The organism is Kineothrix alysoides (assembly GCF_000732725.1).
Classification (GTDB): Bacteria; Bacillota; Clostridia; order Lachnospirales; family Lachnospiraceae; genus Kineothrix; species Kineothrix alysoides.
Map to the genome: position 1 here is coordinate 1326446 of NZ_JPNB01000001.1, position 922746 is coordinate 2249191.

A 922746-nucleotide genomic window follows, 5' to 3' on the forward strand; every position below is an offset into this window, starting at 1 on the left:
TGGGAAAAAACAAAACCATACAATTCGGCGATATGGAAATACGCACGCTTCGTTCTACGGATGCGGGTGTAGCTTTTATTGTGAATGTGGAGGGAAAGTGTATTTATCATGCAGGGGATTTGAATTGGTGGCATTGGGAGGGAGAGCCGTCCCCCTTCAACGAGGATATGGAGAAAAATTACAAAAGGGAAATAGACAGCATAAAGGGCATAAGCCTTGACGCTGCTTTTGTGCCCTTGGATCCAAGGCTTGGAGCTGCTTATGGCTGGGGAATGGATTATTTCCTTGAAAACACAAAGGCGAAGATGGTTTTTCCCATACATATGTGGGAAGAATACGGTTATATCGGTAAGTATAAAAAAACTCAAATCGGTGCAGCATACAGCAATCACATTGCGGATATAAGCGCACCGGGACAGGAATTCGATTTATGGAATATTTAATTTTTGCCTTGACCATATTGGCTTTTATCGTGCTGATTATGTTCAAGGGTTTTTTGGATGATAGGAAGAAAAGGGCTGATTTCATCGTATGGCTTCGGAATAATTACGGTACTCTGCCGAGGAGGGAAGAAATTAAGCCGGAGGAGTTTGAAAGGATTTCCTGCTATTTCAGAAGACATGAGGCGAAGGGCTATTATGTCGATGATATTACGTGGAATGATTTAAATATGGACAGCATCTTTAAGAAGATGAATTATGCGTATTCTGCGGCAGGAGAGGAATATTTATATCATCTGCTGAGAACTCCGGCTCAGGATACGGGTAAGATAGAGCGATTGGAGAAACATATTCGTTTTTTTATGGAGCACGAAGAGGAGAGAATAAAATTTCAAGTTTTTTTTGCAAAGCTTGGACGGACGGGAAAACATTCTATTTATGATTATCTGAACTATTTGGATTTATTGGGAGAAAGAAGCAATAAGAAGCATTATTGGGGAGATTTGGGAATTTTGTTTTCCCTTCTTGCCATGTTTTTTTCCGTGTCGGCAGGTGTAGTGCTTCTTTTATTTTTTATTTGCAGAAATATTATCGTATATTTTAAAATCAAGAATGAAATCGAGCCGTATATTACCAGCTTTGGCTACATACTGAGGCTGCTTCGGAGCGTAGATGATATCGTAAGGCTTTCTTCAGAGGGGTTTGAAGAGGAAATGGAAGAGCTGAAAGCTTGCCGGAAGAAAATGAGCAGGTTCAAATCGGGATCTTATATTATTATGTCTTCTGCCAGAATGAGCGCGTCCGGCAATCCAATAGAGGTCTTATTGGATTATGTCCGCATGACCTTTCATCTGGACCTGATCAAATTTAACAATATGTTGGCAGAGGTGAGGAAGAATATCGACACCATCGACAGGATGCTCACCATCAGCGGCTATATGGAGGCAGCCATCGCAGTGGGGGCGTATCGTACCTCCTTAGGAGGGGCCTACTGTCTTCCTGAGCTAAACGACTATGAGGGACTGCATATAGAGAATATGTATCATCCTTTAATTGATAATCCGGTAAAAAACAGCATATCTACGAAACGGGGAATCCTGCTTACCGGTTCCAACGCGTCGGGTAAATCCACCTTTTTAAAAACGGTCTCTCTGAACGCCATTCTGGCCCAGACGATACATACCTGTCTGGCGGACAGCTATAGCGGCAGTCCCTATCGCATAATGTCTTCTATGGCTCTTCGGGACGATTTGTCAGGAGGAGACAGCTATTATATTGTGGAGATAAAGTCCTTGAAGCGAATACTCAATCAGGCGGAGTCTGCGGACCGCGGCCAGGATCGGGAGAACTTGGATTCGGCGCGCTGCTTTTGCGGGAATAAAGTGCTTTGTTTTGTGGACGAGGTGCTGCGGGGAACGAATACAGTGGAACGTATCGCGGCGTCTACACAGATACTAAAGAGCCTTGCCAAGGGAAATGTTATCTGCTTTGCGGCCACACACGATATAGAACTGACGCATCTGCTTGAGAATGATTATGATAATTATCATTTCGAGGAGGAAATACAGGGGGACGACGTAGTATTTAATTACAGGCTTATGGATGGACGGGCCACGACCCGTAACGCCATTAAGCTTTTGCGCGTCATGGGATATGATGAGGATATTACTCGCAGCGCGGAGAATCTGGCGGAGGAATTCATTGCAAAGGGTGTTTGGAAGGCCCACGAGTAGACTGCCTGAAAGGAATGGACAATAAAAATGAATGTAAAGATATATACGGATGGATCCGCAAGGGGGAACCCTGAGGGGCCGGGAGGCTATGGAACCGTCCTGCAGTATGTGGATGGGAAAGGAACCCTGCATGAGCGGGAATATTCGGCAGGTTATAAGAAGACTACCAATAACCGGATGGAGCTGATGGCAGTAATCGTAGGACTGGAAGCGCTGAACAAGCCTTGTGAGGTGGAAGTAATATCGGACTCCAAATATGTTACCGATGCCTTCAATCAGCATTGGATGGAGGGCTGGCTTAAGAAGAACTGGAAGACCAGCGGGAATAAGCCGGTAAAAAATGTGGATTTGTGGAAACGCTTGCTGGAAGCGAAAAAGCAGCATCAGGTGAAATTTACATGGGTAAAAGGACACGATGGACATCCGGAAAACGAACGCTGCGACAGGTTAGCAACATCGGCAGCGGATGGGGATGAATTGCTTGAAGATTTTGTGCAGGAGCAGTAATGAAGTTACTGTTCACACAGCAGCTTAACACTTGCTGTTAAGCTGCGTAAGAACGTGATGCAAGAGATGATTTCTGCTTCGCGGAGCGAATTTTAAATGCAGAAATCATGCGTTACTGAGAACGGAGTGAACAGTAACATAATAAATGCTTTCGCCCATGAGAATATGAGTGAGAAAGAGGCGGATATGGGAAAATTTGAAATCATATTGTGGGATGTGGACCAGACCTTATTGGATTTTAAACGTTCCGAAAACTATGCGGTCCGGTATTGTTTCGGACTGTTCGGACTGAAGGTAACGGACGAAATCGTAGCAATGTATTCAGGAATCAATGAAGGCTTCTGGAAACGCATCGAAAAAGGGGAAATTACGAAAAAGGAAGCGTTGGTAGAGCGGTTCCGTGCGTTTTTTTCACAAATTGGAGTAACCGGGGTGGAACCGGAGGAGTTTCAAATGCATTATGCGGATGCGTTAGGCAGCGTATATTATTATCAGGATGATTCCTATGAGCTGGTGAAGCAGCTAAAGGGGCAGTACAGACAATATCTCGTAACCAACGGAGTTACTCATACTCAAAGGAAGAAGTTGAAGCTGTCAGGACTTGATCAATTGGTAGAGGATATTTTTGTTTCGGAGGAAATAGGCGTTCCTAAGCCTCAGAAGGAATATTTCGACAGATGTTTTTCCCGCATTCAGGATTTTGACAAAGAGAAAGTTATTATCGTAGGAGATTCCTTAAGCAGCGATATGCTTGGAGGAAACAATGCCGGACTTGTTACTTGCTGGTATAATCCCGGAGGGCTTAAGAATGAGTCTGAGGTTAGAATCGATTATGAAATTAAGAACTTGCAAGACATTATATCTGTTTTGAAAGAGGAGCGGTAAGATGCCCAAATCATCGGAACAGAAATTAAAGCTCTTATATATTACAAGGATATTGAATGAGCAAACAGATGAAGAACATCCAATGCCGACAAAGATGCTGATCGACGAGCTGGCAAAATACGGTGTCACAGCAGAGCGGAAATCTATTTACAGCGATATTTCCCTTCTTGTGAAGTTCGGATATAATATTGTCTATACCAAAGTAAAGCGAGGGGGAGGGTATTTCCTCGCTGAGAGGGAATTCGAACTGCCGGAGTTAAAACTTTTGGTAGATGCCGTACAGTCATCCAGGTTTATCACCGCCAAAAAGTCCCGGGAACTGATTGAGAAGCTGGAATACCTTGCGGGGCAGCATGATGCCGGACAGCTCCGGCGCCAGGTATATGTGGCGGGACGCATCAAGGCGGAGAACGAAAGTATCTATTATAATATCGATCACATACATAGAGCCATTCAAGAGAATATTCAGATTTCTTTTCAATATTTGGACTGGACGCTGGAGAAAAAGTTAAAGCCCCGGAAAGAAGGAGTTAAATATTGCATCAGTCCATGGGCCCTGACATGGCAGGATGAGAATTACTATCTGATAGCCTATGATAAACATGCGGATAAGATCAAGCATTACCGGGTGGATAAGATGGGTGGGATCGAGTTGCTTCCCGGTGAACCGAGAGAAGGGATAGGCTCGTTCGGGCGTTTCGACATAGGGGCATATACGAATAAGACCTTCGGAATGTTCAGCGGTGAGGAGGTAACTGTCGCTTTGCAGATGCCCGACAGGCTGTTGGGAGTGGTCGTTGACAGATTTGGAAAAGACGTGGATTTAAAAAAGACAAAAAGGAGCACTTTTTCGGTAAGGGTAAAGGTGGCTGTCAGCGAGCAGTTTTTCGGGTGGGTCACGGGACTCGGAGCGGAGGTCCGGCTTCTTTCCCCCCCATCGGTGGTAATGCAGTATGAGGAATATCTGAAAAAAATTATAGAACAATATGAAAGGTAAAAGACCGGATAAAGCTATTTCGGCCTTTCAATGAGTGATGAAACATGGAGCTTAAAGCCGCGTCGAGGATGAAGGACTTCGAAGAAGGAATTTTTCAAGTATTAAATGAGAAAAAGAATGAATTTTTAGCGCAGGGGCGTAAGGTATACAACCTATCGGTGGGCACTCCTGATTTTAAACCGGCGAAGCATATTATGGACGCAGTGGCACAGGCTGCGATGGAGCCGGACAACTACAAATATGCCCTTGTGGATTTGCCGCAGTTGACCGAATCAGTCATAGGCCGTTTTAAAAGGCGCTACGGTGTAGTGCTCAAGGCGGAGGAAATTATGTCTGTTTACGGATCGCAGGAAGGAATTACTCATATTGGACTGACTTTATGCGATGAGGGGGACGTGGTGTTAGTTCCTAATCCGGGTTATCCCATATTCTCAATCGGTCCTGCCCTTGCAGGCGCCAAGCTGGTTCCGTATGACTTGTATGAAGAAAACGGTTATCTTCCTGATTTAGAGGGAATGGATAAGGAGCTTCTTAGAAAAACGAAATTCATGATAGTTTCCTATCCGATGAATCCGATTTGCAGGACGGCTCCGAAAAGCTTTTATGAACGCCTCATTCCCTGGGCGAAGGAGCATAATATCATCATTATTCACGATAACGCTTATTCCGACATCATATACGACGGGAGGGAGGGTATTTCGATTCTGTCCATACCAGGAGCGAAGGAGGTCTGTGCGGAGTTTTATTCGCTGTCCAAATCCTATAACTACACCGGTGCCAGAATGGGATTTTTGGTAGGAAATGAAGAAATAGTAACCAATTTTAAAAGACTCCGTTCTCAGATCGATTACGGAACCTTTCTTCCGGTGCAGTACGGCGCTATTGCAGCATTGAACGGACCGGACAATATGATAAAGGAACAGTGCAGGGAATATCAAAGACGCAGGGATGCGCTCTGCGGCGGGCTCCGTTCCATCGGCTGGAATATCCCCGACAGCGAGGGAGCTATGTTCGCGTGGGGAGCCATACCGGAAGGCTATGAGGACGATGTGGAGTTCGTTATGGAGCTTTTGGAAAAGTCAGGTGTACTCTGCACTCCCGGAAGCAGTTTTGGCACTCTTGGCAGGGGACATGTTCGATTTGCGCTCACCATACCGGTGGAAGAAATCGAAGAAGCGGTAAATGCGGTTGAACGTTCAGGCATGATTGTAAAATAAAAAACAATTAATTTTTTGGATAGCAAGCAAAAAAAAGAATGGTTATTTGGTACAAAATACCCCTTCTTTTTTTGTTAAATTTTCTCCGGTACAAACATTGACACTTATAGTTTAGTATTTTATACTATGTATACCACAAAATATTGGATGGATTTACATATTTGTTACCATATATAGTGAGAATGGATATGTATACGCATTACGGGCATTTTAGAGAGGGTTGTGCACGTCATGCGTATTTTACACCAAGAGGGGGAAAAGATAGGAGGTCAAAGGAATGAGTAAGGATAACTCAACAGGAAATACAATCGATTACGAAAAGGAATTCAAGCTGGAGAGGAACGTAAAGGTCATTAAAAAGGATGGGAGCCTCGAAGCGTTTAATGTACAGAAGGTAGTCGATGCGGTAGGAAAGAGCGCGTACCGCGCCTTAACGAAATTTACAAAGGAAGAGAAGCAGCATATTTGTCAGTATGTGATAGATAAAGTCATGGACTTGGGGCAGGATGAAATTCCTATTCCGATTATGCATAATATCGTGGAAAGTGCCTTGGAAGAGGTAAAGCCCATCGTTGCTAAGAGCTATCGCGATTACCGTAACTATAAGCAGGACTTCGTGCGAATGATGGACGATGTATATAAGAAAAGCCAGTCCATCATGTATGTGGGTGACAAGGAGAACGCTAATACGGACAGCGCCTTGGTATCCACGAAGAGAAGTCTTATTTTTAATCAGTTCAACAAAGAACTATATCAGAAATTCTTCATGACAACAGAGGAGATTCAGGCATGCCGGGACGGCTATATTTACGTACACGACATGTCCGCCCGCAGGGACACGATGAACTGCTGTTTGTTCGATGTGGGCAACGTTCTCACCGGCGGCTTCGAAATGGGAAACATATGGTACAACGAGCCCAAGTCTCTGGATGTGGCCTTCGATGTGATCGGAGACATCGTGCTCAGCGCGGCAAGCCAGCAGTACGGCGGGTTCACTGTTCCCGAGGTGGATAAGATACTGGAGCCCTATGCGGAAAAGACCTACCAGAAGAGCATCGAGAAATATAAAAAACTGGGTATTGATACTGAAACAGCAGAAGCAGAGGCTTACGCCGACGTTCTGAGGGAATTCGAACAGGGCTTTCAAGGTTGGGAATATAAGTTCAATACGGTTGCCAGCAGCCGCGGGGACTATCCCTTTATTACGGTGACGGCGGGAATCGGTACGGGACGCTTTGCAAAAATGGCTACGATTTGTTTGTTGAACGTGAGAAGAAGAGGGCAGGGTAAGAAGGAATGCAAGAAACCGGTGCTCTTCCCGAAAATCGTATTTTTATATGATGAGAATCTGCACGGAAAGGGAAAGCCCCTTGAGGACGTTTTCGAAGCAGGAGTGAAATGCTCCGCGAAAACGATGTATCCCGATTGGCTGAGCCTTACCGGAAAGGGCTATATCGCCAGTATGTATAAGCAGTATGGCAGGGTAATTTCACCTATGGGCTGCCGTGCCTTTTTATCTCCATGGTATGAAAAAGGAGGTATGCACCCTGCGGATGACAAGGACGTTCCCGTTTTTGTGGGCCGGTTCAATATCGGTGCAGTTTCTCTGCACCTTCCTATGATTCTCGCTAAGGCGAGACAGGAGAGCAAGGATTTTTATGAGGTGCTGGATTATTATCTGAATCTGATTCGCCAGCTCCACATACGTACCTACGCATATCTTGGGGAAATGCGGGCGTCTACCAATCCCTTGGCATACTGTGAGGGAGGTTTCCTCGGCGGAAAATTAAAGCTGATGGACAAAATCAAGCCTATTTTGAAATCCGCTACAGCCAGCTTCGGTATTACGGCATTTAACGAACTGCAGGAGCTGTATAACGGAAAGTCCTTAGTAGAGGACGGTCAGTTCGCACTGGAAGTTTTAGAACACATCAATCAAAAAATTAATGAGTTCAAGCAGGCGGATGGAAACCTGTATGCTATTTACGGTACTCCGGCGGAAAATTTATGCGGACTTCAGGTAAAACAGTTTCGGGCAAAATACGGAATCATCGAGGGCGTATCGGACAAGGAATACGTATCCAACAGCTTCCATTGCCACGTATCCGAGGACATTACGCCTATCGAAAAGCAGGATTTGGAATACCGCTTCTGGGAGCTGGCAAATGGCGGTAAGATTCAATATGTGAAATATCCTATCGACTACAATATGGAAGCGATTAAGACCCTGATTCGGCGGGCGATGGATATGGGATTTTATGAGGGGGTTAATTTATCTCTTGCTTACTGCGATGACTGCGGCCATCAGGAGCTGGAAATGGATGTCTGCCCGGTATGCGGAGGCAAGAATCTGACGAAAATCGAGCGCATGAACGGTTATCTGTCGTATTCCCGTGTACATGGCGATACGAGACTGAATGAGGCAAAAATGGCAGAAATTGCAGAAAGGAAGAGCATGTAAATAATGAGGTATCACAATATTACCAAGGACGATATGTTAAATGGGGACGGTCTGCGGGTTGTTTTGTGGGTTTCCGGCTGCTCTCATTGCTGTAAGGAATGCCATAATCCTATTACGTGGGATCCGGACGGAGGGCTTTTGTTCGATGAAGCTGCGAAACAGGAAATTTTTTCGCAGCTTGATAAGTCATATATTTCCGGTATTACCTTTTCAGGAGGGGATCCGCTGCATGCGGCCAATCGATTGGATGTCCGTAACCTGATGGAGGAAATCAAGGAGAGATATCCCGATAAGACCATATGGCTGTATACGGGAGATCTGTGGGAGGATATTTTTCATTACCCGCTGCTCCAATTTGTGGATGCGCTGGTAGACGGAGAATTTAAGGTGGATTTGAAAGATCCGAAGCTCTTATGGAAGGGAAGCAGCAATCAGAGAGTAATCGACGTACAGAAATCTTTGATGCAAACGGATTCTAAAGTACCGATTCTTCATTGCAGCAATTATTCGCAGTAAGGCCATTTGTATATCACAGGACGACGGGAGAGAACAACACGTGAAGACAATAAAAATTAAATATTTTACCGACAAAATCGAAAAACTTACATATATAGAGGGGAAATCCGACTGGATTGATCTTCGTGCCGCGGAAGATGCGGATATAAAGGCGGGAGAGTTTAAGCTGATACCGCTTGGCGTGGCGATGGAGCTTCCGAAAGGTTATGAGGCGCACATCGTTCCGAGAAGCAGCACCTTCAAAAACTTCGGCATCATCCAGACCAATCACCAGGGCGTGGTGGATTGCTCATACTGTGGGGACAACGACCAATGGTTTATGCCGGCCTATGCCTTAAGAGATACGCATATTTCCATTAACGACAGAATATGTCAGTTCCGCATCATGGAGAATCAGCCCCGTCTTTGCTTCGAGGAAAAGGAATCTTTGGAAAACGAAGATAGAGGTGGAATCGGAAGCACCGGGAAACAGTAACGAAAGATTGTTTTGAATAAGAAGCTCTTTCCAAGACATAATAAAATGAGAATGCGAACACCGCACATTTTATGGTGAAATGGAAGGAGTTTTTTATGGAGACGGAATCAAAGGGAACGCGAAGCGGCGGGGAACAGATAAAACAGGAAAAAATGTGGCCCTCCTTAAAAGAAAATATGAAGTATTTAAATGACGAGCTGGGAGTCGGAGAAAATTATGATATCGTATACCGGGTCGTACAAGTGGGGGGGAGAGAAGCCTGCATTTATTTTATCGACGGTTTTTGCAAGGATGAAATCATGCAGAAGCTATTACAGCTGTTTATGGCGATGAAGCCGGAGGAAATGCCGGATAATGCCCATGAAATGTCCAAGAAAAACATCCCCTATGTGGAAGTGGATCTGCAAACGGATTGGGAAAAAATTATTTATTTCATTATGTCGGGAATATTTGCCCTTTTTATCGACGGCTATGAGCAGTGCCTTTTAATCGATTCGAGGACTTATCCGGCCAGAAGCGTATCAGAACCTGAAAAAGACAAATCGCTCAGGGGCTCGAAGGATGGCTTCGTCGAAACCCTCGTGTCCAATACGGCCTTAATCCGCAGACGTATCAGGAGCACAGACCTTCGCATGGAGATATTTTCTGCAGGGGAAGCATCCAAGACCGACATCGTTCTCTGTTACATGGCAGCAAGGGTTGACCACGATTTTTTGGAGGAGCTGAAAGCGAAGATTCAGCGCATACAGGTGGATGCTCTTACGATGAATCAGGAAAGCCTTGCGGAATGTCTTTTCGACAAAAAGTGGTTCAATCCTTTCCCGAAATTCAAATTCACGGAGCGTCCGGATACTGCTTCGGCGCAGATATTGGAGGGGGATATCGTTATCCTTGTGGACAATTCTCCTTCTGCCATGATTACTCCGACTTCGATATTCGATATCGTGGAAGAGGCGGATGATTATTATTTTCCGCCGATAACGGGCTCATACCTTCGCTTGACCAGGCTGCTGATCGCGATATTGACCTATTTCGTGACACCAACCTTTTTGCTGCTTATGGCGCATTCCGATTGGATTCCCATTAACTTTCAGTTCATTTCAGTAAAGGAAACCATGAACCTTCCTTTGATATGGCAGTTCCTCATATTGGAGCTAGCCATAGACGGACTCCGTCTTGCGGCGGTCAATACTCCGAGTATGCTGAGTACACCGCTGAGCATTATGGCGGCCCTCGTTTTGGGGGAGTTTTCTGTAAAAAGCGGGTGGTTTAACAGCGAGGTCATGTTATATATGGCATTCGTGGCAATTGCCGGCTATACTCAGCCAAACTATGAGCTGAGCTATGCGCTGAAATTCATGCGCATACTGAATCTGATACTGACTCAGCTATTCGGTATCTATGGATATATTGCGGCGATTATTGTATTTGTGATTGCTATCGTATCGAATAAAACGGTTTCGGGGAAGAGTTATGTGTATCCGCTGATTCCCTTTAATCCGAAACAACTGTGTAAAAGGCTGCTGCGTTACAGGCTGCCTCATTCCGAAAAACAATAAATTGAATTTTCATACGAGGAATGATAGAATAGAACAATATAAGAAGAATATAGATAGGATAAGGAGGAATGGGGATTGTCTGATTTCAAAATCATAACGAATACTACGGCAGACTTGCCGCTAAGCTATATCGAGGAAAACGATTTAGGTCTGATGATTTTTAACTACACGATAATGGGAGAGACCTACAGCAGAGGACATGAGTTGGACTGGAAGGAATTCTATGAGCTCATGAGGGCAGGAAATATGACGACCACCTCTCAAGTCAATCCGGAGGAATGCAGGGAATACTTCGAAGAATATTTAAAAGAAACGAAGCAACTGCTTTATTTATGCTTTTCTTCGGGACTCAGCGGAACCTATAGCAGTGCATGTCTTGCGGCTCAGATGGTAATGGAAGAGCATCCTGACTGTAAGATTGCCGTGGTGGATACGAAGTGCGCTTCTATGGGAGAAGGACTTCTTGCACATAAGGCGGTTCAGCTTAAAAAAGCAGGAAAAACGATGGAGGAAACTATCGCTTGGGTTGAGGAAAATGTTCCTCACCTGATACATATGTTTACGGTGGACGATTTAAACCATTTATATCGTGGCGGCCGGGTGAGCAAGACGGCGGCAATCGTTGGAACGATGGTAGGAGTCAAGCCGGTGCTTCATGTGGACGACGAGGGACATTTGATTCCGATTGCCAAGGTGCGGGGGCGCAAGAAATCTTTGAATGCGCTGGTCGATTTCATGGAGGAAAGAATGGGAAAATATCGGGATGAAAATGATATTGTTTTCATCAGCCACGGAGATGCATTAGAGGACGCTGAATTTGTCAGAGATGAGGTAAAGGCCAGATTTGGAATCGACAGCTTTCTGATTAATCATATCGGTCCTACTGTAGGAGCACATTCGGGCCCCGGAACAATTGCGCTTTTCTTTATGGGTGAAGTCAGATAGCAGTGGGCAAGGAACGCCAATAGAGAAAGTACACCCATAGGGTAAAAAGTGCATGGGGTAAAGAGCACTCATACACTCATAGAGTAAAGAATATTCACGGAATATTTAAATAAGACAGCGGCTTTTTCTTTTATGAAAAAGCCGCTGTCTTCAGACTGTAGACAAAGTCCCACGCACTTGCGTGGGCTTTTTCTGTAAAAAGAGTCAAAAGTTCAGTGTACATGCAGACTTTTGGGCTCTTTTTTGGTACAATGGGAGTAACAAAATAAGGCGGTGCGCATACTTATGATGACTCAGAATGCAGATAAAAAAAGAGAACAGATTCAATTCCTATGTATGGATGACATGGTCCCAAAGGATCACCTTTTGCGGATCATTGACCAAGCCATTGACTGGAACTTTATCTATGGACTGGTGGAGGAATCCTACTCTCCGGACAACGGCCGTCCCAGTATGGATCCGGTCATGTTGATCAAGCTTCCGTTTATCCAGTATCTCTATGGAATTAAAAGCATGCGCCAGACCTGTAAGGAGATTCAGGTAAATGTAGCTTACCGCTGGTTCCTTGGACTGGATATGATCGATCCCGTTCCCCACTTTTCTACTTTTGGAAAGAATTATACCAGACGGTTCAAGGATACGGATCTTTTTGAACAGATCTTTGCAAGGATTCTGGCCGAGTGTTACCGTTACCGGCTGGTGGACCCTACAGAAGTCTTCGTGGATGCCACCCATGTGAAAGCAAGGGTAAACAATAAAAGGGTACAAAAGCGGATCGCTCATGAGGAAGCTTTGTTTTACGAAGAGCTGCTAAAGAAAGAAATCAATCAGGACCGGGAGGCCCATGGAAAGAATCCGCTGAAGGAGAACAGCGAAAAGGACAAGGATGACGATCCCAGTCCCCCTTCCGGTGGAAGCTCTTCCGAGGAAGGTCAAAAGACTTCTTTCGTGGATACCAAGACCATAAAGTGCAGCACCTCAGACCCGGAAAGCGGATGGTTCCGCAAAGGGGAACATAAGCATGTATTTGCCTATGCCGTGGAAACCGCCTGTGATAAAAACGGATGGATCCTTGGATATACCATTCATCCGGGCAATGAACATGACAGCAGGACCTTTCCGCAGTTGTACGATAAGATAAAAAACATAGGAATAAAAACACTAGTGGCGGATGCCGGATACAAAACGCCAGCAATTGCAAAACTTCTGATGGATGACGGGATCCGTCCGCTTCTGCCTTACAAGGCTCCCATGACCAAAGAAGGATTCTTTAAGAAGTACGAGTATGTTTACGATGAGTATTATGACTGCTATCTGTGTCCCGGTGATAAAATCCTGACCTATAAGACCACAAACCGGAATGGGTATCGGGAATATAAGAGCTGCGGGGAGACCTGTGGTAGCTGTCCTTCCCTTTCCCGGTGTACCGGTAGCAAAGATCATGTAAAAACGGTAACACGGCATATTTGGGAACCGTACTTGGAGCGATGCGAAGAAATCCGTCACACTTATGGAATGAAAGAACTCTATGCAAAGAGAAAAGAAACCATAGAAAGATTATTTGGAACTGCGAAGGAGAATCATGGTTTTCGCTATACACAGATGTTTGGAAAAGCCCGGATGGAAATGAAGGTCGGGCTTACCTTTGCCTGTATGAATTTAAAGAAGTTGGCAAAAATGAAGGAAAGAAAAGGACTCGTAAACGATACTGATTCAGGTTTCTGGTCACAAATATATAAAATCCCTCAATGGATAAGAAAAATAGAGTTAGGATTTGCATCCTAACTCCGCTTTGTCTACAGTCTGAAGACAGCGGCTTTTTCTTTTATGAAAAAGCCGCTGTCTTTGAAATCAGGAAATATATAGGAGCAATATTTCTGATTTGTGATAGTTGAATTTGTCAGGATTGCTGTTTTTCTTAGTAGGTAAACAGCTGTGACCAGTAAGGGGTGCTGCCGTTCAAATAATAGCCTACGCCGATGGAGGTGTAGTTCTTATTTAAAATATTCGCTCTGTGTCCTTCGGAGTTCATCCATGCGTTTACTACGTCTTCAGGAGTAGCCTGACCCCATGCGATGTTTTCTCCAGCGCCGCGGTAGCTGATTCCGCTTTCCTTAAGAACGGATGAGAAAGAGCTTCCGTCAGGTCTTGTGTGAGAGAAGGACTGTGTAGTTTCTTGCGCGCGAATCTGTGCTGCAGCGTTCAATTCGCTGGTCATCGTAAGAGCGGAAAGACCTGCTTTTGCTCTTTCGGCATTTACTAAATCTACGACTTGCTCTACATAGCTTTTATTTGTATTGGTTTCCGTGCCGGAGTTTCCGTTACCGGAATTGTTTGTGCCGGGAGTAGTTGTGCCAGTTCCGGGTGTATTCGTATCGGGAGTGGTTGTACCATTACCGGAATTGTTTGTATCGGGAGTAGTTGTGCCAGTTCCAGGCGTGCTTGTGTCGGGTTTTGTTGTGCCGGTTCCAGGTGTGCTTGTGTCGGGTTTTGTTGTGCCGGTTCCAGGTGTGCTTGTACTGGGTTTAGTTGGGCAGGTGCTGGGAGTGGTCGTACCGGTACCCGGGTTGCTTGTACTTGGATTAGTAGGACAATTGGTGCCGTTATTGGCGGACTGTAAGTAATCCTTAATGGAATCGGTATTGACGCCCATTCCGTTCAATACGGATTCCAGATTGGAGGAATTTCCTACGATTACTTGCTGGGTGGGGCAGTTACTATTCAGTTGGCTCTGGAGCTGGCTTACGTTTACGGGACATTGTCCTGCAAAATTGCCTCCTCCGATAAGTGTTGTTGCTACGAGTATGCTTGGTAATAAGTTCATATTATTTCCTCACTTTCTTTGAAATGAAATATTTCGGGTGTATTACGTAATTGTTACAAATGTGTTACAAGAAGATACTAACATAAAAAAAATTTGATTACAATGGAAGTTGATGGAAGAGATGGAAATACGTTGGGATGAGATTGGGAAAGTGTCCTTCAGGGTCGTGAAATGATATCTTATGTGATTTGACTTATGTGATTTGACGCACAGAGATAGGGGTAGGGGGTGAACATTAATATTTTAGTGTGGAATATAAAGTGTATGCGGACTTGAAGTTATGGAATTTGAATTAAGTGATGTATGCATATTGGATATTTAGTGTTGATAGTCGGGAACAAAGGCTGTATCCTATAGTTAGAAATTTAAAATTTGAGGTGACAAACTATAAATAGTCAAGGGGTTTTTAAAAAAAATCTTTAGTGATAAAAAAGGATATAGCAAACAAGTCATCTGAAAACACCGTATTTCAGATGGGATAATGATGTTCTTATGATACAGCTGCTATTGGAGCTTCTGAGCGTTAAAGTCTACCCCTTGCCTCTCCAATGCATGGATGACTCTAACAAGTTTCTTTGCCACATGAGTGATAGCAACCCTGTGGGGCTTGCCTTCTCCCCGTTTTTTCGCATAGTAGGCGGCGAATGTCATATCAAAGCGGATTAAAGGAAGGCAGCAATTGATGAGGACATACCGGAGCCCCGGCGAGCCATGTTTTACCATCCCTCCTCCGTGTGATTCTGTTCCGGAATCGTTTACACCTGGTTCGATCCCTGCAAATGCGAGCATCTGGGCTGGTGTTGAAAAGTTCGATATATCTCCATATTCCGAATAGATAACGGCGGCAGATATAGTCCCGATGCCAGGAACAGACATATAGTGAGGATGTACTTCCTCGATCAGCTTGTTGATTTCTGTTTCAAGCGTGTCAATCTCTTTTACGAGAGACTGGTACAGGGTGAGCAGGCTGTTCCGTTCCACATCAAAAATAGAGTTGTTTACACCGACCGTATTGGCGGCAAGCTCCTTTAACCGAAGGAACTGTTGGGGAGAAAAATTACCCCTTGATAAAGAGCGGAGCTTCTCATAGGATGCGGAATTCATTCTTGCCATCTTTTCGGCGGAACCGTAGTTTTCAAGCAGATACAGAGCGGTCTTAGAGAAACGCTCATGAAAGAAGGGCTTGAATTCGGGGAAGGTGTGATCCAGCACATTGGTAATCTTTACAAGATAAAAAGAACGCTGTCGAACTAGTCTGTCACGCAAACGAGTTAATGACTTTAAGGAATAAGCGTGGTAAAATCCTTTTGAGTGGGGTTTGTACTCGACAGTCATTAACCACCGGGCTATTGATTCGCAGTCAACAGAGTCGGTCTTGGTTCGCCTTAGAGATGTGGATTTCTTGTATTCCTTGATGAGAACTGGATTAATTTCCATGAAGCTGTGGTTGGCATTTTCAAGGAAGAGTTCAAGATTGAGGGCATAGTGGGCTGTTGATTCAAACCCTATCTTTATGTCCTGAGGATTGGAGAGAGAATGAAAAATAGTGAGTAGCTGTTCAAAGCCTGCCTTATCATTTTTAATAGAAAACTTTGAAACAACCTTTTGATCCGTTGCTGAAATAATACAGCAATCATGTTTGTACTTGGAAATATCAATTCCAATAAAGTACATCGACATAGAGTTATACCTCCTGATATGTATTTTGGCACTGTTGTCTTCCACAGAGAATCCGGCTGTGTAATCACGTAAATAGAAACGTCAGGCGTTAACAAACTGATCAACAGTAATAGACGAAAAGCTGTGGTCTGAGTCACCTCGGAACAGTCAAAGCTGTAAATATATAGGTACAGATCCACAGTGCCTTATCAAATATATCAGAGATGGATTAAAATGCCCAGAGAATCTGGGAGAAAGGAAAAATCCAATTACCATCTGAGATAATTGGATTATACGTGATATATAATTATGGTAGAGGTTAACTTTTATGATCAGGTAGATGATGAGCTGCTTACGTTTGCTGTAATCATTGCGAAGACAAATGGAAGATGGATATTTTGTAAGCATAGGGAACGGAGTACTCTTGAGGTTCCGGGTGGGCACAGGGATGAGGGGGAAGATATCTTAGCGGCTGCCAAGAGGGAGCTTTATGAAGAAACGGGGGCCATTGATTTTGAAATCAGGCCGATATGTGTATATTCAGTAAAGGGGCAGACCCGGATAGATGAGAAATTAAAAGAAAAGTCTTTTGGTATGTTGTATTTTGCAAATATTCTGTCGTTTGAAAAGGAATTACACAGTGAGATAGAAGAAATATATATTATGGACGAACTGACAGAGAACTGGACATATCCGCTTATTCAACCTAAACTTATAGAAGAAGCAATTCGAAGAAATGTTATATGATTTGTGCTTTTATAACAAGAAACCGCCGATATAATACCGGCGATTTCTTAGACAAGTATTAGCAATCACATCTGTTTCTGCCGCCGCCACAGCCGCCACAGCAAAAGAGTAAAAGGATTAATATCAGACAACTGCTATCGATGCCGAAGTCGTTACAGCGATCACAGCGCCTATTACAGTCGCATCCTCTGTTAGGCCCGCATGTTGCACTTAAGTCACTCATTATTGTAGTTCCTAAAATTCACCTTTTTATATTATTATTCGATAAATTTTATTTTGTTACAAGAATGCAATTTTCCGACAATTGGACTTATTACCGAAATTTGCTAGATATTATTGAATATTTGAGTTTTAAGTGTTAATATTTATATATTAGTTTTTGAAAGTCAGAAAGAGAAAATAGGAGGTAAGGTATATGCTTAACAAAGAAATTGCAGCAAAGATAACGGAACAGATAAATTATGAATTGTATTCGGCTTATTTGTATCTGGATATTTCCAACTATTATGCGGATAACAATTTGAACGGCTTCGCAAACTGGTTTAAGATTCAGGCACAGGAAGAACGCGATCACGCACTTCTTTTTATGGACTATTTATTAAATAACAGTGCGAAGGTGGTACTTAAGGATATAAAGGCACCGGATTCTTCCTACAGTGATTTCAGACAGCCTACGATTGCGGCTTTTGAACATGAACTGAAGGTAACGGAGAGGATTCACGATATTTACGGTGCAGCATATGAACTGAAGGATTTTAGAACCATGCAGTTTTTGGATTGGTTCGTTAAGGAACAGAATGAAGAAGAGAAGAATGCCGAGGAGAATATAAAGAAGTACGATTTATTTGGCGGCGACCCAAAGGGACTTTATTTATTGGATTCTGAATTGGCAGCGCGGATATATAGCGCGCCTTCACTGGTGCTTTAATAAGAATGACTGAAACGATGACACTGCATCCCATTCAGGGGTGTAGTGTTATGTTATGTAATAGGAAAGTGTTTCTATCACATGACATATGGATGAACATTTTTGCTTTTATTACCATATATACATACAAAATACCATCGGATTATTATCGTATTGTACAAAAAGGATTTGACAAACAAGTAGGTATATTGTACACTTTTAACAGAGCAAAGGTAGCGGCCAGTATTTATTAATTCGAATTCTAATTTCGATTTTGAATGGATAAATATAGGGCTTTTGTTTTGCGGTTTTGTAAAAGATATAAGAAAAATGGAAGAAATTATTAAAAATAAAATTTTTGAAAAAGTTTTATGATATCTATAGCATTTTTCCATCATTTTCATTATAATAGCTAATGAAGTGTATACATGTATTCCCTGCAGGAATCAATAGTCATTTAAGACATCGAAAGTAAGCTCCTATTTATGGCAATACATTTATTAACAAGGAGCAAAATATAAAAAGGAGATTAATATGACAGAGAACAAGAAGTTATTAGCATGGGTCAAAGAAATGGCCGACATGTGTCAGCCGGATCAGATTTACTGGTGTGACGGATCAGAAGAAGAGAATGAACGTCTTCTGCAGATGATGGTTGATAGCGGTATGGCAATCAAATTGAACGAAGAGAAACGTCCTGGATGTTATTTGTTCAGAAGTGATGCTTCCGACGTAGCGCGTGTTGAGGACAGAACATTCATCGCTTCCAAGACAAAAGACGAAGCAGGTGTTACAAACAACTGGGTAGAACCCGATGAATTGAAGGCTTCAATGAAAGGCTTATACACAGGCTGCATGAAGGGAAGAACGATGTATGTTATTCCTTACTCCATGGGACCGGTAGGCTCACCCATATCCAAGATCGGTATCGAACTTACGGATAGTGCATACGTAGTTGTCAATATGCGTATTATGACCCGTATCGGAACAAAAGTTTTAGAAGCTCTCGGTGACGGAGAATTCGTTCCTTGTTTACATTCTGTTGGTTCACCTCTTGCGGAAGGACAAGCAGATTCCTCTTGGCCGTGCGCACCCATTGAAAACAAGTATATCAGCCATTTCCCGGAAGAAAGACTTATTTGGTCTTATGGCTCAGGCTACGGCGGAAATGCTCTTTTAGGCAAGAAATGCTTTGCGCTTAGAATCGCTTCCGTACTCGCTCGCGATGAAGGATGGCTGGCAGAGCATATGTTAATTCTCAAACTGACAAGCCCCGAAGGCAAGACGAAATATGTCTGCGGCGCGTTCCCCAGCGCATGCGGCAAGACGAACCTCGCTATGTTAGTTCCTACGATTCCGGGCTGGAAGGTTGAAACTGTCGGAGACGATATCGCATGGATGAAATTCGGCGAAGACGGACGTTTGTATGCGATCAATCCTGAAGCTGGTTTCTTCGGAGTTGCTCCCGGAACCTCTTTTGATTCTAACCCGAACGCAATGCACAGCATCGAGAAGAATACGATCTTCACGAACGTAGCGCTTACCGATGACGGCGATGTATGGTGGGAAGGCATCGGAACACCGGCTCCTGCTCATCTGATCGACTGGAAGGGCAATGACTGGACTCCCGATTCCGAGACTCCGGCAGCTCATCCCAACGCTCGTTTTACGGCTCCTGCTTATCAGTGTCCGTCCATCGCTTCCGATTGGGAAGACCCGGCAGGCGTTCCGATTTCCGCTATCTTGATCGGTGGCCGTCGTCCTAAGACGATTCCGCTTATCCATGAAAGCTTCGATTGGAAACACGGTGTATTCCTTGGCTCTATCATGGGTTCTGAAATCACTGCAGCAGCGATTTCCAACAATATCGGACAGGTTCGCCGCGATCCTTTCGCGATGCTTCCTTTCTTCGGCTACAATGTATGTAAATATTTACAGCATTGGTTGAATATCGGCGAGAGATCCAGCGAAGACAAGCTTCCTAAGATCTTCTATGTTAACTGGTTCCGTAAGGATCAGGATGGCAAATGGTTATGGCCGGGCTTCGGCGAAAACAGCCGCGTTCTGAAATGGATCTTCGAAAGAACGGAAGGAACAGGAAAAGCTGTTAAGACTCCTATCGGCTTTATGCCTGAGGCAGGTGCGCTTGATGTTTCCGGACTTGAAAGCGTAAGCGAGGCTGATATGGTTGAACTTCTGAAGGTAGACAAAGATGAGTGGTTGAACGAAGTTGTATCTATTAAAGAACACTATGCAAAGTTCAACGATGAAATGCCGAAGGAACTGTATGCTCAGCTCGAGGCTCTTGAGAACAGATTGAAAGAAGCGTAGGCTCTACTGGTAATAGAATAAGACGTAATATAAAAATAGAATCGGATTTCAGTCTTTTGGGGCTGAAATCCGATTTTTTTTGGTCTTATACTAATTTTTACACCTATCGAACGCAGGATTAAATGCATAGAAGTTCTTGGAATCCAAATTATCCTGAACAATTCTGAGACCTTCACCGAAACGTTGAAAATGTACAATTTCTCTTGCACGCAGGAAGCGAATCGGTTCACAAACTTCCTGATCGTGAATAAGACGTAAAATATTGTCGTATGTGGAGCGTGCTTTCTGCTCGGCAGCCATATCTTCTACTAAATCAGTAATGGGGTCGCCCTTTGACTGGAATTGGTTGGCGTTAAAGGGGACTCCGCCGGCAGCCTGCGGCCAAATTCCTATTGTATGGTCTACGTAATAATTAGCAAAGCCGGAGTTTTCTATTTCCTCCATAGAGAGGTTTTTGGTTAATTGGTGTACGATTGTGGCTACCATCTCCAAATGGGCTAATTCCTCCGTCCCGATATCGGTGAGCAGTCCGGCCACTTCATTATAGGGCATTGCATATCTTTGCGAAAGATAACGCATAGAAGCGCCCATCTCTCCGTCAGGCCCACCATACTGGCTTATGATAACTTGGGCAAGTTTTGCATTGGGCTGGGTGATTTTTACCGGAAATTGTAATCTTCTTTCATAATTCCACATATACTAGCATCCTCCTTCCCAAGGCATCGGTTGTAGTGCCCATTTCCACTCTTTACTGCTGTTATCCGCAACGGAAAGCGTAAGAGGTCCAAATTTGTTCGCATATTCTTGTGTCATCTGATTTTTCAAACGCATATAATGATTGAAATATTCCATAGCTTCCCTGTCCGTAGGATGGGTGTCCAAATATAACGCCATTTCTAGCGCAACAAAACCCACCACACCGATATTATGCAGCATATTTTCCTGCTCTGTGCTCATTTTTGGATTCATTTTACGCATCTCCTTCCCGTAAAAGGCTTTGCTAACTCCGGAAAAATAGTGCCAATGCAGTAGGCCTTATCCAGATCTTCATAAATCTGCGTAAGATTCTGCCACGGTACATATGCCATAGCCACCGGGAAACGGTCCAAATATTCATTAAAATTATAATCCTGCATAATACTCCTTTCATAAATTTATAAGATTTTTAATACATTATATGATAAGGACATTTTTGAGTGTTTGTATCTTCACATTTTTTTCACATAATTTAAAGAAAATAGACACAATTTGAGATTACATTAATAGAAGGAAAATGTCTGGTAATTCAGATGGACAAGGAGGATATTATTTTGATTGAGGTTGAAAATTTAGTAAAAAAGTATGGAGGGCATACCGCCGTAGACCACTTGAATTTTCATGTGGAAAAGGGACAAATCTACGGCTTCCTGGGACCTAACGGTGCAGGGAAATCTACGACAATGAATATTATGACCGGCTATCTGGCAGCTACCGAAGGGAACGTTAAGATCAACGGCTATGATATTCTCACGAATCCGGAGGAGGCAAAAAAGTGTATTGGTTATCTGCCCGAATTTCCTCCGCTTTATCCTGAAATGACCGTGTATGAATATTTGAAATTCGTAGCGGAGCTTAAGAAAATTCCCAAAGAGGAGCGAAAGAAACAAATAGAGGAAGTCATGAATATGACGATGGTAACGGATGTTTCAAAAAGGCTTATTAAAAATCTCTCCAAGGGCTATAAGCAGCGTGTCGGCCTGGCTCAGGCAATTCTGGGATATCCGGAGGTGATCATACTGGATGAGCCGACGGTAGGTCTGGATCCGAAGCAAATCATTGAGATCAGAGATTTGATCCGCAAGCTTGGAGAAAACCATACGGTAATCCTAAGCTCCCATATTTTATCCGAGGTAAGTGCGGTCTGCGATCATATCATGATCATTTCCAAAGGGAAGCTGGTGGCAAGTGATTCGCCTGAGGGCTTACAGAAGCTAAAGACCGGAACGGCCGACTTGAATATAACAGTACTTGGCAAAAAAGAAGACATTCAAAGGGCGCTTAACAATATCGCCGGCGTGAAAGAGATTTCATACATAGAAAAAGAGGATGCAGTGGAGATTTCCATCACTACCTTCTCAGATACGGATATCAGCCGTGAGGCTGGAATTGCGTTAGCTGAAAACAAACTTCCGGTAATCGCCATGAGCAGACAAGCTGAAACCTTAGAGGATATTTTCCTGCAGCTTACTTCGGCAGGGGAGGGTAAAGCGGTGGGAAGCGCAAGGGACGATGAAGGCAATACTGACGACAAAAAAGGTACCGAAATCGATGAAAACGATAATACTGACGACGAAAACAATAACGATGAAGAAAAGGAAGCAGTTAAAATAACCGCAAAAGTGGAGGAGAACGAAGATGACAGCAATATTTAAAAGAGAGTTTAAATCTTATTTCCAATCCTTTGTCGGATGCTTGTTCATCGGTATTATTTTATGTATTACCGGCATTTATGTAACGGTATATAACCTGCTTAGCGGTTACCCTAAGATTTCATATGCGCTTTCGGGCATTCTTTTTATTTTTATTATCAGTGTACCGATTCTGACGATGAGAGTACTTGCGGAGGAGCGGAAGCAGAAAACGGATCAGCTCATTTTGACTGCGCCCATATCGGTAGGTAAAATCGTGGCGGGCAAGTTCATTGCTCTTGGGGCGGTATTTACTATTCCGGTAATCATCATCGGCATATATCCTCTGGTTTTAAGCGCATTTGGGACAGTGTCTTTTTTGGAGACTTATGTATCCATTTTCGCGTTTTATCTGTACGGGCTTACCTGTATCGCGATAGGTATTTTTCTTTCCTCCCTTACGGAAAGCCAGGTAATCGCGGCAGTTATTTCCTTTGCTGTACTATTTGGCGGCTATGTGATGGCGGGCATATGCAATATAATTTCCACTACGGGAAATTTCCTTACGAAGATATTAAGAGCTTTCGACATAGTATCGCGTTTTGATAATATGGTAGAAGGAACCCTCGATTTGAAGAGTGCTGTTTATTATATCTCGGTTATTTTACTGACGCTTTTTCTGGCCACTCAGTCCATCCAAAAGAGACGCTACAGCGTATCGGTAAAAAACTTGAAAATAGGGGCGTACAGTTCCGCTATGGTAGTAATATCTATTGCTGCTGCGGTAATACTGAATCTGCTTGTTTCGGAAATACCGACCAAATATACAGCATTTGACGTAACGGCGAATAAGATGTTTTCGCTGTCGGAAGAAACGAAGGACTTGCTTGGGAAGGTGGAAGACGATATAACGATTTATGTCCTGTCCAATGAGAATTCGCAGGACACGACTTTGAAGAAGACACTGGAGCAATATGAGCAGTTTTCCGGCCATGTAAAGGTTTCTTATGTGGATCCTCTTGTTAATCCGAAGTTCTATACACAGTATACGGATGCCTCTGTATCGAGAAACAGCTTGATCGTAGTCAGCGATAAGAGAAATAAGGTAGTGGATTACAGCTCCGTTTTTGAAACGAGTACGGACTATACAACTTATGAAACGACAACGACCGGCTATGACGGAGAGGGGCAGATTACAAGTGCCATTTCCTACGTGACCAGCGACAATATGCCGAAGATGTATATATTGGAAGGGCATGGAGAGCTGGCCTTTGAGACAGATTTTAACGATACGATAGCGAAGGCGAACATCGATTACGAATCCATTAATCTGCTGCAATATGACAATATTCCGGAGGATGCAGAGGGAATTATTATCAATGCGCCTACGTCTGATTTCTCCGAGGACGATACGAACAAGGTGCTGGATTATTTGCAGAACGGCGGAAATGCACTAATTATCAGTACATGGACGGATGCTGACATGACGAATTTTTATAAAATCCTGGATTATTACGGAATATCCATGGCGGATGGTCTGGTGTTAGAAGGGGCTGAGGGCGCTTATTATCAAAGCCCGTTCTACATATTGCCCACGGTGGAATCGGATACAGTTACCAGTTCTATCAGTGATTCTTATATATTCGCCCCTTACGCACAGGGATTTCTTTTACCGGAAGAGGCAGGAGATGGTTTATCTCTTACCCCCCTTCTTTCAACAAGCGATAAGGCTTATGCCAGAGCGGATGTGAACGGAACGACGGATTATACGAAGCAGGAGGGCGATGTGGACGGTCCCTTTACCTTGGGCGTAAAAGCGGTAAAGACTAACGGCGAGGCAGAGTCTACTGCGGTCATTTATTCCAGTGAAAATCTGTTTACGGATGCAGCGGATTCCATGGTATCCGGTACGAACATGAAACTGTTCGCAGGTTCACTCGGAGAAATGACGGAGGAAACGGAAGGAATTGCGATTCCGGTTAAAAGCTATGAAGAGAACTATTTGACCATTCCGCAGTCCTATATTATTTTACTCAGCCTTTTGATTACGGTAATTATTCCATTGGCGTTTTTGGCAGGGGGATTCGTCGTATGGTTTAAGAGAAGAAAGGCATAAATACAGGAGACCAGGTTGAAGAGACCACCTTTTCACCTTTTGAAATCAGCGTCCGCTGAGGCGGACAGAGGGATGTATCATGAAAAGACAGAAAATACAACTGTTAACAATTCTCATTCTTCTCATCGCGATGGCCGCAGCGTATGTCGGGGTGAAATACTATAATAATAACCACGAGGAAGAGGACGAAAAGGTATCGTATACTGTAACGCATGACGATGCAGCTTCCGTAAAGTCGCTTTCCCTGGCAAACGATAACGGAGAACTTTCCTTTACGAAGGAGGGCGATATTTGGTATGAAAACAGTGACAAAACAGTGAGCATCGACGCAGGTGCTCTGGAGGATATGATTGAGGCTGCAGTTTCTATTACCAGCGAGGATGTAATTGAAAATGCAGCGGATATGTCACAGTACGGTCTGGACGAACCGGAGATTACGGTAACCTATACTACGGAGAACGCAAGTACTACGTTGGAAATAGGGGATTATAATTCTTCTGTATCTAAATATTACGTTTGCGTGAAAGGAGAAAACATGGTTTATACTATGACTAGCTCTGCGAGAGCCTCTTTTACGAAGAGTCTGGATGATTTGAAGAAGATTGAGACGCAGGGTGATGAAAGTGTTGAGACGGACGGGGATTAGGAGAATATTCGGAGCTTTCATCCTGTTGAGAAAAGACAATTGAATATCGTATAAATCATACCTGAAAGAATTAGAAATTACCCGGTATGAAGCAGGATATCCCATGTATAGATAGTCAGTACATGGGATATCTTTTTTACCATATATCGATTTAAGAAGAGATAGCAGCACTTTCTCAGAAGGTAACGGTTCTCGATACCATAAGGAATTATTGTTATGGATTTGGAGTGACTCCAATTTACGTTGCAGAAGATGGGGAGGTCGTACAATACATGTGTTACAACTGAATAGTTAAAAAGCGAGGACAGACAAGTAATAGGTATTAAGACAGGAGAGAGGCTGCAGTCTTGGCGGTATAGGGCCGGTCTGGTATATGAGGAGGGAATTATTGGAGTTTAATATATGTTGACACTAATGGAATGGGGGACTATAATTTGGAGGGAAATTAATGAGAATCAATCTCAAATGTGGATAAAGAGGTGGGAAGCATGACGCTTTTTGAAGGACAAAAGAATTTTTTTTATGAAATAAACGGAGTATTCACAGAGGAAGCTGTTGCTAGAAGGCTGAGGGCACTTGGGCTGAATGATGGGACAACGGTCAAGATACTTAACCGAAAGAGGAACGGAGCCTTGATCGTTGGCGTGAGAGGAACGCGGCTGGCACTTGGGAAGCATATTTCTTCAGGAATCGAAGTAAAGGAGGAGAAGAAGGATGCCTGATAAAGATAAGCATATTCATGTAGCCTTTGTTGGGAATCCTAATTGCGGCAAGACGACTCTGTTTAATGCAATAACCGGCTCTAAGCTTAAGGTGGCGAACTGGTCGGGGGTCACTGTAGAGAAGATAGAAGGAGAAGCGAAGTACGAGGGTTTTCAGCTGACGTTAATGGATACTCCGGGGATTTATTCCCTGACCTGCTATAGTATAGAAGAAAAAGTGACGAGAAAGTGCGTTATGGATGAAGATGTCGAGGTGATTGTCAATGTTGTGGACGCCTCGTCTTTAGAGAGGAATCTGTATCTGACGTTACAGCTTTTGGAGCTTGGGAAGCCGGTGGTGCTGGCCCTTAATATGATGGATGTTGTGGAGGAGCGGGGAATGGAAATCGATTTGCACCGCCTTCCGGAAATGCTCTGGGACGTACCTGTAGTTCCTGTATCGGCGGCGAAGAGGACCGGACTGGATATTCTGCTCCATGCGGTGGTTCATCACTACGAAGAGGAACCAAAACAGAACACGTTATTTTACGGAGAAGGGATCGAGGAGAAAATCGCTAAGCTGGAGGTGATGATGCAGGCTCATTATCCGCTGCATTCTTCCGTGAGATGGCATGCCATAAAGCTGTTGGAGGAGGACGAGGAGGTAAAGAACGAGCATCCGATTTCAGTCACCAATGTAGTGGATAAGAACTATGAAAAGGAAATCATACAGACCAAGTATTCATATATTGAAGGCATAGTAAATGAGGTGCTCTTTTATAGAGATAAGAAGAAAGCGAATACGGATAAGATGGATGCGCTTCTTACCCATCCCATATGGGGAATCCCATTTTTCCTGATGATAATTGGTTTCGTATTCTTTCTCACCTTTACGGTAGGGGATTTGCTCAAAGGCGTATTTGAAATCGGCCTGGACTGGCTTTCGGGAAGCACCGATAGCTTGCTTGTGTCCATCGGAACTACGGCGTGGTTGAGGTCGTTGATCGTAGACGGTATTATAGCCGGAGTGGGAGGAATACTTACCTTTATTCCCAATATATTCATACTATTCCTTGCCTTAGCTATTTTAGAGGACAGCGGTTATATGGCGCGGGTCGCTTATGTTATGGATGGTATTATGGGAAAGGTGGGGTTGTCGGGAAAGGCGTTCCTTCCGATGATACTGGGCTTCGGTTGTACTGTTCCGGCTATCATGGCGACAAGGACATTAGAGACGGAGTACGACAGACGTAAGACAATGGTAGTGACGCCATTCATGTCCTGCTCGGCAAGGCTTCCGATTTACGTTCTTTTTTCAGGAATGTTTTTTTCTGATTATGCAGGGCTTGCAGCCTTTTCCATGTACGGGATTGGAATGATAATCGCCATTTTGGTTGCGAAGGTCATCAACACCATACAAAAAGGAAAGGCCAATGACTCACTCTTAATTGAGCTTCCGGAATATAAACGCCCCAATGCAAGAACCATCCGCATTTATGTCTGGAACAAGCTGAAGGAGTACATACATAGGGCGGGTACCATTATTTTTATAGCGTCCATCGTTATGTGGTTCATTTTGAATTTTGGCATGCAGGGAATGGTGGAAAATCCCGGGGACAGCTTCGGCGCTGCCATTGGAAAGTTCCTGGTTCCGGTCCTTGTTCCGGCAGGACTTGGAATGTGGCAGATCGTAGTAGCATTAATTGCCGGCATTTCGGCAAAAGAGGTAGTGGTATCCAGCTTCGCAGTATTGTTTGGCGTAACCAGTGCCAATTCGGAAACCGGTATGCATTCTCTGGTGGCGAATATTCAGAGCATCGATCCGCAGTTCGGACCGTTGAACGCCTATTCGCTGATGCTGTTTTGCCTTTTGTATGTTCCTTGCATCGCTGCGGTAGCGACTATGAAAAAAGAAAGCGGCTCCTGGAAATTTACACTGAAAACGGTAATTTTCCAGCTCACCTTCGCATGGCTCGTCTCCGTAATCGTTTTCCAGACAGGAAGCTTGTTTTTTTAAAGATACATTCCCTGAAATAGCGAAAAAGTTGTAGGAAATGCCTTGATTTCCTCTTGGGTTTATGTGAAAATAATACTTGCTGATAATGACAAAATCCCAATAATATCGGCAGGCTTATGAAAGATAAAGACAAGGAGGGCGCTATGAGAGGTATCGATACACAAGTGCGAAAAATTCGCAGGCGTATATTTAAAGAGGTTGCGAACTTGGCATATCATTCGGAGGATTTAATCAATGATGTGGAAGCGCTTCCATATAAAATTGTAGATTACGATGAGTCGCCCTACGGAAGCGTTTATAGGGAACGGGCTGTCGTGAGAGAGAGAATCAGGCTTGCCATGGGGCTTTCCCTGAGGCCTGAGAACGTGCCCGTACATGCCACCCAAGGGTTGGCGGAAAGCGACATCGATGAAAAATATTACGAACCGCCGCTGATGCAGGTCATTCCTTCCGCATGCAATGCATGTCCGGAGAATCGTTATGAGGTGACGGATAAGTGTATGGGTTGTCTTGCCCATCCCTGCAGGGAAGTATGTCCCAAAGGTGCAGTATCTATGAAGGACGGAAAGTCCATTATCGATCAGGAAAAATGTATTAAATGCGGCAAGTGCAAAACAGTTTGTCCTTATGATGCCATTTCCCATCAAACAAGGCCCTGTCTGGCCGCCTGCGGAGTAAATGCGATAAAAAACGACGCGAGAGGAAGGGCATTGATCGACAGTGATCTGTGCGTATCCTGTGGACAGTGCATGGTAAATTGTCCTTTCGGTGCGATTGCCGATAAATCGCAGATTTTCCAGCTAATCAGGGCATTGCAGTCCGGGCGGAAGATCATCGCTCAAGTAGCGCCGGCCTTTGTCGGACAGTTCGGAGCACATGTATCGCCCGACAGAATCAAGACGGCATTGAAGGAGCTTGGATTTTATGATGTATATGAGACAGCCATAGGTGCCGATATGGGAGCAATGGCAGAAGCCGAGCATTATGTCCATGCGGTGACTACAGGGGAGCTGCCTTTTCTTCTGACCTCCTGCTGTCCTTCCTGGTCGGTGTTAGCTAAGAAATTTTTCCCGGAGACCATCGATAATATATCCAACGAACTGACGCCCATGGTAGCTACAGCCCGTAAGATAAAAGAGGACCACCCCGATGCAGGCGTAGTTTTCATCGGACCTTGTGCTTCTAAAAAGCTGGAGGCTTCCAGAAGGACCGTCCGTTCGGATGTCGATTTTGTTATTACCTTCGAAGAGCTTTCCGGAATGTTCGAAGCGAAGGAAATTGTGTTAGACAATGTACCGGTGTCGGACAAGATGGAAGATGCTACGGGCGCCGGACGCGGTTATGGCGTTGCAGGTGGTGTGGCCAGCGCTATTGAGGAATGTATCCGGGAATATTATCCCGATGTGGAGGTGCACATCGAGCATGCCGAAAGCCTTGCGGAGTGTAAAAAGATGCTTATGTTGGCTAAGGCGGGCAAGAAGAACGGCTGTCTGATTGAGGGTATGGCGTGTCCCGGAGGCTGTGTTGCCGGAGCAGGAACCAACATCGCGATTCCTCAGGCAGCGAAAGAAGTGGCGGGCTTCAAGGCTGCGGCGGCGAAGAAGATACCCGACATGTAAAAGAACAAAAGTGTGATTCGTACAGTAAAACATTCATTGAATAGCTACAGGAAAGTCGAGGAGTAAATAAATGTCCAAAATAAGAACACGTTATGCGCCCAGCCCTACGGGACGCATGCACGTAGGTAATTTAAGAACGGCTCTATATGCTTATCTTATTGCAAAGCACGAGGGCGGAGATTTCATTTTGAGGATTGAAGATACGGATCAGGAGCGCTATGTGGAAGGCGCAGTGGAAATCATTTACCGTACTTTGGAAAAAACGGGGCTTTTGCACGATGAAGGACCGGATAAGGACGGCGGAGTAGGTCCTTATGTGCAGAGCGAGAGACAGTCGAAGGGAATCTATCTGGAATATGCGAAGAAGCTGGTCGAAAAGGGAGAAGCTTATTATTGCTTCTGCGACAAGGAAAGGCTTGCATCCCTTACCCAGACCGTTGCCGGAAAAGAAATCAACATTTACGATAAGCATTGTCTGCATCTGTCCAGGGAAGAAGCGGAAGAGAAACTGGCTTCGGGCATCCCTTACGTGATCAGACAGAAGAACCCTACGGAAGGGACAACCACCTTTCATGATGAAATCTATGGAGACATTTCGGTCGACAATGCCGAACTGGACGATATGATTCTGATCAAATCCGACGGCTATCCCACCTATAATTTTGCAAACGTGGTAGACGACCATTTAATGGGAATTACGCATGTGGTAAGAGGAAATGAATATCTTTCTTCCTCTCCGAAATATAACCGCCTTTACGATGCTTTCGGCTGGGAGGTTCCGATATACGTTCACTGCCCGCTGATTACGGACGAGGAGCATCACAAGCTGTCCAAACGCTGCGGACATTCCTCTTATGAGGATTTGATCGAGCAGGGATTTTTGTCGGAGGTTATCGTGAATTTCGTAGCGCTGCTCGGTTGGAGCCCGGAGGATAACGAGGAGATTTTCTCTCTTGAAGATCTCATAAAGATATTCGATTACAGACATTTATCCAAATCCCCTGCCGTTTTTGATTATACCAAGTTGAAATGGATGAACGGCGAATATATGAAAGCAATGGATTTTGATAAGTTCTACAAAATGGCAGAGCCTTATTTAAAAGAAGTGTTAACGAAAGATTTGGAGCTGAAGGCAATCGCACAGATGGTCAAGACGAGAATCGAAATATTCCCTGACATAAAGGAAATGGTAGATTTCTTCGAAGAGCTTCCCTCATACGAGACATCGATGTATGTTCATAAGAAAATGAAGACCACGGAGGAATCATCTCTTGAGGTGCTGGAGGAACTGCTTCCTGTTATTGAAGTGCAGGAATCCTTTGACAACGATTCCCTTTATCAGATGCTCGTTTCCTATGTAGAAAAAAAAGGCTGTAAAAACGGCTATGCGATGTGGCCGATCAGAACCGCCGTATCCGGCAAACAGATGACGCCTGCCGGAGCGACGGAAATCATGGAAATCCTCGGGAAAGAGGAATCCATAAAACGCATTAAGAAAGGCATCGAGCTGTTAAAGAATGCCTGAGCAAAGAAATAATAGGGCACAGGCCCAAGCTATAGAACACGCTTCCGGTCCCATGCAGGTTCTCGCGGGACCGGGAAGCGGCAAAACTTATCTTACCATTCGCCGGATTCGTCATCTGATTCAGCATCACGGGATTTCTCCCGACAAAATTCTCGTTATTACTTTTACAAAGGCTGCGGCGCAGGAGATGAAAGAACGCTTCTTGGCACTTACCGGGAATGCATACCCGGAGGTTTTCTTTGGGACCTTCCATGCCGTATATTATTATATCCTGAGGCAATCGGGAAATCCGGGCTTAAGGCTGGCATCTGCGTCAGACAAACGTAACTATTTGGCACATATCCTTAGCACCATAAAAAGCGGGGAAGAAAACAATGCAGAGCTATATGGAAGCTTACTAAAGGCGATAAGCGCCGTTAAAAATCTTTCTGCGAGTTCTCAGGCCTCAGAGCTCCTAACGGATTACAGTGAGGAGCTTAAGCAGCAATTTCCATACATATATGAAGAATATTGCCGCATTATGCAAGAAGAGCACAAAGTCGACTTTGACGACATGATTCTTCTGTGTGATAAACTGCTTACCCATAATACCCAGGTTCTTACCTTCTGGCAGGATGCCTTTTCTCACATCTTAGTGGATGAATTTCAGGACATTTCTCCTTTGCAGTATCAGATTTTACGCCGTCTGTCACTTCCTCAGAACAACCTATTTGTAGTAGGAGACGACGACCAGTCCATTTATGGATTTCGGGGTGCGGGTCCGGATATTATGAGACAGTTTATGAACGATTATGAAAAGGCCAAGCAGCTTACTCTGGGTATCAACTACCGGTGTACGGAGGATATTGTAGAAGCGGCGCAAATCGTCATTACGGATAATAGGAACCGTTATGTAAAAGAGCTTACGGCGGATAAAAAGGGACAGGGAGAAAGGAAAAAGAATGAGGCAGTAAAAATCTCTTCTTTTGCGGACAAGGAAGAAGAACACAAATATCTTATGGAGAGGCTGAAGGAAATGTCAAGAGAGGAGTTGTCCCAAAGCGCTGTCATTTACCGTACTAATGCGGAGGCAGGAGCGCTGTCCAGAGAACTTGCTGCTTGTAATATTCCTTTTTGCGCAAAGGATAACATTGAAAATATTTTTGAAACGCCCATAGCGCGGGATATCTTTTCCTACCTTTCTTTTGCAGAGGCCATTTGGGGAAAAGGAAGAGGTGAAGGGGCAGGCGGTCAGCGGGGAGATTTTTTCCGTATTATGAATAAGCCATCCAGGTATATCCATAGACAAGCGGCGGGGGAGGCCGTAGTTACCGAACGGCTTTTGCTGGATTTCTATAATGAGAAGCCTTATATGCAGGAAATGATAAGGAAGCTTTGGGTGGATTTAAAGATGCTTTCAGCTTTGAGGCCTTATCTTGCGGTAGATTATATTAGGAGGAATATGGGCTATGAGAAATATTTATGCAGCGGGAAAGAGAAGGAAAAAAGAGAAGAAATGAAAGAACTTTTGGATGAATTGCAAAGATCGGCGGCAAGCATGCACAGCTTCACAGAGTGGAGAGAATATGAGCAGGAATATACACGTATGATTCAGAAGAAAGAAAACACAGAAAAGAAAGAGCAGGAAGGAATTCGGTTGCTTACCATGCACATGTCCAAAGGGCTGGAATATACGAGAGTCTATCTTCCAGATATAAGAAAGGGGGCGATACCGAGCCGAAAAGCACTTTTGCCGGAGGCGGTGGAGGAGGAACGGAGACTTTTCTATGTGGCTATGACCAGGGCGAAGGCGTATTTGGAAATATTGTATTACGAAGAGCCATCCCCTTTTATCAGAAAATTAAAAGAGGCTCTCGAAACAAAAGACCGATTGTAAAGCCTTTGGTTAGGGAACCTCGTATTACCATTATAATTACTTCCATAAATATAATTGCTTCCATAAAAATAGAGCGGTTATTCTACGAATTCATCGAATTCCACATTGTCCAGATATTCGTCAAAAGCGTCGGCAACCATTTCGTATTCGTCATCATCTTCGATATATAAAAGCTCCGGCTCGGCGTTAACGTCGTTCTTGTCTTCGAAATAGCGGTAGAACCATACTTCTCCGTCTGTATTTCGGCCGTTTTCATCCAGCGGCAAAAGCACGATATAATCTTTTCCCTGCGATTCCAGAATTGTCACAACTGCGCAGACAACATGGGTACCGTCCTCCAAGTCCAGTTCAACGGTCATTTCCTCATCGTTTAATTCTTCAGCCTCTGTCCGGTTATTCAATTCTTTGTCCATAGAAACTCCTTTCCCCTACCGGTAGTTGTTTTACTAGTCATGTTCCTATTGTACTAGCGAGTCGAACAATAATCAATAATTTTTCTCTATTTTTACACATAAAAAAATTTTTATGGTATACTTTAGAGGCAATGCAGTAGAAATATGCGAGAAATGACTGCGGATATCAACGGATGGAGGAGAACATGTATACAATCGACAACAAGACAATCGGCAGGCCATATCCGTTAGGTGTGACAACAGAGCATAATCATACTTATTTTTCGGTGGTCATGAAGAAAGGCAAGGACTGCGGCGTCATATTATATGATAGGAAGACGAAAGAATTAAGCAGGCTTCCTTTTGATGAGCGAGGTAAGTTCGGCTCCATTTTCAGCATGAGAATCGAGAATTTGGATATCGAAAGATATGAATATAATTTCTATGACGGAGAGTACATTTTTACAGATCCTTATGCAAAAGTGATTTACGGGCATGAGAAATGGGGAAAGTACGGTGACCATATAAGAGGAGGCTTTCTTCGCAGCGGCTATGATTGGGAGGGAGATAAGCCCTTAAAATACCCTTATGAAAACAGTATTTTATATTGCCTCAATGTAAGAGCCTTTACGAAGCATAGATCCTCGGGGATAACTCATAAGGGAACCTATCGGGGAATCATAGAGAAGATTCCCCATTTGAAAGAACTCGGAATCACGGCTGTGGAATTGATGCCTTCCTATGAGTTCGACGAAACGGAAAGTCGGAGTCTTCCTCCCGTTAAGGGATCCATGGAGGAGACGGTAAAGAACAAGTTCGTCCCGCCGCAGGAGGGTGAGAAGAAGGAAAAGAAATACAATTGCTGGGGATATATAGAGGGCTTTTATTTTGCTCCTAAGGCTGCCTTCAGTTTTGATGAGGATGCAGTTCTGGAGTTTAAGGATATGGTAAAGGAGCTGCACAGAAACGGCATCGAAGTAATTATGCAGTTTTATTTTCCGGGTACGGTGAAGCAGGGAGTGATGTTAGATGCATTAAGATATTGGGTGCTGGAATACCATATCGACGGTATCCATCTGAAGGGAGAAAGTATTCCGGCCCGCGCGGTCGCTTCGGAACCGCTCTTTACGGAAACTAAATTATTCTACGACCATTTTCCTTATGAAGAAATATATGGAGAGGAAGAGATACCTGAATTCCGTAATCTGGCATCCTATAATGATGATTATATGTATACGGCCCGCCGTTTCCTTAAGGGGGATGACAATATGCTGGGATATTTTCTGGAATTACAGCGTAAAAATCCTCCTCGCCACGGTGTAATAAATTATGTGACCAATTATTACGGCTTTACGCTATCGGATATGGTTTGTTATGAGAAGAAACGCAATGAGGAAAATGGGGAGGGCGGAAGGGACGGCAATGATCATAACTTTACATGGAACTGCGGAACGGAAGGTGTGACAAGGAAAAAAGGTATGCTTAAGTTACGGGAAAGACAGGTGAAGAACGTGCTTGTTATGCTTTTCACTTCCCAGGGAACGCCTCTTATATACAGCGGTGATGAATTTGGAAATACCCGGTATGGAAATAATAACCCCTATTGTCAGGACAACGATATCGGTTTTGTGAAATGGAACAGCGCCGGTCCCTGGCAGAGCATTTTTTTCTGCATGAAAGGGTTGATTGCCCTTAAGAAGGCACATCCGGTACTTCGAAATAAACAGGAACTGAAGATTCTTGATTATATCGGCTGCGGCTATCCTGATGTTTCTTATCACGGAGAGGAGGCGTGGCGTCCCGAACTCAGCGGCTACAGCCGCTACGCCGGAATTATGTACTGCGGCTGCTATGGCAAGCTAGATAAAAAAGAGGATGACAATTTCTTTTATATCGCGTATAATATGCACTGGCTTCCTCATGATTTTGCGCTTCCCAAGCTTCCCAAGGGTATGGAATGGCAGCTTCTTGCGGATACGGGAAGGGACGGCGGGGATATGTTTTTGCCGGAGCCTTTCGTTGAAGAGGGAGAACAGCCGGGAGTGACAGTAAAGCCACGTACGGTTCATATTTATATTTCAAAACAGAAGAAAGGACAGAAGCCTGAAAAAAGACAATATGTGAGGACTGCGTTTTAGTCGGATATAGACAGCCTTTTGCAGGTAAACAATATGAAAATCTGGAAACATTTTAAAACCATTACTTATCATAAATATCTCGTGATGAAGGGCTGCTTTAAGGTAGGACTTTATTGGCAGGGACTGACGCACGATCTGTCCAAATACAGTCCTGCGGAATTTTTAGTTGGTGCAAAGTACTATCAGGGCGACAGAAGCCCGAATAACGCAGAGAGAGAAGACATCGGTTATTCCAGCGCATGGCTGCATCACAAAGGAAGGAACAAACATCATTACGAGTACTGGCTGGATTACAGCACAAAGAATATTGTCGGCGGTATGGCTCCGGCGCCTATGCCGGATCGCTATATCGTAGAAATGCTTATGGATCGTATCGCCGCCTGCAAGGTGTACCGGAAGGGCAGCTATACGGACCAGGCTCCCTTGGAGTATTACCTTTGGGGCAAAGATCCGGCTCCTCTTCATGAGAAGACGAAGGAGCTGTTAGAAAGGCTTTTGCATATGCTGGCGAAGGAAGGTGAGAAGAAGACCTTCTCCTATATAAAAAAAGAGGTACTCCGCAAGCGCGGATATGCGTCTTCAGTGGAATCGCAGCAAAGAAACGGATAAGAAAAATAAGTAACCCTTTATGAGATGTCACATAAGATAAAGCATATCATAAAGGAGTTGAAAAATATGAATTGTCTTATTTTATTAATTTTACTTTTTTGCTGCGGCAATAATGATATAGGCTGCGGCAATAATTCTGGCTGCGGAAATAATTCAGGTTGTGGGAATAACTCGGGCTGCGGAAACAATTCAGGCTGGGGCGGCAACTCAGGCTGTCGAAATAACAACACATGCGGATGCAGTACACCGGATAAGGATCAAGGAACCGGCGGCCGCAGTTCAAGACCTGATCAAAGATGTGACAACAGACAGATGATGAATGAATCTTATGTCGATGACGGACGCAGAGACAGAGGTTTCAATACGTTTCCTTCACCGGGGAATACATGTGGATATGAAGAATAATATTGTGCAATAAAAATAAGATAAAAAATCCGGGGCGGTGTCTCGGATTTTTATTTTTTCTGTAACAGGAAAGTACTCCTATTACAGAAAGATGGATGCGCAGCTACATGCGCGGAACAAAAGCTGTGCTGCCGAAGTGCTTGTTGGAGAGAGTGTGAAGCATAGTTTTTATTTATACATATGCTTGGGTATTTTACAATTATTTGTTGTGAAATTGGCATAAGTACATGAAAAATCGTTTATGAACTTGTCAATATAGAAGAATAGCTGTAAAATATTTCCAATAAATGGAAGTAGGGTGGCACGGAATGCTGATGATAAAAATAGGTATTTGTGACGATGAAGAACTGGTAACGGACATTCTTCAGAGAATAATCGAAGAATGCTTGCAAGAAATCGGGCAGCACTATGAAATACATACGTTTCTGTCGGGACGTGCACTGCTTGAGAAAGTACAAGAACTGGATGTGGTTTTTCTGGATGTGCTTATGCCGGATATGAACGGGTACGAAACCGGTAAGCAAATAAATAAGCTGAATCCCGGCTGTCGTATTATTATGGCGACGGGAGAAATCGAGTATTTCGAGGAAGCTTTTAAGATAAATGCAGTTTGGTATTTGCGGAAGCCTTTCTATAAAGAAGGGATTATGGAGGCTTTGACGAGAGTGATTCATTTGTCCTTGGGGATGAACGTCGTAGAGTTGTATAAGGAGCGGAACAAATACCGCATTCTTCAAAAGAATATAAAATATGTGCGAGCGTATAACAGTTATACCGAGTATTTTGTGGGAAATGAAATATTCAGAAAAGAAGTTTCCTTAAAAGGAGCGGAATATGAACTCGATATGCGTTTATTTTTCAGAATTGATAAGAAATATATCGTAAATATCTCTTGGATAGATGCATATAAAGATGAAAAAATATGGATAGACGGAAATGAATTCATCCTTTCTCGAAGGAGAAAGAGCACCTTTTATAAAGAGTATTTGCTGTATCAATCGGAATATACATGAGGATAAATGAAATGAAGATAGTTTGCCTGCTGTTGATCGTTTTTATTACGGAACTGTTTAAATATGGAATATGGTTCCGTGGCATGTATTCCTTAAAAATAAAAAGAACATGGGTTGGGGCGGCGGCAATAATAGGCTTTGCGGCGTCCATATTGCTTGGGGCGGTGGACGAGAATACATTGCTGCTATTGTGGTGTGCTGTTTCTATCATAGTATATATACTTATTTTGGATTGTGATAAAGGGGAGAAGGCACTGAATATTTTCAGGGCAGGCTTTTTAATAATATGTATGGGAGAAATAGTAGGGGGCGTTACTTCACCCTTTTCGGCAAGACAAGATATTTCCCGTGCTGAAGAAAAAATTATATATTTGATTAATAATAGTATAGTAATTGCATTAATCAGCATAGCGGCTGTAATAAAGAGAAAACTAAAATTACCGGATAATGAAAAGTGGAAAAAGGGTTATAGATTTATAATATATGTTTCTGTTTTTGTTATGGGAATGGCTATTTTTTTAACCATTGCCGGATTTCAAGCGATTGCCAGATACACTCCTAATGAAAAGATTATCTTGTTCTCAAAGGTTATATCTATTATTTCTTTTGTAAGTGTTGCATGTCTTATTATGATTATGATTTATATTGATAATGAAAATAAGAAAATAAAGAAGTATCGGGAAACGGATGCTTTGCTTTTGGAAACACAAAGAAACTTATATAATGCTATGCTGGCCAAAAACGAGGAGACAAGACGGTTTCGTCACGATATGCAAGGCCATCTCATATGCCTGAACGGGTTGGCTCATAGCGGAGATATTTCCAAGGTGATGGATTATGTGGCAGGAATGGAAGGTCAGCTTCTTGAAATTAAGAACATAACTTATTCGGTTGGAAATGATATTATTGACGCAATACTTAATTATTATATTTCTCTGCTTGATAAAGAAGTTAAGGTTGACGTGAACGGAAGATGTCCTGCTAATATGAAAATAAATGCGGTAGAGCTTTGCACTATCGTGTCAAATCCTATTCAAAATGCGGTGGAGGCGTTAAATAAAACGGAATGCTGTAATCGCTATTTAAAAATAAATATTACCAATAACAATAATTATATGAAGTTCGAGGTAATAAATAGTATGCCTGAGTCAGATAAAAAAGTAATGTTAATAAATGGGCTGCTGACTACGACCAAAGCGGATAAGGAAAATCACGGTATCGGAATAAGAAACGTGAAAGAAACCGTGGAAAAGAACAGGGGAGATTTTAGAATAAACGTTGGGAATGGTGAATTTGTAGTGAAAGTAACGATGCCATATGACGAATGCCTATTGCCGGAAACCAAGATTGTGAACGGAATCAATCATTAAATCAAAAAGGATAAACAGAGTACCCAATAAAACGATAAATGTACCAATAGCGTAGTTATGCGACCGTTAAAAGAGAAATGGTTGAAAGTACCAATACCCATGTGATATTTTGTTGAAAAGTGGGGTGTGGCATGATACAACATTAAGTGTGTTCGGTAACTTCTTGAATCGGTATTAGGTGGGGGAATTAATTTACATAAGAGCTTGCAGGATTTTACTGGAATGGGATCAAACGAGAACTTTCCAGGGGGTCCATTTTCGTCGATATATATTCCTTGGAGAAATGCAGACATCATTGAGAAGGCAAAAGGGGAATTATATATATGCGTTATTGAGCGAATTAATATCGACGAAAAATCCGGTCCCAGTGAAATAAACAAGCATTTTATGAGTCGCGGTCTTCGGTGTCCAATGGGACGCATGGGGGCGGTGTTTTTTTGTGTCCAAAGCCTATGGATCGTTGGTATTATAAACTGTGATTATAAATTCCTGGCTTCGCCTGCCCTTACCTTGACGAAATGGAATACCAATGCTAAACTTATTACATTCAAAAATGTAATATTCAAAAATGTTACATTCTAAAATTCGGAGGCAATCATCATGATAGACGGCAAAAAGATACTTTTCAGCGGAATGCAGGCAACGGGAACCTTGACTCTCGGAAATTATTTGGGAGCCCTTAAAAACTGGGTAACCTTAAGCGACGAGTACGAATGCTTTTATTCCGTTGTAGACTTACATTCCATAACGGTCAGACAAGATCCTGCTGAGCTTAGAAAAAGGGCAAGAAATTTACTGACTTTATACATTGCGGCAGGCCTCGATCCTAAGAAAAACTGTATTTATTATCAGTCACATGTATCAGGCCATGCAGAGCTTTCGTGGATATTAAATTGTTTTACCTATATGGGTGAACTTAGCCGCATGACGCAGTTTAAGGATAAAGCATCAAAACATGCGGACAATATCAACGCCGGACTTTTTACTTATCCGGTGCTTATGGCTGCAGACATTCTTTTATATCAGGCTGACGTAGTTCCCGTAGGCAAAGACCAGCTTCAGCATCTGGAAATTACAAGAGATATCGCTCAGCGGTTTAATTCTGTATACGGCGATGTGTTTACGGTGCCGGAGCCTTATATCGGCAAAGCCGGAGCGAAGATCATGAGCTTGCAGGATCCGGAGAAAAAGATGTCGAAATCGGATGAAAATCCTAATGCCAGCATTTATCTCATGGATGATCCGGACACGATTATCCGCAAGTTCAAGCGGGCTGTGACAGATTCTGAGGGGGCCGTAAGGTACCTGGAGGAACAGCCGGGAATTAAGAACCTGATCGATATTTATTGTTCCTGCACCGGAAAGACTCCAGAGGAGACGGAGACGGAGTTCGACGGCAAGGGATATGGCGATTTCAAGCTGGCTGTAGGAGAATCCGTAGTAGGTGTGCTAAAGCCCGTTCAGGATCGTTTCGCAGAGTTGATTCAGGATAAGTCCTATATCGACGGCGTTATCAAAGAAAATGCGGATAAGGCCGGTTACTATGCGACGAAGACCTTGCGCAAGGTTCAGAAAAAGGTTGGTTTTCCTGAGAGAATAAAGTAAAGTTAAGTAAAATATGAATATGAATGAAAAACGTTTTGAAGAAGCTAAAAGTAAAATCGTAGGTATACAGAGAAACCGAGAGGGAATCGGCACTTTGCAGGAAAAGACCGTACATGCGGTGCTTAAGAATTATTATGCGCCGGATGTAGCGACGCATGAAGTTTCCCTCCACAATTACGTGGCGGATATTTATACGGGAAATGAAATCATCGAGATTCAAAACGGCAACTTTTACAAAATCCGCACGAAGCTTGAGGTATTTCTTGAAGAGCATCCGGTTACCGTGGTTTATCCCATTCCTCATACGAAATGGCTTATATGGATCGATGAAACCACCGGGGAGCTTTCGAAGAAAAGAAAAAGTCCGGTGACGGGAAGCGCATATCTGGCCTTCAAGGAGTTATATAGGATTAAGCCATATCTGAAAAATACGAATCTAAAATTTTGCTTTCCGCTGATGGATGTGGAGGAATACCGGTTGTTAAACGGCTGGAGCAGGGATAAGAAAAAGGGGTCTTGCCGCTATGACCGAATTCCGGTGGCTCTTTTCGATGAAGTGGTCATCGAAAGGAGGGAGGATTATCTTCAATTTCTTCCTTATGAGCTCCCGGAGGAATTCACTTCGGCTGATTTGGCAAAAAGTGCAAAGATTCCATCACAAACGGCTAATCTTGTTTTGAACATTCTTCATTTTATGGAGGTGGTGGAGCGGATTGGTAAAAGCAGCCGTTCCTATTTATATAGGATCGCAAAAGACTTGGGCTAAAGAGGAAAAAGCATGGGGAATATATTGGTTACATTTCAGCTATTAGGTTCATTCGTAGCGTTTGCGCTAATCATACTTGTTTATAGAGCAAAGTCCTCCGAGCCGCAGAAGGTGCTTTTAGCAGGAACGATTTTTGTATATATCAATATGCTCGGGTATTATTTCGAATTGACTTCAAAGACGGTTGAGACCGCGATTCTCGGTATTAAGATGGAGTATATCGGGAACACTCTCGGTTCTTTGCTGTTCATTTTCTTTGTGTGCATTTACAGCCCGCAGAAGAGTTACCGTTTTTGGAAAATTTTTTATCTGATCAACAATTTGTTCATCTTATTTCTTGTTCTGACCTATCCCAATCATACGTTATATTATAAGGGCTTAAGTATGCGCATCGGAGGAGGCATTACTTATGTGGATATGGAATACGGCATTTTTTATTACTGGTGGGTTATTTCATCCAGCGTATTAGGGCTGCTGGTAGTCTACATAGCGAGCTGTGCCTATATGGGCTATAAGAGTAAGAATCATCCGGAATATGCATGGATCATTGCGGCTTCCTCTATCTCCACGCTGTCTTGGCCTTTGAACATATTTCATGTGTTCGGAGATTATGACATCGGACCGATGACGCTTCTTCTTACCACGGCCTGCCTTACCATCATTACCTCTAAGTACCGCATGTTCGACACTGTGGCTACTGCCAAGAACCAGCTCATAGATGAACTGGAAGACGGCATCATCGTCTATGACGGTGATGAGCGGCTGGCCTACTATAACATCGGGGCGCTGCTGGTATTCCCTGAGCTTGAAAAAAGTTGGCCGAAAGAAGACGCCAAGGAACAGTTAGAAGCGTTCCTTTTAAAAAACGAGGATGGGTTCTTGCGTGACGGCCGTTACTATCAGTGGAAGAGAAAGGCTATGTTCGACGGCAAGAAACGGCTTTTGGGCGAAATTATCCGCATCGTTGATTATACTGAAACTTACGAGCATACCAACAAGCTTCTGGAGCTGAAAAATGATGCGGAAAAAGCGAACAGAGCGAAGAGTATGTTTTTAACGAATATGAGCCACGAAATACGTACGCCGCTCAATGCCATCGTGGGCATGGACGAGCTTATTTTACGGGAGAACGCTTCGGAGAGTATAAACGAATACGCCGGAAATATAAGGGAAGCGGGGAGGGTTCTTCTAGCACTCATCAACGATGTACTGGATATTTCCAAGATAGAATCGGGCAAATTGGATGTAAAGGCGGACCAGTACGAAATGAGTTCCCTGCTTTATAATGTCTTCACCATGATTTCCATGAAGGCGGAGGAAAAGGGGCTGGTCTTTCGCATGGAAATCGACGAGACACTTCCCAACTGCCTTTTCGGAGACGAAATGAGGTTAAAGCAATGTTTGGTAAATTTGCTGACCAATTCAGTCAAGTATACAAAAAAAGGTAAAGTCATCTTTAAGGTTTCATGGAAGCCTATAAGTGAAGAGGAGCTTACGCTTCAAATCGCGGTATCGGATACCGGTATCGGTATTAAGCAAAGTGATTTGGGCAGGATATTCGAATCATTTGAACGTGTGGATTATCCCAAGAATAAGGGAATCGAGGGCTCCGGCCTGGGGCTTAACATTACGAAGGAACTGGTGAGTCTTATGGGAGGATGCCTGGACGTAGAAAGCGTTTATGGCGAGGGCAGTACTTTTCACTTTGAGATTCCACAGGGAATACCGAATAAGCTTCAAGCTTCTGCGCCTATCGGGAAGCTTAAACTGCAAAATGTAAACAATACATCTCCCCACAAGTCTTCTTATATATTTACGGCACCCGAAGCGAGGGCTCTTGTTGTAGACGACAACGCCGTTAATATTGCCGTAGTGCGAGGGCTTTTGAAAAAATGCAAAATTCAGACGGAGGATGCGCTCAGCGGACCGGAATGTCTGGACAAAGTGAGTAAAAGTCATTATGATATAATACTGATGGACCATATGATGCCGGGAATGGACGGAATCGAGACCTTTAAAAAAATCAGGCAGATGAAGAACGGCAAATGTGAAAATGTTCCCTGCATAGCGCTGACGGCTAATGCCGTGGCAGGCTCTAAGGACCAATATCTGGCGGCGGGCTTTACGGATTATTTATCCAAGCCCATCAACATTGATGAGTTGTATCGCCAGCTCATGGAATACCTTCCGGCATCCATGATAATCCGTCAGAAGGAAGAAGAAGAGGAGTAAGGATTTTTTATGACAACACAAACAGAAACTGCCCGTCAGTTTTTCTTTATCGAAAAAGCAAAGGAGCATGTAGATGAACTGGCGAAGAAGCTGGGCCGCAGACCTGTCTGTAATGTAACGACCTTCGGCTGTCAGATGAATGCCAGAGATTCGGAAAAGCTGGCAGGTATATTGGAGCAAGTAGGCTACGAGCTGATAGAGTCTGAGGATGCGGACCTCGTAATCTACAATACATGTACAGTCAGAGATAATGCCAACCAAAGAGTATATGGCAGACTGGGCTTCCTAAACAGCATGAAGCAGAAAAAGCCCCATATGAAAATCGCCCTCTGCGGCTGCATGATGCAGGAGGACACAGTCATTGAAAAGATTAAAAAGAGCTACCGGTTCGTGGATTTGATTTTCGGCACCCACAATATCTTTAAATTTGCCGAGCTTTTATGTACCATGTTCGAATCTGAGGATATGGTAATCGATATATGGAAGGATACCGATCAGATTGTTGAAGATTTGCCGGTAGAGCGTAAATACTCATTCAAATCGGGGATCAACATTATGTTTGGCTGCAACAATTTTTGCAGCTACTGCATCGTACCGTATGTGAGAGGGCGTGAACGCAGCCGCAGTCCCAGGGACATCATAAAGGAAATAGAAAGCCTTGCGGCGGACGGTGTGGTTGAAATCATGCTGTTGGGACAGAATGTAAACTCTTACGGCAAGACGTTAGAGGAGCCCATGAGCTTTGCAGACCTTTTGCGTGAGGTGGAAAAGATAGAAGGGATCGAGAGAATCCGTTTTATGACCTCTCATCCGAAGGATCTGTCGGAGGATCTGATTCAGGTCATGAAGGAATCGAAGAAGATATGCCGTCACCTTCATCTGCCGCTGCAATCCGGCTCTACCCGTATCCTGGATGCTATGAACCGTCACTACACCAAGGAGCAGTACCTTGCCATTGCAGAGAGAATCCGGAAGGAAATTCCTGATATGTCTATTACTACGGATATCATCGTAGGTTTTCCCGGCGAGACCCTCGAGGATGTAGAGGAAACTATTGACGTTGTAAAGAGGGTGCAATACGACAACGCATTTACCTTTATCTATTCCAAGCGGACCGGAACCCCGGCTGCGTCCATGGATAATCAGGTATCACAGGAAGTGGTGAAGGAAGGCTTTGACAAGCTTCTGAAGGTGGTTCAGGATACGGCGAAAGAGCGTACCAGGCTTTTGGAGGGACAGATCCAGACTGCTCTCGTGGAAGAGGTGAACGAGCAGAATGATGCTTTCGTTACCGGAAGGCTTTCCAACAACACCATCGTCCACTTTCCAGGAGATGCTTCCCTTATCGGCAAGATAGTGAAGGTAGAGCTGAAGGAATGCCATGGCTTTTATTATGCCGGAGAGATGCTGCAGGAAGCATAAAGTGTATTTGCGGCTGAATGCAATCCGTATTTAAAAATGATAGATACTATCAATAGCGGTCGATTTACAACCCCTACATTTTGTGGTATATTATAAACGGGTGTACATATGGAGTATACCCGTTTATTCAATGATAGAAGAACAGAGGAGAGGAACAGTGGCAGAATTAACTCCTATGATGCAGCAATATATGGAAACGAAGAAAGAATACAAAGACTGTATTCTTTTTTACCGACTCGGTGATTTTTATGAGATGTTTTTCGAGGACGCGCTGACTGCATCGAAAGAGCTGGAAATCACATTGACCGGAAAGAACTGCGGGCAAGAGGAACGCGCGCCGATGTGCGGCATTCCTTATCATGCGGTGGACGGATATTTGAATAAGCTGGTTTCCAAGGGATATAAGGTGGCTATCTGTGAGCAGATGGAGGACCCGAAGTTCGCAAAGGGACTTGTGAAACGCGAGGTAGTCCGCATCGTTACGCCGGGTACGAATTTGAATATGCAGGCGTTAGAAGAGACGCAGAATAATTATTTGATGTGCATTTCGTATTTTCCGGGAAAGATAGGAATTTCCATCGCCGATGTGACTACCGGTGACTATTACCTGACTGAGGTGGAGGACTTGCGCAGGCTTTCCGATGAGATCAATAAATATATGCCTTCCGAAATTATTTGCAATGATGCTTTTTTAGTAAGCGGCGCCGATGTGGAGGATTTGAAGAACAGGCTGGGCATTACCGTATATCCGCTGGAATCCCATTACTTTGACGACGAGGGATGTAAGAAATGCCTGATGCGGCATTTCCGTGTTCAGGTCCTGACGGGACTGGGCATCGAAGACTTTCCAGTGGGAATGATAGCGGCGGGAGCGCTTTTGCAGTATCTTTATGAGACACAGAGAACCTCCCTGGCTCATTTTACTCATTTGTATCCCTACCTTACGAGCAAATATATGCTTTTGGACAGCTCCACCAGACGAAATCTGGAGCTGACCGAGACTCTGAGGGAAAAGCAGAAGAGAGGTTCCCTTTTGTGGGTGCTGGATAAGACGAAGACAGCCATGGGAGCGAGAACGCTTAGAAGCTATATCGAACAGCCTTTGATTGATGCTGAAAGCATTGCCGCGCGCCAGGATGCTATAGGGGTACTATGCGAGAACGCAGTATCCAGAGATGAAATCAGAGAATATTTAAATCCCATTTATGATTTGGAGAGACTTCTTGGCAAGGTCAGCTATAAAACGGCCAACCCCAGAGATTTGATCGCTTTTCGTAACTCCCTCGAAATGCTGCCTCATATAAAGACCGTTCTGCGGGATATGGACAGCCGCCTTTTGCACAGTATCGACAAGGATATCGACGGTTTGGAAGATATTTGCGGTCTCATAGAAAATGCAATCGTGGACGAACCTCCCATCGCCATAAAGGAAGGCGGTATTATAAAGGAGGGCTTCGACGAGACGATAGACAGCTTGCGAAACGCTAAGACAGAAGGCAAAAACTGGCTTGCAAAGCTGGAAAACGAAGATAAAGAGCGAACAGGAATCAAAAATCTGCGCATCAAATACAACAAGGTATTCGGCTATTATTTCGAGGTGACCAATTCTTACGCAGGGATGGTGCCCGACGATTACATAAGAAAGCAGACGCTTTCCAATGCCGAGAGGTACACTACGCCCAGGCTGAAGGAGCTGGAGGATACGATTTTAAATGCCGAGGATAAATTATTCGCTTTGGAATATGATATATTCTGCAAGGTGAGAGATTCCATTGCAGAAGAAATCGAGAGAATCCAGAAAACAGCAAAGGCGGTGGCTGCGCTGGACGTATTCGCATCCCTTTCGCTGACTGCGGAACGAAATCAGTATATACGACCGAAAATAAACGAAAAGGGCATTATAGACATTAAGGATGGCAGACATCCGGTAGTGGAGAAGATGATAGTCAATGACATGTTCATCTCCAACGATACCTATCTGGATAACAATAAGAACTGCATTTCTGTTATTACAGGGCCGAATATGGCGGGAAAATCCACCTATATGAGGCAGGCGGCTCTTATTGTGCTGATGGCGCAAATCGGAAGCTTTGTACCTGCATCCGCGGCGAACATCGGAATTGTGGACCGGATTTTCACTAGAGTAGGTGCCTCCGACGATTTGGCCAGCGGGCAAAGCACCTTCATGGTGGAGATGAACGAGGTGGCTAATATTTTGCGAAACGCTACGCCTAACAGTCTATTGGTGCTGGATGAAATCGGCAGAGGAACATCCACCTTCGATGGACTCAGCATCGCATGGGCGGTAATTGAGCATATCAGCAATCGGAAGTATCTTGGAGCGAAGACTCTTTTTGCCACTCATTACCATGAGCTGACCGAATTAGAGGGAAAAATGAGCAACGTGAACAATTACTGCATTGCCGTGAAGGAAAAAGGAGATGATATCGTCTTTCTCCGTAAAATTATAAAGGGTGGGGCGGATAAGAGCTACGGCATTCAGGTCGCGAAGCTGGCAGGCGTTCCCGACATGGTAATCGACAGAGCAAAAGAAATTGTGGAGCAGCTCAGCGACAACGACATTATGGAAAAGGTGCAGAGTATTGCAATCGATAATAAAACGGATAAAAAGACGGCGAAGAAATATGACGAGGTAGACTTGGAACAAATTTCCCTGTTCGATACGGTAAGCGATGACGATGTGCTTAAGGAATTGAAAGAGGTAGATGTGACCAATCTGACACCTTTAGATGCGCTGAATACTTTGTACCGTTTGCAGAACAAGCTAAAGAACCGCTGGTAAAGGCAGGAAGGCACGGAAAGGGGAGAAATCATGGCACAGATAAACGTACTAAGCAAGGACACGATTGATAAAATAGCTGCCGGCGAGGTAGTGGAACGACCGGCCAGTGTGGTGAAGGAGCTTCTGGAAAATGCCATAGATGCAGGAGCTTCAGTAGTCACGGTAGAAATCAAGGAGGGCGGCATCTCATTGATCCGTGTGACGGATAACGGCTGCGGCATCGATAAGAGCGAGGTTTCAAAAGCCTTTCTAAGACATGCTACCAGCAAAATTAATTCGGTGGAAGATTTAATGCACATCGCAAGCCTCGGCTTTCGCGGGGAAGCGCTGTCCAGTATCGCTGCCGTATCAAAACTGGAATTGATTACGAAGACAAAGGATGAGCTTACCGGGATACGCTATGCGATAGAGGGCGGTTGGGAAAAAGAGTCCGAAGAGATAGGCGCTCCGAACGGTACGACGATTCTCGTGAGAAATCTTTTCTTCAATACTCCCGTGCGGAAAAAGTTCTTAAAGCAGCCACAGACGGAAGGCAGTTATGTTTCCGATTTGATGGAGCATATGGCGCTGTCCAATCCCGGAGTTTCCTTCAAATACATCAATAACGGGCAAACGCGTTTTTACACCTCGGGAAATGGCAATTTGCAGGAAATTATCTATCGCATTTACGGCAAGGATATTTCTTCATCGCTCATTCCCGTGGATATTTCAGAAAACGGCATTCATATGTCAGGATTTATAGGAAAACCGGAAATCAACAGAGCGAACCGCAGCTTTGAAATATACTTTGTGAACGGCCGCTTTATAAAGAGCGGAATAATCGGCAAAGCGATCGAAGAGGGCTATAAAAAATATGTAATGCAGCATAAGTTTCCTTTCGTAGTCCTTCACCTTCAAATCGATTCTCAGGAAATGGATGTGAACGTACATCCTACCAAAATGGAGGTCAGATTCACGAATCAGATGAAGCTCTATGATTTCATTTCCGAGCATATTATAAGGAGTCTACATGAAACGGAGCTGATTCCGGCCGTCATATTGGAAGAACGAAAAAAGGAAGCGCCGGAAATAATCCCTTCGGGTATGATTCCTGAGCCTTTTGAATCGAGGCGCTTGCATAGCGATAGGGGAGAGGGCTCTGTCAATGCAGGAAGGCATATGAATGCGGAAAACTATAGTAATGCGGAAAGCCGTGTAAGCGTTGGAAACCCTATGAGCGTAGGAAGCTCCGCGAATAAGGAAGCGTCTGTAAGAGAAAAAGCTTTTATGGAGAAAGAAAACTTTGTGAGAGAAGAGAACACTTACGGAGAGACGAGTGAAAAAAACACAGCCACAGAAAGCGATTTTTTTGTCGAAAACCGAATTTTGCCGAAAAAAGAAGAAACCCAGCAGATGGTGGATAAAATGAAGGATGTCCTGCAAAACCCCCTTGTCGGTCGTATAATAGGAACGGAAAACCGTTCGGATATTCAAGACAATGCAAAGACTCATGCAAATATTATAAAAGCTGGCGAGCATATATTTGTCGAAAAACCGACACAGCTTAATTTATTCGAAGAAAAAATGCTGACTGAAGAAGCCAGGGCTCAGTACCGTATCATGGGGCAGATATTCGATACCTACTGGCTTGTATCTTTTTCTGATAAGCTGTTTATCATTGACCAGCATGCTGCTCATGAAAAGGTGAAATATGAGAAGTTCATAAAGGAGCTGGAGGAACGTCAGGTGCAATCTCAGCTTTTGGAGCCTCCCGTTATCGTAACCTTATCGGGCAGGGAGGAAAGTATTCTGAAAGAATATGAGGAGTCTTTTACGGATATGGGGTTTGAAATAGAGCTTTTCGGCGGCAATGAGTATGCCATCAGGAGCGTCCCTGCAGAGTTGTACGGCTGCAGTGAAAGTAAGTTTTTCACTGAAATGCTGGATGAGCTGGCAGAGGGAGTGCCGAAGGGGACCCCCGCCGTTGTGAATAGGAGAATCGCAACCATGGCATGTAAGGCGGCTGTAAAGGGAAATATGTCCTTTAGCATGATGGAAATGGAGGCTCTGATCGATGAACTGCTGGTCTTGGAGGATCCTTATCACTGTCCTCATGGAAGACCTACCATCATATCTATGAGCAAATATGAGTTAGAGAAAAAATTTAAAAGAATTGTCTGATACTTAAAATGAGTAAAATACATTTATGGGGAAATCGCTTATGGCAGATGCAAAAAAACCTCTCATTATTTTGACAGGTCCCACCGCTGTGGGAAAAACAGCGCTATCCATCGAGTTGGCGAAAAAAGTGGGCGGAGAGATTATCTCCGCCGATTCCATGCAGGTATATAGACGTATGGACGTGGGCTCTGCAAAAATACGCACGGAGGAAATGCGGGGAATTCCCCATCATATGGTGGACATTTTAGATCCGGAGGAAGAGTTTAATGTAGTGCTATTCCAAAAACACGTGAAGGAGTGCATGAAGGATATTTATGAACGAGGAAGAGTTCCTCTTTTGGTAGGCGGGACCGGATTTTATATCCAGTCGATTCTTTATGATATCGAATTTACGGACAATGAGGAAAATGCTGCATATCGAAGGGAATTGGAAGCACTTGCAGAGGAAAAAGGAAGTATTTTTCTTCATGAGATGCTTGAGAAAGTGGATAAAGGGGCGGCTGATGCCATTCATGAAAATAATGTAAAGCGTGTTATCCGTGCTTTGGAATTTCATATGCTTACCGGAGAGAAAATATCGGAGCATAATGAGGAGCAAAGAGAGAAGGAGTCTGCTTATTCTTCCCGTTATTTTGTCTTGAATGACTTAAGACACATTCTCTATGAGAAAATAGATGAACGTGTTGATAAGATGCTTCAAGAAGGTCTGGTGGAAGAAGTGGACCGCCTGAAAAAAGAAGGCTGCACCAAGGATATGGTATCCATGCAAGGCCTCGGGTACAAGGAAATATTGAGTTATCTGTCGGGAGAAATCGATTTGGAAAGAGCAGTTTACCTGATTAAGAGGGATACGAGGCATTTTGCCAAGAGACAACTCACCTGGTTCCGACGGGAAAAAGACGTTATCTGGGTAAATAAAGACGAATTTGCCTATAACGACAAAGCGATTCTGGATTATATGCTGATGAAATGCAAGGAGATATAAAAAATGTCTGAAAATATAGAACTACCTAAGAATAATGTACTTCAAAGCAATGATGTTCTTGAAAGTAATGATACTCTTAAAAGTAATGATACTTTTAAAAGCAGCGATATCCTTAACCGCAAAGAACTATCCGGCAATAAAGAAATTTATAGGACCCTCGGCATATCTGAGGAAGTATATTCTTTCGGGGAAAAAGTATGGGAAGAGCTGTCCGGGCGTTTTGCAGAAATTGACCGTATTGCGGAATACAATCAGCTAAAGGTACTAAGTGCCATGCAGGAGGCGAAGGTAAGTGAGGCTTGCCTGCTTGGAACGACGGGATACGGATATAATGATTTGGGAAGAGATACGCTGGAGACGGTGTATGCCAAGCTGTTCCATGCACAGGATGCATTGGTGCGCCCTCAGATTACCTGCGGGACTCACGCGCTGGCGTTAGCGCTCATGAGCAATCTGCGCCCGGGAGAGGAGCTTCTTTCCCCGGTGGGAAAGCCTTATGATACCTTGGAAGAGGTCATCGGTATCCGTCCTTCCAGGGGATCTCTGGCAGAATATGGAGTTTCCTATAAACAGGTGGATTTGCTTCCTGACGGGACCTTCGACTATGAAAACATTAAAAAGGCAATAAATGATAGGACGAAACTTGTTACAATACAGCGCTCCAAGGGATATCAGACGAGGCCAACCCTTTCGGTAGAACGGATCGGGGAGCTGATTTCTTTTATCAAGAATATCAGGTCGGATGTCATCTGCATGGTAGATAATTGCTACGGAGAATTCGTGGAGACTATAGAACCCTCCGACGTCGGAGCAGATATGGTGATCGGTTCCCTTATTAAGAACCCGGGAGGCGGCTTAGCACCTACAGGAGGTTATATTGCAGGAAAAAGGGAGTGCGTGGAAAATGCGGCATGCCGTCTTACCTCTCCGGGACTTTCCAAGGAGGTGGGAGCCTCCCTCGGTATTCTTCCTTCCTTTTACCAGGGACTTTTTCTCGCGCCTACGGTTACGGCAAGCGCTTTGAAGGGAGCCGTTTTTTCAGCGAATCTTTACGAGCGCATAGGCTTTTGTGTTGTGCCGGATGGTTCCGAGAGCCGTCACGATATCATTCAGGCGGTTACCTTCGGTTCACCGGAGGGTGTGATTTCCTTTTGCAAGGGTATCCAGAGCGCCGCTCCGGTGGACAGCTTCGTAACGCCCGAGCCATGGGATATGCCGGGCTATGACAGCCAGGTGATTATGGCGGCGGGAGCCTTCGTATCCGGCTCCTCCATCGAGTTGTCCGCGGACGGACCGATCAAGCATCCCTATGCGGTATACTTTCAGGGAGGGCTTACATGGCCCCATGCGAAATTCGGTATACTGAAAACTATACAGCAGCTCGTGGATGACGGGGTAATTTCAGTAGAAAAAATAATTCAGGAAACAATTTGATATTTCATTTGGAATTTTGTCGTATTTCGTAAATAAATAAATTTATTTAAAGAAAAGTTAAGAAAAAAATATTGGAATTTTATGTACATGAAAAGCGATGTGTGATATTATGAATATTAGTTATGCTATTAAATATGGAGGCATTATATGCGAAAGAAAAATAACTGGACGTGCTTTCTGCTAATCCTCGCAGGTATTGTCCTCGGCGGGTTCATCGGAAGCCTTTTCCCTGATTCATGGGTTAATTTCGGACAGACCTTTGGCCTTACCAGTCCTTTTATCTTAGATTTGGGAATACTGAGCGTCACCTTTGGCCTCACGATAAGGATAACGATAGGAAGTATCATCGGTATTTTTGCCGCCATCGTTATTTACCGCTTTATATAGGCTTACGAGTGTATCTTACTCATTCTTATCTTTTCCTTTTGCCCGGAGAGCGCTTGGGAAAGAAGTGTTTTATGAACGGTAATCGTCTGTTGCAGATAACAGGTACAAACGCGGAATTGCCCTATGAAAAGTTTATGCGCTTGGGCGCTTGTGCCCTGACGGAAGCAGAGCTTCTCGCCATAATTATTCGAACAGGCACTGCGGACAACTCCCCGGTGGAACTTGGGAAACAAGTGTTGGCCCTTCCTTCTGTCAAGGAAAATGGGCTGTGCGGGCTTCATCACGTAACGGTGAAGGAGCTTATGAGTATTAAAGGAATCGGCGAAGTGAAAGCGGTAAAGATAAAATGCCTTGCAGAGCTTTCCATGCGCATGGCCATGTCCAGAGCCGGAGGTAAGCTGCAATTTTTAGATCCATCCTCCGTTGCCGAATATTACATGGAGAAGCTAAGACACGAGAAGAAGGAAAAGGTAGTTTTACTCCTTTTGGATAACCGGTCCTGCCTTTTGGAGGAATGCCTTTTATCCATTGGTACGGTGAATACTTCCCTGCTTTCTCCAAGAGAGGTATTTTTAGCAGCACTGAAGGCAGAGGCCGTCCATATCATGCTTCTGCACAATCATCCCAGCGGAGATCCCGCCCCTAGCAGGCAGGATGTTCTCATTACGGATAAAGTGAAGAAGATTGGCAGCATGATCGATATCGCTTTGCTGGACCACATCATCATCGGAGATAACAAATATATGAGCTTCAAAGAAGCCGGTTTACTATAGAAAGGGGTTTGTCGCTTTGGGAAACAACGCATTCGGTATTGACTTGGGAACGAGCAATATCAAAATTTACAACAAGGGCGATGACAATGTCATAACAGAAAAAAATATGATTGCCATCGAGAATAAGAACACACTTTTTGCTTACGGAAATTCTGCTTTTGAAATGTATGAGAAGGCGCCTGCCAATATCCATATTTCCTATCCGCTTAGCAACGGCGTGATTGCCGACATTAAAAATATGCAGACTTTGATAAAGTACTTTATTGGAGATTTGGTAAAAGGAAATGTAAAGCCCGCGGATTATTACATCGCGGTGCCCACCGACGTTACGGAAGTGGAAAAGAGAGCTTTTTACGATTTGATTAAGGATGCTAACGTGAAATCACGAAAGATTATGGTAGTGGAGAAAGCGGTAGCCGACGGATTGGGCATGGATATTGACGTAAAGAATTCACAGGGTGTCCTCGTGGTGAATGTAGGATATGATACGACGGAAATCTCCATACTTTCTTTGGGAGGAATCGTTCTCAGCCGACTGATTAAGGTAGGCGGACAGAAATTTGACGATGCTATCCGCGCGGCGATACGCCGCGAATTCAGCCTGATTATCGGCGGAAAGACAGCAGAAAATGTAAAGATTGCCTTAAGGGATTTGGAAAAGGCGCAGAGGGACGCAGTAGTATACGGCAGAGACATCGTTACCGGACTTCCGGTGGAGCGTGAGATCCCTACCGCCCTTGTGGACGAATCCTTGAAGGAAAACTTTAATACGATTATCGATAATGTAAAAGTTATTTTGGAAAGAACCCCCCCCGAACTCGCAGCGGATATTTATAAACACGGGATCTATCTGACCGGAGGTGCTTCGCAGGTAAGCCATTTGGCCGAGCTTATGAGCAACGGCACAGGACTTAAGGTTCAGGTCTCCGAAAATCCTATGACGAGTGTAGCGATGGGACTTGCAAAAATCATTAAAGAAGATAATTATAAATCGGTAGCATATGCGATTGAAGGAATGAGCAAATGAGTCCAATCATAAAAAAAAGAGGAGAGAAGTTTACGTTACCAAGTAAATATCTCCTTTTTATTTTAACAATTCTCTGTGCGGGAACTATTATCCTCACATTCAATACGAATATTTTCAGCGGCCCCTTTAATACAGCAGTGGGCTATGTCATTGTGCCTTTCGAGCAGGGAATCAGCTCTGTGGGCAAATGGCTGTCCAACCGCTCCGAGGAGCTTCAGCAGATCAGGGAACTGCTTAGCGAGAACGCAGAACTAAGATCCCAAATCGATCAGCTTACCATCGACAATACGGAACTTCAGCAGGATAGGTACGAGCTGACCAATTTAAGGGAGCTGTACAAGCTGGGCTCCCAATATGAAGGTTATGAGAAAATCGGAGCCAGAATCATTGCGAGAGATGCGGGTAACTGGTTCCATTCCTTCGTCATCGACAAGGGAGAGCAGGACGGCATTGCGGTGGACATGAACGTGATGGCGGCGGGCGGACTGGTAGGGCGTATCGTGGATGTAGGACCTAATTGGGCTAAGGTGTCCTCGATTATCGCGGACAATTCCAATGTAAGCGGGCAGGTGCTCGCCACAGCGGACAACCTGATCGTATCCGGAGATTTGGAGCTGTATGCGGATGGTGTAATTCGCTTCGAGCAGCTTGTGGACAGTGCAGACAAGGTGGTAGAAGGTGATAAGATCGTTACCTCCAACATAAGCGATAAATATCTGCCTAACATTTTAATCGGTTATATCAGCACGCTGAATGTTGATTCTAATAATATTACGAAATCAGGCCTTCTCACTCCAGCTGTGGACTTCGAGCATTTGGAGGAAGTCCTTGTCATATTGGAACAGAAGCAGACAGTAGATTAGCGTGCACTTTTAAAGACGAAGAAAGGAGATGAGCACATGAAAAGAACGATAGTGATGGCGTTATTGATTTTCGTCTGTTTTTTGCTGCAATGTACGGTATTCCCGTCTCTGGCTTTCGGCGGAATCGTGCCCAATCTTTTGATCGTGCTTACCGCATCCTTCGGCTTTATGAGAGGGGAGCGCAGCGGGCTTTTCATCGGATTTTTCAGCGGGCTTTTCATCGATGTGTTCTTCGGGGAAGTAATCGGCTTCTACGCCCTGCTCTATATGTATATTGGATATACTAACGGGAAATTCAACCGTATTTTTTACCCGGAGGATATAAAGCTTCCGATTGCGCTCATTATCGGAAGCGACTTATTTTACGGTCTGATTTGTTACACCCTGCTGTTTTTAATGCGAGCAAGGTTCAATATCGGTTATTATTTCAGGCATATAATACTCCCTGAAATCGTTTATACGATTGTTATTACGATTGTCCTATATCCTGTAATACTTTGGATAAACCGCAAATTGGAAACCAGTGAGAAAAGAGGTGCGAAGAAATTTGTTTAGCCGCTTTCAACATCTAAAAGAAAACTTACTGAATGCTGTAAATATACGTTTACTCATACTTTCTTCCTTATTCATCGCGCTGGGTGCATTGATGATATACCGTGTCTTCGATCTTCAAATCGTAAAGGGCGAAAACTATCTGAACGATTTCAGGCTTAAGACAACAAAGACCAGAACCCTTGCCAGTACGCGGGGGAATATCTATGACAGAAACGGAAATTATCTCGCCTATAATGAGCTGGCTTACAATGTGACCATCGAAGATGTCTATGAGTCCGGAAAAACAAAGAATGCTAACTTAAACGATACAATTTATCGGCTGATTCAGATGATCGAGAAAAACGGAGACAGCGTAGTCAACGATTTCAACATTATTCTCGACAACGACGGCAATTATGCTTTTACGGTAGAAGACAGACAGCTTATGCGTTTTCTCGCAGATATTTACGGCTATACCACTATCGATGAGATGATGGAAAAGGGGTATAAGCACGCGACGAAGACTGCGGCGGAGGTAGTAGACGATCTGTGCAAGACCGACCGCTTCGGAATCGGAACGTATGCGGACCCTGACGACAGCAAGTCCTTTGTGCCCGGAATGGGATATACGAAGGAAGAGATATTAAAGCTTCTGACGATTCGTTATGCGCTGAGCACTAACAGCTTTCAGAAATACATCGCGACTACGGTAGCCTATAATGTAAGTGAAGAGACGGTGGCTGTGGTCATGGAGAACACCGGCGAACTGGATGGCGTGGACGTGGCCGAGGATACGGTAAGAAAGTACGTGGATAGTGTTTACTTCTCCCAGATTATCGGTTACACGGGTAAAGTGTCGCAAGAGGAGCTTAATGTTCTGCAGGAGCAGAACAGCAAGTATGATTTGAACGATACCGTGGGAAAATCTGGTATTGAATATTCCATGGAAGCACAGCTTCAGGGGACTAAGGGCTCTGAGGACGTAGTGGTGGATAACATGGGAAAGGTCATAGAGACCAGCAATCGTCTGGAACCTATTGCAGGCAACGATTTGTTTCTTACGATCGATAAGGATTTGCAGGAGACGATTTACGATATTCTGGAATCCAAGCTAGCCAGCATACTTCTTACGAAGATACGTAATATCAAGGAATATAAGCCGGGAGAAAACTCCTCCAGCAGCGATATTCTCATACCCATCGATGACGTATATTTTGCTTTACTCAACAATAATATCATCGATATGAACAACTTTTCAGGCAAGGGCGCAGGAGAAAATGAAAAGGCAGTATATGAGAGCTTCCTCGTTAAGAAGGAAGTTGTGATGAATACGTTGCGGCAGGAGCTTACGGAGACGAAGACACCGTATGAAAATCTGTCCTTGGAATATCAGGTTTATGAAAGCTTTATCACTTCAATGCTGAATTCCAATTCCGTAATCATGGAGTCCGAAATTGATAAATCGGATTCCACGTATAAAGCATGGGTCACGGATGAGGTCATCAGCTTAAACGAGTACCTCAACTATGTGATTTCCAAGAACTGGGTGGATGTGACAAAGCTTGACTTGGGTAGTCAATATTCTAATTCTGATGAAATATATGCTCAGCTTTTAGAATATATTTTCAAAAATATCGATAACAATTCGGGTTTCAATAAAAAGATATATAAATATATGATACGCAATAACGATATTTCCGGAAGGCAGATTTGCAGCATTCTGCTGGAGCAGAAGCTGGTAGAGGTAGGGGAAGAGGAGCTGGAGCGGTTTAATTCGGGCCATCTTTCACCTTATGATTTCATGTTAAACCGCATAGGAAATCTGGATATTACCCCGGCCCAATTAGCCCTCGATCCCCACAGCGCGTCGTCAGTGGTGACGGATGTAAATACCGGAGAGGTGCTGGCCCTCGTTTCCTATCCCGGATACGATAACAATCGAATGGCAAACGGAGTGGACGCGGACTATTTCTCGTCTTTGTTAAACGACTTATCCACGCCGATGATCAATTATGCCACCTACCAAAAGACGGCTCCCGGTTCTACTTTTAAAATGGTGACAGCCACCGCCGGCCTTATGGAAGGTGTCATAAATACCTCCAGCACCATCGTATGTACGGGCACCTTCGACAAAATCGACCCTCCTCCTCATTGCTGGATATGGCCGAGAGGCAGCCACGGAGCCTTGACCGTCTCGGGAGGCATTCGGAATTCTTGTAACAGCTTTTTCTATGAGGTGGGCTATAGGCTGGGAACCTTGGGAGACAGATACGTTCCCGACATAGGCCTCCAAAAGCTGACACAATATGCCGATCTATACGGTCTGACAGAGACCTCCGGGGTAGAAATAGAGGAGTCCCAGCCGCAGGTATCCGATGAGGATGCGGTTCGCTCCGCCATCGGACAAGGTACGAACAACTATACCACTGTCGGACTTGCGCGATACGTTACAACAGTCGCAAACAGCGGAACGTGTTATAATTTAACATTATTGGATAAATTGACGGATCACAATAAAAATACTTTGGAGGATTATTCTGCCGAGGTGCGCAATACCATCGATATGGATGCATCCTACTGGGACAGCATTCATTCCGGCATGCGCGCGGTTGTTGAGGCTAAGAGCTATTACAGCGGCTTGGGTGTAAATGTTGCCGGAAAGACCGGTACCGCGCAGGAAAGCAAGAGCCGCCCTAACCATGCTTTGTTCGTATGCTATGCTCCTTATGAGAATCCTGAAATCGCTATTGCGACGAGAGTGGCCAACGGATATACGTCGGATTATGCGGCGCAGATAGCGAAAGATGTCATCCAGTATTACTATGATCTGGTGGACGAAGAAGACATAACGGGTACTGCCGAGGCCCTTACCGGCGGCAGCATCAATACGGATTAATCAAAAAGGAATGTGTTTTGGCGCCGGGAAAACGGCGCCAAAGCGGAATGGAGATTGAAATGAGAAATGCTGTAATTATTAAGAGCTTTCAAAACGGAATATCGGTCTATCTGGATCCGATGCTTTCTTTTGAAGAGCTTTTGAATGAAATCGCCTTTAAGTTCAAGGAGTCAAACCATTTTTTTAAAGATGCAAAAATGGCTGTTTCATTGGAAGGAAGGCATTTATCGGAGGAGGAAGAACGATATGTCCTGGATACTATAATTACCAATTCGGATTTACATATTGTCTGCCTTGTAGGAAAGGATGAGGAGACCAACCAAAATTATTTAAGAGCCTTGCAGCAATTAGAATATCGAAATAGCAATCAAGAAAACGACGGTCATTTTTACCGGGGCACCTTGAAAAATGGTCAGATATTGGAGACGGAATCGAGCATCGTCGTGCTGGGGGATGTTTATCCCGGCAGCGCTATCATTTCTACGAAGGACATCGTTATCCTGGGAGGACTTTTTGGTAAGGCCTATGCAGGAGGAAGCGGAAATGAAGGACATTTTGTAGTCGCGCTTGAAATGTCGCCGGAGAAGTTAAAAATCGGCGATTTCAAATATAAGAATAATGATAAACAGATAAGATGGCCCATTAAATCGAAAATACAGCCGAAAATCGCTTACGTGAAGAACAACAGAGTCGTGATGGAATCTATTACCAAAGAATTACTGAGCGACCTTACGCTATAATGAATGAGTAAAGGATACTCATGAGTAAAGGACACTCATGGGTAAAGAACACTCTTGAGTAAAGAATACTCATAAGTAAAATACATTTATAGGTAAGGCTTACTGTCCGTCCGGACAGGCTTGGGGGACGAAATTATTCATCTTGGAGGAATAGGTATGAGTGAAGTAATTGTCGTCACATCAGGAAAAGGCGGGGTAGGAAAGACCACCACCTCGGCAAACGTAGGAACGGGCTTGGCAGCCATGGGAAAGAAAGTGGTCCTCATCGATACAGATATCGGACTCAGAAATCTGGATGTTGTCATGGGACTGGAGAATCGGATTGTATATAATCTGGTTGATGTTATCGAAGGAAAGTGCAGGGCAAAGCAGGCACTCATCAAGGACAAGCGCCATCAAAGCCTTTATCTCATGCCCTCTGCTCAGACGAAGGATAAGTCTGCTGTTACACCCCAGCAGATGGTAAAAATGATCCATCAGCTGAAGGAGCAGTTCGATTACATTATTCTGGATTGTCCGGCCGGAATCGAACAGGGTTTTCAGAATGCTATCGCCGGCGCGGACAGGGCGCTTGTGGTGACAACGCCGGAGGTCTCGGCTATTAGGGATGCCGACAGAATTATCGGCCTTTTGGAGGCCAACGAATTCAAACAAATCGACTTAATTATCAACAGAATACGGTATGATATGGTGAAGAGAGGGGATATGATGAGCGCGGCGGACGTGGTGGACATCCTTTCCATTCCTCTTATAGGCATAGTACCGGACGATGAAAATGTAGTAATAGCCACCAATCAAGGAGAACCTCTTGTAGGAAATGATACTATGGCAGGGCGCGCGTATCAGAACATATGCGAACGCGTACTCGGCAAAGAAATCCCTTTTATCGATTTTGAAAAGACGATTTCTTTCTGGACAAGGGTAACTGGTATATTTCACAAAAATTAAGGAGGAGTTTTGATGGGATTCGGAAATTTTTTTAAGAGGAAGAGCTCCCGGGAAATAGCCAAGGATAGATTAAAAATATTATTGATATCCGACCGGGTAAACTGCTCTCCGGAAATGATGGACATGATAAAGACCGACATCGCAAAGGTCATTTCAAAATACATGAAAATCGATGCGAAAAGTATGGAAATACAAATCACAAAAACAGGAACAAAAGGGCGTATGAAGACTCCGTCTTTATATGCTAACATTCCGATTATTGATGTAAATAAATAAAGTTACTGTTCACACAGTAGCTTAACACTTGCTGTTAAGCTGCGTAAGAACGTGATTCAAGAGATGATTTCTGCTTCGCGGAGCGAATTTAAATGCAGAAATCATACGTTGCTGAGAACGGAGTGAACAGTAACTAAATAAAAAAGCGGCCTGAAAATTAAAAGCGGCTTAGCTTGGAGGGAAAAGAGATGCTGAAACAATACAGAATACGGGACTATGACTTTAAGCTTGTTATCTTAGTGATTTCCCTCACTGTTATCGGTATTTTCGCAGTGGGCAGCGCAAAAGAATCAATGCAGAAGACACAGATTGCCGGATTTATACTCGGCTTGTTTCTTATGGTCGTAATTTCTCTTTTTGACTATTCTGTGCTGCTTAAGCTGTACTGGCTCTGTTATTTGGTAAATATCGTCCTTCTTGTGCTGGTGGCCGTAATGGGTGAACTGGTAAACGGTGCCCAGCGATGGGTGGAGCTGTTTGGAATTCAGTTTCAACCGTCGGAAACTGCTAAAATTTTGTTGATTCTGTTTTACGCACAGTTTATAATGAGACATAGGGAAAAATTGAATACCTTCAAAAATATCGCAATATGTTGTATGCTCATACTTCCCCCGCTTTTTTTGATCTACGATCAGCCGAATTTATCGACTACGATAGTGCTTGCGGCGGTATTTTGTGTTATTATGTTTGTAGGCGGAGTTCACTGGAAACTGGTGGCCGGAATAATGGCGATTACGATTCCTGCTTTTATCATAGTAATGAGCATCATCCTTCAGCCGGATCAGGAGTTGATACACGACTATCAGCAGACGCGCGTTCTGGCATGGCTCCATCCGGAAGAATATTCTACCACAGAGGCTTATCAGCAGTTGAACTCGATTATGGCGATTGGTTCCGGGCAGCTTCAGGGAAAAGGGTATAATACGAACGTAATCAGCTCCGTTAAAAACGGTAATTTTATTTCGGAGCCCCAGACAGACTTTATCTTTGCCGTAATCGGAGAGGAATTTGGCTTCATCGGCACATGTACGGTAATCGTACTGATTATTCTCATCACCTTGGAATGTTTTCTGGTGGCCCGCAGAGCGAAAGATATTGCCGGTGCCATTATAGCGGCTGGAATGGCGGGACTGATTGGATTTCAAGGATTCCTGAATATAGGCGTAACGACGGGACTGCTTCCGAATACGGGAGTTACGCTTCCTTTTGTAAGTTACGGGCTGACATCCTTAGTCAGTTTGTATATAGGAATCGGGTTCGTTTTAAACGTTGGTTTACAATGTAAAAATAAATATTAACATAAGAGAGGGTATAACTATGAACATTGCACTGATTGCACATGATGCAAAAAAGAAATTAATGCAAAATTTCTGTATTGCTTATAAAGGGATTTTAAGCAAGAACGAACTTTTTGCGACGGGAACGACGGGGAGGCTGATCGAAGAGGTTACGAATCTGAACGTGCATAAATATCTGGCAGGTCATCTGGGGGGTGAACAACAGATAGGCGCACAAATCGAGCACAATGAAATGGATCTCGTTATTTTTCTCCGTGATCCGCTGACGCCCAAGCCCCACGAGCCTGATGTCAATAATGTAGTACGTTTATGTGACGTTTACAACATTCCGTTGGCGACGAATCTGGCTTCGGCAGAACTACTGATAAAATCGCTGGATAGAGGAGATTTAGAGTGGCGTGAGATGTATAAATAACAGATTTTTTTCTTTGAGTATAAGTACGGTTTTATTAGGAAGCATTCTTACCGGCTGCGGCAGCACGTCTTATGAGATGGCGTACTCACCCGACTACCCGGTAAGCAGTTACCGTATTGCCGTTTCGGAAGAAGCAGTGGATACTGCTGCACCTTTTGCGGCGGATTTATGCGTTGTGGACGGAGATGTTGTTGCAGATGACTTGGATCTTAGCCGGGTCAGTTCCGCGGCGCTTTTTTCCTTGTCTGCCAATGAGACTATCTTAGCGAAAAACGTATATGAGAAGTTGGCGCCTGCCAGTCTGACCAAAATCATGACTGCGCTGGTGGCGCTGAAATACGGTTCTCCTGACGAGGTTCTGACCGCCTCCGCCAATGTAAAGATTACGGAGTCGGGAGCCCAGACCGTGGGAATAAAGGAAGGAGATCAGATGACGCTGACGCAGGCACTTCATCTGCTTCTCATCAACTCCGCAAACGATGCCGCGGTAATGATTGCAGAGGGCGTAGGCGGTTCTATAGAGGGTTTTAGCGAGCTGATGAATCAGGAAGCGAAGGAGATAGGAGCCACGAACAGCAATTTTGTGAATCCTCACGGGCTTACTGCCGATAATCATTACGTGACGGCTTATGATATGTACCTGATTTTTAATGCTGCCCTGGAATATGATCTGATTAACGAAATCATTTCGATGCCTTCCTATACGACTGTATATAAGGACAAGAACGGAAATGATAAAGAGATTTCTGTAAATACAACAAATCTTTACCTTCAGGGAGAGAAGAACGCTCCCGATGCGATAACGGTTATCGGCGGAAAAACCGGAACCACTAATGCGGCAGGACACTGCCTGATTATTCTCTCCAGAGACTCTGCGGGTAAGCCGTATATTTCGGTAATTTTGCGGGCGGATGATAAGGATATTCTCTATCAGGATATGACTGATTTGTTAAGCGAAATAAAGAATTAACAGTTGTTTTTTAATATAATATAAACTATAATATAAATAGGCCTATTAATAAGTTTTTATAGGCCGAATTTACTATAGGAGGGTTCACCAATGGTTCAATTAATAGTAGGCAATAAGGGAAAAGGCAAGACAAAACATTTACTGGATAAGGTAAATGCCGAGGTGAAAACAGCATCGGGAAATATTACATATTTGGACAAAAGTACAAAGCATATGTATGAATTGAATAACAAGATTCGTTTAATCAACGTAATGGATTATATGATTGCTAACAGCGATGAATTTCTTGGTTTTATTTGTGGTATTATATCTCAGGATCACGATTTACAGCAGATGTATTTCGACAGCTTCCTGAAGATAGCGTGTCTGGAAGGCAAGGACATCCTTCCCGCAATTGAAAAATTGGAAAAAATTGGAGAATCGTTTGGCGTAGATTTCGTTTTAAGTATTTCATTAGATGAAGATGAATTGCCGGAAGTTATGAAATCAAAGGTTATTGTAGCTCTTTAATTATAGTTGTTTTAAATCAGGAAAGTATTGTGGATTCGTTATACTGATTTTAATTGGCCTCGGATACCATGCCGGGGCCTTTCTTTTGCGAAGCAATGCCCGGGAGGTTTTGGATTGAACAATCAGAATTCCAATAAGGTAACAAAATATAGAAAGCCGCTCAATCTTAATATAGGGATGATAATTTTTGCCGTTATTTTCATTTATATCATCATTTGTACTTTCATGTATTTTACTTCCAAGCATGTCGTTGCTTATGAGGTAAAGGCAGGAGCTCTATCTACCAATAACATATATAGAGCGATGGCCCTCAGGGACGAGATGGTGGTGATGGCCGATGATGCCGGGTATGTGAATTATTTTGCCAGAGAAGGGGCGAGAGTGGCGGCAGGCGACCTCGTCTATGCCGTGGATGAGTCGGGCAAGCTCTCAGATTATATCAATACCAACTCTTCAGGAGAAAATTCTTTATCCAAGGCGGATCTGTCCGAATTGAAGACGGAAATTGTGGGATTTTCAAGCACCTTCGATCCGAAGCGCTTTTCGGGGGCTTATGACTTCAAATACAGCATGCAGGGGACAGTGCTGAAGCTGTCCAATTATAATATTATGGAAAGCATAGATGCCATTCAGGGCTCAGGGCTGGATGGTCTGGTAAAACAGTGCATATCGCCTGCCTCAGGTATTGTTGTCTATTCTACGGACGGCTATGAAGCGCTGACCTTAGAGCAGATGAACGAAGAACTGTATTCGCAGGAGAACTATGAAAAAAATCAGTTGATTGGCAATGAGCTTATAGCGGCGGGCGATCCTGTTTATAAATTGTCCATGAACGAAAACTGGTCGTTAGTCATTCAGGTCGATAAGGATAGAGAAGAGGAGCTTCTTGAAGCAGAATATGTAAAGGTAAGATTTTTGAAAAATCAGGAAACCTCATGGGGTAAGGCGGATTCCTATACGAATGAAGACGGCGATATTTTTGTCAAGCTTACCTTCACCAATTCCATGATTACGTTCTGCACGGACCGTTTTGTAGATATTGAGCTCATCCTCGAGGATGAATCGGGATTGAAGATTCCTAATTCCGCCATAGTGGAAAAGGAATTTTTCATCGTACCTAAGCGTTTCGTAACAAAGGGGGGGAACGGCAATTTCTATGGAGTGCTGCGAGAAGCCTACACGGAGGAAGGAACGGCTACGACAGAGTTTGTCGAGACCACAATTTATAACGAAGAGGACGAGGAATATTATGTGGATGATTCCTCCCTTCGAATAGGAGATTATCTCGTAATTCCTGAAGGCACGGAGAAGTATGCAGTGAGCAAGAGAGGAAGCCTGATCGGGGTATATAACATCAATAAGGGATATGCGGATTTCAAACAGGTCAATATTTTATACAGCAATGACGAATATTCCGTTGTGCAGTCCAATACTGCATATGGTTTGAATGTATACGACTATATCGTGCTGGATGCGGAGACGGTGAACGAGGATGAATTGATATACGAATAATTGTTATAGGGAAGGAGCTTGTTATGAACGAAGATAAAAAGCATACTGCGAAGAGTGATATGAGTTATGGCTATATTGCCGAGAATATAAAGACAGTGCAGAGCAATATTCTTAGCGCTTGCAAGCTCTCAGAGCGGTATCCGGAAGAAGTGACTCTTATAGCGGTCAGCAAGACAATGCCGGTATCAGCGCTAAGAGAGGCTTATGATTGCGGATGCAGACATTTCGGAGAAAATAAGGTCCAGGAGCTCGTGGATAAATATGAGCAGCTGCCTAAGGACATCAAATGGCACATGATAGGTCATCTTCAGCGGAATAAGGTGAAATATATCATCGATAAGGCTTATCTCATTCATGGCGTGGATTCCTTAAGGCTTGCGGAAGAAATAAGCAGGGAAGCAGTGAAGAAAAATGTCGTCGCCCATATCCTCATAGAGGTGAACATCGCACAGGAGGAGTCAAAGTTCGGAATAAAAAAGGAAGAGGCTGCCGCGCTTATTGAAAATATTTCCAAGCTGCCGTCGATACAAGTCGAAGGCTTGATGACGATAGCACCATATGTTGAAAATTCGGAAGAAAACAGACAATACTTTGTAAGCTTACGCCAATTATCTGTTGACATAATGAAAAAAAACAATGATAATGTTAGTATGAATGTTTTGTCGATGGGAATGACTGGTGATTACGAGGTCGCAGTTGAAGAGGGCGCGACTTATGTCCGAGTTGGGACAGGCATATTTGGGGACAGGCATTATAATAGTTAAGGAGATATTACGATGGGAGTAATGGATAAGTTTTTAAATTATATGAAGCTGAATGATGAAGATGAGGATTATTATGACGAGGATTATTATGATGATTCCGATGAGCCCCAGTCTCCTAAAAAGATGGTGGTTCAAAAGGAAGAACTCCCGACATTAGAGGATGTCTCCGCTAAGAAGTCTTCCCCGAAGATTACTCCGCTGGCGAGACAGCCGAGGAAGATGATAGGTGCAGGCATGGAGGTGTGCGTAATTAAGCCGACCTCCGTAGAGGATGCGAGAGAGATTACAGAAACCTTGTTGGCCAACAGAACGGTAGTACTTAATCTGGAAGGGCTGGACGTGGATATCGCGCAGAGGATTATCGATTTTACCTCCGGTTCCTGTTTTGCGATGAGCGGTAATCTGCAGAAAATATCTCACTACATATTCATCATTACCCCCTCAAGCGTAGATATTTCCGGAGATTTTCAAGAGCTTTTATCGGGAGCCTTTGATGTACCTATTAATAAATAAAGTTGAAAACTTCCCTTTTTACCGGGGAAGTTTTTGTATAATGAAAGCTGGAGGATAAACGTATGGCCCAGAGATTGACCATAAATTATGAGAAAAAGCCTTGTTATGATATTGTATTTTCCCAGACCTTCGATGAGTTCGCTTTTGAACTTGAGGAGCTTGGAACTGAGAACAGACGGCTCTGCATTGTGACGGACTCTTCGGTGGAAGCCTTGTATGCACAGACTATTTTAGAACTGGTAAAGGATAAATGTAAGAAAGCGGTAGTTTTTTCTTTTTCGGCAGGGGAACAGAGCAAGACATTGGATACAGTGAAGAAGGCCTATACCTTTCTTATTAAAGAAGAGTTCGACAGAAAAGATATACTCATCGCGTTGGGGGGCGGTGTTGTCGGAGATCTGACCGGCTTCACAGCAGCTACTTATTTGCGGGGAATTGATTTCATACAGATTCCGACTACGCTTTTAGCGCAAGCGGACAGCAGTATCGGCGGCAAGACCGGCGTTGATTTTGATGGGTACAAGAATATGGTGGGCGCTTTTCATATGCCGAAGCTGGTTTATATGAATGTTTCCGCACTTAAGACCTTGGAGGCACGGCAGTATTTTTCCGGCTTTGCTGAAATTATGAAGCATGGCTTAATTCGCGACCATATCTTTTATGAGTGGCTGCTCGATAACATGTATGAAATATGCGAGAGAGAGCCTTCCGTATTGGAGGAGATGGTAATTAAGAGCTGCTCCATCAAAAAAGCGGTGGTAGAAAATGATCCGAAAGAGATGGGAGACCGAGCGCTTCTTAACTTCGGACATACGATTGGGCATGCCATAGAAAAAGCGAAAAAATTTGAGCTGTACCATGGGGAATGTGTTGCCCTGGGATGTGTTGCAGCGGCTTTCATTTCGTGGAAGCACGAGCTTTTGTCCATGGAGGAATATTATGAAATCAGGGATATGTTCGTGCCATTCAATCTGCCGATTTCCATAGAGGATATCAATGCGGAGGAAATAACGGCCCTTACAAAATCGGATAAAAAAATGGATGCCGGTAAAATTAAATTTGTACTTCTCAAAAAGGTAGGAAAAGCGGTTATCGATACGAGCGTCACAGAGGAAGATATTAAAGCGGCGGTAGAGGAAATCAGCTTCAACGAAGAGCATATGTCTTAGTATTGACCGATATGTATGCTTGAACGCTTATCGATTCGAAGAAACGTGAGGTTTTTCATGAGTAAGGCGAAGAAAAAATTGCTTGTTTTCGATGTATTTTTTATGGGCTTGCTGATTGCCACGGATCAGCTTTCCAAATACATGGCAGTCATTAAACTAAGGCACCAGCCGGCCTACAGCGTGATGGAAGGCATCTTGGAATTCAATTATCTGGAGAACAGGGGAGCTGCGTTTGGGCTTTTGCAAAACCAAAAGGTTCTGTTTCTTTTTGTAGGGATTATATTTTTATGTACAATCGTTTATATTCTGTATAAGACTCCTGACGGCGGCCGGTATATGTTTTTGCATATTCTGCTTGTGACAATCGCGGGAGGTGCCGTTGGAAATATGATAGACCGCATCCGCTTGGACTATGTTGTGGATTTCATTTATTTCGTATGTATCAATTTTCCCATATTTAATGTGGCCGATATGTATGTGACGATAGCCTCAGTGGTGCTTTTTATATTATTGCTGTTTTATTATAAGGAGGAGGACTTGAACTTCCTCAACTTCAAACAAAATAAGTATAGGGAACTGAAATAGATGGTGCCGGATAGCAATCAACTTTGTTTTCAAATAAATGAGGATATGGAGGAGGAGAGGATCGATAAGTGCTTGAGCATGCTTATCGATTCTTTGTCACGCTCCTATATTCAAAAGTTGCTAAAGGATGGAAAGGTCACAGTGAACGGTGTTGTCGTCAAAGCGAATTATAAAGTGAAGGCTGACGACGAAATCCGCTTCGATGTGCCGCCTGCCGAGGAGCCTGATATACTGCCGGAGGATATTCCTCTGGATATCCTCTATGAAGATAGGGATATTCTTGTTGTGAATAAACCCAAAGGCATGGTTGTCCACCCTGCGGCTGGGCACTACGATAATACTTTGGTAAACGCGGTCATGTTTCATTGCCATGGAGATCTTTCAGGAATTAACGGCGTAATGCGCCCGGGCATCGTTCACAGAATCGACAGGGACACCACCGGTTCGATTATCATATGCAAGAACGACTTTGCTCATAATAATATCGCGTCGCAGCTCAAAGAACATTCCGTTGCGAGAAAATATCGTGCCATTTGTTATGGGACGATACAAGAGGAGGAGGGTACCATAAATGCTCCCGTGGGAAGACACCCCTCTGATCGCAAGAGAATGGCCGTTAATGAAAGAAACGGAAAACATGCTGTTACTCACTACAAAGTATTAAAAAGGTTTAATGGATATACTTATATCGAATGTATGTTGGAAACTGGGAGAACTCATCAGATTCGCGTCCATATGGCGAGCATCGGACATCCGCTGCTGGGGGATGAGGTGTATGCGGGCAACCGGAAATCTCCCTTTAAGCTGGAGGGGCAGTGCCTCCATGCGAAAACGCTCGGATTTGTCCATCCGCGAAGCCTGGAATATATCGAAACGGATGCGCCATTGCCCGATTATTTTGCGCATTTGCTTGACGTTCTGTGAAAGATAGTGTCTTACTTTTAGATATGGATAGTTCCGCCAATATATGAATAGTCCCGCCAATGTAAGTAAAGGACGGGGAGCAGAGGCATGATGCCTCGGCTCCCCGCTTTATTTAAATATTCTATTAGGTTCTACCATATTTATTACATCCATTCCCCATACCGACGCATATACCGCTTTTTTACAAGCTGTACACACAGGAGATAGCCCGCCAAAATTACCGCTAACCACGGAATAAACAGGAGCGGCAGGCGGTGCATATCAAGGCCTATCGCAAAATCTGTAAAGCCGGTCACGAGTGCAACCACCGCTACAATAAATGTGGACAGAAAAAGCGGCATAGATGGATTGCTTTGCAGGAATGGTATTTTTGCCGTTCGGATCATATGGATGACCAATACTTGTGATACCGTTCCGAACACGAACCATCCGCATTGAAACAACGGCGCGAGTTGTGCTGTATTCGCTCTAATAACCCACCACATAACAGCGAAGCATAAAATATCAAACACAGAGCTAAGCGGCCCCATATAAGTCATAAAAGATTTAATGGAATGTGTTTCCCATTTGTGCGGCTTTTTAATATATTCCTTATCTACGCTGTCAAACGGTATGCCCATTTGAGAGAAATCGCACAGCAGATTTTGTGTCAGTATCTGTACCGGCAGCATCGGCAAAAACGGCAGGAAGATGCTGGCCAAAATGACCGAAATCATGTTGCCAAAATTGCCGCTTGCAGCCATCTTGATATATTTGATGATGTTTCCAAAGGTGCGGCGTCCTTCGATAACACCTTCTTCAAGCACCATCAGATCTTTTTTCAGAAGGATAATATCGGCGGTTTCCTTGGCGATATCCACGGCACTGTCCACCGAAATTCCTACATCTGCCTGACGTAATGCAGGGGCGTCGTTGATACCGTCGCCCATATAGCCAACCGTATGCCCCGCTGTTTGAAAGGCCTTCACCACGCGCTCTTTTTGAGATGGTGACAACTTCGCAAATAAGTCGCAGGTGTTTACCGTATCCAGTAATGCGGTGTCATCCATCCGCTCTACATCGCGGCCTGTTATAAGGCGGGAGGTATTTACGCCTACCTTGCCGCAAACCTTCAAGGCCACGCCTTCGCTGTCTCCGGTAAGTACAACGGTACGCACCCCATGCTCCCGGAGGGTGGTAATCGCGGCTTTGGCACTTTCTTTAGGCGGGTCAAGGAAGCCTACAAAACCAATCAAAACCATATCCCGTTCATCGGCCACGCCGAAAGCGCCGCTGCCTGGAACCTCATTTCTCTGTGCCACGGCAATCATACGCAGGCCGTCGGCATTGTGTTTTTCATAAGTAGAAAAGGCGATACGCCGGTTTTCTTCATCCATAGGCAAAACGCATCCGTTCATCTCCACAAAAGACGAAATAGCGATAATTTCCTCCACCGCACCCTTTGTAATAAGCTGCCGCTTCCCGCTTTTATCTGTTAAAACCACACTCATCCTGCGGCGGGAGAAATCAAAGGGAATTTCATCCACGCGGCTGTAACCATCCAAAGTATCTTTCAACCCGTTCTGCACAGCCCGATTGATAATAGCAAGGTCAATTAAGTTTTTCAGGCCCGTCTGGAAATGGCTGTTGAGGTAAGCATGGCGCAGTATGCGGGCATCATCATCACCATGGAGGTTCATGTACTTTTCCAGTATGATTTTATCCTCAGTCAGCGTTCCGGTTTTATCGGTGCAAAGGACATCCATTTCTCCGAAAGTCTGTATTGCACCGAGCGTGCGGACAATAACCTTATGCTTTGACATGGAAACTGCGCCCTTCGCCAGCGTTGAGGTCATAATCACCGGCAGCATTTCCGGCGTAAGCCCCACTGCGATACTGATAGCAAACAGAAAGGAGCTCGGCAATTCACCCTTCGCAAACGCGTTGATCAAAAATACGATGGGCACCATGACCAGCATCATACGAAGCAAGAGGCGGCTGATGGAATCTACGCCCCGTTCGAAGCTGGTTTTCGCTCTGTCGCCGGACAAAGATTTGGCCATTGACCCGAAATACGTGTTGTTGCCGGTAGCCAGCACTATGGCTGCAGCGCTGCCGCTGATTACGTCGGAACCCATAAATCCGAGGTTCTGCAAATCTGTCAATCCATCGTCCGGCTTATTTTTGGCATCGCTAAATTTTTCCACGGGATTGGATTCGCCAGTCAAAGCCGACTGTGCCACAAAGGTGTCTTTCGTCATCAAAAAACGCACATCTGCCGGAAGCATATCGCCTGCCGAAAGCCGTACAATATCACCGGGAACAACTTCGTCCAGCGGAATATTAATAATTGTCCCATCCCGCCGCACATCCGCTTTATTGGAGATCATTTTTGACAGCTTTTCGGCGGCAGCATTGGAGCGCTGGTTTTGTACAAAGGCAACCAGACTGGACAAAAATACTAGTGATAAAATGATAATGACGGTGAGATAGTCGGGTTTTGATGACGCGACAACATCTGTAAAATAGGTGATAAGGGCAATCAAAAGTAAAATGACGTTAAAAGGGTTAATCACCGCATCTCTCAGCCTGCGCCATGCCGTATTCTTGTTACCTATAGTAATAACGTTTTTCCCAAATTCATCCTGTCTGTTTTCAGCTTCTTCGTTTGTAAGCCCTGCCTGCGTGGCTGACAGGCGTGCAAGCATTTCCTCCATTGTCAGGAAAGCATAGGAGCGGAGTTTTAATTCTGTATCCTGCTTGTTTTTTTGAATCAGTTTGCCATGGTTTTTCTTATTCGTGTAGTTCACTGGTATCATTCCTTTCTTTTTTTAGGATACCCCAGTGAAAACATAATATGACAATAAAAAAGCCGTCCAATGGACGGCGAAAAATACACAGGAAATTAACCCATCAATATAAACGCATAATGGATAACAACTCGCGATAAGCGCCGGCACATTGGTCTATATTTTCACGTTGGGGTTTGAAGCCGCTTAGCGGACTTCGGGGATTGCTGTCCATTGTCTCACTTCCTTTTCATAAAAAATACGGGATATTAAATAATATCCGACTTATTTAGTTTACCAGACAAATAATATAAAATCAATTCTAATTACTTATCTCCGCTGTTTTCTTTACCTATTCTCAAGTAAATTTCTCATTTCTGAGTAGATGAGTACGGTGGAGGCTGTTCTGATTACCGCGTTTTGGGTTTTACTATCTAAAACATTATATGCTGGGCTGAAAATAAAAAATCGAATAATAATATTAAATTTTTTATTGGTTTTTGAATATCTTTTTATGTCTTTGGGCAATTAATCTTAAAAAACGAAGAAGAAACAAATTTAAGTTAACATAAATTAATTATGTTAACTTAAATTGATTTATACAAATAAAACATGTTAAAATTGTATACTTATTGAATTTTTACAGTCAATTATATATAATATATATAAGAATTATAATCTTATGTTTATGGTTGATTATATCAATAGAAATAGAATGGAGGAATCAATATGGATACAATTATTACGATCGCGAGACAATTCGGTTCGGCAGGAAGAGAAATAGGAGAGCAAGTGGCAAAATATTTTAATATTCCTTGCTACGATAAGGAGTTGCTTACAAGGGCAGCACAGGAAAGCGGTTTTTGTGAAGAGATGATCCAGACCCACGATGAAAGGCCGACGAATTCCTTCCTTTATAATTTAGTTATGGATACATATTCGTTTGGCTACAATGCATCCTCGTTCGTGGATATGCCTATCAGCCACAAGGTATTTCTTGCTCAGTTCAATACGATTAAAAAGATTGCGGACGAAGGTCCATGCATTATTGTCGGCCGCTGTGCGGATTACGCCCTCAGTGACTACAAGAACTGCGTTCATTTATTCATTTACGGCGACGAAGAGACTAAGGTGAAACGCATCATGAATAAATATAATTTAACAGAGGCAAAAGCGAAGGATATGATAGTGAAGAAGGATAAACAGCGTCAGAGCTATTATAATTATTATTCCTCGAAGAAATGGGGCCGTGCGGACAGTTATGACCTGTGTATTAATAGCAGCGTGCTGGGAGTCGAGGGAACCGCCAAATTAATCGCTCAGTTTGTTGAAGATTTCGAAAACAGAAAAAGATAAAAAAGCGATATAAGCTTTTGTATAAAATAAGGGAAGCCACAGCGGCTTCCCTTATTTTGAGTTTCACGCTATATTCTAGTTTCATGTCATAACGTTCTTCAGGCGGGTGTGAATGATAATATCTTTCAAATATTAAATGAATGTGAATGATAATATTTTTCGAATAGTATTTTATAGATATTTCAAATCATAATTGAATATTTCTAAACGATATCAAATCATAAATACAATAAATTAAACAATATTAGATAATGTTTGCTTATATATAGACATAATTTTGTTTTAGCTGTATAATGTATGAAAGATGAAGTTGATGATCATAAATATGAAGTATAGGAGGAACGCAAGCAGTGGAAGAAAAGTATTTTATCTGGAATTCAAGCATAGGAGAGCTTGTTTCAGGTTATAAGGAAGAGAGCGATTTCTACACATGTACTCTGTGCGGCAGAAAATTTAAGAAGGGTTCAATTTTTACGATAAACGAGAATTTATATGATGCCTTCGGTGCAGTTAATGAGCATCGCGCAGCAGAGCACGGATTTACAGTAGATTATATATTGGAGCAAAACCCTTCCTTTAGTGGAATATCGGAGGTACAGCAGCAAATATTGAAATTGATGTCTGAAGGAAAAAACGATAAAGTGATTTCTCAAAGCATCGGAATAGCCCAGTCTACCGTAAGAAATCATCGTTTTAAGCTAAGGGAAAAGGAAAAACAGGCGAAAGTATTTCTTGCCCTTATGGACTCACTGGAAGAGAAAACGAATCGTTCTATCAATCAAGCAGACATTGGTATCATAGAAGAGCTTCACACGTCTGCAACGATGATTGATGACAGGTATAATATTACAGATGTGGAGAGAGAAAAGACAATTAGGGCTTATATGGATGAAAACGGCTCTGTCAAGCAATTCCCGGCAAAGGAAAAAAAGAAGATTATTGTGCTAAGAGAAATTGCAAATAACTTTAAGCCGGAGCAGGAATACAGTGAAGTCGAGGTAAACAGAATCCTGGAAAGAATTTACGATGATTTTTCGACGATACGGCGGGCATTAATAGAATATGGATTTATGGACCGGTCGGCTGACTGCAGCGTGTATCGGGTAAGAGGCTAAGCAAATGTTAAGGCAGTCCGACTTCTTAATGAAGCTCAAACTTGATTGAATTAGCGGGAAAATGCTTGCCTCCAACCTTAAGACGTTATAGTAGCTTTTTGATACTATATTACTAATTAGTGCCTTATTGACATAAATTAGCCATATGTTAGAATAGCATTTAACTATTAACATATTCACTTATAGTTTTTTGCAAGGTGAAGGACAGGAGGAAAAAAATGATGACTTTAATCAAGGATGATAATAATCGATATAGAAATCTCATAAATGGTGAATGGGTCAATAGTAAAAACAGCACTTATATTACTGTGACGTCTCCTATTGATAATTCAGTTATCGGAAATGTACCCGCAATGACGAAAGACGAGGTGGATTTAGCGGTACAGGCTGCAAAAGAAGCGCAGAAGAGCTGGAAGAGTGTAACAATCGGTGAAAAAGCAGAAGTTTTATATCGCGCGGCCGATATTTTGTTGAAAAACAAAGAGGAATTAGCCGGCCTCATGGTAAGAGAAATAGCAAAAGACAGAAAGAGCGGCCTTTCCGAAGTGGAAAGAACGGCCGATTTCATTAAATTTACAGCAGATACGGCAAAGAACATTTCAGGCGAAAGTATTCCGGGAGATAGTTTTCCGGGTGGAAAAACGAATAAAGTTTCTATTGTAAGAAGAGAACCCCTAGGGGTTGTTTTAGCAATTTCTCCATTTAATTATCCTGTGAATTTAGCTGCATCTAAGATTGCGCCAGGATTAATGGCAGGAAATTCGGTAATTTTAAAGCCGGCAACGCAAGGCAGCTTATGCGGACTATATTTAGCAAGAGTTTTTCAGGAAGCAGGAGTTCCTAACGGAGTTTTAAATACTGTTACCGGAAAAGGTAGTGAAATAGGAGATTATATTACTACTCATCCGGGAATTAATTTTATTAATTTTACTGGCAGTACAGAAGTTGGGCAGCATATTTCACATATAACTAATATGGTACCGCTGCTTATGGAGCTTGGTGGGAAGGATGCTGCTATTGTGTTGGAAGATGCGGATTTAGAGCTGACAGCCAATAATATTGTTTCAGGAGGATATTCTTATTCCGGACAAAGATGTACTGCAGTTAAGCGAATTTTAGCAGTAGATCAAATAGCAGATCAATTGGTAGAAAAGATACTATCTAAAATGGAAAAGTTAACTTATGGAAATCCGTTAGAAAAGGATGTTGATATCGTGCCCTTAATCAGTTCAAAGGCGGCCGATTTTGTATGTGAACTGATGGATGATGCGAGAGAAAAAGGTGCTAAGCTGTTGGTTGGAGGAGATAGGGAAGGAAATATAATCCATCCGACTTTGTTCGATTATGTTACGACTGACATGAGAATTGCCTGGGAAGAGCCGTTTGGGCCAGTGCTCCCGATTATACGTGTGAAAAATAAAGATGAGGCAATAGAGATAGCAAATGCATCCGAATACGGACTTCAATCCGCAGTATTTACACAGAATATCAATGACGCCTTTTATGTGGCAGATAGATTAGAGGTAGGCACTGTTCAAGTGAATAACAAAACGGAAAGAGGTCCTGATCACTTCCCGTTTCTTGGAGTAAAAGCTTCCGGAATAGGTACTCAGGGAATTCGTTATTCGATTGAGTCTATGTCCAGACCTAAGGTAACTGTTATTAATTTGTCACATCACGAATAGGATATTATAAGAACAAAAAAGTAAGCTACAGTTTGACCTCGTTCAATTCTGCGGCTTATTTTTTTATCTGGCAACGGAATAGTATTCAATAGACTGCCAATGAACTTACTTAAAAATCGTTGAGTTGGTATAATAAATATGGTAAAATAAGACATTAGATTTCCCATGGATATTAAATCTTTGATTAAGAGCGGAGTGAATAACAGTGGTAAAATATCAGAGTGGAGAAAATGAAAAGGCTTCATTATTGACAAAATGGGGATTAAGAAAACAAAAGCAGTCTGACTTAAACCTGGAAGGAACATTAGCGAAAAGAGAAAAGCGAAAGGCTCCGCGGATTGAGTTAGTAAATAATATTTTTGACAAAATAGAAAATGAAATTGTTGAATATGTTATTGGACAGGGAAACTATCTTAAAAAGCTGTGTATTGCTTTTAAGAGACCTTTTGTTGTAGATAATGAAAAGAGTTATAAGAATTTTCTTATTGTTTTGGGGCCTGGCGGAACGGGTAAGAAATATTCCGTTCGTATAATGGCTAAATTTCTATCAATACACGGGCTGATTCCGAATTCGTCGATATATAGACTCGACCTTTCAACCTATGATAATGAAAAAAATACGGATAAATTGTTTTTACCAGATTTGCATAAAGCCTTTCATAGTGATTCTTCTATTGTAATATTAGAAAACTTTGATCGTGCAGACAGCAAAGCAATCGATTACTTGTGCAAATTAGTTGAAAAGGGAACAATAAGGGTAGATAAGCGCTTTTCGTGGAAAAGTGGTGAAATGCAGGATGTGACCGGGGCATATATATCAAATACACATGACGATATCAGCGCAAATGGAAAATATGTAATTCTTGTAGCAGACAGGGATTTGTCGTATGTGTCAAAGGTTTTTCCTAATTTTATATTAGAAAAGATCGTCGATATCTTGTGTACACAGAGATTGTCGCTTGCCGAACTGACTATAATTGCAGAATCGATGCTTGAAGATTTTTCGAACAAATTAACTATGAATGTTAACTTGTTCGTAAATTATTCTAATATAGCATCTCAATTATGTGAGATTATTAATATGACAAAAGGTGCACACGACTTGGAGAATGTAATTGAGAAATCTCTATATAATCCAATGCTTGAGAAATCACTTTCAGGCGAGTTTCATCCTGGTACAGTAGTAACACTTGAAATTATAGACGGGATACTCTTTGGTAATAATGTTATGATTTCTGAAGTATATACCGGAAAAAATGAAGAAGCTCTCATTAAAATTAAACAGGAATTGGATTGTATTATAGGATTAATTGCTGTAAAGGAATTTGTTATCAAACTTGATGAATATATAACGTTTGAAAGGAAGAGAAACAAAACTGAAGATGCAAAAATATCGCTGAACATGGTCTTTTGTGGTAATCCAGGAACCGGAAAAACAACAGTAGCCAGAATTATAGCCAAATATTTAAGAGAATTAGGGTATTTATCAAGCGGACATCTTGTGGAAGTGAGCAGGGACGAGCTGGTTGGTCAATACATAGGAGAGACTGCGCAAAAGACAGCAAATAAAATTAAAGAGGCTCTGGGAGGAGTTCTTTTTATAGATGAAGCATATTCTTTGTCAAGGAATAAACAAGATATATATGGAATTGAAGTGATAGATACTCTGGTAAAGTATATGGAGGATTATAGGGATGATTTGGTTGTAATTCTGGCTGGATATACCGAAGAAATGCAATACTTTATGTCTTCAAATCCAGGACTGAAATCCCGTTTTAAGTATACTGTGGATTTTCAGGATTATACATCTGCCGAGTTGTTACAAATTGCCGAGCAGATGGCAAATAAGCAAGGATATCAACTGGAATCTGATTGTAAAAAAGAACTGTTATTATATTTTGACAAGAAACAAATACCGGGGAAAAAAGATAGCGGCAATGGACGAATGGTTCGAAATATGGTTGAAATTGCTATGACCAATTATGTACATAGAATTACGGCAGAATTGGAAAACGATTCGGATAATGAAAATAGTATGCTTTTAAAAACAGTTGATTTTGAGATTTATGACAATGCTTCTTTTGATCTGGAATCAGAATTAGAAAAAATTATAGGGCTTGATAATATTAAGAAGCTCATTCGAAATTTACAGGTACAGTTGCTATTTGACCGAAAGAGGAGAGAAGCAGGATTTGATATTGATTCAAAGCAGTCGTTAAACATGGTATTTGTAGGTAACCCGGGTACCGGGAAAACCTATATTGCCAGAACGGTGGCTAAGTTGCTTAAAAATCTCAACGTTTTGAAAACCGACCAATTTATCGAGACAGATAGAAATGGTTTGGTGGCACAATATGCCGGGCAATCATCACAAAAAACACAAGAAATATTTATGTCGGCATTAGGAGGCGTATTATTTATTGACGAAGCCTATTCATTGTCCAGTACTAATAGCTTTGATAGGGAGGCAATAGATACTTTAGTAAAATTGATTGAAGATAATGCGGGGAATATTGTAGTAATCATTGCGGGGTACAAGAAAGAAATGGCCAGATTTATGATGAATAATTCCGGGCTTAGTTCCAGATTCAATTTAACATTTGACTTTCCTGATTATACTACGGAAGAATTATATTCTATTTTAAAAAAACAGGCTGTTGATAAAGGTTTTGTTATAGATGAAGGTGCTTCTAATACCATACATGAGACACTTGAGATTAAGAGCGCAGAACAGGAATACAGCGGAAACGGTCGATTGGTAAGGAACTTGCTGGAGGAGGCAATCAGGAGACAAACCGAAAGATTAGCAAGCTATAAGAGTGATGAGGATAATAAAAATGAAATGATTTTACTTAGAGCGGAAGATTTCTTAGTAGATTCAAAGTATATGTTCAAAGATTTTGACTTAGAAAAAAAACTTGCATCCATTGTGGGATTAGAAAGTGTAAAAGATTATCTTAGGAGTCTTTATAGTATGTTACGAGTACAAAAGGCTCGAAAGGAAATAGGTATTGAGGATAGTGGCACCCAAACACTGCATATGATTTACTGTGGAAACCCTGGAACGGGAAAAACAACAATTGCACGACTTGTTGGAGAAATACTCTATGAAATGGGTATATTGGCAAATAGAAATTTCATCGAAACGGACCGGGCCGGGCTTGTTGCAGGATACGTAGGGCAAACAGCCATAAAAACGAAAGAAGTTATTAAACAAGCGTTAGATGGGGTATTGTTCATTGATGAAGCATATTCATTATCCAATGATGCATCTAATGGCGGATTTGGTAAAGAGGCAATTGATACTTTGGTAAAGGATATGGATGATAATAGGGAACGATTAGTTGTAATTCTTGCAGGATATAAGGATGATATGGAGAAATTTCTCGATACGAATCCCGGACTTGCATCTCGCTTTTCAAATGTATTAGAGTTTGAGAATTATTCTCCTGAGGAATTACTGGATATTATCTCTTGTATGTATAAGGACAAGAATTTCTTGCTTGGGGATGGAACCAGTGAAAAGCTAATAAAGCATTTTACTGTGGTAAAACAAGAGAAGAACTTTGGGAATGGCAGATATGCAAGAAATCTCTGTGAGAGATCTATCAGGAACCTTTCCTTGAGAATAAGCAGAACCGGCGATTTTTCTAAAGAGGCCTTAACAACAATTCTTCCGGAAGATATTGCCTAAAATAACTATTGAGGTAAGAAAATATGAAGCAATTCAATAAGCTGTCAGATAAGGAAATTTTATCTACATATGTAGAACATAATAATTCAAATTCTTCTCAACGAAAGGGAAGCACAAAAGTATTTCTTATATTAGGAATATTATTAGGACTGTCAGTTACTGCAATAACGGTGTTTTGCCTGTTGCATAAAACTGAAGATGATTTGATAGGTACATGGGTACGTGAACCGGATGATACTGATTATGCAGGAATGAAGGTAGAAATAAGAAACAATAATAATGGTATTTATGAAGGCGTTATTGTCTATTCTCCAAGCACTGATTTTCCGGAAGGTGAAGTAAAATGGATAAATATTAAAAAAGAATCTGCATCAAGGTTTTCCTTTTATGACCTGGGAATCTATTGGAAGATTGATTTTAATACTATGCAACGCAACACTACAAATCATAAGAGAGCATCCGTGATGAATTTATCTTTGAATGGTGAGGAAATGTCAATTAATGTTGTCCAGCAAATGGCTGATGGTACCGGCAGGAATCAACATTGGAGGAAAGAGAAATGAATTTGCAGATTAACCAAACTAATGAGGAAGAGCAACTATACGGACAACCGCGTATGAGCGGACAGAATGATAAGTTTGAAATAAAGAGGCCAGATATAAAAAATAAACTACCCAAGATTGTTATATACATTATTTGTATCTTTTTTCTGTCGGCAATTATCTGCTTATCTACATTGAATAAGTCTACTCATGATTTAGAAGGAATATGGATACGTTTGCCGGATGATACATCTTTTGAAAATATGAAGGTGGAGATAAGAAACGACAATGGTATTTTAGAAGCCGAGATATGTGCGGCGCCGGATGGAAGCTCAAGAGCCTTCCAAGTTGGTCAGATAAAATGGAATGACATGAAAAAAAACGGGTTAACTACCTTTACATTTTATGATTTAAATGAAAAGAATAGCGGAAAGGCATCAGGGAGTATATTAATGTCGAATGATAAAAAGACAATATACATATCTCATTCCATTAATCAAGGCCCGGGACGCGGTGATTATCAAATTTGGAAAAAAGTAAAATAGATGAATTTATGAGGGATGATAGATGAAGAAGATTGATGAATTGGAAAAGCTTGAAGTAAATAAAAAAACGATGGATATTTCATCTAAAAGAATGGATAAGAAATTTATTCGATTGGGGATTAAAGCTGCTGTAATTATTCTTGGTTCCATTTTTATCGGAATAATCATTGCTAATATTGTGAATACACAACAAATAAAAAAACATCAAGTATTAATGACAGATAATATGACGAATGATTATTCTTTATTTCAGTTGCTTGCTGACGCTAGTGCTAATGATTCAATTACTATCGAAGCATCAACATCTGTAAGCGGAATAAAAGAAGAGAAAAATAGTAATATAAAAAGCAGTTCGAAGGATGAAGATGCTGATTCTTTCAAAGCAGTAAAGGCAGAATTCACAGGTGGTAATCTGCCCAATGAAATATCCGTCGAATGTACCGGCTATGAATTGACTTCATATGATATGAGCTTCCATATTTTATTTACTAATTCAGGAGATAAAGATTTTAATCTGGAATATTATTATCAAAGTACAATAAATGGCTTAAAAATATATATGGATAAATATAGAACTAAAATAAGCGGAGATCTGGATGCTGGAAAAAGCGTTCTGTTAACAGCATCTTACCCAAGAGAAGTGTTGGATATGGCGGGCTTTACATCAATAGATACATTGGAGTTTACATTTGGGGATGGAAATGAAGGAGAACATAGTGTAGCTCACTTTACTGGACTGAATGCCGCAATGGATGAATCTAATAATAATGTTGAAACGATTATCGCACAATTATCTTGTGAAAATGATGAAGTACCTGCAGGAATATCAGTGTCATATAAAGGGTATGAATTAAATAGCAGCAGCATTAATCTTTATTTCTTGTTTTCAAATGAAGGGAGTGAAGATTTTGCCATACTTTATTATCTTCAGAGTACACTAAATAATTTTGAAGTAAAAATGGATAAATATTCATCCGGGCTGAGCGGAAGTCTGGATGCAGGAAAAAGTATAATGCTGACGGCGCAATACTCACTGGAAGAATTAAATGCGGCACGTATCGAAGTAATTGATGAATTGGAATTCCAATTCGAAGATGAAAATGTAGGGGAAATAATTACGGCTAATTTTACTAACATGAATGTGCCGCTAGACAAGAACGAATAGGTGTAGCATTATAATTATGGAGATTTCAAATACTTCTGAACGAAGGATTAACTATTCGCAAAAGACAAGTTTAACGAATAGTTAGTCCTCTTTTTCACGGACGTCCTCCGTGCTGTTATATTTGGTCACATAATTGTTATATTCCAAGGATTTACGGCGTTTTTCAATCGCCTCACGGTGTTCTCTGTATGTTCTGTGCTGGCCTCCGATGTTCATATCGTCTATTTTCTTTCTATTGCGTTTTGCTCTTTTAGAATATACAAGTACATACATTATAATAACAAGGCCTGCAATTAATAATGCGGTAGACATCATATCAAAACCTCCTTTTCATTATGAAAGCTTTTTTGCTTATGAATGCTCTTTGCTCGTGAGTTTTTTTACTTATTTTATAATTCCTCTGAATCTAATATTATGGTAAAAGGCCCATCGTTTACGAGGGAAACTTTCATGTCAGCACCGAATTCTCCTGACTGTACGTTGGCAATTTTTTCCCTGCATCTTTTCAAAATATATTCATATAGATTATTTGCCATTTCAGGCGCACCTGCACGAATAAAGGAAGGTCTGTTTCCTTTTTTGCAATCTGCATATAATGTAAATTGTGAAATAATTAACATTTCCCCATCGACTGTTTTTATATCTAAATTGCTCTTTCCGTTTTCATCTTCAAAAATCCGCAGACCAATTAGTTTGCAGACCATTTTATCCGCAATTTCTTCTGTATCCGACTGGCTGACGCCTGCAAAAACGAGAAACCCCTCTTCTATTTTTCCAATTATCTTGTTTTCCACTTCTACTTCGGCTCTTTTAACCCTTTGCACAATAAAACGCATGATTTAATCTTCCTTCTTAACTTCATCTTTAAGCTCACTTTTCTCAGCCTGAGCTTTGCCTTTGTCGCTGTGCTGCTCGGACTTTGAATAATCGCTCTTCTCTGGCTCATAAGGAATGAAAACCCCGTCTTCAATGGAACCTACATCCATATAATCATTGGTCTTAACCGGCATTTTCTTTTTAAGGAGCATCTGGTTAATCAAAGAACGTATAGCCGCATAGATGATTGCAAAAATAGGCACGCCTGCAATCATGCCAAGAATTCCGAACATTCCGCCGAATAAGGTAATGGAAAAGATTACCCAGAAACCGGATAAACCAGTGGAATCGCCCAGGATTTTAGGTTCCAGTATATTTCCGTCAATTTGCTGCAGAATCAGGATGAATATGATGAAATAAAGGCACTGCAGCGGATTTACCATTAAAATCAACAGCGCGCTGGGAATTGCCCCCAAATATGGACCAAAAAAGGGGATAATATTCGTAGTTCCAATAATTACGCTGATTAAAACGGAATATGGCGTTCCCATTAAGGTCGTCCCCGCAAAGCATACCAGACCTACCATAACGGAATCGATAATCTTACCGACAATATATCCGCTGAAGGTCTTGTGAGTAAAACGCACATCGGCGATTACTGCGTTGGCCGTCTTAGTTTCGAACAGCGCATAGGCTATCTTCTTTGCTTGTCCTGCAAACAGTTCCTTGCTGTATAAAATGTATATGGAAATAATAAAGCCGATGATTAAATTCCATAACTGCATTAAAAAGCCCAAAAAGCTTAAAGAAATGCTTTTTAGAATCCCGTTCATTTGAGGAAGCAGATTATGATTCAAGTAATTAGTCATTTCCTCCGAATATTGATTGAACAAATCCGTAACTACTTTTTCGATATCAGGATTATCGGCCAAAAGCTTGGTTGTCCAAATGGTGAGATTATTGATATAAATAGGAAACTGAAAAATAATACTTTGGATACTTCGTATCAACTGTGGGATGACCATTGCGAAAAATCCATATAAGACCACGGTGACCATACTTACCGTAATCAGAATGGAAAGTCCTCTGACTCTCTTTGAATTCTTTTTGTTTATATTAATTTTGCATTTGCTGCATAAAGGAATAATTATTTTTCTCTCTATCGCATTTAAAACGGGGGTCAATAAATATGCCAAAAGAAAACCATCCAGAACAGGCATTGCTATTCGGGCAACGGTGTGAAAACCGATTGAGATATTCGCACCATGGAACAATAAATAATAGAAACAAATGGCGGCAGCGATGACGATAAATGCCGTTATCCCCCAATAAAAGTACTTTTTATCAATACGAAATTTCATGAATCTCTATTTTTACTCCTTCTTAGACCGTACTAATTTTTCACAATATCGATCATATTAATTCGGCATATTAATTTTCTTTGAAATTGATACTATAATTATACCATTAATCCGTCAGGATGTATCGTCAAATCTAAAAAAATAGGTAAATTAGATGAAATCGCGGAAAAAAATGATATAATACTATTAAATTCACAAGGAGCATAGAACATGAGATTACAGCAAGTATTGAGCTTAGTGAGAAAAGCCGCAGACGACTATGAAATGATTCAGGATAACGATAAAATTGCGGTGGGGATTTCCGGGGGAAAGGATAGCCTTACCTTATTACATGCATTAAACGGCCTCAGGCGCTTTTATCCGAAGCATTTTGAGCTTCATGCCGTCACGGTGGATTTGGGCTTTGAAAACCTGAATTTGGAGGAAATTAAAGCACTTTGCGAAAGCTTAGACGTAGAATACAGCGTCATACATACGGATATTGCCAAAATCGTATTTGAAGAACGAAAGGAATCCAATCCTTGCTCTCTGTGTGCCAAAATGAGAAAGGGTGCCTTGAACGATGCGATAAAACAGGCAGGCTACAACAAAGTTGCTTATGCCCATCATAAGGATGATGTAGTAGAGACCATGTTGCTGTCTCTTATTTTTGAAGGGAGACTGCATACTTTTAATCCGGTCACTCATTTGGACCGTACGGGACTTACAGTAATAAGACCACTGATTTATATGAATGAAGCAGATGTTATCGGTTTTGTGAACAAACATCAGATTCCCGTCGTTAAGAGTCCCTGCCCTATGGACGGCCACACGAAAAGGGAATATATCAAAAATTTGCTGAAGCAGCTAAACTATGAGAACCCCGGCGTAAAAGAAAGAATGTTTACTGCCATACAAAATGGAAATATGAAAGGGTGGCCGGTTTTATAATATGGAAAACAAAAGGAATTATCACGACGAACAAAATAAATTGAATACCACTCGTATGAGAAATGTTCTTTCGGAGCTGCCGCCCTTCTGCAAACAATTTTTTAGGGGAATCGAAAACAATACCTCCTCGAAGACAAGGCTTGCATACGCGTATGACCTGCGGGTTTTCTTCGAGTATATGCACGAGAAGAACAGTTATTGCAATAAAATGGAAATTAAGGACTTTCCGCTTTCTATGCTGGACGACATTACCAGGGAAGATATAGAGGAATATATGGAATACATAAGCTTCTATCAAAAGGACGATAAGGAAATAACGAACGAGGAACGTGGAAAGGCGCGTAAGCTCGCCTCTTTAAGAAGCTTTTACAATTATTTCTATCAGTCTGAGCTCATACGGAATAATCCGGCGGTTCTCGTTCCCATGCCCAAGCTTCATGAAAAGGAAATCATACGTCTCGATGCGGACGAAGTAGCGGTGCTGCTGGATCAGGTGGAGGATGGAACCAAACTTACCAAGAGTCAATTAAAATACCATGAAAAGACAAAGGTAAGGGACACTGCCCTGCTCACTCTCCTGCTCGGCACAGGCATTCGTGTGTCTGAGTGCGTGGGCCTCGATTTGGAGGACATCGACTTTAAAAATAATGGTATTAAGATCCGTCGGAAAGGCGGCTACGAAACAGTCGTTTATTTCGGAGACGAGGTAGAGGAAGCGCTTAGAAGCTATTTAGGGCAAAGACATCATACTATTCCATTATCCGGCCATGAAAATGCCTTGTTTCTCTCCATGCAAAACCGCAGAATCAGCGTCCGCGCTGTCGAAAATCTGGTTAAAAAATATGCTTCTACGGTAACAACACTTAAGAAGATAACGCCGCATAAGCTTCGAAGTACCTATGGAACCTCTCTTTACCGTGAAACCGGAGATATTTATCTCGTAGCCGATGTTCTTGGCCATAAAGACGTTAATACGACGCGGAAGCATTATGCAGCACTGGAGGACGAGCGCAGGCGTAAGGCAGCGAAAGCTGTTAAATTGAGGGAACCATGATTTTATTCTGAGTAAAAAGTTCTTATTTTAACGGTCATTACTAATGCTGTTCGGCATAGAAAGGGACAGCATTGATTAATTCGTTTAACTTTTTGCTACACACTTATTGTAAGACCGACACCGACTTCATATATGGGAATGTAATTATTTATTTCAGCTTTAACCTTAAAGGAAACACAATGACATGGGTATAATTCACTAATGTTGTTATCAAGAAAGTACTGAATGGTACTGTTTAATTGAGTATCAATATTAAATAAATGGAAACCTCCGATTACTCCTAAAACTTTTTGATTATCACACACTCTCTTTGCATATTCAATGATATTGCAAATGCCGCTATGGGAGCATCCGGTTATAATAAAGAGTCCATTTTTACCTTCATAAACTAAAGCGGAATCATCCAGGACATAATCGTCATACAGAGCACTGCCGACTTTTTGTTTTCCTATTGGTTTGCGTATTTCAAAAGGGCACAAATCCGGTACTTCCCCTAAAAATATAATATTCTCACTTATTTGAATAGGTATCTTCGAGTAGGATAAAGTGCAAATTTTATTTACCATTTCTTCCGTCAAATTAGAACTGATACATTCCTTATCCTCTCTTTTTTCCTTAAAAGCATCCGGATGAGCAATAAGTTCAACATGTGATAAATCGTACTGATTACTTAAGTGCAGAAAACCACCGGTATGATCATTATGTCCATGCGAAAATACTATTTTAGAGATTTTTCCCAAATCAATATGAAGTTTATTTGCATTGTGAATGAGAATGTCAGAATATCCTACATCAAATAATATCCGTTCTTTTCCGTCTTCTATGTAATAGCTAACAGCAGGCTCGCCTATGAAATACTGATCGATCAATGTATTATTATCTACTAATACTGTTAAGTTCACATTATCCTCCTTATGAATCTTCTCCAAACGCTTAATGCACCGCAGACTTCCTAAAAATTGGAGATTGTAAACCTATATTTTGAGTATCTCATTTAACCTCTATTTTGTATATATTAGAATCCTCACCTTTCACATCTTTCATAATCTGAAAAAATGAATATCCATATTTTTCGTACAATCCGGTTTCTCCGGTGGAAATATAAATCTGGTTAGCTCCATTTTTTCTCCCTACAAATTCTAATTTTCCTAAGGCCAACATCAGTTTTATCTTTATCTGATTACTTATAACATCACATTTCTTAATTTTTAGCCGTTATGCCTTAACCAAGTAATACTGAAAAATATGGTTCTTTTCTTTCTAAATGCTCCCTGCCATATTTGCTGATTTTATAAACGCTACCATCTATTAACTCATAAGATATTTTATTTAGTTCCTTTTCAGAATTATTATAAGAATACCAACTCAATTTAACCATTTTTGCTTGCTTAATGCTAAATTCCTTGTCTGTATTGATCATTCCTAATGGTTCAAAAACTAGCAGACGTTCCCACTCATCAAAGACAATCTCTAACACATCATCTTGATAAGAATAATTCTTAATTCTGTGGAAATTATCCCATGGCTTTCCAAACCAGTCGCCAAAGAAACAAAGAGAGCCGCCTTGTTTTCTTATTTTAAAGGAATTTAAATCCTTGTTTTTTGTCGTTGGTATTAGTATTTTCCTCATTATTTTGCTTGCCTCATGTAAGGCTTCCAAATAACTTTCTTTTAGTTTTATTTGCTGATTGTCTGACTCAATTTTCAATAAATATTCATTTTTATTGTTTGCGGTAACAGTTCCAATAGAATCCTCTCCAAGGAAAATGGAGCATGGAGTTACCGGTCCATATCCGTATTCACACTCCAAGAATATTTCTCTCTTACATTCTGGACAAAATACTATAAAATTCGCACAAGGCATATATGAAACTTTACAGTCACAATACTTACATTCAATTGTATGCATATTCATTTTTCTCAACCATCTCTCATTAAATTTGATTAATCTGTTATTTATTGTTTTAATAATTTTCATAAGTATAATGGAAAAAATAAAATTTGATCATAAATCAATAAATTTTTGCTACTACTACCGATATGCTTTCATGATATCTGATAAGGGTTTTGAAGCATTTCTATGCATAAGATAATTGTCCCTACCCCATATCTCAACGGTGCTAGATACCATAAATTTTCATCAATAAGAATTGTTCCCCAAAATCAAATTTGGCATAGAACGCCAGAAACCAACAACATGTCCGATTTTATAATCAAATATAAAATAACTGTTATAGTATATACTAAAACATCTACGATACCTAATATTGCAATTTTATTTTTCATTCTTGTTCTCCATTTCTTTAGAAGTGGACTTTATCAAAAATTATCAGTATTTATAAAGGATCATAGGCATAAAAATGAAATCAAAAATAAATATTTTATATCTTTTTATCGATATTGGCAATTCTTATTCCCAGCTTTTTGTTTAGTATATTTTGTTTTTCTTGTATCTCCTCAAGGCCTTTCATTGCATATTGCCTTACGCCATTTGGAGTTCTTTCATCATTAATTACTTGGCTGGCTGAAGCAATTCTCCTATAGTTATCCGCTGATTCGCCAAGCTGTCTGGCTATATGCGCCTCTTCTTCCCTTTCATCTTGTTTACCGGCAAGAGCTAAATCATAAAGAGTTTCTATAGCCCCAAAAATATCAAAGAGGGGTGGCGAATTATAACTTAATGATGTGACTTTAATAGCATCATCGTCTTTGAAATCTATTATTGGTGTAAAAGTATCTCCTTTCCAAAAAAATACTATTGGTCTGCTATAATTAAAAATAATATGCCAAAAAGCTTCGGGATTATTTTCTTTTGTAGCTAGTTTTATGTAGTTTTCCTCTTTGTATTCGAACAATTCTTTGATGGACTTTTTCGGAAAGAGCATTACCGATTTCTTGGCTACTACGAACTGGGAATCAACTGCTCCTTTTTGCAAAAGCTCACATATTTTTGTGATTATTAGAATTTTATTATAATTATTACAAGTCTCATCAATATATCGATTAATAGACCACATTGGAAACTCTTCAGCTTTATCACCTATTAATTTAATAGTACCAAGTTCTTTGCTTTCAAATTCTATCAATTTATTATTCCTCCTATCATATTTTATTAGATTTTTTGTAAAACAAGCCATGAAATACCGATGCAAAGGAATGTATGCAGGCATGTCTGCAATTTTTGTCTGATTCGTATGGAAAACTAATCCTATTCCGCTGGAATGTTGGTATAATAGTCATTTCCAACCTTAAGAAGTTCGATTGTATTCTTGGTAGCAGCGATATACTTGGAAATGCTATTAACAGACGAATCTAATAGTTCTGTATCCCCCAAGTGTTCCAAATATTGTTTCAGACTCTCGATTTTTTCTTTTTTGTTTTCTTTACGTTTTTCATTAAAAATTTCATCGACATATTGGGCAGCATTAACTCCAAATGGTGTTCTGGTAACTACAGTTAGAGTAACACCCGCTACTACATCAGCAGCAATTTGAATTGGGTTTCTTTTATTTAATGCATTATTTGAATCCAGATATAGCATCATCTCATCCCTGCATAAAGAAAAATCATCTTTATACTGGTTTACGATTCCTTTAAGGTGTTCATGAACAACCTTAAAATAGTCGGCATCAGGTGTATCTATCAGATAAAGTTCCATAAGATTTGCCATGCAATACGCTAATGTTGCGCACCGATACTGAGTCATATAATTTCCGATATCATTTATAATTTCCCCAATCTTTTTATCCTTATCTTTCTTATCAGCGGCTTGCCTAACACTTTCTGCTTGCTTTTGATAAAAGTTGATAAATCCCTGCGTCTGCGTTTGGATTAATTTGAGCTGCGTTATCGTAGGATTTTTTTGACTCTCATCGTCTTTGATGGAGGGAATACAGTTATTAACTTTTTCGAGTGTCTGAAAATCAGCCTTAAGTTTACTTTGTTTATCCGCATCAAGAAATTGCTCAATTCGATTCAAACCATCTTTGATATCTGACAACTTTTTATTAACCTGTGCCATAAAATATTGCCCGGTAACAAAAGATACGGTATTAAAAATATTTAAAGCCACCTGTGGTGCTGCCGAAACAGACAGTGTTGCACTATTCTCAATAAATTCTGCTTGCCCGGCCACCTTATTTGTTACTTGATTTAGCTCCGTGCCTCGAAAAGCACCAGCTGTTTGTTTTGATTTGGCCAAAATCGTACCGGGATCCAAGATTACCCGGTAAGTTCCTTCTACTGCCTCCTTGAATGCAACCTGAACTGCTCCATTGTTGATATGCGAAACAGCAAGTTGTGGTACATATTGAAATATCTGCGTTACGTGTCCAAGAGCCTCGCTTGGCAATTTCCTGTAGCCTTTTGCTTCCAGTTCAACCGGAAGCAATTTTTTTTCGTGATATATCTCAATTCCATATTCATCCTTTAGACAGAGTTGTAACTCCTCTGAATCTTTTTTCTTCCTATTTCCGAATAAATTCATATTGCCTCCGTTGGGGAAATTACATTATTCTATAATTTTACACTGCATTATTGATAAACTAAGAAAAAATCCGCCCAGACATAATCATAGACGGATTTCTATTATTTAAGATATCAAATTCAAATATAAAGTAAAGTTCTTGAATCATGTATCCCCCTTACATAGTTGTCAGAATTTATTATATTATATCATAAGAGATAAAAATAAGGTATTATTATTAATTTTTATTCAATATATATTTTCTTTACTCATACCTATTTAAAAGAGATACTTACTCATTTCAATCAAAAATGTGCTCTATGGTTTGACTTCGTTTCTGATACTTTTCTTTTAATTCTCAAGTCTTTTGCAGTCTTTTCAACAGAAAAATGCATACTATAATCGAGCCAAATAGGATGGCCGCCAAAGGCCACAAGCTGCCAAAATAAAAAGTGTCGTCAGTCATCATTTTATATCCCCAAGTCGCAGGGAATATTTTTCCTGCTATCTTAAAAAAAACGGGTAATAAATCAACAGGGAGCATAATCCCTGACAGCATAATAGACGGTAAAAATATTACTTGTGAGATCATGGTAAGTTTTGCTTGATTTTTTACTGATAGTCCCAAAACACATCCAATACTTAATGATACTGCAATAAAAGCTGCCAGTGAGACAAAATATAACGGCAAACTTGCTGGTAGTGCCGCATCAAAAGCAATAGGAGCAACAATATATATTATAGTGCACATGATCAATATATGAATAAATGCTGATAAGAACATCGAAACCATACCAAGATACAACGGCACCCCATTGGCCTTGTATACTTTCTTTATATCGCTTCCATAAATCTCTACAAGGGAAGGCGGTAAGCCCACCAGTGCTCCGGTTGATACCCCCAGCACGGTCATGGATTGTATAAGCGTATACTTGGCTCCCGGATTTATGGATGTGAATATTCCGCCCATAACAGCAAAGAATAAAAGAGGAACCACATAACAAGTAACCAACAGTGATTTACTTCGTATATCCAGTTTCCATTGTAATACTACTCCGTACATAAACGCACTCATTTGCTATTCCCCCTTGCTATGTCGATAAAATGCTGTTCAAGCGTTCCCTTGTCTATTTTGATATCCAGTACATTAATTCCCCGCTGCTTGAAATCTTCAAGTAAAGTCAGCATAGTATTTCCTATGTTATCGGATTCAAAACTTTTATCACCTTGCTCAGTTTTAATGTGAAGGGTATAACGTTTGCGGATTTTTGAGGTTAATTCCGCAACAGTACCCATAAAAACAATATTACCATCATTCAGAATGGCGATGCGGTCACATAGGCTTTCAACCTCTGCCATATCGTGGCTGGCTAAAATGATTGTCTTTCCCCGTTCTTTTAATTTACGTATTTGGTCATGAAGCGATATTCTGCCCTCCACATCAAGCCCGGCAGTGGGCTCATCCAGAAACACAATATCCGGGTTGCTGATTAAGGCAAGAGCAAGATGCAAACGCCGCTTTTGCCCTGTTGACATATCTGTGTACATTTTTTTCTTCAGCTCATTGATCCCAAGAGCTTCGAGCATAGAATAGTCTATGTTTGTTTTATTCCATTTTGCAAATAATCTCACAGCTTCCATCGGTTTGATATGGTCAGGGAGAGATGCCGATTGCAGTTGAATGCCCATTCTGCCATTTACCACAATACTGCCGCTGTCATACTTTCGTAAACTCTCAATACATTCAAGGGCTGTGGTCTTGCCTGCGCCGTTTACACCGAGCAATGCGAAGATTTCACCTTTTTTAACATCAAAATTTAATTCCTTCAATACTGTATGATCGCCATAATTTTTCTTTAACCTGTTAATTTGTATGGCATAACTCATTTTGCCCCCTCCTCTAGCGGATTATAATCCAATGCTGTAAAATAGGCTCCCAAAGCAGGTTCAATAAAAGCGCTGGCAGACGCTTGTCTTTGTTTCCATTCGTTGTCGGGGCCATTAAGGTTCTCAGTTTCCATAAGTTTAGAAAGCATATTCATATCTCCGCCCGTAAAGCCCATAAGCATTTCCCAAAACTCTTTGGCAAAGTTTTGCCCCTTCTCGCTTTCAGGCGGTACACCATCTTTTTGAAGCCGTATTGCTTCATCCTGCAAGCGTGTGAAGGTCTCCGCCATCGCAGAGCCGCTATCCACATCGAAGTGATTTCTAAAGTGATCAAGGGTCTCATCATCGAAATGTTTAATAAGCCAGTAGAATTCATTTTTCATTTGCAGATTCACGATAATGTCAGCATATTTCTTAAAATCTACCGATTTCATTTGCAATACTTCTGCTCGCAGAGTTTCTATCTCTTTTAGGGATTTTGACAGAGCTTCCAGATTCCTCCTTATATCGTCAGCTTGTTCTGTAAGCGCGTTTGCAACATCGGTAGGAGAATCCAGTGAGATTAGGCGATTTTTAATGTCATCCAATGAAAATCCCAGATGTTTCAGTGACAGAATTTGATACAGTTTAATTACATCCTTGTCGGTATAAAGCCTGCGGCCCCCTTCACTCTCCGACGATGGGGAAAGAAGACCTTCTTTGTCATAGTATTGCAAAGTGCGGGCGGTAACACCCATTTTCCTTCCGACCTCGCCAACCGTCATATATCCTTCCGGTATCGCTTTATGTTTTTCCATATTTACACCTCCTGTCTACATTATAATTCATTACCTTACGTCACATACAAGATGTTTTATGTTTTTATTGTATTTTTTTATGTAATTTCTAATTCTAATTCTATGCTATGCATTTTTTTGAAAGACAAAAATGTGCTTCGTACACTTTCGCAGCCAAGCAACAGTAATGTCTTTCCTATAATATAAAAAAACCCTTTCATTAGATTTTTTGTCTAATAAATAGAGTTTTTCATTTGACATGACGCTTTTTTTATTGGAAGATTATTCTTGAAATATTATATAATTATCAGTATTTACTTTTTTCAATGATTTGTTTCAGCATTATATAAAGCACTCTTATATATTATAGGGAACCATTAATAAACTCCGCAGAATAGTAAGGAATGATAAGATAATTTCCAGCAACAATTTTATCATCGCGCAGACCATTTATCTTTATCAATTCATTTACATAGCTTTCCGCTGATGCATAATTGTCATCCATGTACGCAGAAGCGATGGATATTAGCGTATCACCGCGTTGTATAATGATACTTTTGTAATATTTATATTCAATATCGTCAGAACCAGACTTCGCGTTGGATAAAAAAACATTGACCCCAAAGGATAAAGTTGCTACGAGAAAAAATGTCATTGCAAATAAAAACATATTCTTTCTTCGCTGACGTTTCCTTCTCAGTTTATTGTTTAAAATTCTTCTTTCGCTTTTACCCATTTGCAACCACGCTCCTTTCGCGCTTCTTATTGGGAACCTAAAATCATATGCTATATGTAAGTTATCTTTACATAGGCCCTGTCAAAACCTTTGATAGAGTTCAGTGCGAACAAACGTTTCAAACATTTGTTCTATAAATGGATTATACCGAACAGATATTCTGGTGTCAAGCCTTTTATGCAAAAAATCGAACAAATATTTGGAATATATGTTTGCTTTTTTGATTTTCTTATGCTATACTGAATTCAATTAAATAAATTTTATCGATAAAGATACTATTTCGAAGAAACGGGAGGTCCAATATGGGGTATGGTAAGATTACAAATAAGCAAAAAGAAATTTTAGAATATATAAAGGAAATCATTTTAACTAGAGGTTATCCTCCGGCTGTTCGTGAGATTTGTGAAGCGGTCAACTTGAAGTCTACTTCATCGGTACACTCTCACTTGGAAACCTTGGAGAAGAATGGATACATTAGAAGAGACCCTACGAAACCGCGTGCAATTGAGATATGTGATGATAGTTTCCAAATGGTTCGGACTGAAATGGTCAGCCTTCCGATTATCGGTCAGGTGGCGGCGGGACAGCCGATTTTAGCGGAGGAAAATATCGAGAGTTACTTTCCCGTTCCGGCGGAACTCGTACCCTCTGGAGAGTCGTTTGTCTTAAGGGTAAAAGGAGATTCCATGATAAATGTAGGCATTTACAACGGTGACCAGATTTTTGTCAATGCCTGCAATTCTGCTTCAAACGGCGAAATGATTGTGGCTCTTGTAGAGGATTCTGCTACTGTTAAGACCTTTTACAAGGAAGACGGTCATATCCGTTTACAGCCGGAGAATGACTTTATGGATCCCATTATTGTAGATGATTGTCAGATTTTAGGTAAGGTATTCGGCGTGTTCCGTTTGATGAAATAAAAAGTCGATAATAAAAGTTAAAAATAAAAAACGTTTTGTGCCGGTGACAGTGCCTTCACAAGACGTTTTTATTTTTGTGTTTATGTATCAACCTTGTGAATATGCTGCGCTGCGGCACAAACAATCCGTGAAGAAGACTCAGAGAGGCTTCTTCCGTGTGAAACTATAGAAATTCTTAGATGATGTACCTTATCAGCTTAGAATTTCTTTTCACACTTGGCACCATAGAAAAACAATAAAAAATATGGTACGATATTATTCAGAAAGCAACGATGCATTTAACATTATACGAAAGGAAGCAATTATGACAAATAATGAAATAATGAAAATTGCAATGCAGCAATCGGCAATAGACAGCTGCTGTCAAGCCGATGATTTTCTCTGTACAGATAATAAGGTCGTAATTTCCGGAAAACAAGCCGCCGCCAGAAGATATTTAGAACTGCCCTTTTATTGTGATTTAACTTCATATGGAAATAATATTGTTGCCTCCGTATCGGCAGAACTGGTCGATATTGTAAGGAATTATATAGATAAATATCCTATCGAACATTGTTTTGAAACGCCAAATCTACTCACCTTAATGGAAAATCTTAAACCATTTGACTTAAATATTTGTTTTATGGCAGAGTACTTTTTGCCGGATATGAATAGTATCAAGCCAATTGCATGTAAATACCACTTAAAGATCATGCATCCAAATGATTTTGCCGTCTGCTATTTACCGGAATGGAGTAATGCGCTTTGTGAAAATCGTAAGCATCTGGATGTATTAGCCGTAGGCGCATTCGAAAACGAAAAGCTGGTTGGTCTTGCCGGATGTTCGGCAGACTGCGATACCATGTGGCAAATAGGCGTTGACGTGCTGCCGGAGTACAGACGCCAAGGAATAGCGTCATCTCTAACCAGTACCCTCGCAACGGAAATCCTTAATCGAAAAAAGGTTCCCTTCTACTGCTGTGCATGGTCGAACATAAAATCAGCCGGAAATGCAATAAAGAGCGGATTTCTACCGGCATGGGTACAAATTACCGCAAAGAAAAAGGACTTTATTGACAATATGAACAAATAAACTAAAACAGGGCAAGATTAAAATAAATCCTGCCCTGACATTAACCTATAAACTCTCAGTTCCTATCAGTCATGGAACCTCACATTGATATACGACTTTATCTCCTCCACACAGCGATCGAAGCCTAATTTAGAGCTATCCAGACATAAATCATAGTTTCTGGCATCCGTCCACTCTCTTCCCGTGTAATACTTATAGTATTCTGCTCTGCTTTTATCAATTTTGGCGATATATTTTTCCAGCTCTTTAGATGACATGCTGACTTTTTTGGCGGCCTGTTCCATACAGTAATCCTTCGGAGCATGGATAAAGACGCTAAGTACATTGTCATTGTCCTTTAACACGTAATCGGCGCAGCGCCCGATTATGACGCAGGATTCGTCTTGTGCAAGCTGCTTGACAATCTTCGCCTGATAGTTAAATAAATTGTTATCCGAGATGAAATCGTCGCTTTCCGGAGGAATCAATTGTCCGGTATACACGCTTTTGACTATCCTTAGCAGGTTTGTCATTTTTACTTTTTCATCGGCATTGACAAAGAGCCTTTCATTTATTCCGCTTTCCTCGGAAGCCAGCTTAAGCAGCTCCCTATCGTAATAGTGGACGTTTAAATCTTTGGACAGCATTTCCCCTATGGTACGTCCGCCGCTCCCATACTGTCTTGCAATTGTTATAACCACTTTATTATTCATAGCCTGCCTCCTAATTACACTTCGCCAAGATAAGCCTTTTTTATGGAATCATCGTTTAAAAGATTGCTTGCTTTTCCTTCCAGCACGATATTGCCCGTTTCGAGCACATAAGCGCGATCTGCGATGGAAAGCGCTTTCTTTGCATTCTGTTCCACCAAAAGGACCGTTGTACCGCTTTCACTTACTTCCCTGATAATATCGAAAATCTCATTTACAAAAATAGGTGATAAGCCCATGGAAGGTTCATCCATAAGAATGATTTTGGGATGTGACATAAGAGCTCTTCCCATCGCTAACATCTGCTGCTCTCCGCCGCTGAGTGTACCTGAAACTTGATTCTGGCGCTCCTCCAGACGAGGAAACCTTTTATAAACAGATTTTAATGTATTTTCAATTTCACTTTTATCCTTACGTGTATATGCTCCCATTTTCAGATTCTGCAGTACGGTAAGCTCTGAAAAAACTCTTCTTCCCTCCGGAACATGGGCCATTCCCATAGATACGATTTTATACCCGGGAATCTTTGTAATATCCTGTCCTTCAAAGGTAATGCTTCCTGTCTTTGCAGAAAGCAATCCGGTTATCGTATGGAGGATTGTTGTCTTTCCGGCACCATTGGCGCCGATCAGCGCAATAACCTCTCCCTCGTTTACGTCGAAGGAAATACCCTTAATCGCCTGAATTACGCCGTAATACACTTCCAGATCCCTGATTTCAAGCATTGCCATTTTACTGTTTCCTCCTATTCTCCAAGATATGCTGTAATTACTTGAGGATCGTTGAGCACCATTCCCGTTTTACCCTGCGTGAGAACGCGGCCGAAATTGAGTACCGTCAGCTCTTCGCAAATGCCGGAAACTAATTTCATATCGTGCTCTATCAATAAAATGGTCATCTTGAATTCATCTCTTACAAAACGAATCGTGTCCATCAGCTCTCCGGTTTCATTCGGATTCATACCTGCCGCAGGTTCGTCGAGAAGCAGCAGCTTGGGATTCGTTGCTAATGCCCTGGCAATTTCTAATTTACGCTGCTTTCCGTAGGGAAGATTGGAAGCCAGATAATCAGCTTCCTTGTCCAGATCAAAGACCTTCAAAAGCTCCATCGCCCGCTCATTCATTTCTTTTTCCACCCTGAAATACGAAGGAAGCCTGAGAATTCCCTCTATCGCTGAATAATGGTATGTGTTATGAAGCCCTGCTTTTACATTATCCAATACCGACAAGGCCTTAAAAAGACGGATGTTCTGAAATGTTCTGGCGATGCCGGCCTTATTGATATCCATAGTCTTCAGGCCGGTAATGTCCTGCCCGTCCAATTTGATAATTCCTTCGTTGGGCTTATACACCCCTGTCAGGAGATTGAATACCGTAGTTTTTCCGGCACCGTTAGGTCCGATCAGACCGTATAGCTGTCCTTCTTTTATTTCGATCTTAAAGTCGTCCACCGCTCTCAGCCCGCCAAAAGAAATGGTTAAATTTTTAACTTCCAGTAACGCCATAGCTATTTAACCTCCTTTCCTTTGGAAAGTTTCTTAGGGAAATACTTCTCCTTCATGCGCTCTTTCCATTCAATCGCTTTCGGACTCCAGTTAAATAACATCATAACGATCAATACAATCGCGTAAATGAGCATTCGGTAGTCACTTAGACCTCTTAGAAGCTCAGGCAGTAAGGTGAGAACAATTGCTGAAATAATAGAGCCTCTGATATTCCCGATGCCACCCAGCACCACGAATACGAGAATCATAATGGACATGTTGTAGCCGAAATTCTTAGGAAGCGCGGTAAGGGTCGATAAATTGTGGGCATACAGCACTCCCGCTACGCCTGCAATCGCCGCAGATAGGGAAAACGCCATCAATTTATATTTGGTAATATTGATTCCGATAGATTCCGCCGCAATGCGGTTATCACGGATGGACATAATTGCCCGTCCGTCCCTCGAATGAATCAGATTCAATATAATGATCAAGGATAAGAATATCAGAATGACTCCCATGGTAAAGCTGGCATCGTGGGGAGTTCCGGTAATGCCCTGTGCACCGTTTACTATGACCTCTCCTTCTGCATCCATATTCAGGGAAAAGAAATCCTTCATGGAAAAATGAAAGCCGTTTTTATCTCTTCCTATATACATAACATTTACAAGGTTCTTAATAATTTCACCGAAGGCTAACGTAACGATGGCCAGATAGTCACCCTTCAGTCTAAGAACAGGGATGCCGATTAAAATACCGAAAATCCCTGCTGAAACAGCTCCGATAAGAAGTGCGGTAATAAATCGTACTCCATCAGGCATGGCACCGTTCATGCACTTCGAGAAAAAAGCGCCGGCAAATGCACCTACACACATAAAACCCGCATGTCCCAAGCTGAGCTCTCCTAAAATGCCTACGGTCAGATTAAGTGATATTGCTAACATCACATAAATGCAAAGAGGGACCAAAAGGCCCTCCATCAGGCTGGAAACATTGCCGGTAACTAATAATAGCTGAACTGCAATATATAATACCAGTACCATCAAATAAGTGATGAAGTTGTTTTTTGTTATTTTGTTTAGTTTATGGGGATATATCCCGGATGTTTTATTCATGACAGCACCTTACACTTTCTCCTGTATTTTCTTTCCTAAAATACCGGTAGGCTTCACGAGAAGGACGATAATCAATACCGCAAAAACAATAGCGTCCGCCATTTGGGAGGAAATATAAGCCTTTCCCAAAATCTCGATAATACCCAATAAAATACCGCCGATCATAGCGCCGGGAACGGAGCCGATTCCTCCGAATACTGCGGCCACAAACGCCTTAATGCCGGGCATTGCTCCCGTATAGGGCGTCAGGGACGGATATGCAGAACAGAGAAGCACGCCTGCTACGGCGGCTAACGCAGAACCGATAGCGAAGGTAAGGGCTATCGTCTTGTTCACGTTGATTCCCATTAACGATGCTGCGCCTTTATCCTCGGATACGGCTAACATCGCTTGTCCTGCCTTCGTCTTATTTATGAATAAGGTAAGCAAAATCATAACTATGATTCCTACCACAATGGTCACAATTGTCTCTCCTGAAATTACCATATTGCCATCCGCAAATTTCAGCGGTTTGACAGCAACAACAGAAGTAAAAGATTTGGTATTTGCCCCGAAAATGAGCAATGCCAAGTTCTGGAGCAGATAGCTGACGCCGATAGCCGTAATCAAAACCGCCAAAGGAGAAGCGGCGTTACGAAGCGGCTTATATGCGACCCGTTCAATCGTTATACCAAACACAGTACAAACGATAATTGCAGTCGCTATGCCGAGAACAGGAGGCAGACTAAGGGTACTCACTATGGTAAATACGATAAAAGCTCCTACCATAATTACATCGCCATGGGCGAAATTAAGCATTTTTGCAATACCGTAAACCATCGTATAGCCCAGAGCAATAATCGCATATACGCTGCCGAGACTGATGCCGTTGATTAAATAAGAAATAAAGCTCATAAGAAACACCTCTTCGTATTTTTTATACCCCGTAAAATCAAATTATAACATTAATCCCCTTTACACGCAAGAAAATGAAAGAACAAAAGAGATATTAACAAAAGGGATACCAAAGCGCATGGACTGCGCTTTATAGTATCCCTCTTTGGCCATTTCATTATTACATAGCTACGTATACGCCGTTCTCAATCTTAACAGCCTTGGGAGCTTTGTTCGGCTCACCGGAAGCATCCCATGTCATGCCCACACCGGTAAGACCGTCCAGAGTAATCTGAGTCATTGCCGTTTTCATAGCGTCACATATTGCAGACGCATCCATATCGGGAGTAAGCCCTGCTTTTTCTGCCGCTGCTTTAATCGCATAGATGGCATCATAAGCATCTGCCGCAAACTGGTTCGGGGTATCTCCGAATTTTTCTTTGAACGTTGTTACAAAATTCTGTGTCAGCTCATCCTGTGCATCTGCTGCAAAGGGTGTAAGGAGCATAACGCCTTCCGCCAAAGAAGTATCGAAGTTTTCAACATCGAGGATGCCGTCCAGACCGTCGCATCCGAAGAAAATAGGTGAATAATTCATCGTGGCAGCCTGAGAAAGGATCAAGGACGCTTCTGTGTAGTAAATAGGCAGGAATACAAGATCTGCGCCGCTATCCTTTGCTTTCTGAAGCTGTACGGAGAAGTCCGTCTTGCTGTCTGCGGTGAAAGCTTCTGCCGAAACAATTTCAAACGGCTGACTTGCCGATTCTGTCACAAATTTCTGATAAATTCCGGAAGAATAGATATCCGAACTGTCATAGATAACAGCAACCTTTGTCGCTACCGCATTGTCTCCGATGTACTTCGCGGAAGCCATACCTTGGTTAGGATCGGAGAAGCACACGCGGAATGCATTGTCATATTTAATTGCTTCTATTGAAGAACCGGAGGGAGTTAACTGGAACATATTGTCGGCTGATGTCTTCTCAACGACAGCCACGCAGCATCCGCTGGTAACCGTTCCCATAAGTATCTGCATATCCCAGTCCTTCAGCGTATTATAAGCATTTACTGATTTCTCAGGATCATTCTCATCGTCCTCGAACTTGAATTCTATCTGATAGCCGCCGATACCTCCGGCTGCATTAATTTCATCCACTGCGAGCTGAGCCGCATTTTGTACCGCCATACCGTATACCGCAGCACCTCCGGTGGTAGGTCCGATTCCGCCGATTTTAAACACACCGCCCGCAGCACTCTCTCCTGCCGCCGCTGTACCCTCAGCCGTCGCATCTGTACCTTCAGCAGCTGTATCAGCTGTAGCTGTCGTATCCGTACCTGCTGCAGCATCCGTACCTTCCGATGCCGTACTTCCGCAGCCGGCAAACAAAGTCATAGCCATAGCCGAAGCCATTGCAATACTCATAAACCTTTTCATACATTTTTCCTCCTCAAAAATAATTTTTGAATGTATACTAGTATACTATCATTTTCGAATAATCTTACTCTGAATAAAAATTTTTGTCAATGTTATTTTAAACATTTTATGTAAATTAAGCAAAATACGCAGAAAATTTTGCATTAATATACATAAATGCAATGGGAATGGGGAAAATAAAACCGATACAAAAAAATTCTTGAATGGAGGTCTCGTCATGAATAATAAAGTACTAGATTGTATCGCTTTGACAATTGTTATTATTGGAGCGATCAACTGGGGGCTCATCGGCTTTTTTAATTTCGATTTGGTAGCCCTTATATTCGGCAGTATGTCTTGGATATCCAGAATCATATATGCTTTGGTCGGAATTTGCGGTTTATATCTCATTACCTTTTATATGTATGTCGGAGGAACAAGAAGAGATTAAATCAGGAGAAGTGCGCGAAGCGGACTTTTCTGGTCTTAACATAAGGGCAACACGCATAGTGGATTGCTCTTATGTTAAGCAAAAACGGCGCTTCTTTTTTTGAAGCACCGCTTTACATAGACAAGTTAACAGTAACTATTTTTCCACTTCGATAATCTTCTGTATCCAGACGCCTTTTTTCACAAGCACAAAGCCTATGATACACTTGATAATATCGATGAGCTGACAGAACAGATACAGCACGATAATATAAATGCCAGTATATCTGGTCAACACAAAGGCCAGTGGAATATTCACTACCCATACGTATACACTGTCGAAGAAAAAGGTAATCCATGTTTTTCCTCCTGAGCGCAGGGTAAAATAAGTAGCATGGGTAAAGGCATACAAAGGCATGCACAAAGCCGCAATCATGATAAAACGGGAGGCTAGCTGACGTATTTCCGTTGTCGTATTGTAAATTACCGGGAAAAACGGTGCTACAAGTGACATGAGCAGCCCGATTCCCACGCAGCTTGCCACAGAGAAAAAGATGAGCTTTCTGTCCGTTTCCTTCGCTTCCTCCATCTTGCCGGCCCCCAGAAGCTGACCTACGATAATTCCCACAGAACTTCCCATAGCAATGAACACTACGTTGAACACATTGGATATAGTGGAAGAAATATTGAATGCCGCTACTACGGAGAGTCCCCGCACCGAATAGCATTGGGTGAGCACTGCCTGACCGCTGGCCCAGAGGATTTCATTCACCATAAGGGGAGTCCCCAATATAGCTACTTTCCCGATAAGATGCGCAGGTATATGGAAACTGCGGTATGCCCCCTCAATAAACCGGTGCACCTCTCTGTGCTTGTATGTCCAACCGGCGATAATTCCAAATTCCACAAAACGGGCAATGGTAGTGGCGATTGCCGCTCCTTCCACTCCCAGGGCAGGTGCTCCGAACTTGCCGTAAATCAATATGTAATTTAAAACAAGATTGACAAATACAGCAGCAATTCCTGCTTTCATCGGAATAACAGTCTCTCCTGTCTCACGCAGAGTGGAGGCGTATGCCTGAACGAAAGCGAAAGGCATCATTTCCAACATCATAATACGCAAATACTGCTTCGCATACATAAGTGTTGCGCTAATAGCTTCTGAATCGTTAGTTTCGTGCAGATAGAGGCCGATTAAGCGCTCGCCGTAAAGCGAAAATACAGCAAGGCCTATTATCGTTATTCCTACGCTGATCAGAACTTTTACACGAAAGGTATCCCGTACCCCTTTATGATCACCGCTTCCGAAAAATTGGGCCGTAAAAATACCTGCACCGGAGACGCCTCCGAAGATGCAGATATTGAATACAAATATGAGCTGGTTAACGATTGCTACGCCGGACATTTGTTCCGTCCCTACCCGCCCGACCATAATATTGTCAAGCAGGCTGACAAAGTTTGTAATTCCGTTCTGAATCATAATGGGTATGGCTACTGCCAGTACCATCATATAGAACTTTTTATCTCCTATATATCTTTTCATGGTTATCCAATCCTTATTTCAAGTCCTCTCAGCCTTCCGTCACCTCGGATAAGCTTATCTGCTTTCCGTCGCGCCAAATGCGCTCAAGATCATAAAACAGGCGGTTTTCCTTATCGAAAACATGTACGATGATATCGCCAAAGTCAAGCAATACCCAATTGGCGGTATCGTATCCTTCCATTTGCTTAAGGTTAAGTCCGGCTCTGCCAAGCTTTTCCTCCACGTTGTCGGAAAGTGCCTGTATCTGACTTCTGTTGGTGCCGCTCGCAATAATGAAATAATCGGCGATGATCGATACATCGCTAATATCGATAACTCGTATATCCTCTGCTTTTTTATCCTCTAACGCCTCGATGGCGAGTTTTGTCATTTTCTTGGATTCTTCTTTATTCATTCAAATTTCCTTCTTTCTTATTCATTTCTGCCCGATTTTTATAAAAGTCATAAGTCTTCTGTGTCATCGGGTCGATATCTCCGTCAATTGTGTTCAAATAGATAAGGGTATCTCCTAAAATATGAAGCAGCGCTTCATCCAAATCAACAAACGCCAGTCTTCTGATTTCCGACAGATTAGGTGCCTGCTTTCTTACAGGCTCGATATAATCGGATACATACACGATCTTTTCCAAGAGGGACATGTCAGGCCTGCCTGTGGTATGGTTTAAAATGGCATTTATTGTGTCCGTATCCCGGATATTATATTTCTGCATGGCAATATAGCTTCCCACCTTCGCATGCAGTAAAAACGGATTATTCCTCTCGATGTCGTTTACACTGATATTGTGCTTTTCACATATCGATAATCTTTTTTCATTGCTTAAGCATTTTGCACAGTCGTGAAGCATTCCTGCCGTCTGTGCCTTTGTGATATCTGCGCCGTAGCGCATCGCTAGGGCTGCCGCCGTATAAGCCACTCCCAAGGTGTGCTCGAAGCGTTTGTCGTCCAAGGTTTTCTCCATGGCCCGTCGAATTTTCTTTATATTGGAAGACTTAGATCGCATCCGTTTCAACCTCCATTATCTTAGGGGATTTTTCTCTGTTTTATTTATAGTATAAACGATTTTCATCCATGTAAGCAATTACTTTATCAGGAACCAGATAACGGATAGAAAGCTGCTCCCTCCTTCTGTTGCGAATATCTGTAGAGGAAACAGGAATTTCCTTCATTGGAAGGGGAAGAATGCGGGCGTCGTATTTTTGGGTCAGGTATTCCATTTGCTCCGTAAGCTCCTTATGGCCTTTATCGTCCCGTATTGCCGCAAGTATCGTGCAGTTTTCGAAAATAAGCCGTGATTCTTTCCAGCCTTCTAAATGAAACAGGCTGTCTGCTCCCACTATGAAATAAAACTCGGTATCCGGTTCTTCTCTTCGTAAAAGAAGAAGGGTTTCGTAGGTGTAGGTATTGCCCTCCCTTTCCACCTCTATGGCAGACAGCTTAAAAGACGGATTATCCTCAATGGCAAGCCTTGTCATGGCAAGACGCATCCGTTTATCCGCAACATCAGTTCCTTCTTTCATATAGGAACACCCGCTCGGTATGAAGAGTACATCGTTAAGTTCGAGCGCTTCCCTTGCCGTTTCAGCAAGCAGCAGATGGCCTATATGGATAGGATTGAAGGTGCCTCCCATGATTCCGGTTTTTTTTCTGTACTTTTCCATAAAACAGCATCCCCTTTCATACGTTAAGTCATGAAGGCAGAATAATTTTCTTGTGATCTTTGCTTTCTTTATACAATACGATTTTTTTGCCGATTACCTGAACTACCTGGGAGTGGGTACGTTCTGCAAGAACTTCGGCAATAGACTTCGGTTCGTCCATGCAGTTCTTTAATACAGCGACCTTGATAAGCTCTCTCGTATTGAAGGCTTCTGCTACTGCCTCCGTCACTTCCGGCGTCAGGCTGGACTTGCCGATTTGAAATATAGGGTCAATATTGCTCGCGAGGCTTTTTAAATAGCTTCTTTGTTTGCTCGTCATAATAAATTTCTCCTAATCTATTTGTAATAATCGAAGGAAAGCCCATACATTCGAACGGTATCGCCTTCTTTAATGTCAAGCGCTTCTAACTCTTCCAGTATTCCGTTTTCCTTTAAGAAATTCTGGAAGAAGGAAAAACCTTTTTCGGATTCCAGATTAGTATAACCTAACATCCTCTCGATACGGGGACCTTCTACCACATATTCATCCGCATCCTCATCATAAACAACCGTATAGGGTTCGTTTCCGGAAGCCGTCTGGAATTCGGGAAAATATTCCTGCTCAAAAATCATAGGCTTATCGTCCATTTGAGCGAGGAGGTTGTTTACATAGTATAAAAGTTCTCTTACACCTTCTCCGCTTATGGCAGAAATGGGAAATACCTTTATGCCTTTAGGCTCGAATTCATTCTTAATCTTCTCTAATGCATCCTCGTCGTAAAGCATGTCTATTTTGTTAGCGGCGATGACTTGCGGCCGTCTGGCTATTTCCGGGTTGTAAGCATCCAGTTCCTTGTCAATAGCATAAATATCGGATACAGGATCTCTGCCCTCGGTAGATGCTGCGTCCACGATATGAATGATGAGCTTGGTCCTCTCGATATGACGAAGAAATTCATGTCCCAGACCTATGCCCTCAGAGGCTCCTTCGATGAGTCCCGGGATATCGGCGATGACAAAGCCCTTTGCATCCTCAAGATCCACTACGCCCAGATTGGGATTCAGTGTCGTGAAATGATAATTGGCTATCTTAGGCCGGGCATTGGTTACTCTCGCTAAAAAGGTGGATTTTCCCACGTTAGGAAATCCCACAAGCCCTACATCCGCAATGACCTTCAGCTCTAATTGCAGTTCTAATTCTAAAGCGGCCTGTCCGGGCTGCGCATACTTAGGAGCCTGCATCGTGCTGGTAGCATAGTGCTGATTGCCCTTTCCGCCCTTGCCTCCCTTTAAAAGGACGATACGTCTATTATCTCCCGACATATCCGTAATAACTTTTCCACTCTGGGCTTCTTTGATGACGGTACCGTGGGGAATCTTAATAATAATATCTTCTCCATTTTTGCCGCGGCAGTTTTTCTTTCCGCCTTCTTCACCGTTCCCGGCGCTGTATTTGCGGATGTGTCTGAAATCCGTAAGGGTATTAAGGCCCTCGTCTACCTCAAAGATTACGCTTCCGCCGTCCCCGCCGTCTCCGCCGTCCGGGCCGCCGTTAGGAACATATTTTTCTCTTCGGAAGGAAACGTGTCCGTCTCCGCCCTTTCCGCTCTTTATATATATTTTTGCTATATCTGCAAACATTGCATTCCACCTCTAAATGATAAAACAGGCTTCAAACACTCAATATGTTTGAAGCCCGATTCGTTCGTTATTTCTCGACAGGATATACGGAAGCTTGTTTTTTATCTCTTCCTTTTCTTTCAAATCTAAGTACACCGTCCACTAATGCGAATAATGTGTCATCTCCGCCTCTACCTACGTTTACGCCGGGATGAATCTTAGTTCCGCGCTGTCTGTACAGAATATTTCCTGCTTTTACGAATTGTCCGTCAGCTCTTTTCGCACCAAGTCTTTTGGATTCGGAATCTCTACCGTTCTTGGTAGAACCAACACCCTTTTTGTGAGCGAAAAATTGAAGGTTCATATTTAACATGGTTTTACACCTCCTCGAATTTAAGTGTTACATACTTTTTGCCGTACTGTTTTTCAACGTCCGACAATCCAAGTATCATGGAATCCATAAGGAGCTTTCCCTTTTCGGACAGGCTTTCTTTGAAAAGGCAGTCAATATAGCCTGACTCCTCATCGGAAGAAACGTCCATATCTTCCCCGGCCAGCTCTTCCATCGAATTAATGGTATTGATGACCAGCATGGATACAGCGGCACAGACGATGTCCTTACCGTTTTTAGCGAAGCCTGAATGTCCTTTGCAGGTAAATCCCTTATATTCTCCATTTACATTTTTTTTAACAATAACCGTTGTCATAAAGCATTACGCGTTAATTTTATCAATCTTAACCTGAGTGTATGCTTGTCTATGACCATTTTTCTTATGATAACCGGTTTTTCTCTTATACTTGTAAACGATAACTTTCTTTCCTCTTCCCTGCTCCATCACTGTTGCAGTTACGGTGGAATTAGCTACGTCACCGGCAACCTTAAGCCCATTATCGCTGATAGCGATAACCTGATCAAATGTTACAGCACTTCCCGGCTCCATATCGAGCTTCTCAACTCTGATCACGTCGCCTTCGGAAACCTTATACTGTTTTCCACCTGTGGCAATAATTGCGTACATATTGCACCTCCTAATAATTTACTCGCTAGAGTCGGCGGCTTCCTCGAAAAGGACGCACTTCAAGCCTATCTATGCGGCATACTTCGTTAGTTTATCATTCCATTTTCCCGATGTCAAGATATTTTCAAAATATATGAAATTTTCTAAAATTACTCCTTTAAAATCACAATGCGTTTTTGCGAACAAAGTTTACCAAAAATCCGGGGTTGGCAATCTTTCAAATATCAGATATCCGAAAGATTCTGAGCTTTAGTAAAAAAATAGGCGATAATCTGCGCTCTGGAACTGAATTCCTCCGTTTTCATAAGCTGCGCTACTTCTTCCTTCGTGTAAAAAGCCGCTTCGATCATTTCATTATCCGAACTGTGATCCTCGAACTGACCTTGTGCCTCTACGAATACAATGTGCGTCTTCATGTCGGAAATGGCTACAGCAGCATAGGAAGCGGGAAGAATATCGATAATTCGCTTTACGCCAAGGCCGGTTTCCTCATATAGCTCTCTGGAGATGCACTCCTCTACCGTTTCTCCGTCCTCCAGCATTCCGGCACAAAGATTATAAATGCTTTTGTTGATTCCCATGCGAAATTCCTTCAATAAAAGAAGCTGTCCATCCTTTACGGCGACGATGGACAGGCCGCTCACATTGCTGCCGATGTCCTCCACGCCGTCTAATTCCTTGCGGCTGACTATTTCGTATTTTTTTTCACGTCCGGCTTTGTTGAGATAGGTAAGCTCATAGTTTTTTAAATACTTGCCGTCTTTTACTTTTTCCATTTTAATGATTTTCATGCGCTATCTTCCTCCTATATCCCAAACTGGCTTCAGTTTCGTTTTTGTTTATTAAAGCTGTGAAATTTGTTCCTTCAATGGTCTGTTTATTTTCATACGGGTGACTTCCACCAATCCGAGAACAGTCATATCCACCAGATTCGTTTTCACCGGATCTCTTTTCAGCAAATCGCCAAAATGTGCCATTAACTTATCGCTATGCTCTTGCTTCCGCATATTGATGAAGTCAATGACGATGATGCCGGATATATTTCGCAGGGTAAGCTGAAGGGCTATTTCTTCGGCAGCCTCCATGTTCATGCGAAAAAAGGTTTCTTCGTCATCTTTTTTGGTACTCACCTTCCCGGTGTTTACGTCGATTACGGTCAAAGCCTCAGTGGGCTCAATAATAAGGTAGCCACCGGATTTAAGCCATACTTTCTTATCCAGCGCCTCCTTTAAGCGGGCATCTACGGAGTACAGCTTGTGAAGAGGGAGAAGCGCATCCTTATAAAGCCTTGCTTCACATATGCAAAAGGCAGGATGCAAGCGGGAGTATTCTGCTATCTCCTCATAAATGCCCTCGTCATCCGTCACGATTTCTTCGTATTGTCCTGCATAAGTATCCCGGAGCCGAATAAGGTAGTCTGAAGGCTTTTTATAAAGAAGGGAATAGCCGGTCCTATGAACGGACACTTCGGCCAATTCTTTAAGCTGCGCCGTTAATTCTTTCCATTCTTCCAGCAGGGGCGAATAATCCTTAAGATCCTTGGCATTCGTGCGGATAACCGTCCCAATCCCTTTTGGAAGCAATGCAAACTCTTCTTTCAGCGCCTCGCTGATTCTTGTCCTGACCTTCATCGATAGCTTGGAGGAATATGCGATACCCGGCCTTCCCAGAGATACGACACAGTATTTTCCGCTTAAAGAAAGAGCGCAGGTGGCGGCAGGCTGCTTCGTCTTTACCGCGTCCTTATTTATCTGTACTACAATATCGTCTCCGGCAAGAATCCTCCCGTCGTAGCTCCTATTGGTAAGGATGGGGTTTTTTGCCTCGCTCAGGGCAAGAAAACAAGGAAAGCCCGGCGCGATTTCTACGAAGGCCGCGTTGATATTGGCAGATATGTTTTTTACCTTTGCCACATAGATATTGCCGATAACGCTGCCCTCTTCTTCCTCAGCCGTCGCAAAGCGCAGGCGGTTGCCATGAAAAAGCAAGGATAATATTTGATGATTTCTTTTTAAAATGACATATTTCCTATCGTTCATTAAAATTCATTACCTACCGCATCCAATGATATAAATACAGGCTCGTCTTCTGTTCCTGCATTCGTAAAGGTATCTTCTCTTGTTATTTCCAATGCGAAGTCGGAAAGCGTACTGCCGTTTTCCGCTAAAAAAGCCTCGATGACCAGACCGGGCTTGATATTGCCCGAGCTGCTGGCATCCACCATCATGCGTATAACCCCCTGTCCATTTTCGTCTTTAACGGATTCCAGGGCATAGATAGAGGGTTTGATATCCATTTCTACTTCGCTCTTTTTTGTCTTTTTTGTAACCGGAATGGAGGGTCTGGCATAAAATGCTGCCGTCTGCGTCTCCCAGTCGAAATCAGGCTCATAGCCTTCTCGGAATCTCACGGTATATTTTGCCGCCGCCACACTGGCCATGGCGTTCATGGCGTCATCAGGCAGCTTAGTAACGCTTACGATTTCCATTCCGGGAACCATGGCATTATTCAGGCTATCCTTAAGCTCACTGGCGGAAGCCGCGGAAACCACTTCAATGTCCATATATTCCCCATGGCTTGTCAAACCTACTCCTAAGGGAGCAGCAAAGGACATGATCTGATGAGGGCTGAAGCCGCCCGAATAAGCAACATCGATGCCTGCGCGGCGGATAGCCTTTTGAAAGTATCTCATCACGTCCAAATGGCCGACAAAGCGTATAGCGCCGGACTTGGCGAATTTAATTCTTATCTTCATAGCACACACCTCCTCCGAATACGGCGGCGCCGCATCCAAGACACTGTATCCGGCAATTAGGAGATACGATCTCTTCCATCGCTTTGTCCCATTCTTTTTTCAGAAAGTTCTTAGTCACACCGCAATCTATGAAATCCCAAGGAAATACTTCATCCAGGGAACGTTCTCTCGTAGTGTAGAAATCAACGCTTATGCCGCACTCCTCGAAGGTCTCCAGCCATACGTCATTATGAAAATGCTCGCTCCACGAGTCGAAGAGACAGCCCTTTTCATAGGCCCTTCGGATAACCGCTGCAATTTTTCTATCCCCGCGGGCAAAAACGCCTTCCATAACGCTTACGTCCGCTTCATGCCAGTTATATTTGATGCTCTTTTGATTGAGCTGCTCCTTAATGGCACTGCGGGTGAGATATGCCTTTTCGATGAACTCCTCTTTAGTGCACATCTTTGCCCACTGAAAGGGAGTGAATGGCTTGGGAATGAAGAAGGAGGTACTGCTGACAATCTGCACCTTTCCGTTCTTGCGTTCCTCCTTTGGAACAGTCTCGAAAAATATGGCGGCTATCTTGTTGGATAAATCGGCAATACCTTTTATATCCTCCGGTGTCTCCGTAGGGAGCCCCAGCATAAAGTAGAGCTTTACCCTTGTCCAGCCTCCCTCGAATGCCATAGCAGCTCCTTTAAGGATGACCTCTTCGGTCAATCCCTTGTTGATAACATCTCTAAGTCTTTGGCTTCCTGCCTCGGGAGCAAAAGTCAGACTGCTCTTTCTTATATCCTGAACCTTGCTCATCACATCCAAAGAAAAAGCATCGATACGAAGGGAAGGCAGGGAAATGTTGATATAATTCTCCCCGCACTCATCGATAAGAAAATCAATAAGTTCAGGAAGTTTGGAATAATCGCTGGAGCTTAAAGAACTTAGAGAGATTTCCTCATGTCCGGTATTTTTTAACATTTCTACGGCATAGCCCTTCAACACTTCCACATCTCGTTCCCGTACCGGACGATAGAGTTGTCCCGCCTGACAGAAGCGGCATCCCCTGATACATCCCCGTTGGATTTCCAGGACGACTCTGTCCTGAGTCGCCTTAATAAAAGGGACTACAGGCTTCATCGGATAATAGGTATCGGAAACTGTCATCTCGATTTCCTTCTTCACAGTTTCAGGTATTCCTTCCTCCGTCGGTTTCATCCCGAAAATGGTACCGTCCTCTTTATAGTCAACAGCATAGAACATCGGTACATAAATGCCTGAAAGCTTGGCCGCCCTTCTCAGGAATTCTATACGGCTTTCCCCCTTCTTCCCGGAATCCTTGTATAAATCTATAAGCTCCCGGTACATGGTCTCTCCTTCTCCGATATAAAACATATCAAAAAATTCGGCGATCGGTTCGGGATTATAGGTACAAGGCCCTCCGCCGATTACGATGGGATGGTCCAGGGTCCTGTCCTTCGCCAAAAGGGGAATCTGTGACAGATCGAGAATCTGTAAAATATTCGTATAGCACATCTCATACTGAATGGTAATACCGAGGAAATCCATATCCTTTACCGGCTCCTGAGATTCCAGCGCAAAAAGAGGGATATGTTCCTCCCTCATAATTTTATCCAAATCGACCCATGGTGAATAAACCCTTTCACACCATACATCCTCAAAGCTGTTCAACATATCGTATAAAATCTGGATTCCCAAATGCGACATGCCGATTTCATATATGTCGGGAAAGCACATCGCCATACGAACGGATACTGTATCCTTATCTTTTACTACTGCATTCACTTCGTTGCCGATATAGCGGGCCGGCTTTTCCACCTGCAGCAGTATTTCATCTCTTAACGCAAGCTTGCTCATAATACTCCTATCTTTTTATAAGTATTTTGACTCATAAAAAGTGCTTTTACTCACTATGAGTTTTTTACTCATTCCTATTATTTTACATCATTAAATAGAGTATAAGGGAAATTATGCTCAAAATCAAATACTACTTCATCCAGACCTGTATCGAAATCCTTATTTATCTCTTCCTTCATCTGATTTATGCTAATGCCTGCGATACTTCCTTCCTCGGCATCGAGGAATAAAAAGCCTGCAAAAAGCAAGACCGCGATGACAAGCCTCAGCCTGAAGGAGGAAAAGGAGGTATGGACCGCACTTTCCCTGCCATTTTCCGAAGCCTGAAGCTCATAATCCTTATTATCCTTAAAATCGCCGTAATATCCTTTGGCATACAGCGGCAGTTCCTCTTGCTCATATTTTATATCTGTTCCGTACAGCATCCTTTCCCGACTCCTCATTCTCATTCTATTATCCTTGCTTTCCGCGCGTATCATCTGAACCAATTGTAACTTTTGATCGCTAGAAATATTACCCATGCAGCTTCGTCCTAACCAATTACTTAACAAAGACTATGCAGAAAAAAAGCGATTTATTCTCATTCGGTCAAATCCGACAAAGGTCTGAAGCTATACCCCATCTCTTCCCACTTCGTTAGAAGCTCATCCAGAATCTCCCCATTCGTCTGTGAGGTACTATGCAGCAAAACGATAGCCCCCGGATGAATTCTCCCTACCAGTTTTGAAAAAGCTTCTTCCTTCGTGGGTTGTTTATCCTGATACCAGTCCACATAGGCGAGGCTCCAAAAGAAAGTCTTATACCCCATTTCCTTAGCCATCTTTAAATTTTCAACGCTATACTTCCCCTGAGGAGGACGATAATACATACTAATTTCTTTTCCTGTTACCTGCCGGAATAAGTCGGCAACCCCGTCCATTTCCTTCCGGAAGGAAGCCATATCCGAAATTTTAGACATATCCAGATGATGATATGTATGATTCCCGACACAATGTCCTTCAGCTACCATCCTCTTTACCAGCTCAGGCGCTGATTCCAGGTAATGCCCCACAATAAAAAAGGTAGCCGGTGCATTATGTTTTTTCAGCGCATCCAAAATCGGTTCCGTATTTCCATTCTCATATCCCGCATCAAACGTAAGGTAGATAACCTTCTCTCCCTTATCACCTACGAAATAAGTGTCATACTTTTTCAATTCTTCCGCGGACGCTATCCCCGTAGGCTGTGTCTCATCCCCATATCCTCCAAGCCCCCAATTTTCACATTCTGCAGCGATTGCTGAGGTCGGCATCACTCTTTCCTTCACATATCCCAGTGCCCTTCCTATAAAAAACATAGAAATTAAAAACAACAGTACTAAGATTACTTTCTTATGGATCAATTGTTTAAGCTGCATATATTCTTCCTAAAAAATCTTTGTAACAATATATGGAATCTCTTCTCCTTTTATGAACCGGAAATGCCTTCTGAAATATGTGACAATCAAACAAAATATTCTTTGATATTTTCCCCTTTCTATAGTAAAATGAATTCAAATCATACAGTAATACCATGATATTTTTTTTAGTTTTAAATTATAGAAATAAATACGAAGAAATCTTATGACAAAGGAGATATTTATTATGAAAGGTACCGTAGTTTCTTCATGGATGGAATCCTGCCGCAAACTCTTCGGCGATCAAGTCGTTAACAGTGCATTGGAGCACTATCGTTTATCCTCCGACCATATTTTCACTCCTATCGAGGACGTTGCCGATGACGTTGCTCTCGGACTCGTAGATATGATAGGCAACAGCGTCGGAAAAAATCATCAGGAAATATGGGGGCTTATGGGCGAGGAAAATATTAAGACATTCAGCCGCATTTACCCCGGCTTTTTCCGTCACGAAGGTGCTTACCAGTTTTTGAAATCCATGAATGATGTACATATTATCGTTATGCGCCGCTTTAAAGGCGCCGTTCCTCCTCTTTTGGATTTGCAGCCGATCTCCTCCAGAGAAACCCTTTTCATTTACCGCTCCAAGCGCGGAATGGGCGACTATCTGGTAGGCTTGTTAAAAGGCGTTTCCAACTACTTCAAGGAAGACATTAAGACAGAGGTTCTAAGTAAATCCGCCGGTGAGATTCATTTGAAGCTGACCTTTGAAAAGGATATACAGTATACCAAGCATTTTCGCCTCAATCAGCTTCTCTCTCTTGGCATTTTAAAGAGAAGCTCTCAGAAGATTGCCCTGCTCAACACAGTTTTAATCGGAGCCCTCGGCTTCGTACTCTTTGATGACCCTGCAAAGTCCGCGATACTCGCCATTTCCACCTGTGCGATTTCTTTGGTTTCTTCTTATGTCATCAGCAGGCCTGCCAAACTGATTGCATCGGAGCTTCAAAGCCTGGCTGACAGAACGTTTTCTGAAAACGTAGAGCTTCACTCCAAAGATGAGAACGAAAAGCTCATGGAAGTTATTAATAGCTTAAAAGCCGTGGTTCAGAAGGATTTTATCGAGTTTAACGCTATTGTGGATGAGATGTATACTTTCAACAACTCGCTTTCCGGTATCGCTTCTACCATGCAGTCCACCTCCAATGATATTACGGATGTTCTGGACGAGGTTGCTGTAGCGGCTACTACGCAGGCAGAGGATACCGAAAATGTCGTTTCAGTACTGAATCAAAGCATCGGTAACATTACACGTATCTCTGACGAGAGCCAGAAGAACAAAGCAGAAATTGAGAATGCGGTGAGCAGCATTGAAAACAGTTTCCTCAACGTAAAGAATACTGCGGCACAAATCAATCAGGTACTGGATAAATTCGGCAAGATAAAAGATAACAGCAACGAGCTGCAAAATAACGCCGCTAACATTACTGAAATCGTCTCTATCGTTTCGGGCATCGCAAAGCAGATCAATCTTCTCGCTTTGAACGCTTCTATCGAAGCGGCCAGGGCCGGAGAAGCCGGCAGGGGCTTTACCGTTGTTGCTGAAGAAGTTCGCAAGCTTTCTGAGGAAACAAACAACGCGGTAGGGGAAATCAACATTAACCTTACCAACTTCGTTTCCAGCGTAGGCGAAGTAGTTGTAGGCATCGACACCCAGTATACCATTCTGGAGACGGAGAACACCTCTCTTATGGAAGCGGTGGCTACCTCCAATCACTCCAATGACAACTTAAAAGGAGTTTCGGGTCTTATGATCCAGACATCCCTTGACTTAAAAAAAGAGGCGGACCATATATCCTCTTTGTTCGACAGCATTCAGAATCTTGCGGCTATTGCCGAAGAGAACTCCGCTTCTACGGAGGAGGCAAGTTCTAACGTGGCTATTTACGTGGATCAGATCAGCGAACTGACTAAACAGATTTCTGTCTTCGATTCTATGATTAAGGCGTTCCAGGACGATTTGAAAAAGTATAAGATATAAGATAAGCTATCGAAAGAATAAGATGCAAAAGGGCAAAAAACGCGCAAAACGAGTTTTTTGCCCTTTTTATCTGAATTCTTAAAAATATATTAAAAATATTAAAAAAATCGCAACAAAAAGATTGCATTTCCTTTCGCATTCGTATACGATATATTCTGTCAAACAATAAACCATGCCGGGCGCTGGAATATTGTTACCAAAAAACACACAATTTAAGCAAGGAGAATAACAATGGAGAAACTATTCAAACTGAAACAGAACAACACCACCGTATCTACGGAAGTTCTGGCCGGACTTACCACATTTTTTGCAATGGCGTATATTCTGTTCGTCAATCCGGCAATGCTTTCCCAAACTGGCATTCCTTATGGCGCTGTATTTCTCGCAACCATCTTCGCTTCCGCTGTAGGTACGCTGGTTATGGCACTTTTCGCCAATGTTCCTTATGCACAGGCACCGGGTATGGGGCTTAATGCATTCTTTACCTATACCGTATGCTTCGGTCTGGGCTTTACATGGCAGCAAGCTCTCGCTATGGTATTTATCTGCGGTATCATTAACGTCATCATTACGGTTACCAAGATCCGTAAATCTATTATCAAAGCGATTCCCGTAAGTCTTCAGCACGCTATCGGCGGCGGTATCGGAATCTTTGTCGCTTACATAGGAGTCAAAAATGCAGGCTTATTGAGCTTTACCTCCGATCCCGGCAGAAATGTCGTTTTGGACGGCGGAACTGTCATTGCAGACTCCAGCATCGTTCCTGCTTTAGCAACCTTCAATACCCTTCCGATACTTCTTTCCTTGATTTCACTTATTTTGATGGTAGTACTCGTTATCAAGAAGGTGCCGGGAGCTATCTTTGTAAGTATCATTCTTTCTACAATAGTCGGCGTGTTTATGGGAATTGTAGATTTGAGCCAAGTCGGCATCGCATCCAACATAGGAACTTCCTTCTCGGAGCTTGGGACAACCATTGGTGCGGCTTTCGGTGCACAAGGAATGTTATCCCTTTTTTCTGATGTTACGAGGCTTCCGTTAGTTCTTATGACAATTTTCGCATTCAGCCTTTCCGATACTTTCGATACGATAGGAACATTCATTGGTACGGGACGCCGTACAGGCATTTTCAGCGAGAAGGATCAGGCAGAAATGGACAGCTCCAGCGGCTTTAAGTCTAAAATGGACCGCGCGTTGTTCGCAGACTCCATCGCTACTTCCATCGGAGCAATTTTCGGTACCTCCAACACTACCACCTATGTGGAAAGTGCGGCGGGCATCGGCGCAGGCGGACGTACCGGTCTGACCTCTCTTGTAACGGCAATTATGTTCTTGCTCAGCATTTTCTTGGCTCCTGTTGTAGGTATTGTTCCTACGCAAGCTACTGCTCCTGCCCTCATTATGGTAGGTGTTATGATGCTTTCCTCTTTTGCGAGCATCAAATGGGACGATTTGGCGGAAGCGGTTCCTGCATTCTTTGCAGGCATCTTTATGGCTTTGTGCTATAGCATTTCCTACGGTATTGCAACAGGTTTCATTTTCTACTGCATTGTGAAATGTTTGCGCGGTGAAGCTAAGAGCATTCATCCGATTCTTTGGGTGAGTACGATTCTGTTTATTCTGAACTTTGTAATACTTGCAATCATATAGTAGTTTTTGATAAAGCTTTACATAGAATCTCAACAACGGGCAATACGTTTCGCGTATTGCCCGTTGTTTAATAAAAAATCTCCGAACCTGCATGTGCATATCAATATCAACTATTAATATGTTAAAATTCGGTCCCGAGATTTCTATATTATTAATTTTATTATTCTTTATAATTATCTTTTTGCCAGTTCTTCTGTGATTTCCTCCCAAGTTACTCCCTTTTCTGCCATCAGAACCATCATATGATAGAGAAAATCAGAAATCTCATATTTGATTTCGTTGGAATTGGGATTCTTGGAAGCTATGACGATTTCAGTCGCCTCTTCTCCAAGCTTTTTCAGTATCTTGTCGATTCCCTTCTCGAACAGATAATTGGTATAAGAACCTTCCTTCGGGTGTACCTTTCTGTCCATGATAACATTCATAACAGCTTCGAACACCTTGAGGGGATTCGTTTCGTCGTATTCTTTTTTCAAGATTTCGTTGAAGAAACAGGAATGGCTTCCGGTATGGCAGGCCGCACCGACCTGAGAAACCTTTGCCAGAATCGTATCCATATCGCAGTCCGCCGTCAGAGATTTCACGTACTGGTAATGTCCGCTGGTATCGCCTTTTATCCACAATTCGTCCCTGCTCCGGCTGTAATAGGTCATCTTACCGGTGTGAACGGTAGCGTTATAGGCTTCTTCGTTCATATAAGCTACCATAAGAACTTGATCAGTCTTATAATCCTGAACTACAACAGTTATATGCCCGTCGGAATTTAACTTGAAATCGGACCATTGGAATGCTGCTTCCAAGGCGTTCACATGAATTCCGTTACCCTGACACAGCGATTTGATCGCAGGAAGCTCCTTGGCGTTTTCGTTTATGGCATGACCGGTAATGCCGCATATGGAAGGCACAGAAAGAATCTCAATCAGCTTATCCAGAGAAACCTCAGGCAAGGACACGAGAATCTTCGTCTCCCCATCCCATTTTTGGATACTTTCTCTTATGGAGCTTTCCTTCAAAAGAATCAGTTCATCCACATAGTTTTCAATCGTTTCCTTGTTTTGAAGAAGTTCCTCCGTATCAATAAAGCATGCGGCAATCTTTTCCTTGCCGAATTTTAAGGAAATCTCTTGTGTGATTTCAATGTTTTCAGGCTTGGAATAATTCAAGGCGGCTTTTCTGCAGCCTGCATAAAGCAGTTTCTTAATATCCTCCATCCGGTGGATATTGCCCGCTCCCGTTACCGGTATCTCCGTGTTCTGGCATATTTCCTTTATAATATCCAGAGCCTCGTCATGTTCTGCATCCCCCTTCGACATATCGAAAACCAAAAGCTCATCCGCATTGTTATCTCCATAAAATTTGGCAAGCTTCACTGGATTGGTATCAAGAATCGTAATATCAGATAAATTCTTGACCGCATTGCCCTTATATAAGTAAATGCAGGGAACTAATTTCTTATAGTTGTCGCTCATGTATATGCTCCTTTTTGCTACAGACTTCCCTTTGTACTCAGTACATCCGTAATTCTTTCGTCTTTCATTACCGCCTCATCCAAGGCCTTGGCAAAGGATTTGAACATCGCTTCTATCATATGATGATTATTCTCACCCGAAAGCATTTTTATGTGAAGATTCATTCCGGCAGAATAAGAAACTGCATAGAAAAACTCTTTTACCAGCTCCGTAGCGAGCCCTCCCACCATTTCGGAGGTAAACGTACAATCGAAGTCAAAATATGGTCGACCACATAAGTCAATGGAGCATAGCGCCAGCGCGTCATCCATAGGAAGGATAAAATAGCCGTAGCGTTTGATTCCAACCTTATCGCCCAACGCATTCCTTATCGCCTGCCCTAAAACGATTCCGGTATCTTCCGCCGTATGGTGTCCGTCTACGTTTAAATCTCCCGTTACCGTCACCTTTAAATCAAAAAAACCGTGCTTCGAAAAACCCTCAAGCATATGATCGAAAAAACCGATTCCCGTATGGATTTCGCTTTTTCCGGTGCCATCCAGATTCAAGATGATAGAAATATCGGTTTCCTTCGTTTTACGTTCTACCGTCGTGCTTCTTGCCATGGTATTCTCCCCCGTTTCCTTTCCCCTTCATTTACTGTTCAAATCTTACTTTAATCGAGTTTGCGTGAGCCGTCAACCCCTCACTTTGGGCAAACAGTTCAATATCTTCATGCACCTTTGAAAGTGCCTCCTTCGAATAAGAAATGATGCTGGTCTTCTTCATGAAATCATCCACATTAAGGGGCGAAAAAAACTTTGCCGTGCCATTTGTGGGCAATATATGATTAGGTCCCGCAAAATAATCTCCCAAAGGCTCGGAGGAATATTCTCCGAGAAAAATTGCTCCCGCATTGTTTATCTTGGTCATGATTTCGTAGGGATTCGCCGTTAAAATTTCCAAATGCTCCGAAGCAATTTCATTGGCAGCATCGATGGCATCCTCCATCGTATCCGCAAGAAGAATATAGCCATAGTTATCCAACGACTTTTTGATAATTTCTGTTCTGGATAGTTCCTCTGCCAACCGGTCCGCCTGCACGGACACTTCCTTTGCCAAAGCTTCACTTGTTGTAATAAGTATGGCGCTGGCCATCTCGTCGTGCTCCGCCTGGGATAATAAATCGGAGGCCACGTAGAGAGGATTGGCCGTCTCGTCCGCGATAACGAGAATTTCGCTGGGGCCTGCGATGGAGTCTATGCTTACGTAGCCGAAACAAGCCTTTTTCGCCAAGGCTACATAAATGTTGCCGGGGCCTGTAATCTTATCTACCTTGGGAACGCATTCGGTACCAAAGGCCATAGCAGCAATTGCCTGGGCTCCTCCTATTTTATATATTTCATCTACGCCTGCAATATCCGCAGCCACCAGCGTACCGGCATATACCTTACCGTCTGCGTCCGGAGGCGTTGTCATAATGATTCTCTTAACGCTCGCCACCTTGGCCGGAAGGACGTTCATCAATACACTGGAAGGATAAGCAGCCTTGCCGCCGGGTACATAAACCCCGGAAAGTCCAATGGGGGTTATTTTCTGTCCAAGCATCGTTCCGTCATCCTTCATATCGATCCAGCTGTTGTGAAGCTGTTTCTCATGAAAAATGCGGATATTGTCCGCCGCCCTTTTCATTACATTTACCAGCTTTTCATCCACTTTCTGATAAGCTTCCTCAATCTCCTCTTTCGTTACTCTTACGTTAGACGCATCTATTTCACATTTATCGAAGCGTTTCGTGTATTCGAATATTGCCTCATCCCCTCTTTCCCGGACGTTCGAAACAATATCAGAGACTGCCGATTCGAACTGCCCGTAATTATTGGGGCTACGCTTTAACAAGGTATTCAATAAATCTGTCTTTGACTCAGATGTTAGTTTTAAAATCTTCATGTCTATTAACACATCCTTTCGGTTCACTATATAAACGCCCTGAAACTGCCTTAAACTACCGAAATGCGCACCTTCAAATCATTTATTAACTTCTTGATCCGCTCCGTTTCCATCTGCATGCTCACCTGATTGACTATCATTCTGGCAGAAAGCGGGCAAATTTCCTCAAGTACTTGAAGCCCGTTCTCATTCAGTGTGGACCCGGTTTCTACGATATCCACAATGACATCCGACAGCTTTACGATGGGACCTAATTCCACCGACCCGTTCAGCTTAATGATATCCACAGTCTGATGCTTTTTATTATAAAAATAGTCCTTGGCAATATTCGGGTACTTACTGGCTACACGTATCCTCTCGTGATGCTGCAAAAGTTCTTTCGCGCTGTCCGGTCCGCACACGCACATCCGGCACTTTCCAAAGCCCAGATCCAACACTTCGTAAACCCGTCTGTTTTCCTCCATAATCGTATCTTTACCAACCACACCGATATCCGCGGCACCATACTCCACATAGGTCGGTACATCCGGTCCTTTGGAGAGAAAAAAGCGAAGCTTCAGCTCCTCGTTGACAAAAACAAGCTTTCTCGAACTCTTGTCTTTCATCTCCTCGCAAGTAATACCGATTTCTTCCAGCAATTCTAATGTTTTATTTGCAAGCCTTCCTTTTCCCAAAGCGAAGGTTAAATACCGGTTCTCTTTATTCATAACACCACCTCCTTCGCTTTTGCGAAGGTTAAATACCTGTTTTCTTTATTCATAGCACCACCCCTTCGCTTTTGCGAAGGTTAAATATCTGTCTTCTTTATTCATAGTACCTTCTCCTTTGCTTTCTTCGGGCAAAGGACTACCTTTTTACCTTCTTTTCGAAGCCTTCCTGCCGTCGTCAACGCTTCTTTATAGGTTTCATAGGTATATTCTATAAGCTCAGCCTTTTGGGGTGTATGGACATTTATATTCTGCCTGCTAAGTGCCGACATCAGATCGTCGATAACGATCATAAATCCGATAGCCGGTGCTTCCTTGCCAAAATGGCCAAGGAGGGTATCGTATCTGCCTCCTGTTACGATGGCCTCTCCCACTCCGTATGTATACGCCTTGAAGATTACTCCTGTGTAGTAATTATACATGCTGAGCATCCCCAGATCGAAGGATACATATTTCTCCACCCCGTATAGGCGAAGGGCTTCATACAGCTTCTCAAGACGCTCGATAGCAGCAAGGGAACGGCTGTTATGTACGAAAGACTTCGCCTGAGCCAGCGCTTCCATAGAGCCGAACAAGTCTGTAACCTTTAAGAGGACTTCGCGAAACTCGGGCTTAATATTTCTATCTGTCAAAAGCTCTTCCGCACCGAAGTAATTTTTTCCTGAAATATATTCACGAAGTTCCAGCTCCGTCTCTTCATCCAGGCCTGCTTCTATGCAGATTCCTTTGAAGTACTCCACATTTCCGATGCTTAGCTGAAAATCATGGATTCCCGTATCCAAAAGAGCCTCTATTATTAATGCTGCCAGCTCCGCATCTGCTTCCACCGAGGCGTCTCCGATGAGCTCTGCGCCCATCTGGGTTACCTCCTTCAGCTTGCCTTGCAGGCTGCTCGTGTTTGTAAAGGTATTACCTACATAGCAAAAACGAATGGGCACGTTCTCATCCATGAAATATTTCGCAGCGCAGCGCGCCATTGAAGGGGTGAAATCCGGACGCAGAACGAGAGTCTCGCCTTCTTTGTCAAAAAACTTATATAGTTCTCTGGATGGAGTGGTTCCAACTTCCTTGGAGAACACATCGAAAAATTCGAAGGTAGGTGTCTGAATGTCCTCATAGCCGTAGCTTCTTATCTTATCCAGAATCCATGTTTCTACCGTTAGTTTTTTTGTATATTCTGCTCCGTATATGTCTCTGACTCCCTCTGGAGTATGTAATAGCTTTTTATCCATAACCAGACATTTCCTTTCCACTTTTTCACTTCACCAAATTAAAGTGATAATTGGGTAGCATGTAAAACTATTGGTAGTATACCGTAAAAAGATTACCTTGTCAATGAAATGATGTATCTACTCTCTATCCTCCAAATCCTTCTGAAGCATATCCAGATAGGGGACGAAGATTCCGTTCTTCTTCGGAAGGATGTACTCCGGGTTGAGCTCCTCGAAACGAAAGCTCTTTCTTCCGCCACATACTGCCCTTTCCCAGAAAAAGCTCAGCATCTCGTAAGGAAGGTAATAGAACAAATCCTTATGTGTATAATAAATGATGAAAAAGGCGATTCCTCCCTGTTTCTCAAACTGCTTCATGAACTCGACCTGATGCTCATGTATATTCTGAAGGGCAAAAGTATCCGCAGAGCATTCCTTGGCGTCAAAGCATACAGGAATTCCCTGTACCGCCCCTATATAGTCCACCGTACTCTTCTGCTCGAAATAAGCGAGCGTAATATGCCTGCTTTCCTTATCGATAGCTATCGGTGTTATAGGTGTCGGGATTTTCTGAATCAGCGCCAGCCCGCTTTCTAAGTATCTTTCATTTGTTAAGTTAATCAGGTCCTCCAACGTAGAACCTCTTAAGCCTCTCGAATTCCATGTTCCCATTTCTATTCATGCTCCAAAGTCATCATATCTGCTGCTTCTGCCCGTTTTCCTCCAAGGAATGAAATATCCGGGGTGTTCCCGCTGTAAAAATCCTTTTGCTAAGCTCGGCAAATTCTCCTTCGAGCTCAGGAAATTCTAGGCGGTATGCGTGCAGAAGCTGGTTTTTAATCTTATATTTTTTCTTATAGCTGTCGTTGAAACTCTTGTCTCCATACTTATAATCCCCCAAAAGAGGATGCCCAATGCTGGCAAGATGAGCTCTGATCTGATGCGTCTTTCCCGTAATCAGCTCTACTTCTAACAAGGTCTTATCTTCGAAAACTTTAAGGGGTTCATATTTCGTCTTAATGTAAGAAGATTTATCCTGAATTGGAGCAGGGCTTATTTTTACCGTATTTCTCTTCTCATCCTTAACCAGATAGCCTTCGATAAGAGAAGCCTTCCTTACTTTTCCCTTCACATAAAGTCTATAGAATTTATGAAGGTCTCTGTTTTTTAACAGCTCGCTCATTTTCTGGCTTCCTGGAAGCGTCTTGCCGCAGATTACCATTCCGCTGGTATTACGGTCTAAACGGTTGCATACCGAGGGTTTAAAGGTATGAAGATCCTCCCTCCTAATTTCTCCCTGATAAAGCATATATCCGATGAACCATTCATTTAAGGATAAATCTCCGGCCTCGGCCTTCTGAGTCAGTATTCCCTCGGGCTTATTAACAATCAGTATGTGATGGTTCTCATAAATGATTTCAAGCTCCTTATATTTATCGTATGCCGCTTCATATTCCGCTATTTCCTTATCAGGACACTCCTCGGAAATCAGCGGAGAGATTCCGGACATCTTATCCAAGGTTTCCTCCGAGAGGAAAAAGCGGATTTCGTCACCAATTTCCAGTTTTTCGCCTCCGGATGCCTTTTTGCCGTTTAATACAATATTTTTCTTGCGCAGCATTTTATAAATAAAGCTTCCGGGCGCTTCTTTTAAACATTTATGCAAATATTTATCAAGACGTTGCCCAGCCTCGTTTTCCTTTATTAATACATGCTTCATAACTATACTCCATGCTTTTTAATATTACTCACATTCGGCCAGATGTGCAAACTGACCTCGATACTGAATATTCCAACACTTAATTACTTTAACAAGCTCGTTATTCCTAACAGCCATGAATGAGGCATTGCTTTTGAAAGGACCTGAAATGCCTTTATAGGAAAACTGCATACGGACAACGCTTTTTTGTCATAGGAATCCAAAAGTGCTTCCTTTACTACCTTCTGGGTGCTGACCATCGTCCATTTCTTAATAGCCAGAGTAGAGCCTGACCTTTCGGCAATATCGAAAAATTCCGTCTCGACCGGCCCCGGGCATACCGCTGTTACCCATATTTTCTTACGCTTAAGCTCCTCTCTGAGCGCTCTGGAAAAGCTGAGAACATAAGCCTTACTGGCAGCATAAATCGCAAAATTCCTCTGAGGGAGAAATCCGGCGCTTGAGGCTATTTGAATGATACGGCTGTTCTTTCGCATATACGGAATGCAATAATAGGTCATCTCTGTCAACGCTTCACAGTTCACGGACAGCATTTCCAACTGTTCATCGATATCCAGCTTCTCAAACGGACCCATCAATCCAAAGCCCGCGCTGTTAATGAGTATTCGAACTGTGACATCCTCAATTTCGAGAATCTTTTTAAAAGCCCTCATGTCATTTTTATCCGATACGTCCATAGGGATTATCTTTGTAGGAATATCAAGCAGCCGCGCCAGCTCTGTAAGCCGTTCCTTTCGCCTGGCAATCAGCCAGAGTTCATCCATCCTATGCAGGATTCCGTCCAGCTGCATAGCGAACTCCTGTCCAATTCCTGAAGATGCTCCCGTAATGATTACAATATTTTTCTTACCCATAAATTCACTCCTTCTATTATTCACTCCGCACATATTTACTGTCATTCATAATATATAACGTTACCTTTATTTTTTCTTATGAACATTTCTGATGGTCGCTTTTTTCTTCGAGTTTGTAGCATTCGTATTTTTAGAATTAGAGCTTTTAATATTTGTATTTTTGTTATTTACATTTTTGTCATTCATATTTTGTATATTTGGATTTCTGGAACCCGTGCTTTTCTCATTCGGTTTTTTAACACCTGAAAAACTCAAATTACTGTTTTTTCCATGCCCTTTAGAACTGTTATCTTTCCGTACATATGCGCCGCTCCCGCCGGTCTGAGAATAAACCCTTCCTTTTTCCGGCACTGTCTGTCTCGGGCGAATCAGACATTTTTTATCGAAGCCGATCAAATCCTCTCTTCCGGCAGAAAGTAATGCTTCCCTTACAAGGTCGTAATTTTTCGGATTACGGTACTGGATCAAAGCCCTCTGCATAGCTTTCTCATGAGGATTTTTGCAAACATAAACGTTTTTTCCGTCCCGTGGATCTAGGCCCGTATAGTACATGACGGTGGAAACGGTGGATGGTGTGGGATAGAAATCCTGGACCTGCTCAGGCATATATCCCAAATCCCGCAAATACTCTGCCAGTTCTATTGCTTCTTTCAATGTTGAGCCCGGATGGGAGGACATCAGATAGGGTACCAGAAACTGCTTCTTTCCCAGTCGCTCGTTTATCTTGTTGTATTTTTTTACAAAGCGTTCGTACACCGCATTTTCCGGTTTTCCCATCTTGCTTAGGACAGCGTCGGAAATATGTTCCGGGGCCACCTTGAGCTGCCCGCTGACGTGATGCTCTACCAATTCCGAAAAAAAGGAGTCGTCATTGTCCGCCAGCAAATAATCGAAACGGATACCGGAGCGTATAAATACTTTTTTCATACCGGGAATTTTTCGAAGGTCCTGTAACAGTCCCAAATAATCACTGTGATCCACCGTAAGGTTTTTGCAGGGAGACGGAAATAAGCATTGCTTCGTCTTACATACACCATGCAAAAGCTGTTTTTCACAGGAGGGATGCCTGAAATTAGCGGTAGGACCGCCTACGTCATGGATGTATCCCTTAAAGTCGGGCTCCTTTGCAAGTGCTTCAGCTTCCGTCACTATGGATTCATGACTCCTCGCCTGTACTGTCCTTCCCTGATGAAAGGTGAGCGCGCAGAAATTGCAGCCCCCGAAGCAGCCTCTATTGCTGATCAGGGAGAACTTTATTTCGGAAATGGCCGGCACTCCTCCCTTTTCTTCATAAGACGGATGATAGGTCCTTTGATAAGGCAAGTCGTAAACGTAGTCCATCTCTTCCATAGTAAGAGGCTTCGCAGGAGGGTTCTGTACCACATAAATACCGTTGGGATATCCTTCTATTAAATATTTGCCCGTAAAGGGATCTGTATTTTCGTATTGGAGGGCGAAGCTGTCTGCATATTTCGTCTTGTCCGCTTTCATTTCTGCGTAGCAAGGAAGTTCTATCTTGTCATAAACTCCCGATATATCTTTTGTTTTATATACCGTTCCCTGAATAAAGGTGATGTCTTTTATATCGATTCCGCTGTTTAGGGCATCTGCAATCTCTATAACAGAATGCTCTCCCATGCCGTAGGATATCAAATCCGCCTGAGAATCCAACAGAACAGAGCGTTTAAAGCTATCCGTCCAGTAATCGTAATGAGCCAGCCTTCTCAAACTGGCTTCGATTCCTCCAATAATAATGGGAATCTCCTTGTAGGTTCTGCGAATCAGGTTGCCGTATACTGCCGTGGCATGGTCGGGTCTTTTATAAGGCTCACCGCCGGGGGTATATGCATCGTTCGGGCGATGCTTCTTAGATACAAAATAATGATTTACCATAGAATCCATGTTGCCGGCGGATATGAGAAAAGCCAGCCTCGGCTCTCCAAGCACCGCGATGCTTTTATCGTCCTTCCAGTCAGGTTGGGCTATTATTCCTACGGTATAGCCGTTGGCTTCCAAAATACGGCCGATAACAGCATGCCCGAAGGATGGATGGTCCACATAGGCGTCTCCCGTCACATAGACGAAATCTAACCGCCCAATGCCCCGTTCTATTAAATCTTCTTTTGATATGGGTAAAAATCCGTTGGTCAAATTTGTTCTCCTATCCAAATAGCTATTCGAAATCCCTTTAATAAAGGGAAGAAAAATCTGTATAATCTTTGATATAATAATCAGCCAGTTCTTTTTTCTCAGCTCTTATTGCCTCGGAGTAGGCATCCTCTACAGCGCATACTTTCATTCCCGCCGCTTTGCCTGCTAAGATTCCCGGAATAATGTCCTCGAATACGAGACAGCGGGAGGGATCAACCTTGAGCGCGTCCGCCACTGCCAGATAAATGTCAGGAGCCGGCTTTCCTTTTTCTACGTCACAGCCGGTCATAATACAGTCGAAATAGTGTTCCAACCCATGTACAGCGGCTACGTTCATAACCAGTTCTCTGGAATTGCTGGTTGCGATTCCCAATTTAATATCATTGGCTTTGCAATAGGCTAGAAAAGAATCCGCACCGTTTTTTAGAGGAACTTCATAGCTGTATTTGTTCCATGCCATTTCATTCCAGTCATCCTTTATCTTTTGAAGCGGATCAGAAATTTGAAAACGCTCCTTGAAAAAATGCGCAGTCTCGCTGAAGCTCTTTCCTTCTATTTCATATTGCAGGTTATCAGGAAGTGCTATTCCAAACCTCCCTAAATACTCGATATCGATTTGTTCCCATATCCACATGGAATCCACCAGTGAACCGTCCAAATCGAAAATAACCGCATCTATATCTTGTAACATCATATTTTATAAACCTTTCTTTTTCAGCCGTTCTCTTTTTTAATATGCTTTCGCAAATAAGGCCGAATCCATCCATTTATTCATCATAATATCATACCATATCTCAGGCAAATGCGCACGTGATACTTTTACTGGTTCAGCTTGTATAAAATAAGCCTGCAGCAACAAAGCGGCATGTGCTCCGAAGAGGAACACATCGCCGCTTATTATGTAATAAGAACACTTTCCTATTACATTAAAAAGGGCGGGAAATTATCCCGCCCGAATTATTGAAATCAAAAAATCTGCTTTATTATTTACAGAATAAAGAATCCAACCGCTGCGATAATGTAAACGGATATGAGCTTTAAGCCCTCCATCCAGTCGGTTCTTCCTGCCTTTACGATATGATTTACAATAAATACACTGGCCGCGAACAAGAATATCTCTTCTACCTTAAAAATAATGCTCATCGGTGTATCCGCAATAAAGAGACTCATGATTACGGAAATCGGAATTACAAACAAGACAATCTGCAAACTGGAACCCACTGCAATTTCTATGGAAATGTCCATTTTATTCTTCAGAGCCATGATAACTGCCGTGCTGTGCTCTGCCGCGTTACCTACGATAGGAATCAGGATAATTCCGACGAACATCTCAGAAATACCTACTGCCGCCGTCATAGGCTCGATGCTTGCAACTAAAAGTTCAGATTCAATTGCTATTAAAATAGTAGCTACTGCAAGAACGGTAATGCTTATGGGAAGATTCCACTCTGCCTCTTCTTCCTCTTCCATTCCCTCGTACAAATCATTCTGTCCTTTGAAGGAATATACAACGCCTACGACATAAGTACAAAGCATGATAACACTCGTAATAATACTGAAGTTCTCATACTTGGAAACGATGATGTTTTCAGGTAATTTTGACATAAAAATTGCCGGCATAGCAAGCGCTGCTACTGCAAAAAGCAGCATGGTTGCCGTAGAGCGACCAACCTTCGCATCGTATTTCAATACCTTGTGCTTAAGACCGCCCGCTAAAATGCTGCAGCCCAAAACCAACAATATATTTCCCAATACGGAGCCTGCCAAAGTAGCCTTTACTACTTCAAACAATCCCGCGCGAATTGAAAAGAAACTGATGATAAGCTCCGTGGCGTTACCAAATGTTGCATTCAGGAAACCACCAGCCTTAGGGCCGGTAAAAACTGCAATTGACTCGGTAGCATTTCCCAAATATCCCGCTAAAGGAATAATAGAAATACAAGTTAAAATGAACATAGTGGTTGCGCTCCAGTTCATAAAATATCCTATAAAGGACAACGGAACGCAGATTAATAAAAATCTTAGATACTTCATACTTTTCAACCTCGCCTTACCTAATATTTTGTTAAAACTATAATAGAATGATGCAATAATCGGTAAGGAAAAGCTCATCCTTATCTCATTGCCAACGCGATAAATTATAACCTCGAAAAGAAATAAAATCAACAAAATAAATTAAAATTAGCAACTTTTTAACATTAATTTTGTCTATTCTATCTTTTTCGATAATCAGGCACATTTGTAAACCGTATAAATATATGATTTATCTTTCTTTTTTGATATCCCATTTGTAAGATATGTGTAATTGATACAAATGATATCCTAATTGTATATACTGTCCAACAAATTTTTTCACAATATCGGGGGATGTTGTAATAGAGGGGCTTTCCTATTACAGAAAAAAGCGGAATGAATCAACATTCCGCTTTTTCGCATTCACAAGGCTTTATAGTAATAGATTTAATTTTCTGGTTCGTCATATAACCGCAGATACTAAGTCCTGCCTGAATGACCGAGTTCCATTTCTTCGCAGAAAGATGGTAGGTCGTATCATCCTCTAACACCACCACGCACGCATCCTCCATGACGCAATGCTCCGAATACGAAACCTTATACATATTTTTCCGACTGATCGCTCCAATTTCCTCCAAGACATTCACCATCCTGTAAACGGTAGCAGTGCCTATCTGGTTATCTATTTTTACCGCCTTATAGAAAATATCCTTACAGCTGGAGCACTCGTTCTCCAAAATAATATCGATCAAAGTAAGCCGTTGCTTCGTAATTCTGCACCCCCGCTCCCGCAGGCTGTCTATAATCATCTCACGCTGCATCCGCGTCCTGTGATAGCTTCTGGAATCAGGGATTTTTCTCTTTTCAGGATTGGTTCTGTCAACTGTCACTTACGTACCTCCATCTTTTACTGCCCGCAATGGCCTCCGCAATGTTTGCAGTCTCCGCCGCATTGTATTGATTTACCGTTCTTTTTATCGTGTATCATGCTCCCTATAGCGGCTGCCGTCAAGCAAAGCACAATCCCGCCGACAATAATTGTTCCCATATATCGAACACTTCCTTTCTGTACAATCTGAACCTAAACATAAGCACAAATTTTGTAAATAGGTTTTATTTTGCCCGGGCAAAGTTCTTCGTATCCAGCTTTAGGGAACTGCTTTCCTTATATGGTCTGAACAGCAGATAAATAAACCCTAAGAAGAACAGCAGATAAATAAACCCTAAGAAGAACAGCAAGGCAACAACTGTTAATATACCGAAAGAACCGGTGGTAAAAAGCGTACCGAACTGGTAAACGCACATGGATACAACATACGCAAGGGCCGTCTGATATCCGATGGCGAACCAGAACCATTTCGCATTGTTCATCTCTCTCTTGATCGCTCCCATAGCTGCGAAGCAGGGTGCGCACAAAAGGTTGAACACGAGGAAGGAATATGCAGCTATTGCTGTCATGCTGCCTGCCAGTGTACCCCAGATTTCCGTACCGTCTTCAGCCACTTCAGCAAAGCCGAACAGAATACCGAAGGTTCCTACTACGTTCTCCTTGGCCACAAGACCTGTAATTGCTGCAACTGCGGATTTCCAGTCGCCCCATCCGAGAGGGATGAATATCCAGCTAACAAGACTTCCGATACTTGCAAGGATGCTATGGTCGATTTCCATATCCTCGAGCATTCTAAACTGTCCGTCCACCCATCCAAAGAAGGTGGTAAACCATACCACAATGGTAGATAAAAGAATGATCGTTCCGGCCTTTTTAATGAAGGACCAGCCTCTCTCCCACATGCTTCTAAGTACGTTTCCTACCGTGGGCATATGATAAGACGGGAGCTCCATAACGAAGGGAGCAGGGTCCCCTGCGAACATTTTTGTTTTCTTAAGAATGATACCGGAGCAGATAATTGCAGCGATACCTACGAAGTAAGCGCTGGGAGCCACCCACCATGCGCCTCCAAACAAAGCTCCTGCAATCAAGGCAATAATAGGAAGCTTTGCGCCGCAGGGAATAAAGGTCGTGGTCATGATAGTCATTTTTCTGTCACGGTCATTCTCTATTGTACGGGATGCCATAACTCCCGGCACGCCGCAGCCGGTTCCGATAAGCATAGGTATGAAAGATTTGCCGGAAAGTCCGAATTTACGGAAAATCCTATCCATGATAAAAGCAACTCGCGCCATATATCCGCAAGCTTCCAAAAAAGCGAGAAAGATGAACAGCACTAACATCTGAGGCACAAAGCCGAGTACTGCGCCTACACCGGCTACGATTCCATCTAAAATCAGCCCATGAAGCCAATCCGCACACCCTATTGCCGTCAGTGCAGAATCGAGTAATATAGGAATTCCAGGTACTTCCAAGCCGAATAAGCTCCAGCCTTCGCCGAATAGTCCATCATTCGCCCAATCGGTGGCCCATGTTCCCACCGTAGTAACGGACACATAATAAACAATGAACATTACCACTGCAAAAATAGGCAGAGCGAGAATACGATTCGTTACAATCCTGTCAATTTTATCAGAAATTGTCAGACTGTCCTTTCTGCCCTTCGTATAACACTCTCCGATAATGGAGGAAATATAGACATATCTTTCGTTGGTAATGATACTTTCCGTATCGTCGTCAAATAACTTCTCTATTTGCTCGATCTCCTTCGATATATCGGGCACAAGTTTCATCTGACTCTGTATTTTATCATCCTTTTCCAATAGCTTAATGGCAAAGAAACGCTTCTGTTCTTTCACAATATCGCTTCCCAGCTTCTGTTCTACAACATCCAGAACACTTTCTACCTCGGGTGCAAATTTGTGTACGGGTATGGCAATGTTTTTTTGGTTTGCGAGTGTTATCGCCTTTTGCGCCGCTTTTTCGATGCCGGTTCCCTTTAATGCGGAAATTTCCACGACCTCACAGCCCAGCTTCTTGCTCAGCCTGTCTATATGTATTCTATCACCATTTTTCTCTACGATGTCCATCATATTTACGGCCATGATTACGGGAATGCCAAGTTCCATAAGCTGTGTGGACAAATATAGGTTTCTTTCAATATTAGTTCCGTCTACGATATTGAGAATTGCATCCGGTCTTTCCCCAATCAGATAATTTCTGGCAACTACTTCTTCCAAAGTGTAGGGAGAAAGGGAATAGATGCCGGGAAGGTCCATAATAATAACATCCTTATGCCCTTTCAGCTTTCCTTCCTTTTTCTCTACCGTAACGCCCGGCCAGTTTCCTACAAATTGATTGGAACCGGTCAGCGCATTAAATAATGTGGTCTTACCGCAGTTCGGATTACCTGCTAACGCAATCTTAATAGACATATTCTTCCTCTTTCTGCTTTACAGCAAATCATTATTCGTTCCGTTTGATATTTCTACCTTTCATTAGTTATCACTAACTCCTGAGCAAAAAATTATTCCACCGAAATCATCTCGGCATCAGCCTTACGCAAGGACAACTCATAACCTCTCACCATGACCTCTATCGGATCGCCAAGAGGAGCTACCTTTCTTACGAAAATATCCACGCCCTTCGTAATCCCCATATCCATGATACGCCTCTTTACCGGGCCTTCTCCTGTCAGCTTCGTTACCTTTACCGTTTCGCCGCACGAAACATCTTTTAATGTCTTCATTATTTCTCCTTCTCCCATTCTATAATTACAATTCTTAATTCACCATGATTTTAATCGCCATATCTTTGCCGATAGCAACTCTGGAATCCTTAACGTTGACAATCATATTGCCGCCGATTTCAGATACTACGGTCACTATGCCGCCTGTTACAAAGCCGAGGTTTTCTAAAAATCTCCGAGTTTCTTCCTTGCCGCCGATTTTACGTATTACATTAGGTTCTCCTGCTTTTACCATTGTTAAGGGCATCGCTCATCCTTCTTTCTCGTTGTATTTTAAGTGATTTTGATAATTATTTTCATTACGTTCTTTCATAGTTAGTATATTCTAACTTAAAACGGTTGTCAAGATTTTTGTATGTACTTTTTATAATTTGCCGTTTTTGGTGACATATGCTATACTAATAACAATCTGGCAGGAAACTTCGATATCTTATTTTCATCTTATTTCATTAAATTTCGTAAAAATTGAGGTAAAAATTATGCATATAAACGAATCAGCAGAAAATTATTTGGAAACTATTTTAATACTCAGCAAATCTCATCCTGTGGTGCGTTCCGTGGATATAGCAGAGGAACTTGGTTTCAAGAAGTCCAGCGTCAGCGTCGCGATGAAAAACCTGCGTGAAAAAGAATATATCACCGTATCGAAGGAGGGTTTCATTCAGCTTACCGCAGCAGGCCGGAAAATAGCCGATATCATATATGAGCGCCACGAACTGCTCTCCTCCTGGCTGGTGAGACTTGGCGTGGATAAAAAGATTGCTGCTGACGACGCCTGCCGTATCGAGCACGTAATCAGCACCGAAAGCTTTGAAGCTATCAAGCAGTACATTAAATAGCAAACGTATGCAAACTATAAAAAACAATAAATCAGTAACGAAACAGAGCCCATAAAAAATCCGCACTTGCTTAAGCCGAGTGCGGATTTTCATATCTTAGAAATATTTTATATCGTTGCAACAAGCAATCGAAGTTAAAAAGCGTCGAAACCGGGATATACAGCACTTGCTCCAAGCTCTTCCTCAATACGAAGCAATTGGTTATACTTCGCAACTCTCTCGCTTCTGCTGGGCGCGCCGGTCTTGATCTGACAAGTATTCAGTGCTACCGCCAAATCGGCAATCGTCGTATCCTCTGTTTCTCCGGAGCGATGAGAAGAAATTGCAGTATAGCCTGCCTTGTGTGCCATCTTAATAGCTTCCAGAGTCTCCGATACGGAACCGATCTGATTTAACTTAATGAGGATGGAGTTGCCGCAGCCGAGGCTGATACCTTTTTTAAGGCGCTCAGTATTGGTTACGAATAAGTCATCACCTACCAACTGTACCTTATCTCCAAGCTCCTTGGTCATAATCTGCCAGCCTTCCCAGTCCTCTTCATCCAAACCGTCCTCGATGGAATAAATAGGGTACTTTTCACAAAGTTCCTTCCAGTGAGCCACTAATTCTACGGAGGTGAACTTCTTTCCATTCTTGGGAAGCACATACTCTCCTTTTTTATCACCCTTCCATTCGCTGGAAGCCGCATCCATAGCCAGTACAAAATCCTTGCCCGGTTCATAGCCTGCCGCCTTTACCGCCTCGAGAATATATTCAATCGCTTCCTCATCGCTTGCCAGATCAGGAGCAAATCCACCTTCGTCGCCCACGGAGGTAGCCAGTCCTTTCTTCTTGAGTAACGATGCCAACACGTGGAACACCTCCGTACATTGGCGAAGCCCCTCTTTGAAGCTGCTTGCGCCCACGGGCATAATCATGAATTCCTGAACGTCCACAGTGTTCGCTGCATGAGCGCCGCCGTTTAAAATATTCATCATAGGCACAGGAAGCCTGTTGCTGTTAACACCGCCGAGGAAACGGTAAAGCGGAATATCGAGCGCAACCGCCGCCGCCCTCGCACATGCAATTGAAACAGCCAGTATAGCATTGGCTCCAAGATTAGACTTATCCTTCGTACCGTCCGCCTTTATCATCGCCGCATCCACTCCGTAGATATCCGAAGCGTCCATTCCTTTTAAGGTATCGTTAATTACCGTGTTGATATTATGTACTGCCTTAAGAACGCCTTTTCCTCCAAAACGGCTCTTGTCTCCGTCACGCAGCTCCAGAGCCTCGAACTCTCCCGTGGAAGCTCCGCTGGGCGCTGTCCCTCTGCCCACAGTACCGTCGAACAGATACACCTCCGCTTCTACGGTGGGATTTCCTCTTGAGTCGATAATTTCACGTCCTATTACTTTTTCAATTTCCAAATAATTCATATCCTTAACCATTCCTTTCCCTTGGAGGGATTCCCCCTTTTGCCTTTGCGACTATGTTTATGAGGTTTCGAATAATATAGATAAGGCAAAAGGAGTTGTCCATGATTTATTCGCAATTAGTTAGCGAGAACTAACCACGTATATTATTATAACAATAACTTAATAAAATTACAAGATAATATAAAGCATTTTTATGGAAAATAATTCTCAATATCCATAAGCTACATCTGATTCAGCAATCCGGAAATACCCTGCTCTTTAAAAATTTTCTTATAATAACCGATTTCATCCTGAATCAACCCGTCAATCACACTCATTCCAAGCAACTCCACCGGAGCTTTATCATCAGTCAGAAGATATTCCCCCCTTTCATAAGCCGTAAGCCCGGCATCAACTACCCTCATCATAGCCGCCAGCTCTTCGTTGTCAATTTCAACAGCATAGTCACTATTATCCGCGGCATTTCCATCAGCACCCGCTTTCAAATATCCCGTCGCATCTTCATTTAATGTAGCAAAAAGTTCCCTGTTAGTAGCCCCGTTTACATTTACCGTATATACATGGGGGAAAACGTTCGCGATAGTATCCGAAAGATAATCGTTAATATTACCTTCCTCCTCCGAATGCATATTCATATTTACCACCATTACTCCATTATCCTTCAAATGCTCCTTTACCATAGTGAAAAACTCTATGGAAGACATCTGGAAAGGAATCGTAATATCCTGATAAGCATCTACCATGATGACATCGTATTTGTCGTCTATTGCCTGAAGATAAGCGCGGCCGTCGTAAGTAGTTACGTTGACCGTATCGGGCAATTCAAAATATTCTCTCGCCAAATCTGTAATCTTTTGGTCGATTTCCACGCCCTCTATCTTTATGCTGTCAAAATACTTCATGCACTGTTTGGCATAAGTTCCGGTTCCCATTCCAAGAATCAGTATATCCCCTTCCCCGTTCTCAGCAATACCTGCCATGACGGGAGCTGCAAGGGCATAATCGTAATACATCCCGGTAAGGGAGTCGTCTTTTTTCATGATGGACTGAACACCGAACAGCACATTCGTGGAAAGGATAACGCTTTCATCCGTCTCCTTTACCTGCAAATAGTTGTAGATGGATTCTCCTTCATAAACCAGATTCTTTTCCCAAAAAGCAAAACTGTCTGAATTCCCGAAGATACCGCATAGAATAAAAAGAGCTGTTGCTGCTGCACAGACTTTTCCTTTTTTCTTCTTACTGAAAAAATAGATCAGACCTAAAACCAGAAGAATTCCTGAAAATATCAAAAAGGTGATGGAGGTGCCAACCGCCGGAATGGTCACAAAAGTAGGCAGGAAGGTTCCAATAATGCTTCCGATGGTATTGAAGGCACTTAAGGTTCCTACGGTTTTTCCGCTGTCATCCAAGCTCTCCACCGTATATTTTACTAACGACGGTGTTACCGTTCCGAGTAAAAACAGCGGAAAAACGAAGATGACCATACAGGCGATGAAACCCGCCAAAATCAAAAAGTTATTATTTACCGTAAGTACCAGCACCGCCGATATAGCGAGTATGATATATTTGCCCACAAGCGGAATTGCCGCAATCCAAATAGCTGCGATAATCAATCGCATATACAGTTTGTCCGGATCCGGATTCTTATCCGCACTTCGCCCTCCCCATATATTTCCTAAAGCCATGGCAATCATAATAGTTCCTATAATAATTGTCCAAACGATCTGAGAGGAGCTGAAATAAGGCGCCAGCAGCCTGCTTGCTCCCAGTTCTACTGCCATTACTGCAGTTCCTGCAAAGAATTCCGTCATATAAAGATAATATTTATTTTTCAAAATGTTTCTTGTCCCCATGTTGTCTCCTGCTTCCTCTTTCTTTCCATTTATCTCTTTTTATTTGTGCCTTAATCTCTCAGGCCTTCGCCTTTTATTCCGGAACCTTTTCATTGACCATATCACGTACTCCTCTATAAAACAAACGTTAATAATTTACCGTTATATTGTGAGTCAACAGTATATTTCCTCCTGAAAGCTCTTCCGCCTGAATGTCCACTTGACAGGAGGACGCATTCAGCTCCGATAGAACCTGATTCATATAAGCATCGGCATATGCACCGCTGTTATAAGAGTCGTAGCATTGCGTCCATAGATCGGCGCTGTTTACTACGCTCTGGAACTGAACGGAACCGCCGCTTTGCATGATGTTATAATAACAGTTCTGATAATAATCCTCCAAGCCGGTAAGAACTGCGTCCGGGGAAAATCCGGCATCCTCCAGACTTCGCTTACCGCTGCCTGACGCGGTCTGTACATTATTTTCCGGGGCTTGGTATTTTTGTCCGTTGCAGGCGGGTAAATACACGGACAAATCCTCTCTTGCATGAGTAGCGGCAAAATCCCCATCGGTTTTATTGAAATAATCATAGGTATTGGGGTCCGTATCGTCCCAAGTGGAATCCACATTATAGAACCCGTCGTCCAGCACGATAATATTCCATGCATGATTTTGCCCTGCGTAGCCCGTACAGTAATAGCAAGGGACTCCAAGCTGCTTCATCAAATATTGGAACGCCCGCGCATAGCCCGCACATACCGTCTGATCATTTACCAACGCGCTGTAAGCTGTCTGATTGAGAGGGGCATCCAAGTTATACCGGATTCTATCCAGCAAGGTATCGTGAACATATACCTCTTTTTCGTAGTCGCTTCCCATGCTTCTGGCGCCGTTTAAGATTTCTTCGGCCGCCTGGTCAAACTCGGTTTCAGACGCCGAAAGGTTATCTGCGGTCTCGTTAAACTGCAGGACAATCTGCAGACAGATGCCATCTGCGGAAAACTTGCCCCGGTAAGCACAGTCCAGCCAAAAAATTTCAGGGTGGTCATTGAATACCGCCATGAAAACGTTCTTAAGCTGTACCGTCCCTACCTTCTCCACCGGCGTGAATATCCCATTTAAAGAAATCGCATTGGCATATATCTGACGGTAGAGCTTTTGCAGCGGCGTATCCAGCATACCGTAATAAGGATAAAATTTCGTATCGAAGGTCAAGCTGTCACCGGTCTCACCATAAGTAAGCTGGTTTTCTAAATCCTTCGCTTCTTTATCGTCAATCTGTTCATTCGTGTCCTGAACAGGAACATATCCGCTTTTATCCGCAACCCTTGCCGGAGCCTCCACTACAGATTTTTCCGGCGGAACGTAAGAACCTTCTTGTGCTGCTTCTTCTTTTCCTATTTCCGAAATGTCCCGTAGCAGTTCATCCGAAGTATAAGTATGCCTGTCTCCCGCCGCATCCGATACCGACAGTCCTTTGGGTGCCCCCTCTTCCCGAAGAGCTGCCTGCGGTAAAATGTTATGTGCATACAAAAAATTTGAGAGATTATCCGAAAAGTCAGCATTAAATGCGCCTATAATAATAATCAGGCTTAAAAGGGAAAGTATTCCTAATAGCAGATATAACAGTTTCTTAATATACTTCATCCTTTTTCCCCGCGTATCTTCTAAAGTAGATTAAATATCACAGCTCATGATTTATATACTTTTTTGCTTCAGTTCTTGTATTTCTTCCTGCGTCAGTTCCCGATACTCTCCCGGCTTCAGTTCTTCATCTAACCTCAGGCTTCCCACGGAGACTCTCTTTAAATATAAGACGTTATTATCCACTGCATTTATCATACGCTTTACCTGGTGGAATTTCCCTTCCGTAATCGTCAGATAAATACATTTATCAGGTAGCAGTTCCACCGACGCGGGACGGGTGCGTTCCTCTTCTCCGATGTCCACGCCCGCCTCCAGCAAGCACACGTCTTCCGCTGTAAGAGGGTGTTCCAGTATCACAAAGTAGACTTTTTTTACATGTTTTTTCGGGGAGAGCAAATCGTGAGCCAAAGCGCCGTCGTTAGTCATGAGCAGGAGTCCCTCTGTATCCTTATCCAGCCGTCCTACCGGAAATAAGTCTACATAGCCGGTGTCCTTTAAAAGATCCGTTACTGTGGCGCTTAAGTTATCCTTAGTAGCAGACACTACGTCCTTTGGCTTATTCAGCATATAATATACATACTTTCTGTAACGGAAAGACTCTCCCCTAAAAGCGACCTCATCCTTATTTTCATTCACTTTTGTTTCGGGTTTGGTTATAGTTTCACCGTTTACCGTCACTAGGCCCTGCTTTAAATAAAGCTTCACCTGACTTCGGCTTCCGATGTTCATTTCACACAAAAATTTATCCAAACGCAGCATTTCTTTTCCTCAGACTTTCTTCCCTTCTTATTTCCCGCACCCTCACATATAACTGTAATATACCTCATTTTTTAAATCCGCGGTGATATTTTTGAAAAAAAAATTGAAAACTTTTCTGCTCACAATATTTTTCTTCTTTTTAACGCTACTGCTTTTGGTCTTTCCAACGGAAAGCCTTTCCTACTCCTTTATCGGATTACAGCTATGGTTCAACAGAATGATACCTACCCTTTTGCCGTTTATGATTCTGACCGGAATTATGATCCGCCTGAATTTGACGGAAAGCTTCGTACGCGCATTAAGCCCTGTTTTAAAGCCTCTGCTGTCCATCAGCCTTAACGGTATTTATGCGTTGGTCATCGGCTTTTTATGCGGCTTTCCCATGGGAGCTAAGGTCATTGCCGATTTACTTTCCAGAGGCAAGCTGTCGCAAAAGGAGGCGCAGTTTTTGTTGTCCTTTTGCAACAATATAGGCCCCATTTATTTCATGAGCTTCGCACTCCCCGTTCTCGGCTTGCAAAAAAAAGCCCCTTATCTATTCGGGATGTACGGACTTCCTCTTCTATACGGAATCATTTTAAGGCATACCCTCTATAAAAATATGACACCTGTTGAAGAGAGACGGCGGCCACCCTCCGGGAGTCGGCAGACATCTTTTAAAACACCTCTGATGGTGCTGTCCGCTGCCGAATCAAAGCAGACGGACACCCTTTTAGACGCGCTGGACGATTCCATCATGTCCAGCCTGTACGGTATCTCTAAGCTGGGCGGCTATATGGTACTGTTTAACCTGCTGAATTTAATACCACAGTTCTTTCTGTACAACAAATACTTATATGGAATACATATTTGTGCCCTTTTAAACTGCCTGTTGGAAATCACAAGTGGAATAAGCCGCATGGGAAACTGCGCACCTCTGGTTGTCCTGCTCCTTCTGCCCTTTGGGGGCTTTTCCTGTATCGCCCAGACATACAGCATGATTAAAGATACCGCGCTGTCCCTGAAAAGCTATGTCCTGCATAAGCTGGCTTTGAGCGCGGTCACGGCTCTTTACTACGGTATATGGCTCCTATTTTCTCCGTCTACGTTTCTTCTTTGAGCGTGAAGAAATCAAGATCATAGTAAAGGAAAAGAGCACGAATAAAATAGCAATGCAAATAAAAATGACTTGAAGGAAATAAGTTACCGTTATCTCTTTTTCTTCCTTCTGAGCCTTTTTCTTCGAACCGTCATCCTGCTGTACTTGTGTCGTTCCCACAGAGGCATTCTCTTCCCCACCCGCAACTGAGCTTTCTCCCATATTGCTTGCCTCTACGGCCTCCTGCGCATCAGTCTCTCCATAAATTAAGGAAGACAGGTGTATATGATTGCTTTCGGTGAATTTGTCAAAGAGATTATACGCATTCACTACGATTTCAGGAAGTGTGCCGGAAGGCACATTCATAGTAAAGCGTATGGTATCCTCTCCATCTTCCCATTTCTGCAAACCGGAAAAAGTGACTCCTCCGTCATAGCTATAGGAATAATAGAGCATAGAACTATCGTAATCCTGTGCGGAAAGGGCCACGGTAACATCCCCGTTCTCCTCGTTCACATCCTTCACATCGATGATACAGATATCCGGTTCCGTATCGTCAGGCTTTACGGGAGCGGTAGGAACAGGTATCTCCACATTTTGATAGCTGCCGTAATCTACGCCAAGAACCTTTGAGCTCAGCCCGTAATATTTGGCAACTGCAGTCGCATCCAAGACACCGAACTTTTCCAATTTTTCCTGAGAGTTATAAAATTCTTTATCATTTTCCTGATCCAAATGGCAATGCTCGATGAGGGCGGCCGGCAGGTCATTTTCCGTAGCATGGCGAAGAATTCCGTAATAATCCGTGTCTTTGTCATTTAATTTCGTCTTAATTCCTCTGGAATAAAGCCCCATTTCTTTCAACATGTCCATTTCTATGCTGGCAAAGGTATAACCCTTCTGGTATTCGTTATCAAAGGCGGAAACCCACACCTCCGCTCCAAATAAATCATGCTTTACGGACATATTAAAATGCAGACAGAATAAAAAATCTGCATTCACGGACTTTGCAAAATCCACTCTCTCCTCGAGGGTCATATCCTTATCCCCTTCCCTCGTCAGATAAACGGTGATTCCCTCATATTTCTCAAGCTCTGCCTTCATGGCTTTCGCCACCGTCATAGTCATGTACTTTTCTGTATACTTCTCGTATTCTGCTCCCAGGTTCTCTCCGCCGTGTCCCGGATCCAGCACTACCACAACAGGGGGCTTCTCCTGCGGGATTTCAGCCGTCTGAGCGGCCCCCGCCTCCTGCTGGTCAGGCTGTGCGCCGTAGACGTTTGAGCTTCCGCCAAAGAATAGCAGGACTCCGACTAAGACATATAACGCTGTTTTTCTCATTACCGTTTCCTCCATATATAAAACCGGCTCCGTCAAAGGCGAAGCCGGTTCTAATTGCCCGTTGTTTTCACTTCAGCAAATCGAGATTCAGAGATTCCGCTCCGGCCTCTCCTCCACCTTCCTTTAATAAATCATCCTCCTCTTGAGGATTTAACTCTGCCCTATTCACCCTCACGATTTCCGCATAGCTATTCAGGTTATTGACAAAGCTCTCATAATGAGCAGTAGTCATATTAGCTGTCTGTGCGATTAAATTCTCAAGATTCGCCAGCATCTCGTCCGCATACTGCATTACCGCGGAGCGGATGTTGTTGGCTTCTATAGTGGCATTGTCCAAAATCTCCTGCGCCTGATGTGACGCCAGCGTGACCACTTCGTTCGCCTGCGCATATGCCTGCTGCATGATTTCATGCTCGTTAATAAGCTCGTTAGTATGCATCGTGGCCTCGTTGATCAAAGCCTCCGCTTTGGAACGCGCATCGTTCAAAATGGCTTCCTTGTTGCTTATGATTTTCTGATAGCGCTTGATTTCATCGGGAGTTTTCATGCGAAGCTCTCTGAGCAATTCGTCAATTTCCTCTTTATTTACAATTATTTTCGTATTGGATAAAGGCTGATATTTACAACTGTCAACATATTCCTCTATCTCGTCTATCAATTGTTCGATTCTACTGCTCATATACAAATCTCCTATTGCGGTCAGCCGCGCATGACAATTTTATTCTCTTAAAAACCATATTTTTCATAAACAAGTTTAGCGATGAATTCCGGCACACACATGGAAATATCCCCGTTAAAGCTGGCGATTTCTTTTACGCTGCTGGAGCTTAAGTAAGCATATTCCAGACTGGTAGTCAAAAACATAGTATCCAGCTCACCCCCTGAAAGTTTATGGTTGGTCTGGGCAATCTGTAACTCATATTCAAAATCGGTAATGGCGCGAAGCCCTCTTACCGCTACATGTACACCTTTTTTCTTCGCGTAATCGATTAACAAACCCTTGAAAGAATCTATCTTTACATTCGGAATGTCCTTCGTCGCTTCCTGTAATATCTTAACACGTTCTTCCACAGAAAACAACGGAGTCTTTAAGTGATTATCCAACACGCTTACCGTTAATTCGTCAAAAATATTCGCCGTACGCTTTATTACATCCAGATGTCCGAAGGTCACCGGGTCAAAGCTTCCCGGATATATCGCAGATTTCATTTGTTTGTCCCTTCTTTTATTATAAATACGTGTTTATTCGTTTTATAATTTTTCGTTTTCCAAATTTCAAATCCAAAATTTTCCAGGCTATTTAAATAAGAAAAGTCAGTTTCCAGCGCCGCTTCCACGACGATTAACGTATTTTCCGTCACATAAGGCTTGTCCGACAGCGCCCAAAGTATTTCCTTTTCAGCGCCGGAGGCATAGGGCGGGTCCATGAAAATAATATCCGCTTCCTTTTCAGAAATTGTCGATAGAGCAGACAGAACATCCTGCTTTAAAAGCACTGCCTTATCCTCAAAGCCGGTAGATTTTACGTTCCAGGAAATACAGGAAAAAGCATCCTTGCCGTTTTCCACAAAATAGGCTTTTTTCGCCCCTCGGCTCAAGGCCTCTATTCCTATTCCTCCGCTTCCGCTGAATAGGTCGATGAAAATACTGTCTGCCACATATGGCTGTAACATGTTGAATAAGGTCTCTTTTATTCTATCGGTGGTAGGCCTCGTATCCAGCCCGTCAACTGTCTTCAATCTGAGGCTTCTCGCCGTTCCTGCTATTACTCTCATATATGCTCCCGCTAATCCGCCGCTTGAGCGGATGAAATATTTAAATATAAAGTCAATTCTCAAAGCGCATTGCTCATTATTTCTACTATATATCAACATATTAATCGTTTCAAGGCTTGCGGTCAATCTTTTTTGCGAAATATTATAGACGAATTTTAACGCCCTTCGTATCTCTCTTTCCCATCTTCAGCTTGTTCAGCTCCACCTTTTTATTTTTGTATTCTACCGCATTCTCTCCGGTTCCCAGCGTATAGTAAACCGCTTCCACGCTATCCCCGTCACCTAGTTTCATTCCGCGCACGCCTACTGCACCCTTTTTCTTTTCGGGAATCTCCTCTACCGGGAAGCGCAGGAAAAATCCGCCTGTGGTCTGAAGCACGATACTTTTTTGTCCGTCGAAGATTTCCGTACTCACTACCTCGTCTCCGTCAAGAAGTTTGGTAGCCGCTACCGTACGTTTCGTTACATCGAACTCTCCGCCGTCTACGATTTTCAGCATGGACAGCTTGGTAGAAAAGATGATTCGGTAGAGATTGAGTCGTGACTGACTGGTAACCAATATGATTTCTTCCTTCTGCGAATTATAGTTGCTCACATTGTCCACCGGAACGCCTTTGTCCCTGAATTTTCCAAACGGCAGATCCGGCACCTTGATCGTATGCAGTTGTCCCTTATTTGTGAAAATGCAGATTCGTCCAATATTTTTGCAGGGAAATACGAATCGGTTCTCCGCATCCGCCGCCTCCTTGTTTCTTTCGTAGGTAGGAATGTCTATTGTTTTTAAATAGCCAAAACGGTCCATTAGACACATGACTTCCATTTCTTCCAGCTTCTTTTCCTCATATACTGCTTCTGCGCTGTTTTCCACCACGGTTCTTCTGGGGCGTCCATATTCCTTCTTAATGGCATCCAGCTCGTTCATAATTACCTGCGCCATGGAATCTCTGCGGTCGAGAATATCCTCGTACCGGTAAATATTTGCCATGGTTTCCTCGTGCTGGCTGATCAAAGCCTCTATTTCCAGACCGATCAAGCGGTAAAGGCGCATATCCAGAATCGCGTCCGCCTGCTTTTCGGAGAACATAAGCTGAGCCGCCATGATTTTGGACTCCTTGGAACGGAACTTGATTCCGTCCACTACGCCTTCTATCAGGCAAGCCTTTGCCATGGCACGGTCCTTGCTTCCGCGCAGTATTTCTATAATCAAATCGATGACGTTGCATGCCTTGATAAGGCCTTCTTGTATTTCCTTACGTTCCAGTTCCTTCTGAAGGAGGGTCTCATACTTCCTTTTCGCAACTTCGAACTGGAAATCAACACTGAACTTAATAATCTGCTTTAACCCCAGGGTTTCCGGTCTGCCGTCCGCAATGGCCAGCATATTGACCCCGAAGGTGTCTTCCAGCCTCGTCTTCTTGTAGAGCATATTTGTAAAGTTCTCTACATCGGCATCCTTTCTAAGTTCAATGACTATGCGTATACCCTCCTTAGAAGACTGATTGGAAATATCCACGATATCCTGTGTCTTCTTCGTCTCCGCAAGGCTAGCCACGTCGGAAAGGAACTTAGATATGCCTTGACCTATCATAGGATAAGGGATTTGCGTAATGACAAGATTGGTCTTGCCCCCCTTGCTCTTTTCTACCTCGATTTTACCGCGGACCTTGATCTTGCCGGCTCCGGTCTCATAGATTTCCAGAAGCTCGTCCTTGTTGATTACAATGCCTCCCGTGGGAAAATCCGGGCCCTTTACGTATTTCATCAGCTCCCTGACGGTGATGTTCTCATCCTTCATGTAGGCTCTGGTGGCATCGATGACCTCGGAAAGATTGTGAGGCGGGATGCTGGTAGCCATACCTACCGCGATGCCTTCCGAACCATTCACTAAAAGGTTAGGAATCTTTACCGGCAGTACAGATGGCTCCTTTTCCGTTTCGTCGAAGTTCGGAATGAAGTCTACTACGTCCTTATCGAGATCGGCGAGGAACGCCTCTTGCGTTATCTTCTGGAGCCTCGCCTCCGTATACCTCATAGCCGCCGCCCCATCTCCTTCGATATTGCCGAAGTTACCGTGTCCGTCCACTAAGGGCATTCCCTTCTTAAACTCCTGGGTCATGACAACAAGGGCTTCATAAATGGAGCTATCCCCGTGAGGGTGGTACTTACCCATGGTATCGCCGACAATACGGGCGCTCTTACGGAATGGTCTGTCGTATCTCATTCCAAGCTCGTGCATATCGTACAGTGTCCTTCTCTGCACCGGCTTCAGGCCGTCTCTCACGTCCGGGAGCGCTCTTGCAATAATAACGCTCATCGCGTAGTCAATATATGATTTTTGCATAACCTCCGAATACTCGGTCTTAATAATTCTGCTGTCGTCCATATTCTACCCCTCTGATTCCTTCTTACACATCCAGCTCTGCGTCGGCCGCATGCTCATAAATAAATGCCTTTCTGGGAGGGACCTCCGTTCCCATCAGCATTTCTGTCACCTCAGAAGCCATTCTTGCATCCTCAATCTCCACCAGCTTCAAAAGTCTGGTTTCAGGGTTAAGGGTTGTCTCCCAGAGTTGATCGGCATCCATTTCTCCTAGGCCCTTATACCTTTGCAAGGTAAAGGAACCCTTGTGATGCTTCCGGTATTTTTCCAGCGCCTTGTCGTCGTAGAGGTATTCCTCTTTTCCTTTGGCAGGCATTGCTTTATATAAGGGCGGCATGGCGATATACACGTGCCCTTCAAAGATGAGCTCCGGCATGAAGCGGTAAAACAACGTTAACAAGAGTGTTGAAATATGGGCTCCGTCTACGTCGGCATCGGCCATAATAATAATCTTATCGTAACGCAGCTTGGAGATATCGAAATCATTGCCATAACCTTCGGAAAAACCGCATCCGAAGGTGTTTATCATCGTCTTAATTTCTGCATTTGCAAGTATTTTGTCAATACTGGCTTTTTCTACGTTAAGAATCTTGCCACGGATAGGCAAAATAGCCTGAAATGCACGATTTCTTGCAGTTTTCGCACTTCCCCCTGCAGAATCTCCCTCTACTATAAATATTTCACAACGGGAGGCATCTCTGGATTCGCAGTTGGCAAGCTTTCCGTTGGAATCGAAGGAAAATTTCTGCCTGGTGAGCATATTCGTTTTTGCCTTTTCCTCTGACTTTCGGATTTTGGCCGCTTTTTCTGCGCAGCCGATAATATTTTTCAAGGTCTCCAGATTACGGTCAAAGTAATGAACGATTTCATCCCCCGTCACCTTGCTCACCACCTTGGCGGCATCCTGATTGTCCAGCTTCGTTTTCGTCTGCCCTTCGAATCTGGGGTCCGGGTGCTTAATAGATACCACTGCCGTCATTCCGTTTCGCACGTCGGCTCCGGTGAAGTTCACATCCTTTTCCTTCAGGATGTTAAGCTCTCTGGCATAGTTGTTGATCGCGTTGGTGAACATGGTTTTAAAGCCGGTCAGATGAGTGCCGCCTTCCGCATTGTATATATTATTGCAAAAACCAAGTACATTCTCATGAAATTCATTTACATATTGAAAAGCCACCTCGACGGATATGCCTTCGCTTTCTCCGCTAAAATAAATAACGTCGTGAATGCTCTCCTTCGTCTTGTTCATATCCCGGATGAAACCTACAATGCCTTCAGGCTCGTGATATTCGATGTATTCGGTTTCAACCCTTCTTTTATCCTCGTATATAATCGTAAGCGCCGGATTCAAATATGCCGTCTCATGAAGGCGGCTTTTCACATCATCCTCCTTAAAGCGCGTCTTATCAAAAATCGTATCATCCGGAAGGAAGTTCACCTTCGTTCCTGTTTCCCTGGATTTGCCGATAACAGGGAGCAACCCGTTTTGCAGCTCGATGACCGGATTGCCTCTCTCATATTTATCCTCGTAAATTAATCCGCCGTTTTTTACCTGAACCGTCAAATATGCCGATAACGCGTTTACAACAGAGGAACCCACCCCGTGCAGTCCTCCGCTGGTCTTATAAGCAGAATCGTCGAATTTACCGCCCGCATGCAGGGTTGTAAAGACGAGACGCTCTGCACTCACGCCCTTTTCATGCATGCCTACCGGAATGCCTCGCCCGTTATCATCTATGGTCGCGGAGCCATCTGCCTCCAGCGTTACCTTTATCGTATCACAATATCCGGCGAGATGCTCGTCCACCGCATTGTCCACAATTTCATATATCAGATGATTCAAGCCCTTGGTTGAAACGCTTCCTATGTACATTCCCGGTCTTTTTCTGACCGCTTCCAATCCTTCCAAAACGGTAATGCTCGAAGCGTCATAGGTACCCTCTCTAGCCATTTACTACACCCTCTCTCATAATTGTCTATAAAAACACACAATGTAGTATACCATATACTTTGTACATTGGAAAGTGAAAAATACCGTATATAGTGGCTATTTCCTTATTTCCTGTTACAGAACAAAAGTGTGCTTCACTTACTACTGCAGCCAGACGATTCTGCAGCACAGCTTTTGTTCCGCGCGTAGCTGCGCATCCATCTTTCTGCAACAGGAGCATTTTCCTGTTGTAGAACAAAAGTGTGCTTCACTTACTCCCGCAGCCAAACGATTCGGTAACACAGCTTTTGTTCTGCGCTTCCTATAATGCAAAAAAACGGCTGCCCGGACAAATGCCGGACATGCCGTCTATATAACGTCATTTTATTTATTTTTCTTACAGCAGGCAACTGCCAGGGCTCCCGGCCCAATATGACAGGCTACGCTGAGAGACAACGGTGCTACATGCACATCGAAATTTGGAAATGTCTGCAACAGCTCCTCTTTAAAAGTAAGCGCCATTTCCACATTATGGGTATAGGCAATCTGCAGCCATATATTATCCCTGTCAGCTCCTCCCAAACGATTGTTCATATCATTTTTAATCGCCGTAGTCATAAGAGATTTCCCTTGAGTGGTAGTTCTCGCCTTAGCGAAAGCATCCAGTTTCTCTCCCTGAATCTGAAGTACCGGCTTTAATTTAAGCAGAGTACCGAGCGCTGCGGCCGCAGGAGTAATCCTTCCTCCCTTTTTCAGATAATACAAGGTGTCCAGCATAATGTAAATGCTGGAATTGTATTTGTCGGCTTCAAGAAAATCTTTGATTTCCTGGCCGCTCTTTCCTTCTTCCGCCAGCTTCTTCGCATCCAAAGCCGACTGCCTCTGGGTAACTGAAATCCTTTGGTTATTGACTACATGCACCTTCCCATCATATTCCCTCGCCAGCATCAGCGCACTCTGGCAGGAACCGGAAAGGCCGCTGGACATGGGGATATGCACGACCTCATCGAAGTCTTTGAGTAAATTGCTCCATAAGTTCATAACAGTCTCCGGAGAGGGCTGACTGGTTACTACGCTGTCTCCCGCCGCCAGCCTGTCATAAAACTGCTCCTGGGACAAATCGATATCTTCAAAATAAGTTACATCATTAATCATAAAAGGCATAGGCAACACGTGTATTCCCAGTTCCTTCGCCTGCGCCTGCGTAATTCCGCTGTTACTGTCCGTTATAATTGCAATATTTGCCAATTTCATTTCCGGTATCCTCATGCATAGACATCATGCGGCGGATACCTCTCCTTCCGCTCTTATGTTTTCTTACTATAATATTACTGTTTATATATTACTGTCAGATTGTCCTAAAGTCAACTGAATTTAACGCCTCATCCATATACAGCTTAAGCGGCAAATGTCCGTCCTCCTCCAGCTTTTCATCCCTCAAAAGCAAGGCATCCACGCTTTCCTTAGCCCTCTTTAAAACATCCGTATCCTGATATATATCTCCTATTTTAAAATTCATGATCCCACTCTGCCTGATACCAAACAGATCGCCCGGCCCTCTAAGCTTCAAGTCCTCTCCTGCGATAAAAAAACCGTCGTTGGAATGGTTCAGTATATCCAGACGTTCCATCGTCTGCTTCTTATCCGAACCGCTTACAAAAATGCAGTAGGACTGATGCTCGCCTCTTCCTACCCGCCCGCGAAGCTGGTGAAGCTGGGCAAGTCCAAAGCGTTCCGCATTTTCCACCATCATTACCGTTGCATTGGGTACGTTAATGCCGACCTCGATTACAGTGGTAGATACCAATACGTCTATATTGCGTTTCGCGAATTCCTCCATCACTTGGTTCTTATCCGCAGGGCGCATTTTTCCATGAAGATACGCCGTCTGTATTTTAGAAGGAAGGGCACTTTTCAATTTCTCCGTATAAGAAATGACATTTTCCGCACCTTCCAGTTCTCCCTCCTCTACCATCGGGCAAATCACATAGACCTGACGGCCTGCCTGCACTTCTTTTTCGATAAAGCGATATGCTTTCTCTCTATAGTCTGTAGAAACTACACAGTTTTTAATGGGAAGCCTGTTGGCAGGAAGCTCGTCCACGATGGAAATATCCAAATCCCCGTATAAAATGATGGCAAGAGTACGCGGTATCGGCGTTGCACTCATTACGATTACATGTACATTTTCCCCTTTTCCTGCAAGCGTTTCCCTCTGCCTGACACCGAAGCGGTGCTGCTCGTCCGTTACTACGAGAGCCAGGTTCTTATACTCTGCCTTTTCCTGGATCAACGCATGGGTACCGATAACGAGGTTAGCACGGCCGCTTTTTATTTCCTCGTAAGCTTCCCTCTTTTCCTTCGCGGTCATAGAACCCGTCAGAAGCATAGGAACGAAGGGCAGTTTATATTTTGCGGTCAGTTTCGAGGCTGCCTCGAAATGCTGTCTCGCCAGCACCTCCGTAGGAGCCATCATCGCACCCTGATAGCCGTTGGATACGCACATCAAAAGAGAAAGAAAAGCGAGAATCGTCTTACCCGAGCCCACATCTCCCTGAATCAGGCGGTTCATTACTTTTTCTCCCTGCAAATCCTGTCTGATTTCTTCCCATACCCTTTTCTGGGCTCCGGTCAGCGCGTAGGGAAGCGCTTCTATGAGCCGCTTCGTCTCTGCCACCTCTACCATGGGGTAGATATTTTGAAGCACCTCGTTGTGCTCCTTACACTTGCGAAGAGCGAGAAGAAACAAGAAGAACTCATCGAATACGAGCCGCCTTCTCGCAATAAGCATTTCTTCAAAATCCTTAGGAAAATGAATGTCTTCTATGGCCTGCCCGTAGGAAATGAGCTGCTGTGTTTCCCTTATCTCCTCCGGCAGATAGTCTTCTCCGAAACGATAATGTGCCAGCGCCTGCTTTACAGCTTTTGTGACCATATTATTGGTAAGCCCTGCTGTAAGGGAATATCTGGGCTGCATCACTCCGGTAAGCTTAAAATATTCCTCCGGTTTGTATATTTTTGCCTGCTCCATCACAAACCGTCCTCCCTTTTTTAAAGGGATTCCTCTAAAAATATAGAATAAGCCTTTTTTCAGCATACTTTTCACATAAGAAGTGTTAAAATAGGTCATAAATATCTGTCCGCCAGCATCCCTGATCTCGAAATTCAAAATCGTCAGGTTACGCACTTTTTTGGCGGCGATATTGCCCGCAAGGCACGCCCTTACGGAGCAGATCTCTCCCGCCGGGGCGTCGCTTATCATTACGGGTTCCTTAAAGGTCTCATAATCCCTCGGATAATTACGTAAAAGGCCACCCACATCGTTAATGTTCAGTTTACCAAAAAGCTTCGCTGTTTTTTCCCCGATGCCTTTAATGTCAATAATGTTCGTACTATCATCCATAATCATACCATCTGTCTAAAAAAAGGACGGCATACGCATCCGTCCTTTATCGTTGTTATCAATCATTCCGCCGAAACAATATAGTAATAAATGGGCTGTCCGCCGTACTGCAGTTCTATATCACATTTCGGATAACGGGCTTCTACTCTTTCCTTCAGCGCTTCCGCCGTCTCCTCGGAAATCTCTTTTCCATAATAGATGCTGATGAGTTCCTTTTCGTCCTCCATCATATCCTCTATCATCCGGAAGGTGATTTCTATCATGTCGGTACCGATGGATAAGATACCGCTGTCTCCGATTCCCATATAATCGCCGGCCTTGATTTCTTTATCGTCGATTACCGTATCACGAACCGCATAGGTTACCTGACCGGTGCTGACCGCTTTGATTTCTTCGATCATCGTCTCCGTATTCTCCTCAACGGAGAGGTCCGGTACGTAATTAATTACAGCCGTAATTCCCTGAGGCACGGTCTTGGTAGGAATTACTACGATGTTCTTGCCCTCCGCCATATGCGTCGCCTGTTCTGCCGCCAAAATGATATTCTTGTTATTTGGCAAGATGAAGACAGTATCCGCATTCACTTTATCGATGGCATTGAGCATATCCTCAGTACTGGGGTTCATCGTCTGTCCGCCTTCGATAATATAATCCACTCCTAATCCGGTAAATATCTCGTTGATTCCTTCGCCTACGGAAACTGCAATAAATCCGACTTCTTTTCTGGGCATCTCAGAAGATGCCATCTCCTGATTCTTCTCGGACATCTTGAACAGCTTCTCCTCATGTTCCAATCTCATATTGTCTATTTTCATATTGGACAGAGCGCCATATTTTAAAGCCTTTTGAATCGCAAGTCCCGGATCGTTGGTATGTACATGCACCTTTACCACATCGTCATCCGCAACTACCACTATGGAATCTCCGATAGATTCCAAATATTCCTTAAAATCCATCTCCTGCTTAATATTAAAGTTCCTGTTAAGCATAATAATAAATTCCGTACAGTAACCGTACTTAATATCCGCCTGTGCCTGCGCATCCATATTCATCGTCATCGCATAGGAAGCCGCCGGTTTAGCGTCCGGTATCGTAAGGTCTAATTCTTTGCCAAGGAAAGCGTCATAAGCTCCCTTTAACACCTGCATCAAGCCTTGACCGCCGGAATCAACAACTCCCGCCTGCTTTAATACCGGAAGCATATCCGGGGTCTTGCTAAGAACCTCATCCGCATAACGGATGATTTCTCCGAAATAAATCTCCAAATCCTCTTCGCCGTTATCAGCAAGTTCTCTCGCTTTCTGAGCCCCGCCCTTGGCAACGGTAAGAATCGTACCCTCCTTAGGCTTCATAACTGCTTTATATGCGGTCTCCACCGCTTTATCAAAAGCATCGGCAATAATAGTTGTATCCAGTTCATCGTATTCCCTTACGACCTTTGTAAATCCACGAAACAACTGTGAAAGAATAACGCCGGAGTTACCTCTCGCCCCCCTTAAAGAGCCTGAGGAAATCGCCTTGCAAAGCGAGGACATATCCGGATTCTCCATAAGTGAAACTTCTTTTGCCGCAGACATAATGGTCAATGTCATGTTCGTGCCGGTATCGCCGTCCGGCACCGGGAATACGTTCAATTCATTGATCCATTCCTTTTTTGCTTCCAAATTTTTTGCACCAGCCAAGAACATCTTAGAAAGCATCCTAGCGTCGATTGTATTAGCCACAACAAAATCCTCCTTAATCAATCACTCTTACACCTTCTACAAAGATGTTGATTTTCTCAATTTCAATACCTGTAAATTCTTCCACTTTGTATTTCACGTTGCTGAGCAGGTTATCAGAAACGGCCAAGATGCTCACTCCATAAGAGACGATTACGTGAAAATCAAGTATCAGCTTGTTATTATCCAGCGTTACTTTAATGCCTCTCGTCATACTATCCATTTTTAAAAGTTTCACAAGACCATCTTTCATATTAACACTGGCCATACCGACTATGCCGAAGCATTCCATGGCCACCGAACCGGCGTACTGTGCAATTACTTCATTGTCAATAGCAATATTTCCCATATGGGTATCCATAGAAGAAGCTTTCATAACATACCTCCTTATTCTTTAATCATAGACATATATATTGTATTATAACCGCTCCTTATAAAAAAAGAAACTACTAATAATAAATAATAAAAAAATTAGGACATTGAAAATTTAGGCTTGCATTCCCTATTATTTTCTGATATTATACAAATGTTGTGAGTATAAATTCGAGGAGGTGCAAGACGATGGCTAAATGTGATATCTGCAGTAAAGGCGCTCATTTTGGCAATAATGTAAGCCATTCTAATAGAAAAACTAACAGAATCTGGAATTCTAACGTGAAGAACGTAAAATGCAAAGTGAATGGTGCGGCTAGAAAATTACATGTTTGTACGAGCTGCTTGAAGTCCGGAAGAGTTGAAAGAGCTTAATTTTATCGGATTATCTTAATGAAAACGTATCGAAAAAACAGCCTGATCGGCTGTTTTTTTAGTGCCTTAGTATCTGGTGCCCTCTATGCTTGCTTTCCTATATCATATGCTCTTCGAAGCTCTTCGTATTCCCGGTTGATAATCTGTACCATTTCGTGATCCCCCGCCACATTGTCAGGGTGAAACATCTTAATTAAGTCCTTATACCTCTTTTTTAATGCGAGGCGGCTGTTCACTCCTTTAAAGAGCATCCCAGCTAAATCTGAACGCCCAAAAAATGACGGTCCGTCCTCATACACTTCTTTTTTTGCTTCGAACTTGTCCCTCTCCTTTTGGAATTTATGACGGTCCTCTTCGAGCTGCTCGAACCCTTTTTGAAGAATCTTCATCTTCTGGTCAAAAAAGGTGTTTTCCTGCTGCAGCCGTTTTCTGTCTATTTCCATAGAATGGCTGAGCGTACGCATCTCATCCTGGAACTGCTTTTTCTCTCCGGCGAATTTCTCCTGAAGCTCGGATATTTCTCTTTTCAAATTCTCCATTCGCACATTTTCTTTGAAAAGCCAAATTTTTAATTCATTCAGTTCATCGCCGGAACCGTTTTTGAGTATCTCCTCCAAATCGAAGGAAAGTTCCTTTTCCTCCTGAAAGTTCATCCTGCTACCCTCATCTTGCCGCTTTATAAAGCCATACTAATAACTATGCCGTTCCCGGTTAATCGCAATAATAAAAGTTATAACCTATCAACAACAGCAGTGCGCAAATAATCAAACCGAGAAACCTGCTGGTAAAAAAAAGCATAAGTAACATGCCTACCGCAATCCAAAAAGCGATAAAACCAATCATTTTCTTCATGCAACCATCTCCGCCTATGCCTTTTACTATATCTTATGCAATTTGCCCGCAATAGATACCCATTACTCCGTTCCCTCGGGGAACGCAATGTCTACCGCTGCATCGTCCGCAATCATCTCATCCTTGTCGGAAGAGGAAGTGAACTTATCTACAATATCGGGAATCATATCGAGAATCTTCGTAACCGTATCCTGATTTTTTATATTTACCAGTTTGGTGGTGCCGTTCTTGATGACCAATACCGCACTGGGCGTCATCTTGCCAGTAAAGCCTCCAGCACCTCCGCTCTTCTTATCCGCAGAGCTGGCTCCTGCCCCTACACCGAAGGTAACATCCACAAGGGGAAGGATAATGGTATCTCCAACCTGCGTCGCTTCTCCCACTACCGTCTTCGTCGTAAGTACGGAATCAATGCCCTTCATCAAAGATTCTATTACTCCCGAAAAATTATTATCTGCCATTTAAGAGTCCTCCCTTTTTAATAACTTCAGCAATTGCTTGATATTCTTATCCCGATACAACCGAAAGGCTGCGATGAGAAGTGTGAATGCAGTAACCCTGCCTCTTATATCCAAACTGCCTTCTACTATCATATTTTCAAAATCCGCCTGTATCCTAACATTATTCCCGATGAAGGGATATAACATTCCATAAATGGCGAGTATCTGCCCCGTGCTTGCCGGATCTCCGGTACCCACTGTCAGGCGAACATCGCACTTCCTTGGCCGGATGCTCCTTATAATACGGAAAAGCTGCTTTTTCGAAATTCCAAAAGCTTCCTTAAAAACTTCGCCCTGTAACAATTCCGTATAATATCCTATGTCCTCAATAATCTTTTTTATTTTATCACATATAGCAGTTATTGTGTACTCAATATTTCTTATTATTTCCAAAAGTTTCCGTAAAAAATCTATTATTTTTCGAAAGAATTCTATTATCTTAAAATAAGCCGCGCGCAGTTTTTCTAAGAGACCACTCTTTTTCTCACTTTCTGTGCTATCCCCGACGCCCTCATCTTTTTCATACACGTCTTCCCGGACATTATCTTTTTTTGCAGAATCGTTTCCAATTGCGTTATTTTCGATTGCTTTCTCAGGTATCTTCTGCTTACCTTCTATTTTATTTTCCGATTTATTTTCAGCTTTGCTTTGAATTTCATTTTGCTCTTTGCTTTGAATCTCTCTGTCTGATTTATTGTCTTGATTTTCCTCCGCTTTATTTTCTACGTTTTCTTCTAGTATATCCTTATTTTTATTTTTGCTCTCATTTAGCCCCTTCTTTGCCTTCTTTTCTCTCTTTTCTTTTTTTATTTCACGCTTTTTTTCAGCCTTCTCTTTTTTGGGTTTAGAGGAATCGAAAAGAGTGAAAAAGAATATCCGTACTCTAAGTCTTACTGCCTTCGAACAGGTCAATAAAGCGTTCAGGATGTGAAGCAGCCACGTTATCTTGACCCTCACCCTAAGGGGCTCGTCTTCTCCCAGCTTTCCGTCTGCCTGAATACGATATCTGACAGGAACAAACAGCACCAGGCAAATCGCCAGAAGCAGAATGCCCAAGAGAACGGCCAAAATCACTCCTATTATTTTCAATATCAGCAATACGATATGCAGCATATATACCTCGCAATCACGTTTCTAGGGAAATAAGAACTTTTTAATGTCGGGACTTCCGCTTATCTGCAGCGCCTCCTGAGCAATTTTCACTACAATATCTACTGCCTCATCATAGCCGCCGCTGATACCTATAATATAGGGAGGATGCTTTCTGTAATATTTCTGCCGCAAAAAACCGCTGTGATATATGTCAAGCTGATCTCTTCCTTTCGAAAGAGCAATCACATATACCATCGGCTGTATGGAACCAAGGCGCAGCTTCCATTTCACTTTATTCGGGTTTTTTATAGTCTCACCAACATAGAGATTTTTATAAAACTTCATTTATGCACCTATCGTCCTCTTTTTTGCATGCAGATCTTTATCCATGTATTATAGTTTGCCATTCAGCCTTCCATACCGCGAAGCCAAAATTGCATAGAGACGCAATTTTGCGAAGGCTGCAAGCGTCAACATGCAGTGGTATCGCATTTTGTGTGCATACATGTTGCGTTTAGCCGAAGGCTGAACTGCAACTATTATAGCATACTTTACCTAAAAAAACATTGACATTCTTTCACTATAACTTATACTGAAATTACAAGAAAACATATTGCCCACCAAAAGGAGGGATTCACCTATGATCAATATTGCCAGCATTACGTTAAAACCCGGAATGGAAATCGGTGAAGATGTTTTTAATTATAAAAATGAACTTCTTGTGGCTGCCGGTACGATTCTGGAGGACAGCCATATCAAGAAAATTGTTCGCCATTCTGTAATGAGCGTTGTCATCAAAGAAGCGATCGACTACGCGACTACACGTTTTGAAAGGGTGCGCCTGAGCGAAGGCTTCAAGAAATTCGATGCCGTTTACAGCGAATACCTTCTATATTACAAAGAGCTTATGGTGGACTTCGTTACGAAGGGCATTCCCTTTCCGGTCGACCATCTCATGGACATCTATCATGCAATTACCCCTTATGCGCAAAGCGGCGAGCTTTTATTGGACTACCTTTATCATATGCTTCCCAGCGAAGACAACATGACACATGCCCATTGCCTGAATTCTGCTTTAATTGCCGGTGTGTTTGCGAAATGGCTCAATCTTTCGCAGGAGGATACTGAAATACTGATTAAATGCGGATTCTTCTACGATATTGGCAAACTAAAGCTTCCCAATGACTTAATATGGAAGTCGGAAAAGCTTACAGAGCTGGAGTTCACCCAAATCAAAACCCATACCCTGACCGGCTTTGATTTGCTTAAAGAGCTGGATTTGAATCCTCATATCATCAATGCAACACTCATGCACCACGAACGCTGTGACGGCTCCGGCTACCCTTCAAGACTTAGAGGCGATAAGATAGACCGTTTTGCAAAGTACATAGCGATTATCGATACCTATGAAGCCATGACCTCTTCCAGAATGTACCGCCAGTCCTATCATCCGTTCCAGATTATCGCCGGTTTCGAGAAAGCGGGCTTCATCATTTATGAAGAAACTATACTGCGCCCGATTCTATCACACATTGCCGCCTCCCAGGTGGGAAATAATATACGTCTGAGCGATGGACGCGTGGCGGAGGTTGTTTTAATCAATCAAAAGTATTTGTCCAGACCGCTTCTCCGCTCGCCGGAAGGACTTATCGATTTATCAACAGAACAGCAGTTACAGATAGAGGCTATTTATTAGCCTCTATTGTCCTGTAATAGCAAAGTACTCCTATTACAGGACAATGGATGCGCAGCTACGCGCGCGGAACAAAAGCTGTGCTGCCAATTTTCAGGCACCGAAATACGCATCAAATATTCTCTTGGCAATAGGAACCGCATAATCACCGCCGGAGCCTGCGCCTTCTATAATAATAGTGACACAGATTTCAGGTTCTTCCACCGGCGCGAAGCCGGTAAACCACGCATGAGAGTCTTCTTTTACACTATTATATTCTGCAGATCCGGTCTTTCCTGCCGCCGTGTAAGACAAGCCTTTTAGCCTGCTGGCAGTCCCCTTCTCCACGACTCCCTTCATCAATCCGGCCAAAATATCCGCTTCTGCCTCAGTCATCAGCTTGCGGTAAGAGGACGGTGCAAACTGTTTGATTACCGTTCCCGCACTGTTCTCCACGTGATCGATCATATAGGGCTGCATCACAACACCGCCGTCTGCGATCGCGCTGGTAATCATATTTAAATGAATGGGTGTCATGCCGGTGGTTCCCTGTCCGATTGCAATCTGCATCATGTCCGCATTGGTGGAGTCTTCATTTACTGTTATTCTGCTTTTGCTGTAATTCACTTTCAGAGGCAGCTCCTCATTGAACATCAAGTCAGCTAATGTGTCATCGAACTTGCTTTTATTTAACTTAAGCCCTATGTTGGCGAAAGAAGAGTTGCAGGATTTGGCAAAAGACAGCGCAAAGTCTTCGCTGCCATGGCTCTGTCCATGGTAACAATTAATTCTGTCTGCACCGTCTGAAAAGCTTCCGGTACAATTAAATGTATAGTTTTTATAGGCATCGGGATTTTCCCTTATATATTCCAAGGCTGTAACAATCTTAAAGGTAGAGCCGGGCGGATACAAGCCTTGTGTGGTGCGGTTAAGCAGGATGCTGTTATCCTCATCGGCCACCAAGTCGTCCCATATGGCATCTATTTGATTTGGGTTGAAATCGGGTTTGGAAACCATGGCCAGGATCTTCCCCGTGGAAGGCTGGGTCACAATTATCGCCCCCTTGTATACACCAAGCGCATTGTACGCTACTTCCTGAAGGTTTACATCCAGCGTTGTATAAATATCGTCTCCCGGATATTTTTCGCCTGATACATCTTTGGCCACCTTATCCGATAAGGGAGCATTGGAATTGATCAGATAATAATTGCCCAAAGCCTCTACTCCCGCCCTGCCGTTGGTGGAATAACCCACCGCATGAGAAAACAAGTCGGCATAAGGATACTGCCTCGTCTCTTCCCCGTCGCTGTCCGTTACCGTCTCAGCTAATACATCCCCGTCCTTGGAATATATGGTACCTCTGATATTTTGTGCAATCAACATTTTCTGCCTGCTGTTATAGCTGTTGTTAATCAACTCCTGCTTATTCGTCACGGAGTAATAACAGATATAACCCATCATTCCTACAAAAACGCCCACAAACAAAAAGGTCACGATTGCGATCTGAATATTAATTTTTTTTCTATTGTTATCCGCTCTATTCTTCACTCTCATCCAAATCCTCAATGTAAGTTTTTTCTCTTTGCTTCTGATTTTTTAGCTTCTTAAGCTTCTTTTTTTCTGCCCGAAGCATTTCCTTCTCCTCGTCCTGATGAATCATGCAAAGTCCTTCGATGATGGCGAACATAATGAGGGTCGTAAGGACAGAACTTCCTCCGTAGCTGATAAGCGGCAAGGTAACTCCGGTAAGAGGAATGAATTTGCTGCCGCCGCCAATGGTAAGAAATACCTGAAATATATAGGTAACTCCCAAACCAAAGGCTATGAGCTGATAAAAGCGATCATTCAATTTCATAGAGATATTCATAAACATGATGAAGCAGCTAATACATACAAGAATCAGGCACATGGAAAATATGATTCCAAGCTCCTCCGCAATCGCCGAAAATATGAAGTCTGCCTCCACAAAGGGAATCGATTCCGGTGTGCCCTGAAAAAGGCCCAGGCCGAACCACCCTCCACTGCTTATGGCAAACAGAGACTGTGTGATCTGATATCCGCCTGAGTCAATTTGACTCCACGGGTCACTCCACGCCTGAACCCTCACCTGAACATGAGTAAATACCTTATAGGCAATGATTGCCGCACCGGAGCCCCCCACTGCTCCGGCAAGCAGATACAGCGGATTCTTCGTAGCAATAAACACCATGAATACGTATACCATAAAAAAGATTAAGGCACTGCCAAGATCCTTGGAAATAACCAGTATAACCACATGGATTCCCGCTACTACGGCCGTTGTGAACACCTCAAAAAATGAAGTGGATTCATACAATGCGCTGGCTACAAAAAACACAAAGATAATCTTCACGAATTCCGATGGCTGAAAGGTTACTCCCGCAAAGGAATAAGATATCTTCGAACCATAGGTCGCCGTCCCTAAAATGAGCACCACTGCAAGAGCTCCGGCTCCTATGATGGCATAAACCCACGTCAGGCTCTTTAGAAATTTAAGCCTGTGTACGAAAAAAGGAATCACCATGGTTATCGCGATGGAAAATGCCACGATGACGAATTGTTTCACAGCCTTTTCATAGGAGATTCGCGTAAGGACTATAAAGCCGATACTCAAAAGCATACACATATTGTTTACGATCAATCGGTTCGCCCGCGGATATACCACGTGGAAGAGCGCCACAGTAGCGAACAGAACAATTTGCTGGAACGCATAAAAAAACAGATAGCTCATCTCTCCCGTTTCAAAACAGATTACCATAAAGCAAGAAAAATGAATCAAAAACATTAAAATATTCTGTCTAGTGTAAGTTCCGCTTCTGTCCTCTTCGTCCCGGTACCTGAATACTGCGAAGCATTCGCAGACATACAATACCATAAATAAAGTTATAACATATTTCGATAGTTCCGTAATATATAATTCCATAATTCACCCGTACACTTTTTAAATGTAAATTTATTCTACTCCCCGATTCAAATGCGCGTTTGTATATTCTGCAAACGGAGGTTTCCCTTCCTCTTTCCCGCTGTTTCTTATCCTGCTTTCATAGAAAGAAATAATCTCCCCTGCATCCTTCTCCTTTTCCGTGGTAAAATCCAGACGAAACGTCGAAACTCCAAGCTTCCTCATTTTTAAAAGGTTCTGATGCAGCGACAAAGGAACCGAATTATAAATAATATTATAACAGTGTCTGCAATTCAAATATACCGGAAAATTTTTTCGGTACCGATCGGTCAAAAAGGTTGTTCCGCTTACTGCGTTCTTATTTCCCCCGGTCTTCCTGCAAAAGCCCATAGTCTTAGAAACACAGTTGGCGGTTACCATCATAGGTATCCTTCCATAGACGATTTGGGATAAGGAATCACTGCCCACGGCTTCCATCAGTCCGGCAATTTCTTTGAAATTAAGCTCATGGGGAAGATACCGTTCCGCGCACTCATCCTTGTAAACTTCATATGCTTCTTTGTTCCACATATAAAGATTAGCGTCAGTGACAATATCCTTACTATAGAAAAAGCTCCTAAGCCATTGCAACTCTTCCTGATTTCGGATTAATACTCCCGAAAACTGTTCTCCCTCCAGCAGCTTTTTCATTTTATCCAAAAACATTTTATCATAATCTCTTATAATATGGGGCATTGCCAGATAAAATTTTATATCCTTTTTATTATTTCTTAAGGTACACTCCGTGGAGCCGGATGCTTCCAGCAAGTCCGAAGAAATATAAATCCGGGATATACTGTTTTCCAGCGCGGCGCTAAGCTGTTCCTCTGTCTGTACGGACACATGCAGCTTTATTTCATTTATAGGCTTACTAACAGTCCTATCACTTTTCTCCGCTTTTTTATCCCGGCAAGGCTTTATTTCTTCACCAGCTGCTTTCAGTTTCTCATTGTTTGGGTTCTCCGCTGCTGTTTCTTTGCGCTCTGGATAAGAAAGCCCATTGAACGTAATTATTTTTTCCGCTAATGCCTCACACGCCATACGGCGCAAATCATTCAGCGCCTTTACGGGAATGAAAATATCTGATTCCATATCGATTTCGATATTTTCTAAATGGAATGCCGTATTCCCGCTTTTTGCAAGCTGTTTACGCACGCTCTCCTCACTCATTGGCTGTTTTAAGGCTTCTTCCACAATATTTCCATATATGGCGGCCGTCATATTTTTATAAGTAAGGGCAAAATAGGCGGGGCTGTTTTTATACAGTCTCGTTTTTCCCGTCACATCAAGGCGGTAATCTCCTTGCAGATATTCCTCCCTGACTCTTTGGGACAAGCTTTCGTCTCGTCCTCCATAGCTTGGGTTATCCAGCGTTATCATATCCTTGCCATTATGCTTATGATAATATCCTTCACTGATTTCGCTTCGGATATACAAGGAGCGAAGAGCCTCCATATCCTCTTTTTTAACGGAATATCCCGCTCCCCGGCTATCATAATATTTATCGATATATTTCCGGTAAAGAGCGGTCACCCCTGCAACGTATTCAGGGCTCTTCATCCTTCCTTCAATTTTAAAGGAATCGATTCCGGCTTCGATCAGCTCAGGAATTAGCGCTATCGTACACATATCCTTCAGGCTGAGAGGATATTTCTCTTTTTTCCCTTCCGCAGAATAAGGCAGGCGGCACGGCTGCGCACATCTGCCTCTGTTACCGCTCCTTCCGCCGATGATGCTGCTGAACAAACATTGTCCGGAATAACAATAGCAGACAGCTCCGTGAACAAAGATCTCTATCTCAATATCCACTTCTTTTTTTATATTTTTGATTTCTGCAAGGGACAGCTCTCTGGCCGGTACGATGCGAGTGGCTCCCAGTCTCTTTATATACTCCGCGCCATACGCTCCCGTTATGGTCATCTGCGTACTGATATGACGCTCCAATCGGGGAAACCATTCTCCGACCGACCGAAATGCTCCCATATCCTGAATGATGATTCCATCCAGGCCTGCTTGATAAAAGGGCTGCAGGTAATCGTAAATTTCCGCAAATTCGCTTTCCTTTACGAGGGTATTCAGCGTTAAATATACTTTTCTTCCATATATATGAGCATGCCTTATGGCGTTTATAACTTCCTCTTCCGAAAAGTTATCCGCATATGCCCGTGCTCCGAATTTGTTTCCGCCCAGATAAACGGCATCTGCCCCGGCATGCACTGCACCCAGAAAGCATTCATAATTACCCGCAGGCGCAAGAAGTTCTACTTTTTTCATTTTTTATTTTTACCTTTGATTAGAAAAAGCTGCCTTTTCGTAAGACAGCCCGTTTTCTATGATTCCTTTATATTACTTTTTCGCATCCTTTAGTTCCATTTCCATGCGAATCATTTTCTTTGCGTTTTCATTTATTTCCGCTTGCAGACTTTTTACGCTTTTCTCTGTATTTTCCAGCTTAATCTGGGAAGTGATCAACTCATGCTTCAAGTCGTACAATTCCTTTTCCTTGCTCTGAATATCTTCCTCTAAAAGGCTTATCTGCTTTTTTGCCTTGAAATAATCGTCGGCAATATTAAGCTGCAGCAAGACGTTCTGGGTATCCAGAGGCTGCCTTCTAAAGCTGTCGACTTTGCCGTACTCCGTCATCTTATTGTTAATATAAGACGCGACTCTCTGCAAATACTCTTCGCTCTCGTAACCGCTCAAAGTAAATACTTTACCGCCAATGATAACTTCCGTATCTGTCTTCGCCGACATTCCCTCACCCCTTAACACAAAATATGCCCTAATACATTCATAATTTACACAATATTTATTATATAGATATTAAGAGGGAATTTCAAGTCCTAAATGATGATATGCCAAATCTGTCGCTGTTCTTCCTTTCGGAGTTCGGTTTATAAATCCGTTTTTCAAAAGGTAAGGCTCATATACGTCCTCCAGGGTGCCTGCATCCTCTCCGATGGATGCGGCAAGCGTGTCCAGCCCCACGGGACCTCCTTTGAACTTATCGATTATGGTAATCAAGATGTTCCTGTCGATATAGTCTAATCCCATGCGGTCCACGTCCATGAGATCCAAGGCTGTCTTAGCCACTTCTTCTGTTATGACCCCATCGTACCTTATCTGTGCGTAGTCCCTTACCCGCTTCAGCATCCGGTTGGCCAGCCGCGGTGTTCCCCTGCTTCTCCTTGCCAGTTCCTCTGCTCCCTGTTCTTCGATTGCAACGTTCAAAACCCTTGCGGAATGCAGAATAATAATTTTAAGCTCCTCGACGGAGTAGAATTCCAACCGGTGAATTACGCCGAAACGGTCTCTTAAGGGAGCTGTCAAAAGTCCCGCTCTCGTAGTCGCCCCCACCAGCGTGAACTTGGGAAGTTCCAAGCGTATAGACCGTGCCGCAGCACCTTTTCCTATTATAATATCTATGACATAGTCCTCCATCGCCGGATAAAGAACCTCTTCTACTTGCCTGTTCAGGCGGTGAATCTCATCCACGAACAATAAATCACCAGGCTGTAAATTATTCAGGATCGCCGCCATCTCCCCCGGCTTCTCAATAGCCGGGCCGCTGGTGACCTTCATATTGACGCCCATCTCCGCCGCTATAATACCGGCCAAAGTAGTCTTTCCAAGCCCCGGGGGACCGTAGAACAATACGTGATCAAGGGAATCATTTCTAAGCTTTGCCGCATCGATATATACCTTCAGATTCTCTTTCACCTTCGTCTGTCCGATATAATCTGCAAGGCACTGGGGTCTGAGAGAGCCTTCGATTTTTATATCTTCTTCCGTCAGGTTTGTTTCTATCATTCTTCTTGCCATTTATATAACCATTATCCTTTCAAAGTAAAAATCCAAGCGGCAGCTTCCACGGCGCAGTTCACAGCGAAAGTCCCCGCTTCATTATATCTTCTTAAGCGCAAGCTTCAAGATATCCTCCGTATCCATATCCTCTGTAACAGCAATCTGCTTTACTGCCTTTAACGCCTCGGAGGCGGAATAGCCCAATGCAGTAAGCGCTTCTATGGCTTCATTTTTGGAGCTTGTGTCACCGGATGATGCACCGCTAAGCTCGCCGCCCATACTTTTATTCACGAAAGTATCTTCTATGGAAACCTTATCTCTAAGGTCGAGGATTACTCTCTCGGCAGTCTTCTTCCCAATGCCGGGCGCTTTGGAAATTTCCTTCACATCTCCCGAAATAATAGCAAACCGCAAGCTGTCCGCACTCATTACGGACAAGATAGCAAGACCGCCCTTGGGACCGATTCCATTTACCGTAATCAGCTTCTTGAATATGTCCAGATCGTCCTTCGTAAGAAAGCCGTACAGATGGAATGCATCCTCTCTTACACAGGTATAGGTGTATATCTTCACTTCCTCGCCGATTCCCGGCAGCATTCCTGCCGTACCCGAAGATATTTTAATATTGTATCCGATGCTGTTCGCCTCCAGAACGAGATTATCCTCTGTAATATCAGCGATTTCACCTTTTATATATGCTATCATAACCATTTCTCCTGATTTTTGTTTTTCATTTCATGTGTATGAAATTAAGTATATCACGACGAACGTACGTTTGCAACATCATCCTTCCATAATCTGCAAGGTTCGGATATCAGGATCCTTTATTTTTTCCATAATGGACATTACATGATTCTCTAAAAAGTTATCTTCACCTTCCGTAAGTCCCTGCGAAGTAAGCTCCTGAAGCACCAGATTGCATATTGCTTCCACGATAATCACCTTTTGATCCTTCGTATTCAGCGTATATAAATAATCCTTTGCCTTTGTATCTTTCCAAGCCTCTGCCTGATTTTCTGTCTGGGCGAGAATATTTAATATTTCACCGATTTCAGACAATATGTGAAGTTCTTTCATTCCACGGTGCATCCATTTATAAAAGGGTGTATATTTTTTATTCAGAAGATATATCATAGAAATTGTGCTTTTTATAAATTCTGCCAGAGAAAGCCGTGCCGCTACATGCTCTCCTCGTTTCATCGCCCTTGCGTAGTTGTATTGTCCGGACTGAGCCATAACGGCGGCTTTTGCCGCTATTTTTTTTACTCTTACATCCTCGGGATAAAATGCCAGCAGTTCATTTCTTATCCGGCTGAATTCTCCCAAAGGATCTGCAAACACTTTGCCGTTTACTGCACTGCAAAGCATGGACTCCGGTATCCGCAGCCATTCCATATTACTTCCCGGAACGCCCTCACAGCCGATGAGTCCATAGTAAAAATCAGGAATGGAGCGTACACCTACTCTTCCCCTTCCATGGGCACTCACGCTTCTCCCCGATACCCCTTCGAAATCCGCCGGGAGTCTTTCATATTCCTGAGTCACCTTTCTGCCGTACTTCTCATAATCTTCTTTCGTCAGCCAGACGCAAAAGGAAGGTCCGTAATCGTGGTCCATGGAAATCTCGTCGTCAAAACCGAGGCACTCGGAACCTTGTCCGGCCAAGCCAACCGCCGCCCGTCCCGCGGCCTCGGGAAATTTTTCTTCTAACATTTTTTTGCCGTATGCAAGGTAATATTTTTCCGATAGTTCTAAGCCCTTCATCGCTGCAACCCAATTCTCCTATAAATTTCTTCCGCATTCTTTCTATAATATTCAGCTTTTTCCTTATCCTTCAGGCATTCACAAACTGCGGCACAATTTTCGCACAGCACGCCATAGCTTTGGTTCTCACCAAAATGCTTTTTTACCTCAGACAGCGCCTTCTCATAGGATAACAAGGAGTTTTCATAATCTCTTATACGGAAATATGCTTCTCCTACACCTGCGAGGGCCGCACTATAGTGAGCGTCCTTATGTTCTCCTCCTGCAGCATCGAAGAATCCCAGAGCTTCTTCCAAAGCTTTTGAAGCATCCTTAGGCTTGTCCATTTTAAAGTACAAAAGTGCGAGATTCGTCAGGGTCGTCGCTTGCTCCGCTTCACTATTTTCCATAGCGCTTACGATGGACAGGGCTCTTTTAGAAAGCTCCGCCGCTTTTTCATTCTCATTCATCTGCTCCAGCAAAATACTCATGTTGTTGTAGAGTCCTGCGAACCGGTAATCATCTTTTGGAAGCAGGCTTTCATATATCTGAAGTGCCTGCAAATAATATTTGTATGCCGGTTCCAGTTCGCCTGCCGCGCGGTAAGCCGTCGCTGCATTCAGAAGCGTTGTGGCGAAATGTTCGCTGTTTTCCAGTTGTAATTCTTCTAAAAGTAAAAGGACATCTTCTGCAATGTCAAAGGCCTTTTTAAATAGGGATGTGCTGCGGTAAAAGCCTATCATTTCGTTGCCAATTACGATATATGCAGGGTAGTCTTCTGCTTCCTTGGCTTTTTCCAGTTCCTCCAGCAGATAGGGCTCCACTTTATCTATTTCATTTTTCTGGAACAAATTGTCCAGATGTCCAAAAAATTGTTCGGTATTCATCTATGGATAACTCCTTTTGAATGTGACTTTTATTATTAAATGGTATTTTAACATATTGATTGGAATATTGGAAGAATCGGGGGATGTTATATCATAGGAAAAAGGTTGTTATGACAGCACACTAAGAGTTTATCTCCCCTTGTTGCCTTTGTATAATTGTAGTATAATGCCATTGACTAACAGGGCGGTATAAGGGCTCTGATTCAGATACACCCTTTACCGTACTTGTAAATATAAGGTTACTATTTACAGCTTTGCTGTTCATAGCGACAATATAAATGGTCATCGCAATACAACTACACTAATATTTCTACTAACATACGAAAGGATGAATGTAATGAAAATTATTTTTATCAGACATGGAGATCCCGATTATGCGAACGATACCTTGACGCAAAAGGGCTGGAGAGAAGCAAAACTTCTTGCAAAGAGAGTAAGCGGCTGGAACGTAAAGGACTTTTACTGCTCTCCTTTGGGACGGGCACAGGATACTGCTTCTTGCAGTTTAAATATCATGAATAGGCAGTCTGTTACTTATGATTGGCTTAGGGAGTTTTATTATCCGATTACCGATCCTACTACCGGGAGATACGGTGTTCCTTGGGACTTCATGCCTTCTTACTGGACGGCGGAGCCGTTGTTTTATGATAAAGATCGTTGGCATGAAGCGGATGTTCTTAAGAGCAATAACGAGCTGAAGCCTGCATTCGATGAGGTATGCAGCGGTCTCGACAGTATATTGGCAAAGTACGGTTATGTGAGGGACGGTATGATATATCGCACCGGAATAACAAAAGAGGAAACCGGTGTTTCTTCTCTTACTCCCGATTCTGGAAAAGATGCCGGTACAGCTAAACTCTTGAAGCCTTACAGCGATGATACCATCGTTATTTTCTGTCATCTGGGCGTTACCTTTGCGATGATGTCACATCTGTTAGGAATCGCTCCTGCTTTATTATGGCAGAATTTTTTCATCGCACCTACTTCGGTTACTGTTCTCGTTTCGGAAGAAAGGGTACCCGGTGAAGCGTATTTCCGCGGTCAGGTAGTAGGGGATACCTCGCATCTGCGCGATGGTAACGAGCCGATTTCACAGGCGGGATATTTTGCGGAGCCGTTTCAGCTATAAAAAAACCGGCATCTTGCTGCGATGCTGCAGGCGGGATGCCGGTTTCAAAGTTCTATCTATTATTGATATAATTAATCAACCCTTCCGCAGCAATGATCTTCTGCATGAACTCAGGAAAAGCCTGACCTTGGAACTTTGTTCCCTTCGTCAGATTAGTAATGACTCCGGTATCGAAGTTTACTTCCACTTCGTCTCCCGCTTCAATTCCCTTGGATGCCTCGGGGCACTCAATAATGGGAAGTCCAATGTTGATTGCATTGCGGTAAAAAATTCTCGCAAAGGTCTCTGCGATTACACAGCTTATTCCAGCCGCCTTTATCGCTATCGGAGCATGTTCCCTGGAGGAACCGCAGCCGAAGTTTTTGTCCGCTACGATAATATCTCCTTTTTTATATTCTTAATAAAATCCTTGTCGATATCCTCCATGCAGTGGGTTGCAAGCTCTGCCGGATCGGAAGAGTTCAGATATCTTGCCGGAATGATAACGTCTGTATCCACATTGTCCCCATATTTAAAAACTGTTCCTTTTGCTGATTTCATATATTCCTCCATTCTGCTCTTTGGCAGCTTTTTAATCTTCTATCGGTAATTTTTCTTACTGCAAGCGGCAGGGATAGGAAATCTTACCTTCAATTGCACTGGCTGCCGCCACTGCCGGGCTCGCCAGATAGATTTCCGACTTTACATGTCCCATACGGCCTACGAAATTACGATTCGTAGTGGAAACACACCGCTCGCCCTCTGCAAGGATTCCCATATAGCCGCCAAGGCAAGGACCGCAGGTAGGAGTGCTGACAACTGCTCCGGCCTCAATAAAGGTCTTTAAAAGTCCTTCCTCCATAGCCTGCATATATATTGCCTGCGTAGCAGGAATAATGATACAGCGCATTCCCTTTTTCACATGTCTTCCCTCGAACACCTCCGCTGCAATGCGCAGGTCATCTAATCGTCCGTTGGTGCAAGAGCCGATAACCACCTGATCGATTGCAATGTCTTCTTTGATATCGTCGATAGTCTTCGTGTTTTCCGGAAGATGAGGAAATGCAATGGTAGGCCTTAAAGCACTTAAATCGATGGTATATTCTTCATCATAAACCGCATCCTCATCCGCTTCATAAACGGTGTACGGCTTTTTGGAATGTTCTTTGATATATGTGATTGCCAAATCATCCACGGGGAAGATTCCATTCTTACCACCCGCTTCGATTGCCATATTCGCAATCGTAAATCTGTCGTCCATAGAAAGATTTGCAATTCCCTCTCCTGTAAATTCCATAGATTTATAAAGAGCACCGTCCACGCCAATCATCCCGATAATATGTAAGATAACATCCTTGCCGCTGACCCACTTGGACATCTTGCCTACCACATTGAACTTGATTGCTGAAGGCACCTTAAACCACGCTTTTCCGGTGGCCATACCTGCAGCCATATCCGTACTTCCCACACCTGTGGAAAATGCACCAAGTGCACCGTAGGTACACGTATGGGAGTCCGCTCCGATAATAACATCTCCGGCAACCGTAAGGCCTTTTTCCGGCAAAAGAGCATGCTCGATTCCCATTTCCCCTACTTCAAAATAATTTGTAATGTCGTTGCGATATGCGAATTCCCGCACACATTTACAATGTTCCGCCGACTTAATATCTTTGTTAGGTACGAAATGATCCGGCACCAGAGCAATTTTATCCTTGTCAAACACACCGTTCACTTTCATTTTTTCCATTTCTTTAATCGCAACAGGACTCGTGATATCGTTGCCGAGCACCAAATCCAAATCTGCCTCTATCAATTGCCCCGCTTCCACTTTATCGAGTCCGGCATGTGCTGCCAGAATCTTCTGGGTCATTGTCATTCCCATCGTCTCATTCCTCCTAATAATAGTCTAAATCGCCGATTCTCCATACCGTTTTTTATACCCGGACGGAGAATCATTATAATGATTCTACCACGAATATACTATTTTGAAAAATATTATATATTCATAGTTTCTATAACTTGTGGTTATGCTATCGCAATGCTATAATTACTAATATCTATTCTCTTTTATTTTACATCCGGAATACATATATCTGATCCGGACATGACCTACGACCATATTATGTACGTAATCTGTAAATTCACGGTTTCTTCCAAATAAAATGAAGTTAATTGAAGAAACCGGCAATTGAAATAATTTCATGCACAATTAAGAATACTAATGCCAGAAAATAAGGAAAGGTACTACCGTATATTATGGAACAAAATCTCAATTTATATCAAATATTTTATGAAGTAGCCAATTGCCGCAACTTCTCAGTTGCTGCCAAAAAAATATATATCAGCCAGCCCGCTATCAGCAAATCTATCTCTAAGCTGGAGGAATGCCTAAATGTAACACTCTTTCACCGTTCCTCCCGGGGTGTGACCTTAACGAGTGAAGGTGAAATGCTTTATAAGCACGTAGAAAATGCCATGCTCGCTCTGCGTTCCGGTGAGGAAATGCTGCGTTCCTCCACCTCACAGGGTATCAGTCACCTTTCCATCGGAGTCAGCACCACGCTCTGCAAATATATTCTTCTTCCTCTTTTGAAGGATTTTATTGCAGGAAATCCCAATATAAAAATTACGATTTCCTGCCAGTCTACCTTCGAAACGATTTCCGATTTAAAAAGCGGAGCAATAGATATCGGACTCGTAGGAATTCCTCCCAAAGAAATTTCGGATTCATCTGCGGTCTCCTATCTTCCCGTCAAAACGATAGAAGATATTTTCGTTGCTACGGATAATTATTTAGCTCCATACTCGTATAAAAATAAAGGAGATTCACATGAAAATGAAAATTTTTTCAAAGAAGCTTCTTTTATTATGCTGGATAAAGAGAACATATCGAGAAAGCATGCAGATACCTTTTTATCCGAGCACCAGCTTACTCTTAAGAATATTATCGAGGTAAACAATATGGATCTGTCCATTGAATTTGCCAGAGCCGGACTAGGTATCGCCTGCGTCATCGGAGATTTTGTAAAAGAAGATTTAAAAAATGGAACCTTACGCGAATTAAAGCTGGGGCGTAAGGTTCCAAAACGTCAAATCGGCTTCGCTTATCCTTCCAAAATACCGATGACAAGTGCTATGAATACATTAATTCAATACTATCAGGTGCTCTTGTAAGGATAAATCCAGCCATTTATTCTATTAATAATTTATCAATTAATTATTGATCAGCTTGTTGCTTTCATTATTCCAGCTATACAGCTTGCGGATATCCTTACCTACTGTCTCTGCGGGATGCTCAGCAGCTAATTTTCTCATAGCCTTGAAGTGTGCCTGTCCGCCTGCCTGAGACATATCCAGTAAGAAATCCTTAGCAAAGGTTCCGTCCTGAATATCGGAGAGGATTTTCTTCATAGCCTTTTTTGTATCTTCCGTAATAATCTTAGGACCCGTAATATAATCACCGTATTCCGCCGTATTGGAGATGGAATATCTCATTCCTTCAAAGCCGGACTGATAAATAAGGTCTACGATCAGCTTCATTTCATGGATACATTCGAAATAAGCGTTTCTTTCATCATATCCTGCTTCTATCAAAGTCTCAAAACCTGCCTGCATCAGAGCGCATACGCCGCCGCAGAGAACTGCCTGCTCGCCGAAAAGGTCTGTTTCCGTTTCCGTTCTGAAAGTTGTCTCGAGAACGCCTGCTCTTGCGCCGCCGATTGCCAAAGCATAAGCTAATGCCATATCCAGAGCTTTTCCCGTAGCATCCTGATGTACTGCTACCAGGCAAGGAACGCCTTTGCCTTCCTGATATTCACTTCTTACCGTATGTCCCGGTCCCTTAGGTGCAATCATCGTAACATCTACATCCTTAGGAGCAACGATTTGTCCGAAATGGATATTGAAGCCGTGTGCGAACATAAGCATGTTGCCCGCCTCCAGGTTAGGCTCGATGGAATCTTTATACATCCGGGCCTGAAGCTCATCATTGATGAGAATCATGATAATATCCGCTTTTTTAGCAGCTTCGGCTGCCGTATATACCTGAAAACCCTGAGCTTCTGCCTTTGCCCAGGATTTTGAACCTTCATAAAGGCCGATAATGACATTGCATCCCGATTCTTTCGCATTGAGTGCGTGTGCATGTCCTTGGCTGCCATAACCGATAACAGCAATTGTTTTTCCATCCAGCATGGAAAGGTTACAATCTTCCTGATAATAGATATTTGCCATTTCTTTTTCCTCCACTAAATTAATATTGTTATTTTATAACTGAAAGGGTTATTCCCTAAGAGCTAACACATTGTGAGTGTTTTAATCTCCTAAATAAGTAACGTTATGAGTACCTCTTCCCAAACCGGTAATACCCGTTTTGGCCAGCTCCAGAATCTCATAGCCGTCCAACAGGCTGATAAATGCTTCTATCTTCGACTGTGCACCCGTTAATTCGATAATCAGGCTTTCTGCAGCAACATCGATAATCTTCGCCCTGAATACATCCGCTACCGCGATAATTGCCTGACGTTCCTTAACGGCCGCTTTTACCTTAATCAACACCAGCTCTCTATATACGCTGTCGTCGGGCTCCAGCACTTTAATATCCCTGATGTCTACTAATTTCGCTACCTGCTTTTCTATCTGGTCCAGTATCTCATCGTCTCCCGATGCCACAATCGTAATTCTTGTAAATCTCGGATCGGCGGTAACTCCCGCCGTAATGCTTTCGATATTATAGCCCCGTCTGGAAAACAAGCCTGATATTCTGCTCAAAACGCCGGCAGTATTATCCACCAGAAGCTGGAATACTTTCTTACGCATGGAACTCCTCCATTCTCAATTGTCACGTTCGACATTTATTTTAGCAACACTAGTAATAAAAGTCAACAAGAATGCTTTAATTCTCTAAGACTTTAATTCGCTGAATTGCATTATCTCACGATTTCCGGCCCGTTCAGTTCTCCATATCCTTACATTTCTGGAGCGCCAAAGTGCCCGTTCTGGCAACCTCTACAATACTGATAGATTGCAGCATACTGATAAACAGCTGTATCCTCTCCGGCACGTCACACACCTGGATGATCATCATGTTCTTGGACATATCTACGATCTGAGCCTTCATAATATCACAGTTCTCCATAATATCGCGGCGATTGTTCTTATTGTACTTTATCTTGATCAGCATAAGTTCCCTGCTGATACTGGCACTCTCATCGAAGGTCTTAACCTTAATGACATCCAGCTTCTTATTCAACTGTTTTTCTATCTGCTCAATAGTCCTCTCATCGCCGCTGCTCACTATAGTCATGCAGGATACTGCGGAATCGTCGGTTTCTCCTACTGCGAGAGAGTCGATATTAAAGCATCTTCTGGAAAAAAGTCCCGCCACCTTACAGAGAACGCCCGATCGGTTTTCTACTAATACGGAATATATTTTTTTCATCTCACTCATCCTCCTATTACCAAATCCATCGGATTTATCAGGCATTCTAACAGCATGGACTTATCCTCTTTTAAGAACTGATCGATAACCTCATCTGCCTTCTCCATATTGTATAAGCGGAGAAAATCAATTTCATAAGCTGACGCCAGCTTCTCTAAGTCGGGACTGCCGGATAAATCGACTACGGAATACTTGTCTTTGTAGGTATAATGCTGGTATTCGCGCACCATCCCCAAGTAGTTGTTTTTCAGGACAATGATTTTAACCGGAACATCATGCTGCCTCATCGTCGCCAACTCCATCATGGACATCTGGAAGGAACCGTCACCGCATACCGCAATTACTTGCTTCTTTTCGTCCGCAAGCTTAGCGCCTATTGCCGCAGGGATGGAATATCCCATGGTTCCCATACCGCCGGAGGTCAGGAAACGGCCATTCTTTACGATATGATAGCTGCAGGACCAAATCTGGTTCTGCCCTACGTCCGCAACATAGATGCCGTCATCTTCCATCTTTCTCGAAAGCTTTACGATGAACTGGGCAGGATCTACGTAATCCTTATCAGGACTGCGCTTCACAGCCAGCGTTACCTTATATTCGTTAAGCGCCTTTACCCATTCCTCATGTTCACAGGATATTTCCTGAGCTCCAAGATCTCTGAAAATATGTCCCGCATCTCCTACGAGGGGAATATGTGAGCCTACATTCTTGCCAATTTCTACCGGATCCACGTCAATATGCACGAGAACCTTGTAATTCATTATCATATTCGGATGGCTGACAGCCCTGTCCGCCACTCTGGCACCTACCATAATCAGCAAATCCGATTCCTTCATGGCACGATTGGCGCAAGGTGCACCATTGTTTCCAACCATTCCGTAAAACATCGGGTGTTCGCTCGGCATAACACCGATTCCCATCATCGTGGAAACAACCGGAATATCGTATTTTTCTGAGAATTCACGAAGCTCTTTTTCCGCGCTGCTAAGAAGCACTCCTCCGCCAACGCAGATAAGAGGCTTCTTCGCTTTTTCAAGCTCCTTTGCCACCTTTTTGATTTGAACCATATTTCCCTTTACTGTAGGCTTGTAGGTTCTCATATTTACTTTTTCCGGATAGTTGAATTTCGCAATAACCTCGTTTTGTATATCGAGGGGAACGTCGATGAGCACCGGCCCTTTTCTTCCCGTATTCGCGATATAAAACGCCTCTTTGAATATACGGGGGATTTCATCGGCATCCTTAATGAGATAGCTGTATTTTACAAAGGATTCTACTGCCCCGGTTATATCTGCCTCTTGAAAAGCATCGCTTCCGATCAGATCGCTTTCCACCTGACCGGTAATACATATAAGCGGAATGCTGTCGGCAAAAGCCGTAGCGATTCCCGTAATAATATTGGTCGCCCCTGGGCCCGAGGTAACGACGCAGACGCCGGCCTCTCCCGTCACGCGCGCAAGTCCGTTCGCCGCATGAGCTGCGCTCTGTTCCGTACGAACGAGAACCGTGCGGATATCTGTATCCAGGATACTGTTAAAAAAAGGACAAATTGCTGCTCCCGGATAACCAAAAACTATCTTTACGCCTTCTTCCTCCAGACACTTTACCATTGCATCTGCACCAATCATATTTTATACCTCATCTTTCTATTCAATATTCTATTTACCGAATCAAATTATTATTTTAGAATTCTATAGCTAATATCAGCCCTCTATGTTCAGAATATGCTTCGTTAGTCTGACAGCATCCGCCGCATCCTTAGAATAGCCGTCAGCTCCTATTTCATCCGCATAGTCCTGAGTAATGACCGCTCCGCCGATAATGACCTTAGCAGTAACGCCCTGCGCTCTCGCATATGCGATGACTCGCCTCATTTCCTGCATCGTCGTCGTCATAAGGGCTGAAAGAGCTATGACACTGGCCTCATTCTCGATTGCTGCTTGAATAATTTTTTCCTTGGGTACGTCTTTCCCAAGGTCAATGACTCGGAAACCATAATTTTTCAGCATCAGCGCCACCAGATTCTTTCCGATGTCGTGGATATCGCCCTCTACTGTCGCTATGACGATTGCAGGCATCTCTTTGCTTCCACCGGCCTCTTTCAGCAGAGGCTCCAAATATTCGATAGCCGTCTTCATCGCTTCCGCGCTGGCGATTAGCTGGGGAAGGAAATATTTACCCTTATCGAAGAGGTCACCCACCTCGTTGATAGCAGGAAGGAGCGCATCGTTCAAAATTTCCTGAGGCTCCCTTCCTTCCTCTAACGCCGTTATGGTATATTCGGTGATTTTTTTCTTATTTCCTTTTAACACCGCTTCCCTTATCGTAATGAGTGTTTGGCACCCATTTATAATAGATGCTTCTGCATCCTTGCTCACTTTTACATTTTCCGCCCCCGAAGAGGGGACGCTCTCTGTCTCCAGTGCTTTCTTCTTCGCCTCTATGCCGCCTATCAACTCGATATAGCGGATATCAGCTTCCTCCTTGTTCAGAAGCAAATCGGAAGCGAAGGCGCTGCATACCAGCAATTCCTGTGAGGGGTTGGCAATCGCCATCGTAAGTCCATCCTTGATTGCCATCGTCAGAAAGGCTGTATTGACATATCCTCTCTGAGGAAGCCCGAAGGAAATATTGGATAATCCGCAAATGGTGGCATACCCGTTTTCTTTACAATAACGTATCGTCTCCAAAGTCTCCAAAGCTGCCCTTTTGTCGGCACCCACGGTAGCTACCAATCCGTCTACAACGATATCCTCTTTATCCATTCCCAGTTCTCTTGCCCGGAGTGCAATCTTTTCAATAATATCCTTTTTTTCTTCCAGACTTTTGGGGAGTCCCGCATCCGATAAGGGGAGCAGGATGAACATAGCTCCATACTTCCTTACAATCGGCAATAAATGATCGAATTTTATCTTCTCATAAGAGACGGAATTGATGAGTGCACGGCCGGGATAGCGCCTGAGTGCGGCTTCCAGTACATCGATATGGCTGGAATCGATGGACAGAGGAATGGAAGTCACTCCTGCCACCTCCTCCATAGCTTTTAACATGAGCTCCTTCTCATCCACTCCGCTCATTCCCATATTCACATCCAGAATGCCCGCCCCGCATGCCTCCTGCTCCTGCGCAAATTCAGCGACCATATCCATGTTTCCGGCTCTGAGCTGTTCCTGAAGCTTCTTTTTTCCCGTTGGATTGATGCGCTCGCCTACGACGATAAAATTATCGTCCAAACCAAATTCCACGGTCTGACGCTCCGAAGTCAGATAACGCTTCACGGGCCTCTGCCTCTTTACGAGATTCATATGAGAGGTACGTTCTCTCAGCTTATCTATATATTCCGGTGTCGTACCGCAGCAGCCGCCTAGAATCGATGCTCCGGCTTCCACCAGCTTCGCCATTCCTTCCGCAAAATCCTCACTGTTCATATCATAAACGGTATTGCCTTCCCTATCCAGATAAGGAAGACCGGCATTGGGCTTTGCAATAATCGGTATGGAGGTAACCTCCGCCATTGTTCTTATAATATCCACCATCTTGTCCGGTCCCGTGGAACAATTAGCTCCCACAGCATCCGCGCCGAGGCTTTGAAGTACGATCGCCGCCGTCTTGGCATCCGTTCCGTAAAGAGTCCTGCCGTCGGACTCGAAAGTCATGGTCACCATCACCGGTAAATCGCAGCTTTCCTTCGCAGCAATAAGGGCTGCCCGGCTCTCTTGCAGGCTCATCATCGTTTCTACTACCAGAAGGTCCACACCACCGCGCACGAGATAGCCTATCTGTTCTTTATATATATTGATCAAATCTTCGAAATCCATGGTTCCCATAGGCGAGAGCTGCTCTCCTGTCATGGTAAGGTCGGCTGCGACCAGACAGCGGCCTCCTGCCGCCTCCCTGGAAATCGCAACTAATTCCATGTTCATCGCTTCGATTTCCCTTTCCAGACCGTATTCCGTAAGCTTTACGGAATTGGCCGAGAAAGTAGGTGCATAAACAATATTGCTTCCTGCTTCTATAAATTCCTTCTGTAATGCAATCAGCGTATTTTTATTTTCCAAAATCCATTTTTCCGGGCAGACGCCCACCGGCATTCCTCTTTTTAACAAATTAGAGCCAGTAGCACCGTCCAGATAAATCGGATGTTCTTTTATAAAGCTTCTGAATTCACTCTTTGTCATATCTATAATCCTACTCCTCTCGGTAAATAAAATAGCCGTACAAAGATATGTTTAAAACACATGCTACCATAAATTTAAAAAAACTACAATATTTGATGTGTTGATTCTTGCCAACAAAAAGCATCTCGCACTTTTGATTGCTGAATAGTAACTTGCTTTCACTCACTATATATGGTAACTTATTTTATGGATATTGACATTTACGGAGGGGATAGCTTGAACAGAAAATTTATATATATATTTCTTTTTTCCTTTATTTTTCTTATGATTACCGGATGCGGCAGCAAGAAAGAATTGGAAGAATATAAAAATAATATGGATACCTTTTATTCGGATATTTCCGAATACGATATGATTATAAACTCTATAGATGCGAATTCAGAGACTTCCGTTCAGGAGCTATTATCTGCCTTGGACGGCATCGGAGAACGCTTTTCGTGGATGGCCTCACTTACCGTTCCCGAGGAGTTCTCTTCCATCGAAGCTCTTTCCGCGGAAGCAGATGAATCTATGGCAAACGCCGTCGCCCTTTATCATCAGGCGTTTGAAAGTGAGACCTTCGATTCTGATGCTGCAACTACCGCGAAGGAATATTACAATAAAGCCAACCAAAACGTTCTCGAAATTCTCTCCATTTTGCATGGAGATGTTCCTATCGGAAGCGATGCTCATTCCGATTCCGCCGGGGAGATAGACGGAGCCGAGCCCATTCCCGAAGAATAAAAGTGTAATAGTAGCCCTTTCCTAATTACAGGAAAAAATAGGACTGAGCCGGTTTATAAGAATCAAATATAAACCAGCTCAGTCCTATTGCATTTAACAATTCCCTTCGTACACATACTTCAAGTACTCTCTTGCCGTTTCGGCAAGAGCATAAACCGTTTCTACCCTGGTAGCCTCTTTATCCTGCATTTTCCACATTGGGAAAAAACGGGAAATGTGATAAGGTATGTTTTCGTCGATTGAGGCCAGCCATGCCGCGGCCTCTTTAAGTTCTCTCACATCGTCATTTTCGCCCGGTATTATAAGCGTCGTAACCTCCACATGGCTTTCCTTCGCCGCTCTTTCGATAAAAGCCTTTACCATGGACAAGCTTCCGCCTACCTTCTTATAAAAACCCTCGGTAAAGCCTTTTAAATCTATATTAAAAGCATCCGTATAGGGCAGAAGTTCCTCCAATATCTCAATCTCTGCACAGCCATTCGTAACAATTACATTCTTAAGCCCATTTTCCTTTGCCAGCTTCGCGCAGTCCCTCACATACTCATAACCGATAAGCGGCTCATTGTAGGTATAAGCAATTCCTATATTTCCTTTTGCGGCATAGGCAAGGGCTTCTTTCACAAGCGCCTCGGGCATCCGTATTCCATAGTCCGCCTCTTCCTCTTTCACCATGGAAATCCCGTGATTCTGGCAAAATCCACAGGATAAGTTACAGCCGTAGCTTCCCACGGAGAGTATTTTACTTCCGGGCAAAAAGCGCCTGAGAGGCTTTTTCTCGATGGGATCCAGGGCATATGAGGTGATTTTTCCATAATTCGTGCAGACGATTCTACCGTCTTCATTGCTTCTCGCTCCGCACAACCCTGTTTTTCCTTCTTCTATCGTACAATGGTGCATACACACCGGACAAACCGCTTTCAATAATGTCTCACCACCTCAAAACGCTCCAAAGAACATTTTCCTTCCCTGTAATCCTCTTCATCAATTCCTGCCTTCTTTAAAGAAATACTTATCTGTTCCTCCACCGTTTCTACCCCTTCCAGATTCGGAAGAAGAAGTCCTCTTCTGGCTCCCATCGATATGATCACGCCGTATTTTTTCACATCCAGTTCCTCTATGGATGTAACCGGTTCCGGGGCGGACAGAACATCTACCGTGCAAATAATATTGTCGAGTTCCGTCGCCTCCACTTGCGGGAACCTTGGGTCCCACAAGCCGGCATTTACCGCATTCCCAACTACTTCCTCCGCCACACAGTTTTTCGTTCCCTGTATGGTTCCTATACAGCCTCTTAAATTGCCATATTTCTTTAAAGAAACAAATGCTCCCGCCTTTTTCTTAAGCAGCTCTTCGGGCAATCCATCCGGTATCGGATAATTAACACCGTTTTTCAAATAATATTCCAAGGCCTTTCTGGCTAAAGATACATAGGCATCTTGAAAAGCAGCTACCGCATATCCAACTCCAAAAGGTCCTTCATAGGATAGAAGTTCCGCTTTAAGAGGCAGCCCGTCCATACAGCCCGCCATAATGGAAATAGAACGATGTCCGCATTCTCCCGCTTTCTCACAGAAATCTTCGGAAAATTCAAGAGCCTTGGACAAATTACCTTCCGCAAGTATCTCCGTAATTTTCCTGTCATATTCCGGTCCTTCTTTGGCATATTCATACGGTCCGCTATCCAATAAACGATGGGACAAGTCCCCGCTGGCAACAACGACAATCCGCCGCCCCGTTTTCTCTGCGGCTTCCCTTATCGTTTCTCCCAAGCGGTAGTGTTCGGATAATGGCAGACCGGATAAGCCGATTCTTACTATTTTAAACTTTTTAACGTATGCTTCCTTAATAAAACGAAGAGGAATCATCGTTGCGTGATCCAATGCCTCCTCTCTATCGCCCTGCGTTCCCGCCGGAATTTTATTACCGCGTGCTTCCTTTTCGATCTCTGCCACAAGCACCGCATCATAATCCGCTTCCAATACGATTTCGGGATAACCGTAATGCGAAAAGTTCCCTGACGTATGAACGCCGGGCGAAATATGAAAATAGTCTCCATACATGACAGAATGGGGCGAAATAATCACAATCGTCTCGGGCTGCATCATAGCGATTCTTTTTGCAACATCCTTGTATGAATCGATTGTCTTCTGTATCCTGAATTGTTCTCCATGCCCGATTTCCGGAAAAATAAGGGGCGGATGGGGAACTACGAATGCTCCTGCGATTGGCATAATATACCTCCTGTCACTATGATTTATCTATTAGCTTCTAACATTTGCTTGATATGGGGAATGCTGCTTCCCTTTTCCCTCAGCTCTTTAATTTCCGTTATTCTCTGCATCGTCTTTTCCCTTGGGAATTTGCGGGTCAGGTTCTCTTCCTCCTGCTCAAAAGAAAGCAAACCTTCTTCCGTATAAAATTTCAGCGTACTATATCTGCATCCTGTAATCCTGACAAGCTCCCCAATCGACACATATTCCGATACCATAATTTTTTCCATTGCTCTCTGTCTGGACATATTTCACCTACCTATATACCGGCAAAAGCTCTACACCCTGAATAGGTACTCTGCAACTGCGGGCAGAAGGCCATATTCTGTAATATGCGTTATCAATTTTTACCATTGTTTCGCTTTCTATCCGTAATTCTTCGCAGGAATGACCGTTTTCGCGCAAAAATTTCATTGCGTTCTGCCTCCTGTCCTTTACCGTCGTTCCTAAAATAACCATATCGATAAAGATTGCCTGCCTTCTGTCAAAAAAAGGAAAAAGAAGGTTTACACCCTCTAAATAAGGGTTCTTAAAAATATTGCGCTTAAAGTCAAGGTATTTTAAATAAGTCTGCCTTACTCCGCTATGGAATTCCTGCCCCAGAATAACTTTATATAATTGACTTTCCGCCGAAAGTTCTATAAGCCGCGCCCCTATTTTATGCTGTTCTTCTATGGAAAAAATATCATGCATACATCCGCATTCCCGAATAAGCCAGAGAACGGCTACGGTTTCCTCAGTAACTTCTCCCGGCTCCAATATGACAGCTCTTATGCTTTCGGTTATCCTCTGATACGCATCTTCATTGCTTTTATATTCCCTCATGGTTACATTCGCCGTATAATAATTCATATCGCAGCCAAGAAGATTCGGGACTTCTTCAAGTACATTTTCCGCTTTTAATATGGACACTATTTCTTTTTCCAGACTCCGTCTCTGCTTACCATTCATTTTCTTGATATTCTCTAACTGATGGCAAAAACGATTCTTAAACTCATTCATATTTTCTTGCACATCCTCCATAAGCAAGGTCTGCAAAACATTTGCTGCCGCGATTCCCATAACTGCGGCTTTCTTCGCCATCGTATTGTGCATGCTGTCCTGACCGTCCAGGGCCACCAATGCAAACTGCTCCATTATTGTATAATCCATAATAATATTACCCTCTTTCTGCTCCGGAATATTTGTACTACTTACTACTTACTACTTACTACTTACTACTTACTACTTACTACTTATATCATAGGCTATAATTTAAAAATAGTCAATAACATCATTAATTAAAATGAGTAAAAATATATAAGAACGTTTCCCGCCGCAAACAATTACAGCCACAATTGCTGCTTATTAAAAACCACGGCAATTGTGACTGCAATATTTAAGATATATTTATTAATTATTTATTGAGGCTTTGCTGATTCGGAACGAATAATTGATATCCTTTCCTGCATTTATACGGTAATCAGGCTCAACATCCGCACCCCAGCTATCGATTCCGCCAACGCCTCTTACTGCTCCAAGAATAGATACCACCGTTCTTCTTGCAGGAGGGAGTTCTTCATGATGAGAAGCGTTTTCAAGCTCCAGCGGAGTGTAGGGAATACAGGAAAATGCAAATTCCTTCCCCTCTTCCATAGCAGAAAATTTAAGTCCAAAGGTCTTATTGTTTTGATCCGCATTGTTTAAAGTCGTGTCCCTGTATACTTCCAGCCATTTGGTCTTCATATGGACATTACAATCCTGAGGCACCAGATATTTCGTTACCGGCAAACCATCTATATCGTAAATGCCCGAAATCCCTCCGGCCATTCTATCGGGATAGGTCTCCCCGGACAATCCCTCGTACCGGTATCCTACAGCCTTTGTCGGCATGACAAACCGTATTCCGAATACGGGCAGCTCCGGCAGCTTATCATTTCCATGATACCGTACATGAACGTTTATCTTACCGTCCGCACATACCTCGTAAGCAACTTCTACTTTTGTAGAAGGTACAGTTATTGTCTCATAGAAAAACTTCAGATATACTTTTTTAGCACGTTCATTTCCCGTATATTTATTATTTTCCGGAGCGATTGGCAAAGGGATTTCACTCCCGTCTACCATAACCTCTCCTCCGATATAGGAAATAAAAGAATCGGCTCCCATCCACATTCCGGAACGGAGCGGAAAGCCGTTTCCTCTATCGTTATCCGTTACAGCGCGCCAAAAGGCAGGCTTCGGAGTACGGTACAACCATTCCTTCCCGTCGATTACCAGGGATTCCAATCCTCCTTTCACATAAGAAAACAGATAACTGAAGCCCTCTCCATGCAGCCCAAGCACGCTGTCTCCATATACGATGAGCAGCGTTTCATCCATATATTTCTCTTTATTCATATAATCCATAATAATACTTTACCTCCTGCATCGCGGGTTTTTCCGTTCTATCGGCAAATACGATTCCATTGCCGGAAAATTCATAATCGGACGGACGGTCATCGAAATCTCCGCCATAGCGCAGTACCATTTCCCCGCTTACCTCATCCCGAACGAAAAGAGCCTGATCGATATAATCCCAAATAAATCCGCCCTGATACATAGGATATTCCTCCAGCAAATCGATGTAAGATTTCATTCCTCCGAGAGAATTGCCCATGTCGTGCATATATTCGCATAGGATAAACGGCTTTTTGGGATCGTTTTCCAGATACTCCTTTATTTGCGCAGGAGGCGCATACATGCGGCTTTCCACATCGGATACGGTCTCTTCATAAGCTCTGTTATGCACCACTCCTTCGTAATGCACCAGTCTGCTGTCATCTATCTCCTTATAAAAACGGTTCATACTCTCTATTCCGTCTCCTGCATAAGACTCATTGCCCAGGGACCAGAATAAAATAGAAGTATGGTTCTTGAACACTTCGAAATTCGTCTTCGCCCTGTCCACGACAGCCGGTTCCCAAGCAGGAAGACTTCCCGGTACATTCCAAGACGGCTCCGCTGTCCCCAGCTTCTGCCATGAACCATGAGATTCCAAGTTCGCTTCCGCCATCATATAGATACCGTTCTCATCACACATGTTATACCACGAAAGCTGATTAGGATAATGGCAGGTTCTGACCGCATTGATATTGTTATTTTTCATAACCTGAATATCCCATTCCATTTCTCTTCTGCCGATGCAGCGTCCGCCCTCTGCGCTCCATTCATGACGGTTTACCCCATTAATAATCAATCGGCTTCCGTTTAAGAGCATCAGCTTATTCCTGATTTCAATCCGCCGAAAACCTACCTTATAAGGAACGAATTCCACTTCTTTTCCGTTCTCATCCTCTATGCTTATGGTCAGCTCGTATAAATATGGATTTTTGTGACTCCACAAGGTGATTCCCTTTAATTCTTCCGGATCCATACGAATATTACTATTTATAATAGGAAGCTTTTTTTCCAAGCAGATCTTATTCTCCGAATCTGCCAGCCTTATCACCACAGTTCCTGCCGGCTTATCTCCGGACAGCTTTACATCCAAAGCAAAGGTTCCCGACACATTATCTTCTTTAAGTGCCGTCTTAACCCAAATATCCTCCACATGCAGCTTCGGAAGTGCATACAGCGTCACATCCCTATATATACCAAAGAAACGAAAGAAATCCTGATCCTCCAAATAAGCCGCCGTACTCCTCTTATGCACTTCAACAGCGAGAACATTGTCCTTTTCCTTAATAAAGGGTGTTAAGTCGAACTCAGAAGGAGTGAAGCTATCCTCTGCATAGCCTACAAAGCTGCCGTTCAGCCATACATACATCGCCTGCTCCACGCCTTCGAATAAAATGACAACTCTCTTACCTTTAAGGCCCTCCTCCAGATCAAAGTGCTTGATGTAAGAACCCACCGGATTATAGTCCGCCCTGCTGAAGCTTCCCTCAGCGCCATCCGCCTTATTCAGGGCATGAGCCGGTCTCCGGAACATATGCCCTTCCCACGGATACATCGTATTGATGTAATGAATCTTATCATAGCCCGCAAGCTCGATATGGCATGGAACCTTTATATAACCAAAGCCTTCTTCCGGATAATCTTCCTCAAAAAAATTTGCCGGCCGTTCCGTGGCATTCACAGAGTAGCAAAATCTCCATTCTCCGTCTAACGGCTGCGCCAGCGAATTCTTCCCATGCAAAAACTCTTCTCTGCCGGAATAAAATTCATGATCGCTATGCGCCGGCAATTGGTTCACGCGGAAAACCTCCGGTTGATCCAACCATGTAATATCTGCTTTCATAAAGCCTCCTCCTTGTGTAATGGTAGGTATCAATAATCATTCTTTTACAGCACCTGCCGCTACCCCTGCCAGTATATACCTTTGAAAAAACACATAAATCGCTATGGTAGGTATCATAATAATGATGATACCGGCAGCTAATGTCTGCCATGAACCCAATTGGGCATTGGCATAATCCATTAAAAAGGTCGTAAGGGTCCGCAGTTTGTTCTTAGGCATATATAAATAAGGGATATACATGTCATTAATAATATTTATAGCCTTTATAATACATACGGTAGCGGTAGCCGGAGCCAATAGAGGGAATATAATCTTAACGAAAAGCCCGAAATAACTGCATCCATCAATTAACGCCGCCTCATCGAGAGAAACGGACAGACCGGAAATAAACTGCCTGTAAATATAAAGCTGCATCAAATCGGAAGCCACATATATGACTATGGGTGCCCCCAGCGTATTATATAAACCAAGGCCTTGAATTATCTGAAAACGTGCAATTTCCGTAACGAAGGTGGGTATCAGCATACCTATAAAGAATAAAGATACTACCAGTTTCTTTCCTTTGAACTCAAACCTCTCAATAATAAACGCAGTTATCGTTCCGAACATAACATTAAAGAATATCGATACCACTAATATAATACCTGTATTTTTAAAACCAATCAATAAGTATTTATTGGATAGCACATCTTTGAAATTATCGAAAGTAATTCTCCCCCATTCCGGCAGCAATAAGGGCGAGGTTGCAACCATATCCGCCCTCGTTTTAAGTGCGGCAAACAATGTAAGGATAATGGGTGCCAGAACAATCACTACCATGCCCGCACAAAGGATTTGCTTTACGATTTGTGTTGAAATTCTCTTTACCATCTCATTTCCTCCTGTCCCTAAGTATCAAGCCGTGGATGATTTTATTCTGTATAACATAAATAAAAACAATCATAATCATAATTGCAACTGCCATCGTGGAAGCCAGACCGAAATTCGAATAAGTAAAGGCAGTTTTTATCGTATACAACGTAAACGTAGAAGAAGCATATCCCGGTCCCCCCGAGGTAATTACGAAAGGAATATCGAACACCTGAAGCGAGCCCCTAATATTGTCGAATAGGACAAAATCTACCATGAGCATAATTCCCGGAACTTGAATGTATTTGAATAGCTGCCATGCATTAGCGCCATCCACCCTTGCAGCCTCCGCCACGTCTTGAGGAATCGACTGTAAAGCGGCCATAAAGAGAATTACGTGATATCCGCTGAATCTCCACACTGAGACAAAAGACAACACATAATTCACTATTTTAGGGTCTGATAACCAGTTCCTAATCAAGAATTCCAAATTCAATACCCCTAAAATGGCATCAAAGGCACCATTAATGGGGGAAAAGAAATAGGAAAAGGCATAGGCTACCGCAACACCGTTGATAATATAAGGCATAAACACCATTGTCTTATATAACTTTGCTGCCCGCAGCCTTCCGGTAAGGATAACGGCAAATCCCAACTCTGCCGCAATCATAAAAAAATGAATGACAAAATAAACAGCATTGTTTTTCAGTGACAACCATAAATCCTTATTTTTCAGCATAGAAATATAATTGGTAAAGCCCACAATGCTACTGTCTTTTGAATATCCGTCCCAATCGGTAAAGCTCATACGAAACAAATCTGCCGCCGGGATTACAACAAATACAATCAACAATATAACTGGCACTACTAGCGCCGTTATAACGAACTGCATCCTTCTTTTTCTCAACTTACTCATAACAAATAACCAAGCCTTTCTTTACTGCCTGCAATCTTTCGCACGCAGACATAGGGTATAATAGCTTTTCTAAACTTTTGCTTTTCAAAACATGAGGACTGCTAAAAGCAGTCCCCATAGACTTTAAATCTTACTGAATTTGCAGTTTGCTTCTCGCATCCGCCCATTTTGCATTCAATTCATCCAATGCAGCATTCAAGTCAAAACCATCCGTCATCATCTGTGCTCCAAGCTTTTTATAATCAAAGGTTGTTTCATTCTGTATTGCAGTAAAATCATCGCCTCCGCCATCATACATTACAAGAATCTTGTCGGGCGTGAGCTCATCTGCCTGCGCCAGCACCGGATCCTTCTCCTTGGGGAAATTCGCCATGGATGATGCAGAGGATACATAATTGATGTAATCCGGATACCATGCATCAGAATAAAACCATTCTACAAATGCAACCGCAGCTTCCTGATTTTTGGAATGGGTGGTAACGCCCATAAAAGAGTCTCCCTGTACAATCACATTATAGAGATCCGACTCCGTGTTTCTTGTAGGAAGATAAAAGGTTCCCAACTGTGAAATATCATCCGTACCGTTTTGAATATTCTGAAGTCCCCAGTCTCCAAGGGCAATAATTGCTGCATTCTTTGCCGCAAACAATGATGTCACCTGATCGTTTCCAAGCCCTAATGGGTCCTTGCCCAGCACGCCGGATGTGAACAAGCTGTATACCTTTTGATATGCCTTATTGATGTCGGTTCCTTCCGCAAAGGGAGCATCCTGACTTGCCATGGTATTCCAGTTCTGCCCATTTCCCGATTCCAGTGCGGGCATGAATTCCATATAAGGATAATCAGGCCATTCATCCTTAAGGCCACAGGCAATTGCCATAAAGTCCGGGTTATCTTTTCCATAGTAATCCTGCAGCGTCTTTGCTGCCGCTTCGAATTCCGGCCATGTAGTCGGAACTTCAACTCCCGCTTCCTCAAACATATCTTTCCAATAAAATACATATTCATATCCGGAGGTCATAGGAATGCCCAAGACCTTTCCGTTAATGGAATAGCCCGCCGCCAGATCGTTGTTTGCACTAGCCTGCGTTCCCGACAAATCCACAAGATAATCTTTAAATCTGGATAAGGTAAAAGGCTTGTTAAACATAATATCCGGCAATTGATTTGCCGAAGCTCTCATCTTCATCGCATTCCAATATTCGCTGTCATCCTTGATTTTCTCTACTTCAATATCAATATTAGGATATTGTTCCTGAAACTTTCCTACCATATCGTTATCTTCGATGAATTCATTTAAATTGTTGTCCCAAATAGCAAAGGTAAGTGTGCCGCTTAAATCCTTCTTTAAAGAATTCGTCGCTTCGGTATTTTCAGTTCCTGCCTCCTCTTTCCCCGTTTCTGCAGGTGCGCTTTGCGTACCCTTTGTTTCCACCGCGCCTGTGCTGCCGCACCCTGCAAGCAAAGAAGCTGTCATCACACAGATTAATAATGTTGCTAATACTTTTCTTTTCATTGATCAATTCCTCCCTTTCTTTTTGTGGCTTCAGCATAGCAGTCCGCAGAAAATGTTTCCATCTCTTATATTCACTTTTATTGACTTTTCTTCAGATTTGAGGTTTTTGCTTTCTTGTTATTTATAAAGTTTTTTTGATTAATCGTAAGAAAAACCATGTAATTTACATGGTTTTTCTATACTGTGAAGGGCTGATTCCATTTATTTTCTTAAACATTCTGTTAAAGTGCTCTGTATTTTGATACCCTGTCATCTCAGCAATTTCGTACACCTTAAAACTTGTGGTCTTCAATAGTTCTCTCGCTTTTTGCATTCTAAGCCCCGTCAAATAAGAAGAGAAATTCTCTCCCGCCTCCTTGGTGAAACGATTCGTAAAATATTTCTCATTCAGCCCTACATACTCCGCCACCTTCCCCAGCGTAAGCTCTGTTTCCTCATAATGAGCCGCAATATACCGCTTGGCCCTCACTACCATATCCGTCTCTGAAACCTTCAGTTTAGAGGCGGAATAATCCATGATCCACGCGAAATAATTGGTAAGCCATATTTTCAGACCTCTAACGTCCTCTATATGACGAAACTTCTCTACATAGTCGTATTGCTTCCCGAATACCTCGGTAAAATTGGAATTATCTTCGCTGAATCTATTTCCTATCGCCAAAACCACCGCACAAGCTAACTGATAAAGCTCTCCCATGGCGCGATTATGAAACAGTTCGAATAGTCGCTCCTTTTCCTCTACCATGTTTTTTTCATCCGCGATATAGAGTGCTCCTGCCAGCCGTTCGTACTCTCTGGAAAGAGAGATAATCTTCTCCCACTGGGAACTTTCCTCGCTCACATCGATAACTGCGCATTCTCCCCGCAAATGGCGCAGGCACATTTTGTTTCGTATATCCTCAATCCGGTATTTAAAATCTCCGCAACCGAAGGCCTCATGCCCGATAAGAGCGCAAATTCCTGCCCCAAACTCCGCCTTTACGGCTTTTTGCAAATCCTGCACCATTTTTTTAACTCCGGATACATAATCCTCTTCTGTAATCCGGTAAAATATGAAAAAGAAATCGGAACGCTCCATGTAAAGGAGGCATCTTGATGCAAAGCGCGGATTCCGCTCAAAGCTATAGGTCAATCGGGAGGCGCCCTTGACCTCATCCTCTTCTCCATGATAGCCATACACAAAGAAGCCCAATATCGCATAGCGTTCCGCAAAAAATTCTGCAAAGCTTGTGCTCACCTCTTCCGGTGTCATTTCTTCTTTAAGCATTGCCGCCAGGTAATCCTTCGGAGCCCTCTTTGCGCTCCTCACCCTATCCTCATATTCCTCAATTAATGCATTCAACCGCCTTACCATGGCATTGAACTGATGAATCATAGTTCTTATTTCAAACTGACCGCTGGGAGATATGTGGACCTCTAGATTTCCTTCCTCTACTTGCCGCAAACCACTGCTGATCTCCTCCACCGGCTTTACAATACTCCTTAAAAAATACCGGGAAAAATATGCCGCAAGTGCCAGAATCACCACTGCCGCTAAAAGAATAAATACTGCGTTCTTCCAATAATCGACTGTAAGCTGCGAGGTTTTGATATAGCTTTCGATATACCATACGGTATTATTAAATTCAATCGGAGTCCGCACACATGTATATTCGCCTTCCGTAATCTGCACATTCTCCTCTTCCTGTGTGGAAAATATGACCTGTCCCTCTTCGTCTGTAATCTGTGCGATTCCAAGCTTGTTTTTTCCTGCCAAATAGTCCGTATTATATTTCCTGATTCGCTCCGCCGCCGCAGTGGAATGATAAAATGTCACCATCTCTATCTTTTGCGAACGGTCCGTGGTCACATCCGGAGCGAGAGCGAATACCAAAATCAGCATATCCTTCTTCCCCCCGGTAAAAAGATCATTTAGCGAGTTCGTATCGTAGGACCCGACAAATACTTTATTAGGATTTCCCAGCGCTGCCTGATACCATTTTGTCTGTTTGATTTCTTCCTCAGAGCGGCGAACGTCATTTTTTATATAAGTCTCCCTGCCGCTCTTCATGTAAAAACCCACAGAAACTATGTCCTTTACCGGTTCCAGCGCCAGATTTCCTGCTTGTGCCAGCTTCTGCTCGTTCTCATATCTTATTTCCCACTGCGCGGTATCTGTGCCTGCCGCATAAACCAATATTTCATTATTGTTAGTATAAATCAAATGAGATAATCGCATGGACATAACACTTATATCTGATAAGAGTTCCGCGATAACTGTTTCCTGTGACTGCTCTATATTCTCCATCGCCTGATTCTTGAACTGCTGATTTAAAATCAAAAGCGACACCAACAAGACAATCAATATCGGAATCATAATAAAAAGAAGAAAAAGCATATTATATATAGTTTTTAAAGGAAGCATCTTCATTTTTTGTTTTCTAATCATCGCCGTTCTCCACATAATGATTCCGTCTTTAATAGTATTCTTGCGTTTAAAATTATAACATAATTGACTTATGTTAGAAAAGAACTACTATACTTCAATTCAATATTTAATTTTTCACGCAGCTTATTTTTTTCTTCACATTATATCTGTATGACGTTATAATTGGCATATAGAGAAAGGGATTATTATGCATGTCATTATCTGGTTAGCTATTGAACTAATTTGCTTGATTTTAGGCTCAATCTTTCACAACACTGTCTTCTATGGTGCCGCATTCATTTCTATTGGCATTGTGATGTTCGTCTGTATTAAGCAGGGATTTTCACTAAACAATAAAGCACTGGCTATAATAGGGTTCTTTTTCCTCCTATTCGGAACGGCCATTGCAGCAGAGCCATTGGTGCAAAAAGAGACAAACTTCGGCAGTACTTACCTAATGTTTGTATTTGGAATTGGGATGGGAATTATCTTTATAGCGCTTGGAATGTTTGGTATCAGCAAGCACTTTTTATGCAGAGTGCGTTTGGAAGGCACCTTTGAGCATTGGACTATGCAGAGCGGAAAAGGAAGAAGCTGGTATGTCCCGCAATTTTCCTATGTCTATGATAAAAGACATTACCGCAACACCAGCGGAGAATTATATTCTACCCGAAAAATGAAACACAAATATATCAAAGGAAACCTATACCCCATTTACATCAACGCAAAGAACCCTACGGTCTTCCGCACCCGGCAGACCTTCCCAGTTTCCAATCTTTTCTATACTTTGCTGGGTATTCTATTTATATACGTACCCTTCACTTGTGTTTAGATGATATGCAGAAACTTCTTGTTCCAAAATTTACCGTTACCTCTTACATCCATGAAAGAGGCCTAATAAGATGCTTTGGAATACGAGTGTTCTTATTTCCCTTTGCCGCATTGATTTGCCCCTGCGTCAAAAAAATACTTTCTCTAAGATCAGCATTTTTAATATTAGTATCCCTTAAATCTGCCCCAATAAAATTACTTCCTGTCAAACTGCAGCTCTCTAAATTTGCTGCTATTAAAAGTGCTGAACTAAAATTATATCCATCCAGTTTTGATTTCTTGAAATTATGCCCTATAAAATCTTTTTTCTTTATTTCCCTGTTTGTATGACAGACTTCCCTTTTAACAAGTTCTCCTGCTTCTTTGAGTAAAGGATTTACTTTTGTTCTAAGTTCTTCTATATCGAAGTTTAAAATATCCTTTGGAGAAGACTGAATGAGAATATGTAATTCATCAATATAAATAGAAGTTTTCTTCCATAATGTTTTGGCCGGCATCAAAGTTAAGATTTCTGACAGATACCATAATATTTGCTGTAAATGGAAGACTTTGATAAACACCTCGAATATTTCTTGAGCGATTTGGGAATTTGATCTCCAGTCCCCCGGTTCATATAGGGAGGCAACAATTTGCCCGGCCCCGAAACAATCGTATGCTAAACAGCCTTTCATTTGCTTTGAATAGAGTTCACTATGAATAGAGCAGCAAAAATCACTATCTAAATTGTGACATGGTGTTCCGGATACCTTGTCCGAAGGAAAACCATCAAATTTAGAAAAATATAAAGCTACACAACAAAGACCTCTGCATTTTTCGCAGTTTATACGAAATTCATTGAAAATATCACTGCTTGAATCATATTGATGTAATTGCAATCCCAATCCTCCCACTTCTTTCAAGTCTTATATGAGCCTAATCTTGTCCATATCACCAGTAATCCTTCTCTGAAAAATGTTCTATCTTCCCATCCGAATCATTGAGTATAATTTCTTCCACCTGTTCACCTCTTTAATATGGAAAGTCCTATTATTTTGCACCGAATAATAAGCCTAATAGCCGGTTTCTTTTCACTATTTCATATGCACCGAATGATAGAATATAACTTATGATCACTATAATAAAATACTTTAATATGGGATTAATTCCGTACTGTATTATCCAGAATCCAACAGATGTTACAATAATCATATGTACAATATAGATTGTAAAACAGGCTCCGGACAAATAAACTAATGCTTTTGAATTCTTATTTATATATTCATGGAATAACCCAATGATTGCAAATGACGGAATAATTTTAGCTAATTTAACAACAAATCCAAAAAGATACATTACTATCATTGAAGCTCCGTCAGATGGTTCACCGTTAAAGAATATAATATACAATATAATACTTAAAGTTAAATAAAACCATTTATCCCTGCAGATAGCTTTCAAATATTCTTCTCTTGTAGCAAATACAAAACCAATAAGAACCACATAAAAATAGGCTATCGGATTTTTTTCATCTAATATTTCAATGAGATAAAGTAAGCAGTAAGGTATTGCAAAGAGCAGTAACCGGCCGGGTTTAAAACAAAAAGCCGCCAGTTTATCAAGGACATTTTCTGATTTAGCTTTCATCAGCCATTTAAAAATCGGCAGACCCAGAAGCGAAAACACAAACAAATATAATATAAACCATAGATGCGCCGGCGTATAGCCTCCGCTTAAGCCATCAAAGGAACCCGGTCCTCTTGTAAAAAACCCGATATAGTGGTTGAAAAAGCTTTCTTTCCTCCCCTGATTCATGCACCAAATATAGGTGGTAATCGGATTTAATAATAAACTTCCTGTCAACAAGGGAACGAATAACTTTATAAATCGTTCTTTTATAAATATCTTCATGCTTCTTTTGAGCAAAGAAAAATAAATTGCCATTCCTGCGATTAAAAATAAGGTTACCATATGGAACCGATCCATAATACCGCATAAAAACATCAAGCTGTTAACCTGCATGGTATCTTTTACATACATGATAGCCCCTGGATTTTGATTAAAAATGATGGTGGCATGAAAGGGAATAAGGGATAAAACGATTATTGCTCTAAGCCAATCTATATCATAATATCTTTTCACTGATGACATTTTAATCTTTCCCTTCTTAAATATTCTCTATTAAATCTTTTATATAAATTGTAATCAAATCATCAAGCATAACGTCCTGGGGTACCAGCTTTTCATACATCTCAGACCATAAAACCGGGTGAGCCAAGGAAGAAAAGTAGCGAATAGCCTTTACCATGAGATCCACATCAGAGACCTCCGGCTTCAGTGATTTTATAATATGTTTTATAGCATTGAATTGAAGATTTATTCTGTCCTTGGTATCCTCATCCATCCCAAAATTCATCAAACTATTCTGTTCTGTTCTTAATACTCCAATAGATTCAAAATAATAATCCATAATTTTTTTGGAGTACTCTTCCGCCTTTTCAACTGTTAATTGATCCTCTTCTAAAATATTCTTATAAATTTGACATAACTTCATCCAATAATGTTTATTAGCTTGCACTATCAAATTTTCCTTATTTCCAAAATGATAATTGATAGCCGCCGAATTAGTCCCTGCTTCTTTGGCAATTTCACGTATGGATATTTTATCCGCCGGTTTTTGGCTGATTAACTTTATAACTGCCTCTAATAATTTATTTCTTACTTCTTGATTAGACATAGATATGTACTCCTTTGGGCTGTTTTATGTTATACAATTATTGGTTTTCTATATCTTTTAAAACAAATGATTTAATCATTAAATTTAATCACTTGATTATCATAACATGAATGACAATATATGTCAATTATCCAGCATCCATAGACCACAGCATCTGCAGAACATATTATTGGGATATAATCAGCATAGTCCGTGTCTTATCAATATTCTACAAATATCTTATAAGCTTTCTCTATGTCTCTTACAAACGAAATAGGGTTCCCCAAGCCAAACTACGACTTGAGAAACCCTATAAAATGAACTATTTAATTAGAACTTACCTGCTGTAGCAGCTTCTTCAATCGAAACAGTGAACCTTGATTTTCTATTGAAAAATCGTGATTTGTGTATTATTTATTGTTTACCTACACCTATTTCATATAGCCATAAATAAATACTTCTTTAAATAAATTACTCCATAAATTAGTATTTTTTGCAAGTATATCTGGATTTTCAGTTTTTTCATCCAAAATTGTAGTAACAAGTTTCGATCCAATTTCGTTCCAAACTCTAATTGGGTCACATTGCCAATAATATGTTCCATCATCATTAATTTTAACTAATGCACGAAATGCACCAACTATAGGATACATTAAACCTTTTGGTATTATATATTTTAGGTCTTTTTCTCCTAAGAATGATTTACCTACAATATTATTGTCTTCAAATCTAGAATATTTTCTTGTACCATATCTTTTTCCAGATTTGTTTGAAACGTTAGCAAAAGTTATTTCTATTTCTTCCCAAAGTTCAAATATTTGTGGAATTATAGGTCTCATGTTATTAATCATTAATTCCCGTTTTATTTTCTGGTCTTCTTCCTTACCACCGCCCATGTAAAGAAACTTTCTTAAGCTTGCTTCTTTTCCTGAATAGCATTGAATAGGTTGAGACTCAGACAAGTCACCTTGTCCATTTCTATAAGGATATACTTCTTGACTGAACATTAATAAAATAGCTATTAATTCTCTTATATCAATAGTTGATATACCTTCAACATTATAATGCTCATTCATTTTATATTGAATCCTATTGGAAAAACTTAAATCTTTAAAAACATTTTTTAATACCTCAAAACTATTTTCTAATTCTGCTATGGATTTTAAATCTACTTGAACAGATGTATTTCTTGCAGCTGCTAATTCAACTGGAGTTTCTAATCCTTCAAAAATTTCCATGAAAACATATCTATCATTAGGTAAAGTATTACTATTTTTTGCTTCTAATATTGCACGCAAAGTATGTCCACCATCAATGTTTCCATGTTTTTCTGGGTCATCCATGCTAACTATTAATTCATTACTTCCATTTTTCCATTCAACCGATTTTGCTGATAACAATATTCCACGATTTAATTCATGAAACGAACTATTCTCTGTAAGACTGTTTTTAATTTTTTGTGCAACATTGGTAGACATTTTTTGTTCTCTAGGATTAGTACTCATCCAATTATCAATCTCTTGCGGTATTGTATTTGCCTGAACATAACAAACATATTTAATATGTTTGCTAGTCTTATCACAAGGATCGATCATTTTTTTAAATTCTTTTGCTTTTAAATGTAATTCATTCATATCCACATCTCCTATAATAAAAAAATTCTGTTAATTTGCAGACGCAAAATTACAGAATATTAATTGCAAAAAATAATATTGTAATCCACATCTACAAAAAGATACTGGTATCTAATAGAAACATTTTTCTATAGACAAGTTTATTATATAATATATAGAAATAATTGTAAATAGTTTATTAGAAAATTTTAATAAAACAAGAAACTTCAAAAAAATTTGAAGTTTCTTGTGTATTACTTGTGTGTATTACTAGTATATTACCCGTGTTTTACACTTAATTTTTTAATGTTTATACCTTAGTAGCAACCAGTTCTTCCATTCATAGAGTTCCGAAAAAGGTTGATTTTTCTTTAATACCTAGAATTTCCCAGCGTTAGCACTTTCTTCAATGGAAACCGCAACCGCAACCGTCATACCAACCATCGGGTTGTTACCTGCTCCGATAAGACCCATCATTTCTACGTGAGCCGGTACGGAAGAGGAACCTGCGAACTGCGCGTCAGAATGCATACGTCCCATCGTATCAGTCATACCATAGGAAGCAGGACCTGCCGCCATGTTGTCCGGGTGAAGGGTACGTCCTGTACCGCCGCCGGATGCAACGGAGAAGTATTTCTTACCCTGTTCCATACATTCTTTTTTGTATGTACCTGCAACCGGGTGCTGGAATCTTGTCGGGTTTGTTGAGTTACCTGTAATGGAAACGTCAACACCTTCTTTGTGCATGATAGCAACGCCTTCGCATACATCGTTAGCGCCATAGCAGTTAACCTTCGCACGAAGTCCTTCGGAATAAGATTTTCTATATACTTCCTTTACCGTATTGGTGTAAGGATCATACTCTGTTTCAACAAAGGTAAAGCCGTTAATTCTGGAGATGACCTGAGCGGCATCTTTTCCAAGTCCGTTAAGAATAACTCTTAAGGGGTTCTTACGTACTTTGTTAGCCTTTTCAGCGATACCGATAGCTCCTTCTGCCGCTGCGAAGGACTCATGTCCTGCGAGGAAGCAGAAGCACTCTGTTTCTTCTTCCAATAACATTTTTCCTAAATTACCGTGACCAATGCCTACCACGCGGGTATCAGCAACGGAACCGGGGATACAGAAAGCCTGAAGGCCTTCACCGACTGCTGCAGCAGCATCTGCCGCTTTTCTGCAATCCTTTTTGATTGCGATTGCAGCACCTACAATGTAAGCCCAGCAAGCGTTCTCAAAGCAAATAGGCTGAATGCCCTTTACTTGTTCGTATACATTAAGACCTGCGTCTTTTGTTATTTTTTCTGCTTCTTCGATAGAAGAGATTCCATAGCCGTTCAATACGGAATTAATCTTATCAATTCTTCTTTCATATGATTCAAATAATGCCATTTTTTATGTCCTCCTATTCTTCTCTCGGATCGATAATCTTAACAGCATCAGCAACACGTCCATACTGACCTTTTGATTTTTCCCAAGCTGTGTTCGGATCATCGCCCTTTTTGATGAAATCTGTCATTTTGCCAAGGCTTACAAACTGATAACCGATAATCTGGTCTTCCGCATCGAGCGCGATGCCCGTTACGTAGCCTTCAGCCATTTCAAGATAACGAGGACCTTTGTTTAAAGTACCGTACATAGTACCAACCTGACTTCTAAGTCCTTTTCCTAAGTCTTCAAGACCTGCACCAACCGGAAGTCCGTCTTCTGAAAATGCGCTCTGGGTTCTTCCGTAAACGATCTGTAAGAATAATTCTCTCATAGCAGTGTTGATAGCATCGCATACAAGGTCCGTATTCAACGCTTCCATAACTGTTCTTCCCGGTAAAATTTCAGCCGCCATAGCTGCGGAGTGAGTCATTCCTGAACATCCGATAGTCTCTATCAGAGCTTCCTGAACGATACCTTCCTTAACATTAAGCGTGAGCTTGCAAGCGCCCTGCTGAGGAGCACACCAGCCTACACCGTGTGTCAAACCGGAAATATCTTTTACATCTTTCGCCTTAACCCATTTTGCTTCTTCTGGGATAGGAGCACAGCCGTGATTTACGCCTTGTGCTACCGTACACATTTCTTCAACTTCCTTTGAATAAATCATGTGAAAACTCCTTTCAATATGTAACTCGTGAATATTTTTTTCATAATCGCAACTACTATTCTCGCACACTTTCTACAAAAAATCCAGTATATTTTCAAATAACGCCATATTTTTTAAATTCAGATTTTTTATATATTCCTTATGACAACTTCGCCCTTATCTTTATAAATGCTATCCGGCGGTATATATCCTCTCACAGAGGAGGTGGGATATACGCTGGAATTTTTCCCGATGACCGTTCCCGGATTCAGAACCGAATTACAGCCTACTTCTACCATATCCCCTAACATCGCCCCGAATTTCTTAAGGCCGGTCTCAACGTCGCCGGTCTCGGATTTTGCCACCACCAGCGTCTTGTCACTTTTTACATTGGAAGTGATGGATCCTGCTCCCATATGGGCCTTGAATCCAAGTACGCTGTCGCCCACATAATTGTAGTGAGGTACCTGAACCTTATTAAAAAGAATAACATTTTTCAGTTCCGTAGAATTACCTACCACCGCACCTTTGCCTACGATAGCGTTTCCTCTGATAAACGCGCAATGACGCACCTCAGCATCCTCGTCAATAATTGCCGGTCCGTCAATGTAGACGCTCGGAAATACAGTCGCGGATTTTGCAATCCAGACATTTTCTCCCCTTTTCTCATATTTATCCTCGGGCAGGGAATTTCCCAGCTTCACGATAAAATCTTTAATTTTGGGCAATACCTCCCACGGATAAGTAACTCCTTCGAAAATATCCGCTGCAATCGTCTCCGAAAGCGTATATAGATTTTCGATTTTAAATTGTTCCATGGCTTTTCCTCCTCTTTTCTTCTTTATTAAGGCAAAACTCTTTTTACCTTATGAACTCTTTTTTACCTTATGAACTCTTTTTTACCTTTTAAAACTTGATTTCCCTTGTGCGTCAAACTACTTTTTATAGTTCTTCGCGGCCATATCGAACTGCATATAAAGTGTGGACTGATTTTCCATCTGCTTTACGCTGTTCGTCCTTCGTGTTACGAAATCATCCAGCTTGCGCATGTATTCATCTTCCGTAATACTTCCTTCTGCCACAAGGGTCAGCCCCTTTTCCCAGCTCGCGGTAAGGGCCGGATCCAGCAGCGGCCTTATGGAGCCCGCCACCACATCATATATCATCTCACCCATAAGGGCAGGAGTGATAATCTGGGTCTTTTTATTTAAGGACAAATATTCGATATTTACCAGTTTCTTCAGTATCTCGGCCCGCGTAGCGGAGGTGCCGATGCCGCTCCCCTTCATCTGCGCGCGCAGTTCCTCATCTTCGATGAATTGTCCGGCATTTTCCATAGTTAATATCATCGTCCCTGAGTTATAGCGTTTGGGCGGGGATGTTTCCCCTTCCTTGATTTCAAAGCCTTTTAAGGACAACTCATCCCCTTTTTTCAGCCGTTTCAGCATCTCCATGAATTCGGGATCCTTGGTATCGTTTCCGTTTCCTTCCTCTTGGCCTTCTCCATCTTCCGCGCCTGCCTCTTTAGCTTCTGTCTCCTTGCTCTCCGGGGCCTTGTTGCTTTCTTCCTTCTTTTTTGCAAAAGAGAATTCCGTCGCCTTTAAATACCCCGGATCCACTAAAACCTTAAAGCTTGCAAAAAATTTCTCCTCTTTCATTCCTATGGTCAAAGCGATCTTCTGATACACCGCCGCAGGAAAAAAGATGCAGAGAAAACGTCTGACAATGATTTCATAAACCTTCGCCGCTGTAGAGCTTAAGCTTCCCAGGTTTCCAAGCCCCTGCCCGGTGGGAATGATGGCATAATGGTCTGTAATTTGCTTATCGTTCACATATCTGGTCTTGGCAATATTCTTATAAGTACCCTTTTGAAGCACTTCTTCTACAAACGCCGCCGTCTGGGAATAGCCCTTGAGCCCGCTTATATTCTTGGATATCTCCTTTGCTACCGCAGTTGACAATACTCTGGCATCCGTTCTCGGATAGGTGGTCATCTTCTTTTCGTATAACTCCTGCACGATACGCAACGTTTCATCGGGGCTGATTTTGAAGTATTTGGAGCAGTCGTTCTGAAGCTCTGCCAAGTTATACAAAAGCGGAGGATTTTTTGTCTCTTTCTTCTTCTCCACCGATTCTATCACCGGTACTGCCCCGGGAGCTTCTTCCAGTGCGTCGATAAGCTCCTGGGCGGTCTTTTTTTCTTTAAATCCATTTTCCTTATAAAGAAGCGGGGAATTATAATATTTCGTCCCTTCGACCGCTTTCCACTCGCATTCAAAGCACTTTTCTTCCGTCTCCACTCCGGCAATTACCCTGTAAAAGGAGGTCTTTACAAAGTTTCGAATTTCCCGTTCTCTGTTAACCACCATGCCGAGAACGCAGGTCATGACCCTTCCTACCGAAACCACTGCCTTATCCGTTTTCAGATAGGACTTGATGGAATTGCTGTATTTCAAAGTGAGCACCCGGGAAAAATTAATTCCCATGAGGTAATCCTCCTTCGCACGAAGGTAGGCGGCGGAGCAAAGATTATCATAGGAAGACAAGTCCTTTGCCTCCCGTATGCCGCGCAATATTTCCTCTTCTGTCTGGGAATCGATCCACACGCGCTTCCTTTGTTTGCCGCTCACGCCTGCCTGCTTCTCCACCAGACGATATATGTATTCTCCTTCCCGTCCGGAGTCAGTGCAGACATAAATGGTGTCCACCTCCGCACGGTTCAAAAGTCCGCTTACGATTGTAAATTGCTTCTTTACATTTTCAATGACTTCGTACTTAAACTCTTCAGGAATAAAAGGCAGGGTAGCCAAAGACCATCTCTTGTATTTCTCGTCATAAACCTCTGGATAGCTCATAGTCACTAAATGACCCACGCACCATGTTACGATAGCTTCTTCCGATTCCATATAGCCGTCTTTGTTGCTCATATTCAATTTTAACGCTTTCGCGAACTCTCTCGCCACGCTGGGCTTTTCCGCAATATATAAACTTTTTCCCATGAAATATTAAAAACTATCCTCTCTTGCAACAAGCCCTTGCCATAAAAATGACAGGGCTTGCTATAAACAATTTTTATACCACAGCTTGCTTCAGTAATTCCTCCACCTCGTCGGAGGGCATCGGTTTTCCTAAAAAGAATCCTTGAATGTTGTCACATTCTATAGACTTCAAATATTCAAACTGCTCCTTTGTCTCCACACCTTCAGCCACCGTTTCGAAGCCCAGCTTCTTGACCATATAAATAATAGATTCCGTGATTATTTTCGTATTGTCATCAGAAACAACAGTATCAATAAACGACTTATCTATTTTCAACGTATCGATAGGCAACCCCTTTAAATAAGAAAGAGAAGAATACCCCGTTCCGAAATCATCCAAGGAAATGCGAATTCCATAGCTCCTTAAGGTCACAAGCTTGTTCGTAATCTCTCCGAAATCGTCAATCAACACGCTCTCGGTAATCTCCAGCTCCACCTCCGTAGGCTTCACCTCGTATTTTTTCAAAATCTTCATCAATTTACTTACAAAATCTAACTTTCTGTACTGAATCGCTGATATATTTAAGGACAGAATCAAATCTGACTTATATTTCTTCTTCCACTGCGAATAAATGCGAATGCTCTCTTCGATTACCCAAGTGCCTATGGGAATGATTGTCCCGTTTTTCTCCGCAATCGGTATAAATACGGAAGGACTTATCATATGTCCGTCATCGTCTTTCCAGCGGATCAATGCCTCCACGCCCCGAAGTTTCCTGTCCTGAGCATGGTACTGAGGTTGGAAATACATCATGAAATTCTGGCTGAAGGCAGCCTCCTTCAACTTATTTTCAATGGTCACATTCTGCAAAAAATCGTTTAATATGGGAACATCAAAATATTGTATCGAATCCTTACCCTTGCTCTTGGCTTTAAACATTACGATTTCCGCACAGTTGATGAGCTCTAACGTAGTCTTTGCCGCTTCGGGATATTCCGCAACTCCCATGCTCACCGTAATGTTCACTTCCATTCCATTACTAAGAAGAAAGGGTTTCTGCAGCCGCTCGTGTATCATACGGAAAATATGTTCTACACTTCTGGCTCCACAAGGATCGTAAATGGCAATACAATAAATGTCACTGTTAAAATGAGACACGATTACATTATTATTCTTAATACTAGACAAAAACTGCCCGAACTGCTGAACGATTTCATCACCTATCACAATTCCCAAGCCATCGTTAATCTTTCGGAAATCGTCGATATCTATGAACATGACCGCCACTGAGGCGCGTTCCTCTTCCGCTTTTCTTACATAATCCCCCAAAAGGAGTATGAAATAATTCCGATTATATAATCCGGTCAATACGTCGTAGTACGCCATGTACGTCAATTCTTCATTTTGATTTTTGAACTTCGTAATGTTTTTAAACCGGATTACTTTTTCCTTAGCGTTCTCGTTCTCGTCATAAGTGACCGCCGTCTCACATTCCACCCAGATACCGTCTTTCATGCGGATCACTGCGCTATCACTTTTTCGCCCTTTTTTTTCAATAAATAAGAGCTCTCTAAGCTGAAGAACATATTTGTCCTCTATAAAATCATAAATTCCTGAAATATCCCTTATTTCTTGAATGTTTACCTTAAAGAAAAATTTCCAATTACCAAACGTCCTTATAATATCGTCCTCGAAGTTGTAGTATAAAAACGCGCTGCTCGATGTATTACAGAGCATTTGAAACATTTTCTCATCGACGCTTAATTTCTGATTCATCGCATTAAGCAGTTCAAATTGATACTGTAATTCATCCATTTGCCGTCACCCTTCTCAATACATTTTTCTCCTATCTTCTATATTGATCACTTCATTACTAAAGATAGCTATACCCCGTATTTATCATATTTCCCACAAAATATGATAAATATTTATCCTTTCTCTTATTTTTTTGTAATTATTATTTTTTTGTAATATACCCCTGGGCCTTCAAAAGCTCTGCGCAAAGCACCGCCCCACCGGCAGCTCCGCGAACCGTATTGTGTGATAATCCCACAAATTTCCAATCGTATACGTTATCCTCTCTTAAACGTCCTACGCTCACGCCCATTCCCTTCTCATAATCCACATCCATATTCACCTGAGGGCGGTTATCCTCCTCCAGATATTGGATAAACTGCTTAGGTGCGCTGGGAAGCTCAAGTTCCTGAGGCACCCCTTTGAAGTTAACAAGCTTCTCGACAAGCTGCTCCTTGGTAGCCTTTTTCTTAAGCTTTACGAAAACAGCCGCCGTATGTCCGTTTAAAACGGGAACACGAATACACTGGCAGGTAATGACCGGTGAAGCTGCTGGAACGATTTCTCCATCCTGGATTTCTCCCCAAATTCTAAGGGGTTCTTTTTCACTCTTTTCTTCTTCTCCCCCGATGTAAGGAATAATGTTGCCTTCCATCTCAGGCCAATCCTTGAACGTCTTGCCAGCCCCGGAAATCGCCTGATAAGTGGTGGCAACCACCTCGTAAGGCTCGAACTCCTTCCATGCGGTAAGCACAGGCGCATAACTTTGAATGGAACAGTTAGGCTTTACTGCAATAAAGCCTCTCGTCGTGCCAAGTCTCTTCTTCTGAAAATCGATGACTTTCATGTGTTCCGGATTAATTTCCGGCACTACCATAGGAACATCGGGAGTCCATCTGTGAGCACTGTTGTTGGAAACTACAGGGGTCTCCGTCTTCGCATATTCTTCTTCAATTTTTTTGATTTCGTCTTTCGTCATATCCACGGCACTGAACACGAAGTCTACTCCCGCCGCAACCTTTTCTACTTCGGTTACGTTCATTACAACAATATTTTTTACAGCCTCCGGCATAGGTGTAGCCATTTTCCATCTGTCACCTACCGCCTCTGCATAAGTTTTTCCTTCCGATCTTGGGCTTGCTGCAATTACCGTCACCTCAAACCATGGATGGTTCTCCAACAAAGAGATAAATCTCTGCCCTACCATACCGGTTCCGCCTAAAATACCTACTTTTAACCTATCGCTCATTTTTCATTCTCCTCATCTTTCTATATTAATAATTTTATATTTTCCAGTTTTATATTATATATTATGAATTGCCTCTTGTCTCTTGCATCCAACTGTTTTTCAAAAATTCCCGGTTGATATCGATAACCTCTTTCATTGCGCTTTGTCCCGGAGCACCGATCGTCAGACGCTTTTCTACGCATGTCTTTAAGCTTACCGCGTCGAAAACATCCTCCTCAAATACCGGGCTGATTTCTTTCAGCTCCTCTATACTGAGCGCATCGATGCAGGTGTTCTTATCTATGCAGTAAAGCACCAGCCTGCCTACGATTTCATGGGCATCCCTGAAGGGCACTCCCATACCTACCAGATAATCCGCCGCGTCCGTCGCATTGGTAAAGCCGTTCATCGCACTGACTGCCATGACCTCCTCGTTAAATTTTATTGTCCTTAACATTCCATTAAACAAAGCAAGGCAGCCTTTCACCGTATCGATGGCATCAAAGGTCAGTTCCTTATCCTCCTGCATATCCTTATTATAGGCAAGCGGTATCCCCTTCATCACCGTCAATATGGACATCAACGCACCGTATACCCTACCGGTCTTCCCTCTTACTAATTCCGCAATATCCGGATTTTTCTTCTGGGGCATGATACTGCTTCCCGTAGAATATGCATCATCTATCTCAACAAAATGGTATTCGTTTGAATTCCAAATAATAATTTCTTCACAAAAGCGGCTAAGATGCATCATAATAGTGGACAATGCGGATAAAAATTCAATCACATAATCTCTGTCCGAAACAGAATCCATGCTGTTGAATGTCGGCCCTTCAAAACCCATCAGAGCCGCCGTATACCCTCTGTCCAGAGGATAGGTGGTCCCCGCCAGGGCTCCTGCTCCCAGCGGACAGTAATTCATCCTTGCATAAATATCCCTGAGCCTTAGGCTGTCCCGCTTAAACATCTCAAAATATGCTCCCATATGATGTGCCAGCGTAATCGGCTGCGCTTTTTGCAAATGGGTAAATCCCGGCATATAGGTGTTCAGGTTATTTTCCATAATAATAAGTAAGGTAAAAAGAAGCTCCTGAAGCTCCTCTGCCACATGCAGAACCTCCGCTCTCGTATACAGCTTCATATCTAATGCCACCTGATCATTGCGGCTTCTTCCCGTATGCAGTTTCTTTCCTGCGTCTCCTATCCGGTCTATCAGATTAGCTTCCACAAAACTGTGGATATCCTCGTATTCCTCCGTAATAATAAGCTTTCCGCTCTTTACATCTTCCCGGATGCCGGTAAGACCTTTTACAATGGCATTTTTCTCTTCTTCGGTGAGAATGTTCTGCTTTTCCAGCATTACTACATGAGCAATGCTTCCTTCTATATCTTCTTCAAAGAATTTTCTGTCGAAAGAAATGGATGCATTGAAATTATATACAAGCTTATCTGTCTCCTTCGTAAAACGTCCGCCCCAAAGCTGTGCCATGGTATTCTCCTCCACAATATCTAAACCTTGTTTTTGATACTAACATATTTCACCACGTTTTTCAATCTTTTCTGCTTCTGCCCCTGCATAAAAATTACATACTTTGCCAAATTTCAACGGTATACTGCACACTGTTTTTTATTTCCTCATATAATAGGATATATATAGCAGGAGGATTTCTATGAATAAGCCAATACTGGAATTAAAAGATATTTCTTATTCCTATCATAACTTAAAGGGCGAAACTCCCGCTCTGTCACATATATCGTTTCAAGTGGAAAGAGGCGAGTTCATCGCTATCGCAGGGCCGAGTGGATGCGGAAAATCTACATTATTATCCATCATCTTCGGATTGCTCGTTCCGGAAAGCGGAGAGGTGCTTTTTCATATCTCACAAGGGGAAATGCAGGCCTCCAGGCACCAGACAGCCGGATTATGCCCTAAAATGGGCTACATGCTCCAGCACGACCATTTGTTTGAATGGAGGACCATTTACCAGAATGTGCTGCTTGGTCTGGAAATCAATCATCAATTGACCGAGGAAAAAAAAGACCGGGCGATACAGCTGCTGAAAGATTATGACTTATATAAGTTTAAGGACAAAAAACCAAGCGAGCTGTCCGGCGGTATGAAACAGCGCGCCGCCCTCATCCGAACCCTCGTCCTGGACCCTGAAATCCTGCTTTTGGATGAACCCTTCAGCGCCCTCGACTATCAGACCAGACTTTCTGTCTCTTCGGATATATGTAACATCATTCGCTCCACCGGAAAAACCGCTATCTTAATTACTCATGACTTATCCGAAGCGATCAGCCTTTCCGATCGGATACTCGTCATGTCCAAGCGTCCTGCTACGATTAAATGTGATATTCCCATTCATCTGACGATTTCAGAGGACTCGCCTCTGGCATCCAGAAACGCGCCGGAATATCGAGGATACTTCAATCAATTATGGAAGGAGATTTCTGATGAGAACTACATCCAAAACGCCGCATCTCTTAAGTAATCAGGAAAAGTATGAGCGTTCCCATCGCAGACAGAAACGTCTTGTCACTGCCGCCCGCTTATTTATTCTCGTTTTCTTTCTCGCCCTTTGGGAATTTTCTGCCCGCGAGGGATATATCGATTCTTTCTTTTTCAGCAGTCCAAGCAAGGTGACGGCCTGCTTCATCGGTATGGTAAAGGATTTATCCTTTTTTTCCAATGCAGGTATCACTCTGTTAGAGACGATTGTAAGCTTCGCCCTCGTTTTCATGATAGGAATGGTTTCCGCCACGATTTTATGGTATTCCAAAAAGTGCTCGGAAATTTTAGAACCATATCTTGTTATTTTGAACAGCCTGCCCAAATCAGCCCTTGCCCCTTTATTCATCGTATGGCTGGGGACCGGCATCAATACTATTATCGTAGCGGGTATTTCCGTCGCCATCTTCGGCTCTGTCATCAACCTTTATACTGGTTTTAAGCAAGTGGACGAGGAGAAGATAAAATTGATCTATACCTTGGGCGGACAAAAAAAAGATGCTTTTACAAAAGTAGTCCTCCCTGGTTCCGTCCCTATTATTTTGAGTAATATGAAAGTCAACATCGGCCTCGCTCTCGTAGGCGTTATCATCGGCGAATTTCTCGCGGCTAGAAGGGGACTGGGGTATTTGATTATTTATGGATCTCAGGTTTTTCAACTGAACCTCGTCATTACCTCCATCATCATTTTGTGCCTTATCGCTATGGGTTTGTATCAGATGATTCAGGCTTTGGAGCATTATTATAAGAGAAAAATATAATTTAAGGAAAAATAGGTTGACAAACGAACACGTAAAGAGTATGTTAATAGTGCGTCTGAAAATTTACGAATTAATAAAACTTGGAAAGGAGGAAGAAATTATGACGAATAAATATGCTTTTAATAAAGACAGTAACCTTCAATTGAATAGCCGTTTTAATGGAATTGCCTCCGGTGACAGGAATAATTGATTCGATATATCATATTGTATATCTCGTTTGCTGATGCGGTCCGATTTATTTGACCGCATTTTTTTATTCTCTTTGCGTCCAAATTTAAAGCCGTGGCACTTTCTGCCACGGCTTTTTATATGAGCACTTTTCTTAATTTATAAAATCGGGGAGGAACCTTATGAAAAACAATTATCCTACTAAAAAGCTATCAGCCTACATATTCGAGCATAAATTTACTTATATTTTTGCAATCCTGTCCATGATTATCAGCGTTTCGCTGGATCTGATAGCACCACAGCTCACCAAGCACATCATCGATGATGTCATCGTGGGCGGACAGACCGATAAGCTTATGTATCTCTTAGGCGGTATCCTTATCGTCGGCATCGGACGATGTATTTTCCAATATCTTAAGGAGTACGCCTTCGATGTAGCCGGTATACGAATCACCGCGAAAATGCGCCGCCATCTCTTCGATCACATTCAGTCGCTGAGCGCGGACTTCTTCGAGCGAACCAATACCGGAGAACTGATGGCCCGTATCAAGGATGATATCGACAGAATCGGCGATGCACTTACCTTTGTAGGTATGCTGATAATCGAAGTCATCATTCATACTTCTATCGTGCTCTTTTTTATGTTCAATCTGGATGCGAGGCTGGCGCTTCTTCCTACTGCGTTCATGATCATCGCTGCTACTATCGCCATTACTATGGAAAGAAAGCTGGACTCTGTATATGAAGCGATCAGCGAGGAAAATGCTATTTTAAATACAGTAGCCGAAGAAAACCTCGCCGGTGTGCGCACAGTAAAAGCATTTGCGCGGGAAAAATTTGAAATCGGCAAATTTTTATCTCACAATAAAAAGTACTACGAGCTCAATATGCGTCAGTCCAAGATTTTTGTAACCTACTATCCGTATCTTTCCTTTATCACGAAATTACTTCCTCTTCTCATTCTTCTGTTCGGAGGTGTCCTCGTGATGAAAAAGGATCTTACCTTAGGCTCTTTAGGCGCTTTCGTGGAATATTCCATGAACATCGTATGGCCTATGGAAATGCTTGGGTGGCTGACCAACAGCTTCTCTTCTGCGGTGGCTTCTAACAGGAAGCTGAGCAAAATTTATAAAGAAACGCCGACTATCGTGGAAAAGGAAGAGCCGACCATCCTTGAGCAAGTAAATGGAGGGATAGAATTTTCCAACGTTTCCTTCAGCAAAACGGATGCCGAGACCTCCGCCAAGGTAGATATTTTAAACGATGTCTCCTTCCGCGTAGAAGAGGGCAAAACCATCGGTATCATGGGCGCCACCGGGGCGGGAAAAAGCTCCATCATTCATCTCCTCCAGCGCTTTTACGATGTTACGAACGGCTCCATTCGTATCGACGGCGTAAATATAGAGAATATGAGCTTAAAACAGTTAAGGGGAAGTATTTCCCTGGTCATGCAGGACGTATTCCTGTTTTCAGATACGATTAATGAAAATGTAAAGCTGGGAAAAAGGGAGCATCTGGATACTGCAGCGGTAAAGCTGGCTTCTTTTGAGGCACAAGCCAGCAACTTCATCGAGCGAATGGATAACCAGTATGAAACGGTTATCGGCGAACGAGGCGTGGGGCTTTCCGGCGGACAGAAGCAGCGCATCAGCATCGCCCGCGCTCTGGCTAAACGCAATCCGATTCTCGTCCTGGACGACTCCACCTCCGCTTTGGATATGGAAACGGAACAAATGATACAGCAGACCCTGAGCGAACTGGAGCATACCACAAAAATAATCATTGCACATCGTGTCAGCTCCGTAATAAACGCCGATGAAATTATCGTTTTGGAAAACGGTACTATCGCAGAACGCGGCACACACGAAACGCTGCTTAAAAAAGGCGGGCTTTACTATACCACTTATGCAGCTCAATACAAGGGAGGTGAATAACATGCCAATTAACTCATTTAAGGATGACGAGCAGACGATAGAGGTCAGCAAGCTAAAGACTCTGCGCAGACTCCTCTCCTATCTTTTAACATATAAAAAAGAAATACTGGCGGTTCTTGCCATTATGGCCTTCTGCGTATTCGTTTCCCTTTTGAATCCGCTGATTATGGAATCCGCCGTAGACGACTATATTTCCAAGGGTGATGTCATAGGACTGTTCAAGCTCATAGGCTTTGCACTCTCGCTCAATATTCTGATGGTCATCGGCATTAAGATTCGTATGTATGTCATGGCTAGGGTATGCAACAATATACTCGTTACCATACGTCAGGATCTATACAGCCACATACAGACCCTGGACTTTCATTTTTTTGACAGCCGTCCTACAGGAAAGATTCTCGCCCGCATCATCGGTGACATCAATTCCTTAAAGGATGTGCTATCCAACTGTGTTACGACGCTGATCCCCGACTTCATTACGATATGCGCCGTAGTAATCATTATGTTTATTAAAAATCCGGTGCTGGCGGCCGCTTCCTTGATCAGCACTCCGCTCATGGCGATATGCCTCTTTCTTATCCAGGTATATTCCCATAAAAGGTGGCAGATATTCCGGAAAAAGTCTTCCAATTTAAATGCCTTTGTGCATGAAGACTTTTCCGGCATACGCATCATTCAGAGCTTTACTGCGGAGGAAGAAACAAAGCAGACCTTCCGGGGCCTGGTGAAGGAGCATAGGGATTCCTTTATCTCCGCCATCCGCCTAAACGATGCCTTCGGCTCTGTCATCGACTTCTGCTGGGGAATCGGTACTGTTATGCTATACTACACAGGCATTATGATACTGGGAACCGATAAAGTATCTGTGGGTATTCTCATCGCTTTCGGTACTTATATCTCTATGTTCTGGCATCCGATCATGAACCTGAGCAACTTTTATACTCAGCTCATTACGAATATAAGCGGTGCAGAGCGCGTTTTCGAGATTATGGACACCGAGGCTGAAATTACTGACGCGGATATGGTTACCGACATTCCTTCCATCGAAGGTAAGGTATGCTTCGAGCATGTTACCTTCTCTTATGCCGGAACGACAAAAGTGTTGGATGACGTGAGCTTTACAGTGGAGCCGGGCGAAACCATCGCTCTCGTAGGACCTACCGGTGCAGGCAAGACGACCATCGTCAACCTGATCAGCCGCTTCTACGATGTACAGCAGGGTAACGTATATGTGGACGGCTTCGATGTAAAGACAGTTTCCATCGAAAGCCTCCGCAAGCAGATGGGTATTATGACGCAGGATAACTTCCTTTTTTCAGGCACTGTAAAGGACAATATTCTTTATGGTAAGCTGGATGCCTCCGACGAGGAAATCGTAACCGCGGCAAAGGCCGTTCATGCCGACAGTTTCATTTCCAAAATGGAAAAGGGCTATGACTCGGCGCTTTCCGAGCGCGGCGGCAGCTTGTCGGGAGGACAAAAGCAGCTTCTCGCCTTTGCCAGGACGATGGTATCCATGCCCAAAATACTCATACTGGACGAAGCTACCTCCAGTATCGACACGCAGACGGAACTTCTCGTGCAGGCAGGCATCGAAAGCTTACTGAAGGGACGCACTTCTTTCGTGGTAGCTCACCGTCTGTCCACCATACAGAAGGCGGATCGTATCTTCTATATCGATAACGGCCGCATTATCGAGGAGGGCTCTCCCGCAGATCTAATGGAAAAAAGAGGCTTTTACTACAATTTATATATGTCTCAGTTCCACTTCTGATTTTTCCGGTAACGTTACATTTAAATGCCTATAGGAAATTTATTTTTCCTATGGGTATTTTTTAGTATTTTTATCCATTCACATAAGCATTTCTTCTTATTTTAATGAGCATTTTTACCATCTTTTCATTGACTTTTTCACATAATTCATGTATTATTTACTTTATTGGCGCATTGCGTTAAAGCGCGAAAAATATTAATATATTACGATTACATATGGAGAACTATTAAAATGCCTATCACTAATTTATTGGAAGAAAATTGTAAGAAATTCGGAGAGGACATCTGTCTTATTGAAATTAATCCGGAGGTAAAGGAAACCCGCCGGGTTACATGGAAAGAATATGAATTGATGGAACCAAGCCCTCTTTCTCACTACCGCCGGGAAATCACATGGAACGTTTTCAATGAAAAAGCCAACCGATTTGCCAATCTCCTGCTTAGCAGGAATGTAAAGAAGGGCGATAAGGTAGCAATTCTTCTTATGAACTGCCTGGAATGGCTTCCCATCTATTTCGGAATACTGAAGACCGGAGCCTTGGCGGTCCCTCTCAATTTCCGCTATACCTCCGAGGAAATCCAGTATTGCGTGGATCTGGCCGAAGCAGATGTTTTGATTTTCGGTCCTGAATTCATCGGCCGCGTGGAGGAGAATGCGGATTCCGTCGGCAAGAATCGCCTTTTGTTCTACGTAGGAGAAAATTGCCCCAGCTTTGCGGAAGATTATAATTCGCTGGCAGCCAATTGCTCCAGTCAGTCGCCCATCGTTTCCCTGACGGACGAAGACGACGCCGCTATTTATTTTTCTTCAGGAACCACCGGATTTCCAAAGGCGATTTTACATAATCACGAAAGCCTGATGCACTCCTGCCTTACAGAGCAAAATCACCATGGACAGACAAAAGACGATGTTTTCTTATGCATTCCTCCCCTTTATCATACCGGCGCAAAGATGCACTGGTTCGGCTCTCTTCTTTCCGGAGGAAAAGCCGTCCTGCTTAAGGGAACAAAGCCGGAATACATATTGGATGCAGTATCCAAGGAAAAATGTACTATCGTATGGCTTCTCGTTCCGTGGGCACAAGATATTTTAGAAGCCCTGGACTGCGGAAAAGTTCATCTTAAGGATTACGACTTATCGGGATGGAGGCTCATGCATATCGGCGCCCAGCCCGTTCCTCCCAGCCTTATCAAGCATTGGAAGAGTTACTTCCCTAATCATGCCTATGATACTAACTACGGCCTAAGTGAGTCCATCGGCCCCGGTTGCGTACATCTGGGCGTGGAAAACATTCATAAAGTGGGAGCTATCGGAAAAGCCGGCTACGGCTGGGAAATCAAGATCGTGGATGAGAACCGTAGCACGGTAGCTCACGGCGAGGTGGGCGAGCTTGCAGTAAGGGGCCCCGGTGTTATGACTTGCTACTACAACGATGAAATGGCTACAAAGGAAGTGCTCTCTGACGACGGCTGGCTGTTTACCGGAGATATGGCACAAGAAGACGAGGACGGATTCATCTTCCTCGTAGACCGGAAAAAGGATGTCATCATCAGCGGCGGAGAAAATATCTACCCGGTGCAAATCGAGGATTTCCTGCGCGCTCACAAGGCGGTTCACGACGTCGCAGTCATCGGTCTTCCGGACAAGCGCCTCGGAGAAATTACGGCGGCCATTATCGACTTAAAACCAGGCACGGAATGCACTGCGGCAGAAATCGACGAGTTCTGTCACAAGCTTCCCCGCTACAAGAGGCCCCATAAGGTCATCTTCGCCGATATACCTCGCAATCCTACCGGCAAGATCGAAAAGCCCAGGCTTAGGGAAAGATACTGTGGTGAAAGCCTTGTTGCAACTCAAAACCGCGGATAAAATATCCGGACACGCTGACAATTCATATTCATGTCATTCATGAATTCATATCACTTATGAGAGGGTAAAACTATGTTTATAAAATTAACAATGTTATTAATATTCTTTGCAGTTATGATAGGTATCGGGTTCTATTGCAGAAAGCATGCCACCGATGTCAATGGCTTCGTCTTGGGTGGAAGGAACGTTGGACCGTGGCTTTCCGCCTTTGCCTACGGCACCTCCTATTTTTCCGCCGTTATCTTCGTCGGCTATGCCGGACAGTTTGGCTGGAAATACGGTATTTCTGCCACATGGATCGGTATCGGTAACGCCCTGTTAGGTTCTATGCTCGCATGGGTCATCCTGGGACGTCGCACACGCATTATGACCCAGCATTTGAACAGCGCTACCATGCCCGAATTTTTCGGCAGGCGCTTTCAAAGCAACAGGCTGAAAATTTGTGCGTCAGCCATCGTATTCATTTTCTTGATTCCTTATACTGCATCTTTATATAATGGTCTTTCCAGATTGTTCGGAATGGCATTCAACATCGATTATACAGTTTGCATCATTATTATGGCTGTGCTCACCGGTGTCTACGTTATCGCCGGAGGATATATGGCTACCGCCATTACCGATTTCGTTCAGGGCATCATCATGCTTTTCGGAATCACGGCGGTCATTGGCGCAATCTTAAAAAACAACGGGGGCTTTACCGAGGCTATACACAGCCTCGCTGCTTTTACTGATGAGACGGTGTCCTCCCAGCAGGGAGTGTTCGCTTCCTTCTTCGGTCCGGACCCGCTGAACCTTCTTGGAGTAATCATTCTGACCTCTCTCGGCACTTGGGGACTTCCTCAGATGGTTCAGAAATTCTATTCCATTAAAAGTGAAGACTCCATCAAAAAAGGGACTATTATCTCTACTCTTTTCGCAATCGTCATCTCCGGCGGCTGCTATTTTCTCGGCAGCTTCGGACGTTTGTACTCGGACCGCATCGATATTGCAGCCGAAGGTTACGACTCTGTTGTTCCTACAATGCTTTCCAATCTTTCACCTGCTCTTATGGGATTAGTTATCATATTGGTGCTTTCCGCTTCTATGTCCACGCTGTCCGCTCTTGTCATGGCTTCCAGTTCTACATTGACAATTGACTTTATAAAGGATAATATAATTAAAAACATGAGCGAGAAAAAGCAGCTTTTAAGCATCCGTATCCTTATTGTAGTGTTCATCGCCATCTCCGTGGTGATTGCTGTCATACAGTATAAGCAGAACATTACGTTCATTGCTCAGCTTATGGGTGTGTCTTGGGGTGCTTTGGCAGGATCTTTCCTCGCGCCCTTCCTCTACGGCTTATACTGGAAGAGAGCTACTGCCGCGTCCGTATGGACTACGTTCATCTTCGGTTCAGGCTTTATGGTATGCAATTTGCTCTTCCGCAGTCATTTCCCCGCGATATTACAGTCGCCCATCAATGCCGGTGCATTCGCCATGGTGGCAGGACTTATTCTCGTACCCGTTATCAGCTTGTTTACTCCTAAGCCGGAGGCTCCCTTCATAAGCGCCGCTTTCTCTTGTTATGACAAAACGACTCAGGTGCCCGTAAAGGAAGACTTAGGAAAATAAAAATTCGCAGCTTTGTGCTTAAGATATGCAATCCGATTTTAATTTGCACTTATAGCCCGAAGTTTGCAGGCTATAAGAAAGGCATAAAAATTGATATGAAGAAAAAGCGCGTTCAAGATTCTATAACAGAACAAATTCATTTTTTGAAATATGAAGATATCAACGGGGAAGGCCGCCTTTTCGGCGGCCAGCTCGTTTCCTGGATCGATGAAGTGGCAGGGACCGTGGCGAAGCGCCATGCCGCTACACCAATTACCACCGCCTCCATCGACAACCTTCAATTTAAAAGCGCTGCCTATTTGAACGATCTGGTCGTTATCATAGGCCATGTTACCTATGTAGGTAATACCTCCATGGAGGTACGGGTGGATTCCTACGTTGAGGGCATCGACGGGCTGCGCAGACCGATCAATCGGGCTTTTTTAACCTTAGTGGCTCTCGATGACAACCAACTCCCTATACCGATTCCTTACGGTCTCTTAATTGAGAACGAGATACAGCAATTGGAATGGGACAATGCAAAAAAGCGTATTGACTTGCGTAAACACAGACAAAAAGAAGCGTTTTAACAAACGCTTCTTTTTTTAGCTGAATATCGAACAACTTGTGTGACATATTGCTCACTGCTATGCCCACGAAACGATAAGAAGCAGCATCCCTTCTTCCACCGTTATCACACATTCTTCTCCTATGAATTCATTGCTGATGCCGATAGGATAATCATTGGTTACCGTGGCTTCCTTTAACGGATATTTCATTCCCTCTATCGTAACGCCCCTCGCCTTTTCTCCGAGCGAGAACAGTGATAGAAACCCATCCATTCCTTTATCGAACTTTATAGATTCATTCTTTATTACGGTCATCATTACGTTGGCATCCATAATATATGCCTTCCTGCCATTATTTTTCAAGAAGCTCAGGCATTGGATATTAGCGATGGTATGTTCCACTCTTCCACCCATGGCACCATATATGCGGAAGTCCTTATAGCCCTTTTCCATGCCAATGCGCAACGCTGCCAAGCTGTCCGTATCATCTTTTTCAGGATTTAATACAATGACTTTTTCCGGACTTTCTTCTTTCATCGCCTCGATTTCCGGCCTGATATTTTCATCGATGGAATCCATATCGCCGATGAGCAGATCGACAGCAAGCCCTATCAGTTTACAGTATAAATATCCGCCGTCCACCGCAATACAGAAATCACCTTCCTTTTTATCAATTTCTATCGGAGTGAAATCTCCCGCCCCGACTACAATACATTTCCCTTCTCCCAATCCTAAGCACTCCTTTAATATGTTTTCTCCCACTGATAAGGTCCGCCCCAACCGCCGATCATGTCCGTCGTCATTCCTTCCTCCGTCCATGTTCTCGTCTCGAAGTGATAGTTCATCTCCGCCTCGAAGGACTTCTCCTTCTGCACGTTGCTGTACATATAGCTGATGACGTATTGTATATGAGGGAAATAGCTTTCGCCCTCCTTAGCCGGTTCATAGGCAATACAGGAGCGTTGAATGCCTTCATCTGTCATCTTATTTCCCCACACCGTTATTATTCCCTCCGTGGTTTCATCGTCCTCGAATTTAGGGAACTGGAAGGTCCATGTTCCATCTTCCGCCTGTTTCAGAATCACCGTCTCACGGCTTACCGGTATATAAGTTTCTCCGCTCCAGTATTCCATCGTACCGCCGATGAATTCATCCCGAATTTGTGTATAAGCCTCCGAAACGACAAAATCCTTAGCTGCCTCATAATTTCCGGCGTCAAATGCGGTAAACATATCCGCAAAGGTATTTTGAATCTCTTCTTCCTTATTCAAACAGGAAAGCAGTCCGCTTACAGCTTCATTCTCTCCCAGCGCCGACGCTTTCTCCAAAAGGCCCCGGTAAGCTTTCGCATGCTCTCTGCTTATCCTTAACTCAGGAACATCTATAAGAGAATATTTAAGAATGATATTTTTCACTTCTTCTGAGGAGCTTGTCCCGTAAATCTCAAATAACTTATCCATTATTTGCTGGTAGAGGGGAAACAGACAGCCCTCCTGACCGTTCACGTCATAAAAAATATCTGCGTTATTTTCCTTCTGAAAGCCTTGGACCACACGTTCATACGCTATATTCATAAGCTCCATAGCATCAGCATTATTCTCGTCCTTCTCAAGCACGCTCAAAATATTCTGCACGGTCTCCAAGGTACAGGCGCCGTCGTTTATCTGGGCTACCGCCTCGTTCAAAATCGTGGTGCAGTAATACTTAAGCAATCCTTCGTCCTGCGTATTCTGCCAACCCTCAAGAAGCACCGTCTTCGCCTGCAGGTTATCCTCCTTGCCAAAATATGCGTTCGCCATATATCGATATGCTTTCACGGAAGTAGAATCTATTTTCAGCGCCTCTTCATAGTAGGCAATTGCTTCGTCGAATGCTTCCTCCTGGGTATATTCCTCCCCCGCTTTCAACTCTCTGTCCAGTCTAAAAACCGGAAGATTCCAGATAAATGCAAAGCAGCCCCCTGCAGCCACAAGTACCAACAGAACGGCGAAAATTCTTTGAAGAAGAACGGCCCTGCGTCTTGCCCGTTTCCTTCTCGCCCGTTTTTCATTTCTGGCAATCTCCATCTCATCCGTTCCTTTATTCATATTTCCATTTCTATTTCCCATGTCCATAACCTCGAAAACAATTTTTATTACAGTTCAGCCGAAGGCCAAACTGTAACATGTATGCACACAAAATGCGATAAAACTGCATTTTGAAGTTTACAGCCCTCGCAAAATTGTACAGAGACACAATTTGGGCTCCGCAGTATGGAAGGCTGAACTATAATCACTTTTTACATAATTTTCATACTACCATAGAAAAGGAAGCTTGACAATGATATAATACTTTTTATGAGCGATAAAATTTTATTAAAAAACAAAAAAAATATATCGGTGGAAGCTGCATACGAAGTATTCCAGAGCAAGCGTAAGACCTATTCCCTTTCCCTTAATGAGAACGGGGTTTTGACGGTAAGGGTCCCACTTTACGTTAACGGCAATGAAGTGGAACAGATAATACGCGGGAAGCAATTCTGGATTACGGACAGACTGGCCGAATACGAAGAGAAAAAACGCAGGCGGCCGGCCTTCGAATATACACAGCCCCAGCGCCTCGCTCTTGAAAAACGTTATAAAGAAGCCGCCAGAGAATATATCCCTAAGCGTGCCGATTATTATCTTGCTGCTTATCCTGACCTATTCTCCCGTTGCTACTCCCGGATTTCGGTGAGGGAACAAAAAACCCGCTGGGGAAGCTGCAGCAGCAAGGGAACCTTATCCTTTAACTGGAAACTGATGCTGGCTCCTCCTGCCATTTTGGATTATGTCATCGTACACGAGCTCTGCCATTTGGTCCATATGAATCATTCTGCCGGATTCTGGAGCTGTGTGGCAGCCATCCTTCCCGACTACAAGGAACGGAGAAAATGGTTAAAAGATCATGGAAATGAATTAACGCTGTCCTGATAAATCGGGACAGCGTTAATTATCGTTATTCTGTAATAGGAAAGCTTTTATATTGCTTCTCTTCTGCTCTTTTTGCTTTTTTCTCTTCCCTTGAAGATTTCCGGGGTCTCTTTTTCTCTGCTGACTTTTCTGTCGCTATTTTTATCCGTATAGCGTTTCTCGCTAAAGCCCTTATCCTTGCTTCTGTCTTTACCGCCACCGTATCTCTTGCCGTCGTCTCTCCTGCGGCCTTCGCTGCTTCGCACGCCCAAACCTGAGCCCTTGCCTTTTCCTTTACCGAAGCTGCGTTCTCTCGAACCGTACTTTTCTATCTTGATATCCTTGATATCATCGCCCATCTTCAGCTTCATAAAGGCCGCCGCCAGTTCCAATGCAGTGTAATCGCTTTCAGCCAGTTTCTCTTCAAGAAATTCTATAGTCTTATCCATTTTCTTATTTTTCATCACTTCCAGCACTTCACTTAGAACCTTCTCCTCTTTTACGGAAGTGATGTCCGATGCTGAAGGGATACTTTTTTCTTTTATCGTAGTATGGCATATTCTTTCAATTTCGCGCAGCTTGAAAACCTCTCTGCCCACCACAAGGGTAAAAGAGCGTCCTGTCTTGCCTGCGCGGCCGGTACGTCCGATACGATGAACATAATATTCAATATCATCCGGCACGTCAAAGTTAAATACCGCTTCCACGTTATCTACGTCAATTCCTCTGGCTGCCACATCCGTAGCAATAAGGATATCTGTTCTTCCGCTTCTGAAAAGATTCATTACGGTGTCTCTCTGGTTCTGGCTCAAATCGCCGTGAATCCCTTCTGCCTGATAACCTCTGTCTTTTAAATGCTCCGTCAGTTCATCCACCATTCGCTTCGTATTGCAGAAAATAAGGGAACGTTTGGGATGATAGTAATCCATAAGGCGGCAAAGCACCTCTTCCTTATCCTTACGCTGTATCTGATAATATGCCTGTTTAACTAATGGTATCGTTACTTCCTTCGGAGTCATCTTCAGATACTCCGCATCTGCATTCTGATATTCTCTCGTAATATCCAGTATCGGCTTAGGCATCGTCGCTGAGAAAAGAGCTGTCTGCCTTTCCGTAGGCATATCCTTAAGTATCGTCTCTATATCCTCGCGAAAGCCCATGTTCAGCATCTCATCCGCTTCGTCCAGAACGATAACCTTCACCTGCCCTGTCTTTATCGTATGGCGCCGCATATGATCCATGACCCTTCCCGGCGTTCCTACTACAATTTGTGTGCCGCTGCTAAGCGCCCTGATCTGTCTGGAAATATCCTGACCGCCGTATACGGGAAGCACCTTAACTCCGTGCATATACTTGGCAAAGCGTCTTATCTCTTCTGCCGCCTGAATAGCCAGCTCTCTTGTAGGGCAAAGTACGATTGCCTGCAATGCTTTATTATTTACATCGATGCTCTGAATGACTGGAATTCCAAACGCTGCGGTCTTACCGGTTCCTGTCTGCGCCTGCCCTATAATATCTCTGCCCTTCAGCATCACGGGTATTGCCTGCGCTTGAATAGGCGTCATATTCTCGAATCCCATTTCTTCTACCGCTCGAATGATTCTTTCATCAATTGCTGATTCCTTATAACTAATCTGATTTTCTGTACTGCTCATCTAACTCCTGTTCTGCCCGTCAAACGGACCTTTCAATCACAATTCTATCACTAATTATTTACTTTCGCAAAAAAAGACAACACTCGCTTCAAAAGTGCTGTCTTTCCTTTTACGAACTTATTTAGTATAACGTGGTTTATTTATAAAGTCAAGACTTATTCTTATTTATATCTTTATATTTTTATTTCTGCAAATTATACAAGAAACCGGCTAAAAAGTCACTTCTCCGTCCTGTGATATGAGGGAAACATTGTTGATACCCTTCAGTGCATTCACTTCTCTGATACACTGCGCTTCTTCTTTTATTCGCACCTCAACTACCATGTTCAAGAACTCCGCGCTCATGTTCCTGGATTTTACGCGCACATTAGGACTGTATTTCCTGACTACCTCCATAATGTCATCTTCGGCTTCTATGTTATCAGAATCCACTACCAGCATCATAGAGGTCTTCGCCATTGGTATTTTGTCTAAGAAAAGAATGATAGCCGTCAAAAACAACGATGTTGCAATGGCGATTTCAAACAAACCGGCGCCGCAGATAATTCCTATGCTGATTGACCAAAAGAGGAAGACAAGGTCCATCGGCTCCTTGATTGCCGTACGGAACCGGACGATGGACAGCGCACCTACCATTCCCAGGGATATTACCACACTGGATTGTATAGAAAGAATGATTGCAGTTGTTATGATCGCCAAAGCTACTAACGATATATTGAAGTTCTTGTTATAAAAGGAGTTCCTCGTCATCACCCTATATATGGTAAAGATATATACCGCAATCAAGCAGGCCACCCCTATTGACAGCAAGACATCCCCTCGGTTCATACTGTCTGCCGTAACCTGTATAAAAGATTTCTTTAACACATCATTAAATCCCATTCCTTATCATTCCTCCTATGTTGTATTTTCTGCATAAATAATATTTTGAGAATGTCGTCAGGCGTAAATGCTCCAACTGAAGGCTCCTATAAATATGATCCGGTAAATATTCATCATATTTTACCTCCAGTAAGTGCTGTCCTACCGGCATAATCGGCCTGGCATAAATTCTATCATCGAAAAAGTTTTCTTTTCTATTGGAGGAGCGAATATTCCTGTCAAAAGTAATTCTCACATTTCCATTTTTATATACATAAGGTTCTCTTTCGTATTCCACGATGACCTTCGGTTCCAACAAACAATTTTTTTGCAGAAGACAGAACTTTTGAAGGGTTGGGGGGTCCTCTTTTTCACAAGAGAGCAGCTTCGCGTGTATAACAGCCTCACACTGTTCTTTCGTTAATATGCAGGAATCCTTATGTATCTTCCCGCGCTCTTTACGCTTAAGCTCAAGACGGATTCTCTCACCGTCTCCATTATAAATACGAATCCTGAACTTTTCCCGGGGACTGGTCCCCTCCTCATTTTCATAAAAGCTTGTATTTCTATAATCATCGAAATAAATGCTTCGAATGCTATACATCCCGTCTTCGCCTGCGTGCTTATCCAATTTCATAAAGGGAAGTACCCGACTTTTCAGACATGCTATCTGCGCCTCCGACACTACGTATTTCAGTTCGTTTCTATAATAAAGCGCCATTTACTGTCCCCTTTCTTCCTGCCATTTCCCAGTGGTCAAATTCTTACGGTATACGCCGTCTTCTATACTCAACCCCGGAACCGTTATCTTCTCTTTGATACCGCTTCCGGAATGCCCAAGAATCACCTCTTCACCCTTCTTTAGGTTGAAATTCACATTCATAAAGGAATCCTCTCCAGCATAATTTCTACATCCTATCAAAAGACTTTCTCCCGGGCCCAATATCTTTTCCCCAAGATAATTCATATGAGAAATATTTTCCTTATCCATAAGAAAATATCCTCTCGTGTCAATTTCCTTCTCTGAGACATTGGTCAAAACGATATAATCCGCCTTCCCATTCGCCTTAACTTCACTGATGATCAACCCTTTGTCCGCATCTTCCGTATATAGGGTCGCATATATCGAACCATCAATCAGCATTCCCTCATCAATGAGCAGTTCTTCTTCCATATAGCTTTCGCCGTTTACCTCCCAGTAAGAGAACGTTCTTCCCTCCGGCACTATTGCAGTAAGCACCGTATCGCATCCGGTCAGATATACTCCCGTAAATTCCGGCTCAGTCACCTCTAAGGTATTAATTTTTATTCCATCGCCTGGGAGAATCGATACGTGCAAGGAATAGGAATCGCCCATATCCCAAAGCTGTCTCATTCCCTCTAATAAATGTTCGGGAGTTACCTCGGCCCAAGCTTTTATACAATCCATTTGCATATCCACATAGGTTTCGCTGATTTCCAGCAAATTGGAGTTTAAAACGCTTTCTTCTATATATTGCTGCATCTCATTCGCTCTCAGATCATTAAGCTCATCCAGCACCTCGCTTACATTCTCCGGTGAAAAAGCCCCGTTCATCAAATCACAAATATACGAAGCGAAATATTTCCGGCAATCTGTTCTTTCCATCAGGGCAGTAAATAAAGGCGCATAATTCCTCTCCCATAACATCACCAGCGTATCGAAACTCTGAGACTCATTTAATGTGTCCCTTACCGAACCAAGTCCCATGGTAGTGTCCACATCGAACAGAAGATACCGGTATCTTCCGTCGAATACTGAATCCGGCTCATATGCTTCATCCTCTGAGGCATAGCGGTAAGCCTTTAAATTGTTATAAGGCCAGTCTCTATTCGCCAGATACACTTCCACTGCAAAATACTGCAAATAGTTCTGCGTATCGATATAGCGATTCAATTCTTCGAATATGGCATCCTGCGTCAAATCCTCCGTGCTGTACTTATTATAAAGCTCCGTATATTCCTCCGTATACTTCTCTTCCAGTGCGTTGGAAGAGCCCTGCATATCTGTCTCACCATCGCCGATGACCACCATCTCGCCCTCGTATTCGCCATATTTTTCCTCAAAATATTCCTGATCATAGGTGGAATGCATCCAGTAAAGCCCCTGATAGACTCCATTGATATATACACTAAGAGGACGTACGCTCTGCGTATCAGGAAATCCTGCTTCCTTCACCAATGTCATACCGAGTTCGTCCCGTATAAAGCCCTCTGAACGGTCATTACCTGTATTTCTTATTTTCAAGGTCTTGTATTTTCCTACTACGCTTCCGTCCGCCTCTGAAAACAAATCGTGAAAAAAAGCGAAGCGGAATTTATTCTCCTCGTCATACTCACTTCTGGCATATAGCTTAAAGGACTTCTGCTCCGACTGTCTCGTAAAGTTACCCGATATACGAATTCCTCCGTCTTGAGAAATAATTCGGCTGCCATCCTGCTCGAAAATTTCTATATGAACATCTCGTTCGCTCTCTCTTCCGCGCACATTATAATTTGCAGGGGTATCATAAGTAATCTCCTCATTCGGATGCTCGCTAAGCCAATCCGCGCGAAGCTTTCCTTCCACAAAGATTCCGCTCTCATATCCGTACAGCTCCTCCTCCTCTGCAGTAAGGCTCATCACCAGCGTATCATAACGCTTGTCTATATTTTTACCTAAGAAATAAGTGTTCGTATAGGTTTCAGACTGTGTGCCGTCCTCATAAACAGCTTTATATTTCAAAACGTTAACCGTTTCTTCCTCTCCGGCTGTTAACGCAATTGCTTCCTCATATAAATAGGTATTGTCATCATTCTCTTCCGGCTCTGAACCGTTCAGCGTATACAAAATGTGCCCCGGCTTTTTCAAACTTACTGTAAGCAAAATATCCGCTTCATAAAATCCGCTTTCCGCGGACAGCACGATACCCCCATTATTTACTTCTTCTATTTTATCCAAGGCTTCTTTTTCAGCCGCCGAGCTTTCACTCTTTAAGTCTTCTCTTACTACGAGTATCATGAATGAAATTAAAGCAATAGAGAATAAGCATATCAATCTTTTTCCGGTAATTGTCAAAACCTCTTTTCTTTATTTCTTTATAGATCTCTATGTATAGTAAAGATGCCTCTATAATTTTAGTAGCCTTTTTCCTTCAATTCAAGTAAATATCCTTTTTTTTAGTATTGGGATATAATTTTTAATACTTATTTTACCTATATTTTACACTTATTTAATAAAATATAAAATTTGCACAATATAAATGCTTTTCAGACAAATAAAAAATTACCTTACATAACTTTTATACACAATATCGTCAAATCCCATTGCTCAATCAGATACTCTATCCATACCGTCCCATTGATTGCCGATGATGTGTGAATAGAGGGCAGGCGAAAAAAATAATATAGGTTATTCTATTTATATTATTTCTATTAACTTCATGTACATGAAATTAATAAATAGCATGAACTTCACAATGCTCATAAAGTCAGGCACATGCAAATAACATTATCCGATAAAAAGACCCGCTTCACTTAGTATGTTCAAACTAAGTGAAGCGGGTCTTGATCTATGCATAAATATTGATGTAAATTATTTATTTGTAATTTACGATTTTACCGAAGTCGGGCTTCAAAGCTGCGCCGCCTACTAAGCCGCCGTCAATGTCCGGCTGTGAGAATAATTCGGATGCACTGGAAGCGGACACAGAACCGCCGTATTGGATGCGGATTGCTGCTGCGGTAGCATCATCATAAATTTCTGCGATGCAGTCGCGAATAGCTTTGCATACTTCCTGAGCCTGCTCTGTAGTCGCAACCTTACCGGTGCCGATTGCCCAGATGGGTTCATAAGCGATGACCGATGAAGCAGCCTGAGCTGCAGTTACGTTTAAGAAAGCGATCTTGATCTGCTGGCGAATCCAGTCGATAGTGATGCCCTGCTCTCTCTGTGTCAAACTCTCGCCGCAGCAAACGATGGGCGTAATGCCGTGCTCGAATGCCTTCAATACTTTTTTATTTACGGTTTCGTCTGTTTCAGCGAAGTATTCTCTTCTTTCGGAATGTCCGATGATTACATATTTTACACCTACGTCCGTCAGCATCTTCGGAGAAATCTCTCCCGTATAAGCGCCGCTTTCTTCGTAGTACATATTCTCAGCACCGATATGGATGTTAGAGCCTTTTGCAGCTTCCATAGCGGGAATGATGTCGATAGCCGGTACACAGAAAACTACGTCAGCATCTTCCGTAGCTACCAAAGGTTTCAAAGTGTTTACTAATTCTACAGCCTCACTGGGAGTCATGTTCATTTTCCAGTTTCCGGCGATAATCTTTTTTCTTGCCATTTTTATTAATCTCCTGATTTTTTATTTGTCGTTAGCTGCTGCAACGCCTGGAAGCTCTTTTCCTTCAAGGAACTCTAAGGATGCGCCGCCGCCTGTAGAAATGTGGGTCATCTTGCTGCCAAAGCCAAGCTGGTTAACTGCTGCTGCGGAATCGCCGCCGCCGATAATCGTAGTCGCATCTGTCTCCGCAAGAGATTCCGCTACCGCAATCGTACCTTTTGCAAGGATAGGATTCTCGAATACGCCCATAGGTCCGTTCCAAACAACGGTCTTAGCAGATTTAACAGCCTCTGCATAGGTTACTGCTGTCTTTGTTCCGATGTCAAGACCTTCTTTATCTGCAGGAATATTTTCAGAAGCCACTACGGATACTTCAATTTCAGCATCGATAGGATTCGGGAAAGAAGCTGCAATCGTAGTATCTTCAGGAAGAAGAAGTTTCTTACCAAGCTTCTCAGCTTTGTCCATCATCTCTTTGCAATAATCGAGCTTCTCGAGGTCAACTAAGGAATTACCCACTTCGTAGCCCTTCGCCTTTAAGAAAGTGAACGCCATACCGCCCCCGATAATAAGGGTATCGCATTTCTCTAACAAGTTAGAGATAACATTGAGCTTATCAGCAACCTTTGCACCGCCGAGAATAGCTACGAAAGGTCTCTCCGGATTCTCAACAGCATTTCCCAAGAATTCAATTTCTTTCTGCATTAAATAACCAACTACCGCTGTGTCTACCATGCTTGCTACACCTACATTGGAGCAGTGTGCTCTATGAGCAGTACCGAAAGCATCATTTACGAAAACATCGCAAAGAGAAGCCAGTTCTTTGGAAAATTCTTCTCCGTTCTTCGTCTCTTCTACTCTGTAACGGGTATTCTCAAGAAGGATTACGTCTCCGTCTTTCATCGCTTCTACAGCCGCTTTTGCGTTAGGGCCAACTACTTCGGGGTCTGCTGCAAATTTTACTTCCTGACCGAGCAATTCTGACAATTTCTTAGCAACCGGTGCGAGAGATAACTCCGGCTTCGGCTCGCCCTTAGGTTTTCCAAGATGCGAGCAAAGAATAACCTTTCCACCGTCAGCAATTAATTTCTTAATGGTGGGAAGAGCTGCTGTCAAACGGTTTGTATCCGTAATAACGCCTTCCTTGAGCGGAACGTTGAAATCGCATCTGCAAAGAACGCGTTTGCCATTAACGTTGATATCATCCACTGATTTTTTGTTTAATCCCATAATGATTTCCTCCATTTGATATAATTATTAAAAGGTCCGGTCCATAAGACCGGACCCTTATAGGTCTTTAAATGCAGTTCAACGTTCTATAATTAGCCTAATTCAGCAAAGTATTTGATTGTACGAACCATCTGAGATACATAGCTGTTCTCATTGTCATACCAAGCTACAACCTGAACAAGATTGTCAGAACCAACCATCGTCTGGGTAGCATCGAATAAAGAACCGAATGTGCTGCCGATAACGTCGCTGGATACGATTTCGTCTGTGGTGTAACCGAAGGACTCAGTAGCTGCTGCTTTCATAGCTGCATTGATCTCATCTTTCGTTACGGACTTCTCTACAGTTGCAACCAAGATGGTAGTAGAACCTGTAGGGGTGGGTACACGCTGTGCGGAACCGATTAATTTGCCATTCAAGTCAGGAATAACCAGACCGATTGCTTTTGCTGCACCAGTAGAGTTAGGAACGATGTTGCAAGCGCCTGCACGGCTTCTTCTCTTATCGCCTTTTCTCTGAGGTCCATCAAGGATCATCTGGTCACCGGTGTAAGCATGAACAGTTGTCATGATACCGGATTTGATTGTAGCAAGGTCATTCAACACTTTTGCCATAGGAGCTAAGCAGTTCGTTGTACAAGAAGCTGCAGAAATAACTGTATCTTCTTTTGTCAATGACTCGTGGTTTACATTGAAAACGATTGTAGGAAGGTCATTTCCTGCCGGAGCAGAGATAACAACTTTCTTAGCGCCTGCTGTAAGGTGAGCAGATGCTTTGTCTTTGGCAGTGTAGAAGCCTGTACACTCAAGTACTACATCTACGTCCAATTCTCCCCAAGGAAGTTCTGCTGCGTTAGCCTTTGCATAGATTGTAATCTTCTTTCCGTTTACGGAGATGGAATCTTCACCGTACTCTACAGCACTTGCATATTTGTAATTGCCCTGAGCTGTATCATATTTCAATAAATGAGCGAGCATTTCAGGACTTGTTAAGTCATTGATTGCTACCACTTCATAACCTTCTGCATCGAACATCTGTCTGAATGCGAGACGGCCAATACGACCAAAACCATTAATTGCTACTTTTACTGCCATTTTAGATTCCTCCTAAAAATGTATTTGTTTATATTATTTTGCAATCAAACTGACTGATTGTCAAAATTTTATCAGCACGTTTATTCTACCTAATTTGTCCCAATAATTCAAGTCGTAATTAGAAAATATTTCTTTTTTGTTTGTTTTTTAATAGTTTACTTGCATTTCTTAAGTATAATTGGCGGAAAGTCACAGTTCAGCCGGAGGCTGAACTGTGACATATATTCACATATATTCACACAAAATGCGATACAACTGTATTTTGGCGCTTGCATCCCTCGCAAAATCGCATAAAGACACATTTTTTGCTTCACGATATAAAAGGCTGAATAGTAATAGCAGATGTGCTAAATGTAATTATAGCGTTGCCTTTTCCTTCTATTTCCTATAAACTCTACTTATAAACTTTATTATTATGCCAAGCGCGAGTAATTACAAAGAAAGGATCTGCATATGGCTGTTTTATCCGATTATCATTTACACTCATCTTTCTCAGGAGACTCTGAGACACCCATGGAAACCATGATAGAAAGGGCCATTTCTCTGGGCATGAAAAACATGTGCTTTACCGAACATATGGACATGGATTACGTCTATATAAAGGAAGAGGAGACTGGTATGTTCGACCTAAATACCGATTCCTACCTGTTCGACCTGATTAAATACAAAGAAAAATACTCAGACAAAATCAATATATATTTCGGGGTAGAGCTTGGCCTGCAGCCCCATCTGGCGAGGACACTGTCCAAATATGTAAAGGAATACGACTTCGATTTCGTAATAGGCTCCTCACATCTTTGTAACAGAAAAGACCCTTATTTTCCCTACTTCTACGAAGGCAGACCTGAGGAAGAGGCTTACCGTGAGTATTTTTCTTCCATACTGGACAACCTGAAGGTATTCCAGAACTTCGATGTGTATGGTCACCTGGATTACGTAGTCCGTTACGGCCCTAACAAGGACAAGGATTATTCTTACGGAAAATATAAAGACGTCCTGGACCCCATCCTTGAAAAATTAATCGATATGGAAAAAGGTATCGAAGTAAACACCAGCGGCGTTTCCTACGGGCTAAAAGAGCTAAATCCATGCACAGGCATCCTTAAGCGTTATAGGGAGCTTGGCGGAGAAATCATTACCATAGGCTCCGACGCCCACTCTCCCGACCGCATCTTGAAAGATTTTAACCGCGCCGCAGATATCCTGAAGGAATGCGGATACAAATATCATACTATTTTTGCAAAGCGGATGCCTGAATACGTAAAGCTATAAGCCTTATCCGATAATGGTGCCTCCGCCGAGGACATAGTTCTCCTCATAGAATACTATAGCCTGTCCCGGCGTTACTGCCCGGACGGGCTCTTCAAAGCTACATCTGATTTCATCTTCCCCGATTTTTTCAATAAGGCAGGGAGCTCCTTTATGAGCATATCTAATCTTGGCCGTCACTTTTCTTCTCTCGGGCAAGGCTTCCATTCCCATATAATTGATATGGTTGCAAATCAATTCCTTCGAAAAAACATCCTCATGTTCTCCTATGATTACCTCATCCGTCTCCGGCAATATCTTCGTAACAAATACCGGATGCCCCATAGCGAGGTTAAGTCCCTTTCTCTGTCCCACCGTATAATGGCTAATTCCTTTATGCTGTCCCAGAACATCCCCGTTTACCGAGACAAAATTACCCGGTCCGGGTACCCGGTCCTTCGCTTCTCTGTCGATGAAACCCGCATAGTCGTTGTCAGGGATAAAACAGATTTCCTGACTGTCAGGCTTATGTGCGACCGGCAGTCCCAACTTCTTTGCAATCTGTCTGATTTCATCCTTTTCATAATCCCCCACCGGCATGAGCGTATGGGCCAGTTGATGCTGGGTAAGGTTATAAAGGGCGTAAGTCTGATCCTTGGCCGCCGTCACCGAATTACAGATAGCGAATCTTTCGTTTGCAAGCTTCGTTATCCGTGCATAATGTCCGGTAGCTATATAGTCCGCTCCGATGTCCATACTTCTTTTTAAAAGAGATTCCCATTTTACATATCGATTGCACGCAATGCAAGGGTTAGGAGTCCTCCCGTGAAGATATTCCTCCACAAAATAATCCATAACCCTCTCCTTGAACTCCTGCTTAAAATTCATAACATAATAAGGAATTCCCAGAAACTGAGCAACTCTTCTGGCATCATCCACTGCAGTCAACCCGCAGCAGCCTCCGTTTTCCTCCCGTTCTCCTTCTTCCTCATCCTGCCATATCTGCATGGTCACTCCAATGACATCATAGCCTTCTTCTTTTAACAAATAAGCCGCCACGGAGGAATCAACGCCTCCCGACATGCCTACCACTACTTTCTTTTTCATGAATTAATATTCTTCCTCTTCCGCTTCTTCCCCTTCGTGGATATCGGATTTGGGCTTTACCAAGCCTTCAATCTCGATACCGTGCTTCCCGGCATAATCCCAGAGTGCAGCATGAATCGCCTCCTCCGCAAGCAAAGAACAGTGTACCTTAACCGGCGGCAGTCCGTCAAGAGCTTCCATTACCGCTTTGTTCGTTACGAGCAACGCATCCTGCACGTTCTTTCCCTTTACTAACTCCGTCGCCATACTGCTGGTTGCCACTGCTGCGCCGCAGCCGAAGGTCTTGAATTTACAGTCCCTTATGATTCCGTCCTCGTCAATGTCCAGATACATACGCATGATATCCCCGCATTTCGCGTTCCCTACCGTACCGACACCGCTGGCATTTTCTATTTCACCCACATTGCGCGGATGCTCAAAATGGTCCATTACCTTTTCCGTATACATACTAATTCCTCCGAATCTTATCTTATTTCCCCTGCTTCTTTATGAAATCTTCATATAAGGGTGACATTTTTCTCAATTTATCTACAATTTCCTTTATCGCATCTATTACGATATCCATCTCTTCTATTGTATTTTCCTCGCTTACTGTCAGTCGGAGAGAGCCGTGAGCGATTTCATGAGGCAAACCGATAGATAGGAGCACGTGGGATGGATCCAGCGAACCGGAAGTGCATGCAGAACCGCTGGAAGCGCAAATTCCCTTCATATCCAGCATAATCAAAAGAGACTCTCCTTCAATGAACTGAAAGCTGTAATTCACATTGTTGGGCAGACGTCTTACACCGTCACCATTCAGTCTGCAATAAGGAACCTCCTCTTTAATCCTCTTTATCAAGTAGTCGCGAAGCTCCTTTTGTTTCGCCGCACTTTCCTCCATACGCGAAAAAGACAGTTCCACAGCCTTTCCCATTCCTACGATGCCCGTTACATTCTCCGTTCCTGCACGTCTGCCGCGCTCCTGCTGTCCGCCGTGGATAAAGGAACGAATCTTGATACCCGTGCGGATATAGAGAAAGCCGATTCCCTTCGGTCCATGGAATTTATGACCACTGGCGCTGAGCATGTCAATATTCATCTCATCCACATCGATGGGCACATGAGCATATGCCTGCACCGCATCCGTATGGAAGAGAACGCCGCGGGCTTTGGCAATCGCCCCAATCTCCTTAATCGGCTGTATCGTTCCTATCTCATTATTTGCAAACATAACAGAAATCAAAACCGTATCCGGCCTTATCGCTCTTTCCAGTTCATCCAACTTGACAATTCCGTTTTCATCTACATCCACATAAGTTATTTCATAGCCCTGCTTTTCCAAATAGCTGCACGCATGCAGTATGGCATGGTGCTCTATCTTCGAAGTAATAATATGTTTGCCCTTCGCCTCATAGGCCTGAGCTGTGGCGATAAGTGCCCAGTTGTCCGATTCCGAACCGCCGCCTGTAAAATAAATCTCATTGTTCTTCGCCCCCAAACTGGATGCTATACGTTCTCTCACCTTCGTTACCGCCTCTTTGGCCGTTCCTCCGATGGAATAGATACTGCTTGGATTCCCGTAATTCTCAGTAAAGTAAGGAAGCATCTCGCTTACCACTTCGGGCGCCGTTTTGGTCGTGGCAGCATTATCTAAATATATTAATTTTCCCATATTTCTCACTCCTCATTCAATTCCTAGTAAACCACTACGGATTCAGTAATTTCACTATATCACTCCGCTTATGTTCTGTCAATAAATCAAATTGCATATATTTATAAACAAACCTCCCCTTTAAGGTAATGCATGAAGAAAAAGAATCCTCTCATCGCCGGAACCATTATCTTGACAGTTACCGGCTTCGCCAGCCGGTTCATCGGCTTTTTTTACCGCATTTTTCTATCCCGCGTATTCGGAGCAGAAGGCATGGGCCTTTATCAGCTGATTTCCCCTGTGCTGGCACTCACCTTTTCCGTTACGGTATCCGGCATGCAGACTGCGATATCCAAGTTCGTAGCCAGCGAAACGTCCACCCGGGATTATAAGTACACCTTTCGCATTCTATTAGTGGGTTTTTCCATCGCTATGTTTTTGTCCTTTGGCTGTACCGCATATATATATACTTTTTCCGAAATGATTGCTGCCAGGTTTTTATTCGAGCCGCGTACCGCACCTTTACTGCGTATCATTTCCCTTTCGATCCCTATGGCGACGGTCCATTCCTGTATCAACGGCTACTTCTACGGAATTCGTAAGACTGCCATACCGGCCGCCACCCAACTGGCAGAACAAATCGTCCGCGTAGGAAGCATTTTCTTTCTTTACGAAATCATTAAGGCTCGTGGTGGAGTTCCTACCATCAGTTTCGCAGTAGTAGGGCTCGTTATCGGCGAGAGCGCTTCCATGTTAGTATCTTTAATCGCCATCTATCATCGCTTTTATATGCTTACCAATTCTCATTGTATGCTGTCTAAGGTAAAGCAATCCTTCGGTGTATACTTAAAAGATACAAAACAGCTTCTTAGCCTTGCCGTGCCGCTTTCCGTAAACCGTACCTTGATTAACTTTCTGCAAAGCATAGAAGCTATTTACATCCCTCAAAGATTGCAGCTATACGGCTATGACAACGCCACAGCACTCGGCGTATACGGGGTTCTCACAGGAATGGCACTGCCCCTCATCCTCTTTCCCTCCGCCATTACCAATTCTATCTCCGTCCTTCTCCTTCCCTTAGTATCGGAGGCTGAAGCCGTAAATAATCAGAGTGCCATTAAAAAAGCCGTTCGCAAATCCATTAAGTACTGCTTTATTCTCGGTTTTCTATGCACCGGACTCTTTCTCGTCTTCGGAAGGTACACGGGCATGCTTTTATACGACAGCAGTCTCGCGGGCAGCTTTATTATCACCTTAAGTTTTATCTGTCCCTTTCTATACGTAGCGAGCACCTTGAACAGCATATTGAACGGCCTTGGAAAAACCGGGCAGACCTTCGCCTACAGTATGGTAAGCCTGGGTGTCCGCCTGCTGTTCGTCTTCTTTGCCCTTCCTATTTTCGGTATTCAGGGCTATTTGTGGGGATTGCTCGTCAGCCAGCTTGTCCAGACCTCGCTTTGCGTTTTCGCGGTGAGAAAGTATTTGAGATAAAAGATTAAAAAAAAGCGCTTTCGACTATTGATTCCTCGTCCGCCAAAACGGACATAAGGTATAAAAATGTATAATATTTCATAAAGCCTGTGACGATTACTCCTCCTCGTTGTCTATTATTGCTGTTGCCTAAACATTTTTATTATATTATAATTAAAATGTTTTATCTGTATATTTATGAAAATATTGTAATCAACAGCATTGGAGGTATCTGAAATGTCATTTGAATTTGTACAAAAACTGCCCACTCCGGACGAAATACGCGAACAATTTCCCGTTCCGGAAAAATTAAGTGAGCTGAAAAAAGAAAGAGATGCCGAAATACGCGATGTCATTACTGGAAAAAGCAACAAGTTCCTCGTCATTATCGGTCCCTGCTCCGCGGACAATGAGGATGCCGTATGCGAATATGTAAGTCGTCTGGCGAAAGTAAATGAAAAGGTTAAGGACAAGCTCATCCTCATTCCGAGGATTTACACGAATAAACCTCGCACCACCGGAGAAGGGTATAAAGGAATCATCCATCAGCCCGATCCTGAGAAAAAGCCCGATTTTCTCGCTGGTCTTATCACAATGAGAAAGATGCAGATTCGGGCAATTGAGGAATCGGGACTAACTGCCGCCGACGAAATGCTCTATCCGGAGAACTGGCGCTACCTCTCCGATATTCTCTCTTATGTAGCTATCGGAGCCCGCTCCGTCGAGGATCAGCAGCACAGACTTACCGTCAGCGGCTTCGATGTTCCCGCAGGCATGAAGAACCCTACCAGCGGCGATTTCTCGGTTATGCTGAATTCGGTTTACGCTTCACAGCATCCCCACTCCTTTATTTATAGGGGCTGGGAGGTAAATACCTCCGGCAATGAACTGGTTCACACCGTCTTGCGCGGTGCTGTCAATAAATACGGCCGCAGTCTTCCGAACTACCACTACGAAGATCTGAATACACTTCTTACCTTATATAATGAGCGCGATTTGAAAAATCCTGCCTGCATCATCGATGCCAACCACAACAACTCCAACAAGCAATTTATGGAACAGTTGAGAATCGTAAGGGAAGTGATGCATAACCGCAAGGTAAACAAGGATATTTACCAATTGGTAAAGGGTGTCATGATTGAAAGTTACCTCGAAGAGGGCTGCCAGAAAATCGGCGAAGGCATCTATGGAAAATCCATTACCGATCCATGCCTCGGCTGGGAGGATTCGGAGAAGCTTATCTATGATATTGCTGCGTATGAATAAGAACTACCGGTTTCAATTGCTAAGGGCTGCTGTACTTGCATAAAAGTACGGCAGCCCGATATTTTTATTGTATATAAGTTTGAAAGAAAAGCGCTTACACCCTCCTTGATTTGTACGCCCCGCCCCCTAAAGCGGGCAGATGGAGGCAAATATGAAAATTTCCTCTTATCCTCGCGGATGCGCCTTCGCATATACTTCTCTGATACGATTATGATTCATATTCGCATATATTTGCGTCGTAGAAATATCAGAATGCCCCAGCATCTCCTGAACGCTTCTTAAATCAGCCCCGTTCTCTACCAGATGTGCCGCAAAGGAGTGCCGCAGCGTATGGGGCGTAATATCCGCCGTGATTCCTGCTTTCTTCGCATAATATTTTATCAGCTTCCAAAACCCCTGCCTGCTCATCGGCTGACCGGAACAATTGGCAAAGAGAATATCCGAGTCCGAACAATGAACCATCGTCTCCCTCGCATTCTCCAGATAGCGAAGCAAAGCGCTTCTCGCCTCTGTTCCAAAAGGAATGACCCTTTCCTTATTCGAATCCTTGCACATGATAAATCCCATTTGTAAATTTACATCCTGAGCCTTCAGCGAAATTAATTCCGTAACCCGTATCCCGGTAGCATAAAGGAGCTCCAGCATCGCCTTATCCCTGATTTCCTTCGGAGAACTTCCTCCCGGCTGTTCCAAAAGGCGTACTACCTCTTCCGTGGTCAGAATCTCCGGCAGTTTCTTCTCTATCTTCGGAGCCTTCAAAACCTCGGCTATATCCTCTTTCACGATTCCTTCTTTGTACATGAAATGATAAAAGGCTTTTATCGACGCGATATTCCTCGAAACGGTAGCTGCCTTAAAGTTATTTTTCTCCAAATACAAAACATAAGAATTTAAATTTGTAACAGTAAGCTTCCGTACATCCACAACACCCTGCTCTTCCATGAAACGCTTTACTTTCGTCAAATCCCTTTTATAAGACATCTCGGTATTCTCCGAAGTTTTTTTTACGTTATGTAAATACGAAATGAATGATACAATTTCTTTTTCCATCTAATATATAACCCTTCCCCATGCCATTTTATGTCAATCCCCGAGCTGTATAAAGTTCATTATAATAAGAATATGAGAGAAAAGCAAATGGAATTTTTGGCGTTTTTACGCCCTTTTCAGTAGGTTTTTGTACAAAGCACAACATATCGGCAAGTACATTTTTACGTCATACCACATGTAGAAAATTTGTTCTAAAATATTTTTAGAAAACGTGAAATCAGAATTGGATTAACATAACTTTCTACCATGCTTCCGATTATGACAACCATCACGATAATAAAGAGCTGTACTACTTTTTTCATATAGTATTGTCTTTTCATTCCGTATCCGTCCTCATATACCTTATGAGGATAATAGAGGCTCGTGCATATCTGATAGCACCAGTTCATGAGCATGATATAAGCCGGAACGAGCAGAAGGTACTGAGGCAGAACCCCTGCCAATATGAGAAAAATTCCCCTAAGCCCATAACGCATAGCTGCCATAGATAAAAATACTCCCGCCATCATCCCCATCCATGCCGCATACATTGCAATTGTCACCGTACCTACATATGTGGTCGCAAGCAGGCAGAGCACGATAAGGGTTCCCATCCTTTCCTTCAAGATATAGGCGAGAAAGGAGTTGCCGTTGATATCCAGATATTTCAGCCGGTTTAAGGACGCAGCGCTCAACAGATCCATCTCCCCGAAAAAAGTACCCTTCCATATATTGATTGCCAGTATCCCTATCAAAAAACCGCCCAAAAATAAATACAGCCAGCTAATACGCCGGCTGTTTGTACCATTTCTTTTATACATTCGCTGTGCAGCACCGCCATATACGAGTTTATACAATATATGTTCCATGCCTCCCATGAATGACATTCATTACTATTTATTACAATATTTATCTTTATAGGTCATAATAGCTGAAATCGTCTTCGCATCTTCTATCCTGCCACTGTAAATCATCCGGCATAACTCATCGACTTCATAGGCCTCCACATTGATGAATTCATCTTCGTCCAGATTCTGCTCGCTCTTTATCAAATGCTTTGCCACATAAATATCGATTTTTTCATTGCAGAAAGCGACTGTCGTGCGAATCGTAATAAGCAGCTCCAAATCTTCCGACCGGAAACCCGTCTCCTCTTCCAGCTCCCTTGCCGCCGCTTCCTTTGTCGGTTCCTCAGGGGTATTCAGGCCTCCCGCAGGAATTTCGACAGTATAGCGGTCCAAAGCATTCCTATATTGCCGCACCATTAGCAGCTTGCCGTCATCCCTTACCGGAATGACAGCTGCAGCTCCTTTATGCCCGATAAAATCCCATTTTACCACATTCCCATTGGGAACCTGAACGGTATCCTTATAAAAATCAACAATAGCACCATGATATACAAGCTCTCTGTCCAGCCTCTTAAACTCGTTAGCCATATCTGCTCTACCTCGTTCTCAGACAGCGCATTTCTCTGCCTGAACGGAATCTAACAACTTTTCTGCACTGACCAGCTTTACACATAATACAAATAAGTCAGCCGCCTCACACAGCTCTTCTAAAGTAGGGAAAGTAGGCGCAATACGTATGTTGCTGTCCTTCGGGTCGCTGCCATAGGGGAACGCTGCTCCCGCACCGGTAAGCACCACTCCCGCTTCCTTGCATTTCGCCACGGTCTTCTTCGCACAGCCGTCCATAGTCTCCAGCGAAATAAAGTAACCTCCCTTAGGTGTAGTCCACTGAGCGATTTCCAAACCGCCGAGCTCTCCATCCAATACCTTTAACACCGCTTCGAATTTCGGACGCATAATATCGGCATGCTTCTTCATATGAGTGGTCATACCATCTAAATTCTTAAAATATCTCACATGGCGCAGCTGATTAATTTTATCATAACCGATGGTTTGCATGGTCATAGCCTTTCGCATATCGTCCAGGTTCGCTTTTGAGGACGCAATAGCCGCAATGCCGGCTCCAGGAAAACTTACCTTAGAAGTGGAAGCGAATTCATATACCATGTTTGGACTGCCTGCTTTCTCGCATTCACTTATAATATCGAGGATTTCATCCTGAGCGCCGTCATACAAATGATGGATTGCATACGCATTATCCCAGAAAATCCTGAAATCCTCCGCCGCAGGCTTAAGCGCCGCAAATCTCTTCACGGTTTCATCCGAATAAGAATAACCCTGGGGATTGGAATATTTCGGCACACACCAGATTCCTTTGATTGAAGCGTCTTCACTTACCAGTTTCTCCACCGTATCCATATCCGGTCCCTGAGGAGTCATCGGTACTATAATCATCTCTATTCCAAAGTGCTCGGTCACCGAAAAATGTCTGTCATATCCCGGTGCCGGACATAAAAACTTCACCTTATCCAACTTGCACCACGGCGTGCTTCCAAGCACTCCATGAGTCATGGAACGGGAAACCGTATCGTACATAATAGCGAGACTGGCATTTCCGCATACGATAACATTATCCGCACTGCCCACTCCCATCATTTCAGCCATCAATTTCTTTGCTTCGGGAATACCGTCCACAATGCCGTAATTCCTGCAATCCATTCCCGCTTCCGTATTATAATCGGAAGAGGACGTCAGAACATCCATAATGTCCATTTCCACATCTAATTGGGAGGATGCCGGTTTTCCTCTTGACATGTCGAGCTTCAGTCCTTTACCCTTTGCATCTTCGTATTCTGCTTCAAGTTTTGCGTGCAACTGCAATAATTCTTCTCTGCTTAAATCTTTGTACGACTTCATCTTTTCACCATCCTATTAATTATCCGAATACTATAATTCATACGATTATCCACCTCATATTGTGATTGGATAATCGTATACAATCATACACATCCCGTTTATTCTACTACACGGTGTACGATAGCACAAGAACTTTTTATATAAATTAAATTTTTATGTGCGGCTCCGCCTTGCATTTACCGCCATAAAATAGAAAAACCGCTATAAACTTTACGTTTATAACGGTTTCTTATTTTAGACTTCATCGAAAAATTTACTTCGCATAGTCTATTACTCTTGACTCTCTGATTACATTGACTTTGATTTGACCCGGATATTCCAGTTCAGATTCAATCTGCTTCGAAATATCTCTCGCCAGTAATACCATATCTGCGTCAGTGATTTGATCAGGAACTACCATTACTCGAATCTCTCTACCCGCCTGTATAGCAAAAGATTTGTCAACACCTTTGAAATTGTTTGTGATATCTTCTAATTGTTTCAGTCTGCTTGTATACGTCTCTAACGTTTCTCTTCTCGCGCCCGGTCTCGCTGCCGAAATAGTATCCGAAGCTTGTACCAGACATGCGATTAAGGATTGTGGTTCAACATCTCCATGATGTGATTCTACCGCATTAATTACAGTGGCTGATTCTTTGTATTTCTTACAAAGCTCAACGCCCAGTTGAATATGGGAACCTTCCATTTCATGGTCTACCGCTTTACCTATATCATGCAGTAAGCCCGCGCGTTTCGCCATTCTCACATCGAGTCCCATTTCCGCTGCCAAAAGCCCGGATAATTGAGCCACCTCTATGGAATGCTTCAACGCATTCTGACCATAGCTGGTTCTGAATTTCATTTTACCGAGTAATTTTACAAGTTCAGGATGAATGCCATGAACGCCTACTTCGAGCGTAGCGGCTTCACCTTCTTCTTTTATCATCACTTCAACTTCTTTTTGTGCCTTTTCAACCATCTCCTCGATTCTTGCCGGATGGATACGTCCATCCACTATCAATTTTTCGAGTGCAATTCTTGCGACTTCACGTCGAATCGGATCAAAGCCCGATAAAATGACTGCTTCCGGCGTATCGTCAATAATGAGATCAACGCCCGTCATCGTTTCGAGAGTTCTAATGTTCCTTCCCTCTCTACCGATAATTCTACCCTTCATTTCGTCGTTAGGAAGCTGTACCACAGATATCGTAGTCTCGGACACATGATCCGCCGCACATTTTTGAATGGCGGTAACCACATATTCCTTCGCTTTCTTGTCTGCCTCTTCCTTCGCTCTGAGTTCCATTTCCTTAATCATTACAGCAGATTCATGTTTTACTTCATCTTCAACAATTTTCAATAAATAATCTTTTGCTTGTTCGGAGGTAAGACCCGAGATTCTTTCTAGTTCCTGTAATCTCTGTTCGTTGAGTTTCGCAACTTCTTCACGCTGTTTGGCTAAAGATTCCTCTCTCGCTGTCAAGCTCGTTTCTTTTTTCTCAATGGTCTCTGCTTTTTTATCGATGTTTTCTTCCTTCTGCTGAACTCTTCGCTCATAACGCTGCGCTTCGGCTCTTCTCTCTTTGATCTCTTTATCCAGTTCATTCTTTGTTCGAATGGACTCTTCCTTGACCTCGAGCAGAGATTCACGCTTTTTCGTCTCAGCAGTTTTCAAAGCTTCATCAATAATTTCCCTTGCCTTATCTTCCGCATTTCCAATCTTGGATTCGACAATCTTCTTGCGATAAGACGTCGCCAAAATTGCGGAAACCGGCACAGAAATAACCAGAGTTGCGAGTACTGCTACAACATACAACATGTACAGGAGCACCTCCTTATTTAATTTTCATTGTACTATTATCTATTATAGAATGTAACAAACTTAACACATTCTAACAAGCGATTTTACAATAGTTAAATTTTAAACTTAAATTGGAGTTATGTCAAGTAAAAGTACTCTTCTTATTGTATCTGCACCGAAACCTTTTCTATATAAAAATGCCGCAAGCCTTCTTTTTTCCTCGATAGTTGCCGTATTTACGTCATATTTTTTCTTTTGCAAAAACTTCGCCGCCATAGAAAATTCATCGGGCTCATTTCCGCCTTCTTTCATTCTTTCGAAGACTTCAAATATAACATTTTTATCGATTCCCTTATTTAGCAGATCCTGTTCCATCCGTTTCCGGCTCTTTTTTTCCATCTGATATTCGATGAAGTCCTCACAATATCGTTCATCGTCCACATATCCATACGATTTCACATATTCCAAAGCTATTTCTATCAGTTCCTGTGTATATTCTCCCTGCCTTAATTTGTCACGAAGCTGTCTCTCCGTATAGGATTTCGATTTTAAAAGATTCATACAACGAAGCTTTGCCCGTTTGGGAAGCACCTCGGACATCAGATCGCCGTATGCCTTCCCATCCACTTCTTTCATTTCCTTTAAGCCGTATAGACGCAATTCGCCTTTGTATATTACAAAGGCGAATTCATCATCGATATATACTCTGACCCTTTTCTTATCCAGTTCTTCTATTTTCGTCACAATCATACTTTTTCTACTCAGCTTTTTTCTTCTCTGCAGCCTTCTTCTTTTCCGGTGTCTCATCCGGCTTTCCCTGAGAATCGCAACTTAAACCGTAATGCTCGCGCACCTTCTTCTCGATTTCCGCACATATCGCAGGATTATCCTTCAGATACTGCTTCGCATTCTCCCGCCCCTGGCCTACCTTATTTCCCTCATAGGCATACCATGCGCCGCTTTTATTTACAATATTCACCTCCGATGCCAGATCCAGTACGTCGCCTGCAAAAGAGATTCCTTCTCCAAACATAATATCGAATTCCGCTTCCTTAAACGGAGGCGCTATTTTATTTTTAACGACCTTTACTCTCGTTCTGTTACCGACTATTTCTCCGCTCTGCTTTAAAGATTCGATTCTTCTTACGTCAAGGCGAACAGAGGAATAGAATTTAAGCGCACGACCACCGGTGGTCGTCTCCGGACTGCCAAACATAACGCCCACCTTCTCACGAAGCTGATTGATGAATATTACCGTACAATTAGATTTGCTGATTACCGCTGTCAGCTTTCTCAGCGCCTGCGACATCAGACGCGCCTGAAGTCCCACATGGCTGTCACCCATGTCGCCGTCTATTTCTGCTTTAGGTACAAGAGCAGCCACCGAGTCAACTACGACAACATCGATTGCCCCGGAGCGCACCATCGTCTCCGTAATCTCCAGCGCCTGCTCACCGTTATCGGGCTGGGAAATATACAAGTTATCCACATCCACACCGATATTCTTCGCATAAGCAGGGTCCAGAGCATGCTCCGCATCGATGAAGCCCGCTATCCCGCCTCTCTTCTGTACTTCCGCAATCATATGTAAGGTAACAGTCGTCTTACCGCTGGATTCCGGCCCGTATATCTCCACGATTCTTCCCCTGGGTATTCCGCCTAAACCCAACGCGATATCGAGACTCAAGGCTCCCGTTGGAATGGTCTCCACGTTCATCTGCGCACTGGAATCTCCCAGCTTCATAACCGCGCCTTTTCCGTACTGCTTTTCTATCTGCACCAGTGCCGCATCAAGCGCTTTCAATCTTTCTTCTCTTTCCATCTCTCTTCTCCTTAAGCTATAATTAAAACACACTTCTGTGTTTATATGACACGATCAGAACATAGGTTCTTTCTATAAAGAATGATAAAACAAATGTTCGATTTTGTCAATGTGTTTTCACTCTTTTATTACCCCTTTTCCAATATCACCTCAATATTCTTCACGTATTTATGGAACCTTTGGCTGAAACGCCGGATTTGCACTCCGATATCGCTATAGTTTTCAAGAACAATTCTCCTCTAATTTATCATATCTTTCTCGAAATAACAATACCGGAAGCTTTTATCTTCCGGTAAATATTAACAACTTTATTCCCGCGGCTGTCCGCGAAGCATTTGATGTAAGCTCAATATTTCTCCATATAAGGCTTATAATCCTCAAAGGTAACCGTAAGATAACCGTCGTCATAATTCATCCCCACCTCCATGCCGAGAGGAGTATAGAAAATAATCGCATTTCCTTCGCTTAGATGATACATGAGCTCTTGATTCGTCATTCCGTCCAGCATACCGCCGTTCTGGGCTTTGCTCTTCTCTCTGAAAGCCTGCAGGAATTCATCGTTGACTCTAAGGATACTGCCGTTATTGATGACCACGCCGTTTTCCATATCTATATTGATGCAGTACAGTCCATAATCCTGCCAGTAGTCTGTATAAATTTCTTCGCTGAACACTACGCTCATGATTTCCTCATCCATGTAAGTAACGTAACCGCCGGAATATGCATAAAAATACTCATCGCTTAGCATATACTTGGAATATTCGCTTGCATATTCTTCGAAATACGCCTTCTCCCCTGCAATAATTTCATTCAGGATATCTTTATTCGGAGCATCTCCTTTAATGACAGGATAATCAATTTCCACACTAATATTTCCGTTGTTCTCCTCATAGCTGTAATTTTCCCACCGAATAGAATAATCCAGATCAGTGCGTATGGCATCCTCTAGTTCCATATAATAATCTGTCGAGTCTCCACCTTCCCATTCGGAATAATCAGAATCGGAATACGGTTCCCCCCACTCCGGATAATCGAAGCCGGAATAGGGCTCTTCTTCCGTATACGGTATGTTTTTTTGTATATCGACGCTGCTGCGTTCCCGGCTTTCCTCTCTCCCGGATATATCTGAAATAAGAAATACCGTCAGCAAAAAAGCCGCAAACAACATAAGCACAGCTGCCGACACGGAAAGTATAAGCCCCGAGTAGTCCGTTTTATCTCTATCATTGTATTTCTTATTCCTGTTTCCCGAAGCGTAATTATTATAATTCTTCCTTTCGGGAAAATAATTTTGAGGGTAATTTCTTTGGGAATAATTTCTATCAGCAATAGGCCTCCCTGAAACAGTTCCCTTGGAAAAACATTCCTCAGGCAACGGTCTTTCCAGCAAAAACTTCCCCGTGTTATCCTGATAATAGCTTTCCGGATAATTATTCCCATTATAATTATGTAATGGAGGCGCATACGGCTGATTTTGGCGGTTATCCTTCTCTCCGCTGAACACCCCGTTTTCATATCTTCTATTGCTGCCGCCGTCTAAACCCGGTTGTTCCATAATCCATCCTCCCCATGATGTTCTTATTTCTTACCGAAAGCCGTCTCTTCATCATGCTTCAAAATACAATGCCTCATTAGAATCAACGCGTTAGACACCGTGGTTTCCCTTATCTTCGCCCGGTTTCCACTAAAGTGATATTTTTTTACCGTTACTTTTCCGCACACATTACATGCGATATATACAAGGCCCACCGGCTTCTCCTTTGTTCCGCCGTCCGGTCCTGCAATTCCGGTAACCGCAACCGCCACATCCGCCTTTGAAATCGCAGCCGCTCCTTTTGCCATAGCCACCGCCGTTTCTTCGCTTACTGCACCCTTTTTCTCAAGCAGAGACTTCTTCACACTGAGTACTTTTCTTTTGGCCTTATTGGAATAGGTAATGTATCCCGATTTATAGGTGTTAGATATGCCGGGAACGTTGATAAGTCTTGCTGCAAGCATTCCTCCCGTACAGGATTCTGCCGTGCTCACGGTCAAATGCCTCTCCTCGAGCAGATCGGCTACCGCCTTTTCCAATGTTACATTTGTATCCATCGTATAGATATTGCTTCCAAACCGCCCCATCAGTTCATCAAGTACAGGCGTAAGAAGCTTCTGCGCTTCCCCTTCATCTGCAGCACTGGCTGTCACACGAAGGTGTACCTCGCTGTTTTTCGCATAAGGAGCAATGGTTGGGTTGCTCTGTCCGTCAATCAAATCCTTTACTACCGTCTCCACCTTGCTCTCCCCGACACCGCAGATTTTTACCGTCCGGGAATAGATGGTCCCATTTTTTTCTCCCGATAAATATGGGATAATACTTTTTTCAAACATTGGTATTAATTCGTTCGGAGGTCCGGGAAGAAGAATTACCTTCTTACCCTCTCCTTCTATGATCACGCCGGGAGCAGTACCATTCTCATTGTCTACCGCGATAGCGCCCTCCGGCACCATCGCCTGCTTCCAGTTATTTTCCGTCAGTTCCAGATTTCTCCTCTGAAAAAATTCCTCGATCGTCCTTCTGGAAGGCTCGTGCATCTCCAATTTCCTGCCCATCACCTTTGCCGCAGTCTCCTTGGTCAAATCGTCCGCCGTAGGGCCTAATCCGCCGGAAAGTATAACGATATCAGAACGCTCAAGTGCAGTCTTTATTACATTTGCAAGGCGCTCTTCGTTGTCTCCGACCACGCTCTGATAAAAGCAGGACAATCCCAAATCCGCACATCTTTCGGAAAGATAAGCAGCATTCGTATTTACTATATTACCCAGCAATAGCTCCGTTCCTACCGCGATTAATTCCACTATCATTTTTTCATCCTCATTACGGCATACATTGGCCGTTCTTCGTCCGCTCGGGCTAACATTTCTATTTCAATTATACTACAATTATTTGACATCTTTCATTATTTCTTTATTCTTTACAATATAATCCACCAGAGAAACCACTGTCAATATGAGTGCAACCCACATAACGATAGCCGTAAGCAATCTCAAAGGCTCCAGATCAGCAATCATAAGGCAAATCATTATCATTTGGAAGGTGGTCTTGAATTTTCCCCAATAGCTGGCTGCAATGACCACACCATTATCGGAAGCCACCAAACGGAAACCGCTGATAATGAACTCACGGGCAATGATAACAATGACGATCCAGGCCGGAATGCTCTTAAGCTCCACCAGACAGATGAGCGCCGAACATACGAGCAGCTTATCCGCAAGAGGATCCATAAACTTCCCGAAATTTGTTACGAGATTATTCTTCCTCGCAAGATATCCATCGAGCCAATCCGTAAGGCTTGCTACAATAAATATAGTCAAAGCGATCCATTTGCTCGCTTCTCCCGCAACGGGAACCAGTGCAAAAAGTACAAAAAAGGGAATCATAATTACTCTGAAAATAGTTAATTTATTCGGTAAATTCATCACATATCTCTCCTATCAAATCATATTCATAAGAACCGGTCACTCTCACCTTTATGAAATCTCCGCTCATCAACGTCTCTTCCGTATTGATGAACAAATAGCCGTCCACGTTAGGCGCATCTTTATAGGTTCTGGCAACATACGCGTCCTCATCCGCCATCTTGCCCTCAATCATCGCATACAGCATCTTTCCTACCATATTTTCTGCCGCCTCGTAAGCGATATCCTGCTGAAGCTCCATAATCTGCGCTTTTCTTTCTTCTTTGACTTCCCCACATATCTGGTCTTCCATCCCGGCAGCCGGCGTATCCTCCTCCGGCGAATAGGTGAATACTCCCAGACGGTCGAATTTCATCTCCTCCACAAACTCCAGCAAAGTCTCGTGGTCTGCCTCCGTCTCTCCCGGAAAACCGGTAATCAGTGTCGTCCGCAGGCATATATCCGGAATGCTGCTTCGCAGCTTCTTAACGATCTGTCTTATTTCCCCGCTGTCTGTCCGCCTTCCCATACGCCGTAAAATGGCATCTGAGCCATGCTGAATGGGAATGTCCAGATAATTGCATATTTTCTTTTCCTGCTTTATGGTTTCTATCAATTCATCCGTAATTTCTTCCGGATAACAGTATAGAATGCGAATCCAGTAAATTCCTGGGATCTCACAAAGCTTGCGGAGCAGTTGAGGCAACCTCTTTTCTCCGTACAGATCCTTGCCATAAAGCGTCGTCTCCTGTGCCACCAACACAAGCTCCTTCACGCCGTCCTCCGCCAGCTTTTTCGCCTCGGATACAAGTTTTTCCATGGGAACGCTTCGGTAGTTGCCTCTGACTTTAGGAATAATGCAGTAGGTGCAATGCTTTTCACACCCTTCCGCAATTTTCAGATACGCATAATGCCCGCCCGTAGTTACAACACGCTTTTTGTCTCCAAGGGGTTCTGCATCCAAAGGCTCTATATGGTTCTCTCCCTTTCCTATAAGTACCGATTCCACTGTCTCCACAATCTTGTCGATGGCCGACGTACCGATGATTGCATCCACTTCCTCTATTTCTTCCTGAATTTCCTTCTGATAACGCTGAGCCAGACAGCCCGTCACAATCAAGGCTTTTAATTGTCCGGTCTTTTTAAACTCTGCCATTTCCAAAATCGTATTAATGCTTTCCTCCTTCGCATCGCCGATAAAACAGCATGTATTGACTACAATAATATCAGCCTGCGTCTCGTCGTCCGTAAAAGAATACCCCTTTTCCGACAGCATTCCAAGCATTACCTCGGAATCCACCAGATTTTTATCACATCCCAGTGATACAAATAAAATTTTCATATGTGCTCCTTAAAAATGAATATGCCCGCATAATTCACGGGCATAAAATTTACAATCGGTTATTTTTCAGACTGAGCTTCATCCTCGCTCAAAATCTTTATTTTCCCCTGATTTAATTCTTCTACCGCAACGGACAGAGGTTTCTTCCCTTCGTCGTCCACCAAAGCATCTTCACCTGCGATTAATTGTCTCGCACGCTTAGAAGTCGCCATAACAATAGAATATCTGCTATTGACTACCGGAGCCTCACCAGGCTCTACCTCGCTATTTACTACTTTCATTAAATCAGAATAAGATGGATGTAACATTATTTTTCTCCTTTCACAAGGGCGTTAAGCTCTTGTCTCATATTTTCTATAAATTCTTCATTTCTAATCGGGGCGTTATGTGCTGCCGTAATCAGATTATGCAATCGCCTCGTGCATGATTCCAAATCATCGTTAACTATGATAAAATCATATTTTTCGATTCCCTGTGCCTCTTCCACTGCCCGGCGGAGTCGCTTTTCGATTACCTCCGGAGTCTCCGTTCCCCGCTTGGTCAGACGCTTTTCCAATTCCTTCGCCGATGGCGGCATGACGAATAACAAAAGTGCTGTAGGAAATTTCTCCTTTATCTTAAGAGCTCCCTGAATCTCTATCTCCAAAATGATGTCCTTGCCCCTGTTAAGCTGCTCCTCCACATACTTTCTGGGCGTGCCATAGTAATTCTCGCAATAGGTTGCGTATTCGATCAATCCGTCTTGCTTTATCTCTTTCTCGAAGCTTTCCTTCGTCACGAAAAAGTATTCTCTGCCCTCCCGCTCCTTCGGTCTCGGTGCCCGGGTCGTCATCGATATGGACAATGAATAATTATCATATGTCTTAAGAAGCTGCTCCATCAAGGTTCCTTTGCCGGCCCCCGAAAAGCCCGACACTACCACTAAAATTCCCTTACGTTTCATCCGTATCTCCACTTTCTGCCTGTGCCCTGTTAGCAATTGTCTCCGGCAGAAGCGCCGATAAAACCAACTGATTATTTTCCATAACAAGCACCGCTTTCGTTTTTCTCCCCTGCGTTGCATCAATCGCCATTCCTGACTCCTTCGCATTTTGCACCATACGCTTTACAGGTGCAGAATCCGGACTGACGATCGCAATTATCTTACCGGTATTTACTATATTCCCAAAACCAATATGAATCAACTTATTCATGGTATTTTAACCTACTCTATATTCTGTATCTGTTCGCGGACTTTTTCTATCTCCGTCTTCAATTCGATGGCGCGGTTAGAAATCTCCAAATCGTTGGCTTTCGACAGTATCGTGTTGGCCTCCCTGTTCATCTCCTGTGCGATGAAGTCCAGTTTTCTTCCGATACTTCCCCCCTCGATCAAAGTGCTCTTTGTCGTCTCGATATGGCTCTTTAAACGCACCAGCTCTTCATCCACGCATGCCTTATCCGCAAAAAGAGTAACCTCCATTAGAAGTCTGTTCTCATCCACCTGCGCATCCTCTAAAAGCTCCCTTACTTTTTCATGGAGCTTGTCCTTATATTCGCTAACCAACTGAGGGGAACGCTCCGTAATGAATTCCACGTGAGAAAGCATTACATTCAGCTTACTGATTAAATCTTCCCTGAGATTTTCTCCTTCTTTTATCCTCGTCTCCACAAAATTCTCCGAGGCACCCTTGATCGCCTTATCCAAAACTTTCCATATTTCCGCTTCATCCGGACTCTGCTCTTCCATCGCCAGCACCTCCGGATATCTGGAAAGAGCGGAAACGCGAATATCGTTATCCAGATGGAAGTCTTCTGCCATCTGCTTCAAGTATCCCATATATTCGGCAGCAATGTCTTTATTATATTTGATACAGACGTTGTTTTCCGTAAAGTCCTCATACGTAATGAAAATATCGACTTTTCCTCTCTGAATATAATTTTTCAGCTCAGCGCGGATTGCCGCCTCGAAAAAGTTGAGTTTTTTGGGCATCTTAATATTTACATCCAAATATCTGTGATTGACGGATTTCATCTCTACCGTAATCTTACGGTCGGCCTCCGCCGCTTCGTATCTTCCGAAGCCAGTCATGCTCTTGATCATCCATTTACCCTCTCCAACTGCACGCCCTATGCGTACTTCATATTATTATAGAATACCATTTCCGCCTCGTCAAGATGAACCCGCCGAAAAACACGTACACAGTTGAAATACAATGCGAAATAATGTAGAATCTAACCTATAGCATTATTTTATTAAGTTGTAAAGAGAGGTATTTATATGGCATTCGATGGAATTACCATTGCTAATATTATAAAGGATTTAAATGACAGCCTTTTAGGAGGGCGCATATATAAGATCGCACAGCCGGAAAGTGACGAACTGCTTCTTACCATAAAGGCAAATGGCGGCCAGAAAAGGCTTTTCATTTCCGCAGGAGCTTCCCTTCCCCTGATTTATCTGACGGACAGTAATAAACAAAGTCCCTTAACTGCGCCGGGCTTTTGTATGTTGCTTAGGAAACACATTCAAAACGGCAGAATCATCAGCGTTACCCAACCGGGGCTGGAACGTATCGTTGAAATAGGAATCGAGCATTTAAACGAGCTTGGCGATTTATGTACGAAGAAGCTTATCGTTGAAATTATGGGAAAGCATAGTAATATTATTTTTGCCAATGATGAAAATATGATCATCGACAGCATAAAGCACATTTCGGGCATGGTCAGCAGCGTTCGGGAGGTGCTGCCCGGCAGACCCTATTTTATACCTGAGACTATGGACAAGGCGGATCCGCTTACTGCCTCTGAAGAGGATTTTACCCTTCAAATCGGCAAAAAGAGCATGCCTGTATACAAAGCCATTTACAGTTCTTATACCGGCTTTTCACCAACAATTTCTCACGAGCTTTGCTACCTCGCGAAGATAGACGGAGATTATCCTGTGGCTTCTCTTTCTCCCGAGAGCATGCACAACCTTTATACAGAATTTTCCGCCCTTATTTGTGCTGTGAAAAACGGGAATTTCTCTCCTAACATCGTTTATGAAAACAAAACCCCGGCAGAATTCGCATCCGTACCGCTGACTATGTACGGAGAGCGCCATACGGTTCCCTGCCCTTCCATAAGCTTTGTACTGGAAGAATATTATGCGCAAAAAAATGCGGTTACAAGAATCCGTCAAAAATCTGTGGACCTGCGCAAGATTGTGCAGACTGCGCTGGAACGAAATATCAAGAAGTATGATTTGCAGATACGTCAGATGGAGGATACTGAAAAGAGGGAAAAATACAAGGTCTATGGTGAGCTTCTAAACACCTACGGTTATGGGGTGGCTCCAGGCGCGAAGTCCATGACGGCACTGAATTATTACACCAACGAAGAAATCATTATTCCTTTGGACCCTACATTAACCGCCTCGGAAAATGCAAAAAAATATTTTGAAAAATATAACAAATTGAAACGTACCCTGGAAGCCTTGTCCGAATTGACACTTGAGGTAAAGGCGGAAATCGATCATCTGGAATCCATCAGTGCTGCCCTGGATATCGCCCTTATGGAAGCGGATCTCGTCCAGATTAAGGAAGAGCTAATCGAAAGCGGTTATGTCCGCAGAAAGGGCGGCACAAAAAAAGAAAAAGTCACAAGCAAGCCTTTCCATTATGTGAGCAGCGACGGCTTTCATATTTATGTAGGAAAGAATAATTATCAAAATGAAGAAATCACCTTTAAGCTCGCTTCGGGAAACGACTGGTGGTTTCATGCCAAGGGCATTCCCGGTTCCCACGTCATCGTAAAGTCAGGCGGTGCCAAGCTGCCCGACCGTACTTTTGAAGAGGCATCCAGACTCGCCGCCCACTATTCTAAGGCAAAAGGTCAGGATAAGGTGGAAATTGATTATACGGAAAAGAAAAACATTAAGAAGCCTAATGGGGGAAAGCCCGGATTTGTGGTATATTATACTAACTATTCCATGGTAATCGATTCAGATATCAGTTCTTTGCAGCCGGTAAGCGAATAGATGGAAATATCCCCAAAGATTAGGATAAAGATAAAAAGAAGAATTTAGGAGTTGTATGTAATGATAAATAATAAAGAAGATTTAGTAATCAATAAATTAACTAAGGAGGAATTGATTTCCGTATATACTACACATTCTGTGAGACATTTTCCGGCAGATGAACGGAAGCCGGTTTCTTCTATCAGCCGGATGACTGAGGCGGGACGATATGTCGGTTATGGGTTGTACCGGGAAAAGGATGCAGAGCTATTATGTTATGCTTTCTTTACGGTTCTACCCGGATGCCGGAATATCTTGTTGGATTATTTTGCAGTAATGGAACAATACCGCAGCGAAGGAATCGGTTCTTATTTTCTTGAGAGGATGAAGCGTTCTCTTACGAATTGCGACGGTATATTGATAGAGACGGAAAATCCTGATTATGCAAAGGATGAAAGCGAGCGGATTATCCGAAATAAGCGAATCTCTTTTTATGAAGGTAACGGCGCTTATTTTGCGGATATTGCGGCAAAAATATTCGGCGTACATTATAAGATTCTTTTTCTGCCGATTCTGCAATCACCTGCGCTGGAAACGCTGCTTTCGGATTTTGATGCCATTTACAGGTATATGGTGCCTCAGGAATATTATGCGGCACATATTCATATATCCGCTTCTTAAATAGGCTTTATTATGTACAAACGGCGTTGCTTACCGCATCGCCGTTTGGGATTAATATATCCTGATTCTATAGCACTCCACTTGTAAATAAGCCTTTTACGTGATTCACCTCTTCCTGTGTTGCTTTGGAAGCCGGTACGTAGTATGATTTATCCCTTGCAATCTGATATAATTCTTCCTGCGACTGCTCACATGTGTTTCTGAATTGCTTTAATGTCTGCTTCAGTTCCTTGTTCTCCGTCTGAGGAATCATCTCGCCGAAACGAACGAGTTCTCCGTTAATACCTGCTAAGGTATCCGCTACCATTGTTTTTTCCTGCATTCTCTTACCCTCCTACTGCAAAAATTTCATAAGCTGCTGTTTGTTGTCCATCGCCGATTTCGCGCCTTTTTCAAAGAATTGTTTTACATTGGAGTCAGTGGCGCATTCCGCATATTCTGTCAGCTTGCAGTGAGTAGTGTCATATCCGCCGATTAAATGGCGAAGATTCTGTAAGTCTAATTCTGATAAATTAGTCATGATCTTGTGTAACCTCCTAATAAAATATTTTCATTCCTATTATTACCAGGGGGTTCTTTTCTATACATGTAATTCTTTCTATTCTTAACAAAGTTCATTTGTCAAATTAGAATATTCCAATATGCTCCGCTAAAATTTTTATCCCAAAAATATCAGTACTGCACCTCCTGCAATTTCCGCCTTTGCCTTATATTTCATTCTGAACCGGTTCCCTGCTTTCACTCCTGCCATGGATAAAATAAATGTAACTGTACCGATAACGACTACCGCCGTAAAAATATTTACATTTAGAAATGCAAAGGTAATTCCTACCGCCAGCGCATCGATACTTGTCGCAGCCGCTTTTTTCACTGTTATCCTCCGCATAGCGAGTCCCTTGCAAACAGCTACTGCAAATGTGAACGATCTTATCATTATCGAATATATAATATACGGATAAATTTAAATTTTATCCCGTTTCTCTTTTACTTTTTTATAAATTCCCATTCATTGTAAGGCTGACGGAAATATGTGGAAATTGAAAAAATAATGTAGTATAATTTCTCTGATAACCACGAAACCAGAGAAGAGACAAATTTGTATAATATGAGGTAACATATATGACAGCAAATAACGCAGATACAGAAAAAGAAATAAGTCTATTAAGATTGCTTTGTTTTATTTTTATTCCCACTTCAATACTGACCATAATTTATATTTTCATAGGATTTTTACAAAATAAAATCCCTTCCCTTTTATTGTTTTTTCTTTTAGCAGTTATTATCTTATTTCCAATTGAAATAGGTATTGTTCTATATGTGAGCAAAAAAGAATATGGCAGTTATTCATTAAAAAGTTCGTTTTTCTTTCATAATAAAATGAGCTGGTGGAAAATATTTTTGTACGGATTTTTCCTCTTTGCTTTTGCAGGCCTTATGTCTGTAACGATAGTACCTCTGGAAAATTTCTTGCTCGCTCCGATATCCAATCACTTGGCACCACTTATACCCGCATATTTTGATTGGACTAATATGGAATATCTCAAGCAATATTCCAATGATATATTATTATTAACTTGTATTGGGTATTTTGTTCTCAATGTTATCGTTGGCCCGATTGTTGAAGAACTCTTTTTCAGAGGGTATCTCACATCAAGAATAAGAAGATTTGGTAATTGGGCACCATTCATAATCACTGTATTGTTTTCATTATATCATCTTTGGCTTCCATTCAATAATCTATTTAGGATTTCTGTGTTTTTGCCTGCCGCATTTATTGCTTGGAAAAAGAAAAATATTTACATATCGATGACGTTCCATTGTATGTGCAACTTGTTTTCGACTATAGGCTTTATTACTGCGGTATATTCTATGTAAAGCACATTAAAATGACTCTTACCAAGATACCATCTGACCAAGCTATTGGTAACGCTGTTTATAACAATGGGAATTACATGTGAATTTATATCATTATTTTGAAAAGGAAAAAGGACCATTCGTCAATCTTTCAGAATTACCGTTGGACGAAGCGCAGAAAATTCAAGATAACTTACAAAATGAGGGCAAAGTCTTATGTCCTTGGCTAAATACATGGTATAAAGCCACGGACCATATTAGAATTCCAATAAGCGAATTTGACTTAAAAGCCATATCGTTTACTTATGGAGATACTTTTCCTACTTTCAGCCCTAAAGTTACGGATCACTTGGAATTCAGAAAAATGGTTTATACTTTTTATGAAATACTAAAAGTTATCGACAAATATGGGCTCCCTCAAAATGATTGGAAGGAGCCCATATTTGCACAACCTGCTTACGTTGAAGTCCAGATATGGTCTGATTGGCCCATCGCACAATATCGGTTGCAGAAATAATTTACCACTTTCTATCTGACTTTTATTACGATTTTTCAAAAATTTATCCATTCGTTGATAAGATCTTCATTGTCATTCATCCAACTATGTGCCGCATCCAGCGGTTCACCATCATATTCTTCAATCACACCCATCAAATCACCAAGTTCAACCTCTGTCATTTTAAACTTCTTTAGAAATGCCGTAACCTCCGGCATATCTTCTTCCAGACCTTTTCTGGAATATTTATGAATATTCTCAACCTCACCAAATACACCTTTGGGGTCCTCCAGCACTTTTAAATCCCATTTTGCAAATTTCCAATGAGGCGCCCATCCTGTAACTACAATAGGACTGTTTGCATCAATTGCTTTTCCTAATGCGGCTGTCATGGTTGGTCCGCTGCCGGTAAGGAGTTTATAATCCAGAGCATATTCCTCTACCGCCTTTTCTGCAGCTGCCATTAAACCTGCACCTGCATCGATCCCCACGATTTCGCCGTCAAATATATCTTTATTTGCATTAAGTTCTTCAATACTGTCGATTTCAACATAGGAAGGTACGATCAATCCTAAAAGTGCGTTTTCATAGGAAACGCCCATATCTACCATTTCATCTCCATATTTTTCAATATAACTTTCATGGGTTACCGGGAGCCAGACGTCCAGAAAAGCATCCGTATTGCCGGTGGCGACAGAAGTAAATACAGGCGCGGCATCAGCCATCGTCAACTCAACCTTATATCCCATTTTCTCCTCGAGCACAGCTGCCGCAAGGTTCGTCATCGCGATGCCCTCCGCCCAATTGACATATGCCAGTTTAACAGTTCCTTTCGCGTCTATATCTTCGGTTCTGCCACACCCTGTTACAGCCACGGCTATCAATAACGCTGATACAAGCATTAAAGTTGTCTTTTTTAACATAATTTCCTCCTATTTCTTAGCTTAATTGATTGAAAGATTATTTACTCAGTAAATTTTTTATGAATCTTTTCCCTGACTTTTGCGGCGTTGAGCCGAGGCATTGTGTAATGCGGTCAAGCAACATGGCCATGATAACTACAGCCAGTCCCCCCTCAAAGCCTTTCCCGATATTCATTTGTGTAATGCCTTCATAGACGGTTTTACCAAGACCGTCGGCCCCAATCATAGCTGATATGACCACCATGGAAAGGGAAAGCATGATAGTTTGATTCAGCCCTGCCATAATAGTAGGAACTGCAAGGGGAATCCTAACTTTAAGAAGCAGCTGAGCCGGGGTCGAGCCAAAAGATTTAGCCGCTTCCACTACATCTGCAGGCACTTGACGGATTCCAAGATTTGTCAGACGTACAATAGGCGGCATGGCAAATATTATGGTTGCTACCGCACCTGGGACAGTGCCCAGATCAAAGAAATATACCGCTGGAATTAAGTACACAAAGGCCGGCATTGTCTGCATAAAGTCCAATATCGGCCGTATAATTTTATTTGCAGCATCACTTTTCGACATAAGAATACCAAGCGGCAAACCGATAAGCAAAGCAATCAAAGTTGAGGCACCAACTAAAGCCAGCGTTTGCATTGTCTTATCCCAAAGGTTGAGATTATGTACGAGGAAAAGACCAATTCCCGCAAAAATCGCAAGTCCTTTTCCTGCAATCCACCACGCAAAAAGAGAGATCAGTATTATAAAAACAAAAGCCGGGATAATGGTAAGAAACCAGCTCGTGCCATCAATAACTCCGGAGAGGACTTCCTTTACTGCTGTAAAGAAACCACTAAAATTTTGCGTCATCCAGTCTATGCCTTTTTCTACAAAACTACCCACTGGAAGTTTTTCACTAAGCACCATATGATTCTCTCCCTTCCCCTGCAATACCAGCAAGCACAGTAGACTTAAAAATAATTCCTTTTAGCTTTTTATCTCTGTCCACTACGGCAACGGGATAATTTGAATACAAAAATAAAGGGATAATTTCATCAATAGACGATTCGCAGCTTACGGTTTTGATGTTGTCATCAATTATAGATTCCAGTGCTTCCTTACCTTCCTTTATCAGAGAAGACACCTGTTCAATTGTGACGATTCCCAGCAGCGTATTGCTTTTATCTGTTACAAAAAGGCTGGAAATACCTAAATCTTTCATTTTACGAACAGCCATGCGGATTCCTGATTTTTCAAGAACCAGTGCTTCAGCGTCACGCATAATTGCAGAAGCTGTAATAATCTTTGCCCGATTTACATCATGTGTAAATTCACGGACATAATCGTCCGCAGGACTTTGAAGAATTTCTTCAGCAGTACCGATTTGAACAATATTACCATCCTTCATAATTGCAATTCTGTCTCCAATTTTCAGCGCTTCGTCCAAATCGTGTGTAATAAATATTATTGTTTTTTTCAGTTTATGCTGCAAGGATAGAAGTTCATTTTGCATGTCCTTACGAATCAACGGGTCAAGAGCGCTGAATGCCTCATCCATGAGAAGAATATCCGCTTTTGTTGCGAGGGCTCTTGCAAGTCCTACCCTTTGCTGCATACCGCCCGAAAGTTCATTTGGTTTTGCATTTCCATAACCTTTTAGCCCGACAGTTTCCAGCATTTCTTGTGCTTTTTGTCTGCGTATTTCCGCTTTTACATCTTGTATTTCCAATCCGAATGCCACATTTTCCAGCACAGTCTTATGCGGCAAAAGTGCAAAGTTCTGAAAAACCATCGCGATTTTTTTTCTCCGCACTTCCCGAAGATGTGCGGCAGATACTTTCGTAATATCTTGGTCATCAATGAAAACACTACCGCCTGTAGGCTCTATTAAACGATTTAAACAGCGTATAAGCGTTGACTTTCCGCTGCCTGATAAGCCCATAACAACAAATATTTCTCCTTCTTCAACCGTGAAGGAAGCATTATTTACACCAACACTATGCTTGTGTTTTTTTAAAATATTGGCTTTATCGGCACCGCTTTCCAACATGGGTATGACTTGTCTTGGCGTCGGACCAAATATTTTATATAACCCTTTGATTTCAACTTTTGGCATACATCTCCTCCTTATTTTTCAAAGTAACAACACTGTATTATTTTTGAGTTGTCTCTTTAATGCTAACATAAATAAAAATATGTGTCAAATTTAAAGCATATACAAAATAAGTGAGATTTCAGCACTATAAATATCATTTAGACAAAAAAGCAGATTCTCCGTTATGGAAAATCTGCTCAATATATCAGTTATTTATTTTGAATACAAAAAATTCTTCACTCTCTCATGACAGTTTTCATCACCGACGTAATAAAGAATATCTCCCTCTGTGATTACCGCATATGGTCCAGGAGATATAATAATTTGTTCTCCGCGCCGGATCGCAATGACAGTTGCCGCAGTATTGTGCCAAAAATTACTTTCCGAAAGGTTTTGACCTATATAAGATGCATGTTCCGTAATCGCAATTTCAAAAGGTGAAAATGGATTCACTACGCGAAAACGCTCTGTTTTGTACATCAACTCGGTAACCATCGTTTTTAACTCGGTACTTTGCGTAATTTGTTGCTCTATACTGTTTAAAATATGCTTTTTCAGCTCACTCATCTGACTGACTGAATCAAATTTATTAATGAAATCCATGGCTAGTTTTCTGGACTTAATAAGAACTCCGCTGCCCTTTGTAATTTCCACAATTTTCATATCCGACAGTACGCATACTGCACGCCTGGCCGTTTCGGAGGAAACCCCATATTGGCTTGCTAAAGAGGAGCGGACGTATATCTTTTCGCCTTCCAAATAATCACCATAAGCGATCTTGGCGGCGATATCTGCAGCAATCTGCTGATATTTTGGAATGTCAATTTTCATGCTAAACCTCAGTTATTACTAAATAATTATGGAAGCGATAATGCAACTTGTATCGCTATCGATATATAGTATAAAACAATCCATGTAATTTTACAAGATAATAAAATATTTGCTGATTTTAATTTCTCATACTCTTTTATAAGGTCTGTTGATTCATTATTTTATTTATATCTAAATACTGAAAAATGTTGCAAAATAATAGCAAAACAAGGTAATATATTTAGATAAATAATGTGAAAGGTGAAAAATTATGGGAAAAGTAAAGTTGACTGTTGTGAGCAGTAAATGCAGATGTGGATATAGTAAAACAGGAGACGAATATATCATTGACGATCTCTGCCCTCCCCTATGCCACGAGCTTTGGAATTGTGCTTATCCAATGGTGTATGCACTCAAAAACGGTGCTTCTCTCGATTATGGTAATCAAACAGCAAAAATGTTTGATTTAAAATGTCCGGATAACGGCAGAGTCGTTCTGCATGGTGAAGTGATTGAATAGTTTTGCAAATTACATATCTTCTTCTCCCTTATTCCGGCAGTGGTGCGTCTTTAAAATTATATAGAACACCATCTGTGGAACAAACGACGTCAAACATCTCTATTTAGCGCAACGGTATGGCCGTATGCATATGCCGCCATAGCATTCCATTCCTTCAGCAGTTCATCTACGCTGACCTGCAGGCCGAACCTTTCAATAGTATATGCGGCAGTTTCCTGAAAGCTGAGCGCACAGACAGCGTTAATATAATCGAGCGGCATCTCGATTCCCCGTTTGGCCAGAAATTCCGCATCAATCTGCTCCTATACGCCCATAGATCCAGCAAGGGGCCGTCCAAATCGAATATATACGCCTTCATGCCTTGGCCCTCCCCTTAAGGAACAAGTTTTTCAGCTCATGTGCCGCACCTGCCGCATCCTCCTGGGAAACAATGGCAGAAACTACTGCCAGCCCGTCGATGCCTATGCCATGAAAAAGCGGTATCGTTTCTTTGTTAATTCCCCCAATCACGACAATGGGAAGCGGAACCTCATCCCGTATACGCCTCAGCACCTGAATAGGAGTAATATTGGCATTTTTTTTCGTTCCCGTAGCGAACATGGCGCCTACTCCCAGATAGTCTGCACCTGCATCAGCGGCGGAAAGCGCCTCGGTAAGACTGCCCGCCGATACACCGACGATCCGATCCGGTCCGACCATTTTCCGTATTACATCGACAGGAATATCCCCCTGCCCCACATGCACTCCGTCCGCCTCCACTGCGAGGGCAATATCTGCCCTGTCATTAATGATAAGCGGTACGCCCAGCCGGGATGCTACCTTCCGTACCCTTACAGCCGTTTCATAAAATTCCCGCGAGGATACACTTTTCTCCCTAAGCTGCACCAATGTGCAGCCGCCCCTGACCGCCTGTTCCACCGATTCTTCTATGGTGGTCTGGGCCATAAGTTCTCTGTCTGTAACAAGATATAGCGTATAGTCGATATCAGGCTTCATATAGCCTCGCCCTCCCCACAAGAATTTCCCCATCCAGTTTGCTCACTGCGTCATGCAAAGCCGCATGGAAGCTACCGTTACCGTTATGCCCTGCCCGCTCAAAGGCGAGTTCTCCGGCAATACCCATAGAAAGCAAGGCCGTGACCGCAGCTTCTAACGGAGCTTCCGGGGCTGCTCCGCAGAAGGATCCGATAAGCGAAGAACACATGCAGCCGGTTCCCGTGAGATTTGACAACATGGAATGACCGTTTTCTATGCAGACGCATCTCCTGCCATCTGATACCACATCCACCGCTCCGGTAATCGCAACCACACAGCCTGACCGGACTGCCATTGTCTTTGCCACGGATATGGCATCCTCTATATTTTGCAGATCGGCTTCTGCCGCATCCACGCCTTTTGTTTCCGCATGCAAGCCCGCAAGGAACCGTATCTCTGAAATATTGCCGCGCAGGACGCTGATTTTCACCTCCTGTAAAATTCTGACAGCCGTTTCATTACGAAGTTTAGAAGCCCCGGCTCCTACCGGATCGAATACAACCGGAACTCCTGTCTCGTTTGCCGCCCTGCCTGCCGTGATCATTGCTGGAATGGTGCGCTCGTTAAGTGTTCCCATGTTGAGCACAACTGCTGAGGCTATGCCGGCAATGTCTTCAGCCTCTTCCAGCGCATCGGCCATGATGGGCGACGCACCGATGTCCAGCGTAATGTTTGCGCAGTCATTTACCGTAACGTAATTTGTAATATGGTGGACCAGCGGCTTTTTCACGCGCACCTGCTCCACAAGTCCCATATATATTTCTCTCATTAAAAATCCTCCATCCATCTTCTCACATCAGATAATCCATTTTGAAACAAATCGTAAAAATGGTCCGTTGGCCCGTTGCCCTTCCCAATTTCCAGAGAATGGGCAATCGCGGTAGTGACATACTGCTTAGACCGCGCGACAGCTTGCCGTATCGGCAGCTCCAAGGCAAGATTAGAGGCAATAGCCGAAGAATACGTGCAGCCAGTACCATGGGTGTTTTTTGTTTGGATGCGCGGAGCGGAAAAACAGTAAAATTCGCTGCCGTCAAATAAAATATCCGTAGCGTCACCCTCACTGTGCCCTCCCTTCACCAGTACCGCCCTACAGCCCATATCGTGGATGATCCGAGCCGCTTTCTTCATATCCTCCTGCGTATGAACGCTCATTCCAGCCATCTTCTCCGCTTCGGGAATGTTAGGAGTAATTACATCGGCAAGCGGCACCACCTCGGCAATCAATGTATCTATGGAATCCGGGTCCATGAGCGCACAACCGTTTTTGGCGTACATTACCGGATCAATAACCACATTGACCGGCTTCCATTCACGCAGCTTGCCTGCCACTGCCAGCATACCTTCCTTACATGACAGCATACCAATTTTCAGCGCATCGGGCGGGATGTCCTCGAAGACAGCATCGATTTGTTTCTCGATGATATCGGGCCGTATGTCCTGATATTCAATCACCCGAAAGGTGTTCTCCGCAACCACCGAAGCAATGACTGTCATGCCAAACACCCCATGGGCGGAAAAGGTCTTTAAATCAGCCTGGATGCCGGCACCGCCGCTGCAATCCGAGCCTGCAATACTCAATACCTTTTTCATGTTCAACCTCCTATATTTTTCCGTATTAAATCACAACCGTCTGCCCGGCCTGCCGCTGTAAGGCTTCCGGTAAATATAAAACAAAAGTGTGCTTCCCGCCGAAACAGAAAACACCCCTATATGTAAAAAGGACGCTTCGCGTATACACGAAGCGTCCGAATCACCAAACAGATGATTTGCTTCCCTACGTCGGTATTAACCAACAGGTTCAAAGGGTCAGGTTCTGCCTTCTCAACTCCAAAGAGTCCCCCCGCAAACTTGTATCATATTCAATTGTAATGCAGCAGGCAAATTCTTTAACGTAGCAAGACATTTCTTATAGAACAAAAAAACCTTCCCCATCAGGAAGGCATCTCAAACGTCAACTTGTTTGAATGCTCCCTACGTCGGTGTTAACCAACAGGTTCAAAGGGTCAGGTTTTACCTTCTCAACGCTCAAGCGTCCCCCTGCATTTGTTTTATTGATTGTACATCTCTTTATCCTAAAAAGCAAGCTTATTTGCACAAACTTCTATATATATTTTTTTATTGATGAAATAAGAAAATAAGGACTTGTAAACCCGGACAGCAACTGATATCCATTTCCAAATTACTTCACATCCATGTTTTTAAAGCCAGAAACTCATCAATAAAAATACAATGAGCCAGAGTGCCGTCTCGCATAGAGGCGAGGCATTTTTCGTAATCCATCCATACCACAGACTCGATCTCCTCTTTTTGCAAGCGAAAAGAGGGAACAGGAATATCCAAAGATAAGACATAGACAGCACTGAACTCATGGTTGTGGAAGGGATTGCCATAAAATGAGGTCACGACCTCTCCGTCGTGATAGCCGATAAGTTTTAAGTCTTCGGGCAACGCAGTGATTCCAAGCTCTTCATCCAGCTCCCGAAGCGCAGATTCCAAATAATCCATTCCGGCAGGAATATGCCCAGCGGAGGAAATATCGAAACAGCCGGGAAAGGAATCTTTGTCGGCTACGCGTTTCTGCAAGAGCACATCAAAGCTGCCGCTTTCGTTCCTGCGGACAATCCATACGTGGGCGGTCCGGTGTAAATCTCCGTAGCGGTGAACGAGAGAACGTTCCCTCACCCGACCGGTAGGAATGCCGTTTTCATCCACAATGTCAAAGAGCTCCATCGTTTTACCGTTTAGGACAGCATCCTTTAATATGTTATCTATATAGCGTAACTTCAAGGAAAAGAAGGGAGCATTTTCCTCCAGAAGCCGGAAGAAAATAAGATCACCCTCCCACAAGTTCAAAGATGGAATTTTATCCTTCGCTACCCACTCTAACGTTCCTTCATTACAGCTTTTCAAATCTCCTTCAAAACCGTCGGCGGTATATATGAATATGTAATAATCCGTAATGTCATCGCACAGAAAGGTGAGGACTCCGCGAAGCCGATAAGAGGTGAGCGTCAGCCCGGTCTCCTCCTTCGCTTCCCGAACGACACAATCGTCCGGACTTTCGTCGGTTTCAAAATGGCCGCCGATACCGATCCATTTATCCTTGTTGATATCATGCTCCTTTTTGATGCGATGAAGCATAAGGTAGGAGTCGTCTTTTTCTATGTAGCAAAGCGTTGTCAGTGTCATAGTAGTTGGCAGAACCTTTCTAAAAAAGTTATGGTTTTCTTGCAAGCTGCAAATCTATCGTACCGTAGAGTGTAATTTTATCTCCTGAAGTTTCATTGATATTTTACGATATTTCCAAGCCTTTGGGAAGCGATTTCTCTATTTTCTCCCACCCGCCGGGGAAAAAAATCCTCCATGGAGTGCTTTAGGATGTTTTTGCATTGGTTTAAGAAAAACGCATAGGAACCCACGGTGGAAACATGCCGGTAAAGATAAAAAATTTTGTTCTATGAAAGATAAAAAATTTCAACTTGAAAAAATTTGTTTGATTTGTTATACTACTCCTTGTCGTGTAGTAAAAGTACGTAAATCCAGACAGTGGTTTACGTACTTTTTTTGTTGTACATTGTTTGCAAAAAATATTCATATAAGGAGGCATTTTATGTTTACACCAAAAACACGGATCGAAAAAACAGTCTTCGGCGTCTTAATGGCGTCGGTCATGGTTTATGGGATGGAAACTTACAATACGGCACTTCTTCACGGAGGAATGACGAACTCGTTCTTCTTACTCCCCTTAAGCGAATTCCTTGGATTCGTAGTTATCGTCATGGTTCTGCAGGAATTTATAGGCGGACCGATTGCCAGAAAAATGGCCTTTCGGTTGGTGAATCCCTCTTCTGATAAACCTCTGACCGTAACCCTGATGATTCAGGCTATGACCGTCTGCGTTATGTGTCCGATGATGAGCATGGTCGCTTCCCTGCTGTTTAAGGGAATCGATATACAAATACCCGCCAAATGGGTTCAGGCTGTCATCATCAATTTCCCTATGGCCTTTTTCTGGCAGATTTTTGTCGCTGGCCCTCTGGTTCGCTTTATCTCCAGAATATTGTTTGTAAGGCCCCAGTCCAACTAAGAAGGAGGCAGACACCGGGAGACTGATGTTCCCGGCATTTGCCTCCGTATAAATTCATATCTTACCTATGTCATCTATAGCAGCCGCAGCTTCTTTGCTGCCTTCACAAATAAATGTCCTTTGGGTAGCCCCTTCAAATCCGTCTCCTTTACTGCCTTCAGCTTAATGACAAGAACGAAATAAATAGGTATCGCTGTTCCCACCGCTATGACCAAAGAAATTAAATTGACAAAATACAGTGAAGACATAAACAGCTCCAAAAGGTACGAGGTCCCTTCGTAGATTCCAAATGCCGCCGCTCCCATAATCAATGAGGAAAATACCGGTCTTACAAAAGTCTTATCGAATTCCTGCTTATAATCCAAATATTTTCTTAAAGATATGCTGTTCAATATGCACATGATGAGCGAATACACCATCGTTGCCAGCATCACTCCGTAAATCCCTAAGTCTGTAAACCATATGATAGGAACTAACACCGCCGTTTGTAAAATAAGAGCGATTGCCGCATTGATGACCGGAGTGTTTACCCTTCCGATTCCTTGCAGTACCGCATTAGTCAGCGTAGATAGTCCGTAGAAAATAACCGTTATTGAAAGCCCTGTCAATAGTCTGGATGCTAATTCCAAAGACTCCAGCTGGGGAAACAATGCCAGAACCACGGGTCTCGCCAGTACACCAATTCCTACCGCAGCAGGTATTGAAATCAGCATCGTCACCTTTATTGCAGAGGCAGTCTTTTTCCTCGCCTGCTTAAATGCCCCCTGCGCATAGACTGATGCTATCGTAGGTATGATTGCTGCAGACATCGCAGAAGAAAGGGCGATGGGAATATTGGAAATCGTCACTGCCTTTTGAGCCAGAACTCCATAGCTCGTGGACGCCTCTGAAAAGTTCATATCCTTTAAATGCACCATAAATCTCAAGTAGATAGTCTGATCCAGTGCTGTTACCAAATTGTAGATACAGGTACCCAAAATAAAAGGTGTCACTACTGAGGTTATCGTCTTAAATATTTCCTTATAGGATTCCTCATCCGTTGTCATATCGCGCTTGATGCGTTTGTTTATCGTCTTACGGTTCATTGCATATACCGCTGTCATGAATAAAAGGGCAATCAATACACCGCTTCCGGTTCCCAGGGCGCTGCCGATGGCTCCATACATCGCCTGCTCGCTTCCGTCCTTCCCTGAAGCTCCTGCCACCCGCATGAGAAAATATGCCGCGCCCATGCTCACCGCTGCGTTGAGTATCTGCTCTAATATCTGGGATACGGAGGTCTGCATCATCGTCCTATGGGCCTGAAAATATCCCCTGAGCACTCCCAACAGTCCATAGAAAAAAATGGTCGGCGCAAAGATGCGGAGTACCGGAACCGAATGGCCCATAACGATATAAGGCGCACCGATAAACAAAATGAGACTTGCAGTCCCTCCGACCACCATAACATACAGCACAGCGCATTTAAAGATTCTCTGTGCGTTACGGTATTCTTTCAGCGCAAGTCTCTGTGCGAGCACCTTGGCAATTGCTGACGGAATGCTGTAGGATGAAATCAGAAGGATAATCGTATAATATGTATACGCCGTCGCATAATAGCCGTTGCCTTCGTCCCCGATAATCGCTGTCAACGGGCTCTTATAAAGTAATCCGATAATTCTGCATATTATGGACGCTGCGGCGAGTATTCCTGCCTGCATAATAAATCCGTCTTTTTTCTTATTGTCAGACATAATGGTATCCGTCCTCTATCCTATCAGCCAATCATACATTTCCTGATATTTTTTCGCAGATACATGCCAAGAGAAATCTGCCGCCATTCCTCTGTCGATAATCTTATTCCACTCCCGCTTCTTATCATAATAAATATGCTCCGCATAACGAATCGCCGTCAGCATCTCATGAGCGTTGTAGTTAGAAAATGAAAAGCCGGTTCCCTGGCTCTCATATTCGTTATAAGGCTCTACGGTATCCTTCAGGCCGCCAGTCTCCCTTACAATCGGTACTGTCCCGTAACGAAGCGCCATGAGCTGACTGAGCCCGCAGGGTTCGAATAAAGATGGCATAAGGAAAGCGTCGCACGCTGAATAAAACTTATGGGACAGCGCCTCCGAGTAAAAAATGTTAGCAGAAACCTTATTGTTATATTTCCAGTCAAAATGGCGGAACATATTTTCATACTGTTCCTCACCGGTTCCCAATATCACGATTTGAACCGCATCCTGACACATTTCTTCCATCATATAGTTGATCAGGTCGAAGCCCTTTTGGTCCGTCAGTCTGGATACGATGCCGATCAGCATCTTCTTATCATCCTGCTCCAAACCAAGCTCCGCCTGAAGTGCGCGTTTATTCTTGATTTTTTCCTTTCGGAAATTCACCGCATTGTAATTATGTTCAATATATTTATCGGTCTCGGGATTGAAGTCATCGTAATCGATGCCGTTTACGATTCCCCGCAGGTCCTTTTCCCTCGCGCGAAGGAGTCCGTCCATACCTTCTCCGTAAAAAGGAGTCTTGATTTCCTCCGCATAAGTATCGCTTACCGTAGTTATTGCGTCCGCATACACAATACCTCCCTTTAACAGGTTAGCATCCTTATAGGCTTCCAGCTTATCCGGGGTGAAAAAATAATCCGGCAATCCGGTAATGGATTTTACGGTCTTCACATCCCATTTTCCTTGGAACTTCAAATTGTGAATAGTCATTATGGATTTTATTCCGCGGAAGAATTCACTCCCCTGAAAACGCTCTCTTAAATATACCGGAACGAGTCCCGTCTGCCAGTCGTGGCAATGAATCACATCCGGCCTGAAATCGATAAGCGCAAGAGCAGATAACGCCGCCTTGGAGAAAAAGGAAAACTTGGTGACTTCTTCCAAAACATTATCACTATATGGCTTAAATCCTGAAAACATAGACTCGTTATCGATGAAATAATAGGTTACTCCATCCTCCTTCGCCTCCATGATGCCCACATATTCGTTCTTCCAATTAAAATCCATATGAAAATAGGTTTTAAACGTCATTTTTTGTTTCATTTCTTCCGTAATACAGCTATATTTGGGAATCATGACCCTGACGTCAAAATACTCTTTATCTATACATTTCGGCAAAGAACCGACTACATCGGCCAAACCGCCGGTCTTAATGAAGGGCACGCCTTCCGATGCCACAAATAAAATTTTCTTCATAGCCTAACCTCCAATATACTTAGAGTTATTATACATCATATCGGAGTGCTTTGAAAGTATTAAAAATGCTAATTTATCCTATTTTATCAGTTTTTGTACTGCAAGCGAATCTTATCCGCGATCAGTGCAATGAACTCCGAATTAGTCGGTTTTCCCTTGCCCGTATTGATTGTATAGCCGAACAATGCATCCAAGGTCTCCATTCTCCCCCTGCTCCAAGCCACTTCAATAGCGTGTCTGATCGCTCTTTCCACGCGGCTGGAAGTGGTCTGATATTTTTTCGCAATGGAAGGATAAAGCACTTTGGTGATAGAGTTGAGCATCTCTGTGTCCTCAACCGACATCATAATAGCTTCCCTCAAATATTGGTAGCCTTTAATATGGGCCGGAACGCCTATTTCGTGAATCATTTCGGTAACATCCTTCTCCAGATCCCTCTCCGTATTTATGCTTTTGACAACCGTCTCCTGCCCCGCTATGGAGGAATCCCTATGACCGGACGGTACCGTTATCATAATCTGAAATTCCTTATCCATATTCATCAGGTCACCAAGTATTTTGTATACCCTTTCATTATCCTTTGTTGCTGTTAGATTCAGTTGCTCCATATCAAACCTCCGACTTTTTTCTTTGCTAATATCTGAAAATCCAATCCAAATGATATTTATTTCCAAATATTGCTAGTGTCTATTATAAAGGAACACTATTTGATGATTCAACAGTAAAGCATCGCACAAAAGATAGAAAAGCTTCCATTTCCGCATATATGTGCGGTCCGGAAGCTTTTTCATTCCTTATTTTTTTCAATGCAGCAGCATATTCTCAATAAAAATGCCGTATCCGCTGGTCGCGTCCTGAACGAGCACATGGGTTACCGCTCCGATTATTTTTCCATTCTGCACAATGGGTGAGCCACTCATTCCCTGTATGATTCCTCCTGTTAAAGAAAGCAGCTCCTGATCCGTGATCCGAAGAACGATGCCTCTGTTAATGTTGTCGTTATTCAAATGCACCTCCAGTATCTCTATATCATAATACTTTGGCTCTCCTTCAATACTGCAGATAATTTGTGCCGGTCCCTTTTTAATCTCCTGCTTTAAACCGATGGGAAGCTCTCCAAAGGGCACCTGTGCTTTTAACTGGTCATTACAGTAACCGAATATGCCCTCCGATGTGTTTTCGGTTATCTGCCCTATGATCTTTGAATCATCGTATTCGATATATCCCGTCAACTCCCCGGGAGAGCCGTTGCTCCCTCTCGTAATGCCCACAATTTCTGTCTGATACAGCCTGCCTTCTTCCAGATTCATGAGCGTGCTCGTATCTACGTCATTTATTCCGTGTCCTAATGCTCCGAAGCCGGAACCTTCATTTAAGTAGGTCATCGTTCCTACCCCTTGCGCGTTATCCCTGATCCATACGCCAATTTTATAATCTCCGGCCTGATTCGTCTCAGGCCTTACCTTCAGCGTGAGTATCTCTTCTTCTCTCTTTACCGTAAGAACCATCTCCTGCCCTTCGGAATGCTTTACCATATCCACAAAGGCCGTCTTACTAGTTACCTTCTCCTCATTGACCTGCGTGATATAGTCTCCCGATTGCAAAATATATTGAGAGGGAGAATACTTCTGTCCGTCCTCCCCGGTGAATTCCCCTATGCCGATTACCAAAACCCCCTCTGTCTTCACATAAATACCGATGGGTATTCCTGCCGGTATTAGCGTCTTATCCTGAATTACCTGAATATCTACCGTCTTAAGCGGGATAATTCCAAACAACTTCAAATCCAGTACATATTTATTGATCTCATTGGCTTTAAGGGTTACTGGTTTAGCCAAATCTATGTGAATACTGTCTCTGGGGATATTGGATGCCGTAAGCCCGCTTACCTCTATGGCGTCCTTATACAGATTTCCCGAAGCGGGAAGCTGTAAATCCAACGTTTGATCCACGCCGGCTTTTATTTTAATATTGGAAGGCACCATTTTCCATAAAGTAAAATAGCAGGTGCAAATGAGTGCGGCCGTGCTGCAAAACAGCGCAAGGTACAGAAATATTCTATAATTACCGATTCTGTCTCTCTTTTTATCTTTTAAGCTCTTCAAGTCCTCACATCCTTTCGTCGTTCGCAGCCAAACGATAAATGATTTCTAAACAAACGAGGGATGTATCCTATATGAAATTCCTTCCGAAATTCCACATGACATACATCCCTCTTAGTATGTGATAAACTTGCACATTTTACTTTAGTATTGTTTTGTATTTCTTGCCAAATCTTTCATTTCTTTTGCATTTTGAAGCGCTGCCTCCGTAAGTCTGTCGCCTCCCAGCATTCTGGCCAGCTCCTTCAGGCTATCCTGCCCTGCAATTTTATTTATGGTAGTAACTGTCCGTTCTCCTTTTTCACTTTTTTCTATTAAAAAATGAACATCTGCTCTCGCTGCAATCTGCGGAAGATGAGTAATACAAATGACCTGATGGGACATTCCTAAGATTCCCAGCTTTTCGGAAACCTTCCATGCAGTCTTTCCGCTGATTCCAGTGTCTATTTCATCAAAAATCAAAGTCTGGATATCGTCCTTATCCGCAAGAACGGTCTTAAGAGCCAGCATGATTCTGGAAAGCTCACCGCCGCTGGCCACCTGGCTCAAAGGCTTCATCGCCTCTCCTCTGTTGGTGGATATCACGAACTCCACATCGTCATAACCGTCTGCAGTCATATTCCCGCTGTCAGGCCTAACCTGTATCTCAAACTCTACATTTTCAAAATTTAAATCTAACAATGCTTTTTTCAGGCTCGCAGTAAGTTCTTTCGCATACTTTTTGCGAACAGCAGAAGCTTTCTGGCATAGAGCGGCCAGCTCTTCCTTTAGCTTTTCGTATTCGGTAAGCTTCCCTGAGCGGTAAGCTTCGTAATTTTCCAATACACTTAGTTTTTCTTCTCCGGCTTCTTTATATTCGAATATTTCCTTTATATCATTTCCATATTTTGACTTCAAATGATTCATTAAATTCAGACGGCTTTCCGTATGTACGAAGTCCTCCTCGTCGAACTCCAAATCCTCCAGATAATCCTTTATGGTACGGTTGAAATCGTTCAAAATACCGTCTATATCCTGAAGCTGTCCCTCCATGTCGGACAGTGCTTCGTCATAATTGCTTACGCCCTTTATTTCCTTAAGAGCCCTTCCTATATTTTCTCCGGCGCTCTCCTCCTCATCATAGCCTGTCAGACGATAGACGCAGGAAACTGCTTCCTTTATTTTACGTCCATTGGTCATCAAGCGGTACTGCTTCTCCAGAAGAACGTCCTCACCTGCCGAAAGGGACGCATCCTCGATCTCATTTATTTCGAAGCGAAGTAAAGAGGCCTCTTTTTCTCTCGCTGTTTCGTCAGCGTTCAGTTCCTTCAGTTCTCTTCCAACTTGTTGATAGTTATTATATTTCTCTCTGATCTCACTTTTAATCTTTGCAAGAGCTGCCCCTGCATAGCCGTCCAAAATTTCTTTATGCTTCTTCGTCTGAAGAAGGGACTGGTGCTCATGCTGTCCGTGGATATCCAAGAGAACACCTGCAATTTCCTGAAGCTGCCTCGTTCCTACCGTTTCCCCGCACACCTTGCATACGCTTCTGCCTGCCATTATTTTCCTCTGTATGAGCAGCATATCATCCTCCTCAGGGAAAATATCCATTTTCTTCAATTCCTCTTTTTGTCCGTCATCCAGTCTGAACGTCAATTCAATCAAAGCGTACTCTGCTCCCGTACGAATCAAGTCCTTATCCGCCTTGGCACCAAGCGCAAGGTTCACGGAACCGATAATAATCGATTTTCCCGCTCCGGTCTCACCGGTCAGAATATTAAGACCTTCCTCGAAGCAGACTTCCTCTTCATCGATCAAAGCCAGATTTTTCACATGCAAACTTGCTAACATCTTCCTACTCCTTATTTGCCAGAAGCAAACATCATAACACATGAGGCTTTAGGCCTGCGGCTAATTTCCTATCATTTTTCGTATTTTATCCATCACGATAACCGTGTCGTCCACAGTCCTTATGGCCATCATAATCGTATCGTCGCCCGCGATAGAACCTACAATCTCTTTCAGTTTCATAGCGTCGATTGCGGCAGCAACCGCCATCGCCATGCCGGAGACAGTCTTAATAACGAGAATATTCTGTGCCATATCCATGGAAACAAAGCCGTCCCGCAGCACTCTGATAAATTTCTCTCCTAGGTGGCTGTCGTCCTGCCTAAACACCACATATTTTTGTTTTCCGTCCCCGGTAGGGATTTTCGACAGTTTCAGTTCTCTTATATCCCTCGAAACGGTGGCCTGCGTCACGGCGAATCCCGCCTCCTTCAGCTTGTCCGCCAGCTCATCCTGCGTCTCTATATTATAATTCTCGATGATTTCGACGATTTTACCATGTCTGCTCTTTTTCATACCTTTTATCTGCTCCTTTCAAGCCAGACAGTCTATACTGCCCGTACTCTTTAATCGCTCATTTTCTTATGCAATACTTCTAAAAAGCTGACCTTGCTCAATTTCACAATATCGGTCGTCTTTGCCGCCCTTTTTACTTCCACTCTGTCTCCGGTATATAAAGTAAGTTTATGACTCCCGTCAAAGTTCACTTCTACCTGCTGTACGGAATCCTCTCTGCCGGACACAATTTCTATCTCTATCTCATCTTCAGGTGCTAAAACTATGCTTCTCGTATTCAAGGTATGAGGGCAAATGGGAGTTACCAGCAAAAGTTTCGCCTTAGGCTCCACAATCGGACCTCCTGCGGACATATTATAGCCGGTAGAGCCGGTGGGCGTTGCAACGATTACTCCATCCGCGTTATACCTGTTTAAAAATTGCCCGTTCACATAGAGGTTAAATTTAATGATTTGAAGACTTCCGCTCCTCGTTATGACAATATCGTTCAGGGCATAGGAATCTTTCCTGTCATAATCCAGAATTCCATTCTCCTTATGGAGGTTTTTATGGAATTCGTTCCTTATTACCCTCCCGCTTAGCATCATCCGCTGCTCGATTCCGTATTCGCCCTTTAATAGCTGCTCTAAGGCCGCCTCCAGCCCAACTTCTTCTACCTCAGCCAGATAACCGAGAGTGCCCAGATTGATACCGAGAAGAGGCGTATCCCTATCGATCATATCTCTGGCCGCCTGAAGGAGAGTCCCATCTCCTCCCAGCACAAGCACACAGTCCGCGTCCGCGGGTATTCCATCCCCGCCTATGCTGCACCTTTTACCGTGGGCCTCCAGATATTTCCTAATATAGTTTGTCTTCTCCAAATTACAATCTTTATGATTGTTCGCAATAATATAAAAATGTTCCATACCTTCCATACTCTCTACAATTCCCGATGTGCTTCCCTTACTGTTTCTGTGATTCTTTCTTTTTCTTCCTGCACAGCCTTAAGCTTCTCTTCCTCTTTTTCGATATACAGCAGATATTCTATATTGCCCTCCGGCCCCTTGACCGGAGAATATTGAAGTCCCAGAATGTGAAAACCAACAGATACGGCATAATCCATCACCTTCTCGATTACCTCTTCGTGAATTTCCGGTTCCCTGACGACTCCTTTTTTTCCTACCTTCTCTTTGCCCGCTTCGAACTGCGGCTTTATCAGACATACCATCCGCCCGTTCTCCTTTAGCAAATCCCTGGCGGGAACCAGTATCTTTGTCAAGGATATGAAGGATACATCCACCGAAGCAAAATCGAGAATATCTCCGATATCTTCCGGCTTCACATAGCGGAAGTTGGTCTTTTCCATACACACTACCCGTTCGTCGTTTCTAAGCTTCCAGTCCAACTGTCCGTGGCCTACGTCTACGGAATATACTTTCACCGCACCGTTTTGCAGCATGCAATCTGTAAAACCGCCCGTGGAGGCTCCGATATCCATGCAAATCATACCTTCCAACGAAATATCGAAGGACTGAATCGCTTTTTCCAGCTTCAGGCCTCCTCTGCTCACATATTTGAGCACGCTCCCTTTTACCTCGATATGCGATTTCTCCTCTTCGAAAGAGGTCCCGGCCTTGTCTTCCCTCTGCCCATTCACGAAAACGTTTCCTGACATAATAATCGCTTTCGCCTTTTCCCTGGACTGGGCATATCCTAACTTGACCAGAAGAACATCCAAACGCTCTTTCATCCTTCGCCCTTCCTCATTCCATTGCCATTTGTCCTTCGGCTTCCTGACAATAAGTATTTACAGTTCAGCCTTCGGCTAAACTGCAACATATATGCACACAAAATACGATAAAACTGCATTTTGGCCTCGCGGTATTGAAGGCTGAACTGTTACAATAAGTATTCCATTCTTTACTTCAGTACCGCATATTCTGTAATAATACGCTTTACGACGGAATCGGCATCTATGCCGATTTCCTGCCTCAAAAGGTCCACATTGCCGTGCTCCACATATTCATCAGGAATTGTCACCGTAAGCAGCATCTTGCCGATTTCCTTCCGGTCCATGAATTCTCTGACTTTCTCTCCAAAGCCTCCGCTGGCCACATTCTCCTCCATCGTTACGAAGAGCTTGTGCTCCGCCGCAGCTTCCTCTATCAGCTCCTCATCAATAGGTTTAACGAACCTGGCATTTACCAGTGAACAAGAATATCCCTTCTCCTTTAATTCCGTCCTCACCTGCTCCGCCACCTTCACCATACTGCCTACCGCAAGAAGGCAGATATCCTCTTCCTCGTAGAGATATTCTCCTTTTCCATATATGATAGGCGCCCGGTATTCCTTCAGCCCGTCATAAGCCTCTCCTCTCGGATAGCGCAAAGCTATGGGGGCCTCGAAGCCTACTGCGAACTTCATCATATCGGACAGCTCCCACTTATTCTTAGGCGCCATAATATGCATATTAGGTATGGAGGAAAGGTAGGACAGGTCGAAAATACCTTGATGCGTTTCGCCATCGCTTCCTACAAGTCCTGCCCTGTCGATAGCAAAAACTACCGGCAGATTCTGTATGCAAACGTCATGCAGTACCTGGTCGTAAGCCCTCTGCAAAAAGGAAGAATAAATAGCCACGATAGGCTTGAGCCCTCCCGCTGCTAAACCCGCCGCAAAGGTAACCGCATGCTCCTCAGCAATCCCCACGTCAAAAAAGCGGTCGGGATACATGTTTTTGAACCGTTTTAGCCCGGTTCCGTCGGGCATAGCCGCCGTAATTGCCACTACCTTTTCATCCCGCTGCCCCAGCTTCGTCATTACCGTAGAGAAAATGTCCGTATAATTTGCTTTCGTCCTTGAGCGAAGGGGAAGCCCCGTCTCCACATCGAAGGGCTCTGCCCCGTGAAATCTTGCCGGATGCCGCTCTGCAGGCTCATAGCCTTTTCCCTTTTCGGTAATTACATGGATGAGTACGGACTTCTTTATCTTCTTCGCTTCCTGGAATACGCGCACCATCTGGCCGATATTATGTCCGTCCACCGGCCCTAAATAAGTAATTCCCATATCCTCGAAAAACATCCCGGGAATGACCAACTGCTTGAAGCTGTTCTTCGCCCTTCGGATGAACTTTACCATTTGGTCTCCATATTTAGGCATGTCCTTTAACGTATTATATACGCCGTCCCTCAAATCCAAATAGCTTCCCGCAGTGCGGACATTATTCAAGTACCTCGACACTCCTCCAACATTTTCAGAGATGGACATGTTGTTATCATTTAAGATTATCATGAAATTGGTTTCCTGTCTCGCGGCATTGTTCAGCGCCTCGTAAGCCATTCCTCCTGTTAAAGAGCCGTCCCCGATAACGGAAACCACAGTATGTTTCTCGCCGTTTATATCTCTGGCCTTCACCAGTCCTAATCCGGCCGATATGGAGGTAGAGCTGTGCCCTGTATCGAAGCTGTCACAGTTGCTCTCCTTACGTTTGGGAAAACCACTCATTCCGCCGTATTTGCGCAATGTTTCAAAACCGTCTCTTCTTCCGGTCAATAACTTATGAGTATAGGACTGATGCCCTACATCCCATATTATTTTATCCTCTGGAAGCTTTAACGAAAGATGAAGCGCCATAGTAAGCTCCACAGCTCCCAAATTGGAGCCCAGATGACCGCCCGTCACACTTATCTTTTCAATCAAAAATTCCCTAATTTCCTCCGCCAGTGCCGGATAATCCTTTTCATCGATATTTTTAATATCGTTAACCGTCCGAATATTGTCTAACAGCATGTCTGCACCTCATCTATTTTTCTCTGGTAATCAACTGTTTTATCAAGGCTTCCAGAAATTCATTTCTGTTGTCAAAGGAACTTAAAATACCTGCGGCTTCTTCCGAGAGCCTCTCCACCTCTGCTTTCGCCCGTTCCATCCCGTTCAGCGCAACATATGTGGACTTATGGTTCTTCTCATCGCTTCCCGTCTGTTTGCCCAATACCTCAAGACTGCCGGTAATATCCAGAATATCATCCTGAATCTGAAATGCGATACCCACGCTATAGGCACATGTTTCGATTTTCGAAAGTTCCTCGTCTGAGGCTCCAGCTAACGTCGCCCCTATCATCATAGCACTTTGAATAAGAGCCGCCGTCTTATATCCATAAATGAACAGAAGCTGATCCTGCGTCACCTCGCTGCCTATATTCTCCGCTTCGATATCCGCAGTCTGTCCGCCAATCATGCCAAATATACCTGCCTTGCCTGCCAAAATAGAAAGAGCCCGGTACACCCGTTCCATCCCCTGTGCATTCTCAGTCCTTGAAAACGCCGTAACCGCCGTCTCGAAGGCGAAATTCAAAAGTGCGTCTCCCGCCAATACTGCCATACCTTCCCCGTAAACAGCATGGGTCGTCTTCCTTCCCCTCCGATACTCATCATCGTCCATACACGGCAAATCGTCGTGCACCAGAGAATACGTATGTATCATCTCGAGAGCAGCCATAAACGGCTCCTCCAAACCTTCTTCTCCATGGAACATTTTATAGGTTTCCTGCAAAAGCATAGGACGAAGCCTTTTTCCACCCGCAAGGATGCTATAGTTCATCGCCTCTATCACCGTCTTCTGATATCCTTTTTCCTCCGGCAGAAAACGGAGGATGATCTCTTCTATCTGCATGGTCCTCTTTGCCATCTCGTCTTTAAAATTCATCTACTTCACCATCTTCATTTATCTGAAGCACCTTTTTTTCCACTTTATCAATCTTTTCGTTGCAGTATTTCAGTATATTCATCCCTTCCTTATACACAAGGAAGGAGTCCTCCAAAGAGATATCTTCGGATTCCAGCTTAGCCACCGCTTCTTCCAGCTCGGAAAATGCTTCCTCTAATGTCAGTTCTTTTTTTTCTTCTCCCATACAACGTTCTCCTTGTCTACCACCTTAGCTTTGATTAGTCCGTTCTTCACATGGACATGCAGCATATCGCCGATTTTCACGCTATGAATATCCGTCATCGTACTGCCCTTTTCATCTGAAACATAGGAAAATCCCTGATTCAGCTTGTCTAATGGCGACAGCCCCTTCAGTCTCTCTATGTAAACTTCCAGTCTATGCCTCTTCTTGGATACTTTACCGCGCATGGCTTCTTCGATCCTCTCCTCCAGCTTAAGCGCGAGGGTACGCTTTTCCCGAATCTGACCCGCCGGACTCAAATATCTCAATTTTATTTTCAAATTGTCCAGCCTGCCCTTGTATAAATTCAACTTGTTCCTAAGCAGACGCTTCAATGTATAATCGTAATCTCTAAGCGTTTCTTCATATTTTCTATATTCGTATACTGCCAGCTCCGCTGCCGCAGAGGGCGTTGGTGCGCGCAGATCCGCCACATAATCGGCAATCGTCGTATCCGTCTCATGTCCTACCGCAGAAATGACCGGCACGCTGCAGTCAAAAATCGCCTGTGCCACCACCTCTTCATTAAATGCCCATAAATCTTCTATGGAGCCGCCTCCACGCCCTGCGATAATCACATCCGCACCATAATGCTCAAGTGTTCTTATTCCTCTCACTATGGAGGAAGCTGCCTGTTCCCCCTGTACGATAGCCGGATATATCACAATCTGCACATAAGGATTTCGCCTGGACGCGATATTGATAATATCTCTTACTGCCGCTCCGGTAGCGGCCGTAACCACTCCCAGCTTTCTTATATATTTAGGAATCGGCTGCTTATAAGAGCTATCGAACATCCCTCTTTCTTCCAACTCCCTTTTTAATTGCTCAAACCTTTCGTACAAAAGCCCCGCGCCGTCTAATACGATCTGCTTGACATAAAGCTGATACTTTCCGTCCCTTTCGTATACATCTATGGTTCCGCCTGCAACTACAGACTGTCCCTCCTGCATCCGAAAAGCAAGACCGGAACGGTTCCCTGCAAACATCACACAGGAAATCGTTCCTTTCTCATCCTTTAACGTAAAATAAATATGCCCCGAAGAATGATATTTGCAATTGCTCACTTCGCCTCTGACGAACACCGATTGCAACATAAAATCCTGCGTAAACATATTTTTAATATATGAATTTATTTGTGCTACGCTATATACATTCTGCATAACTATCCCGCCTAAGCAAATTTAGCAAGTACCCCGTTGATAAATCCGGGAGAATTGTCCTGCCCAAACTTTTTTGCCAATTCTACAGCTTCATTGATTGCCACTCCCGTGGGAATTTCGTCATCATACTTTATTTCATAAATAGCAAGACGAATAAGAGTCAGATCTACCTTCCCCATACGGGAAGTATCCCACCCTTTCGTTTCTTTATTAATCATCTCGTCGATGACATCAAGCTTGGAAACAATATCTTCATACTTTTTTAAAATATAGCGTTCACTTTCTTCATCCGCCGTATTCTCGTCTTCAAAAAACAGCTTTTCCTGCTCCGGCATATCCTCTCTCGCATTGAATTCCACGCGAAAGAGCAATTTGAAAATCTGTTCCCGCAGTTCTCTTCTTCCCATGGGTATACTCTTCCTATCTGTCTTTTTGCATATTCACGCCTGCGATGCGGATGTTCACACTTGATACCTCGAGTCCTGTCATATTTTCAATGGCATTCTTCACCTTTTCCTGAACCTTGCGGCTGGTTACAGGAATATTGTATCCGTATTCCATGATAAGCGCCAAATCGACCTCTACTACCTTATCCAGAACATCGACCTTTACACCCTTTTTCATATTTTTTACACCGACCATACTCATCAACTCGTTGGTCGCATTGCCCGCCATAGACGCAACACCTTCCACCTCCGTAGATGCGATTCCAGCTATCATTGCAACCACATCGTCCGCTATTTTAACCGCTCCGGTGCTTTCATCCTCCTGCAATACATATGTGCTTCTATCTAATTCCTTTTCCATATTCATAACCCTGCCTTTCTCATAACCTGCTAACTATATCTATTTGTATAATATACCAAAATTTACGACTTTTGCATAGACCTTTCTTTCAAGGCAGACGAGTATAACTACAAGCATTTTACAGCCAGAAGCTTAGGCTTAACTGTTCTTGGTTGTCCGCATAGGCAATGACCCCGTCCGGGCTGTCCAAATACTCGAAAATTTCCTGCGCTTCGATTAAAGCCGCCTCCATCTCCTCATACACGAAAGCATCGCTGCACTTTAATGTAACGTAAGTGCTCCCTTCTTCGTATTCCCTTATAAAGAGTTCCTTCAGCTTGTCCCTATCCACAGAAGAAAAATAAGCGCCTTCCCGCACGTAATAATTCGCCAGCATGGAATTACATTCCGGCAAGGCTACCACATTTTCTATGGTATGTGTTTTACCCAGCTGTTCGGTAGTAACACATAGGTAATCGTAATTGATGGTCGGCAGATGCTCTTTCTCATATCCCGTATCATCTTGTGCTTCCTCCATCTGATAAGAAGCGTCTCCCCATGTGGGGTCCACATAATAATAATTTCCGTCTATCATTACCAGATTCCATGCATGGCCTTCTCCATCAGAGACCCTTCCGATTACCAGCGTCGAAAAAATATCCAGACGCCCTAACAGATACTGCATCGCCTTCGCATATCCCTGACATACAGACTCCCCATACAAAAAGACGGAACAAATATTTTGATTATCGGCGGCCTGAGAGTTATATTCGGTGGTACTTATGATATAATCATAAATATACTTCACTTTCTCATATTCATCCGCACCCGCCGGAAGTCCGGCAAGGCATTTTTCCACATAAACATCAATAAGCCTCTGTCTGCGCTTCGCCTCTTCCTCATCGATGTGATAGGTTCCGGTAAAAGTAATCTTTTTCAGTTCTTCGCCCAGCGTGTATTTGGTAAAAGTGTAACCATCCACATAAAAAATCTCAGGATGGTCGTTTAAGACACACTGAAAAACCTTATCTATGCTGTTAATATCCATGCTGGAAATGAGCACATCTTCTCCCCAGCCGGAAAGCACCTGAAATATTTCTGCATAAACGACTTGCTCTTCTTCGGTAAGCCTTTCAAAATTGTAATTTCCCTTTTGTGCATAAAGAAGCCCCGGCAACTCTTCCTCTGTAAGGCCAAGAGCGGCTCGAACCGTATCGTCGTTCTTCTCCGACTCTCCTAATGTCCGGGAAGCCTCCGCCCCCTCCTCATTTGTCTCTTCCGCGAGTGTTCCATACTCATTTTCTTCCGCACTTTTTTCTTCGGCCATCGTTACAGGCAACTTCTCGGGCGTTTTCACTTCCGGAGCACATCCCATAAGCAGAAGAAATACTAGTAAAAAGGCAATCCGATTTTTTTTCATCATTTAATCACGTCCAAATTCAGATAATATTAATCCTTTATTTCTGTCGAGTGTCATACCGATACTCCATTGATTGATGAAAAGAAGCAAGGGGTTCCCCTTCATATCCTTCACCTTTTTCATATCGGAGGTCCCCGTCAGCTTTACCATATCGATATCCTTATTCTCCACCCAGCGAATGTATTCGTATGGCAGATTCTCAAGTCTTATTTCTACATTATATTCGTTTTCCAACCGGTATTTTAAAACCTCGAACTGCAGCACGCCTACCACGCCTACTACAATTTCCTCCATACCGGTATTGAATTCCTGAAAAATCTGAATCGCGCCTTCCTGCGCAATCTGTGTAATACCCTTTACGAACTGCTTGCGCTTCATCGTATCCATCTGACGTACCCGCGCGAAATGCTCTGGCGCAAAGGTAGGAATTCCTTCATACTGAAATTGTTCCTTAGGCATGCAAAGAGTATCTCCAATGGCGAAAATTCCCGGATCGAACACTCCGATAATATCCCCTGCGTATGCCTCGTCCAATATCTTCCTCTCGCTTGCCATAATCTGCTGCGGCTGAGACAGTCGCATGATCTTCCCACCCTGAATGTGTTTCACTTCCATGCTGGCTTCGTATTTCCCGGAACAAATCCTCATGAATGCGATTCTATCCCGGTGGGCCTTATTCATATTCGCCTGAATCTTGAATACAAATGCCGAAAAGTCGTTCTCTACCGGATGTATCAAGCCTATATCCGCTTTCCTGGGAAGTGGAATAGTCGTCATCTTGAGGAAATGCTGCAAAAATATTTCCACGCCGAAGTTTGTCAGGGCAGAGCCGAAAAATACAGGAGTCAATTCGCCGGCCTGCACTACTTCCAGGTCAAATTCCGCACTGGCTCCGTCTAAAAGCTCCACTTCCTCCAAAAACTGCTTCTTCACGTCCTCTCCGATATATTTGGAAAGCTCGTCCTTTTCCTCAATAGGGATTACTGTAGTCTCCCCCTCCTTCGTTCCTTTTTGCGTATCCGTATACATGATTACGCTTTTTTCTTCTCTGTCATAAACGCCCTTAAAGTTCTTACCGGAGCCTATGGGCCAGTTGACAGGACATGTAGCAATACCGAGTTCCCGCTCTATTTCGTCCAAAAGCTCAAACATATCGCCTGCATCTCTATCCATCTTATTGATAAAGGTAAAGATGGGAATCTTCCGCATGACACATACCTTAAAAAGTTTTCTCGTCTGAGCCTCCACACCTTTGGAAGCATCGATGACCATAACTGCCGAATCCGCCGCCATCAAGGTACGATAAGTGTCCTCGGAAAAATCTTGATGTCCCGGGGTATCCAATATATTAATACAATATCCGTCATATTCAAATTGCAGAACGCTGGAAGTAACAGAAATACCTCTCTCCTTTTCTATCTCCATCCAGTCGGAAACCGCATGTCTGGCGGTAGCCTTTCCCTTTACGCTTCCGGCCAGATTGATGGCTCCTCCATAGAGCAGGAATTTCTCCGTCAAAGTGGTCTTTCCCGCATCGGGATGCGAAATAATCGCAAAAGTCCTCCGCTTGTTTATTTCCTCTGCATAGTTGCTCACATTTTTATCCTCCTGTTTCTCTTTTACAGCATCGTTTTTCCGTCAAACTGAGGCTCTATTTCAAAATAATCCAGCACCGTTGCGCCAATATCCGCAAAGGTGTCTCTCGTCCCCAGATTCTTCGGTTCTATATTTTTTCCGTACATAAGAAACGGCGTGTGTTCCCTCGAATGATCCGTTGATACCGTATAGCCCGGGTCGCATCCGTGATCCGCCGTAATCATAAGCACATCCTCAGTCCCCATTTTTCCAAGAATCTCCGGCAGCCTCGTGTCGAAATAGGTAAGAGCCGTCGCATAGCCGTCGATGTCGTTCCTATGTCCGTACAGCATATCGTAGTCTACCAGATTGATAAAGCACAGTCCACAAAAATCTTTTTCCATCATTTCCAGCGTCTTATCAATTCCGTCTTCATTGCTTTTTGTATAAGTGAATTCCGTAATTCCTTTTCCTGCAAAAATATCGTTTATTTTTCCTACAGCAATGACATCTCTGCCTTCCTCTTTTAGCTGATCCAGCATAGTAACAGAGGGCGGCTGTAAGGAATAATCATGTCTTCCCGAGGTACGCACATAATTGCCGCTGACGCCTGCAAAAGGTCTGGCTATTACTCTTCCCACCCCGTGCTTTCCGGCAAGCAGCTTTCTTGCCATAGCGCAGTATTCATATAAGGTATCAAGAGGCACAACATCTTCATGGGCGGCAATTTGAAATACGCTGTCCGCAGAAGTATATACTATGAGCTTTCCGGTCTTCACATGCTCATCGCCGTAATCTTTGATTACCTCCGTACCTGAATAGGGTTTGTTACATAGTATTTCCCTTCCGGTCAGGGCTGTAAATTCATCGATGACCTCCTTCGGAAATCCGTCAGGATAAGTAGGAAGCGGTTCCTTCGATAGAACTCCCGCAATTTCCCAATGTCCGATTGTCGTATCCTTTCCCTTGGAAGCCTCTTTCATGCGGGCGATTGTGGCCATCTGCTTCTGCGTTTTCTCCCCGCAGGTAACTCCGTCTATATTGAATAATCCCAAGCCTTTCATATTAGGCATGGAAAAATAAGGACTGGATGCGGCAGAAGACAGGGTATTGGTCCCTTCATCCCCATATTCCTTCGCATCCTCCATCTCTCCAATTCCTACACTGTCGAGTACAATTAAAAATATACGTTTCATAAGTACACCTCTCTGCTTCTCTTTGCATGGCGCATCCTCTGCCGGACACGTTTAAATTACTGACTAGCGTTACATATTATAGCACATCTTTTCACTCAAATAAACTCTTATATTTTTGCGTAAAGCTCTTTTGCAGACGGAAGCTTATTTTCTTATTTTAACTTCTTTTTTCATTCCTTATTCTGCCGCAGTCGTGCTTATAATAATCGTTTCAGGCGCTACTCCGGTTTTGCGGATGATGATATCTTCAATCTGAGCGCGCTGTGCCTCCGACAGCTCCGTCGCATTCACTACTACGTCCACACCGGTGGTGCTGATGCTCACTACTACATCGGAAAAGCCTTTTGCTTCCAACAGGATCTCTGCGGACGTCTCTTTTTCCGCAATATCCGTAAGGGCTATCATATTGTCAACGGCTTCCTGTTTCTGGCTTTCAGTAATATTAGCGTTGTTGATGATTTCCAATAACGTTTCTTTATTCTTTGCTCTTGTCTGTTCCTTTAACAGCTTAGCTCCGGAAAGTGAGCTCGTGTTGGAGGTAGAGGTAAATACAGCTTCACCAGGCACTCCGCTATCCGCAGGAGTGGTTTCATTCACGTTCTCCGCCATTCCTTCATCTAGATAATCAGAAACAACTACACCCCCATCGGAATCGAGGCTTTCAATGTCTCCATAGGCGGAATCCAAAGCAGCATCTTCATCGGAAATATCAAAGAGTGAAGCAACATCCTTATCCACTGTGCCGGAGTCGGTGCTGTCTGCATTCAAACCGTCATCGTCGCTAACCACCGTGTCACTTTCTACTGTCATGATATCCTCTTGTGTAACCTTTGTACCTGCAAAATTCAGGTATCCTGCAACTGCAATCATAATTGCAAGTGCAGTAATCATAATCTGGTTCTTTTTAAGCATATTTTTCACGCGATTCTCCCCTTTTCTTTATTCGGTTTCCTTATTCGGATTTCATTTTGATTATTTTAATTTTATGTGACTCTATATCAAATAATGCCACAATTGCTTCAGTAATATTTTTCCTTACTTCAGGTTTGTCACCTCCCTGAACTACGACTACCACGCCTTCTATTTCGGGCTGCAAGGTTTTCACCACATAGGGTGTGCTGCTTCCGTCACTTTCTTTCACATATACCGTTTCTTCCTGAATGTCAGATTCTTCTATGTTTCTGCTTCCGCCCCCCGCATCGCTTTCCGCCGTAGTGCTCTTCGTCTCAGGAATATCCTTCTCTACGACAGCCTCTTTCGAAGTACCCGCCGTTATCGCTACCTTTACTTTTCCAGCCCCCTCCATTGAGGAAATTACCTGTTCTAATTTATTCTCCATATATTGCTCATATGCCTCGGCGTCTCCATTTATGGATGCCGGGGCATATATTTCTTCGCTGTTTTTATTTTCTTCCGAGCCCGCATTCTGCGTTATTTTCATTTTATCCGAATCCATGCTCCATATTCCGGAGTCCTTAGAACTTTTTTCCGAGGTCTGGGAAGTGGGAAGTGCAATGATGATGAGCAGTATTCCTACAAGGATGAAAATAACGAATTGATCCTTTCCCGGCTTTTTTCCTTCTTTAATTTTTTTCCATATGCCAATTTTTTTTTCTTCTTCCACAAGAGCCTCCTATTTTACGATTATTTCCACGTATGATTCATCCGTTCCCAAGCGGGTGCAGAATTCTTTTTTCATTTCTGTTATTTTTTCTGCATCTTCTCCGGTTCCGTTTATATAAGATCCCTCCGCTTCTTTTTTAGCTCCATCCGGATATGTTCCTTTTTCTTCCGAAAGGGAAGACGATACCTTCACATCGATCTTCACTTCATCTACCATATCGATGCCATAAGCCCCCTCCTCTTCTCTGCCGGCAATTCCTCCATATCCATCTTTTTCCTGAAATACCTTTACCGTAAGCTTAGGCGGCTCTTCATATAAAAAGACCTCACTTACCCCATATCCATAGTTTCCTGCAATCTCTGCCAGATTCTCTTTGATTTCTTCCTCAAGAGCCTGCGTAAGTTTCCCATCTTCCTCTTTTTCATATACCACTCCGACATCTTCCATCGCCTTATCCATTTCCCGCTGAAATTCCTCTACAGCCGACCATATTTCTCCCTTGTCCGCCCCTAAAAGCAGTGCCCTTACCGGAACGATGAACTGTGCCAATATCATGATACCAACTAAAACTTTGATATACTTTTCGTAGGATTTCTCCGCCGCAAAGTGCATGATACTCTGCGCACATATAATAAAAATTCCTATCTGTTTCATGAATTCCAAAAAAGAATATCCCACAACTACATCCCCTTACCTGTCGTATATGCAACAATCGCTATTGTAATGATAAACAGCGCCACAGATGTAAACGTCGTGCGAAACAGCAATAGACTTCCATCCCCCACCCTGTCTGTACATCCTGTAATTCTCTTATCGCTTACGATTCCTACTAAGGCCGCACTCCCCTTCATAATGCAAGCTATAACAAGCAGCTTCGCTAAAGGAATAAGGCAAATTGCAAGAAGAAGAAGCAACATGAGAATGCCGATGCTGTTTTTTATTAATACCGCCGAACCGATGAGCATTTCTGTTACCCCCTCCGCAAGATTCCCGATTCCCGGTATAGCAGATACCGCTTTCTTCACTGCGGTCGTCCTGAGAGAATCTATAACAGGTGTTATCATTGATTGGAACAGACTTAATCCTGTGATTGCCCCCATCGCCACCTTAAGCCCCAGCACAATTCCTTTTTTTAAAAATTCTAACATAAGGGTAAGACGTTCCTCTGCCCATATCCCGTTCATCAGCGCCATCAGCACATAACTGTATATGAGAGGCATCATAATACATAACAACAGTTTTTCTACTCCATATACTAAAAATAACGTAAATTGGTAATATGCAGCCGCCGTTGCAGCCCCCGTCGCCGCTCCGATAGCCATGAAATAAGTAGGAATGAACATCTTGATGAACAACACGATATTTTCCACCGCTTCAGAGGCAATTCCGGCCGCGGCCAAAAACGATTTCATCAGCACCGCCATCAGTAATAAATAGAGAAAGTAAAATCCAATATCCGCTATTTGATGGCTTTTAAACATATCTGAGAAGTTGGAAAAAAGCGCCGAAATAATGCCCAGAATCAGAATGGATACGAAAATATTTCTCATTCCGGACAGTTCATTAAAAAGCATCCCCTTTACTCCATCCCAAAGCAGTTTAATCGCATTCAAAATATCTCCCTGCAATATACTGGACAGGACTTCGTGTACATCAAATTCATAATTGGGCAGTATGCGGTCAAGGTTATCTGATATTTCATCCATTCCGTATTCTCCCCACATATTTGCAAAGTTCACTGTAGCTTCTGCGGCATGGACCGGCTTGTCCATGAAAAAAGAAAGCACTAATACGAGCGCTGCACTTAGCAATATTTTCTTCATTCTTATACCCCATTTCCTCTTTGGCGGACTCAAAATCAATAGTTGAAACCGCCTTTCTTTCAACTTTCTCTTCCCCTTTTCACTCATCCCGCTATCTCCTGAATGCTTTCAATAATAGCTAACAGAATTGGCATACCGGCAATTAGCACCGATAGCTTCCCGAAAATTTCCACCTGCCCGGCTATGGAAGAATATCCTGCGTCCTTGCATATCCCCGAGCAAAATTCACAAATATATGTGATTCCTATTACCTTGAGTAAAATCTGAAAATATGTATTATTAGCGGTCATATATTGCTTCAGCTCTCCCATGCTGTTAAGCAACGAGCCAAGTCCCAAAACCGCTGAGGAAAAAATAATCAGACACACGCCAAAGCCGATATATAATCCATATTCCTGCTTGCCCGACTTGAACTGCAAAGCAATCATAACACCCGCTATTCCCAACATTCCTATCTTCAGCACATCCATAACAATACCATTCCTCCTATAATTCGAACAGATTTTGAATCATGGTAAACAAATCGTAAATGTATGGAATAATCCATGTCAAAACGAGTATCAAGCCGGCCAGACTAATTAAAAAGGCGTGCTCTTCCCTGCCGCTATGCTTTAATATCTGGCTCAAAATGGTTATCAATATTCCTACTGCCGCAATTTTAAATATTAGACTAACGCCCATATTTCCCCCTTATGTACCGGTCATATTAGTATAATAGCGACAAGCAGACCGCCCATTACACTTAAACTCATAATTACCTTACTTTTATTTATCATATCTTCTTCCAGCTTCTTCACCGACAGTTCCAGACGATGTAAATACTGTTCGATTGCTTCCGCCTGCATTTTCCCATCCATATATCCGGCACAATCTCCGAAATCCAGGCATACTCGCTTTTCCTCTTCGGACAATACCGCACCTTTTAAACACTTTTTCATGCATTCCTTCCATACTTCAGAAAAAGAACATCCGTTATTTAACAGCATTTTTTCATATATTTCTTTAAAAGCCTTTCCGTAAGGCTCTTTTATCCTGCTCCCTATTCTCCGGCAGGCCTCCGGCAAGGGTGCCTTGCTGTATGTAATTTCATTTTGCAGCATCTTAAATATCTGTTGTATCTGATATAAGGCATTTAGGTTATCTTTCATCCGGTTCTTAAAAGATAGGCCCAGCCCAAAGCTTCCGCCCATCAAAAATAAGATTCCTATCAGCCGTAACATAATTCGAAGCTCCTGTCATAAATGGCTTTTACACCACATTTTCCGCCCACCTTTTCAAGCAATATATAGCGCCCGAAACTTTTATTTTTCTTTAAATCAAATAAAAAGCTTTTATTCATCACATCCTCCAGAGAATCCCCGTGTATGGTAGCTATGACCTTGCTCCCGCACTGCATGACCTGATGTACCGCCTTCATGTCCTCTTCGCATCCCAGCTCGTCTACCGCTACCGCCTGAGGGGACATGGAGCGTATCAGCATCATCATTCCAAGCACCTTCGGACACGCGTCCAGGATATCCGTTCTTATTCCCACGTCGTTCTGAGGCCTTCCAAGATAACTGCCCGCAATTTCTGAACGCTCGTCCACTACTCCTACCGCCATCCCCTTACCATATGAATTCCCGTCGGATATTTGTCGTATCATATCCCTAAGCAGCGTAGTTTTTCCACAGCCCGGAGGTGAAATCAATAAAGAATTAAACAGCCTCCCCTCTTCATATATATAAGGGAGGAGCATATCTGCCGCCCCTTTGATTTCATGGGAAACACGTATATTCATATAACTGATATGCTTTATATTTCGTATGATATTGCCTTCCTGCAATATGACTTGTCCGGCAAGTCCAATTCTGTGCCCTCCGGGTATCGTCATAAAGCCTTGCTTTATTTCATCGGCAAAGGCATACACCGAGTATTCGCATATATGGTTCAATATCGCTTCCATGTCCCTTTCGGCTATGAGGCATGCATCATTTCTCTCTTTTGTAACCTGTCCATCCTCCGCCAGATACCATTCCTCATTTTGAAGTATAACGATGACTTCTCTGCCGATTCTAAGTCTTATTTCCTGCAGATCCTCAGCTTGCTTTATAACGCCGCCCCACTTGTCCCTCATATAATCGGGAAATATATGCAGAATTTCCTCTCCCCTCGCCACACGCCTTCACCTCCGTCCTCTTATCTCAATATATGAAATGTTGTCCAAGTTATTCCAAGTTTTTTGTATCAAAAAAAATACATTATCTTTTTGAATTTCCATAGACAATAACATTTGTAAGTGATATGATTATTATACAAACAGTAACAATTATTATTATTAAATATATAAATAGAAAGAGAGGTATTTTTTATGATAAACTCATCTCAAGTAGATAATCTGGTAAGCTTATTGGATGGTTATGCGGAAAAAGGCGGTCATCACCTGAACGTCAACGTATTGAACAAAGATACGCTTTTGGATGCACAAAAGCATCCCGAGAAATATCCTCAGCTTACTATCCGCGTCAGCGGCTATGCAGTTAATTTTATTAAATTAACACCTGAGCAGCAAAACGACGTTATAAGCAGAACCTTTCATGAAATCATCTAACTCCCCTCTATAGAATAGAACTATAAAAAAGCCTGCCGCACTAATATTTGTACGGCAGACTTTTTATGTTCTGCTTTTTTATATGATTTTTTATACTATCAGCTCTTTTGTATTATCGCTTTTCTATTATCACTTTTGATAGAAATCTTGCCTTTGTCATACCTTTTGGGGTTATTGATTAACTACTCTGTTTTTCTCTGCCTTCTAACACTTTTTTCCCATTTCCATGTGTAATTGCTCAAATAATGCCGAAAGGTCATTAAACGGTGCGGAACATGCTCCGTTATGGCACAAATAATACATCGTTCCGGTTTCGGGAATCGGATAGTCTGACGTAAAATGGGCTACTTGTTTCAATTCTTCCTTATTTTCATGGGTTTTGACAAGCAATGTCAAATTGGGTAAAGGTGTTTTTTTAAGATAGGTGATCAATTCTTCCGGAATACTTTTTTCAGCAGTTGCACAAACAAGTTCAAAAGAAGAATAAACTGCCTGAGAGACAGCAAGCAAAGCCATGCTGTGCCCTGCCGGATACTCTTGTATTGAAGCGGTCAAAAAGCAAAATTGACGATAACTTATTTCCTGCCACTTCGTTTCACCCGTTAATTTTGAAAGGCATTCCAACACGACTGCCGCTACCGAATTACCAGATGGAATCGCACCGTCATAAGTTTCTTTCGGACGACTGACCAGCTGCTCGCTATCTTTAGAATAGAGAAAAAATCCGTCTCGTTCTTGATCCCAGAAATGACTGATCATTAATTCTGAAATATAAATAGCCTGCTGTAAATATTCAATTTCAAATGTGGATTTATACAACTCGAGTAGCGCAAAAGCATAAAATGCATAATCATCGAGCTGACCCGCGTGTGCAGCCTCTCCTTTACGCCAGCGAATCTTTAATTCACCGTTTTCATCAATTAGGGCCTTTTGCAGAAAGTACTGCCCTTTCTTTGCTGTTTGTATATATCCAGGGTTATCGAGCAACCATCCCGCTTTTGCCAACGCTGCAATCATAAGAGCATTCCATGAAGTAAGTACCTTATCATCTTTATGCAACTGAGTACGATTCAGACGGTAAGTGTATAGTTTATGAGAAAGTTCTTTTATTCTAAGATCCATCCCGGCATATTTAGGATTGTCCAGTAAATTTAAAATGTTCTTTCCTTCAAAATTTCCATACTCAGTTATTCCATACCATGAACAGAAAATATCTCCATCTTGTTCACCCAATACATTAAATACTTCCCGTTTTGTAAATACATAATATTTTCCCTCGACACCATCACTGTCCGCATCTTGTCCGCAATAAAACCCACCATTTTCATCATACAGTTCTCGCATCACATAATCCAGAGTACGCTCTGCTACCATTTGGAAAAATACATCCTTAGTGATGTGGTATGCATCCAAATAAGCAAGAGTAAGCAAGGCATTGTCATAGAGCATTTTTTCAAAATGAGGGACAAGCCATTTTTCATCGGTGGAATAACGCGAGAAACCGCCTCCGAGGTGATCGAAGATCCCACCGCGGAACATTTGAGTAAGCGAGTGCTTTACCGCATCTAATATAAAAGATTCTTTTTCCAGCAAAGAATACAGTAAAAGAAACAGGAAATTGTGAGGCGTCGGAAATTTGGGTGCTGTTCCAAATCCCCCCCATTGGGTATCATAAATACTCTTAAACTGCTCCACCGCTTTTACCAAAAGAGCTTTATTTGGTTCTCTGTTCTTTCTGCCGGTTTCCTTATGCCCATTCAATAAGGCTGTAACTTGTTCTCCCTTCGAAAGAAGAACATCACAGTCCGTTTCCCATACCTGTTTAACAGCTGTCAGCAGTTCCATAAGTCCCATTCTGCCATAAGCTGCTACTTTCGGCAGATATGTTCCGGCCCAGAACGGTTTTTGAGACGGCGTCATGATAACAGTAAGAGGCCAGCCGCCTGAACCGGTGAGCATTTGGCATGCCGCCATATAGACTGCGTCAATATCAGGGCGTTCCTCTCTGTCTACTTTGATGCAGATATAATCGTTATTAAGCACCGCTGCTACATCCGCATCCTCAAATGATTCATGAGCCATGACATGACACCAGTGACAGGTGGAGTAGCCAACGGAAAGAAATACAGGCTTATTTTCCGCTTTTGCTTTTTTAAACGCTTCTTCGCTCCATGGATACCAATGCACTGGATTATGAGCATGCTGTAGAAGGTAAGGCGATTTTTCATGAATTAATCTATTGAACTCTGTGGTTTTACTAGCAGACATTTTACCTCTCTTTCATTGCCAAAGTATTTGCTTTATAGTGTGTCCAAAAAAAGAAAGGATACCATAAAAGTATCTCTTTTTTATCGGGAATAGTCTTCTCTACAATACTGTTTCGACACCCATCTAAGGACTCTGATTATATCTTAAATCTAAATCTTATATTATTAAAGTTTATTCCACTGCACAACGAGATATATTTCAATTACAAAAAGGAAGCTTTATACATCAAAGCTTCCTTTCAACATATTTATTGTTATCTTTTCAATTCAATTATACCTGAGCTACGTCCTTCATAGAAAAACTGAGTCTTCCCATCTTGTCCTTGCCAAGGCATACTACTGTCACCTTATCTCCAAGAGACAGCACATCCTCTACGCGGTTGATTCTTTCCTTTGCAATCTTGGAAATATGAACCATTCCTTCTTTGCCCGGCGCGAATTCCACAAATGCACCGAAATCCTTAATGCTGACAACCGTTCCCTTGAAAATCTGTCCTTCTTGGAAGTCGGTCGTGATGATTTTAACGATTTCCACTGCTTTATCCATCATCTCTGCATCTGTACCGCAGATAGATACTTTTCCATCATCGGTAATATCAATTTTAACGCCAGTACGTGCGATGATTTCATTGATGGTCTTACCGCGCTGTCCGACTACATCACCGATTTTTTCCGGATCGATCTGAACGGAAATAATCTTAGGTGCATACGGTCCTACTTCTTTTCTGGGCTCAGCGATAGCGGGAATCATAATTTCGTTAAGAATATACTCTCTCGCTTCTTTCGTATTGCGAATCGCTTCCTCTACGATAGGTCTGGTCAGACCATGAATCTTAATATCCATCTGAATAGCGGTAATTCCGTCGTGAGTACCGGCCACTTTGAAGTCCATATCTCCGAAGAAATCTTCCAGGCCCTGGATATCCGTAAGCACGATATAATCCTCGTCACCATCTCCCGACACAAGACCGCAGGAAATACCGGCAACCGGCTTGCTGATAGGCACACCGGCAGCCATAAGGGACATCGTGGAGGCACAAACGGATGCCTGAGAGGTAGAACCGTTGGATTCAAACGTCTCGGATACCGTACGAATCGCATAAGGGAACTCCTCTTCCGTAGGAAGTACAGGAATAAGAGCCTTCTCTGCCAAAGCTCCATGTCCTATCTCACGGCGTCCGGGCCCTCTGCTGGGTCTCGTCTCTCCTACCGAATAGGACGGGAAATTGTAGTGGTGCATATATCTCTTATTTACTTCATTTTCATCCAAACCGTCAATTCTCTGCATATCTGACAGAGGCGCCAACGTTGTTACCGTGCAAATCTGTGTCTGACCGCGTGTAAACATTGCGGATCCATGCACTCGGGGAATCAAATCAACTTCGGCTGCGAGATGTCTGATCTGCTTGATCGCACGGCCGTCCGGACGCTTGTGATCCTTTAAAATCATCTTGCGTACTGTTTTCTTCTCGTACTGATAAATCGCTTCGCCTAAGATAGCAAGCCATTCTTCGTTCTCCGAAAAGACCTCTTCCAGCTTCGCCGTAATCTTTCTTATATTATTTTCACGCACCTGTTTCTCATCGGTGAATACCGCTTCTTCCATTTCTTCAGGAGTTACGATTTTCTTCATCTCTTCGAACATTTCTGCCGGTACTGCACAGCTTGTATATTCGTGCTTCGCTTTTCCTACCTCTGCAACAATCTGATTGATGAATGCGATTATCGTCTGATTGATTTCATGTGCCAAATAAATCGCTTCTATCATTTTGTCTTCCGGCACCTCGTTCGCACCGGCCTCAATCATAATCACCTTTTCTCCGGTAGAAGCTACCGTAAGGTTCAAATCGCCGATTTTCCACTCTTCTTGAGAAGGGTTGATGACGAACTCACCATTGATCATACCTATCTGTGTCGTAGCACACGGTCCGTCAAAGGGAATGTCGGAAATGCATGTTGCAACTGCGGAACCGATCATCGCTACCAGTTCAGGGCGGCAGGTCGGGTCTACAGACATTACCATATTGCTGAGAGTGACATCATTTCTGTAATCCTTAGGAAAAAGAGGTCGCATCGGTCTGTCGATAACGCGGCTCGTTAAAATAGCGTTCTCAGAAGCCTTACCCTCTCTCTTATTAAATCCACCGGGAACCTTTCCAACTGCGTATAATTTTTCTTCATATTCTACGCTTAAAGGGAAGAAATCGATTCCTTCTCTCGGCTTATCGGAAGCCGTAGCCGTACAAAGCACGGTAGTCTCACCATACTGCATGAATGCGCAGCCGCTTGCCTGCTTGCCGACTCTGTCTATATCGATGCGCAGAGTTCTTCCAGCAAGATCCATTGTAAAAGTTTTGTAATTTTTTTCCATTTACTCTTTTCTCCTTTTTTATACTTAAAAGGCAAGAGATACCGAAACTACTGATGTACTCTCGAAGCAGAAAAACTTTTAAGTTCGAGCTCACATCAGTGGTCTCGGAGTATCCCCTCTGCCTTTTATTAACAAATACCGCTTTACGCATAAAAAGACGGACACTGCAACCTATCAGTCTGTATCCGCCTTTTTTCCATTTAATAATTACTTTCTGATTCCGAGTCTTTCAATTAAAGAACGATATCTCTCAATGTCGGTTTTCTTCAAATAACCGAGCAGACCACGTCTCTGTCCAACCATTTTGAGAAGACCTCTTCTTGAGTGATGATCCTTAGTATTGTTCTTCAAATGCTCTGTAAGCTCTTGAATTCTCGCTGTAAGTACCGCAATCTGTACCTCCGGTGAGCCGGTGTCGCCTTCTGTTCTGGCGTATTCCTGAATAATTGCTGTTTTCTTTTCCTTTGAAATCATTTGATTTCCTCCTTCTTGTCTTAACGCCGTATACTAAGATCGGGTCGGAGTCGTCCCTAATCTGAGTATCGGTTCCATATCATACTTTGCTATTTTAACACATTTTATTCTTCATGTAAACACCACAAATCAATTTTGGGGCAAAACCCGTACTATTTTTGCAGGGGTCCGATAGTTATATTTAGAAATCTTAATTCCCGTCTTAGGGCTGCTGGCATGCACCACCTGGCCTCCGCCGATATACAGTGCCACATGGTTGATGCTGCCGCCTTTCGCATAGAAAATCAAATCGCCGGGCTGAGCTTCGGAGATGGATATTTTCGTCCCTGCTCCCGCTTGCGAGCCTGAATTTCTAGGCAAGGAGATGCCGAAGTTTTTAAATACGCTGAGCACGAATCCGGAGCAATCCGTCCCCTTGGTCAGGCTCGTTCCTCCCCATACATAAGGATTTCCCACAAACTGCTTCGCATATTGGCACAAATCCACACGAATGTCGGACACGCCTTGTCCATATAACAACTCAGTCATCGTAATGGCTTTTGCAAGCTTCTCCTCCACGCTGACATATTCCGCCGCAACATAATTTTCCTCATCGTCAATCAGAACCTTAACCCAGTCGCCCTCAACTGCAACCACATCCAGTTCTTCTCCCTGAGGAACCATAGTAATTATCTCACAGTCCGTATTCGGCTTTTCTCTGACCTTTAAACTGTCGGTATTGACTACCGCAACTACAGCCATCGCTTCATTCGCACGTTTTTTCGCATTCCAGCCGTCCAATAGGAATTCGCTCTTCACATAGCCCTCTACCTTTCCAGACTTGATAAGCGTCCATTCTCCTTCGCTCTTTATGATTTCACAGGCCGCGTTCTTCGGAAGCTTCCCTACCAGCTTTCCGTCATCCGCAGGCGTCTGTCTGATATTCAAATTATTGTCCACATTGGAAATGCCGAGATTCGTATATCCCCAGAGCGCCCCCTGAGCATCATCCGCCGCAGCGATATATTCCGCCTGCGTCCTTTCTGCTTCCAGCAAGGCTGCTGCTCCTACCGGCTGTGCTATTGATTCCTTTATCGGTTCCGTGGCCGCAACTGCCTTCGACTTCAGCACACTGGACGCAGCCATGCTCTCTGCTATGGAATAATTCGTTCCCAGTTCATCGTTTGCGACAGACGAAACCTCTTTCGATACGAACAGCTTCTCCAGAGTTTCACTGCCTTCTATCGCATATACCGGAGTATTCTGCAGTAAAATCATTCCCGTTATGCACATGCTGGCAATGCCCGTTAGTTTATATTTCATGAAAACCTCCGTGATATATTACAAAATTATTAAATATATTACAGGGTTATTATAACAATAGAAAATACCGCTGTCAAATAAAAAAAAGCGGGAAACTTTGGAAGTGTTCGCGCTTTTTCTACTTTTTTCTGCATTGTCTTTCTAAATCTGGCTGTCCCTTTCAGGCATAAGGTTCAGGATCCGAAGTGAAATGCTTTTCCTTCTTCGATATCCTTCATCATCTGCTCCTTTAAAGCGTCCTTGCCGTCAAATTTCTTCTCAGGCCTCTTATAAGAAAGCAGCCTTATCGTCATCTCTTCTCCGTAAATATCCTCGTCGAATTCATAAATAAAGGTTTCCACACCCATCTGCCCGTTGTCGCTTACTGTGGGCTTGTATCCGATATTCGTTATCCCGGCATATTTCCTTTCTTTTATAAATACTTCGGAATAATAGACCCCCCTTGGGGGCAATAGCTTAGCCGCAGAAGGCAGGAGATTTGCCGTAGGCATTCCAATCGTTCTGCCGTAACTGTTTCCATGCGCTATCGTCTCGCTTATACCATAAGGAGCGCCCAACAGCTTAGCCACCATTTCCATATTGCCTTTCTCTAATTCCTCCCGCACGTAGGTGGAACTGATTTCCCGTCCGTTAAAGTAAATCTTATCAATAATCTCCACCTGATATCCGAAACGCCCTGCCATGGAACGAAGGAGCATATAATTTCCGGCTCCCTTATCGCCGAAAGACACGTCAGGTCCTGCTGCTATGTATTCGGCATGGAGCTTCTTCACCAGAATATCTTCGATGAAATCTTCAGGTAAAGTAGCGGCAGTCTGCACCGTCAAGGGAAATTCTATGAGCACATCGATCCCCATCTGCTCAAAGGCCATTCTCTTTTCCTTCTTCGTCATTAATTCCCTGTCATCCGCCCTTCCAAAAAGTACGGATGGCGGGGGATCGAAGGTAAAAACAACCGCTTTCTGACCTTGTTCCTTCTGCTCTAATATATTGCCAAGCAGCTTCTGATGCCCCAAATGGATACCGTCGAACTTACCTATGGAAACTGCACTCTTTCCACACAACTCGAATTCTGTCGTTCCTTGAATAATTTGCATTTTATTTCTCCAAAAACATTTTCACGGGAACAAACCGCTCCTCTTGTGAACAATATTCATATATACCGTAAAACTTTCCTTCGCCGCCGTACACCCGCACCGTCTCTTTATCCCCGTATGCGTCCTCCGTAATCAGCATGTCGGCGTAAAAGGAGTTCCCGTTATCGATTAGCTTCTTAAACTTTTCCTCTACCGTTACCGCTTTATAATCTTTAAAGACTGCATCCACCGGAAGTATGTAATTCCCCATCGTTCCCTGCCCTGCAGCCTTTTCTATATCGCCAAGCGTCATAGCATCTTCCAAAACAAAGCCACCGGCACGGGTCCTCTCCAGATGTGTCATCACGGCCCCGCATCCCAGCTTCTGGCCGATGTCATGGCATAGCGTCCTGATATAGGTACCCTTGGAGCATCCTACCGTCATAGCGGCCTTGGGAAGCTCTATACTGCTTATTGTTATATAATCAATGTGTACCGGCCTTGCCTTCCTCTCGATTTCCTTACCTTCGCGCGCAAGCTGGTACAGCTTCTTTCCGTCTACTTTAATGGCAGAATACATGGGCGGAACCTGATCATAGGCCCCGACGAAGGACAAGATCGCCTCCTGCGTCTGTAATACGGTAATGTCCACCGTTTCTTCCGAAAGGACTTTACCCGAAATATCCTGCGTATCCGTTACTCTTCCAAGAAGAAATTCCGTCTGATATTCCTTGCTCTTATCCGTAAGCATATCGCACAGCTTCGTAGCACTCCCAAGGCATACCGGGAGCACCCCTACCGCATCCGGGTCCAGCGTCCCGGTATGCCCGATCTTCTTCTGCTTCAATATTCCGCGAAGCTTCGCCACTACGTCATGGGAAGTAAATCCTGCCTCTTTATATACATTGATAATTCCGTTATACATCTTCCCTCTCCACTGTCTTTTGCATCTTTTATTTCATGTTCTTCTGTAATTCTTTTTCGATGTGCAGAGAAAGATTATTCACTACATCGTGAAAGGTACCGTTCATCGTACAGCCTGCAGCCCGCACATGCCCACCACCGCCGAAAAATACGGCAATCTGCGCTACGTCCACCATTCCTTTGGAGCGCAGGCTTACTTTGTATTCCATCATTCCCGTCTTATACATGAAAATGGTGCACTCCACACCCTCCGTATGATTAAGTTGACTCACAATACCCTCCAGGTCTTTAGAGTCCGCATGATAAAAAGCGAGGGTTCTCTGATGTATCGCACTGACAATACATTTCCCGTCCATAAATGTAATACTTTCCAAAAGCGCACGCCCCAGCAGAAGGTTCTGCACATAGGTCTTTTCATAAAAGGTCTTTTCTATGATTCCAGAAAAATCAAAGCCGAAGGAAATCAGCTTAGATGCTATCGCAAGTGCGTCCGGTGTTGTATTGGAATAATTGAAGACTCCCGTATCGTGTATGATACCAATATAAATCGCCTTAGCGATTTCCTCATCCAGCTTTTCTTCATCTAATACTTTGTAAATCAGCTCGCTGGTAGAACTGGCCTGCGCATCGATATAATTCGTGCCGCTGCAGCCTTTATTGCTGATATGGTGGTCGATATTTATCTTCTTAACCGCATTGTCAAAAAGCTTTTCCGCCTCTCCCATACGCTCTTTCACCGTATCGAGCGCAATAAAAGCATCGAATTGTTCCACCTGTGTCTTAAAATCGGTCCGGATTTCTTTCACGGCCCCGAGGCAATCGAAAACCTCCGGTGGCTGCTCTAGAAACACCTCCACCTGAGCCTTGGGAAATTCTTTTTTTAAGTACATATATAAAGCCACGCAGGAGCCGACACAATCTCCGTCGGGTCTGATATGGCCGCTGATGCCAATAGTCTGCGCTCCCTTTACTTCTTCTGAAATTTTCATCGTCCGCCCCCTTCCTCCGCCTACACAAGCGGAAATCAAACATTTACTTCTTATTCCTCTTCTTTGCTGCCGTCCTTATTCACTTCGTCGATCAGCTTGGACATGTTCACGCCATAAGCGATGGACTGGTCCATAATAAAAGTAATCTCCGGCGTATTTCTTAGATTGATTTCTTTCGCCAGCTGGTTCTTAATGTAGCCGCTCGCGCTTTTTAAGCCGGCCAGCGTACTTTTTAGTGCCTCTTCCTCTCCCAGCACGCTGATCCATGCCTTGCATGTCTTTAAGTCCGGAGACACTTCCACCGATACCACTGAGGTAAGCGGGCTGATACGCGGGTCCTTGATTCCGCCGCGTATGATTTCAGCCAAAGCTCTCTGCACTTCCCCGTTGATCCGTGTATTCTTTAAACTATTTTTTCTCATATTATCATCCATTTCCTTCAAGGCCGTACCGCACCAGGCATAAAACTCCTTAGCGGGGTACCTCTACCATAATATAAGCCTCTACGATATCCAACTCCTGTATCTGGTCGAAACTTTCAAATACAAGGCCGCACTCGAATCCGGCTTTTACTTCCTTGACGTCGTCCTTGAATCTCTTAAGAGAAGCCAGCTCGCCTTCGAAGATCTGCTCGCCCTCTCTCGTAACGCGAACCTTGCAGTCCCTTTTGAATATGCCGTCCAGCACATAGGATCCTGCAATATTGCCGATTGCTGATGCTTTGAATATCTGTCGCACCTCCGCGTGGCCGATTACCTTCTCTTCGAATACGGGGTCTAACATACCCTTCATCGCCGCCTCAATATCCTCTATTGCCTGATAAATGACCTTATAAAGTCTGATATCTACGCCTTCCCTCTCCGATATGGTCTTAGCCATAGCGTCCGGTCTGACGTTGAAGCCGATGATGATTGCCTGCGAAGCCGATGCCAGCGATACGTCCGACTCGTTGATAGCGCCTACGCCGCCATGAATACATTTTACTACCACCTCTTCGTTGGAAAGCTTGAGAAGGCTCTGCTTTACCGCCTCTACGCTTCCTTGTACGTCGGCCTTTACAATCAGGTTGAGTTCCTTCAAATTACCTGCCTGAATCTTCGTAAAGAGATCATCAAGAGACATCTTGGCTTTAGTATCCTCAAGCATCTTTTCTTTATTCTGAGAAAGATAGGTTTCTGCATAAGTTTTCGCAGTCTTATCGTTTTCATGAGCGATGAACACTTCGCCTGCGTTGGGAACGTCGGAAAGTCCTAAAATTTCTACCGGAGTAGAAGGAAGTGCTTCTTTTACCCTTCTTCCCTTATCGTCGATCATAGCCCTTACTTTACCGTGACATGCTCCTGCGGAAATAAAATCTCCCACATAAAGCGTACCTTTTTGTACCAGCACAGTGGCAACCGGGCCTCTTCCCTTATCCAATTCCGCCTCGATGACGAGACCTCTTGCACGTCTTTCAGGGTTTGCCTTAAGCTCCAGAATTTCTGCCGTAAGCAGAATGGTCTCTAACAGCGTATCGATGCCTTCTCCTGACTTTGCAGAAACGGGCACGAATTCTGTCGTTCCGCCCCAATCTACAGGAATCAGCTCGTATTCTGTCATTTCCTGCTTTACACGGTCCATATTGGCACTGGGTTTATCTATCTTGTTGACAGCCACGATAATTTCGATACCTGCCGCCTTCGCGTGGTTGATCGCTTCTACTGTCTGTGGCATTACACCGTCGTCCGCCGCAACTACGAGGATGGCAATATCCGTGGAATTCGCCCCGCGCATACGCATTGCGGTAAAGGCCTCATGGCCCGGTGTATCGAGGAAAGTAATCTTCTGACCGTTAACATTTACCGTATAAGCACCGATGTGCTGTGTAATGCCGCCGGCTTCCTTATCGATTACGTTGGTCTTACGGATAGCGTCTAGCAGCGAAGTCTTTCCATGGTCGACATGACCCATAACGCATATGACCGGGGGCCTTGTAGCCAACTCTTCCTCTTTTTCGTCTTCTTCCTTTAACAGCTCTTCGATGACGTCAACTTTGACCTCTCTTTCGCAGATAATATCGTATTCGATCGCGATATTTCCCGCCTCTTCGAAGGAAAGTTCGGAATTCACTGTTACAACTTGGCCCTGAAGGAATAGCTTTTTAATGATGGCAGAGGGTTGCAGCTTCATTTTATCCGCGAAATCTTTAATCGTAATGAATTCCGGCACTGTAATTACTTTAATCTGCTCTTCCTTTGCATCTTCCGCCCTCTTTTCCGGTTTGATGAACCTTCCGGCCTTATTTTTGTTCAGCGTTTTTACATCCTCTTCGTAAATGAAATCTTTTTTGGAACGCTTATCTTTTTCCTGACTGATTCTGCGCTTTTCTTCGTCTCTGTGCTTTTCAGTATCCTTTACCGGGCTTTCCGGCACGAAACCTTTGGCAGGTGCAGCTTTTCTGAACTTATTGTCCGCCCCTGCATTGCCTCTGCCACCGCCTTCATTATTGTTAAAAGGCCTATTGCCCCTTGTATTAGAAGAATAATTGCGCCTATCGCCTTGATTCTCCTGATTGCCTGCATAAGGAGGGCGATTCGTTCCCCGGTTATCATTTCTATTGTCGCTCCGATTTTCATTTCTGTTATTATCTGGTCTGTTATTATTGTACGGTCTGTTATTGCCGCTGTCAGTCCTGTTGTTATTGTACGGTCTGTTTCCGCCGCCGTCAGTTCTGTTGTTATTATACGGTCTGTTTCCACCGCCGTCAGTTCTGTTGTTATTATATGGCCTATTGTTGCTGCCGTCAGTTCTAACGCCATCAGTTCTGTTATTATTATACGGTCTGTTTCCGCCGCCGTCAGTTCTGTTGTTATTATACGGTCTGTTGTTGCTGCCGTCAGTTCTAACGCCATCAGTTCTGTTATTATTATACGGTCTGTTGCTGCCGCCGTCAGTTCTGTTGTTATTATACGGCCTGTTTCCGCCGCCGTCAGTTCTGTTGTTATTATACGGCCTGTTTCCGCCATCGGTTCTGTTGTTATTATACGGTCTGTTTCCTCCGTCGGTTCTGTTGTTATCCGTTCTTCTCGGTGATTCCGTATTGCCGCTGCGATTATTAGTATAGCTGTTTCTTTCCGCAGTATCCGTCTCTCTCGTACTTACTGCCGATATCTGAGTCTCCGTCACGGGAGCTGCTTCCTGCATCGGTTTCGTCTCCTTTTTGAGTGTATTAACAGACGATACCATCGTCACGGGAGGAGTAGGCGAAGGTGGCGTCAATGGTTTTACCGGACGATAAGGCTCTGCAGCCTTTTTCTGATTTGCATTCACCGGATTGTTATTGCCAGGAGCTGGGGCCGATTTTCTCTCACTGCCCTGCTGCTGGGGCTTTTGTCCCGGCATCTTGCTGTTGTGAGGATTACTCACAAAAATAATTTTCTTCTTTTTCTTAGGTATATCTGCTGTTTCCTGCTCTGCTTTTACAACTTCCTGCTTCGTCGTCTCAGCCCTCTCTTTCCCAAATTGCTTTCTTATAAGCGCTACTGCATCGTCTTCGATAGAACTTTGCGGTGCCTTAGCTTCTATTCCCTTTTCTTGTAGAAAAGAGAGAATATCTTTACTCTGTTTATCTAATTCTTTCGCAAGTTCATGTACTTTCATTTTCGCCATGCTCACTACCTCCGTTTTATTCTTCTGATGCTTCCAAATGCTTCTTTATGGACTTTGCAAATCCATTATCCGTTACTGCTAATGAAGAGCGCATTTCTTTACCCATGGCGTGCCCCAGTTCCTCTTTCGTTCCATATTGAAAAAACGGCACATTATAAAAGTCACACATATTGCGAAACATTTTTATGGTATTATCGGAAGCGTCCTTACTGACTATGACCAATACCGCACTTCCCGTCTTCACTGCTTTTTCTGTTGCTGTCTCTCCGCTCACTACATTTCTGGATCTGGCAGCGAGGCCGAGTAATGAATATATTTTATTCATTCTCCTCTGAACTCCTTCTCCAGCTTTTCATAAACCTCATCTGGAATACTCATTTTGAAAGATCGCTCAAGTCCTTTATTCTTTCTTGCCTTTTTGAGGCATTCCTCAGAAATGCATACATAAGCGCCTCTTCCATTCTTTTTTCCTGTTACGTCGAGAATAATGTCGTTCTCTGCAGTTTTCAAAACTCGCATCATTTCCTTCTTGCTCTTCATTTCACCGCAGCCTATACATTGTCTCAAAGGGATCTTCTTCGCCATATCATACCCTTTCTGAACTTATAGTATCAATTGATGCTATAACTGTCTATTCTTCTGCCGGAATCTCTTCCAAGCTATCCTCTTCTACATACTCCCCATCATACTCTTCATCATATTCCTCGTCATACTCGTCATATTCATCCGCGTAATCCTCATAACGGAATCCTGGCGAATCCTTCGCCTGTGTCTCACTCTTGATGTCTATCTTATATCCGGTCAGCCTTGCAGCAAGCCTTGCATTCTGTCCTTCCTTGCCAATTGCCAGAGAAAGCTGATAATCCGGTACTACGACCTTCGCGGTCTTTTCATCGGGATCTGCAAATACCGCAACGATTTTTGCAGGAGATAATGCATTCTGAATGAGATTGCCGGGATTTTCATCCCAGTTGATGATATCTATTTTTTCCCCGCGCAGTTCTTCCACAATAGAATTCACTCTGGACCCGTTTAAACCTACACACGCGCCTACGGCATCTACGTTAGGATTGTTGGACCAAACAGCCATTTTCGTTCTGCTTCCCGATTCCCTCGCAATGCTCTTAATTTCAACCGTACCGTCCTTAATTTCCGTAACCTCAGACTCGAACAGCCTCTTCACCAACTCCGGATGGGTACGGCTAACGAGAATCCTCGGTCCCTTTGGCGTATTCTTCACTTCCAAAATATATACTTTAACCCGTTCCGTGGGCTTGAAAACTTCGCCTTTTACCTGCTCTGTTTCATTCAATATTCCGTCAGCTTTTCCTAAGTTTATGCTGATGTTCTTTCCTACATAACGCTGTACAATTCCTGTTACCACATCTTTCTCTTTTTCATAATACTGGTTATAGATAACGCTTCTTTCTTCTTCCCTTATTTTCTGCAGAATAACGTTCTTCGCATTCTGGGTCGCAATACGTCCGAATTCTTTGGATTTGATTTCCACGTGAAGAAGATTTCCAATCTGTGCCCTCTGTGAAATCTCTTTCGCATCGTCAAGGGAAATCTGGCAGCAATCGTCCTCTACCTCTTCCACTACTTCCTTCTCCGCATAGCATAAAAAATCGCAAGTCTCTCTGTTAATTTCGACCTTGATGTTATCCGATTTTCCAAAATGATTTTTGCAAGCTGTAATCAATGAATTCTCAATGGCATCAAACAATGTTTCTTTGCTGATTTCCTTTTCCTTTTCCAGAATATCCAATGCTTCCATCAATTCTTTGTTCATTTTTCTCTTTTCCTTTCTGCTATCTCGTACCGAGATTATCCTCTCTAAAAATCAAGTGCTAATCTGATTAATGCGATATCTGTTCTTTCAAAAACCAGTTCATTCTCAGCCTCTATCGTTATGGATTTCTCATCGTATGCTTTCAATACGCCTTTGAACTCCTTACACTTGTCTATCGGTTTATATGTTTTAATTTCCACTTCTTTCCCGATGCTCTTCTCCAAATGCTTATCTTTTTTCAATGTTCTTCCAAGCCCCGGACTGCTCACCTCTAAAATATAGGCATCACTTATAAAATCCTTCTCATCTAACGCATCCGACAACGCACGGCTTACCGCCTCGCAGTCGTTGATGTTCACTCCCTCCGACTTGTCGATGTAAGCGCGAAGGTAAAAATCGCTCCCCTCTTTTACATATTCCACATCGTAAATCTCTACGCCAGCTTTCTCCACTATCGGCTTAAGCAGCTCTTCTGTCCTGTTTTCATATGTTTCTTTTCTGGACACCTATTCACCTGTTCCTTTCCCAATTTCTAAAAGAAAATTTCTTTCAAAAATTTCCTTTGGAAATTCCTGACGGAAACTTCCGTCAGAAAATCATTACCCGCAAAAAGAGTGGACTCGCAAGTCCACTCTAATCAACAGTAACATATATTCTTCCTATACTATAGCACCACATCCCGTTAAATGCAAGGATTTTCGAAAAAATAATGAAAGCAGCTCGTAGGGGAATCGAACCCCTGATTCCGCCGTGAGAGGGCGGCGTCTTAACCGCTTGACCAACGAGCCAGAACGAATACAAATCGAACTTTTTTTCTTGTTCATTTGCCGACTTGCTTATTTTATTATAAAACGACTAATATTGCAAGCACTTTTTTATTTTAATTTTGTATTTGTTCTATTTTTTTATTTTTCCTTTTTACGGGTCCTATTTTGTACCTTATTTATCGCTCCAGCAAATGGTTTACCGCTTCGATTACCTGCTCTACCTCGAAAGGCTTGGTAATGAAATCCGCAGCGCCTTCCTTAATTGCCTTGACCATCTTCTCTTTCTGTCCGGCAGCGGTAATCATGATTACCTTTACATTCTTGTCCTCTTCCATTAAATGCTCGAGCGCCTCCAAACCGTTCATAACCGGCATGGTAATATCCAAGGTCACTAAGTCCGGCTTCAATTCCCTGTATAAACCGATTCCTTCCTCTCCGTTCGCAGCCTCTCCAACTACTTCATGTCCTGCACGCTCCAATACTTCCTTCAAAATCTTTCGGGATGTCCTCGAATCGTCTATAATCAAAATACTTGCCATAATTATGTCCTCCTATTGATATATGTCTAAATTATACGGAAACGTTAAGTTTTGTGTCCATCGCAATGAAAATTTCTATCCTGCTGTTCTTAATATATAAGGGAATAACGAGTGCCTTCCCTTCGATCTTTATTCTTCCCTTCTGATAGAACATGGGAGGAACCATATCCACTGAAACTCCTTCTACGCTGAGTGCAGAAGCATACAATCCATTTACGCAGTTGATGAACTCACATACCGAGTCGAAGGCATACAAATCCATCTTTGTAAACTCTTCCTTCGCAAAAGTACTGGCAATTGTGAGCAGACTATTCTCTTCTCCTGAAAGCCCGAGCGTTATATTATGCTCCCCTTTTACGTCCTGCAATGCTATATCCTTGAACTCGTAATCTTCCACTTCCTCAGAAGGGCCGATTGCAATTCTGGAATCTATCAGCCGGATCACCGTGCGGATAGCGACTCCTGCAAGCTCCTGCGACCGCTCATCATCGCTTCTTATAAAAAGAGGCACAATGCGGTCCGCATCTCCGCTCTTTAAATCCTCGATATCGGTAGCTGTAAAACCGGTCTCCTTCCGGTACAGCTCCAGCGCCTTCTCTATTTCCTCCTGTGTCATAATGCCATTCTCTGTCATCGACTGCACGAATACAAGATAAGGATTACCCTGAAGCTTTAAAAGTCTCTCCACCTGATTCTCGGTCAGGTAGCCCTGCTCTACCGCAATATCGCCGAAGCGCTTGTCCTCCTGAGCCTGCCTTTTGTTTATTTTGTCTGCCTGTTCTTCAGTTAAAAGTTTTTCGGAAACAGCGATAAGTCCCATTTTTACCCGGACCTTCTTCTGATATTCCAATGCCTCTTCCAGCTTACTCGCCGAAATTAAATTTTTCTCCACTAAAAATCTCCCAAAAATATGACCAAACATACGTACCCTCCATCTGACATCTTATGTAATACCAAAACTTCCCTTTTATTATATAATATTTAAGAGACAAAATCAAATAAACTTATTTGATTTGATTCAGGAAGATTACCTAACAGATTCAAGGTGTCCATCAACTCGATAACTGTTTTGGACACCTTTGTCCTTTGCCTGAAATCATCCTTCGACAAAAATGCTCCGTCTTTAGCAGCTTCTACGATAGCATCCGCCGCTTTCTCCCCCAAGCCGTCTATACTGTTTAACGAAGGCATGAGCCCGCCCTCTACAATCTGGAACAAACGGGACTGGGCGGAAAAAATATCGATAGGAACGAATTCAAATCCCCTGGCGTACATTTCCTGAACAATCTTCATGTCTCGGAAGGAATCCTGCTCCTTTTTTGACAGCATATCGCTTCTGCGTTTATAGTCTGCCATCATCTTCTCCAAGTGATCCCTGCCCTGACACATCAGTTCATAGGAAAAAGCAGAGGCTCGAATACTGAAAAACGCCGCATAAAAAGCCAAAGGATAATTAATCTTACAATAAGCGATACGCCAAGCCATCATAACATACGCCGCCGCATGGGCCTTAGGAAACATATACTTAATCTTCTTACATGACCATATATACCAATCGGGCACATCTGCAGCCACCATGGCTTCTTCCATCTGAGGATTTAATCCCTTTCCCTTTCGCACGCTCTCCATTATATTAAACGCCAAGGAACTCTCCACTCCCATACCAATCAAATAGACCATGATATCGTCTCGAGTACAGATTGCTGTGGAAATAGTCGCTGTTCCTTCCTGAATAAGGGTCTGGGCATTTCCAAGCCATACATCCGTACCATGCGCCAGTCCTGCAATTCTGACCAGATCGGAAAAAGCCTGCGGCTTCGTATCGATCAACATCTGCATGGCAAACTCCGTACCGAACTCCGGTATTCCCAAGGCTCCCAGCTTACAGCCGCCAATCTGGTCAGGCGTAATTCCAAGCGCCTCCGTATTCTTAAACAGAGACATGACCTGCTTATCGTCTAAGGGAATCTTTACCGGGTCGATTCCAGTCAAATCCTGAAGCATACGAATCATGGTAGGATCGTCGTGCCCAAGAATATCCAGTTTCAATAGGTTATGGTCTATGGAGTGGTAATCGAAATGAGTCGTTACGGTGTCCGTGGTCATATCGTTAGCCGGATGCTGCACTGGTGTGAAGGAGTTGATATCCTCACCCAGGGGCAATACAATAATACCTCCCGGATGCTGGCCCGTGCTTCTGCGAATTCCCGTGCAGCCTACGACAATACGGTTGATTTCGCAAGTACGCTTTCTCCTCCCGCGCTCTTCGAAGTAATTCTTTACATAGCCGAAGGCTGTCTTATCTGCCAAGGTACCTATCGTTCCTGCCCGGTATGTTTGCCCCGCTCCGAAGATAACCTCCGTATATTTATGTGCCTTACTCTGGTACTCTCCAGAAAAGTTAAGGTCAATATCCGGCTCCTTATCCCCCTTAAATCCCAGAAAGGTCTCAAAAGGAATATCGAATCCGTCCTTCTTAAGCAGCGCACCGCAGACAGGGCATATCTTATCCGGCATATCGCAGCCTGCCCGCCCCGCATAGGCCTTTACCTCTTCGGAATAGAAATCATTATAGTGGCATTCGGAGCAGTAATAATGAGGACTCAGTGGATTTACCTCCGTGATACCTGCCATAGTCGCAACAAACGAGGAACCTACCGAGCCCCTGGAACCTACCAGGTACCCGTCTTCCACCGATTTCCAAACCAGCTTCTGGGCGATGATATACATTACTGCGAAGCCGTTGGTTATAATGGAATGAAGCTCCCGCTCCAATCTTTTTTCTACGATATCCGGCAGTACATCTCCATATATCTCATGTGCTTTATTGTAGCAAATATCTGTCAGTGTCTTATCGCTGTCAGGAATGATGGGTGCACATTTATCCGGCCTTACCGGAGACATGGTCTCTACCATATCTGCAATCAAATTCGTATTGGTAATGACTACTTCCTGTGCCTTATCGCTGCCTAGATAGGAGAACTCTTCCAACATCTCTTCTGTGGTACGCAAATAGAGGGGAGCCTGATCGTCCGAATCGGAAAACCCCTTTCCCGCCATAATAATACGGCGATATACCTCGTCCTCCGGATCGAGAAAATGTACGTCGCAGGTCGCCACTACCGGCTTGCCGAATTGCTCTCCGAGTTCGACGATTTTCTTATTGATGTCCATGATATCTTCCATGGAATTGATATTTCTTACCTTCTCCGACTCAATCATGAACTTATTGTTGCCAAGAGGCTGTATCTCCAGATAATCATAAAAATTAACAAGCCTTGCAATTTCCGCATCTGCCTTACCGTCTAACAGTGCGCGATAAAGCTCTCCTGCTTCACATGCGCTGCCGATAATCAAACCTTCCCTATATTTAAGGAGCAGGCTCTTTGGAACCCTCGGCCTCTTGCTGTAAAAGGTTAAATGGGATTCCGAAACAAGACGATATAGATTTACCCGTCCCGTATCGTTTTTGGCAAGGATAATCGCATGATAAGTAGGGAGCTTCCTTACAATATCAGGACTGGAGGCTCCAAGAGCATTTACCTTCTTTAACGTATCTGCGCCGTCTTCCTTAAGCATCGGAATGAACTTTACAAATATTTCCGCAGTAGCCTCCGCATCATCCACCGCACGATGATGGTTTTGGAGGGATATTCCCAATGTCTTCGCCACTGCGTCCAATGTATGCCTGGCCTGATGGGGCAAGAGTATTCTCGCGATACCCACCGTATCCACATAAGTAAATTCTTTCTCCAAGCCCAGCCTTCTGGCGTTTTCTATAATAAAGCTCATATCGAAATTAGCGTTATGGGCTACCAGTACCGCATCCTGACAGAAATCGAAAAATTGCGGCAATATCACATCGATCATGGGTGCCCCCATAACCATATCGTCATTGATGCCCGTTAGTTTTTCTATTTCAAAGGGAATCGGAACATCCGGATTCACAAAGGCAGAATATCTGTCCGCAATCTTCCCGTCAACTATCTTCACTGCACCAATTTCTATAATTCTGTTATGAACCGGAGAAAAACCCGTAGTCTCGATATCAAATACTACAAAAGTACTATCGAAATCCTGTCCTTTATCTCCTGTCACGATTTCCTTCAAATCATCTACCAAATAGGCTTCCATTCCATAAATAACTTTGAAGAAGTCCTGCTTATCGGGATTCTTATCTCCTGCTTCTTTTCTTTTCCCCTTCTCTGCCTTCCACAAATCCTCCCATACATGATTAGCGTCGGGAAAGGACTGCACGACTCCGTGGTCCGTTATGGCAATGGCCGGGTGCCCCCACTTATAAGCACGCTTAACAATATCCTTCGCCTCGGATACGCCGTCCATATCACTCATTTTTGTATGACAATGAAGCTCCACTCTCTTTCTGGCGCTATTATCCGACCGTGAAGATGTGAAATCCGGTATTCTCTTTACCCCGCTTATCGAGCCTATGGTCAGTTCGTTATCAAACTTATCGATAACAGCCACACCTTTGAGCTTCACAAACGCCCCCGGCCTCATTCCTTCCGTTATTTCCGCGACTTGTTCATTACCTGCAAACATCTTTACCGTCAGGGTATCCGAAAAATCCGTAATATCATAAATGAGAATGGTCTTCTCATTCTTTATCTCCCGTTTATCCATGCTTATGATCTTGCCGCGAATCGTTACTTCTCCCATTTCGCCGATAATATCCTCTATCGGCATCGCTTCCTCGTCGAAGTCTCTGCCATACAAGACATCCGGATTGTCGGAGCGCTTTACCGCTCTCCTGAAGTCTCCCTTCTCGCCGTCTTTTCTTCCGGCTCGGAAGCTTCCTCGCATCGCAGGCCCGTTCGGCTTCATCATACCGCCCGACTTAGCTTCTGCAGGCAGAACAACCTCCGCTTCCGGGTCCTTCTGTACGTCCTCGCCAAGAAGCGCTCCTCCCACCCTCGACGCAATATCCGCAACCTGCCTTGCGATTTTCAAGTCATCCTCTTCTTTATATTTTCCCGCTTTTCCTTCCTTATAATCCACGGAAATATCCACCTGAAATTCGAACCGCTCATTATATATCTTATCCAAGATACGAAGTAACTCCTCGGACTTGCTTCTCGCCGGTACGGAATCCTCTATCGTAAGCCGGATTTTATTTTCCGAAGGATATTCGATATCCGCATTCTTGAATATGTTGTATTCTACCGGACTATATTCCCGAAGTTCCAACAGGATACTATCCTTATATATATGCATGAACTTCTCGGGGTTATATTGTGCCGACAAATGATATTTTTCATATATTTTTATCGTCATGGAAAAACTGGGGAAGAGCTGCTTCTTTATCGACTCCTCCGCCTTCATAATATATTCCTTGTGAATGAGTCTGTCACTGGAAATATAAATACGCAAAAAATCCTTCCGCTTAGTGGCAGAAATTCTTTCCACCTCCACCTGACCGAATAAATCCTGCAGCTTATCCTCCAATTGTAACGACGGGAACACCTCAAAAAACTTTTTCAACTCTCATCAATCCTATTCTTAATTCCAGTTTAGCAGTTCTTCCTTTAAAACAGAAAGAAGCTGATTCTCCGGTACCTTTTTTATTATTTCGCCTTTTTTAATCAACAGTCCTTCTCCGGCACCGCCTGCAATGCCAATATCCGCCTCTCTCGCTTCTCCGGGGCCGTTTACCGCACAGCCCATTACGGCCACCTTAATATCTAACGGTATATCCTGAACCATCTGCTCTACCTCATTGGCGAGCTGAATTAAATCGATTTTTGTTCTGCCGCAGGTCGGACAGGAAACCACCTCTACTCCGCCTTTTCTAAGTTCCAGCGCACGCAGGATCAGCTTCGCCGACTTGATTTCTTCCACCGGGTCGCCGGTCAGAGATACCCGGATCGTATCGCCGATTCCCTGATATAAAATGATGCCAAGTCCTACTCCCGATTTGACATTTCCTCCCAAGAGCGTTCCCGACTCTGTAATTCCTACATGAAGCGGATAATCAATCTCCTTCGCCAGTATTTCATGAGCCTTTACGCACATGAGAACGTCGGAGGACTTGATACTGATTACCAGATTGTCGTATCCCAACTCCTCTATCATCCTCACCTTATCCAGCGCGCTTTCCACAATTCCCTGTGCAGTGACTCCGCCATACTTTTCTATTAGTTCCTTTTCCAAAGAACCGCTATTTACACCTACGCGAATAGGAATATCCCTCTCCTTCGCCACCGCTACAACTGCAGCTACATTTTCCTTTTTCCCGATATTGCCCGGATTAATCCTTATCTTATCCGCACCGTTTTCCATTGCGGCAACCGCCATCCGATAATCGAAATGAATGTCGGCTACAAGAGGTATGGATATTTGCTTTTTAATTTCCTTTATAGCAAGCGCTGCCTCCATTGTAGGCACCGTACAACGAATGATTTCGCAGCCTGCCTGCTCCAGCCGGTGTATCTGCGCCACAGTAGCTTCCACATCCTCCGTCCTCGTATTCGTCATGGACTGGATCAGAACAGGATTCCCGCCGCCGATTACTCTATTTCCTATATGTACAACCTTCGTATTATCTCTATACATGAATACCTCCCTGCCGGTATATCCGACAAAACATATGATAACTTGAAGTCTATCATACCCCTATTTTAGTGTCAAGGTGCGGGGAATTTCAAGTAAAAAGTTCTGCTTCTTTCCTCCATTGTGTCAAGCTCCGTACAAATAAGTGTCAGCTCATATTCCTTTCCCCCTTTAAAGCTATCCGCCGGTACTTCTAACTTCATATCTCCCGAGGGACTATACACAGTATCGTATCGGATAATTAACTTCTGTCCCTTTTCGTTCCTGACGATTACAGGAAACACATCCTCCTTCCCGGACGCCATACAAGGTGCCGCCAGAAGGAAGGATGCCATTGCGATACAAAAAACTGCCATAAGTCCTCTGTTCTTTTTAGAGGAAAGATAAACCGCCTTTATCTGCCTTACCTTTTTGCAGGGACCTGCCCGCCTGCATCCGAACACTGTTTTTATAAGGCAAAGACTGACGATAGCCCCTGCTGTAACTGCTGCTTTCCATTCATTGCCAATAAATCTCTCCCCTCCATATCTTCTGTATAACTCCCACTGCCGCCAAAATATACTCCCCGCAGTAAGCAATAATAAATAATAAATAACTCCTGCTATCGCATACATCCATTTCCGCCTCTTATCCGCCCCATTTTGCTTCTTTAACGCTTCCTCCATTTGTGCTATGCTCTGATAGCGTTTCTCCCTTTCCTTCTCCGTTGCCTTCCTGATTACTTTTTCCAGTCCGGGGGACAACGCTGCATTGTAAAATCTAAGGGGCTGTATGAGAAAGGGTGGCTGGGAAGGATCACTTCCCGTAAGCATATAGTGAAGGATGGCCCCCAGACCATAGACGTCACTCCTCTCATCCACAACCGTCCCTGCACTTCTGCCAAACTGCTCCGGTGCCGCATAGCCGTAGGTACCCGCACATATTCGTTCCTCCCCCTCCTCATATTTAAAATATGCACTGCCAAAATCGATGAGCTTCACTTCACCCTTATCGTTTATCATCACGTTAGAAGGTTTCATATCCCGGTAAATGATCGGTTCACCCCGCTCATGCAAATAATAAAGAACCTGCACAAGTTCACCCGCCCACGCGAGGGCCTGCTTTTGACCGATAGGGCCGAATTTCTTCACATAGCATTCAAGAGTCACTCCTTCTATATATTCCATAACGAGATATTTCTTCTCTTCCACTACTATATAATCCAGAATATTCGGAAGCGCCGGATGTTTCAATTTCTTGAGCAGTTCGACTTCTTTTCTTGCATACTTATTTCCATCATGAAATTCCTTTACTGCCACAGTGCTGCCTAAGCGTTCATCCCGTGCCTTATATACAATTCCGCTTCCCCCTTTTCCGATTTTTCCTTCTATACGGTATTTTTCTATCCGAAATTCTTCTATCTGATATTCTTCTGCTTGGGATTCTTCCATTTGATATCCTTCTATCTGAGATTCTTCTGTCTGATATTCTTCCATTTGGTATCCCTCTACCTGAGATTTTTCTGTCTGATATTCTTTCATTTGATATTTTTTTATCTTGGATTCCTCCATCTGATATTTATCTTCCGGTATATCCTCCAAATTTTCAGATTCATTTTCCAAGTCGATATCCTCCTTTACCCTGTTTTGATGACTATGGCAGAAATGTTATCCTTCTCCCCCTGCCTTTTGGAATAGTCGGCAATTTCCTTTATCCTGCGTCCAATTTGTTCTTTCGAAGTCAAATGGAACGGGAGCAGGGTCTCTGTTAATTTTTCCTCTGATATTACATGCCTGAAACCATCAGAGCAGAGTAAAAAGGTACTCTTTTTCTTTATCCTTCCTATATAACTGTCCGGTTCCCTCCACACAAAGCTTCCGATACATTTAGTTAAGATATGCTCACCTGCCGAGTGATCTCTGGTCAGACGCTTTAAAACTCCTTGGGAATTCATTCTTCCGGCTTTGCTCATTTTACATATTTCACTTATTTTACTCATTTTACTTTTTAGAGAAATACAGTAAGCCCTTGTATCCCCGCTATGCCAGAGCAAATAATGTTTTTTGTAAAAAATCATCATCGTGATTGTTGTCCCAAATTCTATATGCTCCTGAGACGCGAATTTTCTCATTTCTTCGTTACAAGCGTATAGACTTCGTATTCCTGCCCGTTTTATTTTTTTCATTCCTTTGTTTCGCGCCATCATGGGGAGTGCCTCTGCGTAAAACCATTCGGTCATTCGTTCCGCCACAAAGCCGCTGGCCTGTTCTCCCCTCCATAATCCGCCGATACCATCACATATGAGGGCAAATACCGTGCGATTGCCTTTTATAGACACTTCTTGAAGAGATAGGGAGTCTTCGTTTTGAGGACGAAAACCAGTATTCCAGTATAAATTGGTGAGGTAGTACATTTTTGCTCCTTTTTATTTTAGAATTGTGAACGGGATGAGAGTACATCCTTGCGTCGTTTGCCTCAGATAACGGGGAACATTAAGAAAATACTAACCGCATACTTAACGGAATTACTCTAAAACCGCCGCCGAAAGTACACTTCAAGGTCGTGAAATAATAAGTAAAACTTGAGAAGGTTACAGATTGCTCAAAGATATGTTATAAATGATAAATGCAAAACGAAAGCTAATAAATATTGATATCGTTTATTAAACATTTTGCTTATAGTTTTCTGCTTTCTTTCGGGTAATAATATACAGAAATTGTAAGGATTACAAGAATCTTTGATTCAGACTCCTGCGTCAGATAATTCATTGTGATTTTTGAAGGTCGAATACAACCCTCGATATCGCTTATTATATCTGATTCTGATAAATGAGACAAGTATGCAATATGCACAAACTTTTTAACCCTCTTTACCTCTATAATAAAATTTTATGATTCTTTTACCATCTATCGTTTTGTTTCGTCGCAAAGAACATAAGCGTGCTTCGCACACTCTTGCAATCAGAAACTTCGATAGCACAGCTTTTACTCTGCTCGCTTTGCTGCACATCTCTTTTTTTACTAGGAACATTTTCCTATTAAAAAACAAAGGTGCACTTTACATACTCTCACGGCCAAATACTTTGGCCGCACAGCTTTTGCTCCGTGCTTAGCTGCACATCCTTATTTTGTATAAAGAACTGTTAATTAAAAAAGGTAAAATCATAAAAACAAAAGCACTTTTCTATTAAAAAAGAAGTCTGCAGAACCACTATAAAACAATTACCAGCAGTCCTACATCCCTCTCTTATTCTTAAAAAAACTTTGCAATTACAAACCTCATAACCTTGCCAATTTTATGTACAATTTCACGACCTTACGAAGGCTTTCTTCGGTGGATTAGGTTTCGGTTCTTTTAGAGAGCGGCTTGCATTTTCTTAAGGAAACCTCAGGAACCCAGGGAAAACGCTACAAGGATGCAGCGTTTAGGCAGCATAGTACATGGATGTACTTTGCTGCCGGCCCGGCCATCTCTACATTACTTATGGTTTCCTTTAGAAAATACAGCCGCGAACGGCGGAACCGAAACCTAATCCACCGAAGAAAGCCTTTCACAACCCACCAATACTATACATAAAATCTCCCCACCCCAACCACTACGAAAACAAACGCGAAATATCATTAAACAGCACAAACACCATAAGTATCATAAGCGCCGCCATTCCCGCCAAATGTACTATTCCTTCTTTTTCCGGCGGAACCGGCTTCCCTCTGACCGCTTCTATTAAAAGAAATACCAGTCTTCCCCCATCTAACGCCGGAAAAGGAAGAAGGTTTAAAATACCTAAATTAACAGAAAGAAGAATCGCAATATTCATCATAGAAAATACGACAGAGCCAATTCCATAAGGCTTTACTTCCTCATAGGTATCTCCTACTATCTGCGCGATTCCCACAGGGCCTGCCATATCATCCTTCGTTACCTGTCCCGTAAACAGCATCCCCAAGCTCTTGAAGGTAGCCCTTACCCAATATTCCAGCTCATAATAGCTATATTGGAACACTTGCAGGGCATTGCATTTAAAATACTCCCCCGCTCCTGTTAAGCCGATGTAATAACGACCTGCCGCGCTATCATAAATAGGCGTAAGCGTAACACTATATTTCTCTCCGCCACGCACAAAATCAATGTTTAAATCTTCCCCATGATTCAACGCAGAAATGAGATTAACCTGCCTATATAAATGAATTTTTTCTCCGTTTATCTTCGTGATAAGGTCTCCGGACTCCATTCCCGCCGCCTGCGCTGCTCCACCCGGAGTAATCTCCTGAATTATCGGTCTGTCAGAACCGGTGAACGCCACGATGACGAGAGCCAGAAGAAACGCTAAAAGAAAATTGAATAGCGGCCCTGCCACAACCGAAGAAATTCTGGCCCAAACGCTTGCTGATAAGAAAGAGCCTTCATCTTTTTCTCCGTTTTCCGACTTCAATCCATCTTCGCCGTCGAAAATGCACGCTCCACCTATAGGAAAAATCTTCAGACTGTAAACCGTTTCTCCCTTTTTAAAGTGAAACAGCGTCGGTCCCATGCCAATCGCAAACTCCAGCACTCTGATTCCATTCTTTTTGGCCAACAAAAAGTGGCCCAGTTCATGAGATATTACGATGACACCAAAAATGATTAAAAATAAAATTATAGTTATCGTCAATTTACCACCTGCTTTATAAATTCATAAGTTTCTGCCTCTGCCTGAAGTATCTCTTCCACCTTAGGATTCTCGATGGGCTTATGCTGTTCCATGGAGGCTGCTATCAGTTCGGGGATTTGCATGAACCCTATTTTACGGTCCAGAAACAGGCTGACAGCTTTTTCGTTCGCCGCATTGTATACTGTAGGCATGCTGCCGCCGCGATTTGCCGCGTCGAATGCCAGCTTCAGTCCCTGAAAAGTTTCCAAGTCCGGTTTTTCGAAGGTAAGTTGCTTTAAGTCGAAAAAGTTTACCCTTTTTCCGTCCATAGGCCGTCTGTCCGGATAAAAAAGCGCATAGGCAATCGGAAGCTTCATATCCGGTGTGCCCAGCTGGGCCATTACTGCGCCGTCGGCATATTCCACCATGGAATGGATGATGCTCTGAGGATGGACTACTACCTCGATTTGAGAAAGCTCGGCACCGAAGAGCCACTTGGCTTCTATCACTTCCAAGCCTTTATTTACCATGGTTGAGGAATCTATGGTAATTTTTCTTCCCATTGCCCAGTTAGGATGCTTCAAGGCGTCCTCCACCTTCATATCATTTAGCTGTTCCTTCGTCTTCCCTCGAAAAGGGCCTCCGGAGGCCGTTAATAATATTTTGCTCACACGTTTTTTATTTTCGCCGTTCATAGATTGGAAGATTGCGCTGTGCTCGCTGTCCACCGGAAGGATATCCACATGATGCTCTGCCGCTAACGGCATAATAATGTGCCCTGCTGTCACCAGCGTCTCCTTGTTCGCTAACGCGATAGTCTTTCCATTTTCTATCGCCGCTATAGTGGGCCTAATACCAATCATTCCCACAATTGCGGTAACCAATACATCCGATTCCTCCATGACAGCTATCTGGAGAAGTCCCTCCATACCGCTAAGTACTTTTACCGGAGTGTCCGCAACCCTTATCTTCAATTCCTCGCAGGCCGTCTCACTCCACATTACGGCTATGGAAGGGGAAAATTCCCGAATCTGTTTTTCCATCAATTCCACGTTACTGCCGGCAGCTAAAGCCACTACCTGCAAATCTTCATTGCTTCTTACGATTTCCAAAGTCTGCGTTCCGATGGAACCTGTGGACCCTAAAATTGCTATCTTCTTCATCTTGTCAACCATGCCTCTTTTTTATCGTATCAAATACTTGTGAAAAATCTATGTTCCGCTACCTTCTACATCTGCTTTATCAAGAGCACAGCCAAAGCATATATCATCGGTGCGGTAAAGATAACGCTGTCGAAGCGGTCCATGATTCCTCCATGTCCCGGAATCAGATGGCCATAGTCCTTAATCTCATGATTTCTCTTAATCGCGGAAGCTGCCAAATCTCCGATTTGGGATATAATTGCTCCCACCACACTGATGATAACAAATATCCAAGTGATTTCCTGCCCCTCCACCACCTTTTCCACAATGAAATGTCCGTAGAGTCCCCCCACTAATGCAGAGCCTGCGATTCCTCCCACAGCCCCCTCCACCGATTTCTTCGGGCTTAGCTTCGGCGCCAGCTTATGCTTCCCAAAAAGCATTCCGCTTACATAAGCACAAGTGTCACATATCCATGAACTTACAAAAATCATCCATACGATATACACGCCGTTAGGAAGTTCTCTCGTCAAATAAATAAAGGAAAACATTACCGGAGCATATACGAAACCAAAAAACGCGGACATAATTTCCTGCGCATGATACTTCGGAAAAGAAAATACGTATACAAACATATATGCCACAAGCACGAATAAAATACAAAGTAACTGGAATACCGCATCTTTCGTAAATACAACCGCTCCATAATAGCATATGATTCCGGCATATCCTACTGTCAAAGGAGCATTGATTCTCTGTCCCTCCACACATACATTACAAGCCCTGCATAATTCATAGTAGGCCACAAGGGATATGAATAAGAGAATAGCGGCCAACAGATAGCTTCCCTGAAAAAGAGTGGCGAGCGCGATAATAACGAGCACCGCACTGCTGAATAAACGTGTCATAAACATACATCATTCCTCCTTAAGCAAGCCATATCGTCTGTCTCTCATAGTATATGCTTCGACGGCTTTTACCAATTCTTCTTTTGTGAAATCCGGCCACGCGACAGGTGTAAAATAAAGCTCCGTATAGGCCAGCTGCCATAACAAAAAGTTGGAAATCCTCTGCTCATTGCAGGTGCGGATCAATAGATCCGGTTCGGGAAGCTCCTTCGTATCCAGTGCTTCATTTATTGTTGTTTCTCCTATATCCTGCGGCTTAAGTGTCCCGCTTTGCACCTCGAGGGCGATTTCTCTTACCGCCCGCAGGATTTCATCCCTGCCGCCATAATTGAGCGCTATCTGAAAATGCAGACCATCGTTATCTTTTGTCGCTTGCTCCAACTCGTCAATCCTCTTTCGGATATCTACGTCCAGTCTCGACTTTTCGCCCAGAATCCTGACGCACATTCTATTTTTCTCCGCAGTTCTTAAGCATGTCTTCAAATAATTGCGCAGAAGCTTCATCAGTGCGTCCACTTCATCCTTAGGCCGGTTCCAGTTCTCCGTGGAAAAGGCGTACACTGTCAGGTATTGTATTCCCATTTTATAAGCTTCCTCACAAATGATTTCCACCGCCTTAGCACCCTGAACGTGCCCGTAATTTCTGGGCATTCCTTTACTCTTCGCCCAGCGTCCGTTTCCATCCAGAATAATCGCTACATGTTTTGGAATTTTCAAATCCGTCTGATTCTTGTTTTCCTGCATTTCCTACTCCCATTTCCTCTCACGAATGTTCTTTCATAATAAGAGTGTTTTTCTCGTGATACGAACCCTTTTCTCGCGATACCGACAAAAGGGACAATACGATTTCTATCGACTGTCCCTCTTTATTTTATATTATTATACTTTAAGGATTTCTTTGGTTTTTTCATCGATCAGCTTATCGATATCTTTTATGAACTTATCTGTCATCTTCTGCAGTTCATCCTCGAGCTGTTTTACCTCGTCCTCTGAAACGTCGCCTTTTCCTAACTTCTTGAAGGCTTCGTTGCCATCTCTTCTAATATTGCGAATTGCGACCTTACCGTCCTCGCCCTTTTTCTTAACATCCTTTACCAGCTCTTTTCTGCGTTCCTCCGTAAGCTCAGGGAAAACGAGACGGATGCTTATGCCGTCATTGCTCGGCGTAATTCCTACGTCGGAAGCCATGATCGCCTTTTCAATATTTTTAATCAGAGACTTTTCCCATGGAGCAATCTGAATAATTCTCGGTTCGGGAACCGTAATGTTACCAACCTGCTGAATCGGTGTAGGCGTTCCGTAATAGTCCACCCTGATTTTATCTAACACATGGGGATTCGCCCGTCCTGCACGAATGGAAGCATAGTCAGCTTCTAAAAATTCGAATGCCTTTTTCATTTTCGCATCATAAGTTTGTAATCTCTCGTTCATATGTTAACCTCCATGAATGATTCTGTCGTTTCTGCTATCTCTATTATTTCTATCTATACCGTTACCTTTGTTCCGTCAAAATTTCCCTTTACAGTATTTACGATACTGTTTTCCTCATTGAGCCCAAATACCCACATAGGCATCTTATTATCTCTCGCTAAAATAGAAGCGGTCATATCCACTACCTGAAGGTTCTTGGCTATTACCTCGTCGATAGTCACTTCCTTATACTTTTTCGCATTCGGGTTCTTCCTCGGATCGTCATCATAAACGCCATCCACCGCCTTAGCAAGCAGAATGACCTCCGCTTCCACCTCTACCGCGCGAAGAACCACTCCCGTATCGGTAGAGAAATAAGGATGCCCCGTTCCTCCTGCGAAGAACACTACCTTTCCTTGTGAAAAATATTTATCCGCCCTGTCCTTCGAAAAAAGCTTGGTAAAGGAACTGCATTCAAAAGGTGTAAGTATCTCCGTCTTCATTCCGGCAGAACGGAAAATCTCGGAGGTATATATACAGTTCATTACCGTAGCCAGCATGCCTATCTGGTCAGCTTTTGTACGGTCAATATTTTCACTGGAACGTCCCCTCCAGAAATTTCCTCCTCCGATTACGATTCCTACCTGAATACCGTCCTCCACAAGCTGCTTCACCTGGAAAGCCACTTTTCTGATCGTATCTTCATCAAACCCTGTTTTCTTATCGCCGGCAAGCGCTTCACCACTGAGTTTTAATAAAATTTTCTTCATATTATTTTTTCCCTTTATTGAATTCTTCGAAGAAGTTCGCCGGATTTATATCGGAATAGCACTGCGAACACATACCTTCGATAACCGCTCCGTTGTTGATCTGCACCGATTTCGAGCGGATATTGCCCATGATAATTGCCGAAGAATCCAAAAGCACAGGACCTTGCACATCGATGTCTCCCTTTACTGCCCCCGCGATTACCGCGCTGGTCGCAAAAATGTTACCGATAATGACAGAACTGTTTCCTATCTTGACGCTTCCCTGACTGTTGATTTCCCCCGTCACCTTGGCATTTTCCGCATAAACCTCCGAAGCCCTGGAATCGCCTTGTATGCATCCCGTAACATTCAGCTTTCCGAGCACGTCTATATTACCGATGACCGTTCCGATCAAGTCCATGGAGCCTTCCGAAGAAACATCGCCTCTTACTATCATTCCTGCGGTTATTACAGCTACTTCATCCGACACTTTTTTCTCCGTCGTGTCCGGCTCTGGCGTATGATAATTTACCGTATCCGGCTTTTGTTGGATATCCGACGATTCGCTTAAATCCGTCATGCCAAACTGCCCTTTCGAATTCTCCGCTCCGGTCTGTGCATTCATATTTTCCGGCTTGACAGGCTCATCCGGAGCCTTTCCATCCGCCGGCATCAGCTCGTTCACAGCCTGCGATAAATCATCTTTTAAATCCGTAAAAAAACCCATACCATTCTCCTCCATCTGTTCCGGATACTTCTTTCGTCATTGCTTTACACAATTCTAATACATTGTATCACATCTATTCTTTAGTGGAAAGAGAGAAAATGAAAAAAGAATACCGAAGCCTGAACTGCAACTACCTAAGCATACGGAAGTCTTATAAGCATCTCGGTGCCTTCTCCCTGCACACTGTCGATATCCAGGCTTCCCCCTATTTTCTCAAGTCCACCTACTACAGCATCGAGCCCGATTCCTCTTCCTGAATATTCCGTCACCTTCTCCTTTGTAGTAAAGCCCGGACAAGTGAGGAACCGGTAGATTTCCTTATCCGTATATCCCGCAATATCCTTGGATACAAGCCCCTTTCGGCTTGCTTTGTCGAATATTCTCCTCTTATCGATTCCTCTCCCGTCATCTCTTACAAAAATTGAGAGGATACCGTCATTTAACTTCGCTTCTATAGAAATCCTTCCTTTTTCCGACTTCCCCGCCTGCAAGCGTTCGTCCCGGCCTTCAATTCCATGATCAGCCGCATTGCGCACAAGATGGATCAGCGAATCGGAGATGCACACGATAGTTTTTCTATCTACCTCCAGACTCCCGCCCGAAACATTTAACTCTATCTGCTTATCCATCTTTCTGGAAACGTCGTATACAATCCGGTTCATCCTGCGGAATGTTCCTGCAAGTGAGGTCTTTCTCATCTGGGTTACCGTATCCTCCAACTCATCGGTTATCTTTAGAAGCTTTTCTCTCATTTCCTGCCAGTCGGACTCTTCCGGCGTATTTTTTTCCGCCTCCAGCAGGCTTTCCACAAGCCTCGTCAGCCTATCCAGCTTTCCTTCGCTGACACCTATGATAGCTTCTCCCTTTTCCACACTGTGTTTGATTACATAATCGCCCGGAATCGGTTCAGGCTCCGCTCCCAGATCGATGATGGAAGGCAGCTTATCCGAGCGCTCTTCAGCAGGAGCTATATAGAACTGGCTTGGTTCCACATATACATTTTCAGGAGGAAACTCCCCTCCTTCCTCCCATATTTTCGCCTTCCATTTCAGCAAAAACGCATCGATGTACTTTATGATTTTCTCTGGATCTCCATCTGGATTTCTCACTTCCTTGATCTTTGTCAGCTCTTCTTCAATGAAATCCGATACCATAAAAATATATTCTTTCAGCTCCTTTGCGGCTACCCCTTCCGAATAAGTCTCCCTTAAGTAATAGAAAATATCCTCCAGCTTGTGTGCCGCAGCCGCTATATTGTCGTACATCATAATACCGGAAGTCCCTTTTATCGTATGCACAATTCGGAAAATTTCCTGAACGCTTTCTTCATCCAGAAATTCTTCATTCTTTTCCAGAAGGACTATCGTCTCCATCTGTTCCAGCAATTGAAAACTTTCATATAAATACATGTCGAGCATTCCATCGGAACCATAGCTCCCTTCCATTGTCTTCCTCCTCTAGTAAGAATGTTCTATGTAATCAAACCTATTTTCTTCAAAAGAAGCGCAAATTTCTCCGTATCGATAGGTTTCCCGGAATAAGCAGTACAGTTCAAATCAAAAGCCTTCTTCACATTCTTTTCCTCATTCAGCGCCGTGGTCATGATGATCTTAACTGCTTTATCCTCTTTTATCCCTTTTTCCATTTCAATTTTTCTTATTTCATAAAGCGCCTGATAGCCATCCATTTCCGGCATCATAACGTCCAGACAAATGAGCTGATAGGGGTCACCCTCCGCAAGCCCCATCTGAAAAGCCTCCAATGCCTCTATCCCGTTTACCGTAATATCACAGTCTCCGTAACGGCTTAAGTATTTGTACATAAACTTTCTGCTGGCAAAATCGTCTTCCGCTAATAGTATCTTCATCGTTTCCCTCTCTTCTACTCCAATAGGCTGTAAATCTTGTGCGCTATATCGCATAAGGGCAATTGGTATCTCACCGCGCCGATGTCATACGCCACTTTGGGCATTCCATATACCACGCTGGTGGCCTCATCTTGTCCTATCGTGACAGCACCGCAGTTTTTCATCGCTTTCATGCCCCTGGAGCCATCACCGCCCATCCCCGTCAGTATGACACCGATGGAATCTGCGCCTGCTGTCTTCGCCACCGAATCGAACAGCATGTCTACCGATGGACAGTGTCCGCTGACTTTTTCCTCTTTCTTACATTCCACGAAATATTCTGAGCCGAATTTCACAAGACGCATCTGATAACCACCCGGAGCGATGAGCACTTGTCCCCTTTTTACCATGTCTCCATCCTGCGCTTCCTTTACCTCCACCTCACACTGGTTGTTCATTCTATCAGCATACATCTGCGTAAATCCCGCCGGCATATGCTGAACAATAACCACTCCCGGAATATCGTTATGAAATTGTTTAATGATATCATGAATGGCCTCAGTCCCTCCGGTAGAAGCTCCAATAGCTATAATGCAGTTACTATTACTCAGCCTGTCCCGTCTCACGAGCCTGCTCATTTCCGTGCGGCGCAGCTTTCTCACATCCACGGAGGAGGCAATTTTCACCTTCGTAATCAGCTCCTGTCTTATGAAATCATTGACAGTGCCCCTCGACATGTTCACCGGCTTGTGGGCAAAGTCTACCGCTCCTGCCTCCATGGCATCGAATACCTTACCGTCCATACCGCTTAACATGATTACCGGCATCGGATACTGAGGCATTAGCTTTCGCAGAAATTCAATCCCGTTCATCTTAGGCATTTCAATATCGAGAGTCATAACATCCGGCTTGCACTGAGGGATGATGTCCTTTGCCTCAAAGGGGTCCCCCGCCACACCCACTACCTCTATGTTTGGATCTTCCTTCAGTCCTTGTACCAAAAGATTCCGAAATACAATGGAATCCTCAACAACCAATACTTTTATCTGACGCATAGCATTTCCTTCCTTCTGCCTGAAAATATGTGATGCCGCCATTTAATTATGGCGCAGCTGCTTATGTATCTTCATAAATATATCCACAATATCCGGATCGAAATAAATTCCTTTGCACTCACCGATAATCTGAAGGCTTTCCTCTAATGTATAAGCAATTTTATAGCATCGTTCGCCGGTCAGCGTGTCGAAAATATCGATGAGAGAAACGATTCTGGCAGAAAGAGGAATATCCTTTCCCTTAAGACCTTCGGGGTAGCCGCTGCCATCCCATCTCTCATGATGGTACTTAGCAATATTGATCGCCATCGGAAGGAAATCATTCTTCTCCGCATTCTCATAAATTTCCTCCAATATATGGGCGCCGATTTCCGCATGCTGCTTTATAATCTTGCGTTCTTCATAATTGAGCTGCCCGGGTTTTAAGAGCACCTCGTCGGGGGTCTGTATTTTCCCAATATCGTGAAGCATAGCCGCAACGCCTATCTTTTCTACGAACGCCGCCGTAATTTCCTTTTCAAAAAGGGGGCTGAATTGAAGGCTCTGAGCTAATATCCGGCTATTATGCCTGATGTTTTCCAAATGATTGGTTATGGAATTGTCTCTTCCCTCTGTAATCTTGGCAAGGGCATACAGTATATTCTTCTGCTCCGACTCTATCCGCTTCAACTGCTCGTTAACCAGACAGTTCAGCTTATAATTATAAGCTTTCATTTCCTCCTGAAGCTTATACATCTTCAGATGATTCTCAATCCGCATAGTAACCTCTAAAGGTTCGAAGGGCTTTACGATAAAATCTACCGCTCCTGCCTTAAAGCCTCTGATCTTGCTTTCACTGGAATCCATGGCTGAAATGAATATGACCGGAATGTCTCTTGTCTGCTTATTTCTCTTCAATATCTCGCATACCTCGTAACCGTTCATCTCCGGCATGGCAATATCCATCAAAATTACATGCGGGGGGGACGTTCTGGCAATTTGCAGCGCTTCCTTCCCATTAGCAGCTAAAAGCGGCTCATAACCCATGCCCTTTATGATTTCTTCCAAAAAAAGAACATTTATCTTTAAATCGTCCACTACGAGTATATGAGGAATTTCCTGACTTTTTATTTCAAAATCCATAGTCCATCTCTCCGGTTTTCTCCAAAAGCAATCGTTTTAAATCTTCATGGAGCATCATGCTCTTATCGTAGTCTTCTTTTCTGACCGCCATTTCCAGCTTAAGCGCAGCCCTCTTCACATCCGTGCCTGCCCTTTTAAGCAGCTTAGACAGCTCTCCTGCCCAGAATTCCGCTTTTTCCCATGAGCCCAGCTCAATGCAGAGCACTAATTTCTCCATTCGACTCGCCAGCTCATTTTTGTTTTCCTCCGAACCGAAACGATAATATTCCTCGACTTGTTTATACTGCATTTCCTCACTGTACTGTCCGAGAAATTGCTTGACTTCTTTTTTATATTCCGCCCTGTCGTCTGTCATTTCCACCGTATGGAGGCGTATCGAAAAGGAGAAATTACTTCCCCGCCCTTTCTCGCTCTGCAAATATATCTTGCCGTTCATAAGCTCCACCAACTCCTTGCTAATGGTAAGCCCAAGACCCGTTCCACCGTATCTTCTCGTTATGGACGTGTCCACCTGAGAGAAGCTTTGGAATAAACGATCCTGCTCCTCTTTTGAAATACCGATCCCGGAATCCACTACCATGAAAAAGAGTTCTATTTCATCGCTGAACCTAAGCGTTACTGCAACCTCAATACGGATAAAGCCGGCAGACGTAAACTTCACCGCATTGGACAACAGATTATTCAATATTTGTGTCAGGCGAAGCTCGTCACCAATCATCACCTGCGGAACACTTTCTTCAACGTTCAACGTCAGCTTAAGCCCCTTTTCATTCACCGTCGCAAGATTCGCCGATACAATATTTTCCATCATCTCACGCAAATCGAACTTACGATTTTCCAGTTCGAACTTGCCCGACTGCAATTTCGAAAAGTCCAGAATATTATTGATGATAGAGGACATATTACTGCAACAATGCTCTATGATGTGTAAGGTCCGTCTTTGTTCCGTTGTAAGATATGTATCCTTTAGATTTTCCACATGTCCTCTGATTCCATTCACCGGTGTCCTCAGCTCATGAGTAATATTGGCGACAAATTCGTTCTTAACCTCCATTGCCTGAGAAGCTACCGCCTTAATACGGGATACCTCGTTCGCCATCTCCCGATTGACTTCCATATCCAGAGCGAACAAGAAATATATGTCGGCTTCGCTGTCATATTCTATATGAATCCTGGCGCCAAAGCAGGTACCGTTACTCCGGTAAACCGCCGTTTCTTTCCTGCTCTTCAGACATTCCATCACCACCGCTACATCGCTTTCGATCTCGAATTCCTTCCGCAGCACCTCTGCGATATTGATACCGTACAGACGCTCCCCATATCCCAGTTCCTCTCCAGCTGCCTTGTTATATTTTAAGATACTTCCGTCGCGACTGAACATTATAATGATTTCCAGCGCTTCCTGCATGAGAATTTCTATCATTCGCTTTTGTTCCATGTATATCCCGCCCTCTCCCGCACTTACTGTTACTATTTTACCAGACAAGATATTAAAAAAACAGCCCTTCTTTCGAAAAGCTGCCTTTTTCATATTAATATGACAAATTAATATATTTATTTTGTTCCGTTAACGTGCGCCCTTATCGTAAGGAATTCCGGAAGCCTTCGGAGCCTGTGAATTTCTCGAGGTAAAGATGAGCACTATGAGAGTCGCAATATAAGGGATCATCTTATAAAGATAGCTGGGTATGCCCAACCCTTCCAAAAACGGGATTCCGGAATAAGCAGCCGCTACCGCCTTCATAAGGCCGAAGAACAAGGAGGCCCATAGAATCTTCACCGGCTTCCACTGTCCGAATATGAGTACCGCCAATGCTAAGAATCCATATCCCGATACCGTAGCATTGAAGTTCGTGGAAGTAGGAACCACGAACACCAGTCCACCCAAGCCGCCCAATGCTCCCGACAAAACAACGCCGGCATATTGCATTCTATACACGTTGATACCAGCCGCATCCGCTGCCTGAGGATGCTCTCCGCAGGCGCGAAGCCTGAGCCCGAACCTCGTCTTATACAAGACAAGCGCCGATATACCGAACACTATAAAACCCAGATAAGTAGTGATATATGTGTTCTTGAAAAACAAATCTCCGATTACCGGTATATCTCCCAAAAGAGGCACCTTAGCAACACGGAAAGTATTGGAAAATTGAACCTGCTGTACGCCCTGAATAACTCTTGCTACGAAAATAGCGAAGGCTGGTGCAAAAAGGTTAAGAGCTGTACCGCTGATGGTCTGGTCCGCCTTCATATTGATTGCGGCATAGGCATGAAATAACGCAAATATCGCCCCGGTCACCATAGATACGATAACGGCAATCAATAACTGCCCCTGCCCGCTCATGCTGCCTCCCGTCAAGTTGAGAAAAAGAATTCCCGTAAATGCCCCCATCGTCATAATTCCTTCCAAAGCGATGTTGACAACGCCGCTCCTCTCGGAAAACATACCGCCCAGAGCCACCACCAGAAGAGGAATCATAAAGAACATTGTCTGCTGGAAAATAAAATATACTACACTCATTCTCCCTTACCTCCCTTTCTCTCACTCTTCGCTTGTCTGCGTCGCGCTGTCTTAGCCATGAAGGACTTTACGATCAAAGCAAAGGCGCTGAAATAAATGATAACGGCTACAATAATATCTATAATCTCCGTGGAAAACTCATATAGCTGCAAATAAAAACCTCCCGCGGTCAGATAGGCGATGAAAATTCCCGCGAACAAAACACCGATAGGATGGCTGAGTCCTAACAGGGCTACTGAAATTCCGGTAAAGCCCTCTGATGCCAATACATCCACGACCTCGATATGTTTGCCGGTGCCGGCCAGGTACAAAAGTCCTCCCGCAAGTCCCGAGATCATTCCGGCTATCATCATGGAGAAAACAATACTCTTCTTTTCATCGATACCCGCATAACGACTCGCTTCTCTGTTAAAACCAACCGCACGCAGTTCAAAACCGAAAGCAGTTTTATTTAAAACGAGGTAAATAATTAATACGACCAAAATAGCGATTATAATACCCCCATTTACACTGGAACCGGGAAATAACTTGTCCATTCCCATTTTGGGTATCTGAGCACTTACCGCTACATTCTTAGACTCATTTCGCATGCTGTTGAACAGCACCTTGTTCGCCTTTACGCTCCAATTGACCGCATACATACCTATATAGTTCATCATAATGGATGCAATTACTTCGTTTACATTGAAAAATGCCTTTAACAAGCCGGGAACAATGCCCCATATCGCGCCGCACACAGCGCTGACCAGTACCGCCACAATCCAGTGAACGGACCCCAAAGAGGTGAATACAATCCCTACATACACCGCTCCAAAAGCTCCTGCAATAAACTGCCCCGGTGTTCCGATATTGAAAAGCCCGGTCTTAAATGCGAACCCCACGGATAAACCGGTGAGAATAATCGGCGTGGCATAATAGAATACCTGCCCCACTCCCTTAAGTCCATGAGTGAATGCTCCCGTCAAAATGGTTAAAAACCCCGGAACTGCCTGGGAAGCATTGCAAAACAGTAATACGATAAACCCGAACAAAAGTCCGATGGTGATTGCAAATACCGAAGATATCGGTCCGGTCAGATTAATATTTCTCTTCTTTTTCATTACATCCCCGCCTCCTCTTCTTTTACCTGCTTTTTAGAACCCGACATATAAAGTCCCAATTCCTGAACCGTAATTTTCTTCGGATCCAGCTCCGCCACGATGCTTCCCTCAAATATGACGAGAATTCTATCGCTCAGGTTCATAACTTCATCAAGCTCCAAAGAAACTAATAAAATGCCTGCCCCCTCATCTCTTTGCTTGACCAGCTGCTTATGGATATATTCGATCGCCCCCACGTCCAGACCTCTTGTAGGCTGTACCGCCAAGAGCAGATCAGGACCTCGTCCAATTTCTCTGGCTACGATGGCCTTCTGCTGATTGCCTCCCGACATACTTCTGACAATTGTTGCCGTTCCTTCTCCGCTTCGGATATCGTACTGCTCGATCAGCTTATCCGCATATTCATATATTTTCTCGTTTTTAAGGAAGCCGGCCGTTTGAAATTCCGGCTGAAAATATTGCTGTAAAATAAGGTTGTAAGCCAGATTATAATCAAGCACCAGGCCGTGCTTATGTCTATCTTCCGGGATATGTGAAAGGCCATGGGTGTTTTTATAGCGAATGCTCTTGTTCGTCACGTCCTCGCCGTTTATCATTAACTTGCCTTCACTCATGCGCTCGATACCGGAAATCGCATAAACTAACTCCGACTGACCGTTACCATCGATTCCGGCGATGCACACGATTTCACCTTTGCGCACCTCGAAGCTCACATCGCTTACCAAGTCCTTCGTATGGCCTTCCTTTTGGGTCTTAACCGACAAGCGCTCTACGGAAAGCGCTACCTCCTTCGGCTTCGCAGGCTGCTTATCGATAGTCAGATTTACCTTACGTCCTACCATCATCTCGGACATCATCTCCTTGTCCGTATCCGCCACATCGATAGTGCCTATATATTTGCCCCGGCGCAGCACTGTACAACGGTCCGCCACCGCTTTTATTTCATTTAATTTATGGGTAATGAAAAGGATAGATTTCCCTTCCTTCGTCAGATTTTTCATGATGACCATCAGCTCATCGATTTCCTGAGGAGTGAGTACCGCCGTAGGTTCGTCGAATATCATGATTTCATTATTGCGGTAAAGCATCTTCAGTATCTCCACCCTTTGCTGCATTCCCACGGTTATGTCGGAAATAAGAGCATCAGGCTCGATGAACAGATTATATTTTTCGCTCAGCTCCACTACCTTCTTGCGGGCATCTTCCATGCGGAGGATACCACCCTTCACAGTCTCAATGCCGAGCACAATATTTTGAAGTACCGTAAAATTATGCACTAGTTTAAAGTGCTGATGTACCATACCAATTCCCAGGGCGTTTGCATCCAATGGCCCCTTTATTTTAACCTCTTGCCCCTTTACCTTGATAATCCCTTTTTCCGGCTGATACATACCGAAAAGCACGCTCATCAAGGTAGACTTTCCCGCACCGTTTTCTCCAAGCAGTGCGTGTATCTCGCCTTTTTTCAATTGCAGGGTAATATTGTCGTTAGCAATAATCCCCGGAAACTCCTTCGTGATCCCCATCATCTCAATTACATAGTCCATATGTTTTCCCTCATCCATTCCTTCTGAATATTTCTATCTAAAATCAGATTGTTCATATGGCCGGTCTAACCAGTATACTGGTAGAAAAAGGGTGCTTATTCTGATAAGCACCCTTTTGGCTATTAACTTAAATTTCCTTTAAATATCGCAACACTTAAGTTTATTCAACAAAGGTAACCTTTGCCGAAGATAAAGTAAGGTCTGCTGTCGTCGTATCGGATACATCATTACTAATCGTAATGGAACCGTCTACAAGACTTGCAACAATTGCATCATAGTCGGCCTGTGTGAAGTTGGTAAATTTGGAAGTATCCATAGGAAGTCCGATACCATCGTTCTCTGCGGAGAAAACAGTTGTGGAACCACCCGGGAAGCTGCCGTCATAGAAAGCCTTGATTCCGTCATATACGGAAACAGAAAGCTTCTTCATAGCGGAAGAAATTACCGTGTCGGATTCAAAGGACTGATCTACGTCAACGCCGATTACTTTAGCATTAGCTTCCTCTGCCGCCGCCATTACGGAGTTACCTACCGCACCGCCGCAGCCGAAGATAACTTCGGTTCCGTTCTGATACCAGGAAGCTGCCATAGCCTGCGCTTCCGGAGTAGCTGCGAACGCGCCCGTGTAATGGTACATGATGTCTACCTTAACGCCCATCTCAGTAGCAGCTGCATCAGCGCCCTGAACAAAGCCATAACCATAACGAACTACTGCCGGAACAGCCATACCGCCCATGAAACCGAGCTTCGTCATTCCGTCCTTTACAGCCGCATAGCCTGCCAGATAACCCGGCTGGTCTTCCTGGAATAAAATAGCCATAGTGTTGCTTGCTGTCACGTAGTCGGAGTAATCCTCATTGTGAGGTTCGCCGTCCAACAGAATAAAGGTTACGTCGGGATACTGCTCCTGCGCAAGGTAAACAGGTGTTTCAAATAAATATCCGGGACATACAACAAGCTTCGCTCCGCCTTCGATTGCAAGACCGATGGTCTCTACATAGGAATCTGTGGTAGCTTCCTGAGGCTGGTAATACTTGTAAGTAACGCCCGCTTCCTCTGCATACTGGGTAAGACCTTCCCATGCACCCTGATTGAAAGACTTGTCATCAATCGTTCCAAGGTCTGTTACCAATGCGAGCTCATAACCGCCTGCCGATTCCTCGGTTGCAGTTTCAGTCGTTTCTTCGGCCACTTCCGCCGGCTCTGCAGTTTCTGTTGTCTCGGTCGTCTCCGCTTCAGCCGCAGGGGCTGTCTGAGTACTTCCGCATGCAGCTAACGAAAGAACCATTGCTCCTGTAAGAAGCATAGCCAATACTTTCTTCTTCATAATAAAACTTTCCTCCTTGTTTTTGAAATATATTTTCTATTATTTCAATACAAATATTCTAACATGCTTTACATGACAACGTCAATGAGAGCTTAAGCTTATTTAAGCAGTTTCTTACGTATTTGCAATAATAATTGATTCTACCGCATCCGCTAAATCTTCACAGCAGTCACATACCGTTTCGAAAGAACGATAAATCTCTCTCCAGGCCATTACCGTATAAGGATCTGCATTCTCTATGGAAAGCTTTCTTATGTCCTGGATATAAAGGTCGTCGCCTTTTTCTTCCAGACGGTTGAGTTCAATAATATGATCCATGATTTTTTTGGATTTCTTATAATCGTGCAGTTCTCCCAAAAGGCCCTCTGCCGCATCGCAGCAGCTGGAAATAAGCTCTGCGAAGGGAACCACATCCTGTCTCAGCTCCTTAATATTCCATGTATATAAATTGATAATGATATCTTCGATGGAATCGGTTACGTTATCGATGCAGTTGCTTATTTTTACGATATCATCACGGTCGATAGGAGTTATGAACGCCTTCACGATTTCCCTCGTCATCTCATGCTTCTTCGAATCGCCCATATGTTCAATCTCATGAATCGCAGCTACATCCTCTTCGATAACGCTGTGATTATAATTTTTTATAATATCCTGCAGCTTATCGGCCGCCATTTTAGAAACACGGATACTCTCCAAAAAATTCTGAAAATAAAAACTGTCTTTTGCCTTTGCCACTTTAAATCCTCCTTTTGTAATCAACCGAACAAACTAAAAATTTTCACTGCTGCATATGCGATAAGACCGCACCCCGGGAATGTCAGTATCCATGTGAATACCATCTCTTTCACCACTCCCAGATTAATTGCCGATAACCTTTGGGTAGCACCTACACCCATGATCGAGGTGGTCTTCGTGTGGGTGGTGCTGACCGGAATACCGGTGAGTGATGCCAACAACAAACAAAATGCCGCGCCCAAATCGGCGGAAAAGCCCTGATAGGTATTCAACTTTACCATATCCATACCTACCGACTTTATGATCTTATAGCCTCCAAGAGAGGTCCCAAGAGCCATTAATGAAGAACAAAGTATCATCATCCAGATGGGAAGCTGCACATTTCCCGTAGTCTCACTTCCGTTTGCCAGAAAAATGCCGAGCATCAATACCCCCATAAATTTCTGACCGTCCTGCGCGCCATGCATGAACGACATAGCCGCTCCTCCGAATACCTGCGCCCCCTGAAAAAAGCCTACTGTTTTTCTTCTGTCAGCCTTCCTGAATAAAAACTCTGTCAGCTTTGTGCATATAAAACCACTGAAAAATCCAAGCATGGTGGAAAGCACAAGTCCATAAATAACCTTCATCCATTCGGAGCCGTTAATGCCTCCGATCCCGCCATGCAATGCGATGGCCGCTCCCGATAAGCCGGCAATCAATGCATGACTTTCGCTGGTCGGTATGCCGAAATACCATGCTGCTACTGCCCAAATGATAATCGCAAATAGCGAAGCACACAGTGCAAGAATGGCCTCGTCCGTAGCTCCGTCGAAATTGACCATGTTTTTAATCGTCATGGCCACTGTGGAATTAATGAGGGTCATAACAAATACCCCACAGAAATTAAACACCGCGGACATCATAATCGCTGCCCGGGGAGGTATGGCGCGTGTCGCGATACATGTTGCGATTGCGTTCGGAGCATCTGTCCATCCGTTTACAAATACCACACCGCAGGTTAAAATAACGGTAATTAAAAGTACAGGGTTTTGTACGACCTGCGAAATGAAGTCAACAATGTTCATATTACTTCTCCTTATCAAGCTGTATCTGTTGTTATAATTCCCCTAAACAAGCATACAATATTCAGCAAAAAACTACTGCTAAAATCAAAGTACCACGTTTACTAGAATATCACAAGCCGGCAAATGTATCAACAAAATATTCAAAATTCAGCCAATTAAATCTAAATTTTTATACTCTATTGCCTATAGATCAGCTTTGATAAACGACCGGGATAAACCAAAAGCACCGCCATATCTTAGAATTGTAATCTCAGGCGATGCTTTTCACATTTTATCAGTATTTTATTTACTCCGCTTCAGGGTACTCGTTGCAAAGAAGTCTGTAAGGGGCCTCGTCCTCTTCAATAGCCGGGAAACGCCCTACCGGGGGATTGAATCTGTTATCGGTATTGTCATCATTGCACATAGACACTTCTCCGATCAGAACATCTCCGGTCCCGGACTTCACATCGAAGTCATGATACTGGTGAGGCCAAAGAGTAATGCTTTCCCCGGGTCTAAGCTCCACGCCGGTTCCAGCCGGAACATAGTAAGAACGTCCGTCAGAATTTACACATACGTCGGTATCCGAAAGCTCCTCCTTATCATCGCTGTTGTATACATGAATAATGAGGGTTCCTCCGCCTCTGTTAATGATATCCTCCGATTTCTTCCAATGGAAGTGCATGGGGGAATGCTGGCCTTCCTTGAGCATCAGCAGCTTCTCCGCATACACCTTTTTATACTTCGGGTTATCCTGCCCGCCGTTCCTGAGCGTAATCAGAGCGAAACCTACCTTTTCCCAATTGCCGAGGCCGTAATCCGTTATATCCCAGCCCAGCATGTTGTCCCTTATTTCATCATATTCATGTCCCTTTTCCTTCCACTCCTCAGGTGTCCAGTCACAAAAGGGCGGAAGATGAAATCCGTTTTCTTTTACAAGCTTTTCCATCTCTTTGATGCGCTGATTGATTTCCGAACGTTTCATATCTTTCTTTCCTCCGTCTTCTCCTTTATATTCTTCAATATTTATCAACCGATATCGTAAATGCTGCGTACTCTCACACTCTTCGCCTTACCCGATAAAATGCGTACCCGCTTTTCTCCCGCTTCCATATCGAAATAATTATCGGACAGCACCCAGTCTTCCTCTTCATTCAGAAGCTCTACAGAAGCTGCATAAGCTTTGGCAGTTACAACGATTTCCTCTCCTTCTATACGGGCTGTAAGTTCGGGATCTGCATATTCATGGAACTTCGGCATGGAAAAAATCACGCTTCCCTCTGAAACCACTTCTCCTCCCTGTCCACACGTATAAAATACATGATCTCCGTACAGCCTTGCATGAGGCAAAACCTCTTTTTCCAACCACACACTGCTCAGCGCCGGAACATACACCTCCGCTTTCGTCTCTTTTCCAATGATATTAGAATACTTGTCTCTTAAGCTGTAGCATACGGTAACTTTTATATCCTCTCTCGTCTCGTTTGCTACGTTCAGATGAATACTCTTTTCCACATCGTATGGTCGTGCATTCGGATTGGGATTCTGGGTCAGGAGCCCTTCCTCGCAACAGGATATCATAACAGGAGCGAAAAAACGCTTTTCAAAGTAATGCAGTGCTTTCCATCGGCCAAAGTAATCGATAGAGGACCACGATGCCACCGGCCAGCAATCGTTAAGCTGCCATACGATAGCTCCCATACACTGTCCCCTGTGTCTTCTCCAATGCTCCACCGCATAACGCATCGCCTGCCCCTGCATCAACTGGGAGGCGTAAACCAGCAAAGAGAATTCCTTGGGATATTTGAAATATTGGGACATATAGACCATCATTTTGGCATATCCATTCTCACTTCTTTGATGCTTCTCCATCACGTATGAAAATACGTTCCTATCCTCCGGCAGCGTAAATGTCTCAATAGTCTTTAAGGATGGAAGAGATTCAAAGCCGAATTCCGACGCATAGCGGAAGTTATGCTTTCTATAATCAGGAAAGGGCTTGTAGCCATGCCATACCTGCCAGTAATGGGCATCTCCCCTCGTCTCATCCTGCGGCGCGTCAAAATCTCCTCCCGAGGATGGGCTGGAGGGCCAGTAGAAGGTGTCCGGGTCCACTCTTTTCACTATCTTAGGAATGACATAGCTGTACATCCGCGTATAGTCTCCGCGAAGTCTGGGCGTCTCTGTGTAGCCGCACAGTATCATATCCTCCATTTCATTGTTTCCGCACCAAAGCCCGAGACAGGCATGATGACGGATTCTTCGGACGTTCTGTTCTATTTCATGGGAAATATTTTCCTCGAACTCCTCCGTAAGAAGATACGTAGAGCAGGCAAACATAAAATCCTGCCATATGATAATTCCCAGTTCATCGCAGGCCTCATAGAACCAGTCGTCGGGATAATATGCGCCGCCCCATACGCGAAGAGCATTGTAATTGGCAAGGGCGCATTGCTCCAGAAGCTTCCTCGTCTTCTCCTCTCTGATTCTTGGCAGAAGCGAGTCCTCGGGGATATAGTCTGCTCCCATAGCAAATATATCAACTCCGTTCACTTCATGAACAAAGCTCTCTCCCCACTGATCCTTTTCCAGACGCATTTTCATCGTCCGAAGGCCAATGCGGCGTTCCCAGATATCCTCCGTCTTTCCATCTATTACAGCCTCTACTTTTACTGTATAAAGATCCTGCTTTCCATATCCTCGGGGCCACCAAAGTGAAGGATTATGGACTTCCGTTTCCTTTGGTGAATCCTCCAATACGACACATTCTCCATGAGGGGAAATGAGCGTGACGCGATAACTGCTTTCTGCATCCTTCCACACCTCCATGTCCACATGAAAGGAAATCCATACTTTGCCATCTTCATGTTTCTGTCGCAGATGCACGTCCGAAAGCCTTCCATTTTTTCCTCCAAGCAGGGTAACCTGCCTGAAAATCCCCATATCGGGAAGTTTAGGTGCCCAATCCCAACCGGACATACAGCTTGACTTGCGAAGGAAAGGGAAACCATCCAGCGTATCCGTATTACATGGAATCGCTCCGTGCAGGGCAATCTGCTCCTCCATATAGCGCGTAGGAGAATACAAACGCACTTCCAGCAGGTTTCCCTTTTCCTTCAGTATATTTTCTAAGGGAAATTCCCAAGCTCTATGCATGTTGAAGGTCTTTCCCAAGAAAACTCCGTTTAAGTATATTTCCGCCAGCGTATCTATTCCTCCAAAGTTAAGCCACTGTTTCCCACAGGAAAGCAGCTCCTCCTCGGCGTCAAAGGCAAGCCTGTATACATAATCCTTTTCCGACAGAGGCAGGGCCTCTTTCTCATTGTCCCTGTAAAAGGGGTCCTCTATTTCTCCATGGGAAAGCAAGTCCGAATACACGGAAAAGGGGACCTGCGTATCCAAAAGCTTGCCGCTCCATAATAGCTGCCAGCCAGTCGTTAATTGTTGTTTCTTCATTCCTTATCTCCAATCTCAAGGATATCCTATCCCGAATATTCTATCCCGGATGATATATCCCGAACATTTTATCCTGGATATGTTATCCAAATTCGATATCCCCGCTCCATAAGTCCTTTTTGCCGTCTCTTAGCATTATACGAGCCCTGCCGGGATCTATCCCGTATTTCATTTCCCTGTTCCAGCTAAAAAATGCTTCTTTTCCCAAGTGAATCCTCGCCCGTACTTTCTTCCCCGGCGCAAGTCTCCGCTTATCGAAGGCAATCAGTTCCTTAGCTCTCGGTATAACGCTTCCTTCGAAATGGGTTACAAAAACCATCGGCACTCCCCATACAGCGTATTCTTCATCGTTTTTCATATCAAATTCCAGTACCATATCACCGCATTTATAAGCTCCATCCGACTGTAATTTGAAGTTCGAATACTTTACGTCCCCGTATCCAAGCCCATAGCCGAAGGAAAAAAGCGGCCCATCCTCTCCGTCGCAATAATGCATGGCTTCATAGGAGTTTCTATAATTGTAATATGCCGGAAGTCTCTCCGCTCCACGGGGAATGGAAACCGGCAGCCTTCCCGAAGGCGAGACTTCACCGAACAAAAGCCCTGCAAGCGCCCTTCCTCCTTCTGTTCCGGGATAGAACGCGTACATAAGGGCATCCGTTTCCCCTATAATTCCCTGAAGATCATAGGGTCTTCCTGCAATCACAACTGTTACCGTCTTTCTCGCTGCCCGGTATACGGCTTGCGCAAGCAAAAGCTGCTCTTTCGGAAGCTTGAGAGAGGATAGATCTACGCCTTCGCCGCAATCCATCTTCGCCTTCTTTGTCCGGTCAGTTATGACTGCGCCGTTTTTATCAAACTGTGCTTGCCCGAAACGGCTGGAAGAACCGCCAAGCACCAACAGCGTCACATCGCTTTCCTGCGCCGCTTTTATCGCCTGAAAGAGCAGTCCGTCACGGCCGGAATGCTGTTCTCCACAATATGAAAGCTGTTCTTTCCTGTCCTCTTCGCCGCAGCCTTTGCATACTGTGACGTGCATCTTTCCATTTCTTTCTGCAAACTGCAGGATTCCCTCCGCAATATTCGAACCCACTCCAGACCGCAGTGGCGGAGTGTAATCTCCCAACTGGCTGTAAATGTCCAACGCATTAGGACCAATTACTGCCAGACTGTTTATCTTGTCTTCATTAAGAGGAAGGATACTGCCTTTATTTTTCAGTAAAACTACCGACTCCTCGGCAAGATGCCGGTTTTCCATACAAGCAGAGAAATCGAACCTCCTTTTTTCCTGTTCCAGATAAGGATGCTCGAACAGCCCTTTTTCGAACTTTAGAGTCAGTACTTTAAGCACCGCCTCGTCCAATCTCTTTTCCTCTGCCAGTCCACTGTGTATCGCCTTTTCTAACAAAGCAAAGCCATCGTCCCACAAGGATATATCCACACCGCTCATAAGGGCGGATGCGCCGGAGCGCACTGTATCGCCGGTAAGCATATTCAATCTGTCAACGGCAAAACCGTCCGCCATGACAATGCCGTTGAAACCCATTTCCTCCCGCAGCACCTTTTTTAACAGCCAGTCATTGGCATGACATGGGATTCCATCGATTTCATTATAGGCGGCCATAATTCCCACCATTTTTTCTTTCACGCCGGCTTTCGCCGCAGACAGATGGATTTCCCGAAGCTCTCTCTCACCGATGCGTGCCGCGCTGGCATTCACTCCTCCGGTAGTCTCTCCCTGGGCCGCGAAATGCTTCGCCACCACACCTACTCCCTCCGCCTGTACGCCTCTCACCACTGCCGCCGCCATAACCGAGGCAAGATAAGGGTCTTCGCCAAAGCACTCCTCACTACGTCCCCATCTGGGATCCCTAAGTACATCCAGCATGGAAATGAGCGCAAGATCCACCCCCATTTCTTTCATCTGCCTGCCGCAGATATGATATGCCGCCTCCACCAGCGCCGGATGAAAGGTAGCCCCCATCGCCAGATTGACAGGAAGCAAGTATCCATCCAAAGCCTGATGTCCATGAGGACATTCGCTGGATAAGAGCACAGGAATCCCGAAACGGGAATGAGCTATGACATATTCCTGCATTAGATTATAGGCTTTGATTGCCGTTTCTCCAAAAAGTCCATTTTCATAATCTTTTCCAGACCAGGGATCGGCCCGGTACAGCCCGTAAAGTGCTCCCAGCCCTCCCCACAGCTCCACCTCCCGCTTGAATTCATCGGAAAGCTCCACGTCTTCCCCACTGCGGAGGTAGGCGTTAAATCCGTAAAGCCGTTGATTTAGCTGTCCAACCTTTTCCCTCAGAGTCAGCCTGCTTAGCAAATCCAGCGCTCTCTCCTTCGCGGGGCGTGATGCTTCTTCATAGATATAGACCTCTTGTCCGGCCTGAAATATCTTGTCCTCCTGCACCATAATACCACGCCTTTCTCATAGCCCGCGCAATTTTGCGAGGGCTTACAAAATCACCTTGTAGGTCTTAATCTCAAAGGGCTTTATGGTAAACCTGAATTCCTTGTCCGTATATTCTACCACATTCTCTTCTTTCTCTTCTATAAGGTTGCATTCATAAACCTTTTTTATCGTTTTACCCATGCCAAAGGATACCGTGCCGCAGGTCTTTGCATTTTCATATTCGTACATACGAATGATGATGCCTTCTCCATCCTCCGACGCTTTCACCGTCTCTATCATGACATTTGGTGCATCCACCGAAAGAAGAGATTCCCAAGCGCCTGCCGTGCCCGATTTCACAGATAAAAGCGGCACATTTAAACAGTAGCTTTCCTTTACCGTATCACATTCTCTCAAGCTGCCCGCATGAGGATATAAGGAGTAGGTAAAGAAATGCTCCTCCTGATCCGTTACCGGATTCGGCTCGATGCCGGACTTAATCAAGGTCAGTGTCATAACGGAATCCTTCACCGAATGTCCGTACTTGCAATCGTTTAGCAGGCTGACGCCATAATGTCCTTCCGAAAGGTCCATCCATTTCTGCCCGCATGACTCAAAGCGCGCCATATCCCAGCTCGTATTCGTGTGAATCTTTCTCGTAAGATTGCCGAACTGGATATCGAAGGCCGCTTCATCCGTATGGATGTCCACCGGAAAATGCACCTTCAGAAGATGCTGATGCTCCTTCCAGTCCACATATGTCTCGAAATCGATTCTCGGGCTGTCCGCATAAAAATAAATCTTCTGATTTATCAAGGAATTGCTCACCTCGCGCTCTATGCTGAGAACCGTACAAACCGGTCCCTCCTCCAGCCATTCCATCTTCTTAAGTGCCTCTGCCTTCCAGCTTTTCTCCGTATGGTAAATATCGATATCCCAGTTATCATAATAAATGGGCTTATCCTCATACATCTCGAAGAGATTGCCTCTTTCGCCCTCTTTCAATACTTCTCTTTTGTTCTTCTTATCATAAACGGAAGTAAAGAAACCGTTTCTGTCAAGCTCTACCTTATAATAAGGCGTTTCCAGACTTCCTCCCAATCGTTTGAAGGGACTTTCCGCCGCTTCTCCTGCCACCATTTCAAAACTTTTGAAGCCTTTAGAGGGAATATCTGCAAGGAAAGCGACTGCTTCATTTTCCATGTTCTGAATCGGATATACATGGCCCTGTGCATCCTTTAATACCCCCTTACACTCCTTAGGAAGACGCACGATATCATTTCTGTCAAAGCCGAGAGTATTGAGTACGGTAACCGCTTTTCCTTCTCCGGCAAGCGCTTCCATTCTCTCTGTAAGCAGCTCATTTCCCGTAACAGCCAATTCCTCATATTCCTTCTTTGTCACTTCATATACTTCATGAATGGAGGAACCTGGAAGAATATCGTGGAATTGATTGAGAAGTATCGTCTTCCACATTTTATCGATTTCATCTTTCGGATAGGCTATCCCCTTCCAAGAGGCCATTAAGCTAAGCAGCTCCAGATTCATCATCAAAAACTCGCTCTTTCTGTTAGCGCGCTTATTTCTTGCCATGGAGGTATAGGTCCCCCTATGATACTCGAAATACAGTTCACCCTCCCAAGTAGGAAGCCTTCGGTTATCCTTAACACGTTCAAACAGCTCCTCGAAATAAGTGCCGGAGAATTCCTGACGCACCTTGGGTATGCCTTTGATTCCCTTTTCCATTCTTTTGGAGGTTTCCAGCATTTCTCTCGTAGGACCGCCGCCCCCGTCTCCATACCCGAAGGAAATTAAAATGTCGTTATTTATTTCCTTATTCTGATATCTCTTCCAACCGCCCATAATCGCGTCGGGATGAAGCATTCCGTTATAAGTGGTAAAGAAGTCATCGCTGCTCTGACCTACGCCAAGCGTCGTTATCAAATGAGTAAATACAGACGTTCCGTCGATACCCTTCCAGTTAAAGGTATCGTAAGGCATCTTATCGATTTGATTCCATGCCAGCTTCGTGGTCATGAAATAGTCGATGCCGCTCTTTTTCATAATTTGAGGCAGAGCTCCCGAATAACCGAATACATCAGGAAGCCACAGGATTCTACAGTCCACACCGAACTCTTCTTTGAAGAATTTCTTTCCGTACAAGAATTGGCGTACCAAAGACTCACCCGAGGTTAAATTGGTATCCGATTCTACCCACATACCACCTTCCGGTTCCCAGCGGCCTTCTTTTACCCTTTCCTTTATCCTCGCATATAAATCAGGGTAGCGCTCCTTTAAGAATTCATAGAGCTGCGGCTGGCTTGACATGAACTTATAGTCAGGATATTCCTCCATCAGCTTCAGCACGGTGGCGAAGCTTCTTCCTACCTTTTCTCTCGTCTGCTCTACGGTCCACCACCAAGCTACATCGATATGAGTATGTCCAATACAGGTAGCAATTACCTCTTCATATCCGCCCATATCTTCATACAGTGCCTTTTCCAGATAAGCGTCAGCCTTTTTTATGCTTGTATAAAAGGCTTCTGAATAGGGAGTGCGAATATCCAAAAGATTCACCGCTTCGTTAAGCACCGTCTCAATGTCCATTCTCACCTTATCATCTTTCTCCATACGGTCAAATGCTTGGAGTGGAACGATCAAGTCATAATACAGCTTTTCTATTTCGAGATCCACCTGCTGCATCTCCATAATCATATCGAATTCCGCATGCAAGGTTCCCGTATACGCCTGAATATCGAGATTCCATGTCTCGCCCGCCTTGGCCCGTTCGGCAATCGAAACGGTACGGTGGTTCATATCTAAGCCTTGCGTCTCTTTCTCGTCAATAAATAAGAGAAATTGGGGATTCTTCCCGTCGTCCCATTCCTCGATCTGGGTCTTTACATGCAGGCGAAGCGTTTTTTCATTCCATTCCTCAGGAACTGTATAATCTGCCTTAAACCAGTAGTGTCCGTCAGGGCCGTACCATTTCATCGTCTTAGGAGAGAATTCTTCCCAAGGGGCTTCGCTTTTCTCCACCTCGGACGGATAAAAATATCTGCCCTTTTTATAACTGATATTTTCTATGGGAGAAGCCTTTACAATCGTAAGCCTCTTCAATTCGTCACAGATTACCTGTATTCTTTTATCGATAAACCACATATGATTCTTCCTCCTGCAATCCTTTCAAATCCCTTAAATAATCGGCATACCAGAAAACCACCTCGCCAATGCGATAAAGCTCCGATTCCCTGCTTACCGTGTACCACAAAAGCTTATATTGATAATACCACTTTTCCAGTTCTTCCGCAGCCTGAAATACATCTTCTGTAACACGACCTTCCGCATCGGCGCTCACAACGATTCCGCCGATGCGGTTAAAGAGCTTCATTCCTTCTGCCACTAGTAAATAAGGATAAATTCTCTTTCGCATTGTGCTGTCCATAAATTTCGTGCACCCCGTAAGCTCCTGTACACACATATCGATTTCCCGATTTTTCTCCGGTATGGTTTTCACCCGTTCTACAACCTCCGTCAGAACTTCTTTCTTTTTGGAAACGTCCGTTTTAGAGCCTTTTTCTTTCCAGTAAACAGCATTTCCCCAGCCAAAACATTCCTGCTCCCCCAGCCTTCCTGCTATATTTAGCAAAGTACCGGAGGAATCTCCATATTCCAAGAAAGAAACAGCCTTATTCATATCCTCATAAGAAGGAAGGGAACCGTTCCACGAAGCTGCGGCGCCATAGATAAGCCCCGGAATGCTGAATGCCGGATGATTGATATGGCCGAAATCTCCCCAATCTGTATTGAGCATTCCTTCGGCTTTATATTTCATTGCATATCCACACATCCTGGAAATATTTTCATAGGAGTTCCTTTGCAGATTCAAAAGCTGGTTCCATCCTGCCACACCGGGACATACATATTGTCTCACTCCGTTCCCCGCGTAAATGCGGGTGGAATCCTCCGTCTGATTATATGCATAGCCCCAGTTCAAGCATACCGTTCCCTCCGGCAGGCGATTGGCAAACTCAGGAAAATCCAGCATGACATCACCCCAAAGCATAGGAATGCGGCCGTTTTCGACAAGGAATCCGCATAGCTTTTCCACATACTCCATGTAAAGAACATCAACGCCTTCCTGCAATGCTCTGTCCTTATTTTTTCCTTTTCCTAAATCGAAGGTTTCATCCGCACAGATATTGAATTTCCCCGAGGAAAATAAGGGCATATATTCGGCAATCATTTGCTTGACCAGAGAAAAACTCTCCTCGTTTGAGATATCTATGGTATGATGGGCCATTCTGTCTATAAAGCTAAAAGGCTCCTCTCCCGCATCCGTCAGCTCACAAAGATGTTTGTATCTCTTCGTATTTAAAAGCTTATACAAATGTCCGAAGGTAGAAAGGGAAGGAATCAGTTCAATTCCCCTCTCCATGCAATAGGCGTCAAGCTCCATGATGTCCTGCGCACATAGCGGGGTATCATCCCTCCACATCTCACTGAATTCCGGAAAAAGAAAGCTGTGCTCTATATAGAGCTGCATCTGATTCATCTTATAAAAGCTCAGCGTATCTGCCAATTTCTTCAGCCACTCAAGCGTCGGCACTCTGCCCCTCGTCACATCGTGAAAAAAGCCTCTGTTAGGAAGAACCGGATAATCCTCCATACAAAGGCAGGGAATGCAGGCTCCTTCCTGACGAAGAATCTGCCGAAGCGTCTGGATTCCATACAGAAGTCCGTTTCCATCTCCTCCTTGTATATAAACGCCTTCTTCACCAACCTTAAGCAGGTAATGCTCACTCCCAAGTGCTTCCCTTACGCTGATATTAATCGTTCCTTTTTTGTTCCCTTTTACAATCCCGTAGGAAAAGCCAAGCTCACCTGTAATATCTTCCCGCAGCAGCTTCGCAAAGCCGTAAGCCTTTTGTGAACAAGAAGGGGCTATCTCAATGGTTCCGCAGTAAGGCAGATAATAAAATCCTTCTTTTATTGTCAATATCTTCGGTTCAGGAATCAGATACATTTCACACCTCGTACTTTTTTAAAAAGGAGCATTCTCTTAATGCTGTTGAAAATGCTCCTTTGTTAGTATAAGAGCAATTCGCGAAGCCTGTTGCTCGGTATTTTATATTTTACTCTGCGGCATCAATCTGCTTCTGAGCTTCTGCTCGGATAGTTTCCCAGCCTGCTGCATCCAGTTCGCCCTTAATTACTTCAATCAACTCTCTCGGGTCTCTGGCTCCGGTCCAGAATTCAGATTTGTACTTCTCATATACCGCACGGCAGCTTGCCAGCTCGGTCTCTATGCTGCTGGTATCCATATCAAAGCCCAGCATAGCGGAGGGTTTCGCATTTGCATTCAGTTCTTTTACTTCATCCCACTGATTTACTTGCGTCTCGGCAAGCTGGGAAACGTTGAAGAAGGTTCCCTGCGTATAGCCGGCCATACTCCATTCGGAATTCAATTTCTCTATTTTGCCGTCGTCTGTATAGTTGAAATTCTCGCCTTCCACACCGTAATATAACCAGTCACGTACTTTGGAGTCCGTATTTACAAGCTGTAAAAGTTCAAGTGCTTTATCGGGGTGTTCACAGCCCGAGTAAATAGCATTCATGGAACCACGTACTGAAGTGTTGGATACTACCGTATCACCATACTGTACCGCTACACAGTCTTCAATTCCGTTATTAGGTCCCCATGTAGAAGCTGCTGCTCCGCTCCAGCCCTGCGCCGTGAAGAACGTCCTGTATTTGTTCGCATCATCCGCTGTCGGAGCGTCTCCGTTAATGGTTCCTTCCTTGTACATCTGGTGTATAATATCGAGGTTTTTCAGAATATCCTCATCCTCCAGGGGATTTACTACCGTCTTCGTATCGTCATTATATTTAACACCAAGAGCGGAAAGACCTGCTCCCAATTGATCGAAATACGCCGTTACGAGGAAATCTGCTCCCGATTTCGACATATAGTAGGGCGCAGTTCCTTCGCCGTCCTTAATCGTCTTAAGCGCATCATATAGGCTTGTGAAATCATTTACCGTATTAATATCAATATTGTATTTATCCGCTACCGCTTTGTCCCAGATAAAATATTCGGTTACAGAGCTGTCTTTATAGGTAGGAACCCCGTAAACTTTTCCGTCAATGGAAGCTGCCTGCCAATAATCTTCAGGAATCATTGAATACAGTTCCGGTGCCGAGGTCTTTAAAAGGTCGGTCATATCCAGGAAGGCCCCTGTTGACACTTCCGAATTGTATCTCGCTTGATCCGTAAAAAGAATGTCGAAGGCTTCTCCTGAATTAACGATTACGCTGCGGCGGTTGTCCCAGTCACCCCAAGGTACGATTTCCATCTGCACGTTAACTCCGATTTTTTCCTCTAAATAAGGATTAATCTGAGCCAGCCATGCGTCGTAGTTCGTAGGCATTCCATTTCCTACCTGAATCCATTTTAACGTAACCACCTCGCCGTTATTGCCGCTTTCCTCACTCGCTGCAGGCGTTTCTGCTGTTTCCTTAACTGTCGTCGTTTCGCCCGTGCCAGTCTGTGCCCCGTTAGCGCTTCCGCATCCTGCAAGAAGGCCGATTCCCATGACACACGCCATTGCCATTGCTACTAATCTCTTTTTCATACAACCTCTCCTTTTCTTTACTTTTATATCATTTAAAAGTGTTTCTTTCAGGAAGACTTTCGTTCCCTGAAAATAAAACGCAAGCGTTTTCAATATCTTACATCAGCCCTTTACCGCCCCAACCGTCAGACCGGATATAAAATATTTCTGGAAGAACGGATAGGTACATGCGATAGGAACGATAATGATAATCGCCATGGCCATTCTCGCACCTTCCTTTGGCATGGAATTCATATATTGCTGCATCGTAACTCCCAGAGTCGGGTTATTTGCCATCATTTGAATATTCCTCTGTACATGGTCCAAAAGGGCCTGCAGGGAAAAAAGCTTCGTGTTCGTAATATACAGAGAGGACTGGAACCAATCATTCCAATATCCAAAGGTCAAAAACAGCGCTATGGTAGCTATCAAAGGCTTAGACAGCGGTATTGCTATTTTACCGAAAATAGTGAGCTGGGATGCCCCGTCAATTTGTGCTGATTCGATTACCGAATCAGGTATATTCGTCTTAAAAAAGGTCTTGCATATAATTACATTGAAGGACGAGACACACAATGGAAGAATTAAAGCCCACATGGAATCCTTCAGGTGCATGAATTGCGTATTTACAACATAAGAGGATATCATACCTCCATTAAAAATCATTGGAATAAATACTATCATCGTGCAGAAACCCTTCAGCTTATAATCACTTCTGGAAAGCACATATCCCATTAGTGTAGTAAGTGCTACCCCAAGCGCCGTACCCACTACCGTAACAAGAATTGAGATACCAAGAGCATGAATTATCGTCTCTCCTTCTCTGAATAAAAATAGGTACGAGTCGATGGAAAAGGCCTCCGGTATGAAGCGGTATCCGTTCATCTTAATGGATTGCTCGGACGAAATGGATATGATAAATATAAATACCACCGGTATAATACACATTAGGGCAACGACTATAAAAACAATATTAAAGAACGCATTGGTCTTTCCGGAAATCATGTTCAGTCTGGAGGCCGAATTCTCTGCCTCTTTGTTTTTTCCCATACTCCATTCCTCCTTTCTATATAATAGCGCTGTCTTCATCGATTCTCTTCACAATAGCATTGGCTACGAGAATCGTAATACAGCATGCCACCGACTGGAAGAACGTAGCCGCTGAGGTCATTCCAATTGGCGTTGCCGACTGGAGCGCATTAAATACATAAGTATCTATGGTCGCCGTCGCATTGAATATGGAACCGCTGGCGCCCTGCGAAAGTTGGTAGAACAAACCGAAATCTGAATAAAAAATCTTTCCTACATTCAGGATAAACATCATAATAATGACATTTTTAAGGCAAGGCAGCGTAATATACCATACCTGCTGACGTTTATTGGCTCCGTCCACCACTGCTGCTTCGTACAAGGTCGTATCAATTCCCGTAATGCTGGATAAGTAAATGATCATGTTATATCCTGTGGATTTCCACAAATACATGAAGATGAGTATGAATGGCCATACCCCCGCTTTCATGTACCATTGAATAGGCGAATTTCCCGCATCCGTAATCATCCCGTTAATGAGCCCGTTGCTCTGATTCAAAAAGGCATCCAGGAAATATGCTACAACAACCCATGACATAAAATAGGGAAAGAACATTAACGTCTGATAGACCTTCGACTTCCTCTTATTGTGCAGCAGACTGATCATAATCGCCATTCCCACGGAAAGCACCATGCCCATAACAATAAATGTGAAATTGTATAGAATAGTATTGCGCAAAATAATGAATAAGTCGTTCGATTTAATTAAAAATTCAAAGTTCTTGAACCCCGCCCATTGGCTGTGGATTACATTATAAATAAAACTCTTCCCGCCCGTAATTTTATAATTTTTAAATGCAATGATTAACCCAAACATCGGCAGGAAGCAAAAAAGGATATACCATATCGTGGTGGGCAGCGCCAATATTGAAAGCTCGGTATCATTTTTTGTCCAATGTCGTTTTTTTCGTTTCACCGGAACATTTTCACTTCTCAATTGTTTTCTCCTCCTTTGCCTTTATGCGGCTGCCGCATCTTCATTTATTTAAATCTCTGACAGAATTTCTAAAAATATTTTTACCTATCACCCGGTAAACCTCTCCGCCCTTCTTATTTGGATTATCCATGCGTCTGATGATCCTCTTCGATACTACCTTGCCGATTTCTTCCATATTAACAGCAATTGTGGTAAGCTGAGGCTCACATAGTTCCGCATAAATATCATTATCGAAACCTACAATAGATATATCTTCCGGTATACGAAGCTTCCTCTCCTTCAAAACCCTTACCAGACGAAAAGCTGCTTCGTCACAGTTGCACAAAAAGGCACTGGGAAGAGTATCCGGGAGTTTAAGTTCAATCGCTTCTCCCTCTATCGTTCTATCCGGTATGAGCCATTGCAGATTCGGCTCCACTCTCTGCTCCATAAGAGCTCTCATATATCCGAGATAGCGATCGGTAATGCTGGTGGTGGCTCCCACTGTACCTACGAATCCAATGTCCTTGTGTCCCATCTGCATAAGATATTCCGTCATCTCATAGGTACTATAGATATTCTCGGTTACTACGGAGTCGGACTTATGTGTCTCGTCATATACGTCCACATAGACTTTTGGTAAATCAATGGAATCCACTTTATCTCTGACTACGTGGTCTAAAATCCCTAATAGGATAAGGCCGTCAAACATTCCCTTTTTCCCAATCGTCTCCAAATCTCCCATAAGACTGTTTCTGTTAGGAGTAATCATAACACTGGTACAGGATGCCTTTCTCAGCTCACTAATGATTCTCTCATACATTCCTATATAGAACTTCCCGCTGTCCGACATGGAGGTGAACCGGTCGCTCATAATGACTCCAACCTTCCTCGTCTTCCTTTGTCCGTAGTCGGGAAGGATATAGCCATATTGTTCTGCCACTTGAAAGATTTTATCCTTCAGTTCATCGCTTACGCCGTCTTTTCCGTTCAGGGCCTTGGAAACCGTCACCTTACTGATTCCCAACTCATCCGCTATGTTCTGCATGGATATTGGTTTTTGCACTGCCATATCCGTTCTCCTTTTTTTAATATATGTTAGGTTACATTTTGTATATTTAACTTAACATATATTTCGACTTTTAGCAATAGTTATTTGTCATTTTGTATGTATATTATTTTTAAATATTTATTTTCTATCCATATCATCCAATAAATATCAATCTTTACGCATGTAAGAATTGTTATTTTTATTTAAATATTACTATTTTTCCTTGTTTGGTTTTTTCTATACTTCTGCTTTTTATTTTTTGTTACTTAACATTTTATTACATAAGTCAGTTCTTTTCGACTTGATTCCCCCGCTTCTCTCCTTGAACTCTCATCTAAAAAAGGATGCTTCACCCATATTCGCAATCAAACACATAGGCGGCACAACTTCTGTTCTGCTCGCAGCTGCACCTCTTTTACCTGAAGGACAACAACACCAATAAAAAAACACACTGAAAATCTTAGCAGTTCTTAAGATTTTCAGTGTGTTATGATTTGAAGATATCGAAGACAAGGCCGGACTCAATTCATCCCTTTTTGAAAAAACTCCAATTCCTTATTGAAGGCATCGGCCACTCGCTTATCATTCAGCCATATGATTACATTCACAGAAACAAATACGAACACAATAAAGAGCGCAAGAATAATGGAAAATCCCGGCGAAAAACGAACTCCAGAAGCATAGTTAAGCCCGAAAATCATCGCCTCGATTAAGAACAGATGAATCCCCTTCCTTGCAATAGCTTCACTCACACTAAATTCTCTTTTGGAGTAGCCTACAAAACCTAAGAGGGAGGACAACAACCCAATGAGAGGAGGAGAAAAAAAGGCATAATAACCGAAGGTAACCTCTTTGAGATAAAGGCTTCCTATGATGGCACTGCCTAATGTTATAAGTGTCGTACTGATGAAAAAGGACGCAGCCAAATCGGATATTACATTTTTATATTTCATTTTTGTTTCCTCCAAACACTTTTTCTCTAATTGAGCTTATATACTGCCTTGAAATCATCACCTTCTCGCCGCTTTTCAGATGGGCGAGAAAGCGGCCGTTCAGCGCCGGACTGATGCTCTTTAACTGCATGAGGTTCAGCACTACAGACTTGGAGCAGCGGATGAAATGATAGGGCGCATACGCCCTCTCCGCCTCATATAACCTGAGCTTTATCTCAAATACCTTATTCTGTGTATAAGCGAACAGCTTTTCATCTACCGCTTCAAAATAATAGATATCCTCCAACTTGATTTTCGCCATATGCCCGTCTTCTACTCCCGGCAGTTCTACCCCCTTCGATAAGACATAGGAATAAATATCCTTGATTTCCTGTGTCAAATCGACACATTCAATAACCACCTGTTCTTGCTCTTTGTTCTTTATCTTCCTTACCGTTACCCTCATGTCAATATTCCTCTTCTATGGCCAGCGTCCCTTCTCCCTTCAAGTAATAATTGAAAAAGGTAAGCACCACATAGTTTACATTCTCGATGCATTCTCTGGCATCTACGGTGCCCACGCCAAGCAGTCCTGCAAGAGGCGGAGAAACAAGCGGTAAATCTGTAAAATTAAGATGGCCCGCATTATCAAAAATAACCTCTCTATAATCGAGTGCACGCTCACCCATATAAAAATTCACATACCCATCTCCCGGCACTTCCAGAGCCAAAGCGTGTACTGCCTTAGAATTCATATCCAGCAAAGGAATCGGGTATGGCTCTTGATTGTATATTTCCCTGCCATTTTCGATTCCAATGTATTCGCCCAGCATGGTGCCTTCCAAGTCGATAACCGCGTCGATATCCTTCCGTTCCCTTCCGACCTGAACGGATGTCGCTCCTCCTAGAGAATGTCCGAATAGACCAATCTTATCCCCATCAATCAAGGAAAAAGGCGCCTCATTTGCGGCATCTGCCTTATTCAAAATGGTATCCAGAACGAAATTCATATCTTCCGTCCTTACCTTCATCCATTCCCGAGTCTTCAAATAATCTGTCTTCAAATAATCCGTTTCTTTCTTATCCGGCGTTTCGTCCGAGTTCATGTCGTAAATCTGTTCTATGAATTTCTTGGAGGCATAGGTCGTCTTCCCATTTACATCCGTGACAAACATAGCGTGATAAGGATGCCCTATGCTGGCGACTACATATCCATGGGAAGCCAGCTCGGTATAGGTTGAGTTGTTGCTGTCAATGACACCGAACGCTCCGTGAGAAAAAACAACCAACGGATAGGTTCCGGTCTCGGCAGGATACCAGAACTTCACTGTTACCGATCTGTTTTCACCGATATCTGAAAATGTTTCGATGCGGTTCTCATCCACATACGTATATTCCGCATTTTCTACTGTATGACCTCCTGTTACCGGAAGTGGCTTATACTGGGGAAAAAAGAACGCAGGAACCAACGCTAAAAAATAAACTGTTATGTTGCCCAGAAAAAGAGCTATCCTCTTTCCTTTTCCATAGGACTTACCTTTGTCTCTGTATTCCGCGAGCAAGCCTATACAAGCCTGAAATAGTAAAACTAACAATATCGCGCCGTATCTCGACACTCCTTCCAAGATACCTGCGATAAGTAATAAAGTTAATAATACCGCAAAAACTATTTTCCAAATATACTTCTCTCTTCTTTTAATGCTCCCCGCTTTAAACGACCAAAGCAAAAAGATGATTTCTCCTATAACCAGCAGAGTCAATATTACAGTTCCCATTTAAAAGCCTCCTATGTTTTCTATCATTAGATTTATAGGAAACATAACACATCCTCGCAGCGCGGGCTATCCTTCTTCGGATGAGATACTTAATGAATGGATGAAATACATTTTCAGCTTATAAGTTCTTCAACTTAACAGGAATAAAGCTTTCCATCTGCGCCCACCCCTGTGCCTTTATAATTGGTTCAGGTGTTATGATATGGCCCATCGCATAGTGGTTGGATCGAACATCAAGCTCCAGTATTTCAGATTCCTCAATATACCTAAGCGCTTCTTCATATAATCTTCCGCCGGCTTCTTCATCCCCGTCTTTATATACATAAGTAAGATAATAACCGCCTTCAAAGTCAATGACTGCATTTCCTCCGTCATCCATCCCCTCGCTCAGTGCCCACATCCACACCATTCCTTGCTTATCTTCATCAAAATACAAAAAATCCCGCGGCATGAAGCTGTCTCTGTCACCAGGCTTTATCGCCGAAAAATAGGCATCGAACCTCCCTAAAATACCTGTCGGTGAAAAGTCGAAGTCCTTATCCGGCTTCGAAGACGCCGCCCTAAATGAAGGCAATGATATTACTCTGAATTTCATGTCCTTTCCCTCCTCAATCTACATTTGTCTTACATAATAATTTTGCACGTTTCTTTTTGAGTATTTTATCATACTCTTTGGAGCTTTACTACTTGGTGTGAAAATTTTATTGAAATCACGCTTAAATTTATCAAAAATTACAAACTCTTTCATACGTTTCTATATCTTTGTTGACACTTTTTTATTCTTAGGTTTTCTCTTCTCAAGGTCATAAGCATCATTGACTCGTATCTTTCGCAATATAGAAGCTTTTCCTCAATCTTAACCGGTCGCTCCCTTGTTATTCCATAGCGATGCCGCCGCAAAGTCCGTGTGCACCCATACTTTTTCTAATCCACAACTCTTAGCCACTCTTTTTCTTTGTCTGGTTCCACTATTTATATAGCTTAATATAATAATATTAATAATTATGTCTTTTCCAGGAGAAATCAAATGGATTATTCCAATCAAAAAAACTTTATAGATGCTCAGCACCGACAATACTCGCGGACTCCCCCGCCTCCTCCGCCACCCCCATTTCCAGGGAACAACAGACCGGGATCAGGATCAGGGCCGGGATTTGGACCAGGACCAGGATCAGGGCCGGGATTCGGACCAGGACCGGGATCAGGACCGGGATTCGGACCAGGACCGGGATCAGGACCGGGATTTGGACCGGGACCGGGATCAGGACCGGGACCAGGATCAGGACCGGGACCAGGATCAGGACCGGGATTCGGAGGCCCTTCTTTAGGCCCACCCACATCAGCACCTCCAAACTTTACCCCTTCCAAACAGATAACAACATTCAGGGTTGACCCATCCTCCATTCGGAACTGCCTGGGGCGCTTCACCTATATCTGGATGAGTAATGGAAATGAGTTCTGGATGTTTCCTATTCAGGTAAGCCGCAATACCGTAACCGGGTTCCGATGGAACCGATTCTTCCAATGGTCTTTCTTTGGGGTATCTCTGGATAGAATTGATGCATTTACGTGCGTATAAGTTCCACCTAAAACAGCACCACCCATTCTAACTTGGGTGGTGCTGTTAATCTTATAATATTCTTCAATGTGAATGACGACTAGTTCCCCATCTGCTTTGCAAGCTTCCGAGAGGAAGTTGCATTTTACGTATCGACTAGTTCCCCATCTGCTTTGCAACTTCCTCTGCAAAGTTCTCTTCTTTTTTCTCCAGACCTTCGCCCGTCTCAAAACGAACGAATCTCTTCAGCGAAAGGTTTGCACCGTTCTCTTTTGCAACCTGTTCAACGTACTGAGCAACGGTCTGCTTTCCATCCTCTGCTTTTACATAAGTCTGCTCTAAGAGGCATACTTCTTTCAGCTCTTTATTAAGGCGTCCCAATACCGCGCCTTCGATAACCTTCTCCGGCTTACCAGCCATTTTAGGATCCTGAGCGATCTGAGCAGCGATGATTTCCTTCTCATGCGCTTTGTATTCTTCGGAAACCTCTTCCGTAGATACATATTTCGGGGAAAGTGCTGCGACCTGCATAGCGAGGTTCGTAAGCGCTTCCTTTATCGCATCGTTCACAACATCCGTAGTTGCTTCTACGACAACGCCGATTCTTCCGCCGCCATGTACGTAAGTTACTACACATCCGTTCTCAGCCACTACCTTTTCAAATCTTCTGATATTCAAATTCTCGCCGATAACAGAAACCTTTTCAATCAATGCTTCTTTTACTGTCTTAGAAGAATCCTCTTTCCATGCCTCAGCCATAAATGCATCGATATCCGCTGCATCAGAAACTACTGCCTGCGCTGCAACGTTCTCAACAAATTTCTGGAAATCTTCGTTCTTTGCAACGAAGTCCGTCTCGGAGTTAACTTCAACGACTGCTGCACATTTATCGCCATCCGTAGCTACACGGCAAAGTCCTTCCGCTGCAATTCTTCCAGCCTTCTTCTCTGCCTTAGCCTGACCATTTTTTCTCAAATATTCTACAGAAGCTTCCATATCGCCGTTGTTCTCGGTAAGCGCCTTTTTACAGTCCATCATACCTGCACCGGTCAATTCTCTCAATTCTTTTACCATTCCTGCCGTAATGCTCATTTAAATAACCATTCCTTTCTTCACACTATTCTATACTATGGCCTATTCTGCCGCGATTTCTTCGATATCGGTTGCTTCCGTAGCCTCAGCTGCCATTTCTACAGCTACTTCCGTGAAAGCTTCCTCTCCCTGATTAGATTCGATTACAGCGTCAGCCATCTTGGAAACGATTAATTTTACGGCTCTGATAGCATCATCATTTCCCGGGATAATGTAATCGAGTTCTTCCGGATCGCTGTTGGTGTCACCGATTCCGATTAACGTAATACCCAGAGTATGAGCCTCTTGAACACAGATTCTTTCCTTCTTAGGGTCTACTACGAAAATAGCATCGGGAATTCTCGTCATATCTTTGATTCCGCCCAGGTTCTTCTCTAACTTCTCCCACTCTTTCCTGAGTGCGATAACTTCTTTCTTAGGAAGAACATCGAAGGTTCCGTCCTGAGACATCTGCTCGATCTTCTTTAATCTGTCAATTCTGCTGCGGATCGTCTTAAAGTTGGTGAGCATACCGCCTAACCATCTCTCATTTACATAAAACATTCCGCAACGCTCTGCTTCTGATTTAACGGCATCCTGTGCCTGCTTTTTCGTACCAACAAAAAGAATGGTTCCGCCCTGAGCTGCGATATCGAATACCGCCTTGTAAGCTTCATCCACCTTGCCTACAGACTTCTGTAAGTCAATAATATGGATGCCATTTCTCTCTGTGAAGATATAAGGAGCCATCTTAGGGTTCCATCTTCTCGTCTGATGTCCGAAATGAACACCTGCCTCTAATAACTGTTTCATTGAAATAACGCTCATGTTTTTTACCTCCATTTGGTTAATTTGCTTCCGCATATCTTACACTCCATTGCCTACCTTAAGTGTCAAAAGCACCGACAATGAATAGACACACGTGATTTTTAGTCACAACATTCGAATTATAACATAACAAAAACCCTTCTGACAAGGGCTTTTGCGAAATTTGCTGAAATTATTGTATTTATTTTTACTGAGCTGTACTCTCTACTTTTCCGCCCGTAATAATCGTCGCAATGTCCTCTTCAGAAGCACCGGAAGGTATCTTATATTCCGCCGCGACAATCTTTCTGTCATACCCGTTATTTAATAAATACGTATCGAAATCATCCGCCGATGAAATTAAATCAATTTCTGCAAGCCGTTTGCATATGCTGTAGGGAGCTTCGCCTTTTTTTACTGAAAAAATCGCAGGCTCCGGTTCTTCCAGCTCTGCATCCGCCATACCGGCCGCATCATCCTTTAAAGCTCCATCAGAATCAGTTTTAGCTGCTTCAACGCCGGAATCACCCAAGATGCCGTTCAATTCTGCCGCATCTTCAGATTCCTTCCCCGCCTCATTCACTGGAGGATCCTCCTGCCCTTTTGCGGTCTCTGCCTCCGAATCGTCCGACTCATTAGAGATACTTTCCCGCCCCTCTTTGTCTTTCACTTCTTCCGTGTACTCTGTCAGGACTTTATTCTCCACCATACCCAGAGTCTTCGCCCTCGCTATGATTTCGTCGTTCGTAAGAGCTTCTCTCTTTCCGCCCGTCGCAAATCCCATAATGACGGCGGTAATGATTATACCTAAGCCAAGCCCTCTCAAATAATATTTTAAATTCATATCCGTTCCTGCCCGTCCTAATTTCGGCCTGCCCGCTCTAAGTCTGCTCAAATAAATCGATGACCAGCTTCACTTCTCCGACACCGAGTCCTAATTCCTTCGCTATCGCAGTTTGGGATTTTCCCTCCTTGTGCAGACCTAATATTTTTTCATTGCTATTTTTGCTCTTTTCCTCTGTGATTATAGGCTCAGGCTTAGCCGGCTCACTTTTCACTTCAGCCTCACCGCCTACAACCTTCGTTTTCACCGTGTCCGCAGCTTTGCGTCTGCCACCTTTTTTTACCGTCACTTTTTCCGGCGCAATGGGTACAAATGCAACTTCTTCTTTAGCCGTTTTTGCCGCCACAGGCGCAACCCTTTTTTCTGTCTCTTTTTTTTCTTCTTCCGGCGATTCTGCCGCCTGCTTTATTTCCTTCGCCACTTTACCTGCTTCGCTTACCGTACTAACAAGATTTTCATGCTTATCATTCAGCATGTCATATAAGAAAATCACTTCATTATGATTCTTGTTAATATTTTCCAAGACGAGATCCGAATATTCGTTGACTGCCATGATTTTCTCATTTGCCAGACGCTCCATGCTTCTCTCTGTCTTTTCCATGGAGTAAGTGACCGTCTCATCGACAATATCACCTATACGCTTCTTGGCCTCTTCTACTTCTTTTTCTACCAGTTCTTTTATTTGTCCTTTATCTATCTGCGGCCCCTTTTCCTCCGTTTTCCCCTTCCAAGCAGGTAAAACAAAGCTCAACACCAAAATAATGCCGCCAATAATAAGAAGAACAATTTCCGCTGTGTTCATAGATTGTCTTCTCCTAAATCTTTATATCAAACCGACTCATATTTTTAATCATAACCTTCCCGTCAGGACCGTCCTTCTTCTCTTCATCCTTTTTACGGTGCTGTCCTCCGTCGCCTGAATATTCGCCATTCCCCTTATCCTTGGCGTCAAAGCGCTTGTTTTGCTTTTCGGTATTCTCCCCTTGATGCACCTGCGTCATACGATCATCCACGACTTTGCTGAATTGTTTCTGGAAATTGCTCTGATCGACCATTCCCTTATTGTCTTCATTTTGCTTTATCGTAGTATAATCCTGCGCACGTGTTATCTGTCCCTGCAACTCAACACGGCTAATCGACATCGTTATGACCTCCTTTTTCACTAAAGTGCCGTCATTTTTACCTCGCCATCCATTTTAATGAATTTGCAATACTGCATTTCACTCTTTATTATCATAGACAAATCACCAATACATACACGGGTTCCTCCGTATACCACGCCCGTCACATTGACACAGGCCCCTGACATATTGCCTATAAAATCCTGAAGCCCGTCCATTTCTGCCATCTTCTCTTCTATCTCTTTCGTCTTCTCCTTATTTAGGAAAATCAAAGACTTCATATATTGTATCTGTTCCGGAGACAGCTTTACCCCCTTCGCCAGCTTCTGCTGCGTGGATGTGAGGATTGGCTGAACCGATTTCACTACCTTTGTTGCCTCCATGATTTCTTTCTGTAACTCTTGAATACGAGTCTTCGTAGTGGGATTCGCTCCTACCTCTACTATCGTATCCACACCCATAGGAGATCCTAAAGTCTTTACGGTTATCGTGTTCGTAGCGCAGACCCGGCCGCCTGTTATAAATCCACGTTTTCCGCTTACCGTCACCTCGGTTCCCGCCTGCACCGTACTGTGCAGAATAGATTCCGACGACACATATCCGCCTGCTATCGCCGTAGTATTCTCCATGTACCTCGCAACGATGTTCCCCTGCGCCCGCAGTATTCCCCGATTCATGCCGTTCATACCTCTGGCTATGGTAATATTGCCGCCAGCCTCTAAGAAAGCACCCTCTACCACACCTTGAACCTCAATGTTTCCTTTTGATTTCACGGAGAAATTCGCGCATATATTTCCTCTGACCTGAACGCTCCCGTCATATTCGATATTTCCTGTGGCATTATCCACATTATCGACGGATAAAACATCAGAAACAAACACCTTCTCATCCACTAAAGTCACATGCCCGTCCACTTCAGAAATCATGGTGAGTTTGTCCTCGGAAAGAGTAACATTTCGGCTGTATTTCAACATCTTTTTCTTTACATCCCGTGGTTTCAGCCTCTCCCCCATCAGATTGGTGCCCGCCTCACCCACGTCTTCGGGAAACAGCCTGGCGATTACATCACCTTTATGACAATGATTGATTGTATTCAAATTAAAAAAGTCCACACTTCCATCGTCTTTCAACGTGGGCTTTACTTTTAAGTCCGTATTAAAATAATATTCAATATAAGCGTCTGTTCCGTGACGAGGCTCTTTTCCTCTCGCTACGATGATATCTTCACAAAAACGTCTATTTTCAAAGTACTTGTCTATTTCCTCTTCCTGTATTCCAAATTTGATACCTTTAAAATTAAGATCATCGATAAATTCTCTCTTGGTCATCTTTCCGCCATTAACGGAGGGCGGATAAAAGCGAACGGTAGCAATCATCTTATCCTGACTCACCATCAACTTATAATTCTCGCGCTCTTCCAGACCCGTCACGTTATTAATAATTGCCGTATACGGCTCCGCTCTTCCCACAAGAGAATGCAGCGCCCGATTATCGTATGCGATGTTTCTGCTCGACAAGTATTCTACAATTTCGCTTAAATTGGCTGCCTCTCCACCATTTGTCGGCGGAAATACCTGCAATTTGGTTACACCATCTTCATAAATAAGTTGAAAATATCCATTCATAATAAGCTAACCCCACTAACTAATAGTCAATATACCTATGTAGTTCCCCATTTTTGTTTTCATTTTCTGCAAACCCCGCGTATGCAGTTGTGAAATCCTCGACTCCGACACTTCCAGTATACTGCTTATCTCCTTCAGCGTTAATTCCTCATAATAATATAATTCGATTACTCTGCGTTCCTTTTCCGTAAGCAGATCCAGCGCCTCTCCCAATACCTCTTTTAACTCCGTTTTTTCAACTACCTCTTCCGGACTGTCAAAATGTGAATTCTTATTATTTTCTGTAGGAACCTCACTTCCCTGCTCCATGAACTCGTTCAGAGACACCACATTCGTGATCTTCATCTGTGACTGCCACTCTCCGTACTCCGCCTCGGAAATTCCAAGGGACACTGCAATTTCCCCCTCCGTCGCGTTTCTTCCGTGTATCGCTTCAATTTCTTTTATCGCAGTCTCTACCTTCTTCTGGCGCTGTCTAATCGTTCTGGGAATCCAGTCCATCTTGCGTATCTGATCAAGAATCGCTCCCCGGATGCGCAGACTCGCATAAGTCTCAAATTTGACCTCCTTCATGCTGTCAAACTTATCGATGGCATCTATCAATCCGAAAATACCGTAACCGACTAAGTCGTCGTATTCGACGTTATATCCCAAATACATGCTGAGTCTGCCGGCTACCAGCTTTACGAGCGGAGCGTATTCCAAGATGAGTTTTTCGCGTACTTCAGCTGACTTCCCTCTCCCGTATTCCTCCCACAACTTTTTTCTGCCTGCTTCGTCCATACTCTCCTCCAGTTGCCCTTAAGATTGTCTTCTCTATGAGTCCTCCTGACCTTCTTCCTCCGCTGCCGTTTCTCCTAACTGCTCCTGTGCTTCATCCGCCATCTCGGGCACCACATTCTGTTTATCGAAAACATCCAGCATCCATTTCAGTAAAGAACCTATTATGTAAAAAACGACCAATACTCCAAGTAAGATGGAAAGCATAGTCTTGGTTTCATAGTGAAGCACCCACATAGTAATACTGGTTATCGCGCCTGCAAACAGCATTAAAAAAGGTGGTATCAATTTCCTTCTCATTGCCGTTCCCCTCTTTTCTTCTGTTTCTTATATTACTCTCTGCTCCTTACCGACCGCACGAATTACAAAATCGCCCGTCTCAGGATAAAATATAACCGTCCTTCCGTAGCTGTCACCAGTATCCTGTGCCAAAACCGGTATTTTTAGCTCTGCCAGTTTTTTTTTCGTCGCTTCCACATTTCTGTCTCCAATGCGTACCATATCTGATTTATTCTGAAAAGCAAACATCTGTGCTCCACCTGCAATTTTCGCTACAAGACGGGATTGATTTGCACCCTTTGCGATAATCTGACGTATCAGCTCGACAATTCCCGTATCCGCAAACTTAGGAACATTGCTGTTATTTTTTATCTGCGTGCTGTCCGGCAGCATGATATGCGCCAAACCGCCTACTTTAGTTATAGGGTCTCGAATTGCGATTCCAACACAAGACCCCAAACCTAAAGTTGTAACGGCATCCGGACTCACGCATATTTTAAGATCCGCCATTCCGACTTTTATTATTTCACTCATATCTCTTCCGAGTCTCCTCTTTTTCTTTGGTACAAACTGTCTCTCACATAATCCCAAGAGAAGACAATATCTTTCCGTAAGACTCCAAATCAGGAATAAGGATAAAATAACCATCCAACTGAATCTCATCAAAAAACTGCGTCTGTATTAATAGAATCTTATCTCCCAAAGTCCCGAATTCAATTGCAGGAACGCTCAAAATAGCACCGGCCATATCCACAGCCAATGATGGAATCGTAGGATAAATGCATAACCCCGTAAGCGAAGACAAAGAATTTAAGTAAGAGCCGGTAATGATATTTCCTACCTCCTGCAGGGCTGACATCTCCATCTCTGAAAATTCTTCACCTTCCAAGGTCATTCCCATAAGCTTACTTACCAAATGCCTGGCGGACTCCTTCTCCAGCAAGAACATAATGCTTCCCGTAATATCTCCGTCTACGCCCAGATATATTCCTGCCATGAGCTGCTCCTCACCGCCCATAAGGGAAGCGACATCCTGAAATTCCAGAAGCCTGACCTGCGGCACCGACATGTCAACTTTACATTGCAACATCTGTGCCAAAGCAGTTGTGGCATTTCCTGCTCCGATATTTCCTAACTCCTTTAATACGTCGTAATACTCCTGAGACATAGTCTCCAAATCCAGATTAGCCACAAGAAACCTCCTATACGTTCTCTTTGTCCAATACAACCATGTTTAAATCAAGAAGGGAAATCAATCCGCCGTCTCCGTATTTTCCAATGGCAAAAATAAAGTTTTCCCGCTCTTCCTTACTGTCATATGCTACCTTTTCAATTTGAGAGTTATCCAATGTGACTACTTCCTTCACTTCATCCACAATGATTCCGATATTTCCCTGCTGTTCCAGCTTTAAAATAATGATTCTTGTAGCTTTTGAATATTCGTCCAGCTCCAAATCCATCTTTACGCGTATGCTCATAACCGGAATCACTTCGCCTCTAAGGTTAATAACGCCTCTCAAATATTCTTGTACCTTGGGAACTCTCGTAATATGCTGCATGCGCACAATATTGTCCACGTATTTAATATTTATGCCGTACTGCTCTTCACCCAGTCTTACTACGATGAACTGAGTGGTCTCATTTTCTAAACCGACTTTTAATTCTTCCATTTGTTATTCCTCCTTAAAACAAGGCATTCGTATCGAGAATCAGTGCAACTTCACCGTCGCCCAAAATAGTGGCTCCGCTGATTACTTTACATTTTGTAATGTATCTGCCCAAAGACTTGATAACGATTTCCTGCTGTCCCATAAGTTCATCTACTACAAGGCCTGCCATCCGGCTGCCCTTCTTAACAATGACTACCGTCATGTTATCCTCAGGGCTTTTCTTGCTCGTAACATCGAGCACACCGCTCAGCCTGATAAGTGGAATAACGATTCCTCTCAAATGGATTACTTCTTTGTTCTGTACCGTCTTGATTTCGCTCGGTGAAATATCCTCAATAGTCTGTATGGAGCCGAGGGAAACCGCATATTTCTCGCCGCCCACGTCTACCATCAACGCCTGAATAATAGCTAATGTCAGAGGAAGGCGAATCGTCCATGTGCTTCCTATACCCGGCTTGCTCTTAACCTCTACTTCGCCGCTGAGAGCTTCAATCTTGGATTTTACAACATCCAGACCAACGCCTCTTCCCGATACGTCGGATACCACATCAGCGGTGGAGAATCCTGCATGGAACAGCAGGTTCATAATCTCCTGTTCAGACATGTTCTCACCCTGATCTACGGTGATAATCCCCCTGCTTACAGCTTTATTCTTTACCATTTCAGTATTGATTCCGGCGCCGTCATCCCGCACCTCGATCACTACATTATTACCATCCTGATAAGCGTCTAAGAAAATAGAGCCTATCGCCGGCTTGCCGCTTTCCTTACGAATCTGGGCCGTTTCCAACCCGTGGTCCGCAGCGTTACGCAGTAAATGCATCAAAGGATCGCCGATTTCGTCCACTACGGTACGGTCTAACTCCGTCTCCTCACCGGACATGTATAATTCCATCTTCTTATCCAATTTCTTCGACAAATCACGAATCATCCTCGGGAACTTATTTACAACGCTCTCGATAGGAACCATTCTTACCTTCATAACGGATTCATGAAGATTTGTCGTTACGCTTTCCAAATATTCAATCTGCTCGTTGAAGCCGGAGCTGTTTCCCCGCTCTCCACCGGAGGCAGATACTAAGGAGTTCTTAGCTATGATAAGCTCGCTCACCAGGTTCATGAGCACGTCCAACTTTTCTATATCTACACGGACGGTCCTGTTTACTACGGGCTTCGATGCCTGAGTTTTCTTCTCCGCCGTTTTTGTACCGCCCGCCGTCTGCAGTACTGCTTGTCTTTCCGCAGAAACCGCTTCCATGCTTCCGTTTTTATCAGAAGCCATAGGCAGCTCCACGTCCATATTGTCACCGTCAGACACATATACCAATTTTTGTCTATCGACTACGGAACCCTGTACATCTTCAATCTCTGAAACATGCTTAACCGCATCCACTACCCTGCTGAGCGGGCTGTCTGAAATGAATACCAAGCTGAATTCAAGATCGAAACGCTCATCCTCGATGTCCTGAACCGGAGGATCTGATACAATAATTTCTCCCAGTGCTTCTAACGATTTAAATACAAGGAATGCCCTCGCTGCCTTTAAAATACAAGTTTCTTGAACCTTTACGGTGATTCCGTACACATTCTTCCCTTGTCTAAGCGCCTCGTTCAATACGCGTTTCTGTGTCTCATCAAAAGTGATCTCGTGAACAACGACCTGCTTCGGCACGCTATCCCCGGAAACATCCTGATGCTTCTCCGCCTTGGGTGCAGCTTCGCTACCGCTTCCTTTGCTTTCCAACACTTCATTGAGAAGTTTGATAAGCGGCGCGTTGTCATTAGTACCCTCATCACCGGATGCCTGAATCGCATTCAAATATTCCTCCAGCGCGTCCAAACATTTGAAAAGGATATCGATCATATTCCCTTTCACCTTGATTGTGCCGTTGCGCACCTCTGAGAATACATTTTCCATATCATGAGTGAGCGCCTGCATTCTCTTATAGCCCATGGTCCCTGCCATACCCTTTAAGGAATGTGCCGCCCTGAATATTTCATTGATCGTATCCGAGTTCTCCGGATCCTGCTCAAGATTCAATATTTCAGTATTCAAGCTCTGTAAATGTTCTTTTGTTTCATCAAGGAAAATTTCGAGATATTGGCTTACGTCCATTTTACATTACCCCCACGTTCGTGATTATTTCCTGTGCAATGCGTTCAAGAGGAACTATTTGATTAGAAAGCCCGGCATTCACTATGTTCTTAGGCATTCCGTATACCGCACAGCTCTCTTCCTCCTGCGCAATGACATGTGTTTTCTTTTGTTTTTTCAGATAAGTGATTCCCTTTGTTCCATCAGCGCCCATCCCCGTCATAACTACGCATACTATTTCGCCATACCGGCTTTCTGACAGAGATTCATACATATAGTTAGCACACGGCTTTACACCCTCCCTATTCGGTTCGTCGGTGTAATATACCACATGACGGTTCCCCGAATAACGGATGTTCAGATGTTTTCCCCCTTTGGCAATATAAACACTTCCTGCCGTCAGCACATCTCCTTCTTTTGCTTCCTTTACGCTCAGTTCACTCAACGTGTTTAACCGTTCCGCCAAAGATGCCGTAAATCCCGGCGGCATATGCTGTACGATAACTATCGGAGCGTTCAACTTTGCCGGCAACTTGGTAATCACTGCCTGTAAAGCTTTCGGTCCGCCGGTAGAACTGGCAATCGCCACGACCTTACCGCCCGGCACCTGACTTATACTCATGTTCATAAGCTCCACTATCCTTTTCGGCTCTGCTTTTCACTTGGAATCTTTTACCTACATTGATTATATCACAGACCGCCCTTCTCATGAGTGCAAAGTCATTATCAATCAACATTTTTCGGTATTTTATGCCAAATTACAAAAAACTGCCCGAATCTATAGGTTTTCGCCTTTCTTTCGCAAATTTTTTCTTTCTTCACCGAAAATAAATCGGATGATTTCTTCCCTTACTTCCTTATCAATATTTATATACTGGACCCGGTGCTCGAATACCCCATGGCGGTTTTCCACCTCTTTTATGCTGAGAACCTTTCCAAACAGTTCATACACCTTGGTCCCTGTTTCTGTATCCAACTGATATTTGCAAAGCAATACGCTGCCTAATTCATATTTGAAATCTGCCACAAAGCGCATACCGCCCCCGCTGATATCAACGATGACGCTTTTCCCAAGAGGCAGCCGCCTAGTGATAAATTCTTCCTTCATCTCATTCTTTTCCAAAGCCTGTAACTCGTCCTTCTCAAGAACTCTGGAATTCATCTCCAGTGCGCAACTAAACCTAAAATATTCCCGCCTCTGGTCCCTTCTTAAATTGCTGATCAAATCCATAGTCAAAAGATAAGTGCTGTTCTTCTTATCTCTGTCTACTACCTTCGCACGGCATCGGTAAATGCTATCCGTCAAATAGAAAAACAAATCAAATTCACTGCCTATCGAAAGCAGGATAATCTTTGTTTTTTCCATGGGCATTACAACCTCTATCCGGTCTTCTGAAAGAACGTCATAAACATGACTTTGATAAATCCGAGTCTCGTCCCCGTCTTCCTTCCCTTTCTTCTTTCGTATCTCCCTTATATCAACTCTACTCCCCGGTATCACATATTTCGATAATATTCCATCAGCCATGATTCACCATCTCTTTATCTATTTATCTCTTTCTTAATATATGAGAAAAAATTGCCGCCATTCCCCGTCTGCCTGTATTCTTATCCATTTCCTTATTCATCAGCTTCGCCGCTATCGCCTCATAGGCTAATGCCGATTTCGCACCCGGGCTTTCCAAAGACACAGGCTTTTGTTGCATTACCGCTTTGGAAAGCTGTCCGTCCTCCGGTATCTCTCCTAAGTATTCCATAGGAGTCTTGAGATAATTCTTTACAACGGAATACAATTTATTATAAAGATTCTCTCCCTCTCCGCTTTTCCACACTCTGTTGGCAATCATCCGGACCTTCGTTTCCTCCTTTGAGAAATCAGGATGTCTGCAAAGCGCCTTCAACAACGAATAGGAATCCGTGATGGAAGTAGGCTCCGGAGTGGTAACAAGTAAAATCTCCTGGCTCGCCACAAGAAATTCCATTACCGCATCGGAGATACCCGCTCCCGTATCGATGATAATCGTATCCGCAAGAGAGTCCAACTCCGCAAGATTCTGAATAATATAAGACAGATTATCCTTCGTAACGTTAGACAATGCAGCAACTCCTGAACCGCCGGAAATGAATCCTACCTCCATCGGTCCCCACGTAATGATTTCCTTGATATTTTTCCCCTGATATATCAAATCGCTCAAATTGTGCTTCGGCACCGTTCCAAACATTATTTCGATATTCGCAAGCCCAAAATCCGCATCGAGTATAATCACCTTCTGTCCCATTTTACGGAACTGAATTGCTAAATTAATGGACGTATTGGATTTACCGACTCCCCCTTTTCCGCTGGTAACTGTGATGACACGGGCCAAAGGTCTTTGTGGATGACTGTTGGCCTTAATAATATTCCTTAACTGTTCAGCCTGATCCATAATCCTATCCTCCTAATTTTGTCCGCCGAGTAATTTTTTTACAGTCTTCTGGGGATTGAACTCTTCTATGTCATCCGGCACATTCTGCCCACAAGTAACATAAGATAATGACGCTCCCGTATGCAGCTTGATATTCAACAGATTACCCATGGCAGAAGTCTCGTCCAGCTTTGTGAATATCAGCCTGTAATCTGTAACCTGTGAATAGGAATCGACGATATGAATCATATCACGGTACTTCGTCGTAGCACTGAGCACGAGAAAGACTTCTTTTTCTGCCAAACCATCCACCGAATGAATCAGATCGTTGGTATTGGCCTTCTGTTCCTCGTTCTGATAGGAATGTCCTGAGGTATCTACAAAAATATAGTCATATCCCGCAAAATCCTTCAAAACCTGTCCGACTTCCTCCGGAGCATAAATCACCCGGAATGGAACTTCTAAGATATTAGCATAGGTACGAAGCTGTTCCGCCGCAGCAATGCGGTACGTATCTGCGGTTAAGAGCGCCACCTTTTTCTTATCATCCACAATGAATTTGGAAGCAATCTTCGCTATGGTAGTGGTCTTCCCCACTCCGGTAGGACCTACAAAGAAAATCACCTTCACTCCATTTTCCGGAGGAGTTATACTCATTGGCTTACCAAACTTAAGAATCATTTTTTGGTAGATACTGGAAAGAGCATAATCAAATGGCATGTTCGGCTTCACACTTTTTTCTATCTCGTCTATGATTTGATTCGCGTTCTTCTCGCTTACTTCATTATCTAACATAGTATTGTATAAAATCTTGGTGAATTTCTCCAGTTCGCTATGAACTTCCCCTTCTTCCTCTTCCTTTTCACTATCCGGCCGCTGAAGCTGCTGCTCCAAAAGAATATGAAGATTGTCCAGTTTCTCCTCCAACAAAGTATTCTCTCTCTTTTCCTCATCCAGATTCTCGATAATGAGAGACCTGGAAATCTGCGCTTCGTTATACGGAGACGGATAAACCACCTTCGACGGACTTGCCGGTTCCTTTTTTTCTTCTTTCTTCAAAGGATAATATCTCTCGTTTTCCTCCTCGAGAGCAACCGTTACCTCTATCATATCCGAACGGAAAAAGCGGAAAAAACCTTTCTTTTTCACACCCTTCACATTCATTATAACAATATTTTTACCCAGTTCCCGTTTTGCCGCTTCTACGGCCTCGTTTTCTGTTTTTCCTTGGAATTTTTTAATTATCATGCTATCGTCACCATCCCAACAGATTGTAATTCTACATTCGATTCGATTTCATTATAAGAAACGACTATCAAGTCTCTGTAATAATCCTCCGTCAGCCTTTTAAAATACATGCGTACGATAGGCGACGTGATGATAATAGGATTCTTGCCCAAATTCTCTAGTTTCTGCACTTCATCTCCTACCGACTTGATGACCGTCTTCGTCTTTTCCGGATCAAGAGTGAGATATGCTCCCTGCTCCGTCTGCTTTACACTGTTCATAATCTCCTGCTCCAGCTTCGGGTCCATAGTCACTACGCTAGTCGTCTCATTAGCAGGAAAATACTTGCTGGAAATAGCCCTCTTTAAGCTTTGCCTTACGTATTCCGTCAAAATATCCGTATCCCTCGTGGTCGATGCATAATCCGCCAGCGTCTCGAAAATGGTAAGCAAATCCCGAATAGAGATTCCTTCCTTTAACATATTCTGCAATACCTTCTGGATCTCGCCGACACCAAGTTGCTTTGGAACAAGTTCCTCCACCAGGGAAGGATTCGTTTCTTTCATGTTGTTGACCAAGTTCTGTACGTCCTGTCTCGTGAGCAGCTCCGAAATATACTGTCTTATGACCTCCGTTAAATGCGTCGCAATAATGGATGGCGGATCTACCACCGTATAGCCCAGACTCTCTGCTCTCTCCCTCTGCCCCTCGGTAATCCAAATCGCCGGCAGATGGAAGGACGGTTCGAAGGTAGGGATTCCTGTAATTTCCTCCTCCACATACCCCGGATTCATGGCCATGTAGTGGTCGAACAAAATCTCTCCCTCACTTACCTGAACCCCTTTTATCTTAATAATATATTGGTTCGGGTTCAACTGTATATTGTCCCGCAAACGGATAATCGGTACAACGGTACCAAGCTCCAGCGCGATCTGCCTTCTTATCATAACAACGCGGTCTAATAAATCGCCTCCCTGATTCACATCCGCAAGAGGGATAATGCCGTAGCCGAACTCCAACTCGATAGGATCCACCTGTAAAAGGCTGCTCACATTCTCCGGCTGTCTGATCTCCTCTGCCGCCATTTCGTCCAAATCCACTTCCGCCTCTATCTTCGCGGTCTCGATAGTTCCTGCCATTACTCTTCCGCTTACGATAAATACTAATCCCATCATAATGAAAAGAATGTCGTTCAATGGAGTAACAACGCCTAACAGCGCTAAAATGATTCCTACAAAATACAATACCTTCGGCACACCGAACAACTGGCGAATGAGCACCGAACCGAAATCGGCATCCTTGGAGCCCTTCGTCACGAGAATACCCGTGGAAAGCGAAATGAGTAACGAAGGAATCTGGCTGACGAGACCGTCACCGATGGTAAGGATCGTATACTTGTCTATCGCTCCTCCAACGTCCATCCCTTGGCGAAGTACTCCCATTGCAATACCACCCACAATATTGATTACAGTAATGATAAGTCCGGCTATCGCATCTCCTTTAACGTACTTCACCGCACCGTCCATAGAGCCGAAGAAGCTCGCTTCCTCCTGAATCTTATCGCGCCTTCTCTTTGCTTCCACATCCGTAATCGCACCTGTATTGAGGTCCGCATCGATTGCCATCTGTTTACCGGGCATAGCATCCAGCGTAAACCTCGCTGTTACCTCCGCAACTCTTTCGGACCCCTTATTGATAACCATAAACTGAATGAGAATCAAAATAATAAATATGATAACACCAATCACAAGGTCGCCCCCGCCTACGAAATTACCAAATACTACAATAACATTACCCGGATCGCCAGAAGATAATATCAGCTTTGTAGCAGATATATTGAGCGCGATTCTGAATATGGTCGTAAACAGTAACATCGTAGGAAAAAATGACAAATCCAATACCTCTTTTACAAACATACAACCGAATAAAATAGTAAATGCCAACGCTATATTAAAAGCAAGAAAAATATCGAGCAGCCACGCCGGAATAGGCACGATAAACATAACGAACGCAGACACCACAAATAAAGCAATGCTTATATCCGCTTTTTTCATACCTTACTCCTCCTCTCTTCTTACGACTTTCCCTTCAAATGATATACGAATGCAAGCACCTCTGCCACTGCCTGATACAGCTCCGGCGGTATCAGCTCGCCCACATCTACATTCGCATACAGCATTCTGGCAAGGGGCTTATTTTCTACAATTTCTATATGGTGCTCCTTGGCCGCATCCTTAATCTTCTGCGCGAGATAATCCTCACCTTTTGCTATGACAAGCGGAGCCTCATATTTGTCGGGGTCATATTTGATTGCCACTGCGTAGTGGGTAGGGTTAGTAATTACCACATCTGCCTCGGGCAATTGCTGCATCATACGGCGCTGAGAAGCCTCCCTCATGCGCTGCCTTTGCTTTCCCTTAATCTTAGGATCACCCTCCTGATCCTTATACTCATCCTTAATTTCCTGCTTCGTCATCTTCATATCTTCTTTAAATTTATGTTTCTGATACGCGAAGTCCAGAACTCCTATGAGTATATAAACGACAGAAACCCGTATTCCCAAATCGATGACCAATTCTCCGATAAGCAATATAGCCTGATTTAACGGAATATCATATAGCAGAAAAATGTAGTCGTACTTGTCCTTCAAATAAGAATACGCCACATATATGATCAATCCTACCTTAAGCACCGATTTTACCAGTTCCATCAAGGAATCCTTGGAAATGATCTTCTTAAATCCCTTCAAGGGATTCAGCTTACTGAGCTTAGGCTTCAGCGTCTTTCCTGTGGGGCGCCACTTTACCTGCGCCACATCGCAGATGAATGCTACCAGTAATCCTATGATAAGTACCGGACCCATTATAAGAATCATCTCAAGAACCATATTGTTGAATACGGCACGCAGGCTGGTAACCGGAACCTCGCCGTTGTAATTCTTTATCAGACTCGGTATTTGTCCGTAAATGCCATAAAAAACCTCCAGAAAGCTGTTACCCATACTTCCTACATAAAACTTCAGTACTAAAAACAAGGCAAGAAGTCCAAAGGCATTGCCCACTTCTTTGCTCTTAGCCACTTGGCCTTCTTTTCTGGCATCTCTTAACTTCTTCTCGGTAGCGGGCTCCGTTTTTTCTCCACCCGGACCGTCTTTCGCAAAAAACTGGAGATTATACTGTAAAATCACATCAATCCCTCTACAAATGACACTACAATTTTTTTCATCTGTTCAAAAATAAAATTAGATGCTACGGGCAGCATTCCTGCCGTTAAAAACAGCACCGACAGACCTACTAAAATCTTAATCTGGATACCGACGGCAAACATATTGAGCTGAGGCGATACCTTCGCCAATATGCCGAGAATGACATTCAGCATTACCATAACCAAAAATATCGGAAGGCAGATACGAAAGCCTATAATAATATAATCGCTCATAAAACGTACCACCGACACCACCAGGGAATCCGTTCTGAATACGGCACCGTTTATCGGTATAAGCGTAAAGGTATCCACTAAAGCCTTTAACAGATATTGATACATCCCGCTTACAATGAGCATAAGAGTTATCATATATTGATAGAAAACACCGGAAATACTTGTAGATTCCTTTGTCGTGGGATCCATGATCGTAACCATGGCCAATCCTGTCTCCATATCGATAATGTGTCCTGCAAAGGATACGATGGAGTTGCACAAATTGGCCCCAAACCCGATAATAAAGCCCGTCAGAGCCTCCTTCATGACAATTACCGTGTAGCCTAGCCACGTGTCGTATTGAAGCGGCTCGGAAGGTGCCAATACAAAAAAAACGAGCAGTGATACGAAAAAGCTGAGCCCCACTCTTACCTGCCTCGGCGTATTATTCATGCTGAAAAACGGTGCGATGAAGACAAAGCAGGTCACTCTGGTAAAAATCAATAAAAAATATTCAAGACTTGCATATGTAAAAGCATAATCAATCATAATGCTACCTTATATAGACGCTGAAATCAGACCACAGACTTACCATGAACTCCGACATACCGTTCATCATCCAATGCCCAAGTATCATAAGGGATAAAAATACGCAGATGATTTTCGGCACAAAGGTAAGCGTCTGCTCCTGAATCGACGTAACGGTCTGAAAAATGCTGATAATCAAACCTACGATAAGCGACACGAGCAAAACAGGAGAAGATGTCTTTATGATCAAATATAATGCGGTCGAAGAAATCGCGGTTATGTCATCAATTGTCATACATTAACTCCCTTTCGCTTTTGTCATTTAATAAAAGGTCTTCACAAGGCTTCCTATAATCAGATTCCAGCCATCTGCCAACACGAACAAAAGTATCTTGAAAGGCATGGATATCGTGGTGGGCGGCAACATCATCATACCCATACTCATAAGCGTAGAAGCCACGACCATATCTATAACAATAAATGGAATATAAATCAAAAATCCTATAATAAACGCTGTCCGAAGCTCGCTGATAATAAAGCTGGGAATCAGAACGCTGGTAGGAATGCTTGCCAAGTCTCCCTGCCACTGCGTATTGCTTATATCCATAAACAGCCTTACATCCTTCGAAAGAGTCTGCCCGTACATGAAATTCCTGAAAGGCTGCATGCCGACCTCCAAGGCCTCAGCCTGATCCATTTCTCCTGCTTCAAAGGGCACTACCGCCTCCTCATATACCTTAGTCAAGGTAGGCTGCATAATGAAAAAAGTCAAAAACAAAGCTAACCCAATCAACACCTGATTCGGAGGCGCTGTTTGGGTATTCAAAGCCGCCCTCGTAAAATGCAGAACAATAATAATTCTGGTAAACGAGGTGAGCATTATAATTAATGTTGGTGCAAGCGCAATCAAGGTAAGCGTCAAGAGAATTCTCAGGCTGCCGTTTAATTGTCCGTTTCCGTCATCATAGGTGAGGGTTACGGTATTTGCTATATTAAGTTCCTTTAAATCCTCCGGTGTCTTTGCGTCGCCCGGATTACTGATGTTTGTTCTCTCATCAGTGGTGCCTGTCAGGTTCGATTCCCTTGTATCCGCCGCATAAGCCGAAACCGGTCTGACCACACACAATAATATGCCCACCGAAAACAGCAGGCATATTATTTTTATCATCCTTCTTCCGGAAAAAATCGTTCTCATATATCTCGCCTATTCTTCATTTTTTCGGTCTTTATCCATAATCTTCGCTTTTTCAAATATCTTCTTGAAATCGGGCATAGCATCTCCCGTTTTATCCGATAAATGAATTTGCTCGGCGGGTATCTCTGCAAGCATCGTAATCGTATCCTTACCTATTCCTATGGCAAGATACTTATCTCCGGTCTTTATTATCTGGATATATTTATTTGCAGTAATTTTATATGTCTCTATAACCTCTATATTCGCTCCGTACGTCCTTCCCTTCTGCAGGTTGGCCATCCATCTGGTAAAAAACCATGTGACTGCGAGTACAAAAACAAATATAATGAGTACTGTCAAAAACTGCAAATACGAATTCATACTACTCGATACGGTAAGCAGCATCATTATCCAACTACTTTCTTAACAGCCTCCAAAACGCGGTCCGCTTGGAAAGGCTTAACGATAAAGTCCTTTGCTCCTGCCTGAATGGATTCTATAACCATCGCCTGCTGACCCATTGCAGAGCACATGATTACGAGAGCGGAAGGATCTGCTTCTTTAATTTTCTTCAATGCCATGATTCCGTCCATTTCCGGCATGGTAATATCCATAAGGACAAGGTCGGGATTCAATTCGCCATACTTCTCCACTGCCTTCACTCCGTTTTCCGCTTCACCCGCAACGTTATATCCGTTTTTCGTAAGGATATCTTTAATCATCATACGCATGAATGCTGCATCGTCGCAAATTAAAATGTTCTTTGCCATATCTCTTTCTCCTATTTTTCTTCTTATTTAATAATTTCTGTTACTCGGATACCGAAGCTTTCTTCGATTACCACAACTTCACCTTTTGCTACAAATTTGCCATTTACCAAAACATCTATCGGTTCTCCGGCAATCTTGTCGAGTTCAATAATTGTACCCGGAGCGAAATCTAAAATTTCAGATATCGATTTACTCGTTCTGCCCAGTTCTACAGTTACCTCTAGCGGTACATCCATTATCAGTCCGATATTTTCATTACTTTGAAGCCCGCTGTAATCGGTTGTAAAATTCTGGAACTGTGCAGGCTGAACATTCATATTCTGCATCTGCGGCATAGCCACTTGCGGCATCCCCATCATTGCCATCTGCTGCATTCCATTGCCTCCTATTGCTGCCATCTGCGGCGGTATATTCTGTGTCTGCGGCGATATATTCTGTATCTGCTGCGGTTCCGATACTGAAACCGATGCAGATGCAGGCTGTGAATTTTCCATTTGGTTATTTATGAAAGTCTCATATAACGTCTTCGCAAAATCGACTGGATATAACTGCATGATTATGCTGTCTACCAAATCTCCAATTTGCATTCTGAAGGAAATCTTCACAAATGCGCCGTCCAAAAAAGAGGCAATATCGCCGCCCGACTTAAATGCATTTAAGTCGACCAGACTGGCATCCGGGGGGCTGATATCGATCATCGTTCCGAGCATCGTAGAAAGAGAAGTGGCCGCCGATCCCATCATCTGGTTCATCGCTTCGGAAATCGCACTAAGATGCATCTCTCCCAGCTCTCCATCCGTGTTCGTTCCGTCACCGCCCATCATAAGATCGGTAATGATCTTAACATCGTGCTCCTTGAGCACTAAGATATTGGAACCTTCCAGACCCGATGTGTACCTTATCTGAATAAATACACAAGGCTTCTCATAGTCTCCCGTCATATTCGACCAATTGGATAATGTCACTCGGGGAGTTGTAATATTAACTTTTCGATTGACCAAAGAATACAATGTCGTTGCCGACGATCCCATGCTGATATTGGCGATTTCTCCAATGGCATCCTTTTCCACTTCGGAAAGTAAGCTTTCGTCTATAACGGCGGCTGATGCGCCCGAAGCCGACGATTCCCCTCCTCCATCTTCCTCCGATAGGTCCATTCCGTTCAATAACGCATTTATTTCGTCTTGAGATAACATTCCATCCATGTTATTCCCCCTCTCTGATTACCGAGGTGACTCTTACCGCATATTTATCTTTGCTGGAGCCCGGTAACGCGGTGAATTTCTTTATATTTCCGACATAAACGCTAAGTTCATTGTCGACCCTTTTATCCAGCCTGATAATATCGCCCGGCTGTAGATTAACAAAATCATTGACCAAAACACTGCTTCTTCCCAGAATCGCTTTCACAGGAATATCGACTCTTCGAATCAGCGCCTCGATGTATTCTTCATAATGCTCGTCGTTCTTTTCCTGCATGGTGGAATACCAATACTTCGTATTCAGCTTGTCCATGACATCTTCCAGCGTGAAATAAGGAAGACATATATTCATCAACCCCTCTACATCGCCGATTTTCATATTTAAAGTAACAATCGCTATCATATCGCTGGGTGCGATGACCTGAGCGAACTGCGAATTTGTCTCAATTCTTTCCATCAATGGATTCACATCCACGACATTTCTCCACGGTTCCCGCATGAGCTGCATGCAGACTATCATAAGCTTCTCGATAATAGTCATCTCTATTTCAGAAAAATCTCTGTTTTTCTCCAATGCACCTCCCGGTCCCCCCAGCATTCTGTCTATCATAGCAAATCCCAGGTTACAGGACAATTCTACGATGATATTTCCGGGTAACGGTGCAAAATTCACGATTCCCAGAATAACCGGATTGGACAGCGCATTTGAAAATTCCGAAAAAGTAACCGCTTCCGAACTCGCCACGCTGACTTGTATATTCTTACGCAAATAAACCGGTAAGTTCGTAGATATCAATCTTCCATAATGCTCATGTATAATTTCCAAGGTTCTTAAATGCTCCTTGGAAAACTTCGCAGGGCGTTTGAAGTCATAGTTCTTCACTTGCTTCTCACCATGCTCCTGCATCTCGTCTACATCCAACTCACCCGTACTTAATGCCGCGAGTAAATTGTCGATTTCGTTTTGTGACAGTACCTCACCCACTCAAGTCACCTCCTGCCTATTTCTTAGCAGATTATTGGAACTTAATGTCACTAAACGAAACATTATAAACAAATTTCGAATCGAACATACGCTGAATTCTTCTTAAAATTTCCTGCTTGGCTTCATTCTGCGTATCGCTCGTCATAAGCTCATCCATCGTATAGCTTCCAATTATGTCTATAATCTCACTCGTAATAAGCGGCTCGTAAGTCGCCATACTTTCAGAGCTTCCATAATCTTTATATCCATCTGCCTTCGTATTCAGGGAAAGTGCTACAGATGCCAGACAATAGTGGGTGCTTCCATCCTCACTACTTTTCAGAGTAACCGTCATAGGTTCAGAGATATTATACACTTCTGTCTGTGACAAAGGAACGGTTCCCGCACCTCCTGCTTCTCCTAATTCTAAACGAAGTACCGATGCGATATCCGTCACAAGTTCTGTTGTCTTCTTCGAAGCGCCGGTTACGCTGAACATCATAATAGATGTTAATACAATATTCACGATCAGCAAACCGAGTATCAGTACAGACAATAAATTATTCTTCATTTTAAAACTTCCTCCCGCTCGTTTAATAGGAACTTAGCGAATTGTAAATTCTTATTTCTACCCTTCTGTTCAGTGCCCGGCCCTGTGCCGTGGAATTGTCCGCTATCGGAACATATTCTCCGCGACCGGAATGTTTAATAATTGCAGGGTCAAGATCCGCATGTTCAATTAGGTAATTGAATACCGAGAGCGCCCTTCCGCTGCTCAATTCATCGTTATTGGAATACTTTGATCCCGACATTGGAACATTGTCCGTATGTCCTTCTACCTCTATCGTGCTCTGTGCATAACGTTCCAGCATAATGCCTATCTTGTCTAATACCGGTAAGGATTCTTCCTTAAGTACGGTGCTTCCTGAATCGAACAACAAAGATCCCTGAAGAGTAAGCTGCACGTATTGAGAGGTGAATTCAACATCAATCACATCGCTAAGGCTTTGTTCGGCAACTGCCTCCTCCACCTTTTCGGAAAGTTCCTCCGATTCCTTTAACTTGGCTTCTTCAAGCTTCCTCTCAGCTTCGTTGAGAGAATCCGGAACAGCGTCGCCCTCTTCTGTCTTTCCGGTACTGTTTATGTATTGATCCAGCTCGTTAAGCTGGCTAACACCATTACTGATTAGAATACCGTCTCCTACCGCCGATGCACCTCCGTCAAATATGCTGAAAGCCTGACTGAACGATGCCGCCATCAAGTCGAACTTCTGTGCATCCACCGAGGACATCGAAAAAAGTAAAACGAAAAAGCACAAAAGCAAATTCATAAGGTCGCCGAATGTAGCTATCCATCCTGGAGAACCCTTTGGCGCTTCTTCTTTCCTACGCCTAGCCAATCGGTTCACCTCCGCTTTCGCTGCTCCAGCTTTCTTTATCCCTCGGAGACAGGAACGATTTCAATTTCTCTTCTATAACCCGCGGGTTCTCACCCGCCTGAATGGAGAGAAGTCCTTCTATCATAATTTCCTTCAGCCGAACCTCTTCCGCGTTGTTTTCTCTTAATTTGCTCGCAACCGGCGTACATATCCAGTTGGCTAAAAGCGAACCGTATAAGGTCGTAATAAGCGCAGTTGCCATTCCGGGACCAATTGCTGACGGATCGTCCATCCGGTTGAGCATATCCACCAGGCCGACAAGGGTTCCAATCATACCCCACGCAGGTCCCATCGCTCCAAGAGCATCCCAAAATCCAATTTTTGTCTTGTGTCTTTCCTCTATGCTGGCAAGTTCCGTATCCATTATGGCACGAACCAATTCCTGATCAGTGCCGTCTACGATGAGAAGAATACCCTTCTTCAAAAATTCATCGTCCAGGCTTGCCGCCCTCTCCTCCAGTGAGAGGAGCCCTTCCTTGCGGGCTATATTAGACAGTTCAATAATCTGCCTGATCGTCTCAGGAGTATTGTTGTCCGGCGTCCTTAGCACCAACCGGAAACTCTTTATTCCTTCCGTAAAATTATGCAACGAATACGATGCTAACACGCAGCACAATGAACCACCAAAAGTAATAAAAACGGAAGGAATGTCCCAATAGCTGCCAATTGCTGATATTCCCCCACTAGTCAAAATACCAAATATAAACACAATGCCACATAGAACAAGACCTAATATTGATGCTATATCCACGAATCATTCCCTTGATTTCCGCGTCAATCCGCAAAAATATCCTTTCTATACGATTTTACTAGATTTTTCACGTCTTGTCTACTTTCTTTTACAATTATTTTACGGCCTGTAGTAAATGAAACGACTGTATCTGGTGTCTCCTCCACCAGTTCGATTAAATCCGGATTGATCAATATTTTTGCTCCGTTTATCTTCGTAACCTCTATCATTTTTACCCTCTCCTCTTTCGGACTTTAAAGCCCCTCCTGCCCATAGTCCTACAAGATGACGGGGAACTCGGTTTCAAGTTCCCCATTATGTTGTGTTCCTTTACATTATATTACTAACGCTTAAGGTTTGTCAATTCTTCTAACATCGTATCCGAAACTGTAATAATTCGGCTGTTTGCCTGGAATCCTCTCTGCGTCGTGATCATTTCCGTAAACTCCTGGGACAGGTCTACGTTACTCATCTCGAGAACGCCGGTCTGCATGTAGCCGCCGTTGGCCGTGATATCCACGCCCTGACCGCTAAACTCACCGGAGTTCGCCGTAGCGGAATAAAGGTTATCGCCTTCCTTCGCCAGACCGGAAGGATTCGCAAATTCTGCGACTGCTATTTGTCCGAGCAGCTTGCTCTGTCCGTTATCATAGGAAGCGATAATCTTACCGTCCTTTCCTATGGAAATAGCGATCATATCGCCTGTTTTACGTCCAGCACCCAGACCTTCGGAATCCCCGCTCGTCATCGTAATCGTACTGGAACCATTGTTATTTACGGCCTGCGTGGAGGAAAAATCGAGACTAATTGTAGAAAAACCTTCAAGGCTACCAAAAGTTAAATTCAGCTTTCCATTACCACTGCCACCCGCACTTGCAAACTTGCCGTTTCCAGCATCATAATTAAGTTTTGCCGCATTATTAACCGTCTTATTGAGAACTGTAAGAGTTCCATCCGCCGCTATAGATATCCTATTAACATTGGAATCTGCACCTGCTAGATCTAAACCATAAAGGGCTTTAATTGCATCTGTCTCAGCAGTGCTCAATGGAACATCATGCGGACCAATTTCAAAATTTGTCAGTTTATTGCCGCTTAAATCTTCTACCGTTATATGAGTCGGAGCATCGGGATCGTTATAAGTGATAGTTACTTTATTTTTCGGCGAATACGACGATGATATATCCACCTTCAAAGCTTCACCAAACGCTATCTCAGCCAACTTCGTATCGCCAATGCTAACTCCGTTAGAATCCAAAACGTCCTCCAGCGCTATGTAATATTGACTATCTGCTGTCGTGGAATGAACACTGAACTTTGCTGTATATTTATATCCTGATGCACTGTAAAACTCGAAGTTCATAACACTGCCGGAAGAACTGTTTATCTTTGTATCGTTCTTGTCGATGATACCCGTCATTCTTCCATTAGTGGTCGATGCTGCCGGATAACTCATGTTGTCCGCATTCATAATCTGGAGCTTTGATACGGAAGTCTCCAGTTCACCGCTTTCCTTGTTTACCGCCCATCCCATAAGATTGTAGCCGGTGCTGGTCATTGCAAGATTTCCCGCCCCGTCCACATAGAAGGAACCATCCCGCGTAAAGAAGTTTTGAGTTCCGTTGTTAACTACAAAAAAAGCGTCGCCCGTTATCATTATATCAAACGGATTATTTGTCGTCTGCGCGGAGCCTTGCTGCGTAATAGCAGTATTGATCGCTCCTGTAACTACACCGAGACCGATCTGCTTCGCATTCGTACCGCCTACACCCGTTGTTGCATTGGCACCGGATGCTGATTGTGTCGTCTGATACATCAAATCCCTGAATGTTACAGACTGTGATTTATAAGCTGTTGTATTAACGTTAGCGATATTGTTACCGATAACGTCCATCTTTGTCTGGTGCGTTCTAAGTCCTGCCACACCAGCGTACAATGATCTCATCATAATGAATGACCTCCTTTTTTTACCGCTCGATACCGCCTCGTTCCTTCTGTCATTCCGGAACGGCAGCCCCCTTGTAAGGTCCGGCCTACATAATTACTGCGCCATCGATGTTGGTAAATACATTTTCATCTGTTTCTGTCTGTTTCATGGCTGTTACTACCGTATTGTTAGGAACATTTACGATAAAGGCCAACTGGTCGACAAGCACCAGAGATTCATGAATTCCTTTCAAGCCCGCTTTCATCGTTCCTTCCTGCAGCCTCTCCTTCTGGTTATCCGTGAGCTCTATGTTGCGCTCTGCCAGACGATTTGCCGCATGTTTGGAAAACTTTACTTCCCCTGCGCTCTCAGCCGCTTTCGCAGTCTTGTTCAATAAATCCGAAAAAGAGACTCCGCTCTCTCCCGCGATTTTACGGCTTTGCTCCGCTTGAGTAAAATATTTTGCCTGTAGCTGTTCTATGGAAAGGAATTGATTATTTTGAATCTTCATAATCTTCTCCTCCTTGAGCTTTTCCCATCCTTGGTATCTAAGGCCAGTCCGACTAACCACAAAGTTCTAATTGCCGCCGTCACTATCTCCACCGTTATTTGAAGCTGCATTATTTGCTTCCTGCTCCTTAACCAGCTCTGCAATACGCTCGGTATAACCTTTCAGCGTCGTTACAGTAGCGGACGAAATAAAGGACTTCTGGTAATCTGACATTCCATTGTAGATTTCATTCAGCTCATCAATCGCGGTCTTGTTATCCAGCGTCAATTTTTCCTTGGATGAAGGTAATTTAGCCATTTTAACCATGAAATTCGTCGCCAAGTCATAAGCCTTCAAATATTCCTGATCGGCAACGCCATATACATCATTCAATGAATAAAGGGCATCTCCTATGGAAACATAAGCTTTGTTATTCTCGTAAATAATATAATCTACCTTACCTTGAATCTGAGTCGTCTGACCACTGCTGTTTTTCGTATTAACGCTTACTATTTGTCCTACCAATGTAGAAGCTCTTGATAATTCTAACGTAGCGCTCATATTCTGCATCTGTTCCAAAGAAGAGAATTGTGCATATTGTGCAACGAATTCCGTATTTGAGGTAGGCTCAAGCGGGTCCTGATATTTCATTTGTGCTACAAGCAACCCCAAAAAAGCATCTTTGTCAAGCGTTGATTTATCTTTTACAGTACTATTCGCCAAAGAAGTGGCTGACGCACTTTGTACTACTTTCCCGTCTTCAATTTTTGCTGTTACTGACATACATTCTCCTTTCCGTAAGGATTTTCCTTACTTTTCATATTAGCCTGAAAATTATTACTGATTAAGTTCTTCATACATAAAACTACGCAGTGAAATCAACAGTACTTCCATCCGCCGTCATCATCGCTACAGCAATTTGTTCTTCTTCGTTCAGTTCTGCTTCGCTTTCGGGATTCAACTCATTCAGGTTAATCTTTCTAACACCCTTCTTCTTTCCCTCCTGCGCCTGCTCCTGACCGTTTCCGTCGCCGTTTAAATTTCTCTCAAACTGATGACTTTCTACAGTAACCTCTACCGCTTCCACTTTCAGTCCCTGCTCCTCGAAGTTATTCCGAAGCTGTACTATCTGGCTCTCGATTGCCGCCTTCACCGTTTCATTCTGTGTCAAGAACTGTGCGGTAATTACGCCGTCCTTAGACGTAATATTGATGTTGACCGTACCGAGACTTGCGGGATGAAGCTGTATTTCCATCTGGGTCATGTCCGTTTTTATCTGAATCTTCATGTAATCCATAATCTGATTCATGATGTCCTGGGTATTTGCTGTCTGACCCGACATGGTGCCTTCGAATACCGCATCCGCAGTCGCCGTAGTATTATTTCGGTTCAACAGACTTTCTAATAGTACATTATTGTACGTATTGCTTCCGTGGGATGAAGAATCCTTCTGTGAAGAATCTTTTTTAGGACTTTCTGCCTTTTCTTCCTCCGGTACCTCTGCCTTCTTAGAAACCAATTCCGGACTTTCTTCCTTACTGTTTCCCTCTGCCTTTACACTGATTTCCACCACTTCGCCATCGCGCTCTACGGTTACCGTATAATCTTTTTGCTCTTCCGGCACTGCTTCCGTGTCTTCCGCTCCTGACAATTTCACATAATCGCCCGCTTTGGGAACTTCTTCCTTAGGAATCGCCTGCTCTAAAATTGCTGCAATTTCCTCGGGCGTCAAACCCGTCTGCTCCTGTAATGCATTAACCGTTTCGTTTACCTTCCCCAAAAGGTTCTTGAGAGAATTATAAAGTCCTTCGTCTGTCATTACCGTCAGCATGTCTGCGTCCTTAAGCGTTAGCACCAGTTGTGTCAGGTTATCGGGATTCAGCAAATCTGCCATGGTCAGCCCCAAGGTCTCCATAGCGGCTTCTACTTCCTCCAACGAGATGCCCAATTCCTGCGAAATCTCATTGACCAGTTCCTCTCCCGCCTTACACACTACGTCTTCCGTGGTCTTGTCCACATCGGCGTTCTGTACATTCTCTACCTTCGTTTTAGCGCTGTTATCCTTAGTGTCCAAGCCTCTCTTATCGGTGTGACTCACCTTTACCTGAGAGCTTTTCACCGAATTATCGTTGGATAGGGACGTATTCTGTATGTCCGCCTGTCCTGACGCTTTGCTGAAAGTATCCGAAAAATTTCCCGCTAGATTGCCTTGCGTATTTCCAGTCTGCTTCGTAGATGCATAATTCATCAACGGATTGATGCCTTTTACCGGTGTGCTCATCGTGTTCTACCTCCTTTCTTATTAAATTTTAATAATAATTTATATATAAATGCGGTTTCCCGCCTTATATATCGCCGTTAAGACTCCGGATCCATAATCTTGGTAATGCGTGCCGCAGTAGCCGGATCCATCACCCCTAAAATCTTTCCTCTGTCCTGCGCGCTCATCACGGAAAGGATTCTCGATGCCAATCCGAGATTGTCGGTCATCGACTCAAAAATAGTGGCAGCCTCCTTGGGTTTCATCTCTGAATACGCCTGCGCGTATTCCTTGACATCGTTACTTTCCTCTACCTGCTGTACTACCTGCTTGTAAAGATATTCTGCCGTAGCGGGGTCGATGCTTTCGTAATATTTCTTGTATTCCTCAGCTCCCGGCCCGTTTTCCGCATACACTACTTCTTCATAGAATTCTGTCTTGATTCGCTGGAACTCCACCTGATTGTTTTCGAAGGTCTTTAATCTTTCGACCTCTGCCTTTAGGTTAGCAACCTCTTCCGAGCTTGTGGACTGCGCTGACTGTGCACTCTGCAACTCCAACTCCAACTCCTTAATATATTTGACCGCTTCCTCAAGACTTTTATATCCGCCATAGTCCTCTCCCGTTTCTGTCGTTATATCCGTAACCTCATCCGTCGACGGGAGAATCTTATTGATTACTGGTACATTCTTCAAAACAGGGGTAAGTACGCTGGACCCGAAACCGCCTACATCCAGCTTCACCAATAAACAGAGAATAGCAATCCACACAACTACAATGAGCGTCGTAACAAGAAAAACCGATACGCCGCTGGTCCCACTATCATCATCCAACTGAGCCTCCTGAAGATAAAGCTCCTTGGCCCGCCTTTTCGCTTCCCTCTTCTGCTCCTTCTGCTCTGACTTGAGACGCTTTTTTTCTTCTGCCAGCTTCTCTTTATCCGTGATTTGGTCTATATCTGTAATAACCTCTGTATTTGGCATTTTCTCACCTTCTTCTCCGCCCATATGTATAACTGGTCAGTTCGTCTACTTCCTTGCTTTCTGCGGAGTTTTCCTCCTTCATAAATTCCTCAAAGGCCTTTTCCCGCAGTTTCTCCTGCACCTTGCGCTCCTGCATGATCTCCTGAAGCTTTTGCCTCTTCCGTTCCAGTTCATCTTCTGCCCGGCGCACTTCGATTTTCTGATTTACTATATAATCGCCCATCTGCAAAATAGCATTCTTATTGTCCAGAATATCCTGTACGTTTAAATTGTGTCCCCTAAGCCTACGGCCTTCTTCTTCATAGGACGCTTTTCTTTCAAAGAGACATCTTAACTTTTCCTCCTCTTCATCCAAACGCATTCTGGCAGCGGCAAATTCCATTTTCACCTGCTCTTCCAGCTTGTATTTCAGATTTAGAATACTTTGCATCCTATATATAAATTTCGACATAAAACCCTCTAATCTTTAAATAAATCCTCCATATTTCTTACGGATTCTTCGAAACTGTATTTTTCCTCCACCGCCTGTATCAAAAACGAATTTACCGCCTCGATCTTTTCAATGGCATAATCGATATTAGCGTTGCTGCCGTTCTTATAAGCGCCTATATTGATTAAATCCTCTGCCTCATTATATGTAGCAAGCACATTCTTCAGCTTGCCTGCCGTCTGCTTATGCTCACGATCTGCAATCTGACTCATGCAACGGGATATGCTCTGCAAAACGTCGATTGCCGGATAGTGATTCCGATGCGCCAGCTTTCTGCTGAGCATGATATGCCCATCCAGAATACTTCTCGCCGTATCCGTAATCGGTTCATTGAAATCATCGCCGTCTACGAGTACCGTATACAGCCCCGTTATGGAACCTTTCTTAGAACGTCCTGCGCGCTCCAAAAGCTTCGGCATCTCAGAATATACGCTGGGCGGATATCCCCTCGAAACGGGCGGTTCGCCGCTGGCAAGACCGATTTCCCTCTGCGCCATGGAAAAACGGGTAAGGGAATCCATCATAAGTAAGACATCCTTCCCCTGATCCCTGAAATATTCCGCAATAGCGGTAGCCGTCTTAGCAGCTTTATTACGTTCTAGGGCCGGTTTGTCCGAGGTCGCCACCACTACGATGGAACGCTTCATGCCTTCCGGACCCAAATCTCTCTCTATAAATTCGCGGACCTCGCGCCCCCGCTCTCCAATCAACGCGATGACGTTGATATCCGCTTTCGTATTCCTCGCGAACATGCCCAGCAATGTGGACTTACCCACTCCCGAACCGGCGAATATACCAACTCTCTGCCCTTTTCCAATGGTCAGAAGTCCATCTACCGCTTTTACTCCCAAAGGAAGAACATCGTCAATAATATCGCGGCTAAGTGGATCCGGCGGCGGCGCTTCTACAGAATAGGTATGTCCGCTCACGGTTGCACCCTCCGAAACCGGTCTTCCCAAGCCATCCAGTGTCTGTCCCAAGAGTTCCTCGCTCACTTGTATCGTCAGAGGAGTTCCTGTATTCTCCACCATGCTTCCGAAACCGATGCCTTCCATCGACTCGTAAGGCATCAAAAGTGTCTTCTTATCCTTAAATCCTACTACTTCCGCCATCGCTGGCTTCGCATCCGCTCCCGTATCGGGATAAATCCGGCAGATATCTCCGAGCTTCGCATCCGGCCCTAACGACTCAATCGTCAGACCGACGATGTTTACCACTTTCCCCTTCATCTTGTAGTAGGTGCCTTCTATTAGTTTTTCATATTTTATAAAATCAATCGCTGCTCTCAATATCGGCCCACCTCATATGTATTTACTACTCCCATTGGCAATGCGAAATGCCCTTATTACTATTCCTTCGTATATGACAGAAGCCTGAGTTTCTGGGAAAGTTCCTCCAACTGCGTCCCTAATCCGCAGTCGAATATGCCTCCATCTGTCTCTATCATGCATTCGTTTGGACAAAGCGTTACGTCTTCCACAATCTCTACGGAAGCACTGGGAGACACTGCACTGGCCAACAGTTCTTCTTTCTTCATGCTGACATAAGAATAATCTTCCTTAGAAACATGAATCAAATAATTGCTGCTTCCATCTATCTTGTGCATTGCAGCAGATATCAAATGTACGATAATATCCCGCTCTTTCGCCAAGTCCACTTTAAATATTTTCTCATAAATATCGGTTAGATTTTCTATGAATCTCGGTTCCAGCGCCTTTACCAGTTCCTGATAATCCTTTTCCAGACTGATTCTTTCCTCTTCCAGCATCTTTCTCTGAGCTTCGATTTTTACCACGCCCTCATTATAACCGGCGTCGTAGCCTCTCGCTTTTCCTTCCTCGAATGCCCGCTGTTTCAGTTCCTCGCTTTCCTGCTGCGCCTGGGCCAGTACTTCGGACTTAATGTCCTCCGCTTCGCTACGCGCCTCCTCCAGCATCTCCTTGACCTGCGCGGACGCTACCATCAAGAACTCTCCTGTATCTTTCCCTTCCGTATCTTCCGGCTGGGCTGCTTTTATCACAGAACCGCCCTCATCGTCTGTAAGCAAAGCATCCACTTGTCCCGCATTCAGGCCCGACGAAAATCCGTCCAGCGTATCCGTATCATCTTCGCTCTTTGCTTCTTTAAGCATCAGCCCTTCCAGATACTCTATTTTCTTCGCGACCTTTTCATTATTATCTATCTTCAAAGCATCATCGTTGTGTACGGTAATCTGATTGAATTTATAAATATTCTTAGACAATAATCTCATCACCTCCGCCTCTGGAGATAACAATTTCCGCCGAATCTTCCAGTTTTCTTATGATATTAACAATCTTCTGCTGAGCCTCTTCCACATCCTTCATACGTATAGGTCCCATGAATTCCATATCTTCTTTAATCATAACAGAAAGACGCTTGGACATATTATTAAATATCGTATTCTGCACCTGCTCGTTAGAGCCTTTGAGCGCAATTGCAAGGTCATTATTGTCCACGTCGCGCAATACCCTCTGAATCGCTCTGTCATCAAGCAGCAAGATATCCTCGAACACGAACATCTTCTTTCTGATTTCGTCTGCAAGCTCCGGCTCTTCGATTTCCAAAGTCTCCATAATATGCTTTTCCGTACCGCGGTCTACCGTATTCAAAATGTCTACGACCGCATCTACGCCGCCGATAATCGTGTAATCTTGATTTACCAAAGATGCAAGCTTGGATTCCAGCACTTTTTCCACCTCTTTTATTACATCGGGACTGGTTCTGTCCATTACCGCAATACGCCTTGCCACATCCGCCTGCCTGTCCGGAGGTAATGCCGATATGATGAGTGCAGACTGTGCTGACGACAAATAGGACATGATAAGCGCGATTGTCTGCGGATGCTCGTCCTGAATAAAGTTAAGAAGCTGCGACGCATCCGTCTTTCTAATGAACTCGAAGGGCTTAACTTGCAAGGATGCAGTCAGCTTGCTGATAACATCCATCGCCTTTTCTGAGCCCAGCGCTTTTTCCAAAAGTTCCTTCGCATAGCCGATACCGCCTTCTGCAATATACTGCTGGGCGAGACAAACCTGATAAAACTCGTCTAATATTTCTTCCTTTAATTGTGGTGTAATACTTCTCGTATTCGCAATTTCCAAAGTTAACTCTTCTATTTCTTCTTCCTTCAAATGCTTAAATATCATCGCCGAACGTTCCGGTCCCAGCGCAATCAGCAAAATGGCCGCTTTCTGAAGCCCCGCTATTTTTTCATCCCCAGTTCTGGACATTCCCTTTACCCCCAGTCTTCATTCAGCCAGTTTCTAAGCAGACTGGCCGCCGCTTCCGGATTCTCGTTCACAAATCTGTCGATCATCTTTCTCGTCTCTGATTCATTTTCCGGTAAGATGCTCTCAAGTTCTACAATCGGAGTGGATTGAAGCAGAGATTCCACGGAAAGCTCCTCCTCCACGTCTCTTTCTTTCTCTCCACGCATGCTTCTAAGTATTACGAAAGCAAGAAGGGCAAGAATTACAACAACCAGCAAAATCTGAATCACATCGGTAGCTGTCACATTAAGGCCTTCGCTGTCAAAAAATACATTCTCGCTATAAGCTACAATCGTAATCGCGTCCGCGTTGATACCGGTAGCATTCGCCACCACATTGTACATCTCCGCTTCCACATCCACTTTTGTCCTTCCAGTATTGGCCGCCTTGTATTCACCCCATGAAATTCCGTCCAAGAGTCCCTGACTCTTGGCATCATCTTCGCGCACTACATTATAAACGATTCCTGTAACCGAAACGGAGGACGCGTCATAATCGATACGGCCCGCAGGGGTACTCGCATTGGTAATCGTTTCATTAGGGAGATAATCTCTGGACTCCTCCGTTACGGTAGAACTACTGTTGGCATTGTCCGTCATTACATAGGTCGTCTGGTCATTGGAATCGGTTCCCGGCACACCACCATTGGAATTGGTGGAATCGGAACTGTAAACATCCTCATGACTTAACACGCCCTGCGTCTGTCCATCCGCCGGAGTATAGGTATGTTCAGTAGTGTCCGTAGTTGAAAAATCCAACACTAAATTGCTTGCAACCTCGATATTGTCAAATTCTTTGGTCCCAAGCAACACTCTCTTCACTTCATTCTTCACGAGGCTTTCCGCCTGCGTCTTCACATTGAGCTGGGAATTCGCCAGACCCGATGTCGTATAATTATCGTCTCCCGAAAACAGCATATTTCCTTCCGTATCGAGAATAACCACGTTATTAGTCGTGGTATTTCCTATCGCAGTCGCTACTGCTCTCGCTAAATATGCCGCATTATCTGTGGTAAACTCTCCATTCAGTTGGAGCAAAATACTGGCAAAAGCTTCCTCCTCAGTGGAAATGAGAGTTCCATCGTTTTCCGGTATGGAAAGCTCCACGCTGGCGCTTTTAATTGCGGAGAACTTCTCTATAAATTCCTTTTCAAGCCTCGTCTCCATATAAAGCTGATACTTCTTCTGCTTATCGGATTCGGTAGTGCTGAAACCTCCGCTCGTTACATTGTCGATGCTGTATGCTGCGGACTGAATGTCGTTGGCCCCCAGCAGAAGGTTAGCGTCCGACTGCTGCGATTTCAAGACTTCAATCTGATATCCATCGTCGGATACCTGATAATTGATGCTGCCGCCATCTAAAAGCTCGGTCACTTCCGCCGCTTCTTTTGTCGTCTCGCAGTTAAGTAACAATACATACTGAGGTCTCGTAAGAAATGCTATCAAAATTGCTATAATCAAGATAATTCCGGCCGACGCCGAAATAATAATCGTTTTTTGTTTCGCGGTAAATTTATTCCACCACTCAAGAACTTTATCTAAAAGTTCTTTCACCTTATCTGCCATGTTAAAGTCTCCTTATCTGATGTATTTCTATCAGATTTTTCAGATTTGTATTTGCATAATCTCTTTGTAAGCGTCTAACAGCTTGTCACGGACTGCCACCGTATACTGTAATGCGGTCGAAGCCTTACCAAGAGCTACCGTGAGATCATGTGTGTTCTGGGTCTCTCCCAGCGCCCACTTGATTTCCTCGTTTTCTGCACCTGACAAATAACTATTCGTGGTATTGATATTCTCCATCGCCTTAGTAAGAATACTGTCAAAAGAAGTATCTACCGGCTGAAGAGCTAATTTTCCTATTGCACTGCTTTCTGCCGCCTGTTTTACGGCGCCCGATGTAACATTATATAAGGATGCGATATCCATTTTTTCCCTCCATTGTTAAGAAATTTATTTCCAGACCCTAATTACCGTTTATTAACCCTTGCCCATTTCCAACCCCTTCAAGGCCATGGACTTGCTCGCTGTAAATGCCGTAGCGTTCGCTTCGTACGCCCGGCTTGCATCTATCATATTCGTCATCTCCGTAACAATATTGACATTCGGATACGATACATATCCATCTTCGTCCGCATCCGGATGAGACGGGTCGTAAGCCTTTACCATATCCGTCCACGTGTCATCATAGACACCGTTTACCTTTACCCCTGTTCCTGAATACCTGTCAGTCGCCGTATTCAGCACATTGCTGAATGGTGTCTGGGAATTCTTCTCCGCGAAGGTAACCACCTTCCTGCGGTAAGGAGTTCCATCCTCCGTACGCGTAGTATTTGCATTCGCGATGTTCTGCGAAATAATATCCATCCGGTATCTCTGAGCGGTCATTCCCGATGAATTAATGTTAAATGATGTAAAAATATCACTCATTTACTGCTCCCCCTAATCCTTTATTTCATAACCAACTGAAGATTCTTAAATTCCTGCGTCATACTGTCAACCAAGCCATTATACCGAAGCTGGTTCGCAGCAAGCGTCACATTCTCCGTCTCGATATCCACGTTATTGCCGTCCGAACGATAAGAAAAATTCGCCGAGTCGATATAAGTGCGCGGATTTAACTTATTGATTTTCAAATCGCTAACCTTATCATCCATGGAGGTATATTTGGAATGTTCCAAAGCCCTTTTCAGTTCCGACTCGAACTCCACATCCTGCCTCTTATATCCCGGAGTGGATACATTCGCTATGTTATTAGCAATCACATCATTGCGAATCCATGCCGCATCCGCCGCCTTATCCAGTACATTAATATAATCAAACGTATTGCTGTTAATCATAACTTTCTCCTTCGTAAGTGCTTACTCGTCTATATCTTGGATAGAAATTCCAAATCCCTTCTCATCTACCCCAAAATATAGCCTCTCTAATCTACTATTTTCTATTATAAATTATTTATTAAAAAACACAAGATTTTTTTACAAAAAAAGACAAAAAGGATTTATGAATACTTCAATAAATCCTTACTGTTTTCTCTCTTTTTCGACATTTTTCTGTCATTTTCTGCTTTCTTTTTTAATTCTCTCTATTTCGTCGAACACTACGTCGTTAAGCACCTTAATATAAGTCCCTTTCATTCCCGAGGATCTGGACTCTATAACTCCCGCACTTTCGAACTTTCTTAAGGCATTTACGATTACCGATCTGGTAATTCCTACTCGATCCGCAATCTTGCTCGCCACCAAAATTCCCTCCGTTCCGCCCAGCTCATCAAATATATGAGTAATCGCCTCCAATTCGGAAAACGAAAGAGTACTGACTGCTGAGCGCACAACAGCAACCTTCCTCCCTTCCTCCGCACTTTCCTCGTTCACGGCCCGCAGCATCTCGAGTCCTACTACTGTTGTTCCGTATTCACACAATATAATATCGTCGATATCATACTGCTCGTCACCTTTATAAATGAATAATGTACCCAGCCGCTCTCCTGCTATATCGATAGGCGTAATAATCGCCTGAATCTTCTTCATATCGATAGTCTCAAAACCGAGTGTCTCCAGATTCACGTTCTCCTTCGTGGATAAGACAGCCAACATCCTCTCGTTCAGCATAGAATCAATAAAGCCGCCCACCTTGCCAACAATCAGCTCGTTGATGGAATCCACCCCCGGAGCTGTTCCTACGCCGAGCACCTTGCCTTTCTTACTGATTACAAGAACATTAGAATACAATATCTCGCACAATACGCTGCATATGTCATTAAAAACCACCTTGCTGGAATCATTGTTGTGCAATAGCTTGCCTATTTTTCTTGTCTTGTCCAACAGTTGAACACTGCTCATTCCCCTACCTCCACTTTTCCTTTTGTATTCGGCAGTTGCCGTACTTAATAGGGGGACGGGAAATGCAGAACAAAAGTGTGCTCCATGCATTCTCGCGGCCAAAAACTTCGACAGTACAGCTTTTGTTCCGCGCGCGTAGCTGCGCATCCATCTTTAATGTAATAGGAACATGTTCCTATTACATTAAAAAATCCCCCAGAATTGTTGTTTAATACGCTAATTGTATCACAATATTTTCGTAATATCAACGATTCACAGGGGAATTATTTAAAAATTTGTCGAATTTTAGAACAATTTCTGAAATTGCGGTGGTCAATTTTTAATTTTGCGGATTATTGGGACGGTTCATCACGTGTCCGCAGTTCTCGTCAGAACAAACCAGCTTATTCCCCTTTTCCAGCATGAGGGAACCACATTTTTCACATTTTATTTCGGAAGGCTTCTGCCATACCATAAAATCACATTCCGGATTGCCTACGCAGCCGTAATACTTTCTGCCTTTTTTCGTCTTCTTGAGCACAATGTCCTTCCCGCACTTGGGGCACGAAATTCCAATCTTCTCCAAATAGGGCTTGGTATTTCGACATTCAGGGAATCCGGGACAAGCCAGAAATCTGCCGTGAGGCCCATACTTAATCACCATCTGTTTTCCGCATACCTCGCATACCTCATCCGACACCTCGTCGGCTATCTTCACGTGCTCCAGCTCCTTTTCTGCCTTTTGCACTGCTTCCTCCAAATCAGGATAAAAGTTGGAAACGATACTCTTCCACTTCACACTTCCTTCTTCTACTCCGTCCAGAAGCACTTCCATATTCGCGGTAAAATTAACATCCACAATGCTGGGAAAAGCCTCCTTCATCATGTTGTTCACCACTTCTCCAAGCTCCGTCACATACAGATTCTTGTTTTCCTTCACCACATACCGTCTTGCCAGAATGGTCGTAATAGTTGGCGCATAAGTACTGGGACGGCCTATTCCCAATTCCTCCAGGGAACGTACCAGAGAGGCCTCGGTATAGTGCGGTGCCGGCTGAGTGAAATGCTGCTTATAATCAAAGGCTTCAAATTCCAGCTTCGTATCCTTATCAATACCTTTGATGAGAGTATTGCTCTCTTCCTTTTCTTCTTCCTCCGTATAAACGCTCATGAAGCCGTCGAAGATAACCTTCGATGCTGCTACGGTAAAGCGGTGTCCGTTCCCATCGATCTTCACCGAGGTCGTCTCATATTTCGCAGGATTCATGCGGCTGGCGGCAAATCGCTTCCAAATGAGCTGATAAAGGCGGAACTGATCTCTCGATAAGGAATCCTTCATTTCAAAAGGAGTTCTAACTATATCCGTAGGGCGAATCGCCTCATGAGCATCCTGAATCTTCTGGGACACTTTTTTTTCATTGGCTGCTACCGCAGCATATTGGCTGCCATAGACCGAGTCGATATATTCTCTGGCCTGTCTTTCAGCCTCCTCGGAAACTCTTGTGGAGTCCGTACGAAGATATGTGATAATACCTACCGTACCGTTTCCCTTTATATCCACACCTTCATAAAGCTGTTGGGCGAGACGCATCGTTTTCTGAGTGGAAAAGTTGAGCACTTTGCTGGCTTCCTGCTGCAAAGTAGAGGTGGTAAAGGGCAGAGGCGCTTTTTTGGTGCGCTCCCCTTTTTTCACTTCCGCCACTTCGTATCTGGCGCCCTTTAACGCTTTTATAATATCGTTCAATTCCTTTTCGGAAGAAATATTTACTTTTCCTTCAGCAGTTCCGTAGTATTTTGCCGCCAGAGGCTTCTTTTCACCCGGAACATGCAAAAGGGCGTCCAACGTCCAATACTCCTCCGGAATGAATGCGTTGATTTCATCCTCCCTGTCACAAATGATGCGAAGCGCTACCGACTGCACACGACCTGCACTCAGTCCTCTTTTCACCTTTGCCCACAGCACGGGAGAGATGCGATAGCCCACCATTCGGTCCAATACTCTTCTGGCCTGCTGCGCATCCACCAGGTCCATATCCACTTTACGGGCATTCTTAAGCGATTCCTTTACCGCATTCTTGGTAATTTCGTTAAAGGTAATGCGGTATACCTTCTTGTCCTCCAGCTTAAGCGCCTTCGTAAGATGCCACGAAATCGCTTCTCCTTCACGGTCAGGGTCGGTTGCCAGATAGATTTTTTCTGCCTTCTTCACTTCCTTGCGAAGATTCGCGAGAATATCTCCCTTTCCCCGAATGGTAATATATTTCGGTTCATAATCGTTTTCTATGTCAATTCCCAGTTGGCTCTTGGGCATGTCTCTCACATGTCCGTTACTCGCGGCAACTTCATAATTAGGCCCCAAAAATTTCTTAATCGTCTTTACTTTCGCGGGCGATTCCACAATCACTAAATACTTTGCCATTTTTCTTCCCCTGTTCATCTGCTATAGTTTCTTCTATATATATAATGCGGCATAAGCACAATAGTTCTGCCAGCCTGCAACTTGCACCACTATACAATAATTTTTCTGCGCTTGCAAGTAATATTATAAAAAATTTAGAAATTTTATTCATTTATCCTAGATACGAATATTATATTTTCCGTTTTTTTGATAGCATCCTGCAGATACCTGCTTTACCTCTCCCTCCATGCAAAGACCCATGAGACGGCATACGATTTCCCTATATTCCATGCCTGATTCCCCTTGAAGTTGTTCTATACTCTTAGGATAAAAATCAAGGCAGTCCTCAAGCTTTACCTGTCCTTTATCCCCTTCGCCGGATTTTGCACCGGACAAATTTTCCTCCCATCTCTCCTTTTTTTCACGCAGCCCCGTCTCTTCAAGCATCTCGGAAACAGAAAGCATAAGCCCTGCCCCCTGCTTTATCAGCCGGTTACAGCCCTCGCTCAGGCTATCCGTAGCCCTTCCGGGAAGCGCGTATACCTCTTTCCCCTGTTCAAGCGCCATATCTGCTGTAATCAGGGTCCCGCTCTTCTCCCTCGCCTCAATGATGACTACCACATCCGAAAGTCCGCTGATAATCCGGTTTCTGGGCGGAAAGAGCTGGGGCTTAGGACCGGTACCGGGAGGGTACTCCGAAAGTATCCCGCCCTGCATCTTCATCTGCTCATAGATATCCCTGCTTTCCGCCGGATAGCAAATATCTGCACCGCAGCCTAGCACTGCGTAGCTGTTTCCGCCGGCCTCTAACGCAGCTCTCTGCCCGATACTGTCGATTCCTCTCGCCATTCCGCTTATAAGTGCCACTCCCTCTCCGGCCAACTGATTCCCCCACAATCCTGCCATATACCGTCCATATTCCGAACATTCCCTGGCACCGATTATCGCCACGGAGGGCACCGACTCATCCGGCAGCCTTCCATAAAAATACAGCCCGAAGGGAGCATCCTCTATCGCCGCCAACTTTTCAGGATAAGAAGGCTCCGACAAACTGACAAAATTCACTCCCTTTTCCTGAAGCTTTCCATATTCGCCTTCCACATCCCAGCGCTTCCTTTCCTTTACCATTTTCTCCGCCTTTTTACCGGAAAGAAATTGCGCCAATTCTTTTTCCGGCATCTCGTACACCGCCCTGGCACTCTTGGTATAAGCGGAGAGCTTACGCTTCATTCTATTGCCGATTCCCAAGACGTTTGCCAGCCAATAGGCATAGGGCTCGTCCCCATTATATTTCCTATTCATATACTTTTACCTCTCCCAATATTTATTTCCTTCCATACGGTAGCTGATGGCTTCTGCCAAGTGTATCTCCTTAATCTGTTCACTTTCGTCCAGATCTGCAATGGTGCGCGCTACACGAAGAATTCTATAATAACCTCTGGCACTAAGCCGCAAGGAAGTAAAAGCTCTCTCCATCAGCTTCTCTTCCTTATCCTCCAATAAGCAGAACCTGGGGATATCCTTTGCCGTCAGCCCCGCATTACATTCATATCCTCTTGCGCTATACCTCTCTTCCTGCCGCTTTCTGGCCCTTATCACACGCTTTCTTATGGAAACACTGGACTCACCTTCACTCTTATTGGTCAACTCTTTCATGGCGATTTGAGATACCTCTGCACACAAATCGATTCTGTCCAAAATCGGCCCCGATATACGGCTTTGGTATTTCTTGATATCTGCCGATGTGCAGCGGCATCTGTTCACATCCGGATAATATCCGCAGGGGCAGGGATTCAGGGCTCCTACCAGCATAAAATCTGCCGGATATGTACAATTTCCTCCAATTCTGTCGATATTGATCTGCTTCTCCTCCAAAGGTTGCCTCAGCATGTCCAGCACATGCTGGCCAAATTCAGGCATCTCATCCAAAAACAGCACTCCAAGGTGGGCAAGGCTGATAATTCCGGGTCTGGGAATTCTCCCCCCACCCGTAAGGGAGGATACCGTCGCCGTATGGTGAGGACTTAAAAAGGGTCTCTTTTCGATGAGGGTCTTCCCGCTGCTCAACCTTCCTGCAATGCTATAGAGCGAGGAAACCTCAAGGCACTCATCCTTCGTAAGCGGCGGAAGAATGCCCGTAAGACGGTTTGCTATCATCGTCTTACCGGAGCCGGGAGGGCCTACCAGCAATAAATTATGAAAGCCTGCCGCAGCAATTTCCGCCGCCCGTTTCGCTGCCGCCTGTCCGCTTATTTCTGAAAAATCAGGCGCTTTTTCCCGCTTTCTTATCTTGCTTCCCACAATTTTTTCCGTCCTTTTCTCTTCCCTGCGCTCTCCCCTCAAATAGCTGAGTGCATCTTGTAAAGAAATGGCACCTATTACCTCTATTCCGGATATTACTGCTCCCTCTGCCTTATTTTCTTCGGGTACCAGACACCGCTTTATTCCTTCCGCCTTTGCCCGTCTTACAAGAGGAAGGATCCCTTTAATGGGATTAACCTTTCCGTTCAGACTAAGTTCTCCGACAATCATAATGCCGGATACCGCCTCTTCCTTTATATAGTCCATGGAACGAAGCATACCTACCGCTATCGGAAGATCAAAAGCCGTCCCTTCCTTCCTTATATTCGCAGGAGACAGATTGACCGTAGTGCGCATAGGTGACAGCATAATGCCGGAATTTTTCAGCGCTACCCTTACCCGTTCTCCCGCTTCCTTCACCTCTCCGCTTAAATAACCCACCATTAAAAAACCCGGCAGACCCTTTGCCATATCCACCTCTACATGGACCAGCATGGCATTCATACCGCATATAGCCGCTGATATTATAGTACTAAACATAAAACACAATACCCTCCTTTTGTTTTTCATTTACTGACAGCTGTGAAACTCGTAATCTTCAACAATCTATGGTACATGAAGTCTCCGCAACCGTTACTATTCAGCCTTCCATACCATGAAGACAAAACTGCGTCCCTATGTAATTTTACGAGGGCTGCAAGAACCAAAATACAGTCTTATCGCATTTTGTGCGGATATATTAACCCGCAATCCGGCAGCTTTGCAATCATCTATTTATATATAAAACGAATGTGAAAAAATGGAATTTTCGGGGGAATCCCCTGATGTTCCTTCATACGCCCGGCAAAATGCCGGGCGCAGGGAACTTATGATAATAAATAATAAATGAAATCCTATGTAGTTCTAAAAACTATTAAAAGAATTGTCCCGGAATGTATTCTTCCACTTCCATACTTTCCTCTGCAATCCCGGTATGAAGCTCCGCTTCCTCGAGTTCCGGCACATGGATACCGTGCTCGCGCAGCGTCTTCGTATCGATGATACAACGGTTATCCATCGTCTTCATAATATCGACAACTTCCAAATCGCTGTAAGATTTCTCCGCCAAATCCATGATATTATTGTCTTTAAAGCCCAAGACCATCGGGCGAAGAACATTTTCTTTATTTTTTCTGATTACGATTGCCTTTTCTCCTGTATTCAGCTCTACACTCACACCGGGTACCAGGATATTCACAGACTCAATGAGGGCATCTACAATCTCGGGTGCATAAATTTCCGGATGGTTCAGCAAATGCTTAAGCGCTGCGACCTCCGAAACCGGAGCCCCGTTCAAATGCATCGCCGTCATCGTATCGTAGGTCATGGCCACAGTAAGTACCTGCGCTCCCATCACCGGCCTAAACCTTTTATCCTCCACGCCGACTTTAAAATTATCCATCATCTTCTGAGACTGCACACAGATACGCTTAATATTAGGCTCTGCAGAAAATACTCTGCCGATCAGTTCGAAGCCCGCCGCCTTATAGGAAGCAATTACCTCCTTCTCTGCATCGTTACTCTCTTCCTTCTCCGATACCGCTTTCGGTAACGACAGCATTCCAACCTCATGTACTAACGCCGCCATAACCGTATCCATCTGCTCCTCCAGCTTTATATTCAGCACGTGAGTTATCATCGCACAAAGAATAGCCGTGTTCAGCGCATGTTTATATACATGATCTTCTTTACTTCTCAAATTCTGGATAAAATTGATACTCTTATCGAGATGGCCATAACGCCTAAGAATGTTGTTCACGATTACTTGAAGCTTCGGTCCCCGTTTACTGTCCTTCAATTTATTCAGTTCCTCGCTTAACGCGAATACCGTCATCGTCTGAAAACGCTCGAACAAAATATCTTCCTGCGTCATCGGCGGAACTGGTTCTGCCGGCTCCAGAATGAACAGACCAATTAAACCAAACGTATGAATACTCTGAATGCCTTGTGCGGTAAGCTTGGAATTGCGCTCATAAAGCAAGACCCCATCCTTGTTGTAGATCGGCCTTGCCAATCTCATTCCCTTCTTTAACTTCTCTGTTTTCACAAAAAGCATATACTGTCCCCCTTATCTGACGTTAGGATTCTTTTTCAAATCCTCTTTTAAGCTTACCCAGAGCTCTTTTCTCAATACGGGAGACATAACTTCTGGATATTCCCAGACGCTCCCCAATCTCCCTTTGGGTGACTTCTCTCCCCGTCTCAAGTCCGTATCTTAGAAAAACAATCTCTTTCTCTCTGCCTTCTAACTTTTCCAACAAGCGTGCCAATTTTTTCAAATCGCTGCACAGCTCCATTCTGTCTATCACATCTACCTGTTCTGTCTCAATAATATCGAGTAAATTTATCTCATTTCCTTCCTTATCGGTCCCAATCGGCTCATATAAGGACACTTCCTTCGACGTCTTTCTTTTGGAGCGGATTAACATTAACAGTTCGTTGTCTATACAGCGCGAAGCATATGTGCTGAGCTTTCCCTTGCTGGCGTCAAAAGATGCCACCGCTTTTATAAGCCCTATCGTGCCTATGGAAATCAAATCTTCCATGTCCTCATCCACGTTCTGATACTTCTTGGCGATATGGGCTACAAGGCGTAAGTTGCGCTCAATAAGAATCTCTCTCGCTTCCCGGGCTTTCTCACTGCTCCCTTTTTGCAGGGTCTGAATATAGCGGGCCTCTTCTTCTGCGGTTAAAGGTTTTTGGAAAGTTTTCAAAAAGCGCCCCCGAAGTCAATTTATTATATTCTATGACCTCGCTGCCCTTCTAGTGCCTTTCCATCTAAATTAACTATATTATACAAATTATTAACAAAAATAGCAACAAGTTAAAAGAGAAATTGCGCCATAACATAATTGCTCACGTCTCTTCCGTAAGGAGTCAGTTTCACCCTTTCTCCACTATCCACCAGGCCGTTTTCCAGGAGCCGTCGCAGAACGTCTCCGTATATGTTCTCCATATCCTCGTGAAAAGCTTCAAAAAATACTGTTCTGCTCACGCCTTCCGTCAGGCGAAGTCCCAAAAACATGAACTCCTCCATTTGTTCGGCTCTACCCAGCCTCTGAATTTCTTCCTTCACATCCCGGTGTGCCTTCCCTGCGCCATAGGCATCTAAGTAGGTCTGCATCCTGACGGTATTTTTCCAGCGGACATTTCCCACCATGGAAGAGGCACCCAGCCCGAATCCTGCATAATCATATCTCTTCCAGTATGCACAATTATGCCTGCATTCTTTTCCCTTCAAAGCGTAATTGGAAATCTCATAGCGGCAATAACCTGCTTCCTCCATCTGCTTTCCAGTTTCTTCATACATCCGGCGTTCCTCTTCTTCCGACGGAAGGCCATTTCCTGCTCCGCCTTCGCTTCCACTCTCACCGTATCTGTCAAAAAAGGGGGTTCCCTCCTCGATGATAAGGCTGTAGGCAGAGATATGCTCCGGCTTAAGGTCCGCCACCTTGTGCAGCGTCTCCAGATATCCTTCTGCAGTCTGTCCCGGAAGCGCTGACATCAGATCCACATTCACATTATCAAAACCGGCTTCCCTCGCCATTTTAAAGGTAGCAAAAAAATCGGCAGCATTGTGAGCCCTGCCCAGGGCCTTGAGTTCAGAATCCTGCACCGACTGGGCACCGATGCTGAGCCTGTTGATTCCTGCGGCTTTATACCGGCTAAGCTTTTCTGCGTCTGCCGTACATGGATTTACCTCTATCGTTATCTCCGGATTGCGTGAAAACCGGTAGTAGTTTCTTAGCGTATCCATTATGTTTTCGATATAGGCCGTCTGCAAAATCGAAGGAGTTCCCCCGCCGAAAAATATGGTATCCACAAAGCGTCCTTCATAACGGAAGGCCTCTGTCTCTATTTCCTTAAGAAGCGCCGCCGCATATGCCTCCTTATCCCTCTCCGTGGCCGGAAAGGACAGAAAATCGCAGTACAAGCACTTTTTTATACAAAAAGGAATATGAATATATATGCCTAACATTTATTTATCATCCAGCTTAAGCACGCTCATAAAAGCCTTCTGGGGAATCTCCACGCTGCCGATCTGACGCATACGCTTCTTTCCCTCCTTCTGCTTTTCAAGGAGCTTCTTTTTACGAGTAATATCACCGCCGTAGCATTTCGCAAGAACATCCTTGCGCATAGCCTTTACCGTCTCTCTGGCGATGATCTTACCGCCCACCGCCGCCTGAATCGGAATCTCGAACAGATGTCTGGGAATTTCGTCCTTGAGCTTCTCGCACATCCTGCGTCCGCGCTCATAAGCGCTGTCTGCATGTACGATAAAGGAAAGGGCATCCACCTCTTCATGGTTGATCAATATGTCCAGCTTCACCAGCTTCGATTCCTCATAGCCCTTCAAATTGTAATCGAAGGAGGCATAACCTTTGGAACGGGACTTCAGAGCGTCAAAGAAATCGTAAATAATTTCGTTTAATGGCAGCTCATATTTAAGAAGCGCCCTCGTCTCCTCCATATACTCCATTCCCAAATAACGTCCCCTGCGTTCCTGGCAAAGCTCCATGATGGAACCGATGAACTCTGTAGTCACCATAATTTCCGCACTCACTACCGGCTCTTCCATATATTCAATCTCCGTAGGGTCCGGCAGATTAGAGGGATTGGTCAGTTCGATGACCTCCCCGTTATTCTTATGCACTTTATAGATAACGCTTGGCGCCGTCGTCACCAAGTCCAGATTATATTCTCTCTCCAAGCGTTCCTGAATAATCTCCAGGTGTAACAGTCCCAAAAAGCCGCATCGAAAACCAAAACCGAGAGCGATTGAGGTCTCCGGCTCGTAGTGTAAAGCTGCATCGTTTAGCTGAAGCTTCTCCAAGGCATCTCTGAGGTCCGGATATTTCGCTCCGTCCGCCGGATACATGCCGCAGTACACCATGGAATTTACTTTTTTATAACCCGGCAAAGGCACCGAGCAAGGATTCTTTACATCGGTTACCGTATCTCCCACCGTCGTATCCTTTACGTTCTTGATAGAGGCGGTAATATATCCTACCATGCCTGCAGACAGCTCTTCACATGGAATGAACTGCCCCGGTCCGAAATAGCCTACCTCTACAACCTCCGCTTTCGCGCCGGTAGCCATCATCAATATCTGCGTGCCCTTTCGCACCCTGCCCTCCTTAATGCGGCAGAATACGATAACTCCCTTGTAAGAATCGTAAAGAGAGTCGAAAATGAGAGCTTGAAGAGGGTTGTCCGCACTTCCTGCAGGAGCGGGTATCTTATGCACCACTGCTTCCAGCACCTCTTCGATGCCAATTCCGCTTTTAGCGGAAATAAGGGGCGCATTCTGCGCCTCCAGGCCGATAATATCTTCTATTTCATCCTTCACGCGCTGAGGTTCTGCACTGGGCAAATCTATCTTATTGATTACCGGAAACACATCTAAATCGTGATCCAGCGCCAAATATACATTAGCTAACGTCTGCGCCTCGATTCCCTGCGCCGCATCCACTACGAGGATCGCTCCGTCGCAGGCCGCAAGACTTCTGCTGACTTCATAGTTAAAATCCACATGCCCGGGAGTATCGATCAGGTTAAAAATATACTCCTCCCCATCCTGTGCTTTATATACGATGCGGACAGTTTGCGCCTTGATAGTAATTCCCCGCTCCCTCTCCAAATCCATATTGTCCAAGACCTGCGCCTGCATTTCGCGGCTTGTTAATAGCCCCGTTTTCTCTATCATACGATCCGCCAAAGTAGATTTTCCATGGTCTATATGGGCCACAATACAAAAATTCCTTATTTTACTTTGATCTATGCCTGACATTTGTTTCCTCCGCACTGAATGGTATCAATTATCACTTAAGAAGCTCGATTTTTTGCTTCTTAAGTAATATATCATAAATCCCCTTTCAGCACAATGGAAATTACGTGTGCCAGCGGATCACAAGCATTCATGATTTCTTCTACCGTATTCGTTTGTGCCCCCAGCTCTATCAGAAGCGTTTTGGCCCTAAGATGCATGTTATACCGATAGGCTTTCAGATAAATTCTTCTCGCAATACCGGGATAATATTCGTTACTGGCTGCCTGTGCCTGAAAAGAGAAGGCGAGATTATCATCAATATATGGATTCTCCAGATAGGAAATGTCTCCTTTTTGTCTGGTCCTGCTAAGTCCATTGAAAAACATGAATTGTGCGGTGGGCCTCCCTTGAAGATCGATGACCAGCTTCTTGTGCTCCGGCATAGCGTCCCTGTGAAGATCAATGATTACCTCTATGGTAGGATTCTGGGCCAGCACCTGTTCGATGGCAGGAAGGGCATTGGAATAAGCGTAGTCTCTCGATTCTATATCGTATTTTCCAGTATGGTGAATTACATTGAACCCATACTGCTCGCGTAAAATCTGTGCCAGTCTCTCTCCCGCTCCTACAACTGTGGTAGACTCGTCGCCCGGCACGGAATCCGCAAAGGCTTCCTGAGAATGGGTATGATAAATTAATATCTGGGGATTTTCCGGTGATGCCTTCATCGTCATATCCTTTCCCAGCAGATTATCCAGATTCAGCTGATCATCCGTGATAGATGTCGTTTTGTCTATGGCATAAAAAGCCTTTACGATGTCCTCATATCCTGTAAGCGATGACCAGTCGTATTCATAGCTCTTTGCCTGCGCCTGAAGGAAACCGCTTTTATCTTTCCCTGTTTCGCTTTCATTCCCCCCATCCTGATCCTCGTCCTTTTCTGAGTCCTTTTGCTCTTTCGCCTCGTCCTCTCCCTTTTCCTTATTATGTAAACTATTCTCTTCTTTCATCGCCCGTTCCAAATCGCCGTCGATATGCAGCGCATCATCGCCATATTCCAAGGAACCTTCTTCGATTTCCTTACGTTCCTCGTCCGAACCCTCCTGCCTGATGAGCAGATCGTAGGTATCCTCATCCTCTATACTCACATACTCCTTCGCCTGCTCCTCGCTGTAGCCGTAGATGGGGAGCTGCGCTGCAATCAGCGGCTTTATCAGATTCATGGAGCCCCCAGTGCCTGTCTCCTCTTCCATAAAAGCAAAAACAGGCATGTATGTCTCCATCATCTGCTTTCTCAACCAGTCTGCCGCCTTTTCCTGTATACCGAAGTCTTTTTCCTTTCTATCTCCCGAAAAAGAAGAGTACACAGCGCATACGAAAGATGTTCCGATCAGGATTATTGCACAGCCTGCCACAATTTTTTGTTTTATTTTGTCTCTTCTATTAAAATTACTGTTTCTGCCATCGGAATACAATCGCCTCACCTCAGCCTTTTGCTGTAAAGTTATACTAGGCAATTATATGCCGAAAAACAATCTATAATTCCAGAGCTTCGTTAAGCGCATCACAAATGACATGGCTTATCTGCTTTATTTGATAATCCACATCCTTACTGGTCACATACATGTTGTTAAGTTCCGCCAGATTCACTTTCATTTCTCCCGACACCGCATCGTTGACTATAGTCGCCGCATCTACCACCGTAGGCACACCGATTGCAATAACAGGAACCTCAAGACTTTCCTTCGTCAGGGCATTTCTATGATTTCCTACTCCCGAACCCGGATGGATACCTGTATTAGTCACTTGAATCGTCCGGTTCAGTCTTTTGGTGGAACGTGCTGCCAGCGCATCCACTACAATAACAACATCCGGTTTCGTCTGGTCGATAACTCCCTTGATGATTTCTGCACTCTCCATCCCGGTCTTGGCCATAACTCCCGGTACGATACTGCTCACCATATTCATCTTCGATTTGCTGTATGCCGCCTTTCCATATTCCATTACCACATGTCTCGTAATGAACAAATTGTCCGCTACGTTCGGTCCCAAAGCATCTGCCGTCACATCCCGATTACCAAGTCCTACAATCAGCACGGACTGTTCCTCCTCGGCCTCGGGAATAATATCTTTAAGCTCCTTTGCTAGGGCGGAAGAAATTTCCTGATGATAATTTTCATCCGGTTCCACCATTCTGGGAGCTTCCAACGTAGTATAGGTGCCTATGGGTTTTCCCATAGCCTTCGCTCCGTTTTTTGTTTCAATGATTACTCTGGTAACCCTTATTTCATTTTTTTCATCATAGGTCTCTTCCACGCTGACACCTCTGATTTCCTCCGCTTCCCCTATACTTTCTCTGGCCTCCAGAGCTAAATCCGTTCTTACTTGAAAACAACTCATCTGTCCGCTCCCAAATCCTTTTCTTTGTTTAATTTATGCAAGTAAAGCTTTTTGCTGCAAAAAAAACTTCTCTACAACGTATTTTTTACAAAAACTAGCGAATTATGTATTGACATCTTCAAACTCTTAATTTACAATAAAATACGCGTGTTTCATTAAAACGTCCGTGTCCGGATTTAATGAAACCTTTCGTAAAAATTGATCGATAGAGATAAATAGGAGGTGTGGGTCTTGGCTAACATCAAATCTGCTAAAAAGAGAATTTTAGTTAACAACGCAAAAGCTGATAGAAACAAAGCTATCAAGTCCGGTGTTAAGACGGCTGTGAAGAAAGTGAATGCTGCAATCGAAGCGAACGATAAAGCTGCTGCTTCCGCTGCATTATTAGCTGCTACTTCAGTAATTGACAAAGCTTCTACAAAAGGCGTATATCATAAGAATACCGCTTCTAGAAAAGTATCGCGTCTGGCACAGGCTATTAATAAGATGGCTTAATTCTTCGATATAAACGAGAATGTGAATGAACATAAAAACAGCCCATACCGTCATATGGGTTGTTTTTTTATGTCATAGGAAAGTGCTCCTGTTGCAGAGCAAATGAATGCACTGCAACGCGCGCCAAGCAAAACGAGGTTATTGAATGCAGGATTGCGCGAAGCAAACCTTTGTTCTGTCCATATGGGAAGAAAAACAGCCTAACGGCTGTGTCCTCCTCCGCCGTGATGGCCTCCGCCGGAATGCCCGCCGCCTGAGCTTCCTCTCCCGCCGCTGCCGCTGTTTCTTTCGATATGCCTTCCCGTCACTACCTTATTGATAAGCGCATCTTCCTCCCTCTTCAAATGAGGCCTGCCACCATTTACATAGGTAGTAGCCATGGTAGTCTTGTTTCCCTTTTTACCGCTCCAATGCACCGCTATAAACACGATAGCTATGATGGCTGCTGCCGCAAAGGGAGACCAGGATGGTATCGACTCTGTTAATTGTCCCGTATTTGTCATATCATAATAGAACTCGTTCACATAGGATTCATATGCTTTATAAGGGTCATCTTCTACATACTGATATACTTCGTCTAACAGATTATCCACCATGGAGCTGCCGTATTCCTCTTCTGCCTTCCCCACAGTACAGAGCCATGTATAAATCCTTCCGTCATCCTCACGAAACCAGTTATCAACCAAAAGGATTCCATCACCAATCGGTTTGTTGTAACCGAATTTATTCTCATCATAAAAATCCTCAGCATATATCCGCACAAACTCGTCGTAGGAGACATCCGGCTCCTTTTCCCTCGCATATTCCTTAAGAGACTCGTTAAGTGTTACTAGTACAATGTCGCATCCGGTCTGAGCTTCCCTCTCGGCAATCAATTCCCGCAGCTTGCTTTCTTCCTCCTCCGTTAGAACATCTCCATAGTCAAAAACCCTCTCTTTTGTGAGGCATTCCGCGTTGGTACGCTCTCCTACCTTCTGTGATGCCTGATAAATCAGCGTTCCTGCGTAGAGCACTCCCAGAAGTACCGTGATAAGAAAAATCCATTTAAAGTAATTAAAATATTGTTTCATCGCTTACATTACCTCCAGTATTCCCATAAGAAAAGTCAACGCTATACTGGCAACGGCAAATACCGTGGCACCGTATGCCAGCACCTTCGCCTTGGATACGGGAGTGGAACCTACAATCTTGCCCGTCTGTCCATTTACGTAAAAATCATAATCCTTATCCTGATACTTATACAGATAACGCCAAACAGGGAGGAGCGCATAATGCACGCCTTCTCTTTGCGTGGAAATATCTCTGTTCTCCGGAATTACCGAGGAATACCCTGAAATCGTCTCTTGAAGTAGCGCCTCCAGATCCTTGTTCGCTTTCGTCTTTGCCCTTTCCTCCAAGGTATCCGCATCCTCATTGTATACCTCACCGAAGAAGCCCGACATATATTTCTCCATAAAACCTTCCAATTGCTTATAATCGTAAGGCTCCATCAAATCCATGACATCGTTTTGCAGGACGGATGCATCTACCGGAATCTTGTCGAACTCTACATCCATATCTCTCTCTATACGATAATAAGATGTCTCCGTATATTCCGTATCGCCGGCCACCCATACTCTGACCTTCGTTCCCTTTCCGGTATATTCATATCTGGCTGCATAATCGTACATCCAGAACGGGACATAGATTCCCTTCATATCCTTAAGCGTGGCTTCCGAAAGAAAGCTATCCGGAGTGAAAATCCTCCTTTTAAACTCATTTCGGAGCATATCTACTACATCCTTCTTGTCAATCTTGAAAGGCAGCACCAAATCCGGGCGATAGACACCGTTTACTCTGTCGTCCAGTATAATATAACTTCCACAATACTCGCACTGACAAGTGGACGCATACTCCTCTATGTTCAGCGCTGCTCCACAGTTTAAGCACTCTGTCTGTGATTTTGCATTCTCTCTTTCCTCGCTGTCAACCCCGTCGCAGTGAGGGCAGTACATCTTCCCCGACGCAGGGCTGTATACCGCGTTTCCGCCGCAGTTCTTACATCTGAATAACATCTTTTCTCCCCATCTTCCTTTTCTCTTTATTTAGTATACGATTTTGTTTCTTCCGGCCTCTTTTCCCCTATAAAGCTTTCCATCCACATCGTTAATGGAATGTTCTATATCTTTCTGAAAATCGAACTCACTCAGCCCGAAGGTCATCGTTACTTTTATTGTTTCTCCCATGTAGCGCATCTCCAGCTTCCTTATCCTCTTTTGAAGTTCCTCCAGAAGAATCAGCGCATCGTCTCCGTTGACATTATCGAAGGCGAACAGGAACTCTTCTCCTCCCCAACGGCATACCCGGCCCTTTTCACCGGCCATTTCTATAAATATGGATGCCAAATGGCGCAGTACAATGTCTCCGCATTCGTGGCCATAGTTGTCGTTTACCGCCTTAAAGAAATCGATATCACCAAGGGCTAACGACAGGTTGTCGATTTTCCCTTCTCTGCATTCTCTCTCCTTCTTCTCCAAATACTCACTCATGCTCCGTCTGTTGAATAATCCGGTAAGGGGATCTATCGCTGCCAGTCTGTGAAGCTTTTCATTATATATGACGAGCTTCTTCTCCATCTCTTGGGAATCCTCGGTAAACACCGCCAAAATCGTCATCGTAGCGATAAATACGAAAACGGTATTGATGGTCTGGAATATGATATAGGTTCGCATCTCCAATAGATAAACCGGTTCATACTGAAGGGTGTAGGCATACAAAGCCAGACGGAACAAGCAAAGTGCCACACCCGTTATAATCTTCCATTGAAGCTTGCTATAGCTGGTCGTAAAATTCAGCGCCAGCAGTACGAATACGAAATGCTGTACACCGCAGTCCCAGCCAAATCCTCTGATGAAAGCGATAATCCAGATTCCCATCAGTATATGAACGAATATGATAGACATCTTCGTTCTGTTCAAATATGTTGTATAAAAAGATGCTGCATAAGCACAAAATAACGGCACACACAATACAATTGGCTTAATATCTCCTGTCACAAAAAAAGTGCATAAAAGAAGAAGAAAATAAATGCACATAATGATGGAGTTTAGCCTGAGTATGATAGAAGCCTTCTTCGTTTCATTTTCGCTCTTCACATCCTGGAATAACATTTCCGCAAATTTATGAATCATCTCAAACCTCCGGTATAAGGCTGCCCCTGCATGATTCCCCTATATTACGATATTATAACTTACCTTCTACCATTTATCAAACAAAAAAAGCATCTATGGAACAATCACTAATAAACTATTGTCCCACAGATGCGATATGTCATCTGATTTTTCTTTTTACAATGTTATCCTATGCGGCTTGTTACTATACGTGCACATAATTTTTGTATTCCACAGCAAATGAATGGATATCCTCCTGCACATAATTTTCCGCTTCTACACAGAAATCCTTTTCCTCTCTCTTGCGATACTCTTGCTCCATAAATAAATGAAACAGTGCCTTCATCTTATGCTCTATCTCCTCCGCACTTCCCTTACACGCCTCTCCTTCCTGCTCCAGCATTCTTCTTACAATGTATCGCATGACAACAGAACTTACATTGAGGAATAATTCTTTATACCCCCTATGATATTCTCGCTGTGCCTCAATAATATAGTTTCTGGGAAAAGCCTGGAGAAAGCGCTGTTCCAATCGTATTGCTTTTAAATAACTGTAGATCAAGTCCACGCCGCAAATCTCATCCGGTATATTTACAAGCAGCGGATAATCCAATGTCAGCATATGGTTCTGAGGAAAAAATCTCGCATCGTAATGCACAAAAAATGCCGGCATTCCTCTTACAACCGTATCGTAACAGCAACGGCTTTCATAGGCGTCGAAGCCCACCATGATTTCTTCATATATGATCTTCGCTTCGCTCACCTTGTCCATAACAAGCTGAAAGCCTTCTTTGTACGTTTCCATGGCGCTCTTTCTCGCTCCGCTTTCGACAATTTGTGTGTGTTCAGATCCATCCCCTCCCTGCAAGTGCATCTCTCTTTCCTCAACGCAGTACAGCACTGCCCCCATAAGCTGCTGCGCTTTCTCATAGGTTATGGAGGTGCTCTCTTTGCTGGTGTATTTCTCTGTTAAATATTTTACAACCGGAAGCAATTCTTCTATCCCGTATTCCATAGCGTTCCCCTTTCTTTTAGGACCGTAAGATTTTCAGCTCAGTTCCTCATACAGCACCTGAAGGTATAAATCTCTGTCCCAGCGCTGTTCCTCCGAAAATATCTCGTAGTCCCCCTTTCCTCCGCTGCTTATATAGCCCCGATAACCGGCGCGCACGGCGCGGGCGAATCGCTCTAAGCAAGTTTCCTGAAGGTACTCGACGGAACCAAAACAGATTTCTTCATATAATTCCTTCATCACCTCAATCAATTCATCATCCGTCAGATTATCCTCAGCCTCATTCTTATACAAGTAAAAAACGTCCTGAAGCTGCACCAGGGTATCCGCATAGTTGTCCCTGTCAATATACTGAGAATCGCAAAAAGCTTGTATCAGCTGTGGCAGTATTCCCTCTCCGAACTCCACCCTCCTTTGCTTTTTCAAAGCATCCTGCCTGCACTGTACCAGCATCCGGGCTTCCTCCTGCGTCAATGCCAGCCCGAACTTCTGTGTCTTTTCGTTGCATGCAATTACCCTCTCAAGCTCTTGTTTCTGCCCCGCTGCCGCGAGTACTTCAAATAGTTCCTCCTGCATACATAACCCCCTTTTTTTCAACCTTATCACTTAAGTAAGTATTTATTGTATACCAAAGATATTTAAATACAAGAATTGAAAAAAAGTTATTTTTGTGGTATTATATATATAGAAAGAGAGACGATGATTTATCGCCTCTCTTTTTTCCGATATGGTGTATTGACTTCTTTATTTCCGCTCCATCATGCGCAGCTGTTCCGCATTCTCGTTAAGACCTTCCATAACTCGCGCCAAGGTCTCCACTCTTTCCAGATTCCACTTGCTTCCTTCGTAGGTTTCATTGGCACCTGCCGTTACTTCCTCGGTTACAGCCGATACATTTCCTATACTTTCAATAATCATACGGTTGGAGGTCGATACCGTGCCCACCATGGATTTCAGTCTTCCCATCTGTCCGAAAATATCCTCCGTACTCGTTTGAATCCGCTTGAAATTATTCGCCGTGTCATTTACATAGCCGCCCTGTACCTTATTGCTGTCCAAAAGTCCTCCGACGGATTCCGTTACTTCGCTTAAGGATTTTGTAATGTTTTCAATCAAGTCATTGATATCTCCGGTCGCGTGGCTAGTCTGTCCTGCAAGGCTGGATATCTCAGATGCAACAACTGCAAAGCCCCTTCCTGCTTCTCCGGCTCTGGCTGCCTCAATGCTGGCATTCAGAGCAAGCAATCCCGTCTGTGATGCCACATTGCTGATAAGTGCCATAATTCCCTGCATCTTATCGGCATAAGCCAAAAGCTCCTTCATCTCCTGCGCCACCTTCCGGCTGGCTTCCTCAGATATGCTCATCTGATGAATCAGTTGTTCCATCGCCTCCCGCCCATTGGTAAGGTTCTGCTCCGCATTCTTTACATCATTCATAATAGAGTCCGTAACTTCCTCTACCTCCTCGATGCTCTTGTTGATTTCCTCCGTATTCTTTTGCTGCTGTAAAATTGCCGCTACCGCATCGTTAGCCCCTCCGGTAAGCTCCTCCATGGCACCCTTCGTCACCTCGATGGATTTCTCCAACTGCTCCGTCTCTCCCGCGGCCTTATTAATATCGGCAGTCATAGAATCCGCCACCTGAAGAACCGTTTGCAGCACTTCCTCCGAATTTGATTTTTCTTTATCCACCCGCTCTATATTGGCATTATTTATCTTGGAAATTTTGGAATGTGCCATTATTGTAAAGACTCCGGTCAATATAAGACATGCGAACATGATTTCCGTATCCGTAATATCCTTCGCAGACATCTCCATCGTCATAACCTTGTCTACCGTTAATACGGCATTTGCAAGCAGCGCATAGATTCCGAGAATTGTGGATAGCTTCATATCTACATATACGGCTAAGATTACAAAGATCACGATCACATAGCAAAACGACAGGCTGGTATATGAGGTAAATAAAATGTAGGTGTAAAGCAGCGAAAAGCCTACGCTTGTAATGTAGCGGACTGCCTTGGTCTCCTTCTTCTTAAAATAAGCCAGTATCGCCAAAATACTTGGGAGAATACAACAGGCTGCCACTATGGCATAGGATCCTATTGTCCTCGCTCCTTTTAATACCTCTATCAAATATGCTGCTGCGAGAATGGCATTCATAATACAGACACCGACTATCGCCGTATAGTTTCTGCTCTGCTCCGCCACTCTTTCATCTGTTAAATCTAACTGTACTCCATTCATTTCTTATCTGCTCCTTCCATTGACCCTTAGGATTGTTGTAAATACGTTACTTTATGTTCACTATCTTACTATTATCATTCAAAGTAAACAAAATATCAAGATAAAATTCACATTTAATTATAGATATTATTGAAATATACATAGAATTGTATTGATAAATCGTATCCTCTGATACATAATAAAAATATATTTATTTTCTTATAATATTACTTTCTTATAAAGGGGGACAAATGCAATGCCTCAATCCGAAACGCTTCAAAAGATCATAAGCAATATGGAAACTGTCATCGTCGGCAAACGCAGTGTCATTGAGCTTTCTCTCATCGCGCTGCTTTCCGACGGCCACCTTCTGTTAGAGGATGTGCCCGGAGTGGGCAAGACCACCTTGGCGAAGTCGCTGGCCCAGTCTATCGAATGCAGCTTTGCCAGAGTTCAATTCACTCCTGATACTCTCCCAAGCGATGTTACCGGCATGACGATATACAATATGCAAACGGGTGAATTTCGTTACTGTGCGGGCGTTGTGATGAACGATATTCTTCTTGCCGATGAAATCAACCGCACTTCGCCAAAGACGCAGGCCAGTCTCTTGGAAGCCATGGAAGAGCACCAGGTGACGGTGGATGGCAATACCTATTCTCTGCCCCAGCTTTTCATGGTAATCGCCACGCAAAATCCCATAGAACAGCTAGGTACCTATCGTCTGCCTGAAGCCCAACTGGATCGCTTTATGATGAAGATTTCTATGGGATATCCTGAAAAAATCAAGGAAGAGACGGATATCGTCCGCCGTATCATGGAAGGTGAGCCTTTAAAGAGCCTTCTTCCCGTCTCATCCAAAGAGGAAATTCTTCATATAAAGGAAGAAGTCAAAGCCGTGACCGTACATGAAGATATTATTACCTATGCCGTAGAAATTGCCCGCAATACGAGGAAGAGCCGTTATCTTACTCTGGGCGCCAGCCCCCGGGCCGCTATCGCACTGACCCGCGCAGCAAGAAGCCGGGCTTACCTTCTCGGGCGCTCTTATGTTACGCCTGAAGATATTACCGTGCTTGCGCAGCCGGTGCTCATGCACCGTCTCATCCTTTCCTCAGAAGCCAGATTGGAAGGGAAAAAGGAAAAGGATATTTTGGAAGAAGCGCTTCATCAGACAAAGGTACCCATCCTATGAGAAAAATAATTTATTTTATTTTTTTAATAGGTTCCATAGTATTGGCCAGCTTTCGGGGAGGCAATATTCCATATATGCTGTTTTACTTCGCCCTGCTCATTCCAGTTCTTGCTCTTACCTATTCCATATATGTTTATTTCCGCTTCAAAATCGTACAGGAGGTTTCCCGGACTGTGGTGAAAGCGAAGGAGGTTCCTTACCGCCTCATTCTGGCAAACGAGGATTTCATTCCGTTTACCGACATTACTCTTCACTATTTTTCCGATATGGTAACGATAGAAGAGCGCAAGGATATAAATAACTTATGCCTGCTTCCTCATCAGATTCTCCGTGTGGATACAAAGATGTACTGTAAATACAGAGGTACCTATCCGGTAGGTGTAAAAAGCGTCTCCGTTACAGACTTCCTAGGGCTATTTACCATTACCTACCCTATGACGACGCAGGTCAGGCTTACCGCTATGCCCCGTATCCTTCCTTTAGAACTCCTTATGGCAGACCTGCAAAAGAAAGATCCTAAGAACACTCGTTTCTCCGTTTCCAAGCTTCAGGAGCTTCCCGATTACGAAGCGCGGCCATACCGTCCCGGAGACCAGTTAAAATACATACATTGGAAGAATTCTGCCAAAACCGGTGAACTTCTCGTTCGAAAACAAATGCCGGAAGAGCTGTTCGAAACCGTAATTATCATGGATTTATCTCCCATTCCGGGAGATATCGATATCCGTCTGCAAACGGAAGATAATATTATCGAGTCCGTAATCGCCTTCGTACACGACTATTATTTGAAGCAGATTCCCGTTCGCGTCGTATATATGGAGGATGATAAGCTAAAGGAGCTTCTCATAAATGCCCGGACCGGTTTCGAGCGGTTTTATGAGATTTGTGCTGTACTTTCCTTTCATTCTTCTCTTCCCTTAGAAAAGGTATGGGCAAATTATAGTTCACAGACAGCTCATTCCTATGCCGTCATCCTCATTACTGCCTCCGTCTCAGGCGATTTAAGGCGTTACACGGAAGAAAACGGCAGAATCGGCAACGAAGTAATCCTAATTGATACCGGAGGATTGTCCCTATGAAAAATTGGATTGTCGAAAAGACCGGAAGCTTAAGAAAATATTATGAAATACTTTATTCGGCTGCTCTTTGCATGGGCCTTATTCTGCTTGCAGACAGCTTGTTTTCACTTCCCTATCGCACTGTTTTTTTCCTGCTTTCCTCCCTGCTTTGGCAATTTTTCATTTATACGGCGGAAGAAAAAAATCTCCGTTTTCCATTGTGGAGCAGCCTGGGAGTATTGCTCGTCTTTGTCTACCTGTTTTTATATGCCGGAGGCAAAAATCTCGTCCCATATTTCTATTTTCTCGGTTTGGCGTCGATTTGCGTTCCGCTTTCCATTCTGTGCTATCTGACCGGTCAAAGGCTATGGCTGAAAGCCTTGCTCTGCTTTTCTCAGCTTATTTGCCTCATTGTTTTCAGCATACAGAAACTTTCCCTCTCAAAATGGGCCGTATGCCTTATTTTGTTCTGCTTTCTGCTCTTTCTTGCAGAGCTTTCCTGTGCGTTTTCCGAAGGAAAAGCAGGGCAGAAAATACTTTACCTGACACCCTTCTTTTTCCTGGCCATGCTGTTCCTATTCCTTCTGCCCGTGAAAGAAACGCCAATACGATGGCATGCAGTAAAAAATGTGTTTAAAGCGGTACGAGAGGAACTGACCGCCCTCATTATAAATGCAGAGTATTTCTTTTCCGGAGACAGCGGCAACTATTCCCTAAGCTTTGCCGGTTATGACGAGGATAGCGGAATCGGAGGGAAAGTCCTTTCCTCCGATAGTCCACAGATTTCCATTATCGGCGACCAGACCAAGGCTCCTCTTTATCTGGCAGGAAACATACGCGACTTCTATAACGGTCATGGTTGGGAACTGCGCGCGGCAGGGAAGCCTTACGAGGGAGAAGAATACATCCTGCAATACGATGGGCTGATGTCCTCTCTTTCACAGAGTATTTATTCACAGGAGGATATCGAAGAGCTGGTAAACTATAGCTATTACAATATTACCTATAAAAGCTTGAAGACAAAGAGCCTGTTCTTCGCCCCATTTACCCAGAACATCCTGCTTTTTAACGAGAAGCCCACCGCCTCTGCTTACGGTGACGGGCTCCGGCTTTCCAAAGCACAAGGCATGGGCTTTCATTATCAGCTCCATCTTATGGAGCTTAATTATTCTGACGAAAAGGTAAAACAGCTTTTAAGGGGGCATGCATGGAGGGTCATTCCTTCTCTTACGCAAGCAGCCGCTAAGAGGCAGAGCTTCATCCATGAACATTATACGCTCCTTCCCGATTCACTCCCTTCCCGTGTTTATTCACTGGCGGAAGAAATTACATCCAAAGAAGATAACGACTATGACCGTATGAAGGCAATCGAGAATTATCTGAGCGAATATACTTATACTACTTCTCCCCAGCCGCTTCCCGAAGAAGCGGACGTAGTTGACGGGTTCCTCTTCCAAAGCAGGACCGGCTACTGTACATATTTTGCCTCTGCGATGGCGGTTCTCGGACGCTGTGAGGGCATTCCTACCCGCTATGTGGAGGGCTTTGTTTCTAATGGTTCCTACCACTATGATAACCGCACCCTGAACCTCTCCGGCAACAATGCTCATGCATGGGTGGAGGTATATATCGATAATATCGGCTGGATTCCCTACGACCCTACGCCCCGCTACTACACAGTCACTAACACGGCATGGGGGCAAAGCGGGGAAACTGCCGTTGCCGCTGCCATCACTACGCCAACCATTCCTTATGCAAATCCTTCTCCGGTTCCTGAAGAAAACGAAACCTATGAAATCACCAATTTCTCTGTCCTGGAAAGTGGGAAGGAGCTTTTACTCTTCGTTTTGGATGGTCTGCTCCTTATGTGTATCGTAAGCTTCATTATCTTTCTCCTTCTTCTCTTACGAAACCAATTACAGCACCGGCGCTACATGGCAGGAAGCGACTACGGGAAGATACAGTTTCACATGAAAAAAGCCTTCCAATTCGGAAGGCTGTATGGTTATCCCATAGATGCAGGAGAAACCCTTTCGGATTACGGCGCCCGGACCGAAGGTAGTCTGGACACATCCGAATACTCTTTTTTAGATATATGTGATTTGTTCCAAAGCATCCGCTTCGGAGGCCGCCCTATCTCAGACATGAATATCAAGGTGATGGAGGCTTATACCTCCTCCTTGCAAAAAAAATATCTAAAGCAATGCGGCCGTATGAAACGTCTGCTGTATTTTGTGATGCCGAATGCATAAAGAGAAGCTAATACCCTTCTCTTTCTTCTTCCTTCGTCCGATGGACAGTTCCTCTCGGATGTGCAGGCGGCGCATAGACAGAGGAAAGTCTAAGCGGACTTTTGCCAGAATTAATTATATTATGCCAAACACCCGCCGGTATGAAGATTGTATCGCCTGCGGACAGATGCTGCTGAAAGTCCAGTCGATCCACATAATTTCCTATTTTAACGAGTCCCTGCCCTTCCTTCACGCTGAGGATGTGGTCAGTATTGTGATGTACCTCAATGCCAATTTCTCCATATACCGGAATACACATAACTGTCATCTGTAAATTTGAACCGGTCCATAATGCCGTGCGGAAATTCTGGTTCCGCTTAGTTTCATGCTCGACGTTTGTGGCAAAGGAAAGCGGTCCGTAATCGGTACTGCTTATGCCACGATAATAGTTCATAGGAAAACTCCTTTTCCTACTCTTAGAACATCATATGCGGCAAAACATACTCTTGTGATGGCGTATGTATTTTACTTCGCTCTCATTATTTTTAGAGGATATCATCCGTCCACTCGATGTCTACATCGCCGCTATTGCTGTCACCTCCGTTATCTCCACCGCTTCCGCTGTCGGGCTGGCTTCCTCCACTGTCCGTATTTCCACCGCCTGAACTTTGACCGCCGCTGTCCGAACTTCCTCCGGCGCTTTGTCCGCCGCTACCCGTACTTCCGCCTCCGGCACTTTGACCACCGGCATTATTCTGGCTGCTGTCTCCTGAACCGGCTGGTGCGGCCGCCTGCGGCACCGGCTGCTTCGGCACTGCCGGTACTTCTGTTCCGGACGGCGCAGAAGCTGATGACGTTTTAGCTGCACCTGCCTTTGAAGACTTAGATGTACCTTCCTGCACATCTTTTTTTATGATTCCCACTCCTCTGTTTTCGTAAGGCTTAGATTTACTGCCGCCCGTTTTCTCGGTCCCGCCGTTTGTTTCTCCGATTTCGTTATCTGTTTGTGCGTTCCCATTGTCCGCAGGAAATTGTTCTTTCTCATATGCTTCGAAAGGGTCTGCCTTTCGGTAATCTTCTACTGTGCCCAGCACATGCCATCTGCTGCCGTCGAACCATTCAATATTGGAATCATAGATTCTTACCTTAACCGCTCCGCTGTCAATCATTTGTTCCTGAGTTCCCGAATCATTTTTCATCTGCGGCTCATATAGGGCAATCTCAGGATAAGGCTCCATTCCGAGCGCAGAACAATCGAAAACAAAGGAACCTGCTGCCGCTTCCTCCGGTACATTCACGAACAAATATCCACTCTTATCCGCTGTATAAGCATATACGATGAAATTGTCCTCCCCGTTTCCCACATTCTTCCGGCTGCTGTCCAACTGCGCTACCGCCGTTATACCGCCATCTTTAAATGCTCCGCTATACTCCGTCATATCCATATCTGCTCTATTGCTCCACAGAGCGAACAAATCGGATGCCTCATGGTCATAGCTTACCTGTGCAGTATAATCCCCGGTGCAAACCCCGTTTTCGAAGGTTCCCGTCTCATGATATACATATCCGCTCCCAGCCATACAAAGCCATGCTTCAAAATCCCCCTGGTACTTCCCGTCTACGAGCTTTGTGGTTAACATCTGAAGGCTGTCTTCTCTTCGCATCAGCCCCGATACACTGCCGTCATCCGCTACATACCATGCACTTGAATACTTCTCATCCGATTCGTCATATCCTGCCTCAAAGCAAAGCGCCGCCTTTCCCGCCTCGTCCGTCATATAATACCGCCTGCTGCCCTCACGCAGCTTCGGCATCATAAGGCTTTGCCAGTCGTCACTAAGAAGCATCCCTGCCGCCTCATCCAAATATCCGGGAGTGCTCAGATTCGAAAGCAGGCGCTCTGCCTCCGCCTTTATCCCATCGCTCTCCTCCTCTATATTCACTGTTATATCTTTTAATAATTCTATACATTGTACGTCGTTATATAGGCGGTAGCATTGCTCCAGCAGGTCGCGCTGCCTCTTGCGCATACCTTCTTCCCCATACAAATTAGCCAGCTCTTTATAATCATCGGCCGTGAATTCTCCAGAGGCATATTTTATTTCATATTCCTCTATGGCGCTTTTTTCCTCTCCGAGACTTGGATCAGCAGAATTTTCACCCGCCTGCCCGGAAGCCGTTTCTTCTTTTTTTTCTTCCGTTCCTTTATCTGCCTGTGCACATCCTCCTAAAAGCAGCAGCAGAGAAATGGAGAAAATTACCACAACCTTCCTTTTCCTCTTCATCGCTTTATGTTCTCCTTCTTTCATCCTTTTCCTGTCATCCTCCTGCTTTATCCGCGTCCTCGATCAATTTTCTAAGAAATAAATCAGCGCTGGAATTTTTCTCATACTGACCGCCGGAAAGCACTTGATTCGCCAGCAAATAGATGCTCTTCCATACAGTAGGCCCATATAAAATCACCTCCGCATTATCCTTTGTAAGGATAATATATCCGCGAAAGGCATATTCCACTTTATACTGATTGGCAGGCAAACCTACCAAAACTGAGGTAAAACGATGTCTTCCCGAGACGGTTTCGTATATTTTATCCTCCAATATTCCATCCGCATTTTTGCCATAGGACATACCGCTCAGAACCTTTTCTCCCCCCTTTACCAAAGGATACTGTGCCCTGTTCGAATTGTTCATAACAAGAGTTCCATATTCCTTCAGCACATATCCGGCAGTTCCTCCCGAAACGAGCTGAGACCGAAGACTCGACGATATACCCGTCTTAAAACGTATACCGGACTTTCCCGTGATCCGGATAGAAAAGCCGTGGTATGAAAGAATATCCTCCAGCTCGGGAACCGCAGTTGCTTCATAAACGGTGCCATTATGCTTAAGTGTCCAGACATACATTCCTATCGGAACGTTTGCCCCGTTGTATTTATACATTACGGCAGTTTTCACATTTCCGCCTGCGGCTGTTACCACATATTTCCCATCACGCACAGTCGCCGCATATCCGATTCCATCCAGATATATATTGGCATCTGAATATCCCGCAGGAGGTGCCAGAGATACACTGTAGGATATTGTCGGTATGGAACATGCCTCCGGCGGCATATTGTTATAGACCGGTATCTTGAATACGAATGTGTTGTCGAGGGAACCGGCGCTGTTATACAGCTTGCGTATATTCTCCCCCTCATTGGCCGGAGCGCATATATTCTGCATATACTGATGCCAGAACAGCCCGTTATAGCTTCCATCCACATCGAATTTCTGTAAGTACAGGGTATCCTGACCTTTCAATATATAATTTTGTGAGATGACTTTTGCACCGCCCAAAATAGCGGTATATCCATCCGTCCAGCCCTCTGCTTTTGCCCTGGCAAGCCCACTTTCTATCACTGCCTTGTCATTGTTTCCCGTAGCTGCAATATTAAAATAATTATAATAGCCCTCGTACCCGGAGTAGACCCCGGAGATCAGAGAAGAGGTTCCTTTTCCCTGTTCCTGATATACTCTGCAAGCGAGGTGGAACGGACTTACTTTCAGCGCTGAGCCTACCGTCCAAAATATATTGGCGTAAGTAAGTGAGGTCTTGGGAGCAGTACCTGCCATGAATGTCTGATTCAGAAAGCTCTGTACGGCCGCTTGCGTATGATAGGATTCGTTATAGGTAAGGAGCTCAAACTGGAAAATACGTGATTCGTTCAGGCCGTTCCTCGGATCGAGATAATGCTCTAACGCTCCCTTCGATGCATAGGACCACTTCTCACTATACTTTCCTTCCTGCATGTAAGCCGGCAAATAAGATTCTACCAGACTCCTTCCATCCTTTATTTCCTCCGATACGACATAATTCCAGTCTAAATTGGTATTCATCTTTACAAAGGTCCACTTGGGATGCGCTTGCTTCAACGCCGTCAGCGCTGCTTTGTAACTATCGGGAAACTGCTCGATATCCGCATAAGTCTGAATAGCGCTTCTGGCTGCCGCAAAAGGAAGCACTTTACCCGAACTGTTATTATAAGACTCCTCCCATTCCAGAAACACTTCGTCGGAGCATGCCAGATAAGCCCTCGGAATATATCCGCTATATTCCGCTTCTTGGAAATATAGAGTAACATATACCCACAGCTCGTCATTTTCATCCGCAAGAACATCCTTAATCTGCACCTGCTGTCCGCTGGGCACGGTTATCACTGCGTTGCTGTCATACAAAGCTTCCATTCGTATGGAATATTCGTCGCACAAATACACCAGCGCTATTACCGTATGATCCCCTAAAATATTTTTTAAGGCATTTGATGCTTCTTCCATTCGTGCAGCATCTTCTTCTGTTTTGTATGTATCTGCCGCCGAAGAAGTTATCGGTTCTGCCTCTTCTCCTGACTGCGTCTCTAACCCTGTCGCATTCAGGTTATCCGCTTCTTCATCGTCGCTGTCCCCAGAGGACTCCTCTGTTCCGGCACTTATTCCGGCGCCGGAAGCCCCTTCTATTCCACTGCTTCCAGTATTAATAGTATTCACGTCATTTTCACTGACCGAAATCTTCTCAAAACTAGAATTTCCTTCTGCCAGCACAGGGAAAGTAACTATAGGAACAGGAAACAAATATACGAATAAAATCGATGCCGCTAACAGCACTGTCAATTTTCTCATATAATAATTTTGCCTTTCTTATCGTTTGTATTTTCCCCTTTACAAACACCTTTTCATTATACAAAAGGCGGCTGTAAATGACAATTCTCGCAGGCACTCCAAATTATGTAAATTGATTCCCCCAAAGCTCCTCCAACTTGCTCGCCGCCAGACTAAAATAAGGCCGTATTTGCAGTGCATGGTTGTAATTATAAATTGCCGATTGTTTATCTCCACTCGTTTCGTACAAGATTCCTTCGATATAATACAGGACAGCCTTATCATCATAACTATCTGCCTTAGCTTGCAGCTTTTCCAGCTTCCTCGTTCCCGCTTTTACTCCGAATTTCACTGCACTATCCACGGCCATTTCCACTTTCTTGCGTAGCTTAACATCCTCCAGAATATTTCTTATTCCTTCTGTCTCGGATCCGAGAAGCTCATCAATTACTTTTTTTGCGGATTTTTTAAACTTATAAGAAGCTCCAATATAGGATGCAAAGATAACCACCGCCTTGCTCAGCATCCTGTTATCAGTACCTCCTGTCAGAATATATTCCATACTCAAAAACAGCACAAATCCAATAATAAAGAAATATCCCATATAGAAAATATAAAAAAATATGCCTCCCTTTAACTTCTTCTCTCTCCTCATACGTCAGTCTCCTATCTTGCCATTTCATAAACTGCGGGCATATCAGCCCCGTAACGTACTTTAACTGCGCCTTTTTGCCCTCCAAACTCCGCACTGCACTTTTTAGCCATAAGTTTCATTTTCTTCTCCTCAGAAGCAAACTGTTTGAAATTGATTATAATATCATGTTCCCTTTTATTTCATAAGAATATTTTTCTATTACAATACAAAGTCTGACGGATAATATGAAATCCGTCAGACCATTGAATTCTGTCGTACACGTGAAAATTACATTCTTTTTTCGTATAAGGCGAGATTACTCCGGTTCACCTCAAAGGTTCCCGTATCCGTATAACGCGCAACAGATTTCCCCTGGAATACATCTGCCAGGAAATCCAAGGCCATACTTCCCCAAGAAAACGCCCGCTGTGCAATCGCCACGTCGATTCCGCCTCTTTTGATCTGTGCGGCAATATCAGCGGTAAAATCTACCGTTACAATCTTGATGCCCGTGCCCTGATGTCCGGCAAAACTTCCGTAAGCCACGCCCCAGAGTACATCCGTAGCGTAAACAACTTCTACATTCGGGTAATCCTTCCGCACCCGAGTCATTACAGCTTCCACATCCTTTTGGGTTGGATTGCTCGGAATATCTATTTTATGTACGATAACGCCTTCCTTTGTCAGTGCATCCACAAAGCCCTGTGCCCTGTTTTCTATGGATTGTATCTTGATGTCTGACCAAAGTCCTACTACTGCCTCGCCGCTGCTGCTTAAAAACTGCTTCGCAGCCTTCGACGCATTTTTACCCAGCTCGTAACCGTTGGTTTCTATCAGTGCCTCATAATCTACGCCCTCTAAGGCCGAATTGATGAATATAATCTTTGTTCCGTTTTGTGTTGCTGATTTCAACAGATTACGAATTTGCGGGCTGTCGATAGGGCTTATAACGATAGCGTCGAACTTTCTTTCTACGAAGCTTTGCAGCGCCTTAAGCATCTCCTCTGCTCCCTGATTCCTGGACTTCGGTGCGAAAATCTCCAGTTCATAATGCAAAGCCTTAGCGGTTTTTCTCGCTTCCCTCGCAGTCGGCTCCCAGAAATCGCAGTCGATGTCGAATATCATAGCGATTTTCTGCTGCCGCCTTTCTTCCTTCTTTATCTGAATCTTAGATAAATCGGAGGATAATATTCCAACTCCTTCGTTTAGCTTGCCTGCCATTTTCTCCATGGTCTTTACCGTACTGCTCTGACTCATTGTAAGAGATGCCACCTCTTCCGTAGAAGCCACGGACTCCTGATTAACTGCAAGGATGTTTCTGAAAGAATCCAACAGGCTCTCCTTCTGTTCTCCGAGTCCGGTAACTTCTCTATAGAAGATCTCCTGATCGGATACGAAGCCCTCCACATGACTGTCGATTCTGCTGAATGCCTCGATTACCTCAGTTACCGCTTTTTCCTGCTGCTCGAAGGTATCTCTTGAGCTGTCCACCGCCGATTTCAATTGATTGAGCTGAGTCATGATTTCCGTTATATTCTGGCTGATCGTCCCGCTGGCGCGATGGCTTTCGTCGGACAGCTTCCTTATCTCATCTGCAACTACCGCAAAGCCCTTTCCTGCTTCTCCCGCTCTCGCCGCTTCTATGGAAGCATTCAGGGAGAGAAGATTCGTCTGGTCTGCGATTTCATTGAGCTGCTCCGTAATGCCGGTGATGCTCTTGGTCATTTCCAGCAATTGATAGATTTCTGTAATAATCGTATTATTTACGGTCTGGTTGCTGTTCTGGCTGAGCGTCAGATTCTCCACGGCAACCTTTCCGCTATCGCTGATTTCTCCCATTTCTTTTGCGGAATCGATCAAGTCCTTCGATTTATCCCCCATCATATTGATTTTATCCGCCAATATCTCCGCAATATTTTCACAGGAATTGATTTCCTCTCTCTGCCGCTTGGAGCCGTCCGATATGTATTGTGCAGCAAAGCCAATGCTGTCCGAGGATTCCAGCATACCTTCAATGATTCCTTCAAATTGCTCCGAAATAATCTTGACCGTATCGAAGTCTCCGCAGAAGCGGTAAAAGAAGTCTTTATATTGCTTCCATAACTGCTTATGAAATTCCTCGCCTTCCTGCAGCTTCTCTTCTTCTGTAAAATCCCACCGATAAAGCTTATCCATTAACTCTTTGCTGCTATAACCCCTTTTGATTCTCTTCATCTTACCTTCTCCTCTTCTCCTTGTACGTTCTATTCCCATTCCCGCCGATACGCAGGATGTAACATTGAATTTGCAACATGCCCCTGCGGATATTATACCATGAATACAAATACATTACCAAGTCGAAATTTGAGACAATTATATCGATAAGTGCATAAATGTCACGCTTCTTTCATCCGGTTCAGTTCGCAGGGCTTTCGTATTCCATCCTCTATATATGACCCGCCCGGACTACTTGTTAAAAATGCTATCATTTTAGATTCTCCCCCTTTTAATACCCCATAGCTCTTTTTACTACAAGCATGTCTTCCTCACCCACCAGTTTCTTTAACAGTTCAAACGCTACATGGGGAGCAGTCTCCGGACAGTATGAGGTGATGATATTTTCATCCACCACCACCGGCTCATTGACTACAATAGCGCCAAACTCTGCTAATTGCTTTTGGCGGCCTCCCTGAAGATGATAGGTTGTCGCTCTTTTGTTTTTCAGGATTCCGCTCTTTCCAAGGGACAGTGCTCCCACGCATACCGATGCAATGATTTTTCCCTGCCGGTCAAAATCTCTGATTAGATTTAAGGTTCTTTCGTCATACGCTTCTTCATAAAACCCAAACTGTTCAAAACCACCGGGAATTGCCAGGGCATCGTATTCTTCGGTTCGAATCTCTTCTATCAGTCTATCCATAATGACAGGCACACCGAAGGTACTGAGCACTGTCACCGTAAAACCACAGGTTTCCACTGAAATATCGTGCCCGTATTCCTCCTTCGCCCAACCTAATACGTCTATAAATACACTAAATTCCATGGTTTCAAATCCTTTGGCACAGAGCAATAATATTTTAAAGGACTTTTCGTCCCGCTTAGGTATTAACCTTTCTAATGCTTCTTCTATCTTCACCCTCCATACCATATGATGGATCCCCTCCCCCCAGTAATTTTCCAGATAATACGCAGGATTACCGAATCTCTTGCACCATATGCTCTGGGCAATCTTGTATCCGCTGTCAAAGCAGATTTCCTCTACCTGCTTTTCCTTCAATACCCCAAACAGAGAATGCATTAATAAGACAGAAACACCCCTTTTCTGCCAGTCCGGGCGCACATAAACCGTACCGATTTCCAGCATATCTTTAAGCTCCCCTTCCGTACATGAGTTCAGCAAATCGTTAGAGAGTCCATATTCGATGGAACCGATGATTTCGCCTTTATGCTCCGCCAAAAGGAAAAATCTTTCCTCCCCCTCCGTATCGAAATCTTGTGCAATACCTCTTTTTTTATCCCAAATCTCTTCCTGAAGCAATTCCTTCCTGTCATATACATTATTTTTCTTAAACGTATCCACGAGTACCTCCTCGAAAAAGGCGTGAATGCGCTCAAGCTCTTCTATTCCGGGTCTTCTTATTGTTATGTCTTTCATGTTTACCTAGGCTCCTCCTAAAGTATGAGTATCTTGTGCCATATTCCTGTGTATCTTATGCACAAATATCAAGTCAAAACGTTGCAATATCAGCCCGCTGCGAAACTTATAATCTTCTCCAATTTCATATACGATTTCACGATACGGCAATAGCACAGTTACCTATTTATAATATACTATGGCGAAATGAAAACACAACATCTTTTCATTCCGCCATAAAAATTTACAGTATAAACCGTTATAAAATTAAAGTTACAAAACGTCAAAAAGGTTAAGCTGCTCTTCTTTTAACGATTTCATCTTTCTTTCCGTAATCTTGTCCTTTGGACCTATGCTTGTACACAGCAGAGGTGAATTTACGTCATACTGTCTTACGTTTCTCTCCACCTTTTCATCGCTGAAATTCGCATAGCAGTACTTGCATCCGTTTTCACAAGTATGATAAGTGCCCACTTCTACGCTCTCTAAACATCCGCATCCCGCTCTCTGGTTTTTATCCTTTGTTCCTGCTATTTTACAACCGATGATTTTCTCAATCAGCTCTCTGTCGATACAACTGCCGTGCCTTACTCCAATATGACTAAGCTCGATTTGCTCCGTGCAGGTTTCTATTTCCATATGATTCCTATTGGCAATCTTCACCATGCCCTTTATCATTCCGATCATTTCAGCTTCGGTCATTCTCTTAACATTCAACCCAGCCGTATTGCGCATCGTCTTAGCATATAAATCCACAAAACTTATTACGACCCTTTCGGTATATCCATTTAAGCTATCTGCAATTTCCCCAAACGTCTTAATATGGTATTCCCTGCTATACTTCTCGTTTAATAAAATGGGATCGTACCGCCAAATGACCTTATCACTCCCTATTTTTTCAGATAACCGTTTGAATGTAGGTATAAGCTCCTCCCGCTTATTCGGAAGTCCAGGCTCCATATCCTTTCCATAACCGGTGAGCGTAAATTGAAAATAAAATTTATAGTCCTTAAGTTCATCCAATCGCTCCAGCATTGGAGCGGGATTCTTCGTCCAGAAAATGATACAGTCAATTACCTCAGGTGATAAATCGATTTTGCTGATTTGATGCTCATTCATGGGATTCCTGACTTGTAAAAAGCCCTCTTTTATCCTGTTAAAAAACCATTCCGAATAATAATTAGGAATATCAGTTCTTCTGCTTACGCTCAGTAGCATCTTCCCTGTACCTCTCTGTCATTCATTTGGATAATCGTCCGGGACAAATCACAATACCTGCACGATTCTATCCTCTACATATCCCATATCCTCCGTAGGCTCGAATCTTTCCACTACACGCCCCTCCCTATTTACCAGGAACTTGGTAAAGTTCCATTTAATATCCGGTTCGTTCTTATAGTTCGGATTGCTTTTAAGCAGCACATCTTCCAAGACGGGAGTCATCTTACTTTCCGGGCTGAACCCTTCAAAGCCTTTTTGCTCCACCAAGTACTTATACAGCGGAATTGCATTTTCACCGTTAACCTCTATCTTAGAAAACCTGGGAAAGGTAATTCCATAGTGCATATCGCAGAAACTTCCGATTTCCTCATTACTTCCGGGCGCCTGATTTCCAAACTGGTTGCACGGGAAGTCCAAAATCTCAAAGCCTTCTCCCTGATACTTCTCATATAAGTCCTGTAAAACATCATACTGGGGTGTAAATCCGCATTGTGTCGCGGTATTGACAATTAAAAGTACCTTTCCATTATAATCGGACAAAGAAACCTTCGCCCCTTTTGTATCCTCTACCTTGAAATCATAAACATTATTCATAATTTTTCTCCTTTCAAGTCTTTTTTTGTTTTCTTGATTTTGTTTTCTTGATTTTGTTTCCTTGCTTTTGTTTTCCTAATGCTGTATTTCTATTTTATTCTTTATTTCTTTATCTTTATTATACTTTATTTGCTTTAATTATTCTCTCTTTTTCTTATTTCAGCAATTTCCTGACCTTCTCCTCCAGTTTCTCCGGTGTAGTCGCCGAACCAAACCGCTCCGTCACATTGCCATTTCTGTCTACCAAAAATTTCGTAAAGTTCCATTTAATATTCTTCCCCATGACGCCGCCCTTTTGAGATTTTAAATAAGTATATAAAGGCTCCTCATCCTCACCGTTCACATGAACCTTGGCAAATTGAGAAAATGTAATTCCATAGCGCAGGCCACAAAAGCTGGTAATTTCATCATCGCTGCCGGGCGCCTGATTCGCAAATTGATTGCAAGGAAAATCCAGAATTTCAAATCCTTCTCCTTTATACTTTTCATATAAGGTCTGCAAACCGTTATACTGCGGTGTGAAACCGCATCCAGTCGCCGTATTCACAATTAGCAGCACCTTTCCTTTGTAATCAGACAATGAAACCCCCTTCCCTTCCTTATTCTTAACTGTGTAATCATAAATGCTCATACTTTTTATCCTCTCCTATTAATTGCTTGCAATATAATTGTTCTCTATTTATTTTAAATTGTACACAACTTATTTTAGTTTGTCAATCCTTATCCTAAAAAATAGTATAAAAACTGCATAGAAGAACAAAAGTGTGCTTCGCGCACTCTCTCAGATAAGAACTTCGACAGCACAACTTTTGTTCCGCGCGCGTAGCTGCGCATTTATCTTTCTTTAATAGGAGCATTTTCCTATTAAAGAATAAAAGCGTACTTCGCTCGCACACAAAAAACGGGTTTGCAGCAATACTCTTGCTGCAAACCCGCCTAAACACAATTTTCTATTCTTTCTCACTTTGGGTTTTCTTCGAAATTCGTACATTATATTCCGGTTAGCTTTTCTCACTCTTCAAAGTCGTCTGCTCCAGAATTTCTTCCGTCTGCCCAACCGGCCACCCTTGCCACCTATATGATCAATCGTCGTTTTTACAGTTTCCAAACATGGCTTTTCTGCGCTCCGCCGTCATACCGATTTTATCGATATTTCCTACCAAGTCCTGAGTTACCGAAGTAATCTTATCCGTTGCCTGCTTGCAGTCCGTTACCAGACCTTCAAATTCCAGCATCGCATTGGCAGTCTCCTTTGCACTCGCCGTATTTCTCTCGGCCGCATCGGCTAAGGAAACGATACCATCCTTCATTACATCCTTATGACCATCCAGCGTATTGACCTCAGTATTGATGCCATCGATAGCGGAACCCACGCTGACAATTTCCTGATTCAGCTTTGCAAAAATATCTTTTGTCTGGCGAATCTTCTCATTCTGCTGTACAAACGCATCGGATACCTTCTGGGTGACGTCCACGCTCACATTCGAGTTCTCAATTAATATACTGACAATCTTGCTAATATGTTCTGAAGATTCTCTCGACTGATCCGCCAAGGTACGTATTTCCTCGGCAACTACTGCAAAGCCTTTTCCCTGCTCTCCCGCTCTCGCCGCCTCTATAGATGCATTCAGCGCAAGCAGATTCGTCTGACTGGCAATTCCTGCAATGATTTCTGTGGCCTGACGGATTTCGAGTGCCGACTGATTGGTAAGGTCCGTCTGATTTCTAACATTTTCAATCGACTCGTTGTTCTCTTCGCTGATAGTTACCAGCTCCTGCATGATCGCTTCCGATGATTGATTATAATCCTTCATCTTATCCGCACTCTCTGTCAGCGCTTCTATATTAGCCGCAATGGTCTCTATTGCATGGCTGATATACAGTATCTCACTTTCAATTTCTTTCGTCTGATCAGCCTGAGATACCGTATTCAAGGTGATGCTCTCAACCTCACGGCCTACCTGTTCCATAGCCTTCGCCATATTATCAAAAGATTCACGAAAATCGCCGGAAACCGAGTCCAGAGAATCTACTGCATTCTTTATTCCCACTACGACCTTTGCAAAGGATTTCATCATCTCGTTGACATTCCGCATCATATGTCCCAGCTCGTCCTTGCGTTCCGTCAGCTTATTGCCGTCCAACGTCATCGTTCCGTCCGCAATCTTATCGAAGTTCTTAGCCAATTTCCCCAGATTCTTTAAAATGGCTTCGATAAAGCCAAAGATAACCGCCCCTAACACTAGCAAAAGTATGACAAGAATCAATATCGCAAATCCAACACTCATCCTTTGTCCCGCCACCTGCATCAGTATAAAAACAGTTGCCAGACCGAAGGCGATTACCGGCCCGGCAATCATGCATAGAAGGCGTATCCACGCTTTGTTTTTCTTTGTCGCATCCATTTCCATATGTAAGTTTCTCTCCTTTTCCTCTTGTAATATGAATTTATTATAATACCTTTTCCATTTTTTGTCTCGTGTTTCTGCGTGAATCTATTATTAAATTCTTATTATCTTTATTAAAATCTTATTCTTTTTTATCGCTACTTACAGACGCAGCGGGACCTCCATTTGCTTCTTCGGCAAAGTGTACTTTCCTAATTACAAAGGCCTCTCAGAAATGACACTGAGAGGCCCGCATAAAACTATTTAATCGATCAGATTATATATATTTATCAAGAATCACATTCACATCAGCATGCTTAGCAACTTCAAAAGCATCTCCCTCCGTCATGGCAGAAGAAGATAATTTCATTCCCGCTTTTGATTCCTCAGTGTAGCATCTTATATATCTAGCTGAAGCTCACCGTTTCATTCATGAAATATTTCTCTAATACTTTTTTAGCTTTTAATAAAATTTCTCTGATTTCCGACTGTTTTTCATCGGTGCAACGGAATATCGGAACCGCTACGCTGACGCTGGCAATGATTTTACCCGACTTGCGGATTGCAACTGCCACACATTGTACGTCCTTGTTGGATTCTTCGTTCTCGTAAGACACATCGTCGCCGCGAAAGCTGGTAAGCTGATCGTAGAGCACATCGAAATCGACTATGGTATTATCCGTCATCTTATGCAGGCCGTCAGGATATATCTGATGCAATTCCTCCAGGGAACAGTCTAAAAGCATCGCTTTTCCGATTCCTGTAGCATAAGCGGGCAGGGTCTTTCCGACAGATGAAATCATCCGAATCGCCTGCGGCGAGTCCTTCTTTAATAAATAAACTACATTCCCCTTATCCAAAACCGCAAAATGAACCGTCTCAAGACATTGGTCTACGATGTCCTCCAATACCTTCTCCACATATTTTAGGGTACCGCCGTTATTCACGAACGACATTCCGACTTGAAATGCTGCAGGCCCGACTTTGTATAAACCGGTATGTTCTTCCTGCCTAAGGAAATGGAATTCCTTCAAGGTCTGTATCATCGGAAAAATGCTTCCCTTCGGCGCATCTAAAAGCTCCGCCAGCTTAGATAAGGTATATCCCTCTTCATTTTGCGCCACCAGTTCAAGAATCCGCAGAATCCTTGCCGTCGACCTATGCTCCGTATATGCCATATTCCTATCCTCGTTTCCTTCGTTTTTCCCATCTGTACATTCATCCGGACAGTCGGTATCAATGATTTATATTATCATAAACTTAAGTTTTTGTCAGTATTTCGCATGCCAAGAAGGAGGAAATCCGTAACAGTTCAGCCATCAACGAATCTTCTTGACCCTTTTTAGCTCCTGAAGGACTCCACCAGCCTTCTGGCATAATCGCTGATTTTTCCAAAGTCCCTGTCCTCCGGTACCTTGCACAGACTTCCTCCCACTCCGATTCCAAAGGCTCCGCTTTTCCTATATTCTTCGCTGTTTTCCGCATTGATACCTCCCACAGCGATTAGCTTCGCCTTATCGTAGGGTGCCAGAACATCCTTAATGTATCCCGCTCCCAGCCTTCCCACGGGAAACACCTTCACGAATTCGCTGCCAAGGCGCATGGCCTCTTCGATTTCAGTGGGGGTAAGCGCTCCCGGGGTGATGAGAATATCATTGGAGACGCAGTAACGTATAACATCAGCGTCAATATTCGGCGTAACGATAAATTCCGCTCCCGCCGCCACGGCTTCCCTTACCGCTTTCAGATTCGTTACAGTACCCGCTCCTATGTGCATCCTTCCGCCAAATATTTCTCTTAGACGCTCAATGGATAAAAGAGCATCCGGAGAGTTCAGCGTTACCTCCGAAAATCTGATTCCGCCCTCGCAGATGGCTTCTGCCAGCTCCTCCAGGTCCTTTCCGGCGGTGCCTCTTAAAATAGCAATGACTCTCGTGTCACAAAAATCCTGTTTTAACATATTTTTTCCGCCCTTTCCGCTTCTTCCAAGCAATTTGACAGAATTACCCGAATACCATTCAGACTAAGCTGTTCGCTTTGAGCAAAACTGATTTCCTTCACGCAGATTCCATCCGGTACGATTTCCTCCCAAAGCGATATGCAGATTTTGAACGCTTCGATAAAAGTTTCTCTTCCATAAAGAACGATTTTATCCGTCCTTTTCGTCATAAGATTAGAAAATGCCTGAAAATCAATAAAGGTCATGACTCCGTACAAATAAGATTTCACCTGCCCCGGGGTTGCCTTGTTCATTACCTGATGGATTCTCGCTACGAACAGCGCCCTGGAAATATTGTTCTTTTTCGTCTCGTAGTACCCTAATTTAACATATTCCTCATCCATTTCGAAAGCTTCTTTGAAGCTGCCGATCGAGCTTTTAAGTATCGTTTCCTTCGCAATTGCCCAAATCAGTTCACCGCTTATTGTCGTAATCGCATTGCATATTACACCGTTTTGAACGGATATCAGCTTGTTATGCGAGCCGAAATGGATGAACATAACTGATTTATGAAAATCTTCCGCTTCCAGCGCTCCGAATATTTCCACCTCTTCACCCCGCATCATATCGCTTCCGATTTCCTGCTGGTTTTGAAACTTTACTCCGGGGATAAAATGAAATTCTATGTTTTCGCCGACATCGGGCAGCCACACGGTCTTGATTCCGTTTCTTATGTCCTGCGCCGTTGCCGGGGCCTCAATATGCGCCAGCTCATACAGTCCCGCATTGGAGGTGATCATTCCGGAAGCGTAGATTTGCTTGATCATACATTTATTTTTTTTCTGCAATTCAGCAATTGCGGCTTTCACGCTTTCTTTCAGCTTTTCATTGGCGGAGACGGAGGCTGCGTCCGTCGCTCCCACCCTGCGCTCCATTCGCGCAAGCACTTTTCCGTCTTTTTCATTTACCAACACAAAGCGGGTATTCGTCGTGCCTCCGTCGATTACTAAACAGCATTCTTCCACCTGATTTCCCCTCTTTTCCTTTCTACCATTCCGCAACTGTTCCATCGAGATTTCTCCACACAAGATTCTTCCAGCTATGCCCTGTCTTATCCAGTTCGCGCACCACATCCTCGTCAATTTCAATACCAAGCCCCGGTCCTGCCGGCAGGGATACATATCCGTCCTCATATTTAAATACTGTCTTGTCCTTTAAGAAATCCAATACATCATTTCCTTTATTATAATGAATTCCTATGCTCTGTTCCTGAATCACCGCATTCGGTGTACATGCATCCAACTGAATACACGCTGCCAGCGCAATCGGTCCCAGCGGGCAGTGAGGCGCTACAGCCATATCGTAGGCTTCTGCCATCGCCGCAATTTTCTTACATTCCAAGATACCTCCTGCATGGGATAGATCCGGTTGGATGATATTCACTGCGCCCTGCTCAAAAATTTTTTTGAAATCCCATCTCGTATAAAGACGTTCCCCTGTAGCAATAGGCGTAGAGGTGTAAGACGCGATTTCGGAAAAGGCTTCGTAGTTTTCACAAAGTACCGGCTCCTCAATAAACATCAGGTGATATTTCTCCAATTCCTTTACCATAACTTTCGCCATAGGCTTATGTATGCGCCCATGAAAGTCTACGGCAATTCCAAAGTCGACTCCGCAGGTCTCACGGATGGTGGCAACTCTCTCCACCACTCCCATCACCTTGCTAAAATCATCGATATAGTTCATTTCGCCTGCAGCGTTCATTTTAATAGCTGAAAATCCCTGCTCCTTTTTTTCCTTTGCAAGCTTCGCTACCTCGTCCGGCTTCTCGCCTCCTATCCAAGAATAGACCTTTATCTTATCCCTGCATGCTCCGCCTAACAGCTCGTACACCGGTGCGTTGTAATACTTACCCTTTATGTCCCAAAGCGCCTGCTCAATACCGGAAATCGCCGATGTAAGAATCGGACCGCCCCGATAGAAGCCGCCTCTGTAGAGAACCTGCCACAAATCTTCTATTTTCATGGGGTCCGCTCCGATCAAATAGGTGCTAAGCTCCATAACCGCAGCCTTTACCGTATCCGCCCTTCCTTCCACTACCGGCTCACCCCAGCCGGTATAGCCTTCATCGGTGGAAATCTTCAGAAATAACCATCTGGGCGGCACTTTAAATAATTCTAATTTTGTGATTTTCATTCTATTTTCGCGCTCCTTTCAAGCTCTTATCCCTCTATAAATCCGTCAAACAGTCAAATACCGGAACCGCACGTATCCCATGAATCTGAGCTACGGCCTCATCATATACTTCAAAGCGCGCGGCCATCTCGGAGTCCGAATTTACATGGCTCCCCTTACGCTTGGGCGAAACATATATATGAAAGCCTTTTTCTACAATTTCCTTCTCATATGCTTTAATGCCGAATTCCCATACCGCTCCATTGCTGAAATTGTCATTGATCAGATCTCCGTCCACAAAGGCATATCCGATATCGCCAATATAATCCACTTGCATTAATATTTGCTTGCAATTATCAAAGGCTTCCTTAGGAATGGTGACTTTTGCCCTGGCATTGACGATTTTCGTCGATGTAATAGGGCTTCCGATTACCGGGCGCTTCAAACCTCCGCTGTTTGCCTTCTCCTTGGAACTGATGTCCTCCCACTGAAATTCTACTTCATTCCTTCCGTATGAGACTTCATAATAAGTAAAAACTTCTCCTTGGGAAGCCACCTCGCAACTCCTGCCTCCCACAGTAACCGGCTGATTTCTCGGAGGGAATACCGCGATAGTTCCGCTTTCTTTTCCGATACTTTCAATCCGGATCTTTCCTCTGTCCTCTAACACTGTCTCGTCGGAAAGGATGAGCATTTCTCCGTCTTCCCTATCGACTCTCCACAATTTTAAGCTGTCCTGACGGCAGAGAACACAAAGGATGATTTCCTTTCCATCCTCTCCGCGGACTACCGTCTTGCTGCTCTTATCCTCCGCCACGTGAATCGTATCTCTTCCTCTGAACTTAAACTCCGGCTTCATTCCCTCGGGAACGAAGAAGAAATAATTCCAGACATCATTATCCAGCATTTTCAAAATAGGCTGTACCGTGGCGTATTCCAGCATCTGACCATCCAAATCCATGTTAAAAGGCAGAATACAGCTTGCCTCCTTCCTAAGAGACATTCCTCCGGTTTGCGGAATTCTCACGAACTTATCACCCGTCTGTACTATAACACAGAAATCCTGCCGGTCGCTCATCTCCACATGATCCTGAAAATTGTTGATAAAAAGGAATCCGCTGTTTTTATTGCTTCTGACACAGTATCGAAGCGTCTTTGTATCCTTCTGGTCCATATCGGCCGCTTCCTGAGGCAATACAGTCTTCATATTGCAAAGCTGTTCCTCAAAATCCTTGTAAAAATAGTGCAGAAGTTTTACACGTTTATAAGATTCCCTAATCTGGCCGTATTCTCCTACCGCCGCCTGATAATCATAAGAAATCTTAGGAAGCGCACATTCATTTAAAAAAGGTACCCTTTTTCCCTTAGGATTGCTTCCTCCGTGAAACATGTAATAGCCTAAAAAGTTACATCCGCTGGCAGTCTTGATATTTGCTAACGCCTCTACGCTCCTAAAGGGAAGTTGAAAGCGATACCTATAGTAATTTGCCATACCGCCGCCCATCTCACAGCAGACGAAGGGAAAATCTTCCGGCGGATATTCGGGATCGAAGTTATAGTATTTGGGGGCGCTGTTGTTATGAAAGTCCTTATATATGAACTCTGTGGTAGCCGGATGTTCTTTAATATCATCTCCGTAAAAAATCCACGGCCAGTATGCGTAGCCTCCCCAAAGAGGCAGGACGGTCTCTATGGGCGCGCAAGCTCCGCCCCATGCCGTAGTACTGTAAAGCGGCGTAATCAACCCTTCCTCTATCGCCATATCCTTTAGTATCTGTAAATGAGAACCTCCCTCATTGCCGCTGGCTGTCCATTCCCCGCTGTTTTCTGTAGTTAACTCCCAGGGAGAGGATGCATGCTCATATTCATTTTCAATCTGCACGCTGACGACCGGACCGCCGTCTTTGAACATCAATCCTTTGACCTGTTCTCCAATCTCTTTAAAATATCTTTTTACATAGAAAAGATACTCTTCGTCGTTGCTTCGCACGTCATACTGCGCTCCGAACATCCAATCAGGAAATCCCCCGTTTCTGCACTCTCCGTGGGAAAAAGGCCCTACTCTCAGAATCAGGAAGATGCCATGCTCCTTGCACAGTTTTGTAAATTTACGGATGTTCTTATTCCCGCTCCAGTCGAAGACACCTCTTTCTTCCTCGTGATGAATCCAGAACAAATAGGTAGAAATCATCGTAATACCAGCCATCTTCATCTTAATGATTTCATCCTCCCAAAAACGTTCCTCGATCCTGGAAAAATGCATCTCGCCGGAAACCGCATAATAGGGCCTCTTGTTATATTCCATATAATAATTGGAAAAATCTATGGTATCCCCGTTCGGATTTGTTCCGCTGTAAGGAATCGGGCAGGGATAAATAGCAGGGGCTATATTTTTTGTATCAATGTGATAGGATGTAGTCATCGTAGTTTGTCCTTTCTATATCTATTTGCTTGCACCGAGAATACCGCTGACAAAGTGCTTCTGCATCGTCATAAATATTAGTATGGTCGGCAAAGTTGCGATTACAACAGAAACGAGTATTTGTCCGTAGTCCACGTAATAAGCAGAGGATATGGAGGAGAGGAACAGCGTCAGCGTTCTGTTTTCACTTGATTGAAGGGTAAGTAGCGGCCACAGGTAATTGTTCCATTCCTTCATAAACGCGTAGATAAAGCCCGCTGCGAAAGTAGATTTCATAGGAGGCATGGCAATTCGGAAAAATATACCGATTTCACTGGCTCCATCGATTCTTGCTGCCTCGATCATTTCGTTTGGAAGGGCCTTGAAGCTCTGCCTGAAGAAGAAAATCAAAAAGGTGTTCGACAGCGCTGCTACGATTACGCTCATTTTCGTGTCGATCAATCCTACGTCGAATACGAAATTAAAGAGTGGAATCATAATAGCCGCAAAAGGAATCATCATTGTCAGGAGAAATACATTGAATAATTTATTTCTTGTTTTACTCGGGTATTTTTCGAAACCATAGCCCGCCATGGAACAGATTAAAAGCGCTAAGGGCACCTGGACAATCGTAATCGTCGCCGTGTTGAGAACCGCCTGAAAAATATCCGCCGTCTCCTGAACCGCCCGGAAATTATTCATGAATTCTGCTCCGAACCAAAGCGTTCCTTTCGTAATGTCCTTCGACAGATTTGTCGCTCCGACTACCATCCAGTAAAACGGGAATAGACAGATCAGAGAAGATATCATTAAAAAAGCATGTTTCAATAATAATTTTATTTTTCTCATATTAATCCTTTCCCACCTTAAACTGTACGAATGCCAGCAGTGCCACTAATGTCACGATCACATAAGACATCGAAACGGAGTAACCGAAATTGGGAGCATAAACGAATGCATTGTTATATATATACTGTGACATCGTAGTCGTCATTTCTGCCGGGCCGCCTCCGGTAATATTCATCGGCTCGTCGAACAGCTGCAATGTACCATTTGTCGTCATTATCGTCGTCAATAAAATAATAGGTTTTAACTGCGGTATTGTAATCTTAAAAAGGGTCTGTACCGCATTCGCGCCGTCTACCCTTGCAGCTTCATAGGTCTCTGCCGGAATATTTTGCAGCGCCGCGAGATAAAACATCATGTTGTAACCTGTCCACCGCCATGTCATAGCAAGAATAATAACTACTCTCGCCCAAAACGGATCGTTTAAAAAGAAAATCGGGGCTTCTATCAGGTGCAAATTTACTAATAAGTAATTGATGATACCATCATTTGCGAACATTAATTTGAACAATACGGAATATGCTACCAGCGATGTAACGCAAGGCACGAAGATCGCCGTACGGTAAAAGGTCCGAAATCTCAGCTTGGGAGCATTCAAAATAGTCGCATATACCAACGCCAGCATTAGCATAAGCGGGGCCTGAACCGCCAAAAAGAGAAACGTATTCCCAATCGTTTTATGGAAAATCTTATCGCCCAGCAAACGTTTTATATTTGTCAGACCGCCGAAGACATATTCACCATCCCTCAGCACTTTAAAGGAAAGGCTTAAAGATTCTATCATCGGATAAAGCGTAAACAATATAAAAGCAAGCATCGCGAAAGAAATAAAGAACCAACCATATTTGTTATAGTTGACCGTATTCTGCGTTTTTTTCATGTCATCACCTTTCTTCTCAAAGCAGTGCTATGGATTTACCGGACACTATGGTGCGCCGGTAAATCCATATATCCCGCTTTCATTTCTTACTGAATCTGGTTCTTTAATTGGTCCTCTGCCTGCGTCAGGGCCTCTTCTACGGTAATATCTCCCTGCAAGTAGCTAAACAGCGCGGTGTTTACTGCAGTATTGGATTCCGGAACGTTCTTGCCGTACATTACGGAAGGTACTTCCGGCAGCCAGCTTGCGAACTCTGCGAATACTTTCTGGCCTCCGAAGAATTCATCTTCAGTCTGGTATGCCTTCCCCTCCTGAGCCGGGAGATAGGTTCCTACTGCTCCCTGGTTTACTAAAATATCGCTGTAGAAATCGATGTCACCCGCATATACTGCTTTAAGGAAATCCACAATCGCGCCCTTATCCTGTCCATTGTCCAACACATACCAGCTGGAACCGCCTGTATTTGACGCGTTTACGGAATTAGCATTGTTCAGTCTGGGAGTAGAAGCAACCGCCCATTTTCCGGACTGTTCAGGCTCCGCTTTTATGGTGGATACTCTCCATGCCGCATTGATGACCGATGCTGTGGTTCCGTCGTTAATTGCGCCTGCCAGAGTGGAATCGTCCGCACATTCTAAGATGATACCTGCATCGCGCATTTTCTTAATGGTCTCTAAAGATTCCTTTAATACTTCGTTATTTGTAATCGTCAGTTCTCCGTTAGAATCGCAGTACCATGCTCCTGCCGACTGCATCATCGTACGGAACAGCGAGGAATAGTTGGTACCGTTTGCTACAGTCATCTTCACGCCGGTCTGTTCCTCCACCTGCTTACCGATCTCAATGAAGCGGTCCCATGTGATGTCTTCTAAATCTGCTGCCGTAAAACCTGCCTGCTCCAAGTAATCGGCACGATAAAAGAGTCCGGTTACTCCTGCGTCGAATGGAATGCCGTAAGCCTTGTCGTTATAAGTCATTACTTCTACCTTATACGGGGAGAACTGGCTGTAATCCACGTCATCGTTCAAAGGGTAAAAGTATTTGGAGTAAGAATTTAAGTATTGATATATGCTGTAGTCCTCAATCAGACAGATGTCGGGCAGACTCTTACCTCCGGAGGCCAGCCCTGTCTGCAGCTTCTTGTAAATATCCTCCTTAGAGTTGGAAATCACCTCAATTTCTACATTCGCATCAGGATTCAATTTCTTGTAATACTCCGCCGCAGTCTTCATGACAGCTACGTTGAAGTTATCATCCCACGCCCATACTGTGATCTTCTGTGTTTCCTCCGTCGCAGCTTCATCATTCGTCTCTGCAGCCCCGCTTGCTCCACCGGCTCCATTTGCTCCGCTTTCCTTGCTGCTATTACCGCAGCCGGCCAAAATCATGCTAAATGAAAGCATTCCCGTTGCCAGCAGCAATCCTAACCTTTTCTTCATTTTATTTCCTCCTTGTTTCATCTTTGTTTGTATATCCAAACAGTGTTCGTATATATGGTTTGTAGGCATATAGTAACATACCGTAATCATATTCGCAATAAGAATCCCCAACTTTTTATAAAATTATCATTTTTCACAAAAATCATAGTTTCAGATTGTGAAAAAATACAGAAACAATAGACCAAGAGAATTTTCTTAATTGCACAAAAAAATAAGGCCTTACCGCCGCATCGGAACGGGAATCTTTCCGCTCCAAAAGCTGCTCTGACCTTACTCAAATAATATCATTATTTTTTTTCGATTTCATATGCGACAATCTGCATCGGATATGACTCCGCAATCTGACCCGAAAACCAAATTTTCACTTCTGTACCCGCAGCAAGTGTTTCCATCGCTTGGCCTCTATAATCGGAATCAAAATAGACAATATACTCACCGCCTGCTTCATCCTGAAATAATATACTATTTTCCAGGATTTCTACGATTGTTCCCACTATACTGCTTTCAGTCTGCTTAGTATTTTTTTCGAACTGCATAAACAGTACAAGAAACAAGCATACCAAAAGTAATCCTATTACAATAAAGAGAATAAACAATTTTTTCTTTTTATTTTGCATCTCTATTTTCCTCTTATTAATTTACTGATTTGATAGTTCACTTATAATTATAGATTATATCATAATCCTGTTTCGCTTCGCAACCGGTATGGTTTTGCCATTTCTTCGGATTGCACCCTTATGTTGTTTTTTGAACATGCGTGTATTATAATTTATAACTAAGAACAATACAAGCTGCAATTACCGCATATTATTATATCTGCGGGCAAGATTAGCCGGTACCGGAAAGGGCGTGATCATTGCTATGACAAATATTTTAGTTATTGAAGATAATTTGGAAATTGTCCAAAACCTTCGCATTTTATTAGAAGACGAGGGCTTTAAAGTCTACAGTGTAATGACCAGGAATGCCGCGCTTCAGGAAATTGGGCAAAACGTTTTCGACTTGGTTCTTCTCGATTTGACCTTACCTGACGGAAACGGTTATTCCCTTTGTACAGCCATAAAGCGTAAGGGTGAGACTCCTGTCATTTTCCTGACTGCCATGGATGATGAAGCAAGCATTGTAACAGCATTTGACTTAGGAGCCGACGACTATATTACAAAGCCATTTCGGCCAATGGAATTAATATCCAGGATAAAAAATGTCCTGCGCCGCAACGGAAAAAGCCCTGCTATATTCGAAACCGCGGGATTGAAGATAGACACTTTGAAAGCTGTTGTTTCCAGGAATGGACACGAAATACTTCTTTCTCCGCTGGAATACCGATTATTATTGGTGCTCTTTAACCATCAGGGCACCGTATTGTCCAGAAATCGTCTGCTTGAAGAAATTTGGGATATAGCAGGAGATTATGTATATGACAATACCTTAACCGTCTATATCAAAAGGCTCCGCGACAAAATCGAAGATGATCCTGCTTCCCCAGCAATCATAAGAACCATCCGGGGATTAGGATATATGCTGGGAGAATAAATTAATATATTGGAAAGGGAATGGTCATTGATATGCATCTTCTTAGAAATCCTGAGATAAAAAATTTATTAGCAATCTACTCACTATTTACCTTATTTGCCGTCTTTGGTTCCTTTTTGCTCGGCGCTTCGGCGGCGGTCTATGTTTTAGCAGTATGTGCGGTTGCCCTATTATTGTTTATGGGATTTACCACAAAGCGGTACAAGGATATTTCTTCACTAAGCAATCAGGTGGATTCTATTCTCCACAGCAGGCAAAGGATGAATTTCACTCCGGATAAGGAAGGCGAGTTAGCGCTGCTTTCCAGTGAAATATATAAAATGACCATGCGTTTGCAGGAACAAACCGAACTGCTGCAAAAGGAAAAAAGTCACTTGAGCAGCTCCATCGCCGATATCTCCCATCAAATCAGAACTCCCCTTACCTCCATTCGTATGCTCGTTCCACGTCTTGGCCAGGAAAAATTGCAGCCGGAGCAAAGAAGTGAATATATAAGGGAAGTCGGCAGTCTCCTCACCCGAATTGAATGGCTGATAACCGCTTTGCTGAAGATAGCCCAGCTGGAATCCGGCGTCATTGCCTTCGAACAAACTCCTTTAATGGTAAAACAGCTGATCCAGAAATCCCTGGCTCCTCTTGAAATATTGCTGGAAATAAAGGATATAGCCTTGGAAATTAACGTGGCCGATAACGCTTGTTTTAAGGGAGATTTCTTCTGGTCTATGGAGGCGATAGGCAACATCCTCAAAAACTGTCTGGAGCATATGCCGGAAAGAGGAGCCTTAAAAATTACAGCTTCCGAAAACCCTCTTTACACAGAAATCATCATATCAGATACCGGTTCAGGTATTGCCATCGAAGATTTACCCCATTTATTTGAACGCTTTTACAAAGGGAAGAATTCAGATCCCGGAAACATGGGAATCGGATTGGCTCTTTCCCGCATGATCATCAGCAGACAAAACGGGATAATAATGGCACAAAACGGCAATCCTCACGGAGCCGAATTTCATATACGTTTTTATAAAGGAGCTGTTTAATTAAGGCTTCTTTTTTATATCATAGGAAACACACTACTGCTTAACATGTAAATAAATTGCTTTCCTTCGATATAAAAAGCCCTTCGGACAAACGATGCACAGATGCACGCGCGGAACAAAAGCTATACTGCCGGAGCATTTAGCCATGAGAGAGTGCAAAGCACACTTTTGTTCGTGACAAATTTGTAATAAAACAGTCATGGAGCTGTCACATAGGAAATGCTATAATTATCATAATTTATTTTAGGAAGGTTTCGGAGGGCTATCATGGAAATATTAAAGATTGAAAACTTATGCAAAACCTACGGCAGCGATGAAAATAGGGTAACGGCTTTAAACAACATTTCTTTTTGCGTGGAAAAGGGTGAATTTGTCGCGATCATAGGGCAATCCGGCTCGGGGAAATCCACCCTGCTCCACTTAATCGGAGGGGTGGAAAGGCCAAGCTTTGGAACAATAACAATAGACGGTAAAGAAATTTTTCAGAGAACTCCGGAGGAGCTGGCAATTTTCAGGAGACGGCAGGTTGGCCTGATCTATCAGTTCTACAATCTCATTCCCATATTGAATGTAACAGAAAACATAACCCTTCCACTGAAGTTAGACGGACAAAAAGTAAATGAAGATCGTCTAAACGAGCTGATTGACATTCTGGGACTGCAAGATCGTAAAATGCATTTACCAAAGCAATTATCCGGCGGTCAGCAACAACGGGTTTCCATCGGGCGGGCTCTGATTCATGCCCCCGCTCTCGTATTAGCCGACGAACCTACCGGGAATCTTGATAACAAGAACAGTCATGATATTATCGAACTGCTAAAGTACTCCAATAAAAAATATAACCAAACTCTTCTCGTCGTAACCCATGACGAAAATATTGCTTTGCAAGCCGATCGCATCCTCCGCTTAGCGGATGGAAATATTATATCGGATGAAAAAATCCGAGAATAATCAGGAGGAGAAAAACATGTGGACGGAGTATTCGATCCGATATATCAAACAGAATAAGTTTAGCAGTATTTTTCTGGCTGCGATTTCCTTCTTATCCTCGGCCTTGTTATCGCTGGTCTGCGGAGTATTTTATAACATATGGATAGACAGAGTGTACCGGAAGTCTCTGATGGATGAGAATTCTACCGGGAAAATAGAGCCAATCGTTGCCGCTTATGTTTTTATCTTAATTGTCATCTGCCTCTCGCTTACGGTTATGATACACAATGCCTTCGAAGTCTCCATGAACAGCCGCTTGCATCAGTTAGGTATCCTGCAAAGCGCCGGAGCAACTCCGAATCAGATACGCGCATTCCTATTGCAGGAGGTTCTGATTCTCTGCATCGCGCCTATTGTGACAGGAGTATTATCCGGAATCGGCTTATGTTACGGCTTTATGCAGCTTATTATTTTTGTAACGGCGTCCGTAAGGAAATACGAAGTAGTATTTCACTACCACGCCGTTATTATGGCAGCTTCTCTTCTACTGTCTATAGTGACCGTTCTCATCTCTGCATGGTTACCGGCAAGGCGTATCAGCCGTTTGGCACCTCTCGATGCAATTCATTACGGAGGAGAACCACTCGTGGAACGCATGAAGCCTTATCGCATATTTTCTTTTTTATTTGGAATTTATGGAGAATTAGCCAGAAAATCAATCTACTCGCGCAAAAGAGTATTAAAGACTTCTACCCTCTCACTGACGTTATCCGCCCTGGCCTTTATAAGCTTTCTTAACTTGGAAGCCATATCCGGCATCAGCACACAGCATACTTATTTCGAGCGCTACCGGGATAAATGGGATCTTATGCTTACTGTACAGAATATGGATAAGGAAGATGATTTACTACGAAAGATCAGAAGCTTAAACGGCGTGGAAAGCTGCATCTTATATAAGAAAATACAAGCAGCTGCAAGCCTTCCTCCCGATATGTTGAACGAAGATTTGTTAAAGTTGGATATCGATATCTTCTCGGATAAAATAAGAGCTGATGGCGATGGAAACTATTTCTTTTCTATGCCGATTTATGTTCTGGATGACGAAAGCTATAAGGACTACTGTACCAATAAGGGGCTTTCCCCTCAGGGAGCCGCCGCCGTGAATATTATCTGGGACAGTATCCATAGCGACCGCATAAATAGAGAATATATCCCTATATTAAAGGAAAATATGCCCTTAACGCTGTACCTGCAAAACGAAACCATGCCGGACAAAAGGAATACTCCTATTACCATATCAGCGTTTACAGCTTCTCTCCCTGAAATAAAAGAGGAATTTGTCCATGGTTCCTTATCCTTAGTCATCTCACAGGATTCATACAAGAACTTAGCAGATTGTTTTCCCTATGAAGAGAACTTCTATAATATAAAGCTCGCTTCCACTTCTTACGATGCAGATGTACAAAATAATATAAAAGCCCTTTTGACGGAAAGCAGCAGCTATATCTTAGAAAGCAGGCTGACAGAGGAGGTCTCCGATACCTCCATGCGAAACGCCCTTAAGTTTCTAATGGGCTCTTTTGCCGGATTATTATCGTGTATTGGAATCGCAAATGTATTCTCCTCTACGCTGGGACAGATTTACCAGCGGAGAAAGGAATTTGCAAGATACCTTTCCGTCGGCTTATCTCCAAAAGGAATGAGAAAAATACTTACTGTGGAAACGCTGCTTGTAGGCCTTCGCCCTATTGTTTTCAGTCTGCTCATAAATATTCCCCTTGTGGCAGCCGCATTGAATACTGCCTCTATTCCGGCGAAGGAATTCATCGTCGCAGCACCGGTAATCCCGGTACTCATTTTTACAATGTTTATCCTGTCTTCTGTCGGTCTCGCTTATTTTCTGGGAGGCATAAAGATTTGCAATGCGGATATTGCGGATATACTAAAAGATGAAACAATGATTTAGAAGTTTTATCTACTGCTTAACTACTCTGTTATCATTTGTAAAAATGTGATTTTATATCTCCTTGCTGTGCAGTGGATTTCTGAATAATATTCTTTTACCTGCAAATAATAGTACTATCAATAGTAAGGAGAATAATTATGGCAAAAGATTCACAACTTGACCCAAAGTCAATCCGTAAGAAAAAATCAAATGGCGGCCCCACCATGGCCGAAAGCGCATTAGACGGAGAAAGCAGGAATGCCAAGAAGCAATCCGGCAGCCGCAAAAATCCCGGTGATGATAAAAAATAAGCTTTTTATCAGAGCGATCATAAAGGAGTAAATTGTATGAATCGAGATAAACTCATAGATCAAGTTAAAAATGAATACGCGCGAATAGCTTCTTCCGAATCCCAGCAACATTTCTGCCAGACTACAACCGATATAACGCCTGAGGCCTATTATGAAGACCTTCTAAGTAAAGCCATCAGCGAAATCACCAAAGGAACCTTTGACAATTTCAAATCCGGAGAGGAAGTAGTAAATGCTATTGCAAACGACAAGACTTGGATTTCAGACTGGAAATAGTCAAAAAAGGGAATTGATATAAGCTCAGGCTTTACCAATTCCCTTCTCTTCGTCCGCATATATACATCGCTTAAATACTTCTCTGTTTCCTTAAAAATGAAACATTCAGCAGCATAAAAAATGCCGAAAATCCTAATATGACAAGCAAATCCAGCCAAATATCCCCGATGCCGTTTCCATGCAGCATGACCTCACGGAGGGCGCCGACAGAATAAGTGAGCGGTACGAATTTGCCAAGAAGCTCCCAGCCGGGAGTCAGACTGAACAATCCGCATAAGAATATTTGCGGAATAATGATAATAGGTATGAACTGCACCATCTGAAATTCGCTGGAGGCCAGACCGGATATCGCCATGCCGAGGGTCAATGCCATAATGGCGGTCAGAAGATTAATAAGCAGCACATACCAGATGCTCCCGATTACGGTTACATCCAATACATATACTACAAATACGGTCACGATTACAGTCTGAATCAAGGCAAGAATGCTAAATCCCAACACATAGCCGATTACAATTTCTCCTCGTTTGATTGGCGTAGAAAGCATTTTTTCCAGAGTGCCGCTGTTGCGTTCTCCAAGAAAATTAATGCCGGCAATTAAAAATACAAAGAAGAAAATGATAATTCCAATCATCGCAGCGCCAAAGTTATCAAAGGAGCTGGTATCCTCCGAGCCATAGACATAGGTCGTTCGATATTCGCTCTCTTCTATACTTATCGGCAGCTTTTCACGCAGGGTAAGGCTCAGGGCGCTTTTTATAATTCCGGTAATCTGCTTTGCCACGGCTGTATCGGTCCCATCCAAATAAATATCTGCGTTTGCAAGGTCGTCCGGCACACTGACTGCTGCTGTGATTTCTTCCGTTTTAATAGCATTTATGGCATTTTCTATCGCCAGATCCATATCGCCATTCGAAAAATCAATGACCTCTACCGATATATCCTCACCCTTCGCCAATTGAGTGACATAGTCCTCCGGTGCGGAAATTACACCGATCTTGTAAGTGTTATCCGCACCGGTAAGAATAGAGTGCACAAGAAAAAGCACAATAATAGGCGCGAATAAAATAAGCGCCATAGTTCTCTTATCATGACGCAACTGATCTACAATACGAAAAGCTAGTATGGCTATTCTATCCATTCTTATTTCCTCCTTCCTCATGCTCAGCCGCATTGCTGAAAAATATAAAGGCTTCCTCGAATGTCCCTGCACCGGCAGCTTGCTGAAGCTGCGCCGCAGTACCGGTTGCCAAAATATGTCCGTTTCGCATCATGGCAAGCCCATGGCACCGCTGCGCCTCATCCATAACATGAGTGGTAACGAGAATAGTGACCCCCTGCCCGGAAAGCTCATACAGCTCGGACCATATATCCTGCCTTAACAACGGGTCAATTCCCACCGTTGGTTCATCCAGAATAAGCACCTTAGGATTAGGCAGAAGCGCAATGCTAAGAGAAAGTCTCTGCTTCATTCCCCCGGAATAATTACCGACCCTTTTGGACAAATCGTCTGTCAAATTTACTAAAGCCGCTACATGAGAAATTCGTTCCTTTAACCCTCTCCCCTTCAATCCATAAAGACTTCCGAAAAATTTAAGGTTTTCATATCCATTGAGCGTAGGATAAAGTGCTGCTGCCTGGGCCATATAACCCATCTGTCCCATGACTTGCAGCGAGGGCATCTGCTGATTCCTTACCCAAACGGTTCCGTCATCAGGCCTCAATATGCCGGAAATAATTTTTACAAGCGTTGTCTTTCCGCATCCGGACGGCCCTAGCAATCCATATATCTTCCCCTCAGGGACTTTTAATGATACATCATATAATATCCGGCGTTTTCCATAACTTTTATTTATGACTTCTGTCTGAATTCCGTATGCTTCCTGCATGATGCTCCTCCTCGCTATCTTTTACGTACGCATAAACTGCAAACCTGTCCGATTTGTACATATCAGTTAATTTTTCTTGTCTGCAACACCGTGTTGGTATATATTGATTATAATCACAGTATTGCATTATTGATATAGACAATATTCAAAAAAATGTTGGGAGCAAAAAAGAAAACGTTACTGTTCACTCCGTTCTCAGTAACGCATGATTTCTGCAATGCAGAATTAATTTCTGCCTGTAAATTCGCTCTGCGAAGCAGAAATCATCTCTTGAATCACGTTCTTACGTAGCTTAACAGCATGTGTTAAGCTACTGTGTGAACAGTAGAAAGGAAACTACTATGAATTCAGCAGCAGAAACAGCAAAATCAAAAATCGATCAGGCATTTTATAATTTATATGAAGAAAAAAATCTCGAGAAGATAACGATTACAGAAGTGACCGGGCGTGCCGGAGTATATCGGGGGACTTTCTATTATTACTACAAGGATATCTATGATCTTTTTGAAAAACTTGAGGGAGAGATAGCGAAAATCATCCGAACAGAATTACCGGAGATTATATTCTCCTTTGTGGAAGGAAATATTGCAGAAAATATCCGTTTGTTGGAAATCTTTTACAGCAAATATGAAAGACTTCTCCTTCTTTTCCTAATCAAAAAACCAAGCGTAAAACTGTCGGAGCAAATGAAAGAGATGATAAAAGAAATTGTAATTACCGGATTCGGACTAGAGAAAAATAGCCTGACGGAAGAATTGGCAGCAATTATGGAATTCGTGGCAAGCGGTCAGCAAGGGCTTCTCATTATGTGGCTAAAAAGCGGCCGCAAGATGTCCACGGAACAGTTAGGTGGGATCATGAAAATTTGTACACAGCATCCTATTGAGGAAATTATGAAATATGCAATTCGTCTAAAATGCTAAGCGCTATCTCCCTTGCCTTTGCTCCGCTTACCATATCAGAAGTGCTGTCATTCAGATATATTGCAAAATAAGTATTGGAACCGTCCTTTTCTACTGCTCCAATAAACCATGCATTACCATTTGTACCCGTTCCCGTCTTTCCATATATTTTCTCTGTCTTATTTTCTTCAATCAGCATAATGCTTTTCAAGATATCCACTTCATTTTTCGAATATATGGTTTTACCTTCTATTATATTCCTCAAAATATCTACCTGCTCTAAGGGGGATATCTTAAGGGATGATTCCAACCAGAATCCATTTAATTCCGGGTATGAGTTCGTAGAATTTCCATTCCATTCCGATATATCACAATTGCCATAATTTAATGACTGTAATTCCTTCCGGACTTCCTCCTGCCCGACCTCATCTATTATCTTTCTGAAATACCATACACAAGAATTCTGAAAAGCATCTGCCAGACTTAAATCAGCATTCCAGGCTTCCGTAGGATATTTCGCTCCGCTATATCCCATTTTGCTTTCTTTTGATGTTACTATCTGGTTATGTATCCCCATTAATGAAGAAATCACTTTAAAGGTAGAGCATGGTGATACTTGTTCTTTACATTCTTTTTCATTATAAAAAGTGTATATATTCTTTGATGCGTCAAAAATAACTGCACATCCTTGAATTGTATGAAATTCCTCCTCGTAGTACGCTGTTACTATCCGGGGTTCTGAATTCTCAATATCTTGTATCTTTTTGCCTTCTTGCTTTTTCTCTTCTGTTTGGTTACCGGTTAATGTCTGTTCCGGTTGGCTTTTGCGGCTTTTTCCATCCCCAAATTCAACATTCCAAAATTTATTGTTAAATACCTCGCCGCTTAACCTGACATCATAAATACCTCTGTTTAAATACGAGCCAGACTTTGGTACCATAAGGCCTTTATAGTCAAAAATAAGAATATTGCCCACATTTAAAGATTCAAAATCAATTTCTCTTCCTTGCCGATCCAATATTTTAAGTGTATCTGTCTTTTTAATCATATAAGTTTCGCTGAAATTTTCAGTATTTGCCGGAAGGCCTTTAACGTGTATTTCCGATTCATTTACGACATCGACATAAACTTCTTGATTCATAAATATTACAGTATTGTTTCTGATATAATAAATGGTTACACCTAATATGATAACAGTGATAACGAAAACAGTTAATAAAAAATAGATCCTTTTTCTGTTTTTTACCATATTTATACCCATGTTCCTTTCATAGTCCGGAGACTTTGTGCAAATCTATTATTAATCCAGCCATCTATTATTACGGCTTCCCATAAAATTCTTTCCGTTCTTCTTCTGTCAGCCGGTCCGTATACCATGATGGCTGGATGTTATCCGCAGACCAAATCACATGGTTTGATACATACTGTACACCTCCATCCGGCAGCAGACGAACCACCACCTCATGTGAAAATGCACGAGATAGCTTTTCCACCGGATACACGACATTGACAGTCAGCGTGAGTGTCCCATCCGCATTATCCTTATATTGCACCACCTCAGGATATGGGATATTCGGACTATTTCCCCAGTCGTTAAAGCCCCTTGTTCGATATTCATAGGCCTTGCTGCCCTCATGATACGTCGCCTTACTTCGTAAAGTTTCACTGCCAATCTTAAAATAAGACATTACCACTCTTTCAAATTCTTCTTGCGGAACATAGTATAATTTTCCCTCATAAGATACCTCATAAGGCGTCGGCATTCCATATACTAACGGGTATAAAATATGAAACATATCATAAAAATTCAGTTCCCCGAAATCCTGCTCATTCCACTCTGTAATAAACATATTATTTGAGCCATATCCGATTGGAAGCAGATATTGCCGGTTAAGATCTCTGCACCTTTCATCCAATTGTTCTACCCGCAAAGCGGTATAACCGGATGGTCCATCATATCCTGACATATTATTTTTTTCAAAGAACAAATACCCTTCCTTTGAATAATTCCAATTCTCAGCACGATACCTCTCTTTCGAATTAGTCTCAGGGATTTGGCCATTCCACGAAAGATAGCTTCGGGTTATCCAGACCTCTTCCTCCGATGTCTGAAGGTCAAACCGGGTAAAGCCCCCTGTGGCCGCTACACAGATTATTGTAAGTTCCGTATCCACTTTTTCTTCCACATTTCTGATAAATGCCTTTACTTTTTCCGAATTTACCATATCTATCTGATTTTCAGCATCCACTGCCGCATATCCGGCATTTCCCAGACATTCCACAATGTTTTTCGCAGTATCCAACGTTCCAAGCGTACCGGTTTCAGCTGCCCGCTCGTAAATCACTCGATAACACTCCGCTATTTCTTTTGACTCTTCCTCAAATTCTTCATCCTCCCCCTGATCATTCTGTACCTTTTCGCTCGTTTCGCTCTGCGGAATAGACACGGATGTATTGCCGCACCCCCAGGCTCCAAATATAAGCAAAGCAAGCCCTAACAGAAATTCCTTCTTTTGCAAGCAATCACCTCGTTTCTCCTCAAACCATATTTTGCATCCAAATCATTCGTTCCATTCTTTTACATATATGTCGTTATCGGATAGGCTGAGCATCATCAAATAGAAACGGATTTTCCTTCAACAGCCCTACTACCCAGTCTGTCATAGGCTTCACCTCTACTACATAAGAAACCGCATCTGCAATTTTCGCTTCCCTGGCAATCCCCATATCCAGCATCGGAATAAGAAGCTTATCGTAATTCTGTGACACATCCCCACAAGTCGAGTAATGTCCATATAAATCAATTTCACGGACCTTCCCATCTTCAAGTATTAATTTAATTTTCCTTGCTTGCGGATTAATGCGGTTAGGAATATCGAGCCGTTCCTCTATACTGTGAATAAACGTGTTAGTTTTGAGCGTTGCTCCCAAAAATAACAATTGTGCATTCTCCTCATAAAGCCCGCTAAAGCAACCATTTTGCGGACAAGGCGTATAAACTTCATTATCGCGTTGCACATAAGCTTTCGCCCTGCTCCCCATAGCTGTCACCGAATGAGTCGGATGCATCGAGCGAATGGCACCTTCTCTTTTCATAAAAAGGTTGGGCAATATTCCGACACAAGAAATCTCTGTCTTAGGATTATAAATACCTCCGCTCAAATTATTCTCTGACCATGAATGAGTTGGAAATAACAATAGCCCCTCCTTCATATATTCGATAACGGCATCCAAAACAGTATCAGCTCCGCCTTCTACTTTCCCAACTGCTTTCATAGAAGAATGAATGAGCAATGTTCCTTTTTTTCTGATGCCCGTTTGTTCCATGTCTCTAATTAATGAATCTTTTGTATACATTGCTCTTTATCCTTTCAATATTTCATCATTACAGTTTGTCTCTGTTAAATGTTCCGTCGGAACACATCGCTAAATCACAAATTTCTTTTGGGTCATTAAAAGTCATCTTTGCTTCATCGCAAGAAATACCAGAACCATTCCATGTCACCAATCCGGATATGACACCTGCATTGTTCGCACATTGTATATCTGTCGGCATATCACCTATATAAATACATATGTCTTTATCTGCTCCTGTTAGTTCCATATATTTAAACAATGGCTCCGGATCCGGCTTATGTTCCTTTGTATCCTCTTCCAGAATAACAGTCGTGAAAAGCTCGTCTAAATGAAACGACTTAAAAAATCTTTCATACTCCTTTTGGCTTCTGGATGAAACGATACCCAAAGAGCATCCTCTGTCTTTTAGTAACTTAAGCATCTCTTTCGTACCCTCGAAAAAGTCCGCTTCCTGTGAATAACTTTCATAGTTTGTCTGCCATTTGTATGTATAATTCTCATCCGCATGAGCATTCAATCGCTGCAGACCTATATCTGTCGTGACTCCCAAGACTACCTTTACCTCATTCAAAGAATATTCGTAACCATATTCCTTTAATGTATGTTGCCACGTTTTTAATACAGCAGCTTCCGTATCGATTAATGTTCCATCCAAATCAAAAACATAATGTTTCAAATCCATAACAATTTCCTCCATAAGCTCCTACCTGTCGCTGTCACCACCGATACTTTATAATTCTGATTTTATATATAGACAAATCGAAATGATCAAGATATGTTTTTCCATTGTCCTGACTCACCAATAATATAATTCTTTCCAAGCGAAAGGTAATCTTTCATTATCTCTCTCATCATAATCATATATTCAAATCTGCACTGCACATTGGAATTTGTATAAATTTTATGGTCTAAAAATATCTTTATCTACTACGGTATAAATATCTTTCCCGATTTTTTGTTCAAAATATTTTTTTAAAGCCAGATTGCTGTCCCACTTTGTTTGTGGATATGAACCATACCTACGCTTTACATCTCCCATTCGCTCTTCAATGTCTAATACTCCTTCTGAGCCGGCCAATGAGTCACATAGTTGAATAAGTCTGTCATAGTCGTCCATAGTAGTTACTTTTAACACATCCTGAATCATTTTCAGCTCTTCATAAGTCGTATCGAACTTTCCGATATACTCATCGGTCGTTTGATTATTAAACGAATGCGTAAGGCATATTTGTGCAACCTCATCATAGCTTAAAGACATCATATAGGAATAACCATCTGCTACATGTCCCATATGTCTTCCTCCAAATTTTCTGCCTATATCGTGTAAAAGTCCAAATATATATGCTTTATTTGAATCTAGGCCGGCACATTCCAGTGCTATTTTTTCCGCACAATGTGCAGTTACACGACTATGGTTTCCCCATGGTCCCGGATTGCATCTTTCTGCTTCCCTTAAAAGCTCTTCCGCTTCTTCTCTTTCTGGCAACATATATCTGTACTCTCCTCCTAAGCCTCCTGAATATTCCACGTCTATTGTAACATATTTTCCATAGAAAGCGTACCGACTTACACTAAGGCCGTCCGGTGGGAGAAGCCCAATTGATTCTGAAAGCATACTTGTCTCATCAGATAATATGTCTCCAAACATATTCTCAGTTGCCGCCACATCAAAGGTATGTGGTGCTTTAATTCCCTCCTCTTCGTCAGGCATCAGTGATAGATGGAAGAACTCATGAAGCATTAACCATACTGATATTTTTATTTTCATTATCGAATTCCATATCACACATATCTTCCAACAATCCATGTTTTTCATAATTAGTTTTTCGGACAATGCGATTATAATCATCTACAAATACAACACTTGGTCTATGTTTTTTTGCTTCTTCCGATGTAAGCTGAGCATATGCCATAATGATAATTTTATCATTCACCTGTACACACCTTGCCGCCGCTCCATTCAAGCAGATCAAACCCGAACCGCGTTCCCCGGCAATTGCATATGTTTCAAAACGCTGACCGTTATTAATATCTACAATACTTACCATTTCATATTCTAAGATTCCTGCCGCATCTAACAGATCTTCATCCACTGTAATACTTCCAACATAATCAAGTTCCGCCTGCACTACTATTGCACGGTGAATTTTCCCTTTTAACATTGTCATCATCATAATAAATTCATTTTCCTTTCGCTTTAATCAGTCTTTTGGCCCGTTGCCTTTTTGATAATTAATTGTTTCGTCCTCGAAATCAAATGTAAAATTATCAATTAACCTGGTCTTTCCAATAAATACTGCCATTGCAACCAGAACTCTCCTGTCCAGCTTTTCTACCTGACTCATAGTCATTGCATCTACAGCCTTTAGATAATCAATTTTTGCCAACGGTTCTTTTTCGATATATCCCTTTATTTCTTTTATTAAAGCAACGGCATCCCTTTCACCGTCTTTAATCAGTTTCTTTCCAATTTGGATGCCACCATATAAAACAAGAGCTGCTTTTCTCTCCTCAGTATTTAAATACGTATTGCGTGAACTTTTTGCCAATCCATCCATCTCACGTACGATTGGGCATCCAATTACTTCCACATTTATATTCAAATCTTTCACCATACGTTTTATAATAGCAAGCTGCTGGGCATCCTTCTCTCCAAAATAGGCTCTGTCCGGAGTAACAATATTAAATAACTTCAGAACTACGGTACATACACCTCGAAAATGTACTGGTCTGCTTAACCCACAAAGTTCTTCTGTAAGTACAGACATATCCACATAAGAGCAAAAGTCTGCGCCATACATTTCTTCCGGCTCCGGATAAAAAATTAAGTCCACCCCATTTTCTTCACACAACCTGCTGTCACGCTCCAAGTCCCTTGGATAACTTGCTAAATCTTCATTTTGACCAAACTGCATGGGATTGACAAAAATACTTAATACGATCCGGTCATTTTCTGCAGCCCGATTAATTAAGCTTTGATGCCCTTCATGCAGGTATCCCATAGTCGGTACAAATCCAATGCTTAGACCATCTCTTCTCCACCCCGCTATACATTCGCAAACGTCTTGTATCGTCTTAACAGTCTTCATACTTTTATCTTCTCTCCTTTAATTCTCACTCTTAATACAATTTCTCTATTATTTCATCAGCCATACGAAAGCCATGTACTTCTCCCGGGAAAATACCAGCCTTCGTTTCTTCAATATACTGTTTAAAAGCAGCAGTCATCATTTCACCCACATTAGCAAAACATTTTACAAACTTTGGTTTAAATGTGCTATACATGGAAAGCATATCCTGATAAACCAGAACCTGCCCATCACAACCTGCACCAGCCCCAATTCCAATGGTAGGAATATGGATTGATTCCGTTATTAGACCAGCCAGTTTATCCGGCACGCATTCCAATACAACTGCAAATGCTCCTGCTTCCTCCACAGCCTTGGCATCCTTTACCAACTGTCTTGCCGTTTCTTCATCCTTTCCCTGAACTTTATATCCGCCAAACGCATTTACCGACTGCGGGGTTAGTCCTATGTGTGCAACAACAGGAATGGAAGATTCTACAATTGCTTTAATCTGAAGACATATCTTTTCTCCACCCTCAAGCTTTACCGCCTGGGCACGCCCTTCTTTCATAAGACGTCCCGCATTACAAACGGCATCATAAACGGATGTCTGATATGACATAAATGGCATATCTGCTACAATAAGTGCATTTTTACAGCCCCGTGCAACTGCCGCAGTATGATGAATCATATCCTCCATCGTTACCGATAATGTATCTTCGTATCCGAGCATTACCATTCCTAAGGAATCTCCCACTAATACGGAATTAACTCCCGCTTCATCCATTAATTTTGCAGTAGAATAATCATATGCTGTCAACATTGTTATCTTATCTTTTCTTTTCTTTTGTTCCAGTATTGTAGCTACCGTATTCTTCATAATTTTCCAGCTCCCTTTTCAATATCATAAATCTTTATCCGGGTATTTACTTTTTACCCGCGCCTATGAATTCTGTTTTCACCCTATCACCTCCAAAGGTTATTCTTTTTTCAACATACAACTGTATGGTATGGCTTGCTGTTTACGCAAAAAAAAGAGCACCTGTCCACACAATAGAAAATCTATTGCATAGCAAACAAGCGCTCAATATCGAACTAAATCATAACTTTATCCAACTATTCACTTATATACAATGGAAGATAGAATAATTTTTAGTTCCTGCCGCTTCTGTTTACATGGTCAAGACTATATAACTTTAATATTGCTATCATCAATATAACTTCATTCCGAAGCCTTATTCAACGCACCGGAGCGGCGGATCTTCTTTTTCATCTCCCATCTGTATATTCATACAGTATAGTGATATCAGATAGAGTTCTGCCACTTTCCAGTACATTTCCTTACGTAGTATAACTTATTTTATTTAGTTAATCAAGAGATATACTTTAATCTTTTTCACTCATTAAGCCATCACCAGCGGAGTATCAACTCTAAATTGTTCACTTACATATTTCGCATAAGTTTCGTGACTTTCCACAAGCTCAGCATGAGTTCCGCTCCCGGTAATCATGCCTTTTTCAAGAAAATATATCTTGTCACTGTCAACAATAGTCGCAAGTCTGTGGGCGATTACCAAAGTAGTACGTCCTTTCATCAGATTTGCTAACGCACCTTGTACCATCATTTCTGATTCACTGTCAAGACTGGCAGTTGCTTCATCCAGCATCAGAATTTTAGGATTACGTAAGAATGCACGTGCAATGGCAATTCGCTGGCGTTGACCTCCTGAAATCTTAACACCTCGTTCGCCCACTTCCGTCATCAGCCCATCCGGCATTTCTTCGACAAATTTACGGGCGTAAGCAAGTTCTAATACGTTCCATAACTCATCATCACTAAATTCTTTATCCAATCCATAAGTTAAATTATCTCTGATCGTTCCCGCCATAATCGCACTATCTTGTGAAACAAAACCTATTTGACTACGATAATCCGTCAAATTAATGTCTTGAATTTTTGTATCACCAAATTGGATAACTCCACGACTGGGATCATAGAATCTTTCCAGCAAACTGAATATGGTTGATTTTCCTCCGCCGGATGGGCCTGCGAAAGCAATAATCTGATTTGGTTTTGCCTCAAAAGATACACCTGTCAGAATTGGCTCATCATTTTCATAGGCAAAATCAATATTAGTAACTTTAAGTTTCTTACCGGTCAGATCGATAATTTCTCCGCTTTGCAAATCTTCAGGCTCTTCATCCAGTAATTCCTGAACCCGCTTCGTTGAACCGGCCGCTTTTGCCATCTCGGTAAATAAGGTTGCAACACTTGGCATTGCTCCGATCAGATTAAACAGATACATCAGGAAACTCATTAATGTGCCGATTGCCATTGCTCCGATAGCAATTCGATGCATACCATAAGCTAATAATCCAAAAATCATACTCATCATCGCCATCATCATAAGCGGCTGCATAGTTGCATCGAAGACAGCCTCTTTTTTGCCGACTTTAAATAACTTATCCACCTCGCGATTAGCACGCATCTGAGCCTGCTTTTCTGCATTAGATGTTTTTACAAGACGAATCTCACTTAACGTTTCGCTTGCAATCCCATTAAATTCTGCAAGTGCATCTTGTCTCATATGTCCGACTTTAGTTCCAAATCCAAAAATCGGCAACATAATGATCAGCACGATTGGAACGGTTACCAGCATTGCCAAACACATACGCCAGTCCATCCTGATCATCATATAAACAGAACCTAAAACCAGAATAATGCTTGATATGGTTTGTGGAAAAGTATTAGCAAGCAACTGTTTTACTTGCGATGTATCATTGACTAAACGGCTTGAAATCTCACCGGACTTAATGGTATCAAAATATTTTACTTTTAACGTCGTTAATTTAAGCCAGAGATTTTTTCTCAGGTTTTGAATGACATTTTCCCCAAAAATACCTAGAACGGTTCCGCCAATTGCCGAAATAATCGCAGAAGCCACAAATAGTAAGACTACTTTTAATAGCAGTGAATAATCGATTCCTTCTGAAAAGCTATTGACTAATGACGATGCTAATTTGGGTACATAAATTTGTACACTCGAGGATGCGATTAACAGCAGTATACCTATTATCAAAAGATGATACTTAGGTTTAGTCGTTGTAATCAGCTTAAAAAATTGTCTAAATGAAAACTTTGTTCCATCTTTTCTGACGGTATCACCCGGTCTTCCTCCTTCCATTATTTATGCCCCCTTCCAAAGAATCTGCCATCTCCGCCAAAGCCGCCGCGGAAATCTTCTCCGAAACCACCGAAGCCATTGAACCCGCTGCGCTCTAACATCTGTTCCCGTGCACGTCCAAGGTGAGCTGACATTTGGCCAAAATGCTGCCATCTCCTATCGTCACCAAAAATTTCGTTTAGCTTTGATTGGAACTTATCGCTCGAAATGTTATCTGCAATACGTGATAAATACTCATCCAAATTTTCCAGTTCTTCTTCCGCAAATCCTCTGAATAACTCATCTTTAAGGCTTGAAGAAATTGTACCGCGGTCTTCTATGCTTTCCCAGCCCTTCTCGGTCAACCTGACAAATGTGACCCTTGCATCCTCTTCTGATTTCACACGTTCAACTGTTCCTGCCGCTTCAAGCTTTTTTATGATTTGAGTAACGCTTGATGGTTTGATATCTAAAAATTCAGAAATACGACCTGCTGTTACATCTTCTTCTTTTGATAATAGCCGCAATGTTTCAAAAGCATTATCCGTCTTTTGTTCAACTTGATTGGCAAAAATCAAAAAGGGTTGATGTGTAATTTCCATTAGTTTATTCAATATATCATTTCTCTTCATTTTTCTTACCTCCTCTTTAACTTATTTAGTTTCATGACTAACTAACAAAATAAATATATACTCTTTTATTTTGTTTGTCAATACTAAAACTAAATAAATTAAACTATTTATTTTCTCTCCAATACCTATCCATTCAAGTCTTCACATCTAATCTGTCAGGTTACCTTGACAAAGATTATTCCGTCAAGGTAACTCTAACGCTATTTTACCCTTTTCATTACTTCTCACACACTTAATACAAAAAAACTGAGATCATTTTTCGGCTAGATGGATGTCCGCATATACTGTAAACCTTGACTTTGCTTCCTGATGCCGCTAAAGGCCCTCGGATCGAGAAGCTGCCCGATAGCACTCCCCTTCTTCAGCCGAATATTTTCGTTCAAAAGCAATATCTCCGGAACACAGTATTAAAATACATATACGCTTCGTTATCATTGTTGCTTGGCAAAGGAAATATACTTTATTTTCTATTTTCCTCCATTTTATATTCTGTAATATGTATCCAATCATACTCCGCACTTAAAGGGACCGTTTTATCAAATGCATTCAGCCATCCATTAACTCCCGTTCCCGGCCATGTATTCATCATAACCTTGCTTGGGGTACTCGGTATATTATCCGTTGCCTGATACACAACTTCTCCGTCCACATACCATGTGATAGAATCAGGAAGCCACTCAAATCCGTAGGTGTGGAACTCTTCCGATGCATCGAATCCCAAATCATGAATATATTCATGTTCTCCCACTCCGTCAGTAAAATAATTAAACTGTACCTTGGTTGTATCTTTTCCCAGAAACTCAATATCAATTTCATCCCATGGGTTGCTGTCGCTGGGGCCGGTATAAGTAAAGAAAGAGGATACTACTCCGTCGTTCTTAATGGGTTTCATTTTTACTTCATACATTCCATAATGATAGAATGCTCTGGTACGATATTCTCCGCCTGACCATTCCGGCTTTGCATTTTCTCCGTCAGAATCAATGGTAAGCTTCATAATGCCGTCTTCAAAAGTTACATTATCCTCTCTCCATGTACAATCAAACATATTTCCGTTTGTCCATCCGTTTGCCTTTTCCATCTGTCCTGGCTCGTAATCATCCAGTTCTGTTTCAAATGTAATGTTTTTCTCAAGCATACCCTTCCCCTTACCTTCTCCTTCTTCCTTTTCCGGTTCTTCCTGTCCCCCTCTTCTTCCTGCCCTCCTCTTTCTTCTTCCGTTATCGCCTTATCCCTCGATATATCCTTATCACCTTTGCCGGTTTCTTCCTTCGGCATACAGCCTGCTAGTATCATGCCTGCCATTAATACCATAAGTCCCCTTTTTACATTTCTCATCATTCATTTTCCTCCTATATATACTTAAAATATATATTTCATATAGCCTATAGAATCTAAAAGTTATTTCTTCCATTAGTTTGATACCATAAAATCATTAAATCGTAAATTTCCCTATAGCCTTCTTAAGCTTTGCAAAAACTTCCGCCAGTTCTTTCGATTGTTTTTGAACAAGCTCTGTAATTTCCGACATTTGATCCGCATTGCCTAGAAGATCACCTGTTCCTTTCGTACCATCGGAAGTAGTCCGTTTTAATTCATAAAATGCCTGATTTAAAATTTCGGTCTCGTTTAAAATATCATTGGAAACAGCAGAAAATCCCACAAAAATTTCTTTTATATCCAAGCTGTCCATTCTGTATTGCTCGCTGACTTCCATCATTTTACCATAGCCGTCTATAATATATCCATTGATAAAATTCATGGCTTTTTCTGAACTTCGACCGAGACGTTCCACCGCATCAATTACCTCCATAGTAATATTTTGAATCCGCTGGGCCGTATATCTGGACTCTTCTGCCATACGGGAGATTTCTTTGGCAACCACTCCGAAGCCGCTCCCGTGTATGCCTGCTCTGGCTGCTTCAATGGAAGCATTTAAGGAAAGAAGATTTGTTTCATTTGCAATTTTAAGAATACCCTCTGTCAGCATTTTAATCTGCTCCACCTTCTTGGATTCTTCAATAGAAGCCTGTAAATCAATGACTACATCCTTCGTAAGCTCCTTAGCGCTCTTTGCATCTTCATTAAATTCCTCGTTAAGAGTTCCGGCTCTTTGGGCAATCCCATTTACGGAAGCGGTTCCTTCTTCATTTTTTTCCTTCATGGCTTCCATATGCTGCTTCATATATTCAGAAGTGTTGCTTAGATTTTGGGCCGTAGCTGATGTTTGTTCCATCCCTGCTGATAATTCCTGCGAAACCTGTGTCACATCGGAAACACGGTCCATCAGCCGTTCCACGATCTTCTCCAGTTTTCTGACGAGTTCCGCCACAACCGAGCTGTTTTCATTTACAATTCCCACCATCTCACCCATGGAAATCTGAATAACCTCCAGCGCTTTTGCTAATTTCCCCGTCTCATCTTTATTCTTTAAATATTTTCTATGTTTAACACCTGTAAAATTACCGCTTTCCATTAATAATAAATCTTCAATAACAAGATAAATTGGCTTAGAAATGCTGTTTCCTACCACTACTGCTAGAATCATTGCCAAAACAATCACGCCTGCACTTACTACCGCTATAGTAAACGTCGTATTCCTTACAGAAGTAAATGCTTGACTTTGAGGGCTGTAAACGACAAAGGTAAAGCCGCTTTTTAACCTTTCAAATCCTACAAAACAAAAACCGTGACCTTCCACTTCCATGGATCTGAATCCGCTTCCTTGCTGTATCAATGCCGCTTCCAGTTCCCCATATCCCCCATCCTTCAAAGAGGTTCCCTGAGGGTGACCCGAACCCACAATAATCCTGTTACTTTGGTCTATTAACATAGTTCCCCCCGGTTCTTTGTCAGAAATCGCCGTCCCCATATTCCTAAATTCTTCAAAGGGAATATCTACTCCCACAATAGCGATTATTACCTCTTCCTCCTTATCGATAATGGGATAATAATAACTGATAATCTCCTCTTGAAATCTTTGGTTAAAATAAGGTTCCGACCACAAAGGTTCCCCTCTTTGCAAAATTTCCTGATGCCATTTCCAAGCCTCCTCCCCATTGCTGTACTCCGTATAGGCATCATAAGGATCGTAATCTACCTTGTCCACCCCTTTAAACCATGATCCAAATATAGCCTTGGCTAAATCGGGATTTACAAAAGCGGATACACTGAGCAAATCCGGGTTTTGTATGCTGACTTCCTGTAAATAGCGGTCCAATTCCTGAAAATAGCCGACGCTCATAGTAACATTCTTAGCCTTGGAATAGCTTAAGGTCGCGCCAATATAGGTTCCTATGGTTTGCGCAACTCCTTCATAATGGGCAAGAGATGTTTCCATTTCATAGGCATACTGGGCGGATAAAGACTGCATATTTTGATTCACTTGTTCTGATATGGCTTCTCTTGCCGACATGGCAGAAATATACCCCACAATTAAAGTCCCCGCCACAACGCATACCATAATAGCTGCTACAATTTTATTAGAAATTTTTTTCATTTGCGCTCCTTTTTTCCATCCCATCTTATTCTTCAGATAATTCTTCAATAAATTCTTTATAAGATTTTTTTCCGTAAACAAAATCACTTAATAAATAGTAATAGTTCCCCGATAACTCTTCCGACATAATCTGGTCATAAGCAGGATAGAGCGTCTGATTGTTGTACATAGTCCAGCACTGGTACAGGATGGGAAACTTTTCTTCATCTACTGCCTGGCTTTTATAAACCGGTATCCCTGCTCCTATATCATTCACTACCACATTGGATATGGAATTCATAATTTCTATGTACATATGAATCATTTCTTCACTTTGGGGAATAACTCCGTGTTTATTAATTACAAAGGTATCCACATAGCCGCCGATTCCCTCATCATCTTCTTTATTGGGAAAAGGAATCACATCCACCTTACCCTTTACTTTGGAAATATCCGATTCTAAAAAGGTAGACGCCCAGTTTCCGTAATAAAGCATTGCTGCTTCTCCTTGGGAAAATAAATGTACCGCATTGTAGCCGTCATAATCTAAAAATCCCTTTTGCCATATATCTCCCTTTATTATCTGATCCATCTTTTTTGCTGCTTCTGCAAATTGGAAAGAGGAAAATAAGCGTTTATCGGTAGCGGCCTTATAGACAAAGTCACCTTTGCCTTCTCCTTGAACCAAGCTCATATAGTATAGGGAGGAAAGCCATCCGTCCTTTGCTCCTGTTACAGCCGGAGTTATTCCCAACTGCTTAAACTTTTCAGATACCTCTAAAAATTCTTCAAAACTTTCCGGATATTTTATTCCGTTTTCTTCAAACAAATCCCGGTTACAAAACAAGTACGCCCTCCATCCATATAAAGGCAAGGCATAAATTTCTCCGTTATAAGTAAAAGCATCCAGTCCTCCCTCCCTTAACTTGGGGGAAATCCCTTCTTCTTCCACTGCTTCGGTAATTTCCTGTATCATTCCCGCATTTACAAAACGCCAAAGTTTACTATGGCCCCACATAAAAAACATATCCGGAAGGCTGTCCGTCAATATGGCATTATTCACTGCGGTTTGATATACCTCATTCTTATATATGGTTACTTCAAAAGTAACTTCCGGATGTTTTTCCTTATACTGTTCCAGAGCCACATTTAATGCTTTCTCCGTATCACCGTGCATAGTCCAGATGCTGATAACTTCTCCGCTTTCTTCCTTTTCCGGCTTATTTTCCCATATTAAATCGGAGTACATCTGCAGTAAAAATAAGCCTAGCAAAACACCCAAAACTATCAATAATTGTATTATCTTTTTGCTTCCCATACTTTTCGCTTCCACCTTCCGTCCCCCTCTTCCCTTGCATAATCCGGATAAATCTCAACATATAAAATCCCCAAAAAGCAACCTTGAATTCAAGCCTGCTTTTTGAAGATATTATTAACCCTTTACTGCACCTGCGGTCATTCCTGTAATGAATTGTTTTTGTAAACTAAAGAATATTATCAGCACCGGCAACGTGGTAACGCATCCTGCCGCCATAAGCAAGTCATACCTATTTTGGTAGTTTCCTACATATAACCTGATTCCTACAGGAATAGTCGCCACATCGGCAGAAGTGGTCAGAACCCATGCGAATAAAAGTTCATCCCATGCCATAAGAAAAATGTAAATTCCTGTTGCAATAAGTCCCACTTTTGATACCGGCAGAATTACTCTTACAAAGGCTCCGAATTTACTGCATCCGTCAATAATAGCCGCTTCTTCCAATTCAATCGGAATGCTTGCAAAAAAACCTCTCAATATCCAAATACTAAAGGGAATAAAAAATGCTGAATACACAATAACAATTCCCGGGTAAGTGTTGATCAACCGAATTCCTAATGTTTCCTGAACCCGGATAAACAACAAGTATAGAGGAAGAAGAAACATAATTCCCGGAACCATCTGTGTTGCCAATACAGTAGCTCCGAAAATGCCGGAGCCGGGGAAATTATATCTGGACACCGCATATCCTGCTAATGTAGCAATACTTAGAGCCACTATGGTAGTGAGGCTGCATACAATGACACTGTTTCTGAAATATTGAAAGAAGTTAACATTTTTCCACATCATCACATAGTTTTCAAAATGCCTGGGAACTCCCAGTTTTCCTGTCGCAATCTCTCCCTGCGTCATTAAGGAGGTAACTATCATCCATATAATGGGAGCGACTGCAAATACTACAAAGATTCCCACCACTGCATTTGCTAATAGATTTATCCTCTTTTTTCTTCTATTATATTTATTTAAACCGTGTGTTTTCATTATTCTTTCACCACTAAATCATTCTGAAATACTCTATACCAGATTGCTACCAATCCCATTACACAAAGCATTACAATCACCGTTGCTGCTGCTCCTGTACCGAATTGCCATATTTGGAAAGAGTTGCGGTTAATATTCGTCATCATTAAATCACCGTATTTTCCGGGGAAACCTGCACCATGGCCAAACATCATGGCCACAATATTAAAGGAATATACATAGCTTATAATTCCGTTAAGTATCTGTATGGATAATACAGATTTCAATAAGGGGAGGGTAATATGACGAAAACATCTCCATGCACCTGCTCCGTCAATTTTAGCCGCTTCATAAAATTCATCGGGAATCTGCTGCAATCCTGCAAGCAGCATCAGCATTACAAAAGGAACTTGGCGCCATATGGTAGGAATGATAATAGCCACCATAACTGCAGGCCCCGTAAGCCAATAAGGCTTGCTTGGAAATAAATGAAGAACATCCACCAAAATGCGGTTAATAATACCGTCATTTTGCCACATGAAACCCCATAGCATACCAACGACAAAGGATGGGACTACCCAGGGTGTCATAAGCAACGTTCTGGCAAGTCCTCTGAATTTAAACTCTCGATTTAACAGTACTGCGAGCAACAAGGCAATAGAAAGAACCAATATACTACATATTAAGCCAAAAATTGCCGTATTTCTTAAAGCGTCAAAAAAACCTGAGCGCATGGTGCTGTTTTGATCAAATAAAATAGTTCTATAGTTATCCAATCCTATAAAAGGTGCCTTTAAAAACTTTTTAAGAGTAAATTGGTTCAGTTTTAAAAACGACATCATGATCCCTGATACGATGGGAATAAAGTGGATCAGAATCATTGCAACAATTGCAGGGGCAATTAAATAATAAGCCAATTTATTCTCTGTAATCCTTGCCCATAACCCTGTTTTCTTTCTTTTCGGAATTCTTTTACTTTGATTCTTACTTCTATTCATTTTCTATACCTCTGATTAAAGAAACCGCTGCAATCTAATTATCTCTTGCAGCGGTTCATAATAGTCCACTCTCTTATTTTTTATTCATTATAAATAACAGTGCTTTCACCTGCTGTTTGAGTCAAGAATTCTTTTGTTTGTTCCGGTTTATAGTCTCCGTATACACCCATTACATTATCCCAAACATTGCTTAATCCTTTCTGCAGAATAGTTTCTGAAGGACCCCATCCTGCTACGGAAGGATATGCCTTACCGAATTCCAGCTGCTCTTTAAATGCTTCTCTCATAGGCTCTTCTGATACGAAATCTGTTTCATAAGTTGCTTGTACAGTAGGTAAGTTACCGCAGAGCCTTTGATATGCAACCTGTGCATCTGGAGTCATTAAATATTCAATAATACGGTAAGCTGCTTCTTTGTTTGCAGAAGAGTTAAATACGCTCAAACCGCTGCCTCCGAAGAATGCATATCTTCCTGCAGGACCTGCCGGGAAAGGTGCTGTTCCGATTTTTTCTGCTAATTCAGGTTGTTCTCTTCTCAAAGTAGCAATTTCATATGCCCCAGTAAAGATGGTAGCTGCTTCACCTGAATTAAATAACGCTTCTACTTCTGCCGAGTTTTTCTCCAATGCAGGCATGCTCATAAGACCTTCCGAAGCTAATTCTGTATAGAATTTAACGCCTTCATATGCTTCGTTTGAATCTACCACACTTGTCTTATTGTCATCTGCTATAAATTCACCGCCTGCACCCCAAATCCAAGGAGCAAAGTTATGTATAACGTTCCAGTCATTTTTACCGGGCATTGCCAAAGGTGTTACTTCTTTTCCTTCAATGGTGACACCTTTCATTTTAGTTAAAGCTGCTTTAAAAGAATCCCAAGTTTCAAAATCTGTTTCAGGATTTACTCCTGCTGCTTCGCAAATGTCTTTTCTGTAGAATAATGCCCTTGTATCGATGAACCAAGGAGCTGCAAATCTTTCTTCGCCTGCACCTAAAATCTGTGTAGTAGGAAGTGTAGCAGGAACGAACGCTTCTTCTCCTCCGAACCTGTCATAGATTCCGGTTAAGTCTTCTAAAGCACCCATTGCCGCAACTGCTGCAACTTGTGTTGTTCCTAATTGAGTGATGTCGGGACCTTCTCCGCTTGTAGCAGCAGTTGTAATCTTAGTCCAGGCAGAACCCCAGTCAAGTACGGTTACTTGAATGTCAATATCTTGATTCTGTTCCAGAAAAGGAGCCATTACCGTTAAAAAGTCTGCTTCCGGCTCTCCACTATTAGGCATGATCCACATAGTTACAATTGTTTTGCCGTCAGTTGTCTCTGCCGCAGGTGTATCTGCCTCTGAACCTGTGTCTTCCGTTTTAGAATCTTCATTCACTTCTTCTTTCACAGCTTCTGTCGATGTGGCTTTGGAATCGGTATTATTACCGCATCCCATTAATGATGTGGCTAAAAGTGATGCCGCTAATACTAATGATAAGAATTTTACTTTCATTATGTACCCCCATTTATTTTTATGATACATAGATTATAAGATAAACTCCCTTATTCTATAACCCTATAAAATTACGATATTAATGGGTAAAATTCTTAAATCCTTCTATTCTTCATCCTTTTCCCCTGCTTTAAAAGGAATCTTTAAAAATACCTTTGTATATTCTCCCTCTTTTGATTCAATTGCTATGATATCCGCTATATTCTTAATGTCATAGGAAAGGGAAATTCTTGAAACTACAGACTTAACCCCAAATCCCGATTGAACTTCCAGCGGCTCACCTTTCATAACTTTGTCGATGGTATCCTTTTTCATTCCGCTCCCGTTATCCGCCACACAAAGTTGTGTAAAGTCCCCATCGGCTTTTGCAGAAATAGTAACATAAACAGGCTCACCCATCTGTTTAATACCGTATTTAATACTGTTTTCAACTAAAGTCTGAATGGTCATCTTCGGTATGAGAATTTCACGGCACTCTTCATCAATATCATAGGAAACTCTTAAAATATCAGGATTGCGAATTAGGGCAATCTTAATATATTCCTGTGAAATTTCCAGTTCATTGGTAAGGGTTATCATATCATTTCCCTGATTAAGACAGGCTCTGTAATATCTGGCAAGGGATTTAATCAGCTGATTGGCAGATTCTTTTTCTTCCACACTGATTAAAATACTGGCTGCATTTAATGTATTGTATAAAAAATGAGGCTTGATCTGATGGTTAATTACTGATAATTCCAATCCCTTTTGAAGCTTCTCTCTTCTTTTTACTTCCACGATCAAAGTCTTTATCTGTTCCATCATCTCATTTAAGGCTTTAGAAATATCGTCGGCTTCTGAATAGTATTTTTCTTTGGAAAAAAGAATATCTAAATTTCCTTGTATCCCTATATCACGGGCTCTTTTCGCAATTTCTTCAAGAGGACCGGTAACCCTTTTTTTTATGATAATGGATACAATTATAATAAATTCCATGGTTATGATCAGCATGAAAATCAAAGCAAACTCTATGTTGGCGCGAAATATGGAGTTCTTTGTCATCCCGTAGATTTCTCCCCGAATGCTTTCCATAGGTTGAGAACTATATTTGCGGGTGCTAAATAACCTCCATAAGCTTTTTGGGCTCTCGTCAAAATTCAGTTTCCCACTATAAGTTTCTATTTCCCCGCCTGCCGGAAATGAAATCATATTTCCTGATTCACTTTTTATAAGAACCTCATATCCTACTTCCCGGAGATAAAAATCAAAGCTTTTTTGAAGTAAATTAGGGTCTAAGAACACAATCAGATATCCCAGATGCTGCAGGCTTTTTTTGGACCGTATGCTGCTTACCAGATAAAAGGTATTTATCCCTTGATCTCCTGCGGAATCTTTTCCTATCTCCCAATAATAGCTGCTTTTACCCTGCTTAAGGTTTTCTATATCCAGCCGCTGCAAAAGTTCCTGAGGATCTTGTCCAAATGTGGGCTGCTTATATTCCGATACCGCTCCGTCTTCCATAATAATATGGATGGATTGGATTTCACTTCTTTCCGCCATTTTATTCATTAAAAATGTGCTGATCTGCTTGATTTTTCCTTCCCCTGTTTCATCTAATCTTGATTGTAACCCTTCTTCAATGACCAGGTTATAAGAAAACTTTCTAATATCCTCCAGCTGCATATTGATAAAATAAGAAAAAGTATCCAATATCCGACTGTTATCTAAATTTTGACGGTATACCATCTCTTTTCCGGTAATAGCGACGAAAAAAAAGAAGCCCAAAAGTAAGGATATCAGCATTGCCCTAATATAACTGCCCAGCAATACACTGGTTATTGTTTTATCTGAATTTTTACTTATTATTTTTTTACTCCGATATTTCATAGTTCTCACACTCTGTTTTCTTATACTCATTAGGCGTCATGCCGATGTATTTTTTGAATAGCTTAGTAAAGTAAGTCGTATCCGTATATCCCAGGTAATTGCATACTTCATAAATCCGCATATTCTTTTCTTTCAACAAATATTTTGCCCGCTTTATTTTGGTTCTGGTCACATAATTAAGGAAATTCTCGCTGGTTTCCTGCTTAAATAAACTGCAAAAATAATTTTTACTGATTCCCAATGCATCGCTGATTTCAGTTAAACTTATTTTATCATCCACATGTTCCACCACATACTGGCATGCCAGCCTTACTACATTATCCTTATATACCACCATATAGCTTTCCAAAATGGAAAAAAGACTCTTTACCTCTTTTTCAAATTGAGCCATTAAATCAGCCTTTGTCATATATTTTTGCTGATTCAGGGTCAAATACAGATCGAGCCGTTCCAGCTTGTTCAGATTATAATATTTTTTATTTACCGCTTGTACAATTTCTTCTAAAATATAAGAGAAACGAAAGCATGTACCGCTTATGTCCTCTTTATCATATTGAGCTTCTTCCTCCAGAATATCCTCAAGCAGTTCAAACGCTTTTTTATCTGTTAATAACACCGACTCAATTAACTTATTATCCTTTTCTCTGGAAAAACTTCTGTCTATGGAAACAATCAGTTTTTCCTTTATCTGCTCCAATACTTTTATGATTTGTTCTTCCACAATAGGTTTTAGTATATAGTCTGCCACTCCGTACCGGATCGCGGACTTGGCATACCCAAATTCTGCATAGGCTGTTAAGATAACAATGACCTGCTTGCCTTTTGATTCCTTTACCCTTTTTATATATTCAATTCCGTCCATAATTGGCATTTCAATATCAGTAATAATTAAATCAACTTTATTTTCCTTGAGCTGCTGTAACCCTTCCTCCCCGTTTTGAGCCTCACATACTACACGAAACCCCAACTGTTCCCAGGGTATTAATTTTTTTAATCCCAATCTTACAATAGGTTCATCATCTACAATTTGTACGCAAAACATATGTATACCTCCTACTTTAGTACCACCTATACTTTAATAAATTTCCCCTTATAATACAAGCTATAAAGAAATAAAGATTCCAGGCTGGAAATGAGGCATTCCCTTTATTCAAAAGAAAAGGACGGCGTAAAATAAATGCCCTGGTCATACCCTTCTTTTCATGGACATTTTTCTACACCATCCTTTTTATTTTATTTGCTTCTAAACCAATTTCGAATCCATTGGCCGCCTTCCGTTAAGTCGCTCTCCTCCCAATCGCAAATTTTTGTACTCTTAAAGGAAATGGCACTGCTGGCCTCGTTTTTATTTGCAAGATTCCAGCAGATATAACTTACGTTTTTCTCATCAAGAAGGGTAAGCCATTTTGTTGTTTGTTCCACATCATTACCTCCGTCGCCGGAAGCTTCACACATACCGAACTCGCTGACAAACACAGGAAGCCCTGCATCCAGACAGCTTTCCAATCTTTCGCGCAGCCAATCCGTGTGGGTTGCAGCATAAAAGTGCAATGCGTACATAACATTATCATATTCAAGGGGAGAAGCCGCTGCTTTATCAATATCCTGGCTCCAAGTAGGTGTCCCTACAATAATAACAGCATTTTCATCATTTGCCCTTATAATGGGAATTACTTCATCCGCATAACTTTTTATGCTGTCCCATGTAGCACTTTTACAAGGTTCGTTGCATATCTCATATATGACATTATCAAGTCCGCTATAAAGACTTGACATTTCATCAAAAAATTCTATTGCATCATCTTTATATACATTTGGATCTTCATCATTTAACACATGCCAGTCGATAATAACGTACATCCCAAGATCCGTGGCATATTCTACGCCTTTTTTAACAAGTGTCCTCAACTTTTCTTTGTCTGCGCTGCTTGTGGCATATCCTCCGTTTTCATACGTATACATGGCTATTCTTACACAATTTGTATTCCAATCGTCGCGCATATCTTTGAAAGCATCATAATTGATATATTGAGGGAACCACGCAATGCCATGGGTCGACATTCCCCTGAGCTGAACCGGATTTTCACTGCTGTCTACAAGTTCTGTTCCTTCTACGTGTAAAACGCCATGTTCTAAAAAAGGGGGGGACTTCTCATCTTTTGCAGCATCCTTATTTACATCATCCGGTAATGCGGTTGCACCGTTATCTGAAAAATTGCTGCTTTCCTTACTTTGCAGTTGATTACAGCCGGTCAGCATCATAAGAGTTAAGCTTAAAGCTGCCGAAATAATTAATTGCTTTATGTATTGGCTTTTCATAAATATTTCCCTCATTTTTTTCAGTATATCTATCTATATTACCTTATATTTCCCTTTATATTAACTATATAAAATTCCGATTTACCAAGGTAATATTACTATCGCTCCTTTCAGGTAATTAATCTGTTTAAGAAAAATAATCCGTATCCCAAAAAAGGAAGCATATCATCAATATATTGAATTGGAAAAAGGAAAAATTACATTTCCCTTTCTAATACCGGCATAAAATCAAATTTAACATTATTATTTTCAGCCTTCCTCCTTAATCACATCCTTATATACAAAATCAATTGTGTCTTCCGCTTCAAGTTCCCTTGTCAATATTGCTTCCGGAATAATTCCTATAAAATCCTTGTCCCTCCACCATTGCCGCATAGCGTCTGCCCCGAACTCGTTAGAACTGGATTTAGTCTGATGTCTTTTTAGAGTTTCTTCAAATGACAAATCGTAATAATAGGCAAATATGTTATCAAATTGGGCTGTCGCGAGTTCAAACAACGGTTTGTACCAGTCCGCATACATAATTCCCTCTAGAATAACAATATCACAATTACTTTTTCCATATATCAGTAGTTCCATCATCAACGGGAGTGCCTTTGTATCAAAACCATCTTTAACCTTCAGAATATCTCTGCGTACTACATCCTGAGAAATCAACATTGTATTATGACCAAATTTCTGCTGTAATCCTTTTGCTATTGTTGTTTTTCCGCTGCCCGAGTTTCCTCTGATAATAATTAAACTAGACATAATTCTTCTCCTATAAACACTTATTTCACTCTAATTAATCAGCTTAAATATATCTGTTAACTCATTAACACTGAGAACAGCTTCGGACAAATCCACATTAGAAAAATGAAATTGTTTTTAGAGGCGGAATCTTAACTGTTTCTATTAATTTGTGTTCTGCTTACTTTTCTATAGTAGATTCCTTCTCTTGATTATTTTACCATAAATTTTGAAACTACAGTATAAGTCATCATTCTTTTGAGCAGGAGAATCTATTTCATTAAGGTCATTACCCCTTATTATATAAATCCACAGCGCAAATCGGAATTTTAAATACACTAATCATTTCACTAGCATTTTCTCCATTCCGATAATATTCAAATACATATCCTGGATTAAGATTAAAAGGTTTTTGCTGCAATCACTGCCTCATGTATTGCCTTGTTAAGAATAGCTTCCACGTCCTCACCTATCACATCTAGTTTTTCTGCTGCTATAGAAGTAAAATCTGTTATTCCCAAGAATCCAAATGCGGTTCTTAAATACCTTTCTCCCATCTCATAATTGCTCTCGGGTTCAGAACTGTACCCTCCGCCACGAGTAACAATATAGATTGCCTTCTTCCCCATGAGCAATCCTACCGCTCCCTTCTCGGTATATTTAAAAGTAAGTCCAGTTACTGTAATATAGTCAATATATGCCTTTAATATTGCCGGAATACTGAGATTCCACATCGGAGCAGCCACAATATATTTATCAGCCTCTGCAAATTGATACGTATATTGGAGAACTGGATGTTTTTTACTCTCCTCTGTTTTGGGTCCGTACACCGTAGCGATATCATCAACTGATAAAAAATGAATTTTCTCCTGACTAAGATCAAGTATACTTATTTCATCCAAAGGGTTCATACGTTTATATTCCTCCAGAAATCTGTCAGCTATCCTAAATGTTCTTGATTCACCTTCCGATTTTGCATTAGCTTTAATATACAGTACTTTACTCATAATAAAATCTCCTTTTCTAATTAAAATATCATGTCAAAACTTATTGGTTTTTATTCTTAAAACGCCTGTTGTAATCACCAAAAACTTGACTCCGTTATTTTTTACAGTTTTATTTCATTCAAGTAATCGTTCGGACATTGCATCAGCTTTCCCACCTGCTGTTTCACAAAAGTATCCTCTTGATCGCACATGCTGACTGGTATCTGATCTGATTTCAATAGAGCAAGCCCTGCAAGGTTTCACCCCGTGTAAGTTTCGCATATGCAGCACTTGTGTTCCACAATTCCAGTGCATTTTCCATGTCATAGGAAAGTGAGGAAGACCTCTTTTCTTCTATTCCTCTATCAAAGTATTTCCCTGTTGCCCTTGCAAGATAAGGGTCAGTAATAATCTGAGATAACGCTAAAGCAGATTTCTCCAGTGAGCCTATCCTATCCGATACCTGTTGCAAAAATGACTCTGTGAAACGGGATTTGTCCGGAGCAAAGCCTGTATCAATCATCAAACCAGGATTAAATGCGTTGATTATAATACCTGCCCCGATACGTATAAGCCTTGCAGACAACTCATAGGTAAAATAAAGGTTGCACAGCTTGGAATATGAATAGCGAACAAAATTTCCTTCGAGAGTTTCATCCGGGCCGGCAATTGCTGCTGTTCCCGGCCAGGTCAGCTCCGCACCCGGAGGGTCATGCATGTCACTGCTCACCACGGCAATCCGCCCTGACGGCAGCATGGAAGGAAGCAGCAGATTTGTCAGCAGAAAATGTCCCAAATGATTGGTTTCGAAAACAATATCAAAGCCATCAGACGTTTTCCCGATATTGGTTCCATTGATTCCTGCGTTACATACAAGACCGTATAAAGGCAAATTTAGCTCCTTGTATTTTGATACGAAGGCCCGGATCGAAGCAAATGATGATACGTCGAGTTCCATTGCCTCAATATGTGGATTGCCGCTTATCTGTATGAGGTCAGCTTTGGCCTGTTCGGCTTTCATTGTATCGCGGCAGGCTAATATTATGCAATATTCCGTGTTGTGTGCAATATTTTGTGCACATTCGAATCCAAGTCCTGAATTCGCCCCTGTAATGACCACTGTCTTTTTATCATCCATATTATAGTAAATCCCTTTCTATTTATTATTCTACACTGTCATTATTGTTTTCAAGGTAGATTTTAATTATTATGTGGAAGATGTTATTTTTGTAAATTCAACGCTCTTATTCCATAAGTCCATTGTATTTTCAAGGTTGTACGAAAGCGGTGAGGACTTTCTCTCAACCGTACCCCTATCATAATATTTACCTGTCTTTTCTCCATAAATCTGCTCTGTTACCAACTCTGCCAGTCCCTTAGCAGACACTTCAAGAGAGCCTGCTCTGTCCGCAAAAATCTTTTTTGCCACAAAGGTCAGGAAGCCGGGATACTTGGGCATGAAATTAGTTTCCATCATCAAACCCGGGTTAAAAGCATTAACTACTATTTTTGAATTATTATTGATAAGTCTTCTGCTCAACTCATAAGTAAAGTACAAATTACATAACTTAGAAAACGAGTAGCGCCGCATATGATTTTTTTCCAGCTTATTATCAGGATGTGCCAATGCCAATGTACCCGGCCAGACAAGCTGTCTACCCGGCGGACAGTGCATATCGCTGCTCACCATAACAATTCGGCCGGCGGGTTGCATCGAAGGAAGTAAAAGATGAACTAGTAAAAAATGTCCCAGATGGTTGGTTGCGAACACTGAATCATAGCCATCCGCCGTTATTTCCATATTCCTTCCGGATATTCCCGCATTACAAATAAGAGCATATAGTGAAGGAAATTGCTGCTCCTTATATTTCTTTACAAAGTCCCGGACAGAGGCAAGTGAAGATACATCGAGTTCCAGAATGTGAATATCTGAATTTCCGCTGTTTTCAATAACCTCCTGCTTTGCCCGTTCTGCCTTTGCTTTATTCCGGCAGGCAAGTATCACCTGATATTCCATGGAGGCACTCGCAATCATTTTAGCGCTTGCCAGCCCCAAGCCTGAATTGGCTCCGGTAATGATGATTGTTTTTTTATTATTCATTACAGTATACAATCCTCCCTTTTCATTCAATATGCATAAGTAATTTACAAATCTTCCAATTCAACAGGCTCACCTGAAAAATCGGATACAACAGCCTTCATTCTATCTATATAGAATACCGCAAGCTTTCCATCATTAACACTATATGTATTTTTCAAAAAAGAATTAGCTTCCAACATTGCTTCTTTAACTTCAATCGCCTCATCTACAACGGCATTTCCCGTAATCCTTATCCATTTTCCTTTTACTATACCGGCTATCTCTATTTTAGGATTTCTGATAAACTGTGCGTAAACCTTTTTGTCATTACTTGTTGCCAAATATATCTTTCCATTGTATTCTACCGTTGCACCAAAGGGCCGTACCCTTGGCTGGTCATCTTCTACAGTAGCAAGATAATATGTCTTTGCCTCTTTTAAAAATCAACTACTTTACTCATTTTAATTAATCTCCTTCTGTATTTAGCTGCATGCATGGGGACCGGATATGGTCACGTTTTCACCTTTTCTCGCCTTGTACTGCTCGTCTTCCGGTATGGAAACCATATGTTTTCCTTTAGTATCGAAAACGGATAAGGTTCTTTGTCTTGTTCCTTAAGCTTTTCTATGAGACTATATCGAACAGTTCATAATTTCGATAGAGTTCGTCGGAGACAATTTCCATTTGGTGTGCATTCAGACTCATATTATCAAATCCTTTCTTATTTCTTTTACACTTTTCTATTCACTTAATGTTTAACAACTTCTCCGCGTTCAGATGTGCAAATTTTTCTTTCTCTTCCTCAGATAAACTACTGTTTAAAATAAAGCTTTCTGCTTCTTTCGTTGAAACATATGGGTAATCTACAGAAAATAGAATCCGATCGATTCCTATGGTTTCTACACACATATCCAAAAGCGCCTGCGTAAACATACCACTTGGTGTAATGTACATATTTTCCTTCAGATAATCACTTGGTTTTTTCTTTAATCCGGTCATTTCCGCAGAAAAAGTGGAATCAAAACGATCAAAAAAATATGTTAAAGTTTCACCCCAGTGACCTAAAATCATTTGCAATTTCGGGAATCTGTCAAATGTTCCGGATAATACCATATGCAACATCTGTGTTCCAGCATCCACATGCCATCCATATCCACTTGTAGCCATACGGGTGCTTACCGCAGGGCTTAGGTTCCCCGCATAACATTGCTCTTTTACTTGCGCAGGAGGAAATCCGGGGTGCAAATAAATTGGCACAACTAATTCTTCTGCCATTGCCAGGAAGGGGGCATAACATGAATCATCCAAAAATTTTCCATCCGTACGACCACTAATTTGAGCTCCTGCAAAACCGAGTTGTGTTACGCATCGCTTCAATTCAGCCGCACATGCCTCAGGGACTGCTGTTGGAATTGCTGCAAGGCCAACAAATCTATCAGGGTGCCTTTTGATGGCTTCTGCAAGATAATTATTTGCTTCTTCGCATACTTCTACGGCCTTATCAGGTCCTACCATTTGTGCTGAAGTATTGGATAGTACCTGTACTGAAATGTGGTCCTCATCCATTGTTTTGATTCGCTCATTATCAAGATCAAATAATAGTTCAAATGTTCTTCTATTACCAAATGCAGCAGCAAAGTCCGGTACCAATTTATTTAGATTGTCTTCACCTGCTTTACTTATTCCTGCATGGCCATAGTGTTCTTCCATTGTTATTATTCTCATTTACTATGCTCCTTTTTATATATTCCTTTAATTGACTCGGTGTCGATAATGTATATGATAGTATATAATCGACTCAGTGTCAATACATAATTCACCCCTTGTCACTTAAATATTGAAAAATGATTTTTGTGTGATATAATAAGTACAATCACACAAGAAAGGAAATGTCCAATGGGAAATCAAAGAGCACGTTCGCAGGCCGAAATTAAAGACCGCCGCCAGGAAATTATTAATGCGTGTGATACTTTATATACTAACCTCGGATATGATGCCGTTAATTTAAAAGAAATATCAAAAATGACTTCAATTACTCGTACTGCTATTTACACATACTACAAAACAAAAGAGGAAATTTTTCTGGATATCCTAAAACAGGAATATTTAAACTGGCAGAATGAATTGGAACTCGGATTTGAAAAGATTAAAACCGGGAACAAAGAAGAGTATTGCCACTTTCTGACCGATTCTCTTGTGAAACAGGAAAAGCTATTAAAACTTTTATCTGAGCACTTTGACTCGATAGAAAATAATAGTTGTTCTGAAAAACTATGTGAATACAAAAAAAATATCCGGCCCTTATTCCTGACCCTGTCACAAGGAACAAAGAAAGTATTTCCAGATAGCAGTGATAGGGCAGCAGAACATTTCCGGTTATTCTTTTTTGCATCGATTGGAGCCCTATATGGTATGACTCATCCTACTGAAAAACAAATTGCAGCAATGCAAGCCACAAATTTCTACAAGAAACTAAATTTTCCGGAATTGTTTTATGAACACACGTTGTTAATCGCGAGAAATCTATAAATGGAGTTAAATTGATGAAGATTGTAAACGTCTTGTGGCAGCAATAGAAATTGAATTATAGATTCATGGAATGATTTTTCATATTTTATGCAAGCTGATACAGGATAATATTGATTTTAAATTTTTCAAGACACTATTTGATCCGATGCGCATGGAGCCTTTAGTTTATCTTGTCTCTAATGGGACTAAGAACATAAAAGAGATAGCAGAAAACGGCAATCCATCCCGCTATTTCGTGGAAAGAACCTGCAGAACTAAACAAAAAGGATAAATCTTTACCTCTTACTCTTTGTAAGGGTAGAATAACGAGTGGCATGCTTTGCAAACCACTCTTATGTTTAAAACAAAGACTCCGTCTTGAACAGCGGAGTCTATTCTCAGAACAGAAAAATGCATATATGCACATGTATTAAGTAAAATTATTATTTAGGAATTATTTTTGATGAACGATATACAAATTAAACCGATACATAGCTAGAAAATCCCCAGGGTTTTACTAAAATTGGGCATATCCGTCTCAACAAGCTGCTAACAGCCGGTCTGTTTTGCATCGTTCTTAAACGGTAATATCCTCATAATTATTAAAGAAGATATCCGCGAGCCTTCTGTCAAAATGCTGATCCTTATGCGATTCTATATATTCCAGAGCTTCTTTATGAGATGACGCTTCCTTATAAACTCTCTTATGGCACATAGCGTCATATACGTCGATAATCGCCAGCATTCTGCTTATTTCAGGTATCTCCTCTCCCTTAAGCCCTCTCGGATATCCCGTACCATCATATTTTTCATGGTGGCACAACGCTATTTCCGATGCCATATGCAGAATTTCCAGATTGGACTTCGATAACATTTCATATCCCATCTTTGTATGTTCCTTAATAATATTGAATTCTTCCTCCGTAAGTTTGCCGGGCTTTTTTAAAATGGAATCCGGCAGCCCTATCTTTCCTATATCATGAAGGATACTGGCCAGCTTGACCTTTTCACATTCTGCGGACGGATAATCCAGAATTCTCGCGAAATTATACATCATTTCGGATACCCGGTCCACGTGCTCTCCGGTTTCATCGAAATGCTTTTCGGCTATCCCTCCCAAAGTAACTATGATTTCCTTCTGTGCATTAAATATCATATTGTTCAGAAGGTAGTTATCCAGCGCCACAGAATAGTTAGAAAGAAAAAGCTTGATCAAATCAAAATTATAAAGTTCCTTGTCACCTTCAATAAAGATATAGTTGTTCGGTGCCTCATTTGAGTTATTCCTAATGATAAACCCTTTTCCTACAAAAGTAATCTGAGAATTCTCATCTTCGGCCGTCAGCATCCACTGGTATATGGAAGAAAGCTCATCAATTTCCTTGATATTCCTGCCGATGTATCGAACATAGTTACCCGTAGCCGCCACAACGATGGGCGCATTGCTTTGCTCCATAGTCACAAATCCATTATGATTATATTCCTCGGTCTCCTCCCTGATATACATGATTCCTTCCGTCTCATAGTAAAACCCGGATAAATGGTTCAAAATACTGGTCAGAAAGTCTGAAAGCGTATTATGGGTAAAAAGGTTGGCACTTGTTTCAATAATCTTTTCCAGCCCTCTGCGGTATCTGTCCAGCCGGATAATATCGCGATAACCGCGCAGTGCCGTAAGCATGATCGTTTTAAGTCTGGCAACCGTAAGATCCGTCTTCAGACAATAATCGTTGATATCATAGTCCTTGATGACCGTTTCCTCCGGCGCTTCTCCCGGCTGCCCCGTGCGCAGGATAATACGTGTCATCTGGTTTCTCATTTCGTGTCTCAAATAGTTTATAATATGCAGTCCGGTACTATTCTTCTCCATGACCACATCCTGAAATAATACAGCAATATCCTTGTGCTGTTCGAAGGCTTTTATAGTCTCCGCCTCGCTGTATGCATCCAGGAATTCCAAAGTATGATTCTCGAACACAAAGTCTTTTAAGATCATTTTGGTTACATTATGTACCTCCGGCTCATCGTCCGATATCAAAACCTTATAGCTGCCGTAAGTTTTTACATAATTTTCTTCCTTCTCATTCAAGAAATCATAATCCAGCTCAATATTGTCCCATTCCTTTATCATATGTCTTTTCCTCCAAAACGACCGGCACTTTTATACAGAACAAAGTCCCCTTATTCAGCATGCTTTCACACGTAATCTTTCCTCCTAATTGTGCGGTTACAATATTGTATACAATACTCAGGCCAAGTCCGCTGCCCCCTCCGCTCCTGTTTGTAGTAAAAAAGGGATTAAAAATCTTATCCAAATTTTCCTTTTTGATTCCTTTCCCGTTATCCGAATACTGCATCGTAATATCATGTTCATCAGCCCAAACGGCAATTTTAATTATGCCCTCCTTATCAGAAAATGCATGAATAATGGAATTCATAATCAGATTTGTAAATATTTGGGAATATGCACCGGGGTAACTATTTACCCAAAGTGCTTCATCGCATTCAATATCAATCTGTATTCCGGTATTTTTATACTCATGCTTGAGGTTGATTAAAAGGTTGTTCAAAAATTCGTTAAAATTAAAGTTTACCTTTTGCTCGTTGCTTTGATTTACCGCCATCTGTTTAAAGCTTTTCACTAATTCGGCGGCTCTTTTCAAATTATTATTCAGTATGAACGAGGTCTCGCTCATACTGTCAATATATTTAATAAACTCACCTTTTGTCATTTGCCCTTCCAGAAGCAGCTTCTGTCCGTGCTTATTCGTCTCTTCCATATAGGAGGCTGCGGATACCGCCACTCCGAGAGGCGTATTTATTTCATGGGCTACACCCGAAACAAGGCTTCCGAGAGAGGCAAACTTCTCCATCTCAATGATTTCCTTCATTGCTCTGTTTAACTCTGATGTTTTTTCCTCTACAAGCTCCTGCAGCCTTTCCGTTTCTTTTTCATGAAGATATTTGATTTCCTTTTGTGCCTTGTCCAGCTCAGTTATGTCCGTTGTACTGCCCAGAATTCTAAGTAAGTCGCCGTCTTCACTCAATAACGGAATGAAATCTATGATGTAAACCCTCTGGTTTCTGTCTTTATCGAAAAAACGATGTCGGAAGGAAACATGCTCCTTACTTTCTTTTATCTGTTCAAATATTTTTTCAAAATAATCTATCTCTTGCTGTTCTCTAAACAATGCTCTAAAATGCTTGCCTATAATGTTCTCTCTATCCAATCCCAGTACCGATTCAAAAACATTATTTACCGACAATATACTTCCGTCGGACGCTATACTGAAAATAGCGTTGCCTACATTTTCAATCAGCGTCCTGTATTCTTCTTCATTTCGTTTTATTTTATCAATATATTCCCTCAGCTTGTCCGACATCTTGTTAAATGCCGCCAGCAATTCGGAGCTTTCCTTTATCACTGTTCTTTTGTTTTGGATATATATTCCGTATTTGCCCTCCGCTATTTCGGAAGCCCCCTTAATACTTTTGGTAATAGGGACGATGACCGAATTGATAAGCAGAATCCCTGCAATACTTCCTATGATGGTTATTAACAATCCGAGTATGACAAGAGAAGTCTGGTTTGACTTCATGTTTCCCATCAGTTCCGTTTCCGGAAGGAGTATTACAACTTTCCAATCGAGGCTTCCCAACTCCTTTACTTGGGATACATGCATAAAGTTAACCTCGCCGTTTATTTCTTTCCGGACAACTTCATCCGGCAATGTATGAAGTGCTCCAAAATATTCAGCACTTTCTCTGATAGCCGCCAGATTGCTCTCCGTCGCATTTATGAGGTCCACAGATTCAGCACCCGCCTCAGTCTCGCGGATATCTTCCACCGACTGCGCGATAAGCTTCCAATCCTTGTCGACAATATAAACAATGCCTTCACTATCGGAAAATTGGCTTTCCAAATAATCATTCAAACTATCTAAGGAGACATCGTAGCACATAGCCCCGGTAAAATCTCCGGCTTCGTCATAAACACGAACCAGTGCAGAAATGGTTGCCCTTTTTTTCTCATCGTAGTTCGTATAAACATCGGACCATTTCTCTTGTGTTGAGGCCTTGGTTTGCGTATACCAAGGGCGTTGCTTGAGGTCATATTCGTCAAATATGGAAATCTCATCGGAATATGTATCCGTTCCCTCATATATGACAAGCCTATCATCTGTACGCTTATCCTTCAGCATAAGATTATAGCTTTGGTCGCTGTTTAACCTGATACCCACATAATTTCCGTTCTCATCCCCATAAGATATTGCCGATATCTGAGGCAAGGAAAAATCCAGAGTATTGTAAATGCCCATTTCGTACTCTTGAATTTCTTCTAAATCCTCCTGCCCGAAAAGCTTTTCCCGGGATATATATGAGGCTGATAATTCCGCCAGCATATAGGGGTTCTGGAGCAAGGTCTTTATCTTATTTTCTATCATCATACTCATGATCTGGGTAAAACTCTCCCCTTGCTTTTCCGCTAACCTATCATAATCGTAATTCCAAAGAATTGCGAAAGTGCACACTACAACCAGTACTATTACAGTGAAAGGAACTAATATTGCCTGTCGTAAGCTGAGCTTCTTTTTTCCCATATATCCTCCTGACACGCGTAAAAGTGCAAATAGAGAGGTTTCTCTGACGGTAGTTGCCATAATTTATATCATTATACCAGAAATAATACACTTTTCACAAGAAGTTGTTCAATAATTCTTGCTATTATGGCAAATAAGATAGAAAAAAGATACACAAAAACAAAAGTGTGTGCCAAAAAGAACAAATGAATCACCAATGGTCTGCAGAACACGATATTGACCCGGAACTTTTTATAACCAGGCCGCTACACTGAGAAAAAACGCCTGCTGTGAAATTTCGTTTTCTATCGGAAAGCATAAATTCTCGCTGGCTCCCGTATATGAACAACAAAACCCCCAGCGTACTGAGGGTTTTAGTCAAGTTTTGTATCTGAATATCAAAATCTCAGAGAACATCCTTCTCCTATCTGTTATTATTTATTCTAAATGAAAGATACCTCCATTTCCAAATTCAAACTTCCCTTTTGCTTCTATCTCGAAATGTTTCTTTGCGATTCCTAAATCAACCATATCCATTGAATAGTCATCCGCAATTTGAGCGCATAAAACATTGTTCTCATACTCAAACATTACTTTTTGTGTGTTTTTAGCACTTGGAGCAAATAGCACAGCTTTCATTCCGTTTTGTACCCATTGAGGCAAAGGTTGATCGCTTATGATTCGTTCTTCCATCCTCTTTACTTTTCTATGTGTGGCTGACCGCACTATTTTTTCTTTTTGTGAAGGGGCTTCCACTTTACCTACTACTATAACACAAACCAATTCTTCCCCATTATCAACAGGTAATTCATCCTTATCAAAGGAGCCTCCGACCCAGCATGTTCCTAGACCTAAATCAGTTATAGCAAGAACTAAATCTTCTCCATAATATCCAATCTTTTCCTTCAAGTCTTTGTCGCCTTTCTTGCCTTTCATCAATATAAGGGAACGTACATTGGTAAATAGCCCATAGCTTTTTCTTAGCTTCTCAAAAGCACCGCTTCCATCCTCCATGAATGCCATTGTTAAACCGGATGCTTCATTTAACTGATGAACAAAACAAATAATATTTTCTTTTTCCTGGCTTGTAATCGGCTCCTTTTCAAACTTTCTCCGTGAAACTCTGTTTTCTATTGAACTGCGCATGAAATTACCTCCCGTTATTCCTATATATTTTTCTTAATATTGGCCTTTATCTCCATTCAATCTCAGCTTTTTCCGTGGACCGTCCGCATATATTTATCATCACTATGTGAATTTTTTCTTTCTCTATCTATAGACGGACATAGTAAATTGCAATTAATACTGTCTGTTAATAAATATGTTTTAATTTTACTGGCAAAACTCTTTCAACAAATTTTCAATATCAATAACTAATTTTTTCAGTATATTTAATTTTGCAGAAACATTGATATGATAAAAGTTTTTAGTCCCCTCCTCTCTCATTTTTACAATTCCTATATCCTTCAATATTTTCAATTGATGTGATACGGCAGGGCGGGAGAGATGTGTTTTTGCCGTGATTTCACCAACACGCATTCCGCTCTCGCAATCGGATTCCATTAAAACCAAAAGTATTATCTGACGTGTTTCATCACCAATCGCTGTTAAAATTGATTGTGCATTTTTAAAATCTTCTTGTATCGTTTCTATTTGTTCTCTTTTATTCATAATTAATACCTTGCCCTTCGTTCCTCGTCACATTAGTTCGTTAGTTCGCACCAATAAACAACTGAATTTATAATACCCTTGCAAAAGAAAAAACACAACATTGAGAAAGCAAAACGAGACGAACTATTTTTCTTCTGCTCAAATATAGAAAAGCAACTCACGAATCCTGATACTTTATCAGGCTCTATCTACTTTTCTATTATGATTTATTTCTTGATGTTTTTACTGAAAAATAATTTTAGCAACATTTTGAGGCTTTATCTAAAGAACAGCTTCCGCATCATTACTTTTCACAAAAAAAGGCTGAAATCGTGGATTTTTCATCCCGCTTTCAGCTTTTTCACTCTCAAACCACAATATCTTACAATCAAATATACTTTTGTTTTTCGAACCACAACGCTGCATCTGAATCACTCATTCAACGTATCTTAAATAATCAATAAAGATACCATTAAAGTCTAGTTTACTTGAAAAAACTTTCCATAATTTGAATAATTATTTATTCTATGAATTTTTTATAGAAGCCTTCTTCGACGTATGTTTCAGCAAAGCTTTGCATAACCTTGTTAGAATAATCTCCACCTTTTGAATAAGAAATGTTCATAACATCTAAAGTAATCTTATTAAGAATATCATTACCGACATTAACATTATTCTTCAATAATTCTTTTTTAACTATTTCCGTGCAATTTCTAATATCCTTAGCGTCCATAAAGACCATAAATTCACTCCTTTATTTTAACAGATTGCTAAACTGTAACTGCATTTGATGCTTCGCATGATTTATATAATTGTCTCCGCACACCTTGAGGAGATAAAAACGATACCTTGAGAATATGGTTATTCCTTGATGGTATAAAATATTTCCGAAACATAAGCCTTCATCCTACTAAAATCCTTTAATTAATAAATTCATAACTATCACTGTATGCTCTTTATTGCCATAAATACCTTTCACTCTATCCACTTCAGCATATCCCATTTCGCACCAAAACTTATAACCGCTATGATTCCCTTCTACTCTGTTCCCTGCATATTTTTTAGGCAGTCTACCCTCAGTCAACTCAAAAAAGTCCGAACATCTTTCACAGAGGGTTTGAACATCAGTATCATCGTCGCCTGACAATCGCCTGATATTGTACTTATATTGCCCTATTATCTTACTTCCTGTCAACATTAATCCCCCACTTATTTTCTAATAAACAACACGTCCCTACGTGCCTTGCATGTCCTACTTAGATGCACGCTTCCGACTATACGTCATAAATCGGAAATAAAAAAAGATGCAAACTGCCCCAAAGTACAGCCTGTATATGGCTATATTACTGCCATAGAAAAAAGATTTGCTTGAAAGACGGAACTTTGGCTGTTCCTACAGATTTGCTCTCTGCTCATTTCTCTATGGTAGAAACTTATCTTGAGTATTTTACCATAGACCTATAAATTATGATATAAATTTCCTGTAAAAATAGGCAGAATAATACCCCCAATCTTTTGACTTGGAGGTGTTATTTTACTCACTTAATTTCTTTCGGTTTTTACTCTACTGAAGCCATATTGTACTTTTACTTTTCCACTACAAATTGGAATTTGTTGAACTCCGTATTATGCTTATTTTGTGCAACAACTGATTACCTTTTCAGCAAATCCAGCAGCTATTTTCTTTGAATCTTCCGTTTCAAATTTATCTACATCATCTCCTTCCTTTTTCTGTACAGCAGCCTTCCCAATATACTTAATTTTAAAGTGCTCGCAAAATCGTTTAATTCCATCTTCAAAAGGACTTATACCATATTCGAGGTCATAACCACATGTAGCAATTATTCCGCACATTTTTCCTTCCAGCAAACTCGGCCCACGTTGTTTTCCATAATATTTGTGAAGTCCATAAAAACGGTCAAGCATTGCCTTCATTGGAGCAGTACAATACCAGATAAATATCGGACTAGCTAAAATAAAGCAATCCGCCTTCAAGATTTCGTCTGATATATCGTACATGTCATCTTGTATTGAACAACCATATTCACCTAATTTGTCTTGGCATTGAAAGCATTCTAAACATGGTGCAATCTTTTTATCATAAAGAAAAATTGTCTTAACTTCTGCTCCTTTAATCTCTAATTCAGTTAAAAATGATTTCAGTAGGGTTGCCGTATCACCGTTTTTTCTTGGACTGCCCATAAAAACTAATATTTTCATTGTTTTCCTCCTGTCGATTATATAAATAATCTTCACTTCGCTTTTGTGAAACAATTATGAGCTACACAACTCAATGACAAATTCAAATTTGTCTATCCCCTCCAAGGATTTTTTAAGTCATCATTTGTCCATTTTCCTGCTCTAAAAAAAATATTCTATCATTTTTTTATAAGTATCTTGCGCCGAATGGCAAGTTTCCAGTAAATACCCTTTCTGTGTCTTATATTCCTTCAATCCCCCTGTAATAATACCACATGGTGTAATATTATATTTCAGACATTCTTTAAACATGATGATACGCCCCACACGGCAATCGCCATCCTGAAAGGAATGGATGGGTTCAAATCGCTGGTGAGAGTCTATGATATCCTCAAATCTAATCTCTTGTTTACTTAAATACTCAGAAAGCCCTGTATCACCGCATATAATGAGGCAATCCTCCTTTGTCATCCTACGTTGTTCAGGGAGCCGCTTTGTATTTAACTTTGCCATATCAATCGGGTTGTGTGTATCACCTTCCACATAAATCATCCGGTTCCCTCCTTTTCGTGTGTAGAATATATTTCTGATATCTTCTTAATTATTCTATCATAAATGCATAAATTATGGTATGAATATCCGTTATGAAAGGAACAGAAGAAAGCCCCTAAATCTTATTGGACTTAGAGGCATGATCTTAATATTTATTTTTATAGACTTGTTTACTATAATCAGTAAAATGATAAACTTTTGCTTTATTGCGTCCGAGCACTCTTCTTTTTCCAAATGACAGCTAAAATGTCTTTTAGTACAAGAAAAGAATCAATATCATTATAGTTATATTTCTTCTGTAAATTATCTAACAGCGCGGTTAATCCAACTGTATAAAAATCTATATCCACTTCTTTTTGATATGTTGTAAGAATTGGATACTTCTTTCCCCACATCTTCGTCCAATCCACTTTATTCTGCACTTCTTCACTTGTCTTATCAATTACTTCCTGTATCTCTTGGACATCCAGATCAAAGTCAATCAACTCATCTAAGGATAGATGATACAAAAGAGAAAGTTTCTTGGACTGGCGTATATCGGGGAGAGTTTCATCCAACTCCCATTTTGAGATTGTCTGCCTGCTAACGCCTAATTTTTCTGCCACCTCCTCTTGTGATAATCCGCTTTTCTTTCGGGCATTGAATAAATTATTGCCAAGCTCCATTTCTGAATCCTCCTTTACTTCGATTTATAGAAAAAGTATAGTCTTTTTCCGGCCGAAAGACTACCAATTGAAATTAGCAATCATGCTACTTTTGCAAACATTTTTGAGTATAAAAGCTACTTTCTTCTCCACACCCTCACGAGGCCCGATATAATGGATATAGTTTTCGAACTGAACAGAAGGAGCATCTCGTATATACCGCGAGGAAAAAATAATCTTAGACATGACAGAACTTTACCCATGAGCGAACCAATTACCATAGCATGAGCATTTGGGTATCCGTCCCTCACAGTTGATACATCTGGATGAGCATCAATCCGGATAATGCCAACATTGTCATAGATTCCATGCAAATAATCAAATGGAGCTTGGGAAACGATACAATTACCACCAATTGTGATAATCCTATCAGGTTTGGCAGCTGCAATGAGCTGCAATGACCTCATCCTTGGCAGAAAGCTATGTTTTTTGTGATAGCCGTGAAAAAGGTTTTTGTAGATGCCATAATTATCTTACCAATTAAACGACAAATTGGAATTTATCGCATTATAAAATTGACTATTCCATATATCAAATGACAAACTGTAAAAATTGCTATTGGAACTATTGCTATTACATTCTTCCTATCAATGGAAAAAAACAAAAATGTCAAACATGGTGGAATAGTTAGCCCTAATATGACAAATACATTTACTATTCCACTATAATAAATTACCCAGCTCACAAAATATAGAAAACAGCAAAACAGCACCGCCACAATCATCGGTGTAATACTTATTTTTTTCCGTTCACGATTTATTAAGACACAAAGCACGATAATCATCAGTACTTGACATACAGAAGCAATTGTATCAAGAACTTCCGTAACTGAGGTTACTCTTAATACATCGTTTGGTGCGGGAATAGCAAACCAGATAAAATTAGGTATCATAACGATTAAAAATAACAGCATTCCCCAGACATCAAAACCTAACCTATACTTCTTAAACATTTTAGCACCTCTGCAAATTCTTATTTTTATATTTGCTACTCATTCCGATAAATTATCCATTCACATCCAAATGGTACATCTTTACTCACTATAATCCGCCCCTATATAATTACTCGATAATTTTTTAAATATATATTATTTTATCATATGACACATCGTAATTCCATCAATACAAAATAATTTATTGAAATGAAAAAGCCTCCAAATCTTACTTGACTTGGAGGCTTGAAGCTAACTATTTATCTGCCTAAGGGATAAAGGGGTGGATTCTCCGATTACAAAAGTGGCATTTCGTTTACAAATATTCAGTTGTCGATTACAAACCTTGCATCTCGATTTACAAAGTGGTTTCTCGTGTCACCTTTAGATTATTAAATTTTTTCCTCAATTGTAAATCGAGATGCAACCCATCTCAATTCAACTAAGAATTAATTAAGTAAAATATTATTTATACACCAGGAGGTTGCATCCTGGCTTACAAAAGATTGGCTAATAACCAGTCTTTTTGTTTGCACTTTTATTTTGTTACATATATCCTATGATAGTTGGCGGCAGATTGGAGGATATATGTCTAAATTTTTTACATATGAAGAAAGACTTGATCTGCAAAAGTTTCTAAAGGAAAGTCTTTCATTTAAAGAAATAAGCCGCAGATTGGATAAGAATCCAACAACCATATCACGTGAGGTACGTAAGTATAGTTCTGAAATTGCCACTGGTTATCCCGGCTATCCATTCAACTTGTGTAAAAACAGATTTAACTGTCGTAAGAAAGGCCTGTGTGGTAAGGACTGCACTCGTAAATCCGCACAGTATTGTAAACTATGTCAGTCCTGCAATCCGAATTGTGATGAGTATGTTGAGGAAGTCTGTACTGCCAGATTTAGAGTTCCGTATGTCTGCAATGGTTGTGACACCATAAGAAAATGTACATTGCTAAAAAATATATATGATGCAGAACACGCTCATATTAAATCCCATGAAACGATTACCCAGTCACGAAGCGGGCTATGCGTATCAGAGGAAGAAATCAGCAGGTTGAATAAAATCATCTCACCATTAATTCAGAATGGACAGTCTGTAAATCAGGTTTACATCAATCATGAAGATGAGCTTATGTGTAGTGAAAAAACAATCTATAACTACATTGATGCATGTATGTTTGATGTAAGAAATATTGATCTTCCAAGAAAAGTTAAGTTTCGTGAAAGATATAAAAAGCCTGAGTTCAAAGTTGATAAAGGATGCCGTATTGGTCGTAATTATGAAGCCTTTACTGCGTATATGGAGAAGAATCCAGATACACCTGTTGTACAAATGGATTCTGTTATTGGTAGCAAAGGTGGTAAATGCCTTCTTACGATTCATTTTGTTGAATGTAGTTTAATGCTTGCATTTGTTAGAGATGCTAATACTTCCAAATCTGTAACTGATATTTTTAATGGTTTGGATATACTTTTAGGAAAAGAAGAATTCAGTCAACTTTTTCAAGTAATCCTAACAGACAATGGAAGTGAGTTCTCTAATCCAAAGGCAATTGAGTATCGTGAAACAACACCATTATGGCGAACCAAAGTATATTATTGTGATGCTGGAAGTCCCTATCAAAAAGGTTCCTGCGAAGTAAACCATGAATTAATAAGAAGAGTCCTTTCAAAAGGAACAGGCTTTGATCAGCTTACACAGGAAGAAGTGAATTTAATGATGAATCACATTAATTCTTACAAAAGAAAAAAGCTGAATAATCGTAGCCCATACGAAACATTCAGCTTTTATCATGGAGAAGAGGTTTTGGAAAAACTTGGATGCAAACCGGTAGCAGCCGGAGACATCATGTTAAAACCTGCACTTCTCAAAAAATAATTATTAACGTGCCGCCAACCAATCATCTGACTAAGGAATGAAGGGGTGGATTCTCCGATTACAAAAAAATCGAGAGGGAGTCGACCTCCCTTTGGCATGCCTGTAATTATCATAATACAGCAGAAAAAGCTGAAAATCAAACTGCATTTGGATTACAAATATGGCTTCTCAATTACAAAACTCTATATTTCACTTACAAAAGTGGCTTTTCGTTTACAAAACTTTACTTCTCAAATACAAAAACTGCGTTTTGAATTACAAAGTGGCATCTCGCCTTACAATTCACTTTATTAAATTTTTTATCTAATTATTGCATTAACAATTTAATGTTTATCATTAAAAATCAATTGACATACGTTAAATTTCAGATTATATTATATTTATAATAAGAGGTATTGGCAGCAATGGGAGTAGAATCAAGACCAATGAAGGAAGTATCGATAACCCCTTCAGAGGCGAGCTTTAAAACGAGGGATTGCATGAGTGTGGATAAAGGCCCGTGTTGGAAATTTTTCAAGAAACGGTCGAAGGTCCAGTAAGAGGGCAAAGGGGAAGTGATATCAAAGCCGCAGTAGTGTGCAATGAGAAGGTTGTTGCCCAGATAATCGACCAGATCAGAAAGCATGGAGAAGCCTTCACATTTCATGACAATAAAAGAACAAATGAGTGCATGATTGGAAAAGCCTCTGCGTCCGGTGTCTGGATATTGCGGAACAGAAGAAAGGTCTAAGTTGAGGAAAAGGGAATCATAAAACTTAGCCGCAGGCTGCGAAGTGAAAAGACGGATATCTTTTAAAATTTCTTGACGGTAGATAGCAATCAGCTCCTTTCAGGTGAATTGATTTTGACAACTTAATTATACCATTAGGAGCTGGTTGTTACTATAAATTTAATAGTGATAAAAAGGGTTGTCATACCTTGCAAACCTGCATAAATACTACATGTGCGGAGTTTTGCTCATGGCTATTATAATAAATAAATGGAGGTTATATATATGGATGCTATCCAGAAAAAAATCATAGTTACAAGCAAAGTCGTCGCTGTATTGACCAAAATATTGTATATCACTATGATTATCACGGTATGCTTTGAGGCAGCTGGAATTATATGGCTTATAATATCGCCAGAAGTTAACAGTATTACACTGGGAGGCATAAGAATAATTTGGCCGTTTTCACTGGCGAATGATGTGGGCATCGGTACTGATTTGCTGCCGGGTGTTGCCAGTCAGTGTTTTTTTATTGCCATATTGATTTCGGCAAATCGTATTTTTAGGAATGTAAGCTGCGAGTATTCTCCTTTCACACCCAAAATAGCCAAAGGCATGAAAAGAATCGCACTTCTTCTTTTGATAGACAGCGGCGTGGCTCCGCGAGTTGATTTTGAAATCAAGAAGGCTATCTCGTTGACAACTGATAATTTGTACGATTTTAGCAGCGAATTGATGATATTGGCTATTGTAATATATTGCTTCTCGCTTATCTTCCAGTATGGCATGGAACTTCAGCAACAGTCGGATGAAACTTTATAGGAGGATGGCGAATGACTATAATACTGAGACTTGACCGCATGATGGCGGATCGCAAAATATCACTCAATGAACAGGCCGATGAGGTAGGTATCGCTAATGTAAATCTTTCAAATATAAAAACCGGCAAGGTAAGCGCCATAAGACTTTCGACGCTTGATGCGATTTGTGACGTGCTTGACTGTCAGGCGGAGATATTCTCGAATTTTATTAAAAAAGGTGTGAAAGGATTGTGAATTCTATGAAACTTCAAAACTTTATGCGTCAGCATCCTCTGTTCTCTTTCTTTTTCATGGCATATGCTTTTTCATGGATTATACTTATTCCGTATATCTTATCTCAATGGAATATACTGCCTAATACAAATGTTTTTATGATTTTTTTTGGACTCACTGCATTCGTTGGACCGGCCCTTTCAGCCTATATCATGGGGCGCATAACTGAGGGAAAAGGCGGTTGGCTTAATATGAAAAAACGTTTTCGCAGGTTTAAAGTCGGCTGGATTTGGTACGTCTTCATATTATTTGGAATTCCACTGGTGATGACGCTTGGAATTAGTATTCTTCCCGGGGCCATAGCCAGCTTTCAGGGGGTTCCGTCCGGATTTTATGCTAAATATATCATTTACTTTACAATTATTTTCTTTGGCGGTGGGCCGCTGGGGGAAGAAATTGGCTGGCGCGGTTTCGCACTTCCACGAATGCAAGCTCAATATGGCGCTCTCCGGGCAACTCTTCTGCTTGGGGTTCTGTGGACTTTTTGGCATCTGCCTCATTTTCTTACAACAGCCCAAAGGGGTGGTCCGGATTCCAGCCTGTCTATTCTTTACATTAATTTGCCTATTTTCCTGCTGCTTGTCATGTCCGTCGCTGTTATTATGACATGGGTTTTCAACCATACAAAGGGGAGTCTATTTATTGCTATATTGGTACATACCAGTATAAATACTTTTAGCTTGATTCTGCCACTTTTTTCTGCTCCGATTGTGACAAGCACTGATTTACCGGTAGCGATAGGATTGGGTATTATGGCAATCGTAATTCTCATTTTTACACGAGGAAAACTTGGCTACCAGACGGACAGGAAACAAACTGGCTCAAAGTGCAGCTTGTAGAACGGCATATTACTGCCATACAAAAAATAAGATTTGTTTGAAAGATGTAATCTTGACTGCTCTTATAGATTTGCTTTCTGCGCTCTTTTCTATAGTAGAATCTCATCTTGATTATTCTACCATAAACTTATAAATTATGATATAAGCTTCCTTTATTAAATGGGCAGAATGAAACCTCCAAATCCTTTGACTTGGAGGTTTTTTTACTCACTCTATTTCTTTCAATTTTTACTATTATAAAATTATATTATACATTGATACGTTCACTACAAATTGAATTTATTCAGTTTACTGCATGAATATAAAAACTGATCAATTGCTATATTAACGCTCGATAAGCTACAGCACCGATTGTCGATACAACTCCAATTATAGATACCACGCGGTAAATTTTTACCGATTCCGTGTCGTCCTTTTCCTTTCTCATATAGACAATTCCGGAAACGAGCATTCCAATCCCGACAAACAGAAACAATCCAAACAAAGCCCATTCTTTCATTTTATTTCCTCCATTTTAATAATAAAGATGAATTGATGATAACAGCCACAGAACCTACATTATGTACCAATGCACCCACCACTGGATTTAAAATACCTGTAATGGCAAGCACAATTGCAGCAAAATCGAGAAGCATTGAAGCTGCAAGATTGATATGAATGGTTTTCATCACTTGGCGAGAAAGCAAGATCAGATGGGAGATTTCACTTATATCATCTCCAACAAGGGCAATGTCAGCCGCTTCAATAGCAATATCGCTGCCTATTCCTCCCATGGCAATCCCCACTTGAGCAGCCTTGAGAGCAGGTGCATCATTAATACCATCACCCACCATACAAACAAACTCGCCTTTCTCTTGGTACTGCCGAATGGCCTTCAACTTATCCTCTGGTAAGCAGTTTGCTTTGACATTAGTAATACCAGCAATCTTTGCAACATGATTGGCTGCCTGTGGTTCATCACCAGTAAGCAAGATAACATTTGTTCCTGTATCACATACTTCCCGGATAGTCTGCGCTGTGTTAAGTCGCATCGTGTCCGAAAGAGCTACCAGACCAAGAATCTGCTCCTTGTCCATCCCATAGATGACTGTACTGCCATTGGCTTTGACTATGTTCGCACTTTCCGAAAGCTGCTCAGGTAAGACGAGGCTGTGATCTGCTATCATCGCCTCATTTCCAGCAAAGACTTCATATCCCTGTATGGTAGCTGAAACGCCACGTCCCGGAAGAATCTGAAACACTTCTGGCTCGATGGGGGGCTTTCCCTTTATCTGGCGATACTCCGCAACAATGGCTTTGCCCAGTGGATGTTCAGAACGCAGTTCGGCACTGGCCACAAGTGCAAGCAACCTATCATTATCAAAACTTTGAGAACAGCTCTCCACCCGTGATACAGACAGCTCTCCATATGTTAGAGTTCCTGTCTTATCAAAAGCGACGCACTTTACCTTCGCCAACCGCTCCAACGCATCACCCTGACTGATGAGAATGCCATGTTTTGTGGCATTTCCGATGCCAGCCATAATTGCAGTGGGCGTTGCCAGTACCAGCGCGCAAGGGCAGAACACAACGAGGATGGTCACAGCACGAATAACTTCACCAGTGACAGCCCATGTAAGCCCCGATGAAACAAGGGCAATGACCACGATCCATGTCGCCCACCGGTCAGCCAGACCTACAATTTTTGCCTTACCTGCATCTGCCGACTCCACGAGGCGTATCATTCGTTGCAAAGAACTGTCCTCTCCAACCTTCTGTGCAATCATATCGAAAGTTCCATATTGATTGATGGTACCGCTTTGTACTTCGTCCCCCTCACCCTTATCCACTGGTAAAGATTCACCTGTCATAACAGATTGATCAACGGCGGTCTGACCTTTGGTAATAATACCATCCACCGCGATAGTTTCCCCTGCCAATACTCGAAGCGTGTCACCCACTTGTACATGTTCAGCAGGGATAATCTGCTCCTCTCCATCACACACAACCCTTGCTGTTGCAGGAGAGAGATATACCAGTTTTTCAATCCCAGCACGAGCCTTCACCACAGTTCTTTCTTCTAAAAATGCACCAACAGCCATGATAAGTGCAATCTCACCTGCAGCAAAAGTCTCACCAATGATAACCGAAGCAACTAATGCGAGGGATACCAACACATCTGCTTTGATGTCGAATTTGGCAGCAAGACCGAAAACAGCTCCTTTAATGATGGGGATTCCGCAAAGCAGAATGGCCAGCCATGCCACATTGATAGGCAGATGACCGATATTAAAGAAACTAACCACCAAAGATATTAGCGATAAGCAGAGAAACAGAGTGGTTCCCTTCTCATCGTTTTTTAATAATTCAATCAAAAAATCACTCCTTTATACTTATGGGGGTATATGTATATGCAACAAAAGAAGTATACCCCCATGGGTATATTTTTGTCAACAAAAAAGCAGCCGTATTTCGGCTGCCCTAGTCTGGACAAAGTTATGTCATTCTTGAAAAATGCTCAACTGCTTTGGTAAATTCAGAAATAGTCTTATCGGCGTCACCATGCTCAATTCCCTCGCGAACACAGTGATTCAAGTGTCCTTCTAATACCAATTGACCGACTTTATGAAGTGCACCTTTAGCAGCATTAATCTGGATTAGAATATCTTCACAAGGAATATCTTCATCCACCATTTTATCGATAGCCTTGATTTGTCCCATTATTTTATTCAATCTTCTATGAAGATTATCTGCATCCATACACTGGCGCATCTACTCACCTCCCTAATACCCATAGGGGTATAGAAAAAGAATAGCATCTTCATTAAGATTCGTCAATCTAGTATGTAAAAAGCTAATTTCAAATTCAAATTTATTATATGGATTTATTACATTTTTTTAATTTGTAAAAACCGGTTAAAATAGGTACCACAATTAGCACTATCAAAATATTCCATTGTACAGGAGCAAGAAAACAGGTATTGAAAATCATATGTAAAAATGCAAGTATAAGTACACTGTGATATCTGTAATAAAACATTCCAAGAATAAATGATAAAAGGATAGTCCACACAAAATAAAGAATTATTTCCTGTACCGTCAATAAATTTCTAATACTCCACATTGGAATGTGCCATAATCCCCAAATTACGCCTACATAGAAAATAAAACGCATTTTCTCTTGTTTCATGGATAATCTTTTCAGAAAAAATCCTCTCCATGCCATTTCTTCAAGCAATGCTATGGCAAAAAGATAAATACTATTTAGAAACACTGAAAAAATTGTAGAATATGTGTTGATAAACAAATCCGGTTCTCCTGCAACCATGGCGTACCCATAAGAACTACCTAATCCAATACTGATAAATAATGCACACTGCAAAATTGATCTTGCAGGAAGTCTTCTGGTAAACAGGAACAAAACCCATTGCTTTAGGGTATGTTCCCTTATTTCAAAAACAAGAGATATCACCACAGGAATAAGCACAAACAAATATTTGGTACTCAATAACACATTTGGGACTGGTATTTCAAACCTTTTCAGCAACATCGGCAAATAACAGGAAAAAGACAATAACAGTACTGTGATAATCCAACAGTTCGTTTTTTTATTGCAAGAGGTAGTGTAAAATAAGTTGTGTCTTTGGAAATAAATGGCTTCTCTCTGGAAAGAATTAGATAAATAATTCTTTTTCAGGAAGGAGCTTTTTATATGGCTATTGCAAAGGACCAATTACAACAAATTATTGCTGATAACGACATTAATAGTCCCAGTGATATCTATGCCCTATTTAAGGACAGTTTTAAAGATATGCTGCAGGAGCTATTAGAATCGGAAATGAATGCTTCAATTGGCTATGAAAAAAATAATAAGGAGCATATGGACTCGGACAACAAGCGCAATGGATATTCTCCCAAAACCGTAAAGAGTCAGTATGGAGAAGTACAACTGGATATTCCCCGAGATAGAAATGGGGAATTCGAACCCCAGATTGTTCCTAAGTACCAACGGGATATTTCGGGGATTGAGGAAAAAGTCATTTCCCTCTATGCCAGAGGCATGACCACCCGCGATATCCATGATCAGATTGAAGACTTGTATGGAATTCAAGTGTCAGCCGAAATGGTCAGCAAGATTACGGATAAGCTTCTGCCCGAAGTAAAAGAATGGCAGTCCCGTCCCTTGGAGCCAATCTATCCCTTTGTCTTCATGGATGCGATCCATTACAAAATCCGTGAGGATGGACGAATTTTGAATCGAGCAGCTTATGTGGTATTAGGCGTAAGTTTAGATGGGAATAAAGACATCCTGAGCATCAACATCGGGGCAAATGAATCCTCTAAGTTCTGGCTGGGTATGTTAAATGATTTAAAGAATCGTGGTGTCCAAGAAGTGCTCTTCTTTTGTGTAGATGGACTTAACGGATTCAAGGAAGCAATCGCCGCGGCCTATCCGCAGGCACAAGTACAACGGTGTATCATCCACATGCTGCGCAATTCCTTCAAATATGTATCCTATAAAGACATCAAGAAGTTTGCGTCTGACTTTAAAGCAGTATACAAGGCACCCACCGAAGAAGCAGCCCTTTCTGAATTAGAAGGAGCGAAAGAAATCTGGGGTAAAAAATATCCGTATGCAATCGCAAGTTGGGAACAGAATTGGGATGTTGTAAGCCCTTTCTTTCAGTTCAGCGAAGATATCCGCAGGATTATGTATACGACAAATATCATAGAAGGAGTAAATCGACAGTTTCGTAAGGTAACCAAGACAAAAAGTGTTTTTCCAAATGATACTTCCTTGGAAAAAATGTTGTACCTGGCGACTCAGAATGTAAAGAAGAAGTGGACGCAACGTTATCGTAACTGGGACTTAGTCTTAAGTCAGCTTCTTATCTTGTATGGTGATCGGATTAGCGAATATCTGTAAATAGAAAAAATCGGCAGGCTGCCCGCAAAGCTACCTGCCGATCCACATATATCTTATTTCACCGATAATTATAGTTTAACCAGAATATTCCAAGATAAACAGATTTTTCATTTTTATTTCGGAGGTCGGGTGTGGGCAGCGTCCACGAAAAGTTGCTTTTCAATTATCGATTACTTTTCATGTAGAAATGTATAAAATTTCTTTATCTGCACAGACTAAAATAAGAAAATAAATTCGACACAAAAGTTCACCTATAACTAACAAGAATTTTACATATCTAATTCAATTCCAGATACTTGATGTCATTTGAGACACAGGAAAATTTACGCCCTCTTGCAAGAAAATACTTTTGCTTTATATTGCTTTTTAACTTTCTTTGTCATCACCATCCAATAAACTCCAATTTAGCACTTTGATAATCAATCATTAATTTTGCTTATTATTTTCAATATATAGGTGAATATGTTCCGATTTTAAATGTTTTATAAAGGGCGAAAAAATAACGTCCCTAACACTTTCTTCTACATCATCTCCATACATTCCCATAAAACTAGTCTTCCATTTTATTTATAACATCCTCTATATCATAGGTCTTGGCAGGTAAAATCATTGAATATCCTCCCATTATTCCTTTAATTATTTTTAATTCAAGGTCCATACGTATTTTAAAATGCGCGACCATATCTGATATATCCACAAACTCAAATTTCTTTCCATTAGGTGAGTCATTTAAATATCGCATCACAAGAGGATACCACAGCTCTACACTATGCCAGTTCAACCAGAGAAATATCCCTCAAGATACATATGTATCCATCAAGCTTTTCATATAGTGATTTCATCAATGTTGTTTTACCAGTCCCTTGTATTCCTCCTATAAATATGTTTTTCATCTAATCCCCATTTCCTGATGACTTCCTGCTTTATTTCTCGTCTCAGCTACCTGTTAAGCCAAAATCTAACTTTTTACCAAAACGTTCATTTTCCCTGCCCTACTATGGTAATCAGAAATATACTTCACTCGAATTAACCTTAAAAACACACCTGCATATCTATCTTAAAGCTCTGAACTTCTTTGATTTCCTAAGCTTTTCGATCAGCAGGACAATGGTTTCAACGTGCCCTGTTGCTGTGATTCTTATGACCATAGGGTGGGTAGCCCCTTGGCGGAAGGGTATATTTTCAATAATTATACCTCTCAAACCTTACTTTTGTAAAATAACTTTATAGATTGCATAATAAGAGACGGTTTAATTATCTTTCTTATTAAGATTCCGTTTAACTTGATTTTCTTGTTCCATTAGGTATTGTATGAATAAATCAAAACTCCCAACAAACTTATTTACACTTTCTATATGATAAAAAGTGCTTGTTTTATCATATTCGTAGATTTCATTTGTCAGCGAATATATATATATTCGCTTTCTAAGCCCAAGGGCTATTCCTAACTCAATATGACTTCCTTTACCTGCTGGCAATAGAATAACAAGGAAATCCGAATTCATCACTGCTTCTTTTTCTTTTACACCGATAGTAGCTAATTCTTCAAGGGAACTAGCTTTTTCGTTTTGAGTCCAATCATATGTGTGGATATAACCTTTTAACTTTAGCTCATTAGAAATCTCTCGTACCTGCTCAATATTCTTGAAACTCGATGCTATATAAAAATTCACAGAATACCCTCCCTCTATTTAAAATAATCTACTTCCCATTATTATAACATAAAATTATTTTTCATTTTCCTTACCTAACAGCTTGATTTCCATATTTTCTAAAGCTTTTATATAATCTTTCTCTACTTTAGAAACATCATCTAAATACGAATTCTTATATTTCTTGTATTCTTCCTTTGAGTTAAGCTCAGCTGTCTTAGTATTGACATGCCGTTTTCTACTCGTAGATATATTTTTCCAAACGTAAAAATAAACTTTAGGTTGTGTAGATAAGATTGATGTAATCCTATAAACCCAATAAAATCAATGTCTAAATGCCTACAGCCTATAATATAAGTATCCCTCATAAAATGAATAGAGGCCTCACTTTCAGATGGTCCTGCCGGTGGCTATCACTCCTTTTTAATGGCTTATTTAAGAAAGCTATTTAAATGTAAAGGTTAACTTTACCGGTTGATGATCTGAATATTGAAATTCTGTAGATATAACATTTACATTTTGTACTTGTATATTATTAGATACAATAAATCCATCAATGATATACATTTGTGAATTTTCATAGGAGCCCGTATATGGTTCATTTAACAGACGGCATGTAGGGATACTATCATCTACTGCAATAGAAAATGTATCCGGTATATCCTCATTTCTAATAATTCCAGGCATCCAATTTCCTTGTTCTACTATTGGATATTGCTTATATCCTTCAAACATTTGATTAAAATCTCCGCCTGCAATAACATAATTACCTTTTTCATATTCTTTTTCAAGGATATCCGCCAGCATTTTACTTTGCGCAAGCTTGCCCGCTCCACTGTCATAAGCTTCCAGATGTAAATTAAATAATACAAGCTCTTTCTCTGTACCCTCTATTGGAATTCTGGCCTCAAGAAGAGCACGTTTTAGATTACATATCTTAAGCGGCCATTGAAAAGATTCAGGAAGTGAAATTCGTGAAGCAGAATTCACTTCTAAATCTGTTAAAGTAACTAATCCAGCCTCTACATGTCCCATTGTCGGAATGGGATACGGTATATAATCACACTTAAAGTTATAGGAAAACATGCCCGGCATTTGTAAGGCTTCCTCTAAATATTGCATTTCATCTATATGATAAGAACGTTTGGAATCTATATCGACTTCCTGAAGGAAATAAATATCCGCAGGATTACTCTTCATGACATTTGCATTTCCTAATAAATTTTCTTCCACAACCGCCTTATTGTCCGGCCTAACTTTTGTTCCTCCATCCATAAAAAAGTCCTCTGTGCTGCCTAAAGCGGAGTAACCTATATTATATGTAATAACCGTTAATTCCGTATCTTGATTTACTTTTTTATCTCCATTTGATGCGGAAATCACCTCTACGGCAGAAGGACGATATTCACGTATAGTAAGAAACGCAATGCCCCCTGCAGATAGCCCTAAAAGTATGAGGATGATTACAGCACAGCATTTTACAATTTGGTTGATTCTTTTCATATTCTTTTTCTCCTTCTTAATATCCGTATATTTTTCTTTCCGATATATTTATTTTCAGTTCATTCACCAGAACCTATTTTAATTAATCCTGTTTCTTATTTGCCAATAACATACAAATATCATAGAATATTCATTTCCTTATGGTTCCGGACAATAAATAAAAATAATATGCCTCCCTGTAACAGACCGTTTAAATCTAAAAACAGTTTATTACAAGGAGAAGCATATTTTTATGGAAAGAAAAAGTACACTAATGCCGCCTTTATTTCAAATCAAGCCACTCTATTACATCCTTCATAACTTCATCTTTATTAATTTCATTCAGCATCTCATGTCTGCCGTCAGGATATAACTTCATAGTCACGTCCTGTATACCTGCTTTCTTATAGGTATTATAAAGCTTCCTGACACCTTTTCCGGCACTGCCGACAGGATCTTTGTCTCCCGAAAAGATATAGATAGGCAGCTTTTTAGGTATCAAGACAATGTTTTTTGCTTTATCGATTTCTTTCAGACCTTTCATAAAATCATAGAAAAATCCCGCCGAAAAAATTCCTCCACAATATGGATCATTTACATATTTATCAACTTCGTCCTTGTCTCTGCTCAACCAGTCAAATTCAGTACGGTTCGGCTTAAAGGCATTATTAAAGCTTCCGAAGGAAAGCTTGTTCATCCTTACGCTTTTGGCTTTTCTGCCGTTCTTTTTCACCTCTTGGCCGGCAGCAAGAAATCCAAAGTTATGTAAAAGTGCTGCTCTTCCACTGGAACCGGAGAGGATTACCCCCTTTAATTCCCTGCCAAATAGCATAATATACCTCTGAGCAGCAAAGGAACCCATACTGTGACCAAATAGAAATACCGGTAAGTCAGAATGCTCCTCTTTTATTATGGTTGTTAACTGGTGCATATCTTTCACTAACCAGTCAAAACCATCTGCTTCAGCCAGATATCCAATATTTTCAAGGCTTCCTGCTGTTTTTCCATGTCCCCGGTGATCGTTCGCATAGACAATATACCCCTTCTGCGTTAGAAGATCAGCAAACCGTTTATATCTAAGTGCAGTCTCAGCCATTCCATGGGCGATTTGAACAGCACCCTTGACTTCTGTACCGGAATCAGGGCTCCACTTATAGACAAAAACATTTGCTCTGTCACCTGATTGAAAACTAAAATTTTCTGATAGCATATGATACCCTCTCCTTATCTTTACTGTAATAAATCCTACGAACAGGACAAACTATTATGCCGATTATATAACATTATATCATATTTGCAAGCTCATATGATATCGGCACGTCATTCCGGTGATGCGCACCCCCACTATGTTCGATGCTGATATAATGTCTGTCCACATTATATCATGCATATTTGGTTTAACCCTATTATGCTATGCTCACACCTTCTGCTATTTCCGTAAATATTACGCCAAGAGCATAGGCGCCGGCATCAGGATGCCCTAAGCTTCTTTCTCCAACAGTTCCCGCACGTCCCATCCTCGCCACAATATTCTCTGTTGCTTTTGCACCCGCCGCGGCAGCCTGGGCAGACTTTTCAAAGGCTGCTTTAAAATCGAGACTCTGCATGGCACTTTCTGTCCAAGAATCGGCACAGGGAACAAGCGCATCAATTAATGTTTTGTCACCGATAACCGCACCTCTGCCAAAAGAACGCTCTCCCGTACTTTGAATTCCCTTCACGGCTGCCTGCATTATTTCTGCAAAATCAGTGATTGACAGAGCAGTCTTCTCTCCTGCACTTTTTCCGGCCGCCCGGAAAGCAGAACCCCAAATCGGTCCTGAAGCACCGCCGCAATGTTCCATAATAACCATAGAACAAGCGTCTAAGAAATTTCCGATGGTATCCGCTTTTGTATGGAGAATTTCCTTCCATTCTTTTTTTAACTGCTTGAAGCCCTTTGCCACACTCATGCCAAAATCGCCATCTCCGGCATAGGAATCCAGTTCACAAAAAGGTACTTCATTTTTTATAATACATTCGCTCATTTTATCAAGGATATAGACGAGATTTTGTGCGGATAGTATGCCATCCCTTATAACGGAATAAGAAGCATCCGTTTCACATTGATAAGAAACATCCTTTGCCTCGTCACTGGCCGCAACCCTGTCTGAATATACTGCTTTTTCAACGGGACCGTCTACTTTAAAACCGGGAGCATCACATTTTTGCGAAAGTAACTCCGCAAGTTCCTCATCCAGCTTCATAATAGAAACCGAAGCTCCCATCATATCAATACTGGTCATGTAATTTCCAACGAAGGTTCTGTTAATCTTTATATTTTTTTTCGCCAGCTCCCGGGTTACCGCATTGTTAAGTAAATATAATTCCTGCAATGGGGTGCTTCCGAATCCGTTCACCAATAATGCGACCTCTTCCTCAGAGGAACCATCTACCTTCAAATCTTCCAGTAAAGCAGATACCATTCGTAAAGCCAATTCATCAGCAGTTGCAATCTGTTCTCGTTTGATACCGGGTTCTCCGTGGATTCCTACTCCGTATTCCATCTCCATTTCGCCCATATCAAAGGTTGGGGTTCCTTTTGCCGGAACCGTACAGGAGCTGAAAGCAAAACCAATACTCCTTACATTCTGTGCTGCTTTTAAAGCAACCTTTTTTACTTCATCAAGGCTCTTTCCCTGCTCCGCACAGGCACCTGCTATTTTATGCACCAGTACCGTACCTGCAACGCCCCGGCGGCCTACCGTATATAAGCTGTCCTGAACGGCAATATCATCATCAACCTTGATATAATCCACCAAAATACCGTCTTCACCGGCCAGATATGCTGCATTTTTAAAATTCATCATATCTCCGCTGTAATTTTTAATAATTAATAAGGTCCCCTTATCACTTGCCGTTTCCTTTATCGCCTGATATACCTGAATTTGTGAGGGAGAAGCAAATACATCCCCGCATACAGCCGCATCCAGCATACCTCTGCCGACGAAACCCGCATGAGCAGGCTCATGTCCGCTGCCGCCTCCGCTGATGAGACTAACTTTATTTTTATCTATATTTTTCTTTTTGATAATTTTATATTTTTCAATAAACTCAAATTCCGGATGCGCAGATACAATACCATTACACATTTCTTTCACAAAGGTTTCCGGTCTGTTAATAATCTTCTTCATATAATCACCCCTATCGTCTTTTATAAGCTTTACCCAAAGCATCAGCCGTAATAATAGCCGCAGCTACTGCTTCTTCCGTAACAGGGAAAGGCATGGAATAGATGGACTCACCCTCCGCACAGGTTTTTTTTGCCACCAGCAGCAGTTCTTCCCGGGAAATGGAATCAACACCGATATCAGGCAGGCAGATTGGCAATCCTATCTTCTCGCAGAAATCCATTACTTCATTCAATTCTTCTTCCGGTGCATTTTCCAAGACCAACTGTGCAATGGTACCAAACGCAACTTTTTCTCCATGGAAATACTTATGGGTGCCTTCCAGAATCGTTAGTCCATTGTGAATTGCATGGGCTGCAGCAAGACCTCCGCTTTCAAATCCCAAGCCGGACAAAAGTATATTAGTTTCAATAATATTTTCCAACGCTTCCGTTACTATGTTATTGTCACAGGCAATCTTTGCTTTATAACCATCCGCCAACAAGCTTTGATAGCATAAGGTTGCCAAAGCCAATGCCGTGTTCGTTCCCTTGGCCTCTTTACAAGCGCCTTCCCGGAAGCCGCAGGGTAAGCCGGCATTCACATTTGCATAGGCTTTTGCAGTTGCTCTTGCCTCAAAATAAGTTGAAAGTGCATCTCCCATGCCGGAGACCAGAAAGCGGACCGGTGCTTTTGCAATCACTGTCGTATCAATGAGTACTACATTGGGATTCTGCTTAAAATAAGCATAATCATCAAAGGAACCGTCCGGGGTGTATAGTACCGCAGAATGGCTGGTCGGTGCATCCGTTGCCGCAATGGTTGGGACGATAATAAGGCTATCTCCTTTTGCCACACATTTTGCCGTATCAATGGCCTTACCGCCGCCTAAACCAATCGTACATGCACAGCCATTGTCTTTTGTCAACTTTTGCAAGCGCTCTACTTCAACTCTGGAGCATTCCCCGCAGAATCCACTCTCCACAAAGGTAATCTGAAATTTTTCTGCCGTAGCGTCCAATTTACTCTTTACTCTTAAAACATCCTCCGGATGCGCAATCAGAAGCGCTGACTTTCCGAATTCCTTAACAAAGTAACCAAGATTTAATAGCTCATCTTCTCCCTGTACATATTTTGACGGACAAATAAATGCTTTTCTCATAAATATCTCCTTTCATACCTTGACTATTGATTGCAGCTTTCAAGCTCTCATACATACCCCAGACTTACCTGTGATACTGTTCAATAAAAATGAAAAATGTTTTTTCACTTTTACATGTAAATTAACTTTGTTTTCATCAATTATTATAATAAGTTCCACTTGAAATAGCATTAAACTATACAATACAACTATAAGAATAAAAGATAGAAATATCCGGTTTTTCATATGATTTTTCAAAGCTGTTATTAATTTAACTATTACTGTTCACTCCATTACCAGCAACGCATGATTTTTGAAATGCAGAATTAATTTCTGCATGTAAGTTCGCTCTGCAAAGCAGAAATTATCTCTTGAATCACGTTCTTACGCAGCCTAACAGCAAGTGTTAATCTACTGTATAAACAGTAGAAAAAAATCTTCTATTTTAGGATTTTTAATGCTGTTGACTGTTATCTAAAGACAATATATAATGGTGTTATGTAGCACTTAGTGCAATATTTTTCCATTCTGTCCATTCACAAAAAATCCAAATTGGAGGGCTAATATGCGGCCAAGTTTTAGTAAAATTGATCAAATTATCAACCCCATTAAATTTCAAAAAATTCAGGATGACATAGCCTCTGCTACAGACCTTGCTTTGATTACGGTTGATTATAAAGGAAAACCCCTGACAAAGCACAGCAATTGCAGTGACTTTTGCCAAAAGGTCCGTTCTTCAAACTATGGGATTTACTGTGAAAAATGCGATTCACACGGTGGTCTGGAAGCTGCAAGGCTTAGAAAACCCTATATCTATATCTGCCATTTCGGTTTGATTGATTTTGCCATTCCCATTATAGTTAAGGATCTGTACATAGGCGCTTTCATGGCCGGTCAGGTATTATTATCTCCGCAAGATCTGGCGGAGACCCCTGAACCTATTCTCCCGGGCGTCCAAAGTAAGTGGGAATCTATTGATAAAAACCTGAAAGAAGCTTTTGATACCTTACCTGTTATGTCTCTTGATAAAATCACCGCTTTGGCTAATATGCTGCTGCATATTGTTAATTATTGTGTTGAAGAGGCTGAATTAAAAGCTTTACTAGCTCACCGCTCGGGAAAAGCTTCGAACAACACCTACGCCGAAACCGGAGAAGATGACTACTTCATCAGTACAATTAAAAGGCATCCCAGAAAAGGAGCCGATCAGTTGATTCAGCCTGCTTTGGCTTATATTAAAAAGCATCCGGAAGAAAAAATCACCCTTGAAAAAATGGCTGCCTTATGTAATATTTCTCCAAGCTATTTCAGCAAACTGTTTGCAAAAGAAAACAGGGGAAATCTATCTGATTATGTGAATAAAACAAGAATAGAACTCGCAAAGGAGCTGCTTCTTAATTCCGACTGGAACATACGGACCATTGCGGCGCATATAGGCTACGATGACAGCGGATATTTTATTAAAATATTCAAGAAACTTACAAATAAAACACCGCTTGAATACCGCAACAGCAAAGAAAACCCTATCGGATAGCTTAGATATTAAAATAAAAATCCCAAGTAAGAACCGGTAATTTACCTTAATTCTTGCTGGGGATTTTCAATATTAATTACTGTCTGATTCAGTCGTGTCCTCTGATTGGTAATATCATCCATTCTGTTCCTGCAGCTTACGACCAATCAGCAATGATTTCCTTTTATCGTGCTGCAATGCCCTACCTTTTTATCTGAAATTTATCAGAACGGGTTGGCGGTTATAAAATTCTTATACCATAACCCTTACTAATTCTTTTACTTTTGCATCAATTGTCTTTATGACCTGAATGAATTCCTCGTCACTCTTACCTGTTGGATCATCAAGCCCCCAATCCTCACGGTGTTTGCAGGGAAGGTATGGACACTGTACATTACAGCCCATTGTAATAACAATATCCACAGGCGGAATATCGGATAATAGCTTGGAATACTGCGTCTTTTCCATATCAATCCCATAAAGTTCTTTCATAAGCCTCACAGCATCTTGATTGATTTGCGGCTTTTTTTCCGTTCCGGCTGAATAGCTCTCCAACGCATCCCCTGCCAAATGCTTGCAAAGGGCTTCCGCAATTTGTGAGCGGCAGGAATTATGCACACAAATAAACGCGACCTTTTTCATATCTGTTTCCCTCTCTTCCCTTCCTCCGATAGTCCCAATGCTGCAGAAAGTTTATCACTATTATTTTCATCTACAGCCCATACTTTCATTCTCCGTTAACCCTAGAATGGATTCAATGATTTCTGCCGCAATCTTCACGGCGTTCGGACATACTTGGCGAATAACAGGCAAAGCCTTTTCTTTATCACAGTTTTTCAAATCAAATCCCAAAAGCTCACGGCAGTTTGTAGATTGATTACGCTCAACAAATCGGCGTTCAAACTCCTGCACCAATTCAAATACTTTTTCTTTGGACTGATTGTCATGCGGCAGATACTTCCCGTATTTCAAACCGATTAGCATGTATGCACCTGTAACTGCACCACATGTTTCACCCAGTCTGCCCATTCCCGCCGCAAAACCACAAGATAGTTTCAATGCCGTTTCTTTCTCCAATCCAAATTCCTCACAATAAGCAGACAGAATTGCTTGTGAGCAGTCAAATCCACTATTAAAACATGCTAACGCTTCATTTACTTTGCTTTTCATTTTCCAAACCACCCTTTTGTACGATTTACAACATTGACAAGAATAAGCATAACAGGTACTTCGGTTAGTACACCGACGGTGCAGACAAGCACAACGGGCGAGGTTGGGCCATATAGGGCAATCGCTACCGCTACCGCCAGTTCAAAAAAGTCCGACGCACCGATCAGCGCTGCGGGAGCTGCTATGCCGTGCGGCTGTTTACACACCTTGCACATGATATAGGCAAATGCGGCCGTGATAACATTTTGCAGAATTAATGGCACTGCTATAAGCAATACATGAATCGGATTGCTTAAAATGGCATCGCCTTGAAAGGTAAAGATGATAATTAGGGTGAGAAGTAACCCGGCAGTGGTAATCCCGTCAAACTTAGAAACAAAATTTTCATTGAAATATTGAACGCCATTCTTCTTTATAACAATACTTCTTGTCAAAGCTCCGCCTATGAGAGGTATTACAACAAACAATACAATGGATACAAACAGCGTATCCCAAGGCACAAACATATCATTTACGTCAAGTAAGAAAGATACAATAGGTACAAATGCTACAAGGATAATGAGATCGTTAACCGCCACTTGTACAAGCGTATGTGCCGGGTCACCCTTTGTAAGATTGCTCCAAACAAATACCATTGCCGTACAAGGGGCTGCTCCCAGTAACACAGCTCCAGCAACATAGTTCTTCGCGATATCCGCAGGGATTAAATTCTTGAATACCACATAAAAAAAGAACGTAGCCAACCCAAACATCAAAAATGGCTTAATCAGCCAACTTGTTCCACTTGAGATAAGTAGGCCCTGAGGATTTTTCCGTACATTTTTAATGGATTGAAAATCCACCTTCATCATCATGGGGTAGATCATAATCCATATCAACAAGGCAATAGGTATGGATATTTGAGCATACTCAAAACGTCCCAAGAAATCGGGAACAGCAGGAAGGATTTTACCGATTAATATACCTGCCGCCATGCAGAGCAATACCCATACGGTCAAATACTTTTCAAAGAAACCAATCCCTTGCTTTTTCTTATTTTTTTCCACAGTTACACTCTCCCTCTTTGCAAATGCAATCATCTTTGTCAATCGTGATGGCATATAAGAAGTTTTTGAATTCCTGCACCTTTTCACCGTTCAGCGAATAATACATCCACTTGCCCTCTTTACGCCCATTCACCAGACCGCAATCACAGAGGATTTTCATATGGTGGGATAATGTCGGCTGTGTGATATTGAACTTTTCTAAAATTTTGCAGGCACAAAGCTCACCGCAAGACAGCATATCCACAATCATCAACCGGTGCGTGTCCGCAAGGGCTTTGAACAATCCTACTGTTTCAGTATACTTGTCATTCATCTTAAAATCACCTCACATAGATATTTATCTATGTATCATTATATGCAGTCATATAGATAATTGTCAATGTATTTTGAATCTATTTTAGAAAGAACAAGCCCCCAAACGATTCGCTTGGAGGCATTTCGCTTACTTATTCTTTCAGTATTACAGCATTAGCCCTAATAAGATTTGTTCCACCGGAATATACTCTAAAACCTTATCCTGCCACGAGAATACAGAGGTATGCTGCATTTTTGTTTTTATTTTTTCTTCTCACCCCCTGGGTTTTAAAGCAAATCGGATCGAAAGAAATTATACTTCTTGTTTTGTACTATGTTGTAATAGCGTAATCCACCTCTTTTGCCTGTGCTCATAAAAATATTCAGCCCAAAGATATACGAAAGGCGTTTTCCATCCTGCGTAGATTTCTACTTGATCCGTATATTGTGTTCTTCCACCCTCCGTTGATTTCAATATAATGCGATGGTTCCATACCTTTACATGTGTATTTGTTTCATTCGTATAAATTTCATAGGTTGTTTCATCAAATTCAACCACATGTATTTTATGTACTCCAAAAGGCAAAAAACCAAATAGTTTGAAGCGAAATACAAAGTCGTGATTCTTCTGCCAAACTATATTTTCAGCACCTGTCAATGGAGAAAAGGTTGCCATCGGTGCCGCAACATACTGCAGCGTTTTTAATTCTTTTAAGTGGCTGAAAATAATCTCTTTTGATGCCGGAAAAAAAGAAGTTTTTATAACAGTTTTTCTTTTCATCACAATTCTCCTCGTATAATATGTTTATCACCAAGATTTCTATTTGGTATAAGCATATTTTTTTTAATATCTATTACTTAGTTACTTAAGATTATCCCAATGGTAAAATATCAAAAGAGATATTTACCGGAAGGTGCTGCTTATTCTCCTTGCGACACTTTAATAGTGATTGCTAAGTTAGCTTTCAGCCTGACTTAAATTGCTTTGCTGCTAACACAGATGTTGCGTCCTGACTAGATAGTCCGGCAAGATGGTTCTAATCAGTGAATGCTAATTACGCGAGGTTGCTGTCAGCATTTAAGATTGGGATAACCTTTTGTTTTATATCTTCACAAATACTTAGTCGGAAAGGCGGTGATCACATGTTGAAGATTAATTACATGTCTACCTTATTTGTTGGTATCGATGTTAGTTCCAAATCCAACGTCGTATGTGCTATTGATTTTTATAAGAACCCCTTGATTAAATCAACTGTTACTAATAATCAGCCTGGTGCTTATTCTTTGATATGTCAGCTCTTAGATGTATTTCACAAACATACTGATTTGAATACCGTTGTTATTGCTTTAGAGTCCACATCTATTTATAGCCTACATATCGCTAATTACCTTTCTTCCTGCGAAGAATTAATGCCGTACCATCCTTATGTGTTCTGCCTTAATCCTAAAATGACTGCCAACTACAGAAAATCATTTATTGGTATGAATAAGACCGATTTACTTGATGCCTTTGTTATTGCTGATTTTGCTCGTGTTGGTCGTATTGAAACTGATCCATGGCGTGGCTCTCAGTTCCTTGCTCTACAACGCCTTACAAGACACAGACTGCATCTTGTGGAAGCTCTCACTCGTGAGAAAACCTACATGGTTTCCAATATGTTTCTAAAATTTAGTGAACTTCCCATTCTTCCAAAGGAAGAACAGCCTTTTTGCGATAACTATGGCTCTACGGCAGCTTCTGTACTAACTGAATTCTTCTCAATGGAAGATATCATTAATGCTTCTCCCGAAGAACTTATTTCATTTCTAGGAGAAAAGAGCAGAAACCGAATTGAAAATCTTGAAGGTACAGCTTCACTTTTGCAGAAAGCAGCCAGAGATTCTTATCGTTTGGATAAATGTCTCTATGAACCCTTAAATATCTCTCTTGCCTGCTCATTCAACTGTATTGATGCATTTAAACAGGAGATAAAGATAATTGATAAAGCTATTGAAAAATCCATTGCTGGGCTTAATCCAAACGCTTACACCATTCTGATGTCTATTGATGGCATAGGTCCTGTATTTGCTTCCGGCATACTTGCTGAAATAGGTGATATCTCAGGCTTTCATTCACAGGATGCTCTTGCAAAATATGCTGGGCTTACATGGACACGTGCTCAATCAGGTGAATTTGAGGCTGATGAAAGCCGGATGACCAAAGCCGGTAACCGCTACCTTCGCTATTACTTAGGCGAAGCTGCTAACAGTATGAAAAACCACTCTTCTGAGTACAGAAACTTTTACTATAAAAAGTATAATGAAGTCCCAAAACATAAACACAAAAGAGCACTCACGTTGACGTCTCGTAAACTAGTACGGTTAATCTTTGGGTTGCTGACCAAAGAGAAACTGTATTCCACCGATAAGGCAGATGCTTTGTCGTAAATACGACTAAATCAGCTTACGTTTTTGTAAGAAAAAACGTAGGTTTATTAAGGTACTTTTTCTTTAAACAATACATTCAAAAATCTTTTAAATCGAATCTTGACATATCACCAGATTGCTATATTTGATAAGCTAAATCTGCCCTTAACTATCCTCAGTCAAAAACTCACCGATGTTTATTCATAATTTTATATCAGAAACCAGTGGCCGTCATATGTTCAAGTAAAATTTGTAATCCCATTGAAACAAGAATAATCCCACCCGCAAACTCCGCTTTCGATTTAAATTTTACACCGAAAATATTTCCGGCTTTTACACCTATGACAGAGAAAGTAAGAGTGATAAGCCCGATAGATATAATTGCCGAAAAAATATTAACATTTAGAAAGGCAAATGAGATTCCCACTGCCAATGCATCAATACTTGTAGCAAGAGCCAAGGGTAACATTTCCAAAGGTTTTAAGGATGCTTCTTGCTTTTTCGGGCATTCTCTGTCTGAGCATTTTTCGGTCGGACACTCCCTATCTGCACAACCTTCCTTTTTAAAACTTTCTACCACCATTTTGCCACCAATAAAACCGAGCAATACAAAGGCGATCCAATGGTCAAAAGCAATTATCTTATTAGCAAACTGTGTACCTAATAAATACCCTGCAAGTGGCATAATTGCTTGAAAAAAGCCAAAGTACAAACCAATAATCAATGCTTTTTTTATCGTTACTTTAGACATAGTCAACCCTAAACAAAGTGATACAGCAAAAGCATCCATAGAAAGTCCGACAGCAATAAATACTAATTCAAATAGGTTCATGATAATCTCCTTCTAAAAAGACTTTCACAAAAAGAAAAATCCAAGTATTACTCATACGAGCATATACTTAGATTATAAAAAAGACTATGTATAGCTGTATAAGTTATACATGAGTCTCGCTTTTTAAGACAAGCCAGACCAATATCAGTCAGCATGTTGACTTGTCACACATTTTTGTGCAAACTACTCCCTCACGGGTTTCTTTAATTTATAAAAAGGATATCATAAGATACTTCTATCGTCAATACAAATGCAGAAAGAAGAAAACTATACCCTACCCGTTTTTACCTCAAAAACACACCCTCAATATGTTCTTACAGACGCACATTGAGGGCCGGAAATAAATCAAATCATTAATCTATTTATTATCGCGTCCTTGAATCCCATTATTCTCAGCGATTCCAGAGGCTCTAAAGCTGAAAGGAAAACATATTTTCCTCCAGCACAGCTGCAATTTCTTTCAACTGTTTTGCATTGTCGCTGATTTCAGTCATAATATTGCTGACCTCGATGACCGAAGCAGAGGTTTCCTCTGTACTTGCCGCATTCTGCTGCGCAATGGCGGTAAGATTCTGAACAATATCGACAACACTGGTACGCGCTTCATCCAAATGTGCTGTTTTATCAGCAATTTCACCGACACCTCTGATAGACTTGTGTATGCCTTCTCTGACCTGTGTGAAAACGGAGCCTGTTTTGGTAACTTTTTCACTTTGGCTCTTCATAATCTCTTTCACCTGGTTCATAGTCGTAACTGCTTTTTGGGAATCTTCAATCAGCGTATGGATAATCTTGTCAATTTCACGGGCTGAATTATTGGATTGTTCCGCCAACTTTTGTATTTGCGCAGCAACAACTGCAAATCCCCTTCCTGCATCACCTGCTCTTGCAGCTTCTATGGACGCATTTAAAGACAATAGATTAGTCTCATCGGCAATGGAAGAAATCAAGGTAGTCGCTTCTTTAATTTTCATGGCAGAAGCGTTGGTTGTATTCGTCTGTTCATAAATAATGTCAATAGAAGTAATTGCACGCTTATTAATCTCATCAAGCTGCTGTAATGTATCCGAGGCCTCATCACTGGAGGACTTCATGGCAGCCGCCGTTGTATTGAGGCTATCCACCTCATAATTGGTATGTTCAATCATGTTACCCATATCAATAATATTTTCAGTCGCTTTCTGAGTTTCCGACGCCTGATTATTTGCTCCGCTCGCTATCTCGCCTACTGCGGCTTCTACATTTTTTACCGTTGATGATGTAAGCATTGCATTATTATCAAGCCGGTTCGCAGACTCGTAGAGATTAGCGCTTTGCTTTTTAATCTGTGATACGATGTCAACCAACTTTACACGAAGTTCTGCAATAGCACGCGCAATCTGCCCGGTTTCATCGTTTTGCAGACTAAGACGCTTGGAAGTTGGATTCTCCGTAAAGTCTAAGGTGCTAAACCGATTAATTTCAGTCGTGATTTGTAACAGAGGATTCATTAATCGTGCTGTTATCCGGTAGGATATAATACCCCCTAAGATAAGAACTGCAATTCCAATCAAAGCTGCAATTCCCCCCATCAAATAAGCAGAACTAAGTATCTCAGAAGCATCTGCCGTAAGAACAAGGATTGCAGATCGATCAGCAGTAATATAATACGCTGCATACTTGGTAAGACCATTATAATCGTAGCTTACAACATCATTTTGGATAATATCTTCTACTGATGCCTTCGAAGCCTCAGCTTCTGACTTCTCAGCTTCCGGGATTTCCTCTTCCAATCCCAAAACCTCGCCTCCTGATTTATAAGCCTCTTCTACCGATTTAGAAGATTGCAATTTATTAACAACCTCTAAAATGAAAGAATTCTCCACCGGCAGTCCCACTTTTTCTTCCTCCGGATGATAAGCCATATTACCATCTGCAAGTACTACATAGACATAACTGGAATCTATCCCTTCCATACCCACTTTACCAAATAGGGTTCCCAAAGTATTCTTATTCAGCACAAATACCCCATTGCGATTGAGAGCGGCATCCAGATTTTCCCCGGTGGTATTACAGACGTCTGACATATAGCGCATATTCATATCAATTAGCGTATTTGCCACAAATGGAATGACAAAAGCAAGTGTCAGAGATACAGCAATTGCAATAGAACTTACACTGAGAGCAAGCATCTTACTTTTTAGCGAACCAAAAAAACCTTTTTTCCTCTGTTTCCCCGTTTCTTTTTTCTCGTGTTTCTTCATCATAATACCTCTTCCTTTATTACATAAAACATCTAAGATCGGGCTGTATGGTGGAGGTATCGTCCGATTCCAAGAATTGCAATACACAGTCCGATGCTGAATCCACTGCCGATTTTATAGAAGCTGCTACTTTTCAACGCAAAAATAATAAAATTACTAAGCAGCAGATAGAATAAACTGCTCTTCCCAATTACGCTGACCACGGATAACCACTTTATCTTACTCAAATAACCTGCGGCCAGATAATAGCAGTACAAAATAAACGCAGCGCCAACGAGCCATGCAAGCGACAGCGGAAAGCGGGAAGGATAGCCCCTTGACAGAAATAGGCTGTCGATTACCATATACACAGTTCCTGCAATAGAAATTAGCAAGACCTTTTTATCAAAATTCAATTTCTTCCTCGCAACGTAAACTCCTGCTACAAAGTATACGTAGAAAGGAAGTACCGGAAAGTAAGCTCCTCCTGTCCCTCCAATCAGAGTTCCAAGAATTGGCTTCACTTCTCTGTGAGGCAGGAGGCATACGAGCAGCGCAAGCCCTCCGATACCTAACAGTACTTTGGAATTCTTATGGGTCAGCGGTTTCCATAGGATAAAAGTTACCAATGTCAGCATTGCAAAAGAGAACAGGAACTCTGACCATCCCGCTAATCTCTGAAACAGCAGCAATTCCAAAATGCGATCTTGCCTAAGGGGAATTCTTTCTATGAATATCACATAGGAAAATGCAGAAACGTAATATGCTCCTAATAAAACAAGAATATTTTTTCCACCTTTTTTAACGGCATATTTAAAATCCTTTTGCAGATACGCCAGATAATAAGCAAATCCAAAGGCAAATACAAATCCCGAAAAAGTAGTAAGGTTTACCCATTCACTAACATTTTTCCATATCGATTCCCGCCCAAGGTCACAGAAAAACTGTAAGCAATGGGCGAAAATCATCTGTATTACCAAAATTCCTTTGAAGAAATCCAGTCTGTTATCTCTCATCTTCCGGTTCCCATCTGCCTTCGTTAATAGCACGAATAGTCTCTACAGGAATTTTGGGTTTTCTATCATAAGTACATAGTCCGTTAATCTCCTGCTCTACATCCGTAATTTCCGTATAACAGAAACCTTGTACATGGGGCGATGCAAGCAACGGGCTTATTACATCATTATATCTTCGCGCAAAATCTTCATCGGTAGTGGCACTGGAATATCCCCATCCTTCCTGACTGCCTTTTTTATAAGAGATTCCGCCAAATTCCGTGACCAGTATCGGCTGTCCCTTATACTCCCATCCATGGGCGAGTAAAGGTCTGCCTCCCGGTGCAAAGCGGAGCGTATTCTCCAATGTACGATATCTTTCTTTTAATATCTCCCCATTCCATTCATAATCATGGATGGTAAGCAAATCGCTGCAGGTATGTTCCCAGCCGTCATTGGAGATTACCGGCCTGGTCTGATCCAATGATTTGGTAATATGGACCATTGCCACACTGTGACTTTGTTCTTCCTTCTTATCCTTTATATAGAACACACCCCATGATTCATTAAGAGGCGTCCATGCTACGATACAAGGGTGATTATAATCCCTGAAGATTTCCTCCATCCACTCATCCGTAATTCGCTTCACATATTTCCTGGAATATACATAAGCCGCAGGAAGTTCTCCCCACACGAGGAAGCCCATCTTATCCGCATGGTATAAAAACCTCGGGTCTTCAATTTTCTGATGCTTTCTAACACCGTTAAATCCCATGGATTTTGCCAGCTCAATATCTTTGACAAAAGCCTCATCCGTTGGCGCCGTGAGCAGGGAATCTTCCCAATACCCCTGATCCAATAAAAGTTTCTGATAATATGGACGGTTATTTAAAAGGAATTTTCCATTTTCTATCGATACTTTTCTCATTCCAAAGTATGAGGACACAGTATCTGTTTCCCTCTCACCTTCGTATACCACAAATTTCACATCAAACAATCTTGGATTTTCCGGTGTCCATACCAAATCCTCCTGCACATTCCAGCTCTTAAGCAGCTGCTGGTCAAGAAATACCTTACAGCTTCCTTCCTTACGCAGTAAATCTGTGGTATTTACTGCCATTAACTTTTCTTCATAATAAATTTCTGTCCGCAGAACGGTAGCCTTGTCACTGCTCAGCTCGTATTGCACTCCCAACTGCATACTGTCCAAATCAGGAGTAAGGAACACTTTGGAAAGATGGATTTTATCTACCGCCTCTATCCATACACTCTGCCAAATTCCTGTAGAACGGGTATAAAAGATACCTTCCGAATTATCCTTCCAGTACTGCTTTCCTCTGGGAACTTCAAGATCCGCAGGTTCATCCGTCACTTGCAGAACAATTATGTTTTCTTTTTCCTGCAGGACACTGGTAATATTTACTTCAAAGCTGATATGTCCTCCAATATGTTCCGTGATAAATACACCGTTTACCCATAGCTTGCAGCTATAATCCACCGCCCCGAAATGGAGGATGATCTCCTTATCCGACATTTCCTCCGGTAAATCTATTTTTTTACGGTACCAAACAACTTCGTGAGGTTCATTACCTCCGATTCCTGACAACTTCGACTGATATACATAAGGAACGGTAATCTTCTTGTCAAAGCTGTCCACATCAAAAGAAAACTCCCATTCTCCGTTTAATCCTAGCCATTCCTTCCTGACAAACTGGGGTCTGGGATATTCATTTCTTGGGATACTCATATTTTTATATTTTCCTTTCTTCCGTAATCTTTCTTAATTTATGTTCATTTATATTCGATTCCGGTTCTTCGCTATCCCTTAACACCCGCGGATAATGATATTCCCTTCACAAAATATTTCTGTGTAAACAGATATAATATAACCATAGGTATAATTGCGATAGTTGCAACAGTACACAGTCTGGCCACCTGAATCGTGCCGAACACGCCTTTTACAAGCTGCAATCCTGCAGTCAAGGTAAGATTGTCAATGGCATTGATGGCAATAGAAGGCCACAAGAAATCATTCCAGCTTCCTGTAAAAGTAAACAAGCCTACTGCTATGAGAATCGGCTTGCAGGTCGGAATTACTATCTTTGTAAATATCCTCCACTCTCCCGCCCCGTCAATTCTGGCGGATTCCAGAATTACGTCGGGAATCGCATACATGAACTGGCGGATAAGAAAGATGTTCATTATTCCTGCCAGACCGGGCGCGATAAGAGCCAAAGGACCGTTTAACCATCCGAATACATGCATAATCTTATACAATGGAATAATATTGGTAATTGCCGGGAACGATGACAGGAACATGATTCCCAGAAAAATCACATCTCTTCCTTTAAAATGTAACTTTGCATAGGCATACGCAGACATCGCATAAATAATGACCGCAATAATCGTCTGGCTGCCCGATACGATCAAGGAGTTAACGAACCATTTATAAATCGGTAACTGCTTATTACTAAAGGAAAGAAGCTCTTTGAAATTGTTAAGTGTCCATGTCTTTGGAAGGAGCAGGAATCCTCCTGCCTGTTGAATCTCGACATCCAGCTTAAAGGAAGAAATCAGAATCCATCCCAAAGGTATCAAAGTAATTACTGCGAATAGCATCAATATACCAAAGGCAATCCAACCATCCTTCTTTGTATTTGGATATGCAAAAGAATCTTCCTGTTTTTTCTTAATTCTCTTCATGTTGTCCTCCTAATCCGAATTTTTTCGCAGCAATATAAGCTGACCGACAGCCACGCTACCTATAATAAGTCCCAGACAAGTTGACATGGCACTCGCCATACCTGCCGCTGACTTACCTGTTCCAAATGCCAGGTTACGGATATACATAAGCAGAACAAAGGTCGATTCGCTAGGTCCTCCCGCTGTCAACATCAATGGCTGACCATAGATATTAAACTGTGCGATCACTGATACGATAAGGGTATACACAAGAGGAAATTGAATAGAAGGTACCGTAATATACCGGAAACGCTTCCATCCGCTTGCACCATCTAAATCTGCCGCCTCAAGAATTGATTTGTCAATTCCTGACAGCGCTGCCACATATATAATCAAATTTCCGCCGATTCCCCACCATATTGTAGTTACTACAATAGTAATCCACGCCCAGGGCTGTTCGGCATACCAGTTAATATCCGTTCCGAACATTTTATTAAACAAGCCAAGAGAGCGGTTAAATATAAATAACCATGTCAGCGTTACCGAGGTAATGGAAAACAGTGTCGGCATATAGAATATTCCCTGAAATATATTACGTCCCTTTGGTCTTTTATTTAACAGCATCGCCAGCACCAGAGGAATTGCAAGCTGAAACGGAACGGAAATCAATACGAAAATCACCGTATTCTTAAGACCGTTCCAGAACTGCCTGTAAAAGACAGATTCCGTGTTTGTCAAAAATACGCTATAGTTTTTCAATCCTACAAAAGTCGGCGATGTAAACAAATCCCATTTTGTAAAGGATGCATAAATACCATAAATCATCGGTACCAAAAAGAATATAATAAATATGATCACATGAGGAGCAATAAATAGATATGGAGTAATATTTAGCTTTTTCTTCTTTTTCACTTTTTGCATTCTGCATCATCTCCTATTACTTTTTTAAAGGGGATACTGCTTTGAATATCCCATCCATTTGCGGTATCCCCTTCTTTTATTGACATAAGAGCAATTCGCGAAGCGTGCTGCCCATTGTCATATTACTCGCCCATCTCGATTCGACCTTCAGTCTCCTGAACCGCCTGATTCAAACCGTCTTCTGCTGTCATACGTCCAAATAATACTTCTCCGGTAATCTTATCTAATGCTTCTACTGCGTAACCATAATATTTGTAATCGTAAATCTTTAATTCCTCATTCTCATCTGCAAAGAACGCCTGAGGCATATCCTGGAACTCAGCAACCTCTTTAATCGCTACGTGTGCCGGTACCTGGCCTGCTTTTGCCCATTCCAAACTGTTATTTCCAAGGAAATCAATGAAATCAAGAACTGCCTGTGTTTTTTCTGCATCTCTGTTCGGATTCTTAGGAAGCACAAACTGGTGAGAAGACGTCCAGTTTCCCTTTGTGCCTGCATCAAATACAGGGAAGTCAAACATTTTTGCGTTAAGTCCCGTCTCTTTTATGTTGTTGTACATCCAGATACCTTCCGGACAAAACATGATGTTGCCGCCAAGGAACATTTGCCAAGGGTCGTCGCCATCTTTCTGTATGTAGCCTAACTCATTTAAATCTGTCCATGTATCAAAGACTTTCTTAGCTGTGTCATTGTTGAAATCCGGTACGTTCCCATCAGTACTTAAGGTTCCGCCAAGCTGTGCGTAAGAAGACAGGAAGTATACTCTCTGCCAAGTGATACCAAGAGGAGTAATTCCATCCGTTTTACACGCTTCACCTACTGATTTCACTTCATCCCATGTCAACACACCGTCATCCATAACTCCATTGCCGTATTTTTCATATAAATCCATGTTAACATAGAGGCAGAAGGAGTGAACATCAAGAGGAATACCATAATGCCCTCCGGCAATATCCGACATCTTCCACGCTTTAGGATTGTAATTCTCAGCCTTAATATTAGAATCGCCAAGTACCGTGTTGTAATCTTCAAGAAGTCCCATTTCCTGGAACAAAGGAACTCTTTCAATATGGTTAATTGCTACGTCGGGTACATCTTCACCGGTCTGAATCGCAAGAGGCATCTTTAAATATAAATCGTTCGCTTCTATTGCACGGTGATTTACTGTATAATCAGGATTCGTTGCATTATATGCGTCAACGATAGCCTGCATGGAGGAACCGTCTGCCCCGGTGAACACTGTCCAGAACTCAATTGTTCCTTTCGCCCCCGGTGCCACGGATGCCGTTTCCTCTGCCGGCGCTTCTGCGGATTCTTCCACCTGCGTATTTGCTGCTCCACTGTCTGTAGTGGTTCCCTCTGTCGTTCCAGCACTGGAATTAGACCCACATGCAATCATAGAAAAGCTTGTTGCCATTGCCAGAAGTAATGCTACTGCTCTTTTTGCCATAACTTTTTCTCTCCTTTTTATTGTTTTGTGTAAAATGCTCTGCCAGGCATTTTAAAACAAAAATATTGTTTTATATTTTCTCCCCTTATTATTTTAAATAACAATATTTATGTTTTAATATATTATACTATAATACATTTTGTATATAATATCAACACTTTTTTTAATTATTTTATATATTATTATTGCAATAAGTTGTTTTTATTGTTTGCTTTTATGTTTAAATTTATTTTAACCTCTCCCTCTTTTCCTTTATTTAAACAGTTTTTATGCTATATTCGACAATCAAAGCATTTTGTGGTCATTTTCAATCGGTATGTCATATGCATCCTGCCGGAGGTTTTCTTATCCTATAGGACATAATGTACTATGAAATAATAAAAGTATGTGTTGCCCGCTTTTTACTGCCAAGTACTTCGGCGACACAGCTCTTATTATGCGCACGTAGCTGCGCATTTATTTTTATGTAACAGGAGTTCTTTTTTCCTTACGCAAAAAATAGCCAGCCCCAAACCTCAGGACTAGCTATTATAAACGACTGACATACCATTTTCCTATTAATATTCTATACTAAGCACAATATTCTGCGGATAGTCACCGAATTTCTCGCCGAAGATATTAAATCCTCCCACGTATTTTGCATCCTTTTTATTTCCAATTCGAACCACGATGGAAGCTCCATTTTTTATGTCTAACATTTCAGTCGTGATATTCCCTACCTTATTTTCATTGACATAACAACCATCCTTCCTTACTTCCCACGTAGTAAGAAGCCCGTACTGGGTATTTCCCGACAGACAAGACGGAGGGGTAATCCTTCCCCTTCTGGCCCCAAAGTCTCCCGGGCTTCGCCATGTACCGCAGTCTATATGGTTAATCCACATAGTAATATCTGATTTCCAGTCTTCTCTATAATTCGGTGCCTCGGAACAGATTTCAAGAGATACTCCCAAACGTTTTAAATCCGCCTGCTCCGGAAGCTGGTTCGGAAATTTGTATTCCACATATCCCGCAGAGCTCCATATGATCTGTGCATTCAGATGTTCCGGCAGATAAAAGCAATAGGTTAAGTCTTCGTTTCCAATAACTCCAACTTCATCCGCGATTCCACAGGTGGAATACATCTCACAGTCGGTATATGCTCCGATTGGCATACTTACACTTGTTACCATATTTACATTCCTTGGAGCGCCATTTATGCCGATAGTCACCAAATCGTTCTTCCTGCTGCATAAACGCACCGCCCCCCTTGTCCCCGGTTGGACTTCCGCATTAATCAATTTTGCCTTCTCAAGAACTTTAACATGCAGAGCAGCACTGGATGCTGCTATTCCAAGCTTCTCAGCTATCTCCCCAATGTTCAGACTTTCTTCCTGCAAAAGCTTCAATATATCCAGTCTTACCGGTGTGGACAGCGCCTTTCCTACGTCGCATACCTCTTCTGCATTGTCTAAATTTAATGTTAGTAACTTAGCCATAACTCACGTTCTCCGTCTTAATTTTAATTTGCAGACCTTTATATCCTGAATGATTCACTAATCTAATTTAGCATTTTATCACAAGCTATGGAAATCAACAATATCGGGATACTTTTCTTTTATCCGTCTTCCATTATTATACAAGAACGACACAATTTCCACAAGAATCCAGACGATAAATCTTCCCATTCCGGCTTTTAAGTCCAGTATGAATAATGAGCATGAATTTTTCACTCGCTATCCGTATATTCCAGTATGTCCGGTGAGATAGCGATGCAAAATAGTATTTTTTATCAGTTAAATAAATCAATTAAAATCAAATTTATATTCCCATCTATGCACAGATATGTAAACAGAAAACTTATCAAGCTTTTTCCATTATACCAAAACATTTTTCACCGCAGTTTTCCAGCCATATGAAATCATCAAGCCCATTGTTTTTGTCAAAGAGATATTATCTCTATGTTCCTTCATAAATCCCACAATTCCATTTTGTTGATTGCAATATTGTTCTGCTTCCAATCTGCTCATACCATGATTCATGAAATACTCAATATCTGCCTCCACTTCTCTTTCTGTTTTTTCATCTGTCCAGTGATCCGCACCGATAATACTTTCCAACCTCTCTTGATACCCTTTATCATTCCTTTCCAGAATGTTTACCTTATCATTCATTCTACAGTCAACATCGTACAAACCAAGCCTTTTCATATAGTGTGGAATTTTCATTGCAATTGAATAATCCCTATTTTGCTTTTCCAGCTCTGTTGTCCAAAGCTTTTTTAATCCGTCATGCATGCATAAATCAGAATAATCCATACCGTCTATATGCAGTCCGCATGATTCAAATTCCCTGTTGCACTCTATGCTAACTACTATGCCATCACTCCTGGTAAACTCCACCATCTTTTTTAGATACGAGAACCCATCATTCACATGACGAAGAACAGCTTGACTGATGACGACATCATATCTTTTGTCTGTATGAAAATTCAATATATCTTCTTCAATAAATGTTACATCAAATTCTGTTCCTGCAAATATTGATTTTGCCTCATCGATCATACTTCTTGCAAAATCTATACCTGTATACCTACTCCCCTTCGGAAGCATCGGCAGCAATAATAATCCTAATGCACCGTAACCACACCCACAATCCAGTATCTCTATTGGTTTTTCTATTTTCCACACATAGTTGATCAGAAACTCAAAATAATCCTCATTCCACATATTTCTTCTTGTATTTTTTAAATAGGAAAGACGTTTCGACCAATATTCTATCGTACCGGAATCAGACGGAATATACTCTTGCTCCAAAGGGACTATACCTAATAATGCATCCACTGATACACCAAAATATGCGCTAATTTGTGGAAGCATATTAATGTCCGGTGACACCTGTCCATTTTCCCATTTGCTGATAGTTTGATAAGAAACAGAAAGAATATCTCCCAACTCTTGCTGGGTAAGCCGATTTCTTCTTCTTAATTCTGCAAGCTTTAGATTTATCATTTCTATAATCTCCTTTCTGCTAATATCATATCAATCTATGCCTCCCTTGTCTTTAGCGTATTCGGACAATTTATTATCTTAAAAAGCGAATCAGTCTATAGTCGGAATATTCCCTTAAAAATTCCTTCTTCTACTGCAACCTGGTCCAGTTCATTCTCCGGTAAATCGTAATAATACTATGAACTCCCGGTTGAACTTCATCCGGAACATCATCAAAATATAATCCCGAATCGCATGAAAAAACCGGCATATGAAATGCTTCATAATACGCGTTTGCTTTCTTCCTTGCATTTTCCAACGGCGTGAGTTTTCTCCTATCCGCATCTGTTCGGATATTTCTGCCACTGTTCCCTTTACTTCACCAAGCTTAGCTTCATCTGCAAATGTATGGCCACAACAAAATAACATCATCTTGGCTTTTCCATTACATATTCTCCATTTCCAGCAGCTTCTTCATTACCATTATCTCTCTTTTAATCCATGGAATATTTTCATAATTTTCTACAGACTCATTATTTGCAATGGCTTCCTCAAGCGTCATCCAGCTTACTTTATAATCGTATTCTGCTTCGTAATCATCCAGATTTCTTTTCCCTACAGCTTCTTCAACGTCACAGAAAAAATAATAAGAATCCATTTCCATTAAATCATCAATAGCACCTTTTCGCTTTTCGTGAACAAGTATTCCTTCTGAGATAGACTCTTTCTTTACAGAATAACCGGTTTCCTCCTGTACTTCCCTCAGCAGAGTCTGTTCTAAAGATTCTCCCTTTTCCATTCCGCCGCCGGGAAACTTATGGTCCCCATACTTACTATGTATAAGCAAATATTTTCCCTTTTCTTGAATAACTCCTCTTACTGCTGTCCTCTTAAATACGCTGCCACCCTCCAGATAATCATGTAAGTCTATAGTCAATTCTTTCATTGTACTATCCTTTCATCCGAAATAATATATCCTAAGTTTTCCGGCAATCTACCAAATACAATCCCAAGTACTTCCAGAATCTTTTCGCCTCTAGCCAATGACTTCCGGCAAGTGTTCCATCTGATTTATATGAATCCCACAATTATTAATTGGAAAGTCAGTTCTACCCTACGATTTACCTATCTCAATCAGCGAACGCGCCCGGAGTAACGCAAGACCGCTGACGAATAATACTATACCGGATGCAATCAACAGCCACTCAATTCGCACCACATCGCCCAAGGGTCCGAATACAACCATTCCGAGCGGCATTGCCAACCCACCGAACATCATCATCACGCTGAATACTCGCCCCATTTTGTCCGGCTCGATTTTGCTCTGGAGCAGCGTCATGCTTGGCGTGTTGAACAACGGCATTGTAACGCCGCAGATGAGCATTACGCCTAAATATACCCAAAAATCAGGCACTACACCGAGCAGAAAACCGGTCAAACCGAATAATGCACAAGCCATAATAATAGTGTGTGCCTTATTTTTGAAACCGCCCCATACAGAAATCAATATGCCGCCCATAACTGCGCCGATTGAAAATACAATTTCAATCGCAGTCAGCCGCCAAACATCATCGCCGAATGTACGGGCAGTTTGAAGCGGCGTAAGCAAAGCGGCAGGCGATGCGAAAAAGCCGAAAAATGTACTATAAATGATAATAAGTTTCAGCCATGCTTTGGAGTTAATATACCGCAGCCCCTCACGAAGTTCGTGAAAATATGCCTTTACACCACGTTTTACTTCCTCTGTGCGCAAAACGCCGGACACCTTAACAAATATCAAAACTATGCTTATGCCTATCGCCGCAGTCACCACATCAATGAAGAAAATGTACTCAATCGGCAAAAGCGACAGCAATGCACCCGCCGCCATCGGTGCTGCAAACATATTCAATGACTGAATCGAGCTTTGTATGCCGTTGAATCGCTGCAAACTCTCCGTCGGCACGATTTGCGGTATCATTGCCGAGACGGCGGGCTGCTGAATGCCTTGTCCGAACGACCGTGCAACTACAACTATGAACATAAGCCAGATATTTTTGTAACCGGAGATGTACGCAGCCGCCAAGCCGAGCGTTATCAGAGCGATACATGCATCGGATATCACGATAAGGTATTTGCGATTATGCCTATCCGCCCATACGCCTGCGAACGGTGAAATCAGTGTCATTGGCAATAACGCAGCACAAGTGAACAGCGTCATAATCACACCCGATTTAGTTTCGAGTGTGATTTGCCAAGTTATGGAGTGCTGCACGAGCATCGAGGCGAACATGGATACGAACTGCCCAATAATATACAATGTTGCATTACGTTTCCAGTTAGTCATTTCAGCACCTCACCTCTATTTACAGTTAAATAATTTATTTACTAGCCCCAAAACTTCTTAAATTTTTCTAAGATATCCTGCTCGCTATTACTATTTGTTTGAAAAAGGGAACCATGACTGTTCCCATCAACTTGCTTTCTGTCCTCTTTTCTATGTGCAGAATCTCATTTTGATTATTCTATCATAAACTTATAAATTATGATAGAAATATCCCTTATAAAATGGGCAGAAGAAAGCCCTCAAATCTTTTGACTTGGAGGCATTATTCTACTCACTTAATCTCTTTTCGTTCTAACAATCATCATATGAAAATGACTTTTTACACTCTTATATTCCCCGCTTGTTAATATATAAATACATATTACTTTCTTTAGAGCGAAAACAATATTCCATTCTCCTTAAACTGCATTATACATTTAGTATTTCACTACATATTGGAATTTGCCATTTCAACTTTATATAAACCAGCTGTCATATCTTAAATAAATCCATTTCTCTCAAGAAAATCGATCGAGTCCGTATTTTCGGGAACAGGATTAGTCAATTACAAAAGTGCCCTGCGGCTCATTGTCCCATTCAAATCAATCATTTCATTCATGTATTTAGCCCTCCTGCAGGTCTTACAATATATCACAGATACTTATCTATAGTACCTTGTTCAACCACACGCCTGCCCAGCAAAGTGATCGCTTGTTTCGGACAAGTATTCACACATCGATAACATAGTGTGCATCGTTTTCCGGATACAGCAATTCGATTTTTCAGCTCTATATTTTTCATAGGGCATAAAGCAACACACTTATTACATCCAATACATTTTTCAGGATGTATTTTTAACTTATCTGAATATTGTTTTGTTTTATTAATACAGTACAACCTTTGTCCCAAAAGTCCTGCAACGTGATATAAGCTTCCAATTCCTTCTTGCGGCGGATTATCGTTTTTGAATTCTCTTACGGCTTTCTTTATTTTTTGTTCTGCCGCTATTATAAGCTTCTTATTATGTGCCAACGGTCTCTTTAATACTTTTTCATCAGCTATACTGTCCGGCATCTTTAGATGTAAACCGCCGATAACTATTGCACCATACCTTTTCAGTTCTCTCGCCAATATACCGGCTCCATCTCCGCTGAACAGTGCCATTGTTGCAATAACAAAAACTCGTTTATCCTTCCACACAGTTTTATGGCTGACGATAAAATCCTTTAATATTTTAGGTATATTACTATATTGGACAGGATAACTGAAAACAATAGAGGGCGTAAATTTTCCTGTGTCTCAAATGACATCAAGTATCTGGAATTGAATTAGATATGTAAAATTCTTGTTAGTTATAGGTGAACTTTTGTGTCGAATTTATTTTCTTATTTTAGTCTGTGCAGATAAAGAAATTTTATACATTTCTACATGAAAAGTAATCGATAATTGAAAAGCAACTTTTCGTGGACGCTGCCCACACCCGACCTCCGAAATAAAAATGAAAAATCTGTTTATCTTGGAATATTCTGGTTAAACTATAATTATCGGTGAAATAAGATATATGTGGATCGGCAGGTAGCTTTGCGGGCAGCCTGCCGATTTTTTCTATTTACAGATATTCGCTAATCCGATCACCATACAAGATAAGAAGCTGACTTAAGACTAAGTCCCAGTTACGATAACGTTGCGTCCACTTCTTCTTTACATTCTGAGTCGCCAGGTACAACATTTTTTCCAAGGAAGTATCATTTGGAAAAACACTTTTTGTCTTGGTTACCTTACGAAACTGTCGATTTACTCCTTCTATGATATTTGTCGTATACATAATCCTGCGGATATCTTCGCTGAACTGAAAGAAAGGGCTTACAACATCCCAATTCTGTTCCCAACTTGCGATTGCATACGGATATTTTTTACCCCAGATTTCTTTCGCTCCTTCTAATTCAGAAAGGGCTGCTTCTTCGGTGGGTGCCTTGTATACTGCTTTAAAGTCAGACGCAAACTTCTTGATGTCTTTATAGGATACATATTTGAAGGAATTGCGCAGCATGTGGATGATACACCGTTGTACTTGTGCCTGCGGATAGGCCGCGGCGATTGCTTCCTTGAATCCGTTAAGTCCATCTACACAAAAGAAGAGCACTTCTTGGACACCACGATTCTTTAAATCATTTAACATACCCAGCCAGAACTTAGAGGATTCATTTGCCCCGATGTTGATGCTCAGGATGTCTTTATTCCCATCTAAACTTACGCCTAATACCACATAAGCTGCTCGATTCAAAATTCGTCCATCCTCACGGATTTTGTAATGGATCGCATCCATGAAGACAAAGGGATAGATTGGCTCCAAGGGACGGGACTGCCATTCTTTTACTTCGGGCAGAAGCTTATCCGTAATCTTGCTGACCATTTCGGCTGACACTTGAATTCCATACAAGTCTTCAATCTGATCATGGATATCGCGGGTGGTCATGCCTCTGGCATAGAGGGAAATGACTTTTTCCTCAATCCCCGAAATATCCCGTTGGTACTTAGGAACAATCTGGGGTTCGAATTCCCCATTTCTATCTCGGGGAATATCCAGTTGTACTTCTCCATACTGACTCTTTACGGTTTTGGGAGAATATCCATTGCGCTTGTTGTCCGAGTCCATATGCTCCTTATTATTTTTTTCATAGCCAATTGAAGCATTCATTTCCGATTCTAATAGCTCCTGCAGCATATCTTTAAAACTGTCCTTAAATAGGGCATAGATATCACTGGGACTATTAATGTCGTTATCAGCAATAATTTGTTGTAATTGGTCCTTTGCAATAGCCATATAAAAAGCTCCTTCCTGAAAAAGAATTATTTATCTAATTCTTTCCAGAGAGAAGCCATTTATTTCCAAAGACACAACTTATTTTACACTACCAAACAATATCTCCATGTTTATCAATTTGATTCAACAGCTCGTTATCTTCAATGGAAAATGCCGATGCTTTCGTATCATATTCCTGCAAAATTTTTTCTATACAATATTTCGAATTGCCTGTTCCGCTAAAATATACCCCTATCATAACCATTCTCCAAATTCGTAATTTTTCATCTATTAATCATTCCGATAACTAAGCACTTATTGAAATAATACGATAAAACCTGTGATAATCCAAACCATTCCAAATATGTATATGAAATATACCGGGCTATTATCTTCTATAACTTCATCATCTTCTATATGTATTGAAATCCCGGGGGCTCTGCCAAATATTCTTATAAATGTTTGGGCTAAATTCCCTTCATGCAATTCATTATATTTAAAATTTACACGCTCTCCACGTACATACTTTTCGTTCACACCAAAGCTTCTTTTTGTTCTTATTCCTCACCCAGCCATTGATCGGCATGGTGACCGCCGAGCCAATACCAATGTGGGTGGTCTAATTGCCACAGCTCGCTTTTTTTATAATATTCCCGCTCCCTTTCAAGCATTTGATCATCGTCTCGATAAGATACTTCACGGACAATCTCCATTTTTCCGTTTATAAGCTCACTTTCCACTAATCCGTACGGACCGGTATCCAAGTCATTCGTAACCACATATTCACCATCTATAAATTTATAAATCCTGCCGCCCCAATATGCTGCACCTGAGCCTCCGGCTGAATAGATACACTCTTTCTCCGCATCAAATGCGGGATTACAAATTTCAGCAAATGATTTTGATGCTGCGAACGACAATGTTTTCGGGTTCCACAGCCAACAGTCATACCATGTATTGCTATGCGCACCCCCAAAAGAGTTCAGGATAATCACATCCTTATATCCATCGAAGTTCACATCTGTAACGTGAAGTCCCATTGTGTCCATCATTCCATTGTAGACGTAGTAACCGACTACCTCGCCATCCAAAATCTCCGAAAAATCTGCCGATAGGATGGATTCGCCGTTTTCATCATAGACATTAAGGCCCATAACATAGCCGTACATCCATTCATCCTCTCCCTGCACCACCCCTGTCGCCACAAAACGATATTCAGGAATACTCTCATGCAAGCGGGCCTGAATTTCGTATGTCTGTAGTCCCGGCAAGGGATCAAGCGTGTCCGTCGGCTCTAAGGTAAGGGAAGGTGTGGGCGATTCGGTACCCCTTTCCTCGACACCTGAAGCATCGGATACACTTTTCGTCTCGCCCGCCGGAGAAACATCACAGCCGCTTATCCCCAGAAAAAATATAAGCAAAGTCAAAACATAGATACTTTTTTTCATATTATTCACCCTTTATTATATAAATAATCCACAGTTCAACGCTACTCGACAAATTCCGGTTTGTCCATATTACGGAATAACTCAATCAAATCCTGATCTTTCTTTTAAAATCATCAGGATTATCTATGATCTGTCAGGGGCTGGACTGCTACTTTATTATGCCTTTCGTTTAGATAGTTCAAATACGCAACTATAGTCACAATGATATTCATTCAAAATATCATATCCATTTGAACGAAAGTAACGTGCTTTATCTATTTTAAAGAATTTCTTAAAAGGCTTAGGCTCCAATATTTTAATTGGGAGAAAAAGAAGCTGTTTTAATAAACTATTTGATTCTTCCCATTCAAGTACTATCAATTTTCCATTTTCCTTAAGCAAACGATAGCCTTCTTTTAATATCTTTGACGCAAGGGCTTCCTCTATTTCATGCAATACCAAACCCAAAATAATAAAATCAAAACTATTATTATCAAAGCTGGTTCCCGTGGCATCCCCGTTGATAATAGATACACTATAAATATTATTTTTTTCGATTTTTTCTTTTGCAATCTCCAGCATCTCAGCGGATATATCTAACCCAATAATTTTAACATTCCTGTGCCTTTCCGCTATTTCAATACTATTCCCCATAGTTCCGCAACACATATCTAAAACAGTTGACTTTGTATCCGGTATTAGTTCCAGTATAGCTTTGCGAGGGTTAATCCCTCCTTTCGTAAAATATATGACATCTATTAAATCATAAATTTTAGAAAGTAATTTATATGTTATTTTCATTAGCAACTCCCACAATTTCCTATTTTCTCGTTTATCTCAGTTTGAAAAATCTATATTTTTTTATTGGTACTCCTCAGCAGCTTCATCGGACCACTTGAAAAGTGCCCTCAAGATTTATCATTCCAAGCTCAGCCACAGAGCGGGACGAACTCCGCCGCTGTTATCGCCGGTTAAAGGATGAATCGTGTTGCTGCTGTAACGGAAGGTGCCGTTTCCCTGAATGCCTACATTGCCGTCACCGTGGATATATACGGCTCTTCTATTGTCACGCCCGGGTGAACGGAGCCACCACCACCATATATACCCATCGAATGAGGATCTTCGCTTGTCGTTGTTTTCATCTTTCTTTTGAAACCAGTATCGTTGCTTGGCGCTGCGGTTATCAAGGTTTTTACTGCTGTCACCGAAATATTTGCACACTACTTCTTCAATATCTAAAAGAAATATGTAATCTAGAGTATCTTCTCCTCCTTTTGAACCGTACCACTGATTGTCGTGGTTTTTGTTCAATACCGAAAGGATTCTTGACTGTTCAGCCTCGGTGAATTTGTTATAAAACTCACCGTTAAGATATTTTCTTAGCGAGCAGTCAGCCCATGTCACATCACCAGCGCAATTATTATAGGGTTGTTGTCCGATCATGTATTCAGTTATCATCAAGGCCGCTTTGCCTTGTATATCGAGAATACGCCACTGATAACCGCCAAATGGCACACTTGAGCCGATATTAAACTCTCTCATTCTCTTTCTCCCCGTACTAATATAAATTTTCTGTGGATTATGAATATTTGTGTAACAAATCTTTAGGGATGTGGCAATAGTCATTAGGGCACCTATCTAATCTATCTTGATGCTCCTCTGCACTTTTAACGTAATTTACCAGCGGAAGAACCTCCACTACAATTTTATCCCTATCCGCTCTTTTTGCTATATAATTCTTCGCTTCTTCCAAATGTTGAGGCATTTTACTATATACGCCTGTGCGATATTTTTTTCCCTCATCATTACCCTGTTTATTTACACTGTAAGGATCTATAATCTCAAAAAAATAGTCCATGAGTTGAGAAATAGTTACAATTTCAGAGTCAAATTCTGTTTTTACGCATTCAGCATAACCATCATACTCGCCTTCAAGAGTATTTGAATAACCATTTACTCTTCCTGCTTGAGTATGAATGACACCCTTTAATGTTTTGATAAATGCCTGTACCCCCCATAGGCAGCCACCTGCAAAATATATTGTTTCTATCATAGCATTCACCTGTTTTCTTTTGTCAAATATAAATAATGTGCAGTTCAATCTTCCCCATAAATTAGAATTTGTATATTAGTAAGGCTCACTATGTTGATGAGCCTAATGCAATATACTATTATAGCATTTGCCGCACTAGCAGCAATGCCTCTTTTGTGACAAGACCTTATCTTGGTCTGACTTGGTCGTAATTAATAAGTCTCTGTATGAATCTTTGTCAGGTCTACTTCGTCTAATTTATGTACAGGTCTTATCCCGCTCGGATATCCCACTGCAATAATAGAAAGCACTGCCATATGCTCCGGAATCCCAAGGAGCTTACGCACATATTCTTCACTGCTCATTCCCTGATTGGATTCTCTTAAACGAATCTGCACCCAGCAGGAGCCAAGCCCTAAGCTCTCTGCTTCCAACTGCATAACGATAGAGGCTATAGAGGCATCCTCTATCCATGTATCGGTTTTCTGTGTATTGCCCAATATCACAATAGCAAGAGGTGTTTCCGGTAAAAACGGCTGATTTGGATTCCGGCAGTTACCAAGTTTTTGAAGTGTTTCTTTATTTTCGATAACTATAAATTCCCATGGGCGGGTACTCTTCCCTGTAGGTGCGAGCTGTGCTGCCTGAAGAAGCTTTTCCTTTTTCTCCTCTTCTACAGCCTTATCTTCAAATTTCCGGCAGCTTCTCCTTGCAAGCAGCATTTCTAACATAAAATTCTCCTCACTTTCTAATATGTTGTTACCATCAAATTCTGATTTGCCCGTTTCGCTTTATGCTAATTACAGGAAGTTAAAAATAGTTCTACTCGTAGTATCTGTCAAGGGTGAATACCTGCTATTTCAAAACAATTTCTTTCCGTTTAAAATGCTTATGTCAAGTTCACGTGCAATGCTCCCTTGCTTAAACGGATTTATTTTTTCTACCGTACCATCTCGCTTAAAAAATGTTCCTGTTCCTTTGAACCAAAATGTAACATTTGCTTTTACACATTGTTCCCGAATATCCAGCACCCAACCGTAATCACATTCACGGGCATCACGTCCGCTTTCGCCGCTGACCGTAACATGTTCAATCCCATGAAGATAGGCTGACAAATTAATCGATTCCAAAATTGGAGAACAAGCAATAAAACGACGTTTTATTGGATAAGACAGAAACAAAGGAAGACGATAATCTGCTAAAGATTGATTCTCAACTGTGCAACCTATACTTACATTGTCATAGCCGTCACCCCAATCGGAGGGCAATGAAACGGGGAATCGGTCAATTCGTTTGGTCAAAATCAGAAAATTAATATCGCTCCTTTGTTTTATCATGCTCCAAGCATCCTTGCGCCACTCATCAGCTTCGGGTAGAAAAAAGTCAGTAGCAAAACAAGTTGCAAGGATTTTATTCCCCTTAATATTGTATTCACCCTTAGTGTTTGTCCTTACAGGCCAATCAAATTTATCTGTTTTCTGTATGGTGTTTTGACCGCAGCGTTTTGCATGTGGTCCATAAAAATAGCAATATGTGCATCCATCACTAATCTGATAACATCCTGTCCACGGTTCCCAATTCATGTTCTCGTTCCTTTCACTAAACAGCTAAATTCTAATGTATCTGACTTATCAACGTTAACTTCCTATTTATGTACTTGATCACTCATATTTCGGTGCCATAACATAGTCGCAATATTTTAGTTCTTCAAACCATCCATCGCGCCACATGGAGTATGTATCATCATTATACATTCTTTGAATTTCCTTTTTCCATTTTTGGGGATTAGAATAATATTTTAGAAACACTTCATCGGAAGTATTACATATCTTTTTCATCTTGTTTTCATATAACCCCTTAGAAAACTTACCTGTTTTGGTGAAATATGAAAAAATACAATTATAATGAGCATTTGTTAATACCCATACCACATTATTACCTGATATATAGGGAAAGTACTTATTCTTTTTGAGCAGATGGAATAAATCTTCATATGTTGCTTCATTATCTAAATAAAATATCTTTGTGCGGTCATCAATATCATCAACTGAACAAACACTGTCCCGATCAACCTTTATTCTCAACTTAGTCACCTCTGCTGCTTGGAATTTGTTCACTATCTTGTAATCAGTCATTTATCGCCTCAATGCCGAGACATCTGAGTTCCTCAAGATAATCCTGCATTTTCTGGAGCGTCTCCGGGGAGTGTCCTTCCCATTCCAAGACTTCACCTACTACACGCAAGGGATATTGGGTTCGATAGGATCTGGTCGGGTTCCCCGGAAACTTCTTGTCCGTCAGATTAGGATCATTCTCGAAAGTACCGGTGGGCTCCACACAATAAATATGACCAGAACCTTCGCCTGCTGCAAGTTCTGCTCCCCACACGGCCGCATCCAAGGTAGCAGTCAGATAGACATAGTTGGCCTTCTTTCGCTCACCATAGTTAGAGCTATAGCCGGTCTCCAGCAAGTCCCCTATCTTCAAATCAACTTTTGTACCGTGGTAGAAAGGTCCGGCATCCAAGACTGTGCCACCTTGTAGTTGAGTTGTCAATTCCGCCGCTTCCTCTTTGCTTGTTTCAATCAGCTCTCTTTTTTTATTCATACTAAATCCCCATATAAATTCCTATTTGTTCTCATCATGGAATAACTCAATCAAATCCTGCTCTTTGTTTTAAAATCATCGGCAAAATACCATCATTTTGATAGTATCGTATATCCGCTTCCGAATCGAAACGAACTACCACTTCAAATTCAAGCAACCTTCCATCCGGCCGTTTGGCAGTAACCTGTACATGTTCTCTCACCCCGGGATTTGCAGGCAGGTGAACGGTAAAAGCTTCTTCACCAGTCAAGCCAAGCGTTGCAGCCGTCTGATGCGACAGGTACTCCAGTGGCAGTACCCCCATCATCACTAAATTAGAACGATGAATCCGCTCATACGACTCGGCAATAACAGCCCTGACACCCAAGAGCTTTATTCCCTTTGCCGCCCAATCTCTGGAGGAACCCATACCGTAATCCTTACCGGCCAAAATCAACAATCCGGTTCCATTTTGCCGGTAAAGACAGCTCGCATCGTAAATACTCATAATCTCACCGGTAGGAAGATAACGGGTAAAGCTGCCCTCTTTTCCGTCAGCCAACTCATTATGCAGACGGGTATTAGCCAGTGTACCACGAAGCATTACATGGTGATTGCCTCTGCGGGATCCATAGGAATTAAAATCCTTTTGTTCCACACCATGCTCCTGCAGGTAAGCTCCGGCAGAAGAGTTTACCGCAATAGTACCTGCGGGTGAAATATGGTCGGTCGTAACAGAATCTCCCAGCTTGGCAAGCACCTTCAGGTTGTTCAGATGAACGGCGGTCTCCTTGCCGGCGGTTAAATCCTCGAAATAAGGGGGATTCGCAATATAGGTGGAATTCTCTTCCCAATTGTATGTGTGAGAACCTGTAATTACAATATCGTTCCAACGTTGATTTCCACTATAAACCTCATCATATGCCTTACGATAGCTTTCTGATGTAACGTACATTCTGACCTGCCTGTCGATTTCCTCCGTTGTGGGCCAAATATCATCTAAATAAACTTTTTCTCCGTCAGCATTCACTCCAATCGGATCAACCGCCAGATTTATGCGTAGATTACCAGCCAGTGCATAAGCAATCACCAGCAGAGGAGAACCGAGATAGTTGGCCTTAATAAGGGGATGAATACGGCCCTCAAAGTTACGGTTGCCGCTTAGCACCGCACCGGACACCAGATTGGATACTTTCAAGGCTGCCTCAATTTCAGGTTTTAACGGCCCTGAGTTACCAATGCAAGTGGTACAGCCGTAAGCCACAATATGAAATCCAAGCTTTTCCAGATATGGAATCAGCCCGGAACTTTCCAAATAACGGGTTACTGCCTGTGAACCAGGTGCAAAAGAGGTTTTCACTTTTGGAGAAACTGTCAGTCCTTTTTCCACCGCCTTTTTAGCCATCAAAGCGGCGCCGAACAAGACTGTGGGATTCGAGGTATTGGTACAACTGGTGATGGCTGCAATCAAAACATCGCCTGTTTTCAAAATATCTTTTCTTCCGTCCAGTTCAAACACATATTCCTTTTCCAGCTCGTCTTCCCCAAGCCCAAACCCATGATTCCCCATCGGACTGACAATGGCGTGTTCAAATGACTTCGCCAACTGATCCATCGGTACCAAATCCTGTGGACGCTTCGGACCGGAAAGGCTGGTCATCAGATGAGAAAGATCTACCTCAATCACCTTGCTGTACTCCACAGTATCATTTGAATCATAGAATAAGTGATTCACCTTCAGATAAGCGGATATCTTTTCAATTTCTTCCGGGTTTCGCCCTGTCAGTTCCAAATAACGGAGAGTTTCAGCATCCGGAGGGCAATAACCACAGGTGGAGCCATATTCGGGCGCCATGTTTGCAATGGTAGCACGATCAGCAAGCGAAAGGCTTTCATATCCTTCGCCAAAATACTCCACAAATTTTCCTACCACATGATTCTCACGCAGTACATGCGTAATCTCCAGCGCCAAATCGGTTGCCACAACACCGGCAGGCATGCGGTTTATCAGGCGCACGCCAATTACTTCGGGCATTGGGAACACGGAAGGCTCACCCAGCATACAAGCCTCCGCTTCTATTCCGCCAACGCCCCATCCAAGCACACCCAGACCGTTGATCATCGTGGTATGAGAATCGGTGCCGAAAACCGAATCCGGCTGAAGAAAGAGCGCATTCTCTATTTTCTTCTCAATGACTACCGGAGAAAGATATTCAATGTTGATTTGGTGAACAATGCCGGTATCCGGCGGAACAACCCGCAGATTCGAAAACTCCTTCTGAGCCCATTTCAGCATCTGGTAGCGTTCCATATTTCGTTCAAATTCCAGCCTTGTGTTGCCAATCGCTGCACGATCATTACCGGCCATATCAATTTGTACGGAGTGGTCAATGATAAGGTCTACCGGGATTTCGGGATTAATCTTACTTTCCTTCAGCCCCAGCCTAACAGCGGCATCGCGCATAGAGGCCAAATCGACAATGCAAGGTATCCCGGTATAATCCTGCAGCAAAATTCTGGACGGATAAAACTCGATTTCAGAGTTGATATTTTCTTTCCAGTTTAAGACCTTTGAAACATTGATCCTTAATTCTTCCTCCGACTTAGAATTTCTTATGACATTCTCGAGTACAACACGAATCGAATACGGGATTTTCTTCAAGTCAGTACGAAACTCTTCCGCTGCCTTTTCTAAATCGCAATATTCATACTCCTGTTTTTTTACCCGAAGCTTTGAGTTAAAAAAATGACGCAATTCATTTTCCCTCCTTCTCAAAATTATTGCCGCCTGATTTATCAATACTAGCACGCACCGTTAAATACAGCATAAGCAATAAGATCTTGTCCTTCCTTGTCATTTTACCATAGTTTCTAAAATCATCCAACAATGTTTCCCCGGCACAAGGTACCGGGTTGTTTTGAAAATATGACTATCTATACGATACGCCAAAGCCTTACCATAAAAACTATGCTTATTCCCACTCTTGTTTCTAAATATTTAATAAAAAGCTATTCCGGATGAATCTCACCTACTGTTGAGGATTCGTAACGAATTGTTCTGTCTTTATAAGCAGTACCAATTTTTTGATATTTCCGATATATTAAAGAAGATAGTTTGACCCTGCGTAAATCCCTATGCGGGCTGCAAATTAAATATAATACTTTTTCTTCATAGCAATAAAAGTGTCCCCCAAAAGCAGAAAAGTAATTAAATTAATTAATCACTTTTCATGCGGTATAAGATGTAATTTATTTATGAGTCTGCATGTATAGTATGAAATTTGCGTACACGAGTGCACCTTCAACAGAGGCTTTGTTTTGTAAAACTCAATATGTAAACATTAAAAACAGGGTATAAAAAACTTGATATTCCTTATTAATAAATTATAATTTGATATATAAGCAATTCGCATACATGGAGGGGAAATTGAAAGAGGGATATCAATGAAAAAAATGAAAATTATATCAATATTAATGATTATCCTTGTTATTACAGGATGCGGTCAAAAAAATGCAGAAGGAGAAATCGAAGCCCCGAAAGTAACAGTTCTTGAAGAACGGGAAGCAACAGAATCACCGAAAGTTGATATACCGGATAACGAAACAAAAAAGAGTAGGCCAGAAGAAATATTGAGCCCAAGCAAGGATGAGGTACTAAGTAAGAGGGCACAAGTTCTTGATGGCATGAGTGACGAAGAAATCGACGATATGAATCAGGTTATCAAAGATATCAATATTGAATTCGAGCGGGCAATTATGTGGGACAACTGTTTGGTAAGATTGAGCGATCCGGAAGATATGCTGTGGAACTTGCTGAGTAACACCGGTGAAGTACAAATAGGATGGGCCTATGAAGAGGAAGCCTTGAAGATAAAGAAAAATACTGAACTATCAGAAGACGAGTTCAATAAACAGTACGGTACAAAAGTCATACAATATAATGAATATACTGCTGAGGACTTCATTGTATGTATGGAAAAATTGCGCGAAAGCACAAATTGTGAGGACTTAAAAAAAGATTTTGATCAACTGATAGATAATATGGAAAAGGCCGAAGAAACCCATAATGTAGAATATATAGAAGCGATATATAAAATTGTGCATGATATGGATTATTTTTTGCTCCGTTATGGTCCTGAAGATGTAGGCAAATATACAAAAGACAGTTCAACAGTCGATAAATACTATGGTGCATTGAATGTGTATTAAGAGATTATAAATTATGCAGATAAGTGCTACCACTTTTGTTAATTAATAATTCCGGCATATCTTTATCTCCTTTTTTGTTTTTAACCGGTCAGGCACATAAAGGAGGTTATGATATGAAAATGCGGCGCTGCTTATTCGTGGCGGTAAGACTTGCAGCGGCCGAATTATAGAAACCGCCTGACTCTTTTACAGTATTCCATATACTTTTCACCGTATATCTTTTTCAGCGATTGTTCCTCAAGCCGGATTTGGCGATTGAAAAGCCATATACCGGTAAAAACATAAATCAATATTATCCAATTCGGAATAATCAAAAATATTCCTATCAGGACCAACCCGAATGCTGAATATATTGGATTACGACTGATAGAAAATGCTCCCGTGGTCACTAGCTCTCCGGGATGATCTTCGTCCAAACCGACACGAAAGCTTTTTCCAAATGAAATCAGAGCATATATAAATAATAAAATACCCATTACGCATACGGCCACGCCTATCCAGCCAACCAATTCATTATTAAATAATTCAGCTCCGATTTGCGGTAAGCCAAACGCGCTTGCGAATACAATGTAAAATAACAGTAAGGCGAACGGCGGAATTAAAAAATCCTTTTTATCCATCTCTCCAAATTGAATAGCCTTTATCCCCAATTTTTTTAATTGGAAAGCCCGTGATAAAACGAGTGCTACAAGCAAAAACAATGCCGCTACCGCAATATATCCGGTCATATCATTTCCTCCTCTTTATGATAAAATAAGCAAACCCTTCGTCAATGATCCAATACCTCTAAACGTTTCCATTAAACAGTATCCATATTTTCCTTATACCCTGTTGCCGCAATGCTGATGGCCGCTAAAGGGAGCTTATCCGGGACTTCCCCTGCAGCGCATTGTCAAAAAATCCTCCGAATATACACTCATACCAACCTCACGACTCCGCAGGCTAAAATGAATGCCGAAGTATATGATAAAACTCAAGAATAAAAGCAGACATTAAATAATCTTATTTTCTCTGAAATGAATTGCTATTTTGATGGCTTCCCGAATAATTCTACGACCAAAATTATGACGCCCATCAAAAGAATAATCGATCCAAAAACAAAGGGTAACCCTAGATTTAAACTTAAATTCACTTCGTTGACGCGATTAGGCGTTCCGAAGACAGCGTACCAGAACTTTGAGCCGGTCCAACTGGTTATTAATCCTTCCCCGTTACATAAATGCTCTCACACAATCCGCCTTTTATGTACACCCTCTCTTCTATAAGAGCAAAAGCAGCAATCTGCCTTCACTAATTCTTCACCGTCCATATTAATGCTTATATTATAACCGAGATTATTGAACTTGTGTAGTAATACCATATACTATTTCGTATCTATTTTTGAATTCTTTCTATTGGTACGGTTTATTGTCATGCCCTAATCTATACGGGGCTTTTGCCCCGCCGAGGAAACACCATCAACCATTATGTGCATCATGCGTCGGACACAGTCATTCATCGGAAAATTCAATAATATTTGAAACACTTGACAGATGCATGAGTGTGCATATATAATTACAAATAGGACGGTGAGGATATGGGAAAAAAATATGACCCGCAGGCATGTGGCAAACTGATACAGGATAATATTGATTTTGAATTCTTCAAGACACTATTAGATCCGGTACGCACGGAGATTTTAGTTTATCTTGTCTCTAATGGGACTAAGAACATAAAAGAAATAGCGGAAAATTTTTCACAAGACCGTTCTGTTATATCACGGCATTTGGATTTAATGTACCGCTATGGCATAGTGGATAAAACCAAGGAAAACCGTAATATCTACTATGAAGCGAATAACATTTTTGTCATAGATAAATTTGACCAGACTATAAACAACATTAAAAATTTATTATCATTGACGAACAAATCAAAGGAATAAAACAGGCAGAAATGCCTTTTTTATCTGTAATATATGTGCAAATATGTGCATATTAGCTCATTGTAATCAAACTGAAATACAAAACAAACAAGTAGAAAGGATATTGCATTATGAGTAAGAACATTATTTTCGTTTTTTCAGGAACAGGTAACAGCCTGTGGGCAGCAAAAGAAATAGCAAAGGAGTTGGGAGACTGCGAGATTACGACCATGGGCAGCAATGAAAAGCCTTCATTGCCGGAGGGATACGACAGCATTGGCTTTGTCTACCCTACCTATGCAGGGGGAATGCCAAAACGAGTAAAGGAGTTTGTTTCACATCTCGATTTGCGTAATAACAAGGATGCCTATTTCTTTGCGGTCGCAACTTGCGGGAGAATATCCAGAGCTCAAAACGTCGTTACACAGATGCGCAATTTGCTGAAGCATAAAGGTATTAAGCTTAGCTACGGAGAACGCCTTGATATGTTTTCCAACTATGTCGTCGGGTATGAAATGCGCGATACGGTCAGAGAGGAAGCAGATCAATCAGCTGCCGATATAAAACCAATGATTGAGAGCATCAAAATTCATATGACAAATAACGGGAATACACTTCTAACCCCAAGACAACTTACTTCAATAGGGTTTATGCACATTGTGCCAAATATGGATAAAAATTTCAATGTGTCCGACGCTTGTACAAGCTGCGGCATTTGTGAGAAAGTTTGTCCGGTGGGCAACATCGAGCTGGAAAGGGATGCAAAGCCATGTTTTGAGCATCACTGCGAACAGTGCTTGGCCTGTATTCAATGCTGCCCAAGCAAGGCAATCAATTATAAAGACAAAACGCAGTACAGAAAAAGGTATATCCACCCCGATATTTCATGGAAAGAACTTGCGGAATTGAACAAAAAAGGATAACGCTTTTATCCCCCGATGCGTAACACAAATTCAGATAATATCACACTCTTAAATGATTTCCGTAAAACTGAACGGGCTGCCGTGACCCGGATAAACGGTTTCTATGGTCAAATTTCTTAGTCTGTTGATACTATCGGCTAATTGTGGAAAATCGCCGGCATTAGGAGATGGACTTGGCTTGCCGGTGCTTGCAAACGTATCACCGGCAATCAAGTCCCCGCTTTTTGTCAGAATTGCAATAGACCCCTTGGTATGGCCGGGTACATGAATAACCTCTGCGTCAAAACCATATGGCGACAAATCAAAACCATCTTCCAACAAGACGTCCGGGGAAAACCTCTCGAATTCGTCAAGCATTCTGCAAGTGACTTTTGTTATAAAATCCTTGTATTGCAGAAACATTTGTTGCAATTCCAAAGAGTCATATTGATAACTCTCCATCCATTTTTCTAATGTCGGATTCTCAACTAATTCCCTGTCACCATCGTTCATGGCTATTTTAGTTTTGAAATGTTCTCTTAGATATGCGGCATTACATGAATGGTCGTTATCGCCGTGAGTTAATACGATTAGGCTAAGATTATTCTTTGTACAACCGGCGGCTTCAAGCTCCTTTAACAAAAGCTCGCGCCGGTTTGTGAACTGCTGATCCATGGCGGTATGGCCACCAGTGTCAAACAAAATGAAATTGTTCATACACTTAACAAGATAACTATTTACACCATTCAAATCAATTCGGCTAATCTCTGACATTATTTATTCCTCCCTTTGCATCAACTCTGATAATGGTTTGCCGACCCGGATATGCCGGCACCATCGGATAAATTGATGGTCGCGAATTTCGGGTGGCAGTTTATAAAAAAAGTAAACTTTTGCTAAATATGTATTTGTTCCATCGAGAACATTCATCGGTGTCACAAGGCAATCCATGAAAATTTTATTTCCCTCATCTATGAGTGTATAAAATTTCTTCTGCCGGCTACCCCGTAGTTCTTATGCATGACGATTAAACCTTTTCAGTTAGCTTTTTCAAGGCAGGATATAAACTACCAAAGCTTGCCTTATAAAAAGTACCTATTCCGTTTTCAATAAGCTTTTTAATGTCATCCCCCGTTAAATCCTCATTTAATACCATACTGAGAAGGATTTATTCTATCATAAAACCCCTCCAACAAATATATCTCATAGATATATTGTACTGCTATATCATGAGTATGTAAAGCTTTTTAAAGAATTAATGCCAATAAATAAAAAAAGTGCCTGTGGAATGGCAAATTTCCAGCCCACAGGCACTCCAATCTTTTTTACATATATCCTATCTTCTCACCCACTATAATCAAACCTGCCTTCCCAACTCCTCCTGATTTTTAACAAAAAATCGCCCCCGGAAACGGTATTCCATTATTTTTATAGGGAAATCAACGGACATGCCGCAATACCTAAAAAACAGTGAAGGTTTTCAATAAATACAGGGGGCTACTCCCATTTTGTAACCCTTCTCCCTTTCACAACCGCATCATTGGCGTTCATATAAGACTTCCTGCGGCATTTCAGAAGTTTTTTTCGTCCATTTTCATTTCTGGTATAAAACAGATCAAATCCACCGCTGCTTTTCTGGAGGTAGCGTACCAATACTTCCACGTATTCTTTTTTTCTGTCAATAATCGACGGGCAGGCGTAGCTGTGATTGTAATTTCTTACGGAGAACCATAAAAATTTCATCCGTTTAATTAATATATAACGCGGATTGTCTATAGCCGAAAGCATTTCCTTAATCGCTTTGGCAAATATACTTTTTTCGTAATTGGTAGCTTCCGTCAAGGTGCAATAAATGTTAAATCCCATTACATCTGCTTTTACCTTTAATTTTGCTTCCCTACTTTCGATTTCGCCAATCTCTTTCAACGTGTTTAAAACACAACCTGCCAGTGTCTTAACAGTATGTTCCGGCGTCAAATAGCGGAAAATTCTAGCCGCTCCCATCAACAGAAAATATCCGAAGAACATAATCAGGGCCAAATTGATGAGAAACCTGAATACACTGCTTACATCCGCAAATATTACCTGAGGAACTATCTCCATGACTTTATAAAATATCAGGAGAAAAATGGTCTCTCCCAGAAGATTCCGGAACAGAAATCCTTTCGGTTGAACCTTAGGAGATATTTCATTCAGTTCTATAATGTCCGAATGTCCCCCGCTGCCGAAAGTCCTTTCCCAACGCTTCGCCATCTCCTCTCTCGCCCCTGCCAGCTCCAACATTTCCTTATTGATCCTGTCTATCCCCTCCTTATTAAAGGGAGGCCTTATCACATCCAGTCGTTCTATTCCGCTTTCAATCACATCCCGATGATAGGCCGGAGCAAGGAAGCCTGAGAAACGACGCTCCAGCGTATCAAAATCATTGCTGATAAATGTGCTGTCATTTTCCGTAAACTTTGTGAGTAGAGAAGGTAAACCTTTCTCGTGTATCATGGGTGGTTCGACTGTAACCAAATGCCAGATGTTTGAAACCTTATCGGGATTATTTCGATCTACCCGGATTGCGCGCCCCCGCATTTGATTAGAAAGCATAAAACTTCCGACAAAACTGGCAAGAATCAGAGAGTTGATGCAGGGAGAATCCCAGCCTTCGCCAAGCAAAGCCTTTGTGCCAATCAAAATCTGAATATATCCCCGTTGAAATGCCTCCGTTATAACATGGACTTTATTTTTATTAGAACCTGAAAACATCACGATACTGTATTGCACGTCTCTCAGTTCCCGGCAAGAACAGGAAATCTGTTCTTGCCGGGCAAGTTCCAGTACAGGCTCAAGAATCGCATTGGGCAGGATAACTAACGTTCCTGACAGCAATGCAATGCTGACGCGTCCATCCACAGCCCGCCGCACGGACTCAAAAATCGGAACAGTGCCTATCGCATCGATCGGTTCTTTTGTTCCTACTATTTTTATCATGTCTTTTTTTATATGATCGGTGAGAATCAACATGCGCAAATCATTGCCCAATTGTCCGGATTCAAAACAGACGATTTCATTAATACTGTGCAGCTTCCCGATGGAGGAAACCAACAATCTGTTTATTTTTTCATTTGTGGCAAGGCATACTTTTCTCTTTTCGATCAAGGTATTCTGAGCAAGTTTTGTTCTTAATTGTTCTGAAATATCCTCTCCAAATATTTCAGAATTGTCGATAACAAATTGAAATGCCGTTTCCGCATAGGAAATTTTAAATAAAGGTAATTTGCCGCTCGGCGATACCATCCTGACCAGCTTCCGGGGAATCTCTATACCACTGCATCGGGCCAGACAAAATAAGGCAATAAACTGCTTCACATTCTCAAGAATCAATTCTTCTTTGCCCCGATGGGTCTCCAAAACGCCAACTGCCTGCAATATTTCCCCCAGCATCCCGCCGTGCAGGATCTCATCTGTACAGGATAATGCTTTCGTCTTGTAGGCTTTTAATATTTCAATTTCTTTTTCAGCAGGATAATTGAAATAAATATAGTCCTGGTGTGGGCAAAGTGTTTTTTGAGCAACCAGCTGCGGAACAAAAATCTCTTCGTCAATTTCGCCGCACAAGGAAGTATAACGGTTCCATTCGGCAGGAGTACCATCGTAAGGGGGGGTTGCAGTAAGCGCAATGACGGTTAGATCTTTTGCCATTAAGTCAAGAAAGCTCTCCAGTGCCTTTTGCCATTCGCTATGTAAATGGTGCGCTTCATCCAAGCAAATCGTCCGAACTCCTGCCTGTTTAATCATCTTGATCAAATCAAAATCAGAAAAACTTTCTGTGGTTTCAACTTCAAGTTCCTCTTCACTTTCACTATTCTGAAGAGTAGTTTTATTATATGCGGCATAAAGGGCCTGATAAGTCACAGAAGTGATAAAACTGGGCGATTTCAAGTCAAAAGAAAGATATTCTTTCATATTTTCTGTCTCCCGCAAAAAATTGCTTTCAAATCTTTCTCCCCATTGCTGGCGTATTGTTACAGAAGGGGACAAAATCAAGGCCGGATGACCAAGGCGGCGTATCAACTCCAATCCCAGAATCGTCTTCCCGCTTCCCGGAGCCGCAACAATATGAATTTTTTTATCCTTCATATGTTTTTCAGCATGATCCAGAACTTTTTGCTGATAATCACGGAATACACCATGAAAGCTGATTTGATTTAAGTTTTGAAACAATATATTTGCCATCTGTTTTATCTCCTCAAGGGTCACTTTGCCACAGAATCTCTGAGAGCGATCAAAGCCCTTATTTTTTATTTATCAATAGACAAACAGTCTTGACATTCTGCTATTTCTTACAGACACAAAACTGATAGGTACAAATACTTTTTTCTACTCCGTTCCCGCTTTCAATGCTTCGCTCATCGGAATTCGCGCCACCTTTTTTCTGCACATCCATTTGGCAAACTCATACGTCGCCATCACAATAATAAAACCAAGCAGAATATATAATACGTTCAGTTTGACCGGCAGAACAATCTGCAAGCTTTCCGTCAGAGAGCCGTAGAACGCCCCCACTGTCCCCAGCAGGGCGGGGATGCCGAGCAAATACCCCAATATTACAATAAAGGTATTGCTGCCAAGTATCAGTTTGCCGATCTCCTTTTTCCGATATCCGAATACCTTCATAAGTGATATACTTGACCGGCTTTCGTCTACCACCAAGCCTGTCACGACATAGATAATGATTAGCCCCAGAATGAAAGCGGCAGCGATCAGGCCGTAAATCATAGGGCCCATTTGATCAAGCAGCTTGCCAAAGCCAGCGACGATGGCATCGATTGATTTCGTACTCTGGATTTCTCCTTGCGCGAAGGTCATCGCTTCATCGCTCCATATACCGATATAAGCATTCGCGGGCAGCCCAAACTCCGTGTTGAACTGCTCAAGTGGCATAAACAGAAAATCTCCCGCATAGGTGTCGGCCATTTTCTCAATAGTAAATGTGTGTTCTTTACCGTTTTCCGTATCGAACACTGTCACACTGTCGCCAATATTTACGTTCAGCTTTTGCGCCAGCGGAACCGTAATCGTAATCTTCTCCGGTCTGAACCTTTGTCCGTAAGTATCTTTTAACTTAATCTTATCGGTGCTGGGCAAAACCCCGGTGACATAAAAGCTAATGTCTTCATTATCTGCAAGGCTCACATACGAAGCATTGAACTTTTCGGTTCCCGCTGGAGGTATACCATTTTTTTCCGATATGAAAACATATTCGTACTTGAGGTTATACAATTCGCCCATCCCCTCGTCCAGCATATAGTCGACGGAGCTTTTCATCGTTAATCCATACAGCATGAGCATCGTAGCGACAACGACACCAAACAGCAGGAAGAGGGTTCTGGACAGGCTGCGCACCTGCTCTCGGATTTTAAATTTCATGCCAAACCCCAAGCGGTCAATGCGCAGTCCCCGCTCTATAAAATTAACCTTACCCTTTGTTTCCCCGCCTTTCATGAGTATTGCCGGAGCCGTTTTCAGTGTTCTGCCGATAATCGCCCATGTAACGCCGCAAAGGATTAGCACCGGAAGAAAAATCGCGAAAATGGCCAACAAGGGATTTATTATTGTTTCATAAACCGGCATAGGGAAAGCGGTCAGCATGAAACCGAACATGCTGTTCACCAGCAGCAACCCCAATACAGAGCCGATTACAGAGCCAATCACGGATATCAAAAGGGGAAACATCAAATAGTGTCGGCGTAATTCCCTCCTCCGATAGCCTTGGGCGTAAAAAGTTCCGATGATGACCGATTCACTTAGAATCATCCTCCACATCAACATTCCCAATAAGATACAGGTAAGAGCAAGCATGGCAAAGGGCACGGCAGCGCTCATTGTGGACAGCACACTGACTTCCATGGGAACATATGATACATTGATTTTCCTTTCGGTGCTCTGCCAGTTCGTTATTTGGACGCCCTGCGAACGCAGCGCATTCTTTACGGAAGCCTCCTGGGATTTGATATTTTCCCTGTCATCAAAACGAATGGCGTAAACCTGATTCCTGTCCGGCAGGGTGCCAAAATCCGATTTGCCTACAACACCCACGCCGAAAGCTCTTGGGTCGTTCATCATTTGTTCCTTCGATTTGATCACATAGATAAAATTGGGCAGAAGCGTATATCCCGAAACGGTAAACTCCTTACCAGCCACGGTGATGGTGTCGCCGATTTTGTATCCGTTCGTCTTAGAAAACAGACGGTCTAGCATAATCTCCGAATTCCCCGGCAGCTTTCCTTCCTGAACGGCGGGGATATTAACCGCGTTCATCATGGAGAACACCCGAAGAGTCTGACCGGGGTTTACTTCGCAGTCAGCCGTGCCGCCGGTCTCAACTGAGGCAGCAAATTGCCGGCCGAGAGTGGTCACGTCGATTTCGGCATCGGTGGAAAATTCCGCGTCGGACAATGCATTTTTCCCGGAAAATGTCGTGAACGTATTGTCCAGATTCATAGACGTCATATTCATCATCACGAACATCATACTGCTGATTATGAGCAGCAGCATAGAGCCGATGTACCGGGCTTTTTGCTCCAGCATGGTCCGTATTACTTTTTTAAACAGTGTCATTACCACTCAATCCTTTCCGATGCAACCGTTTCGTCATGACGGATTGCTTCAACGATTTCTCCGCTGCGCAGCTTGTAAACCACATTCGCCATATCGCCAATGGCGGTGTTATGGGTGATCATCAAGATACTCGTTCCGAATTCACGGTTGACTTTTTGTAAAAGGGAAAGCACATCGCGAGATGTTTCATAATCCAACGCACCGGTCGGCTCATCACACAAAAGGAGCTTGGGATTCTTGACAATAGCACGGGCTATGGCTACACGCTGCTGTTCCCCTCCTGAAAGTTCTCTTGGGAAACTCCTTCGTTTTACTTCAAGGCCAACCGCTTTCAGCACCGCATCAATATTCAGCGGGGCTTTGGATATGTTAGAAACTACCTCTATGTTTTCTGTAACAGTAAGATTAGGTATGAGATTATAGAACTGAAAGATAAAACCGACCGAGTCCCTACGGTAGTCCGTCAGCTTATCGTCGTCCAATGCTGTTATTTCCAAGCCGTCGACATGGATACTACCGCTGTCTGCGTGGTCGACGCCCCCTATAATATTCATCAGTGTTGATTTCCCTGAGCCGGATGGACCGAGTATCACGCCTATTTGCCCTTTTTCAAGCTCAAGGCTTACCTCTTTTAATATCTCACTTTTATTTTCACCCGCACTATAACTCTTTTTTAAATTTTTTACTATGATAAACATACTTAGCGCTCCATTCCTTGTTTTAATAATGTAACCATGCTTTTCACAAGACTTTCTGTCTCGACAAGCTGTTCTTCCGTAGGCTCAGACTCAAAATTCTTAACCTTTGCTAAAATTTCCATATTGAATTTTTCAGTTACCCCTTGAAAAAACAGCAAAAGGATTTTATCGTCCACGTCATCGCGAATCGTTCCTCTTTTTTTACCATTGTCTATTAATTTCAGCTCATATTCTTCGCTGACCCGTTTTAACTCTCTGTTTATTTCTTCCGCCAGACTGCCGTACTTGCCATAGGTAAAGTCAATGGCAAATGAAACCAATAAAGGTTCTTTTCTTATCATTTCAAAACGTTCGCGGCTTCCCGAAAGAAAATACTCATAGACATCCATGTCTTTCATAGGAGTCTGCCTGTCAATCATCTTCATAAAATTCTCTATCGCCCATGTGACGGAATATAAAAACAGTGCCTTTTTATCATCGAAATATTGATAGATGCTGCCTTTGGCGACTCCCGCATTTTGGGCAATGCTTTCAATTTTAGCATTTTCAAATCCATGAGCTTGGAATTCTTCAATCGCTGCCCGCATAACTTTTTCTTTTTTGTCGTCATCCAGACGATTGAATGTTCTTTTTGGCAATAAAATATCCTCCTTTTTCACGCACCATGACCTTTCGGTCATTAAAAAAATGAATTCACAGTCATATTATATGACTGTGAATTCATTTTGTCAACATTATCACCGACTCCACTGCATAGATTTGATTCATCTGATGCGGAGTAATCTCTGTTGGTATCAGATTCTCTTTCATAGCATCTGTATAAATACGATAATTGATTTTTACCAAATTTCTTTTAATGTCCCACCCCTGCTGTCGATGTTCTTCATCCTTCAGTCTTTCAAATTCTTTCATTAAATAAATTTTGAATTCCGGGCTAATCCACATCCAAAATTCAAAGGCTATATCTTAGCTATTTTAATAGTCTCTATCATTAATTTTAGTCATTGTAATATGTTAGATTGTATTATAAAAGGTCTTATAAAACTCCCCGGATTGTAATGGGTATCCCCCCTGCACTCCGCTTTAATAATCGTTCTTTGTCCGCTGTACAACCGCCGCTGCCAGGAATCTCCTTTGTTCTTCCGTAAGCTCGATTTCCGGAGAATTAGACAAGTCCGTGTCCCTGTTTTCAACAATCAACACCATAGTGTCTCTGCTTAGCGTATGGGAGTGCCAAGTAGATTTTTTTACATTGTATAGCTTATTCTTTTCCATAGATTGACTATAAATGGTTCCCACTGTATCCGTTCCTTCCGCCACGTAAAGTATACATTCTCCCTTTAATAGGACAAATATCTCGTCCGTCTCCTCATGCTTTTGGAATTTATGTATATTCCGAGGTTCGAGTTCTTCACAATAATTCAGTATGGCCACTCGCCATGTACCGAAATCAATTACCGGCGAATAACCTTCCTTAGTATATTCCATAATTTCCAGCAAATCATTCTGCTCCCTCATGCCTATCCTCTCTTTCAACTCCGCAGTCAGTCTGTATATCCGGTCTCCATCCAGCTTTTCCAACGCTTCTTTGAAAAAATGAATCACGTGCCTCCGGTCTTACCCCTATTTCCATTTCCTCCAAACAGATCTTTCCTGTTTCATGATTTCCATATTCCAGGCAATCCTCGTTTTGATAGCTTTATACTAAGCCTATCCCCGAATAAACAGTAAATATGGGCACAATACCGTCTTTTCCAAACCTTCTCCGATGTTCTCATACACATTGTTTCTTCTTTATTCACCAAGTATAATGTATACAAGTAGCGTTAGTATATATTAAAAATGTGATTTTCTATAACAATGTTGTCTACAGGATAATTTTTTCTATCCATTGACATCCCGAAGTGGAATTCACCGCCAGAACAGCCAGACTCTCTTTATCTGCTTATCAAACTATCGAATACAAAAAAGCCTTCCAATCTTGCCGGTACTTCCATTATCATAAAGTATTCCTTTTTGTTTATTGTTTTCTTTTTATTATACCCGTTCTTTAATGTGCCGAGTGCCCCTCTTTTTTGCAAGAGAATAACCGTCTCCATATTCCTATAGACGGACGTTTTATACTACATGACAGGAGTAAACTGATGGATTCTTAGGCGGGGTAAAATTTACCCCACCTGCTACCGTTTCCCCTGAAAATCTTTTAATTAATGGCAAAATCAATTGCCCGACCTTACAAACTGAAAGTTGTTATCAAACAAACTCAACTACCACAATCTCATTTCCATCAATATCATTCAGACGAACTTCATAAGTACCCCAGTCATATCTAATTGCATCGGGCAATACGACACCTTTCTTCTTCATCTGCTCAATTGTAGAATCGAGGTTTGGGGTATAAAAAACAAAAGATTGATGCCCAGTTGGTTCTACATTACACTTTTTGCAATCCCATATACAAATCATAGGTACATTTTCGAAAAAGCCAAAATAAACACCATTTGTATTATCATCATCTGCTTTGATAATCGGTATTTCTAATATTTGTGTATAAAATTCAATAAGCTCTTCTGCTTTTTCGGAGAAAATATTTGTACAGTAATATCCTGTTATCATTATCCCACCTCCCTCAAATTCCGAATTGCATTCCGATATAACTGGGAATTTATGTTTCATTCGTACTACCGATTTCAAGTAGATTTCCCTCAGGGTCGGCAACATAAAAGTTGCGAATACCAAAAGGATAGGTGATGGGGCCACCTGTAGGAAATTGTAGACCCAGCTTTGATAGCCGCTCATATTCCATATCCACATCAGCAAAGCTGGGCAACCAAAGGGCAATTTCAAAGGTCTGATTGATTCCTTTTGGCGGAATATAACTTTCCCCGATTGCCTTCACGAACTCTTTCCTACTATACATAAATAGGGATAACATATCGCTTGCAGTCTCAAACTCTGCGAAATCCCCACCAGTCCACTCCGTATGAAAGCCTAAAGTATCTCTGTAGAACCGAACCATACTGTCTATATCGTCAACTAATAGACCCGCACCTATCCTTACATCTTTTCCGTCCAAAATCATCATCTCCTTTATATTTGAAAGTTAATTTACAAATTCCAATTTATCTCTCAGCCACAAGACAAAAGTGCTTATTCTACAAAATTCAAACCTTTTGCCAAAACGTTCATTTCCCTTACCCCACCACGGTAACCGGAAACATATTTCACCTTGCTCAATTACTGCTCTATTAAGCGATTGTAGCATCATACTTAAAGCTAATGTGTCAATATTACTATCAATTTCTTCTTTTGATTTTGCATACTCTATCATTTGAACAAACAGTGACTCCGCTTGTTTATCTCCTTCCATGACAACTGCCCGCTTTGCAGCCTCATTATACTCCTTTGAAAATTGTTCCCCTAAGGCCGCATTGTCAATTAACATAAAAAGCCTCCACACTCTAATTCAAATAATTCAGATTAAAATACACGAGGCTCTTTCATATCTGTACCAGCTTAAAGGAATGGAAAACCTATACTAATTTCACGCGGCTATGCTGTTTTATTTTTTCTATAAAGGCCGATAGCAGCAGCGGAAGCACAAATGCAGTCACTGTAACTGCTACAGGATAGGCTTTTGTGATGCTCGTATAAGCAAACCAGAAAAACCATAATACGCTCATGTGCCAAATGTATACAGGAAGCGTACACTTAGAGCCAAGCCACCAAACAATCCCTTTACTTCCTATGTTGGGATAATACAAACAAATAAGAACAACAAGATATACGAGCACTTCAATACTTAAGTATGGTACTCCGGTATTTTTCCATATTAAATACTCGCCCGCAACAAACAAACCGAAAGCTGCCGCTGTACTGATTAATATGCCCGGCTTAATTATTTCCCGGATTTTCTGTTTGTACCGATGAATCAAACATCCCATCATGAAATAGGGCAGTGTCACAATGAGTACATTTCTATACTTGATGAATTCTCCTTCTCCATTGTAAGCCAGATAAAGATAGATACAAAGGAATACCGGCGCCAAAAACAAAAAGTTCTTATGAATCTTAATCTTTATTAGTACCAGCATCAGTATAAGTGCATAAAACAAAGAGCCTAAAAACCATAGATGATCTGCTACCGGTGACTGATTATAAAGAAGTAAATCTACAATGCTTGAATCGTTGACCCTCTTTTGAATCCCTACCGGCATGAGTCCAAGCTTATTTCCGATTAAATATAGATATACATATAAAAAATTAGCGCCCACGCAGAGCATAAAGATACGCTTTGCCTGTTTCTTAATTCTTTTCTCGAAAATTTCTGTTTTATCGGAGAAGCAAAAGTAACCGCTTACTACAATAAAGAAGGGAACTGCCATCTTTCCAAAGCAAAAGAAAATTTCTCCTGCTTTTCCTCCAAACGGTGAGTGAATAAACACTACGAAAAATGTCATTAAGAGCCTCATACAATCAATAAAATATTCTTTTTGACTATTTAATTTAGTGTCTTTTGGTGCTTCTATACCTTCTCCACCGCCTCCGCCCGGCTTTTTCCCTATAATAAGGGCGATGGCCCTCTGGTCAAACTCATGAAGCAGCACTGCCATTGAAATAGCTAATATATATACAGATATTATATATATGAAATCATTTTTAATTTCTATTTGATTTCTCAAATATATAATAAATAGGTTGTGAATAATGTAAAGCTCAATTGCAATTTTCCCTAAGAAAGCCAGAAAATTGTTTTTAAATTGAAACTTCATCGTAACTAAGAAAAATGTTATAACCATAAATATGATCATCGGAAGCTGACATGATAACGTCTGTATTTTTTCCAGATACCCCGGGTGTCCGTCCCACTCTGACCAATAGCCTTTTGTTTTTAGCATATATTCTGTTAAGGCATAAAAAATGCCGCTTCCTATCAGACCGGCTGACAGCCATAGCCGGTAATTCTTTTTAATGTTTGAAATCAGAACATTATAATATCTGGAGAATATCATCCCTACATAAAATAAAAGAATACTGTTATACCACCATTCACCTCTTAACCAGGCACCACCGCTTTTTGTCCGGAAATCGTGTCCAAGAAATAAGCTTGCAGTCATAATGGCAATAATAAATACACCCATAAAAATAAAAGCGGTCTTCTCATTTTTCAAAATCTTAAATATGATGTAAAAGACAATATATAATATAAAGATTTCTACAATAAACCAAAGTTGTGTATTCAATAAGACCCAACCCGTAAGGGCACTGATTAATTCTGCTTTTGTAAATGTCTCGCCAAACAATATGGCTGTCAGTACAAATATCGTATTTCCTGTATAAAACGGCACCAAAATTGTCGACAGCCTTTTAGTGAGAAATCCTTTTAAATAATCCGGTTTCGTTTTTAGGCTCGTGTACACTCCATAGCCTGAACAAAAGAAGAATACTCCGACAAAAAAAACACCAATATCACACATCAAATTCAGCGTTCCCTTATCAAGATTATTATTCTGCGTAATAGCCTGAGCCAAATGGTGCAATATAATTCCAGCGGCACAAAAGCCTTGGAGTCCTTTCATAACCGACAGGGAAAAGGCATCTTCGTGAAATTCCTGTTTCTTTTTCCCTTTTACTCCGACAAGTAATAGTACAAAGAGAAGGATTATAAATATACCGAGCGATATCTCTATCACTTCTTTCTCTGTCGTGACATTTTCCGGGCTCTGCTTTGTGACAGCAGTATCTTCTGCTTTGTTTCCTCCGTCCGCACTCACTGCAGTTTCTTCCAAGCAATAACTTTGCAGAATCTCCCCTACTATTTTTTCCTTTTCTGATATAACCTCTTCCTCATTTCGGGATAACGTCATAATTGTAAAAACTCTTCCACCGCTTACCGTGCCGGCTACTATATAATGATAATCCTGATAGGAAAGAGTAATAACCGCAAAATCCGCATTGGTTCCTTCCACTAAATATGTATCTCCCAGGTTCATTCCCGATTCGGACTTCATTTGCTTTCCATAAGCTTCTAAAAAGGATTGCTGCACATCCTCAGGCTGTTCTTTTAATTCCTTATACTCAAGCGAAAATTTTTCCGTATCCTCCAACATAAATAAATCCATACCATTTTCACTTTTAAGAGCTCCAGTCTGCGAATTCAAGTCAACATCCGCCGCATTAACTGCTTCCAAAATGGCTCCATCCAAACGTTTTTGAAAGCTCTCATAGGAATCTAATTGATACATCGTATAGATTTCTTCTAAATCTTCTTTTCCTTCATACATCACATACCAGTCATCCGGAAATGAGATGGAATGCCCCTGTACTTTATATTCCGTATACCCCTCCGGTGCCGCACTGCAAATCATCGGATTCATCAAAGCAATTACAACACCCCCCAAAAATCCCAAACAGCCGGTTGCTAACTTACCAATCTTCATCCTCTACCTCCATCTTGACAAATAATCATTTTTGTCCAATACCCATAATTTTATTTTATAGATAGTCATGGCCGCCAATATCGTTGCCGCAAACACCGCTATGATATATAGGATTTCGTTTATAACAGCAAGCTTTAACAGAGATACGATAAACACATTATTAATCAGTATGACTTCAAGTGAGAATCTGCCAAAAAAATCCAACGCTTTGTTATAAAACGTAATTTTCATCATAAACAATAGAATTACCGCAACAGAAAACACAACCATAGGTAGCTGGAAAGCCAATGTTTCAATTTTTTCCGTATATCCCTTATAAAATATATCCTCAATCCAATAACCTTTTTCTTCAAGCAGCCTTTTCGATATAATTCCAAAAAACGAGCTGAGGACCAGAAGCATACTCAGGCATAAATAATACCTTTTTTTAATCCATGGCAGTAATTTTTCTTTAAAGCGGGCGGCAAGCATTCCAATAAAAAATACAAAGGTCGTATTATACCACCATTCGCCCCGGAACCAGCTGACAATCTCACCGGTTGTCAAATCATGGCCCAATAGCAGGCTGCCACCCATTACAGCCACAACGCAAACCCCCATAATCATATAAGCGACTTTTTCCCGCCTGATAAAACGGAAAATGACATAAAACAGAATATACAAAAACATAATTTCCACGGCAAACCACATTTGGGAATTTAAAAGCTTTACTCCAAAAAAGACACACAGCAAATCACTCATCGCATACTTTCTACCCATCAGAAGCATCGTTGTCAAATAGACATAATTACATATAAAAAAAGGAACTAACACAGTAAATATTCTCTTTTTTATAAAGCCTTTTAAATAATTATCCTTTTGATATAAGCTCGTAATAAGTCCATATCCTGATGCAAAAAAGAAAAAGCCTACAATAATAACTCCTGAATTTTTAAACATAATCAATGCACCTTTGTAATCGAGTTCGGATAATAATACTATGTACATATGGTGCATGATAACGCAAACTGCCAAAAATCCTTGAAATGCTTTACTTTTTTTTAAGCTGAAGGCCGCTTTCGTATAACCTCCCGCCGGAGCTTTTTGGGATCCATAAAACAACAGCACCATTAACAACGCAGGAAGCAGCCAGCCTGACATTTTATTTTCCGATATTTTTTGCACTTCAATAAAACCCGACACACATAAAAAAACACACCACGCTATAAATATAAAAAATGTGGTAACCACTTCTTTCTTTTTCATGCTCCACTCACTCCCTTTCTTTATATTCCGGCTCATTTATGTAGATAAAATTTTGTTGTTCACTGAACTTCCGGTTATCCTGTACCGTTTCCGGCGCCGTTGTAAGGGAAATAATATTTAGTATGATAGAGATAAGAAGCATAAGACATATAATACAAAAAATAATAATATTTTTGCTTTTTGCATGCACTCTGGATATTTCCGCGTCTGAAATGGCAATAGAATCATGAATGAGCTGCTTGGCATCCTCCGTCGATATACAGCTTTCGTCCTCAATGCATTCTCCTTTCAGCAATTCCATTACCGTTATATCCAGAGCATTGGCCAACGGTTCCAAAATTGAAATATCGGGAAGACTAAGTCCTCTTTCCCATTTTGAAACTGCCTTATCGGTCAGATATAATATCTCTGCCAGTTCTTTCTGTGTCATGTTTTTTTCTTTTCTTCGGTTAGTGACAAATTTCCCAAATTTGTCTTTATCCATGGAGTTCCTCCTTCTACCTATGTTTATTGTAACTAACCATGTATAAAAAGCTATCGACCATCAGTAGAATTAGCATTTTTTCAATTGGTGTTTTTATCTCATTCTTAGTAACTATTCCTTTTGCAAACTCTATAAAAGCTTCATGAGGAAACGACTCACTTGTGTTCTTACTCTTTTGGGATATTATAGTAGTGGAGCTGTTTACAACATCGATTAGGGTGTCGTACAGCGTAAAGAGTAGCATCAGACGGGGGATTTAATAGTTCAGCTACATTTTCAAAAATTAGTCAACTAAATCATTTTGAAATCTTGAAAGATGCTCGTACGGAAGAATAAGCCGTCCCCGATATAGACCGCATCCATCGTTAATAAGCGAATTATTCACTGCCGAAAACATATTTACATCCAATTTCGATAATTCAAGCTGCTGCAGCATAATACCTCTTTCATAAGCATCATCAAAATAAATATTTTCTCCTTTTGGGATTGCATTTCGTTTCGCTCTTTCACTTTCCTGCCGTTTTTCGTAACCCAAATGATTAGCAGGACCAATTTCAGCAAAATCGTCCATTTCTTTTGTACGAAGTTGTACTTCCACGTAACAACGTGCAATGTTATCATAAAATGTTATATGCAGAGAACGGTAGCCACTCGTCTCTGGATTTACAACATAATCTCTGTAATATGGGCTTACGCTCTCCCTTAACAAAGGCGATTTTTTCTGCCCCTTTAAAGAAGCTATTTCCGCGGTAAATCCGCGCTCCTCCATGAAACCAAGCAACTGGTTGGCAACATCATATAGATATTTATTTTCTTCATCCGTCCAAATTTCGCCTTCTTTCAGATGACATTTGGGAAGAGAAATCACAATTCTGTATGCAATCAGATCCCGAAAACAGTTTAAATAATTTTTCAGTTCAGGAAGAGAAGGGTAATTGCCGTGTTTAATATAATAATCATAAATATATTCCACAATGTATCCGTTAAATTTTGCTTCCGCGCGTATCAGAGATTTGATTCTGCCCTTAAAAGTAAATGCAAGGAAAGGGTATTCATTTGCCATATGTTTATAGAATTCCCTGATCCGCTGAGACTGCGAGGTCAGGAATTCGTTGTGCTGCAAAAGTTCCGCAATCTGAAGCAGAAAATTACAGTGCACAAGATCAATTTGATTATGAGTTTCTTTTGACGACTGTTTCAAATCCTCACTATATCTCTGCAGTATCTTAAGAACGGTATCGCCTGAGTATAAATAATCATTTATTTTTTTCATTATGGTTTTCCGCATCTGTTCGCTTCTCGCAGACGCACTCTCCTTTCCTATGCCTTTGTCATCAATACTGCCGCGGACACCGGCCCTTTGGCCGTCCCCTATTATATTTTTTGAAACATCGTTTGAGTGTATTCCCTGGTATCATTCGGATTAATCATATTATACAATTCTAACCTCTTTTTTCTTCTTCAAAAGCTGGGTTTTTTAGGAATATAAATACTCGCTCTGTCGCTGTATCAAATACTTCACAAAAGCAGCCAAATTCTTCAATAAAGTATGTATTAAAATCATCTGAACATCTTACCGCCGCCCTTTGAAACATATCACGCATATATTCAATCCTTTAACACTTTCTCCTTAGTTTTATAGGTTTTTACATCAGTACCAGTTGCCGAGGATTCCTCGGTAACTGCTTCTCTTGTCAATTCACCTGTTTTAGATATTTTTTTAGATGTAGTGATATATTATCGATGCGACAATTAAACAACTAGACTAAAATGCTTCAAAGCGTTCAATATGACCTCTTCCTTTTCCTTCGGACATTTGGGAACCCTTGCATTATCATTCTTAGCAAGATGATAATTCTCCCCAACTTCCAACTCACATTTCCTTTTCACCTGCGAAATATACAGATTGGAAACCTTCAAACCATGCTTCTCATACACATAATCACGAATCTCCTGATAGGTAGCTTTCGTCTCAGCCGAGGTAACATCCAGTTCATCTAAGTCCAATCTCTATCCGGTCATCCGGTTTTTGTTGGGACAAAAGAACCACCGTCTCCACATTCGCCGTCCAAGGAAACTGATCCACCGCTACAGCCCTTACCACCTCATACCCATTCTCCAAAAACACCCCCAAATCCCTCACCAAGCTAGTAGGCTTGCAGGATATATAGACCAATCGTTCCACCCTATAATCAATAATCTTCTTAAGCGCCTTGGGATGCACTCCATCGCGGGGCGGATCCAAAATAATCAGGTCCGGCTTTTCTACAATTTCATCAAGAACTTTCAGTACATCCCCCGCTATAAATTCGCAGTTATGTAACCTATTGAGCTCCGCATTTTTCTTCGCAGCTTCCACCGCTTCCTCCACGATTTCCACCCCGATCACTTTTCCGGAGACCGGCGCCATCATCTGGGCGATTGTTCCCGTCCCACTGTACAAATCAAAAACTATCTTCCCCCGTTCTCCTTCCGGCGAAAGATAACCGATATACTCTCTTGCCGTCTCATAAAGTACCTCTGCGCCAAAAGTATTCGTCTGGAAAAAAGAAAATTGAGAAATCTTGAATTTTAAACCTAACAACTCCTCATAAAAATAGTCTTGTCCATAAAGAATAACCGTTTCGTCACTCTTTACCACATCGGCTACAGAATCGTTTTTCGTATGCAAGAGGCCGACGATTTTCCCTTCCAAATCCAGTGCTAACAGCATCTCCTTAAATTCCGTTAAATCATATTCCTCCTGCGTAGTTGTAACAAGGGCAATTAATATTTCCCCCGTCTTTGCAGCCTTCCTTACGAGCAAGTGCCGCAAATAACCTTCATGGCTCAATCTATGATAAAAGCTCATCTTTCTTTCAGCGAAAAAAGCTCTCGTTCCGGCTAGAATCCTTCTATAGTCTTCATCCATGATCTTGCAATCAGAGACAGTAACAATATCATAAAAGCTTCCTCTTTTGTGCATGCCAAGAGCAAGCGGCCCATCCTTGATTTCATCCCCAAAAGAAAATTCCATTTTATTTCTATAGCCATACATCTTGGGGCTTCCCTTAATCCCCTCAAATTTATATTTAGATTCTTGTTTACATAATACAGAATCCAACAACTTCTTCACCTGCTCCTCTTTCAGAAGAAGCTGTTCTTCATATGGCAAAGACAGATAAGTACACCCGCCGCAGATTCCGAAGTGTTCACAAGGACTTTCCATCTCGAGCGGAGACTTTTCCAGTGTCTCAATCAGCCTTCCCTCCGCTTTTCCTTTTCTCACCTTATTAATCCTACATAAAACCCGCTGCCCCGGAAGCGTATTCTTTACTACACATACCCCTTCTTCACATTCCACTATCCCCTTATTCGGGAAATCAACTCTTCCCACAACGCCTTCTATTACCTGTCCTTTTTTCATTCTTGTATCTTTATCCTTTCAACTAAACTAATATCGCAACTGCAAAACTCATAACCTTCGCAAATTTTATGTGCAATTTTACTACCTAATCCACCGATTATACAATACCAAAAACGGAATGTACGCACAAGTACATTCCGCCCTATTACCTATCATCTAAAATAACTGCCCTATGTGACACGGCCTGCACTACTTCTCCGCACCCTCATCAAAACCATCATCTTCATCTTCAAAAAAATCGTCGTCAAAGTCCTCATCGAAGTCATCTTCGAAATCCTCCAAATAATCCGGAGTAAAATAGCGGTATACCGCATAAGCAATCGCTGCAACAGCGGCAATAGCACCAATGATTGCAAATACCCAAAGAACAGTATTGCATTTCTTCTTCTCTTCTTTTCTTCCCAGAAGCTCGTTGATTCTGGACATATCAATATATTCTTCCAATTTACTTAATTTGTTCATAGCGCATACCTCTCTTTGCCTTTATTCGATTTATTGTTACCGTTTATAACTCAGTTTATGAATTATTTTCATGAATTATTTATTTGAATGACGGCAATACCAACTTTTGTATATTCCAAAAACTATCCTATTAATAATATAACACCAATTCCCATATTTTACTATAAGTTTTTCATTAAATTTAACTCAACATTGTAACCGCCCGATACCTTCAACGTTACCAATTCGCGATTACAACTTTTTTAATTTTGCAAAGGCTGCATACATGACCTTCTGCCCGACCTCATCAAAAACCACTGTCACCTGATAGTCGCGAGGCCCCTTCTCCATTTTGGCAACCGTACCTTCCCCGTATTTAATGTGACGTACTCTGTCGCCCACGCCGTAGCTTAACTCTCCCGCTTCCGGCGCTCCCTTCGATAAGCCGTTTACACCGCTCAAACTTCCGGCTCCTCCTCCCGCTATAAATGGTCTGTTTTCCGCCGGAGTACGCTTAGGCACCGCAATCGCTTTAGGCTTTGATTTGACAGGCTGTGCTGATACACCTTTGTCGAAAATCCTCTGGTAGCTTCCTGATGCTCCTTCTCTTGAAAAAACGGACTGTCCTGCTTCCGACCCCCTATAAGAAGCTTCCTTATCACTGCTTTTTTCTGCTGCTCCGACTCCATATTGAGACATATAACTCATGCCAAAGGGCTTTGCCTTGAAATGGCTGCGTTCGTAGGAGTCCTCCTCGTATTCCGTATAATCCCGGTTTCTGACAGACGGCAACTTGCCGTCTAACAGCTCCTCCGGTATCTCCTTTACGAAACGGCTGATAGGGTTATACTGTGTCTCTCCCCGAAGCATTCTCTGCCTTGCATAGGTAATCGTCAAATCCTCCTTCGCTCTCGTAATTCCTACGTAAGCGAGGCGTCTTTCTTCCTCGATGTCCTCGGGATTATCGGAAGTGATAGTCATATAACTTGGAAATACGCCATCCTCCATTCCTGCCAGATACACGTGAGGGAATTCCAGTCCCTTTGCACTGTGCAAGGTCATAAGAAGCACCCGGTTCCCGTCGTCCTCAATCCTGTCTATATCGGCAACCAATGCAACTTCCTCCAAGAATTCGCTCAGTTTCGGCTCCTCATGGGTATCCTGATAAGATACTATTTTGCTGAGCAGTTCATCGATATTGTTAATTCTATCCTCCGCATCCTCCTCGTCGGATTCCTCCAGCGCCTTCACATAGCCGGTAGTCTCGATGATATCCTTCATCAGCTCCTCCAGACTGTAATACTCCAATTTGCTGCGGAAGGTCTGTATCATTGTAACAAAAGGCGCAAGCTTTACGGCGCTCTTTCCTATCGTCATAATCTGATCCGCTTCCCTCAAGGCATCGTAGAAGCTGATATTCCTCATATCAGCATATTCCTGTACCCGCACGATCGTGGTAGCACCTATCCCCCTTTTAGGCACATTGATAATTCGTTTCACCGCAACGTCATCCCTGCCATTGTCGATGGTCTTTAAATAGGCCAGGATATCTTTTATTTCTCTTCTGGAGTAAAAATTCGTACCTCCCACCACATCATATGGAATCCCCTTCACTACGAAGCGCTCCTCCAGCATACGGGACTGCGCGTTGGTTCTGTAGAGAATAGCACATTCTCCATAAGAAGGCATTCCCTCTCTTTTTTTCTTTGCCACATCATCACAAATATATTCCGCCTCCTCAAAGGCGGTGTCAAATTGTTTGAAATGGATTCTGCTGCCTTCTCCCTTTCTCGTCCAAAGAGCCTTGTCCTTACGGCCGACGTTATTCTGAATAACCGCATTTGCTGCATCTAACACGTTCTGGGTGGAGCGGTAATTCTGTTCCAGTTTGATAACAGTGGCTTCCGCATACACCTTTTCAAAATCGAGTATATTTCGAATATTAGCGCCGCGGAACTTATAAATGGACTGATCATCGTCTCCCACCACACAAAGATTGCGGTATTTGTCCGCCAGCAGCCGGATAAGCTCGAACTGCGCCGTATTCGTATCCTGATACTCATCCACCATGATATAGCGGAAACGCTCCTGATAACTATCAAGCACCTCCGGACACGCCTTAAAAAGCTCTACGGTCTTTACGATCAAATCATCGAAATCAAGAGCATTATTCTTGCGGAGCACCGCCTGGTATTCATGATAAACACCGGCAATTTTCGCTTTATTGTAATCACCCATAGCCTGAAGCTGGTAATCGATAGGAGAAATCAACTCATCCTTTGCGGAAGAAATCGCGCTTAATAAAGTCCTTTCCTTTAACATCTTCGTATCTATTTGAAGACGCTTGCAAATATCCTTCATTACGGTTTTCTGATCGTCCGTATCGTATATGGTGAAATTATTATCAAAGCCCAATCTGTCTATGTATCTTCTAAGGATTCTTACACAGGTGGAGTGAAATGTGGATACCCATACTTGCTCTGCGCCATGACCAATAATGCTGTCGACGCGTTCCCTCATCTCTCCTGCCGCCTTATTGGTAAAAGTAATCGCCATGATATTCCATGGCTGCACCCCGAATTCATCGATTAAATATGCAATCCTATGGGTCAGCACCCTTGTTTTACCGCTTCCTGCTCCCGCAAGCAGCAAAACGGGGCCGTCCACCGTAAATACTCCCTGCTTCTGTTGTTCATTCAGTGTATCGTAAATACTCATGCTTCTCTATCCGTTTCCTTTCAATCGATGCGATAAAGACCTGTTACTGTACCTCTCTCACATCGCTAAATGTCCATACCTTAATGTTCAATTCCAATACCGGGGTACCGCAGTATTCACATACCTTAGCCCCAAGTCCTGAAATGGGGGCACCGCAGTTCGGACAGTTTAAGCCGAGCCCGAAGTCCCGCTCCTCTTCCACCAGATTTCTGTCCTGTATATAAATCAAATGAATATTGTATTTCGACTGCGTGAGTCTGCTCTTATTCCCCTTCGTTACCTTCCCGTCTCTGTCACTGTCATATCCGTAATACTGCACTGACGCCTGAAACGTAATAATGCAGCGTCCCTGCTTTTTCTGGTAGGCAGCTATTTCCGTCCGGTGGATTTCCACGCTTTCAAAATGCTCCCTGATTCCTGCTGCCCTGTTCATCTCGATTTCTGAGCGCAACTTATCCTTTAGTTCCTGATTACCGTCCTTTAAAAGCGATGCGTCCTCCTTGTCCTTTCCCATAAGATAAGATACAAGGACATTTTCTGCCCGCCCTTTCATTTCATCATATTTAAACTCCGGAAAATCTGCAGTGATCTTCGGCAAGTACAAGCTGGTCATTGCAGATACCGATTTCGGCGTAGAAGCATATTCCTCCTGCATCTTCTCGATGCCCTCAGTAACAGAATCCGTTCCCCATGCCAATCGACTGAAGGAACGCACCTTCTCCCTTATCGCACTCACCGCAAGAAATCCAATGAACAAAACTGCAAGAAGCAGCACTAAAATAACGATGACCGCAACCATTTCCTCACCCCCGTTTTCTCGTTTTAAACTATAAAAAGTACACAACGCAGACTCTTCCAAAGAAAGACAATACTTCTACGTTTTACCATAATAAGGGCTTTCCTATAATATATATATAGAAGAAAAGTGTGCTTCACACATTCTCTCTGCCAAGCGCTTTGGCTGCACAGCTTTTGTTCCGCGCGCGTAGCTGCGCATAATTACTTCTGTAATAGGGGCTCCTATTACAGAACAAAAGTGTGCTCCGTACATTCCCGCAGCCAAGCACTTTGGCAGCATAGCTTTTGTTCCGCGCGCGTAGCTGCGCATAAATTACTTCTGTAATAGGGGCTCCCTCCTATTACAGAAGTAAAGTCCTCTTGTAGATATCCGCTTACAAGAGGACTGTTTTTTCTTTATATTTTTTAAAGCAAAAGCCTTCCTCTACTGCCTTACATCGCCCTCATTAAAGGAATCTCCGCATTCCGGACAGAATTTAGGAGGATTCTTAGGGTCTTCCGGTTCCCATCCGCACTTGTCACATTTATACAAAGGTTCGCCTGCCGGCTTTTTCTGACCGCACTCGCTGCAGAATTTTCCTTTATTCACCGCGCCGCAGGCACATGCCCAGCCATCCACAGGCTTTGGAGTGCCGCATTCCGCACAGAACTTGCCCGTATTTCCGGCTCTTCCACAGGAACAGCTCCAACCCTCCTCGGTCTGCCTCGTCTGTACAGGAGCTGCTTCCTGACTGTGTTGCTGTCCTGCCATGCCGAATAAGGTGTTGGCGTTCATTCCACCAGCCATATTCGCCATGTTCATCCCGGCAAAAGCCATCATCGGCCCGGTGGATTCGTTGGATGCCGCCGCTTTCATCGCTTCCGCCTGCGCCCCCACCAAGGTGGCTGCCGCCATATCGGGAGTTCTGAGTACGGCAGACCTTTGAAGCTGCTTGATCATCTCCTCATCCTCTTCGGATGCCTTTACGGAGTTAACGCCGAAGGAAACGATAGAAATACCTCTTAACTCCGACCACTTCGCAGATAATACTTCATTCAAAGCGTCTGACAGCTCCATCGTATGAGCAGGCACGGCACTATAGCGGATTCCCATGTCGGAAATCTTAGCGAAGGCCGGCTGCAATGCGGTCATCAGCTCCGCCTTTAACTGGCTGTCGATCCTATCCCTCGTATAATCCTCCACCACGTTTCCCGTTACATTCGTGTAGAACAAAAGCGGATCCGTAATCTTGTAGGAATATTCCCCGTTACAGCGAATAGCAATATCCACATCCAGACCGATGTTGCGATCTACTACACGGAAGGGAACCGGACTCGCCGTACCGTATTTATTACCCATGATTTCCTTCGTATTGAAGAAATAAATTCTCTGATCCTTCGCTGTATCCCCGCCAAAGGTAAAACGCCTGCCTACGGTAGAGAAGGTACGGCCTATGTTTTCTCCAAAATCCCCGTAGAATAACGTCGGCTCAGTAGAAGTATCATATGTAAATTCTCCCGCTTCCGCACAGAACTCCACAACTTTTCCCTGATCCACGATAATCATGCACTGTCCTTCATTGACTGCTACAACGGAACCGTTGGTAATAATATTTTCCTCACCTTTTGTATTGCTGCTCTTTCCTCCGTTAATGCGCTTTTTTCCCTTGGTTACTAATACATCACCGCTAAGAGCGTCACAGTAAAAATATTCTCTCCACTGGTCTCCCATAGCCGTGCTCACAGCACTTGTAATAGATTTAATCAATCCCATATTCTACTTACCCTCCACACAGCCGAAACATTCCCCTCCGGCCGCTTCATATATTTGTATTTATAAAACATTATAACTATTTTAATGCCTATTGTCCAGCCAAACAAGTGCCGTCGGACAAACACATTTTCATTCCTCCTTCATACAATAAACCATCGATATTTTATGGAGGAATTATGAAAAAATGCTGAAACATACTTCTTTTTCTTTAACTCGCAAAGTCATTTCTCTCATTTTGTGCCTGCTGTTTCTGGTAAGCTGTATCACCGGATGTCAAAAATCAGGAAATAGTACAGTTCCCGGCAAAGATTTGACGAAGGTTACTTTAAACGAAGTGGCGCACTCGATTTTCTATGCTCCCATGTACGTGGCAATCGAGGAAGGCTACTTTGCCGATGAAGGCATCGATTTAGTTCTCGTTACTGGCTTTGGTGCAGACAAAACGATGACCGCCGTACTCACTGATGAGGCCGATATCGGCTTTATGGGAAGCGAAAGCACTATCTACACATATATCGGAGGCACGCAGGACTATGTGGTCAACTTCGCACAGCTCACCCAGCGCGCCGGAAATTTCCTCGTATCGAGGCAGCCTATCGATAATTTTTCATGGGATATGCTGACCGGCAAAAAGATACTTGGCGGAAGAGCCGGTGTTGTCATTATAAATATGTAAATATTGAGTATATAGTGATTGTTTGTAATTGGATTGATAGGGTGATTGCTGCGAAAGTTGCTGTTGTTGATCATAATGCCATTAATCCAAGATATGAAATAATGCCTGATTTCAGCCTTTAAAAAACAAAAAGCAACCGAAGTAAACCGGTTCTGATTGCCTTCCTGTTAGTTAACAGGATACCCACCTCTGGTTTAGGTCACTTTTGAAAAATGTAAAATTCTTAAAAACCCTAAATCAAGGTTTCTTGGATATTTTTTAGCAGTATCACAAACTAAACATATCTTGATTTTTCTATTTAGATATACATTTCCAACTATGTGACTTAAAGCGGGATTAAGGAATAATATAAACTGCTCTCCTAAATGAGATTTGTCTAAAAAACTTATAAGTTTTTAATTATGTAAAATTTGTTCTTTAATTGTAAGCGTCAAATATGTCGGTGTATATTTTTTCACTGCTAGTTGTGAGATAATGTCTCTAATTCTAAAAGTCTTAAAGAACTTAAGTGCCTTAAGGGATTGGAGATTTATCCATGGATCATTTAACCGTAGCAACTGATTCCCAGAAACTCAGCCTTTGGATCGGACGGATCTGGGAATGCAGGGCAAGCAATCAGAAAGTGTCTGATTGGTGTACTGCTCATGATGTCAGTATAAAGTCCTATTATTACTGGCTTCGCAAGATCAAGCGCGAAGCGTTTGATGCAATTCCTGCTGAAAGAAAACCTAAAGTTCCAATCGTTGCCTTAAAGCCCTCTATGTTTGCTGAAGTTGCGTATACAACTGCCAATTTCAGCTCATCAACTGCTGTCATCCTCAGACTTGGAAATACAACTCTGGAAATCCAGAATGCTGCGGATCAGGAAACAATCGAAAATATCCTTCGCACCATCAGGCACCTATGTTAGGCGATATTTCAAAGGCAGAACATATCTATCTTGCCTGCGGTTATACGGATATGCGCAAATCCATTGATGGCCTGTCCGCCATCGTACAGCAGAACTTCAGACTAGATCCTTTTTCCAACAGCCTGTTTTTGTTCTGTGGACACAAAGGTAACCGCATCAAAGCTCTCTTCTGGGAAGGTGATGGTTTTGTCTTACTTTATAAGAGGCTTGAGAATGGAACATTCCAGTGGCCAAGGACGCAGGCGCAGGTACGGCTGATTTCAGGGCAGGAGTTTCGGTGACTCATGGAAGGTCTGTCCATTCACCAGCCAAAAGCAGTGAAAAAATCCCACCCGGAAAGAATTATATAAAAGTCCTCCAAATGCCGTATTTACTGGATTTTACGGCACCTTTATGGTATAATTATGACAGTTAAAAAGCAAAGGGACAGTCATCAAATGGCGCATAACGATCAGATTAAAAATCTCGAAAACCGCATCGCTGCGTTGGAAAAAAGAAAACCTTCTTCTTCACGAAAAGGTCATTTTTCTGACCAGAAAGCTTTATGGCAGGACTACGGAGCAGACATTATCTCTGGGACTCGATGGACAGATGTCTCTTTTTGATGAAGCGAAAGTCTCTGCAAATCCGAAGGCTGCAGAACCGGACTTAAAAGACGTTGCCTCCTACCGCCGCCGGAAACATAAAGGGTAAAAGGAAGAACTGTTAAAGGATATCCCTCATGAAAAGAAACTCTGTACTCTTGCGGAAGCGGACCGTTTCTGCGAGGCTTGCGGCACTCCCCTTGTATCTGTTGGGGAAGAATTTGTCCGCACAGAGATTGAATTCATTCCTGCCAGCGTAAGTGTCATTGATTATTACCGTGAGACCTTTGAATGCAGAAAGTGCCGTAAAGAAGGAAAAGGAATGGGAAAACCTGGGAGTAGCCTTAAGCCGTGCAACGATGTCAAACTGGATCCTTACCAGTTACCGGGGCTGGCTTTCCCCGGTGGTTGGGCTTCTTCATAAAAAACTGTTAAAGCAGCAATACCTTCACATCGATGAAACGCCCGGACAGGTCATGAATGAACCGGACCGAAAGAATACAGCGGGTTCTTATATGTGGGTATACTGCTCCATCAAAGACTCCGGGCAGCCAGTCCGCCAGTTCGTTTATCAGCCAGGGCGGAGCGGAACATATCCCCAGGAATATCTGAAGGGATACCATGGATTCATTCATACCGATGCTTACAAAGGTTATGAAAAAGTATCCGGTATTACCCGGTGCATCTGCTTGACCCATCTACGCAGATACTTTGTGGAAGCACTTCCCAAAGATGTCGACAGCCCGGAAGCAACCATTCCAGCCCAGGCAGTCAGATATATCAACCAGCTTTTTGAGATTGAAAAAAACTGGAGATTCTATCCCCTGCAGGGCGGAAGGAACAGCGTTTGGTACAGGAAAAGCCTGTACTGGATGCCTTTTGGTCGTGGGTAAAAGAGACCTCACCGAAAGTACTTGCGGGTTCCAGACTGGGCAAAGCCTTTCAGTATGCGGATAACCAAAAAGATGGACTGACGAATTATCTTCTTGATGGCAACTGCAGCATATCAAACAATCTGGCTGTTCTCAGGAAGTCCCAAAGACGCAGAATCAAGTGCAGGTATCTATACTTTAATTGAAACGGCCAAAGCCAATGGACTCAATCCATGGAAGTACATAAAGTTCATTCTCAGTGATATTCACGGAACTTCATTTCTTGAATATCCAGAAGATCTGAAAGAATATATGCCATGGGATCCGATGATTCAAAAACTTTGACGTTAACAGACAGCCTTCCATTATAAACACGGCTGTCTGTTTTTCTATACACCAACTTATTTGACACTTACCTTTAATTAATAAACTATTTTTATTATATGAATTTAATAAATATATTGAAGTTGATGAAAATTATATATAAATAACAAGGACAGGGGAATGAAATCTTATACATAAAACATCCTGTAATATTGAAATTAAAAAATAGATTGTATGTGGCATAACGAATTTAAATCTAACGTTACCATACCTCCCCATATAAATAAATATTCTATTTTCTTACTTGATTATTTAAGTAAACTCGGAAAACTTATTAAAATTATTTTTTATAATTCTCTACTATATCTAATCGATTTTGATGACGACCATGCTCATATTCCCCTTCTAACCATATTTTAACAATCATTATAGCTAACTCACTACCTACAACTCGGGCCCCAAGAGATAAAATATTTGAGTTGTTATGTTGTCGCGATAATAAAGCAGAGTATGGTTCGCTACATACAGCACATCTAATTCCTCTAATTTTATTCGCCGCAATAGCCATTCCTATTCCCGTTCCACAAAATAATATTCCCCTTTCAGCATCTCCACGAACTATCATTTCCGCAACTTTAAAAGCATAGTTAGGATAGTCCCCCCGTTCTCCTTCATATGTTCCTATATCCATATAATCAATATTATTCCTCTCAAAGAAATCAATTATAACGAGTTTTAAAGAAAACCCTGCATGGTCACTTCCAAGTATAATCATATTATTACACCCCGTTCATACTTCTTATAAATTCATTTTTCATAGTTTCACACGCAATTATCAAGTCATTATGCTTACCAAACAAAGCAGCTTCACCTAAAACAAATGATTCTGCACCAGCATCATATAGCTTTTTGTAAGTAGAATTCTTAACTCCACCATCACACTGAATTATAAAATTACTATTTTGTTTTTCCTTTATTTCTCTTGCTATTTTTATCTTGTTTACCATAGTCTCTATCAATGGTTGTCCAACAAAACCTGCGTCTACCATTAACAAAGTTAGTATATCTATATCTCTCAAAAGAGGTACAATTGAACTAATAGGAGTTAATGGGCACAAAGCAATTCCAACTTTTCTTCCTTTAGATTGGATATCATTTATTAATCTAAAGGCACGCTTTGTAATAGATTCTGCATGAAGAATTATTGTATCCGCGCCATTATCAAGTAATATATTAATAAACTTTTCTGGCTGCTCTACCATTAAATGTACTTCTATCGTAAGATTTGTTACCTTTCGTACAGATTTAACAAATGAAGGAGATAGATGAATAGAATCACAAAAATGTCCATCCATGATATCAATATGTAAAATATCAAAATACGTGTTTAATATCTCTATTTGACCTTTCACTTCGAGCAAATCCATACACATTAGTGATGGCGAAAAAAACACTTTTTTATCAATATAACTCACCAATCTCCCTCCTTTTTTTATTATTTAAATAAACCTAAACAATCAGACACCGGTTGCGTATCTGATTGATATCCTGTCGTGGTGATTACAATCTCTTTTTGGGGAATAATTATTAAATATTGTCCATCTGTTCCATCACAATAATACGTTCCGTCTTCACAAATCCACAAGTTTAATCCGTAGGACCATTTAGGGAAAGATCTTTCTGCAATGTATCTATGCGTTGGATGAGCCACTTGCGGTGTTCGCATTTTTTCTATCCATTCTTTAGAAACAATATGTTTACCATCATAAACACCATTATTGTAAATAAGTAAACCAATTTTATGCAAATCTTTGTTTAATAGTTTAAGTCCCGTGCACCCAGCTGTATACTTGCCAAATTTTTTCCAAGTATAATCTTCAATATTAAGTTTTGAAAAAATATATTTATCAACAAAGTATTCTGCACTCTCACCAAGATACTCTGTAATCAAAGTTGATATAATAAATGTTCCTGCATTAGAATATACAAAATGTGAACCAATTCTTTCTGTAATCGGATAGTTGACAACGTAATTAACTAAATTATCTTCATCTTGCATTTTTACATCTGCACTAAACATAATTCCTTTACCATGTCCTAAGGTAATTCTAAAAAGATCAATTAACCTTATTTGATTCCACTTTTCTTCCTGTTCAGGATGTGATATCTTTGCATATTGTGACACAAATTGCCAGATAGGTGTTTCAAGACCTATTTTTATATTACCAAAATATAAACCTTCTTCAATAGCTGCTCCTACTGCAAGGCAGAGTATAGGCTTTGCAATAGACCTAATATCAACTTTTTCTTCTTCTTTAAAAAAATGCTGATAATGCTCTCCACCACATGAAATGATTAAACTAACCATATCAAGATGTTTACCATTCTTATCTAGCATATTATTCATCTCATTGACTACTTTGTTAAAAAGTTCCTTTTTCATAATAATTCCTCCTATCGATAATTGGGATTTGGATGTGGGTAATATGTCCTTCGAGTACCCGGCTTTCGCTCTGTGTTGTCACAATAATACCAAAAGCCATCTGGTGGGAAGTAATTAGGTGGTAGTCTATAAGTATATATAGAATTAACATAGTCTCTAACATATCTCTGAATTTGTTTTACATCTAAGTTATATTCTTTAGCCACTACATTAATAATCGGTGAGATAAGATATTCTCCAAGTTTAAAATCATACATATATGATGCCCTAATATCATAAAAATATAAACTTCTATCAAAGCAACATTGTGGATAGCTCTCCCAATTCGTATTTAAACCTAAAAATTCTGCCAATGGAATATCCTTATCAACCGAATCCATGTCTTTAACCACCATTCTAACTATATTATAATTTTCATCTACTTCAAAAAGGCAGTTTTGTCCATGACATTCAATATGAAATCCACAATTAAGCACAATATTCCAGTAACAATCAACAATAATTGTCAAAATTCTCCTTAAATATACCAGTGGGTCATAGCCTCCCAGTCTAATAAATTGAATGATTAATGGATTCTTTATCTCATTATCTTTTTCATAAAATAAAGAAAACCCTGGAATAAGTTGGACTTTCTTTTTGATATAAGGATACGGGGTTTTTTCTCTAAATATTACTCCCCATTCATAAATATCATTTCCTACCGGAAGCATGGTAACTTTTGCCGAAGGCTCGAGTTGCATTGACATAGTATTAGGAAAGCCACCTTTATCAAAAACTCTTTTTAACGTCTGGCTTGATTCACAACTTGCAAGACAATGTTTTTTTGAGAGTTGTCTATCTACGCGACCAATCCTTGATACATCATATGTAAGTTTTAGATATCCCGAAGGATATCTATTCCACACAAACATTGTCCGTCCTCCAGATGTCGGAGAAACTTCAAATTCAGAATTTCTCAAGATTCTATTGGACATATTTAAAATGCGTGATAAAACTGAATCTGGGTGCGCAAAGTTATGTTTATTTGACCAAAACTCTGGTAATTCTTCCCCCAATATATATGATTCTAGATCACTATCGTCAAAATAAAAAATAGGAAACTGACTTTTTCCAGTAAAAGGATTTGTTTCTTCTGAGGTTTTATTCACTTCTGTAAACCCACTAGGCGAACCACTATTCATATATCTTTCCATAAAAATATAAGAATCATTCAAATCTGTAAAGAATTTCCTTGCATCCATTTTACGCCTCCTTCACATCATTTTTTTCGTTCCTAAAAATCTTATCTTTTACATATCCATAAATACCCATAAATATTAATCCAAGTACTACTCCAATGAATCCAAAAATAAATTCAGAACGCCAATTACTGAATAATTCTTTAATTACTTCAGGGTGGTCTGTAAGGCCTATACCAACTAATATCATCATAAATCCAAGAATTAATAGGGTAACAAAAGAAGAAAAAAATAATAACTTATATACTTTTTTACGCGCCATTGTACTGTTAAGAATATTTATCAATTTGTTCTTTTCCTGGAGATTCTCTCTTATTATTTGTTCTCTTTTCTGAATCTCTTCTAATGAACATTGCAGCGCATCAGTATTATTAATTATATTTATTTGGTTTAAAATCTGATTACTCTTTATATTCACATAATTAAAAAAATCATTTGCAGAAAAATTGTTAATTTTATCATATAATCCTAAAGCATATATAGATTTAACAGTAGCATTGATATCATTTTCCCAATTATATTCAATCTTATTATATTTAATAAATATAAATTCAATTGCATTTAAAATGCTTTCATTAACAATTTCTATTTGATGACCAAGTGCTTTGTCATCCAATGTAATAATTTGAAATAACCACAAGACTACTTCTCCTGTTTCACTTGTATTTCTCCATGATCCGTCGGTATTTTGCTTAAGTAATAGAACATCGATAATTTCCTTAATTATTTCTTGTGATGAATTTTCCGGAAGATAATTACTCTTTTTTAATTGTGTTGTCAACCAAATAATTTGGCATAACAAGACATTACTACAATAATTATAATTTGCGGATCTGTATGCTGAGATTACTAATAAAGCCATTTTATTTATTTCAGATTTATTAGCATCATTATCCACGCATCCAATTACATACAATGTTCTAAGTATATATACTTTATCTTGATTGGAAATATCAGCTCCAAATAATAAATTATATATCCAATCTTTCACAGCATCATACACGTGTTGTATAGGATATTGTTTATATATTTCTTGTTCAGACTCTTTATTCGGCAGAAAAATAAAATATAAAATTTCTAACATCATACACGTAGCATTTACTACGCAATCATAACTATTAATTAAGACATTGTTTTTAGTAAAGTGCTTTGATAATTCCTCGTAAATGTATGGTAAGTATTGGATGTAATCAATATTTAATTCATTCATCATAAGTAGTGTGTAATTAAACGTCCAGATACTTCTTCCCCAAAGTTCTGGAAAAAATTTACGCGCAAGCCAGTTTGCCACCTCATCAACCATAGTATTAATAGATGTTGCATTTGAATAATGATGACAAACTAAACCTTGCATCGTTTCAACTAGATGATAAACTGTTAATGCATTTTCTGATTCTACCGATTTATGCCAAAAATTACTTACCTCTTGAACCTCATAATCTGGTGAGAAAACAAATATATTATGAGGTAATTCAAGCAACATTTTATCATTAATATCTTCATAAACTCTAAATGGAATTTTTACTGTTTTTGCTCTTAATATGTATGAAGACATGATGTTGTTTGTTTTTCCATTACTTTTTCTAACGAATGCAAACTGTGTGATTCCTTCAGTAATATAAACAAGTATATTTTCAATTAATTCATCATGTGATGCCCAATCAAGTGCCATTGTAGTTACAACAACTCGTTCTGATAAATTTCCTGAACGTAATAATAGTTTCCGATGTTTTTCAGGAGCATCAATTAATTCGGGTGGAATTTCATTTTGCAATATTTCATCTGCCAATAAAGTTATATATTGAGAGCCATCCACTGGAACAATGTGCGAGCGATATTTATGTACCATAAAAGAATTATGTATGCAATGATATTCAATTAATTGATTTGTGATTTTTGTTGGATATGATAAAATTGGATCTTCACATGCTATAGTTGCCACCCCTTCAGCCGAAGATTTTTCTGTTCTATCATAAATATAAATATCATACTTGTCAGGCAAAAAACCAATACTCTTAAATATATTTCCGCTTTTTATACTAAGTTTTTTTTGTGATGAAACAAAAACTCCCTTACCACTATTAATGAAAGTTTCGGTTATAGATTTGTTCCTTAACAATATATTATATAAATCTAAAGAATTTGTCGCATTAGTTGCAATGAACAAACTATCGAAGGTTAACAAAAATAATTCATCTTCAACTTTAAAAAGACGTTTTATATTATACTTATCAAAAACAACAAAACTATAATACTCTTTTTTATTATCGCCTAGTGTAACTGGTTTTTCTAGCACAGCTAAAGAATCCGCAAAAGCAGAATGTGCCACTTCATTTTCATTTATAATGATAGCAACCCGAAACATGGTTTATCCCCCTCTCCATGAATAAATATTATAAACTTCTGATTTTGAAATTGAATTTGATTAACCTTATAAATTTTTCAATTGCTAGAATAATTGTCCCCAACGTAACTATTATCTCAATTAGTGTACGTATTTTATACCACATAAATATCGCTCCTCATTAAATGTTAATTAAACAAAGTTTTTATTTATAACGTTTTTATTATTTTACTTTACAATAGATATATGATTTTTTTGCTCTCGTTTTACTAATTTATTATACTCTATAGTCGAATTTTCCAACAAAAAGGCCCATAAAATAAAATGGGCGATCAATAAAAATATTTTGATAATTTATAGTTTATGATTCCCCTTTATATCTTTAAATATATACTGAATTAAAAAAGATATCAATCTATAAATTACATTTTTCGCTATTTTATATAATATTTAATGTTATATATCAAAGAAATAGCATTTCATTTTAATTTTAAAAAGTAAATATAACTAGTAAGCGCTTTCTTCGAAAACATGATACACCACCTTATATCCAATTTCTTCATAGCTACCTAATATGTATTTAAATTCTTCTCCTCTGTTTTTAGTAAGCATTATTGACGGTGCTTCTAAAAGAAACATTTGGGGAAATCCATTGTGAATAATATTGAATATACTATTGTTGACACCATTTTGGTCAATTTTTATTTTATGAGTAAAACTAAAGCCTTGGACAATAATTTTTCCTATAATAATATCTGTATATGACAATTCTTTGGGTGAAATATCTTTTAAATCTCTATAGATAAAATTATTATTTGCTGTCACCTTTGGATATATAGTTGCACATTCCTTATCATTATCAAATGCACATATAACTTCAAATCCTGCTTCTTTAGGGTATTTTTCACTCCATTTCCCAGCAAAAGAACCCAATTCAGATAAAGCAGTTTCTTCCGTTGGGGTTGCGTACACACGTTTCAGGTCTGTCATAAGTGGTTTAATCTCTTTGTAGGAAACGAATTTTGTTGTGTTTCTGATTTGATGGATGATGCGCTGCTGGATTTCGGTTTTGGGGTAAACGGCTTATATCTCCTGAGGAAAACCGGAAATCCCATCCACACAAGCAATCAGAATATCCTCTACCCCATGGTTTTTAAGCCGTTCAAAATAGAAAGCCACCACCTTGATTACTAGTAGTTGAACTATTGCTTTCTACCCCTTTATTTCCTTTTAATTTCATCAAATAGTAAATTCTATATACATGACATTCTTTACCACTCAAAGCCCCATCCCCCTAAAACATGCTTTCATTAACAAATGTCCTCCGATCTATTTCATAAATTAATTCCCGTATCTTCTCGAACCTCTCTTAAAACTGCCCGTTTAGAAGTCTCTCACATATACACGCCGCCACCAATGCTATAATAAGTAGTCATCTAGGATACTGACTTTGGGGGATAATAGAAAGCCCATTGTATCGGTTGTTTTAGACCTTTTGAATATTATACTGGTATTTGCGCTTTTCGGATTTTTTCTCTAACTTCCATAATTCGCTTAAATTGAAATTGAGGGAGGCCTCTCTTACCGGCACAATATTCAGCAGCAAGTTTTAAAGTCTGAAAATCGCTACCATTAATGACGCCTTGTGAATTAGCAATCTCACAAAGAGCGTCCCAATAGTCTGCTCCAAAGTTAAAAACATCTACTTCAATGGATATACCATCTATGAACTTTTGGTTCTTTTTTGCAGCACTCTTTTCATCATGAATATCGTCCTTACTAACCAAAAATGCCTTAGTCAAAACGCTTAACTCGTAGGATAACTGCTTTACTTGCTCCCAACATTCGCTTTTCTTACAATAGGTCTCCACATTACCGATGTTAGGACGAAAAAAAACCTCGCGCGTAATATAGGCAATCTGCATGATTTCTTCAATCAGAAATTCCGGTAACTCTTGCTTATCCCAAATATACCTGTAGTTCATAAACAAACCAAACTTTTGTACTTCATATATAAGTTTTGCAAAAGCATATGTCACATTCTGAATCAAGTAACCATTTCGTTCTTTATACCAGTCTTGCTTTAAAATGGTCTTTCTGATTGTACTAAAAAGAATCGCTTTTGCAATCAAATCGCGAAAATAAGATTCATTGAAAACAGAAGGATCAGCTTTCCACTGCTTCTCCATTTCAGTTTGAAAGCGCACCGAGTTAATTTCTCCCCCCCACGAAACATGGTACGGCAACATTTCAGCGGAGTTTATGTACCGAGCCAAGTCTTTCTTATCGAACCGTTGGTTGGATGGATTAATCCTTTCGTACGTTGCCCTTTCACCTTTTGTCATTTTCATTTTCGGTTGTTCGTATTGACCACGCGAGCGTTCAAAAAACCAGATTGTTTGGTATGGCAGTCCTTTGGATGGTGGAGCGTAGAGCTTACGTGAAAATTCTTCTATACGTAGATAGAACTGATGATTTGATACCAAGTCTGCTGCTGTGACTTTATTTTGGCTGTTAGCATATTGTGATGTGTTTCTTATGAACTCATCGCCCTCTTCGCCCTCATCAAGGGTTACAGTCAGTTTCATCTGCACTAAAATTCTGTCTAGTGGAGCGTTATCCTTGATGCTTGCTGATGCTAATGATGCAGTAGTTTGGCCACCATTAATTATTTGAAAATCAGTGAATGACGTAATACAATGCCCCTTACACGGAATATCTTCAATAGTTACGCTTTTCGCTGTGGTTGAAATTCCATTATTATAGGAAAAAAAGTTCTCACTCTCATTAAGAATCGTTGCTCTAATCCCTTTATTTACACCACCCCGCAATTGTAAGAAAGAGCGAACATTTCTTTCAAGCAATCTTGGCCCAAATTTTTTATAAATATTTGAAAGGAATTCGCCCGGAACGACTGCCAAATACGCCTCATAACGTCCAGATCCTATATCGGCACGGATACAAGGTATCCCCTCAGTGCCAAAATCAGTAACTTTGATAATGATATCTTCTTTTTTGGTATTGGCAAGCTGTGCATTATATATTTTCTCCATGTCTATTACATCCAACTCAACCTTGTATGTTTTGCCTTGAAACTGAACATCATCTAGATCTATATTTTTAACGCGCTTGCTTAGTTGGTTGGTACTGACAATAAAAAGGTTAACTTTGTATATGTCTTCTGCATTTTTCTTAATATCAAGTCCGAGTTGGACAGCAGGGTTAGATTGCTCTCCATTGGAAAAGTACCCCTTGAGTGCATTCTCAACAAAATTAATCATCTGCGCGCTATGAGTGCTAATATCTGTATTGGTAATACTAGCTATCTCATCTGAGTTGAAGTCTGCATATAGCAAGTTTATCGTATTTGTGGACAATTCCAGCGAGCCTGCATGTATAAGCATACTCTTGAATGCACGAGTTCCTGTTGGTACAGAGAAATGGCACTGGTCAATAGAAGACAAAAGAGACCAGTCACTGACCATTATTTCAGATACCAAATCAATAAATACCTCATGTGCATATCGCTCTTCTTCAATTGCAGTTGCTTTAATTTGATTTATGTAATATTCTCTGTATTCCAACAAGTCCATCAGTTATACCTCCTTGAACCGCTCTAAAGAGTTGATAATAAGCTCATAACTCACTTTACAAATTTCCTTGTACTTTATGTCATTTTCCTGTAAACGTGGGAATGTATTGTCAACAAGATACGATTGTTCTGAAACTACATTAAACTTCTCGGAGCAGCACTCGTCGGTAAGACAAATTCCGTAAGTTTGAATCTTACTAAGAAAGAGTTCCTTAGTCTCGTCTGTATCAATTCTTTGCAGTATACTATCAAATAACTCGCCAATACTCGACTTCCCATTGGTAAACATAGGTGACATGGACTCCAATTTTACAATAACAAGATGTCCGGGGATTGCTGATGACAACTGGGATACCGACGAAATTTTGACGCTAACTGATGAAGCAGAAACAGCTTTAATTTCGAACCAGTCTAAATCCTTGGAAAAGTCCTTTGCTGTTCCGTCCGTTCCACTCCAAGATCTTATGGCATCGGTAACGCCATATTTTTCGACAAGTTTTGTATTGAGAAAATACAATTCGCCAAATAGTCCTTTTATTAACTCGGCAGAAATCACAGCATTACTTTTTTTAAACAAGGTCTTCCATATATGAAAGCGATTTTTCAAATAAACAAGAGCTTTTTTTTCATCATTTGTCCCATTAACAGCCTTAACAAGATCACTACAAAATGAATAAAACACTTGCTTCGCTGTAGACTCAAGTAAGTCGAAGTTAGTCCAATAAATACGCTCGCTTTCCTTTCCTTGCACCACCTTTAAAAGTTTTGTAGAATCCATTTTTGGAGGAACAACCGTAGATAAAAATGAAAGCCGAGGATTACCCTCATTACTAATCCCATAATAGACTTTGACTGCAGCATCTACATCTATTAGTTTCTGCGAACCCATCTCATTTGAAATAGTTTCGAACATTTCTTTCCCATAATCACTCATTGCTTAACTCCTCCTCGTCAAAATCATCGTCAGCGTTTATCGCGGCTACCATCACAAGATTGCCTCTGTACACTATCCGTTCCTTTGCTTCTTTGGATGGAAATCCAACAGCAAAACCAACAAGCAAATCTGAACCAAATGCTTCTTTTACAGAGACATAACGATCACGCTCTGAAAGCGACAGCTTCGAATTGTCAATTTTAAGATCGATAAAGTAAATAGCCAATAGAGGTCGCTCACGCAATTTTAACCAGTCCGTAGCAGTCAACTGATCAGCTGGCTTGTTTGCATTTCGTGTCCTTTTCTTTGAAAGTATTTCTTGACGCTGTTCAGGAGTAATTGTGACGCCACTATTAAAAATACCGGGATCAACAATTCGATTATTTGAACCACCCATTCGAATATAATTTTCGTCAGATGCCCCCAAATGGAAAGTACGCTCTGTCGCGGACAGGGATTTGCCTTGGATATAAGAAGTTCTTTCCGAATCGCCAGTTGCAATAACAACATCCCATTCGGGAAATAGTTTACTCTCAGATGTATACGCTGCCAAATTAACACAATCAAATCGCTGATTAATGCCACGGCCACTTGGTATAATAATTTGCTTTATAAGCGAAGCGATGTCATCTTTGCTCACATGGCTCATCATAAAGCGATTATCGATGGTAACGAACAATTTACCTTTTTTCGCCTGTGCCGCAATAAATGTTTCTACAACCAAATGATTTTTTCGATTTTTTTCTACATCCTTAAACAACTTTGAAGTATCTGCGTACACACCTCCATAATTGACATAGTGTTCAAAGACCTGCGTGTTCCGCATTTTGTTCCTTGCTGTAACAAGCAGTGTGGTTTCGAGTGTCGCAGGTGACTCTTTGACCATAAGTCCGAAGTCTTCAGGCTTCTTCCCCTGTAGTTCCATCTCTCTAAACTGCTCTTTTAAATCTCTAACTGCATCCAGTACCGAACCAAAACAATCAATACTTGCCTGTGACATATAAATGCGGCATAGATCCTGATAGCGGGGACGATAGCCAAACCAACGACACATCTGAAGCAATGTGTCATATGCCGCAGCACTTCGGCTATAGTAACTCACACAAAGCCCCTCCAGTGTAAGCCCACGCGAGAGCACAAAACCCCCTATTACAATTACCCTTGATCCTATATCGGCATGGGCATTGTAATCATATCGAAAATCGCCACTATATCTGTTATTAATAATAGTTGTTTCAACCAACCTTATTTCTGCATACAAGCCATGCTGAATATCAACCCAAGCAAAATCATTACGGACTTGCGCATAGAAATCCGTCTGAGTTTCATCTCCAACAGTGAACAAATCGTATATTTTACGCATCTCCGCGTTTTTTATAAAATCTTTCTCAGGTTTGTATGCATCCTGCTCGATAATGTTCTTCAGCAATGCTAGATAACTCTTTACAGCCTCACTAACGCTCTCTTGGGGGGCGTTTAACGCAGTTACATTAATCATCATTGAACGATGCTTGTACTTATCACCACGCAAGCTACGAACAACATTGTTAATTAAAAAAGACAAAATAGCCTCTTTTAAACTGTCTGGTAAAGCAGAAACGACAAAGTCCTTTTTGTGCTTGACTGGAATAAAGTTTTTTTCCTCAGTGTCCAGCATTCTAATCATCGAAGGAATAGAACCATCTCGAGGGAAAACGCTCTCTCCGCCAAAATAGTAATCTGGTGCGTTAAGTTGGACAATAAAATCGTGAGGGAACAAGTCTTGGTCGTCATCGTTTACATCAAAAGGGTTTATAAAGATGTTTGCAAATGGTGTAGCCGTAAAACCAATATAAGAAGCAATAGGAAATTTATTGTATATGTCTCGTATTCTACGATTTACTGCCGAGGGGTCATATTCAGGCCTTTTTGTGTTGGGAGACGCATTATCAGCCTCGTCATCAATAATTAGGATGCTATTTCCCGAAATGTTATCACCTGGCTTCAGCCAGTCGTGAACGCTCTTGAGAATAGAAGCGTTTTTCTTAACCACCAAAATAACAGGCTTATTGAAATCCATAGCTTGGGCATTTGTGTTCTTTTGAATGAATTTTTTAAAATCCCAGTCAGCATTTGTAAGAGGAATGGCGTAATATTGATGAACAGATTCGCCAACGCCTATGTAGTTTATCAACCCGCTGCCAATGGAATTACTATCTGCACCAATAAAGCCCATATCTACACGATCCTGAGTTTGCTGTCGTAGAGAGTTCGTCAGGCCAGCAAGTAAAACAATGACATGGTACCCAAAATCACAAGCCAAATTTATTAGTCCCAGATAGTTTGCAGTCTTTCCCGCTTGCACATCCCCCATAACCATACCACGCTTTTTTGAGTCCATAGAATCTGGAGATTCTTTTGGGTTAGCACATCTCGAAAGCGTACGTTCACAATTGACTTCTAGATTATCAATGACATCTTCATCCCATCCAGATTGACGGAGGTAGGTACGATAACGTTCAAAATAAGGGCGTTCACCATCACGCTCTGATGTAAACCAAATATCACTACTCGAGTCATTTACAAGAATGTCTGGATCAAATGTCTTGATTCCTACATTGGTTTCGTATCTACTTACCACTTCGTTCAGAATGCGATCAAAATCTTTATCTGTCCGGAAAACTCTTATTACACTTAAAATAGTTTCCGCTTGGGTTACTAGCTCTTGATGCGCTGTTGGTTTTTTCTCTAAGAAAGCTTCAAGCATTGTTAACGCCTTTGTAATAGTGTTATTATCCATTACCAAGCAACCTCCTTGTGATATAGTCAGTTTTTTCTTTCAGATTGCTGTATACCTCAGTTGAAAGCAATCTACTAAGAAGTCCAGCCTTATCATTTGGCTTTGCCATAGCCAAAATATCTGTTAACTCGCTTATTTGTTGTTCCTCATCAAACATATCCGTTCTATCTGATATTCGAAGAGTGTCATCTGTATGGTCGTTCCAAATAGAATGTTTTGGCAGTGAGGTTTCTATTTGGGATAACAGAATTTCAAGAAGCTTCGCTTCGCCATGCCCCAAATTATCAAATAATTCAACAACAAGTGGATTATCACGATTAACGCTGTACAATGCCGTCTTCTCTTGCATATTTATTGTCCGTATCCACACAGGGCTTTCTGTTCGTTGCTCCTTTATACCAGGGAAACGTACAGTTTTCTTACTACGAACAAATGAATCCTTGACGGAGGCTCGGAGTTCCTCTCGGATTACATCTGGTATTCGTGCGGAGGACTTCTTTACATCCAACATCCAAATAGAATCCAATGTTGAGGGGATATCCACTTGAACACGAGCAAGCTTATTCTGCTCACTTTTTAAACCCATTCGAAACCAACTGCCCCACGAAATAAGTCTTCTATTTCGGTAGAGGTAGAATCCTTGGTCGTCGTGAATACTCTTCGGATATCCCAATAAGGCCTTCTCCTCGTTCATGATAGTGTTCCAAAAGGGGAGTGTATAAGGTGTCACATCTATGTAATATCCATTAACCTTCAATCGCTCGGTGTGCCCGGTTTGCTGTCTTGGGGCAGAGCCACATAGGAACGGGTCACGCTTTTCAATTCTTTGATAGTTAAAATAAATTTCATGGCTTGCATAAAAACGATGGAACACTAATTCCACATGTTTCTTTGCTTCTGCTATCATCTCACGAAAGGTATCCTCAAACTTCTTTGAATGTCCCTGAATTTTATCAAAATCCTGCCAAATCACCAGAGTTCCTGATGTAAATTCAAACAATTTATCTATATTAGGCAACTTATTAATTTCATCTGTATCTAGAACTCGCAAATTCCATTTGTTCTTTTCTTCAATAAGATTCAGGTCAAATGTAATAGCACCGCATTCATCGCCGACCTTGCTTGCAACCGTAAATATACGACATTGAGAGAGTGAAGCAGCTTTTAACCCCAAGCCAAAACGTCCAAGTTCCAACTCGCTGTCTTCTCGTCCTTCTCGAATAGAGCCGAGAAGCATCGCATTCTCTAGTTCGTCATAGTTCATACCTATACCATCATCAAGGAATTGGACATAGTTGGAACTGCCGCCTACTTCACTGATTACGTTAATATGGCGCGCCTTTGCAGAGATACTGTTATCAATAATATCCGCGACTGCTGTTGAAAAACTGTATCCGATCGCACGTATACCAGTTATTAACGCCTTAGCCGGCGGTTCTTTAACAATGATTCTCCCCACGACAGCTCCTCCTCTCAGTTATCTGAAATCGGTTTTTGGGCAATTCCATACTGTCCAGCAAACATTTCACGGAATATTTCGGCCAGCACATTTACGACTATGGAATTACCAATCAACTTGTTCATTCTCCTATATGTAAAGTCTAAGTGTATCGTTCTCTCGTATTCCTCTTCTGTGAAGCCCATAAACAAAAACGCTTCACGTATAGTCAAACGCCTAAAAGTTTTACCCAAAGCTCCTGTGTATTTAAATAGAGCTGCCGTGTATGTTCTGTCCATATTACAAGTTATGGTTCTAATGATGGTATTCTCATTGGCCACCTTGCCATTTATTGCCCACATCTTCTGCCGAGATGGTGTGGCATTTAGTTGTGCAATATTGGCTTCATTGCGCAACATTTCGCGTTCATAATCTAATCTTAAAAATTGAGTTGCATCAAATTTTCGCTCTTGTTTTCCGCAATCAATGCGTTCGGATACTCTAACGAGATTTTGGCCCAGTTTACTTACAATAAAAGCTCGAACTCTATCCTGTGGTATTCCAAAGTCGAGTGCATTTAATACCATAGGCACATCGTTTTGATATCCTATTGACTCAAGAAATTCCAAGAAGGCCTTCAAATCTTCCTTGAAAGCATCACACAACACCGTTTTAACGTTTTCCATCAGCAAATAATCTGGAAGTTTATCCAATGCGTGAAGTTCTTTAAGAAGACGCTCAATTTCCCATAAAAGTGACGAACGTGTGCCAGAACCCTTTTTCATCCCCTTACCATTTCCACCAGTTGATAAGTCTTGGCATGGAAAACTATAAATGAGGAGATCACATTTTGGCATTAATTCGCCTTTAAGTTGCGAAATAGAACCGTAATTTTTACTACGCTTATTAGCAATATAAAGTCGTTCGATAACATCCCGATCCAATAAGTTTAAATTCGTCTTACGTACCGAATCGCGGCTAAAATCATATTGTGACAGATACTCCATCTGTTCTTCATAGGAGGGTACTTCAATAACTTCTTCGTCAGAATGATGAATGGCGTCATAACAAATAATTGCATCTACCATCCACTCGCTTATGCCAACTATTTCATAATCTGCACAAAGGCGATCTAAAGCAGTAGCTTGTGCACCGATACCGGCAAAAGCCTCAAATACACGCAAAGCCATAATAGCAACCCCTCCTTTCTCATTTTTATAAAGTTCATTATTTTGAATCGCTTTCTTAAGTATTGTCTGCCTTTTCAGGAGTCGAATCAACAATATCAGCAATATTGCAATTTAGAGCTTTGCATATTTTTAATAAAGAAGCCATCGTAACAATCTCTCCCTTTGATAGCTTTGCAATAGTCGCTGGACTAACATGCGCCATTTTGCGCAACTGAGTTTTGTTTATGTCTTTGTCGATGCATAACTTCCATAATTTCTTGTAGCTAACAGTCATGGTTTTGACCTCCTTTAGATGCTACCGCCTTTAAAATATCCATTTACATCACATTTCCAACTGTACATATATTGTTTCTAAATGATGATATTCTCTTTGCTTTTCATCAAAGATAGAGGTGCCTTGTCCAAAAATATATTGTTTCATAACGGGGTATCGTTTTTGCAAGATATAAAAGATTCCAACTCCACTTATACTCGACAACAGCAATATTTGTGTGAAACCCGCATAAGACTTCCGATCTAGAATCGACATAATGCTTCTGTGTGGCAAGGTCATAGGGTTATTAGCAACGTATTTCGACTAAATAATCCTATGTTTTCTATTATAAACGCCAAAAAAATATATATCAATAGTAAAGCTTCACATATACGAATCTTTTATATGTGTAGGTGAATGAAAAATTCTAATATCTCTTATTTTATTATTGTCTGAATATTTGTAAACATTTGTAAACGAGATGCAGGTTTTGTAAACGAAAATCCACATTTGTAAGCGAAATGCAGTTTGATTTTTTGCTTTTTCTGACGTATGATAATAGAAAATAGATATGCCAAAAGGAAGTCAACTCCCTCTCGATTTTTTTGTAATCGGAGAACCGACCCCCTTTCTCAGTTCTTTATGAGCTGTTGGTGGCACTGTTTTATATTATTTTTTGAGAAGAGCTGGTTTTAACATGATGTCATTGGCGACAACCGGTGAACATCCAAGTTTATGTAAAACCTCTTCTCCGTGATAAAAGCTGAACGTTTCGTACGGACTACGATTATTCAGCTTTTTTCTTTTGTATGAATTAATGTGATTCATCATTAAGTTGATATCTTCTTGTGTCAGATAATTTATGCTGGTTCCTTTGGGAATCACACAACGTATTATTTCGTGGTTCACTTCAATCGTTCCCTTTTGATAAGGACTACCTGCATCACAATAGAGTACGCGGGTTCTTAAACAAGCAAATTTTTTATTACCATACTCAATGGATTTCTGATTCTAAAACCCACTTCCGTTGTCTGTTTAAATGCCAAAAAAATTTAACAAATTTTTCTTTGCCAAGGATATCACAGAGTATGTCATAACTATCAGTAACGCATTTTGATGTGTTATGAAAGCAGGGCATTCACAAACCTACACTCCATAAGAATTCGTCTTCTGCCCTCGGTTGACTAGGGTGTGTCTAGAAGCACAAACAACTTGTACTAGTCATCAACCACCAGTTCAACTGGCGGTTTGTTATTAGCCCTCATAAGGGCTATATTACCGCTTGCTCCAAAGAGCGGTATCGCAAGCACTTTTTCGGATCCGCTATAAAGCGGTACTTATTGAATCTTCTTTTCTTAATTCTTCTGCTTGCTCTTTTATATATTTCCGAACTGCTTCATCTGTTATGAAGCCACTTGTATCAACATAATATCCTCTTGCCCAAAAAGCTTTATCCCATTTGTTTTGCAGTTCTTAATGTCTGTAATAAACCATCAATATACTTTTGCCTTTTAGATATCTCATAAACATTGAAAGGCTTAGCTTAGTCCGGCCTTGTCTGCTCCTCAAGCTCCAATAAGAACTTATCATAATCGGACATAAACAACTTGTCCTGCACAATACGATATTTTTCAAATTCTGTTTCTGCATATAGCTTTGCCTGTTCCGCACTTATCTTTCCTGCACCAGTAAGTATCTCATTGCCATTAAACTCCAGAAAACCATCAAGGCGTTTTGCCCAATCCTCCATACTCATAGGAATCTGGCGTTCAGCCTGTAACTCTGCGTAATCAAGGTACAAGGATACGATTCTTTCCATGTAAGATATTTCATTGTCGCTCAGATAATTCTTCGCAATCGACACATCAGCTTTTACAATCTTTCCGTCTGGAGCAGCCTCCCAAGTGGTTAATCCCATATGCTCTTTTTCTGCATTAGCACGTTCCACGATAAGTTCCGCCGCTGTATGTCTGTGTACAGCCCAATGCATTTTGTTTTGCACCGTTTGGAAGAAACGCTTGGTAGTCTTAGCATCTTTATCGTAATCAAAGGCTGTCGCATACAGGTCAGTAATTTTTTGATAGAATTTGCGCTCAGAGAGACGAATTTCTCGAATATTTTGTAACTGACGTTCAAAATATTCATCTGTGAACATATGACCTTTTTTCAATCGCTCCTTATCCATTGTCCAACCTTGAATGGTATAATCTTTGACGATTTGTCCAGACCATTTGCGGAAGCGAACAGCACGGTCATTGTTTACCTTGAAGCCGACAGCGATGATTGCCTGTAGATTATAGTGCTTTGTATTGTATGATTTTCCATCTGCTGCAGTTATTAAGTATTTCTTAACAACTGAATTTTCCTCCAATTCATCATCTGAGAAAATAGTTTTCAAATGCTGATTAATCGCCGGAACTGATACATCATACAACACTGCCATCATTTTCTGTGTCAGCCATATATTTTCATCTTCATAGCGCATCTCCATGCTGTCAGCATTATCACCAACCGCCGCCACATAGGTCAGATATTCAGCCGCCGAGCTATGAATGGTTATTTCATCCTTCTTTTTACCCATAACAGTTCCCTTTCCTAACACATATTATATCTGTCTAATATTAGTTTTTTAATTTTTATCCTGCATAAAAATACTCTGTTTTGCTGTATAAAGCTCTGCTTATGTTACTCATCCGATAAGCAATCCGTTATTTTTAATCCACTTAAAGTTTTCAGAAATCAACGAAGATAAGTATTCTATGTCCAGTAATCATATCCTGCTAGCTCGGTAAATACTGCACTAGCCACGATCTTCTCTCATCTTCTTCAATTTTTCTTTCACTTCATCAATTGTACTGGTTCTGCCGTCCTTCATTGCCTTATATCCTTCACCGACTAAACGATAAAATTCTAATTTTTCAATATCAGTTAGTTCTAATACTTTCTGTGCATTTGCTACTAACATACAACCACACCCTTTCTTCATTTATAAAATACCATATTTATTTATCTTCAACAATCACTTATTGTTTAATACTTTTACTAAATACAGCATACTTATCAGCCTCATCTGTCAAAAACTATTATTAAAATTTTTCCAGACAAATAAAACATCTTAAGTAAGCACGCTTTGTATCTTAACAATATAATAAAAACGATAAAATCATATTCATAAATATACGTAATAAAGTTTTAAATTATCTTATATTTGCAAATAATGGGTTGAAATTACCAAATACCAATTACGAAAAGCAATGAATCAGTTCTTGCCTCTGTTCATTTAATAGCATTTCGCATCGCTCAGCATTAACTATTTTATCATAAGTATAGAGAAGATTGGGAATTCGCGGTATATTCCACTCCCTTGGAATAGTAACCGGATTGATATTTATTTCTTCGAGATCATTCAATGTCCGCCGGAAAGTTGCCAATTCCTCACCTTGAAGCATAGCCCTGACTTTATGTATTCCCCGGAATCGGCTAATTCTCTGCAATTCGCTGATAAGCCTTTCTTCTTTTTTGGGCTTATAAGATTTGCTCTGCACCCGCCGGATAGCCCCATCCAGTGTAAAGTAATCGCCTCTGCGTACGATCCGGTAAAAGTAGTCTCTAATGATGTCGGCGCAAAAGTCATCGGACAGCATTTCACTTATTACATCAAATTCCGATATGTCTTGTTTATCTTTGATATTTTTTGATAACAAATATGTCTTTTGATATTTGCATTGTACTTCAAAACGAATAATATTCTGTGATGCTTCTAAACTTGGGCATTGCTGAAACTCCTTTATTAACTGAGCTTCTTTTCGATAACAGTTAATGGTAACAGATCTACTTTCCAAATAAAAACTGTCTTTACAAGACATCTTTCTTTTGGATATATTGTTGTATTCCATTCGTTCTGAATAATGCTTGGGGATATCTCCATGCTTAATAAGGTATACCATCTGCTCGGCGGTACAAGGAATCTCCATTCCTTTGAGGTCAAAATTAATACAGTAATCAGGCCGATTTAATGAAAATTGGCTATAGTCCCCTAAGATAGGAGAAATTTTCCTCGCTTCGATATTAAATGAAGATGTAACCTTATCAAGGTAAGCAGCAGTGGCAGCTGCCAAATAATTGTTTTCAGACGCTAGAATTTTGGGATTGATTGTAACTTTAATACTACAAGGTCTGTCGTCCTCACCCGGTTTAATAAATCCTGGAGACTTATGAGCAATTCTTAACAACCATAAGATTCCTTTGCTTTGATTTGGATAATACACTTTATAATATTGCGGCGACGAGGAATATAGCCACTTTATAAATTCATCCGAGTTGTCAGTACCCTTAACATTACGAATTGGGAAAATCCTAATTTCTTTTGTTTTTTCCTTGTAGATATAAAAATCATTTAACAGTTCCTTTGCTTCTTTTTGAGTCAATTTCTTAACAATGCTTATTGTATGAAATCCTAGTGATGTATTTTCCACAGTAATTTTTCTCGCTTTCTATATGATTAAATTATCTCTTTTTTATAATATCTGTTCTATATATTATGTATAAAATAAAATACAACATAGAATTTTATAAGAAAATACATGGTCTTATACGAGAATAATACGTACTGTAGCATTATTTCTAACCTATGAATTATTTACAGAAAATGCGTATTACATTTAACAATATATTAAACAAAAACTACCCGTTGAATATGCTTTCAAAGATACAGCAGCCACCCTTATAATGATGACTGCCATACCTTGAATTGCAGATAAAATAATCTAAGTATCGTAACAATTCCAATATTGATGTTATCGCTAATCAATCCTGCAAATTACGATTCTTGTTATTCATGAGACAATTGAAATAAAAGATATAAACTTGTTTTTGAGTTCCTTAGATACCGTAATTCCATGGAGAATAAACCATTGAAAATCAAACATTTAAAACAAATTCATTCATTACGAGGGATGGCTCATCACCTTCTTATTCAGCCATTCTTTAAGCCTATTTCAGAGCTATTCTTTCCATTGACATATTCTTGTGAAACTTAACTTATGGAGATGACATTTTCGCCTATTACCTTATCGCAGCGTACCAATTCATGTTTTGCAGTATTGTACTCGTATATATAATCAGACAGCCGCTCCTCTACGGAAACATGCCTAAGATTTACCTCCTGTACCATCGTCTCCAGTTCCCTGAAATCAATATCCGCTGTTTTGGGCACAATCAGCGTTTCATGAATTGACGATGGAATCATATAGAAATCCCCACCAAGCTGTTTTGCTATCTGCTTCTGTACCTTTGTATTTAAGATACAGGCCGCCCCATTTACTCTTGCTTTATTGGTCAGGCAGTACATAGGTATACCACTCTCCGGAACCGTACTTTCAAAAAATCCTCGAATCAATTCTTCTTCAACTTCAAACTGCTTTGCGATATCCGGTATCAGCAGTTCTTTCACCACCTCTTGCAGCGTTGAAAATAAGGCAGGCATAAGCTGTTCCATATTGGAAAGAGCGGTCTGATGCAAGGTTTCCTTGTCTATTCCATATCCTTCCAATAACCCATTATGTATCGTAATGGTAAAACTGCCTTCCTCTCTTTCTTCCAGTATAATCAAGTAAATAACTGCCAAATCTTCTATCTGTGTAAATGGTTTATTTTTTAGGAACTTCTCATTTTTCTCTGCATTCACCAACTTGCATATCACCTTATCTTTTACCTTCTCCCAATCCGTAACGATGGATGAATCAAATCCTTTTGGTATATGGTAATCCATACGGATCTCTGCTATAGCTTGAAGAATACTTTCCATGCTCCTACCATTCTCATACTCTTTAAAATAATCATCCAGGCAAATGATTGGTGTCATATTGCTCCCATTTTCACCGATTTGCAGACCATCCAAGAAGCAGTCATTATTCTTTACAATCTCTTCAATCTGAATGTTACTATCCGCATATTTTTCCGGTAAGTTCTCTAAAATATGTTCCCTAACATAATTCTTAAATTCCGTGTAATTCATTCTATTTATCCTCCGTTAAGACAATCGGTTCGAGCAGATCACTTCCGTTCCAACCGCATCTATTTCTTATTCTTTTCCTTTACTTTTCGATAAAATGTAGATGGCTTCATATGCAGCCTACGCATAGCCTCCACTGCCGATATATCCCCTGCTCTCCATTTAGATACTACCTGGTCAAACTCTGGATGAACCATCGGTTTACGGCCTTTGTATTTGCCTTGTTCCTTCGCAATAGCGATACCTTCCTGTTGTCGTTGCAGGATATATTCTCGTTCCAGTTCCGCTACAGCCCCAAATACTGTCAGCATAAACTTTCCGGTAGGAGTGGTGGTATCAATGGCTTCTTTCTTTGAAATAAAGGCAACCTTCTTTGTAGTGAGCTGTTCCATCAGTTCCAGTAAATCCTTGGTATTGCGGGCAAACCGACTAATGGATTCTACAATTACCGTATCCCCCTCACGGACATAAGCGATCATCTTTTTTAATTCCGGTCGGTCCGTATTCTTACCACTGGCTTTATCAATAAAAACAGCATCCACATCAAGTTCCGCTAATAATACTTCCTGCCGAATGGTATTCTGTTCTGTGGTGCTCACTCGGATATATCCTATTTTCATCTCTTTATCCTCACAAAAATATCCCTATAGGCTACAGTCTAATGATATATTATAAAAGTATCCCAATAGAGTTGCTTTTCACGTTTTGGCATATGCCACATTTTAGAACAACCCTATTGAGAACCCGATTTCAACGTAACCTATTTCATTCTGAAAAAGCCTTTGCCACTTTCGTTACCCGGCTTCCTGAATCATAGGTTCTATGTCTATTTCTACCGTGTTAAATATCTCCATGAACTGCTTGCCAAATTCTTTTGCATGAACGGCTTCTTCCAGATTAAGGGTCCTGACCGATTCAAACTGATATTTGGCATATGGTTTTCCGTCCTTGCTGGTGGCTTTCTCCAGCGAAATCTTTGTAACAATGCTGTTTATCGATGTCATGTTACTGAGCAGACGGGTGGTATATTTCAGAAAAATCATCTTGCTCGACACCGGAATCCGAACCAAAAGCGGAAGGATATTCTTCGGTCTGAGCAGAAATACGATGACCGATTCTTTACAGGCCTTTGCTCCGGATTCCCCGTTCTTGGAACCAAAATCATTAAACGGGCACTGACTGCAGGGCTTTCCTTCATAGGAAACCATACTGTCAGGACTGGAACATACCGGCGGTGTTCCTTCCACAGGGTCAGGAGTATCCCAGTAAGCACGGGGTGTGAGGTAGCCCAGAATAATTCCGGTCAGTTCTTTTTCTGCTTCTTCTCCGGCAAGTCCGGGAACAGAAAACACCACCGCACCGCCGGAAGGTGACTTTACAAGGTCAAACAGCGGAAAGGACAACGGCTGGTTCTTTAAGTTCTCTCGAAGAATCTCCAGTGCATGGTTGGAAAAGGCAACATAGTCCGAGTGAACTGGGGGAATGATGGTTTCCTGTGTATGTAACAGCTTTCTTTCCTCCACAGGCTCTGTACTTGCCTTTATCTTACTATCTAATTGTTGTTTTAATTTTGAATTCTCCATATGGACCTCCAAGTCATACCGCTTCTTTTACGGAAAAACGGCGGAATGATGTTTTATTTGCATATTTTTTATACAGGACTGGATGCTCCGCTTTCAGGGTTTTGCTATCCAAGCGTTCCTGCGACATGCTTTTCCAGATAATTCTCTTACTTGCAATACTCCCGACTTCGTTTTCTCCCATCATCTGCTTTAACAGGTTCTCAGCTTCCTGCTTCTGCATCGTATATTGTTCCACCTTTTCACAGGCAGTCTCATATTGCATAATCAGCGGAGAAGCGGTATCCGGCAATCGGATTTGGGATTTAGGGATACTATCAGGAAATCTTTCCGCCAGAAACTTAACGGAAGCATCCGTACCGTCAAGAGGCGGCGGAACAGACGATTCTACATGATTCCAGAAGTCAGATTCCAGTTGAATTAACATAGTAATCAGTTCTTCATCCCGCTCCACGAACTTCCACCGGAAGGTGTTGCCGCCGATGAGTACCGCAATATACGCGCCCCGATATCCGGTAACCGCCATATAATGCTGGATCTGTAACAGGTATTCATCCGGCAGGGAATCCTCCTCCCACTCCCCGCATTTATAAGCGGAAGCTGTTTTCGCTTCAAAGATACAGGGCCCGTACTTCGGATGTTCACAAATACCATCCAGATTCGCCTGCATAAAGGAATGTTCTTCATTTTGCAGAAGATAAGGAACCAGATTTACTTCCATGCCGGTACGTCTGGTAAACTCTGTCCGTACCAAAGCTTCCAGCTGTGTGCCCCAATAGGCTGCTTCTCCTGCCTCCTGATAAGGGCGCTGGTCCGTCTTTTCCATCCAGAGCTCTACCGGGGATTTATAGCGGTTCATGCCGCATACAATGGAAGCGTCGGAACCGCCAATCCCCTTCTTTCGATAGGCAAGCCATTCCTCATAAGACATATGTTCCGTGGATACGGTAATAATTGCTGCCATATTTATAACCTCACTTTCCGTAAAACAGGGCATGCAGAAGGAAACTGCATACCTCGTGATTCATGCTGCCAGAGCCATTTCATAGGCTTTATCGACCAAAGGATTTCCTTCGATCGTCTTGGCAAACATGTTTTCCCGATAATTGGCGGTGGCCCTGAGCGGCTCGGCATGGGTGGCAAAATCAGAGACCGCACAAAGAAAGCGGTACGCATTTTTTCCTACCTGCTTCAGGTCAGGCGCATCGAAGTAGCGAATTTTTAAATCTTCACGGATACGGGTCACATTTTTCCTGTGAATGTCCGTGGGTACTTCATCCATAGGAAGTAACAGGTCGATATACTCTGTCACTTTTGCATCACTCAGCTTGATTTTTGATAATCTGGAAAACTCCGTGCCCAGTCTGCCCATGTACTTTTCTGCCAGAAGCAACGTATTGTGTGCCTCATCCATCTTGTTTGCCAAATCCCCTACATGAACGGTGGACCATACCCGTTTGGCAGAGGACAGGGCAATGTTCAGAGTGTTCTGGCAGACCACACGGACCGGAGTCATGGCCGCCTTGATCGCGCCGCTTCCATCGTGGGAACTGGAAAATACCAAAAATGGTTCTATCTGTTCGCCTTCGATGATGTATTTGTCCGGGAGCTTGGCAAGGAGCCATATCTTACGCCCTTCCTGTAAAGAGCCTGCGGTTTCATACTTTACCCCCTCCCCTAACAGGGCATCGGTAAAGGCAAAGGCCTCTTCGTTCTGTACCACACGGTAACGGTCGGTAACTACGCCGAGGACCTTTTCATCCGTGTCCCTGATATTTGCTTTGTACCCGGGAACCGGAGCATAGGCATCGGTCATAATCGGACGTTGAATTACCTTCCAGTCCAGTCCCGACACCTGCAGGGCCTCTTTCGAACTTACCGCGGATTCGACACGGACACCAAGGCCGTGCCAGGGGGCTGTTCTTGTGTAAAACATTGTTTCTACATTTGCTGCCATTTTTTACATCTCCTATCTTTTTTTGTGTTGAGGAAAGCTGCCTTACAGCGGTATCTGCATTTCCCTTGAAGACAAACAAAGAACCTCCGTTATGGAAGCTCTCTGTTTGCGTTTTATGAAGTTTCACTATTGGTATCCGATGGGTCGTCCTTTTCATAAAAGGTCTTTATGATGGTGAGCAACACGGAAATGAACAATAAGACTGCATCAATTATTTTCTTCTTTTTCAACAGGAAACACCTCACTCTCTATGATGATTACTGTCTTAGAATATATAGTTGGAACATGACGTTATGCGATTGAATGCGTTCCTGTTCCTTAAATTTAGAAGTGACTTTCCCTGTTTAAAAGGGAGCCATTTCCTGTCTTCCACTTTTGGAACTGCTCAAATGCTTGAAAGCCGTTCTTCTTGCATGGAAAACACGGGGAGATAACAGTGTGTATCACTCCCAATCGATATGGACATTCAGGGCAAGGCGGCTTACTCCTCCATAATTTACTTTTACTCATTGCAATAGTTCTCCTTCTTATGCGTTCATGGTACCGATAAGAGGTATCTTTCTTTTTCCATAACATAACAGCCACCCTGATGGACTAAAATTTCTATCAGAATGGCTGTTTCTATAACTTTCTATGTAACGATTTAATAAACTAATGCGTAGATGCCGAATACATTGGCCGAAATGGTAACGGTATTGGGGTCGGAATCCATATCTTCAAATATAACGGCATTGCCGCTTGTGTCCCGACAGAGAATAGATAATGTTTTCCCTTGTAAATGCTTTGGCGTACCAAATACCATTGTGACAGGTTCCTTTGAATCCTTTATGGATGCAACCGTTCCCTGTGCCGTAATGGAATATATATCCGCATGAAAACAAGCCGCTACCGTTTTGCTTTGTGCACCTGCAAGTGTCTTCAGAGCCTCGTTAACTTCCTTATTCGTGCTGTCACAGAAATACGCACTGACATTGGTACTTTCACCCGCGATACCCAGCGCATTTTTCACATCATTTTGGGGAGTGGTAATTGCAGTTCCATCTACTGCTTTGGCAATGTATACTCCATGTATCGTGGAGGTAACCAAACTGCCATCAGCGAGAGATACCACATTGGTAGAAGTTTCTATCACTGTCGGCACTTCTGAATGACTACTTGTGGATGGATTGCTTTTACTATTATTAGATGCAGGTTCTGGGGTTTCATTTGGAGTTCCTTCTCCCATTAAAAACGCCAGATCATTATCTCTTAGGGCTTGTTCTCCGGTGTTTACTACTATCATTGATTTTTTAATGACTTCAGCTATTTCCGGATAAGATGTTTCCAAACCTGCATCCTGTCCCATTTCAGCAACAATTGTTCCGGCAATATAATCCACCCAGACACGAATGCCTTGTACATATGTACCCCACGTCACTTTATCAACATCCGATGGCATATTATCTAAATCCAAAGCCATGGTGTCAAGTTCCGAAGCCATGATCTCCCAACTATTAATATCAACGCTATCCCCTCTTGGGTTGGTAACAGTATCTCTCATTGGGAAGAATTGTCCTGCACTAATACATTGATTTACCGCAGACTTTAAATCCTTAATTGCTGTAGATACCTCACTTTTATTGAAGATTTCATCGCTAACGCGGAAACTAATTGTTACAGTTGTCCAATACATAGGAGGTTGTCCCAATTCATTAAAATACGGAACATCTATGTTGACTGAATAGAGTTTCGGGGTATTTAAAATAGATTGCACAGGTATTATTTTAAAACATGCAAGACTCTCACCGGGATTAATGAAAATATTATCTCCCTGACTGAGAGCATCCTCGGTCCAGTCTAATCTAAACCAGTCTCCGGTGTTTCCGGTAAAACGAAACTGAGTCTCATTGCCTAAACTTATCACTTCTGTCCCATTATTTGTAATAACGATGTCCTTCCAATCAGGCGGAGTTGCTCCTATCTGATAATCTTCAAAAATAACATCACTTCCTACCGCCGAGATACCATTTGCCATGACGGGAATTGGCAGCATTGTCACAAGTAATAATGTAGATAATAGTGCCGTAATTAACCTTTTGTTTTTTAGTGCTTTCATTTCTTTCTCCTTTTGTTTGCTTGTTTTTTGTATGTTTCATAACAAATAACTTTCGGTAAAAATCTTCTTTTTATGTCTACTTACATTTATTCGTAAATTTCAATTCTGCCGATATTCTAGCGAATGTCTTTTTGCCTTTTTCATATACCGCATTTAATATGTAATTACTAATGTTATGCGGTAATTCTTTCCCTTTTCTGTTTATTGATAACTAAGAACCGTTTTAACTTCATCGAAAGAATATGGAACATCCCACGTTATTGTCCATCCTCTGATAACAAGTCCAGTAAATGTTCGATTCTCGTAATCAACTGATAATACAAATATCTCATCATCGGGAACTACTACCTTCTTTTCTTTCAACCATGCTCCATTCTCATAATCAACACCTGTCGTAATCCAACTATATGGCTCAATGTTATTAACATCTATCGAGCTTATAAGAGGATACGTTTCCTTTTCCCCATATATCTCTTTACTCATTAAATGTATTAGCGCACGTCTCCATGCAAGTTCATAGGTCAAAGAACCCTCGGTTTTTATTCCATCTACAGTAAACGAAGAATATGTGACGGGGATTCGAATAGTGCCATCCCACGTACTCCCATGAGGATAAAGCTTTCTCATTTTCGCTATGGCTTTCTCTGCTTCTGCATTAACTTCTACCGCTTTTGAATCAGCCGTTGCTTTTCTTCCCTCATTTTTACCATACTCAACATAATGCTGATACAGCTTGTCTGTCTCAGTTCCGAATACCTCAATAACATCCGGATATGTTCTCGCATAATACTCAGGGTCAAACATGGTTCCATCTTTCATTTTTTGAGGAGATGCCTGAGCGGTTAACGAAACGGTAAAGCTGAGTGCAAGCGCTAAAGTCATTAATAATAAAGTTTTTTGTTTTTTCATAGTCTTTCTTCCTTTCCTACTAAGAATTTATCATGTACTTTCCGTACCATTGTTATAATATATCTTTGGATTTGTAACATATCCGGTAATTATGGAATGACTATGCGGCATATGAATAACGTAATTAAAGTTGTTATTTATGATATATCCCCTTGCTTATAATTGATTATATTTCCAGTAAATCAGATAAATAAAACCATATGATTTATTATTTATTATAATAAATATATCGCAAACACTTCTTATAGTCAACAATATATCATATAGACCGTTAAATCTTTTATTCAGTTCGCTTATCCTTTATTTAGTAAAGGAGATGAAATAATGTATACGATTGATTATAAGGAACTTGGAAAACGCATTCGCTCAGAACGTCGAAAACAAGATTTGACACAAGAAAAGTTAGCGGAGATGGCAGACATAAGCGAATCCTTCATGGGACATATTGAGCGGGGCGGACGAACATTAAGCATAGAAACATTGGCTAAAATAGCCAATGCTCTGAATCTGAGTATTGAGTATATTATTTGTGGAGAATTTAATTATCGGCCGGATATGCTCCCGTCGGAAATAAATGATGCTTTAAATCAAATGAGCAGCAGTCAGCGTAAAGTATTTTTGAATATAATGAAGACATTGGCTGCATCCTCTGATATGTGGCCTGTATAAAAATACTAATGCTTTAGATTTATAATGTTTATTTTTGCATAAGGACGATAATAAAAAGCAATTCGTAAGTCCTGGAACAGAAAATGATGTTGGAACTCCATATATATGAGGCCATCTGGTTTGCGTACCGGCTCATCGTCTTCCTGCATATCTTTTAAGTATTGCGAAACCTTGGCATTATACAAATGATTGAATTCATCCATAACATAGAAAGTGAAATCTTCTATTCCGACCATCGTTGATGTGCCACTTTTTTCTTTCACTGTAATGCTAAATGTCAGCATCAGTGCGTCAAGGTCATGTTCCAATGGACTTTCCAACAATACGCTGACAGAAATATTTTCATCGTTGTAGGCTCCGTCATACCCTAAGTTTTTTAACATAGCTTAATTCCTCCTTTAAGTAGAAAAATCACTCTGACATATATGCAGAATGATTTGTTATTATATAACTTATAATATATAAAAAAGTTTACTCAAAATCCTTTTATCTTGATATATTCATCTCAAGGGGGATATGGCGAACTCAAATAAAAGAATTTCCATCGTGAGCAGGACATTTCAAAGCGAACGATTGGCGTGCCGTCAGACAAAAGGCATCTGATATCTGGTAAACAACAAGGGGTTAATGCAAAACTTCGCTAGGGCAGATTTCCCGCTCTGTTCCCGTTAGTGATAGCCATTTCATGAACGATATCAGACAGGAATATTCAGTTACTAACGACTAAATAAACAATGACTCTCCGAAATTTGGAGGGTCATTGTTCTAAAGATATTTACTTTTTGAGCCATTTTTCAAATTCGGAACTTTCCAGTATACCAGCTCTGGCTTCATCTAACTTTTCCTTTGCCTCCTTTTTCCATTTCGAAAAGGCATCTCTAGTAAAAGTATCGTTGTTAATCCGCTTATAATGGGTTTTATAGGCTCTATTATATAGCTTTAATGGATAGTCGGTTTCAAGTTTATTATCAAACGTACTCTTTGATCCAATTATATTGCAAGCTTTTTCTTCCCCTTCGGCCACACGAAAACAATATCTCATATTCAGATTTGTTACAATAAAATACCGGTCACAGTGTTTACACTTTCTTATAATAGTATTTGTTTCTATCATCTTTAATATTTCAAGGAATAAAAGCTGATATAAATCAGTAATTTTATACTCTTTATGTATTTCATTGCTTGGAATCTGGCCTGCACATTCAATAGCTTTATCTAATGCAGCCAGAGCCTTTTGCGTAATATCACTTGGATTAGCATGAAAGTTAATAAGTTTACTGTCTAGCGAGGAAAATGCATTTTTCTTTTCTTCTATAAACTTCCATTGTTGGGTATATTCTAAGTCATCATCATATTTAGCAGGGGCAATTAGGGATAGCTTTTGAGTAACATGTATTTCTTTTCGATTGGATGAAGTATTAAATATAGTTGCATAGAGCCATACCCGTTGAGGTATTATTAAATCCTGCATACCGGTAGCAGAGATGTCTAATACCCAATAAAGAATACGCATTACCATATCTTGTATCTTTAACTCACTGATAGATTCCTTAGCTGGAACGTTGAGTATGTGCGGAGGTTGAAGGCCAAAGCCTTCCTCTCCATCATCGCCGACAATTTTTCTATATTCATCATAATAAACATCTGCAGATACATCATGTCTATTAGTCAGTTCCTCAAACCTTTTTGTATACCAGACTCTGTCATATATAGGATCAAAGATAGGCGTTTGTCCCTCTCTATAACTCGACTTAATCAAAAGAGCATTTAAATATTCTCCTATCATCCTAACAAATACTTCTTTCTTGTTATACCTGTAATAGGGATGGATACTAGCCAAAAATTCGCTGATCACTTCACTATCCGTATCTGTGTATTGATAATTATTCAATATAAATGTAGTAATATCCATTTTTTTAACAACGTATTGCTCCAGTAATTCAGGCAATTCAGATAATCTTTTATTAGAAACATAGTTAAATAAAAGATTGTGCTGCTTATCTTCAGCAAATCGGAGAATTCCCCTATCATCAATAAATTTATACCCGTCATCTGTAAATCTAACTAAAGCCATAAAATAATCCTCCTTTAAAAGTAGAATGTGGTATTAACCCAAAAGTAGAATGTAGCTACTTACTATTAATTACAATATAAGTTATTGACAATGACTTGTCAAGAAAATATAATGAGGGAATCCTATAAAATGTTGTTATATTCTGCTATATGATAAGTACAATAAAAAAGAAGCTCGTATCCTTATTGATGCCTTTAAATCCACCATTGGCTAACGGATTAATTGCTAATTGATAGAGGATTTTTGCTTTATGTACATTGCACTTATTTATATATAGGGATATGTACAATGTACAAATCAAGGAAGGAGAAAAAATAATGATTTGTATTGATAATTTTCGTAATCTTACCAAAGAGGAAGAAAAGGATTATCCTTTTAAAATATGTGAACAGTGCTGCTTCTGTAAGGAGTGCGAACTTATTAACGATCATATGGTTAGTCTAATTCAAGCTTGCACCTTATGCTTGGACGAAACAGCTAAATCGCTTCGTTCTACGGTACACCTTCCGGTTCATATACGGGATGTATGGGAAGATGGAATATGTCCTATGAAAAAGTTCAACCAGATTGCATGTGGTGATCAGTGGGTTGCTAAGGGTATTGGAGATGATTTCAAGGCAGACATCAAGTACGATTATAAAAAAGAGCAATTTAAGGTAATTCAATCGTCTGATAAGAAAAATTGTGTGACCGATAAATGGGAACCAAACCAACCCATTATCATATCAGCACCTACAGGAGGTGGTAAAAATACCTTCATTGAGCATGAATCGTTTGAATATGTTAGAAAGCTGAATCATCAAAACAAAACTGAATATAAAATTTTACTTTTAAGCAATCGCAGAGCGCTTACAGAACAAACAAAAAACCGGATTAAAAAAGGTGAGGCAAAAGAGGACAAAATCAATTTTGACTACAGAGAATATATTAACGTTATGTCATATCAGAGTCTTCTGAATCAAGTCGAACATTTGAAAAATGTGCAGGCTTGTAGTAGATCAAAATATCTCTTTGTAGTCTGTGATGAAGCACACTTTTTTACTTCGGATGCTTCCTTTAATCCGGATACCGAGAAAATTTTAGAAGCTATTGTTGATATATTTCAAGATGCAATAAGAATATATATGACAGCTACCCCTTATGAGTGTTTGAAATATATTGAGGAAAAAGAATCCCGTAATGATAAATATATACCGGGAATATTGTATCATTTCAAACGCGATTACAGCTATCTCGATGCCAAATATTTCTCAGATGAGAATACGGAGCTTAAAGATATTATTAAAAAAAGTGTTATTAACAAGAACGAAAGATGGCTGGTTTTTATTGACAGCAGGAAGCAGGGAGCTGCCTTCAAAAAGCTATTGGAGAAGGATGACAAGATATCCTCTTTAAAAGGACGGGTAATCACTATTGATGCAGACAGCAAATATAATGATGAGAAGTATCAGGAGATGATTGTTAGTGAATGCTTCGGTAAAGACATAAACGTGGTGATTGCCACATCTGTTATTGATAACGGAGTCAATTTCAGAAACATACAAAATGTTGTTATTACAGATACAGATCGCACCAAATGCCTTCAAATGGTCGGCAGGATCCGAATAGAAAAGGACCTTGTTACAAAAAGCCCCTGCAGTAAGGTCACTATGTATATTAAGAGACATGATGAGATTTTTATTTCAAGACGTCTAAATGCAATCGGTATTCAGCAGGATGCCTATCATGATTATGATATGGCAGCCGAATCAAAAAATTATAAATGGCAGTTCTTTAATAAATATAAAGACAATGATCTAGAAGATTGGAAAAATTCTAAGCATTGGTTCGGCAGGGATAAAATGGAGCCAGATCGATTATATCAAAATAAGATTGCCCGTTCGCTGGCAGATAAGCGAGAGCGTATATATAAGTCAATTTTAGAAGAAATGGAAGAAACAGGTAAAGAGAATATGGTTACTGGACAGAGGTATCTGGAATTTCAGCTCAGCTGGTTTGGCAAAGAGTACATCCAAGAGAATGATATAACATTGAGCGGGCAAAAGCATGATGGTCAAATAGAATTTGAGCAGTGGATAAAAGAAGAATGGGGAAATAAGAAAATAACGAAAGAAGAACACAAGAACTTCGGAAAAGAATTCTTTGAAAGATATCATCCCATATTTGGTATATGTACTAAAAAACAAGGATTTAGTTCTGACGACAACAGGGGGGAAAACGGTCCAAAAACGGCAGGCTATAGCCTCAAAAGAATTAATGAAATCTTTCAAGTCATGAATATGCCTTTTCGCATAAATGAAGAGGACGGTTACTGCACTATCTCCATGGTGTGAGATAAAAAAGTATATATTCATGCTGAGTATATCTATAGCCTGGCCGAATGTCCCTCAAATCAAATAATCTATGCAAAGTTATTTTCCGGACAAACAAATTTCATATTTTATCTCATATATTAACAACAAGATAGAGAAGGAGAATGTGGCACGCAGTGGAAAAACCTACATATTATCTCTGGAAACAGAATTACAATACTGAAGAGGAACTCCAAAAGGCAAAAGATAAATATATCAAAAATGGTTTTCGTGTAGTCATATATCGAGATGGTCAGAATGAAAAAAACATTCAGGAAGGTATTAAAGCATTAATTAAAAACCATATATAGAATATAATCGTTGATAAAATTGACATTTTTTACATTCTACTATACTATTTATTTACATGATAATTTATGATATTTTTTTAGAAAGGTACAACTAATTATATGAATGCTGGTTATGTTAGGCTGTCACGGGATGATGATAAAAGGAACTATGTCTCGATTGAAAATCAAAAATTGATTATAAACCAATATGCCGCTTCGATAAATATGGTAATTGACCAATGGTATGAAGATGACGGGGTGTCAGGTTATAAATTTGACCGCCCCGGATTCAATCAGCTTATGGATGATTTAGATAAAGATATTGACGTTGTGTTCGTCAAAGATTTTTCCCGCTTAGGACGGCACAACGCAAAAGTACTGCTTCTCATAGATGAATTTCAAGAACGGGAAAAACGATTAATTGTAATTGATGATAATTATGATTCTTTAGATCCAGACGATGATGTTATCGGTATCAAAACATGGTACAATGAACGTTACGTAAAAGATGCCAGTAAAAAGATAAAAAGTGCATTAAATGCACGTCAAAAGGAAGGAACCCTGATGACACACGTACCTTTTGGATATAGACGAGATAATAAAAACAGAAAAAAGATTGAAATTGTCCCGAACGAAGCGGAATATATTAAAATGGTTTTCGAACTTTATATTCAAGGATCCGGATACCGTAAGATTGCTAATTATTTATCGGAACACAATATTCCCACCCCATCCATGATACGCCGTGAATGTGAACTGCTGGAAGGAAAGAATACAAAGCGTCATGTTGCGGATGAATGGTCCGATGGTATGGTAAAAGATATGCTGGGAAATGACTTCTACATAGGTACCTTGCGTTTGCACAAACGTGCAAGAGTTACCATTCATGGAAAAGATAAAAAGGTTCCCAGAGATGAACAATATATTTTCGAGAATAACCACCCTGCTATTATTGATAAAATGACATTTGAACTCGTACAGGAAATAAAAGAAAAGCGTTTGAAGAGCAACTATAGGGGCAGCCATGGACAATGGATTGGGACAGAGATTCCCAATCCCTTTGGCAGCTGCCTGTTCTGCAAAGACTGCGGAAGCCGTCTATCTCCCATTCTCCGTAAAACAGGAAAAGGCGAAAGGAAATATTACATTTGCAGCAGATACAATACAAAAGGAAGGCAGCACTGCCCCAAAGCGCATCTCATTGTAGAATCAAATTTGATGGAAGATGTTATCCGATATATTCAGTTATGCCGAAACTCATTATGTGAAATGATTTCAGCATATGATATGAAAGATTTTGAATCTGAGAAGAAGTCACTGGATGATAAACGAATGGATCTGCAAAATAGCATTGCAGAACAGAAAAATCAATTGAAGGCATTATTATCACAAAGAATAAGGGATATTTCCAATCATCCTGACAATGAAGATATCATTAATGAAAGCTACGAAGCATTACAAAGCGATATTTTATCACGCATACACGGATTGGAATTAAAGTTCAGAGGATTGAATGAAACCTCACTGGAAACTCCTGAGGTGAAGAAAAAATTAAAAACTGCATTAGAGGTTGTTGACGAAATAATCCAAAAAGGCACTCTCCATCGGCCGGATATCGAAATATTAATTGAGCGTATAGAGGTTGATGAAAATGGATTGCCGGATATACAATTAAAATATGGACTCTCCGGGTTTATTAAATATAACCCCGCTCTCGAAGCAAACCGTATCGAGAACACGATCATATTAACTGCCATGAAATTAATCAGAGCGGATAACAGAGGATATACTTCTGCTAAATATCTATCTGCCAAACTAACGGAAGCCGGATTCAGCAAGTCAAAAAAGGCTGTGCTTCCTTATATTGGACTGCTGATAGATGAAGGCATCTTAGAACCCACAGATAACCCATTAAAGCCGTATACGGTCCTTGTAACGCAGGAAGAACTGAATACACTTATCGTAAAGTTTCAAAAGGATATTTCATCTGTCAATCCTATTGATACTGTATGTGATTCGACTTTACATAAATATGAGGGCGACAGGCGGAATGCCTGAAATGGTTTTCGAATACATCCTGAAGAAAAATAATATCGATCCAAAAACCGACTTAAGCATCGACCAAAGCATTGACTTCGGTTCCACAGCTGCAGCTTTTTCCGGAGGGCAAGGTGATTTTACTATTGAATTCGAGCCTCACGCCACCGCTCTAGAAGCAAAGGGTGACGGCTATGTAGTGGCCTCTTTGGGCAAAGATTCCGGCTATGTTCCTTACACCGCTTTCAGCGCAAAGAAGAGCTATATCGACGCCAATCCCGAAATCCTCCAGTCCTTTACCAACGCCCTGCAAAAAGGAATGGACTATGTAAACAGCCATACGCCTGAGGAAATTGCCAAGTCGATAGCTCCGCAGTTCAAGGAAACAGATTTGGACACTATTACCGCCATCGTTACCCGTTACTACGACCAGGATACGTGGAAAGATAATCTGATATTCGAAGAGGATTCCTTCACCCTGCTTCAAAACATTCTGGACGAAGCGGGTGAGTTATCGGAGCGAGTTCCTTATGATACGCTGGTTAACACCCAGTTCGCGAAAGAAGCGGCAAAATAATCTCGCACAGCCGCAAAAAAAACAGGAGGGCACCCGATGTACATTTTCCCATCGGGTGCCCTTTCCTTCATAGCCGGAAATCTCATATTTATTTTAATTTAAGCCACGCGATTTCTTCCTGCATCATCTGGGCCTGTGCCGCCAACTCCTCGCTGGAAGCAGAGCTTTCCTCCGCCGTGGCCGCGTTATTCTGCACTACCGATGCAACCTGCGACAAGCCCCTGTTAATATGCTCAATAGCTCTCGTCTGCTCTGCGGAAGCCACTTCCACCGCCTTAGTCGTCTGCTCCACAAATGCCGTGGTAGCCTCAACGCTTTCCAATACTTTAGCCGTTTCAGCGGAAATCCGTTTTCCATCCGCAATGGATTCTACTGCATGATTTATCAATTCGTTCGTCTGCTTTGCTGACTGAGAGGCCTTCTCCGCAAGGATGCGCACCTCATCGGCAACTACTGCAAAGCCTTTGCCCGCTTCTCCGGCCCGTGCTGCTTCGATTGCGGCGTTTAACGCCAGCAGATTCGTCTGGGATGCGATATCCTGCAAGGATTTTGTGATACCTGATATTTTCTCGGAGTCCGCGCTGATCTGGTCCATAGCATCCTCCAGCTTCTTCATATGCGCATTACCTTCCTGTACGCCTTCTCCTGTCTGTTTTACGTACTCCGATGCTTTTTTCATATTTTCGATATTTTTCTCGGACTGTACTGCTACCGAAGCAACCGATTCGTTCAGTTCCTCCACCGATGCCGCCTGATCGGACGCACCGACAGCCAACTCCTGCGCCGCCGCTGCCAACTGCTGCACTCCGCCGGACATCTGGTCTATTGAGTTTCTAAAGTTCGCAAAAATCTGGTTTAAGTTAGTAATAATACCCTCAAGTGCCGTTTTTATCTCGATGAAATCACCATGATACTCCAGATTCGATACGACAGTACAATCTCCCTTTTCTAAGGAGCTGAGCACGGAAGAAGTCTCACTGATGATTTCACTCAAGGAATTTACCGTAAGTGTCAGCGAATGGGACAAGGTTCCTATTTCGTCCTCACTATTATACTGAGGGACTTCCGAATGCAAATCGCCCTGTGCCAGAAGCTCTAAACGCTTCACCATACTGATAATAGGATTTACAATTGGATTGGCAATCTTCTTCATAAGGGATGCTGCAACGAATACCGAACATACAAAGAGAATCAGGGTAATTACAAGGGAGATATATAAATTTTTCATAAGTTCCGATGTCTTTACCGCAACACCCATGGACCAGCCGTCAGTACCGGGAATTGCCGTATAACCTATCGTCATCATCGCTCCGTTCAATCTGGCCGTACTCGTTCCGGTTTCACCCGCCGTCATCTTCTGAATTACCGATGCCACATTTGCATAAGAGGAATCAGTCTTCGCCAACTCGATATAGTTGGTCTGACTTTCTACGACCTCCTGATTTCCGTGAGCTATAATCTTGCCGTTCTTATCCGTAATGAAGCCATAGCCGGACTTTCCAATTGCAATGTTCTCCACCATCCCGCTGAAAATATTGCTGTCCAGCGTAGCAATTGCGATGCCGTCAAAACCGGTATGAAGCTTTGCGGACACGATAAGCACCGTTTTTCCGGTGGCATTGTTGACCTGCGTGGTAGATATGTAGGTATGTCCTGCCATGGACATCGCAAAGTATTCCTGATCAGCCACATTCGTTCCATCCGTGGTTTCTCCCGTGGTATCCGCTATCGAAAGGGTATCGAAGCCGTATTCATTAGCCAGACGTCCCATAAGGTCAATTCTGCGTTCCAGAGATTTCTTTTGATCCACTATGGAAGTGTCATCTATCATCACGGCCATCCTGGTCGTATAGACCCGGATCGCATTTTGCACGGATTGACTATAGGCCGCCGTCGTTTCCTGAATACGCATATTCATATTGCTTACTGCATCGCTATATAAGAGCACTCCGCAGACCACTCCCCATATGAGCGACAGCGCAGTTACCACCATTGCACTGGTCACCTGCAGCCTCATTTTAATTGACTTTTTTCCTGAAAGTTTCTGAAATAACTGAATTTTCCCCGTTCTTTCCATCTTCTCGATTTTTTTAGTCTTCCTAAGTTTCCATTCAGTTTGCTTCCGCATCCCACTCTCCTCCTTGGCTATCTTTTATTTTATAAAGCATATGGACAAAGCTTTGCCCTCTGCCAATACTTTCCAACTTTCTTTTCCACAAAAAAAGTTATGCCTCGGTAGCGGCAGGTGTATCGTGCGAACACCTCCCTATCGGGCATAAATCTCAATACCTATTGTCTGTAAATATCCCCTAATTCTGTTTTCATAATAAAACGTCCAATCCTCGTTCGTCTCGCCGATTTATTAAAAGCTTAAGCTTACCGCTTCCGTCTCTTCTTTAAAATCATTTCTAAGATTATTATATGTAAGAAATTTTTTTACTTGCTGTCGAAACACTTACATAAAAGTCGTCAAAATTTAAAAATCCATAATTTTTTTCTTTTATTGCGTATTTTTCATGTCTTCTAAATTCAAAATTGAATAATTCTACGGCTTTTTTTGATTTTTTTTGAAATTTTTTAGCAATTTCTTTATTATTAATTTAATACGCCAACATAAAAAAGTCAATCCCTATCCTGCAACTTTGTAAAATAATTTTATTAAAGTTTCCATTGGCAAGGATTACAAAAGCTTTTTTCAAACCTTTTCTTCTTTTAATATCTTTATTTTTATTAAATTTTATTCAAAAAAACACTTGCATAAAAGCCGCTGAATATGGCCTTTTGCAAGTGTTGACTCGCTAATTTATATGGTTTGAAGTTAGTCCTTCAAAAATCTGCCGTTTATTTTCCACTATGATCCAAAGCAGGAAATGAATTTTCTTTACAGCAATGATTCTCATTTACATGATGTATCCAAACTGTATAAAATAATCCACCGAAGCCATGAGCATTGCGAAGAAGCTCAGGCAAATCATCAAAAATATTGCTGCTTTATCATAGATGAACTGAATGCTGCCTTCCTTAGCGGCCTCCGCTCTGGATGCCTTGTAATTGCCTGCCAGCACCTCCAGACCTAAAAATATGAAAATGAAGGGCCACAACTTGAATATCATATGGTAATTCAATTGGGGAATAAAAATATTGATTAAAAACAATATCCCGAACATCACTAACAAAATACCGCAGGTCATCGTGCCGACCCTATGTGTTTGGGTTATCTGATTTTGTTCCATCCTGACTCCCTTCCGATATTTCTTCCGGCTCAGCTGTCTGTACAGTTTCACCTTCCGCCATATCCTTCTGTGTGCTTTTACTTTCCTCCGATTCGATATCTATGATAATTTCATTTAAAGTTTCCTTTTTTCCTTTGATCATATAAAAACCCGCTATAATAATTCCTATTCCGACAGCTATGCGGGGGAGCGTATAGGCCACTGCATATGCAGCTCCCGGCAGATAAGAATAGCAAATATCCATGAACTCGTTCCACAAAAGGATGACACCTATCGCTATAAGCACCGCGGCAATTATCTTCCTATGCTTTCTGGCACTTTCTTTATCTATCTTAAAAAATTTATCCAAATTAAATAAATATTCATCCTTTGTCCCCGCAAGCTCTGCTTCGGAAAGCCCTGCCAGATTATTCACGTGGAAGAAGCTGTAAAACCATATGATACCTGCAATACATAAAATAAATCCCAGCTCAAGAATCTGCATAAGCGCCATCGCTCCAAAAAACAGCGCCATAAGACTTACTCCCATCTTCATAAATCCTAAATACATCTCACCCGCTCCCGGAATGAGCGAAAAACAAAATGTCCAAAATCTGCTCTTTTTTCTTCTAATCATCCTATTTTACCTCCATCTTTTAATTTCAGGCCGTTCCATATACGGAAAAGCTCTTCCGATTTCGTATCGATTACTTCCTTCCAATCGTTTTTTTGAGTTCTCTCAAGCAGCTTTTTATTTCTTTCCTCATGCCTTTCCATGTTCTCATCTATCCTGCGCTCAACCTTGCTTCTATCTGCCAGGGCGGAACCTGCGGAGAAGTCCATGGGCACTACCGTCAGACAGAATACTGCTACCGCCGCTGCCGTGCAAATTTTTAAGCTGTACGCTATGAACTGCAGCTTTGCCGCCCGCTTCCGCTTTTCGGCATCCAGAGAAATCACTTGGATTCCCCGCACAACATCCATGATGTGGTCTTTTAAATATACCGGAGGCGCGACCAGCCCGCCGCTTTCCACCTCTGCAATCAAGTCGTTTAACTCTTCCTCGCTCAAATATCCACGCTCTTCCTTCATGCGCTCTTCTCCTTTCCATACAGTTTTCTTAACATATCCCGCGCCCTGTAAATCTGTGTCTGCACAGTTTTTATATTCTCGTTCCTCTTTCTTGCGATTTCCTCCGCTTTCATCTCGTCATAATAGACAGCTTTAGCGATTTCATCGTAGGGAGGTTTTAACTTACTGCAATATTTAAGCAGCCGCTCCCGCACTTCTTCCTCCAGACATAATTCCTCGGGAGAGCCTCTTGTCTCGCTTTGCTGCTCGAAAAATGCGTCCTCTGTGGGCACCGCTTTTCTGCCGGCGCTTCTTAAATAGTCGATGCTTTTATTGGTCGCAATTCTGCACAGCCAAGCCTTTTCATTGGTACCTTCAAAGCCATCCAAGCCTTTGTATGCAGCCAGAAATGACTCTTGCGTTAAATCCTCGGCAGCGAAATAATCCGCCGTCACTTTATAACAGATAGAAAAAACAAGGTTCTGATAAGTATCAATCATCGCCGACAGCCGTTCTTCTTTATTCATCTGATTAATACTCCTCACCCCTTCCTTTTTCCTCTTTCATTTATTATAACGCAGCATCACTTACAAAATCTTCAACTATTTTCTTTTATTTTTATGTCATGTGGAAGGCAGCGCTCTCACGCGTTATCCTGGTAAGGGGCTTCATATGATAGAGCAAAAGTATGCTTCACACACTCCTCGCGGCCAAATACTTTGGCAGCACAGCTTTTGTTCCGCGCACGTAGCTGCGCACCCATTTTTAATGTAATAGAAGCACTTTCCTATTACACAAAAAAAGAATTGCCGAAAATACTGACAATTCCAATACTCATCTTATTCTATTTCTATACGCCATATATTCCGATTCTATTCCTAGTCTGTCTCCAATTTCTGATCACCTTCTATACCGTTCCACTTTCGCGTCCAATCAATTCTTATTCTATATTTATTTCAGGACTCGAAAATGCTCTGTAGAAAAGCTACTAACTCCTCATACTTCACAATGAGGACTTCATAACCTGCGCTTACCCTCTCCGCATCACCTTCCTTCACAGCTATTTCCTGCTCTGCGGACAATGCCGAAAGCTCCATCGCTCCGATTGCGAGCATCGCATGTTTAAGCCCGTGTACCTCGATATGATACCTCTTGTAATCTCTTTTTTCCATGCTGCTTCTGATGATTGGAATCTTTCTTCTGCCTTCCTCCATAGCTGTTTTTAATACCTCAATATACAAATCCATATCATCCGCGCATATTTCCATCGCCTGCTCAATATCGAATTCCTTTTCCTCAAGCAGTCTCGCGAGTTCTTTCCAATCCCTCGTTTTATCCCCCATAAAAATCTCCGTATATTCAAGTCTTTTTATTTTTGTTCCGGTTCTGTCTTTTCTCTCTTCGTATCCTTTTTCTTGCCGTCCGCTGCTTTTCCGAAACTGTCTACCATCTTCTCGATTAACAGCTTTTTTACGTATACGTCAAAGCTCAGCATACAGATAAAAGAAAACAACTGTAAAAATTCCCTGCTTTCCTCAGGCGCATCTGCGAAGGTATCTTTCGACACATGAAATTTGCCAATCACGTCTTCCTTCAGAGTATCCACCTGATCCTTTTCCAAGCTGAATACTTCCTTGTATATATTCGAAAGCCCAAACTCTTCATTGCCAAAAAAGCGCCGGCTCAGAGGGTTCAACAATGTCTGAATATCGCTGATTGTCAATATTCCTTTATAATAATAAATAAAAATTAAAAGCAGTATGTGCTCCTTCGAATATTTTTTCTTTTCCGGAGGCGGCAGCAAATCATTTTTGGCATAATTATTAATCATCGTCTTTGTTAAGATCTTATCATCTTCCGGGTTTCTCGTCGCACTCTTTAACTTCTTATCCATGAACGTCGTAACCTGATCCATATATAAGTCTATGTTGGGAATATCCTCCAGCTTTATATACTGTATACGATCCAGACTTTCTATTATGCTATTTAACAAATCATCCTTATCAATCGTCATAATAACACCTCTATGCTTTATTATATAGTATTAAAAACCACATGGCAAGCATAAACTTCGATTCCTACTTAGCACCACAATACTTTTGTTATTGTTTACACAGTAGCTTAACACTTGCTGTCAAGCTACGTAAGAACGTGATTGAACAAAAAGTGTGCTCGTGTACTTCCGCAGACAAATACTTTAACAGCGCAGCTTTTGTTCTGCGCGCGTAGCTGTATATTTATCTTTCTTTAATAGGGGCACTTTACTATTAAAGAAATGATTTCTGCTTCGCAGAGCGAATTTACATGCAAAAAATTTTGCATTGTAAAAATTCTGCAATGCAGAAATCATGCGTTGCTGAAAGCGGAATGACCCGTAACGTACTTTTTAAGTCTCTTCTTTACTTTACGACTTTAATATGATAAAATAAATTATATTTAGCTGTAAAACTTTAAAGCAGAAAAGTATTCGGAGGTACTGCAACATGAATAAAAAAATAAGGACGGACGCTGTCGACCATTTATTTGATGGCTTTCTTAGTTTGAAGGATAAGGAAGAATGCTATAGCTTTTTCGAAGATTTATGTACAGTCAACGAATTGTTGTCCCTTTCACAGAGATTCGAAGTGGCTGCCATGCTCCGCGACCATAAAACCTATCTGGAAATCGCGGAAAAAACCGGCGCTTCTACTGCTACCATCAGCCGGGTTAACCGTTCGCTTAACTATGGTAACGACGGCTATGAATTAGTATTTGGAAGAATGGATGCAAAATAACAAAAAATCACTTCAGCAATATCGCCGAAGTGATTTTTTTATATAATAGGAAAGTGCTCCTATTACATAAACCATAGATGCGCAGCTACGCTCGCGGAACAAAAGTTGTGCTGCCAAAGAGCTTGGTCACGAGAGTGTGCGAAGCACACTTTTGTTCTTTTCTGGTTCAGCTTATTTCTTTTCCGCCGTATCTTCTTTTCCGGCTTCTGTCTTAAGTGCAGCAGCCTTCAGGATGGGTTCCTGCGTATTCATCGTACACTGTCCCTGGAAAACGGCATTCTCATCGATGATAAGGCTCTTCGTCTTGATGTTGCCATTAATCCTTCCGGTAGCAGACACTTCGATTCTTCCGTTTGAATCCATATCTCCTTCGATTGTACCGCTTACCATAATGCTGCTTCCCTTCACATTACCGATAATCTTACCGGGAGCGCTGACGATCAAGATTCCTTCCGAACTAACATCGCCCTTTACCGTTCCCTCGATGCGAATCGTTTCCTTTGAGGTAATATTTCCTTCCATTACCATATCCGCACCTATTACGCTGCTTATTTTTGCATTTAAATGTTCCGTAGTCTTTTTACCCAACATATGTTCCTCCTAACCGTTGATTTCAATCATTTCCATTGGATCGATGTATGTGTCTTCCTTCTTAATGCTGTATGCCATATCCGCATTTTCTTCCCCTATGACATATAGTATCGAGCCGCGCGTTACCTCGTCCCCAACCTTTACCATAGGATTACCCGCATTGCGGTAAATAGTGATATAGCCGTTTCCGTGGTCGATACTGATAGAATGATCATACTGCACATCCGTATCCACCGACGTTACTGTCCCTGCACCGGAGGCTATAACGTTAATACCTGCCGCCGCCGTAAATATTGCTTCCTTTGTATCTGCATTCACAATTGTATTTTCCTGCCCTGCATCCTGATTATCTTCCGCTGCCTCTTCACCTGCCGCCGTTTCCTCCACCGTCTTTATCTGCGCGGAACCGCTGAGAGGAAAACCTTTCGGAATGTGGCTTTCTTCTTGCTGCGCCGCCAAAGCCTGCTCTGCCTTTACCTTTTGGTTGACAGTTTCGCTTAAGATGGAAACCTTCTCCGTCAACACTTCTTTAGAAGCTTCCAGTTGCTCCTTTTCTTCCCTCAGCTGTGTAATCTGTTCCATCTGCTTCTTACTCCGCTCCAGAGAATCGGATAAAGTGATAGAACTGTATACCACATAGCAGACGAGAACCACGATCGCTATAAAAGCAATTCCCGTTACGGCGCCCACCGCGCCAGCTCTCAGGTGAAACTGTTTTATATGTTTCTTGGTAGAATCGGAGATAATCATGACCGTATAGCTTATCTTACTCTTTCTCCTTTTGAGATCCATAATTAAAGTCACCTCCAGTAAACTCTCCATATTTTACCATAAGTGACCCTATAAACACAACTTTATTTAATGTTTTTGTTACATTCTTGTAATATTTTCACGTTATTCCATCAAGTATCCTTTCCCTCGAAGCGCATCCTCTATCCTATCGAGTATCTCCTCCGAGTCCGCCTCCACTGTATGAAAATGGACCCCATAGGTTAAATTATTCAAGGGTTTCGTCTTATATTTCAAAGTCTGGTTTACGAAGGATTCCGCATCCGTTCTGCTATTAATAATCAAATCGGCTGCAATCTGCCCGTAAATTTCATGCTCGATCACGACATCCAGAATCTTTCCGCCAAAATCTACAATCGTATTCAGTTCGTCCAAGATGGCTTCGTCCGCATGCTTTACCTTATACGTTCTTCTTTTCCGATTGGATTTTTCCACGAACAGGATGTACCCCTTATTCGTAGACAATATATTCTTGTCGGTGGCGCGCAGAAGCGCAATATCCTGAACGATTACCTGTCTGCTCACGCCAAGCCTTCCCGCCAGTTCTGTTCCTGACACCGGCAGAGATTCTTTATGTAATATTTCTAATATTGTTTTCCTTCTCGCATCGCCTTCCATCATCATAACCATGCCTTTCTCATCTATTGCCCTTAAATAAGGAAAAATGCGCAATACAGACTCATCTGCTTTTAATCAAAAAAGACACTTACCGAGGCAAGTGTCTTTTCCATGTAAAAGGGGAATTTTACATTTGGATTACTGATTAATCCTTTATTAGATTATCATACGTACATCGAAATGTATTTGCATTTTTTGCATAAATATTTGATAAATTTTATTTTTCTTTTTCTCCCATTTTTCTTAACATTTATATTTACTTTTTCGTTTACTTATGCTATTCTATGGATGTCGTGTAATGGTATACGATATATTTATTTATTTTGTTGGAGGTATCTCAAATGAACAAAGGTACAGTAAAATGGTTTAACAACCAAAAAGGTTACGGCTTCATCTCTGATGAGCAGGGCAATGATGTATTCGTACATTACTCAGGACTTAACATGGACGGCTTCAAATCTCTTGAAGAAGGCGCTGCTGTTGAATTCGAAGTAATTAATGGCGAAAAAGGTCCTCAGGCCGTTAACGTATCCAAGTTATAATTAGCAATTCGCTATTATAACGAGCTTTAATCAGTATCAACATGTGCCTTTTCATATATAAATAATGTACTTTATTATAATAATATATTATTATTAATAATGATTCTTATTTAGAATTTGTAATATGGTAACAGATTTGGTAACGGATTAAGGAAAGAACCTATCTTTGCATCAGATAGGTTCTTTTTTGTTTATAATATATTCTATAACCTCATCCCACTTCAACTCTCCTCCGAACAAATCGAGGGCACTGCCTATCGTCACGTTTATTTTATCTTTCCCCAAAAGCTTTAGCTTTTCCAAATCTCCAAAACTGTGCACTCCTCCCGCATAAGTGATGGGAATCTTATTCCAGCCTCCAAGAAGCGCTACAAGCTCCTCTTCGATTCCGTCTGCTTTTCCCTCTACATCAACCGCATGAATTAAAAATTCATCACAGTATTCTGAAAATTGGTCGAGTGTCTTTTCCTCCAGCTTCACCTTTGTATAGTTCTGCCATCTATCGGTAACAATATAATAGCTTCCATCTTTTCTCCGGCAGCTTAGATCCAGAACTAATTTTTCTTTTCCGATTTTTTCGATTAATTTTTCCAGATTTTCATATTTTATACTGCCGTCGTTGAAAACATATGAAGTCACGATGACATGGGATGCACCTTCTTCTATATATTCTCCGGCATTATCTGCTGTAATGCCACCGCCTATTTGCAATCCTCCGGGATAGGCCCTGAGGGCTTCTATCGCCTGCCTTTTCGTTTCATCGAAAAATGTGCTGGACAGAGCGTTGAGCAGAATGATATGTCCGCCTTTTAAATGGTACTTTTTATAAAAATTTGCATAAAATGCCGCATCTTTTTCAGAAACAAAGTTTTCATTCGCTGCATTGCCTTCATCTCTTAAGGTTCCGCCTACAATCTGTTTCACTTTACCGTTATGAATATCGATACAAGGTCTTAATTCCATTTTGTTTTCCTGCTTCCGTATATTTTTTTCCCTTCATGAGAACAATACTTAAGGAACACCTATCCGTTCCGGGCATTAGTATGCTCGATATTCGCGGATTTTTATATATTCCTGGCATTTATGTGCTTCAGGCATTGATATATTCAGGGTGTGATATGTTATAAAAATGAAAAATGGAGGGAATGTTATGAAAAACGGTAAAAAACTAATATCGGTTTCTCTTATTGTCCTCATGCTTGGCTTCGTAGCCGCATGCGGTAATGTTAACACAACAGGCACTACTAACGATACCGCTACCGGTACCACTACAAAAGGTACTGATAACGGAACTGGCCTCGGTACGACCACAACTACCGGGGTCAACAACACAACAACTGATACCGCAGGTACCACAGGAACTACAACGGGTACCACAGGCACCACTGATACCGCGAGCAACGTAAACAATAATGGAGTAACGGATACAAACGGTGTGAAAGATAACAACGCCAACGTTACCGATACTGCCAAAAATACCGGTGTTACCGACACCACAAAAAACGTAGCTAACGGCACTGATACCAAAACAGGTACAAAGACTGATACCAATGTTGATAACAATAATAATACCGGTTCGGCACTCAATGATGCTGGCAATGCAGTCGGTGATGTAGTGGATGATGTCGCGAACGGTGTATCCAATATTACCAGCGATGTCGTAGGTAACAGCAAGAAAAATCCTTAACAACTCATTTATCGTCTGTTCAAAATAGGGGGACTTATAGTCTCCCTATAATTTTAAATTTATATTGCCTTTTCCACAATAGTTCCGTTCCGATATGCCTTTAGCAGTTCCTCCAGCTGATAAATACTTTCCCTAAGCTCCGCTCCCACATCCGTATCCGCCACGCTTATTCTCGTGTTGCTCGTCTCCAATATCATGGAATCCGAAAAGATATCCGACTCGTGTAATATAGCGGCCTCCATCGACTCGAAAGGCTCATGGGCTACCAAACGCATTCCGTGAGAATTAGCAACCAGTGTATAGCCTGCGATTCCGGTTTTTCCTTGATAAGCTTTGGAAAATCCCCCGTCTATGATGAGCAGCTTGCCTTTGCAGCGAATTGGCGACTCTCCTTTTTTCAGTTCCACGGGCACATGTCCGTTTACGATATGGGAATTTTCCGTATCCAGCCCAAATTCTGTTAAAATCTTATTGATTGCATTTTCATCATCCAAAAGGCGATAATAACTGTTCTTCATCTCCGTATGCGCTTTTTTATCCTTTACAAAGTATCTTTCAAAAGTCGCCATTTTATCCTTTCCGAATACGGGTGACGTAGGCCCGGCCCAAATATACCATATGATATCCTGCCCCTTTTGCATCTCTGCAGGATTGTTTCTGGAATAATATCCCTTTCTCGCATAATGATCGAAAATGTTGTACAACGCTTTTCCGCTATACTTCACACCGTCAAAAGTAAGCTCGCTGAAATTTCCGTTCTCGTCCATGGGCATACAGCCATGGTACAAAAGATTCGAATTATGCACCTTATATAATCCGCCTTGAGAATACAAGAATCTGACATGTGTCTGAAGCTTCTCACACTTCACAAACGCCTGTCTCAAGCGTTCCATAACCTGCTCCTCCTCCGGAGTCAGCTCATAAGGTTTCTCAGGATTCACCGTTGGAAATTCCACATCGCTCATCTCATAGGCCTGTCCGTCTATGATAACCGTCTTGTTCTCGTAGTTAATCTTATCCAAAAGCAGCCTATCCTGCATAAGGAATTCCGGACGCCTCATAATGAGGTTCCCTTCTAATTTGAACTGCATAATGGAAATTGCCTTGTGCATTTTCATATCCAGACTCAAATCCTTCGTATTGTAATCCGTATTATACTTAATGGAAAAAGTATCGCAGTTCACATCCTTATAGGTCTCCAGTGCGAAAGCGGCTAAGGGTATGAGGTTGATACCATATCCCTCCTCCAAGGTATCCAGATTGCCATAGCGTGCCGACATACGGATAACATTGGCAATACACGCCAGATGTCCGGCTGCCGCTCCCATCCATACGATATCGTGGTTTCCCCACTGTATATCCACGGAATGGTATCTGCTCAAAGTATCCAATATGACATGGGGACCCGGCCCTCTGTCGAAGATGTCACCCACAATATGAAGGTGGTCTACGACCATTCTCTGAATGAGGTTGCCCAGAGCAACGATGAACTCCTGTGCTCTGTCTATGCGGATAATGGCATTGATAATCTCGTTATAATAGGCTTCCTTATCTTGTATGTCCGACTTTTCAGTTATCAGCTCTTCGATGATATATGCGAAATCTTTCGGAAGCGCCTTTCTCACTTTGGAACGGGTATATTTAGAAGAGACCCGCTTTGTGATCTGGACAAGACGGTGCAGCGTTATCTTATACCAATCTTCGATATTTGTCTCTTCCTGTAATACGATGTCCAATTTCTCCTTAGGATAATAAATCAAAGTAGCAAGGCTCTTTTTGTCCTTGCTGCTAAGCGTATTTCCAAATTCCTCATCAATTTTTCTTTTTACAGAGCCGGAACCGTTTTTGAGCACATGATTGAACTGCTCATATTCTCCGTGAATATCCGTCAGGAAATGCTCCGTACCCTTAGGCAGGTTAAGAATTGCCTGCAAATTAATAATCTCTGTGGAGGCCGACGCAATGGTCGGATATTGATGCGCCAGACTCCGCAAATACTTTAATTCCAAATCGTCCATGTAAACCTCTATCCGGTCAGCTTCCTTTTCCCGGCCGCCGTACCTTTCTCACATTTTCTAGCCGATGACGTGGCTCATGTCGTATAGACCGGCTGGTTTCCCAGCCAGGAACTTAGCCGCCTGAACCGCCCCTTTTGCAAATATCGCCTTAGTATACGCGGAGTGGGAAAAGGTAATCACTTCGTCCGTTCCCGCAAAAATCACATCGTGGTCACCCACAATCGTTCCTCCCCGCACAGCCGAAATCCCTATTTCCTTCCGGGGACGCTTCTCCCTGCGGGCACTTCTATCATAAACATATTCATATTCGTTCCCCAACTCTTCGTTGATGGAATCAGCAAGCGCAAGCGCTGTACCGCTGGGCGCATCCACCTTTAAGTTGTGATGCCTCTCAACAATCTCGATATCGAAGCCCGCCGGAGCCAATATTCCCGCCGCTTCTTTCAGAAGCTTGAGCAGCATATTGACTCCAAGGGACATATTTGCAGATTTTAACATTGCGGCTTCCTTCGCTACTTCCTTTATCCTATCTAGCTGTGCTTCAGAAAGCCCGGTGGTGCAGAGCACACAAGGTACCTTCCTCTGTTCGCAGTAGTCAAGAAGTCCGTCTATCGCCTTCGCATTGCTGAAATCGATAATCACATCCGCCTCCACATCGCATAATTCGATATTGGAAAATACCGGATAGGAGTTAATCTCCTCGTCAAAAGAATCCACTCCTGCCACGATTTCTATTCCTTCATCCGCGGCAATTATTTCCGTAATGGTCCTTCCCATCTTGCCGTTACAGCCGTGCATAATTACTTTTGTCATACCGTATGCCTTTCTTCTTATAAGATGCCAAAGCCTTTCATCGCTTTTTCCAATTTAGGTAAATTCACTTCATCCATTTCCGATAAGGGCATTCGAAGCGGACCTGCTTCCATATTCATCAGATTCATAGCTTTCTTAACCGGAATCGGATTCACTTCACAGAACAAAGCGTCGCACAGCTCGATGGCCCTAAGCTGCAAATCCCTGCTCCCTTCCACGTCTCCCTGGAAGTATTTCTGGCAAATATCGTGCGTTTCCCTCGGTGCCACATTGGATAAAACGGAAATAACGCCTTTTCCGCCCAGCGCAAGAAGAGGAACTATCTGGTCGTCATTGCCGGAATACAAATCTACCCTGCCCTCCGCAAGAGACATCAGCTTCGTCACCTGGGAAATGTTTCCGCTTGCTTCCTTTACTCCTACGATATTCTCAACCTCCGTGCAAAGCTTAACCACGGTCTCCGGCAAGATATTGCATCCCGTCCGGCTAGGTACGTTATAGAGAATCACCGGAACCTTTACGGAATCTGCAATCGCTTTGAAGTGATGAAAGAGCCCCTTCTGGGTTGCCTTGTTGTAATAAGGCGTAACAATAAGAAGGGCATCCACTCCATATTCCTCTGCCTCTGTGGAAAGAAAAATTGCCGTCTGCGTACAATTGGAACCAGTTCCGGCTATGACCGGAATTCTTCCGTTCACCTTTTCCACACAGTATTTTATGACGTCTAAATGCTCCTCATGCGTGAGAGTCGATGCCTCTCCGGTAGTTCCGCATACGATAATCGCATCCGTTCCTCCCTTTATCTGGAACTCTAAAAGCTCCGCAAATTTTTCGTAGTTTACCTCTCCGTTTTCTTTAAATGGTGTGACAATCGCAACACCTGCTCCCGTAAAAACAGCCATTTCTTTTCCTCCTTAAATGAAAAATATAACGGTAGGTCTGGCTTCCCTGCGCGTTCATCCTTAGAAATTAAAATTTCTAAAAACATAAAAGCCGACACAAAATGCGCCGGCTTATGATTACTAAAATATCCGGAAAAGTACCTATTATCTTACTCTCCCTATTTCCATAACCTCGGATAGCGCCCCATCTCATCGATGACAGTCATACAGTTATTCACTGCATGCCCAAGCACAAGACTACATGGCATCCTGCTCTTTCGGCGTCTTTTCCTTTCATTTTTCTTCTCCTGTGCCTGCCACATCCAAAAAATTACTAATAAAATACGCAACCTCTACCTCTTAATTTTATAAAATTATCATATCACTGTATAGTTTAACTGTCAACGCCCGTTTTACGTTACTGCTCACTCCGTTCTCAGTAACGCATGATTTCTGCATGCAAATTCGCTGCGCGAAGCAGAAATCATCTCTTGAATCACGTTCTTACCATACTTTAAATTTAACGGTATCCATTCTGGTAACCTCATCCGCCAGAACACACACATCGTCATTCAGAGTGATTCCGGTTATAATGATGTCGGTCTCTTCGTTAGTTCTTGCTTCTAACAGATTTTTCAGTTCTTCCACCGTTATAATATTGTTATCGATAAGTCCAAGCACTTCGTCCAGAATGAGTAAGTCGCACTCTCCCGTAGACAGTACCTTCTTCGCGAAATTATATCCATTCATAATATTGCCGATTTCTTCCGCTTTTTGTTCTTCGGTCAGCTCTGCAAAATTTTCATCTGACTTTTCAAAGCGGAATAATTTGATTTCGGGTTCCAGCCTCCTCAAAAAGTCGGAGTCCTCCAGCCCTTTACCTTTTAAAAACTGGATAATTACCACACTTTTTCCGTGACACGCCACCTGTACAGCCCTGCCTAGTGCGGCAGGCGATTTACCATGGCCGTCGCCGCTGTAAATATGTATTGTTCCCTTTTTCATATCCGGCTCCTATCTCCAAATCTGGATATACAACCTTTTCTTATGCAATAATTAACAATGTATGGCCTATAATATCACACAAACTTGTGAAAATCAACTATTAATCTTCTATCAGCTCCAATTTACTTACCGATACCTCGTAAGCAACCCTTCTTTCCAATTGCTCCTCCGTAAGCTTCTTCATATATTCCCTGCTCTGTATCCGTCCCCATACAGCGCATCTTGATCCTACCTCGAAACCGTTGGCAAATCTGGCATTCCTTCCCCAGCATATACAGGGAATGTAATCCGATTTCCCATAAGGTCTGTTTACTGCAAGCAATAAATCTGCGATTTCCCGACCGAGAGGAGTCTTTCTATAGATAGGCTCTTTGCAAATATAGCCATCCAGATAAATTTGATTAGACTTCGTATTCTCACATATTTCATCTACGAATTCAATTTCTCTTGCGAACACGGAAAGCACCAGCTTATTCTTCCTCTCTTCGTGCCTGTTGTAGGAGCGGAACTGTCCGTTCACCACTATGTACATCCCCTTGTAGTCTCCATTCACATCGATTAACCTTTCCGATACCATTAATGGAATGTTATCCATAGAATCGCTCAGTCTTTCTACCCGGACATCTACCATATAAAAGCCTTCTCCGAATATTTCGTGGCTAAAGGTAAAATCGCTCACAATTTCACCCATAATTACCACCTGGTTGTTCTCAATTACTTTATCTGTCATTTTTTGTTCTCCCTTCTTACATCTTTAAGAATTTTTTCCCATAATGTAATACTAATATATCGCATTTTGGGCAAAAAAGAACTGTAAGGCACCGCGCAACCATCCTGCTTCATCCTAAATTACCCTCCTCTTTCGCGCATTTATACGGCCTTTTGTTAAATTTTTCCCCGATTTTGCGCGATTATTTCTTGCAACTTATAAAAGACAATGCTATACTTAACAAGTTTATTAAACAAAAGTAGATAAACCGTATGAAAACGGTTAGATTGAGGAGTAACTTATGAAACAGAACAGAGACGATGTAAGAAATGTTGCTATTATCGCTCACGTTGACCATGGTAAAACCACCTTGGTGGACGAGCTTTTAAAACAAAGCGGCGTCTTCCGCGAGAATCAGGCGGTAGCCGAACGCGTGATGGATTCTAACGATATCGAACGCGAGCGTGGCATTACTATTCTTTCCAAAAACACAGCTGTCACGTATAGGGATACAAAGATTAATATCATCGACACCCCCGGACACGCCGATTTCGGCGGCGAAGTGGAACGCGTTCTTAAAATGGTGAACGGCGTCATCCTCGTCGTAGACGCCTTTGAAGGCGCTATGCCCCAGACGAAATTCGTTTTAAAAAAGGCGCTGGAACTTCAACTTCCCGTCATTGTCTGCATCAATAAAATCGACAGGCCCGAGGCAAGGCCCCGTGAAGTCATCGACGAAGTCTTGGAGCTTTTTATCGACTTAGACGCTAATGAAGATCAATTAGATTGTCCTTTCGTCTTCGCTTCCGCTAAAACAGGAATCGCCTCCATGGACATCGACCAAAAAGGTACCGACATGATTCCCCTTTTCGAGACGATCCTGAACTATATTCCGGCCCCCATAGGCGATCCTGATGCCGGCACACAGGTGCTTATCAGCACCATCGATTACAATGAATACGTTGGCAGAATCGGCGTAGGCAAGGTGGATAATGGAACTGTAAAAGTAAATCAGGAGGTCGTAATCGTAAACCATCACGATCCCGACAAGCTGAAAAAAGTAAAAATCAGCAAGCTGTACGAATTCGATGGCCTGAGCAAGATAGAGATAAAAGAAGCCGGCATAGGTTCTATCGTTGCCATTTCCGGCATTGCTGATATTCATATCGGCGATACCCTCTGCTCCCTCGAGGCCCCTGTCCCGATTGCCTTCCAGAAAATATCGGAACCTACCATCGCTATGCACTTTATCGTCAACGACTCCCCGCTTGCCGGAAAAGAGGGGAAATACATTACCAGCCGCCATCTGCGCGACCGCTTGTTCCGCGAGTTGAACACCGACGTTTCCCTTCGCGTAGAAGAAACTTCTACTACAGAGGCTTTTAAAGTATCCGGCCGCGGCGAGCTCCATTTATCCGTACTGATAGAGAATATGCGGCGTGAGGGCTTTGAATTCGCAGTGAGCAAGGCGGAAGTTTTATACAAGACTGATGAAGCCGGCAAAAAGATGGAGCCCATGGAGTTAGCCTATATTGATGTTCCCGAAGAATTTTCAGGCACGGTCATCGAAAAACTGAGCCAGAGAAAAGGCGAACTAATTACTATGGGCGTTGCTTCCGGCGGCTATACCCGTCTGGAATTCTCCATCCCCGCAAGAGGATTGATCGGTTACCGTGGCGAATTCATGACCGATACCAAAGGAAACGGCATTATGAACAGCGTATTTAACGGCTACGGTCCCTTTAAGGGCGATATCCAATATAGAAAGCAAGGCTCTCTCATCGCTTTCGAAACCGGAGAAGCGATTACCTATGGTCTTTTCAACGCGCAGGAACGCGGGCTTCTGTTCATCGGTCCCGGCGAGAAGGTTTACGCGGGCATGGTCATCGGCCAAAACGGCCGTGGAGAGGACATAGAGCTTAACGTGTGTAAGAAAAAGCAACTTACCAATACCCGTTCTTCCAGCGCCGACGAGGCATTAAGGCTTACGCCTCCCAAAATCCTCAGCTTGGAGCAGGCTCTGGAATTCATCGATACAGACGAGCTGTTGGAGGTCACTCCTTCTTCCTTGAGAATCCGAAAGAAAATATTGGATCCTACTATGAGAAAACGCGCTTCCATGAAGCAATAACAATAGTGTTACTGTATATAGAAACATTTTCCTATTACAGAAGAAAAGGTGAGCTATGACCGCTCACCTTTTTTTGTGCTTATACAGTCTGTGTCGTTCCTACTCTCGCGTCGCTTTGATAAATGCGATATGCGAAATATGATGTTATGAGGGTTATAGCTATGATAATCACTTCCATAATTACTATATTTGTTATCACTCCCCTCTGATATAAAACAGCAAATACGTCAAGAAAAACATGCAGCAGGATTGCCACCGGATAAAAATACCACTTTCCCGGACGCTTTGCCGCCATAAATACAAAAACGGATAAAGCGATATGGAAAGCAATCGTAGCTACCCTTTCTACCGCTCCCATCAAATACACATAGGGTGCCGTAGTGTATAGGCTCATCAAACTGCTTCTCACCATATCCTGTGATTCTTCCGGAACAAGTGCCACATAATTGTCAATTCCGCCCATAGAATTCAACGTGGAAATCAGGAAAATAGAGCTTAGCATAGAAAAACCTACCACGAGAATGGACTCAATGCCTCCATGACCGATTCCATAAGTAACTGCTGATTCTTTGTCATCATTATTTTTCATGAAAAACTTAAAAGCGACAAAACGTCCCGTTTCTTCAAATAATCCTGCCGCCAGCGCTCCGTAAAGAACATATACCCATGTGTTTCCATTCACAAAGCGAGAAAGAGCCGAATCCCTGATAATAAAAAAGCTATGGCTGATATTCTCCAAAATAAGTGCAAAGATAATAAAGATAAGCGCGCCTACAAAAAATGGTGATATCTTCACCTTCTTCTTCTTTTTCCACATAATGAGAAGTACGATCGGCAAAAAGATAGAGACCAGCGCTGTAATCCACATATTCATCGTCGTAACCTGAGATACATTATATACCATTTGATTTCCCCCTATTTTCACATATCTTAATAAAATAATGAAACCCTGTCAGCTCAAATGCAACACCTGTGTCGCAATTGAGAAATAAATCATCAGCGTCAGCGCATCCAGTACTGTGCTGATAAACGGACTCGCCATAACCGCAGGGTCAATTCCCACACGCTTGGCAAATATCGGCAGCGTACAGCCGACCACCTTGGCAATGGACACCGCCGAAATAATCGTCAGACAGATTACTACAGCCACATCAATTCCCGACTTATCAAAAAGCATCAGCTTGACAAAATATGCCGCTGCAAGGGTAACTCCACAAATAATGGCTACCCGCAATTCCTTCCATATAATTTTAAATATATCCCGATAACCGATTTCATTCGAGGACAAACCCCGGATGATTGTAGCGCTTACTTGTCCCCCGGCATTTCCGCTGGTGCTCATCAGCATCGGAATAAAAACGGTGAGCATCGGAACGGCACTGAGCGCATTCTCGAAAGAGGTGATAATGCTTCCCGTAAAGGTCGCGGAAATCATCAGTAATAAAAGCCAGGGAATCCTCTTTTTTGAAGTCTCAAAAATTCCCGTTTTCATGTACGGCCTGTCGCTGGGCACGATAGCCGCCATCTTCTCTATATCCTCCGTTGCCTCCTCCTGCAGAATATCTACAACGTCATCGACAGTAATGATACCTACAAGCCTTCCCTCATTATCCGCTACCGGCATCGAGGTAAAGTCGTATTTCTGGAACTGCCTCGCAACCTCTTCCTGATCCATCAACGTATTGAGATATATGACGTTCTCGTGCATAATATCCGCAATTACCGCATCCGGCGGGCTGATCAGCAGATAGCGCAAAGCCACTGTTCCTACTAACGTTCTCTTTGGGTCCAGAACGTAGCAGATATTGATTGTCTCGCTGTCCACACCGATCTGACGGATTCTCTGTATGGCATCCTCTACGGTCATGTTTTCCTTCAGGTCCACATACTCTACCGTCATGATACTTCCGGCAGAGGACTCGGGATAACGGAGCAAATGGTTAATATCCCTTCTCGTATCCGCACTGGCATGGGAAAGCAGCTTTTTTACGATATTGGCAGGCATTTCCTCCAAAAAGTCCGTAGCATCATCGGCCATAAGGTTGTTGATGATGTTCGCCGCTTCTCTGTCGGACAAGGATGTAATGATATATTGCTGGTTCTCTACCTCCAGGTAAGAAAATACATCTGCCGCCATGCTCTTCGGAAGAATGCGGAAGGTCTTAAGTAACTCTTCCTCTTCTAGCTCCTCCAGAATAATTGCAATATCCGCAATATTGATGTCTGACAGCTTCTGGCGGAGTCTTGTGTACTGCTTGGTCTCCAATAGTTCTTCAATAACATCTAAATCTTTGATTTCTTCCATAGCAATGTTCCTCCATATGTGATTTTTATGCTCCGCCCGGGGAGAGGTATATCCGAACCAGATGAACTTATACTCGACTTCATAAAAACCACCACCTTTCATAACATTGCATCGATACAACTTTTTTTAGAAACTGAACAACTCACTACTTTGAGTATAATTGCAACTTTTCATTTGTCAACCAGTAACAAAATAATATTTTTTAATTTTCTCTAATTTTACTTTTCCGGCCGTAGCTTCCGTCAAATCCTTGCAAAGCTGCTCCTCGTCCTCGCAAGGAACAACGAGCTTAATCCATACTGCGTCCGTATATTCCGCTTCCATCACAGGAAGTCCCTTCTGCCCTAATATGTACTGAATCTTGCCGATTCCGTTATAATCCGTGGTCACAGAAAGCTCTGTACCATAACGCATAGTAACGATATCGGAGGCCTTAAGCCCTTCCTGAACCGCCTGCGTATATGCCCGTATCAGCCCTCCGGTTCCAAGAAGAGTCCCGCCAAAGTATCTGGTGACCACTGCTGCCGCGTTTCGCACCCCCGAGGCAAGCAGCACCTCCAGCATGGGCTTTCCTGCTGTTCCTGCGGGTTCTCCGTCGTCGCTGCATCTGGTAAGCTGCCCTCTTTCCCCGAGAACAAAAGCAGAGCAGTTATGTCTGGCATCCCAATATTTCTTCTTCATTTCTTCGATAAAAGCAAAGGCTTCTTCTTCCGTTTCCACCGGAGAAAGCGTAGCTATAAATCTGGACTTTTTTTCTACAATCTCACCGCTTCCGCCTTTTTGCAATACTTTATAAGGTAAAAAGCTCTGTTCTTTTTCCATCACAATTACTTCGCTCCATCCTTGTCTAACGCGCCAAAAACATTCGTTACATTCTATCACAAAACGGAATAAAAGTGTATCTAATTGTGAACAATTCTTAATATAAAGGAATTAATTAGTAAAAAAACTTTATTTAACATCTATACTTTGTTATAATCGTAATGTTAGTTGTGCTTTATTATGCACACTTCAAGGAGGCAAAATTCATGAATTATGGAAAAAAGGGTGTCCGTAACAAACAAAAGGCACTCCATTCTAAATCTGCGAAGTGGGGGAGAAAATTTGCACTTACGTTTTTTAATGTAATCATAATTGCTGTCGTTGCTGCTGCGGTTATCGGGGTAAGCGCAGGGCTGGGCGTTTTCCGGGGAATTATTGACAGTGCGCCCGATATCGGCAACATCAATGTGCAGCCAACCGGTTTTTCAACTTTCGTATATGATATTGACGGCAACCAAATCGCTAAGCTGGTTTCCGAGAACTCGAACCGTATTCCGGTCACTATGGATATGATTCCGGAATATCTGCCGCACGCTTTCGTGTCGGTGGAAGACGAACGTTTCTATGAACATAACGGCATCGACATCCAGGGCATTATACGTGCGGGTGTCATAGGTATTACTTCAGGCACCTTTTCGGAAGGAGCCAGTACCATCACCCAGCAGCTGTTGAAAAATAACGTATTTACTGACTGGGTAACGGAGGATAGCTTCGTAGAAAAGGCGGAACGTAAGATTCAGGAGCAGTACCTCGCTTTGGAGTTAGAAAAGGTTTCCACTAAAGACGATATTATTTTAAACTATATGAACAGCATCAACCTGGGGCAGAATACGCTCGGGGTTCAAGCCGCTTCCCAGCGCTATTTCAATAAGTCGGTAAGCGATTTGTCCTTATCCGAATGTGCGGTCATCGCCAGCATTACTCAGAATCCAAGCCGTCTCAATCCCATTTCTCACCCGGACGCAAATGCGGCAAGGCGCGAAAAGGTGCTGAACAACATGCTGAAGCAGGGATATATCGATCAACCGGAATATGATATTGCTTTGGCCGACGACGTATATTCACGCATCCAAAGCACCAATAAGGAAGTAGCGGACACTTCTGTCAATACATATTTTGTGGATGCTTTGACAGACGATGTGTTAGAAGACTTAGTAGCTGCCGGCTACAACGAAACACAGGCTTACACTTTGCTCTACACCGGCGGTTTAAAAATTTATTCCACGCAGGATCCTGAGATTCAGGAGATTTGCGATAATGTATTCAGCAACCCCGAGAATTATCCCGACAATGTCAGGTGGTATTTGAATTACGAACTGACTGTGGAAAAGAAGAACGGGGATATGGAAAATTACAGCACGGAAATGTTCAAAGAATATTTCAAGGAATCAAACCTTAAATTCAATCTTATTTATTCCTCTCAGGAGGAAGCGATGACGGCAATTGAGGAATATAAGGCGGCGGTAATGAATGAAGGCGATGAAGTATACGCGGAAAAAATCAACCTTACGCCCCAGCCTCAGGTATCCCTTACCGTAGAGGATCAAAGCTCCGGAGTCGTGGTAGCCTTGGTCGGCGGACGAGGTGCCAAAGAAGGAAGCCGTACTTTGAATAGGGCTACCGATACGGTAAGGCAGCCGGGCTCCACTTTTAAGGTCGTATCTACTTATGCACCGGCGCTTGACAGTGCGGGCCTTACACTAGCCAACATACAAAACGATGCGCCCTTTAACTATGCGGACGGCACGCCTGTAAGAAACTGGTACGGTGAAGCCTATCGCGGGCTTTGCTCCTTGCGTTTAGGTATTCAGGACTCGCTGAATATCGTCGCAGTAAAAACATTGACCCAGATCACTCCCCGACTGGGCTTCGATTATTTGCAGAACTTCGGCTTTACCACCCTTGTAGAGAATGAGGCCATCGGCGGCCAGATCAAAACTGATATCGTGCAGTCCATGGCTCTCGGCGGTATTACAAGAGGCGTTACAAACGAAGAACTGAATGCCGCTTACGCTACCATTGCAAATCATGGCGTTTATATCAAACCAAGACTGTATAATACAGTGGTAGACCATGATGGCAATGTCATTTTAGACAATACCCAGCCTGAAACAAAGCAGGTAATCAAAGAAACTACCGCATTCCTCTTAACAGATGCTATGGTAGACGTTGTTACAAAAGGCACCGGCGGTTCTGTTAACTTCGGCGGTATGGCAATTGCCGGAAAGACCGGAACGACCTCCGATTACAACGATGTATGGTTTGCAGGCTATACCCCCTATTATACGACTACTACATGGGCCGGCTACGATAACAACACCAAGCTTACCGGCGAGGAAAAAAATCTTGCCAAGAAGCTTTGGAGAACGGTTATGTCAGAAATTCATACCGATTTGCCCAATGAAGCTTTTTCGGTTCCTGCAGGCATTGTAACCGCAACCGTATGCTCCAAATCCGGCAAGTTGCCGATACCGGGATTGTGCGATGCTACTCTTTCCACGGAATACTTTGCAGAAGGCACAGTTCCCACGGAAAGCTGCAATGTTCACTATCAGGGCTCCATCTGCCAGTACAGCTCTTTACCGGCTACCGAGTTCTGTCCATTTAAGGTTGAGGGTGTTCTGGAGCTCACTCCGATAGAGGATGTATCCTTACAAAGCGGTTCGTCCGCTACTGCGCAGGTAACGAATCCCGACGGAAGCGTATCCACGGTGACCGTACCGCCCAACCAGACGAATCTCTGTCCTCACAATGCGGAATTCTTTGCTACGCCCGGCTACGAGGCCATTATAGAGCAGCAGCGGAACGAAATACAGCAACGTAACATCGCGGCCCAGCAAGCGGCTCTGGCGGCTCAACAAGCGGCTGCACAGCAGGCAGCGGAGCAACAGCAGGCGGAACAGCCACAGCAATAACAGACGATTAAAAAAGCATCTTACATCGGTCGATTTGACCATGTAAGATGCTTTTCTATCTGTTCTTTTAAATCTTGCGTATTCCCTGACAGGCCTTCCTGAACCTCTTTATACCCCTTTAATATCGCGAATCTTCTTTTCCAGAGCTTCCACTCCATTTTTCGCATTGGAAATCGCTGTGCACTGCTCTGAGAATTCGTTGTACTCCGCTTCTTTAAACTGCTCGTAATACAGTCTGCCGATTTCTATATAATTCTTCTTGATTACCTCTTCGCATGTACTGATCTGGCTTCTTAAATTGGCGATTTCTGCAAAGTCCTTCGCTTTATCCGCTACATCCTTTCCCGCTGTTACAACCGTTTCTCCTACTTTTTCAAAAAAATCCATTTTTTAATCCTCCTTATTTTTGTCGTTTTTATAGCTTCTTCCTTCTTCTACATATTCTGCTGCATTATGCAAATTAGTCTGTACTTCCTCTTCCGTCACCTTGCGCAATATTTTCCCCGGGCATCCTATAATTAGGGAATTGTCAGGAACGACCATACTCTGGGGCACTAAGGCTCCTGCCCCGATAATACAGTTTCTTCCTATTCTAGCTCCATTCAAAATAATGGCACCCATACCAATCAGCGTATTATCCCCTACTGTGCTTCCATGCACGATAGCACCATGACCGACTGTTACGTTCCTTCCTATATGTACAGGAAATCCGGTTTCCACATGTACTACGGCATTATCTTGTATATTGCTTCCGCTTTCGATTACAATCGATTCCCTATCAGCCCTGACGGTGGCATTAAACCAGATACTGCAGCCTTCCCCAACGATTATATCGCCAAGTACAACTGCACCATCGGCGATAAAAGCGCTATCGTGAATCCTTGCGTCTTTCATCACAATCCTCTTTTCTTTTTCTGCATATCTCTTTTATCGTACTTCTATTCTACTACGATTCCACTGTTCTTTTCAATACCAACCTGTTCTCTTTCGGCATGTTATTCCTCTTACTGCAGGCTGAAATTATCTGCCGATACTTTTTATAATAAAAGGAGAATTTTCACGTTGACAAACGTATTCCGAGATGATACAATAGCCTTCGGTATTGCTGATGTGGCACAGTCGGTAGCGCACCTCATTGGTAGTGAGGAGGTCACGAGTTCGATTCTCGTCATCAGCTTTTGTAAAAGTCCTTGATTTCAGGGACTTTTTTGTATTGTTAAAATTGACATCTTAGGAAGACGTTAGAAAAATTATAACTTTTTCATAACCATTCCTCTTCTCTCATAATGGTCGGAACGGTAACCCTGTCATTCAGAAGAACGCTCATATTTATGGACATTCACAAACGTATCATCCTCTTTGTCAAGCAGGTCATTTAACGTTTCTTCGACGCTGTTACATACAAGATTCTTTAAATCGTGCTTTATTAAGTCCTCGTTCAATTATATAATATTATCAGACATAGTGAATAGTCTCCTTTGTGAGTTTTTTTGTGTGGTAACTTAATTCTACCAAACCGCTATAGACCATGTCTGTTTTTATGAAATTAAATTTGTTAGATTAATTATACGTCATCGGGTAACCATACTCGGAAAATATATGGAGAGACAAATATTATAGGATAGGAACTACATTCTCCCATACCATATGGATAAAAGTCAAACAAAGTATTTGTCTATATATTTTTCATATGATTTAATTTTACTTATTATCATTTTATTTATATACTTTTTATTATAAGTAAACATATCGTCTCTGGCTTTTATATTTTTAATAATAAATCCAGCAATAAATATAAGAGCAAAAGATATAATGATAAATCCTATATTTTGAGCAAAAGAAGTATCTGCATTTATACCTTTAATTATAGTTATAATAAAATCAATTACTGCAATGTTTATCATATAACTTGCAAAAAGTACAAGAATAAAAGAGATAAGAATATAAATGTATTTGAGTACCTTAGTAATAAAATTATTTATATTATTTATTTTTTTGAATCATTATTATACAAAAGTAAATAATCTAAAATTAATATTTTTTTTAATTTTTCCTCATCATTTGATTTTAATAAAAATAATAAATATTTAGGTATATATTCTGCGCTTACAGGTATTCCTAGTTTTTTATAAAATTTAACTGCATTAATATTACTGTTGTAATAATAAATATTATAAAATGGAATAAGCACCTTTTCATAATATTCATCTTCTCTTTTATTGATATTTTTAAATACAAAATTATGTAAAAATGTTGCTGTAGCTGTTATTGCGGATATTATGATTGATAATGATTTTTCCATATGTATTTCCCCTTTTTATTAATATTTATATTTTAGAACAACACCCATAATTATTCAATATTTAATATAAAAGACAAGTCTTGCATTTGCCTATAAAAATATTTGGATGGCCGTATTTAATATCGTTCTGGTTTGCCATAGCCAAAGTGGTCATCCATTTCGACTTGAATTAACTCTTTAACCGTGCCGTCAAGCAAATCCTTAAGTAAATCCTGAATGTCTTGGTCTGACTCAATATCATACTCTTCAACTGCTGGCGGATGATGTTTCTTTTTCCATCTGTCATTTGTACTTTGTGTAACATTTTTTCTCTTACCATAATAAAAGGCCTCCTATGATTTAATATTTTATCATAGAAGGCCATGTAAAACTTTATTTATAGAGAAATTTTCACAGGCTTACCTCAAATTTCGATTTCAAACAAACTTATCCCTTTGAATATTTCCCCAAATTAAACGTATATCTTTAATTTCTCAACATTTTCTTCTTAGCCAACCAACTTATCCTAATTTACAAATCCACTTCAAATCCAAAGATACACCATTGATATAAAACATAGATAGCGGATATGTTTACAATTCAGAGCATATAAATACCTACTGCGACATGTAATACGCTCTAAAAATATAGCCTGTTTATATTATATTTTCTATTATTTTATTTCAACATCTACGGCTAAAAATACAATACAATTTGTCGTCCCACCATATAAATTTTGATAACTTCCATTAGATATGGGCACCCCTATCATTTTTATTTTTGTACCTTCATATACATCTGGAAGGCTTCCCATATAAATGATATAATATACTCGGTAGGCATCCATTAAATTAAGCAACGTTGTAATAGATCCGCTTAAAGTTATTTCTGTATCTTCTTCCCATATTTGACTTACTTCTATAGTCTTGCTTTCCATAAAAGTTGTTTCATATGCCGAATTTTTCTTCATATATTTTTCATAGGTCAATTGGCTATCTATTAAATCACTATTTCCTTTTTCTTTCCAATTTAGTATAAGGTCTTTGTTTTTATCCAAGAAATCTTTCTTCTCATTACTTACACTAAATTTGAGATCAGAACCGGTGAAATATACCATCAATTCTCCCGGTGTAGGCAAATAATCACCGTTACTAAAATTCCCCTTTCTATCAATCAACCTCTTTTCGTTCTCTTCAAAAATCTGTTCTCCATATCCATTCCATGTACCATCTTTCCATCCGCCCGAATAGGTATATGAAATATTTTCATCTGTAGCCGCTTCAAATGTACCTTCTCCATTTGCTACCCCATTTTCAGTTACTCCTTTAAAAGTCCCTATTCTTCTCACATGTGAAAAATTAATACAAAAATTATTACTACTTAATTCACCTTTTCCTTCCATTTTTCCATCTTGCCAATTACCATTATATTCGATGGACATATCTTTTTCATCATTATACTTAAACGTTCCCTCTCCCCCTGGCTTACCGTTTAAAACATCTCCACTATAAGTACCGGCATATGTATTATCTTGTAGCTCAACAGAAAGCGGAAAATTTTCAATTTTTCCATTACCAGAAATAATATTATTCACAAAATTTCCTTCATATTCCCAATTTAAATTTTCTGTATCACATATAAACTTACCATTTCCATTAGGTAATGCATCACTCACATCTCCTGTATATATTCCAGTGTACTTATAACCATTATTTTCAATTACAGTAGGGAGATTTTCTAGCTTACCTTCCCCTTTTAAATCCCCATTTTTAAAGGCACCAAAATATTTCCAAATAATTTCATCAGAATCCTCGTCATACACTACAAATGTACCGTCTCCATCAGGCATACCATCGACCATATTTCCCGAATAATTCCCAACAATTTCTACACCGTTTAAATTAATCGCTATCTCTTTATTTTCAACCTCTTTTGTACATCCAGTTAAAATAAATATTAATAAGGCAATAACTACTATTCTCAATCTCCTCATTTTGACTCCCCCATATAAATTTTAATCTTATTTTATTATAAAATATTACATAAATCAACAGCATTCACATGTGTTTTACTTTCATGTACTTTATCTTTTTAATCTGAAAATAGGGCATGCATTATTGCGCTGTCTTTATGCCTTAGCTATTCCTGTGCTGTTCATATTAGTGTCATTTTTATACCATGTGCATATATTAATACAACTACAGATTTAAGGTGTTATTATGTTAAATGTATGTCGGAAACTTTTTGAGGATGCTATGTATTATGGCGATACGCTCGTGTTAAAATATAAAATCTATTATCCATGCATTATATCGGACTCAAAGTACGCAAACAGCATAAATAATTTTCATTACCTTGAGGCAAAAAATAGTGAAGACTATTGCCGTACTGTGCTATATCAAATGGCTCAAGAAGATGCAATGGATTCCACAGACAGACCATTTAATAACTATGAATTTATAGTTGATTTCACGGTAACATATAATCAGTGCTGTGTTATTAGCCTATACACGGATACTTACACTTATACCGGCGGTGCACACGGCAATACAATACGTAAATCATATACTTGGAATCTCACAACCGGAAAATTAATGCAGCTTGGCGATGTTTATCCTCTCACACCAGACTCATTGCTCGATCTACAAGAATGTATCCAACAGCAAATATCGGAAAGGCTGCAAGAAAATCCAGGCATATACTTTGATAATTATAGATTTTTATTAAGAGATACTTTTAATGCAAATAGTTTTTACTTGTTGCCTTTGCATGGTATTATTTATTATCAACAGTATGATATTGCTCCATATTCAACCGGTATGCCGGAATTTTGTTTTCCTACATGTAATATCTGTTGAACGTTCCGGAATTGCCCAAGACGTTCATTCTCATATAAATTCAACAATACAGCACTTTAAGTATATTCAAAATGACCATTCACATACTCACTCAGGTGATAGCGAAAACGTCATTTACGGCAGAAACAAAGAATATTAATAAAAAACGATATCCATTGATATCGTTTTTTATTGTCTAATTATTGTCTCTGCTCTCTGAGCAAACTATATTTCTTAGCGATTGATGATTCCCAATAAAATTCACTAAAACCTCATTAATTTATCTTTTCGTCAGCAGCTTTTTACTCCCAATTGCTTAGCTAATTCCCAAAAGCTTCACTATATAATATTGAGTATTAATAATAAGCCATAATTGAGTATCGAATCTCATAATAGTCCAAAGCGACAGGCCTTGGAGATTATATTCCTCTGCCAGCTCTGCCCGTGCATCAAAACTTCTCGCATCCTTAAACCAAACCACATGCATAATTCCACTACTATCCACATAATAAAAATACGGCGACTGTGCTGCTTCATTAAATTGTATCGGTATGCCATTGTCCGCCGCCATTTGTATTGCATCATTATTGGATATTACGGTAGCCGCTGTGGCTCCGGGAACAAAGGGAAGCGTCCAATCATAACCTTGTGTCGTAATTCCCAGAAAAAATTTTTCAGAGGGAATAATACTGACCATGTAATCTAATAATTCTCTTAAAACATTAACAGGAAAAAGTGAGCTTGGATAACTGTAAGACCTTGCCCAATCGTAAGAAGCCAATATAATTCCATCGGCAAAATCAGATAATTTTGAATAATCTATTTTTTCAAAACTGCTGCTGACAGTGTTAAGATTTGTAATAGGTGTTATAGTAATAACTATCCTGTAGCCTTCTGAATGGAATATTTCGGAAGCCTTTTTCAAATATTCAGTAATGCTGTCTATGTTATCATAGGTAATGTTGTCGAGATAGACATTAATACCATAATAACCTTTGGTTTTCACTATATGAAGCGCCTTATCAATCAGGCTATCCTGTATAAAAGAATTATTTAAAATAGCGTAAGCTACTTCACTGCTAGGCACTCCCTCTCTCGTAATAGTTGAAACAAACATCATGGGAGCAACACCATACGTCCTAGCCAACTGAATAATTTCCGTATCGTCATCATTGGCGATAATTTCGCCTTCAACTGTAGCTCTATAATTGAATATTGTCAGATAAGATAAAAAAGGAAGTGTTTTTATTAAAACAGATTTATCTATATAAGGAAAAGTATAACCACTGGTAGCAGTTGTATGTATTCTGTTTGTTTGATAACTTATAACAATAGTTTCACCAGCATACAAAAATTCTCTATCCGAAAGATAGGGATTATTTCTTAATAACTCCATTGGCGAAACCCCGTATTGTTCTGCAATGCTCACTAAAGTATCACCGGGCTTAACTGTGTAGAGTATTTCCGGTTGAACAATCACAATGGTTTGTCCTATTGCTAAATTGTCAGGGTTTGTAATTCCGTTTTCCAATATTAGTCTATCAGCGGGGATTTGGTAGAATTCCGAGATAGAATAGATCGTTTCACCTGATTGAACAACGTGTATAATCATAATTTCCCCTCAAAGGTCTCATTCATTCTATTATATGCTGCTCTCATCTGTTCATGACATTATGGTATAAATTATTATATTCCAAAAAATATCCGCCTATAATAAGTCCCGGACCACAAGTTATTTCTGTAGCTTCTTCTTAATTTTAAGTCATAATTTACGTTTGTTACGCACAATTCCAACACGGACAAGTTTCAGAACCTATCGGAAAGAATACTATAGTATGGAGATGACACTCATATTTTAACTCCTAAATTTTATACGGACAGCATCATGTAATAACTGTTGTTTAATAAATAATCTCCATGTTTTCGACACCTACGGATTTAGGTGCAAGCACAATATTTGCAAGCATAATAAATTATGCTGTGAAAAATTTATTTATCATAATAACCCCTCATACAATAAAAAAGGGCAGCGTAAAGGATATTCCTAAATTACACTGCCTTTTTATGCGAAAAAAATACTGCTAGATTATATCTTTCTATACCATCTGCATCAGCACGTTTGCATCGGCGGCAACACAAGTGTTTTTCACTCATATTTATATCATAGGAGGCAATACCTTCACACATTAAAGCAGCAGGGTCTATCCTATGATGGAACAAAAGACGCAGCCTCCGCCGCGCCTTTCAGAACTTCTTCTCTTTCAAATATGATATTTTACTTTATCGCATATTGGATGTTGATTCGTATTCACCGCTTCATGCCGATAGCCAGTCTCACCTTCTCAGCCAGCTTGTTTTTCGTCAGGCCGTATTTCTCCATAAGCGCTTGCGCGGTTCCCGAATGGCCAAATATATCCTCCACACCATGACGAATCAGAGGAACCGGATACGTTTCGCCGAGCACTTCCGCTACCGCTGCTCCTAATCCTCCTATAATATTGTGTTCCTCCGTCGTTACAATAGCTCCTGTCTCTTTCGCCGCCTTTACGATAATATCTCTATCGATCGGCTTAATGGTATGCATGTCGATGACTCTCGCCGTGATTCCATTTTCTTCCAAAAGCTCCGTTGCCTCCAATGCAATTTGAACCATAAGTCCGGTGGCTATAATCGTTACATCATTGCCTTCTTTTAATGTAACACCCTTTCCTATCCGGAAATCATAGCCTTTGAAATCAGGTGTAACATTTTCCACGCCTGAACGTCCCAGTCTGAGATAACAGGGCCCTTGGTATTCAATCATGGCTTTTACCGCTGCTTCCGTCTCATTGGCATCACAGGGGTTGATCACTACCATTCCGGGAATGGTGCGCATCAGGCTCAAATCTTCTATACATTGGTGAGTAGCCCCGTCCTCTCCCACCGAAAGTCCTGCGTGAGTACCGACTACTTTTACATTCAGCCTGGGATAAGCCACAGAATTCCTAATCTGGTCATAACCTCTTCCTGCAGCGAACATTGCAAATGTATGGCAGAAAACCGTTTTTCCCGTAGCCGCCACTCCTGCCGACATTCCTATCATATTTGCTTCCGCAATACCCGCATTGCGAAACCGCTCGGGATACTTCTTAGCAAAATAACACGACATCGTGCATATGGTCAAATCTGCGTCAAATGCCACAATATCAGGATTCTCTCCGTATTCACAAAGAGCACGCCCATAGGCTTCCCTCGTTGAAATTATTTCTCCCATGCCTATACCTCCAGTTCTTCTATTTGTTCCCGGATTTCTTTAAAGGCCTGCTCGTATTGCTCCGGGGTAGGGGTTTTCCCATGCCAGTTTACATTATTCTCCATGAAGGAAACGCCTTTGCCTTTTACAGTCTTTGCAATAGCCACAGTAGGCTTTCCTTTGCATGCCCCCGCCTGTTCCACCGCGGCCGCAATCGCCTCCGGATCGTGTCCGTCTATGCAGATTACATTCCAGTTAAAGGCTTTAAATTTGTCGTCGATGGGATAGGGAGACATGACCTCTTCTACCGTTCCGTCAATCTGTAAATTATTGTTGTCTACGAACAGCATGAGGTTGTCCAACTTATAATTTCCTGCCGCCATTACGGCTTCCCATATCTGTCCTTCCTGAATCTCTCCGTCGCCGACCATCGCATATACCCTGTAATCCTTCTGGTATATCTGCCCGGAAACGGCCATTCCTACCGCAGCAGAAAGGCCCTGTCCCAAGGAACCGGCGGACATATCCACACCGCGCACCTTTGTCATCTCCACGTGACCGGAAAGGTCGCTGTCTGCATTCCGAAATGTTTTCAGTTCTTCCACCGGAAAGAACCCCCGCAGAGCCAAAGTCGCATACAGCGCCGGGCTGGCGTGACCCTTAGACAGCACAAAACGGTCTCTGTCTTGCATCCTCGGATTTTCAGGGTCGATATTCATCTTGTCAAAATAAAGTACTGCCAAAATATCCGCTTCCGAAAACGAACCCCCGATATGCCCGGAATTAGGCACCTGCACCGCCTTCAGCGCTTGTTCACGTATTTTCATTCCAAGCGACAGCATTTTCTTTTTTTGTTCTTGCTCCATGTTAGCCTCCTATCTGTAATCATACGTAATTCGATGATTTCATCCTAGTTTTATAGTTCCCCATAATTTTAAAAACTCTCACGGTTCATAATATGTTTGAAATATTTTATTTCACAAATTTATATTTGTGAAATTTATTTTCATTCAGATACTATCATTATATCTTCCTATTGTCAACATTTATTGTTTTTTTGTTTAATAAAAAGATTATTTTATGCAATACGGACAGAATATGAGTCTCTCATTCAGTAAATTGTCGATATTCCACTTTAGATTAATAAACCATTTTATATTTCTTTTAGCAATTTGCCAATTTGCATGTTCTGCTTGAAAATAACTATTTGTAATAAGAGTACTTTCCTAATTACAGAACAAAGATCGTCAAGGGATAAAATGATATTTTTGTAAAAAGGTGCATCCTTCCATTCTGTTCTTTGTTTGAGGTCGGGGGGTGGGGGCGCGTAGCCCCGCAAAAGCTAACGATAACCGCCGCAGTAGTGCAGACGTCTTTGCAGTATAAATGGAACAGGCGGAGAGGTTTTCGTTGTTTCGGATGAAAGAATCTGCTATAATTTTAGATGGCACAGGTTTCGTTTGTTCATTTGCTTTCGCCGCATAAGGTGAATGAACAGTATTTATATAATGTGCAATTTAGATAAGGAGTAAGATAAATGGGAATTATGAAAAAGCAATCCTGCAAAGAGCTTTTCTTATTCTTTGAAGTTGGTTTTGCAGCATATTGGTTTGCAAACGCAGTCTTATGGATTCCGTGGAAAATCAATCAGGGATTAGGAATAACCGTTATGATTTTGCTCGTTCCCTTTTTATGGGGAGCGTCATCGGTATTTTGTCTAAGACATACACCCATTGAGAATTGGAAAAAAGCTAAGTATGTAATAGCGATGGTATTTTTATTTGTGGGCGTTATTTCAGATGCTTTCTTTTTCGCTGTCTGGCGAGGTATCCCAGAAGAACTTTATCGCCCAACAACATTTGCCGCATATGCGCTTATTATTATTGTGCCTATCATTATCGGCATTGTATTTAGCAAAGCGAAGGAAAAAAAGGCGAAGTTAATTTCATCAAAGAGTTTATTTATAATCGGAGTATTGGGGATTTTGTTCTTAACAGCGACATTATACACTGTGCAGTATTGGTAAAGACTTCACAGTGTATAAGCATTAGCTTCTTTTACTTCTTCTTCGAGGGAAACATACCTTTGATCCGCGCGCATAGCTGCACATCGATGCCATTAAACCGTTATCATATCTGTATTAAGAAAAGGCCTGCATATCTATCCGCCGCGAACAGAGCTTATCCAAAAGCTCCCCGGAGTGGCTTACGACCAGCATACCGATATTTCTCTCCATACTTTCCGTCTTTAAGAAATTCCATATCTGAGCCTGCGTAATCAAGTCGAGCATAGTAGTGATCTCATCAGCAAGAATAAATCTTGTCCCCTCCCCCAATGCCCGTGCAATGCAGAATCGTTGAAGTTCCCCGCCGGAAAGTTCTATTGGATAACGGCTCATCCACTCTGTTTCAATGCCGAGATTCGTTATCACATGCTCATCGATATCCCCCGCCTCGGCGAGCACCTGAGACATTTTAAGCCGTGGATTAATTACGAGTTCCGGATGCTGCCAAATCATTTGTACCGGACAATAGCCCCGATAACTCCTGATTGACTTTCCTTCCAAAGACGCCGTTCCCGAATCCGGTTCTGCGTATCCTCCAAGGATTTTGCATAGCGTAGTCTTCCCGAAGCCGCTGGGAGCGCACAAACCTACTATTTCGCCGCTTTCTATCGAAAGGGAAACATGGTTTAATATCTGTCTGCCGCCGCTTTGATAGCGAAAGGACAATTCCTCTCCTTTTAGTACCATAATTTCGTCACCCCCAAACTCCCGGAACCCTTTTTCTCTGCTTTTTACGAATAGACACTATTACACACCTTTGCTTTTTCATGTTAAATGCCCTTAGGCACCTGCATCCCATTGCGGGGCATAGCCTGCCACAATGCCCTCGTATAAGGGTGATGCAGCTTCAATCCTTCCGCAAAATCCGAAGCCTGTACTTCCTCCAGGGTCGTTCCTGCATAAAATATTGCTATCCGGTCAGCCGTCTCTATCGCCAGCTCCAAATCATGAGTGATGAGCAGCACTGCTGCGCCCTCATCAGCGATTTCCCGAAAATGTTCCATCACGCGTTTTGCTGCCGCGGCATCCAGACCCGGGGTAGGCTCATCGGCAATTACCAGCTTCGGTTTTTCCAATACCGCCGTAGAAATTAAAACTCTTCGCGCCATACCGCCGGAAAGCTCAAAGGGATAGAGATTTTCCGTTTCCGCCGCCAATCCGTAACGATTGAATATCTCAAGAGTCTTTTCCCTCGAAGGCTTATCCTTCGCGTTCTTGCGTATCTGGGGCCCCACCTTCATCAATGGATCCAGATAAGATACGCTTTGCGGCACCAAAACGATTTCTTTCCCGCGAAGCTCCTGAGCCTGCGCCGATGTCAGGGAATTTCCGCAGTAGCTTATCCTGCCTCCCATGGAGGCATTATATGGCAATATTCCTAAGATGGCGTGAGCGAGCAGACTCTTGCCGCTTCCGCTGGCACCCGCTACTGCTACGATTTCTCCCGGATAGAGGGTAACATTTAAATCCTTTATCGCCTCTATCTGCTTTTTTCTAAGCACCCCCGCATATTGTGAAAATGAAACAGACAAATTCTCCACATTAAGAACCGGTATTCTCTCCATACTCTTCCTCCTCATTCATGGACACTTGCAGGATCAAGAAGCCTTCTTGTCATACTGCCGATATAATCGAATAAAATAACCACCAACACTAAAGAAACACCCGGAAAAACGGCAAGCCACCAACTCCCCGTAAGCAAATAACGTATACTTTCGGAAAGAATGACTCCGATTGCCGGCTGTTCCGGCGGCAGACCAAAGCCCAAAAAGGTGATACCTGCCTCATGCAATATGGCATGAGGAAACAATAAAATCAAGCCCGTCATAAACTGAGGTATTAAGTGAGGAAGCATATGTATGGTTATTATTTTACCTTTGCTTGTTCCCAGTTTAGCTGCCGCCTGCACATACCCGCTTTGCTTAAGCTGCAATACCTCTCCCCGTATTACCCGGGCAAGGGACATCCAGTGAGTACATAATACTCCTATTACAACGCCCCGAACTCCTTTTCCGCAGGCAAAAGAAATGAGAATGAGCAGCAAAATATGAGGAATCCCCAGCATAAGGTCGATGAGCCACCCGATAAATGCATCCGCTGCTTTTCCCATAACTGCTGCTATAGAACCCAGCATAAAAGCGATCACAGCGCTTATAGTCGCTGTAAACAGACCGAGCCGTATGCTCATAGAAAGACCCGCTGCGGTACGTGCGAACATATCCCGTCCCATCCAATCGGTGCCGAAAGGATACCGAAAGGAAGGGGACTGATTTTTACGGACAAAATCGGTTTCCATAGCGGCATCTTTACATAAAAATCCTATGATAATGATTAAAAAAAGAAAGGTTGCCGCAAGTATAAGCAGCAAAAATGCGTGCTTTCGTCTATGGAGGTTCATGGCCTTCCCCCTTTTCTCATGCGGGGGTCAATCGCTCCATAAAGAATGTCTGCAACAAAATTTCCGGAAAATACGATAGCTGCACTGATTACTGCAATTCCCAAAAGCAAAGGAGTATCGCCTCCAAGTCCCGCCGTTACCACCGCCTGTCCAAGTCCCGGATAGGAAAAGACCTGCTCCACCAGAATTGAGCCTCCAAAGATTTCACTGACAGAAGCAAATTGAAGCGTAATCGCAGGCAAAAGCACATTGCGAAAACCATGGTTCTTAAATATTTCCCACTTTTTCTCCCCCCGGGCGGCAGCAAACAGTACATACTCACTCTCCATTACGTCAATCATCTTTTCCCTCGTATGCAGAATGATATTTGATATCCCGGTAACGCTCAGCGTAAGTGCCGGAAGTGCCGCATGCCACAGCCTGTCCGAAAGCCTCACCGACGCCGCTTCCATTCCGATAGGCACGCTTAAGCCTATAGGAAACAGCTTAAACCAAACCGAAAATAGGAGCAAAAAGATAAGGGCAAGCCAAAAGGCAGGTGTACTCGCCGTCAACAATGCATAGCACTTGATCGCCTTATCGATTGTCCTTCCTCTGTTCATTCCTGACAAAACTCCAAGCACAAAACCGAACACACCTGAAATCACCCATGCGAAGGTCATAAGCAATAGGGAGTTTAGCAGCTTTTGCATGATTACTGATGAGACACTCTGCCTGTACAAAAGGGAAACACCCATATCACCCCGCAGGAAATCCCCCGCCCACACCATATAACGTTCCATGAGGGGCTCGTTCACCCCCCAATACGTTTCCAACTTGGCGATTTGTTCCTGGCTGAGCGCACCGAGCGCTGTCTGGCCGATATTCGCCTGCAGGGGGTCTACCGGTGACAAGGATACCAGAAGGAATGCTCCAACACTGACAAACAGCAGCAACAGAAGCATCCGCATAATTTTTTTTAAAAAAAGCCGCATCCACTTTTTCATCTTATTGTTCAAAGCTCCACTGGTCTACATTATTTACAATCGACCAGCCATGTCCGTGAGGATGGATTTTCTGTTGCGCGACCTGAAGATTCTCCTTCACCCAGTAAAGGTGGTCTATATTTACCAGCCACACCCACGGCACATCCTCCGCCGTGCCGGTATTCCCATCCCACTGTGCTTTCTGCCACAGCCCGTATGACTCCTCCAGTTTCCCGCAAGCCAATGCCTGATCCATATAGGAGTCTGACGCCTCGTTGGAATAAGGTGAATATTCAGCCAAACCCGTTTCGGGCATGGTATGATAAATATTATAAAACTCCATAGGCGTATGAGCACCCCAACCCCATATCATAGGTTCGCTCTGGGCCCTGTCATAGGCCACATCCCAGCCTACGCCTTCCATTGTTACGGCAATCCCCAATTCTTTCATTTGATTTGCCGCCTCCGCAGCCAATGCCTGCCGAACCGAATCGTTTGCCGGGTAAAGGAGATTTATCTTAGCCTTAAGGCCGTCCTTAGAGCGGATGCCGTCCTCTCCTGCAATCCAGCCGGCTTCCTCCAACAGCGTAACCGCCTGCTCAAAATCATATTCCACCATAGTATCGGCATTGAACCACGGCATTTTATCACATACGCTGTAGGCAGGCGTTCCGTATCCATTCAGCACGTTATCAATCATCCTTTGGCGGTCGATGCCGATGTTAATCGCCTTCCTGACTGCAATATCACTTGTCACATCATTTCCTATCCCTTCGCCGGAGGGAATCGCCGGCAAATTAAAGCCACGGTTATCCACGCTTTCCACGCGAAGCAGTTCATAGCCTTCTACCGTTTGGTCCGAATAAGAAGCCGCGGTATAGGCCAAATCCACCTGCCCCGCTTTGACTGCTGCAAAAGCTGCTTCCTCTTCCATAAACACGATAGTTACTTTTTTCATAAGGATTTTATCACCGTAGTAATCAGGATTAGCTTCCAGAATAACCTGCTGTCCCTTATCCCACTGCTTTAGCATATACCGGCCGGAACCTATGGGATTCAGACCATAATCAGGGCCATATGCATGTGATGGAACGATGCCTACAATCGCCATGGTATAGGGCCATATGGAATAAGGCTTAGCCATATGGAACTCCACCGTGTAATCATCTGTGGCTTCGGCTCTGTCGAGCATCGTAAAATCGTTAACGGAGCTCTCTTCTTTTACCGTATTATATGTAAATGCCACATCCTCAGCTGTCAGTTTTTCCCCATCGGTAAAAAAGACGTCCTCCCTGATTTTCACAGTCCACAGCAGCCCGTCATCACTTACAGAAATATCCGTTGCCAAATCATAGGCAATCTGCAAATCGTTGGTGGTAACGGTCAACGTGCTTTGTATCAAAGGTTCATGCACATGCTCACCCGCACCCCATCCGTATGCAGGATCGAATCCCGCTTCCGGCTCCGAGGTGACACCCATAACGATAATAACTGAATCTTTAGAATTGTTCTGATTATTATTTGGTCCGGACACATCGGAATTCTCCGCCTGCTTGCCGCAGCCTGTCAAAGTAGTAAGCAGCATCAGACATGCCGCCAGCGCAAAATGCTTTTTCATTTCTTCCTCCGTAAAATTGCCTTCCACAAAAGCATGACACATCCTGCTGTGGCATCATACCTTCGTTGCATATTTTTATTTATTAATAAATTTAAACAAAAAAATTGTAAGAAGTTGCTTCTGCAACCTATATTTCTTCGTGAAATGACATACATGCGTTATTATACGTGAATTCAAAGAGACAGTCAACCGAACGTCCTTTATCCAAATCTTCCTCCATGTTTGCCCCCTATTTTCAGAGGCGAGGTATTGGCGAGGTCCTAATAAATAATTATAATAAAATTCAAAAATATAGCCCGGACATTCATCCGGGCCATGTTTTTATTGACAACCTAAGTTTAAATACTGACATATAGCGTTAAATAACTCGGAACAGCTACTGAAATTTAAACACATAGTTTCGTCCTCCTTATTGTTTATTTTGTTTTCTTTTGTTTTTTTGTATTAGTTAACTACAAATATATTGTAACAACTTTGTAACATTTACGCAATAGGTGATAAATGGTAAAATCCTTTTGCGAAAAGATAGCCCGGGCATTCATCCGGGCCATATTTTATTGACAACCTAAGCTTAAATACTGACATATAGCGTTAAATAACTCGGAACAGCTACTGAAATTTAAACACATAGTTTCGTCCTCCTTATTGTTTATTTTGTTTTCTTTTGTTTTATTTGTATTAGCTAACTACAAATGAATTGTAACAACTTTGTAACATTTTCGCAATAGGAGATGATTGGTAAAATCCTTTTGCAAAAAGATAGCCCGGACATTCATCCGGGCCATGTTTTATTGACAACCTAAGCTTAAATACTGACATATAGCGTTAAATAACTCGGAACAGCTACTGAAATTTAAACACATAGTTTCGTCCTCCTTATTGTTTATTTTGTTTTCTTTTGTTTTATTTGCATTAGCTAACCACAAATGAATTGTAACAATTTTGTAATATTTTCGCAATAGGAGATAAATGGTAAAATTTTTTTTAAAAAAAGTGAAAATGCGGCTATTCACCTGCGTACAAAAATGCAAAGCTTCCTCTCCTGGCACAAAGTCCTTTTTCCAATAAATCCGCCATTGCCTTCATTTTTAATATGTTTTCTTCGGCAGTCCACGGAAAGATACCGGGATCCAGCAGGAAAGTAAATACCGACATAATGACTTCAGAATATTCTGCCGGATATTCACATATGAAACTGCCCTCTTCTACTCCCTGCGCAATAATGCAGGATATAATTTTCGATAAAGAAGATAAAATCTTTGCCAAAGATTTTTGATGCAAAGCCGCATTTTGCGGCATATGCAAATATTCATCCAAAGAACTATCGACATATGAGCCCCGGTAGCTTCTTAACAAAAGGGCAAATTTTGAAACAGCATCTGCCTCGCTTTGTTCTATAAGCGCTTTGCACGCCTGGATAATATCCTCGTATTCCTGTTCCAGCAAAGCGTCCATCACTTCTTCCTTCGAACGAAAATAATAGTATAGACCGCCTTTCGCTATTCCTGCTTTTCGGGCAATATCGCTTACAGACGCTGATCCAGCTTTCCCTTCTTTGAAAAGTTCGCGCATAGCATCTAAAATAATCTCTCTTTTTCCCATATACAATCACCACCTGATATTTTTAGTATATCATAAAAAAACTTTGTTGACCACTGGTCAAATTTCTGTTATTCTAAATTTGTTGAACGGTGGTCAAATCTTAAAAAGGAGGTTTTTATGATAAAATTTCTTATTTTTATTTCTCTTCTGCTTATATCCGTAATTTCATTGTTCGTGCTTTTCATCAACATCATAAAGTTCATCGCGCGGTTCATAAAAAAGGAGGAAAGAAATCCGCATACCAGCCGGATTAAAAAAAATATGCTAATTCTAACGACAGCTATTGCTTTATGTGCAGGTTTTGCTTTGTTAACGCAGTTTACCGCCTCTACTCCATCCATCCATAATGAAAAGGGAAATAAAATGGAAGGCAGCATCTCTGAATTAAGACAGGTAACGCTGAACGGGCGAAAAGAATGGATCAGCATTCGCAGTGAAAATAGAGAAAATCCCGTCCTTCTTTTCCTTGCAGGCGGGCCGGGCGGTTCGCAGATGGCCGCTGTCAGATACGACCTCGGAGAGCTCGAAAAACACTTCGTCGTGGTAAACTGGGACCAGGCTGGGTCAGGAAAATCATATGGTGCTGCGGATATCGGCAGCCTCACAGTCAATACCTATATTGAAGATGGCTATGCGCTGACAAAATACTTATGTGAAACTTTTAAACAGGATAAAATATATCTGGTCGGGGAATCGTGGGGCAGCGCACTTGGAATCTTCTTAATCGACAGAGCTCCTGAATTATTCCATGCGTTTATCGGCACCGGACAGATGATTTCCTTCCTTGAGACGGAAGTCACAGATTATCGGCTAGCCCTGGAAATTGCCCGTGAAAAAGATGATACCAAAACCGTTAATACTCTCAAGGCCAATGGACAGCCTCCTTATTACGGAAGAGATGTCACATGGAAAAGCGCCACATACCTGCAATATTTAAGCACGTACATGGCGGCAAATCCTGATATACATAACGGAGGATATAATACCCTGCGCGATCTGTTTTCGAGTGAATACGGCATACTCGATAAAATCAATTACTTTCGTGGGATTGTATCAACATTTAACTCCGTATATCCACAGCTTTACAACGTTGATTTAAGAAAAAATTATAAAGAAATTGACGTGCCCGTTTACTTTTTTCTCGGACGGCATGATATAAATGCACCTACTTCATTCGTTGAAGATTATTTCGAACTCTTGCATGCTCCGTCAAAAGAAATCGTTTGGTTCGAGCACTCCGGACATAGTCCGTGGATAAATGAAAGCGAACGCTTTGTATCTGAACTGTTACGGGTAACATATGTCCGATGAGACGGGAATATCGTTATAGAATTGCCTTTCGCAGCTTTGATTTAATTCTTTGCAGGGCATTGTCCGTAGATTTTTCATCTTTTCCGAGCACTTTCGCTATCTGCACGTAACTCATTCCCGTAATGTAGAGATCCAGCACCTGCTTTTCAAAGGTGCTGAGCTCTCTTTCTATGGTTTTTTCCAAGTTTTCCACATTTTCCTTATCGATTACCATTTCCTCCGGGCTAAGCTCCGCCTTGGAGGCAAGGACGCTTAAAAGCTCGGCCTCCTCGCTTCCCGGCTCATCTTTCGAGGTAACACTGCTGTACAAAGAAATATAAGTATTTAAGGGCGAATGCTTCTGTCTTCCCGATGCCTGCACCGCCGTGTATATCTGCCTGGATATGCATAAATCAGCAAAGGTAAAAAAGCTGGCGTCTCTCCCGCTGTCATAGTCCCTTATCGCTTTGAACAGCCCTATCATGCCCTCCTGAATCAGGTCGTCACTGTCGGCACCCAGTATATACATGGATTTCGCTTTGCTTTTTACCAAGTTTTTGTACTTATCCATAATATAATCGGTAATATTCTCTTCGCCGTCCCTCAGACGCAAAATCAATTCTTCATCACTATTTTGCTCATAAGAATCCCGCATACACCCTCCTATCATAACAAGCTGTCTGCCCTTAGCTATATAATATCAAGTACAACGGATCGTTACGATTCGTTGTACTTGCAATCTCATCGCCGCCTGAAGTCTCATCAATTTATAATAATCGCTTCGCCGCCGTATTCATAGTTGTTCTTCGTTTCCTGCGTCTTTTTGGTGTTATCCTCGCTGCCGGAAGAAGGAGGAGGCGTCTGAGGTGTGGATGCATCGCCTTGTGCCGGTAAGGTAGTGACGATTACCGCGCTGTCCGCTGCCTTCCTATTATTTTCTTCTATCTGCTGTAATTCTTCCGCACTTATGGTTTCTTTCCCGCCAGGTACCTCTTCATTCCCCTGGCCCTTCACGTTCACATCATTTCCTGACACGGCGTTATCGCTCACCGTAGATTCGGCTGCGTTACCACTGATCGTTTCGCTCTCAGGGGAATTTCCGCTGACAGTCGTTCCATATAAAGCATCATTCTCCATAATCCGGATAATCTCACTTGCAAAATGCTCTGCAAGAATCTGATAACCCGCCGGATTGCCATGTACTCCGTCCGGCATATAGGCGGAAATAATCTGAGAGTCATGAGTGTCCAAAATATTGGAATTATATAAGTCAATCACATCGATACCGTATTCCGCTGCCAGCTCCTTAACCGCATTAGTAAAAACGTTTTGCGGAAGGAGATAGCCCCTCTGACTCATCAAGTAATCCTGCAAAATATTAGGTAACGGAGTTGCAAATATAATTTTTACATCGGGATAATTTTCTTTTAATCCCCGCATCAGTTCATCCACATCGCCATAAAACGTCCGTGATTTCCGCTCATTTATATTTCCCAGCTCGTCGATTGAAGCCGCAAATCCATCGTTGGTGCCTCCCATAACGAGTATAATATCCGAATCCTCCGGAATCTCTTTATAGCGGTCAACAAAAGCCTCGTCCCAGTATCGTCCGTAGGAAGATCCTCCGATTCCTAAATTATAGACCTCTTCCGCATTTAATATGCTTTTCAGCACAGACGGATAAGCGTATTTTGAATAATCTTCAAGGTCATTCATATTGTCACCTGCCGTCAGGCTATCTCCGAGACAGGCGATCTTCATATCCGAAAAATCAATTGTTCCATTAGAAATCGTCGCCTTATCCTCTCCGTTTGCCATTATGGTTTCCACGTAGGAGGAACGCACATTTCTTTTTTCTTCTAAGGTAGTCCCCGTTTCTTCATACCGGAAAGGAATCACCTGACCATCCACCACCGCATTTCCCGATATAGTCTCTTGCTTGCCGTCTGTCGTCATTCCATTTCCCGATATAGTTTCTCCGGCTCTCTCTTTCGGCGCATTTCCCGATATGGTTTCCGCCGGATCGGCATCTTTCGCCTCCGCTAAAGCCGCATTATTATTCAAAACGACAGCTGAAGAATCATTACCCTGCGGTTTTGCCTTTTCGGGTATATCTATGATAATTGCATCATCCTCACCGTACACCTCATCTGCAAGCTGTCCGTTTTCCGTTACTGACTGCCCTTGCCTCGATGCTTCTTCCGACTGCTGTCCATCCGCTTCCGCAGAATCTGATGCTGATTCCTGTACAGACTGTCCCTGCTCCGACGCACCTTCTGTCTTCTGCCTATCCGTTACTGCGGAATCCGACATTGCTTCCTGCACGGGCGGTCCTTGATCTCCCTGCTTCTGATCTGATTGGTCTTGCCCGGTCGCACCGTTTATTTTTTCATCCAGGAATTTCTGTAATGCCTCTCCATTCTCAGACAGTTCCTTAATCTGAGTCCGCATATCGTCTATTTCCGACTGCACTTCCTGATTCCGCACATTCAGCTCTTCCTGATGTATTCTTTCTTTATATAAAGCATAGCCCTTGTGAATCAGCAATGCCGCGAGGGTTACGGCCAATAGGCCCATAACCCAAAATAAAACTTTCTGAATATGATACGAATCCCTTTTCATAAATTACCCCTAATTATCATTTTACAACCTATGCATCCTGCAATGTTAAATCATACGCTGTCTCACTATTTCATAGGCGAGAACTCCTGCCGCCACCGATGCGTTCAAAGAGTCTATGTCGCCCTTCATGGGAATGGACGCGATGAAATCACACTTTTCTCTTACCAGTCTGCCTACGCCCTCTCCCTCATTTCCTATCACAAGGCCGATGGGCCCCTTCAAATCCAGCTTATACATAGAGGTACCCTCCATGTCCGCACAAACAAACCACAATCCGAGCTTCTTCAGATCCTCTATCGCCTTGGTCAGATTGGTCACCTTCGCCACCGGTGTATAATTCAGTGCCCCTGCCGAGGTGCGCGCCACCGTAGCGGTAAGTCCGACCGCACGGTTCTTCGGGATAATGACTCCGTGAGCGCCTGCCAAATTCGCCGTCCTGATAATTGCCCCCAGATTATGAGGATCCTCAATGTTATCCAGCAAGAAAATAAAAGGAGGCTCTCCCTTTTTCTCTGCTGCCTTCAAGATATCCTCTACTTCCGCATACTCATATGCAGCGGCATAAGCGATGACCCCTTGGTGCTTTCCTGTTTCCGACATCTGATCCAGCCTGTCTCTCGTCACGAACTTAACGATGGAGTTCTGCTTTTTCGCCTCTCTCTTTATTGTCATAATAGGCCCGTCCTGACAGCCGTCCAATATAAATATTTTATCTATCGGCTTTCCGCAGCGGAATGCCTCTATGACCGCATTTCTTCCTTCAATAGTAAATTCTTCGTATCTCATATTTTATCTATCCTGCCTCATCCGGTTATATAAACCTAATTTAATTATATCTCATACCTTTCCCAAACATCCATAGCTTTTGGGAAAATTAAGCTTTTCTTAAGCAAATATTCATACTATATTATAGTATAATATCTGCAATGATATATTCACCCTATCTATCATCATATTTACAGCTCTATATTTATCTTATGTAAACTTAACTTCATCAATTCGATAATCCGATCCATATTATCCTGAAGATAGAGATAACCTAGCAGAGCCTCCATTCCCGTCGCCTTCCTATAATCGTTCAGCGTGGCATTCTTCGCCTTCGCATAAGACTTTGCATTTCTGCCCCGTCTGTATACCGTCAGCTCGTCCTCCGTCAGCTCCTCCTGCAAGGCATCCGCCATAGCCGCCTGCGTAGCAGCATTCACATATTTTATCGCCATCTTATGCAGATTGTTGGCAGAGCGGTTCCCTCGCTCTACCACGACCGTCCTGACGATAACATCGTAAATGCTATCTCCGATATAAGCGAGCGTAAGAGGCGAATATTCATTAATATCCACCTCTTTACAGTTAAATTCCCTTTTTAGTTTTGCAATTAGACTCTCTTCCATTTAACACCTTCACGTGTATCTTCCAGAACAATACCCTGATTTAACAATTCGACGCGGATTTCATCCGCTCTCGCAAAGTTCTTCTCTCTTCTTGCCGTCTGCCTCTCCTCGATAAGCTTTTCAATATCAGCACCCGGAAGCTCTTCCTTCTTCTCCACGATAAGACCGCAGATATCGGACAACTTTGTGATTTCATCCTTAAGTGCCCTTATAAATTCTGCCGTATTCGATGCACTTACGTTGGTATTGATGAACTTTACCAACTCAAAAATTATGGAAATTGCATCCGCTGTATTGAAGTCATCGTCCATCGCCTCATCGAACTTCACGGCGAAGCCCGCAGCCTCTTTTTGCCGCACCTCTTCCTCTGCACTCATAGGCTCTCCGGAGGCATTTTCCAGCAAATAGCTTAAGTTGCTTACACTGGTCACGATCCTTTCATATCCGCTCTTCGCCGCATTCATCAAATCCGCGCTGAAATTCAACGGACTTCTATAATGTGCCGACAGCATGAAGAATCGCAATACTTGTAAGTCATATTTTTCAGCGATGTCCCTTACGGTAAAGAAATTACCCGCAGACTTGGACATCTTTCTATTATCGATGTTGAGAAAGGCATTGTGCATCCAATATCTGGCGAAAGTCTTGCCATTAGCAGCCTCGGACTGAGCGATTTCATTTTCATGATGAGGGAAAACGAGATCCTCTCCACCTGCATGAATGTCGATTTCATCTCCAAGATATTTCTTACTCATCACCGAGCACTCAATATGCCAGCCGGGACGTCCATTGCACCAGGGCGAAACCCAGTAAGGCTCGTTATCTTTCTTCGGCTTCCAAAGAACAAAATCCAGGGAATCCTCTTTCTGGTTCTCTCCCGACACGAGAAGGGAACGGTTACCTCCTTGCAGATCGTCCAGATTCTTATGGGAAAGCTTTCCGTATTCTTTGAATTTACGGGTTCTGAAATAAACGGTCCCGTCCGCGGCCTTGTAGGCGAAGTCCTTCTCGATCAGACGAGCTATCATTTCCAGCATGCCGCCGATTTCGTTAGTTGCAAGAGGATGAGTGGTGGCAGGCCTTACATTCATCGCCTCCATATCCTTCTTGCATTCCGCAATATATCTTTGGGAAACTATCGCAGCTTCCACGCCCTCTTCCAAAGCCTTTTTAATAATCTTGTCATCCACATCGGTGAAGTTGGAAACGAAATTGACCTCGTAACCCTTATGTTCCATATAGCGCCTTACGGTATCAAACACGATCATCGGTCTGGCATTGCCTATATGAATCAGGTTGTAGACAGTGGGTCCGCAGACATACATCTTTACCTTTCCCTGCTCTATCGGTACGAATTCTTCTTTTTTCTTGGATAACGTATTGTAAATTTTCATTTCTCTTAACCTTTCTCATTTACTCATAAAACATTATTATTCAATTATGATTTTTCCTGTTCTGTACGCATCTGCCGCCTTAGTTCTCTCAAAGAAGCTTCCAGCTCTAATACGCGGTTTGTCAGCTCGCTGTTCTCGCGCCGCAATCCGGCAATATCCTCTTTTACCGGGTCCGGAAGATTTATTTGATCCATCTCTTCCTGAGGCAATGTCTGATTGTTTCTCTTTACCACCCGGCCCGGAACGCCTACTACCGTAGAGTTTGGAGGAACCTCCTCCAAGACCACGCTGCCTGCGCCTATTTTAGAATTATCTCCAATTTTAAAAGAGCCTAACACCTTGGCTCCGGCACTTATCATTACATTATTTCCTACTGTAGGATGTCTCTTCCCGCATTCTTTTCCGGTGCCCCCCAGGGTAACTCCCTGATACAGCGTCACATTGTCCCCGATAATCGTCGTCTCTCCGATGATGACTCCGTGTCCATGATCGATGAAAAAGCCTTTGCCAATCTGCGCGCCCGGATGAATCTCGATTCCCGTCTTGCGAACACCTCTCTGAGATACCCATCTGGCAAAAAAATAATGTTTTTTCAAATACAATTTATGCGCCAGTCTGTAATGAAGCATTGCCTTAAAGCTGGGATATAAAAAAACCTCCATCGCACTATGAATTGCCGGGTCACGTTCTCTGATTACGGCAATTTCTTCCCGCACTCTTTTTAGAAACCCCATATCATTCCTCCATATCAAAAAAACTCCGTCCTCCTAAGAATATAAATAATAAGAGACGAAGTTATCCGCGGTTCCACTCTAATTAAAGACGATTAAAAATCATCTTTCCCTTGTGTAGCGTAACGTGCTTTTCCGTACCCGGATACTCAAAATCCTTCTTTCTCCGGATCAGCTCACAAATGCACTTGGGTTATCTTCGTATCGGGACTGCTTTCAGCCGATGGCATTCCCTCTCTGGCATCGTCAGATAACTTACTCTTTTTGTTCGAAGCCTTTATCCTATTAAGACGAAGCATAGTTCTTACTTCAGCATATGCAAAAACCCTTTATTTGTCAATACATTTTTGTATACTGCCCATATTTGCGGACGTCCGCAGCATGGCAGCTGACACTTAGCCGTATGCCTGCTTCCAAATATTCCTGCTCAAATACCTGCGCGTTTTCCATGAAATATGATACGACCTGCCCCTTATCATAAGGAATTAAAAATTCAGCCTGCACATAGTCCGCATAAACGGCCTGCAAAATCATCTCGGTCAGCTCTGAAAGTCCCTGTCCGCTCTTTGCCGATATATAAATTTTATTATCTCCTACCTGTTTGGGCAAGGAATCCATGCTGCACAGATCGGCCTTATTATAAATATAGATGGCGGGAATATTTACAGCGCCTATTTCCTGCAAAGTCTCTTCTGTTACCTTTATCTGCTGCTTGTAATCCTTATCCGAATAATCGATAACATATAAAAGCAAATCTGCGTTTTTAACCTCTTCGAGAGTAGACCGGAATGCCTTTACCAGTCCGTGGGGCAGCTTGTGAATGAACCCTACTGTATCGGCCAAAAGGAATTCTTTGTTATTTCCTGTATTGATATTTCTTACCGTGGTATCCAGCGTGGCAAACAGCATATCTTTTTCCAGCACCTTCTTCTCCTCGTCCTGCAGATACCGCTCTACCATTGCGTTCATCAAAGTGGACTTTCCGGCGTTGGTATATCCTACCAGGGAAACCTTGGGAATTCTGGCCGACAGCCTGCGCTTGCTCTGGGTCTCTCTTTCTTTGGAGACCTCTTCCAGCTCTCGTCTAAGCTCCACGAGCCGCTTCTCAATCTTCCGTCTGTCCAATTCCAGCTTCTTCTCACCGGCTCCCTTGCTGCTCATACTGCCGCTGGCTCCGCCCTGCCTCGTTAAAGCCTCATGCATTCCTACCAGACGGGACAGGAGATATTGCAGCCTCGCCGTCTCCACCTGCAATTTGGCCTCTCTTGTTTTCGCCCGTTTGGAGAAAATATCCAGAATCAGGGTAGTTCTGTCTAACACCGGCGTCTCCAGTTCCCTTTGAAGATTGCGAAGCTGGGAGGGTGTTAACGAATCATCAAAAACAACGATATCCACCTCCAAGGCTTTCGCATATTCCTTGACCTCCTGCACCTTACCGGTTCCAATATAATGAGCCTTGTTCACCGCTTCCATCTTCTGCGTCACTACACCTGCTACCGACATATAGCACGCTTTCGCGAGTTCTCCAAGCTCATCCATGGAACGCTCAAAGTTCTCATCTGCTCCCGTATCCAATCCCACCAACAGAGCCTTTTCCCATTCCTGAGGCTCCGGTTTCAATATTTCTTCTTCCATATTATGCCTTTCTTTTATCATACGGGTTTTTTTGATGTCCGTATTTTATACAATCTCATTAATAAATACGCGGGAAAATAATTTTATGCTATTTAGTTTACATAAAACATCACCTTTTTGCTCGTTCTGAGGTATTTCAAAACACTCCTCCGGCGGGCGATAGCCAAATACCCATGAAGTCAGACTATCTATCGTCGTAGAGCAAGATACTTCGGCTCCGACATTCCGATTTCTTTGTATATCGGCTTCCCGGTATCCCACAGAACATTGCCATATGCCATTGTTCCCTTCCAGCATCGGGTCAGCAATGCGAATATTCAAAATAATATCCTCCTTATCTCCTGCTTCGCTGCAAGCAGTCGATGTTTTTTTTCTAAGCAGGGACAGCATTGCCTGCACGTTCAAGATTCTTGCCATGATGATGGGCTTATCCCCTGCTTCTTCCAAAAAACCGCTCTGTTGACAGAAATAGTCATCATCGAACAGAGCCTCCTGTATGTCCGTTTTCTGCCCTTCCTGCGTATATAGAAAATATCCGGTTATTTTTTCTCCTTGGGTTTCCGTTTCCCGCAAGCGGCATGATTCCCTCTTTTCCGATTCCCGCAGTAGAAATATGGCTCCGTTTTGCACTTCCAACTCCTTGATCAGCGTATCGTAATAAGCTTCGTCTCTGCGTATGAACACGTCATAGCTTTCCTTCAAACGAGAGCTTGCATAGTGCAGCAATTGAGGAATTTCCTCCCTTTGCAGTACCGCCGTTTCCCAAGGCCTTCGCGGATGGCCGGAGGATGAATTTCTTATCGTTTCCTGGAGCGCTAATACTTTCACCTTATATTTCTTTTTATCATAAATATAAACAAACTGGAAAGGCTCATAAATTTTCGGACTGGCAGGCATCAAAAAAGCAAAAGGCTGGTTTCCCGCATACATGTAATCCATGGACGCCTTTAGCAGCTCTCTCATATACCCCCTATGCCGGTATTTCGCCTCCGTAGCCACCCCTACAATATAATTTATCTCCAATGAAGCAAAGGTATCACCCACTCGCAGTTCCATAACGTAAGGTGACAAATGCAGCATTGCTGCCGGGGCTTCCCGCTTTAAATCTGCCGTTATTAGTTCTTCTGTATCTCCCGTGTCAGAATATCGCTCTTTTTCTGCCTCGCCAGTATCCGGATATAGTACAAAGGCCCGGTTTCTCCCTGCCTTTTCTTCAAAATAATAGCCTGTAAACTCATGGGAGTCCTCGGAAAATACCCGCTCCCACAAAGTTCTGAGCGCAAGACATTCTTCTCCTATTATCTCTTTTATCATATTTCTGATCATGCTCCTTCTAAAGCTCTCACCGATGGGGGCAACCGCCGCATCCTTCGCATTTGTTGGGGGAAGCCATATCCTCCGTGTAATAGTTCATTGGGCTTGTGAGCAGGCAGATAGCTTGTGAAGAAATCCCTTCTCCGGTCCCCGTAAAACCCAGGCCTTCTTCTGTCGTAGCCTTTACATTTACCTGTTCCGTCTCAATGCCCAGCGCATGTGCAATATTTTCCCTCATGCTATCGATATAGGGGCGCATCTTCGGGGCTTGTGCGATAATAGTAGCGTCGATATTCTCTATCAAAAAGCAGTTTTCCTCCAGCCGCTTTCCTACCTCTTCTAACAGCTTTATGGAGGAAGCCCCTTCATAAGCCGGGTCAGTATCGGGAAACAGCTTTCCGATATCGCCTAAAGCAGAAGCACCGAGAAGGGCATCCATAATGGCATGCGTAAGGACGTCTGCGTCCGAATGGCCGAGAAGGCCTTTTTCATAAGGAATATTAACTCCCCCCACAATTAAGGGGCGGTTTTCTATTAATTTGTGTACGTCGTAACCCATTCCGATTCTCATATTTATTTTATCCTTTCTTACCGCGTGTTTATTCAGGTTATGCGCGGTATCAAAATTACTGATTTCTGTTGAGCTTTAAGATGCCTTTTTATAGTTTCGTTTTTCTAGTTCCTGTTGCGGCGATAGAACCCAGGCTAGCACAGCATCGTGAAATGATTATAACATTCTTTCTATTAAATAGAAACGGATTTATTGAAGTATATTTTTCGATTACATAATATTTTAAGTTTTGACAAATTTATAAATATTATTAATGAATGAATATCATTCATTGACTTCAGAATTAATTGGTGATACACTATTCACGAAAAGGAGAATATCACAATGAATAATAAAAAGGAAAAATCAAAGACTGCTTTTAACCAACAGGCCCCCACTTACGATATAGATATGAAAGGAGCACATGCAAGAAATTTGTATCCTGCTCTGTTAAAAAAGCTGTCGAATATTGAATATCATACCGTTCTTGATTTAGGATGCGGTACAGGGGCTATCATTCAGGCGATTCTTAGGGAAGCTCCCGATAAAGAAGTCTACGGAATCGATATATCCGAAAAAATGCTGCAAAAGGCCAAAGAAAAGCTGACAGGCAAAGCAACTCTTACCTTAGGAGATTCCGAACATCTGCCTTATCAGGATTCATTGTTCGATGTCATCTATTGCAACGATTCCTTCCATCACTATCCGCATCCCGAAAAGGTGCTGGCAGAGGCCCATCGTGTTTTAAAACCGGGCGGAACCATTATTATAGGCGATTGCTGGCTGCCTTTTGTAAGCAGAATTATTATGAATGTTTTTATACGCTTTAGTAATGAAGGTGATGTCAAAATATATTCCGAACGCGAAATATGCGATATGTTAAATTTGCATTTTCATAATGTTACCTGGCAAAAAGCAAACCATTCTTCCTACATCGCTGCCGCAGCAAAATAATAGAAACAGGAGGTACAAAATGACTCGTATTTCAAAAGAACCTGAAGTGAGGAAGCGAGAGATATTAGATGCCGCTACAGTACTTTTTTACGAAAAGGGTTATGAAAAGACATCCATGACCGATATTGCAAATAAACTAGGCGTCGCTCAGGGACTATGCTACCGCTATTTCCCCTCCAAGGAAATCCTGTTTGATTGTTCGATTCAAGAATATGCACAAAAAATAGCGGATAAAATGAAAGTCGTTCTTTTCGACGACACGCTGACACTAATGCAAAAATTAGAAAATATGCCATCTTTTATCGACTTTGAAAAAGATGACAGCGTCAATTACAAAATATTTCACAATGAGAACAGCAAAAAAATACACGACCAATTGTCTATGAAGGTCTGTGAAATTATGGTTCCAGCCGTTTCCGAGCTGATCAGAAAGGCAAATGAAAGCGGGGCGCTAGACATGCCGGACTACGAAACTGCCGCATCCTTTGTCGTATATGGTCAATTGGGAATTCTGCTTAATGAGAAAATGGATATCAAAGAAAGAATGGAAAAAATCAAAGCGTTCCTCAATCTTATCATGCGGGGGTAACATAATAGCCGGAAAGAAATAGTAAAAGTACCACTTCCTTCCGGCTGTTTTCCTTAATATTATATTCCAAAAACCAACGCAGCATTTTTCATGTTCTCTATTACCGGAACCGAAAACGGGCATTTCTCTTCACAGCTCCCGCATTCAATACAATCAGAAGCGTGTGCGGATAGTTCTCTGTAATGCTGCCCTACTCCTTTATCTGCCGCGCTCTTATCCATAACCGCTATATCCAGATATTTGGTGACCGCTGCGATATCTATTCCCGCAGGACAGGGCTGACAGTGATTGCAATAAACGCAGCTTCCCTTGAAATCGCTGTTCATCCCACGAATCACCTCGGTGTAATCAAGACCAGCCGGGTCCGCATTCAAGTAAGAGACCGCCTCTTCTATTTGTTTCCTGCTCTGACAGCCTACCATAACGCTGGCCACCGCCGGCCTTGTAAGTGCATAATGAATACACTGGTTCACAGTAAGCGACTTTGAAAAGGGAGTCTGTTCCTTAGAAAGCAGCTTTCCGCCGCCCAGCGTCTTCATTACGGTAATAGGAATATCAAGTGTCTCACATGTCTTATAAAGTTCCAGCCGCTTTTTATCGATTTCCAGCATCCTGCTTTTATCAAAGCCCTCGCTCAGTGTATTCAGGGCGTCCACATCGGCCGGAATCATATCGAAAGCAGGATTAATGCTGAACATCAATAAATCCACAATTCCTGTTTCCACCACCTTCTTAGCGATAACGGGATTATGGGAGCTGGCACCGATTCCTCTTATTACCCCCTTTTGCTTCAAGCTTTCCGCGTAGCGCACGATATCGGAATGAAAGACCTCGTCGAAGTGCTGCTCGCTGTCGATAAAAAAAAGCATTCCAAAATCGATATAGTCGGTGCCTAAATCAGTAAGCAGTCCTTCGAAATACTTTTTGCAGGTCGCTAGATCCCTTGAAATGTCATATTGATAATTTATATCTGTGGAACCGATATGTCCCTGAAGCATGAATTTATCCCGATTGCCCTTTATGGCTTTACCTATCTTCCGGCGGATGTCGCTGCCCGGCATAAACACGTCCATCATATTTATGCCATTTTCCATGGCTGCATCGAGGGTTTCTTTTACGACCTCATATTCCTTTCCATCCAGATGCTCGGTCCCCAGACCAATAATACCAGCCTCCATTCCCGTTTTTCCCAGCTTTCTATACCTCATACTTTTCCTTCTCCTTTCATTTCTCTTTTATTTTCTCTCCCATATAGACTGCCGCTTTCCAGCACATTACGGATATGCCGAATGCGACTGAATGAGTGATACCCGAAAATCTGAAATTGGTTCACTTAACGCAAATATATTCAATCCAATTTCTGTTTTCATTATAATCAACAGCAGAGAATCCTGTCTGTTTCAACAGTTCGACCATCTTAAAACTGTTTTCATAATTCTGCAAATGATAAGCAATTTTATCCTTTTCACAAATTATATAAAAATCGCCATTGGGCTTTAATATCCTTAAAATTTCACTTAACCCTTGTTCTATATTTCTCCAGTAGATGTGTGTCTGGACAGCAAAAATTTTATCAAACATATCTGCGGAAAAAGGAAGCTTTTCAACAGAAGATTGTAAAATTTCTACTTTGTTTCGCTGGATATGTATTCTATTTTTCTTTTGCGAATTTCTTACTGCAACCGTTGAAATATCTATGCCATAAACTTTTCCGTTTTCTGAAATAAATTCAGCGAATTCGTTTACGGTTGCTCCGCCGCCACAGCCAATATCCAAAATATAGTCATTACTTGAAAACTGTATTTTCTGTATTCCCCAATGAGTCATATTTCTAAATGTATTATTCCATATAGCCGTCATTTTAGAGCCGACTATCCCACTGGGATCCTTGCATTGCCGGATTAAATAATTTAATAAGCTATTATCATATTGCTTTGTCATATGTTCCCGCACCTTTGTATATTTTTTCAACTACAGCTCAGCTTCTGATGCCGCTATAAAATACTGGCTGCACGCCAGAGGCCGTCAATACAATCATCAGTACTATTTATTTTTCGCTGCAATCCATTTCTGATATCTATCAAAGCCTTTTTTCCATGATCTCATAAACCAATATAGCGCCATTCTCAACTATCCGTTTTTCATGCTTTATGGTTCTATATCCTCTGCATTCATATAAATGGCTTGCCGGAAGAGATGCGTCTAAACAAACCGTATCATAGTTCAACGCAATCTCATCTTCAAGGCACTTCATAATATAGCTGCCATACCCGCGCCCCTGAAAAGCAGGATCGACATAAACTCTTGTAATATGGTTATCCTTACGACTCCCCGTTCCCACCAAACGATTATCATCCAATAAAACACCGATACCACCGCTTTTTATATCCTTAATAATGCTTTCCAGACTGTGATGCCTGCAAAAGAAGTCCACTACTTCTTTCGGATAGTATTTCGGATAAATTGCAGTAATTGTATCTTGTACCAATTGAAAAATTTGTTCTTTGTTTTCTTCCGTTGCCCTTATATATTTCAAAGCGATTCCTCTCCATTCCCCCAAATTCAATTTATAAAAATTAATATATCCTCGATATCCTAATCTTGTAATTCGTTCTTTTTATTTAGTTGTCAAACAAAAAAGCGGTAGAAGCAGGCAGCTTTACCGCCGGATAAAATAGCATCTCTGTTTCACTATAAATCTAGGAAACGGTTGAACTTTGAGAGAGCTTGATCTCTATCAGTTCTTTCGCAAGATACATTGGTTCTATCATATTTTTATAACGTATATACTGTGAAGTCCCTTCCGCAAATTTCCCCTGAGCCTTTTCACATTTACTAATAATCGATGCCACCGGAGGAAGCGCCTTTTTCAAATCCTCTTCTGTGTAATTATCGATAAGATGCTTGCCCTCAGATTCCTCGTTTTGTGTTAAACCATCCTTTAGCAATGCCTCTGAAATATACATCGCCTTTATTCGATTTCTAAGAAGCGTGTGCTGAGAAGTTCCTTCCTTGAACTTTCCCTGCATCTTTTCACATCTGCCAATAAAGGAGGACACTGCCTGAAGCGCCTCCGTTAATTCCTTTTTTGTATAGTTATACATAATATCCTGACCTTCCCATGATTCCTCCTGACTATTCTGTGGTATCGCTGCCGAGTGTTTCATTAATTACTGCAATGCCATAGATAATTCTCATTCAGAAGCAATCATAAATTTGAAGCCTCCAATCATTACTTCAAAAGTATAATCGCTCCATGGCTGCAGCTCAATACTTGTCGCTTCCAGTTTCTTATGATTATCATATATCTGCCGAAACTCATCCTTCGGAACTGTAATATAGAAAACAACCCCACATCCTATATACGATATCTGTTCTTCTCTCACATATCCATGCGTAATTCCAAGCAATATCGAATTATTAGAAAGAGAAACACTCACCAAGGGGTCCCCGCTTTCCGGAGGCTTGGAAAAATCAATCTGCCATCCGGCTCCTTGAAATATTTTTGCTGTTTCGTATGGATCTTTGCAAGCAAGAATTGGTTTAACCATTATGTATTACCTCCAAATCTTCAAATGATATTTAAAGAAGTCTTATGCTTCCTATCTGGTCAAACCCCAAAGAATCTTCTTATAAAATAACGCATCGGTTTATATGTTATGCCTTCCAGCTCCTTTTTTACCTGCTCCAGTTTTTCAGGAATGGGTATGCTTTGCGGACAATGAGTTTGGCATTTGCCGCATTTTATACATTGAGATGCGCTGTTGCCTCCGGTAGTCATAATATACATAGCCTTGGACATTATTCTGCCGCGGCTGGCTGCATCGTTCAGTGCAGAAAAGCTGCTTGGAATATCTACTCCCTTCGGGCAGGGCATACAATATCCGCAGCCGGTGCAGGGCACCTTCATGGAGCGCTGGATTTCGGCTTTCACCTTTGCATACACTTCCAGCTCCACTTCCGTAAGAGAACCTGCTTCCGCATCGGAAAAAGTCCTCACATTTTCCTCTATTTGCCCCATTTGATTCATTCCCGACAGCACTGTCAGTACTTGAGGATGATTGAGCACCCAGCGAAATCCCCATTCCGCAGGAGAACGCTTCACATCAGCCTGTTCCCATATAGCTCGAATAGACGTTTTCGGATTAGCGAGAGTGCCTCCGCGCAATGGCTCCATGATCATAACAGGAATTCCCTTCTCCCCGGCCCGCTCAAGACCTGCCGTTCCTGCCTGATTATTTTCATCACAGTAGTTATATTGAATCATACAAAAATCCCAGTCATATTCCTCTAACAGCGCCAAAAACTCATTTTGCGGACCATGGAAGGAAAACCCCAGATTGCGGATGGTACCGGAAGTCTTCTTTTCATCGATCCATTTTTCGATTCCAAGCTCTGTAAGCCGCTTCCACGACCTCACATTGCCCAGCATATGTATCAGATAATAGTCGATATGGTCCGTTTGCAGCCGCTCCAGCTGCGTACCGAAGATACGGTCCAAATCGCCATATTTTCTCACATTATTATGCGGAAGCTTCGTCGCAATGTTAACCTTCTGCCGCATTCCGTCCTTCGCGAGTATCCTTCCGAGAGTAGCCTCGCTGTTTGGATAAATGTACGCAGTATCGAAATAGTTCACACCTTGTTCCATGGCATAGCGAATCTGCCGCTCAACTTCCTTCTCGTCCTTGTTAAACCGCATACATCCAAATGCCAAGGCTGAAATCTTTTCGCCGTTCTTAGGATTTGTTCTGTACTGCATGGTAAGCCCTCCTTTATAGTTTTATACTTTAAAGCGGTTCTAATGCGATGAAAGCGCCTCCGCCGACAGTGGTAGAAAGCCATAGTTTTACATCGATAAACTGCTTCCTTCCCTGATCATACATCTGTGCTTTCAAATCTTTATCTGCGGACACCAAAGTCACCCAGTGCCAGTTATCGAGGTTTCGCACCGCTCCATTGGATAAATTTAAAAAAGCTACCGGTAAATTATCTGAAAAGGCAGAGATTAGAAACTCCAATACCGTTTCCATACCGGGACGCATTTTTTCTTCCGCCGGAACCTCCAAAAGTCTGGCCTTCAAGGGTACTTCATGTTTTACGCCAAAGCCGATTGCTCCGTCAATAAAAACAGAAGCTCTGTCCACCCCTCGCAAGCCCGGCTTTACATAGCTCCAGACCTCCTCCATCAGACGCAGCATTCCCGCATAGCTCGTTCCGTCTCCGTCATAAAGCCCGCTGCATTCCTCCGGTCTGGTAGCTGCCAGATACCACAGTAAATTGGATGCTGCCGTCGGGCCGCATCCGCTCATCCTCTGAATCCATCCCGGATACCAGACTTGATGCGCTCCATAAGAAATTGATCTCCCTTTATGAATATGAAGCCGTTCGGGATAACGTATCGACGCCTCCCGTAAGGCTTGTGTTCTTACATCCATTGTGTTACCACCTCTTCTATCTATTAGCTCTCGCTGCATAATTGCTTCGATATATTCTTTTTATTCCGCTTCTGAAACGGGAGCGAAATTGTTGTTTAACCAAAAATGAATCGAAATCCCTTTAACCCCGTTACTGTCTCAAAGCCTATAAGCTACGCAATGCAGTTCTTACAACCCTGTATATCTAACATAACACTTCCCCTTTATAAAAACAATTTCTTTATAAAAAAGGAACGAGAAATTTAACCATTTCCTAGCACAGCAAGTTTATCATAGATTGCGCCATATTTAAGAAATCATTTTCCACCTATTTATTACTTTACTAATTATGAATGAACTTTGATATGATGAAGCTTTCATGGAATATCATAAATAAAAACGAAGAAAACTGTAGCGTACATATCACATCAAGGTGAATTACAGCTACAGTTTTCTTCATTAAATTTATAATCCTTAATAGCAGATACGCCGAATCCGGATATTGCCATAAACATACTGATTTTATATTCCGTTCTTTGCATCTGCTTAATTCACTATACGCAATTCTCAAAGATTGGTTCAATATATTGTTTGATAAATTCTATTCTATCCGTAACACCCGGCTTAAAAAAGGACGCAATAGAAACTACTATGTTTTTCTTTGTATTGACATAGATAACATTTCCCCCATCTCCCATTGCTGCATAGCCATTCTCATCAATCCACCATAAATATCCATATGGCAAATCGAGTTTTTCCCACCGGCTATGTTCCTTTGTACTCTCTTCTATCCACTTAGACGATACAATTTGGTTATTTTCCCATATTCCACCGGCTAAATATAATTGACCTATCCTGGCCATATCCATAGGTGTCAGCGTAAGCCCCCAGCCTGCTGTATTTACTCCGGATGGGTCAACAACCCAGCCGCTGATATTGCTCGCTTTGTTAAATGCGAGTTGTTCCTCTTTACTATGAAAAACCAAATTGGTCTTAACGCTGATTCCCAGCGGTGAAAATAAATTTTCCATTGCGAAATCAAATACAGATTTACCGGTCGTTTTTACAAGAATGCCCGACAAAATATCCGGTCCTATGAGGGGTGCGTATCTAAATTTTCCTATCTGTCCTCTTCCCCCTAATAAATCAAGCGTAAATTTTACATAGTCATCACTTGTGAAATACTTTTTATACGGTGCCAATTTATATTTATACGGAGCTGTCATTATCAATAAATCCTTAACTGTAACATCCCGTATTGTGTTTTCCCTTCTTTTAACTATGTAGTCAGGGAAGAAATCCAATACTTTCTGATTAATATCTTTAATGTATCCTTTGTCCACGGCAATCCCAAACAATATGGAAACAATACTTTTCGTTACTGAATAAACATGGATTCTGCTGGAAGCAGTGCATTCATTAAAATAATTTTCATACAGTGTTTTACCATCTTTAAATACAACCATGCCTGCAATATTGCTATAATCATTATTTATTTTTATTTCCAACGCTGTCACTTTTTCCTGATTCATATAAATTTCTCCCTTATCAACTATTTTCTTTTCAGCTTCTTTTTAACAGGATAATAAATTTCGGTTATAAGCTCACTTTCTTTTGAGACTTGGGACGGGTCGGTTACATATACTTCATAGAGAGCGTTGTCGCATTCATACCCTTCCATTTCCGCCCATTCACGTTGTCTCGTATATACAGAAGGTAGGGCAGAATAAGAACCATATATAATCGTTTTTAGGCACAGGCCCGGATAAAAGTCTCTTGTTCCCGTAACATACTCTTTTACCGGGATAGCGAATTCAATATCTAAACCGGAGGGACTAAATTCTGCACTATGGAAAAGTACCATTGGCGGGGCAAGCATAGTTAATTTATCGCCGGCAATTTTCCTGAATAATTTACTAAAGCAATTTCCATATTCTTCAGCAACTTCGTGTTCAGGAACCATTTTTCGGATAGATAGAAGATACATCATTGGTACTTCTACAAGTTGAACATCGATGCTTTCCATATATGACATAATTGATTTGCCTAATTTCAAATTTGATATATCATTATTTATTTTCGCTAAAGTCTCTTCAAATTCTTGCACCTGTTTCTCTATTTCTTTTTTTTTCCCGGTAAGTGCCAGGAAAAGCTTTTCATCCAATAATTCTTCTGATTCAAGTATTGTTTTAATTTGTTCCAATGAAAAATTGTATGATTTCAAACGGTTAATAAACAACATTTTTTTTAATTGTTCGATAGAATAATATCTATAACCATTCTCAGGGTTGATTTCATCAGGTATAATCAGTTCTATTTCAGCATAGTAACGAAGTGTCTTTGTGGATACTTCGCATATCTTTGAAAACTCACCAATTGATAGCATCGCTCCTCCTCCTTTTTACGTATCTCATATGCTTTACTTTACACCTTGCCCTAAGGGCAAAGTCAATGTGATAAAATCTGCATGATACATAATGAAAGTAACATGATATAAAAATATAGTCAAAAAATGTTATTACATATAATCAAAAAGCGAAAATGTTGTAAATCAACGTCTCGGCATCTATGGGTAACGAGAGGAGGCTTCGAATTCTATCTCCTCACAAAATACTGATAGAAAGGCATTTTCCAGCACATGAAAATAAATCATTGCATGAGTGGGTAAAAGAAAAACGATAGGTATATGTAATAATATCTATCATAGTTATCAATATCCTACATAACTTGGTACGACCAGCTCATATAATAATATTATCTAATCTCTCAAGGAGTGACAATATGGATATATATACCGACGGTTTCCCCGGCAACTCAAACAATATCAATCAGGGGGCTATTCCATTTGTAACAAATCTAAGACAGGATGTCTTAACCAATACCAACTTTTTTACTGCCCGATGGACTGGTCTATATATGCAGCTGGGGCTTATGACGATTCCGGCCAATGGAGAAGCCGGATTAGATATGCTTATAAATTCAGATCAGTTTTATTACATTGAACAGGGTACTGCCTTGGTTATTATGGGCATGAGCCAAGAATACCTCAATTTTCAGACGCAAGCATATAAAGGATTTTCTATTTTTGTTCCGTCTGGAACCTGGCACAATATCCTTAATATCGGAAATATTAATTTAAAAATGTTTCTAACCATTGCACCTCCCTTTCTTCCATACAATACTAATTTTGAAAAAACCGAAGATTGGATACCTGCAAAATATTATTAATGCATTTTATTGTTTACTGTGAAATCATATGAACACTTTCAGTTGGTGGGGTAAAAGAAAAGCATCCATTCGAAGAAGGGCATCTTCCATACATAAAAGGGGTTACTACAAATAAAAAACCAACAATCGTAATTGATGGTTGGTTTTTTAGATACATTCATGGCTATTCCACTAACTTAAGTAATCTTTGCCAGTTACCGCAACTAAATCATTTTCTATTTGTACATAAACATTTTCACAAGTTCATTGGACCCCATTCCAGCTTCCGGCATCTTCTGAATAAAATGTAAACCAAACTTGTGTTTAATCATCGTCTGATGTTTTTGTATCTGCAAGTTAAGAATAAGCACACTTCCAGGAGCAACAAAACGCTGCTTATCATGAATCTCTTTTTATTATGACTACCTTATTTATAAAAATTGATACATATCTTCAGCAAGCTTTTTCTCAAGTCCAATGAGTCGTTTTGTAATATTTTTAGATTTTTCATCAGCCGCTTTATACTGGTTTAGATATTTATTGAGCGATTTTACTCCCATATTACAACCATCTGTTATCAAATCAGCAATTGTTTGATCGGAGTCATTCATAACCAATTTAACATTTGTTTTTATCCACGACATACTTTTAGCTATCGGGCTCGGTTCTTTACCATCGTCGTGAAATTCATTTAAAAGGGAGTCAATTTCCGCTTCTAATTTATCATGATTGCTTTTGCAGTCAATCAGATATGCTTTCAAATTATTATCAGAAACATATTCCAACACCTCATCAATTGACTCAACTCCCATTTTAATCCCTGCATTGCACTCACGCAATAATTTTATGGTATCTGGTTCTATCATAATATCATCCAACTCCTTATTTTATAGTTTAAAATAAGTATGTCTTTTTTTATCACTAATATCCAAACTTTAACTTAAAATATTGTAAATTAATACATTATACTTTCTCTCTTTTTCGGAAGAAAACCGAAATTGATTTTTATAAACCATTATATATATTCTCCGCGTTTTTTCAATAATACTCCATAAATCTAATGGTTTAATCCGTATATATCCTTAATTTTCATCATATTTTATGGGCGGACACTCATTCTGCCTTATCATATTTTATTTTTCTCTTCATTCGTATAAATATTTCCTATGATTAAGGTAGAATAAGTTGCACAAAATGAACAGAAGATAAAAAGAGTGTAAAACACTTAATAATTCAATAGGTTTTACACTCTTTGTTTTTATGTATTTATATGATTATGCGATTCTTTTTTCTAAATCTTCGATACGCTTTTCCAGTTGGTCGATTTTCTTAATAAGGATAGACACTGATTCTCTTTCAAGTTTGCAAGCATTGACTTCATGTTGCATACTTTCGAGTGTATTTTCGATGCGGTCAAAACGTTTTTCGATTTGATCTAAGCGATTATCCATGCGACTTTCCAAACGCCCAATCTCGTTAATGATAGCGTTTAGCATTTCATTCATTTCTTTGTCCATGCGTGTCATACCCCCTTGTATGTGTGAGTATAGCATATCTGGAGTGTAAAGTCTATTCAATTATCGAGATTCTTTATGGTGAAAGTTAGTGGTAATTTGATGATTAATGCCTATATGGGAATTGCCCCCGCTCTTATAAATGTAAGCAACGCTGACCGTTTAGACCGATTGTTAGTTTGTGATTCTATTGCTTCTGTAACTTCGTTGGGGCTTAATCCCGACGTATTAATGAGTTCGCTTACAGATCAGTCTTTTAGTTTCTTTTCGTTAAATAGGTCATCTAGCTCTTTCTGTTCAGATTTAATTCTGGTTTGTAACGCAGTTCAATAGATTTTTTAGGTTTTCTTCCTGCCATATTTTACCTCCGATATCATATAATTATAAAGTATATGGACAAGATTTCTTAATTATTAATTTAATATAATTATTGTTCGTTTTTATATTCAATTTCAATTACGTCGCCTTCTTGAATGTCTTCTGCTAACCAACGACGCGCGATATCATAAAAATAATCACTGCCATCTACTTCACAAGTCACTACTCTGTTTTCTATTTTAATTATCTTTAATTTCATTAAACTTCCTTTGTAATTAATAATGCGTTAAATTCGATCCAGACTGTCTTTGCATTTTGACCCCAATTCTGTCCCCATATAATTCACAATGTATTAGTCTATGAACGGTCTGAAATGGTTGTTTTTATATTTGGAAAATAAAAAGAAATGCCAAAAACATCGTGTTTTCTAGCATTTCCAAGAGTAGCGAGAGGGGGATTCGAACCCTCGACACTACGGGTATGAACCGTATGCTCTAGCCAACTGAGCTATCTCGCCATATAATATGGGACCTATAGGGCTCGAACCTATGACCCTCTGCTTGTAAGGCAGATGCTCTCCCAGCTGAGCTAAGATCCCACATTTGTTAGGTTGCTTTCCGCAACCCGCTTTGCTAGTATACAATTTTATTCCCCTGCTTGTCAAGGGATTTTCTGAAACTTTTCAGCAAAATTTTAACTTTTTTCAGCAATCTGATTTTTCCTGACAATTCCTATACCGGAGGATATATCACATTCTCTCCGGTGCTTGGAAACCGAGCACATCGATACATGTTCCCAGTACATCACGCGTCAATACGAGAAGCGCTATAAAGCCTTCTTTCTTGGAAGGATCCTCTTCCGTCAATATCTTCGTCTCATGATAAAAATGGTTAAGCGCATTCGCCAAATCATAAATATAGGCACACACCTTATGGGGCGCAATTTCTTCATAGGCGCTTTCCATCATGGCGTTGAAACCTACAAGCTGAAGCATCAGATTCTTTTCCGACTCTCCGGTGGGCTCCTGAAGAACTACCTCCACCAACGAGCCTCCCATTTCCTTATATTTGGTCAAAATGGACTTAATGCGCACGATTGTATACAAAATATACGGACCCGTATCCCCTTCAAAAGAAGTAAATCTGTCCATATCGAAAATATAATCCTTCGACGCCTGATTGGATAAATCGCCGTATTTTATCGCAGACAGAGCCACTACACGAGCAGTTTCCCTTGCCTCTTTTTCCGGTACCAAACGGTTCTCCGTGATTTTACCATACATCTCTTCATTGATTTCGGAAAGCAGCGATTCTAAGCGCATCACGCCGCCCTCTCTCGTCTTGAATGGCTTACCGTCCTTGCCGTTCATCGTACCGAATCCAAGAAAATACAGCTTTGTCTCCGGTTGTACCAGCTTTGTTTTCCTCGCGCAGCGGAATACCTGCTCGAAATATAAATCCTGACGCTTATCCACAACATAAATAATTTCATCCGGGTGTATCCGGTTCATACGCTCCATAATTGTCGCCAGATCCGTAGTATTATAAAGGGATGCGCCGTCGGATTTTAAAATCATGCAGGGCGGAATCTCTTTCGTATCCGATTCTTCCTTAACATCTACCACCAGAGCACCATCGCTTATATATGCGTATCCCATTTCCTTCATATCCTCTACCATATGGGGAATCAAATCATGAACGTCGGATTCGCCCTTCCAAAGATCGAATTCCACGTTCAGATTGCGGTAATTTTTCTTCAAGTCGGCTACCGAAACGTTAATAATATGTTTCCAAAGAGCACGATACCCTCTCACTCCACTCTGAAGCTTGAATGTAGCGTCCATGGCCTTCGCCTTGTAAGAAGCGTCTTCCTTAGACTTGCCGCTGGCCGTAGGGTAGATTTCCTCCAGCTGCGAAATGGTAAAAGGCGCCTCCTTAGGATATTCTCCGTTGAAAGCTTCATCGAAATATACAAGCTCCGGGTAACGCTCCTGAAGCTCTGTAATAATCAATCCCATTTGCAGGCCCCAGTCACCCAGATGAATATCTCCGATTACCTCGTGTCCCGCATATCGCGCGATACGCTTTATACTCTCGCCGATGATGGCTGAACGCAGATGGCCTACGTGCAAAGGCTTCGCTATATTCGGGCCGCCATAATCGATTACAATTTTCTTAGGGCTCTTTGGCATGTCCAATCCAAATTTAGAGGAATGTGCCATCTGGTTCAAATAATCCTTCAAAAATTCCGGCTTCAGTTTCAAATTCAAAAATCCGGGATTTACTGCAATCACTTCTTCAAATATCTTGCTGTCGTTTAACTTCTGCGCCACTTCCTGCGCTATGATAATCGGCACCTTTTTATACTGCTTCGCGCCTGCCATCGCTCCGTTACATTGATACTCACACAAATCGGGACGATTTGACAATGTGACCTTCCCCAGTTCTTCCGCATATCCTGCCGATAAAAAAGCACGCTTCATCTCATCTGATATTACATCAAGAATTTTATTCATTACATTTCTTCCTTCCTTAACCGGGTGAAGCCACCCCTCATCTCACATCTATATATACTATCATCTCGTTCTTATTTTCGCAATGCCAATTTGCTCCGCTTTCGAGTAAACACAGCCGCAATAGTCTTGTCTATACAGCCCAAACTGTCCGGACAGCTCAACCGACCTCTTGTACCCGTTTTTCTTTTTAAAATCCGAGGGCAAAAAAGCAACACCGAATTCTTTTCCCATAAGCCCACCGATTTCATTTAGCTTTTCTGCATTCTTCATCGGACTTATCGTAAGCGTTGTGGTGAAATAATCAAAGCCTTTCTCCGCAGCAAGCCGTGCGGTTTTTCGAAGCCTCAGCTCATAGCACAAAAGACATCTCTCTCCGCCCTCCGGACAGCGCTCCAGGCCCTTGGCGATATGATAAAAGCTCTCCGGCTCATAATCGCCCTCTATTACCTCAATTTTATGTGCGCGTAGGGTGGAATACATATTTTCGAATACTCCCTCCTCTACCTGCCTGTTATAATCTGCGATTAAGCGCTTCTGCTCCTCAGCTCTTTTCCGATATTCTGGATCTTCTGTAATGTTGGGATTATAGTAAAAAACTGTGACATCGAAATATTCGCGCAAATATTCCATTACATAACTGCTGCATGGCGCGCAGCAGCTATGGAGGAGAAGCGTCTTTCGCTGTTCGCTTTCTTTTAATTGTGCTTCTATTATTTTATCTAATTCTTTTGCATAATTTATCATATTATTTTATTCTCCTTCCAAAGACTGTTGGAAGAATATAACCTGCTCAAAAAAGGCTACCGCAAAACAACGGCATCATTCCCCATTATTTTGCAGCAGTCCCCCTATTTACAGCGACGCAATGTCAACCAATGTCAGCTTTTCTTCCTTATTGACATGCTCTAAACTTGTAACCAACGCTCTTGCGGTATCCAACGAAGTCAGACAGTTCACACCTGTCTCAATTGCAGTCCTTCTTATGAGAAATCCATCTCTGGACTTATCCCTTCCCTGTGTAGGCGTATCGATGACAAGGTCAATCTTATGCCCCAGAATAAGATCCATGACCGTAGGCGATTCCTGCTGTATCTTATTTACCTTGCGGGCATTTATCCCAGCTTCCTTAAGTGCATTCGCCGTGCTTCTCGTAGCATAAATGGTATAGCCAAGCTTTTCAAAGCGTTTTCCTATTTCAATCGCTTCACCCTTATCCGCATCCTTAACTGTGATGATCATCTGCTTGTATTTCGGTAAATTGATACCGGCACCAAGAAATGCCTTATAAAGCGCTTCATTAAAGGTTTGGGAAATACCCAGACATTCTCCCGTAGATTTCATCTCCGGCCCTAAGCTGATTTCCGCCCCCCTTATTTTCTCAAAGGAAAAGACCGGCATCTTAATCGCTACATAATCCGCTTCCTTTTGAAGTCCCGGCTCATAGCCAAGCTCTCGGATCGTCTTACCTATGATAACATCCGTTGCAAGATCCACTATGGGAATGCCCGTTACCTTGCTGATATAAGGCACCGTTCGTGAAGAACGGGGATTTACTTCGATAACATATACCTCTTCGCCCACCGCAATGAACTGAATGTTGATCAGTCCGATGACATGCAGCGCCTTAGCGAGTCGTCTCGTATACTCCGCAATCGTTTCCTTTACTTTCTCACTGATGCTCTGGGCTGGATATACGGAAATACTGTCGCCGGAATGGACACCAGCCCTCTCGATATGCTCCATAATGCCCGGAATCAATATATCGGTACCGTCGCAGACTGCATCTACCTCGATCTCCTTGCCCTGCAAGTATTTATCCACCAGAATAGGATGATCCTGCGCGATGCGGTTGATGATTTCTATGAATTCCTCCACTTCCTCATCGGAAATGGCAATCTGCATCCCTTGTCCGCCCAGAACGTAGGAGGGGCGCACCAATACCGGATAGCCCAATTTGTTCGCTACCTTCTTAGCCTCCTCAGCGGTATACACGGTTCCGCCTGAGGGTCTGGGAATATCGCACTTTTCCAAAATGGCATCGAACAACTCCCTGTCCTCTGCAGCATCTACATTCTCCGCGCTCGTTCCCAGTATGGGAACCCCCATCTTCATGAGACTTTCTGTCAGTTTAATCGCTGTCTGCCCACCGAACTGAACCACTGCTCCATCTGGTTTCTCTATATTTACAACATTCTCCACATCCTCGGGAGTCAACGGCTCAAAATAAAGCTTATCCGCAATGTCGAAGTCGGTGCTCACCGTCTCCGGGTTGTTATTGATGATAATCGTCTCATATCCTGCCTTGGAAAACGCCCACGTAGCATGTACGGAACAATAGTCGAACTCGATGCCCTGACCGATACGAATAGGACCGGAGCCCAGAACCAGCACCTTCTTAAGCGGGTTAGTTTTTACTACCTCGCTTTCACTTCCGAAGCAGGAATAATAATAGGGAGTGCTTGCCGCGAATTCTGCCGCACAGGTATCTACCATTTTAAAGGCTGCGGTGATTCCGTTATCATAGCGCATTTTCTTAATATCTGCCTCCGGTATGGCCGTCAGCCTGCTGATGACATTATCGGGGTACTCGATGCGCTTCGCTTCTTTTAACAAGTCCACAGTGAGAGGACCCTTCTTCAGCTCCTCTTCCATCTCGACTAAAATCGCAATCTTATCGATAAACCAATGATCTACCATGGTTATCTCGTGAATCGTATCGTAATCAATTCCCTTTCTGACCGCTTCCGCTATTACGTAAATTCTCTGGTCATCCACAATTTTCAGCCTGTCCAGAAGCTCCTCCTTAGAAAGTGCTGTAAAATCATAGCTCATAAGGCAATCCACATGCTGCTCCAGCGAGCGAATCGCCTTCATAAGCGCACCTTCAAAATTCGTACAGATACTCATGACCTCGCCCGTAGCCTTCATCTGCGTGGTCAGCGTCCTCTTCGCCGTAATGAACTTGTCGAAAGGAAGGCGCGGTATCTTCACTACGCAGTAATCCAGTGTCGGCTCGAAGCTGGCATAGGTTTTTCCCGTAATCGCATTCTTTATTTCATCCAGTGTATAGCCAAGAGCAATCTTCGCCGCCACCTTTGCAATCGGATAGCCGGTAGCTTTCGACGCAAGCGCAGAAGAACGGCTTACGCGGGGGTTTACTTCGATTACACAATATTCAAAGCTGGTAGGATGCAGGGCGAACTGCACATTGCAGCCCCCGGTGATCTCCAGCTCATTGATAATATTGAGGGACGAGCTGCGAAGCATCTGATATTCTTTATCCATCAAGGTCTGTGAAGGAGCCACAACGATACTGTCTCCGGTATGTACGCCCACCGGGTCGATATTCTCCATGTTACAAACGGTAATACAGTTGCCCATACTATCGCGCATCACTTCGTATTCAATTTCCTTCCAACCGGAAATACAACGCTCTACCAGAACCTGACTTACGCGGGAAAGGCGAAGACCGTTGGCCAGAATTTCTTCCAGTTCCATCTGATTGTCAGCAATTCCTCCGCCCGAACCGCCAAGCGTATATGCCGGACGAAGAACGACAGGATAGCCTATTTTCTTTGCAAATTCCACACCATCTTTTACATTTTCCACTACAAGAGATGCCGCGCAGGGCTCTCCGATTTTCTCCATCGTCTCCTTGAATTCCAAACGATCCTCTGCCTTTTTAATCGTCTTAGCAGTAGTCCCCAGAAGCTTTACGTTGTTTCTCGCAAGAAATCCGGATTCATCCAGCTCCATGCCGAGATTTAGACCCGCCTGTCCTCCCAGCGTGGGCAAAACACTGTCGGGCTTTTCCTTTTCAATAATCTGCTCTAAGACTTTGACCGTTAAAGGCTCAATATATATCTTATCCGCAATATCTCTATCTGTCATAATGGTTGCAGGGTTGGAGTTTACCAGTACGACCTCGACTCCCTCTTCCTTTAAAGAGCGGCAAGCCTGCGTTCCCGCATAGTCGAATTCCGCCGCCTGTCCGATAACGATAGGGCCGGAACCGATAACCAACACTTTTTTCACATTAGGATTCTTAGGCATCTTCTTTCCTCGCTTTCATCATATCAATAAACCTGTCAAACAAATACCCGGAATCCTGAGGACCCGGACATGCTTCCGGATGAAACTGTACGGTGAAAATATTCTTGCCGGTATAGGAAAGGCCTTCGTTCGTTCCATCGTTCACATTAATAAATGCCGGCGTGGCAATCTTAGGGTCGAGTTTATCCATATCTACCACATAACCATGGTTCTGTGAAGAAATATAGACTCTGCCGGTCTGCAAGTCTTTTACCGGATGATTTCCGCCCCGATGGCCGTATTTCATTTTAAAAGTATCTGCCCCCGTCGCAAGCGCCATGAGCTGATGTCCTAAACAAATTGCAAAAATGGGAATGTTCGTTTGATATAGCTTATTAATTTCTTCTATGATAGAGGTGCATTCCTTCGGATCGCCGGGTCCATTGCTCAACATGATGCCGTCCGGCGCAGCCGCAAGGATTTCTTCCGACGTTGTAAGTGCAGGATATACGGTAACATCACAGCCTCTCTTCGCGAGAGCATCGGCTATATTATCCTTTGCTCCGAGGTCTAACAGCGCAACTTTTTTGCCGGCGCCGTTTAAGGCTTTTACCATACTTGGTTTCTTTTCATGGGTTCCTTTTTCGTACGCTTCCATATCGAATCTGGCGCTTCCGGAAACTGCGCCATTTTCCTCCAAAGAGACGGAACCCCTTATTTCATATTTATGTTCACAGGTTACCTTTTCCACCACTTTCTCTGCGGTGTACTCCTTTAATCTGGGTATGATTTCATTCAAATCATAATCTTCCCTCGTCGTAATCATTCCGTTCATCGTGCCCTTTTCCCGTAAAAGCTTCGTAAGGGCCCTAGTATCGATTCCTGCGATTCCCGGCACTCCATATTCCTCCAGAAATTCCTGAATCGTCATATCCGAGCGGAAATTGCTGGAAATCCTTGACAATTCCCGTACAATAAATCCATCGGGCCACGGTTTCTTAGATTCCATATCGTCTCTGCATACTCCATAGTTACCGATAAGCGGATAGGTCATGCACACGGCTTGTCCCGCGTAGGAAGGATCCGTCAGTACTTCCGGATAGCCTGCCATGGACGTATTGAAAACTATTTCACTGATGATTTCTTTTTTGGCACCGATATGAGTTCCCTCAAAAACTGTGCCGTCCTCCAAAATTAAAAATGACTTTATTGGAAATACGTTCATTTTTTTCACCCGTCGTCCTCTCTCTAAATTTTATCCAAATTATCTTATTTTAGCACAACATCTTGTATGTTTCAACTATATTATTCTAAAATATTACCCAATATGCCGTATCACCTTCGATGATCAACTGTTCCGAAGCATCAAAATAATTCCAGTTCTTCCCGGAGAAATAAGTATTATAAATTTCTTCGTCCATATCCACCTTTTCGAAGTTTCTTCCACTCACAACATTCATCAGAGTATTTGTCACCGTTCCAAGGGCTCTTTCATTGATTTGATCTGTTTTGTAATGCACTTCATCATAACTGAAGGGACAATCTGCATCATTCACAACAGCCAGCTTTGTCACCCGTATATTCCCCGTCTCTTCATACTGCAATATCTTTTCATAAACCATATTCGCATACACTTTATCAAGATTATTGCTCAAGGTTCTGTTCGCTATTATTACATTACAAAATACTATCTGTATGATCAGGTACGCACATCCGACATAACATATGAACGTCTTTAGCTTTCCATCCGTGCAGGCAAAGGCAACCAGCAGGAGCATGCTCTGCACCGCATAAAACGGCCAAATGATTCTGGGCGGCAGATAGACATATTGCTGAAACATAGAAATCACAAAAATCATCACGTTGATTCCTGTAACAAAAAGCACAAAATACAAAACCGCCATTTTATTCTTCTTTCTAATAAATATGAAGATGACGACACCTATGCAAAAGACCATAATCAACAACGGAAGCCATATGTCAGGCAGCAAGCCCTTGCTGTTTTTCAAAAGGATTGCATAAATCTCTGCCATTGCTTTCAGCTTATCCATCCAGATTCCTGCTCCTACGCGCTTTCTCAGCCCTCCGCTTACCCCAGTATAAGCAAGTAAAGTATAGCTCAAAATATTTAAAGCACCTGAGCCCAAAGTATAAATCCCACACAGGATTTCCTCTACTACAGTCTTTTTCGTTATCCTAAAGTCATTATCCAAAAGGATATATGCGGACAAGACGATGGCCGCATATACAACTGTAACCTGATATCCGGTCGTTGCTAATAGGAAAAAGATAAATGACAGCAATCTCCTTTTTTTAATGAAATAATAGATACCTATTGAGGCAAACAAATATCCCATTCCAAACACCAATGCACACTCGCTGAACATTAAGTTTTCTCCAAACAATACATTGGAAAATAACAGTATTGTAATTGCATAAAAACCCATTTCCTGCGAAATCGACGTTTTTTGAATGTTCTCAAGCAATCCCTTTTGTACGAAGCAAAGCCCTAAAGCCAGTAAAAAAAGAGCAGCTATCGTAGTTACTCCTGTATGCGTAGTAGTGGATAATCCCATTTTTAATAGAATATAATCCATCAAAGATGTCAAATATCTTCCATCCTGAATCTGAATTAAAATATCTTTTTCTGCTGATACCATATGTGCCAATGTATCACAATTAAAACTTCTTCGAAATAACCCTCCCCAAGCAATTAATAATACACTTAGATTAATTAAATATTGATTGATTGTCTCTTTTTTCATCCCCAAGCTCCACTTCTTATTTTAGATAATTTAATCTTTAAATAAAACCATGGAAATCCGAACATGTCTTTCCATGGTTTTATCATTATCTTGTAAAATAGTATACACCCGATTCGAATATCTTCATATCCTGCTCTCCGTAAATGTTAATTGCAACAGAACGGTCCCGGCGCTCCGCATGTGCCATCTTGCCAAAACATCTTCCATCCGGAGACGTAATTCCTTCGATAGAAGCATAGGAACCGTTGACGTTCCACTCCTCATCCATGGAAACATTGCCGTCGATATCCGCGTACTGCGTAGCTACCTGACCATTTGCGAACAATCTATCCACCCATTCCTTCGGCGCAACGAAACGTCCTTCTCCATGAGAGGCCGGGTTCGCGTAGGTCTTGCCTACCTCTGCTTCCTGAAGCCAAGGCGATTTATTGGATACTACTTTCATATATACCATCTTGGAAATATGACGGTTAATCGTATTGAAGGTAAGGGTCGGAGAATCCTCCTTCTGTCCTACGATTTCTCCAAACGGAACAAGACCGAGCTTGATCAGCGCCTGAAATCCGTTGCAGACACCGAGAGCAAGACCATCCCTTTCGTTTAACAGCTTCATGACCGCTTCTTTTATCTTCGCATTCTGGAATGCGGTGGCGAAAAATTTCGCGCTTCCATCCGGTTCATCCCCTGCGGAAAATCCGCCCGGAAACATGATAATCTGTGCATCGTTGATTGCCTTTTCAAACACCTCTACGGAATCTCTGATATCCTCTGCCGTCAAGTTTCTGAATATCTTCGTCACTGCCTTCGCTCCGGCGCGCTCAAACGCTCTCGCACTGTCATATTCGCAGTTCGTACCCGGAAATACCGGAATAAATACCGTAGGCCTCGCCACTTTGTTCTTGCATATATAAACCTTGTCTGTCGTATGAAGCGGAGACTCTACAGGCGTCATTTCTTTCGCCGCCTTCGTCGGAAATACCTTTTCCAACTTGGAGGTCCACGCAGACAATGCCTCTTCGATAGAAATATGAACATCCTTATAGATGAACTCCGGCTCCTTCGTCACTTCGCCTACTACACGGCAATTCGAAAGCTCGATTAATTTCTCCAGCTTATCCGCCTCTACTTCCGCCACGATATCGCCTAAGCCGTTCTCGAACAATTCCTTTGCCGACAACTCTCCTGACATTATTACGCCCAATTTATTGCCGAACGCCATCTTGCTGATGGAAGAAGCGAGTCCCTTGGCATCCTGCGCATAGGCGGACACAATGACTCCATCGTCAATAAGCAGTGCAATCTGCTGATACAAATTCATAACATTTTCATAAACCGGAATATCGTATTCATCCTTGTCAACCCAGAACTGAACCAGCTTATTTCCTTCACCCTTAAGCTCCGGTGTTACGATATTGCTCTCCTTCGCCACATCCACTGCAAAGGATACAAGAGTAGGAGGTACATCGATATCCTGAAAGGTTCCCGACATACTGTCCTTACCGCCGATGGACGCAAGGCCGTATCCAATCTGTGCATCATACGCACCCAAAAGGGCTGCAAAGGGCTGGCTCCAGCGTTCCGGTTCCGAGGTCATACGCCTGAAATATTCCTGAAAGGTAAAGCGGATATTTCTAAAATCCCCGCCTGCTGCCACAATCTTCGCCATGGATTCCGTCACCGCATAGATTGCCCCATGGTAAGGGCTCCATGAAGAAAGATACGGATCGAAACCGTAGCTCATAAGCGTCACCGCGTCCGTTTTCCCTTTTAATACCGGAAGTTTCGCCGCCATTACCTGCGTCTCTGTCAACTGGTATTTACCGCCGTAAGGCATGAGTACGGAAGCCGCACCGATGGAAGAGTCGAACATTTCCACCAATCCCTTTTGGGAGCATACGTTCAGATCATTGAGTCCCGCAAGCCATGCCGCTTTCACGTCCTCTTTTTCCAAGTTCTCCCTTACCGAAGGAATCGCTATATAATCGAAATAATTTTCTTCTTTTTCAGGAATATCTACCTTAACATTCGTTTCCTGATGAGCGCCGTTGGTATCGAGGAATGCTCTCTTAATGTTAACAATTTCCTTACCGCGCCATTTTAAAACGAGCCTCGGCTCTTTAGTCACAACGGCAACGGGAACCGCCTCCAGATTCTCTTCCACCGCAAAGTCAAGGAATCTATCTACATCGGAAGGACCTACTACCACAGCCATTCTTTCCTGTGATTCTGAAATGGCCAATTCTGTACCGTCCAGTCCTGCATACTTCTTGGGCACTTTATCCAAGTCTATAATCAGCCCGTCTGCCAGTTCTCCAATTGCCACAGAGACGCCGCCCGCGCCGAAATCATTGCATTTCTTTATAATCCTGCTCACTTCTTCTCTTCTAAAAAGTCGCTGGATCTTGCGTTCTGTAGGAGCATTTCCCTTTTGAACTTCCGCGCCGCAGGTCTCGATAGAGTTCTCCGTATGCACTTTTGAGGAACCCGTAGCTCCTCCGCAGCCGTCTCTGCCGGTCCTTCCTCCAAGGAGAATGATGATATCATCAGGATCCGAATTCTCACGGATAACATTGCGTCTTGGCGCTGCTCCCATTACCGCACCGATTTCCATTCTCTTCGCCACATAGTCAGGATGATAAATCTCCTTTACATAGCCGGTTGCCAGTCCTATCTGATTGCCGTAAGAAGAATAGCCGCTGGCCGCACCGCGTACCAGTTTCTTCTGGGGCAATTTTCCTTTTAAGGTCTCCGCTACGGGTACCGTCGGGTCTGCCGCACCGGTTACGCGCATCGCCTGATATACATAGCCGCGTCCTGAAAGGGGATCACGGATCGCACCGCCAAGGCAGGTTGCCGCACCACCGAAAGGCTCTATTTCTGTGGGATGGTTATGGGTCTCATTTTTAAAGAACACAAGCCATTCTTCATTTACCATTCCCTCGCCATAATCTATTTCCACCGGAACAATGACGGAGCACGCATTGATTTCATCGGACTCCTCCATATCGTTTAATTTCCCGTCCCTTTTCAGCTTGCGCATCGCCATAAGGGCCAGATCCATCAAACAGATGAACTTGTCCTCTCTGTCTCTAAAAATCTCTTCCCTCGTATCCAGGTAGCTTTGATAGGTCGTTTCAATAGGGGTCCTGTAATAGCCCTCGCCGAATTCCACGTTCTTAAGCTCCGTTGAAAAGGTGGTATGGCGGCAGTGATCGGACCAATAGGTATCGAGCACTCTGATTTCCGTCATGGTAGGATTTCTGCGCTCGTCGTTTTTAAAATAATTATGAATATGTTTAAAGTCTTTGAACGTCATAGCAAGCCCCAGGGACTCGTATAATTCCTCTAACTCTCTCTCCTGCATATTCTTAAATCCATCCAGAACGGAAACATCCTCCGGTTCCTCGAACTGAGTAACAAGGGTATCCGGCTTCACCATGTCCGTCTCTCTCGAATCCACCGGATTGATACAATACGCTTTTATTCTTTCAAATTCATCCTCGGAAACGTCTCCCATTACGAGATAAGTAACTGCCGTCTTAATAATAGGCTGCTCGTCCTCCCGTAAAAATTTCACACACTGAACTGCGGAATCCGCACGCTGATCGAACTGCCCGGGCAGATACTCAACGCTGAATACCCTTCCGCTTGCCGGTATCTCGAAACTCTCCTTATAAAGGATATCCACCGGCGGCTCTGAAAAAACAATCCTGCAGGCAGCCTCAAAAGTATCTTCTGATAGGTTCTCCACGTCGTAACGTATGAACATTCTCACATCCTTTACGCCCGATATGCCTAAGTAACTTCGAATTTCTTCCTTCAGCTCTTTCGCCTTTACGGCAAAGGGTTCTTTCTTTTCTACATAAATGCGTTTCACATTTCCCATGATGAATTTACTTTCCTCCATTTTTTTAACATCAGAAAAGATTGTCTCGCAATCCTCCAATTGATGACTATCCTTAATTATACCGAATCCTGACTAATTTTCAATGGTATATCCAAATATTTTGCGAAAAAGGGAAGTGGCGGCATAAAAAATGCCCCAAAGTATCCTCTTTGAAGCATTTATCATTCCACTCATTTTATTCTTCCATAACAAGGCCCTGCATAATATACATAACCTCTCTATCCACAACGTCCTCTGTAATTCCTCTCGTCTGGGAGACTACTTTCAGCCCCTCCAGCACATACATGATATTTCTCGCTGCCCCCAACGGATCTTCGCAGTAGAATTCTCCTGCATCCACTCCGGCTTCAATCAGCTTCTCTATAATTTTTACTGCAGTATCGAATTGCTGCTTTAACAAATGATCTTTTTTAGGAAACTTATTGGCAAAAAAGAATTCGTATACCGCTATTGTCAGATTGTTCCTCTTGCCCAAAAGTTCTTTTTTCTGCTCTTTCAAAAACAGCGCGAGAATATCGGAGGGCACAGCATCTTCCCCGATACTCCCCGAGAAAACGTCATCTGTTTCTTCCGTCTCCAGCTTCAACACTTCCATAAAAATCTCTTCTGTACCGGCAAAATACAAGTACAGACCTCCACGGCTTATGTCACAGGCTTCCACGATGTCCTTCATCGTAACGTTCTTAAAGCCCTTCTCCATAAACACCTTTCTCGCCGTCTCCAATATATACATTCGCTTCTGTGCCGACTTTTCACTCATCTATACGAACCCCTTACTCAATCCCTGCCCCGCTTAATCCTATCGGTTTATCCCAATACTCAAGAATTTCCTTCATCTTGAGCAATACCTTTAAAATGGAACCGTTAGAAACACCTTCTGTCCACAGCCTTCCTTTTGTCATTCCGCCCAGAATATATTTGGACAATATACCCTTTAGCATATCCATTTCGCGTATGGTAGCGACCGCTATCAGTCTCTGTTCATCCGATACGTTTCTTATACGGTTTCTGGAATAAACATAAGCGTAGTTCCTGTCCAGCAGATTGGTTCTTCGCGCATCCTGCACAAGGCTCATTAGGGTGCTGTCATACACCGGAAAAGCCATTGAGTGCTCCGAAATTCCTTCTCCTTTATAAATATTGGACACATCGATCCCCGTTTTCGATTCGAGCCACGGAATATACCTGACGAGCCTTTCCACGTCAGGTCTGTATCCATTCACTACTTCTTGTATGTAAAGTGTGTCTTTCTCCATTGAGCTGTCCCCCTCAGTTTATCCTAAGTCTTTTTAAGTATAACATAAATTGAAAAAAAGTACAGCGACTCTTGTCAAAAAAGGGAATCTTCTGTTGTATTTCATAACTAAAGTTAGTATAATATAAACAATTAATATAAGGAAAAAAATGTCATCAGGAGGGGCAACATGGCAAAAGAATTTAAAATGGGTACTACAATTTGCGAGAGCGGACAACCGTTCAACGCTCTGCATACGATTTTGACCGGAACGGTGCGCGCCGTATATTCGGACGGCGAATTTTTTTTGGATAAAGGAGACATTATAGGTCTCTGCGAGCTATACTTCAATACTTATATTTTTACCTATATAGCGTCGGATGATGTGACGGTTGCTTCCATTCCATACAGTGTGGGCGGCCTTTCCGCTATGTTCAACAAAAATCCGAACTTCGCCCAGCTCGTTACTTCTTCCTGCTATAAACAGATGAAGAATGTTCTGGAGGTATACGAATTCTCCAAATATGACTGCGGTAATCTATACCAGTACTTAACGGCCAGCTATAATGAATACGTGAAACTCAGCGGACGGTACCGCATATCTCCACGCGCGCTGCCGGATTTGGAGACCATAGAGCCTCTGGCACTGGAAGAGGATATTCCTCAGTGGCTCACCGACTTTTACGAGAACATGTCCGTAGTGGTAGCGCAGACACTCCCTCTGTCTCCCGTTCCCTTCTTCGATTATCTAAATGGTCTGCTAATGAAGACCAGTCAGGATATTGCTGAAATTATGTCCGTTTGCCGTATTATGTACGATTATAAATCGGACATTGCCAGACTGCTCATGAACGAGAACAGACTGGATCTTTTCGATCTATACACTACTCTGTTTTTCAGAATCGGTCAGCGCGAGGAGGATTCTACCGCCATAAGTGCCGCGATAAGCCGTATGATGATTAATATGGAAGGTTTTGGCTCCATCGATCACGACCTTTACAAAGAAAGGATCAACGTTTACAAGGAAACTCTCGCTTTCATGGAGGAGAGAGGTTCAGACATTCCCATGGAGGACCCGGAGCTTGCTAAAAATGCCGCAGCCGTGGAGCATTCTTTGGACGTTATTCTGGAATATGCGGACTGTGACCCTGATATTACCTCCAATTTCCGCAAATATATTGAGGAATATAAGAAGCAGATTGATAAAAATGCTGCTGATGAAGACAGCCGCAGGCTGCGCATGAACATTACAAAGCTTTTTTACACGATATACATATCTGCCTTTCAGGTCAGCCTTCACGATAGGTCCATACCGACTATACTGAAGATGTTCTTTCAATTCGGATATGTGGATGAAGAGCTGGCAGGAATGGAGAACGTTTCTTATCTGTACTCCATCGCAGAGAATTTCCCTTCCTCTCCCGAGAATCACGTATACACTGCCTATGAATGGCTAAAAGCAGTTTATAACGGAGAAAAGGAACCCAGCCGTAATGAATTCGACATCGATTATATGGCGCACATCCACGAAATGAAGGTAACGGGCAAGATTACCGCAGCTCAGGAAACTCTTCTTTCCAAGAACAATGCGAAAAAGGTTATGTTCGAATTGGAAAATATGTTCCCTCTTGTCAACAAGATTACGTTTGGCCGTATTTCCACATTTTGTCCGGTATTTTCCGACCACAATGTACTGAAGGATTTATCCCAGACGCTCGTTACTGCTGACAAAATCATCGAGTCCATCGCTCAAATCCGCTCTATCGATTTCGGCGCATACGGACGAGAGACTATTTATTCCAATCCCGAAGGCGGTGTTGCGAAGGAAATGGTTAACGTGGAGGTTCTTCCCGATATTATCTTGTTTCCTAATGTCGGCATCCGCGGAGTTATGTGGCAGGAAATCGAAGGAAAACGCCGCACTACCCCTGCACGCTTTATGTCCTCCATTTTCCAGATGGAAGACCTTCTTACCATTATGACGCGGCTTACGGGGGAATTCCGCTGGGAAATGTGCAAGCGCATTCAGGGCGCCAGATGGAACGATATTTCCGAGCGTTCTCTCACCAGCGAATACTTCGACTACATACAGTTTTATAAAAAGAATCTCGAACTCAGTTCCGATGCCAGAGATAAGATCAAATCCGCAATGCAAAAAGCCAAAAATAGTTACAAGGAAATGTTCATACGGGATTACATCATTTGGATTATGTATGAGGCTAACGGGTCCCCTCGTCTCAATAAGGTGGCAAGGGACATTCTCTTTACTAACTGCCCGTTCTCCAAGGATATACGCGAACGACTGAAGATGAATCCCTTATATAAGGATATTCTGGACCGGTATCGGATTCGCAGCGCTCAGAAGCTTCACCACATGAACAACCTTTATCAAAAGTTGCAAAAGAGCCGTTTGCCCGTTCCGCCTGAAATCGCAGTACAGCGCGAGTATCTGGATAGGTAGCAAATACAACGAATATGAATTATCCGTCGTATTCGGAATTTATAAAGAAAATTTAATTTTACATACAAAAACAAAAAGCGTATACTGCATGGTATACGCTTTTTGTTTCCGGCGATAACCGCCCACCCTTGAAAGGTAGATGTTTATGAAATACATTTTATTATTTATAAAGAAAACGTTACGCCTCGTGCTAAGACCGCTTTCATTTGTTCCCGCCCTTCTCGTCATGTACATGATATTTCAGCTTTCTGCACAGAATGGCATTACAAGCAGTCAGCTCAGCTATAAGGTCAGCTTCAAAATAGTCACTGTCGCAGACAAAGTGTTGGATAAGGATTTCTCCAAGGCTCAAATCGAACATTATGCCGATCGAATCCACCACTATGTACGCAAGCTCGGGCATGTAACGGAATACTTCATCTTAGCAGTAACCGTGGCCTTTCCTCTCTATGTATACGGAGTCAGAGGCTTCCCCCTCATGATCGTCGCGGGAATATTCTGTGTCGGATTCGCCGCCTTCGATGAATACCACCAATCCTTCGTTGCCGGCAGAGGCCCTTCCTCCCGCGATGTGGCAATTGACAGCATCGGAATCTTCATCGGTATCATCCTTGTCCGTATCGTCGGCTGGGCTGGGCGAAAAACTATTTTCCGCCCTCTTTCCAATCATAAATAAAACGAATATATCCAAGATTTCCTTCCGCCGCCACATATGTTGCGGCGGTTCCTTTTTCCGAGTGCTCCAGCATATTCCCTTGTAAGAGCAGACTATCCATCCCACAGACATTAGCTATCTCAATGTCACTTTCGAGTTCATTCCCAATCATAATACAGTCCCTTATCTCAAGACGGTGCTTCTTAAGCAGCAGCTCCATATAAGCTCGTTCCGGTTTCTTCACCCCATAATCCGATGAAATAAATATATCGTCGAAAAACTTTCCAAGCCCCAATACCTCAATTTCCGACGCTGTAAACAATCGCTGCGCATTAGACAGCAAAAACACTCTCCTGCCCATCCTCTTCAGCTCTTCAAGCATTTCTATTGCCCCATCATAAACTCTCATATACTCCCTGGACCATTCCCTAAACCTCCCCGCCGCATACGTCACTGCTTCCTCTCCCGCTCTTACACTTTTCCTCGCATACAGCTTCCGAAACACCTCTCCAATCTCTATCTCCGGATGCCCGCATCCATTTTCCTGCCGAAGCCTCTCCTCCTCTTCCTTACATAACAATAAATAACCCTGCTTCAGCTCCTCTGTCTCATACGCAGCCCCTTCATTCCCATAAAGCTTTGCCATCCCCTCCCATAAGCTCTCCTTGCTTTCATCCGTCCGAATATCCACCAACGTTCCATACAAGTCGAAAATATAATTCTTATACATCCTTCCGCTCCTATCCAACTCCCATTCCTCTCATATATTCACAACCCATTCGACTCCAAAATACTCCCTCCAAAAACCCTCCCCCGTAACCTTTCGTGGGAAAGCCTGGTACGGGAAGGTTTCCGGCAATTATATGCTACGGAACTGAGACATAGGAATTCTTGAAGCCCCCGATAAAAGAATTCCTGCTCTGGCTCAATGAAACACCCCAATGGAATATGGTGGCATAACAACCTCTGCACTTGCCACTCCAATCTTTTGCTCACCCGTAAGAAGTGCACCCCCCAGTGCTTCCTCGCCATTTATTTCCTTTTGATTTACGGTGATTCCGCTCAAATCCACGGTCTGTTCTTCTTCTGAGATATTCATAACGAGAAGTATCTCCGAGCCTTCATATGATTTCTTTACCACGCACACACTATCGCCGGAAGCACTCTCCACATAGCTTACCTCTCCCCTTGCAATTTCAGGATAAACATTGCGAAGTCTTATCGCTTCCTTATAATAATGGTAAATAGAATCGACTGCCTCGTTCTGCTCGCTTAGGCTGCCATATTTCATCTTTACCGCATCCATATCCGGCGGTCCGGAGCACATGCCCGTTTCTTCGCTGTTTTCACTCCAATACATGGGCGCTCTTTTATTCTCGTCCTTGCCAGAACCCTTCATTCCCAGCTCTTCCCCATAATATAGGAAACAGCAACCGTTCATCATAAGATTCAACCCACCGGCTATTTTCGTCTGGTTCTCAGCATTATCTCCCGAATAATAGCCTGCACTTCTTCCCAAATCATGATTGGTATAAAAGGGCGCATCGATGTAGTCGGGATTATACTGTGAGAACTTCTCATCCAAGGCCTGCAGCGCTTTTCCGAATCCACTGGCCGACTGGTTTCCTCTCACTGTGTTCGCAATGATTCCTCCGCTGTCCGCAAAGGCAAAGTCGAAGACGCTGTCTATACCGCTTTCATAATATTTCGCATAGGTATCCATATCCGTCCATACTTCCGCTACGATATAGGCATCTTGCTTTTTCTCTTTCACCATTTCATTGAACCAGGAAAGAACCTCGTTGTTGGCATCTACTGCATCGGAATAATATTCCTTTGCAGCATCCAGCCGAAATCCGTCAACTCCCTTTGCCAGCCAAAAATCAACGATATCCTCTATTTCTCCTCTCACCGCCTCACTTCCAAGATTGAGGTCAGGCATTCCGCTCCAAAACTGTGCTTCATAATACCATGTTCCGTCAAGCTCGACATAGCCGGATCCCCATTCCCTGGAAAAGTTATAATAATCGATATAAGGGCATTCCTCCACAGAAGGCTCTGCATCTCCTATGCTTTTCAAATAACTGCCGGCTTTCAGGAACCAGGGATGAGATGAGGAGGTATGGTTCAGTACCAGGTCCAAAATCACATCGATTCCCCTCTCATCGCACGCCGCCATGAATTCCTCGAAATCATCCATCGTTCCATACTGTTCATCGATTCCATAGAAATCCGTCACATCGTATTTATGGTAAGTAGTGGACGGCATAGTAGGCATCAGCCAGATACCGTTGCATCCCAGATCGGTATCCGTAGAGTCATCTCCGTCGTTGATATAATCAAGTTTCTCCGTCAATCCCTTTAAATCACCAATTCCGTCTCCATCTCCATCATAAAAGGAATATACGAAAACCTCATAAAAGGTACGGTATTTATCATCCCGCACATTTAATGCGGGCTTTTCTTCCACCCTCCCATCTAATGAAGCATCTGTATTGCTTCCCGCCTCATTTCCTTCGTCTGCTCCATTCGAAGCAACTCCACCCTTCTCATCCGCAACCTTTCCTCCGTATCCGCAGCCCGCAAACGAACTGATACCCAGACAAACTGCCAGTAATATACCGAGTATCTTCTTTTTCATAACCAATCTCCTCCCAATTTCTTTTCTAAACTTACGGCAATCTTCTGTATTCATCAGAACGAAAGTGTGCTTCATTCCATCTCGCAGCCGAGCACTTCAATAGCACAGCTTTTGTTCCCCTATTCTTCTATTACATAAAATATGCAGGCAAAGCGCATTCACGATTTCTTTTTCGATTACTGCTCTGCCTGCAATTTAAGTTCATATTATTTTAGTAAGATTATCCCTTTACTGCGCCGGACATGCCGCTTGAGTAGAATCTCTGAGTTACCACGAATAAAATTGCAATCGGGATGGATATACATACGCTTCCCGCGGCAAATGCGGTGTACCAGTTGTCAATATACTCTTTTTCAAGCATCTTCCAAAGTCCCAGCGCCACCGTATAATACTCAGCATTGGCCCTGCATATAACTCTGGCAAAGATAAAATCTACCCAGGGAGCAATAAATGTAGTGATCACCGTGTAGACAATGATCGGCTTACTAAGCGGAACCGTAATCTTCGTAAACACCTGAAATTTAGTTGCGCCGTCCAAATATGCCGCTTCGTCCAATGCCTTAGGAATCGTATCGAAGAAGCCCTTGGCTATGTAGAATTCGATACCGGCCCCTCCGGAATAGACGAGGATGAGCGCCACGCGGATCATCGCTCCCTCCGACAGACCCATAGCTTTTAAAATATAATAAACAGCAATCATGGACATAAAGGCCGGAAACAGCTTAAGCACGAGAGCCACGTTCATTAACGGCTTTCGCGCCTTGAACCTTAATCTGGACATGCTATAGGAAACCGCCAGCACGAAAAACGTAGAAATAGCGCAGGAAAAAATAGCAATAATTAACGTATTCGCAAACATCTTAGGGAAATTCAACACATTTGTTTCGGTAAAAAGCTTGATATAATTGTTAAACGTGTATGTTTTAGGGAAGAAGGTCGACATATAGGAACCCTTTTCTCCTCGAAAGCTCGTTAATACTACCCAGAATATGGGAAACAGCCATACCACTGACAATACTGCCAGAAAAACGTGGACAATGACGTTCGTAATAGTTTTTCTCGTTCTTGCACCAACCATTTCTTTCTTCTTCATCATTGGAATCCCTCCTCATCTTTATAAGAGCCCGTATTTCTGTACGTCACGATAGCTACAACAGCTAATACTGCAAAGGTCATGATACCGATAACCGCTCCGAGATTAAAGTATTGGAAATCGATTGTGAGTTTATACAGCCACGTAATCAGAAGGTCCGTTTTTCCCGCAGTAGAACCTACTGGCGTAGGATGGCCCTGCGACAGGAGGTAAATGACGTTGAAGTTATTTACGTTGCCGGTAAACTGTGTGATCAAATATGGCGTCGTCACAAACAGCATATAAGGCAAGGTTATCTTAAAGAAAATGGTAAATATATTGGCGCCGTCCACTCTCGCCGATTCATAGAGCTCTCCCGGTATGTTCTGAAGAATTCCCGTGACCTGAAGAAGCGTATAAGGAATACCTATCCAAAGGTTGATTATGATAACGGTCACTCTGGCCCACATCGTATTTGTAAAGAATGGGAGGGAAGTCTCAATGAGCCCTACGTTCCTTAGCATGGTATTTACCGCGCCCTCAGGCTGCAACATCGTCCGCATGATGAGCAGAGAGACGAACTGAGGAACTGCGATGGAAAGCACGAAGCAGAATCGCCAGAAACCTTTTATTCTCGTATCTTTTCTGTTGATGATAATAGCCAATATCATACCGAATACATAGTTCAGGCCAGTAGCAAGTACAGCCCATGTGAGCGTCCATGCCAGTACAGACCAGAAGGTCTGACCCATGGAATCCCGAAAGCTAAGCACCTTAATGAAGTTCGCCAAGCCTACCCAATCAAACAAAACCAAATGATCCCCATACTTCGAGTAATTGGTAAAAGCCATAGTAAGCATGAAAATAAGAGGCATTATGGTAAAAAGCAATACTCCCATGATTGGAGGCGTCATTAACAATATATGTAAATTTTGATTGAACAAATCCTTGATGTCATCTTTAAAAGAATTGATATGATTACCTTTTTTGCTGAAAACCTCCGCCTTGTAAGCGCTGCGGAGAGAAGCCATCCAAAGCACGATAAAGCCTAATGTAATGGACACGGTAACTACACTGTATAACAAGATAATCAGCGAGTTATCTCCGGCAACATACTCATAAATACCCTTTTTTTCATTCCATGTTTCCTGCTGGGCCTGCGTGCCCAATGAGGGCATCATCGCTAAGTTATGTATGCCGTTCTGAACCATGAATAAAATGTAACTGATTTCAATCGCGAGAAATAAAAGTCCCTTAACTATCTGTCCGCGCGCAATGTTTCCCGCTCCCATAAACAGCATAGACAGCTTTGTTACCAAATCGCCTTTTTTCACCGCATTACCTACCGTATAAGGCGTTGCGAACTCTTTTACTCTCTTTTTTCTTTCTCCCATGCTGTAACCTCCTGAAGCGAAAGATACCCCAAGGTGCCCGAAAAGATACGGACACCTCGGAAACTATCACTTTTGTGAAATTTTATACTTTAGGAAATCGTCTCTTATATTTCCTATTTTACCATTTTACTGCCTATTATTCCACTACAGATGTATTTAAAGAATCGTTAAGAGCTTCTGTTTTTTCCGCTGCATTTGCATGTGTCACTTCTTTGTTAACAAATGCTTTACCCATATTCTCAGCAGGTGTCCAGTAATTGCCCATCGCTGCTACGAACGGCTGAATAATAGCGGTATTATCGAAGGTCGCATTCTGCGCTACTACGAGAGCGTCGCTCTGAAGTGCAGGATCTGCCAAAAGCTCCGTGTTGCAAGGAACGATACTTCTCATTTCATAATGTGCTCTCTGTGCATCCGCACTTCCTAAGTAGCTTGCAAGAGCAACTGAAACCTGCATATTATCGCTGTTAGGGTTAACGCCAATCGCCTTAGAGCCCGCGAATGCCATCATCTGCTTTTCTTCGCCGTTAATTGTAATCGTAGGAAGTTCTCTTGCTCCGAAGTTGTCACCGAGAGCCTCTTTTACTGCTGCATAATCCCAAGAACCTGAGAAGATTGCAGAAATACTTCCGTCACGTAAGCCTGCAAGGCCTGCGCCGTCAGCGTCGTTTACAAAGTTCGGGTTCGCTGCTAAATCTACGAGGTATTCCGTTACTGCAGTCGCTTTATCGCCGCTAAAATCGATTCCCTGTGCTTCATCATTGCTATTGCCAAACAGAGTACATCCATTTGCTACATAGAAAGAAGCGATATACCATGAGTTGGAAAGAGGGAATGCAATCTTCGATTTTGCTACCATAGTATCCAGATTAGCTGCTTCTTCCTCAGAAAATACGCTCTTGTCATAGTACATGAACCATGTATTCGTTGTAAAAGGAACGCCGTAAACCGCTCCATCAAGAGATACGGAATCTACAATCGCTTGAGAATTCGTGCTCTTAACATAGCTTTCCGTCTCACCGCCCAATCTTGCAATAGCGTTCGAAGCGATTAAATCTGTAAGGTTATCGTTTGCAAACATATATACATCTGCTGCTGCATCAACGTCCTGCGTTACGGTAGCTTTCGCATCGCCTTCCGCACATACGCCATAGGTAAATGTAAGATCCCAGTTCGGATGAAGTGCTGCGAACTGCTCGCACATAGTCGGAAGCCAGTTACCGTTTTCTGCCGACTGATCCTCGGACGGTCCCCATACGAGAATATCTGCAGTAAGCGCTTCTTCCTCAGTTTCTTCCGCTGGAGCAGCCTCTTCTGCCGGTGCTGCGGCTTCTTCTGTCGTCTCAGCCGGAGCCTCTGTCGTTGTGGTCGCTGTGCTTCCGCAACCTGCCAAAGATGCCACCATAGCGGCTGTCATAAACAATGCTAACATTTTCTTTTTCATTAATTTTCCTCTCCTTTTTCTTTGACCTTGTCTTAATATTGTCTCAGGGCTGTCGCCCATATATATAAAATGTGCCCTGCACATCCTATACCTGATGTTCTATCGCTGCAATTCAGCCCGAAGCTTCATCGCAGCATTTTAGCGTCTATATATAGTAGATATAGTCCTTATCCACGTCCGCCTCTCTTCGCTTAGACAGTCGTGCCATACCCGCCAGCGCCAATTGCTCCCTACCGTAGAAGGGTGGTTCATTCTCGCTTCATTTCCCAGCTTCAGGATATCCTGCATCTGTAAAATAACTACATCTGCAATGCTGGAATAAGCGAGTCTTATGAAGGCGTCCGGAATCGCATCCTTGGAATCTATATTCAAATATTCATATAAAAATGCCAGCTCATATTCCGTCTTATCTCGATAACAGCCCACAATCGTCTCGTTATCGTGTGTACCCGCATAAGCCACGGTGTTTCTGTCTATGTAATTATGAGGAAGATATTCCGAAGAAATATCGCCGTCGAAAGCGAACAGCAACACCTTCATTCCGGGCCATTCCATCTTCTCCCGCATCTTTTTTACCGCCGGCATACAGGGCCCCAGGTCCTCCACCATAATCCTACATTCGCCCGATTCCGCCTCCATAATATCCAGAAGCTTTTTCCCCGGACCCTTTTCCCACTTTCCGTCTTTCACACCGCCTTTTTCAAAGGGGATGCTGTAATATTTCAAAAGACCGCTGAAGTTATCAATTCGCAAAGCATCGTACAGTCCGGCATTCGCTTTCATCCTCATACGCCACCAGCGAAAGTTCTCTCTCTCTATCTGCTTCCAGTCGTACAGAGGGTTTCCCCATTTCTGACCGTCTGCTGAGTATGCATCCGGCGGACAACCTGCTACCCTCTCGGGCGTTCCATCCACCCCTAATTGAAACAGTTCCCTATGCCCCCATACATCTGCACTGTCCAGAGCCACATAAAGCGGAACGTCTCCAATTATCTCAATTCCTCTGCTGTTGGCATAGGCCTTCAGCCTCTTCCACTGAGCAAAGAATTTGTACTGGCAAAACTTCCAGAAGTCTATGTTTTCCTCGTGCTTATGCTTATAAGCCGAAATTGCCTTCTCATCATGTTCTCGCAGCTCTTTGTCGAAGCTCAACCATTCCTTGCCCTCCGACTCCGTCTTTATTGCCATAAAGAGACTATAGTCTTCCAGCCATCCCTTTTTCTCCTCGCAAAAGGAGAGAAAATCCGCACTCTTTCTGTCAAAGCGTCCATACGCCTGCTCAAGTACACTAAATCTGTTATTATATAGAACCGCATAATTAATATCATGTTCATCACTGCCCCAGTTGTAGCTTCCGATTTCTTCCCTTTTCAAAAGACCATCTCTTGTCAAATCGTCCAAATCTATCATATAGGGATTGCCTGCAAAGGCGGAAAATGATTGATAAGGGCTATCTCCGAAGCTCGTAGGACCAATCGGCAATACCTGCCAGTACCGCTGTCTCAGATCCACCAGCAGGTCCACAAAGCGGAAGGCCTCCTCCCCCAATGTACCTATTCCGTAAGCTGAAGGCAAACTTGTAATCGATAACAGGATTCCTGCTCCTCTTGTAAATCTTTTCTTACTCACTGCCTTTGCCTCCATTACTTATACATACGTTCGTATTATTTTTCGTAAAGTTTCGTATCTGAGATAAATTTACCACTTCTCTATCGGTTTTGTCAATGCCTATAAGAACTTTATTATCACATTTGACATAATTACCGATTTTCATTCCAACTTTTTGTTCATTATTTCTTTTTTTCCGAAAACATTATTCGAAAAAATAATATAACTTGAAATCATTTTGTTTTGCTTATATACTGTTTAATAGGAAACTAAGACAATAAAAAGAATAAAAAATGATGCAAAAAAGATTGGCTTAAAAAGCATGAATCAGCAGATAACAGAAAAGGAAACCATATGGCAACGATTAAAGATATTGCAAATAAACTCGGAATATCCGTCAGCACCGTATCCAAAGGCTTGAACGGAGCCAGCGACATCAGCGAAGCGCTTCGTCAGACCGTCCTCGATACGGCAGTGGAAATCGGATATACCACGAAAAAAATGAAAAAAGAAGAACACAAAAAGTTATGCGTTTTTATTGAAAATATGGATTATGAGACGAATAACCAGTTCGGTTACGAAATTATCTTAGGCTTTAAGCAGGCCGCATACCGGGACAAATGGGATATTACTGTACTCCCCATCAATCCTACCTTTCAGATGCAGGAGAAATATGACACCTACATGTTGAAAAATGGTTACCGGGGCGGTTTTCTTCTTGGTTTCTCCCTTCAGGACAACTGGATGAGCCAGCTTAATTCCACCACGATTCCTACCGTACTTTTCGATAATTACATAAGGAAGAATCCCAACGTGGCTTATGTAGGAACCGATAGCTTTGAAGGTATCGATATTGCCATGGAACACTTAATTTCTTTGGGCCATAAAAAAATCGCCTTTTTAAATGGTTCTCCCAATTCCATGGTCTCTGAACAGCGTATGCAGGCATATCTGGATAGCCTCGCAGCTCATAACCTCACATTCAATGAGAAGCTGACTGCATATGGTTATTACGTTGCGGAGAGCGCGAAGTATCATATTCCCTCTTTCCTTGCAGAAGGCGCTACCGCTATCCTATGCGGAAACGACTTAATTGCTTCCGGCGCCATCATGGAATGTTCTATGCACGGCTTTCGTGTCCCTGAGGATATCAGCGTTATTGGCTTCGATGATTTACCGATTTCGGCCCACTTGGACCCTCCCCTTACTACCATACGGCAAAACAGGGTAGAACTTGGAAAATGCGGCTATTTCGCACTGAGCGGGTTGATCAATCACGTTTCAATCAGCCGCACAATGCTCCACGCCCAATACATCGAAAGAGCTTCTACTGCCCCTGCAAAGGAACATAAAAAAACGGTCTGATTTTTGCAAAATATGTCTTGCTATCAAATAATCCTTATGCTATAATATGATTCGGCGGTTCAAAAAAGCCGCATATAGGGGCATAGTTCAAGGGTAGAACAGTGGTCTCCAAAACCATCGATGTGGGTTCGATTCCTACTGCCCCTGCTCTTAAAGAAAATCCTAGAATATCGTGTTAATACGATATTCTAGGATTTTTTATGTTCTTGACATTTAAAGCGCTTTAATACAAATCGAACATATATTCTTTATGTCGTTTTATACTTAGTTGTATCGTGTTAGCAGTGTGAAAGAAAGTAGAGGATATCCAAAAGTGGCGCACTTCATAATTGGATGATTTCATCATTTTTTGTCTGGATTACTTCTATATTCCTTCCCGCCTCCTTTTAGTATCTGACTAATTTTAGGTTTATTCTTTAAATATATCTTGACTTTTGCTTTTTTCTCTGATATCATGAAGAAGTATTTTTGATAAAGTTTTGATTTCACATATTTTTTGTAAGTCATTATTTATGTTGATGATTTACCAAAAATATGTGATTTTTTATTTTACAAAATATAATTAAATTTAAGGAGGTATCTTTCATGAATAAAGGTACAGTAAAATGGTTCAACGGACAAAAAGGTTTTGGTTTCATCTCTAACGAGCAGGGCGATGATGTATTCGTACATTACTCAGGTCTTGCAATGGATGGATATAAGACATTGGATGAAGGACAGTCTGTAACATTTGATGTTACAAAAGGTGCTCGTGGATTACAGGCAGTTAATGTTTGTCTCGCATAAGTAGTATCTTAAAAAGATCACTTTATAAGTGGTCTTTTTTTATTGCCACCGTTTATAAACTCATCTCTTTTTGGCTTGATACATTCGCCTGTCAGCAAGTTTCAACAATTCTGCAATATTTAAGCTTTCTGAACGCAAAGAATAACCTGCGCTTACTGTTATCAATAATTCATCCCCTTGCTTTTCGTGCAATTCTTTTTGAATATCTGTGCATACTTGATATGCCTTTACTTTATCAACGCCAGACAGCACGATTAAAAATTCGTCACCTCCAAAGCGAAAAACATAATCAGTCGAACTAATGCTCTTTCGAATACATTCTGCAACATTTTTAAGCGCCAAATCACCTAGGTGATGCCCATAATTATCATTAATATTTTTAAAATCATCAACATCTATCATAACAGTTGCATATTCAACACCTTCAGTTTTAAAAAGACTTTCTTGTTTAACAATAATCTGTTCAATGGCCCGACGATTCAATAATCCTGTAAGTTCATCGTGTATAGAAATATCCTCAATCAATTTATTAATTTTAAGGTTCTTTCGTTTTACTGTCTCTACGATACTAACAATTAATATAGCGGTAAGGATATATGCTGCCAGTATGTTAATTATCTGAATCTTATCTCCCTCCCCCGTCCAAGATACTAACCAGTGAATTGTAAGACCTAATATAAGCAGGGTATACGAGGAAAGCACAAATATCTGAATTTTACGGTAATATGTTAGCGTAATAATTGTAAGAAAAAGAATAGACAGATAGGGCGTACAACCTAGTAAACCGTCAAAGGTAAACCAACTGATAGGTGTATATACAAAGCATAAAATTAACATTGGAGCAAGACACGCTGCTTCAATACTAATTCTTCCTTTAACTGACAGCGGAGTGGTTATGAAGATACATGCAAGAATGCAAATAAACACACTCATCACCAAATAGTGTGCTGTCACCGCCATTAAGACAATCCCCAGAATGCATGAAAATACACAAGCTATAAGCATTCTTACCGGAATGCTGTTTCTGACGATTGGACTATCACTGGGTTTAGATGTTAATGTACTCTCCGAATCTGTATGTATCATATTAAAAACTTTCTCCTTTGAAAGACATCATCTTTAAAATTAGTGCACATTAGGTGCGAGGGCATAAATTAATTTGTAAAACAGTACGCACGGCATAACGCTTTGCTCCATTTTGTATTATAACATAATTTCTAATATCTACATTATATATATTTATAAACTTCTGCCATTATATGAAACAGGAAAACTATAATTATACGAACCTCATCGGCTGCTAAAATATGAAATATTAAGCAGTATTAACGTAAAAAAGCAGAAAAATATAATGATTAAGAATTTGACAAGGATTTGTTTAATTGCCGGAAAAGATTATTTCCAATTTATTTGATATATTGATACTAGAAAAATAAGAAAGGTACAACATATGAATAAATTATTTTTACAGACAAAACAATTATGTAAAACATTTTCATCCGATGGACAGCAACAGCATGTCCTCTGTAATTTAGACATTGATATTTATGAAGGCGACTTTACCATTATAATGGGAAGCTCAGGCTCAGGCAAGACTACTCTTTTATACGCATTATCCGGAATGGATACCCCTACTCTTGGCAAGATTATCTTTCAAGGTACTGAAATCCAGGATTTTAACAGCGATGAACTGGCTAACTTCAGAAAAAAGCACTGCGGATTTGTATTTCAGAACATCTATCTTCTGGAGAATATGAGTATTTTGGATAATGTCTTGACTGCCGGATATCTTGTAAACAATAACAAACCCGAAATCATTAAACGTGCAAAAGAGCTTTTTCTTCAAGTTGGATTAACAGAAGAAATCTGGCGCAAATTTCCCAGCCAATTATCGGGAGGTGAAAAACAGCGCGCTGCCCTTATTCGTTCTTTAATTAATGAGCCTGATATCCTGTTTGCGGATGAACCTACCGGAGCTCTTAATTCTTCTTCCGGCAAAGATGTTCTGGATATTCTGACAAAAGTAAATCAAAAAGGTCAAAGTATTGTAATGGTAACACATGATATAAAAGCTGCCATAAGAGCCAATCGCATCATTTACCTAATGGACGGGAAAGTATGCGGAGAACTTCATCTGGCTAAATATTCAGAGGCAAATATGGAAGAACGCTCTAAAAAAGCACGGGACTTTCTTCAACAGAACAATTGGTAAAGGAGGCATTTTAATGATTTCACTACATTTAGCACTTACAAGTTTAAAGCGAAAACATAATGGTGCCGTTTCATTCGCCATTATTGTGATAATTGCAGCCTGCTTTTTTAATGTGATATTATCAACCGGAGAAGTTAACTCCTCTTTTGAATCTCAAAGCGAAAAATTAAACGGAACTGATTGTTATATGCTTTTTTCGCCTAACATGTATTATGAGGATTTTGCAGCCTTTCTGGAAGCAAAAGAACATGTCACCGGTGTAAACGCAGAAGATGTCATCTCATTTTCCGGTAAATACTACTCACCCAATATCAGCAGCCCCAGCCCTGCGTCCATGTTCATCCAAAATATAAATGTAGAACGCTCTATTTCCCTAATTAATATTTTGAATCCTCAGGAAAATAAAAGCGGGGTATATTTACCCATCGCTTTTCAGGAACTCGGTTATAAGATTGGCTCTTCCTTCATATTAAGGGATTCCTCTGAGCAAGAGTATACATATGAAATACTAGGCTTTTGCTATGTATCGGAGTTTGGAGCTGTTACTAATTTCTTGCAGACAAGAATTGTCGTGACAGCTGATGTTTTTCATGAATTATCATCTAATTTCGGAACTAAAACATTACTAAACTTCACCGTAGATGATAATGCTGCTCTGCATTATATTGAATCTCAACTCGTTGACTATAGTTCAGCATATACCAGGAATACCCAATGTATAGAAATGGCCGCTGCGCGTCCTGATTTTTCAGTGGCATTTACCTTATTCGCTTCTATTATTTCAACCATTATTATTGCATTTTCAGGAGTAATTTTCATGGTTGCTCTTATTATGGCAATTTATAGAATCAAATCCGGTATTACTGAAAACCTTACCGCCATTGGCACCTTGAAGGCATTAGGATATACAAGCAGACAAATTGCCTTAGGGTATGTCTTCGAATACATAATCATCAGTTTTATCAGCAGTATCATAGGCACCTTGTTTTCCTATGCCTGTTCTCCGTTATATCATAAAATACTCATATTGATCACCGGTGTATTTATTAAAAATACTGCTCACATAAGTTTAGACATAATAATAATCTTGATTATTACCCTATTGATTGGGCTGGCTGCTTATCTATCCACCGCAGGAGTAAAAAAACTGCCTGTTGCCGTTATACTCCGAGGGGGGCTTCTGTCTCACAATATTAAGACAAATGCAGTAGAACTTGAACATGCAAAAGGTTCTATCCATCAGATACTCTGTTTAAAAAATTGGATTATGTTTAAAAAGCAGAATATATCTACCTGCATAATCATTACTATTGTAAGCTTTACATTATGCTTTGGATTCATACTATTTGAAGGCTTCGGAATCAATGACTCTTTTATAAAAAACTTACTCGACAACGAAATAACCGAAGCCAATATCACACTCGATGATCATGCCGATATAGAAGAAATTTCCAAAATTATAGACAGTAATGAAAATGTGCTAAAAATTATAAGGATAGGCTTTGAAAGCGTAACAATTGACAATACATCTTACAACGCTCGTGTAATCGATAATTTTAATAATCTGGAATCTATTAAAATTTCTGACGGAAGCTTTCCTGTCAATGATAATGAAATTGCTGTTTCTGTTCATGTTGCCAGCTTGCTAAGCAAAAGTATCGGAGATGTCATAACGTTAAACTCAATTGGTATTAAAGCAGATTATATCATCTCAGGCATTACTTCTTCAATCATGTCTTATAATACTTATTTAACCGAAGATGGCTATAAGCGGCTATATGCCGCCTATGCTCCCAGTACAATATGTGCTTATCTCGATAAAGGCTATACCTATGAGCAGTTTGCTGACTTTATATTTAACAAATTCGGATATACCCAGAGCGAACTATTATCCGGAATAGTATCCGCAAATACTAATAATAAATATTCTGCAATTAAAAACATGATCGATTCAAAAATGATCAAACTAAAACAAAATTATAATATCGATAGCATGGAGTATGCCTTGAATATAGATGGGAATACAGTCTTAAGCAGTGGCACCTCTGCTTATCCCATTAAAGATGTGTACTCAAATACCTCTTTACTGGCAGGTTATCTCAATGTTTTTAAACTGGCATTCGGACTTCTGGCAACTTTCATCCTGGTAATTACATTAATCATTATTTTCGTTGTGCTTTCTATTATGGTGAAACAGACAGTGAACGCTAAAAAGCCGGAATTTGGTATATTAAAAGCATTAGGGTTTACTACTGGCGAATTAAGAAAACAGCTTACCTTTTGTCTGCTGCCATCCGCTATTGTCGGCGCCTTCCTAGGTTCCTTTATTGCTTATGGAATAACGTTACCTTTTGTAACAAAGCTATTTTCTCTTGTAGGCTGGCGCGGGTTCCAATATGAATTACCCTCAATAATTACATTACTATCCGCTGCTATAATCATAATTTCGTTCACTTATATGGCATCTTATTTCCTTACTTCAAAAATTAAACATATCTCTGCTTATGAACTGATTGAAAATTAGAAGGAGAATTTATTTATGAAAAAACTATATTTACAAGCCTTTATAAGCCTTTTTTCTCTTCTTGTCGGATTTACGATGCTGCCTATTCCTTCATCCGCCAAAAACAGTAAAAATAACAATTCCACATCGGAACATCAGCCCTCTGAAGCTCTTCTTACTGCAGAAAATAAAATATATGGCATAGGTTCCATCAGCAAAACAGTTACTACAACCGCAATTTTAAAGCTGGCAGACCAAGGGCTTATTAAATTAGACTCTCCTGTATCAGAATACCTTCCACAATTTACGATGCCGGATGAACGTTATAAAAAAATCACCATCCGTATGCTGCTCAATCATTCTTCCGGTCTTCTTGGATCTTTATACTCAAATTCTGATTTGTATGGCTGCATTGATGATTCCAATCACGACCGTATTCTCAAACACTTAAGCACTCAGCGCTTAAAGGCCTCCCCCGGCGAGTACTCGGTATATAGTAATGACTCTTTTGAATTGGCGGAACTTATCATTGAGGAGGTAAGCGGCCTTTCGTATACAGATTACATTACAAAATATATAATGGCCCCTTTGGGTGCCAATGACACCATAACCATGCACTCCGATTTTGAAAATTCCGATATTGCCGCTACCTATAAGAATAATCGGCTTATGCCCACTGTAATGACAACAACTCTTGGTGACGGTGGTATTCTCTCTACTGCAGCAGACTTATGTACCTTTTCAACTATGTTTATGAAGGATCACCATTCCGTATTAAGCAGTGCAAGTGTTGCCGAATCCATAAGAAAACAGGTGGCCGGTCCTCTTATCTATGATGGCAATTATGGTCTTGGATGGGATGAGGTAAATGCGTATCCATTCAGTACATATCATATTCAAGCCGTTACAAAAGGCGGGGATACGGATAATTACCATGCAATGCTTACCGTTCTTCCGGATTACAATATGTCTGCCGCCGTTGTATCCTCAGAGGGAAGCAGCACTTATGCTTCGCTTTTATCGAATGAATTACTATTAAGCGCATTAAATTCAACCATCGGCCTCCAAGAAGTCACCCCCGAAACCGCATTTTCAGGCGAACCTGCCGCCGTTCCTGATGAATATTTTGAATTTACAGGTTTATACAATGGTGTCACTTCCTTTACTCTTGACTTTAAAAACAACAAAATATACTTAACGTTATATTCCGCACCAGCCTCATCTAACAATAAAATAAATAAGAGCTTTGAACTAACCTATCTGGATTCCGGTTATTTTATCTGCAAAGATGATAATATATTAAATACTATTATGCCTGCATCGCAGCGTTACATAACGGAAGGCTTTCGCCTCATTAAAAGCGGCAATACATATGCCGTACAAGCGGAATATTATGCAAAATATTTCGGTGTATCTACAGACTTCTCCAGTTTGACACTCGCTACTAAGTTAGATGACTTTCAAGCTTCCAGTCAAGCCAAAACGGCTTGGAAAAACAGAAATAACAAAAAGTATTTTCTTCTTGATGAACATTATGCCAGTGCAAGTTATATATCAAAACCATATATTGAGGGGGAAGTTTTAAATCACAATGAGAATTATTTTGTGATAAATGGATCACTCTACGCCATAACCGGTAATGATTCCCTCTCAAACGTTGGAAAGAAACGCGATATCGTGGATATAAATATTACGCCAAAAGATAATCTGGAGTATCTGTCATCCACCAGCGGCTTTCAATATGTAGGCGAAGAATATCTATCTAATCTTAATTTAGACCAAACCTATACTATTCAAACAGATGGATTTACCCAATGGTATCGCATTACCGAATCCATTGCCGGGACATACACCTCCATTGAGATATCGGGAGAAGGCAGCTATTTTATATATAATCAATACGGCGCGCTTATAGATTCCTCACTATTCATGAACGGTACCATGACTTCGTATCTGATAGAAGACGGCTATATCGCTTTTGCCGGAAAACAAGGAACTGAATTCAAAATAAAATAAGAACGACTTTTCTATTACAAAAAGGGGCTGTCTGTCTCGACATCCCCTTTGTACCATTTATACTAATTTCAATTCCAGCTCAACAATAAATCCATCTTCTTCATTCCGAAAGGATACGCTGCCCTCCATTTTGCTCATAAGGTCATTGACTATATATAGGCCAAGTCCGCTGCCGTGCTTATTTTCCGTACCCTTAGCACGATAAAATTTCTCTTTTACCTTATGTATCTCTTCTTCTGCAACTCCATTTCCCATATCTTTTATACTGATAAATAAACTGTTGTCCAAGAGTTTACTCCCGATCCATATCTCGGTATCCGCATATTTATATGAATTATCAATAATATTATTAATAATCTGCTGCATTCGGACTTTGTCAGCCTTAATAATACAATCTTCAATCCTGCATTCGACGATTTTTTCCCTGCCGTCTGCAAGTTCGAACATATTACCGATATCGCTGCTAAGAACCGAACCCATTGTTACTTTTAATTCTCCCAATTCCTCAAGCTGGCTGTTTAACAAATCTGCCGTCATCAGATTAATCTGCTCTGCCTTGGCGGATATGGATAAAATCTTAGCAAGCTGGGCTTCATCCTTAATAATTACGCTTAAGAATTCGCATATGACCATAATAGACGTAATAGGTGTCTTAATATCATGACTGATGGACGCAATTAGTTCCATTTTGCTCTTTTCTATCTTTTCTGCTTTTTCTCTGGCATATTTTAACTCCATACGCATGATATCGAAACTTTCAGTAAATATACCGAAGATATTTTTCCTATCCATCTTTAGATTTATTTCCAGGTTTCCTATCGCTATTTCTTTCGCAAAATCCTTCATTTCTTCAAATGGTCTTATTATTGAACGATTGATATAGAAAGCTGATACTATACTGATTCCCCACATTGCAATCAAAACACAAGACAGGATAAAGATTATCTGTGCCTGGTAATTATACATGATGTTCTCATATGTCGGTGCAAGAACTACCGTACCAAGAACCTTATCATCTAAGATAATATTCTGCATGGCATTTGCCTTTTTCACTGCCGCAATCATTGTTTCAGCATTATAACCATGACTGTAAATCAGTTCACCGTTCAAATTATAAATTGCAAATTCTCCTGTATCCGGTTGCAAATTCATATCTTCCAAATGTTCAAAGTTCTTACTTGCCTCGATAGTTATCCGGTTAAGAGCTACGATATCATTACTGTATTCCAGCTGCCTCCCGTTTATAATTATAATTCCCGCAACAGCGATTAATGTCACTATTATCATATTTATAAAGATATATTTTATCTTCTTCATTTCAATATCATACCTTTACCTCGAATACATATCCTACACCCCAGATCGTCTTAATGTACTCCGGATTCTTAGGGTCCGGCTCAATTTTTTCACGAATACGCCTGATATGGACATTCAAAGTAACATCACTTACATAAGCATCCTCCCATACCTTCTCAAATAATTCCTCTTTTGAAATGACACGATTGCAATTCCTGATCAGATATGTGAGCAATCGAAATTCCTGATTCTTAAATTTCACAACCTCTCCATTTACACTGACCTGCCTGTAATTATAATCTATCTTAATATGCGGAGGAAGCGGTGAATCTGTCTTCTCTTCCTTGCTCCTGTAAGTTTGGTAACGTTTTAGCATGGCCTTAGCCTTAGCCAGTAAAATATTTAAGGTAAATGGCTTTACAATATAGTCATCTCCTCCAATATTAAGCCCTGTTAATACGTCTCCTTCACTGTCCCTTGCGCTAATAAACAATATGGGAATATCCGATTTACTGCGTATTGTCTTACAGAACTCAAATCCGGAACGCTCATTCAAATTAATATCCAAAATAAGTAATGACACTTCATTCGTATCAAAAAAACGAAGTCCTTCCTCATATTCTGTGACATATGCAGTCTTAATACCAAACATTTCAAAATATTCCGCCGAGGTTTTGGCAATATCCAATTCATCATCTATAATTAAGCAATCGTATTTCATATCTATGTACCCTCAAAGATATCTTTTCTTAACTTTTTAGCAACTACAATACTTTTATATCCTATTTATAAATAGTACCAAGAAATAAATAAAAAAGCAATTAATACCTCTGCCGAAACATTACGAGCTGGATTTTTCCCGCCGTTAAAAAAACTTCTCCAATGTATATGACACTCCTATAAGAAATCCGCCTTCTCTCTCACCTGTTATGATACGATTTTCAAATTTTACAATTTTAATTGTATTAGATTTTATCAATCCTTCTATCTATTATTGGATAATAAAATAAGCAATATCAAATACATATAATCTCTTGGATGTTGATTTATTTTTAAAAAAATGTTATTCTAATTTAAGAATTTTATTACAAGAAAGTCCAACTTATCCTAAGACTTTTGAACGGAATTTTATAAGCCCTCGATGCGGGTTCGGTTCCCACTATTCCCGCCATTTGATTATAGTTTCAGAAATTCACTCGGTTTCGGATTTCTGGACTTTTTGTTTTTCATGAACATAAATGATAATCTCGATTGTAATGTATATGGGAAAATGAATTCATTATAGAAAGGATATGAAAATAGAAATGAAAAATATATCTAAAAAAGTTATGTCGGCTCTCCTATTGATTTCGAGTACAGTCCTGCTCATCGGCCTGGATCAGCTCACCAAGATTCTTGCCGTCAGAAATTTAAAAGGGCAGGCGGATTTCGCACTGCTTCCAGGCGTACTGGAATTTTCTTATTTGGAAAATACCGGAGCGGCGTTCAGCTCCTTTCTCGGCAAACAGGGATTTCTTATCGCCCTGACATCCTGCGTTATGCTCTTCATCATTTGGAAATATTTTCAGATTCCGGAAGGAAAGAGGTTCCATATCATGCGCCTCACCTTTCTTCTTATTATAGACGGAGGAATCGGGAATCTGATAGATCGGGTAAAAAATGGTTATGTAGTGGACTTCATCTATTTCGTTCCCATCAATTTTCCTACATTCAACGTCGCCGACTGCTATGTGAGCGTGGGAATGGTACTTCTTTGCATTATCTGCTTCTTCTATTATAAGGATGATGAACTCAGCTTTTTGTTCGGGAAGACTTCGAACAAACAATAGACTTATTATGCTAACAAAAGCGCTGCCCGCGGTTATTAACAAAGCCACGGGCAGCCCATAGCGAAGCCTGCCGGGCATAACGCATAAATAAAACCACATATCATCCTATTCTTTTCCTACAGCGCGAATTGGCTGTTATATAGTTTCGCATAAAACCCTTCTGCTGCCAGCAGCGTTTCATGGCTTCCCTGTTCTATGATATTGCCGTCTTTCATCACCAGAATGATATCGGCCCCCTTTATCGTCGAAAGCCTATGTGCCACGATGAAACTGGTTCTTCCCTCCATCAGCTTTGCAAATGCATTCTGAATCTTAAGCTCCGTCCTCGTGTCAATGGAGGAAGTGGCTTCATCCAAAATGAGCATATCCGGCTGACAGAGCATGACTCTCGCAATGCATAGAAGCTGCTTCTGTCCCTGAGAGAGATTTCCTCCTGCCTCCGTAATCACAGTATCATACCCCCCCGGCAGCCTCTTAATAAAGCTGTGGGCATGGGCTTCCTTTGCCGCCGCAATGATTTCCTCCTCTGTGGCCTGAGGCTTTCCCATTATTATATTTTCCCGAATCGTTCCCGCCTTCAGCCAAGTATCCTGGAGCACCATACCATAGGAAGTACGAAGGCTCTTCCTCGTCACATCGCGAATATCCTTTCCCTCCACCAGTATCTTTCCGCCATCCACATCATAAAAACGCATCAGCAGATTGATAACCGTAGTTTTTCCGCATCCGGTAGGTCCTACAATCGCCACCCGCTGCCCCGGCTTCACATGAAGATTAAAGTTCTGAATTAATTTCTGTTCCGGCACATAGGAGAAATATACCTGGGAGAGAGAGACATTTCCCTTTACGTCCAAAAGCTCTGCCGCATCGTCTGCCTCCGGTATCTGAGGCTCCTCCTCTATAAGCTCCAATATCCTTCCTGCACAGGCCAGCGCATTTTGCAGTTCCGTAACCACTCCAGATATCTCATTGAAAGGCTTCGTATACTGATTCGCATAGGTAAGAAGGCATACAAGCTGCCCTACGCTGATTCCTCCTGCTATGGCTAAAATTGCTCCCATAATTCCCACTCCCGTATATACAAGGCTGTTCACAAAGCGCGTTGCCGGATTGGCGATGGAGGAGAAGAAGATCGCCTTTAAAGAGGCCTCCTGTAATCTTCCGTTGATTTCGTCGAACTGCTCAAGTGCTTTCTCTTCGTGCCCAAAGGCCTGTACTACCCTCTGGCTGCCCACCATTTCATCGATTAGGGCTGTCTGCTCCCCTCTCGTCTCCGACTGAAGTTTGAACATACGGTAGGTCTTCTTTGCAATGAGATTCGCCACCAGAAAGGAAACCGGAGTAAGCAATACGACTACTGCCGTAATTCCTACATCTATAGTTAACATAATAGTCAATGTTCCCAAAATAGTAATCACTCCGGTAAACAATTGGGTAAATCCCATAAGCAGTCCGTCTGCCAGTTGATCCACATCGGCAATTATCCTGCTGACCACCTCTCCATAAGAGCGGGAATCTATATATTTAAGGGGCAAAACCTCAATTTTCATAAATGCTTCATCTCTCATGTCCTTCACTATTCCGAAGGTCATTTTATTGTTGCATACGTTCATGATCCACTGCGCGATTGCCGTAAATACAATTGCCGCAGCCATTCGATAAAGAATTGCCAGGATACCGGCAAAGTCTACGGAGCCCTTATCGATGATAAGGTCAATCGCATTTCCGATCAGAATCGGCACATACAAAGTAAGCGCCACACTAATTGCCGCCATAAAAACGGACATACCCAGATAGAACCAATATTTTTTTATATACCGGAGTACTTTGAAGAGAGTTTCCTTTTGACTTGCGCTGTCTCTGCTCATGCCCTCTCCTCCTTTTTAAACTGTGATGCGTAAATTTCCTTGTAGACGCTGCAGCTATTTACTAATTGTTCATGAGTCCCTATTCCTGCCACTTCACCGTCCTCCATAACTATAATAAAATCTGCATGACGGATGGAAGCTGCTCGCTGAGATACGATGAAGACAGTCATATTCCCTTCCATATTTCGTATTTCCTGTCTCAGTCTTGCGTCGGTAGCGAAGTCCAGTGCGGAGGCACTGTCATCCAATATGAGTATTTCCGGCTTTCTCACCAATGCTCTGGCAATTGTAAGGCGCTGCTTCTGTCCGCCGGAATAATTCTTTCCCTCTTGTGACACTCTGGCATCTAATCCTCCTGTTTTTTCCTCGACAAACCCTTTCGCCTGAGCGATTTCTAACGCCCGGCGCATTTCCTCCTCCGAAGCATTCTCCCTGCCCCATCGTAAATTTTCCCTTATGGTTCCTTTAAATAATACCGCCTTTTGCATGACGATACCGATTTTGGAACGCAGTTCGTATAACGGATAGTCTCTCACATCCACCCCGTTTACCCTTACACATCCGCCGGTAGCGTCATAAAACCGGGGAATCATATTGATCAGAGAAGATTTTCCTGAACCGGTACCGCCTATAATTCCTACGGTCTGCCCTTTTTTTACTTTAAAGTCAATATCGGTCAGAGCCTCTGCTCCTGCATTTTTATAGGTCAAATGGACATGCTCAAAGGATACTGCGATGTCATCATTTCCCTCCCCATGGCTCCAAGAGGCTACATTTTCTTTCTCAGGCGATACAAGGCTAGGCTTCATCTCGAATACTGCAGTGATTCGATTGGCGCTGGCGAAAGCTTTCGTTACAGTAATGATCAGATTGGCGAGCTTAATGAGTTCCACCAATATCTGGGACATATAATTTACCAGTGCGACTACCGCTCCCTGCGTAATATAACCCCCATCCACGCGAAGAGCGCCCGTCCATATGAGTACAATCAACGCGCCGTTTATAATAACATAGGTTACCGGATTCATCAAAGCGGATATCTTTCCCACAAACTGCTGCATCCTTGCCAGTTCTTCGTTCTCCCCTTCAAAGCGCTTTATCTCCGCCGCTTCCTTATTGAAGGCGCGTATTACCCTCACACCGGTCAGATTCTCCCTTGTAATGCCTAGAATGCTATCAAGTCCTGCCTGCACCTTCTTATACAAGGGCATGCTGATCCACATGATACCGAATACGACGACACTAAGCAGCAGAATAGTTACCACAAAAATCATTGCCGCCTTGATATCGATGGTAAATGCCATTACCATTACCCCGAACACGATAAAGGGAGAGCGTAAAAAGAGGCGCAAAATCAGGTTCACTCCCGACTGCACCTGGTTCACATCATTTGTCATCCGAGTAATCAAGGTTGAGGTCCCTATTTCGTCTATCTCTGTAAAGGATAACTTTTGAATGTGCTTAAACAATTCATGTTTCAGCCCGGCAGAAAAGCCCACCGCTGCCTTGGCGGAATAATACTGCGCAGTAACGGAGCATACCAATCCGATAACGCCCAGAGCCACCATGATCAGGCACATCCTGACAATATATCTCTTATCCCCCTGCGCAATCCCCGTATCGATAATCGCCGCCATAACCAAAGGAACAAAAAGCTCGAATGATGCTTCAAGCATCTTAAAAAGCGGAGCCAATACCGTTTCCTTTTTATAATCCTTAAGATAAATCAATAACTTCTTCATCGTCTAAGCTCTCCGGTACATTTAAAATAATTTTGTATATACTTATATAAGGTCGATCGCGTCTCGTACGTTCCTTACACCTATTACCTTTATATCCTTCTCTTCTTTTAACCCCTCCATGCAGACCGCAGGAAGGATACAGGTGGTAAATCCCAACTTCTTCGCCTCCTGCACCCGCTGCCTCGCCATACTCACGGCCCGCACCTCTCCGCTGAGCCCCACCTCGCCGAAAACAATTATCTTGCTGTCAATAGCCCGGTTCTTAAAGCTGGAAACAATAGCCAGCACAATTCCCAAATCGATAGCCGGTTCCACAATCTTGATTCCTCCTGCCAGATTCACATAAGCATCGCAACCTGACATCTGCAGACCCACTCGCTTCTCCAGTACAGCCATCAGCAGATTCACCCGGTTGAAATCCGTACCGATTGCCTGACGTCTGGGAATACCGAAGTTGCTCCCGCATACCAGCGCTTGTATCTCTATCAATATCGGTCTGGTTCCCTCCATGGAGCATGCCACCACCGAACCGCTGGCGTCCTCCGGCCTGCCGTTTAACATGAATTCCGAAGGGTTCATAACTTCTATCAGCCCTTCTTCCCTCATCTCGAACACTCCGATTTCATTGGTGGATCCGAACCGGTTCTTCACCCCTCGGAGTATCCGGTAGGAAGCGTGCCTGTCCCCTTCGAAATAGAGCACCGTATCTACCATATGCTCTAACACTCTGGGACCTGCTACCGTCCCTTCCTTGGTCACATGCCCTACAAGAAATATAGATATATTCATTCCTTTCGCTAATTGAAGGAAAATGTTCGTTGCCTCTCTTACCTGCGATACGCTTCCGGGTGCCGCCGATATGTCTTCGCTGTACATGGTCTGAATGGAATCAATGACCGTCACATCAGGCTTCATCATCTTTAAGATCTCCTCGATGGCGTGCAGATTGGTCTCGCACAAAAGCAGAAGATTATCGTTGAATTCCCCGATTCTATTGGCCCTTATCTTAATCTGACGAAGCGACTCCTCTCCGGACAGATACAGTACCTTGCGGCCGGCTCCTGCCAATTTCTGACATACCTGAAGCAGGAGGGTTGACTTACCGATTCCAGGGTCCCCTCCCACCAGGGTGAGAGACCCCGGCACAATGCCGCCTCCAAGCACTCTGTCCAGTTCCCCTATATGAGTATTGATCCTCTCCTCGCCGCCTAAGGATACCTCCGACAGCTTGGACGGCTCCGCCCGCTTTGCGGCGCTTCCAGATTTCGATGCAGTCCCGCTTCCCTTCGTACTTATAGTTACCCGTTCTTCCACAAAAGTATTCCAAGCTTTGCATCCGGGACACTGTCCCATCCATTTCGCCGATTCATAACCGCATTCCTGACAAAAAAATACCGTCCCGTTTTTACTCTTTGCCATAATTTCCTCTTTCTCTGCGCCTCCATTGTTTATATAACATAAAAAGCGGGACTTTCACAAAATGACCGTCCCGCTTTTCGTTTCTTCTATTTTGCTACTCTGACATTTACTTCTCCGGCACCTGCAAGTTCTACACTTAAATTCAGCTTGCCGCCTAAATTTGTACTCATCTTACCAATACTTTCATTATTTATAAAAACTTCGTATTCCGTCTCATCCTGAAGACCTATCGTAATCTGTGCGTCTTCATCCCCTTCTACGTTAAAGTTAATGCCATCCTGCGTTTCTTTAAAATCGTTTACGCTCGTTCCCGGTACCGATTCATAGACAAACATTCCGTTCTTTTCAAGCTTTGTCATGGTTTTGTACGTCTTGACCTTCAGCAGATCGCCGCCGCACTCGAAATCCTCTAACTTCGCTTTCTTCTCCAGTTTGTGGTTGCCAAAACTGATTGCTCCTTCGCCTTCCGAACGAAGTAATTCTTCCACCACTGCCATTTCTTACGTCCTCCTAAGTTCCTTCCTTCGCACAATATGATACTTTTTCAGTATCCTATTCTTACTATCAGTATAATATATTTTTTGTATTTAATCCACTAAAAATTCTGATTTAGGATTCTTTTTTTACTCTGAAGGATGCCTTTCCATCCTTTACCCCGGCAGTTACGCTATCTCCCGCCTTTATTCTTCCCGCAAGGATTTCCTCCGCAAGCTGGTCCTCAATCACAGTCTGAATCGCACGCTTTAACGGTCTCGCTCCCATCTTATAATCGGAATGCTTCTCCACAATATACTCCTTCAAGGCCGGAGCGATGGTAAGGCTGATATTCATCTGCGCCTTGCACCTGTTTCTTAGATTTACTGACAATAAGGTGATAATCTGCTTCATATTATCCTTATTCAGCGGATGGAATACCATTATTTCGTCGATACGGTTAATGAACTCCGGCTTGAAAAGCCGCTTCACTTCCTCCATTACACCGGATTTCATTTTTTCATAATTCTGTTTCTCATCCGTCTGCGAAGAAAAGCCCAGATTCTTCGGATCGATAATCCTTTGCGCACCTGCATTGGAGGTCATGATGAGTATCGTATTTTTGAAGCTCACCTTACGCCCCTTGGCATCCGTAATATGTCCGTCGTCGAGCACCTGAAGAAGAATATTGAACACGTCAGGATGCGCCTTTTCAATCTCATCGAATAACACTACCGAATAGGGATTGCGCCTTACCTTCTCGCTCAATTGCCCCCCTTCGTCAAAACCTACATATCCCGGAGGAGAACCTATCATCTTCGATACGGAATGTCCTTCCATATATTCCGACATATCCACGCGGATAAGGGAGTTCTCGGAACCGAACATCGCCTCCGCCAGCGCTTTACTAAGCTCCGTCTTTCCTACACCCGTAGGGCCCAGGAATAAGAAGGAACCGATGGGTCTATTTGGATCCTGCAGGCCTACCCGCCCTCTGCGCATCGCTTTCGCCACCGCAGATACCGCTTCCTCCTGTCCGATTACCCGTTTGTGAAGAATGGATTCCAACTTGAGCAGGCGCTCACTTTCCTTTTCCGCCAGCTTCTTTACCGGAATCTTCGTCCACATAGAAACGACCTCCGCAATTTCATTTTCTCCTACCACGTATCTTTTATCCGCCTGTTCCAAATCGAACTTATGCTTCATCTTCTCATATTTCTTAATCAAAATATCCTGATTGCGTTTCAGCTCTCCCGCCTGACTGAACGCCTCCATTCGCACCGATCGCTCGATCTGTGCGTCTATCTTGGCAATCTGCTCCGACAGCTCTTTCATCTTATCCGGTATGTGCATCGTCTTAAGCCGTACTGCAGCCGCCGCTTCATCGATTAAATCGATGGCTTTATCGGGCAGGTTCCTATCGTTAATGTATCTGCTGGAAAGCTGTACTGCCGCTTCTACCGCTTCATCGAGAATCATTACCCGGTGATGCTCCTTGTATTTTCCTACCACGCCCTCCAAAATACGTATGGCCTCTGCTTCTGTCGGCTCCTCCACGCTTATCGGCTGGAATCTTCTCTCTAGGGCTGCATCCTTTTCCACATATTTTCTATATTCGGCGATTGTGGTCGCACCGATTAACTGAATCTCGCCTCTGGCCAGAGAAGGCTTTAATATATTGGAAGCATCAATTGCACCTTCCGCACCGCCTGCACCGATGATAGTGTGCATTTCATCCAGAAAAAGAATGACATTACCGTCGTCAATAACTTCTTTTATTACTTTCTTAATTCTCTCTTCGAATTCACCGCGGTACTTACTGCCCGCTACCATACCTGACAAATCCAGCGTAAGCACCCTCTTATTCTGTACGGTAAAGGGTACCTCTCCCGACACTATTCGAAGGGCCAGCCCTTCTACCACTGCCGTCTTACCTACCCCCGGCTCGCCAATCAGACAAGGATTGTTCTTCATTCTTCTGCTGAGTATCTGGATGACTCTCCCTATTTCTTCCTCGCGTCCGATTACAGGGTCTAACTCTCCCTTTCCGGCAAGCGCCGTCAAGTCCCTGCTGTATTGTTCCAACACCGAGGTTCCGCCTTTTTTCTTGCCGCTTTGTTTTTTCACGAGGTCCTCTTTATAGAGCGCCCCGTCCGCACCCATCGCAACCAAAGCATCCACATAAACCTTCTGGGCAGAGACTCCAAGCGTGTTTAAAAGCCTTACTGCCACATTGTCTCCCTCTTTGATCAGAGCCAGCAGAATATGTTCGGTTCCTGTCCTTTCCAGACCGAAACGATCTGCCTGCCTGTGTGCTTCCTCTAACACTTTAGCCGCACGGGGAGAATAGCCGTCTCTATCCTTTATCTGAAGCCCTCCTTCGGGAGCGATCAAATCTCTGATCATCTCCATAAGCTGGGCATCATCCAATCCGTTATCCGACAGAATCTTTGCCGCAACACCTGTCTTTTCCTTTAACAGGCCTGCTAAAATATGTTCCGTTCCCACATACCCTTGCTTCAAACCCACTGCGGTCTTCTCCGCCAGAGCAAGAGCGGCTTTCGCCTTATCCGTAAACTGTGACTGCATCAATCTAGTCCTCCATAATTTTCATATACTTCGTCAATAAGAGCATGCACTTCTTCTCTGGAAATATTCTTACAGCTGCTCCTTGCGAGCAGAACTTTCAAATCTCTCCGCAGCTCCTCTATGGCCTCTATCTTATCCACATCTATTGCAATGACAGCGCCTCTTCGCCTGTCCACCTTTACAAAACCCTCCTGCTTAAGAACAGTATATGCTTTATTTACCGTATGCATGTTAATTCCGATATCGTCCGCAAGCTGCCTGACAGAAGGGAGCTCTTCGCCAATTCTTATTTTGGACGTAGCAATCCCGATTATGATCTGATTGCGAAGCTGCAAATATAAGGCCTCGTCGCTGTTGAAATCTATCTCTATTATCATCATAATAAACACCTGCCTCCTGACTGTTATACAAATATTATAACACTCAGAATATTATGTCAAGAAGCTGCTTCATTTATAGCATAGGAGGGCGATACCTTCTTTTGTTCCGCGCGCATAGCTGCGCATCCGTTTTCTTTAATAGGTGCACTTTCCTATTAAAGAAGAAAGGGCATATGAGCACCAAGCCCATATACCCTATCCCCTTATTATTAAATTAATCCTTGTCTTCCATGTTTAAAAACTCGAATTCGAACTCATCATCATCGATTAAAAAGTTTTTGGCTTTCTTCTTCGGAACAGGTGACGGTGCAGGTACTTCTTCCTCAGGATCATAGTCTATCTTCCTGACCTTGGATGCCGGCTCCTTGACTGCTCTTTCCCTTACCGCCTTTAAGGGTTGCTTCGCCTGCTTAGCTCCGCTTCGCCTTCTCACTGGAGGTTCATCTTCATCCTCGTCGTCCTCTTCATCTTCGTCATCGTCTTCTTCGTCGTCATCCTCTTCATCATCTTCTTCGTCATCATCCTCATCGCCGTCGTAATCATCGTCATCGTATAAATCCTTAATTTTGAACAACAGCAAAGTAACTGTAACTGCAAGAAGTGCTGCCACTACCGCCAAAACGATAATAATAATTTTCTGCGTGGCAAGCTGGTCAGAATCGCTTTCGCTCTGTACGGCTCCTGCCTCTGCTGCAGCCATGAGTCCCGACAACGTCTGGCGTGTTCCATTTATATTATCGTACAGATACCATTCGTTCTCACCGGTATCATTCTGGGTATACACCATCTCATAATCAGGCTTAAGCTCCTCTTCCTCCGGAACTGGTTCCTGAGTTTCTTCCGTTGCCGCATCCCCGCTTTCCTCCATGGATGCCGCATCAGTGCCTTCTTCGCCGTCAGCTCCCTCACCTTCTGCGCTTTCTTCCGTCGCCGCAGGCTGATTGGACTCAGTAGGGGTCGCCGCAGGAGGATCTCCTGCCGTTACCAAATCTGCGCGGATAAAGCCTACAACTTCTTTTCCTCCCGATGTCGTGTATTTTATCTGGTACCATTTCTTGCCGTCACTTGCTTTCGCTTCTCCGGTAATGGTAACCACCGTATTTTTCGTTGCAGAGCCTAATGTTTCGTGTTCTGTAGACGCGCCTTCCCTGATTCTGGCACTTTCGTAGTTTACATAGGCCTTAGTCTCCGCAATAGGAGTGGCCGTGGTAGCAGCCGGCTTACTCTCCGTCTGCGTATTGTTTGCAGTAGTGTTGTTCGTAGTCGTATTGTCCGTGGCTGTGGTATTCGTCCCTGTAGAGGTAGTCGCTTTAATCAATAAATCGGAACGGATATATCCGGTACTGTTGTCTGCCGTCACCTTATACCAGAGCGTTCCCGCGCTATCTGTAACCTCATCCGTAACGGTTACCGTACTGCCCTTTAATAAGCCTACTACTACATCGCTGGTGGTAGTCGGTTCCTTCCGCACCTTTGCAGCATCCGCAGATACGATGCCAGTGGTCTGCGTATAGGCCAAGCTCACCGAAGGTGTACCTATCAAAATAGCCATAGAAAGCAGCACATACGCCGCTGCGGCCAGTAATTTCCCTGTTATCGTTTTCTTCATCCGTGTTTCCTCCCCTTATGGGTTATTTATTTTGCTCTGCCTTTATAAAGTGCATCGCGCCGTCGTCCCTCTTTTTAAAGTCCATTCCGTAACCTGCCAGCGCACGTTTTGCCCTTTCCTGCTCCTCGACATTCCTATGATAAGAAACTGCACACTTCTCACAAAGTGTTCCGTGACGGATATTAGCCCCGCAAATTCCACACTTCATAAATGTTTTGGAATCCGATGCAATCTCCAGTCTGGATTCCCTTAGCATCTGGCGTATCGCCTTCTGGCTCACTCCCGTTTTCTCAGATATTTCTCCTGACGTTGCTCCCGGGTTTTTCTCTATGTAATTGCGCGCCTTCCCGTAATCATCATAAGCAAGATAACGGCACTCCTCGCACTCATATTCACCGACACCCTTAAAAATCATAATCCCGCCGCATTCTTTGCACACATACGGCCTGTTGTAATCTTCACCCAACTTTCCAACAATAGTAATATCCTTCTTCTCCATATATACTACCCCATTTCTTTCGATACCTCGTCAATCGCTTTTCCAATATCATGGCGCATATATTTATTGTCAAAAAGAACCCATTCCACAGCCTTATAGGCATTGGCCCGCGCTTCCTTCAAGTCCTTTCCCTTAGCCGTCACCCCCAGGACTCTTCCTCCGTCCGTCACGATGCCCTCGTCCGTCTGCTTCGTGCCCGCATGGAAGCAATAATAGCCTTCCTTTCCATCAAAATTCTCCAGACCGCGAATCACAAAACCTTTCTCATATTTTACCGGATAACCATCCGAGGCGAGAACGACGCATACTGCCGCATTGTCCTCGAACTGTAAGTCTATCTCATCAAGCTTCCCGTCAATGCACGCTTCCATAACCTCTATGATGTCATTTTTCATTCTCGGAAGTACGACCTGTGCCTCCGGATCTCCGAATCTGGCATTGTACTCCAAAACTCTCGGTCCTTTTTCAGTTAACATAAGTCCAAAAAAGATAATACCCTTAAATTCTCTTCCTTCCGCCGCCATAGCGTCTACCGTCGCCTGATAGACATATTCCTTGCAAAATTCATCTACTTCCTTCGTATAGAAAGGACTGGGGGAAAAAGTTCCCATTCCGCCCGTATTAAGTCCCTGATCTCCATCCATGGCGCGCTTATGATCCTGAGCTGAAGTCATAGTCTTCACCGTCTTCCCGTCTACAAAGGAAAGTACGGAAACCTCTCTTCCAGTCATGAACTCTTCGATTACCAGCTTATTTCCCGCCGCGCCAAACTGCTTATCCAGCATGATAGTATGTACACCCTCCTTGGCTTCTTCCAGGGTACCACAAATCAGCACTCCTTTTCCAAGCGCCAAGCCATCGGCCTTAAGCACGATGGGAAAATCTCCTGCTCCCAATCCTTCCAGATAGGAAAGGGCTGCCTTGGCATCGTCAAAATTCTCATACCCGGCCGTAGGAATATTATATTTCTTCATCAAATCTTTGGAGAAAGCCTTGCTTCCTTCCAAAATTGCCGCATTTTTCTTCGGTCCAAAGGCTCTAAGTCCCGCCTTATCCAGCTCATCCACAAGCCCCCCTACAAGAGGATCATCCATACCTACGATCGTTAAGTCGATTGCATTTTCCTTAGCGAAGGTTACGATTTTTTCAAACTCCATAGCTCCTATGGGGATACACTCCGCCAACTGTCCGATACCGGCATTTCCCGGCGCACAATATATTTTCTCTACCTTCGGGCTCTTCGACACGCTTACCGCTATCGCATGCTCTCTGCCGCCGCCTCCGACAATCAGTACTTTCATTTATGTATCCTCCTGCATTTTCCGTCTTTTATTTCTAATCTGTCTCTGGCTATCAGGTCGATAGCTTCCGGCAATATCTGCCATTCTGCCTGCTCCATAACGCGCTTTTGAAGCACCTGTGCCGTGTCTGTGTCCTGCACTTCCACTGCTCTCTGCAAAATAATAGGTCCGGTGTCCGTCCCCTCATCTACAAAATGAACAGTAGCTCCCGTCACCTTCACGCCTCTTTCAAGCACGCCTTCATGCACTTTAAGCCCATAATACCCTTTGCCGCAGAAAGACGGGATGAGAGAGGGATGTACATTGATAATTTTGCCCGCATATTTTTCAATCATCGCTTCCGGCAGTACGACGAGAAATCCCGCCAGCACGACCAAATCCGCGGCCGCACCCGCAACCGCCTGCAAAAGTGCTTCGTTAAAGGCGTCTCTGTCCACATAATCCTTAGGCGACACACAGACTGCCTCTATATCTTCTTTCCTCGCTCTTTCCAGAGCATAGGCATTTTTATTATTACTGATGACCCTTACGATTTCCGTATTTGAAATGGTTCCTACCTTTACTGCGTCAATAACAGCTTGCAGATTCGTTCCGCCCCCGGATACGCATACGACAACTCTTAGCATAAGGTAACCCCTTTTTCACCTGCTTCCACATGGCCTATTACATAAGGAGTCTCTCCTGCCGCCTTGATTGCTTCCATGGCCGTCAAGACCTGAGCCTCATCCAAGGCAAGCACCATACCAAGTCCCATATTGTAAGTATTGTACATCATCTTCTCTTCCAGACCGCCTTTTTCCTGCAGCAGCTTGAAAATTGCAGGCACTTCGTAGCTGTCCTTATTCACTACGGCTACCGCCCCGTCAGGAAGCATTCTGGGAATGTTCTCATAGAAGCCGCCTCCCGTAATATGGCTGCAGCCTTTTATCATAACGCCTGCTTCCTTTACCGCCTTAAGCGTCTTTACATATATCTTGGTAGGAGCGATCAATGCTTCTCCCAAGGTCTTGCCCAGTTCATCATAATAGATATTCAAGCTTTCCTTCGTCATATCGAACACTTTTCTTACGAGAGAAAAACCATTGCTATGTACGCCGGAAGAAGCGATACCCACGAGCACGTCGCCCGGTTTGATATCCGCTCCGGTAATCAAATCCTTTTCATCCACAACTCCCACTGCAAAGCCTGCGAGATCATATTCTTCCTCGGGATAAAAACCCGGCATCTCCGCCGTCTCGCCGCCGATAAGGGCTGCTCCCGACTGAAGGCAGCCGTCTGCCACTCCCTTTACAATAGTCGCTATCTTTTCAGGATAGTTCTTACCGCATGCGATATAGTCAAGAAAAAACAAGGGTTCACCGCCCGCGCAGGCGATATCGTTTACGCACATGGCAACGCAGTCGATACCTACCGTATCGTGCTTATCCAACAGGAATGCCAGCTTTAACTTCGTCCCCACTCCGTCCGTTCCCGAAACCAGAGTAGGCTTCTCCATATTTTTAATTGCTGCAAGGGAAAAAGCTCCTGAAAATCCACCCAGCCCCCCGAGTACCTCCGGTCTCATCGTTTCCTTCACATACTTTTTCATTAATTCTACCGACTGATAGCCCGCCTCAATATCAACGCCAGCCTTCTTGTAATCCATGATATTTCCTCCCTGATCGCTTTTTATAATGTATATATATTTTTGTGCTATTTGTAGTTCTTATAGCCAACTTCCTGAAGCTTCGCATCCTTTTTCTGAACGCTGGTCTCCAAAGTCTTGCTGTATTCTTTCAGTTTGGAAAGCAGTGCCTCGTCCGATGTCGCCAGTATTTTTGCTGCCAGAATTCCGGCGTTGGCCCCGCCGTTAATCGCAACAGTAGCTACCGGAATACCGGAAGGCATCTGTACGATGGAATAAAGGGAATCCACTCCTCCAAGGGATGTTGTGTGCATAGGAATACCGATGACTGGCATAGGGAAAATCGCCGCGCACATACCCGGTAAATGGGCTGCCATTCCCGCTCCTGCAATAATTATCTTAAAGCCCTTCTCCTCCGCACTCTTTGCGTATTCAAAGAACACATCCGGCTCCCTGTGTGCAGAGATGATCTTCATTTCATAAGAAATTCCAAGCTCCTCCAAAATATCGGCAGCCTTCGCCATAATAGGCATGTCCGAGTCGCTTCCCATAACAATTCCAACTTTTGCCATCACAATTTCTCCTCTTTTTTCTATATATTTCTTCTTTAAGTTTACTAAAATTACATTAAGCACGCAACCTATATTTTCTTAGATTTTTATAAGGTCCGGCTCAGTTGACGAGGGGCCTGTTCAATTCCTCACAGCCTGGCAGAACGAACCTTCCGTTTAAAATGACAGGGATTACCTCTCCGTCTCCCGTTACCGCAGACAGCTCTCCTAACTCGTCATAGGGAATGGTAATGTCCGTATGGCAGTTGAAATACGCCTTTTTGCTGTCTGTTCTTCGAAGGGCAGAAACCTCGTTCTCCCGGGCGATAATAGCCTTGCCGTCGGGATTATACGTAATCATATCCTCTTCATGGGAATAGCAGGTATCTCCTACCGCGAAATGCGGCCCCATCTTTTCCGCAATCAAAATCGGCAGCTTATCTCCGATTCCGTATTTTAAAGCGGCCACATACGCGACCGTGTTTGTTCCTATGGCGAACTCTCCGACAGGAAGCGTATCGTGGTGGAACATAACGTTTTCCTTTATATACTTTTTGTTCTCCTCCTCCGTATCGAAGTTGGTACATCCGTAATCGGCTATCATGCCGTCCTTGAAGACAATTTCAAGATTCTTATATTCCAGTTCTCCCAAAAATACCCGGCTTACATGGAGCACACCCTCTGTTCCCGTAAGTCTCGGTGAGGTAAACACTTCTCCTACCGGAATATTCACATCCGCCACGCAGTTTTCGAAATTCGTCTCCTTCTCGGGATCTTTAAGCTCATGCAGATTTATTTTCAAATCGGTTTTGTTCTCTCCCATGCCTTTTATCGTTACATACCGGGCTCGATCCAAAGTATCGATAATGACCTGCTGGATATCGCGATAAAGCTTATAATCCAATGTATTTATTTTAACAATTTCATCAAAGATTTCCTCGTATTTATCTCCGATAGGCGGTACCGGGAAGGAAATAATGGTAAAGCTTCTCTCTTCCCCCTTGATATATTCATTCTGCAGCTCTCCTGTCGCCGCCATCAGTTCCACGGATAGCTTCTGCTGTTTCTCAGAAAGACGAAGTGCCTCTTTTTTGGTCTCCGGTGCGAAGGGGCTTTCCCCGAATATTTCCACTACTGCAGGACCTCCAAGTAATCCTGCTTCTTCCTTCAGTGCCTCATATGCCTCCTTCAGTACCTCCAGCCTACGGTTCACATACTGCTTATCCAGGTAAAGAGCCTGATCGTCCTTGTGGTCATAGTCGTATTGCTTGTTTGCGCTGGTGCCGTAATAACCGATTTTATTTACGCCTTTGCCTTGAAAGACGCTGACTCCTGCCCGGTGTATGACTGACCTCATACCTATTTTCTCGAAATTGCGTACCGCCTCTCTTATCATCCGTTCAAAGCCTAAAGAGTATCTTATATTCACGCTCTTCTTCTTCGTAATGTCTTTGCCGCATACCTCAAAGCCTATACGGTATCCTTCCGTATAAGTATCCGCCATAAGCTTGATTTCGCTATCCGGCATATGATTCAGATGCCTTGCCGTCTCCAGCTCGCTGTCCGTCACATATTCTCCAAAATAATAAAGGTAGCGTAAATCCTCCAAGTCACTGTCCATAATGATTCTCAAAGCGAAGTCCTCTTCCGGACACAGTTGCTGCCTAAGTCTTTTTTCTGCTTCCGGCTCTGAATAATCGCTGATAAACCAATATACGATCTGCCTCAATTCCTCGTAAACCGGCTCCTTCTTCTCCTCGTATGCGCTGTAAAACGCATAATACATCTCCAGGAACAGTTCCATACGGATAACCATCTCGAACATATCCTGTTCATAAGTAAATACGATCAAACTTCTCAGCTCCGCATACAAAAAAGATAGGAGCTGCCCATACTCCTCTCCAAATTCCTTTACCGCGTATGCCGGATTCGCATAGCTCGTCTCGTATGCTTCCGGCCGCACATCCGCATACAGCTTTCTGTTGTGCTCTTTCAATTCCTCCAAGGATGCTCTCTTAAGCTGCCCGCTCTTTACATATTCGTAAGTATCCACCATCTCACATAAAAAGGAAGCTGTCTTGTTGAAGTATTTCCCATACCTCTCCTCTAAAGATCTATCCTCACGCAACTCCTTAATTCTTTCTAACGAAAGCTCATATCGTTCCAATAAATTATCAATCATACTCCGTACGCTCCTGCATATAAAATAATACTTATCATAGCTAATACCACGACATTAAATCCAATTCCCAAATAAGAAAATAAATAATACCTGTCTTTTTCCATCCTGGAAAGTATTCCCAAAACCAATCCCGCCAGGGAAAAAAGGGTTACCAAAAAAACTGCCGCTCCATACTGTGTCACCGCCGCTCCTGCGTTTCGGTAAGACAAATACACTGCCGCAGCAATGGAAATGATAGAAATTATTCCCAAAGCAGTTGACATAATTCCCTTTTCCGGATGCTTCTTTGTCGTAAAGATATATCCGCCTTTACGGCTCGTTCTATAATTTCTGCGGTTCATAATTACCCCTAAAAGGGCATTCTTTTTTCGAATGCCCCTGTCATTTAAAATAAGATTTTCGATTTGCCGGCTAAAAGCTTCGCCCCGCTTATAATAAGAAGAACTCCGCTCGCAATCCCTGCCACCAGAGCTACGACACCAATCGCGATGTTCAAAGCTCCTGAACCGCCCATAATCTTATAAATTCTTTCCTCCATAACCGCTCTCCTCTCTACTTGGCACCATATGTTTCATAATATGTATCGATTGCCGTTTTACATTCATCATTAATATAGATTGTACCACGATATGGCTTATTATACAAATACTCTACTACTTCTTCCATCGTTACGATAGCATTAGCCTCAAAGCCATACTTCTCTTTGATCTCACACAGCGCACTCTTATCCCCCTGGCCTTTTTCCATGCGATTCAGGGAAACGATCAGCCCTCTGATGTCCACATCAGCCTGCGCCTTTAATATGGGAAATGTCTCTTCGATGGATTTGCCGGAGGTGGTCACGTCCTCGATAATCACTACCTTATCGCCATCCTTTAACTTGCTTCCCAGAAGGATACCCGTATCGCCGTGGTCTTTTTCTTCCTTTCTATTGGAGCAGTATCTGACATCTTTTCCGTAAAGCTCGCTGATCGCCATGGTCGTCGCCACGCTTAAGGGAATTCCCTTATAGGCCGGCCCGAACAGCACATCAAAGTCTAACCCGTAGTTATCGTGAATCGCCTTGGCATAATATTCTCCAAGCTTTCTAAGCTGTGTGCCTGTCACATAGCCTCCCGCATTCATAAAAAACGGAGACTTACGTCCACTTTTCAATGTAAATTCTCCAAATTTAAGTACCTGACTGTCAACCATGAACTCAATAAACTCTTTTTTATAACTTTCCATAGTCCTGCACGTTCTCCTTATTCTTTCACTATCTGTTTCAAATTACTTAAGCGCCGAAGCGATGTCCTTTTGCATATCCTCTACCGCTGCACGAGATGCTGCCCCGAAATTCTCCGCTCCGAAACCTGCGTATTTTTCCTCTTTATATGCCGCAATGATGCCTCTGGAAGAATTCACGATGGCTCCAAGTCCGTCCTCGTTGAAAAAGTGCGCTAAATCGGCACCTTTTCCGCCCTGCGCGCCATAGCCCGGCACGAGGATATAAGCCTTCGGCATAATCTTTCTAAGGGCCTTCCCCATTTCAGGATAGGTCGCTCCTACCACTGCGCCTATATAGCTGTAAGACTCTCCCATATGCTGCGCTCCCCATTCGGCAACCTTTTCTCCTACGATTTCATAAAGCGGTCTGCCGTCAATCAGGCGGTCCTGAAATTCTCCGCTGCTGGGATTCGATGTCTTAACGAGTATAAAGATGCCTTTCTTTTCCTTTTTACATACATCGATGAAAGGCTCTACTCCGTCCGAGCCAAGGTAAGGATTTACCGTAGCTAAATCTTCATTGAAGCCATAACAGGACTTGCTTCCCACCTGAACCTTGCCCAAGTGTCCTACCGCATAAGCTTCCGAAGTAGAACCGATATCGCCTCTCTTAATATCGCCTATTACTACCAGCCCTTTTTCCTTGCAATAATCCACTGTCTTCTTAAAAGCTATCATTCCTTCCACACCGAACTGCTCATACATCGCGATCTGCGGCTTTACCGCCGGAATCAAATCGTAGATATTGTCTACGATTTCTTTGTTGAACTGCCAGATTGCCTCGGCTGCGCCCTCAAGCGTCTCTCCGAATTCCTTATAAGCTTTCCCGGTAACATGTTCCGGAATGTATTTTAACATCGGGTCCAAGCCCACCACAATAGGCGCATTTGTCTTTTGAATTTTAGCTACCAATTCGTTAATCATAATTTTTTCTTCCTCTCCTTCTTTCCCTCGTTCTCCCAAAACCGTAACGCACAAAAGGCGTTGTCTTAAAGTGCAACGCCTTCTAAATCCTTTAGCACGTATATGTTTTCCACATAATCCGATACTTTATCTTTTTCTACCCAGTCCAATTCTCCGTATTCCTCCGACAATACAATGTTATCCTCGTCGTTCCCGTCGATACTGCATAGGTAAGCGATTCCCACACACTGTGAATCTCCTACCATCTGCGACCACGTATACACAATACGGTCAATTTTGCCTTCCACGGATAAAAGTTCTCTGATTGCCCGTAAAACTGCATCATCAGGCGCCTCTCCGTAATTTACTTCAGCATCGATGAACTCCCATATAAAGGGGTCGGGAATACGGTCGTCCACCCATCTTTTTATCAGTAAATATTTATCGTCCTTTTTAATAATCCCCTTTACTCTTAAATAAATATTCTCCATACTGTCCTCCCGTTATGCTGTGCTATGCGATGACTGCCTCCCGGCTGTCCACATATTTTTTAATGTTGGATGCGTTTACGTATTTCTTATATTCATCTCCGTTTGTTACTACCAGTGTAGGAGCCTGCATAATACCATATCTGCCGGCAAGTTCCATATTCTCCTCCGCATCGATAAGAACATACTTATCTTCTTTCAGATATTCCTTCGCCAATTTGCAATTAGGGCAAGTCTTCGTGGTAAAAAGATATTTTACCGCTTCCGGCTTCTCTACTTTTACGCTGATTTCCTTCTCATAATTCGACAGAGTGACCATACGGGTCATAGGTTTTTTTAAGGAAGACTGTGCTACACTGTATTCTGTTCTGTTGGCATATTCCTGAAGCTTGCCGTCATTCCAGTTCTGTACCGGTCTGTAATATCCCGTAATACGGCTGTAGACCTCCGTAACCTTTCCGCAGTGAGGACACGCCTTCTGCTCCCCTGCCAGATAACCGTGTTCACGGCAGATTGAGTAGGTAGGCGATAGTGTATAATAGGGCAGCTTGTAATTATCGGCAACTGTTTTTACCAATTTCGCCGCCGCCTTCCAGTCAGGAAGCTTCTCACCGAGGAACGCGTGAAATACGGTTCCTGATGTATATAAGGTCTGTAAGTCGTCCTGTATGTCCAAAGCATCGAAGACATCTATGGTATAATCTACCGGCAGATGGGAGGAATTTGTATAATAAGGCGTATCCCCCGGATTGCCTGCAGTCTTGATCGCGGGCCATTTCTTCTTATCGTGCTTCGCCAGACGGTATGTGGTGCTTTCTGCCGGAGTTGCCTCCAGATTATACAAATCACCATATTTTTCCTGATAATCGGAAAGTCTGTTTCTCATGTGATTCAATACTTCTTTGGTAAATTCCTGCGTTCCCTTATTGCTCATGTCCGCCCGCAGCCAGTTCGCATTCAATCCCACCTCATTCATGCCGATAAGGCCGATGGTGGAAAAATGGTTCTCGAAACTGCCAAGATAACGCTTGGTATAAGGATAAAGTCCTTCTTCCAACAGTCTGGAAATAACTCCTCTTTTTATCTTAAGAGATCTGGCCGCAATATCCATCATCTTATTCAGACGCTTGTAGAAGTCGTCCTTATTGGATGACAGATAAGCGATTCTTGGCATATTGATCGTCACTACGCCCACGCTTCCCGTACTTTCGCCCGAACCAAAAAAGCCGCCTGTCTTCTTGCGAAGCTCTCTTAAGTCCAGACGGAGGCGGCAGCACATACTGCGCACATCGCTGGGCTCCATATCGGAATTGATATAGTTGGAAAAATAAGGTGTCCCATATTTGGAGGTCATCTCGAATAAGAGTCTGTTGTTCTCCGTATCGGACCAATCGAAATCCCGGGTAATGGAATAAGTCGGTATCGGATACTGGAAACCTCTTCCATTGGCATCGCCCTCAATCATCGTCTCGATAAATGCCTTGTTAATCATATCCATTTCTTTTTTGCAGTCTTTATATTTGAAATTCACCTCTTTGCCGCCTATGATTGCCGGAAGCTCTGCTAAATCCTCCGGTACCGTCCAATCCAGCGTGATATTGGAAAAGGGAGCCTGTGTTCCCCAGCGGCTTGGTGTATTAACGCCATAAATAAATGCCTCGATGCATTTCTTCACTTCCGGATAAGTCAGATTATCTGCCTTGACAAAGGGAGCCAAATAAGTATCGAAGGAAGAAAATGCCTGTGCGCCTGCCCATTCATTCTGCATAATGCCCAAAAAGTTTACCATCTGGTTACATAATACGGAAAGATGTGATGCCGGGGCAGAAGTAATCTTGCCGGTAATGCCTCCCAGCCCTTCCTGAATAAGCTGCTTGAGAGACCAGCCCGCACAATAGCCGGTAAGCATGGACAAATCATGGATATGCAAATCCGCATTTCTATGAGCCTCTCCGATTTCCTGATCGTATATCTCAGAAAGCCAGTAATTAGCCGTTACCGCGCCGGAATTGCTAAGAATAAGGCCACCCACCGAATAAGTTACGGTAGAGTTCTCCTTTACCCGCCAGTCCTCTATCTTTACATAGCTGTTGACTACATCCTTATAATCGAGAATGGTAGATTTCATATTGCGCATCTTTTCTCTCTGCTTGCGGTAGAGAATAAACGCTTTGGCAGCCTCCGCATATCCGGTCTGCTCCAAGACTCTTTCCACGCTATCCTGAATGTCTTCCACATTCACCCTGTCTTCCTTCACTCTATTCTGAAACTCGGACGTAACGCGAAGCGCCAGCAAATCAATAATATCATTGTTGTACTGCATGTCCGTAGCGTTGAAAGCCTTCATGATAGCATCACTAATCTTTGCCAATGTAAAATCTGTAGTTTCTCCATCCCTTTTAATTACTTGAAACATCTCAATTCCTCCCTACATACATTATCGAACGCCGCACCCCCTGATGCAGACGCTCCCCCATATTCTTTTTAGGTTCACATAACTCTATGTAAACACCGATTAGTAAAATTGTAACATCTTACCAGTGAAAAGTCAATAAAAAGCACAAGATATTATGTCAACATTTTTATGTCAACACAACATCTTGTGTCTTTACGTTTTTATCTGCCTGACCATAAATCTCTATGACCGAGACAAAATACATACTCCAGTCATACTCTAATGCCTTAAAATTATCTCGTCTGTAAGAAAGTATATTCTCTCTTCGCGGCTTCATCATCGGGATATGTAGATAGGTAGCTGTCCAAAAGCACTGCTGCCTTTTTATAATCTCCCAGATACTCATAGGTAACGATTTCGTTGAATTTCAACGTCTGCATCATATTATTATTCTCGATATTCATTCCCGTCTGAAAGGCACTCAGCGCTTCCTCATACGCACCCATATTCATCTTGCAAAGCCCCAGCTGGTTATAAACCTTGGCATTGGTCTGGTCGTCCGCGATAAAGCTATTATATACGCTTACCGCATAATTGTTATCTCCCAGTTCCTCATAGGTTTTCCCCAAAAGCAGCACCGCTTCATAGCCTGCCGTCTTTCGCGACTTTTCCAAATAATTCCTGGCATTATCGTAATCCTTCAAATAGTAATACATCCTGCCTCGCTCGTAATCGGTCATGGACTTCGAACCGCTCTCCAGGGCCGACTGCAAATACTCCTGCCCTACTTCCTTATAACCGTTTTCCTCCAGTACGAGGTAAATATCGATTAACTGAGTATAATCCTCCTTCGCCAGCGAAATCGCCTTGTCGAAATCTGCCTTCGCCTTATCGAAATCCGTACCAATCCTCAGGCACCCCCGCAGGTAATATGCCACCTTATCCTTCGGCAAAAGAGCGATAATGGAATTATAGGCCTCTATGCTCTTATCGGTCTCTCCCATCTTGTAATAAGCAGTAGCCAGATAATAATTGATATCATAATCGATTTCATCCACTTGTCCGTTGCTGTGACTAAGGGCCTTCTCAAAAGAAGCTGCCGCCTCCTCATACATTGTAAGCCCCATATAAGCCAGTCCCTGTCCTCTATATAAAAGACGTTGATTCTCACCGTCCACCATAGCTTTTTCAAAGGATTGAAGAGCCGCATTATAATCCAGAGCTTCCACCGCCGCCATACCTTCCTTGATGCTGGCGTTCTTATCCTTTTGACCGCAACCGGAAAGTATGCAGCACAAAACTGCCCCTGCCAAGATTATTTGAAAAATCCTCTTTTGTTCCTTCATGCCAATAACCATGCCCTTCTTCTCATTTTGCAGTCTTTCCGCCGCAAGCATAAATCTGCAGATTAAAAATCTTATTTCTGTGCAATAAGATCTTTGTTTTTATATCGGTATTTTATATTATACTACTATATTTTTTATCCTCCTACAACCCTTTAAAAGTCACAAACTTTTTCCGTTCATCAATTACGTTACTGTTTACTCCGTTATCAGCAACGCAAATACACCACGGGTAATCGCCAAAGATAAGCAAGCGTATCCTTAACTCGTTTCTTTCACAAGAATTCCTTTATTACTGCAAAGACTCATAAGGTGATAATTCAAAACGGATGAAGTAACCCCTGTCGTGGTCACATACCGGACAGTTCTTCGGCGCTTCCTCTCCTTCGTATACGAAACCGCAGTTTAAGCAGAACCATGCAGTCTTCACATCGGATATGAACAGCCTTTTTTCTTCTAAAAGCTGCGCAAACCTTCCGAAGCGGTCGCCGTGGAGCTTTTCTATCTGGGCAATCATATGGAAGGAAGCGGCTACCTTGTCAAAGCCCTCCTCCCTCGCCTTGTCTCCGAATGACTTATACACCGAATCATGTTCCTCATATTCGTTATGCTGAGCCATGCGCAGAAGCTCTGATACATCGTCTGTGATATCCACAGGATAGCTGCCGTCCACATGAATATTTTCTCCTGACAGCTCCTTCAAATGATTATAGAAAACCTCGGCATGTTCCTTCTCCTGATTCGCCGTATATTCAAAAATAGCGCTGATTACATATAAATTTTCCTTTTTGGCCCTGGAGGCCGCAAATGTATAGCGGTTTCTCGCCTGGCTTTCTCCCGCGAACGCCCTCATCAGATTATCCTTCGTCTCACTGTTCTTAAAATCTGCTCCCATCACAGTCACCATACCTTTCTTCTCATTCTGCTTCTTCTTCGCAGCAGGCACTGCTTTTGTTCCACGCGTGCAACTGCGCATCGGCATTTTCCATAACAGGGGCGCTTTCCTATTACAGAAAATACCGGCGGCAGTTACATCCTGCCGCCGCCTTAATATTCATTATTTTCTATTTTATTAAGCTTTATTCACATAATCCATGAATTCCTTCGTTTTTGACCAATACTTTATGCCCCAGTTTTCGAAATTCCACTCCTCCATATATTCATTGCATTCAAAATCGATATACCAGATGAATCCGTCTGACGCCACGAAGTTCGTAGGAAAATAATCGATGTTCAGATTCAGAGGGTAAAGCAGGCCGCACATATGACGAATCTGCTCCCGATATCGCTCTTCCATTTTTCCCGTAAGAATCAGCTCATATACGGTAGGCCCGTCTATATACTCCTTTAAAATCCTTTCCTCTTTTTCATCTGATGCAAGGAGCTTTGGAATCCGTATACCGCTTTTTTCCAAGCGGGCGTAATCGCGCATTTCCGCTTCCAGCTTATTTCCAAATTGGTAGTAATCGCAGGGTTCATGATGAATTTGTTTTAGCACATACCTTCCGCTTTCATCCTCCGCCAGATAGGAATATCCTCCCTTGCCTTTTCCCAGAAGCCCTATTACCGTATATTCTTTACCGTTGACCCGCATTTGTTCCATACTATTTTTCCTCTCTTCCTTTCCACTGTGAGAAACGCACCTTAATCCACCAGCCCAGCATGATGTCCGCTCCTATCCACGCCAGAACCTCCCCGTAAAACACTCCGCTTTCACCGATGAAAAGCGGCAGTGTCAGCGCACAACCGCATCGCATCACAAGTTGTACTCCGCTGGAAAACATAGGAAGTATCGAATTGCCCATACCCTGCACACAGGCACGCGTTATATACAGCAAATATAAGAGCGGGAAAAAGCATGCCAGCACGATGAGAAAATGATAGCCTGTCCCTATGGCTGCATTCACATCTGCCACATCTCCTGCCAGGAAAAGGCGCAGAATCTTCTTTCCAAGTACCAGCATAATGGTTGACATAAGTAACGCTGTCACTATCCCTATCGCACTTGCTGCCCGCAGTCCCTTCCTTATTCTGTCATAAAGCCCTGCACCTAGATTCTGTCCAGTGTAAGTAGACATTCCGTAGCCATAGGAAGAAGCAGCGATTTCCAACAGTCCATACAGCTTATTGGCTGCCGTATATCCTGCAATAAAGAGTACTCCGAAGCCGTTGATCACAGACTGCACCACCATTCCTCCAACCGCCGTTATCATATTTTGCAGTCCCATAGGTATGCCGAGCCTGCACTGCTCCAAAAGCATCGGCATTTCCATCCTGCACTCTTCCCCCGTAAATCTCAGTATCTCTATTTTATGCAGCTGCACGAAACAAAGAACTGTTGCCAAAAGCTGGGCCAGCACGGTTCCCAAGGCCGCACCTTCCATTCCCCAGCCGAATCCGAACACGAACAATATATCCAGTACGATATTGCAAAGAGAGGCCGCCGTCATAGCCCGAAGGGGCGTGCGACTGTTTCCAAGTGCCCGAAGAATGGCTGAAAATAAATTGTATGCCATGGTAATCGGTAACCCGGCATATAAAATCCGCAAGTAGCCATGGGAAAGTCCGATAATTTCATCCGGCGTATGTAATAATCGAAGAACCGGATAAATAAGCGCTAATCCTGCCAAAGTGAATAGTACCGCTCCCGCTGCTGACAGATATACCGCGCTTATGACGGCCTTTTTCACCCCTTTATAATCGGCAGCCCCAAAACGCTGGGCAATTGCCACCGAAAAGCCTTGCGTCAGACCCTGAATAAATCCAAACAGTAAAAAAATCATCCACTCCACTGCGCCTACTGCTGCAAGGGCCTTTACTCCCAGTGCCTGTCCCACTATAATCGTGTCAGCAAAGGTATAAAGCTGCTGAAACACATTACCGATAAGAAGCGGCACAGCAAAACCAAGCATCAGTCTGCCCGGGCTTCCTACCGTCATATCCCTCGTTGTCTGCATAACCTTTTTTCAAGTCTCCTGTCCTGCCTGTGAACAATTTCATCGTTCCATCTGTTTACGACATAATATATATCTCAGATTTTATCATATTTTCTTCCATTTATATATCTTTATATCTGTCTTCTGCATATTGAACCTGCCACAGCTTTTATTCCGCGCGCGTAGCTGTGCATCCATTCTTTCTGCAACAGGTGCTCTTTCCTAATTATAGAACAAAATGCAGGCAGATATTATTTTTCCTATCTGCCTGCGCTTTGTTTCCTTCTTCTATTCACATTTTCTTATCGGAATCCATATTTCGCTTAAATACGAGTCACTGTTCATATCTTCTTCCGAGTACCATTCCAGTTCCGGCGCTTCCACTTGCTCATAGCCGGAGTTCGGGAACCATTCCGTAAAAATCCGCTTCCATATATTCTGCTGTGCCTCAGGCAGTTTGCCGCGGCACTCGAATTTCACGTACTCCTGTTCCTTGATAATAAGCTCCTTCATGCCCTCCAATAACGGTGCATCGGACTCTACAGCTATCATGTAGTCGAACTCCTCTCCTTTTGGATTATAGCAGACTCCGTAAAATTCCGGCCTTCCTTCCTTGCAGGTATCCATCATCTTTTCCATGATTCCGTCTTCACATGCATCCTGCCACATCTGCGGAATAACCCTGAAGTTTTCTCCGTTTACCGTAGTAATCGTTTTCACGGTTCCTGCCAACCGAAATCCTTGCACTTTTTCAATACGATATTTCATTTCACTCACTCCTTTGATTGTGATCTTAAAAGAAATCTTGGGATACAAAGTAAGAAGAACACCTTTTTCTCTCGCTTCCTTCGGCGTAATTCCGTGCAGATTCTGAAATGCTCTCGCAAAAGATACCGGCGAATCATAGCCATATTTTAACGCGATATCGAGCACATTTTCCCCACCCTTTTGAAAGTCCAGTGCCGCCAGGGTCAGCCTTCTTCTGCGGATATATTCCGCCAGGGGAACATCCGCGATAAAGGAAAACATCCGTTGAAAATTATAAGAAGAGGAGCATGCTCTTTTTGCCGCTTCCGTATAATCAATCTCTTCTGTCAGATTGTCTTCTATATAATTCAGCGCAGCATTCATTTTGTCCAGCCATTCCATCTCTTTGTCCCTCATTTCCTTATTGATTGTTACAATACAATCATAGGATAGCTTTGCTTTTCATGCGCAACTTTTTCTGCCCGAAAAAATAAAAGTTTATTTAAATAGTTTTATCAGGCTGCTTAACAAATACATAGGCAGCGGAGTCTGACATCGCCTCCTCATAACAGTATCCAAGGCGGTCAAAGGCTTTCAGACCTTCCGCATCCTCTACGCTTCTTTCCGCCATAAAACGTACCATCTCCCCCCTGGCCATCTTTGCCTCGGTTCCCTTGGTCACCAGCTTTCTTCCGCCTTTTTTATCCTCCCTGTAAGTAACAAACTGACAAGTGATAAACGCTGTCTCCGGCGGCAGATGCGCTTCCACCGCTTTACTGTATTCCTTTGATGCAAGATTTACAATGAATTTTTCTTCCCGGGCAAGCTTCCGGGCGATGAGCTCTCCCCAAAAATCATATAGACTATTATAGGTAACACCGTTTTGTCCCATATCGATTTTCGCCTGCATCTCCAACCGATAGGGTACGATTCCGTCAGCCGCCCGAAGCAGTCCGTAAAAACCGGACAATATGTACAAATGCTCTTTCACATATTCCCACTGCCTGTCATCAAAGACAGATGGTGACATGTGAAGATATTGGAGCCCCTCGTAACTTAGCACCGCAGGGGTCAGACATTTCGTCAAGTCCATCGTCTTAAGCCGTCTCTCGTTCAAATCAGCGATAGCATCGTTACATTTCCACATTTGCTGGAGTGTTTTCCTATCCAATGTTTTCAAATAAATCTTCAAAGTTTCGGCCTGCTCCAAAAAGAATGGGAGGGTTTCATAGGGGAGTAAATCCTCTCTTACATTCATCTTTTTAGCAGGAGAAATAATAATTTTCATACTTATAGCCTTGCTCTTTCCGGTGTCCGCAGACTTTGCCGCAGAGTAATCCTTTCATTAAAGTTTCCCCTTTTCAGAGTTCCCCTTTTATATGATACCCTTTCATCTTCAGAGCATTTAACGCCTTTTCAAAGTTTTCTTCTTTTACCAATATGTAGTCCGTATTATAAGTAGAGATTGCAAAGATTCCAATTTTTTCTCCGGCCAGAACTCCCGATATTTCCGAAAGGATTCCTGTTAATGAAAAATCCAGAACGCCTTCAATCCGAAACGCTCTCCATCCATCCTCCCGCTGCGTTGTATTCTGAGGCACGAACTGCGTGCTGCAAACGAACGAAAGCTCTTCGTCCGTCTTGCCAAGAAAGCAAAATTCATCCTCAAAATTTATCCCTTTCATATTCTCCAGCTTACACACACTAAACGCTCTGTCAATTATTTTTATATCCATATCCTATCCTTTCACAGCTCTCTGTTTTCTTTATAACTTCTTCTTTCTGCCAAATCACCGAACACTTGCCGCTCCTTTATTTTTCGCCTTCATGTATGCGATAAAGCCTCCGTTCACACTCGGAGGCTCAATCCAAAAAGCTTTTTTAATTATAACTGATTTCTTATAAAAAGTATACCTTGTCCGCAAGCGGACAAAGTATGTTTATGCACACTCGCTCTGCTCGGCGCAGTATAATATTGTTAAAATATTATACCTTCCATCTCTTCTGCAAGCTCCATTCTTTCTTAATCCAGCCTGCGGCTTCATGGCAGCAATTCATACACAGAAATGCTGAGTAAAATGCTATAAGGTTTGAAAAACATATGATTTTACGCCAGCTTCCACCCTTCTGCTTTCTCCCGCAGCCCTACAAAACGCTTATATAACCCGTCCTGTGCGATTAGCTCCTCGTGGGTTCCTTTCTGTATAATTTTCCCTTCGTCCAGCACAAGTATCTGCTGTGCGTTCTCGATAGTGGCAAGCCGGTGTGCAATAACAATCATCGTCTTGCCTTTAGACAAGGCAGAAATCGCCCGTTGGATCAAATGTTCGTTTTCAGGGTCTACGCTGGCGGTAGCTTCATCCAGAATAATAACAGGCGCATCTTTTAAAATCGCTCTGGCAAGGGAAATACGCTGCTTCTCTCCGCCGGAAAGGGAAGAACCGCCTTCTCCGACCACCGTATGATACCCATCCGGAAGCTTTTCGATAAAATCGTGACAGCATGCCTTCTTTGCTGCCGTAATAATTTCCTCCATAGATGCCTCCGGCTTTCCGAAGCGGATATTATTTAATACCGTATCATGAAACAAATAGACATTCTGAAATACCATACTGATATTGCTGAGCAGGCTGTCACAAGCCAAATCCCGAATATCTGTTTCTCCAAGGCAGATACGGCCTTTGTTCACGTCGTAAAACCGGGCCAGAAGGTTACAGACGGTAGTCTTGCCGGAGCCGGACGGACCTACAATAGCCGTAGTGGTACCCTGCGGGATTTCAAATGAAATATTATCCAATACCTTCCTCTTATCGTATCCGAAGGAAACTCCCTCAAACCCCACCGAAAAATTAAGAAGCGGCTTATGAACAGAGTCCTCGTCGATAAAACGGGCTTTTTCAATCTCTTCAATTTTATTCATAGCCGTCTCCATAAGCTCCATGGTATGCGCCGCATTATTGACCTGTTCTACCTGGGAGAACAACTCGAAGGAAAAAATAGCCATCATAAGAAAAACGGGCAGCGGCAAGAAGCCGTCTACAGTCATTAAGGCCGTCACTAATACGACAGCGACAGAGGCAAGCTTTAAACATAGTTGATGCATTGCATTGCAGCCCACATAATCCAGTTCGATTTTAATATTTATTTTTCTATGGGAACAGTAAGCATCCCGGATGCCCTGCACTGCCACCCCCTCCTGCCCATACGCTTTGACCACGGCAATTCCCCGGATATACTCGATTACCGCTGTAATCAGCTCGTTTTGGGCTTTCTGATGTACTATAGCATTTTTATGGCTTCCTTTACTGAGAAGATACAAAAAGAAGCCTGAGCCCGTAATTCCCAAAATGCAAATGAGTGCAGCCTGCCAGCAGAAGAAGCCAAGACATGCAATCATTGCTGCCGCATGAATGTACGCTCCCACCAAAGTATCCGTCATCTTCATGGCATACATTTCAAAAACAGACAAATCGGTAGTGACCGCACCGCTGATTTCTCCCGTGTTATTCTTATCGAAAAAGCCCAGGGATACCCTTTTTAAAATGTCGCCGATACGAATACGCTCTTCTGCGGTTTTTTCATAAGCGATGCTCTCCTGAAAGGTCGCCCTCAAATAGGAAAACAAGAAACGCCCCAAAATGACTACGATCATAAATACAAGCGCCCACAGTGCCAAAACAGGTGATAATTCTATTTCATCCCGACTATCCTTGATCATAAGGTCCAGAAAGTAAGCCGCCCCCATAATCGGCATCGCCGTAAACATCGTTTGAAGAAAGGAAAAAAGGAATCCCCAATATAAGCGCCTCTTACGCCCGCCGGTCCACCGGATAATACGTTTCATCGTTCTAAACATGATATAATTCCTCCCTTCCCGCACTCGAGGCAGACCAATTCTTAGCTCCTATGTGCGACTTCCACATTTCCTTATATAAGGAACAGGTGTTAAGAAGTTCCTGCTGCTTCCCCTGTGCTTCGACCCTTCCGTCCTTTAAAACAATGATATTGTCTGCCTCCTTAATCGTTGAAAGCCGATGCGCAATTACCAGCAGGGTTTTTCCCTCGGTAAGAGCCGCTATGGAAGCCTGAAGCTGTGCCTCATTCTCCGGATCTGTAAATGCGGTCGCTTCATCCAGTATAACAATCGGTGCATTCTTTAATATAGCACGGGCAATGGCAATCCTTTGCCGCTCACCGCCGGAAAGTCTGCCCCCCGCTTCTCCTGCGGTTGTGTTCCAGCCTTTTTCGAAGCGGCCGATAAATTCATCGCAGCAAGCTGCTTTTCCGGCCGCAAACACCTCCTCGTCCGAGGCCGCCGGATTCCCCAGTCTGATATTCTCCATCAGAGAACAGTTGAATAGAAAATTCTCCTGCGATACAAAGCTGACCGCCTCAGAAAGCTGCGAAAAAGGAATCCTTCTAATATCCTCTCCGCCTATCGATATGTAACCTTTCGATACATCCCAGAATCTGGCTATCAGCCGCGCTACCGTCGATTTGCCGCTGCCGGAAGGACCTACAAGAGCGGTGAAGCTGCCCTGTGGAATCGTCAGGCTTATTTCCTGCAGGACATCTCCGTGCTTATCGTTATAGGCAAAGGATATATCCTGAATCTGTATGTCATATCCTCTTAACTTAACAGGCTCTTCTGCTTCCGGGAGCTCCGGCATATCCAGTATTTCATTCACATCACCGATTGCATACTGAATGGACTTGAAATCGTTCACTGCAACGGTAAACCAGCTTGCGGGACCGATGATGCTCATGGAAAGAATCATTGCAAGAGTTATCTGCGCGGGCGTAAGCGCGCCGTTTAAATACAGCAGAATCCCCACCGGCAGCACCCCCAGCATTGTGGCGGGTAAAATAGCGTTGCCCAGATTCATCAGCCCCCACGTAGAGCGAAACCAGTCGAGAGTAAATTCCTTAAAGCTTTTTACCGCCTCCTCATACTTCCGATAGGACCCGGCAGACCGGTTAAAGGCCTTGATTACCTGAATGCCCTCCGTATACTCGATAATTACGCTGTTGACATGATTAGATGCCTTCATATACTTATCGTATTGTGACCCGTAACTTCGCATCATAACGGCATACACCGCCCCGCCAAGGGGGACGCAGGCGAGGGCTGCCAATGCGATTCTCCAATCCATGAATAGCATATAGCCAAACACGCATACAGGCAGAAGCAGTCTGGAAATTCCTTCCGGAATCATGTGGGCCAGCGGAAGCTCGATGGTCTCCACTCTGTCCATAATAATATTCTTTAGATTTCCCGCCGTTTGGGACAATACATTTCCAAGCGGTGCCCTCATCAGCTTACGGGACAGTTCCAGCCGTATGCTTTCCAGAATCCGGTAAGCGGACACATGCGAGAAGCTCGTAGATATACCATGAAATAATAGCTTTACCACATACCCTCCGGCAGAAACACCCGACCATAAAAGAATCGTCCGGGGAGCAGCGTTTCCTCCAAAAAACAACAGGATAATCTCGTATACCCCAAGATAAGGAACCAATCCGCCCGCCACACTGATAACAGCGAAAAAGACAGATAATATCATTTTTCCTCGGCACTCGCTGGCAAAGGAAAGCACCGATGTAAACGTACCTTTTTTCTTACTTTTCTTCATATCGAAGCACCTCCAATGTTTAATCAGAAAAATACGCAATGCGTACTTTTTTGATTTTATTAATAAAGACGCCCCCCAATTTCGCCAGACTTTTAAGGTCAGGACATATTGAGGCACGTCTCTTATTATATTCTGTCCAATTTTCTCCGTCTGCTCCGGACACGCATTATGCGCTCCATTCAGACAGCGCTTTTCCTGTACTCCGACGGACTCATTCCGATAACCGATTGAAAAGCCGACGCAAATTTGCTCGCATTCTCATAACCAACCCTCCCGGCAATCATCACGACGGAATCCTCCGTATTTTTCAGCATCAGCGCGGCAGCGTTCATGCGGTAGGATTTCATATATGCGTAGATAGACGTTCCATACACACCTTTAAAGCATAGCTTCATCGATGTGAGCGGAAAGTTGAAACGCTCTGATAAGTCGTCAAGGGTATACCGCTGCTCCAAATCGTCAGTGAGCAGTGACACAATATCTTTTACCTTTTCTACCTGCGACCTGTAGAAATACGGACGTTCACCGCCTTCCTCCGCCACCTCCGCCGCATCCAAAAATAAAAGAAGCTCCAGCACCTTTATCCTGAAATATTGCATTCTCACATGGTCCGCCAAATGATACAGCTCTGAGAAAACATGCTCGATCTGTTTGCCTGCACGCATGATAAAGGCCTTGTTCTCCGGGCAGAACTTCTCCTTCAGCTTTCTGATATCCACAGAAAATCCATCCATCACATAACGCAGGGATTCTCCTGCTTCATCAATGCAAAAACCGATGGTAAGGCCATGATAATGTTTCAGCGGAAAACGAAAATCCTGGCAGTGATAGGTTCTTGAATTAATCTGTACATCTCCGGCTTCAATATAAACATATTTATTCTGCTCTACCTTCCACTCAATCCTGCCCTCGCGGCAATGATCGATGCAGAACATTTCCGTCTTCGGCCGAAAGCCTGAAAAGCAATGCTCCATATGAAAATCGTTATACAAAAGATACACACCGGGAAATACATCGTAAACAGTCATGATGCCTTCTCCTCCCTCATCTCTAAGGCGGAATACGGCACAGTCATCATTTTCACAGACCTTGCATACATTATCTCCCATATCTTTCGCATCAAAAATCATAGCACACCTCTTTTCCCAACAAGTCTCCGGCAAAAAACTCCATCATCTTTGCCCGTCCCACTTCATCAAGAGGGTAGTTGCCCCATATCCGCCCTTTTTCGATATGCAAAATATGGGTGGTACAGGAGAGAATCAGTTCAGGGTCGTGAGTTACAATAAAAATAGTTTTGCCTTGCTTTTGCAGCTCTCTGATACTTTCCGCCACCTCTTCCATATGCCGAAGATCCAAACCGCTGGTAGGCTCATCGAATACAAGGATACTGCGTCTTGATGCTAACGCCGAAGCGATTGCAATACGCTGCTTCTGTCCGCCGGACAGCGCCATGGGATGGGTCTGCTTAAAGGATAGCAAATCGAGGGCTTCCAAAATGCTCTCTGCCGATTTCTCATCTTGCTTTTCCATAGACATCAGTACTTCGTCCAGCACGCTTTCGGAAAAAAGCTGGTGATTCACATCCTGCATGACCATATAGCATGAATCGAGTCGTTTTCTCGCCTTACAGATATCCCCCTGATATTCAAGTATGCTTCTGTCCTTTCTCAAGAGTCCGCAAAGACTTCTTACAAAGGTAGTTTTGCCTGCCCCGTTGTGACCGATTACGGCAATCACTCCATTTTCGGGCAGTTCGGCAAATGGGATATCCAAAAGCCGTTCTCCCCTGGAATAAGAAAACTGAACATTTTTAACAGTCAGCCATTTCTTTTCGGAATCAGCACATGCACCGCAGCCGTTCAGTCTGGTAAGAGCCAAACTCCTAAGCCCCCTCTCACGAAAGAAAGAAGGCGGCATTTTATAGAATTCTTCTCCCGTATATTCTTCACGGATTTCACCGTCTCTCATATAGAGTACCCTGTCTGCGATTCCCTGCATAAAATAAAGGCGGTGCTCGGCAATCAGTATCGTCTTTCCCTCCGCCTTCCATCCGGCTATAATGCTCTGAAGGTCATTCACGCTCCGCATATCCAGATTGGAGGTGGGTTCATCCAGCACGATGATGCCCGGTCCCAATGCGCTGACGCAGCCACAGGCGATTTTCTGCTTTTCTCCGCCGGAAAGCTTAAAAATGCTTCTGCCTAACAGCGGCTTAAGGGAAAGCTCGTCTGCAGTCTGCGCAACGCGTTTAAGCACCTCCCCTTCCCTCATGCCGAGATTTTCACAGCCGAAGGCCAGCTCGCTGGTAGTATCTACATTGAAAAACTGGGAACGAGGATTCTGAAAAACAGAGCCTACCGTTTTCGCCAAATCATACAGCGGAGTGTCCTGTATACTCTCGCCGCATACTCTCATCTCCCCGGACAGAGTTCCCTCATAATAGTGGGGAATCAGGCCGTTTACCAATCTGGTCAGGGTCGTTTTTCCACAGCCGGATTCGCCGCACAAGAGAACAGCCTCCCCTTTCCTTATATGTAAATTGATTCGTTTTAACCCGGAAGTACCGTCTTCACCTGTATAGCAAAACCGGAGGTCTTTAAACTCTATCATTTTTGCTCCCATCTGCCCGCTTTAGCGGGCGTACAAGTCACGGAGAGTAATATTACGTCACTTTTTCCAAAAGCAGGGCGATCACGCTGACTGCACAAATAAGCATTGCCGCAGCGTCATATCCCTTAAAGCCTATTTTGCATATATTGGTACGTCCTATCGGTGCTCCCAGACCTCTGGTTAAAGCTGCAGCCGATAGTTCTTCTCCGATTTTCACGCAGGAGACCATCAGAGGAACCATGCGATATTCCAGCATTTTAGCAGGCTTACCTCCGCCGAAACGGATTCCCCGCATACGCATGGCATCGCCAATTGCGCCATACTCCTGCGTAACTGTAGGGAAAAAGCGGAACATGACGGAAAGCGGAATGGACAGCTTCTGCGGAAGCTTCATCCTCTCCATGGCCGCCATAAATTCACTTACCGTAGTGGTGTTTACAAGATAACTGCCCATAGCGATTCCCGGCATAAACCGGGCGAACATACCGCAGCAGGCTATAACGATAAAGTTCACAAAGCCGGTGGTCACGGGAACTAAAAATATTTCTCCTGCAAAAGCAAATGTATATACTGTCGTATAGATGACTGCCGCTTTCCACTTTCCCGAACACAAAAACAAGAGAAGAGGAACCGCGGTAAGCACCGGCTTTATTACATTCATCGCACCGCCGCTTCCGCCTCCTATCAGCACGGAGGCGCTTGTCACTACCAAGAGCATTTTTGTACGTGGATCCAGCATTGATCCTCCTCCCTTTTGTGAGCTTTGCATCAATTCTTTCTCCATCACGCAATTCCCGCCCTAATAAAATGCTTTTTCAAAAGCGATCTGCCGAGAAGTGCCCCTAACAATCCTGAGATGAAGCTGGCAGCAAGCAGCGGCAAAAGACTCCAGTCCGGAATATAGCCCATAAGAGTATCCGCATACTCCTGACCATACCCTGAAATCAGCATATCGTAATAATTACCGCGGGTTATGACAATGGGAATAAAATTGCCGATTACCCACATGGAAAATATGCCATATCCGAAAATGCTCTTTTTTACGCTTGAATAGCTCCCGGATTTCAGTATGAGGTCTGCAAGAACACCGAACAATGGTGCCGTGAAAATCACCCATACTCCCATGCCCATCAATGCTATGACGATTCCGATCAATACTGCCATAATAGTAACCAGTCCAAACTTTTTTACCTTCGTAAGAAAAAGCATGAACGGGATGCCTCCGATTACCGGAACCAACACGGATAAAAGCGGGATAAAAATAGGAATATAGCCAAGCATGGCTACCGCCATAGTGACGACAAACATAATTGCCGTAAAAATTCCGACATTAATTAAATCCTTTGCTTGTATCTTTTGCTTCATAAAATAATTCCTCCTCATTTGGTTAGATACAACTAACCATAGATTTATTTGAAAGGCCCTGCCGAAGCCAAGCCTTTCATGAAGCGAGTATATCACCCTGCCCGCACTTTCTCTGCCCCAAAAGGCCGCGAGCAATCCAAAAAGACATAAAGTGTCTAAGTGGAGCATAATCGTTACTTGCGTAACGCAGAAAAAATCCTTTTTTTCTCATAAGGAGCTTTATCGACAGCTACTGCCTGATAGCCTGTATTCTCTATCACGCTTTTCAGCTTCTCTTCGTCAATATCCTGCTCGGCGAGAATGACCATACGTCCTTTACTATGGGAGGACGTAACTTTTTTTACAGAAAAAGCTCCTCTTACCGCGTCGTTTAGATGAGCTTCACACATGCCGCATTGCATGCCTTCTATTTTTATTGTAATTTCAATCATTTCTGCACTTCCTTTTTACCTTATCTAAGTACCACCAAATTACTTTTATGTACTTTTTTTATATGCGCCTGAAAAATCACATACCGGCATATGTTCGTTCTTAATTATAGATTTACAATAGTTAGTTTTTGCTAATCTATTGAAGAAGAATAGCACCGTTACCATCACTTTGTCAATATGAAAACTCAATTTCATAGGGATATTTGCCCTTTTGCCTAGCGTGCGCAGCTGCGCATCCATTTTTATGTAATAGATACACTTCCCTATTTACATGAAGAGAACATTCGACCTTTGTTCCTCCTCTTTAAAGTACAAAAATTATCATTTAGCCATAAATCCTTGACAATCGTCCTCTCTTTTGCTTAAACTATAACAGCGTTATATAACATTGTTACATACCATCTTACTACCTAGAGGAGAACAAATGGGCGAAACGAATACTTTGCAGAATATTTTAAATGCCGGCATGGCTGAATTCATGGAGAAGGGGTTTAAATCAGCTTCTCTGCGAAACATCGTAAAAAATGCAGGCGTTACTACCGGTGCCTTCTATGGCTATTATGCCAGCAAAGAGGAATTATTCGACGCATTGGTTTCTGAGCCGGCCGACTATTTCATGAAAGAATACAAAAAGGTGCAGTATGATTTCAAAAAGCTCCCTCCTGCGGAGCAAGAGGAAAGCATGGGCAAAGAATCCGGCAACTGGATGCTTTGGATTACCGATTATATTTATGACCACCTCGAGGCATTTCAGCTAATTATCAGCCATTCTGAGGGTACGAAATATGAACATTTTATACATGAAATGGTAGAAATCGAAGTGGAAGCCACCCATGACTTCATTACCGTTATGCGAGACAAAGGGAAAAATCTCCGGCATATCGACCCGCAGTTGGAACATATTCTGGTCAGCGGAATGTTCACCGCCTTCTTCGAGGTAGTCGTTCACAACATGCCAAAAGAACAAGCCAAGGAATATATCAACGAACTTCGGGAATTTCAGACGGCAGGATGGATCAAAATCATGGGGTTTTAATGCCCCCTTTTTTTGCTCTTTGGTTAGTTGTAACTAATTATATAATCAACAATATTTAAGGAGGTATCGATTTGAAAACACAATCGAATTTATCACGATTAATGGGGTATGCAGGAAGTTACCGCTATCTCACTTATTCTTCATGGGTTCTTTCCGCACTGAGCGCGCTCATTGCACTCGTACCGTTTTGGTATCTTTGGAAAATCATTAAAGAGGTACTGACGGCCCTTCCTGATTTTTCCCAGGCAACAGACCTTACCCATAATGGTTGGATGGCTGTATTATACGCGATTTTGTCCATGTGCATTTATATTGCCGGACTGATGTGCTCCCATCTGGCGGCCTTTCGCGTAGCGTCAAATCTTCGTACGGAAACGATGCACCATATTGTCAAGCTGCCCCTGGGCTTTGCCGAAAGCTTCGGCAGCGGAAAACTAAGAAAAATTGTAAACGAATCCAGCGGAGCCACGGAGACCTATCTCGCCCATCAGCTCCCTGACAAAGCGGGAGCAATTGCGACCCCCTTGGGCCTCTTGGTTCTTTTGTTCGCCTTCGACTGGCGGCTTGGACTTTTAAGCCTGCTGCCCGTTCTGCTTGGCTTTCTCATCATGATGAGCATGACCGGTTCCAGAATGCGGAAGAAAATGGTGGAATATCAGAATGCACTGGGCGACATGTCCAACGAAGCTGTGGAATATGTCCGCGGCATTCCCGTCGTTAAGACTTTCGGCCAGACAGTGTTTTCCTTCAAACGCTTTAAGGACTCCATCGACCGCTACAGCGTATGGGTCACCGCTTATACCAAAAGCTGCAGACTGCCTATGCTCTTTTATACTACCTCAATTAACAGCGTATTCGCCTTTTTAATTGCGGCAGGGCTTCTTTTTACAAGAAACGGCGTAACCGAAGAATTTCTTCTGAATCTCCTTTTCTACATTATCATCACACCGGTCATCTCCGTAACCCTGACTAAAATCATGTTTCAGAGTGAAAATGCCTTGATTGTGGACGATGCATTACGGCGAATAGACAGCGTACTCGATTTGCAGCCGCTCTCCCGCACAAACCATTCCAAGCATCCTGCCTCCAACTCGGTGGAGCTTCAGGACGTTACATACAGCTACGACGGAACAAAAAATGCTCTGGAACATATATCCTTAAAAATCGAGGCCGGGCAGACCGTAGCCTTCGTAGGTCCATCCGGAGGCGGCAAGACTACGTTAGCCAATGTCATCAGCCGTTTCTTCGATCCCCAAAACGGCAGGGTATTGATCGGCGGAGTGGATGTAAAGGACATCGATAAAAAGGAATTAATGAACACGGTATCCTTCGTCTTTCAGAACAGCCGCCTCATCAAGGCTTCCATTCTGGAAAATGTGAAAATGAGCAGACCGGAGGCTACCCGTGAAGAGGTCATGACGGCCCTTCGAAACGCGCAGTGTATGGATATCATTGAAAAGCTTCCCAACGGGGTGGATACGGTCATCGGCACAAAGGGCATTTACCTCTCCGGCGGAGAACAGCAGCGTATCGCTATCGCCAGAACTCTTCTTAAGAATTCTCCTATTGTTCTGCTGGACGAAGCTACTGCCTTTGCCGATCCGGACAACGAAAGCCGTGTTCAGGCAGCATTTTCCGCCTTGGCAAAGGGACGGACAGTTATTATGATCGCTCACCGCCTTTCAACAATTGCAGATGCCGACCGCATTTTTGTTGTCAAGGATGGGCATATCGTTCAAAGCGGCTCCGGCGAAGAGCTTGCCCGGATAGACGGTCTGTTCCGACAGATGTGGAATGACTATCAGACCTCCATACAGTGGAAGGTCGCAAAGGAGGTATAACGGATATGGTAAAAAAATTACAAAGAAAATTCGCTCTGTCCGAGCAGGGTGCAAAAGATTTAATCAAGGGAATTCTCGCCGGTACCCTGCAAAATATCGCATTCATGTTCCCTGTCGGACTTCTGTATTATTTGGTAGGAGATTTGCTCCGAGGAGGCGTTTCCGGTAGCCGGGCATGGTTTTACGGCATCGGCAGCCTTTTATGTCTGCTGCTCATTTTGGGAATCACAAGACTTCATTACGACACTACCTACCTCGCTACCTACGTGGAGAGCGGAGTTCGCAGAATATCCCTGGCAGAAAAGCTGAGGCAGATTCCTCTTTCCTTCTTCGGCAAAAAGGACCTCGCTGATTTGACCAGCACCATCATGGCAGACTGTACCTTTTTGGAAACTGCTTTTTCTCACTTTATTCCCGAACTGTTCGGTTCCATGATATCTACAGTTCTCATCTGTATCAGTCTCTTTTTCTTTGACTGGCGCATGGCGCTTGCCGCACTCTGGGTCGCTCCTGTTTCTTTTGCAATCGTAGCTTTCTCTGCGAAGGTTCAAGAAAGGCTGAGCCAAAAGTCTATGGACGCAAAAATGGCCTGTGCCGACGGAATTCAGGAATGTCTAGAGACGGTACAGGATTTGAAGGCGAATAATGCGGAAGAATATTATTTAAGCGGGCTGGATGAAAAAATCAAAGCAGTGGAAAAAAGGGCTGTAATCAATGAATTCGTCACTGCAGCCTTCGTAACCTCCGCTATGCTGATTTTGAAGCTAGGCATAGCTACCGTGGCTCTTGCAGGCTCAGCGCTGTTAATAAACGGCTCTTTGGATGTAATGACTTTCTTCTTATTCCTGCTTGTGGCTTCGCGTCTATATGATCCCCTTCAGAGTGCATTGCAAAATCTGGCGGCTGTCATTTCTACCCGTGCGAACATCGCCCGTATGAATGAAATACTCGACCATCCTGTTCAGGAAGGTGTCAACGGCTTGACCAATGATGGATATGACATTTCATTTGAAAACGTATCTTTTGCATACAATACGGGAGATACTATTTTGAACGGAGTTTCCTTTACTGCCAGACAGGGCGAAGTTACCGCTTTAGTCGGTCCTTCCGGCGGCGGCAAAACCACCGTTTCCAGATTGGCTTCCCGCTTCTGGGATGCAGATAAGGGAAGAATAACAGTCGGCGGCATGGACATATCGAAGGTAGAACCTGAAACGCTGTTATCCCTGTTTTCTATCGTATTCCAGGACGTAACCCTATTCAATAATACGATTATGGAAAATATCCGTATCGGGAAAAAGGATGCCTCCGACGAGGAAGTGCTTGCAGCAGCAAAACTCGCCAACTGCGACGAATTCGCCCTAAAGCTTCCTAACGGGTATCACTCCGACATCGGAGAAAACGGCTGTGAATTATCTGGCGGAGAACGTCAGCGCATTTCTATCGCAAGGGCATTTTTAAAAAATGCACCCATTATTCTGTTGGACGAAGCCACAGCCTCTTTAGATGTGGAAAACGAAACCTCCATCCAGACAGCGTTGTCCAGACTGATAAAAAGCAAAACTGTCCTCATTATCGCTCATAGAATGAGAACAGTTGCCGGAGCGGATAAAATCATCGTACTATCCGAAGGACGCGTCGCCGAACAAGGCAGCCCCGACGCTTTGTTAAACCAAAAAGGCATCTTCAGTCACATGGTCAAACTGCAAACGGAAAATCAGCACTGGACTCTGACTTAATTATAAAAAACGGCACCGCAGAACTAACCATGGTTAGACTGCGTGCCGTTCTCTTTTCATTATTCGAACTCAAAGTGCTTGATTCTCTCATACTCTTCCATGGTAATTTCCAGCACTGTTCCGTGCTTGAAGCCATAAGGAAAGGCAAACTGAGCGTCCGAGCGCTTAAAAATTCCCTTGGAAATATCCTCGCACAAGAATGGTACATATCCCTGCCCTTTTCCCGGCACTCCGTAATAATCTAACATCAGACACCATCTGCCGTCTTCCAGCCGGAACGCAGTAGGCGCTTCATATACCCCCTCCTGCAGCTTGCTCATCTCCTCATCAAAAGACTCCATCCGTTCAAAGGGACCGGTAGGGCTTATACTCTTCAACAAGATAATCGTGGCCGGATTCTTCTCACTTTTTACAAATAAATAATAAACGCCGGATTCTTCTACCATGCAGGAGTCGATAATCCCACAGTCCTCCTTGCGATACAAAAGCTTCGGCTCAGAGAATTTCTCAAAGTCCTTCGTCCGCGTATAATAAATCGCTTTATCCCCATAATCGTTACATACGTGGGGAGAGGACCAGTGCAAAATATAATCCTCCTTCTCTCTATCCCGAATAATATCCGGCGCCCATCGACAGCCGAATTCCCCGCCGCCAAGCGTAATCATCTTCTGCCATGACCAGTGAATCAAATCTTCGGATTCCCACATGACAAGCTCCCGGCTTCCATTTCTTCCGATTTCCTCCCAAGAATTATGGTACTGTCCGGGCATCCCGTAAGCCAGACTTAAATCTGTGGCAAAAATACGGAATTTATCATCCCGTGCCCTTACGACCGTGAAATCCCGTACTCCTTTATCGCCTTCATAACTCCAAAGCACCGGGGCTCCTCCGTTCACTTCTTCCCAGGTAAACCCGTCTTTACTCAATCCAAAATATACCTGCTCGCCATCCGGCGTCTTCTTTTCCTTAAAATGCACAAATAAATATGCTTTCATTCGTTTTATACCTCATTTCTGATTATGTTTGTTTTATTCCTTCTCTTATTGTATTTAAAATTATCTTCATCATTCTTCACGTCACAGTTGCGGCCGCTATATGCCTTCGTTATTATACAGACGGAAAATTTCCTCAGACTTTTCCTTCAACCTCGCCCTTAACTCCTTGGGCTCCAAGACTTCTACCTCATTTCCAAATCCAAGCAGCAAAGAAAACCACATTCTTTCGTTTTCAGGCACTGCAAAGGAATAAATGAAGTCTCCGTTCGAATGCTCTTCTATGACCTTTCCTTTCAGGTATTCCCCCACGGCCGTCCGAACGTTTCCTTCACATTTTAATTTTATTTTATACTGCTTTCTGTCATCTTCGCTCCACTTTTTTTCCAGAAGTGCCTCGACGTTAGAATGAATCTTTTCAAAGCTGCTTTCCAACGTCTTCAAATTTTGGATACGGCTCAGCTTGAATATACGGTAATCTTTTTTATATTTACAATATGCGAGCAAATACCATGCATACCATTTATAAGATAAGGCCACCGGTTCAGCCTCGCGGGCGTTGCATACGTTATCCGCACCGGTATAATCGAATCCGATTACCCGCCCATCAGCAATGGCCTGCTCGATGGTTTTCAAATACACATCCGTGTTTTCCCCTTCACGGCAAACGCTCAAATCCAGAAATATACTTTGATTTTCCGTCGTATTTCCTGCTGCCATGACCTTTTCCAGTGTCGCCTCTATCTTCTTATTTTCATAGGCGGAGCACATACCCTTCAGGGAAGAGATGACATTGAGATAATCCTCCGCCGTCACGATACTTTTGTTTAACTTATAAGTGTCCAGAATAGCATAGCCGCCCTTTACTCCCACATCCGAAACCACGGGTATACCTGCAAGACCAAGGGCATCTATATCTCTTATAATCGTGCGGGTTGATACCTCGAACCTTTCGGCAAGTTCCTTCGCCGTCACCTTGTCCCGGTTCAGAAGATACATTATTATTCCGATAAGACGGTCTATTTTCATGCTGCCCATAACCTTTCTTAATATTCTTTTATAGATTTCATAAATCGCTATCCTATCGTTCATGCAGAACAAAAGTGTGCTTCTCGCACTCTCGCAACCAAGTACTTTGACAGCACAGCTTTTGTTCCGTGCGCGCAGCTGCGCATCTATCTTTCTTTAATAGGAGCACTTTCCTGTTACAGAAAAAGCGGCATAATCTAAAATGATTATACCGCCCATGTACAAAAACTTCCAGAAACATTTTTCTAATTATATTACTACGCAAGAATCGCTTTATCGCTGGTGAATTCCTCACCGGAAACGTGCTCGAACTGGTGCAGCAAATCCGCTACCGTAAGCTTCTTCTTCTCTTCTCCTGAAATATTCAAGATTACTCTTCCGTCGTGCATCATAATCAGGCGGTTGCCGTGAGCTATGGCATCCTTCATATTGTGAGTGACCATCAGCGCTGTGAGATGATTCTCTTCAATAATCTGGTCAGTCACGCGAAGTACCTTTTCCGCTGTTTTGGGGTCCAACGCCGCAGTATGCTCGTCTAAAAGCAATAAATTCGGTTGCTGCAAGGTCGCCATGAGTAAAGTAAGCGCCTGACGCTGTCCGCCGGACAGTAGACCTACCTTGGAAGTCATACGATCCTCAAGGCCTAAATCAAGGACTTTCAAAAGTTCCCTGTATCTTTCCTTTTCCTGTCTGGTAATTCCCCAGCTCAGCTTCCGGCTTTTCCCTCTGCGGGATGCCAATGCCAGATTTTCCTCAATTTCCATGCTGGCTGCTGTTCCGGTCATCGGATCCTGAAATACGCGGCCAAGAAAGCCCGCTCTTTTATGCTCCGGCAACCCGGTAATGTTCTTCCCGTTTAAAAGTATCGCACCCTTATCCACCGGCCATACGCCTGCAACAGCATTCAGCATGGTAGATTTACCGGCTCCGTTTCCTCCGATAATTGTGCAGAAATCACCTTTATCCAGATGAAGGTCCGCTCCGTTCAAAGCTGCTTTTTCGTTGATGGTACCGAGATTGAAGGTTTTATGGATATCTATGATATTTAACATATGCTTAGTCCTCCTTATCCTTTCTCGCTTCTAATGCGGCAAGAGAAGCCTTTGCGGTACGGGCGAAGGAATTCTTACGCCTGCCCTGAAGATAAGGAACCGCAAGGAATACTGCTACTATAATAGCGGTAAACAGCTTTAAGTCATTGGAATTTAACTTCAACCAAAGCACAATTCCGACTACCACATAATAAATAATGCCGCCCATAACGACGAATACAAGGCGAAGGGCAAAATTCAAGCGCTTTCCTAAAATACTCTCGCCAAGCACCTCACCGATAATAACCGCAGCCAGACCGATAACGATAGCTCCGCGTCCCATATTAATGTCGGAAAAGCCCTGATATTGTGCCATAAGACCTCCTGCAAGCCCTACAAGACCATTAGATAACGCAAGCGCAAGCACCTTCGTAAAATTGATGTTGATTCCGTTCGCCTTGCTCATGGACTGATTGCATCCGGTAGCCCGTATGGAACAGCCCTGCTCAGTGCCGAAATACCAATACAGAAGGGCAATCAAAGCCGCCGCAAAAAGACCGCCTACTAAAATCGATTTCGATATATTCATCAGAGAAACGAGCAGGTTATATTTTTGAGAGCTCAAAGCCATATTCGCCGCCATACCCATAATATGGAGATTGACGGAATACAACGCGATCTGCGTCAGAATTCCCGAAAGAATCGGCGGAATACCGAGCGTAGTATGCAGCAGTCCTGTAACCAGGCCTGCCAGCAAGCCGGCAAATATTGCCACCAGCAATGCTGCCGGTATCGGAACTCCGGCTAACGTCAGCATTACGGTAACTGCGCCGCCGGTCGCAAAGGATCCGTCAACCGTCAGATCCGCAAAGTCCAGCAACCGGAAGGTAACATAGACACCAAGGGCCATGATTCCCCATATAACACCTTGGGCAATACAGCCCGGAAGGGCATTCACCAAATTCATCGGATTAAGGGCAGCGAAATAACTCATTTTTATCCTCCTTACAATTTAAGGGGTGCCTGATGGAAAGACACCCCTTAGTACACATCCATTTGTTGATTATTCAGCCTCTATAGCGGTATAGTTGTCAGGAATAGTAACACCCAGCGCCTCCGCACGGTCAGCCATATATTTATAAGTAATATTCGGGGAATACTGAATCTCCATGGCAGATACATCAGCACCATTTGCCAGGACTTCATAAGCCATCTCTCCGGTAGCATAGCCCAGATCATAATAGCTGATAGACAAGGTTGCAACGCCGCATCCCTTGCAAATACCTTCTTCACCGGTGACGATGGGAACTCCTGCCGGTTCCGCAACATTATTAATCGCTTCTGTGCAGGAAGCTGCAGTGTTATCGGTCGGGATGAAAATCACATCGCTTCCGGAGCATGCCGTCTGTGTAACAGAAGCCACGTCATTGGTATCTGCAAAAGTATATTCCGTACATGTATAGCCCATCTCTGTCAAATATCCCTGAATGGTAGAGGACTGATATTTAGAATTAGGTTCTGCCGAACAGTAAAGGATACCTATGTTCTTTGCATCGGGGAACAGCTCCTTGATCATCTCAGCCTGCTTATCCAAAGGTGCAAGGTCAGCGGTTCCTGATACGTTCCTGCCGGTTACGCCCGCCCAGTTATCGATATCCAGAGCGGTGGCATAGTCTGTAACAGAGGTTCCAAGAACCGGAATCGTACCTGTCGCAGAAGCAGCAGCCTGAAGAGCAGGTGTTGCATTTGCCATAATCAAATTATAATTGCTGGAAACAAACTGGTTTACGATGGTAGCGCAGGTCGCAGAATCTCCCGCCGCATTCTGCTCATCGAAGACCACCTGATCTCCCAGCTTCTCGCTGAGTGCATCCTTAAATCCCTGAGTCGCTGCATCCAGTGCCGGATGCTGAACTAACTGGCAAATACCCACGTTGTATACTGCTCCGGTATCGGCCTGACTCTCTTTAGCGGGAGCCTGTGCGTCTGTCCCGGCTGCCGCATCTTCAGTCTGTGTTGTTTCCGCAGTATCTGCGGTACTTGCAGAATCCGTCGTATTCGTACTGCCGCAAGCGGTAAAGCTAAACGCCATGAATATCGTCAGCATAAGTATAATAATCTTTTTCATATTTTTCCTCCTCGAAATATAAATGTAAAAATTTAACACATCAAAGTGCTAAAATATAATACTGTATTATATCATTTATAAGGAGAAAGTCAACTATTTTCATGCGTAACACCTTTATTATTACTGTTCACTCCGTTCTCGGCAACGCATTATTTCTGCTTCTTCCTCGTGAGAAAAAAGGCCAAAAGATAACAAACCACTGCTGTCACTATTATGAAACTCATGCTTCCTGTAAAGGTCATTATCTCTTCACCGAATTTATATACTACTCCGAACTGCTCCTTAATATCCAGCACTATATCCGCAGGAACCCCGTCAAAGCTCGTCTCCATCACGTCTCCCATCATAATTCTCCGAAAAAGGGATGCGGCGTGAGAAACAGGAAATAAGCGGATAAGCCATTGCACGCCTTCCGGATACATTCCGATAGGAAGATAAATTCCAGTCAAAAAACCGATCAAGGTCCCAAGTATCGTATTGGCCGCGGAAAAGGCGCTGTTCGTTTTAAAGCATGCTACAAAAAGAAGCATAAGGGCGGTACTCATCAGATTCGTAACAAATAAAAGAAGAATGAGCGTAAGGCATGCCTTAGGCTTTATCAGGCTTCCTCCGTCCCAGACAATATAAGCCTGTGCGATAGCGAGCGTAATCAGGCTCATAAGCATTCCAATAACATAAGCGGCAATCCAGTATCCCATAAGAATTTTTGAATTTTTTACCGGGGCAGCTACAAAGTCTTTTATTTTTTTGTATTCTTTATCCCTTACAATATTTCCCAATACGACCAGGCTGGTAGTCACTCCCGTCGTAGCGAGCACTCCCGCCATTACCCAGTTATCCATCATCTCTCTGGCTCCGTCAAACATGGAGACATCCTTCGTCCATACATCTCCTAAAAACAGCACATATAATCCAATCTCTATGAGTATCGCCAGCAGTGAGAAAAACACCGCACCCTTATCCCTAAAATATAATTTTAAATTCCTTATGGCAAATGCTATCATTCTCTTAACTCCTTTCCTGTAATTCCGATAAACACATCATCCATAGAACCCCTGATTACCGAAAAATCTCCTATCAGTTCCCTGCATTCATTTAAAATAGGCAGTGCCTCCATAGTGTTTGCCAGGCACACCTCCAGAAGTTCACCCTTTTTCTCAAAAGAAATGCCTCTTTCCAGCAGCTTTTCCTTTACCTTCTCTTCCTCCCTGCACTTTACACGCAGCTTATCCTTTGCATATTTCGCTTTCAGCGAAAATGGTGTTCCCCTTGCTGCAATCTTGCCGTCATCCACTACCATACAGTAGTCCGCATCCTCCGCCTCTTCCAGATAATGCGTTGTCAGAAACACCGTCATTTCCTGCTCCTCTTTAAGCCTTTTTATCGTATCCCACACACTCTTCCTCGTCTGGGAATCCAGGCCCGTGGTAGGTTCGTCCAGAAAAAGGACTTTCGGCGTATGAAGAAGAGCCCGCGCAATATCTGCCCTGCGCTTCTGTCCGCCGGAGAGCCTTCCGTAATAGCGGTTCATGATTCCGGTAATTTCCGTAACCTCCGCCGCCCGCTTCACCGCAGCTATGCGCTCCTTCTTTTTCATCGGGTAAAATCTGGCACGAAGCATCAGGTTTTCTTCCACTGTCAGCAACTCATCCATCAGACTTTCCTGAAAAACAATGCCGATACTCTCTCTTATTCTATCGTCCTCCTTGCCCAGTACATAGCCGTCCACCTCTACCACTCCCGCATCCGGCATAAGAAAGGTACATATGCTGTTAATTGTCGTGGATTTTCCCGCCCCGTTGGGACCGAGAAAAGCAAACAGCTTTCCCTTCTCCACATAAAAGCTTAAGTCCTTTACTGCCGGAATGTTTCCATAGGATTTTTTTAACCCTTTTACCTCAATGATATGTTCCATTTTACATCCTCCATAATCATCACACTTCTTATTTTTCTGTTCTTTCCGATTATATTCCCTACCTTTTCATAAGGAAAGTATCTGGAAAGCGACCTGCTTTCCATGTACTTTAAGATGTAAAAAAAGAACAGTAAGTGGAGCATCCTTTTTCATTTGAACGGCACGACAAAGACCTTCCCTTAACTCTGATGAGTTGGGAAGGTCTTTGCTTAAAGGGATTTTTATGATGCTTTACACTTTGGGAAATCCAATTCTTATGGTTAGGATTCGTCTTCTTCCAGCATGTGCACGCGTTCAAGTGCCGCTGCCAGCTCTATCTCAGGATCATAAGTGTCACCACTGCCGGAATTAGCCTTATCCGTCTCCTCTGCCTTTTTCTTTTTATGCTCCTCATGTAGATACTTCGCGCCCAACAAGGCTCCGCCGCCGACCGCTCCGGCCACACTTCCGACTCCTACCGCCATTCCTGCCATAGCCTCCATACCGGAATCAGTTGCTGCGGAAGCTCCTGCGGGGCCGGAGAGTGGAACTGCCGTTTGTACAGGCTCCGTCGTTACCTCCACCGTCGAAGTCGTTACTGTGGTTTCCGAATAGGATACTACTTCCACACTTTGGACACCTATGGAACTGTCGGTATCGTTGACCGTCGCAGTTGCAGGCTGTGCAGCGGCCGCTCCTGCCCCTCCTGCCGCACCTCCTGCTGAGGCTACCGTCACCGGATTCTTATAAAAGTCTCGGTTATGCGCTTTTAAGTTATCCACCTTTTTCACTTGCCGCGTCTCCGTACCGGTATAGGTTTCCACCGTTTTGCTCAGCAGTTCCCCTGCCGTATTCAGTACCATGCGCGATTCTCCAAGCTGAGTGTTTAACTTTTGCAGGTTATTGCGCACCTCGGCAAGCATCTCATCCTGCCCTAATTTACCGCGCACCTGATTCACACGTTCCGCGTAGCCATCCACCAGCTTAGCTACCGCCTTCAGTTCTTCTCCCTGTTTCGCAAGCATTTTGTATGAAACCTTATAGTTTGCCACCGTACCTCCCCCTTACCTCATCATGTTATTGGGCAGCTTCGGCAGTTTAGATGCCTCATTCTGCACGGCTTTTTCGTTGCGTTCATAGGAATCTGCCGATTCATACAATGCATTCTCCAGCTTTGCCACTGTTTTCAGACTCTCATCACATTTGTCCAGCAGTTTCTGAAAGCTTGAGGAAAAGGTTGTCGCCGCCTCGCCGGTCCATACTCCTTTTAGAGAATCCACCTGACTCTTGGAAGATTGCAGGTTGTTAAGCAGGTTTTTATGGCAACTGCCCACATCTCCGGCTATCTTGCGGAGCTTGGCAGGATCCGCCTGTATTTGCATTTCAGCCATTTATTTTCGCCCTCCCATCTTGGATTTGATCGCATCAGCGGCTGCTGTATCCGCTTTGTTATAAGTAGTAGCAATGGTTGTCAGGGACGAGGAGCAGCTATTGATTGCTTCCGCGAGCTGCAGGAAATTAGTAGTATTCTGCTTATAAGCGTTTTGATACGCCTGTGCAGCTTCTCCTTTCCAAAGCTGCTGGAGATTTCCCACCGCTTCATCCAGCTTTTTAATCTGATTCATCATATTGGCATAGATCTTATCCAGTTCTCCCGCCACATTTTTCATTTTCTGCAAATCTACCGTAGTTGCCGTTGACATGCTTTACCCTCCTTTATATTTTTTGTGCCATTTGCTTTGCCGCCTCTTCAGCTTCTTTCATCCTTTTGGCAGCATTTCGCAGGAATTCTGCAGTGTCCTTCAGATATTTCGCCTTTTTTCCCAGATCATCCTGTACCCCGCGTATATACTTAACGTATGCCTTCGCAGCATTGCCGGTCCATGCAGCCTCAACGTTACCTGAAATTTCATTCATTTTCTTTATGCAGGAATTCTGCATATCGCTGGCGATATCTTCCAGCTCCTTGGCTTGATTGATTGTCTTATTATAATCGAATTTGATTCCAGCCATATTTCACCCCCTTACCGCATGGTCCGCTCGAACTTGAGGGATTTGCCTGTTTCCTGTGTGTTTTTCTCCGTCTTGTCATAGATTCCGGCAATCTCCTTAAGAGTTCCCGAATATCCTCCAAGCGCTGTACCAAGATCGGCGGAGCTCTTCTGTACCTGCTCTACCGTATTCTTGATGTCGTCAGACACATCTCCCTGCCAGCTGCCGCGCAAAGAATTCATCGTCTTGTTCCAATCGCCGAACAGACGGCTAAGCTCCTTCGCCGCATTTGCTATCGTATCTGCCGTAGAAGCAAACAGCTTCGTATCAATTTTACTTTCATTTCCCGTCGCCATACCTATCACCTCACTTCAATGCCGAAACGCTGCTGACAATTTCATTTTCTGTTTTATCGAAATCGGCGGCAGTTTCCTTCAGCTGCTCGCTGATTTCGCTGTACTGGCTAATCATTTCGTTCATCGCCTCTTCATCCTTTTGATACCTGCTCATGAATTCCGCCTTAACGGGTGATATCCAGCCTTTGTCAAGACCAGCAACGGCATCCGCTATTTTACGCATCTGCGCTTGAATAGAAGTAACGATACCATCCAGCTGATTGACCGTGGAAAGGATTTTTTCCGAATCCACATTGCTCATGTCTGCCATAAATAAACCTCCTCTCAGTAAATTGTTGCCTTATAGCAGGATGATGGTATCGCCGCTGCGAACCCCCACTTCACCGAGGATCTCCCCATCCTGTAAAAGTCCTTCCAACCCTTTTGAGCAGAATAACACCTGCCCCGGGTCTGCAAAAATTTCTCTTCCTTCCACTGCGGAAATCTGAGCAATAAACTGTTTTTTTACCTTACTTACGCTCATGGCACTATCGGCGGCAAATTCATAGGTTTTGGCATTACCCGGTACCTGAACCTCTAAATATATTTTGCTCATACGTCAGCTTCCTCCTTTTTTGCAGATTCCTTTATCATAGGAGTAATAATCTTCACTGCTCCTGCGCTGCTTCCGGCCACATAGCCTACTCCTGCCGGAAGCTGGCGGACATAATCGGCCGACGACATCTCAAAACGCAGGATGCTCTGCTGATCGAACATACCTCCAAGATGTATGCCGCGTCCGTATCCCGCAAAGATGCGCATGCAGGCATAACGTGCCATATCGGCATGATCGTCAGGCGTTACAGCCGCTATAAATTGAATCTTATGATGCTTTCCTTTTTCCAGCGCAATTTCCATGAAGCTGCTCATATCCATATCCGGACTATACACTGCACTCATAAAAGCAGTCATATCATTGATCAGGAAAATAATACGGTCAAATTGTTCGGTAGCCTTTCGAACATCCTGTCCGGCATCCCTCGCATCTGCAACAACACCATTGCGGGAAGAGAATTCGGACACGATCACTTCCTCCATCAGGGAAAATAATTCCGCCGCATCGTGCACGGTCCTGTCTGCCGATATATGTTTCTCCAGCAGACTGTCCTCGCTATCGAACAGAAATACTCTTGCTCCCTTTTGTTTTGTCTGCTTTGCTATGGAAGCCAGAAGGTTCGTCTTACCCGAACCGCCACAGCCGCTGATGGCATAGCAGAATTCATCATCCAGATCGATCTCTGCGAGCTTTCCTTCTTCCACATCAAGACCGAGGGCGATGCAATGATCCGGCAGCGCTTTCACATCATCTCTATCCATTAGAGTTTCGAAGCTCAGGCTATCAAGCTTATTTCCGATCTTACGCACTCCTTCTCCCTGACTTGGCTGCATGGAAGCAAAGCGGCGGCGAAGGGTCTGTGCCTGCGACAATCCTTCGTCTTCCTTGAGGCAAAGAGCCACCTGAAATTCCACCGGCTGCGGAGCTTTCATCAGTCCGCGGCCCGATGTACGGCCTTCCGGTATGATTTCAGTACGGTCACCGATGACAGCCTCGTACTCGAAGCGATCCGGCATCTGTAAAGCAATACCGTTTATAAAGTTTTGACGAATGCGGCTTCTCAGCTCGCCGGAATTGTTCATGGTCAAAACGAGATAAATACCGTAGCTTGCCGCTTCTCTGGACAATTGAGCAAGGGTATCCTCGTACTGGTCATAACCCTCGATAAACGCCACATAGTTATCAATGATAAAGAGGATTGCAGGACAGTCGTCCTTCTGGGTCACATATTCTTTATAAGAGCCGATCCCCTGACGTGAGAACTCGCTCTTGCGCTGCGCCAGCGTATTCTGCATCAGTGCAAATACTTCACTGATCTTCTCATCATCGCCTTCAAACAAAACACCGCCTACATGAGGAAGGCTTCCGAAGACCGCCATAGTACGGCTGGAGAAATCCGCTATGTAGATATTGACCTCTTTTGCCGTATAGCGCTGTGCCGCACTGTATATGAGCGTCTGCAGCAGCGTCGTTTTTCCTGCTCCTCCGGCTCCGCATATGAGCAGATGTCCGTCGTTTAAGAAATCCACCGCCACAGGATACTGGTTCTGTCCTTCCGGATTGTCTGCCAGACCGATGGGCAGCAGCAGCGAAAAGCCCTGAGGTTTTGCAATTGTTTCCAGCTCCTCCAGGTAAAGCCTGGCAGGGAGCGGAGGCATCCATATCTGTTTGATCGCCGGAATGCTGTTCTCCTGCGCAATTTGGGCAGCATACTTCACCACCGCATCCAGCTGGGTTACTTTTGCGATATTATCGCTCTTTTTCTTCTTTTTCTGCTTGGGTACGTCATTTTTACCGATGAGGTTGATAAGCTCCACCTTTGCATTTTTGTCATCGGTGAAAGGAATGCCCGGCTCATATTCCGCTCCCGACCATCCGGATTGGAATTCTTCAAAAATTTCATCGTTGCCTACTTGGAAATAGCCCCGTCCTGTACCTGTTATAAAGGCGGCATCCGGGCGCTTTAGCATCTCGCTGGAATCTTGTTTATCCGCTACGCGCAGACAAAGGCGGAAGCGTGTGTTGGACCAGATTTCGTCATCTACCACACCGCTGGGCTTCTGGGTAGCGAGGATTAGATTCACTCCCAGCGAACGTCCGACGCGGGCTGCGGAAACCAGGGCGCGCACAAATTCAGGCTGTTCCTTTTTAAGTTCTGCAAACTCATCGGCAATGATAAGCAAATGGGGCATTGGTTCGTTAGCCACACCGGAACGGTACAATTCGATATAGGCATCGATATGTTTTACCTTATAGTCATTGAAGATACGCTGTCTGGATTTAATTTCTGCATTAATGGACAAAAGCGCCCGATTCGTAGCATTTCCCCCAAGGTTGGTAATAACGCCGGAAAGATGGGGCAGGCCTAAAAAGCTCTGAGCCATACCGCCGCCCTTATAGTCGATAAGGATAAATGCGACTTCATGAGGATGATAATTGACCACTAACGACAATATATAGCTTTGCAGCGTTTCCGACTTTCCGGAGCCTGTAGTACCCGCTACCAGACCGTGAGGGCCGTGGTATTTCTCATGGATATCCAGAAACAGCGGCTGGTTGCCGGATTTATAGCCTACCATGGACTTCATGCTCTCATAGGTACGGTTTTCTAACCATTTATGGAGCATATCCAGATCCTCCACACGAGAGATTTTATACATATCGAGGAAGGTAAGCACATCGGGAATCGCTGTGGAGACACCGAGCTCTCGGATTTTGTAATTGGAAAGGCTTCTGGCAAATTGCTGGATTTCTTCTGCAGAAACTTCATCATAGTCCACGTTCTCCTGCTGCCGGAAGGAGCCTGTTGTGGAATAGAAACTGCAATTTTTCTCATCATCCTGTACAATTGCAGTACATCCCGAGGGCAGCTTATCAATCGCATCGGTAAGGTATATTACCGTCATTCCCAGCTCCGGAGTCGGATTCATAAGATATTTGGCAATCGGCTCCTCCTCTACCAGCGACCAATCCGCCACTACAACCACATAATGTGGCAGAATCCTGGCATTCTCGTCATCCTTCCCCTCCGTTTCTTTTTCCAGCCGTTCTCTGATCACTCCCGAGAGATGATACATTACGTCACCCACCGTATTTTTATCACTGGCCAGCATACGAAGTTTGCCGTCCGGCGTCCATACATGAGGCAGGAAGTGCGTATAGTTCCAGCTATCTGTCTCCCGCAGGGGATAGACATAGCAAAGACGAACATCGGTATATGGATGAAGCCCGGCAACTTGAGTTGCCAGCAGTCTTCCCATATTCAACACCTTTTCCCGGCTTTTGCTGACAACACCGACCATACGGTTATCATACAAAGAAAGCCCTACCGGAACATTTTTAAGCATCGACATGGCAGCCTGTATTTCTTCTACCTTATCATTCAAAGGGTCATGCTCTGCCATCAGCTGTTCCTTAGGTACCGCAATGCTGTTAGGCGAAGGAATATCTCCCTTTCCAAGCCTGACGGTCAGGAAATCCTCATGAACATTGCTCTTTTCCCACAGTCTTGGACTTCCATCCATGGCAAATGAGACAGCCTCCTTGCCGGAAGGCAGCATACGGGATAATATTCCTCTGTTATATTCAATCTTATCCTTAATCCGATCGGCCGTCTTGGCAATGTACGTGGTATAGCTGGCAACGCGGCTCGCCTCTGTTTCCGCTTCTTCCTTGTTCTGATATCGAATATTTAAAATTGCCCACATTGCGCCTATAAGCGCAGCGCCGACGGACATGATCAATCCTCCAAGTGCACCCTGACCTTCCCCGCTCATCATCATAACACCCGCTATCATAGGAATCATCATTGTAAAAGCAGGTCCGATGGTAAAGATGACCGGCTGCTTTTTCTGGCGGTTTCTGGCCGGGCATTTTTCTATCGTGAAGGTTTCGTTATCCAGAGCCTCCAGCTTGCGGGGTGTACGCAGAAAATAAATCTCCTCCGCTTCATATTCGCTTCCCTCCTCTTCTCCGGAAGACGCAATTGAGATACGCTTCAGTTTCAAATCATCCACCACGCAATCGCCGCCCGGATTATTAATAGCGAGCACATTGCCCAGATAGACAATTTTAAGTCCAATAATATAAATTACATCACCGTAGTGCAGCTGCTTCTCTCCGGTCAATGTTCTGCCATTAACGAAAGTACCGTTTACACTGCCCAGATCCTTAACCTTAGCTATACTGCCTTCTATTATGATTTCCGCATGTTTGGGAGAACAGAACTGGTTTCCGTAGCGAATCACGTTGTCTTCTGCGCTGCCGATCTTTACCCATGGGCAGCCTGCCGCATCCAGAAAGTATTTATCGAAGTGAGTATTTCCATCATTTACTTTGTTTACCGTGATGGAAAAAACCGTATCCTCATCATCCTTCATCACGCAGTTAAGAAGCAATCCCGGCGTCAGGTTTACCTTAGAAACCGGGCGCTCATTCTGTGTAATCACAAACTGTCTGGAATCGCTCATACTCCAAATATTATCCCATACCTCCAGGGGCAGGGTAATGTCTCCCCGCCATCCGCTGATGTGCGGCCGTATGTCGGTCGGAACCGTCTTATTGTTTACTGCCGGCAAATAAATCTCCTGAAAGCCGTTTTCAAAAACAATTGTCATTAACAGGCTCATTTTGTGCCTCCTTCTTTTTCATATTTCTTTATGGAAAATGTATCATCCGGTACCGGTGCTTACCATACCTCAACGGAGCCAATAATTACATCAATATATTTCGTATCATCCTCGCCTACCGTTACTACAACTGTCCCTGCTGCCACGCTCCGGTCTTCATATACCGCCAGTGCCGCGAAACCGCTTGCCCCGCTGGAAAAACTCCATATCGCATTGTATTGTATGGAACCGTCCACATTCTGCTGAACAGGAAGATATTCCAGATCAAGCAGATCGCTCATCTTATAATGTGCGAGCAATCCGGAATCTACTATCAAAGCTTCTACTAATGCGTTGCCGTCAGTTCCTCCGCCATCAATATAGCTGTTGTATTTCGCAGAATAATTACAATTCATGATAAGAGTCTGCTGCTCGCTCTCAGGTGCTACCAATACAAAGTCACACTGCGGATTTCCGCCGCCGGCTTTATAGAATTCAGCGATCCACTGGCTGGGATAAGTGAATGCAAGACCTATGGTATCATCAGAAAAACGCTGCATCCCGGCCGGGGCTCCGCCCATATCCTCCAGCGTGATTATCGCACCAGCTTCCGCATTTGCTATCGTCACTTCTTTTGGTCTGGTCCCGATTACAACAGCCACGATAATTACAACAATGAGCACTGCGGCCGCTGCCCCGCCGATAATAAACAGCTTCTTATTCAGGAGCGCTTTATTTATACCTTTCCCCTTTTTCGATGGGGTACCGAGCACTGTATCCGGATTAGCCGCAGCTTTCTCCTTTTTCGTGTGTGCCCCTTCCTCTACCTGACGAGCTTCTTCTTCCGCTTTGCGCTTACGCTCTAATACCTCCTGCTCCAGACGCTGGACCTCTGCTTCCGCCGCAAGACGCTGATCCTCTTTTTCCTTTGCGCGGCGTTCCGCTTCCTGCTGCTCCAGCTGTTTTTTACGCGCCGATACAAACAGCGCCGATGTGGTGTCGGAGGAGGGGGCTCCATTCTTATTTTTTGTATCTTGTTCCACAGTCGTTACTCCTTTCTTAATTGCTTATTGCATTCTACTTGCTTACTTGTCGTCATCCGGGTTTCTGATCGTCATGTGCTTTGCCAGAACAATATACTCTCCGCTGCTTTCCGTATGATGGACATACAGCCGGTTTCCCCTTCGGTACATATTCTCCAGAAAAACATCATCTGCGTCACAATCCTCGTATAGTCTGGCTGCTGCCGCCTCATACCTGGGCTTCCTTAATTCCCGGAGGCCTATCTCCTCAATCAGTGTAAGGATTATTCCTTCCGATCGGTGGTCAAACTGACTGTAATACATCTCTTCATAAATAATTTCTTTTTCCTTCTTGTCGTCAAATAATACACGGACGATAAGTTCCCCTTCTGCTTCATCGGAAGTAATCCGTACAATCCAGGCAGAGACATAATGAATACCATCCGCAGGTTTACTGATAGGCCAAAGCATAAAAAAACCACCTTTCTCTTTACGGCAACTACATCCTTAACTACCTTCGTTAAGGTTACCATAATGAGAAAGGTGCGCATAGTTACTATCAGTAACCTATTGAAACAGTTTTTTCAAATCGCTGCGTCTATTCACATTTTTCTTTTCATATATAATTCCTACAACCTTTTTAACATAATTATAGGAATAGGATAATTCTTCTCCAATCTCCTGATTCGTGTAGCCCAGCACGATCAGACGCAATACTTTCTTTTCCGTATCATTCAAATCATCGGAAATACGCCGGAACTTTTCCTCGTCAATTCCTCCCTCTCTGCCTGTATTTACGTTTTGAAGCCACCTCTTGCTATTCTCCAGGTGTATCTTCAACCGTGCCAGCAATACCTCCCCGACAAAAGGCTTTCGTATGTAATCCACGCCCCCGCAGGACAGTCCTGTAAGTTCAGCCTCCGTTCTCGTTACACCTGTCAGGAATATTACCGGCACATCCTTTGTTTTTTCCTGCCTGTGCAGTTCCTGACAAGTATCGAAGCCGCTCAGACACGGCATATCCACATCCAGTAAAATAATATCCGGCTCATAGTCCGTCTGCAGCAGCTGCAGAGCCGCCTGACCGGATTTAACACAGCTGACCGCATAATCCTTTCTAAGCAGCTCTCCGGTCATCTTTAGCAGCACCGGATCATCATCTACAATTAAAACAGAATACTTATCGGCCATTATCATCCCCTCCTAGCATAGTGGAAAGAATACGCTTCGCCTGTTCAAACTCCACTTCCTCCACCAGTTCCCATACTTCCTTCAGCCGCGCGGTAATTTCCGGATCCTGTGCTTCGGCAATCAGATGATCCAATGCTTCCAGCGCGTCCGGATGCCGGTGATGATCGAGCAGCTTCATCAAACCCTCCAGATTAGAAAGATTGGAACTGTGCGCCTCAGCCGTCTCCGGCATTAACTCCTCCAAGCGTCCGTTAAGCAAATCCAAACCTTCCCTTGCTCGCGACCACTCATAATAAAGTAAGGGCAGAACAGCTTCCATGTGCCTGTTATCTTTTTCCGCACATAAGCGTTCCAGTTTGGCGGCCGTATCCGAAAGGTCGTTAGCACCGACTGCCTTTGCCTTGCTCTTAAGAGAGTGCACACAATATTTCATGTTTTCCCAGCCCCCTTCGGCGGAAAAGCTTCTTATTTCTTCTTTTGCAGAACTGTAGTTTTCAATAAAAAACTGGGCCAGCTTTCCATACTGCCTCATATCTCCGCCCAAATAGTGAAGTCCATCTTCCAATCTGATTCCGTATGGCGGAAGTTCCAAAGCAAGCTTATTTTTCAAATCGGCAGGAAACGCTTCTCTTTCGCTTGCTTTATTTTCGGTTACCAGTTCCTTTGGCAGCAATTCCCGCAGAACACTCTCTATCTCATTCCACATGATTGGTTTGGATAAATATCTGCAAAAGCCGGCCTCCAATAGCTTTTCCCTGACACCCGATATTACATTGGCAGTGAGAGCCACCACCGGAGTATGAAAACCGGGCAGCTCAAGGAGCTGCCCAAGTGTCTCCATCCCATCCATTTCCGGCATCATATAATCCATGAAAATCATATCATATCGCATGTGCTTTGCCTCTTCAAGAGCTTTCGCGCCGCTGTTTACGGTATCCACTCTAAGCATCGTACGTGAAAGCAGCGATCGGATGACCTGCAGATTTTCCTTACTGTCATCTACCACCAGAATAGAAGCATCCGGTGCAATAAAGCTATGCGTTTCCTTCTCCAGCTCTCCCGCAGCCCGGCGTTTCTGTTTGCAGATTGGAGTAGAATCCGCTATCCTTTGGGGGATTTTGGCTGAGAAAGTACTTCCTTTTCCCCATTTACTCTCCACATGAATGCATCCATCCATTAACTGCATCAGTTCCCTTGCAATGGTTAGCCCCAGCCCGGTACCCTCTACCCCATGATTCACAGACATATCCACTCTGGTAAAAGCATCGAACAGAACAGGGATATCGTCCTCCTTAATGCCAATACCCGTATCGGAAACAGATATACACAGGAACATTTTATCCTCCTGCTCCCCCGGACGTCCGGATACGCGCAGTACCACGTCTCCGTGCTTCGTGTACTTAGCGGCATTGCTCAAAAAATTAGCTGCCACCTGCTTAATGTGAATCCAGTCTCCTGTCAGCATACTGGGCAATGCTTCATCAACCTCCGTCCAAAAGGCAAGCCCATTGCGTCCGGCAAGCTCTGTACCGATCACGGAAAGCTCTTCAATCAAGCTTGCCGTCTGATAGCTTTCCTCCACCACCTCGAGCTTCCCTGCTTCTATCTTGGATACATCCAGAATATTGTTGATCAAAAGGAGTAATGTTTTACCCGCATTCTGTATATTTCTTCCATATTCCCTGATTTGCCTGGAATCGCTCTCCCGCAGAACCATCTCATTCATACCGAGCATCACATTGATAGGTGTGCGGATCTCATGACTCATATTGGCAAGAAAATTACTCTTTGCCTCACTTAGATGCAGAGCCTTCTCTTTTCCCGCCTCCAGCTCCCGCTGCTGTTGTTTATACATGCCAAATTGCTGATACATGGTTGCACCTAAGATAAGACTGACCGCCCAAAATCCAGTCATTACTTCCAAAAGCTTATAAAACTCCGTATCAATATCCGAAACACTATCCGGGAAAAAATAGGCAAGCAGACAAAGCCCTGTATAATATATAAGTTCCGCTCCTGCAATGAGGATCGCCTGTTTCCCCTCAAGCATATATATGGTAAATACAATTGCCAAAATGTAGAAAAACGGCATAGCTCCATGATAGCCGCCTCCTACCATAAAGATAAAAGTAAAACAGAAAAAAAAGACTGCCATAATGGCAATGATGTAGCATAGCTGATATTTTCCGCTTTTAGAAGCATAGCACATAAGCGTATAGGCAACAAACGCCGCCGTAAGGCTGACCAGAAAACTAACTAAGCCTTCACTGTTCACAATACTTGCCATGGCGGAAATAAAACTGACTATGATACCTGCTATCGCCAATACATTAAACATCCGTACGCGAACGTCCAGTTCCCTGCTGAAAAACTTATCAAGAAAGTTCCTTTTATTTGTCATATTTATACCCATACCTGTATCCACTTTAGAAAACTCAAAATCAATGGTTGAAAAGATTCTGTCTATTCTTACATTATCATTGTCATTATGATATTTCAATAAAAATTCCTATTAATAATATATTATGATACCACATGACTATGAAAGCCAATTAACGTACCTATATCATGGAAACGTTAATCGGCTCTTCTCTACTTACCGTTCTTATGCTCTTTTTTTCTTTCCTGAAGCCGCGCATTCAGTTGCTTTGCCAGTTGCAGATCCTTTCGAAAGCCGATGAAGCGTACCATCATGTATACACCCAATATTACCAGCAATAAAACGGCGCCTTCCATCACTCCCTGAAACATCCCCGCCTGATAGGCCGCCGTTAGCAGTACAATTTCCAGCAAAAGTATTTGAACAGTCTGGCGCACCAGCAATTGCTTCTCCGTCAGTTCCTTTCTGGAATAAAATACCAGCATCGTAAGGTCACCCAGCAAGGCATAAACAAGCATCCATGTGAAATAGCCCAGCCCAAACGTCTCATCGGGATAAAATATGGTGCAGAAAACCAGTGTACCGAACATAGATCCTCCATATATGACGGCATACAGCGATATCATTTTTTTCATTAATATTCCTAAATCCATTCAGCACCTCCTACATTCCTAAAAGCTTCTTCAAGTCGTTCACATACTGTCTCGATACCATCACCGTTTCCTGATTACCAAGCACCACCTCAAATCTTCCGCTCAAGGAAGGCCTGATAAAATCTATCTTGTCCGAATTAAGGACAACGGACTTGGATGCCCGGAAAAATCTCGTTCCCGCACAGAGCTCCTCGAACTCATAGAGCTTTAGTTTGGATTCATACACCTTATTCTCGCAATAAAAAAAGGACTTGTTATCCACCACCTCGAAGTAGTAAATTTCATGGAAGTGCAGCCTGTGTATTTCCTCTCCCGAGATTCCGGTCAGGCTGCTTTGCTGTGCCTTGAGCTTTTGGACAAGATTTAACATATCCTCATCTATTTCATGGCATCGAATAATTACCTCTTCCTCTTCTTCTGCCGAAATCTCTTTTATCGATACCTTCAAGCCGTCACCCTCTTTCCTTAAGTTTCATAGGATGCCCGATTACGATTCACAAATTCTTCATCCCATTATCTTCTATATCCTCTTTTTCCAACACCGTCATAGGTAAATAAAACGGAAAAATATATACCTTGTCCGCCAGCGGCCAAAGTATGTTTATGCACACTCGCTCTGCTCGGTGCAGTATAATGTTGTTAAGATATTATACTTACATCATAATTATGCCTCCATAATCAGTCAAGCGATTTTGCAATATACCATTTCACTTTAAACAATTCCCCATAGAGTGCGAAACCCCGGAAGGCCGTCAAGGCTCGCATTATCATTTGCTTTCTTCTTCCCTTTTTACTATAATACAACTAAATAAAAAACAGGAGCCGTACGGAATAATGGACGAGAAATATTATGAAAATCAACGATTCGAAAATATAAAGATGTCTGAGGAGACGCTGGAAGGCTATGAGTTTTATGACTGCGAATTCATAAACTGCACTCTTGAAGAATGCACCCTAGAAAAATGCCACTTTATGGGATGTAAATTCCATGGGTGCACTATCATAAGCCTTCAGGCGGAATATACTCAGATGAAAAATGGGGAATTCACAGGATGCAATCTGGTGGGCATTCACTGGACGGAAGTTTTACCCGTCGGGAAAATCGCCGATCCTATTCATAAGCTGACCGATTGCCTTTTGAAGTACAATACTTTTATCAATATGAACTTTATGAAGTTTAACTTTTCCGGAAACATCATACAAGATTCGGCATTCGACGAATGCAACTTAAAAGAAAGCGACTTTAAAGGATGTAAACTGAACGCGACCCAGTTTTCCAAATGCGATATGCAAAAAGCCGATTTCCGCGAAGCGGCAGGATATTTAATAGACATTTCCTCAAATAAAATGAGAGAGGCGAAATTCTCGTTTCCCGAAGTTTTGAGTTTGCTGAATGAGCTGGGAATAGAGGTAAGTTAATTTATTTTTATATTCCCTTGACTTCTTGAACATTGTTCAGTATCATTTATATTGAACAATGTTTTATACTGTGTTCAATATAAATGATTTTGGGCGGACAAACAGAAAGGTTGGAAATTCATATGAAAAATTCCTCCGACATAAAAGAATCTATCATAACCGCTGCCACCGGGCTGATTCAGCAAAGCAGCGGAAATATTTCAGAAATTACCACTCGTGCCATTGCCGGGAAAGCGAATGTAGGTATCGGATTGATCAATTATCACTTCCAAAGCAAGGACAATTTGATTACCATATGTGTTCAGCGAATCATTCAGCAAGTGATCCTGAGCTTTTCGATGGAAGGAAAAACTTATACAGACGATAAAGAGCGCCTGACCGACTGGGCTGTTCATGTATTTGATTTTCTTTTCGAAAATCCTGCCATATCCCGGATTTCCATACTGGGAGACTTGTCGGATTATCGGTCCGATTGCAATTCGGTAAAGACACAGAAAGGCTTTATGTTCGCTCTGGATGATAAAGTGCCGGAAGCTGACAAACAAATGCTGTCATTTATTCTTACTGCTGCTATGCAAACGGCATTCTTAAGCAGGCAGATAACGAAAGAACTGTTAGGATATGATTTGGATCACGCATCACACAGAAAGGTTTTTATTACGAAATTGGTAAAAGTGTTGTTTAATGAAGCAAAAAAAGAAGAAGGAGATCTCATATGAATAAAAAAATTGGTATTTGTGCCGCTGCGGTTAACTTGCTCTCAGTAATTGGTTTTCTCGTTTCCATGCTGGTATCCTCTCCTTACGCAAGCTATTTTACAAGTATAGGCATCGCCTTTAGCTTTGTTGCAATGATTTCTGTCTTTGCCTATTATGCAGAAGAAACTGCAAAGGCGGCAGGCTTTGCAGCGGCTGCCTTCGGCGGGATGTATGCCCTTTGCAATTCCATCGTTTATTTCATACAGCTCACCAGCGTTCGAAGCGGCAAGCTGACAGGGCAGGCTGCGGTTTTATTGGACTTTAGCCACTTTGATATGATGTTCAATCTGGATATGCTCGGTTATTGCCTTATGGCTGTTTCTACCTTTTTTGCCGGCTTAACAATTCAGGCGAAAGATCTTGCTGAAAAATGGCTGAAATGGCTGTTGATCATTCACGGCGTATTTGCCGTCACCTGCTTTATCGTACCTCTTCTCGGTTTATTCGATACGGCTGTAAAAGGAAGCGATGCCACAGGCACTTTTATATTAGTATTCTGGTGCGTTTATTTTGCTCCGATAAGCGCCTTATCTATTCGGTTCTTTTTAAAAAGAGGCAATGCATGAAAATATTTGCAAAAATAAGTATAGGAGATTATATAAATGCGGGCGCATTTATATAATGCTCCCGCCGTGAAAATAACATTCATATATTTTTACACCTTCATACAGTATTTCCTCATACCCTTGATACCAATCAAAAACGCCCGCTGTCCTGCAATGGTAGGTATAGGCACCGGATTGGAACAGGGACGGTCCCCTATAGGGCATATCACGAGGCACCGCCATTAAAGCTTCCTTGAGAAAGTCACCGCTGAAATGCTCGCCGGTCACGCGTCCGCAATAATTCATACACCAAATCGGTACGCCGCCTTTCCATACGGCCTCTTCTCCGCCAAAGCGCTCCCCGCCTAAATAGGTATCATAATAATACAGCTCCCCCTCCTCGTATTCCAAATCATGGGAGCATTTCCTCGACGCATCCAGCTCTTCTCCATGTCCGGCATAACAAGCCCTTTTCGCTCTGATCAAAAACCCGGCAATGTCTTCTTTTTCCCCATCCCTCTCTTCTATTCGCAAGTTACAGTCATCGGTATCCTTGATAAGTCTATCGAGGGATATGGAATACAGCTCGCCGAGCTGCACCAGCTTGTCTATATCGGGATAGAACTTTCCGGCCTCCCACTTTCCCACCGCCTGTCTTGAAACGCCTATCAAATCAGCCAGTTCTTCCTGGGACAATCCTTTGTTCTTTCTCAACAACTGCAATTTCTCCGCCATATTCATCTCTTTCATCCTCCTTCAAAATTTCATGCTTTCTCAAACATAAGCAGACAGAAAACTCTTTTCTCTATCCAATCCTATGATAGCATATGAAACTTCTCTCCTCTACCAACCGGTTATATACAAAAAGGCAACCTTAAGTTGCCCCGCGTCTCTATATCCGGTTCATCCGCCTGCATCCGACCATTCATCCATTCATCCATTCATCCATTCATCCATTCATCCATTCATCCAAACAGCAATTTTATACAATACACTCTATCCGAATAAGAGTATCTTTATTACATTAAAGTTTATGCCTGCATTAACAAAACGGCAGATAATGAGAAAGGATTGATTATTATTATGGAACATGAAAAAACCTTCGAACAATTCAACAAAGGAAAACTGTGTCTTGCTTCTGATACCCGCAGCTTCTCCAATATTCCCTGGTCAAAGCACCCGGTCTTCGACGGAGTGGAATTAAAGCATATCGTCACCTCCGCCGATACCGGAAACAGGTTCAGCTATCATTTAGTAAAAATTGCACCTAATAAAAAAATCGGGCTGCACATTCATAAAACACAATTGGAAACCCACGAAGTCATAGAAGGAAAAGGAGTTTGCCTGAATGACAGCAGGGAAATTCCCTATGAACCCGGCGTGCTTACCATTCTGGAGGCGGGAAGCGAGCATGAGGTGACTGCCGGAGAATCCGGACTATATCTCTTCGCCAAGTTCATTCCCCCCCTTTGCTGAACCGTCCCCGGCGAAACAATCGGGATTGCAATTTGCATGCACGCTGGCGGCTTTATACTCCATAGGCGTTATTCCCAGCCAATATTTAAATTGCTTATTAAAGTGGCTCTGATCGTAAAAGCCTGCGTCAAAAGCCACCGCTGCCGGCGGACACCCATTTTCCAGCAAACGCTGTGCCTTCCTTATGCGCCTTTGCATAAGGAAGCGGTGCGGCGTCAATCCGACCGTCTCCTTGAATACCCTTATAAAGTGATACTCGCTCATAAAGACTTCTTTCGCCAGCTCCTCTATGGTTATCTCCTGCTCCGGATTTTCCCTGATTCGCCTTTCCAAATCATAAAATAAAGATTTCTCTCCCGCATTTTTATCAACACCCTTCTCCAAAAACTTCTTGTCGATACATACGGTTAATAGCTCATGCTCTTTTTCCGATTTCAAGGAATGGAGTTCGTAGGGAGGAAAAGCAAAACACATCCCCTTCGTATAGGTTCCGTTTTTTCCTTTTCTGCTTACCATAACTTCTCCGTCTAAAACAATTCCCACAGTATAAATGGAAGTATGATTATGAGGCGGATAGTAAAGCTCTTTCCCCCTTCTGTAAATGAACTCCATTCCATCCAAACGATAATAATAAATCTTTCTATCAAAACTGCTCATAATCTTCTTTTCCCATGATATAAATGTTATCTCCCTGCTTCTTTCCGTCATAGCTGGTAAAGCCTTCCGGAATATACCTTAAAAAGCGGAAGCCGAGCTTTTGTATTACGCGCTTCGACTGCATATTATCCGAAAAATGGGCGACTGCAAGCCGGGTAACATTCATTTTCTCAAATGCATAGGTGACAGCCGCTTTTGCCGCTTCTGCCGCGATTTGCCGTCCCCAATATTCTTCCGACAACACATATCCCAGCTCCGCATCATAAGAAATCCCGTGCCTCTTAGTGCGGTGAAGTCCGACCGAGCCTATAACGGCATGATTCTCCTTCCATTCAATCGCCCATGTATCATCATTTTTCCGAAACATATTTATAATCTGCACGGACTCTTCTATATTTTCATGCGGTTTCCATCCTGCCATCGGCCCGACCTTATCTCCTGATGCGTATGTATATAGATCTTCGGCGTCAGCGTCAGACCACTCCCTCAAAATTAATCGTTCCGTCTCCAAACGTTCCATAATAGTCCTCCATGTTTTCGACGCCTGCGAATTTGGGTGAGGGCAGATAGCATCCCTGCTATCTGCCCTTATGTTTTTCTTTTTTCTTCTGCTGCTTTAACTCAAATAGCTTTTGCTTCTCCTCTTCCCGACGCTTGGCATGAACGTTCTTCTTCTCAGCTTTTTTCTGCTCCTGCCAGAGCTTCAGCGCTTGCTGGGATTTGGTCCCGTTTCCCACATCCGCAAGTTGTTTCTTCACTTCTCTTTGTCTTCTTTTGGGGTTCACATGGCCTTTAATCTTTGCCTGCGAATCGATGCTCGGACTAAATATGAGCTTATAATAGTTTTCCAATATAAACTGCCATATTTCATAATCCTTGGGTTCCGCCCCGAATACGATTCTGCAAGCCGTATAGCTGCCGGCTTCCTCCCGTTCAAACAATCCTACCCAGAACGGTTCCTCAAAAAATACCTTTAGACTTCCTGTTGCTTTGTTCATAAAACTTCCTCCTTTAACTGCAATATGAACAAAGAACGGACAACCAAGGAGGCAGGTTACTGAGGAATTATATCTGTCGATATATCGTTCCCGGCCGGACTACCAACCGACCTGTGTTTTTATCTTTATATTTTTTATATTAGCTTTTCATCCTATGGCTGTCAAGCAATACCTATCTCTTCCTCATTGCCTGCGCCGCAAACTTTCCGCTGGTTACTGCAAGGGGAAGACCGCCGTTTAACTGTAACCACTGGCTCGCTATGAATACATTGTCCAGACCCGCCGCTTTGTTTTTGGCATAAAGGCTTTTGTAGCCCTTCTGACCGAAAAAGCTCATGTATGCACCCTTATAGGCACCACACCAGCGTTCAAAGGTAATGGGAGAATAAGTCCCAAGAAGTACCAACCTCCCCTCGAGCGCAGGAAATTTTAAGATTATCTGCTTCATAACAGTATCGGCAATTCTCTGTTTCTCAGCCTCGTATCGATCGGAATCTTCATATAGTTCCTTCCAGTATTCATAATCTCTCTCGTCCTGAAGGATATTGCACTGAATAACCCTCTTTTCCTTGGGAAAAAGGCTTTCATCATAATCATAGAGCCTAATCGCCTGAAAAGTAAGCTTTTGCCTTCCTACCTCGAAGCTATCACAAGGAAACATTACCGATCCGCCTGGAACGCCGCAATCCTCAGCGCCGAGAATTCCGAAAGCCGCCTGAAAAGACGAAGTTACTGGGTACCCCTCCTTACAGCCATACATCTTTTTCAGCTTCTTATCCATATATTTTTTATCCAGCAAGCTGCCGAAGGTAACCGATGTATCCGCAGCGCTGATTATATAATCGCCTGCGGCCTGACTGCCATCATTAAACGTAACGGATACCGCCTTTTTTCCCTCGATATTGATTCCGGTAACAGGCATATTCTGATGAAGCTTTCCTCCCAGCGCTTGATACACTTTTGCCATCCGCTGCGCCATCTCTTTCGAGCCTCCCATAGGAATTGCAGCTGTTTCCCCCGTAAAGAAAGCGTAGGAGCTTATGAGGGTGACTGCCATGAACTTTTCGTTATAATATCCCCCCATCATTTTCCGCAGGAAGGGATTCTTAAATCTTTGTGCCAGCTCGACAACCGTTTCTTTTCCATACTCCTTCATGACCCTGCCCATCTGCGGCATACTCATTCCAAATTTTATAAACTCGATAAAGTTCATATCCGCAGGAGACTTTTCACAAGGTATTTTTAAACTCTCCGCAAGCTTCACACTATCGAAAAACTTATGTATTTCTACGCCGTCGTCCGGCGCCAACACGAGAAATTCCTTCCGCGCTTTCTCCAAATCAATCCAGAAATGAAGCTGTCTGCCTTCCATATCCAGCATATAAAAATATGGTTCTCTGTAAAACTTCGTACTTTCATCCAATGCACCCACGTTCTTCCAAATCTCCCAAAGTCCATCGCCCTTCCGGCATCCCGTAAGCCAATGAATGCAATTATCGATGTGATAGCCCTTCCTGTTCCATCCGGTACATTCCCCGCCGACTTCCGGATTTTTTTCATAAATTTCTGTACGAAAACCGTTTTGCTGCGCGTAGATTCCTGCTGATAAGCCAGCGATTCCACCACCTATAATGATTACTTTATTCATCCTTTACTCCTTATAACATCGATGAGCCATTCCGTCTCAGGCAAAGGCATATCAGGCGTAACCGCAAGCTGTTCCATAATTCCTTGCACGCTGCACCAAAAAGCCGCTGAAAGAGCATACGGATCACCATCACGAAAAACGCCCTCAGACTGCCCCATTCGGATTATTTCTGCCGATTGTTCCATCTGGTCCACTTCCATCGCAAGCGCTTTAATATGTGCAGGGACCCCGTCACTTCTGCGCGTCTGCGCCATGAGTACGAACAGCAGAAATACCCAGGGCTGTTGTGAGGAAAAGAGAAATAAGGCATCGAGAAACCCGGTAAAAAACTCCAGCGGATTCGAAAATTCCATCTTCTGCGGCTCCTTCGTCCCCTCCACGCCCATTCTGATCAGCTCCTCATAAAGCTGCTCCTTTGATTCGAAATAATGAAACAGCAATCCTACGCTCATATCTGCCGCTCTGGCGATATCGTTTATCTTGGTTTCGGCATATCCGTTTTTTACGAACAGCTCCAGTGCCTTCCAAAGAATAAGCTGTCTGCGCTTTTCTTTTTGTTCATTTCTTGTTGTCAAACTCATCACTCTTTTCATTGATTTTTAATTCACTGAATTTAAATTCAACTAAATTTTATCTTATTCAATGAGATTTGTCAAGGTTCTTTATTCATAGATTCTTTATTCTTAATCATAGGTTTTTACTTGCAATTATGCCGCAGATAATCCGGTATCGGTATTCTCTTATAATGCCAGCCCGCACTCGAAGGCCAGTGCCATATATTTCTCCACCCTGCTTAAATCCGGACAGAGCAGCCCTCTCGGCTCCCATTCCCGTGAGTCCAGATTGTCTTCACCATATAGAAACTGAACAAAGGGAATATTTCTAAATTCGGTTACGGCGGCAGCGGCAGCAAATTCCATTTCTACCGCAATACAGCCCTGTGCCTTTCTGTCAGCAATTGCCTTTCTCGTCTCACGGTAAATACCGTCCGTCGTCCATACTCTTCCCTTCACATAGGGATAACCGCATTTCTCCAAGCAGTCACATACTTTGTCAATCCCGGCTTTCCCTACTTTTACCTCCTCGGAAGAAGGCAGATAGTGATAGCTCGTTCCTTCATCCCGCACTGCCGAAACGGGAACTATTATCCTGCCGTCCGCCGCCTCCTTATCTAAGATGCCGCAGCTCCCGAACAGTACAATTTTTTCTGCTCCCATCGCGATAACTTCTTCCAGTCCGCATGTGCAGGCAGGGGCTCCGACTCTGGATAGAAAAAAAGCAATTTCTTTTCCGCCGTACTTTATTTTATATATAGGAATGACTCCGTTGACAGAATAGAGGCTGGCGATAACCTCTACTCCCTCCATTTCGGCAAACTTCTTAATCACTCCCTCTGAAAACGTAGATACACAGATTTCCGGAAATCCCTCCACTCCCTTTTGCCAGTCCTTCGGATTGAAAAAAGCCTCTTTTGTATCGTCAAAATCCTTAAATATTGTATTCATAGCAACATCTCCTTTATTTGTTTTACTATTCGCTCTGGTATATTTTCATCTATGGGCATCATCTTACTATACATTCGAACTCCCTGATAAGAAAATACGATAACGTCATAGACAGCCTCTGCGTCCACCCGGCGAAATTCTCCGCGCTCCATACCATAGGCAATCAGCCTTTGCCACATCCTCTTGGAGGCACCATAGCGCATGAGTAAAGCGTTGTTTTCCCGTTTCTCTGCGGTATAATACTCATAAATAGCGACACTAAGCGATGTCCCGCTGTCTTTCATCTCGCTTTTATAACGGGAAAGCACCTCCTCCAATATCCGGGTTGCCGGAACGCCATTTTCTATTCTGTCGGCAAATTCATCCTCTTGTTTTTGCATGAATTCGTTGATGATCTCCTCAAAAATCTCCTCTGTTCCCGGATAATGCCTGTATAAACCGCCTCTGCTTAGTTCTGCCTTCTCGCATATATCCTTCATCGTAACGGCTTTAAAGCCTTTTTCAGCAAAAAGACCGTAGGCGACTTTGCGTATGTGCTGCTTTGTCTCTTCTCCCTTTTTTCCCATGTTACCTCCGACGTTGTTTATGACAAATTATATTTGCGACACTATTGTCTCTTTTTATATTATGCGACATATGCGTCGCTTTGTCAAGCATAAACTTTGCATTTAAATTCACTCTGCGAAGCAGAAATCACCTCTTGAATCACATGCTTACGCTGCTTAACAAAAAGCGTTAAACTATCGTATGAACAGTAACAGATATACTATTGTAAATAAGGTATCTCATTTTGTAACCAGGTAGGAATTTGTTGAAAAATAATCCTTCAGCAGATATGATATATACGGAGGAATGAAATGAAACTGATCGTAAAAGAAAATCGTGAAAAAGAACTGACTGTAACAGTAGAATACCCGGAACAAAATAATCAGGTATTACGAATTATCAATAAAATGAAATCCGAAGGAAAATTCTTGATAGGAAACGAAAGCGGACGCAGCTATAAAGTCCTAATACCAGAAATTTATTATATAGAAAGTATAGATAAGCGTACTTTCGTTTATACCAAAGATGCGGTGTTCAGAACCGATAAGCGTCTCTATCAACTTGAAAAAGAACTGAAAGAATATAGCTTTGTCAAAGTAAGCAGAAATTGTCTGCTTAATGCAGGTGAGCTCACACATTTGGAAGCTCTGACGAACAGCCGGTTAGAAGCAAATCTTACCAATGGTGAAAAAATAATTATATCGAGGACATATATTCCAGAAATAAAAAAAGTTGTTTTTAGGGGGGATTTGATATGAAAAAATATATACAAAGCTCATTGCTATTGTCATCGATAATCATTATTGTTGTAACCTTTATATCCTTTTTGTGTTTTGACTATACGCAGGACATGAAATTTATTTTTCAAATCGTGCTCATAGCATTTCTCGGTATGGCTGTCCATTATGCTGTAGCTTATATTTTTTATGATAGCTTTCTTAAGGAACTTATATGTGAGTACGTTGTTATTGAAATAACCGTTCTTATTGTCGGATGCATTAACGGTTGGTTCATACGGTCGAATTGGTGGATGTCATTTATATATATTACACCGATTTTTCTATTGGCCTATCTATTAGGAATAACTCATATAAAAAAAGAAATTCTATCCATAAACAAAAAACTTACGGAGAAAACAGAGGTGCCCGATGAAGAAAATAAATGATAGTGAAAGAAATATATATCCCTTTTTTATCATAACTTTGTTATGGACATGGGGGATGGGCTTTTCTCCTGTCATACTGGGATTGCAAGGGACGCCGCTGGGGACCTTTTTGTTTTACTTCGGCGGCGGTGCTCCTTCTGTTGTTGGGCTTTTCTTCGTATTTTTTACCTATTCCAAAGAGAAGAGAAGAAATTATTTTTATAGATGCTTCAATTTTAAACAAATGGGACTTAAATGCTTATTCGCTTTGCTGCTGTTTTTTTCTATCATTGCAATAATAGGAATATTTATTGGTATTTCTTTTTTTCATTCTCCGATACCGGAAATGACATTCATAAAAATGCTTATTAAAAGGCCATATATACTGCCGCTTATCATATTTATAAGCATTATTTCCGGCCCTCTGAACGAAGAATTCGGCTGGCGGGGCTTTGCTCTCGATATACTATTAAAAAAGTGGGGGTTTTGGAGTGCGTCTGCAATCTTAGGTTTCATTTGGGCCATTTGGCATTTGCCATGGTACTTTATGCCGGGGCAGGCACAATATGATTTATTGCAAAGATCATTATTCGATGCTTTCTTATTTATTCCATCCACCATGCTTTTCAGCTTTGTTGTAAGCTTCGTATATATCAAAACCAACCGAAGTGTGTTAGCCGGTGCAATTACTCATATGCTGAGCAACCTGATTACCAGTCAGCTTCTTGCACCCTGCACGGTTGAAATGAGTACAGTCATCCGATATACAAGTATGTTTTTTTGTACAGTAATTATCGTTTATAGTATTGTTTCCAAAAACTTCAAAAAAGAGCTTGCCCAAATACAATTTTAAGAAGTTCTTTTAACCCTCTATTACATAAAAACTGCGAGAAGACCGGTGAACGCGTCTGTCTTCCCGCAGTTTACTTATTTATCGATACACTCCATCATCCTCAGATCTTCCATCAAATCCACATCCGCATACGAGGTGAACGCCACGGCTTTTCTCATTTTAACAAGTGCTTCCTCTTTGTTGCCAAGGCGGAAAACAGCAATTGCATATCCCCGAAGCGCATAAGCATCTTCTTCATTCATCGCGATTGCCTTTTTATTATCCTCTTTGCAAATTTCATAATTGCCGCACATGTACTCCGCGTATGCCTTTGCCTTTAATATCTGTGCATTCTTACTATCTAACTTTGCTGCCCTTCTCAGCGCGAACGCTGCCTCTGAAAAGACCTCCTGTTTTATCAAGCCTTCTCCTAACAGGAGCAGTTCCTTCGCATCTTCATAAGACGAATATTTCGCTTCTATCTTCTCCATTTCCAGATGATAGGCACAGTATTGATTTTCGGAATAAATATCTCCGTTCATCGTTAGTCTCGTATTGGGGCAGCCCCCCAGGCATTTGCTGCCATAGGAACAGGTTTTGCAGGAGCCCTCCAATTTATCTTTTGTAAAGTTCCTCCGCCATGAAAAAGCATTTTCATCTTCCCATATTTCCCTGAGCGGACGTTCCCGCAAGCTTCCTTCAATATATTCCCTGTTTCGAATAGAGGTGCATCCCAGGATTTCTCCGTTATGTAATATTCCAAATCCCCTTATACCCGCATTACAGCCATCCCACATCGATACCATATCCGTCTCGTAAGAAATCTTTTTTACTTCCATTTCTTTCTTCGTATAGTAGCCGATGCAGTCTGCCGGGTAAATCTTGATCCTACCCTCTTTAGCCGTATCATAGCAAAAATCAATGATATCCTTTACCTGCTCCGGTTCGAGAAGCCAGTCCGGCCTCTCCTTCAGATTACCCATCGGCAAGCCTAACTGTACCTGCCATGTATCCACGCCCATCCGTATCAGTTCTTCCTTCAGAGAGCTTAGAATATCCATATTCTGCTTCGTTATTGTCGTGACCGCGCCGGTCTTTATTTTCAGTTCCTTCAAATTCCCAAAGGCCTGCTCGGCGTGCTCAAATGCTCCCTTCATTCGAATCTTATCATGAATCTCTTTCGTTCCATCAATACTGATGGCAACCGTGCCTACTCCGCTTTCTTTTAGCGTACAAGCCATGTCCATATCCAAAAGCCATCCGTTAGTAATGATATTTACAGAGACACCCCGCTCCGATAAGCGCCTGATCAGTGAGGTAATATCCTTTCTCGTAAGAGGCTCTCCTCCTGATAGTGTAACCCATTTCAGTCCCATGTCGGCAATCTGCCCGCAAACGTCCAACGCCTCGTCCGTATTCAATTCGTCCGGCAGCGGATTCGTACAAGAAGACCCGCAATGTCCGCATCTCATGTTGCATCCCATCGTCACTTCCCATACACAGGTAATCGGTCGATAATCCATATGTTCTCTTCCTCCTTAGCAATTGGGAAATCCGTAAGGTCTCGCATCTTTCGTCCACTCCATGCACGGATAGCCATATTTTAAATTTGCATCCTGTACACCGCATGGATAGCCATACTTCAAATTCGCTTCCTGCACTCCGCAGGGGTAACCATACTTCAAATTCGTCATCTCCTGCACTCCGCAGGAATAACCATATTTCAGATTCGCTTCCTGCACTCCGCAGGGATATCCGTACTTCAAGTTCGCTTCCTGCACTCCGCAGGGATATCCATATTTCAAGTTCGCTTCCTGCACTCCGCAGGGATATCCGTATTTCAAGTTCGCTTCCTTCGCTCCGCAAGAATAGCCATACATTAAGTTCGCTTCCTTCACTCCGCATGGATAGCCGTATTTCACCGTTGCTTCAAGCTCATCGGCAGGATATCCGTACTTTGCATTCACAGCCTGTGCTTCGCAAGGATAACCGTACTTCATCACAGCCTCTCCGCCATACACAAAGCCGTACGGCATCGCTGCATTCGCCGCATTTTCGCTGAACGTCACGAATTCCTCCGAGTCGCTTTGTACGATTCTCACCTTTAAGGTATATTCGTTTTCAACCTTCGTCAAATCGCTCAAACAGGCGAGTATAAATTTGATCTCCACATTCGGCTGCTCTCCCGATGTTGCCTGAAAATAAAATTTCTGGATAACCGGACCCATCCGTAAAGACGGTTCATTTTCCGTTCCCATGAGAACGATTCCCTCTGGCATGGAAGAAACACACCACCCATAATTTGTCGAACCTAACATCGACTGAAGCGCCACTGTAAAAGCCTTTCCTTGCAATACTACAAATTCCTGTTCCATTTTGCATATCCCCTTTCTCTGCTTCCCATATCGTATTTTCACTGTTTTGCCGGTAAAACTTCTACCAGTCCTTTTCATTTTATCACAAATGGACCGGCACTCTATAGTTTGGCGCTAAAACACAATATTTTGGCTTTAAAAGTTGAAAAATGATTTTTCCTATAGTATGATGTTATATAATAAACATAGGGGAACTTAACATATGAATATAGCGATTATTGATGACCTGAATACAGACAGGAAGACCATTACGAAGCATCTGCATACATATTTCTCCAAACACTACTCCGGCATAGCGCTTTTTATTCATACCTTTGAAAGCGGTGAAGCCTTTTTACGCGTGTTCCAGCAGGATTCCTTCGATTTTATTTTTATAGACTATTACATGGACGGGCTGTCCGGGCTGGATACCGCGCGGGCTATCCGCGCCGTCGATTCCAGTGTTATTTTAATTTTCACCACCGCCAGCAGAGACTATGCCGTAGACAGCTATAAGGTCAAGGCCTCAGGTTATCTGGTCAAACCTATTCTCTACGGAGACTTTTCGGAGATTCTCTCCCTGATAGATTTACATCAAATACGAAACAGACGCTTCATCGAGATTATAAACGGATATGAAAAAGTGAAGATTCTTCTGAAAGACATTATATTCTGTGATATCTCAGGACACTACGTACAGATTCATACGGAAAGCCTCGGGCTGCAGCGCACTCGCATGACATTCTCGGAATTGGTTCGTTTGTTAAAAGCTTACCGCGAATTTCTCGTCTGTTACCGCGGGTGCCTTATCAATATGAATCAAGTCCATCATATCGACGATTTCACGTTCTTTATGAACGGAGGAGAGCGGATTCCTCTTCGCAAAAAGGAACAGCACGAGATTCTCGAGGCTTATTCCCGATTTCTGTTTGAGAAAGCGAGGGAACAATACTTATGAGTCTTTTTCGTCTGCTCGAAATATCGGTTTACCAGCTCTTTGATCTTTTCCCGAACCTTATATTGGCAATCGTCCCCTTCCGGGATTCCATGCGATTTTCCAAAAGAAATACCACAATTATCGTTCTGGTTCTTTATGCTCTGCTGGTCTGCAGCAGAATACTCGCTCTTAAGGGCATTTCAGTTGCTGCGTTTATGACCACTCTATGGATCATTTTATATCTTTGCTTCTATATGATCTGCATACGCGCCCAGCTCACCAAGCTTCTTTTCGTTCTATTGACCGTTTTAAATTACGGAAGCTTTGTAGCAATTATTTACAGCCACTTCGCCTTCCAGCGGTTTCCTTTAGCCATAGCCAGACCGTATTCTTTTTTCTCCACCGGAATTCTTCTTTTGACCTACTCTGTCAGCTATCCTATCCTTTATCGGATGGTGAACCGCAAGCTTAAGATCCTCATCACATTCCCTGAGAACAACAAGTTCTGGCGTTACTTATGGCTTGTTCCTGCCACCTTCTGTCTTTCTTATTATTACAATCTGTATGCCAATGGGGGAATTATCTCTTTTTCTACCGAACTTAATAACGTCCTGTTTGCGGCATTTTTTAATTTAGGAGCACTCTTTGTTACCTATCTCGTCATGCATCTGCTGGGAGAAAGCAACGCTAACCTCAAGCTGAAAGCGGAGAACTATCAGCTGGGCATGCAGTCCATGCAGTATGAGAACTTAAAAGGACGCATGGAAGATGCCCGCAGGGCAAAACACGATTTGCGCCAGATCCTGGCAGTTGTTCAGTCTTATTTAAAGGACGATGACAAGGAGGGATTGTCGGAATACATGCACCGGTACGAGATATCTCTCCCTTCCGCTTCTCCCATTTCTTATTGCGGGGACTACGCGCTCAATGCCCTTATCGTTTACTACGCAGACATGGCGGAGGCCAAACACATCTCCTTTGACGCAAAGGTGCAATATCCTGACAGTCTGGATATCACCGATACCGATGCCGCTGTTTTGTTTGGAAATCTTCTTGAAAATGCAATAGAAGCGTGCATACGCCAAACACAAGAGAGGCGCTTCATCTTGCTGCGCACGAAAGCAATACAAGGCATGCTGGTCATAACTTTGGATAATTCCTATTCGGGCTCTATAGAAAGGCTGGGAGATATTTTCCTTTCTTCCAAATCAAAAAGAGAAGGAATCGGAACTTCTTCCATACAAAAAATAGCAAAAAAATATAACGGAACGGCACAATTTCACTTCGATGATACAAGTTTCCACGCATCGGTTATATTGAACACGCATATACACTATTAATGAGACAACGTTCTATATGTCTAAAGGAGGATTAGGTTGAAAAATAAAAGCTTTTTTCAACATCCTGATTTATACGTGTGCCAAAGCACACAGATAGGAGTCAATATGAATTATAATTTTAAAAAAGGTGATATTGTTGTTTTCAAAGCGGAGGACGACCCGCTTAGCAAAGCGATTGCATGGTTTACTAAGAGCGATGTCTCTCATGCCGCAATGGTTTACTCCGAGGATTCCATCGTAGAGATGGGTGCCGGCGGTATCGGCGTACACGAAATTGGGATATCGGAGGGCGATGAAGTATATGTGATGCGCTTAAGCCCCGAGCTTGATGCTGCCCCTCTCATCCGCTCGGCCGACGTTTATCTGGATGCGAAGGTACGTTACGATTTTCCGGCACTTTTCATTCTTGCTGGGTTGCTCATCTTCAAGAAAATATATCCGTCTTCTCCGCTCATAAAAATCACAGACCTTATTTTGTCCGCCGCTTGCTGTGCACTGGATAAAATAATAAACAGCATCATCTATCAGGACGATACGTCCGCCATGGTCTGCTCGCAGCTCGTCTATCAGATTTATTATGACTGCGGCGGCGACTACCGAATCCGTATCGAAAACGGCTGTGTCTTCAACAGCCAAGCCGTGGATGGCGCTCCGGGCTCCATAAGACTTATAGACTTGGCAAGGGATAAAACCTTTCCACAGCCGGACCTTCTCATGTCCGCTCTCTCGTCAAGCATTGCAATATCCGATGGGCTGATGCAGGAGCTTTATGAGTTGCTCGTCAGCTCCGAGCAAGGATCGGATACCAGCGTTGCACACGTCGGACTGCTGCCTCAGGAGCTGAATAAAACGCTGGCGCTCACAGCAAAATTCATAGAACTGCTGGAACGCCTTTTAGAACTAACGGGATATAATATGCCGCTGGAAGCCCTGTTCGTCACCCCGGGAGACTTGGTCTATCATGCGGAAAATTTAAAAAACACAGGAACAGTAAATCTTACGAGGCTTCATATTTCAAGAGACCTCATCTTCAAATAGGCGTATCAGAGCACTTCCATTTGCTCCGCCTTTTCAAGGCTTGCGCGAATGATTTTCTCATTCTCCTCATCCAATTGGGGAATCCTGGAAATCATTCTGCGTATGTCCTTGCCGCACTCCTCCCACTCCTGCTTCTTTAGAAGGCAGGCTTCATAGTTCAGACGCATGAATTCCTCTTTTTCCATTTCATCCTTTAAGAATTCATCATAATATCCTTCTATATTGCAGAATATAGGCCGATTCTCATATATTCTGCAAAGCATCGTCTCCATATCCAGATGCCTGCATATTCCATCGCCGTCATGAAGCTGCGCCGTTATCTCATTCCTATCCAATCCGATACAGCATAATCCGCATTTGTCACAGTCGAACATAATCTCTTTCCCCTCTTTCGTTTTTCTTAGATTTCTCCAAATTCAGCGTATCATGTCATTTATCTTAAGTCAACGGCTTTGCGTTTACTACAATCTATTTCTCCCGTCCGCTATTGATTTCCTGGATGAGCCTATCCTGCCTTTTGGCACTGCGAAACACTGAACTGTAATAAATAAAAGCTCCTATCATATAAGGAACCGTAAAGCTGATTATGATATCCTTATATCCGCCCTCGCTTACTTCAGTGAAAAAGCTGGAAATGAACACGAGCAAAAGTACAAGCCCCATTGCAATGACATATTGAATGATAATCATAACGACCGGTGACCACTCGTCGAACAGGTGATGGATAGAAAGCACCAATACAGCTATCGTACACAAAAGAAGCATAGCTATTGAATTGTAATGACTGCCTGAGGCCCTTCCCCGCAGCAAATCAATAATTACATTTACCATGGATAATATCGTATAGCTGATACATATGGCAATCGGTATTTCAACACCTCTTAATATTCTCATCTTCAAGCTCCTTCCTAAATCGATTTTCTGATTTCCTGCAGATAATCTTCAAACGCCCGTTTATACCCTCTGTTGATCTGAAGCCTTTCACCGTTTTTCAAAATAGCGCTGATCCTCATATTGGGTTCCGGCTTTATTCTTTTTATCTTATAGATATTTACCAAATTGGATTTATTAATGCGGATAAATCCAAAAGGCTTTAATTCTTCCTCCAGTAAAGAAAGCGTCTTTGCCACCTGATAAGTGCTTTCCTCCGTGTACGCGAAGGTCCTCCGGTCTACGGTATCAAAATAATAAATATCTTCCGTCTCCAGAAGAATTTTCTCTTCCTCCGCCATTCCATACAAAACCGGCCTTTCATTTTGGGCAATGGATATGATTTGCTTCACAGCAGGTGTCATTTTCGAATAATAAATATCGATTTTCTCCTCGCCTTCCTTTGCCTTTCGCAGGTTTAAAACAAACATAATCCTCCCTCACGGCCCCTTTCGTTAAGCAGCCTTACTCTTTCCATCCTTCCTTAAGGACCTTATTCCCTTTTCCTTAAGCGGCCTTATTCGCTCTCCTCAAGCAACCCTATTCTTCCAAAAAAGAAAAAACAGCTTCTTCATATTCCTTCGGATAATCGATAATGCCTTTTACATGCACACTATCAAAATAACATATCTTTTTCTCTTCTGCCACTATATTTGCGAACATCTCCTGCGCCTTTTCATCAGATACTATCACATCCTGCGACATTTGAAGCATCAGAGTATCGATATGATTCTCCTTCATCTTCTCACAGACATCCGCATCGTCAAATCCAAACCCATAAAAATTCTTCAAATACCAGTCTCCGCACGCAACTACATAATCCTCCGGTATTCCTTCCGTATCCATCTCTCTCCACACACCAAGAAACATACTTTTCATGCTATCGAAGCAGGAATCCAAAATTACAGCATCTACCATCTCACCTGCGTTCTCCGTTGCCGCATAGAGGGCCACCGTAGCCGCCCCCATCGACTGTCCGTGCAGTACAACTTTTTGAGATGATAACTCGTCTTTCGCATATTGGACTGCCGCCTTCACATCCAGCTTCTCAAAGTATCCAAAGCTTACCTTATCGTTCCGCGAATCCCCCGAAGCCCTTTGATCGATAGCAATCACATTCCATCCATTTCTCAGATAAATCTCTGCAACCGGATACATGCTCACATGATCTCCCCCTGCTCCATGTACAAGAATCGCCGTATTCCCCTTCTTTTTATCTGCAAAAACTGCCATAGGCACCTGATTCCCGTCCTCTGCCGTCGCCACAGTCATTTCCGGTTCATACTGCTCATTAAATCCGTTTAAATCATATCCCCAGATTTCCAACTGCTTTACGCTATTCCCCTTCGTATCGTTTCCCTCATTCATATGTAGAAGCCCTTCCGCTACCTGCTTCCCCACATATATGCTGAATGTGACGCAAACAGTAGTTAGAACTGCCACTATCACTCCTATGATGATTCCTGTTCTCTTCCCAATTCTCTTTTTCGTTTTCATTCCTATACCCTTTCCTTACACATCAGTTATTTACCCTATACAGTTGTTTTGCATTTCAACCCCGAGCCACTTATCTTATTATATCTATAGAAATAAAAAAAACATGGATTCGTGCATATCCTGCACTCCTCCATGTATAAACTGCATTTACTGCCGGTACAGCCCATCGATTTCTCCCGCCGTATCCTCCGGCAGAGAATCAAAAAGATAATTCTTCTCCCTTGGCTGCTTATTCGAATAATCCTCTTTTATTTTCTTATTTGCCGCCTCTATCTCTTCCCTCAGCTCTCTGGCAGAGAACAGGTCACAGCCCTGTCCCCTGATAATTATCTGCTCCAGCCCATCCGAGGTCGCCACCGTTACCTTGTATTTTCTCCCGTTCTCATGGGCGAATTTCTCGATATACATGTCCGCCGTCTCGGCCTCCTTCGTATAGACCACATGGATATTATGATAATCCAGTATCTCCGTATCATGCCCTTTTACCCGATAAGCGTCGAACACTACAATGAGCTTGCATCGCTTGATCGCCTGATAATTACAGAGAATGTCCATCAGCTTCCCTCTGGCGCCATCGATACTCACCATAGCCAATTCCTTCAGATCCTCCCACGCAAATATCACATTATAGCCGTCTACCAATAAATATTCCTCTTTCAGCTCCGGCTTCTTCCATTCGTAGACCGCAGGAGACGAAGACACTGAAGGCTTCCTTTCTTCACGTTTCATACTTCCGCGATAGCCCCGGCGCACATCATCCTTGCCCTTTTTGTTGGCGTAAAGCACCCTCTCTAAGATAGCGTCCACTTCCTCCGTTCCTATCCATCGTTCCTCTTTTTCTGAAGACGTCGCTTTTCTTTCTCTGCCTTCGCTCTCCTCTTCCTTCTCCGGACTTGACAGGCGGCTTTCCACATGCATGTATTCCTTAACCTTATCCCAGCTCACCGTAAATCCTGCTCCATGAGCACAGAATACGGAGCCTGTAGGATTCTCAATATCCTTCTCCGAATCATATCCTGCTTTTTCTATTATTTCCTCCGCATTGTGGCAGGGGGCATAGCCCTTTACCGTACAGAATAGTCTTCCGCAGCCCTTGGTATAGGCAGTTACTTCTTTGGAATAGTCCTGCATCGTAATGACAGGGGCATATCCGGTCAAAACTGCACTCTCCCCTTCGGCATGAGGCGCCCCAAAGGTTCCACACATTTTCTCGATATCTGTCATCGCTCGTCCTACCAGCTTTTCCGGCACTTCCAGACGAAATTCATAATAAGGTTCCAGCAGTACCGACTGTGCCTCCTTTAACCCCTGACGCAAAGCCCGGTAGGTAGCCTGCCTGAAATCGCCGCCCTCCGTATGCTTTTGATGTGCCCTTCCTGCAACCAGTGTAATCTTCATATCGGTGATTCCCGCACCGATCAATACTCCCTTATGCTCCTTCTCTTCCAGGTGCGTCAATACTAAACGCTGCCAGTTCCTATCCAATAAATCCTCGCTGCAAGATACCTCAAAGCTAAGCCCGCTTCCGGCTTGAGCAGGCTCTAACAGCAAATGAACTTCCGCATAATGCCTCAATGGCTCGAAATGCCCTACTCCTTCCACACGGTTTGCAATGGTTTCTTTATACACGATGTTTCCCGTACCGAATTCGACTGTTACTCCAAAACGTTCCTTAATCAGGCTTTTTAAGATTTCGGTCTGTACCTCTCCCATAAGCTTAGCCTGTATTTCCTTTAAAGTCTCGTCAAAGGCAATATGAAGCTGAGGGTCCTCTTCCTCCAATTGACGAAGCTTCGGCAGCATTACCGTCGCATCGCAGTCCCCCGGCAAATCAATTCGGTAGGTAAGCACCGGCTCTAACACAGGCTGAGCGGAAGACTCCTCGGCCCCCAGGCCTTCACCCGGGCGCGTCTTGCTAAGACCGGTTACCGCACAGATGCAACCCGCCTGCACCTCCTCCGAAGTTCTATACTTTTCGCCGGAATAAATGCGGATCTGATTGACCTTTTCCTCCCAGATCTCTCCATTCAGATATCCGGAAATCACCTCTCTTGTACGCAGGTTTCCTCCCGTAAGTTTCATAAAGGTAAGCCGATTGCCCTGCTCGTCCCGGGCAATCTTAAAAACCTTCGCCCCAAAAGTGTCAGAGTACCTTGGCCGATCTGTATAGGTTTCTATTCCCTGCAGGAAGCTCTCTACTCCATCCAGCTTCAGCGCCGAGCCAAAATAGCAGGGAAATAAATTCCGCTGTAAAATGAGTCCCCTTATTTCCTCCGTCTCCACCCTTCCCATCTCCAGAAATTGATTCAGCGCCTTCTCATCGGTCATAGCTATATTTTCATAAAACGCTTCTGTCTCCTCTTCAAAACAGATACACCCCTCCTCCAGGCGGCTCTTAAGCTCCGCCAGAAGTGCTGCCTTATCCGTTCCATTCTGATCCATCTTATTGATGAACAAAAATGTGGGAATCTGATATTTCTTAAGCAGGCGCCATAAAGTCTGCGTATGTCCCTGCACGCCGTCTGCTCCGCTTATGACGAGTATCGCATAATCCAGCACTTGTAATGTCCGCTCCATCTCCGCTGAAAAGTCTACATGCCCCGGCGTATCCAGAAGAGTGAGCCGCATATCCCCAAACTCAAGCACCGCCTGTTTGGAAAATATAGTAATCCCCCGCTCCCGCTCCAAAAAATAGGTGTCCAAAAATGCATCTTTGTTATCCACCCTTCCCATCTTTCTGATACCACCGCTTTCGTATAACAGCGCCTCCGATAAAGTTGTCTTTCCGGCATCCACATGTGCCAATATTCCAATTACCAATTCCTTCATTACGTTTTTCCGTTCTTTAATCTATTGAGATATTATTTGTCTGAATAAAGGTATACTTCGCACAGCTTTTGTCCCGCATGTGTAGCTGCGCATCCATATTTTATGTAACAGAAATACTTTCCTGTTACATAAAAAAGAACTTATATATCACGTAAATAGTAACATATAAGTTCCTTATTGTAAAAATTATATCCACTTCATAAATATATGTTACTGTTCACTCCGTTATCAGTAACGCATGATTTCTGCAATGCAAAATTTTTGCATTTAAATTCGCCTGCGAAGCAGAAATCATCTCTTGCATCACGTTCTTACGTAGCTTAACAGCAACCTATTTCCATCAGCTTATATCTTAGCTCACATAGTTATCGAAATATCCCTGAACCAGGATAATCGGTGTTCCCTTATCTCCCGAGCCGCTGGTCAGGTCGCAGAGCGAACCGATCAAGTCTGTAAGCTTTCTGGGCGTTGTTCCCTGAGACGCCATATCTCCTACCAAATCGTCCTTCTTCTCCTTGATACGATTCGTAATCGCGTCCTTTAACGCTTCACCGGATAAATCCTTGAAATCGTTATCCGCAAGATATTTCAGCTTTATCTCGTTAGGTGTTCCCTCTAAGCCCGGCGTGCTGGCAGGGGATACGCAAGGGTCGGCAAGTTCCCAAATCTTTCCTACGGGATCCTTAAAGGCACCGTCGCCATATACCATAACCTCTACGTATTTTCCGGTTTTTGAAAGGATTTCCTTCTGGACGTCCATAACCAGATCCGTACAATCCTTAGGGAACAGCTTAATCGCATCCTCAGTGGATTTATTGGAACCAAGAAGTCCGTATTTTTCATTATAGCCGCTTCCGTCAATGGAATTTGTAAGAATGTCATCCATTCCGTAAACTGCCTCTGCTCCGCATGCCTTCAATATCTTTTTTGTGCGGAAACGGGTGTGAATATCACAGTTAAGAACCTTTTTCGTATATCCTAAAATCTTCCTCGAGTCATTAGCAAAAATCACTTCAACCTCGGCGCCTGCCTCTTTGATTAAATCGCTGTAATATTGTACATAATCCACTCCGGTAAAAGGATGTTTATTCTCTCCGAACAATTCTCTATATTTTTCAAGGGTAAGCACGTCGCTGTACGGGTTAATACCTGCTTCATCCAGCTTGTCGATAGAAACAAGCTCATTTCCAACCTCGTCGCTGGGATAACTCAGCATAAGTACTATTTTGTCAGCACCTTTCGCAATTCCTTTTAAACAGATGGCAAAACGGTTTCTCGACAAAATAGGGAAGATAACGCCAATCGTTCCGCCTCCCAGCTTCTTTTTCACATCTTGTGCTATATGGTCAATGGAAGCATAGTTTCCCTGCGCGCGTGCGACCACAGATTCCGTTACCGCGATAACATCTCTGTCCCGAAGTTCAAAGCCCTCACTTTGCGCAGCTTCCAGCACGCTGTCCGTTACGATCTTTACCAAATCGTCCCCTTCCCTGATAATAGGGCAACGAATCCCCCTCGATATTGTTCCTACTTTTCTCTCCATAGTTTCCCTTCTTTCCTGTGCTTTTGTCGTGCGCGCAGCTTGCCGCACACTTTATTATTATAATAGAAAATGGATATAAAGAAAAGAGGATTCTACTTTTTTCCTTTTTCATATTTATACAAGACATTGTCAGCATGGATATAGCTTCTCAAAAATAACCGGCCTCGTTAATTTACCGAGACAGACAATATCCCTGGCATAGCAGCAGTTTTCCCAATAACCGGCCGTTCCGATCTGTATATTATCATAAACCTTAAAATAATATTCGCATGTGGCCGTATTTACAAAAGCCGTATATTTTGTGTAATCATAGGTATCACGGCCGGTCATTACCACCCCTTTCGGAATGGAAACACTCTCCATAGTATGAAAGCAGGCCATGACCATGCCCGCCTCGTCCCCTGGCAGCTCAATATGTGTCTTGATAAATGCCGTCCTTACGAACCTCTCCGGAGAAGTATATCCGCCAGGCAGCGGCATAGTGCCTCCCGCTTGCCCAAAAGGACTTAATCTCGTATTTCCCCACCATGCTTCGGAAATCTGTTTCGGCGATACGCTCATATAATTTCTTAAATTGACCATCTGCCATTGATAATCAGGGCTGTTAGCCATAACACCAATATCATTGTCAAATAATTCAAGTCCTCTTTTCGTTTGTTCTATAATAATGCTTTTTCCGCTTCTATCCACAGCCATCCAGTGGAGAGGAGCCACCGTCTCTGTTACGGGATCCGGCATACCGATGAGATATGTATTCTGTATAAGCTCTTTCAGTCCCTCTATATCACTGCATCTCCCCAGAATATAATGAAGAAAATCCCATGAATTAATTGGATTCTTGCCCATATGTACGATTCTCATATTATTCTCGTTATATTCTTCATATTGGGCATAGTCAGCAAAATAAAGTGCCGCTGCGGCAAAACCTCTTTCGTTTACTCCATCAAAAAATCCCAGCTTTCCATCTCTTTCCTGTCCGATTCCGATGAAGCCGAAGTGATTTCTTAAAACGTGCATGTTTAAAATATTATTCCATTCATAATTAGGCGGCACAACATACAAATGCGGTTCTATATCATAAGAAAAATCCATATTTCGCCCAAAAAAGGTTTCACCGCCCTGTGACTGTAAGGTGATCGCTGTACACATAATTTAACTCCTTTCCATACATTATATTGTACACAAAATCGTTCTATGCCATCAGGACCCTTTTCCTGTACTACCGCATTTTGTTTTCATCGGCTTTTTCAAAAATCGGACGTATGAAAAAGGAAGGAATACATACCAATTCCTTCCATCCATCCATACTTTTATTTCATTTGAATAAACCACTTCGCGGATTCGGATAAATCATCGCAATCATAATCTGTTGTCTTAGTACAGGAGACTTTAAAGAATGCAGAAGTTTCCTCTTTGTTTGACAAATTCCACGCTATATAACTGATGCTATGGCTTTCCAGAAGTTCTATCCATTTATCTGCTTCCTCAACATTGACGGCTCCGCTGCCGGAGGCATCACAAATGCCAAATTCACTTACAAAAATTGGACGCCCTCCATCATGTGCCAGCTTTAACTTGCTGCGCAGCTCTTCTCTGTGAGTATCCGCATAAAAATGCAACACATACATCAAATTGTCATAGCCGGTAATAGGATCCACCTGCGCTTTATCTACTTCCTGGGACCATGTCGGGGTGCCCACCAAAATAATAGCATCCTCATCATTTTGCCGGATTACCGGAATCACCTCATCTGCATAGGCCTTTATCTCCGGCCAATCCACATCTCCATTTGGTTCATTACAGATTTCATAAATCACATTATCATACTCTTGATACCGTTTTGAACTTTCCTTAAAAAAAGCAAGGCTTTGCTCTTTGTTTTGATTAGGATTGCCATCGCTTAAAATGTGCCAGTCGATAATAACATAAAGTCCAAGATCTGCCGCCGCAAGAACTCCTTTATGAATGACATCCTTAAGCATCTGCCGATTGTCATCGTCTCCCACACAATAGCCGTTCTCCTCCGCCGTATACATCGCCAGACGAACCACTTCAATTCCCCACTCATCTCTCATAAACCGAAAACTTTCCTGGTTTACATATTGAGGATACCATGACAATCCATGTGTACTGACTCCTCTTAAAGCAACCGCGTTTCCATTTCTGTCTACTAATTGATTGCCCTTTACGGATAAAGCGCCGTAGCGCTCTACCGGCGTTGTTCCTGCTATCTTTACATTTTTATTTTCTACATCTCCCATACTTGTTTATCTCCCCTATACAATATGCATGATATCTATACTACAAAAGTGTTTTGTAAAATTATACCATGATATTACTCTTCAAACAATAAACTATGATTTAAAGATGAGAATTTTCGTTACTCGTACAGGTTACTCGAAATATACCGCTCTCCCGAATCTGCGAAAATGACTACTATGTTCTTTCCTGCATTCTCTGACCTTCCTGCAACCTGAATGGCCGCAAAGAGCGCCGCTCCTGCCGATATTCCGATGGATATTCCTTCTTTTGCTGCCGACAGTACGGCCGTTGCGAAGGCTGCCTCGTCGGTCACCGTAATCACTTCATTGTAGATTTCCCGATTAAGGACCGGAGGAATCATACCGCCGCCAATTCCCTGAATCTTATGAGGTCCGGGCTCTCCTCCCGATAAGACGGGACAGCCTGCGGGTTCTACCGCGATAATTTCCACGTCTGGCTTTTTACTCCTCAAATATTCTCCGACTCCCGTAATCGTTCCTCCGGTGCCGGCCGCTGCGATGAATATATCCACTTTGCCATCCATATCCTCCCATATTTCCGGCCCGGTCGTGTCGAAATGGGTCTTGGGATTATTCGGATTTCCTCCCTGTCCTACGATAATCGCATTTTCGGTGTCCGCAAGGATTTCAGCCGCTTTCTCATTGGCACCCTTCATATTTTCCTCACCCTTTGTGAGCACTACTTTTGCGCCATAACCCTTCAGCATACTGATACGTTCCCTGGACATATTATCCGGCATACATAGTACCGCCTTATATCCTTTTGCCGCCGCTACCGCCGCCAATCCAATACCCGTATTTCCTGAGGTACCTTCAATAATCGTTCCTCCGGCGTTCAACGTTCCATCCTTCTCAGCGGCTTCAATCATCCGAAGTGCAATTCTATCCTTCACGCTTCCTCCGGGATTGAAAAATTCCAGCTTCGCATAGATATGCCCCTCCAAAGACTCCTGTTCCTCAATCTTATGAAGCTCCACAATCGGAGTCTTTCCTATCAATTCCAAAATGCTATGATAAATCTTGCCCATCCTGCATTACCTCTTAAATTTCTCCTCAGGCGTCTTGCTAAGTTCCTTCCGATTCTGCGGCGTAGACCAAAAACCTTCATAATCGATCTGATCCACAAACCGGGAATTGAAATCCTGAAAGAACGCCGTGTTATCACTCTGAGGGGCCGCTATATCCCTAAAATAGGTGTTGTTTCTAAACGCTTGTATCTCATACAAATCCCGGCAATAGCCCCAGATATTTTCATAATCTACGATTCTCTTCTTGATTGGCCCTAAGTTTCTGTAATAATGAGTGTCGAATCTCGCTAAGGTCACAAAAAGCCTTACATCACTGTCCGTCACATAATCTCCGAACAAAAAACGGTTCTTGGAAAGCCTCTCCTCTATAGTATCCAGTGCATTGTAAAAATCCTCGAAAGCTTCCTGATATGCAATTATCGACTGAGCGAACATCATCCGGTAGGTCCCGTTATTCACATTGGGAAAAAGCCAGTTGTTGAAATCATCGATTTGCTCTCTCAGCTCTTCCGGATATAAATCGGGAGCATCCTCTTTTTGATAAGGAGCAAAAGCTGTTTCAAAATAATTGGTCAGCCTATGATAATCGTTATTAACTACCCTTTTTGTCGTAACGTCTACCAAAGCCGGAACTGTACAGCGTCCCGCATAATCAGGATCTGCGTTATAATAAAATTCACTTAAATACTGCGCGCCAAGTACCGGATCTTTTCTATCCTCGTTATATACGAATTCCCATCCGTATGATCTGTTCTCTTTACTGTGTCCCACCAGATTGATGCCAATAGCGTCTTCAAGCCCTAACAGGTCGCGCACGATGGAAGCGCGGTTCGACCAATGGCATCCCTTTGCCCAGAACAAGCGGTATTTCCCGTTCTCTGCCTTTAAATCTTCCTCTCCGTCTCCAAAAGGTGTCGTGAAACGGTTGGGTTGTCTGATAAAGGCTCCTCTTTCATCTATTTCATTCTCGATTTCCTTCGGACGCACCTTAGGTCCTGTCACTCTCTGTGCAATGCTGCAACTAGACATATTCTATTCCTCCTCTAATTTAAAATTTTCTCCGTATAAACAATTGGGAACACCCCCGAATCCAGCGTCTTCCCATAATCTGCTTTGTAGCCCAGCGCTTCATAAAAGCCTACCGCCTCATCCCTGCTGGTAATGCATATTTTCTTAATCCCGCATTCCAAAAGCCAGCCTTCCGCCGCTTCGATCAGAAGCCTTCCGACACCCTTCTCCCGGTACTCCTCCAACACGCAGACTCTCTCTATTTTCCCTTCTTTACTCTCTCCCAGTAAATGAAGCCTGCAAGTTGCCACCGGATAAATATCGTCGAGTACGAGCACATATAAAGATTTTCCCGTATCTCCTTCATCGAATTCCTTATCCAGAGGAATTCCAAAACCCTTGACCATGGCCTGTGTTCTCACATAATGAACTCCTGCAAGCTGCCAATGCTCAGTCACTCTCACTGCCTTCATTTTACGCTCACTCTCTTTCTTACTGAAATTTCCTCGTACCTCTGTCATGTGGCTGCTTCCAAACGGACAAGTCCGGTCCCTTAGGTACGATGCCGTAAGGATTAGTGGCAACAGCACATAGATGATAGTGTTTTTTAATCGCCTCGAAATCTGTCGTATCTCCAAAACCGGGCAGGCTGTATAAATCCCTCACATATCCCCAGAGATTTGGGAAATCTGTCAACTTATTGCGGTTTGTCCAGAATCCGTTATAATAGGCCGCATCGAATCTGGCTAAAGTTACATACAACCTGACATCAGATTCCGTGATCCGGTCTCCGAATAAATAACGGCTGTGTGAAAGCTTCTCTTCCAGCCAGCCCAGCCTGTCGAATACAAGGTGATATGCCTCCTCATAGGCCTCTCTGCTTCTTGCAAACCCCGTCTTGTATACACCGTTATTTATATCATGGAATAAAATATCATTCAGCTCGTCAATTTCCTTTCGGAGTTCCTCCGGATATAAGTCCGGCGCCCCGGGCTTATGGTAATTCTTCCATTCCACTTCCAGGTACCTCGTCAGATTGAAGTAATCATTATTTACCACTTTGCCGGTCTGCAAATCCACCAAGGCAGGTACTGTAAATCGCCCCTTATACCCGGGGTCCGTATTCAGATATGCTTCACTGATATACTTTATCTTAAGTACGGGGTCCACATCATTCTCATCCAGAGTAAATGCCCAGTCTGTTCTGCCTACATCAGGACGAACCGGATCCAGGGTTCCCAGACTGATGATATCCTCAAGTCCTAAGAGGCTTCGGACTATGACCGATCGATGAGCCCAGGGACAAGCCGGCGACCACAGCAGCCGATATCGTCCCGCCTCCACCGGAAGCCTCCCTTCTCCGTCACCGAAGGGCGTTGTAAATCTATTCTTTTGACGTTCAAATTTTCCGTTTGTCTGTATTTCATCCTTTATATATTTAGCCGACATTTTTTCCTCCTCTCAATTTGTTCTTTTTCAGATTTTCCGATTTGTTCCTTTTCAATCTCTTTTCCTGCATTGTTAAAAAATCTTATATTTATAATTCAAAATTTTGAAATCTCTTCCGTAAAACGATATTTTTCAGGGAGAAGGAATCCCTCCTGCTCCATCCATTCCTGCTTCTCTTTTCCTACATCGAAAATGCACATAGCCGTCTTGTTCCTTCGAAATCCCATTTTTTCATAGAGGGCGACGGTTCTTGGATGGGTATACAAAATAATGTTCTGGCCCTTCAGCTGCTCTAACAGTGAGGTGATCAGTCTTCTGCCGATTCCATATCCCTGGTATTCCTCGTCCAGAGCAATATTGTAAACGGCTGCCTGACAGATTCCGTCGGACAGCGCTCTTCCTACACCTACTATTTTATCCTCGTCATAGACGAACACTACTGCATAGCTGTTTTTAAATATGATTTCCTGCTCTTCCTGAGAGTGATTGGACAAGCCGGAACGCCGCAGTACGTCGGACACCTCCTGCCAGTTGACATCTTCTTTCGTAAGCTTATATGTAATATTATCCATTGTATACACCGCTTAGTAACCGCTTTGCTCCTTCTTAAACTTTTCTTCCGGATATGCGCTCAAATGTCCTCTATCAACCGGCTCCTCCCATACGCTCACATCCGGTCCCTTTGCTTTGATGGAATATATGTTTCCCCAAAGGGGCTTTAAATGAGGGGACAACTGGTAGTGTCTCTTGTAGATATCGAAGTAAGTGCTCTCCTTTATTTCCGATATCTGATACAGCTCTCGCGCATATGCCCATAGGTTCTTGTAATCGATAAGCTTCTTTTTATTCGCATGAAACACCTGAAAATATACTGCGTCAAATCTGACCAAAGTCGGATACAGCCTGATATCGGAATCCGTGATATAATCTCCCAACAAGAATCTTCTATCCTCCAGACGCTTCTCCAGAATATCCAAGGCCTCAAAAAATCTGTGGTACGCCTTTTCATAAGCCTCCTGCGACCTGGCAAAGCCCACATCATAAACTCCGTTATTGATTCTTTCGAAGATAAAATGATTCAACTCGTTGATCTCTTCCCGAAAAGCCTCCGGATATAAATCCGGCGCCCCTGCCTTATGAAAAGGCTTCCATGCGGTATCGAAATAAATTGGAATCCAGAAATGGTCGTTGTTGACCCCTTTTCCCGTAACCGTATCCGCTATAACCGGCACCGTTGGTCTCTCCTTATAATCACCGTCCGGACAGTCTCTGTCATAGATTTCCTTCAGATAATGAATGCCAAGCACAGGATCTTTCTCTCCTTCGTCCTCCGTAAACACCCAGCCCTTAGGGTCCCGAAAGATTCCCGTAGTTCCGAGACTAATGACCTTATCCAGCCCTAAAAGCCTTCTGGTAATCACTACCTTATGCGCATGGGGACAAGCGGGCATCCACAGCAGCCTGTACCGATCCGCCTGAACAGGCCACTCCCCTTCTCCGTCTCCGAACTTTCTTTGTAAACAAATTTTTCTGTATCCTGATTTCTCCGCCAGACTGTATCTGATGGCGGAATGTATTCTCGAATACCTCGATTCCTTCAGCCATAACGATCCCCTTTTTCCGATTTCTATATGCTGTATTCCACATTTTCCAACATATGGATCTTTACAAGAAAATCCTTTAGCCTATCACTTTTGGGACTTTCAAATATTTCCTTAGGCGTACCGTCGGCAACAATCTTACCGTTTTCCAAAAAAATAATCCTGGTAGCCACATTTTTTACGAAGTTCATTTCGTGAGTGACAAGCAAAATAGTGTTTCCTTCCTGCGCGGCCTTTTTTATTGTTACCAACACTTCGCTTACCAACTCCGGATCCAATGCGGAAGTGGGTTCATCCATCAGCAGAAGCTCCGGCTCCATCGCCAGCGCTCTCGCTATGGCCACTCTCTGCTGCTGTCCGCCGGATAAGTGTCTCGGGTAATGTGACAGTCTGTCGGACATTCCTACTTTTTCCAAATGTTTTAAGGCGATTTCCTTCGCTTCCTTTTTCTTAAGTTTCTTTACCGTCATGAGACCTTCCATAACGTTTTCCAGAGCCGTTCTATTTTTGAAAAGATTGAACTGCTGAAAAACCATTTCCGTATTCTTTCGCAGCTCCAGCTTTTCCTTGGACGATTTTGTCGTAAAGCTTATTTCCTTATTGTTTATCGTAATCGTTCCCTGCTCCGGCTTTTCTAAAAGGTTAATGGAGCGAAGCAAGGTAGATTTTCCTGTTCCCGATGGTCCTATGATAGCGACTACATCTCCTTTGTTGATGCTTAAATCCACATTGTTCAACACTATGTTGCTGCCGAAGCATTTACTCAATCCCCGAATCTCAACCAAGCTCACTGGAAAGTCCCTCCTTTTTAGGCAGCCGCCCTTTCTTTTCTGTTTCCACATCCTCAGGAACACTCATTTTTTTCTCGATATATGTGAATACGCGTTCGATTGCAATGGTCAGCACGAAGTAAATGATCGCTAATGAGCAATATACTTCAAAATACCGGTAGCTGTTTCCCGCAAGAATCTTGCCCTGTGCTGTGATTTCCACCACAGAGCAGGTAAAGGCCAAGGAGGTTCCCTTTACCAGCCCTATCAGTGAATTGCCCAAGGAGGGAATGGCAACAGTTACCGCCTGCGGGACAATCACCCTCTTGAATATTTGTATTCCGTTCATGCCCAGAGACTTTGCAGCCTCTACCTGCCCCTTTTCTACGGATAGGATGGCCGCTCTTATAGTCTCTGAGTCGAAAGCCGATTGATTCAGTCCCAGAGCTACAATCGCAAAAATAATAGGCGGTATTCCGTTTACGTTGTAGGAAGTTCCATAGTAATAATTGATGTATTTCAAGGCTATGGGGATTCCGAAATAGGTAAGATACAATTGCACAATAATCGGCGTTCCCCGGATGACTGAAACAAAGGCTGTGCTTATCTGCTTAAGAATAGGAACATTATGTATCTTAACAATGGCTATCAGCAGCCCTACTATCCACCCGATAATCATTGCGATTGCTGTTAGCTCCAATGTTACGGGAAGGTATTTCAGCACCGCCGGAATCTGCGTGAACACTAACTGCCAGTCAAATATTTTACTCATCTCTTAAAGTCCCTTTCTTACTGCCATCCAAAAATAAGCAATTTATACTATATCATTCATAGGAGGGGGAATAATCTGAGCCAAACCACTTTTCATTTATTTCCTTAGAGGTTCCCTCTTCGATCACTTCCTTTAATGCCTTATTGATGTCATCTACCAACTGCTCATTTCCTGCGCTCACAATCAGGTAGCTGTAGGGCTCCTCCATCAAGTCTTTGGAGACATCGTTGCTGATTGTAATTCCTGTTACATTAAAGTTAAATTCGTTCTGATAATATTCAAACATCGGTTTATCCATCAATACAAAATCATATTTCCCTGCTTCCACATCCTGAATCTGAAGCACCAGATCCGATTCGCTGTATTCTATTACAATAGATTTGTCGGGATTTGCCGTGTTGTAATTCTCCAAAGCCGTCGTAATATTGATTCCGGCCTGGGATATGGTCTTAAGCCCTGCTAAATCATCCCATGACTCAATGGTTTCTGCCTTTTTATTATCCTTCGCAAAAATAGCAACATATTCATTAGCAAAAATAGGGTCGGTAAATAAATATTTTTCTTTTCTCTGCTCATTCTTTGCAAAGTTGTTCACACCAATCTGGTATCTGTCAGAATCCAATCCCGCAAAAATCGATGCGAAGTCCGTTACTTCGATTTCCAGCTTATACTGCGGAAGTTTATCAAAAATCGCCTTGATCAATTCAATATTGTGGCCCGTAAGCTCATTACTATCATCTACAAAGGTAAAGGGCTTGGGTGAACCGCCCGTCGCCGCATAAATCGTAGTTACTTCGCCTTCTGCCGCCACGGCTTCGTCTGTGCCTGTTTCTTTCGTCTGCGCTTTGGCTGCATCCTCTGCGGGAGCTTCCGGCTCAGCCGTCTCCTGCACTGTCGTTTCCTCTACTGCCGCATCCTGCGCCGCCGTATTTTCTACCGCTTTAGAACCGCAACCCGCAAGGGCACCTACCGTAAGCACTGTTGCAAATATTCCTGCCGCTAATCTTTTCACAAATTTTTTCTTCATATCTTTCTCCTCTTTCTTTATTATTAAGTTTTCATTATTTTTAATAGTTTGAATCTTTGCGTTAATTCATTTTTACTCTCATCTGCCCGTTTTAGCGATAGATGAAATCCGGGATTTTCCGAACTTCTCCTCTCTGTTATTCGGTTCGTTCCAATTAGAGGTATCCGGCCCTAACGGAAGGATATCATAAGGATTGTGGGAATGTTGTCCCAGAAGATATCCTCTCTTTATCGCGTCGAAATCCGTTGCTTCCTTAAATGCCGGAATGGTATACAAATCCTTGGCATAATTCCAAAGGTTGTCGTAATCCGCAATCCGATTTCTATTCGTCTTGTGACTGAAATAATAAGCTACATCGAATCTGGCGATGGTCACATACAGCCGGATATCTGAATCCGTCAGCTTCTCACCGAACAAATACCTGCCCTGCCCCAGCCTTTCCTCCAACCAGTCCAGCCGATTGAACAGAATATCATATGCTTTCTCATATTCCTCCTGCGACTGTGCGAATCCGGCCTTGTAGACACCATTATTCACATCATGGAACAGGATAACGTTCAATTCATCGATTTCCTTTCGCAGCTCCTCCGGGTATAAATCCGGTGCTCCCTGCTTATGGAAGGGCTTCCATACGGTTTCCCAGTAATTGGTCAGACGATGGTAGTCGTTATTTACAACCTTTCCCGTCTTCACATCTATGACCGCAGGAACTGTCGCTCTTCCTTCATATGCCGCATCCGTCCGGGCATATATTTCCGGCAAATACCGAATCCCCAACACCGGATCCACGCCTTTCGGATCCAGGGAAAATTCCCAACCGTTCTCCGTTCTTATGGGGCTTACCTTCCCTACACTTATCACATCCTCAAGCCCTAAGAGCTTCAATGCTATGATCTGCCTCGTTGCCCACGGGCAAAGGGAAGTCCATATCAGCCTGTAGCGCCCTGCCTCTACCGGCAGTTCCCCCTCTCCATCTCCAAAAGGTGTAATAAAGTAATTATCCTGTCTTACAAAAGCGCCCGTAGCAGATACCTCATGAGTATCCTCCGATGTCGCTACCTTTCCAAAGCTTACTTTTTCACTGCTTTCGATATTATTTCCCATTTTGTTTTTCCTTTCTTCCTTATAGAACCTTACGGCTTCTCTTTATTTCAGGAAGGTCAGTGCCTTCATTTTCCGTGCTGACAACACATTCCATCTTTTATCGTACGAAAGCCTAATCTCTTTTTTATCGCTCTCATCTTTGCTCTCCTCTTTGGTCATTTCCTTGTTATGCGCATATCATATCATTCCTATATGAATTTGCATAATACATGAAAGAAACATCTGGCAATAGGTTTTATTTATAACTAAATAACTTCTCATTCCTTCTCATAAAACACACAGGCATTTCGTTTACAAAAAGTTGCGTTACGATTACAAACCATAGCTACAAGTATTAAGCTGTCAGTTATAAAAATTGCATCCGAATTTACAAAACGGCGTCTCGTGTTGCATTAAACACCTCAATTGTAAATCGAGATGCAACCCATCTCAATTCAACTAAGAATTAATTAAGTAAAATATTATTTATACACCAGGAGGTTGCATCCTGGCTTACAAAAGATTGGCTAATAACCAGTCTTTTTGTTTGCACTTTTATTTTGTTACATATATCCTATGATAGTTGGCGGCAGATTGGAGGATATATGTCTAAATTTTTTACATATGAAGAAAGACTTGATCTGCAAAAGTTTCTAAAGGAAAGTCTTTCATTTAAAGAAATAAGCCGCAGATTGGATAAGAATCCAACAACCATATCACGTGAGGTACGTAAGTATAGTTCTGAAATTGCCACTGGTTATCCCGGCTATCCATTCAACTTGTGTAAAAACAGATTTAACTGTCGTAAGAAAGGCCTGTGTGGTAAGGACTGCACTCGTAAATCCGCACAGTATTGTAAACTATGTCAGTCCTGCAATCCGAATTGTGATGAGTATGTTGAGGAAGTCTGTACTGCCAGATTTAGAGTTCCGTATGTCTGCAATGGTTGTGACACCATAAGAAAATGTACATTGCTAAAAAATATATATGATGCAGAACACGCTCATATTAAATCCCATGAAACGATTACCCAGTCACGAAGCGGGCTATGCGTATCAGAGGAAGAAATCAGCAGGTTGAATAAAATCATCTCACCATTAATTCAGAATGGACAGTCTGTAAATCAGGTTTACATCAATCATGAAGATGAGCTTATGTGTAGTGAAAAAACAATCTATAACTACATTGATGCATGTATGTTTGATGTAAGAAATATTGATCTTCCAAGAAAAGTTAAGTTTCGTGAAAGATATAAAAAGCCTGAGTTCAAAGTTGATAAAGGATGCCGTATTGGTCGTAATTATGAAGCCTTTACTGCGTATATGGAGAAGAATCCAGATACACCTGTTGTACAAATGGATTCTGTTATTGGTAGCAAAGGTGGTAAATGCCTTCTTACGATTCATTTTGTTGAATGTAGTTTAATGCTTGCATTTGTTAGAGATGCTAATACTTCCAAATCTGTAACTGATATTTTTAATGGTTTGGATATACTTTTAGGAAAAGAAGAATTCAGTCAACTTTTTCAAGTAATCCTAACAGACAATGGAAGTGAGTTCTCTAATCCAAAGGCAATTGAGTATCGTGAAACAACACCATTATGGCGAACCAAAGTATATTATTGTGATGCTGGAAGTCCCTATCAAAAAGGTTCCTGCGAAGTAAACCATGAATTAATAAGAAGAGTCCTTTCAAAAGGAACAGGCTTTGATCAGCTTACACAGGAAGAAGTGAATTTAATGATGAATCACATTAATTCTTACAAAAGAAAAAAGCTGAATAATCGTAGCCCATACGAAACATTCAGCTTTTATCATGGAGAAGAGGTTTTGGAAAAACTTGGATGCAAACCGGTAGCAGCCGGAGACATCATGTTAAAACCTGCACTTCTCAAAAAATAATTATTAACGTGCCGCCAACCAATCATCTGACTAAGGAATGAAGGGGTGGATTCTCCGATTACAAAAAAATCGAGAGGGAGTCGACCTCCCTTTGGCATGCCTGTAATTATCATAATACAGCAGAAAAAGCTGAAAATCAAACTGCATTTGGATTACAAATATGGCTTCTCAATTACAAAACTCTATATTTCACTTACAAAAGTGGCTTTTCGTTTACAAAACTTTACTTCTCAAATACAAAAACTGCGTTTTGAATTACAAAGTGGCATCTCGCCTTACAATTCACTTGTTGCATTAAACACTTAAGTTCCTCGGAAAATAAATGATATATATAAATTACAAATGTAAAATATATTTGACACACATGAGATAATAATATATACTCAAATTGTTAAAAATCAAAGAGGGATGGAAAGAACTGAATTGTACCCATAAGCGGGCACAGTAAGTGAAACGCCGCCCCCGTAGACTAAATACAACTTAATAAACAGTCACAGGAACGAATATTTAATATTCGCTGCACCAGGGAAAGGACGAAAAAAATGTTTGAAAATGACTACATTATGCGCCTGCTTTATGATGTTATCAGGACACTGAAAAAATTGATATTCAAAACCAACGAGGAAAATGGCGAGGTCACGGAAACGGACGCGCAGGCAGCGGAAGATTTCAAGAGATTGTCCTCTCTCATCGATGAAGGAAAAATAAACGAGGCGGAAAATCTTCTGACAGAAGAAATGGAGGCAGAAAATCCAAAAGCTTTCCAGATAGCCCTTTTATTTTACGAGTATTTGAATAGCAAGGATAACGATTTTCTGGAAGACAACGATTTTTCAAGAAGGGAAATATCGGATGGACTCAAGTATGCCGCCGGCCTCTATGGCTACAGCAGTATGATAGACGCCCTTTTGGCAAATGCCGGAGACGATTAGGACTTTGCAATATAAAAAATACACCGGGAGGATATAAGTTTGAAAGAAAAGCGCTTTCAACTGTTGATTTTGAGCCCGTCAAAGAGGACATGGGGAATATAAATGAGGAATTTGAAGATGAAACTGGCAAGAATGGAAAAGGAGCTGTCTCAAATCGAGTTAGCCAAAAGGACGGGCGTTACCAGGCAGACAATCGGAATGATCGAAGCCGGTGCTTACAACCCTTCCCTGAACCTATGTATCGCCATCTGCAAGGAGTTGGATAAGACATTGAACGATTTATTTTGGGAGGATGAAGAATGAAAAATCACTTGGACGAAAGACAGTATCAAATAGAACTGAAAATTGCATATCGCTGTTTTATAGCTATGTATATTGCCTGTGCCGCCCTCGCTCTCATAGGGCTCATCCCAGGAGGCGAGTTAAAATCGGTGTTGGGAGAAACCGCTGTATTGGTGATCGGAGGCTGTTTATATTTATTCGGCATAGTTAAAAACGGGCTTTGGACCTCGCTCAAAACAAGCGGAGGAAAGAGTGCTAACAAGATGAACATCCTCCGCAGCCTGATAGGCAGCATCCTATGCTCCGCCGTTTTCAGCGTGTTTTATGGAATCGCTATCAGCCGAAGAGCTGGTGAGGGCGTATCCCTGGGAAAGCCCATCGGATTCTTCTTTGTTGGAATTGCTCTTCTATCTTTTCTGACCCTGCTGCTTCTTGGCAAGTTTTCCAAACAGGAAGAACAAAAGCTTGAGACTAAATACGAGGACTAGTATATCCTCCATCAAGTAACCGGTCCAGTTAACTTGTGGATGATATACCAGACAATCCCAATCAGAAAAAGCACACGATGCAGGCTTTTCCGAGTATAAACAAGGAAGCGGTCTGTTTTAAACGGCCGCTTCCAATCTTTTCAATGCCTGACGCAATATCTCCCTCGGACAGGCGACGTTGATTCTTTCAAACCCCTCTCCCGGCTCCCCGAACATAGTTCCCGCATCCAGCCAAAGCCCCGCTTTATTGACAATCAACTCTCTCTTTTCTCCTTCCGTAAGCCCAAGCTCCCTGAAATCCAGCCAGACGAGATAAGTTCCCTCAGCCTCTATCAACTTTATCTGCGGAATTTTCTCGCATAGATAATTACGGACAAATTCAATATTTCCCCTCAGATACTCCATAAGCTGCCTATGCCACTCCTCTCCGTACCGATAGGCTGCTTCACAGGCAGTAAGTCCGAGCGTATTCAACTGGCTGTAGCCGGAAGCTACTATCTGGGCTTTGAATCTGTGCCTTATCTGGGTATTTGCTATCAATATATTGGAAATCTGCAGCCCCGCCAGATTAAAGGTCTTACTTGGTGAGGTGCAAATGATAGTTCTGTTTTTCAATTCCTCGCTTAAGCTTGAAAAAACAATGTGCTTTCCGTGGAAAACGAAGTCCTGATGAATCTCATCGCTTACCACGAGAATATTTCTTCGAATGCAGATTTCTCCCAGTTTCTCAAGCTCTTCCCTGCTCCAAACTCTTCCTACCGGATTGTGAGGGCTGCATAAGACAAAAAGCTTCACGTTATACTCCTTCGCTTTTCTCTCGAAGTCCTCCAAATCCATATGATATTTTCCATCCTCTCCAAGAGAAAGGGGATTGTCGATCATTTTCCTGCGGTTGCTCTCGATAGTCTCCCGAAACGGATAATATACCGGCTGCTGGATCATTACTGCATCCCCTTCTTCCGTAAAGGCTTGTATCGCCATAGCTATCGCGTATACCACCCCCGGAGTTTTTATCAGCCACTTTCTTTCGATACTCCAATTATGCTTTTTTTCCATCCAGCCTTTCAGTGCTTCGAAATATTCCTCCCCTACCTCGGTATATCCGAAAATACCATGGGCTGTTCTTTCCTGAATGGCCGACAGCACCTTTCCGGGAACCCTGAAATCCATATCTGCTACCCATAAGGGCAGGACTCCATCCGGCATTCCTCTTTGCTTCCCGAAATCATATTTTATACTGCAGGTGTTTCTGCGCTCGATAATTTCATCGAAGTTAATATTCGTTTCACTCATAGAATACTCTCTCCAGTTCCTTTATTAAATCTTCTTCATCTTCAATCCCCACCGACAGTCTAAGTACCCTATCGGTAATTCCGTTTGCCGCCAATGTCTCCTTCGGCACATCCGCATGTGTCTGGGTAATCGGATAAGTAACAAGAGTCTCCACACCGCCGAGGCTTTCTGCAAACTGTATCAGACGAACCTTCTTCAATATCTCCAAAGCAAGCTCCTTTGTCTCCACCTCAAAGGTGACCATGCAGCCGAAGCCCCCCGCCTGCCCTTTGCATATTTCGAAACCGGGATTTTCCGGTATTCCCGGATAATAAACCTTCGTTACCCTTTTCTGACAGAGAAGCCACTCTACAATTCTTCCCGTATTCTTGGATGCTCTTTCCATTCTTATCGCCAGCGTCTTGATTCCTCGCAGAATCAGCCAGCTATCGAAGGGTGCCAGACCGGAACCTACCGTCTTAATGATAAATCTGAGCCTCTGGGCGATTTCTTCCGAAGAGGTCACAAGAAAACCTGCGAGGGTATCGTTATGTCCCCCCAGATATTTGGTTCCGCTGTGTACCACCACATGAGCTCCAAGCCTCAGGGGATTCTGAAAATAGGGCGTCAAAAATGTGTTATCCACAATGAGCAGAAGCTTATTTTTTTCCGCAATCTTCGCCAGTTTTCGAATATCGATAACATTCATCATCGGGTTGGTGGGTGTCTCGATAAAAATAGCCTTCGTCCTTTCATTCACCAGCTTTTCAAAAGCCTTACCATATTCATCACCGCTCAAAGCTTGCGAGCAGTTGACATGAGTAAATTCGATTCCGTTTTTCTTGCTGATATTATTGAAAAGGCGAATACTCCCGCCGTAAAGATCGCAGTCCGTTATGATGTGGTCTCCCGGTTCAAATAATTCGAACAGTGCGGTAATCGCCGCCATACCGCTGGAAAAAGCCAGCGCATCTATTCCGTTTTCCAAAGAAGCAACTACTTTTTCAAGCTGCTCTCTCGTAGGATTCTGCAAACGGCTATAATCGTAGCCTGTACTTTCACCTACCGCTTGATGGGCAAAGGTAGCCGTTTGATAAATCGGAAAACTAATCGCTCCCGAGGTATCGGGGGAGGATGTCAACCCGTTCCCATATAAACATTTTGTCGATATGCCATATTCCATATTTCTTCTCCGTTTTCCCAGTATAATCAGCATTAAATGCCTTAATGTTTGGTGCAGAATATTTTTCTGAGAGTGCTGTTCCACAAACGCAGGCGTAGCGGTGGCTACGTCGAGGCTTGGGGAATAGTGCTATCTGGAAAATAGGCAAGCAAAACATAAGGTTATTTAGTGCTGATTATACTCGTTACTAATCTCTGAAAGTTTTCAGAGCATCTATCGTCTCTTCTATCAGCTTATCCAGCTCCCAGCCTAACATATCCGCTCCCGCTTGAATCACTTCTCTGGAGCAGGCTGCGGCAAAGCCCTTGCTTTTGAATTTCTTTTTTACCGACTTCACTTCCAGATCCTGGACGCTTTTGGAAGGCCGCATGAGCACTACTGCTCCGATGAGACCGCTCAATTCGTCTACCGCATACAGCATCTTCTCCATTTCGTGCTCCGGCTTTATATCTACCGTAATACCATAACCATGACTCGCAGTCGCTCGAATCAGCCGCTCTTCGAGACCGGCCTCCCGCATGATTTCCTGAGACTTGATGCAGTGCTCATCCGGATAGCGCTCGAAATCCAAATCGTGCAAAAGTCCCACATTTCCCCAGAAGTCCTCTTCTTCCGCATACCCCAGTTTACGTGCGAAATACTTCATCACACCCTCAAGGATTACCGCATGCTCCAAATGAAACTCATCTTTATTATATTCCGTCAATAAATTCCAAGCTTCTTCTCTCGTCATTTTTATACCCCATGTCCACTTTGGCGGACTCAATATCAAATAGTTGCAAGCGCTTTTCTTCCGCCGTTTTCTATCGCCTTGAATCAAAGCACATTTTTCTCATATTTTTTTAATTCTTCTATATATTTAAGGGCGAGGATACTTAAAGGCATCTTTTTCTTCTTGATATATCCAATTTTCATCTTATCATCCGTCTTGAGAGGGATCGCCCTATATTCGTTATTATAAAGATCCTCGCATATGATTCCCGAACACAAGGTATACCCGTTAAGTCCGATCATGAGATTAAGCATAGTTGCCCTGTCATTGGCCTTTATAATCTGTTTATATTCGTAAGTACTGAACACTTCCTCCGCCAAATAAAAAGAATTATTATTTCCCTGTTCAAAGGACAGGCAGGGATATTTCTTCAAATCCTCGAAATCTATTTCCTTTTTATCGGCCAGAGGATTACCCTTCCATACAAACACATAGATTCCGCACTGAAACAAGTCTACGAATTCCAATTCCTGATCGATGAATATTTTTTCCAGCGCCTTGGAGTTAAAGTCATTCAAGTATAAAATGCCTAACTCGCTCTTTTGATTTCTCACATTCTCGATCACTTCATAGGTCTTTGTCTCCCGTACTGCGAATTCATAATCATCCATTCCGAATTCCTTCGCCATCTCGATAAACGCCTGAACGGCAAAGGTATAATGCTGCATGGATACACTGAATTTCTTCTTGAATCTCTCCCTCTGGATGAACCGTTCTTCCATCTGTCTGTATTGCTCTATCATCTGCCTTGCATAACCGAGGAATTCCTCCCCCTCGAGAGTGATAACGATTCCCCGGTTTGAACGCAGAAATATTTGTAAGCCGATTTCATTTTCCAAGTCCCGTATGGTACTGGATAGGCTGGGCTGTGTGATAAATAGCTGGGCAGCCGCCTTGTTCATGGATTTTTCATTCGCGATGCAGACCGCATAACGAAGCTGCTGCAATGTCATATTTTCTTTCCTCCATTATAAATAAGTAAAGAACTCTCATATGAGTAAGGAACTCTCATCCTTCCATGTGATGTATTCGATTCCTGCCGTACAACACCTCTATCAATCCCAGCCAAATAAGAGCTTACTTACAGGTCGCAAATCCTCAGCAAATACCATCCTCAGATAGCTCCTATTCCTTTTATAGAACCGCCTTAAAAGCTTCGTCTAAGTCCTCGATAATATCGGCCGCATTTTCCGTGCCTATGGAAAGTCTGATCGTATTCGGTGCAATACCCGATGCCTCCAGCTCTTCCTCCGTCATCTGGGAATGAGTGGTGGATGCCGGATGAATCACTAAGGATTTTACGTCAGCCACATTTGCCAGTAAGGAGAACAGTTCAAGTTGATCGATAAAATCCTTCGCCTTCTGCGCATCTCCCTTGATTTCAAAGGTAAAAATAGATCCGCCGCCGTTCGGGAAGTATTTCGCATACAGAGCTTTCTGTTCCAGGTCCTGCGATACCGCCGGATGATGTACTTTTTCTACCTGCGGATGAGCGTTCAAATACTCTATCACCTTCAAGGAATTCTCCACATGGCGCTCTACGCGAAGCGACAATGTTTCCAGGCCTTGTAAAAAGAAGAATGCGTGGAAAGGAGATAAGGAGGCCCCTGTATCACGAAGCAATATCGCTCTGATTTTCGTCACATACGCAGCCGCTCCTACTGCCTTCGTAAAGCTTATGCCGTGATAGCTGGGGTTGGGCTCTGTAAGAGAAGCGAATTTGCCGGAAGCCTCCCAGTCGAATTTGCCGCTGTCTATTATGACACCTCCGATAGTGGTGCCGTGGCCTCCGATGAACTTTGTGGCGGAATGTATCACGATGTCTGCCCCGTATTCAATAGGTCTTACTAAATAAGGTGTTGCAAAAGTATTGTCCACAAGAAGCGGAATCTTATGCGCATGAGCAATTCCCGCAATCTTCTCGATATCTACCACATCGGAATTGGGATTGCCCAAGGTCTCGATAAAAATTAATTTTGTATTCTCTTTTACAGCACTTTCCAACTCTTCATAGTTGAAAGGATCGGCAAAGGTCGTTGTAATACCGTACTGAGGCAGGGTATGAGCCAGCAGATTATAGGTGCCTCCGTAAATATTCTTCGCGGATACCACATGGTCACCGTTTTGCGCGATATTTTCAATGGCATAGCTAACGGCTGCTGCCCCCGATGCAACCGCTAAAGCAGCGACTCCGCCCTCCAGCGCTGCTATTCTGCGCTCGAACACATCCTGCGTGGGATTGGTCAGCCTTCCATAAATATATCCCGCATCTGTCAGTCCGAATCTAGCGGCAGCATGCTCGCTGTTATGAAATACATAGGAAGAGGTCTGGTAGATTGGAACCGCTCTCGCATCCGTAACTGCATCCGGAGTCTCTTGTCCCACATGTAACTGCAAGGTTTCAAATTTAAAATTTCTTTCTTCTCTCGTTTTCTTAGCCATTTCTATATCCTCCTGATATTTTTAATATTGCCCAACGGCATCCCGCATTACTTGAGACGCTCGGTTTTTAGCTTCTTAAGTAACATTATACTTATCCTGCAGTTCAAGTGTTAATATTTAAAAACATCATCCGGTTATAGGTTTTTCCTATAGCAGCATTATATATCCTTTTGCTGTTATAGGCAAGCAATAAAAATGCGGCCATCCTATAACAAGAGGCCGCATTTTATCATCTACCATTCACTTATAAATAATTATATCGCATATTAATAATCGTAGTCATCATAGGAATAATCGTCATAGGAATAATCATCACTATAATCATATCCGTCATAATAATCAACGTCGTCGGAATAATCATCATTATAATCATATCCGTCATAATAATCAACGTCGTCGGAATAATCACCGGGGTCGCTGTAAGGATCATAATCGTAATAATCATAGTAGTCGCCCGGATCGCTGTAGGGATCATAATCATAATAATAATCATAATTGTCATAGTAATCCTCAGCATACCAGTCTCCATATTCGTCATAGAAGCTCCAGTCGCCTGCATCATCCCAGTCCCAGCTCCACCAGCCGTCGTCCAGATAATAATCCCAATCCGGCTCATAGAATATCGAATCATACATGGTATAATCGAAATCAGAATACCAGCTATAATAATAATAAGGCGGATATACCCATTCCGCTACCGGAACATAAGTTTTTTGCGCTGCCTTGGCCGGCGCCGCGTTAGGATATTTCGTTTCATAGACCGCCGTTTTCTTCCCAGTATCCACAGATTTGGGCGCAAGTACATTTATGGATGAAAATACGTTGGTAATAAGGCTTATGTCATTATCTGTACACTCCGGTGCAAATGCTGCATCCATCATATACAAAGACGAATTGACAATTGCAGTGGCGAAAAGACCCTGTATCTCACTTCTCTCCTCATCCACCATGGAATACAGGCAATGCTTCGCACGTGCTCCGAAAAGGACTCCGTCCTTAACCTCTTCCGGCACAGCATTGTTCGCTTCCAAAATCTGCGGAATCAGCGTTGCCGTCTCCCCCAGATTCTGAATGCCCGGCACGAAGGAAACGCCCACATATGCCATCCCATTGGGTGAAGATACTGTGATACTATCGCCGGTATCCTCAATCACACAGTCTTCATTCACAAGCATTTCCAGCATCAGATTCTGGCTTTGATACAGCTCTGTAACCTCCGTGGAAATACTTTCCGCTGCCACCTCAAGTCCTTTTGCTTCTACCTCTGCGGTCTCTTCTAATACCGCCGCCTTCGCCTCCGCTGCACTATCCCCGCAGCCGGCAAAAAGCAAAAGGGTTCCTACCGTCATCCATAGAAGCAATGTCTCTTTTTTTCTCTTCATTTTTCTCTCCTCCCTCAGTCATTTCGTGGACATTTGTAGGATTTTTCTGAACAAAAGTGTGCTTCGCACACTCTCACGACCAAATACTTTGGCAGCAAAGCTTTTGCTCCGCGCGCATAGATGCGCATCCATTCTTTCTGTAATAGGCGCACTTTCCCATTACGAACAAAATAATCCACCATATCATTATGATACGATGGATTATTATTATTTCATCCCCCCATTTTGGGGGTATTTATTTATTGGCAAAATCAAAAATCTATGCCGGAAAGCTCCGCTTTGGAGTGGATATTCAACTTGCAATAGATTTTCTTAAGGGCGCTGCGCACCGTAGACTCTGTAATAAAAAGGGCTTCCGCTATTTCCCCGGCGCTTAAACGCTCCTTGGCGAGCAATGCGATGTCCCGCTCTCTCGGCGTCAGCGGAGATTTGGATAGAAGCAGTTTCTTTTCTATCGCCTTCATGCCGGCCTCCTGACGCCCTGCAAGCTTTATTACCTGCTTCAGCCCTTCCTTGTTCTCCACCGCCACTGTGACCGATTCCAAAAGAGGGCGAAGTGCCGCCCCATGCTCTGCAAAGGGCATATAGACCTTATCTGACAAAGATATGGCAAGAGCCTGCCCTAAATGCTCCTGCGCTTCCTTCGTCTGACCTTGCGAATGCTTCGCTATTGCTAAATAAATCAAATGATACACCTGAGGGAGCAGATAATTCATTTTTGCCGCCATTCCCAGCATTGGCTGGGAAAGACCATACAATTCGTTATATCGTTTATTGATCAGTAATAACTTTCCATAAAGCACATTTCCCTGTGGGAGTGCAGGCGCATAAAGAACCTTCTTTATGCTCTCCAGATCATACAGCCATTCCGCCAGCTCCTTCGTATTACCAAGAGTAAGGGAAAGCGACGCTATACTAAGCTCCGCCATCCGAAGAAGAAAACGCTCGGGCTTATCTTTGGTATGCTTTCTTATTTTTTCCAAAGAAATAACATACATTTCTTCATCGCCCCGAAGCATGGCAATTCTGGCCAATATAAGCCCTGCACAAAGTCCAAGGCCTAACTGCTTTTGCTCGCCGCACAAATAAACCGCCTTGTGGCATAATGCCTCCGCTTCCTGATCCAAGCCCCGGAGTAACATTGCTTCGGCGCGCATTACGCTATCTGCACCGGTTCCGTGCCCTCTCGCCAGTTTGGAATAGTGAGGCATACATTCATCCATATAGTTAAGCTCATTTTCCAGCTCCCCGGACTTGCTCCAATACATCGTTAAGACGGAAATATTCGTAAAAGTCCACGGCGAAGTAGGGAGCAGAAACCGGCTCGGGCTGTCCAGATACTTCATCGCCTCTTTATGCCCCTCACTCATCTTCTGAATATCGTTATATGCGCTAAAGGAAGTAAGAAGCGCGAACTCGCCTTTGATGCGATGCAACTCCTTTTCACCGATTCCCTCCGGCTTTTCAATCATGGCGACAATCAGCTGGCTCAGCTTTCCAAACGCCGCATACCATCCGCCCATATAAAGCTGAAAGGCGAAACCGATGACACATAGCGGATACTTACGCAAAATATTCTCCGGACATGTCTGCACCAAATTCGCTATAAATTCAAGAATATCCTTTTCTTTCTGATTATTGAGATATACTGCATCGAAAGGAAGGGACAAAATAGCGTTGTAATCCGAAACCTCATAGTAAAACCGGGCAGCAGGATAATACTGCTCCATTGCGGTACATGCCTCTCCCGCCCTGTGAAGTATCCGGCTCTTAAACTTCTGCGTCTGCTGATTATAAAAACGATTTCTCAAATAATCCTGCAAAATGCTGTGCATATAATAGAGATCCGTTTTCGGGAAATATCGGATAAAGCTATTGTTCTCAAGTAAATTTAATATGGAATCAGGAAGTGCCGTTTCCTCCATCATGATCAGAGCCTGCTTTGTTGTAAAGCTTTCCAGAACGGATACAGACAGCAAAAAGAGTTTTTCTTCCTCCGAAAGCTTGTTCCAAACTGCTATTTTAATGAGCTGATCGATATCGTTCGTGTGCTCGAAGCTTCCCCCCTGCTGATAGTTCAGCATTTGCAGCCGAACCGCTGCTGCCCATCCTTCCGTACTTCTATGTACATAATCCAGCTCGCTGTCGGAAAGGGCCAATCCTGACATCCGAAAATAGCTTCCTATGCTGTCTCTATCAAATACCAGATACCGATTGTCTATTTCATAAACATTCGCATAATGAACGGTATCTTGTGGCTTATTACCTAACGGCTGAGTAATAAAAACAATGTGCAGCTTATCATCTCCATGAACAGAAAACGCATTGATAATCTGACTCTTGATCTCGCTGCCAAACAACTGATAGTTGTCGATAACTAAAAAGGTTTCCTGCTCGCAGCGCAGCTTTCGTAACAAAAGAACCAAATCCGCCAGGGAATCCAGTGTAGGAAGTTCCAGCCTTTTTAGCTTCGCCTCAACTGCTTCGTCGATTTCCCCAAACAGACTGCAAATGCCGTCCCATACCTTTGTAGGCGACTCCCCCATACAGGTATACCAGTGGGAACAAACTGATATACCGGAATGCTTTTTCAAGTATTCTCTTACTGCCGTGGTTTTCCCAAAGCCAGAAGGCGCTTCTACGACCGTCAGAGGATATTTCTCCATCCCGCTCATCTGATGCTTAAGCTGTTTCGAAAAATAATACGTCTCACTGGTTTTTCTTTTCATTATTTGCATAAAAACCGCTCCGTTTCATGAAATTTTGTGGCTGCGAATAGTAATGAAATTTTACATTTATATGGTAATATTATTATAAATCATGTATTATTACAACCATTCAGAATCTTTTTTATCTCAAATTCCATCTTTTTCCTTTACCATCACCACCGTCAGATACCCGCTGTCTTCTGAAAGCGCCTCCAGTTCCGACGTGATTTTTTCATTTTCCATACCACAGTTTGAAACTGCATATATAAGAAAACGCTCCGTCCCGGCTTCCCGCAATGCATTTTTCAGTTCTGCCAGCTTTTTCCCTGACTTCATGTAAATTCTCGTCCCATTTAAATTAAAAGTCTCCTTTATATCATAAGAACCGGGTATTACATGAATTTCTTCCTTATTTTCTCCAAGAGAAATACCAATCGCAGCGGCGGCAGCGCAAAAGGAAGGCACACCACTCACCATAAGAGCATTTCCTCCTGCCGCCAGCACTCTCCTATGAATATAACTGTATGTGGAATAAATCGATGGATCGCCGATCGTCAGAAATGCAACATTTTTTCCACTATCCAATAGCTCTGAAATATTCCGGTAGATTTTATTATGGGAATCCTCCAATTCCTTTTTTTCCTTTGTCATTAAAAAGGGCATACATATAATTTCTTTTTCATCGATTTCAGTAAATGCCGCTTTTGCTATGCTATATGCGTAGCAATCCTCACTGGGTTCTGAGGGAAGAATAATCACATCACTTTCCCTCATACATCTTAAGGCTTTTATGGTAATCAGCTCCGGATCCCCCGGACCCACCCCTATTCCGTATAAAATACCTCTCATCCTTTTTTAATCCCTTCGAAATAAAAATGCTTTTTCCCCTTTTCGTCTTTAAGTATCTTAGCTTTTACTTGAAATACCCTGCTTATTGCACCGCTTTCATACACATTGGCAGGAGTATCCGAAAGCAATAGCTTCCCCTGTTCCATAACCGCCAGCTTGTCGGCTATCCCCATGGCGTAATTGATGTCGTGAAGAACTACGATTACGGTCTTCCCCTGTTCTCTAAGCTGTACCATAATGTCTAACAGCTCCAATTGATATCCCACATCGAGATAAGTGGTCGGTTCGTCGAAGAGAAAAACCTGCGCCTCTCCGGCTAACGCCATGGCAATATATACCTTCTGCTTCTGCCCGCCGGAAAGCTCATCGAGCTTTTTGCCCTTAAGCTCTAAGATACCGGTCTTCTCCATCGCATGGTAACAATATTCATAATCCTTTTTTCCGTACTTTCTCGGATAAGACAGATACGGAAACCTTCCGTGCAATACCATCCGTTCTACTGCAATAGCTCCGCCGCTGTGACTTTGGGGAAGATAGGAAACATGCTTTGCAAACTCCTTATTCCCGAGACCGTTTCTCTCATTCCCATTCAGATATACCGCACCTCCATATATTTCACACAAATCTACAGCTGCCTTTAAAAGCGTACTCTTACCGCTTCCGTTCGGTCCGATAAGGGCCGTTATTTTCCCGCTCTCGAACTCGATATCGATATCCTTTATTACCGGATTTTTATTATATCCGGCGGTAATGTGCTCCAGCCTAAGCATTCCTCGTCCCTCTTTTCCTTCTGACAAGCAGCCATAGAAAGAAAGGCGCTCCGATAAATGATAAAATAATGCCTGTGGGCAGTTCATACGGCGAAAACCATGTTCTCGCTATATAATCGCAAGTCAGCAGAAATAATGCTCCCAGTATTGCTGATGCTAAAATATAATATTTGCATTCTTCCCCTACTAAAAGCCTTGCAATATGAGGAACGATAAGCCCCACAAAGCCTAAAAGTCCCACAAAACTCACCGAAGCGCCTGCAAGAACAGCCGCCAGCATAAGAAATACAAAGCGATAAAAGCCTACGGGCAAGCCGAGAGTCTTTGCTTTGTCCTCACCCAGAGACAAGACCTCCAATTCATTATGAAGCAGGAATACGAGAATCGCCGCAATAGCCACTGCAATAGCGGCATACTTCAGAACGCTTGTATTTATTCCGCTGAGTCCTCCGATCTTAAAAGCATTGCTTGCAATCAGGGAGCTTTCGCTAAAGGCGTTAACGGCATCGGAGGCACTGTTTAACAGGCTGTTTATTGCAACGCCCGCAAGTACCAGAGTAATCTTCGAAGACCCCGTTTTCTTTCCCAGATAATAGACGAACACCACAGTTCCAAAGGCCCCGACAAAAGCAGCAAGAGGAAATATTCCATACGACTTGGGAAGCAGAACGCCGCAGAGCACTACCGCAAAGCCAGCTCCTGCATTTACCCCGATAATATTAGGACCTGCCAGCGGATTATTTAAGATAGTCTGTATGACGGCGCCTGCAACGGACAGTCCCACTCCCGCAACAATTGCTCCCGCTACCCTGGGCAAGCGGACATACAGAAGAATTCTTCCGCTTTTTGTCAGCTCGTCCTCCGTAAACAATCCCATAAAATCCTGCGGTGAAAGCCTCACCGCCCCGCTTCCTAAACCTACCAAGACCATCAGTATTAGCAGGCCCGTAAATATTAAAATTCTTCTATTTCTTTTCATATAAATAGTCCGCCAAAATACGATAGCTTTCTCCCCAACGTTCATTCGGTTTAATATGGAACAGTTCCTTCGGCAGCACATAATAGTGATCGTTCTTTACCGCTTTCAGCCCACTCCATGCGGGATTTGAAACAAGCAGCTCCTCCACCATATCCATTGCCGCTTCTTTCGATTCTCCCATGGTCGTTACGAAAATATAATCCGGCTCCGCATCGATAATCGCTTCCATACTCAAATCCTCTAACAGGCCATCCTCGCTGTCCGCAATATTCACACAGCCCAGATCTTTCAGCATCTGCCCCGTCATGCTGTCGCTGCCTTTGGCTTTTACTCCCGTGGAATAAGCCCGCAGGAACAACACCGTAGGGCTGCTTCCGTCCACCCTCTCCAACTGTTCTTCTATTTCCAGACGTACATCCTCCACATTCGTCTTATATAAGTCCTTTCTGCCTGTGATATCCGTCATGATCTTCATCATATCCGCATAATCTTCAAAAGTCTCCACCTCGAAATAGGCGGTAGTAATCCCTGCCTTTTCCAAGGTATCCCTCAGGTTGACATGCTCCTCAATCGTTGCGGAAAGTATGATAAAATCCACGTCTTCTGCAATCAGTGTCTCTATGCTCGGGTTCTTCAAATCTCCCAGCATTATCATATTATCGCTTACCTCTATGACTCCCTTCGCATCCTCAGTCACCGCAAAAAGACTGCCTCCGGCTAACAGCCATGCGTCCGCATAACTGCCGGATAATACTGCGGTTCGTTGAGTATTTTCCACCGTCACATTCACGCCAAGCGCATCTGTGAATTCCAGAATTGCCCCTGTTTGTGCCTTTGCTTGTTCACCCTCTGCCGGCTCTGCCACGGTGTCCGTTTTGTCAGTTGCATCTACTCCGCCAGCCATGTCCGTTTCGCCGATTTCATCCGACCTGTCAACTGCCGACTGCTCTGCTTCCTGCAATACACCCGCCGTGCCGCATCCTGCGAACAGGCATGTGCATAAAAATAACATTGCTAATTTAACTTTCATTGTTTATCCTTATCCTCTTTTTCCAAATGCTGCAAATATATCAGGTGGATGCCTTCATATTCTCCCAGTCCTTTTAATATACATTCCGCTTCGTATCCTTGCGCCTTTACCTTCGATAGGAAGGAATCCTCATCGCCTGCCATATCGTTGACGGCGTGGTCCCCCGCTACAAGCATAAAGGGAGTGATGACCACACGGACCGTTTTTCTCTCCTGCTGCTCATACCCCATATTCATACGCTCGATCACATCCTCTATGGAAGTACTGCCCTCAACCGTAGCGATATAGATTTCCTTTCCCGAATATTCCCTCAACGCTTTCTCCATTTTCTCATAGCAGTTATCCGCCTCGTGATAGGAACCATGTCCCATAAAGATGAGAACGCCGTCTTTTACTTCTTCCTCTAAGGAATCCCACAGCGCCTTTGCTACGAAGCCATAGTCCTCTTCCTTTCCCAAGAGCGGGTCTGCCGTTTTGAGCGTTTGGAAGAAAGGACGGTATTGCTTTATTATTTGCTTCATCTTATTATTCTCGATCCCGTCGATCACGTGGGTAGGAAGTACAGTCAGATGAGTGACACCACTTTCCGCCATCCTCTCCAAAGCATCCTTTATGCCGGGGATATCAATCCCATCCCTCTTCTTTATAATATCTCTCACTCTGTCGCTGGAATAGGCCTGCAAAACCATGCAGTCCGGTTTTTCCTGCCGGACTGCTTGTTCTATACGATCGATGTTTTTCTCTCTCGTATCTTTGTAGGTCGTTCCGAAACTGACTATCAGAACTCCTTTTTTCATACATTTTCTCCGTTATCCGCCCATTTCTTGCGTTCTACAAGGCGTCCCATGCAAAATGCGATGATTCCCACTCCGATTCCGGTCTGAAGGCAGAAGAAAAGGCTTTCTACCTCCCCGGGAAGTTCTCCGTCTATCATCGTCTCTAACACAGGAGTAAACCATGGCTCATAGCTTCCTGTGATTTCTTCAATCATTACACTTCCCGCATCATCTGAGCCGCCGAATTCTGCTCCCTTCAATGCGAAAAGCGGTACCAGCGCGATGAGAACAGCCGCCACAATAAGTGCGATAACTAAGTTTTTCGTCTTCTTCATTCTATTTTGCCTCCTTCATATATCCGAGCATTTTCAATTCCGGTTTTGCATAAGTTTCCAGAGCGATCATGATAAGAAGAGTAAGAATTCCCTCTAAAATTGCAAGAGGAAGCTGTGTCGGCGCAAAAACGCTCAGGAACTTAACGACAGAAGCGCCTACTCCGCCCTCCGGGGAAGGATATGCCATAGCGAGCTGGAAGCTGGTCACACAATAGGTAAATATATCTCCGATAAATGCTGCCAGAAAAACGGATACCCATTTATTCACCTTTAATTTCATACAAAGCTTATAAATGCCGAAGGTTAAGAACGGTCCGGCAATCGCCATGGAAAAAGTGTTAGCCCCGAGCGTAGTAAGTCCGCCATGCGCTAACAGAATTGCTTGGAACAACAGCACGATGATTCCAAGAATACCGACAGCAGTAGGTCCGAATAAAATGGCTCCAAGTCCGGTACCTGTCATGTGGGAGCAGCTTCCCGTTACGGAAGGGATTTTCAGGGAGGAAATTACGAAGATAAATGCCCCTGCCATAGCGAGCAGCGTAATATTTCTTCTGCTATCTTTTAACTTCATTTTTATAGACAGAAATCCTGCCACTAAAAAGGGGATACACAAAATTCCCCATGCGATGCTGTATTTCGGAGGCAGATAGCCCTCCATAATGTGCATTGCATTTGAATTAACAGTAATACTCATGATTACTGATACAACTGCCAGTGCCGCAATCGATTTTCTTTGATTCTTTGTCATCTTTAAATTCTCCTTTTCTCTATTTGCATACGCGTACATTTTCTATATGAAAACGAATGTACGCGCTAAATAGCTATGTAACATCGCTATCCAGCCTTAGCTCTCGCGTCGGCTAAACCCGGACTTTCTAATGCTTCATAAAAGCGCCTCAATTTCCGCAAGAGTTCTCGGATAATGCTCTTCCTCTTCCGTCCGCACACTTTCCTGCAGGGGTTCTTTTGATAACAATTTTTCTTGCAGCGGATTCTTCTGCGGCGTTTTTTTCTGCAACAGATTCTTCTGTTTCAGCATCTCATAAACCTCAACCAATACAGGCTTTTTCAAATTCGCCCTTTTAAGGATTTTTTCATCCCGGAAGATGTTCTCCGGCTTTCTATCGGCAATAAGCTTTCCTTCACAGAATACAAGAACGCGGTCCGCAAAACGGTAAGCGAAGTCTACATCGTGAGTGGACAGCAGTATCGTCTTCCCCTCCTGTTCCAGCTCCTCCAATATCTTTTCCAGCATGTCCGCATTTACCGGATCCAGGGACGCAGTCGGCTCATCGAATATGATGATAGGCGAATCCATTGCCAGGATATCCGCTATGCTGACCCTCTTTTTCTCTCCTCCGCTCAAATAATGGGGAGGGCGCTCTGCGTAAGCCTGCAAATCCAGCCTTTCCAGCGCATTTATTGTTCTTTCTTCCACTTCCTGCCTCGGAAGCTTCATATTTAACGGTCCGAATGCCACCTCTGCTTTTACGGTAGAGGCTATGATTTGGCTGTCCGCATCCTGAAAGACAATGCCCACGTTCTTTATGAGCTCTCGTCTGTTTTTCCTATCTATCCGGTTTCCATAAAGGAAAATCTCTCCCTCCTCCGGCTCTCTGACACCGTTCAAATTCAGGAAAAAGGTGGATTTCCCTGCTCCGTTAGCGCCCAGAACAGCTATTTTTTCTTTTTCATATATTTCTACCGACAGATGATTTAACGCCATCCGCCCTTCTTCGTAGGAAAATGATAAATCCTTTGTTTCTAATATTTTTCTGTTCATTTGCCCTCACTCCACGCTTTGCATTTAAAATAAGATAAGCAGAATAACTGCCGCCCCCACATAGGCGGCTCCCCAAAACACCTGCTTCTTCATCAGCTTTTTCTTCTCCTCCCAGAAAAGACAGTTTCCCTCATATCCTCTGGACTCCAGGGCGTCATAATATTCCCCCGATTTTTTCATCGAAAGGATCAAAAGATTAGCCAATTCACCGCCAAAGGTGCGAAAAGAGGTCTTCATATCGCAGTAACCCAGTCTGGACTGTGCCGCCTCCTTCTGCCCTGCGTTCGTTTCCAAAAGAATAAAGATATAACGGTAAATTAAGTGCATCAGTTCCAATATAACAGAGGGAACTTTAACCTTGCCCAAGGTCGAAATAATTTCTCCCATTGGCGTAGAAAGTGCCAGCATATAAAGAGCGCTTACCGCACCGAAGGCTTTGCCGAAAAGTCCCAGGGATTGTCCGAGACTTTCCTTAGTAATATAAAGATTGGTGTTGAAAAAAGGAATCCGAAGCAGACTCTCCGCTCCTGTGCCGACCTGTATTAAAACAGCAATTCCTCCCGTAATGATAAAAGCAGCAGGGACGAGCATTAGTCTGAAGTAATCCCCTGACTTAATCCTTCCCGCTCCTATAGAAAGCCCTCCCATAAAGACCATTGTCATAATGGAAACCGCAGGAGAATCCGCCGTAATGACCGCGAGGATTGCCAGCAGCGCAAAGCTAACCTTATACGGTGTATTCCACTCTTTCAGTCCTGAAATATAAGCATAGCTATCGATGGACACGTGCCGATGACGGCCATGATGACCGTGGCGATGCACCTTTTTTCTATCTCTTTCCATTTGCGTATTCCACCGCCCTTTCCATAAAATGATAAACATATTGAGGGTTCGCATAATAATACAAATGGGGAAATCCCCACCAACAGTTTTTCGTCGTATGAACACATTCCCAGCTCCTATTGGATGCCGGCTTTTTTGCGGTACACGATGTTCCGTTATTCGTGCTGTCGAAATAATGAAACTCATGCCCTTTTATCCCCTCGTTCTCTCCCAGAAAATGATTCTTCTCCTCCGCCACTTCGATATAACCGAACCGTACCAGCTTTCCGGTATAATGACATTCTCCTTCCAATGCGCCCACCATCGGATAACTTTGCTTCTCTGTATCCTCCATTCTCTCGTGCAAATACATAAAGCCGCCGCACTCCGCAAGGGAAGGCATACCTTCTCTTACCGCACACAGCACGGACTTTCTTATCTCTTCATTTCCGGCGAGCGTCGCTGCATGCAGCTCGGGATAACCTCCGCCCAGGAGAAAGCCTCCGATTCCCTCCGGAAGACTCTTATCCCGCAAGGGTGAAAACGGTACGAGTCGCGCCCCTGCTCTTTGCAGCAGCCTCAAATTATCCTCATAATAAAAACAAAAGGCTTCATCCATCGCTATTCCGATAGATACTTGCTGCTTTCCGGACATCCATGGCGTATGAGAAAGAGGCGTTTTTCCTTCCATCTCCTCCGCTTCTTTCGAAAGAGAAAAAAGCGCCTCCATATCTACAGAATCCTTCAAAACCTCGGCTGCCCTTTTTATCCGGCATTGTAAACTTTTCGTTTCCTCAGGAAGTTTCAATCCTAAATGCCTGCTCTCTATATTCAAATCCGTCTGTAAAGGAAAATAACCGATTACTTTAACGGGCAGCTCTTTTTCAATTTCCGGCCTGATTATTTCATAAAACATTTTCGTGATTTTATTCAAAATGACTCCGCCGATCAAATGCTCGCTGTCGTATTGCAGAAATCCGGCGATAAGGGGAATCAGTGACCTTCCCATCCCATGAGCATCTACGACCAGAACAATGGGGGTTTTCGTCACCTTTGCCAAATGATAGGAGGAAGCCTCCTCTCTTATTCCCAAAAGACCATCGAAAAGCCCCATGACTCCTTCAATAACAGAAATATCCTTTCCGGCTGCATCCTCCAGAAAAAGTGCCCTCGTAAGTCCATCCTCCGTAAAATAAGTATCAAGGTTTTTAGATGGAATCCCCAATACTCTTTTATGAAACATCGGGTCTATGTAATCCGGCCCGCACTTAAACGCTGCCGCCGTTTTCCCCATATCGACGATTGCCTGCAAAAGTGCACAGGTTACCGTTGTCTTACCGCTCCCGCTTCCCGTGGCAGCAATCATAATTCTAGGTGTTCTCATTTTCTGTCAGTCCCTCATGAAAATTGAATGAAATAATATAAACAGGATTTTCCGCCTGCATCAAATGATACGGCCCTGCTTTTTTCGCCCGGTTTATCTGTACCTGAACGATGTCCTCTTCCTCTACCGGGAATTGCTCCAGCAAGCCGGTTATCTCGCCCAAAGTTTCCAACGTAATTGCATTTATCACCACTCTGAGAAATGGATTCTTCCCATATAAGGCCGTCAGAATCTCTCTCATCCGGCCTCCGCTGCCTCCGATAAACGCATGGGTCGGTGCGGGAAGGTCTTCGAATCCCTCCGGAGCTTCCGCTTCGATGACCTCAATATTGGTAAGCCCGAAAAGGTCACTGTTTTTCCCAATCAGCTTTACTGCCTCTCTATCTCTTTCTATGGCGTACACTCGTATATCCTCGGACAAGCGGGCGCATTCTATCGAGACGGAGCCGGTTCCGCTTCCCACATCATAGATAATGGCGTTTGGCTTAAGTCCCAGCTTACAAATGGAAACCTCCCTTACCTCCTCTTTTGTCATCGGAGTCCTTCCCCTAAGAAACGAAGCATCCTTCAATCCATGGGAAATTACCTGATCTGCCGCCCTGCTGTTCTCTATAAAGCAGCAATAAAGGCCTTCCTTTTTCAAGTTCCCGCACATGGACGGCGTAAGCTCCATGATTTCCTCTTCCGGATAAGAAAGCCGGTATCCCGCGGTAATCCTTAGTTCACGCCATTCTTCGCCGGCAAACAGTTCCCCTAAATGTTTCATATCTATAAGTCCGGAAACAAGCACAAAAGTCTTTTTCTCCCGTCTCACCGTTTCCATGATATTTGCTTTCCTGCCATGAAGGCTTACAACGACAGCATCCTGCCAGCTCATTCCGGCTTTGGCGGCCAGATAGGACATGGAGGATATTCCGGTCAGTACTTCGATATCCGCTTCCAGTCGTTTTTCTTTTAAATCTCTTTTTAACTCTTCATAGAGCTTTGATGCACCGCTGTAAAATCCGGTATCTCCGGAAAAAAGAACTGCAGCTTCCATGCAAGGGCTGTACCTGTTTCCCTCTTTTACTATCTTTGTCAACTGCGGAATAATATCTGCCGCCAGATAATGCGGATACTTCTCTTTTTCTTCTCCTACTTCTTCAAGCAGCCGCTGCGCACCGAAAATCACCTCCGCACGTTGTATCTTCTCTTTCGCTTCAAGGGTCAGAAGGTCATACGCTCCCATTCCCATTCCTATCAGGGATATCTTCAGCTTCGGACCCCTTGGCGTTTCTCCCGACAACCGGTATATTTCCTCTGCCACCTCTTCGAAAGAAAATCCCTGCTCCTCCTTCTCCGGATTGCCAATTACCATTACCGGTATCCCGGCATTGCCGGCTGCCCTTATTTTTTCGAAAAAGCCTCCGGTATTTCCGCTTTCCTTCGTCACCAGATACGATATGTGAAATTGCCTTGTGATCGCCTCGTTCATTTCTGTGGAAAAAGGCCCCTGCATAGCTATGATCTGCTTTCCACAAATTCCCTGCTTTTCACAAAGAGCTATGCTTTCTTCGTTTGGAAGAACCCTTACATAAAGGCGCTTTTTCAATTCCTCGTTGCTAAAAGCTGCCAAATCCTTGCTTCCTGTAGTCAGAAGTATATTTCCTGTCGTTTCCTGCAGAGCCTTCCCGCAAGACTCCATATCACGAAACCAAAGAAGCCGCTCCTTCTGCTTTTCGCTCATATCCGTGTCTCTTTTCAGACGAATATAGGGCAGGGACATGCTGGAAAGGCTCTTACGTATATTTTCGGATACCTCCACAGCAAAAGGGTGAGTGGCATCCACGACCGCAAAGAATCCGCCTTCTTTTATAAATTCCTCCATTTGTCCGGCATCCAGCCTCCCCCTATGGAGCGTGAGAAATGGCATTTCCTCCATAACCTGTTCCCCATACTGTGTCGCTACGGATACCGTACAAAAGAAACCTGCTGCACACATAGTTTCCGCCAACCTTCTTCCTTCTGTCGTTCCGCCGAATATGAGAATTTGTTTTCTCTCTCGCTTCATAGCCGGTATCCTCTTTTCGTAATCAGCTTGTCCTCTCTCCTTTCGGTTTGAGAGTTTCCGATGAAGACGGTAGTGAACATATTCACCTGTGCGTCTGAAAGCTCCTTAAGGGAACATACGGTAACTTTTGTTCCCTCTCGCCCGATATTTTCCACAAAACCGCAGGCTCTTTCTTCTTCAAGCACCTCCAATAAAATCTCGCAGGCCTTTTTTAAATAGTCCGCTCTTTTATGGCTGGCCGGATTATATAAGGCTATGCAGAAATCGCCCTCAGCCGCTGCGCGCAGCCTTTTTTCTATTTTTTCCCAAGGGGTCAATAAATCACTTAGACTTATGACGCAGTAGTCATGATTTAACGGAGCTCCCAGCACTGCTGCACCGCTGTTGGCCGCCGTAATTCCCGGAATGATCACAAGCTCACAATCGGGGTATGCTCCTCCGATTTCATACATCAGCGAAGCCATGCCATATACTCCCGCGTCGCCGCTGCATACCAGCGCCGTCTTTTTCCCTTTTCCCGCTTCCGCGAAGCATAGCAGACACCTCTCTGCCTCCTGCCGCATGGGAGTGGAAAGAAACTCCTTATGCCCGAAGCGCTCCTTAAGCAGGTTCAAATAAACAGGATATCCGACAATGACATCGCACTCCTCTAATATACGTATTGCCTGAACGCTCATCATTTCTTCACTGCCCGGCCCTATTCCCACTACATAAATTTTATGCTTCATCGAATGATACACTCCATTTTCTCACCGCTATTGCTACCGTCACTCCATTTTGTGCCTGCTTGCCAAGCACCAATCCTGCATCTTCTTTGCAAGCCGCCATAGCGGCCCTCTCGCAGACATTATCCACACCAACCATAGACTTCACAAAAGAAGAAGCCTTGTAATTCCCTGGAACACTTTCTAATTCCTCTTTAGAAAAGGTCTGAAAGTTCCAGCCATATTTTTCTGAAAGCTCACAAAGCCCCTTCTCATCCTTCTTCACATCGATGGATGCAATGCCCGAAACCGCTTCTATTCTTATCCTTGCCTGTCTCAGATATTTATCTATTTCCGCCTCTATTTCAGCCGCTGTCTTTCCTCGTCTGCATCCGATCCCTATTACAAAGACCCGGGGGACAAGGTACAGCATCGCTGTCCTTTCCTCTTTTTCATAAGGAGACAGAAAGATGGAAACATGCCTTTCCTCCGGCTTTGCAAAGGTAAGTCCTTCCGGCAGTCTTCCCTCATAGATTCCATCGATTGCAAAGGTCACTTTTTCTTTTGCAAGAATAGCCGCAGATATTTCTTTTATGCCTTCTCTATTGCAGATAGCAAGGTGATTGTGTCTGGCAAATACATCTACCGCGAACAATTGGTTTACATCCGTTGCCGTAGTGATGACGGCGCTCATTCCCACAATCCCAGCGATTTCCTCCGCCAGCTCATTGGCACCTCCAAAGTGCCCGGACAAAAGCGGAATAACAAACCTCCCTGCCTCATCCACGACAAGCACGGGGATGTCCTGCAGCTTGTCCCTTACAAGAGGGGCAATTGCCCGCACCGCAATGCCGCAGGCCCCTATGAAGATAATCGGCTGTTTATAAAAAAAGCGGTTTCGTGTCCACGCAAAAAGGCTTTCTTCACAGAAGGTTACTTCTGCTTCTTTGCCTGCATATTTATTCTCATGAAGGCAAGGGGGCAAGGGCAGACTCGATTGACTTCTATGATTGTCTTCAGGGTATTTGCCCCACTTCGTGTACAAGGAAGCATGAATGCTCTCCTTCGTTCTATCCTTCAATTCCTCCGACAGCTTCATCCCCCGTTCCGTAAAGCTGATTATGCTGACACTCTTACGTTCCACTTCTTCTCCCTCGAAATTCTGTTTCAAAATCCGGTGCATACAATCTGGACCGTTTATATCTCTCATGGGCGATAACGTCTCCTACAAGAATCAATGCTGTTTTTGTAATCCCATAGGCTTTCGCCGTCTCCTCCAAAGTTCCCACCGTACAGATATACTTTTTTTCCTCCGGCCATGTTGCCTTGTATACAATGGCTGCGGGCGTCTTTTCACTGTAACCGCCCGCTATGAGGCGTCTGCTCAATTCCCCGGTCATTCCGCTGCTTAGATAAACTGCCATGGAGGCTTGGTGCGCTGCGAAGCTTTCAATGCTTTCCTCCGCAGGAACAGCAGTTTTTCCCTCCATCCTCGTGATGATCAAACTTTGGGAAATCCCAGGCAGCGTATATTCCAAATTCAAAGAAGCGGCCGCTCCGAAACAGGCACTGACACCGGGACAGCTTTCATAAGGAATGTTCCATTCCTCTAAAATATCCATCTGCTCGCGAACCGCACCATAGATGCTGGGGTCGCCCGTATGTAACCTTACCGTTTTCTTTCCTTCCTTTTCGGCAGCTTTCATGACCTCCATCACTTCCTCCAAGGTCATTTCTGCGCTGTTATAAATGCTGCAGTTCTCTTTCCCATAGCTTAACAGCTCGGGATTTACCAAAGAGCCCGCATAAATTATCACATCTGCCTCCTCAAGCAAGCGCTTCCCTCTTACCGTGATCAGATCCGGCGCCCCGGTTCCCGCTCCCACAAAATAAACCATAGTGCCTGCCTCTCCTTTTCATTTTCGATTGTTATTTATCCTTAAGTTCTATAGCAAGAAAAAAAGTGATTACTATAACTCCTGACTTTTTATCTTAAAGAGCAATTCCTGCGCCCCTTCGCTCCTTACCAGCTCGCCGTAATCATTGGCGTACATAATACATTCTATACGAAGCCGGCCATCCGCCCTCCTCGCTAAATATCCCTGTGCCTTTTCCATCACAATGTCCATTGCAGGCTTAAGCCTTCCGGCAGTCTGCAAGACGGAAACGGCCGACTCCGTGGCCACGCAGCTTAAAATTTCCTTTGCCGCCCCGGCGTCTATACCCGCCGCGATTCCCGCCGCCGCAAGCAGCTCCATCCGGCAGTCTCCTTCCTTGGAATGAGTGTTCATCATTCCTCCTGAAAGCTTGATCAGCTTCCCGATATGCCCGGTCAAAAGCATTTCCTGAAAGCCCGCTTCTGCCGCCATATCGATGGTATCGCCGATAAAATTGCTGCACTTCACACTTTTATCCAAATCATATCCATAGGCCCGCTTCATAAAATCGAGGCCATAGTTACCCGGCGATACCGCTACTGCCTCCGCGCCTGACGCTCTCTTCACACTTAGCTCCGTACGAATGGTATCCAGCAACGCCTTACTGCTCATAGGTTCTACGATTCCTGTGGTTCCAAGGATGGAGATACCTCCCTGAATTCCCAGGCGGGGATTAAAAGTTCTGCCCGCCAAAGCCTCTCCTTCCGGCACCGAAATGATAACGGACAGGCAGCCCTTGAAATCAGCAAGTTCACATACCTGAAGCACTTCCCTCTCTATCATCTCCCGGGGAACATGGTTGATTGCCGCGTTTCCCACCGGCTGATCCAATCCCGGTTTCGTTACCCTTCCGACTCCCATTCCTCCATCGATGAAAATGCGCCCTCTCTTGTCCTTCGCACCGTCAGCTGCTATGGAAACTTCCGCAAATACAAGAGCCCCCGTGGTAATGTCCGGATCGTCCCCTCCATCCTTTCTCACGGCACAGAAAACCCGCGCCTCCTCTCTGGAAATTTCTTCTATGGAAGCCTTATAAACAATTCCCTTTGGAGTGTCGATTGTAATATTCGTTTTTTGCTTGCCGGTCAACAGCATGTAGGCTGCTGCCTTAGCTGCTGCCGCAGCGCAGCTTCCCGTCGTAAAGCCATATCTCATCACTTACCTCACCAATTCGTATAAAATAGCGTTGCAGATGGCTGCTGCTACATTACTTCCACCCTTCCTGCCCCGGTTGACGATATGGGGAACCTCCGTACTCATAATCAGCTCCTTGGCCGGCACCACGTTGACGAAGCCCACCGGAACACCGATGATGAAGTCCGGTATCAGTGTCTTGGTTTCTATCATTTCATACAACCGTACAAGAGCGGTAGGGGCATTTCCTATCGCGAAGATCAGGGGCTTGCCAATCTCTGCCGCCAGCTCCATGCTCACCGCCGCTCTGGTCGTATTGTTTTCCTTCGCCAGCTTCGCAGTTCTCTCCTCGGCCATAAAGCAGTGCGCTTCGCCGCCAAAGCCTTCCAATATCTTTTTATTGATTCCGGCAAGCGCCATATTGGTATCCGTTACGATATGCGCGCCGTTTCGAACCAGCGCCTTCGCTTTGTCTACCGCGTTTGCTGAAAAGGTCATGGTATCCGCATACTCGAAATCGGCACTTGTATGGATCACGCGCTTTATTACCATTTCCTGTTCCTTCTTCAAAAGTATATTTCTATCCTTAAGCTCCCTTGAAATAATCTCAAAGCTTCGCTTCTCTATTTCTTCCGGAAGAACAAATTCCAACTCACTCATCCTTACTCCTTACTCTGTTCTCTTCCTCTATTTTTCGTACCGCATGAAGCAATACTTCATTTTCCTCATGGCTCTTTACCGCCAACCGGTAAAATCCTTTTCTCATTCCCTTGAAGTTGCTGCAGTCACGAATCAGTATCTTATGCTCCAAAAGCTTCTCATATAGGGGCAGAGAAGAATATATAAGCAAATAATCCGCTTCGGAAGGAAATACCATTATTCCTGTTTTCTTAAGTTCAGCCCTCATGTATTCCCGTTCTCTTTTCACAAGTCCCGCTGTCCTTTGCACATACTCCGTTTCCTTGCACGCTTGTATTCCTGCCGCTTGGGCCAATACGGACAGATTCCATTCCGGCAGTTGTTCTCCGATCCGCTCCAGCATGCCCCGATTACTGCAAAACAAATATCCGAGCCTTACGCCCGGCATGGCGAAAATCTTAGTGAATGAGCGGACTACGATTAGATTAGGGTATTCCTCCAATTGTGACTTTAATGACCTTTTGATATCCTCACCCGTAAATTCCAAAAAGCATTCATCCACAACCAGCACTATGTCTTTTTCCAGACATGTTCTTAAAATCTTCTCCAGCAGGCCGCTATTTATCATATTGCCCACAGGATTATTGGGGTTTGCCAAAAAGAGTAAATCCGTTTCCTCCCTCAAAATCTCCAGAAAATCCGGCTGCAAACAAAAACCTGCTTCCTCTTGCATCTCATAAAAAATGATTTCACTTCCTGCCGCTCTCGCCGCATGCTCATAGCCATAAAAGGAAGGCACCGGAATCATGATTTTCTTTGGCTTTATCCCATGTACGATTGCAAGAAACAGCTCCGATGCTCCGTTTCCGCAAAGAATATGCCGCTCATTTACTCCGCTCATCCTTTCAATGGCATCCCTCAGCTCCTGTGCCCGGATATCAGGATACCTTCCGCAGGCTGACAAAGATTCCCGCAGAGCTTCTTCCACCCCCTTTGGCATGCCGAGGGGATTGATATTTACGGAAAAATCAATATTTATTTCCTTTCGATAAATATCTCCTCCATGAATCGCCATATCTCTTTCATCCATTTCCTTTTATTTTTGTCTATCGTGCAAAAAGTGTCTGACTTATCAGGTACAGGGGCTGGTTCACTGCCGCCACAACAGCTTCTTCCGGTTCAGCTTCATACGCATCCCGCTCAGTGTAACTTTTATATATAATAGGCTACAAGCATAAGCAGCAGACAAATGCCCTGACATAAGGCTGCCGATATGTATAGGAGCTTATTCGCCCTCACAATATCCTCGTATTCCACGGCGCGCACCTCATCTCCTATATACGGCTTTTCTATTGTTTTCCCAAAATAGCTGGCATCTCCGGCTATCCTGATTCCCAGCGCTCCGGCGAGGACTGCCTCCGTCTGCGCGGAATTAGGACTGGCATGATTATACCTATCCCTTTTGTAAATCATAAGCGCCCGCCTTTCGTTAAAGTCCTTGCCTGCCAGAAAAGCAGCGGCAATCATCAGTACAGCGCTAATCCTTGCCGGAACATAATTGAACCCATCGTCCAGCTTAGCGGCCGCTCTTCCGAAATGAAGATATTTTTCGTTCTTATATCCAACCATGGAATCCATCGTATTGACCGCCTTGTATAAAAGTCCCAGAACCGGGCCAAAGGCGGCCAGATAAAGCATGGGCGCTATGACTCCGTCGGAAAGGTTCTCCGCCACCGTTTCTATGGCCGCTTTTGCGACTCCCGTTTCATCCAGGATATCCGTATCTCTTCCTACAATCATGGAGACCGCTTTCCTTGCCCCGGGTAAATCTTTTTCCTTAAGCCTCGCGTAAACCTTCATGCTCTCCTGTTTCAAGCACTTCGCAGCAAGGACTTGATAACTCATAATGCTTTCCGTAACAATTCCTAAAACAGGATGCAGCATATAGGCTATGCATAGAATCAAGAAGGAAATGCCCCCTGTCAATGTTAAAACCGTAATTACGAGAATTCTTCCAGCCTTTCGTTCCTCTTCTTGCGTTTTAGCCGTTCCATCCTTTTTCCTGAGCAGCCCTGCTTCCAGCTTAGCGATTAATTTGCCGATGGCCCTAACCGGATGAGGAAGCCAATAGGGATCTCCCAGTATAAGATCCAAAACAAATCCGACGAAAAAGCCTAATATATGGTACAGTATCATCTCCCGCACTTCGTCCTCCTCATAACTTCTGAATGTTCTCTATCCGTAGTTCTCCATCTATGAAAACTTCGAGACAATAGCCTTCTGCATTTTTACATTGGAAGTCGTAATACTCTCCCTTTCCAAACGAACTGAGCACAGCCATAATCGTTCCTCCATGGACGACGGCGGCGGCAGTTTCTGCACATTCTGCTTTCATATATCCGCATAATTTCACAAAACCTTTGCTGCATCTTTCTATGAATTCTTCTCTGCTCTCTCCCTGCGGGCAGGGCAGTACCCCATTGCTGTCCAGCCATTTCCGGTAGCAGGTATCGTTTCTTAATTCTTCATAATTCTTTCCCTCAAAGCTTCCGAAATTTATTTCCCGCCATTCCTCTATTACAATGGCTGGCTCTCTTTCATAAATCAGTTTTGCGGTCTCAAGGCATCGTTTCATCGGGCTGGAAGCAAGAACTTGTGCCGAGGGATATTTCCCCCTCGTTTTTTCTCCCAATATGTGCCTCTTTCCGCCTTCGGTAAGAGCTTCTTCCGTTCTTCCGCCGACATATCTTCCTTCTTCGTTTGCTTTCGTAGCTCCGTGGCGTATCAATAGCAGCCTCATTTAATTTTTTGCCCCAATCCGCTTATAATCCTCTCAACCCTGTCTGCCTTTTCAGCAATATCGCATAGGCATCTGCCAAGCCTCTCCCGGTATTCCCGCTGCGTTTCCTCCATAGGCACGATGCCGCAGCCCACTTCGTTGCTGATAATAATCAGGTCCTTACGCTTTGAGAGTATCTGCTTTATTATTTTTTCCGGCTCTTCTTTTTGCTGAAGCTTCAAGAAGAACCATTCATGAAAGTGGTTTATGATTTCTTTTCCCTGTCCGATATCTGCGAAATCTTCCAACGCTCCATCCACCACACTATCTAACCCACAGCCACTTTTTTTCAACACATAATCCAGCTTCCCCTGGGCATATCCGCCTATATACAATTCCATCCGTCTGCCTCCTATCCGTTACGATTCAGCCTTCGGCTTCCCGGCAGCAATTGATGAACAAAAGTGTGCTTAGCACATTCTCGCAACCGAATACTTCGGCAGCACAGCTTCACACTATAGTGCCCATCCTCTCATCAGTATGCAGCCTATCGAAACAGTTAACATAATAGTACCTTCACAAAGTATCGTAAAATATCCCGAAGTATCTCCTGTGACTCCCCCGAATTCCTTTTTACATTTTTTCCAGTGATAAAAAAGTGTTAGCAGACTCAGCAGAATTGCCGCAGTGCCTATACCTTTCGATAAAAAAAGCATCACTGCGCCGCAAAACACAAGCTGCAAATACAGGAGTATCCTTACCAGCCTTTTCTGTGCACTGCTGGAAAAGGTATACAACAAGCCATCTCTCTTGGCACATGTAAAAGTCACCGCACCGATTCCGCTGAGAATTCGGGAAAGATAAAAGCCTGCTGCCAAAAGTCCTACGGCCTTCATTCCCTCGATTTCCAAATATGCGCCTATATATATAAGATAATATACAAGTAACAGAATGACTGAAAATGCTCCCACATGAGCATCCTTCAATATTGCCAGCTTCTTCTCCCTATCTGCGTAAGAATGAAGTGCATCCATCGTATCCATATAACCGTCCACATGGATTCCTCCGGAAATAACGATTGGAAGGGCCGTTCCGATAAGGACGAAACAGCCTTTGCTCATTCCCAAGGCCTGACAGAGCATGGCCCATAAATAGACCGCACCTCCGATTACCACACCGACCAAAGGGAAAAAAGCAATCATATATTTCATTTCCTTTTCCTTCCATTCAAACTGGGGAACCGGAATGACAGAAAACATAGAAAAAGCAATTCCCATAGCTTTTATTAAAAACATATCATTTCACCTCTACGGGTATTCCCGCAACTACCTCTGTCACCTCGTCCGCAATCTCTGCCAGCCTGCAATTAATCCGTCCCAGCGTCTCTATATACCGCATGGTCCCTTCGTCATAGCGCTTTCCGTCCTCAAATACGTTGTTGGTCACAATGACCAGATGCTTTGTCCTCTTTGCAAGCCTCCGTACTCCGTCCATCACACGTGCTTCTGCTTGTAAGCCTTCCGGCAGCCCGGTTCCCGCATTTATAAACATTTCATTTGCAGTCAGATTGGACATACATTCGAGCAGTACCGACGCACGCCCTTCTACTGCATATGCTGCTTCCCCAACGTTTAACGGCTGCTCTATTGTGATAAAGCCCTTTCCCTCTCTCAGTGTACGGTGTCTCTCCACTTTCTTTTTGCCTTCTCCGTCATATATTTGCATAGTCGCCAGATAGTAGAGCGGCTCTGACTCCCTTAATGATAGTATTTTCTTCTCCGCATAGGCAGATTTTCCACTGCCGCTGCCACCGGATATGACAATTATCATTTTCCAACTCCCTTTTCTCATTATAAAATCTCCGGCTTGTCCGAATGAATTAGTCTGCTCGGATTCATAGGCTTACCTGAATTAATCAAAACGTACATATTGCTGTACACTGATATCCTGAAACCCTGTCCTGTTCGCATAAACGGATAGGGCAATATCCAAAAGCGAAAACATCATTACTGCGCCGGTTCCCTCACCCAGTGCCATTTTTCCGTCGATAACCGGATGCAGTCCCAGCTCCTCCATAATTCTTCCGGCGGCAGGTTCCCTGCTTACATGGGAAGGAATAATAAATTCTTTTATGCCGGGTACCAGCCGCTGTGCGGCCAGCGCTGCCGCCGCACTGATAGAGCCGTCCATCACTATCGGCACACGGTACAGCCCTCCGCCGATAAATATGCCGGTGAGCCCCGCGATATCCAAGCCCCCGACTGCTGCCAGTATGCTCAGAACGTCCGTCATTTGAAACCGGTATTTTTCCAAAGCACTGTTGATCACCTCATACTTACGGCTTAATCCCTCATTGCTCAGCCCCGCTCCCCTTCCTGCAATATCCTCCGCCCGGCATCCCAAAAGTGCTGCCGTCACCGCAGCGCTGGTGGTAGTATTTCCGATACCCATTTCGCCGGTGGCTAGAAGAGCATATCCTTTTCTCTTACAGTCCTTTACCAGCTCCATTCCTACCACAACAGCCCGCAGTGTCTCTTCTTTTGTCATGGCAGGCTCTTTTAAAAAGTTTCTTGTTCCGCAGGAGATTTTCCTATCTACAATACCAGCCCCGCTTATCTTGGAATTGATTCCTATATCCACTGCTATCACATCCGCTCCGGCTGCCTTTGCCATCCTGCACACGCTGCTTTCGCCTCTCCCCATGCTCTCGGCGACCCGAGCCGTTACTTCCTGGCCGGTCTGGCTGATTCCTTCCTCAACGATTCCGTTATCCGCACATAGAACAATAACCGCTTTTGATGAGATATCGATTCGGGTATCGCCCGCAATTGCTCCTATGCGGGCAATCATCGTTTCGAACTGCCCCAGACCGTCAAGCGGCTTTGCAATACCATCCCAGATTTCCTTGATCTTTCTTTCGATTTCCACATCCGGCCCGTCAACTTTCAGGCACTTTAATTCTTTTTCCGTCACCTGTTCGCCCTCTTATGCTTTACTCCCAATAAATCATAAATGTAATCCATATCCAAGTATTCCCGGAGTACCTTCGCCAGCTTATCATACTGCGTCTCCCTGAACGCTTCATGATCCATGGGCGTTCCGCTGTCATAAGCGATTCCTTTTTTCTCTGCCAGACCTTTTACGATTGCAGGCGCGATTTCTCCATGATCAAAAATCCCATGTACGTAAGTGCCGTATACATTGTTTTGAAAAGCGCCGTCCGCCTTGTCTCTGCCGTCTTTTTTATCCGTAAGGAGGCTGAGCACAGAAACTTCCGGTCCCCCGCGGCTTACACCCATATGTATTTCATAGCCTTCTATTGTCATACCGGAAAGTATGGAAAGTTCCCCTCCCACATGATAGAAGCTTCCCGTTACCTGCTTTCTTATTTTGTCTTTCTCTATTACGGTATCTATCGGAAGCAGCTCCATTCCTCTTATATTTCCCCCTTCCTCCACGAAAAAAGGATCGGAAATGCTCTTCCCTAACATCTGATATCCGCCGCAGATACCGAATACGATGCAGCTTTCGGACAGCTTTTTAATTGCCGCTTCCAAACCGCTCTGACGCATCCAGTTTAAATCTCCCATCGTATTCTTACTTCCGGGAAGCACAATCATATCGGGCTTACCAAGCTCTGTGACGCTTCTCACATATCTTACGGAAACATCCTCTAACTGCTCGAATCTGTCGAAATCCGTAAAGTTGGAAATTCTCGGAAACCGGATAACCGCTATATCTATCAAAGCTTTTTCCTTTTTCTCGAAGCGGGTGGTCAGACTGTCTTCATCCTCAATAGAAATATCCATATAAGGAACAACTCCCACCACCGGTTTTCCGCCTTTTTCCTCCAACATGCTTATACCCGGATCGAGTATTGTTTTATCACCTCTGAACTTGTTAATGATCAGTCCCTTTACTCTCTCCTGCTCTTCCTTTTCCAAAAGCATCAGGGTTCCGAGAAGCTGTGCGAAGACCCCGCCTCTATCGATGTCCCCTACTAATAATACGGGGGCATCTACCAGCTTCGCCAATCCCATATTTACAATATCGTTTTCCTTTAGATTTATTTCCGCCGGACTGCCGGCACCTTCAATTACGATAATTTCTGCAGTTTCTTGCAGTTTATCATAAGCCGCTTTTATAACCGGAATAAGCTGCTTTTTATAGGCGAAATAATCTCTTGCATTCATATTTCCAAAGACTTCCCCATTTACGATTACCTGAGAGCCGATATCGTTAGTCGGTTTAAGAAGGATGGGATTCATAAGCACGGAAGGTTCCAGACCGGCGGCCTGCGCCTGCATGACCTGTGCCCGTCCCATTTCCAGCCCCTCCTTCGTAATATAAGAATTCAAAGCCATATTTTGTGATTTAAAAGGTGCCGCAATAAAACCATCCTGCTTGAATATCCGGCACAGGCCTGCAACGACCAGGCTTTTCCCTGCATTAGACATAGTTCCTTGTATCATGATAGATTTGGACATAAAAAAGCCTCCTTACCACAAATGGGTAAGGAGGCAGAAAAGACATAGTAAGACCATCCCTTATCTATTCCAGACCAATTACTCGTGGCTGTACTATACTTCATTCAAGGCAGGTCTCCTGACTCAAAGATCATCGTATACGGCAGCCTTCCCAATTGCTATCAGTGGCTGTTTGCCGTAACTCCCTTTTCACAGTGACGAGTTCGTACAGGATTTTCACCTGTTTCCCTTTTCATCGAAATGAGCCTCCGCTCTTTCGACACCTTAAATGGATGAAGTTTTGTTCACGAGTATCATAATACTATAGATAAAATGTTTTTACCAGTATTTTTCTAAAAATCGTCATTTATACGTGTTTCTGTTCACTCCGTTCTCAGTAACTTATACGTTACTGTTCAGCCCTCCATATCGTAAATCTTCCGATAGAACGGTCCAGCGCATCCGCTTCCTTCTTCAATAATTCCACATCCTCTGTCAGACCGGACACGATCCCGACCTGTTCATCTAACGTTGCGGTCACTTCTTCGGTCGCTGCTGCAGATTGCTCCGACACCACAGAAATGCTATGAATGGATTTCTGTATCTGTTTCTTTTCCTCAGCGATTTTCTGTATGCTGTCCGCAACAGTTTTAAGCCCTCTCACAAGGTTCTCCACACAGCGGTCAATCTCCCCGAAGATCTGTATGGTCTCTTCCAAGGAAGCAGCCTGTGCGAAAATAATCCGCTCTGCTTCTTTGGCCGATCCGGTCGTCCTTCTTGTGGTCTCTCCGATGTTCTCCACGATATTCTTGATGCTCTTGCCTGCCTGCATAGATTCATCCGCGAGCTTACGGATTTCCTCTGCCACCACCGCAAAGCCCCTGCCGTTCTCGCCTGCCCTCGCAGCTTCGATGGAAGCGTTCAGAGACAGAAGGTTGGTCTGTCTGGCGATATTGTTAATCGTATCGATAAAGCCCTCAATCTCCGTGGAACGTTCCTCCACATCCTTAATATTGTCTACTAACACCTTAGTGATTGATACCGTTGTCTCCGACTTCTCATTTAGTTCATGGACAATGACACGTCCCTGTTCCACCACAGCCGCGGCCCGGTCTACGGTATGGGCCATCTCGTTTGTCCCTTCACACACACCGTCAATCTTCACTGCAAAGTCCGCCATCTTATGGTTGCTTGTATCCGCTTCCTTCGCCTGGATCTGCACCCCTTTTGCCACTTCCTCTACCGCTGCCGATATTTCCTTGACGGACGCGTGAATGGTCTCCGATTTCATCGCAGTCCCTTCTGCCATTTCCTTTACTTTATTTCCAAACTTCTGCATATCCTTCATAAGCGTACGCATACTTTCCAGCATATCGTTCAAGCCGCTGGCAAGAAGGGCAAATTCATCCCCCCGGTCTGTCTTGAATTCCTGTGTCAGGTCACCCCCTGCCACCTCATGCAGTCCCTTGGTAATGACCTTCACAGACTTGCTCATTCCTGCTGCAATCTTACTTCCTATGACAAATGCGATCACAGATGCAAGAAGTACCATCACGATACATAAACTGCGGATGGAATTGACTTCCTTTACAATGTTGTTCTGGGGAATCAGACCGCATAACAAAATTCCCGTATTTCCTACCGGAGCGTGTACGTACAAATACGTATCTCCGTTGTATTTCACATAATTGCCGCCCGCATCCTTTACTTCCAGACTCTTTTTATAGAAATCCTTATCCGCAAATACTGCCTCCGCGCCCTCCGGCAAGAGCACTTCCGCACTCCCCTCTCCCTGCTGCAGGCGTACAATCTCCCTTCCGTCCGGAGAAATCAGTGCCTTTATACTATTTTCACCGAAATCCATCTCATCTAACATTTTGTAGATTGTTTCCGTAGTGATATCCAGCACGAGATACGTATCCGCCTTTGAAAATTTCTGAAAGAATGCCAGGCCATACCACTTTCCCGATATGTCTAAACGCTGGTCTAAAAAAGAATGGTAACCGAACCATCCATTCCTCCGCGTTTCATTCTCCTTAAAATACCTGCCTTCCGGAGACTCCATAAAGCCTTCGTAGACATTATCTCCCATGCTTCCCGTCAGGGAAGTAAGATAAGTCCCATTTTCCGGAATGACCGAACAGCAATACATATAATCTACGCTAACCTGCATTTGGAGAAGGCTTTTCTTCGCATTTGACAAGTACTCTGCTGCTTTTTTTTCCTTATAATATTTTTCATAATATGAGGACAGTCCATCTCCGACGACCATCTCCAGCGCCTTTGAAGATACGCTGCCTGTTAATAAGTCGCAGTACATGCTCATGGCTGATACCGTACTTACAGAAGAATTTTCTACCTTTTCCTTTATGACATTCGATGCCGTTTTATAGGACACAAGGCCTAATATGATAATCAGTACGATAGGCACAAGAAATGCCTTTAATAAAGTCCCCATGATACCTGCATTTGTTATCTTCTTCCACTTTCCGTTCTTTCCGGCTTGCTTTAACACCGTTTTTTTCCTTCTCTTCATGACATTTCTCCTATCGTGAATCAGCGTTTTCACTGCGCAGAATAACTTCCCTATTTCCGCCTGCACCAATGTGAACCTTTATAAGTTCTCATACGGCTCGATAATTTTTCTGTATATTGCAGGAAAGATGCTGCCGCATACCGCAAGCTGGGTCACCGCAAAGCATCCGAGCAAAGGGAATACTATGGATACCGGAAAAAACAGCCACAGCATTCCCCACAGGAACAAAACGCTCAAAAGTGCACAAAATCCAGATTTCCACTCACATACCATTAAAATCAATGCATTTTTTATGATATGGCGGCTCGACAAATCAAACGCCGCCAATAGCATAAAACAAAAGTTACCAAAAAGCACCGCCAACGCCAGACATACAAGAGCGACCGTCCTAACAAAAAAAGTCTGCTCCCCATTCTGAAATCCACCTGATATCAAGAGAAGATAACTGCCATAGAAGAGCAAAAGCAAAGAAGGGATTCCTATCGGAATGCTTTTTATAAGCTGTGAACGGAATTCCCGGAAAAAATCCATAAATTCAAAGCCATATCCGTCCTTATACATTTTTATCAGATATCGATTGAGCCCGCACAAAGCTGCCGGGATCGTAATGATAGGTATAGAACATAATACAAAAAAAAGGTTTACAAGAAAAAGCTTCCCTGAATAATTCCAGATGAAGTAAAGCACTCTTTTAAAGCCTGTTTTTGGAGTTTCTTTTACATTTTCCCTGTTATTTCCAAGATACCAATCCGTAATACTTTTACTAATCTGCATTTTGCACCCATACCCTTTCATAACCTTAATTCTTCATTCCCGTCAATACGATACCTTCCACAAAGCTCTTCTGTCCCAAAATATAAATAACGATACCCGGTGCAATTGTCATACAGGTTGCCGCCATCGCGAGATTCCACTTTGTCCCGAAAGAGCCGGTAAAATTGGTGAGTCCAATGGCAAAGGTCATCTTTTCCATATCGTTAATATAAATCATCTGCTGAAGCAAATCGTTCCAAATTTGAATAAATAACATCATTCCCACCACAACAATTGCCGGTTTTATCGATGGTACCAAAATCGTCCATAAGGTGCGCATCCTCGATGCACCGTCAATCGCTGCCGCCTCGTCCAGTTCCCTCGGTATGGTCATCAAGAACTGGCGGATAAGAAAAATATTGAAGAAGCCACCGCCGGTCAAATAAGGAAGAATCAACGGCCAATAGGTTCCCCCCAAGCCGAGTCCCTGCGTCCAGAATACATACAGGGGAATAAGCGTTACCATTCCCGGAAGCAGGATGGTTCCTACACAAAGATTAAATATCAGCTTTTTACCTTTAAAACGAAGTCTCGCGAACGCATATCCGCAGAAAACCGCCGTAATGGTTCCTGCGCTTACCGCCGGAATGATTATAGTAAAGGTATTCTTAAAATATTTCCAGTAAAGAAAACTCTTCAGTGCATCCGTATAATTCGACCACTTCCATTCATGAGGTATGAAAGAGGGGGGATAAGCATAGAGCGTTCCGTTGCTCATCAAAGACGAGCGGAATATCCACCAAAGCGGTAACAGCACCAACGCTGAAAGGATAATTACGACAAGCAATACGATTCTGTTTACGATTTGTTCCTTTTTCTTTCTGCTTCTTATCGATTTTCCTGCCATCCTATTCGTCCTCCTCTCCAAAAAGTGCTGTTTTCTGCGTCGCGAACAATATAATCGTAAAAATTCCTACAAGAACAAAGAAGATTGCTGCATAAGCTGCCGCATATCCCATTTTCTTTTTTACAAACGCATACATATAGATAACATAGGACATGAACATTGAGGCATTCTGAGGTCCTCCGTCCGTTAGCGCTAACGACGGTGTAACTACCTGGAGATTTGTAATCAGCGCTGTCAGCAGATTGTAGAAAATAATCGGAGAAATGCTGGGAACCGTTACATTCCAAAAACGCTGCCATGCATTGGCTCCGTCAATTTGCGAAGCTTCTATGTACACTCTCGGGACATTTTGAAGTCCCGCAAGAAAGATGACAATTAAATTGCCGCTGCACCATATGGCTATCAGTGCCAGCGACGGGAGCACTTGACCGGGACTGTTCAAATATTGCTGGGGCGGAAGACCCAGCATGCGGTTCACGAAATTGAATAGACCATAATTCACTTCATACAGCCATTTCCACCCCGTAAATATACCGATAGCGGGCAGTAAATAAGGAATGAAGAAAATGGAACGCCATAGTGTCCTTCCTATAATCTTCATATTAAGAAAGATAGCGATTACAAGAGAATATAGAATGGAACCGACTACCGTAAGCAAGGCAAAAATAACCGTCGCTTTCAACGAATCGAAAAAATACACATCCTTCGTAAAAATACGTATAAAGTTACCCAGTCCTACGAATTCAGGATCCTTTACGCCGTTCCACTTGAACAGGCTAAGTATAAATACCGCTATCGTCGGCAAATAACTGATGAGAGTCAATCCAAGAAACGCCGGAATAAGGCAAAGATAAGCAGTCCTTGCCTCGTTTCGGCCAGCCCGCGATCTTTTGCTCTTCTCGGCTCCATATTTTTTATTCATTTAAGCACCTATCCTTCCATCCCTGCATTTCTTTCGTTATCACCCGCCGCATATTACGCGGCGGGCAGACAGTTCTGCTATTCATTATATTCCGTAAAGATTTCATTTAATTCTTCCGCGTATTCATCCAATGCTTCCTGCGCGGTCTGATCTCCGGTCCATACGTAGGATAACGCCATAGTAAGCGTGCTGTTGAATTCCTCTGTTCCATTTACATAATACCACGCGGTAGACTGTGAATTATCTCTCGCATAATCTACAACTGCTGATTGGTACATATCGTGCTCGGGGAAATTCTCATTATTAATCCATTTATCGGTAAGTGCCTGATCCGTATACCAGGATTCCAAAATAGGCATCCATGTCCCTGCTTCGATTAATGACCATGAATTCTCTTCCTGATAATACCATTTCAACCATGTCATAGCTTCTTGCGGGTGTTCTGTCTGAGAAAATACTACATTCGGTCCGCCTGTGCATATAGTCACTTTATTTTGGAAATAAGGAAGAACGCCTACGCCATACTCAAACTGTGCATCCGGGCCGAGGAAGGTTCCTACGTTCCACGCTCCGTCCGTAGACATAACCACTTTTTCTGTTCCGAGTGAAGTATTCAAAGAATTTGAGGCGTCGCTGACTTCAGGTGCGCAATGATATTTTAAGGATAAATCAGCAATTGCCTGAATTGCATCTGCTGTTTCTTTGGAATTAATGGTACATTCCGTACCGTCTGCGTTAAAATATCCGCCGCCGTTTGACAATGCCCATACTTCCATCTGCCATGCCAGCGTATTGATATTGCATCCGTAGATTTCAACGTTCTGAGGATCAAAAGCGGGATCCAGTGCATTTTTCCCATTGATATCCAGCGTCAGTGTCTGTGCAATCTTTACGAAGGTATTCCAGTCCCAAGCCGCATCTGCGGAAGCAGGCGGTGTAAACTCTGCCGGATCGAGATTCTGCTTCTCACATACTTCCTTGAGCAAATCGATGTTATACCACATATTTAAAACTTCGTTCGCTGCAGAATAAGCTACCGGCGTGCCCTTGAAGGTAAAGGTAAGGGACTCTAACGGCTTCGCATCTCCTTCGCCGTACATGTCACTTATGTCGTAGAGCAATCCATTTTCCGCAAAATCCAAAACGCCTGCTTCGCTCATAATACCGGTATCCGGCAATTCCCCTGCCGTAGCCATAGCATTCAGCTTCGTAACGTAATTGTCGTGATCAATCTTCAATACTTCTACATAAATTTCATCCTGCTCCGAATTGAATTTATCTGCCACTGCCTGAGTAGCCGCTGTTTCCGTGTCATTTCCCCACTGCGCATAGGTAATATGTACTTTGCTACCGTCGTCAGCCTTTTCCGCCTTGGGGGCCTCGGCTTTGTCCGTCTCCGCCGCTTCTGTCTGCGTCGCACTCTCCTGGGTTACTGCGTTTGTCGTTTCCTGGCTGCTTCCGCAGCCTGCCAGCATTGTTCCTGCCAAAATCAGGGACATCGCCAAACTTACTAGTTGCTTTCTCTTCATAGTTTCCTCTCCTTTAATAATTTGATTTTTATTCCACGGCATTCGTTATTGAATACCGGCATAAACACCCCATTTTGACCTAAAATTTTACTTTCTGCCACACCAGCATCTCTCCGCTGCCTCGATTATTCCATAAGCAGTACGGAACTGCTTGAAGTTTTGTTTCCCTTAACTCAAACCCCGGTTCACCATACAGTCCGTCACTTGGAATTCTTTTATTTTCCAGACGGCTCCCCTCATACTCCAGCACCGGTATATCCCCAACCAGCCCCTCCGCCGGCTCTTTCGGTTCAATCGGTTTGTGTATTTCCACGAACACTCCGGCAAGGTTTCTTCCATTTTCCTTTTCTTCCAAACAGTACACCAAAGGTCCCTTTACCAAGGCTACCTTTCCGCAGTCCTCGCGAACATTATCGCTGGCCGCCACCCATTTGGCATCTATTCCGAAATAAACCGCAAGTTCATGCTTTCCGGCTTCTCCCGCCCCGACAATCATATATCCGGCTTCTTTCTCCGGCTCTATCAAATCTCCATCCAAAATCATCTTTACGCTCTTCGCATATTCAGGAACTCTTATCTTTATCCGAAGTTCTTTTGTCCCTTCGTTCTCATAGCCGATTCTGACAACACCGTTTTGCAGCAGCTTGGACCCCATCTTCACATGTAAGCTGCCATCTTTTAAAGCGACCTTGGCCTCTGACGAAATAAACTGATGAATAAACAATGTATTTCCTTCCCTGGCGTAAATATATTGTCCCAAAGATGCCAGCGTTCGAGCCACATTGGTCGGACAGCAAGCCACAGAAAACCATTTCTGCCTATTCGCCTTCACGTGGTCCATATAGGTGCGCTTCGTACAAAATTCCGGCACTACCTCCAAAGGATTCACATAAAAATAACGGTTGCCTTCTATATTGATTCCCGCAAGAACCGTATTATAGAGCGCTTTCTCGACAATATCGTAATACCTGGCATCCCCCGTCACCGCCGTCATCCTCTGTCCAAACATCATAAGCCCTATGGAAGCACAGGTCTCCGAGTAGTTCGTCCGATTGGGCAAATCGTAATCCACCGTAAATCTTTCCAATAAGCCGCTGGAACCGACACCCCCGGTAATGTACATCCGCTTCTGCGTAACGTTATTCCAAATAGCCTTGCAGGCTTCTAAAAGATCTTTGTCCTGCCGCTCTCCGGCCAAATCTGCCATCGCGCTGCACATATACATGGCACGGACCGCATGCCCTTCTGCCGTTTTTTGCTTTACCGGACGCATATGAGCCTGGGAATATGACAAGTCATAATTATCGAATTCCGGAAAGAACTCATATCTGCCTCGCTGCCTGATCTCCCCCAGGAAATAACTCGGTTCCTTTCCCCTCTCATCAATAAAGTAATACGCACAATCTAAATATCTCTTATCTCCGGTAACTTTATAGAGTTTTATCAACCCCAGTTCCACTTCCTGATGCCCCGGATAGCCGTGTATCTGTCCTTCCTCTTGGCCGAAGACCCGGCAAATAAGGTCTGCGTTCTTTCTGGCAATATTAAGAAGGTGATCCTTCCCGGTTGCTTCATAATACGCTGTTGCGGCCTCCATCAAATGTCCTGCGGTATATAGTTCATGACCCTCTACCTGATTACTCCATTTCTTTTCAGGAGCCATAATCGTAAAATATGTATTCAAATATCCATCCGGCTCCTGCGCCCTGCCTACCAGTTCAATTATCTCATCTGCCTGACGCTCAAAAGCCTTGCCGGTTCCGTTATCGATGCAATAGGCCACTGCCTCCAGCCACTTATATAAATCCGTATCCTGAAAAACGACACCTCTGCGTTCTCCCTCCATCTCTCCGGCCGCTATCTTAAAATTAGCGATGCAATAGGTTGGCATAGCCTCCTTCTGACGGTCATTCAACACTTCCCACTGATATTCTAGAATCTTATCCGCCACCTGCTTCGTATAGCTGCCAAATAACGAATCCGTAATCTTAATATTATTCAACTTTATTTTTTCCAATCATCTCCCAGCCTTTCTGTTATATTTTTCTACTTTTTTATTTCATTTTTACTTTTTTACTCTATTTTCTTTCTTGCTTTTCCACTTTTATTTTTTGTTAAACGTTTACTATAAAAAAATAAAACATATACAATTTCTCTGAAAACATGCATTATATTTGTTTTTATTTTTTTGTTAAACGTTTACCTTATCATTGGTTTATTCTAACACTCACATTATTATTTGTAAATACTGTTTGTTATTTTTGTTAAATATATAACATTTTGCTTTCTCCTTTTTGTATAAATTGAACATCTAACTTCTTTGCTCCGCTTTTCAACTTGTAAAACGTTTATCCTGCATATATAATATAAACAAATGTATTTATCGAGGTGGAAATTTTATGGCAAATATGAAAGACATTGCAGACAAGGCGAATGTTTCTATTGCTACCGTTTCCAAGGTCTTAAACGGAATCGGCGGAATAAGCAGCGAGACGACGGAGCTGGTGCTTTCCATTGCGGACGAATTGAATTACCGTCCGAATCTTTATGCACGGAATTTAAAAAAAGGCCAGAGCCATTCCCTTGGCATCATATCGGAGGATATTACCGTCTTCAATACGCCGCCTATCATAGATGGAATAGGTGCTTGCTGCGAAGAACGGAACTATCATTATCTGCTGGAAAATCTCCGTCTCCACAAGCTGAGTATCGATCCTGTCATTCACGCCGCCAAGTATAATCAACTGACTGATGAGGCCATTGATCTGATGCTTTCCATGCAGGTAGATGGAATCATTTATTTGAGCTGCCACAGTCATAAAGTTCTTGCACATCCCTTGAACCAAAACATTCCTTTTGTCTGTGCCTATTGCAGCAGTCCAAGCCTTTCTATCCCTTCCCTGCTTTACAATGACAGAAAGGCAGCTTATGAAGCTACCGGTCTGCTCGTCCGCCAGGGACATGCACGTATTGGCTGCGTAACAGGTTCCTCTGACAGTATTCACATGAGAAACCGCCTGACCGGATATCAGGAGGCACTTTTTGAAAATGATATTCCTTATAATCCTCATTTGACCATACAAGGCGATTGGCACAGAGACAGCGGATACCAAGCGGCCGAAAAGCTGCTGAAACAGAATGTTACTGCGATTTTCTGCCACAATGATATAATGGCAATGGGAATTATCGATTATTGTACGAAACAGGGCGTCGAAATCGGCCGAGATCTGGCTCTTATCGGTTTCGATAACCTGGAAATCAGTACGGTATGCCGCCCGACGCTTTCTACCGTGGAGCTTCCGCTTTTCGACATTGGCCACGCTTCTGCCCGCATCTTGATTGACAAGATCGAAGGCACAAAAGAGCCTGCGATAGGAGAGATATATTTGGATTGCCAGATTATCGAGAGAGAGTCGACACAGCTCTACCGGAAAAAATAGCCGAACAAAATGTGCTTCGAATCGTGATTTTCATGGGTAGATATGCAGCAGCTTATCAATAAGATAAGCTGCTTTTTATTTTGTCTATTACAATACTGGTACTATATAATTGGAAATATGTACCTGTCAGGAATCATTGACACAAATGGTCTAACGTGGTAGACTTATTTTGGTTTAATGAATTAGACTAAGGAGGTATTGTATGGAAAAGTCAAAAGTATTTGAAAGTGAGTATCGATTTTGTCTGCTGCTGTGGGAGTATGAGCCGATAAAAAGCACTGAACTGGTAAAGCTATGTGAAGAGCGGTTGGGATGGAAGAAAGCGACAACTTATACCGTAATAAGAAGGTTGAGCGATCGCGGGATTGTAAAGAGCGAAAATGCCGTTGTTACAAGTGTTGTATCGAAAAGTGACGTTCAAGCCGCAGAAATTGATGAGCTGGTAGAAAAGACATTTGAGGGTTCCATACCGGCATTTATTGCAGCATTTACAAAGAGAAAGAAATTATCAGAAAAAGAAGTCAGCGAGCTTCGTCAAATGCTCGATTCATATGGAGAGGAATAAGTATGGAGATATTATTTCTAAAATTGTTAAATATGAGTATTTCTGCCAGCTGGATGATTCTTGCGGTTATCGTATTGCGGGGAGTCTTATATAGAGCACCGAAATCCATGCGCCGACTTCTTTGGCTTTTGGTTGGAATTCGATTAATTTGTCCATTTTCCATAGAAAGCGCAGTAAGTCTTATTCCGAATACAGAAGCAGTCCAGGCGGAAAGAATCTATTTTTCCGATGCGCCGGTGACTGATACGGAAAGTGCAATTATTGAAGCAGCAGATAGTTCCATTATAACAGATACGGCAGCTGCGGCACCGGGAGCCAGCATGAATCCATTTCAGATAGTAATCTTTATGGCGGCTGCTGCCTGGATTATCGGAATGCTTATAATGTTCTTGTATACTGTTGTAAGCTGGATGAGCTTAAGAAGAAGGGTATGTACAGCAATCCATTTAAGAGATAACATCTGGCAAAGTGAATTGGTTGATTCTCCTTTTATTTTAGGATTGTTTCATCCGCATATATATATTCCTTCCTATCTGGATAATGAGCAGCTTTCTTACGTAATTGCACATGAAAACTCTCATATAAGGCATTGCGATCACTGGATTAAGCCCGTTGGGTTTTTATTGCTTGGAATATATTGGTTCAATCCTTTCATTTGGCTTGCATATATATTGCTTTGCCGGGATATAGAATTCGCTTGTGATGAACGTGTAATCAAAGAGATGAATCCTTCAGAGAAAAAGGCCTATTCCAGCACGCTTCTTTCCTGCAGCATAACAAGAAAATCAATTGCTGCATGTCCGCTGGCATTTGGTGAAAATAGTATAAAAGCAAGAATTAAATTAGTACTGAGCTATAAAAAGCCAACGCTTTGGATAATGCTTGCAGCTGTTATTTCGTGTATTGTAGTTGGAGTATGCTTTTTAACGAATCCAAGGGAATCAAAGGAACCCCAGAATAATAGCCTGAATACACCAGACTCCGCAACAGAAAGCTCAGGCACGGACGATGCGGGAACAGATGATTTAGGTACGGATGGTTCGGGCACAGAGGGCTTAGATACGAATGAGTCGGACACAGCGGGATTAAACGCGGATGATTCGGATAAAGAGGAAATGAATGGAGCAAAGCAATTTGTGGAAGCTTGGGGAAGCGCGTTCTGCCATAGAGACGGAAATTATATTGCTGAGCATATATCGGATGATGTGCAGTCTGAGCTTAGCAAGGATTTGCTGGTTGTTGGAGAGGGATATTATTCATTTGGTTTTTCAAGCCCGTGGCCGATGTTTACGGAAAATGATTATCATATTGAATCCCTGGATGAAGACAAAGCAGAGATCATCTACTATGCATGGACATCTGAACCTCATGTGACTGTTTGGAGAGAAACTATAAAATATACGATAGAAGACGGCGTCTATACAGTTATCGATGAAGAACTGTTATATCTGGATCATATTCATACAGCAAAAGAGTTTACTTTAGCAAACCCGGAAGGTGTTATCACGAGGATGATGGATTATCAGTATAATGGAGCCGGAGAGGTATTGAATCAGAATGCATTATCTTCGGAAATGCCGGCATATACAGAATTGTTTGAACCTGACAGAGCTGCTATCCGTCTTCTGAATCTTTTAGATGATCCGGATAAAGTAAAGGTAACGGCGGATACAAATGCGGAGAATACAGTATCACAGGTTGTAATTTATTTTAAAGAGGACGGCACAAATGTGGAAATAACAATGATAAAGCCGTTTGGCAAAGATGGTATATGGGTTCCGAAGACAAGGTCGAATGATAAAGAGGCAAGTGAATATATTACTGATATAGAAGATTAGCAAAGGAACAAACTGCATCATAAATACAAAAATCACTTCATAACGGTCAAAAAGAGGGCTATCGCCAAGCTAACTATTTTTAGCCGGTGCGATGGCCCCAAAACTTTTTAAACATCTTCCTATCTCAGCATTTACCTCCTGTTTAGCGGTCCTTTATAGCCGGAGATCCCTCCGATATTTTCCGCCTGATATCCTTGCTTTTTAAGCCATGCGCAGGCTTGTGTGCTGCGTCCGCCGCTTTGGCAATATACAAATAGGGGGATTTTTTTATCGAGCCTTATGGACTCTATTTTATTTAATGGAATATTTTTGCTTTGAGGAATATTTCCATGAGAAAATTCCTCCGGGGTTCTTACGTCCAGCAAAACTGCGCCTTCCGTTTTTTTAAAGCGCTCTACTCCTTCATTGATCGTTCCTGTTATTCGTAGTAAATCAAAAAGTCCCATTTTTATCATTCCTTTCTTTCGTGCTTTTTGTTTAGAAAACTGCAAAATTGTGGGGTGGAGAATTCTATACTCCATTTGTGGGTGTGAATCTTGTAATTATCCTTGGTTTGCAGGTCATTATTTATGCCGCCATAATATACATTTATTGGATATAGGTGAAATGTAGCATGTTTAACCGAAATTTTCTGTGACTGTGTCACATATACTGTTTCTTTATTAAGTGAGGATAAATTTCAATATCGATTTATTTATGATAAGAAAGGCGTTACTGAGAACGGAGTGAACAGTAACAGAAAGGCTGCTTTCTGAAATTTAAGAAATTTACGGTTTATATTATTGGTCAATTAAGTTATAATACAAGGGTCGTAATCTTTTATTGATAAAAATTAACATAAGGAGTAAGTTATGGAAAATTGGCTTTTACGTTTTGTAAAGGGAATGTTTATCGGTTCCGGTTTTATTCTTCCCGGTGTCAGCGGCGGCGCGCTTGCCGCAGTTTTTGGGATTTATGAGCGGATCATTTCCTTTCTGGCACACATTACAAAGGATTTTAAGAATAACGTGTTATTCTTTATTCCGGTAGGACTTGGCGGCTTGACCGGGGTATTTGTATTATCATTTGCTGTAAGCTTTTTGCTTGGTACTTTTGAATCATACATACTTTGGTTCTTTGTCGGCTGTATTGTAGGAACGGTGCCCGCCTTGTGGGAGCAGGCCGGTAAGAAGGGACGGAGCGGTAAACATATCGCTATTCTCGTCGTTACATTTATTATTGGTCTGGTCTTCTTGTTTTATGGTGAAGAACTGTTCAGTACGGGCGTTCCGCAGAATTTCGGTACATGGATGTTTGCAGGAGCACTGATTGGACTTGGTATTATCGTTCCTGGACTGAGCCCGTCTAATTTCCTGGTTTACATGGGAATGTATAAGGCTATGGCTGACGGTATTAAGACTATGGATATGGGAGTTCTTATTCCTCTGGCAATCGGCGGAATGGCTTGTGTACTTCTTCTTGCGAAACTGATGGATTATATTTTCTCCAAGGCGTATGCCGGTCTGTTTCATTTTATCCTGGGCATAGTCTTCGCTTCCACTGTGATGATTATACCGAGAGATTTCAACTATCTCAGTGCCGGTACGATTATATGCGTTATCATGTGTGCTGCCGGAGCCGCTCTGGGTTACTGGATGAGCATGCTGGAGAAGAGATATAAGCCTGAGGATTAATAGTTGGTCTGAAGGGCAACACGAGTGTTTTCCGCTCGCGTTTATACCATAAGAGGCAATACCTTCACACGGTAAATCGGTAAGGTCTTTCCCCGATTATAAAAAAGCGATATAAAAAGGTAAATTGTCCATGATAAAGTGGACAATTTACCTCTTTTTAAATTGAGCGGACATATCTTAATTGCTCTTCGCTAATTATTTTCTATAAACGGTTAAGCATTCTCTTTCATACTGGTTGCCCTCTCAGCGATATTCTTGCTGAAATTGATAACATCGTGGTCATAGCTTTCATTCATCAGTTTAGACTGAATGAGAAAGTCTGCGGTCGCTCTGTTATTAGCTATCGGTATATCGTACACTTGGGCGATCCTGAGCAAAGCCTTGACATCAGGATCATGAGGCGCTGCTGTCAGCGGGTCTGAGAAAAATATTACAAAATCAATTCTTCCCTCTACAATCTTCGCTCCTATCTGTTGGTCTCCGCCCAACGGGCCGCTGTTATATCCCCTTACAGGAAGTCCGGTGCTGTCCGTGATCATATGAGCCGTCGTACCCGTTCCGCAAAGGAAGTGGCCTTTTAATATCTCCCTGTTATCCTGACACCATTTGATCAAATCAGCCTTTTTGGCATCATGAGCAATCAGTGCAATATTCTTCTGTTTCCCAATTGTAAGTGTGATAAAGTCTTTGTCCATGCAGTTCGTTTCTCCTTACGTTACGTATAATTTTAAGCATTTGTAAGTATCAAAAATATTTTTGAACTTTTAGGCTGCGTTTTTTCCGCAGCCTTTCAATTTATATTATAACAGACTTTTTAAGTTTTTTCATTTAATTCTGAAACCTAATGAAATATTTAAATTACTCTTCCTTTACTCTGTGAACAGTAACGGCTCTTCCTCCTTCTGATACCGTAAGGTGCTTTTTGTGAACATAGGTTCATATGTAAGGACTCATAGACTTTTAAATACCTTTTTGGTCCCGATTGCAATTGCGAGAGCTATTATTCCTGCAAATAACACTACCACATACTCAAATCCCCGGAAGTTTTCAAAAAGAATACCATAGATAGCGCTTCCTATGGGCTGTGCACACATGGAAATCATAAGAATTACCGCAATGACCTTGCCAACGAGATCAGGCGGCGTTTCTGCCTGAACGAAGGTAAGCATCTGCACGGTGAACATAGTCGAAATTGCCATAAGGAGAAAACAGCAGGAACTTATCACGATGTAATTTATCATATCTGAGGAGCAAACCGCCAGAGTTATTCCTATGGGAAAAACACAGACGGCACATGCAAGCAGCAAATTTCCAGCCTTTTTGACAGCAAGCCTTTTGGAAAGAATTCCTGTCAGGACTCCTCCTGCAATTCCTCCGGCCGCCAGTGCTCCCTCTGCAAACCCGTAAAGCCTATTCGCTTGCACCGGAGAAAAGTTAAGTACCTCAGTAATCAGATAAGGCAAACCTACAACAATCATTGCCGACATAAACAGATTGATTGCGCAGACTACAAGCAGAACCTTACCGATAATAGGCTTTTCTTTTCGGATAAAGGAAAGGCTCTCAGAAAAATCACATCCCGCAGTTTTCCATATATTTTCCCCATCTCTCCTTTTTTCAAAAGGAATCACAATGAAAAGCTCCATAATCGCTGACAGCAGGAAGCAGAAAAAGCAAAGAAAAAGTACCGTCTTCAACCCATATAAGCTATATAAAATCCCTCCGAGTACAGGTCCCAATAGCCCCGAAAGGGAGCTAACGGAATTTATAACAGCATTTGCAGCCATGAGTTTATCCTTATTCACTAATGCCGGGATGCTAGCTTGAACCGACGGCTGATAAAATCCGGCAATGCCGTATAGGAGCATAAGCATACCCCCAATCAGAAGGATGATATTCGCTCCGCCCATGCACAAATAAAATATCAATATGAGGGCCGAAGTAAGAAAGTCCAATATAACCATAACATTTCGTTTATTCACCCGATCCGCGATGATGCCTCCTGCTGGTGAGAGAAGAATTGCCGGGATAAAGGCGCAAGCGGTAACAGCTCCGTAAAGTGTGCAAGATCCGGTTCGATTCAACAGATACAAAGGCAAAGCGAACCTGAGCGCCGCATTTCCGAACAGGGAAATAATCTGCCCCGCTATTACTAAAGTAAAATCCTTAGAAAATAATTTTTGATTCATAATTTCAATCTCCTTTTTAATACCAAACGTTGGTATGTATTATCTCAAAAATAAGAAAAGCGCATATGAAAGGCTTTTCCCATTAATTTAAGCTTATATACTATTCTATTTACGATTCTGATAAATCAGCGCCAGCTCCTGCATCCGATTTATCATCTCCTCATCCAAAACATCCAGACCGAAGCCGCGCAGCATTTGGTCAAACACCATAAGCTTCCTATAACATTCCTCGGGCGTATTGTTAAAAATCATAGGATTAAGCCAGAAATTAGCGACCAGCACGATCAGTTCGGAAAGCTCCGCAGGATATTGCGTCTGAATCGAACCGTCCGCTATCCCCTGCTCAACGACTGGCCGGATATATAAAGGAACCGTTTCATCTATCGTGTCGCGAAGCATTATAAACATAAATCTGGAATTCTCACCCAGACTGGGAGCCGCCGCAAACATATCGCTCTGTACCGGACGCAGGACGGATTCTTTAAAAATAGTTTTCAGCTTTTCTCTTCCGTTCATATCCGAACGGTCGCGAATAGCTGCTAACATCCGATTGGAATCCGCAGTCATTCTATCCGCGGCAGCAATCAGAATCTCTTCCTTCGATTTAAAATGATGATAGATTGCCCCTTTGCTAAGGCCGCCCAGATGATCGATAATATCTTGTATGGAAGTATGCTCATAGCCCTTCTCCATAAATAAACGAAAGGAAACGTCCAGTATCAGATTAATCGTCTCCTCAGGATACTTGTTTCTCGCCATTTCATCTCACCTCATAAATTTGCCGTATTAAAACATACCAATAGCACAAAACATACTTATGGTATGTTTACTTTATCATACTGTTGGTATGTTTTCAAGCAATTATTTTATTTATTTCAAATAGAACGAAATCAATCTTATTCTTCCGTCAATGCAATCTCAAAGTCAAAAGGAAATTCCTCAGCCGTACGGTTGGTAAAATCCACCCTGAATCCCCTCTCGTCCTTATGAAAAAATCCTGAGACAGGTTCTATCCTCACATAGCACATATTTTCATCCGCTTCATTATTGTGCCTGAAATACCAGCTTTTAAATACCTCTGTTAACTTCTCCCTGATTTCGGAGTTTTCCGGCTTTAGAGGATGTCCGATATCATAAGCCTTGACTTTGCGGCAACCCCGATGTTAAAGCGGTTTCATCATAAACATTTCCATTGTCTCCGCAAATGGCTCGAAATCTTTTATCAGACATCCGCAATCCTTGTAACCCAGCTTGCGATAAAAATGCTGGGAGCTTTCTTCCACCATCGTGGATGTCATAACCAGCTTATGATCCAATTTTCGCATCTCTGACTCCCATAACAGCATAGCGGCTCTCCCGATTCCTCTTTTGTGAAATCCCGGATCTATATAAATCAAATTCAAAAAAGGTATCAAATCCCAGAATAAATTGTATCTGATTATTCCGAAACATTTCTTGTCCTCTTCGATAATATAGCACTGATTCTGCAAAATTTTATTTGAATATTCCTTTTTGCTCAAGTGCTTATCCAGTTCGAACCAGTAACGCTCATCCCCGGCGCTCGCATATCGTATCTCAATCATTTCTTTCCCCCTCCTTTACCGCTTTTCCCAAAAGTCAAAGCCCTCCTGTGATATCCATCCGATTCCTTAACCGCCCAATTCTGCGGCAATCGCCAGAAATCTTTTTTCTGACAATATCTCGTTTGTTATATATTTCCCATCATAAAACAGCGCGTAATTTGTCCATGCTGCCGGAGCGTTCCTGGCCGCTTCTGCGTTATCGATAAAATTGCTGTGGAAGGGCAGGCCCATATCCCTGGCTTTTTCCTCAATTAGCGGTACATATTTTGCGGTATACGGACAGCCGGCGGTATAATACAGCGAGAAACCTTTCTCTTCTGTATGCGGTTGTTTCACCTGCTCTTTGAACTTCGGTACGGGAGCATTCTTCTCAAGCGGGAGATATAACAGTGTGAAATATGGCTCGGCCGTATCTGCTGTTAGAAATCCTTTGTAAGCGAGATACTTCGGATCAGAAAGAAAAGACATTTTCTTCGTCGATGAGATGGTGCAAATACCTCTTTTTCCCTTTTCCATGCTATCACTGATACAAGCGCCCAGCAGCTCATTGGAGTAACCGTGCCCCTTAAAGCTCCCGGATACCCAAAAGCAGTTAATATACATATACTCCTGCGCCTCTATGGGAACCCATGCGTATTCCGAAGGTATGTATTCGATGAAGCACTTTCCCCGCTCCGCGCTTTTTAAAAATACCAGTCCCTCGGCGAGCCTATCGGAAATCCACGCCTTTTTCGCCATAGTCTGCGGATCCTTATTATTCGTCATTGCGCAGCAGATGTGCTCATTCTCAAGATTTTCAGGTGTCAGTTTTATATAATTCATAGCTACTCCTTCTTCACCCATTCAGTGAGATAAACAATAAATTATAATTGCCTGCTGCACAACAAGCAGACTTTTTTTGAACTCATAGCCCGGAAAGTATTCGGACTCAATCACATCCCCGGATACCTCTTCGCCGCGGTAAAACGGAGGGCAGGGATTGAGGATCGCACCGGGATTCGCTCTGTCCATCATCTCTTTTGTAATCCGATACCCTTTAAAATCAGCCAATGCGCCTTCCTGTATTGAATCCGTGCATATGATATCCCTGCCCTCCACAGCATCCCGTAACTCACCGAAAACATCTGTGCCGTCCATCTCATAGCCCTTAGGACAGCACTGGGCAAACCGAAATCCCATAACTTCGGCAGCCTCCTTCCATGCCAAACCGATATTGCCGCTTCCTCCGCAGAATAAATAACTGTCATTCAGAAAATCTTTGCGAAGTTTTGACAGAGTGTACAAATCTGATATGATTTCGCAAGGGTGATTTTGATCCGTCATCGCATTGATTACGGGTACTCCGGAGAATATTTGCATCTTTTCCATGAGGGAAATGTCCTTATGCCTTACAACAATCACGTCACACCAGTTGTTCAGATATCCTATTATGTCTTTTATCTCCTCTTTTTTATCCAGCGTTTGCGGGGGAAACAGTATCGTCTGCCCGCCCAGCAAATATATCCCCTTTTCGAAGGTGACCCTTGTCCGGATACTCGCTTCCGGAAAAAACATGACGGCTGTTTTCCCCTTTAAAAAATCCTTATATTTCCCGGCTTGAATAGCGTCGGCAATATCAAATATTTCAAAAATATCCTTTTTCGTATAATCCGTTATCCGAAGAAAGCTTCTCATTTTTATCCCCCTGCAAGAGTCTGTTGCCCCTATACATATTCTTCTATCCCGTATTTGCTTATTTTTATCTTTTTCACATATATTTCCTTGAGCCTGGAAAGAGCATTGTAATGGGCCGTTGCCGCATGCCGCTTCAACTCATGCTGATTCGTCCACATCTCCATCAGGCACATATCATCTGATGAATCCAATGGATAATAAAAATCATATTTAATATTTCCCGGTTCTTGTCTGGAAGCCGTTGTTATTTTTTCTTCCTGAAGCTTTCTGTAAAATTCCTCTCTTTTTCCGGTTTGAATGGTATACCTTACATTTACGAGGACATATTTGCGTATCGAAAGAAGAGCAGCCCCATAATTCTCCGCCTTAGTTACTGCAAAATATTTGCCGAAGGAGACCGTCCACATATCCATTTCTTCATCCATTCCGTCATCCTTCTCCGCTATATCGTTCATAATAAAAGAAACGAATCTGCATGAGGTTCCCGCTATCTCAGGAAGGAGATAAGATACACCCCATTCTGCATCTTCCTTGTCATCCACAAATCCATTTCTTGCATCTACAATAAAATTACTGCCCTCATACTTTGCCAAAAGGCTTGCCGCAAACATAGTAGGGCGTCTGTAATCCTCCAGATGACAATACTTTTTCCACCTGAGCAAAACCACATGATCCTCAGGAATATATTTTACATTGCAATATTCCGAATCAAACTCCTCCTGCGCAACCGCAATTTCCATGAATCCCACCGTAAAAGGCAAATGAGGAAAAAGCTTCGTTCCTGTATGTACGAACCCATTCTGGATATACCAGTTTTTTAAACGAGTGTTTTCCTCTATGATTCCGATAACGATTTTATTTCCCTCGAGGGTTTTTACCATATCATAACAAAATTCTACAAGCTGCTTTCCGTACCCTTTGTGCCTATATGCCGGCAATACCGTCAATTTAGCCAACTCATAGCTTCCATTATCCTTTGCTTCCAGCTGTGCAAAACCGACAATCTTATCCCCTTCGCATGTTGCAAACATTTTATTTCCTTTTTTGTAATCGTTGTCCAATCTTTCATATGGCATAAAAGCCCCGTTTGTCGGACAATTATCCGTGGTAAGCCCGAATTCGTCCGCAACTGTCATCGAACTGTCCCTAATTACGGCAAGACATTCCATTAAATCCTTTTCTTCTACCGATCTTATCATTCTACTTCTCCTCCTGCTCCTCACTATTGTAAATTTACTAATTTATCGATACCGTCGATACCGGAAAATTCCTCTACTATAATAGATTCAATATGTTCTTTTAATGCTTTATTTACGCTTGTAATACACCAATTTTTTTCACCGCCTATACTTTTACAATCGTCTTCAATTAAAATATCCGGCCTTATTCGTTCTACCAAATCGGCGTACTCTTCTTTTCTCCCTCTGCATAAAATTTCCGTATATTTTATCCCATGGAAATCCATGACTCTTTTTATAAATAAATATCTTTTCTTCTTAACATAAGAACATAAGTAAATTTCATTTCCCTTATCATATAAATCATTTATTATTTGCTCCGCCTTCCCTATTGGTGCATATCCACGCTTGGAAAACAGGAACAACACGGGCTTTGTATAAAAGGTCGTACCCTCGATAAAAATCATTATTTTCTTCAACCCTTCTCCCTCCACTCATTATGGCATATTATTTCACGTACTTTATACATCTGTCGAGGGCAATATAATTCCCGTGTATATCCGCCAAGACTGCTATATCCATCGTAATTCTCCCATTTTTTAATAATTTATCACAATCACTCTAAATACTAAATGTTTTTTGCAAATTAAATATCCATATCCTCTAACATAAACCTTCGTAATCATACATAAACTTCTGCCATATATTTTTCCACTTCTTTATTTTTACTTTTCTTCTTTATGCCCGGCTTCATGCCAAACCATACATTCTTCCGCTCTTACAAATCCGCACTTTTCATATAACGCCTGTCCTGCTTCGGTGGCATCAAGGCTTATTTCTGTAATTCCCTTCTGCCTTGCTTCCATCATTAACCATGCCATCATTTTTAAGGCAATTCCCTGCCTTCTATAATCTGCACGGGTATAGACATTCATAATATGAGCTCTTTTCCCGGTAGGATGATCGAACGTAGGCATCACATTTATATAACAAATGGAGGCACACCCAATGGCCTCACTATCTTCCACTGCCAGTACAGTAGTTTGGCCGGAGCTTTTAAAATATTCTCTTGTGTTGTTTATAAACTCCTTATCGAAGGGTATGCCGCCGGACAGCCCGTTTACAGCTCTCAGCATCTCTAGCCTGATATCCATAACCATATCTAAATCGGTATTCACTGCTTTTATCAATTTCATTCTGTATAGTCTCCTGTATCTTTCGCTTTGCACACGCAGCTGCGCATTCACTGCTTCTGTAAGAGAAGCGCCTTTTCCTCTTATAAAAATGCAGAGCTGTCCATCCCTTTATAAAAGGATGATTAACAGCTCTGTGTCATAAATTTTGTTCTTTACAGACTTCTCCGCGCAGCAGAACTCCTCCCCTTTTGAGTATCGATTAAAGATAATTTTAGGTAGATGCCGCGCGGTTGTCAACACAATTTTAAATATTGATTATAATTCGAAAATAGAAATTTTAAATTCCATCTCGTAATCCATGATATTCAAATGTTTATGATCAGACCCGTTATAAATGCAAAAAATATCACATATAACAAATACAATATAAACTGCCGAACACCCAATACAATTTTAACAGCTCCTAAATTGGTAATTTTTGTGGCCGGTCCGGTAAGCATAAATGCTGCAGCGGAGCCCATGCTCATACCGTCATAAAGCCACTGCTGCAGAAGAGGTATGGTTCCGCCCCCGCACATGTAAAGCGGAACGCCGATGGTAGCCGCCATCAGTACACCAAATCCCTCGTTATTGCCAAATAGTTTAACAAACGCATCTGTCGGTACATATCTTTGAAACAATGCGGATAATACGATTCCTAAAAGAAAGTACAGCCAAGTTGCTTTCACGTTCCGTCCGAAGTTTTTAAGTAAGCGTAACAGGATATTAGGGTCTGTATCACGGCTTTTCACTTCTGCAATGGAAGAAAAGTTAAAAAATGAAGTTTCCCTGCAGAATATATGTACCAGCAGCCCCGCTACAATGCCACACAGAAAACAAGCCGATATACGTACGATCAAAGCCTTCGTTCCTAAAGCAACGCTATAAATAACCAGCTGTGGATTGAGTAGAATAGAAGACATCATAAAAGCAGCCAGCCAGTCATCTCTCATCCCCTTAGCTGAAAAGGATGCCGCAATCGGGATTGTTCCATACATGCAGAGTGGTGAAGCCATGCCAAGTAAACATGCCGGTACAATACCCAATACCCCCATCCTTTTATCCTTTAAGCCACTGAACAAACTATGTATCCGTTCTTTGCCGAACACAGACACTACCGATCCTATAACCATACCAAACAACCAGTACCCAAAAATCTGATTCAATTGAATGCTAAAATAATACCATAGATAAATAAATTCCCTATGCAATATATCAATCATCAATATTCACCAATTCATACTCACGGCTGCCAAGTCCGATCTCTTCCGCACTTTCCAATGTATGAAGTCCGTTCAATTGTTCAATTCTGTTTACAAGTTTTTCTCTGCCTTCCGCAGTATATACAAGATCGATACATGCCTGATCCAGAGCTACCGGATCAGTTGAAGCAAGAATTCCGATATCGTGAATATCCGGTTCAGCCGGTCTTCCATTGCAGTCGCAGTCTATACTGATTCTGTTCATAACATTGATATATGCAATATTCTTCCCATTCCCCAAACTGTCGGAAACAGCCTTACCGGCCTCAGCCATTGATTCCAGAAAGTCATCCTGAACGCCTCCCCACATACTTGTACTGCTCTTTCCTGCGGTATGTATCAGGCATTTTCCTTCTTTTGAACCAATCCCTATGGAAATATTTTTAATAGCTCCTCCAAAGCCAGCCATCTCATGCCCTTTAAAGTGAGAAAGTACAAGAAAAGAATCATAATTTGCAAAGTGCGCACCTACAAGATCTTCCTCCAGATGAATTCCTCCATTTACAGGAAGGCTTATTGATCCGTCAGCATCCATAATATCCACTTCTGCAATATCCGTAAAACCATGATCCTTTGCTACCTGCATATGCATAGCAGTTTCGCCTCGCGAACCGCCATATGCCGTATTACATTCGACAATCGTACCATCCACAGACTGCACCAGGTCTTTAATCAGTTCCGGTTTCAGATAGTTGCTGGAGGGAGGCTCACCTGTACTAAGTTTCACAGCAACCTTCCCTTCCGGTGTCCAGCCCATGGCTTCATAAACTGCCATCAAACCTTCCGAGCTGATATCATCTGTCATGTAAACTTTTGGTGTTTCCTTCGGTAATTGTGTTACTTCTTCCGAATCAGAGGTATCTGTCTGTTCTGTTTCACTAACTTCCGATTTTTCTTCTCCCGAATCTTCTACTTCTGAACTTTCGGCTTCTGAACTTTCTACTTCTGAACTTTCTACTTCTGAGCTTTCTACTTCCGTATTAGCTGCATTACTGCTACCCTGCACATTTCCACATGCCGTGAGAGAAAGCGCTGCCGCAAGTATTAAAGTAAAATCAATAACTCTTTTCCATTTCATAACTCACACCCTCCATCCCTATTATTCTTTTTTACATACTCTTTTCAGTATACATTCTAATCAGATAACACAAACTTAATGTGAAAATGTGAGAATTCTGTGAGAAAAAAGGTAGATTTATATGAAAATATACTGAAATTTATATTTAACATCAGCAATCAGCTTTGGCTCATATTACTTTGACTTGAATACTCAAACCAAAAAGTTGTCAGCGTTTCTTTACAGTCTACACCATAGCACATATCGTGAGCCTTTAAAAATGTGCTGACAATAGAAAGGCCGATGCCGGTTCCCTTTTTACGTCCGCCATGATGTTGACTGCACTGATATCTTTCCCAGATGATTGCCCGCTCCTCTTCCGGAATAGGTTCCCCCTGATTGACGACCGACACTCGTATCCCGTTACCCAATTTTTCAATCACTACGGAAATCCTTTCCCCATCCGCAGTATGATTGACGGCATTATTCAATAGATTTCGCATTACCTGGCAAATTTTCATTGCATCTACATTGACAGGAATATCCTTCCGAGCGCTTTCCAGACGGACCGTGATACCATATTGAGCGGCGTTTTGTTTGCAATGAACTACTTCTGACTCAACAATCTCATACAGATTATACCAATCCTTTTTTAGCTGGATATACCCAGCCTGCAACTGAGAGTAATCCATGATATCGCTGACCATTTCGCTCATCCGTCCAGCTTCTTGTATAATAAGGTTAAGGTCTTCATTGCGCTTCTCATCATTTTTCCAACTGATATCCCGCACCATTTCAGCATACCCCCTGATAAGGGCCAGCGGTGAGCGCAACTCATGGGACACATTGGCTATAACCTCTTTGCGAAGAACATCCACTCGTTGGAGCGCCTGGCTGAGCTCGTCTACCGAATCGGATAATTGCCCGAGTTCATCATTCAGGGACAGCCCTGGTGTTGCGGTTAATTCGCCCTTTGCAAGTTCATCTACCGTGCATTTTATAATATGTATCGGCTTCACAAAATAGCGGGACAACAATGCTGCCAACATAGCAGCAGCCAGAGACAGTGTTATGCTCAATGTCACAAGCTGGCTACGGTTAATACGAAGTACCGTATGCAGTTCATCCATTGAATGATACAAAACAATCAAAGCCTGCCGGTTTCCATACACTACCGGAACACCAATTTCAAGTATCAACGGTTCCGATCCGCATCGTATAATTTTATGGTATGATTCTCCCTGCAAAACCTGCCGGTATTCTTCACTATTCTCAAACTCACTTAGAAATACACATGCAGACTCCAAAGAACTTTCATCTTGTAATCTATACCCTAAGCTATAAAGCGCAAGCAGCTTTCCGTCAACGCCGATCAGCATCATTTTTCCGTTCGTGGACTTGCTTAAAGAGGCAAGCAGTTGATTATGATAGGCGAGATCTTTTGTTTTCAGTTTTTCTATGACAGGCTGCAAGCGGCTTTGTACTTCAGCAACGGTAGAATCAACATAATTGCGCTCGAACAAAAAAATCTGCACAATCCACATAAATACTATGCTGAGAGTCACCAAAAGCATCATAATCAACCACAAACGGACTACGATCATGGAGTGTAAGGGCGACTTTCTACGAAGTTTATTCATATTCAAATTTATACCCAACCCCCCATGCCGTTTGAATTATTTTTCTGTAGTCACCCAGATGCTCCCTAAGTGATTTGACATGAGTATCTACCGTACGTGCATCACCATAATAGTCATAGCCCCAGACCTTATTCAACAGCTGTTCCCGGCTGAGAACAAGTCCTTCATTCTGTGCAAGATACAATAGAAGATCAAACTCTTTGGGCGGCAGGTTAAGTACTTTTTCACCTACGGTTACAGTTCTCGAACCGGGCGAAACACAGAACTCTCCAAAAAAAAGCTTATCACATGACCTTTTTCCGCTGCGCTTGAGTACGGCACCGATACGGGCCATCAGTTCCTTTGGACTGAATGGTTTCGCCACATAATCATCTGCCCCAAGATTAAATCCCAACAGCTTGTCATATTCCTCGCAGCGGGAAGTCAGCATAATAACCGGAACCTGACTTTCCTTACGTATTTCTCCCAGAGTTTCAAAACCATCGAGTTCCGGCATCATGACATCCAGCACAACGATATCAAACTGTGTGCTATTTGCTTTCTCAATAGCTTTCTGGCCGTTTTCTGCCTCTTCGCACTGATATCCATCTAATTCCGCATAAGTCATCACCAGCTTCCGAAGATGTATATCATCATCGACAATTAGTAGTTTCGGCATCATGCTCCCCTCTTTCTTTGAATATGTATATTATTTATCTGGATAATAGATTTTATTGGTCAATAAATGTGCGACTTGAGTTTGTCATATAGGCAATATCAAGTATATATTTTGTGATTGGCTCATAATCTGATAAATGCTGATACAAAATATGTTGCAGCAAATAAGTCTCTGCAATAAAACTACGGCCTCAACATACCTATTAACGAGATGTCGCCTTAGCTTTGCGTTTTTTTCTAACTCCACCATTATATCATACAGACTATCTAATCGAATAGTCATATCATACAGCTTTCTTTCCTTGCAACGGATATCTTCATGCGAAGTATCAATTTCATTTTCCAAGTGTGCTTTGGTCAAGTCAACCTCTCGGAGCTTGTCAAAAAAACATATAACCGCATTTATTTCTGCGTGTTATCGGCTCTACCTCATTGTATATATTGACTGCTGATCAAATCGTTTTCGATTGAAAATCAGTAAAATTAAAGAAAAAAGTATTCGTGACGGAATCTTAAAAAAAGATTCGTCACGAATACGGACAATGCAATATCTGTCAATAAATAATGTTACAAAACCTCTGAAAGAAGAATCAGTTCCTCAAGTGCCTTGCTGTCCTCTTGTTTACATCCTTCAATCAACGCCGCCAGTTGCTTCCTTACTTCCGGCTCGGCAAAGCTTCTCATTTGCTTCTCGTTTCTCTCATATCCGCCCAGAATCTTCGCCATGCTCCATATATTCGTTGCAACATTGGAAAAATGCTTTTCTATCCTCCTGCAGCTATCGCTATGCTCTTCCAATTCATCCGACAGCCTTTTCATATAAGCGGCCGCATTGCTTCGCCCGTCTGCAAGACAGTCCATCGCATCCCCATGGCACATAAGGCGCTCTGCCAAAAGCGGTAAGACCGCATCTCTTGGAAAATTGGCTTCGTTCAATATCCCTTCCCGCCACGCATCGTAAGCGAAGATTCCTTTCGCAAAAGTCTTGCCTGATTCCTCATAAAACCGTCCGGTCATTACTCTTATTGCATTTTCAATAATCTCTTTATTTGAGATTAGCGGTTTGTTTTTCTCCCCAATGGAAATCACAGCTATCGTATCGCTGTTCTCCCACCATTTGCTCGCGATGAAATAGCCGGATTCGTCTATCTCAACGTCTCTCGCGAATTCAATAGCGTCCTGAAAAAAGTTCCATCCGAGCAAGGTCTCTCCATTATCCTTATAACCGGTAATGATGCAGGCCTCCGGGGGGCCGATAATTCCAAGGGCAATGCACGGAAATCCCGCATCAATCCGTTGTTTAATAAAATGAGTAAAATCGCTCTTCTTATCCGGGCAATTCCCTTCAAACTTTACATCGCAGGAGGAATTCGTTCTCGTTATCATATGAAACTCCCGTCCTAGCGATTCCACTCCCAGCCTATAGACCTCCTCTGGATTGTCAAAGGTATGGATGACATCCACGTTTCCCCCATTCCACGCTCCCTTTTCCCACGTGAGACGAAATGCTGCTCCCGTAGCTGCCATGGAAAAATCTGCTCCCACATCTTGCCCCAGATAATTCGCACAGCTTTTTACGCACATAGGATATGGCGTGCATCCTTCCGCACCGTATTCTACCTTGGATATCCCATATAATACCGTTGCACCTTCATTTTGTAATTTATTTCCCAAGCTATTTCCCTGTTCATTTTTTAATTCATTCCCTTTATTCATGACTTTCACCCTTTCTTTCTATCGAGTATGCCTATACCAAATGCGCCTGCGCATAGCTTTATTCTGCCTACCGGCGGACGCTTTCTCCTGAATTCAGAAGGCGTAAGCCCCGTCACTCTTTTGAATGCACGCGTAAAGCTATCATAATTTGCAAAGCTGTATTTAGTGGCAATATCCATAATACTCTGATTATTATAAAGAATTTCATAAGCGGCATTTGAAATTTTCCGAGTAAGAATATACCGGGCAAGGGGTATACCGGTTTTGTCCGCAAATATACTGCGTATGTGCGCAATGGAAAATCCGGTCGCCCGTTCGAGCTCCTTATAATCGATTTTTTCTTCTACCCTGTTTTCAATATAAATAATAATCGAGCTTATCGTTAAAAAGTAATCCATTCCGTATACCATTATTTCCCTTCATGAAGTAAATTCAATATACCATACGAATGAAAATCTTTCTCGACATTTTTAAGGATGTTATCTGCAATTATATATTGGAATGATTTGTGTGATAAACTTATCTACTATACTGTCATTTTTCGGCAAGCTAAAATCCCATCTGCGCAAGCCATGATGTAAGCTCATTTTCCCGGTCTTTTGCATCGGATTTATCTTTTGAACATTTGCCAAGCTGTTTCTCTCCTGCGATAACGCCATCCGACATAAACAGAACCCGCTCGGTTTTTGCCGCTACCTTTGCATCATGGGTAACAAGCAGAATCGTCGTGCCGGACTGATTGATTTCCAACAAAATATCCATCACTTCTCCCGCCGACTTTGAATTTAACGCTCCCGTCGGTTCGTCACCAAAAACAATCTGCGGCTTATTAATTAACGCCCGGCAAATAGCCGCCCGTTGAAGCTGACCTCCCGACGCTTGGGTAATAGTATTGTCTCTAAGCTCCAGAATCCCCGTTTGTTCCATAAGCTGTGTCGCTCGTTCATTTATTGCCTGACGGCTCTCCTCTTTTGCCCTGAAAGCGGAGAGAATAATATTATCAAAGATACTAAGGTTTTTAAGCAGACTGCTTTGTTGGAATATGAAGCCCATCATTGTGAGACGCAGCTTTGACAATTCATCCTCGTTCATCTTGGCGATCTCTTTGCCACAGAATTTCACATTGCCGGATGTCATGCGATCCATGCCGCTGATATTATAGAGCAGCGTTGACTTGCCGGAACCGGATGGCCCCATGACCAACACAAACTCGCCCTGACTTATATCCAGATCTACATCCCGCAAGACCTGTTGGCTATTATTTTTACCTATGTCGTAGGTTTTGTTTAGTTTTCTTGCTTCCAGTATGTTGTTCATTTTATTTTCCTCCTTTATTCCACAGACATAATGAATCCGCTTGTTTTTTTCATAGGGGCAATCACAAGCCATAATGTAATAATGACTGCCGATATTATTGAAGCCGGGCAAAGAAGATAAGTAAGCGGACCCACCACAAACTTTATGCTTGACGCACCCGGAATCATCAGAGCGGCCATGCTTTGCCCAAGCGTTCCTGCCGCCAGCATTCCTATAACGATGCCGATTAACAGGACAATCATCACGCGTGTAACATATTGAACCTGTATATCCTTCATGGAAAACCCAACACTTCGCAGGATGGCGATTTGCGGAGCCTCCTTTGCCGTAAGCATTTTGAAAAACATTGCCGTTATCAGTACTGCGATTCCGACTGCAATCCCAACTGCAAATATCGAAGCTGATTTAAGCTGCCCGATGACATTTCCCATTGTCTGCCGGACAACCTCATCCACCTCATTCACTTTGGCGTCGGAAAAAGCTGACGCATATTCCGCACCCTTTGCGGAAATACCGGCACCGTCCTTTATATTCATGTATACGACATACCAAAGGATGTTTTTGGGGTCATGAGGCAAAATTGCCTTAGCTGTTTTGCCCGCATTTGTCGTATCCTGATAAATTCCGCAGACTGTTAGATTCTGTTCTTGACCGTTTACCAAAACGGTCAATGGTTCTCCGATTTTTTTACCGAACGCATCCGCATTCATAACGGAAAGGGCAATCTCTCCCTCCTCCCCCGGCGCGGAGCCTTGCATATACTCAAGCGGAAATACGGAAAAGTCTCCGCTCTCTATTCGAATTCTTTCATACATCCCGTCTGGGGTCAATGCCTCATACGAGCCGGCAAAAAAGCCGGCATACTTATCAATCTCTCTGTCATTTTGCAGATACGCCAGCAGGTCGTTATACTGACGGTTCATGTCGCCGCGCTGTATATCAATCCGCATATCACTTCGCCCAACACCCATATAGGTGATATATTCCGGCGACTCTATGGTATTCAGCGTGTTTATAGGAAGAATAATTAAAAACGTGCAAACCATAAAAACTACGCACAGTAACCCGTATACACGAAAGTGTCCAATCACTTCCTTTACGCCAAGGAACACATTTACATTCGCAATTGCGCTTTTATGCAGCATAAGGTTTTGCCGCCCTATCCCCCCGTTATCGGATGAGCTTCCGTTTCGTATAGCTTCCACGGCGGATATATGCCGGAAGCGGCGAAGTACCAGTCTGCAAAATAAGACAACTGCGAGGAAAATAAGTACTGCGCCAGCCATCGGAAGCAGCCTGCTGAATACAGTTTTTTCAACTTCCCCCATGTATAGACGGATGTTTGCCGTAAATATGCTTCCCATAATAAAAGAAAGCGCATAACCGACGATACTTGCCGCCGCTGCCATCACGACATACTTTGTAAGGTACAGCTTTCCGATATCCTTGTGGTTAATGCCAATTGCCCGCATTACGCCGATTTCTCTGTAATCTTCCTCCATTGCGGCTATCATGGTAAAACGCAGGCACAAGGCCGCAATTAAACCTAATAAAACGCCGACAAGAATCATAACTGCCGCCACAATATCGTCCGATGCACTGTTCAAAAGCCTGTATAACGGATAAGTTACAGAAGGGCCTTTTTGCGGTAAGCCTGCGGATAGATAGAGGCTTTCCAGCTCCCCAATGTTGTTTACGTCATGCAGCCTGAACTCAATCAAATATTCGATTTCTCCGATGTTTTCCCGTAAATCAGCAAAGTCGTTATCGCTCACCAAAAACCGTTTCGATTCAGATAGGGCCGAGTTCATCTGCGCGTCTCGGAGATATGATACAATCGTAAACTCTTTGCTGTAATTTCCTGACTGAATTCTGACGGTATCACCAATTTGCAAATTATATTCCTGTTTATGATAAATTGGTACAGCGATTTCTCCGTCGTTAAGTCTCAACACCTGATTATCCATGTCGAGGAAAAATCCGAACACGGTATTTTGTTTTACAAAAGCGTTTTGCTGGATATTGTCCGCTTCCGAACTCTCATTGTTCCCCAAAAAGATGTCGGCGCCATCTATATTGAGCATTTCCGCCGTTTGATGACTTTCTATGATATCACCATGTTCGGCGGCAAAGCTGTCGATGTCCGGATTGTTAATTTCCCCGGCGTGCATCTGTGTGAAATGCGGAATGCTCGCTTTTTCAAACAGATTGGTTGTAGCACCGGATATCTCCGTGATGACTCCTACCGCACAAGAAATTGATAAAGCTGCAAGCATGATAAACAAGAATAGGGTCACAGCAATAATCTTGTTTCTTTGAAAATCCTTTTTTAACATTCGTGTCAACATGTTATGCAGTACCTCCTTCGTTTTTGAGCATTTGCCGCATGATAAAGGTTATTGCTAACATGGCTGAAACAGCGGCAAGTATTGGAATATAGGGCGTTTCCCTAAAAGTTTTAAACAGGTTTCCATACATGATTTGGCCTAATGGCGCAGCGCATTGGGCGACCGCCATCATAATAGCCATAACCTTCCCTAAAAGTTCATCCGGTGTTTTTTTCTGTACTTTTGTAACAATGAAAATAGATATAATCGTCACCGCAGCAGCTATTGGAACCCCGCACACCATGAAAAGGATAAACGAGGGATAATAACCAAGCCCAAGCATAAAGGTAGTAACGGACAATGCCATTGGAACAAGCAGCATGGTAATTACCAAAGACCAGCGGTGCAACGTTTTAACTTTCATTCGTTTTGAGAACAGCCCGACAGTAAGTGCTCCTAAAATCGTAGAGAATTGAATCATCCCCATACCAAGGCCGTATGCGCTATCGCTGCTTCGCATAGTTACCCGTAAAATAATAGGTGCACCGACAATAAAGAGGGGAACAAGAATAAAATTCAGAATGGCGGCAAGTATAACAGCTTTTAGAATAAACCGTTTTTTTATCACATATGCGAAGCCCTCTTTTATATCTTTGAAAATCATTGCCGCCATAAGTCCATCCCGTTCTCGTTTGCTGAACGGTATCTGTATAAATATTTCCATCACGGCGGATAAAAAGAATGCGGCGCAACTCATCACAAGGAGATTATGTACACCGAAGCCTGAATAGAGAACACCGCCTAAAATTGGAGCCACAACGCCGGACAACGCTTGAACCGCCTGTACAATTCCGTTTGCACCTTCTAACTTTTCCTTTGCCACAAGCAAGGGGATACTGGCGGTCACAGCAGGGGTATACAAGGCGCTGATAACGGATAACGCTACCATAATTACACCAATCATTAAAACAGAATGATTACCCGCACCCATCAATAAAATTAAGCACAGTACAAACGCGCTGCTGGTGAAATCAAATATTACCATCAGATTACGCCGATTAAATCTATCTGCAATAGCCCCGCCCACTGGTGCGAGTAAAAGGGGAATATTGGATATAGCGTATAACGCGGCAAACATGGACTCATTGCCTGTTGTATCTAAGACATATAAAGAAAGGGCGAACCGCAGCAAAGCTGCTCCGAAAATGGATATAATCTGTCCCAATACCATTAAGTTAAAGTTTTTAGGCGATGGTGTATAAATCATATTGTCTTGCATTCTGAACCTCCTTAATAAAATATAAACTAACCGTCAGTCTATATATATGTTAAAAATATGCACGATACGAATGGTAAAAGTATCATGCAAATATTTTTATAACATCCTTAAAATATCCCGCCGGAACACCCAGCGTCTTTTCTATCATTTCGATAAAAGCAGCTCCATACCGGGCGCGTTCTTCCCCGCTCCAAGAAAAAAGTCCTTCATCGAAAATAGTTTGCCCTGCCGCCAGAAACAAAGCGACTGTTTCCTGCGGATAATCAGTAGAAAATGTATTTGCACCGTTATCTTCTTTGAGTATTTCCGCCATGACAGGCGCAAGGCACTTGATCGATTGTACCAAGCTTTTTTGGTGCATTTCTGCGTTCTCTGCCTCATGGAATTGGTGTGCTATATTTTCCCTGTCTTTAATCATTTCCTCTGTTTGACCCTGACCCATCAAAATGGCGCATAGCTTTTGCGGTGGCGTCATTTGAGGATTTGCCACAATCTTTTTGGCATTATTTACACTTGCGTCAACAATGCGTCCGATAATTGCGTCCATGACTTCTTCTTTTGATTTGAAATAATAGTAAAACACACCTTTTGATAGACCATGTACGTTTAAAATATCAGTAACCGTTGTTTTGGCATACCCTTTTTCTATAAAAAGTTTTTGCGCCGCATCCAATATTTCGCTTTTTCTTACTTCCGGCTCTTTATGCCTGCGCATAATCTATTCACCACCCTTTTTAGACCAGCGGTCAGTTTGCAATTATATTAGCATCCGGCTGAAAAAATGTCAATATAATTTGTTCAGACTCTTCAAACTCTATTATGTAATAGGAGCACTTTCCCTCTATTACATAAAAAATAAGCGTACCACTATTTCTAATGATACGCTTATCGTTATGCTTCCTCAAAACCTATGGTAAATGTCCAAAATGGTTTCGCCTATCTTTGTTTAATAGCTGCCTGTGCCGCTGCCAGCCTTGCAATGGGAACTCTGAAAGGAGAACAGGACACATAATCGAGACCCGCATTGTGGCAGAATTCAACGGAGGAAGGATCACCGCCATGCTCGCCGCAGATTCCCAGCTTCAGTCCGGGCCGTGTCTTTCTTCCCCTCTGGGCTGCCATCTCTATCAACTGCCCCACGCCGTTGTGGTCCAGCTTGGCAAAAGGATCGGATTCATAAATTTTACTCTTATAGTACGCCGATAAGAACTTACCCGCGTCATCTCTCGAAAAACCGAAAGTCATCTGTGTCAGATCGTTGGTTCCGAAGGAGAAAAACTCTGCTTCCTCGGCAATTTCGTCCGCCAGTAACGCCGCGCGCGGTATTTCTATCATCGTTCCTATCTGATAGCAGATATCGGAGCCCTTTTCACGTTTTACGGCTTCCGCGGTCTCCACCACCACATCTTTCACATATTTCAATTCCTTTTTGTCCCCTACAAGAGGAATCATGATTTCAGGTACAATGTCAAAGCCCTTTTCCGCCTTCACCTCGATGGCCGCCTCCATTATCGCTCTCGTCTGCATTCTGGCAATTTCCGGATAGGTCACGGACAGACGACAGCCTCTGTGGCCCATCATCGGGTTGAATTCATGAAGTGCATCGCAGGCTGCCTTTACCTTTTCTACAGGAAGGCCCATCTCTTCCGCCATCTGCTCGATATCCTTTTCTTCCGTAGGCACGAACTCATGAAGAGGTGGATCTAAGAAGCGAATCGTTACCGGTCTTCCTTCCATCACCTCGTACAATCCTTTGAAATCGCCCTTTTGGTAGGGGATAAGCTCTGCCAGGGCTGCTTCTCTTGCCTCCACCGTTTCGGACAATATCATCTTTCTGATCTTAGGGATTCTGTCAGGCTCGAAAAACATGTGCTCCGTACGGCAAAGACCGATTCCCTCAGCCCCCAGTTTAATCGCATTGAGCGCATCCGCCGGAGTATCAGCATTTGTGCGCACCTTCAAAGTACGCAACTCGTCCGCCCACGCCATGATACGCCTGAAATTGCCGGTGACTCCTGCTTCCACCGTCTTAATATCTCCGTTATAAATCTTACCGGTTGAGCCGTCGAGGGAAAGGTAATCTCCTTCCGTAAACTTGCAGCCTCCCAGTTCAAAGATTTTTGCGTTTTCATCGATTACGATTTCCCCACAGCCCGATACACAACAGGTACCCATTCCTCTGGCCACAACTGCAGCATGTGAGGTCATGCCGCCTCTTACGGTAAGGATTCCTTCCGCCGCGTGCATTCCTTCGATGTCCTCCGGAGAGGTCTCCTGACGCACCAGAATGACTCTTTCTCCTCTTTCATGAGCCATTACTGCATCTTCTGCGTGAAAATATACTTTTCCTGCCGCCGCACCCGGAGATGCGGGGAGTGCTTGCCCGATTACCTGCCCGGCCTTTAATGCTTCTTCATCAAAGTTCGGATGGAGCAGTTGATCCAGCGATTTTGCCTCGATTCTCTCTACTGCCATGCGGGGGCTGATCATTCCTTCATCTACCAGGTCGCAGGCTATTTGCAGCGCAGCTCCCGCAGTACGCTTGCCGCTTCTCGTCTGTAAGAAGAACAGCTTACCGTTTTCGATGGTGAATTCCATATCCTGCATATCCCGGTAATGGACCTCCAAGCGGTTTGCCGTCTCTAAAAATTGCTCATAGCACTCCGGCAGTTCTTCTTTTAGTTTTGTAATGGGCTGGGGCGTGCGGATTCCCGCTACTACATCTTCGCCCTGAGCATTAATCAGGTATTCTCCAAAGATTCCTTTCGCTCCCGTAGACGGATTTCTTGTAAATGCCACACCCGTCCCTGATGTTTCTCCCATGTTGCCGAATACCATGGCCTGTACATTGACCGCAGTTCCCCAGTCTCCCGGAATATCGTTCATCCTGCGGTAAATGATCGCACGGTCGTTATCCCAGGAACGGAATACTGCCTTTACCGCCTCCATCAACTGTCTCTTCGGTTCCTGCGGGAAGCCCTCTCCTTTTTGTTCTTTATATATTTGCTTGAAACGCTCCGTTGTCTCCTTAAGGTCCTGAGCCGTCAGCTCCGCATCTGTATGCACTCCTCTTGTTTCCTTCATTTCCGCCAGGACTTTTTCAAAGCTGGATTTAGGAATCTCCATAACCACGTCGGAGAACATTTGAATGAACCGGCGGTAAGAATCGTAAGCGAATCTGGGATTACCCGTCTTTTTCGCAAAGCCTTCCACCGCTTCATCGTTCAGTCCCAGATTCAAAATCGTATCCATCATGCCCGGCATAGAAGCACGTGCTCCCGAGCGGACGGATACGAGAAGTGGATTCTTCGTATCTCCGAACTTTTTCTCTTGTTTACGCTCCAGTTCTTCCAGCGCAGTAAAAATCTGGGCCTCGATTTCTGGCGCAATCTGCTTTTGCTTTTTGTAATAATCAGTGCACGCCTCTGTCGTTACCGTAAATCCCTGCGGAATCGGTAGCCCGAGCTTCGTCATCTCCGCCAGATTCGCTCCTTTTCCTCCCAGGAGATTCTTCATGTCCGCGCTGCCTTCTTCAAATAAGTACACCCATTTTGCCATACTCTTTCCTTTCTCATCCTTTTGCCATTTTTCATTTTCGTCTCACACAGACGCAATATACCATGAGCGTTAGACGTCCATGGTATATTATAACGCCAAAAGGCGCCTTTCATTCTGTGTGCAAACTTGTCTGATAATTGATAAGTTATTATATCATATATTTCCAAAAATGCACAGTTTTTTCAATTAACTTCCATTTTCCTCTAAATAATTAAGAAATTTGAGCGAAATGTGAAAAATTTAACAACAATTCATTCTTCCACGCTTTTTATTTTCCCGGAGAGAAATCTATAAAAGAAAGAAGCCGCAGCTTTCTTTACCGGATCAATGGATGCTTCAAAATAATAGTGTTTATTCAACCATTGCTTTTCCACCCAGTATTCCTTGTCTCTTGTCAAGACCTTTTCGGCCAATATCTTCTTTATTTCGAAGGTTATCAATTCTTTCATGCCAGGTTTGTACCGGTGCATATCCATATTGAGGTATTCTACAAATCTTATATATTCCTTCTTTTCAAGCCTTTTCGCCCGGCTGCCGGCACTCCTGCCGATTTTCCCGGCGGGAATCGCCCCCCATTGCAAAGCGGCATCCTCCAGATAGTTCAGCGTGTGCCTAAGGCCTGAGCCGGCGGTGGAAGCGACGAACAAAACAGGAATTCCGGTAAGCTCCGGCCTATGGACCCATCTGCACGTTCTGTCCAGAAAAGTCTTAAGCATTCCGCTGACATTATTCATATAAACCGGTGAACTCAATATAATGCCGTCATACTCAGGTATCCTTCGCATGACGGCATCCACATCGTCCTTCAAATGACAGGTGCCGCTTCGCAGGCACGCCTCACAGCCTACGCACCGCCCGATATCCAACTCACTTAAACATAGGATTTCCACATCGATGTCATAGGCCGCAAGCTCCTCCTTTAAGTTCTCGAGGAGATGATAGGTGTTTTTCTTCCGGCTGCTGGCATGTATTGCAATTACTTTCTTTTTCATATACTGCCGCTCCATATCTGCCTTTAATAGCAAACAATTTCTTTAATATAAAACTCTCTTCCGCTTAACAGCTCAAACTGCGTCGATTGGCAATTGGGACAGGCCGTATGGTTTTCCAGTATATTAAAAACCGTCTTACATCCTACGCACTGACCGTTGCCGGGAATGATTTCTATATCCAGCTTTGTCTTCTCCAGCATGGTTCCATCCACAGCGGCCGGATAAACATCATATATATACTTGGGAATCATGGAGGAAAGTTCTCCCACCTGCAATACGATGGTGTCTACTTCCTCCACATCGTTTTCCCTTGCGAACTCTTCCACCACTCTTGCCACTTCCATCACCACGCCTAGCTCATGCAATTTTGCTCAGCTCCTTTTATTTGCTTTTGGAAAAAGCATTTTGTACTTTTTTAACCGCAATCTTGCCTTTTCTCTTAATAATAGTCTTCACCACTACCGGCTTCATATCCGTAAAGGCAACGCCTTCCCCGTCATATACGCGTTCCAGCTTTATCGCATCAAACTTGCACTTTGTCGTACACTGGCCACAGCCTACGCACATGTAAGAATCCACCACCGTTACACCGCAGCCAAGACAGCGCTCCGTCTCCCTTTTCATCTGTTCTTCCGTAAAAGTTCCCCTTAAATCACGGAAGCTTTCCTCCGCCTTTTTATCGGATTCAATATTCTCAGGGCACTGACGGGATGTATTGTCATAGGATTCAATAATTGCAGCCTCTTTATCCAGCTCCTTGAAGATACGGCGGTCGCGTCCGTATACGAGACTCTGGCCAGGCTGTACAAAACGATGGATAGAAATAGCTGCCTGCTTGCCCGCCGCAATCGCATCGATGGCAAAACGAGGGCCTGTATACACATCTCCGCCTGTGAAAATATCCTCCTGCGCCGTCTGGTAGGTAAAGGAGTCTGCTTCCAGCGTTCCGTTAGGTCTTGTTACCACCGCAGAGCCATTTAACAATTCTCCGAGGAGAATGGACTGTCCTACAGAAAGAAGTATGTAATCTGCCTCCACCGTCATCGTGTCGTTTTCATCATACTGAGGACTGAACCTTCCCTCGCTGTCAAATACGCGGACACATTTCTTGAACTCGATTCCCGTAACTTTCCCTTCTTTTGTCAAAATACGTTTCGGGCCCCACCCATTTTGTATCTCAATATCTTCCTCCTGCGCTTCCATGATTTCGTCTTTAGAAGCCGGCATCTGCTCTCTGCTTTCCAGACAGCACTGAACCACTGAATCTGCTCCGGCGCGGACTGCTGTTCTTGCTACGTCTATGGCAACGTTTCCTCCGCCTACTACTACAGTCTTTCCACTTATTCTCGCCTCGTTATCCTGATTTACCATGCGAAGGAATTCGATACCGGACATAACGCCCTGCGCATCCTCTCCCTCAATGCCTACCTTTCTTCCTCCCTGAGCTCCGATTGCCAGATAGAACGCATTATAGCCTTGCTTTCTCAGTTCCTCTAAAGTAACATCCTTTCCTACCTCGACGCCCGTTTTGAACTCAACGCCCATTCCCTTAATAATGTCGATTTCCGCTTCCACCACGTCCTTTTCCAAACGGAAGCTGGGAATACCCATGGTCAACATACCGCCAAGCTTCTTCTCCTTTTCGAATACCGTAATGGTATAACCATCCAACGCGAGGTAATATGCGCAGGAAAGGCCTGCAGGTCCCGCACCCACAACAGCAATCTTCTTATCGCTGTAATCATGTCTCTTCTTGGGAATTATGCGGTTTTCTTTGTCCAACTCCTGCTCGGCAATGAATTTTTTAATTTCATCGATGGCGATGGGAGCGTCGATATCTCCTCTCGTGCAGGCATCCTCACATCGTCTGTTGCAAATACGCCCGCAGACTGCCGGAAGAGGATTCTCATGACGGATCAGTTCCAGTGCATCCTTGTATTTTCCTTGTGATGCCAGTTTAATATATCCTTGTACTCCGATGTGCGCGGGGCAGTTAGTCTTGCACGGAGCGGTTCCGGTATCTACCACATTCTCCCTGTTGGTGCGGTATTCCGGATTCCACTTTTCCTCTCCCCATTCCATATCTCTGGGCGTTTCCTTCGTCGTAATATCGTCGGTCACCGGTTTCGAGGAGCACAGCTTCTGGCCCAACTTCAAAGCATTTACCGGACAGTTCTCCACACATTGTCCACATGCAACGCACTTTTCGGGATCTACCTTCGCCACATAATTGGAGCGCACCATGTCATTATTCTTAAACATGGATGCCGTCCTGAGCGAAAGGCAGCCGCAGCCGCAGCAATTACAAATGGCATGCGTTTTTCCTGAACCGTCGATATTGGGAATCTGATGCATCAGTCCGTTTTCTTCCGCACGTCTGATAATTTCAAAGGCTTCTTCCCTCGTAATCTGACGGCCCCTTCCGGTCTTGATATAATACTCAGCCGCATGGCCCATCTGGATACACATATCTTCTTTCAGATGTCCACAGCCTTCGCCCATGATTTCGCGGTCGGTACGGCAGGAGCAATCGGTAACGGTAAAAATATTGTTCTCATTCAAATACTTGGATACTTCTTCATAGGAAGCCCTGCGGGTATTTCCGTCGATCGCTGTCTCTATAGGGATAACACGCATAAGTCCTACACCCGGAGGGAAGGAACCGGCGCTCATGGGCCCTCTTACACGTCCGTAGGCTTCCATGGCATATCCGATAATGGGGTATTTTTCCACATTTTCCCTGCTGTTTACGATCATTTCCATCGTTCCGGGAATCCATGTCTCCGCCCAGAATATGTCTTCTCCATCCTTGGTGTTGACGAAGCATACGCCATACTGTGCCAGCTTCATCAGCCGTTCGTGGCAATAATCTTCCGGCTTGTTCAATAGCTTCGCGATTTCCCTGGTGGTACGCTTTTCGCAAACACCAAGCCCTAAACCTACCTCCGCCATTTCGTCGTCTACTCCGGCCTCCAGAATAACATATTCAGGATCATCCCATTTATAAGCACTCTTAGAACCCGGCTTTTTACGGCCGATGTGATTGGCGAGAGCCAATACCTTCTCATTATATTGGCATTTATACCACTCGGGAAAAATCATTTTTGTAATATCTTTCATCTCATTTAACCTTTCGTTACTGTTCACTCCGTTCTCAGCAACTCATGATTTCTGCATTTAAATTCGCTCTGCGAAGCAGAAATCATCTCTTGAATCACGTTCTTATGTAAACAGTAATAACCTTTCTTACGCCTGCCATTTTTTAGTTTCATCACAAAGCCAGTCAGCAAAATCCGCTATTCCCTCTCCCGTTTTCGCGCAAACCGGAATGACCCTGATATCCGGATTCAGTTTCCTGGCCCGCTCTATGCAGACCTGCAAGTCAAAATCAAAGTATGGCATTACATCTATTTTATTGATCAAAAGTACATCGCAAATGCTGAACATCAAAGGATACTTAAGCGGTTTGTCATCGCCCTCGGGTACGCTTAAAATCATGGCATTCTTTACCGATCCGGTATCGAATTCCGCAGGACATACGAGATTGCCTACGTTTTCTAAAATCGCCAGATCCACGCCTTCTGTTCCCAAGCCTTCCAAGCCCTGTTTCGTCATATCCGCATCCAGATGGCACATGCCGCCCGTATGGAGCTGAATGACCTTCGCCCCCGTCTTTGCAATCGCAGCCGCATCCACATCCGAATCGATATCAGCTTCCATCACACCGATACGCAGCTTATCCTTCAGCAATTCGATAGTGCGTGTCAACGTGGTCGTCTTCCCCGCACCGGGGGAAGACATCAGGTTGAGTAAAAATATTTTTTCTTCTTTTAATTTCTGCCTCAGTAAGTCTGCTTGTTTATTATTATCTTCAAATACACTTTGCTTAATTTCCAGTACTCTATATTCTTTCATCTTATGCTGACCTGCTCCTTCCAAAGTACGGCATGTTACTGTTCACTCCGTTCTCAGTAACGCATGATTTCTGCATTTCAATTCGCTCCGCGAAGCAGAAATCATCTCTTGCATCACGTTCTTACTCAGCTTAACAGTAAATGTTAAACTGCTGTGTAAACAGTAAGTACTGCAATTTCTTATTTATTCTGCTAAAGCTGCGACTTCTTTATATTTTGCAATATCCGTATACAGTTCCGCCTTATAAGGATTGCGTTTCGTCTTCGTTACCTTGTAAATCATGTAGGCCAATACCGCTATATTAGCTGCCAATGCAAGGAAACTTACGATAAAGTAGATAGTCGTATTATAGGTCGAGGAAACGGAGAACATTCCCGTATCCTGGAATGCAGGGAACGTCTGTGCAAACATACACCAGAGCGCGAGTGTCTGTGCGCGGTGCTGAAGCCATGCTCCTTTTCCCAAGGTAAATGCACAAAGAGTCGGAGCTAACAGCAGTGCGAAGCCGCAGTACCATGAATGTCCCGGGAGACAGTTGTATGTATACGCAAAGTTCCAAAGGTCATAAGCGATAATCCAGAACCAGAGCATATCAGGCCAAATCATATCTCTGCTCTTATCCTTAGCTGTCGCCTTTCTTATCTTGATGCCGAACCATCCGGTAATCGTGATAATATTCAAAATACCCGCAATCGCGTTCATGTAGTTCCAAGGTCCGCCGATTACGTACTGTGCATCGTCCACCAGCATTCCGCCGCCCACATAATTCATTCCTACTTCCAAATCACGGGCTACGGCCTCACCGATATTGATTGCAAGAATCAAAGGAGGGAAGCACAGTGCGATTTTGTTCTCGGAAAGTCTCCACGCTTTTCCTGTCTTCTTGTTCGTTCCATGAAGATGGCGGATACACCAGAAGCCGATACAGCCGGCCGTGGAAGAATATACCTTTGCCAGATGGAACCAGTCCGTATAGGTGGTATCTGATAAAACCGTAAACCACAGAACGGATAAAACAGCGGGAAGTACGACAAAGCATACGATTCCCATTACCTTGTATCTTCTGGATACCTCATTCAGTGCAAATAACGCTGCAAAAACCACTAACCACATGAGCCACGACGTTAAGCCGGTTGCTCCCTCCGCATAATTAAATGTAAACATAACTCTCACCTTTCCTTTGTTATGCTGGTCATACCAGCACATATTTTTCGTTTTCTTCTTGATATAAATTTATCATTATTATAGAAAATAGTCAATTCTTTATAAACCTTTCTACATTATACTAAAATTTTGTTGTTGATTTTAGTCATTTCGTACAATATAATGATTGAATAAGCAGTTTTGGTATGTGGTTAAACCAGTTATTATATGGAGGTCATTTTATGGAATTTCAAAAAATAAGCTCCCCTTCTCTCAGGGAGCTGTTCGTAGAACAATTAGAGCATATGATTTTATCCGGCAAGCTGGGAATCGGAGAAAAGCTTCCTCCGGAAAGACAGCTTTCGGAGGCTATGCAGGTCAGCCGGGCCGTAGTCAACAGCGGTATTGCCGAGTTGGAAAAAAAGGGCTTTCTCATAGTAAAACCCAGAGTCGGCACCTTTGTCGCAGACTACCGCAGAACAGGAACGCTCGATACCCTGCTTTCTATTATGAAATATAATGGAGGAAAGCTGAGAAATGATGAAATAAGATCGATTCTCGAAGTCAGAATTGCTTTAGATACTCTTGCGGCACAGCAATGTATTAAACGCATTACCGACGAAGAGGTTCAATTGCTGCTGGAAAAAACAGAACGCATCCGGGATGCCTCCTCGATTGCCGGGGCCTCTCAGGCTGCGTTCGAATTTCAGCATGAATTTGCCGTATTGTCCCAAAATGTCTTAATACCTTTAATTTTTCAATCCTTTAAGGTTCCGGTATTCACCCTTTGGGAACGTTTCTGCACGCTTTATGGAATCCCAGCCCTATATCAAAATACTTATAAGCTCTGGTCCTTCATTCATGACCGGGATATAGACGGAGCGGTTCACTGGATTCAGCACTCCGTAGGAGAAACCATAAACGGCAGTCGGAAAATTTATTACGAATGACAAAAGACAGAGGCCTATTCTTTCCTGCTCTTCACATAACCAAGAAATAGGAATACCGCAGCACACAACAGATAAGCCGCCGTGTCGATCCATTCGTATCCTACTGTATAAATTTCTTTCAACGTAGCCTGGTTCGCGATTGCATTGGTAACCGCGGAACCTACGGCTACAAACAGTAAGAATATACCTATGGAGGTCCATACATTTACCTTCGTAAACCGTGTGATTAGTATGTTGGCCCAGACAATCGCAATCCAGAGGACTCCGATAGTGAGAGCATATTCCCTTACCCAATAAATCGGCTGGCTTATATAGTTCTCATTCGCTACATATTCAATCACACATAGAAGCGGAAGCAGAAGAATGCTGGCAGCCGCCGTCATTTTCATAATCTTGTTCTTCTTGCTGATTACCAGCGGAAGCCCGCAGGCATAAACATAGGCGATGCTGGCATCGACGATCAAGGACCAGGTAAGATGTCTGTTCACTGCAACGTCAACAATAAAGGAGACAAGGATTGCAATAACTCCCACCGATAAAGCAATTCCCTTCAGAACATATAATATCTTTGCTTTTTTCAAATAATTCACTACCTTCTCATTTTTTTTAGTAATAGCAATTGTATCATGAATCGTCTTCATCATCGTATCCCGCTCCGAGGTACATTCTTCACAATCCGCAAAATGCTCTTCTATCACTCGGTTAGTCTCCTCGCTGGTCAATCTTTCCACATAGCTTGGAAGCAAATCCCTTACTACCGCACAATCAATTTTATTTCCCATTATGAATCTTCTCCCTTCAATATTTTTTGCTTTCCTCTGTAAAAGGTAACTCTTGCCCAGTTCTCCGTTACTCCCATGATTTCACCGATTTCCGCGAAGCTCAGTTCTCCGGTAAGCCTAAGATACATAACCTCTCTTACTTTACCTTCCAGCCGGTATATTTTTCGGAACAATTCTACCTTATCGCATTTCATCAAATATTGTTCTTCCAAATCCTCCTCGGAAATCTTTTCGGTAAGCTCATCGATGGATACCGTTTTTTTCTTTCGCCGCTCCAACTCCTTATACCACAGCCTTTTTCCGATTTGGCAGAGCCAGACGGATATCTTACAGTCCCCGCGAAACTTCTGGATTCCTCTTATCGCCTGATAAAATGTTTCCTGAGTCAACTCTTCCGCCAAATAGGCGTCCTGGGTCAAGCAGAATAGATATTTATATACGACAGAAACATTCTCTTCATAAATTTGTTCCATATTCTGCTTATCCAATTCCACACCTCCCCATACGGCGCAGTATAAACCGGTATCGGCCTTATACGCCGGAATAAATCCGCTTGCTTTTCTTCCTTTTACTTTCGTTACATTAATAAGTGCGGCAATCATTACAAAACGTTACACACTTTTCAAAATTTTTGATTTAAACTGAACGCAGTACTGACTTCTATCATTTTATAAAAACCAAAAGTTAGAAGCGTTTGATCCGATTATGAAGAAACGGCGATTTTGAATGACCTCAAATACGCCGTCTTACTTTACAAAAATATTTATTACATATGTCTGGTATTGTCATTCTGTCTCCTCCCCGAACATTCCTTCCCGTTCCTGAGACTTATTTCTTTGTGCTTATATCCACTTCTCTATGGCATCTTTTGCTTCATTCACGCTCGCACCATGTATGGAAAACGGGGTTTCAACCTCGGCATACGGACACAGCTTCTTGATGTCCTGTTCACTGCTTCCCATGTCGCTTCCTTCATGAGTGCAGAACGGCCTGATTTTTTTTCCTGTAAAATCATATTTTTCGAGGAAGGTCCAAACGTGCATCGGCATGGTTCCCCAATAATTAGGATAGCCCAGATAAATTGTCTCATACTCCGAAATATCAGCCGGCGAATTCTTAAACTCCGGTCTGATATTCGCGCCTTTATCACGCTTCGCTTCCTCTATACATATATTATAATCGGCGTTATACTCCTTTACCGGCTCAATCTGAAACATATCGGCTCCCGTCGTATCGCTGATCATCTTTGCCGCTACCTCCGTATTGCCGATGTCCAGGCTTTTAATTGCGCCATTTACATAATTCTCACCCTTTCTTGAAAAATATGCGACTAACTCTTTTGACATGTCATTTCCTCCTGAAAACATTTTATCCGTATCTACTTATGTTAACTATTTTCTACCGGTACAGCATGCATTAAATACCTGTGCATAGTTCTGAGGATGATTTTTCTTAGGCAATGCCAGACAAACGCAGGCGTAGTGGTGCTACGCTGAGGCTTGGCTGGTATTGGTTAAGGGAAATCAGACCAGAAATGCATAGGTATTTACAGTACGCTGTACTAGCTCTCAGTACAATTATGACTTGGACTTCCGTCTAAGGCAAGAATAATTAATTTTTTAACAATATATTTCTCCAAAAACCTTCATCGTTTGCACGATTATCCCTTTTTTGAATACATTGTAGTAAGAATGAGGATTATGAAATCCAAGATGTTTCATAGGAGTTAGATTAGATTGGATTATAATATTACTAGTAATAAGATTACATCAAAAGTGGGGATTCCCTATGACGATATTCGCTGGCAAGATGTTACCGGGCAGCCTTTCGGTACCGCATCTCAATTCAACGCTATTGTTTTTGGCAATGCTAATAACATCGTGGACGCTAACGGCGCAATGGCAGTTGGCGGAAACTTTGTCAGTCCCCGGGGCCTTAGTCTTGCCTTTGGAGGCGGTTCACAACCGGTAGAAATAGGCTATTCCCCTGATATGGTAAGATTTCTTGTGGGAAATAATGTTTCAATGAACGGCCCTTTAGGAGTGGTTGGCCATGTTGTGGCCGGCGGTAACTTCCGGACCGACAAAGGCAGTACCTATTTCATCGGCAAAAGCGGAGAACCCGGACAGGTACAAAAGTTAGAATCTCTATATCATTCCGATTCAGGCAGCCCTTATTGGAAGCCCAGCGATAAAGGAGATCACTACATTATTCCAAGCTACGATGTGCCAAGATTCATTCCTGCAAGCCGGATTGGCGCAGATACTGCCGGCTTCTTCCAGGATGCAAGAAACAGCATTGAGAATTATAAGAACTGTATTGAAAATTTACCCGCAAACGGAGAAGTAATCGATAATTTCCACGAATGGATTCTTCGCGGTAATAATCCGCAGCAGAATGTATTCACGCTTGATGTACCAAACGGTATCCTAAAGAAAGGTATTCGTGCCGAAGTGCCGGAAGGCAGCTTAGTCATTGTAAAACTAAGAACAGGAGATAATGCACATCTGCAGTATGGCCTTATAGGAGAACGCAGCAAAGCGGACCATACCCTTTATGTGTTTGAAGACGCTAAAAATATATTTATGGAAGTTCCTGCTGCAATCTGGGGAAGTATTCTGGCTCCACAGGCTATGTTTCATGCTCACTCAACAGGAGGAAATGTTACTGGAAATGTCGCTCTGAATTCGTTTGCAGTAAATCCGACCAGCGGGTTCGAATTCCATCTTCCTCCTTTTACAGGAGGCGTAATGTGCGAAACAGGAGGAGCAGTTCTTCCTGCAACGCCTGTTACTCCGGCTGTACCTGTTACTCCGACTGTACCTGTTACCCCGGTAGCCCCTGTTACCCCGACAACACCACCTACTATGGTGAGTCCCGAGACTGTCGTTTGTCCGGTTTGTCCGGAACCGGCTCCCTGCCCGATTTACCCTACTTGTCCGGAACCGCTGCCTTGCCCGATTTGCCCGGAGCAGATGCCTTGTCCGGTCTGCCCGTCTTGTCCGGAGCAGATGCCTTGCCCGGTCTGCCCGTCTTGTCCGGAGCAGATGCCTTGCCCGATTTGTCCGGAGCCGGTTACTTGTCCGGTTTGCCCTACCTGTCCGGAGCCGGTTACTTGTCCGGTTTGCCCTACCTGTCCGCAACCGATGCCTTGCCCGGTTTGTCCTACTTGTCCGGAACCGATGCCTTGCCCGGTCTGCCCGGTCTGCCCGGTTTGCCCGGAGCCGGTTATTTGTCCGGAATGTCCGCCTTGTCCTGCTTGCCCGGTTTGTCCGGAGCAGATGTCCTGTCCGGAATGTCCTCCTTGCCCGGAATGTATGATTACCCCAGGGCTCATTGCCGGCTACATCAAGGGATGTTCCTGCTGCAGCGAGCATGAATGGGAGCTGCGGCTTTACCAAATATTCTGCAACACTCAGGTTTTATTATCATGCAAATGCGTATCTTGCTTTGGGTATTTTGAATTCGAAGTTCCGTACAGCGGAAGTTATTTATTACAAGTATGTCCGTCAAAGAGCTTCAGAAAAAGCTTCAGATGTAAGCCGAATATATCACTGAATAATATTGGAGTATCTAACTTTATGATGGAATAAAGGATAGCTGAAAATCCTAAAGGCGCAGGGAATGAATCCTTGCGCCTTTAAAGTTATTTTTTTTTCTTAATTCCATCTATAATTAATTTCTGCATCTCATTTTTATTTTTCCTAAAGCAAAGGCCAACTCTTCATATAAGTTATTCTCCGCAACCTTAAAATAACGTTCATCTATAACAGTATCTTTCTTTCCTTGTTCATCTCTTTTTCTTCTCCTGTAATACATGCTTTTAATAATACTGATTAATATTTTAGGTTCACACCTTTGGATAGCCTCTTTATATTTCTTTTCGCACAATCTGCTATTATCAATCAACATTTCTTCTATTTCCGGAACTTCACCAATTATTTTCCATGCTTCCTCTTCATTGATAACTTTGCGAATTCTATGTTTAGTTCCATCCACAGGAATATATATTTTTGCACCTGTTTCTTCCAATGGACTCATATGGTAATAAAGTGCATTCCCGACGGCCATAGAAACATCTAAATATGCAATATCTTCAATTTTACATATTCCATAATTTGAGTTAACTACTACATAATCACCAATTTTAAACATTTAAATTACTCCTATATTCTTATCTAATTATTACTATTAGTTGACAAGGTCTCACATGGTTGGATAAGGCCTTGTTAATCGATGGTAAACTAATTCAAATGATTTTCAGACTGTATGCCAAAACACTATGCCTCAATATTGATATAAATAAAAGAAGGAATCATCACACTCAGTGAATTAGAGTGAACCATATCCCTTCCGTTTACCCAATAATTACTAGTTGTTTATTCTATGTTTAATATTATAACAAATTTTATGACTTTTTGTAAGTGTTTTAAATAATTATATAAAAAAATATCGTATCATTATTTTTTTGTCTTTATATTTTCAGTATTTTCCCCAAAAGTGATACATTATTTAAGACCGGTGAGGACTATACTTTGAAGCTTTTAAATTTTTTTGAAGAAGATACATACATAAAAAGGAGCTTATTCAATGTACTCATTATGAGATTCCTGAATAAGCTCGATATGATATTTTTAAATACATTAAATTATATTACTACCTGCTCTTCTCGAACATCTCGCTGACATCCTCCAGACATGCTCTGATCTTTATATGCTGAGGGCAAACCTTCTCGCACTTTCCGCATTTAATACAGTCGGAAGCCGCGCCTCTGTCCTTGGTGCTCACGCTGTAATACACATCACTGTTCCAGTCATTATATTGCTTTTTCGCATTATAGCAAGCGAATAAATCGGGAATCGCTATATGTACGGGACAACCATCCACGCAGTATTGGCAAGCTGTACACGGAATCATGTCTTGATCCTTCATGATTTCCCTGACATGGCCTATCAACTCGAATTCTTCCTCTGTAAATGGAACGAAATCCTTCATATAGCTGAGATTATCTTCCATCTGCTCTATCGTACTCATTCCGCTTAGGACCATACATACCTTATCGAAGGAAGCGCAAAAGCGAATGGCATAGCTTGCATAGCTCGCACCGTTTCTATGCTCGTCCAAAATGATTTCAGCCGCCTTGGGCAAATTCACAAGTCCGCCTCCTTTTACCGGCTCCATTATGATAACCGGCTTACCGTACTTCTCGCACACCTGATAGCAGAGATGACTTTCAATGCCCGGATCATCATAGTCCGCATAGTTGAACTGTATTTGAACCACCTCAATATCGGGCTGCTCGCTTAGAATTTTATCTAACACCGCCGCCTTATCGTGGAAAGAAATACCGATATGCCTGATTCTGCCTTCCTCCTTTAACTGCTTTACCGTTTCGAAAGCATGGCATTCTACGTATTTCGCGTAATAATCGGAATTCAAGGCGTGCATCAGATAATAGTCGAAATACTCCACACCCGTATTTTCAAGCTGTTTTTCAAAAAATGGGATAATTTCCTCTTCCTTCTGGAAATAATTGGAGGTCAATTTATCGGTAAGGATATAGGACTCTCTCGGATATCTCTTTACCAGGCATTCTCTAATCGCTGTCTCGCTTTTTCCCCCGATATAGCCGTGGGCCGTATCAAAATAGCAAAAGCCCTCCTTAAAAAATGCATCGATCATCTGATTGAACTGTTCATAGTCCACTTCCAATTCATTCTCTCCCTGTTTCATGGGAAGTCTCATACAGCCAAAGCCCAGTTTCTTCATCTTAATCCTCCATGTTTTCAATACCTGCTAATTCGGGCGCAAGCACAATATTTGCAGGCATAATAAATTATGCTGTGAAAAATTTATTTTTCACATTAATTTCCTTATTACTTCGCAAATTAATATAGGAAAATCATTCTTTAAAAGCTCATATTTTCCATATATTAAAATACTACACCTTGGAGTTAAGTTTATGTCAAGAGGATTTTAAATAAAATTTTATAATATTCTTATTAAAATGTTTTTTCGTATATTTGGTCGAGCTATACTTTGCTCACTTTCACCGTAGGACGCCTTGTCATTACAGCATTTACGATTTACCGGGGGAAGTTTTTCCTATGATGGAAAAAAGTACTGACTGCCCCACAGAGTATATAATATTCAGTGAAATAAATATAAGAACAATAACGGCAGCATTCGTTCCAAACGGTATATAATCCTTAATTGAAACGGACAGCGATCGCTGAATGAACTTAACTATATATATGCTTGGAACAATTGTCAGAAAAAATACGGCCCATAAAATGGGGCGGTAAATATCTATCAGCATCCTACGAATACCCTTGGGCGAATGACCCATTAAATTCAAAATCACCATATCCTGCTTATTGTCTTGAAAGTTTACATAAATTGCCAGAAACAGCAAAATTCCTCCTATGATTCCGCCTATAACTTGGTTGATAACAGAACTGGTATTGTTCGATACCGCATCTTTTTCCAAGCGAAGAATACGCTGCTCCCTATCGGTGGTTATCCCGCCAGCAGGTTTTTCCATGCTCCATACGCCATTATAGGTGCCTTCCGGTATTCCCATTATCTCCGCCAGCTGAGCCGCATTGGCCAAAATACTTTCAGCCTTTGCATTGGCGGCAACTCCGGCTACTGCAAAGATATATTTCCTGCCGTCTATAAAGACAGAAAGAGAATCTCCCTTCCGGACTCCATACACCTCCGCCAGCCCGGGATTGATATAGATACTGCCTGCCTCAGGAAGGGGCAGCGGCTTCATATCCATATCCTGCAGCTCATATACTTCGTTCAAATGGTATAGCCCGATTATCGTCTGTTCTATCTCATAACCGCCCGCCATCAATCCGGCTTCATGATAGAGGTAGGGCAATCCGTCAAAAGGCAGAAGCTCCCCCATATAAGCAGGATACCTCGTATCGAAATCATAATTATGACCCAGCATCTGAGAATCAAAAACCTTCTGACTGCTGAAATTCAAAGACTGCCCTAAGATAATGCAGACATTGAAAGCCGTTACCGCTCCGAAAATAAGGAACACCGCAAGAGGCTTTCTCAAAGCAATGCGCAGCGGAAATTTATTTTTTACAGGAAGGAGCTTCACTATCCCATCGGCAATCAACAAGGTCTTTCGAACTCCGCTTCTCTTCCTTCCTGCAATTAATGCTCCCGGCTCCTTGCCGCGCACAAAGAAGTAGCATAGAAAAGCATTCAGACAAAGAATCGCTGCTGCCCCCAAGAACCCCACGACCATGCTGAAAGGGGCAACGCCCTTTATAAGGCCCGTGACGGAATAGGTTCTCTTATTGGCCATTACGAGAATGTCCGACAAAAAATATCCTCCCGCCAGCCCGATAAGGGAACCGGCAAAAGATACCCCCGCGGTAAACAGTACAAAATAAAAGCACAATGACCTGTCGGTGAAGCCCAAAGCCTTCAGGCACCCGAAGTTCTTTGCATTCGAGCCGAAGAAATGATAAAAAAACATGAAAAAGACGAAGCAAGCCAGACCCAGCATGGAAAAGAAAAAGGTATATGCCAAAGATGTATTGGAGGCCAGCGCATTTTTATATTGCAACTGATTTGCGCTAAGAACCGGAAGCGATTCCAGTACGGCTGCATTGCCGTCAATAGAAAATTTTACGAAATAAAAGGAAAGCTCACTCAAAAAGACAAGTAAAAACAGCAGCCATACAAATACTTTATTTCTCAACACTTCCTTTGTTAATTGCTTATACAATAACCTCATATTTACCCCCATATCATGGCGTCGGCTGTTATCGGGTCATCGTTGAAAACATCCTGATATACCATCCCATTCTTCATTGTCAAAATGCGATCGGCCGTTTTAGCAATCTGTTGATTATGTGTGGTAAATAAAACGGCGATACCGAACGTCGATTTCAGATCGTGCAGCAACCCTACTACCTTTTTGCTGTTTTCTTCGTCTAAAGCTCCCGTGACTTCATCACAAAATAAAAGGCGGGGGCCTTTGATAACTGCACGTGCTATTGCAGTGCGCTGTTTCTGACCACCGGAGAGCTGCGCAGGAAATTTGCACAATATGTCATCGATTTCAAGAATGCGCACCAAGCGTTCGAAGGAAAGGGAACCCTTTTTAGGGCTGATGCCGATTTTTATATTTTCCTCTACCGTCAGATTTTCCAGCAGCAAATATTCCTGAAAAATGTTTCCGGCTTCGGTACGTTTCCAGTCGGCCAGCCTTCGTTCGGACCATGAAGTCATCATCTCATCCCCGTACTTAACGTTTCCCTCCGTAGGGCGTATAAGGCCCGATAGGATGTTCAGCAAAGTAGACTTCCCCGAGCCGCTGGGGCCGAGGATTACAGTAAATGTATTTTCGTAAATATCTAAGGAAATGCCTTTGATAACCCTTTCCTTTTCAAAATCCTTGGTAATGTTTTCTGCTTTCAATATAGCCTTCAAAATCCTTCCCCCTTTATCATTTTGATTTGAATGAATCCTTACGTTCCCGGAGCAGCCGATTGATTTCCTCCGTATCCTCTTTCGTGCCGAGGACACTGATAAAATAGCCTATGACATAAACGAGCAGGGCCATAATAATCAAAACACCTATGGGCGTACTGCTGTACCAGTCAAAAATAAGTCCGAAGATAACGATTACGGCTGTTGTATAGGTAATGTTCAAAAGTGTTTCCAATATGGGGTATTTGTTTTCATACTTGCCGGTAAGGAGCAGCCCGAAATGTACCGCAGCATTAGCTATGAAAACCTGAAAAACAGTACTGAGGAAAAGACACTCGCCTCCATACAACATGGCTATCGCTGCCAGAACGACAAGGGTGATGCCAGTAGTTGACATAATATTTATCAATATTTTTTTCATGCTTCTTCTCCTCCCCTCAGCTTGTTCTTAATTCCATTTAGATACTTTCTTGTTACATAAAGCCGTTCCCCGTTTTTCAGCGTCGCTTCCATCCTGCTGTTGAATAAGGTCTTCATCGCATCCAGAACATTTACATTTAAAATGCAGGCCTTGTTAATCTGAACAAAATCCATATCGGACAGCATGTTCAGCAACTGATATAGACGCAGCTGCGTTCGATATACCTCATTTTCACAATAGATATAAGTCCGCTTATCCACGCTTTCAATGTAAAAAATATCGGCGGCATTCACTATTTTCTCTCCATTCTCCGCTTCGCATATAATCTTTGTATCCACCGCCTGAAGAAGCGAAATGAGACGCTTCACATCCTGATCCATTTTCGCATATTTAACAACTACTTCCGTCTCCTGCTGTGCAGAATTTCTTTCCAGTCTAAGAAACAATCTACCACCCCCATATCTTCTTATCATGAGTATAATCGGGTGTGCTCCCCCTGGCAATATGATTTCCTCTCAAATGCAAAAATTGGCGACCGTCATGCAGTTAGCGCAAAGAACAAAACTGTGTTTCGTATACTCCCGCAGCCAAATATCCCGGCTGCATAGCTTTTGCCTGACGCGCATAGCTGTACCTCCATTCTTTCTGTAATAGGAACCTTTCCTGTTACGTAAAGAAGACAATAAACCCCAGCTCATCCAACTAATATTGGATAAGGGCATTTATTGTCTCCTTGTTCGTACCATATTTTTATACACTATATCATGTACAAGTTAGTTTACCATTGCTTCTTACTTCTTCTTTCTCATCCTTTTACTTACAATATACTTAAATACTGACAATAACTTAATCTACACCAATTCTAACTCAAATACTTTTATCAGCAGCTATAAGTATAATTGTCATCAAGCAGCTTCTGATTGTCATCGAGCTGTGAGATTCCATCCTTATGGACCCTCTTCAGCACTTTCATTGACAGAAACAGTAAAAGCTGTGAAACTGCCGCTATGCCGAGCATCAACAGCGCGTTGTTCGTAAAAGTCGCCTTTCCCAAACCCGAGCTTATCGTCTCTCTAAAGCCGTAGATAGAGTGTGTCATCGGCAGATACGGGTGGATAATCCTGAAGAACTTATCCGTAAGCGGTATTGGGAAGGTTCCGCCCGAGCCTGCGAGCTGCAGTATAAGCAATATCATAGCCACGAATCTTCCCGGATTATCGAAGGCCATCGCCAGAAACATGATGAGGAACATATAAGCGTATGCGGATACCAACGCTACCGCAAAATATTGAAGTATATGGTCTGGTTCCAATCCGATGAACATCATCACTCCGGCTTCGATAAGAGCCATTGCCGTAGCCGCGGCAACTCCCACTGTTATCTTGCTCAGCCACCACTGGAACACCGATTTATCTTTTACCGCAATCTTCCGGATAGGGTAAATGAAATTGAATACCAGACAGCCAACATACAAGGCCAGCGATAATACATACGGAGCAAGCGCATGACCGTAGTTGGGCACGTCGCTGTATTTTTCCTGCGTGATCTCATCCGGCTGTGCAATCATCTTTGCCGTCTTATCCGTCGCATGAACATCGTTTACCTGTTCAGAGCCGTCAGTTAAGGCCGAAGCCAATTCGCTGCTTCCGTCTTTAAAGGTATTCAGGCCGTCCTGAAGGGTAATGCCGCCGTCCGCTAATTTTGCTGAACCTTCGGTCAACTGTACGGAAGCCTCCTGAAGCTTGGTCTGTCCTGCCATAAGGTCGTCGTTGTTCCTTACCAGCTCTTCGCTTCCTTCTTTTATCGTATTGGTACCGGATATCAGTGCGTTCACACCATCCTGAAGGGCGGGCACATTGTCGTTTAGCTGGTTAAGGCCACTGCTCAGCGTCGATGCACCGCTATTCAGGGCCGCAGAATTGCTCTTCAAAGTTTTCACACCTTCGTTTACCTGTTCTACACCCGCAATATAGGTATCCAGACCTGTGCTAAGCTGCGCAGAGCGGCCTGCCAGACCGGTCTGAAGACTTGCAATGCCTCCCGTTAACTGGCTCATGCCTGGGATGAGCTGACCGTCCAAAGCGGTCTTCACACTGTTTAGCCCTCCCGAAAGGCTGTTTATCGCACCCTGAGCTCCCGGAAGCACCTGATTAGCTCCCGCAGCGATCTGATTTACCGCTGCGGCGATTGCAGCGGTAGAGTTTGCTGCAGCCGCCATAGTGCTCACCTGTGCACTCATACTTGCCTCACCGGCCTGAATGCCGGATACTCCGCTTTCTATCGCATCCATATTTGCTACAATGTTCGCAGCTTCATCCGAAATGCCCGAACCTGAGCCGCTGTTTGCCGCTGCTGCATCAATCATACCGAGCACGATTCCCTTGGACGTATCATCCAAATCCGGCGAGTTATTTACCGCTTCTCTAAGTCCATCCAGGGTCGAAGATGCCGATGAGACTGTGGCAGAGCTGTTCATTATATTATTCGCGCTGCTTTTTGCCGCTTCCGCAGCATTGATAATGTTCGCAGTGTCATCTCCCGAAATATTCGAAACTGCTGCATCAGCCACTGCCGGACTGGCTGCACTTGCCGCCGCCAACATTTGGTTCAGTCCTTGAATACTGTTATTGAGATTTGTTAACCCTTTATCCAGTGTTGCCAACTGCTCAGCATTGGAATCGATCTGGGTGCCTATGCTGCTTGACATCTGGGTCAGGCCTGCCGAAACCTGATTCGCTCCGCTTTGAAGCTGCGCTGTTCCGCTGCTCAAGCCGGTGACCAGGGTAGTCACGCCTGTTTTAAGAGTGGTTCCATTGCTGGCTAAGGTATCGGTTCCGTCCGCCAGTTTGGAAACACCGCCGGTATAATCCTTGATGCCGGATGCCAGCTTGCCGGAGCCATCATCCAGCCGGCTTACTCCGTCTGCCAAATCGGGAACCTTTGCGCCCAATGTATCCACGCCTGCTTTCAACTCTCCGAGACCGTCATCCAACTTGATAGTGCCCTCCAAATATTGTCCGAGGGCAACGCTGAAAGTTTCTTCTCCATCGCTGAAGGTTATGGTGCTGTCTGCCAGAGTATTCAGTCCGCCCGTCAGCGTCTTGCTTCCTTCCGCCAAATCGTTTGCACCTTTATCTAACTGCTCGGCTCCGTCAGCTGCCTTCGCAAATCCATCTCCTATTTCAGAAAGCTGGTCGAAAATCGCGTTTGCATAAACCTCCGTAACCTTCTGGGAAACCTCGCTCTTTAGCTGCTTCATGGCCGTTTCACCGATTACCTCACCGAGGTAATTCAAAGCGCCGTTAGTCTCGTATTCAATATTCATTTTCTTCGGGTGCTCATCCATTACTGTGGCTGCATTTGCAGAAAAGTCTTCGGGAATCGTTACTATCATATAATATTCCTGATTCTCCAAGCCCTGCTGCGCTTCCTCTCCCGAAACAAACTCCCAATTTAAGTTCTCGTCTTCCTTTAGCTGGTCTACAACCTCTGCTCCTACATTCAGCATTTTTCCGTTGTATTGCACTTCTTTATCTTCATTCACTACCGCAACCGGCAAGTCTCCGGTTTTTCCATAGGGATCCCAAACGGATTTCAGGAAAAATGAAGCATAGAGAAGCGGGATAAAAGAAATAACAATAAAAGAAATTAATAAAATTTTGTTCTTATAGATTGCCTGCCATTCTTTTTTAATCATTTCCATGAATCGAATTCATCACCTTTCTAATTAATAACTCTCTTTTTTCTTCCGGCTGGTTCCAATCGTACAAAGCCAGCTTTTCTTCCCCCACCGCTTCCATAAGCAATTGATAAACCGTTTTGTTTCTCAGAGAATCCCTCCACAGCTTGTCGGCCTGTGCAAATGCATTCTTCAAAATTGCAGTACCTTGATCCGTAATGAACGGGAACTCATTAAATACCTCGCTGATAAGCTCCGTATCGGTAAACGTTTCAATTGGCCCTTCCAGTGCTTCTACCACCTGCAGTAAATTAATATCCTCCGCATTTGCTGCCAGCGTAAAGCCGCCGTTGTTTCCCGAAACAGAATTTACCAGCTTGGAAACAACCAGTTTACGGATTATTTTCCGCAAATAAGAGGGAGAACACTTTAACCTCTTGTTTATTTCCTGTGAGGATAAAGGAATACCGGGGTCTTGGGTTGCAAGCAGAACGATAATGCAGGCCGCTTGTTCAAATCCTTTTGTAAGTTTCAACGCTTTACCTCCTTAACATATCTAGCGAATATCAATACGGTTTACAAATCATTTTGCGGATATCCATTATCCATTATGGATATTTGTTATCTACAATCGGTAATTATACTACTCTTAAATCATATTGCAAGTAAAAAAAATTGTGCTTATGATGAAAATTTTCATCATAATGCACAATTATAAGTTATTATTCAGCCTTCTATATCACAAAGCCAAAGTTGCATCTCAATGCACAATTCTAATTGAACGGTAGATTTCTCTTGCATTTCAGCGTATAATTTCTATATCATATCTTTAAAAACACAAAATGAGAAAGCGAGATTTTATTATGGGATTTAGATTTCGAAAAAGCATTAAAATCGCTCCGGGGCTGAAGCTGAACATCAATAGCAAAAGCGTGAGTGTAACGGGCGGAATCAAGGGTGCCCATCACACAGTCAGCTCCACCGGCAAACGGACTACTTCGGTAGGTCTTCCCGGAACAGGCTTATCTTATACCACTTCCTCCGACGGAAAGTCCTCAAAGAAAAAGAGCAGTGCCTCCGACAGCGGCGGATGTCTGACTATCATATTAAAACTGCTGGGAATTATTCTGCTTATCGTTATCATTTTCCTGCTTATTCGAAGTTCCGGCATAATATAGCAGCACTTTCTTTTGTTAACACAAGGTTGTGTTATGTACAGCCACGATTCCACGGGGTGTTTTGTGCTGTTTTTGCACAAAATCCCGAGGGTAGGCAACGCTAAATTATATGCTCCATGTAATTCGAGTGCTTATCATTATCAGATTCAGGCTTTTGCCAGTTGGCTTCCAAGTTCGCTGCACTGGGCCAATACGGAAGCGTCCGGCGTTTCCTGGCATATCAGGCCTTCCCCATTCAGTACAGATGCACCCACTGCGCCCATTCTGTCCACCCATTCACGCATCCATTGTCCGTCCCCCCATCCGTATGAGCCGAACAGAGCAATGGTCTTTCCTGCCGCAAAGGCTTCCACATCGCATACGAACGGCTCCATTTCGGATTCCTCCAGCACTTCAACTCCCATAGACGGGCAGCCTAACGCGAATGCCTTTGCTTTTTTCAATTCCTCCAAAGAAGCACTGCTCACATCTACTACCTCGGCTTCCATACCAGCCTCTTTGATTCCCTGCCCTACCGCTTCCGCCATAGCCAGCGTGTTGCCGGATAGGGACCAATATACAACATAAATTTTTTCCATCTCTTTTTCCTCTTAGGCCGCTATCTCCTGCAGCCTATCCTCTCTATAACTTTCTATAATATCTTCCATACCCACCCCAAAGAAAACCAATTGCAGCATCGTTTCCTTTACTATCTCAAATCTGTGGAAAAGCTGCTCCTTCGCCGCGATGTTTTCATATACCTTCCAATATCCGGTAAGCATGGAATTTCTCCCATTATGACGGATGAAGCCTTCCACATCTTCAATCGGATAACCAAGCAGAACTCCCATTTCATGGGGGAACTGTATTTTATCCGACATGTATTTTCTATACCTTTCTCTAAAAATCGGCAAGATGTCATACAGGGAATTCTCCCGATACCCCATTCCGGCTAACAGCTTTATCACACGCTCTTGTTTCAGATACGAAACCAGTTTTGTCTTATTAAATAGAAGAAGCGTTATTTTCTCTCCGCTATCCCGCAGTGCATAGCAGGAAATACTTGTTGACCTTAAAATCGCTATAAGCTGCGCAAGTTTGTCTCTGCGGATAATTAATAAATTCGAGACTTTCAATCCCGCTATAAGTGGAGCACACTGCAAAGCCAGTTGTGTTTCTATGTTCTTTATATCTATTTTCTGCATTATCTCAAATACATCCTTGCTCATTTCATCTCCTTTCCGGTTAGGTATGACTAACTTATGAATATGATATATTTTTTGCTGGGGTTAGTCAAGGGATTTATTGAGATAATTCATCATGTATCCACCTAAAAAGGTGGGAGAATTATTTAGATATACTCTTATATATTATTAAAGAAAACTGGATAAATATAACATATATTTAATCTGATAATACCACTTGTTTTATTAGCATAATGGATTCCACTAAAAACTTCTTTTTCAAAAAATACCCCATTTCCAGTAATTATTTTTTACCGCCTACTACCATCGATTTCTCAGATGTAGGCCTCTACATTATCAACAGAAGAATACATGTTTAATGGACTAATAAAGATTTGTTTACGTTTATCTATAGAAACATCTCTTCCCTTTGCCACAAAATGTTCATCTACTCAACTCGTAATGATATTCGAGAAAAATATATTTAGTATGAAATAAATTTAATCCAACTCATACCACCAACTTCCCCTTTTTCTCCGCCACAGTAATCGTTGCCTCTATCCCCGAGTTAAACTGAAGATAGTCATTTTCGATACCATCACTGAATATTACTCCATTTTCCGGCATTTGTGATAATATTCTTAAGGGTGTCTCGTCAGTAACCGTTCCAAAGACAAGCTCTGCTCCTGAGTTTTTGCTGGGAAATGGCTCACGTACGGAAAAATATAGGTAGTCACTGTTCCAAGGCAGACTTCTCTCTATTTGCACTTTAGTATTCTTATCCAACTTAGAACGTTTATCTGAAGTTCCATTCATGGTTCCGTTGACGATGCTGTTAGCACCTGCAAGTACACTTTTTAACCAACCTGTTGAACCCAGTCCGGTTGATACTATGATTCCGCTAGAGGATTGATATTCACACCGCCGCCCGCATTGTATCCGGTATCTTGAGGATACATGGGTTCTCTGCCCTATAAATAAGTCATTTACTGCATAAATAGCCTGACCGTCATTTAAAGTGGCTTTTGCCATGGATACCTCTTTCACCTGCCTTTTTTTCCTGAATACATCTTGAATAACCAGCCTAAGCTCCGCAACTGTAAACGGAAGAAGTACGCCGTCCCACCTGGCAGGATCTGGATTAACTCCAATGAGCTGCTGGTTTGACAAATACTTTAAAGTATTGGCCACAAGTCCATCCTGACCGATAGCCACCACAATATCGTCCTCTCCGAATATAAAGTTGGGCACATATTCCCTATCAACCACTTGCACCCTTCCCAATGCTTCTAAATGGCCTTGGGCTTCCGCAATTGCCTTTTTATACCGTTCATCTTCCATTATGTAATCTGAAAAATCGCTTCCCATATGCTCAATATAAAATTTGGCTTGAGCTATGGTATTGTATCTTGCGATCAAGTCTTCAAGCCTTGTTTTCCTTTTGACCAGTACAATCTTATTTTCCGTTAATCTTTCCATAATTACTTAGATTCTTTCATTAATTCGTGAAGTAAATCAGGCGATATATTGAGTTGCCCTATCTGTCCTGCTTTTCCGGCCAACTCTTGAAATGCTATTGCAATAAGCTTATTAGGCTGCATACCGATGCTTGCAAGCGACTGAATTACATCTGGATTTATTCCTTCCAAAGCCTTCATAGCCACGGATAACTCGTAAGCTTTTTCATCAGCTTCTGCCTTTGAATTCTCCACGGTCAGCTCAATCAGAGCTTTTCTCTTCTCTTCCAAAGCAGTTTCAAACTGCATCTGCTCTTCCTTCAGCTGATTTTGTTTATGCTGAACAGCTCTCTCTGCTTCTATTTGTGTTTCCCGTACCTGCTTTTTCTTGTTCTCTATTGCGATTTCTGTATTAAATTCGTTTTCCTTGACGCGCCTTTCCTGCTCAATAGATGCATTGCGCCGTTCGTAAATAGCTTCATCAGCCTTCTTAAGGATTTGCTCTCTGGCCTGTGCCTCCAGTGCCCTGGATGTTTCTTTATTCGGAAGAATGGCAAGGATGGAAATACCTAATATCTCTATACCAACCCTATTAATCTCCGCATTCCCTTTAATATCGTTCAAAATTCCTTGTGCCAAAGCCTCACTGGACTTGATAGCATCCTCTAGCAGCAATTCTTCTAACGTTTTCTTCGTTAACACTCTTACTATATTGATTACTCTCTGCGGCAACTTCTGCGGATCGTCCGAAGCATACCCCTTGCCTTTCATATCAAGCGTATAGTTCAAAAGCTCTGTGATTTTCTTCTGGTCAACTATTCTGTAATTAATCTGTCCCTGAACCGTCACTGTCTGAAAATCTGACGTGACTTCCTCAAAGATAAAAGGCACATCAACACTTCCGACAGGGACAACAACGATTGATGTTACCGGAGCAAAATAGTTGAACGATATTCCGGCACCTTCCTTTACAATCTTACCGCTCCTGTACTTTAAAACATACTCGTTTGGCTGAAACTTAATAAATCTGAATCCGAACATAATTTAAACCTCCCCTATTAATGTAGTTAAGTATATTCTATACTAAATTACATACTTTTTCCATTATAATTTTATATGGCATACTGTGAAAAGGATATTCACCGCAGAATTTTTCTCTTTCATTAATTCATCTCCTATCAATTAGTAATAACATCATCTTTTTAATTATCTTGACATTCCATTGGAATCAAAATATAATGAGTGCATACTCAATGAGTCGGAGGTCATTAATTGAAAGTCAAAAGACAGTTGCAAAAAGAAAACACTAGGATAAGAATAATTGAAACTGCTTATAAAATATATTCTGAGCATGGCTTCACTGCCACCACCGCTATGATCGCAAAAGAAGCAAGGGTATCGCATGGTACAATTTTTGTTCATTTTCCATCAGTGAATGAATTATTAACCCATTTGATAGAAGACTTTGGGAATAAGCTGGCTTTGGAAATGCATAATTTAGCAGAAAAAAATGACAACATCGAAAAATTACTTAAAGCCTATTTAGAAGTTTTAAAAAAATATGAAAGCTTTTATATTCATCTTATCAGCGAAAGAAGCCTATTGCCCGAAGATGTACAGATGATATTTGTAAATATACAATCTAATATAGCTGTTCACTTTAATAAGGTAATTGAACGGGAAATTGAAAGTCAGACTGTTAAAAACATACCTGTTCATATGATATTCAATACATGGATGGGGCTAATTCATTACTATTTACTCAATAAGGATTTGTTTTCTCCTGAAAAACCGCTTTTAGAACGGTATGAGGAGGAACTGATAACAACCTTTTTAGAATATATACGAAAATAAACTGGAGGTAATTAAAATGAAAACCTGTATTGCTTGTGGTATGCCAATGATGGAAAAGTCAGACTTTGCCGGAGAGGATACGGGCAAAGACTATTGTGTCTATTGTGCCCGTCCTGATGGCTCAATGCAATCATTCGAGGAGAAAAGAACCGGGATGATCAACTTTATAATTAAAACACAAGGCTTCGATTACAAAGCTGCAACTAAGATAGCAGAAAGCAATATGAAACGACTCCCTGCCTGGAAAGATTATTTTAATATGGAGGAATGATATGGGTGAACTATCCAAACTTCAAAATATCGGCGAAGTTATTGAAAAACATTTAAATACAATTGGAATTTGTACACCCGAAGAGCTTGTCAATATAGGCAGCAAAGAAGCATTTTTTCATATAAAGATTATTGACAATACGGCATGTTTACATATGCTTTATGCTTTACAAGGCGCGGTCGAGGGAAAACGCTATACCCAGCTTGCAGAAAGCACAAAAAAAGATTTAAAACATTTTTTTAATAATTTATAAAGGAGCAACAATTATGAAAGTCAGCAAAGCATATCAATTATTTGAACAGGAAGCACCGGCGGTGCATAACGCATGGATGGAAACAGTTTATACGCTGGAAAAGGAAAGTGCGTTGGATAAAAAAACAAAAGAACTTGCTTACCTTGCCGTTTTGGCGGCAACACGTCTTGACAGCGGATTGCCTTTTCACGTGAAGATGGCAAAATCTTTTGGTGCTACAAGAGAAGAAATTATCAGCAGCATTTTAGCAGGATTGCCCGCTGTGGGAAATGTTGTTATTCAATCATTGCCGACGGCCTTAGAAGCCTATGATGAATCATTATGACTGTAAATCGATCGATAAAGAAAATCTCCTTTTACATTCCACGGCCGTAAGTGAAGAACATAGCCCGCCCTCTGCAGTGCATTTTAGACTTGCCGGCATTTCTCTCCCGACTCTATCCATCACATCCACAACCTCATGAAAAGGTATTACACCTTCACGTCCCGACAATGCAAGGTCGGAAAATGTAATTGCCATCGTTACCGCCGTGGTAAATCTGCTAAAGCATGGCTGATTGTTTCCGCCCGGTATCGGATCACAGGGCCAGCCAATGGCTGCCTGTAATGCCAATGACGCTGCGCTTTCCACCTGACTTGGTGTTCCGCCGGACATTTCTGTTATTGCTGCCGCCGCCATGGCTGAACAGACGCCGCATTCTCCGGCACACCCTGTTGTTTCTCCGGTGGGTTCCGACCTTGTATAACAGATTGCGCCTACACCCGCCGCAACAAACAATCCATGCAAGGCATCCTCTCCTGACAGATGTCTTGCCTCCATAACTGCTCTCACGGCAGAATACAAATATCCCCCTCCGGTTCCCATAGGCCCCGGCACGATTTGAACTCCTCGCCTGAATGCCTGAGCACGATATGCGTATGCCAACGCGTTCGTAATAACATCTCCAACAGCCGGAGGTGATTGTTTACAATAATTTTCCCACTTACGAAAATGATAACCGGAAAAAGGTGTTTCCAAAAGCCGTTCCTGCGCCTCATCTATGTAATCCGTCTGCCTTTTGAGCAGCCTCTGGATTTTTCTCATATACTCTACTATTTCTTCTCTGCCCCATCCGGAGGAATTCTCTTCATAAGCAAGTGCCGTTTCCCACAAACTTTGATGATTTTCTTCCGCTATCCGGACCCATTCATTAAAATCCCTGAAAAGCTGGGGTTTCTTTCTTTCCGTTGTAATAACCGGCAAGATTGGCTTTAGAACGTATTGCCTGCGGCTCCCTTGAATCACTAATTCTTTATCCCCTTTAAAGGATATCGGGGTGCCCATAGCCCATACAACTTCTATCATTCCGCCTCCGATGGAATTGCCGACAAGCGCTGCCTGCTCATCATTCCTGTCTGTCAGAACAAGTTTAACTGCATTTGGATGAGAACTTTCCGCTATCTTCTCGAAATCAAAACGATAAAGAATGCCCTCTTCGCTTAAAATCTGCTTAATATCAAATATCTTTTCCTCCTCAGGCAAAAAACCATAAGCACCTGCGAGCATTCCCAGATCCTCATTCATCCATCCGAAAGTTCCGGCAAAAGATCCGTCCGGATCGAGATACACCTGTATCTGCTTCAGCGGCGCATCTAGCAGACAGGACGCAACATAACCGATTCTGCACGGACCGGCTGTGTGAGAACTTGAGCCGGGCTGCATGATCGGCCCAAAAACATCATTATAAAAATCCGGATACAATTCTAACATCGTGCTTTTTTCACTCCTGCTTTTAATTTTATATTTGAAATCTATCCGGCTGTTTCCAGTAAGACATCGGTCAATAGTTCCGCCGCAATTTCTATCGCAGAAATATCCACCGTAAATCTGGAATTGTGGAGCGGATATCCTTCTCCGGTTCCTATTTTAAGGTATATCCCTGCTGCCTTTTCATTTGCTTCCAAATAGCATGAAAAATCATCACTGATCATATTAGTTTCAACTTGCTTTATATTGAAATGTTTCTTTTTTGCAATGCGCTCTATTGTATCGCACAAATCCTCGTCATTAATGACAGGGGCCGGACCTTCATGCCACTCAACACGAGCCTGCATATCGTTCATTTTTACAAAGCCCTGAACAATTGTAAAAAAACGCTCTTTCATCTCTTTTCTTTCCTGAAAGAGAATGCTGCGCATCGTACCTTGAAAAAAGCCGTTCCCCGGAATCACATTCCATGTGTTCCCTGCACATATCTGAGTAAAGCTAAGTACACTCGGATGGATAGCCGGAATCTTTTGCGGCACTGATGTCTGTAAGGCAATCATCATCTGTGCCATCACGGGTATAGGATTATTTCCCAAATAGGGCATTGCCGCATGTGTGTCCTTTCCCTCTACGGTAACCTTAAACTGATCAACGGCTGCCATAATGGTTCCTTTTTTCAGCCCAATCGTTCCTGCCGGAAGTGAAGGATCTACGTGAAAAGCATAATATTCTTCCACTTCCTTCAGCATTCCTGTTTGAATTACTGTTTTGGCACCATCTGCCACCTCTTCCGCAGGCTGAAAAATAAAAAATACGTTTCCGGATATCTCTTTTCTTTTTTCATGCAGACGCTCTGCCGCTGCAAGCGCTGTCGTTATATGAAAATCATGACCGCAGGCATGCATGATGCCGCTGTGGGCAGACGCATATGAAAGCCCTGTTTGTTCTTCTATCGGCAGAGCATCGATATCCGCTCTGAAAGCGACGCTCTTTCCCTCCGTACTCCCACGTACTACTGCAATTATTCCTGTAGAAAGGTCGGTCTCTAATATTTCAATACCATCCTTTTCAAGAATTTCTCTAATTTTCCGTGTTGTATCATATTCCTGATATCCCAGTTCCGGATGTTCATGGAACCAGCGGAATATTTCCTTCCAATCCTTGTCCATACTGCCCCGCTTAATCCTTTGTATATGCCTTAAGGTAATCGTCCAAATCTACCTGAAGAATCTTATTAATCAGATTCGTTGCGATCATAATCGTTGCGAATGCCGTGATCGCTACGATCTGCTCCTCGTTCCAATGCTTTTTTAATTCATCAAAAACTTCTTCCGGAACGTGATTCGCATCGTTTACGATAGCTCTTCCATACCGGATAAGAATATCTTCCTCTTCCGTAAACTGAAAAGTATTGAAATCAATATTCAGATCCTTTAGTATCTTGCGGAAAAAAACACTGCATATGAGGCAATCATTCTCTGTTGATATCGCATAGCAGAAGAAATTCACCGCACGTTCTCCGAGAAACTGCTCAATGGTTTTCTCAAGCGGATACCATTCCATCAATGCATGATAAGATGGAAGCGAATGGAGCAAAGTCAGTTTCATATTTGTAATACGCCCATTCTCACTGATTTGCCTATCAATTTGATGCTTCACTTCATCAGATGCTTTTTCATATTCTATCTGTGATATATATGCCATAACCTAACCTCCTAAGCTCTATATGGTATAACTGAATCTCTGCATATATCTGTCAATAAATTGCTTTGTCCTCTCATGTTCCGGATGAAAAAACAACTTTTCCGGAGGGGCCACCTCTAACACGATACCATCATCCATAAATGCCACCTTATCGGAGACCTCCCTTGCAAAATCCATTTCATGTGTAACGATCAGCATAGTCATTCTTTCATCAGATGCCTGTTTAATTACTTGCAAAACCTCCTGAACGAGTTCCGGGTCCAAAGCAGAGGTAGGCTCGTCAAATAAGATGATCTGGGGGTTCAATGCCAATGCCCTGGCAATCGCCACTCGCTGCTTCTGCCCGCCCGATAATGCTGTCGGATAGTAATCGGCCCGATTGAGCATACCTACTTTATCAAGATAAAACCGCCCAATTTCGATGGCCTCGTTCTTTTTCTTTTTTTGTACAACTATTAAAGCTTCTGTCACATTTTCAAGCGCAGTCTTATTTTCAAAAAGTCCGAAACTTTGAAAAACCATACTTGTTCTTTTTCTTACTTCTTTTTTTGTATGCCTCGAAATATCATGTGCTTTAAACTTATAATCACCGATCGCAATACTGCCTTGATCCGGTATTTCCAATAAATTAATACATCTGAGCAGGGTTGATTTCCCGGAACCGCTTGAGCCAATAAGAGCGACGGTCTCTCCTTCCTCTACTGTCAGATTGACTCCTTTCAGAACTACGGTATTCTTAAATGACTTTTGTACTCCTCTAATATCTATCATTTGGCAATACCTCTCTCGTTTCTTCGAACATTTTTTTCCAGTTTTGCTACCAAAAATTCAAATATAATACATATCGCCCAATAAATAAGTGCCGCATCAATATATGCCTCAAAGAAACGAGATGCTCTTCCTGCCTCAATCTTAGCCTGCCCCATAATCTCAGTTACAGAGGCGGCAAAAGCCAAAGAGGTATCCTTTAAAAGGCCGATAAAAAAGTTGGCAAACACTGGAAGTGCAACCTTTACCGCCTGCGGCAGTACGATCCGGACCATAGCTTGAGTGGTATTCATCCCAACCGAGTATGCAGATTCTAACTGCCCCTTATCCACGGAAATAATTGCCGCACGAATGGATTCTGTTAAATAGGCACCGGCACTGACCGAAAAAGCCACCAGCATAAAAACCATGGCCGGTACCCTTGAAACATCAAAGGAAGTTCCGAATTTCTGATTAACAATCCTTAATAAAATAGGGACACCATAGTAGAACAGTAAGATTTGTACAATCAGGGGTGTCCCTCTAAAGAAGGACACATACAATCCTGTAAAAAATCGCAGCACAGGAACCCTGTAAATCTTAATTAACGCTCCAATTAATCCAATAAAAAGCCCGATAATAAATGAAACGACCGCAAGTGTCAGCGTATAAGGAATTCCCCTGAGAATATCCGGGATAATCTCTATCATGAACTCCACATCAAATATTTTTCCCATTACTATTTACCCTGTGGTGTATAATCAGCCCCAAACCATTCAGTTGAGAACTTTGATAATTCTCCGCTTTCAATTAGTTGTCCCAGTGCTGTGTCTATTTTCTCCTGAAGAGTCTTTCCGAGCTCATCCTGTTTAAAAATAAAGTAAACCGGGGTTTCTGAAAGCCGTTCGCCGACAGGTTCTACATCAAGGCCCTGAATCTCTGCTTTGCTGATTGCAACAGCGGGATCATTTAATGTTGCATCGATTTTTCCATTTACGATTTCCTGAAGGAGAGTTGTAATGTCCTCTTCATAATATACAAGTGTTAAAGAATTCCCATTTTCTTCATTCCATTTTTCCGCTTCAATATTATGTGCATCTCCAACCGTAAGGCCGATTTTCTTTCCGACCAAATCCTCAAATCCGTTAATATCGGTTCTTCCCTTTTTTACAATCAGCTGATTCACAGCAGTATGATAAGGATTCTCTGTCAGATAATATTTTTGTCTGCGTTCGTCTGTGCCTGATATCTGATTCGCAAGCATCTGGAATTTATCAGAATCCAGTCCTACAAATAATGACTCCCATGGCCCTGTAGTAAATTCAAAATGAAGGCTGGGATCTACCTCTTCCACCTTACGAAGAACTTCAATATCATATCCTGTCAGATAGTCGTTTTCATCTACATAGCTAAAAGGACTGTATGTACCCATCGTTCCTACTGAAACTGTAATCACTTCATCCACTGCTGCCTGCGAGACGGCTTCCGCCTCTCCACTTTCTTTCGCTTGCGTCTCAATATCTTTCGCTTCTGACTCATTTACAGCTTCCGTTCCGGATACTTCTTCCGCACTTTTTGCGGCTGTTTCGCTCTCCGCTTTCCCGCATCCTCCGAATACTCCTGCCATAGCAATTAATAATGCTCCTAAAACAATCTTCTTTTTCATAATCTTTTCTCCTCGTTTCATAGTTTCATAAAAGTTCTCTGTTTGTTCTATCGATATTATCTTGTAAGCAGTCCGGCATCCAACACAAACTGACTTCCGGTTATATACCTCGCTTTATCGCTTGCAAGAAACTTCACGGACTCCACCACATCTTCTGTTTCCACCCATGGCACCGGAAGAAGATTTCCTGCGGAACGCTCTGCAATTTCTAACGGAGTAGAACCTTCCATCTGAGCAAGCCCGTCATTCATAGGCGTATTGACCCCTGTTGGATGGAGCGTGACAACACGGATTCCATGTGCTGCCAGTTCAATCGCCTGTGATCTTGCCAGACCGATAAGCCCATGCTTAGATGCCGCATAATGGCTCATTCTGTTCATTCCCCTTAAACCGGCGATTGATGAATTATAAATAATTACACCGCTGCCTTGTTCGATCATATGGGGGATAACATGTTTGGAAACAAGCCATCCTCCCTTAAGATTAATATCGATCATAGCATCCCACTGCTCCAGCGTAAGCTCATACGAATAGCCGTAAGCAGCAATTCCCGCATTGCTGAAAAGAATGTCAATTCTTCCAAATTCCTTTATTCCTCTTGAAACAGCCTCCTTAACATCTTCTTCCTTTCGTACATCACCACCAAAAATTATAATTTCTGCGCCTAACTTTTCTACCTCTCCTTTTAACTTTTCCAAGTCCTCATTTGATGACTTGTTATATGCAGGATAAGATATCCTTTCCCCCAAATCAAAAGCAATGATATTTGCCCCCTCTTTCGCAAAGCCTAAGGCAACTGCCCTTCCTTGCCCCTTCGCAGCTCCGGTAATAAAAACTGTTTTTCCTTCGAATTCTCTTGCCATTTCTACTCTCCTTGAGATTCTGATTTGTTTTTCTCGTATGTGTTTTATTCGCTTTATTTCATAGTAATTATATATGTATTATATGCCCCGTGTATTAATAATGCTAATTCATAAAAATTATTGCTGGTTATTCATTATTCTTATAACCAGCTCCTTAAGATTCCAAACACTATGTACGAAGTTCGAGATTCAATTCTTAATTAAGCCCGAACCTCAAGCCAACCTCATGTGTTGACAAAGTTGCTTAAAATGGATTGGAAGCAAATAGTAAGAGCCGATAACTGTGAATAAATTCACACGTTAGCGGCTCTGAGTCTTTAATGTTTATTGTCCATACATCTTATCGTCTGGCTCTGTGATAATTGAAGTCTTTAATTGTTATACTATTGTTTCGATTGCCTGATTATGAAACCTTATTCTATCTTTTGCTGTGGGAATACTATTGCTTATTGCCTGCCACTCACCATTTTGGAATACTTCATATTGTTTAAATGCACAAGGCAATCCCTTTGCCGTCGCTATATCGCTGCTGTCCATAAGCTGAAAATGCAAATGTGGGGCAAAAGAATTACCGGAATGACCAACTTTGCCGATAACTTCACCTTTTTTTACATTCTGACCAACTGTAACTCGAACAGACCCCGTTTGAAGATGGACTACGGCTGCATATACATTCTCGCCACATTCCATAATAATATAGTTTCCGGCAACTGATCGGACGTCGTCCTTTTGGGGATTGAAATGATGAGCATTCTTATTCGCATTAGACAGATCTGAAATGAAATTCGTTCGTTCTCTTTCCTCATAACCATCTTTTGCCTGGACAACAACCCCATCGCAAGGCGCGTATACTTCCCGACCCCAACAGTAATATTCATTTATGGGAATCCCCAAAAGAAGATATTGCAGCAAGCTGCCACGATAGGCGGGCCAGCCCTTTCTTTTCCAATCCACTTGTATAAAGTCATAAGCATATCTCGTTCCTAATTTATTTGTGCCATGACTGGGAATTTTCGTCCCTGGAGTATTTGGAGAAAGCCATTCTCCCCTCAAGGGAAACTCTACAATTATCGGCTCACGTTTATCAAGCATCTCATCCCCCTTATCTGACGATTCTTTATCTGCATTGTTTCACACAACAAGTGCTACCAGGGCAAGCTTAATAATTTTCTTTTCTCACTTCAAAGAAACTCTGGCTCATACCGCATACCGGGCATACTTCCGGAGCTTTCCTGCCCATTACGAGATGTCCGCATACACGGCATTCCCACATGCATTCTTCCCCTTTTTCAAATACCTTTTGCATCTCTACATTCTTAAGAAGGGCACGATATCGTTCTTCGTGAGACTTCTCAATTGCACCCACCCTACGGAATTTTTCAGCCAGTTCAGGGAAGCCTTCCGCGTCGGCATCTTTAGCAAAGCGATCATACATATCGGTCCACTCATAATTCTCGCCCTCTGCTGCTGCAAGAAGATTATCTGTAGTTTTACCGAGATGGCCTAATTCCTGAAACCATACTCTTGCATGTTCCTGCTCATTTCTGGCGGTCTTTAAGAAAAGTTCCGATAACTGATCATAACCCTCCTGACCGGCAATATTTGCAAAATAGGTATACTTGTTTCTTGCCTGACTCTCTCCTGCAAAAGCCTCTTGTAAATTTTTCTCTGTCTTTGTGCCTGCGTAGATATTATCTGTATTCGCATCCTCTATTTTTTCAAATTTTGAGGCCGGTTGTTTACATACAGGACATCTGAAATCTTCTGTCATAGGTCCTTCATTAATATATCCACATACTGTACAACGCCATTTTTCCATAGTTTTATTCTCCTTTTTCTCTTTTTTACGGTTTAATAATAAAATCAATTCTTCTACCACTACCTTGGGAAAATCCTCCGGTTGGCTCTCCTCTAAAAAACTATGTAAAAGTTCTCCGGCCGGGGCACCTTGTGGTAATAAATATCCGGATTCTCTTAATATATCTTCTGCCATAATGCGATTTGATTTTGCTATGGCCGTCGCAAATTGCTTTTCAACAGGGCTATCTGTAACAGCTGCAATCCCTAAAGCCGCTTTTTCCTGATTGGTTTTACTCTCAGCTAATTTAGTCATAGCATTTATAACTCTATCTGTTTTATCCTGTTGTGCCGGGTATTCCTCCGGTATCATAACAATAGCATGGGACGGGCAGGCATTCGCACATGCACTGCATCCAATACACTTTGAAGCGTCTATCTGACCGGTCTCGGTATCAGTAGCCCCTGTAGGACATACATAAAGGCAAAGACAATCCTTTGTGCAACGATCGATATTTCTTACTGCATGCATATAACGCTACCCCCTTTCTACTTTCGTTATTTTCTTATTAGGCACTTTACATACCGGACAAATCTCCGGCGGGGTATCTCCTACATACACAAATCCACATATTTCACATACATAGATATTTGTATTTTCCAGCATAGAATCTTTTTCCTGTTCATATCTTGTGATTAGGGAATTCAGCATTCTGGTTACCTTCTCACTCCATACAAGCGCTCTCTTGGCTCCTCTGTCCGGTTTTTCATCAGCTATGATATTGGCAGTTACATAATCTTTTTCCAAATCATCCTGGATCTTACTTAACAGTACTTCAAAAGATTGTCCCGTAATCATGCCGCCTTTTTGCTTATAATAATCGGATAATTGCCAGAATAATTCTGCCTCTCTCGACAGATATTGCTTTTCGCAGCCCTTCGCCAGATTAGAGCACAATGCGCTCAGCTCTGCAAAATTCAGCTCACGGGCCTCCTCCTCTTCAAAAGAAGCAGGTATAACCCCCTTTGCTGCTTCCTTCCCTTCTGCCTGCTCTTTAAAATCAGATTTCGCTGCCCCGCATAAAGGGCAAGTCCAATCCTCCGGCAGGTCATTCCATTTTGTCCCCAACGCAATTCCAGCTTCCGGAATACCCTTGGCCTCATCATATATGTACCCGCATATGGTACACACATATTTCTTCATGCCATTTACCTCCTTCTCTTTGTTGTAATAAATACATTCCTTCTTCTCATTCGTATGTAAGCTCATAAAATTTTAGTAATCTTCTGCAAAGAAAATTTACTGAAATAACCTTACCACCATTATAGGTATGCATTAATAATCATATATTCATATTCATTATATATGCCTATTCATTATGTATGCATATCCATTAATATAACTGTTATCATTTTAATTCTAATTATAGGTAAATGAATTTATTTTTCTGTGAGCAAGTCACAAATAAACAAAGAAAATACTCACAAAGCGGGCAGCCTCTTTTCAATTGCTATGACTTTGCATATAATTTCAGTCCGACCAATAAGCATCCTTGAATATAGGGGAGATTATTTTGATTTAAATATTCTAATAGTTCTGCACTTTCGGCTCCGGGCTGTATTACGATACATTTATACTGTTTATTGCATTCTTTTATTAGTTGTAATCCCTTTACCGGATTGATACACAAATCAATAATATCGATGTCCTCCGGTATTTCATTTATTGATGCCAGCTCTTTCCCTACTGCATGTACTTCATATCCATGCTCAATCAAATTATTCTTTATTTTATATGCATATTTTTCTTCATTTATCGTGTCTCCAACGACCGCAAATATATTTTCCTGCATGATTTCTTTTAAATCCATTTATACGCCTCCTATGTAACTGATTTTTTTAACTTTGTTAACATCACCATTATGTAGTACGTAAATTTATTATTTTTAGTATATCGGAGAATAACATTTTTACCTATTTATTTGTTGTATTTTTTATGTTGCTGACTCTGAAAATTATTGATAATTACTGCTTTTACATCTTCCGGCGTCGTTTCGTCCCCTTTTCGTATCGATATAAAACTTTTCCTCGTATCCGTCTTTTTCTATTTGTACAGTATCTTATTTTATCATAACTTACTTCCTGCCGTCTATTTTTATTATAATTGCCATTTGCATCGTCATACAACAATTGAAAGCGCAAAAGACACCATACCGATTTGCACACCGCCCGTTAAATGCCGGGTTACAGCATGCATAATCTATATGATGTCTTTCAAATAGTATGGTGGTTTCTGATTTTTCCTGACATAAATATTCGTCAGACATAGTCTTATAGGCTAAACAATTGAATTGCTTCCTCCAGAACTTTTGCATCAGCCGACAGTTCCAATGCCGAATAATTCAAGACTTTGGCACATTCCATCTGTCTGCAGGAAGTCTGGTTTACTTCCCCGGCAGCTGCCGCAGTTTGCTGGGATATTGCCGAAATGCTTTGAATTGCATCCAGCGTATCCTCCTTCGCCTCCTCTATTCCTTTTACCTCACAGAAAATATCCTCAAGATTATTAGCCAGCTTGCCAACATATTGGCTAATACTTTCGAATAATCCTACTGCCTTCTGCAATGTCTCCTCCTGGGATTTTACAATATGCTCCGCTTGTCCGGCAGAGGTAGCCGTACTTCGGGTTCTTGTTTCAATTTCACTGATAATTTCCTGAACCTTTGCCGCCGCACTTACCGACTGCTCAGCCAACTTTCTTATCTGATCCGCTACTACCGAGAATCCTCTTCCCGCTTCTCCTGCTCTGGCTGCCTCGATAGATGCATTCAGGGAAAGCAGACTGGTCTGTTCCGCAATATCATTAATAATTCCCACAAAATCAACGATACAATGGGATTGCTTTTCCAGGGCTTCAATCTCATCTATAACAGTCTGCGTTATCCCGGAAGTATCCCTTGATTTTCTGTCCAGCTCGTCAATAATGATGATACCGTCCCGAATAAAGTCTTTCGTTTGATTTGCAATCCGTTCAATCTGGCTGGTATTTGAATAAACCTGTTCAATTTTTTCGGACAGGTTGGTCATCTGATGCAAACAGGCCTGAGCATCCGTGGCTTGTCTTGTTACCCCCTGTTCAATTTCATCAATGGAAAAAGATATCTCTGCTGCCGTTCCTAAAAGATTATTGGAGGTATCCGATAGCTCTTCTGCCGATTCGCTTACCTTCGCCACAACTGCCTCTACTTTTCTGATCAGATTCCGCATGCCGGAAACCATATCCTCCAGGCCTCCGTACAAAATCAAAAATTCATCCTTCCGTTTCGTCCTAAACTCCGCCGTCAGGTTTCCCTGGGCAGTCAGTGAAATATTTCTTACCAGATCCTTAATTGTCTTTCCGATTCCTGCTGCTATGATAGTTCCTATCACAGCAGCAAGAATACAGGCGATAGTCACAAAAATTATATTGAGCTGTTTTATCTCGTCTGCCTGTTTTATGATGCTTGTTTTTGGTACAAGAGCGCAAACCATCGCACCCGTTCCACCAATTTTGCTATATAAATATAGATACTCGTTTCCATCGAATGTTTCATAGAAAGATCCGTTCACATCTTCTGACTCGAGAGAATTTTGGTAATAAGGCAGCTGACAAAATACTTCTGTTTCATCAGTCCCGGCCAGGATTTCTCTTCCATCCCCGCTTACAAAGCCTACAATACTGCCACTCCCCATATCTATTCCGCTAATGGCATTCATAATTATTTCTCGCGAAATATCCAATATGAGATATCCCTTCCCATAAGTCATCTTACTGACTACTGCTGAAGCATAGCTATCAGAGTCCGTTCCCGTTTCTTCGTCCAGCTGTTTATGTTCTCCAACCCACATATAGATGCCCGGTTCCGCATTTATCTTTATTCCCATGTCCGATTCCGCAAATGCTTTATAGGTATTCTTTGGAAGTGTGAGGCCTGTGGAAATGGCTTCTCCTACATCGCTGAAAACATATACTTCCTCAATGAACAAATTGGTTTCTTTTAAAATCTTTATATCCTTTTTTAATGCCCGTAAAGTTATTGTATTTTCCAATGAGTCTTCTTTATTGCTTCTCTTATAATAATACTGTACATTACCGGAAAGCATGAATTCAACCGCTTTATCCGACACAGATTTCATACCAAGTCCAAGGTAATCGCTGACTGCATTTAATGTGTTTGCAGTGCTTCTTTCATAATTGGCTATAATTGCATCGGAGGATTTTTTATATGACACTACCCCCAAGATAACCATCATAATAATTGGAACGGAAAAGGCTGCCACAAGTTTATTTTTTATTTTAATTTTATTCATAGCCATTCTCCTTAAAGCGAGGTTTCACATTAGTACAATCCCAAGCAAATCATTAAAATTCTTTAAGTGATAATCTGCAAGCTTTAATTCCATCTCATCTCCGATGCCGGCGCAGTCCATTCCACCGGCTATAGCTGCATCCACTCCCGCAGCCGCATCCTCCACTACCAGGCAATCCTCCTTTGGTATATTAAGATATTCACTGGCCATAAGAAAGACTTCCGGGTCAGGTTTAGATCTGGTTATATTATTTCCATCGGAAATAGCATCAAAATATCCTCCCAGTCCGATTTGTTTTAAAATAAAGCCGGCATTTTTGCTGGATGAACCAATAGCCAGCTTGATTCCGGCTCCCCTGAGAATATTTAATGTCTGTCTTACCTGATTGCTCAAATCTCCCGGTCCCATATTTTCCAGCAGCTTCTTATATATGTTGTTTTTTTCCTCTGCCAGGTATTGCTTTTCCGAATCCGTCAGAGCTGCTCCCATATTTCCTTCCAGAATAATCTCCAGACTTTTCATACGGCTTACTCCTCTGAGCCGGTTATTGATCGTTTCATCAAAATAAATATCCATTCTATCCGCCAGCGCTTTCCACGCCTGATAATGATATGCATCTGTATGGCAGATCACACCGTCCAAGTCGAAAATAACTGCTTTATATTTCACCGTCTCCACCCAGTCCTTTTTCTGTTTGTTATCTATCTTTCTACTTCTTCAGTAAGAATAATAGTGTCCTGCAATAAATACTCTTTTCCGTATATCCAGATTTGTTTCGCTTCTCCGCTTAATAAGGAAAATGTGCTCGTTCCTCTTTTTACCTGTACCATGATTTTACTGCCTTCATATTTTATCTTAAAACGGTATCCCTCCCATTGCTCAGGCAATAACGGTGCCAGAAACAGACCTTCCTCTTTCAGTCTAAGTCCCGCAAAACCGTAAACGATCGCCATGTAGTTCCCGCCCATATTGGCAGTATGTATTCCATCTCTTGTATTTTTATGTATATTAAAGAGATCCAGCTTGGCGGAATTTCCAAGATAATTATAAGCCTTCTCTTTCATCCCTAATTTAGAGGCTACAATGCTGTAAATACAAGTAGATAAGGAAGAGTCATGAGTCGTAATTTTTTCATAATATTCAAAGGATTTTTGGATTGTTTCAATGGATTGTGCATCTTCAAAAATAAAGTGCGCCATTACCGTATCCGCCTGCTTGCAAACCTGATGGCGGTATAAATAGAGCGGGTGATAATGCAGCAGCAACGGAAATTTCTCCTTAGGAGTATTTCCTATGTTCCACCTGGCCTTTGATAAGAAGGAATCGTCCTGAGGATTTATTCCATATTCTTCGTCATAAGGCAGGTACATGCACTCTGCCGCCGTTTCCATCTCTTTTATCTCAGCTTCTGTCATCTGCAATTTATTCGCGACCTTATCCACAGCTCCATTTTCCTTTAACAGATAATAAAATCTGGATGCCCATCTCATATTATACTGCGCAGATACATTCGTATAATAATTGTTATTTACCACACATGTATATTCATCCGGCCCCGTAACATCATTGATGTAAAAATTACCTTTATGATAATTTCCTACATCCAGCCATAATCTTGCTGTTTCAAAAATAATCTCCGCACCTTTTTGTGCAATAAATTCCAAATCCTTTGTTGCCAGATAATAAGCAACTATCGAGTGGGCAATGTCACCGTTAATATGATACTGGGCGGAACCGGATGGAAAATAACCGGAGCATTCTTTCCCCATAATGGTTCTCCATGGGTATAAAACACCCCTGTTATGACCCAATATCCTTGCATTTTCACGAGCACCCTCCATAGTCCCATACCGGTACTCAATCAGATTTTTTGCAATATCCGGATTGGTAAGAATAAAAAATGGCTGAATGTACATTTCCGTATCCCAGAAATAATGCCCCTCATAACCTTCTCCGCTTAATCCTTTGGCTGTTATGTTACTGTAGCGGTCTTTTCCCACCGATTGAATCAACTGATACAGATTAAACCGGACTGCCAGACAGAGATCATCATCCCCGTAAATTTCCAAATCACAATTATCCCAGTATTCCTCCAGATAATCCTTCTGGCGCTCATACCAGGCTGCGAGATTGACGGAAACAGCCTTAGCCATTTCTTTCCTGGCATGCAGCTCTACATCTTCACAGCGGATGGAGTCACTGAATACCGTATACTTAGTTAAGGTTACCGTTCTTTCCTTCTCTATATCTGCTTTCAGACTATGGATTACGAGGAAACCGTTCACGTCTATTTCGGATACAGCTTCTCTAAATAAAGGACCTTCTCCTGTGAGAATATTCTTAACGCCGGTACATACAGACAGCCCCGACCTTGCCGTTCTCGCTTTTATATAAGAAGCCTCCTGCGCTATCCGCACATCAAAAGGATAAAGATTTTTTACACTTTCGCTTGCTACCCTGGGATCCTCCGGGTTACTGTAATTCATTACTTCTCCGTTATGGAAAGAAATAAATTCAATCTTCCCGGTAAAATTCAGAGCTTTTACCATATATTCTATGGTAAATAGAGACTTCTGGAAAAAGGAGGTCATTCTTTTTATGAGGATTTCTATTTCCTTTCCTTTCGGAGACCGCCAAATAACCTTTCTTCCCGCATATCCCTCCAGCATATTGAGCCATCGTCTGCTCTCTAAAACCGTTCCGGTAAACATACTGAATTCTTCTCCATCCACCAGCAGCTTTACACCCTGGGAATCCGCAACGTTTAATATGGTTTGCTTTTCTTCTATAAAACCATATAACTTTTCCGCCTGCTTCATTTCGGCAATATCATAAAATCCATTTATATAAGTTCCCCTGATGGTATCATACCCCTGCGGGTATCCTTCTTCGTAATTTGCTCTTACCCCGACATATCCATTTGATGTATGAAATATTGTCTCATTTAACAGCAAATCATCATTTTGGTTGCTTAAGCCGCGAATTTCGTATATCATTTTTTCCATTTCTTTCTCTCTCCTAACCGATTATTTCACCGCACCGGCTGCAACGCCCTTAATGATGTACTTCTGCGCACACAGATAAAAAATAATGACGGGGATAATAGTCAGCATCAGTCCTGCCATAGCCATATTCCATTGTCTGGTAAATTGCCCGAAGAAAGAAAACGTAGATAGCGGAATCGTTCGAAGGGCTTTGCTGGAAACAACTAGGGACGGAAGCAAATAATCATTCCAAATCCAAATTACATCCAGAATCATAACGGTAACCGTAGTGGGTTTTAACATAGGAAATACAATCTTCCAGAACACTCCAAATTTACTGCAGCCATCAATGGTCGCTGCCTCTTCCAGAGAAATCGGGATTGATTTTACAAATCCGTGATATAAAAATACTGCCATACTTGCGCCAAACCCTACGTTCATATAAATCAGCCCCCCTAAGGTATTCAGCATGGGAATATGCAGATTATCTCTAATCCATCCCATAGTCTGCATAAGCGGCATCATAAGGGTCTGGAAAGGAATCAGCATGGTAGATACAAATACCATAAAAATTATTCTGCTGAACCTACCATCACTCCTTACAAGCATCCATGCCGTCATAGAAGACAGTACCACAATAACAGTAATGGAAATTGCAGTTACGAGGAACGAATTGATAAATGCTCCGGTAAAGTTCATTTTTGTCATGGCTTCCGCATAATACTTAAAATTCAGCTCATTGGGAAGCGCTAAAACATTTTCATATAATTCCGCACGGTTCTTAAAGGAATTGATCAATACAATAAAAACGGGATACAGATAAAATACACATATTACCAAGAAAAGAAGCTCTCCTGCCATTTTCCCCAGTTTTCCTAATTTGTATGAGCCGCTCATTGCATAGTCACCTCCCTCTTCTTCGTTATGGACACCTGAATTAATGTGACTATTCCAACAACAATGAAGAATAAAATTGCCTTTGCCTGACCATATCCATAATGATTCAAGGAAAAAATCTCATTATAGATATTCATTGCAAACATCTCCGTAGCCTGGCTGGGACCACCTCCTGTCAGAGACAGGTTTACATCGAAGATTTTAAAGCAGTTGGACAGTGTCATAAACAGGCAAATGGTAAAGGAAGGCATGATAAGCGGAAACTTAATTCTAAACAGCGTATCGAAAAATCCCGCGCCATCCACCCGGGCCGCCTCAATCACATCACCGGGAATGCCTTGAATTCCCGTTATATAAATAATCATAATATATCCTGCCATTTGCCAAGTAGCTACAATAATAAGGGCCGCTAAAGCAAAATTGGGATTTAAAAGCCAGTTAAAGAAGATTTTATTCCAACCGGTTATTTCTCCAATTTTTGAAAATGCATCCGTAAAAATAAACTTCCAGATATATCCTAGTATTAAACCTCCAATCAGATAGGGCATAAAAAGCATTGTTCTTGCTATATTTCTTGTTTTTAGTTCGCTCGTGACAATTAGTGCAAATGTTAATCCCAGTACATTTATAAATATAATCGCAACGACAGTAAAAATTATCGTATGCTTTGCTGAATCCATAAATCTTATATCTGTAAATAACTGTTTATAATTGTCCAGACCGACAAAAACCTTTGGATTAAGCCCTATGCCGTCCCAGGAGAAAAAAGAGTACCCTATACCAATGATAAATGGAATGATTACAACCGTTGTAAATATAAATACCAAAGGTAACACAAACAGTGCATACCAAGCCTTATCGGTTCTCTTCTTCATCGTCCCACCTCCATTTCGTAATTTATTTACTCTTTTATTTCATTGCAGGAATCCGGCAATCCTAACCCTTGTGCCGTATTCCTGCAATGCGAAATTAATTATTTACCTGCAGTTACAAATGCTTCGTTTAACTCAGCCAGGAATTCTTCTCCTGTCATATCCGTAGTGAAAAACTTCTCTGCTACCGGAACTAAGTTAACATCTACAATTCCTGCCGGCCAATATGTATTCATAGGCCATCCAATGGTCTTTCCTTCCGCCGTATATTCCGCAACGGACTGGGAAAGCGGATCTGCACTGACACTTTCCATTGTAGTCAGAACCGGAATAAAACCGAATTCATCTATCAGATATTTCTGCCCTATTTCACTTGTATATACCCATTCAAGGAATTGTTTACCTGCAAGCTGTTCCGCTTCCGAAGCTTGTGAGTTCACATACCAGCAAGCAGGTACGCTAACTGCCAGCTTATCATTTCCGCTAATAGGCAGTGGCATGATTCCCATGTCAAAGTTTACGTCATAATCTGCGAACATACCATAACACCAGTTGCCTTGATGGATGGATGCACTTTTACCGGTTGCAAAATCACCAGTTTCTCTATCATAAGTGATTTCCAACGGATTGTTTGTATTATCTCTGACTGCTTCCATAAGCCTTGCAAATTCCTGGAAATCTTCTGAATCCTGTAATTTCACTTCTCCGTTAACAACTTGCTGTACGAATGCACCCGGATCCGACTGTAATGCAAATGGTGTATTCAAAATATGACCAATCAAAAAATAACTTTCCTGAGATAAACTAAATCCATTGATTCCTGCTGCCTTCTGATCCTTCAGCATCTGGATGAAAGCATCGGTAGTTGTTATCTCTGCCGGATTAATCAGGTCTTTATTATAAACAACTCCAAATCCTTCAACAGTATATGGAATACCTACTACTTTGCCATCTTTCTCATCGGCCATATTAGCCGCAATATCCTTTACAAAAGACAAATCACCCAAATCCGCTAAATATGAGATGAGGTCATCGGACTCGCTCCCGGGTGCCAGAGAAAATACGGTAGGTCCTTGATTATTGCTTAATTTAATCTTTAACTGCTGCACATAATCGTCCCCTGTCGTACCCCAAACTTCTACCTCAACACCAGTCTCCTTTCCATATTCCTCACACAGTGCTTCCAGTTGATCCATTATCTCTACTTTAGACTGAAACACAACAATTTTTTTCGCTGCCTCAACTGTGTCTGCGGCAGATTCTGTTTCCGTTGCCGCAGTTCCGCTGCTATCCGCGGCGGATTCTGTCGCTGCCTTCTCCGTTGTTTTGTTACTGGCAGCCGTATCTGATGCTTTTCCGCAACCGGAAACCATTAAGCCTGCAGTTAGGGTTATCGCCAGTAAAATACTGATAATTTTTTTCTTTCTCATAAATACCTCTCCTTTGCTTGTTATAAATTGTTACACCTATATGTTATCTTCTGTATGTCATATCTGTCAACAAACCTTGATTTTCTGTATTTTTTTTATGCATACTGCATATCTATATATAAAAAAAAGCACAAACAACAAGTCTGAATTGTTATTTGTGCTATAACTCAAGTAAAATATTTTACTAATTTTACTATATCTTTTTACTTTTGAATTCTAAAACGCTGCTTCTCCATTTAATTTTTGCCGGTATCATAAAAGGTTCCGTATTCATTTCTCCCCGAATATTTTCAATTAAATATCTGGCTGCCATAAATCCTCTTTCATAATTAGGTATGGATATCGTAGTCAGCCCCATTGCACCGGCAAGATCACAATCATCAAAACCGGTTATGGCAATGTCTGCAGGCACATTGAGTCCATAAGAGTTAAATGCTTTTATGGCACCTATCGCCATATTATCGTTGGCGCATACTAATATTTCAGGCATCATCTGAGTGGAGACCATAATCTTGGCAGCACTATAGCCGCTCTTTTCTTTATAGTCACCCTTAAAATAGAATTTTTGGCGAAACGGTATTTTGTCTTCTTCCAAAGCATCCTTGAATGCCTCATAACGCTCCTTATTATCCGTTGTATATTCCGGACCTCCTAAAAAGCCAAACTTACGGTATCCTCTTTGAACCAAACCATGCACCATTTCCTTCATCGGATCATAATTATTTACCACCACACTTTTGATGCAGCGGTGATCCAGCATCCTGTCCAGCACTACAATAGGATAGTTTGGGTTTGCCACACTCAGCAGCACATTATCTTTCATCATCTTATCCAGTATAATGCATCCCCGGCTCAAGTTATTTCTCATATACTTTTCACCAGATTTGTTGGTACATATAATCAAATCAAAATCATTATCATTTACATAATCGCTGATTCCCTTCATGATTTTCAAATAAAAACTTCTGTCAAAATCACTGAAATTGAACATAATCGTGTTATTATTTCCAACTTTTAGAGCACGTCCGGTCACACTGGGGTAATATGACAATTCTCTGCATATATTCAACACTCTTTCTCTGGTTGCCTCACTGACATTCTTCTTCCCATTCAACACATTGGAAATCGTCGATACGGAGGTTCCGGCTTCTCTGGCTATATCCTTTATCCCAACCATCTTTGTCTCCTTTCTTCCCCTTTAACGACATGCAACCCAGTCTTTCTTTGTATTTAATATTACATATTTTATCTCAAAAATACAATACAGTCTTACAAATCAACTATATATCTTTCCTATTGATTTCCCATACTCCCGTTAAAATGGAAGATACCACGACAGTTACTGATGGATTATTTGGCACAATGTGTGACATATGTTTGACAAACTGACAGCTGGTCTGGTCGCAACTAAGTGTATTTGATTTTTGTTTCTTACACTCGATATGAAGCTGCAAGGTTCAGATGATACTGGTCACCCTTCATCAGAACCTTGTCTGATTTTTTGTTTCCGGTAGCGTGAAAATTTATCCCTCTACTTATCAGCCGAAAAACAAGGGGGCACTCTTTCATGAAATTATTTTTTATATACACAGCTCCTAACAATATATCTCTGCGAATAAAGAAGCACATAAAGAATAGACCTAACATTAATCCCTGTTTTCCAAAATTCTTTCTTTTCCAGTATCCCGTATACTGATTGTATACAATGAAATCATCAGGTATTATTAATCAAACTGCTTTCAAGTCATTGACCTAAAACCCGAGGGCCTTGATCTTCCGTTAAAAATTTTTCCTATATCATGAAGTTTCTTTACATATTCCTTCATTCCTTCTCTTGATATCTTTCCCAGAATAAAGGAAGGTCTTCCGTTTCCAAATATATTTTCATTAGGACTTCCGTAAACTTCATTTACCTCTGGAGTAGATGAAAATACATCTAATAAATCCAGGCTCCAGTTTGTTCCTACCGATCTCAATGACACCGTTTTGTCCCAGCTTTTCTTTTATATGATTTAGTAAGTTCTGATTGCACTGTACCTTATTTATCAGCACAAATAATTCCGCGATATATTAATCAATTTATTTTTGTTGCTTCATAACCTTTGTGAACGAAAAGGCTTAGACCTGCTTTTAGAATAATAAAATGCGAATTAAAAGTAACCGCCAAATAAAAAAATGTATAGAAAAACCGCCACCTTTTTGATATTTTAATAGGTTAGCGGTCAACAGCAGCGTTTTTGAATAATGCCAGTACTGAGCGATTGTATAAATAATCTATTGAAAGACTACTCGGATATCATTAATCGTTAAACTTTCAATAGTATGGCAAAAATTATTTTTTTTTGAACAGACAGATAACTTATATTCTTTATCTATAGGATACTGCTTAAAATAAAATTCGGTATCGCTTGTTTCTTTTACCTTAAAACCATCTTCTGACTTAACAACAGAAAATTTATTGAGGGGCA

846 protein-coding genes, 5 tRNA genes, 13 pseudogenes, 4 riboswitches and 1 other annotated feature (2 of these 869 only partly in view) are annotated in these 922746 nt (G+C 42.6%); of the genes and pseudogenes, 175 read left to right on the top strand and 689 right to left on the bottom strand.

The genetic code is table 11. The features are described 5' to 3' along the window. The 12 genes from CC90_RS0106260 to CC90_RS22170 form a co-directional block, all read left to right on the top strand. A protein-coding gene (locus tag CC90_RS0106260; RefSeq protein WP_031389941.1) for an MBL fold metallo-hydrolase crosses the window boundary here: on the top strand, positions 1 to 443 show its 3' portion. 283 nt of this gene lie to the left of the window's left edge; 443 of the gene's 726 nt are visible here — the last part of the coding sequence; the start codon falls outside the window, past its left edge; the stop codon is at positions 441 to 443. Continuing rightward, entirely contained in the window at positions 431 to 2173 is a 1743-nt protein-coding gene (locus tag CC90_RS0106265; protein ID WP_031389942.1) for a MutS-related protein, read from the top strand. Before CC90_RS0106260 ends, CC90_RS0106265 begins: the two co-directional genes overlap by 13 nt. A 27-nt stretch (positions 2174 to 2200) precedes the next feature. After that, complete coding sequence (gene rnhA, locus CC90_RS0106270; RefSeq protein ID WP_031389943.1) at positions 2201 to 2680, top strand: ribonuclease HI; 480 nt, start codon at positions 2201 to 2203, stop codon at positions 2678 to 2680. A gap of 96 nt (positions 2681 to 2776) precedes the next feature. After that, positions 2777 to 3565 (top strand): YjjG family noncanonical pyrimidine nucleotidase, encoded by a 789-nt coding sequence (locus tag CC90_RS0106275; protein WP_051869307.1) that lies wholly within the window; start codon positions 2777 to 2779, stop codon positions 3563 to 3565. 1 nt (position 3566) lies between these two features. Continuing rightward, the gene (locus CC90_RS0106280) at positions 3567 to 4562 is read left to right on the top strand and encodes a helix-turn-helix transcriptional regulator (protein ID WP_031389945.1); all 996 of its coding nucleotides are present in this window, start codon (positions 3567 to 3569) and stop codon (positions 4560 to 4562) included. Positions 4563 to 4606: 44 nt separating this feature from the next. Continuing rightward, positions 4607 to 5779, top strand: coding sequence for a pyridoxal phosphate-dependent aminotransferase (locus CC90_RS0106285; RefSeq protein WP_031389946.1), 1173 nt, complete (start codon positions 4607 to 4609; stop codon positions 5777 to 5779). A 277-nt stretch (positions 5780 to 6056) separates the two neighbouring features. Beyond that, entirely contained in the window at positions 6057 to 8240 is a 2184-nt protein-coding gene (nrdD, locus tag CC90_RS0106290) for an anaerobic ribonucleoside-triphosphate reductase (protein ID WP_242843253.1), read from the top strand. 3 nt (positions 8241 to 8243) lie between these two features. Continuing rightward, positions 8244 to 8756: an anaerobic ribonucleoside-triphosphate reductase activating protein gene (gene nrdG, locus CC90_RS0106295; protein ID WP_031389948.1), complete on the top strand. Its 513-nt coding sequence runs from the start codon at positions 8244 to 8246 to the stop codon at positions 8754 to 8756. Between the two features lie 40 nt (positions 8757 to 8796). Next, a complete protein-coding gene (locus CC90_RS0106300; protein WP_031389949.1) occupies positions 8797 to 9231 on the top strand; it encodes a dUTP diphosphatase in 435 nt (144 codons plus the stop codon). A gap of 152 nt (positions 9232 to 9383) precedes the next feature. Continuing rightward, positions 9384 to 10790, top strand: a complete 1407-nt coding sequence (locus CC90_RS0106305; RefSeq protein WP_031389950.1) for a spore germination protein — start codon at positions 9384 to 9386, stop codon at positions 10788 to 10790. Positions 10791 to 10865: 75 nt separating this feature from the next. Further along, the gene (locus tag CC90_RS0106310; RefSeq protein WP_031389951.1) at positions 10866 to 11735 is read left to right on the top strand and encodes a DegV family protein; all 870 of its coding nucleotides are present in this window, start codon (positions 10866 to 10868) and stop codon (positions 11733 to 11735) included. 285 nt (positions 11736 to 12020) lie between these two features. Continuing rightward, positions 12021 to 13520, top strand: coding sequence for an IS1182 family transposase (locus CC90_RS22170; RefSeq protein WP_242843254.1), 1500 nt, complete (start codon positions 12021 to 12023; stop codon positions 13518 to 13520). Positions 13521 to 13653: 133 nt separating this feature from the next. Here CC90_RS22170 and CC90_RS22970 read toward each other — a convergent pair whose 3' ends face one another. Continuing rightward, positions 13654 to 14559, bottom strand: coding sequence for a CAP domain-containing protein (locus CC90_RS22970; RefSeq protein ID WP_051869308.1), 906 nt, complete (start codon positions 14557 to 14559; stop codon positions 13654 to 13656). Between the two features lie 504 nt (positions 14560 to 15063). Beyond that, positions 15064 to 16239 carry an IS110 family RNA-guided transposase gene (locus CC90_RS0106325; RefSeq protein ID WP_031389953.1) on the bottom strand — a complete coding sequence of 392 codons (1176 nt, stop codon included), beginning with the start codon at positions 16237 to 16239 and terminating at the stop codon, positions 15064 to 15066. A gap of 288 nt (positions 16240 to 16527) precedes the next feature. On the opposite strand from CC90_RS0106325, the gene CC90_RS0106330 reads away from it, so the two are divergent. The 3 genes from CC90_RS0106330 (at position 16528) to CC90_RS0106345 (ending at position 20203) form a co-directional block, all read left to right on the top strand. After that, positions 16528 to 16965: an NUDIX hydrolase gene (locus CC90_RS0106330; RefSeq protein ID WP_031389954.1), complete on the top strand. Its 438-nt coding sequence runs from the start codon at positions 16528 to 16530 to the stop codon at positions 16963 to 16965. Positions 16966 to 17380: 415 nt separating this feature from the next. After that, positions 17381 to 17893 (top strand): ferritin, encoded by a 513-nt coding sequence (locus CC90_RS0106335; protein WP_031389955.1) that lies wholly within the window; start codon positions 17381 to 17383, stop codon positions 17891 to 17893. Positions 17894 to 18406: 513 nt separating this feature from the next. Then, positions 18407 to 20203, top strand: a complete 1797-nt coding sequence (locus tag CC90_RS0106345; protein WP_031389957.1) for a phosphoenolpyruvate carboxykinase (GTP) — start codon at positions 18407 to 18409, stop codon at positions 20201 to 20203. Positions 20204 to 20293: 90 nt separating this feature from the next. Here the strand turns inward: CC90_RS0106345 and CC90_RS0106350 are convergent, their stop codons facing one another. The 3 genes from CC90_RS0106350 to CC90_RS23655 are packed head-to-tail and all read right to left on the bottom strand — an operon-like array spanning position 20294 to position 21339. Beyond that, positions 20294 to 20899 carry a manganese catalase family protein gene (locus CC90_RS0106350; protein WP_031389958.1) on the bottom strand — a complete coding sequence of 202 codons (606 nt, stop codon included), beginning with the start codon at positions 20897 to 20899 and terminating at the stop codon, positions 20294 to 20296. 3 nt (positions 20900 to 20902) lie between these two features. Continuing rightward, complete coding sequence (locus CC90_RS0106355) at positions 20903 to 21172, bottom strand: spore coat protein CotJB (RefSeq protein WP_031389959.1); 270 nt, start codon at positions 21170 to 21172, stop codon at positions 20903 to 20905. Next, entirely contained in the window at positions 21169 to 21339 is a 171-nt protein-coding gene (locus tag CC90_RS23655) for a spore coat associated protein CotJA (RefSeq protein ID WP_081905891.1), read from the bottom strand. Before CC90_RS23655 ends, CC90_RS0106355 begins: the two co-directional genes overlap by 4 nt. Positions 21340 to 21513: 174 nt before the next feature. Between CC90_RS23655 and CC90_RS0106365 the strand changes: the two genes are divergently transcribed. The 8 genes from CC90_RS0106365 (at position 21514) to CC90_RS0106405 (ending at position 33090) form a co-directional block, all read left to right on the top strand. Then, entirely contained in the window at positions 21514 to 22614 is a 1101-nt protein-coding gene (locus CC90_RS0106365; RefSeq protein ID WP_035315485.1) for an ABC transporter ATP-binding protein, read from the top strand. Then, positions 22598 to 24706: a Gldg family protein gene (locus CC90_RS24175; RefSeq protein WP_031389961.1), complete on the top strand. Its 2109-nt coding sequence runs from the start codon at positions 22598 to 22600 to the stop codon at positions 24704 to 24706. The genes CC90_RS0106365 and CC90_RS24175 overlap by 17 nt, the downstream gene beginning before the upstream one ends. A gap of 79 nt (positions 24707 to 24785) precedes the next feature. After that, entirely contained in the window at positions 24786 to 25352 is a 567-nt protein-coding gene (locus CC90_RS0106375) for a DUF4340 domain-containing protein (RefSeq protein ID WP_031389962.1), read from the top strand. A 488-nt stretch (positions 25353 to 25840) separates the two neighbouring features. After that, positions 25841 to 26074 carry a FeoA family protein gene (locus CC90_RS0106385; protein WP_031389963.1) on the top strand — a complete coding sequence of 78 codons (234 nt, stop codon included), beginning with the start codon at positions 25841 to 25843 and terminating at the stop codon, positions 26072 to 26074. Beyond that, on the top strand, positions 26067 to 28070 hold the full coding sequence (gene feoB / locus CC90_RS0106390) for a ferrous iron transport protein B (protein WP_031389964.1): 2004 nt from the start codon (positions 26067 to 26069) through the stop codon (positions 28068 to 28070). The genes CC90_RS0106385 and feoB (CC90_RS0106390) overlap by 8 nt, the downstream gene beginning before the upstream one ends. 143 nt (positions 28071 to 28213) lie before the next feature. After that, the gene (locus CC90_RS0106395; protein WP_031389965.1) at positions 28214 to 29689 is read left to right on the top strand and encodes a 4Fe-4S dicluster domain-containing protein; all 1476 of its coding nucleotides are present in this window, start codon (positions 28214 to 28216) and stop codon (positions 29687 to 29689) included. Between the two features lie 70 nt (positions 29690 to 29759). Then, positions 29760 to 31214, top strand: a complete 1455-nt coding sequence (gene gltX, locus CC90_RS0106400; RefSeq protein WP_031389966.1) for a glutamate--tRNA ligase — start codon at positions 29760 to 29762, stop codon at positions 31212 to 31214. Beyond that, entirely contained in the window at positions 31207 to 33090 is a 1884-nt protein-coding gene (locus CC90_RS0106405; protein ID WP_051869309.1) for an ATP-dependent helicase, read from the top strand. Before gltX ends, CC90_RS0106405 begins: the two co-directional genes overlap by 8 nt. Before the next feature lie 77 nt (positions 33091 to 33167). On the opposite strand, the gene CC90_RS0106410 is transcribed toward CC90_RS0106405, so the two are convergent. After that, complete coding sequence (locus tag CC90_RS0106410) at positions 33168 to 33503, bottom strand: DUF1292 domain-containing protein (protein WP_031389968.1); 336 nt, start codon at positions 33501 to 33503, stop codon at positions 33168 to 33170. Positions 33504 to 33688: 185 nt separating this feature from the next. Here CC90_RS0106410 and CC90_RS0106415 point away from each other — a divergent pair, with 185 nt between their 5' ends. The 32 genes from CC90_RS0106415 (at position 33689) to CC90_RS0106575 (ending at position 69528) form a co-directional block, all read left to right on the top strand. After that, the gene (locus tag CC90_RS0106415; protein ID WP_031389969.1) at positions 33689 to 35620 is read left to right on the top strand and encodes a hypothetical protein; all 1932 of its coding nucleotides are present in this window, start codon (positions 33689 to 33691) and stop codon (positions 35618 to 35620) included. A gap of 33 nt (positions 35621 to 35653) precedes the next feature. Next, entirely contained in the window at positions 35654 to 36229 is a 576-nt protein-coding gene (locus CC90_RS0106420; protein ID WP_051869310.1) for a DUF5662 family protein, read from the top strand. Positions 36230 to 36295: 66 nt separating this feature from the next. Beyond that, on the top strand, positions 36296 to 36634 hold the full coding sequence (locus tag CC90_RS22180) for a hypothetical protein (protein ID WP_035315206.1): 339 nt from the start codon (positions 36296 to 36298) through the stop codon (positions 36632 to 36634). 308 nt (positions 36635 to 36942) lie between these two features. Then, on the top strand, positions 36943 to 37647 hold the full coding sequence (locus CC90_RS0106430; protein WP_031389971.1) for a LytR/AlgR family response regulator transcription factor: 705 nt from the start codon (positions 36943 to 36945) through the stop codon (positions 37645 to 37647). A gap of 11 nt (positions 37648 to 37658) precedes the next feature. Continuing rightward, on the top strand, positions 37659 to 39017 hold the full coding sequence (locus tag CC90_RS0106435; protein ID WP_031389972.1) for a sensor histidine kinase: 1359 nt from the start codon (positions 37659 to 37661) through the stop codon (positions 39015 to 39017). Positions 39018 to 39617: 600 nt separating this feature from the next. Further along, positions 39618 to 40622, top strand: coding sequence for a tryptophan--tRNA ligase (gene trpS / locus CC90_RS0106445; protein WP_031389974.1), 1005 nt, complete (start codon positions 39618 to 39620; stop codon positions 40620 to 40622). A gap of 13 nt (positions 40623 to 40635) precedes the next feature. Beyond that, positions 40636 to 41388 (top strand): hypothetical protein, encoded by a 753-nt coding sequence (locus CC90_RS0106450; RefSeq protein ID WP_031389975.1) that lies wholly within the window; start codon positions 40636 to 40638, stop codon positions 41386 to 41388. Between the two features lie 12 nt (positions 41389 to 41400). Continuing rightward, entirely contained in the window at positions 41401 to 43620 is a 2220-nt protein-coding gene (locus tag CC90_RS22975; protein ID WP_051869311.1) for an ATP-binding protein, read from the top strand. 9 nt (positions 43621 to 43629) lie between these two features. After that, positions 43630 to 45042: a tRNA (N6-isopentenyl adenosine(37)-C2)-methylthiotransferase MiaB gene (miaB, locus tag CC90_RS0106460; protein ID WP_051869312.1), complete on the top strand. Its 1413-nt coding sequence runs from the start codon at positions 43630 to 43632 to the stop codon at positions 45040 to 45042. A gap of 157 nt (positions 45043 to 45199) precedes the next feature. Beyond that, positions 45200 to 47845, top strand: a complete 2646-nt coding sequence (mutS, locus tag CC90_RS0106465; RefSeq protein ID WP_031389978.1) for a DNA mismatch repair protein MutS — start codon at positions 45200 to 45202, stop codon at positions 47843 to 47845. Between the two features lie 30 nt (positions 47846 to 47875). Next, positions 47876 to 50005, top strand: coding sequence for a DNA mismatch repair endonuclease MutL (gene mutL / locus CC90_RS0106470; protein ID WP_031389979.1), 2130 nt, complete (start codon positions 47876 to 47878; stop codon positions 50003 to 50005). 40 nt (positions 50006 to 50045) lie between these two features. Then, positions 50046 to 50990, top strand: coding sequence for a tRNA (adenosine(37)-N6)-dimethylallyltransferase MiaA (miaA, locus tag CC90_RS0106475; RefSeq protein WP_031389980.1), 945 nt, complete (start codon positions 50046 to 50048; stop codon positions 50988 to 50990). Between the two features lie 3 nt (positions 50991 to 50993). Continuing rightward, a complete protein-coding gene (locus tag CC90_RS0106480; RefSeq protein ID WP_081905894.1) occupies positions 50994 to 52424 on the top strand; it encodes a methionine gamma-lyase family protein in 1431 nt (476 codons plus the stop codon). Between the two features lie 147 nt (positions 52425 to 52571). Further along, a complete protein-coding gene (locus tag CC90_RS0106485; protein WP_031389982.1) occupies positions 52572 to 52811 on the top strand; it encodes a DUF4321 domain-containing protein in 240 nt (79 codons plus the stop codon). Positions 52812 to 52882: 71 nt separating this feature from the next. Beyond that, positions 52883 to 53584 carry a RadC family protein gene (gene radC / locus CC90_RS0106490; protein ID WP_031389983.1) on the top strand — a complete coding sequence of 234 codons (702 nt, stop codon included), beginning with the start codon at positions 52883 to 52885 and terminating at the stop codon, positions 53582 to 53584. Between the two features lie 16 nt (positions 53585 to 53600). Further along, a complete protein-coding gene (gene mreB / locus CC90_RS0106495) occupies positions 53601 to 54611 on the top strand; it encodes a rod shape-determining protein (protein ID WP_031389984.1) in 1011 nt (336 codons plus the stop codon). Next, positions 54608 to 55474 (top strand): rod shape-determining protein MreC, encoded by an 867-nt coding sequence (gene mreC, locus CC90_RS0106500; RefSeq protein WP_031389985.1) that lies wholly within the window; start codon positions 54608 to 54610, stop codon positions 55472 to 55474. The genes mreB and mreC overlap by 4 nt, the downstream gene beginning before the upstream one ends. 36 nt (positions 55475 to 55510) lie before the next feature. Continuing rightward, positions 55511 to 56029 carry a rod shape-determining protein MreD gene (gene mreD, locus CC90_RS0106505; protein ID WP_031389986.1) on the top strand — a complete coding sequence of 173 codons (519 nt, stop codon included), beginning with the start codon at positions 55511 to 55513 and terminating at the stop codon, positions 56027 to 56029. Then, positions 56010 to 58904: a penicillin-binding transpeptidase domain-containing protein gene (locus tag CC90_RS0106510; RefSeq protein WP_031389987.1), complete on the top strand. Its 2895-nt coding sequence runs from the start codon at positions 56010 to 56012 to the stop codon at positions 58902 to 58904. The genes mreD and CC90_RS0106510 overlap by 20 nt, the downstream gene beginning before the upstream one ends. Positions 58905 to 58963: 59 nt before the next feature. Continuing rightward, a complete protein-coding gene (locus CC90_RS0106515) occupies positions 58964 to 59644 on the top strand; it encodes a septum site-determining protein MinC (RefSeq protein WP_031389988.1) in 681 nt (226 codons plus the stop codon). Between the two features lie 156 nt (positions 59645 to 59800). Beyond that, positions 59801 to 60592 carry a septum site-determining protein MinD gene (minD, locus tag CC90_RS0106520; protein ID WP_031389989.1) on the top strand — a complete coding sequence of 264 codons (792 nt, stop codon included), beginning with the start codon at positions 59801 to 59803 and terminating at the stop codon, positions 60590 to 60592. A gap of 12 nt (positions 60593 to 60604) precedes the next feature. Beyond that, positions 60605 to 60868, top strand: coding sequence for a cell division topological specificity factor MinE (minE, locus tag CC90_RS0106525; protein WP_031389990.1), 264 nt, complete (start codon positions 60605 to 60607; stop codon positions 60866 to 60868). Positions 60869 to 61056: 188 nt separating this feature from the next. Further along, positions 61057 to 62166, top strand: coding sequence for an FtsW/RodA/SpoVE family cell cycle protein (locus CC90_RS0106530; RefSeq protein ID WP_031389991.1), 1110 nt, complete (start codon positions 61057 to 61059; stop codon positions 62164 to 62166). A gap of 19 nt (positions 62167 to 62185) precedes the next feature. Beyond that, positions 62186 to 62581 carry a methylglyoxal synthase gene (gene mgsA / locus CC90_RS0106535; RefSeq protein WP_031389992.1) on the top strand — a complete coding sequence of 132 codons (396 nt, stop codon included), beginning with the start codon at positions 62186 to 62188 and terminating at the stop codon, positions 62579 to 62581. Then, on the top strand, positions 62565 to 63551 hold the full coding sequence (locus CC90_RS0106540; RefSeq protein WP_051869314.1) for a D-alanyl-D-alanine carboxypeptidase family protein: 987 nt from the start codon (positions 62565 to 62567) through the stop codon (positions 63549 to 63551). Before mgsA ends, CC90_RS0106540 begins: the two co-directional genes overlap by 17 nt. Before the next feature lie 90 nt (positions 63552 to 63641). After that, positions 63642 to 64061: a hypothetical protein gene (locus tag CC90_RS0106545; protein WP_031389994.1), complete on the top strand. Its 420-nt coding sequence runs from the start codon at positions 63642 to 63644 to the stop codon at positions 64059 to 64061. 114 nt (positions 64062 to 64175) lie between these two features. Continuing rightward, entirely contained in the window at positions 64176 to 65573 is a 1398-nt protein-coding gene (locus CC90_RS0106550; protein WP_031389995.1) for an HlyD family efflux transporter periplasmic adaptor subunit, read from the top strand. A gap of 23 nt (positions 65574 to 65596) precedes the next feature. Further along, positions 65597 to 66337 (top strand): YggS family pyridoxal phosphate-dependent enzyme, encoded by a 741-nt coding sequence (locus CC90_RS0106555; RefSeq protein WP_108702613.1) that lies wholly within the window; start codon positions 65597 to 65599, stop codon positions 66335 to 66337. Between the two features lie 12 nt (positions 66338 to 66349). Continuing rightward, a complete protein-coding gene (locus CC90_RS0106560; RefSeq protein ID WP_031389997.1) occupies positions 66350 to 66850 on the top strand; it encodes a cell division protein SepF in 501 nt (166 codons plus the stop codon). Between the two features lie 62 nt (positions 66851 to 66912). Further along, positions 66913 to 68019, top strand: a complete 1107-nt coding sequence (aroB, locus tag CC90_RS0106565) for a 3-dehydroquinate synthase (RefSeq protein WP_031389998.1) — start codon at positions 66913 to 66915, stop codon at positions 68017 to 68019. 57 nt (positions 68020 to 68076) lie between these two features. Beyond that, on the top strand, positions 68077 to 68604 hold the full coding sequence (gene lspA / locus CC90_RS0106570) for a signal peptidase II (protein WP_031389999.1): 528 nt from the start codon (positions 68077 to 68079) through the stop codon (positions 68602 to 68604). Next, complete coding sequence (locus CC90_RS0106575; protein ID WP_081905895.1) at positions 68605 to 69528, top strand: RluA family pseudouridine synthase; 924 nt, start codon at positions 68605 to 68607, stop codon at positions 69526 to 69528. Positions 69529 to 69671: 143 nt separating this feature from the next. Here CC90_RS0106575 and mgtA read toward each other — a convergent pair whose 3' ends face one another. Next, on the bottom strand, positions 69672 to 72317 hold the full coding sequence (gene mgtA, locus CC90_RS0106580; RefSeq protein ID WP_031390001.1) for a magnesium-translocating P-type ATPase: 2646 nt from the start codon (positions 72315 to 72317) through the stop codon (positions 69672 to 69674). Between the two features lie 708 nt (positions 72318 to 73025). On the opposite strand from mgtA, the gene CC90_RS0106585 reads away from it, so the two are divergent. The 7 genes from CC90_RS0106585 to CC90_RS0106615 all read left to right on the top strand — a co-directional run bounded on the left by CC90_RS0106585 (position 73026) and on the right by CC90_RS0106615 (position 82398). After that, positions 73026 to 73652, top strand: a complete 627-nt coding sequence (locus CC90_RS0106585; RefSeq protein ID WP_031390002.1) for a cytidylate kinase-like family protein — start codon at positions 73026 to 73028, stop codon at positions 73650 to 73652. A 350-nt stretch (positions 73653 to 74002) separates the two neighbouring features. Further along, positions 74003 to 74767, top strand: a complete 765-nt coding sequence (locus CC90_RS0106590; protein WP_031390003.1) for a DUF2087 domain-containing protein — start codon at positions 74003 to 74005, stop codon at positions 74765 to 74767. 218 nt (positions 74768 to 74985) lie between these two features. Continuing rightward, a complete protein-coding gene (locus CC90_RS0106595) occupies positions 74986 to 76452 on the top strand; it encodes an NADP-dependent glyceraldehyde-3-phosphate dehydrogenase (protein WP_031390004.1) in 1467 nt (488 codons plus the stop codon). A gap of 205 nt (positions 76453 to 76657) precedes the next feature. Next, positions 76658 to 80146, top strand: a complete 3489-nt coding sequence (locus tag CC90_RS0106600; protein WP_051869315.1) for an AAA family ATPase — start codon at positions 76658 to 76660, stop codon at positions 80144 to 80146. Between the two features lie 23 nt (positions 80147 to 80169). Continuing rightward, positions 80170 to 80709 carry a hypothetical protein gene (locus tag CC90_RS0106605; RefSeq protein ID WP_031390006.1) on the top strand — a complete coding sequence of 180 codons (540 nt, stop codon included), beginning with the start codon at positions 80170 to 80172 and terminating at the stop codon, positions 80707 to 80709. Beyond that, positions 80706 to 81233, top strand: coding sequence for a hypothetical protein (locus tag CC90_RS0106610; protein WP_031390007.1), 528 nt, complete (start codon positions 80706 to 80708; stop codon positions 81231 to 81233). Before CC90_RS0106605 ends, CC90_RS0106610 begins: the two co-directional genes overlap by 4 nt. Before the next feature lie 22 nt (positions 81234 to 81255). Then, complete coding sequence (locus tag CC90_RS0106615; RefSeq protein WP_031390008.1) at positions 81256 to 82398, top strand: hypothetical protein; 1143 nt, start codon at positions 81256 to 81258, stop codon at positions 82396 to 82398. A gap of 81 nt (positions 82399 to 82479) precedes the next feature. On the opposite strand, the gene CC90_RS0106620 is transcribed toward CC90_RS0106615, so the two are convergent. The 3 genes from CC90_RS0106620 to CC90_RS0106630 all read right to left on the bottom strand — a co-directional run bounded on the left by CC90_RS0106620 (position 82480) and on the right by CC90_RS0106630 (position 84575). After that, complete coding sequence (locus CC90_RS0106620) at positions 82480 to 82713, bottom strand: hypothetical protein (protein ID WP_031390009.1); 234 nt, start codon at positions 82711 to 82713, stop codon at positions 82480 to 82482. 74 nt (positions 82714 to 82787) lie between these two features. Then, positions 82788 to 83234 carry a D-aminoacyl-tRNA deacylase gene (dtd, locus tag CC90_RS0106625; protein WP_031390010.1) on the bottom strand — a complete coding sequence of 149 codons (447 nt, stop codon included), beginning with the start codon at positions 83232 to 83234 and terminating at the stop codon, positions 82788 to 82790. A 3-nt stretch (positions 83235 to 83237) separates the two neighbouring features. After that, the gene (locus CC90_RS0106630) at positions 83238 to 84575 is read right to left on the bottom strand and encodes an AI-2E family transporter (RefSeq protein WP_031390011.1); all 1338 of its coding nucleotides are present in this window, start codon (positions 84573 to 84575) and stop codon (positions 83238 to 83240) included. A 210-nt stretch (positions 84576 to 84785) separates the two neighbouring features. Between CC90_RS0106630 and CC90_RS0106635 the strand changes: the two genes are divergently transcribed. Further along, complete coding sequence (locus CC90_RS0106635; RefSeq protein WP_031390012.1) at positions 84786 to 85505, top strand: tRNA 2-thiocytidine biosynthesis TtcA family protein; 720 nt, start codon at positions 84786 to 84788, stop codon at positions 85503 to 85505. A 1-nt stretch (position 85506) separates the two neighbouring features. Then, positions 85507 to 86559 carry a tyrosine-type recombinase/integrase gene (locus tag CC90_RS0106640; RefSeq protein WP_031390013.1) on the top strand — a complete coding sequence of 351 codons (1053 nt, stop codon included), beginning with the start codon at positions 85507 to 85509 and terminating at the stop codon, positions 86557 to 86559. 95 nt (positions 86560 to 86654) lie between these two features. On the opposite strand, the gene CC90_RS0106645 is transcribed toward CC90_RS0106640, so the two are convergent. The 8 genes from CC90_RS0106645 to CC90_RS22185 form a co-directional block, all read right to left on the bottom strand. Next, positions 86655 to 87461: an MBL fold metallo-hydrolase gene (locus CC90_RS0106645; protein WP_031390014.1), complete on the bottom strand. Its 807-nt coding sequence runs from the start codon at positions 87459 to 87461 to the stop codon at positions 86655 to 86657. 320 nt (positions 87462 to 87781) lie between these two features. After that, on the bottom strand, positions 87782 to 88483 hold the full coding sequence (locus CC90_RS0106655; protein WP_198528774.1) for a hypothetical protein: 702 nt from the start codon (positions 88481 to 88483) through the stop codon (positions 87782 to 87784). A gap of 457 nt (positions 88484 to 88940) precedes the next feature. Beyond that, positions 88941 to 89645, bottom strand: coding sequence for a hypothetical protein (locus CC90_RS0106665; protein WP_031390016.1), 705 nt, complete (start codon positions 89643 to 89645; stop codon positions 88941 to 88943). A 122-nt stretch (positions 89646 to 89767) separates the two neighbouring features. Continuing rightward, a complete protein-coding gene (locus tag CC90_RS0106670; RefSeq protein ID WP_031390017.1) occupies positions 89768 to 91045 on the bottom strand; it encodes a hypothetical protein in 1278 nt (425 codons plus the stop codon). 337 nt (positions 91046 to 91382) lie between these two features. After that, a complete protein-coding gene (locus tag CC90_RS0106675; protein WP_031390018.1) occupies positions 91383 to 92099 on the bottom strand; it encodes an ABC transporter permease in 717 nt (238 codons plus the stop codon). Continuing rightward, positions 92096 to 92911: an ABC transporter ATP-binding protein gene (locus tag CC90_RS0106680; protein ID WP_031390019.1), complete on the bottom strand. Its 816-nt coding sequence runs from the start codon at positions 92909 to 92911 to the stop codon at positions 92096 to 92098. Before CC90_RS0106680 ends, CC90_RS0106675 begins: the two co-directional genes overlap by 4 nt. After that, entirely contained in the window at positions 92908 to 93708 is an 801-nt protein-coding gene (locus CC90_RS0106685) for a MerR family transcriptional regulator (RefSeq protein ID WP_031390020.1), read from the bottom strand. Before CC90_RS0106685 ends, CC90_RS0106680 begins: the two co-directional genes overlap by 4 nt. A gap of 343 nt (positions 93709 to 94051) precedes the next feature. Then, positions 94052 to 94423: a LysM peptidoglycan-binding domain-containing protein gene (locus CC90_RS22185; protein WP_035315216.1), complete on the bottom strand. Its 372-nt coding sequence runs from the start codon at positions 94421 to 94423 to the stop codon at positions 94052 to 94054. A gap of 302 nt (positions 94424 to 94725) precedes the next feature. Between CC90_RS22185 and lexA the strand changes: the two genes are divergently transcribed. Both lexA and CC90_RS0106700 read left to right on the top strand, forming a co-directional pair. Further along, positions 94726 to 95343 carry a transcriptional repressor LexA gene (gene lexA, locus CC90_RS0106695; protein ID WP_031390022.1) on the top strand — a complete coding sequence of 206 codons (618 nt, stop codon included), beginning with the start codon at positions 94726 to 94728 and terminating at the stop codon, positions 95341 to 95343. 304 nt (positions 95344 to 95647) lie between these two features. Then, entirely contained in the window at positions 95648 to 96415 is a 768-nt protein-coding gene (locus CC90_RS0106700) for a GNAT family N-acetyltransferase (protein ID WP_031390023.1), read from the top strand. A 65-nt stretch (positions 96416 to 96480) separates the two neighbouring features. Here the strand turns inward: CC90_RS0106700 and CC90_RS0106705 are convergent, their stop codons facing one another. The 6 genes from CC90_RS0106705 to CC90_RS0106730 form a co-directional block, all read right to left on the bottom strand. Next, positions 96481 to 97107, bottom strand: coding sequence for a cytidylate kinase-like family protein (locus tag CC90_RS0106705; protein WP_031390024.1), 627 nt, complete (start codon positions 97105 to 97107; stop codon positions 96481 to 96483). Positions 97108 to 97121: 14 nt separating this feature from the next. Beyond that, complete coding sequence (locus tag CC90_RS0106710) at positions 97122 to 97835, bottom strand: ABC transporter ATP-binding protein (protein ID WP_031390025.1); 714 nt, start codon at positions 97833 to 97835, stop codon at positions 97122 to 97124. A gap of 14 nt (positions 97836 to 97849) precedes the next feature. Further along, positions 97850 to 98608, bottom strand: a complete 759-nt coding sequence (locus CC90_RS0106715) for an ABC transporter ATP-binding protein (protein ID WP_031390026.1) — start codon at positions 98606 to 98608, stop codon at positions 97850 to 97852. Positions 98609 to 98610: 2 nt separating this feature from the next. After that, a complete protein-coding gene (locus CC90_RS0106720; protein WP_031390027.1) occupies positions 98611 to 99702 on the bottom strand; it encodes a branched-chain amino acid ABC transporter permease in 1092 nt (363 codons plus the stop codon). A gap of 9 nt (positions 99703 to 99711) precedes the next feature. After that, a complete protein-coding gene (locus CC90_RS0106725; RefSeq protein WP_031390028.1) occupies positions 99712 to 100596 on the bottom strand; it encodes a branched-chain amino acid ABC transporter permease in 885 nt (294 codons plus the stop codon). 160 nt (positions 100597 to 100756) lie between these two features. Next, a complete protein-coding gene (locus tag CC90_RS0106730) occupies positions 100757 to 102010 on the bottom strand; it encodes an ABC transporter substrate-binding protein (RefSeq protein ID WP_031390029.1) in 1254 nt (417 codons plus the stop codon). Between the two features lie 217 nt (positions 102011 to 102227). Here CC90_RS0106730 and CC90_RS0106735 point away from each other — a divergent pair, with 217 nt between their 5' ends. Beyond that, positions 102228 to 102440 (top strand): DUF378 domain-containing protein, encoded by a 213-nt coding sequence (locus CC90_RS0106735; RefSeq protein WP_031390030.1) that lies wholly within the window; start codon positions 102228 to 102230, stop codon positions 102438 to 102440. Between the two features lie 135 nt (positions 102441 to 102575). Here the strand turns inward: CC90_RS0106735 and CC90_RS0106740 are convergent, their stop codons facing one another. The 15 genes from CC90_RS0106740 to CC90_RS0106810 form a co-directional block, all read right to left on the bottom strand. After that, entirely contained in the window at positions 102576 to 103961 is a 1386-nt protein-coding gene (locus CC90_RS0106740; protein ID WP_031390031.1) for an MATE family efflux transporter, read from the bottom strand. A 28-nt stretch (positions 103962 to 103989) separates the two neighbouring features. Further along, entirely contained in the window at positions 103990 to 104355 is a 366-nt protein-coding gene (gene rsfS, locus CC90_RS0106745) for a ribosome silencing factor (RefSeq protein ID WP_031390032.1), read from the bottom strand. Beyond that, positions 104348 to 104962, bottom strand: a complete 615-nt coding sequence (yqeK, locus tag CC90_RS0106750; protein ID WP_031390033.1) for a bis(5'-nucleosyl)-tetraphosphatase (symmetrical) YqeK — start codon at positions 104960 to 104962, stop codon at positions 104348 to 104350. The genes rsfS and yqeK overlap by 8 nt, the downstream gene beginning before the upstream one ends. A 40-nt stretch (positions 104963 to 105002) precedes the next feature. Next, on the bottom strand, positions 105003 to 105620 hold the full coding sequence (nadD, locus tag CC90_RS0106755) for a nicotinate-nucleotide adenylyltransferase (RefSeq protein ID WP_031390034.1): 618 nt from the start codon (positions 105618 to 105620) through the stop codon (positions 105003 to 105005). A 28-nt stretch (positions 105621 to 105648) separates the two neighbouring features. After that, positions 105649 to 105939, bottom strand: a complete 291-nt coding sequence (yhbY, locus tag CC90_RS0106760) for a ribosome assembly RNA-binding protein YhbY (protein ID WP_031390035.1) — start codon at positions 105937 to 105939, stop codon at positions 105649 to 105651. A gap of 17 nt (positions 105940 to 105956) precedes the next feature. Further along, complete coding sequence (gene obgE, locus CC90_RS0106765) at positions 105957 to 107240, bottom strand: GTPase ObgE (RefSeq protein ID WP_031390036.1); 1284 nt, start codon at positions 107238 to 107240, stop codon at positions 105957 to 105959. Between the two features lie 67 nt (positions 107241 to 107307). Beyond that, positions 107308 to 107592, bottom strand: coding sequence for a 50S ribosomal protein L27 (gene rpmA / locus CC90_RS0106770; RefSeq protein WP_031390037.1), 285 nt, complete (start codon positions 107590 to 107592; stop codon positions 107308 to 107310). Positions 107593 to 107596: 4 nt separating this feature from the next. Continuing rightward, positions 107597 to 107926 carry a ribosomal-processing cysteine protease Prp gene (locus CC90_RS0106775; RefSeq protein ID WP_031390038.1) on the bottom strand — a complete coding sequence of 110 codons (330 nt, stop codon included), beginning with the start codon at positions 107924 to 107926 and terminating at the stop codon, positions 107597 to 107599. 6 nt (positions 107927 to 107932) lie between these two features. Then, on the bottom strand, positions 107933 to 108238 hold the full coding sequence (rplU, locus tag CC90_RS0106780) for a 50S ribosomal protein L21 (protein ID WP_031390039.1): 306 nt from the start codon (positions 108236 to 108238) through the stop codon (positions 107933 to 107935). Between the two features lie 224 nt (positions 108239 to 108462). Continuing rightward, complete coding sequence (locus CC90_RS0106785) at positions 108463 to 109029, bottom strand: NUDIX hydrolase (RefSeq protein ID WP_031390040.1); 567 nt, start codon at positions 109027 to 109029, stop codon at positions 108463 to 108465. Positions 109030 to 109080: 51 nt separating this feature from the next. Further along, positions 109081 to 110277: a ribonuclease E/G gene (locus CC90_RS0106790; protein ID WP_031390041.1), complete on the bottom strand. Its 1197-nt coding sequence runs from the start codon at positions 110275 to 110277 to the stop codon at positions 109081 to 109083. After that, the gene (locus CC90_RS0106795) at positions 110277 to 110993 is read right to left on the bottom strand and encodes a TIGR03936 family radical SAM-associated protein (RefSeq protein WP_031390042.1); all 717 of its coding nucleotides are present in this window, start codon (positions 110991 to 110993) and stop codon (positions 110277 to 110279) included. The genes CC90_RS0106790 and CC90_RS0106795 overlap by 1 nt, the downstream gene beginning before the upstream one ends. Further along, positions 110977 to 112848: a TIGR03960 family B12-binding radical SAM protein gene (locus CC90_RS0106800; RefSeq protein ID WP_031390043.1), complete on the bottom strand. Its 1872-nt coding sequence runs from the start codon at positions 112846 to 112848 to the stop codon at positions 110977 to 110979. The genes CC90_RS0106795 and CC90_RS0106800 overlap by 17 nt, the downstream gene beginning before the upstream one ends. A gap of 77 nt (positions 112849 to 112925) precedes the next feature. Further along, positions 112926 to 113369: a hypothetical protein gene (locus CC90_RS0106805; protein ID WP_031390044.1), complete on the bottom strand. Its 444-nt coding sequence runs from the start codon at positions 113367 to 113369 to the stop codon at positions 112926 to 112928. 59 nt (positions 113370 to 113428) lie between these two features. Continuing rightward, positions 113429 to 114244 carry a polysaccharide deacetylase family protein gene (locus CC90_RS0106810; RefSeq protein ID WP_031390045.1) on the bottom strand — a complete coding sequence of 272 codons (816 nt, stop codon included), beginning with the start codon at positions 114242 to 114244 and terminating at the stop codon, positions 113429 to 113431. Positions 114245 to 114470: 226 nt separating this feature from the next. Between CC90_RS0106810 and CC90_RS0106815 the strand changes: the two genes are divergently transcribed. Further along, positions 114471 to 116264 carry a heme NO-binding domain-containing protein gene (locus tag CC90_RS0106815; protein ID WP_031390046.1) on the top strand — a complete coding sequence of 598 codons (1794 nt, stop codon included), beginning with the start codon at positions 114471 to 114473 and terminating at the stop codon, positions 116262 to 116264. A 231-nt stretch (positions 116265 to 116495) separates the two neighbouring features. Then, the gene (locus tag CC90_RS0106820) at positions 116496 to 117914 is read left to right on the top strand and encodes an NCS2 family permease (protein WP_031390047.1); all 1419 of its coding nucleotides are present in this window, start codon (positions 116496 to 116498) and stop codon (positions 117912 to 117914) included. Positions 117915 to 118087: 173 nt separating this feature from the next. Here the strand turns inward: CC90_RS0106820 and hisIE are convergent, their stop codons facing one another. The 16 genes from hisIE to CC90_RS0106905 form a co-directional block, all read right to left on the bottom strand. Then, positions 118088 to 119383 carry a bifunctional phosphoribosyl-AMP cyclohydrolase/phosphoribosyl-ATP diphosphatase HisIE gene (gene hisIE / locus CC90_RS0106825; RefSeq protein ID WP_031390048.1) on the bottom strand — a complete coding sequence of 432 codons (1296 nt, stop codon included), beginning with the start codon at positions 119381 to 119383 and terminating at the stop codon, positions 118088 to 118090. Positions 119384 to 119400: 17 nt separating this feature from the next. Next, on the bottom strand, positions 119401 to 119988 hold the full coding sequence (gene hisB / locus CC90_RS0106830; protein WP_031390049.1) for an imidazoleglycerol-phosphate dehydratase HisB: 588 nt from the start codon (positions 119986 to 119988) through the stop codon (positions 119401 to 119403). Positions 119989 to 120019: 31 nt separating this feature from the next. After that, complete coding sequence (gene hisD / locus CC90_RS0106835) at positions 120020 to 121312, bottom strand: histidinol dehydrogenase (protein ID WP_031390050.1); 1293 nt, start codon at positions 121310 to 121312, stop codon at positions 120020 to 120022. 50 nt (positions 121313 to 121362) lie between these two features. Beyond that, positions 121363 to 122019 (bottom strand): ATP phosphoribosyltransferase, encoded by a 657-nt coding sequence (gene hisG / locus CC90_RS0106840; protein WP_031390051.1) that lies wholly within the window; start codon positions 122017 to 122019, stop codon positions 121363 to 121365. A 101-nt stretch (positions 122020 to 122120) separates the two neighbouring features. Next, entirely contained in the window at positions 122121 to 123251 is a 1131-nt protein-coding gene (gene hisZ / locus CC90_RS0106845; protein WP_031390052.1) for an ATP phosphoribosyltransferase regulatory subunit, read from the bottom strand. Between the two features lie 117 nt (positions 123252 to 123368). Further along, entirely contained in the window at positions 123369 to 123902 is a 534-nt protein-coding gene (locus CC90_RS0106850; protein ID WP_031390053.1) for a Holliday junction resolvase RecU, read from the bottom strand. 22 nt (positions 123903 to 123924) lie between these two features. After that, entirely contained in the window at positions 123925 to 124950 is a 1026-nt protein-coding gene (locus CC90_RS0106855) for an RluA family pseudouridine synthase (RefSeq protein ID WP_031390054.1), read from the bottom strand. 83 nt (positions 124951 to 125033) lie between these two features. Beyond that, a complete protein-coding gene (locus CC90_RS0106860) occupies positions 125034 to 125804 on the bottom strand; it encodes an SDR family NAD(P)-dependent oxidoreductase (protein WP_031390055.1) in 771 nt (256 codons plus the stop codon). 66 nt (positions 125805 to 125870) lie between these two features. Beyond that, positions 125871 to 127955: a YgiQ family radical SAM protein gene (locus CC90_RS0106865; RefSeq protein WP_031390056.1), complete on the bottom strand. Its 2085-nt coding sequence runs from the start codon at positions 127953 to 127955 to the stop codon at positions 125871 to 125873. Positions 127956 to 127992: 37 nt separating this feature from the next. Then, on the bottom strand, positions 127993 to 128646 hold the full coding sequence (locus CC90_RS0106870) for an HAD family hydrolase (protein WP_031390057.1): 654 nt from the start codon (positions 128644 to 128646) through the stop codon (positions 127993 to 127995). A gap of 296 nt (positions 128647 to 128942) precedes the next feature. Next, complete coding sequence (cax, locus tag CC90_RS0106880) at positions 128943 to 129989, bottom strand: calcium/proton exchanger (protein ID WP_031390058.1); 1047 nt, start codon at positions 129987 to 129989, stop codon at positions 128943 to 128945. 380 nt (positions 129990 to 130369) lie between these two features. Continuing rightward, positions 130370 to 130789, bottom strand: a complete 420-nt coding sequence (locus tag CC90_RS0106885) for a transcriptional repressor (RefSeq protein ID WP_081905966.1) — start codon at positions 130787 to 130789, stop codon at positions 130370 to 130372. An 86-nt stretch (positions 130790 to 130875) separates the two neighbouring features. Next, the gene (locus CC90_RS22190; protein WP_035315224.1) at positions 130876 to 131016 is read right to left on the bottom strand and encodes a FeoB-associated Cys-rich membrane protein; all 141 of its coding nucleotides are present in this window, start codon (positions 131014 to 131016) and stop codon (positions 130876 to 130878) included. Positions 131017 to 131081: 65 nt separating this feature from the next. Beyond that, the gene (gene feoB, locus CC90_RS0106895; RefSeq protein ID WP_031390060.1) at positions 131082 to 133292 is read right to left on the bottom strand and encodes a ferrous iron transport protein B; all 2211 of its coding nucleotides are present in this window, start codon (positions 133290 to 133292) and stop codon (positions 131082 to 131084) included. A gap of 92 nt (positions 133293 to 133384) precedes the next feature. Further along, a complete protein-coding gene (locus CC90_RS0106900) occupies positions 133385 to 133606 on the bottom strand; it encodes a FeoA family protein (RefSeq protein WP_031390061.1) in 222 nt (73 codons plus the stop codon). 34 nt (positions 133607 to 133640) lie between these two features. Next, positions 133641 to 133853, bottom strand: coding sequence for a FeoA family protein (locus CC90_RS0106905; protein ID WP_031390062.1), 213 nt, complete (start codon positions 133851 to 133853; stop codon positions 133641 to 133643). Between the two features lie 232 nt (positions 133854 to 134085). Between CC90_RS0106905 and CC90_RS0106910 the strand changes: the two genes are divergently transcribed. Continuing rightward, on the top strand, positions 134086 to 134445 hold the full coding sequence (locus CC90_RS0106910; RefSeq protein ID WP_031390063.1) for a metal-dependent transcriptional regulator: 360 nt from the start codon (positions 134086 to 134088) through the stop codon (positions 134443 to 134445). Between the two features lie 134 nt (positions 134446 to 134579). Here CC90_RS0106910 and eno read toward each other — a convergent pair whose 3' ends face one another. The 4 genes from eno to CC90_RS0106930 all read right to left on the bottom strand — a co-directional run bounded on the left by eno (position 134580) and on the right by CC90_RS0106930 (position 140105). Next, positions 134580 to 135863 carry a phosphopyruvate hydratase gene (gene eno, locus CC90_RS0106915; RefSeq protein WP_031390064.1) on the bottom strand — a complete coding sequence of 428 codons (1284 nt, stop codon included), beginning with the start codon at positions 135861 to 135863 and terminating at the stop codon, positions 134580 to 134582. Between the two features lie 221 nt (positions 135864 to 136084). Continuing rightward, positions 136085 to 137719, bottom strand: a complete 1635-nt coding sequence (locus CC90_RS0106920; RefSeq protein ID WP_031390065.1) for a spermidine synthase — start codon at positions 137717 to 137719, stop codon at positions 136085 to 136087. A gap of 127 nt (positions 137720 to 137846) precedes the next feature. Next, positions 137847 to 139346, bottom strand: coding sequence for a transglutaminase domain-containing protein (locus CC90_RS0106925; protein ID WP_031390066.1), 1500 nt, complete (start codon positions 139344 to 139346; stop codon positions 137847 to 137849). Positions 139347 to 139397: 51 nt separating this feature from the next. After that, a complete protein-coding gene (locus CC90_RS0106930) occupies positions 139398 to 140105 on the bottom strand; it encodes a pseudouridine synthase (protein WP_031390067.1) in 708 nt (235 codons plus the stop codon). A gap of 91 nt (positions 140106 to 140196) precedes the next feature. Here CC90_RS0106930 and CC90_RS0106935 point away from each other — a divergent pair, with 91 nt between their 5' ends. Beyond that, the gene (locus CC90_RS0106935) at positions 140197 to 141204 is read left to right on the top strand and encodes a nucleoside recognition domain-containing protein (RefSeq protein ID WP_031390068.1); all 1008 of its coding nucleotides are present in this window, start codon (positions 140197 to 140199) and stop codon (positions 141202 to 141204) included. Here CC90_RS0106935 and CC90_RS0106940 read toward each other — a convergent pair. The 10 genes from CC90_RS0106940 to CC90_RS0106985 all read right to left on the bottom strand — a co-directional run bounded on the left by CC90_RS0106940 (position 141175) and on the right by CC90_RS0106985 (position 154106). Beyond that, positions 141175 to 142524 carry an N-acetylmuramoyl-L-alanine amidase family protein gene (locus CC90_RS0106940; RefSeq protein WP_031390069.1) on the bottom strand — a complete coding sequence of 450 codons (1350 nt, stop codon included), beginning with the start codon at positions 142522 to 142524 and terminating at the stop codon, positions 141175 to 141177. The genes CC90_RS0106935 and CC90_RS0106940 overlap by 30 nt on opposite strands. 67 nt (positions 142525 to 142591) lie before the next feature. After that, positions 142592 to 143203: a hypothetical protein gene (locus tag CC90_RS0106945; protein WP_031390070.1), complete on the bottom strand. Its 612-nt coding sequence runs from the start codon at positions 143201 to 143203 to the stop codon at positions 142592 to 142594. A 47-nt stretch (positions 143204 to 143250) separates the two neighbouring features. After that, entirely contained in the window at positions 143251 to 143733 is a 483-nt protein-coding gene (gene coaD, locus CC90_RS0106950; protein WP_031390071.1) for a pantetheine-phosphate adenylyltransferase, read from the bottom strand. After that, positions 143730 to 144299, bottom strand: a complete 570-nt coding sequence (gene rsmD / locus CC90_RS0106955; RefSeq protein ID WP_031390072.1) for a 16S rRNA (guanine(966)-N(2))-methyltransferase RsmD — start codon at positions 144297 to 144299, stop codon at positions 143730 to 143732. Before rsmD ends, coaD begins: the two co-directional genes overlap by 4 nt. A gap of 142 nt (positions 144300 to 144441) precedes the next feature. Further along, positions 144442 to 146682 (bottom strand): DNA gyrase/topoisomerase IV subunit A, encoded by a 2241-nt coding sequence (locus CC90_RS0106960; RefSeq protein ID WP_031390073.1) that lies wholly within the window; start codon positions 146680 to 146682, stop codon positions 144442 to 144444. A 22-nt stretch (positions 146683 to 146704) separates the two neighbouring features. Next, on the bottom strand, positions 146705 to 148627 hold the full coding sequence (locus CC90_RS0106965; protein WP_031390074.1) for a DNA gyrase/topoisomerase IV subunit B: 1923 nt from the start codon (positions 148625 to 148627) through the stop codon (positions 146705 to 146707). 363 nt (positions 148628 to 148990) lie between these two features. Further along, complete coding sequence (locus CC90_RS0106970) at positions 148991 to 149860, bottom strand: DegV family protein (RefSeq protein ID WP_031390075.1); 870 nt, start codon at positions 149858 to 149860, stop codon at positions 148991 to 148993. 94 nt (positions 149861 to 149954) lie between these two features. After that, positions 149955 to 152009: an ATP-dependent DNA helicase RecG gene (recG, locus tag CC90_RS0106975; protein WP_031390076.1), complete on the bottom strand. Its 2055-nt coding sequence runs from the start codon at positions 152007 to 152009 to the stop codon at positions 149955 to 149957. Positions 152010 to 152071: 62 nt separating this feature from the next. Next, positions 152072 to 153709 carry a DAK2 domain-containing protein gene (locus CC90_RS0106980; RefSeq protein ID WP_031390077.1) on the bottom strand — a complete coding sequence of 546 codons (1638 nt, stop codon included), beginning with the start codon at positions 153707 to 153709 and terminating at the stop codon, positions 152072 to 152074. A 37-nt stretch (positions 153710 to 153746) separates the two neighbouring features. After that, on the bottom strand, positions 153747 to 154106 hold the full coding sequence (locus tag CC90_RS0106985; protein WP_031390078.1) for an Asp23/Gls24 family envelope stress response protein: 360 nt from the start codon (positions 154104 to 154106) through the stop codon (positions 153747 to 153749). A 185-nt stretch (positions 154107 to 154291) separates the two neighbouring features. On the opposite strand from CC90_RS0106985, the gene rpmB reads away from it, so the two are divergent. Further along, positions 154292 to 154477, top strand: coding sequence for a 50S ribosomal protein L28 (gene rpmB / locus CC90_RS0106990; RefSeq protein WP_031390079.1), 186 nt, complete (start codon positions 154292 to 154294; stop codon positions 154475 to 154477). 83 nt (positions 154478 to 154560) lie between these two features. Here the strand turns inward: rpmB and CC90_RS0106995 are convergent, their stop codons facing one another. The 5 genes from CC90_RS0106995 to CC90_RS0107015 form a co-directional block, all read right to left on the bottom strand. Further along, positions 154561 to 155130, bottom strand: a complete 570-nt coding sequence (locus CC90_RS0106995; protein WP_031390080.1) for a hypothetical protein — start codon at positions 155128 to 155130, stop codon at positions 154561 to 154563. A 58-nt stretch (positions 155131 to 155188) separates the two neighbouring features. Then, positions 155189 to 155329, bottom strand: a complete 141-nt coding sequence (locus CC90_RS24340; RefSeq protein WP_165919308.1) for a hypothetical protein — start codon at positions 155327 to 155329, stop codon at positions 155189 to 155191. A 62-nt stretch (positions 155330 to 155391) separates the two neighbouring features. Beyond that, positions 155392 to 155790 (bottom strand): GerW family sporulation protein, encoded by a 399-nt coding sequence (locus tag CC90_RS0107005; RefSeq protein WP_031390081.1) that lies wholly within the window; start codon positions 155788 to 155790, stop codon positions 155392 to 155394. After that, positions 155791 to 156942, bottom strand: a complete 1152-nt coding sequence (locus CC90_RS0107010; protein WP_031390082.1) for a DUF2953 domain-containing protein — start codon at positions 156940 to 156942, stop codon at positions 155791 to 155793. Between the two features lie 21 nt (positions 156943 to 156963). Further along, positions 156964 to 157266 carry a hypothetical protein gene (locus CC90_RS0107015; protein WP_031390083.1) on the bottom strand — a complete coding sequence of 101 codons (303 nt, stop codon included), beginning with the start codon at positions 157264 to 157266 and terminating at the stop codon, positions 156964 to 156966. Between the two features lie 295 nt (positions 157267 to 157561). Between CC90_RS0107015 and CC90_RS0107020 the strand changes: the two genes are divergently transcribed. Further along, a complete protein-coding gene (locus CC90_RS0107020; RefSeq protein WP_051869316.1) occupies positions 157562 to 158617 on the top strand; it encodes an HD-GYP domain-containing protein in 1056 nt (351 codons plus the stop codon). A 90-nt stretch (positions 158618 to 158707) separates the two neighbouring features. Here the strand turns inward: CC90_RS0107020 and CC90_RS0107025 are convergent, their stop codons facing one another. The 8 genes from CC90_RS0107025 to CC90_RS0107060 form a co-directional block, all read right to left on the bottom strand. Beyond that, positions 158708 to 160147 (bottom strand): peptidoglycan D,D-transpeptidase FtsI family protein, encoded by a 1440-nt coding sequence (locus CC90_RS0107025; protein WP_031390085.1) that lies wholly within the window; start codon positions 160145 to 160147, stop codon positions 158708 to 158710. Continuing rightward, on the bottom strand, positions 160131 to 161534 hold the full coding sequence (locus CC90_RS0107030; RefSeq protein WP_035315226.1) for an FtsW/RodA/SpoVE family cell cycle protein: 1404 nt from the start codon (positions 161532 to 161534) through the stop codon (positions 160131 to 160133). The genes CC90_RS0107025 and CC90_RS0107030 overlap by 17 nt, the downstream gene beginning before the upstream one ends. 30 nt (positions 161535 to 161564) lie before the next feature. Further along, positions 161565 to 163826 carry a U32 family peptidase gene (locus tag CC90_RS0107035; protein WP_031390087.1) on the bottom strand — a complete coding sequence of 754 codons (2262 nt, stop codon included), beginning with the start codon at positions 163824 to 163826 and terminating at the stop codon, positions 161565 to 161567. A gap of 72 nt (positions 163827 to 163898) precedes the next feature. Continuing rightward, complete coding sequence (gene zapA, locus CC90_RS0107040) at positions 163899 to 164306, bottom strand: cell division protein ZapA (protein ID WP_031390088.1); 408 nt, start codon at positions 164304 to 164306, stop codon at positions 163899 to 163901. A gap of 69 nt (positions 164307 to 164375) precedes the next feature. Continuing rightward, the gene (ruvB, locus tag CC90_RS0107045; RefSeq protein WP_031390089.1) at positions 164376 to 165374 is read right to left on the bottom strand and encodes a Holliday junction branch migration DNA helicase RuvB; all 999 of its coding nucleotides are present in this window, start codon (positions 165372 to 165374) and stop codon (positions 164376 to 164378) included. Between the two features lie 81 nt (positions 165375 to 165455). Further along, complete coding sequence (ruvA, locus tag CC90_RS0107050; RefSeq protein WP_031390090.1) at positions 165456 to 166061, bottom strand: Holliday junction branch migration protein RuvA; 606 nt, start codon at positions 166059 to 166061, stop codon at positions 165456 to 165458. A 78-nt stretch (positions 166062 to 166139) separates the two neighbouring features. Continuing rightward, complete coding sequence (locus tag CC90_RS0107055) at positions 166140 to 167120, bottom strand: DUF4037 domain-containing protein (protein ID WP_031390091.1); 981 nt, start codon at positions 167118 to 167120, stop codon at positions 166140 to 166142. Beyond that, positions 167117 to 167986: a tetratricopeptide repeat protein gene (locus tag CC90_RS0107060; RefSeq protein WP_031390092.1), complete on the bottom strand. Its 870-nt coding sequence runs from the start codon at positions 167984 to 167986 to the stop codon at positions 167117 to 167119. The genes CC90_RS0107055 and CC90_RS0107060 overlap by 4 nt, the downstream gene beginning before the upstream one ends. A gap of 337 nt (positions 167987 to 168323) precedes the next feature. On the opposite strand from CC90_RS0107060, the gene CC90_RS0107065 reads away from it, so the two are divergent. Continuing rightward, entirely contained in the window at positions 168324 to 169115 is a 792-nt protein-coding gene (locus CC90_RS0107065; protein WP_031390093.1) for a histidine phosphatase family protein, read from the top strand. A gap of 52 nt (positions 169116 to 169167) precedes the next feature. Here CC90_RS0107065 and leuD read toward each other — a convergent pair. Together leuD and leuC are read right to left on the bottom strand one after the other, a co-directional pair. Next, positions 169168 to 169655, bottom strand: a pseudogene (gene leuD, locus CC90_RS22195) (3-isopropylmalate dehydratase small subunit). Positions 169656 to 169710: 55 nt separating this feature from the next. Further along, positions 169711 to 170976: a 3-isopropylmalate dehydratase large subunit gene (leuC, locus tag CC90_RS0107075; protein ID WP_031390094.1), complete on the bottom strand. Its 1266-nt coding sequence runs from the start codon at positions 170974 to 170976 to the stop codon at positions 169711 to 169713. 374 nt (positions 170977 to 171350) lie between these two features. Between leuC and CC90_RS0107080 the strand changes: the two genes are divergently transcribed. After that, on the top strand, positions 171351 to 172268 hold the full coding sequence (locus CC90_RS0107080) for a LysR family transcriptional regulator (RefSeq protein ID WP_031390095.1): 918 nt from the start codon (positions 171351 to 171353) through the stop codon (positions 172266 to 172268). Between the two features lie 39 nt (positions 172269 to 172307). On the opposite strand, the gene ilvC is transcribed toward CC90_RS0107080, so the two are convergent. The 5 genes from ilvC to CC90_RS0107105 form a co-directional block, all read right to left on the bottom strand. Continuing rightward, positions 172308 to 173327 (bottom strand): ketol-acid reductoisomerase, encoded by a 1020-nt coding sequence (gene ilvC, locus CC90_RS0107085; RefSeq protein ID WP_031390096.1) that lies wholly within the window; start codon positions 173325 to 173327, stop codon positions 172308 to 172310. Positions 173328 to 173408: 81 nt separating this feature from the next. Next, positions 173409 to 173912 (bottom strand): acetolactate synthase small subunit, encoded by a 504-nt coding sequence (ilvN, locus tag CC90_RS0107090; RefSeq protein ID WP_031390097.1) that lies wholly within the window; start codon positions 173910 to 173912, stop codon positions 173409 to 173411. 133 nt (positions 173913 to 174045) lie between these two features. After that, positions 174046 to 174534, bottom strand: a complete 489-nt coding sequence (ilvN, locus tag CC90_RS0107095; RefSeq protein WP_031390098.1) for an acetolactate synthase small subunit — start codon at positions 174532 to 174534, stop codon at positions 174046 to 174048. A 5-nt stretch (positions 174535 to 174539) separates the two neighbouring features. Next, positions 174540 to 176162, bottom strand: coding sequence for a biosynthetic-type acetolactate synthase large subunit (ilvB, locus tag CC90_RS0107100; protein ID WP_031390099.1), 1623 nt, complete (start codon positions 176160 to 176162; stop codon positions 174540 to 174542). Between the two features lie 75 nt (positions 176163 to 176237). Next, the gene (locus CC90_RS0107105) at positions 176238 to 178712 is read right to left on the bottom strand and encodes a homocysteine S-methyltransferase family protein (protein WP_031390100.1); all 2475 of its coding nucleotides are present in this window, start codon (positions 178710 to 178712) and stop codon (positions 176238 to 176240) included. 216 nt (positions 178713 to 178928) lie between these two features. On the opposite strand from CC90_RS0107105, the gene CC90_RS0107110 reads away from it, so the two are divergent. After that, a complete protein-coding gene (locus CC90_RS0107110) occupies positions 178929 to 179435 on the top strand; it encodes a hypothetical protein (protein ID WP_132038518.1) in 507 nt (168 codons plus the stop codon). A gap of 93 nt (positions 179436 to 179528) precedes the next feature. On the opposite strand, the gene amrS is transcribed toward CC90_RS0107110, so the two are convergent. The 10 genes from amrS to CC90_RS0107160 form a co-directional block, all read right to left on the bottom strand. Beyond that, on the bottom strand, positions 179529 to 180356 hold the full coding sequence (gene amrS / locus CC90_RS0107115; RefSeq protein ID WP_031390102.1) for an AmmeMemoRadiSam system radical SAM enzyme: 828 nt from the start codon (positions 180354 to 180356) through the stop codon (positions 179529 to 179531). After that, a complete protein-coding gene (amrA, locus tag CC90_RS0107120; protein WP_031390103.1) occupies positions 180353 to 181666 on the bottom strand; it encodes an AmmeMemoRadiSam system protein A in 1314 nt (437 codons plus the stop codon). Before amrA ends, amrS begins: the two co-directional genes overlap by 4 nt. Before the next feature lie 23 nt (positions 181667 to 181689). Further along, positions 181690 to 181953 (bottom strand): helix-turn-helix domain-containing protein, encoded by a 264-nt coding sequence (locus CC90_RS0107125; protein ID WP_031390104.1) that lies wholly within the window; start codon positions 181951 to 181953, stop codon positions 181690 to 181692. Between the two features lie 7 nt (positions 181954 to 181960). After that, positions 181961 to 182857 (bottom strand): hypothetical protein, encoded by an 897-nt coding sequence (locus tag CC90_RS0107130; RefSeq protein WP_051869317.1) that lies wholly within the window; start codon positions 182855 to 182857, stop codon positions 181961 to 181963. A 240-nt stretch (positions 182858 to 183097) separates the two neighbouring features. Then, positions 183098 to 184093, bottom strand: a complete 996-nt coding sequence (locus tag CC90_RS0107135) for a beta-galactosidase small subunit (protein WP_031390106.1) — start codon at positions 184091 to 184093, stop codon at positions 183098 to 183100. After that, positions 184077 to 185966, bottom strand: coding sequence for a glycoside hydrolase family 2 TIM barrel-domain containing protein (locus CC90_RS0107140; protein ID WP_031390107.1), 1890 nt, complete (start codon positions 185964 to 185966; stop codon positions 184077 to 184079). Before CC90_RS0107140 ends, CC90_RS0107135 begins: the two co-directional genes overlap by 17 nt. A 36-nt stretch (positions 185967 to 186002) precedes the next feature. Next, positions 186003 to 186836: a carbohydrate ABC transporter permease gene (locus tag CC90_RS0107145; protein WP_031390108.1), complete on the bottom strand. Its 834-nt coding sequence runs from the start codon at positions 186834 to 186836 to the stop codon at positions 186003 to 186005. Between the two features lies 1 nt (position 186837). Continuing rightward, positions 186838 to 187731 carry a carbohydrate ABC transporter permease gene (locus tag CC90_RS0107150; RefSeq protein WP_031390109.1) on the bottom strand — a complete coding sequence of 298 codons (894 nt, stop codon included), beginning with the start codon at positions 187729 to 187731 and terminating at the stop codon, positions 186838 to 186840. 130 nt (positions 187732 to 187861) lie between these two features. After that, on the bottom strand, positions 187862 to 189247 hold the full coding sequence (locus CC90_RS0107155) for an ABC transporter substrate-binding protein (protein ID WP_031390110.1): 1386 nt from the start codon (positions 189245 to 189247) through the stop codon (positions 187862 to 187864). A gap of 163 nt (positions 189248 to 189410) precedes the next feature. Beyond that, positions 189411 to 191675 carry a helix-turn-helix domain-containing protein gene (locus tag CC90_RS0107160; protein WP_031390111.1) on the bottom strand — a complete coding sequence of 755 codons (2265 nt, stop codon included), beginning with the start codon at positions 191673 to 191675 and terminating at the stop codon, positions 189411 to 189413. Positions 191676 to 191862: 187 nt separating this feature from the next. On the opposite strand from CC90_RS0107160, the gene CC90_RS0107165 reads away from it, so the two are divergent. Continuing rightward, positions 191863 to 192486, top strand: a complete 624-nt coding sequence (locus CC90_RS0107165; protein ID WP_031390112.1) for a hypothetical protein — start codon at positions 191863 to 191865, stop codon at positions 192484 to 192486. Positions 192487 to 192529: 43 nt separating this feature from the next. On the opposite strand, the gene CC90_RS0107170 is transcribed toward CC90_RS0107165, so the two are convergent. The 11 genes from CC90_RS0107170 to argH form a co-directional block, all read right to left on the bottom strand. Continuing rightward, positions 192530 to 193360, bottom strand: coding sequence for a pentapeptide repeat-containing protein (locus CC90_RS0107170; RefSeq protein WP_031390113.1), 831 nt, complete (start codon positions 193358 to 193360; stop codon positions 192530 to 192532). A gap of 151 nt (positions 193361 to 193511) precedes the next feature. Further along, complete coding sequence (locus CC90_RS0107175; RefSeq protein ID WP_157837535.1) at positions 193512 to 194603, bottom strand: acyltransferase family protein; 1092 nt, start codon at positions 194601 to 194603, stop codon at positions 193512 to 193514. Between the two features lie 25 nt (positions 194604 to 194628). Next, positions 194629 to 195198, bottom strand: coding sequence for a TetR/AcrR family transcriptional regulator (locus CC90_RS0107180; protein WP_031390115.1), 570 nt, complete (start codon positions 195196 to 195198; stop codon positions 194629 to 194631). 410 nt (positions 195199 to 195608) lie between these two features. Then, on the bottom strand, positions 195609 to 196811 hold the full coding sequence (locus tag CC90_RS0107185; RefSeq protein WP_051869319.1) for an AIPR family protein: 1203 nt from the start codon (positions 196809 to 196811) through the stop codon (positions 195609 to 195611). 357 nt (positions 196812 to 197168) lie between these two features. Further along, positions 197169 to 198179, bottom strand: a complete 1011-nt coding sequence (locus tag CC90_RS0107190; RefSeq protein ID WP_031390117.1) for a GGGtGRT protein — start codon at positions 198177 to 198179, stop codon at positions 197169 to 197171. A 13-nt stretch (positions 198180 to 198192) separates the two neighbouring features. Continuing rightward, a complete protein-coding gene (locus tag CC90_RS0107195) occupies positions 198193 to 198885 on the bottom strand; it encodes an iron-sulfur cluster assembly scaffold protein (RefSeq protein ID WP_031390118.1) in 693 nt (230 codons plus the stop codon). 128 nt (positions 198886 to 199013) lie between these two features. Next, complete coding sequence (locus tag CC90_RS0107200) at positions 199014 to 199682, bottom strand: LbetaH domain-containing protein (protein WP_031390119.1); 669 nt, start codon at positions 199680 to 199682, stop codon at positions 199014 to 199016. Between the two features lie 117 nt (positions 199683 to 199799). Then, a complete protein-coding gene (locus CC90_RS0107205) occupies positions 199800 to 201863 on the bottom strand; it encodes a DNA topoisomerase (protein ID WP_031390120.1) in 2064 nt (687 codons plus the stop codon). Positions 201864 to 201936: 73 nt separating this feature from the next. After that, on the bottom strand, positions 201937 to 203658 hold the full coding sequence (locus CC90_RS0107210; protein WP_051869320.1) for a putative bifunctional diguanylate cyclase/phosphodiesterase: 1722 nt from the start codon (positions 203656 to 203658) through the stop codon (positions 201937 to 201939). Positions 203659 to 203800: 142 nt separating this feature from the next. After that, on the bottom strand, positions 203801 to 204886 hold the full coding sequence (gene asd / locus CC90_RS0107215) for an aspartate-semialdehyde dehydrogenase (RefSeq protein WP_031390122.1): 1086 nt from the start codon (positions 204884 to 204886) through the stop codon (positions 203801 to 203803). A gap of 61 nt (positions 204887 to 204947) precedes the next feature. After that, positions 204948 to 206354, bottom strand: coding sequence for an argininosuccinate lyase (argH, locus tag CC90_RS0107220; protein WP_031390123.1), 1407 nt, complete (start codon positions 206352 to 206354; stop codon positions 204948 to 204950). A gap of 181 nt (positions 206355 to 206535) precedes the next feature. Here argH and CC90_RS0107225 point away from each other — a divergent pair, with 181 nt between their 5' ends. From CC90_RS0107225 to CC90_RS0107260, 7 genes are all read left to right on the top strand, one after another. Beyond that, complete coding sequence (locus tag CC90_RS0107225; protein ID WP_031390124.1) at positions 206536 to 207360, top strand: ABC transporter ATP-binding protein; 825 nt, start codon at positions 206536 to 206538, stop codon at positions 207358 to 207360. Then, positions 207323 to 208138 (top strand): ABC transporter permease, encoded by an 816-nt coding sequence (locus CC90_RS0107230; RefSeq protein WP_031390125.1) that lies wholly within the window; start codon positions 207323 to 207325, stop codon positions 208136 to 208138. Before CC90_RS0107225 ends, CC90_RS0107230 begins: the two co-directional genes overlap by 38 nt. Before the next feature lie 350 nt (positions 208139 to 208488). Beyond that, positions 208489 to 210240, top strand: coding sequence for an ABC transporter ATP-binding protein (locus tag CC90_RS0107240; protein WP_031390126.1), 1752 nt, complete (start codon positions 208489 to 208491; stop codon positions 210238 to 210240). A 1-nt stretch (position 210241) separates the two neighbouring features. Then, the gene (locus tag CC90_RS0107245) at positions 210242 to 212014 is read left to right on the top strand and encodes an ABC transporter ATP-binding protein (RefSeq protein ID WP_031390127.1); all 1773 of its coding nucleotides are present in this window, start codon (positions 210242 to 210244) and stop codon (positions 212012 to 212014) included. 231 nt (positions 212015 to 212245) lie between these two features. Next, positions 212246 to 213883 (top strand): class I adenylate-forming enzyme family protein, encoded by a 1638-nt coding sequence (locus CC90_RS0107250; protein ID WP_031390128.1) that lies wholly within the window; start codon positions 212246 to 212248, stop codon positions 213881 to 213883. Positions 213884 to 213955: 72 nt separating this feature from the next. Continuing rightward, positions 213956 to 215494 (top strand): sodium:solute symporter family protein, encoded by a 1539-nt coding sequence (locus tag CC90_RS0107255; RefSeq protein ID WP_031390129.1) that lies wholly within the window; start codon positions 213956 to 213958, stop codon positions 215492 to 215494. A 14-nt stretch (positions 215495 to 215508) separates the two neighbouring features. Continuing rightward, positions 215509 to 216063 (top strand): acyl-CoA thioesterase, encoded by a 555-nt coding sequence (locus tag CC90_RS0107260; protein ID WP_330373200.1) that lies wholly within the window; start codon positions 215509 to 215511, stop codon positions 216061 to 216063. Positions 216064 to 216120: 57 nt separating this feature from the next. On the opposite strand, the gene CC90_RS0107265 is transcribed toward CC90_RS0107260, so the two are convergent. Together CC90_RS0107265 and CC90_RS0107270 are read right to left on the bottom strand one after the other, a co-directional pair. Next, the gene (locus tag CC90_RS0107265) at positions 216121 to 216804 is read right to left on the bottom strand and encodes a thiamine diphosphokinase (protein ID WP_051869321.1); all 684 of its coding nucleotides are present in this window, start codon (positions 216802 to 216804) and stop codon (positions 216121 to 216123) included. Further along, positions 216786 to 218150 (bottom strand): tetratricopeptide repeat protein, encoded by a 1365-nt coding sequence (locus CC90_RS0107270; RefSeq protein ID WP_031390132.1) that lies wholly within the window; start codon positions 218148 to 218150, stop codon positions 216786 to 216788. Before CC90_RS0107270 ends, CC90_RS0107265 begins: the two co-directional genes overlap by 19 nt. A 228-nt stretch (positions 218151 to 218378) precedes the next feature. On the opposite strand from CC90_RS0107270, the gene CC90_RS0107275 reads away from it, so the two are divergent. Next, positions 218379 to 218993 carry a M48 family metallopeptidase gene (locus CC90_RS0107275; protein WP_035315237.1) on the top strand — a complete coding sequence of 205 codons (615 nt, stop codon included), beginning with the start codon at positions 218379 to 218381 and terminating at the stop codon, positions 218991 to 218993. Positions 218994 to 219040: 47 nt separating this feature from the next. On the opposite strand, the gene CC90_RS0107280 is transcribed toward CC90_RS0107275, so the two are convergent. The 7 genes from CC90_RS0107280 to gap form a co-directional block, all read right to left on the bottom strand. Then, positions 219041 to 220627 (bottom strand): DEAD/DEAH box helicase, encoded by a 1587-nt coding sequence (locus CC90_RS0107280; RefSeq protein ID WP_051869322.1) that lies wholly within the window; start codon positions 220625 to 220627, stop codon positions 219041 to 219043. 210 nt (positions 220628 to 220837) lie between these two features. Then, positions 220838 to 221509 (bottom strand): DUF4956 domain-containing protein, encoded by a 672-nt coding sequence (locus CC90_RS0107285; RefSeq protein ID WP_031390135.1) that lies wholly within the window; start codon positions 221507 to 221509, stop codon positions 220838 to 220840. Next, entirely contained in the window at positions 221499 to 222209 is a 711-nt protein-coding gene (locus CC90_RS0107290; protein WP_031390136.1) for a polyphosphate polymerase domain-containing protein, read from the bottom strand. Before CC90_RS0107290 ends, CC90_RS0107285 begins: the two co-directional genes overlap by 11 nt. Further along, complete coding sequence (locus CC90_RS0107295) at positions 222210 to 224564, bottom strand: CotH kinase family protein (protein ID WP_031390137.1); 2355 nt, start codon at positions 224562 to 224564, stop codon at positions 222210 to 222212. It lies immediately after the preceding gene. Positions 224565 to 225084: 520 nt separating this feature from the next. Further along, positions 225085 to 225834 carry a triose-phosphate isomerase gene (tpiA, locus tag CC90_RS24575; protein WP_031390138.1) on the bottom strand — a complete coding sequence of 250 codons (750 nt, stop codon included), beginning with the start codon at positions 225832 to 225834 and terminating at the stop codon, positions 225085 to 225087. A 21-nt stretch (positions 225835 to 225855) separates the two neighbouring features. Next, the gene (locus CC90_RS24580; protein ID WP_031390139.1) at positions 225856 to 227064 is read right to left on the bottom strand and encodes a phosphoglycerate kinase; all 1209 of its coding nucleotides are present in this window, start codon (positions 227062 to 227064) and stop codon (positions 225856 to 225858) included. 92 nt (positions 227065 to 227156) lie between these two features. After that, complete coding sequence (gene gap, locus CC90_RS0107310; RefSeq protein WP_031390140.1) at positions 227157 to 228158, bottom strand: type I glyceraldehyde-3-phosphate dehydrogenase; 1002 nt, start codon at positions 228156 to 228158, stop codon at positions 227157 to 227159. Between the two features lie 453 nt (positions 228159 to 228611). On the opposite strand from gap, the gene CC90_RS0107315 reads away from it, so the two are divergent. Further along, a complete protein-coding gene (locus CC90_RS0107315; RefSeq protein WP_031390141.1) occupies positions 228612 to 229430 on the top strand; it encodes a histidinol-phosphatase HisJ family protein in 819 nt (272 codons plus the stop codon). A 3-nt stretch (positions 229431 to 229433) separates the two neighbouring features. On the opposite strand, the gene mnmA is transcribed toward CC90_RS0107315, so the two are convergent. Genes mnmA through nifS form a run of 3 tightly spaced genes read right to left on the bottom strand, consistent with a single transcriptional unit; the run spans position 229434 to position 232167 of the window. Further along, the gene (mnmA, locus tag CC90_RS0107320; RefSeq protein WP_031390142.1) at positions 229434 to 230513 is read right to left on the bottom strand and encodes a tRNA 2-thiouridine(34) synthase MnmA; all 1080 of its coding nucleotides are present in this window, start codon (positions 230511 to 230513) and stop codon (positions 229434 to 229436) included. 3 nt (positions 230514 to 230516) lie between these two features. After that, the gene (nifU, locus tag CC90_RS0107325) at positions 230517 to 230960 is read right to left on the bottom strand and encodes a Fe-S cluster assembly scaffold protein NifU (protein WP_031390143.1); all 444 of its coding nucleotides are present in this window, start codon (positions 230958 to 230960) and stop codon (positions 230517 to 230519) included. 22 nt (positions 230961 to 230982) lie between these two features. Then, positions 230983 to 232167, bottom strand: a complete 1185-nt coding sequence (gene nifS / locus CC90_RS0107330; protein WP_031390144.1) for a cysteine desulfurase NifS — start codon at positions 232165 to 232167, stop codon at positions 230983 to 230985. Positions 232168 to 232299: 132 nt separating this feature from the next. Here nifS and CC90_RS0107335 point away from each other — a divergent pair, with 132 nt between their 5' ends. Then, on the top strand, positions 232300 to 233637 hold the full coding sequence (locus CC90_RS0107335) for a putative polysaccharide biosynthesis protein (protein WP_031390145.1): 1338 nt from the start codon (positions 232300 to 232302) through the stop codon (positions 233635 to 233637). A gap of 216 nt (positions 233638 to 233853) precedes the next feature. Continuing rightward, on the top strand, positions 233854 to 234882 hold the full coding sequence (locus tag CC90_RS0107340) for a 3-deoxy-7-phosphoheptulonate synthase (protein ID WP_031390146.1): 1029 nt from the start codon (positions 233854 to 233856) through the stop codon (positions 234880 to 234882). Between the two features lie 165 nt (positions 234883 to 235047). On the opposite strand, the gene xerD is transcribed toward CC90_RS0107340, so the two are convergent. The 15 genes from xerD to CC90_RS0107415 form a co-directional block, all read right to left on the bottom strand. Then, positions 235048 to 235932 (bottom strand): site-specific tyrosine recombinase XerD, encoded by an 885-nt coding sequence (xerD, locus tag CC90_RS0107345; protein WP_031390147.1) that lies wholly within the window; start codon positions 235930 to 235932, stop codon positions 235048 to 235050. A gap of 191 nt (positions 235933 to 236123) precedes the next feature. Then, positions 236124 to 236780 (bottom strand): stage II sporulation protein M, encoded by a 657-nt coding sequence (locus tag CC90_RS0107350; RefSeq protein ID WP_031390148.1) that lies wholly within the window; start codon positions 236778 to 236780, stop codon positions 236124 to 236126. Positions 236781 to 236804: 24 nt separating this feature from the next. Next, positions 236805 to 237347: an NUDIX domain-containing protein gene (locus tag CC90_RS0107355; protein WP_031390149.1), complete on the bottom strand. Its 543-nt coding sequence runs from the start codon at positions 237345 to 237347 to the stop codon at positions 236805 to 236807. Positions 237348 to 237365: 18 nt separating this feature from the next. Beyond that, positions 237366 to 238676, bottom strand: coding sequence for an aminotransferase class I/II-fold pyridoxal phosphate-dependent enzyme (locus CC90_RS0107360; RefSeq protein WP_031390150.1), 1311 nt, complete (start codon positions 238674 to 238676; stop codon positions 237366 to 237368). A 253-nt stretch (positions 238677 to 238929) separates the two neighbouring features. Further along, a complete protein-coding gene (gene rny / locus CC90_RS0107365) occupies positions 238930 to 240474 on the bottom strand; it encodes a ribonuclease Y (protein WP_031390151.1) in 1545 nt (514 codons plus the stop codon). Positions 240475 to 240582: 108 nt separating this feature from the next. Next, positions 240583 to 241206 carry a regulatory protein RecX gene (locus CC90_RS0107370; RefSeq protein ID WP_031390152.1) on the bottom strand — a complete coding sequence of 208 codons (624 nt, stop codon included), beginning with the start codon at positions 241204 to 241206 and terminating at the stop codon, positions 240583 to 240585. Positions 241207 to 241213: 7 nt separating this feature from the next. Continuing rightward, on the bottom strand, positions 241214 to 242278 hold the full coding sequence (recA, locus tag CC90_RS0107375; protein WP_031390153.1) for a recombinase RecA: 1065 nt from the start codon (positions 242276 to 242278) through the stop codon (positions 241214 to 241216). A 346-nt stretch (positions 242279 to 242624) separates the two neighbouring features. Further along, on the bottom strand, positions 242625 to 243833 hold the full coding sequence (locus CC90_RS0107380) for a polysaccharide deacetylase family protein (protein WP_031390154.1): 1209 nt from the start codon (positions 243831 to 243833) through the stop codon (positions 242625 to 242627). A 23-nt stretch (positions 243834 to 243856) separates the two neighbouring features. Beyond that, a complete protein-coding gene (locus CC90_RS0107385) occupies positions 243857 to 245122 on the bottom strand; it encodes a competence/damage-inducible protein A (protein WP_031390155.1) in 1266 nt (421 codons plus the stop codon). Positions 245123 to 245200: 78 nt separating this feature from the next. Beyond that, on the bottom strand, positions 245201 to 245737 hold the full coding sequence (gene pgsA, locus CC90_RS0107390; RefSeq protein WP_031390156.1) for a CDP-diacylglycerol--glycerol-3-phosphate 3-phosphatidyltransferase: 537 nt from the start codon (positions 245735 to 245737) through the stop codon (positions 245201 to 245203). Continuing rightward, positions 245721 to 247058: a 30S ribosomal protein S12 methylthiotransferase RimO gene (rimO, locus tag CC90_RS0107395; protein WP_031390157.1), complete on the bottom strand. Its 1338-nt coding sequence runs from the start codon at positions 247056 to 247058 to the stop codon at positions 245721 to 245723. Before rimO ends, pgsA begins: the two co-directional genes overlap by 17 nt. Positions 247059 to 247117: 59 nt before the next feature. After that, on the bottom strand, positions 247118 to 247366 hold the full coding sequence (gene rpoZ / locus CC90_RS0107400; protein ID WP_031390158.1) for a DNA-directed RNA polymerase subunit omega: 249 nt from the start codon (positions 247364 to 247366) through the stop codon (positions 247118 to 247120). Further along, positions 247366 to 248001 (bottom strand): guanylate kinase, encoded by a 636-nt coding sequence (gene gmk / locus CC90_RS0107405; RefSeq protein ID WP_031390159.1) that lies wholly within the window; start codon positions 247999 to 248001, stop codon positions 247366 to 247368. The genes rpoZ and gmk overlap by 1 nt, the downstream gene beginning before the upstream one ends. Further along, positions 247991 to 248251 (bottom strand): DUF370 domain-containing protein, encoded by a 261-nt coding sequence (locus tag CC90_RS0107410; RefSeq protein WP_031390160.1) that lies wholly within the window; start codon positions 248249 to 248251, stop codon positions 247991 to 247993. The genes gmk and CC90_RS0107410 overlap by 11 nt, the downstream gene beginning before the upstream one ends. 11 nt (positions 248252 to 248262) lie before the next feature. Further along, entirely contained in the window at positions 248263 to 249141 is an 879-nt protein-coding gene (locus CC90_RS0107415) for a YicC/YloC family endoribonuclease (RefSeq protein WP_031390161.1), read from the bottom strand. Positions 249142 to 249318: 177 nt separating this feature from the next. On the opposite strand from CC90_RS0107415, the gene CC90_RS0107420 reads away from it, so the two are divergent. Beyond that, positions 249319 to 251058: an Rqc2 family fibronectin-binding protein gene (locus CC90_RS0107420; protein WP_031390162.1), complete on the top strand. Its 1740-nt coding sequence runs from the start codon at positions 249319 to 249321 to the stop codon at positions 251056 to 251058. Positions 251059 to 251118: 60 nt separating this feature from the next. Continuing rightward, the gene (locus CC90_RS0107425) at positions 251119 to 251718 is read left to right on the top strand and encodes an N-acetyltransferase (RefSeq protein ID WP_051869323.1); all 600 of its coding nucleotides are present in this window, start codon (positions 251119 to 251121) and stop codon (positions 251716 to 251718) included. 67 nt (positions 251719 to 251785) lie between these two features. Here the strand turns inward: CC90_RS0107425 and CC90_RS0107430 are convergent, their stop codons facing one another. The 3 genes and pseudogenes from CC90_RS0107430 to CC90_RS22200 form a co-directional block, all read right to left on the bottom strand. After that, on the bottom strand, positions 251786 to 252040 hold the full coding sequence (locus tag CC90_RS0107430; RefSeq protein ID WP_031390164.1) for a spore coat protein: 255 nt from the start codon (positions 252038 to 252040) through the stop codon (positions 251786 to 251788). Positions 252041 to 252052: 12 nt separating this feature from the next. Beyond that, positions 252053 to 252238 (bottom strand): hypothetical protein, encoded by a 186-nt coding sequence (locus CC90_RS0107435; RefSeq protein ID WP_031390165.1) that lies wholly within the window; start codon positions 252236 to 252238, stop codon positions 252053 to 252055. 106 nt (positions 252239 to 252344) lie between these two features. Further along, positions 252345 to 252580, bottom strand: a pseudogene (locus CC90_RS22200) (manganese efflux pump); the annotation flags it as partial. Positions 252581 to 252837: 257 nt separating this feature from the next. On the opposite strand from CC90_RS22200, the gene CC90_RS22980 reads away from it, so the two are divergent. Together CC90_RS22980 and CC90_RS0107450 are read left to right on the top strand one after the other, a co-directional pair. Further along, positions 252838 to 253593 (top strand): CPBP family intramembrane glutamic endopeptidase, encoded by a 756-nt coding sequence (locus CC90_RS22980; protein WP_031390166.1) that lies wholly within the window; start codon positions 252838 to 252840, stop codon positions 253591 to 253593. Between the two features lie 79 nt (positions 253594 to 253672). Next, complete coding sequence (locus tag CC90_RS0107450) at positions 253673 to 254089, top strand: hypothetical protein (protein WP_031390167.1); 417 nt, start codon at positions 253673 to 253675, stop codon at positions 254087 to 254089. A gap of 35 nt (positions 254090 to 254124) precedes the next feature. Here CC90_RS0107450 and CC90_RS0107455 read toward each other — a convergent pair whose 3' ends face one another. From CC90_RS0107455 to CC90_RS0107470, 4 genes are all read right to left on the bottom strand, one after another. After that, positions 254125 to 254991, bottom strand: coding sequence for a glycine betaine ABC transporter substrate-binding protein (locus CC90_RS0107455; protein WP_031390168.1), 867 nt, complete (start codon positions 254989 to 254991; stop codon positions 254125 to 254127). A 37-nt stretch (positions 254992 to 255028) separates the two neighbouring features. Further along, positions 255029 to 255901, bottom strand: a complete 873-nt coding sequence (locus tag CC90_RS0107460) for an ABC transporter permease (protein WP_031390169.1) — start codon at positions 255899 to 255901, stop codon at positions 255029 to 255031. Continuing rightward, positions 255891 to 257090 carry a quaternary amine ABC transporter ATP-binding protein gene (locus CC90_RS0107465; RefSeq protein ID WP_031390170.1) on the bottom strand — a complete coding sequence of 400 codons (1200 nt, stop codon included), beginning with the start codon at positions 257088 to 257090 and terminating at the stop codon, positions 255891 to 255893. Before CC90_RS0107465 ends, CC90_RS0107460 begins: the two co-directional genes overlap by 11 nt. 192 nt (positions 257091 to 257282) lie before the next feature. Next, positions 257283 to 257900 (bottom strand): TrkA C-terminal domain-containing protein, encoded by a 618-nt coding sequence (locus CC90_RS0107470; RefSeq protein ID WP_031390171.1) that lies wholly within the window; start codon positions 257898 to 257900, stop codon positions 257283 to 257285. 250 nt (positions 257901 to 258150) lie between these two features. Here CC90_RS0107470 and CC90_RS0107475 point away from each other — a divergent pair, with 250 nt between their 5' ends. After that, the gene (locus CC90_RS0107475; protein ID WP_031390172.1) at positions 258151 to 258399 is read left to right on the top strand and encodes a TIGR04076 family protein; all 249 of its coding nucleotides are present in this window, start codon (positions 258151 to 258153) and stop codon (positions 258397 to 258399) included. Positions 258400 to 258488: 89 nt separating this feature from the next. Here CC90_RS0107475 and CC90_RS24180 read toward each other — a convergent pair whose 3' ends face one another. The 5 genes from CC90_RS24180 to CC90_RS23660 form a co-directional block, all read right to left on the bottom strand. Continuing rightward, positions 258489 to 258659, bottom strand: coding sequence for a hypothetical protein (locus CC90_RS24180; protein ID WP_157837536.1), 171 nt, complete (start codon positions 258657 to 258659; stop codon positions 258489 to 258491). Positions 258660 to 258753: 94 nt separating this feature from the next. Continuing rightward, positions 258754 to 259395, bottom strand: coding sequence for a thiamine phosphate synthase (thiE, locus tag CC90_RS0107485; protein WP_031390173.1), 642 nt, complete (start codon positions 259393 to 259395; stop codon positions 258754 to 258756). Next, the gene (gene thiM, locus CC90_RS0107490) at positions 259385 to 260203 is read right to left on the bottom strand and encodes a hydroxyethylthiazole kinase (RefSeq protein ID WP_031390174.1); all 819 of its coding nucleotides are present in this window, start codon (positions 260201 to 260203) and stop codon (positions 259385 to 259387) included. The genes thiE and thiM overlap by 11 nt, the downstream gene beginning before the upstream one ends. Then, positions 260203 to 261027 (bottom strand): bifunctional hydroxymethylpyrimidine kinase/phosphomethylpyrimidine kinase, encoded by an 825-nt coding sequence (gene thiD, locus CC90_RS0107495; protein ID WP_031390175.1) that lies wholly within the window; start codon positions 261025 to 261027, stop codon positions 260203 to 260205. Before thiD ends, thiM begins: the two co-directional genes overlap by 1 nt. A 163-nt stretch (positions 261028 to 261190) precedes the next feature. After that, positions 261191 to 261289: riboswitch (TPP riboswitch) on the bottom strand. A 99-nt stretch (positions 261290 to 261388) separates the two neighbouring features. After that, positions 261389 to 261486, bottom strand: a riboswitch (TPP riboswitch). 135 nt (positions 261487 to 261621) lie between these two features. Further along, positions 261622 to 262626, bottom strand: a complete 1005-nt coding sequence (locus tag CC90_RS23660; RefSeq protein ID WP_081905903.1) for an NUDIX domain-containing protein — start codon at positions 262624 to 262626, stop codon at positions 261622 to 261624. Positions 262627 to 263047: 421 nt separating this feature from the next. Between CC90_RS23660 and CC90_RS0107510 the strand changes: the two genes are divergently transcribed. Then, positions 263048 to 263524 (top strand): DUF2798 domain-containing protein, encoded by a 477-nt coding sequence (locus tag CC90_RS0107510; RefSeq protein WP_031390177.1) that lies wholly within the window; start codon positions 263048 to 263050, stop codon positions 263522 to 263524. A 74-nt stretch (positions 263525 to 263598) separates the two neighbouring features. Here the strand turns inward: CC90_RS0107510 and CC90_RS0107515 are convergent, their stop codons facing one another. From CC90_RS0107515 to spoIIIAA, 25 genes and pseudogenes are all read right to left on the bottom strand, one after another. After that, a complete protein-coding gene (locus CC90_RS0107515) occupies positions 263599 to 265257 on the bottom strand; it encodes a putative polysaccharide biosynthesis protein (RefSeq protein WP_031390178.1) in 1659 nt (552 codons plus the stop codon). 15 nt (positions 265258 to 265272) lie between these two features. Further along, positions 265273 to 266718 (bottom strand): glycogen synthase GlgA, encoded by a 1446-nt coding sequence (gene glgA / locus CC90_RS0107520; protein ID WP_031390179.1) that lies wholly within the window; start codon positions 266716 to 266718, stop codon positions 265273 to 265275. An 86-nt stretch (positions 266719 to 266804) separates the two neighbouring features. Beyond that, a pseudogene (gene spo0A, locus CC90_RS0107525) lies at positions 266805 to 267173 on the bottom strand (sporulation transcription factor Spo0A); the annotation flags it as partial. A 348-nt stretch (positions 267174 to 267521) separates the two neighbouring features. Then, positions 267522 to 268823, bottom strand: a complete 1302-nt coding sequence (gene spoIVB / locus CC90_RS0107530) for a SpoIVB peptidase (protein WP_035315243.1) — start codon at positions 268821 to 268823, stop codon at positions 267522 to 267524. A gap of 141 nt (positions 268824 to 268964) precedes the next feature. Beyond that, entirely contained in the window at positions 268965 to 270650 is a 1686-nt protein-coding gene (gene recN / locus CC90_RS0107535) for a DNA repair protein RecN (RefSeq protein WP_031390182.1), read from the bottom strand. A 60-nt stretch (positions 270651 to 270710) separates the two neighbouring features. Further along, on the bottom strand, positions 270711 to 271163 hold the full coding sequence (argR, locus tag CC90_RS0107540) for an arginine repressor (RefSeq protein ID WP_031390183.1): 453 nt from the start codon (positions 271161 to 271163) through the stop codon (positions 270711 to 270713). 50 nt (positions 271164 to 271213) lie between these two features. Continuing rightward, positions 271214 to 272068: an NAD(+)/NADH kinase gene (locus CC90_RS0107545; RefSeq protein WP_031390184.1), complete on the bottom strand. Its 855-nt coding sequence runs from the start codon at positions 272066 to 272068 to the stop codon at positions 271214 to 271216. 14 nt (positions 272069 to 272082) lie between these two features. Further along, entirely contained in the window at positions 272083 to 272892 is an 810-nt protein-coding gene (locus tag CC90_RS0107550) for a TlyA family RNA methyltransferase (protein WP_031390185.1), read from the bottom strand. Positions 272893 to 273062: 170 nt separating this feature from the next. Then, positions 273063 to 274931 (bottom strand): 1-deoxy-D-xylulose-5-phosphate synthase, encoded by a 1869-nt coding sequence (gene dxs / locus CC90_RS0107555; protein WP_031390186.1) that lies wholly within the window; start codon positions 274929 to 274931, stop codon positions 273063 to 273065. 13 nt (positions 274932 to 274944) lie between these two features. Beyond that, entirely contained in the window at positions 274945 to 275847 is a 903-nt protein-coding gene (locus tag CC90_RS0107560) for a polyprenyl synthetase family protein (protein ID WP_031390187.1), read from the bottom strand. Beyond that, a complete protein-coding gene (xseB, locus tag CC90_RS0107565) occupies positions 275837 to 276052 on the bottom strand; it encodes an exodeoxyribonuclease VII small subunit (protein ID WP_031390188.1) in 216 nt (71 codons plus the stop codon). Before xseB ends, CC90_RS0107560 begins: the two co-directional genes overlap by 11 nt. Then, complete coding sequence (xseA, locus tag CC90_RS0107570) at positions 276028 to 277251, bottom strand: exodeoxyribonuclease VII large subunit (RefSeq protein WP_031390189.1); 1224 nt, start codon at positions 277249 to 277251, stop codon at positions 276028 to 276030. The genes xseB and xseA overlap by 25 nt, the downstream gene beginning before the upstream one ends. A gap of 11 nt (positions 277252 to 277262) precedes the next feature. Next, positions 277263 to 277658, bottom strand: a complete 396-nt coding sequence (gene nusB, locus CC90_RS0107575; RefSeq protein WP_031390190.1) for a transcription antitermination factor NusB — start codon at positions 277656 to 277658, stop codon at positions 277263 to 277265. A 13-nt stretch (positions 277659 to 277671) separates the two neighbouring features. Then, complete coding sequence (locus tag CC90_RS0107580) at positions 277672 to 278058, bottom strand: Asp23/Gls24 family envelope stress response protein (protein ID WP_031390191.1); 387 nt, start codon at positions 278056 to 278058, stop codon at positions 277672 to 277674. Between the two features lie 118 nt (positions 278059 to 278176). Continuing rightward, positions 278177 to 279460: a transglutaminase domain-containing protein gene (locus CC90_RS22985; RefSeq protein WP_051869325.1), complete on the bottom strand. Its 1284-nt coding sequence runs from the start codon at positions 279458 to 279460 to the stop codon at positions 278177 to 278179. Next, positions 279461 to 281053: a peptide chain release factor 3 gene (locus CC90_RS0107590; RefSeq protein WP_031390193.1), complete on the bottom strand. Its 1593-nt coding sequence runs from the start codon at positions 281051 to 281053 to the stop codon at positions 279461 to 279463. A 23-nt stretch (positions 281054 to 281076) separates the two neighbouring features. Then, positions 281077 to 282228 (bottom strand): phosphopentomutase, encoded by a 1152-nt coding sequence (locus CC90_RS0107595; protein WP_031390194.1) that lies wholly within the window; start codon positions 282226 to 282228, stop codon positions 281077 to 281079. A gap of 177 nt (positions 282229 to 282405) precedes the next feature. Next, a complete protein-coding gene (locus tag CC90_RS0107600; RefSeq protein ID WP_330373219.1) occupies positions 282406 to 283140 on the bottom strand; it encodes a SpoIIIAH-like family protein in 735 nt (244 codons plus the stop codon). A gap of 40 nt (positions 283141 to 283180) precedes the next feature. Further along, positions 283181 to 283852 carry a hypothetical protein gene (locus CC90_RS0107605; protein ID WP_031390196.1) on the bottom strand — a complete coding sequence of 224 codons (672 nt, stop codon included), beginning with the start codon at positions 283850 to 283852 and terminating at the stop codon, positions 283181 to 283183. A gap of 9 nt (positions 283853 to 283861) precedes the next feature. Next, on the bottom strand, positions 283862 to 284530 hold the full coding sequence (locus CC90_RS0107610) for a stage III sporulation protein AF (RefSeq protein WP_031390197.1): 669 nt from the start codon (positions 284528 to 284530) through the stop codon (positions 283862 to 283864). A gap of 2 nt (positions 284531 to 284532) precedes the next feature. Next, entirely contained in the window at positions 284533 to 285762 is a 1230-nt protein-coding gene (locus CC90_RS0107615; RefSeq protein WP_031390198.1) for a stage III sporulation protein AE, read from the bottom strand. Continuing rightward, entirely contained in the window at positions 285759 to 286145 is a 387-nt protein-coding gene (locus tag CC90_RS0107620) for a SpoIIIAC/SpoIIIAD family protein (protein ID WP_031390199.1), read from the bottom strand. The genes CC90_RS0107615 and CC90_RS0107620 overlap by 4 nt, the downstream gene beginning before the upstream one ends. A 16-nt stretch (positions 286146 to 286161) precedes the next feature. After that, the gene (gene spoIIIAC / locus CC90_RS0107625) at positions 286162 to 286356 is read right to left on the bottom strand and encodes a stage III sporulation protein AC (protein WP_031390200.1); all 195 of its coding nucleotides are present in this window, start codon (positions 286354 to 286356) and stop codon (positions 286162 to 286164) included. 20 nt (positions 286357 to 286376) lie between these two features. Then, a complete protein-coding gene (locus tag CC90_RS0107630; RefSeq protein ID WP_031390201.1) occupies positions 286377 to 286895 on the bottom strand; it encodes a stage III sporulation protein AB in 519 nt (172 codons plus the stop codon). Then, on the bottom strand, positions 286883 to 287833 hold the full coding sequence (gene spoIIIAA / locus CC90_RS0107635; protein WP_031390202.1) for a stage III sporulation protein AA: 951 nt from the start codon (positions 287831 to 287833) through the stop codon (positions 286883 to 286885). The genes CC90_RS0107630 and spoIIIAA overlap by 13 nt, the downstream gene beginning before the upstream one ends. A gap of 192 nt (positions 287834 to 288025) precedes the next feature. Between spoIIIAA and grcA3 the strand changes: the two genes are divergently transcribed. Then, complete coding sequence (gene grcA3, locus CC90_RS0107640) at positions 288026 to 288265, top strand: autonomous glycyl radical cofactor GrcA3 (protein ID WP_031390203.1); 240 nt, start codon at positions 288026 to 288028, stop codon at positions 288263 to 288265. A gap of 204 nt (positions 288266 to 288469) precedes the next feature. Here grcA3 and CC90_RS0107645 read toward each other — a convergent pair whose 3' ends face one another. From CC90_RS0107645 to gpr, 104 genes are all read right to left on the bottom strand, one after another. Further along, positions 288470 to 290533, bottom strand: a complete 2064-nt coding sequence (locus CC90_RS0107645) for a thioredoxin domain-containing protein (protein ID WP_031390204.1) — start codon at positions 290531 to 290533, stop codon at positions 288470 to 288472. A 270-nt stretch (positions 290534 to 290803) separates the two neighbouring features. Next, positions 290804 to 292903, bottom strand: a complete 2100-nt coding sequence (locus CC90_RS0107650; protein ID WP_031390205.1) for a polyribonucleotide nucleotidyltransferase — start codon at positions 292901 to 292903, stop codon at positions 290804 to 290806. Between the two features lie 207 nt (positions 292904 to 293110). Beyond that, positions 293111 to 293377 (bottom strand): 30S ribosomal protein S15, encoded by a 267-nt coding sequence (gene rpsO, locus CC90_RS0107655; RefSeq protein ID WP_031390206.1) that lies wholly within the window; start codon positions 293375 to 293377, stop codon positions 293111 to 293113. A gap of 129 nt (positions 293378 to 293506) precedes the next feature. Further along, entirely contained in the window at positions 293507 to 294679 is a 1173-nt protein-coding gene (locus CC90_RS0107660; RefSeq protein WP_108702615.1) for a C40 family peptidase, read from the bottom strand. A 173-nt stretch (positions 294680 to 294852) separates the two neighbouring features. Continuing rightward, a complete protein-coding gene (gene ribF / locus CC90_RS0107665) occupies positions 294853 to 295776 on the bottom strand; it encodes a riboflavin biosynthesis protein RibF (protein WP_031390208.1) in 924 nt (307 codons plus the stop codon). A gap of 1 nt (position 295777) precedes the next feature. Further along, positions 295778 to 296680 (bottom strand): tRNA pseudouridine(55) synthase TruB, encoded by a 903-nt coding sequence (gene truB / locus CC90_RS0107670; RefSeq protein WP_031390209.1) that lies wholly within the window; start codon positions 296678 to 296680, stop codon positions 295778 to 295780. A gap of 28 nt (positions 296681 to 296708) precedes the next feature. After that, positions 296709 to 297668 carry a DHH family phosphoesterase gene (locus CC90_RS0107675; RefSeq protein ID WP_031390210.1) on the bottom strand — a complete coding sequence of 320 codons (960 nt, stop codon included), beginning with the start codon at positions 297666 to 297668 and terminating at the stop codon, positions 296709 to 296711. A gap of 50 nt (positions 297669 to 297718) precedes the next feature. Next, positions 297719 to 298090 (bottom strand): 30S ribosome-binding factor RbfA, encoded by a 372-nt coding sequence (gene rbfA, locus CC90_RS0107680; protein WP_031390211.1) that lies wholly within the window; start codon positions 298088 to 298090, stop codon positions 297719 to 297721. 49 nt (positions 298091 to 298139) lie between these two features. After that, positions 298140 to 301316: a translation initiation factor IF-2 gene (infB, locus tag CC90_RS0107685; protein WP_081905905.1), complete on the bottom strand. Its 3177-nt coding sequence runs from the start codon at positions 301314 to 301316 to the stop codon at positions 298140 to 298142. A 16-nt stretch (positions 301317 to 301332) separates the two neighbouring features. Beyond that, entirely contained in the window at positions 301333 to 301641 is a 309-nt protein-coding gene (locus CC90_RS0107690) for a L7Ae/L30e/S12e/Gadd45 family ribosomal protein (protein WP_031390213.1), read from the bottom strand. Continuing rightward, the gene (rnpM, locus tag CC90_RS0107695) at positions 301638 to 301901 is read right to left on the bottom strand and encodes an RNase P modulator RnpM (protein WP_031390214.1); all 264 of its coding nucleotides are present in this window, start codon (positions 301899 to 301901) and stop codon (positions 301638 to 301640) included. The genes CC90_RS0107690 and rnpM overlap by 4 nt, the downstream gene beginning before the upstream one ends. A gap of 46 nt (positions 301902 to 301947) precedes the next feature. Continuing rightward, positions 301948 to 303108: a transcription termination factor NusA gene (nusA, locus tag CC90_RS0107700; RefSeq protein WP_031390215.1), complete on the bottom strand. Its 1161-nt coding sequence runs from the start codon at positions 303106 to 303108 to the stop codon at positions 301948 to 301950. A gap of 44 nt (positions 303109 to 303152) precedes the next feature. Then, positions 303153 to 303614, bottom strand: coding sequence for a ribosome maturation factor RimP (locus CC90_RS0107705; protein ID WP_031390216.1), 462 nt, complete (start codon positions 303612 to 303614; stop codon positions 303153 to 303155). Between the two features lie 210 nt (positions 303615 to 303824). Continuing rightward, positions 303825 to 303896, bottom strand: a tRNA-Glu gene (locus tag CC90_RS0107710). 155 nt (positions 303897 to 304051) lie between these two features. Beyond that, positions 304052 to 304414 (bottom strand): response regulator, encoded by a 363-nt coding sequence (locus CC90_RS0107715; RefSeq protein ID WP_031390217.1) that lies wholly within the window; start codon positions 304412 to 304414, stop codon positions 304052 to 304054. A 31-nt stretch (positions 304415 to 304445) separates the two neighbouring features. After that, complete coding sequence (locus CC90_RS0107720) at positions 304446 to 305336, bottom strand: chemotaxis protein CheX (protein WP_031390218.1); 891 nt, start codon at positions 305334 to 305336, stop codon at positions 304446 to 304448. Positions 305337 to 305395: 59 nt separating this feature from the next. Continuing rightward, the gene (locus tag CC90_RS0107725) at positions 305396 to 309916 is read right to left on the bottom strand and encodes a PolC-type DNA polymerase III (protein ID WP_031390219.1); all 4521 of its coding nucleotides are present in this window, start codon (positions 309914 to 309916) and stop codon (positions 305396 to 305398) included. An 18-nt stretch (positions 309917 to 309934) separates the two neighbouring features. Further along, a complete protein-coding gene (ispG, locus tag CC90_RS0107730) occupies positions 309935 to 310987 on the bottom strand; it encodes a flavodoxin-dependent (E)-4-hydroxy-3-methylbut-2-enyl-diphosphate synthase (protein WP_031390220.1) in 1053 nt (350 codons plus the stop codon). 71 nt (positions 310988 to 311058) lie between these two features. Beyond that, the gene (locus tag CC90_RS22990) at positions 311059 to 312585 is read right to left on the bottom strand and encodes a serine/threonine protein kinase (RefSeq protein WP_051869326.1); all 1527 of its coding nucleotides are present in this window, start codon (positions 312583 to 312585) and stop codon (positions 311059 to 311061) included. Positions 312586 to 312599: 14 nt separating this feature from the next. Then, complete coding sequence (locus CC90_RS22995) at positions 312600 to 313376, bottom strand: PP2C family protein-serine/threonine phosphatase (protein WP_031390222.1); 777 nt, start codon at positions 313374 to 313376, stop codon at positions 312600 to 312602. A 1182-nt stretch (positions 313377 to 314558) separates the two neighbouring features. Then, entirely contained in the window at positions 314559 to 315614 is a 1056-nt protein-coding gene (gene rseP / locus CC90_RS0107745) for an RIP metalloprotease RseP (protein ID WP_330373202.1), read from the bottom strand. Further along, positions 315611 to 316756 (bottom strand): 1-deoxy-D-xylulose-5-phosphate reductoisomerase, encoded by a 1146-nt coding sequence (dxr, locus tag CC90_RS0107750; protein WP_031390224.1) that lies wholly within the window; start codon positions 316754 to 316756, stop codon positions 315611 to 315613. Before dxr ends, rseP begins: the two co-directional genes overlap by 4 nt. Positions 316757 to 316821: 65 nt before the next feature. Then, complete coding sequence (locus CC90_RS0107755) at positions 316822 to 317649, bottom strand: phosphatidate cytidylyltransferase (protein WP_031390225.1); 828 nt, start codon at positions 317647 to 317649, stop codon at positions 316822 to 316824. A 3-nt stretch (positions 317650 to 317652) separates the two neighbouring features. Further along, the gene (locus CC90_RS0107760; RefSeq protein ID WP_081905906.1) at positions 317653 to 318387 is read right to left on the bottom strand and encodes an isoprenyl transferase; all 735 of its coding nucleotides are present in this window, start codon (positions 318385 to 318387) and stop codon (positions 317653 to 317655) included. Positions 318388 to 318522: 135 nt separating this feature from the next. Beyond that, positions 318523 to 319074, bottom strand: a complete 552-nt coding sequence (gene frr / locus CC90_RS0107765) for a ribosome recycling factor (protein WP_031390227.1) — start codon at positions 319072 to 319074, stop codon at positions 318523 to 318525. A 53-nt stretch (positions 319075 to 319127) separates the two neighbouring features. Further along, entirely contained in the window at positions 319128 to 319823 is a 696-nt protein-coding gene (gene pyrH / locus CC90_RS0107770; protein ID WP_031390228.1) for a UMP kinase, read from the bottom strand. Position 319824: 1 nt separating this feature from the next. Next, the gene (locus tag CC90_RS0107775) at positions 319825 to 320529 is read right to left on the bottom strand and encodes a polymer-forming cytoskeletal protein (protein ID WP_031390229.1); all 705 of its coding nucleotides are present in this window, start codon (positions 320527 to 320529) and stop codon (positions 319825 to 319827) included. 134 nt (positions 320530 to 320663) lie between these two features. Then, positions 320664 to 321974 (bottom strand): chemotaxis protein CheA, encoded by a 1311-nt coding sequence (locus tag CC90_RS23000; protein ID WP_031390230.1) that lies wholly within the window; start codon positions 321972 to 321974, stop codon positions 320664 to 320666. Positions 321975 to 322000: 26 nt separating this feature from the next. Next, positions 322001 to 322396 (bottom strand): response regulator, encoded by a 396-nt coding sequence (locus CC90_RS0107785; RefSeq protein ID WP_031390231.1) that lies wholly within the window; start codon positions 322394 to 322396, stop codon positions 322001 to 322003. Positions 322397 to 322410: 14 nt separating this feature from the next. Then, the gene (locus tag CC90_RS0107790) at positions 322411 to 323430 is read right to left on the bottom strand and encodes a protein-glutamate methylesterase/protein-glutamine glutaminase (RefSeq protein WP_031390232.1); all 1020 of its coding nucleotides are present in this window, start codon (positions 323428 to 323430) and stop codon (positions 322411 to 322413) included. A gap of 42 nt (positions 323431 to 323472) precedes the next feature. Next, positions 323473 to 324552: an HD-GYP domain-containing protein gene (locus CC90_RS0107795; RefSeq protein ID WP_031390233.1), complete on the bottom strand. Its 1080-nt coding sequence runs from the start codon at positions 324550 to 324552 to the stop codon at positions 323473 to 323475. Further along, a complete protein-coding gene (locus CC90_RS22225; RefSeq protein ID WP_035315508.1) occupies positions 324542 to 325990 on the bottom strand; it encodes an ATP-binding protein in 1449 nt (482 codons plus the stop codon). The genes CC90_RS0107795 and CC90_RS22225 overlap by 11 nt, the downstream gene beginning before the upstream one ends. A gap of 129 nt (positions 325991 to 326119) precedes the next feature. Continuing rightward, positions 326120 to 327073 carry an ABC transporter permease gene (locus tag CC90_RS0107805; RefSeq protein WP_031390235.1) on the bottom strand — a complete coding sequence of 318 codons (954 nt, stop codon included), beginning with the start codon at positions 327071 to 327073 and terminating at the stop codon, positions 326120 to 326122. Continuing rightward, a complete protein-coding gene (locus CC90_RS0107810) occupies positions 327070 to 328173 on the bottom strand; it encodes an ABC transporter permease (protein ID WP_031390236.1) in 1104 nt (367 codons plus the stop codon). Before CC90_RS0107810 ends, CC90_RS0107805 begins: the two co-directional genes overlap by 4 nt. Beyond that, positions 328173 to 329720 carry an ABC transporter ATP-binding protein gene (locus CC90_RS0107815; protein ID WP_108702616.1) on the bottom strand — a complete coding sequence of 516 codons (1548 nt, stop codon included), beginning with the start codon at positions 329718 to 329720 and terminating at the stop codon, positions 328173 to 328175. The genes CC90_RS0107810 and CC90_RS0107815 overlap by 1 nt, the downstream gene beginning before the upstream one ends. 160 nt (positions 329721 to 329880) lie before the next feature. Further along, positions 329881 to 331047 (bottom strand): BMP family lipoprotein, encoded by a 1167-nt coding sequence (locus CC90_RS0107820; RefSeq protein WP_031390238.1) that lies wholly within the window; start codon positions 331045 to 331047, stop codon positions 329881 to 329883. A 114-nt stretch (positions 331048 to 331161) separates the two neighbouring features. Further along, a complete protein-coding gene (locus tag CC90_RS0107825) occupies positions 331162 to 331785 on the bottom strand; it encodes a DUF47 domain-containing protein (protein ID WP_031390239.1) in 624 nt (207 codons plus the stop codon). A 20-nt stretch (positions 331786 to 331805) separates the two neighbouring features. Next, positions 331806 to 332852: an inorganic phosphate transporter gene (locus CC90_RS0107830; protein ID WP_031390240.1), complete on the bottom strand. Its 1047-nt coding sequence runs from the start codon at positions 332850 to 332852 to the stop codon at positions 331806 to 331808. A gap of 286 nt (positions 332853 to 333138) precedes the next feature. Beyond that, the gene (locus tag CC90_RS0107835; protein ID WP_031390241.1) at positions 333139 to 333819 is read right to left on the bottom strand and encodes a D-lyxose/D-mannose family sugar isomerase; all 681 of its coding nucleotides are present in this window, start codon (positions 333817 to 333819) and stop codon (positions 333139 to 333141) included. Positions 333820 to 333863: 44 nt separating this feature from the next. After that, positions 333864 to 336290, bottom strand: coding sequence for a beta-mannosidase (locus CC90_RS0107840; protein WP_031390242.1), 2427 nt, complete (start codon positions 336288 to 336290; stop codon positions 333864 to 333866). Positions 336291 to 336372: 82 nt separating this feature from the next. Beyond that, on the bottom strand, positions 336373 to 338715 hold the full coding sequence (locus CC90_RS0107845) for a beta-glucosidase family protein (protein WP_081905907.1): 2343 nt from the start codon (positions 338713 to 338715) through the stop codon (positions 336373 to 336375). Between the two features lie 42 nt (positions 338716 to 338757). Beyond that, complete coding sequence (locus tag CC90_RS0107850; RefSeq protein ID WP_031390244.1) at positions 338758 to 341856, bottom strand: alpha-mannosidase; 3099 nt, start codon at positions 341854 to 341856, stop codon at positions 338758 to 338760. Continuing rightward, positions 341840 to 343720: a glycoside hydrolase family 20 zincin-like fold domain-containing protein gene (locus tag CC90_RS0107855; RefSeq protein WP_035315248.1), complete on the bottom strand. Its 1881-nt coding sequence runs from the start codon at positions 343718 to 343720 to the stop codon at positions 341840 to 341842. Before CC90_RS0107855 ends, CC90_RS0107850 begins: the two co-directional genes overlap by 17 nt. A gap of 109 nt (positions 343721 to 343829) precedes the next feature. After that, positions 343830 to 345329, bottom strand: coding sequence for an ABC transporter substrate-binding protein (locus CC90_RS0107860; RefSeq protein WP_031390246.1), 1500 nt, complete (start codon positions 345327 to 345329; stop codon positions 343830 to 343832). A gap of 102 nt (positions 345330 to 345431) precedes the next feature. Then, on the bottom strand, positions 345432 to 346358 hold the full coding sequence (locus tag CC90_RS0107865; protein WP_031390247.1) for a carbohydrate ABC transporter permease: 927 nt from the start codon (positions 346356 to 346358) through the stop codon (positions 345432 to 345434). Between the two features lie 16 nt (positions 346359 to 346374). Beyond that, positions 346375 to 347334, bottom strand: a complete 960-nt coding sequence (locus tag CC90_RS0107870) for an ABC transporter permease (protein ID WP_031390248.1) — start codon at positions 347332 to 347334, stop codon at positions 346375 to 346377. Positions 347335 to 347374: 40 nt separating this feature from the next. Next, the gene (locus CC90_RS0107875; protein WP_031390249.1) at positions 347375 to 348385 is read right to left on the bottom strand and encodes a LacI family DNA-binding transcriptional regulator; all 1011 of its coding nucleotides are present in this window, start codon (positions 348383 to 348385) and stop codon (positions 347375 to 347377) included. A 500-nt stretch (positions 348386 to 348885) separates the two neighbouring features. After that, complete coding sequence (locus CC90_RS0107880) at positions 348886 to 349317, bottom strand: DUF3021 family protein (RefSeq protein WP_031390250.1); 432 nt, start codon at positions 349315 to 349317, stop codon at positions 348886 to 348888. Then, positions 349307 to 349762: a LytTR family DNA-binding domain-containing protein gene (locus CC90_RS0107885; protein ID WP_031390251.1), complete on the bottom strand. Its 456-nt coding sequence runs from the start codon at positions 349760 to 349762 to the stop codon at positions 349307 to 349309. The genes CC90_RS0107880 and CC90_RS0107885 overlap by 11 nt, the downstream gene beginning before the upstream one ends. Before the next feature lies 1 nt (position 349763). Further along, complete coding sequence (locus tag CC90_RS0107890) at positions 349764 to 351071, bottom strand: alpha/beta hydrolase family protein (protein ID WP_031390252.1); 1308 nt, start codon at positions 351069 to 351071, stop codon at positions 349764 to 349766. 118 nt (positions 351072 to 351189) lie between these two features. Next, positions 351190 to 351666 carry a hypothetical protein gene (locus CC90_RS0107895; protein ID WP_031390253.1) on the bottom strand — a complete coding sequence of 159 codons (477 nt, stop codon included), beginning with the start codon at positions 351664 to 351666 and terminating at the stop codon, positions 351190 to 351192. 457 nt (positions 351667 to 352123) lie between these two features. Then, entirely contained in the window at positions 352124 to 352423 is a 300-nt protein-coding gene (locus CC90_RS23990) for a hypothetical protein (protein WP_157837538.1), read from the bottom strand. Positions 352424 to 352785: 362 nt separating this feature from the next. After that, entirely contained in the window at positions 352786 to 353721 is a 936-nt protein-coding gene (tsf, locus tag CC90_RS0107910) for a translation elongation factor Ts (protein WP_031390256.1), read from the bottom strand. Positions 353722 to 353763: 42 nt separating this feature from the next. After that, positions 353764 to 354528 carry a 30S ribosomal protein S2 gene (gene rpsB / locus CC90_RS0107915; protein WP_031390257.1) on the bottom strand — a complete coding sequence of 255 codons (765 nt, stop codon included), beginning with the start codon at positions 354526 to 354528 and terminating at the stop codon, positions 353764 to 353766. Positions 354529 to 354715: 187 nt separating this feature from the next. Then, on the bottom strand, positions 354716 to 355351 hold the full coding sequence (locus CC90_RS0107920) for a hypothetical protein (RefSeq protein WP_132038546.1): 636 nt from the start codon (positions 355349 to 355351) through the stop codon (positions 354716 to 354718). Positions 355352 to 355388: 37 nt separating this feature from the next. Further along, positions 355389 to 356153, bottom strand: a complete 765-nt coding sequence (locus CC90_RS0107925; protein WP_031390259.1) for a DUF6115 domain-containing protein — start codon at positions 356151 to 356153, stop codon at positions 355389 to 355391. Positions 356154 to 356166: 13 nt separating this feature from the next. After that, positions 356167 to 356493: a hypothetical protein gene (locus tag CC90_RS0107930; protein WP_031390260.1), complete on the bottom strand. Its 327-nt coding sequence runs from the start codon at positions 356491 to 356493 to the stop codon at positions 356167 to 356169. Positions 356494 to 356513: 20 nt separating this feature from the next. Continuing rightward, the gene (locus CC90_RS0107935; protein WP_031390261.1) at positions 356514 to 358097 is read right to left on the bottom strand and encodes a DUF342 domain-containing protein; all 1584 of its coding nucleotides are present in this window, start codon (positions 358095 to 358097) and stop codon (positions 356514 to 356516) included. 15 nt (positions 358098 to 358112) lie between these two features. Next, on the bottom strand, positions 358113 to 358880 hold the full coding sequence (locus CC90_RS0107940; protein WP_031390262.1) for a FliA/WhiG family RNA polymerase sigma factor: 768 nt from the start codon (positions 358878 to 358880) through the stop codon (positions 358113 to 358115). A 33-nt stretch (positions 358881 to 358913) separates the two neighbouring features. Beyond that, entirely contained in the window at positions 358914 to 359177 is a 264-nt protein-coding gene (locus tag CC90_RS0107945) for a hypothetical protein (RefSeq protein WP_031390263.1), read from the bottom strand. Positions 359178 to 359204: 27 nt separating this feature from the next. Continuing rightward, positions 359205 to 359690, bottom strand: a complete 486-nt coding sequence (locus CC90_RS0107950; protein WP_031390264.1) for a chemotaxis protein CheD — start codon at positions 359688 to 359690, stop codon at positions 359205 to 359207. Between the two features lie 43 nt (positions 359691 to 359733). Continuing rightward, entirely contained in the window at positions 359734 to 360348 is a 615-nt protein-coding gene (locus CC90_RS0107955) for a chemotaxis protein CheC (RefSeq protein WP_031390265.1), read from the bottom strand. A 10-nt stretch (positions 360349 to 360358) separates the two neighbouring features. Further along, positions 360359 to 360826 carry a chemotaxis protein CheW gene (locus tag CC90_RS0107960; RefSeq protein ID WP_031390266.1) on the bottom strand — a complete coding sequence of 156 codons (468 nt, stop codon included), beginning with the start codon at positions 360824 to 360826 and terminating at the stop codon, positions 360359 to 360361. Positions 360827 to 360839: 13 nt separating this feature from the next. Then, positions 360840 to 362942: a chemotaxis protein CheA gene (locus CC90_RS0107965; RefSeq protein ID WP_031390267.1), complete on the bottom strand. Its 2103-nt coding sequence runs from the start codon at positions 362940 to 362942 to the stop codon at positions 360840 to 360842. 1 nt (position 362943) lies between these two features. Further along, the gene (locus CC90_RS0107970; RefSeq protein WP_051869328.1) at positions 362944 to 363543 is read right to left on the bottom strand and encodes a CheB methylesterase domain-containing protein; all 600 of its coding nucleotides are present in this window, start codon (positions 363541 to 363543) and stop codon (positions 362944 to 362946) included. 156 nt (positions 363544 to 363699) lie between these two features. Then, positions 363700 to 364449, bottom strand: coding sequence for a flagellar brake protein (locus tag CC90_RS0107975; protein ID WP_031390269.1), 750 nt, complete (start codon positions 364447 to 364449; stop codon positions 363700 to 363702). A 22-nt stretch (positions 364450 to 364471) separates the two neighbouring features. After that, positions 364472 to 365347: a MinD/ParA family protein gene (locus CC90_RS0107980; protein WP_031390270.1), complete on the bottom strand. Its 876-nt coding sequence runs from the start codon at positions 365345 to 365347 to the stop codon at positions 364472 to 364474. 12 nt (positions 365348 to 365359) lie between these two features. Next, positions 365360 to 366574, bottom strand: a complete 1215-nt coding sequence (gene flhF, locus CC90_RS0107985) for a flagellar biosynthesis protein FlhF (protein WP_031390271.1) — start codon at positions 366572 to 366574, stop codon at positions 365360 to 365362. Continuing rightward, positions 366571 to 368607 (bottom strand): flagellar biosynthesis protein FlhA, encoded by a 2037-nt coding sequence (gene flhA, locus CC90_RS0107990; protein ID WP_031390272.1) that lies wholly within the window; start codon positions 368605 to 368607, stop codon positions 366571 to 366573. The genes flhF and flhA overlap by 4 nt, the downstream gene beginning before the upstream one ends. Positions 368608 to 368627: 20 nt before the next feature. Continuing rightward, positions 368628 to 369740, bottom strand: a complete 1113-nt coding sequence (gene flhB / locus CC90_RS0107995) for a flagellar biosynthesis protein FlhB (protein WP_330373203.1) — start codon at positions 369738 to 369740, stop codon at positions 368628 to 368630. Continuing rightward, positions 369737 to 370519 carry a flagellar biosynthetic protein FliR gene (locus tag CC90_RS0108000; protein WP_031390274.1) on the bottom strand — a complete coding sequence of 261 codons (783 nt, stop codon included), beginning with the start codon at positions 370517 to 370519 and terminating at the stop codon, positions 369737 to 369739. Before CC90_RS0108000 ends, flhB begins: the two co-directional genes overlap by 4 nt. Positions 370520 to 370523: 4 nt before the next feature. Next, on the bottom strand, positions 370524 to 370793 hold the full coding sequence (gene fliQ, locus CC90_RS0108005) for a flagellar biosynthesis protein FliQ (protein ID WP_031390275.1): 270 nt from the start codon (positions 370791 to 370793) through the stop codon (positions 370524 to 370526). A 27-nt stretch (positions 370794 to 370820) separates the two neighbouring features. Continuing rightward, positions 370821 to 371693, bottom strand: coding sequence for a flagellar type III secretion system pore protein FliP (fliP, locus tag CC90_RS0108010; protein WP_031390276.1), 873 nt, complete (start codon positions 371691 to 371693; stop codon positions 370821 to 370823). A gap of 9 nt (positions 371694 to 371702) precedes the next feature. Then, the gene (locus CC90_RS22230) at positions 371703 to 372080 is read right to left on the bottom strand and encodes a flagellar biosynthetic protein FliO (protein ID WP_031390277.1); all 378 of its coding nucleotides are present in this window, start codon (positions 372078 to 372080) and stop codon (positions 371703 to 371705) included. Then, on the bottom strand, positions 372080 to 372442 hold the full coding sequence (locus CC90_RS0108020; protein ID WP_031390278.1) for a response regulator: 363 nt from the start codon (positions 372440 to 372442) through the stop codon (positions 372080 to 372082). The genes CC90_RS22230 and CC90_RS0108020 overlap by 1 nt, the downstream gene beginning before the upstream one ends. A 23-nt stretch (positions 372443 to 372465) precedes the next feature. After that, positions 372466 to 373647 carry a flagellar motor switch phosphatase FliY gene (fliY, locus tag CC90_RS0108025; RefSeq protein WP_031390279.1) on the bottom strand — a complete coding sequence of 394 codons (1182 nt, stop codon included), beginning with the start codon at positions 373645 to 373647 and terminating at the stop codon, positions 372466 to 372468. Between the two features lies 1 nt (position 373648). Further along, complete coding sequence (fliM, locus tag CC90_RS0108030) at positions 373649 to 374629, bottom strand: flagellar motor switch protein FliM (RefSeq protein ID WP_031390280.1); 981 nt, start codon at positions 374627 to 374629, stop codon at positions 373649 to 373651. A 31-nt stretch (positions 374630 to 374660) separates the two neighbouring features. Further along, on the bottom strand, positions 374661 to 375179 hold the full coding sequence (locus tag CC90_RS0108035) for a flagellar basal body-associated FliL family protein (RefSeq protein ID WP_031390281.1): 519 nt from the start codon (positions 375177 to 375179) through the stop codon (positions 374661 to 374663). Positions 375180 to 375201: 22 nt separating this feature from the next. Beyond that, positions 375202 to 376017: a flagellar motor protein MotB gene (locus tag CC90_RS0108040; protein ID WP_334291771.1), complete on the bottom strand. Its 816-nt coding sequence runs from the start codon at positions 376015 to 376017 to the stop codon at positions 375202 to 375204. Continuing rightward, a complete protein-coding gene (locus CC90_RS0108045) occupies positions 376001 to 376798 on the bottom strand; it encodes a motility protein A (RefSeq protein WP_031390283.1) in 798 nt (265 codons plus the stop codon). Before CC90_RS0108045 ends, CC90_RS0108040 begins: the two co-directional genes overlap by 17 nt. A 23-nt stretch (positions 376799 to 376821) precedes the next feature. Continuing rightward, on the bottom strand, positions 376822 to 377007 hold the full coding sequence (locus tag CC90_RS0108050) for a flagellar FlbD family protein (RefSeq protein WP_031390284.1): 186 nt from the start codon (positions 377005 to 377007) through the stop codon (positions 376822 to 376824). Between the two features lie 113 nt (positions 377008 to 377120). Continuing rightward, positions 377121 to 378725, bottom strand: coding sequence for a flagellar hook protein FlgE (locus CC90_RS0108055; protein ID WP_031390285.1), 1605 nt, complete (start codon positions 378723 to 378725; stop codon positions 377121 to 377123). Positions 378726 to 378810: 85 nt separating this feature from the next. Beyond that, positions 378811 to 379215 carry a TIGR02530 family flagellar biosynthesis protein gene (locus tag CC90_RS0108060; RefSeq protein ID WP_031390286.1) on the bottom strand — a complete coding sequence of 135 codons (405 nt, stop codon included), beginning with the start codon at positions 379213 to 379215 and terminating at the stop codon, positions 378811 to 378813. Positions 379216 to 379281: 66 nt separating this feature from the next. Beyond that, on the bottom strand, positions 379282 to 379977 hold the full coding sequence (locus CC90_RS0108065) for a flagellar hook assembly protein FlgD (protein WP_051869329.1): 696 nt from the start codon (positions 379975 to 379977) through the stop codon (positions 379282 to 379284). Between the two features lie 82 nt (positions 379978 to 380059). Continuing rightward, the gene (locus tag CC90_RS0108075) at positions 380060 to 381475 is read right to left on the bottom strand and encodes a flagellar hook-length control protein FliK (protein WP_031390288.1); all 1416 of its coding nucleotides are present in this window, start codon (positions 381473 to 381475) and stop codon (positions 380060 to 380062) included. A 77-nt stretch (positions 381476 to 381552) separates the two neighbouring features. Further along, the gene (locus CC90_RS0108080; protein ID WP_031390289.1) at positions 381553 to 382437 is read right to left on the bottom strand and encodes a MotE family protein; all 885 of its coding nucleotides are present in this window, start codon (positions 382435 to 382437) and stop codon (positions 381553 to 381555) included. 4 nt (positions 382438 to 382441) lie between these two features. Further along, entirely contained in the window at positions 382442 to 382888 is a 447-nt protein-coding gene (gene fliJ / locus CC90_RS0108085; protein WP_031390290.1) for a flagellar export protein FliJ, read from the bottom strand. 8 nt (positions 382889 to 382896) lie between these two features. Continuing rightward, positions 382897 to 384216 (bottom strand): flagellar protein export ATPase FliI, encoded by a 1320-nt coding sequence (fliI, locus tag CC90_RS0108090; protein WP_031390291.1) that lies wholly within the window; start codon positions 384214 to 384216, stop codon positions 382897 to 382899. Between the two features lie 59 nt (positions 384217 to 384275). Further along, positions 384276 to 385169: a FliH/SctL family protein gene (locus CC90_RS0108095; RefSeq protein WP_157837539.1), complete on the bottom strand. Its 894-nt coding sequence runs from the start codon at positions 385167 to 385169 to the stop codon at positions 384276 to 384278. Beyond that, positions 385162 to 386178, bottom strand: a complete 1017-nt coding sequence (fliG, locus tag CC90_RS0108100; RefSeq protein WP_031390293.1) for a flagellar motor switch protein FliG — start codon at positions 386176 to 386178, stop codon at positions 385162 to 385164. Before fliG ends, CC90_RS0108095 begins: the two co-directional genes overlap by 8 nt. Before the next feature lie 5 nt (positions 386179 to 386183). Then, complete coding sequence (fliF, locus tag CC90_RS0108105) at positions 386184 to 387782, bottom strand: flagellar basal-body MS-ring/collar protein FliF (protein ID WP_031390294.1); 1599 nt, start codon at positions 387780 to 387782, stop codon at positions 386184 to 386186. 39 nt (positions 387783 to 387821) lie between these two features. Beyond that, positions 387822 to 388145 (bottom strand): flagellar hook-basal body complex protein FliE, encoded by a 324-nt coding sequence (fliE, locus tag CC90_RS0108110; RefSeq protein WP_031390295.1) that lies wholly within the window; start codon positions 388143 to 388145, stop codon positions 387822 to 387824. A 51-nt stretch (positions 388146 to 388196) separates the two neighbouring features. After that, positions 388197 to 388646, bottom strand: coding sequence for a flagellar basal body rod protein FlgC (gene flgC, locus CC90_RS0108115; protein ID WP_031390296.1), 450 nt, complete (start codon positions 388644 to 388646; stop codon positions 388197 to 388199). Positions 388647 to 388666: 20 nt separating this feature from the next. Continuing rightward, a complete protein-coding gene (gene flgB, locus CC90_RS0108120; protein WP_031390297.1) occupies positions 388667 to 389056 on the bottom strand; it encodes a flagellar basal body rod protein FlgB in 390 nt (129 codons plus the stop codon). Positions 389057 to 389272: 216 nt separating this feature from the next. Further along, positions 389273 to 390058: a GTP-sensing pleiotropic transcriptional regulator CodY gene (gene codY, locus CC90_RS0108125; RefSeq protein ID WP_031390298.1), complete on the bottom strand. Its 786-nt coding sequence runs from the start codon at positions 390056 to 390058 to the stop codon at positions 389273 to 389275. A gap of 319 nt (positions 390059 to 390377) precedes the next feature. After that, a complete protein-coding gene (gene topA / locus CC90_RS0108130; protein ID WP_031390299.1) occupies positions 390378 to 392456 on the bottom strand; it encodes a type I DNA topoisomerase in 2079 nt (692 codons plus the stop codon). A gap of 156 nt (positions 392457 to 392612) precedes the next feature. Continuing rightward, positions 392613 to 393737, bottom strand: coding sequence for a DNA-processing protein DprA (dprA, locus tag CC90_RS0108135; protein WP_031390300.1), 1125 nt, complete (start codon positions 393735 to 393737; stop codon positions 392613 to 392615). 6 nt (positions 393738 to 393743) lie between these two features. Next, the gene (locus CC90_RS0108140) at positions 393744 to 395276 is read right to left on the bottom strand and encodes a YifB family Mg chelatase-like AAA ATPase (protein WP_031390301.1); all 1533 of its coding nucleotides are present in this window, start codon (positions 395274 to 395276) and stop codon (positions 393744 to 393746) included. A 373-nt stretch (positions 395277 to 395649) separates the two neighbouring features. Then, positions 395650 to 396831, bottom strand: a complete 1182-nt coding sequence (locus CC90_RS0108145) for an HD-GYP domain-containing protein (protein ID WP_051869330.1) — start codon at positions 396829 to 396831, stop codon at positions 395650 to 395652. A gap of 22 nt (positions 396832 to 396853) precedes the next feature. Further along, positions 396854 to 397489, bottom strand: a complete 636-nt coding sequence (sigK, locus tag CC90_RS0108150; RefSeq protein WP_031390303.1) for an RNA polymerase sporulation sigma factor SigK — start codon at positions 397487 to 397489, stop codon at positions 396854 to 396856. Positions 397490 to 397599: 110 nt separating this feature from the next. Beyond that, positions 397600 to 398754 carry a radical SAM family heme chaperone HemW gene (gene hemW, locus CC90_RS0108155; protein WP_031390304.1) on the bottom strand — a complete coding sequence of 385 codons (1155 nt, stop codon included), beginning with the start codon at positions 398752 to 398754 and terminating at the stop codon, positions 397600 to 397602. Next, the gene (gene lepA / locus CC90_RS0108160; RefSeq protein WP_031390305.1) at positions 398755 to 400569 is read right to left on the bottom strand and encodes a translation elongation factor 4; all 1815 of its coding nucleotides are present in this window, start codon (positions 400567 to 400569) and stop codon (positions 398755 to 398757) included. A gap of 71 nt (positions 400570 to 400640) precedes the next feature. Further along, the gene (locus tag CC90_RS22235; RefSeq protein WP_242843255.1) at positions 400641 to 402032 is read right to left on the bottom strand and encodes a stage II sporulation protein P; all 1392 of its coding nucleotides are present in this window, start codon (positions 402030 to 402032) and stop codon (positions 400641 to 400643) included. A 52-nt stretch (positions 402033 to 402084) separates the two neighbouring features. Then, positions 402085 to 402948: a GPR endopeptidase gene (gene gpr / locus CC90_RS0108170; RefSeq protein ID WP_031390307.1), complete on the bottom strand. Its 864-nt coding sequence runs from the start codon at positions 402946 to 402948 to the stop codon at positions 402085 to 402087. 231 nt (positions 402949 to 403179) lie between these two features. On the opposite strand from gpr, the gene rpsT reads away from it, so the two are divergent. Continuing rightward, positions 403180 to 403443, top strand: coding sequence for a 30S ribosomal protein S20 (rpsT, locus tag CC90_RS0108175; RefSeq protein ID WP_031390308.1), 264 nt, complete (start codon positions 403180 to 403182; stop codon positions 403441 to 403443). Positions 403444 to 403643: 200 nt separating this feature from the next. Here rpsT and CC90_RS0108180 read toward each other — a convergent pair whose 3' ends face one another. From CC90_RS0108180 to CC90_RS0108205, 6 genes are all read right to left on the bottom strand, one after another. Next, on the bottom strand, positions 403644 to 404513 hold the full coding sequence (locus tag CC90_RS0108180; protein WP_031390309.1) for a TPM domain-containing protein: 870 nt from the start codon (positions 404511 to 404513) through the stop codon (positions 403644 to 403646). Between the two features lie 3 nt (positions 404514 to 404516). Further along, a complete protein-coding gene (locus CC90_RS0108185; protein ID WP_031390310.1) occupies positions 404517 to 405497 on the bottom strand; it encodes a hypothetical protein in 981 nt (326 codons plus the stop codon). A 30-nt stretch (positions 405498 to 405527) separates the two neighbouring features. Further along, a complete protein-coding gene (locus tag CC90_RS0108190) occupies positions 405528 to 406613 on the bottom strand; it encodes a GGDEF domain-containing protein (RefSeq protein ID WP_031390311.1) in 1086 nt (361 codons plus the stop codon). Between the two features lie 184 nt (positions 406614 to 406797). Further along, complete coding sequence (locus CC90_RS0108195; RefSeq protein ID WP_051869332.1) at positions 406798 to 407607, bottom strand: DUF6179 domain-containing protein; 810 nt, start codon at positions 407605 to 407607, stop codon at positions 406798 to 406800. 33 nt (positions 407608 to 407640) lie between these two features. After that, a complete protein-coding gene (locus CC90_RS0108200; RefSeq protein ID WP_031390313.1) occupies positions 407641 to 408180 on the bottom strand; it encodes a DUF6323 family protein in 540 nt (179 codons plus the stop codon). A 168-nt stretch (positions 408181 to 408348) separates the two neighbouring features. Continuing rightward, positions 408349 to 409851, bottom strand: coding sequence for a methyl-accepting chemotaxis protein (locus CC90_RS0108205; RefSeq protein ID WP_031390314.1), 1503 nt, complete (start codon positions 409849 to 409851; stop codon positions 408349 to 408351). 235 nt (positions 409852 to 410086) lie between these two features. On the opposite strand from CC90_RS0108205, the gene CC90_RS0108210 reads away from it, so the two are divergent. The 3 genes from CC90_RS0108210 to CC90_RS0108220 are packed head-to-tail and all read left to right on the top strand — an operon-like array spanning position 410087 to position 414335. Then, complete coding sequence (locus tag CC90_RS0108210) at positions 410087 to 411025, top strand: AAA family ATPase (protein ID WP_031390315.1); 939 nt, start codon at positions 410087 to 410089, stop codon at positions 411023 to 411025. After that, entirely contained in the window at positions 411022 to 412104 is a 1083-nt protein-coding gene (locus tag CC90_RS0108215; RefSeq protein ID WP_031390316.1) for a DUF58 domain-containing protein, read from the top strand. Before CC90_RS0108210 ends, CC90_RS0108215 begins: the two co-directional genes overlap by 4 nt. Continuing rightward, positions 412101 to 414335 carry a transglutaminase-like domain-containing protein gene (locus tag CC90_RS0108220; RefSeq protein WP_031390317.1) on the top strand — a complete coding sequence of 745 codons (2235 nt, stop codon included), beginning with the start codon at positions 412101 to 412103 and terminating at the stop codon, positions 414333 to 414335. The genes CC90_RS0108215 and CC90_RS0108220 overlap by 4 nt, the downstream gene beginning before the upstream one ends. A gap of 7 nt (positions 414336 to 414342) precedes the next feature. Here the strand turns inward: CC90_RS0108220 and CC90_RS0108225 are convergent, their stop codons facing one another. From CC90_RS0108225 to CC90_RS0108330, 19 genes are all read right to left on the bottom strand, one after another. Continuing rightward, positions 414343 to 414768, bottom strand: coding sequence for a cupin domain-containing protein (locus CC90_RS0108225; protein ID WP_031390318.1), 426 nt, complete (start codon positions 414766 to 414768; stop codon positions 414343 to 414345). Between the two features lie 91 nt (positions 414769 to 414859). Continuing rightward, positions 414860 to 416623: a hypothetical protein gene (locus tag CC90_RS0108230; RefSeq protein ID WP_031390319.1), complete on the bottom strand. Its 1764-nt coding sequence runs from the start codon at positions 416621 to 416623 to the stop codon at positions 414860 to 414862. Between the two features lie 10 nt (positions 416624 to 416633). Continuing rightward, on the bottom strand, positions 416634 to 418970 hold the full coding sequence (locus CC90_RS23005; protein ID WP_031390320.1) for an N-acetylglucosaminidase: 2337 nt from the start codon (positions 418968 to 418970) through the stop codon (positions 416634 to 416636). Between the two features lie 103 nt (positions 418971 to 419073). Next, positions 419074 to 419604 (bottom strand): hypothetical protein, encoded by a 531-nt coding sequence (locus CC90_RS0108240; RefSeq protein WP_031390321.1) that lies wholly within the window; start codon positions 419602 to 419604, stop codon positions 419074 to 419076. A gap of 267 nt (positions 419605 to 419871) precedes the next feature. Then, the gene (locus CC90_RS0108250; protein WP_031390322.1) at positions 419872 to 421797 is read right to left on the bottom strand and encodes a methyl-accepting chemotaxis protein; all 1926 of its coding nucleotides are present in this window, start codon (positions 421795 to 421797) and stop codon (positions 419872 to 419874) included. Between the two features lie 271 nt (positions 421798 to 422068). Next, positions 422069 to 423217, bottom strand: a complete 1149-nt coding sequence (locus tag CC90_RS24990; RefSeq protein ID WP_330373204.1) for a GNAT family N-acetyltransferase — start codon at positions 423215 to 423217, stop codon at positions 422069 to 422071. A 252-nt stretch (positions 423218 to 423469) separates the two neighbouring features. Continuing rightward, on the bottom strand, positions 423470 to 424414 hold the full coding sequence (locus CC90_RS0108265) for a DUF1848 domain-containing protein (protein ID WP_031390324.1): 945 nt from the start codon (positions 424412 to 424414) through the stop codon (positions 423470 to 423472). Positions 424415 to 424462: 48 nt separating this feature from the next. Next, complete coding sequence (locus CC90_RS0108270; protein WP_031390325.1) at positions 424463 to 425011, bottom strand: glutathione peroxidase; 549 nt, start codon at positions 425009 to 425011, stop codon at positions 424463 to 424465. A 154-nt stretch (positions 425012 to 425165) separates the two neighbouring features. Next, positions 425166 to 425642: a glutathione peroxidase gene (locus tag CC90_RS0108275; RefSeq protein ID WP_031390326.1), complete on the bottom strand. Its 477-nt coding sequence runs from the start codon at positions 425640 to 425642 to the stop codon at positions 425166 to 425168. A gap of 451 nt (positions 425643 to 426093) precedes the next feature. After that, complete coding sequence (locus CC90_RS0108280) at positions 426094 to 427422, bottom strand: methyl-accepting chemotaxis protein (RefSeq protein ID WP_035315255.1); 1329 nt, start codon at positions 427420 to 427422, stop codon at positions 426094 to 426096. Between the two features lie 383 nt (positions 427423 to 427805). After that, positions 427806 to 428576, bottom strand: coding sequence for an IclR family transcriptional regulator (locus CC90_RS0108290; RefSeq protein WP_031390328.1), 771 nt, complete (start codon positions 428574 to 428576; stop codon positions 427806 to 427808). Between the two features lie 164 nt (positions 428577 to 428740). Continuing rightward, the gene (locus tag CC90_RS0108295) at positions 428741 to 429358 is read right to left on the bottom strand and encodes a bifunctional 4-hydroxy-2-oxoglutarate aldolase/2-dehydro-3-deoxy-phosphogluconate aldolase (RefSeq protein WP_031390329.1); all 618 of its coding nucleotides are present in this window, start codon (positions 429356 to 429358) and stop codon (positions 428741 to 428743) included. Further along, positions 429352 to 430407, bottom strand: a complete 1056-nt coding sequence (locus CC90_RS0108300; RefSeq protein WP_031390330.1) for a 2-dehydro-3-deoxygalactonokinase — start codon at positions 430405 to 430407, stop codon at positions 429352 to 429354. Before CC90_RS0108300 ends, CC90_RS0108295 begins: the two co-directional genes overlap by 7 nt. After that, a complete protein-coding gene (gene dgoD, locus CC90_RS0108305; protein ID WP_031390331.1) occupies positions 430385 to 431533 on the bottom strand; it encodes a galactonate dehydratase in 1149 nt (382 codons plus the stop codon). Before dgoD ends, CC90_RS0108300 begins: the two co-directional genes overlap by 23 nt. A gap of 34 nt (positions 431534 to 431567) precedes the next feature. After that, positions 431568 to 433934: a beta-galactosidase gene (locus CC90_RS0108310; RefSeq protein ID WP_031390332.1), complete on the bottom strand. Its 2367-nt coding sequence runs from the start codon at positions 433932 to 433934 to the stop codon at positions 431568 to 431570. 21 nt (positions 433935 to 433955) lie between these two features. Beyond that, positions 433956 to 434762, bottom strand: a complete 807-nt coding sequence (locus tag CC90_RS0108315) for a carbohydrate ABC transporter permease (RefSeq protein WP_031390333.1) — start codon at positions 434760 to 434762, stop codon at positions 433956 to 433958. 1 nt (position 434763) lies between these two features. Next, on the bottom strand, positions 434764 to 435639 hold the full coding sequence (locus CC90_RS0108320; RefSeq protein ID WP_031390334.1) for a carbohydrate ABC transporter permease: 876 nt from the start codon (positions 435637 to 435639) through the stop codon (positions 434764 to 434766). An 86-nt stretch (positions 435640 to 435725) separates the two neighbouring features. Continuing rightward, positions 435726 to 437078 carry an ABC transporter substrate-binding protein gene (locus CC90_RS0108325; protein ID WP_031390335.1) on the bottom strand — a complete coding sequence of 451 codons (1353 nt, stop codon included), beginning with the start codon at positions 437076 to 437078 and terminating at the stop codon, positions 435726 to 435728. Positions 437079 to 437365: 287 nt separating this feature from the next. Beyond that, on the bottom strand, positions 437366 to 437695 hold the full coding sequence (locus CC90_RS0108330; protein WP_031390336.1) for a DUF3221 domain-containing protein: 330 nt from the start codon (positions 437693 to 437695) through the stop codon (positions 437366 to 437368). A gap of 244 nt (positions 437696 to 437939) precedes the next feature. Here CC90_RS0108330 and CC90_RS0108335 point away from each other — a divergent pair, with 244 nt between their 5' ends. From CC90_RS0108335 to CC90_RS0108360, 6 genes are all read left to right on the top strand, one after another. Further along, positions 437940 to 438611, top strand: a complete 672-nt coding sequence (locus CC90_RS0108335) for a response regulator transcription factor (RefSeq protein WP_031390337.1) — start codon at positions 437940 to 437942, stop codon at positions 438609 to 438611. A gap of 20 nt (positions 438612 to 438631) precedes the next feature. Next, positions 438632 to 439651: a sensor histidine kinase gene (locus CC90_RS0108340; RefSeq protein ID WP_035315257.1), complete on the top strand. Its 1020-nt coding sequence runs from the start codon at positions 438632 to 438634 to the stop codon at positions 439649 to 439651. Between the two features lie 267 nt (positions 439652 to 439918). Further along, the gene (locus CC90_RS0108345; protein ID WP_031390339.1) at positions 439919 to 440602 is read left to right on the top strand and encodes an ABC transporter ATP-binding protein; all 684 of its coding nucleotides are present in this window, start codon (positions 439919 to 439921) and stop codon (positions 440600 to 440602) included. Positions 440603 to 440618: 16 nt separating this feature from the next. Further along, positions 440619 to 442547 (top strand): FtsX-like permease family protein, encoded by a 1929-nt coding sequence (locus CC90_RS0108350; RefSeq protein ID WP_157837540.1) that lies wholly within the window; start codon positions 440619 to 440621, stop codon positions 442545 to 442547. Between the two features lie 137 nt (positions 442548 to 442684). Beyond that, positions 442685 to 442837, top strand: a complete 153-nt coding sequence (locus CC90_RS24350) for a hypothetical protein (RefSeq protein ID WP_165919319.1) — start codon at positions 442685 to 442687, stop codon at positions 442835 to 442837. Positions 442838 to 442873: 36 nt separating this feature from the next. Then, positions 442874 to 443113, top strand: a complete 240-nt coding sequence (locus CC90_RS0108360) for a hypothetical protein (RefSeq protein WP_031390341.1) — start codon at positions 442874 to 442876, stop codon at positions 443111 to 443113. A gap of 70 nt (positions 443114 to 443183) precedes the next feature. Here the strand turns inward: CC90_RS0108360 and CC90_RS0108365 are convergent, their stop codons facing one another. After that, positions 443184 to 444254: an ABC transporter permease gene (locus CC90_RS0108365; protein WP_031390342.1), complete on the bottom strand. Its 1071-nt coding sequence runs from the start codon at positions 444252 to 444254 to the stop codon at positions 443184 to 443186. Further along, a complete protein-coding gene (locus CC90_RS0108370; RefSeq protein ID WP_031390343.1) occupies positions 444247 to 445002 on the bottom strand; it encodes an ABC transporter ATP-binding protein in 756 nt (251 codons plus the stop codon). The genes CC90_RS0108365 and CC90_RS0108370 overlap by 8 nt, the downstream gene beginning before the upstream one ends. A 341-nt stretch (positions 445003 to 445343) precedes the next feature. On the opposite strand from CC90_RS0108370, the gene CC90_RS0108375 reads away from it, so the two are divergent. Next, a complete protein-coding gene (locus tag CC90_RS0108375) occupies positions 445344 to 445925 on the top strand; it encodes a TetR/AcrR family transcriptional regulator (RefSeq protein WP_031390344.1) in 582 nt (193 codons plus the stop codon). Here CC90_RS0108375 and CC90_RS23010 read toward each other — a convergent pair. The 26 genes and pseudogenes from CC90_RS23010 to CC90_RS0108510 form a co-directional block, all read right to left on the bottom strand. After that, entirely contained in the window at positions 445894 to 447153 is a 1260-nt protein-coding gene (locus CC90_RS23010) for a penicillin-binding transpeptidase domain-containing protein (RefSeq protein WP_157837541.1), read from the bottom strand. The genes CC90_RS0108375 and CC90_RS23010 overlap by 32 nt on opposite strands. A gap of 70 nt (positions 447154 to 447223) precedes the next feature. After that, positions 447224 to 448423, bottom strand: coding sequence for a DUF6070 family protein (locus CC90_RS0108385; RefSeq protein ID WP_031390346.1), 1200 nt, complete (start codon positions 448421 to 448423; stop codon positions 447224 to 447226). 73 nt (positions 448424 to 448496) lie between these two features. After that, positions 448497 to 449261, bottom strand: a complete 765-nt coding sequence (locus CC90_RS0108390; RefSeq protein ID WP_031390347.1) for an AAC(3) family N-acetyltransferase — start codon at positions 449259 to 449261, stop codon at positions 448497 to 448499. Positions 449262 to 449289: 28 nt separating this feature from the next. Then, positions 449290 to 449943 (bottom strand): HAD family hydrolase, encoded by a 654-nt coding sequence (locus tag CC90_RS0108395; protein ID WP_051869334.1) that lies wholly within the window; start codon positions 449941 to 449943, stop codon positions 449290 to 449292. A gap of 219 nt (positions 449944 to 450162) precedes the next feature. Beyond that, positions 450163 to 451029 carry an isocitrate/isopropylmalate family dehydrogenase gene (locus CC90_RS24355; RefSeq protein WP_242843256.1) on the bottom strand — a complete coding sequence of 289 codons (867 nt, stop codon included), beginning with the start codon at positions 451027 to 451029 and terminating at the stop codon, positions 450163 to 450165. Continuing rightward, the gene (gene panD / locus CC90_RS0108405) at positions 450992 to 451435 is read right to left on the bottom strand and encodes an aspartate 1-decarboxylase (RefSeq protein WP_051869335.1); all 444 of its coding nucleotides are present in this window, start codon (positions 451433 to 451435) and stop codon (positions 450992 to 450994) included. The genes CC90_RS24355 and panD overlap by 38 nt, the downstream gene beginning before the upstream one ends. Positions 451436 to 451462: 27 nt before the next feature. Beyond that, positions 451463 to 452350, bottom strand: coding sequence for a pantoate--beta-alanine ligase (panC, locus tag CC90_RS0108410; RefSeq protein ID WP_051869336.1), 888 nt, complete (start codon positions 452348 to 452350; stop codon positions 451463 to 451465). Between the two features lie 31 nt (positions 452351 to 452381). Further along, complete coding sequence (gene panB, locus CC90_RS0108415) at positions 452382 to 453209, bottom strand: 3-methyl-2-oxobutanoate hydroxymethyltransferase (protein ID WP_031390352.1); 828 nt, start codon at positions 453207 to 453209, stop codon at positions 452382 to 452384. 523 nt (positions 453210 to 453732) lie between these two features. Next, positions 453733 to 455514: an ABC transporter ATP-binding protein gene (locus CC90_RS0108420; protein ID WP_031390353.1), complete on the bottom strand. Its 1782-nt coding sequence runs from the start codon at positions 455512 to 455514 to the stop codon at positions 453733 to 453735. Then, positions 455514 to 456125, bottom strand: coding sequence for a MarR family winged helix-turn-helix transcriptional regulator (locus CC90_RS0108425; RefSeq protein WP_031390354.1), 612 nt, complete (start codon positions 456123 to 456125; stop codon positions 455514 to 455516). The genes CC90_RS0108420 and CC90_RS0108425 overlap by 1 nt, the downstream gene beginning before the upstream one ends. Before the next feature lie 460 nt (positions 456126 to 456585). After that, positions 456586 to 457206: a beta-glucanase gene (bglS, locus tag CC90_RS0108430; protein WP_242843290.1), complete on the bottom strand. Its 621-nt coding sequence runs from the start codon at positions 457204 to 457206 to the stop codon at positions 456586 to 456588. Beyond that, positions 457140 to 457466, bottom strand: a complete 327-nt coding sequence (locus CC90_RS24590; protein ID WP_242843257.1) for a hypothetical protein — start codon at positions 457464 to 457466, stop codon at positions 457140 to 457142. Before CC90_RS24590 ends, bglS begins: the two co-directional genes overlap by 67 nt. 94 nt (positions 457467 to 457560) lie before the next feature. Next, positions 457561 to 459624: a methyl-accepting chemotaxis protein gene (locus tag CC90_RS0108440; RefSeq protein WP_165919320.1), complete on the bottom strand. Its 2064-nt coding sequence runs from the start codon at positions 459622 to 459624 to the stop codon at positions 457561 to 457563. 25 nt (positions 459625 to 459649) lie between these two features. After that, positions 459650 to 460936: an ABC transporter substrate-binding protein gene (locus CC90_RS0108445; RefSeq protein ID WP_031390357.1), complete on the bottom strand. Its 1287-nt coding sequence runs from the start codon at positions 460934 to 460936 to the stop codon at positions 459650 to 459652. A gap of 99 nt (positions 460937 to 461035) precedes the next feature. Continuing rightward, entirely contained in the window at positions 461036 to 461902 is an 867-nt protein-coding gene (locus tag CC90_RS0108450) for a carbohydrate ABC transporter permease (protein ID WP_031390358.1), read from the bottom strand. Further along, positions 461902 to 462879, bottom strand: a complete 978-nt coding sequence (locus CC90_RS0108455; RefSeq protein WP_081905916.1) for a carbohydrate ABC transporter permease — start codon at positions 462877 to 462879, stop codon at positions 461902 to 461904. Before CC90_RS0108455 ends, CC90_RS0108450 begins: the two co-directional genes overlap by 1 nt. An 80-nt stretch (positions 462880 to 462959) precedes the next feature. Next, the gene (locus tag CC90_RS0108460) at positions 462960 to 464375 is read right to left on the bottom strand and encodes a sugar ABC transporter substrate-binding protein (RefSeq protein WP_031390360.1); all 1416 of its coding nucleotides are present in this window, start codon (positions 464373 to 464375) and stop codon (positions 462960 to 462962) included. Positions 464376 to 464480: 105 nt separating this feature from the next. Beyond that, a complete protein-coding gene (locus CC90_RS0108465; protein WP_081905917.1) occupies positions 464481 to 466271 on the bottom strand; it encodes a sensor histidine kinase in 1791 nt (596 codons plus the stop codon). Continuing rightward, a complete protein-coding gene (locus CC90_RS0108470) occupies positions 466225 to 467283 on the bottom strand; it encodes a response regulator transcription factor (protein WP_031390362.1) in 1059 nt (352 codons plus the stop codon). The genes CC90_RS0108465 and CC90_RS0108470 overlap by 47 nt, the downstream gene beginning before the upstream one ends. Positions 467284 to 467474: 191 nt before the next feature. Continuing rightward, positions 467475 to 468560, bottom strand: coding sequence for a glycoside hydrolase family 5 protein (locus CC90_RS0108475; protein ID WP_035315263.1), 1086 nt, complete (start codon positions 468558 to 468560; stop codon positions 467475 to 467477). Positions 468561 to 468809: 249 nt separating this feature from the next. After that, positions 468810 to 469310 (bottom strand): kinase, encoded by a 501-nt coding sequence (locus tag CC90_RS0108480; RefSeq protein ID WP_031390364.1) that lies wholly within the window; start codon positions 469308 to 469310, stop codon positions 468810 to 468812. Between the two features lie 380 nt (positions 469311 to 469690). Further along, on the bottom strand, positions 469691 to 470296 hold the full coding sequence (locus tag CC90_RS0108485; RefSeq protein ID WP_031390365.1) for an FMN-dependent NADH-azoreductase: 606 nt from the start codon (positions 470294 to 470296) through the stop codon (positions 469691 to 469693). 214 nt (positions 470297 to 470510) lie between these two features. Further along, the gene (locus tag CC90_RS0108490) at positions 470511 to 471413 is read right to left on the bottom strand and encodes an SDR family NAD(P)-dependent oxidoreductase (protein ID WP_031390366.1); all 903 of its coding nucleotides are present in this window, start codon (positions 471411 to 471413) and stop codon (positions 470511 to 470513) included. Between the two features lie 69 nt (positions 471414 to 471482). Next, the gene (locus CC90_RS0108495) at positions 471483 to 472376 is read right to left on the bottom strand and encodes an SDR family NAD(P)-dependent oxidoreductase (RefSeq protein ID WP_031390367.1); all 894 of its coding nucleotides are present in this window, start codon (positions 472374 to 472376) and stop codon (positions 471483 to 471485) included. Between the two features lie 44 nt (positions 472377 to 472420). Next, positions 472421 to 472786: pseudogene (locus tag CC90_RS0108500) on the bottom strand (pyridoxamine 5'-phosphate oxidase family protein); the annotation flags it as partial. Between the two features lie 313 nt (positions 472787 to 473099). Next, a complete protein-coding gene (locus CC90_RS0108510) occupies positions 473100 to 474080 on the bottom strand; it encodes an amidohydrolase family protein (RefSeq protein ID WP_031390369.1) in 981 nt (326 codons plus the stop codon). A gap of 171 nt (positions 474081 to 474251) precedes the next feature. On the opposite strand from CC90_RS0108510, the gene CC90_RS23015 reads away from it, so the two are divergent. Beyond that, positions 474252 to 474884 carry a TetR family transcriptional regulator gene (locus CC90_RS23015; protein ID WP_051869338.1) on the top strand — a complete coding sequence of 211 codons (633 nt, stop codon included), beginning with the start codon at positions 474252 to 474254 and terminating at the stop codon, positions 474882 to 474884. A gap of 556 nt (positions 474885 to 475440) precedes the next feature. On the opposite strand, the gene CC90_RS0108525 is transcribed toward CC90_RS23015, so the two are convergent. The 11 genes from CC90_RS0108525 to CC90_RS0108580 all read right to left on the bottom strand — a co-directional run bounded on the left by CC90_RS0108525 (position 475441) and on the right by CC90_RS0108580 (position 485500). Then, positions 475441 to 476994: an HD domain-containing phosphohydrolase gene (locus CC90_RS0108525; RefSeq protein ID WP_035315268.1), complete on the bottom strand. Its 1554-nt coding sequence runs from the start codon at positions 476992 to 476994 to the stop codon at positions 475441 to 475443. After that, positions 476969 to 479464, bottom strand: coding sequence for an ATP-binding protein (locus CC90_RS23020; protein ID WP_051869339.1), 2496 nt, complete (start codon positions 479462 to 479464; stop codon positions 476969 to 476971). Before CC90_RS23020 ends, CC90_RS0108525 begins: the two co-directional genes overlap by 26 nt. Before the next feature lie 417 nt (positions 479465 to 479881). Continuing rightward, on the bottom strand, positions 479882 to 480589 hold the full coding sequence (locus CC90_RS0108535) for a nitroreductase family protein (protein WP_031390373.1): 708 nt from the start codon (positions 480587 to 480589) through the stop codon (positions 479882 to 479884). 186 nt (positions 480590 to 480775) lie between these two features. Beyond that, complete coding sequence (locus CC90_RS0108540; protein WP_031390374.1) at positions 480776 to 481114, bottom strand: ArsR/SmtB family transcription factor; 339 nt, start codon at positions 481112 to 481114, stop codon at positions 480776 to 480778. A 499-nt stretch (positions 481115 to 481613) separates the two neighbouring features. Continuing rightward, a complete protein-coding gene (locus CC90_RS0108550; RefSeq protein WP_031390375.1) occupies positions 481614 to 481835 on the bottom strand; it encodes a hypothetical protein in 222 nt (73 codons plus the stop codon). A 168-nt stretch (positions 481836 to 482003) separates the two neighbouring features. After that, positions 482004 to 482291 (bottom strand): hypothetical protein, encoded by a 288-nt coding sequence (locus CC90_RS0108555; protein ID WP_031390376.1) that lies wholly within the window; start codon positions 482289 to 482291, stop codon positions 482004 to 482006. A 434-nt stretch (positions 482292 to 482725) separates the two neighbouring features. Next, positions 482726 to 483313, bottom strand: coding sequence for a flavodoxin family protein (locus CC90_RS0108560; protein ID WP_031390377.1), 588 nt, complete (start codon positions 483311 to 483313; stop codon positions 482726 to 482728). A 141-nt stretch (positions 483314 to 483454) separates the two neighbouring features. Beyond that, a complete protein-coding gene (locus CC90_RS0108565) occupies positions 483455 to 483844 on the bottom strand; it encodes a Fic family protein (RefSeq protein ID WP_051869340.1) in 390 nt (129 codons plus the stop codon). A 203-nt stretch (positions 483845 to 484047) separates the two neighbouring features. Then, complete coding sequence (locus tag CC90_RS0108570; protein WP_031390379.1) at positions 484048 to 484509, bottom strand: helix-turn-helix transcriptional regulator; 462 nt, start codon at positions 484507 to 484509, stop codon at positions 484048 to 484050. 116 nt (positions 484510 to 484625) lie between these two features. Continuing rightward, on the bottom strand, positions 484626 to 484955 hold the full coding sequence (locus CC90_RS25285) for an arginase family protein (RefSeq protein ID WP_108702618.1): 330 nt from the start codon (positions 484953 to 484955) through the stop codon (positions 484626 to 484628). A 92-nt stretch (positions 484956 to 485047) separates the two neighbouring features. After that, on the bottom strand, positions 485048 to 485500 hold the full coding sequence (locus CC90_RS0108580; protein WP_031390381.1) for a hypothetical protein: 453 nt from the start codon (positions 485498 to 485500) through the stop codon (positions 485048 to 485050). A gap of 567 nt (positions 485501 to 486067) precedes the next feature. Here CC90_RS0108580 and CC90_RS0108585 point away from each other — a divergent pair. Beyond that, entirely contained in the window at positions 486068 to 487363 is a 1296-nt protein-coding gene (locus CC90_RS0108585) for an IS30 family transposase (protein WP_031389499.1), read from the top strand. Between the two features lie 364 nt (positions 487364 to 487727). Here CC90_RS0108585 and CC90_RS25140 read toward each other — a convergent pair whose 3' ends face one another. After that, positions 487728 to 488009, bottom strand: a complete 282-nt coding sequence (locus CC90_RS25140) for a transposase (protein ID WP_242843258.1) — start codon at positions 488007 to 488009, stop codon at positions 487728 to 487730. 348 nt (positions 488010 to 488357) lie between these two features. Between CC90_RS25140 and CC90_RS0108595 the strand changes: the two genes are divergently transcribed. From CC90_RS0108595 to CC90_RS0108605, 3 genes and pseudogenes are all read left to right on the top strand, one after another. Then, positions 488358 to 488894: a hypothetical protein gene (locus CC90_RS0108595; protein ID WP_031390383.1), complete on the top strand. Its 537-nt coding sequence runs from the start codon at positions 488358 to 488360 to the stop codon at positions 488892 to 488894. An 11-nt stretch (positions 488895 to 488905) separates the two neighbouring features. After that, positions 488906 to 489105, top strand: a pseudogene (locus CC90_RS0108600) (helix-turn-helix domain-containing protein). A 27-nt stretch (positions 489106 to 489132) separates the two neighbouring features. Then, positions 489133 to 490005, top strand: a complete 873-nt coding sequence (locus tag CC90_RS0108605) for a CPBP family intramembrane glutamic endopeptidase (RefSeq protein WP_051869342.1) — start codon at positions 489133 to 489135, stop codon at positions 490003 to 490005. A gap of 319 nt (positions 490006 to 490324) precedes the next feature. On the opposite strand, the gene CC90_RS22250 is transcribed toward CC90_RS0108605, so the two are convergent. The 4 genes from CC90_RS22250 to CC90_RS23680 all read right to left on the bottom strand — a co-directional run bounded on the left by CC90_RS22250 (position 490325) and on the right by CC90_RS23680 (position 493471). Further along, positions 490325 to 490504, bottom strand: a complete 180-nt coding sequence (locus CC90_RS22250; protein ID WP_035315270.1) for a hypothetical protein — start codon at positions 490502 to 490504, stop codon at positions 490325 to 490327. A 1-nt stretch (position 490505) separates the two neighbouring features. Next, positions 490506 to 492359, bottom strand: a complete 1854-nt coding sequence (locus tag CC90_RS0108615; protein WP_031390386.1) for a heavy metal translocating P-type ATPase — start codon at positions 492357 to 492359, stop codon at positions 490506 to 490508. Between the two features lie 121 nt (positions 492360 to 492480). Next, positions 492481 to 492756: a metal-sensing transcriptional repressor gene (locus CC90_RS0108620; RefSeq protein ID WP_031390387.1), complete on the bottom strand. Its 276-nt coding sequence runs from the start codon at positions 492754 to 492756 to the stop codon at positions 492481 to 492483. 103 nt (positions 492757 to 492859) lie between these two features. Beyond that, positions 492860 to 493471, bottom strand: coding sequence for a CPBP family intramembrane glutamic endopeptidase (locus CC90_RS23680; protein WP_242843291.1), 612 nt, complete (start codon positions 493469 to 493471; stop codon positions 492860 to 492862). A 225-nt stretch (positions 493472 to 493696) separates the two neighbouring features. Here CC90_RS23680 and CC90_RS0108630 point away from each other — a divergent pair, with 225 nt between their 5' ends. Beyond that, positions 493697 to 494911 (top strand): IS256 family transposase, encoded by a 1215-nt coding sequence (locus CC90_RS0108630; RefSeq protein WP_031390389.1) that lies wholly within the window; start codon positions 493697 to 493699, stop codon positions 494909 to 494911. Between the two features lie 550 nt (positions 494912 to 495461). Here the strand turns inward: CC90_RS0108630 and CC90_RS24185 are convergent. From CC90_RS24185 to CC90_RS0108670, 6 genes are all read right to left on the bottom strand, one after another. Beyond that, a complete protein-coding gene (locus CC90_RS24185) occupies positions 495462 to 495692 on the bottom strand; it encodes a hypothetical protein (RefSeq protein WP_132038578.1) in 231 nt (76 codons plus the stop codon). 469 nt (positions 495693 to 496161) lie between these two features. Beyond that, the gene (locus CC90_RS0108650) at positions 496162 to 496584 is read right to left on the bottom strand and encodes a hypothetical protein (RefSeq protein ID WP_035315272.1); all 423 of its coding nucleotides are present in this window, start codon (positions 496582 to 496584) and stop codon (positions 496162 to 496164) included. A 423-nt stretch (positions 496585 to 497007) separates the two neighbouring features. Continuing rightward, positions 497008 to 498066 carry an endonuclease/exonuclease/phosphatase family protein gene (locus CC90_RS0108655; protein ID WP_035315274.1) on the bottom strand — a complete coding sequence of 353 codons (1059 nt, stop codon included), beginning with the start codon at positions 498064 to 498066 and terminating at the stop codon, positions 497008 to 497010. A gap of 262 nt (positions 498067 to 498328) precedes the next feature. Beyond that, the gene (locus CC90_RS0108660) at positions 498329 to 499255 is read right to left on the bottom strand and encodes an alpha/beta hydrolase (protein ID WP_031390392.1); all 927 of its coding nucleotides are present in this window, start codon (positions 499253 to 499255) and stop codon (positions 498329 to 498331) included. A gap of 196 nt (positions 499256 to 499451) precedes the next feature. Further along, the gene (gene dhaK, locus CC90_RS23685; protein WP_081905974.1) at positions 499452 to 501218 is read right to left on the bottom strand and encodes a dihydroxyacetone kinase subunit DhaK; all 1767 of its coding nucleotides are present in this window, start codon (positions 501216 to 501218) and stop codon (positions 499452 to 499454) included. A 10-nt stretch (positions 501219 to 501228) separates the two neighbouring features. Beyond that, on the bottom strand, positions 501229 to 502356 hold the full coding sequence (locus CC90_RS0108670; protein WP_031390394.1) for a glycerol dehydrogenase: 1128 nt from the start codon (positions 502354 to 502356) through the stop codon (positions 501229 to 501231). Positions 502357 to 502900: 544 nt separating this feature from the next. Here CC90_RS0108670 and CC90_RS0108675 point away from each other — a divergent pair. Further along, positions 502901 to 503869: a PocR ligand-binding domain-containing protein gene (locus CC90_RS0108675; protein ID WP_031390395.1), complete on the top strand. Its 969-nt coding sequence runs from the start codon at positions 502901 to 502903 to the stop codon at positions 503867 to 503869. Between the two features lie 231 nt (positions 503870 to 504100). Here CC90_RS0108675 and CC90_RS0108680 read toward each other — a convergent pair whose 3' ends face one another. The 5 genes from CC90_RS0108680 to CC90_RS0108700 form a co-directional block, all read right to left on the bottom strand. Beyond that, entirely contained in the window at positions 504101 to 504490 is a 390-nt protein-coding gene (locus CC90_RS0108680; protein ID WP_031390396.1) for an arsenate reductase ArsC, read from the bottom strand. Between the two features lie 66 nt (positions 504491 to 504556). After that, positions 504557 to 505018 carry a C-GCAxxG-C-C family protein gene (locus CC90_RS0108685; RefSeq protein ID WP_031390397.1) on the bottom strand — a complete coding sequence of 154 codons (462 nt, stop codon included), beginning with the start codon at positions 505016 to 505018 and terminating at the stop codon, positions 504557 to 504559. Next, positions 505015 to 506064 carry an ACR3 family arsenite efflux transporter gene (gene arsB, locus CC90_RS0108690; RefSeq protein ID WP_031390398.1) on the bottom strand — a complete coding sequence of 350 codons (1050 nt, stop codon included), beginning with the start codon at positions 506062 to 506064 and terminating at the stop codon, positions 505015 to 505017. Before arsB ends, CC90_RS0108685 begins: the two co-directional genes overlap by 4 nt. Then, the gene (locus CC90_RS0108695) at positions 506051 to 506377 is read right to left on the bottom strand and encodes an ArsR/SmtB family transcription factor (RefSeq protein WP_031390399.1); all 327 of its coding nucleotides are present in this window, start codon (positions 506375 to 506377) and stop codon (positions 506051 to 506053) included. The genes arsB and CC90_RS0108695 overlap by 14 nt, the downstream gene beginning before the upstream one ends. A 294-nt stretch (positions 506378 to 506671) precedes the next feature. Then, entirely contained in the window at positions 506672 to 507139 is a 468-nt protein-coding gene (locus tag CC90_RS0108700) for a hypothetical protein (RefSeq protein WP_031390400.1), read from the bottom strand. A gap of 362 nt (positions 507140 to 507501) precedes the next feature. Here CC90_RS0108700 and CC90_RS0108705 point away from each other — a divergent pair, with 362 nt between their 5' ends. Continuing rightward, positions 507502 to 508785, top strand: coding sequence for an IS110 family RNA-guided transposase (locus CC90_RS0108705; protein WP_031390401.1), 1284 nt, complete (start codon positions 507502 to 507504; stop codon positions 508783 to 508785). A gap of 193 nt (positions 508786 to 508978) precedes the next feature. On the opposite strand, the gene CC90_RS0108710 is transcribed toward CC90_RS0108705, so the two are convergent. The 25 genes from CC90_RS0108710 to acnA all read right to left on the bottom strand — a co-directional run bounded on the left by CC90_RS0108710 (position 508979) and on the right by acnA (position 534744). Further along, complete coding sequence (locus tag CC90_RS0108710; RefSeq protein WP_031390402.1) at positions 508979 to 509596, bottom strand: manganese efflux pump MntP; 618 nt, start codon at positions 509594 to 509596, stop codon at positions 508979 to 508981. 410 nt (positions 509597 to 510006) lie between these two features. Then, positions 510007 to 511842: a methyl-accepting chemotaxis protein gene (locus CC90_RS22255; protein WP_051869345.1), complete on the bottom strand. Its 1836-nt coding sequence runs from the start codon at positions 511840 to 511842 to the stop codon at positions 510007 to 510009. 29 nt (positions 511843 to 511871) lie between these two features. Further along, positions 511872 to 512834, bottom strand: coding sequence for a heparan-alpha-glucosaminide N-acetyltransferase domain-containing protein (locus tag CC90_RS0108720; protein ID WP_031390404.1), 963 nt, complete (start codon positions 512832 to 512834; stop codon positions 511872 to 511874). Continuing rightward, complete coding sequence (locus CC90_RS0108725) at positions 512824 to 514560, bottom strand: glycoside hydrolase family 2 protein (RefSeq protein WP_031390405.1); 1737 nt, start codon at positions 514558 to 514560, stop codon at positions 512824 to 512826. The genes CC90_RS0108720 and CC90_RS0108725 overlap by 11 nt, the downstream gene beginning before the upstream one ends. A gap of 71 nt (positions 514561 to 514631) precedes the next feature. Next, on the bottom strand, positions 514632 to 515516 hold the full coding sequence (locus CC90_RS0108730; RefSeq protein WP_081905922.1) for a carbohydrate ABC transporter permease: 885 nt from the start codon (positions 515514 to 515516) through the stop codon (positions 514632 to 514634). Positions 515517 to 515525: 9 nt separating this feature from the next. Further along, a complete protein-coding gene (locus CC90_RS0108735; RefSeq protein WP_031390407.1) occupies positions 515526 to 516416 on the bottom strand; it encodes a carbohydrate ABC transporter permease in 891 nt (296 codons plus the stop codon). A gap of 122 nt (positions 516417 to 516538) precedes the next feature. Then, on the bottom strand, positions 516539 to 517867 hold the full coding sequence (locus CC90_RS0108740; RefSeq protein ID WP_051869346.1) for an extracellular solute-binding protein: 1329 nt from the start codon (positions 517865 to 517867) through the stop codon (positions 516539 to 516541). A 557-nt stretch (positions 517868 to 518424) separates the two neighbouring features. Then, positions 518425 to 519345 carry an ArsR/SmtB family transcription factor gene (locus tag CC90_RS0108745; protein ID WP_031390409.1) on the bottom strand — a complete coding sequence of 307 codons (921 nt, stop codon included), beginning with the start codon at positions 519343 to 519345 and terminating at the stop codon, positions 518425 to 518427. A gap of 378 nt (positions 519346 to 519723) precedes the next feature. Beyond that, the gene (locus tag CC90_RS23030) at positions 519724 to 520857 is read right to left on the bottom strand and encodes a DNA (cytosine-5-)-methyltransferase (protein WP_051869347.1); all 1134 of its coding nucleotides are present in this window, start codon (positions 520855 to 520857) and stop codon (positions 519724 to 519726) included. Positions 520858 to 521007: 150 nt separating this feature from the next. Further along, positions 521008 to 521268, bottom strand: coding sequence for a hypothetical protein (locus tag CC90_RS25290; RefSeq protein ID WP_031390410.1), 261 nt, complete (start codon positions 521266 to 521268; stop codon positions 521008 to 521010). 13 nt (positions 521269 to 521281) lie between these two features. Then, positions 521282 to 521782, bottom strand: coding sequence for an NUDIX hydrolase (locus CC90_RS0108765; protein WP_051869348.1), 501 nt, complete (start codon positions 521780 to 521782; stop codon positions 521282 to 521284). A 168-nt stretch (positions 521783 to 521950) separates the two neighbouring features. Next, entirely contained in the window at positions 521951 to 523162 is a 1212-nt protein-coding gene (locus tag CC90_RS0108770) for an MFS transporter (protein WP_031390412.1), read from the bottom strand. Between the two features lie 630 nt (positions 523163 to 523792). Further along, positions 523793 to 524416, bottom strand: coding sequence for an EFR1 family ferrodoxin (locus CC90_RS0108775; protein WP_081905923.1), 624 nt, complete (start codon positions 524414 to 524416; stop codon positions 523793 to 523795). 334 nt (positions 524417 to 524750) lie between these two features. After that, positions 524751 to 525965: an IS256 family transposase gene (locus tag CC90_RS0108780; RefSeq protein WP_031390389.1), complete on the bottom strand. Its 1215-nt coding sequence runs from the start codon at positions 525963 to 525965 to the stop codon at positions 524751 to 524753. Positions 525966 to 526053: 88 nt separating this feature from the next. Further along, positions 526054 to 526203, bottom strand: a complete 150-nt coding sequence (locus CC90_RS24195; RefSeq protein ID WP_157837543.1) for a hypothetical protein — start codon at positions 526201 to 526203, stop codon at positions 526054 to 526056. Between the two features lie 56 nt (positions 526204 to 526259). Further along, positions 526260 to 526481, bottom strand: coding sequence for a hypothetical protein (locus CC90_RS0108790; protein WP_031390414.1), 222 nt, complete (start codon positions 526479 to 526481; stop codon positions 526260 to 526262). 20 nt (positions 526482 to 526501) lie between these two features. Further along, positions 526502 to 527392: an XAC2610-related protein gene (locus CC90_RS0108795; RefSeq protein WP_242843259.1), complete on the bottom strand. Its 891-nt coding sequence runs from the start codon at positions 527390 to 527392 to the stop codon at positions 526502 to 526504. Between the two features lie 156 nt (positions 527393 to 527548). Then, positions 527549 to 528172: a class I SAM-dependent methyltransferase gene (locus tag CC90_RS0108800; RefSeq protein WP_031390416.1), complete on the bottom strand. Its 624-nt coding sequence runs from the start codon at positions 528170 to 528172 to the stop codon at positions 527549 to 527551. A 117-nt stretch (positions 528173 to 528289) separates the two neighbouring features. Further along, the gene (locus CC90_RS0108805) at positions 528290 to 528913 is read right to left on the bottom strand and encodes a DUF6273 domain-containing protein (RefSeq protein ID WP_031390417.1); all 624 of its coding nucleotides are present in this window, start codon (positions 528911 to 528913) and stop codon (positions 528290 to 528292) included. A 37-nt stretch (positions 528914 to 528950) separates the two neighbouring features. Beyond that, positions 528951 to 529424, bottom strand: coding sequence for a peptide-methionine (S)-S-oxide reductase (locus CC90_RS0108810; RefSeq protein WP_242843260.1), 474 nt, complete (start codon positions 529422 to 529424; stop codon positions 528951 to 528953). A gap of 191 nt (positions 529425 to 529615) precedes the next feature. After that, entirely contained in the window at positions 529616 to 530134 is a 519-nt protein-coding gene (locus CC90_RS0108815) for a nitroreductase family protein (protein ID WP_031390419.1), read from the bottom strand. A gap of 129 nt (positions 530135 to 530263) precedes the next feature. Next, positions 530264 to 530986, bottom strand: a complete 723-nt coding sequence (locus CC90_RS0108820) for a DUF5131 family protein (RefSeq protein WP_031390420.1) — start codon at positions 530984 to 530986, stop codon at positions 530264 to 530266. A gap of 78 nt (positions 530987 to 531064) precedes the next feature. Further along, positions 531065 to 531538 (bottom strand): hypothetical protein, encoded by a 474-nt coding sequence (locus tag CC90_RS23035; protein WP_051869350.1) that lies wholly within the window; start codon positions 531536 to 531538, stop codon positions 531065 to 531067. Next, positions 531531 to 532010, bottom strand: a complete 480-nt coding sequence (gene arr / locus CC90_RS0108830) for an NAD(+)--rifampin ADP-ribosyltransferase (protein WP_081905924.1) — start codon at positions 532008 to 532010, stop codon at positions 531531 to 531533. The genes CC90_RS23035 and arr overlap by 8 nt, the downstream gene beginning before the upstream one ends. Positions 532011 to 532056: 46 nt before the next feature. Continuing rightward, positions 532057 to 534744 (bottom strand): aconitate hydratase AcnA, encoded by a 2688-nt coding sequence (acnA, locus tag CC90_RS0108835; protein ID WP_031390423.1) that lies wholly within the window; start codon positions 534742 to 534744, stop codon positions 532057 to 532059. Positions 534745 to 535433: 689 nt separating this feature from the next. Between acnA and CC90_RS0108845 the strand changes: the two genes are divergently transcribed. Then, complete coding sequence (locus CC90_RS0108845; protein WP_031390424.1) at positions 535434 to 536198, top strand: hypothetical protein; 765 nt, start codon at positions 535434 to 535436, stop codon at positions 536196 to 536198. A 164-nt stretch (positions 536199 to 536362) separates the two neighbouring features. Here the strand turns inward: CC90_RS0108845 and CC90_RS0108855 are convergent, their stop codons facing one another. Continuing rightward, on the bottom strand, positions 536363 to 536926 hold the full coding sequence (locus CC90_RS0108855; protein WP_031390425.1) for a methyltransferase family protein: 564 nt from the start codon (positions 536924 to 536926) through the stop codon (positions 536363 to 536365). A gap of 848 nt (positions 536927 to 537774) precedes the next feature. Here CC90_RS0108855 and CC90_RS0108860 point away from each other — a divergent pair. Together CC90_RS0108860 and CC90_RS0108865 are read left to right on the top strand one after the other, a co-directional pair. Beyond that, positions 537775 to 538119, top strand: a complete 345-nt coding sequence (locus tag CC90_RS0108860; RefSeq protein WP_031390426.1) for an ArsR/SmtB family transcription factor — start codon at positions 537775 to 537777, stop codon at positions 538117 to 538119. 110 nt (positions 538120 to 538229) lie between these two features. Continuing rightward, positions 538230 to 539021, top strand: a complete 792-nt coding sequence (locus tag CC90_RS0108865; RefSeq protein ID WP_031390427.1) for an EFR1 family ferrodoxin — start codon at positions 538230 to 538232, stop codon at positions 539019 to 539021. 48 nt (positions 539022 to 539069) lie between these two features. Here CC90_RS0108865 and CC90_RS0108870 read toward each other — a convergent pair whose 3' ends face one another. From CC90_RS0108870 to CC90_RS0108985, 21 genes are all read right to left on the bottom strand, one after another. Then, positions 539070 to 539774 (bottom strand): MBL fold metallo-hydrolase, encoded by a 705-nt coding sequence (locus CC90_RS0108870; protein ID WP_081905925.1) that lies wholly within the window; start codon positions 539772 to 539774, stop codon positions 539070 to 539072. Between the two features lie 253 nt (positions 539775 to 540027). Continuing rightward, the gene (locus CC90_RS25295; RefSeq protein WP_081905926.1) at positions 540028 to 540156 is read right to left on the bottom strand and encodes a PadR family transcriptional regulator; all 129 of its coding nucleotides are present in this window, start codon (positions 540154 to 540156) and stop codon (positions 540028 to 540030) included. A gap of 341 nt (positions 540157 to 540497) precedes the next feature. Next, on the bottom strand, positions 540498 to 543224 hold the full coding sequence (locus CC90_RS0108880) for a DEAD/DEAH box helicase family protein (RefSeq protein WP_031390429.1): 2727 nt from the start codon (positions 543222 to 543224) through the stop codon (positions 540498 to 540500). A gap of 144 nt (positions 543225 to 543368) precedes the next feature. Continuing rightward, entirely contained in the window at positions 543369 to 545609 is a 2241-nt protein-coding gene (locus CC90_RS0108885; protein ID WP_031390430.1) for an ABC transporter permease, read from the bottom strand. Next, positions 545609 to 546307, bottom strand: a complete 699-nt coding sequence (locus tag CC90_RS0108890) for an ABC transporter ATP-binding protein (RefSeq protein WP_031390431.1) — start codon at positions 546305 to 546307, stop codon at positions 545609 to 545611. The genes CC90_RS0108885 and CC90_RS0108890 overlap by 1 nt, the downstream gene beginning before the upstream one ends. Before the next feature lie 2 nt (positions 546308 to 546309). Beyond that, positions 546310 to 546945, bottom strand: coding sequence for a TetR/AcrR family transcriptional regulator (locus tag CC90_RS0108895; RefSeq protein WP_031390432.1), 636 nt, complete (start codon positions 546943 to 546945; stop codon positions 546310 to 546312). 445 nt (positions 546946 to 547390) lie between these two features. Beyond that, positions 547391 to 547912: a hypothetical protein gene (locus CC90_RS0108905; RefSeq protein ID WP_242843261.1), complete on the bottom strand. Its 522-nt coding sequence runs from the start codon at positions 547910 to 547912 to the stop codon at positions 547391 to 547393. A gap of 648 nt (positions 547913 to 548560) precedes the next feature. Beyond that, positions 548561 to 548923: a VOC family protein gene (locus CC90_RS0108915; protein WP_031390435.1), complete on the bottom strand. Its 363-nt coding sequence runs from the start codon at positions 548921 to 548923 to the stop codon at positions 548561 to 548563. Between the two features lie 49 nt (positions 548924 to 548972). Continuing rightward, positions 548973 to 549383 carry a VOC family protein gene (locus CC90_RS0108920; protein WP_035315545.1) on the bottom strand — a complete coding sequence of 137 codons (411 nt, stop codon included), beginning with the start codon at positions 549381 to 549383 and terminating at the stop codon, positions 548973 to 548975. A 27-nt stretch (positions 549384 to 549410) separates the two neighbouring features. Then, positions 549411 to 549752, bottom strand: a complete 342-nt coding sequence (locus CC90_RS0108925) for a hypothetical protein (protein ID WP_031390437.1) — start codon at positions 549750 to 549752, stop codon at positions 549411 to 549413. Positions 549753 to 549840: 88 nt separating this feature from the next. Then, the gene (locus tag CC90_RS23040) at positions 549841 to 552747 is read right to left on the bottom strand and encodes an acyltransferase family protein (protein ID WP_051869351.1); all 2907 of its coding nucleotides are present in this window, start codon (positions 552745 to 552747) and stop codon (positions 549841 to 549843) included. 3 nt (positions 552748 to 552750) lie between these two features. Then, positions 552751 to 553992, bottom strand: a complete 1242-nt coding sequence (locus CC90_RS0108935; RefSeq protein WP_031390439.1) for an acyltransferase family protein — start codon at positions 553990 to 553992, stop codon at positions 552751 to 552753. Positions 553993 to 553999: 7 nt separating this feature from the next. Next, the gene (locus tag CC90_RS0108940; protein WP_051869352.1) at positions 554000 to 554476 is read right to left on the bottom strand and encodes a helix-turn-helix domain-containing protein; all 477 of its coding nucleotides are present in this window, start codon (positions 554474 to 554476) and stop codon (positions 554000 to 554002) included. A gap of 283 nt (positions 554477 to 554759) precedes the next feature. Then, positions 554760 to 555749 (bottom strand): nucleotidyltransferase family protein, encoded by a 990-nt coding sequence (locus CC90_RS0108945; RefSeq protein ID WP_031390441.1) that lies wholly within the window; start codon positions 555747 to 555749, stop codon positions 554760 to 554762. Between the two features lie 169 nt (positions 555750 to 555918). Further along, positions 555919 to 556080, bottom strand: a complete 162-nt coding sequence (locus CC90_RS24200) for a hypothetical protein (protein ID WP_157837544.1) — start codon at positions 556078 to 556080, stop codon at positions 555919 to 555921. A 148-nt stretch (positions 556081 to 556228) separates the two neighbouring features. After that, positions 556229 to 556483, bottom strand: coding sequence for a hypothetical protein (locus CC90_RS0108955; protein WP_031390442.1), 255 nt, complete (start codon positions 556481 to 556483; stop codon positions 556229 to 556231). After that, positions 556470 to 557882: a 23S rRNA (uracil(1939)-C(5))-methyltransferase RlmD gene (rlmD, locus tag CC90_RS0108960; RefSeq protein ID WP_031390443.1), complete on the bottom strand. Its 1413-nt coding sequence runs from the start codon at positions 557880 to 557882 to the stop codon at positions 556470 to 556472. Before rlmD ends, CC90_RS0108955 begins: the two co-directional genes overlap by 14 nt. Before the next feature lie 189 nt (positions 557883 to 558071). After that, positions 558072 to 558344 (bottom strand): hypothetical protein, encoded by a 273-nt coding sequence (locus CC90_RS0108965; RefSeq protein ID WP_031390444.1) that lies wholly within the window; start codon positions 558342 to 558344, stop codon positions 558072 to 558074. Positions 558345 to 558575: 231 nt separating this feature from the next. Continuing rightward, positions 558576 to 561041, bottom strand: a complete 2466-nt coding sequence (locus tag CC90_RS0108970) for an ATP-dependent helicase (protein WP_031390445.1) — start codon at positions 561039 to 561041, stop codon at positions 558576 to 558578. Between the two features lie 43 nt (positions 561042 to 561084). After that, on the bottom strand, positions 561085 to 561840 hold the full coding sequence (locus tag CC90_RS0108975) for a zinc ribbon domain-containing protein (protein WP_031390446.1): 756 nt from the start codon (positions 561838 to 561840) through the stop codon (positions 561085 to 561087). Between the two features lie 423 nt (positions 561841 to 562263). Next, positions 562264 to 563592 (bottom strand): SPFH domain-containing protein, encoded by a 1329-nt coding sequence (locus CC90_RS0108985; RefSeq protein ID WP_031390448.1) that lies wholly within the window; start codon positions 563590 to 563592, stop codon positions 562264 to 562266. Between the two features lie 184 nt (positions 563593 to 563776). Here CC90_RS0108985 and CC90_RS0108995 point away from each other — a divergent pair. The 4 genes and pseudogenes from CC90_RS0108995 to tnpC all read left to right on the top strand — a co-directional run. Continuing rightward, a pseudogene (locus CC90_RS0108995) lies at positions 563777 to 564247 on the top strand (ABC transporter substrate-binding protein); the annotation flags it as partial. A gap of 556 nt (positions 564248 to 564803) precedes the next feature. Beyond that, on the top strand, positions 564804 to 565178 hold the full coding sequence (gene tnpA / locus CC90_RS23045) for an IS66 family insertion sequence element accessory protein TnpA (protein WP_051869353.1): 375 nt from the start codon (positions 564804 to 564806) through the stop codon (positions 565176 to 565178). Continuing rightward, complete coding sequence (gene tnpB, locus CC90_RS22260; RefSeq protein WP_051869354.1) at positions 565172 to 565459, top strand: IS66 family insertion sequence element accessory protein TnpB; 288 nt, start codon at positions 565172 to 565174, stop codon at positions 565457 to 565459. Before tnpA ends, tnpB begins: the two co-directional genes overlap by 7 nt. Positions 565460 to 565615: 156 nt before the next feature. Then, positions 565616 to 566979 (top strand): annotated as a pseudogene (gene tnpC, locus CC90_RS22265) (IS66 family transposase). Between the two features lie 319 nt (positions 566980 to 567298). Here the strand turns inward: tnpC and rpiB are convergent. From rpiB to CC90_RS0109130, 25 genes and pseudogenes are all read right to left on the bottom strand, one after another. Next, positions 567299 to 567733 carry a ribose 5-phosphate isomerase B gene (gene rpiB, locus CC90_RS0109015; RefSeq protein ID WP_031390451.1) on the bottom strand — a complete coding sequence of 145 codons (435 nt, stop codon included), beginning with the start codon at positions 567731 to 567733 and terminating at the stop codon, positions 567299 to 567301. 4 nt (positions 567734 to 567737) lie between these two features. Continuing rightward, a complete protein-coding gene (locus tag CC90_RS0109020; protein WP_051869355.1) occupies positions 567738 to 568433 on the bottom strand; it encodes a ribulose-phosphate 3-epimerase in 696 nt (231 codons plus the stop codon). A 20-nt stretch (positions 568434 to 568453) separates the two neighbouring features. Then, on the bottom strand, positions 568454 to 569401 hold the full coding sequence (locus tag CC90_RS0109025; protein ID WP_031390453.1) for a serine hydrolase domain-containing protein: 948 nt from the start codon (positions 569399 to 569401) through the stop codon (positions 568454 to 568456). A gap of 11 nt (positions 569402 to 569412) precedes the next feature. Then, the gene (locus CC90_RS0109030) at positions 569413 to 570642 is read right to left on the bottom strand and encodes a hypothetical protein (protein WP_031390454.1); all 1230 of its coding nucleotides are present in this window, start codon (positions 570640 to 570642) and stop codon (positions 569413 to 569415) included. Between the two features lies 1 nt (position 570643). Next, entirely contained in the window at positions 570644 to 573004 is a 2361-nt protein-coding gene (locus tag CC90_RS0109035; protein WP_031390455.1) for a hypothetical protein, read from the bottom strand. A 486-nt stretch (positions 573005 to 573490) separates the two neighbouring features. Continuing rightward, the gene (locus CC90_RS24600) at positions 573491 to 573856 is read right to left on the bottom strand and encodes a DNA cytosine methyltransferase (RefSeq protein WP_416388720.1); all 366 of its coding nucleotides are present in this window, start codon (positions 573854 to 573856) and stop codon (positions 573491 to 573493) included. 18 nt (positions 573857 to 573874) lie between these two features. Beyond that, positions 573875 to 574170, bottom strand: a pseudogene (locus CC90_RS25365) (transposase); the annotation flags it as partial. 315 nt (positions 574171 to 574485) lie between these two features. Then, complete coding sequence (locus tag CC90_RS0109055; RefSeq protein ID WP_031390457.1) at positions 574486 to 576576, bottom strand: AIPR family protein; 2091 nt, start codon at positions 576574 to 576576, stop codon at positions 574486 to 574488. Positions 576577 to 576579: 3 nt separating this feature from the next. Continuing rightward, entirely contained in the window at positions 576580 to 577509 is a 930-nt protein-coding gene (locus tag CC90_RS0109060; protein ID WP_031390458.1) for a PD-(D/E)XK motif protein, read from the bottom strand. Next, positions 577502 to 580288 (bottom strand): Z1 domain-containing protein, encoded by a 2787-nt coding sequence (locus CC90_RS0109065; RefSeq protein ID WP_031390459.1) that lies wholly within the window; start codon positions 580286 to 580288, stop codon positions 577502 to 577504. Before CC90_RS0109065 ends, CC90_RS0109060 begins: the two co-directional genes overlap by 8 nt. Continuing rightward, positions 580281 to 581747, bottom strand: a complete 1467-nt coding sequence (locus CC90_RS0109070) for an ATP-binding protein (RefSeq protein WP_031390460.1) — start codon at positions 581745 to 581747, stop codon at positions 580281 to 580283. Before CC90_RS0109070 ends, CC90_RS0109065 begins: the two co-directional genes overlap by 8 nt. Positions 581748 to 581761: 14 nt before the next feature. Next, positions 581762 to 582916 carry a DNA (cytosine-5-)-methyltransferase gene (gene dcm / locus CC90_RS0109075; RefSeq protein ID WP_031390461.1) on the bottom strand — a complete coding sequence of 385 codons (1155 nt, stop codon included), beginning with the start codon at positions 582914 to 582916 and terminating at the stop codon, positions 581762 to 581764. 55 nt (positions 582917 to 582971) lie between these two features. Then, positions 582972 to 583190, bottom strand: a complete 219-nt coding sequence (locus tag CC90_RS0109080; protein WP_031390462.1) for a helix-turn-helix domain-containing protein — start codon at positions 583188 to 583190, stop codon at positions 582972 to 582974. A 648-nt stretch (positions 583191 to 583838) separates the two neighbouring features. Then, positions 583839 to 584292: pseudogene (locus CC90_RS25370) on the bottom strand (IS30 family transposase); the annotation flags it as partial. A gap of 200 nt (positions 584293 to 584492) precedes the next feature. Next, positions 584493 to 584714: pseudogene (locus CC90_RS25150) on the bottom strand (transposase); the annotation flags it as partial. Further along, on the bottom strand, positions 584713 to 585750 hold the full coding sequence (locus CC90_RS0109085) for a virulence RhuM family protein (protein ID WP_031390463.1): 1038 nt from the start codon (positions 585748 to 585750) through the stop codon (positions 584713 to 584715). The pseudogene CC90_RS25150 and the gene CC90_RS0109085, both read right to left, overlap by 2 nt. Positions 585751 to 585969: 219 nt before the next feature. Then, complete coding sequence (locus CC90_RS24370; protein WP_165919303.1) at positions 585970 to 586134, bottom strand: hypothetical protein; 165 nt, start codon at positions 586132 to 586134, stop codon at positions 585970 to 585972. Between the two features lie 277 nt (positions 586135 to 586411). Continuing rightward, the gene (locus CC90_RS0109095) at positions 586412 to 587644 is read right to left on the bottom strand and encodes a hypothetical protein (RefSeq protein ID WP_031390464.1); all 1233 of its coding nucleotides are present in this window, start codon (positions 587642 to 587644) and stop codon (positions 586412 to 586414) included. Between the two features lie 560 nt (positions 587645 to 588204). Beyond that, entirely contained in the window at positions 588205 to 589185 is a 981-nt protein-coding gene (locus CC90_RS0109100; RefSeq protein WP_051869356.1) for a DUF5688 family protein, read from the bottom strand. A 59-nt stretch (positions 589186 to 589244) separates the two neighbouring features. Further along, positions 589245 to 589802: a recombinase family protein gene (locus CC90_RS0109105; RefSeq protein WP_031390466.1), complete on the bottom strand. Its 558-nt coding sequence runs from the start codon at positions 589800 to 589802 to the stop codon at positions 589245 to 589247. A 174-nt stretch (positions 589803 to 589976) separates the two neighbouring features. Beyond that, positions 589977 to 590765 carry a hypothetical protein gene (locus CC90_RS23050; RefSeq protein ID WP_051869357.1) on the bottom strand — a complete coding sequence of 263 codons (789 nt, stop codon included), beginning with the start codon at positions 590763 to 590765 and terminating at the stop codon, positions 589977 to 589979. A 13-nt stretch (positions 590766 to 590778) separates the two neighbouring features. Then, positions 590779 to 591726 carry a YqaJ viral recombinase family nuclease gene (locus CC90_RS0109115; RefSeq protein ID WP_031390468.1) on the bottom strand — a complete coding sequence of 316 codons (948 nt, stop codon included), beginning with the start codon at positions 591724 to 591726 and terminating at the stop codon, positions 590779 to 590781. A 60-nt stretch (positions 591727 to 591786) separates the two neighbouring features. Continuing rightward, entirely contained in the window at positions 591787 to 592719 is a 933-nt protein-coding gene (locus CC90_RS0109120; RefSeq protein WP_031390469.1) for a DUF932 domain-containing protein, read from the bottom strand. A gap of 643 nt (positions 592720 to 593362) precedes the next feature. Then, entirely contained in the window at positions 593363 to 594814 is a 1452-nt protein-coding gene (locus CC90_RS0109125; RefSeq protein WP_031390470.1) for a hypothetical protein, read from the bottom strand. A 201-nt stretch (positions 594815 to 595015) separates the two neighbouring features. After that, complete coding sequence (locus tag CC90_RS0109130; protein ID WP_031390471.1) at positions 595016 to 595723, bottom strand: hypothetical protein; 708 nt, start codon at positions 595721 to 595723, stop codon at positions 595016 to 595018. Positions 595724 to 596047: 324 nt separating this feature from the next. On the opposite strand from CC90_RS0109130, the gene CC90_RS22270 reads away from it, so the two are divergent. Beyond that, positions 596048 to 596392: a helix-turn-helix domain-containing protein gene (locus tag CC90_RS22270; protein ID WP_051869359.1), complete on the top strand. Its 345-nt coding sequence runs from the start codon at positions 596048 to 596050 to the stop codon at positions 596390 to 596392. 5 nt (positions 596393 to 596397) lie between these two features. Here CC90_RS22270 and CC90_RS0109140 read toward each other — a convergent pair whose 3' ends face one another. Both CC90_RS0109140 and CC90_RS0109145 read right to left on the bottom strand, forming a co-directional pair. Beyond that, entirely contained in the window at positions 596398 to 596775 is a 378-nt protein-coding gene (locus CC90_RS0109140) for a hypothetical protein (protein ID WP_031390473.1), read from the bottom strand. A 392-nt stretch (positions 596776 to 597167) separates the two neighbouring features. After that, entirely contained in the window at positions 597168 to 598466 is a 1299-nt protein-coding gene (locus CC90_RS0109145; RefSeq protein ID WP_031390474.1) for a DUF6076 domain-containing protein, read from the bottom strand. Between the two features lie 317 nt (positions 598467 to 598783). On the opposite strand from CC90_RS0109145, the gene CC90_RS0109150 reads away from it, so the two are divergent. The 4 genes and pseudogenes from CC90_RS0109150 to CC90_RS24610 all read left to right on the top strand — a co-directional run. After that, the gene (locus tag CC90_RS0109150; protein ID WP_031390475.1) at positions 598784 to 600799 is read left to right on the top strand and encodes a DEAD/DEAH box helicase; all 2016 of its coding nucleotides are present in this window, start codon (positions 598784 to 598786) and stop codon (positions 600797 to 600799) included. A 155-nt stretch (positions 600800 to 600954) separates the two neighbouring features. Beyond that, on the top strand, positions 600955 to 601128 hold the full coding sequence (locus tag CC90_RS0109155) for a hypothetical protein (RefSeq protein ID WP_242843262.1): 174 nt from the start codon (positions 600955 to 600957) through the stop codon (positions 601126 to 601128). A gap of 99 nt (positions 601129 to 601227) precedes the next feature. Continuing rightward, entirely contained in the window at positions 601228 to 603165 is a 1938-nt protein-coding gene (locus CC90_RS0109160) for a recombinase family protein (RefSeq protein ID WP_031390477.1), read from the top strand. Next, positions 603152 to 603721, top strand: a pseudogene (locus CC90_RS24610) (ABC transporter substrate-binding protein); the annotation flags it as partial. The gene CC90_RS0109160 and the pseudogene CC90_RS24610, both read left to right, overlap by 14 nt. A gap of 88 nt (positions 603722 to 603809) precedes the next feature. Here the strand turns inward: CC90_RS24610 and CC90_RS0109170 are convergent. The 7 genes from CC90_RS0109170 to CC90_RS0109200 all read right to left on the bottom strand — a co-directional run bounded on the left by CC90_RS0109170 (position 603810) and on the right by CC90_RS0109200 (position 610018). Further along, positions 603810 to 605849 (bottom strand): methyl-accepting chemotaxis protein, encoded by a 2040-nt coding sequence (locus tag CC90_RS0109170; RefSeq protein ID WP_051869360.1) that lies wholly within the window; start codon positions 605847 to 605849, stop codon positions 603810 to 603812. 772 nt (positions 605850 to 606621) lie between these two features. Continuing rightward, positions 606622 to 606954, bottom strand: a complete 333-nt coding sequence (locus tag CC90_RS22275; protein WP_035315279.1) for a LiaI-LiaF-like domain-containing protein — start codon at positions 606952 to 606954, stop codon at positions 606622 to 606624. Continuing rightward, the gene (locus tag CC90_RS0109180) at positions 606923 to 607570 is read right to left on the bottom strand and encodes a hypothetical protein (protein WP_051869361.1); all 648 of its coding nucleotides are present in this window, start codon (positions 607568 to 607570) and stop codon (positions 606923 to 606925) included. The genes CC90_RS22275 and CC90_RS0109180 overlap by 32 nt, the downstream gene beginning before the upstream one ends. Next, entirely contained in the window at positions 607567 to 608025 is a 459-nt protein-coding gene (locus tag CC90_RS0109185; RefSeq protein WP_031390482.1) for a hypothetical protein, read from the bottom strand. The genes CC90_RS0109180 and CC90_RS0109185 overlap by 4 nt, the downstream gene beginning before the upstream one ends. After that, entirely contained in the window at positions 608022 to 608531 is a 510-nt protein-coding gene (locus tag CC90_RS22280) for an RNA polymerase sigma factor (protein ID WP_031390483.1), read from the bottom strand. The genes CC90_RS0109185 and CC90_RS22280 overlap by 4 nt, the downstream gene beginning before the upstream one ends. Before the next feature lie 429 nt (positions 608532 to 608960). Next, the gene (locus CC90_RS0109195; RefSeq protein WP_031390484.1) at positions 608961 to 609347 is read right to left on the bottom strand and encodes a hypothetical protein; all 387 of its coding nucleotides are present in this window, start codon (positions 609345 to 609347) and stop codon (positions 608961 to 608963) included. Between the two features lie 26 nt (positions 609348 to 609373). Beyond that, entirely contained in the window at positions 609374 to 610018 is a 645-nt protein-coding gene (locus CC90_RS0109200; protein ID WP_031390485.1) for a DUF1836 domain-containing protein, read from the bottom strand. Positions 610019 to 610487: 469 nt separating this feature from the next. Between CC90_RS0109200 and CC90_RS0109205 the strand changes: the two genes are divergently transcribed. After that, entirely contained in the window at positions 610488 to 610778 is a 291-nt protein-coding gene (locus tag CC90_RS0109205; RefSeq protein WP_031390486.1) for a YerC/YecD family TrpR-related protein, read from the top strand. A 171-nt stretch (positions 610779 to 610949) separates the two neighbouring features. Here the strand turns inward: CC90_RS0109205 and CC90_RS0109210 are convergent, their stop codons facing one another. The 3 genes from CC90_RS0109210 to CC90_RS0109220 form a co-directional block, all read right to left on the bottom strand. Continuing rightward, complete coding sequence (locus tag CC90_RS0109210; RefSeq protein WP_051869362.1) at positions 610950 to 611369, bottom strand: bactofilin family protein; 420 nt, start codon at positions 611367 to 611369, stop codon at positions 610950 to 610952. Between the two features lie 9 nt (positions 611370 to 611378). Beyond that, a complete protein-coding gene (locus CC90_RS0109215; protein WP_031390488.1) occupies positions 611379 to 612161 on the bottom strand; it encodes a M23 family metallopeptidase in 783 nt (260 codons plus the stop codon). A 102-nt stretch (positions 612162 to 612263) separates the two neighbouring features. Beyond that, complete coding sequence (locus CC90_RS0109220) at positions 612264 to 612788, bottom strand: transcription repressor NadR (RefSeq protein ID WP_242843263.1); 525 nt, start codon at positions 612786 to 612788, stop codon at positions 612264 to 612266. Between the two features lie 329 nt (positions 612789 to 613117). Here CC90_RS0109220 and CC90_RS0109225 point away from each other — a divergent pair, with 329 nt between their 5' ends. Further along, complete coding sequence (locus CC90_RS0109225; protein WP_031390490.1) at positions 613118 to 613318, top strand: cold-shock protein; 201 nt, start codon at positions 613118 to 613120, stop codon at positions 613316 to 613318. A gap of 171 nt (positions 613319 to 613489) precedes the next feature. Here the strand turns inward: CC90_RS0109225 and hisA are convergent, their stop codons facing one another. Next, a complete protein-coding gene (gene hisA, locus CC90_RS0109230; protein ID WP_031390491.1) occupies positions 613490 to 614281 on the bottom strand; it encodes a phosphoribosylformimino-5-aminoimidazole carboxamide ribotide isomerase in 792 nt (263 codons plus the stop codon). Between the two features lie 166 nt (positions 614282 to 614447). On the opposite strand from hisA, the gene CC90_RS0109235 reads away from it, so the two are divergent. After that, positions 614448 to 615005 carry a hypothetical protein gene (locus tag CC90_RS0109235; RefSeq protein WP_132038514.1) on the top strand — a complete coding sequence of 186 codons (558 nt, stop codon included), beginning with the start codon at positions 614448 to 614450 and terminating at the stop codon, positions 615003 to 615005. 59 nt (positions 615006 to 615064) lie between these two features. Here CC90_RS0109235 and CC90_RS0109240 read toward each other — a convergent pair whose 3' ends face one another. The 5 genes from CC90_RS0109240 to CC90_RS0109260 all read right to left on the bottom strand — a co-directional run bounded on the left by CC90_RS0109240 (position 615065) and on the right by CC90_RS0109260 (position 620452). Further along, positions 615065 to 617023 carry a fructose-bisphosphatase class III gene (locus CC90_RS0109240; protein ID WP_031390493.1) on the bottom strand — a complete coding sequence of 653 codons (1959 nt, stop codon included), beginning with the start codon at positions 617021 to 617023 and terminating at the stop codon, positions 615065 to 615067. Between the two features lie 57 nt (positions 617024 to 617080). After that, entirely contained in the window at positions 617081 to 617836 is a 756-nt protein-coding gene (dapB, locus tag CC90_RS0109245; RefSeq protein ID WP_031390494.1) for a 4-hydroxy-tetrahydrodipicolinate reductase, read from the bottom strand. Positions 617837 to 617853: 17 nt separating this feature from the next. Beyond that, on the bottom strand, positions 617854 to 618738 hold the full coding sequence (dapA, locus tag CC90_RS0109250; RefSeq protein WP_031390495.1) for a 4-hydroxy-tetrahydrodipicolinate synthase: 885 nt from the start codon (positions 618736 to 618738) through the stop codon (positions 617854 to 617856). Between the two features lie 169 nt (positions 618739 to 618907). After that, a riboswitch (Lysine riboswitch) is annotated at positions 618908 to 619081 on the bottom strand. 140 nt (positions 619082 to 619221) lie between these two features. Beyond that, positions 619222 to 619722 carry a cob(I)yrinic acid a,c-diamide adenosyltransferase gene (locus CC90_RS0109255; protein WP_031390496.1) on the bottom strand — a complete coding sequence of 167 codons (501 nt, stop codon included), beginning with the start codon at positions 619720 to 619722 and terminating at the stop codon, positions 619222 to 619224. A 100-nt stretch (positions 619723 to 619822) separates the two neighbouring features. Continuing rightward, on the bottom strand, positions 619823 to 620452 hold the full coding sequence (locus CC90_RS0109260) for a single-stranded DNA-binding protein (protein WP_031390497.1): 630 nt from the start codon (positions 620450 to 620452) through the stop codon (positions 619823 to 619825). 280 nt (positions 620453 to 620732) lie between these two features. Here CC90_RS0109260 and typA point away from each other — a divergent pair, with 280 nt between their 5' ends. Further along, positions 620733 to 622562 carry a translational GTPase TypA gene (typA, locus tag CC90_RS0109270; protein ID WP_031390498.1) on the top strand — a complete coding sequence of 610 codons (1830 nt, stop codon included), beginning with the start codon at positions 620733 to 620735 and terminating at the stop codon, positions 622560 to 622562. Between the two features lie 79 nt (positions 622563 to 622641). On the opposite strand, the gene CC90_RS0109275 is transcribed toward typA, so the two are convergent. The 3 genes from CC90_RS0109275 to CC90_RS0109285 form a co-directional block, all read right to left on the bottom strand. Then, positions 622642 to 623466: a YhfC family intramembrane metalloprotease gene (locus CC90_RS0109275; protein ID WP_031390499.1), complete on the bottom strand. Its 825-nt coding sequence runs from the start codon at positions 623464 to 623466 to the stop codon at positions 622642 to 622644. A gap of 48 nt (positions 623467 to 623514) precedes the next feature. Further along, positions 623515 to 624867 carry a magnesium transporter gene (gene mgtE, locus CC90_RS0109280; RefSeq protein WP_031390500.1) on the bottom strand — a complete coding sequence of 451 codons (1353 nt, stop codon included), beginning with the start codon at positions 624865 to 624867 and terminating at the stop codon, positions 623515 to 623517. A gap of 177 nt (positions 624868 to 625044) precedes the next feature. After that, positions 625045 to 625689 carry a YigZ family protein gene (locus CC90_RS0109285; RefSeq protein WP_031390501.1) on the bottom strand — a complete coding sequence of 215 codons (645 nt, stop codon included), beginning with the start codon at positions 625687 to 625689 and terminating at the stop codon, positions 625045 to 625047. 206 nt (positions 625690 to 625895) lie between these two features. On the opposite strand from CC90_RS0109285, the gene CC90_RS0109290 reads away from it, so the two are divergent. Then, complete coding sequence (locus CC90_RS0109290) at positions 625896 to 628604, top strand: transglycosylase domain-containing protein (RefSeq protein WP_035315281.1); 2709 nt, start codon at positions 625896 to 625898, stop codon at positions 628602 to 628604. Between the two features lie 108 nt (positions 628605 to 628712). Here CC90_RS0109290 and CC90_RS0109295 read toward each other — a convergent pair whose 3' ends face one another. Both CC90_RS0109295 and CC90_RS0109300 read right to left on the bottom strand, forming a co-directional pair. Beyond that, complete coding sequence (locus tag CC90_RS0109295; RefSeq protein ID WP_051869363.1) at positions 628713 to 628991, bottom strand: hypothetical protein; 279 nt, start codon at positions 628989 to 628991, stop codon at positions 628713 to 628715. Between the two features lie 3 nt (positions 628992 to 628994). Further along, on the bottom strand, positions 628995 to 629498 hold the full coding sequence (locus CC90_RS0109300; protein WP_031390504.1) for a gamma carbonic anhydrase family protein: 504 nt from the start codon (positions 629496 to 629498) through the stop codon (positions 628995 to 628997). A 210-nt stretch (positions 629499 to 629708) separates the two neighbouring features. Here CC90_RS0109300 and CC90_RS0109305 point away from each other — a divergent pair. Next, positions 629709 to 629781: transfer RNA gene (locus tag CC90_RS0109305), tRNA-Thr, on the top strand. Between the two features lie 481 nt (positions 629782 to 630262). Here CC90_RS0109305 and CC90_RS0109315 read toward each other — a convergent pair. From CC90_RS0109315 to CC90_RS0109330, 4 genes and pseudogenes are all read right to left on the bottom strand, one after another. Next, positions 630263 to 630508: a hypothetical protein gene (locus CC90_RS0109315; RefSeq protein ID WP_031390505.1), complete on the bottom strand. Its 246-nt coding sequence runs from the start codon at positions 630506 to 630508 to the stop codon at positions 630263 to 630265. Between the two features lie 83 nt (positions 630509 to 630591). Further along, positions 630592 to 630906, bottom strand: coding sequence for a hypothetical protein (locus CC90_RS0109320; protein WP_031390506.1), 315 nt, complete (start codon positions 630904 to 630906; stop codon positions 630592 to 630594). Between the two features lie 122 nt (positions 630907 to 631028). Beyond that, positions 631029 to 631225 (bottom strand): annotated as a pseudogene (locus tag CC90_RS23705) (IS256 family transposase); the annotation flags it as partial. Between the two features lie 333 nt (positions 631226 to 631558). Then, a complete protein-coding gene (locus tag CC90_RS0109330; protein ID WP_031390507.1) occupies positions 631559 to 632878 on the bottom strand; it encodes an MORN repeat-containing protein in 1320 nt (439 codons plus the stop codon). Positions 632879 to 633161: 283 nt separating this feature from the next. On the opposite strand from CC90_RS0109330, the gene CC90_RS0109335 reads away from it, so the two are divergent. After that, the gene (locus CC90_RS0109335; protein WP_242843264.1) at positions 633162 to 633743 is read left to right on the top strand and encodes a DUF3298 and DUF4163 domain-containing protein; all 582 of its coding nucleotides are present in this window, start codon (positions 633162 to 633164) and stop codon (positions 633741 to 633743) included. A 295-nt stretch (positions 633744 to 634038) separates the two neighbouring features. Here the strand turns inward: CC90_RS0109335 and CC90_RS0109340 are convergent, their stop codons facing one another. The 3 genes from CC90_RS0109340 to CC90_RS0109350 form a co-directional block, all read right to left on the bottom strand. Continuing rightward, positions 634039 to 635334 (bottom strand): LysM peptidoglycan-binding domain-containing protein, encoded by a 1296-nt coding sequence (locus tag CC90_RS0109340; protein WP_031390509.1) that lies wholly within the window; start codon positions 635332 to 635334, stop codon positions 634039 to 634041. Positions 635335 to 636030: 696 nt separating this feature from the next. Then, positions 636031 to 636975: a transketolase family protein gene (locus tag CC90_RS0109345; protein ID WP_031390510.1), complete on the bottom strand. Its 945-nt coding sequence runs from the start codon at positions 636973 to 636975 to the stop codon at positions 636031 to 636033. A 2-nt stretch (positions 636976 to 636977) separates the two neighbouring features. Next, positions 636978 to 637820 carry a transketolase gene (locus CC90_RS0109350; protein ID WP_035315283.1) on the bottom strand — a complete coding sequence of 281 codons (843 nt, stop codon included), beginning with the start codon at positions 637818 to 637820 and terminating at the stop codon, positions 636978 to 636980. A 671-nt stretch (positions 637821 to 638491) separates the two neighbouring features. Between CC90_RS0109350 and CC90_RS0109355 the strand changes: the two genes are divergently transcribed. Then, complete coding sequence (locus CC90_RS0109355) at positions 638492 to 638980, top strand: hypothetical protein (protein ID WP_031390512.1); 489 nt, start codon at positions 638492 to 638494, stop codon at positions 638978 to 638980. Positions 638981 to 639094: 114 nt separating this feature from the next. On the opposite strand, the gene CC90_RS0109360 is transcribed toward CC90_RS0109355, so the two are convergent. From CC90_RS0109360 to CC90_RS0109385, 6 genes are all read right to left on the bottom strand, one after another. Continuing rightward, positions 639095 to 639706: an ABC transporter ATP-binding protein gene (locus tag CC90_RS0109360; RefSeq protein ID WP_031390513.1), complete on the bottom strand. Its 612-nt coding sequence runs from the start codon at positions 639704 to 639706 to the stop codon at positions 639095 to 639097. An 83-nt stretch (positions 639707 to 639789) separates the two neighbouring features. Next, the gene (locus tag CC90_RS0109365) at positions 639790 to 640584 is read right to left on the bottom strand and encodes an ATP-binding cassette domain-containing protein (protein ID WP_051869364.1); all 795 of its coding nucleotides are present in this window, start codon (positions 640582 to 640584) and stop codon (positions 639790 to 639792) included. Positions 640585 to 640595: 11 nt separating this feature from the next. Next, positions 640596 to 641417, bottom strand: coding sequence for an ABC transporter permease (locus CC90_RS0109370; RefSeq protein ID WP_031390515.1), 822 nt, complete (start codon positions 641415 to 641417; stop codon positions 640596 to 640598). Continuing rightward, positions 641414 to 642403 (bottom strand): ABC transporter permease, encoded by a 990-nt coding sequence (locus CC90_RS0109375; protein WP_031390516.1) that lies wholly within the window; start codon positions 642401 to 642403, stop codon positions 641414 to 641416. The genes CC90_RS0109370 and CC90_RS0109375 overlap by 4 nt, the downstream gene beginning before the upstream one ends. Before the next feature lies 1 nt (position 642404). Beyond that, positions 642405 to 644000, bottom strand: coding sequence for an ABC transporter substrate-binding protein (locus CC90_RS0109380; protein ID WP_031390517.1), 1596 nt, complete (start codon positions 643998 to 644000; stop codon positions 642405 to 642407). Positions 644001 to 645005: 1005 nt separating this feature from the next. Further along, complete coding sequence (locus CC90_RS0109385; RefSeq protein WP_031390518.1) at positions 645006 to 645602, bottom strand: TetR/AcrR family transcriptional regulator; 597 nt, start codon at positions 645600 to 645602, stop codon at positions 645006 to 645008. 117 nt (positions 645603 to 645719) lie between these two features. Between CC90_RS0109385 and CC90_RS0109390 the strand changes: the two genes are divergently transcribed. Then, on the top strand, positions 645720 to 646913 hold the full coding sequence (locus CC90_RS0109390) for an alpha/beta fold hydrolase (RefSeq protein ID WP_031390519.1): 1194 nt from the start codon (positions 645720 to 645722) through the stop codon (positions 646911 to 646913). Between the two features lie 13 nt (positions 646914 to 646926). Here the strand turns inward: CC90_RS0109390 and sigH are convergent, their stop codons facing one another. The 9 genes from sigH to ispF form a co-directional block, all read right to left on the bottom strand. After that, positions 646927 to 647547, bottom strand: coding sequence for an RNA polymerase sporulation sigma factor SigH (sigH, locus tag CC90_RS0109395; RefSeq protein ID WP_031390520.1), 621 nt, complete (start codon positions 647545 to 647547; stop codon positions 646927 to 646929). A 107-nt stretch (positions 647548 to 647654) separates the two neighbouring features. Further along, positions 647655 to 649514, bottom strand: coding sequence for an SGNH/GDSL hydrolase family protein (locus CC90_RS0109400; protein WP_031390521.1), 1860 nt, complete (start codon positions 649512 to 649514; stop codon positions 647655 to 647657). 45 nt (positions 649515 to 649559) lie between these two features. Continuing rightward, the gene (gene rlmB, locus CC90_RS0109405; protein WP_031390522.1) at positions 649560 to 650300 is read right to left on the bottom strand and encodes a 23S rRNA (guanosine(2251)-2'-O)-methyltransferase RlmB; all 741 of its coding nucleotides are present in this window, start codon (positions 650298 to 650300) and stop codon (positions 649560 to 649562) included. 170 nt (positions 650301 to 650470) lie between these two features. Continuing rightward, positions 650471 to 650905 carry a Mini-ribonuclease 3 gene (locus CC90_RS0109410; protein ID WP_031390523.1) on the bottom strand — a complete coding sequence of 145 codons (435 nt, stop codon included), beginning with the start codon at positions 650903 to 650905 and terminating at the stop codon, positions 650471 to 650473. Further along, a complete protein-coding gene (cysS, locus tag CC90_RS0109415; protein WP_031390524.1) occupies positions 650890 to 652299 on the bottom strand; it encodes a cysteine--tRNA ligase in 1410 nt (469 codons plus the stop codon). The genes CC90_RS0109410 and cysS overlap by 16 nt, the downstream gene beginning before the upstream one ends. Positions 652300 to 652343: 44 nt before the next feature. Next, positions 652344 to 653033, bottom strand: a complete 690-nt coding sequence (gene epsC / locus CC90_RS0109420) for a serine O-acetyltransferase (RefSeq protein ID WP_031390525.1) — start codon at positions 653031 to 653033, stop codon at positions 652344 to 652346. 48 nt (positions 653034 to 653081) lie between these two features. Next, positions 653082 to 653311, bottom strand: a binding site (T-box leader). A 55-nt stretch (positions 653312 to 653366) separates the two neighbouring features. Further along, positions 653367 to 654665: a GTPase HflX gene (gene hflX, locus CC90_RS0109425; RefSeq protein ID WP_031390526.1), complete on the bottom strand. Its 1299-nt coding sequence runs from the start codon at positions 654663 to 654665 to the stop codon at positions 653367 to 653369. 45 nt (positions 654666 to 654710) lie between these two features. Continuing rightward, positions 654711 to 655979: a GNAT family N-acetyltransferase gene (locus CC90_RS0109430; protein ID WP_165919304.1), complete on the bottom strand. Its 1269-nt coding sequence runs from the start codon at positions 655977 to 655979 to the stop codon at positions 654711 to 654713. A 28-nt stretch (positions 655980 to 656007) separates the two neighbouring features. After that, on the bottom strand, positions 656008 to 656550 hold the full coding sequence (gene ispF / locus CC90_RS0109435) for a 2-C-methyl-D-erythritol 2,4-cyclodiphosphate synthase (protein WP_031390528.1): 543 nt from the start codon (positions 656548 to 656550) through the stop codon (positions 656008 to 656010). 324 nt (positions 656551 to 656874) lie between these two features. Between ispF and CC90_RS0109440 the strand changes: the two genes are divergently transcribed. Then, positions 656875 to 657483, top strand: a complete 609-nt coding sequence (locus CC90_RS0109440; RefSeq protein ID WP_031390529.1) for a class I SAM-dependent methyltransferase — start codon at positions 656875 to 656877, stop codon at positions 657481 to 657483. 19 nt (positions 657484 to 657502) lie between these two features. Next, positions 657503 to 658072: a TetR/AcrR family transcriptional regulator gene (locus CC90_RS0109445; protein ID WP_031390530.1), complete on the top strand. Its 570-nt coding sequence runs from the start codon at positions 657503 to 657505 to the stop codon at positions 658070 to 658072. A 59-nt stretch (positions 658073 to 658131) separates the two neighbouring features. Here the strand turns inward: CC90_RS0109445 and CC90_RS0109450 are convergent, their stop codons facing one another. From CC90_RS0109450 to CC90_RS0109490, 9 genes are all read right to left on the bottom strand, one after another. Next, on the bottom strand, positions 658132 to 659280 hold the full coding sequence (locus tag CC90_RS0109450; protein ID WP_031390531.1) for an aldo/keto reductase: 1149 nt from the start codon (positions 659278 to 659280) through the stop codon (positions 658132 to 658134). Between the two features lie 121 nt (positions 659281 to 659401). After that, positions 659402 to 660013: a class I SAM-dependent methyltransferase gene (locus tag CC90_RS0109455; RefSeq protein ID WP_031390532.1), complete on the bottom strand. Its 612-nt coding sequence runs from the start codon at positions 660011 to 660013 to the stop codon at positions 659402 to 659404. A gap of 139 nt (positions 660014 to 660152) precedes the next feature. Continuing rightward, positions 660153 to 660608, bottom strand: a complete 456-nt coding sequence (locus CC90_RS0109460; protein WP_031390533.1) for a GNAT family N-acetyltransferase — start codon at positions 660606 to 660608, stop codon at positions 660153 to 660155. A 163-nt stretch (positions 660609 to 660771) separates the two neighbouring features. After that, positions 660772 to 661239 (bottom strand): hypothetical protein, encoded by a 468-nt coding sequence (locus tag CC90_RS0109465; RefSeq protein WP_330373207.1) that lies wholly within the window; start codon positions 661237 to 661239, stop codon positions 660772 to 660774. Positions 661240 to 661266: 27 nt separating this feature from the next. Beyond that, positions 661267 to 661623 carry a hypothetical protein gene (locus CC90_RS0109470; RefSeq protein WP_031390535.1) on the bottom strand — a complete coding sequence of 119 codons (357 nt, stop codon included), beginning with the start codon at positions 661621 to 661623 and terminating at the stop codon, positions 661267 to 661269. Between the two features lie 59 nt (positions 661624 to 661682). Beyond that, positions 661683 to 662834 carry an aldo/keto reductase gene (locus CC90_RS0109475; protein ID WP_031390536.1) on the bottom strand — a complete coding sequence of 384 codons (1152 nt, stop codon included), beginning with the start codon at positions 662832 to 662834 and terminating at the stop codon, positions 661683 to 661685. A gap of 28 nt (positions 662835 to 662862) precedes the next feature. Next, on the bottom strand, positions 662863 to 663510 hold the full coding sequence (locus CC90_RS0109480) for a hypothetical protein (protein WP_051869365.1): 648 nt from the start codon (positions 663508 to 663510) through the stop codon (positions 662863 to 662865). 533 nt (positions 663511 to 664043) lie between these two features. Beyond that, positions 664044 to 665021, bottom strand: coding sequence for a serine hydrolase domain-containing protein (locus CC90_RS0109485; RefSeq protein ID WP_031390538.1), 978 nt, complete (start codon positions 665019 to 665021; stop codon positions 664044 to 664046). Positions 665022 to 665041: 20 nt separating this feature from the next. Then, positions 665042 to 665875: a MerR family transcriptional regulator gene (locus tag CC90_RS0109490; RefSeq protein ID WP_031390539.1), complete on the bottom strand. Its 834-nt coding sequence runs from the start codon at positions 665873 to 665875 to the stop codon at positions 665042 to 665044. A gap of 395 nt (positions 665876 to 666270) precedes the next feature. Between CC90_RS0109490 and CC90_RS0109495 the strand changes: the two genes are divergently transcribed. Next, positions 666271 to 666717 carry a cupin domain-containing protein gene (locus CC90_RS0109495; RefSeq protein WP_051869366.1) on the top strand — a complete coding sequence of 149 codons (447 nt, stop codon included), beginning with the start codon at positions 666271 to 666273 and terminating at the stop codon, positions 666715 to 666717. A 410-nt stretch (positions 666718 to 667127) separates the two neighbouring features. Here CC90_RS0109495 and CC90_RS0109505 read toward each other — a convergent pair whose 3' ends face one another. From CC90_RS0109505 to CC90_RS0109570, 13 genes are all read right to left on the bottom strand, one after another. Beyond that, the gene (locus CC90_RS0109505) at positions 667128 to 667562 is read right to left on the bottom strand and encodes a hypothetical protein (RefSeq protein WP_031390541.1); all 435 of its coding nucleotides are present in this window, start codon (positions 667560 to 667562) and stop codon (positions 667128 to 667130) included. Positions 667563 to 667970: 408 nt separating this feature from the next. Further along, positions 667971 to 668213, bottom strand: a complete 243-nt coding sequence (locus CC90_RS0109510) for a hypothetical protein (RefSeq protein ID WP_031390542.1) — start codon at positions 668211 to 668213, stop codon at positions 667971 to 667973. A gap of 424 nt (positions 668214 to 668637) precedes the next feature. Next, on the bottom strand, positions 668638 to 668787 hold the full coding sequence (locus CC90_RS24005) for a DUF3006 family protein (RefSeq protein ID WP_108702620.1): 150 nt from the start codon (positions 668785 to 668787) through the stop codon (positions 668638 to 668640). Positions 668788 to 668971: 184 nt separating this feature from the next. Beyond that, positions 668972 to 669045: transfer RNA gene (locus CC90_RS0109520), tRNA-Met, on the bottom strand. Positions 669046 to 669053: 8 nt separating this feature from the next. After that, a tRNA-Val gene (locus CC90_RS0109525) sits at positions 669054 to 669126 on the bottom strand. 150 nt (positions 669127 to 669276) lie between these two features. Beyond that, a complete protein-coding gene (gene argS, locus CC90_RS0109530; protein WP_031390543.1) occupies positions 669277 to 671043 on the bottom strand; it encodes an arginine--tRNA ligase in 1767 nt (588 codons plus the stop codon). A 60-nt stretch (positions 671044 to 671103) separates the two neighbouring features. Next, positions 671104 to 671787 (bottom strand): epoxyqueuosine reductase QueH, encoded by a 684-nt coding sequence (locus tag CC90_RS0109535; RefSeq protein WP_031390544.1) that lies wholly within the window; start codon positions 671785 to 671787, stop codon positions 671104 to 671106. Positions 671788 to 671895: 108 nt separating this feature from the next. Further along, positions 671896 to 675096 carry a carbamoyl-phosphate synthase large subunit gene (gene carB / locus CC90_RS0109540; RefSeq protein WP_031390545.1) on the bottom strand — a complete coding sequence of 1067 codons (3201 nt, stop codon included), beginning with the start codon at positions 675094 to 675096 and terminating at the stop codon, positions 671896 to 671898. Next, complete coding sequence (locus CC90_RS0109545; RefSeq protein WP_031390546.1) at positions 675089 to 676285, bottom strand: carbamoyl phosphate synthase small subunit; 1197 nt, start codon at positions 676283 to 676285, stop codon at positions 675089 to 675091. The genes carB and CC90_RS0109545 overlap by 8 nt, the downstream gene beginning before the upstream one ends. Before the next feature lie 100 nt (positions 676286 to 676385). Beyond that, positions 676386 to 677840: a glucosyltransferase domain-containing protein gene (locus CC90_RS0109550; RefSeq protein WP_031390547.1), complete on the bottom strand. Its 1455-nt coding sequence runs from the start codon at positions 677838 to 677840 to the stop codon at positions 676386 to 676388. A gap of 85 nt (positions 677841 to 677925) precedes the next feature. Further along, positions 677926 to 681726: a phosphoribosylformylglycinamidine synthase gene (locus CC90_RS0109555; protein ID WP_031390548.1), complete on the bottom strand. Its 3801-nt coding sequence runs from the start codon at positions 681724 to 681726 to the stop codon at positions 677926 to 677928. Between the two features lie 196 nt (positions 681727 to 681922). Continuing rightward, positions 681923 to 682507, bottom strand: a complete 585-nt coding sequence (locus CC90_RS0109565; RefSeq protein WP_031390549.1) for a TetR/AcrR family transcriptional regulator — start codon at positions 682505 to 682507, stop codon at positions 681923 to 681925. A gap of 13 nt (positions 682508 to 682520) precedes the next feature. After that, positions 682521 to 683003 carry a hypothetical protein gene (locus CC90_RS0109570; RefSeq protein ID WP_031390550.1) on the bottom strand — a complete coding sequence of 161 codons (483 nt, stop codon included), beginning with the start codon at positions 683001 to 683003 and terminating at the stop codon, positions 682521 to 682523. A gap of 168 nt (positions 683004 to 683171) precedes the next feature. Between CC90_RS0109570 and CC90_RS0109575 the strand changes: the two genes are divergently transcribed. Both CC90_RS0109575 and CC90_RS23710 read left to right on the top strand, forming a co-directional pair. Beyond that, entirely contained in the window at positions 683172 to 685442 is a 2271-nt protein-coding gene (locus tag CC90_RS0109575; protein WP_031390551.1) for a cyclic nucleotide-binding domain-containing protein, read from the top strand. Positions 685443 to 685587: 145 nt separating this feature from the next. Next, positions 685588 to 686118, top strand: a complete 531-nt coding sequence (locus CC90_RS23710; protein WP_081905933.1) for a VanZ family protein — start codon at positions 685588 to 685590, stop codon at positions 686116 to 686118. On the opposite strand, the gene CC90_RS0109590 is transcribed toward CC90_RS23710, so the two are convergent. The 6 genes from CC90_RS0109590 to malQ all read right to left on the bottom strand — a co-directional run bounded on the left by CC90_RS0109590 (position 686087) and on the right by malQ (position 694277). Next, positions 686087 to 686827 carry an HAD family hydrolase gene (locus CC90_RS0109590; RefSeq protein WP_031390554.1) on the bottom strand — a complete coding sequence of 247 codons (741 nt, stop codon included), beginning with the start codon at positions 686825 to 686827 and terminating at the stop codon, positions 686087 to 686089. The genes CC90_RS23710 and CC90_RS0109590 overlap by 32 nt on opposite strands. A gap of 195 nt (positions 686828 to 687022) precedes the next feature. Further along, positions 687023 to 688738: an alpha-amylase family glycosyl hydrolase gene (locus tag CC90_RS0109595; RefSeq protein WP_031390555.1), complete on the bottom strand. Its 1716-nt coding sequence runs from the start codon at positions 688736 to 688738 to the stop codon at positions 687023 to 687025. Positions 688739 to 688958: 220 nt separating this feature from the next. Then, entirely contained in the window at positions 688959 to 689831 is an 873-nt protein-coding gene (locus tag CC90_RS0109600) for a sugar ABC transporter permease (RefSeq protein ID WP_031390556.1), read from the bottom strand. Next, positions 689831 to 691204: a carbohydrate ABC transporter permease gene (locus CC90_RS0109605; protein ID WP_031390557.1), complete on the bottom strand. Its 1374-nt coding sequence runs from the start codon at positions 691202 to 691204 to the stop codon at positions 689831 to 689833. The genes CC90_RS0109600 and CC90_RS0109605 overlap by 1 nt, the downstream gene beginning before the upstream one ends. 136 nt (positions 691205 to 691340) lie before the next feature. Continuing rightward, positions 691341 to 692648, bottom strand: a complete 1308-nt coding sequence (locus CC90_RS0109610) for an extracellular solute-binding protein (RefSeq protein WP_031390558.1) — start codon at positions 692646 to 692648, stop codon at positions 691341 to 691343. Between the two features lie 138 nt (positions 692649 to 692786). Then, positions 692787 to 694277 (bottom strand): 4-alpha-glucanotransferase, encoded by a 1491-nt coding sequence (malQ, locus tag CC90_RS0109615; RefSeq protein WP_031390559.1) that lies wholly within the window; start codon positions 694275 to 694277, stop codon positions 692787 to 692789. A gap of 333 nt (positions 694278 to 694610) precedes the next feature. On the opposite strand from malQ, the gene CC90_RS0109625 reads away from it, so the two are divergent. From CC90_RS0109625 to CC90_RS0109635, 3 genes are all read left to right on the top strand, one after another. Then, positions 694611 to 695621: a LacI family DNA-binding transcriptional regulator gene (locus CC90_RS0109625; protein WP_031390560.1), complete on the top strand. Its 1011-nt coding sequence runs from the start codon at positions 694611 to 694613 to the stop codon at positions 695619 to 695621. Positions 695622 to 695697: 76 nt separating this feature from the next. After that, positions 695698 to 695768: transfer RNA gene (locus tag CC90_RS0109630), tRNA-Trp, on the top strand. A gap of 438 nt (positions 695769 to 696206) precedes the next feature. Then, on the top strand, positions 696207 to 696407 hold the full coding sequence (locus CC90_RS0109635; RefSeq protein ID WP_031390561.1) for a cold-shock protein: 201 nt from the start codon (positions 696207 to 696209) through the stop codon (positions 696405 to 696407). 60 nt (positions 696408 to 696467) lie between these two features. On the opposite strand, the gene CC90_RS0109640 is transcribed toward CC90_RS0109635, so the two are convergent. Beyond that, positions 696468 to 697493 (bottom strand): GGDEF domain-containing protein, encoded by a 1026-nt coding sequence (locus tag CC90_RS0109640; RefSeq protein ID WP_031390562.1) that lies wholly within the window; start codon positions 697491 to 697493, stop codon positions 696468 to 696470. Positions 697494 to 697857: 364 nt separating this feature from the next. On the opposite strand from CC90_RS0109640, the gene CC90_RS0109645 reads away from it, so the two are divergent. The 3 genes from CC90_RS0109645 to CC90_RS0109655 are packed head-to-tail and all read left to right on the top strand — an operon-like array spanning position 697858 to position 703138. Continuing rightward, entirely contained in the window at positions 697858 to 698619 is a 762-nt protein-coding gene (locus tag CC90_RS0109645; RefSeq protein ID WP_031390563.1) for an ABC transporter ATP-binding protein, read from the top strand. Between the two features lie 13 nt (positions 698620 to 698632). Next, complete coding sequence (locus CC90_RS0109650; protein ID WP_031390564.1) at positions 698633 to 701143, top strand: ABC transporter permease; 2511 nt, start codon at positions 698633 to 698635, stop codon at positions 701141 to 701143. 15 nt (positions 701144 to 701158) lie between these two features. Beyond that, positions 701159 to 703138: a serine hydrolase domain-containing protein gene (locus tag CC90_RS0109655; RefSeq protein ID WP_051869368.1), complete on the top strand. Its 1980-nt coding sequence runs from the start codon at positions 701159 to 701161 to the stop codon at positions 703136 to 703138. A gap of 57 nt (positions 703139 to 703195) precedes the next feature. On the opposite strand, the gene CC90_RS0109660 is transcribed toward CC90_RS0109655, so the two are convergent. Beyond that, on the bottom strand, positions 703196 to 704455 hold the full coding sequence (locus CC90_RS0109660) for a HAMP domain-containing sensor histidine kinase (RefSeq protein ID WP_031390566.1): 1260 nt from the start codon (positions 704453 to 704455) through the stop codon (positions 703196 to 703198). 7 nt (positions 704456 to 704462) lie between these two features. Further along, positions 704463 to 705155, bottom strand: coding sequence for a response regulator transcription factor (locus CC90_RS0109665; protein WP_031390567.1), 693 nt, complete (start codon positions 705153 to 705155; stop codon positions 704463 to 704465). A gap of 583 nt (positions 705156 to 705738) precedes the next feature. Here CC90_RS0109665 and lspA (CC90_RS0109670) point away from each other — a divergent pair. Further along, positions 705739 to 706263, top strand: coding sequence for a signal peptidase II (lspA, locus tag CC90_RS0109670; protein ID WP_035315288.1), 525 nt, complete (start codon positions 705739 to 705741; stop codon positions 706261 to 706263). Between the two features lie 116 nt (positions 706264 to 706379). On the opposite strand, the gene CC90_RS0109675 is transcribed toward lspA (CC90_RS0109670), so the two are convergent. The 33 genes from CC90_RS0109675 to CC90_RS0109840 all read right to left on the bottom strand — a co-directional run bounded on the left by CC90_RS0109675 (position 706380) and on the right by CC90_RS0109840 (position 742621). After that, complete coding sequence (locus tag CC90_RS0109675; protein WP_031390569.1) at positions 706380 to 708131, bottom strand: ABC transporter ATP-binding protein; 1752 nt, start codon at positions 708129 to 708131, stop codon at positions 706380 to 706382. After that, a complete protein-coding gene (locus tag CC90_RS0109680) occupies positions 708128 to 709873 on the bottom strand; it encodes an ABC transporter ATP-binding protein (protein ID WP_031390570.1) in 1746 nt (581 codons plus the stop codon). The genes CC90_RS0109675 and CC90_RS0109680 overlap by 4 nt, the downstream gene beginning before the upstream one ends. A 42-nt stretch (positions 709874 to 709915) precedes the next feature. Continuing rightward, a complete protein-coding gene (radA, locus tag CC90_RS0109685) occupies positions 709916 to 711292 on the bottom strand; it encodes a DNA repair protein RadA (protein ID WP_031390571.1) in 1377 nt (458 codons plus the stop codon). Positions 711293 to 711378: 86 nt separating this feature from the next. After that, complete coding sequence (locus CC90_RS0109690) at positions 711379 to 711789, bottom strand: hypothetical protein (protein WP_031390572.1); 411 nt, start codon at positions 711787 to 711789, stop codon at positions 711379 to 711381. Between the two features lie 112 nt (positions 711790 to 711901). Beyond that, complete coding sequence (locus CC90_RS0109695) at positions 711902 to 714355, bottom strand: ATP-dependent Clp protease ATP-binding subunit (RefSeq protein WP_031390573.1); 2454 nt, start codon at positions 714353 to 714355, stop codon at positions 711902 to 711904. Then, positions 714355 to 714732, bottom strand: a complete 378-nt coding sequence (locus CC90_RS0109700; RefSeq protein ID WP_031390574.1) for a GntR family transcriptional regulator — start codon at positions 714730 to 714732, stop codon at positions 714355 to 714357. Before CC90_RS0109700 ends, CC90_RS0109695 begins: the two co-directional genes overlap by 1 nt. A 217-nt stretch (positions 714733 to 714949) precedes the next feature. Beyond that, positions 714950 to 716344: an SH3 domain-containing protein gene (locus CC90_RS0109705; RefSeq protein ID WP_031390575.1), complete on the bottom strand. Its 1395-nt coding sequence runs from the start codon at positions 716342 to 716344 to the stop codon at positions 714950 to 714952. A gap of 22 nt (positions 716345 to 716366) precedes the next feature. After that, a complete protein-coding gene (locus CC90_RS23055; RefSeq protein ID WP_051869369.1) occupies positions 716367 to 716843 on the bottom strand; it encodes a winged helix-turn-helix transcriptional regulator in 477 nt (158 codons plus the stop codon). Between the two features lie 5 nt (positions 716844 to 716848). Next, the gene (gene purD / locus CC90_RS0109715) at positions 716849 to 718144 is read right to left on the bottom strand and encodes a phosphoribosylamine--glycine ligase (RefSeq protein WP_031390577.1); all 1296 of its coding nucleotides are present in this window, start codon (positions 718142 to 718144) and stop codon (positions 716849 to 716851) included. After that, entirely contained in the window at positions 718141 to 718770 is a 630-nt protein-coding gene (gene purN, locus CC90_RS0109720) for a phosphoribosylglycinamide formyltransferase (protein WP_031390578.1), read from the bottom strand. The genes purD and purN overlap by 4 nt, the downstream gene beginning before the upstream one ends. Beyond that, entirely contained in the window at positions 718764 to 719789 is a 1026-nt protein-coding gene (gene purM, locus CC90_RS0109725; protein ID WP_031390579.1) for a phosphoribosylformylglycinamidine cyclo-ligase, read from the bottom strand. Before purM ends, purN begins: the two co-directional genes overlap by 7 nt. 47 nt (positions 719790 to 719836) lie before the next feature. Further along, on the bottom strand, positions 719837 to 720340 hold the full coding sequence (gene purE / locus CC90_RS0109730) for a 5-(carboxyamino)imidazole ribonucleotide mutase (protein ID WP_031390580.1): 504 nt from the start codon (positions 720338 to 720340) through the stop codon (positions 719837 to 719839). Positions 720341 to 720440: 100 nt separating this feature from the next. After that, on the bottom strand, positions 720441 to 722501 hold the full coding sequence (locus tag CC90_RS0109735) for an aminopeptidase (protein ID WP_031390581.1): 2061 nt from the start codon (positions 722499 to 722501) through the stop codon (positions 720441 to 720443). Further along, a complete protein-coding gene (locus tag CC90_RS0109740; protein WP_031390582.1) occupies positions 722498 to 722842 on the bottom strand; it encodes a DUF6142 family protein in 345 nt (114 codons plus the stop codon). Before CC90_RS0109740 ends, CC90_RS0109735 begins: the two co-directional genes overlap by 4 nt. 44 nt (positions 722843 to 722886) lie before the next feature. Then, a complete protein-coding gene (locus CC90_RS24380; RefSeq protein WP_031390583.1) occupies positions 722887 to 723039 on the bottom strand; it encodes a hypothetical protein in 153 nt (50 codons plus the stop codon). Between the two features lie 14 nt (positions 723040 to 723053). Next, a complete protein-coding gene (pyrE, locus tag CC90_RS0109750) occupies positions 723054 to 723728 on the bottom strand; it encodes an orotate phosphoribosyltransferase (protein ID WP_031390584.1) in 675 nt (224 codons plus the stop codon). A 42-nt stretch (positions 723729 to 723770) separates the two neighbouring features. After that, positions 723771 to 724691 carry an orotidine-5'-phosphate decarboxylase gene (gene pyrF / locus CC90_RS0109755; protein ID WP_031390585.1) on the bottom strand — a complete coding sequence of 307 codons (921 nt, stop codon included), beginning with the start codon at positions 724689 to 724691 and terminating at the stop codon, positions 723771 to 723773. 65 nt (positions 724692 to 724756) lie between these two features. After that, complete coding sequence (locus tag CC90_RS0109760; protein ID WP_031390586.1) at positions 724757 to 725161, bottom strand: NUDIX domain-containing protein; 405 nt, start codon at positions 725159 to 725161, stop codon at positions 724757 to 724759. Positions 725162 to 725183: 22 nt separating this feature from the next. Beyond that, positions 725184 to 727574 (bottom strand): ribonucleoside triphosphate reductase, encoded by a 2391-nt coding sequence (locus tag CC90_RS0109765; RefSeq protein WP_031390587.1) that lies wholly within the window; start codon positions 727572 to 727574, stop codon positions 725184 to 725186. Positions 727575 to 727846: 272 nt separating this feature from the next. Continuing rightward, entirely contained in the window at positions 727847 to 728950 is a 1104-nt protein-coding gene (locus CC90_RS0109770) for a tetratricopeptide repeat protein (RefSeq protein WP_031390588.1), read from the bottom strand. Between the two features lie 238 nt (positions 728951 to 729188). Further along, entirely contained in the window at positions 729189 to 729791 is a 603-nt protein-coding gene (gene rbr / locus CC90_RS0109775; protein WP_031390589.1) for a rubrerythrin, read from the bottom strand. Between the two features lie 177 nt (positions 729792 to 729968). After that, positions 729969 to 730499: a BUD32 family EKC/KEOPS complex subunit gene (locus tag CC90_RS0109780; RefSeq protein WP_031390590.1), complete on the bottom strand. Its 531-nt coding sequence runs from the start codon at positions 730497 to 730499 to the stop codon at positions 729969 to 729971. Position 730500: 1 nt separating this feature from the next. After that, the gene (locus CC90_RS0109785) at positions 730501 to 731853 is read right to left on the bottom strand and encodes an MATE family efflux transporter (RefSeq protein ID WP_031390591.1); all 1353 of its coding nucleotides are present in this window, start codon (positions 731851 to 731853) and stop codon (positions 730501 to 730503) included. A 267-nt stretch (positions 731854 to 732120) separates the two neighbouring features. Beyond that, positions 732121 to 732981, bottom strand: a complete 861-nt coding sequence (locus CC90_RS0109790) for an AraC family transcriptional regulator (RefSeq protein ID WP_031390592.1) — start codon at positions 732979 to 732981, stop codon at positions 732121 to 732123. Between the two features lie 100 nt (positions 732982 to 733081). After that, positions 733082 to 733867 (bottom strand): peroxide stress protein YaaA, encoded by a 786-nt coding sequence (gene yaaA, locus CC90_RS0109795; RefSeq protein ID WP_031390593.1) that lies wholly within the window; start codon positions 733865 to 733867, stop codon positions 733082 to 733084. 73 nt (positions 733868 to 733940) lie between these two features. Then, a complete protein-coding gene (locus tag CC90_RS0109800) occupies positions 733941 to 734315 on the bottom strand; it encodes an ACT domain-containing protein (RefSeq protein WP_031390594.1) in 375 nt (124 codons plus the stop codon). Positions 734316 to 734686: 371 nt separating this feature from the next. After that, on the bottom strand, positions 734687 to 736435 hold the full coding sequence (locus CC90_RS0109805) for an ABC transporter ATP-binding protein (protein WP_031390595.1): 1749 nt from the start codon (positions 736433 to 736435) through the stop codon (positions 734687 to 734689). After that, on the bottom strand, positions 736428 to 738212 hold the full coding sequence (locus CC90_RS0109810) for an ABC transporter ATP-binding protein (RefSeq protein WP_031390596.1): 1785 nt from the start codon (positions 738210 to 738212) through the stop codon (positions 736428 to 736430). The genes CC90_RS0109805 and CC90_RS0109810 overlap by 8 nt, the downstream gene beginning before the upstream one ends. A 179-nt stretch (positions 738213 to 738391) precedes the next feature. Beyond that, complete coding sequence (locus tag CC90_RS0109820) at positions 738392 to 739342, bottom strand: helix-turn-helix domain-containing protein (protein ID WP_031390597.1); 951 nt, start codon at positions 739340 to 739342, stop codon at positions 738392 to 738394. Beyond that, positions 739332 to 740825, bottom strand: a complete 1494-nt coding sequence (locus CC90_RS0109825) for an ABC transporter ATP-binding protein (RefSeq protein WP_035315559.1) — start codon at positions 740823 to 740825, stop codon at positions 739332 to 739334. Before CC90_RS0109825 ends, CC90_RS0109820 begins: the two co-directional genes overlap by 11 nt. Positions 740826 to 740877: 52 nt before the next feature. Further along, positions 740878 to 741564, bottom strand: a complete 687-nt coding sequence (locus CC90_RS0109830) for an energy-coupling factor transporter transmembrane component T (RefSeq protein WP_242843265.1) — start codon at positions 741562 to 741564, stop codon at positions 740878 to 740880. 44 nt (positions 741565 to 741608) lie between these two features. After that, entirely contained in the window at positions 741609 to 742190 is a 582-nt protein-coding gene (locus tag CC90_RS0109835; RefSeq protein ID WP_031390600.1) for an MptD family putative ECF transporter S component, read from the bottom strand. Between the two features lie 173 nt (positions 742191 to 742363). Further along, positions 742364 to 742621: a heavy-metal-associated domain-containing protein gene (locus CC90_RS0109840; RefSeq protein ID WP_031390601.1), complete on the bottom strand. Its 258-nt coding sequence runs from the start codon at positions 742619 to 742621 to the stop codon at positions 742364 to 742366. A gap of 424 nt (positions 742622 to 743045) precedes the next feature. Here CC90_RS0109840 and CC90_RS0109845 point away from each other — a divergent pair, with 424 nt between their 5' ends. The 3 genes from CC90_RS0109845 (at position 743046) to CC90_RS0109855 (ending at position 747237) form a co-directional block, all read left to right on the top strand. Continuing rightward, positions 743046 to 743657 (top strand): TetR/AcrR family transcriptional regulator, encoded by a 612-nt coding sequence (locus CC90_RS0109845; protein ID WP_031390602.1) that lies wholly within the window; start codon positions 743046 to 743048, stop codon positions 743655 to 743657. Positions 743658 to 743728: 71 nt separating this feature from the next. Beyond that, positions 743729 to 745498 carry an ABC transporter ATP-binding protein gene (locus tag CC90_RS0109850; RefSeq protein ID WP_031390603.1) on the top strand — a complete coding sequence of 590 codons (1770 nt, stop codon included), beginning with the start codon at positions 743729 to 743731 and terminating at the stop codon, positions 745496 to 745498. Between the two features lie 5 nt (positions 745499 to 745503). Then, the gene (locus CC90_RS0109855) at positions 745504 to 747237 is read left to right on the top strand and encodes an ABC transporter ATP-binding protein (RefSeq protein ID WP_031390604.1); all 1734 of its coding nucleotides are present in this window, start codon (positions 745504 to 745506) and stop codon (positions 747235 to 747237) included. A 59-nt stretch (positions 747238 to 747296) separates the two neighbouring features. Here the strand turns inward: CC90_RS0109855 and CC90_RS0109860 are convergent, their stop codons facing one another. From CC90_RS0109860 to CC90_RS0109965, 21 genes are all read right to left on the bottom strand, one after another. Then, positions 747297 to 748232: a glycoside hydrolase family 43 protein gene (locus CC90_RS0109860; RefSeq protein ID WP_031390605.1), complete on the bottom strand. Its 936-nt coding sequence runs from the start codon at positions 748230 to 748232 to the stop codon at positions 747297 to 747299. Positions 748233 to 748328: 96 nt separating this feature from the next. Continuing rightward, a complete protein-coding gene (locus CC90_RS0109865) occupies positions 748329 to 749321 on the bottom strand; it encodes a helix-turn-helix transcriptional regulator (RefSeq protein WP_051869371.1) in 993 nt (330 codons plus the stop codon). Positions 749322 to 749515: 194 nt separating this feature from the next. Then, positions 749516 to 750310, bottom strand: a complete 795-nt coding sequence (locus CC90_RS0109870; RefSeq protein ID WP_031390607.1) for an ABC transporter ATP-binding protein — start codon at positions 750308 to 750310, stop codon at positions 749516 to 749518. A 4-nt stretch (positions 750311 to 750314) separates the two neighbouring features. Beyond that, entirely contained in the window at positions 750315 to 751283 is a 969-nt protein-coding gene (locus CC90_RS0109875; protein WP_031390608.1) for an ABC transporter permease, read from the bottom strand. 69 nt (positions 751284 to 751352) lie between these two features. Beyond that, entirely contained in the window at positions 751353 to 752417 is a 1065-nt protein-coding gene (locus tag CC90_RS0109880) for an ABC transporter substrate-binding protein (protein ID WP_031390609.1), read from the bottom strand. 149 nt (positions 752418 to 752566) lie between these two features. After that, the gene (locus tag CC90_RS0109885) at positions 752567 to 753421 is read right to left on the bottom strand and encodes an ABC transporter permease (protein ID WP_031390610.1); all 855 of its coding nucleotides are present in this window, start codon (positions 753419 to 753421) and stop codon (positions 752567 to 752569) included. Next, entirely contained in the window at positions 753418 to 754332 is a 915-nt protein-coding gene (locus CC90_RS0109890; protein WP_031390611.1) for an ABC transporter ATP-binding protein, read from the bottom strand. Before CC90_RS0109890 ends, CC90_RS0109885 begins: the two co-directional genes overlap by 4 nt. Positions 754333 to 754592: 260 nt before the next feature. Then, positions 754593 to 755363, bottom strand: coding sequence for a hypothetical protein (locus tag CC90_RS0109900; protein WP_031390612.1), 771 nt, complete (start codon positions 755361 to 755363; stop codon positions 754593 to 754595). A gap of 12 nt (positions 755364 to 755375) precedes the next feature. Next, positions 755376 to 755702 (bottom strand): WXG100 family type VII secretion target, encoded by a 327-nt coding sequence (locus CC90_RS0109905; RefSeq protein ID WP_031390613.1) that lies wholly within the window; start codon positions 755700 to 755702, stop codon positions 755376 to 755378. Then, positions 755703 to 756014 carry a WXG100 family type VII secretion target gene (locus CC90_RS0109910; RefSeq protein ID WP_031390614.1) on the bottom strand — a complete coding sequence of 104 codons (312 nt, stop codon included), beginning with the start codon at positions 756012 to 756014 and terminating at the stop codon, positions 755703 to 755705. A gap of 13 nt (positions 756015 to 756027) precedes the next feature. Then, positions 756028 to 756324 carry a WXG100 family type VII secretion target gene (locus CC90_RS0109915; RefSeq protein WP_031390615.1) on the bottom strand — a complete coding sequence of 99 codons (297 nt, stop codon included), beginning with the start codon at positions 756322 to 756324 and terminating at the stop codon, positions 756028 to 756030. 11 nt (positions 756325 to 756335) lie between these two features. Continuing rightward, positions 756336 to 756659 (bottom strand): WXG100 family type VII secretion target, encoded by a 324-nt coding sequence (locus tag CC90_RS0109920; RefSeq protein WP_031390616.1) that lies wholly within the window; start codon positions 756657 to 756659, stop codon positions 756336 to 756338. 10 nt (positions 756660 to 756669) lie between these two features. After that, the gene (locus CC90_RS0109925) at positions 756670 to 756969 is read right to left on the bottom strand and encodes a WXG100 family type VII secretion target (protein ID WP_031390617.1); all 300 of its coding nucleotides are present in this window, start codon (positions 756967 to 756969) and stop codon (positions 756670 to 756672) included. A 30-nt stretch (positions 756970 to 756999) separates the two neighbouring features. Then, entirely contained in the window at positions 757000 to 757254 is a 255-nt protein-coding gene (locus tag CC90_RS0109930; protein WP_031390618.1) for a ubiquitin family protein, read from the bottom strand. Further along, on the bottom strand, positions 757251 to 761882 hold the full coding sequence (essC, locus tag CC90_RS0109935) for a type VII secretion protein EssC (RefSeq protein WP_031390619.1): 4632 nt from the start codon (positions 761880 to 761882) through the stop codon (positions 757251 to 757253). Before essC ends, CC90_RS0109930 begins: the two co-directional genes overlap by 4 nt. 59 nt (positions 761883 to 761941) lie before the next feature. After that, positions 761942 to 762904, bottom strand: a complete 963-nt coding sequence (locus CC90_RS0109940) for a hypothetical protein (protein WP_031390620.1) — start codon at positions 762902 to 762904, stop codon at positions 761942 to 761944. Positions 762905 to 762946: 42 nt separating this feature from the next. Next, positions 762947 to 763354 carry a hypothetical protein gene (locus tag CC90_RS0109945; protein WP_031390621.1) on the bottom strand — a complete coding sequence of 136 codons (408 nt, stop codon included), beginning with the start codon at positions 763352 to 763354 and terminating at the stop codon, positions 762947 to 762949. Between the two features lie 96 nt (positions 763355 to 763450). Beyond that, entirely contained in the window at positions 763451 to 764074 is a 624-nt protein-coding gene (locus CC90_RS0109950; RefSeq protein ID WP_051869372.1) for a response regulator, read from the bottom strand. Next, positions 764064 to 766574 (bottom strand): ATP-binding protein, encoded by a 2511-nt coding sequence (locus CC90_RS23060; RefSeq protein ID WP_051869373.1) that lies wholly within the window; start codon positions 766572 to 766574, stop codon positions 764064 to 764066. Before CC90_RS23060 ends, CC90_RS0109950 begins: the two co-directional genes overlap by 11 nt. 92 nt (positions 766575 to 766666) lie before the next feature. Then, complete coding sequence (locus tag CC90_RS0109960) at positions 766667 to 767107, bottom strand: DUF3021 family protein (protein ID WP_031390624.1); 441 nt, start codon at positions 767105 to 767107, stop codon at positions 766667 to 766669. A gap of 10 nt (positions 767108 to 767117) precedes the next feature. Beyond that, a complete protein-coding gene (locus CC90_RS0109965) occupies positions 767118 to 767555 on the bottom strand; it encodes a LytTR family DNA-binding domain-containing protein (protein WP_031390625.1) in 438 nt (145 codons plus the stop codon). Positions 767556 to 767941: 386 nt separating this feature from the next. Here CC90_RS0109965 and CC90_RS0109975 point away from each other — a divergent pair, with 386 nt between their 5' ends. From CC90_RS0109975 to CC90_RS0109985, 3 genes are all read left to right on the top strand, one after another. After that, complete coding sequence (locus CC90_RS0109975) at positions 767942 to 768526, top strand: pentapeptide repeat-containing protein (RefSeq protein WP_031390626.1); 585 nt, start codon at positions 767942 to 767944, stop codon at positions 768524 to 768526. A gap of 122 nt (positions 768527 to 768648) precedes the next feature. Next, the gene (locus CC90_RS23065) at positions 768649 to 769245 is read left to right on the top strand and encodes a TetR/AcrR family transcriptional regulator (RefSeq protein ID WP_051869374.1); all 597 of its coding nucleotides are present in this window, start codon (positions 768649 to 768651) and stop codon (positions 769243 to 769245) included. After that, positions 769242 to 769850 carry a hypothetical protein gene (locus CC90_RS0109985; protein ID WP_031390628.1) on the top strand — a complete coding sequence of 203 codons (609 nt, stop codon included), beginning with the start codon at positions 769242 to 769244 and terminating at the stop codon, positions 769848 to 769850. The genes CC90_RS23065 and CC90_RS0109985 overlap by 4 nt, the downstream gene beginning before the upstream one ends. Before the next feature lie 48 nt (positions 769851 to 769898). Here CC90_RS0109985 and CC90_RS0109990 read toward each other — a convergent pair whose 3' ends face one another. Beyond that, a complete protein-coding gene (locus CC90_RS0109990; RefSeq protein ID WP_330373211.1) occupies positions 769899 to 770579 on the bottom strand; it encodes a DUF5680 domain-containing protein in 681 nt (226 codons plus the stop codon). Between the two features lie 333 nt (positions 770580 to 770912). Here CC90_RS0109990 and CC90_RS0109995 point away from each other — a divergent pair, with 333 nt between their 5' ends. Then, complete coding sequence (locus CC90_RS0109995) at positions 770913 to 771305, top strand: cupin domain-containing protein (RefSeq protein ID WP_031390630.1); 393 nt, start codon at positions 770913 to 770915, stop codon at positions 771303 to 771305. Here the strand turns inward: CC90_RS0109995 and CC90_RS23070 are convergent. From CC90_RS23070 to CC90_RS0110030, 7 genes are all read right to left on the bottom strand, one after another. Further along, positions 771267 to 771962 (bottom strand): AraC family transcriptional regulator, encoded by a 696-nt coding sequence (locus CC90_RS23070; RefSeq protein ID WP_051869375.1) that lies wholly within the window; start codon positions 771960 to 771962, stop codon positions 771267 to 771269. The two genes, CC90_RS0109995 and CC90_RS23070, sit on opposite strands and share 39 nt — an antisense overlap. After that, the gene (locus CC90_RS0110005; RefSeq protein ID WP_031390632.1) at positions 771949 to 772482 is read right to left on the bottom strand and encodes a GNAT family N-acetyltransferase; all 534 of its coding nucleotides are present in this window, start codon (positions 772480 to 772482) and stop codon (positions 771949 to 771951) included. Before CC90_RS0110005 ends, CC90_RS23070 begins: the two co-directional genes overlap by 14 nt. A gap of 58 nt (positions 772483 to 772540) precedes the next feature. Then, positions 772541 to 772960, bottom strand: coding sequence for a YjdF family protein (locus CC90_RS0110010; protein ID WP_031390633.1), 420 nt, complete (start codon positions 772958 to 772960; stop codon positions 772541 to 772543). Between the two features lie 172 nt (positions 772961 to 773132). Continuing rightward, positions 773133 to 774608, bottom strand: a complete 1476-nt coding sequence (locus tag CC90_RS0110015) for a phytoene desaturase family protein (RefSeq protein ID WP_031390634.1) — start codon at positions 774606 to 774608, stop codon at positions 773133 to 773135. Then, on the bottom strand, positions 774605 to 775183 hold the full coding sequence (locus tag CC90_RS0110020) for a TetR/AcrR family transcriptional regulator (protein ID WP_242843266.1): 579 nt from the start codon (positions 775181 to 775183) through the stop codon (positions 774605 to 774607). The genes CC90_RS0110015 and CC90_RS0110020 overlap by 4 nt, the downstream gene beginning before the upstream one ends. A gap of 165 nt (positions 775184 to 775348) precedes the next feature. After that, positions 775349 to 776113 carry a nucleoside phosphorylase gene (locus CC90_RS0110025; protein ID WP_031390636.1) on the bottom strand — a complete coding sequence of 255 codons (765 nt, stop codon included), beginning with the start codon at positions 776111 to 776113 and terminating at the stop codon, positions 775349 to 775351. After that, positions 776110 to 776679 carry a TetR/AcrR family transcriptional regulator gene (locus CC90_RS0110030; RefSeq protein WP_031390637.1) on the bottom strand — a complete coding sequence of 190 codons (570 nt, stop codon included), beginning with the start codon at positions 776677 to 776679 and terminating at the stop codon, positions 776110 to 776112. The genes CC90_RS0110025 and CC90_RS0110030 overlap by 4 nt, the downstream gene beginning before the upstream one ends. A gap of 291 nt (positions 776680 to 776970) precedes the next feature. Here CC90_RS0110030 and CC90_RS0110035 point away from each other — a divergent pair, with 291 nt between their 5' ends. The 3 genes from CC90_RS0110035 to CC90_RS23075 are packed head-to-tail and all read left to right on the top strand — an operon-like array spanning position 776971 to position 778656. After that, positions 776971 to 777417: a LytTR family DNA-binding domain-containing protein gene (locus CC90_RS0110035; protein WP_031390638.1), complete on the top strand. Its 447-nt coding sequence runs from the start codon at positions 776971 to 776973 to the stop codon at positions 777415 to 777417. After that, positions 777414 to 777824 (top strand): DUF3021 family protein, encoded by a 411-nt coding sequence (locus CC90_RS0110040; RefSeq protein WP_031390639.1) that lies wholly within the window; start codon positions 777414 to 777416, stop codon positions 777822 to 777824. The genes CC90_RS0110035 and CC90_RS0110040 overlap by 4 nt, the downstream gene beginning before the upstream one ends. After that, on the top strand, positions 777808 to 778656 hold the full coding sequence (locus CC90_RS23075; RefSeq protein ID WP_031390640.1) for a CPBP family intramembrane glutamic endopeptidase: 849 nt from the start codon (positions 777808 to 777810) through the stop codon (positions 778654 to 778656). Before CC90_RS0110040 ends, CC90_RS23075 begins: the two co-directional genes overlap by 17 nt. Positions 778657 to 778730: 74 nt before the next feature. On the opposite strand, the gene CC90_RS0110050 is transcribed toward CC90_RS23075, so the two are convergent. Then, positions 778731 to 780158: a radical SAM/SPASM domain-containing protein gene (locus CC90_RS0110050; protein ID WP_051869376.1), complete on the bottom strand. Its 1428-nt coding sequence runs from the start codon at positions 780156 to 780158 to the stop codon at positions 778731 to 778733. 15 nt (positions 780159 to 780173) lie between these two features. Next, the gene (locus tag CC90_RS0110055; protein WP_031390642.1) at positions 780174 to 781010 is read right to left on the bottom strand and encodes a hypothetical protein; all 837 of its coding nucleotides are present in this window, start codon (positions 781008 to 781010) and stop codon (positions 780174 to 780176) included. A 202-nt stretch (positions 781011 to 781212) separates the two neighbouring features. Here CC90_RS0110055 and CC90_RS0110060 point away from each other — a divergent pair, with 202 nt between their 5' ends. From CC90_RS0110060 to CC90_RS0110070, 3 genes are all read left to right on the top strand, one after another. Further along, positions 781213 to 781947, top strand: a complete 735-nt coding sequence (locus CC90_RS0110060; RefSeq protein ID WP_031390643.1) for a LytR/AlgR family response regulator transcription factor — start codon at positions 781213 to 781215, stop codon at positions 781945 to 781947. Then, positions 781944 to 783266: a sensor histidine kinase gene (locus CC90_RS23080; RefSeq protein ID WP_051869377.1), complete on the top strand. Its 1323-nt coding sequence runs from the start codon at positions 781944 to 781946 to the stop codon at positions 783264 to 783266. The genes CC90_RS0110060 and CC90_RS23080 overlap by 4 nt, the downstream gene beginning before the upstream one ends. A 105-nt stretch (positions 783267 to 783371) precedes the next feature. Continuing rightward, a complete protein-coding gene (locus tag CC90_RS0110070; protein ID WP_157837545.1) occupies positions 783372 to 784304 on the top strand; it encodes a hypothetical protein in 933 nt (310 codons plus the stop codon). A gap of 5 nt (positions 784305 to 784309) precedes the next feature. On the opposite strand, the gene CC90_RS24385 is transcribed toward CC90_RS0110070, so the two are convergent. The 19 genes from CC90_RS24385 to CC90_RS0110165 all read right to left on the bottom strand — a co-directional run bounded on the left by CC90_RS24385 (position 784310) and on the right by CC90_RS0110165 (position 802144). Further along, complete coding sequence (locus CC90_RS24385) at positions 784310 to 784678, bottom strand: YkgJ family cysteine cluster protein (protein ID WP_198528777.1); 369 nt, start codon at positions 784676 to 784678, stop codon at positions 784310 to 784312. A gap of 94 nt (positions 784679 to 784772) precedes the next feature. Beyond that, positions 784773 to 785198, bottom strand: a complete 426-nt coding sequence (locus CC90_RS0110080; protein ID WP_031390647.1) for a DUF6608 family protein — start codon at positions 785196 to 785198, stop codon at positions 784773 to 784775. 14 nt (positions 785199 to 785212) lie between these two features. Next, a complete protein-coding gene (locus CC90_RS0110085; RefSeq protein ID WP_031390648.1) occupies positions 785213 to 785665 on the bottom strand; it encodes a LytTR family DNA-binding domain-containing protein in 453 nt (150 codons plus the stop codon). A 109-nt stretch (positions 785666 to 785774) separates the two neighbouring features. Continuing rightward, positions 785775 to 786731: an alpha/beta hydrolase gene (locus CC90_RS0110090; RefSeq protein ID WP_031390649.1), complete on the bottom strand. Its 957-nt coding sequence runs from the start codon at positions 786729 to 786731 to the stop codon at positions 785775 to 785777. A gap of 147 nt (positions 786732 to 786878) precedes the next feature. Further along, positions 786879 to 789560 carry a translation factor GTPase family protein gene (locus CC90_RS0110095; RefSeq protein WP_031390650.1) on the bottom strand — a complete coding sequence of 894 codons (2682 nt, stop codon included), beginning with the start codon at positions 789558 to 789560 and terminating at the stop codon, positions 786879 to 786881. A gap of 352 nt (positions 789561 to 789912) precedes the next feature. Continuing rightward, on the bottom strand, positions 789913 to 791103 hold the full coding sequence (locus CC90_RS0110100) for a coenzyme F420-0:L-glutamate ligase (protein ID WP_031390651.1): 1191 nt from the start codon (positions 791101 to 791103) through the stop codon (positions 789913 to 789915). Between the two features lie 129 nt (positions 791104 to 791232). Then, positions 791233 to 792252 carry a linear amide C-N hydrolase gene (locus CC90_RS0110105; RefSeq protein ID WP_031390652.1) on the bottom strand — a complete coding sequence of 340 codons (1020 nt, stop codon included), beginning with the start codon at positions 792250 to 792252 and terminating at the stop codon, positions 791233 to 791235. A gap of 161 nt (positions 792253 to 792413) precedes the next feature. Further along, complete coding sequence (locus tag CC90_RS0110115; RefSeq protein ID WP_051869378.1) at positions 792414 to 793364, bottom strand: glycoside hydrolase family 5 protein; 951 nt, start codon at positions 793362 to 793364, stop codon at positions 792414 to 792416. 119 nt (positions 793365 to 793483) lie between these two features. Next, complete coding sequence (cysK, locus tag CC90_RS0110120) at positions 793484 to 794413, bottom strand: cysteine synthase A (RefSeq protein ID WP_031390654.1); 930 nt, start codon at positions 794411 to 794413, stop codon at positions 793484 to 793486. 6 nt (positions 794414 to 794419) lie between these two features. Beyond that, positions 794420 to 795442 (bottom strand): glutathione S-transferase C-terminal domain-containing protein, encoded by a 1023-nt coding sequence (locus CC90_RS0110125; RefSeq protein WP_035315296.1) that lies wholly within the window; start codon positions 795440 to 795442, stop codon positions 794420 to 794422. Positions 795443 to 795456: 14 nt separating this feature from the next. Further along, the gene (locus tag CC90_RS0110130; RefSeq protein ID WP_242843267.1) at positions 795457 to 795942 is read right to left on the bottom strand and encodes a GNAT family N-acetyltransferase; all 486 of its coding nucleotides are present in this window, start codon (positions 795940 to 795942) and stop codon (positions 795457 to 795459) included. Further along, positions 795914 to 796870 carry a glutathione S-transferase family protein gene (locus CC90_RS0110135; RefSeq protein ID WP_031390657.1) on the bottom strand — a complete coding sequence of 319 codons (957 nt, stop codon included), beginning with the start codon at positions 796868 to 796870 and terminating at the stop codon, positions 795914 to 795916. Before CC90_RS0110135 ends, CC90_RS0110130 begins: the two co-directional genes overlap by 29 nt. Positions 796871 to 796965: 95 nt before the next feature. Then, positions 796966 to 797442 carry a GNAT family N-acetyltransferase gene (locus CC90_RS0110140; RefSeq protein WP_108702622.1) on the bottom strand — a complete coding sequence of 159 codons (477 nt, stop codon included), beginning with the start codon at positions 797440 to 797442 and terminating at the stop codon, positions 796966 to 796968. A gap of 12 nt (positions 797443 to 797454) precedes the next feature. Continuing rightward, positions 797455 to 798291 carry a glutathione S-transferase C-terminal domain-containing protein gene (locus CC90_RS22305; protein WP_242843268.1) on the bottom strand — a complete coding sequence of 279 codons (837 nt, stop codon included), beginning with the start codon at positions 798289 to 798291 and terminating at the stop codon, positions 797455 to 797457. Between the two features lie 4 nt (positions 798292 to 798295). Then, positions 798296 to 798475, bottom strand: a complete 180-nt coding sequence (locus tag CC90_RS24620; protein ID WP_242843269.1) for a hypothetical protein — start codon at positions 798473 to 798475, stop codon at positions 798296 to 798298. Between the two features lie 22 nt (positions 798476 to 798497). Continuing rightward, the gene (locus CC90_RS0110150; RefSeq protein WP_031390659.1) at positions 798498 to 799256 is read right to left on the bottom strand and encodes an amino acid ABC transporter ATP-binding protein; all 759 of its coding nucleotides are present in this window, start codon (positions 799254 to 799256) and stop codon (positions 798498 to 798500) included. Beyond that, entirely contained in the window at positions 799249 to 800013 is a 765-nt protein-coding gene (locus CC90_RS0110155; protein WP_035315299.1) for an amino acid ABC transporter permease, read from the bottom strand. The genes CC90_RS0110150 and CC90_RS0110155 overlap by 8 nt, the downstream gene beginning before the upstream one ends. Before the next feature lie 52 nt (positions 800014 to 800065). Further along, entirely contained in the window at positions 800066 to 801040 is a 975-nt protein-coding gene (locus CC90_RS0110160; RefSeq protein WP_051869379.1) for a transporter substrate-binding domain-containing protein, read from the bottom strand. Between the two features lie 78 nt (positions 801041 to 801118). Further along, entirely contained in the window at positions 801119 to 802144 is a 1026-nt protein-coding gene (locus tag CC90_RS0110165; protein WP_081905935.1) for a glutathione S-transferase family protein, read from the bottom strand. Positions 802145 to 802728: 584 nt separating this feature from the next. On the opposite strand from CC90_RS0110165, the gene CC90_RS0110175 reads away from it, so the two are divergent. From CC90_RS0110175 to CC90_RS0110190, 4 genes are all read left to right on the top strand, one after another. Then, positions 802729 to 804024, top strand: a complete 1296-nt coding sequence (locus CC90_RS0110175) for an IS30 family transposase (RefSeq protein WP_031389499.1) — start codon at positions 802729 to 802731, stop codon at positions 804022 to 804024. 542 nt (positions 804025 to 804566) lie between these two features. Continuing rightward, a complete protein-coding gene (locus CC90_RS0110180; protein ID WP_031390663.1) occupies positions 804567 to 804956 on the top strand; it encodes a DUF6483 family protein in 390 nt (129 codons plus the stop codon). Between the two features lie 102 nt (positions 804957 to 805058). After that, positions 805059 to 805259 (top strand): helix-turn-helix transcriptional regulator, encoded by a 201-nt coding sequence (locus tag CC90_RS0110185; RefSeq protein WP_031390664.1) that lies wholly within the window; start codon positions 805059 to 805061, stop codon positions 805257 to 805259. Continuing rightward, on the top strand, positions 805256 to 805726 hold the full coding sequence (locus CC90_RS0110190) for a DUF6773 family protein (RefSeq protein ID WP_031390665.1): 471 nt from the start codon (positions 805256 to 805258) through the stop codon (positions 805724 to 805726). Before CC90_RS0110185 ends, CC90_RS0110190 begins: the two co-directional genes overlap by 4 nt. A 117-nt stretch (positions 805727 to 805843) precedes the next feature. Here CC90_RS0110190 and CC90_RS0110195 read toward each other — a convergent pair whose 3' ends face one another. From CC90_RS0110195 to CC90_RS0110375, 37 genes are all read right to left on the bottom strand, one after another. Then, complete coding sequence (locus tag CC90_RS0110195; RefSeq protein ID WP_031390666.1) at positions 805844 to 807019, bottom strand: MalY/PatB family protein; 1176 nt, start codon at positions 807017 to 807019, stop codon at positions 805844 to 805846. Beyond that, positions 807012 to 808181, bottom strand: a complete 1170-nt coding sequence (locus CC90_RS0110200) for a trans-sulfuration enzyme family protein (protein WP_031390667.1) — start codon at positions 808179 to 808181, stop codon at positions 807012 to 807014. The genes CC90_RS0110195 and CC90_RS0110200 overlap by 8 nt, the downstream gene beginning before the upstream one ends. A gap of 187 nt (positions 808182 to 808368) precedes the next feature. Further along, positions 808369 to 808914, bottom strand: coding sequence for a hydrolase (locus CC90_RS0110205; protein WP_031390668.1), 546 nt, complete (start codon positions 808912 to 808914; stop codon positions 808369 to 808371). An 83-nt stretch (positions 808915 to 808997) separates the two neighbouring features. Next, positions 808998 to 809906 (bottom strand): LysR family transcriptional regulator, encoded by a 909-nt coding sequence (locus tag CC90_RS0110210; protein WP_031390669.1) that lies wholly within the window; start codon positions 809904 to 809906, stop codon positions 808998 to 809000. Positions 809907 to 810087: 181 nt separating this feature from the next. Continuing rightward, positions 810088 to 811395 (bottom strand): O-acetylhomoserine aminocarboxypropyltransferase/cysteine synthase family protein, encoded by a 1308-nt coding sequence (locus CC90_RS0110215; protein WP_031390670.1) that lies wholly within the window; start codon positions 811393 to 811395, stop codon positions 810088 to 810090. Positions 811396 to 811661: 266 nt separating this feature from the next. Further along, complete coding sequence (locus CC90_RS23085; protein ID WP_051869380.1) at positions 811662 to 812777, bottom strand: hypothetical protein; 1116 nt, start codon at positions 812775 to 812777, stop codon at positions 811662 to 811664. Positions 812778 to 813028: 251 nt separating this feature from the next. Further along, a complete protein-coding gene (locus tag CC90_RS0110225) occupies positions 813029 to 815515 on the bottom strand; it encodes a LuxR C-terminal-related transcriptional regulator (RefSeq protein WP_051869381.1) in 2487 nt (828 codons plus the stop codon). Between the two features lie 117 nt (positions 815516 to 815632). After that, on the bottom strand, positions 815633 to 816334 hold the full coding sequence (gene cobI / locus CC90_RS0110230) for a precorrin-2 C(20)-methyltransferase (RefSeq protein WP_031390673.1): 702 nt from the start codon (positions 816332 to 816334) through the stop codon (positions 815633 to 815635). Continuing rightward, positions 816331 to 817104 (bottom strand): ABC transporter ATP-binding protein, encoded by a 774-nt coding sequence (locus CC90_RS0110235; RefSeq protein ID WP_031390674.1) that lies wholly within the window; start codon positions 817102 to 817104, stop codon positions 816331 to 816333. Before CC90_RS0110235 ends, cobI begins: the two co-directional genes overlap by 4 nt. Beyond that, positions 817097 to 818083 carry a FecCD family ABC transporter permease gene (locus CC90_RS0110240; protein ID WP_031390675.1) on the bottom strand — a complete coding sequence of 329 codons (987 nt, stop codon included), beginning with the start codon at positions 818081 to 818083 and terminating at the stop codon, positions 817097 to 817099. Before CC90_RS0110240 ends, CC90_RS0110235 begins: the two co-directional genes overlap by 8 nt. Then, positions 818070 to 819113: an ABC transporter substrate-binding protein gene (locus tag CC90_RS0110245; protein WP_035315303.1), complete on the bottom strand. Its 1044-nt coding sequence runs from the start codon at positions 819111 to 819113 to the stop codon at positions 818070 to 818072. The genes CC90_RS0110240 and CC90_RS0110245 overlap by 14 nt, the downstream gene beginning before the upstream one ends. Continuing rightward, entirely contained in the window at positions 819110 to 819910 is an 801-nt protein-coding gene (locus CC90_RS0110250; RefSeq protein ID WP_031390677.1) for a sirohydrochlorin cobaltochelatase, read from the bottom strand. The genes CC90_RS0110245 and CC90_RS0110250 overlap by 4 nt, the downstream gene beginning before the upstream one ends. Further along, entirely contained in the window at positions 819907 to 820224 is a 318-nt protein-coding gene (locus CC90_RS0110255; RefSeq protein ID WP_031390678.1) for an energy-coupling factor ABC transporter substrate-binding protein, read from the bottom strand. Before CC90_RS0110255 ends, CC90_RS0110250 begins: the two co-directional genes overlap by 4 nt. 1 nt (position 820225) lies before the next feature. Further along, on the bottom strand, positions 820226 to 820921 hold the full coding sequence (locus CC90_RS0110260) for an energy-coupling factor ABC transporter permease (protein ID WP_408606095.1): 696 nt from the start codon (positions 820919 to 820921) through the stop codon (positions 820226 to 820228). A 189-nt stretch (positions 820922 to 821110) separates the two neighbouring features. Beyond that, the gene (locus CC90_RS0110265; protein ID WP_051869382.1) at positions 821111 to 822010 is read right to left on the bottom strand and encodes an energy-coupling factor ABC transporter ATP-binding protein; all 900 of its coding nucleotides are present in this window, start codon (positions 822008 to 822010) and stop codon (positions 821111 to 821113) included. Between the two features lie 24 nt (positions 822011 to 822034). Continuing rightward, the gene (gene cbiQ / locus CC90_RS0110270) at positions 822035 to 822853 is read right to left on the bottom strand and encodes a cobalt ECF transporter T component CbiQ (protein ID WP_031390681.1); all 819 of its coding nucleotides are present in this window, start codon (positions 822851 to 822853) and stop codon (positions 822035 to 822037) included. Further along, a complete protein-coding gene (locus CC90_RS0110275) occupies positions 822840 to 824216 on the bottom strand; it encodes a cobyrinate a,c-diamide synthase (RefSeq protein ID WP_031390682.1) in 1377 nt (458 codons plus the stop codon). The genes cbiQ and CC90_RS0110275 overlap by 14 nt, the downstream gene beginning before the upstream one ends. Beyond that, positions 824203 to 826266 carry a precorrin-6A reductase gene (gene cobK, locus CC90_RS0110280; RefSeq protein WP_031390683.1) on the bottom strand — a complete coding sequence of 688 codons (2064 nt, stop codon included), beginning with the start codon at positions 826264 to 826266 and terminating at the stop codon, positions 824203 to 824205. The genes CC90_RS0110275 and cobK overlap by 14 nt, the downstream gene beginning before the upstream one ends. Then, the gene (gene cobJ / locus CC90_RS0110285) at positions 826263 to 826994 is read right to left on the bottom strand and encodes a precorrin-3B C(17)-methyltransferase (protein ID WP_031390684.1); all 732 of its coding nucleotides are present in this window, start codon (positions 826992 to 826994) and stop codon (positions 826263 to 826265) included. Before cobJ ends, cobK begins: the two co-directional genes overlap by 4 nt. Then, positions 826984 to 828180 (bottom strand): cobalt-precorrin 5A hydrolase, encoded by a 1197-nt coding sequence (locus tag CC90_RS22310; RefSeq protein WP_051869383.1) that lies wholly within the window; start codon positions 828178 to 828180, stop codon positions 826984 to 826986. Before CC90_RS22310 ends, cobJ begins: the two co-directional genes overlap by 11 nt. Then, positions 828104 to 828868, bottom strand: coding sequence for a precorrin-4 C(11)-methyltransferase (gene cobM / locus CC90_RS0110295; RefSeq protein WP_031390686.1), 765 nt, complete (start codon positions 828866 to 828868; stop codon positions 828104 to 828106). Before cobM ends, CC90_RS22310 begins: the two co-directional genes overlap by 77 nt. A 72-nt stretch (positions 828869 to 828940) precedes the next feature. Continuing rightward, a complete protein-coding gene (gene cbiD, locus CC90_RS0110300) occupies positions 828941 to 830062 on the bottom strand; it encodes a cobalt-precorrin-5B (C(1))-methyltransferase CbiD (protein WP_031390687.1) in 1122 nt (373 codons plus the stop codon). Between the two features lie 3 nt (positions 830063 to 830065). Further along, positions 830066 to 830701 carry a precorrin-8X methylmutase gene (locus CC90_RS0110305; RefSeq protein WP_031390688.1) on the bottom strand — a complete coding sequence of 212 codons (636 nt, stop codon included), beginning with the start codon at positions 830699 to 830701 and terminating at the stop codon, positions 830066 to 830068. Then, positions 830694 to 831755, bottom strand: coding sequence for a pyridoxal phosphate-dependent aminotransferase (locus CC90_RS0110310; protein ID WP_051869384.1), 1062 nt, complete (start codon positions 831753 to 831755; stop codon positions 830694 to 830696). The genes CC90_RS0110305 and CC90_RS0110310 overlap by 8 nt, the downstream gene beginning before the upstream one ends. 137 nt (positions 831756 to 831892) lie before the next feature. After that, on the bottom strand, positions 831893 to 832876 hold the full coding sequence (gene cbiB / locus CC90_RS0110315; protein WP_031390690.1) for an adenosylcobinamide-phosphate synthase CbiB: 984 nt from the start codon (positions 832874 to 832876) through the stop codon (positions 831893 to 831895). Between the two features lie 19 nt (positions 832877 to 832895). Next, on the bottom strand, positions 832896 to 833480 hold the full coding sequence (locus CC90_RS0110320; protein WP_031390691.1) for a histidine phosphatase family protein: 585 nt from the start codon (positions 833478 to 833480) through the stop codon (positions 832896 to 832898). After that, complete coding sequence (locus CC90_RS0110325) at positions 833477 to 833860, bottom strand: bifunctional adenosylcobinamide kinase/adenosylcobinamide-phosphate guanylyltransferase (protein ID WP_031390692.1); 384 nt, start codon at positions 833858 to 833860, stop codon at positions 833477 to 833479. Before CC90_RS0110325 ends, CC90_RS0110320 begins: the two co-directional genes overlap by 4 nt. A gap of 114 nt (positions 833861 to 833974) precedes the next feature. After that, a complete protein-coding gene (locus CC90_RS0110330; protein ID WP_031390693.1) occupies positions 833975 to 834754 on the bottom strand; it encodes an adenosylcobinamide-GDP ribazoletransferase in 780 nt (259 codons plus the stop codon). 1 nt (position 834755) lies between these two features. Further along, positions 834756 to 835289, bottom strand: a complete 534-nt coding sequence (locus CC90_RS0110335; protein WP_031390694.1) for a bifunctional adenosylcobinamide kinase/adenosylcobinamide-phosphate guanylyltransferase — start codon at positions 835287 to 835289, stop codon at positions 834756 to 834758. Between the two features lie 81 nt (positions 835290 to 835370). Then, on the bottom strand, positions 835371 to 836432 hold the full coding sequence (cobT, locus tag CC90_RS0110340; protein ID WP_031390695.1) for a nicotinate-nucleotide--dimethylbenzimidazole phosphoribosyltransferase: 1062 nt from the start codon (positions 836430 to 836432) through the stop codon (positions 835371 to 835373). Continuing rightward, positions 836429 to 837946 (bottom strand): cobyric acid synthase, encoded by a 1518-nt coding sequence (locus tag CC90_RS0110345; protein ID WP_031390696.1) that lies wholly within the window; start codon positions 837944 to 837946, stop codon positions 836429 to 836431. The genes cobT and CC90_RS0110345 overlap by 4 nt, the downstream gene beginning before the upstream one ends. Positions 837947 to 838037: 91 nt before the next feature. Next, positions 838038 to 838228, bottom strand: a riboswitch (cobalamin riboswitch). Positions 838229 to 838334: 106 nt separating this feature from the next. Continuing rightward, positions 838335 to 840461, bottom strand: coding sequence for a methyl-accepting chemotaxis protein (locus CC90_RS0110350; protein ID WP_031390697.1), 2127 nt, complete (start codon positions 840459 to 840461; stop codon positions 838335 to 838337). Between the two features lie 78 nt (positions 840462 to 840539). Next, positions 840540 to 841235 (bottom strand): DUF624 domain-containing protein, encoded by a 696-nt coding sequence (locus tag CC90_RS0110355; protein WP_157837546.1) that lies wholly within the window; start codon positions 841233 to 841235, stop codon positions 840540 to 840542. A 25-nt stretch (positions 841236 to 841260) separates the two neighbouring features. After that, positions 841261 to 842121: a carbohydrate ABC transporter permease gene (locus CC90_RS0110360; RefSeq protein ID WP_031390699.1), complete on the bottom strand. Its 861-nt coding sequence runs from the start codon at positions 842119 to 842121 to the stop codon at positions 841261 to 841263. A 1-nt stretch (position 842122) separates the two neighbouring features. Next, entirely contained in the window at positions 842123 to 843043 is a 921-nt protein-coding gene (locus CC90_RS0110365; protein ID WP_031390700.1) for a carbohydrate ABC transporter permease, read from the bottom strand. A gap of 77 nt (positions 843044 to 843120) precedes the next feature. Beyond that, positions 843121 to 844572, bottom strand: a complete 1452-nt coding sequence (locus CC90_RS0110370; protein ID WP_031390701.1) for an ABC transporter substrate-binding protein — start codon at positions 844570 to 844572, stop codon at positions 843121 to 843123. A 79-nt stretch (positions 844573 to 844651) separates the two neighbouring features. Next, on the bottom strand, positions 844652 to 846589 hold the full coding sequence (locus CC90_RS0110375) for a glycoside hydrolase family 127 protein (protein WP_031390702.1): 1938 nt from the start codon (positions 846587 to 846589) through the stop codon (positions 844652 to 844654). 382 nt (positions 846590 to 846971) lie between these two features. Between CC90_RS0110375 and CC90_RS0110380 the strand changes: the two genes are divergently transcribed. From CC90_RS0110380 to CC90_RS23090, 3 genes are all read left to right on the top strand, one after another. Next, positions 846972 to 848012: a LacI family DNA-binding transcriptional regulator gene (locus tag CC90_RS0110380; protein WP_031390703.1), complete on the top strand. Its 1041-nt coding sequence runs from the start codon at positions 846972 to 846974 to the stop codon at positions 848010 to 848012. Positions 848013 to 848214: 202 nt separating this feature from the next. Next, positions 848215 to 848577, top strand: coding sequence for a BlaI/MecI/CopY family transcriptional regulator (locus CC90_RS0110385; RefSeq protein ID WP_031390704.1), 363 nt, complete (start codon positions 848215 to 848217; stop codon positions 848575 to 848577). Positions 848578 to 848579: 2 nt separating this feature from the next. Continuing rightward, the gene (locus tag CC90_RS23090) at positions 848580 to 850415 is read left to right on the top strand and encodes a M56 family metallopeptidase (RefSeq protein WP_051869385.1); all 1836 of its coding nucleotides are present in this window, start codon (positions 848580 to 848582) and stop codon (positions 850413 to 850415) included. Between the two features lie 131 nt (positions 850416 to 850546). On the opposite strand, the gene CC90_RS0110395 is transcribed toward CC90_RS23090, so the two are convergent. Next, entirely contained in the window at positions 850547 to 850861 is a 315-nt protein-coding gene (locus CC90_RS0110395) for a rhodanese-like domain-containing protein (RefSeq protein ID WP_031390706.1), read from the bottom strand. Between the two features lie 405 nt (positions 850862 to 851266). On the opposite strand from CC90_RS0110395, the gene CC90_RS0110400 reads away from it, so the two are divergent. Continuing rightward, complete coding sequence (locus CC90_RS0110400; protein ID WP_031390707.1) at positions 851267 to 852088, top strand: DUF368 domain-containing protein; 822 nt, start codon at positions 851267 to 851269, stop codon at positions 852086 to 852088. A 212-nt stretch (positions 852089 to 852300) separates the two neighbouring features. Here the strand turns inward: CC90_RS0110400 and CC90_RS0110405 are convergent, their stop codons facing one another. The 26 genes from CC90_RS0110405 to CC90_RS0110535 all read right to left on the bottom strand — a co-directional run bounded on the left by CC90_RS0110405 (position 852301) and on the right by CC90_RS0110535 (position 880771). Continuing rightward, the gene (locus CC90_RS0110405; protein WP_031390708.1) at positions 852301 to 852783 is read right to left on the bottom strand and encodes a methylglyoxal synthase; all 483 of its coding nucleotides are present in this window, start codon (positions 852781 to 852783) and stop codon (positions 852301 to 852303) included. A gap of 255 nt (positions 852784 to 853038) precedes the next feature. After that, positions 853039 to 854277, bottom strand: coding sequence for an MFS transporter (locus CC90_RS0110410; protein ID WP_031390709.1), 1239 nt, complete (start codon positions 854275 to 854277; stop codon positions 853039 to 853041). A gap of 105 nt (positions 854278 to 854382) precedes the next feature. Beyond that, a complete protein-coding gene (locus CC90_RS0110415) occupies positions 854383 to 855036 on the bottom strand; it encodes a TetR/AcrR family transcriptional regulator (RefSeq protein WP_031390710.1) in 654 nt (217 codons plus the stop codon). Between the two features lie 137 nt (positions 855037 to 855173). Next, positions 855174 to 855305, bottom strand: a complete 132-nt coding sequence (locus CC90_RS24825) for a hypothetical protein (RefSeq protein WP_278245469.1) — start codon at positions 855303 to 855305, stop codon at positions 855174 to 855176. A 135-nt stretch (positions 855306 to 855440) separates the two neighbouring features. Then, the gene (locus CC90_RS0110425) at positions 855441 to 855860 is read right to left on the bottom strand and encodes a GNAT family N-acetyltransferase (RefSeq protein WP_031390712.1); all 420 of its coding nucleotides are present in this window, start codon (positions 855858 to 855860) and stop codon (positions 855441 to 855443) included. Between the two features lie 66 nt (positions 855861 to 855926). Further along, positions 855927 to 856682 (bottom strand): YoaP domain-containing protein, encoded by a 756-nt coding sequence (locus CC90_RS0110430; protein ID WP_031390713.1) that lies wholly within the window; start codon positions 856680 to 856682, stop codon positions 855927 to 855929. A 21-nt stretch (positions 856683 to 856703) separates the two neighbouring features. Beyond that, positions 856704 to 857534 (bottom strand): ornithine carbamoyltransferase, encoded by an 831-nt coding sequence (locus CC90_RS0110435; RefSeq protein ID WP_031390714.1) that lies wholly within the window; start codon positions 857532 to 857534, stop codon positions 856704 to 856706. Between the two features lie 29 nt (positions 857535 to 857563). Continuing rightward, positions 857564 to 858733, bottom strand: a complete 1170-nt coding sequence (locus tag CC90_RS25000) for a GNAT family N-acetyltransferase (protein WP_081905938.1) — start codon at positions 858731 to 858733, stop codon at positions 857564 to 857566. Positions 858734 to 858756: 23 nt separating this feature from the next. After that, on the bottom strand, positions 858757 to 859191 hold the full coding sequence (locus tag CC90_RS0110450) for a hypothetical protein (RefSeq protein WP_031390716.1): 435 nt from the start codon (positions 859189 to 859191) through the stop codon (positions 858757 to 858759). Positions 859192 to 859437: 246 nt separating this feature from the next. Continuing rightward, positions 859438 to 859908: a GNAT family N-acetyltransferase gene (locus CC90_RS0110455; protein ID WP_031390717.1), complete on the bottom strand. Its 471-nt coding sequence runs from the start codon at positions 859906 to 859908 to the stop codon at positions 859438 to 859440. A 305-nt stretch (positions 859909 to 860213) separates the two neighbouring features. Further along, positions 860214 to 861110 carry a permease gene (locus tag CC90_RS0110460; RefSeq protein WP_031390718.1) on the bottom strand — a complete coding sequence of 299 codons (897 nt, stop codon included), beginning with the start codon at positions 861108 to 861110 and terminating at the stop codon, positions 860214 to 860216. After that, positions 861103 to 861954, bottom strand: coding sequence for a DUF362 domain-containing protein (locus tag CC90_RS0110465; RefSeq protein WP_242843296.1), 852 nt, complete (start codon positions 861952 to 861954; stop codon positions 861103 to 861105). Before CC90_RS0110465 ends, CC90_RS0110460 begins: the two co-directional genes overlap by 8 nt. Before the next feature lie 431 nt (positions 861955 to 862385). Further along, positions 862386 to 863846: a sensor histidine kinase gene (locus tag CC90_RS0110470; protein ID WP_081905939.1), complete on the bottom strand. Its 1461-nt coding sequence runs from the start codon at positions 863844 to 863846 to the stop codon at positions 862386 to 862388. Then, positions 863839 to 864507, bottom strand: coding sequence for a response regulator transcription factor (locus CC90_RS0110475; RefSeq protein WP_242843270.1), 669 nt, complete (start codon positions 864505 to 864507; stop codon positions 863839 to 863841). The genes CC90_RS0110470 and CC90_RS0110475 overlap by 8 nt, the downstream gene beginning before the upstream one ends. Positions 864508 to 865070: 563 nt before the next feature. Continuing rightward, on the bottom strand, positions 865071 to 866219 hold the full coding sequence (locus CC90_RS0110480; protein ID WP_051869387.1) for a hypothetical protein: 1149 nt from the start codon (positions 866217 to 866219) through the stop codon (positions 865071 to 865073). Between the two features lie 5 nt (positions 866220 to 866224). After that, a complete protein-coding gene (locus CC90_RS0110485) occupies positions 866225 to 866629 on the bottom strand; it encodes a helix-turn-helix transcriptional regulator (RefSeq protein ID WP_242843271.1) in 405 nt (134 codons plus the stop codon). 139 nt (positions 866630 to 866768) lie between these two features. Continuing rightward, a complete protein-coding gene (locus tag CC90_RS0110490) occupies positions 866769 to 867536 on the bottom strand; it encodes an ABC transporter ATP-binding protein (RefSeq protein WP_031390724.1) in 768 nt (255 codons plus the stop codon). Positions 867537 to 867550: 14 nt separating this feature from the next. Continuing rightward, entirely contained in the window at positions 867551 to 869884 is a 2334-nt protein-coding gene (locus CC90_RS0110495; protein ID WP_031390725.1) for an ABC transporter permease, read from the bottom strand. A 1-nt stretch (position 869885) separates the two neighbouring features. Beyond that, positions 869886 to 871142: an MFS transporter gene (locus CC90_RS0110500; RefSeq protein WP_031390726.1), complete on the bottom strand. Its 1257-nt coding sequence runs from the start codon at positions 871140 to 871142 to the stop codon at positions 869886 to 869888. An 82-nt stretch (positions 871143 to 871224) separates the two neighbouring features. Next, the gene (locus CC90_RS0110505; RefSeq protein ID WP_242843272.1) at positions 871225 to 871815 is read right to left on the bottom strand and encodes a TetR/AcrR family transcriptional regulator; all 591 of its coding nucleotides are present in this window, start codon (positions 871813 to 871815) and stop codon (positions 871225 to 871227) included. Positions 871816 to 872078: 263 nt separating this feature from the next. Continuing rightward, on the bottom strand, positions 872079 to 874700 hold the full coding sequence (gene ppdK, locus CC90_RS0110510) for a pyruvate, phosphate dikinase (protein ID WP_031390728.1): 2622 nt from the start codon (positions 874698 to 874700) through the stop codon (positions 872079 to 872081). Between the two features lie 251 nt (positions 874701 to 874951). Beyond that, entirely contained in the window at positions 874952 to 875692 is a 741-nt protein-coding gene (locus tag CC90_RS0110515) for a flavodoxin family protein (protein ID WP_051869388.1), read from the bottom strand. A 23-nt stretch (positions 875693 to 875715) separates the two neighbouring features. Continuing rightward, entirely contained in the window at positions 875716 to 876057 is a 342-nt protein-coding gene (locus CC90_RS0110520) for a hydrogenase maturation nickel metallochaperone HypA/HybF (protein ID WP_031390730.1), read from the bottom strand. A gap of 16 nt (positions 876058 to 876073) precedes the next feature. Further along, positions 876074 to 878812 (bottom strand): FAD-dependent oxidoreductase, encoded by a 2739-nt coding sequence (locus CC90_RS0110525; protein ID WP_242843273.1) that lies wholly within the window; start codon positions 878810 to 878812, stop codon positions 876074 to 876076. A gap of 126 nt (positions 878813 to 878938) precedes the next feature. After that, positions 878939 to 879607, bottom strand: coding sequence for a hydrogenase nickel incorporation protein HypB (hypB, locus tag CC90_RS0110530; RefSeq protein ID WP_031390732.1), 669 nt, complete (start codon positions 879605 to 879607; stop codon positions 878939 to 878941). A 183-nt stretch (positions 879608 to 879790) separates the two neighbouring features. Continuing rightward, the gene (locus tag CC90_RS0110535) at positions 879791 to 880771 is read right to left on the bottom strand and encodes a DUF5692 family protein (RefSeq protein ID WP_031390733.1); all 981 of its coding nucleotides are present in this window, start codon (positions 880769 to 880771) and stop codon (positions 879791 to 879793) included. Positions 880772 to 880992: 221 nt separating this feature from the next. On the opposite strand from CC90_RS0110535, the gene CC90_RS0110540 reads away from it, so the two are divergent. Continuing rightward, the gene (locus CC90_RS0110540) at positions 880993 to 881700 is read left to right on the top strand and encodes a FadR/GntR family transcriptional regulator (RefSeq protein WP_031390734.1); all 708 of its coding nucleotides are present in this window, start codon (positions 880993 to 880995) and stop codon (positions 881698 to 881700) included. 14 nt (positions 881701 to 881714) lie between these two features. On the opposite strand, the gene CC90_RS0110545 is transcribed toward CC90_RS0110540, so the two are convergent. The 3 genes from CC90_RS0110545 to CC90_RS0110555 form a co-directional block, all read right to left on the bottom strand. Continuing rightward, positions 881715 to 882482 (bottom strand): zf-HC2 domain-containing protein, encoded by a 768-nt coding sequence (locus tag CC90_RS0110545; RefSeq protein WP_031390735.1) that lies wholly within the window; start codon positions 882480 to 882482, stop codon positions 881715 to 881717. Further along, positions 882482 to 883084, bottom strand: a complete 603-nt coding sequence (locus tag CC90_RS0110550; RefSeq protein WP_330373214.1) for an RNA polymerase sigma factor — start codon at positions 883082 to 883084, stop codon at positions 882482 to 882484. The genes CC90_RS0110545 and CC90_RS0110550 overlap by 1 nt, the downstream gene beginning before the upstream one ends. 240 nt (positions 883085 to 883324) lie before the next feature. Next, positions 883325 to 883828 (bottom strand): flavodoxin, encoded by a 504-nt coding sequence (locus CC90_RS0110555; protein WP_108702624.1) that lies wholly within the window; start codon positions 883826 to 883828, stop codon positions 883325 to 883327. A 390-nt stretch (positions 883829 to 884218) separates the two neighbouring features. Between CC90_RS0110555 and CC90_RS24390 the strand changes: the two genes are divergently transcribed. Further along, entirely contained in the window at positions 884219 to 886075 is a 1857-nt protein-coding gene (locus CC90_RS24390) for a collagen-binding domain-containing protein (protein WP_031390738.1), read from the top strand. Positions 886076 to 886157: 82 nt separating this feature from the next. Here CC90_RS24390 and CC90_RS0110565 read toward each other — a convergent pair whose 3' ends face one another. The 8 genes from CC90_RS0110565 to CC90_RS0110605 all read right to left on the bottom strand — a co-directional run bounded on the left by CC90_RS0110565 (position 886158) and on the right by CC90_RS0110605 (position 895580). After that, complete coding sequence (locus CC90_RS0110565; protein WP_031390739.1) at positions 886158 to 886637, bottom strand: CarD family transcriptional regulator; 480 nt, start codon at positions 886635 to 886637, stop codon at positions 886158 to 886160. Positions 886638 to 887138: 501 nt separating this feature from the next. Continuing rightward, the gene (locus tag CC90_RS0110570; RefSeq protein ID WP_031390740.1) at positions 887139 to 888251 is read right to left on the bottom strand and encodes an aldo/keto reductase; all 1113 of its coding nucleotides are present in this window, start codon (positions 888249 to 888251) and stop codon (positions 887139 to 887141) included. Between the two features lie 310 nt (positions 888252 to 888561). Further along, positions 888562 to 890247: an ABC transporter permease gene (locus CC90_RS0110575; RefSeq protein ID WP_031390741.1), complete on the bottom strand. Its 1686-nt coding sequence runs from the start codon at positions 890245 to 890247 to the stop codon at positions 888562 to 888564. Between the two features lie 2 nt (positions 890248 to 890249). After that, a complete protein-coding gene (locus CC90_RS0110580) occupies positions 890250 to 890945 on the bottom strand; it encodes an ABC transporter ATP-binding protein (protein WP_051869389.1) in 696 nt (231 codons plus the stop codon). A gap of 16 nt (positions 890946 to 890961) precedes the next feature. After that, a complete protein-coding gene (locus CC90_RS0110585; protein ID WP_031390743.1) occupies positions 890962 to 891366 on the bottom strand; it encodes a DUF3021 family protein in 405 nt (134 codons plus the stop codon). Further along, positions 891363 to 891812: a LytTR family DNA-binding domain-containing protein gene (locus CC90_RS0110590; RefSeq protein ID WP_035315309.1), complete on the bottom strand. Its 450-nt coding sequence runs from the start codon at positions 891810 to 891812 to the stop codon at positions 891363 to 891365. Before CC90_RS0110590 ends, CC90_RS0110585 begins: the two co-directional genes overlap by 4 nt. A 434-nt stretch (positions 891813 to 892246) precedes the next feature. Next, positions 892247 to 895069, bottom strand: coding sequence for a YhgE/Pip domain-containing protein (locus tag CC90_RS0110600; RefSeq protein ID WP_031390746.1), 2823 nt, complete (start codon positions 895067 to 895069; stop codon positions 892247 to 892249). Next, a complete protein-coding gene (locus CC90_RS0110605; RefSeq protein WP_031390747.1) occupies positions 895056 to 895580 on the bottom strand; it encodes an Rrf2 family transcriptional regulator in 525 nt (174 codons plus the stop codon). Before CC90_RS0110605 ends, CC90_RS0110600 begins: the two co-directional genes overlap by 14 nt. Before the next feature lie 328 nt (positions 895581 to 895908). Here CC90_RS0110605 and CC90_RS22315 point away from each other — a divergent pair, with 328 nt between their 5' ends. Continuing rightward, the gene (locus CC90_RS22315; protein WP_035315311.1) at positions 895909 to 896223 is read left to right on the top strand and encodes a DUF4236 domain-containing protein; all 315 of its coding nucleotides are present in this window, start codon (positions 895909 to 895911) and stop codon (positions 896221 to 896223) included. 146 nt (positions 896224 to 896369) lie between these two features. Here the strand turns inward: CC90_RS22315 and CC90_RS0110615 are convergent, their stop codons facing one another. The 4 genes from CC90_RS0110615 to CC90_RS0110630 all read right to left on the bottom strand — a co-directional run bounded on the left by CC90_RS0110615 (position 896370) and on the right by CC90_RS0110630 (position 899884). Beyond that, positions 896370 to 896801, bottom strand: a complete 432-nt coding sequence (locus CC90_RS0110615; protein ID WP_031390749.1) for a flavodoxin — start codon at positions 896799 to 896801, stop codon at positions 896370 to 896372. A 12-nt stretch (positions 896802 to 896813) separates the two neighbouring features. Next, the gene (locus CC90_RS0110620) at positions 896814 to 897431 is read right to left on the bottom strand and encodes a DUF3793 family protein (RefSeq protein ID WP_031390750.1); all 618 of its coding nucleotides are present in this window, start codon (positions 897429 to 897431) and stop codon (positions 896814 to 896816) included. A gap of 465 nt (positions 897432 to 897896) precedes the next feature. After that, positions 897897 to 898865 (bottom strand): diacylglycerol kinase catalytic domain-containing protein, encoded by a 969-nt coding sequence (locus tag CC90_RS0110625; RefSeq protein WP_031390751.1) that lies wholly within the window; start codon positions 898863 to 898865, stop codon positions 897897 to 897899. A gap of 2 nt (positions 898866 to 898867) precedes the next feature. Beyond that, on the bottom strand, positions 898868 to 899884 hold the full coding sequence (locus CC90_RS0110630; protein WP_031390752.1) for an SPFH domain-containing protein: 1017 nt from the start codon (positions 899882 to 899884) through the stop codon (positions 898868 to 898870). Between the two features lie 231 nt (positions 899885 to 900115). Here CC90_RS0110630 and CC90_RS0110635 point away from each other — a divergent pair, with 231 nt between their 5' ends. From CC90_RS0110635 to CC90_RS0110650, 4 genes are read left to right on the top strand one after another with little or no spacing between them, the layout of a single operon-like run. Continuing rightward, positions 900116 to 900697: a TetR/AcrR family transcriptional regulator gene (locus tag CC90_RS0110635; protein ID WP_031390753.1), complete on the top strand. Its 582-nt coding sequence runs from the start codon at positions 900116 to 900118 to the stop codon at positions 900695 to 900697. 16 nt (positions 900698 to 900713) lie between these two features. Continuing rightward, positions 900714 to 900968: a zinc ribbon domain-containing protein gene (locus CC90_RS0110640; RefSeq protein ID WP_031390754.1), complete on the top strand. Its 255-nt coding sequence runs from the start codon at positions 900714 to 900716 to the stop codon at positions 900966 to 900968. A 1-nt stretch (position 900969) separates the two neighbouring features. Next, the gene (locus CC90_RS0110645) at positions 900970 to 901221 is read left to right on the top strand and encodes a TfoX/Sxy family DNA transformation protein (RefSeq protein ID WP_031390755.1); all 252 of its coding nucleotides are present in this window, start codon (positions 900970 to 900972) and stop codon (positions 901219 to 901221) included. A gap of 13 nt (positions 901222 to 901234) precedes the next feature. Then, the gene (locus CC90_RS0110650) at positions 901235 to 901546 is read left to right on the top strand and encodes a carboxymuconolactone decarboxylase family protein (RefSeq protein ID WP_031390756.1); all 312 of its coding nucleotides are present in this window, start codon (positions 901235 to 901237) and stop codon (positions 901544 to 901546) included. Here CC90_RS0110650 and CC90_RS23095 read toward each other — a convergent pair. From CC90_RS23095 to CC90_RS0110755, 21 genes and pseudogenes are all read right to left on the bottom strand, one after another. Next, positions 901541 to 902971, bottom strand: coding sequence for an L-serine ammonia-lyase, iron-sulfur-dependent, subunit alpha (locus tag CC90_RS23095; protein WP_051869390.1), 1431 nt, complete (start codon positions 902969 to 902971; stop codon positions 901541 to 901543). The genes CC90_RS0110650 and CC90_RS23095 overlap by 6 nt on opposite strands. 41 nt (positions 902972 to 903012) lie before the next feature. Continuing rightward, positions 903013 to 904137 carry an amidohydrolase gene (locus CC90_RS0110660; protein WP_031390758.1) on the bottom strand — a complete coding sequence of 375 codons (1125 nt, stop codon included), beginning with the start codon at positions 904135 to 904137 and terminating at the stop codon, positions 903013 to 903015. Between the two features lie 10 nt (positions 904138 to 904147). Beyond that, complete coding sequence (locus tag CC90_RS0110665) at positions 904148 to 904672, bottom strand: carboxymuconolactone decarboxylase family protein (RefSeq protein WP_031390759.1); 525 nt, start codon at positions 904670 to 904672, stop codon at positions 904148 to 904150. 18 nt (positions 904673 to 904690) lie between these two features. Next, a complete protein-coding gene (locus CC90_RS0110670) occupies positions 904691 to 905443 on the bottom strand; it encodes an amino acid ABC transporter ATP-binding protein (RefSeq protein WP_031390760.1) in 753 nt (250 codons plus the stop codon). Beyond that, positions 905440 to 906156 (bottom strand): amino acid ABC transporter permease, encoded by a 717-nt coding sequence (locus CC90_RS0110675; RefSeq protein WP_031390761.1) that lies wholly within the window; start codon positions 906154 to 906156, stop codon positions 905440 to 905442. Before CC90_RS0110675 ends, CC90_RS0110670 begins: the two co-directional genes overlap by 4 nt. Positions 906157 to 906158: 2 nt before the next feature. After that, the gene (locus CC90_RS0110680; RefSeq protein WP_051869391.1) at positions 906159 to 907085 is read right to left on the bottom strand and encodes a transporter substrate-binding domain-containing protein; all 927 of its coding nucleotides are present in this window, start codon (positions 907083 to 907085) and stop codon (positions 906159 to 906161) included. Positions 907086 to 907141: 56 nt separating this feature from the next. After that, positions 907142 to 907948, bottom strand: coding sequence for a mycofactocin-coupled SDR family oxidoreductase (locus tag CC90_RS0110685; RefSeq protein WP_031390763.1), 807 nt, complete (start codon positions 907946 to 907948; stop codon positions 907142 to 907144). Positions 907949 to 908326: 378 nt separating this feature from the next. Beyond that, positions 908327 to 909040, bottom strand: coding sequence for a M23 family metallopeptidase (locus CC90_RS0110690; RefSeq protein ID WP_031390764.1), 714 nt, complete (start codon positions 909038 to 909040; stop codon positions 908327 to 908329). Between the two features lie 67 nt (positions 909041 to 909107). Further along, the gene (gene rbr / locus CC90_RS25155; protein WP_334291780.1) at positions 909108 to 909662 is read right to left on the bottom strand and encodes a rubrerythrin; all 555 of its coding nucleotides are present in this window, start codon (positions 909660 to 909662) and stop codon (positions 909108 to 909110) included. Between the two features lie 15 nt (positions 909663 to 909677). Beyond that, a pseudogene (locus CC90_RS25160) lies at positions 909678 to 910277 on the bottom strand (4Fe-4S binding protein); the annotation flags it as partial. Positions 910278 to 910283: 6 nt separating this feature from the next. After that, positions 910284 to 910949 carry a rubredoxin gene (locus CC90_RS25300; RefSeq protein ID WP_031390766.1) on the bottom strand — a complete coding sequence of 222 codons (666 nt, stop codon included), beginning with the start codon at positions 910947 to 910949 and terminating at the stop codon, positions 910284 to 910286. A gap of 307 nt (positions 910950 to 911256) precedes the next feature. Continuing rightward, a complete protein-coding gene (locus tag CC90_RS0110705) occupies positions 911257 to 911616 on the bottom strand; it encodes a CoA-binding protein (protein WP_031390767.1) in 360 nt (119 codons plus the stop codon). A gap of 460 nt (positions 911617 to 912076) precedes the next feature. Next, a complete protein-coding gene (locus CC90_RS0110710) occupies positions 912077 to 914095 on the bottom strand; it encodes a methyl-accepting chemotaxis protein (RefSeq protein WP_031390768.1) in 2019 nt (672 codons plus the stop codon). Between the two features lie 24 nt (positions 914096 to 914119). Further along, complete coding sequence (gene pgmB, locus CC90_RS0110715; RefSeq protein WP_031390769.1) at positions 914120 to 914764, bottom strand: beta-phosphoglucomutase; 645 nt, start codon at positions 914762 to 914764, stop codon at positions 914120 to 914122. 32 nt (positions 914765 to 914796) lie between these two features. Next, entirely contained in the window at positions 914797 to 917100 is a 2304-nt protein-coding gene (locus CC90_RS0110720) for a glycoside hydrolase family 65 protein (RefSeq protein ID WP_051869392.1), read from the bottom strand. A gap of 21 nt (positions 917101 to 917121) precedes the next feature. Further along, positions 917122 to 917976 carry a carbohydrate ABC transporter permease gene (locus CC90_RS0110725; protein ID WP_051869393.1) on the bottom strand — a complete coding sequence of 285 codons (855 nt, stop codon included), beginning with the start codon at positions 917974 to 917976 and terminating at the stop codon, positions 917122 to 917124. Continuing rightward, complete coding sequence (locus CC90_RS0110730; protein WP_031390772.1) at positions 917973 to 918851, bottom strand: carbohydrate ABC transporter permease; 879 nt, start codon at positions 918849 to 918851, stop codon at positions 917973 to 917975. Before CC90_RS0110730 ends, CC90_RS0110725 begins: the two co-directional genes overlap by 4 nt. Before the next feature lie 98 nt (positions 918852 to 918949). Beyond that, entirely contained in the window at positions 918950 to 920278 is a 1329-nt protein-coding gene (locus CC90_RS0110735) for a sugar ABC transporter substrate-binding protein (RefSeq protein ID WP_031390773.1), read from the bottom strand. A 193-nt stretch (positions 920279 to 920471) separates the two neighbouring features. Next, positions 920472 to 921455 (bottom strand): LacI family DNA-binding transcriptional regulator, encoded by a 984-nt coding sequence (locus tag CC90_RS0110740; protein WP_031390774.1) that lies wholly within the window; start codon positions 921453 to 921455, stop codon positions 920472 to 920474. 562 nt (positions 921456 to 922017) lie between these two features. Further along, positions 922018 to 922254, bottom strand: a complete 237-nt coding sequence (locus CC90_RS0110750) for a hypothetical protein (RefSeq protein ID WP_031390776.1) — start codon at positions 922252 to 922254, stop codon at positions 922018 to 922020. A 298-nt stretch (positions 922255 to 922552) separates the two neighbouring features. Next, positions 922553 to 922746 carry the final stretch of a 4'-phosphopantetheinyl transferase family protein gene (locus CC90_RS0110755; protein WP_408606088.1) on the bottom strand. It continues 505 nt past the right edge of the window, so only the last 194 of its 699 coding nucleotides appear in the window; its start codon lies beyond the right edge, outside the window; it ends in the stop codon at positions 922553 to 922555.

Coding starts and splice junctions, on each gene's coding strand:
- CC90_RS23070 (WP_051869375.1), bottom strand. CDS start 771,962: ATGAGCAGTTTTGATAGAAAGATTTATTATTATCGTTTGGATGGAATG.
- glgA (WP_031390179.1), bottom strand. CDS start 266,718: ATGAAGAAAATTTTATTTGTGGCATCGGAAGGCGTGCCCTTCATTAAG.
- CC90_RS0109915 (WP_031390615.1), bottom strand. CDS start 756,324: ATGGCTGGAATCAAATTCGATTATAATAAGACAATCAATCAAGCCAAG.
- rnhA (WP_031389943.1), top strand. CDS start 2,201: ATGAATGTAAAGATATATACGGATGGATCCGCAAGGGGGAACCCTGAG.
- CC90_RS0106715 (WP_031390026.1), bottom strand. CDS start 98,608: ATGGCGTTACTGGAAGTTAAAAATTTAACCATTTCTTTTGGCGGGCTG.
- CC90_RS0110140 (WP_108702622.1), bottom strand. CDS start 797,442: ATGGATAATATTACATATAAGCTTACGAAAGAAGATGTCAACTGGCAG.
- dgoD (WP_031390331.1), bottom strand. CDS start 431,533: ATGAAAATCACAAAATTAGAATTATTTAAAGTGCCGCCCAGATGGTTA.
- CC90_RS0110255 (WP_031390678.1), bottom strand. CDS start 820,224: ATGAAGAAGACGAAAAACTTAGTTATCGCACTTATTGTGGCGGCTGTT.
- CC90_RS0106675 (WP_031390018.1), bottom strand. CDS start 92,099: ATGAGTGCGTTTATGTACGGAGTAGTATTACAATGGAAACTGGATATA.
- CC90_RS0109660 (WP_031390566.1), bottom strand. CDS start 704,455: ATGAAGAAGATAAAATATATCTTTATAAATATGATAATAGTGACATTA.
- CC90_RS0106375 (WP_031389962.1), top strand. CDS start 24,786: ATGAAAAGACAGAAAATACAACTGTTAACAATTCTCATTCTTCTCATC.
- CC90_RS0110265 (WP_051869382.1), bottom strand. CDS start 822,010: ATGAACAGAAAAATATTAGAAACAAAGGATTTATCATTTTCCTACGAA.
- CC90_RS23005 (WP_031390320.1), bottom strand. CDS start 418,970: ATGAGAAAATTGACAGTGCTGTTAGCGGCATCGATTTTATTCGTATAT.
- CC90_RS0108390 (WP_031390347.1), bottom strand. CDS start 449,261: ATGTATACAAAAGATTCATTAATTAGAGACATGGAACAAACGGGCATC.
- CC90_RS0109590 (WP_031390554.1), bottom strand. CDS start 686,827: ATGTATAAGAATTATATTTTCGACTTGTATGGAACGTTGGTGGATATT.
- CC90_RS0110185 (WP_031390664.1), top strand. CDS start 805,059: ATGAGGAATTTGAAGATGAAACTGGCAAGAATGGAAAAGGAGCTGTCT.
- CC90_RS0109340 (WP_031390509.1), bottom strand. CDS start 635,334: ATGATTATACACGTTGTTCAATCAGGTGAAACGATCTATTCTATCTCG.
- CC90_RS0109770 (WP_031390588.1), bottom strand. CDS start 728,950: ATGCTTGCGGCGGAAAGACTGCAAAATGAGAAGAAGGGCATGGTTATT.
- CC90_RS0110080 (WP_031390647.1), bottom strand. CDS start 785,198: ATGAGAATATTAAGAGGTGTTGAAATACCGATTGCCATATGTATCAGC.
- CC90_RS0107460 (WP_031390169.1), bottom strand. CDS start 255,901: ATGGTGCTTAGTGAAAAACTTCCAGTGGGTAGTTTTGTAGAAAAAGGC.
- CC90_RS0106995 (WP_031390080.1), bottom strand. CDS start 155,130: ATGAACTTTCAGGAGGAAAAGGAACTTTCCTTCGATTTGGAGGAGATA.
- CC90_RS0107890 (WP_031390252.1), bottom strand. CDS start 351,071: ATGGGAACTGTAATATTGACTCTGCTGGTTATAGGAGAAATCATCTTT.
- CC90_RS0109920 (WP_031390616.1), bottom strand. CDS start 756,659: ATGGCGACGGGAAATGAAAGTAAAATTGATACGAAGCTGTTTGCTTCT.
- CC90_RS0107030 (WP_035315226.1), bottom strand. CDS start 161,534: ATGGAATTATATATTACGGAACTATCGAAATATGTTATAACTTTATTT.
- CC90_RS0108035 (WP_031390281.1), bottom strand. CDS start 375,179: ATGAAGAATAATTTATTGTCTGTACTGATACTCGGTTTGCTGATCGTG.
- CC90_RS0109870 (WP_031390607.1), bottom strand. CDS start 750,310: ATGTTAAATATCATAGATATCCATAAAACCTTCAATCTCGGTACCATC.
- hisIE (WP_031390048.1), bottom strand. CDS start 119,383: ATGAGCGACAACTATAAGAAATTAGTTCCCTGCATTTACTTATATAAG.
- CC90_RS0107285 (WP_031390135.1), bottom strand. CDS start 221,509: ATGGGATTTAATGATGTGTTAAAGAAATCTTTTATACAGGTTACGGCA.
- CC90_RS0110250 (WP_031390677.1), bottom strand. CDS start 819,910: ATGAAAAAAGGAGTTCTGATAGTCAGTTTCGGAACGACCTACAAAGAT.
- CC90_RS23065 (WP_051869374.1), top strand. CDS start 768,649: ATGAAAAATTCCTCCGACATAAAAGAATCTATCATAACCGCTGCCACC.
- CC90_RS0108620 (WP_031390387.1), bottom strand. CDS start 492,756: ATGCGCCAGTGTATGGATGCAGATAATCTTCATAGAAGATTGAATAAA.
- CC90_RS0106735 (WP_031390030.1), top strand. CDS start 102,228: ATGAATAATAAAGTACTAGATTGTATCGCTTTGACAATTGTTATTATT.
- CC90_RS0110405 (WP_031390708.1), bottom strand. CDS start 852,783: ATGGACAAAGACTTTATCACACTTACAATTGGGAAACAGAAGAATATT.
- gmk (WP_031390159.1), bottom strand. CDS start 248,001: ATGAAACGTAAGGGAATTTTAGTGGTAGTGTCGGGCTTTTCGGGGGCC.
- CC90_RS0109360 (WP_031390513.1), bottom strand. CDS start 639,706: ATGGTACTAAAAGGAGAGGAATTGTCCTTTCGCTATCAAAGCGGCGGC.
- CC90_RS0108470 (WP_031390362.1), bottom strand. CDS start 467,283: ATGTTTTGCGTACAAATTGTAGATGATGAACCTATTGTAAGATTGGGA.
- CC90_RS0109185 (WP_031390482.1), bottom strand. CDS start 608,025: ATGAAGGAAGAGCGTGGATATTTGAGCGAGGAAGAGTTAAACGACTTG.
- CC90_RS0109840 (WP_031390601.1), bottom strand. CDS start 742,621: ATGATTGAAATTACAATAAAAATAGAAGGCATGCAATGCGGCATGTGT.
- eno (WP_031390064.1), bottom strand. CDS start 135,863: ATGAATTATTTGGAAATTGAAAAAGTAATAGGACGTGAAATTATCGAC.
- CC90_RS0108290 (WP_031390328.1), bottom strand. CDS start 428,576: ATGGCATATACGGAGCATAGGTCGACGGCAAGGATTCTGCGGATTCTT.
- CC90_RS0108780 (WP_031390389.1), bottom strand. CDS start 525,965: ATGGCTATTGCAAAGGACCAATTACAACAAATTATTGCTGATAACGAC.
- CC90_RS0109705 (WP_031390575.1), bottom strand. CDS start 716,344: ATGAAGAAAACGATAACAGGGAAATTACTGGCCGCAGCGGCGTATGTG.
- CC90_RS0109690 (WP_031390572.1), bottom strand. CDS start 711,789: ATGGCAGTGGTGGAAGAATTACTTCGTTCGGAAGGCGAAGGAGCAATC.
- CC90_RS0107180 (WP_031390115.1), bottom strand. CDS start 195,198: ATGTCTAATCAAGAAGTAAGAAATAAATTATTAGAGGCAGTTATAAAG.
- CC90_RS0109735 (WP_031390581.1), bottom strand. CDS start 722,501: ATGATTGATAATTTATTGGAACGATATGAGCTTTCGTTAGAAAGAATT.
- zapA (WP_031390088.1), bottom strand. CDS start 164,306: ATGTCGGCGAAGACAGATACGGAAGTTATCATTGGCGGTAAAGTATTT.
- CC90_RS0108060 (WP_031390286.1), bottom strand. CDS start 379,215: ATGAAGATTCAAAATAATCAATTCCTTTCCATAGAACAGCTACAGGCA.
- CC90_RS24580 (WP_031390139.1), bottom strand. CDS start 227,064: ATGGGATTAAACAAAAAATCAGTGGATGATATCAACGTTAATGGCAAA.
- CC90_RS0107515 (WP_031390178.1), bottom strand. CDS start 265,257: ATGTCTGACAATAAGAAAAAAGACGGATTTATTATGCAGGCAGGAATA.
- CC90_RS0107065 (WP_031390093.1), top strand. CDS start 168,324: ATGAAAATTATTTTTATCAGACATGGAGATCCCGATTATGCGAACGAT.
- CC90_RS0108800 (WP_031390416.1), bottom strand. CDS start 528,172: ATGAAAATAACATATAAATTACTTTCTAAAATTTATGATTTAATAGAT.
- yaaA (WP_031390593.1), bottom strand. CDS start 733,867: ATGAAAATTATTATTTCTCCTGCTAAAAAGATGAATGTAAGAGAGGAT.
- CC90_RS0110675 (WP_031390761.1), bottom strand. CDS start 906,156: ATGGGAAAAATATTTGATGTGGAGTTCATGATAGAGATTATCCCGGAT.
- CC90_RS0107135 (WP_031390106.1), bottom strand. CDS start 184,093: ATGGATTATATGAATAAAGAGAAATATATGGATGAAACGCTGCTCATC.
- CC90_RS0107105 (WP_031390100.1), bottom strand. CDS start 178,712: ATGACAAAGAGTGAATTCAGAAGCTTTATAAAAGAACATCCGATTTAT.
- dhaK (WP_081905974.1), bottom strand. CDS start 501,218: ATGAAGAAGATTATTAACAGACCGGAAACCTTTGTGAAAGAAATGTGT.
- CC90_RS0108765 (WP_051869348.1), bottom strand. CDS start 521,782: ATGAAAGAATTGACTATAGACTTACATGATTATCTGGAGGGTGGCAGC.
- CC90_RS0107225 (WP_031390124.1), top strand. CDS start 206,536: ATGAATAAGCCAATACTGGAATTAAAAGATATTTCTTATTCCTATCAT.
- CC90_RS0109930 (WP_031390618.1), bottom strand. CDS start 757,254: ATGAGCAAAATATATTTAGAGGTTCAGGTACCGGGTAATGCCAAAACC.
- CC90_RS0110415 (WP_031390710.1), bottom strand. CDS start 855,036: ATGGCGAGAAACAAGTATCCTGAGGAGACGATTAATCTGATACTGGAC.
- CC90_RS0108145 (WP_051869330.1), bottom strand. CDS start 396,831: ATGCTTTTTGTGAAAACAGAGAAGTTAAAGAAGGGAATGAGATTGGCA.
- argR (WP_031390183.1), bottom strand. CDS start 271,163: ATGAAAAAGAGCAGACATGGTAAAATCGTCGAAATCATCGAGAATTAT.
- CC90_RS22170 (WP_242843254.1), top strand. CDS start 12,021: ATGATGACTCAGAATGCAGATAAAAAAAGAGAACAGATTCAATTCCTA.
- CC90_RS0109160 (WP_031390477.1), top strand. CDS start 601,228: ATGAATGCTGGTTATGTTAGGCTGTCACGGGATGATGATAAAAGGAAC.
- dtd (WP_031390010.1), bottom strand. CDS start 83,234: ATGCGTTTTATTGTGCAAAGGGTTAAAAGAGCCGAAGTAGAAGTGGAA.
- CC90_RS0108220 (WP_031390317.1), top strand. CDS start 412,101: ATGAAAAATTGGATTGTCGAAAAGACCGGAAGCTTAAGAAAATATTAT.
- CC90_RS0107475 (WP_031390172.1), top strand. CDS start 258,151: ATGGGAAAAGTAAAGTTGACTGTTGTGAGCAGTAAATGCAGATGTGGA.
- CC90_RS0109115 (WP_031390468.1), bottom strand. CDS start 591,726: ATGGCAGCAATTATTACCGTATCCACGGAACATATGTCTTATGAGGAA.
- CC90_RS0109990 (WP_330373211.1), bottom strand. CDS start 770,579: ATGAAAGAGATGAATATGGCGGAGAAATTGCAGTTGTTGAGAAAGAAC.
- CC90_RS0106620 (WP_031390009.1), bottom strand. CDS start 82,713: ATGATGTCTACCGCATTATTAATTGCAGGCCTTGTTATTATAATGTAT.
- CC90_RS0106595 (WP_031390004.1), top strand. CDS start 74,986: ATGATGACTTTAATCAAGGATGATAATAATCGATATAGAAATCTCATA.
- CC90_RS0108195 (WP_051869332.1), bottom strand. CDS start 407,607: ATGGAATACGGGATAGAAGAATTGCTTCCGGTTGTAAAATATTTAACA.
- CC90_RS0109260 (WP_031390497.1), bottom strand. CDS start 620,452: ATGACAGATAAAGTAATTGAGAACAACCAGGTGGTAATTATGGGTGAA.
- CC90_RS0108215 (WP_031390316.1), top strand. CDS start 411,022: ATGAGAAAAATAATTTATTTTATTTTTTTAATAGGTTCCATAGTATTG.
- CC90_RS0109450 (WP_031390531.1), bottom strand. CDS start 659,280: ATGAGGTATAGAAAGCTGGGAAAAACGGGAATGGAGGCTGGTATTATT.
- CC90_RS0108985 (WP_031390448.1), bottom strand. CDS start 563,592: ATGGGATTGATTAAATCTATTACAAGTGCTGTGAGCACGGCTATGGGA.
- CC90_RS25295 (WP_081905926.1), bottom strand. CDS start 540,156: ATGGTATTAAATGAGGATTTAACGGGGGATGACATTAAAAAGCTTATT.
- CC90_RS0106705 (WP_031390024.1), bottom strand. CDS start 97,107: ATGAATAATAAAGTGGTTATAACAATTGCAAGACAGTATGGGAGCGGC.
- CC90_RS0108550 (WP_031390375.1), bottom strand. CDS start 481,835: ATGGTCTTTATGGACGCTAAGGATATTAGAAATTGCACGGAAATAGTT.
- CC90_RS0110645 (WP_031390755.1), top strand. CDS start 900,970: ATGGGTGAACTATCCAAACTTCAAAATATCGGCGAAGTTATTGAAAAA.
- CC90_RS0107815 (WP_108702616.1), bottom strand. CDS start 329,720: ATGGACTATGTAATTGAGATGATGGGGATCACGAAGGAGTTTCCGGGG.
- CC90_RS0110085 (WP_031390648.1), bottom strand. CDS start 785,665: ATGTTTGTTTTAAACCTGCGAAAGGCAAAGGAAGGCGAGGAGAAAATC.
- CC90_RS0108495 (WP_031390367.1), bottom strand. CDS start 472,376: ATGAATAATAAAAAAACAATCATCATTACCGGAGCCAATTCAGGCTTG.
- typA (WP_031390498.1), top strand. CDS start 620,733: ATGAAACAGAACAGAGACGATGTAAGAAATGTTGCTATTATCGCTCAC.
- CC90_RS0107335 (WP_031390145.1), top strand. CDS start 232,300: ATGAAGAAAAAGAATCCTCTCATCGCCGGAACCATTATCTTGACAGTT.
- CC90_RS0110685 (WP_031390763.1), bottom strand. CDS start 907,948: ATGGCAAGAGAATTCGAAGGAAAAACAGTTTTTATTACCGGAGCTGCG.
- CC90_RS0109385 (WP_031390518.1), bottom strand. CDS start 645,602: ATGGGAAAAAGAGAGATTATTTTAGATGCTATGCGCGAACTTTTCAAA.
- CC90_RS0107715 (WP_031390217.1), bottom strand. CDS start 304,414: ATGGCAAGTATTTTGATTATAGACGATTCGAGGACATCCCGAAAGATT.
- hisD (WP_031390050.1), bottom strand. CDS start 121,312: ATGAAGATTTTAAAACTAACATCTGAGTCAAAGACAGATTTATTGAAT.
- CC90_RS0110615 (WP_031390749.1), bottom strand. CDS start 896,801: ATGGAAAAAATTTATGTTGTATATTGGTCCCTATCCGGCAACACGCTG.
- CC90_RS0107250 (WP_031390128.1), top strand. CDS start 212,246: ATGCCTATCACTAATTTATTGGAAGAAAATTGTAAGAAATTCGGAGAG.
- CC90_RS0110460 (WP_031390718.1), bottom strand. CDS start 861,110: ATGATTGATATATTGCATAGGGAATTTATTTATCTATGGTATTATTTT.
- CC90_RS0109925 (WP_031390617.1), bottom strand. CDS start 756,969: ATGGCAGACATGAGCAATGTGGATTCGGAAAAAATCCTTTCCACGGTC.
- CC90_RS0110500 (WP_031390726.1), bottom strand. CDS start 871,142: ATGCAAGACAATATGATTTATACACCATCGCCTAAAAACTTTAACTTA.
- CC90_RS0107420 (WP_031390162.1), top strand. CDS start 249,319: ATGGCATTCGATGGAATTACCATTGCTAATATTATAAAGGATTTAAAT.
- CC90_RS0107560 (WP_031390187.1), bottom strand. CDS start 275,847: ATGAATTTTAAAGACGAGATGGCAAAGAGGACCATGCAGATAGAAGAG.
- CC90_RS0110345 (WP_031390696.1), bottom strand. CDS start 837,946: ATGTCCAAATCTATCATGATACAAGGAACTATGTCTAATGCAGGGAAA.
- CC90_RS0109950 (WP_051869372.1), bottom strand. CDS start 764,074: ATGGCCGATAAGTATTCTGTTTTAATTGTAGATGATGATCCGGTGCTG.
- rbfA (WP_031390211.1), bottom strand. CDS start 298,090: ATGAGAAAAAATAGTTTAAAGAATACACGGATCAACGGGGAAGTGCAG.
- sigH (WP_031390520.1), bottom strand. CDS start 647,547: ATGCGGGATTCTTATGAGCAAAATAGTGATGAAGAATTGATTTTGCGT.
- CC90_RS0108425 (WP_031390354.1), bottom strand. CDS start 456,125: ATGAAGAGAAATGATATATTGAATAAACTAATGGAAATTACACATCAA.
- CC90_RS24340 (WP_165919308.1), bottom strand. CDS start 155,329: ATGAAGAAAATGATTGGTTTTATCGCTTTTTGGATTGCGGTAGGCATG.
- CC90_RS0109495 (WP_051869366.1), top strand. CDS start 666,271: ATGGATATATATACCGACGGTTTCCCCGGCAACTCAAACAATATCAAT.
- pgsA (WP_031390156.1), bottom strand. CDS start 245,737: ATGAATTTACCGAATAAATTAACTATTTTCAGAGTAATTATGATTCCC.
- CC90_RS0106350 (WP_031389958.1), bottom strand. CDS start 20,899: ATGTGGAATTATGAAAGAAGATTACAATTTCCGGTAAAAATCACCCAG.
- cobK (WP_031390683.1), bottom strand. CDS start 826,266: ATGAAGCGAGAGAGAAAACAAATTCTCATATTCGGCGGAACGACAGAA.
- xseB (WP_031390188.1), bottom strand. CDS start 276,052: ATGGGAGAAGAAAAAAAAGAACTGACATTAGAGGAAGCATTTTCCGAG.
- CC90_RS0108660 (WP_031390392.1), bottom strand. CDS start 499,255: ATGCTATCAGAAAATTTTAGTTTTCAATCAGGTGACAGAGCAAATGTT.
- CC90_RS0110735 (WP_031390773.1), bottom strand. CDS start 920,278: ATGAGAAAGAAAAAAATTATCAGTATTTTACTGGCGATAACCCTAACT.
- CC90_RS0108460 (WP_031390360.1), bottom strand. CDS start 464,375: ATGAAAGTAAAATTCTTATCATTAGTATTAGCGGCATCACTTTTAGCC.
- dapB (WP_031390494.1), bottom strand. CDS start 617,836: ATGACAAAAGTAATTATGCACGGCTGTAACGGCAAGATGGGAAGGACC.
- CC90_RS0109555 (WP_031390548.1), bottom strand. CDS start 681,726: ATGGGAAATGTGAAACGCATTTATGTAGAAAAGAAAGAACCCTTTGCC.
- CC90_RS0109030 (WP_031390454.1), bottom strand. CDS start 570,642: ATGGATGCAAGGAAATTCTTTACAGATTTGAATGATTCTTATATTTTT.
- CC90_RS0108360 (WP_031390341.1), top strand. CDS start 442,874: ATGAATCGAGATAAACTCATAGATCAAGTTAAAAATGAATACGCGCGA.
- CC90_RS0107645 (WP_031390204.1), bottom strand. CDS start 290,533: ATGTCTGCTAGTAAAACCACAGAGTTCAATAGATTAATTCATGAAAAA.
- feoB (WP_031389964.1), top strand. CDS start 26,067: ATGCCTGATAAAGATAAGCATATTCATGTAGCCTTTGTTGGGAATCCT.
- fliE (WP_031390295.1), bottom strand. CDS start 388,145: ATGGATATCGCATCCTTATATAATGTTACATCGGGCGCCGTAAAACAG.
- CC90_RS0108310 (WP_031390332.1), bottom strand. CDS start 433,934: ATGACTACATCCTATCACATTGATACAAAAAATATAGCCCCTGCTATT.
- CC90_RS0109205 (WP_031390486.1), top strand. CDS start 610,488: ATGAATAAAAAAATAAGGACGGACGCTGTCGACCATTTATTTGATGGC.
- CC90_RS0106805 (WP_031390044.1), bottom strand. CDS start 113,369: ATGGGTAATATTTCTAGCGATCAAAAGTTACAATTGGTTCAGATGATA.
- hisA (WP_031390491.1), bottom strand. CDS start 614,281: ATGGAATTAAGACCTTGTATCGATATTCATAACGGTAAAGTGAAACAG.
- CC90_RS0110040 (WP_031390639.1), top strand. CDS start 777,414: ATGAAAAAATATATACAAAGCTCATTGCTATTGTCATCGATAATCATT.
- nusB (WP_031390190.1), bottom strand. CDS start 277,658: ATGGGAAGAAGAGAACTGCGGGAACAGATTTTCAAATTGCTCTTTCGC.
- cysS (WP_031390524.1), bottom strand. CDS start 652,299: ATGAAAATTTACAATACGTTATCCAAGAAAAAAGAAGAATTCGTACCG.
- CC90_RS0109550 (WP_031390547.1), bottom strand. CDS start 677,840: ATGAAAAAAGAGACAATCAATCAATATTTAATTAATCTAAGTGTATTA.
- CC90_RS0109085 (WP_031390463.1), bottom strand. CDS start 585,750: ATGGGTAAAAAGAAGGATGAAATAACCATTCATAGCTCGGCGGCTGAA.
- CC90_RS0107650 (WP_031390205.1), bottom strand. CDS start 292,903: ATGGAAAAAAATTACAAAACTTTTACAATGGATCTTGCTGGAAGAACT.
- CC90_RS0109390 (WP_031390519.1), top strand. CDS start 645,720: ATGATAAAATTTCTTATTTTTATTTCTCTTCTGCTTATATCCGTAATT.
- yhbY (WP_031390035.1), bottom strand. CDS start 105,939: ATGACGAGCAAACAAAGAAGCTATTTAAAAAGCCTCGCGAGCAATATT.
- CC90_RS0109410 (WP_031390523.1), bottom strand. CDS start 650,905: ATGGAAGAGAGTCTAATTGCAAAACTAAAAAGGGAATTTAACTGTAAA.
- aroB (WP_031389998.1), top strand. CDS start 66,913: ATGGCCCAGAGATTGACCATAAATTATGAGAAAAAGCCTTGTTATGAT.
- CC90_RS0108295 (WP_031390329.1), bottom strand. CDS start 429,358: ATGTTAAAACAGGATTTTTGTGACACGAGAGTCATTGCTATTTTAAGA.
- infB (WP_081905905.1), bottom strand. CDS start 301,316: ATGGCGAAAATGAAAGTACATGAACTTGCGAAAGAATTAGATAAACAG.
- CC90_RS0109100 (WP_051869356.1), bottom strand. CDS start 589,185: ATGAATTACACGGAATTTAAGAATTATGTTAGGGAACATATTTTAGAG.
- CC90_RS0106330 (WP_031389954.1), top strand. CDS start 16,528: ATGGTAGAGGTTAACTTTTATGATCAGGTAGATGATGAGCTGCTTACG.
- CC90_RS0110130 (WP_242843267.1), bottom strand. CDS start 795,942: ATGACAGAGGTACGAGGAAATTTCAGTAAGAAAGAGAGTGAGCGTAAA.
- CC90_RS0109470 (WP_031390535.1), bottom strand. CDS start 661,623: ATGGTTAAACCAATTCTTGCTTGCAAAGATCCATACGAAACAGCAAAA.
- miaB (WP_051869312.1), top strand. CDS start 43,630: ATGACAACACAAACAGAAACTGCCCGTCAGTTTTTCTTTATCGAAAAA.
- CC90_RS0109035 (WP_031390455.1), bottom strand. CDS start 573,004: ATGTTTCGGGTTGCTATCATTATAAATGAAAATGAAGTGGCACATTCT.
- CC90_RS0109825 (WP_035315559.1), bottom strand. CDS start 740,825: ATGATAGAGTTTAAAGACCTCCGGTTTTGCTATACAGGTGAAGACGGT.
- hisB (WP_031390049.1), bottom strand. CDS start 119,988: ATGGCAAGAAGCACGACGGTAGAACGTAAAACGAAGGAAACCGATATT.
- CC90_RS24355 (WP_242843256.1), bottom strand. CDS start 451,029: ATGAAAATAAAAATATCAGTATGGTTAATGCTTCATGAGTTCTTCCAT.
- CC90_RS0107165 (WP_031390112.1), top strand. CDS start 191,863: ATGCATGTCATTATCTGGTTAGCTATTGAACTAATTTGCTTGATTTTA.
- CC90_RS0106820 (WP_031390047.1), top strand. CDS start 116,496: ATGGAGAAACTATTCAAACTGAAACAGAACAACACCACCGTATCTACG.
- CC90_RS0109380 (WP_031390517.1), bottom strand. CDS start 644,000: ATGAAAAAGCATTTTGCGCTGGCGGCATGTCTGATGCTGCTTACTACT.
- purD (WP_031390577.1), bottom strand. CDS start 718,144: ATGAAAGTACTGATTGTCGGAGGCGGCGGCAGAGAGCATGCGATAGCG.
- tpiA (WP_031390138.1), bottom strand. CDS start 225,834: ATGGCAAGAAAAAAGATTATCGCCGGAAACTGGAAAATGAACATGACT.
- CC90_RS0108050 (WP_031390284.1), bottom strand. CDS start 377,007: ATGATAGAGGTTACGAAGATAAACGGAGCAAAAATATTGATCAATCCG.
- CC90_RS0106925 (WP_031390066.1), bottom strand. CDS start 139,346: ATGAAGTATATTAAGAAACTGTTATATCTGCTATTAGGAATACTTTCC.
- thiM (WP_031390174.1), bottom strand. CDS start 260,203: ATGAGAGAAATATATATGGGACTTGTGGAGCAGGTGCGCGTGAAAAAG.
- CC90_RS24825 (WP_278245469.1), bottom strand. CDS start 855,305: ATGTGCTATGTGAGGATAGAACCTGTCTCAGGATTTTTTCATAAGGAC.
- CC90_RS0108845 (WP_031390424.1), top strand. CDS start 535,434: ATGAAAAAAATGAAAATTATATCAATATTAATGATTATCCTTGTTATT.
- CC90_RS0109440 (WP_031390529.1), top strand. CDS start 656,875: ATGAATAATAAAAAGGAAAAATCAAAGACTGCTTTTAACCAACAGGCC.
- CC90_RS0108275 (WP_031390326.1), bottom strand. CDS start 425,642: ATGAGCATTTATGATTACACAGTTAAGAATAAGGAAGGGAAGGGGGTT.
- CC90_RS0107385 (WP_031390155.1), bottom strand. CDS start 245,122: ATGATAGTGGAATTAATCGCGGTAGGAACGGAGCTATTGCTGGGTAAT.
- CC90_RS0110195 (WP_031390666.1), bottom strand. CDS start 807,019: ATGAGTGAAACGAATATTAACTTCGATGAAATTATCGAGCGCAGAAAC.
- purM (WP_031390579.1), bottom strand. CDS start 719,789: ATGGATTACAAGAAGGCTGGCGTTGATATTGAGGCGGGCTATCAGTCG.
- recA (WP_031390153.1), bottom strand. CDS start 242,278: ATGGAAAGAGAAGAAAGATTGAAAGCGCTTGATGCGGCACTGGTGCAG.
- CC90_RS0106905 (WP_031390062.1), bottom strand. CDS start 133,853: ATGCCCTTAACAATGGTAAAAGCAGGAGAACCTAATGTAATACGTAAA.
- cysK (WP_031390654.1), bottom strand. CDS start 794,413: ATGGGCAAGATTTATCATAGCATTTTGGAATTGATAGGAAAGACTCCG.
- CC90_RS0110035 (WP_031390638.1), top strand. CDS start 776,971: ATGAAACTGATCGTAAAAGAAAATCGTGAAAAAGAACTGACTGTAACA.
- CC90_RS0109370 (WP_031390515.1), bottom strand. CDS start 641,417: ATGAACCTCCATAGACGAAAGCACGCATTTTTGCTGCTTATACTTGCG.
- CC90_RS0109820 (WP_031390597.1), bottom strand. CDS start 739,342: ATGATTTTTGATGCGAAAGATATGGGAGATAATGTATGCAAGGTCTGT.
- frr (WP_031390227.1), bottom strand. CDS start 319,074: ATGAACGAGAGATTACAAACTTATGATGCGAAAATGAAAAAGGCATTC.
- CC90_RS0106555 (WP_108702613.1), top strand. CDS start 65,597: ATGAACGAAGATAAAAAGCATACTGCGAAGAGTGATATGAGTTATGGC.
- CC90_RS0108205 (WP_031390314.1), bottom strand. CDS start 409,851: ATGAATGGAGTACAGTTAGATTTAACAGATGAAAGAGTGGCGGAGCAG.
- essC (WP_031390619.1), bottom strand. CDS start 761,882: ATGAGCCTGTTAATGACAATTGTTTTTGAAAACGGCTTTCAGGAGATT.
- CC90_RS23095 (WP_051869390.1), bottom strand. CDS start 902,971: ATGTTAGAATTGTATCCGGATTTTTATAATGATGTTTTTGGGCCGATC.
- topA (WP_031390299.1), bottom strand. CDS start 392,456: ATGGCAAAGTATTTAGTGATTGTGGAATCGCCCGCGAAAGTAAAGACG.
- CC90_RS0107015 (WP_031390083.1), bottom strand. CDS start 157,266: ATGAAGTTTTATAAAAATCTCTATGTTGGTGAGACTATAAAAAACCCG.
- nrdD (WP_242843253.1), top strand. CDS start 6,057: ATGAGTAAGGATAACTCAACAGGAAATACAATCGATTACGAAAAGGAA.
- mreD (WP_031389986.1), top strand. CDS start 55,511: ATGAAAAGAACGATAGTGATGGCGTTATTGATTTTCGTCTGTTTTTTG.
- ppdK (WP_031390728.1), bottom strand. CDS start 874,700: ATGGCAAAATGGGTGTACTTATTTGAAGAAGGCAGCGCGGACATGAAG.
- CC90_RS0107280 (WP_051869322.1), bottom strand. CDS start 220,627: ATGAGCAGTACAGAAAATCAGATTAGTTATAAGGAATCAGCAATTGAT.
- CC90_RS0109765 (WP_031390587.1), bottom strand. CDS start 727,574: ATGTTTCAAGTAATTAAAAGGGATGGAGAAACTACAGATTTTACATTG.
- CC90_RS0107690 (WP_031390213.1), bottom strand. CDS start 301,641: ATGAATAAAATATATTCATTACTCGGCCTCGCTGCCAGATCCAGAAAT.
- CC90_RS0106345 (WP_031389957.1), top strand. CDS start 18,407: ATGACAGAGAACAAGAAGTTATTAGCATGGGTCAAAGAAATGGCCGAC.
- CC90_RS0110660 (WP_031390758.1), bottom strand. CDS start 904,137: ATGGACAAGGATTGGAAGGAAATATTCCGCTGGTTCCATGAACATCCG.
- CC90_RS0109785 (WP_031390591.1), bottom strand. CDS start 731,853: ATGCAGACAACGAGGGATATGACGGTAGGAAGCCCGGGCAGACTGATG.
- CC90_RS0106725 (WP_031390028.1), bottom strand. CDS start 100,596: ATGAGCTTTATTTCTTATTTAATCAACGGCATCAGTCTCGGCAGCGTA.
- CC90_RS0109780 (WP_031390590.1), bottom strand. CDS start 730,499: ATGGAACAAATGCGGGTCAACGGTAAAGAATATACGGTAATAGGGCTT.
- CC90_RS0106325 (WP_031389953.1), bottom strand. CDS start 16,239: ATGTCGATGTACTTTATTGGAATTGATATTTCCAAGTACAAACATGAT.
- CC90_RS0110245 (WP_035315303.1), bottom strand. CDS start 819,113: ATGAAAGTTAAATTAGCAATGTTATTTTTATGCACATGCCTGTTCGCA.
- CC90_RS0108200 (WP_031390313.1), bottom strand. CDS start 408,180: ATGCAGGAGGAACTATTTGAAGTACTCGCGGCAGCGGGGCAGAAACAA.
- CC90_RS0108865 (WP_031390427.1), top strand. CDS start 538,230: ATGAGTAAGAACATTATTTTCGTTTTTTCAGGAACAGGTAACAGCCTG.
- CC90_RS0109105 (WP_031390466.1), bottom strand. CDS start 589,802: ATGAAAATAGGATATATCCGAGTGAGCACCACAGAACAGAATACCATT.
- feoB (WP_031390060.1), bottom strand. CDS start 133,292: ATGTCTATTAAGATTGCGTTAGCAGGTAATCCGAACTGCGGTAAGACC.
- CC90_RS0107020 (WP_051869316.1), top strand. CDS start 157,562: ATGATCAATATTGCCAGCATTACGTTAAAACCCGGAATGGAAATCGGT.
- pyrH (WP_031390228.1), bottom strand. CDS start 319,823: ATGAAGAAAATTTTATTAAAACTCAGTGGTGAAGCGCTTGCCGGCGAT.
- CC90_RS0107595 (WP_031390194.1), bottom strand. CDS start 282,228: ATGAAACGTATATTTTTAATTGTACTCGACAGTGTAGGAATTGGAGAG.
- CC90_RS0106775 (WP_031390038.1), bottom strand. CDS start 107,926: ATGACAACGGTTATTGTTAAAAAAAATGTAAATGGAGAATATAAGGGA.
- CC90_RS0107775 (WP_031390229.1), bottom strand. CDS start 320,529: ATGGGTTTTTTTACGGATTTAAAAGATGATTTATCGCAGGCTGTGAAC.
- CC90_RS0109240 (WP_031390493.1), bottom strand. CDS start 617,023: ATGGACGATTTGGAATTAAAGTATTTGCGGAGTCTGGCGCATCAATAT.
- CC90_RS24990 (WP_330373204.1), bottom strand. CDS start 423,217: ATGAAAGACATAACAATAAGAAGACCCGGAATAGAAGAGCTTGAGCGC.
- CC90_RS0110480 (WP_051869387.1), bottom strand. CDS start 866,219: ATGAATAAAGGGAATGAATTAAAAAATGAACAGGGAAATAGCTTGGGA.
- cbiD (WP_031390687.1), bottom strand. CDS start 830,062: ATGAGATATGGCTTTACGACGGGAAGCTGCGCTGCGGCAGCAGCTAAG.
- CC90_RS24370 (WP_165919303.1), bottom strand. CDS start 586,134: ATGTTAGTAGCAAATGCACAGAAAGTATTAGAACTAACTGATATTGAA.
- CC90_RS0108350 (WP_157837540.1), top strand. CDS start 440,619: ATGTGGACGGAGTATTCGATCCGATATATCAAACAGAATAAGTTTAGC.
- CC90_RS0110240 (WP_031390675.1), bottom strand. CDS start 818,083: ATGAAAAGAAATAGAAGAATTTTAATATTTACGGGCCTGCTAATACTG.
- CC90_RS0110070 (WP_157837545.1), top strand. CDS start 783,372: ATGAATTATAATTTTAAAAAAGGTGATATTGTTGTTTTCAAAGCGGAG.
- CC90_RS0109790 (WP_031390592.1), bottom strand. CDS start 732,981: ATGGAATGGCTGGACAAAATGAATGCTGCGCTGAATTATATAGAAGAC.
- CC90_RS0110625 (WP_031390751.1), bottom strand. CDS start 898,865: ATGGAAAGATTAACGGAAAATAAGATTGTACTGGTCAAAAGGAAAACA.
- CC90_RS22250 (WP_035315270.1), bottom strand. CDS start 490,504: ATGAAAGAATGGGCTTTGTTTGGATTGTTTCTGTTTGTCGGGATTGGA.
- CC90_RS23660 (WP_081905903.1), bottom strand. CDS start 262,626: ATGACACTGACAACGCTTTGCTACATAGAAAAAGACGACTCCTACCTT.
- CC90_RS0109595 (WP_031390555.1), bottom strand. CDS start 688,738: ATGAAAAAGAAGATACTCGGTATATTACTGGCAGTTTGTCTGGGTATC.
- CC90_RS0106685 (WP_031390020.1), bottom strand. CDS start 93,708: ATGGAAAAACATAAAGCGATACCGGAAGGATATATGACGGTTGGCGAG.
- CC90_RS0109535 (WP_031390544.1), bottom strand. CDS start 671,787: ATGATAAATTATGCAAAAGAATTAGATAAAATAATAGAAGCACAATTA.
- CC90_RS0107545 (WP_031390184.1), bottom strand. CDS start 272,068: ATGGAACATTTTTATATTATTGCGAACAATCATAAAGATTGTAATTTG.
- CC90_RS0108395 (WP_051869334.1), bottom strand. CDS start 449,943: ATGGATTTGAAACATTATGTTTTTGATTTGGATGGAACATTAATCGAT.
- CC90_RS0108820 (WP_031390420.1), bottom strand. CDS start 530,986: ATGAATTGGGAACCGTGGACAGGATGTTATCAGATTAGTGATGGATGC.
- CC90_RS0109695 (WP_031390573.1), bottom strand. CDS start 714,355: ATGCAGTCACAGTTTACGGATAAGGCGAAAGCCGCTCTTGCTCTGGCG.
- CC90_RS0107940 (WP_031390262.1), bottom strand. CDS start 358,880: ATGGACGAAGCAGGCAGAAAAAAGTTGTGGGAGGAATACGGGAGAGGG.
- CC90_RS0108450 (WP_031390358.1), bottom strand. CDS start 461,902: ATGAAAACACACGGTTTAAATAAATATAATAGAAGAAAAAAGAGGATA.
- CC90_RS0106850 (WP_031390053.1), bottom strand. CDS start 123,902: ATGGGAACATGGAATTCGAGAGGCTTAAGAGGTTCTACGTTGGAGGAC.
- CC90_RS0107245 (WP_031390127.1), top strand. CDS start 210,242: ATGCCAATTAACTCATTTAAGGATGACGAGCAGACGATAGAGGTCAGC.
- radC (WP_031389983.1), top strand. CDS start 52,883: ATGAACGGTAATCGTCTGTTGCAGATAACAGGTACAAACGCGGAATTG.
- CC90_RS0110370 (WP_031390701.1), bottom strand. CDS start 844,572: ATGAAGAGAAAGCAACTAGTAAGTTTGGCGATGTCCCTGATTTTGGCA.
- CC90_RS0109120 (WP_031390469.1), bottom strand. CDS start 592,719: ATGGCAGCAAATGTAGAAACAATGTTTTACACAAGAACAGCCCCCTGG.
- CC90_RS25300 (WP_031390766.1), bottom strand. CDS start 910,949: ATGAAGAAATATGTGTGTACCATATGCGGGTACATATATGATGAGGCC.
- CC90_RS0109215 (WP_031390488.1), bottom strand. CDS start 612,161: ATGGATCTCAAAAGGAGAAAGAGTAAGATAAGCTATACGGTCATGATT.
- CC90_RS0107785 (WP_031390231.1), bottom strand. CDS start 322,396: ATGAAGATACTATTAGCGGAAGACGATTTTGCCAGCAGAAAGTTTATG.
- CC90_RS23035 (WP_051869350.1), bottom strand. CDS start 531,538: ATGACTGATTACAAGATAGTGAACAAATTCCAAGCAGCAGAGGTGACT.
- CC90_RS0107935 (WP_031390261.1), bottom strand. CDS start 358,097: ATGAATGGATATTTTCAACTTATTTATGAAGATGGTGTAACCAAATTG.
- CC90_RS22270 (WP_051869359.1), top strand. CDS start 596,048: ATGTATACGATTGATTATAAGGAACTTGGAAAACGCATTCGCTCAGAA.
- CC90_RS0106940 (WP_031390069.1), bottom strand. CDS start 142,524: ATGAGAAAAACAGCGTTATATGTCTTAGTCGGAGTCCTGCTATTCTTT.
- CC90_RS0108190 (WP_031390311.1), bottom strand. CDS start 406,613: ATGATTCATAAATTTGCGGAAATGTTATTCCAGGATGTGAAGAGCGAA.
- CC90_RS0108270 (WP_031390325.1), bottom strand. CDS start 425,011: ATGAATAATGTTTATGATTTCAAGGTAGAGGATACAAAAGGGGCGAAG.
- CC90_RS0108570 (WP_031390379.1), bottom strand. CDS start 484,509: ATGGAGCTTGGCAATAATTTATTCAATGCCCGAAAGAAAAGCGGATTA.
- lexA (WP_031390022.1), top strand. CDS start 94,726: ATGGGGTATGGTAAGATTACAAATAAGCAAAAAGAAATTTTAGAATAT.
- CC90_RS0107965 (WP_031390267.1), bottom strand. CDS start 362,942: ATGGACGTAAGCCAATATCTCGAAATTTTCCTTGATGAAACAAAAGAA.
- CC90_RS0107660 (WP_108702615.1), bottom strand. CDS start 294,679: ATGAAATATAAACTAACGGGCATTGCCAGCATGTGCATAACGGGAATG.
- CC90_RS0109910 (WP_031390614.1), bottom strand. CDS start 756,014: ATGTCAACGGCAACTACGGTAGATTTGCAGAAAATGAAAAATGTGGCG.
- CC90_RS0107810 (WP_031390236.1), bottom strand. CDS start 328,173: ATGAAAAAGAAGAGAAATATTAATCTGACCGGACCGATATCTTCGGTA.
- CC90_RS0108585 (WP_031389499.1), top strand. CDS start 486,068: ATGTCTAAATTTTTTACATATGAAGAAAGACTTGATCTGCAAAAGTTT.
- CC90_RS0107380 (WP_031390154.1), bottom strand. CDS start 243,833: ATGGAACAACCGGGTTTAGACGGCGGCAGCAATAGAAGATATGAAAAC.
- CC90_RS0109575 (WP_031390551.1), top strand. CDS start 683,172: ATGGCAAAAGAATTTAAAATGGGTACTACAATTTGCGAGAGCGGACAA.
- CC90_RS0106930 (WP_031390067.1), bottom strand. CDS start 140,105: ATGCTGCGTTTGGATAAATTTTTGTGTGAAATGAACATCGGAAGCCGA.
- CC90_RS0106810 (WP_031390045.1), bottom strand. CDS start 114,244: ATGCAGCTTAAACAATTGATCCATAAGAAAGTAATCTTAGTACTGTTG.
- CC90_RS0109565 (WP_031390549.1), bottom strand. CDS start 682,507: ATGAGTGAAAAGTCGGCACAGAAGCGAATGTATATATTGGAGACGGCG.
- CC90_RS0107205 (WP_031390120.1), bottom strand. CDS start 201,863: ATGGGAAAAAGTTTATATATTGCGGAAAAGCCCAGCGTGGCGAGAGAG.
- CC90_RS0110190 (WP_031390665.1), top strand. CDS start 805,256: ATGAAAAATCACTTGGACGAAAGACAGTATCAAATAGAACTGAAAATT.
- CC90_RS0106395 (WP_031389965.1), top strand. CDS start 28,214: ATGAGAGGTATCGATACACAAGTGCGAAAAATTCGCAGGCGTATATTT.
- CC90_RS0110180 (WP_031390663.1), top strand. CDS start 804,567: ATGTTTGAAAATGACTACATTATGCGCCTGCTTTATGATGTTATCAGG.
- CC90_RS0108655 (WP_035315274.1), bottom strand. CDS start 498,066: ATGAAAAGAATCAACCAAATTGTAAAATGCTGTGCTGTAATCATCCTC.
- CC90_RS0108485 (WP_031390365.1), bottom strand. CDS start 470,296: ATGAGTAAAGTACTGTATATTAAAGCTAATGCAAAATCGGAAGGTGAA.
- CC90_RS0110385 (WP_031390704.1), top strand. CDS start 848,215: ATGGAAAAGTCAAAAGTATTTGAAAGTGAGTATCGATTTTGTCTGCTG.
- CC90_RS0107550 (WP_031390185.1), bottom strand. CDS start 272,892: ATGAAAGAGCGTTTGGATGTTCTTCTGGTCAAGTTAGGATATGCCCAG.
- CC90_RS0107210 (WP_051869320.1), bottom strand. CDS start 203,658: ATGGATGAATTACAGTATCAATTTGAACTGCTTAATGCGATGAATCAG.
- CC90_RS22180 (WP_035315206.1), top strand. CDS start 36,296: ATGAATTGTCTTATTTTATTAATTTTACTTTTTTGCTGCGGCAATAAT.
- yqeK (WP_031390033.1), bottom strand. CDS start 104,962: ATGCGATCTAAGTCTTCCAATATAAAGAAAATTCGACGGGCCATGGAG.
- hypB (WP_031390732.1), bottom strand. CDS start 879,607: ATGAAAGAATATAGAGTACTGGAAATTAAGCAAAGTGTATTTGAAGAT.
- CC90_RS0109060 (WP_031390458.1), bottom strand. CDS start 577,509: ATGAGTGATTATGGGAAAGAAATGTTCGAAACTATTTCAAATGAGATG.
- CC90_RS0110305 (WP_031390688.1), bottom strand. CDS start 830,701: ATGAGTGAGTTGGAATTTGTTCTTCCGGAAGAAATAGAGAAGCGAAGC.
- CC90_RS0109130 (WP_031390471.1), bottom strand. CDS start 595,723: ATGAAAAAACAAAAAACTTTATTATTAATGACTTTAGCGCTTGCACTC.
- CC90_RS0109890 (WP_031390611.1), bottom strand. CDS start 754,332: ATGGAACATATCATTGAGGTAAAAGGGTTAAAAAAATCCTATGGAAAC.
- rlmB (WP_031390522.1), bottom strand. CDS start 650,300: ATGAGATACGAAGAATTTACTATTGAAGGAAGAAATGCGGTCATAGAG.
- recG (WP_031390076.1), bottom strand. CDS start 152,009: ATGGATGATAGTACGAACATTATTGACATTAAAGGCATCGGGGAAAAA.
- CC90_RS22315 (WP_035315311.1), top strand. CDS start 895,909: ATGGGATTTAGATTTCGAAAAAGCATTAAAATCGCTCCGGGGCTGAAG.
- CC90_RS24350 (WP_165919319.1), top strand. CDS start 442,685: ATGGCAAAAGATTCACAACTTGACCCAAAGTCAATCCGTAAGAAAAAA.
- CC90_RS0108580 (WP_031390381.1), bottom strand. CDS start 485,500: ATGTTTAAGAAGTATAGGTTAGGTTTTGATGTCTGGGGAATGCTGTTA.
- CC90_RS0110380 (WP_031390703.1), top strand. CDS start 846,972: ATGGCAAATATGAAAGACATTGCAGACAAGGCGAATGTTTCTATTGCT.
- CC90_RS0110540 (WP_031390734.1), top strand. CDS start 880,993: ATGGAATTTCAAAAAATAAGCTCCCCTTCTCTCAGGGAGCTGTTCGTA.
- rpsO (WP_031390206.1), bottom strand. CDS start 293,377: ATGATTTCAAAGGAAAAGAAAACAGCAATTATTCAGGAATACGCCAGA.
- CC90_RS0110620 (WP_031390750.1), bottom strand. CDS start 897,431: ATGAGCAAGGATGTATTTGAGATAATGCAGAAAATAGATATAAAGAAC.
- CC90_RS0109255 (WP_031390496.1), bottom strand. CDS start 619,722: ATGAAAAAGGGAACAATACATATTTACAGCGGCGACGGCCATGGTAAA.
- CC90_RS0108210 (WP_031390315.1), top strand. CDS start 410,087: ATGCCTCAATCCGAAACGCTTCAAAAGATCATAAGCAATATGGAAACT.
- CC90_RS0108880 (WP_031390429.1), bottom strand. CDS start 543,224: ATGGCAAATATATTGTTTCAAAACTTAAATCAAATCAGCTTTCATGGT.
- CC90_RS0108055 (WP_031390285.1), bottom strand. CDS start 378,725: ATGATGAGATCATTGTACGCTGGTGTGGCAGGACTTAGAACGCACCAG.
- CC90_RS0109830 (WP_242843265.1), bottom strand. CDS start 741,564: ATGCTGGATCCACGTACAAAAATGCTCTTGGTAGTGACAAGCGCCTCC.
- CC90_RS0106885 (WP_081905966.1), bottom strand. CDS start 130,789: ATGCAGCGTGAGATGATTATAGACAGCCTGCGGGAGCGGGGGTGCAGA.
- CC90_RS0106630 (WP_031390011.1), bottom strand. CDS start 84,575: ATGAAATTTCGTATTGATAAAAAGTACTTTTATTGGGGGATAACGGCA.
- CC90_RS0108705 (WP_031390401.1), top strand. CDS start 507,502: ATGTTGAAGATTAATTACATGTCTACCTTATTTGTTGGTATCGATGTT.
- CC90_RS0106900 (WP_031390061.1), bottom strand. CDS start 133,606: ATGAAGACATTAAAAGATGTTTCGTGCGGCGAAACGGTAAAGGTAACG.
- minE (WP_031389990.1), top strand. CDS start 60,605: ATGGGATTCGGAAATTTTTTTAAGAGGAAGAGCTCCCGGGAAATAGCC.
- CC90_RS0108080 (WP_031390289.1), bottom strand. CDS start 382,437: ATGCCAAATACAGAGGTTATTACAGATATAGACCAAATCACGGATAAA.
- hemW (WP_031390304.1), bottom strand. CDS start 398,754: ATGTTAGGCATATATATTCATATTCCTTTTTGTATAAAAAAGTGCTTG.
- rlmD (WP_031390443.1), bottom strand. CDS start 557,882: ATGAAAAAAGGACAGGTAATAGAAGGCGTTGTGGGAAGAGTTGATTTC.
- CC90_RS0107755 (WP_031390225.1), bottom strand. CDS start 317,649: ATGTTTATGACACGTTTATTCAGCAGTGCGGTGCTCGTTATTATCGCG.
- CC90_RS0108630 (WP_031390389.1), top strand. CDS start 493,697: ATGGCTATTGCAAAGGACCAATTACAACAAATTATTGCTGATAACGAC.
- CC90_RS0110630 (WP_031390752.1), bottom strand. CDS start 899,884: ATGTTCGGATTCAGATTTATTAAGTTTCAGCCAAACGAGTATGTTTTA.
- CC90_RS24620 (WP_242843269.1), bottom strand. CDS start 798,475: ATGGCTGAAGGAATCGAGGTATTCGAGAATACATTCCGCCATCAGATA.
- CC90_RS0108805 (WP_031390417.1), bottom strand. CDS start 528,913: ATGAGAGAGTTTAATATCGGCTCAAGTGTGCCATTTGGCGGTTATCAG.
- ribF (WP_031390208.1), bottom strand. CDS start 295,776: ATGCAAATTATTCAAGGAACGACAGAATTCGAGTTGTGTGGAAAGAGT.
- CC90_RS24590 (WP_242843257.1), bottom strand. CDS start 457,466: ATGATGAGAAATGTAAAAAGGGGACTTATGGTATTAATGGCAGGCATG.
- CC90_RS0107835 (WP_031390241.1), bottom strand. CDS start 333,819: ATGAAACGTTCGGAAATCAATCAGCGCATCAAAGAGATGGAAAAGCTT.
- CC90_RS0108965 (WP_031390444.1), bottom strand. CDS start 558,344: ATGAACAAATTAAGTAAATTGGAAGAATATATTGATATGTCCAGAATC.
- CC90_RS0110430 (WP_031390713.1), bottom strand. CDS start 856,682: ATGAATTATATAAAACTGACACCTGAAAATCTTGAGAATGAGCACATC.
- CC90_RS22310 (WP_051869383.1), bottom strand. CDS start 828,180: ATGAGAGATATAAACGGTCCAGATTGTATGCACCGGATTTTGAAACAG.
- CC90_RS0107145 (WP_031390108.1), bottom strand. CDS start 186,836: ATGGTAAAGAGAATTTCAACACAAATCGTAAAGCAAATCCTTTGTGCG.
- CC90_RS0107960 (WP_031390266.1), bottom strand. CDS start 360,826: ATGGAAGAATTAAAAGTCGGTTTAGAAAATGAGACCACTCAGTTCATC.
- CC90_RS0109300 (WP_031390504.1), bottom strand. CDS start 629,498: ATGAAAGACGCAAGGATTCACGATAGCGCTTTTATCGCCGATGGTGCA.
- rbr (WP_031390589.1), bottom strand. CDS start 729,791: ATGGGAGCAGATTTTAAGAACAGTGAGACGAAGGATAATCTGATGAGG.
- CC90_RS0109220 (WP_242843263.1), bottom strand. CDS start 612,788: ATGGTTATGATGATGGAAGGCGATGCGAGAAGGAAAACAATATTAGAA.
- CC90_RS0107975 (WP_031390269.1), bottom strand. CDS start 364,449: ATGGCTGATGGAATATTATCGAAATATGTGATACCGGGGAGTAGAGTT.
- CC90_RS0110095 (WP_031390650.1), bottom strand. CDS start 789,560: ATGAAGGAATTGGTAATTGGAATATTGGCACATGTGGATGCCGGAAAG.
- CC90_RS0110565 (WP_031390739.1), bottom strand. CDS start 886,637: ATGTTTAAAATTGGTGATTATGTAGTAGTTAACTCAAATTATGGAATA.
- CC90_RS0109570 (WP_031390550.1), bottom strand. CDS start 683,003: ATGGAGAAAGACACACTTTACATACAAGAAGTAGTGAATGGATACAGA.
- CC90_RS0110550 (WP_330373214.1), bottom strand. CDS start 883,084: ATGATTGCCGCACTTATTAATGTAACGAAAGTAAAAGGAAGAAAAGCA.
- CC90_RS0106670 (WP_031390017.1), bottom strand. CDS start 91,045: ATGAATTTATTCGGAAATAGGAAGAAAAAAGATTCAGAGGAGTTACAA.
- CC90_RS0106560 (WP_031389997.1), top strand. CDS start 66,350: ATGGGAGTAATGGATAAGTTTTTAAATTATATGAAGCTGAATGATGAA.
- arr (WP_081905924.1), bottom strand. CDS start 532,010: ATGAATAAAAAAAGAGAGCTGATTGAAACAAGCAAAGAGGAAGCGGCG.
- CC90_RS0110455 (WP_031390717.1), bottom strand. CDS start 859,908: ATGAAATTGATAAAAGCAGTGAATACCGATTTAGATATGGTTATGGAT.
- amrA (WP_031390103.1), bottom strand. CDS start 181,666: ATGCCAATCGCAGGAGCATTCGTAGTTCCCCATCCGCCCCTTATTTTT.
- CC90_RS0107510 (WP_031390177.1), top strand. CDS start 263,048: ATGTTTACACCAAAAACACGGATCGAAAAAACAGTCTTCGGCGTCTTA.
- CC90_RS0110175 (WP_031389499.1), top strand. CDS start 802,729: ATGTCTAAATTTTTTACATATGAAGAAAGACTTGATCTGCAAAAGTTT.
- CC90_RS0106965 (WP_031390074.1), bottom strand. CDS start 148,627: ATGGCTAGAGAGGGTACCTATGACGCTTCGAGCATTACCGTTTTGGAA.
- CC90_RS0110205 (WP_031390668.1), bottom strand. CDS start 808,914: ATGACGAGAGAAGAAGCTTGGAATTTATTGACGGAATATAATAAAGAT.
- CC90_RS0110495 (WP_031390725.1), bottom strand. CDS start 869,884: ATGTTGACACGAATGTTAAAAAAGGATTTTCAAAGAAACAAGATTATT.
- gap (WP_031390140.1), bottom strand. CDS start 228,158: ATGGCAGTAAAAGTAGCAATTAATGGTTTTGGTCGTATTGGCCGTCTC.
- CC90_RS0109195 (WP_031390484.1), bottom strand. CDS start 609,347: ATGGGGGATAAAACGAGGGATTGGAAAGAACTCGCGAGACTGCTTGAG.
- dapA (WP_031390495.1), bottom strand. CDS start 618,738: ATGGCTGTTTTTACGGGAGCAGGTGTTGCGATTGTCACACCATTTAAA.
- CC90_RS0108300 (WP_031390330.1), bottom strand. CDS start 430,407: ATGGAACAGTTGCGGAATGGTAGAAAGGAAAAGAGGGGAAATCAGGTG.
- CC90_RS0109845 (WP_031390602.1), top strand. CDS start 743,046: ATGGGCGAAACGAATACTTTGCAGAATATTTTAAATGCCGGCATGGCT.
- CC90_RS0106265 (WP_031389942.1), top strand. CDS start 431: ATGGAATATTTAATTTTTGCCTTGACCATATTGGCTTTTATCGTGCTG.
- CC90_RS0107970 (WP_051869328.1), bottom strand. CDS start 363,543: ATGAGTATAAGTCAGGTGCCGGGCGGTAAGGTCGTGGCGATTGCCAGT.
- CC90_RS0107275 (WP_035315237.1), top strand. CDS start 218,379: ATGAGCGATAAAATTTTATTAAAAAACAAAAAAAATATATCGGTGGAA.
- CC90_RS0107055 (WP_031390091.1), bottom strand. CDS start 167,120: ATGAAGGGCTTAGAACTATCGGAAAAATATTACCTTGCATACGGCAAA.
- argH (WP_031390123.1), bottom strand. CDS start 206,354: ATGGCACAGCTTTGGGGCGGACGTTTTACGAAGGAGACAGATAAGCTT.
- CC90_RS0109740 (WP_031390582.1), bottom strand. CDS start 722,842: ATGAACCGCAGAAATTATAGAACGAGCCGTAAAGGCGGATATATCTTT.
- CC90_RS0106970 (WP_031390075.1), bottom strand. CDS start 149,860: ATGAAATTGGCAAATATTGCAATTATAACGGACAGTAACAGCGGAATT.
- CC90_RS0107980 (WP_031390270.1), bottom strand. CDS start 365,347: ATGGATCAGGCTGAACAGTTAAGGAATATTATTAAGGCCAACAGTCAT.
- CC90_RS0110025 (WP_031390636.1), bottom strand. CDS start 776,113: ATGAATACAATATTTAAGGATTTTGACGATACAAAAGAGGCTTTTTTC.
- CC90_RS0106730 (WP_031390029.1), bottom strand. CDS start 102,010: ATGAAAAGGTTTATGAGTATTGCAATGGCTTCGGCTATGGCTATGACT.
- CC90_RS0108860 (WP_031390426.1), top strand. CDS start 537,775: ATGGGAAAAAAATATGACCCGCAGGCATGTGGCAAACTGATACAGGAT.
- CC90_RS0106305 (WP_031389950.1), top strand. CDS start 9,384: ATGTGGCCCTCCTTAAAAGAAAATATGAAGTATTTAAATGACGAGCTG.
- radA (WP_031390571.1), bottom strand. CDS start 711,292: ATGGCAAAGAGTAAAAACGGGACGGTATTTTTTTGTCAGGAATGCGGT.
- CC90_RS0108000 (WP_031390274.1), bottom strand. CDS start 370,519: ATGATTGATTATGCTTTTACATATGCAAGTCTTGAATATTTTTTATTG.
- cobJ (WP_031390684.1), bottom strand. CDS start 826,994: ATGAAGCATAAAATTTATGTAGTGGGAATAGGGCCGGGCAGTGAAGAA.
- CC90_RS0106860 (WP_031390055.1), bottom strand. CDS start 125,804: ATGGGTAAGAAAAATATTGTAATCATTACGGGAGCATCTTCAGGAATT.
- CC90_RS0110200 (WP_031390667.1), bottom strand. CDS start 808,181: ATGGAATATGGCATATCGACAAAATGTTTATATGGGAACGGGTTGACA.
- CC90_RS0109055 (WP_031390457.1), bottom strand. CDS start 576,576: ATGGACTTGTTGGAATACAGAGAATATTACATAAATCAAATTAAAGCA.
- CC90_RS0106910 (WP_031390063.1), top strand. CDS start 134,086: ATGCATATAAACGAATCAGCAGAAAATTATTTGGAAACTATTTTAATA.
- panB (WP_031390352.1), bottom strand. CDS start 453,209: ATGAAGAATACGGTAGCTACAATACTGGAACAAAAGAAAAGAAAAGAT.
- CC90_RS0110325 (WP_031390692.1), bottom strand. CDS start 833,860: ATGGAATTGTATATAGGCGGATATGCCCAGGGGAAGCTGGATTATGTG.
- CC90_RS0107130 (WP_051869317.1), bottom strand. CDS start 182,857: ATGGATTATACAATAATGGAGCAGTTTGCATTGGTGGCCCTGGACGGT.
- dxr (WP_031390224.1), bottom strand. CDS start 316,756: ATGAAGAAGATAGCAATTTTAGGGTCCACAGGTTCCATCGGAACGCAG.
- CC90_RS0107355 (WP_031390149.1), bottom strand. CDS start 237,347: ATGGCTAACGAGTTTAAGAGGCTGGACAGAGAGCTTGTATATCATGGT.
- CC90_RS0109475 (WP_031390536.1), bottom strand. CDS start 662,834: ATGCAGTACAGAACAAATCCTAAGAACGGCGAAAAGATTTCAGCCTTG.
- CC90_RS0110400 (WP_031390707.1), top strand. CDS start 851,267: ATGGAAAATTGGCTTTTACGTTTTGTAAAGGGAATGTTTATCGGTTCC.
- CC90_RS0106280 (WP_031389945.1), top strand. CDS start 3,567: ATGCCCAAATCATCGGAACAGAAATTAAAGCTCTTATATATTACAAGG.
- CC90_RS0107925 (WP_031390259.1), bottom strand. CDS start 356,153: ATGAACACAGCGGAAATTGTTCTTCTTATTATTGGCGGCATTATTTTG.
- CC90_RS0106870 (WP_031390057.1), bottom strand. CDS start 128,646: ATGTTACAAGATATAGATGCGGTTATTTTCGATTTGGACGGTTCACTG.
- CC90_RS0108440 (WP_165919320.1), bottom strand. CDS start 459,624: ATGAAAAAAATTTCTAATAAAATTGTAGCAGCTATTATGGTATGCGTT.
- CC90_RS0109080 (WP_031390462.1), bottom strand. CDS start 583,190: ATGACTGTTAGCTACAAGAAATTATGGAAGTTATGCATCGACAAAGAC.
- CC90_RS0110740 (WP_031390774.1), bottom strand. CDS start 921,455: ATGGTTGGGATAAAGGATATAGCCAGAGAAGCCGGAACCTCCGTATCG.
- CC90_RS0110330 (WP_031390693.1), bottom strand. CDS start 834,754: ATGTTTTTAATAAAAGCTATGGGAATTGCTTTTTCTATGTTTTCTGTC.
- CC90_RS0109875 (WP_031390608.1), bottom strand. CDS start 751,283: ATGAGTTATTTCGCTGCCCTTAATCCGATGAATTTGGTGAATGCCCTT.
- CC90_RS0109145 (WP_031390474.1), bottom strand. CDS start 598,466: ATGGCTTTAGTTAGATTTACAGATGACGGGTATAAATTTATTGATGAT.
- CC90_RS0109485 (WP_031390538.1), bottom strand. CDS start 665,021: ATGAATCAGGAAAAAGTGACAGCGTTGGAAATAAAAATAAATAATGAT.
- CC90_RS0109635 (WP_031390561.1), top strand. CDS start 696,207: ATGAATAAAGGTACAGTAAAATGGTTCAACGGACAAAAAGGTTTTGGT.
- obgE (WP_031390036.1), bottom strand. CDS start 107,240: ATGTTTGCAGATATAGCAAAAATATATATAAAGAGCGGAAAGGGCGGA.
- CC90_RS0109985 (WP_031390628.1), top strand. CDS start 769,242: ATGAATAAAAAAATTGGTATTTGTGCCGCTGCGGTTAACTTGCTCTCA.
- pyrE (WP_031390584.1), bottom strand. CDS start 723,728: ATGGAAAGTTATAAAAAAGAGTTTATTGAGTTCATGGTTGACAGTCAG.
- CC90_RS0109465 (WP_330373207.1), bottom strand. CDS start 661,239: ATGAAACACTCGGCAGCGATACCACAGAATAGTCAGGAGGAATCATGG.
- CC90_RS0106945 (WP_031390070.1), bottom strand. CDS start 143,203: ATGAGCAGTAGAATCGAACAATTGATAGACGAGATAGAGGAATATGTT.
- CC90_RS22970 (WP_051869308.1), bottom strand. CDS start 14,559: ATGAACTTATTACCAAGCATACTCGTAGCAACAACACTTATCGGAGGA.
- CC90_RS0106335 (WP_031389955.1), top strand. CDS start 17,381: ATGCTTAACAAAGAAATTGCAGCAAAGATAACGGAACAGATAAATTAT.
- CC90_RS0107195 (WP_031390118.1), bottom strand. CDS start 198,885: ATGATTTATTCAAAGGAAGTTGAAGAAATGTGTACGGTAGCACAAGGC.
- CC90_RS0108265 (WP_031390324.1), bottom strand. CDS start 424,414: ATGCTACTGAGCGTAAGCAGAAGAACTGATATTCCTAATTATTATTCG.
- CC90_RS0110730 (WP_031390772.1), bottom strand. CDS start 918,851: ATGAAGAAGAGAACCGATAAGGCTTGGTATGCACTGTTTGTGTTACCT.
- CC90_RS0108725 (WP_031390405.1), bottom strand. CDS start 514,560: ATGAGTATCCCAAGAAATGAATATCCCAGACCCCAGTTTGTCAGGAAG.
- CC90_RS0109295 (WP_051869363.1), bottom strand. CDS start 628,991: ATGGATTTTTTTGAAAAAGTAGGAGAAACGGTTGTAACAGCGGGAAAG.
- CC90_RS0106795 (WP_031390042.1), bottom strand. CDS start 110,993: ATGAAGATAAGAATTAAATTCGCCAAGTCCGGCGCTATACGCTTTGTC.
- CC90_RS0106410 (WP_031389968.1), bottom strand. CDS start 33,503: ATGGACAAAGAATTGAATAACCGGACAGAGGCTGAAGAATTAAACGAT.
- CC90_RS0106960 (WP_031390073.1), bottom strand. CDS start 146,682: ATGGACGACAGCAGAATTATTAAGACCGAGTATTCGGAGGTTATGCAA.
- CC90_RS0106585 (WP_031390002.1), top strand. CDS start 73,026: ATGGATACAATTATTACGATCGCGAGACAATTCGGTTCGGCAGGAAGA.
- CC90_RS0106430 (WP_031389971.1), top strand. CDS start 36,943: ATGCTGATGATAAAAATAGGTATTTGTGACGATGAAGAACTGGTAACG.
- CC90_RS23655 (WP_081905891.1), bottom strand. CDS start 21,339: ATGCAGGATTATAATTTTAATGAATATTTGGACCGTTTCCCGGTGGCT.
- coaD (WP_031390071.1), bottom strand. CDS start 143,733: ATGAAATCTGCGATATATCCGGGAAGCTTTGACCCGGTGACCTTCGGA.
- ruvB (WP_031390089.1), bottom strand. CDS start 165,374: ATGGCAAGAAGAATGATAGAAACAAACCTGACGGAAGAAGATATAAAA.
- CC90_RS0106275 (WP_051869307.1), top strand. CDS start 2,777: ATGCAGAAATCATGCGTTACTGAGAACGGAGTGAACAGTAACATAATA.
- CC90_RS0108065 (WP_051869329.1), bottom strand. CDS start 379,977: ATGTCAGTAACAGCAAAAATTGAAGACGGGAAAGTAGTACAAAGTGCG.
- CC90_RS22225 (WP_035315508.1), bottom strand. CDS start 325,990: ATGGAACAAAAGCGAATGATAGAAATTCTCATGCAGGAAGCGCTGGAA.
- CC90_RS0110275 (WP_031390682.1), bottom strand. CDS start 824,216: ATGAGAACACCTAGAATTATGATTGCTGCCACGGGAAGCGGGAGCGGT.
- flhF (WP_031390271.1), bottom strand. CDS start 366,574: ATGATAATTAAAAAATTCCAAGGAAAAACAGAAAACGAGGCCGTAGAA.
- CC90_RS0106700 (WP_031390023.1), top strand. CDS start 95,648: ATGACAAATAATGAAATAATGAAAATTGCAATGCAGCAATCGGCAATA.
- CC90_RS25285 (WP_108702618.1), bottom strand. CDS start 484,955: ATGAGGTCATTGCAGCTCATTGCAGCTGCCAAACCTGATAGGATTATC.
- grcA3 (WP_031390203.1), top strand. CDS start 288,026: ATGATAAACTCATCTCAAGTAGATAATCTGGTAAGCTTATTGGATGGT.
- epsC (WP_031390525.1), bottom strand. CDS start 653,033: ATGGGGTTTCTAAAAAGAGTGCGGGAAGAAATTGCCGTAATCAGAGAA.
- CC90_RS0109885 (WP_031390610.1), bottom strand. CDS start 753,421: ATGATAGCATTTGCCATAAGGAATTTAAAATTATATTTTAGGGATAAG.
- CC90_RS0110545 (WP_031390735.1), bottom strand. CDS start 882,482: ATGGGAAATAAAATTGATTGTGCGGTAGTAAGGGATTTGCTTCCAAGC.
- CC90_RS23080 (WP_051869377.1), top strand. CDS start 781,944: ATGAGTCTTTTTCGTCTGCTCGAAATATCGGTTTACCAGCTCTTTGAT.
- CC90_RS0109505 (WP_031390541.1), bottom strand. CDS start 667,562: ATGATAGAACCAGATACCATAAAATTATTGCGTGAGTGCAATGCAGGG.
- CC90_RS0107290 (WP_031390136.1), bottom strand. CDS start 222,209: ATGGCGCTTTATTATAGAAACGAACTGAAATACGTAGTGTCGGAGGCG.
- CC90_RS0108605 (WP_051869342.1), top strand. CDS start 489,133: ATGAAACTTCAAAACTTTATGCGTCAGCATCCTCTGTTCTCTTTCTTT.
- CC90_RS0109625 (WP_031390560.1), top strand. CDS start 694,611: ATGGCAACGATTAAAGATATTGCAAATAAACTCGGAATATCCGTCAGC.
- CC90_RS0109210 (WP_051869362.1), bottom strand. CDS start 611,369: ATGTTGGGTAAAAAGACTACGGAACATTTAAATGCAAAAATAAGCAGC.
- CC90_RS0106855 (WP_031390054.1), bottom strand. CDS start 124,950: ATGAAGCATGTATTAATAAAGGAAAACGAGGCTGGGCAACGTCTTGAT.
- ruvA (WP_031390090.1), bottom strand. CDS start 166,061: ATGATAGCATATATAAAAGGTGAAATCGCTGATATTACAGAGGATAAT.
- truB (WP_031390209.1), bottom strand. CDS start 296,680: ATGTATAACGGAATTATCAATGTATATAAAGAGGCAGGATTTACTTCC.
- CC90_RS0108915 (WP_031390435.1), bottom strand. CDS start 548,923: ATGATAACAGGATATTACTGTACAAATATTTTCTCCGAAAAAGCAGAA.
- fliY (WP_031390279.1), bottom strand. CDS start 373,647: ATGGATGGAATGTTATCTCAAGACGAAATAAATGCGTTATTGAACGGA.
- CC90_RS0107455 (WP_031390168.1), bottom strand. CDS start 254,991: ATGTTAAAAAAGACAACTTTAATGCTTGTATCAGCGTTATTGATAGCC.
- CC90_RS0107240 (WP_031390126.1), top strand. CDS start 208,489: ATGAAAAACAATTATCCTACTAAAAAGCTATCAGCCTACATATTCGAG.
- CC90_RS0110525 (WP_242843273.1), bottom strand. CDS start 878,812: ATGAAAGATATTACAAAAATGATTTTTCCCGAGTGGTATAAATGCCAA.
- CC90_RS0108730 (WP_081905922.1), bottom strand. CDS start 515,516: ATGAAGAGAATTAAGAAAAAACAGGAAGATTCTTTTGCATATCCAAAT.
- xseA (WP_031390189.1), bottom strand. CDS start 277,251: ATGCAGAATGTATATAGCGTAGCACAAATAAATTCATATATTAAAAAT.
- pyrF (WP_031390585.1), bottom strand. CDS start 724,691: ATGATTAACGAATTGGTAGCTAAAATTCAAAAGACAAATGCGCCTATT.
- CC90_RS0108870 (WP_081905925.1), bottom strand. CDS start 539,774: ATGTCAGAGATTAGCCGAATTGATTTGAATGGTGTAAATAGTTATCTT.
- CC90_RS0109810 (WP_031390596.1), bottom strand. CDS start 738,212: ATGAAGAAAAGTAAGAAAAAAGGTACGTTTACATCGGTGCTTTCCTTT.
- CC90_RS0110050 (WP_051869376.1), bottom strand. CDS start 780,158: ATGGATTATCGACCGATTACCTGTGTATGGGAAGTGACGATGGGATGC.
- leuC (WP_031390094.1), bottom strand. CDS start 170,976: ATGGGAATGACAATGACCCAGAAGATTCTGGCAGCACATGCCGGACTC.
- CC90_RS0108370 (WP_031390343.1), bottom strand. CDS start 445,002: ATGCAGGAAGCATACGGAATTCAGACAGAAGTCATAAATAAAAGTTAT.
- fliQ (WP_031390275.1), bottom strand. CDS start 370,793: ATGACAATTGATGACATAACCGCGATTTCTTCGACCGCATTATATTTG.
- cobI (WP_031390673.1), bottom strand. CDS start 816,334: ATGAGAGGTATTTTATACGGAATAGGGGTGGGTCCGGGGGATCCGGAG.
- CC90_RS0109865 (WP_051869371.1), bottom strand. CDS start 749,321: ATGAACGATAGGATAGCGATTTATGAAATCTATAAAAGAATATTAAGA.
- fliG (WP_031390293.1), bottom strand. CDS start 386,178: ATGTCCAGAACTGGGGATGAAAAAATAGCGGGGCTTCAGAAAGCGGCC.
- CC90_RS23710 (WP_081905933.1), top strand. CDS start 685,588: ATGAAATACATTTTATTATTTATAAAGAAAACGTTACGCCTCGTGCTA.
- CC90_RS0106985 (WP_031390078.1), bottom strand. CDS start 154,106: ATGAAAGCTTCTTCTATGGATACCCATATGGGAAATATTGCTATTGAC.
- CC90_RS0109365 (WP_051869364.1), bottom strand. CDS start 640,584: ATGGAGAGAATACCGGTTCTTAATGTGGAGAATTTGTCTGTTTCATTT.
- CC90_RS22230 (WP_031390277.1), bottom strand. CDS start 372,080: ATGATGCTGCTTACCGTATCGAGTAGTATGAATTCGTATTTGCAGTTT.
- CC90_RS0108325 (WP_031390335.1), bottom strand. CDS start 437,078: ATGAAGAAAAGGTTAGGATTGCTGCTGGCAACGGGAATGCTTTCATTT.
- CC90_RS0110235 (WP_031390674.1), bottom strand. CDS start 817,104: ATGCTTAGGCTGGAGCACATTACCGCCGGATATAATAAAAATCCGGTA.
- CC90_RS0107200 (WP_031390119.1), bottom strand. CDS start 199,682: ATGGAACAATTTAAAATCGAAAATCTATATACGCTTTCGGAGACGATT.
- CC90_RS0108940 (WP_051869352.1), bottom strand. CDS start 554,476: ATGGATAAAGACAAATTTGGGAAATTTGTCACTAACCGAAGAAAAGAA.
- CC90_RS0109200 (WP_031390485.1), bottom strand. CDS start 610,018: ATGACGATTGATAAGGATGATTTGTTAAATAGCATAATAGAAAGTCTG.
- CC90_RS0106710 (WP_031390025.1), bottom strand. CDS start 97,835: ATGGCAATGCTTGAAATCAGGGATCTGGAAGTGTATTACGGCGTAATT.
- CC90_RS0110225 (WP_051869381.1), bottom strand. CDS start 815,515: ATGCAAATAATGAAAAGAAAAACCAGTGAGACGTATTATTTTTCGAAA.
- CC90_RS0109375 (WP_031390516.1), bottom strand. CDS start 642,403: ATGAAAAAGTGGATGCGGCTTTTTTTAAAAAAAATTATGCGGATGCTT.
- CC90_RS0107435 (WP_031390165.1), bottom strand. CDS start 252,238: ATGACTAATTTATCAGAATTAGACTTACAGAATCTTCGCCATTTAATC.
- CC90_RS0109490 (WP_031390539.1), bottom strand. CDS start 665,875: ATGCTATCAATTGGTGAGTTTTCAAAGATATGCGAAGTATCCACAAAG.
- CC90_RS0110210 (WP_031390669.1), bottom strand. CDS start 809,906: ATGACATTGCAGCAGCTTCGTTATGCGGTCTGCATCGCGAATGAAAAA.
- CC90_RS0108225 (WP_031390318.1), bottom strand. CDS start 414,768: ATGAACTATTATCGTGGCATAAGCAGTACCGATTACGGACCGCTTTCC.
- gpr (WP_031390307.1), bottom strand. CDS start 402,948: ATGAGTTGTTTTCAAGTAAGAACGGATTTAGCTCTGGAGGCCAGAGAA.
- CC90_RS0107415 (WP_031390161.1), bottom strand. CDS start 249,141: ATGATCAAGAGCATGACTGGCTTCGGAAGATACGAAGCGGCGGAGGCC.
- CC90_RS0109235 (WP_132038514.1), top strand. CDS start 614,448: ATGAAAAATGGAGGGAATGTTATGAAAAACGGTAAAAAACTAATATCG.
- CC90_RS0109610 (WP_031390558.1), bottom strand. CDS start 692,648: ATGAAAAAGAAAATGTTAGCATTGTTTATGACAGCCGCTATGGTGGCA.
- CC90_RS23075 (WP_031390640.1), top strand. CDS start 777,808: ATGAAGAAAATAAATGATAGTGAAAGAAATATATATCCCTTTTTTATC.
- CC90_RS0106800 (WP_031390043.1), bottom strand. CDS start 112,848: ATGAGCAAGCTTGCGTTAAGAGATGAAATACTGCTGCAGGTGGAAAAG.
- CC90_RS0109960 (WP_031390624.1), bottom strand. CDS start 767,107: ATGGATTTAGGAATATTAATGAAAAAAATGATATCGCTGTATGCCGTC.
- CC90_RS0109655 (WP_051869368.1), top strand. CDS start 701,159: ATGAAAAAACTATATTTACAAGCCTTTATAAGCCTTTTTTCTCTTCTT.
- CC90_RS23090 (WP_051869385.1), top strand. CDS start 848,580: ATGGAGATATTATTTCTAAAATTGTTAAATATGAGTATTTCTGCCAGC.
- CC90_RS0110160 (WP_051869379.1), bottom strand. CDS start 801,040: ATGAAGAAAAAATTTGTGAAAAGATTAGCGGCAGGAATATTTGCAACA.
- tnpA (WP_051869353.1), top strand. CDS start 564,804: ATGGATCATTTAACCGTAGCAACTGATTCCCAGAAACTCAGCCTTTGG.
- CC90_RS0110005 (WP_031390632.1), bottom strand. CDS start 772,482: ATGGAACGTTTGGAGACGGAACGATTAATTTTGAGGGAGTGGTCTGAC.
- CC90_RS0108890 (WP_031390431.1), bottom strand. CDS start 546,307: ATGTTTATCATAGTAAAAAATTTAAAAAAGAGTTATAGTGCGGGTGAA.
- CC90_RS0109645 (WP_031390563.1), top strand. CDS start 697,858: ATGAATAAATTATTTTTACAGACAAAACAATTATGTAAAACATTTTCA.
- CC90_RS0106575 (WP_081905895.1), top strand. CDS start 68,605: ATGGTGCCGGATAGCAATCAACTTTGTTTTCAAATAAATGAGGATATG.
- CC90_RS0107025 (WP_031390085.1), bottom strand. CDS start 160,147: ATGAGAGTGAAGAATAGAGCGGATAACAATAGAAAAAAAATTAATATT.
- CC90_RS0108280 (WP_035315255.1), bottom strand. CDS start 427,422: ATGGAAATGGATGCGACAAAGAAAAACAAAGCGTGGATACGCCTTCTA.
- CC90_RS0110395 (WP_031390706.1), bottom strand. CDS start 850,861: ATGGGACTTTTTGATTTACTACGAATAACAGGAACGATCAATGAAGGA.
- CC90_RS22280 (WP_031390483.1), bottom strand. CDS start 608,531: ATGAATAAAGAAGAACGGCTGTCGGCGATGATTGATACTTATCAGAAC.
- CC90_RS0106285 (WP_031389946.1), top strand. CDS start 4,607: ATGGAGCTTAAAGCCGCGTCGAGGATGAAGGACTTCGAAGAAGGAATT.
- CC90_RS0109835 (WP_031390600.1), bottom strand. CDS start 742,190: ATGAAGCAAAAGATACAAGCAAAGGATTTAATTAATGTCGGAATTTTT.
- asd (WP_031390122.1), bottom strand. CDS start 204,886: ATGAGCGATAGGTTAAAAGTAGGTATTTTAGGCGGAACCGGTATGGTA.
- CC90_RS0110010 (WP_031390633.1), bottom strand. CDS start 772,960: ATGAACAAAGCAACAGGAAGTCTAAAGGTATTTTTTGAGGAACCGTTC.
- CC90_RS0110515 (WP_051869388.1), bottom strand. CDS start 875,692: ATGAAAAAGAAAGTAATTGCAATACATGCCAGCAGCCGGAAGAAAAAC.
- CC90_RS0109345 (WP_031390510.1), bottom strand. CDS start 636,975: ATGGGAGAAATAATTTCAACGAGGGAAGCCTATGGGCGTGCTCTTTGT.
- CC90_RS0108970 (WP_031390445.1), bottom strand. CDS start 561,041: ATGAGTATTTACGATACACTGAATGAACAACAGAAGCAGGGAGTATTT.
- CC90_RS0107010 (WP_031390082.1), bottom strand. CDS start 156,942: ATGCTGCATATCGTATTGCTGATATTGAAAATAATAGGAGTGATTTTG.
- CC90_RS0108565 (WP_051869340.1), bottom strand. CDS start 483,844: ATGATTTATGTGGAAGGTGATACACACAACCCGATTGATATGGCAAAG.
- CC90_RS0107790 (WP_031390232.1), bottom strand. CDS start 323,430: ATGCGTCAGATAAAAGTATTGGTTGTTGAGGATTCCATTGTATTTCGG.
- CC90_RS0107880 (WP_031390250.1), bottom strand. CDS start 349,317: ATGAAATATAAAAATGTAATATCCGATTTGGCTGCGTCCTTTTTCATC.
- CC90_RS0107255 (WP_031390129.1), top strand. CDS start 213,956: ATGTTTATAAAATTAACAATGTTATTAATATTCTTTGCAGTTATGATA.
- rpsB (WP_031390257.1), bottom strand. CDS start 354,528: ATGAGCGTTATTTCAATGAAACAGTTATTAGAGGCAGGTGTTCATTTC.
- miaA (WP_031389980.1), top strand. CDS start 50,046: ATGGCAGATGCAAAAAAACCTCTCATTATTTTGACAGGTCCCACCGCT.
- CC90_RS0108595 (WP_031390383.1), top strand. CDS start 488,358: ATGGATGCTATCCAGAAAAAAATCATAGTTACAAGCAAAGTCGTCGCT.
- CC90_RS0106530 (WP_031389991.1), top strand. CDS start 61,057: ATGCTGAAACAATACAGAATACGGGACTATGACTTTAAGCTTGTTATC.
- CC90_RS0108935 (WP_031390439.1), bottom strand. CDS start 553,992: ATGAAAAAGAAAGAAGTGGTTACCACATTTTTTATATTTATAGCGTGG.
- ispF (WP_031390528.1), bottom strand. CDS start 656,550: ATGAGAATCGGAATGGGTTACGACGTACACAAATTAATAGAAAACCGC.
- CC90_RS0108685 (WP_031390397.1), bottom strand. CDS start 505,018: ATGAAAAGCAAAGTAAATGAAGCGTTAGCATGTTTTAATAGTGGATTT.
- CC90_RS0108885 (WP_031390430.1), bottom strand. CDS start 545,609: ATGACACTGTTTAAAAAAGTAATACGGACCATGCTGGAGCAAAAAGCC.
- CC90_RS0110535 (WP_031390733.1), bottom strand. CDS start 880,771: ATGTTTACATTTAATTATGCGGAGGGAGCAACCGGCTTAACGTCGTGG.
- CC90_RS25290 (WP_031390410.1), bottom strand. CDS start 521,268: ATGATGTTATTTTGTTGTGGCCATACATTTGCAGATGAAGCTAAGCTT.
- CC90_RS0109290 (WP_035315281.1), top strand. CDS start 625,896: ATGAATTATGGAAAAAAGGGTGTCCGTAACAAACAAAAGGCACTCCAT.
- thiD (WP_031390175.1), bottom strand. CDS start 261,027: ATGAAAAAGGTATTGAGTATTGCAGGCTCGGATTGCAGCGGCGGTGCC.
- CC90_RS0109880 (WP_031390609.1), bottom strand. CDS start 752,417: ATGAAAAAGATTATTATACTTATGCTGACGATATTCATGGCGTTTAGC.
- CC90_RS0108140 (WP_031390301.1), bottom strand. CDS start 395,276: ATGTTTAGTACTATAATATCAGCGGCTATATGCGGTATGAATGCCATG.
- CC90_RS0109315 (WP_031390505.1), bottom strand. CDS start 630,508: ATGATAAACATTGCAGTAATTGATTTTATTATAACTATAATTAAAGGT.
- CC90_RS0110600 (WP_031390746.1), bottom strand. CDS start 895,069: ATGGAAATGATTAAAAAAGAATGGCAGGCAATCTATAAGAACAAAATT.
- CC90_RS0107140 (WP_031390107.1), bottom strand. CDS start 185,966: ATGAAAGCAGATATTACATGGTTGGATCAACCGGAGGTTTTCCGCGTG.
- CC90_RS0107845 (WP_081905907.1), bottom strand. CDS start 338,715: ATGGTGCAGGAGGACAAGATATTTCAGGCCGGACAAGAGGTCTATATC.
- CC90_RS0109640 (WP_031390562.1), bottom strand. CDS start 697,493: ATGATACATACAGATTCGGAGAGTACATTAACATCTAAACCCAGTGAT.
- CC90_RS0110165 (WP_081905935.1), bottom strand. CDS start 802,144: ATGGGAAATAATATCGAAAGCAGTGAAAAAGTAAGCTTTGGAAAGGTA.
- ilvN (WP_031390098.1), bottom strand. CDS start 174,534: ATGAAAAAAATATATTCCGTATTAGTAGAAAACCGATCGGGCGTTCTC.
- CC90_RS0107675 (WP_031390210.1), bottom strand. CDS start 297,668: ATGAAAATTTCAGAAGAAGTAAAGGGAGCGCAGACTATTGGCATCAGC.
- CC90_RS23055 (WP_051869369.1), bottom strand. CDS start 716,843: ATGGAGAAGAAGGATATTACTATTGTTGGAAAGTTGGGTGAAGATTAC.
- CC90_RS0110215 (WP_031390670.1), bottom strand. CDS start 811,395: ATGGCTAAGAAAACGAGAGAAGAAAGAAATTTTAAATTTGAAACCTTG.
- CC90_RS0108320 (WP_031390334.1), bottom strand. CDS start 435,639: ATGAAAAAAACGCAGAATACGGTCAACTATAACAAATATGGTTGGTTC.
- hflX (WP_031390526.1), bottom strand. CDS start 654,665: ATGGAAGAAGAAATATTGAAACCGGAGCCTCAGGAATGGGAAAAGGCT.
- CC90_RS0106480 (WP_081905894.1), top strand. CDS start 50,994: ATGTCTGAAAATATAGAACTACCTAAGAATAATGTACTTCAAAGCAAT.
- rsmD (WP_031390072.1), bottom strand. CDS start 144,299: ATGAGAGTAATAGCAGGAACGGCGAGAAGCCTCAGATTGAAGACAGTT.
- ilvB (WP_031390099.1), bottom strand. CDS start 176,162: ATGATTGGTGCAGATGCAATGGTAAAGTGTCTGGAGGAAGAAGGCGTA.
- argS (WP_031390543.1), bottom strand. CDS start 671,043: ATGAATAAAATTCTTGATGTAATATCAGATGAGATGAAGCGTGCTTTT.
- CC90_RS23030 (WP_051869347.1), bottom strand. CDS start 520,857: ATGATAAATCTAAAGCTTGCAGAATTAAGAAGAAGAAATCGGCTTACC.
- CC90_RS0107600 (WP_330373219.1), bottom strand. CDS start 283,140: ATGCTTAAAAAGAACCAGATTATGATTACTGCACTTGCAATTATGATT.
- xerD (WP_031390147.1), bottom strand. CDS start 235,932: ATGGAAAAAGAAATTGTATCATTCATTTCGTATTTACATAACGTAAAA.
- CC90_RS0109445 (WP_031390530.1), top strand. CDS start 657,503: ATGACTCGTATTTCAAAAGAACCTGAAGTGAGGAAGCGAGAGATATTA.
- CC90_RS23000 (WP_031390230.1), bottom strand. CDS start 321,974: ATGGAAGGGAGCTATGGTTCCGATGGAATGCTCGACATGTATTTATAT.
- CC90_RS0108345 (WP_031390339.1), top strand. CDS start 439,919: ATGGAAATATTAAAGATTGAAAACTTATGCAAAACCTACGGCAGCGAT.
- CC90_RS0110720 (WP_051869392.1), bottom strand. CDS start 917,100: ATGGAAAAAATGATATACGAAATTCGCGGCTTAAGCAACCAAAATGAT.
- CC90_RS0106680 (WP_031390019.1), bottom strand. CDS start 92,911: ATGAGTTATGCCATACAAATTAACAGGTTAAAGAAAAATTATGGCGAT.
- CC90_RS0106920 (WP_031390065.1), bottom strand. CDS start 137,719: ATGGGGACAAGAAACATTTTGAAAAATAAATATTATCTTTATATGACG.
- CC90_RS0108475 (WP_035315263.1), bottom strand. CDS start 468,560: ATGAAAAGCCAATACATAAAGCAATTAATTATTTCGGCAGCTTTAAGC.
- CC90_RS0107945 (WP_031390263.1), bottom strand. CDS start 359,177: ATGAGAAGGAAATTGATACCACCTTTTTTAATGCTGTTTGCAGGCGCG.
- CC90_RS0108180 (WP_031390309.1), bottom strand. CDS start 404,513: ATGAAACAATATTTTAATTACTTTAAATGGATTTTTCTTATCACGGTA.
- CC90_RS0107840 (WP_031390242.1), bottom strand. CDS start 336,290: ATGAAGAAACAACAATTAACGACTGGCTGGCAGCTATTATGGAGCGGC.
- CC90_RS0108375 (WP_031390344.1), top strand. CDS start 445,344: ATGAATTCAGCAGCAGAAACAGCAAAATCAAAAATCGATCAGGCATTT.
- CC90_RS0109430 (WP_165919304.1), bottom strand. CDS start 655,979: ATGATAAAAGAGATAATAGGAGAAGAATGTCTTGCGCTCAGAACTTTG.
- CC90_RS0109675 (WP_031390569.1), bottom strand. CDS start 708,131: ATGAGCAGAGACAGCGCAAGTCAAAAGGAAACTCTCTTCAAAGTACTC.
- CC90_RS0110705 (WP_031390767.1), bottom strand. CDS start 911,616: ATGGATTTAAAAGAAATCATGCAGGAAAATATATTTGCGGTCGTTGGA.
- CC90_RS23015 (WP_051869338.1), top strand. CDS start 474,252: ATGGGAAATCAAAGAGCACGTTCGCAGGCCGAAATTAAAGACCGCCGC.
- CC90_RS22975 (WP_051869311.1), top strand. CDS start 41,401: ATGGGGAATATATTGGTTACATTTCAGCTATTAGGTTCATTCGTAGCG.
- CC90_RS0106980 (WP_031390077.1), bottom strand. CDS start 153,709: ATGCTTTCTAAGATGTTCTTGGCTGGTGCAAAAAATTTGGAAGCAAAA.
- CC90_RS0109905 (WP_031390613.1), bottom strand. CDS start 755,702: ATGGCTGAAATGCAAATACAGGCGGATCCTGCCAAGCTCCGCAAGATA.
- mutL (WP_031389979.1), top strand. CDS start 47,876: ATGGCACAGATAAACGTACTAAGCAAGGACACGATTGATAAAATAGCT.
- spoIIIAC (WP_031390200.1), bottom strand. CDS start 286,356: ATGGGCGTTAGTCTAATATTTAAAATTGCGGCAGTAGGAATATTGATA.
- rplU (WP_031390039.1), bottom strand. CDS start 108,238: ATGTACGCAATTATTGCCACAGGTGGAAAACAGTATAAGGTTTCCGAA.
- CC90_RS0107465 (WP_031390170.1), bottom strand. CDS start 257,090: ATGCCAAAAGTTGAAATCAAAGGGTTATATAAAATATTTGGTCCGACG.
- cbiB (WP_031390690.1), bottom strand. CDS start 832,876: ATGATACTGTACCATATATTAGGCTTTTTCGTCGGATTTGTTTTGGAT.
- CC90_RS0109650 (WP_031390564.1), top strand. CDS start 698,633: ATGATTTCACTACATTTAGCACTTACAAGTTTAAAGCGAAAACATAAT.
- CC90_RS0107930 (WP_031390260.1), bottom strand. CDS start 356,493: ATGTCGATTAGCCGTGTTGAGTTGCAGGGACAGATAACACGTGCGCAG.
- CC90_RS0109320 (WP_031390506.1), bottom strand. CDS start 630,906: ATGGAAAAATCATTATCAATCATAATATCCGCAATAACAGCTACAGCA.
- CC90_RS24180 (WP_157837536.1), bottom strand. CDS start 258,659: ATGCCGCTCGATTATATTAACGCTGTCTGTGCGCTCAGCTTTCAGGAA.
- CC90_RS0109600 (WP_031390556.1), bottom strand. CDS start 689,831: ATGAAGAAGAAAGAAATGGTTGGTGCAAGAACGAGAAAAACTATTACG.
- CC90_RS0109125 (WP_031390470.1), bottom strand. CDS start 594,814: ATGAAAGCACTAAAAAACAAAAGGTTAATTACGGCACTATTATCTACA.
- CC90_RS0108335 (WP_031390337.1), top strand. CDS start 437,940: ATGACAAATATTTTAGTTATTGAAGATAATTTGGAAATTGTCCAAAAC.
- CC90_RS0106605 (WP_031390006.1), top strand. CDS start 80,170: ATGAAGCAATTCAATAAGCTGTCAGATAAGGAAATTTTATCTACATAT.
- CC90_RS0109025 (WP_031390453.1), bottom strand. CDS start 569,401: ATGAAAAAGGAACTTTTTAACAAAGTAGTCAATGAGATGAATAATATG.
- CC90_RS0106785 (WP_031390040.1), bottom strand. CDS start 109,029: ATGAAAATCATTAAAATGGAAAAAGTAAAAGACGGCAAGTATTTAAAA.
- CC90_RS0106640 (WP_031390013.1), top strand. CDS start 85,507: ATGGAAAACAAAAGGAATTATCACGACGAACAAAATAAATTGAATACC.
- CC90_RS0107830 (WP_031390240.1), bottom strand. CDS start 332,852: ATGAACATTGTTGACTTCATTTCGCAGGTCGTACAAAACCCTGTACTT.
- CC90_RS0109855 (WP_031390604.1), top strand. CDS start 745,504: ATGGTAAAAAAATTACAAAGAAAATTCGCTCTGTCCGAGCAGGGTGCA.
- CC90_RS0108795 (WP_242843259.1), bottom strand. CDS start 527,392: ATGAAAAAAAGTATCTATGTTTTGACTTTGCTTATATTTTTTCTGGGG.
- hisZ (WP_031390052.1), bottom strand. CDS start 123,251: ATGGATAAAAAGCTATTACATACTCCAGAGGGAGTCAGAGACATATAC.
- nifU (WP_031390143.1), bottom strand. CDS start 230,960: ATGTATACGGAAAAGGTAATGGACCATTTTGAGCATCCGCGCAATGTG.
- CC90_RS24380 (WP_031390583.1), bottom strand. CDS start 723,039: ATGGAGGAAAGAATTTATAAGATTATGGGCGGTTCAGGAGCTTTGAAC.
- CC90_RS0108240 (WP_031390321.1), bottom strand. CDS start 419,604: ATGAGGAGAGAGAAGAAGTTAAAGGGAGGCATATTTTTTTATATTTTC.
- CC90_RS0108480 (WP_031390364.1), bottom strand. CDS start 469,310: ATGTCTAGTTTAATTATTATCAGAGGAAACTCGGGCAGCGGAAAAACA.
- panD (WP_051869335.1), bottom strand. CDS start 451,435: ATGATGATGACAATGTTAAAAGGGAAAATTCACCGTGCAATAGTAGTG.
- flgB (WP_031390297.1), bottom strand. CDS start 389,056: ATGATTAACAGCAATACGTTTGATTATATTAATGTACTGGATAAGGCG.
- CC90_RS0110670 (WP_031390760.1), bottom strand. CDS start 905,443: ATGATAGATATTAGAGGAGTACAAAAGTCATTTAAGAATACCGTAGTT.
- CC90_RS0110640 (WP_031390754.1), top strand. CDS start 900,714: ATGAAAACCTGTATTGCTTGTGGTATGCCAATGATGGAAAAGTCAGAC.
- fliJ (WP_031390290.1), bottom strand. CDS start 382,888: ATGTCGAAATTTATATATAGGATGCAAAGTATTCTAAATCTGAAATAC.
- CC90_RS0106635 (WP_031390012.1), top strand. CDS start 84,786: ATGAGATTACAGCAAGTATTGAGCTTAGTGAGAAAAGCCGCAGACGAC.
- CC90_RS0110555 (WP_108702624.1), bottom strand. CDS start 883,828: ATGTCAAAAGAGTTAGTCGCATATTTTTCAAGAAAGGGTGAGAATTAT.
- trpS (WP_031389974.1), top strand. CDS start 39,618: ATGATAGACGGCAAAAAGATACTTTTCAGCGGAATGCAGGCAACGGGA.
- CC90_RS0110335 (WP_031390694.1), bottom strand. CDS start 835,289: ATGATAATTGTCATATCCGGTGGCAGCGGCAGTGGAAAATCTGCCTAT.
- CC90_RS0106740 (WP_031390031.1), bottom strand. CDS start 103,961: ATGAAAAGATATATAGGAGATAAAAAGTTCTATATGATGGTACTGGCA.
- rimO (WP_031390157.1), bottom strand. CDS start 247,058: ATGAAAATTTTATTTGTATCACTGGGATGTGATAAAAATCTGGTGGAT.
- CC90_RS0108675 (WP_031390395.1), top strand. CDS start 502,901: ATGCGGCCAAGTTTTAGTAAAATTGATCAAATTATCAACCCCATTAAA.
- CC90_RS0107005 (WP_031390081.1), bottom strand. CDS start 155,790: ATGGCAGATAATAATTTTTCGGGAGTAATAGAATCTTTGATGAAGGGC.
- CC90_RS0109225 (WP_031390490.1), top strand. CDS start 613,118: ATGAACAAAGGTACAGTAAAATGGTTTAACAACCAAAAAGGTTACGGC.
- CC90_RS0107850 (WP_031390244.1), bottom strand. CDS start 341,856: ATGTGGTTTATCGATAAAAGAATACAGGTAATCTGTGACGAATTGAAG.
- rpiB (WP_031390451.1), bottom strand. CDS start 567,733: ATGATTATACTTGGAAGTGACCATGCAGGGTTTTCTTTAAAACTCGTT.
- hisG (WP_031390051.1), bottom strand. CDS start 122,019: ATGAATAAAGAGAACCGGTATTTAACCTTCGCTTTGGGAAAAGGAAGG.
- dcm (WP_031390461.1), bottom strand. CDS start 582,916: ATGGCTTTGCGTGTATTTGAGGCTTTTGCCGGTATCGGTGCACAAGCT.
- rny (WP_031390151.1), bottom strand. CDS start 240,474: ATGTTGTATGTTGTAGCAGTACTCGCAACTCTGGTTATTTCTGTGCCG.
- CC90_RS0109665 (WP_031390567.1), bottom strand. CDS start 705,155: ATGAAATACGATTGCTTAATTATAGATGATGAATTGGATATTGCCAAA.
- CC90_RS0110680 (WP_051869391.1), bottom strand. CDS start 907,085: ATGAAAAAGAAGATTGTTTTAGGAGCATTATTAATTGCTATGGCAGGA.
- CC90_RS0106485 (WP_031389982.1), top strand. CDS start 52,572: ATGCGAAAGAAAAATAACTGGACGTGCTTTCTGCTAATCCTCGCAGGT.
- CC90_RS0110100 (WP_031390651.1), bottom strand. CDS start 791,103: ATGGAGAGAAAAGTAGGAACAATATCGAGGGGGATTCGTTGCCCTATT.
- ilvN (WP_031390097.1), bottom strand. CDS start 173,912: ATGCGTAAGAAAGTATTCCAGCTTCTGGTGGATAATACTGCCGGCGTT.
- ilvC (WP_031390096.1), bottom strand. CDS start 173,327: ATGGCAAATATCTATTATCAGGAAGATTGTAACCTTTCCATGCTGGAT.
- rnpM (WP_031390214.1), bottom strand. CDS start 301,901: ATGGCGAAGAAGATCCCTTTGAGACAATGTATAGGCTGCGGTGAAATG.
- CC90_RS0106405 (WP_051869309.1), top strand. CDS start 31,207: ATGCCTGAGCAAAGAAATAATAGGGCACAGGCCCAAGCTATAGAACAC.
- CC90_RS0110060 (WP_031390643.1), top strand. CDS start 781,213: ATGAATATAGCGATTATTGATGACCTGAATACAGACAGGAAGACCATT.
- minD (WP_031389989.1), top strand. CDS start 59,801: ATGAGTGAAGTAATTGTCGTCACATCAGGAAAAGGCGGGGTAGGAAAG.
- CC90_RS0107060 (WP_031390092.1), bottom strand. CDS start 167,986: ATGAATACCGAACAATTTTTTGGACATCTGGACAATTTGTTCCAGAAA.
- CC90_RS0108540 (WP_031390374.1), bottom strand. CDS start 481,114: ATGAATAAAAGAGAACAAATAGAAACGATACAAGAAGATTTTAAAAAT.
- CC90_RS0110365 (WP_031390700.1), bottom strand. CDS start 843,043: ATGAATAAAAAATATGGAGCCGAGAAGAGCAAAAGATCGCGGGCTGGC.
- CC90_RS0109800 (WP_031390594.1), bottom strand. CDS start 734,315: ATGGATATAAAAATAATTGACAGAGCGTTTAGTGTGTGTAAGCTGGAG.
- CC90_RS0106615 (WP_031390008.1), top strand. CDS start 81,256: ATGAAGAAGATTGATGAATTGGAAAAGCTTGAAGTAAATAAAAAAACG.
- carB (WP_031390545.1), bottom strand. CDS start 675,096: ATGCCTAAGAATCCTAATGTGAAAAAAGTGTTGGTTATCGGTTCCGGC.
- CC90_RS0109860 (WP_031390605.1), bottom strand. CDS start 748,232: ATGAAAGCATATTTATTTGTGCATTTTAAGGAAAAGAAGACGCCGGAT.
- CC90_RS0106720 (WP_031390027.1), bottom strand. CDS start 99,702: ATGAATAAAACATCCGGGATATATCCCCATAAACTAAACAAAATAACA.
- cobM (WP_031390686.1), bottom strand. CDS start 828,868: ATGGTTTATTTTGTGGGAGCGGGAACCGGGGCGCCGGATCTGATCACG.
- CC90_RS23020 (WP_051869339.1), bottom strand. CDS start 479,464: ATGGGAAAAAAGAAGCTCAGCTTACGACAGGCAATATTAGTTCCTTTC.
- rpoZ (WP_031390158.1), bottom strand. CDS start 247,366: ATGTTACATCCATCTTATTCTGATTTAATGAAAGTAGTAAATAGCGAG.
- CC90_RS0107895 (WP_031390253.1), bottom strand. CDS start 351,666: ATGAAATTCAGAGTAATATCATTGCCTTCATTTAGGGCGGCGTCTTCG.
- CC90_RS0107865 (WP_031390247.1), bottom strand. CDS start 346,358: ATGGGAAAAAACAAAGAGGCAGAGAATTCGGCCTCCAGACTGAACATG.
- CC90_RS0108670 (WP_031390394.1), bottom strand. CDS start 502,356: ATGAGAAAAGCATTTATTTGTCCGTCAAAATATGTACAGGGAGAAGAT.
- CC90_RS0110465 (WP_242843296.1), bottom strand. CDS start 861,954: ATGACAGATGATATCAGCTCGGAAGGTTTGATGGCAGTTTATGAAGCC.
- nrdG (WP_031389948.1), top strand. CDS start 8,244: ATGAGGTATCACAATATTACCAAGGACGATATGTTAAATGGGGACGGT.
- ispG (WP_031390220.1), bottom strand. CDS start 310,987: ATGTATAGAGATAATACGAAGGTTGTACATATAGGAAATAGAGTAATC.
- CC90_RS22255 (WP_051869345.1), bottom strand. CDS start 511,842: ATGATGAAGAAACACGAGAAAAAAGAAACGGGGAAACAGAGGAAAAAA.
- CC90_RS24385 (WP_198528777.1), bottom strand. CDS start 784,678: ATGTTCGACTGTGACAAATGCGGATTATGCTGTATCGGATTGGATAGG.
- CC90_RS0110570 (WP_031390740.1), bottom strand. CDS start 888,251: ATGAAGAAACTGGGCTTTGGCTGTATGAGACTTCCCATGAAACAGGGA.
- CC90_RS0106385 (WP_031389963.1), top strand. CDS start 25,841: ATGACGCTTTTTGAAGGACAAAAGAATTTTTTTTATGAAATAAACGGA.
- CC90_RS0109330 (WP_031390507.1), bottom strand. CDS start 632,878: ATGAGGAGATTGAGAATAGTAGTTATTGCCTTATTAATATTTATTTTA.
- CC90_RS0108230 (WP_031390319.1), bottom strand. CDS start 416,623: ATGAAAGAAGGAGAACATAAAGCGATGAAGAGGAAAAGGAAGGTTGTG.
- thiE (WP_031390173.1), bottom strand. CDS start 259,395: ATGAAGCCTGATATCGACTATACGCTATATCTTGTTACAGACAGAGAA.
- CC90_RS0108020 (WP_031390278.1), bottom strand. CDS start 372,442: ATGGCAAAGAACATTTTAATTTGCGACGATGCAGCATTCATGCGTATG.
- CC90_RS0107620 (WP_031390199.1), bottom strand. CDS start 286,145: ATGGATGTGCTGAAGATAGGAATGTTGGGAATAGCGGGTGTTATGATT.
- CC90_RS0110410 (WP_031390709.1), bottom strand. CDS start 854,277: ATGAATCAAAAATTATTTTCTAAGGATTTTACTTTAGTAATAGCGGGG.
- CC90_RS0108695 (WP_031390399.1), bottom strand. CDS start 506,377: ATGAATGACAAGTATACTGAAACAGTAGGATTGTTCAAAGCCCTTGCG.
- CC90_RS0110725 (WP_051869393.1), bottom strand. CDS start 917,976: ATGAGCGGCTCATACAAATTAGGAAAACTGGGGAAAATGGCAGGAGAG.
- rpmB (WP_031390079.1), top strand. CDS start 154,292: ATGGCTAAATGTGATATCTGCAGTAAAGGCGCTCATTTTGGCAATAAT.
- codY (WP_031390298.1), bottom strand. CDS start 390,058: ATGAGCAGTGTTCAACTGTTGGACAAGACAAGAAAAATAGGCAAGCTA.
- CC90_RS0108700 (WP_031390400.1), bottom strand. CDS start 507,139: ATGAAAAGAAAAACTGTTATAAAAACTTCTTTTTTTCCGGCATCAAAA.
- CC90_RS0110485 (WP_242843271.1), bottom strand. CDS start 866,629: ATGGTATACGGAATGGATTACTTTTTAACGATAAGCTCGATTATTATT.
- CC90_RS0108340 (WP_035315257.1), top strand. CDS start 438,632: ATGGTCATTGATATGCATCTTCTTAGAAATCCTGAGATAAAAAATTTA.
- CC90_RS0108710 (WP_031390402.1), bottom strand. CDS start 509,596: ATGAACCTATTTGAATTAGTATTTATTGCTGTCGGACTTTCTATGGAT.
- CC90_RS0109995 (WP_031390630.1), top strand. CDS start 770,913: ATGGAACATGAAAAAACCTTCGAACAATTCAACAAAGGAAAACTGTGT.
- CC90_RS0107035 (WP_031390087.1), bottom strand. CDS start 163,826: ATGAAAAAAGTAGAACTTCTTGCGCCTGCGGGTAATTATGAATGCTTT.
- CC90_RS0109700 (WP_031390574.1), bottom strand. CDS start 714,732: ATGATAATAGAGATAGATTTCAACAGCGACGAGGCCTTATATTTGCAG.
- CC90_RS0107125 (WP_031390104.1), bottom strand. CDS start 181,953: ATGTCCAGACAGAGAGCAATGGAAAAAATTATGGTATCGGAATATGTG.
- CC90_RS23040 (WP_051869351.1), bottom strand. CDS start 552,747: ATGAAGATTGGTAAGTTAGCAACCGGCTGTTTGGGATTTTTGGGGGGT.
- CC90_RS0109150 (WP_031390475.1), top strand. CDS start 598,784: ATGATTTGTATTGATAATTTTCGTAATCTTACCAAAGAGGAAGAAAAG.
- CC90_RS0108075 (WP_031390288.1), bottom strand. CDS start 381,475: ATGAGCACACCGGTAAAAGGCATCAATCCGTTGATGAATTATGCATCT.
- CC90_RS0107160 (WP_031390111.1), bottom strand. CDS start 191,675: ATGATTAGAAAACAAAAAATGAAGATGCTTCCTTTAAAAACTATATAT.
- lepA (WP_031390305.1), bottom strand. CDS start 400,569: ATGTCAGGCATAGATCAAAGTAAAATAAGGAATTTTTGTATTGTGGCC.
- CC90_RS22190 (WP_035315224.1), bottom strand. CDS start 131,016: ATGGGAACAATTATTGTCGGCGGGATTGTGCTTTGCTTGACGGCAGCC.
- purE (WP_031390580.1), bottom strand. CDS start 720,340: ATGGCAAAAGTTGGAATTGTTATGGGAAGCGACTCGGACATGCCTATT.
- CC90_RS0107190 (WP_031390117.1), bottom strand. CDS start 198,179: ATGGCATTATTTGAATCATATGAAAGAAGAATTGATAAGATTAATTCC.
- CC90_RS0110355 (WP_157837546.1), bottom strand. CDS start 841,235: ATGCAGATTAGTAAAAGTATTACGGATTGGTATCTTGGAAATAACAGG.
- CC90_RS0106610 (WP_031390007.1), top strand. CDS start 80,706: ATGAATTTGCAGATTAACCAAACTAATGAGGAAGAGCAACTATACGGA.
- CC90_RS0110425 (WP_031390712.1), bottom strand. CDS start 855,860: ATGATTGAGATACGATATGCGAGCGCCGGGGATGAGCGTTACTGGTTC.
- CC90_RS0110135 (WP_031390657.1), bottom strand. CDS start 796,870: ATGTCGGCTAAATATATAAAGGATGAAATACAGACAAACGGAAAATTT.
- CC90_RS0107720 (WP_031390218.1), bottom strand. CDS start 305,336: ATGTTTGGTCATATTTTTGGGAGATTTTTAGTGGAGAAAAATTTAATT.
- CC90_RS0106415 (WP_031389969.1), top strand. CDS start 33,689: ATGTATACAATCGACAACAAGACAATCGGCAGGCCATATCCGTTAGGT.
- CC90_RS0109140 (WP_031390473.1), bottom strand. CDS start 596,775: ATGTTAAAAAACTTAGGGTATGACGGAGCCTACAACGATGAAAATATT.
- CC90_RS0110055 (WP_031390642.1), bottom strand. CDS start 781,010: ATGGAACAGGAATTTGTAGTATTGCAAGGAAAGGCTTTTACAGTGGCG.
- flhA (WP_031390272.1), bottom strand. CDS start 368,607: ATGAAAAAAGCGGATATAAGCATTGCTTTATTTGTGGTGTCTGCGTTC.
- CC90_RS0106790 (WP_031390041.1), bottom strand. CDS start 110,277: ATGAACGATAGGAAATATGTCATTTTAAAAAGAAATCATCAAATATTA.
- lspA (WP_031389999.1), top strand. CDS start 68,077: ATGAGTAAGGCGAAGAAAAAATTGCTTGTTTTCGATGTATTTTTTATG.
- CC90_RS0107875 (WP_031390249.1), bottom strand. CDS start 348,385: ATGGCAGTGCAAAAACCAATATCCATGCAGAACATAGCGGATGAGTTG.
- CC90_RS0108490 (WP_031390366.1), bottom strand. CDS start 471,413: ATGGATGATAAAAAGACAGTGGTCATTACAGGGGCGAATTCAGGACTT.
- CC90_RS0110575 (WP_031390741.1), bottom strand. CDS start 890,247: ATGAGGTTATTGTATAAGCAATTAACAAAGGAAGTGTTGAGAAATAAA.
- CC90_RS0107580 (WP_031390191.1), bottom strand. CDS start 278,058: ATGGAAAAGGAATTAGATAGAAGCACATATGTATTGCAGGAGGATGAA.
- CC90_RS0109680 (WP_031390570.1), bottom strand. CDS start 709,873: ATGAAGAAGTTATTGATTTATCTTAAGGATTATAAAAAGGAAACGGTA.
- CC90_RS0107855 (WP_035315248.1), bottom strand. CDS start 343,720: ATGTATCTGATTCCTGAACCGAAGATATTGACAATAAAAGAAGGATTT.
- CC90_RS0109400 (WP_031390521.1), bottom strand. CDS start 649,514: ATGAAAAGGGATTCGTATCATATTCAGAAAGTTTTATTTTGGGTTATG.
- CC90_RS0108975 (WP_031390446.1), bottom strand. CDS start 561,840: ATGGTTGCGGTCATCGTTATTTTAGTGCTGCTTCTTGCAGTTTTGTTC.
- CC90_RS0108945 (WP_031390441.1), bottom strand. CDS start 555,749: ATGAAAAAAATAAATGATTATTTATACTCAGGCGATACCGTTCTTAAG.
- CC90_RS0107950 (WP_031390264.1), bottom strand. CDS start 359,690: ATGAGTGAAATAATAAAAGTCGGAATGGCGGATCTTAAAATATGCGTG.
- CC90_RS0107150 (WP_031390109.1), bottom strand. CDS start 187,731: ATGAGTAAGTTGAGAAAAAGAAGGATGCAGTTCGTTATAACGGCGCTA.
- CC90_RS0107080 (WP_031390095.1), top strand. CDS start 171,351: ATGGAACAAAATCTCAATTTATATCAAATATTTTATGAAGTAGCCAAT.
- CC90_RS0106815 (WP_031390046.1), top strand. CDS start 114,471: ATGAAAGGTACCGTAGTTTCTTCATGGATGGAATCCTGCCGCAAACTC.
- bglS (WP_242843290.1), bottom strand. CDS start 457,206: ATGGAAAAGGCAAACGGATGGACAAACGGAAATATGTTTGATTGTACA.
- CC90_RS24200 (WP_157837544.1), bottom strand. CDS start 556,080: ATGCGTGATATGTTTCAAAGGGCGGCGGTAAGATGTTCAGATGATTTT.
- CC90_RS0106450 (WP_031389975.1), top strand. CDS start 40,636: ATGAATATGAATGAAAAACGTTTTGAAGAAGCTAAAAGTAAAATCGTA.
- CC90_RS0109480 (WP_051869365.1), bottom strand. CDS start 663,510: ATGGATGTAAGAACACAAGCCTTACGGGAGGCGTCGATACGTTATCCC.
- CC90_RS0110435 (WP_031390714.1), bottom strand. CDS start 857,534: ATGAGAAGCTTTCTTCGGATAACGGATTATACGAAAAAGGATATTTTT.
- recN (WP_031390182.1), bottom strand. CDS start 270,650: ATGTTAGCAAGTTTGCATGTGAAAAATCTGGCTTTGATCGATGAAGAG.
- tsf (WP_031390256.1), bottom strand. CDS start 353,721: ATGAGCATTACGGCAGGAATGGTAAAAGAATTGAGAGAATTGACCGGT.
- CC90_RS0107820 (WP_031390238.1), bottom strand. CDS start 331,047: ATGAAGAAGAAAGTATTGGCTATGCTTCTTACAGGAGCAATGGTTCTT.
- CC90_RS0110260 (WP_408606095.1), bottom strand. CDS start 820,921: ATGAGTATTACTGTTAATTCAAATGCAATGCACATTATGGAGGGCTAT.
- panC (WP_051869336.1), bottom strand. CDS start 452,350: ATGAAGACTGTTAAGACGATACAAGACGTTTGCGAATGTATAGCGGGG.
- CC90_RS0107630 (WP_031390201.1), bottom strand. CDS start 286,895: ATGTTACGGCTGATAGGAATCTTATTTTTGATGGGCGGAAGCTTTGGG.
- CC90_RS0109275 (WP_031390499.1), bottom strand. CDS start 623,466: ATGGTATATAATGTATCTCAGGTTACGACGATGAATATGTGGATTACA.
- CC90_RS0106545 (WP_031389994.1), top strand. CDS start 63,642: ATGGTTCAATTAATAGTAGGCAATAAGGGAAAAGGCAAGACAAAACAT.
- CC90_RS0106435 (WP_031389972.1), top strand. CDS start 37,659: ATGAAGATAGTTTGCCTGCTGTTGATCGTTTTTATTACGGAACTGTTT.
- CC90_RS0110105 (WP_031390652.1), bottom strand. CDS start 792,252: ATGTGTACAGCGATCACCTTACAGTCACAGGGCGGTGAAACCTTTTTT.
- CC90_RS0109945 (WP_031390621.1), bottom strand. CDS start 763,354: ATGCTTTGGCCTATCAGTAAACCTGCGGATGGTATTCATTATGTCTCT.
- mgsA (WP_031389992.1), top strand. CDS start 62,186: ATGAACATTGCACTGATTGCACATGATGCAAAAAAGAAATTAATGCAA.
- CC90_RS0110470 (WP_081905939.1), bottom strand. CDS start 863,846: ATGAATAAACTTCGTAGAAAGTCGCCCTTACACTCCATGATCGTAGTC.
- CC90_RS0107920 (WP_132038546.1), bottom strand. CDS start 355,351: ATGAATTTAAAATATTATTTGAGAGGGCTTGGCTTAGGTATAATCATT.
- CC90_RS0107270 (WP_031390132.1), bottom strand. CDS start 218,150: ATGGGAAATAGAAATGGAAATATGAATAAAGGAACGGATGAGATGGAG.
- tnpB (WP_051869354.1), top strand. CDS start 565,172: ATGTTAGGCGATATTTCAAAGGCAGAACATATCTATCTTGCCTGCGGT.
- CC90_RS0107350 (WP_031390148.1), bottom strand. CDS start 236,780: ATGGAACATATATTGTATAAACTCGTATATGGCGGTGCTGCACAGCGA.
- CC90_RS0108735 (WP_031390407.1), bottom strand. CDS start 516,416: ATGCAAAAAGTGAAAAAGAAGAAAAAGCTAAATATTACTCCATATCTA.
- CC90_RS0109285 (WP_031390501.1), bottom strand. CDS start 625,689: ATGGAAAAAGAACAGAGCTTTTTACCTTATAAAGTATTGCAAAAAGGC.
- CC90_RS0106355 (WP_031389959.1), bottom strand. CDS start 21,172: ATGAATCCAAAAATGAGCACAGAGCAGGAAAATATGCTGCATAATATC.
- CC90_RS0107885 (WP_031390251.1), bottom strand. CDS start 349,762: ATGAGGGTAACGGTAAGGAAGATAAAGAACAAAGAGCAAGAACAGGTG.
- rsfS (WP_031390032.1), bottom strand. CDS start 104,355: ATGAATAAAGAAGAATCCAAGAAAATGACAAAACTCGCCATCGAGGCG.
- nadD (WP_031390034.1), bottom strand. CDS start 105,620: ATGGAAAAGTACAGAAAAAAAACCGGAATCATGGGAGGCACCTTCAAT.
- CC90_RS23010 (WP_157837541.1), bottom strand. CDS start 447,153: ATGGTAAAAAACAGAAAAAGGATCTATTTTTTATTAACTGTTTTCGTT.
- lspA (WP_035315288.1), top strand. CDS start 705,739: ATGAAAAATATATCTAAAAAAGTTATGTCGGCTCTCCTATTGATTTCG.
- CC90_RS0110090 (WP_031390649.1), bottom strand. CDS start 786,731: ATGAAAACGAAAAAGAGAATTGGGAAGAGAACAGGAATCATCATAGGA.
- nifS (WP_031390144.1), bottom strand. CDS start 232,167: ATGGGAAAATTAATATATTTAGATAATGCTGCCACGACCAAAACGGCG.
- CC90_RS22980 (WP_031390166.1), top strand. CDS start 252,838: ATGACAGCAAATAACGCAGATACAGAAAAAGAAATAAGTCTATTAAGA.
- nusA (WP_031390215.1), bottom strand. CDS start 303,108: ATGAACAAAGAATTGATGGAAGCATTGGATATTCTGGAAAAGGAAAAG.
- rpmA (WP_031390037.1), bottom strand. CDS start 107,592: ATGTTAAATATGAACCTTCAATTTTTCGCTCACAAAAAGGGTGTTGGT.
- CC90_RS0106420 (WP_051869310.1), top strand. CDS start 35,654: ATGAAAATCTGGAAACATTTTAAAACCATTACTTATCATAAATATCTC.
- CC90_RS0110710 (WP_031390768.1), bottom strand. CDS start 914,095: ATGAATAAAATTAAAATAAAAAATAAACTTGTGGCAGCCTTTTCCGTT.
- mnmA (WP_031390142.1), bottom strand. CDS start 230,513: ATGAAAAAGAAAGTAGTGGTAGGCATGTCGGGAGGCGTTGATTCCTCC.
- CC90_RS0108720 (WP_031390404.1), bottom strand. CDS start 512,834: ATGAGAGATAACAGACTGGATTTCTTCAAAGGAATTTTGGTAATACAG.
- CC90_RS24195 (WP_157837543.1), bottom strand. CDS start 526,203: ATGATAGGGGTATATTTTAGCGGAACAGGCAATTCGAAATATTGTATA.
- CC90_RS0107425 (WP_051869323.1), top strand. CDS start 251,119: ATGATAAATAATAAAGAAGATTTAGTAATCAATAAATTAACTAAGGAG.
- CC90_RS22985 (WP_051869325.1), bottom strand. CDS start 279,460: ATGATGAAAAAAAATCGGATTGCCTTTTTACTAGTATTTCTTCTGCTT.
- CC90_RS0108420 (WP_031390353.1), bottom strand. CDS start 455,514: ATGGAAGGAGGAAGACCGGGTGATACCGTCAGAAAAGATGGAACAAAG.
- CC90_RS0107230 (WP_031390125.1), top strand. CDS start 207,323: ATGAGAACTACATCCAAAACGCCGCATCTCTTAAGTAATCAGGAAAAG.
- CC90_RS0110015 (WP_031390634.1), bottom strand. CDS start 774,608: ATGAATAAAGTAATCATTATAGGTGGTGGAATCGCTGGCTTATCAGCA.
- CC90_RS0108560 (WP_031390377.1), bottom strand. CDS start 483,313: ATGAAAATATTAGTTTTTATGGGCAGTCCAAGAAAAAACGGTGATACG.
- CC90_RS0107155 (WP_031390110.1), bottom strand. CDS start 189,247: ATGAAAAGAAAAGTATTAGCAACATTATTAATCTGTGTGATGACAGCT.
- CC90_RS0107410 (WP_031390160.1), bottom strand. CDS start 248,251: ATGAATAAGTTGATTCATATTGGTTTTGGGAATATAGTAAATACCGGT.
- CC90_RS0109455 (WP_031390532.1), bottom strand. CDS start 660,013: ATGACAAAGCAATATGATAATAGCTTATTAAATTATTTAATCCGGCAA.
- dxs (WP_031390186.1), bottom strand. CDS start 274,931: ATGCTGTTAGACAATATTCGGACGGTTAACGATATTAAAAATATCGAT.
- cax (WP_031390058.1), bottom strand. CDS start 129,989: ATGAAGTATCTAAGATTTTTATTAATCTGCGTTCCGTTGTCCTTTATA.
- CC90_RS25140 (WP_242843258.1), bottom strand. CDS start 488,009: ATGAAATGTGAAGGCTTCTCCATGCTTTCTGATCTGGTCGATTATCTG.
- CC90_RS0108855 (WP_031390425.1), bottom strand. CDS start 536,926: ATGACCGGATATATTGCGGTAGCGGCATTGTTTTTGCTTGTAGCACTC.
- purN (WP_031390578.1), bottom strand. CDS start 718,770: ATGCTAAGAGTTGTCGTATGCGTATCCGGGGGCGGAACGAATCTGCAA.
- CC90_RS0107340 (WP_031390146.1), top strand. CDS start 233,854: ATGTCATTTGAATTTGTACAAAAACTGCCCACTCCGGACGAAATACGC.
- CC90_RS22275 (WP_035315279.1), bottom strand. CDS start 606,954: ATGGAACAAAATCAGATAACCCAAACACATAGGGTCGGCACGATGACC.
- CC90_RS0110115 (WP_051869378.1), bottom strand. CDS start 793,364: ATGGGAGATGTAGAAAATAAAAATGTAAAGATAGCAGGAACAACGCCG.
- CC90_RS0107470 (WP_031390171.1), bottom strand. CDS start 257,900: ATGAAAATTGACATTCCAAAATATCAGCAGATTGCTGCAGATATCGCC.
- dprA (WP_031390300.1), bottom strand. CDS start 393,737: ATGAATAGGAAATATAATGGGGACGAGCCCTATGCCTATTGGCTGGCA.
- CC90_RS0109975 (WP_031390626.1), top strand. CDS start 767,942: ATGGACGAGAAATATTATGAAAATCAACGATTCGAAAATATAAAGATG.
- CC90_RS24005 (WP_108702620.1), bottom strand. CDS start 668,787: ATGAAATTAAAGATAATTAAAATAGAAAACAGAGTAGTGACTTGTGAA.
- CC90_RS24175 (WP_031389961.1), top strand. CDS start 22,598: ATGACAGCAATATTTAAAAGAGAGTTTAAATCTTATTTCCAATCCTTT.
- CC90_RS0110350 (WP_031390697.1), bottom strand. CDS start 840,461: ATGAAGAGAAGGAAAAAAACGGTGTTAAAGCAAGCCGGAAAGAACGGA.
- CC90_RS0108315 (WP_031390333.1), bottom strand. CDS start 434,762: ATGAGAAAAATAAAATTATTATTGAAACATGCTTTTTTAATGATATCT.
- CC90_RS0108330 (WP_031390336.1), bottom strand. CDS start 437,695: ATGCAAAATAAAAAGAAAAAATTGTTTATTCTCTTTATTGTAATAGGA.
- CC90_RS0107795 (WP_031390233.1), bottom strand. CDS start 324,552: ATGGATTTTGAAATAAAAAGTCAGGAAATTCCTCATATACTCGTAGTG.
- CC90_RS0107315 (WP_031390141.1), top strand. CDS start 228,612: ATGGCTGTTTTATCCGATTATCATTTACACTCATCTTTCTCAGGAGAC.
- CC90_RS0108925 (WP_031390437.1), bottom strand. CDS start 549,752: ATGTTAATTGACAATGCGGCCTTAGGGGAACAATTTTCAAAGGAGTAT.
- CC90_RS0110155 (WP_035315299.1), bottom strand. CDS start 800,013: ATGAGTAAAATATTTGACTGGCAGTTAGTGTTCACGCAGATTCCGGCG.
- CC90_RS0108185 (WP_031390310.1), bottom strand. CDS start 405,497: ATGTTATTCAGATGTAAGAACTGCGGCGGAAACGCGGTATACAGCCCT.
- CC90_RS0109605 (WP_031390557.1), bottom strand. CDS start 691,204: ATGGGAGAAAGAAAAAAGAGAGTAAAAGAGTTCGCAACGCCTTATACG.
- CC90_RS0108815 (WP_031390419.1), bottom strand. CDS start 530,134: ATGTTAGAAATGCTGCTTGCAAGGAGAAGCTGCCGGAAATTTGAAGAT.
- CC90_RS0109805 (WP_031390595.1), bottom strand. CDS start 736,435: ATGTTTAGAACGATGAAACGTATTATCCGGTGGACCGGCGGGCGTAAG.
- CC90_RS0108740 (WP_051869346.1), bottom strand. CDS start 517,867: ATGGCAAAAAGAGCAGTAGCATTACTTCTGGCAATGGCAACAAGCTTT.
- fliF (WP_031390294.1), bottom strand. CDS start 387,782: ATGGCAGATAAGGTGAAAGAACTTTTAGATAAAGTTCTTGAGTGGTGG.
- CC90_RS0107185 (WP_051869319.1), bottom strand. CDS start 196,811: ATGAATGAATTACATTTAAAAGCAAAAGAATTTAAAAAAATGATCGAT.
- CC90_RS0108770 (WP_031390412.1), bottom strand. CDS start 523,162: ATGACTAACTGGAAACGTAATGCAACATTGTATATTATTGGGCAGTTC.
- CC90_RS23085 (WP_051869380.1), bottom strand. CDS start 812,777: ATGAAGAGAAAAAAAGAGACATTGCTTCTATGGATGACGGTAGGAACC.
- cbiQ (WP_031390681.1), bottom strand. CDS start 822,853: ATGGAAAGAGATAGAAAAAAGGTGCATCGCCACGGTCATCATGGCCGT.
- CC90_RS0108680 (WP_031390396.1), bottom strand. CDS start 504,490: ATGAAAAAGGTCGCGTTTATTTGTGTGCATAATTCCTGCCGCTCACAA.
- CC90_RS0108535 (WP_031390373.1), bottom strand. CDS start 480,589: ATGCGCAGTTCAATAGAAAACAGAGTTTCACGGAGAAAGTTTGAAAAG.
- CC90_RS0108810 (WP_242843260.1), bottom strand. CDS start 529,424: ATGATAGAAACAATATATTTTGCAGGTGGCTGCCTATGGGGGGTACAG.
- CC90_RS0107760 (WP_081905906.1), bottom strand. CDS start 318,387: ATGCAGGAAAACAAGAATCAGACGGATTTGAAAATTCCAAAACATGTA.
- CC90_RS0106515 (WP_031389988.1), top strand. CDS start 58,964: ATGAGAAATGCTGTAATTATTAAGAGCTTTCAAAACGGAATATCGGTC.
- CC90_RS0108555 (WP_031390376.1), bottom strand. CDS start 482,291: ATGTTGACAGGAAGTAAGATAATAGGGCAATATAAGTACAATATCAGG.
- fliP (WP_031390276.1), bottom strand. CDS start 371,693: ATGAGAACGATTTTTTCCGGAAGAAGGATGATAAAAATAATATGCCTG.
- CC90_RS0109510 (WP_031390542.1), bottom strand. CDS start 668,213: ATGGACAAAGAAATGAATGAAATGCTAAACGCTATCATTAACGAGATT.
- CC90_RS0109180 (WP_051869361.1), bottom strand. CDS start 607,570: ATGATTAGAAGAAAAAAGAGCAGATTTTGGACATTTTGTTTTTCGCTC.
- CC90_RS0110030 (WP_031390637.1), bottom strand. CDS start 776,679: ATGGGAAAAAAGGGAGAAGAGACAAAGCAGCACATACGCAAAGTCGCC.
- CC90_RS0110310 (WP_051869384.1), bottom strand. CDS start 831,755: ATGGCGATTCATGGAGGAGATATTTATCGAAAGGAAATAAATATTGAT.
- CC90_RS0109350 (WP_035315283.1), bottom strand. CDS start 637,820: ATGGAGCAAGAACAAAAAAAGAAAATGCTGTCGCTTGGAATGAAAATA.
- CC90_RS0110650 (WP_031390756.1), top strand. CDS start 901,235: ATGAAAGTCAGCAAAGCATATCAATTATTTGAACAGGAAGCACCGGCG.
- CC90_RS0108745 (WP_031390409.1), bottom strand. CDS start 519,345: ATGGCTAAGTTACTAACATTAAATTTAGACAATGCAGAAGAGGTATGC.
- flgC (WP_031390296.1), bottom strand. CDS start 388,646: ATGAGTGATATTTTTACATCATTTAACATTAATTCATCGGGAATGACC.
- CC90_RS0110320 (WP_031390691.1), bottom strand. CDS start 833,480: ATGAGGCTGCTATTGATACGCCACGGAGCTACGAAAGCAAACGAAGAA.
- CC90_RS0108365 (WP_031390342.1), bottom strand. CDS start 444,254: ATGGATAGAATAGCCATACTAGCTTTTCGTATTGTAGATCAGTTGCGT.
- CC90_RS0109760 (WP_031390586.1), bottom strand. CDS start 725,161: ATGGAGAATATTTATTTAAGAGTAAAGGGGATTATTAAAAAGGACGAT.
- gltX (WP_031389966.1), top strand. CDS start 29,760: ATGTCCAAAATAAGAACACGTTATGCGCCCAGCCCTACGGGACGCATG.
- CC90_RS0108465 (WP_081905917.1), bottom strand. CDS start 466,271: ATGAGTATAAGAAAACAGAGTGTGAGAACTATGAAATATCGGAGTAAA.
- CC90_RS0108510 (WP_031390369.1), bottom strand. CDS start 474,080: ATGAGAATAATAACAATGGAAGAACACTATGGCCATGCAGGAATAAGT.
- CC90_RS0107430 (WP_031390164.1), bottom strand. CDS start 252,040: ATGCAGGAAAAAACAATGGTAGCGGATACCTTAGCAGGTATTAACGGA.
- CC90_RS0109065 (WP_031390459.1), bottom strand. CDS start 580,288: ATGGATAATAACACTATTACAAAGGCGTTAACAATGCTTGAAGCTTTC.
- CC90_RS0110665 (WP_031390759.1), bottom strand. CDS start 904,672: ATGGCATATATATCACAGATAGAATATGAAAAAGCATCTGATGAAGTG.
- CC90_RS0110490 (WP_031390724.1), bottom strand. CDS start 867,536: ATGAACAACATACTGGAAGCAAGAAAACTAAACAAAACCTACGACATA.
- CC90_RS0108525 (WP_035315268.1), bottom strand. CDS start 476,994: ATGATAAAGGAATGGGACAATATTGAGCTGGATTATGATTTCTTGAAT.
- CC90_RS0107360 (WP_031390150.1), bottom strand. CDS start 238,676: ATGAAGTCGTACAAAGATTTAAGCAGAGAAGAATTATTGCAGTTGCAC.
- CC90_RS25000 (WP_081905938.1), bottom strand. CDS start 858,733: ATGATAAGATCGGTAGAAGAAAAGGATTTAATGGAATGTCTTGCCGTA.
- CC90_RS0107860 (WP_031390246.1), bottom strand. CDS start 345,329: ATGAAAAAGAGATTAGTAGCAATGGCAATGGCGTGTGTCATGGGAATC.
- CC90_RS0110690 (WP_031390764.1), bottom strand. CDS start 909,040: ATGCTTGATAAACGTGAGCCGATAATTGTAGAGTTTCCCTTGAGGGGA.
- CC90_RS0108455 (WP_081905916.1), bottom strand. CDS start 462,879: ATGAATAGAAGTAAGAATCAAAGTAAAAGAATTCCGAAAAGAAAGAAA.
- CC90_RS22995 (WP_031390222.1), bottom strand. CDS start 313,376: ATGTACTACCTCACCAATTTATACTGGAATACTGGTTTTCGTCCTCAA.
- CC90_RS0110475 (WP_242843270.1), bottom strand. CDS start 864,507: ATGATGCCGAAACTACTAATTGTCGATGATGATATACATCTTCGGAAG.
- CC90_RS0107805 (WP_031390235.1), bottom strand. CDS start 327,073: ATGAGTGTAGTATATTTTATTTTCCAGCAGACAATGTTCTTTATGATT.
- mgtE (WP_031390500.1), bottom strand. CDS start 624,867: ATGGAAGAAATCAAAGATTTAGATGTTATTGAAGAACTATTGGAGACC.
- CC90_RS0110125 (WP_035315296.1), bottom strand. CDS start 795,442: ATGTCTAGTTGCAGCATTGCACAGAGAGTGACAGGACCTAAGGTGCGT.
- CC90_RS0107370 (WP_031390152.1), bottom strand. CDS start 241,206: ATGATTGTGACGAAAATAGAAGAACTGGATAAGAAAAGGGTCAGAGTA.
- CC90_RS0110585 (WP_031390743.1), bottom strand. CDS start 891,366: ATGAAAAAAATATTGATAAATATTATGTCAACTACTGGCATCACCCTT.
- CC90_RS0108250 (WP_031390322.1), bottom strand. CDS start 421,797: ATGAAGAGAATCAAAAGGGGTTATAGCAGCAAAGAGTTAATGGATAAG.
- CC90_RS0109170 (WP_051869360.1), bottom strand. CDS start 605,849: ATGCGGAAGCAAACTGAATGGAAACTTAGGAAGACTAAAAAAATCGAG.
- CC90_RS22185 (WP_035315216.1), bottom strand. CDS start 94,423: ATGGGTAAAAGCGAAAGAAGAATTTTAAACAATAAACTGAGAAGGAAA.
- CC90_RS0107615 (WP_031390198.1), bottom strand. CDS start 285,762: ATGAGTGAAAAGGGGAAGAGAAAGTTGAAAGAAAGGCGGTTTCAACTA.
- CC90_RS23050 (WP_051869357.1), bottom strand. CDS start 590,765: ATGGAGAATTCAAAATTAAAACAACAATTAGATAGTAAGATAAAGGCA.
- mreC (WP_031389985.1), top strand. CDS start 54,608: ATGAGTCCAATCATAAAAAAAAGAGGAGAGAAGTTTACGTTACCAAGT.
- CC90_RS0109355 (WP_031390512.1), top strand. CDS start 638,492: ATGGGAATTATGAAAAAGCAATCCTGCAAAGAGCTTTTCTTATTCTTT.
- CC90_RS0110360 (WP_031390699.1), bottom strand. CDS start 842,121: ATGGCAGGAAAATCGATAAGAAGCAGAAAGAAAAAGGAACAAATCGTA.